This is a genomic window from Celeribacter baekdonensis (assembly GCF_003047105.1).
In the GTDB taxonomy this organism is placed as follows: Bacteria; Pseudomonadota; Alphaproteobacteria; order Rhodobacterales; family Rhodobacteraceae; genus Celeribacter; species Celeribacter baekdonensis_B.
Genome location: NZ_CP028475.1, coordinates 1070258 through 1986538 on the forward strand (window position 1 = coordinate 1070258; position 916281 = coordinate 1986538).

858 protein-coding genes, 11 tRNA genes, 42 pseudogenes, 2 CRISPR repeat arrays and 1 riboswitch (2 of these 914 only partly in view) are annotated in these 916281 nt (G+C 58.0%); of the genes and pseudogenes, 414 read left to right on the forward strand and 497 right to left on the reverse strand.

Annotated features, from left to right (window positions below; all coding sequences use genetic code 11):
• From DA792_RS08780 to DA792_RS08810, 7 genes are all read right to left on the reverse strand, one after another.
• On the reverse strand, positions 1–525 hold the 5' portion of the coding sequence (locus tag DA792_RS08780; RefSeq protein WP_107719615.1) for a DUF4167 domain-containing protein. 150 nt of this gene lie to the left of the window's left edge; 525 of the gene's 675 nt are visible here — the first part of the coding sequence; it begins with the start codon at positions 523–525; the stop codon falls past the left edge of the window.
• Between the two features lie 450 nt (positions 526–975).
• On the reverse strand, positions 976–1866 hold the full coding sequence (gene prmC, locus DA792_RS08785) for a peptide chain release factor N(5)-glutamine methyltransferase (RefSeq protein WP_107719616.1): 891 nt from the start codon (positions 1864–1866) through the stop codon (positions 976–978).
• Complete coding sequence (gene prfA / locus DA792_RS08790) at positions 1863–2912, reverse strand: peptide chain release factor 1 (RefSeq protein ID WP_107719617.1); 1050 nt, start codon at positions 2910–2912, stop codon at positions 1863–1865. Before prfA ends, prmC begins: the two co-directional genes overlap by 4 nt.
• Before the next feature lie 58 nt (positions 2913–2970).
• The gene (locus tag DA792_RS08795) at positions 2971–3393 is read right to left on the reverse strand and encodes a DUF1499 domain-containing protein (protein WP_254679653.1); all 423 of its coding nucleotides are present in this window, start codon (positions 3391–3393) and stop codon (positions 2971–2973) included.
• A gap of 1 nt (position 3394) precedes the next feature.
• On the reverse strand, positions 3395–4360 hold the full coding sequence (speB, locus tag DA792_RS08800) for an agmatinase (RefSeq protein ID WP_107719619.1): 966 nt from the start codon (positions 4358–4360) through the stop codon (positions 3395–3397).
• A 255-nt stretch (positions 4361–4615) separates the two neighbouring features.
• The gene (locus tag DA792_RS08805; RefSeq protein WP_107722628.1) at positions 4616–5206 is read right to left on the reverse strand and encodes an outer membrane protein; all 591 of its coding nucleotides are present in this window, start codon (positions 5204–5206) and stop codon (positions 4616–4618) included.
• Positions 5207–5414: 208 nt separating this feature from the next.
• A complete protein-coding gene (locus DA792_RS08810; protein WP_107719620.1) occupies positions 5415–7262 on the reverse strand; it encodes an ABC-F family ATP-binding cassette domain-containing protein in 1848 nt (615 codons plus the stop codon).
• A gap of 144 nt (positions 7263–7406) precedes the next feature.
• Here DA792_RS08810 and DA792_RS08815 point away from each other — a divergent pair, with 144 nt between their 5' ends.
• Positions 7407–8039 carry a hypothetical protein gene (locus DA792_RS08815; protein ID WP_199908144.1) on the forward strand — a complete coding sequence of 211 codons (633 nt, stop codon included), beginning with the start codon at positions 7407–7409 and terminating at the stop codon, positions 8037–8039.
• 116 nt (positions 8040–8155) lie between these two features.
• Here the strand turns inward: DA792_RS08815 and DA792_RS08820 are convergent, their stop codons facing one another.
• Positions 8156–8917, reverse strand: a complete 762-nt coding sequence (locus tag DA792_RS08820) for a GNAT family N-acetyltransferase (protein WP_107719622.1) — start codon at positions 8915–8917, stop codon at positions 8156–8158.
• Between the two features lie 178 nt (positions 8918–9095).
• Between DA792_RS08820 and msrB the strand changes: the two genes are divergently transcribed.
• The gene (gene msrB / locus DA792_RS08825; RefSeq protein ID WP_107719623.1) at positions 9096–9503 is read left to right on the forward strand and encodes a peptide-methionine (R)-S-oxide reductase MsrB; all 408 of its coding nucleotides are present in this window, start codon (positions 9096–9098) and stop codon (positions 9501–9503) included.
• Positions 9504–9589: 86 nt separating this feature from the next.
• Here the strand turns inward: msrB and DA792_RS08830 are convergent, their stop codons facing one another.
• Positions 9590–10042, reverse strand: coding sequence for an outer membrane protein assembly factor BamE (locus DA792_RS08830; RefSeq protein WP_107719624.1), 453 nt, complete (start codon positions 10040–10042; stop codon positions 9590–9592).
• A 113-nt stretch (positions 10043–10155) separates the two neighbouring features.
• Between DA792_RS08830 and DA792_RS08835 the strand changes: the two genes are divergently transcribed.
• The 8 genes from DA792_RS08835 (at position 10156) to DA792_RS08870 (ending at position 16892) form a co-directional block, all read left to right on the forward strand.
• Positions 10156–10722, forward strand: a complete 567-nt coding sequence (locus DA792_RS08835; protein ID WP_107719625.1) for a YceD family protein — start codon at positions 10156–10158, stop codon at positions 10720–10722.
• 319 nt (positions 10723–11041) lie between these two features.
• Positions 11042–11248 carry a 50S ribosomal protein L32 gene (rpmF, locus tag DA792_RS08840; protein WP_074646662.1) on the forward strand — a complete coding sequence of 69 codons (207 nt, stop codon included), beginning with the start codon at positions 11042–11044 and terminating at the stop codon, positions 11246–11248.
• A 58-nt stretch (positions 11249–11306) separates the two neighbouring features.
• Positions 11307–12425, forward strand: a complete 1119-nt coding sequence (plsX, locus tag DA792_RS08845; RefSeq protein ID WP_302666940.1) for a phosphate acyltransferase PlsX — start codon at positions 11307–11309, stop codon at positions 12423–12425.
• Between the two features lie 12 nt (positions 12426–12437).
• A complete protein-coding gene (locus tag DA792_RS08850; protein ID WP_107719626.1) occupies positions 12438–13412 on the forward strand; it encodes a beta-ketoacyl-ACP synthase III in 975 nt (324 codons plus the stop codon).
• A gap of 181 nt (positions 13413–13593) precedes the next feature.
• Positions 13594–13893 carry an integration host factor subunit alpha gene (gene ihfA / locus DA792_RS08855; RefSeq protein ID WP_107719627.1) on the forward strand — a complete coding sequence of 100 codons (300 nt, stop codon included), beginning with the start codon at positions 13594–13596 and terminating at the stop codon, positions 13891–13893.
• Positions 13894–13930: 37 nt separating this feature from the next.
• The gene (locus DA792_RS22775) at positions 13931–15502 is read left to right on the forward strand and encodes a MerR family transcriptional regulator (protein ID WP_254679656.1); all 1572 of its coding nucleotides are present in this window, start codon (positions 13931–13933) and stop codon (positions 15500–15502) included.
• A gap of 134 nt (positions 15503–15636) precedes the next feature.
• Positions 15637–15713, forward strand: a tRNA-Pro gene (locus tag DA792_RS08865).
• A gap of 105 nt (positions 15714–15818) precedes the next feature.
• A complete protein-coding gene (locus DA792_RS08870) occupies positions 15819–16892 on the forward strand; it encodes a 2'-deoxycytidine 5'-triphosphate deaminase (RefSeq protein WP_107719628.1) in 1074 nt (357 codons plus the stop codon).
• Between the two features lie 24 nt (positions 16893–16916).
• Here the strand turns inward: DA792_RS08870 and DA792_RS08875 are convergent, their stop codons facing one another.
• From DA792_RS08875 to DA792_RS08915, 10 genes are all read right to left on the reverse strand, one after another.
• Positions 16917–18359, reverse strand: coding sequence for a GGDEF domain-containing protein (locus DA792_RS08875; RefSeq protein WP_107719629.1), 1443 nt, complete (start codon positions 18357–18359; stop codon positions 16917–16919).
• A 299-nt stretch (positions 18360–18658) separates the two neighbouring features.
• Complete coding sequence (locus DA792_RS08880) at positions 18659–18961, reverse strand: hypothetical protein (RefSeq protein ID WP_159075212.1); 303 nt, start codon at positions 18959–18961, stop codon at positions 18659–18661.
• A 130-nt stretch (positions 18962–19091) separates the two neighbouring features.
• Entirely contained in the window at positions 19092–19760 is a 669-nt protein-coding gene (scpB, locus tag DA792_RS08885) for an SMC-Scp complex subunit ScpB (protein WP_254679657.1), read from the reverse strand.
• Complete coding sequence (locus DA792_RS08890) at positions 19757–20551, reverse strand: segregation and condensation protein A (protein ID WP_107719631.1); 795 nt, start codon at positions 20549–20551, stop codon at positions 19757–19759. The genes scpB and DA792_RS08890 overlap by 4 nt, the downstream gene beginning before the upstream one ends.
• 7 nt (positions 20552–20558) lie before the next feature.
• Entirely contained in the window at positions 20559–21593 is a 1035-nt protein-coding gene (nagZ, locus tag DA792_RS08895; protein ID WP_107719632.1) for a beta-N-acetylhexosaminidase, read from the reverse strand.
• 6 nt (positions 21594–21599) lie between these two features.
• Complete coding sequence (locus DA792_RS22780; protein WP_254679658.1) at positions 21600–22871, reverse strand: SPOR domain-containing protein; 1272 nt, start codon at positions 22869–22871, stop codon at positions 21600–21602.
• Between the two features lie 129 nt (positions 22872–23000).
• On the reverse strand, positions 23001–24719 hold the full coding sequence (argS, locus tag DA792_RS08905) for an arginine--tRNA ligase (RefSeq protein ID WP_107719633.1): 1719 nt from the start codon (positions 24717–24719) through the stop codon (positions 23001–23003).
• A gap of 79 nt (positions 24720–24798) precedes the next feature.
• Positions 24799–26193 (reverse strand): cation:proton antiporter domain-containing protein, encoded by a 1395-nt coding sequence (locus DA792_RS08910; RefSeq protein ID WP_439099387.1) that lies wholly within the window; start codon positions 26191–26193, stop codon positions 24799–24801.
• Entirely contained in the window at positions 26151–26828 is a 678-nt protein-coding gene (locus DA792_RS23455; protein ID WP_439099388.1) for a cation:proton antiporter domain-containing protein, read from the reverse strand. Before DA792_RS23455 ends, DA792_RS08910 begins: the two co-directional genes overlap by 43 nt.
• Before the next feature lie 36 nt (positions 26829–26864).
• Positions 26865–28037, reverse strand: coding sequence for a deoxyguanosinetriphosphate triphosphohydrolase (locus tag DA792_RS08915; RefSeq protein ID WP_107719634.1), 1173 nt, complete (start codon positions 28035–28037; stop codon positions 26865–26867).
• A gap of 200 nt (positions 28038–28237) precedes the next feature.
• Here DA792_RS08915 and DA792_RS08920 point away from each other — a divergent pair.
• A pseudogene (locus DA792_RS08920) lies at positions 28238–28569 on the forward strand (HesB/IscA family protein).
• A gap of 234 nt (positions 28570–28803) precedes the next feature.
• Positions 28804–29166: a hypothetical protein gene (locus DA792_RS08925; protein WP_107719635.1), complete on the forward strand. Its 363-nt coding sequence runs from the start codon at positions 28804–28806 to the stop codon at positions 29164–29166.
• 18 nt (positions 29167–29184) lie between these two features.
• Here the strand turns inward: DA792_RS08925 and DA792_RS08930 are convergent, their stop codons facing one another.
• Positions 29185–30273: a Hint domain-containing protein gene (locus tag DA792_RS08930; protein WP_159075213.1), complete on the reverse strand. Its 1089-nt coding sequence runs from the start codon at positions 30271–30273 to the stop codon at positions 29185–29187.
• A 121-nt stretch (positions 30274–30394) separates the two neighbouring features.
• Between DA792_RS08930 and DA792_RS08935 the strand changes: the two genes are divergently transcribed.
• Both DA792_RS08935 and xth read left to right on the forward strand, forming a co-directional pair.
• Positions 30395–31588 (forward strand): NAD(P)/FAD-dependent oxidoreductase, encoded by a 1194-nt coding sequence (locus DA792_RS08935; protein WP_107719637.1) that lies wholly within the window; start codon positions 30395–30397, stop codon positions 31586–31588.
• A 59-nt stretch (positions 31589–31647) separates the two neighbouring features.
• Positions 31648–32478: an exodeoxyribonuclease III gene (xth, locus tag DA792_RS08940; protein ID WP_107719638.1), complete on the forward strand. Its 831-nt coding sequence runs from the start codon at positions 31648–31650 to the stop codon at positions 32476–32478.
• Between the two features lie 82 nt (positions 32479–32560).
• Here xth and der read toward each other — a convergent pair whose 3' ends face one another.
• The 4 genes from der to DA792_RS08960 form a co-directional block, all read right to left on the reverse strand.
• On the reverse strand, positions 32561–34087 hold the full coding sequence (der, locus tag DA792_RS08945; protein ID WP_107719639.1) for a ribosome biogenesis GTPase Der: 1527 nt from the start codon (positions 34085–34087) through the stop codon (positions 32561–32563).
• Between the two features lie 223 nt (positions 34088–34310).
• The gene (locus DA792_RS08950) at positions 34311–35594 is read right to left on the reverse strand and encodes a PQQ-like beta-propeller repeat protein (RefSeq protein ID WP_107719640.1); all 1284 of its coding nucleotides are present in this window, start codon (positions 35592–35594) and stop codon (positions 34311–34313) included.
• A gap of 72 nt (positions 35595–35666) precedes the next feature.
• Positions 35667–36134 (reverse strand): hypothetical protein, encoded by a 468-nt coding sequence (locus DA792_RS08955; protein WP_107719641.1) that lies wholly within the window; start codon positions 36132–36134, stop codon positions 35667–35669.
• On the reverse strand, positions 36131–36319 hold the full coding sequence (locus DA792_RS08960) for a hypothetical protein (RefSeq protein ID WP_159075214.1): 189 nt from the start codon (positions 36317–36319) through the stop codon (positions 36131–36133). Before DA792_RS08960 ends, DA792_RS08955 begins: the two co-directional genes overlap by 4 nt.
• A gap of 504 nt (positions 36320–36823) precedes the next feature.
• On the opposite strand from DA792_RS08960, the gene DA792_RS08965 reads away from it, so the two are divergent.
• Both DA792_RS08965 and DA792_RS08970 read left to right on the forward strand, forming a co-directional pair.
• Positions 36824–37993 carry an efflux RND transporter periplasmic adaptor subunit gene (locus DA792_RS08965; protein ID WP_107719643.1) on the forward strand — a complete coding sequence of 390 codons (1170 nt, stop codon included), beginning with the start codon at positions 36824–36826 and terminating at the stop codon, positions 37991–37993.
• Positions 37990–41765, forward strand: a pseudogene (locus tag DA792_RS08970) (efflux RND transporter permease subunit). The gene DA792_RS08965 and the pseudogene DA792_RS08970 overlap by 4 nt, the downstream one beginning before the upstream one ends.
• A 6-nt stretch (positions 41766–41771) precedes the next feature.
• Here the strand turns inward: DA792_RS08970 and DA792_RS08975 are convergent.
• From DA792_RS08975 to DA792_RS09015, 9 genes and pseudogenes are all read right to left on the reverse strand, one after another.
• The gene (locus DA792_RS08975; RefSeq protein WP_107719644.1) at positions 41772–42584 is read right to left on the reverse strand and encodes a class I SAM-dependent methyltransferase; all 813 of its coding nucleotides are present in this window, start codon (positions 42582–42584) and stop codon (positions 41772–41774) included.
• A 33-nt stretch (positions 42585–42617) separates the two neighbouring features.
• Positions 42618–43549: pseudogene (gene dusA, locus DA792_RS08980) on the reverse strand (tRNA dihydrouridine(20/20a) synthase DusA).
• A gap of 368 nt (positions 43550–43917) precedes the next feature.
• Positions 43918–44148: a hypothetical protein gene (locus tag DA792_RS08985; protein WP_159075215.1), complete on the reverse strand. Its 231-nt coding sequence runs from the start codon at positions 44146–44148 to the stop codon at positions 43918–43920.
• A complete protein-coding gene (locus DA792_RS08990) occupies positions 44145–44723 on the reverse strand; it encodes an inositol monophosphatase family protein (protein WP_107719646.1) in 579 nt (192 codons plus the stop codon). Before DA792_RS08990 ends, DA792_RS08985 begins: the two co-directional genes overlap by 4 nt.
• Positions 44720–45493, reverse strand: a complete 774-nt coding sequence (locus tag DA792_RS08995) for a DeoR/GlpR family DNA-binding transcription regulator (protein WP_107719647.1) — start codon at positions 45491–45493, stop codon at positions 44720–44722. The genes DA792_RS08990 and DA792_RS08995 overlap by 4 nt, the downstream gene beginning before the upstream one ends.
• 23 nt (positions 45494–45516) lie before the next feature.
• On the reverse strand, positions 45517–46578 hold the full coding sequence (locus DA792_RS09000; protein WP_107719648.1) for an ABC transporter ATP-binding protein: 1062 nt from the start codon (positions 46576–46578) through the stop codon (positions 45517–45519).
• Between the two features lie 22 nt (positions 46579–46600).
• Positions 46601–47383, reverse strand: a complete 783-nt coding sequence (locus DA792_RS09005; RefSeq protein WP_159075216.1) for a carbohydrate ABC transporter permease — start codon at positions 47381–47383, stop codon at positions 46601–46603.
• Positions 47384–47508: 125 nt separating this feature from the next.
• A complete protein-coding gene (locus DA792_RS09010; protein ID WP_107719650.1) occupies positions 47509–48411 on the reverse strand; it encodes a carbohydrate ABC transporter permease in 903 nt (300 codons plus the stop codon).
• A 68-nt stretch (positions 48412–48479) separates the two neighbouring features.
• Positions 48480–49784, reverse strand: a complete 1305-nt coding sequence (locus DA792_RS09015) for an ABC transporter substrate-binding protein (protein WP_159075217.1) — start codon at positions 49782–49784, stop codon at positions 48480–48482.
• 326 nt (positions 49785–50110) lie between these two features.
• Between DA792_RS09015 and DA792_RS09020 the strand changes: the two genes are divergently transcribed.
• The 3 genes and pseudogenes from DA792_RS09020 (at position 50111) to DA792_RS22200 (ending at position 52226) form a co-directional block, all read left to right on the forward strand.
• The gene (locus DA792_RS09020) at positions 50111–50893 is read left to right on the forward strand and encodes a phosphodiesterase (RefSeq protein ID WP_107719652.1); all 783 of its coding nucleotides are present in this window, start codon (positions 50111–50113) and stop codon (positions 50891–50893) included.
• A gap of 1069 nt (positions 50894–51962) precedes the next feature.
• Positions 51963–52049: pseudogene (locus DA792_RS23235) on the forward strand (SPASM domain-containing protein); the annotation flags it as partial.
• A 15-nt stretch (positions 52050–52064) separates the two neighbouring features.
• Entirely contained in the window at positions 52065–52226 is a 162-nt protein-coding gene (locus DA792_RS22200; protein WP_159075218.1) for a hypothetical protein, read from the forward strand.
• A gap of 9 nt (positions 52227–52235) precedes the next feature.
• On the opposite strand, the pseudogene DA792_RS23240 reads toward DA792_RS22200, so the two are convergent.
• The 3 genes and pseudogenes from DA792_RS23240 to DA792_RS09050 all read right to left on the reverse strand — a co-directional run.
• Positions 52236–52957 (reverse strand): annotated as a pseudogene (locus DA792_RS23240) (IS5 family transposase); the annotation flags it as partial.
• A 172-nt stretch (positions 52958–53129) separates the two neighbouring features.
• A complete protein-coding gene (locus DA792_RS09045) occupies positions 53130–54431 on the reverse strand; it encodes an NAD(P)/FAD-dependent oxidoreductase (protein ID WP_107719655.1) in 1302 nt (433 codons plus the stop codon).
• Positions 54431–55806, reverse strand: a pseudogene (locus DA792_RS09050) (glutamine synthetase family protein). Before DA792_RS09050 ends, DA792_RS09045 begins: the two are co-directional and overlap by 1 nt.
• Positions 55807–55920: 114 nt before the next feature.
• On the opposite strand from DA792_RS09050, the gene DA792_RS09055 reads away from it, so the two are divergent.
• On the forward strand, positions 55921–56616 hold the full coding sequence (locus DA792_RS09055) for a GntR family transcriptional regulator (protein WP_107719656.1): 696 nt from the start codon (positions 55921–55923) through the stop codon (positions 56614–56616).
• 37 nt (positions 56617–56653) lie between these two features.
• On the opposite strand, the gene DA792_RS09060 is transcribed toward DA792_RS09055, so the two are convergent.
• A complete protein-coding gene (locus DA792_RS09060; protein ID WP_107719657.1) occupies positions 56654–56842 on the reverse strand; it encodes a hypothetical protein in 189 nt (62 codons plus the stop codon).
• A gap of 245 nt (positions 56843–57087) precedes the next feature.
• On the opposite strand from DA792_RS09060, the gene DA792_RS09065 reads away from it, so the two are divergent.
• Positions 57088–57453 carry a hypothetical protein gene (locus tag DA792_RS09065; protein WP_107719658.1) on the forward strand — a complete coding sequence of 122 codons (366 nt, stop codon included), beginning with the start codon at positions 57088–57090 and terminating at the stop codon, positions 57451–57453.
• A gap of 60 nt (positions 57454–57513) precedes the next feature.
• On the opposite strand, the gene ade is transcribed toward DA792_RS09065, so the two are convergent.
• Positions 57514–59208, reverse strand: a complete 1695-nt coding sequence (gene ade / locus DA792_RS09070; protein ID WP_107719659.1) for an adenine deaminase — start codon at positions 59206–59208, stop codon at positions 57514–57516.
• Positions 59209–59232: 24 nt separating this feature from the next.
• A complete protein-coding gene (locus DA792_RS09075; RefSeq protein ID WP_254679659.1) occupies positions 59233–60309 on the reverse strand; it encodes a siroheme synthase in 1077 nt (358 codons plus the stop codon).
• A gap of 172 nt (positions 60310–60481) precedes the next feature.
• On the opposite strand from DA792_RS09075, the gene glpK reads away from it, so the two are divergent.
• Entirely contained in the window at positions 60482–61972 is a 1491-nt protein-coding gene (gene glpK, locus DA792_RS09080; RefSeq protein WP_107719660.1) for a glycerol kinase GlpK, read from the forward strand.
• 171 nt (positions 61973–62143) lie between these two features.
• Here the strand turns inward: glpK and xylA are convergent, their stop codons facing one another.
• The 5 genes from xylA to xylF all read right to left on the reverse strand — a co-directional run bounded on the left by xylA (position 62144) and on the right by xylF (position 68304).
• Positions 62144–63448 carry a xylose isomerase gene (gene xylA, locus DA792_RS09085; RefSeq protein WP_107719661.1) on the reverse strand — a complete coding sequence of 435 codons (1305 nt, stop codon included), beginning with the start codon at positions 63446–63448 and terminating at the stop codon, positions 62144–62146.
• Entirely contained in the window at positions 63445–64884 is a 1440-nt protein-coding gene (gene xylB / locus DA792_RS09090) for a xylulokinase (RefSeq protein WP_107719662.1), read from the reverse strand. The genes xylA and xylB overlap by 4 nt, the downstream gene beginning before the upstream one ends.
• Positions 64885–64944: 60 nt before the next feature.
• Positions 64945–65712: an ATP-binding cassette domain-containing protein gene (locus DA792_RS09095; protein ID WP_107722633.1), complete on the reverse strand. Its 768-nt coding sequence runs from the start codon at positions 65710–65712 to the stop codon at positions 64945–64947.
• Positions 65713–65748: 36 nt separating this feature from the next.
• On the reverse strand, positions 65749–67077 hold the full coding sequence (locus DA792_RS09100) for a sugar ABC transporter permease (RefSeq protein ID WP_254679660.1): 1329 nt from the start codon (positions 67075–67077) through the stop codon (positions 65749–65751).
• 198 nt (positions 67078–67275) lie between these two features.
• Entirely contained in the window at positions 67276–68304 is a 1029-nt protein-coding gene (gene xylF / locus DA792_RS09105) for a D-xylose ABC transporter substrate-binding protein (RefSeq protein WP_107719663.1), read from the reverse strand.
• 238 nt (positions 68305–68542) lie between these two features.
• Here xylF and DA792_RS09110 point away from each other — a divergent pair, with 238 nt between their 5' ends.
• Together DA792_RS09110 and DA792_RS09115 are read left to right on the forward strand one after the other, a co-directional pair.
• Positions 68543–69826 carry an ROK family protein gene (locus DA792_RS09110; protein WP_107719664.1) on the forward strand — a complete coding sequence of 428 codons (1284 nt, stop codon included), beginning with the start codon at positions 68543–68545 and terminating at the stop codon, positions 69824–69826.
• Positions 69823–71340 carry a CRTAC1 family protein gene (locus tag DA792_RS09115; protein ID WP_107719665.1) on the forward strand — a complete coding sequence of 506 codons (1518 nt, stop codon included), beginning with the start codon at positions 69823–69825 and terminating at the stop codon, positions 71338–71340. The genes DA792_RS09110 and DA792_RS09115 overlap by 4 nt, the downstream gene beginning before the upstream one ends.
• A gap of 56 nt (positions 71341–71396) precedes the next feature.
• Here the strand turns inward: DA792_RS09115 and DA792_RS09120 are convergent, their stop codons facing one another.
• From DA792_RS09120 to DA792_RS09145, 6 genes are all read right to left on the reverse strand, one after another.
• Positions 71397–71690, reverse strand: coding sequence for a hypothetical protein (locus DA792_RS09120; protein WP_217621091.1), 294 nt, complete (start codon positions 71688–71690; stop codon positions 71397–71399).
• A gap of 113 nt (positions 71691–71803) precedes the next feature.
• Positions 71804–73123 carry a cytochrome-c peroxidase gene (locus DA792_RS09125; RefSeq protein WP_107719666.1) on the reverse strand — a complete coding sequence of 440 codons (1320 nt, stop codon included), beginning with the start codon at positions 73121–73123 and terminating at the stop codon, positions 71804–71806.
• A complete protein-coding gene (locus tag DA792_RS09130; RefSeq protein WP_254679661.1) occupies positions 73104–73973 on the reverse strand; it encodes a TolB family protein in 870 nt (289 codons plus the stop codon). The genes DA792_RS09125 and DA792_RS09130 overlap by 20 nt, the downstream gene beginning before the upstream one ends.
• Positions 73974–74055: 82 nt before the next feature.
• Complete coding sequence (gene mgrA, locus DA792_RS09135; protein WP_107719667.1) at positions 74056–75093, reverse strand: L-glyceraldehyde 3-phosphate reductase; 1038 nt, start codon at positions 75091–75093, stop codon at positions 74056–74058.
• Between the two features lie 16 nt (positions 75094–75109).
• Entirely contained in the window at positions 75110–75796 is a 687-nt protein-coding gene (locus DA792_RS09140; RefSeq protein ID WP_107719668.1) for a D-lyxose/D-mannose family sugar isomerase, read from the reverse strand.
• Positions 75793–78225, reverse strand: a complete 2433-nt coding sequence (locus DA792_RS09145) for a beta-mannosidase (protein ID WP_107719669.1) — start codon at positions 78223–78225, stop codon at positions 75793–75795. The genes DA792_RS09140 and DA792_RS09145 overlap by 4 nt, the downstream gene beginning before the upstream one ends.
• 231 nt (positions 78226–78456) lie before the next feature.
• On the opposite strand from DA792_RS09145, the gene DA792_RS09150 reads away from it, so the two are divergent.
• From DA792_RS09150 to DA792_RS09165, 4 genes are all read left to right on the forward strand, one after another.
• The gene (locus DA792_RS09150) at positions 78457–79557 is read left to right on the forward strand and encodes a LacI family transcriptional regulator (RefSeq protein ID WP_107719670.1); all 1101 of its coding nucleotides are present in this window, start codon (positions 78457–78459) and stop codon (positions 79555–79557) included.
• 65 nt (positions 79558–79622) lie between these two features.
• Complete coding sequence (locus tag DA792_RS09155; RefSeq protein ID WP_107719671.1) at positions 79623–80150, forward strand: TRAP transporter small permease; 528 nt, start codon at positions 79623–79625, stop codon at positions 80148–80150.
• Between the two features lies 1 nt (position 80151).
• Positions 80152–81474, forward strand: coding sequence for a TRAP transporter large permease (locus DA792_RS09160; RefSeq protein WP_107719672.1), 1323 nt, complete (start codon positions 80152–80154; stop codon positions 81472–81474).
• Complete coding sequence (locus tag DA792_RS09165) at positions 81474–82193, forward strand: phosphotransferase enzyme family protein (RefSeq protein WP_107719673.1); 720 nt, start codon at positions 81474–81476, stop codon at positions 82191–82193. The genes DA792_RS09160 and DA792_RS09165 overlap by 1 nt, the downstream gene beginning before the upstream one ends.
• Here DA792_RS09165 and DA792_RS09170 read toward each other — a convergent pair.
• Complete coding sequence (locus DA792_RS09170; RefSeq protein WP_107722636.1) at positions 82190–82699, reverse strand: MarR family winged helix-turn-helix transcriptional regulator; 510 nt, start codon at positions 82697–82699, stop codon at positions 82190–82192. The genes DA792_RS09165 and DA792_RS09170 overlap by 4 nt on opposite strands.
• Before the next feature lie 92 nt (positions 82700–82791).
• Here DA792_RS09170 and DA792_RS09175 point away from each other — a divergent pair, with 92 nt between their 5' ends.
• Complete coding sequence (locus DA792_RS09175) at positions 82792–83670, forward strand: EamA family transporter (RefSeq protein ID WP_107719674.1); 879 nt, start codon at positions 82792–82794, stop codon at positions 83668–83670.
• Between the two features lie 42 nt (positions 83671–83712).
• Here DA792_RS09175 and DA792_RS09180 read toward each other — a convergent pair whose 3' ends face one another.
• The 8 genes from DA792_RS09180 to DA792_RS09215 form a co-directional block, all read right to left on the reverse strand.
• Positions 83713–85491, reverse strand: coding sequence for a SulP family inorganic anion transporter (locus tag DA792_RS09180; RefSeq protein WP_107719675.1), 1779 nt, complete (start codon positions 85489–85491; stop codon positions 83713–83715).
• A 76-nt stretch (positions 85492–85567) separates the two neighbouring features.
• Positions 85568–87244 carry a TIGR01244 family sulfur transferase gene (locus DA792_RS09185; RefSeq protein ID WP_107719676.1) on the reverse strand — a complete coding sequence of 559 codons (1677 nt, stop codon included), beginning with the start codon at positions 87242–87244 and terminating at the stop codon, positions 85568–85570.
• Between the two features lie 115 nt (positions 87245–87359).
• Positions 87360–87773, reverse strand: a complete 414-nt coding sequence (locus tag DA792_RS09190) for a TIGR01244 family sulfur transferase (RefSeq protein ID WP_107719677.1) — start codon at positions 87771–87773, stop codon at positions 87360–87362.
• A gap of 94 nt (positions 87774–87867) precedes the next feature.
• Entirely contained in the window at positions 87868–88758 is an 891-nt protein-coding gene (locus DA792_RS09195) for an MBL fold metallo-hydrolase (RefSeq protein ID WP_107719678.1), read from the reverse strand.
• 38 nt (positions 88759–88796) lie between these two features.
• Positions 88797–89240, reverse strand: a complete 444-nt coding sequence (locus tag DA792_RS09200) for a DUF6691 family protein (protein WP_107719679.1) — start codon at positions 89238–89240, stop codon at positions 88797–88799.
• Positions 89240–89701: a YeeE/YedE family protein gene (locus tag DA792_RS09205; RefSeq protein WP_107719680.1), complete on the reverse strand. Its 462-nt coding sequence runs from the start codon at positions 89699–89701 to the stop codon at positions 89240–89242. Before DA792_RS09205 ends, DA792_RS09200 begins: the two co-directional genes overlap by 1 nt.
• Before the next feature lie 993 nt (positions 89702–90694).
• Positions 90695–91819, reverse strand: a complete 1125-nt coding sequence (gene prfB / locus DA792_RS09210; RefSeq protein WP_107719681.1) for a peptide chain release factor 2 — start codon at positions 91817–91819, stop codon at positions 90695–90697.
• A 114-nt stretch (positions 91820–91933) separates the two neighbouring features.
• The gene (locus DA792_RS09215; protein ID WP_107722637.1) at positions 91934–94438 is read right to left on the reverse strand and encodes a penicillin-binding protein 1A; all 2505 of its coding nucleotides are present in this window, start codon (positions 94436–94438) and stop codon (positions 91934–91936) included.
• 130 nt (positions 94439–94568) lie between these two features.
• Here DA792_RS09215 and DA792_RS09220 point away from each other — a divergent pair, with 130 nt between their 5' ends.
• Complete coding sequence (locus tag DA792_RS09220) at positions 94569–95240, forward strand: class I SAM-dependent methyltransferase (protein ID WP_107719682.1); 672 nt, start codon at positions 94569–94571, stop codon at positions 95238–95240.
• A 165-nt stretch (positions 95241–95405) separates the two neighbouring features.
• Here the strand turns inward: DA792_RS09220 and DA792_RS09225 are convergent, their stop codons facing one another.
• A complete protein-coding gene (locus DA792_RS09225; RefSeq protein WP_107719683.1) occupies positions 95406–95813 on the reverse strand; it encodes a tautomerase family protein in 408 nt (135 codons plus the stop codon).
• A gap of 98 nt (positions 95814–95911) precedes the next feature.
• Between DA792_RS09225 and DA792_RS09230 the strand changes: the two genes are divergently transcribed.
• Positions 95912–96793 (forward strand): LysR substrate-binding domain-containing protein, encoded by an 882-nt coding sequence (locus DA792_RS09230; protein WP_107719684.1) that lies wholly within the window; start codon positions 95912–95914, stop codon positions 96791–96793.
• A gap of 74 nt (positions 96794–96867) precedes the next feature.
• Here DA792_RS09230 and DA792_RS09235 read toward each other — a convergent pair whose 3' ends face one another.
• The 3 genes from DA792_RS09235 to DA792_RS09245 form a co-directional block, all read right to left on the reverse strand.
• Positions 96868–97356, reverse strand: coding sequence for a hypothetical protein (locus tag DA792_RS09235; RefSeq protein WP_107719685.1), 489 nt, complete (start codon positions 97354–97356; stop codon positions 96868–96870).
• Between the two features lie 86 nt (positions 97357–97442).
• Positions 97443–98666: an N-acetylmuramoyl-L-alanine amidase gene (locus tag DA792_RS09240; RefSeq protein ID WP_254679662.1), complete on the reverse strand. Its 1224-nt coding sequence runs from the start codon at positions 98664–98666 to the stop codon at positions 97443–97445.
• Between the two features lie 94 nt (positions 98667–98760).
• Positions 98761–99924, reverse strand: coding sequence for a pyridoxal phosphate-dependent aminotransferase (locus DA792_RS09245; protein WP_107719686.1), 1164 nt, complete (start codon positions 99922–99924; stop codon positions 98761–98763).
• Between the two features lie 57 nt (positions 99925–99981).
• Here DA792_RS09245 and DA792_RS09250 point away from each other — a divergent pair, with 57 nt between their 5' ends.
• Positions 99982–101328 carry a M48 family metalloprotease gene (locus DA792_RS09250; RefSeq protein WP_254679663.1) on the forward strand — a complete coding sequence of 449 codons (1347 nt, stop codon included), beginning with the start codon at positions 99982–99984 and terminating at the stop codon, positions 101326–101328.
• 4 nt (positions 101329–101332) lie between these two features.
• Positions 101333–102094, forward strand: coding sequence for a DsbA family protein (locus DA792_RS09255; protein ID WP_107719687.1), 762 nt, complete (start codon positions 101333–101335; stop codon positions 102092–102094).
• Positions 102095–102189: 95 nt separating this feature from the next.
• Here DA792_RS09255 and ispG read toward each other — a convergent pair whose 3' ends face one another.
• The 3 genes from ispG to hemA form a co-directional block, all read right to left on the reverse strand.
• The gene (gene ispG, locus DA792_RS09260) at positions 102190–103317 is read right to left on the reverse strand and encodes a flavodoxin-dependent (E)-4-hydroxy-3-methylbut-2-enyl-diphosphate synthase (RefSeq protein ID WP_107719688.1); all 1128 of its coding nucleotides are present in this window, start codon (positions 103315–103317) and stop codon (positions 102190–102192) included.
• Between the two features lie 92 nt (positions 103318–103409).
• Positions 103410–104621, reverse strand: coding sequence for a helix-turn-helix domain-containing protein (locus tag DA792_RS09265; RefSeq protein WP_107719689.1), 1212 nt, complete (start codon positions 104619–104621; stop codon positions 103410–103412).
• Positions 104622–104726: 105 nt separating this feature from the next.
• Entirely contained in the window at positions 104727–105956 is a 1230-nt protein-coding gene (gene hemA, locus DA792_RS09270) for a 5-aminolevulinate synthase (protein ID WP_107719690.1), read from the reverse strand.
• Positions 105957–106220: 264 nt separating this feature from the next.
• Between hemA and DA792_RS09275 the strand changes: the two genes are divergently transcribed.
• Positions 106221–107606, forward strand: coding sequence for a dipeptidase (locus tag DA792_RS09275; RefSeq protein WP_107719691.1), 1386 nt, complete (start codon positions 106221–106223; stop codon positions 107604–107606).
• Positions 107607–107703: 97 nt separating this feature from the next.
• Here DA792_RS09275 and DA792_RS09280 read toward each other — a convergent pair whose 3' ends face one another.
• From DA792_RS09280 to DA792_RS22785, 6 genes are all read right to left on the reverse strand, one after another.
• Complete coding sequence (locus DA792_RS09280) at positions 107704–109239, reverse strand: alkaline phosphatase D family protein (RefSeq protein WP_107719692.1); 1536 nt, start codon at positions 109237–109239, stop codon at positions 107704–107706.
• A 169-nt stretch (positions 109240–109408) separates the two neighbouring features.
• Positions 109409–109624, reverse strand: coding sequence for an RND transporter (locus tag DA792_RS09285; protein WP_107719693.1), 216 nt, complete (start codon positions 109622–109624; stop codon positions 109409–109411).
• A 42-nt stretch (positions 109625–109666) separates the two neighbouring features.
• Positions 109667–110302 (reverse strand): histidine phosphatase family protein, encoded by a 636-nt coding sequence (locus DA792_RS09290; protein ID WP_159075219.1) that lies wholly within the window; start codon positions 110300–110302, stop codon positions 109667–109669.
• Between the two features lie 323 nt (positions 110303–110625).
• Positions 110626–111117, reverse strand: a complete 492-nt coding sequence (locus DA792_RS09295; RefSeq protein WP_107719695.1) for a hypothetical protein — start codon at positions 111115–111117, stop codon at positions 110626–110628.
• Positions 111118–111461: 344 nt separating this feature from the next.
• Positions 111462–111536: transfer RNA gene (locus tag DA792_RS09300), tRNA-Val, on the reverse strand.
• Between the two features lie 74 nt (positions 111537–111610).
• Positions 111611–111886: an HU family DNA-binding protein gene (locus tag DA792_RS22785; RefSeq protein ID WP_107719696.1), complete on the reverse strand. Its 276-nt coding sequence runs from the start codon at positions 111884–111886 to the stop codon at positions 111611–111613.
• On the opposite strand from DA792_RS22785, the gene DA792_RS22790 reads away from it, so the two are divergent.
• Positions 111885–112127, forward strand: coding sequence for a hypothetical protein (locus DA792_RS22790; RefSeq protein ID WP_107719697.1), 243 nt, complete (start codon positions 111885–111887; stop codon positions 112125–112127). The two genes, DA792_RS22785 and DA792_RS22790, sit on opposite strands and share 2 nt — an antisense overlap.
• Before the next feature lie 232 nt (positions 112128–112359).
• On the opposite strand, the gene lon is transcribed toward DA792_RS22790, so the two are convergent.
• The 3 genes and pseudogenes from lon to DA792_RS09330 all read right to left on the reverse strand — a co-directional run bounded on the left by lon (position 112360) and on the right by DA792_RS09330 (position 117784).
• Positions 112360–114765 carry an endopeptidase La gene (lon, locus tag DA792_RS09315; RefSeq protein WP_107719698.1) on the reverse strand — a complete coding sequence of 802 codons (2406 nt, stop codon included), beginning with the start codon at positions 114763–114765 and terminating at the stop codon, positions 112360–112362.
• Between the two features lie 369 nt (positions 114766–115134).
• Positions 115135–116280 carry a tRNA guanosine(34) transglycosylase Tgt gene (tgt, locus tag DA792_RS09325; protein ID WP_107719700.1) on the reverse strand — a complete coding sequence of 382 codons (1146 nt, stop codon included), beginning with the start codon at positions 116278–116280 and terminating at the stop codon, positions 115135–115137.
• A gap of 143 nt (positions 116281–116423) precedes the next feature.
• Positions 116424–117784, reverse strand: a pseudogene (locus DA792_RS09330) (uracil-xanthine permease family protein).
• A gap of 257 nt (positions 117785–118041) precedes the next feature.
• On the opposite strand from DA792_RS09330, the gene DA792_RS09335 reads away from it, so the two are divergent.
• The 10 genes from DA792_RS09335 (at position 118042) to DA792_RS09385 (ending at position 126207) form a co-directional block, all read left to right on the forward strand.
• The gene (locus DA792_RS09335) at positions 118042–118443 is read left to right on the forward strand and encodes a hypothetical protein (RefSeq protein ID WP_107719701.1); all 402 of its coding nucleotides are present in this window, start codon (positions 118042–118044) and stop codon (positions 118441–118443) included.
• A gap of 74 nt (positions 118444–118517) precedes the next feature.
• Positions 118518–119075, forward strand: coding sequence for a YcnI family copper-binding membrane protein (locus DA792_RS09340; RefSeq protein ID WP_107719702.1), 558 nt, complete (start codon positions 118518–118520; stop codon positions 119073–119075).
• A gap of 225 nt (positions 119076–119300) precedes the next feature.
• Positions 119301–120695 (forward strand): 30S ribosomal protein S6--L-glutamate ligase, encoded by a 1395-nt coding sequence (gene rimK, locus DA792_RS09345; protein WP_107722640.1) that lies wholly within the window; start codon positions 119301–119303, stop codon positions 120693–120695.
• A 145-nt stretch (positions 120696–120840) separates the two neighbouring features.
• Positions 120841–122358, forward strand: a complete 1518-nt coding sequence (locus DA792_RS09350) for a pyruvate kinase (protein ID WP_107719703.1) — start codon at positions 120841–120843, stop codon at positions 122356–122358.
• Between the two features lie 65 nt (positions 122359–122423).
• Positions 122424–122786 carry an SUF system Fe-S cluster assembly protein gene (locus DA792_RS09355; protein ID WP_107719704.1) on the forward strand — a complete coding sequence of 121 codons (363 nt, stop codon included), beginning with the start codon at positions 122424–122426 and terminating at the stop codon, positions 122784–122786.
• A 357-nt stretch (positions 122787–123143) separates the two neighbouring features.
• Positions 123144–123998: a LysR family transcriptional regulator gene (locus DA792_RS09365; RefSeq protein WP_107722641.1), complete on the forward strand. Its 855-nt coding sequence runs from the start codon at positions 123144–123146 to the stop codon at positions 123996–123998.
• A gap of 112 nt (positions 123999–124110) precedes the next feature.
• A complete protein-coding gene (locus DA792_RS09370) occupies positions 124111–124785 on the forward strand; it encodes a hypothetical protein (RefSeq protein ID WP_107719706.1) in 675 nt (224 codons plus the stop codon).
• The gene (locus tag DA792_RS09375) at positions 124778–125494 is read left to right on the forward strand and encodes a DUF3307 domain-containing protein (RefSeq protein ID WP_107719707.1); all 717 of its coding nucleotides are present in this window, start codon (positions 124778–124780) and stop codon (positions 125492–125494) included. Before DA792_RS09370 ends, DA792_RS09375 begins: the two co-directional genes overlap by 8 nt.
• Positions 125495–125518: 24 nt before the next feature.
• Entirely contained in the window at positions 125519–125884 is a 366-nt protein-coding gene (locus DA792_RS09380; RefSeq protein WP_107719708.1) for a HesB/IscA family protein, read from the forward strand.
• 11 nt (positions 125885–125895) lie between these two features.
• On the forward strand, positions 125896–126207 hold the full coding sequence (locus tag DA792_RS09385) for a TfoX/Sxy family protein (RefSeq protein ID WP_107719709.1): 312 nt from the start codon (positions 125896–125898) through the stop codon (positions 126205–126207).
• 29 nt (positions 126208–126236) lie between these two features.
• Here DA792_RS09385 and rpiB read toward each other — a convergent pair whose 3' ends face one another.
• On the reverse strand, positions 126237–126686 hold the full coding sequence (gene rpiB, locus DA792_RS09390; protein ID WP_107722642.1) for a ribose 5-phosphate isomerase B: 450 nt from the start codon (positions 126684–126686) through the stop codon (positions 126237–126239).
• Between the two features lie 274 nt (positions 126687–126960).
• On the opposite strand from rpiB, the gene tpiA reads away from it, so the two are divergent.
• Positions 126961–127707: a triose-phosphate isomerase gene (gene tpiA / locus DA792_RS09395; protein WP_107719710.1), complete on the forward strand. Its 747-nt coding sequence runs from the start codon at positions 126961–126963 to the stop codon at positions 127705–127707.
• Between the two features lie 79 nt (positions 127708–127786).
• Here tpiA and DA792_RS09400 read toward each other — a convergent pair whose 3' ends face one another.
• The gene (locus tag DA792_RS09400; protein ID WP_107719711.1) at positions 127787–128962 is read right to left on the reverse strand and encodes an FAD-dependent oxidoreductase; all 1176 of its coding nucleotides are present in this window, start codon (positions 128960–128962) and stop codon (positions 127787–127789) included.
• A 153-nt stretch (positions 128963–129115) separates the two neighbouring features.
• On the reverse strand, positions 129116–129538 hold the full coding sequence (dksA, locus tag DA792_RS09405; protein ID WP_107722643.1) for an RNA polymerase-binding protein DksA: 423 nt from the start codon (positions 129536–129538) through the stop codon (positions 129116–129118).
• Between the two features lie 196 nt (positions 129539–129734).
• Between dksA and DA792_RS09410 the strand changes: the two genes are divergently transcribed.
• Positions 129735–130580 carry an AAA family ATPase gene (locus DA792_RS09410; protein ID WP_107719712.1) on the forward strand — a complete coding sequence of 282 codons (846 nt, stop codon included), beginning with the start codon at positions 129735–129737 and terminating at the stop codon, positions 130578–130580.
• Between the two features lie 11 nt (positions 130581–130591).
• On the opposite strand, the gene DA792_RS09415 is transcribed toward DA792_RS09410, so the two are convergent.
• Entirely contained in the window at positions 130592–130879 is a 288-nt protein-coding gene (locus tag DA792_RS09415) for a DUF2934 domain-containing protein (RefSeq protein WP_107719713.1), read from the reverse strand.
• Positions 130880–131117: 238 nt separating this feature from the next.
• Here DA792_RS09415 and DA792_RS09420 point away from each other — a divergent pair, with 238 nt between their 5' ends.
• From DA792_RS09420 to DA792_RS09440, 5 genes are all read left to right on the forward strand, one after another.
• Positions 131118–131561 (forward strand): GNAT family N-acetyltransferase, encoded by a 444-nt coding sequence (locus DA792_RS09420; protein ID WP_107719714.1) that lies wholly within the window; start codon positions 131118–131120, stop codon positions 131559–131561.
• A 141-nt stretch (positions 131562–131702) separates the two neighbouring features.
• Complete coding sequence (locus DA792_RS09425) at positions 131703–133118, forward strand: DUF2927 domain-containing protein (protein ID WP_107719715.1); 1416 nt, start codon at positions 131703–131705, stop codon at positions 133116–133118.
• Positions 133119–133185: 67 nt separating this feature from the next.
• A complete protein-coding gene (locus DA792_RS09430) occupies positions 133186–133350 on the forward strand; it encodes an apolipoprotein acyltransferase (protein WP_107719716.1) in 165 nt (54 codons plus the stop codon).
• Positions 133351–133363: 13 nt separating this feature from the next.
• Positions 133364–134548 (forward strand): vWA domain-containing protein, encoded by a 1185-nt coding sequence (locus DA792_RS09435; protein WP_107719717.1) that lies wholly within the window; start codon positions 133364–133366, stop codon positions 134546–134548.
• Between the two features lie 38 nt (positions 134549–134586).
• Positions 134587–135270 (forward strand): M48 family metallopeptidase, encoded by a 684-nt coding sequence (locus DA792_RS09440; RefSeq protein WP_107719718.1) that lies wholly within the window; start codon positions 134587–134589, stop codon positions 135268–135270.
• Between the two features lie 35 nt (positions 135271–135305).
• On the opposite strand, the gene DA792_RS09445 is transcribed toward DA792_RS09440, so the two are convergent.
• From DA792_RS09445 to DA792_RS22210, 4 genes are all read right to left on the reverse strand, one after another.
• Complete coding sequence (locus DA792_RS09445; protein ID WP_107719719.1) at positions 135306–135845, reverse strand: RSP_2648 family PIN domain-containing protein; 540 nt, start codon at positions 135843–135845, stop codon at positions 135306–135308.
• Between the two features lie 22 nt (positions 135846–135867).
• Positions 135868–137073 carry an RSP_2647 family RNA methyltransferase gene (locus tag DA792_RS09450; RefSeq protein WP_107719720.1) on the reverse strand — a complete coding sequence of 402 codons (1206 nt, stop codon included), beginning with the start codon at positions 137071–137073 and terminating at the stop codon, positions 135868–135870.
• Between the two features lie 57 nt (positions 137074–137130).
• Positions 137131–137748 carry a DUF6778 family protein gene (locus tag DA792_RS09455; protein ID WP_107719721.1) on the reverse strand — a complete coding sequence of 206 codons (618 nt, stop codon included), beginning with the start codon at positions 137746–137748 and terminating at the stop codon, positions 137131–137133.
• Positions 137749–137903: 155 nt separating this feature from the next.
• Positions 137904–138068, reverse strand: coding sequence for an RSP_7527 family protein (locus DA792_RS22210; RefSeq protein WP_159075221.1), 165 nt, complete (start codon positions 138066–138068; stop codon positions 137904–137906).
• 363 nt (positions 138069–138431) lie between these two features.
• Between DA792_RS22210 and edd the strand changes: the two genes are divergently transcribed.
• Positions 138432–140237 carry a phosphogluconate dehydratase gene (edd, locus tag DA792_RS09460; RefSeq protein ID WP_107719722.1) on the forward strand — a complete coding sequence of 602 codons (1806 nt, stop codon included), beginning with the start codon at positions 138432–138434 and terminating at the stop codon, positions 140235–140237.
• 43 nt (positions 140238–140280) lie between these two features.
• Here edd and DA792_RS09465 read toward each other — a convergent pair whose 3' ends face one another.
• Together DA792_RS09465 and DA792_RS09470 are read right to left on the reverse strand one after the other, a co-directional pair.
• The gene (locus DA792_RS09465) at positions 140281–140736 is read right to left on the reverse strand and encodes a GNAT family N-acetyltransferase (RefSeq protein ID WP_107719723.1); all 456 of its coding nucleotides are present in this window, start codon (positions 140734–140736) and stop codon (positions 140281–140283) included.
• 194 nt (positions 140737–140930) lie between these two features.
• Positions 140931–142055, reverse strand: coding sequence for an NADH:flavin oxidoreductase (locus DA792_RS09470; RefSeq protein WP_107719724.1), 1125 nt, complete (start codon positions 142053–142055; stop codon positions 140931–140933).
• A 214-nt stretch (positions 142056–142269) separates the two neighbouring features.
• Between DA792_RS09470 and eda the strand changes: the two genes are divergently transcribed.
• Complete coding sequence (gene eda, locus DA792_RS09475) at positions 142270–142911, forward strand: bifunctional 4-hydroxy-2-oxoglutarate aldolase/2-dehydro-3-deoxy-phosphogluconate aldolase (RefSeq protein WP_107719725.1); 642 nt, start codon at positions 142270–142272, stop codon at positions 142909–142911.
• 107 nt (positions 142912–143018) lie between these two features.
• On the opposite strand, the gene DA792_RS09480 is transcribed toward eda, so the two are convergent.
• Together DA792_RS09480 and DA792_RS09485 are read right to left on the reverse strand one after the other, a co-directional pair.
• Entirely contained in the window at positions 143019–143327 is a 309-nt protein-coding gene (locus tag DA792_RS09480; protein ID WP_107719726.1) for a hypothetical protein, read from the reverse strand.
• 37 nt (positions 143328–143364) lie between these two features.
• Positions 143365–146157 carry a glutamine-synthetase adenylyltransferase gene (locus DA792_RS09485; RefSeq protein WP_107719727.1) on the reverse strand — a complete coding sequence of 931 codons (2793 nt, stop codon included), beginning with the start codon at positions 146155–146157 and terminating at the stop codon, positions 143365–143367.
• 97 nt (positions 146158–146254) lie between these two features.
• On the opposite strand from DA792_RS09485, the gene DA792_RS09490 reads away from it, so the two are divergent.
• Positions 146255–146725 (forward strand): YbaK/EbsC family protein, encoded by a 471-nt coding sequence (locus DA792_RS09490; protein ID WP_107719728.1) that lies wholly within the window; start codon positions 146255–146257, stop codon positions 146723–146725.
• 4 nt (positions 146726–146729) lie between these two features.
• Here the strand turns inward: DA792_RS09490 and DA792_RS09495 are convergent, their stop codons facing one another.
• From DA792_RS09495 to DA792_RS09505, 3 genes are all read right to left on the reverse strand, one after another.
• Positions 146730–147185, reverse strand: a complete 456-nt coding sequence (locus tag DA792_RS09495) for a GFA family protein (protein WP_199908147.1) — start codon at positions 147183–147185, stop codon at positions 146730–146732.
• Between the two features lie 270 nt (positions 147186–147455).
• Positions 147456–148079 carry a cysteine hydrolase family protein gene (locus DA792_RS09500; protein WP_107719729.1) on the reverse strand — a complete coding sequence of 208 codons (624 nt, stop codon included), beginning with the start codon at positions 148077–148079 and terminating at the stop codon, positions 147456–147458.
• Positions 148076–148453 (reverse strand): MarR family winged helix-turn-helix transcriptional regulator, encoded by a 378-nt coding sequence (locus DA792_RS09505; RefSeq protein WP_254679666.1) that lies wholly within the window; start codon positions 148451–148453, stop codon positions 148076–148078. Before DA792_RS09505 ends, DA792_RS09500 begins: the two co-directional genes overlap by 4 nt.
• 732 nt (positions 148454–149185) lie before the next feature.
• On the opposite strand from DA792_RS09505, the gene DA792_RS09520 reads away from it, so the two are divergent.
• The 3 genes from DA792_RS09520 to DA792_RS09530 all read left to right on the forward strand — a co-directional run bounded on the left by DA792_RS09520 (position 149186) and on the right by DA792_RS09530 (position 151277).
• Positions 149186–149665 (forward strand): DUF2852 domain-containing protein, encoded by a 480-nt coding sequence (locus tag DA792_RS09520; RefSeq protein ID WP_107719732.1) that lies wholly within the window; start codon positions 149186–149188, stop codon positions 149663–149665.
• Positions 149666–149764: 99 nt separating this feature from the next.
• On the forward strand, positions 149765–150223 hold the full coding sequence (locus DA792_RS09525; protein ID WP_107719733.1) for an RDD family protein: 459 nt from the start codon (positions 149765–149767) through the stop codon (positions 150221–150223).
• A 193-nt stretch (positions 150224–150416) separates the two neighbouring features.
• Positions 150417–151277 (forward strand): arginyltransferase, encoded by an 861-nt coding sequence (locus tag DA792_RS09530; RefSeq protein ID WP_107719734.1) that lies wholly within the window; start codon positions 150417–150419, stop codon positions 151275–151277.
• Positions 151278–151287: 10 nt separating this feature from the next.
• On the opposite strand, the gene DA792_RS09535 is transcribed toward DA792_RS09530, so the two are convergent.
• From DA792_RS09535 to DA792_RS09555, 5 genes are all read right to left on the reverse strand, one after another.
• Positions 151288–151734, reverse strand: coding sequence for a hypothetical protein (locus DA792_RS09535; RefSeq protein ID WP_107719735.1), 447 nt, complete (start codon positions 151732–151734; stop codon positions 151288–151290).
• A gap of 132 nt (positions 151735–151866) precedes the next feature.
• Positions 151867–154221 carry a TRAP transporter large permease gene (locus DA792_RS09540; RefSeq protein WP_107719736.1) on the reverse strand — a complete coding sequence of 785 codons (2355 nt, stop codon included), beginning with the start codon at positions 154219–154221 and terminating at the stop codon, positions 151867–151869.
• Between the two features lie 14 nt (positions 154222–154235).
• Positions 154236–154424, reverse strand: coding sequence for a hypothetical protein (locus DA792_RS22520; RefSeq protein ID WP_107719737.1), 189 nt, complete (start codon positions 154422–154424; stop codon positions 154236–154238).
• Position 154425: 1 nt separating this feature from the next.
• The gene (locus tag DA792_RS09550; protein ID WP_107719738.1) at positions 154426–155355 is read right to left on the reverse strand and encodes a TRAP transporter small permease subunit; all 930 of its coding nucleotides are present in this window, start codon (positions 155353–155355) and stop codon (positions 154426–154428) included.
• A 158-nt stretch (positions 155356–155513) separates the two neighbouring features.
• A complete protein-coding gene (locus DA792_RS09555) occupies positions 155514–156608 on the reverse strand; it encodes a TRAP transporter substrate-binding protein (RefSeq protein ID WP_107719739.1) in 1095 nt (364 codons plus the stop codon).
• Between the two features lie 358 nt (positions 156609–156966).
• Between DA792_RS09555 and DA792_RS09560 the strand changes: the two genes are divergently transcribed.
• Complete coding sequence (locus tag DA792_RS09560) at positions 156967–158376, forward strand: cache domain-containing protein (RefSeq protein WP_107719740.1); 1410 nt, start codon at positions 156967–156969, stop codon at positions 158374–158376.
• A gap of 10 nt (positions 158377–158386) precedes the next feature.
• Positions 158387–159034 (forward strand): response regulator transcription factor, encoded by a 648-nt coding sequence (locus DA792_RS09565; RefSeq protein ID WP_107719741.1) that lies wholly within the window; start codon positions 158387–158389, stop codon positions 159032–159034.
• 19 nt (positions 159035–159053) lie between these two features.
• Here the strand turns inward: DA792_RS09565 and DA792_RS09570 are convergent, their stop codons facing one another.
• The 6 genes from DA792_RS09570 to DA792_RS09595 all read right to left on the reverse strand — a co-directional run bounded on the left by DA792_RS09570 (position 159054) and on the right by DA792_RS09595 (position 164645).
• Entirely contained in the window at positions 159054–159290 is a 237-nt protein-coding gene (locus DA792_RS09570) for a thioredoxin family protein (protein ID WP_107719742.1), read from the reverse strand.
• Positions 159291–159316: 26 nt separating this feature from the next.
• Positions 159317–160378: a permease gene (locus DA792_RS09575; RefSeq protein ID WP_107719743.1), complete on the reverse strand. Its 1062-nt coding sequence runs from the start codon at positions 160376–160378 to the stop codon at positions 159317–159319.
• Positions 160375–160665, reverse strand: a complete 291-nt coding sequence (locus tag DA792_RS09580) for an ArsR/SmtB family transcription factor (protein ID WP_199908148.1) — start codon at positions 160663–160665, stop codon at positions 160375–160377. The genes DA792_RS09575 and DA792_RS09580 overlap by 4 nt, the downstream gene beginning before the upstream one ends.
• Positions 160666–160828: 163 nt before the next feature.
• Positions 160829–161920 (reverse strand): TRAP transporter substrate-binding protein, encoded by a 1092-nt coding sequence (locus tag DA792_RS09585; RefSeq protein WP_107719744.1) that lies wholly within the window; start codon positions 161918–161920, stop codon positions 160829–160831.
• Between the two features lie 218 nt (positions 161921–162138).
• Positions 162139–162618 carry a hypothetical protein gene (locus tag DA792_RS09590; RefSeq protein WP_107719745.1) on the reverse strand — a complete coding sequence of 160 codons (480 nt, stop codon included), beginning with the start codon at positions 162616–162618 and terminating at the stop codon, positions 162139–162141.
• Between the two features lie 146 nt (positions 162619–162764).
• A complete protein-coding gene (locus DA792_RS09595; RefSeq protein ID WP_107719746.1) occupies positions 162765–164645 on the reverse strand; it encodes a PhoX family protein in 1881 nt (626 codons plus the stop codon).
• A 368-nt stretch (positions 164646–165013) separates the two neighbouring features.
• On the opposite strand from DA792_RS09595, the gene DA792_RS09600 reads away from it, so the two are divergent.
• From DA792_RS09600 to ilvN, 7 genes are all read left to right on the forward strand, one after another.
• Positions 165014–166024, forward strand: a complete 1011-nt coding sequence (locus DA792_RS09600; protein ID WP_107719747.1) for an AraC family transcriptional regulator — start codon at positions 165014–165016, stop codon at positions 166022–166024.
• 293 nt (positions 166025–166317) lie between these two features.
• Positions 166318–167355 carry a zinc-dependent alcohol dehydrogenase family protein gene (locus tag DA792_RS09605; protein ID WP_107719748.1) on the forward strand — a complete coding sequence of 346 codons (1038 nt, stop codon included), beginning with the start codon at positions 166318–166320 and terminating at the stop codon, positions 167353–167355.
• 148 nt (positions 167356–167503) lie between these two features.
• Positions 167504–168085 carry a YbjN domain-containing protein gene (locus DA792_RS09610; protein ID WP_107719749.1) on the forward strand — a complete coding sequence of 194 codons (582 nt, stop codon included), beginning with the start codon at positions 167504–167506 and terminating at the stop codon, positions 168083–168085.
• Between the two features lie 118 nt (positions 168086–168203).
• Positions 168204–168953 (forward strand): DUF4239 domain-containing protein, encoded by a 750-nt coding sequence (locus DA792_RS09615; protein WP_107719750.1) that lies wholly within the window; start codon positions 168204–168206, stop codon positions 168951–168953.
• Between the two features lie 330 nt (positions 168954–169283).
• Positions 169284–171032 carry an acetolactate synthase 3 large subunit gene (locus tag DA792_RS09620; protein WP_107719751.1) on the forward strand — a complete coding sequence of 583 codons (1749 nt, stop codon included), beginning with the start codon at positions 169284–169286 and terminating at the stop codon, positions 171030–171032.
• A 16-nt stretch (positions 171033–171048) separates the two neighbouring features.
• Positions 171049–171336 (forward strand): hypothetical protein, encoded by a 288-nt coding sequence (locus tag DA792_RS09625; RefSeq protein ID WP_107719752.1) that lies wholly within the window; start codon positions 171049–171051, stop codon positions 171334–171336.
• A 12-nt stretch (positions 171337–171348) separates the two neighbouring features.
• The gene (gene ilvN, locus DA792_RS09630) at positions 171349–171915 is read left to right on the forward strand and encodes an acetolactate synthase small subunit (protein ID WP_107719753.1); all 567 of its coding nucleotides are present in this window, start codon (positions 171349–171351) and stop codon (positions 171913–171915) included.
• A gap of 74 nt (positions 171916–171989) precedes the next feature.
• Here the strand turns inward: ilvN and DA792_RS09635 are convergent, their stop codons facing one another.
• Together DA792_RS09635 and DA792_RS09640 are read right to left on the reverse strand one after the other, a co-directional pair.
• A complete protein-coding gene (locus DA792_RS09635) occupies positions 171990–173216 on the reverse strand; it encodes an autotransporter outer membrane beta-barrel domain-containing protein (protein WP_107719754.1) in 1227 nt (408 codons plus the stop codon).
• Between the two features lie 223 nt (positions 173217–173439).
• Positions 173440–174231, reverse strand: a complete 792-nt coding sequence (locus DA792_RS09640) for a helix-turn-helix domain-containing protein (RefSeq protein WP_107719755.1) — start codon at positions 174229–174231, stop codon at positions 173440–173442.
• Between the two features lie 286 nt (positions 174232–174517).
• Here DA792_RS09640 and DA792_RS09645 point away from each other — a divergent pair, with 286 nt between their 5' ends.
• The 8 genes from DA792_RS09645 (at position 174518) to DA792_RS09680 (ending at position 181178) form a co-directional block, all read left to right on the forward strand.
• A complete protein-coding gene (locus DA792_RS09645) occupies positions 174518–174784 on the forward strand; it encodes a hypothetical protein (protein WP_107719756.1) in 267 nt (88 codons plus the stop codon).
• A gap of 421 nt (positions 174785–175205) precedes the next feature.
• Positions 175206–176192 carry a thiamine pyrophosphate-dependent dehydrogenase E1 component subunit alpha gene (locus DA792_RS09650; protein WP_254679667.1) on the forward strand — a complete coding sequence of 329 codons (987 nt, stop codon included), beginning with the start codon at positions 175206–175208 and terminating at the stop codon, positions 176190–176192.
• A 19-nt stretch (positions 176193–176211) separates the two neighbouring features.
• Positions 176212–177237 carry an alpha-ketoacid dehydrogenase subunit beta gene (locus tag DA792_RS09655; protein ID WP_107719757.1) on the forward strand — a complete coding sequence of 342 codons (1026 nt, stop codon included), beginning with the start codon at positions 176212–176214 and terminating at the stop codon, positions 177235–177237.
• Positions 177238–177337: 100 nt separating this feature from the next.
• Positions 177338–177571 carry a biotin/lipoyl-containing protein gene (locus tag DA792_RS09660; RefSeq protein ID WP_107719758.1) on the forward strand — a complete coding sequence of 78 codons (234 nt, stop codon included), beginning with the start codon at positions 177338–177340 and terminating at the stop codon, positions 177569–177571.
• Positions 177568–178257 carry a 2-oxo acid dehydrogenase subunit E2 gene (locus tag DA792_RS09665; protein WP_107719759.1) on the forward strand — a complete coding sequence of 230 codons (690 nt, stop codon included), beginning with the start codon at positions 177568–177570 and terminating at the stop codon, positions 178255–178257. The genes DA792_RS09660 and DA792_RS09665 overlap by 4 nt, the downstream gene beginning before the upstream one ends.
• On the forward strand, positions 178254–178952 hold the full coding sequence (locus tag DA792_RS09670) for a lipoyl protein ligase domain-containing protein (RefSeq protein ID WP_107719760.1): 699 nt from the start codon (positions 178254–178256) through the stop codon (positions 178950–178952). The genes DA792_RS09665 and DA792_RS09670 overlap by 4 nt, the downstream gene beginning before the upstream one ends.
• A gap of 42 nt (positions 178953–178994) precedes the next feature.
• Entirely contained in the window at positions 178995–179588 is a 594-nt protein-coding gene (locus DA792_RS09675; RefSeq protein WP_107719761.1) for a Twin-arginine translocation pathway signal, read from the forward strand.
• Positions 179589–179600: 12 nt separating this feature from the next.
• Complete coding sequence (locus DA792_RS09680) at positions 179601–181178, forward strand: GMC family oxidoreductase (RefSeq protein ID WP_107719762.1); 1578 nt, start codon at positions 179601–179603, stop codon at positions 181176–181178.
• Positions 181179–181443: 265 nt separating this feature from the next.
• Here the strand turns inward: DA792_RS09680 and DA792_RS09685 are convergent, their stop codons facing one another.
• Both DA792_RS09685 and DA792_RS09690 read right to left on the reverse strand, forming a co-directional pair.
• Positions 181444–183168: a sigma-54-dependent Fis family transcriptional regulator gene (locus DA792_RS09685; RefSeq protein WP_159075222.1), complete on the reverse strand. Its 1725-nt coding sequence runs from the start codon at positions 183166–183168 to the stop codon at positions 181444–181446.
• 115 nt (positions 183169–183283) lie between these two features.
• Positions 183284–183622 carry a carboxymuconolactone decarboxylase family protein gene (locus DA792_RS09690; RefSeq protein WP_254679668.1) on the reverse strand — a complete coding sequence of 113 codons (339 nt, stop codon included), beginning with the start codon at positions 183620–183622 and terminating at the stop codon, positions 183284–183286.
• 344 nt (positions 183623–183966) lie between these two features.
• Here DA792_RS09690 and DA792_RS09695 point away from each other — a divergent pair, with 344 nt between their 5' ends.
• From DA792_RS09695 to DA792_RS09710, 5 genes and pseudogenes are all read left to right on the forward strand, one after another.
• Positions 183967–184665, forward strand: coding sequence for a nitroreductase (locus tag DA792_RS09695; RefSeq protein ID WP_107719764.1), 699 nt, complete (start codon positions 183967–183969; stop codon positions 184663–184665).
• Positions 184652–185818: an AMP-binding protein gene (locus tag DA792_RS09700; RefSeq protein ID WP_159075223.1), complete on the forward strand. Its 1167-nt coding sequence runs from the start codon at positions 184652–184654 to the stop codon at positions 185816–185818. Before DA792_RS09695 ends, DA792_RS09700 begins: the two co-directional genes overlap by 14 nt.
• Positions 185809–186434 (forward strand): annotated as a pseudogene (locus DA792_RS23245) (thiolase family protein); the annotation flags it as partial. The gene DA792_RS09700 and the pseudogene DA792_RS23245, both read left to right, overlap by 10 nt.
• Positions 186435–186521: 87 nt before the next feature.
• A complete protein-coding gene (locus DA792_RS23250; RefSeq protein ID WP_368074511.1) occupies positions 186522–186932 on the forward strand; it encodes a hypothetical protein in 411 nt (136 codons plus the stop codon).
• Between the two features lie 174 nt (positions 186933–187106).
• Complete coding sequence (locus DA792_RS09710) at positions 187107–188063, forward strand: sugar-binding transcriptional regulator (protein ID WP_107719766.1); 957 nt, start codon at positions 187107–187109, stop codon at positions 188061–188063.
• 11 nt (positions 188064–188074) lie between these two features.
• Here DA792_RS09710 and DA792_RS09715 read toward each other — a convergent pair whose 3' ends face one another.
• From DA792_RS09715 to DA792_RS09730, 4 genes and pseudogenes are all read right to left on the reverse strand, one after another.
• Positions 188075–189352 (reverse strand): class II aldolase/adducin family protein, encoded by a 1278-nt coding sequence (locus DA792_RS09715; protein ID WP_107719767.1) that lies wholly within the window; start codon positions 189350–189352, stop codon positions 188075–188077.
• A 15-nt stretch (positions 189353–189367) separates the two neighbouring features.
• On the reverse strand, positions 189368–190141 hold the full coding sequence (locus DA792_RS09720; RefSeq protein ID WP_368074512.1) for an FGGY-family carbohydrate kinase: 774 nt from the start codon (positions 190139–190141) through the stop codon (positions 189368–189370).
• Positions 190142–190252: 111 nt separating this feature from the next.
• A pseudogene (locus DA792_RS09725) lies at positions 190253–190986 on the reverse strand (FGGY family carbohydrate kinase); the annotation flags it as partial.
• Between the two features lie 5 nt (positions 190987–190991).
• Positions 190992–192035, reverse strand: a complete 1044-nt coding sequence (locus DA792_RS09730; protein WP_107719770.1) for a 2-hydroxyacid dehydrogenase — start codon at positions 192033–192035, stop codon at positions 190992–190994.
• A 114-nt stretch (positions 192036–192149) separates the two neighbouring features.
• On the opposite strand from DA792_RS09730, the gene DA792_RS09735 reads away from it, so the two are divergent.
• From DA792_RS09735 to DA792_RS09750, 4 genes are all read left to right on the forward strand, one after another.
• Entirely contained in the window at positions 192150–193487 is a 1338-nt protein-coding gene (locus DA792_RS09735) for an ABC transporter substrate-binding protein (protein WP_107719771.1), read from the forward strand.
• Between the two features lie 85 nt (positions 193488–193572).
• A complete protein-coding gene (locus DA792_RS09740; protein ID WP_107719772.1) occupies positions 193573–194493 on the forward strand; it encodes a carbohydrate ABC transporter permease in 921 nt (306 codons plus the stop codon).
• Positions 194490–195320: a carbohydrate ABC transporter permease gene (locus DA792_RS09745; protein ID WP_199908149.1), complete on the forward strand. Its 831-nt coding sequence runs from the start codon at positions 194490–194492 to the stop codon at positions 195318–195320. Before DA792_RS09740 ends, DA792_RS09745 begins: the two co-directional genes overlap by 4 nt.
• A 25-nt stretch (positions 195321–195345) precedes the next feature.
• A complete protein-coding gene (locus tag DA792_RS09750) occupies positions 195346–196401 on the forward strand; it encodes an ABC transporter ATP-binding protein (RefSeq protein ID WP_107719773.1) in 1056 nt (351 codons plus the stop codon).
• 75 nt (positions 196402–196476) lie between these two features.
• Here DA792_RS09750 and DA792_RS09755 read toward each other — a convergent pair whose 3' ends face one another.
• The 15 genes and pseudogenes from DA792_RS09755 to DA792_RS09835 all read right to left on the reverse strand — a co-directional run bounded on the left by DA792_RS09755 (position 196477) and on the right by DA792_RS09835 (position 213564).
• A complete protein-coding gene (locus tag DA792_RS09755; RefSeq protein ID WP_107719774.1) occupies positions 196477–196965 on the reverse strand; it encodes a VOC family protein in 489 nt (162 codons plus the stop codon).
• A 39-nt stretch (positions 196966–197004) separates the two neighbouring features.
• Positions 197005–197985, reverse strand: a complete 981-nt coding sequence (locus DA792_RS09760) for an ABC transporter permease (RefSeq protein ID WP_159075225.1) — start codon at positions 197983–197985, stop codon at positions 197005–197007.
• Complete coding sequence (locus DA792_RS09765) at positions 197978–199474, reverse strand: sugar ABC transporter ATP-binding protein (protein WP_159075226.1); 1497 nt, start codon at positions 199472–199474, stop codon at positions 197978–197980. The genes DA792_RS09760 and DA792_RS09765 overlap by 8 nt, the downstream gene beginning before the upstream one ends.
• A gap of 77 nt (positions 199475–199551) precedes the next feature.
• Positions 199552–200520: a substrate-binding domain-containing protein gene (locus DA792_RS09770; RefSeq protein ID WP_159075227.1), complete on the reverse strand. Its 969-nt coding sequence runs from the start codon at positions 200518–200520 to the stop codon at positions 199552–199554.
• Between the two features lie 355 nt (positions 200521–200875).
• A pseudogene (locus DA792_RS09775) lies at positions 200876–204282 on the reverse strand (AAA family ATPase).
• Positions 204279–205457, reverse strand: coding sequence for a metallophosphoesterase family protein (locus DA792_RS09785; RefSeq protein WP_159075228.1), 1179 nt, complete (start codon positions 205455–205457; stop codon positions 204279–204281). The pseudogene DA792_RS09775 and the gene DA792_RS09785 overlap by 4 nt, the downstream one beginning before the upstream one ends.
• Positions 205458–206041: 584 nt before the next feature.
• Positions 206042–207466 carry an NAD(P)/FAD-dependent oxidoreductase gene (locus tag DA792_RS09790; RefSeq protein ID WP_107719781.1) on the reverse strand — a complete coding sequence of 475 codons (1425 nt, stop codon included), beginning with the start codon at positions 207464–207466 and terminating at the stop codon, positions 206042–206044.
• On the reverse strand, positions 207466–207750 hold the full coding sequence (locus DA792_RS09795; RefSeq protein WP_107719782.1) for a (2Fe-2S)-binding protein: 285 nt from the start codon (positions 207748–207750) through the stop codon (positions 207466–207468). Before DA792_RS09795 ends, DA792_RS09790 begins: the two co-directional genes overlap by 1 nt.
• Positions 207751–207753: 3 nt before the next feature.
• The gene (locus DA792_RS09800; protein ID WP_199908151.1) at positions 207754–207966 is read right to left on the reverse strand and encodes an FAD-binding oxidoreductase; all 213 of its coding nucleotides are present in this window, start codon (positions 207964–207966) and stop codon (positions 207754–207756) included.
• Positions 207953–208138 (reverse strand): annotated as a pseudogene (locus tag DA792_RS09805) (IS3 family transposase); the annotation flags it as partial. The gene DA792_RS09800 and the pseudogene DA792_RS09805, both read right to left, overlap by 14 nt.
• A 244-nt stretch (positions 208139–208382) precedes the next feature.
• The gene (locus tag DA792_RS09815; protein ID WP_159075229.1) at positions 208383–208769 is read right to left on the reverse strand and encodes a TniQ family protein; all 387 of its coding nucleotides are present in this window, start codon (positions 208767–208769) and stop codon (positions 208383–208385) included.
• 407 nt (positions 208770–209176) lie between these two features.
• The gene (locus DA792_RS09820; RefSeq protein ID WP_107719785.1) at positions 209177–209374 is read right to left on the reverse strand and encodes a hypothetical protein; all 198 of its coding nucleotides are present in this window, start codon (positions 209372–209374) and stop codon (positions 209177–209179) included.
• A gap of 238 nt (positions 209375–209612) precedes the next feature.
• Complete coding sequence (locus DA792_RS09825; RefSeq protein ID WP_107719786.1) at positions 209613–210575, reverse strand: ATP-binding protein; 963 nt, start codon at positions 210573–210575, stop codon at positions 209613–209615.
• Complete coding sequence (locus DA792_RS09830; protein WP_107719787.1) at positions 210572–212788, reverse strand: DDE-type integrase/transposase/recombinase; 2217 nt, start codon at positions 212786–212788, stop codon at positions 210572–210574. The genes DA792_RS09825 and DA792_RS09830 overlap by 4 nt, the downstream gene beginning before the upstream one ends.
• On the reverse strand, positions 212788–213564 hold the full coding sequence (locus DA792_RS09835) for a hypothetical protein (RefSeq protein WP_107719788.1): 777 nt from the start codon (positions 213562–213564) through the stop codon (positions 212788–212790). Before DA792_RS09835 ends, DA792_RS09830 begins: the two co-directional genes overlap by 1 nt.
• 39 nt (positions 213565–213603) lie before the next feature.
• On the opposite strand from DA792_RS09835, the gene DA792_RS22215 reads away from it, so the two are divergent.
• Positions 213604–213891 (forward strand): hypothetical protein, encoded by a 288-nt coding sequence (locus tag DA792_RS22215; RefSeq protein ID WP_159075230.1) that lies wholly within the window; start codon positions 213604–213606, stop codon positions 213889–213891.
• Between the two features lie 641 nt (positions 213892–214532).
• Here DA792_RS22215 and DA792_RS23255 read toward each other — a convergent pair.
• On the reverse strand, positions 214533–215081 hold the full coding sequence (locus DA792_RS23255) for a transposase (RefSeq protein WP_107719789.1): 549 nt from the start codon (positions 215079–215081) through the stop codon (positions 214533–214535).
• 690 nt (positions 215082–215771) lie between these two features.
• Here DA792_RS23255 and DA792_RS22220 point away from each other — a divergent pair.
• From DA792_RS22220 to DA792_RS09850, 3 genes are all read left to right on the forward strand, one after another.
• The gene (locus tag DA792_RS22220; protein ID WP_159075231.1) at positions 215772–215942 is read left to right on the forward strand and encodes a hypothetical protein; all 171 of its coding nucleotides are present in this window, start codon (positions 215772–215774) and stop codon (positions 215940–215942) included.
• Between the two features lie 16 nt (positions 215943–215958).
• Positions 215959–216093, forward strand: coding sequence for a hypothetical protein (locus DA792_RS23080; RefSeq protein WP_302667016.1), 135 nt, complete (start codon positions 215959–215961; stop codon positions 216091–216093).
• 65 nt (positions 216094–216158) lie between these two features.
• A complete protein-coding gene (locus tag DA792_RS09850) occupies positions 216159–216407 on the forward strand; it encodes a hypothetical protein (protein WP_107719791.1) in 249 nt (82 codons plus the stop codon).
• Between the two features lie 131 nt (positions 216408–216538).
• Here DA792_RS09850 and DA792_RS09855 read toward each other — a convergent pair whose 3' ends face one another.
• From DA792_RS09855 to DA792_RS09870, 4 genes are read right to left on the reverse strand one after another with little or no spacing between them, the layout of a single operon-like run.
• Entirely contained in the window at positions 216539–218404 is a 1866-nt protein-coding gene (locus DA792_RS09855) for a tripartite tricarboxylate transporter permease (RefSeq protein ID WP_107719792.1), read from the reverse strand.
• Between the two features lie 46 nt (positions 218405–218450).
• The gene (locus DA792_RS09860) at positions 218451–219431 is read right to left on the reverse strand and encodes a Bug family tripartite tricarboxylate transporter substrate binding protein (protein ID WP_107719793.1); all 981 of its coding nucleotides are present in this window, start codon (positions 219429–219431) and stop codon (positions 218451–218453) included.
• Between the two features lie 31 nt (positions 219432–219462).
• Positions 219463–220326 carry a class I SAM-dependent methyltransferase gene (locus tag DA792_RS09865; RefSeq protein WP_107719794.1) on the reverse strand — a complete coding sequence of 288 codons (864 nt, stop codon included), beginning with the start codon at positions 220324–220326 and terminating at the stop codon, positions 219463–219465.
• Positions 220323–221372 (reverse strand): hypothetical protein, encoded by a 1050-nt coding sequence (locus tag DA792_RS09870; protein WP_107719795.1) that lies wholly within the window; start codon positions 221370–221372, stop codon positions 220323–220325. The genes DA792_RS09865 and DA792_RS09870 overlap by 4 nt, the downstream gene beginning before the upstream one ends.
• 1259 nt (positions 221373–222631) lie before the next feature.
• Between DA792_RS09870 and DA792_RS09875 the strand changes: the two genes are divergently transcribed.
• Positions 222632–223129, forward strand: coding sequence for a hypothetical protein (locus DA792_RS09875; protein ID WP_107719796.1), 498 nt, complete (start codon positions 222632–222634; stop codon positions 223127–223129).
• Between the two features lie 376 nt (positions 223130–223505).
• Here DA792_RS09875 and DA792_RS09880 read toward each other — a convergent pair whose 3' ends face one another.
• Entirely contained in the window at positions 223506–224177 is a 672-nt protein-coding gene (locus tag DA792_RS09880; protein WP_159075232.1) for a response regulator transcription factor, read from the reverse strand.
• Between the two features lie 163 nt (positions 224178–224340).
• On the opposite strand from DA792_RS09880, the gene DA792_RS09885 reads away from it, so the two are divergent.
• The gene (locus DA792_RS09885) at positions 224341–224889 is read left to right on the forward strand and encodes an oxidoreductase (protein ID WP_159075233.1); all 549 of its coding nucleotides are present in this window, start codon (positions 224341–224343) and stop codon (positions 224887–224889) included.
• A complete protein-coding gene (locus tag DA792_RS09890) occupies positions 224886–227573 on the forward strand; it encodes a hybrid sensor histidine kinase/response regulator (protein WP_107719799.1) in 2688 nt (895 codons plus the stop codon). The genes DA792_RS09885 and DA792_RS09890 overlap by 4 nt, the downstream gene beginning before the upstream one ends.
• A 22-nt stretch (positions 227574–227595) precedes the next feature.
• Here the strand turns inward: DA792_RS09890 and DA792_RS09895 are convergent, their stop codons facing one another.
• From DA792_RS09895 to DA792_RS09930, 9 genes and pseudogenes are all read right to left on the reverse strand, one after another.
• On the reverse strand, positions 227596–228939 hold the full coding sequence (locus tag DA792_RS09895; protein WP_159075234.1) for a hypothetical protein: 1344 nt from the start codon (positions 228937–228939) through the stop codon (positions 227596–227598).
• A gap of 41 nt (positions 228940–228980) precedes the next feature.
• A complete protein-coding gene (locus tag DA792_RS09900) occupies positions 228981–230570 on the reverse strand; it encodes a tetratricopeptide repeat-containing sulfotransferase family protein (protein WP_107719801.1) in 1590 nt (529 codons plus the stop codon).
• A gap of 127 nt (positions 230571–230697) precedes the next feature.
• Positions 230698–231546 (reverse strand): hypothetical protein, encoded by an 849-nt coding sequence (locus DA792_RS09905; protein WP_107719802.1) that lies wholly within the window; start codon positions 231544–231546, stop codon positions 230698–230700.
• Positions 231547–231694: 148 nt separating this feature from the next.
• The gene (locus DA792_RS09910; RefSeq protein ID WP_159075235.1) at positions 231695–233047 is read right to left on the reverse strand and encodes a CsgG/HfaB family protein; all 1353 of its coding nucleotides are present in this window, start codon (positions 233045–233047) and stop codon (positions 231695–231697) included.
• Complete coding sequence (locus tag DA792_RS22225; RefSeq protein WP_159075236.1) at positions 233010–233522, reverse strand: hypothetical protein; 513 nt, start codon at positions 233520–233522, stop codon at positions 233010–233012. The genes DA792_RS09910 and DA792_RS22225 overlap by 38 nt, the downstream gene beginning before the upstream one ends.
• Entirely contained in the window at positions 233519–234073 is a 555-nt protein-coding gene (locus tag DA792_RS09915) for a hypothetical protein (RefSeq protein ID WP_159075237.1), read from the reverse strand. Before DA792_RS09915 ends, DA792_RS22225 begins: the two co-directional genes overlap by 4 nt.
• Before the next feature lie 236 nt (positions 234074–234309).
• Entirely contained in the window at positions 234310–234732 is a 423-nt protein-coding gene (locus DA792_RS09920; protein ID WP_107719805.1) for an IS5 family transposase, read from the reverse strand.
• Positions 234672–235061, reverse strand: coding sequence for an IS5 family transposase (locus DA792_RS09925; RefSeq protein ID WP_107719806.1), 390 nt, complete (start codon positions 235059–235061; stop codon positions 234672–234674). Before DA792_RS09925 ends, DA792_RS09920 begins: the two co-directional genes overlap by 61 nt.
• Before the next feature lie 38 nt (positions 235062–235099).
• Positions 235100–235868 (reverse strand): annotated as a pseudogene (locus tag DA792_RS09930) (IS5 family transposase).
• A gap of 357 nt (positions 235869–236225) precedes the next feature.
• Between DA792_RS09930 and DA792_RS09935 the strand changes: the two are divergent.
• Positions 236226–236411 carry a hypothetical protein gene (locus DA792_RS09935; RefSeq protein WP_107719807.1) on the forward strand — a complete coding sequence of 62 codons (186 nt, stop codon included), beginning with the start codon at positions 236226–236228 and terminating at the stop codon, positions 236409–236411.
• On the forward strand, positions 236401–238461 hold the full coding sequence (locus tag DA792_RS09940) for a recombinase family protein (RefSeq protein ID WP_107719808.1): 2061 nt from the start codon (positions 236401–236403) through the stop codon (positions 238459–238461). The genes DA792_RS09935 and DA792_RS09940 overlap by 11 nt, the downstream gene beginning before the upstream one ends.
• Positions 238462–239033: 572 nt before the next feature.
• Here DA792_RS09940 and DA792_RS09945 read toward each other — a convergent pair.
• The 4 genes from DA792_RS09945 to DA792_RS09955 are packed head-to-tail and all read right to left on the reverse strand — an operon-like array spanning position 239034 to position 240719.
• Entirely contained in the window at positions 239034–239756 is a 723-nt protein-coding gene (locus tag DA792_RS09945) for a hypothetical protein (RefSeq protein WP_107719809.1), read from the reverse strand.
• A 17-nt stretch (positions 239757–239773) separates the two neighbouring features.
• Positions 239774–239908, reverse strand: a complete 135-nt coding sequence (locus DA792_RS23085) for a hypothetical protein (protein ID WP_302667023.1) — start codon at positions 239906–239908, stop codon at positions 239774–239776.
• Positions 239909–240160, reverse strand: a complete 252-nt coding sequence (locus tag DA792_RS09950; protein WP_107719810.1) for a hypothetical protein — start codon at positions 240158–240160, stop codon at positions 239909–239911.
• Positions 240153–240719, reverse strand: coding sequence for a DUF6634 family protein (locus DA792_RS09955; RefSeq protein WP_254679671.1), 567 nt, complete (start codon positions 240717–240719; stop codon positions 240153–240155). The genes DA792_RS09950 and DA792_RS09955 overlap by 8 nt, the downstream gene beginning before the upstream one ends.
• Positions 240720–241209: 490 nt before the next feature.
• On the opposite strand from DA792_RS09955, the gene DA792_RS09960 reads away from it, so the two are divergent.
• The 4 genes from DA792_RS09960 to DA792_RS09975 all read left to right on the forward strand — a co-directional run bounded on the left by DA792_RS09960 (position 241210) and on the right by DA792_RS09975 (position 246731).
• Positions 241210–241476 (forward strand): type I restriction-modification system subunit M N-terminal domain-containing protein, encoded by a 267-nt coding sequence (locus tag DA792_RS09960; RefSeq protein WP_107719812.1) that lies wholly within the window; start codon positions 241210–241212, stop codon positions 241474–241476.
• Positions 241477–241601: 125 nt separating this feature from the next.
• Complete coding sequence (locus DA792_RS09965) at positions 241602–242057, forward strand: ImuA family protein (RefSeq protein ID WP_368074503.1); 456 nt, start codon at positions 241602–241604, stop codon at positions 242055–242057.
• Positions 242008–243486 carry a Y-family DNA polymerase gene (locus tag DA792_RS09970; protein WP_107719813.1) on the forward strand — a complete coding sequence of 493 codons (1479 nt, stop codon included), beginning with the start codon at positions 242008–242010 and terminating at the stop codon, positions 243484–243486. Before DA792_RS09965 ends, DA792_RS09970 begins: the two co-directional genes overlap by 50 nt.
• Positions 243483–246731 carry an error-prone DNA polymerase gene (locus DA792_RS09975; protein WP_107719814.1) on the forward strand — a complete coding sequence of 1083 codons (3249 nt, stop codon included), beginning with the start codon at positions 243483–243485 and terminating at the stop codon, positions 246729–246731. The genes DA792_RS09970 and DA792_RS09975 overlap by 4 nt, the downstream gene beginning before the upstream one ends.
• A gap of 58 nt (positions 246732–246789) precedes the next feature.
• On the opposite strand, the gene DA792_RS09980 is transcribed toward DA792_RS09975, so the two are convergent.
• Positions 246790–247470, reverse strand: coding sequence for a MurR/RpiR family transcriptional regulator (locus DA792_RS09980; protein WP_302667026.1), 681 nt, complete (start codon positions 247468–247470; stop codon positions 246790–246792).
• Positions 247471–247800: 330 nt separating this feature from the next.
• On the opposite strand from DA792_RS09980, the gene DA792_RS09985 reads away from it, so the two are divergent.
• Genes DA792_RS09985 through cas2e form a run of 8 tightly spaced genes read left to right on the forward strand, consistent with a single transcriptional unit; the run spans position 247801 to position 256079 of the window.
• Entirely contained in the window at positions 247801–250314 is a 2514-nt protein-coding gene (locus DA792_RS09985) for a CRISPR-associated helicase/endonuclease Cas3 (RefSeq protein ID WP_107719815.1), read from the forward strand.
• Positions 250307–251809, forward strand: coding sequence for a CRISPR-associated protein Cse1 (locus DA792_RS22230; protein WP_159075238.1), 1503 nt, complete (start codon positions 250307–250309; stop codon positions 251807–251809). The genes DA792_RS09985 and DA792_RS22230 overlap by 8 nt, the downstream gene beginning before the upstream one ends.
• Entirely contained in the window at positions 251802–252332 is a 531-nt protein-coding gene (locus DA792_RS22235) for a type I-E CRISPR-associated protein Cse2/CasB (RefSeq protein ID WP_159075239.1), read from the forward strand. The genes DA792_RS22230 and DA792_RS22235 overlap by 8 nt, the downstream gene beginning before the upstream one ends.
• Positions 252325–253464, forward strand: coding sequence for a type I-E CRISPR-associated protein Cas7/Cse4/CasC (gene cas7e / locus DA792_RS09995; RefSeq protein ID WP_107719817.1), 1140 nt, complete (start codon positions 252325–252327; stop codon positions 253462–253464). Before DA792_RS22235 ends, cas7e begins: the two co-directional genes overlap by 8 nt.
• Positions 253461–254159 carry a type I-E CRISPR-associated protein Cas5/CasD gene (gene cas5e, locus DA792_RS10000; protein ID WP_107719818.1) on the forward strand — a complete coding sequence of 233 codons (699 nt, stop codon included), beginning with the start codon at positions 253461–253463 and terminating at the stop codon, positions 254157–254159. The genes cas7e and cas5e overlap by 4 nt, the downstream gene beginning before the upstream one ends.
• Positions 254156–254890, forward strand: a complete 735-nt coding sequence (locus DA792_RS10005) for a type I-E CRISPR-associated protein Cas6/Cse3/CasE (protein ID WP_107719819.1) — start codon at positions 254156–254158, stop codon at positions 254888–254890. The genes cas5e and DA792_RS10005 overlap by 4 nt, the downstream gene beginning before the upstream one ends.
• A gap of 20 nt (positions 254891–254910) precedes the next feature.
• A complete protein-coding gene (gene cas1e / locus DA792_RS10010; RefSeq protein ID WP_107719820.1) occupies positions 254911–255786 on the forward strand; it encodes a type I-E CRISPR-associated endonuclease Cas1e in 876 nt (291 codons plus the stop codon).
• Positions 255786–256079, forward strand: a complete 294-nt coding sequence (gene cas2e, locus DA792_RS10015; protein ID WP_107719821.1) for a type I-E CRISPR-associated endoribonuclease Cas2e — start codon at positions 255786–255788, stop codon at positions 256077–256079. Before cas1e ends, cas2e begins: the two co-directional genes overlap by 1 nt.
• A 65-nt stretch (positions 256080–256144) precedes the next feature.
• Positions 256145–259772: a CRISPR direct-repeat array (repeat unit 29 nt; unit sequence GGCTCCCCCGCACCCGCGGGGATAGACCC).
• A gap of 28 nt (positions 259773–259800) precedes the next feature.
• Here the strand turns inward: cas2e and tnpC are convergent.
• From tnpC to tnpA, 3 genes are read right to left on the reverse strand one after another with little or no spacing between them, the layout of a single operon-like run.
• Entirely contained in the window at positions 259801–261360 is a 1560-nt protein-coding gene (gene tnpC, locus DA792_RS10020; protein ID WP_107719822.1) for an IS66 family transposase, read from the reverse strand.
• Positions 261361–261414: 54 nt separating this feature from the next.
• Positions 261415–261768, reverse strand: coding sequence for an IS66 family insertion sequence element accessory protein TnpB (tnpB, locus tag DA792_RS10025; protein WP_107719823.1), 354 nt, complete (start codon positions 261766–261768; stop codon positions 261415–261417).
• The gene (tnpA, locus tag DA792_RS10030; RefSeq protein ID WP_107719824.1) at positions 261765–262196 is read right to left on the reverse strand and encodes an IS66-like element accessory protein TnpA; all 432 of its coding nucleotides are present in this window, start codon (positions 262194–262196) and stop codon (positions 261765–261767) included. Before tnpA ends, tnpB begins: the two co-directional genes overlap by 4 nt.
• Positions 262197–262322: 126 nt before the next feature.
• Positions 262323–263084: direct repeats of the CRISPR family, unit length 29 nt; unit sequence GGCTCCCCCGCACCCGCGGGGATAGACCC.
• Positions 263085–263677: 593 nt separating this feature from the next.
• Between tnpA and DA792_RS10040 the strand changes: the two are divergent.
• Positions 263678–263830, forward strand: a pseudogene (locus DA792_RS10040) (transposase); the annotation flags it as partial.
• A 53-nt stretch (positions 263831–263883) separates the two neighbouring features.
• On the opposite strand, the gene DA792_RS10045 reads toward DA792_RS10040, so the two are convergent.
• From DA792_RS10045 to pdxH, 7 genes are all read right to left on the reverse strand, one after another.
• Positions 263884–265728 (reverse strand): TniQ family protein, encoded by a 1845-nt coding sequence (locus DA792_RS10045; protein WP_107719826.1) that lies wholly within the window; start codon positions 265726–265728, stop codon positions 263884–263886.
• 224 nt (positions 265729–265952) lie between these two features.
• On the reverse strand, positions 265953–266213 hold the full coding sequence (locus DA792_RS10050) for a hypothetical protein (RefSeq protein ID WP_107719827.1): 261 nt from the start codon (positions 266211–266213) through the stop codon (positions 265953–265955).
• 141 nt (positions 266214–266354) lie between these two features.
• On the reverse strand, positions 266355–270044 hold the full coding sequence (locus DA792_RS10055) for a vitamin B12-dependent ribonucleotide reductase (protein ID WP_107719828.1): 3690 nt from the start codon (positions 270042–270044) through the stop codon (positions 266355–266357).
• A 952-nt stretch (positions 270045–270996) separates the two neighbouring features.
• Positions 270997–271073 (reverse strand) — tRNA-Pro (locus DA792_RS10060).
• 82 nt (positions 271074–271155) lie between these two features.
• A complete protein-coding gene (locus DA792_RS10065; protein WP_439099389.1) occupies positions 271156–271665 on the reverse strand; it encodes a DUF192 domain-containing protein in 510 nt (169 codons plus the stop codon).
• Entirely contained in the window at positions 271658–272212 is a 555-nt protein-coding gene (locus tag DA792_RS10070) for a cold-shock protein (RefSeq protein ID WP_107719829.1), read from the reverse strand. Before DA792_RS10070 ends, DA792_RS10065 begins: the two co-directional genes overlap by 8 nt.
• A 170-nt stretch (positions 272213–272382) precedes the next feature.
• Positions 272383–272988, reverse strand: a complete 606-nt coding sequence (gene pdxH / locus DA792_RS10075) for a pyridoxamine 5'-phosphate oxidase (protein ID WP_107719830.1) — start codon at positions 272986–272988, stop codon at positions 272383–272385.
• 192 nt (positions 272989–273180) lie between these two features.
• On the opposite strand from pdxH, the gene fabI reads away from it, so the two are divergent.
• Positions 273181–273984 carry an enoyl-ACP reductase FabI gene (fabI, locus tag DA792_RS10080; RefSeq protein WP_107719831.1) on the forward strand — a complete coding sequence of 268 codons (804 nt, stop codon included), beginning with the start codon at positions 273181–273183 and terminating at the stop codon, positions 273982–273984.
• A gap of 209 nt (positions 273985–274193) precedes the next feature.
• Positions 274194–274697: a xanthine phosphoribosyltransferase gene (gene gpt, locus DA792_RS10085; protein ID WP_107719832.1), complete on the forward strand. Its 504-nt coding sequence runs from the start codon at positions 274194–274196 to the stop codon at positions 274695–274697.
• 14 nt (positions 274698–274711) lie between these two features.
• Here the strand turns inward: gpt and DA792_RS10090 are convergent, their stop codons facing one another.
• The gene (locus DA792_RS10090) at positions 274712–274999 is read right to left on the reverse strand and encodes a hypothetical protein (protein WP_107719833.1); all 288 of its coding nucleotides are present in this window, start codon (positions 274997–274999) and stop codon (positions 274712–274714) included.
• Positions 275000–275335: 336 nt separating this feature from the next.
• Here DA792_RS10090 and DA792_RS10095 point away from each other — a divergent pair, with 336 nt between their 5' ends.
• The 3 genes from DA792_RS10095 to trpE all read left to right on the forward strand — a co-directional run bounded on the left by DA792_RS10095 (position 275336) and on the right by trpE (position 280041).
• Positions 275336–276520 (forward strand): aminotransferase, encoded by a 1185-nt coding sequence (locus DA792_RS10095; RefSeq protein WP_439099393.1) that lies wholly within the window; start codon positions 275336–275338, stop codon positions 276518–276520.
• A gap of 88 nt (positions 276521–276608) precedes the next feature.
• Positions 276609–278474 (forward strand): SurA N-terminal domain-containing protein, encoded by a 1866-nt coding sequence (locus tag DA792_RS10100; protein WP_107719835.1) that lies wholly within the window; start codon positions 276609–276611, stop codon positions 278472–278474.
• A 52-nt stretch (positions 278475–278526) separates the two neighbouring features.
• Positions 278527–280041, forward strand: a complete 1515-nt coding sequence (gene trpE / locus DA792_RS10105; protein ID WP_107719836.1) for an anthranilate synthase component I — start codon at positions 278527–278529, stop codon at positions 280039–280041.
• Between the two features lie 80 nt (positions 280042–280121).
• On the opposite strand, the gene DA792_RS10110 is transcribed toward trpE, so the two are convergent.
• Complete coding sequence (locus DA792_RS10110) at positions 280122–280583, reverse strand: Lrp/AsnC family transcriptional regulator (RefSeq protein ID WP_009573459.1); 462 nt, start codon at positions 280581–280583, stop codon at positions 280122–280124.
• A gap of 173 nt (positions 280584–280756) precedes the next feature.
• On the opposite strand from DA792_RS10110, the gene DA792_RS10115 reads away from it, so the two are divergent.
• The 5 genes from DA792_RS10115 (at position 280757) to DA792_RS10135 (ending at position 284830) form a co-directional block, all read left to right on the forward strand.
• Positions 280757–281068: a DUF2849 domain-containing protein gene (locus tag DA792_RS10115; protein WP_107719837.1), complete on the forward strand. Its 312-nt coding sequence runs from the start codon at positions 280757–280759 to the stop codon at positions 281066–281068.
• A complete protein-coding gene (locus DA792_RS10120) occupies positions 281061–282731 on the forward strand; it encodes a nitrite/sulfite reductase (RefSeq protein ID WP_107719838.1) in 1671 nt (556 codons plus the stop codon). Before DA792_RS10115 ends, DA792_RS10120 begins: the two co-directional genes overlap by 8 nt.
• On the forward strand, positions 282721–283488 hold the full coding sequence (locus tag DA792_RS10125; protein ID WP_107719839.1) for a phosphoadenylyl-sulfate reductase: 768 nt from the start codon (positions 282721–282723) through the stop codon (positions 283486–283488). The genes DA792_RS10120 and DA792_RS10125 overlap by 11 nt, the downstream gene beginning before the upstream one ends.
• Positions 283485–283859: a DUF934 domain-containing protein gene (locus DA792_RS10130; protein ID WP_107719840.1), complete on the forward strand. Its 375-nt coding sequence runs from the start codon at positions 283485–283487 to the stop codon at positions 283857–283859. The genes DA792_RS10125 and DA792_RS10130 overlap by 4 nt, the downstream gene beginning before the upstream one ends.
• A gap of 92 nt (positions 283860–283951) precedes the next feature.
• Positions 283952–284830 (forward strand): ferredoxin--NADP reductase, encoded by an 879-nt coding sequence (locus DA792_RS10135; protein ID WP_254679673.1) that lies wholly within the window; start codon positions 283952–283954, stop codon positions 284828–284830.
• A gap of 141 nt (positions 284831–284971) precedes the next feature.
• On the opposite strand, the gene DA792_RS10140 is transcribed toward DA792_RS10135, so the two are convergent.
• Complete coding sequence (locus DA792_RS10140; protein WP_107719841.1) at positions 284972–285739, reverse strand: translation initiation factor 3; 768 nt, start codon at positions 285737–285739, stop codon at positions 284972–284974.
• A gap of 279 nt (positions 285740–286018) precedes the next feature.
• On the opposite strand from DA792_RS10140, the gene infC reads away from it, so the two are divergent.
• Positions 286019–286513, forward strand: a complete 495-nt coding sequence (gene infC, locus DA792_RS10145) for a translation initiation factor IF-3 (RefSeq protein ID WP_439099394.1) — start codon at positions 286019–286021, stop codon at positions 286511–286513.
• A 78-nt stretch (positions 286514–286591) separates the two neighbouring features.
• Positions 286592–287200, forward strand: coding sequence for an SAM-dependent methyltransferase (locus DA792_RS10150; RefSeq protein ID WP_107719843.1), 609 nt, complete (start codon positions 286592–286594; stop codon positions 287198–287200).
• Here DA792_RS10150 and DA792_RS10155 read toward each other — a convergent pair.
• The 12 genes from DA792_RS10155 to DA792_RS10210 form a co-directional block, all read right to left on the reverse strand.
• Entirely contained in the window at positions 287197–288879 is a 1683-nt protein-coding gene (locus tag DA792_RS10155; protein WP_107719844.1) for a putative transporter, read from the reverse strand. The genes DA792_RS10150 and DA792_RS10155 overlap by 4 nt on opposite strands.
• 209 nt (positions 288880–289088) lie before the next feature.
• On the reverse strand, positions 289089–290060 hold the full coding sequence (locus DA792_RS10160; protein ID WP_159075240.1) for a molybdopterin biosynthesis protein: 972 nt from the start codon (positions 290058–290060) through the stop codon (positions 289089–289091).
• Positions 290057–290437: an XdhC family protein gene (locus tag DA792_RS10165; protein WP_107719846.1), complete on the reverse strand. Its 381-nt coding sequence runs from the start codon at positions 290435–290437 to the stop codon at positions 290057–290059. The genes DA792_RS10160 and DA792_RS10165 overlap by 4 nt, the downstream gene beginning before the upstream one ends.
• Positions 290438–290951: 514 nt before the next feature.
• Positions 290952–293036 (reverse strand): enoyl-CoA hydratase-related protein, encoded by a 2085-nt coding sequence (locus tag DA792_RS10170; protein ID WP_107719847.1) that lies wholly within the window; start codon positions 293034–293036, stop codon positions 290952–290954.
• 223 nt (positions 293037–293259) lie between these two features.
• Positions 293260–293484 (reverse strand): hypothetical protein, encoded by a 225-nt coding sequence (locus DA792_RS10175; protein WP_107719848.1) that lies wholly within the window; start codon positions 293482–293484, stop codon positions 293260–293262.
• Positions 293485–293525: 41 nt separating this feature from the next.
• Complete coding sequence (locus DA792_RS10180) at positions 293526–293717, reverse strand: hypothetical protein (protein ID WP_107719849.1); 192 nt, start codon at positions 293715–293717, stop codon at positions 293526–293528.
• A 77-nt stretch (positions 293718–293794) separates the two neighbouring features.
• Entirely contained in the window at positions 293795–294130 is a 336-nt protein-coding gene (locus tag DA792_RS10185) for a TraR/DksA family transcriptional regulator (protein WP_107719850.1), read from the reverse strand.
• Positions 294131–294212: 82 nt separating this feature from the next.
• Positions 294213–295031 (reverse strand): FliM/FliN family flagellar motor C-terminal domain-containing protein, encoded by an 819-nt coding sequence (locus DA792_RS10190; RefSeq protein WP_107719851.1) that lies wholly within the window; start codon positions 295029–295031, stop codon positions 294213–294215.
• Positions 295031–295393 (reverse strand): hypothetical protein, encoded by a 363-nt coding sequence (locus DA792_RS10195; RefSeq protein ID WP_107719852.1) that lies wholly within the window; start codon positions 295391–295393, stop codon positions 295031–295033. The genes DA792_RS10190 and DA792_RS10195 overlap by 1 nt, the downstream gene beginning before the upstream one ends.
• Before the next feature lie 133 nt (positions 295394–295526).
• Positions 295527–298226, reverse strand: a complete 2700-nt coding sequence (locus DA792_RS10200) for an ATP-binding protein (RefSeq protein ID WP_107719853.1) — start codon at positions 298224–298226, stop codon at positions 295527–295529.
• Positions 298227–298556 carry a hypothetical protein gene (locus tag DA792_RS10205; RefSeq protein ID WP_107719854.1) on the reverse strand — a complete coding sequence of 110 codons (330 nt, stop codon included), beginning with the start codon at positions 298554–298556 and terminating at the stop codon, positions 298227–298229.
• Positions 298549–298941, reverse strand: coding sequence for a response regulator transcription factor (locus DA792_RS10210; RefSeq protein ID WP_107722652.1), 393 nt, complete (start codon positions 298939–298941; stop codon positions 298549–298551). The genes DA792_RS10205 and DA792_RS10210 overlap by 8 nt, the downstream gene beginning before the upstream one ends.
• Positions 298942–299566: 625 nt before the next feature.
• On the opposite strand from DA792_RS10210, the gene DA792_RS10215 reads away from it, so the two are divergent.
• Complete coding sequence (locus DA792_RS10215; RefSeq protein WP_107719855.1) at positions 299567–300409, forward strand: hypothetical protein; 843 nt, start codon at positions 299567–299569, stop codon at positions 300407–300409.
• 338 nt (positions 300410–300747) lie between these two features.
• On the opposite strand, the gene DA792_RS10220 is transcribed toward DA792_RS10215, so the two are convergent.
• Positions 300748–302100, reverse strand: coding sequence for a helix-turn-helix domain-containing protein (locus tag DA792_RS10220; protein WP_107719856.1), 1353 nt, complete (start codon positions 302098–302100; stop codon positions 300748–300750).
• Between the two features lie 298 nt (positions 302101–302398).
• On the opposite strand from DA792_RS10220, the gene DA792_RS10225 reads away from it, so the two are divergent.
• The 7 genes from DA792_RS10225 to DA792_RS10255 all read left to right on the forward strand — a co-directional run bounded on the left by DA792_RS10225 (position 302399) and on the right by DA792_RS10255 (position 310853).
• On the forward strand, positions 302399–303751 hold the full coding sequence (locus tag DA792_RS10225) for a substrate-binding protein (protein ID WP_107719857.1): 1353 nt from the start codon (positions 302399–302401) through the stop codon (positions 303749–303751).
• A gap of 177 nt (positions 303752–303928) precedes the next feature.
• A complete protein-coding gene (locus DA792_RS10230; RefSeq protein ID WP_107722653.1) occupies positions 303929–304960 on the forward strand; it encodes a branched-chain amino acid ABC transporter permease in 1032 nt (343 codons plus the stop codon).
• A 4-nt stretch (positions 304961–304964) separates the two neighbouring features.
• Positions 304965–306188, forward strand: coding sequence for a branched-chain amino acid ABC transporter permease (locus DA792_RS10235; protein ID WP_107719858.1), 1224 nt, complete (start codon positions 304965–304967; stop codon positions 306186–306188).
• An 11-nt stretch (positions 306189–306199) separates the two neighbouring features.
• Positions 306200–306961 (forward strand): ABC transporter ATP-binding protein, encoded by a 762-nt coding sequence (locus tag DA792_RS10240; protein WP_107719859.1) that lies wholly within the window; start codon positions 306200–306202, stop codon positions 306959–306961.
• Between the two features lie 11 nt (positions 306962–306972).
• Entirely contained in the window at positions 306973–307722 is a 750-nt protein-coding gene (locus DA792_RS10245; RefSeq protein ID WP_107719860.1) for an ABC transporter ATP-binding protein, read from the forward strand.
• A gap of 105 nt (positions 307723–307827) precedes the next feature.
• Positions 307828–309768, forward strand: a complete 1941-nt coding sequence (gene acs, locus DA792_RS10250; RefSeq protein ID WP_439099395.1) for an acetate--CoA ligase — start codon at positions 307828–307830, stop codon at positions 309766–309768.
• A 266-nt stretch (positions 309769–310034) separates the two neighbouring features.
• Complete coding sequence (locus DA792_RS10255) at positions 310035–310853, forward strand: hypothetical protein (protein ID WP_159075241.1); 819 nt, start codon at positions 310035–310037, stop codon at positions 310851–310853.
• On the opposite strand, the gene DA792_RS10260 is transcribed toward DA792_RS10255, so the two are convergent.
• Positions 310854–311174 (reverse strand): DUF1992 domain-containing protein, encoded by a 321-nt coding sequence (locus DA792_RS10260; protein ID WP_107719863.1) that lies wholly within the window; start codon positions 311172–311174, stop codon positions 310854–310856.
• A gap of 87 nt (positions 311175–311261) precedes the next feature.
• Here DA792_RS10260 and DA792_RS10265 point away from each other — a divergent pair, with 87 nt between their 5' ends.
• The gene (locus tag DA792_RS10265) at positions 311262–311711 is read left to right on the forward strand and encodes a MarR family winged helix-turn-helix transcriptional regulator (protein ID WP_107719864.1); all 450 of its coding nucleotides are present in this window, start codon (positions 311262–311264) and stop codon (positions 311709–311711) included.
• Positions 311712–311760: 49 nt separating this feature from the next.
• Here the strand turns inward: DA792_RS10265 and DA792_RS10270 are convergent, their stop codons facing one another.
• From DA792_RS10270 to DA792_RS10295, 6 genes are all read right to left on the reverse strand, one after another.
• On the reverse strand, positions 311761–312744 hold the full coding sequence (locus DA792_RS10270) for an ABC transporter substrate-binding protein (RefSeq protein ID WP_107719865.1): 984 nt from the start codon (positions 312742–312744) through the stop codon (positions 311761–311763).
• A 67-nt stretch (positions 312745–312811) separates the two neighbouring features.
• Complete coding sequence (locus tag DA792_RS10275; protein ID WP_107719866.1) at positions 312812–313588, reverse strand: ABC transporter permease; 777 nt, start codon at positions 313586–313588, stop codon at positions 312812–312814.
• The gene (locus DA792_RS10280; RefSeq protein ID WP_107719867.1) at positions 313585–314454 is read right to left on the reverse strand and encodes an ABC transporter permease; all 870 of its coding nucleotides are present in this window, start codon (positions 314452–314454) and stop codon (positions 313585–313587) included. The genes DA792_RS10275 and DA792_RS10280 overlap by 4 nt, the downstream gene beginning before the upstream one ends.
• Complete coding sequence (locus tag DA792_RS10285; RefSeq protein WP_107719868.1) at positions 314451–315227, reverse strand: ABC transporter ATP-binding protein; 777 nt, start codon at positions 315225–315227, stop codon at positions 314451–314453. The genes DA792_RS10280 and DA792_RS10285 overlap by 4 nt, the downstream gene beginning before the upstream one ends.
• Positions 315228–315319: 92 nt before the next feature.
• The gene (gene hydA, locus DA792_RS10290) at positions 315320–316774 is read right to left on the reverse strand and encodes a dihydropyrimidinase (protein ID WP_107719869.1); all 1455 of its coding nucleotides are present in this window, start codon (positions 316772–316774) and stop codon (positions 315320–315322) included.
• A gap of 105 nt (positions 316775–316879) precedes the next feature.
• Entirely contained in the window at positions 316880–318130 is a 1251-nt protein-coding gene (locus tag DA792_RS10295; protein WP_107719870.1) for a Zn-dependent hydrolase, read from the reverse strand.
• A 321-nt stretch (positions 318131–318451) separates the two neighbouring features.
• On the opposite strand from DA792_RS10295, the gene DA792_RS10300 reads away from it, so the two are divergent.
• Positions 318452–319066, forward strand: coding sequence for a TetR family transcriptional regulator C-terminal domain-containing protein (locus DA792_RS10300; protein WP_417267197.1), 615 nt, complete (start codon positions 318452–318454; stop codon positions 319064–319066).
• Positions 319067–319217: 151 nt separating this feature from the next.
• Positions 319218–319850 carry a hypothetical protein gene (locus DA792_RS10305; protein ID WP_159075242.1) on the forward strand — a complete coding sequence of 211 codons (633 nt, stop codon included), beginning with the start codon at positions 319218–319220 and terminating at the stop codon, positions 319848–319850.
• A 269-nt stretch (positions 319851–320119) separates the two neighbouring features.
• On the opposite strand, the gene preA is transcribed toward DA792_RS10305, so the two are convergent.
• Both preA and DA792_RS10315 read right to left on the reverse strand, forming a co-directional pair.
• A complete protein-coding gene (gene preA / locus DA792_RS10310; protein WP_107719873.1) occupies positions 320120–321421 on the reverse strand; it encodes an NAD-dependent dihydropyrimidine dehydrogenase subunit PreA in 1302 nt (433 codons plus the stop codon).
• 3 nt (positions 321422–321424) lie between these two features.
• A complete protein-coding gene (locus tag DA792_RS10315) occupies positions 321425–322762 on the reverse strand; it encodes an NAD(P)-dependent oxidoreductase (RefSeq protein WP_107719874.1) in 1338 nt (445 codons plus the stop codon).
• A 280-nt stretch (positions 322763–323042) separates the two neighbouring features.
• Here DA792_RS10315 and accB point away from each other — a divergent pair, with 280 nt between their 5' ends.
• The 3 genes from accB (at position 323043) to aat (ending at position 325613) form a co-directional block, all read left to right on the forward strand.
• Entirely contained in the window at positions 323043–323525 is a 483-nt protein-coding gene (accB, locus tag DA792_RS10320; RefSeq protein WP_107719875.1) for an acetyl-CoA carboxylase biotin carboxyl carrier protein, read from the forward strand.
• A 12-nt stretch (positions 323526–323537) separates the two neighbouring features.
• Positions 323538–324884 (forward strand): acetyl-CoA carboxylase biotin carboxylase subunit, encoded by a 1347-nt coding sequence (gene accC, locus DA792_RS10325; RefSeq protein WP_107719876.1) that lies wholly within the window; start codon positions 323538–323540, stop codon positions 324882–324884.
• Positions 324885–324968: 84 nt separating this feature from the next.
• Positions 324969–325613, forward strand: coding sequence for a leucyl/phenylalanyl-tRNA--protein transferase (gene aat, locus DA792_RS10330; protein WP_107719877.1), 645 nt, complete (start codon positions 324969–324971; stop codon positions 325611–325613).
• On the opposite strand, the gene DA792_RS10335 is transcribed toward aat, so the two are convergent.
• The 13 genes from DA792_RS10335 to DA792_RS10400 form a co-directional block, all read right to left on the reverse strand.
• On the reverse strand, positions 325577–326116 hold the full coding sequence (locus tag DA792_RS10335; protein ID WP_254679674.1) for a DUF2155 domain-containing protein: 540 nt from the start codon (positions 326114–326116) through the stop codon (positions 325577–325579). The genes aat and DA792_RS10335 overlap by 37 nt on opposite strands.
• The gene (mlaD, locus tag DA792_RS10340; RefSeq protein ID WP_107719878.1) at positions 326113–326589 is read right to left on the reverse strand and encodes an outer membrane lipid asymmetry maintenance protein MlaD; all 477 of its coding nucleotides are present in this window, start codon (positions 326587–326589) and stop codon (positions 326113–326115) included. Before mlaD ends, DA792_RS10335 begins: the two co-directional genes overlap by 4 nt.
• A gap of 41 nt (positions 326590–326630) precedes the next feature.
• Positions 326631–327014 (reverse strand): NADH:ubiquinone oxidoreductase subunit NDUFA12, encoded by a 384-nt coding sequence (locus DA792_RS10345; RefSeq protein ID WP_107719879.1) that lies wholly within the window; start codon positions 327012–327014, stop codon positions 326631–326633.
• A 172-nt stretch (positions 327015–327186) separates the two neighbouring features.
• Positions 327187–328452 carry an ATP-dependent Clp protease ATP-binding subunit ClpX gene (gene clpX, locus DA792_RS10350; RefSeq protein WP_107719880.1) on the reverse strand — a complete coding sequence of 422 codons (1266 nt, stop codon included), beginning with the start codon at positions 328450–328452 and terminating at the stop codon, positions 327187–327189.
• 247 nt (positions 328453–328699) lie between these two features.
• Positions 328700–329323, reverse strand: coding sequence for an ATP-dependent Clp protease proteolytic subunit (locus DA792_RS10355; protein ID WP_074642350.1), 624 nt, complete (start codon positions 329321–329323; stop codon positions 328700–328702).
• A gap of 352 nt (positions 329324–329675) precedes the next feature.
• Positions 329676–330767 carry a DUF1513 domain-containing protein gene (locus DA792_RS10365; protein ID WP_107719882.1) on the reverse strand — a complete coding sequence of 364 codons (1092 nt, stop codon included), beginning with the start codon at positions 330765–330767 and terminating at the stop codon, positions 329676–329678.
• A gap of 40 nt (positions 330768–330807) precedes the next feature.
• Positions 330808–331833, reverse strand: coding sequence for an imelysin family protein (locus DA792_RS10370; protein ID WP_159075243.1), 1026 nt, complete (start codon positions 331831–331833; stop codon positions 330808–330810).
• Positions 331834–331845: 12 nt separating this feature from the next.
• Positions 331846–333435, reverse strand: a complete 1590-nt coding sequence (locus DA792_RS10375) for a di-heme oxidoreductase family protein (RefSeq protein WP_107719884.1) — start codon at positions 333433–333435, stop codon at positions 331846–331848.
• Positions 333436–333517: 82 nt separating this feature from the next.
• Complete coding sequence (locus tag DA792_RS10380) at positions 333518–334774, reverse strand: imelysin family protein (protein ID WP_107719885.1); 1257 nt, start codon at positions 334772–334774, stop codon at positions 333518–333520.
• A 204-nt stretch (positions 334775–334978) separates the two neighbouring features.
• Positions 334979–336124: an ABC transporter permease gene (locus DA792_RS10385; protein ID WP_107719886.1), complete on the reverse strand. Its 1146-nt coding sequence runs from the start codon at positions 336122–336124 to the stop codon at positions 334979–334981.
• The gene (locus tag DA792_RS10390; RefSeq protein ID WP_107719887.1) at positions 336121–337086 is read right to left on the reverse strand and encodes an ABC transporter ATP-binding protein; all 966 of its coding nucleotides are present in this window, start codon (positions 337084–337086) and stop codon (positions 336121–336123) included. Before DA792_RS10390 ends, DA792_RS10385 begins: the two co-directional genes overlap by 4 nt.
• Before the next feature lie 3 nt (positions 337087–337089).
• The gene (locus tag DA792_RS10395; protein WP_107719888.1) at positions 337090–338052 is read right to left on the reverse strand and encodes an HlyD family secretion protein; all 963 of its coding nucleotides are present in this window, start codon (positions 338050–338052) and stop codon (positions 337090–337092) included.
• On the reverse strand, positions 338045–338761 hold the full coding sequence (locus DA792_RS10400) for a TetR/AcrR family transcriptional regulator (protein ID WP_107719889.1): 717 nt from the start codon (positions 338759–338761) through the stop codon (positions 338045–338047). The genes DA792_RS10395 and DA792_RS10400 overlap by 8 nt, the downstream gene beginning before the upstream one ends.
• 300 nt (positions 338762–339061) lie before the next feature.
• On the opposite strand from DA792_RS10400, the gene DA792_RS10405 reads away from it, so the two are divergent.
• The 3 genes from DA792_RS10405 (at position 339062) to DA792_RS10415 (ending at position 345201) form a co-directional block, all read left to right on the forward strand.
• Positions 339062–340735 carry an NAD(P)-binding protein gene (locus tag DA792_RS10405; RefSeq protein WP_107719890.1) on the forward strand — a complete coding sequence of 558 codons (1674 nt, stop codon included), beginning with the start codon at positions 339062–339064 and terminating at the stop codon, positions 340733–340735.
• Complete coding sequence (gene nifJ / locus DA792_RS10410) at positions 340728–344345, forward strand: pyruvate:ferredoxin (flavodoxin) oxidoreductase (protein WP_199908152.1); 3618 nt, start codon at positions 340728–340730, stop codon at positions 344343–344345. Before DA792_RS10405 ends, nifJ begins: the two co-directional genes overlap by 8 nt.
• Before the next feature lie 187 nt (positions 344346–344532).
• The gene (locus DA792_RS10415) at positions 344533–345201 is read left to right on the forward strand and encodes a L,D-transpeptidase (protein WP_107719891.1); all 669 of its coding nucleotides are present in this window, start codon (positions 344533–344535) and stop codon (positions 345199–345201) included.
• Positions 345202–345218: 17 nt separating this feature from the next.
• Here DA792_RS10415 and DA792_RS10420 read toward each other — a convergent pair whose 3' ends face one another.
• The gene (locus DA792_RS10420) at positions 345219–345539 is read right to left on the reverse strand and encodes a hypothetical protein (RefSeq protein ID WP_254679675.1); all 321 of its coding nucleotides are present in this window, start codon (positions 345537–345539) and stop codon (positions 345219–345221) included.
• A 92-nt stretch (positions 345540–345631) separates the two neighbouring features.
• Entirely contained in the window at positions 345632–346594 is a 963-nt protein-coding gene (locus DA792_RS10425) for a 2-hydroxyacid dehydrogenase (protein WP_107719892.1), read from the reverse strand.
• Positions 346595–347014: 420 nt separating this feature from the next.
• Between DA792_RS10425 and DA792_RS10435 the strand changes: the two genes are divergently transcribed.
• The 15 genes and pseudogenes from DA792_RS10435 to DA792_RS10505 all read left to right on the forward strand — a co-directional run bounded on the left by DA792_RS10435 (position 347015) and on the right by DA792_RS10505 (position 360433).
• Positions 347015–347569: a Na+/H+ antiporter subunit E gene (locus tag DA792_RS10435; protein ID WP_107719894.1), complete on the forward strand. Its 555-nt coding sequence runs from the start codon at positions 347015–347017 to the stop codon at positions 347567–347569.
• Entirely contained in the window at positions 347562–347828 is a 267-nt protein-coding gene (locus DA792_RS10440) for a monovalent cation/H+ antiporter complex subunit F (RefSeq protein WP_107719895.1), read from the forward strand. Before DA792_RS10435 ends, DA792_RS10440 begins: the two co-directional genes overlap by 8 nt.
• Positions 347821–348174, forward strand: coding sequence for a monovalent cation/H(+) antiporter subunit G (gene mnhG / locus DA792_RS10445; RefSeq protein ID WP_199908153.1), 354 nt, complete (start codon positions 347821–347823; stop codon positions 348172–348174). The genes DA792_RS10440 and mnhG overlap by 8 nt, the downstream gene beginning before the upstream one ends.
• On the forward strand, positions 348171–348425 hold the full coding sequence (locus DA792_RS10450; RefSeq protein WP_107719896.1) for a Na(+)/H(+) antiporter subunit B: 255 nt from the start codon (positions 348171–348173) through the stop codon (positions 348423–348425). The genes mnhG and DA792_RS10450 overlap by 4 nt, the downstream gene beginning before the upstream one ends.
• A complete protein-coding gene (locus DA792_RS10455) occupies positions 348422–349126 on the forward strand; it encodes a Na(+)/H(+) antiporter subunit B (protein WP_107719897.1) in 705 nt (234 codons plus the stop codon). The genes DA792_RS10450 and DA792_RS10455 overlap by 4 nt, the downstream gene beginning before the upstream one ends.
• Positions 349123–349485 (forward strand): sodium:proton antiporter, encoded by a 363-nt coding sequence (locus tag DA792_RS10460; RefSeq protein ID WP_107719898.1) that lies wholly within the window; start codon positions 349123–349125, stop codon positions 349483–349485. The genes DA792_RS10455 and DA792_RS10460 overlap by 4 nt, the downstream gene beginning before the upstream one ends.
• Positions 349479–352616, forward strand: coding sequence for a proton-conducting transporter transmembrane domain-containing protein (locus tag DA792_RS10465; protein ID WP_107719899.1), 3138 nt, complete (start codon positions 349479–349481; stop codon positions 352614–352616). Before DA792_RS10460 ends, DA792_RS10465 begins: the two co-directional genes overlap by 7 nt.
• Entirely contained in the window at positions 352613–353530 is a 918-nt protein-coding gene (locus DA792_RS10470) for a respiratory chain complex I subunit 1 family protein (RefSeq protein WP_107719900.1), read from the forward strand. Before DA792_RS10465 ends, DA792_RS10470 begins: the two co-directional genes overlap by 4 nt.
• 3 nt (positions 353531–353533) lie before the next feature.
• The gene (locus DA792_RS10475) at positions 353534–354223 is read left to right on the forward strand and encodes an NADH-quinone oxidoreductase subunit B (RefSeq protein ID WP_199908154.1); all 690 of its coding nucleotides are present in this window, start codon (positions 353534–353536) and stop codon (positions 354221–354223) included.
• Positions 354224–354228: 5 nt separating this feature from the next.
• A complete protein-coding gene (locus DA792_RS10480; protein WP_199908155.1) occupies positions 354229–354771 on the forward strand; it encodes an NADH-quinone oxidoreductase subunit C in 543 nt (180 codons plus the stop codon).
• Positions 354768–355949: a hypothetical protein gene (locus DA792_RS10485; protein WP_199908156.1), complete on the forward strand. Its 1182-nt coding sequence runs from the start codon at positions 354768–354770 to the stop codon at positions 355947–355949. Before DA792_RS10480 ends, DA792_RS10485 begins: the two co-directional genes overlap by 4 nt.
• Positions 355950–355953: 4 nt before the next feature.
• Entirely contained in the window at positions 355954–357750 is a 1797-nt protein-coding gene (locus tag DA792_RS10490; RefSeq protein WP_107719903.1) for an FAD-dependent oxidoreductase, read from the forward strand.
• Entirely contained in the window at positions 357747–358241 is a 495-nt protein-coding gene (locus DA792_RS10495; RefSeq protein ID WP_107719904.1) for a ferritin family protein, read from the forward strand. Before DA792_RS10490 ends, DA792_RS10495 begins: the two co-directional genes overlap by 4 nt.
• Before the next feature lie 453 nt (positions 358242–358694).
• The gene (locus DA792_RS10500) at positions 358695–359324 is read left to right on the forward strand and encodes a ParA family protein (RefSeq protein ID WP_107719905.1); all 630 of its coding nucleotides are present in this window, start codon (positions 358695–358697) and stop codon (positions 359322–359324) included.
• Positions 359325–359489: 165 nt separating this feature from the next.
• A pseudogene (locus DA792_RS10505) lies at positions 359490–360433 on the forward strand (PHP domain-containing protein).
• Between the two features lie 17 nt (positions 360434–360450).
• Here the strand turns inward: DA792_RS10505 and DA792_RS10510 are convergent.
• Complete coding sequence (locus DA792_RS10510) at positions 360451–360756, reverse strand: RidA family protein (RefSeq protein WP_368074504.1); 306 nt, start codon at positions 360754–360756, stop codon at positions 360451–360453.
• A gap of 340 nt (positions 360757–361096) precedes the next feature.
• Here DA792_RS10510 and DA792_RS10520 point away from each other — a divergent pair, with 340 nt between their 5' ends.
• The 9 genes from DA792_RS10520 (at position 361097) to DA792_RS10560 (ending at position 369511) form a co-directional block, all read left to right on the forward strand.
• Positions 361097–362104, forward strand: coding sequence for an ABC transporter substrate-binding protein (locus tag DA792_RS10520; protein WP_107719907.1), 1008 nt, complete (start codon positions 361097–361099; stop codon positions 362102–362104).
• 89 nt (positions 362105–362193) lie between these two features.
• Positions 362194–363000, forward strand: a complete 807-nt coding sequence (locus tag DA792_RS10525) for an ABC transporter ATP-binding protein (RefSeq protein ID WP_040401862.1) — start codon at positions 362194–362196, stop codon at positions 362998–363000.
• Positions 362997–363851 (forward strand): ABC transporter permease, encoded by an 855-nt coding sequence (locus tag DA792_RS10530; RefSeq protein WP_107719908.1) that lies wholly within the window; start codon positions 362997–362999, stop codon positions 363849–363851. The genes DA792_RS10525 and DA792_RS10530 overlap by 4 nt, the downstream gene beginning before the upstream one ends.
• Before the next feature lie 9 nt (positions 363852–363860).
• A complete protein-coding gene (locus tag DA792_RS10535) occupies positions 363861–365156 on the forward strand; it encodes a cytosine deaminase (RefSeq protein ID WP_107719909.1) in 1296 nt (431 codons plus the stop codon).
• Positions 365149–366564: an FAD-binding oxidoreductase gene (locus tag DA792_RS10540; protein WP_107719910.1), complete on the forward strand. Its 1416-nt coding sequence runs from the start codon at positions 365149–365151 to the stop codon at positions 366562–366564. Before DA792_RS10535 ends, DA792_RS10540 begins: the two co-directional genes overlap by 8 nt.
• Positions 366561–367166, forward strand: coding sequence for an NAD(P)H-dependent oxidoreductase (locus DA792_RS10545; RefSeq protein WP_107719911.1), 606 nt, complete (start codon positions 366561–366563; stop codon positions 367164–367166). Before DA792_RS10540 ends, DA792_RS10545 begins: the two co-directional genes overlap by 4 nt.
• Positions 367167–367784, forward strand: a complete 618-nt coding sequence (locus DA792_RS10550; protein ID WP_107719912.1) for an NAD(P)H-dependent oxidoreductase — start codon at positions 367167–367169, stop codon at positions 367782–367784.
• Complete coding sequence (locus tag DA792_RS10555) at positions 367785–368711, forward strand: isopenicillin N synthase family dioxygenase (protein ID WP_107719913.1); 927 nt, start codon at positions 367785–367787, stop codon at positions 368709–368711.
• A complete protein-coding gene (locus tag DA792_RS10560) occupies positions 368708–369511 on the forward strand; it encodes a creatininase family protein (RefSeq protein ID WP_107719914.1) in 804 nt (267 codons plus the stop codon). Before DA792_RS10555 ends, DA792_RS10560 begins: the two co-directional genes overlap by 4 nt.
• Before the next feature lie 554 nt (positions 369512–370065).
• Here the strand turns inward: DA792_RS10560 and DA792_RS10570 are convergent.
• The 4 genes from DA792_RS10570 to DA792_RS10585 all read right to left on the reverse strand — a co-directional run bounded on the left by DA792_RS10570 (position 370066) and on the right by DA792_RS10585 (position 374512).
• A complete protein-coding gene (locus tag DA792_RS10570) occupies positions 370066–371256 on the reverse strand; it encodes an ABC transporter permease (protein WP_107719916.1) in 1191 nt (396 codons plus the stop codon).
• Entirely contained in the window at positions 371253–372176 is a 924-nt protein-coding gene (locus DA792_RS10575) for an ABC transporter permease (RefSeq protein WP_107719917.1), read from the reverse strand. The genes DA792_RS10570 and DA792_RS10575 overlap by 4 nt, the downstream gene beginning before the upstream one ends.
• Positions 372173–373288, reverse strand: a complete 1116-nt coding sequence (locus DA792_RS10580) for an ABC transporter ATP-binding protein (RefSeq protein ID WP_107719918.1) — start codon at positions 373286–373288, stop codon at positions 372173–372175. Before DA792_RS10580 ends, DA792_RS10575 begins: the two co-directional genes overlap by 4 nt.
• Positions 373289–373366: 78 nt before the next feature.
• Positions 373367–374512 carry an extracellular solute-binding protein gene (locus tag DA792_RS10585; RefSeq protein WP_107719919.1) on the reverse strand — a complete coding sequence of 382 codons (1146 nt, stop codon included), beginning with the start codon at positions 374510–374512 and terminating at the stop codon, positions 373367–373369.
• A 328-nt stretch (positions 374513–374840) separates the two neighbouring features.
• Between DA792_RS10585 and DA792_RS22435 the strand changes: the two genes are divergently transcribed.
• Positions 374841–375665, forward strand: a complete 825-nt coding sequence (locus DA792_RS22435; protein WP_199908157.1) for a GntR family transcriptional regulator — start codon at positions 374841–374843, stop codon at positions 375663–375665.
• Between the two features lie 8 nt (positions 375666–375673).
• Positions 375674–376315, forward strand: coding sequence for a PLP-dependent aminotransferase family protein (locus tag DA792_RS22440; protein WP_254679676.1), 642 nt, complete (start codon positions 375674–375676; stop codon positions 376313–376315).
• On the opposite strand, the gene DA792_RS10595 is transcribed toward DA792_RS22440, so the two are convergent.
• Positions 376312–377802 (reverse strand): aldehyde dehydrogenase family protein, encoded by a 1491-nt coding sequence (locus tag DA792_RS10595; RefSeq protein WP_107719920.1) that lies wholly within the window; start codon positions 377800–377802, stop codon positions 376312–376314. The two genes, DA792_RS22440 and DA792_RS10595, sit on opposite strands and share 4 nt — an antisense overlap.
• A 166-nt stretch (positions 377803–377968) precedes the next feature.
• Between DA792_RS10595 and DA792_RS10600 the strand changes: the two genes are divergently transcribed.
• Entirely contained in the window at positions 377969–379342 is a 1374-nt protein-coding gene (locus tag DA792_RS10600) for an aminotransferase family protein (protein WP_107719921.1), read from the forward strand.
• Positions 379343–379374: 32 nt separating this feature from the next.
• On the opposite strand, the gene eutC is transcribed toward DA792_RS10600, so the two are convergent.
• The 3 genes from eutC to DA792_RS10615 all read right to left on the reverse strand — a co-directional run bounded on the left by eutC (position 379375) and on the right by DA792_RS10615 (position 382352).
• Complete coding sequence (gene eutC, locus DA792_RS10605) at positions 379375–380139, reverse strand: ethanolamine ammonia-lyase subunit EutC (RefSeq protein ID WP_107719922.1); 765 nt, start codon at positions 380137–380139, stop codon at positions 379375–379377.
• Positions 380136–381518 carry an ethanolamine ammonia-lyase subunit EutB gene (locus tag DA792_RS10610; RefSeq protein ID WP_107719923.1) on the reverse strand — a complete coding sequence of 461 codons (1383 nt, stop codon included), beginning with the start codon at positions 381516–381518 and terminating at the stop codon, positions 380136–380138. Before DA792_RS10610 ends, eutC begins: the two co-directional genes overlap by 4 nt.
• A gap of 162 nt (positions 381519–381680) precedes the next feature.
• Positions 381681–382352: a TetR/AcrR family transcriptional regulator gene (locus DA792_RS10615; RefSeq protein ID WP_159075245.1), complete on the reverse strand. Its 672-nt coding sequence runs from the start codon at positions 382350–382352 to the stop codon at positions 381681–381683.
• A 258-nt stretch (positions 382353–382610) separates the two neighbouring features.
• Between DA792_RS10615 and DA792_RS10620 the strand changes: the two genes are divergently transcribed.
• Complete coding sequence (locus DA792_RS10620) at positions 382611–383747, forward strand: efflux RND transporter periplasmic adaptor subunit (protein WP_368074505.1); 1137 nt, start codon at positions 382611–382613, stop codon at positions 383745–383747.
• Between the two features lie 22 nt (positions 383748–383769).
• Positions 383770–386877 (forward strand): efflux RND transporter permease subunit, encoded by a 3108-nt coding sequence (locus DA792_RS10625; RefSeq protein ID WP_107719925.1) that lies wholly within the window; start codon positions 383770–383772, stop codon positions 386875–386877.
• An 89-nt stretch (positions 386878–386966) separates the two neighbouring features.
• Here DA792_RS10625 and DA792_RS10630 read toward each other — a convergent pair whose 3' ends face one another.
• The 10 genes from DA792_RS10630 to DA792_RS10675 all read right to left on the reverse strand — a co-directional run bounded on the left by DA792_RS10630 (position 386967) and on the right by DA792_RS10675 (position 402555).
• A complete protein-coding gene (locus DA792_RS10630) occupies positions 386967–387185 on the reverse strand; it encodes a DUF6500 family protein (protein ID WP_107719926.1) in 219 nt (72 codons plus the stop codon).
• A gap of 71 nt (positions 387186–387256) precedes the next feature.
• Entirely contained in the window at positions 387257–388888 is a 1632-nt protein-coding gene (locus DA792_RS10635; RefSeq protein ID WP_107719927.1) for an alpha-D-glucose phosphate-specific phosphoglucomutase, read from the reverse strand.
• Between the two features lie 12 nt (positions 388889–388900).
• On the reverse strand, positions 388901–390757 hold the full coding sequence (gene malQ, locus DA792_RS10640) for a 4-alpha-glucanotransferase (RefSeq protein ID WP_107719928.1): 1857 nt from the start codon (positions 390755–390757) through the stop codon (positions 388901–388903).
• Positions 390757–392841, reverse strand: a complete 2085-nt coding sequence (glgX, locus tag DA792_RS10645; protein WP_107719929.1) for a glycogen debranching protein GlgX — start codon at positions 392839–392841, stop codon at positions 390757–390759. Before glgX ends, malQ begins: the two co-directional genes overlap by 1 nt.
• Positions 392838–394271, reverse strand: a complete 1434-nt coding sequence (gene glgA / locus DA792_RS10650; RefSeq protein ID WP_107719930.1) for a glycogen synthase GlgA — start codon at positions 394269–394271, stop codon at positions 392838–392840. The genes glgX and glgA overlap by 4 nt, the downstream gene beginning before the upstream one ends.
• On the reverse strand, positions 394268–395542 hold the full coding sequence (gene glgC / locus DA792_RS10655; RefSeq protein WP_107719931.1) for a glucose-1-phosphate adenylyltransferase: 1275 nt from the start codon (positions 395540–395542) through the stop codon (positions 394268–394270). The genes glgA and glgC overlap by 4 nt, the downstream gene beginning before the upstream one ends.
• A 47-nt stretch (positions 395543–395589) precedes the next feature.
• Positions 395590–397782 carry a 1,4-alpha-glucan branching protein GlgB gene (gene glgB / locus DA792_RS10660; RefSeq protein ID WP_107719932.1) on the reverse strand — a complete coding sequence of 731 codons (2193 nt, stop codon included), beginning with the start codon at positions 397780–397782 and terminating at the stop codon, positions 395590–395592.
• Positions 397783–397844: 62 nt separating this feature from the next.
• Positions 397845–400238 carry a glycogen/starch/alpha-glucan phosphorylase gene (locus DA792_RS10665; protein WP_107719933.1) on the reverse strand — a complete coding sequence of 798 codons (2394 nt, stop codon included), beginning with the start codon at positions 400236–400238 and terminating at the stop codon, positions 397845–397847.
• Between the two features lie 601 nt (positions 400239–400839).
• Positions 400840–400926, reverse strand: a tRNA-Leu gene (locus DA792_RS10670).
• A 273-nt stretch (positions 400927–401199) separates the two neighbouring features.
• Entirely contained in the window at positions 401200–402555 is a 1356-nt protein-coding gene (locus tag DA792_RS10675) for a peptidoglycan-binding domain-containing protein (RefSeq protein WP_107719934.1), read from the reverse strand.
• A gap of 187 nt (positions 402556–402742) precedes the next feature.
• Here DA792_RS10675 and lipB point away from each other — a divergent pair, with 187 nt between their 5' ends.
• The 5 genes and pseudogenes from lipB (at position 402743) to DA792_RS10705 (ending at position 407985) form a co-directional block, all read left to right on the forward strand.
• A complete protein-coding gene (lipB, locus tag DA792_RS10680) occupies positions 402743–403432 on the forward strand; it encodes a lipoyl(octanoyl) transferase LipB (protein ID WP_302667097.1) in 690 nt (229 codons plus the stop codon).
• Between the two features lie 119 nt (positions 403433–403551).
• Positions 403552–404094 carry a cytochrome c family protein gene (locus tag DA792_RS10685; RefSeq protein ID WP_368074506.1) on the forward strand — a complete coding sequence of 181 codons (543 nt, stop codon included), beginning with the start codon at positions 403552–403554 and terminating at the stop codon, positions 404092–404094.
• 239 nt (positions 404095–404333) lie between these two features.
• Positions 404334–405055 (forward strand): annotated as a pseudogene (locus tag DA792_RS22805) (IS5 family transposase); the annotation flags it as partial.
• Positions 405056–405581: 526 nt separating this feature from the next.
• On the forward strand, positions 405582–407276 hold the full coding sequence (locus tag DA792_RS10700; RefSeq protein WP_107719936.1) for a cytochrome c oxidase subunit I: 1695 nt from the start codon (positions 405582–405584) through the stop codon (positions 407274–407276).
• 160 nt (positions 407277–407436) lie between these two features.
• Positions 407437–407985 carry a DUF2244 domain-containing protein gene (locus DA792_RS10705; RefSeq protein ID WP_107719937.1) on the forward strand — a complete coding sequence of 183 codons (549 nt, stop codon included), beginning with the start codon at positions 407437–407439 and terminating at the stop codon, positions 407983–407985.
• 58 nt (positions 407986–408043) lie between these two features.
• Here the strand turns inward: DA792_RS10705 and DA792_RS10710 are convergent, their stop codons facing one another.
• Positions 408044–408502, reverse strand: coding sequence for a GatB/YqeY domain-containing protein (locus DA792_RS10710; RefSeq protein ID WP_107719938.1), 459 nt, complete (start codon positions 408500–408502; stop codon positions 408044–408046).
• A 198-nt stretch (positions 408503–408700) separates the two neighbouring features.
• Here DA792_RS10710 and carA point away from each other — a divergent pair, with 198 nt between their 5' ends.
• Together carA and DA792_RS10720 are read left to right on the forward strand one after the other, a co-directional pair.
• Complete coding sequence (gene carA, locus DA792_RS10715) at positions 408701–409864, forward strand: glutamine-hydrolyzing carbamoyl-phosphate synthase small subunit (protein WP_107719939.1); 1164 nt, start codon at positions 408701–408703, stop codon at positions 409862–409864.
• Positions 409865–410096: 232 nt separating this feature from the next.
• Positions 410097–412595: a glycosyltransferase family 2 protein gene (locus tag DA792_RS10720; protein ID WP_159075246.1), complete on the forward strand. Its 2499-nt coding sequence runs from the start codon at positions 410097–410099 to the stop codon at positions 412593–412595.
• Between the two features lie 3 nt (positions 412596–412598).
• Here DA792_RS10720 and DA792_RS10725 read toward each other — a convergent pair whose 3' ends face one another.
• The gene (locus DA792_RS10725) at positions 412599–413243 is read right to left on the reverse strand and encodes a GntR family transcriptional regulator (protein WP_107719941.1); all 645 of its coding nucleotides are present in this window, start codon (positions 413241–413243) and stop codon (positions 412599–412601) included.
• A gap of 183 nt (positions 413244–413426) precedes the next feature.
• Here DA792_RS10725 and DA792_RS10730 point away from each other — a divergent pair, with 183 nt between their 5' ends.
• The 3 genes from DA792_RS10730 to DA792_RS10740 all read left to right on the forward strand — a co-directional run bounded on the left by DA792_RS10730 (position 413427) and on the right by DA792_RS10740 (position 415788).
• Entirely contained in the window at positions 413427–414080 is a 654-nt protein-coding gene (locus DA792_RS10730) for a pyrimidine 5'-nucleotidase (protein ID WP_107719942.1), read from the forward strand.
• A gap of 131 nt (positions 414081–414211) precedes the next feature.
• On the forward strand, positions 414212–414433 hold the full coding sequence (locus tag DA792_RS10735; RefSeq protein ID WP_107719943.1) for a hypothetical protein: 222 nt from the start codon (positions 414212–414214) through the stop codon (positions 414431–414433).
• A 131-nt stretch (positions 414434–414564) separates the two neighbouring features.
• Positions 414565–415788, forward strand: a complete 1224-nt coding sequence (locus DA792_RS10740; RefSeq protein WP_107722660.1) for an FAD-dependent monooxygenase — start codon at positions 414565–414567, stop codon at positions 415786–415788.
• A gap of 82 nt (positions 415789–415870) precedes the next feature.
• On the opposite strand, the gene DA792_RS10745 is transcribed toward DA792_RS10740, so the two are convergent.
• Positions 415871–417004 (reverse strand): aminotransferase class V-fold PLP-dependent enzyme, encoded by a 1134-nt coding sequence (locus DA792_RS10745; protein WP_107719944.1) that lies wholly within the window; start codon positions 417002–417004, stop codon positions 415871–415873.
• Positions 417005–417266: 262 nt separating this feature from the next.
• On the opposite strand from DA792_RS10745, the gene DA792_RS10750 reads away from it, so the two are divergent.
• From DA792_RS10750 to DA792_RS10770, 5 genes are all read left to right on the forward strand, one after another.
• On the forward strand, positions 417267–418382 hold the full coding sequence (locus tag DA792_RS10750) for a Hint domain-containing protein (protein ID WP_254679677.1): 1116 nt from the start codon (positions 417267–417269) through the stop codon (positions 418380–418382).
• A 156-nt stretch (positions 418383–418538) separates the two neighbouring features.
• Complete coding sequence (locus DA792_RS10755) at positions 418539–419642, forward strand: Hint domain-containing protein (protein ID WP_254679678.1); 1104 nt, start codon at positions 418539–418541, stop codon at positions 419640–419642.
• 64 nt (positions 419643–419706) lie between these two features.
• Positions 419707–421221: an Asp-tRNA(Asn)/Glu-tRNA(Gln) amidotransferase subunit GatB gene (gene gatB, locus DA792_RS10760; protein ID WP_107719945.1), complete on the forward strand. Its 1515-nt coding sequence runs from the start codon at positions 419707–419709 to the stop codon at positions 421219–421221.
• Positions 421222–421329: 108 nt separating this feature from the next.
• Complete coding sequence (locus DA792_RS10765; protein WP_107719946.1) at positions 421330–421605, forward strand: hypothetical protein; 276 nt, start codon at positions 421330–421332, stop codon at positions 421603–421605.
• Between the two features lie 108 nt (positions 421606–421713).
• Entirely contained in the window at positions 421714–422139 is a 426-nt protein-coding gene (locus DA792_RS10770; protein ID WP_107719947.1) for a DUF4177 domain-containing protein, read from the forward strand.
• A 22-nt stretch (positions 422140–422161) separates the two neighbouring features.
• On the opposite strand, the gene DA792_RS10775 is transcribed toward DA792_RS10770, so the two are convergent.
• Positions 422162–422419 carry a BolA family protein gene (locus DA792_RS10775; RefSeq protein WP_107722663.1) on the reverse strand — a complete coding sequence of 86 codons (258 nt, stop codon included), beginning with the start codon at positions 422417–422419 and terminating at the stop codon, positions 422162–422164.
• A gap of 89 nt (positions 422420–422508) precedes the next feature.
• Between DA792_RS10775 and DA792_RS10780 the strand changes: the two genes are divergently transcribed.
• On the forward strand, positions 422509–423144 hold the full coding sequence (locus tag DA792_RS10780; RefSeq protein WP_107719948.1) for a J domain-containing protein: 636 nt from the start codon (positions 422509–422511) through the stop codon (positions 423142–423144).
• Between the two features lie 78 nt (positions 423145–423222).
• Here the strand turns inward: DA792_RS10780 and DA792_RS10785 are convergent.
• Together DA792_RS10785 and DA792_RS10790 are read right to left on the reverse strand one after the other, a co-directional pair.
• Positions 423223–424199, reverse strand: a pseudogene (locus DA792_RS10785) (DUF808 domain-containing protein).
• Between the two features lie 159 nt (positions 424200–424358).
• On the reverse strand, positions 424359–424919 hold the full coding sequence (locus DA792_RS10790; protein ID WP_107719949.1) for a fasciclin domain-containing protein: 561 nt from the start codon (positions 424917–424919) through the stop codon (positions 424359–424361).
• A gap of 292 nt (positions 424920–425211) precedes the next feature.
• Between DA792_RS10790 and cobS the strand changes: the two genes are divergently transcribed.
• The 3 genes from cobS (at position 425212) to DA792_RS10805 (ending at position 427628) form a co-directional block, all read left to right on the forward strand.
• Positions 425212–426180: a cobaltochelatase subunit CobS gene (gene cobS, locus DA792_RS10795; RefSeq protein ID WP_107719950.1), complete on the forward strand. Its 969-nt coding sequence runs from the start codon at positions 425212–425214 to the stop codon at positions 426178–426180.
• Positions 426181–426359: 179 nt separating this feature from the next.
• On the forward strand, positions 426360–427028 hold the full coding sequence (locus DA792_RS10800; RefSeq protein WP_107719951.1) for a ZinT family metal-binding protein: 669 nt from the start codon (positions 426360–426362) through the stop codon (positions 427026–427028).
• Positions 427029–427283: 255 nt separating this feature from the next.
• Positions 427284–427628 carry a hypothetical protein gene (locus DA792_RS10805; RefSeq protein WP_159075247.1) on the forward strand — a complete coding sequence of 115 codons (345 nt, stop codon included), beginning with the start codon at positions 427284–427286 and terminating at the stop codon, positions 427626–427628.
• Positions 427629–427698: 70 nt separating this feature from the next.
• On the opposite strand, the gene DA792_RS10810 is transcribed toward DA792_RS10805, so the two are convergent.
• Positions 427699–428280 carry an NADPH-dependent FMN reductase gene (locus DA792_RS10810; protein ID WP_107719953.1) on the reverse strand — a complete coding sequence of 194 codons (582 nt, stop codon included), beginning with the start codon at positions 428278–428280 and terminating at the stop codon, positions 427699–427701.
• A gap of 197 nt (positions 428281–428477) precedes the next feature.
• Between DA792_RS10810 and cobT the strand changes: the two genes are divergently transcribed.
• From cobT to DA792_RS10825, 3 genes are all read left to right on the forward strand, one after another.
• Positions 428478–430352 (forward strand): cobaltochelatase subunit CobT, encoded by a 1875-nt coding sequence (gene cobT / locus DA792_RS10815; RefSeq protein ID WP_107719954.1) that lies wholly within the window; start codon positions 428478–428480, stop codon positions 430350–430352.
• Positions 430353–430414: 62 nt separating this feature from the next.
• The gene (locus tag DA792_RS10820) at positions 430415–432208 is read left to right on the forward strand and encodes an aminopeptidase P family protein (RefSeq protein ID WP_107719955.1); all 1794 of its coding nucleotides are present in this window, start codon (positions 430415–430417) and stop codon (positions 432206–432208) included.
• 60 nt (positions 432209–432268) lie between these two features.
• On the forward strand, positions 432269–432610 hold the full coding sequence (locus DA792_RS10825; RefSeq protein WP_107719956.1) for a DUF427 domain-containing protein: 342 nt from the start codon (positions 432269–432271) through the stop codon (positions 432608–432610).
• A 60-nt stretch (positions 432611–432670) separates the two neighbouring features.
• On the opposite strand, the gene DA792_RS10830 is transcribed toward DA792_RS10825, so the two are convergent.
• Positions 432671–434356: a chloride channel protein gene (locus DA792_RS10830; RefSeq protein ID WP_107719957.1), complete on the reverse strand. Its 1686-nt coding sequence runs from the start codon at positions 434354–434356 to the stop codon at positions 432671–432673.
• A 154-nt stretch (positions 434357–434510) separates the two neighbouring features.
• Between DA792_RS10830 and DA792_RS10835 the strand changes: the two are divergent.
• Positions 434511–435877 (forward strand): annotated as a pseudogene (locus DA792_RS10835) (FAD-binding oxidoreductase).
• A 58-nt stretch (positions 435878–435935) separates the two neighbouring features.
• On the opposite strand, the gene recN reads toward DA792_RS10835, so the two are convergent.
• From recN to ftsW, 14 genes are all read right to left on the reverse strand, one after another.
• Positions 435936–437588 (reverse strand): DNA repair protein RecN, encoded by a 1653-nt coding sequence (recN, locus tag DA792_RS10840; protein WP_107719958.1) that lies wholly within the window; start codon positions 437586–437588, stop codon positions 435936–435938.
• A gap of 19 nt (positions 437589–437607) precedes the next feature.
• Positions 437608–438444: an outer membrane protein assembly factor BamD gene (locus DA792_RS10845; protein WP_107719959.1), complete on the reverse strand. Its 837-nt coding sequence runs from the start codon at positions 438442–438444 to the stop codon at positions 437608–437610.
• Positions 438445–438699: 255 nt separating this feature from the next.
• Positions 438700–439635, reverse strand: coding sequence for a UDP-3-O-acyl-N-acetylglucosamine deacetylase (gene lpxC / locus DA792_RS10850; protein WP_107722664.1), 936 nt, complete (start codon positions 439633–439635; stop codon positions 438700–438702).
• A 366-nt stretch (positions 439636–440001) separates the two neighbouring features.
• Positions 440002–441651: a cell division protein FtsZ gene (gene ftsZ / locus DA792_RS10855; RefSeq protein ID WP_107719960.1), complete on the reverse strand. Its 1650-nt coding sequence runs from the start codon at positions 441649–441651 to the stop codon at positions 440002–440004.
• Between the two features lie 464 nt (positions 441652–442115).
• Positions 442116–443447: a cell division protein FtsA gene (ftsA, locus tag DA792_RS10860; RefSeq protein WP_107719961.1), complete on the reverse strand. Its 1332-nt coding sequence runs from the start codon at positions 443445–443447 to the stop codon at positions 442116–442118.
• Positions 443444–444430 (reverse strand): cell division protein FtsQ/DivIB, encoded by a 987-nt coding sequence (locus tag DA792_RS10865; protein ID WP_107719962.1) that lies wholly within the window; start codon positions 444428–444430, stop codon positions 443444–443446. Before DA792_RS10865 ends, ftsA begins: the two co-directional genes overlap by 4 nt.
• Positions 444418–445329: a D-alanine--D-alanine ligase gene (locus DA792_RS10870; RefSeq protein ID WP_107719963.1), complete on the reverse strand. Its 912-nt coding sequence runs from the start codon at positions 445327–445329 to the stop codon at positions 444418–444420. The genes DA792_RS10865 and DA792_RS10870 overlap by 13 nt, the downstream gene beginning before the upstream one ends.
• A gap of 185 nt (positions 445330–445514) precedes the next feature.
• Positions 445515–446486 (reverse strand): UDP-N-acetylmuramate dehydrogenase, encoded by a 972-nt coding sequence (gene murB / locus DA792_RS10875; protein ID WP_107719964.1) that lies wholly within the window; start codon positions 446484–446486, stop codon positions 445515–445517.
• The gene (locus tag DA792_RS10880) at positions 446483–446743 is read right to left on the reverse strand and encodes a DUF2484 family protein (RefSeq protein ID WP_107722665.1); all 261 of its coding nucleotides are present in this window, start codon (positions 446741–446743) and stop codon (positions 446483–446485) included. Before DA792_RS10880 ends, murB begins: the two co-directional genes overlap by 4 nt.
• A 23-nt stretch (positions 446744–446766) precedes the next feature.
• Positions 446767–447105: a DUF2484 family protein gene (locus DA792_RS23260; RefSeq protein ID WP_107719965.1), complete on the reverse strand. Its 339-nt coding sequence runs from the start codon at positions 447103–447105 to the stop codon at positions 446767–446769.
• Positions 447042–448229 (reverse strand): APC family permease, encoded by a 1188-nt coding sequence (locus tag DA792_RS10890; protein ID WP_107719966.1) that lies wholly within the window; start codon positions 448227–448229, stop codon positions 447042–447044. The genes DA792_RS23260 and DA792_RS10890 overlap by 64 nt, the downstream gene beginning before the upstream one ends.
• A 124-nt stretch (positions 448230–448353) precedes the next feature.
• Positions 448354–449757 (reverse strand): UDP-N-acetylmuramate--L-alanine ligase, encoded by a 1404-nt coding sequence (murC, locus tag DA792_RS10895; RefSeq protein ID WP_107719967.1) that lies wholly within the window; start codon positions 449755–449757, stop codon positions 448354–448356.
• Positions 449758–449810: 53 nt separating this feature from the next.
• On the reverse strand, positions 449811–450911 hold the full coding sequence (gene murG / locus DA792_RS10900; RefSeq protein WP_107719968.1) for an undecaprenyldiphospho-muramoylpentapeptide beta-N-acetylglucosaminyltransferase: 1101 nt from the start codon (positions 450909–450911) through the stop codon (positions 449811–449813).
• 13 nt (positions 450912–450924) lie between these two features.
• Positions 450925–452091 (reverse strand): putative lipid II flippase FtsW, encoded by a 1167-nt coding sequence (ftsW, locus tag DA792_RS10905; RefSeq protein WP_107719969.1) that lies wholly within the window; start codon positions 452089–452091, stop codon positions 450925–450927.
• Between the two features lie 253 nt (positions 452092–452344).
• Here ftsW and DA792_RS10910 point away from each other — a divergent pair, with 253 nt between their 5' ends.
• Positions 452345–453277 (forward strand): L-lactate dehydrogenase, encoded by a 933-nt coding sequence (locus tag DA792_RS10910; protein ID WP_107719970.1) that lies wholly within the window; start codon positions 452345–452347, stop codon positions 453275–453277.
• Positions 453278–453288: 11 nt separating this feature from the next.
• Here the strand turns inward: DA792_RS10910 and DA792_RS10915 are convergent, their stop codons facing one another.
• The 10 genes from DA792_RS10915 to mraZ form a co-directional block, all read right to left on the reverse strand.
• Entirely contained in the window at positions 453289–454008 is a 720-nt protein-coding gene (locus tag DA792_RS10915; RefSeq protein WP_107719971.1) for a hypothetical protein, read from the reverse strand.
• Positions 453945–454478 (reverse strand): hypothetical protein, encoded by a 534-nt coding sequence (locus DA792_RS22245; protein WP_159075249.1) that lies wholly within the window; start codon positions 454476–454478, stop codon positions 453945–453947. Before DA792_RS22245 ends, DA792_RS10915 begins: the two co-directional genes overlap by 64 nt.
• Positions 454479–454726: 248 nt before the next feature.
• Complete coding sequence (gene murD, locus DA792_RS10930; RefSeq protein WP_107722666.1) at positions 454727–456124, reverse strand: UDP-N-acetylmuramoyl-L-alanine--D-glutamate ligase; 1398 nt, start codon at positions 456122–456124, stop codon at positions 454727–454729.
• Between the two features lie 207 nt (positions 456125–456331).
• Positions 456332–457414, reverse strand: a complete 1083-nt coding sequence (mraY, locus tag DA792_RS10935) for a phospho-N-acetylmuramoyl-pentapeptide-transferase (protein WP_107719974.1) — start codon at positions 457412–457414, stop codon at positions 456332–456334.
• A 13-nt stretch (positions 457415–457427) separates the two neighbouring features.
• Positions 457428–458831 carry a UDP-N-acetylmuramoyl-tripeptide--D-alanyl-D-alanine ligase gene (locus DA792_RS10940; RefSeq protein WP_107719975.1) on the reverse strand — a complete coding sequence of 468 codons (1404 nt, stop codon included), beginning with the start codon at positions 458829–458831 and terminating at the stop codon, positions 457428–457430.
• Positions 458828–460300, reverse strand: a complete 1473-nt coding sequence (locus tag DA792_RS10945) for a UDP-N-acetylmuramoyl-L-alanyl-D-glutamate--2,6-diaminopimelate ligase (RefSeq protein ID WP_107719976.1) — start codon at positions 460298–460300, stop codon at positions 458828–458830. The genes DA792_RS10940 and DA792_RS10945 overlap by 4 nt, the downstream gene beginning before the upstream one ends.
• Positions 460301–460378: 78 nt before the next feature.
• Positions 460379–462178, reverse strand: coding sequence for a peptidoglycan D,D-transpeptidase FtsI family protein (locus DA792_RS10950; RefSeq protein WP_107719977.1), 1800 nt, complete (start codon positions 462176–462178; stop codon positions 460379–460381).
• A complete protein-coding gene (gene ftsL / locus DA792_RS10955; RefSeq protein WP_107719978.1) occupies positions 462175–462531 on the reverse strand; it encodes a cell division protein FtsL in 357 nt (118 codons plus the stop codon). The genes DA792_RS10950 and ftsL overlap by 4 nt, the downstream gene beginning before the upstream one ends.
• Before the next feature lie 13 nt (positions 462532–462544).
• Positions 462545–463555, reverse strand: coding sequence for a 16S rRNA (cytosine(1402)-N(4))-methyltransferase RsmH (gene rsmH / locus DA792_RS10960; protein WP_107719979.1), 1011 nt, complete (start codon positions 463553–463555; stop codon positions 462545–462547).
• A 1-nt stretch (position 463556) separates the two neighbouring features.
• Positions 463557–464048 carry a division/cell wall cluster transcriptional repressor MraZ gene (mraZ, locus tag DA792_RS10965; RefSeq protein WP_254679704.1) on the reverse strand — a complete coding sequence of 164 codons (492 nt, stop codon included), beginning with the start codon at positions 464046–464048 and terminating at the stop codon, positions 463557–463559.
• Positions 464049–464206: 158 nt separating this feature from the next.
• Between mraZ and DA792_RS10970 the strand changes: the two genes are divergently transcribed.
• Positions 464207–464449: a hypothetical protein gene (locus DA792_RS10970; RefSeq protein WP_107719980.1), complete on the forward strand. Its 243-nt coding sequence runs from the start codon at positions 464207–464209 to the stop codon at positions 464447–464449.
• A 296-nt stretch (positions 464450–464745) separates the two neighbouring features.
• Here the strand turns inward: DA792_RS10970 and DA792_RS10975 are convergent, their stop codons facing one another.
• Complete coding sequence (locus tag DA792_RS10975; protein WP_107719981.1) at positions 464746–465846, reverse strand: Mrp/NBP35 family ATP-binding protein; 1101 nt, start codon at positions 465844–465846, stop codon at positions 464746–464748.
• 344 nt (positions 465847–466190) lie between these two features.
• Between DA792_RS10975 and DA792_RS10980 the strand changes: the two genes are divergently transcribed.
• Positions 466191–466406, forward strand: coding sequence for a DUF1127 domain-containing protein (locus tag DA792_RS10980; protein WP_107719982.1), 216 nt, complete (start codon positions 466191–466193; stop codon positions 466404–466406).
• A gap of 528 nt (positions 466407–466934) precedes the next feature.
• Here DA792_RS10980 and DA792_RS10985 read toward each other — a convergent pair.
• Both DA792_RS10985 and DA792_RS10990 read right to left on the reverse strand, forming a co-directional pair.
• A complete protein-coding gene (locus tag DA792_RS10985; RefSeq protein WP_107719983.1) occupies positions 466935–468098 on the reverse strand; it encodes a Hint domain-containing protein in 1164 nt (387 codons plus the stop codon).
• Between the two features lie 87 nt (positions 468099–468185).
• Positions 468186–470692 (reverse strand): annotated as a pseudogene (locus DA792_RS10990) (ATP-dependent helicase).
• 171 nt (positions 470693–470863) lie between these two features.
• Between DA792_RS10990 and DA792_RS10995 the strand changes: the two are divergent.
• Together DA792_RS10995 and DA792_RS11000 are read left to right on the forward strand one after the other, a co-directional pair.
• Positions 470864–471421, forward strand: coding sequence for a DJ-1/PfpI family protein (locus tag DA792_RS10995; RefSeq protein ID WP_107719984.1), 558 nt, complete (start codon positions 470864–470866; stop codon positions 471419–471421).
• 76 nt (positions 471422–471497) lie between these two features.
• Positions 471498–471932, forward strand: a complete 435-nt coding sequence (locus tag DA792_RS11000) for a ribbon-helix-helix domain-containing protein (protein WP_254679679.1) — start codon at positions 471498–471500, stop codon at positions 471930–471932.
• Positions 471933–471934: 2 nt separating this feature from the next.
• Here the strand turns inward: DA792_RS11000 and DA792_RS11005 are convergent, their stop codons facing one another.
• The gene (locus DA792_RS11005; protein ID WP_159075250.1) at positions 471935–472534 is read right to left on the reverse strand and encodes a MarR family winged helix-turn-helix transcriptional regulator; all 600 of its coding nucleotides are present in this window, start codon (positions 472532–472534) and stop codon (positions 471935–471937) included.
• A gap of 200 nt (positions 472535–472734) precedes the next feature.
• Here DA792_RS11005 and DA792_RS11010 point away from each other — a divergent pair, with 200 nt between their 5' ends.
• Entirely contained in the window at positions 472735–474258 is a 1524-nt protein-coding gene (locus DA792_RS11010; protein WP_107719986.1) for an MDR family MFS transporter, read from the forward strand.
• Between the two features lie 326 nt (positions 474259–474584).
• The gene (locus DA792_RS11015) at positions 474585–478028 is read left to right on the forward strand and encodes a pyruvate carboxylase (RefSeq protein ID WP_107719987.1); all 3444 of its coding nucleotides are present in this window, start codon (positions 474585–474587) and stop codon (positions 478026–478028) included.
• Between the two features lie 44 nt (positions 478029–478072).
• Here DA792_RS11015 and DA792_RS11020 read toward each other — a convergent pair whose 3' ends face one another.
• Entirely contained in the window at positions 478073–479239 is a 1167-nt protein-coding gene (locus DA792_RS11020) for a benzoate/H(+) symporter BenE family transporter (RefSeq protein WP_107719988.1), read from the reverse strand.
• Between the two features lie 126 nt (positions 479240–479365).
• On the opposite strand from DA792_RS11020, the gene DA792_RS11025 reads away from it, so the two are divergent.
• Positions 479366–479941, forward strand: a complete 576-nt coding sequence (locus DA792_RS11025) for a helix-turn-helix domain-containing protein (protein ID WP_107719989.1) — start codon at positions 479366–479368, stop codon at positions 479939–479941.
• Here DA792_RS11025 and DA792_RS11030 read toward each other — a convergent pair.
• Positions 479938–481071, reverse strand: coding sequence for an NAD(P)/FAD-dependent oxidoreductase (locus DA792_RS11030; RefSeq protein WP_107719990.1), 1134 nt, complete (start codon positions 481069–481071; stop codon positions 479938–479940). The genes DA792_RS11025 and DA792_RS11030 overlap by 4 nt on opposite strands.
• Before the next feature lie 303 nt (positions 481072–481374).
• Between DA792_RS11030 and DA792_RS11035 the strand changes: the two genes are divergently transcribed.
• A tRNA-Gly gene (locus DA792_RS11035) sits at positions 481375–481449 on the forward strand.
• Positions 481450–481516: 67 nt separating this feature from the next.
• Positions 481517–481591 (forward strand) — tRNA-Gly (locus tag DA792_RS11040).
• 153 nt (positions 481592–481744) lie between these two features.
• On the opposite strand, the gene DA792_RS11045 is transcribed toward DA792_RS11040, so the two are convergent.
• Positions 481745–482242 (reverse strand): hypothetical protein, encoded by a 498-nt coding sequence (locus tag DA792_RS11045; RefSeq protein ID WP_107719991.1) that lies wholly within the window; start codon positions 482240–482242, stop codon positions 481745–481747.
• A gap of 233 nt (positions 482243–482475) precedes the next feature.
• Between DA792_RS11045 and hisB the strand changes: the two genes are divergently transcribed.
• Both hisB and hisH read left to right on the forward strand, forming a co-directional pair.
• Complete coding sequence (gene hisB / locus DA792_RS11050) at positions 482476–483063, forward strand: imidazoleglycerol-phosphate dehydratase HisB (protein WP_107719992.1); 588 nt, start codon at positions 482476–482478, stop codon at positions 483061–483063.
• Between the two features lie 40 nt (positions 483064–483103).
• Positions 483104–483742, forward strand: a complete 639-nt coding sequence (gene hisH / locus DA792_RS11055) for an imidazole glycerol phosphate synthase subunit HisH (protein ID WP_107719993.1) — start codon at positions 483104–483106, stop codon at positions 483740–483742.
• Between the two features lie 66 nt (positions 483743–483808).
• Here hisH and DA792_RS11060 read toward each other — a convergent pair whose 3' ends face one another.
• Together DA792_RS11060 and DA792_RS11065 are read right to left on the reverse strand one after the other, a co-directional pair.
• The gene (locus tag DA792_RS11060) at positions 483809–484135 is read right to left on the reverse strand and encodes an antibiotic biosynthesis monooxygenase family protein (RefSeq protein ID WP_107719994.1); all 327 of its coding nucleotides are present in this window, start codon (positions 484133–484135) and stop codon (positions 483809–483811) included.
• Positions 484132–484470, reverse strand: coding sequence for an NIPSNAP family protein (locus DA792_RS11065; RefSeq protein WP_107719995.1), 339 nt, complete (start codon positions 484468–484470; stop codon positions 484132–484134). Before DA792_RS11065 ends, DA792_RS11060 begins: the two co-directional genes overlap by 4 nt.
• Before the next feature lie 138 nt (positions 484471–484608).
• On the opposite strand from DA792_RS11065, the gene DA792_RS11070 reads away from it, so the two are divergent.
• Positions 484609–485190, forward strand: coding sequence for an ArsR/SmtB family transcription factor (locus tag DA792_RS11070; RefSeq protein WP_254679680.1), 582 nt, complete (start codon positions 484609–484611; stop codon positions 485188–485190).
• Here DA792_RS11070 and DA792_RS11075 read toward each other — a convergent pair.
• Positions 485183–485569: a DUF2147 domain-containing protein gene (locus DA792_RS11075; protein ID WP_107719997.1), complete on the reverse strand. Its 387-nt coding sequence runs from the start codon at positions 485567–485569 to the stop codon at positions 485183–485185. The genes DA792_RS11070 and DA792_RS11075 overlap by 8 nt on opposite strands.
• A gap of 164 nt (positions 485570–485733) precedes the next feature.
• Here DA792_RS11075 and hisA point away from each other — a divergent pair, with 164 nt between their 5' ends.
• Complete coding sequence (hisA, locus tag DA792_RS11080; RefSeq protein ID WP_107719998.1) at positions 485734–486456, forward strand: 1-(5-phosphoribosyl)-5-[(5-phosphoribosylamino)methylideneamino]imidazole-4-carboxamide isomerase; 723 nt, start codon at positions 485734–485736, stop codon at positions 486454–486456.
• A gap of 7 nt (positions 486457–486463) precedes the next feature.
• On the opposite strand, the gene DA792_RS11085 is transcribed toward hisA, so the two are convergent.
• Positions 486464–487216: a hypothetical protein gene (locus DA792_RS11085; protein WP_107719999.1), complete on the reverse strand. Its 753-nt coding sequence runs from the start codon at positions 487214–487216 to the stop codon at positions 486464–486466.
• Positions 487217–487324: 108 nt separating this feature from the next.
• On the opposite strand from DA792_RS11085, the gene DA792_RS11090 reads away from it, so the two are divergent.
• From DA792_RS11090 to DA792_RS11100, 3 genes are all read left to right on the forward strand, one after another.
• On the forward strand, positions 487325–487777 hold the full coding sequence (locus tag DA792_RS11090) for a DUF2867 domain-containing protein (RefSeq protein ID WP_107720000.1): 453 nt from the start codon (positions 487325–487327) through the stop codon (positions 487775–487777).
• Between the two features lie 178 nt (positions 487778–487955).
• Positions 487956–488753: an imidazole glycerol phosphate synthase subunit HisF gene (gene hisF, locus DA792_RS11095; protein WP_009570785.1), complete on the forward strand. Its 798-nt coding sequence runs from the start codon at positions 487956–487958 to the stop codon at positions 488751–488753.
• A gap of 10 nt (positions 488754–488763) precedes the next feature.
• Positions 488764–489078 (forward strand): phosphoribosyl-ATP diphosphatase, encoded by a 315-nt coding sequence (locus DA792_RS11100; RefSeq protein ID WP_107720001.1) that lies wholly within the window; start codon positions 488764–488766, stop codon positions 489076–489078.
• A gap of 20 nt (positions 489079–489098) precedes the next feature.
• Here DA792_RS11100 and DA792_RS11105 read toward each other — a convergent pair.
• Both DA792_RS11105 and rlmB read right to left on the reverse strand, forming a co-directional pair.
• A pseudogene (locus DA792_RS11105) lies at positions 489099–489529 on the reverse strand (CoA-binding protein).
• Positions 489530–489733: 204 nt separating this feature from the next.
• Positions 489734–490521, reverse strand: a pseudogene (gene rlmB / locus DA792_RS11110) (23S rRNA (guanosine(2251)-2'-O)-methyltransferase RlmB).
• Between the two features lie 170 nt (positions 490522–490691).
• On the opposite strand from rlmB, the gene DA792_RS22250 reads away from it, so the two are divergent.
• Positions 490692–490775: transfer RNA gene (locus DA792_RS22250), tRNA-Tyr, on the forward strand.
• A 56-nt stretch (positions 490776–490831) separates the two neighbouring features.
• Here the strand turns inward: DA792_RS22250 and DA792_RS11115 are convergent.
• Positions 490832–491338, reverse strand: a complete 507-nt coding sequence (locus tag DA792_RS11115) for a tyrosine-type recombinase/integrase (RefSeq protein WP_199908159.1) — start codon at positions 491336–491338, stop codon at positions 490832–490834.
• 6 nt (positions 491339–491344) lie between these two features.
• Here DA792_RS11115 and DA792_RS11120 point away from each other — a divergent pair, with 6 nt between their 5' ends.
• Positions 491345–492379: a tyrosine-type recombinase/integrase gene (locus DA792_RS11120; protein WP_368074513.1), complete on the forward strand. Its 1035-nt coding sequence runs from the start codon at positions 491345–491347 to the stop codon at positions 492377–492379.
• Between the two features lie 15 nt (positions 492380–492394).
• On the opposite strand, the gene DA792_RS11125 is transcribed toward DA792_RS11120, so the two are convergent.
• Together DA792_RS11125 and DA792_RS11130 are read right to left on the reverse strand one after the other, a co-directional pair.
• Positions 492395–492470: transfer RNA gene (locus tag DA792_RS11125), tRNA-Thr, on the reverse strand.
• Positions 492471–492544: 74 nt separating this feature from the next.
• Positions 492545–494117 (reverse strand): annotated as a pseudogene (locus DA792_RS11130) (ABC transporter permease).
• Between the two features lie 326 nt (positions 494118–494443).
• Between DA792_RS11130 and DA792_RS11135 the strand changes: the two are divergent.
• Positions 494444–495322: a hypothetical protein gene (locus DA792_RS11135; protein ID WP_107720003.1), complete on the forward strand. Its 879-nt coding sequence runs from the start codon at positions 494444–494446 to the stop codon at positions 495320–495322.
• A gap of 58 nt (positions 495323–495380) precedes the next feature.
• Here the strand turns inward: DA792_RS11135 and DA792_RS11140 are convergent, their stop codons facing one another.
• Both DA792_RS11140 and DA792_RS11145 read right to left on the reverse strand, forming a co-directional pair.
• Positions 495381–496073 (reverse strand): hypothetical protein, encoded by a 693-nt coding sequence (locus tag DA792_RS11140; RefSeq protein WP_107720004.1) that lies wholly within the window; start codon positions 496071–496073, stop codon positions 495381–495383.
• Between the two features lie 11 nt (positions 496074–496084).
• Positions 496085–496357, reverse strand: a complete 273-nt coding sequence (locus tag DA792_RS11145; RefSeq protein ID WP_009570805.1) for a DUF2312 domain-containing protein — start codon at positions 496355–496357, stop codon at positions 496085–496087.
• Positions 496358–496537: 180 nt separating this feature from the next.
• On the opposite strand from DA792_RS11145, the gene DA792_RS11150 reads away from it, so the two are divergent.
• Positions 496538–496753: a hypothetical protein gene (locus DA792_RS11150; protein WP_009570806.1), complete on the forward strand. Its 216-nt coding sequence runs from the start codon at positions 496538–496540 to the stop codon at positions 496751–496753.
• 403 nt (positions 496754–497156) lie between these two features.
• A complete protein-coding gene (locus tag DA792_RS11155; RefSeq protein ID WP_107720005.1) occupies positions 497157–498167 on the forward strand; it encodes a phosphoadenosine phosphosulfate reductase in 1011 nt (336 codons plus the stop codon).
• Between the two features lie 16 nt (positions 498168–498183).
• Here DA792_RS11155 and ureG read toward each other — a convergent pair whose 3' ends face one another.
• Genes ureG through DA792_RS11170 form a run of 3 tightly spaced genes read right to left on the reverse strand, consistent with a single transcriptional unit; the run spans position 498184 to position 500051 of the window.
• Positions 498184–498798, reverse strand: a complete 615-nt coding sequence (gene ureG, locus DA792_RS11160; RefSeq protein WP_107720006.1) for an urease accessory protein UreG — start codon at positions 498796–498798, stop codon at positions 498184–498186.
• Positions 498799–498844: 46 nt separating this feature from the next.
• Positions 498845–499480, reverse strand: a complete 636-nt coding sequence (locus DA792_RS11165; protein ID WP_107720007.1) for an urease accessory protein UreF — start codon at positions 499478–499480, stop codon at positions 498845–498847.
• Positions 499473–500051, reverse strand: coding sequence for an urease accessory protein UreE (locus tag DA792_RS11170; protein ID WP_199908161.1), 579 nt, complete (start codon positions 500049–500051; stop codon positions 499473–499475). Before DA792_RS11170 ends, DA792_RS11165 begins: the two co-directional genes overlap by 8 nt.
• Positions 500052–500172: 121 nt before the next feature.
• Here DA792_RS11170 and DA792_RS11175 point away from each other — a divergent pair, with 121 nt between their 5' ends.
• Positions 500173–501240 (forward strand): hypothetical protein, encoded by a 1068-nt coding sequence (locus DA792_RS11175; RefSeq protein WP_107720008.1) that lies wholly within the window; start codon positions 500173–500175, stop codon positions 501238–501240.
• Between the two features lie 62 nt (positions 501241–501302).
• Entirely contained in the window at positions 501303–501626 is a 324-nt protein-coding gene (locus DA792_RS11180) for a hypothetical protein (RefSeq protein WP_159075251.1), read from the forward strand.
• Between the two features lie 34 nt (positions 501627–501660).
• On the opposite strand, the gene ureC is transcribed toward DA792_RS11180, so the two are convergent.
• The 5 genes from ureC to DA792_RS11205 are packed head-to-tail and all read right to left on the reverse strand — an operon-like array spanning position 501661 to position 505105.
• Positions 501661–503373 carry an urease subunit alpha gene (gene ureC / locus DA792_RS11185; RefSeq protein ID WP_107720010.1) on the reverse strand — a complete coding sequence of 571 codons (1713 nt, stop codon included), beginning with the start codon at positions 503371–503373 and terminating at the stop codon, positions 501661–501663.
• An 11-nt stretch (positions 503374–503384) separates the two neighbouring features.
• On the reverse strand, positions 503385–503630 hold the full coding sequence (locus DA792_RS11190) for a lysozyme inhibitor LprI family protein (protein WP_199908162.1): 246 nt from the start codon (positions 503628–503630) through the stop codon (positions 503385–503387).
• Positions 503627–503932: an urease subunit beta gene (locus DA792_RS11195; RefSeq protein WP_107720011.1), complete on the reverse strand. Its 306-nt coding sequence runs from the start codon at positions 503930–503932 to the stop codon at positions 503627–503629. The genes DA792_RS11190 and DA792_RS11195 overlap by 4 nt, the downstream gene beginning before the upstream one ends.
• A gap of 10 nt (positions 503933–503942) precedes the next feature.
• On the reverse strand, positions 503943–504245 hold the full coding sequence (locus DA792_RS11200; RefSeq protein ID WP_009570816.1) for an urease subunit gamma: 303 nt from the start codon (positions 504243–504245) through the stop codon (positions 503943–503945).
• A 23-nt stretch (positions 504246–504268) separates the two neighbouring features.
• Entirely contained in the window at positions 504269–505105 is an 837-nt protein-coding gene (locus DA792_RS11205; RefSeq protein ID WP_107720012.1) for an urease accessory protein UreD, read from the reverse strand.
• A 162-nt stretch (positions 505106–505267) separates the two neighbouring features.
• On the opposite strand from DA792_RS11205, the gene pyrC reads away from it, so the two are divergent.
• The 13 genes and pseudogenes from pyrC (at position 505268) to DA792_RS11270 (ending at position 517803) form a co-directional block, all read left to right on the forward strand.
• Positions 505268–506308, forward strand: a complete 1041-nt coding sequence (gene pyrC / locus DA792_RS11210) for a dihydroorotase (protein WP_107720013.1) — start codon at positions 505268–505270, stop codon at positions 506306–506308.
• Between the two features lie 18 nt (positions 506309–506326).
• The gene (locus DA792_RS11215; RefSeq protein ID WP_107720014.1) at positions 506327–507007 is read left to right on the forward strand and encodes an orotate phosphoribosyltransferase; all 681 of its coding nucleotides are present in this window, start codon (positions 506327–506329) and stop codon (positions 507005–507007) included.
• Positions 507008–507211: 204 nt separating this feature from the next.
• Positions 507212–508735, forward strand: a complete 1524-nt coding sequence (locus DA792_RS11220) for a replicative DNA helicase (protein ID WP_107720015.1) — start codon at positions 507212–507214, stop codon at positions 508733–508735.
• A 98-nt stretch (positions 508736–508833) separates the two neighbouring features.
• Positions 508834–509874 carry an alanine racemase gene (gene alr / locus DA792_RS11225; RefSeq protein WP_107720016.1) on the forward strand — a complete coding sequence of 347 codons (1041 nt, stop codon included), beginning with the start codon at positions 508834–508836 and terminating at the stop codon, positions 509872–509874.
• A pseudogene (locus DA792_RS11230) lies at positions 509871–510673 on the forward strand (MlaE family ABC transporter permease). The gene alr and the pseudogene DA792_RS11230 overlap by 4 nt, the downstream one beginning before the upstream one ends.
• Positions 510670–511419: an ABC transporter ATP-binding protein gene (locus DA792_RS11235; RefSeq protein ID WP_107720017.1), complete on the forward strand. Its 750-nt coding sequence runs from the start codon at positions 510670–510672 to the stop codon at positions 511417–511419. The pseudogene DA792_RS11230 and the gene DA792_RS11235 overlap by 4 nt, the downstream one beginning before the upstream one ends.
• 132 nt (positions 511420–511551) lie before the next feature.
• A complete protein-coding gene (locus DA792_RS11240) occupies positions 511552–512352 on the forward strand; it encodes a DNA repair protein (RefSeq protein ID WP_107720018.1) in 801 nt (266 codons plus the stop codon).
• An 82-nt stretch (positions 512353–512434) separates the two neighbouring features.
• Entirely contained in the window at positions 512435–512899 is a 465-nt protein-coding gene (locus tag DA792_RS11245; RefSeq protein ID WP_107720019.1) for a paraquat-inducible protein A, read from the forward strand.
• A gap of 31 nt (positions 512900–512930) precedes the next feature.
• Complete coding sequence (gene radA, locus DA792_RS11250; RefSeq protein ID WP_107720020.1) at positions 512931–514301, forward strand: DNA repair protein RadA; 1371 nt, start codon at positions 512931–512933, stop codon at positions 514299–514301.
• A 28-nt stretch (positions 514302–514329) separates the two neighbouring features.
• A complete protein-coding gene (locus DA792_RS11255) occupies positions 514330–514884 on the forward strand; it encodes a CvpA family protein (protein ID WP_107720021.1) in 555 nt (184 codons plus the stop codon).
• Between the two features lie 215 nt (positions 514885–515099).
• Positions 515100–516554 (forward strand): annotated as a pseudogene (gene purF / locus DA792_RS11260) (amidophosphoribosyltransferase); the annotation flags it as partial.
• On the forward strand, positions 516555–517061 hold the full coding sequence (locus DA792_RS11265) for a DUF2199 domain-containing protein (RefSeq protein ID WP_107720022.1): 507 nt from the start codon (positions 516555–516557) through the stop codon (positions 517059–517061). It abuts the pseudogene before it with no gap.
• A 73-nt stretch (positions 517062–517134) separates the two neighbouring features.
• Positions 517135–517803, forward strand: a complete 669-nt coding sequence (locus tag DA792_RS11270; RefSeq protein ID WP_107720023.1) for an SDR family NAD(P)-dependent oxidoreductase — start codon at positions 517135–517137, stop codon at positions 517801–517803.
• 22 nt (positions 517804–517825) lie between these two features.
• Here the strand turns inward: DA792_RS11270 and DA792_RS11275 are convergent, their stop codons facing one another.
• Entirely contained in the window at positions 517826–518227 is a 402-nt protein-coding gene (locus DA792_RS11275; RefSeq protein ID WP_107720024.1) for a VOC family protein, read from the reverse strand.
• A 167-nt stretch (positions 518228–518394) separates the two neighbouring features.
• Between DA792_RS11275 and surE the strand changes: the two genes are divergently transcribed.
• The 4 genes from surE to DA792_RS23265 all read left to right on the forward strand — a co-directional run bounded on the left by surE (position 518395) and on the right by DA792_RS23265 (position 521128).
• Positions 518395–519186 carry a 5'/3'-nucleotidase SurE gene (gene surE, locus DA792_RS11280; protein ID WP_107720025.1) on the forward strand — a complete coding sequence of 264 codons (792 nt, stop codon included), beginning with the start codon at positions 518395–518397 and terminating at the stop codon, positions 519184–519186.
• Entirely contained in the window at positions 519186–519827 is a 642-nt protein-coding gene (locus DA792_RS11285) for a protein-L-isoaspartate(D-aspartate) O-methyltransferase (protein WP_107720026.1), read from the forward strand. Before surE ends, DA792_RS11285 begins: the two co-directional genes overlap by 1 nt.
• 105 nt (positions 519828–519932) lie before the next feature.
• Entirely contained in the window at positions 519933–520880 is a 948-nt protein-coding gene (locus DA792_RS11290) for a LysM peptidoglycan-binding domain-containing protein (RefSeq protein WP_368074507.1), read from the forward strand.
• The gene (locus DA792_RS23265; protein WP_368074508.1) at positions 520787–521128 is read left to right on the forward strand and encodes a murein hydrolase activator EnvC; all 342 of its coding nucleotides are present in this window, start codon (positions 520787–520789) and stop codon (positions 521126–521128) included. Before DA792_RS11290 ends, DA792_RS23265 begins: the two co-directional genes overlap by 94 nt.
• 126 nt (positions 521129–521254) lie before the next feature.
• On the opposite strand, the gene DA792_RS11295 is transcribed toward DA792_RS23265, so the two are convergent.
• The 4 genes from DA792_RS11295 to DA792_RS11310 form a co-directional block, all read right to left on the reverse strand.
• Entirely contained in the window at positions 521255–522097 is an 843-nt protein-coding gene (locus DA792_RS11295; RefSeq protein ID WP_107720027.1) for an ATP-binding protein, read from the reverse strand.
• 11 nt (positions 522098–522108) lie between these two features.
• A complete protein-coding gene (gene tatC, locus DA792_RS11300) occupies positions 522109–523002 on the reverse strand; it encodes a twin-arginine translocase subunit TatC (protein ID WP_107720028.1) in 894 nt (297 codons plus the stop codon).
• The gene (tatB, locus tag DA792_RS11305; protein ID WP_107720029.1) at positions 522999–523736 is read right to left on the reverse strand and encodes a Sec-independent protein translocase protein TatB; all 738 of its coding nucleotides are present in this window, start codon (positions 523734–523736) and stop codon (positions 522999–523001) included. Before tatB ends, tatC begins: the two co-directional genes overlap by 4 nt.
• A 106-nt stretch (positions 523737–523842) precedes the next feature.
• Positions 523843–524058 (reverse strand): twin-arginine translocase TatA/TatE family subunit, encoded by a 216-nt coding sequence (locus tag DA792_RS11310; RefSeq protein WP_009570837.1) that lies wholly within the window; start codon positions 524056–524058, stop codon positions 523843–523845.
• Positions 524059–524274: 216 nt separating this feature from the next.
• Between DA792_RS11310 and DA792_RS11315 the strand changes: the two genes are divergently transcribed.
• Positions 524275–524601, forward strand: coding sequence for a hypothetical protein (locus DA792_RS11315; protein ID WP_107720030.1), 327 nt, complete (start codon positions 524275–524277; stop codon positions 524599–524601).
• 2 nt (positions 524602–524603) lie between these two features.
• Positions 524604–525314, forward strand: a complete 711-nt coding sequence (locus tag DA792_RS11320) for a helix-turn-helix transcriptional regulator (RefSeq protein ID WP_107720031.1) — start codon at positions 524604–524606, stop codon at positions 525312–525314.
• A 7-nt stretch (positions 525315–525321) separates the two neighbouring features.
• Here the strand turns inward: DA792_RS11320 and DA792_RS11325 are convergent.
• The 3 genes and pseudogenes from DA792_RS11325 to DA792_RS11335 all read right to left on the reverse strand — a co-directional run bounded on the left by DA792_RS11325 (position 525322) and on the right by DA792_RS11335 (position 528435).
• Positions 525322–526400 (reverse strand): annotated as a pseudogene (locus DA792_RS11325) (ABC transporter ATP-binding protein).
• A gap of 80 nt (positions 526401–526480) precedes the next feature.
• On the reverse strand, positions 526481–527536 hold the full coding sequence (locus DA792_RS11330) for a methyltransferase domain-containing protein (protein ID WP_107720032.1): 1056 nt from the start codon (positions 527534–527536) through the stop codon (positions 526481–526483).
• Between the two features lie 119 nt (positions 527537–527655).
• Positions 527656–528435, reverse strand: a complete 780-nt coding sequence (locus tag DA792_RS11335) for an SDR family oxidoreductase (RefSeq protein WP_107720033.1) — start codon at positions 528433–528435, stop codon at positions 527656–527658.
• 446 nt (positions 528436–528881) lie between these two features.
• Between DA792_RS11335 and DA792_RS11340 the strand changes: the two genes are divergently transcribed.
• Both DA792_RS11340 and DA792_RS11345 read left to right on the forward strand, forming a co-directional pair.
• Positions 528882–529919, forward strand: coding sequence for a Hint domain-containing protein (locus tag DA792_RS11340; RefSeq protein WP_368074509.1), 1038 nt, complete (start codon positions 528882–528884; stop codon positions 529917–529919).
• 181 nt (positions 529920–530100) lie between these two features.
• Positions 530101–531708 carry a peptide chain release factor 3 gene (locus tag DA792_RS11345; protein ID WP_107720035.1) on the forward strand — a complete coding sequence of 536 codons (1608 nt, stop codon included), beginning with the start codon at positions 530101–530103 and terminating at the stop codon, positions 531706–531708.
• A gap of 100 nt (positions 531709–531808) precedes the next feature.
• Here DA792_RS11345 and DA792_RS11350 read toward each other — a convergent pair whose 3' ends face one another.
• Positions 531809–532228: an OsmC family protein gene (locus tag DA792_RS11350; RefSeq protein ID WP_107720036.1), complete on the reverse strand. Its 420-nt coding sequence runs from the start codon at positions 532226–532228 to the stop codon at positions 531809–531811.
• Between the two features lie 211 nt (positions 532229–532439).
• On the opposite strand from DA792_RS11350, the gene DA792_RS11355 reads away from it, so the two are divergent.
• Complete coding sequence (locus DA792_RS11355; RefSeq protein WP_107722671.1) at positions 532440–534017, forward strand: DEAD/DEAH box helicase; 1578 nt, start codon at positions 532440–532442, stop codon at positions 534015–534017.
• A gap of 76 nt (positions 534018–534093) precedes the next feature.
• Here the strand turns inward: DA792_RS11355 and DA792_RS11360 are convergent, their stop codons facing one another.
• The 29 genes and pseudogenes from DA792_RS11360 to DA792_RS11500 all read right to left on the reverse strand — a co-directional run bounded on the left by DA792_RS11360 (position 534094) and on the right by DA792_RS11500 (position 559486).
• A complete protein-coding gene (locus DA792_RS11360) occupies positions 534094–534258 on the reverse strand; it encodes a hypothetical protein (RefSeq protein WP_159075252.1) in 165 nt (54 codons plus the stop codon).
• A 502-nt stretch (positions 534259–534760) separates the two neighbouring features.
• Positions 534761–536425, reverse strand: a complete 1665-nt coding sequence (locus tag DA792_RS11365) for a ribonuclease J (RefSeq protein WP_107720038.1) — start codon at positions 536423–536425, stop codon at positions 534761–534763.
• Positions 536422–537201, reverse strand: a complete 780-nt coding sequence (locus DA792_RS11370) for a type III pantothenate kinase (RefSeq protein WP_107720039.1) — start codon at positions 537199–537201, stop codon at positions 536422–536424. The genes DA792_RS11365 and DA792_RS11370 overlap by 4 nt, the downstream gene beginning before the upstream one ends.
• A complete protein-coding gene (locus DA792_RS11375) occupies positions 537202–537978 on the reverse strand; it encodes a biotin--[acetyl-CoA-carboxylase] ligase (RefSeq protein ID WP_107720040.1) in 777 nt (258 codons plus the stop codon).
• Positions 537938–539374, reverse strand: coding sequence for an NADH-quinone oxidoreductase subunit NuoN (nuoN, locus tag DA792_RS11380; protein WP_107720041.1), 1437 nt, complete (start codon positions 539372–539374; stop codon positions 537938–537940). The genes DA792_RS11375 and nuoN overlap by 41 nt, the downstream gene beginning before the upstream one ends.
• A 12-nt stretch (positions 539375–539386) precedes the next feature.
• Positions 539387–540925: an NADH-quinone oxidoreductase subunit M gene (locus DA792_RS11385; RefSeq protein WP_107720042.1), complete on the reverse strand. Its 1539-nt coding sequence runs from the start codon at positions 540923–540925 to the stop codon at positions 539387–539389.
• Complete coding sequence (nuoL, locus tag DA792_RS11390) at positions 540925–543036, reverse strand: NADH-quinone oxidoreductase subunit L (RefSeq protein WP_107720043.1); 2112 nt, start codon at positions 543034–543036, stop codon at positions 540925–540927. Before nuoL ends, DA792_RS11385 begins: the two co-directional genes overlap by 1 nt.
• A gap of 5 nt (positions 543037–543041) precedes the next feature.
• A complete protein-coding gene (gene nuoK / locus DA792_RS11395) occupies positions 543042–543347 on the reverse strand; it encodes an NADH-quinone oxidoreductase subunit NuoK (protein ID WP_009570853.1) in 306 nt (101 codons plus the stop codon).
• 97 nt (positions 543348–543444) lie between these two features.
• Positions 543445–544059 (reverse strand): NADH-quinone oxidoreductase subunit J, encoded by a 615-nt coding sequence (locus DA792_RS11400; protein ID WP_107720044.1) that lies wholly within the window; start codon positions 544057–544059, stop codon positions 543445–543447.
• Entirely contained in the window at positions 544056–544463 is a 408-nt protein-coding gene (locus DA792_RS11405) for a carboxymuconolactone decarboxylase family protein (RefSeq protein ID WP_107720045.1), read from the reverse strand. The genes DA792_RS11400 and DA792_RS11405 overlap by 4 nt, the downstream gene beginning before the upstream one ends.
• On the reverse strand, positions 544460–544855 hold the full coding sequence (locus DA792_RS11410) for a carboxymuconolactone decarboxylase family protein (protein ID WP_254679682.1): 396 nt from the start codon (positions 544853–544855) through the stop codon (positions 544460–544462). Before DA792_RS11410 ends, DA792_RS11405 begins: the two co-directional genes overlap by 4 nt.
• Positions 544852–545358, reverse strand: a complete 507-nt coding sequence (gene nuoI / locus DA792_RS11415) for an NADH-quinone oxidoreductase subunit NuoI (protein ID WP_009570856.1) — start codon at positions 545356–545358, stop codon at positions 544852–544854. The genes DA792_RS11410 and nuoI overlap by 4 nt, the downstream gene beginning before the upstream one ends.
• Before the next feature lie 2 nt (positions 545359–545360).
• Complete coding sequence (gene nuoH, locus DA792_RS11420; RefSeq protein WP_107720046.1) at positions 545361–546398, reverse strand: NADH-quinone oxidoreductase subunit NuoH; 1038 nt, start codon at positions 546396–546398, stop codon at positions 545361–545363.
• An 11-nt stretch (positions 546399–546409) separates the two neighbouring features.
• On the reverse strand, positions 546410–546844 hold the full coding sequence (locus tag DA792_RS11425) for a hypothetical protein (protein ID WP_107720047.1): 435 nt from the start codon (positions 546842–546844) through the stop codon (positions 546410–546412).
• Positions 546844–548862, reverse strand: coding sequence for an NADH-quinone oxidoreductase subunit NuoG (nuoG, locus tag DA792_RS11430; RefSeq protein ID WP_107720048.1), 2019 nt, complete (start codon positions 548860–548862; stop codon positions 546844–546846). The genes DA792_RS11425 and nuoG overlap by 1 nt, the downstream gene beginning before the upstream one ends.
• Before the next feature lie 7 nt (positions 548863–548869).
• Positions 548870–549280, reverse strand: a complete 411-nt coding sequence (locus DA792_RS11435; protein WP_107720049.1) for a DUF5333 domain-containing protein — start codon at positions 549278–549280, stop codon at positions 548870–548872.
• On the reverse strand, positions 549277–549687 hold the full coding sequence (locus DA792_RS11440) for a DUF5333 domain-containing protein (RefSeq protein ID WP_107720050.1): 411 nt from the start codon (positions 549685–549687) through the stop codon (positions 549277–549279). Before DA792_RS11440 ends, DA792_RS11435 begins: the two co-directional genes overlap by 4 nt.
• 4 nt (positions 549688–549691) lie before the next feature.
• Complete coding sequence (locus tag DA792_RS11445; protein WP_107720051.1) at positions 549692–550189, reverse strand: DUF3291 domain-containing protein; 498 nt, start codon at positions 550187–550189, stop codon at positions 549692–549694.
• A 20-nt stretch (positions 550190–550209) separates the two neighbouring features.
• Positions 550210–551504 (reverse strand): annotated as a pseudogene (gene nuoF, locus DA792_RS11450) (NADH-quinone oxidoreductase subunit NuoF).
• A gap of 13 nt (positions 551505–551517) precedes the next feature.
• The gene (locus tag DA792_RS11455) at positions 551518–551739 is read right to left on the reverse strand and encodes a DUF5337 domain-containing protein (RefSeq protein ID WP_107720052.1); all 222 of its coding nucleotides are present in this window, start codon (positions 551737–551739) and stop codon (positions 551518–551520) included.
• 9 nt (positions 551740–551748) lie between these two features.
• A complete protein-coding gene (locus DA792_RS11460; RefSeq protein ID WP_107720053.1) occupies positions 551749–552456 on the reverse strand; it encodes a helix-hairpin-helix domain-containing protein in 708 nt (235 codons plus the stop codon).
• Positions 552457–552516: 60 nt separating this feature from the next.
• On the reverse strand, positions 552517–553647 hold the full coding sequence (locus tag DA792_RS11465) for an NADH-quinone oxidoreductase subunit E (RefSeq protein WP_107720054.1): 1131 nt from the start codon (positions 553645–553647) through the stop codon (positions 552517–552519).
• Positions 553647–554891 carry an NADH-quinone oxidoreductase subunit D gene (locus tag DA792_RS11470; protein ID WP_107720055.1) on the reverse strand — a complete coding sequence of 415 codons (1245 nt, stop codon included), beginning with the start codon at positions 554889–554891 and terminating at the stop codon, positions 553647–553649. Before DA792_RS11470 ends, DA792_RS11465 begins: the two co-directional genes overlap by 1 nt.
• Positions 554892–555788, reverse strand: coding sequence for a sulfotransferase (locus DA792_RS11475; RefSeq protein ID WP_107720056.1), 897 nt, complete (start codon positions 555786–555788; stop codon positions 554892–554894).
• 5 nt (positions 555789–555793) lie between these two features.
• A complete protein-coding gene (locus DA792_RS11480) occupies positions 555794–556393 on the reverse strand; it encodes an NADH-quinone oxidoreductase subunit C (RefSeq protein WP_107720057.1) in 600 nt (199 codons plus the stop codon).
• Positions 556394–556404: 11 nt separating this feature from the next.
• Positions 556405–556938 carry a NuoB/complex I 20 kDa subunit family protein gene (locus DA792_RS11485; protein ID WP_009570870.1) on the reverse strand — a complete coding sequence of 178 codons (534 nt, stop codon included), beginning with the start codon at positions 556936–556938 and terminating at the stop codon, positions 556405–556407.
• Positions 556929–557294 carry an NADH-quinone oxidoreductase subunit A gene (locus DA792_RS11490; RefSeq protein WP_009570871.1) on the reverse strand — a complete coding sequence of 122 codons (366 nt, stop codon included), beginning with the start codon at positions 557292–557294 and terminating at the stop codon, positions 556929–556931. The genes DA792_RS11485 and DA792_RS11490 overlap by 10 nt, the downstream gene beginning before the upstream one ends.
• A 327-nt stretch (positions 557295–557621) precedes the next feature.
• The gene (locus tag DA792_RS11495; RefSeq protein WP_107720058.1) at positions 557622–558824 is read right to left on the reverse strand and encodes a DegT/DnrJ/EryC1/StrS family aminotransferase; all 1203 of its coding nucleotides are present in this window, start codon (positions 558822–558824) and stop codon (positions 557622–557624) included.
• Positions 558821–559486 (reverse strand): HAD-IA family hydrolase, encoded by a 666-nt coding sequence (locus DA792_RS11500; RefSeq protein WP_107720059.1) that lies wholly within the window; start codon positions 559484–559486, stop codon positions 558821–558823. The genes DA792_RS11495 and DA792_RS11500 overlap by 4 nt, the downstream gene beginning before the upstream one ends.
• A 191-nt stretch (positions 559487–559677) precedes the next feature.
• Here DA792_RS11500 and glmU point away from each other — a divergent pair, with 191 nt between their 5' ends.
• The 5 genes from glmU to moaA are packed head-to-tail and all read left to right on the forward strand — an operon-like array spanning position 559678 to position 565127.
• Positions 559678–561030 carry a bifunctional UDP-N-acetylglucosamine diphosphorylase/glucosamine-1-phosphate N-acetyltransferase GlmU gene (glmU, locus tag DA792_RS11505; RefSeq protein ID WP_107720060.1) on the forward strand — a complete coding sequence of 451 codons (1353 nt, stop codon included), beginning with the start codon at positions 559678–559680 and terminating at the stop codon, positions 561028–561030.
• Between the two features lies 1 nt (position 561031).
• Positions 561032–562855, forward strand: a complete 1824-nt coding sequence (gene glmS, locus DA792_RS11510; protein WP_107720061.1) for a glutamine--fructose-6-phosphate transaminase (isomerizing) — start codon at positions 561032–561034, stop codon at positions 562853–562855.
• A 7-nt stretch (positions 562856–562862) separates the two neighbouring features.
• Positions 562863–563426, forward strand: a complete 564-nt coding sequence (locus DA792_RS11515) for a pyridoxamine 5'-phosphate oxidase family protein (RefSeq protein WP_107720062.1) — start codon at positions 562863–562865, stop codon at positions 563424–563426.
• Positions 563423–564067: a DNA alkylation repair protein gene (locus tag DA792_RS11520; protein ID WP_107720063.1), complete on the forward strand. Its 645-nt coding sequence runs from the start codon at positions 563423–563425 to the stop codon at positions 564065–564067. Before DA792_RS11515 ends, DA792_RS11520 begins: the two co-directional genes overlap by 4 nt.
• Before the next feature lie 40 nt (positions 564068–564107).
• Entirely contained in the window at positions 564108–565127 is a 1020-nt protein-coding gene (moaA, locus tag DA792_RS11525) for a GTP 3',8-cyclase MoaA (protein WP_107720064.1), read from the forward strand.
• A 29-nt stretch (positions 565128–565156) separates the two neighbouring features.
• Here the strand turns inward: moaA and DA792_RS11530 are convergent, their stop codons facing one another.
• Together DA792_RS11530 and DA792_RS11535 are read right to left on the reverse strand one after the other, a co-directional pair.
• Positions 565157–565507: a DUF1304 domain-containing protein gene (locus DA792_RS11530; protein WP_107720065.1), complete on the reverse strand. Its 351-nt coding sequence runs from the start codon at positions 565505–565507 to the stop codon at positions 565157–565159.
• Positions 565508–565549: 42 nt separating this feature from the next.
• Positions 565550–566713: a M20 aminoacylase family protein gene (locus DA792_RS11535; protein ID WP_107720066.1), complete on the reverse strand. Its 1164-nt coding sequence runs from the start codon at positions 566711–566713 to the stop codon at positions 565550–565552.
• Between the two features lie 334 nt (positions 566714–567047).
• On the opposite strand from DA792_RS11535, the gene DA792_RS11540 reads away from it, so the two are divergent.
• The 6 genes from DA792_RS11540 (at position 567048) to DA792_RS11565 (ending at position 574118) form a co-directional block, all read left to right on the forward strand.
• Positions 567048–568055 (forward strand): ABC transporter ATP-binding protein, encoded by a 1008-nt coding sequence (locus tag DA792_RS11540; protein ID WP_107720067.1) that lies wholly within the window; start codon positions 567048–567050, stop codon positions 568053–568055.
• On the forward strand, positions 568045–569085 hold the full coding sequence (locus DA792_RS11545) for an ABC transporter ATP-binding protein (protein ID WP_107722673.1): 1041 nt from the start codon (positions 568045–568047) through the stop codon (positions 569083–569085). Before DA792_RS11540 ends, DA792_RS11545 begins: the two co-directional genes overlap by 11 nt.
• A gap of 26 nt (positions 569086–569111) precedes the next feature.
• Positions 569112–570812, forward strand: a complete 1701-nt coding sequence (locus DA792_RS11550; RefSeq protein ID WP_107720068.1) for a peptide ABC transporter substrate-binding protein — start codon at positions 569112–569114, stop codon at positions 570810–570812.
• Between the two features lie 83 nt (positions 570813–570895).
• Positions 570896–571903 (forward strand): ABC transporter permease, encoded by a 1008-nt coding sequence (locus DA792_RS11555; protein ID WP_107720069.1) that lies wholly within the window; start codon positions 570896–570898, stop codon positions 571901–571903.
• 10 nt (positions 571904–571913) lie between these two features.
• The gene (locus DA792_RS11560) at positions 571914–572828 is read left to right on the forward strand and encodes an ABC transporter permease (protein WP_107720070.1); all 915 of its coding nucleotides are present in this window, start codon (positions 571914–571916) and stop codon (positions 572826–572828) included.
• Positions 572829–573053: 225 nt separating this feature from the next.
• Entirely contained in the window at positions 573054–574118 is a 1065-nt protein-coding gene (locus DA792_RS11565; RefSeq protein WP_107720071.1) for a YeeE/YedE family protein, read from the forward strand.
• On the opposite strand, the gene DA792_RS11570 is transcribed toward DA792_RS11565, so the two are convergent.
• Positions 574051–575337 carry a DUF3422 family protein gene (locus DA792_RS11570; protein ID WP_107720072.1) on the reverse strand — a complete coding sequence of 429 codons (1287 nt, stop codon included), beginning with the start codon at positions 575335–575337 and terminating at the stop codon, positions 574051–574053. The genes DA792_RS11565 and DA792_RS11570 overlap by 68 nt on opposite strands.
• 287 nt (positions 575338–575624) lie before the next feature.
• Complete coding sequence (locus tag DA792_RS11575) at positions 575625–575984, reverse strand: winged helix-turn-helix transcriptional regulator (RefSeq protein ID WP_107720073.1); 360 nt, start codon at positions 575982–575984, stop codon at positions 575625–575627.
• A gap of 137 nt (positions 575985–576121) precedes the next feature.
• Here DA792_RS11575 and DA792_RS11580 point away from each other — a divergent pair, with 137 nt between their 5' ends.
• Entirely contained in the window at positions 576122–576679 is a 558-nt protein-coding gene (locus DA792_RS11580; RefSeq protein ID WP_107720074.1) for a flavodoxin family protein, read from the forward strand.
• A gap of 70 nt (positions 576680–576749) precedes the next feature.
• Here DA792_RS11580 and DA792_RS11585 read toward each other — a convergent pair.
• The 3 genes and pseudogenes from DA792_RS11585 to DA792_RS11595 form a co-directional block, all read right to left on the reverse strand.
• Positions 576750–578182: pseudogene (locus DA792_RS11585) on the reverse strand (NAD(P)(+) transhydrogenase (Re/Si-specific) subunit beta).
• 12 nt (positions 578183–578194) lie between these two features.
• Positions 578195–579765: pseudogene (locus DA792_RS11590) on the reverse strand (Re/Si-specific NAD(P)(+) transhydrogenase subunit alpha).
• A 109-nt stretch (positions 579766–579874) separates the two neighbouring features.
• Positions 579875–580318 (reverse strand): methyltransferase family protein, encoded by a 444-nt coding sequence (locus DA792_RS11595; protein WP_107720075.1) that lies wholly within the window; start codon positions 580316–580318, stop codon positions 579875–579877.
• 45 nt (positions 580319–580363) lie between these two features.
• Here DA792_RS11595 and DA792_RS11600 point away from each other — a divergent pair, with 45 nt between their 5' ends.
• Positions 580364–580843 (forward strand): GNAT family N-acetyltransferase, encoded by a 480-nt coding sequence (locus DA792_RS11600; protein ID WP_107720076.1) that lies wholly within the window; start codon positions 580364–580366, stop codon positions 580841–580843.
• Positions 580844–580858: 15 nt separating this feature from the next.
• Here DA792_RS11600 and DA792_RS11605 read toward each other — a convergent pair whose 3' ends face one another.
• From DA792_RS11605 to DA792_RS11615, 3 genes are all read right to left on the reverse strand, one after another.
• Positions 580859–581638, reverse strand: coding sequence for a gamma-glutamyl-gamma-aminobutyrate hydrolase family protein (locus DA792_RS11605; protein WP_107720077.1), 780 nt, complete (start codon positions 581636–581638; stop codon positions 580859–580861).
• Between the two features lie 370 nt (positions 581639–582008).
• Entirely contained in the window at positions 582009–582572 is a 564-nt protein-coding gene (locus DA792_RS11610; RefSeq protein WP_159075253.1) for a hypothetical protein, read from the reverse strand.
• A 169-nt stretch (positions 582573–582741) separates the two neighbouring features.
• Entirely contained in the window at positions 582742–584889 is a 2148-nt protein-coding gene (locus DA792_RS11615; RefSeq protein ID WP_107720079.1) for a malate synthase G, read from the reverse strand.
• A 137-nt stretch (positions 584890–585026) separates the two neighbouring features.
• Between DA792_RS11615 and DA792_RS11620 the strand changes: the two genes are divergently transcribed.
• From DA792_RS11620 to DA792_RS11640, 5 genes and pseudogenes are all read left to right on the forward strand, one after another.
• A complete protein-coding gene (locus DA792_RS11620; protein ID WP_107720080.1) occupies positions 585027–585395 on the forward strand; it encodes an ArsR/SmtB family transcription factor in 369 nt (122 codons plus the stop codon).
• Entirely contained in the window at positions 585373–585846 is a 474-nt protein-coding gene (locus DA792_RS11625; RefSeq protein WP_107720081.1) for an SRPBCC family protein, read from the forward strand. The genes DA792_RS11620 and DA792_RS11625 overlap by 23 nt, the downstream gene beginning before the upstream one ends.
• A 124-nt stretch (positions 585847–585970) precedes the next feature.
• Positions 585971–588524, forward strand: a pseudogene (gene pepN / locus DA792_RS11630) (aminopeptidase N).
• A 211-nt stretch (positions 588525–588735) separates the two neighbouring features.
• Positions 588736–589194: a c-type cytochrome gene (locus tag DA792_RS11635; RefSeq protein ID WP_107720082.1), complete on the forward strand. Its 459-nt coding sequence runs from the start codon at positions 588736–588738 to the stop codon at positions 589192–589194.
• A 22-nt stretch (positions 589195–589216) separates the two neighbouring features.
• Complete coding sequence (locus DA792_RS11640; protein ID WP_107720083.1) at positions 589217–589813, forward strand: cytochrome b/b6 domain-containing protein; 597 nt, start codon at positions 589217–589219, stop codon at positions 589811–589813.
• Positions 589814–589816: 3 nt separating this feature from the next.
• Here DA792_RS11640 and DA792_RS11645 read toward each other — a convergent pair whose 3' ends face one another.
• Positions 589817–590284 (reverse strand): Lrp/AsnC family transcriptional regulator, encoded by a 468-nt coding sequence (locus DA792_RS11645; RefSeq protein ID WP_199908164.1) that lies wholly within the window; start codon positions 590282–590284, stop codon positions 589817–589819.
• Positions 590281–590739 (reverse strand): Lrp/AsnC family transcriptional regulator, encoded by a 459-nt coding sequence (locus DA792_RS11650; protein WP_107722675.1) that lies wholly within the window; start codon positions 590737–590739, stop codon positions 590281–590283. The genes DA792_RS11645 and DA792_RS11650 overlap by 4 nt, the downstream gene beginning before the upstream one ends.
• Before the next feature lie 154 nt (positions 590740–590893).
• Between DA792_RS11650 and ilvC the strand changes: the two genes are divergently transcribed.
• From ilvC to DA792_RS11675, 5 genes are all read left to right on the forward strand, one after another.
• The gene (gene ilvC / locus DA792_RS11655) at positions 590894–591916 is read left to right on the forward strand and encodes a ketol-acid reductoisomerase (protein WP_107720084.1); all 1023 of its coding nucleotides are present in this window, start codon (positions 590894–590896) and stop codon (positions 591914–591916) included.
• Positions 591917–591984: 68 nt separating this feature from the next.
• Positions 591985–592461: a cupin domain-containing protein gene (locus tag DA792_RS11660; RefSeq protein WP_107722676.1), complete on the forward strand. Its 477-nt coding sequence runs from the start codon at positions 591985–591987 to the stop codon at positions 592459–592461.
• A gap of 2 nt (positions 592462–592463) precedes the next feature.
• On the forward strand, positions 592464–593384 hold the full coding sequence (locus DA792_RS11665) for a DMT family transporter (protein ID WP_107720085.1): 921 nt from the start codon (positions 592464–592466) through the stop codon (positions 593382–593384).
• Positions 593385–593487: 103 nt separating this feature from the next.
• On the forward strand, positions 593488–594009 hold the full coding sequence (locus DA792_RS11670; RefSeq protein ID WP_107720086.1) for a hemerythrin domain-containing protein: 522 nt from the start codon (positions 593488–593490) through the stop codon (positions 594007–594009).
• Positions 594010–594092: 83 nt separating this feature from the next.
• Positions 594093–594506 carry a hypothetical protein gene (locus DA792_RS11675; protein WP_107720087.1) on the forward strand — a complete coding sequence of 138 codons (414 nt, stop codon included), beginning with the start codon at positions 594093–594095 and terminating at the stop codon, positions 594504–594506.
• 84 nt (positions 594507–594590) lie between these two features.
• On the opposite strand, the pseudogene glmM reads toward DA792_RS11675, so the two are convergent.
• The 8 genes and pseudogenes from glmM to DA792_RS11715 form a co-directional block, all read right to left on the reverse strand.
• A pseudogene (glmM, locus tag DA792_RS11680) lies at positions 594591–595936 on the reverse strand (phosphoglucosamine mutase).
• A complete protein-coding gene (folP, locus tag DA792_RS11685) occupies positions 595926–596951 on the reverse strand; it encodes a dihydropteroate synthase (RefSeq protein WP_107720088.1) in 1026 nt (341 codons plus the stop codon). Before folP ends, glmM begins: the two are co-directional and overlap by 11 nt.
• Before the next feature lie 8 nt (positions 596952–596959).
• Entirely contained in the window at positions 596960–597886 is a 927-nt protein-coding gene (locus DA792_RS11690) for a dihydroneopterin aldolase (protein ID WP_107720089.1), read from the reverse strand.
• A 152-nt stretch (positions 597887–598038) separates the two neighbouring features.
• Positions 598039–598728: a cell wall hydrolase gene (locus DA792_RS11695; RefSeq protein WP_107720090.1), complete on the reverse strand. Its 690-nt coding sequence runs from the start codon at positions 598726–598728 to the stop codon at positions 598039–598041.
• A 201-nt stretch (positions 598729–598929) separates the two neighbouring features.
• The gene (locus tag DA792_RS11700; protein WP_107720091.1) at positions 598930–601473 is read right to left on the reverse strand and encodes a putative PEP-binding protein; all 2544 of its coding nucleotides are present in this window, start codon (positions 601471–601473) and stop codon (positions 598930–598932) included.
• 100 nt (positions 601474–601573) lie between these two features.
• On the reverse strand, positions 601574–603880 hold the full coding sequence (gene glyS / locus DA792_RS11705; protein WP_107720092.1) for a glycine--tRNA ligase subunit beta: 2307 nt from the start codon (positions 603878–603880) through the stop codon (positions 601574–601576).
• A gap of 3 nt (positions 603881–603883) precedes the next feature.
• On the reverse strand, positions 603884–604411 hold the full coding sequence (locus tag DA792_RS11710) for a DUF6446 family protein (protein WP_107720093.1): 528 nt from the start codon (positions 604409–604411) through the stop codon (positions 603884–603886).
• Positions 604408–605352, reverse strand: a complete 945-nt coding sequence (locus DA792_RS11715; protein WP_107720094.1) for a glycine--tRNA ligase subunit alpha — start codon at positions 605350–605352, stop codon at positions 604408–604410. Before DA792_RS11715 ends, DA792_RS11710 begins: the two co-directional genes overlap by 4 nt.
• A gap of 267 nt (positions 605353–605619) precedes the next feature.
• Here DA792_RS11715 and DA792_RS11720 point away from each other — a divergent pair, with 267 nt between their 5' ends.
• The gene (locus DA792_RS11720) at positions 605620–607380 is read left to right on the forward strand and encodes a trypsin-like peptidase domain-containing protein (RefSeq protein ID WP_107720095.1); all 1761 of its coding nucleotides are present in this window, start codon (positions 605620–605622) and stop codon (positions 607378–607380) included.
• Positions 607381–607454: 74 nt separating this feature from the next.
• On the opposite strand, the gene DA792_RS11725 is transcribed toward DA792_RS11720, so the two are convergent.
• The 4 genes from DA792_RS11725 to metZ all read right to left on the reverse strand — a co-directional run bounded on the left by DA792_RS11725 (position 607455) and on the right by metZ (position 612141).
• Complete coding sequence (locus DA792_RS11725) at positions 607455–608192, reverse strand: DUF998 domain-containing protein (RefSeq protein WP_107720096.1); 738 nt, start codon at positions 608190–608192, stop codon at positions 607455–607457.
• Positions 608193–608224: 32 nt separating this feature from the next.
• Positions 608225–609673, reverse strand: a complete 1449-nt coding sequence (locus tag DA792_RS11730; protein ID WP_107720097.1) for a TrkH family potassium uptake protein — start codon at positions 609671–609673, stop codon at positions 608225–608227.
• A gap of 55 nt (positions 609674–609728) precedes the next feature.
• Positions 609729–610847: a GTP cyclohydrolase FolE2 gene (gene folE2 / locus DA792_RS11735; protein WP_107720098.1), complete on the reverse strand. Its 1119-nt coding sequence runs from the start codon at positions 610845–610847 to the stop codon at positions 609729–609731.
• 85 nt (positions 610848–610932) lie between these two features.
• A complete protein-coding gene (metZ, locus tag DA792_RS11740; RefSeq protein WP_107722677.1) occupies positions 610933–612141 on the reverse strand; it encodes an O-succinylhomoserine sulfhydrylase in 1209 nt (402 codons plus the stop codon).
• 72 nt (positions 612142–612213) lie between these two features.
• A riboswitch (SAM riboswitch) is annotated at positions 612214–612292 on the reverse strand.
• Positions 612293–612431: 139 nt separating this feature from the next.
• Between metZ and DA792_RS11745 the strand changes: the two genes are divergently transcribed.
• Genes DA792_RS11745 through DA792_RS11755 form a run of 3 tightly spaced genes read left to right on the forward strand, consistent with a single transcriptional unit; the run spans position 612432 to position 615236 of the window.
• Positions 612432–613355: an alpha/beta fold hydrolase gene (locus DA792_RS11745; RefSeq protein ID WP_159075254.1), complete on the forward strand. Its 924-nt coding sequence runs from the start codon at positions 612432–612434 to the stop codon at positions 613353–613355.
• 50 nt (positions 613356–613405) lie between these two features.
• On the forward strand, positions 613406–614122 hold the full coding sequence (locus DA792_RS11750) for a glutathione S-transferase family protein (RefSeq protein WP_107720100.1): 717 nt from the start codon (positions 613406–613408) through the stop codon (positions 614120–614122).
• A 1-nt stretch (position 614123) separates the two neighbouring features.
• Positions 614124–615236 carry an alpha/beta hydrolase gene (locus DA792_RS11755; protein ID WP_159075255.1) on the forward strand — a complete coding sequence of 371 codons (1113 nt, stop codon included), beginning with the start codon at positions 614124–614126 and terminating at the stop codon, positions 615234–615236.
• Positions 615237–615239: 3 nt separating this feature from the next.
• Here DA792_RS11755 and DA792_RS11760 read toward each other — a convergent pair whose 3' ends face one another.
• From DA792_RS11760 to DA792_RS11785, 5 genes and pseudogenes are all read right to left on the reverse strand, one after another.
• Positions 615240–615887, reverse strand: coding sequence for an inner membrane-spanning protein YciB (locus DA792_RS11760; RefSeq protein WP_107720102.1), 648 nt, complete (start codon positions 615885–615887; stop codon positions 615240–615242).
• 10 nt (positions 615888–615897) lie between these two features.
• Positions 615898–616800, reverse strand: a complete 903-nt coding sequence (locus DA792_RS11765; protein ID WP_107720103.1) for a DMT family transporter — start codon at positions 616798–616800, stop codon at positions 615898–615900.
• 95 nt (positions 616801–616895) lie between these two features.
• On the reverse strand, positions 616896–617327 hold the full coding sequence (locus tag DA792_RS11770; protein WP_107720104.1) for a GNAT family N-acetyltransferase: 432 nt from the start codon (positions 617325–617327) through the stop codon (positions 616896–616898).
• Complete coding sequence (gene ftsY, locus DA792_RS11775) at positions 617327–618535, reverse strand: signal recognition particle-docking protein FtsY (RefSeq protein ID WP_107720105.1); 1209 nt, start codon at positions 618533–618535, stop codon at positions 617327–617329. The genes DA792_RS11770 and ftsY overlap by 1 nt, the downstream gene beginning before the upstream one ends.
• Before the next feature lie 51 nt (positions 618536–618586).
• Positions 618587–619236, reverse strand: a pseudogene (locus tag DA792_RS11785) (lysoplasmalogenase).
• Between the two features lie 108 nt (positions 619237–619344).
• Here DA792_RS11785 and DA792_RS11790 point away from each other — a divergent pair.
• Entirely contained in the window at positions 619345–620415 is a 1071-nt protein-coding gene (locus DA792_RS11790; protein ID WP_107720108.1) for an alkane 1-monooxygenase, read from the forward strand.
• A 505-nt stretch (positions 620416–620920) separates the two neighbouring features.
• Here the strand turns inward: DA792_RS11790 and xseA are convergent.
• Complete coding sequence (xseA, locus tag DA792_RS11800) at positions 620921–622489, reverse strand: exodeoxyribonuclease VII large subunit (protein WP_107720109.1); 1569 nt, start codon at positions 622487–622489, stop codon at positions 620921–620923.
• Positions 622490–622565: 76 nt separating this feature from the next.
• Here xseA and purD point away from each other — a divergent pair, with 76 nt between their 5' ends.
• Positions 622566–623828 (forward strand): phosphoribosylamine--glycine ligase, encoded by a 1263-nt coding sequence (gene purD / locus DA792_RS11805; protein WP_107720110.1) that lies wholly within the window; start codon positions 622566–622568, stop codon positions 623826–623828.
• Positions 623829–623831: 3 nt separating this feature from the next.
• Positions 623832–624275: a hypothetical protein gene (locus DA792_RS11810; protein WP_107720111.1), complete on the forward strand. Its 444-nt coding sequence runs from the start codon at positions 623832–623834 to the stop codon at positions 624273–624275.
• Between the two features lie 421 nt (positions 624276–624696).
• On the opposite strand, the gene purU is transcribed toward DA792_RS11810, so the two are convergent.
• The 3 genes from purU to DA792_RS11825 all read right to left on the reverse strand — a co-directional run bounded on the left by purU (position 624697) and on the right by DA792_RS11825 (position 626792).
• Positions 624697–625581, reverse strand: a complete 885-nt coding sequence (purU, locus tag DA792_RS11815; RefSeq protein ID WP_107720112.1) for a formyltetrahydrofolate deformylase — start codon at positions 625579–625581, stop codon at positions 624697–624699.
• Positions 625582–625743: 162 nt separating this feature from the next.
• On the reverse strand, positions 625744–626469 hold the full coding sequence (locus DA792_RS11820; protein ID WP_107720113.1) for an FG-GAP repeat domain-containing protein: 726 nt from the start codon (positions 626467–626469) through the stop codon (positions 625744–625746).
• Positions 626469–626792 carry a 2Fe-2S iron-sulfur cluster-binding protein gene (locus DA792_RS11825; RefSeq protein WP_074641871.1) on the reverse strand — a complete coding sequence of 108 codons (324 nt, stop codon included), beginning with the start codon at positions 626790–626792 and terminating at the stop codon, positions 626469–626471. The genes DA792_RS11820 and DA792_RS11825 overlap by 1 nt, the downstream gene beginning before the upstream one ends.
• 308 nt (positions 626793–627100) lie before the next feature.
• On the opposite strand from DA792_RS11825, the gene DA792_RS11830 reads away from it, so the two are divergent.
• A complete protein-coding gene (locus tag DA792_RS11830) occupies positions 627101–627628 on the forward strand; it encodes a peptidoglycan-binding domain-containing protein (RefSeq protein WP_254679683.1) in 528 nt (175 codons plus the stop codon).
• 95 nt (positions 627629–627723) lie between these two features.
• On the opposite strand, the gene DA792_RS11835 is transcribed toward DA792_RS11830, so the two are convergent.
• The 5 genes from DA792_RS11835 to rpiA all read right to left on the reverse strand — a co-directional run bounded on the left by DA792_RS11835 (position 627724) and on the right by rpiA (position 633942).
• Positions 627724–629217: a Do family serine endopeptidase gene (locus DA792_RS11835; protein WP_199908165.1), complete on the reverse strand. Its 1494-nt coding sequence runs from the start codon at positions 629215–629217 to the stop codon at positions 627724–627726.
• Positions 629218–629491: 274 nt separating this feature from the next.
• Entirely contained in the window at positions 629492–630367 is an 876-nt protein-coding gene (gene hflC / locus DA792_RS11840) for a protease modulator HflC (RefSeq protein WP_107720114.1), read from the reverse strand.
• On the reverse strand, positions 630367–631524 hold the full coding sequence (gene hflK, locus DA792_RS11845) for an FtsH protease activity modulator HflK (RefSeq protein WP_107720115.1): 1158 nt from the start codon (positions 631522–631524) through the stop codon (positions 630367–630369). The genes hflC and hflK overlap by 1 nt, the downstream gene beginning before the upstream one ends.
• Positions 631525–631683: 159 nt before the next feature.
• Positions 631684–633045 carry a glutathione-disulfide reductase gene (gene gor / locus DA792_RS11850; protein WP_107720116.1) on the reverse strand — a complete coding sequence of 454 codons (1362 nt, stop codon included), beginning with the start codon at positions 633043–633045 and terminating at the stop codon, positions 631684–631686.
• Positions 633046–633156: 111 nt separating this feature from the next.
• The gene (gene rpiA, locus DA792_RS11855; protein ID WP_107720117.1) at positions 633157–633942 is read right to left on the reverse strand and encodes a ribose-5-phosphate isomerase RpiA; all 786 of its coding nucleotides are present in this window, start codon (positions 633940–633942) and stop codon (positions 633157–633159) included.
• A gap of 204 nt (positions 633943–634146) precedes the next feature.
• Here rpiA and DA792_RS11860 point away from each other — a divergent pair, with 204 nt between their 5' ends.
• Positions 634147–634515 carry a YbaN family protein gene (locus DA792_RS11860; protein ID WP_107720118.1) on the forward strand — a complete coding sequence of 123 codons (369 nt, stop codon included), beginning with the start codon at positions 634147–634149 and terminating at the stop codon, positions 634513–634515.
• A 79-nt stretch (positions 634516–634594) separates the two neighbouring features.
• Positions 634595–635548 (forward strand): DMT family transporter, encoded by a 954-nt coding sequence (locus DA792_RS11865; protein ID WP_107720119.1) that lies wholly within the window; start codon positions 634595–634597, stop codon positions 635546–635548.
• A 7-nt stretch (positions 635549–635555) separates the two neighbouring features.
• On the opposite strand, the gene DA792_RS11870 is transcribed toward DA792_RS11865, so the two are convergent.
• Positions 635556–636218 (reverse strand): thiamine diphosphokinase, encoded by a 663-nt coding sequence (locus DA792_RS11870; RefSeq protein WP_107720120.1) that lies wholly within the window; start codon positions 636216–636218, stop codon positions 635556–635558.
• 140 nt (positions 636219–636358) lie between these two features.
• On the opposite strand from DA792_RS11870, the gene DA792_RS11875 reads away from it, so the two are divergent.
• On the forward strand, positions 636359–638563 hold the full coding sequence (locus tag DA792_RS11875; RefSeq protein ID WP_159075257.1) for a hypothetical protein: 2205 nt from the start codon (positions 636359–636361) through the stop codon (positions 638561–638563).
• A gap of 71 nt (positions 638564–638634) precedes the next feature.
• Here the strand turns inward: DA792_RS11875 and DA792_RS11880 are convergent, their stop codons facing one another.
• From DA792_RS11880 to DA792_RS11895, 4 genes are all read right to left on the reverse strand, one after another.
• Positions 638635–638871, reverse strand: coding sequence for a DUF2842 domain-containing protein (locus tag DA792_RS11880; protein WP_107720122.1), 237 nt, complete (start codon positions 638869–638871; stop codon positions 638635–638637).
• A gap of 6 nt (positions 638872–638877) precedes the next feature.
• Positions 638878–640173 (reverse strand): adenylosuccinate synthase, encoded by a 1296-nt coding sequence (locus tag DA792_RS11885; RefSeq protein ID WP_107720123.1) that lies wholly within the window; start codon positions 640171–640173, stop codon positions 638878–638880.
• Positions 640174–640257: 84 nt separating this feature from the next.
• On the reverse strand, positions 640258–640818 hold the full coding sequence (locus DA792_RS11890; RefSeq protein ID WP_107720124.1) for a GNAT family N-acetyltransferase: 561 nt from the start codon (positions 640816–640818) through the stop codon (positions 640258–640260).
• Entirely contained in the window at positions 640815–641408 is a 594-nt protein-coding gene (locus DA792_RS11895; protein ID WP_107720125.1) for a hypothetical protein, read from the reverse strand. The genes DA792_RS11890 and DA792_RS11895 overlap by 4 nt, the downstream gene beginning before the upstream one ends.
• 177 nt (positions 641409–641585) lie before the next feature.
• Here DA792_RS11895 and secG point away from each other — a divergent pair, with 177 nt between their 5' ends.
• Complete coding sequence (secG, locus tag DA792_RS11900; RefSeq protein WP_107720126.1) at positions 641586–641948, forward strand: preprotein translocase subunit SecG; 363 nt, start codon at positions 641586–641588, stop codon at positions 641946–641948.
• 203 nt (positions 641949–642151) lie between these two features.
• A complete protein-coding gene (locus DA792_RS11905; RefSeq protein WP_107720127.1) occupies positions 642152–643795 on the forward strand; it encodes a CTP synthase in 1644 nt (547 codons plus the stop codon).
• Between the two features lie 55 nt (positions 643796–643850).
• On the opposite strand, the gene DA792_RS11910 is transcribed toward DA792_RS11905, so the two are convergent.
• Positions 643851–644483: an FMN-binding negative transcriptional regulator gene (locus DA792_RS11910; RefSeq protein WP_107720128.1), complete on the reverse strand. Its 633-nt coding sequence runs from the start codon at positions 644481–644483 to the stop codon at positions 643851–643853.
• Positions 644484–644573: 90 nt separating this feature from the next.
• Entirely contained in the window at positions 644574–645026 is a 453-nt protein-coding gene (locus DA792_RS11915; RefSeq protein ID WP_107722680.1) for an Lrp/AsnC family transcriptional regulator, read from the reverse strand.
• Positions 645027–645099: 73 nt separating this feature from the next.
• Here DA792_RS11915 and DA792_RS11920 point away from each other — a divergent pair.
• The 11 genes and pseudogenes from DA792_RS11920 to DA792_RS11965 all read left to right on the forward strand — a co-directional run bounded on the left by DA792_RS11920 (position 645100) and on the right by DA792_RS11965 (position 654563).
• Positions 645100–645692 (forward strand): annotated as a pseudogene (locus DA792_RS11920) (LysE family translocator).
• An 84-nt stretch (positions 645693–645776) separates the two neighbouring features.
• Positions 645777–646688, forward strand: coding sequence for a polyphosphate kinase 2 (gene ppk2, locus DA792_RS11925; protein WP_107720129.1), 912 nt, complete (start codon positions 645777–645779; stop codon positions 646686–646688).
• 86 nt (positions 646689–646774) lie between these two features.
• A complete protein-coding gene (locus DA792_RS11930; RefSeq protein ID WP_107720130.1) occupies positions 646775–647218 on the forward strand; it encodes a TerB family tellurite resistance protein in 444 nt (147 codons plus the stop codon).
• A gap of 134 nt (positions 647219–647352) precedes the next feature.
• Complete coding sequence (locus tag DA792_RS11935) at positions 647353–648168, forward strand: ABC transporter ATP-binding protein (RefSeq protein ID WP_107720131.1); 816 nt, start codon at positions 647353–647355, stop codon at positions 648166–648168.
• 28 nt (positions 648169–648196) lie between these two features.
• Positions 648197–648916, forward strand: a complete 720-nt coding sequence (locus DA792_RS11940) for a transporter substrate-binding domain-containing protein (protein WP_107720132.1) — start codon at positions 648197–648199, stop codon at positions 648914–648916.
• A gap of 148 nt (positions 648917–649064) precedes the next feature.
• Complete coding sequence (locus DA792_RS11945) at positions 649065–649895, forward strand: ABC transporter permease (protein WP_417267012.1); 831 nt, start codon at positions 649065–649067, stop codon at positions 649893–649895.
• Complete coding sequence (locus tag DA792_RS11950) at positions 649892–650698, forward strand: ABC transporter permease (RefSeq protein ID WP_107720134.1); 807 nt, start codon at positions 649892–649894, stop codon at positions 650696–650698. Before DA792_RS11945 ends, DA792_RS11950 begins: the two co-directional genes overlap by 4 nt.
• The gene (locus DA792_RS23090) at positions 650695–650829 is read left to right on the forward strand and encodes a hypothetical protein (RefSeq protein WP_302667093.1); all 135 of its coding nucleotides are present in this window, start codon (positions 650695–650697) and stop codon (positions 650827–650829) included. The genes DA792_RS11950 and DA792_RS23090 overlap by 4 nt, the downstream gene beginning before the upstream one ends.
• Before the next feature lie 288 nt (positions 650830–651117).
• Positions 651118–651813: a type 1 glutamine amidotransferase gene (locus DA792_RS11955; RefSeq protein WP_107720135.1), complete on the forward strand. Its 696-nt coding sequence runs from the start codon at positions 651118–651120 to the stop codon at positions 651811–651813.
• Complete coding sequence (locus DA792_RS11960; protein WP_107720136.1) at positions 651813–653165, forward strand: glutamine synthetase family protein; 1353 nt, start codon at positions 651813–651815, stop codon at positions 653163–653165. Before DA792_RS11955 ends, DA792_RS11960 begins: the two co-directional genes overlap by 1 nt.
• Positions 653166–653348: 183 nt before the next feature.
• Positions 653349–654563: a DegT/DnrJ/EryC1/StrS family aminotransferase gene (locus tag DA792_RS11965; protein ID WP_107722681.1), complete on the forward strand. Its 1215-nt coding sequence runs from the start codon at positions 653349–653351 to the stop codon at positions 654561–654563.
• Positions 654564–654617: 54 nt separating this feature from the next.
• On the opposite strand, the gene DA792_RS11970 is transcribed toward DA792_RS11965, so the two are convergent.
• From DA792_RS11970 to phaC, 4 genes are all read right to left on the reverse strand, one after another.
• The gene (locus DA792_RS11970) at positions 654618–655562 is read right to left on the reverse strand and encodes a LysR family transcriptional regulator (protein ID WP_107720137.1); all 945 of its coding nucleotides are present in this window, start codon (positions 655560–655562) and stop codon (positions 654618–654620) included.
• Between the two features lie 173 nt (positions 655563–655735).
• A complete protein-coding gene (gene phaR, locus DA792_RS11975; protein ID WP_107720138.1) occupies positions 655736–656299 on the reverse strand; it encodes a polyhydroxyalkanoate synthesis repressor PhaR in 564 nt (187 codons plus the stop codon).
• 264 nt (positions 656300–656563) lie between these two features.
• Entirely contained in the window at positions 656564–657013 is a 450-nt protein-coding gene (locus DA792_RS11980; RefSeq protein ID WP_107720139.1) for a phasin family protein, read from the reverse strand.
• Between the two features lie 174 nt (positions 657014–657187).
• Positions 657188–658993: a class I poly(R)-hydroxyalkanoic acid synthase gene (gene phaC, locus DA792_RS11985; protein ID WP_107720140.1), complete on the reverse strand. Its 1806-nt coding sequence runs from the start codon at positions 658991–658993 to the stop codon at positions 657188–657190.
• 146 nt (positions 658994–659139) lie between these two features.
• On the opposite strand from phaC, the gene phaZ reads away from it, so the two are divergent.
• Complete coding sequence (phaZ, locus tag DA792_RS11990; protein ID WP_107720141.1) at positions 659140–660444, forward strand: polyhydroxyalkanoate depolymerase; 1305 nt, start codon at positions 659140–659142, stop codon at positions 660442–660444.
• An 84-nt stretch (positions 660445–660528) separates the two neighbouring features.
• Here the strand turns inward: phaZ and DA792_RS11995 are convergent, their stop codons facing one another.
• The 3 genes from DA792_RS11995 to DA792_RS12005 all read right to left on the reverse strand — a co-directional run bounded on the left by DA792_RS11995 (position 660529) and on the right by DA792_RS12005 (position 663472).
• Positions 660529–661242, reverse strand: coding sequence for an alpha/beta fold hydrolase (locus DA792_RS11995; protein WP_107720142.1), 714 nt, complete (start codon positions 661240–661242; stop codon positions 660529–660531).
• 50 nt (positions 661243–661292) lie between these two features.
• A complete protein-coding gene (locus DA792_RS12000; RefSeq protein ID WP_107720143.1) occupies positions 661293–662036 on the reverse strand; it encodes an alpha/beta hydrolase in 744 nt (247 codons plus the stop codon).
• Positions 662037–662155: 119 nt separating this feature from the next.
• Positions 662156–663472 (reverse strand): MFS transporter, encoded by a 1317-nt coding sequence (locus tag DA792_RS12005; protein WP_107720144.1) that lies wholly within the window; start codon positions 663470–663472, stop codon positions 662156–662158.
• A 108-nt stretch (positions 663473–663580) separates the two neighbouring features.
• On the opposite strand from DA792_RS12005, the gene thrS reads away from it, so the two are divergent.
• The 5 genes from thrS (at position 663581) to DA792_RS12030 (ending at position 668396) form a co-directional block, all read left to right on the forward strand.
• Complete coding sequence (thrS, locus tag DA792_RS12010; protein ID WP_107720145.1) at positions 663581–665530, forward strand: threonine--tRNA ligase; 1950 nt, start codon at positions 663581–663583, stop codon at positions 665528–665530.
• 327 nt (positions 665531–665857) lie between these two features.
• Complete coding sequence (locus DA792_RS12015; RefSeq protein WP_107720146.1) at positions 665858–666169, forward strand: BufA1 family periplasmic bufferin-type metallophore; 312 nt, start codon at positions 665858–665860, stop codon at positions 666167–666169.
• A gap of 70 nt (positions 666170–666239) precedes the next feature.
• Positions 666240–667136, forward strand: a complete 897-nt coding sequence (gene bufB / locus DA792_RS12020) for an MNIO family bufferin maturase (protein ID WP_254679684.1) — start codon at positions 666240–666242, stop codon at positions 667134–667136.
• Positions 667133–667864 (forward strand): HvfC/BufC N-terminal domain-containing protein, encoded by a 732-nt coding sequence (locus DA792_RS12025; RefSeq protein WP_107720147.1) that lies wholly within the window; start codon positions 667133–667135, stop codon positions 667862–667864. Before bufB ends, DA792_RS12025 begins: the two co-directional genes overlap by 4 nt.
• Positions 667857–668396 (forward strand): DoxX family protein, encoded by a 540-nt coding sequence (locus DA792_RS12030; protein ID WP_107720148.1) that lies wholly within the window; start codon positions 667857–667859, stop codon positions 668394–668396. The genes DA792_RS12025 and DA792_RS12030 overlap by 8 nt, the downstream gene beginning before the upstream one ends.
• Here the strand turns inward: DA792_RS12030 and DA792_RS12035 are convergent.
• Positions 668375–668689: an arsenate reductase family protein gene (locus DA792_RS12035; protein WP_107720149.1), complete on the reverse strand. Its 315-nt coding sequence runs from the start codon at positions 668687–668689 to the stop codon at positions 668375–668377. The genes DA792_RS12030 and DA792_RS12035 overlap by 22 nt on opposite strands.
• A 241-nt stretch (positions 668690–668930) precedes the next feature.
• Here DA792_RS12035 and DA792_RS12040 point away from each other — a divergent pair, with 241 nt between their 5' ends.
• The 3 genes from DA792_RS12040 (at position 668931) to DA792_RS22815 (ending at position 669859) form a co-directional block, all read left to right on the forward strand.
• The gene (locus DA792_RS12040; protein ID WP_009570975.1) at positions 668931–669137 is read left to right on the forward strand and encodes a cold-shock protein; all 207 of its coding nucleotides are present in this window, start codon (positions 668931–668933) and stop codon (positions 669135–669137) included.
• Positions 669138–669212: 75 nt separating this feature from the next.
• Positions 669213–669641, forward strand: a complete 429-nt coding sequence (locus tag DA792_RS12045) for a GDSL-type esterase/lipase family protein (RefSeq protein WP_254679685.1) — start codon at positions 669213–669215, stop codon at positions 669639–669641.
• A gap of 32 nt (positions 669642–669673) precedes the next feature.
• Positions 669674–669859, forward strand: a complete 186-nt coding sequence (locus DA792_RS22815; protein ID WP_254679686.1) for a hypothetical protein — start codon at positions 669674–669676, stop codon at positions 669857–669859.
• 61 nt (positions 669860–669920) lie between these two features.
• Here the strand turns inward: DA792_RS22815 and DA792_RS12050 are convergent, their stop codons facing one another.
• The 3 genes and pseudogenes from DA792_RS12050 to DA792_RS12060 form a co-directional block, all read right to left on the reverse strand.
• On the reverse strand, positions 669921–670232 hold the full coding sequence (locus DA792_RS12050; RefSeq protein WP_107720150.1) for a hypothetical protein: 312 nt from the start codon (positions 670230–670232) through the stop codon (positions 669921–669923).
• A 157-nt stretch (positions 670233–670389) separates the two neighbouring features.
• A pseudogene (locus DA792_RS12055) lies at positions 670390–670862 on the reverse strand (dihydrofolate reductase).
• Positions 670863–670873: 11 nt separating this feature from the next.
• Positions 670874–671668 (reverse strand): thymidylate synthase, encoded by a 795-nt coding sequence (locus tag DA792_RS12060; RefSeq protein WP_107720151.1) that lies wholly within the window; start codon positions 671666–671668, stop codon positions 670874–670876.
• Between the two features lie 138 nt (positions 671669–671806).
• Between DA792_RS12060 and DA792_RS12065 the strand changes: the two genes are divergently transcribed.
• Together DA792_RS12065 and DA792_RS12070 are read left to right on the forward strand one after the other, a co-directional pair.
• The gene (locus tag DA792_RS12065; protein WP_107720152.1) at positions 671807–672235 is read left to right on the forward strand and encodes a VOC family protein; all 429 of its coding nucleotides are present in this window, start codon (positions 671807–671809) and stop codon (positions 672233–672235) included.
• The gene (locus tag DA792_RS12070; RefSeq protein ID WP_159075258.1) at positions 672229–672981 is read left to right on the forward strand and encodes a DUF1194 domain-containing protein; all 753 of its coding nucleotides are present in this window, start codon (positions 672229–672231) and stop codon (positions 672979–672981) included. Before DA792_RS12065 ends, DA792_RS12070 begins: the two co-directional genes overlap by 7 nt.
• Positions 672982–673017: 36 nt before the next feature.
• Here the strand turns inward: DA792_RS12070 and DA792_RS12075 are convergent, their stop codons facing one another.
• Both DA792_RS12075 and DA792_RS12080 read right to left on the reverse strand, forming a co-directional pair.
• Positions 673018–673515, reverse strand: coding sequence for a MarR family winged helix-turn-helix transcriptional regulator (locus DA792_RS12075; RefSeq protein WP_107720154.1), 498 nt, complete (start codon positions 673513–673515; stop codon positions 673018–673020).
• A gap of 147 nt (positions 673516–673662) precedes the next feature.
• Positions 673663–673977 (reverse strand): succinate dehydrogenase assembly factor 2, encoded by a 315-nt coding sequence (locus DA792_RS12080; RefSeq protein WP_217621092.1) that lies wholly within the window; start codon positions 673975–673977, stop codon positions 673663–673665.
• A gap of 144 nt (positions 673978–674121) precedes the next feature.
• On the opposite strand from DA792_RS12080, the gene DA792_RS12085 reads away from it, so the two are divergent.
• Positions 674122–675324 carry a pyridoxal phosphate-dependent aminotransferase gene (locus tag DA792_RS12085; protein WP_107720155.1) on the forward strand — a complete coding sequence of 401 codons (1203 nt, stop codon included), beginning with the start codon at positions 674122–674124 and terminating at the stop codon, positions 675322–675324.
• Positions 675321–675734, forward strand: coding sequence for a hypothetical protein (locus tag DA792_RS12090; RefSeq protein ID WP_107720156.1), 414 nt, complete (start codon positions 675321–675323; stop codon positions 675732–675734). Before DA792_RS12085 ends, DA792_RS12090 begins: the two co-directional genes overlap by 4 nt.
• A gap of 5 nt (positions 675735–675739) precedes the next feature.
• Here DA792_RS12090 and DA792_RS12095 read toward each other — a convergent pair whose 3' ends face one another.
• The 6 genes from DA792_RS12095 to DA792_RS12115 form a co-directional block, all read right to left on the reverse strand.
• Positions 675740–677098: an MATE family efflux transporter gene (locus DA792_RS12095; protein WP_107720157.1), complete on the reverse strand. Its 1359-nt coding sequence runs from the start codon at positions 677096–677098 to the stop codon at positions 675740–675742.
• A 75-nt stretch (positions 677099–677173) separates the two neighbouring features.
• Positions 677174–678064 carry an NAD-dependent epimerase/dehydratase family protein gene (locus DA792_RS12100; protein ID WP_107720158.1) on the reverse strand — a complete coding sequence of 297 codons (891 nt, stop codon included), beginning with the start codon at positions 678062–678064 and terminating at the stop codon, positions 677174–677176.
• 20 nt (positions 678065–678084) lie between these two features.
• A complete protein-coding gene (locus DA792_RS12105) occupies positions 678085–678258 on the reverse strand; it encodes a lipocalin family protein (RefSeq protein ID WP_159075259.1) in 174 nt (57 codons plus the stop codon).
• Positions 678177–678542 (reverse strand): hypothetical protein, encoded by a 366-nt coding sequence (locus DA792_RS22445; RefSeq protein WP_199908212.1) that lies wholly within the window; start codon positions 678540–678542, stop codon positions 678177–678179. The genes DA792_RS12105 and DA792_RS22445 overlap by 82 nt, the downstream gene beginning before the upstream one ends.
• A gap of 89 nt (positions 678543–678631) precedes the next feature.
• The gene (locus tag DA792_RS12110; protein ID WP_107720160.1) at positions 678632–678982 is read right to left on the reverse strand and encodes a hypothetical protein; all 351 of its coding nucleotides are present in this window, start codon (positions 678980–678982) and stop codon (positions 678632–678634) included.
• Positions 678983–679007: 25 nt separating this feature from the next.
• On the reverse strand, positions 679008–680048 hold the full coding sequence (locus DA792_RS12115; protein WP_107720161.1) for an aldo/keto reductase: 1041 nt from the start codon (positions 680046–680048) through the stop codon (positions 679008–679010).
• A gap of 281 nt (positions 680049–680329) precedes the next feature.
• Between DA792_RS12115 and metG the strand changes: the two genes are divergently transcribed.
• Both metG and DA792_RS12125 read left to right on the forward strand, forming a co-directional pair.
• A complete protein-coding gene (metG, locus tag DA792_RS12120) occupies positions 680330–682048 on the forward strand; it encodes a methionine--tRNA ligase (RefSeq protein ID WP_107720162.1) in 1719 nt (572 codons plus the stop codon).
• Between the two features lie 150 nt (positions 682049–682198).
• The gene (locus tag DA792_RS12125; RefSeq protein ID WP_107720163.1) at positions 682199–683125 is read left to right on the forward strand and encodes a glycosyltransferase; all 927 of its coding nucleotides are present in this window, start codon (positions 682199–682201) and stop codon (positions 683123–683125) included.
• Here the strand turns inward: DA792_RS12125 and DA792_RS12130 are convergent.
• Together DA792_RS12130 and DA792_RS12135 are read right to left on the reverse strand one after the other, a co-directional pair.
• Entirely contained in the window at positions 683122–683934 is an 813-nt protein-coding gene (locus tag DA792_RS12130) for a hypothetical protein (RefSeq protein ID WP_107720164.1), read from the reverse strand. The genes DA792_RS12125 and DA792_RS12130 overlap by 4 nt on opposite strands.
• Positions 683935–684003: 69 nt before the next feature.
• Positions 684004–684089: transfer RNA gene (locus tag DA792_RS12135), tRNA-Leu, on the reverse strand.
• 209 nt (positions 684090–684298) lie between these two features.
• On the opposite strand from DA792_RS12135, the gene DA792_RS12140 reads away from it, so the two are divergent.
• Positions 684299–685042 (forward strand): rhomboid family intramembrane serine protease, encoded by a 744-nt coding sequence (locus DA792_RS12140; RefSeq protein WP_107720165.1) that lies wholly within the window; start codon positions 684299–684301, stop codon positions 685040–685042.
• A complete protein-coding gene (locus tag DA792_RS12145) occupies positions 685039–685416 on the forward strand; it encodes a GFA family protein (RefSeq protein ID WP_107720166.1) in 378 nt (125 codons plus the stop codon). Before DA792_RS12140 ends, DA792_RS12145 begins: the two co-directional genes overlap by 4 nt.
• Before the next feature lie 28 nt (positions 685417–685444).
• Here DA792_RS12145 and DA792_RS12150 read toward each other — a convergent pair whose 3' ends face one another.
• Both DA792_RS12150 and DA792_RS12155 read right to left on the reverse strand, forming a co-directional pair.
• The gene (locus DA792_RS12150; RefSeq protein WP_254679688.1) at positions 685445–685642 is read right to left on the reverse strand and encodes a hypothetical protein; all 198 of its coding nucleotides are present in this window, start codon (positions 685640–685642) and stop codon (positions 685445–685447) included.
• Positions 685643–685834: 192 nt separating this feature from the next.
• Positions 685835–686623 (reverse strand): inositol monophosphatase family protein, encoded by a 789-nt coding sequence (locus tag DA792_RS12155; protein ID WP_107720167.1) that lies wholly within the window; start codon positions 686621–686623, stop codon positions 685835–685837.
• Between the two features lie 163 nt (positions 686624–686786).
• Between DA792_RS12155 and DA792_RS12160 the strand changes: the two genes are divergently transcribed.
• Positions 686787–687137 (forward strand): DUF1428 domain-containing protein, encoded by a 351-nt coding sequence (locus tag DA792_RS12160; protein WP_107720168.1) that lies wholly within the window; start codon positions 686787–686789, stop codon positions 687135–687137.
• Here DA792_RS12160 and DA792_RS12165 read toward each other — a convergent pair whose 3' ends face one another.
• Positions 687138–688043 (reverse strand): LysR family transcriptional regulator, encoded by a 906-nt coding sequence (locus DA792_RS12165; protein ID WP_107720169.1) that lies wholly within the window; start codon positions 688041–688043, stop codon positions 687138–687140.
• A 92-nt stretch (positions 688044–688135) separates the two neighbouring features.
• Here DA792_RS12165 and metF point away from each other — a divergent pair, with 92 nt between their 5' ends.
• Positions 688136–688972, forward strand: coding sequence for a methylenetetrahydrofolate reductase [NAD(P)H] (gene metF, locus DA792_RS12170; protein WP_107720170.1), 837 nt, complete (start codon positions 688136–688138; stop codon positions 688970–688972).
• Positions 688973–688983: 11 nt separating this feature from the next.
• Here metF and DA792_RS12175 read toward each other — a convergent pair whose 3' ends face one another.
• Together DA792_RS12175 and DA792_RS12180 are read right to left on the reverse strand one after the other, a co-directional pair.
• Positions 688984–690018, reverse strand: coding sequence for a DUF2235 domain-containing protein (locus DA792_RS12175; RefSeq protein WP_107720171.1), 1035 nt, complete (start codon positions 690016–690018; stop codon positions 688984–688986).
• 86 nt (positions 690019–690104) lie between these two features.
• Positions 690105–691247, reverse strand: coding sequence for a type III PLP-dependent enzyme (locus DA792_RS12180; RefSeq protein WP_107720172.1), 1143 nt, complete (start codon positions 691245–691247; stop codon positions 690105–690107).
• Between the two features lie 302 nt (positions 691248–691549).
• On the opposite strand from DA792_RS12180, the gene DA792_RS12185 reads away from it, so the two are divergent.
• A complete protein-coding gene (locus DA792_RS12185) occupies positions 691550–691981 on the forward strand; it encodes an Lrp/AsnC family transcriptional regulator (RefSeq protein ID WP_107722685.1) in 432 nt (143 codons plus the stop codon).
• Between the two features lie 13 nt (positions 691982–691994).
• Here the strand turns inward: DA792_RS12185 and DA792_RS12190 are convergent, their stop codons facing one another.
• Positions 691995–693140 carry a serine hydrolase domain-containing protein gene (locus DA792_RS12190; RefSeq protein WP_107720173.1) on the reverse strand — a complete coding sequence of 382 codons (1146 nt, stop codon included), beginning with the start codon at positions 693138–693140 and terminating at the stop codon, positions 691995–691997.
• A gap of 179 nt (positions 693141–693319) precedes the next feature.
• On the opposite strand from DA792_RS12190, the gene DA792_RS12195 reads away from it, so the two are divergent.
• Positions 693320–696445, forward strand: coding sequence for a valine--tRNA ligase (locus DA792_RS12195; RefSeq protein ID WP_107720174.1), 3126 nt, complete (start codon positions 693320–693322; stop codon positions 696443–696445).
• Between the two features lie 186 nt (positions 696446–696631).
• On the opposite strand, the pseudogene DA792_RS12200 reads toward DA792_RS12195, so the two are convergent.
• A pseudogene (locus tag DA792_RS12200) lies at positions 696632–697428 on the reverse strand (crotonase/enoyl-CoA hydratase family protein).
• A gap of 113 nt (positions 697429–697541) precedes the next feature.
• Between DA792_RS12200 and DA792_RS12205 the strand changes: the two are divergent.
• Complete coding sequence (locus DA792_RS12205; RefSeq protein WP_107722686.1) at positions 697542–698657, forward strand: pyridoxal phosphate-dependent aminotransferase; 1116 nt, start codon at positions 697542–697544, stop codon at positions 698655–698657.
• A 6-nt stretch (positions 698658–698663) separates the two neighbouring features.
• On the opposite strand, the gene DA792_RS12210 is transcribed toward DA792_RS12205, so the two are convergent.
• The gene (locus tag DA792_RS12210) at positions 698664–699857 is read right to left on the reverse strand and encodes a pyridoxal-phosphate-dependent aminotransferase family protein (RefSeq protein ID WP_107720175.1); all 1194 of its coding nucleotides are present in this window, start codon (positions 699855–699857) and stop codon (positions 698664–698666) included.
• A gap of 191 nt (positions 699858–700048) precedes the next feature.
• Here DA792_RS12210 and DA792_RS12215 point away from each other — a divergent pair, with 191 nt between their 5' ends.
• Together DA792_RS12215 and DA792_RS12220 are read left to right on the forward strand one after the other, a co-directional pair.
• On the forward strand, positions 700049–700738 hold the full coding sequence (locus tag DA792_RS12215) for a tyrosine-protein phosphatase (protein WP_159075260.1): 690 nt from the start codon (positions 700049–700051) through the stop codon (positions 700736–700738).
• Positions 700739–700750: 12 nt separating this feature from the next.
• Entirely contained in the window at positions 700751–702664 is a 1914-nt protein-coding gene (locus DA792_RS12220) for an ABC transporter ATP-binding protein (RefSeq protein WP_439099390.1), read from the forward strand.
• Here DA792_RS12220 and DA792_RS12225 read toward each other — a convergent pair.
• Positions 702591–703328 (reverse strand): annotated as a pseudogene (locus DA792_RS12225) (glycosyltransferase); the annotation flags it as partial. The gene DA792_RS12220 and the pseudogene DA792_RS12225 overlap by 74 nt on opposite strands.
• On the opposite strand from DA792_RS12225, the gene ygfZ reads away from it, so the two are divergent.
• Complete coding sequence (gene ygfZ / locus DA792_RS12230) at positions 703272–704027, forward strand: CAF17-like 4Fe-4S cluster assembly/insertion protein YgfZ (protein WP_107720178.1); 756 nt, start codon at positions 703272–703274, stop codon at positions 704025–704027. The pseudogene DA792_RS12225 and the gene ygfZ overlap by 57 nt on opposite strands.
• 94 nt (positions 704028–704121) lie before the next feature.
• A complete protein-coding gene (locus DA792_RS12235) occupies positions 704122–704955 on the forward strand; it encodes a 3-keto-5-aminohexanoate cleavage protein (protein ID WP_107722687.1) in 834 nt (277 codons plus the stop codon).
• A gap of 37 nt (positions 704956–704992) precedes the next feature.
• Here the strand turns inward: DA792_RS12235 and DA792_RS12240 are convergent, their stop codons facing one another.
• Both DA792_RS12240 and efp read right to left on the reverse strand, forming a co-directional pair.
• Positions 704993–705295 (reverse strand): hypothetical protein, encoded by a 303-nt coding sequence (locus DA792_RS12240; RefSeq protein WP_107720179.1) that lies wholly within the window; start codon positions 705293–705295, stop codon positions 704993–704995.
• A 134-nt stretch (positions 705296–705429) separates the two neighbouring features.
• Positions 705430–705993, reverse strand: coding sequence for an elongation factor P (efp, locus tag DA792_RS12245; protein WP_107720180.1), 564 nt, complete (start codon positions 705991–705993; stop codon positions 705430–705432).
• A 245-nt stretch (positions 705994–706238) separates the two neighbouring features.
• On the opposite strand from efp, the gene DA792_RS12250 reads away from it, so the two are divergent.
• The 3 genes from DA792_RS12250 to DA792_RS12260 all read left to right on the forward strand — a co-directional run bounded on the left by DA792_RS12250 (position 706239) and on the right by DA792_RS12260 (position 708702).
• Positions 706239–706553 carry a DUF6280 family protein gene (locus DA792_RS12250; protein ID WP_009571018.1) on the forward strand — a complete coding sequence of 105 codons (315 nt, stop codon included), beginning with the start codon at positions 706239–706241 and terminating at the stop codon, positions 706551–706553.
• Positions 706554–706667: 114 nt separating this feature from the next.
• Positions 706668–707162 (forward strand): cupin domain-containing protein, encoded by a 495-nt coding sequence (locus tag DA792_RS12255; RefSeq protein ID WP_107720181.1) that lies wholly within the window; start codon positions 706668–706670, stop codon positions 707160–707162.
• Positions 707163–707238: 76 nt separating this feature from the next.
• A complete protein-coding gene (locus DA792_RS12260; RefSeq protein WP_107720182.1) occupies positions 707239–708702 on the forward strand; it encodes a cobyric acid synthase in 1464 nt (487 codons plus the stop codon).
• A gap of 113 nt (positions 708703–708815) precedes the next feature.
• Here the strand turns inward: DA792_RS12260 and DA792_RS12265 are convergent, their stop codons facing one another.
• The 3 genes from DA792_RS12265 to DA792_RS12275 all read right to left on the reverse strand — a co-directional run bounded on the left by DA792_RS12265 (position 708816) and on the right by DA792_RS12275 (position 712145).
• Positions 708816–709886 carry a hypothetical protein gene (locus tag DA792_RS12265; RefSeq protein ID WP_107720183.1) on the reverse strand — a complete coding sequence of 357 codons (1071 nt, stop codon included), beginning with the start codon at positions 709884–709886 and terminating at the stop codon, positions 708816–708818.
• A 146-nt stretch (positions 709887–710032) separates the two neighbouring features.
• On the reverse strand, positions 710033–711427 hold the full coding sequence (locus DA792_RS12270; protein ID WP_107720184.1) for a TolC family outer membrane protein: 1395 nt from the start codon (positions 711425–711427) through the stop codon (positions 710033–710035).
• A gap of 64 nt (positions 711428–711491) precedes the next feature.
• Positions 711492–712145 carry a protein-L-isoaspartate O-methyltransferase family protein gene (locus DA792_RS12275; RefSeq protein ID WP_107720185.1) on the reverse strand — a complete coding sequence of 218 codons (654 nt, stop codon included), beginning with the start codon at positions 712143–712145 and terminating at the stop codon, positions 711492–711494.
• Positions 712146–712320: 175 nt separating this feature from the next.
• On the opposite strand from DA792_RS12275, the gene DA792_RS12280 reads away from it, so the two are divergent.
• Positions 712321–712394: transfer RNA gene (locus DA792_RS12280), tRNA-Cys, on the forward strand.
• Positions 712395–712856: 462 nt separating this feature from the next.
• Positions 712857–713578: pseudogene (locus DA792_RS22820) on the forward strand (IS5 family transposase); the annotation flags it as partial.
• Positions 713579–713587: 9 nt separating this feature from the next.
• Here the strand turns inward: DA792_RS22820 and DA792_RS12300 are convergent.
• The gene (locus DA792_RS12300; protein WP_107720186.1) at positions 713588–713815 is read right to left on the reverse strand and encodes a hypothetical protein; all 228 of its coding nucleotides are present in this window, start codon (positions 713813–713815) and stop codon (positions 713588–713590) included.
• 381 nt (positions 713816–714196) lie between these two features.
• On the opposite strand from DA792_RS12300, the gene DA792_RS12305 reads away from it, so the two are divergent.
• Positions 714197–715954 carry an ABC transporter ATP-binding protein gene (locus DA792_RS12305; protein WP_107722688.1) on the forward strand — a complete coding sequence of 586 codons (1758 nt, stop codon included), beginning with the start codon at positions 714197–714199 and terminating at the stop codon, positions 715952–715954.
• Positions 715955–716710: 756 nt separating this feature from the next.
• Here the strand turns inward: DA792_RS12305 and DA792_RS12310 are convergent.
• The gene (locus DA792_RS12310) at positions 716711–717448 is read right to left on the reverse strand and encodes an autoinducer binding domain-containing protein (protein WP_107720187.1); all 738 of its coding nucleotides are present in this window, start codon (positions 717446–717448) and stop codon (positions 716711–716713) included.
• A 104-nt stretch (positions 717449–717552) separates the two neighbouring features.
• On the opposite strand from DA792_RS12310, the gene DA792_RS12315 reads away from it, so the two are divergent.
• From DA792_RS12315 to DA792_RS12325, 3 genes are all read left to right on the forward strand, one after another.
• Positions 717553–720429 (forward strand): vWA domain-containing protein, encoded by a 2877-nt coding sequence (locus DA792_RS12315; RefSeq protein WP_107720188.1) that lies wholly within the window; start codon positions 717553–717555, stop codon positions 720427–720429.
• A 3-nt stretch (positions 720430–720432) separates the two neighbouring features.
• Positions 720433–721272 carry a hypothetical protein gene (locus tag DA792_RS12320; RefSeq protein WP_107720189.1) on the forward strand — a complete coding sequence of 280 codons (840 nt, stop codon included), beginning with the start codon at positions 720433–720435 and terminating at the stop codon, positions 721270–721272.
• Between the two features lie 342 nt (positions 721273–721614).
• Complete coding sequence (locus DA792_RS12325; RefSeq protein ID WP_107720190.1) at positions 721615–723906, forward strand: arginine/lysine/ornithine decarboxylase; 2292 nt, start codon at positions 721615–721617, stop codon at positions 723904–723906.
• A gap of 46 nt (positions 723907–723952) precedes the next feature.
• On the opposite strand, the gene DA792_RS12330 is transcribed toward DA792_RS12325, so the two are convergent.
• Complete coding sequence (locus tag DA792_RS12330; protein WP_107720191.1) at positions 723953–725836, reverse strand: hypothetical protein; 1884 nt, start codon at positions 725834–725836, stop codon at positions 723953–723955.
• A 426-nt stretch (positions 725837–726262) separates the two neighbouring features.
• Between DA792_RS12330 and DA792_RS12335 the strand changes: the two genes are divergently transcribed.
• From DA792_RS12335 to DA792_RS12380, 9 genes are all read left to right on the forward strand, one after another.
• Positions 726263–726679: a hypothetical protein gene (locus DA792_RS12335; protein WP_159075261.1), complete on the forward strand. Its 417-nt coding sequence runs from the start codon at positions 726263–726265 to the stop codon at positions 726677–726679.
• Between the two features lie 594 nt (positions 726680–727273).
• The gene (locus tag DA792_RS12345; protein WP_159075262.1) at positions 727274–728572 is read left to right on the forward strand and encodes a 3-deoxy-D-manno-octulosonic acid transferase; all 1299 of its coding nucleotides are present in this window, start codon (positions 727274–727276) and stop codon (positions 728570–728572) included.
• A gap of 149 nt (positions 728573–728721) precedes the next feature.
• Positions 728722–729195, forward strand: coding sequence for an NUDIX hydrolase (locus tag DA792_RS12350; RefSeq protein WP_368074471.1), 474 nt, complete (start codon positions 728722–728724; stop codon positions 729193–729195).
• 110 nt (positions 729196–729305) lie between these two features.
• Positions 729306–729788 (forward strand): DUF1178 family protein, encoded by a 483-nt coding sequence (locus DA792_RS12355; protein ID WP_107720196.1) that lies wholly within the window; start codon positions 729306–729308, stop codon positions 729786–729788.
• A 1-nt stretch (position 729789) separates the two neighbouring features.
• A complete protein-coding gene (locus DA792_RS12360) occupies positions 729790–730458 on the forward strand; it encodes an SDR family NAD(P)-dependent oxidoreductase (RefSeq protein ID WP_107720197.1) in 669 nt (222 codons plus the stop codon).
• Between the two features lie 122 nt (positions 730459–730580).
• A complete protein-coding gene (locus DA792_RS12365) occupies positions 730581–731816 on the forward strand; it encodes an aspartate kinase (protein ID WP_107720198.1) in 1236 nt (411 codons plus the stop codon).
• A gap of 105 nt (positions 731817–731921) precedes the next feature.
• A complete protein-coding gene (locus DA792_RS12370) occupies positions 731922–732287 on the forward strand; it encodes a DUF4260 domain-containing protein (protein ID WP_107720199.1) in 366 nt (121 codons plus the stop codon).
• A gap of 216 nt (positions 732288–732503) precedes the next feature.
• Positions 732504–734756, forward strand: a complete 2253-nt coding sequence (gene ptsP / locus DA792_RS12375) for a phosphoenolpyruvate--protein phosphotransferase (protein ID WP_107720200.1) — start codon at positions 732504–732506, stop codon at positions 734754–734756.
• Positions 734757–734765: 9 nt separating this feature from the next.
• On the forward strand, positions 734766–735386 hold the full coding sequence (locus DA792_RS12380) for a LysE family translocator (protein WP_107720201.1): 621 nt from the start codon (positions 734766–734768) through the stop codon (positions 735384–735386).
• A gap of 24 nt (positions 735387–735410) precedes the next feature.
• Here DA792_RS12380 and DA792_RS12385 read toward each other — a convergent pair whose 3' ends face one another.
• Entirely contained in the window at positions 735411–736181 is a 771-nt protein-coding gene (locus DA792_RS12385; RefSeq protein ID WP_199908058.1) for an EcsC family protein, read from the reverse strand.
• A gap of 62 nt (positions 736182–736243) precedes the next feature.
• A complete protein-coding gene (locus DA792_RS12390; protein WP_107720202.1) occupies positions 736244–736735 on the reverse strand; it encodes a GNAT family N-acetyltransferase in 492 nt (163 codons plus the stop codon).
• 227 nt (positions 736736–736962) lie between these two features.
• On the opposite strand from DA792_RS12390, the gene DA792_RS12395 reads away from it, so the two are divergent.
• The 3 genes and pseudogenes from DA792_RS12395 (at position 736963) to DA792_RS12405 (ending at position 739343) form a co-directional block, all read left to right on the forward strand.
• Positions 736963–737547 (forward strand): flavin reductase family protein, encoded by a 585-nt coding sequence (locus DA792_RS12395; protein ID WP_107720203.1) that lies wholly within the window; start codon positions 736963–736965, stop codon positions 737545–737547.
• Positions 737548–737855: 308 nt separating this feature from the next.
• Positions 737856–738673: pseudogene (locus tag DA792_RS12400) on the forward strand (transglutaminase-like domain-containing protein).
• A 166-nt stretch (positions 738674–738839) separates the two neighbouring features.
• Positions 738840–739343, forward strand: coding sequence for an AAA family ATPase (locus tag DA792_RS12405; protein ID WP_107720204.1), 504 nt, complete (start codon positions 738840–738842; stop codon positions 739341–739343).
• A gap of 75 nt (positions 739344–739418) precedes the next feature.
• Here DA792_RS12405 and DA792_RS12410 read toward each other — a convergent pair whose 3' ends face one another.
• The 3 genes from DA792_RS12410 to DA792_RS12420 form a co-directional block, all read right to left on the reverse strand.
• On the reverse strand, positions 739419–741002 hold the full coding sequence (locus DA792_RS12410) for a SulP family inorganic anion transporter (RefSeq protein WP_217621094.1): 1584 nt from the start codon (positions 741000–741002) through the stop codon (positions 739419–739421).
• A 161-nt stretch (positions 741003–741163) separates the two neighbouring features.
• Positions 741164–741781, reverse strand: a complete 618-nt coding sequence (locus tag DA792_RS12415; protein ID WP_107720206.1) for an aminotransferase class IV family protein — start codon at positions 741779–741781, stop codon at positions 741164–741166.
• Entirely contained in the window at positions 741778–742908 is a 1131-nt protein-coding gene (locus tag DA792_RS12420; protein WP_107722690.1) for an aminodeoxychorismate synthase component I, read from the reverse strand. The genes DA792_RS12415 and DA792_RS12420 overlap by 4 nt, the downstream gene beginning before the upstream one ends.
• A 152-nt stretch (positions 742909–743060) precedes the next feature.
• Between DA792_RS12420 and DA792_RS12425 the strand changes: the two genes are divergently transcribed.
• From DA792_RS12425 to DA792_RS12435, 3 genes are read left to right on the forward strand one after another with little or no spacing between them, the layout of a single operon-like run.
• Complete coding sequence (locus DA792_RS12425; protein WP_107720207.1) at positions 743061–743945, forward strand: S-methyl-5'-thioadenosine phosphorylase; 885 nt, start codon at positions 743061–743063, stop codon at positions 743943–743945.
• 3 nt (positions 743946–743948) lie between these two features.
• Positions 743949–744575: a LysE family translocator gene (locus DA792_RS12430; RefSeq protein WP_107720208.1), complete on the forward strand. Its 627-nt coding sequence runs from the start codon at positions 743949–743951 to the stop codon at positions 744573–744575.
• Positions 744576–744590: 15 nt separating this feature from the next.
• Positions 744591–745121, forward strand: coding sequence for an adenine phosphoribosyltransferase (locus DA792_RS12435; RefSeq protein WP_417266944.1), 531 nt, complete (start codon positions 744591–744593; stop codon positions 745119–745121).
• Between the two features lie 119 nt (positions 745122–745240).
• Here the strand turns inward: DA792_RS12435 and DA792_RS12440 are convergent, their stop codons facing one another.
• The 10 genes from DA792_RS12440 to coxB form a co-directional block, all read right to left on the reverse strand.
• A complete protein-coding gene (locus DA792_RS12440) occupies positions 745241–746659 on the reverse strand; it encodes an FAD-binding oxidoreductase (protein ID WP_107720210.1) in 1419 nt (472 codons plus the stop codon).
• Between the two features lie 46 nt (positions 746660–746705).
• The gene (locus tag DA792_RS12445) at positions 746706–747296 is read right to left on the reverse strand and encodes a GNAT family N-acetyltransferase (RefSeq protein ID WP_107720211.1); all 591 of its coding nucleotides are present in this window, start codon (positions 747294–747296) and stop codon (positions 746706–746708) included.
• Positions 747296–748555, reverse strand: coding sequence for a M16 family metallopeptidase (locus DA792_RS12450; protein ID WP_107720212.1), 1260 nt, complete (start codon positions 748553–748555; stop codon positions 747296–747298). Before DA792_RS12450 ends, DA792_RS12445 begins: the two co-directional genes overlap by 1 nt.
• Positions 748552–749934, reverse strand: coding sequence for a threonine synthase (gene thrC / locus DA792_RS12455; protein WP_107720213.1), 1383 nt, complete (start codon positions 749932–749934; stop codon positions 748552–748554). The genes DA792_RS12450 and thrC overlap by 4 nt, the downstream gene beginning before the upstream one ends.
• A gap of 13 nt (positions 749935–749947) precedes the next feature.
• Complete coding sequence (locus DA792_RS12460) at positions 749948–750616, reverse strand: SURF1 family protein (RefSeq protein ID WP_107720214.1); 669 nt, start codon at positions 750614–750616, stop codon at positions 749948–749950.
• A 110-nt stretch (positions 750617–750726) separates the two neighbouring features.
• Positions 750727–751530: a cytochrome c oxidase subunit 3 gene (locus DA792_RS12465; RefSeq protein WP_107720215.1), complete on the reverse strand. Its 804-nt coding sequence runs from the start codon at positions 751528–751530 to the stop codon at positions 750727–750729.
• Positions 751531–751573: 43 nt separating this feature from the next.
• Positions 751574–752155: a cytochrome c oxidase assembly protein gene (locus DA792_RS12470; protein WP_107720216.1), complete on the reverse strand. Its 582-nt coding sequence runs from the start codon at positions 752153–752155 to the stop codon at positions 751574–751576.
• Complete coding sequence (locus DA792_RS12475) at positions 752155–752316, reverse strand: cytochrome C oxidase assembly protein (protein ID WP_107720217.1); 162 nt, start codon at positions 752314–752316, stop codon at positions 752155–752157. The genes DA792_RS12470 and DA792_RS12475 overlap by 1 nt, the downstream gene beginning before the upstream one ends.
• Position 752317: 1 nt before the next feature.
• Complete coding sequence (gene cyoE, locus DA792_RS12480) at positions 752318–753256, reverse strand: heme o synthase (RefSeq protein ID WP_107720218.1); 939 nt, start codon at positions 753254–753256, stop codon at positions 752318–752320.
• Between the two features lie 173 nt (positions 753257–753429).
• Complete coding sequence (gene coxB / locus DA792_RS12485; protein WP_107720219.1) at positions 753430–754335, reverse strand: cytochrome c oxidase subunit II; 906 nt, start codon at positions 754333–754335, stop codon at positions 753430–753432.
• A 179-nt stretch (positions 754336–754514) separates the two neighbouring features.
• Between coxB and tldD the strand changes: the two genes are divergently transcribed.
• The 8 genes from tldD to DA792_RS12525 all read left to right on the forward strand — a co-directional run bounded on the left by tldD (position 754515) and on the right by DA792_RS12525 (position 765032).
• Positions 754515–755933, forward strand: a complete 1419-nt coding sequence (gene tldD / locus DA792_RS12490) for a metalloprotease TldD (protein WP_107720220.1) — start codon at positions 754515–754517, stop codon at positions 755931–755933.
• A gap of 319 nt (positions 755934–756252) precedes the next feature.
• Positions 756253–757416, forward strand: coding sequence for a DNA-processing protein DprA (gene dprA, locus DA792_RS12495; protein WP_107720221.1), 1164 nt, complete (start codon positions 756253–756255; stop codon positions 757414–757416).
• Between the two features lie 241 nt (positions 757417–757657).
• A complete protein-coding gene (gene topA, locus DA792_RS12500) occupies positions 757658–760318 on the forward strand; it encodes a type I DNA topoisomerase (protein WP_107720222.1) in 2661 nt (886 codons plus the stop codon).
• 155 nt (positions 760319–760473) lie between these two features.
• The gene (locus DA792_RS12505) at positions 760474–761178 is read left to right on the forward strand and encodes a CoA transferase subunit A (RefSeq protein WP_107720223.1); all 705 of its coding nucleotides are present in this window, start codon (positions 760474–760476) and stop codon (positions 761176–761178) included.
• A 3-nt stretch (positions 761179–761181) separates the two neighbouring features.
• On the forward strand, positions 761182–761808 hold the full coding sequence (locus DA792_RS12510) for a 3-oxoacid CoA-transferase subunit B (protein WP_107720224.1): 627 nt from the start codon (positions 761182–761184) through the stop codon (positions 761806–761808).
• Between the two features lie 161 nt (positions 761809–761969).
• Complete coding sequence (locus DA792_RS12515) at positions 761970–762986, forward strand: lysylphosphatidylglycerol synthase transmembrane domain-containing protein (protein ID WP_254679241.1); 1017 nt, start codon at positions 761970–761972, stop codon at positions 762984–762986.
• Entirely contained in the window at positions 762973–764295 is a 1323-nt protein-coding gene (locus tag DA792_RS12520; protein WP_107720225.1) for an FAD-binding oxidoreductase, read from the forward strand. The genes DA792_RS12515 and DA792_RS12520 overlap by 14 nt, the downstream gene beginning before the upstream one ends.
• On the forward strand, positions 764295–765032 hold the full coding sequence (locus DA792_RS12525; RefSeq protein ID WP_107720226.1) for an SDR family oxidoreductase: 738 nt from the start codon (positions 764295–764297) through the stop codon (positions 765030–765032). Before DA792_RS12520 ends, DA792_RS12525 begins: the two co-directional genes overlap by 1 nt.
• Before the next feature lie 53 nt (positions 765033–765085).
• Here the strand turns inward: DA792_RS12525 and DA792_RS12530 are convergent, their stop codons facing one another.
• Positions 765086–766003, reverse strand: a complete 918-nt coding sequence (locus DA792_RS12530) for a lytic transglycosylase domain-containing protein (RefSeq protein WP_107720227.1) — start codon at positions 766001–766003, stop codon at positions 765086–765088.
• Between the two features lie 392 nt (positions 766004–766395).
• Here DA792_RS12530 and DA792_RS12535 point away from each other — a divergent pair, with 392 nt between their 5' ends.
• The 13 genes from DA792_RS12535 (at position 766396) to DA792_RS12595 (ending at position 777524) form a co-directional block, all read left to right on the forward strand.
• Positions 766396–766587 (forward strand): Flp family type IVb pilin, encoded by a 192-nt coding sequence (locus DA792_RS12535; RefSeq protein WP_107720228.1) that lies wholly within the window; start codon positions 766396–766398, stop codon positions 766585–766587.
• Between the two features lie 27 nt (positions 766588–766614).
• A complete protein-coding gene (locus tag DA792_RS12540) occupies positions 766615–766806 on the forward strand; it encodes a Flp family type IVb pilin (protein WP_107720229.1) in 192 nt (63 codons plus the stop codon).
• A 27-nt stretch (positions 766807–766833) separates the two neighbouring features.
• The gene (locus DA792_RS12545; RefSeq protein WP_107720228.1) at positions 766834–767025 is read left to right on the forward strand and encodes a Flp family type IVb pilin; all 192 of its coding nucleotides are present in this window, start codon (positions 766834–766836) and stop codon (positions 767023–767025) included.
• Between the two features lie 278 nt (positions 767026–767303).
• Positions 767304–768149: a Flp pilus assembly protein CpaB gene (gene cpaB, locus DA792_RS12550; protein WP_107720230.1), complete on the forward strand. Its 846-nt coding sequence runs from the start codon at positions 767304–767306 to the stop codon at positions 768147–768149.
• A 240-nt stretch (positions 768150–768389) separates the two neighbouring features.
• Positions 768390–769799 (forward strand): type II and III secretion system protein family protein, encoded by a 1410-nt coding sequence (locus DA792_RS12555; protein ID WP_107720231.1) that lies wholly within the window; start codon positions 768390–768392, stop codon positions 769797–769799.
• Positions 769800–769803: 4 nt separating this feature from the next.
• The gene (locus DA792_RS12560) at positions 769804–770469 is read left to right on the forward strand and encodes an OmpA family protein (RefSeq protein ID WP_107720232.1); all 666 of its coding nucleotides are present in this window, start codon (positions 769804–769806) and stop codon (positions 770467–770469) included.
• 208 nt (positions 770470–770677) lie between these two features.
• Positions 770678–771931 (forward strand): AAA family ATPase, encoded by a 1254-nt coding sequence (locus DA792_RS12565; RefSeq protein ID WP_107720233.1) that lies wholly within the window; start codon positions 770678–770680, stop codon positions 771929–771931.
• A gap of 33 nt (positions 771932–771964) precedes the next feature.
• A complete protein-coding gene (locus DA792_RS12570; protein WP_107720234.1) occupies positions 771965–773446 on the forward strand; it encodes a CpaF family protein in 1482 nt (493 codons plus the stop codon).
• Between the two features lie 4 nt (positions 773447–773450).
• Positions 773451–774422 carry a type II secretion system F family protein gene (locus tag DA792_RS12575; RefSeq protein WP_199908059.1) on the forward strand — a complete coding sequence of 324 codons (972 nt, stop codon included), beginning with the start codon at positions 773451–773453 and terminating at the stop codon, positions 774420–774422.
• Positions 774423–774441: 19 nt separating this feature from the next.
• Positions 774442–775425: a type II secretion system F family protein gene (locus tag DA792_RS12580; RefSeq protein WP_107720235.1), complete on the forward strand. Its 984-nt coding sequence runs from the start codon at positions 774442–774444 to the stop codon at positions 775423–775425.
• Between the two features lie 37 nt (positions 775426–775462).
• Positions 775463–776059 carry a tetratricopeptide repeat protein gene (locus tag DA792_RS12585; protein WP_107720236.1) on the forward strand — a complete coding sequence of 199 codons (597 nt, stop codon included), beginning with the start codon at positions 775463–775465 and terminating at the stop codon, positions 776057–776059.
• Between the two features lie 87 nt (positions 776060–776146).
• Positions 776147–777022, forward strand: coding sequence for a tetratricopeptide repeat protein (locus tag DA792_RS12590; RefSeq protein WP_107720237.1), 876 nt, complete (start codon positions 776147–776149; stop codon positions 777020–777022).
• Between the two features lie 10 nt (positions 777023–777032).
• Positions 777033–777524 carry an A24 family peptidase gene (locus DA792_RS12595; protein ID WP_107720238.1) on the forward strand — a complete coding sequence of 164 codons (492 nt, stop codon included), beginning with the start codon at positions 777033–777035 and terminating at the stop codon, positions 777522–777524.
• An 8-nt stretch (positions 777525–777532) separates the two neighbouring features.
• Here the strand turns inward: DA792_RS12595 and DA792_RS12600 are convergent, their stop codons facing one another.
• Entirely contained in the window at positions 777533–779176 is a 1644-nt protein-coding gene (locus tag DA792_RS12600) for a hypothetical protein (RefSeq protein ID WP_107720239.1), read from the reverse strand.
• A gap of 182 nt (positions 779177–779358) precedes the next feature.
• Between DA792_RS12600 and DA792_RS12605 the strand changes: the two genes are divergently transcribed.
• Together DA792_RS12605 and DA792_RS12610 are read left to right on the forward strand one after the other, a co-directional pair.
• Positions 779359–780672, forward strand: coding sequence for an ATPase (locus tag DA792_RS12605; RefSeq protein ID WP_107720240.1), 1314 nt, complete (start codon positions 779359–779361; stop codon positions 780670–780672).
• 123 nt (positions 780673–780795) lie between these two features.
• Positions 780796–781599: an NAD(P)-dependent oxidoreductase gene (locus DA792_RS12610; protein ID WP_107720241.1), complete on the forward strand. Its 804-nt coding sequence runs from the start codon at positions 780796–780798 to the stop codon at positions 781597–781599.
• 39 nt (positions 781600–781638) lie between these two features.
• Here DA792_RS12610 and folD read toward each other — a convergent pair.
• The 14 genes and pseudogenes from folD to DA792_RS12680 all read right to left on the reverse strand — a co-directional run bounded on the left by folD (position 781639) and on the right by DA792_RS12680 (position 793012).
• A pseudogene (folD, locus tag DA792_RS12615) lies at positions 781639–782540 on the reverse strand (bifunctional methylenetetrahydrofolate dehydrogenase/methenyltetrahydrofolate cyclohydrolase FolD).
• A complete protein-coding gene (locus tag DA792_RS12620) occupies positions 782541–782849 on the reverse strand; it encodes a chorismate mutase (RefSeq protein ID WP_107720242.1) in 309 nt (102 codons plus the stop codon).
• A gap of 120 nt (positions 782850–782969) precedes the next feature.
• A complete protein-coding gene (gene ftsH / locus DA792_RS12625) occupies positions 782970–784886 on the reverse strand; it encodes an ATP-dependent zinc metalloprotease FtsH (protein WP_107720243.1) in 1917 nt (638 codons plus the stop codon).
• A 78-nt stretch (positions 784887–784964) separates the two neighbouring features.
• Complete coding sequence (locus DA792_RS12630) at positions 784965–785267, reverse strand: hypothetical protein (RefSeq protein WP_107720244.1); 303 nt, start codon at positions 785265–785267, stop codon at positions 784965–784967.
• A complete protein-coding gene (gene tilS, locus DA792_RS12635) occupies positions 785264–786223 on the reverse strand; it encodes a tRNA lysidine(34) synthetase TilS (RefSeq protein WP_107720245.1) in 960 nt (319 codons plus the stop codon). The genes DA792_RS12630 and tilS overlap by 4 nt, the downstream gene beginning before the upstream one ends.
• Before the next feature lie 27 nt (positions 786224–786250).
• Positions 786251–787084, reverse strand: coding sequence for a tol-pal system protein YbgF (gene ybgF, locus DA792_RS12640; RefSeq protein WP_107720246.1), 834 nt, complete (start codon positions 787082–787084; stop codon positions 786251–786253).
• A gap of 28 nt (positions 787085–787112) precedes the next feature.
• The gene (locus DA792_RS12645; protein ID WP_439099362.1) at positions 787113–787676 is read right to left on the reverse strand and encodes a peptidoglycan-associated lipoprotein; all 564 of its coding nucleotides are present in this window, start codon (positions 787674–787676) and stop codon (positions 787113–787115) included.
• 82 nt (positions 787677–787758) lie between these two features.
• Positions 787759–789117 carry a Tol-Pal system beta propeller repeat protein TolB gene (tolB, locus tag DA792_RS12650; RefSeq protein ID WP_107720247.1) on the reverse strand — a complete coding sequence of 453 codons (1359 nt, stop codon included), beginning with the start codon at positions 789115–789117 and terminating at the stop codon, positions 787759–787761.
• The gene (locus DA792_RS12655; protein WP_107720248.1) at positions 789114–790298 is read right to left on the reverse strand and encodes an energy transducer TonB; all 1185 of its coding nucleotides are present in this window, start codon (positions 790296–790298) and stop codon (positions 789114–789116) included. Before DA792_RS12655 ends, tolB begins: the two co-directional genes overlap by 4 nt.
• 12 nt (positions 790299–790310) lie before the next feature.
• Complete coding sequence (tolR, locus tag DA792_RS12660) at positions 790311–790778, reverse strand: protein TolR (RefSeq protein ID WP_107720249.1); 468 nt, start codon at positions 790776–790778, stop codon at positions 790311–790313.
• A gap of 1 nt (position 790779) precedes the next feature.
• Entirely contained in the window at positions 790780–791475 is a 696-nt protein-coding gene (tolQ, locus tag DA792_RS12665) for a protein TolQ (RefSeq protein WP_107720250.1), read from the reverse strand.
• A 182-nt stretch (positions 791476–791657) separates the two neighbouring features.
• Positions 791658–792047 carry a tol-pal system-associated acyl-CoA thioesterase gene (ybgC, locus tag DA792_RS12670; RefSeq protein ID WP_107720251.1) on the reverse strand — a complete coding sequence of 130 codons (390 nt, stop codon included), beginning with the start codon at positions 792045–792047 and terminating at the stop codon, positions 791658–791660.
• Between the two features lie 108 nt (positions 792048–792155).
• Complete coding sequence (locus DA792_RS12675; protein ID WP_107720252.1) at positions 792156–792800, reverse strand: hypothetical protein; 645 nt, start codon at positions 792798–792800, stop codon at positions 792156–792158.
• Positions 792801–792802: 2 nt separating this feature from the next.
• The gene (locus DA792_RS12680) at positions 792803–793012 is read right to left on the reverse strand and encodes a hypothetical protein (RefSeq protein WP_107720253.1); all 210 of its coding nucleotides are present in this window, start codon (positions 793010–793012) and stop codon (positions 792803–792805) included.
• Between the two features lie 167 nt (positions 793013–793179).
• On the opposite strand from DA792_RS12680, the gene aroQ reads away from it, so the two are divergent.
• Positions 793180–793617, forward strand: a complete 438-nt coding sequence (gene aroQ / locus DA792_RS12685; protein WP_107720254.1) for a type II 3-dehydroquinate dehydratase — start codon at positions 793180–793182, stop codon at positions 793615–793617.
• Positions 793618–793620: 3 nt separating this feature from the next.
• On the opposite strand, the gene DA792_RS12690 is transcribed toward aroQ, so the two are convergent.
• The 6 genes from DA792_RS12690 to DA792_RS12715 all read right to left on the reverse strand — a co-directional run bounded on the left by DA792_RS12690 (position 793621) and on the right by DA792_RS12715 (position 798297).
• Entirely contained in the window at positions 793621–794346 is a 726-nt protein-coding gene (locus DA792_RS12690; protein ID WP_159075263.1) for a hypothetical protein, read from the reverse strand.
• A gap of 135 nt (positions 794347–794481) precedes the next feature.
• A complete protein-coding gene (gene ruvB / locus DA792_RS12695; RefSeq protein ID WP_107720256.1) occupies positions 794482–795510 on the reverse strand; it encodes a Holliday junction branch migration DNA helicase RuvB in 1029 nt (342 codons plus the stop codon).
• Between the two features lie 3 nt (positions 795511–795513).
• Positions 795514–796200 carry a Holliday junction branch migration protein RuvA gene (gene ruvA, locus DA792_RS12700; protein ID WP_107720257.1) on the reverse strand — a complete coding sequence of 229 codons (687 nt, stop codon included), beginning with the start codon at positions 796198–796200 and terminating at the stop codon, positions 795514–795516.
• Positions 796197–796706 (reverse strand): crossover junction endodeoxyribonuclease RuvC, encoded by a 510-nt coding sequence (ruvC, locus tag DA792_RS12705; RefSeq protein ID WP_107720258.1) that lies wholly within the window; start codon positions 796704–796706, stop codon positions 796197–796199. Before ruvC ends, ruvA begins: the two co-directional genes overlap by 4 nt.
• 256 nt (positions 796707–796962) lie before the next feature.
• A complete protein-coding gene (locus DA792_RS12710; protein WP_107720259.1) occupies positions 796963–797310 on the reverse strand; it encodes a hypothetical protein in 348 nt (115 codons plus the stop codon).
• 114 nt (positions 797311–797424) lie between these two features.
• A complete protein-coding gene (locus tag DA792_RS12715; protein ID WP_107720260.1) occupies positions 797425–798297 on the reverse strand; it encodes a 50S ribosomal protein L11 methyltransferase in 873 nt (290 codons plus the stop codon).
• Between the two features lie 470 nt (positions 798298–798767).
• Here DA792_RS12715 and DA792_RS12720 point away from each other — a divergent pair, with 470 nt between their 5' ends.
• Entirely contained in the window at positions 798768–799166 is a 399-nt protein-coding gene (locus DA792_RS12720; RefSeq protein ID WP_107720261.1) for a hypothetical protein, read from the forward strand.
• A gap of 32 nt (positions 799167–799198) precedes the next feature.
• On the opposite strand, the gene msrA is transcribed toward DA792_RS12720, so the two are convergent.
• Both msrA and DA792_RS12730 read right to left on the reverse strand, forming a co-directional pair.
• A complete protein-coding gene (msrA, locus tag DA792_RS12725; protein ID WP_107720262.1) occupies positions 799199–799864 on the reverse strand; it encodes a peptide-methionine (S)-S-oxide reductase MsrA in 666 nt (221 codons plus the stop codon).
• Positions 799865–799971: 107 nt separating this feature from the next.
• Complete coding sequence (locus DA792_RS12730) at positions 799972–801213, reverse strand: MFS transporter (protein ID WP_107720263.1); 1242 nt, start codon at positions 801211–801213, stop codon at positions 799972–799974.
• A 205-nt stretch (positions 801214–801418) separates the two neighbouring features.
• Here DA792_RS12730 and DA792_RS12735 point away from each other — a divergent pair, with 205 nt between their 5' ends.
• The gene (locus DA792_RS12735) at positions 801419–802498 is read left to right on the forward strand and encodes a YeeE/YedE family protein (protein ID WP_107720264.1); all 1080 of its coding nucleotides are present in this window, start codon (positions 801419–801421) and stop codon (positions 802496–802498) included.
• Positions 802499–802574: 76 nt separating this feature from the next.
• On the opposite strand, the gene DA792_RS12740 is transcribed toward DA792_RS12735, so the two are convergent.
• Positions 802575–804770 (reverse strand): primosomal protein N', encoded by a 2196-nt coding sequence (locus DA792_RS12740; protein ID WP_107720265.1) that lies wholly within the window; start codon positions 804768–804770, stop codon positions 802575–802577.
• 109 nt (positions 804771–804879) lie between these two features.
• Here DA792_RS12740 and fsa point away from each other — a divergent pair, with 109 nt between their 5' ends.
• The gene (gene fsa, locus DA792_RS12745) at positions 804880–805533 is read left to right on the forward strand and encodes a fructose-6-phosphate aldolase (RefSeq protein WP_107720266.1); all 654 of its coding nucleotides are present in this window, start codon (positions 804880–804882) and stop codon (positions 805531–805533) included.
• 62 nt (positions 805534–805595) lie between these two features.
• On the opposite strand, the gene DA792_RS12750 is transcribed toward fsa, so the two are convergent.
• A complete protein-coding gene (locus DA792_RS12750; RefSeq protein WP_107720267.1) occupies positions 805596–806732 on the reverse strand; it encodes a cytochrome-c peroxidase in 1137 nt (378 codons plus the stop codon).
• Positions 806733–806985: 253 nt separating this feature from the next.
• Positions 806986–808305, reverse strand: coding sequence for a UbiA family prenyltransferase (locus DA792_RS12755; RefSeq protein ID WP_254679242.1), 1320 nt, complete (start codon positions 808303–808305; stop codon positions 806986–806988).
• A gap of 221 nt (positions 808306–808526) precedes the next feature.
• On the opposite strand from DA792_RS12755, the gene DA792_RS12760 reads away from it, so the two are divergent.
• A tRNA-Gly gene (locus tag DA792_RS12760) sits at positions 808527–808600 on the forward strand.
• A 119-nt stretch (positions 808601–808719) separates the two neighbouring features.
• Here DA792_RS12760 and DA792_RS12765 read toward each other — a convergent pair.
• From DA792_RS12765 to DA792_RS22830, 9 genes are all read right to left on the reverse strand, one after another.
• Positions 808720–808926, reverse strand: a complete 207-nt coding sequence (locus DA792_RS12765; protein ID WP_009573105.1) for a YgaP family membrane protein — start codon at positions 808924–808926, stop codon at positions 808720–808722.
• A gap of 87 nt (positions 808927–809013) precedes the next feature.
• On the reverse strand, positions 809014–809415 hold the full coding sequence (locus DA792_RS12770; RefSeq protein ID WP_107720268.1) for a PaaI family thioesterase: 402 nt from the start codon (positions 809413–809415) through the stop codon (positions 809014–809016).
• Positions 809412–810077: an SOS response-associated peptidase gene (locus DA792_RS12775; protein WP_107720269.1), complete on the reverse strand. Its 666-nt coding sequence runs from the start codon at positions 810075–810077 to the stop codon at positions 809412–809414. The genes DA792_RS12770 and DA792_RS12775 overlap by 4 nt, the downstream gene beginning before the upstream one ends.
• Positions 810078–810124: 47 nt before the next feature.
• Positions 810125–810997: a hypothetical protein gene (locus tag DA792_RS12780; protein WP_107720270.1), complete on the reverse strand. Its 873-nt coding sequence runs from the start codon at positions 810995–810997 to the stop codon at positions 810125–810127.
• A 96-nt stretch (positions 810998–811093) separates the two neighbouring features.
• Positions 811094–811399, reverse strand: coding sequence for a DUF1992 domain-containing protein (locus tag DA792_RS12785; RefSeq protein ID WP_107720271.1), 306 nt, complete (start codon positions 811397–811399; stop codon positions 811094–811096).
• Entirely contained in the window at positions 811399–811881 is a 483-nt protein-coding gene (locus DA792_RS12790) for a GFA family protein (RefSeq protein WP_107720272.1), read from the reverse strand. Before DA792_RS12790 ends, DA792_RS12785 begins: the two co-directional genes overlap by 1 nt.
• Positions 811882–811972: 91 nt before the next feature.
• A complete protein-coding gene (locus DA792_RS12795; RefSeq protein ID WP_107720273.1) occupies positions 811973–813529 on the reverse strand; it encodes a bifunctional metallophosphatase/5'-nucleotidase in 1557 nt (518 codons plus the stop codon).
• A 126-nt stretch (positions 813530–813655) separates the two neighbouring features.
• Positions 813656–813916 carry a TetR/AcrR family transcriptional regulator C-terminal ligand-binding domain-containing protein gene (locus DA792_RS22825; protein WP_254679244.1) on the reverse strand — a complete coding sequence of 87 codons (261 nt, stop codon included), beginning with the start codon at positions 813914–813916 and terminating at the stop codon, positions 813656–813658.
• Positions 813913–814257: a TetR/AcrR family transcriptional regulator gene (locus DA792_RS22830; RefSeq protein ID WP_254679245.1), complete on the reverse strand. Its 345-nt coding sequence runs from the start codon at positions 814255–814257 to the stop codon at positions 813913–813915. Before DA792_RS22830 ends, DA792_RS22825 begins: the two co-directional genes overlap by 4 nt.
• A gap of 76 nt (positions 814258–814333) precedes the next feature.
• Here DA792_RS22830 and DA792_RS12805 point away from each other — a divergent pair, with 76 nt between their 5' ends.
• From DA792_RS12805 to DA792_RS12815, 3 genes are all read left to right on the forward strand, one after another.
• Complete coding sequence (locus tag DA792_RS12805; protein ID WP_107720274.1) at positions 814334–814570, forward strand: hypothetical protein; 237 nt, start codon at positions 814334–814336, stop codon at positions 814568–814570.
• 69 nt (positions 814571–814639) lie between these two features.
• Entirely contained in the window at positions 814640–814975 is a 336-nt protein-coding gene (locus DA792_RS12810; RefSeq protein WP_107720275.1) for a DUF952 domain-containing protein, read from the forward strand.
• Positions 814976–816049 (forward strand): quinone-dependent dihydroorotate dehydrogenase, encoded by a 1074-nt coding sequence (locus tag DA792_RS12815; protein WP_107720276.1) that lies wholly within the window; start codon positions 814976–814978, stop codon positions 816047–816049.
• Between the two features lie 7 nt (positions 816050–816056).
• On the opposite strand, the pseudogene DA792_RS12820 reads toward DA792_RS12815, so the two are convergent.
• The 3 genes and pseudogenes from DA792_RS12820 to DA792_RS12830 all read right to left on the reverse strand — a co-directional run bounded on the left by DA792_RS12820 (position 816057) and on the right by DA792_RS12830 (position 818302).
• A pseudogene (locus tag DA792_RS12820) lies at positions 816057–817381 on the reverse strand (MATE family efflux transporter).
• Position 817382: 1 nt separating this feature from the next.
• The gene (locus DA792_RS12825) at positions 817383–817880 is read right to left on the reverse strand and encodes a PaaI family thioesterase (protein WP_107720277.1); all 498 of its coding nucleotides are present in this window, start codon (positions 817878–817880) and stop codon (positions 817383–817385) included.
• On the reverse strand, positions 817880–818302 hold the full coding sequence (locus DA792_RS12830; protein ID WP_439099363.1) for a PaaI family thioesterase: 423 nt from the start codon (positions 818300–818302) through the stop codon (positions 817880–817882). The genes DA792_RS12825 and DA792_RS12830 overlap by 1 nt, the downstream gene beginning before the upstream one ends.
• Before the next feature lie 176 nt (positions 818303–818478).
• Here DA792_RS12830 and DA792_RS12835 point away from each other — a divergent pair, with 176 nt between their 5' ends.
• The 9 genes from DA792_RS12835 (at position 818479) to DA792_RS12870 (ending at position 827337) form a co-directional block, all read left to right on the forward strand.
• A complete protein-coding gene (locus DA792_RS12835) occupies positions 818479–819648 on the forward strand; it encodes a putative manganese transporter (protein WP_107720278.1) in 1170 nt (389 codons plus the stop codon).
• A gap of 51 nt (positions 819649–819699) precedes the next feature.
• On the forward strand, positions 819700–820074 hold the full coding sequence (locus DA792_RS12840; RefSeq protein ID WP_107720279.1) for a MerR family transcriptional regulator: 375 nt from the start codon (positions 819700–819702) through the stop codon (positions 820072–820074).
• Between the two features lie 503 nt (positions 820075–820577).
• Positions 820578–820976 carry a MerR family transcriptional regulator gene (locus tag DA792_RS12845; protein ID WP_107720280.1) on the forward strand — a complete coding sequence of 133 codons (399 nt, stop codon included), beginning with the start codon at positions 820578–820580 and terminating at the stop codon, positions 820974–820976.
• A gap of 30 nt (positions 820977–821006) precedes the next feature.
• Positions 821007–822779, forward strand: coding sequence for an acyl-CoA dehydrogenase C-terminal domain-containing protein (locus tag DA792_RS12850; protein WP_107720281.1), 1773 nt, complete (start codon positions 821007–821009; stop codon positions 822777–822779).
• A gap of 96 nt (positions 822780–822875) precedes the next feature.
• On the forward strand, positions 822876–823088 hold the full coding sequence (locus tag DA792_RS12855) for a hypothetical protein (RefSeq protein ID WP_107720282.1): 213 nt from the start codon (positions 822876–822878) through the stop codon (positions 823086–823088).
• A complete protein-coding gene (locus DA792_RS22255; RefSeq protein ID WP_159075264.1) occupies positions 823085–823246 on the forward strand; it encodes a hypothetical protein in 162 nt (53 codons plus the stop codon). Before DA792_RS12855 ends, DA792_RS22255 begins: the two co-directional genes overlap by 4 nt.
• The gene (locus tag DA792_RS12860; protein WP_107720283.1) at positions 823243–823884 is read left to right on the forward strand and encodes a glutathione S-transferase family protein; all 642 of its coding nucleotides are present in this window, start codon (positions 823243–823245) and stop codon (positions 823882–823884) included. Before DA792_RS22255 ends, DA792_RS12860 begins: the two co-directional genes overlap by 4 nt.
• 19 nt (positions 823885–823903) lie before the next feature.
• Positions 823904–825115 carry an acetyl-CoA C-acetyltransferase gene (locus DA792_RS12865; protein WP_107720284.1) on the forward strand — a complete coding sequence of 404 codons (1212 nt, stop codon included), beginning with the start codon at positions 823904–823906 and terminating at the stop codon, positions 825113–825115.
• Positions 825116–825129: 14 nt separating this feature from the next.
• The gene (locus tag DA792_RS12870) at positions 825130–827337 is read left to right on the forward strand and encodes a 3-hydroxyacyl-CoA dehydrogenase NAD-binding domain-containing protein (RefSeq protein ID WP_107720285.1); all 2208 of its coding nucleotides are present in this window, start codon (positions 825130–825132) and stop codon (positions 827335–827337) included.
• A gap of 246 nt (positions 827338–827583) precedes the next feature.
• Here DA792_RS12870 and DA792_RS12875 read toward each other — a convergent pair whose 3' ends face one another.
• Both DA792_RS12875 and DA792_RS12880 read right to left on the reverse strand, forming a co-directional pair.
• Positions 827584–828297, reverse strand: coding sequence for a Hint domain-containing protein (locus DA792_RS12875; protein ID WP_107720286.1), 714 nt, complete (start codon positions 828295–828297; stop codon positions 827584–827586).
• 350 nt (positions 828298–828647) lie between these two features.
• Positions 828648–829313: a sulfotransferase family 2 domain-containing protein gene (locus tag DA792_RS12880; protein ID WP_107720287.1), complete on the reverse strand. Its 666-nt coding sequence runs from the start codon at positions 829311–829313 to the stop codon at positions 828648–828650.
• Between the two features lie 172 nt (positions 829314–829485).
• On the opposite strand from DA792_RS12880, the gene DA792_RS23270 reads away from it, so the two are divergent.
• Complete coding sequence (locus DA792_RS23270; RefSeq protein ID WP_368074472.1) at positions 829486–829734, forward strand: hypothetical protein; 249 nt, start codon at positions 829486–829488, stop codon at positions 829732–829734.
• Positions 829734–830504, forward strand: coding sequence for a hypothetical protein (locus DA792_RS12885; RefSeq protein ID WP_368074473.1), 771 nt, complete (start codon positions 829734–829736; stop codon positions 830502–830504). The genes DA792_RS23270 and DA792_RS12885 overlap by 1 nt, the downstream gene beginning before the upstream one ends.
• 126 nt (positions 830505–830630) lie before the next feature.
• Here the strand turns inward: DA792_RS12885 and DA792_RS12890 are convergent, their stop codons facing one another.
• The 6 genes and pseudogenes from DA792_RS12890 to cdd all read right to left on the reverse strand — a co-directional run bounded on the left by DA792_RS12890 (position 830631) and on the right by cdd (position 836827).
• The gene (locus tag DA792_RS12890; protein ID WP_107720288.1) at positions 830631–832148 is read right to left on the reverse strand and encodes an SPOR domain-containing protein; all 1518 of its coding nucleotides are present in this window, start codon (positions 832146–832148) and stop codon (positions 830631–830633) included.
• 71 nt (positions 832149–832219) lie between these two features.
• Positions 832220–832851, reverse strand: a pseudogene (gene upp / locus DA792_RS12895) (uracil phosphoribosyltransferase).
• On the reverse strand, positions 832844–833836 hold the full coding sequence (locus DA792_RS12900; protein ID WP_107720289.1) for an adenosine deaminase: 993 nt from the start codon (positions 833834–833836) through the stop codon (positions 832844–832846). Before DA792_RS12900 ends, upp begins: the two are co-directional and overlap by 8 nt.
• Positions 833833–835044, reverse strand: coding sequence for a phosphopentomutase (locus DA792_RS12905; protein ID WP_107720290.1), 1212 nt, complete (start codon positions 835042–835044; stop codon positions 833833–833835). The genes DA792_RS12900 and DA792_RS12905 overlap by 4 nt, the downstream gene beginning before the upstream one ends.
• Complete coding sequence (locus DA792_RS12910) at positions 835041–836351, reverse strand: thymidine phosphorylase (protein ID WP_107720291.1); 1311 nt, start codon at positions 836349–836351, stop codon at positions 835041–835043. Before DA792_RS12910 ends, DA792_RS12905 begins: the two co-directional genes overlap by 4 nt.
• A 5-nt stretch (positions 836352–836356) precedes the next feature.
• On the reverse strand, positions 836357–836827 hold the full coding sequence (cdd, locus tag DA792_RS12915) for a cytidine deaminase (RefSeq protein ID WP_302665414.1): 471 nt from the start codon (positions 836825–836827) through the stop codon (positions 836357–836359).
• A gap of 265 nt (positions 836828–837092) precedes the next feature.
• On the opposite strand from cdd, the gene DA792_RS12920 reads away from it, so the two are divergent.
• The 4 genes from DA792_RS12920 (at position 837093) to DA792_RS12935 (ending at position 844697) form a co-directional block, all read left to right on the forward strand.
• Positions 837093–839387 (forward strand): NADP-dependent malic enzyme, encoded by a 2295-nt coding sequence (locus DA792_RS12920; RefSeq protein WP_107720292.1) that lies wholly within the window; start codon positions 837093–837095, stop codon positions 839385–839387.
• Positions 839388–839702: 315 nt separating this feature from the next.
• A complete protein-coding gene (locus tag DA792_RS12925; protein ID WP_107720293.1) occupies positions 839703–841595 on the forward strand; it encodes an AMP-binding protein in 1893 nt (630 codons plus the stop codon).
• A gap of 146 nt (positions 841596–841741) precedes the next feature.
• Positions 841742–843340, forward strand: a complete 1599-nt coding sequence (locus DA792_RS12930; protein WP_159075265.1) for a hybrid sensor histidine kinase/response regulator — start codon at positions 841742–841744, stop codon at positions 843338–843340.
• Positions 843312–844697, forward strand: a complete 1386-nt coding sequence (locus tag DA792_RS12935) for a sigma-54-dependent transcriptional regulator (protein WP_107720295.1) — start codon at positions 843312–843314, stop codon at positions 844695–844697. The genes DA792_RS12930 and DA792_RS12935 overlap by 29 nt, the downstream gene beginning before the upstream one ends.
• Positions 844698–844711: 14 nt before the next feature.
• On the opposite strand, the gene DA792_RS12940 is transcribed toward DA792_RS12935, so the two are convergent.
• The gene (locus tag DA792_RS12940) at positions 844712–845470 is read right to left on the reverse strand and encodes an NAD kinase (protein ID WP_107720296.1); all 759 of its coding nucleotides are present in this window, start codon (positions 845468–845470) and stop codon (positions 844712–844714) included.
• A 58-nt stretch (positions 845471–845528) separates the two neighbouring features.
• Positions 845529–845666, reverse strand: coding sequence for a hypothetical protein (locus tag DA792_RS22260; protein ID WP_159075266.1), 138 nt, complete (start codon positions 845664–845666; stop codon positions 845529–845531).
• A gap of 93 nt (positions 845667–845759) precedes the next feature.
• Here DA792_RS22260 and glyA point away from each other — a divergent pair, with 93 nt between their 5' ends.
• Both glyA and DA792_RS12950 read left to right on the forward strand, forming a co-directional pair.
• Positions 845760–847055, forward strand: coding sequence for a serine hydroxymethyltransferase (gene glyA, locus DA792_RS12945; RefSeq protein WP_107720297.1), 1296 nt, complete (start codon positions 845760–845762; stop codon positions 847053–847055).
• Positions 847056–847125: 70 nt separating this feature from the next.
• A complete protein-coding gene (locus DA792_RS12950) occupies positions 847126–847986 on the forward strand; it encodes a DUF817 domain-containing protein (protein ID WP_107720298.1) in 861 nt (286 codons plus the stop codon).
• Here DA792_RS12950 and DA792_RS12955 read toward each other — a convergent pair.
• Complete coding sequence (locus tag DA792_RS12955) at positions 847961–848332, reverse strand: hypothetical protein (RefSeq protein ID WP_107720299.1); 372 nt, start codon at positions 848330–848332, stop codon at positions 847961–847963. The two genes, DA792_RS12950 and DA792_RS12955, sit on opposite strands and share 26 nt — an antisense overlap.
• A 52-nt stretch (positions 848333–848384) precedes the next feature.
• On the opposite strand from DA792_RS12955, the gene DA792_RS12960 reads away from it, so the two are divergent.
• The gene (locus DA792_RS12960) at positions 848385–849164 is read left to right on the forward strand and encodes an alpha/beta fold hydrolase (RefSeq protein ID WP_107720300.1); all 780 of its coding nucleotides are present in this window, start codon (positions 848385–848387) and stop codon (positions 849162–849164) included.
• Positions 849165–849171: 7 nt separating this feature from the next.
• Here DA792_RS12960 and DA792_RS12965 read toward each other — a convergent pair whose 3' ends face one another.
• On the reverse strand, positions 849172–849357 hold the full coding sequence (locus DA792_RS12965; RefSeq protein WP_107720301.1) for a CTP synthetase: 186 nt from the start codon (positions 849355–849357) through the stop codon (positions 849172–849174).
• Positions 849358–849524: 167 nt separating this feature from the next.
• Here DA792_RS12965 and DA792_RS12970 point away from each other — a divergent pair, with 167 nt between their 5' ends.
• Entirely contained in the window at positions 849525–849662 is a 138-nt protein-coding gene (locus DA792_RS12970; protein ID WP_107720302.1) for an entericidin A/B family lipoprotein, read from the forward strand.
• Positions 849663–849990: 328 nt separating this feature from the next.
• On the opposite strand, the pseudogene DA792_RS12975 reads toward DA792_RS12970, so the two are convergent.
• A pseudogene (locus DA792_RS12975) lies at positions 849991–850763 on the reverse strand (IS3 family transposase); the annotation flags it as partial.
• 111 nt (positions 850764–850874) lie between these two features.
• A complete protein-coding gene (locus DA792_RS12980) occupies positions 850875–851225 on the reverse strand; it encodes a YigZ family protein (RefSeq protein WP_107720303.1) in 351 nt (116 codons plus the stop codon).
• Between the two features lie 163 nt (positions 851226–851388).
• Here DA792_RS12980 and DA792_RS12985 point away from each other — a divergent pair, with 163 nt between their 5' ends.
• Positions 851389–851931 carry a DUF4405 domain-containing protein gene (locus DA792_RS12985; protein ID WP_107720304.1) on the forward strand — a complete coding sequence of 181 codons (543 nt, stop codon included), beginning with the start codon at positions 851389–851391 and terminating at the stop codon, positions 851929–851931.
• Between the two features lie 82 nt (positions 851932–852013).
• On the opposite strand, the gene DA792_RS12990 is transcribed toward DA792_RS12985, so the two are convergent.
• The 5 genes from DA792_RS12990 to DA792_RS13010 form a co-directional block, all read right to left on the reverse strand.
• Positions 852014–852310, reverse strand: a complete 297-nt coding sequence (locus DA792_RS12990; protein WP_107720305.1) for a DUF6455 family protein — start codon at positions 852308–852310, stop codon at positions 852014–852016.
• Positions 852311–852334: 24 nt separating this feature from the next.
• Positions 852335–852604, reverse strand: coding sequence for a DUF6455 family protein (locus tag DA792_RS12995; RefSeq protein WP_107722696.1), 270 nt, complete (start codon positions 852602–852604; stop codon positions 852335–852337).
• A gap of 273 nt (positions 852605–852877) precedes the next feature.
• Positions 852878–853309 (reverse strand): glyoxalase superfamily protein, encoded by a 432-nt coding sequence (locus DA792_RS13000; protein WP_107720306.1) that lies wholly within the window; start codon positions 853307–853309, stop codon positions 852878–852880.
• On the reverse strand, positions 853306–854703 hold the full coding sequence (locus DA792_RS13005; RefSeq protein ID WP_199908060.1) for an MATE family efflux transporter: 1398 nt from the start codon (positions 854701–854703) through the stop codon (positions 853306–853308). Before DA792_RS13005 ends, DA792_RS13000 begins: the two co-directional genes overlap by 4 nt.
• Positions 854704–854908: 205 nt before the next feature.
• The gene (locus DA792_RS13010; protein WP_439099364.1) at positions 854909–855622 is read right to left on the reverse strand and encodes a M48 family metalloprotease; all 714 of its coding nucleotides are present in this window, start codon (positions 855620–855622) and stop codon (positions 854909–854911) included.
• 127 nt (positions 855623–855749) lie between these two features.
• Here DA792_RS13010 and DA792_RS13015 point away from each other — a divergent pair, with 127 nt between their 5' ends.
• The gene (locus DA792_RS13015) at positions 855750–855989 is read left to right on the forward strand and encodes a hypothetical protein (protein ID WP_107720308.1); all 240 of its coding nucleotides are present in this window, start codon (positions 855750–855752) and stop codon (positions 855987–855989) included.
• A 9-nt stretch (positions 855990–855998) separates the two neighbouring features.
• On the opposite strand, the gene DA792_RS13020 is transcribed toward DA792_RS13015, so the two are convergent.
• Complete coding sequence (locus DA792_RS13020) at positions 855999–856262, reverse strand: DUF167 domain-containing protein (protein ID WP_107720309.1); 264 nt, start codon at positions 856260–856262, stop codon at positions 855999–856001.
• 183 nt (positions 856263–856445) lie between these two features.
• Between DA792_RS13020 and DA792_RS13025 the strand changes: the two genes are divergently transcribed.
• Both DA792_RS13025 and DA792_RS13030 read left to right on the forward strand, forming a co-directional pair.
• Positions 856446–857024, forward strand: coding sequence for a nitroreductase family protein (locus tag DA792_RS13025; RefSeq protein WP_107720310.1), 579 nt, complete (start codon positions 856446–856448; stop codon positions 857022–857024).
• A complete protein-coding gene (locus tag DA792_RS13030; protein WP_107720311.1) occupies positions 857024–857719 on the forward strand; it encodes an EI24 domain-containing protein in 696 nt (231 codons plus the stop codon). The genes DA792_RS13025 and DA792_RS13030 overlap by 1 nt, the downstream gene beginning before the upstream one ends.
• A 2-nt stretch (positions 857720–857721) precedes the next feature.
• Here DA792_RS13030 and DA792_RS13035 read toward each other — a convergent pair whose 3' ends face one another.
• Both DA792_RS13035 and mce read right to left on the reverse strand, forming a co-directional pair.
• A complete protein-coding gene (locus tag DA792_RS13035) occupies positions 857722–858003 on the reverse strand; it encodes a DUF1467 family protein (protein WP_009573017.1) in 282 nt (93 codons plus the stop codon).
• Positions 858004–858030: 27 nt separating this feature from the next.
• Positions 858031–858435, reverse strand: a complete 405-nt coding sequence (gene mce, locus DA792_RS13040) for a methylmalonyl-CoA epimerase (RefSeq protein WP_107720312.1) — start codon at positions 858433–858435, stop codon at positions 858031–858033.
• A 175-nt stretch (positions 858436–858610) separates the two neighbouring features.
• On the opposite strand from mce, the gene DA792_RS13045 reads away from it, so the two are divergent.
• Positions 858611–859330 (forward strand): response regulator, encoded by a 720-nt coding sequence (locus tag DA792_RS13045; RefSeq protein WP_107720313.1) that lies wholly within the window; start codon positions 858611–858613, stop codon positions 859328–859330.
• Positions 859331–859516: 186 nt separating this feature from the next.
• Here the strand turns inward: DA792_RS13045 and aspS are convergent, their stop codons facing one another.
• Positions 859517–861307, reverse strand: a complete 1791-nt coding sequence (gene aspS / locus DA792_RS13050; RefSeq protein WP_107720314.1) for an aspartate--tRNA ligase — start codon at positions 861305–861307, stop codon at positions 859517–859519.
• 259 nt (positions 861308–861566) lie between these two features.
• Between aspS and DA792_RS13055 the strand changes: the two genes are divergently transcribed.
• The 3 genes from DA792_RS13055 to DA792_RS13065 all read left to right on the forward strand — a co-directional run bounded on the left by DA792_RS13055 (position 861567) and on the right by DA792_RS13065 (position 868020).
• Complete coding sequence (locus DA792_RS13055) at positions 861567–862799, forward strand: glycosyltransferase family 87 protein (protein ID WP_159075267.1); 1233 nt, start codon at positions 861567–861569, stop codon at positions 862797–862799.
• Between the two features lie 182 nt (positions 862800–862981).
• Entirely contained in the window at positions 862982–866341 is a 3360-nt protein-coding gene (carB, locus tag DA792_RS13060) for a carbamoyl-phosphate synthase large subunit (RefSeq protein ID WP_107720316.1), read from the forward strand.
• A 344-nt stretch (positions 866342–866685) separates the two neighbouring features.
• Complete coding sequence (locus tag DA792_RS13065) at positions 866686–868020, forward strand: DEAD/DEAH box helicase (protein WP_107720317.1); 1335 nt, start codon at positions 866686–866688, stop codon at positions 868018–868020.
• A gap of 81 nt (positions 868021–868101) precedes the next feature.
• Here DA792_RS13065 and DA792_RS13070 read toward each other — a convergent pair whose 3' ends face one another.
• Complete coding sequence (locus tag DA792_RS13070; protein WP_107720318.1) at positions 868102–868566, reverse strand: hypothetical protein; 465 nt, start codon at positions 868564–868566, stop codon at positions 868102–868104.
• Between the two features lie 408 nt (positions 868567–868974).
• Between DA792_RS13070 and DA792_RS13075 the strand changes: the two genes are divergently transcribed.
• Complete coding sequence (locus DA792_RS13075) at positions 868975–869562, forward strand: thymidine kinase (RefSeq protein ID WP_107720319.1); 588 nt, start codon at positions 868975–868977, stop codon at positions 869560–869562.
• Between the two features lie 157 nt (positions 869563–869719).
• Here DA792_RS13075 and DA792_RS13080 read toward each other — a convergent pair whose 3' ends face one another.
• The 4 genes from DA792_RS13080 to DA792_RS13095 all read right to left on the reverse strand — a co-directional run bounded on the left by DA792_RS13080 (position 869720) and on the right by DA792_RS13095 (position 872040).
• Positions 869720–870061 carry a tRNA-binding protein gene (locus DA792_RS13080; RefSeq protein WP_107720320.1) on the reverse strand — a complete coding sequence of 114 codons (342 nt, stop codon included), beginning with the start codon at positions 870059–870061 and terminating at the stop codon, positions 869720–869722.
• A complete protein-coding gene (gene proC / locus DA792_RS13085) occupies positions 870061–870864 on the reverse strand; it encodes a pyrroline-5-carboxylate reductase (RefSeq protein ID WP_417266870.1) in 804 nt (267 codons plus the stop codon). Before proC ends, DA792_RS13080 begins: the two co-directional genes overlap by 1 nt.
• Positions 870865–870974: 110 nt before the next feature.
• Positions 870975–871475: a YbjN domain-containing protein gene (locus DA792_RS13090; RefSeq protein ID WP_107720321.1), complete on the reverse strand. Its 501-nt coding sequence runs from the start codon at positions 871473–871475 to the stop codon at positions 870975–870977.
• A gap of 316 nt (positions 871476–871791) precedes the next feature.
• The gene (locus DA792_RS13095; protein ID WP_107720322.1) at positions 871792–872040 is read right to left on the reverse strand and encodes an accessory factor UbiK family protein; all 249 of its coding nucleotides are present in this window, start codon (positions 872038–872040) and stop codon (positions 871792–871794) included.
• A 101-nt stretch (positions 872041–872141) separates the two neighbouring features.
• Between DA792_RS13095 and lgt the strand changes: the two genes are divergently transcribed.
• The 5 genes from lgt (at position 872142) to DA792_RS13115 (ending at position 876382) form a co-directional block, all read left to right on the forward strand.
• Positions 872142–873035 (forward strand): prolipoprotein diacylglyceryl transferase, encoded by an 894-nt coding sequence (lgt, locus tag DA792_RS13100; RefSeq protein ID WP_107720323.1) that lies wholly within the window; start codon positions 872142–872144, stop codon positions 873033–873035.
• A 5-nt stretch (positions 873036–873040) separates the two neighbouring features.
• Entirely contained in the window at positions 873041–874111 is a 1071-nt protein-coding gene (locus tag DA792_RS13105) for a class I SAM-dependent methyltransferase (RefSeq protein ID WP_199908190.1), read from the forward strand.
• Positions 874108–874866 (forward strand): peptidoglycan editing factor PgeF, encoded by a 759-nt coding sequence (pgeF, locus tag DA792_RS13110; RefSeq protein ID WP_107720325.1) that lies wholly within the window; start codon positions 874108–874110, stop codon positions 874864–874866. Before DA792_RS13105 ends, pgeF begins: the two co-directional genes overlap by 4 nt.
• Before the next feature lie 318 nt (positions 874867–875184).
• Positions 875185–875331, forward strand: coding sequence for a hypothetical protein (locus tag DA792_RS22450; protein WP_199908061.1), 147 nt, complete (start codon positions 875185–875187; stop codon positions 875329–875331).
• Positions 875332–875572: 241 nt separating this feature from the next.
• A complete protein-coding gene (locus DA792_RS13115; RefSeq protein ID WP_159075268.1) occupies positions 875573–876382 on the forward strand; it encodes a Hint domain-containing protein in 810 nt (269 codons plus the stop codon).
• Between the two features lie 111 nt (positions 876383–876493).
• Here the strand turns inward: DA792_RS13115 and DA792_RS13120 are convergent, their stop codons facing one another.
• A complete protein-coding gene (locus tag DA792_RS13120; RefSeq protein WP_107722699.1) occupies positions 876494–876994 on the reverse strand; it encodes an Lrp/AsnC family transcriptional regulator in 501 nt (166 codons plus the stop codon).
• A gap of 352 nt (positions 876995–877346) precedes the next feature.
• Here DA792_RS13120 and trxB point away from each other — a divergent pair, with 352 nt between their 5' ends.
• A complete protein-coding gene (gene trxB, locus DA792_RS13125; RefSeq protein ID WP_107720327.1) occupies positions 877347–878291 on the forward strand; it encodes a thioredoxin-disulfide reductase in 945 nt (314 codons plus the stop codon).
• Positions 878292–878618: 327 nt separating this feature from the next.
• Positions 878619–880331 (forward strand): bifunctional sulfate adenylyltransferase/adenylylsulfate kinase, encoded by a 1713-nt coding sequence (locus DA792_RS13130; protein WP_107720328.1) that lies wholly within the window; start codon positions 878619–878621, stop codon positions 880329–880331.
• Between the two features lie 75 nt (positions 880332–880406).
• On the opposite strand, the gene DA792_RS13135 is transcribed toward DA792_RS13130, so the two are convergent.
• The 3 genes from DA792_RS13135 to DA792_RS13145 all read right to left on the reverse strand — a co-directional run bounded on the left by DA792_RS13135 (position 880407) and on the right by DA792_RS13145 (position 881721).
• Entirely contained in the window at positions 880407–880889 is a 483-nt protein-coding gene (locus DA792_RS13135) for a cytochrome b (protein ID WP_107720329.1), read from the reverse strand.
• Positions 880890–881063: 174 nt separating this feature from the next.
• The gene (locus DA792_RS13140; RefSeq protein ID WP_107720330.1) at positions 881064–881303 is read right to left on the reverse strand and encodes a DUF1150 family protein; all 240 of its coding nucleotides are present in this window, start codon (positions 881301–881303) and stop codon (positions 881064–881066) included.
• A gap of 4 nt (positions 881304–881307) precedes the next feature.
• Complete coding sequence (locus DA792_RS13145) at positions 881308–881721, reverse strand: Hsp20 family protein (RefSeq protein ID WP_107720331.1); 414 nt, start codon at positions 881719–881721, stop codon at positions 881308–881310.
• 210 nt (positions 881722–881931) lie between these two features.
• Here DA792_RS13145 and DA792_RS13150 point away from each other — a divergent pair, with 210 nt between their 5' ends.
• The 3 genes from DA792_RS13150 to DA792_RS13160 all read left to right on the forward strand — a co-directional run bounded on the left by DA792_RS13150 (position 881932) and on the right by DA792_RS13160 (position 883825).
• Positions 881932–882150 carry a YdcH family protein gene (locus DA792_RS13150; protein WP_107720332.1) on the forward strand — a complete coding sequence of 73 codons (219 nt, stop codon included), beginning with the start codon at positions 881932–881934 and terminating at the stop codon, positions 882148–882150.
• Positions 882151–882264: 114 nt separating this feature from the next.
• Positions 882265–882750 carry a 5-(carboxyamino)imidazole ribonucleotide mutase gene (gene purE, locus DA792_RS13155; RefSeq protein ID WP_107720333.1) on the forward strand — a complete coding sequence of 162 codons (486 nt, stop codon included), beginning with the start codon at positions 882265–882267 and terminating at the stop codon, positions 882748–882750.
• Positions 882743–883825, forward strand: a complete 1083-nt coding sequence (locus tag DA792_RS13160; RefSeq protein ID WP_107720334.1) for a 5-(carboxyamino)imidazole ribonucleotide synthase — start codon at positions 882743–882745, stop codon at positions 883823–883825. The genes purE and DA792_RS13160 overlap by 8 nt, the downstream gene beginning before the upstream one ends.
• Before the next feature lie 5 nt (positions 883826–883830).
• On the opposite strand, the gene DA792_RS13165 is transcribed toward DA792_RS13160, so the two are convergent.
• The 6 genes from DA792_RS13165 to DA792_RS13190 form a co-directional block, all read right to left on the reverse strand.
• A complete protein-coding gene (locus DA792_RS13165) occupies positions 883831–884505 on the reverse strand; it encodes an alpha/beta hydrolase (RefSeq protein ID WP_254679246.1) in 675 nt (224 codons plus the stop codon).
• 142 nt (positions 884506–884647) lie between these two features.
• Positions 884648–885148 carry a GNAT family N-acetyltransferase gene (locus tag DA792_RS13170; RefSeq protein ID WP_107720335.1) on the reverse strand — a complete coding sequence of 167 codons (501 nt, stop codon included), beginning with the start codon at positions 885146–885148 and terminating at the stop codon, positions 884648–884650.
• 278 nt (positions 885149–885426) lie between these two features.
• Positions 885427–887073 (reverse strand): chaperonin GroEL, encoded by a 1647-nt coding sequence (gene groL / locus DA792_RS13175; protein ID WP_107720336.1) that lies wholly within the window; start codon positions 887071–887073, stop codon positions 885427–885429.
• A gap of 42 nt (positions 887074–887115) precedes the next feature.
• A complete protein-coding gene (locus DA792_RS13180; RefSeq protein ID WP_009572989.1) occupies positions 887116–887403 on the reverse strand; it encodes a co-chaperone GroES in 288 nt (95 codons plus the stop codon).
• 223 nt (positions 887404–887626) lie between these two features.
• On the reverse strand, positions 887627–888055 hold the full coding sequence (locus DA792_RS13185; protein ID WP_107720337.1) for a hypothetical protein: 429 nt from the start codon (positions 888053–888055) through the stop codon (positions 887627–887629).
• A 145-nt stretch (positions 888056–888200) separates the two neighbouring features.
• Complete coding sequence (locus DA792_RS13190; RefSeq protein WP_107720338.1) at positions 888201–888845, reverse strand: DUF2161 domain-containing phosphodiesterase; 645 nt, start codon at positions 888843–888845, stop codon at positions 888201–888203.
• A gap of 170 nt (positions 888846–889015) precedes the next feature.
• On the opposite strand from DA792_RS13190, the gene DA792_RS13195 reads away from it, so the two are divergent.
• The 8 genes and pseudogenes from DA792_RS13195 (at position 889016) to DA792_RS13230 (ending at position 894856) form a co-directional block, all read left to right on the forward strand.
• On the forward strand, positions 889016–889936 hold the full coding sequence (locus DA792_RS13195) for a manganese-dependent inorganic pyrophosphatase (protein WP_107720339.1): 921 nt from the start codon (positions 889016–889018) through the stop codon (positions 889934–889936).
• 62 nt (positions 889937–889998) lie between these two features.
• Positions 889999–890478: a GNAT family N-acetyltransferase gene (locus tag DA792_RS13200; RefSeq protein WP_107720340.1), complete on the forward strand. Its 480-nt coding sequence runs from the start codon at positions 889999–890001 to the stop codon at positions 890476–890478.
• A 1-nt stretch (position 890479) separates the two neighbouring features.
• Entirely contained in the window at positions 890480–890860 is a 381-nt protein-coding gene (locus DA792_RS13205) for a hypothetical protein (protein ID WP_107720341.1), read from the forward strand.
• Positions 890861–890925: 65 nt separating this feature from the next.
• A complete protein-coding gene (locus DA792_RS13210; RefSeq protein WP_107720342.1) occupies positions 890926–891801 on the forward strand; it encodes a TIGR01459 family HAD-type hydrolase in 876 nt (291 codons plus the stop codon).
• A gap of 179 nt (positions 891802–891980) precedes the next feature.
• A pseudogene (locus DA792_RS13215) lies at positions 891981–892422 on the forward strand (MaoC family dehydratase).
• Between the two features lie 27 nt (positions 892423–892449).
• Positions 892450–893376, forward strand: coding sequence for a bifunctional riboflavin kinase/FAD synthetase (locus DA792_RS13220; RefSeq protein WP_107720343.1), 927 nt, complete (start codon positions 892450–892452; stop codon positions 893374–893376).
• Entirely contained in the window at positions 893373–893822 is a 450-nt protein-coding gene (locus DA792_RS13225) for a YcgN family cysteine cluster protein (RefSeq protein WP_107720344.1), read from the forward strand. Before DA792_RS13220 ends, DA792_RS13225 begins: the two co-directional genes overlap by 4 nt.
• Positions 893822–894856, forward strand: a complete 1035-nt coding sequence (locus tag DA792_RS13230; RefSeq protein WP_107720345.1) for a threonine aldolase family protein — start codon at positions 893822–893824, stop codon at positions 894854–894856. The genes DA792_RS13225 and DA792_RS13230 overlap by 1 nt, the downstream gene beginning before the upstream one ends.
• A 7-nt stretch (positions 894857–894863) precedes the next feature.
• On the opposite strand, the gene DA792_RS13235 is transcribed toward DA792_RS13230, so the two are convergent.
• Positions 894864–895463, reverse strand: coding sequence for a 2-hydroxychromene-2-carboxylate isomerase (locus DA792_RS13235; protein WP_107720346.1), 600 nt, complete (start codon positions 895461–895463; stop codon positions 894864–894866).
• A gap of 210 nt (positions 895464–895673) precedes the next feature.
• On the opposite strand from DA792_RS13235, the gene DA792_RS13240 reads away from it, so the two are divergent.
• Positions 895674–896690 (forward strand): ribose-phosphate pyrophosphokinase, encoded by a 1017-nt coding sequence (locus tag DA792_RS13240; RefSeq protein WP_107720347.1) that lies wholly within the window; start codon positions 895674–895676, stop codon positions 896688–896690.
• Between the two features lie 71 nt (positions 896691–896761).
• On the opposite strand, the gene DA792_RS13245 is transcribed toward DA792_RS13240, so the two are convergent.
• The 6 genes from DA792_RS13245 to DA792_RS13270 all read right to left on the reverse strand — a co-directional run bounded on the left by DA792_RS13245 (position 896762) and on the right by DA792_RS13270 (position 902174).
• Positions 896762–897112, reverse strand: a complete 351-nt coding sequence (locus DA792_RS13245) for an H-type lectin domain-containing protein (RefSeq protein ID WP_107720348.1) — start codon at positions 897110–897112, stop codon at positions 896762–896764.
• 189 nt (positions 897113–897301) lie between these two features.
• Entirely contained in the window at positions 897302–897712 is a 411-nt protein-coding gene (locus DA792_RS13250) for a F0F1 ATP synthase subunit epsilon (RefSeq protein ID WP_107720349.1), read from the reverse strand.
• Positions 897713–897738: 26 nt separating this feature from the next.
• Entirely contained in the window at positions 897739–899163 is a 1425-nt protein-coding gene (atpD, locus tag DA792_RS13255) for a F0F1 ATP synthase subunit beta (protein ID WP_107720350.1), read from the reverse strand.
• A 19-nt stretch (positions 899164–899182) separates the two neighbouring features.
• Positions 899183–900055 carry a F0F1 ATP synthase subunit gamma gene (locus tag DA792_RS13260; RefSeq protein ID WP_107720351.1) on the reverse strand — a complete coding sequence of 291 codons (873 nt, stop codon included), beginning with the start codon at positions 900053–900055 and terminating at the stop codon, positions 899183–899185.
• A gap of 23 nt (positions 900056–900078) precedes the next feature.
• A complete protein-coding gene (atpA, locus tag DA792_RS13265) occupies positions 900079–901614 on the reverse strand; it encodes a F0F1 ATP synthase subunit alpha (RefSeq protein WP_107720352.1) in 1536 nt (511 codons plus the stop codon).
• A complete protein-coding gene (locus DA792_RS13270; protein WP_107722701.1) occupies positions 901614–902174 on the reverse strand; it encodes a F0F1 ATP synthase subunit delta in 561 nt (186 codons plus the stop codon). The genes atpA and DA792_RS13270 overlap by 1 nt, the downstream gene beginning before the upstream one ends.
• Before the next feature lie 594 nt (positions 902175–902768).
• On the opposite strand from DA792_RS13270, the gene DA792_RS13275 reads away from it, so the two are divergent.
• Both DA792_RS13275 and DA792_RS13280 read left to right on the forward strand, forming a co-directional pair.
• Positions 902769–904115, forward strand: a complete 1347-nt coding sequence (locus DA792_RS13275; RefSeq protein WP_107720353.1) for a hypothetical protein — start codon at positions 902769–902771, stop codon at positions 904113–904115.
• A gap of 97 nt (positions 904116–904212) precedes the next feature.
• Positions 904213–905373, forward strand: coding sequence for a hypothetical protein (locus DA792_RS13280; RefSeq protein ID WP_107720354.1), 1161 nt, complete (start codon positions 904213–904215; stop codon positions 905371–905373).
• 4 nt (positions 905374–905377) lie between these two features.
• Here the strand turns inward: DA792_RS13280 and DA792_RS13285 are convergent, their stop codons facing one another.
• Positions 905378–906127: a class I SAM-dependent methyltransferase gene (locus DA792_RS13285; RefSeq protein ID WP_107720355.1), complete on the reverse strand. Its 750-nt coding sequence runs from the start codon at positions 906125–906127 to the stop codon at positions 905378–905380.
• A 62-nt stretch (positions 906128–906189) separates the two neighbouring features.
• Between DA792_RS13285 and gloB the strand changes: the two genes are divergently transcribed.
• The 3 genes and pseudogenes from gloB to DA792_RS13300 all read left to right on the forward strand — a co-directional run bounded on the left by gloB (position 906190) and on the right by DA792_RS13300 (position 910601).
• Entirely contained in the window at positions 906190–906969 is a 780-nt protein-coding gene (gloB, locus tag DA792_RS13290) for a hydroxyacylglutathione hydrolase (RefSeq protein WP_107720356.1), read from the forward strand.
• 238 nt (positions 906970–907207) lie between these two features.
• Positions 907208–909540, forward strand: a pseudogene (gene clpA / locus DA792_RS13295) (ATP-dependent Clp protease ATP-binding subunit ClpA).
• Positions 909541–909629: 89 nt separating this feature from the next.
• On the forward strand, positions 909630–910601 hold the full coding sequence (locus tag DA792_RS13300) for a M23 family metallopeptidase (RefSeq protein WP_107720358.1): 972 nt from the start codon (positions 909630–909632) through the stop codon (positions 910599–910601).
• A gap of 5 nt (positions 910602–910606) precedes the next feature.
• On the opposite strand, the gene DA792_RS13305 is transcribed toward DA792_RS13300, so the two are convergent.
• The 3 genes from DA792_RS13305 to DA792_RS13315 form a co-directional block, all read right to left on the reverse strand.
• Positions 910607–912250: a peptidoglycan -binding protein gene (locus tag DA792_RS13305; RefSeq protein ID WP_107720359.1), complete on the reverse strand. Its 1644-nt coding sequence runs from the start codon at positions 912248–912250 to the stop codon at positions 910607–910609.
• A gap of 1 nt (position 912251) precedes the next feature.
• The gene (locus tag DA792_RS13310) at positions 912252–913433 is read right to left on the reverse strand and encodes a biopolymer transporter ExbB (RefSeq protein WP_107720360.1); all 1182 of its coding nucleotides are present in this window, start codon (positions 913431–913433) and stop codon (positions 912252–912254) included.
• An 85-nt stretch (positions 913434–913518) separates the two neighbouring features.
• Entirely contained in the window at positions 913519–914076 is a 558-nt protein-coding gene (locus DA792_RS13315; protein WP_107720361.1) for a gamma-glutamylcyclotransferase, read from the reverse strand.
• Positions 914077–914192: 116 nt separating this feature from the next.
• Here DA792_RS13315 and DA792_RS13320 point away from each other — a divergent pair, with 116 nt between their 5' ends.
• Complete coding sequence (locus DA792_RS13320) at positions 914193–915194, forward strand: DUF2125 domain-containing protein (RefSeq protein WP_107720362.1); 1002 nt, start codon at positions 914193–914195, stop codon at positions 915192–915194.
• Between the two features lie 3 nt (positions 915195–915197).
• Here the strand turns inward: DA792_RS13320 and DA792_RS13325 are convergent, their stop codons facing one another.
• Positions 915198–915962 carry an extensin-like domain-containing protein gene (locus tag DA792_RS13325; RefSeq protein WP_254679247.1) on the reverse strand — a complete coding sequence of 255 codons (765 nt, stop codon included), beginning with the start codon at positions 915960–915962 and terminating at the stop codon, positions 915198–915200.
• A protein-coding gene (locus tag DA792_RS13330; RefSeq protein ID WP_107720363.1) for a prephenate/arogenate dehydrogenase family protein crosses the window boundary here: on the reverse strand, positions 915959–916281 show its final stretch. It continues 601 nt past the right edge of the window; 323 of the gene's 924 nt are visible here — the last part of the coding sequence; its start codon lies off the right edge, out of view; the stop codon is at positions 915959–915961. The genes DA792_RS13325 and DA792_RS13330 overlap by 4 nt, the downstream gene beginning before the upstream one ends.

The window sequence follows — 916281 nt, forward strand, 5'->3', positions numbered from 1 at the left end:
CGGTGCAGGGGCGGCACTTTCCGGCGTTTCCACCAATCCGGTGTCATCGCTTGCGGGCTGTTCCTGGGCGCTGCGATCAACAAAGACCACGTCGGGCTGATCGCCCTCACCGGCCACCGGGGAGGGCTGAGACACCGGCTGCGGCGCGTTCTCTGCGGCCTGCTCTTCGCGCTTGCGATGACGCTCGGCACGTTCTGCACGCTCAAGACGTTCGGATTCCTGACGGTCCCGGCGTTCTTGTTGCTCGCGCTCTTGCTGTTCGCGCTGCGCATCCATTTCTTTTTGCGCCACGCTCAACAGGCGCAGGTAATGTTCCGCGTGCTGCTGAAAGTTTTCAGCCGCCACCCGGTCATTGGACAGCTGTGCGTCGCGCGCCAACTGGTTGTATTTGTCAATGATCTGTTGCGGCGTGCCACGCACCTTTCCCTCAGGGCCGGAACTGTCAAACACACGGTTGACGATGTTGCCGACGGTACGGGGACGATTGTTGGTCTTGGACCGCGAACGGTTTTTAGAGGATCTCATACAGTATTCTCTCGAGCCTTTGTCTTCCGGGTTCTTCGGACCGGCTTATGCTAGATCGGGCTTGTCTGTCCCATGCGCTCCCCGAAATGGGAGCCCTCAACGTCTAAGCTGTGTTGGGTAACGGCGCTGGGGACACAAAGTCCTGCCAGACGCTGTTCTCAGTAACCATGTCCCACCCCTGTTGACAAGCAGTTTTTGCGCTCTTCATGGGCTAAATGCGACCGATGAGCTCTTTTCCGATGCCTCAGCGTCAGGTCGATGTCACCAGTTCGCGCCTCGGGATTATATCACGGGATCAGGTCGCAGCATACCAACGCGGCATCACAATGCAAAGCACGCGACAGATTTTCTACGGGCACGATCGGACACCATGGCACATACATGGCGCATAAGAGTTAAGATTTTCCTGACGCTTGTCCAAAAGCATCGGCTCATGGAGCCACCCCGGTGTCACTTACCCACATTGCGTCGATGCGGATTGGGCACCTGCCCGCTTACAACCCGGTCCCGTCCATCGAGATCGGCGACCACCCGCACCGCCTTAAAACCCTGCGCCAACAACAGATCGGAGACGGCCGCGCCTTGGGTCGGGCCGATTTCCAACAGGATGCGCCCACGCGGCACCAAATGCGCCCGCGCCTCGGCCACAATCGCCCGATAGGCCGTCAGCCCATCCGCCTCGTCGGTCAATGCCATGCGCGGCTCATAGGCCAGCTCGGGCGACAGATCCGGCATTTCAGCGGCGGCAATATAAGGCGGGTTGGAGACGATCAGATCAAAGTCCCCGTTGAGGCCATTCCACCAATTGGCCTGTTGAAACCGCGCCTGTTTGCCAAGCCCCAGTGTCACGCAATTGGCCTGCGCCACAGCCAGAGCGGCCTCGGACAGATCGCTGCCAAGCCCTTTGGACAAAGGGTTTTCCGCAAGCAAAGTCAAAAGGATAGCGCCCGACCCTGTGCCAAGATCAAGGACGGAGGTGAAGGGGCGTGTCAGCGCCTCTTGGATCAGGATTTCGGTTTCGGGTCGCGGGTCCAACACATCGCGAGTGACCTGAAACACCCGACCGTAAAAGGCGCGGCGACCCAGAATATGCGACACGGGTTCGCGCGCCACGCGTCGGGCAATAGCGGCCTCAAACGCGGCCTGTGCCTCTGGCGAAATTGCATCGGGCAACACCAAAGTCAGCCGATCCGAGGCGATCTCCAACACATGCGCCATCAACAGCCGCGCATCGCGTCCTGCGCCATCAATCTCAGCGGTGGCCAGCGTACGGGTGCCAAACACCAGCGCCTGCTGAACGGTCACCGCCGTGATTGCACCAGATGTCTCACCCGACGTCACTGGCCCATCTCCGCCATCAACTGCGCCTGATGATCGGAAATCAGCGCGTCAATCACCTCGTCCAAGTCACCGTTCATCACCGCGTCGAGCTTATACAGCGTCAGATTGATGCGGTGGTCGGTCATCCGGCCTTGCGGAAAATTATAGGTGCGAATGCGTTCGGAGCGATCGCCGGAGCCGACCTGCGATTTGCGCTCGCTTGAGCGCGCATCATGCAGTTTTTGCCGCTCTGCGTCATAGAGCCGCGCACGCAGCACGGTCATCGCAATCTCTCGATTGCGGTGCTGCGATTTTTCTGAGGAGGTGACGACAATCCCGGTCGGGATGTGGGTGATGCGCACAGCAGAATCGGTGGTGTTGACGTGTTGCCCGCCCGCGCCAGAGGCCCGCATCGTGTCGATCCGGATGTCATTGGCGTTGATCTCGATGTCCACGTCCTGCGCTTCGGGCAGCACTGCGACGGTGGCGGCGGAGGTATGCACCCGCCCGCCCGATTCCGTCGTCGGCACACGTTGCACCCGGTGCACGCCGCTTTCAAACTTCATCCGGGCAAAGACGCCCTGCCCTGCGATATTGGCAATGACCTCTTTGACGCCGCCCAATTCGCTTTCCTGAAGTTCGATGATCTCGAACCGCCAGCCCCGCGCCTCGGCGTAGCGTTGATACATCCGCAGCAAATCCCCCGCGAACAAAGCCGCCTCATCGCCGCCCGTGCCGGGTCGAATTTCGACGATGGCCGATCCGGTGTCGGCGGAATCTTTCGGCAAAAGCGCGATTTGCAGCGCCTCTTCGGCCTGAGGCAACTTGGCTTTGAGCACGGGAATTTCCTCAAGTGCCAAAGCCCGCATATCTGGGTCCGAAAGCATCTCTTCGGCGTCTGAGAGATCGGACAACAGGGTTTGATAGGCGTGGATTTGGTCCACCACGGGTTTTAAATCGGAATATTCCCGCCCCAAAGCCGCAATATCCCCGGTGCCTTGCGCCATGGAGGCCTCAAGGAATTCAAAACGCTCAACGATCTGGTGTAAACGGTCCTGTGGTATCATGGGGTGATCTGTTGCCCTGCAAATGCCGGAGGGTCAAGAGAAGGCGACGCAGCGCGGCTCAAAAACCCGCAGCCGCCCGCCATGCCGCCACCCGACGGCCATTGACGCCAAGATCGCCCTTGCCAAAGCGCAACCGTGCCAAAATCGCCACCTCTGCTCCGGCCTCATGCGGACGTACGGCAAGCGTGGTGAAATCCGGGAATCCCCAAAACGCGGTGCGGGTGCGATAGGTCAATCGCCCCTCCTCCACCGACCCGGCCACATGGCGGGTGCGTGGTTCGGTTTCGGCGATGGCGGCAAGACGCGCAAGGGCCTCGTCCGCCTCCATCGGCACGGTGAAAACCTCCAACACCCCGCCCGGCGCCGGGTCCGCCGCCGCAAACGGGTCGATGTGCCACCGTGACGGCACCGTGGGAGCCAGTCGCACCGCAGCTTGCAACAAGGCAAACAAGCCAATGAGAAGAAGAAGTGCGGTTTTCACGTCAAACGCCCTTTCGCCGGGTCCAACCAAACAGGCTGATGATTTCCATTGCGACATGCGCGCCCGCAATCGCCGTGGCCCCTGTGGTGTCATAGGGTGGCGAGACTTCGACCACATCACCGCCGGTCAGATGGACCCCCGCAAGGTCACGCAGGATGGCCGCTGCCTCCCACGAACTCAAACCGCCCCACACCGGCGTGCCAGTGCCGGGGGCAAAGGCCGGGTCCAGACAGTCAATGTCAAAGGTCAGATAACAGGCGCGATCGCCGACGATCTTTTTGACCTCGGTGGCGACCCAGGCCGCACCGCGTTCATGCACCATCCGCGCATCAATGATATTGACGCCCATTGTGTCCGGGTTATCAGTGCGAATGCCGATCTGGACCGAGGTTTTCGGATCAATCAGCCCGGTTTTGACAGCTTTGTAGAACATCGTGCCGTGATCAATCCGGGTCAGATCGTCATCGGCCCAGGTGTCAGAGTGGGCATCGAAATGAATGAGGCTGAGGGGGCCGAATTTTTCGGCATGCGCCTTGAGGATCGGGTAGCTGATATAGTGATCGCCGCCCAAAACGAGGCTGCCAGCCCCAGAGGACAAAATCGTGCGAATGTGGTCGGTCAGCGTGTCAGGAAAATCGGAGACCTTGGCATAATCAAAGGCCAGATCGCCGTAATCCACCACGTTGAATTCATCAAAGGGCGAATAGCCCCAACCGTAAGGCGCATCAAAAGCCTGCAACGCCGAGGCTTCGCGAATCGCGCGCGGGCCTAGGCGGGTGCCGGGGCGGTTGGTCACGGCCTGATCAAACGGCACGCCAGTGATGGCCAAATCGACCCCGCTCAGGTCTTTGGTATAACGGCGGCGAAAGGCGGACAGCGCCCCGCCAAAGGCGTTTTCAAACGCGAGCCCACGCCCCGAACCGGTGAAGGCCATATCAATTTGTGTCTTTGCGTCTTCCAATGCCATGTTGTGGCCTTTCGCTCGTCAGTCGGTCAAATGACCTGGTCGCGCCTGTTGAGCCAAGCTTGCGATACAGATCTCGGCGCAGTTTAGCGTGGCGGGCGGGCTTGGCAATCAGATGCGGTTCAATTGTGAGCCGCCACTAAAAAACCCCCGCCCTGAGATCAGGACGAGGGCTGCGACGAAAGGAAACGCGGGGAACGCCTTTCGTCACTGGGGGGAACCCAAGGGCCGCGCGAAAGCGGCCCTTCAATCCAGAGTTTAGAAGCGGAACGACACGCGCGCACCAAGCGTGGTGGCGGAGAGATCAGAACCGCTGTTGTCGAACTCGTTAAAGTCGTTTTGCAACAGTTCAACACCTGCGTTCACGTTGTCGGTCACAGCGTAATCCACACCGATACCGTAGGTCACGCCCGTGTCGGAATAGGAGGTCCCGCCGATATCAGCGTTGGCATAGGCCGCGCCGACCACACCGTAAACAAGAGTGGAACCCAAGTCATAGCCAGCCCGCAATTTCAGGCGGGTCATGTCGTCAAGCTTGGTGGTGCCATCTTCGAGTTCGGATTTGAGGTATTCAAGCTCCCCCCCCAAAACAAACTGACCAAAGTCGTAATCATAGCCGCCAAACAGGCCGTAGGTCATGTCATCGGCGTTATCGAGCGCATCATTGCCCCAACCGTAGCCAAGCGTGCCACCGGCATAAGCTCCCGTCCAATCGGCGCCAACCGGCACCACCGGTGCAGGGGTGTAAACAGTGGGCTCAGGGGTCGGCGCGGTCATGCCACCAGCAAATGCAGGGGCGGAAAGAGCCATGCTCGCGAGCACCAGAACGGAAGTTGTCATACGTTTCATAATTGTCTCCTTAACTGCCTCAGGATCGTCCAAAGGTGATGTCGTTTGCGACACCTCGATCAGGGAGATAATGGTTTTTTCATAAACAAACAGGGGGGTTACGGTCACGCCCGCGTGAGGTCTTCGTGATGGGACAAAAGACGCCGAAGGATTTGGATGTTCTGGCAGGAAGCTGCCGAAATTGGCCTCGAAAAAGAAAAACCCCGACTTAAGCGTCGGAATTTTTCTCCTCAAGCGTAAGCCATTCCTCCTCAGCCGAAGCGAGTGCCTCTTGGCGTTCGGTCAACATATCTGTGGCCTTTTTGAACTTCACCGGCTCACGCGTGAACAGGTCAGGATCGGCCAAAAGTTCGGACAATTTGGCAATTTGCGATTCGATCTGCGCCATCTCGTCGGGCAAAGCCTCAAGACGGTGCTTTTCGGTAAAGGTCAGCGCGGTTTTCGCCTTTGCCGGGGATTGCGATGTCTCTGCGGGCTTGGCATCTGCCGGTTTGCTCGCAGCCCGCTCCGCCTGCTTGGCATTTTCGCGTTCGCGCGCCTTGGCCACAGCCCCGCGTTGCGATTGATAATCCGACCAGCCGCCGGGATATGAGGTGGCCCAGCCATCGCCCTCCATCGCCACGGTTTGCGTTGCCACCCGGTCGATAAAATCGCGGTCGTGCGACACCAAAAGGACCGTACCTTCGAAATCGGTCAAAAGCTCCTGCAACAGGTCGAGCGTTTCGATATCAAGATCGTTGGTCGGTTCGTCGAGCACCAAAAGGTTCGACGGGTGCGCCATGATTTTCGCCAACAACAGCCGCGCCTTTTCGCCCCCCGACAATGAGCGCACAGGCGCACGCGCTTGGGCGTCTGAGAACAGGAATTCTTTGAGATAGCCGACCACATGTTTCGGCACGCCGCGCACCATGACCTGATCGGCCTTGCCCGACACCCGCATGTCTTTGTCCGACGTCATCGCCTCCCAAAGCGTCAAATCTTCGCGAATGTTGGAGCGGTTTTGGTCGAACACCGCCATGTCCAATTTGGTGCCGAGTTTGATCGTGCCCGTGTCCGGTTCCATCTCACCGGTGAGCATTTTCAACAGTGTGGTTTTGCCCGCGCCATTGGGGCCGACAAACGCGATCCGGTCGCCGCGCGCCACTTTGATGGTGAAATCGCGTAGGATCACCTTGTCGCCAAAGCTTTTGGAAATGCCTTCGGCCTCAACCACGCGTTTGCCGGACTTTTCAACCACTTCAAGATCCATCGCCGCCGTGCCCTGACGTCGGATTTGGCTGGAGCGCTCAGAGCGCAGCTCTTGCAGCGCCCGCACCCGGCCTTGGTTGCGTTTGCGCCGGGCCGAAATGCCCTCGACCGCCCACCGCGCCTCGGCTTTGATCTTGCGATCCAACTTGTGGCGCTGCATGTCCTCGTCGTCCCAAATCTTGTCGCGCCATTCTTCAAAGGCTTCAAACCCTTGCTCTTGGCGACGCACCTCACCGCGGTCGATCCAAAGCGTCGCGCGGGTCAGGTGATTGAGAAAAGCGCGGTCGTGCGAGATCAGCACATAGGCGGTTTTGGTCGATTTCAATTCGTCTTCAAGCCAGGCGATGGCTTCAATGTCCAAATGGTTGGTCGGCTCGTCGAGCAACATCAACCCCGGCGCTTCGGCCAACAGTTTGGCCAAGGCGGCGCGGCGTTTTTCGCCCCCCGAGGCGGTGTCCACCGGCGTCTCGGGATCAAATTTAAGGCCCTCTGCGACCATGTCGACCTTATAGGTCTCCGCCGGATCAAGCTGTGAGGCGGCAAAAGCGCCCAAAGTGGCAAACCCCGACAGATCCGGGTCCTGTTCCATATAGCCAACGGTGATCCCCGGCCCCAAAACCCGCGATCCCCGGTCCGGTTCAACCAGTCCGGCCATGACCTTGAGCAAGGTCGATTTCCCCGACCCGTTGCGTCCCACAAGGGCGACACGATCGCCCTCCTGAACCACAAGGCCAAGGCCATCAAATACGGGATCTCCCCCAAAAGTGAGGGAAATGTCGGAGAGCTGTAATACGGGTGCGCGTGCCATGGGGCACCGCTACTGTGCGCCGCACGAAAGGTCAACGGGGAACGGAGCGAGTGTCGCACTGACGGAGCGGTCGCACTGTACAGAGATGGCTCTTTGCAAACTGTGATCGTCGCGCAAAGCCGCCATTGGGCAAAGGTGCAGTGAATGGCGGGTTTGAGGCCTGTTTGGCGGATGCTGCACGGCGCATGGGTGACCGCTTTGATGAGGCTTACACCATTGCCTTTTCGCTTGCATGCACCTGATAGGATGTTGCAAAGTTCGGCAATGAAGGGCCAAATGAAACCTCTCTATCGTTCTGTGAATACCCGCACCCACGGCGTTCGGCACGGTTCGGGTGCAAAATCGAAATGGGCCAGAAACACGAAGGCTTCTGCAAAAAACGTTTCCATGAAACAGTCGATGCACTCAGGGCAGAGACACGGCTATGACTATACACCACTCTTCAAGTTTTTGCTTTCCCGCGTTGGAAAAAATTGGACTGACGTCCACAGCGAGGCCATCGCAAGGTTGGATCGCGAAGATCCAATAACCTGGATAGTTGCAGCTAGCTTCTCGGATGGAAAACCTTTTGTTCGTGTTGGGGAAAGCTCCTATTTTAGCGGGTTGTATGTGGATGAGGACAACCTGTTGGCTGTAGTTGATCCCGAACTCACGGCAGAAACGATGCGCCCTTTTTGTGCCTGCTGTACGCACACGCTAAATGGAGTACGCCTCACGACACCTTACTCGGCCTCTTCCGATCAGAATTTCGACGAGGACCGAAGCGGACGTCTATAGCGTTGGGCGCAAGGTCAGCTTCGCCCCGCATTGCCATCCGGGGCGCGCAACACTCGGAAGATCCACTCACAGTCTCTGATCTGAAACCAGATCTGCAAAGGGTTAAAACCGGCCCCTTACCCCGCCACAGCCCGCAGCAGCTTCTTGCGCGCGGGTGGGATGGCGTTGATTTCCACCCCTGTGAACACATGCATCGTGCCAAGGTCGCGATCCACGACGGCGTGATCTGACACCCAGCCGCCCATCATCAGGTAGGTTTTCAGCAGCGGCGGCATTTTCAACATGGCGCGGCGGGCGTCGGGTTTGCGGCGCAGGCGGGCGGCGAATTTGAACACGTTGGGGGCTTTGACCTTGGGCAGGAACCGTTTCGGCCCCAAATGACGGTGTTTGAGCATGGCCAAAGCATCGGCGTGGTCTTTCCATTCGGTGCCATGAAAGGACGAACAGCCAAACAGCAATGCGATCTCTTGTTCATCGACATAGCGCGTCATCGCGCCCCAAGCGACGCGCAAAATATCTGGATCGCGCGCCTCAGGGTGAATGCAAAACCGGCCCATCTCCAACATCCGGCCTTCGAAATCGGCCAAACCGTCGAGGCCGTAAAACTGCGCCGAATAGCTCCGGGCAATGTCGGCACCGCCCGCGAGATCGAGGAAGCGGTAGGTGCAGACAAGCCGCCCGGTTTTGCGCTCTTCGATCAACACATGGCGACAGAGCGCATCAAAATCATCGGCCTCAAGCCCATCAGCGCGCAGACCTGCGGCCTGTGCGCCCGATCCAACGATAAAGGCCAGATAGCGCAGGCGCTGCGCCGCTTCGATGTCGGGACGGGTCTCAGCAAAACGGGCGGTGTAACGGCCCTTGAGCAACGGGATCATGGCACTGGTCCTTTTTCAGCCTCACCTCAGGCATCCATCCCAAACAAGGGACGCCTATAGACTATGGTGTCTCCCCTTCTTGCCTGCAAGACATGACGATTTTTTGAAACTCGGTTTGGCTTGCTTCACGCCGCCAATCCCCTATCTGCTATACCAAAGAGCAAAAGGAGTGCGCATAATGGTGAAAATTCACAAAACAGAGGCCGAATGGCGCGACTCATTGGACCCTGAGACCTATCGCGTGACGCGGGAGGCCGGAACCGAGCGGCCTTTTTCCCACCCCGGTTTTCCGAAATCAGCAGGGTCGTTTAAATGCGCCTGTTGCGGGGCGGAACTGTTCACCCAAGAGACCAAATATGAAAGCCACTGCGGCTGGCCCGCGTTTTACGCCACCAAAGAGGGCGCGCCCGTGGCCGAAACCCGCGATCTGTCGCATGGCATGGTCCGCGTCGAGGTGCATTGCGACGATTGCGGTGCGCATTTGGGCCATGTGTTCCCCGACGGACCACAGGACAAAACCGGCATGCGCTATTGCATCAACGGCGTGTCGATCCGGTTTGAGCCGACTGAGGGCGCAGAGGGATAAGCCGGGGTCAGGCGAAAACGCCCGAACAGCCGCCAAACAAAAAGCCGCCCATAAGGCGGCTTTTTCATGCGGGATACGACAGCCCGTTACTGCAACAATTGATCGGCAGAAATTTGCCCCAAGTTGCCAAACAGCTGTTTGATAAAGGTCGTGCCCTTGGTGTTGGCCACGGTCACACGACGCGACAAGACCACAACACGGCCCTGTTCCAACCCGAACCGTTCGATGTTGCTGACTGTGCCGCGCGAATCAAAGGAGATGGCAACGACCTGGCGGTCCACCTCTTTGGGCGCAAGCGCCCCCATATGACGGAATTGCGAGCGGACATAATACCACCCGGAACTGTCCAAAATGCCTTCGGTGCCGGGGACGCCGATCACGTCAGACACCGTGTCTTTGGTGTCCACACCGACAACAACCTGCGCCAAAGCCTCATCAGAGGGCACATAGCCATGATTGCGGTATTGCGCGACACAGCCGGACAAAACAACGGCAAAGACAACGCCCAAAGAGAGCCCTAAAATACGGTTCAATCTCATAGTCGGTCCTTTTGGGAAAATGCGTGTGGACATGTGCCCCCTCTTGCCTTGTGCGCGCGCGCCTCGTATCCGGCTTATAGAAACAGCGCCCGACGATCAAGGAGACATCCAACATGGGACACGACGGTTTGACCAGCTGGGGCACAGAGTTGCGCTTGCGCGATCTCTCAAATGCCCACGCTCACCCGTTCCGCCTCATCCCCACCTCGGAAGACATGGAGGTGCTGGCCACAGCGCTCGGCCTGTCTGCGGTGAAAAAGCTACGTTTTGAAGGCAAACTCACCCCCATCGGCAAACGCGACTGGCAATTGACCGGAACGCTGGGCGCCACGGTGGTTCAGCCCTGTGTGGCCACGCTTGCGCCAGTCACCACCCGGATTGATGCGCCGCTCTCGCGCACCTATCTGGCCGATCACACGGATGAGATCGACACGGCCGATGCCGAAATCGAAGCGCCCGAGGACGATACGATCGAAGCTCTGCCGGCATCCTTGTTGCTGTCCTTGGTGGCCGAAGAGGCGCTTGCGCTTGCTGCGCCCGATTATCCCCGCGCCGAAGGGGTCGAAACCATCAGCGCCCAAATCACCGAGCCGGGCAAAGCGCCTTTGCAAGATGAGGATACAAAGCCTTTTGCCAGCCTGAAAGCACTGCGCGATCGGCTTGGAAAAGACGACAGTTGAGCCCGGAAAAAGACGTATAAACCGAGACCAAACAAAAAGGTTGCACGGCTCAAGATTCCGAGTATGTTCCCGGCCTCGCTTCCCGTAACGGTTTTGCCTGTGGCATCTGTGGCGCATGGGATCGGTCCTGACACAGGTCACGGACCATATTCATGTGTCATCCATGTCAAACTGCATGGTTTACACTCTGCCCGCGAAGCCCTATGAAGCGCCGAGAATTGATCGGGATAACACCCGAATATATATGGGGCCCCGGCCCCGCCCACCTAGGGGCCCGCAGCAAAGGCGGATCAGATCCCCACGAACCCGAGGTCGAGACATGGCTGTTCCTCAGAATAAAGTCACCCGCTCCAAGCGGAACATGCGCCGCGCGCACGACGCATTGGTTGCTGGCAACCCGGCAGAATGCCCAAACTGTGGCGAATTGAAACGCCCGCACCACGTGTGTGGCGCATGCGGTCACTATGACGAGCGCGAAGTCGTTGCAAAAGCCGACGAGATTGATCTCGACGACGACGCAGCGTAAGCGCGTTTGATTGACTTGATGCCGCGAAAAGCATGAGCACGCTCGCCCCTCCTCCGCCATGGCCGCCTCGGACACTCCGGGTCAGGTTGATGAGGTGAAAGGGCGGCTTGGCGCGCGCAAGGGCATTCAGGTCACGCTTTCTATCGACGCCATGGGTGGCGATCGTGGGCCGGCGACCATTGTCGCCGGCATTGCACGTTCTGCGTCCAAAAATCCCCATTTGAATTTCATTCTGCATGGGCCCGGCGACGAGCTTGATAAACTTGTGCGCAAGCGCAAGATTTTGAAAGATCGTGTCGAAATCCGCGATGTGCCCGGCGTTGTGCGCATGGATGAAAAACCGTCTCAGGCCATGCGCCGCGCCGACACGTCGATGCGCTCCGCCATTGATGCCGTCAAAGACGGTGAGGCTCAGGCCTGTGTGTCCTGTGGCAACACCGGCGCGCTGATGGCCACCTCGATGATCCGCCTGCGCAAGCTCGACGGCATCAACCGCCCCGCCATTGCCTGCCTCTGGCCCTCGCGCAATCCGCAGGGCTTTAACGTCATGCTTGATGTGGGCGCGGATATTCGCGCCGATGAACGCGACCTTTTACAATATGCAATGATGGGCGCGTCTTATGCCCGCAACGGTCTCAACCTCGATGTCCCGCGCGTGGGCCTTTTGAACGTCGGCACCGAAGAGCACAAAGGCCGCGCCGAATTGAAAGCCGCGCAAGACTTGATCGCCAACGCTGCGGGCATTGGTGGCTATGAGTTCAAGGGATTCGTCGAAGGCGGCGATATTCCCGGCGATAAGGTCGATGTGATCGTCACCGACGGGTTCACCGGCAATGTCGCGTTGAAAACCGGCGAAGGCACGGCGAAACTTGTTGGCGATTTCCTAAAAGAAGCGTTCAAAGCCACGCCGCTGTCGCGCATCGCCGCCCTGCTGGCTTTGACCTCGCTGAAACGCCTGCAAAAGCGAATCGACCCGCGCCGCGTCAATGGCGGGGTTTTCCTTGGCCTCAAAGGCACCGTGGTCAAATCGCACGGCTCGGCGGATGCCACCGGCGTCTCTGCCGCGATCAAATTGGCCTATGAACTCTCCGCCTCGGGTTTTTCCGAACGTTTGGCGGCACGGGTTGCATCTGCCGTGGCCTCAGCGCAAAATGACGGAACGTCAGAACCAAAATAAGGCGGCAAAGCCATGACTATCCGGGCAGTTATCACGGGCGTGGGCCATTACCTACCCGAACGTGTGGTTGAGAACGCCGAGTTCGAAAAAACCCTCGACACCTCCGACGAATGGATTCGCTCGCGTTCTGGTATTGAACGCCGCCATTTTGCCGCCGAAGGCGAAACCACCTCGATGATGGGCACCATGGCCGCCAAAGCCGCGCTGGCCGATGCTGGCCTGACAGCCGCCGATATTGACGCGGTGATCGTGGCCACCTCGACCCCGGATTTGACCTTTCCCTCTGTCGCGACGATGGTGCAAAAAGAGCTGGGCATGACCTGCGGCTTTGCCTTTGATGTGCAAGCGGTCTGTGCCGGGTTCATTTATGCCCTCTCCAACGCCAATGCCCAAATCATTTCCGGTCAGGTCAAACGCGTGTTGGTGATCGGTGCGGAGACCTTTAGCCGGATCATGGATTGGACCGATCGTGCGACCTGTGTGCTGTTTGGCGATGGCGCCGGCGCTTTGGTGCTTGAGGCCCGGATCGGAACTGGCACCTCCGAGGATCGCGGCATCCTGTCTGTCGATCTGAATTCTGACGGCACCTATAAAGACATGCTCTATGTCGATGGCGGCGTTTCCACCACCGGCACCTCTGGTAAATTGCGGATGCAGGGCAATGCCTTGTTCCGCCAAGCGGTACAAAAACTGGCCGAAACGGCGGAAACCGCGATTGCCAAGGCCGGATTGACCCCCGCCGATATTGATTGGATCATCCCGCATCAGGCCAATATTCGCATCATCGAAGGCACGGCGAAAAAGCTGGGTCATGCGATGGATCAGGTCGTCGTCACCGTCCAGGACCACGGCAACACCTCCGCCGCCTCGATACCCTTAGCGATGTCTGTGGGCCGTGCCCGTGGTCAGATCAAAGATGGCGATCTTTGCGTGGCCGAGGCGATTGGCGGTGGTTTGGCCTGGGGCGCAGTGGTTCTGCGCTGGTAATCATGCGCGCAGTGGTTCTGCGCTGGTCATCATGCGCGGGTTTCCCACCGCCGCCGACCCCGCGACTGCGACAAAACCCGCCCGATTTCCCATCTCAACACCCCGTGCCAAGTCATTGATATTGACGCCTGCTTTGCAAACTGCCACTCTCCTTGGCAACTCACTACACCGGGGGAGACCGATGAGCAAAACTTTGACACGTATGGATCTTAGCGAAGCCGTGTTTCGCGAGGTTGGCCTAAGCCGCAATGAATCCGCCGCCCTTGTCGAAAGTGTTCTGGCGCATGTCTCTGATGCGTTGATCGCTGGTGAGACGGTGAAAATCTCTTCTTTCGGCACCTTCTCCGTGCGCGCCAAATCCGAACGCGTGGGCCGCAATCCAAAGACCGGCGACGAGGCCCCGATCCCCGCGCGCCGGGTGTTGACCTTTCGCCCATCGCATTTGATGAAAGATCGCGTGGCCGACGGCAACAAGGCCTGATCCGAGGCCTGCAAACTCCTGTAAAGGTTTGTTTTAAATGGATAAATCACCGGACGCCTTTCGCACCATAAGCGAAGTCGCCGACTGGCTCGACACGCCTGCGCATGTGTTGCGCTTTTGGGAGAGCCGTTTTACCCAAGTCAAACCCGTGAAACGCGCGGGCGGGCGGCGCTATTACCGTCCCGCCGATATGGCGCTTTTGGGCGGGATCAAAAAACTGTTGCACGACGATGGGATGACCATTCGCGGCGTGCAAAAACTGTTGCGCGAACATGGGGTGAAATATGTCGCCTCTCTGTCACCGTTGATTGAGGGGGTCGACCCAATCTCGGCTCAGGCCAGCGGGGCACCGACCCCTGTGATAGACGCGATTCCCACCTCGAATCCGTTAGCGAATCCCCCTGCCCCTCCCGCACCGCAGATCGCCGACGCACCGATGGCCGAAAACGTCCCGCATGACGCCTTTGACATCCCCGTCCCTGCGGCGGAAAAAATTGTGCATTTCTCGCGGCCTTCATCGCCTGCGCCGCACTCCGGCTCCGAGCCAACTCCGTCTCCCGCGGCACCACTGACGGATTCCAACGCCTCCTTTGACGCGCCGGTTGCCACGCCTGTGCCAAATCAGGCTGCGCCAGATCAAGCCCCGCCGGACCTTCCGCCTCTCGCTCCGGCATCCGCCGAGCTGCCCGAAACCACCCCCTTTGCCCCGCATGGCTTTGAGCCACCGGCCTCCTTTGTCGAGGAAATGAACGCAGAGATGCCTCCCGCGGCAGAGGACGCCGCCGCACCTGAGCTGACCCATGAGGCGATCCATGACGCCATGGCGGAATCGGTGTTTGAGATACAGGCCGAAGAGGCGCTGCCATCGCATGATCGGGACCAAGACCCGATGGCAGATCTGGCCGAATTCGACGAACCATCACCGCTTCAAGACACCGCAATTGGGGCGGATGTGCCGGAGCAACCCGCTTTGCCGCTGACGACCGAACAGCGCACCTTTGACTTTGATTTGACGCCTTCGAGTACAGTACAGGCGGAGGCACAACCGGAGCCAGAGCCGGAACGGGCCGTTGACGCAGTTGATCTGCCTGAGACGCCTGCGCCAGAGACCGCCACGCCCCCCTCTGCGCTGGAGATGAGCGCCGAAGAACGGGCGATTTTGACCGATGGGTTTGACGAGGCCCTGCCCGAAACTCTGTCTGATCCTCTTCCTGAGTATGAGCCGGCGAGCGATCCCGCCGTTTTTGCCGAAGAGTTGGCCGATGTGGACCTGCCAGATGCCGCAGCCTATTTGGACGCGGAACAAAACGACGTGATCCCGACATCAGCGGAGCTTTCGGCCGTTGAAGAGATCGCGTTGGACAGCCGAACTGAGGCAGAGGTCGAGGCCCCCCAACAAGACGTGTTTGCAACCGCGCCCCTCAGCCCCGCCCCGCTTGGGGTCGATTTGGACCTGTACGACGACCCGGATGAGGCGGCGGCAGATTTGGTCATGGGCGACGGCATTTTGGGCAAACTCAATCACCGCGATCTGATCCGGGTGCCCCGACAAGACATCGCCAGCCTCTTGGCGCGTGCCGAAGCCCTGCATGCGCGACTGGTGTCCTGATCTGCCACCGCCCGATCTTCCACTGCCCGATCTGCCACCGACAGCGGTGGCGGCCACTCCTGCGCAATTTCGCATCAGATTTGCCGAAATTCCACTTGCCCCTGCCCATAAAATCACTATGTAGGGCTCCAGTTCGGGCTATAGCGCAGCCTGGTAGCGCGTCCGTCTGGGGGACGGAAGGTCGCAGGTTCGAGTCCTGCTAGCCCGACCAAAACACCCCTAAAACCGCTCGTAAGCCTCTGGGCTTGCGGGCGGTTTTGCGTTAAGGGGGATAAAAGCGCGCCCTTTCGGGCCAAAGTGACGTGAGGGGACGAATATGGGTGTATTGGCTGATCACGCGATCCGCGACATGGTGGCACGAGGCGAAATCACCGCCACACCAGAGGTGATCGACGAACAGGTGCAACCTGCCTCCCTCGATCTGCGTCTTGGCACCCGGGCTTGGCGTGTGCGCGCGTCGTTTTTGGCAGGCGACGGTCGCAAAGTGGCGGATCGGCTGGCCGAATTTGAAATGCATCAAATTGACCTGAGCGATGGTGCGGTGCTGGAAAAGGGCTGTGTCTATGTCGTGCCCTTGATGGAATCTCTGGCTCTGCCCGAGGGCGTTCAGGCGGTGGCCAATGCCAAAAGTTCGACCGGACGGTTGGATCTTTTGACCCGGCTGATCACCGATGAAGGCGTCGAATTTGACCGCATCACGCCCGGCTATCATGGACCGCTTTTCGCTGAAATCTGTCCCCGCTCCTTCTCCGTTTTGGTGCGTCCGGGCATGCGGCTGAACCAAATCCGGTTCCGCGCCGGACAAGCGATCCTCAGTGACGCGGAGTTGACAGTCCTGCACGCCGAGAGCCCGCTGGTCGATGGCGCTGCGATGATTGATCAGGGGCTTGGCTTTTCGGTCGATCTCAAACCTGCGTCGGGTGATCTGGTTGGCTACCGCGCCAAACCGCACACTGGCGTGATTGACCTCGACAATATCGGCCATTACGAGCCCTCAGAATACTGGGAACCGATCCATACCAAAGACGGGCGGATCATTTTGGACCCCGGTGCGTTCTACATTTTGGTCAGTCGCGAGGCGGTCCACATTCCGCCCGAGTACGCCGCCGAAATGGCGCCCTATCTGGCCATGGTTGGGGAATTCCGCGTCCATTATGCCGGGTTCTTTGACCCGGGCTTTGGTCATGCCAATGCCGGTGGCGCGGGCTCGCGCGGGGTGTTGGAAGTGCGCTGTCACGAAGCGCCGTTTGTGTTGGAAGACGGGCAAATCGTTGGGCGTTTGGTCTATGAGCGCATGGACAGTCTGCCCGAGCGCCTGTATGGCGCGGATTTGGCGTCCAATTATCAGGGTCAAGGCCTGAAACTGTCGAAACACTTCCGCGCGCAGTGATCCCTCATCTTGCGGTTCAGCACCTCAATGAACCTTATCCCGAGGGGGGAGAAAATCCTTCGGCGTTGGCGGGGGTTTTCGGTTCGTTTTAAAACAATTGACCCGGTTTCGGCCCTGAGATTTGGCATGATACAACGCGGTGTCAGCATGCTGGATGATTTGTTCCAATGAATCGGCACTGTCATGAAGACAGTAGGCGGAGACCCCGATCGAAATTGTAATCGGTTCAGACTCTAAGCCGTTTTTCCAACTCACATGCGTCGCGATCGCCGTGCGCAGCACCTGTGCCGTGTTCATGGTCTGCTCCAGCGTGGCTCCGGGCAGTAGCATCAAAAACTCCTCGCCCCCCCAGCGCGCCACGACATCAGAAGAGCGCAATTTGCCGCGAAGCACACGGCCCACATGTTGCAACACGCGATCCCCGGCCTCATGTCCAAGCGTGTCATTCACCCGTTTGAACAAATCAATATCGGCCAAGATCACCCCCACCGTCATCGGGTCATCCTCTCGGCGACGGCCATGGGCCATTTGGTGGATCATAGCAACATAATCCCCAACCGCATGACGGTTTAAAAGCCCGGTCAAAGGATCATGCCGCGCCCGATGTTCGACCTCGCGTGACAAGGTGCGGCGGTCGCGTTCGATGCGCTCAAACACAGAGCCCGACACCAATATGATGATCGCGAAAACCCACATTGCGGAGGCCAGCACCGCCTCAAACATCATCGCTGTCTCCGACAGATGCGAGACAGCGCCAATGACCCAAATACCGATGATTGTGCCCAGCGTTTGCAGCCGGGCCATCCGCCCCCACACGGATGAGGTCAAAAACGGGCGTAAAATCGGACTTCGGGTAAAGGTAAAGACGGAGGAAAACCCAACCAACATCAGCAACATCAAGGTCGCGGGAGACATCTCGATCTGAATGTTTCTTTCGCCGTAAGAATAGATCATAAAGGCGAAACTGACCGGAACCAGCCCCAATAGCGACACCACAAATCCGCAAGTTTGCATCCTCCGGCGGATCAACGCGCCCAGACTGAACAGCATCAAGGACAGCGACGTGCCTTTTGACATGATCACATCGGCATGGGGATATCGGTTATAGACGAAGGCGAGGACATCCGTGAGCGGTGTGGCCTGCAAAATGTAGATTTCAATCAACCGAAACAGTGACAGCGCAAGGACGATCAAAAACACAACGCGCCGCCATATGTTTTGCACTGGAAACAGGGTTTTGTGCATCAATGCCACGCTGAGAAGCATGACACAGGTGAGCGTCAGAGGGTTTGGTCCATTTCCCGCAGCATAGAGAAGATCGTCGCCGTAGCGAACAAGTTCCATTCCAGCAATGATGAGGGCAAGAACGAACGCGATGAGCGCAAGATAGGGTTGGCTACGAAGCGCGATCACTGCGGGGCCAAATCTGAGCCGCCCGGCCACAGGTTGGATACCCGGGGTCAGCATGACAAGATCAACAGATCATTGATCATTGGCAGGAACATGACAAACACCTTTATACATCACCGATCGCCACCTAAGTCCCGATTGACCTAAATTGCGGCCCCTTTGAACGATGGCATCAAAGTCACTGAGTCGTGGTAAATAAAGTGTAAAAAATTGTGCTTATATCAGCTGACATAAGCGTATTTTTGAATTTTAAAGTAAAAAGTGCCGGATCTGCTCGATCCGAGCTGTGATTTCCAGTGATCCCAGCTCACTTGACCCGAGCCATGCGCAAATTTCGAATTCTGCAAATCTCGGCGTTAAAACCGACCGATGCGTTTGCTCATCCGCGCCATTTTGCGCGCGCGTTTGGCGGCTTGTTGCGCCTGAGCGGTCATTTCGGCCTGACCTTGACCGCCATTTTGATTTTGTCCTGACGGCTGGCGGATGTTGCCGTAATCATCGACCTCGCCCATCTGCGCATCGCCCTGCACCCCGCCGGATTTGCGCCGCGCCAAGGCAGAACTGCCCGCGTCAATGCCCTTGTTGATCCCCTTGCTAATGAGAACCCGCATCACGCGGTTGATGATCATGTTGATCAGCCGGTCCAAATTCATCGTCACTCTGCTTTCCGGCCTCTACATCGGCCTGACTGCTGCGGTTTCGGTTCACTTTAACATAGATAGGATCACAATGCGCCCCTAACAGGGCTTGATCACGGCAAAGGGATGAAACACCCGCGCGCTATCGGGCTTAGCTTTCATCCTCAAACAGATCGTCTTGATCCTCGCTGTCCTCATCGTCCAGCCCCGGCATTGGTCGGCTTTCCAAAAGCCCCGCTGCCCGCAACTCCCGAACGCCCGGCAAATCGCGCGCACTTTCCAGACCAAAGTGATCCAAAAATGATGGCGTCACCACATAGGTCACCGGACGCCCCGGCGTCATGCGGCGGCGGCCAAAGCGGATCCATTCGAGTTCCAAGAGCTGATCAATGGTGCCCTTGGACACGGACACACCCCGGATTTCTTCGATCTCGGCGCGGGTGCAGGGTTGGTGATAGGCGACAATCGCCAAGGTTTCGATCGCCGCGCGCGACAGTTTGCGGGTCTCAACCGTTTCCTTTTGCATCAAGAACCCAAGATCGGGCGCGGTACGAATGGCCCAGGCCTCACCGACTTTCACCACCCGAACACCGCGCCCCTCATAGCGCTTTTGCAGCATCTCAAGCGCCGCTTTGGCGTTGCAACCATGCGGCATCCGCCCGCTCATCTCGGCCACGCTCACCGGACCTGCGGAGGCAAACAGCACCGCTTCGACCATGCGCTCTTGCTCGGCCAAAGGCGGTGCCTCAAACAGGCTGGCCTCGGCGGACGCGTCCAAATCCGTATCTTCACTCACTGCGTCACTCGCAGAGTCACTCATCGGCCAGTCCTCGCCTTGATCTCGATGCGGGCGAACGTCCCGCTTTGGCGGATTTCAATTTGGCCCTGTTTGGCCAATTCCAACGAAGCGGCAAAGGTCGCCGCCGTGGCTGAGCGCCGCTTTTTCGGGTCAAGCTCCCAGCCCTCGGGCAGGTAGCTCGACAAATCCGCCCATTCAATCGCATAGGGGATCAACCCACGCAGCCGCTCCAGCGCCTGTTCCATAGACAGGATCGCTTCTCGGTCCATGACAAAGGGTCGAAACTCGTCCTTGGTGCGCACACGGGCATAGCCCTGCATCAGGTCCAAAAGAGAGGCGCTATAGGTGACATTTCTGAGCCGCGCGACCTCTTCGGGGATGCCGCGCACAAAGAAATCCCGGCCCTTTTGATCGCGCGCCATCAATTTGGCCGCCGCCTCCCGCATCGCCTCCAAACGCTGCAATTGAAACGCCAAATGCGCCGCAAGCTCTTCACCTGATGGCCCCTCATCGGACGGGTCGGGTGGCAGCAAGAGCCGCGATTTCAAAAACGCCAACCACGCCGCCATCACCAGATAATCGGCGGCCAATTCGATCCGAAGCTCTTTGGCTTTGTCGACGAAAATCAAATATTGCTGCGCCAAATGCAGGATCGAGATTTTCATCAAATCGACCTTTTGCGTGCGCGACAATTGCAGCAAAAGGTCCAACGGCCCCTCATAGCCCTCGACATCCACGATCAACGCCTCAGCCGCGAGCCTCTCCTCGACGCTGAGCAGATCGTTGATTTCAAATTGGTCCGGGTCGGCCATTTTGCCCCTATCGGTTCAACAGGCTTTGAAGTTCGGCATCCAAGGCGGAGATGTCAATGGGGTGATGCGCCTGCAGATGTTTCGGATGCGCGCTGACGGCCCGATCCGCGCGGGCCTGTGCCGCCTGCCCCATGGGCCCGAGCGCGGCCAATGTCTGCATCTCGGCCAGATCGCCATTGCAGTGCAACACCATGTCACAGCCCGCCGCCAGCGCCAATTGCGCACGCTGCAAAACCGTGCCCGCCAAAGCGCCCATCGAAATATCGTCGGTCATCAACAGCCCGTCAAAGCCGATCTCCTCACGGATCACACGGATCGCGGCGGGGCTTTGGGTGGCGGGACGGTCCGGGTCGATCGCCTCCATCACGATATGCGCCGACATGCCCATGCTCAAATCGTTGAGCGCCTTGAACGGGGCAAAATCCGCCGCCAATTCAGCGCGCGAGGCGGAGACACGCGGCAGGCCCTTGTGACTGTCCACTGCGCCACGCCCATGCCCCGGCAGGTGTTTCATCACCGGCGCCACGCCGCCCGCCGCCAGACCATCGACCAAGGCGCGGCCCATCTGGGCCACGACCTCCGCGTCATCGGAAAAGCAACGGTTCATCAAAAACGGATGGGTCTGTGCAGAGGCCACATCCAGCCCCGGCACACAGTTCACATCAATGCCGACGCCCAGCACATCCGCCGCCAACAATCGCCCGCGCAACCACATGGCGCGCAACGGATCGGAGGCGGAATGCACCTGATCCAGTGGTGGCAAAAATTCGCGCCAATGCGGCGCGCGCAGGCGTTGGACCCGTCCGCCTTCTTGGTCAATCAGGATCGGCGCGTCACGGCCCACGGCCTCACGCAGCGCGCCCGTCAAACGGCGCAGTTGCTCCGGCGTGTCCACATTGCGCGCAAACAGGATAAAGCCCCAAGGATTGGCCTCGCGAAAGAAATCAGCCTCTATTGAGGTCAGCGCAAGCCCTTCACATCCAAAGATAAAAGCGCCCTGCCCCGAAACGTTGCCCCCGACGTGATCCGGCCCCGCAATCATCGCGGCTTATCGCTGAACCGTGGGCACACAGGCCGCATTCATCGCGGTCAAAGCGGCGCAGAACCGGTTGGCATCCGAGGCATCAGCAAAGCCATAGGCGCGCAGACGGTAAAAGGTCGTCCCGCCGCTTTCGGCCCGCTCGATCACCCGTGATTTGCCTTCCATCAGGTCCTCAAACCGGCCCGAAAGACGATCCCATTCGCTGCGCGCGATCTCTTCGTTTTGAAAAGCGCCAAATTGCACCAAACGCGCGCCCGCAGGCACGTCACTCGGGCTCATTTCGCTGGTGGAGCCAATTGCGGCCAAAATATCGCCCGCCACGCCATCGAGGCTGGCAGATGACGTGCTTGGAACCGTGGCCAAAGAGGCCATGCGCACAGGGCGCGGTTTTGGCCGCGGCGACTGTGCAAGACCCGCGGTCTCAGGCGTCACATCGGCGGCGGAGGCCACCTCTTCGACGCTCTCCAATTCAAGCGGATCTTCCTCAAGCGTTAAAGAAGCCAAAGCCGGCGCTTCGGGTTGCACCGCATAGGCGGTGTTTTCCGGTTCATAGGCCGAGGCCACGGTTTGGGTCGTGGACATTGGTTGATCTTCCTCGCTCAATGTCGCGATCCGTGGTGCCAACATCAAACTGTCAGCGGGGGCAGCGGCGGAGCCATCAGCGGTGACGGAATTGACCGCCAAACCTTGGTGCATCGCCAATTGGCCGCCCGGATCGTCAGGCACCATACGGGCCGAGCCTTCGAGCGCGCGGATGACAGGCACACCGTTCACATCGCGCATCATCAATTGATAGCCCCAAACCCCAAGACCCAACACCAGCGCCAGCGAGACCGCCGCGCCAGCCCATTGGGCTTTGCCAAGTTTCGGACGCTCAAACCCCTCAGAGGACCCATCATCGCCTGTGGTGTCATAAACATAAGCAGGCCCGGTGTCTGGCCCTGGCGCATAGTGCGATTGCGGCGCGGCAAACCCCTGTGGGGCGTGGCCATTATGCCCGGCATAGCGCCCTGACGGCTGACCTGACGGATGGCCAGACTGTGCACCCGACTGCGCACCGGACTGCGCACCCGACTGTGGCGCAAACCGCACATCTTGAGCGTTGAAATATCGGTCGGGATCAGGCGCACCGCCAAAATTTTGCTGATCTGACGGGCGCGACTGGCCCAGATGAGCCTCGCGGTACGTGTATGTCCCGTTCTTATCTGCGACATAGTTCCCGTTCACACGGGGGGAAGGATAGCCCGCATTGGGGCCGCTCCGGAAATCCTGCGCCATATTCGCCTCATACCGATTCCCGCTTTATTTTGTGCGGGTTATTGACTGCTCTTAAGAGGACACATGAGGATCTTTGCCCTCATTTCTGATGTGCCCCCTCTCGGGGATCCGGCGCATGGTGCGTTTTGATTAACGCATCTCTTCCGCCGGAGTTACCCCCAGAATAGCAAGACCTGCGGAAATCACAACGGCCACGGCACGCGGCAGGGCGATTTTTGCCGCCGACAGCGCCGGGTCATCCTGCAAGAACCGCAATGCGCTATTGTCATTGCCCTTATTCCAAAGCGCGTGGAAATCAGACGCCAAATCATAGAGATAGAAAGCGATGCGGTGCGGCTCGTGGCCTTTTGCAGCGATTTCAACCTGACGCGGCCAATCGGCCAATTTGCGCGCCACGGCGATCTCTGCCGGATCATCAAAGCGCGGCGTGTCGGTCAGGGTCACCCCCGCCTCCTCCGCCTTGCGCAGCACAGAGCGCACGCGGGCATGGGCGTATTGCACATAGAACACCGGGTTGTCTTTCGACTGTTCCAGCACCTTGTCGAAATCGAAATCAAGCGAGGCATCGTTTTTGCGGGTCAGCATGACGAAGCGAGTGACATCCGCGCCCACTTCCTCAACCACGTCGCGCAGGGTGACAAAATTGCCCGCGCGTTTCGACATTTTCAACTCTTCGCCATTCTTGATCAGCTTGACCAATTGAATGAGCTTGATGTCACAGCCGACCTTGCCATCAGACAGCGCCGACACAGCCGCTTTCATCCGTTTGACATAGCCACCGTGATCGGCGCCAAACACGTCGATGATCTCGTCAAAGCCGCGTTTCACCTTGTCATAGTGATAGGCGATGTCGGGGGCAAAATAGGTCCATGCGCCATCGGATTTCTGGATCGGGCGGTCGACATCATCGCCATGCGCGGTCGATTTAAACAAAAGCTGTTCGCGCGGCTCCCAATCTTCGGGCATTTTGCCCTTTGGTGGCTCCAACACACCGCGATAGATCAGGCCCTTTTCGTCCAGTTCCTTGATCGCAGCCTCAATCAGCCCGGTGTTGTACAGAGATTTCTCCGAGTAAAACACATCCATCTCAACGCCCAGGGCTTTGAGATCGCCCCGGATCATCTCCATCATCGCGTCCGTGGCAAAGACCCGCACATCGGCCAACCAGACCTCTTCGGGTTGATCCAAAAGACTGTCGCCGTATTTCGCCTTTAAATCCTCACCGACCTGCACAAGGTAATCACCGGGATAGAGCCCTTCGGCGATCTCCGGGTTCAGGCCATTGGCCTCGCGGTAACGTTGAAATACCGAACGCGCCAAGACATCGACCTGCGCGCCACCATCGTTGATGTAATATTCGCGCGTCACGTCATAGCCCGCATAATCCAACAAGGATGCCAAAGCATCGCCAAACACCGCACCGCGGGTATGGCCGACATGCATCGGTCCGGTCGGGTTGGCGGACACATATTCGACGTTGACCTTGGTGCCTGTGCCCATGGGCGAACGGCCATAGCCTTTGGCCGCCAAAATGCCCTCGACCAGCCCGGACCAGACGCCATCGGCAAGCCGCAGGTTGATAAACCCCGGCCCCGCCACATCCACAGCGGAGATACGCGGATCGGCGGCGAGTTTTTCGGCCAGCTTATCGGCGATGTCGCGCGGTTTCAGATTGGCCGGTTTGGCCAACACCATCGCCGCATTGGTGGCCATGTCGCCATGCAACGCATCGCGCGGCGGCTCGACCGCCACATTGGCAAACTCAAGCCCCTCGGGCAGGACGCCATCGGAGACAAGGCCAGTCAGGCTGTCGATCACAAGGGCGCGGATATCGGCGAACAGGTTCATCTTTGGTCTCTCCATCTCTTGCGGCGGGTTTACCACGCCCGCGCGGCGCGTCAACGGCATTGACCCACCATGCACAGCGCTATGCGGGTTTTGGTGGCGCTTTCGCGGCTGTTTTGGCCGCATTTGCACGCGCCGCTGTCGGTTTTTCGACTGTTTTCACGGTTTCGATCTCCGGCGCGGTGGGCGTGGTGGCCTCGGGCGGCACCAAGGCGACAAGACGTGCCCCGGCGGCCACACGCGCCCGCGACGCGGCCTCGCGCGCCTCGGTCATACGGCGTTTGAGCGCCGCGCGCGCGCTCTCGCGCTGCTCTTCGGGCAACGCGTCAATCTCCGCCTCTGCCCGCAACGGAAACAGGATATCTGCGTCCTCCGACAGCAACCGCCGAAACGTCCCGTCTTCTTTCAAACGACCGAGCAAAAGCGCGCCTTTGCGATCGGCTTTCCACGTCTCGAAATCGTAATCCTCGCTCAATGTCGTCACCGACACCCGCCAACCACTTTGCATCAACGTATCCAGATCACCAAAGGTTTTGCCCAGCCCAAAGGGCCGCCCGCCCAATTGCGTCGGCAAGCTGTGCCGCGCTTTGCCCTCTTTCACACGAGCCAGTTGCCAGACGTTTTCGCGGCCATATTCCGAGCCAAAATCAGTCGCAACCAAAGTGTTATAGGCGTCATTGTCGGAGGCGGCGATCAGCGTGTCATAGGACAGAATTTCAAGACTGTCTTCGGCCGCCTCGCCCAAAATATCGCCATAAAACACCGGCACATTCGCCGCGCGCGGGCGCACAAGCCGTGCGTGGTTTGGATCGGCAATCAGCACTGGGATCTCTTCGCGTTTGAGCGCCTCGGCCAAGGAGGTGGTGAAACGCGATCCGCCCAGGATCAACACCCCCGGCTTGCCGGTCGAGGCCAGCCCAAGCGCACGCGCAAAAGGTGCCAGCGTGAACCCATGCAGCACCACCGTGACCAAAACCAAAACAAAGGCCAGAGGGCCGATCACGCCCGCGCCCTCAACGCCGGCGGCGGCCAAACGTTCGCCAAACAACCCCGCCACGGCGACCAAAACCACGCCGCGTGGGCCCGTAAAGGCAATCAAAAGCTTTTCATTGCGCGGCAATTTGGTCCCGATCAAAGCAACCAGAACGGTCACAGGCCGTGCCACAAGGATCACAAGGGCCACAAACAGCCCGGCGCGCCATGTCAATTGACCCAGAGAGGCAAAATCCATTGAGGCCGCCAAGAGGATGAAGACCCCCGAGACCAACAGGATCGTGGCGTGTTCTTTGAAGCGGCGCAGCTCGTCAAAGGAGGGTAAATCGGCATTGGCAATCACCAATCCCATCACGGTCACGGCCAAAAGCCCGCTTTCATGCAACATCAGATCGGGCACGGCGAAGGTGGCCAGCAGGGTCACGAACAGCACCGGAACCTTCATATATTCCGGTACGTAGGCGCGCCTAAACGTGTAGGACACCGCCAGTCCAACCAATAACCCAACCCCCCGGCCACCAGAATCCCAAAGCCCAATTGCAAAAGCGCAGCAGGCAGGCTTTCGGCCTCGCGGCCCACAAGCACGAATTCAAACGCCAGCACAGCGGCCAAAGCCCCGACCGGATCGTTGACGATGGCCTCCCATTGCAACAGGTTCGCGGGACGGCGTTGGAGCTTCGCCTGCCTGAGCAAAGGCGCGATCACGGTAGGCCCGGTGACCACCATGATGCCGCCAAACACCGCCGAGGCCTCCCAGCCCAGCCCAGCCCCCCAGTGCAGCGCCGAAGCCGACAACGCCCAGCCCAAAGGCGCCCCCACGACCACAAGCCGGAACACGCCGCGCTTGGCATCGCCCAATTTGTGCAGATCCAGCGTCAGCCCGCCCTCAAACAGGATCACCGCCACCGCCAGTGAAATCAGCGGCTGTACCACCGGGCCAATGTCGCGCGCAGGCTGTAAAAGCCCCAATCCCGGCCCCACAATCAGCCCCGCCGCCAGCATCAAAACAATCGCCGGGAGCTTTAATCGCCACGCCAGCCATTGCGCGCCGACGCCCAACACGCCGACCAGTGCAAAGGCTTCCACCGGGTTCATCCCTGTCATCGTCTCCGTGGCCATGATGGTCCTTCCTCAGTGTGATCTGTCGTCAATGACTTAGGAGCAAAGCCGCTCAAATTCCTGAATGGCAAAGCGATCGGTCATCCCGGCCACATAATCCAAAACGATCCGCGCCAGTTCCGTGTCGCCTTGGGCCAAGTTGACCTCATGCCGCCATTCTTCCGGCAACAGCTCGGGCTGTTTCATGAACAGGGGAAACAACGTATTGACCATATGCGTCACGCGCTCGCGCTCTTTGATCACGGTAGGTGCGCGGTACATTCGCTTGAATAAAAAAGATTTAATCGCTTTGAGGTTTTGAAAGAATGGTTTGGAAAAACGAATGATGGTGCGGTCCATATCGCGAATATCCTGTGCCGTTTCGGGCTTGGCACTGTCCAAACGGTTGGTGGCGATCGTGATGACATCCTCGACCATATAGCCAAAAATCCGCCGCAGCGCCTCGTGATCGCGCCGATGCGGATCAAGGCCGGGATAGTCGCGATCAACCTCCGCGTAAGCCGGGCCTGTCAGCGGCAATTCCATCAAATCGGCGGCGGTAAACAACCCCGCGCGCAAGCCGTCATGCAGATCGTGGTGGTTGTAAGCCACATCATCGGCAATCGCTGCCACCTGTGCCTCGGCACTGGCAAAGGTGTAGAGCTCAAGATCGAACTGATCGTTCACCTCTTTGAGCGCATAGGGCAGTGGCGCACCTTCCGGGTGTTTTTTCGGGTCGGCATGCGGCCCCATCACCGGACCATTGTGTTTGGCCAGCCCCTCTAGGCTTTCCCATGTCAGGTTCAGCCCGTCAAAATCGGCGTAATGTTTTTCCAGCTTGGTGACAATCCGCAGCGCCTGTGCGTTGTGATCAAAACCGCCATAAGGTGCCATCAACAGTTCAAGCGCATCTTCGCCGGTGTGACCAAACGGCGAATGGCCCAGATCATGCGCCAGCGCCACCGCCTCCGCCAGCCCCTCGTTCAACCCCAAAGCCCCCGCAAGCGTGCGCGCCACCTGCGCCACTTCGATCGAATGGGTCAGGCGCGTGCGGTAATAATCGCCCTCATGTTCGACAAAGACTTGGGTCTTGTGTTTCAAACGGCGAAAGGCCGAGGAGTGAATGATCCGATCCCGGTCGCGTTGAAACGGCGAGCGAAAGGTCGAAAGTTTTTCCGGGAAAAGCCGCCCGCGCGTTTCAAACGGTTGGCTTGCATAGGGTTTCAACATCTGCCTGTCCTGTATTCGTGACCGGATCGACCGGCTGCGCACCGCACATCTTGCGCCACGTCCTTGTCGATGATCTTTTTCACACTTATATTAAGAGACAAGCCCCACGACAAACAGATGACACAGGGTTCTCCCTTGTTTCTGCTTTAAATCGCTGAAATTCGGTGAATTCCCGCCGCTTTAGACCAAAAGGTTGCATCATGTCCCTCACCCTGCCGCCCAAAGTGACCGCCCGCGCTTATGAACGCCTCTCTGAGATCAATGCGGCGACAGGCGAGGCCAAGGCGTTGCGGGTCGCGGTTGAGGGGGCGGCTGTTCAGGCTTTCAATATGACATCACGCTGGACGAGCCTGCGAGCGACGACATTGTGTTGTCCGGCACTGGCGGCACGGTGGTGATTGATCCGGTGTCTTTGCCGTTTTTGGAAAACGCCGTGATTGATTTCACCGAAGAGCTGATCGGCGCGCGATTCGTGATTGAGAACCCCAATGCGACCTCGTCCTGTGGCTGTGGCACATCGTTTTCGATGTAATCCGCTATCCAAACCAGCTTTTTGATCTGACCAAACGCCCTGCGCTCAAACGTGGGGCGTTTTGCATTTGAGCTAATTTCTGCGCACACGCTGCCTCACAACCCGCTCCGTTTCTTGTGATCTTTCAACCCCTTAACATCTCGGGACGGCACTCCTACCTGTCTATCACAACGACGGAATACACCCTGTCAGTTATCCGCCGCTCGTAAAACACGATTAGAAAAGGATAAGACAATGACCTTTAATTCCCTCAAAACCATCGCCGCCGCCTCCCTCATCGCTGTGGCCTCCGGCACCGCCGCATTTGCTGCCGACATGTCCTACAATTACATCGTCCCCGGCACATACGAACATACGAACTCCGTTATCAATCTGGACCTTGTACGCGCCGATGATGGCGGCACCGTGTCAATCTATGACTTCACTGACGGCACCCAAGGCGCGCTTCTTGGCTCTGAAATGATCCATGCCGGGGCCAATGAGAACGTGAAAGTCCAGCTTCAGCCAAACGTGGCGCAAAAAGCCCTGGTTGTGCTGAGTGTCGATGGCATGGCCCCTGTGGCCACAGCCACGATCAACGACTTCAACCAAGGTTAATTCGCCCCCTCCCAGGGCTCAGACGACAGGCCTCGCATCATGCGGGGCCTGTTTTTGTGTGCCCTCGGGTCTATGCACCGAATGCTCAGCGCCCGCATGCGATCTAAGCGGCGCAAGGCCGAGACGACGCCGAAACGGGCCGACCCGCTCAACCGGGAAAAGATCGCGAAAGGCCCGCGAGACACGCGCCCGCGGGCACAGAGCCATCACCTCGGCGCGCTGATTTGGTGACAATTGCCGAAGGGCTTGCGGCCCCGGATTGAAGCTTTCGCACCAAAACCCCTCAGCCCGCAACAAAACATGGCGCTCCAACAGCAAATGGACATAGGTCTGACGCGCACGCGGTAACCGCCGGACATCTTTCCATCCGACAAAGGCCTTGGCCGGGACAAGCCGGGGACCAAGATCGGCATCCGTCCAAAACATGCGATGGTGGGGACTGGTGATCAACCCACCATCCGGCAGCTCGCCCCCCGCAGACGCCCCCAACGCAAGACGGGCCTGCGGTCCAAAGCAAATGGCGGCCTGTGATCCCCGCCCCGGCACCACAGAGGCCCCGCGCCATAGGATCGGCCGGGGTCCATGATCGCGCGTCATCACGCGGTCTCCCACACGCAAGGTTTCAACCCGGCGGGGCCCATCCGGGGTTTGAATGCGCATTCCGGCGCCAAAACACACAAACATATCTGCATAGGCCACCTGTGGATCACTGCTGTCGCGGGCGATGATTTCATAGGTGACGCCGGGCGTAAGATAACCGTCAGAGGCCATACCCAAAACATCGCCCGACACTTCAAAGGCATAGATGGTGACATCTTCGGACCCATCCGTTGCGCCACCAACCGGGCGCACGATATAGGAATATTCATTCTCAACTCCTGTGCCCGCGGCAAAGGTCGTCCCGCCCAACGTCGTTGAATTGGTTAGATCCTGAGAGGAATCAGCGTCTTCGAAAATCCCCTCATCATCCGTGACCTCAAGATGCTGTGGACCGGACCCGATGACAAAACTTGTACCAACATCGCTTAAATCCGCCGTTGCATTGGAATGAAACGGCGTTCCGGTAAAGGAAATGTCCTGAAGATCCCAAACGGCAATAACCGCCATTGTCATACCCCGATGAAACGTTGCAACAGATATAGCTCATGGGTTTTAAGTCTTGGTAAATGTCCCTCATTGTCTTGCCAAACCCATCTCTGCCTGTTCAAACCACGCCAAGGAGCCGGCCATGGAACAGTTTGACACGATCATCATCGGCGCAGGCGCAGCAGGGTTGTTTTGCGCCAAATTTGCAGCCGCCAAAGGCGCGCGGGTTTTGGTCGTGGATCACGCCAAACGCCCGGCGGAAAAGGTGCGGATTTCTGGCGGCGGACGCTGTAATTTCACCAATTTGGACGCAGGGCCGGACAATTACCTGTCGCAAAACCCGCATTTCGCCAAATCGGCTTTGGCGCGCTACACTCAATGGGATTTCATCGACCTTTTGGCCCAGCATGGCATCACCTGGCATGAAAAGACCCTTGGCCAGTTGTTTTGCGATGGCAAATCCGCCGCCATTGTGGACATGCTTCTGCATGAGGCCCGCGCCGCCGAGCTGCGCCTGTCCACCACCGTGGACGAGGTCGTCCGTGATGGTACAGACGACACAGGGTTTCGCGTCACGCTCTCGGGCCGCCCGGTCCATGCGCGTCACCTTGTGATCGCTTCAGGCGGCAAATCCATTCCCAAAATGGGGGCGACCGGGTTGGGCTATCAGATTGCCACACAATTCAATGTGCCGCTCATTGAGACCCGCCCCGGCTTGGTGCCCCTCACGTTCGGTCCGCAAGATTTGGACTGGATCGTGCCCTTGGCTGGCACAGCGCTTGACGCGCGTGTCGGAGCGGGCGGCACATCTTTTGACGAGGCTCTCCTGTTCACCCATCGCGGCCTCTCAGGGCCAGCGGTGCTACAGGTGTCGAATTATTGGCGCGAAGGCGAAGAGATCCGCGTCGATCTCCTGCCCGCCCGTGCCGCCTTTGACGCCCTAAAAGCCGCGCGCGCCGAGAATGGCCGCCGCCACATGCACACGGCCCTCTCGCTGTTGTTCCCGGCCAAACTGGCCGCCGCTCTGGCGCAAAAATGGAACCTCACGGGCAATCTCGCCGATCAATCCGACGCCAAACTGCGCGCTTTGGCCGACCTGATCCACGCCCTGCCCCTCAACCCCACCGGCTCGGAGGGCTACCGCACCGCCGAGGTCACGTTGGGCGGCGTTGACACAGACGCGCTCTCGTCCAAAACCATGGAGGCCAAATCCGTGCCGGGGCTTTATTTTATCGGCGAAGTCGTCGATGTCACCGGCTGGCTTGGCGGTTACAATTTCCAATGGGCCTGGGCCTCTGCGGCCGCCTGTGGTCGCGCAATCGCAGATCGGAGCTGATCCCGCCTTTCCCTTCCGCGCCCTTCGCCATACAAAGAGTCAAAGACGAGGAGACGCACATGAAAATCGCCAGTTTCAACATCAACGGCATCAAAGCCCGCGTCGAGGCGTTGCAAGAGTGGCTGAAAGAGGCCGAACCCGATGTGGCGATCTTGCAAGAGATCAAATCGGTCGACGAAAACTTCCCCCGCGACCTCTTTGAGGACATGGGCTATAACGTTGAAACCCATGGCCAAAAATCCTTCAATGGCGTGGCGCTCCTGTCCAAATTACCGCTCGAAGACGTCAGCCGTGGCTTGCCGGGTGCGACAGGTGCGGGCCGCGACGGCGAAGACGACATCGAGGCGCGCTATATCGAGGCCACGGTGGTCGGTGACACCCAGGCGATCCGCATTTGCGGCCTCTACCTGCCCAACGGCAATCCGGTCGATCTCACGCCTGAGGGCACGCCTGTGCCCGGTTCAAAATATGACTTTAAACTGAAATGGTTCGACCGGCTTGAAGCCCGCGCGTGTGAATTGATGCGCGAGGAACAGCCGTTTCTCATGGCGGGCGACTTCAACCTGATCCCGCAGCCCGAGGACGCGAAACGCCCCGAGGCGTGGAAAGACGATGCGCTGTTTCGCCTCGACTCCCGTGCCGCCTTTCGCCGCTTGATGAACCTTGGCTTTACCGATGCGCTGCGGGTCAAAAACAACGCGCCTGAGACCTACACATTCTGGGACTACCAAGGTGGCGCGTTTGACAAAAACGATGGCATCCGCATCGACCATTTCCTGCTCTCGCCGCAAGCCGCCGACCTGCTGCGCGATTGCCAGATTGATGCCTATACCCGCGCCAAAGCCAAGCCCTCGGACCATGTGCCGATCTGGGTTGATCTAGACCTCTGACACTGGATCGCCCTACAGCATGCCGAAAAAAAGCGGTGCCGGATTTGCATCTGGCACCGCTTTTTGATTGCTTGATATCGCCTCAGCGTTTTGGCGGGCGCTGTTTTTGGACCTTTGGCGCGTCGGCACGGTCTTTTCCGAGGTGCTTGCGCAGGCGCGAGGGCATGGATTTGGTTTTGTTCTTGAACGGGTTCTTGTCGCCTTGTGAGCGGAAAAACAGCCGGATCGGCGTGCCGGGCATATCAAAATCTTCACGCAAACCATTGATCAGATAGCGTTTATAGCTGTCGTTCAATTCCTCGGGATGGCTGCACATCACCACGAATTGCGGCGGGCGGGCTTTGACTTGGGTCATGTAGCGCAGCTTGATCCGGCGGCCACCGGGCGCGGGCGGCGGGTGTGCCGTGGTCATCGCGCCCAGCCAATTGTTGAGCTTGGCGGTGGAGACACGACGGTTCCACACCGCATGCGCATTCAAAATCGCCTCTTGCAGCTTGTCCAGATTCTTACCGGTCAGCGCCGACACCGTCACCAATTGCGCGCCGCGCAACTGTGGCAAAAGCCGGGTGAACTCTTCACGCAACGCCTTGGCTTTGTTGGATTTATCGGTCTCTTCGTCCCATTTGTTGACGGCGATCACCACCGCGCGGCCTTCGCGTTCCGCGAGATCGGCAATGCGCAGGTCTTGTTGTTCAAACGGGATCGACACATCGAGCAACACGACGACCACTTCGGCGAATTTCACCGCGCGCAGCCCGTCAGAGACCGAGAGTTTCTCAAGCTTTTCCTGAACCTTGGCCTTTTTGCGCATCCCCGCCGTGTCAAACACCCGCACGGGCGTCTCGTTCCACGTCATCGTCACAGAAATACTGTCGCGGGTGATGCCCGCTTCTGGCCCGGTCAAAAGCCGCTCTTCACCGAGCAACTTATTGATCAGCGTGGATTTCCCGGCGTTCGGACGACCAACAACGGCGATTTGCAGCGGCTTATCAAGGGTGAAGTCGCGCGAAAATCCGGCCTCATCGCCCTCTTCGAAATCCTCGCCAAGCGCGGCTTCTTCCTCGGACAGTTCAATATCGGTCACAGGCGCCTCGGAGGCCGCGCGTTCGTCGAATTCTTTCGAGAGCGGCAACAGCGCGTCATACAGCTCATGCATGCCCTCGCCATGTTCGGCAGAGAGGCGCAAAGGCTCGCCCAGACCCAAAGCATAGGCCTCCAAAAGCCCGCCTTCACCGGCCTTTCCCTCGGCCTTATTGGCCGCCAAAATCACATGTTTGGCGCGTTTGCGCAGGATTTCGGCAAAAATTTCGTCAGCGGGCAAAATGCCCACGCGGGCGTCAATCATAAACAGGCAAATGTCGGCCATATCGACCGCACGCTCGGTGAGCTTGCGCATCCGACCCTGAAGCGATTCATCAGTGGCTTCCTCAAGCCCGGCGGTGTCAATCACGGTAAAGCGCAGATCAATCAGGCGCGCCTCGCCTTCGCGCAGGTCACGGGTCACCCCCGGCTGGTCATCCACAAGCGCCAAACGCCGCCCAACCAGACGGTTGAACAGGGTCGATTTGCCCACATTGGGACGGCCAACGATGGCAAGCGAAAAACTCATGAGGATAGCTCCGGGTCATAGTCTAAAACGGTCCGCCACACACCTGAGACACGGGGTTCTTGGCGAAAGGTGCGACACGCTGAGATGTTGCGCTGCGCACCGCCTTTTCCCCGAAACAGGTCAAAGGCCGCACGCTTTAGCGGCCCCGATACACCCAAACCGGGGGCGCGGTAAAGGCCTTAACGCAGTGCGGCCAGGTTGCCGTCCTCAAGCAGCACATACATCACGCCCCCACCACGATCGGATCGGAGGCCGCGCCTTTCGGCAAGGCGACAGAGGCGACCAGTGCGCCGGAGGCCGGATCAAAGCCCCGCAGCACCGCGTCATTGGAGGCAACCCAAAGCTTGCCACCCGCCGCCACAGGCCCGTAATGGGCAAAGACATCTTTGCGTTTGCGTTCTTTATCCGTGGTGAAAAACGGCAATTGCACCGACCAGACCCGCGCGCCTGTAGAGGCCGAGAGCCGAACCAAAGCGTTGCGATCGGTGACGATAAACACCGATCCACCGATCACCGTGGCCGGGCTATAGGCCCCCTCATCCGCCGTCCATTTGCGCGCGCCGGTTTCGACGTCAAAAGCGGCATAGCGCCCGGCTTGGTTGCCGACATACATCGTCGGGCCAACGACCACAGGATCGGATGTGATGTCAGAGATATTGGCGTAGACCACGCCTTTGCGTTGGCCAGCCAGAGAGGCGGACCACATGCGGATGCCACCTTTGCGGAACGCGCCGTAGAGATCGCCGGAGGCAAAGGGGAAGACCACCATACGGTCGGTGACAACCGGGGAGGCGGCGCCGACGCGCGAGGTCACGGTTTCGGGGCCGCTGATTTGCCATTTGACCCGACCATCGGAGGTTTTCACCGCCCAGCCCTGGCCATCGCCCGCAACCACATAGACCAAACCATCATAGACCGCGAGACCAGAGGCCCCCACGGCATCCAAGGATTGCCGCCATTTGATCGCGCCGGTGGTCAAATCCAAAGCGATCAGGTCGCCGTAACCGATGGTGGCGTAAACGGTCGAACCCTCAATCGCCAAAGCTCCGCCAGAGGCCTTGCCGGGTTTCTCGCCCGCGGGCGTCAGATCGACCGACCACACCGGCGCACCAGAGGCGGCAGACACGGCGGTCAATTGCGCCGCCGAATCCATCGCCACAACCAAACCGTTCGCGGCAACCGGATCAACGGTGAGGCGCAGTTTGCGCGAGTTGCCTTGGCCAATCGGCGCGGTCCACGCAAGCGCGGGCGTGCCAGAGGTAAAGGCATTGTGACCGGAGGCATGCAACCGTCCAGCGCCGGTTGTGGTCCATTCGGCGCGGCTGACCTGTTGGCCAAGGGAGATTTTTTCAACTTGGTTGGCCGTCGCGGTCTGAACGGAGCCAAAGACCAAGCCTTCGCGCGGATCAAGGCGCTGCCCTGAAAGGATCTCTTCGCGCCCTGCCCCACATGCCGTAAGTGCCAGCACGGCACAAAAGAGCCCCGCTTTCCCTGCCTGACCGATCATGCCCGCACTCCCATTTGTCTCAACTCGACTTAAACTCACGCCCCAAAAGGCGCTTTATTGCACACCGGGGACTTACTCTGCCGCCGGATCTGCTCCAAGCGCCACAATCATCTGCAGCGCACGCCGACGCAAGGCATTACTTGCCTCACCATCTTGCGAGATGGCCCGATAACCATCAATCGCCGCTTCCACTTGGCCCATTTCGACCTGAGCCGCGGCAATTTGTTCTTCGGCCAAAAGCCGATAGGGCGCACCGGGGGCCGCAATGCCCGCAAGCTGGCTCACCCGCTCTTCTGCCGGAATGTCGCCCGCACCGATCATCGCGGTTTTGAGCACGGCCAAATCGCGATACACCGGGTCCAGCATCGCATCTGTGGTGAACGGTGCCAAAGCGGCAATCGCCCCTTTGCTATCGCCCGCCGCATGCAATTCGCCTGCGCGCAACATCGCTGTGATCACCCGGACATCGCCCTCGCCACCAATGTCAGCCAAGGCCTGCGCCCGAACTGCGGCATCTGCGCCCTGAAGCGCCGCCGTCAACGCATCGCCCGTGGCCTCGGCTTGGGTCCGGGCCTGGGATTTGGCGTATTCATTCCACGCCGCCCCCCGACCAGAACACAGACGGCCAAAATGCCGATCCAGCCAAATCTGCGCAGGAACGCATAGAATTTGTCACGGCGGACCTCTTCGGTCACCTCGTCGATAAAACTGTCGGTTTGGCTCAAGGGGCCCCCATCTCGCAGCACGGGCTGCGGTCATTTATGTTTCAACCTGTTGTCCCCTCATACCCCGATCTGAAACCGAATGCCAAGACCTGAGCAGCGCCCAGCAAAGCGGCGGCGCGGCAAATCGTCCTCCATGGGCTGTTGGCCCGGCAAGACTTGAGCGGTTTTCTGGCTTGGGGTAGGCTCGTCACAGCCACCTGATCCGTCACAACGCTGTCGCAAACGGGGCGCAGTCTGAGCGAATTTAGCCTGCAGGGGAGCAAAATTTCCGAATTCAGGTAAGTTTTTTTCCATCGCGACCTTGTGATTGCCCCGTGATCTCCCCATCTTGGCCGCAATGTTAATGGCATTAACTCTAAGATTAACCCGGATTAAGCCGTGACGCACCAGAAAGACCACCGCAGGTGCTGCCGAATGATCCGGCCTGTGCACGACGCCGTATATCAAACTGAAACCCCGCCTCTCTGAGACGAGAGGACGCCCTAGACCGAGACAGAGACCCACATGCGTATTGTTTCCATCGTTATCGCCCTGCTTGTTACCGTCGCTCTGTATTTCTTTGTCTTTGAGCGGGATCGGCTGACCGATTTTGCCGCCACAGACAGCACGGCCACCGGGGCACAAACTGAAACCACCGCACAGGCAGAATCAGAGTTTGCAACGCCGGCGCAAAAAACCATGGGCGAGGCACATCCGGTGTCTGTGGTCGCGCGCCACTCCACCGCGCAGACCCTGACAAATGCAGTGGTCGTGCGTGGCGAAACCGAAGCGGCGCGCGAGGTCAATGTGACAGCGGAAACCTCCGGTCGTGTGGTCAACGCCCCGCTGCGCAAAGGGGCCTATGTGCAGGTCGGCCAAACGCTTTGCGAGCTTGATCTGGGTACCCGCGAGGCGACATTGGCCCAAGCCAAGGCCGGGTTTGCACAGGCTGAGGTGGCGCTGGCCAATGCCCGCAAACTGGCCGAAGGGGGCTATGCCTCCGAGACCCAAATCCTGACCGCCGAGGCCGGGATCGAAAGTGCGCGGGCCGCAGTCGCCATTGCCACCCGTGACATTGAAAACGTCACCATCAAAGCGCCCTTCGCCGGGCTGTTGGAAAGTGACACCGCCGAGCTTGGCACATTCTTATCCTCTGGCGCCGCCTGCGCCACGGTGATCCAACTGGATCCGATCAAACTGGTTGGCTACGCCCCTGAGGCAGACGTGGCGGCGATTGAAGTCGGTGCTTTGGCTGGGGCGCGGTTGATCTCGGGCCGCGACGTCACCGGCCGCGTCACGTTTTTGTCGCGCTCCGCCGATCCGTCGACCCGCACGTTCCGGGTTGAGGTCGAAATCCCCAACCCGGATTTCACCATCCGCGATGGGCAGACCGTTGAAATGGCGATCTCGGCGGCCGGTCTGGCCGCGCATCTGGTGCCGCAATCGGCGCTGACCTTGGATGATCAGGGCCAAATCGGGCTGCGGATCGTGGGCGCGGACAGTCGCGCCGAATTCGCCCCGGTCACCGTGCTGCGCGACACGCTTGAGGGCATTTGGGTCGCGGGTCTGGCCGATGAGGTCGACATCATCGTTGTCGGTCAGGATTTTGTCACAGCCGGGGTTTTGGTTGAACCGCATTATGAGGATGACCCCGCCGCGGCAGACGCAGACACCCAGATGGAGAGCGGCCAATGACCGGCCTCGTTGATTGGGCGGGTGAACGCGCCCGGATGATCCTCGCCTTCATCGCGCTCACCTTGATCGCGGGGACATTTGCCTATGTCAGCCTGCCGAAAGAGGGCGAACCGGATATTGAAATCCCCGCCCTTTTCGTCTCTGTCCCCTTTCCCGGCATTTCCGCCGAAGACGCCGAAAAACTTCTGGTCAAGCCGATGGAGACGGAACTTTCCGATCTCGACGGCCTCAAAACCTTGTCAGGCACCGCCGCCGAAGGCTATGGCGGCATCGCGCTGGAGTTTGAATTTGGTTGGGACAAAACCAAAATCATCGCCGATGTGCGTGATCGTATGGGTCGGGTTCAGGCGAATTTCCCCACGGGGGCGGACAATTATTCGATCACCGAAATCAACTTTTCCGAATTCCCCATTCTCATCGTCAACCTGACCGGCCCCGTGCCCGAACGCACGTTGGTGCAATATGCCAAACGGATGCAGGACCGGCTTGAGGGCTTGGAGCCGATTTTGGAGGCGCAGCTCGCCGGGCAACGCGACGAGATGCTCGAGGTGATCATCGACCCGCTGCGCCTTGAATCCTACAATGTCACGGCGGGCGAATTGATCTCTGTCGTCACCAACAACAACCGTCTGGTGGCGGCGGGCGAAGTGGAAACCGCTCAAGGCACATTTTCGGTCAAAATCCCATCCTCGTTCAAAGATCAACGCGATGTCATGGCCCTGCCGGTCAAGGTCAACGGCGACCGCGTGGTCACCTTGGGCGATTTGGCCGACATTCGTCTGACCTTTGAGGATCGGACCGGCACTGCGCGGTTCAACGGCGAAAGCACTGTGGCGCTTCAGATCGTCAAACGCAAAGGCTATCCGATCATCGACACCGTCGCTTTGGTCAAATCCGAGGTCGCCGACGAGCTCAAAACCTGGCCGCAAGCACTACAGGACGCGGTGGTTGTCGGCACCTCCAACGATCAATCGCGCCAAGTCGCCTCGATGGTCAGCCAGCTTGAAGGCTCAGTTCTGACCGCCGTGGCGCTGGTGATGATCGTGGTTTTGGCCTCTTTGGGCATCCGCTCGGCTTTGCTGGTGGGCTTTGCCATTCCGACCTCGTTTCTCTTGTGTTTCATCCTGTTGGGCCTCATGGGCATCACCATTTCCAACATCGTGATGTTTGGCCTCATTCTGGCCGTTGGCATGTTGGTCGATGGCGCGATTGTTGTGGTCGAATATGCCGACCGCAAAATGGACGAAGGGACCGGCCCGATGGCCGCCTTTGTCGAGGCGGCGAAACGGATGTTCTGGCCGATTGTGTCCTCCACGGCCACCACGCTTTGCGCATTTTTGCCAATGCTGTTTTGGCCCGGCGTTGCAGGCGAATTCATGGGCATGTTGCCGGTGACGATCATCTTTGTGCTCTCCGCCTCGTTGATTGTGGCGTTGATTTACCTGCCTGTGATGGGCGGCGTGTCTGGCCGGATCGCGCGGCTGTTTGATCGCGCCTCACGCGGATTGCGCGCCACCACGCCTTATTGGCTGCGCGCGGTTTTGGTCGTGCCCTCGGCCTATCTGGTGTTCTTGGGCCTGATGCAATTGATGAACCCCGCGTATCTCATGGGCGCGGAGGCGTCGGGCATTATGCCAAAGATTGTCGGCGGCGCTTTGTTCCTCATTGGCGCGTCTTTGACGGGCATCATGTTGTCAGCGGCCCGGATTGAACGCAGCGCTAAAACCGTCAAATCTGGCTACAAACGCACCCTCTTTGGCCATTTCACCCATGCCATTGCCGGCAACCCGGTGATGCCTTTGGTGGCGATTGGTGTGGTGATTTTTGGCGTGGTCTCGGTGTTTGGCTATTACGGCAAACACAACAAAGGCATTGAATTTTTCGCTGCCTCAGAACCCGAACAGGCGATCATCTATGTCCGCGCTCGTGGCAACCTCTCGATCACGGAAAAAGACGCGCTGGTGCGTCAAGCCGAACAGGTGGTGTTGACCCAACCCGGCGTCGACAATGCCTTTGCCTTTGCAGGTTCCGGCGGCCTCAATTCCAACACCGGCGGCGGGTCATCGCCGCGCGACACCATCGGGCAAATCCAAGTTGAATTGATCCCATGGGAGGACCGCCCAACCGAGACCAAGGAGGGCTGGTTGTTCTTTGAGGACACCCATGTCGCCCCGAATATGATGGCGATTATGTCTTGGCTCAGTTGGAATCCCGGCTGGCCGAGATCCCCGGCATTTACACCGAAACGCTCAATCTGGCGATGGGGCCTGCTTCGGCCAAACCGGTGCATTTGCGCCTCAAGAGCGACAGTTTTGAGGATTTGGAAACGGCCACCGCCCTTGTGCGCGCCCAATATGACGCCACCCCTGCGCTGACCGACATTGAAGACACCCGCCCCCTGCCCGGTATTGATTGGCAGATCGACGTCGATGTCGCCAAAGCCGGGCGCTATGGCGCGGATGTGGCCACCGTGGGTGGCATGATCCAACTGGTGACGCGGGGGCTGTTGCTCGACACCATGCGGGTCGACAGTTCGGACGAGGAAATCGACATTCGCGTGCGCCTGCCGGAACAAGACCGGGTGCTGTCCACCCTGGACACGCTCAAAGTGCGCACAATGGATGGGCTTGTGCCTTTGTCGAATTTCATCACCCGCCAACCTGTCGCCAAACTGGCGCAAATTGATCGGGTCGATCAGCAACGCTATTACGATGTCAAAGCGGGGGTCGCGTCTGAGCTGACCCGCGAGGATGGCGTGGCGATCACCCCGACCGAACGGGTCGAAACCCTTACAAAATGGCTTGAAACCGAGGCCATATTGCCCAATTCCGTGACATGGGAATGGACCGGCGATGATGAAGAGCAAAAGGAAACCGGAGCATTTTTGATCAAAGGCTTCAGCGCCGCTTTGGCCCTGATGTTCATCATCCTTTTGGCCCAGTTCAACAGTTTTTATAACTCCGTACTGGTGCTCATGGCGGTGGTGATGTCGACAGCGGGCGTTTTGGTCGGGCTTTTGGTGATGGACATGACATTCGGCATGATCATGACCGGCACCGGGGTTGTGGCGCTGGCGGGGATCGTGGTGAACAACAACATTGTGTTGATCGACACCTATCAGGAATATTCTCGCTATATGCCCCGGATCGAGGCCATCGTGCGCACCGCCGAAGACCGCATCCGGCCCGTTTTGCTGACCACGATCACCACCATGGCGGGCCTGACACCGATGATGTTTGGCCTCTCCTTGGATTTCATCAACGGCGGCTATTCGATGAATTCGCCGACAGCAGAGTTTTGGACCAACCTGGCGACTGCCGTGGTCTTTGGCCTTGGCATCGCGACCGTTTTGACGCTGATTTTCACACCTGCGATGTTGGCGCTGCGGGTTTGGTTCTGGGCCATCGCGCATCATCTGATCATGCGCTTGGCGACGCTTTTGGGCCGTCAATCGCGCACGGCCGAGGATTTCCGTCTGCGCGCCGAGGCCAAACGGGCCAAGAACCCGGAATTCGTCTGGAGCACTGGCGAGGCCGCTTGGGGGGCGCCCGAAGATTTTGACGCCCATCGTGCCTCTGCCCCGACCCTCACCTCCGGCCCCGCCCCCACAGAGGCCGCGATCGACAAAGCCCCTGAGCGTCCCGTGACCCAACCCACCGCCACCCCCGAAAGCGTGGTGGAATTTGAACCCGAGCAGCCCGAAACCGGCACGCTCAAAAAGGTGAAAAAGGTCAAAAAGCCGAAAGGCGGCGGACAAGAGGCGGCGGAGTAATCCGCCCTAGCCTGCGCGCCGCGCAACCAATGTATAGCTCATCGGAATTTGCGCGGCGCGGCCTTCATAAAGGTCATACTCCGGTTCGCGATTGCTGTGCCCATGTTCCGTCAGCCGCTCGATGTGTAACCCGGCTCGGATACAGGAGGTCACAATCTCGCCCAACGCGTGCGGGAACCAATAGCTGGTCGTCCCCGTGCCGTGATCTTGGCCGTCATAGCTGAACATCTCGTCTTGTCTATGCGGCACTTGTTGGAAATAACTGAACGCCGGTTCATGCGGCTGCTCCGCCACCGGGTCGAACATTTCCATCACCGGATGGGTCTCATAGATCACCAGCTGGGCGCCGGGCGCCATCAGCCCCGCAACAATCTCGAAAAACCGCGCCAGATCGGGCATCCAGTTGAGCACACCGATGGTGATCAGCGCAAAATCGAACCTGCGCATGTCGGACGGCAACTCGTATACATTCGCCTCGATCCACTCAGGCGTGAGCTTTGCGGCCTCTGATAGCAGACGTGCCTGCGCCAGAAAGGCCCCGGAATGGTCGATCCCCACCGCAGGCACCGCGCCAAAGCTCGCCAAAGACAACAGTTCGCGCCCATTGTTACAGCCAATCTGCACCGCCCGTTTGCCCGAGAGATCAAGCGCCCCGAGTGTCTGCGCCAAGCAGGTGTCAAAGGTCGAGAACCCCGGTTCCGACGCCGCTTTGAGCAGCGCCTCCCACCCTGCGCCCGTCCCATGCAGAGGCGCAGAGGCTTCCCAGGCGGCTTTGTTGGCCTGTGTCGCCTCTAACAGGCTGGGAACGTCTTTCATCATATATGCCTCCTGCGCAAATCGTCACTCATGTCGTCACTCTGGCAGAGCCTCTTTCACCAGTTCAAACCCCGCGCCGTCTTTATGCGCGCCCTCGGAGAGCACGCGTTTCCACCGCCGCGCGCCGGGTTGGCCAGCGAACAGCCCAAGCATATGCTTGGTGATCTGTGCCAGTTTGCCACCCTCCGCAATATGCCGTCCGATATAGTCCTCCATCGCCAGTACGACCTCATGCCGGCTCAGTGCCACGCGGGTGTCGCCAAAGACGCGCGCGTCAGCAGCCCCCAAGATGTCATAGGGCTGATGATAGGCGGCACGCCCAACCATGACGCCATCCATATGGGTCAACTCTTCTTCAACCATATCAAGGCTTTGTATGCCTCCATTGATCGACAAGTGGAGGTCTGGATAGGCCTTTTTCATCGCATGGACCAGCGGGTAATCCAACGGCGGAATATCGCGGTTTTGTTTGGGGCTGAGCCCGTCAAGCCAGGCCTTGCGGGCATGAATTTGCATCCGGGTGATGCCTGCGGCGCGCATGGTCTCAACGAAGGCGGGCAAGACCTCGGTCGGCTCCTGATCATCCACCCCGATGCGGCATTTCACCGTCACCGGCACGCCCCCGCCGCCTCCTGCATCGCGTGGACACAGTCCGCCACCAGATCCGGCGCTTTCATCAACACCGCGCCAAACGCCCCCGATTGCACCCGATCAGACGGACAGCCGACGTTGAGATTGACCTCATCATAGCCGTGCTCGACGCAAATCTTCGTGGCCTCTTTCAACTCCAATGGATCAGAGCCGCCAAGCTGTACCGCGACCGGATGTTCCTCCGGGTTGAATGCCAATAAATGCACCGCCCCACCGCGCACCAAAGCCGGGGCGGTCACCATTTCGGTGTACAAAAGCGCATGATGCGACATCAACCGATGCAGGTAACGACAATGGCGGTCGGTCCAATCCATCATCGGGGCGACCGAGAGAACAGCATTCCTCATGCCAGACAAAATCCTTTTACACCAAGGCGGACAAGTCCACATTCCAGAAAACACGAATATGACATTCTTCACCTTTTGGCATGTTTACCCATTGTCGCGCCGCGCCGCCCACACGAAAGCAGACCCGAAGGGCACGTTCTCAACTGTGTGCAGACAGGCGACTACCACACTGAAAAAGAGAGACGCAACGCGGCATATCTACGGCGGATCGAATTTAAGACCGATACACAATCATGGAACACCGCCCATGTGAAGACGAAAGGCCTTAAATCATCCTTTGAGGCCGCATCCGGCACGGCGCTGGCAAAGGCCGCGGCGTGCAGGAAATGGGAAAGGCGCTATCCCAGCGCCTTGGCGGGGACGCAGCCCTGACGCATTTGGTCCAACGCCGCTTGGTGCAGTTCCGGTGCCGCGGCCGCGAGCACTTGACCACAGGGAAGCGTCAGTGGTGCACCGGACCAATCGGTGATGCCCCCACCTGCCCCCGTCGTCACCACCGGCACAAGGAGCATGACATCATAGGGCTGCAATTCGGCCTCTAGGATCAGATCAATATGACCCCAGGTCAACACGCCATAGCTGTGGCAATCCCCCCGAACCGACGCGCCGCACAGGCGTGGCTCAGCGCATCAAAGAGGCGGTGCGCGTGCGGCGTGAATTGGTCGGGTGACGCTTCGGAAAACACCGCCTCTTTCAGGCGGGTGGTGCCAGAGATGTGACAGGCCGCGCCGTTCAGGCGGGTTGTTTCGCCCCTCTGGCCGACCCAGGTTTCCCCAAACATGGGCATGTCGATCCCCCCAAATCGGATGTCCGTCCTCAAGCAGGGCAATAAGCGTGCCAAACAACGGACCACCGGAGATGAAGCTTTGGTGCCATCAATCGGGTCGAGCCCCCAAAGAGAGCGCGCATCCTCGCCGCTGAGACCAAATTCTTCGCCCAAGATGACATGATCCGGGCAAATCGCGCCCAACACGGCTTGCATGCTCTGTTCAATGGCCCGCCCCGCCTCGGTCACCGGGCTGCTGTCGGCCTTTCGGTCGACCGTCAACGATGTGCGGAAATATGATTTGGCCAAGGGGTGTGCGACGTTAACCAGACGCAAGGCAATGTCTTCACAACTCTCAGGGTTGGTGGACGCACTCATGCGGTGTCTCCCTGCGCCGGAGGCACCAACAACAAATGGCCGTGATCAATCTGTTCAGTGATCTCGGGCGGCGCGCCATCAGTGACCATGACATCGACCTCCGACCAGTCGCAGACATGGATCAGACCGGATTTGCTAAACTTACTCGCATCCATCATCAGGATCGTTTCATCCGCCCGCGAAATCATGGCGCGTTTGAATTCGACCTCGAACAGATCAAAATCCTGACACCCGCTGGGCGATCCGGCCACCACAGACATCACGAAATAACTGGGAGAGAAGCTTGAGAGATAGTGGATCGTGCTGGCCCCGGTCAGCGTTCGATCGGAGGCGCGCAATTCGCCGCCCGGCAAGATCACGCGGTGCTGTCCCCCACCAGAGTTTAAAATCTGGGCCACCTCCAGCGAAATGGTCAGGATCGTCATCGGTTCGCGCCGGGTCAGTTCCTTTGCCAAAAAACACGCCGTCGTCGAATTGTCCAAAAGCAGCGTTGCACCCTCGCGCATGTGAGCCGCGGTGCGGGCGGCTATGGCAGTTTTGGCGGCAGCATTTTCCAACAAACGACGCTCAAAGGGAGCCTCGGCGCGCGGCATCGGAAGGCGAACACCGCCATGGAATTTCTCCACCAACCCCTCGCCCGAAAGAAGTTTGAGATCGCGCCGAATGGTTTCATCCGAGACTTCAAATTCTTCTGCCAAAGAGGAAATCGCCGCCTTCCCCCGCGCTGCGAGAAACGCGAGGATTTGCTCCTGTCTGTGCGTGCGTGCCATGTCGTCTCCTCCTCAAGCTCAGCTCAGACATCAGCCATGATTGCTTGACCTGTGCCCCTATCAAAGAGCCTCAAGCGATCAAGATCGAAATTCAAGCCAACCTCATCCCCTGCAACGGGCGCGCCCAAAACCGGACTTTTGACAATCATCCGATCCGCACCAAAAGCAACCTCTACCAGAGCCTCAGCGCCAATCAATTCAGTGCGCTCCACCCGTGCGCGGGCCATGCCGGTGTTAGAAAGGGTCACTTCTTCGGGACGCAGCCCGATCATCACGTCCGGCGGCAGGTCACGTCCCAACGTTAAATCATTGGTGAAATTGGCGTGGCCAAGTTTGCCATTCTCAGCCCGACAGGGGATCAACGCCATTTCAGGGCTGCCAATAAAGGTGGCGACAAAGGTGTTGCTCGGGCGCATATAGATGTCCATCGGCGCTCCCACCTGTTGCAGCGCACCTTGGGACAGCATCGCAACGCGGGTGCCCAATGTCATCGCCTCGATCTGATCATGGGTGACATAGATCACCGTCAACCCCAATTCCTGATGGAGCCGCTTAAGCTCCGCCCGCATGCGATTGCGCAGCTTGGCATCCAAGTTCGACAAAGGTTCGTCGAAAAGAAACACCTTGGGTTTGCGCACCAAAGCGCGGCCAATGGCAACGCGCTGACGCTCGCCACCCGACAATTCTTTTGGGCGTCGGTCCAGCAGGTCGGTGATGCTCAGGATCTCAGCCGCATCGCGAATACGGGTGTCGATTTCGGCCTTTGACAGGCGCGTGGTTTTCATCAGGCCAAAGGCCATGTTCCGATAGGCGGTCATATGCGGATAAAGCGCGTAGGATTGAAACACCATCGCAATGTCGCGTTTTTGGGGTTGGGCGTCGGTGACATCGCGCCCGTCGATCAAAAGCTGACCTGATGTGATGTCCTCAAGCCCCGCAATCATCCGCAGCGTCGTGGATTTGCCACAGCCCGAGGGGCCCACCATCACCATGAATTCACGGTCCTCGATGGTCAGGTTGATGTCATGTACGGTTTTGCGATCCCCATAGGATTTGCAAATATTCGTCAGTTGGACGGTCGCCATGTTGGGTCTCCGGTCTGTGGCGTCACTTGACGCCGGTATGCATGAAACTGTCGATAAAGCGGCGCTGAAAGATCACAAAGAGCAGCAACAGCGGCGATACGACAATGGTTGTGCCCGCCATCAAGCGCGGCCAATCGGCCCCGCTGTCGGCCTTGGCCAAAAGACCCAATCCAATGGGAAGGGTGCGGATGCTTTCGGAATTGGTGACCAAAAGCGGCCACATATAATCGTTCCAATGGGTCACCACCGAGATGATCGCAAAAGCAATCAGCGTTGGTTTGACCAGCGGCAGGTACACGTGCCACAGGATGTCCAGATGATTGCAACCATCAAGACGGGCGGCATCTGACAGCTCTGAGGGCACCTGACGGAAACTCTGTCTGAGCATAAAGGTGCCATAGCCCGAGGCGATAAAGGGCACAATCATCGCCGGGATGGTATTGACCAGCCCCATTTCTCTCAGGGTGACAAAGTTGGTCAGAAAGATTGCGTAAATCGGGAACATCACCTGCAACAAGAACAGCGTGAACAATAGGCTTTTGCCCGGAAAACTCAGCCGCGCAAAGGCATAGGCCGCCAATGTAATCGTGATCAATTGGCCGCCGAGGATGGAGGCCGTCACGATCACAGAGTTGATCAGGTAGGTGCCAAAGGGCGCAACCGACAGGGTGCTGGGATAGTTTGAGAACGTCAGCTTATGCGGCCAAAACCCGGCGGTCTGATCGAACACTTCGACATTGGTTTTGAGCGAGGTGACAAGAATCCAAATCATCGGGCTGAGCCAAAGCAAAGCCAAGGGTGCCATAATGAGATGCAGCCAATTGTTCTGAACCTTGCGCCACCAATGGAGACGTCTGTGCGAGCGTCTGAGCAAGCCTCTGTGCAAGCCACTGTGCGGGACGGAAAGCTGTGTTTGGGGGACGTCGGTCATCATCGTTCTCCAAGGTAGTGAACCTTACGGCCCAACGTCACTGCGACGAGGCCGATCAGGCCCAAAACGAAAATCAGCAACGCATTGGCCAGCGCCGACGCATAACCAATGTCCTGATACTGAAAGCCATTTTGGTAGATGTAGAAGGTCAACACATTCGTACTGTCGGCCGGGCCGCCCTGTGTCATCACATAGACGTAGTCAAAGATTTGATAGCTGTGCAGCGTGCCAATGATGATGACAAAGTAGAGCGTCGGAGAGATCAGCGGGATGGTGATGTGCAACAGACGGTGCCACGCACTGACCCCATCCAACCTTGCCGCCTCATAGAGATCGGAGGGCACGAGCTTTAGGGCCGCCAAGAGGATCAACATGAAATAGCCCGAATATTTCCAGACGCTCATCAACACGATGGCAGGCAAGGCCCATTTGCTATCATAGAGCCAATCCAACCGTGGCAGTCCGATGCGTGTCAGCGCCTCATTGATCGGCCCATATCCCGGCGCATAGAGGAACACCCAGACCATGCCCGCAGCGACCGAAGGGATCATCACCGGGTAGAAAAAAGCCGAACGATAAATCGCCATGCCACGTAATTTGCTGTCGAGAGCCACGGCCAACAACAATGCGGCAGCGATCGAAAGCGGGATCGTCGTGAGCGTGTAGAATGCCGTGTTGGAGAGCACTTTCCAAAACAACCGATCATCAAGCAAGCGCAGGTAATTCTCGGCGCCGACCCAATAGATGTCAGGATCGCCCAACAACACGTCATGCAGACTGAACCAGACCGAACGCAGGATGGGCCAATAGGTGAAGGCGGCAAGAAAAACGAGCGATGGCAGCAGCAACGCATAGGCCAACAACATCTCGTTGCGGCGGGCACGTGCAAAAGCGTGGGACATGAAGAATCCTCGTGAAAACGGCAAAGGGACGCGGGCCAAAATCCCGCGCCCCTCACGCCGTGGTTTGGTTAGCCTTTTTTGCGGCGCAGGACGCGGGCGATTTCGCGGTTCACCTCCGTCGTGGCGTCGCTCAGCGCCGTTTCGGGTGCGATTTCCCCGGCCAGCGTCCGGTCGATCGCGCTTTTCAACGTGTCACGGGCGCGCGAATAGGCTGGAACCTGTAGGAAGGCACCGGAATATTCCGCCTGTTTCATCGCCACCTCAGCCTGCGGAACCTCGGTGAGATACTGCTGCATCTCAGGCTGTTCCCAAGAGGATTTGCGCACGGCGAGATACCCGGTTGCCTGGCTCCAGGCGGCTTGGTTTTGAGTGTTCGTCATCCAACGCGCAAACGTCCAAGCAGCCTCTTTCTTGGCATCCGACTGGTTCTTGGCGATCATGATCGGACCGCCGCCTTGGGAGGCACCGAATTGCTTTTTCTTCGGCATAAAGGCCACGCCGACCTCAAAGGGCGACGAGGTGCGCAGGTTGGTCAGCGACCCGGTGGAGTGGTACAACATCGCAGTCGACCCCGCCATAAAGTCATTGGCCGATCCCTGCCATGTCGATGCCGGAGCCATACAGCCCGCATCCACCATGGTTTTCCAAAAACTCAGCGCCTCAACCGCTTCGGGGCGATCCCACAGAACCTTGTCCTTTTCCCACGGCACAAGACCGTTTTGACGGCAATAGCCCTCAAACATCCAGTCATGCCAGCCGCCGCCGATGATCAGCCCCCAGCGCTTCAAGTCATCGCCATCACGCAGGGTCAGAGCTTTGGCCGTTTCCAAAAGATCGTCCCAAGTCTCCGGTGCCTTGGCGATACCGCGCTCAGCGAAGGCATCTTTGTTGTAGTAGAGAACCGGGGTCGAGGGCTGAAAAGACAGACCGTAAAGGCGGTTGTCAGAGATGGCGGTATCAAGGAAGCCGCCGATAAAATCATCGTAAATGTCGTCGGCTTTGGCTTGCTCGGTGATGTCCTCAAGCGCGTCGAGACCCAAGAAGGTCTGAAGCGAAGAGTTGATCGGCAACCACAAAGCGGGTGGCTCGCCAACGCCAAGCGCGGTGATGACCTTTTGCTCGGTGTTGTCATAGGAGCCGGCGTAGATTGCTTCAACTTCGATCCCATCATGGGTCGCGTTGAATTCGGAAATCATGCCCGAAATGATGGTGTTGATGTCACCAGACACCCCCACCGGATACATGAACTGAAGTTTAACTGTTTCGTTGGCACGCGCTGGCGTCAGGACGCCCGGCATCATGCTGACGAAAGGCGCAGCCAAACCAGAGGCCAACATCCGCCGCCGCGTCATAGTGGATTTTGTGGATTTCATCTTTATACATTTCCCTAATGTGGATTTGCGATGGTATTTCCCGTGTTTGAAGCCGCATGATTTGGGCGGCATCCAGATCGTGACTCGCCTTTTATTCACCAAAAATCACAAAAATATGAAAGTTAAGCCCTCAATTTCAGTCAATGCACATCAGAAGGATTTCAAAACGTAAATTGTATTTTTTGTGGCTATCCACAAAAAAATCCACAAAAATAGACGATAGATGTGGATTTTTTCAGCAGAATTTGAATGAATGACGTCATATGTCTCAGGTAGGTTGAGCCAGACAGGCGGCGAATCCCAGCAAACCCTCAGGAGGTCCACAGATGTTGATTGCCCATATCAGTGATTCCCACGTTCTGGCGGCTGGACGCAAACTCGCGGGGCGGTTCGACACGGGAGCGGCGTTTGATCGCCTAATCGCAGCCCTTGCCCGCCAACCGATCCAACCGGACCTGATCCTGTTTTCTGGCGATCTGGGCGAGGATGCGACATCGGAAGAATATGCGCATATCGGCGCAGGACTGCGCAGTCTTGGCATCCCGGTGCGCGCCGTGCCCGGCAATCATGATGCCCGTGCTCCGATGCTGGCGGCACTGCCGGATATGCTTGGCGAGACGAACAGCGGGCACCTGTGCCTGTGCGACACGGAGTTTGATCTGGCTGTGATCGGTCTCGACACACTGGTTGAAGGCGCCCCACATGGTGAGCTCTGTGCGGATCGGCTGTCATGGCTTGAGGCGGCGCTGACGCGGGTTGCGGATCGAGATGTGGTGATTTTCATGCATCACCCACCTCTCACCACCGGGCTACACGACATGGATTCGATGGGATTGCTGACGGGACGAGATGCGTTTTCACGTCTCGTGGCACGCCATGGCAGGGTTCGGGGTATCCTTTGCGGTCACATGCACCGCGCCATACAAGGCGAATGCGGCGGTGCCCCCGTGCGTGTTGCCCCCTCCGTTTCACACCAAATTGCGTTCGATCTACGCACAGATGTGCCCTACGCCTTCACCGACGAGCCACCGCAATATATGATGCACATCGCCCGCCCGAGCGATGCCCTTATCAGCCATATCGTCTCAATTGAGACCACAGACCGATAACGACGGACCCTGCCTCCACTGGGATTTGACCGTCATGAATGTTTGAAAACACGGTGGTGCGTGCCAGCGTCAGACTGGCAACCCGAACAGAATACCGCCCAACCGACCCTGATCTGGATCTGGCTGCGAGACAGGCCTGAGCATCATGTGACCCGCATATTCCAGATGTCATGATAGATGATCGCAACCGTGGCTGAATTTCAGACCCATTTCCCACCCATACTGGCCCGCATCCATGAGGTCTGCGGACCAGTGCCAAAGAGGTGCTGCGCTCTGGCTGCGTGGCGCTTGTGGTGATGGAGATCACCAAACCCGAGGACCTCACCGAAGGGCGGCGTTTGCATTTGGTGGCGCAAGAGGGCATCGGCAGCACTGCCGCGCATACCCGAAGGCACTGCCCCCCGGCTTTTGCTACCGCACACACGCAAACAGACACGTCTCTTCCGCGCTGCGCCTTGACCCCAGGACCGACTCCGCGCCGCGACGGCTCGCCCTGCGCCTGATTTTCAATCTCATCGCTCTGCCCCGCGCCACGCTCGCCCGTCGCTTTGGCCCCGACCTTGTGCTGCACCGAGATCAATAAATAGGCACGCAGGTCGAGGTGATTTCGCCGCGGGGCGAAACGCCCCATTCCGGCGTGCGCATGACTTTGCCGGAGCCGATCCGCCTGCGCGACGGCGCCATCGGAGGCACTGCGCGCCTGTTCACGAGCCACATGTCGATCTCCCGGCGATGCACGTGGGCGAGGAGGTGGTTGAAGATTATGCCGCGGTACGTCTGTCGCTCAAAGCCCATCGATGGAGCTTTTGCGCCCAAATATCCCCGGCCTCACGCCCCATGCCGCTATTCGTCGCGTCAGGCCATAACAGGGAATGGCGCTCCCCATACCCACAGTTGCACCCAAAACAGTTGTACCGACAACGCCTGTCATTCCGAAGTCTTCAGCTGTGCCTCATATAAGGTCGCCCCCCCTGACCCCTGCTTTGTGGACCAACCGGATACCTCTGATCCCCGGCAAGGACGAAGGCTCCGACGGCACGCTTGATGTGGCACAGGATAATCTGCGCCATTGGGAAGATCACCCCCCTCTCAATACGCCGAATGTCAGTCCTGTAAGGTGCAGCCCCTGTGCAAAGGCGGCTGCCCATGGGAAGCCAAAAAACGCGCACACTTGGACATTGGCGATTGTTCGGTTTTGAAATGGACCCTGCCCGACAAACTGCGGCTGTATCGCATGAAACAGCTCTTGGCTGAGATGCGCCCGGCGGATGCAGCACAACCACCGCGCACCTCAGAGCCGCATGGGGCGTTGGAGTTTGCCTGCCCGGACTAGGGTGTGGACTCAATTCAGCCAACATCTGATTGCAAAGATATGGACCATCGACAGGAAGTTGCGTTTCAACTTTTCGTATCTCGTTGTTAGCCTTCGCATGTCTTTCATGCGGCAGAAGAACCGCTCTACAAGGTTTCGCTGGGCGTAGATGTCGGGGTCATGTGGGATGTGGATGCGGGCGTTTGACTTGGATGGGATCACTGCCAATGCGCCTTCGTCAGCGATGGTTTGGCGGATGGCTTTTGAGCCATAGGCTTTGTCTGCGACGATAGCTGTCGGCTGTTTTTGCCAGCCGACAAATGAACCAAATACCTTGCTATCATGCCTTTGTGCGCCTGTAATCGCGAACCGTAGAGGCAGGCCGCGATGGTCTACGGCGACGTGAACCTTGCTGCCGCGACCGCCGCGTGAGCGTCCAATACCTTGCGCCAACTCCCCCCTTTTGAGCCTGCTGCCGCCCGGTGTGCCTTGACGATTGAACTATCAATGAAGATCAGCGCGTCCTCACATTCCGTCGCCAGCACATCAAATATCCCTTGCCAAATCCCGCGCTCACCCCAGCGGACATAGCGGTTGTAAACAGTCGTGCGCGGGCCATACCGGTCCGGCAGATCGCGCCACGGCGCCCCCGTGCGCAGAACATAGAAAATGCCATTCAAGACTGTTCTGTCATCCTTGCGCTGCGGACCGCGCCCTTGTTTGGGTAAATGAGGCCGGATTGCAGCCCATTCTTCGTCGCTCAGATCAAATCTCGCCATCATGCACCTGTTTTCCGCAGATGAATCATGAAGAGCCCATTTCAGCAAGACAAGGAATTGGGTTCACACCCTAAGAAGATTTCGGTCTGTTCAGAGGCCGGATAAGCCTGCGCCGCGTCCCTTCTGGAGCGCGGCGCATCATGTTTTAGACACCCAATTTGTCGCGCAACGCGTACCACCACGATCCGATCACCGAATACGGCACCCGCAACGCACGCCCGCCGGGAAACGGAATCCAAGGCAAGGCGGCAAACACATCAAACCGCGTCAGATCCCCATGGATCGCCTCGGACAGAATGCGCCCAAACGTGTGCGATCCCGTGACGCCATGACCGCTATAGCCATGGGCAAAATAGGTATTGGCACCAAGGCGGCCCATCTGCGGCACACGTGAGAAAGACAGCGCGAAATTGCCGCTCCACGCATAGTCGATTTCAACCTCTTTGAGCTGCGGAAAGACCTTATCAAGGTTGCCTTTGAGCTTGGCTTTGATGTCTTTTGGATCGGCCCCGCCATAGACAGTGCCGCCGCCAAACAACAGCCGTTTGTCGGCAGACATGCGATAATAATCAAGGATATAGCGCACGTCTTCGACGCAGACATCGGTGGGCATCAACTCAGCCGCCAAGGCCTCTCCCAGCGGTTTCGTCGCCATCACTTGCGTCGATACCGGCATCACCCGCGCGGTCAGCGCCGGAATGACATGGCCCAGATAGGCATTGCCGCAAAGCACCAAGGTTTTGCAGGTCATAGACCCCTCAGCCGTGCGCACAACCGGTCGCGCCGCCCCTGTGTCCGCCGAAATCACCGGCGACATTTCATAGATCACACCACCCAGGGATTCAAACGCCGCCGCCTCGCCAAGCGCAAGGTTGAGCGGGTGCATATGACCGCCCGAATGGTCAATCATCCCGCCCACATAGAGGTCCGATTTGACATGGGTGTGCATCTCGTCCCGGCTCAGCATCTCCTGATTGTGGATGCCATATCCGGCCCAAAGTGCCCGGCGCTCTTCGAGTTCTTGCATGTGTTTGGCGGTCAAAGCGGCAAACACATTGCCCTCTTTCAGATCGCATTGAATGTTATAGGTCTTGATCCGCTCGCGGATGATCTGACCGCCCTCTTGCACCAAACCGGCGACAAACGTCGCGGTCTCACCGCCGTAGCGCTTGCCGATGGTCTGAAGGCTGGCGTTCAAACCGTTGACGATCTGGCCGCCGTTGCGCCCGGATGCGCCCCAACCGACGCGCGCACCCTCGATGATAGCGACTTTATAGCCTTTTTCGATCAGATGCAGCGCGGTGGACAAGCCGGAATAGCCCGCGCCCACAACGCAAATGTCGATCTCATGATCGCCAGACAGGGCCGGACGGTCCGGCGTAGGATTGGCCGAGGCAGCATAGTAGCTTGTGGTATGCGCGCCGGTGCCCGCGTAGGGATGAGCCATCACACGGCCTCCAGGTAAGAATGGTATTCGAAATCAGTGACATGACGGGCAAACCGGCGCAGCTCTTGCTGTTTGCATTGCACAAACATGCGCTTGAGGCGCTTGGAATAGATGTCTTCGACATGGCGGCCACGGCTAAAGGCCTCAATCGCCGACGCCCAGTCATAAGGCAAGTGAAGCAGGTCTTGCGAATAGGCATCGCCGACGATGGGCGCGCTTGGCGTCCATTTGTTTTCAATGCCCAAAAGCGCCCCCCCAAGATCGAGCACAGCACCAGATAGGGGTTGGCATCCGCGCCTGCGACCCGGTGTTCGATCCGGCGCGCTTTGTGGCTACCGCCCGGAATACGGATCGAGGCGGTGCGGTTTTCATAGCCCCATGACACGGTGGAGGGCGCATGAGCCCCCGGCAAAAGCCGACGGAACGAATTTTCATGCGGCGCAAACACCAAGGCGTTTTCCTGCATCGTCTCCAAAAGACCCGCAACCGCTTGGCGCATCACTTCGGTGCCGTCATTGCCGCCATCGTCAAAAACGTTGTTGCCCTCTTCATCCACGAGCGAGAAATGGACGTGCATTCCCGACCCTGAACGATCCCCGTAAGGTTTCGCCATAAAGGTTGCGGCAAACCCGTGTTTACGGGCGATGCCATGCACCAGACGTTTGAACAAAACCGCATCATCGGCCGCCTTCAACGGGTCAGCGACATGCATGAAATTGATCTCAAACTGCCCTGCCCCGTTTTCCGAAATCGCCGCATCCGCCGGGATGCCTTGGGCCTTACAGCCGTCATAGATTTCATTGAGGAAGGCGTCGAAATGCTCCAACTCGTCCAGTGACAGCGCCCCATCAGAATCGAGGCGCTTGCCGGTGACCGGGGAGCACGGCGGTTGCGGTGCGGCCTCGCTTGGGTCGACGACATAAAATTCCAATTCGGTCGCCACAACCGGCGTCAGACCCAGCGCCTTGAACCGGGTGGTGATTGTGTCGAGGGCGCGGCGTGGATCGCCCGGAAACACCGAGCCGTCTTCCTGCCGCATCCAAAGTTGGGCAAAGGCCGCCGGGCGGCTGATCCAATCGACCGGACTCAAATCGCGCCCGGTGAAATCGCACAACCCATCGGCATCGCCGGTGTCAAACACCAATTCGTTGCCCTCAATATCCTCGCCCCATATGTCCATACTGAGCAGCGAGAGCGGCATCCGCAGCCCACCCTCCAAGATTTTATCAAGCTGATCAACCGGCACACGCTTGCCGCGCATCACGCCATTGAGATCGCAAATACAGGCAAAAATCGTTTCGATTTCCGGGTTGTCGATGCGCCAAAGCTCTGCCTGTTCCGAAGCTGTTGCCGATCCTGCTTTTGCCGATGTCATATCGCGCCCCTAAATGTGATACTATTTATTTATTTGTGATCTCTTTTGGGCTTGTGTCAACCGGAAACACACGTCATCCTACACATATTGAGACAACAGTAAGGTCAAACGCCGATGGTGGTATCCACTATTCCTGAATTTTCCGGTGACAGCGATGGCACCACCCAGGAATACGCCTATAGCCGCTTGCGTAATGCCATTATTGTCGGCGCCTTTGCGCCCGGAACCGCCCTGACCATTCGCGGGCTGGCCCAAGAATTGAACCTCAGCCCAACCCCCATCCGCGAGGCAGTGCGCAGGTTGAGTTCGGAAAACGCCATTCAAGTGTTGGGCAATCGTCGGCTCAAAGTGCCCGACATGACCCTTGGTCGGTTTGAGGAACTGGCTCAGCTCCGCATCAGCTTGGAAACCCACGCCACAGAGCGCGCCTTTCCCTATATTTCAAATGTCTTCATTGAGCACATGCGTGCCCTTGATGACCAAATGGATGTGGTTTTGGCGGCGGGCGATTTGGATGCGCTGACCCGGATCAATCAGAGCTTTCACAAAGACCTCTACCGATTGAACCCACATCAAGCCGTGGTGCCAATGATCGAAAGCGTCTGGTTGCAGCTCGGCCCCTTTCAGCGCCAAGCAATCAAATCCATTAAAACGACGGCCATGGTCGACCGCCATAAAGAAATGTTGGCGGCGATGGAGGCCCGCGATGTGGCCGCGCTCTGTGCCGCGCTGGAAAGCGACATTCGCGATGGCTCCATCCTGCTTGGCCGGGCCATGCTGCAAAGCCAGACCGAAGGCACGGTGGCCTGACACGGCGGCCTAACACGGCCACCGCCCCCTCCAAACCTTATGCGCCCGTCATCTCCGGCGCGGCCGTGATGGCCAGATCACCGGGGTGATCGGTCGAAGACGTCGGCTGACACGCCACCGGATAGTGATCCGCAGTTGTGCATTGCGACACGGGATATGTCTCCACGCCCTCACAGGCGGCAAGGGTCAGCGTCAGAGCAAAAAGAGCCAAAATAGAACGGGTCATAATCAACCTCCTGATGTGAGAAATCTGGGGCGCCTCGCGCCCTTTTCTCTTCTTCAAATGTTCCGAGTTGACAGTTTTGTCAACTGTAAAATCTCTAAAAGTAAACTAATCGGTTCATTTTTTTCAACACCCTGAAACCCTGCCTCGGCTGGATCTCATCCAGCCTTCGAAACCCTATAAGAACCTATAGGTTGATGCCGTGCATCGGTCCCGTAGCCTAATCCGGCGCAAAAGGAGAGACACGCATGATCACCCCCACGTTGAAACCGCTCGCAGCCCTCGCTGTTGCCGCAACCCTTGCCGCATGTGATGGCGTGCCAATCCCAGACTATCCGTTGAGCAAAAGCGGCGCACCGGAGTCCACCCTCGAAATCGTCAACGCCAGCGGCCAACCGTTGCGCTCCCTCTCCTATGAAGGCTGCAACTCGCTTGCGAAACAAACAGTTTTGATCGAACCTGGGGGTCCTCCGTCGGACAAGGACCGCTGGGTCTTCCCTGCGGATTCAGGTCAATGCATCTTAGTTTCGGCCTATTCCGTGGCGCGCGATGCGTATTTCAGCGACACAGTCCGGCTGGTGCCGGGCCAAACCTCGACCGTCATGGTTCGCTAAAAAGGCCCAAACGGGTCGGCCCAATTAGGGCCGCCCCTCCCGTCTGGAGGATCTTCCAGATCACACGATGATTTCGAATTTGGTCACATCGACCATGCCGCGGTCGGTGATTTTGAGCGCCGGAATGACCGGAAGCGCCAAAAACGCCAATTGCAAAAACGGCTCTTCCAATGTGACGCCCAATGAGGCCGCCGCCGCCCGCAGATCAACCAAATGATCGCGCACCTCTTCAAACGACAAAAGACTCATCAGCCCCGCCACGGGCAGTGCCAATTCGGCCAAGACCACGCCGTCCCGCACCACGACAAACCCGCCTTCGATCTCGGACAGGCGGTTCGCGGCCACGGCCATGTCGTCGTAATCCACCCCGACCGCAACGATGTTGTGATGGTCATGGCACACGGTCGAGGCAATCGCCCCTGCCTTGACACCAAAGCCTTTGACAAAGCCCGAGGCAATATTGCCGTTTTTGCCGTGGCGCTCGATCACGGTGATCCGGGTCAGGTCGCGCACCGGATCGGGGCGTTTGTCGCCGTCCACAATCGGGATGATCTCATGCAGGTGCTCGGTGATGATTTTGCCTTCGAGGATGCCGATCACATCGGTCTGCTCACGGTTGCCGGTGGTGCGAAAATCCTCGGCGCGCACTTTTGGGGCTTTCACCGACTGCCGCCCGATTGGATCAACGGACCCGCGCGCCGCAAAGGCCGCATCCGTGACCTCGACCCCGCCCGCAAACACGCGCGAGGCATGACACCCCTCAAGGCTATCAATCACCACAAGATCGGCGCGTTTGCCCGGCGCGATCATGCCGCGATCTTTCAGACCAAAGGCCTCGGCGGCGGACAGGCTGGCGGCGCGGTAGACCGCCAAAGGCGAACTCCCCAACGCAATCAGCGTGCGGATCATGTAATCCAAATGGCCATGCTCACCGATGTCCAACGGGTTGCGATCATCGGTGCACAGGCACATGTAAGGCGCGGTCAGATCGGTCAAAAGCGGCTGCAACGCGTGCAAATCCTTGGACACTGAGCCTTCACGGATCAAAACCCGCATGCCTTTGCGCAGCTTTTCACGCGCCTCATCCGCCGTTGTCGCCTCATGTTCGGTGCGAATGCCCGCCGCAATATACGCGTTGAGATCGCGGCCAGAGAGTTGCGGGCAATGGCCATCAATATGTGCATCGTCAAACAGATGCAGCTTTTTCATCGCTTCAGGGTCGCGGGAGATCACGCCCGGATAATTCATAAATTCGGCCAGACCGATGGCGGACCGATGCCCCATGACCTGAGCCAAATCCTCGGCCAAAAGCTCCGCCCCTGCGGTTTCCATATGGGTCGAGGGCACGCAAGAACTGAGCTGCACCCGAATATCCATCACCGTGTGCTCAGAGGCTGCTTGGAAATAACGGATGCCATCCAGACCGATGACATTGGCGATCTCATGCGGATCACAAATTGCCGTGGTCACCCCACGCGGCGCGACACAGCGGTCAAATTCAAACGGCGTGACCAGAGAGCTTTCGATATGCAAATGCGTGTCGATAAAGCCCGGAACAATGATCTGGCCCGTGACATCAATTTCGCGCGCGCCTTCGTAGCTCTCATAAACGCCCGCGATCCGATCGCCAACGATGGCCACATCGCCTGTGATCATCTCGCCGGTCATCAGATCAAAAATCATCCCGCCCTTGAGGACAATATCCGCCGGGATCTCACCTCGGGCCACAGCAATACGATGCTCCAGATCACTCATGCTTATCTCCTAAACCCATTTGGCCTAAACCCGAACAGCAGGCACCCGTTCAATATCATCCGGCAGGCCAAGCGCGGCCCGCTCCGCATCGCGGCGCGCCACAAGCCAGACGACCCGTGCCCCCGTCGCGACCTCGTCCAAAACCACTTTGCGCTGATCGGACACAAGCCAGTCTTCGGTGCCGTGATCGCGTCCCACCACGACGCGCGTGGCATCGCGGCGCGCCAATTCCAGGATCGGCACAAAACTTGGATCAGAACAGAGCACCAAATCAGCCTCCTGCAACCGCTGCACCGCGCGCAGGGTCATCAGATCGGGCTCAAGGCTGCTGACGGGCAACAGCGTCACGGCCCCCTTGGTCCCCGCCTCTTTCGGCGCGCCCCCGGCCTCCATCGCCTGTTTGATCAGTTCCGCCGCCTCGCGTTCGGCCCCTCTGGCATGCAACCTGCGCGGCGCGTCATCATAAACCCAGCGCCAAAATGCCCGACGGTTTTCGCGCGGCACACGATGTGCCACAGCGCTGCGGAGCCGACCACCCAAGCCAACCAAATCGCCCAGCCGTGGCTCCAACATGCTTTCCAGCCGGGTTTTGATCTGGCGCGCCAAAATCGGCGCGGCCCCTTCGGTGCCAATTGCCACCACCAATGGATCGCGATCCACAATCGACGGCGTCGTCGCCTCACACAGTGCGGGTTGATCGACCACATTGACCAAAGCCTCCGCCTCACGCGCCAGCGCATGAAGCGCTGCATCCATCCCCGGACAGCCGGTGCCAATGAATATCAGCGCCGCGCCGCGAAACAACTCCGGCGTGATGTCTCCGCTGTGATGGCTTGCCCGCCCCTCCTCAACCAATGCGGCCAGTTCAGGGTCCAGATCAGGGGCGACAAAGATCAGACGCGCCTCGGTTTTCAACATCAACCGCGCCTTTTGCGCCGCCGTTTCCCCGCCACCCACGATCACAACATCGCGTTCAGCCACCCGAAGGAACATGGGAAAAAATTTCATCGAGGCGACCTCTTGGTTTGGGTTCTTGGTGCGGCTTGGGTCTTTGGCCAAAACTCCCTGATTGGCAACCAAATGACAAGGGCGCAGGCGCATATCCGTCTGCCTCAAGGTCAAAAAGCCCGAGACCTCCCTGTCATAAAAGGTTTTCTTGACCATTGCGCAGATCAACCCGTCTTTCGCCCACCGGCCCTATGGTCACACCAACACGTCCCTCTGCTTGTAGACCCGTGATCCACGCCCTATCGTAACCTGCAAGGGAGGCGACATGAGCAACACAATTTTAAGCTTGGACCAAGGCACCACTTCGACCCGCGCCATTCTGTTTGACGCGGAGCTGCGCCCCATTTCCAGCGCTCAAGAGGAATTCACCCAGCATTACCCGCATTCGGGCTGGGTCGAACATGATGCGATGGACCTGTGGCAAACCTCCGTTCGGGTGATCCGCAATGTGCTGGCAGACACGGGTGTGCGTCCGGCCGCGCTGGGTCTGACCAATCAACGCGAAACCACCGTGGTCTGGGACGCCGAGACCGGCAAACCCATCGCCCCCGCCATCGTCTGGCAGGATCGGCGCACCGCGCACACCTGTGCCAAGCTGCGCGAGGAGGGATTTGAAGCGGAGGTTACGACCCGCACCGGGCTTTTGCTCGACCCGTATTTTTCCGCCACAAAACTGGCCTTTATCCTTGATCAAACCGAAGGTGCGCGCGACATGGCACGCGCGGGTCGGCTTAAATTTGGCACTGTCGACACGTGGCTGATCTGGAACCTGACCGAAGGCAATCCGGGGGGGCGGGTGCACGCCACAGACGCCACCAACGCCTGCCGCACCATGCTTTATAATATCTATGAGGGCGCCTGGGACGCGACGATTTGTGAGCGCCTTGGCATCCCGATGCAAATGCTGCCCGAAGTGCGCGACAGCTCCGCTGACTTTGGCGAAACCACCCTGTTTGGCGCGCCGATCCCCATTCGCGGTGTTGCAGGCGATCAACAGGCGGCCACGGTTGGTCAGGCGTGCTTTCGCCCCGGCATGATGAAATCCACCTATGGCACTGGCTGTTTTGCCCTGCTCAACACCGGCGACACCCCGGTCGCCTCAAAAAACCGGATGCTCACAACCGTCGCTTATCAACTGAACGGCACCCCCACCTATGCGCTCGAAGGATCAATCTTTGTCGCCGGGGCCGTGGTGCAATGGCTGCGCGACGGGCTTGGGATCATCACCGATGCCGAGCAAACGCTCGAGCTGGCACAACAGGCCGATCCCGAACAAAACCTCTACCTCGTCCCGGCCTTCACCGGGCTTGGTGCGCCGTGGTGGGATGCCGAGGCGCGCGGTGCGATCTATGGCCTGACGCGCAACACCGGACCTGCGGAGTTTGCCCGTGCCGCACTCGAAAGTGTCGGCTATCAAACCCGCGACCTGATCGAGGCGATGCATGCCGATTGGAGCGCCACCCCCGAGGACACCACCCTGCGCGTCGATGGTGGCATGTCGGCCAATCCCTTTGCGATGCAATTCTTATCTGACATCTTGGGCGCGCCGGTGGACCGTCCGGCCAATCTGGAAACCACCGCTTTGGGGGCTGCCTATTTGGCCGGGCTTGCGGTCGATCTTTGCCCCGCCCCCGATGAGTTTGCTAAGGTTTGGCGCGCGCAGGCGACGTTTACGCCGCAGATGGACGCGACCCTGCGCAGCGCAAAATATGACGGCTGGACCGACGCGATCCATCGCACATTGTCCAAAAGATAGCCCTTCTTTTGGGGCGCACTGCGATTTTGGGAGCACTGCGATTTTGGGAGCACTGCGATTTTTGGAGCACTGCGATTTTTGGAGCACTGCGATTTTTGGAGCACTGCGATTTTTGGAGCACTGCGAAAAATGGCGGGACATGCCCGCCATTTCATAAATTTAATCAAACCCTTACAGGTAAGAGTTCACCAAATTCTCCAACCGCTCCTGACGCCCTGAGCGCGGCTCCGGGTTGATGCCCTCGGCCAAAACCCGCGCCTGAATCGCGTCCAAATCTCCGTCCGTCAACATCGCTTGGTTCGCAGGCTTGGTCCAATCGGCATAGCGCGCCTGACGCGCCGCTTCCAATTTGCCATCCTCCAACATCGCAGCGGCGGCTTTGAACCCGCGCGCACAGATGTCCATCGCCCCCACATGAGCCAAAATCAAATCTTCCGGGTCCAGAGATTGGCGCCGGATGCGGGCATCGAAATTGGTGCCCCCCGTGGTGAACCCGCCCGCGCGCAACACTTCGTAATAGGCCAGAGCCACTTCGGGTACATTGTTCGGGAATTGATCGGTGTCCCAGCCGGATTGGTAATCGTTGCGGTTCATGTCGATCGAGCCAAGGATGCCCAGCGAACCCGCCAGCGCCAATTCGTGATCAAAGGAATGCCCGGCCAAAATGGCGTGGCCCTGTTCGATGTTGACCTTGACCTCATTCTCCAACCCATAGCGTTTGAGAAATCCGTAGACGGTGGCGACATCGAAATCATATTGGTGTTTCGATGGTTCCTGCGGCTTCGGCTCAATCAGGATCGCCCCGTCCCAGCCCATTTTATGCTTGTAGTTCACCACCATTTCCAACATCCGCGCGGCTTGGTCCGCCTCGCGTGTCAGATCGGTGTTGAGCAGCGTTTCATAGCCTTCGCGCCCGCCCCACAGGACGTAATTGGCCCCGCCCAGTTTGATCGTCGCATCCATACAGGATTTGATCGTCGCGGCAGAGTAAGCAAACACATCCGGGTCCGGGTTGGTCGCCGATCCGGCCATGAACCGGCGGTGGGTGAACAGGTTGGCCGTCCCCCACAACAGCTTGGTGTGCGACGTCTCCATTTTCGCGGCGAAATAATCGACGATCTCTTCAAGATTGCGTTTGCTTTCGGCAAATGTCGCGCCTTCGGGACGAACATCAAGGTCGTGAAAACAGAAAAACGGCGCTTGCAGAATGTCGAACATCTCAAAGGCCACATCGGCCTTGAGTTTCGCCTTTTCCATGCCCTCGCCAAACCACGGACGATCAAAAGTGCGCCCGCCAAACGGGTCGCCGCCCTCATAGGCAAAGCTGTGCCAATAGGCGACGCCAAAGCGAAGGTGATCTTCCATCCGTTTGCCCATCACAACCTCATCGGGGTTGTAATACTTATAGGCGAACTCATTGTGCGAGGCCGGGCCTTCGTAATTGATTTGCGGAATGCCTTTGAAAAACTCAGTCATGTCAGCCCCTTAATGGCAACCTGAGCCGCTTTGAACCGGGCGAACCCGTCTTCAAACGCAGCACTCAGGCTTTGGTTTGGTTCAATCGTTGTCTCGATGGCGGGTGTGGCGGCCAGTTCGGTCCCGCCCCCCGTTGCGGCCATTTGACCAAGGCGCGCCGCGCCATAAGCGCCGCCAAAATCCCCCGCCACGGGCAGGTCCACGGCGACATTCAACGCGGTGGCGATGGCCTCGACCCAGTAGGGAGAGTTCGACCCACCCCCGACCGCCAAAAGCCGTTCAATTTTGGTGCCGGTTGCGGCCAGTGCCTCGGCGCAATCTTTGATCGCGAAAGTCACGCCCTCAAGCACCGCGCGGGTGCCCGCGTGCGTGTCCGTCGCGTGTTCAAGGCCAATAAACCCGCCACGAATGGCGGAGTCGTTCAACGGCGTGCGCTCTCCGCCCAAGTACGGCAAAAACCGGGTCTTGCCGGGGGCTTCAAGCCCACCAAGCGCACGGGTCAGCGTGACCGCGTCGTGGCCGACAAAGCGCCCATACCAATTGAGCGCATCGGTCGCCGCCAAGATCACGCCCATCTGGTGCCATGTGTTTGGCAGCGCGTGGCAAAAGGTGTGAACGGCGGTGGCTGCGTCCGGTTGATAGCCGTCGTTGGCAGCAAAGAGCACGCCTGAGGTGCCCAGGGACACAAAGGCCTGCCCGGCTTTGACCACACCGACCCCGATGGCCGAGGCGGCATTGTCGCCGCCGCCCCCCGCGATCACACAGGTGGGCGAGACGCCCCAACTGGCGGCCAATTCGGCGCGCAATGTGCCAGAGACCTCAGAGCCCTCGACCAACCGCGGCATGAAAGAGCGATCCATGTCGGTCGCGGCCAAAAGATCATCGGACCAATCGCGCGCGCCGGTGTCAAACCACGCGGTGCCCGCACTGTCAGACATCTCGCCCACATGCTCCCCGGTCAGATAAAGCCGCAGGTAATCTTTCGGCAAAAGCACCTTTTTGAGCTGTGCAAAAATCTCTGGCTCATGGCGTTTGACCCACGCGAGTTTCGGCGCGGTGAATCCCGGAAACACGATATTGCCTGTGAGGGCACGAAAACGCGGATCGGCGTCCATCTCCGCCGCCTCGACATGGGAGCGGGTGTCATTCCACAGGATGCAGGGACGCAACACCTGATCCGCGCCATCCAATAAGGTCGCGCCATGCATATGCCCCGAAAGACCAATGCCTTTGACGCCGGAAAGATCCGCCTTGGTGCCAAGTTCGGCCATCACCCGATCACAGGCAGCAAGCCATGTGGCCGGGTCCTGTTCCGACCAGCCATCCTGCGGGCGCTCATTGGTCAGGGCCACATTGGCTTCGGCGACAACATCTTGCGCCTCAGTGATCAGGATCGCTTTGAGACCGGAGGTCCCGAGATCAAGTCCGATATACATGGGAAATCCATTTGTTGTGTGGCGGGCGACCAAAATGCAATCGCCCGCCCTGTAAGGAGGTTAATACGCTTGCGGCGGCTTTTTTCCCATGATGATCATGCCCAGAATGTCCTCATCCGTGACCTCGCCGACGTTGACCGTGCCAACGCTTTGGCCGTTTTTCATCACCATCGCGCGGTCACAGAGCCGCATGACGTTGTGGATGTCATGCTCAATGAGGAAAATCCCAAGGCCCTGTGCTTTGAGCTCTTCGATCAACTCCGCGACCATCTGGGTTTCATGTGGACCAAGCGCCGCTGTCGGTTCGTCCATGATCAGGATTTTGGCGTTGAAATAGACCGCGCGGGCAATGGCCACCGATTGGCGTTGACCGCCGGAGAGCGCACTCACCGGCTCTTTGAATTTCTGGAAATTCGGGTTCAACCGCCCCATGATCTTGCGCGTCTCAGCCTCCATCGCCGGTTCATCGACAAAGCCAAACGGTGTGACCAATTCGCGACCCAAAAACAGGTTCGAGGCGGCATCGAGATTGTCAGCCAAAGCCAGCGTTTGATAGATGGTTTCGACATTGTATTTGCGCGCATCGCGGGTGTTGCGGATCTCCGCCTTCTCGCCGTTGATGTAGACCTCGCCTGCGTCCTTTTGATAGGCGCCAGACAAGCATTTGATCAGCGTCGATTTGCCCGCACCATTGTGGCCCAACAGGCCCACGACCTCGCCGGGGTGCAGATCAATCGAGACATGATCCACCGCTTTGATCCCGCCAAAAGAGATCGAAATATCTTTGAGTTCCACAAGCGGCGTGCCGATGTTGGGGTTCTTGCCCATGGTTGTGTTTGCACTGTTTTCCATGCTCATTCCCCCTTAAATCTTCATGCCAAGGCGTTTGCGGTACTGAATGTCGATCCAGACAGCAAAGACCAAAACCGAGCCAACCACGATATTTTGCAGCGGGGCATCGACGCCCACCATCGCCATGCCCGATTGCAAGGACTGCATGATCAAAGCGCCCAAAATTGCACCGTGAATGGTGCCGATCCCCCCCGACAACGCCGTGCCGCCAATCACCGCCGCCGCAATCACGCGCAGCTCATCGAGTGTGCCAATGTCATTGGCGTGGCTTTGCAGACGGGCCGAGGCGATCACCGCAGAGAGACCACAAAGAAAGCCCATCAGCGCAAAGATTTTGACCGTCAAAAGTTTGGTGTTGATGCCCGACAGTTCCGCCGCATCCGGGTTGCCCCCCGTCGCAAAGATGTATTTTCCAAGACGGGTTTTCTTGGCCACAAGCGTCATGGCAATGGCAACGACAATCAAAATGATCACCGAAATCGGCAGACCATAGGCCTCGGTATAGCCCGCGGGCATGATCTCGCCGCGCGCTTCAAACAGGCGTTTGAGCTTGCCGACCGGGATGTCATAGGCGTTGAGCGTGGCGATATAGCCAAGGATCGCGGCGACAGCGACACCGCCGATGGTGACTTCAGCCCACAGCGGCTTGATCGGAAAACCGTGGCTCTTGCGGGCGTTGCGCGCGTTCCACAGGGCGTAGATCGTGAAGGCAGAGGCCAAAATCCCAACCGCCCATGATAGGGTGACACCCAATGTGCCCTCAGCTCCGCCCAAAACGGTAAAGGTCTGATCGAGCGGCGCAATGGTTTGACCATCGGTGACATACCAGCCGACATAGCGCCAGATCAACAGACCGCCCAAAGTGACGATAAAGGCCGGAATTTTTTGATAGCCCACCAGCCAGCCATTGAACGCCCCGATGAGGGTGCCGACCGCCAGACAGGTCACAATCGCGATCGGCGCGATCAATGGATTGCCGTAATCAAGCCCGACAATTTGTGGCAACCAACGCGCCTGCATCATCGCGCCAATGGCCGAAGAAATCGCCAACAAAGCCCCGACCGAGAGGTCAATGTGACGGGTGACAATGACAAACACCATGCCCGTCGCCATGATCGCGACAGAGACGGTTTGCACGGTCAGGTTAAAAATATTGCGCGGTGTGACGAAACGCCCATCGGTAAACATGTTGAACGCCAGCGCGATGAGGATAAACGCCCCCACCATGCCCAAGAGCCGCATGTCGATCTCCAACTGGGAGAAAAACCCCTTATTGCTGGAATTCTGAGGGCCCGTCTGTGTGTTGGCCTGTGTCGCCGCTGTCTGTGATTGGTCCGCCATTGTCGCCTTCCCCTAGGTCTGAACGAGGTCTGCGCCTCGTGTGCCTCATGTCCCGATCTTTGTGTCTTGATCTCTGCCCTGCCCCCTCGTGTCGGTAACCCGGCCGCGGGCGCACTGAGGCGGGCCGCCCCCGCCGAACTCCGGCGGGAACAGTCCTAAATGCCCGGCGAACCGGGAGGATTTCGGTCCTGAAACCGATCAGTTACAGGGGGCCGGACCGCTTTCAACGCCCTGGCACAGCGCGTCTTTGGTGATCCAACCAGCGTCCACAACCACCGACAGATTGTCTTTGGTGATCGGGATCGGGGCCAGGAATTTAGCGTTCATGTCATTGCCACCCGGTGTGGTGAAAGCGACGGTGCCATCAACATCGGGCGCCATCATACCGCCCGCCAATTCAACGGCGATCTCAGCGGCATTTTTGCCAAGCTCACGGGCGTCTTTCCACACGGACACCGTCTGTGTGCCCAAAGCCACACGGTTCAAAGCGGCGTGATCGCCATCCTGACCGGAGACCGGGATACCGGCCATGCCTTGCGCCGCCAAAGCGGCCACAACACCGCCTGCGGTGCCGTCATTGGAGGCCACAACCGCGTCCACTTTATTGTCGGTCGCGGTGAGGATGGATTCCATGTTGCGCTGTGCGTTGGCCGGGAGCCACGCATCGGTGTAGGCCTCGCCCACAATGGTGATCGCGCCGGAATCAATTGCCGCCTGCAACACCTCTTGCTGACCACCGCGCAGGAAGTCGGCGTTCGGATCGGTCGGCGAGCCTTTGATCATCACATAGTTGCCGGTCGGCTGAACATCGAACACAGCTTTGGCCTGAAGACGCCCGACTTCAACGTTATCAAAGGTCAGGTAATAGGCGCGCGGATCTTCGATCAGGCGGTCATAGGCGATGACCGGAATGCCTTCGTCCGCTGCCATTTCGACGGCGGGAATGATCGCTTGGGTGTCTTGCGCCAATACGATGAGCGCGTCCACGCCCTGCGCGATCAGGCTTTCAATATCGGAAAGCTGTTTGGCCGACGACGACTGCGCATCTGCGGAAACATAGTCGGCACCAGCCGCCTCAAGCGCCGCTTTCATCGCGCCCTCATCAGTTTTCCAACGCTCTTCTTGGAAATTGGACCAGCTCACGCCAACGGTGAGATCGGCGGCGAACGCCGAAGTTGTAAAGCCAGCAGCCACAATAGTGGCCGCCATCAACATGGATTTACGCATGAATATCCTCCCAAATAGCCACGCCGGTCCCACTCCTCCTCCTACAGATAAGTGCCGACGGGTCCCGACTCGCGGTCGGGATGGCGAAATCATGGCATATTTAATTTGAGTGTCAAAATAATAATAACGCCCATCCTTCACTTTCTGATGGATATTCAAAATAAACCATGCATTAATCGCTGAAACCTTAGGCGAAAAGGTGCGTAAATCGTCTATTAAATTAGATTGGCGAATTTTTATGATCCCTGACGTAACATCAGACATCCCAATGGAACCCTCCGTTGATCCGCTCACCCAACCCCACCCAAAAGCGGGCTGTGGACCCCTGTTCCCGAACGCGGACACCGGGGCAAAATCCTTTCGGCGTCAAGTGTTTGAGGCGGTGCGCGCGGCGGGGGCCGTTGCCCGTGTTGATCTGGCACGCCAGCTTGCGATCTCGCCCGCGACCGTCACCCAAATCGCCTCCGATCTGATTGGCGCAGGCTTGATCGAAGAAACCGAGCTGCCCCGACGTGACACAGACTCCACCCGTGGCCGCCCCCGTGTCGGCCTCAAAGTCAACACCAGCTCCGGCATCATCGTCGGGATCAAAATTTCGGACCGCTCCAACTCCGCCGTGGTGCTGGATTTGGCTGGCAATCTATTGGGCTCGGCCACCCTGCCCGCGCCGCCGATGGCGCGCACGACCGATGAGATCCTGATTGAGGCCGAAACCATCGTCGCGGCAGGTCTCAAGGACGCCAACCTCACCGGCACACGGCCCACCGCCGTGGCTCTCGGCCTGCCCGGCATGGTTGATTTTGACGCGGGTCATATGCTGTGGTGCCCCTTCATGGAAGCCGCCGACATCCCGTTGCGCGACCTATTGGCCGACCGTTTGGGTGTTCCCGTGCGGATCGACAATGACGCCAACCTTTTGGCGCTGGCCGAGTTGTGGTTTGGTGCTGGACGCGGATTGGACAACTTTGCCGTGGTCTCGATCGAACACGGCTTGGGCATGGGGCTTGTGATCCGACACCAATTGCACCGCGGCGGCATGGGGCACGGGATGGAACTTGGCCACACCAAAGTGCAACTTGATGGCGCGCTCTGCCGCTGTGGGCAGCGCGGCTGTCTTGAGGCCTATGTCGCCGACTATGCCTTGGTCCGTGAAGCCCATACCGCGCTCAACATCGGCCCGCAAAGCCGCAGCGCCGACGACATGTTGGAAACGCTCTATCGCCAAGCCAAAGACGGCAACGCCTTGGCGCGGACGATTTTTTCGCGGGCTGGGCGCTATTTGGCCGCAGGGCTGGCCAATGTCGTGACCTTGTTTGACCCGGCATTAATCCTTCTCTCCGGCGATCGTTTGCGTTACGATTTTCTCTATGCCGAAGATGTGCTGCACGAGACCCGCATGTTGACCCACAAACCCGGACGCCCGCCGACCCCGGTGGAAATTCACGCCTGGGGCGATCTGGTTTGGGCGCGGGGCGCGGGCGCATTGGCGCTTGATCTGGCCACGGAGATGCTTGTGGGATGACCCACCGATTTTTATTTTTCCTCTTTGGCCTTTGTGCCCCCACAGCCCTTATGGCGCAATCCATTCCGCAATTCCAAGATCGGTCCGACGCCCTGCCCGCACATATCTACAGCGGCGGCTGGGAACATTTTGTCGGCGGCGGCGTGGCCTCTTTTGATTGCAACGGCGATGGGATGACCGATCTCTTTGCTGCCGGCGGTGACACCCCCGCCAGCCTGATGATAAACCGTTCCGAGCGCGAGGGCGCGCTGACATTTGAGCGTGGCGACATCGCGGCCATCACCGGCGTCACCGGAGCCTATCCGATTGATATCGACAGTGATGGGATCACCGATCTCGCCGTGCTGCGGGTCGGGAAAAATCTACTGCTCAAAGGCTTGGGCGAGTGCGCGTTTGAGGACGCCTCAGAGGCATGGGGATTTGACGGTGGCGACCGCTGGACCACCTCTTTTGCCGCCGGATGGGAGGGGGACAACACCCGACCGACCTTGTTTTTCGGCAATTACGTCGACCGCGACAACCCGGACGGGCCATTTGAGGCCTGTGACAGCAACGAATTGCACCGCCCAAACGCAACAGGATGGGACAAAACCATCCTAGAGCCGGGCTTTTGCACACTCTCCGCCCTGATGTCCAAAGGTGCGCGCGGGGTGCAAAGCCTGCGACTTTCCAATGATCGGCATTACTACGTCAAAGGCGGCTATGAGCAGGTCTATGATCTTCAAAACAATCGGTTTTTAGATGAGAGCGATGGCTGGGACAGGGTTTCCCTTTGGGGCATGGGCATTGCCGAACGCGACATCAATGGCGATGCGATCCCGGATGTGATGTTGACCTCGATGGGCGATCAATTGCTGCAATTTGGCCGCGCGAATGGTCGCTATGAGGCCGCGCCTTTTGACATCGGCACCTATGCCCATCGGCCGCATCTGGGCGATGACGGGCGGCCCTCGACCGGCTGGCAGGCGGATTGGGGCGATGTCGACAATGACGGCCGCGCCGATCTGTTTATCGCTAAGGGCAATGTCGAACAAATGCCCTCAAACGCCGCGCGCGACCCCAACAACCTGTTGCAGCAAAAGCCAGACGGGACGTTTCGCGAGGTCTCGATTGCGGCAGGCGTGGCATCTTTGGAGAAATCACGCGGTGCGGGATTGGTGGATTTGAACGGCGACGGCAAGCTTGATCTCGTGGTGGTCAATCGCGGCTCGCCCATGGAGCTTTATGAAAACGTGACGCCCAACTCCGGACAGTATCTGGATGTCTCTTTGGTGCAATCCGGGACCAATCAAACCGCCGTCGGCGCAGTGGTGTCGGTTCTGACCAACCTTGGTTTGCAGGATCAAGAAATCACCATCGGCGGCGGGCATGGATCGGGCAAGGCGGTGCCGCTGCACTTTGGCCTTGGTGACGCGGTGAGTGCGAAAATTCAGGTCACATGGCCCGATGGCTTTGCAAGCGATTGGGTGGAACTGACCCGGTTCGATCGCTGGGTTGAGTTGGCGCGGGAGTAAGATACCAGCTTTGTGCGAGCCCAAACCGGCCTATCACCGCAGGTTTGATCGCGGCTTTATGTGTGGGCCGAACGGCAGGTACAACAATGAGACGAGCAGGTCTTTTTTCCTGAAATTCCGGCCCAGTCACTGCCGCAGAGTAGATTTTCAGGGATTTCTTCAATGGCGCCTTTTGGGCCAAAAACATCCCAGATGTGTTCCCATCCCCCAGTCGAATATTTCGATACGGCTATGTTTTCTTTCCATTTTTCTAGCCACATCTTAACCCAAAGAAAATCGTGCGCGAAGACTTCATCAAAGTCCTCGACGAAAATTGTGGCTTTACAAAATTCTGGCATGGATTTTTCCATCACTTTGGGAACTGTTCTTTTGGGACGCAAAACGAGGGTGCCGCATCATGTCACCCTGTCCTCAAATCGGGCCTCATGACAAAAGCCGCGGACAGCGGCCTTATGTCCTCGCCCTACTTCTCAAACGCCAATCCAGACGGCACCGTCTCCGGCACGCCCAGTCGATTTGGATTGTCCTCAAGCGCGCGCAAAAACGCCATCAGCGCGTCGATTTGATCCTCAGGCAGGCTCCGGTCCGGCACTTTGATCGCCGACAGGATCGCCGCGACATCGGCCTCTGTGTTCATCACCTCCCAATCCTCGACCGGCAGATCAGGCAGCACCGCCTGAGCGCGATCATAGGTCATCAACGCCTCAGAGGGGGCAAGATGCGCCACCACAAAATCGCGCAAATCGGCGTAGGCGCCCGTGTGACCATAGGGGGATGTCAGCGTAACGTTGCGCAGCGCGGGCGTGCGAAAAGCATAGAGGTCTTGCGGCTGGCCGGTGACACGGAACCGGCCTTCGTCGCGCGCGCCTTGTTCGAAAATCAACGTCTTGCCGGGGCCAAATTGCGGCTGGCCCATGGCGTGAAACGCGTGATCGGTTTGAAACGCACCGGAATGACAGGCGGCACATCCCGCCTCGCCATAGAACAGCTCCATCCCCGCTTTGGCCTGAACACTCAAAGCCGCCTCATCACCGCGCAGGTATCGGTCAAAGGGACTGTGATCAGAGCGATATTCAAAGGCCATAAATGCCGCCAGCGCATTGGAAATATCCGCAAAGGCGATGTCGCGGCCAAAGGCGATGGCGGGATAGGCGGTCTTGAATCGCGCCTCATAGTCAGGGATCGCCGCCACCTTGGCCGCAATCAAATCCCAACCGCCACCGGGGCCGGAAAATTGCCCCTTGCGGATGGCTTTGGACAGAGGGTTTTCGCTAACCTGCCCGCCCATTTCATCAGGAGAGAGCACGGGGAACGCCGCTTGGGTCGCCAAAACGCCCGACACGGTTGCAAAGAAACCATCCTCAATCGGCACGCGCAAATGACCATCGACCTCCTCGACGCGGCCATCATGAAACATCCGCGTGTACTCATGCGCGCCCAAATTATATAGCGCGGGGGCGTTGCGCGGCACACGGTGTTCGGGCAGATTGCTTTGGTCCGCCACTCGGCTCGGCCCAAGACCGATCCCGCCTTCCCCCAAGCCCAGTGAGAGCCCGTCCGAGGTGCCCAATTTCGGGTGGTGGCAGGTGGAACAGGAAATATTGTCATTGCCCGACAGGATCGGATCAAAAAACAACAGTTGCCCTAAAGTGACCTCGGACATGCTTACTGTAAGGTAATCCTCATCCGTGACCGGCGCGGGCAGATCAAACCCCAGCACCGGGCGCGCCAAAGCGGCCAAAATCAGGGCCGAAACACCGGCTTTAGTCCGCGTATTCAACATAGGCAAATGCCCCCCCATCGGGCGACCATGACGGCACATTGATCGTCCCCTGCCCGCCGGTCAATGTCACCAGCGTGTCACTCGGGTGCCCCGGTCGCCACAGCCGCAATTCCACATGCATCATCGGTGGATGGCCCACCGTGCCTTCAGGATAGGCCAAATACACCACCGCGTCACCTTCAGGCGCGGGATGCGGGAACCAATTGACCATCGCGTCTTGGGTCATCCGCTCCAACCCCGACCCGTCAAGGCGCACCCGCCAAAGCTCCGAGGCCCCGGTGCGGTCCGAATTGAACCAAATCCATTCCCCATCTGCGGAGAAATCCGGGCCATCGTAATGATGCCCGCCCTCGATCACGCAATGTTCGCCGGACCCGTCGCTTGCGGCAACATAAATACCAAACAACCCTTCGCGCACGCCCGTGTAGCAAATCCATTGGCCATTGGGCGATATGCCATGAAACCACGACGGGCGTTTTTCGGTGACCTGTTCCGGGTCGGCGTCGCCATCCAAGGATTGCCGCCAAATGATCGCGCCGTGACCATAGGTATGATCGGAAAAATACAGGGTCTCGCCATCGGGCGAAAGGCCGTGATCATTGTTCAAATTGATGCACAGGCCGGTGTCGATCTCCAACAATTCCGGCGCATCAAGGTCAACCCAAAACAGGCTCCCGCCACCGTTCACGATCAACGCCGATCCGTCCGGCGTCCAATTTGGCGCAGCAATCTCGATGTCGGTTTCAAGCACAGGCGTGCTGATCCGATCCTCAAGATCATAGATCATCAATCGCGACGTCCATTGCCCGTCAAATTGAGGCCCGTCAAATTGAGCTGTCTCATTCGTCATCGCGGCCCCTCCCGAGCGTATGTGCGCTTAGAGTACAGCCTCCAAGAGAAGCCGCCAATGACTTAAATCACAACCACTTAGACTAATCTTGATCACTTTCAGACGACAGGGCCCAAAGGTTGATTTTCTCCTCATCAGCCGCCTCATCAATTGCCGCCAATTCCGCAGGCGTGAAGCTCAGATTGCTCACCGCGCCGACACAATCGACCACCTGCGACGGCTTTGACGCGCCGATGAGCGCCGTGGTGATGCCCTCATCGCGCAACACCCAAGCGATCGCCATTTGCGCCAATGTCTGCCCACGCGCCTGCGCAATCTCATTGAGCGCATTGAGGTTTTTGATCGCCTGATCCGAGACCATCGACGGGGCCAAGGATTTGCCTTGGGTCGCGCGCGAGCCTTCGGGGATGCCTTTGAGGTATTTCGCCGTCAACATGCCTTGGGCCAAGGGCGTAAAGGCGATGGAGCCAACCCCCAACTCTTTGAGCGTGTCTTTCAACCCGTCCCGTTCGACCCAACGGTTGAGCATATTGTAGCTCGGCTGATGAATCAGGCAGGGCGTACCCAAGTCTTTGAGAATGGCCACCGCTTCGCGGGTGCGGGCGGAATTATAGGACGAAATCCCAACGTATAACGCCTTGCCCTGTCGCACGATGCTATCCAGCGCGCCCACGGTTTCCTCCAATGGCGTGTCAGGATCAAAGCGGTGCGAATAGAAAATATCAACGTAATCGACGCCCATCCGTTTGAGCGAGGCATCACAAGAGGCCATCAGATATTTGCGCGACCCCCATTCGCCATAAGGCCCCGGGTGCATGCGATAGCCCGCCTTGGAACTGATGATCATCTCGTCGCGGTAACCGGCAAAGTCGGTTTTGAGAATCTCGCCAAAGGCTTCTTCGGCGCTGCCCGGAGGGAGGCCGTAATTGTTGGCCAGATCGAAATGAGTGATACCGAGATCAAAGGCGGTGCGCAGGATGTCACGTTTGGTTTGATGCGGCGTGTCATGGCCGAAATTGTGCCACAGGCCCAGCGACACGGCGGGCAGTTTCAGCCCGGACTGGCCGCATGTGCGGTAAACCATCGTGTCATAACGGCTTTCGGCAGGTGTGTAGGTCATCAGGCCTCCTTTCGGCTCAAAGCCAGCTGTCATAATCGCTGACCAACAGGTGCAGCGGAGTGTCATCTTCTTCGATCTGGCTGAACCGCCCGATCGGTTGATGGAAAATATTATCGGTACGGTCATCATTCACATTCGACACTTCGCCGATCAACACCTTACCGCCCTCACCCCAAAACGCGTGCCAATGCCACGGCTCCAAAGTGACGCTTTCGCCCGGTGCCAGCGCCAAATGTTCGCCCGCTTTCAGGGTTCGCAATTGCCCGTCGGTCATCACCTCGACCGGGGCCGTATCATTGAGAACACCGTCCTCGGTCCGGGTGTAAAGTTGCAACACCAAGGTCGCGCCACCCCGGTTGATGATGTCCTCGGTCTTGTAGATATGGTGATGCATCGGGGAAATTTGGTTCTCCTGCGAGATCAACAGTTTTTCGGCATAGAGCGGCCCCATGCCCCGTGCCACATTGGCGGCAGTGCCATTGCGCAGAGTAAACAGGAACAGGCCCAAAGCGTCGAAATCGCCCTGGCCATAATCCGTGATGTCCCAGCCCATCATATGATCGCGGATCATCATACCATCGCTGGCCACACGCGCTTTGAGCGCCTCGGGCGTCAGATAGGCAAAGGGTGGCATGACAAAGCCGAATGAGCGCATAAACGCATCCGCCTCGCGGATGATCTCGTTGACAGTGGATCGTTTCATTTGGCCCCTCCCAAGGTCGCCTTATAGAGGTGTTGAACTGTGAAATTCGTATTTATATCTGCATCTTGCGGCACAAATATGATCTTTTGCGGCATGTTGGGCAAAAGCGTCACTGCATTGGCCGAAAACCGCCCCGGCTGATCCGCGTCAAGCGTGACAAAAAGCGCAAGCGCCTCGGCCGCAAGTGTGATCTCAATTTTTTCGCGCAACTCATTGGTTTCAATCACAATATGAGGATCAATCAGATCATAGGCCTTGAACGGTTTCGGCGCATGAATGTCGCCGCCTTCGCCGCCCTCATTTTGCCCTTCATGCTGCCCCCTATACTGCCATGTAAAGACGTAGAATTCATCCTGTTTTAACAGGTCACGCTCCAGTTCCAAAACCTCAAACGCCTTATGGGTCATCGCCGTAACAGAGACCTCTGCCAAAGGCCGCACATCGCCTTTTGGAGTGACGGCAGCGACTTGAATAGACACATCCACCTCATCCGATAAATCATTGATAAGTTTAAATACATCTCTACCATACTGCGGCACGATCGTGACCAAAACCGGGGCATAAAACCGCGCGGCCATATGGTGCAAAATCTTCCAACCGCCACCATAATCCAAGCTCGACCAAGAAGCGCAGGGCCATGTGTCGTTGAGTTGCCAGTAGAGCGTGCCCATGCAATGTGGCTTAAGCGCGCGCCATGCGGTGACGGCGGTTTTGATCGCGAGCCCCTGCTGCACCTGCGACAGGTACACGAGGTCCTCAAATCGCTCCGGCAGACGAAAATCGCGCATCATCGTGCCCACGATCCGCGCATTGCCGCCCGCGTTTTTTTGATGCGCGTCCATCACCGGGGAGGCCATATTGCGATCTTCGGGCGCGATGAAGCGACGGATCACATCCATCGAGGGAAAGGACTGAAATCCAAACTCAGACACAAAACGCGGCGTCATCTCGCGGTAGGCCTCAAAAGGCATATTCTCGTGCCACACCGTCCACACATGCATGTCGCCCGAGCTGTCCTCATGCCAAGCATCACCGTAATTCAACGGACCCAAAGAGGGCGAAGATGGCCACCAATTTGCCTGCGGGTCTGCCTCAAAAAGCGCGCGTTCCAAGGTCTGATTGAGCCGATCATACATCACCAAATAGCGGTCGCGGTTCGCCCTCGCCTCGGGGAATTCATGTAACATGCCCAACAGCTCATTGTCGCCACACCACAGCGCCAAACAGGCGTGATGCTGCAATCGCTGCACCTGCTCAACCACTTCTGCCGCGACATTGGACAAAAATGCCCGATCCGCCGGATACAAATTGCAGGCGAACATAAAGTCCTGCCAGACCATCAATCCCATGTCATCGCAGAGATCGTAAAACCAATCCGGCTCATAGCGCCCGCCGCCCCAGACCCGGATCATGTTCATGTGGGCATCAACGGCGGATTGTAAAAGATCGCGCACCTTGTCGCGTTCAATCCGCCCATGCAGCGCATCTGCGGGAATCCAATTTGCCCCTTTGGCAAAGACATCGCGACCATTGACCCGGAATTTAAACCCGGTGCCTTTCGCGTCTTTGACAGTTACATGTTCGATCCGCCTAAGCCCAATCCGGCGCATCACAACCGCCGCGCCACACCTGATTTCCAACGAATATAGCGGCTGATCGCCCTGCCCGTTTGGCCACCAAAGCTGAGGCTCTTCGATAAAAAACACCGCCTGCGCCACGCCATCTGTGACCACGGCCTCACGCCGTCGACCGGCAAAGCGCATCTCCGCCACCGCGCCCTCGCCATGAACAACATGCGCCGTCACTGTAACAGAGACACTCTGGGCTTCAGTGTCATGATGCGCCTGCGCCACATGCAGATGCGCAATCCGCGTCTTCATTGCAGAGCAAATACTCACACCCCCGCTGACCCCAAACGGTGCCAAAGCGGTGTTCCAATCCCAGCCAAAATCGCATTGCTGTTTGCGCAGCATGTTGATGTTGGCGATCGGGCAATTGCCCTTGTGGTAGGGGATGTAAAACGGCTGGGCTTTTTGGCGGGCCTCTGCCGCTTGGATCACCGAGCGGAACCGCAATGCGATCTGGTTGTCGCCCAGCCGCGCGCAATGCGACAGGTCCACCCGCCAGGTCCGAAATGCATTGTCAGCGGTCACCACATCGACCCCGTTCACCGAGACACCGACGACGCCATCAAGGCCTGACAACACCAACTCAACATCCGTCTGCGTCAGCTCCACCGAGCGGCACAGCACCCAATCGCGCTCTGCAATCCAGCGCAGCGCGGCTTCCGCGTCCCCCACATATGGCTCCGGCGCATGCCCCGCTTTGACCATGGTCGAGACACTGTCAAACGGCAAAGAGACCGGCAGATCATAATCGCCCTCTGCGTCAAAAAATCTCCAACCCTCTGTCAGTTCGATAGTGACCATAATCCCTCCCAGACAAATAAACGCCGCGCCCCACCCAATCTAAAACGTTTTAGTATCCTGTCAAAAGCGATTCTTTCCCTCTCATGGGCCAAGATGATCCAACGGAGCGTTTTTCCATGCCGCAACTTTCTCGCGAAAATTCCCCCAGTAACGGCTCGACCCCGGCGGTCGCACAGGCGACACTGTTGAAACCAAGAGGCGGCGAATCTGACGCCCTTATAAGGAGCGGATATGACGGGTGAGGATGAGCACGAAAAGGCGGCCCCTGTGATCACGCCCCCTTTGTCTCCGGGCGAGCGCCCGACCCTTAAAACCATATCCCGCATCACCGGGCTGGCCATCGCCACGGTCAGCCGTGCGCTCTCAGATGCGCCCGACATTTCGGTCGAAACCAAAAAACGCGTGCGGGAGTGCGCCGATCACATTGGCTATCACCCAAACCGTGCCGGTCAGCGCCTGCGCACTGGAAAAACCCATGTCGTGTCGCTGTTGATGCCCACCGAGCCCGACATCATGTCCCACACTGCGCAACTGATTTCCTCCGTCGCCGAAGGCCTTCAAGGCACGCCCTATCATCTGGTCGTCACCCCCTATGCTCCGAATGAGGATCTGATGCGGCCGCTGCGCCATATGATCAGCACCGGTTCCGCCGACGCCGTGATCCTCAACCAAACCCTGCCCGAGGACCCCCGCGTCGCCTATTTGATGGAGCGGGGATTTCCCTTTGCCACCCATGGTCGTACCATTTGGTCTGATCGCCACGCGTGGTTTGATTTTGACAACCGTCGCTTTGCCGAAATTGGCATTGCCGCCTTGGCGCGACGCGGGCGGCGTCATGTGCTGGTCATCGCGCCGCCGCTGGACCAACTCTATGGTCAGGACATTTTTGCAGGCGTCACAGAAACTTGTCAGCATCATGGGATGACGCCGATCTGGCTCAAAAGCGCCACCTCGGACAGCCCCTCCACAGCGATCGAAGCCGATGTGAGCGCCGCCCTCAAAGAGGCCCCCGAAATTGACGCCATCCTTTGCGCCTCACCGATGAGCGCCATCACCGCCATTGACGCAGCCGAGCGGCTGGGCCGGGTGATCGGCGTCGATTTTGACGCCTTCGCCAAAGAGGCAACCCCGCTTTTGACCCGGTTTCGACGCGAGGCGCTTTCCTTGCATGAAGATGTCGCAAAGGCCGGCATTGCATTGGCCTGCGCCGCACTTCAGGCCGTTGAAGACCCAAACGGCCCGCCCATGAGTGGCTTAGATATTCCGCAGTATCTGGACCCTTTGGATCATTTGCCGGATCATTCACCGAACCTATCGCCGGGCAACGGCTGATTTACGTTGACCTGCTCCTGCGTCAGGTTAAACCGCTCGTGCAGTCCAGTCACAAAGGGTCCCAGATGTATCACCGCCTGTCCCTATGGATCGCGCGTTTGGCGCGACTGACCGCCTATGCAGGCGGGCTGAGCCTCATGGCTGTGATTGCGTTGACCTGCCTCTCGATTGCGGGCCGGGCCTTGGATGGCCTTGGTTTTGGTCCGATCCCCGGCGATATTGAACTGGTCGAATTTGGGATTGGATTTGCGGTATTTTCCGCCATGCCCTACGCCCAATTCGCCCGCGCCCATGCTCGGGTAGATCTGTTCAAACCGCTGTTGGGTCAGACGATCAACCGCCTGTTGGACCTGATCGGAGATCTGTTTTTGCTGGGCTTTTCGGCATTGATCGCGTGGCGACTTTGGCTCGGGATGATCGACAAAGGCGCCTATCACGAGACCTCATTCATTCTGCAAATCCCGGTGGTCTGGGGGTATCGCGCCGCCATGGCGACCTGTGTGGTGGCGGTGATTGTGGCGCTGTTTTCTGTGCTGCGTTCCACCCGCGCGCTGCTTTTGCCGCCCTCAATGCCACACGCAACGGAGACCTGACATGAGCCGCTTTGAAATCGGCCTTTGGTCTTTCCCCATACTCTTGGCCTTGATCTTTTTACGCATCCCCATCGGGGTCGCGATGTTTGCCGTGGGCTTTGGCGGGGCGTATGTTCTGAGCGGCAATTCCGTGATGATGTTGAGCCAATTCAAACATTTGATCTACGGCGAATTCTCGTCTTACTCCTTTTCCATCATTCCACTGTTCTTGCTGATGGGCCATTTCGCCACCATGGGCGGCATGTCGGCGGGGCTGTTTAAGGCGGCGGAAACCTGGCTTGGCCACCGCAAAGGCGGGGTCGCGATGGCCGCCGTCGGGGCCTGTGCGGGCTTTGGCGCGATCTGTGGATCATCCTTGGCCACCGCCGCCACCATGGGCAAAGTCGCCCTGCCGGAGTTGAAAAAATATGGCTACACGGGGCGTTTGGCCACCGGCGCGCTGGCGGCAGGCGGCACGTTGGGCATCCTGATCCCGCCTTCCGTGATCCTCGTGGTCTACGCCATGTTGGCCGAACAAAACATTGCCAAGCTCTTTGTCGCCGCCTTTGTGCCCGGCCTTTTGGCCGCGCTTGGCTATATGATCTGCATCTCGGTCTACGTGCGCCTCCGGCCCCAATCCTGTGGTCAGCGCGACAAAGCGCCACTCGCCGAACGCGTCTCTGCCCTCGTCGCTGTCTGGCCGGTGTTGACAATTTTTGTGGCCGTCGTCGGCGGCATCTATTTGGGCATGTTCACCCCAACCGAAGCCGCTGCTGTGGGGGCCGCTGGCACCGGGATTGTGGCGCTGATGAGCGGCGGATTGACATGGCGCGGCACGGGCGAGGCGATTTTGGAAACGGCCGCCTCTACGGGGATGATTTTCCTGATCCTGATCGGCGCGAAAGTGTTCAACAACTTCTTGGCGCTCTCAGGCGTGCCGATGCAGGCCGCCGCTTGGGTCGGCGCGTTGGGCCTCACCCCATGGGTGATTTTGGCCGCAGTTTTGTTGCTCTATCTGGCCTTTGGCTGCGTCATGGACAGCCTGTCAATGATCATCCTCACCATTCCGATCCTGTTCCCGATCTTGGAAGGTTTGGACTTTGGCCTACCGCACGGCGAGTTCGGCCTCTGGTTCGGCATCGTCGTTTTGATCGTGGTCGAGGTCGGGTTGATCACTCCACCCGTGGGGATGAACCTGTTTATCATCAATGCCTTGGACAAAGAGACGCCAATTTCTGAGACCTTCAAAGGCACCCTGCCCTTTGTGATCACCGACCTGATCCGCGTCGGATTTTTAATCGCCTTCCCGGTGCTGACCCTTGGCCTTGTGCGGTGGGTGTATTGATGTCGGCCCTACCCCCGAGCCACCTCTGGGGCGTTCAGGCCGCGATTGAACCAATCGGCGGCGGTCATCGCAATGCGGTGTTTCGCACCTCAGGTCTCAAACGCGATCTGGTGTTCAAATCCACCCGACGCACAGAAGCGGCGCTGAGCTGGCTCACCCCCGTGATGGAGGCCGCCGAAGCCGCAGGATTCACCGTGCCCCGGCTCATTCCGGCGTTGGACGGCGCTTTGATGGCGGCGGGATGGACCTGCGAACCCTATCTCGAGGGCCGTCCCTTTGCGCCCGAAAACATCCCCAAAGTGGCGGCTCAGATCGAACGGTTTCACCGTAAAACTCACTCCCTGCCGCAGCGGCCCGGATTTTTGAGCAGTCCCGATCTCATGGATGCCACCCAAGGTGGCGATGTCGATCTGATGGCCATGCCCGCCGAAATCATTGCGCTGTGCCGGCGGGCGTGGCAGCCGATGCAGGGCGAGATCGGCGTGATCCATGGCGATCTGAACGCTGGCAATCTGATCCATAGCGAGCATGGTCCCGCACTGATAGATTGGGATGAGGCGCGGGTGGATTTACGCGCCTATGACCTGATCCGTACGCATCCCGAACACGCGACGGCGGCGGAGAAAACCGCAGCTCTCGCTTGGGAAGTGGCATGCAGTTGGGGAATTGAACCGGATCACGCGCGGATTTGCGCACAGGTTTTGCAACGCCGGATTTAACCGGCCTCGCGTCCGTCGAGTTTGGCAAGATAACCCGCGAGCCCGGCATCAAGCGCAGCAAATTCCGCGTCCGTGAGCAGCGCGGTCAAGCGGTGCTGGGTCGCGACATGATCCTCAATCACCCGATCAATCAGGGCAAATCCTGTCTCAGTCAGACCGACAATCGCCCGGCGTGCATCCTCTTTGTCGGCGCGACGCTCCACCAGACCCTTGACCTCTAACCGATTGATTCTATTGGTTACAGTGCCCGATGTGATCATCATATTGTCCATCAATTGCCCGGCGGTGAGCGCATGCGGCGGCGCGGCGCGGCGCAACGTGGCGAGCAAATCGAAACTGGCTTGGTTCAGGCCATGGCGGGCAAAGGTCGCCTCCATTTCGCGTGACAACACGCGGGTGATCCGCCCCAAACGGCCAATCAGACCCATCGGACCCGTGTCAAGATCGGGCCGGGCTTTCGCCCATTGCGCCCGGATGTGGTCAATCTGAATGCTGTCATCGCTCATGTAAAAGGCTTTGCAGGAAATCATCTTGACGTCAAGATTTTTCACATTATCTTAACGTCAAGATAAATGCAGTTCCACTCAAAGGCCACCACATGCCAGATCCGTCCTCCCGCAGGTCCGACATCCTGCTCACCGCCCTCGCCCCTGCCATCTGGGGCTCGACCTACCTTGTCACCACCCGCTTTTTACCCGAGGGCATCCCTTTCACCGTTGCGCTCCTGCGCGCCTTGCCCGCCGGGCTTTTGCTGCTGGTGATCTTACGCCGCCTGCCACCGCTCGCACTTTGGGGCAAAATTTTTGTCTTGGGCGCGCTGAATTTCACTCTGTTCTGGAGTTGCCTGTTCATTGCCGCCTATCGCCTGCCGGGCGGTGTGGCGGCCACTTTGGGCGCGATGCAGCCGTTGATCGTGTTGATCTTGATGCGGGTCTGGATGGGCGCACCATTGCGCCCCTTGGCGGTGGTCGCCGGAAGTGCCGGCGTCATCGGCGTGGCGCTTTTGGTGCTCACCCCCGCCGCCACTTTGGACCCCCTTGGCCTCATCGCAGCCTTGATCGGCGCTCTGTCCATGGCCATCGGTACGGTTTTGACCCGCACATGGGCCTTGCCCGCCAGACCGCTGACCGTGACGGCTTGGCAATTGGTCGCCGGTGGCCTGTTGCTTTTGCCCATCGCGCTGATCCTTGATCCGCCGATGCCACAGGTGAGCGCCACCAACATCATGGGCTTTGTCTATCTCGGCCTGATCGGCGGGGCTGTGACCTATTTCCTGTGGTTTCGCGGCATTGCCCGGCTGGACCCGCAAACCGTTGCGCCCTTGGGCCTGTTGAGCCCCTTTACCGCCGTGATCCTGGGCGTGGTGATTGCCCGCGAAGACCTGTCCGCGCTGCAATCGCTTGGCATGGTTGTGGTGTTGGCCTCCGTCTATCTGGGGCAATATGCGCAGGCCCCGCGCCGCATGAGCCCGGCCTGACCCCTTCCAAAGAAAACGCCCGCCAAATTTGGCGGGCGTTTTTTAGGCGGCTGTGTCGGCCTGAGTCGCAGGCGGCACAGGCTTTGTCACATCGCCCAGGGCCTTCATCGCCGCGAATTGCGACAAGAACACCTGCCCGCTGAGATCTTGCAACAAATGCGATTTTTGCAGCCGATCCATCACCGGCCCTTTGACCTCGGAAAGGTGCAACTTAATCCCGGCATCCGCCAAGCGGCGGTTCAATTCCTCAAGCGTTTCAAGCGCTGACGAGTCAACATCATTCACCGCCGGGCACATCAAAACCACATGTTTGATCACTTGATTGTCGGCAATCCGATCCAAAATGTAATCCTCCAGAAACCGCGCATTGGCGAAATACAGGCTCTCATCCACCCGGATCGTCACCATCTCCGGCACCGTCAACACGTCATGGCGGTTGATGTTGCGGAAATGCTCGGAGCCGGGCACCAGACCAACCTCGGCCACATGCGGGCGCGACGTTTTATAAAGGTGCAGTGCAATGGACAGGATCACGCCCGAGGACACGCCCGTTTCCACCCCGAACCACAGCGTCAACAGGATCGTGGCCAGAACGGCGGTGAAATCGGCTTTGCTATAGTCCCATGTGGTTTTGAGGATTTTGAAATCCACCAAGGACAGAACAGCGACGATGATGGTCGCGGCCAAGGTGGCGATCGGCAAGAAATAGAGCAAAGGCGTGAGGAACAAGGCAGCCAGCGCGATGCCCACGGCGGTGAACGCGCCCGCTGCGGGCGTTTCCGCGCCCGCGTCAAAATTGACGACCGAGCGGGCAAAGCCCCCCGTCACCGGATAGCCACCCGAGATCGCTGCGGCGATGTTGGAGGCACCCAGCCCGATAAGCTCTTGGTCCGGGATAATACGTTGGCGTTTTTTCGCGGCCAAAGTTTGTGCCACGGAGACGGATTCCACGAAACCGATGATCGAAATCAGAATGGCGGAACCGAACAATTGGCTCCAAATCTCCGGCGAGAAATGCGGCAATGTGAGCGGCGGCAAGCCACGCGGCACCTCACCAACGATTTTCACGCCGTGATCATTGAGCGAAAACACGAATGAAATCAGTGTGGTGACAACGACGGCGGCGACGGGGCCGGCCTTGGTCGCAATATCCGCCATGCGCGGGCTGACCCCTTTGGAAATCAACAAAGGTTTCAATCCTTTGCGCACCCAAAACAGAAACGACGTCGCGGCCACCCCGATGATCAGCGTGATAAAATTGGTCTCACCGATGTGTTCCGCCAGCGAAATCAACCGCTCCGGCAAGGTGCTGCCGGAGGCCGAAACACCAAAGATATGTTTGATCTGCGAGGCGGCGATCAGGATGCCCGAGGCGGTGATAAAACCCGCGATCACCGGATGTGACAGAAAATTGGCAAAGAACCCAAGTCGAAACACCCCCATCACCAAAAGGATCAAGCCAGAAATAAACGCCAATGTGATGGCAGCGGCGGCATATTCTGCCGTGCCTTGCAGTGCCATATTACCGACAGCCGCGGCGGTCATCAACGAGACCACGGCGACCGGCCCGACGGCCAAAGCCCGCGAGGTGCCAAAGATCGCATAGGCGACGAGCGGCAGGATCGAGGCGTAAAGCCCCATCTGCGCCGGAAGCCCCGCCAGCAAGGCATAGGCCAGAGATTGCGGGATCAACATGATCGTGACGATAATGGCGGCGATGCCGTCATTGGCGAAGGTCGAAGGCGTGTATTTCGATCCCCACTCAAGGATGGGGAGGTAACGGCGCAGTTTGCGCGGGTCAAATGACCGTTTCACAGACAAGGGACTGTCCTTTCGCTTGGACGCAGGATCGGGAGAAGGCGTCCGGGCAGAGGATGTAGTCTGCCCGGAAGAGTGTTTATTTGGCGTGAACTTTTTCCGGCTTGATCAACCATTCTTTGCCGCGCAACATGGCTTTCCAATAGACCGGCGGCAGGATTTGTTCCTTTAGAATCCAAGCTTTACGCGTCGGCTTCGTGCCATCCAAAAGCCATTTCGGGAAAGACGGCAACAACACCCCACCATAGCCGAATTCGGCCAAAACAATCTTGCCCTTCTCGACTGTAAGCGGACAGGAACCGTAGCCATTATAGGCCGATTGTGGTGATTTTCCGTCGATGTCAGCGGCGATATTATCGGCCACCACGGGGGCCTGCATCCGCGCGGCGGCGGCGGTTTTGGCGTTGGGCGCGTTCATAACATCGCCCAAGGACCAGATGTTGTCATACTCTGTGTGGCGCAACGTGATCTGATCGACATTGACCCACCCAGCCGCATCGGCCAACGGCGAGACACGGATGAAATCGGGCGCGACCTGTGGCGGCACCACATGGATCATGTCGAAATCGACGGTGATCGTTTCTTTCTCCGCGTCGGGTTTGGCGACCTCGAAAGTGGCGGTTTTGCCCGGCCCGTCGATCGCCACCAGATTGTGGAAGAAATTCACATTGGCACCGTAGCGTTTGATGTAACCTTCGAGCGCGGGCACATACTCTTTGACGCCAAACAACACGCCGCCCGCGTTCATAAAATCAATCTCGATATTGGGCAAAACGCCGCGCGTTTCCCAGTCATGCGCCGACAGGTACAGCGCCTTTTGCGGTGCGCCGGCGCATTTGATCGGCATCGGCGGTTGGGTGAAAATCGCCTTACCCCCCTTCAAGCCCTGCACCAGTTTCCAAGTGTAGGGCGCGAGATCATAGCGATAATTCGAGGTGACGCCGTTTTTGCCCAGGGTCTCGGTCAGGCCTTCAATGCGCGCCCAATCGAGCTTCAGCCCCGGACAGACCACAAGGCGATCATATTTCACCACCCGGCAGCCATCCAAAATCACCGCGTTGTTTTTCGGTTCAAACGCCGCCACGGCGGATTTGAGCCAATGCACCCCGCGCGGGATCAGGCTGCCCATGGTTTTGGCGGTGGTTTGCGCGTCAAACACGCCCGCGCCCACCATGGTCCAGCCCGGTTGATAATAATGCGTGCCCGCCGGATCAATGATCGCAATCTCAAGGTCAGGCTTGCGCGCTTTCAAAGACGAGGCCAGAGCCACACCCGCAGCCCCGCCACCAACGACAACCACGTCGAATTTGGCATCTTCAACATTGTCCGTCGGTGTCACGCCGCCATTGGCGATGCGCCGCGCCACGCCCGACATGTCGTAGCCTGCGGCTTTGGTCGCGGCCAAAATATCGACCACGGATTTCTCTTGCGCCATCGCCAAAGACCACAGTGTCGTGGTGCGCGTGCCCGTGCGGCAATAGCCAAACACCGGACCGGGCAATTCCGTCAAAGCGCTGCGAAACGCCTCTGCGGTCTCTTCGGTGACAATCCCCGGTGTGACTGGCAAATAGCGGAATGCCAAACCTGCGGCCTCGGCGGCGCGTTGCATTTCCTCGTGGGTCGGTTGATCGGGGGCCTCGCCATCCGGCCGGTTACACACCACCGCCCGAAAGCCCCGGCGGGCCAGCTTGGCCATGTCGTCGATCTGAATCTGTCCCGACACGGACAAGCCGTCCGTGATTTTTTTAATGTCCATCCTGCGTCTCCTCGCAAAGCAAGACGGATCCGGCTCCCGCCCGGATCTGTCCCAAAACCGTACATACCCCGTTCGGGGCCGTGAAAGCCGGGACAGAGACGCAATTGGGCGCGTCTTAGCCCCTTAGAAAATCGGCCATGGAGCTCAGGTCATAGCCTGCGCCTGCGGCCTGTTCGACGATCTCATCAGCCGACAAGATGCCGATTTGGGTCAGCGCCCAAGTGGTGCACGAGCGCGTACCAGAGCGGCAATAGGCATAGACAGGTCCGTCCAGTTCGGCCAAGGCCTGGGCCATATCCGCGATCAGATCGGGGGTGAATTGCCCCGGCATGACCGGCAAGTAGAGGTAGCTCAGCCCAGCCGCCTTTGCCGCCTCTTCCATCACATCTGACGACAATCCCGGCTCAACTTCCATATCCGGGCGGTTGTTGATCAGCGTTTTAAAGCCTTTCGCGGCCAACCGTGTGACCTCGTCAGGGGTGATTTGACTGCTGACTGTCAGAGTGTCGTTGATCTTGTTGAAATCCATGTCTGATCTCCTGATGTGCGTGGGGCCGCCCTGCCCGTTCTTCGGGCCTGAAAGCGACAAAGCGGCAACGCGCCCCACGACATCAAAAGAGGTCTTAGAGCCCGTTCACCGGAACCTTCAGGAATGTCTTGCCATCCTTATCCGCCGGGGGCAACTCACCCGCGCGCATGTTGACCTGCAAAGACGGAATAATCAGCCGCGGCATCGCCAATTGCGCATCGCGTTCCTCACGGAATTTGACAAAATCGGCTTTGGTTTTACCACCGCCGACATGGATGTTATGGGCTTTCTCGTCGCCCACCGTGGTTTCCCACGCAATGTCGCGGCCATTGGGGCCATAATCGTGGCACATGAACAGACGCATGTCGTCCGGCAGGGCCAGCAGTTTTTGGATGCTGTCAAACAGGATACCCGCATCGCCGCCCGGAAAATCGGCGCGCGCCGAACCGCCATCGGGCATGAACAACGTGTCGCCGGTAAAGGTGGCGTTGCCCATGGTGTGGGTCATGCAGGCGGGCGTGTGGCCCGGCGTGTGCATGGCGAAACAGGTCATCTCGCCCACCTGATAGGTGTCGCCATCCTTGAACAACCGATCAAACTGCGACCCATCGCGTTGGAATTCGGTGCCCTCGTTGAACACTTTGCCAAACACGTCCTGGACCACGGTGATGTTTTCGCCAATGCCGATCTTGCCGCCAAGCTTGTCCTGAATATAGGGCGCGGCGGACAGGTGATCGGCGTGAACATGGGTTTCGATCAACCAGTCGAGCTTCAGGCCCTGCTCCTCAACATAGGCGATGATCTCATCCGCACTTTTGTAGGAAATGCGCCCGGCGGCGTAATCAATATCCATCACACTGTCGACCACCGCACAGGCGTTGGAAGACGGATCTTTGACGACATAGGAAATCGTCCATGTTTCAGGGTCAAAAAAGGCTTTCACCTCGGGATTGACCGACATATCGACGGGATAATTCGATGCCATTTCTCTCTCCTCTTTTTCTTCGATCTGCACCAAAGGCCTTATGCGGCCCGGCGCGCGGCCTTGGCCGCCGTGAACTTCATCATAAACTTGGCGGCAAAAATCCCCGCCACAAGGGCGACAAAAAACACCCAGACATTGGCATCCAATGAACCAAGCGCCGGAAGCGCCCCGCCCGGACAAAACCCAGCGATCCCCCAACCGACGCCAAACACCAGGGAGCCGCCCACCAGTTTGGCGTCAATCACCCGGCTCGTCGGCACGACAAAGCGCGGCTCAAAGGCCGGGGTCTCATAGCGTTTGAACAGGGCACGGTAGCCAAAAAAACTCACCATCACCGCCCCGCCCATCACGAACATCAGCGAGGGGTCCCATGTTCCGGCAAAGTCGAAAAAGTTCAACACTTTTGCCGGGTTGGCCATGCCGGACATGGAAATCCCAAGGCCAAAAATCAGCCCGGTGAGATAGGTCAACATATGTTTCATCACACGCCTCCCACCACTTGACCGAACACATGGCGGATCAAATAGACCGTCACTGCCGTCGCGACCATAAAGCTCAGCGTCGCCACAATCGAGCGTGGGCTGAGCCGCGACATGCCGCACACGCCGTGCCCCGAGGTACAGCCAGACCCGTAGCTGACACCAATGCCGACGATAAACCCGCCGATGATCAGCGCCGTTTTTGACACCGGCACCTCAACCACCGGCATATGCCCCGTGAACGCCGCAAAGGCCAAGGGCCCCGACGCCATCCCCGCCAGCAAAATCGCCCGCCACGCCCAATCCGAGGAGTTCGCCGGGCTTAGAAATCCCGCCAAAATCCCGGTGGCGCCGAAAATCCGGCCCTGAAGCGCCATCAACAAAACGGCGGCAAAGCCAATCAAAACTCCACCGATAAGCGAGGCCCATGGCGTAAACTCAGTTGGCGAAAACTCCATGATCATCTTGTCTGCCCTCCCGAAAGAGGGGCTTTGATATCAGCCCAATATGTCATCTGTGCGTATCCTTATGCGCGGGTTTCCCGCTTGTATGCGCCCAGTCTATGCGAGCGCAAACGGAGCTGTCGGTGAGTTTGTCACATAAGGGAGGGTGGTGGGGGAATTTGTGGGCGATGAGAGGGGGGATTGTACGGACAGAATGCGCGTTCTTTTTCGGTGGTCAGACTTCAGTTGGTGGCCCAAAGCAGCGATTAAAGCAAAGTCCTACGGAGAGAAAGCTGGCATTGAGGGCTACAAGGATGGATGACGGCAATGCGGGACGAAGCGCCACTTCGCTGCGGCTGCGCCAAGGTCTGCTTACGTTCCCGGCATCTTAGAAAACACGTTAGTATTGCGACATATTCTACAGAACCGTTGGGCCCACCTGTTCTGGGCTCAGGTACTACGTCAATTGCACTGTGGCTTTGGTTTGGCATTGGCAGCTGGCTGTTTCATCAACACGCCATAAGCTGTGGCCTGCAAATCATGATCGTCAAATCGGTCGCAGAAGTCTTTCAGTTGCTCCCATACCTGTGCCCTGTCAGTTTGTAGCTCGATTAAGTTTCGCTGTTGCATGCAATTATCTGCAAGTACGATGTTGAATGCGGTCCAGTAGCCTTCCGCCCATATGACAGACTGCCTTGCAAGCAGATCATCCTATGTCAGCCCCGAGAGTTCGCGACAAAGTACGGCTGCCGGTCCGGCCCTTGTCACTTCGGCCGTAGTCGCACTGCTAAAAACTGCGGCGAAAAGGGCCGCCATGGCAAACACCTTCAATGCTGAGATCTCCTATGATGACTGCAAGTGTTATATCGCAGGGGGCTTCGGAGCCTCAACTGAAAGGAGCGATTGGTTCGCTATGCAGCATCCGTCACTTCGGGCTCAAACCCACCATTCGCTGCATCCATGCTCAATGGCAGCTTCGGCGCAACTACACTCTCCGCGAGAGATCACTCCCGCTCACTCGCCTTGCGCATCGGCCCGGGATTTCCCCGACACGTTGAGCGCCAGAGTGGCGGCCATGAAACCGTCCAGATCGCCGTCCAGAACGCCTTTGGTGTCTGACGTTTCAAAGTTGGTCCGAAGGTCTTTGACCATTTGATAGGGCTGCAACACGTAGGAGCGGATTTGGTTGCCCCAGCCGGCGTCACCGGCGTTCTCATGGGCCTCATTCACCAAGGCCGAGCGTTTGTCCAATTCCATCTGATAGAGGCGCGATTTCAGGGCCTTCATTGCGATGTCACGGTTTTGGTGTTGCGATTTCTCCGAGCTGGTCACCACGATCCCGGTCGGAAAGTGGGTGATCCGCACGGCGGAGTCGGTGGTGTTGACGTGCTGACCGCCCGCGCCCGACGAACGGTAGGTGTCGATGCGGATGTCGGACGGGTTCACCTCGATCTCAATATTGTCGTCCACCACCGGGTAGACTTTGACCGAGGTAAAAGACGTGTGGCGCTTGGCGGCGCTATCAAACGGCGAAATGCGCACGAGACGGTGCACACCGGACTCGGATTTCAACCAGCCATAGGCATTCGGCCCGGAGATTTTATAGGCGGCGGATTTGATGCCCGCCTCTTCGCCCGCGCTCTCGGACTGCAATTCGACCTTATAGCCCTTTTTCTCGGCCCAGCGGACATACATCCGCGCCAACATCGAGGCCCAGTCACAGGACTCGGTGCCGCCTGCGCCGGAGTTGATCTCGAGGAAGGTGTCGTTGCCATCGGCCTCGCCATCCAAAAGCGCCTCAAGCTCTTTCTCAGCCGCCGTTTTGGTCAGCGCCATCAGCGCCGCTTCGGCCTCGGCGATGACCTCCTGGTCCTCTTCCATCTCGCCCATTTCAATGAGTTCGATGTTGTCTTTCATGTCCTGTTCAATGGATTTCGCGGTGCCCACCGCATCCATCAACATCTGGCGCTCGCGCATCAGTTTTTGCGCCCGCTCGGGATCGTCCCACAGAGTCGGATCCTCGATCATCGCGTTGAATTCCTCAAGCCGATGCGGCGCAGTTTCCCAATCCAGTCGCTGCTTGAGCAGTGCCACGGATTTTTCGATTTTCGCCACAGTGTTTTGGATTTCAGCGCGCACGGGTGTCTTACCTTATTCTTGTCTCAACGATCAAAGCGTCTCAGGGTCCGGCAAGATTTACGCGCACCGCCCCCAAGAAACAAGGGGGCGGGTCTGCCGATCTCGCGAAAGGGTTTAATACAGCCCGCCCGAGGACAGTGAGTTGATCGGGGCCTTTTCCGGCACTTTAATCACCCGCCCCGTCGAGGTCTGAACATCGCGTTGACCACTGCCAGCACTTGCGCCTGACACCAAGGGCAGATCCGCCCCCATGGCAAAGCCACCGTCATACATCAGGCCAAAGATCGGCTCTTCGCCATCGCGGAAATATTCGGCCACCACATTCGGGCCCGAGGCACTATCATTGAGGCGCGCGCCGGTATAGCGGTCGATTTTGATGAAATGCCCGCCCGGCGGCACTTTGAATTTGCCGCCTCCGTATTTTTTGACCGCGTCTTGCATGAAAGCGTCAAACACCGGGCCACAAAACCCGCCGCCCGAAGCCCCACGCATCGCGCGCGGCGTGTCAAAGCCGATGTAACAGCCCGCGACAATATTGGAGGTAAAGCCAATGAACCACGCGTCTTTGCCGTCATTGGTGGTCCCGGTTTTGCCCGCCACGGGCACGTTCAAATGCACCTTACCGGCGGCGGTGCCACGCGACACAACGCCCTGCATCATCGAGGTCAATTGATAGGCGGTGATCGCGTTCATCACCCGTTCGCGGTTTGCGGTAATGGTCGGCGCTTTGCCCGGCGCAAGTGTGGCGACCTCGCATTCAGGACAGGCGCGTTGATCATGTTTGTAGATGGTGCGGCCCCAACGGTCCTGCACCCGGTCGACCAGCGTCGGTTCCACCCGCTCACCGCCATTGGCAAACATCGCATAGGCCGAGACCATTTTGAACACGGTGGTTTCTTCGGCACCCAACGCGGAGGCCAAATATTGCCCCATGTGATCGTAGACACCAAAGCGTTCGGCATAGCGCGCGACCGTGTCCATGCCGACCTCCTGCGCCAAACGGATGGTCATCAGGTTCCGAGACTGCTCAATCCCGGTTCTGAGCGGCGTTGGCCCGTAAAAGGTGCGCGAAGCATTTTTGGGACGCCAGACGCCTTGGGGCGTGTTGATCTCAATCGGGGCATCGACGATGATCGTCGCCGGGGTAAATCCGCTGTCCAAAGCCGCCGCATAGACGAAGGGTTTGAACGAAGAGCCCGGCTGACGCGTCGCCTGTGTGGCCCGGTTGAACACCGAGTTTTGATAGCTAAAGCCACCCTGCATCGCGATCACACGGCCGGTGTTGACGTCCATCGCCATGAACGCGCCCTGCACCTGCGGCACTTGGCGCAAGCTCCAGCGGATCAAATCGCCCTCGCCGTTGTTGCCCGTGGTCATGCGTCGGATATGGACGACATCGCCGCGTTCAAAATTGTCGCTGAACCCGCCTTTGATCCATTTGATGTCCTCGCGCGGCACCGTGACTTCGCCGACCTGTTCGACCATCACCGTCATCTCGGAGGAGCCAATGGTGTTGACCGCGCCGACCGACCATTTGCCATCAAGCGTCACGTCCCGCGCCACATTCACATTCTCAAGCGCATTTTCCCAAGTGCCATCCTCCAGCGTGGCGACATCAATCGTCTTGTCCGTGCCGCGCCATTGGCCCCGGCCCCGGTCCAACTCTTCGAGCCGCTTTTGCAACGCATGGGCCGCGTTGGTTTGCATCTCCGGGTCCATCGTGGCGCGGATTGAGAGGCCACCCTCAAAGAATTCCTCTTCGCCAAAGTCCTTGGACAATTGGCGGCGGATTTCGTCGGTGAAATAATCGCGCGGCGGCAGGGTTGAGCGGAAGCTTTCGTAATCGCCGTTTTGCACCGATTTGATCGGCTTTTCCCGCGCGGTTTCATAGTCCGATTGGCTCAGATAACCGTTCTCATACATCTCGCGCAAAACGAAGTTGCGCCGTTTGAGCGCCGCATCGTAGTTTTTCACCGGATGATAGGAATAGGGCGCTTTCGGGTGAATCGCCAAAAACGCCGCCTCTTCCGGGGCCAATTCAGACAGGGATTTGTTGAAATAAGACTGCGCCGCCGCCGTCACCCCAAAAGAGCGCACACCAAGGTCGATCTCGTTGAGATAAAGCCCAAGGATTTGATCCTTGGTGAGGGTCTGCTCCAACCGCGTGGCCAAAATCAGCTCTTTGATTTTACGCTCAGCGGAACGATCCGAGGAGAGCAAAAAGTTTTTCATCACCTGTTGCGTGATGGTCGAGGCCCCGCGCAACGCACCGCCCTTGGCCGCATCCAAAGCCGCTGCCGCCATCCCACGCACATCATAGCCGTGGTGGGTGTAGAAATTTTTATCCTCGGCGGAAATAAACGCATATTTCACCAGATCAGGGATCTCTTCGGGCGGGGTATACAGGCGGCGTTCCTTGGCAAATTCGTCGATGATTTTGCCTTCGCCGGAGTAAATCCGCGAAATCGTCGGCGGGGTGTATTGCGCCAAGGCTTCGTGATTGGGCAAATCGCGCCCATACATCCAGAAAATCCCGCCGATGACCAAAGCCAACAGAAAGGCCCCCGTGGTCACCCACGAGAAAATCGTCCCGAAAAAAGAGAGGATAAATCGAAGCACGTCTTTGCCTTTCCCACCAACTGACCCGACCCTGACTCGCATCAGTGCCCGATCTTTGCCCCTCCTTATACAGGCCCGGCCCCGCGGTCAAAACATCCCCCGCGCAAATGTGAGCAGAAAGACGCCGCTTGTGATCGCGGCCAATACGGTTAGGCTTGCCCTGCCCCGCCTGCCCCCCTATCTGCTGGTCACCATGACACCCGAAAATATCTTGCCCACCTACGAACGCCAAGCCAAAGGCTTTGATCGCAACCGCAGCAAGGCCCTGTTTGAACGGGTCTGGCTGGACCGGCTTTTGGCTCACGCCCCGCAAAGCACTGGCAAACGCCGGGTGCTTGACCTTGGCTGCGGCGCAGGTCGGCCGATTGCGCAATATCTGGTGGATCGCCGGGTTGAAGTCACAGGCGTCGATGGCGCCGCGGCCATGGTCGCGTTGTTCCAAGAGAACCTGCCCAATGTGCGGGTGTTTCACGAGGACATGCGCGGCCTTGATCTACAAGAAACCTTTGATGCGGTGATCGCATGGGACAGTTTCTTTCACCTCTCCAAAGATGATCAACGGGCGATGTTCGCCACGTTCGCCCACCACCTCGCGCCCCGCGGCGTGTTGCTGTTCACCTCGGGTCCTGAGGACAGCGAAGTGATCGGCAATGTCGAGGGCGAAGAGGTCTACCACGCCTCGCTCGGCCCCGACGAATACCGCGCCCTGATGGCTGAGCAAGGCTTAGAGGTGCTGCGCTACGTGCCCGAAGACCCCGAATGCGATTTCCACACCGTCTGGATGGCGCGTTTGGCGGGGTGATGTGATGGGTTTGCCGAATGGCGGCGATGCGGGACAAAGCGGGCTTTCGCAGCGGTCGCGCCACTGGCCGATTTCGTAAAGCCGCAGTTGATAAACTGCAATTCTTACCGTTCCAAAACGGTCCTTTTGGGCACTGGCTGACTTGATAAATCAACGCCCAATGCCCTAATGATCTGTGCCGCGTTGCTGGACGATTTGCATCGCGAACTTACCGTTTCCAACTGACCAATCTGAATGGTCGTTTTCGTGCATGAAAATGAGAACATCACGAGGCTCAACGTTCGCATCTCGTTTCAGATTGTCGACAATAGCCGCATAAAGTGCTGTTTTCATCGCGTCACTTCGTCCACGGCGCATTGTGATTTCCACAAGGATTACGTTGTCAGATCTTGCGATACCGTTGAATGTTCGGCTGTAGAAAAAGTCATCTGGATCGTAGTCTTGAACAAGGTTGAACAACTCGTCTTTCGGCATTCCAATGCCTGAAATAAGAGCGTTATGGATGCCATAAACGATCTTTTCCTTTATTTCTTTAGGGGTTCCGGATTTAACGGCAGTACGTACAATTGGCATCTGCAAACCTTGCGCTGAGTGAGTTTCCAAGAATGTGTAGCTTTGCGTGAACAGGTTTGGTAACGATTTTTCGACATGGAAACTGTGAGTTTTTCTCAATGAAGGCCCGTTCTAAAGTATCACTTAACGCGCTCCGCACATTCGAGGCTGTCGCGCGCCACAAAAACATGGTTCGTGCCGCAGACGAGCTTTTGGTGACGGCTGGTGCCGTGAGCCGACAGATATCCGAGCTGCAATCCTCATTGAGTTTTGACTTGTTTGTCGGTCATCGCACGCATCATATTCTGACGCCTGCCGGTCAACAGCTTGCCGCAAGCGTCACCAAAGCTTTAGACGATATTGAAGCTACGCTCGGTGCCATTGATACCGAAAGGGACAAAATCCTTGATGTTGCCTGTCTTAGCACTCTTGCTGTCCGGTGGCTGATCCCGCGTCTTCACAGGTTCCGAACAGAGCATCCTGACATTGATGTGCGCCTCTCTACTGACCCTCGCACTCCGCACAAAACGGGACACCGCATGGATGTCTCGATCTTGGCGCACGCCCCTGATCATGAGATTGGCGAACGGGACACTATACTTTTTCGAGAAAAGCTGGGGCTGGTGATGACGCCTTCACTGGCTGGATCACAGCAAGCTTTGCAACCAAACGACCTACAGGACATTTCCCTGCTTCTGTCGAAAACCCGTCCAAATGCATGGACGTCATGGCTTGCGATCCAGAACGTCCCGGACCGAAAGCCACCGCATACATCGACGTTCGAACATCTGTCACTTGCAATAGAAGCGGCTGCGGCGGGATTAGGAATCTGCGTTACGCCAGCTCATCTCGTTCTCGACGACCTTTCAAGTGCAAGGTTGTCAGCGCCATTCGGATTTCAAGACAGCGGATATGTCTATGCTGCCCACGCTCATGGCAGACCAAAACAGAAAGTGGCCGACTTTATCGACTGGCTCTCCCGCGAAACAAAATCTCTGTAAACAAGGGCCTTGGTGGCAAAACAGGTCACGAAAGACCTGCCAAAACCCTCGTTTTTGACACGGCCACCAAACATCTACCGATTTTCAAGAAACGCGTGCGCCGCCAAAAGGCTTTCGGCGAGGCCGTCGAAAAAGCCCGGCACGCCAATATCTATCAAATCTGAGGGCGCGTTTTCGTCTTGCGTCGTCGCGCCTTTGGCGGGTTTCATATGGACAAGCGCGGTGGGAGTTTCAAGCAACTCCCGGTAGCTTGCGCCTTTGCCGTGTTTGAGCACGTTGATGGCGAGATAATAGACGTGAATGCGCTCGGCGAGCTCCCCGCGTCCGGCCTCTTTGAGGGCGGCGGTCAGTTTGCGCGAAAACGGCCCGCGTTTGAAATGGTGCTGCATCCGCGCCTCGAACAGCGTAAAGGCATCCACGGCCGCCAATTCAAGCGCGACATGTGCGGCGCGCAGGTCTTGCGCGTCGAAAGATGCCTGCCCTGCCAAAATGATCTCTTCGGATCTCTTCGCTTTGGCCTGTGCTGCGGCAATCAGCTCCGGCACGCTCTGTGATGCTGTCATCGTTCATGTCTCCGTATGGGTCCCCCTCCCATACGCGAAGCGGCGGGGAATGATAGGGCGAAACGGGTCACATGAGCCGCATAAACTCATTTCCGCAATTTGCGCATCGCCGCCCGTTCCTCATCCTGCCAGGCATAAAGCGCGTCGCGAATGGCCCAGGCGGCGCGGGTGCGCCAAGCCGGATCATTGAGTTTGGCGCGATCTTTGGGCGAGGACAGAAAGCCCAGTTCAAGCAAAACAGAGGGCATATCAGGGGCTTTGAGCACGGAAAATCCGGCCTCTAAGCGCGGGCGTTTGTGCATGCCGACGCTGTCTTGCAACTGTTCTACCAAAGCATTGGCCAAACGGTCTGTGCGCGGCGTGGTTTCAGTGCGAGCCATGTCCATCAGCACGCCAGCGATGACATCGTCTTGATCGCTCAAATCCACGCCGGCCAACAAATCGGCGCGATCATGACGTTCGGCCAGTTTTTGCGAGGCCGCATCCGAGGCGCGATCGGCCAACGTATAAAGCGTCGCCCCCTCGGCCCGGCCCTCAGAAATCGCATCGGCGTGGAGCGAGATAAACACCTCGGCCCCCGCCTCACGCGCCAAGGTCAGGCGGGTTTCAAGCGGCACGAACACGTCATCTGTGCGGGTCAATGTGACGTCAAACCCACCGGCGCGGATCAACACATCCTGCAATTCACGCGCAAAACTCAGCATCAAATCCGCCTCGCGTACGCCATCGCGTTCAGCCCCCGGATCAATGCCGCCATGGCCGGGATCAAGCACGACCTTCAACGGCCCTTCGCCAAATTTTTTGCGTGGGATCGCCGCATCGTCCGGCTCGGAGCGGCGCACAAGCTGCGCCTCCAACGGCGTCCCGGCCCCCAAAGCAAATTCATCGGCGGCCATCGGATCAAGGTTAAGCCGCAACACCGCCCCCGCCTCATCGCGCGACATTTCGGCATGGACCAGCCCGTAAGGGGCGGCCAAATCCATCACCATGCGCGACCAGCCGGGGACAAACCCACCCACCCGCAGCGCGGTGACGCCCTCAGCCGTGTCAAAGGCCTGCGTGTCAAACCCGGTCCAATCGACCTCAGAAAAATCCACCACGATGCGTTTGGGATCATCGAGCGAGAAAATCCGAAACGGCACAGGTTGGGACAGACGCAGCATCATCTCAAGACTGTCCCCCTGATCGACCAGCGCCGAGGCCGAACTGTCGGCGCGGGCCAAGGCGGTCAGCCCATCTTGCGCCTCTGCTCTGTGGACAAAGGGGAAAACGGCGAGCACAGAAAGAGCGAGCGCTTTGAAAACCTGCATCGAAACCTCATAAAACCGGCCGCGTGTCCGGCCCTTGGCACAGTGTAGCCGGACAGGCGTGGCCTGAACAGCCATCACCGGGGCAAAGGCATGATCACATTTGTGCCAATTCTTCGGCCATAAAGACAGCCATAAAAACGGAAAGACGGCGCAGTCCTTCGCGGATGTCCTCGGTCGAGCGGGCATAGGAAAACCGCATCGTCTGATGACCGCGTTTGGGATCAAAATCCAACCCCGGTGTCACGGCCACCCCGGCCTCATCCAAAATACGGGCACAAAAGGCGCGACTGTCCTCAGTCAACTCCGACACATCGGCATAGATGTAAAATGCCCCGTCCGGGGGGGCGATCCGGTCAAAACCGATTTTCGGCAGCTCGTCCAACATCAAACGGCGGTTCTCGGTGTAAACATCGACCAGCGCCTGACACTCATCGCGACCTTCCAACGCGCCCAAGGCGGCAACCTGTGCGGCATGCGGCGGGCAGATGAAAAAGTTTTGCGCGATGCGTTCAATCACCCGCACATGATCTTCGGGCACCACCATCCAACCGACGCGCCACCCCGTCATAGAGAAGAATTTCGAAAACGAATTGATCACATAGACATCATCGGACAGCTCCAACGCCGTCACCGGAGGCGTGCCATATTGGATGCCGTGGTAGATCTCATCCGAGATGAACGACACGCCGCGGTCCTGGCAGGTCTGGATCAACGCGCCCATGGCCTCTCGGTCCAACATCGTGCCCGAGGGGTTGCCGGGGCTGGCGACGATCAAGCCATCCAAACCGTCGGGGATCTCGCTTGGCACCGGCTGTAGGCGGTTCTCCATTTGGGTCTGAATGCCCACCGGCGTGATGTCCAACCCCGACAGGATCTGGCGATAGGACGGATAGCCCGGCTCGCCCAATCCCACCTTGGCCCCGGCATCAAACAGCGCGGTAAACGCCAAAATGAACGCGCCCGATGAACCCGGCGTGATCACCACGCGCCGCCAATCCAAATCCACCCCGTACCAGTCCTGATAGAGCGCCGCGATGCCTTTGCGCAACTCCGGCAGGCCAAGCGCGACGGTGTAGCCCAAAGGCCCCTGCTCCATCTCTTGCGCCAATTTGGCCCGCGCCGCGTTGGGCGCGCCCGTGGCCGGTTGACCGACTTCCATATGGATGATGTGCCGCCCGGCCTCCTCATGCGCGCGTGCCGCCTCCATCACATCCATCACGATAAAAGGATCGACAGCTGAGCGGCGGGAGGTTTTCATCGGGCATGTCCTGTGATTGTTTGGGGCCTGAAATGCCAGCGACAGAGGGGAATTGCAATGCAGCAGATGATGCGCCAAGCGGTGACGATATGTGTGGCCGTTGCGGTGATGCTCTGCCTGCCGCTTTCGGCATGGGCCAAGGGAATTTTGCGTGACCCGGACATTGAATATGCGCTTGGCCGTTTGGCCGGACCAATCTTTGATGCGGCGGGTCTGTCGGCGGCGCGGATGAAAATCGTCATCATCCATGATGACCAACCCAACGCCTTTGTCGCTGACACCTCCCATGTCTTCATCCATTCTGGCCTGCTTTTGCGCCTTGATACAGCGGCGGAAGTTCAGGCGGTGATTGCCCATGAAGTCGCCCATATCACCGGCGGCCATATCATCAGGCGTCAGGTCAATATGCAAAATGCCTCGACGGCGGCCGCTCTTGGTGTGTTGCTGTCGGGGGCTGTGGTGGCCGCCACGGGCAATGGCGAAGCGGCGGCGGGCCTTGCGATCGGGATCTCTGGATCGGCGCAGCGGGTGCTGTTTGGTCATACCCGCGCCGAGGAAGCCTCTGCCGATCAGGCCGGCATCCGATATATGGCGCGCGCGGGCATTCCGCCACAGGCGATGCTGGATGTGCTTGAAATGTTTCGCGGCCAAGAGGTCCTCTCCGAAAGCCGCCAAGACCCCTACGCGCGCACCCATCCTTTGACCCGCGACCGTCTGCGCGCGCTCAGGGGCTATGCGGCCGCCTCCAAACTCACCGCCAATCCTGACCCGGAGGCCAATTATTGGTACGCCCGCGCGCGCGGCAAGTTGGAGGCCTTTATCCGCCCGCCCGCCTACACGTTGCGCCGGGTGCCCGCCTCGGATGGGTCCGACATCGCGCTGATGCGCCGCGCCGTAGCACTGCACCGTGTGCCCAAGCCGAAAGAGGCGATGGCCACCATGGCCCGCCTCGTCGCGCTGCGTCCAAACGATCCGTATTACGCCGAGCTTCAGGGGCAGATTCTCTTGGAAAGTCGGCAATTTGACGCCGCTGTTACCGCCTATCGCCGGGCGGCGAAAATGGCACCAAATGAGCCGCAAATTCAGGCCGGTCTGGGCCGTGCGCTTTTGGCGACGACCAATAAGGCCAACCTGCCTGCCGCGATCAAAGCACTTGAGGCGGCGCGCGCGCGTGATGGCTATGATCCCGTGCTGTTGCGTCATTTGGCCTCCGCCTATGCCCAATCGGGTCAGGACGCCATGGCCGCACTCAATGCCTCAGAGGCCCATATCATGCGTGGCGATTGCAAAGCCGCGATGCCTTTGGCTCAACGTGCCACAGCAGGGCTGAGTCACGGAAGTGTTGGGTGGAACCGGGCGCAAGATGTGATAAACGCGTGCGAAACCGCTCTCAAACGGAGATAGAGATATGCCTTTTGCCAAAGCCTGCGCCCGCCTCGGTGCCGCGGCCCTTTTGACCGCTTCCACTGCGCTTGGCGCCGCCGCTTTTGACATGCGCGACATGTCAGATGCGGAACGCGAGGCGTTTCGCGCCGAAGTCCGCGCCTATCTTTTGGACAATCCTGAGGTGTTGATGGAGGCCGTGGACGTTTACCAAGCCCGTCAGGCCGAAGCTCAGGTCTCCAGCGATGCCGATATGATCGCCGCCAATGTGGATGCGATTTACAACACCGAATTTGATGGCGTCTACGGCAATCCAGACGGCGACATCGTGATGGTCGAATTCACTGACTACCGCTGTGGCTATTGCAAAAAGGCCTTTCCGGATGTGAAAGCGCTTTTGGCAAAAGACGGCAATATCAAACTGATCGTCAAAGAATTCCCGATCTTGGGCGACGCGTCAGTTTTGGCGTCGCGCTTTGCCGTTGCGACCAAAATGGTGGCCGGAGATGACGCGTATTTGACCTTCCATGACGCACTGATGGAAGCACGGGGCGATGTCACCGTGGGCTCGCTACGCCGCTTGGCCACCGACCTTGGCATCGACGCCGATGCGGTTGTCGCCAAGATGGACAGCGAAGACGTGACCACGGTGATCGCGAAAAACCACCAATTGGCGGCCGAGCTGCAAATCTCCGGTACGCCGACCTTTGTGATGGGCGACCAGATGCTGCGCGGCTATGTGCCCTATGATGCGATGGTTGAAATCGTGGCGGAGCTGCGTGGGTAACTTCTCGCAGCTTTCGAGCCGACAAAACCCCGCCAGCGGCGGGGTTTTTCTTTGGGATTGTGAGTATTTGGGCTGCAATGAAGCGGCTGTGGCGCTTATTCAGCCGCCTCGGACGCGGTCTGAGCGGCGATCTCGGCGGCTTTGGCTTCGACCTGTTCGACGATATGTTCGACCATATTGTCATTGGACATTTTATGGCTCTGCGCCCCGCCGAGATAGACCATGCCATGCCCGGCTCCGCCGCCGGTCCAACCGACATCGGTCATCAGCGCCTCGCCGGGACCATTGACCACACATCCGATGATCGACAGGCTCATCGGCGTTTTGATATGCTCCAACCGCTTCTCCAACGCCTCAACGGTTTTGATCACGTCAAAGCCCTGACGCGCGCAGGACGGGCAGGAAATGATGTTCACGCCGCGGTGGCGCAGGCCGAGTGATTTGAGAATTTCATAGCCGACTTTGACCTCTTCGACCGGATCGGCAGACAAGCTGACACGGATCGTGTCGCCAATGCCCATCCACAACAGCTGTCCCAACCCGATGGCCGATTTGATCGTGCCAGACATGAGGCCGCCCGCCTCGGTGATGCCCAAATGGATCGGTGCGTCGGTGGCCTCGGCCAATTGTTGATAGGCGGCGGCGGCGAGGAACACATCGGAGGCTTTGACCGAGATTTTGAAATTGTGAAAGTCATTGTCTTCCAGAATTTTGATGTGATCCATGCCGGACTCGACCATCGCATCGGGACATGGCTCGGCATATTTGTCCAACAGATGCTTTTCGAGCGAGCCAGCGTTGACGCCAATACGGATCGAGCAATTGTGATCCTTGGCGGCTTTGATCACCTCACGCACCCGCTTTTCGTCGCCAATATTGCCCGGATTGATCCGCAGACAGGCGGCCCCGGCTTCGGCGGCCTCGATAGCACGTTTGTAATGGAAATGGATGTCAGCGACGATCGGCACCGGGCTTTCGCGGCAGATCTCTTTGAGCGCCAAAGCCGAGTCGCGGTCGGGGGCTGAGACGCGGACAATGTCGGCACCGGCCTCGGCGGCGCGCAGCACCTGATCCAAGGTCGCTTTGACATCGGTGGTCAGCGTGTTGGTCATGGTTTGCACCGTGATCGGCGCATCGCCCCCCACCGGCACAGTGCCCACCCAGATTTTGCGGCTCACGCGTCGGTCAATGTTGCGCCAAGGACGGATCGGATTGTGCGACATGGGAGCCTCTTTGGGAAACCGTGTTTCAGTCCTCCTTAGATAAGGCGGCACGCTGCGAAGGGCAAGGCGTGTGGGCGCTGAACGGACAGGGCTTATTGGCTGTTTTGGGCGACTTGGAACGCGTCCGCGACCGTGTCATTGGCGGCCAGATCGACCTGGGCAAAACTGTCAGACACATCCGCGACCGAGAGGGCCACGTTTTTCACCACAGAACCGGACGCACCGACCGGGCCATAGGCCTGACCGTTGACAGCGAAATAAACGCCACCGCCATTGCCCGTGCGCAAGATCGGTGCTTTGTCCATCGCCGGAACGATGTAACGTTCGCCCGCATCGAGAATTTTCTCAAACAAAACAGAGCCATCGGCGGCCTGCACACGCACCCAGGACGGGCGCACGGCGACCAGCGCCAATTCGGGCGCGCCATCTTCGACCACACGCACAGCACCCTCGTCCATGCCCGAAAGCGCCGCCATGGCGATGTCAGAAGACATGGCGTTCAGACGATCTTCGCGTTCAGCCTCACGACCTTCGCCCGCCAAAGCGCCAACGGAACGGGGATCAAGCGCGGCAATCGGCCCGTCACGCGGCACCAAAACCGGCACATCCAGCGCCTGTGGACGGTACAACCGATCCAGCGCCTCAGCGGAAGGGGTCGCAAGACCAATGCTCTCGTCCATCTGCGCCAAACGGGTCTCGGAGCCAGCACCGCCAAGGGGTGCGACTTCGGCGATCACGGCCGGGGCTTGATCCACCGGGGCCATTTTGACCTTTTGGATTTCTTGTAACACCGACCAGCCACCATAACCGATCACCCCCAACAGCGCGAGCAACACAGCGGTTGATCCCAACGCGCCAGGTTCGATTCGGGACATAAGGCCCTGACCGCGCGGCACAAAGCTGGCGTTGGGGTCGGAGAACGGATCTTTTCGAACAGGGGCCGCAGCGGCCGTGGCCGGTTTGCGCTTGGTCGACGCCTCGGGCGACATGCCGTGGGCAACCGCAAAGCCACTCTCGGAACAAAAGCGCACAAAGGCCCAATCCGGATCAAGATTCAGGTAGCGCGCATAGGAGCGCACATAGCCCGCGATGAAGCCTTGGGTTTCAAACACCGAGGGGTCAGAGTTTTCGATGGCCGCAATATAAGTCGCTTTGATCTTCAGCTCACGCTGAACATCCAAGAGCGATTTGCCGAGGGTGGCGCGTTCTCCACGCATGACGTCACCGAGCTGAAGCTCGTAATCATCAAAACCGCGAGGATGTTCTTGCTCCTCGACGCGTGGTTTTGTCCACCGCCTGATCATGCGTTCGCCCCAATTTAGCCTGCCCATCTTCAGACGACGATTCGTCGCCTAAAGTTGATCTAGTGTTACCATAGGCTCGACAGGGCCGCCCAGCGGATATCGAGGTTAACCCGCCATTTCGGCGCGATTCAGCGCACAATGGCTCCAGAGCGCGTCCAAAGCATGAATCAAAGCGTCCATTTCGCGCGGGCCATGCACCGGAGACGGCGTAAAGCGCAACCGCTCAGTGCCACGTGGCACGGTCGGGAAATTGACCGGCTGAACATAAATGCCATATTGGTCCAGCATCATGTCGGACATGAGTTTGGTGTGTTTTGGATCACCCACGATCAGCGGCACAATATGCGAGCCATTGTCGGTGATCGGCAGGCCAAGGCCTTTGAGGCGCAGCTTGAGGATTTTCGCTTGGGTCTGATGCTCTTCGCGCAGTTTCACCCCGCCCTCGCCCTTCAGGAACTGGATCGAAGCGGCAGCGCCCGCTGCAACAGCCGGCGGCATAGAAGACGAAAAGATAAAGCCCGGCGCGTAGGAGCGGACCGCGTCACACATTTTGGCAGAGGCCGCGACATAGCCGCCGACCACACCAAAGGCTTTGGCCAAAGTGCCGTTGATGATGTCGATACGGTCCATCAGACCGTCACGTTCGGCCACACCGCCACCGCGCGGACCGTAGAGGCCAACACCGTGCACTTCGTCAAGGTAAGTGAGCGCACCGAACTCATCGGCCAAGTCACAAATCTCTTTGATCGGGGCGAAATCGCCATCCATGGAATAGACCGATTCAAAGGCGATCAGTTTCGGAGCGCTGGGATCATCCGCCGCCAAAAGTTCGCGCAGGTGATCCAGATCGTTGTGACGGAAAATACGTTTCGCGCCGCCGTTGCGACGGATGCCTTCGATCATCGACGCGTGGTTGAGCGAGTCGGAATAGATGATGAGACCGGGGAACAGGGTCGGCAGGGTCGAAAGCGTTGCGTCATTGGCGTTATAGGCCGAGGTAAACAGCAAGGCGGCTTCTTTGCCGTGCAGATCGGCAATCTCAGCTTCGAGACGAATGTGGTAGACCGTGGTGCCCGAAATATTGCGCGTCCCACCTGAGCCAGCGCCCGTCGCATCAATCGCATCTTTCATGGCAGCCAGGACAACGGGGTTTTGCCCCATGCCAAGATAATCATTGCCACACCATACTGTCACCGACTGCTCCGTGCCATCAGGGCGCGTGCGTGTCGCGTGGGGAAACTGTCCGCGCTTGCGTTCAATATCGATAAAGGTGCGATAGCGCCCTTCGTCGTGCAACCGTTGAAGTGCTTCGTCAAGCTTCGCCGTATAGTCCACTGTTCGTCCTTTCGCGCGTCTCAGGTCCGCCTCTTTTAGCGGCATCAAACGAAAATTGCGACTCATATTCACATTTCGCAAGATAATACCACCACAGACCCCTATGGGCATCTCTCTGCCCTGCCTTATCAGCATCCTCTTCTTAGGATGTATCAATTCCCTTTCAGAATGATCTATGTCAACCCGCCCTCCCCCTCTGGACACCATTTTTCAGAGGCGTAAGCTGCGGCAAAACATCCCGAGCATGATAAAAGGTTTCCAATAATGAACTCTCGCCTCGCTCCGGTGCTCGATCGCATCGACGCCGATCTCGACGCAACCCTTGATCGTTTGATGACATTTTTGCGCATTCCCTCGATCTCGACCGATCCGGCCCATAAGGCCGATTGCCAAACCGCGGCAGAGTGGCTTGCCGCCGAATTGACCTCTTTGGGGGCCAAGGCCGATGTCTGCGCCACGCCCGGTCACCCGATGGTGATGGGCAAAATCGGCTCTGGTGGGCCGCATCTTTTGTTTTACGGCCACTATGATGTGCAGCCAGTGGACCCGCTCACCCTTTGGGACCACGACCCGTTTGCCCCCTTTATTGAAGAGCGCGCACACGGAAAAGTGATCCGGGGCCGCGGCGCCTCCGACGACAAAGGCCAGTTGATGACTTTTGTTGAGGCCTGCCGCGCCTGGATTGCCGAGAACGGCACCCTGCCTTGCACCATCACGTTTTTCTTTGAGGGCGAAGAGGAAAGCGGCTCGCCGTCCCTGATCCCCTTCATGAAGGCCAACAAAGACCGTCTCGCCGCCGATCTGGCGCTGATCTGTGACACCTCGATGGTCGCCCCCGGCGTGCCCTCGATCTGTAGCCAGTTGCGCGGGATGCTCAAAGACGAATTCACCCTCACGGGTCCGACGATGGATCTGCATTCGGGTCATTACGGTGGTCCGGCACTGAACCCGCTGCGCGAGATCTCCAAAATCATCAGCACCTTCCACGATGATGCGGGCCGTGTGACGATCAAAGATTTCTACGACGGCGTGCATGAGGTGCCCGAAGACATCCTGCGCCAATGGCAGGGCTGTGGCTTTGACGAGGCGGATTACCTGTCCGGCGTCGGCATGACCGAAGCCCATGGCGAGACCGCCTATTCCACCTTGGAACAACAATGGGCGCGGCCCACGTTGGAGATCAACGGGCTTTGGGGCGGCTACCAAGGCCCCGGCACCAAAACCGTGATCCCGTCTGAGGCGCATTGTAAAATCACCTGCCGTTTGGTGGGCGATCAAGACCCGGATGCGATCCGCAAAAACCTGCGCGCCCATGTCGAAAGCCGCTTGCCGGTCGATGCCAAAGTCACGTGGAACCAAGACCTCGATGGCTCTCCCGCCGCAGTGATGAACACCGCGCGTGCGGAATTTGAAGCCGCGCGTCAGGCTTTGTCCGACGAATGGGATCGCGAGGCGGTGTTTGCCGGCATGGGCGGGTCGATCCCTATTGCGGGCTATTTTACCACGATTTTGGGGCTGGATTCGATGTTGGTGGGCTTTGCCGATGATGATGACCGCATTCACTCTCCGAATGAGAAATACGGCCTCAACAACTTCCACAAAGGCATCCGCTCCTGGGCACGGATTTTGGACGCTGTGTCCAAAGCCTGAGTTTCGGGCCTAAGTTTCGGGCCTAAGTTTCGGGCCTAAATCTTGCATCTATAGAAAAAGCCCCGGAGATCGCTCTCCGGGGCTTCTTTTATGGGGTTTACGCCAGATCGGGTTCGATCGTCGTGGACCACAACAGCGTATCAGCCGCATCCAAAAGCGACACGGTCATCGTCCGGTCAGCAGCGGAAATATCGACCTTGCCAAAGAACTGATAGCCATCAGAGGGCGGCAGGTTGAACTCGCCTTCCGGCGGCGCTTTGGCAAATTCGACCTTTGGGCCAAAGGTGTTGTCATACTCACTCGGACCAAAGGTGCCCGCGTGCAGCGGACCGGAGACGAATTCCCAGAACGGCTCAAAGTCCTGAAATTCGGCACGCTCCGGGCTATAGTGATGCGCGGCGGTGTAATGCACATCAGCGGTGAGCCAGACCGTGTTTTTAACCTTGGCATGTTTGATAAAGGACAGCACTTCGGCAATGTCGAATTCCCGGCCCAAGACCGGACCATCGCCATTGGCCATGTTTTCAAACGCCTCTTTGCCGTCGCGCACCATCATGCCGATCGGCATATCGGCGGCGATGACTTTCCATGTGGCTTTCGAGGTGGACAAAGCGCCTTTGAGCCAGGCGATCTGTTCGGCGCCCAGGAAATCCTTTGGCGTCGGCTGGCGGTTGCCATCGTTGTCGTCGCGGTAGGTGCGCATGTCGAGAAAGAACACATCCAACATCGGGCCATAGGAGACCTTGCGATAGACGCGCTTGGGTTCTGCGGCGTTGACGCGGATCGGGTACATTTCAAAAAACGCCTGCGCCGAGCGGGCAAACAGTTTGGCGGCGGATTTTTCGGTGTAACGATCATCCGAGGCGAAGGTTTCGTTCGGATACCAGTTGTTGGTGACCTCGTGGTCATCCCATTGATAGAGGATCGGAACCTCGGCGTTAAATGCGCGGACATTCTTGTCGAGCATGTTGTATTTATGCGCGGCGCGGAATTCGTTCAGCGTCTCAGCGACCTTGGCCTTTTCCTCGATCATGGTGTTTTTCCAGATCGTGCCGTCTTTCAACTCGACCTCAGCCGAGAGCGGACCATCGGCATAAACGGTATCGCCAGAGTGGATCATGAAATCCGGGCGATGTCCAAGCATGGTCGCATAGGTGGTCATGCCGCCGCGATCCTCATCAATGCCCCAGCCCTGACCGGCGGTGTCACCCGACCAGACGAAAGACACATCACGCAGCGAGCCCGGCGCGGTGCGGAAATGGCCGGTGACGGCCTCAGAAACCGAATTGGTATCCGACAAATCGGCCATGGCGACGCGGTAGAAAATATCTTGGTCCGAGGGCAGACCTTCGAGCACCATTTTACCGGTGAAATCGGACGTATCGCCCACCGAGAGCGGCTGAACCCGTGTGGCATTGGCAAAGGTGTCGGTGGTGGACCATTCCACCATCATCTTGGACTCACGGTCGGCGCGGGCCCAAATCATTGCGCCATCATGGGCGACATCGCCGGACTGAACACCGTGGGTGATCAACGGACGGGAGGCGGCGCGGGACAGGCCGGGCATGGCAAGGGAGCCGGCAAGGGCAGCGCCCCCGGCAAGCGCCTGACGGCGCGTGATACGGATGGACATATAAGGTCTCCGGGTTGGATGTGCGTTTATGAGACACGAGGCTGGTCCCCGTCGTCTTCGACCGCACTGTCTCGGAGAAATGTGTCAGACAATTTTCCAAATGGTAAAATATATCAGACAGTTTCGTGACACGCGCTTTGGTGACACACGCTTTGGTGACACGCGGTGACTAGGCACCCTGCCCCCGCGCCAGCTTGACCGCCAAAAGCGCCCAAGGCAGACCGTGAAACACCAGATCAAAAATATCAATCGGCCGAGCCAACTCGCCCGCCAGTAGCATTTTGATCTTTTCCCAGATATGCGGTTCCGGCAAAAACGGCGCCAGCCCCAGCGTCAGCGCGGCAATCACAAAGGTGGAGGTCGGGATTTTGTCAAAAAAGCTCATAGACCCCTCCTGCCCCAACTCATGCGCCCAAACCAGAGGGCGTCATGCCGCAGGGGGATCGCTCGCAAGGGCGTGGGTGACATAGGCCTCCGCCGCCTCTGGCGTCTCAAGCACACGCGCCTGATGACCTGAGAGCACCGTCACCACGCCCTGAACATGGGGCAATGCGGCGATCTCATCTATGGACAGTCCACAGATGATCCCGCGCAAAAAGGCCGAGACCACGCCATGAGACACGATCACCGTAGGCTGGGTGAGGCTTTCCAAATAGGCGCGGCAACGGGTCTCCAAAGCTGCGCCCCCCTCGCCATTTGGCGCAGTTAAGAACAGCGAAAACATGTCCTTTTCCTCCGCCGAGCCAAAGCCCCGCTCCGCCACAACATCGGCGCGCAACCGGCCTTCCCATGTGCCCGCCGAGACTTCTTTGAGACCGTCCATGGCCTGAACTGCGCGTCCTTCGGCGACGATGGACGCGGTGCGCCATGCCCGACCCAAAGGGCTTGCGTGGATCGCGATCCCCGGATGCGCAGTCAAAATCGGCGCCAAAATCGCCCGTTGCGCATGGGCCTGCGCTACGCCCGTCTCCGTCAGCGCACTGTCAAGACGGCCCTGAAGGCGGCCTTCGACATTCCATTCGGTCTGGCCATGGCGCAAAAGATAGAGGGTGGGATAGGTCACAGAATAGGTCATGAGATCGAACTACTGTGCCGAACCGGGTCTGACAAGTTGGATTTCGCGTCCGCCCTGCGGCAGAGCCATCATGAGCCAAAACAATCTGGCAAAGCCCCGATCAAAACGCCCCGCAACTGATAAGACGCGCCGTCCCTTTACACCACCTCCGCAGATACGACCCATGCGCGACTGATCGACCTTGGGGTGGAACCATTCGTGGTGAAAGACCTGCTGCGCGGGGTGCTGGCGGAAAGGGGAGCGGCGCAAAGGCCTTGGAGCCTATGAGCGAAGGTTCTCCATAAACCAAAAGCATGCATGACGAGTTTCCACTACGCCGATCGACTTTTATTTCTTTTGGAAAGTCGCTCCCAGACATATTCCGACAAGAGTGACGAACAAAGACCGCCCCACACAAGGGGAGCCCCAACAAAAATCGAAGTCCTGACCCAAACCAGAACATCAAAATCAGCTTCGATAAGCTCCACGCGAACAAAGAGACCTAGCCACAAAATGAAAGTGCCCAAACGAACAAGGGCTCTTCGTCTTACATTCAGTTTGCGAGACAACAAGATCGTAATGATGGACATAATGCCGTAGAAAACGATTAAGTATGCCAGGAACACCAAAGCACAGAGGCTTATGTAATAGTGCCAAACCCCATCGCCCGGGGGAATGTCGTTTGAAAATGGATCCGAGATATTAAAACCAAAGATAAAAATGACGGCAATGAACGGCGCCAAAAAAATATCGACCAAAGCTAAAGTCAAAAACCGCCATAACCCTCTCAACGACATCTTCGTTTTTTTACTTTGTTCTTTCATTTCGTCACTGCCTCAGAGTGTCTTTTCTGGCGTCTCGCGTGGCCCTTATGGCCTTCCGGGCTGCTTGTCGCTCAGATCTTCTCTCGCGCTCCACTGTCCCAAGAGCTTGTCCAATTTAAGCGCGGCCTTTCATGTCTCAGCGTCCGAGAGATCAGCGGTTTCCAGTTCAGCCAACCTCGCCCCCCTCACAACACATTTCCGGCATGATGCCCGCCTGCGCCAACGCCTCTTTGATCGCGCTTGCAGTAAAACTCACATATATTCGCCATACATTTTGAAAGATTTTCACCATAAAATTGAAGTTGGCGTGAGAAAAAGTTTATTTACAAACAAAATGTGGAAAATGGTGGGTGATAAGAGATTTGAACTCCTGACATCTTCGATGTGAACGAAGCGCTCTACCACTGAGCTAATCACCCGCCGTGGCGCGGTGTTTAGCGCCACGGTCCCTTCGATGCAAGAGGTGAAATGCAGATTTTTAAGGCGGGAGGCTTTAGCTTTCTGCGGCTTCGGTTTCTGTTGCCTCGGCGTCTGAAACATCGCCCTCTTCAGCGCCCGCCATCATGGCTTTTGGACGACGCAGTTTGGCGATGATAATATGGGCCCCGGAACCTTCGCGTTGGCGGTTGACCGACACCTTGCCGAGCGGCGGCAGGTTCAATTCATCGCCGCGCTGAAGCGCATCGCCCAGCTCGGCCAACACCGCTTCGAGCACTTTTTTAGCCTCAGAGCGTTTCACACCAGAGGCCTCAGAAACTTTGGCGATCATGTCTTTCTTTTTCATCGTGGTCACGACACTTGTTTCAGGCGCATCAACCGGAGCGGCCTCTGTGCTGCTGGGGACGGTTTTTAGCGGTTCTGGATTGGAAATTGTTGTCACAGGGGACTCCGATTTTGGCGTGATTGCCGCTTTGGTACTGCGACGGGTGGATGTTGATTTGGATGTGGTTTTCCTGACAGCGGTCGGTGTTTTACGGCTGCTGGTCGAGGATTTTCGGGTTGCCATATGAACCTCTTTTGAACCTCGTTGTTTCGCTCACGGAAACCTTAACGCCACTGCCCCCCCGCGTGCAAATGGGAAATGAGCGAATGGTTTATCTCAGGCCCTGCGGCGCAGTTGAACAGTATGATTGCTCAAATCTCCGGCAATCTCCGCGTGAAACACAGCGGTTTGGCAATGCATCAGCCATAAAAAACCGGCCCTCAGGCCGGTTTTTCATCATGATTGTTTCCGAAACAGGATCAATGCGCAGTTGCGCCCTGCCCCTCACCGGTTGAGGTGATTTTGGCCAAACGCGCCGCCTCATCGGCCTCCGCGTCCCATTCCACCGGCTCAGGTTGACGCACCAGCGCGTATTTGAGCACTTCAGAGACGTGAGTGACCGGGATGATCTCCAGCCCCTCTTTTACATTGTCGGGGATGTCGGCCAGATCTTTGACGTTCTCTTCAGGGATGAGAACGGTTTTGATCCCGCCACGCAGCGCCGCCAAAAGTTTCTCTTTCAGCCCGCCAATCGCCGTTGCATTGCCGCGCAGGCTGACTTCGCCGGTCATGGCGATGTCTTTGCGCACCGGGATTTGCGTCAGCACCGACACAATGGTTGTGACCATGGCCAGACCTGCGCTTGGTCCGTCTTTCGGCGTCGCCCCATCAGGCACGTGGACGTGGATGTCCATCGTGTCAAACAGCGGCGGCTTGACCCCAAGAGAGGGCGCGATGGAGCGCACATAGGAACTGGCCGCGTCAATGCTTTCTTTCATCACATCGCCGAGTTTGCCGGTGGTTTTCATCCGCCCTTTGCCTGGCAATTTGAGCGCCTCGATCTGCAACAAATCACCGCCAACGGACGTGTAGGCCAGCCCGGTGACAACACCGATCTGATCTTCTTTCTCCGCCAGGCCGTAGCGCGCTTTGCGCACGCCCAGAAACTCCTCAAGCGTCTCGGAGGTGACATGCACCGCCTCGACCTCTTTGCGCACGATTTTGGTCACCGCTTTGCGCGCGATCTTGGCAAATTCGCGCTCAAGGCTGCGCACCCCCGCCTCGCGGGTGTAATAGCGGATCACATCCATGATCGCGCCATCGGTGACAGAGAATTCCTTGGCTTTGAGGCCGTGGTTTTTGATCTGTTTCGGGATCAAATGCTGTTTGGCAATCTCGGCTTTTTCGTCCTCGGTATAGCCCGAGAGCGGAATGATCTCCATCCGGTCCATAAGCGGTCCCGGCATGTTATAGCTGTTCGATGTGGTCAGGAACATCACGTTGGAGAGGTCATATTCGACCTCCATATAGTGATCCACGAAGGTGGAGTTTTGTTCCGGATCAAGCACTTCGAGCATGGCAGAAGCCGGATCGCCACGGAAATCCTGACCCATCTTGTCGATCTCATCGAGCAAAATGAGCGGATTGGTGGTTTTGGCCTTTTTCAGCGCCTGGATGATCTTACCCGGCATCGAGCCGATGTAGGTCCGGCGGTGACCGCGGATCTCGCTTTCGTCGCGCACGCCGCCCAAAGAGATGCGAATAAATTCGCGCCCCGTGGCCTTGGCGACAGATTTCCCAAGCGATGTTTTCCCCACGCCCGGAGGCCCCACAAGGCACATGATCGGGCCTTTGAGTTTCTGGCTGCGCTGTTGCACGGCGAGATATTCGACGATGCGCTCTTTGACTTTTTCCAAACCATAGTGATCGGCGTCGAGGATTTGCTCGGCCCGGTTCAGATCCTTTTTGACCCGCGATTTCACGCCCCATGGGATTGAGAGCATCCAATCCAAATAGTTGCGCACCACGGTGGCTTCTGCCGACATCGGGCTCATGTTTTTGAGCTTTTTGATCTCGGCATCGACCTTATCCTTGGCCTCCTTTGAGAGCTTGGTCTCGGCGACTCTCGCCTCCAACTCCGCAATCTCATTGGCCCCATCTTCACCGTCGCCCAATTCCTTCTGAATGGCCTTCATTTGCTCATTCAGGTAATATTCGCGCTGAGTGCGCTCCATTTGGGATTTGACGCGGGTTTTGATCTTTTTCTCGACCTGCAGCACCGACATTTCGCCCTGCATCAGGCCGTAAACCGCCTCCAGACGCTCATCAATCGCGAGTGTTTCCAAAAGCTTTTGCTTTTGATCGACCTCAACGCCCAGATGCCCGGCCACCAAATCGGCCAGTTTCGCAGGTTCGCGGGTCTCGGAGACGGCGGCCAGCGCCTCTTCCGGGATGTTCTTTTTCACCTTGGCGTAATGTTCAAACTCTTCGCGGACCGACCGCAGCAACGCGGTGATCGCGGACGGATCGCCTTCGCTCTCTTCAAGCGGCACGATCTGAGCTTCGAAATAGCTGTCATTTTGGGTGAATTCGCTCAGGCGGACGCGGCTTTCGCCCTCGACCAAAACCTTGACCGTGCCATCGGGCAGTTTCAAAAGCTGCAACACATTGGCCAAAACACCAACGCGGAAAATGCCATCAATATCCGGGTCATCGACCGACGGGTCCATTTGGGCGGCAAGCAGAATCTGCTTGTCTTGGTTCATCACCTCTTCCAGCGCCTTGACGGATTTTTCCCGGCCGACAAAAAGCGGCACAACCATATGCGGGAAAACCACGATGTCGCGCAGGGGAAGAACGGGGTAAGTTTGTGCGTGCTCGTTCATATTCTTTCCTTTTTGGCAAAAGAACCATGTCCCGCTCGGCGGCAACGCTCGGCTCTTTCCTATCTTGGTGATTATATCTGGGGTGGCCTCCCGCAGATTTCAAGCAAGACAAGTTGCATGTTGCCTAGCAGTCTGCCTTTCAACGCGCGGCCCTGCAAGAGAGGATTTACATTGAAGTCTAGGCAACGGCACCTGACACCGCGCGGCTTGATCAACTTTACACCAAAAGCCGTTAGAAAGAAAAAGAAAGCTCTGCTTGCCTTATCTTTCACCTTATCCTTGGCCGTGTTTATACCTTGGCGCAATATCGCCTTTTGACGGCGTTTTTTCGGCGCATGAACCGCGCAATTTACAACGGACCACAACGGATCACAGCGGATCAATGTCGCCCATTGCCCGATTGGCGTGAAAGTCCGCCTCCCAGATCGCGAATGTTCCCGCCGCAATCGCGTCGCGCATGCCCTGCATGATCTCTTGGAAATAATGCAGGTTGTGCCAGGTCAAAAGCATCCCGGAAATCATCTCTTGGGCGCGGAACACATGGTGCAGATAGGCGCGCGAATAGTTGGAGCAGGCCGGGCAAGTACACGTCTCATCGAGTGGGCGCGGATCATCGGCGTGACGGGCGTTTTTGATGTTCACCTGCCCGCGCCGGGTCCAGGCCTGACCCGTGCGGCCAGAGCGCGACGGCAACACACAATCCATCATATCAATGCCGCGTTTGACCGCGCCGACGATGTCATCGGGCTTGCCGACGCCCATCAGGTAACGTGGTTTATCTTGGGGCAAAAACTCGGGGGCGAAATCGAGGGTTTGGAACATCAACTCTTGCCCCTCGCCGACGGCCAGACCGCCCAGCGCATAGCCATCAAAGCCGATATTTTTGAGCGCCTCGGCGCTCTCTTCGCGGAAATCGCGCTCCAACCCGCCCTGTTGAATGCCAAACAGCGCATGGCCCGGACGATCCCCGAACGCCTCTTTCGAGCGTTCCGCCCAGCGCATCGACAGCCGCATGGAGGACGCAATCCGGTCGCGATCGGCAGGCAGCGCCGGACATTCGTCGAAACACATCACAATGTCAGAGCCCAAGAGCTTTTGGATCTCCATCGAGCGTTCCGGCGTGAGTTCGTGTTTGGAGCCATCAATATGCGAGCGAAAGGTCACGCCCTTTTCGGTCAGCTTGCGCAGATCGGACAGGCTCATCACCTGAAACCCACCCGAGTCGGTCAGAATCGGACGTTCCCAATTCATGAATTTGTGCAAGCCCCCCAAACGCGCGATGCGTTCGGCAGTGGGGCGCAGCATCAAGTGATAGGTGTTGCCCAACAGGATGTCAGCCCCGGTGGCGCGCACGCTTTCGGGCATCATCGCCTTGACGGTGGCCGCCGTGCCCACGGGCATGAATGCAGGCGTACGGATCTCACCACGCGGGGTGGAGATCACTCCGGTGCGGGCGCGCCCATCGGTGGCGTTGAGGGAAAAGGAGAATCGCGGGGTTTGAGCATCTTGGGTCATAGGGGGGATTTACCCGCAAAGCCGCGTCAGGACCAGAGGGTCGCTCTTTCCCCTCTACCGCATGGCCCTTTACCGCATGGCCCGCGGGCGCATGACAAGCCCGCCCCACACGCAGGGGACGGGCTCACTTGGATCAGCGGAGGTTACTCCGCCGCTTCAACCGTGGCTTTGGCATCCTCAGGAATGGCCAGAGACAGGATGATCGCCGACATCCCCGCCAGAGTGATCGGCGCGGCAAAGACTTGTTTGAGAAAATTCGGCAGGTGTTGCGTCGCATCCGGCACCAAGGTGACGCCAAGTGCCAAGCCAAAGGACACCGCCATGATATAGACCCGGCGCAGGGTCATCTCGACCGAGGACAGGATGCGAATGCCCGCCACAGCGATGGTCGAGAACAACACCAAGGTGGCCCCCCCAAAACCGGCTTTGGGATGATCAAAAAGAACGTGCCGATGATGGGGAACAGACCCAGCAGGACCAAGAACCCGCCCATATACATCCCGACATGACGCGAGGCGACGCCGGTCATTTGGATCACCCCGTTGTTTTGCGAAAATGTGGTGTTGGGGAAGGTGTTGAACACCGCAGCCAATGCGGAATTGACGCCATCGCCCAACACGCCGCCTTTGATGCGTTTCATATACAGATCGCCTTCGACCGGCTGACCGGAAATGACCGAGTTGGCGGTCAAATCGCCCGAGGTCTCAATTGCCGTTACCAGATAGAGAAAGGCGATGGGAATAAACAGGCCGATGTCGAAATCAATGCCGTATTTGAACGGAATCGGCAGGGCAAAGAGTTTGGCGGAACTCAGCGCGCCGAAATTCACCATGCCAAAGAAACTGGCCACGATGGTGCCCACGATGAGGCCAATCATGATGGCCGAAATCCGCAACGTTGGCTTGCCGAGAAAGGTCATCACCAATATCACCGCCACCACCAAGCTGCCCATCAACAGGTAAAGCGGCTTGCCAAGGTCTTCGCCCGCCCGTGCGCCACCGGCGAAATCGGTAAAGCCCGATTTGATCAGGCTCAACCCGATGACGGTGATGACGATCCCGGTCACAGTTGGGGTGATGATGCGTTTGAGCTTGTCCAGAAACTGCGACAGGATGATCTCAACCAAGGAGCCAACAAGGCACAGGCCAAAAATCATCGCCAAAATGTCATCGGGTGTCCCACCTTTGCTTTTGACCGCAAAGCCTGCGGCCAACACTGCGCCCAGAAAGGCAAAGGACGTGCCCTGAAGTGACAAAAGCCCCGACCCCACCGGGCCGATGCGTTTGCATTGGATAAACGTGGCCACGCCAGAGACGAAAAACGCCATCGCAATCAGGTACGGCACCTGTTCGCCCAACCCCAAAGCACCGCCGATGATCAAAGACGGCGTGGCAATGCCGACGATGGAGGCCAAGACGTGTTGGATCGCGGCCAGAGCGGCCTTGGATGGTGGCGGCACATCGTCTAACCCATAAACAAGCGGCATAAAGGTGTTTTTACTCATCGCGGTGATCCCCTTTTCGGTCGTTTTTCAGCTTTTGGTTTTCCCTGCCCCAAATCTGCGTCCCCACCGCCTGTAACAAAAGCGTTCCCTGCACCTGAGGTGGCCTACTTGGCCCGCGGTCTTTTCCGTGCCGAATAAATTGGCAGTTTTCGCGCGCGCCACCTCAGAATGTCCATTTCTTTAGCCACACGGGGTCTGTTGACCGGGCCACACCCCAGCGCTAAACGGGTCGAACCTTTGAGCCATGCCCTGTCTTGATGATCCGCATCCACACCCAAATGATCCGCGCCCTCGCTCACACCCAGACCATGCGGTCGCTGATCACGATGATCGCAGCGCTGGCTTTTGCGGTGCTTTCGGGGCTGCACGGCGCGCGTCCGGTCAGCCTTGCCCCCGCTCCGGCGGCCGACGCCGCCCTGTTTGCCGAGCTTGGATTTTCCGCCAGCGACATCTGCGGCTATGGCGGCACGGGTTCGGGGTCTGAAAGCCGCTGCCCGAATTGCGTCATCTCCACCGCGGCGGTGGTGCCATACGCCCAAAACCTCTTCGCCCCCAGCCGCAGCAACCACACATCCCCCCGAGTTTTTGCCCAAAAGGCCCGTGCGATCCCGCAGCTTATACGGGTCAAAACGGCGCGCGCGCCGCCCGTCCTCACCTAACAGCCGATCAAATACCATCGTCCCGCCCCTCAGGCGGCGCCGATGGGTCTGTTATGTGAATTTAGGATACAACAATGACCCAATTTTCTTTGCTGAAACCGGCTTTGGCCGGATGTCTGATCTCTGTCGCCCCTCTGGTCGCCCCCCTGGCTGCCATGGCCCATGCGAGCCTCGAAACCCAAACCGCTGCCTTGGGCACGACCTACAAGGGCGTGATGCGCATCACCCATGGCTGCGACGGGCAAAGCACCCAACGTGTGCGCATTGACATCCCCGAAGGCGTTGTGAACGTCAAACCGATGCCCAAACCCGGCTGGACCGTCACCACAGAGCGCGGGGCCTATGCCCATAGCTATGTCATTCATGGCAGTCCGGTCACCGAAGGCGTGCAGGCGATTGAATGGTCTGGCGGCACGTTGCCCGACGATTTCTATGACGAATTCATCTTTCGTGGCACGTTGGATGACAGCCTTGGGGAGGGGGTGATCTATTTCCCCACCACGCAATATTGCGCCGACGGCGAAAATGCCTGGGTCGACATCCCCGTCTCTGCCGACGCACCACACCCCGCGTCCCCCGCCCCGGCGCTGGAGCTGATGCCCCCCGCCCATGCGGATCATGCGGGCCACTGATGCGTCAGGCCTGATAAGGCCGCACTGACCACAAAAGACGGCGCGTTCCGGTTCACTGGGACGCGCATTTCTCTCTTTACCCCGGTCCCCATCGTCGCTGTCACAAAACTCACAAACCCTCTTGTCATACACACAGAAGGATGACATTGGGCGCGTGTAACGCGGCACACGGACATTGAACGTGGCCGCGACGGGACTTCCCCCAGTAAATGAAAGACGACAATGATGGATAAAGCTCCTTTCGCTTTGGGCTGGGAAGAATGGGCCGCATTCCCGGATCTTGGCCTGCCCGCGCTCAAAGCCAAGGTCGACACAGGTGCGCGCACCTCGGCGTTGCATGCCTTTGACATCGAACCCTTTGGCAAAGCAGATGCACCAAAAGTGCGCTTTAACATCCACCCCATCCCGGCGCGTGAGGATATCGTGATCTCCTGCTCTGCTGATGTGGTGGATCGCCGTGAAGTCACCTCGTCCAATGGCGAAACCGAACTGCGCTATGTGATTGCCTCTGAAATCCAGATGGGCGATCGGCGTTGGCCGATTGAAATCACCCTGACCAACCGCACCAATATGGCCTACCGAATGCTGTTGGGCCGCCAAGCCATCTCCGAAGACATGATCGTTCAACCGACTGAAAGCTTTTGCCAGCCCGTCCTGGACGACAGCGCCTATTTCACCACCGCGATCCGCGACACTTTGCCGTCGCGCGCGCTGCGCATTGCGGTCCTGTCGCGCGAACCCGACAATTACTCAACCCAACGCTTGGTCGATGAGGGCGAAAAGCGCGGCCATGTGGTTGAAGTCATCGACACGGCGCGCTGTTACATGGTGATCAATGCCATGGCCCCGGAGATTTATTACGATGGCGAGCGCCTGCCGCGCTACGACGCGGTGATCCCGCGCATTGGCGCGTCGATCACCTCTTATGGCACCGCCGTTATCCGGCAATTTGAAACCATCGGCACGTTTTGCGTCAATGGGTCCGAAGGCATTGCCAAATCGCGTGACAAACTTCAGGCCCATCAAGTCCTGTCGCGTCACCGCATCGGCATGCCGACCACCGCCTTCGCCTCCTCGCCAAAAGACACCGACAACCTGATTGCCTTGGCCGGACAAGCGCCGCTGATCGTCAAACTGTTGGAAAGCACCCAAGGCCGCGGCGTGGTCTTGGCCGAAACCAAAAAAGCCGCACAATCGGTGATTTCGGCCTTTCGCGGCCTCAAAGCCAATTTTTTGGTCCAGCATTTCGTCAAAGAGGCGGCGGGCGAAGACATCCGCTGTGTCGTCATCGACGGTAAAGTCGTGGCCTCGATCAAACGCTCGTCCTCGGGCGGCGATTTCCGTTCCAACTTGCATCTGGGCGGCACCGCCTCGACCGTGCGCATCACCAAAGCCGAACGCGACGTCGCCTTGAAATCCGCCAAGGCCTTTGGCCTGCGCATGGCGGGCGTCGATCTGTTGCGTGCCGAAGATGGGCCAAAAGTGCTGGAGGTCAATTCCTCACCGGGGTTTGAAGGCGCGGAGACCACCACCGGCAAAAACTTGGCCGGGGTGCTCTATGACATGATCGAAAAGCGCGTCCGGCCCACGCCCGCCCGCAAAAGCCGCAGCAAAGCCTGATCTCGGCCAGAGATCCCTCACACCGCCCCGGTCTCGGCATTCGGGCGGTGTTTCTTTTTTAAATCAGTCGCTTCCTTGATCTATGCCATAGCGCTGTTACACAAACAGGCGAACACTGGCCGCAACTGTCACAGATAGGTGCCCCATGTCCGCCGCCGCCTCGCATTCATCCCCGTCCTGCCCGCTCGCGCCCAATCCGGCCGATCTTTTGACGCGGTTCCGCGCCTTGCGCGATCACATCGCCACAGAAACCGACACGATCTGGAGCGATTGGGCCGATCTCGATATGCGCGACGCCTTTCGCCCTTCGGCGCAAAACCTCGCGACCTATCTGGCCTTTCGCCACACCGATCTCGCCGCTGTGCAACCGGATTTGGCCGCCTTGGGCCTTTCGACTTTGGGCCGTTGCGAACCACATGTGCGCGCATCTCTTGATGCCGTCGAGGCCGCGCTCAGTGGCCTGACTGGCGTGCCCGAAGCCTTTCCCGACCCCTCACGCCTGAACCGCGGCCCGGCCCGGCTCGCCGCACGTCGTGACACCGCCTTTGGCTGTGGCGCCTCCGGTGCGCCGCGCTCACGCATCTTGGTGACCCTGCCGACAGAGGCCGCAACCGACCCCGACCTGACCCGCGACATGATCCGGGCAGGGGCCGATGCGATGCGGATCAATTGCGCCCATGACGGCCCTGAGGTCTGGGACGCGATGATCACCCACATCCGCGCGGCGGGAGAGGAGATCGGGCGGTATGTGCCGATCCTGATGGATTTGGCCGGGCCAAAACTGCGCACCAGCGCGGTCGCCGGTCCCAATAAAGCGCGGGTGTTTGTCGGAGATCGGCTTGATATTCTGCGCGCGCCCCCGAAAGCCAAGGCCAAACACGCCGCGCTTTCGCTGAGCCACCCCGAGCTGATTGACCGGCTGACCCCCGGCATGGCCGTGTTCATTGATGACGGAAAGATTGGCGCGGAAGTCACTGAAATCACACCAAAAGGCGCGAAACTGAAAGTCACCCGCGCCGGGCCCGAGGGGGTCAAACTCAAAGCCGAGAAAGGGTTTAACCTACCGGCGGTTGAGATCGACATCCCGGCCCTGACCGAAGACGACCGCCGCGCGCTTGATTTCGTCGTCGGGCGTGCCGATTTGATCGGATACTCCTTTGTCCAAACGCCCGAGGACATCCGGCTTTTGATCGCGGAGGTTGATCAGCGCCTCCCCAAAGGCGGCCATCGCCCCGGTGTGGTGTTGAAAATCGAGACCAGCCAAGCCATTCGCAACCTGCCCCGGCTGATCGTGCAATCGGGTGCCTTGACCGAAACCGCCGTGATGATCGCGCGCGGCGATTTGGCGGTGGAAATCGGGTTGGAACGCATGTCGGAGATGCAGGAGGAACTCCTCTGGCTTTGCGAAGCGGCGCATACGCCCGTGGTTTGGGCCACACAGGTGCTTGAGGGGCTGATGAAAGAAGGCCTCGCCACCCGCGCCGAAACCACTGACGCCGCCATGGCCCAACGCGCCGATTGCGTGATGCTCAACAAGGGGCCCTATGTCTGTGACACGATCCGGTTTCTCTCGCGGGTTTTGGGCCGGATGGATCGGCATATGTCGAAAAAGTCTGCCCGTCTTGGGCCGCTGCGCTCATGGCGTGGCAACATTTCGGTGTAAGACCCCCTCTGGACGCCCGCCCGCCTATTCCCTATATGTTCACTCGGATATAGGAGAACGCGCAGATGAGCGAAGAGGCAAATCCCGTAGAGGGCACACCGCTGATCAAACCGTCGAGCACGGATCACCCGCTGCATGATGCTGTGGTTGAGGCCTGTCGCACGGTCTATGACCCGGAAATTCCGGTCAATATTTATGACCTTGGCCTCGTCTATACGATTGAGATCAATGACGAAAATGAAGTCCTCATCTTGATGACCCTGACCGCGCCGGGCTGTCCGGTTGCGGGCGAAATGCCGGGCTGGTTGGCCGATGCGATTGAACCGTTGGCCGGGGTGAAACATGTGGATATTGAACTGATCTGGAGCCCGCCTTGGGGCATGGAAATGATGTCTGACGAGGCGCGCCTTGAACTTGGCTTCATGTAAACGCCCGGATTTGACCCCGGTTTGAGACGCAAAATGGCCTGCGCTGCGGCGGCGGGCCATTTTTATGGCTGATCCTGTGGGGGCCGTCTTTTGGCCCAAGGCCAAACAAGCCCCCACCGCGCGCATCTCTCTCGACGTGCCAGCCGATCCTGTGCCCGAAGCCGCCGAAGCTCCGCCTCGCGCAGCGCTTTCTCGGTCTGATAGCCCGTTGGGGCCTGCGTGCCGACACGCGGCAGATGGATCGGAAAGAACGGCCACATCGGCACCTCCACAGTTGCAATTTTGAAAGATTGAGACAACTGTATCGGCAGAGACATCGCCCAAATACCCAACATATTGGCAATTCAGGTTTCAAAAATGAAAGATCCCCTTGGGCACGGCATGCCAAAACTGGATGATTATTACCTGTTTCTCGCCGTGGCGGATGCGGGCGGATTATCGGGGGCCGAAAAGGTCACAGGCACCTCACAGCCCACGCTGTCCCGCCGCATGGCGGACCTGGAACGCACCCTGGGCAAGCGCCTGTTCGAGCGCGGCCCCCGCGGCTACACATTGACGTCAGAGGGCCGCGCGTTGTTGCAAGAGGCCGAAGCGCTGCGCGAAGCGGCAACCAAACTGTGCCGCTTTCAACTCAGAGGCACCTCCCCCGAAGTCCGCATCACCGCAGGCGGCTGGACCACGCGCTATGTCGCCCGCCACCTGTCCCAAATATGGACGCCTGAGAGTGTATGGCGCCCGGCCCTTATGGCCTCAAATTCCAACGTCGATATTGCCCGACGCGAAGCCGACATCGGCATCCGCAACCGCCGCCCAGAGCAAAGCTGGCTCGCCGGGCGCAAACTTTCACCGATCACCTATGCCGAATATGCGGCCGGGCCAGAGGTGGCGGGCTATGTCACGCTGCACCACGATATGCCAACCACACCGTCGGAACGCTGGCTGCGCAGCACGCACCCCAACGCGATCATCGCCAGCGCCTCGGATGCCCGCTCCGCCGCAGACATGGCGATTGCAGGCATCGGCCGCGTGATCCTGCCAACCTTTGCCGGACGCGATGTCGCGGGTCTCATTCAGGTCTCGGCGGACATCAGCGCGCTAACCCATGACGAATGGCTGGTCTGCCACCACGACGCCCGCCATGACCCCCCTGTGCGCGCCGCGTTGGAGGGGTTGGCGGCGCTTTTGACGGCCCCGGAACGGCTTGCCACGTAGCGCAACCTGTTTTGGGTGCATAATCCAAAACGCAACCCAAAAAGGATGCAAACATCAGAACGCACCCTAAAATGGTTGCATATCATAAAACGCACCCTATATTGGGTGCATCATGCCTCAAAACACCCGCAAAATCGCCGTTTTAACCGGCGACCTCGTCAATTCCACGGGCCTTGGCCCCGCCAAAATCGAACGCGCCTTCGCAGCCCTCGAAGACAGCGCTGCGACGCAAGCCGAATGGATGGGCGAAAGCCTGCACTTCACCCGCCACCGCGGCGATGGATGGCAGGTCGCACTGGCCGAGCCGAAATACGCATTGCGGTCTGCTTTGGCGTTCCGGGCGGCATTGCGGGCTGAAGGGGAGGAATTTGATAGTTATATTGGGATTGCAGAGGGTGAGGTTGAGGGTGAGATTGGACCGGATTTGAATGAGGAAACGGCAAAAGCATTTTCTGTATCTGGAGAAAAACTAGAGCATGTAAAATCAGGGGAAGCCTTGGCAGATATAAAACTGTCTTCAACCGGAATACGAATGCTTTACGACCGAGCCACCCCACAGGATGCTCTCGCAATTGCTCTCGACGGATACGCTTCGGAATGGACGCAAGTACAGGCCGCAACCATTCAAGAAATTCTGTCTCCTGATTACGATCTAAACTTTTCAAAGACGGCGATAAAACTTGGAAAGTCACGCCAAACAGTTACGAAAACAATTCGTGCATCCCAATACGTGAGAATATCTCTCGCATTAGCGAGCATGGAAACTTGGATTGACAACAATGCCTGAAACCCTCGCCGCGCTCTTTCTTGCCCATGTCCTTGCCGACTACGTGTTTCAATCCGCCGCCATGGTCGACACCAAATCCAAACCTGAGACGCTGTTTCTGCATTTTCTCATCGTTTTGCTCACCGCCATGGCCGCCACCGGCCAAGTCGCCTCTCCGGCGATTTACGCTCTTGCGCTGGTCCATGTCGCGATTGACGCGATCAAGGTCAAAGTCTTTTCCGACAAGTTCCTGCCGCACCTCGCGGACCAAGCGCTGCACCTGCTCACCCTTGCGATCTTCGCCAAAGCCGCGCCAGACATCTACGCCACTGGCGCTTATGGCGACATCGCTTGGATGCCCAAACTCATGCTTTATGCCGCTGGATTGATTTATGTCACCCGAGCGGGCGGGTTTGCGGTGGGCAAATTGATGGCGGAATTTGGCGACAACCCGATTGAGGAGAGCCTTGATAAGGGCGGGTTTTGGATTGGGCTGTTGGAACGCGGGCTGATTTTTCTGTTGTTGATCGGCGATATGGCAGGCGGCATCGGCTTTTTGGTGGCGGCGAAATCGGTGTTGCGCTTTGAGGCCACACAAGACGGTAAAAAGGCGGAATGGGTGATCATCGGCACCTTGGCCTCGTTCGGCTGGGCCCTTGCGGTGACGTTGGCGGTGATGTTCGTGGGCGCACAGCTACCAGACCTTGGAATCGCGGACCAAACACCCTAGATTAGGGTCAAAGGAGACCTTCTCATGTTCGGCATCCCCGGAAAACAAGCTGTCACGCTCACCTCTGCCGCAACCAAGCAAATCGCACGGTTGATGGAGAAAGATGGCTCCAAAGGCCTGCGCATCGGCATCAAAAAGGGCGGCTGTGCCGGGATGGAATATACCATGGACTATGTGTCCGAGGTGGATGCGATGGACGAGGTCGTCGAACAAGATGGCGCACGGGTGATGATCGCGCCCATGGCGCAGATGTTCCTGTTTGGCACCGAGATTGATTACGAAGTTTCTTTGTTGGAATCCGGCTTCAAATTTCGCAACCCGAATGTGGTCGACGCCTGTGGCTGTGGCGAGTCGATCAAGTTTGACGAAAGCCTGAGCCCAAGCCAATAAGGGACAAGAAAATGGCCGTCTCCGACGAAGACATCGCCTTTGTTCACGAGTTGTTTGAGGCCGTCGGTCCCATCAGTCATCGCAAAATGATGGGCGGGCTGTCGATCTATTCGGACGGTCAGATTTTCGCAATCCTCTCCTCCGAGGGCCGGATTTACCTCAAGGCCAAGGACGATTTCGCCGCAACCCTCAAAGCCGAGGGAGCGGAGAAATTCGAGATGGGCGACGGGCGCGGGATGAACTACTGGACCCTGCCCGAAGCCGCGCTTGATGATCCAGAACTTGCGGGCGATTGGGCACGGCGGGCCTTGGACGCGCTTTAACGCGCCCCGCCCTTTCCGTACCTGTACCCTTACTGTTCCAAAGCGTCGATCATATCGACCCGTGTGCCGTGACGACCACCCTCAAATTCGGCCATCAAAAAGGCCTCTACGACACTGAGTGCAAGCCCCTCCCCAATCACACGCGCGCCCAGCGACAGCATGTTGGCGTTGTTGTGCTGACGGATCATGCGGGCGGAAAACTCATCGGAACAAACACCGCACCGGATGCCTTTGACCTTATTGGCCGCCATCATGATGCCCTGCCCCGTGCCGCACACGATGATGCCAAAGCGGCAGTCGCCAGAGGCCACACGCCGCGCGGCAGCTTCGCCATGGAGCGGATAATGCGTGCTTTCGGGGGTCGTCGGGCCAATATCGACCACCTCCCAGCCAAGAGAGGCGACATGAGTGGCAATCGCTTGGCGCAACTCAATGGCGGCGTGATCACTGGAAAGAACGATGCGGGTGTTGGCGGTCATGACAATGTGGTCCCGTTGTTTCAAAGCCGGTGTGCGGCGTGACTCTGGTGCCGCTTGTGGCGTCAATTTCACCGCAATTCAAGACCGCGTGGCCGCCTCTTTGCCGCCAAGGACCAGCCCAAATGTCGCAGATCCCCGCCATCGCCCCAAAGCGCAGCTCTCGACGGCACATTTCCCACGAATTGCGCCACATCAGAGACGTTAGCGCCCACAGTTGCTTGACTACCCTCAAGAGGCTGCAATGATGCGGCCAACATGGAGAAGGAGTGCACGCATGGGACGCAAACTGGCCGCAGGCAATTGGAAAATGAACGGGCTGAACGCCAGCCTGAAAGAGGCACAGGCTCTGGCAGAGATGTTCCCGGCTCCGAAGGTGGACATTCTGTTGTGCCCGCCCGCAACCTTGGTGGCGAGCATGGCCACCGCTCTGGCTCACACCAAAATCGACGTTGGCGGGCAGGATTGCCATATGAAAGCCTTCGGCGCGCATACGGGCGATATTTCGGCGGATATGCTGGCCGATGCGGGGGCGGATTACGTCATTTTGGGCCACTCTGAGCGGCGCGCCGATCATGGCGAAACCGACGCGGTGGTCTGTGAAAAAACCATGGCGGCGGTGATGGCGGGGCTCAAACCCGTGGTCTGCGTTGGCGAAACCCTGGCACAGCGCGAGGCAGGCGAGACATTGGGCATCATCCGCCACCAACTTTCAGCATCGCTGCCCGATGCGGTTGATTTGAGCAAACTCGTGGTCGCCTATGAGCCGGTTTGGGCCATCGGCACCGGCAAAATCCCGACCCTTGAACAGATCGCTGAGGTCCATGACGACATCCGCGCCACACTGACCGCGCGCTATGGCGACACGGCCAAGGATGTGCCGTTGCTCTATGGGGGCTCGGTCAAACCGGGCAACGCCGCCGAGATTTTCGCGACCTCCAATGTCGATGGCGCGCTGGTCGGCGGGGCCTCGTTGAAAGCAGCGGATTTTGCCGGGATCATCACAGCCCTGGAAGCGGCCTGACATAGAAACGCCGCGCGTTTTTCAAAGGCGCGGCGTTTTTCCATTGTCATTTGCCCCCTCTGCGAAGGCGTTGCCGCGCTCACCCAGCGGTCACATCATGATCGTAAAGCCAGGCAAATCGTTCCACCGCTTGGCGCGGTGCGATTTGACCGGCAAAGCGCAAAGCCGCATGGCCGACAAAGCGTTTCGCCCCGCTCAAATGGTAGTTTTTCGCATTGGCATTGGCCGCCTCGATCACTCGGACCACCCGCGCCCGACGCAAAGATTGATAGGCCGCAAGCGCCTGATCCAGCGGCAATTTCGCCAGACAATCGGCCAAGACCCACGCATCCTCCAAAGCCATATTCGCCCCCTGTGCCAAAAATGGCAGGGTCGGATGAGCGGCGTCGCCCAGCAGCGCCGAGCGATCCGAATGCCAGCGCAGCGCCACCGGATGCCGGAACAATCCCCAGCGCGCGACCTCCGTCACCCGCCCCAAAAGCCCTTTCACGCCGGGACAAAAATTGGCGAAATGGCTCATCATCTCCGCCGGATCACCGCGGTGATTCCAGCCCTCTTCCAGCCAGTCCGGGCGCTCTTCGACGGCGACAATATTGATCAAACTGCCGCCCCGTAACGGGTAACTGACCACATGCCGCCCCGCTGCCATATGAACCATTGCCAAAGGCGCCTCGCCGCCAAGCGCCGGAACCGTGGCGCGCCACGCGGTTTGGCCGGTGAAAAACGGTTTGGCCGGACCATTGAGCATCGGGCGCAACACGGAATTGACCCCATCCGCCCCGAGCACCACGTCATGACGCGCGTCTCGGTGTCCCGCCTCCGGGCCCGCAGCGAACACAAGGCTCACCCCATCCGCATCGCCATGAATGGCCTGCACCTGATGTGACAGGCGAATGTCCACCGCCAGATCACGCGCGCCCTGTTCGAGCAAGGCGATCAAATCGGCGCGGTGCATCAACAGAAAATCGTCATTTGGGCGGGCGGCTTTGACATCAAGATGCAAGACCTCGCGGCCCATATACCCATCCATCAAACTCACGCCCTCCGAGCGCATCGACACGGCTCCCGCGTCCAGCCCCAAAGCGGTCAAAACCCGCGCGCCATTGGGGGTAATTTGCAACCCGGCCCCGACTTCGGTGATCTCAGGCGCACGTTCATAGACGGTGACCTTGGCCCCGCGCAGCGCCAAAGCCCGCGCGAGCGCAAGCCCCGCCACCCCCGCGCCGAGAACGGCGATATCCTGACCAATCAACATGGAACGTTCCTTATCTTTGATCCCGCATCGTTGGTCCCGCTGTCAAAAAAGAAAACACCGGGAGATGCCCCCGGTGTTTGCCATATTTTTGCACAATCTGTCACGGGCACATATTGCCGCGAGAGAGGCAAGATCGCCAGATCACGTCAGTGATCAATCGTCGCGATGTACTTTTTCGCGGCGCTCATGGCGTTCTTGTGCTTCCAAAGTCATGGTCGCAATCGGACGCGCATCCAAACGCTTGAGCGAAATCGGCTCGCCGGTCACTTCGCAATACCCGTATTCGCCCTCTTCGATCCGGCGCAGCGCCTGTTCGATCTTGAGCACCAGCTTGCGCTGACGATCCCGCGTGCGCAGCTCAAGCGCGCGGTCGGTTTCCTCAGAGGCCCGGTCGGTGATGTCAGGAATATTGCGGGTGCCGTCCTGCAAGCCTTCGATGGTGTGGCGGCTTTCGTCCAAAAGATCGGCTTTCCACGCCAAAAGCTTGCGGCGGAAATATTCGAGCTGACGCTCATTCATGAAAGGTTCGCCCTCAGCGGGACGGTAGTCATCAGGCAGGAAAGCTTCGGCCTTCATCTTTGTCACCTTTGTCGTGTCAGTGAGCGTGCCCATAGCCAATGATGTATTGTCGTCAGCCATGCGGCACCCTCCAATTGCGGCTCGTTTACCGCGTTTATTCGGGGATGTCACGTCACAATCTCTGTCGCATTGCACCTTTCCCAAGCCTTGTTATGATCCGGCTCACCCCTTGTCCGAGAGCGCACATAAACCGATGAAATTCTCCTCCACTGACAGTTATATCGCCCCCACTGACCTCACCGTGGCCGTAAACGCCGCCATCGCATTGGAACGGCCTTTGTTGGTCAAAGGCGAGCCGGGCACGGGCAAAACCGAACTCGCACGCCAAATTGCCAATGCCTTGGGGCTTGAGATGATTGAGTGGAACATCAAATCCACCACCCGCGCTCAACAGGGGCTTTATGAATATGATGCGGTGTCACGGCTGCGCGACAGTCAATTGGGCGATCCCCGCGTCGAAGACGTGCGCCACTACATCAAAAAGGGCAAACTCTGGCAGGCGTTTGAGGCCGACAAAAAGGTCGTTTTGTTGATTGATGAGGTCGATAAGGCCGACATCGAATTCCCCAACGACCTGTTGCAAGAGCTCGATAAAATGGCGTTTCACGTCTATGAAACCGGCGAAACCGTCAGTGCCAAACAACGTCCGGTGGTGATCATCACCTCAAACAATGAAAAAGAATTGCCCGACGCGTTTTTGCGCCGCTGCTTTTTCCACTACATCCGATTCCCCGACATGGACACGATGCGCGCCATCGTCGATGTGCATTTCCCCGGCATCAAAGAGCGGCTTTTGAGCACCGCGCTCAGCCAGTTTTACGAGATCCGCGACACGCCGGGCCTAAAGAAAAAGCCCTCGACCTCTGAGGTTTTGGATTGGCTGAAACTGTTGTTGGCCGAGGACCTGTCGCCCGAAGATTTGGCACGCGACGGCAAGGATGCGCTGCCGAAATTACACGGCGCGCTTTTGAAGAATGAACAAGACGTGGCGCTGTTTGAGCGTCTGGCCTTTATGGCGCGTGGCGGCGGGCGGCGTTAACCGCCTTTGCCTCACTCCGCCTTTGCGGCTTTGGTCGCGCGGGGCTTTTTCGGCTTGGCGGCGGGTTTAGAGGCGACCTCTGCCTTGGTCGCGGCGGCCGCTTTGGCGGCGCGCGGTTTTGCCGCCGCCTTTTTGCGCGGGGCTTTCGGCTTTGGCGTCTCAACGACGGTCTCAACCGTCAGTTCCGCCTGTGCCGCAAGCCAATGCTCTTGGTCACGCCCCTCGGGTTGCCCGTCTTTGAGCCAAAGGAAATAGGCCGCATCGCGGATGTGATCGTCGGTTTGAGTCTGCTGTGTCATGTGTCAATCTGATCGGCTGTGGTGGGTCATGCAAATATACCATCGGGACTAAGGATGCGCGGTTAAGATTTTATGACAGAACCCGCAGCCTGCACCACCTTAGGGTGAAAACCGCCGCGCAAATGCACCGAAACCGGACAGGGCGCATAATTTCTAAGCGGTCGAGAAACGCACAGACGGGCTTGCCTCGAAGGACATAACCGCTCACATCTATAAATCGGACCCAAAGGATCACACCATGCCCCTGACCATTCGCCCTCTGACCCCTGAAGACCGCACGCCCTGGGCTGCGCTTTGGCGCGATTACCTGAGCTTTTATGAAACCGCCCTACCGCAAGAGATTTATGACGCCACATTCGCGCGTCTAGTCGACCCTCAGGCCGTGGAACGCGGCGCATTGGTGGCGGAGCTTGACGGGCAACTCATTGGACTGGTTCATTATATTTTCCACGCCCACAATTGGCGGGTCGAAGATGTCTGCTACCTCCAAGACCTGTTTGTCTCTGAGGCGGCGCGCGGCACCGGGGCCGGACGGGCGCTGATCGAGGGCGTTTATGCGCTGGCCGATGCCCATGGCACACCCAATGTCTATTGGATGACGCAAGACTTCAACGCCACGGCGCGCCAGCTCTATGATCGGCTCGCCACGCTGACGCCCTTTATCAAATATAGCCGCAGCTAAAGGCCCTGCTCAGGCTTTGATTTGCTTTTGGTGCGCAGTGCCGTAAATTCTCCCCAAATTGGAGACGCTCGCGCCACAGTTGATTGGTCTGTCTCTCTGATACTCAACTCATACTGCGTAAAGACATAAGGTTTGGCACAGATGACAACCGATCCCCTCGCGGCTTCAGCCCCCCCGCACACAGCGCCGGCAAAGCCCCGTGTCTTTCGCTCCGCTTTTGGCCTGTTGAGCCTGTCGCTCTTGGCCGCCTGCGCCACAGCTTTGCCGGATCACCCGCCCTCGGCGCGCGCCCCCGCAATGATGCTGGATCTGCCACCGATGAAAGTGTTTTCCGGAAGCACGCCGCGCCAAACCGCGCGCTCCAACGCGTCTCTGGCCCGCGACTTCCTTGATCTCAGCTTTGCCTTGGAAAACGGCACGCCGCTTGTGCAAATGACCCGGTTCGAAGGCCCGATCACCCTGCGTGTCACCGGCGCGCGCCCACCGATCTCGCTTGGCCCCGATCTGGCCGCGCTATTGCGCCGTTTGGACCAAGAGGCCGGGGTCAAAATCACCCGCGTTTCGGCCAATGGCCCTGCCTCGATCACCATCGAAACCCTGCCCCACGGCGAATTGGCGCGCCGCGCGCCCAACACCGCCTGTATCGTCGCCCCGAATGTCTCGGACTGGACCGAATTCAAACGCGCAAGGCGACAAAACCTAAGTTGGACCCAAGTTGACACCCGCACCCGGCTGGCAATTTTCATCCCCGATGATGTCGCCCCGCAAGAAATCCGCGATTGCCTGCACGAAGAATTGGCTCAGGCGCTTGGGCCGCTCAACGATCTGTATCGGCTCGCGGATTCGGTCTATAACGACGACAACATCCATTCGGTTTTGACGCCGTTTGACATGTTGATGCTCAAAGTCACCTATGCGCCAGAGCTGGACTCCGGCATGACCCGCGCCGAGGTGGCCGCCCGCCTACCCGCAATTTTAAAACGACTGCATCCGGCGGGCGAAACCGTCCGAACCCCGATCCAAAGCCCGACCCCGCGCGCCTGGACCGATCATGTGATCGACGCGATGAGCGCCGGGCCCATCCCGGCGCGCAAAGCCGCCGCCGAATCTGCCGTGGCCATCGCACGCGCCCAAGGTTGGGATGACACCCGCGCCGGGTTTTCGTGGTTCCTTTTGGGCCGTTTGGCGTTGAGTTCTGATCGTGCCTTGGCCCATAGTGCCTTGGCGCAAGCGGCAAAGATTTATGGCGCGCATCCTGAAACCCGATTTCATGCCGCCCATGTGGCGATGCAACTCTCGGCGCTGGCCCTCGCCGAAGGCCAAGACCAAGCCGCCTATGAAATTGCCGCCCGCGCCATTCCCGCCGCCACCGAGGCCGAAAACGCCGCCCTCTTGGCCTCGTTGATGCTGACCGAAGCCGAAGCGCTGGACGCGATGGGCCGCAGCGGGGATGCGCGCGCGCTGCGCCTCGACAGTCTGGGCTGGGCACGATATGGCTTTGGCTCAGATGCAATGGTTCGGGCCCGCGCCGCCGAAATTGCCGCCCTCGCCCCATAAAGGCATGCGGCTCTGATCGGTTCGCGCATGAATATGACGCGCGAGGCCTGCGCAAGGGAGCAAAAAGATGATCGTGATCCTTCTGGCGCTGATCGGCGGCTTTTATGGCTGGCGTATGGCCAAAAAACGGGGCGGTAATCGCCTTGATAAGCTGCAATATGCGGCGGTGTATTTAATGGCCGGCACGATGCTCGGCCTGCTGTTGACCGTGATCATCGAGCGGCTGATCTAAGGGGGCGGGCGCGATGTTCCTGCCGTTTTTCCATAACCTGCGTTCCGAGGGCATTCCGGTCTCTTTGCGCGAATATCTGGCCTTTTTAGAGGGCATGGACCGCGGGTTGACCCCTTATGACATCGACGGGTTTTACTATCTCGCGCGTGTCACCATGGTCAAAGACGAACGTCATTTGGATCGTTTTGATCGCGCCTTTTCCAAATCCTTTCAAGGCCTTGAAAGCATCTCCTCAGATGACGTGTTAAACGCTGTTGATCTGCCCGAAGATTGGCTCCGGCGCGAGATGGAGAAACATCTCAGCCCAGAAGAGATGGCCGAAATCGAAGCCCTGGGCGGCTTTGAAAAGCTGATGGAGACGCTCAAACAGCGTCTTGATGAGCAAAAAGGTCGCCACCAAGGTGGCAACAAATGGATCGGCACCGGCGGCACCTCGCCCTTTGGCGCCTATGGCTACAACCCCGAAGGCGTGCGCATCGGTCAGGATAAATCCCGCCACCGCCGCGCCACCAAAGTCTGGGACAAACGCGAGTTTCGCAACCTTGACGACACCGTCGAACTGGGCACGCGCAACATCAAAGTGGCGATGAAACGGCTGCGCAAATGGGCCAGGGATGGCGCGCATGAGGAGCTTGATCTCGACGGCACCATCCGCTCCACCGCCGAACATGGCTATCTAGACGTGCAAACCCGGCCCGAGCGGCGCAATGCCGTCAAAGTGTTGATGTTTTTCGATGTCGGCGGCTCAATGGATGATCACATTCGGGTGGTCGAGGAGTTGTTTTCCGCCGCCCGCGCCGAGTTCAAACATCTCGAATATTACTATTTCCACAATTGCCTTTATGAGGGCGTATGGCGCGACAATGCCCGCCGTTGGGGCAATAGCGTGCCGACGCGCGAGGTGATGAACACCTATGGCAAAGATTACAAAGTGATTTTTGTCGGTGACGCGGCGATGTCCCCCTATGAAATCGCCATGGCGGGCGGGGCCAGTGAGCATTGGAACCAAGAGGCCGGCGAGGTTTGGCTTGCACGCGCGCGCGAAACCTGGCCCGATCACATCTGGCTCAACCCGGTGCCGGAGGCGCAGTGGGGCTACACCCATTCCATCGGCATGGTGGAGGAAATTTTCGACCACCGTATGGTCCCGATGACCCTTGAGGGCTTGGAACGCGGCATGAAACTTTTGGGACGATAGAGCTTGGCCAACGCCCGCCCTGCCCCCATATTCATATCATGTTGAGATTTACCCCCATCCTCCTCGCCCTGATCATGGGCCTTGTCATGTACCGCGTCTCGGCGTGGCGCACCGTGCGGCAGTTGGAAGCGCAGTCCAACGAACTCGCCGACCCGGAGCTGGCAAAGGTGTTCCGCCGTTTGGCCGACGCGCTCGACCTGCCGCGCGTGCGGGTCTATCTCTATGAAATCGACCCGGTCAACGGCCTCGCAGCCCCCGATGGCAAGGTCTATATCACCCGTGGATTTTACAACAAATTCCGCGCCGGCGAGATCACATCCGAGGAAATGGCCTCCGTCATCGCCCATGAGTTGGGCCATGTCGCCTTGGGCCACTCCAAACGGCGGATGATTGATTTTTCTGGCCAAAATGCACTGCGCAGCGCTATGGCGATGATCTTTTCGCGCTTCATTCCGGGCATCGGCCCCTATATCGCCACCTGGCTCACCCAAATGCTGGCGGCCAAGCTGTCGCGTTCGGATGAGTATGAGGCGGACGCCTATGCCTCCGCCCTGCTGATGAAAGCCGGGATCGGAACAGGGCCGCAAAAGTCGCTGTTTGATAAGCTCAACCGCCTGACCGGCGCGCATGGGGCCAAAACGCCCGCGTGGTTCATGAGCCATCCCAAGGTCGAAGAGCGGATCAAAGCAATCGAGGCCAATGAAGCGAAATGGGCGCGTTAAGCTGCCCTTCATTGCAGGTCAAATACTCAAATGCTTTACGACAAAGCCTTGCCCAAACGCGGCATCCGCGCCTTTTTCATCAGCTTGCGCAACTCCCACGGCTGACCTGAGAGACGTTCCGCCTCTTGCCGCACGATCTCAACGGCGCTTGCGACCTCGTCGGGATAATCCGACCAGAGCCGCCACAAAAAGCTGTCCGGATCCCAGCGCTCAAGCCCCTCTTCGGCCAAGATATGGCGTGGAAAATCCTGCGCGTTCATCGTGAGGATCGCATCGGCATTGCCGGCAATCGCTGCGGCCAAAACATGGATGTCGTTTTCGTCTTTAAGGTGCAACCGCGCCTCAAGCCCCGCGTGACGTTTGATCGAGGCGTTGGGGAAAGCGGCCTTGAGCAAAGCCACCTCACCCCGCGCCTGCGCCTCGCCCATCGGCCCAATTTTACGCGCGGCGCGCGCCCATTCCTCAAGGATGCGATCGGACCACAGCGGTGTGAAAAGCCCCTTGGACGCCACGGTCAAAAGCACCTCCCGCATAACGGTGGGGTACAAGACACAGGCGTCCAAAAGCACTTTCATATCAAGGCCTTTCGCACCGATCTTACGGCATCATGCGGTAGAACAGGGCTTTCAAATAGCCACTTTCCGCAAGCTGCGGCATCAGCGGATGATCCGCGCCCGCAAAGCCTGTATGGATCAATTGCGCCGAACGTGCCGCGCGGCCAATACCCCGGTTACAGGCATTGCGGAAGGTTTCCAAATCGGCGGCATGGGAACAGGAACACAGGCCCAAATAGCCGCCCTCACGCACCAAAGGCGCGGCCATCCGCGCCACCCGTTCATAGGCGCGCATCCCCTTTTCAAGGGCGTTTTTCGACGGCGCAAAAGCGGGCGGATCACAGATCACCACGTCAAACTGTTCGCCCTCTTCCAACAGCGCCGCCATCGTGTCAAACGCGTCACCTTTGCGGGTGGCAAAGCGATCTGTCGCCCCCATCGCGCCCGCGCCCTGTTCGGCCAGATCAAGCGCCGGTGCGGAACTGTCAACGGAGAGTGCCGATGTGGCCCCGCCCGCGAGCGTTGCCAAGGCAAAGCCGCCAACATGAGAGAAGACGTCCAAAACGCGTTGGCCGTGACCAAGACGTTGAGCGAAAGCGTGGTTCGGGCGTTGATCGTAGAACAGCCCGGTTTTTTGCCCGCCCATGATGTCGGCCATATAGGTGGCCCCGTTCATCTGGACCGGGATCGGGCCATCCACCGTGCCTGTGAGGATTTCGGTTTTTTCTTCCAAACCCTCAAGACCGCGTGCCCGGCCCGTGCCGTTCATCACCACCGTGGAGACGCCGGTCACTTGGCGCAAAGCGGCGGTGAGCATGTCGATACGCACATCGGCCCAAGCCGCGTTGGGTTGCACAACACAAGTGTCACCGAACCGATCAATCACCACGCCCGGAAGGCCATCAGCCTCGGCATGGACCAGCCGGTAAAACGGCGCGTCAAACATATGGGCGCGGTGCTTCAGCGCAGCGGTGAGTTTGGCCACAAACCACGCATCGTCAATCTGTTCGTCTTCTTCGCGGGCCAAGACCCGGCCAAAGATGCGCGAATTTGGATTGACGGCGACGAGGGCCAGAAAATGGCGTTCAGCGTCTTCCAGCCGGGCGATGGTGCCGGGCTGGATGGATTTGGTGCGGCGATCAACGACCAATTCATTGTCATAGACCCAAGGGGCGCCGTGGCGGATGGCCCGGGCGTTGGCTTTGGGTTTGAGGCGGATGGTCGGAATGGAAAATGAGGGCTCTGTCATAGAGCCCTCATATCTGTGTTCTGGCCCTTAGGACAAGGGGGATCGGTGCATGCGGGATCAGAGCGCCATCGGTTTGCTCAGTTCCAGCGCGATTACCTGCGCCAGATGGGCATCAATCCGCGATTTTTGGGTGAGACCGGCCCGGTCGGCCGCGATAGCAGCATTTCCACCGAGCGCATCCAGCGTCGCATTGACCATATGCGCAGGCACAATCACCGCGCCGGTGTTGGCATCTCGCACCGTCAAAAGAAATTCGATCTCATGTTTGCTGGGCAGGTTGGAATAGCGCACCCGTTCGGTTTGGGCATGAAACCGAACCAATTGAACATCCAAGATCACCGCTTTTTGGCCCGAAAGCGTTTTCGCGCCCTGCATCAATCCCGCTTCCATCACCGCTTTGACCTGTGCGTAGCGATCACCATAGGGATCTTCGCGCCACACGATGTCTGCACGCGGCTTGATGCCATTGTCCTCAGACACTTTTAACGTGTCGGGCACGACGACATTGACCTGAGTGACGCGGAAATCCGGGGCGACCGTGACCGCACCTGCGGACGACGTCGGTGCTCCAAGCGGCGCACTCAACGGCACAGCGCGTGAGATTGTTTCCGTTGTACAGGCGCTGGTGGCGGCTGCGAGTGTCAGGACTGCTGCGAGTTTGATGAGCTTTTTCATGTTCGGCCTCCGGGGGATCTCCCCTTTTCATTCATGGTTAATTTTCCATAAAGATTGAGGCGGAAATAAGAAAATCCCGGAGCATTTCCGGGATTTCATTGGCGTTTCAGGTCATTTACGGCTCAGCACCCCGAAAGGTGCCAGCCCCCTAAGCGTCAGGCCATTTTGGCGGAATGCGACGCAGTAAAGCGGCGGCGCAGCCATTTGCCAAACCCCAGAACCATTTCACGAGCAGCTTGGGCGCGCATCTGATGGGCCTCCTGCTCGATGGCGAATGTGTCGATATAAGAAACAGTGCGTGTGTCTGTATCAGTGTCCATAGGATCATCCTTTTCATGTCTGCTGCCGTTTTGAACGGCGGCCGGATCAGTGTGTTTTGATCCTCCCGTTGCCTTTGAAATTAGGTCACCACCGCTGACATGACGAGAGACAATCCCGAAGACCCGCTATGCGCCACCCGCAAAGCCTTTGCACAGGCGACATATCTCTGGCAGGTTGGGCCCAACCAGAAGCGCCGCATTGCCGCATGTTTCTCGCATGTGATGGACAGAGACGCCGATACAGTTTAGGTTAGCGCTAACGGGCACATATGGTCGCACACCCCACATCGGGCGCGCGCGGCACAAATGCGCCCAGCCACACACCGAAACGCACCCGAAGACACGCACCCAAAAGGCCACGCCATGCCCCTCAATGATCAAATCGCCGCCGTCACAGCCCGCATCATCGAACGGTCCCGTCCAACCCGCACCGCCTATCTCGAACGCCTCTCCAAAGCCGCGGATCAAGGCCCGGTACGCGCGCATCTGTCCTGTGGCAATCAGGCCCATGCCTATGCCGCAATGGCCGAAGATAAGGACACGCTGGCCGACGGTCGCGCGCCGAACCTTGGCATCGTGACCGCCTATAATGACATGCTCTCGGCACATAAACCCTATGAACATTACCCCGATCTGATCCGCGCCGCCGCCCGCGCGGCAGGGGGCACAGCACAGGTCGCAGGCGGCGTACCGGCGATGTGTGATGGCGTCACCCAAGGTCAACCGGGCATGGAATTGTCACTGTTCTCGCGGGACACCATTGCGCTCTCGGCCTCCATCGCCATGTCGCACAACTGTTTTGACGCAGCCCTTTATATGGGTGTCTGCGATAAAATCGTCCCCGGCCTGATCATGGCCGCCGCCGCTTTTGGCCATGTGCCAACCGTGTTTGTGCCCGCCGGTCCGATGACATCGGGCATCACCAATGACGAAAAATCGAAAGTCCGCCAGAAATTTGCCACCGGCGAAATCACCCGCCGCGAATTGATGGACAGCGAGATGAAGGCCTATCACGGCCAAGGCACCTGTACCTTTTACGGCACTGCCAACACCAACCAGATGCTGATGGAGATCATGGGGCTGCACCTGCCGGGTGCGTCCTTTGTCAATCCGGGCACGGAGCTGCGTGATGCGCTGACGACACAGGCGGCGAAACGGGCGATGGAAATCACCGCCTTGGGCAATGATTACCGCCCCGTCGGGCATATTTTGGACGAGAAAGTGTTTGTGAACGGTATCGTCGGCCTGATGGCCACAGGCGGTTCGACCAACCTTGTGTTGCACCTGCCCGCCATGGCACGCGCCGCCGGGATCATCCTTGATCTGCAAGATTTTTCTGACATTTCCGACGCCACGCCCCTGCTCGCAAAGGTCTATCCAAACGGCTTGGCCGATGTAAACCACTTCCACGCCGCAGGCGGGCTTGGCTATATGATTGGCGAATTGTTGGAGGCTGGGTTGCTGCATGATGATGTGAAAACCATCGCCGGAGACGGGCTGTCGCTCTACACCAAAGAACCGAAATTGCGGGATGGCGTTTTGACCTTTGAAGATGGCCCAGACGAGAGCCTCAACGACAAAATCATCCGCCCCGCCTCGGACCCGTTCCTGCCTGTGGGGGGGCTCAAAGAGCTGAAGGGCAACATCGGGCGCGGGGTGATGAAAGTCTCCGCCGTCAAACCCGAACATCATGTGGTCGAAGCCAAAGTGCGGATTTTCCACGAGCAGCATGACGTTAAAACCGCGTTTCAAAATGGCGAATTCACAGAAGACACCGTGGTCGTCGTCCGGTTCCAAGGCCCGCGCGCCAATGGCATGCCGGAGCTGCATTCGCTGACGCCAACCTTGGCCGTGTTGCAAGACCGCGGGCTGAAAGTGGCGCTTGTGACTGATGGCCGGATGTCAGGCGCCTCGGGCAAAGTCCCCGCCTGTATCCATGTCTCACCCGAAGCCGCCTGTGGTGGTCCGATCGCCAAATTGCGCGATGGGGACTTGGTGCGGGTCGATGCCACCCATGGCGTTTTGGAGGTGCTCGAAGAGGGGTTTGACGCCCGCGATCTGGTCACCGCTGATCTTTCCGCCAACGCCGTTGGCATGGGCCGCGAGCTGTTTGAAACCTTCCGCCAAAACGCCGGTCCCGCAACCGACGGTGCCTGCTCCTTGTTCTAATCTGCTCCGCCCCCAGCAGCAGGCCAGGGGCGGACCCGTTCACTTAGATGTCCAGTTTTAAAAGCGGGAATGGCAAGCCATTGTCATCAACCTCCCGCCGCCCGGTTTCGCGAAACCCAAGACTGGCATAAAACCCACGCGCCTGAGTATTGGCCTCATAGACCTCAAGGCGAAGGCCAGATTTGAGCGCCCGTGCGTGATCCAGCAAAGCGCGACCAATCCCTTGGCCCTGCACGGTGGGGTTGACAAAAACTCCGCCGACAAACGCGCCCCGATCATCAGGTAAAAGTCCAATAAACCCAACGGGTTCTCTCCCTTGCAGCGCAACCCATGTTTCCGAATTGGCAAGATAGACCGTCTCCACCAAACCTTGCTGTTCTGCGAGTTGCTGTGGTGAAAAGAACCCGTGTGCCTGCTCCGAGGCAGCCCGCCAAATCCGAGACAAAGCAGGTGTGTCCTCCGCCACAAACGGGCGGATCGTCAAAGAAAAAAATGTCATCTGAGTGACCTCAGTCAAAAGCGCATATGCGCATAGAAAATCATTCGGCCCCGTCAGGGCCGCCGTTCTGTGCCGCTCTGGGCTACGATGATTTTCTGCGCATAGGTCTCCTTTGTCTGAGGCGTTATATGTCGCACCCCGCCCTTTAAAATGCAACCTCTTCGCTCGAAAGCGAAGAGGAAGGAGCGGGGACGTTAGACCAATTCCGCCAAAGCGGCTGCATCAAAGTTTTGCAACCGATCCATCGCCCCGGCTTTGACCTTTTCGACCCAGAGCGCATCGCCCAAAAGCGCGCGGCCTACGGCGATCAAATCAAACTCGTCATTCTCCATCCGCTGCACCAGCTTATCTAGCGGCGTGACCTCCGAGCCCTGCCCGGCAAAGGCCCCGCCGAAGTCGCTCGACAGGCCGACGGAGCCGACAGAGATCGTCGGAACCCCGGTGATTTTCTTTGCCCAACCGGCAAAATTCAACCCATCCTCGCCATCGACCTCGGGGAATTCAGGTTCCCAGAACCGGCGTTGCGAACAATGCAGGATGTCCACGCCCGCATCGACCAAAGGCTGCAACCAGCGTTCCATCTCTGCCGGATCTTTGGCCAGTTTGGCGACATAATCCTGTTGCTTCCATTGGCTCAGCCGCAGAATGATCGGAAAATCTGGCCCCACAGCGGCGCGCACGGCCTTGACCACCTCAACCGCAAACTTTGAACGCGCCTCGATGGTCGCGCCGCCCCACGCATCCGCGCGCAGGTTGGTGCCGGACCAAAAGAATTGGTCGATCAAATAGCCATGCGCGCCGTGCAATTCGGCGACATCAAAGCCCAAGTCCTTGGCCGCTTTGGCAGATTTGGCAAAGGCTGCGATTGTCGCCTCAATATCCGCCTCAGACATCGCCACGCCGCGCGGATCACCGGGGCCGACCAAGCCGGAGGGGCTCTCTACCGGGGCCTCTGGTTCCCATGCGCCCGCACGTGTCGATCCGGTGTGCCAAATCTGCGGCCCCATTTTGCCGCCCTGCGCGTGCACCGCGTCAATCACGCCCTTCCAGCCTGCCAAAGCTGCATCGCCATGGAAAAACGGAATGCCCGGCAAGTTGCGCGAGGCCGGGCGGTCGATCACCGTGCCCTCGGATAGGATCAACCCCACCTCATGCGCGGCGCGTTTGGCGTAATAATCCGCGTTGGCGGCACGCGGGATGCCTTCGGGGGCCATGCCGCGCGTCATTGGTGCCATGACGATGCGGTTTTTGAGGGTGAGGGATTTGTAAGAAAACGGGCGGAAAAGCGTGTCGGTTTTCGCCAGGCTATCTGTCGTCATCGTGGTCTCCGGGGACTATATGTGAATCGATCCCGCCTAAGATATGTTGGCGCAAACACCGTACAAGGGCCGCGCAGGGGCCTGAACAAAAACGCTCATCCCGGCCCCCTCCCCCAAACTGTGAGCAAAGCCATGCTCCCATCAAGTTTGACTTTATTTCCGACGCATTTAGCGCTAACAGGGTGGCGACCCTCCAGACCCGAAAGGACACGCCATGACCCCGCAAGAGGCAAGCCTGAAAGCCGCCGAAATCTGTGCCCTCGCCCCCGTGGTGCCCGTGCTCGTGGTCCATGACGTGGCCCATGCCCGCCCTCTGGCAGAAGCGTTGGTCGCGGGTGGATTGCCCGCCCTCGAAGTCACGCTGCGCACGCCTGTCGCCCTCGATGTGATCCGCGAAATGGCCAAAGTCGAGGGCGGTGTGGTCGGTGCGGGGACGCTTTTGACCCCCGCCGATGTCAAAGCCGCGATTGCAGCCGGTGCGACATTTGGCGTCTCACCGGGGGCAACCGATCTGTTGCTCGATGCCTGCGAGGCCGCCGATCTGCCGCTTTTGGCGGGCACCTCTACCGCTTCTGATGTGATGCGCCTGTTGGAACGCGGCTATACGGTGGCGAAATTTTTCCCGGCAGAGGCCAATGGCGGTGCACCCGCGCTCAAGGCCATCGGTGCGCCTTTGCCGCAGATGAAATTCTGTCCAACTGGCGGCATTTCGTTGAAAAATGCCAATGACTACCTGAGCTTGTCCAACACGATGTGCGTCGGCGGCTCTTGGGTGGCCCCGTCGGATTTGGTCAACAAAGGCGATTGGAAAGCGATCGAAGAGCTGGCGCGCGAGGCGGCGGCCCTGCCCCGCTAAGCCATTTGCGAACGGATCCAAACAATCGGGTCAGAGCCACCGCTCTGGCCCTTTTTGTGTCAGGCCCTTTTTGTGTCAGGCCCTTTTCGTTTCGGGCCCTTTTATATTTAAGGGCGGCGCGCCCGCGATCCGCCCCGGCGGTGCGGCGCCTCCGCCAACTCCCCTAAGCCCTCTTGCAACACAACCGTCATCGGATGCGACGGCCCGCCATAGGGCGCATAGAGCGCCAAAAGGCGGCGAATGGCGATTTGGGGCTGTAGCTCAGGCGCGAGTTTGATCGCCCAATCGAGGAAAATCGAGCGCGCTTCAGACAGACCCAGCCCGTCAATCCGGTAAGATTCCCGGATCAACCCGCCGGGATCAAGCGCCGCATCCACCGTGACCTCTGAGGTCAATTTTTGATCCGAACTGGCCATGGGTCTCTCCTGTTGCCCCGCGTCATCTGTCCCGGTGCTATCCCTCGCAGGCCGGGCGCGCAAGCACCTGATCCAAGGTCTGCGCCGCAGCCCGCGCCCGCACCGCCACTTCTTCGGAAAGCGCCGCCATGCTCACCGCCCCGTTCGAGCGCAGCAAAAACGCCCGGCCGCCCTCGCCCACGGCCTCGGGGTCCAATTTTTCGCCAGTCAAAAGTCGGGCCGCCGATTGCAAACGCCACATCAACCGATAGGTCTCACTGAGCAACGCATGTTCCGCCTCGGTCCACCAGCCACAGTCCAACCCGGCACGCAATTGCGCATAGACATCTTGACAGCCCGCGCCTGAGATCAAGGCTGCGGCCTCCGCACTCAGCTCAATATCCATCATCCGACCGGGACCGTTTTTCGGGTCCCAAAGCGAGCCGGGTTTGGCCTCGGCCAAGCGCACCCGCATCTCTTGCGTCTCTTGCCGAATGCGGGATTCATCTTTTGGCGCTGTGAGGATTTCAGTGCGAAACTCTTCAACGGCAGTGACCAAAGCCTGATCCCCCGCAATCGCCGTCCCCCGCGTCAAGGCCAGATGTTCCCAGACCCAAGCCTCGTTTTTCTGATAGTTTTCAAAGCTTTCATAAGAGGTCGCCACAGGCCCCTGTTTGCCCGAAGGCCGCAGGCGCATATCGACCTCATAAAGCCGCCCCTCGGCGGTTTGCGCCGTCATGGCGGTGATCAAGGCTTGGGTCAGGCGCGCGTAATAGGTGCGCGCGGGCAAGGACCGTGGGCCGTCAGAGGCCTCAACGCCCCCCGCATCATAGATCACGATCATGTCCAGATCAGAGGCCGCTGTCAGACGCCCCGCGCCCAATGAGCCCATGCCCAAAACCATCGCACCCTTGCCCGGTGGCGGGCCATATTTGCGCGAAAACTCCGCCACAACCCGCGGATAAAGCGCGGCGACACAGGCCGCAGCGAGGTCGCAATATTGCGCCCCGGCCTCATCTGCGGTGATCAAATCACGCAATTGATGCACGCCGACGCGGAAATGCCATTCCTTGGCCCAACGACGACAGGTGTCGAGTTGCCGCTCATAATCCCCGGCGCGTTCCAACACCTCGCACAACTCCGCCGTGATCCCCGCCCGCCCCGGCCAAGGCGCGAAAAACGACCCACCAATGACCGCATCCAAAACGCTGGCGTTGCGCGACAGATAGCGGGCCAAATGCGGTGCGGTGGAAACGATGTCGAGGATCAGGTCAATCAACTGAGGATTGGCCTCAAACAGCGCAAAAAGTTGCACGCCTGCGGGCAGTCCGGCCAAGAAACCGTCCAGATGGGTAAGCGCCTCTACGGGGCGATCAAGCCGTTGAATACGCGCCAAAAGATCGGGTTTGAGCCGATCGAAAATCTGTTGCGCGCGCAGCGTGCGCAGACAGGGATAGGTTGACCAGCGCTTGGTGATCTCCTCTTGTTCGGGGGGCAAATCCGGCGCGGGGGCGGCCTCTCCGGGGGCAAAAAATTCCTCGGTCAACCCATGCACCCGCAGGCAGCGCTCACGCAGATCGGCGCGCATCGCCTCCGTTGTCGTGCCCATCAGGGCGGCCAAACGGTCAAATTCTTCGGGCGTGTTGGGCAGGCTGTGGGTCTGAGCATCGCGCAGCATTTGCAGGCGGTGTTCGACCTCGCGATGCGCCTCATAATCCCGGCTCAGCGTCTCGGCCACCTCCCCCTCAACCCAGCCTTTTTCGGCCAGTTTTGCCAAGGCTGGCACGGTGCCACGCGCGCGCAGTTCCGGGTCACGCCCGCCCGCGATCAATTGCCGGGTCTGGGCGAAAAATTCGATCTCGCGAATGCCGCCAAGGCCCAATTTCATATTGTGCCCTTCAAGTTTCAGCGCCCCGCCCAACCCCTTATGGGCGCGGATTTTCAACCGCATATCATGGGTCTCGCGGATGGCATTGAAATCAAGGTGCTTGCGCCACACGAAGGGGGTGAGTTGGTTCAAAAACCGCTCCCCCGCCGCGATGTCACCAGCACAGGCGCGGGCTTTGATATAGGCGGCGCGTTCCCAAGTTCGGCCGACGCTTTCATAATAGCGCTCAGCGGCGTCCATCGAAAAACACACCGGCGTCACCGAGGGGTCCGGGCGCAGCCGCAGATCGGTGCGAAACACATAGCCGTCGCCGGTCAAATCCGACAGCGAAGCCATGGCGCGGCGAGTGGCGCGGATAAAACCCGCGCGCGCTTCCATCTGATCCACACCGTCAAATCGGCTTTCGTCAAACAGGCAAATCAGGTCAATATCAGAGGAGTAATTCAACTCCGCCGCGCCATGTTTGCCCATGGCCAGCGCCACCATTCCGCCACAGCTTTCGATGTCGTCTTCGCTCTGTCCGGGGATCTTACCCCGCTTGATTTCGCGCGCCACATGCGCCCGCATCGCCACATGACAGGCCCGATCCGCCAACAAAGACAGCGACCCGGTGACATCGGACAGCGCCCAGACCCCACCCAAATCACAGAGTGCGGCCAAAAGCGCGATGCGCCGTTTGGCTTGGCGCAGGCCGGGGTCGATTTGATCAAAGGGCAAGGCCTCAATCCGGGCGACTTCATCAGAAAGCGCGCGCATCGGATCATCAAAGGCGGGCCTCAACCACACAGCCTCTTTCAACACCAAACCATGCAGATAGGGCGCAGAACCTGCGGCCCCCTCGACGAGGGCGATTTCGTCTTTGCTTAGACCCGCCACGGCCTCGGCGGCCTCGGCCCCGCGTTCGGGGTCATAGGCGCGCGGCAGGCGAGTCATGCGACGGGACACGGCGCTGATGTCGGACATGGTTCCTCCTCAAATCTTGTCCTGAGCATGGCCGATTGCACGTCTTGCGCAACCCAAATCGACATGGTTTGGTGCGGCAAAGCAAACGGAGCCTCCGATGTCCAAAAGCCTGAAACGTGTCGAAACAGCACTCAAGCAGGCAGGCCACGCGATCCATATTTTAGAGATGGACGGCTCCACCCGCACCCCAGTGGAGGCGGCGGCGCAGGCGGGCTGTGCCGTCGATCAAATCGCCAAATCCATCGTCTTTAAAGGCGTGAAAAGTGGTGCGATCTGCGTGTTTATCACGCCGGGCGGGCGTCAGGTGGACATGGCCTTGGCTGCACAGGTGGCAGGCGAAGCCTTGGCCCGCGCCGACGGCAAAGAGGTCCGCAACGCCACGGGATTCGCGATTGGTGGCGTCTCGCCCGTCGGGCATTTGACCCCGCCACATGTGTTTTTCGACCCGGCTTTGTTGGCATTTGACACGGTTTGGGCCGCCGCAGGCACACCGCGCCATATCTTTGAAATCGCGCCTGCAGATTTGGCAACGGTTGCGCAGGCGCGGATGGCCGCCTTCACCTGTTGAGCCGTCAAGCGCGTGCCGCAAAACCGGCAAGCAGCGCCGGGAATTCCTCTGGATCGGGCATCCGCTCAAAGCTGTGCTGGGCCGGGAAACACACCCAAGGCAACCGGGCACAGGTCATTGTTTCGATGAACGGCACGGTCCACTCAACGACCTCAAACAGGGTCGGACGCACATTCACCAGCGCCTCAAAGCCGGTGATACGGGTGAACATCCATGTCTTGCACCTGGAACAGACATAGTGATCCAATTCAGGCCCTTGAAGACCGCCCTTGACCACCTCGCCGCTGACAACGCGAAAGCCCTCAGCAGGCACCATCGCGGTCAAGGAAAAGGCGCTGGCGCTCATTTTCTGACAGCCGCGGCAATGGCAGGCGGAGGTCATGACCGGGGCTTTTGCCACCTCAATCACCACCTTACCGCATCGACATGAGCCGGTTTGCGGCAGTTTAATGTGTGTCATCACGCTCAATCTCCTTTTCAAAATGGGCTGTGGTGAGACATAGAAACCTGCAGCAAGCCCGATCAACTGAAAACAGCCAAAGCGACAATCTGACAGCGCCCGCCCGCCTCGACATCCTAGAGGGCGCACTCTGCCACGCCGGGGGCGTAGGCCAAACGGCCTGTCCCACTGAGCCGCGCCCCGGATTTTCAAACGCTTTGCTTGGTCGTTTTGCCCGCAAGACCCAAGACCCAAGCCCCAAGCCCCAAGACGAGGCGGACATGGACAGGGCTATTGCAGCACCACCTCCGCCGAAATCATGCGGTGCTCTGCTGGCTCGGTCGGTGCCCCAGACAGGGTGCCGCGTTTGACGACTGTCACGGCATAGCCTCTGTTCCGAGCCGCAAGGACCGTTTTCAGAACGCAATAGTTGAAATCCAAACCAACGATGCGCAGAGTTCCGACCCCCAGCTTTTCGAGGAGCGGGTCGAGATCCCCTGTCTCGAAAGCGTCCTGGACACGCTTGACGAGACCGTGGTCGGCAAGTCCGGCGAAGGGCTCGGCCAGTTCGGTGCCAAGCGTGCCTTCGACGGCTTGTCCCCTCATTGCCATCCTGGCGATCATTTTGGTCACCGGGATCGACCACTCTTGGCGGATGGCAATAACGGGATGGCCCATCCGTTTTGCAGCCCTGACTTCCTCCAGAATGACAGCCTTGGCAGCCAATTTCGCGGTGTCAGAATAGGGACCGCGATCCCAAAAGACCGTTTGAAGATCAATGAGCAGCACGGCCGTTCCCGTCCGGTCACCAAGCCGCTTTCCGCGACTGATCGCGCCAATGCGAATGATCCCGAAAACAAGCCAAGCAAATGCGGCAATCACCGCCGCACCAATCCCATAAACCAGCGTCGTCATGGCTGTTCCTCCACCATCTCTTTCAGTTTTGCCGTCATCGCCCGGACCACCCTCAAAGCCGTTGCAACGTCTTCGTCTGTGAAATCGGTGCCAAGATCTCTCATCAAATCCATTTCCTGACATGTGATGTCTTTGATCAAGTCGCGTCCGCGGTCGGTCAGCGCCAGAAGCGAAGATCGTTTATGCCGAGGGTTCGGACGTTGCATCGTAAAGCCCGACGCCAATGTTTCGTTCACCATCACTTGGACATACTGCCGTTTGATGTCGAGCTTTGCCGCAATATCGGGAACGGACAGCGCGCCATGCGCAAGCAGCATTTCCAAAACGGCACGCATCCGCACCGTCAGATCGGTTTCGACAAGTCCCTTCTCCACGCAAGCCTCCGCCGCCTGCATCAACGGACGTGACATCCAAACGAGTTCATATAATTTTTCTGCATTCATATCGACACTATACATGTCATTATGACAATTAAAATGTCATAAAGTATGGTCAAACCCAAAAAGACCGAAACTCTGCCACCAGCGCACATGGTCTTTCCCATCAAACGCCCGCTGGCAGCTGCGTTGCACGATGTGGTCAGGCTCATGGAAACCGTACCGGGTGAGGTCGATCCCCCTCCCTTCGCAGGCAATAGGAGCGCAGTTCAAGGAGCGCTCACAACCCTACAAAAAATCTGTGCAGACAAGCCAACGTGTCGCCGTTTCAGTGTCCGCAATCGCGCTCATATTGCTGATCCCAACAGGTGCAATCTTTGAGCACAAATCAGTCCTGTTGGCGATTGTCGTGGCGGTGGGGTACGCTGGGAACATGTTTTCGAAACGGATCAGGGTCCGCTTCAAGAGCACAGCGTTTAACGCCTGATTAAGGCCCTTCACCCAAAAACATGTTTGCTGCAACTTTCGGTGTCATTCACTGCAAAAATGTCTGTCGCGCTACAGTCATCACACAAATTAAAATCACATAATACATTGTTTTTATTCACTTTTGTAAAATAATGTAAAAAACATTCACATAGAACCTTGCACAAGAAACTGACCGAACCCATTTTGGTAATGTGAAAGACATTCACATCAAACATGACAACCTTCCGAAAGGGTTCACCAATGACCGACGTCACCTCCACCTACACCGCTCAGGATCGCCCTATGGGCTGGTTCCGTCGGGCCGAAGGCTGGCTTGACGATAAGGGCAAAGGGGCCTGGATCGCCGCAATGGTCCTCGGCTTCGTCTTCGTCTGGCCGGTCGGCCTTGCACTTCTCTTTTACATGATCTGGGGTAAAAAAATGTTCGCTTGCAAAAATCGCTCTCATCACCGCGCTCACCGCTGTGGCTCCCATGGCGAAACCTTCCGTGCCGCCCGCGCCGCTGCGCGCCCGTCTGGCAACAGCGCTTTTGACGCCTATAAGACCGAGACGTTGATGCGTCTGGAAGAAGAACAGGATCAATTCGAATCCTTCCTTGAGCGCCTGCGCGCCGCAAAGGACAAGGCCGAATTTGATCAGTTCATGGAGGACCGCGTGAAAAAGGCCGCGCAAGCGCGCGACCAAGATCACGACGAGAGCGCCGACAAAGAAGACGCTTGAGCCATCCCCCCGAGATCGGGCAGACTCGACCCTGAGTTTGCCCATCCCAACCACCCTGAAACCCGTCACCCCACCTGACACAGAGATATGAGTGAGACCATGTTCCACGATGACACCGCCCTTTGGGGACTTCCCGACCCGGAACGCCAGCCGGGGTTTTACGACGCCGTGCCCACCAAACGCGCGCTTGCCTTTGTTGTGGACCTGATCGTCACCACTTTGATCGCGGCGATGATCGTGCCGTTTACGGCCTTCACCGGGATCTTCTTTTTCCCCTTCCTCGTGGCCGTGGTCAGTTTCGCCTATCGGGTCGTCACCTTGGCCAATGGGTCGGCGACGCTTGGAATGCGGCTGATGGGGATCGAGTTTCGCACCTCCAAGGGCGAGCGATTTGATCTGGGCATGGCGTTGTTGCACACGGGCCTGTTCACGGTCTGGTGCTCGATCGGCCTGCCACAGGTGATCTCTGTCGTCTTGATGCTGACGACGGGCCGCAAACAGGGGCTCAGCGACCTGATTTTGGGGTCTGCGGCAATCAATCGCGCTTCCGACTACTAAATTAAGGGTTTCAAACTGTCTGAAAATGAGAGAAAGGGTGCGAAATGCGCCCTTTTTCCGCGTTTTTGAGACGAAAACCGCGCATGAATTTACTGCGATGTGATCGGGGGGCTTGGCGCGTGGGTCAGGACTTGCTACTTTTCTCTCGCGTACCGTTAACGCGTCCTTTGTGAAATCATCCTAAGTCGACTTTATGCGTCATACCCTCCCCCTCGCGCCGCAGTTCTATGTGACGGCTCCGCAGCCCTGCCCCTATCTTGAGGGCCGGATGGAACGCAAACTGTTCACCTCCTTGCAGGGTGAGAGCTCCGATCAACTCAACAACAGCCTGTCGAAACAGGGGTTCCGCCGGTCGCAAAATGTGCTGTACCGCCCGACCTGTGCGGATTGCAGCGCCTGCATGTCCGCCCGCATCCGGGTGGCCGATTTCAAACCGTCGAAATCCCAGCGTCGCGCAATCAACAAAAACAATTACCTCAAACGCGCCGCCACCAGCCCGTGGGCCACTGAGGCGCAATATGAGCTGTTTCGCGAATATCTTGAGACCCGTCACGCCGATGGTGGCATGGCCGATATGGATGTGTTTGAATTCGCCGCGATGATCGAAGAAACACCGATCCGCACCCGCGTCATCGAATATTACATCACCTCACAGGGCGGGACACCGCGCGAATTGGCGGCGACCTGTTTGACCGATCTGTTGGATGACGGCCTCTCGATGGTCTATTCGTTTTACAAACCCGATTTGGTCAAGGACAGCCTTGGCACCTATGTGATCTTGGATCATATCGAAATCGCTCGTGAGGCGGGACTGCCCTATGTCTATCTCGGCTATTGGGTGCCGGGATCGCCAAAAATGGGCTATAAGGCACGGTTTTCGGCGCTGGAGGTCTATCAGGGGGGCCAATGGGTCGACATGATCGACCCCGACGATTTCGCCGCTGAGGCTCATCCGCTTGAATCCGAACCGATCGCACAGCAGGTGGCAAAGATCGACTTGCCGGACACCCATACTGTGCCCCGCCCGTCGCGCGCGCCTCGGTCAGAGTATTAAGCCGCATCCCTTAGTGATAGGCGCCAGGCGGGCGCATCGCATGGGAATCCACGCGGATGGCGGTCTGAATCAAAAGCCCCAATTGTTCGGCCAAAGACACCGCCAAAGACGCAATGTCGGCACGGATCAACAGCATCGCCATCAAGGCAGCATCCTCGCGCGCGCCGTTTGAGGCAAGCCGGACAAACCGCACCATCACCGCCTCATCCGCTCCCAGACAGATACAGTTAGGCGCGTGCCACATCAGGGGCCTGCGGGCATGGCGTTCGAACACCATCATCATCTGGCCGTAAACCTTGGCGATGTCGCTGTCCTTGGCCGCAAGCTTTGCACCGCGCATCAAGGCCACGACCAGACGGCCGTGTTCGTCGAGCTGGTCGATCCGTCCAACTGGCTCAGCGCCCTCGGCCTCCTGTGCGCGATCACGACCAAAGGGATCGTAGGGGGAATATGACATGGAAAATCCTTCGATTCATTACCTGAGTATTTTTATCGGATAAATTCAAATCCCACAAACCCTATTTTCGATCATAAAAAAGCCCCGCTCAACGGCGGGGCTTTTGGATGATGTCACAGCCAGTCGAAGGTTCTATTTCGACAACAGGTTCGGCACGATGGTGACGATATCAGGGAAGGCCCAGAGGATGCCAAGCCCGATAACCTGAATGAGCACAAAGGGAATGATCCCGCGATAGATGTGCCCTGTGGTCACAGAGGGCGGCGCCACCCCGCGCAGGTAGAACAGCGCAAAGCCAAAGGGCGGCGTCAGGAAGGAGGTCTGAAGGTTGACCGCAATCATGATCGTCACCCATTTCGGGTCCATCGTGCCGCCGTAGATCACCGGGCCGACGATGGGCACAACGATGTAGATGATCTCCAGGAAATCCAACACAAAGCCCAAGACGAACAGCACCAGCATGACCAAAAGGAAGACGGTGAATTCATTGTCAAACGAGCGCAGGAAGCTTTGGATGTAATGTTCGCCGCCGAACGAGATCACCACGAGGTTCAGCAATTGTGAGCCGATCAGAATGGTAAACACCATCGACGTGACCTTGGCGGTTTCGCGCACCACGATCCCCAATGTGCCATCGCCCCACAACACCCAGCAGGCATAGAGAATGCCGAACATCGCGTAGTAAAAAGCCACGAGGGCAACGATATACGCCACCCAATCCTCAAACGGCACATCGCCCCGGCCCAGACGCAGGTCAAAATTTGACCCGACCAGGATCATGATGACGACGGAAAACGCCGCGCCCAAAATGATCTTGCCGGATTTATGGTGATCGGACAGTTTGCGATAGGCGGCCAAAAGGATCGCGCCCCCGGCCCCAAGCCCTGCGGCAGGTGTCGGGTTGGTCACCCCACCCAAGATCGAGCCAAGCACCGCCACAATCAACACAAGCGGCGGGAAGACCACGCGGAACAACTCGTTTTTGCCCAATCGTGCCGCCGCCGCTTTCAGGCCATAGGCCATAAACAGCGCCGGGATCAGGTAATAGACAACGGCCGTGCCCGAGGAGGTCAGCGGACTGACAAACAAGGCGTCCATCGCCAAAATACCCGCGATCCCAACCGCACCAATCAGCAAAGGACGCGGATCGGCGGAGGGTGCAACACCGCGGCCAAAGGCCAAGACAACGCTCAAAAGCACCATCACAGTGAGCAAGCCCTTGCCAAGTTTCGGCGCAGAGTCCACCGCAATGGCGGTCAGCCGTTCGATCTCTTCCGGGGAGCGCTGAACACTTTCCACAGCGCCACCAGAGGCTTCAATCGCGGCCTGCTCAGACACGGCGGTGGTCCACGCCTCTTGCCCATGCAGCTCGATCATCGCCGCCTCACATTGCTCCGACACATTGGTGCGCAGCGAAGCGCGCGCGCCCGCGTCAGTGTATTCCTTGACCAAAACCGATTGATTGCCCGCAATCCCGACCTGACCAAAAACAATCGCGCCGCCGATCAAAATCACCGGGATCGCCAAGAACCACAACAGACCTTCACGGCGGGTGATGGTGTCATGGCTGGTGTGCGACAGATGCACGGGCGGGGCTTTATGCGGGTTCAAAAGCGCATAGCCAAAGGCGTACAGCGCATAGAGGAAGGCCAAGAAAATCCCCGGCAACATCGCCGCCTGAAACAGGGTGCCAACAGACACAACCGCCGGCTTGCCGAGATAGGTCAACGCGTCAGTACACCCCACCGCCTGTGCCCGCGCCTCTTGGGCGGCCGAATAGAGATCGCCCGCGAGCGTGCCGAGCAAAACGATCACGATGGAGGGCGGAATGATCTGCCCCAAAGTGCCCGAAGCCGCGATGACGCCGGTGGCAAGCTCTGGCGAATAATTATGCCGCAACATGGTCGGCAATGATAAAAGCCCCATGGTCACAACGGTCGCGCCCACGATGCCCGTCGAAGCGGCGAGGAAGGCGCCAACGATGACCACGGAGACCGCCAAACCACCAGGGATCGGGCCGAAAACCCGCGCCATGGTGGTCAACAGATCGTTGGCGATTTTGGACCGTTCCAAAACGATGCCCATCATCACGAACATCAGCACCGCCAAAAGCGTTTCAATCGACGCGCCCGCAAAGACGCGTTCATTCATCCGGTTGACGATAAAGGACAGGTTGCGATCGACCGCTTGTTCCCAACCGCCCGGAAACAATGGCTCCATATAGGTGGGCAAATCTGGATATCTGAAATGCGAGATGGTGACCGGGTTGACCCCGGAATTGACCAGATCGCGATAGGCCTGTGAGCCGGTATCAAGCGCTTGGTGCACCAAAATCCCAGCACCATCCAAGGCGGCGATAATGCCAAAGGACAACAACCCCGCCCCGCCGATGGCAAAGGCCACCGGGAAGCCTGTGAGAATTCCACTGAACAGACAGAGGAACACGATGATGAGGCCGATTTCTACGCCATCAAGTCCGAAAAGCATGTCTTTGATCCCTCTTAGTCTTCTGTGTTGGTCGCATTTTCGGACCGGAAAACCGGTGCCCACTTTTCCTGAAAATGCTCCAGTGTGTTGGTCGCATTTTCGGACCGGAAAACCGGTGCCCACTTGTCCTGAAAATGCTCCAGTGTGTTGGTCGCATTTTCGGACCGGAAAACCGGTGCCCACTTGTCCTGAAAATGCTCCATATTAGTGCGTGCCCTCAAAGGCTTCTTCGCCCGCGCCAAGCGTGTCTCGGTCAAGATATTTGCCAGCCGCGTCTTCGCCCTCAAGGAATTCGAGGTAGGAGCGATAGAAAAACGCCAACGCCTGAATGATCACCAGGCTGATGAAACACAGCATCAAGATTTTAAACAGGAAATAGCCGTTAAACCCGTTCGCCGAAAACGACACCGTTTCGACATTCCATTTCACGATCCGCGCTTTGCGCAGCATCAACTCAAGCTTGTCAGAGGCTGAGACTTTCGGCGTGATCAGGTGCCGCCAGAGGAAGAACCACGCGTACATCCATGTCAAAAACGCCACTGGCAGCATGAAAAACAGCGAGCCGAACATGTCGATCACCCGTTTCGCCCGATGCGACACACCCGCGTAAACCAAATCGACGCGCACATGGCTGCCCTGCACGAAAGCGTAGGAAACGCAGAGCGCGACGACGAGGGCATTTTCAAATTTCAAGCTCTCGGAAAACCAGCCGACCGACTGGGTGAACCCCGCACCAAACGGCGCGATGGTGATTTCGCCCAATCGAAAAATCGACTGAAGGAAAACCACCATAATCTGTTGCAGCACCATCAAAAGACCGGCCCAAGCCGCCAGACGACCAACCGTGTTGGTGATTTTCTCAAGCCCGCGCACCAGCCCCCACATAAACGGGCGGTGGAAAAAGCCGATCAGGCTGATAACGATGATGATGTCGAGGAAAACAAACAAAAATTCTTTGGACCCCCCAAAATAAACAAAGCGCAACAGGCTTTCTTTATTCGACCAATCCAGCCATGCGCCCGGATGGGTCACGGCCTGAATGATGTGCCAAAATCCAAGGCCGAGATTGACGACAAGGGCCAAAAGCCCGTCGAACACCGCGCCAAAGAAAGATGTGCTGGCCTGCTCTTCCATGGTTGCTGTCCCCTTTTCGGACCGGCTGATGCGATCCGCTCTTTTCTAAATGCGTCTGGGCGGTGCCTTATACCTGCCACGCCCCAGCGGCAATGTCTCAAGCCGGAAAATGCGCGCGAAACCCGCGCGCATTTCCTTTTTTTTTGCAATGCGATGGCTTACTTGAGGTTCGCCAAAACGCGGTCACGCTGAGCGGTATAGGCGCTGTCAGAGCGGCCAGACCAACCGGACGTGGACGCCATTGCGGCCTCAGCGGAGGTGCGGACTTCGGCAAAAAGCTCGTCACTCATATAACCGTCGAGAACGGTTTTGGAGGCCGCGCCATACGCATCCCAGACATCGTCGGAGAATTCTTTGACCTGCACGCCCGCAGAAATCAGACGCTGAAGCGCCGGACCGTTGTTGGCCATGAACAGCGCGTAATTGTGCTGATGACCTTCGCCACAGGCGATTTCGATGGCTTTTTGCTGCGACGGGGTCAGGCTTTCGAACACTTCGAGGTTGGTGACAACGGACAGCGCCGCACCCGGCTCGTGGAACCCGGCGGGGTAGTAGAAATCACAGACCTCTTGCAGGCCGAGTTTCTCATCCGACCACGGGCCGATCCATTCGGTGCCATCGAGCGCGCCAGAGGACAGCGCTTGGTAAATCTCACCGCCCGGAAGCACCTGAACAGAAGCGCCAAGTTCGGACAAAGCCTGGCCACCCAGGCCCGGCATACGGAATTTCAGACCTTGGAAGTCAGAGGCGGATTTGATCTCTTTGCGGAACCAACCGCCACCCTGCGCGCCGGTTTGACCGGCGATAAACGGTTTAAGACCAAAGATTTCGCCCAGCTTGCTGTGCAAATCCATGCCGCCCATGCCGTAGTACCACACCATCATTTCCGGTGCGGTCATGCCAAAAGGCACGGTGGTGAAATAGGCCCAGGCCGGGTGTTGGCCGGTGAAATAGTAATCGGCACCGTGGTACATGTCGGCCTGACCTGCGGTCACGGCGTCAAACACTTCGAGACCGCCCACGAGCTCGCCCGCGGCTTTCGGTTCGATCGTCACCGCGCCATCGGTCAGCGCCGTGACAGAGGCTGCAATGCGCTCAACGGAATCCCACACACCGGCCAAACCGCGCGGCCATGTGGTGACCATGGTCAGCGTGCGTTTGCCCTGTGCATACATCGGCGCGGCCAGTGTTGCGGCTGCGGCGGCGGATGCGCCCCCAAGAGCAGAAGTTTTCAAAAAAGAACGACGATCCATAGATGGTTTCCTCCCAAAATGGTCTATGGCAAATGGTAATGGGGCATTCGGCAGCACCAAGTTCGGCTGTCGCGGCTGACCGCGAAACTCCCCCGTGTAACCCCCTCGCACCCCGGGTCCGACCGAAACCGAACCAAGCTTGTTTGGCGACGTTAACGCTGTCACTACGGGGTTTAAATACCCAACTCTACGCAGCTAAGGTGGTTTTGTGACGCGACATTGCCGGTTCAGCGCAATTTTCGTGCGGCTCCTCCGAGAAGGCCGCCAGATCATTGACCTGTCCCCTCGCCCCGCTATCCTTTGATTCGTTGCATGACACCCCGCCCTCTTGGCCCCTCTTAGGATCTCTCGCTTCTCAATGCCCCGCCTGATCCCCGAACTCACCTATGCGCGCAAATTGTTTTTGCTGGCCACCCTGCCGTTGTTGATGGCGGTGGCAGCGATTGCCGTTTTGGTGGCGGATCAATCGCGCAACATGGCGGATCACGAGATTTCCGAACTGGAGGCGCAACTGATTTCGGCCAAGCGGCAGGAATTGCAAAACTACCTGCAATTGGCGCGCGCCGCCATCACCGCAGAATACAATCCCGCGCCGCCCGACGACGAAGAGGCCAAGCTCAAAGTCACGCAAATTCTGTCGGCCATGACCTATGGCATCGACGGCTATTTCTTTGTCTATGACTATAATGGCACCAATCTTGTTGCCCCCCGCGACACACGGTTGATCACTCAAAACTGGAGTGGATTGGCCGACAGTATCGGCACGCCGGTGGTCGATGAACTCATCACTTTGGCGCAACAAGGCGGCGGCTATCACAGCTATCTTTGGCCGAAACCCTCGACCGGGGAAGAGGCACAAATGATCAGCTACGTGGTCGGGCTACAGGACTGGCAATGGGCAATTGGCACCGGCGTGTTCATTGACGATGTGTTGACCTCGGTTGCCGCCGCACGCGCCGAGGTCGAATCCCGCATCCGCCGCACCTTTGTCTATATCGGCGCAATCACCATGGCCGCCACGCTTTTGGTGTTCATGTCGGGCGTCACGATCACCATCCGCGAACGCCGTTTGGCCGATGCCAAACTCAAACAGCTGACCCAGCGCATTTTCGACACCCAAGAAGAAGAACGCGGCCGGGTGGCGCGCGAATTGCATGACGGGATCAGTCAGATTTTGGTCGGCGTGCGCTATGCATTGGAATTGGCACGGCGGCAATTGGCCAAGGACGACCCGAAAGCCCCCAACAGTTTGGATCGCGGTGTCGAGATGTTGGGCGGGGCAATCACCGAAGTGCGCCGCATCTCGCGCGATCTGCGCCCCGGCGTCTTGGACGATCTGGGACTGGGGCCTGCGCTCAAGGCCCTGACGGAAGAGTTCCAAACCCGCACTGGCATCAAAACCGAATTGGAAACCGTAGTGTTCCGCAACCGCTTGGACGAAGAGGCGCGCATCGCCCTGTTCCGCATCGCCCAAGAGGCGCTGACCAACATCGAACGCCATGCCGAGGCCACAGAGGTCACAATCAAATTGGCCGGGCATCGTACCGGGGCGACCTTGTTGATTTCGGACAACGGTATCGGTTTTGACATGGCGGAGCGCGGCAAAGCCGGACGTGGGCTGGGCCTGCGCAATATGGCTGAGCGGATGGAACAACTGGGTGGCACGCTTACGATCTTTCCACTCTCGCCCGGCACAGCCATTGACGCCACCGTGCCGCTCAAGCATATTCTGACGCCCGCAGGATCCAGCCGTCCCCTGCCCCAGTAGGAAGCGCACGATGACCAACACACAGACCCGCGTTTTGATTGTCGATGATCATCCGATGGTTGCCGAAGGCATCCGCGCACTTTTGGAAACCTTTGACGATCTCGATGTGGTCGGCACGCTGTGTAATGGTCAGGAAGCGGTCGATCAGGTGATGGATCTGGCGCCCGATGTGATTTTACTTGATCTCAACATGCCTTGCATGGGCGGGTTGACCGCGACCGAACTGTTGCTGGAACGCCGCCCCGAAACCCGCATCCTGATCCTCACCATGCATGATGGCCCCGAATATATCGGCGCGGCACTGTCGCATGGCGCGATGGGATATGTCCTCAAAGACGTGCCGACCGAGGACGTGAAAGAGGCGATTGATACGGTGATGAACGGTGAGAAATACCTTTGCACCGGGGCGCAGGCGGCGATCAAACCGACGAAAATCCGCGACGGGCGGGAACCGTTGACCGACCGCGAACAAACCATCCTGTTGGAACTGGCCCAGGGCAAATCCAACAAAGACGTGGCGCTTGCGCTCGACATTTCCGTGCGCACGGTCGAAACCCACCGCAAAAACATCAAACGCAAACTGGGTATTTCCTCCACCGCGGGGCTGACCCGCTACGCGATGGAGCATGGTGTGTTGCAGGGCACGGGCCGGTTTTAAAGGGCCATCTCCCCGGTCGTCAGGCCGACAACCAGCCCTCAAGTTTGGCCTTGTCCGGCAATCCGCCCGCATGGACCAGTTTGCCATCAACCGCAATCCCGGGCGTCGACATGACCCCGGCCATGGCGATGGATTTCGGGTCGGTGACTTTTTCGACCTCGACCTCAAGGCCCAATTTGGCCGCCGCGTCGCGAACCATATCGACCGTGGTTTCACAGCGTTTGCAGCCGGGCCCATAGACTTTTACGGATGTCATCAGATGTCTCCTTTCAGAAGATCAGCTTAGAAAATCAGATTGAAAAGGACCCCAACGGCCAAAATACCGCTGCCAACGATGCCGATGAAGACGGCGATCAGGCGATAGGTCAGCACCTGTTTGAGAATGATCATTTCAGGCAATGAGAGCGCGATGACGCTCATCATAAAGGCCAAAACAGTGCCAAGAGCCGCGCCTTTGCCCAGTAAGGCCTCGACAATTGGGATCACCCCGGCGGCATTGGTGTACATCGGAATGCCCATCAACACGGCGGCGGGCACGGACCACCACGCCTCGGCCCCCATGATTTTCACCATGAAATCTTCGGGCACATAGCCATGGATCAACGCGCCCATCGCGATGCCCAATAAAATCCAGACCCAGACCTTGCCGAAAATCTCCCGCACGGCTTGGGTCCCAGCCCGGTAACGTTCGATCATCGTCATGGTCTCGCCCTCGATCTGGGTCGGGGCGGACGCGCCAGAATGAATGTCGCGCACCCAATCCTGCAACCAGCCTTCAAGGTGCAATTTACCGATGACAAACCCGGCGACAATGGCAATGCCCAACCCAAAGGCCAAATAGGTCGCCGCCACTTGCCAGCCGACCAAGCCAAACAGCAGCACCAGCGCCACCTCATTGACCATCGGCGCGGCGATCAGGAAGGAAAAGGTCACGCCCAAAGGCACGCCTGCGGACACGAAGCCGATGAACAGCGGCACAGCAGAGCAGGAGCAAAACGGCGTCAAAATACCAAGGCCCGCCGAAAAGATATTGCCCACGCCCTCGCGTTTGCCGGACAGAAGCGCACGGGTTTTCTCCGGCGAGAAAAAGCTGCGCACCACGCCCATGACAAAGACGATGAGCGTCAAAAGCATCATCACTTTCGGCACATCATAGAGGAAAAACGCGATGGCTTCGCCGGTGTGGCTGTGACGCGCCACCGGCAACAGGCCCGTGATCCACTCGGCCAGTGGGGCGAGTTGATGGTAGAGCATCCACCACAGTGCGACAAACCCCGCCACGCCAAGATGCCAAAGCCAATCTGGCCGTAACGGAGGAGACGGGTGTGTGAAATCTGTGCTCATGCTGCACTCCTTTGCGCGGTCTGCGCGGCGTGGCACACCGCATCCAGAACCGCCCTGACTTCGGGCGACAGCTCCGGGTTGACACGGTAGCGCACCCATTGCGCATCGCGCCGATCCAAAACCAGTCCCGCTTGTTTGAGCACCTGCATATGCCGCGACATCCGGCTTTGCGTCGCCCCGATCCCCCGCATCAATTCGCAGACACAGTGTTCGCCACCGTCCGACAACAGGCGCATCGCCTCAAGGCGAGTGGGGTCGGCGAGGGCTGAGAGGATGGGCAGAATCATATAGGCACTCCTTTATGCGCATAAGCGCATATCCAGTCGCCCCTCACCTTGATCTGGATCACATCAGGACATCCAAATCCGCATTCAGACCGGCCTCTCAGACACAAAAAACGCGCAGCCACAAAGGGTTGCGCGCTCATCGTCTCAGAATGGATCAAGCGGGTTAAAGCAGACCCAAAACCCGGTTGCGTTGGGCGGTGTAAACGCTGTCCGAGCGCCCCGTCCAACCCGAAATCTCACCCATCGCGGTTTCATAAGCCGCGCGGGTTTCTGCGAAAATCTCATCATCCATATATTGGTCCAACACCTCTTTCGAGGCCGCGCCGTAAGCGTCCCAAACATCGTCGGAGAATTCCTTGATCTGGGTGCCGCCGCTGATCAACCGCCCCAGCGCCGGGCCGTTGTTGGCGATGAACAAGGCGTAGTCGAACTGATGACATTCGGCAGCGGCCACGTCGAGAATGCGCTGCTCGGCGGGGCTGAGGCTGTCAAACACCTCAAGGTTGGTGTTGACCGACAGCGCGGAGCCCGGCTCGTGAAAGCCCGCCGGATAGAAGAACTGACAGACCTCTTGCAGGCCGAGTTTTTCGTCCGACCACGGCCCGACCCATTCGGTGCCGTCCAATGCGCCTGAGGAAAGTGCTTGGTAAATCTCGCCCGCCGCCATCACTTGAACCGAGGCGCCGAGTTTGCCGACCACTTCGCCGCCCAGACCCGGCATGCGGAATTTCAAACCCTGAAAATCGGCAACCGATTTGATTTCCTTACGGAACCACCCGCCACCTTGCGCGCCGGTTTGGCCCGCAATCGAGGTGTGCAAGCCAAAGACATCGCCCAGTTGTTGGTGCAAATCCTTGCCGCCCATGCCGTAATACCAGCTCATCATTTCCGGCGCGGTCATGCCGAAAGGCGCTGTGGTGTAATAGGCAAACGCCGGGTGCTGACCGGTGAAATAATAGTCTGCGGCGTGATACATATCGGCCTGACCGGCGGTCACGGCGTCAAACACCTCAAGCCCGCCAACAAGCTCGCCCGCCGCACGTGCGTCGATCACCAACGAGCCACCCGACATGGTTTGAACGTTGTCGACGAAACGTTCGACCGCATCCCACACCCCCGCAAGGCCCCGCGGCCAGGAACACACCATGGTCAGGGTGCGCGGCGCGCCCTGGGCCACAGCCGGAGCAGCCAGACCGGCGGCGGCGGCGGACGCCCCGCCCAGCGCAGAGGTTTTCAGAAAAGAACGACGATCCATAGGTGTATCCTCCAAAAGGCGCGCGGGGGAAACGCCCCGCGTCAAATCGCGGGCAACCTACAAAGGCGGATCGAAAGATTGAAGAGGGCGGACCGCGACATTTTGCGCGAATGTTGCGCGGGAATGCAGAAGGGGGGATGGATTATTGCGGAGGGGTATATTCGCCCGCCTTCAAGACCTTTTAAGATCAGAGGCAGACACCCAACGTCATCTCAGTTTCAGCACGACAGTTCCACCCGCCATCCGCGCAGTTTGCTATCCACCTTTTTACTGAGAGCCTGAAGATCCATCGTGGCTGCGTCACCTCCCCCAACAAAGGCAAGAACTCCCATGGAGAATTTTGCCTGACAGCCGGTTACACGGCGCGCAGCAGCCTCCACCTGTGATGCGCCATAAGAGGCTGTCGTAGGGGTCACCAATTCGACCAGACCATACGTGCCTTCTCGAAAAGCCACCGCTGTTTCGTAATCCCCGAGGCGACCATTTATCTGTGTCAGACCAGCAGAGTAAGAGCCGTCAACCACGGCGACATTGAAGGTCAAACCATCGACTTGAACCTGACGTGCATTTTGGAAGGCCGCATTTTGCAGTGTGGCGTTTTGGGTCCGGGCGTAGCGCTTTTTCGCTGCATCTCCGGGATTCGTATAACAGCCGCTCAGAAGGAGCGCGGTCATGACCAAAGTGACAAATCTTTTCATTTTTAAACGGTCCCTTTCTATCTGCACCTAAATGTCATAACCCCGCGCGCTTTATCCATACAGAAACCTTGTGTTCCAAAAAATAAGGGGCGCGGTTTTCGCCGCACCCCTTTCGATCCTAGGCCTGATACCCTAGAGGACCCGGTTTACCCGATCAGCGCGCCGTCTTCGCGCCACACGGCAATCACCGAAGAGCGCGGTTTGCCCGCACCGTCCGGCCAGGAGCCGCCCGGGTGTTGGATGCCGACGAAAGCGACCTTTTTGTCCGCAGACCAGCACAGGCCCGTGACCTCAGCGCCGTTCGGCGCGGTGAGGAACCGGCCGATGTCGCCGGTTTCGGTGTTGCCGATCAGCATCTGGTTGTTGCCCTGGCCTTCGAACTCGCCTTCGTTGCTGTCGTCGCCATCGGTCTGGATCCAGAGGTAGCCATCCGAGGAGAAGGCCATGCCATCGGGCGAATTGAACATGTTGCCCGCCGTGACGTTTTTGGACCCGGCATAGGCGTTGTCATAGACATTCGGGTTGCCGGCCATGACGTAGAGATCCCATGTGAACGCATCTGCACCGTGATCCGCGCCCGCAGGCATCCAGCGCACGATTTGACCAAAATTGTTGCTTTCACGCGGGTTCGGGCCACCGACCGGGGTGTCGTCGCCACCGGCGTTCGGTTTCACGCCCCGGTTTTTGTTGTTGGTCAGGGCGCAATAGGCCTCGGCCTTGGACGGGTGTGCGGCGATCCATTCCGGGCGATCCATCGTGGTCGCGCCGACTTTGGAGCCTGCCATGCGGGAGAAAACAAGGATGTCTTCGATCGACATGCCGGTGGTGTCCGGGGTCAAAGCCAACCATTCGCCCGACATATCGTCGTTGAATTTGGCGACATAGAGCGTGCCGTCAGACAGTAGACCTTCGGTCGAGCCACCCTCAACATACACACCGTTGGAGACGAATTTATAGATGAATTCGCCGCGCTCATCATCGCCCATATAGACCACAACACGGCCATCGGCGGCCTGTACCATTTCGGCGTTTTCGTGTTTGAAACGACCCAAAGCGGTGTGTTTGATCGGGGTCGAGTTCGGATCAAGCGGGTTGATCTCGGTGACCCAGCCATGACGATGCGGTTCATTCGGCTCTTTCGAGAGATCGTAACGCGGATCGAATTTTTCATAGGCGTAGCGGCCTTCGCCACCGATGCCGTAGCGTTGGAATTCGTCGGTGACATCATATTCGCCAGTGGCACCGAAATAGCCGTTAAAGTTCTCTTCGCAGGTCAGGTAAGTGCCCCAAAGCGTCTTGCCCGAGCCACAGTTGTTCATCGTGCCTTTGGGGGACATGCCCTCAGGATCGGCATTGGTTTTCACCAGATCGGACCCGGCCGCAGGACCGTCCATGGTCATGACGGTTTCATGGGTGATGCGGCGGTTGTAGGGGCTGTCCACAACGATCTCATAGCCGTTGCCCGTGTCAGCCACTTCCATGACGGTCACGCCCTGCATGTTTTTCAGCAACATGACTTCGTCGGCATTTTGCGGCATGCCGTCGGAGGCGGCAGGCAGGTTGATTTTCGGGTTCACATATTCGGAGTTCACAGTGATGATCTGTTTGTCGCCATCGGTGAACAGCTCCATGCCATCGGTGTTTTCACCAAAGACGCGATCAGATTTCGAGACGTCAACGCCGGTGTCCGGGGAATAGGCGTCTTGTGCGTCCGAGAACAACGCATCGCCCCAACGTGCGAGCACTTTCCACTGATAGCCCTCAGGCACATGGATATTGTGGTCGGTCGCGATGTCGATCGGGTTAAAGGCAAAGCCCATGCCTTCGGCGCGCGATGCAGTGGTGGAGGACAAAAGACCTGCGCCCATGGCCAAAGCGCCCGACCCAAAGGCCAGTGCACCGCCCAAGAACCCACGACGCGAAACAGCGCGTTCGACCACGGCGTCAAAGCCGTTGGCCTCAGGGCGCGGATCACGCATCTCGTCAAACTCGTCCCACGACAGTTCGGTGATATCTTGATTTTTCATCTCTGGCTCCAGTGCAGTCAATGTTGCTTTTATCTGCGCAAACGTCTTGGGGCGTCAAAGATGCCCCCGCGCTCGCATCCGGGCCACAGGTGCCGCCATTGGGCAACAAAGCGATGACAGCCAGACGACAAAATGATGAAACCGCACCTTGACCTTACGGCAGCAGCGCCCGCCGCAGCCGTGCCAAACGGACCATCCCCCGCCCTGCCCGCCCCTTCTATTCAACACATTGCACATGGATTGTTCTTGCCGCAGGGTCCGGCTTTCGGCACAATTTGCCCAAGACACGGATATGACACGGGATCGGTGCCCATCAGGGTCACCCCAATGGCAGCGCCCGTGACATCGCAGGACTGGGAGGATCCGGCATGTTGGAAACGGCTCTTTTGGAGGATCGGCGCGGCGCGCCTTTGTTGCAAGATAAGTTGACCACAACCCGCGACTGGTCGGTGGTAAACGCGTTTTGCGCTCAGACCTATATGCCCTTATCGACCCGCCCTCTCACCCGCGGCATGGACCCAAATGCCACCATCCGAAATCTCAAAATCGGGCAGATCACCTTTAGCCGCTTTTGTTTTGGCACGCCGACAAAGACTGATGATTTTGACCCGAGTTCCGGCAATATCATTGTCGTCAACACGCTGCGCGGTTCGGTGCGTCATCCGCTCAATGGCAATGACGCCGTCGATACCCGCCCGGGCGACAGCTATGTCGTCGATTGCAGCCGCACGAGCTATTGGAACCTTGCCGATGGCAATGATTTACAGCTTAACCTGACCATTCCTCATGCGCTGATGGAGGAAACCGCCGCGCGTTGGTACGGTTTTGTGCCCGAGGATGATCTTTGGCAAAGCCGGTTGATCTTTGGCGCCGGGCAATCGGCGTGGTTGTCGCTTTTGGAGTACGCCACCCGCACCCTTGATGCCAAACATGACGGCATTGCGGATACGTTCATCGAACGGCGCATCGAAGAAACCCTCTGTCTCGATCTGTTGCGCAATTGGGCGGATTGTGCCGGGCTCAATTTGGACACAGGTGCACGCGCTGCCGCGCCGCATTATGTCCGCGAAGCCGAACGGTTGATGCAAGACACCGCCGCCCATGCCCCCACGATTGGCGAGGTCGCTGCCCAGCTTGGCATCACCGCGCGCAGCCTGTCGGACGGGTTTCGGCGGTTTCGCGGTATCACCCCACATGAGTTCCTGACGGCCCAACGGCTGGATGGGTTGCGCCGGGCGCTACAACTGGCCCAGCCCGGCGAGACCGTGACCAGCATTGCCCGCACGCGGGGCTATGTGAACCTTGGGGCGATGACCGCGCTCTACCGCAAACGGTTCGGGGAAACCCCGGCCAACACGCTGCGCAATCGCCGCACCTGAGTCTGCCCCCATCTGTGCCCAGTCCTGAGTCCGTGCCCTAAGGCGCAGTGTTTGTACAGATCGAGGCGTTATACTATAACGCAACCTTCCTCCCAGACCAGCCCGTTTCGGCACTGCGGCGCAGTCCGCTTCCGATGTCGAACAGGGATTTCCGAAATGGATCAGGCCTAGGTATACTGCGGTCTACTCTTCGCTCTCAGTCCAGCTAGGCTCCTGTCCGACACGAGCCGCGCATAGACGTTCGCTCGTCTCACGTAACGACAGTGTCGTAGACTTCTGGAGGAGAAACACAGATGAAAGCACTCGTATATCAAGGCCCAGGCGAGAAAGTTTGGACCGAAAAAGACAAACCCGGCATCGAAAAACCCACCGACGTGATCGTCAAAGTGACCAAGACCACGATCTGCGGCACCGATTTGCACATTCTAAAAGGCGATGTGCCCGCCGTGACCCCGGGCCGCACCCTTGGCCACGAAGGCGTGGGCATTGTTGAGGCGGTCGGCTCCGCCGTGCAAAATTTCAAACCCGGCGACGCGGTGTTGATCTCTTGCGTCACCTCATGCGGTAAATGCGCCAATTGTAAGCGTCAGCTTTACGCCCATTGCTCGGATGGCGGCTGGATCTTGGGTCACAAAATCGACGGCACACAGGCCGAATATGTCCGCATCCCGCATGGCGACAATTCGCTCTACCCGATCCCGGCAGGTGCCGACGAAGAGGCGCTGGTGATGCTCTCTGACATCATGCCCACCGGGCTTGAGATTGGCGTGCAATATGGCAACGTCAAACCCGGCGACACCATCGCCATCATCGGCGCAGGCCCGGTTGGCATGTCGGTTCTGTTGACCGCGCAATTCTATTCGCCCGGTCGGATCATCATGGTCGACATGGACCCGGCGCGGTTGGAATTGGCCAAAGAATTCGGTGCGACCGATACGATCCATGTCGGCAGTGAAGATGCGATTGCAAAGATCATGGAGATGACCGGCGGTCTTGGCGTCGATGTGGCCATCGAAGCCGTGGGCGTGCCTGCGACATTTGATATTTGCCAAAAAATCGTCTCCGCCGGTGGCAACATTGCCAATGTCGGCGTGCATGGCACCTCGGTCGAGCTGCATATCGAAGACCTTTGGATCAAGAACATCAACATCTCGATGGGTCTGGTCAGCACCAACACCACGCCGATGTTGTTGAAAACGCTGGGCACCGGCAAGGTCAATCCGGGTCGGTTGGTGACACACCGGTTCAAACTGGATGAGATCATCGAAGCCTATGAGGTCTTTGGCAACGCCGCGCGTGAAAAGGCGATGAAAATCATCCTCACCGCCTGATTGTCATGAAACGCCCCCGCCGGGACCGAAACGTTCCGGCGGGGTGCACACGGGGTGCAACAGGTGCGACGCATCGCCGGCCCATCTTGCAAGCCCCCGAGAGCCCCGGTTAAGATTGCAATGATTTTATCCAAGAGGCTTTTTGCTCATGCCTAAATGCGCCGCATTTTTTCCGTCCCTCCCTCAGTCTCTGCAGGCGCTGTCGCATGGCCTTGCCTTTGGCGCGGCGCTTTGGGTTTTGTCCCCCGCTCCCGCCAGTGCAGATCAGATGTTGGATTTCAGCACATTGGATGAAATCGAATCCTTGCTCAAAGGCTTTGGCTCAGTCGAGCGCGACACAGATCGCGAAGGCATCGCAATGTTTCGCGGTCGGATCGACGGAAAAAAATACAGCCTCTTTTTCTACGATTGCGACGGGACAACCAATTGCAAAAGCGCCACGTTTTCCGCCTTTTTCGATGGCGCAGACTACATCACCGATCTCTCCGAGGTGAACGATTTCAACTACGAGTACCGCTTTGGCAAAGCCTCGGTCGATGCGGATGGTGATTTGGTGTTTGACTATTCCTTTAGCCTGATGGGCGGGCTGCCACGCGACACCTTTGATGACACGATTGATTGGTGGCGGGAGATTTTGTCCGACGGTGAGGGTTATTTTGACCCCGACACCCATGACGAGTTTAAAGGCGCCCCCACACCGGCACCAATGGACCCCTCACAGGATTTGTGACCGGATGTGTCACTGACACCTGCCCCTTAAACGCGCCCTATCCTCGTCTCACTTGCTTACGCCCTCACATCTGGCTAGCCTTTACTCGTCATACCTGGCGACGAGGTCCGTACCCCCCGTGCTCATCTCAATCGGAATTGTTTTCGCAACCGTTGCGGCCGTGTTCGCAATCTACACGCTGATGCGGGTCCTGATGTCGCGCGCGCCAAACTCGCGCACACAGGATTTGGCGGCCTCGGTCGTGTTTCGCGTTTCGGCTTTGCACGGGCTTGTGCTCGCCCTCGTCTTTGCCTCCGAGGTGGTCGAATACAACCAACTGTCTTTTGAAAGCGCCTCCGAGGTCAACGCCATCAGCGACATCTATTTTGACTCGATGCGCTATGGTGAGGGGACCGAAGCGATCCGCATCGCCATGCGGGCGTATCTTGACCATATTCCAACCGAAGAATGGAACAGCCTCGGGCGGACCGGAGATTTGTCAGGATCGGCCTGGGTCGCGTGGGACGACGCGTATACCGCCATCCTCGACCTGACGCCTGCCTCCCCCCGCCAAGATGCCCTACGCGACAATATGTTGGATAAAATCCACGCGATTGCCGAAAACCGGGACATGCGTGAATATCAGGCCAAAACCGGGCTGAATGTGCTGTTCTGGATTGCGGCCATTGTTGGCGTCGTCATGGTCTCTGCGGGCTATTACACCTTCGCTCCCACGCGCGACAATGTCATCCTCTTGTCGATTTTCTCCGCCTACACCGGGTTCATTTTGTTCACCATCTACGCCATGTCCAACCCATTCAGTGACCCTGCGGCGCTCAAACCGCGTTTGTTTTTTGAACTGCGCGCGGATATCGCCAAGATCGAATAAAGCCGATCTGGCGCGGTCTATGCCCCGGCTACGCCCCAAAGAATAGGTCAGCAGGATTAACATTATTACGCACAACACCTCGCACACGACATTTTATTCGCGAAACCTGAAGTTTTGTAGTTGACGCCCCCTGCGCGCAGAAATAATGTCCGCTGCAGCAATAAAGGACCCCTGAAAGGATCCAAGCCATGACCGGCATTCTTGTAGTAGTAGGACAACAGCGCATGGGCCGGTGACGGTTGACCATATAGGTTCCCATGCGCCCCCGCCAAAACGGGGGCTTTTTTATTGCCTAAACGATGACATTACATACGTGAGACGGAGAGTAAGATGACACGTCAAATGACCGGAGCGGACATGGTGGTTCAAGCCCTGAAGGATCAGGGTGTGGACACAGTATTTGGCTATCCGGGGGGCGCGGTCCTACCCGTCTATGATGCGATTTTTCAGCAAAACGACATCAAACACATCCTGGTGCGCCATGAACAAGCCGCCATCCATGCCGCCGAAGGCTATGCCCGCTCGACCGGCAAACCTGGCGTCGCACTGGTGACCTCTGGCCCCGGCGCGACCAATGCCGTCACCGGGTTGACTGATGCGCTCTTGGACAGCATCCCCTTGATCGTGTTCTCCGGTCAGGTTCCGACCTTTATGATCGGCACCGACGGTTTCCAAGAGGCCGACACGATCGGCATCACCCGGCCCTGCACCAAACACAACTGGTTGGTCAAAGACACCGACAAACTGGCCGAGACCATCCATCAGGCGTTCCACGTCGCCACATCGGGCCGTCCGGGTCCGGTGCTGATTGACTTGCCGAAGGATGTTCAGTTTGCCGAAGGCACCTATGTTGGCCCGGCAAAAGCCAAGGTCAGCCATTACCAGCCTAAGGTGAAAGCCTCGATCGAGGACATCAACAACATCGTCCAAATGCTTGAAAAAGCAGAGCGTCCGATCTTTTACACTGGCGGAGGCGTGATCAACTCCGGCCCGGCCGCCTCGCAGCTCTTGCGCGAATTGGTCGAGGCCACGGGCTTTCCGATCACCTCCACCTTGATGGGTTTGGGTGCCTACCCGGCGTCGGGCAAAAACTGGCTGGGGATGCTCGGGATGCACGGTCTCTACGAGGCCAACATGGCGATGCATGGCTGTGATCTGATGATCAACATCGGTGCCCGCTTTGATGACCGGATCACCGGACGGATTCAGGATTTCTCCCCGAATTCCAAAAAGATCCACATCGACATTGATCCCTCTTCGATCAACAAGGTCATCCGCGTGGACCTGCCGGTTCTGGGCGATGTTGGCCATGTTTTGGAAGACGTGTTGAAGGTCTGGAAATCGCGCGGCCGCAAGACCGCCAACACCAAAGCCTGGTGGGAACAAATCGACGCGTGGCGTGAGGTGCGTTGCCTGAGCTACAAACAATCCGACACGGTGATCAAACCGCAATATGCCCTCCAGCGTCTCGAAGCGCTGACCAAGGACATGGACCGTTATATCACCACGGAAGTTGGCCAGCACCAAATGTGGGCGGCGCAATTCTTGGGCTTTGAAGATCCGAACCGCTGGATGACGTCGGGCGGCTTGGGCACGATGGGCTATGGTTTTCCGGCCTCCATCGGGGTGCAATTGGCGCATCCTGAGAGCCTTGTGATCAACGTCGCAGGTGAGGCGTCGTGGTTGATGAACATGCAAGAAATGGGCACCGCAATGCAATACCGCGCGCCCGTCAAACAGTTCATCCTCAACAACGAACGCCTTGGCATGGTGCGCCAGTGGCAACAATTGCTGCACGGCGAACGCTATAGCTCGTCCTGGTCCGAAAGCCTGCCGGATTTCGTAAAATTGGCCGAAGCCTTTGGCGCCAAAGGTATCCGCTGTTCCGACCCTGCCGATCTCGATGACGCGATCATGGAGATGCTGAACCACGATGGCCCGGTGATCTTTGATTGCCTCGTTGAGAAACACGAAAACTGTTTCCCGATGATCCCGTCAGGCAAAGCGCATAACGAGATGCTGATGGGCGAGGCCTCGACCGAGGGCGCGATCATGTCCGACGGCGCGGTTTTGGTGTAACCCGATGAAACGGCTGATGAAAACACTCCGCACGGCCCTCGCCCTCCTGGTGGCGACATGGGGTCTTGCGGGGTGCCTGTCGAATGAGGCCACCGAGGTCTCGCAAGACGGGTTCACATTTGCCGTTGCGGTCACGGGCGACACCGCCGTGGCCAGAAATTATCACACGGGGCGGCTTAATTTTGCCAAGCTCGAAGAGGCCGCCCGTGCCGCCATTGAAACCGCTTCCGGCTGTGCCGTGCGCACGCTGGTGAAACGCGGTGAGATCAACACATTCGATGCCACGCTCAATTGCGCGGGCTAAGGGAGAGAACACATGTCTGCTCTACGCATCCAACAAGGCTCCACCAGCCATTCCGCCTATGACCTTCGCGACTACCACGCCGAGGTGATTGAAAAACACACACTGGCCGTTTTGGTCGACAACGAAGCGGGCGTTTTAGCGCGCGTGGTTGGGTTGTTTTCAGGCCGCGGCTATAACATCGAAAGCCTGACCGTGGCCGAGGTCGATCACGCGGGTCACCTGTCCCGGATCACCATTGTCACCACCGGCACCCGCGATGTGATCGAACAAATCAAAGCGCAGGTCGGGCGCATCGTGCCGGTTCATGATGTCCATGACCTGACCGTCGAAGGCCCGTCGATCGAGCGCGAATTGGCGCTGTTTAAGGTGCATGGGACAGGCGACAAACGCATCGAAGCGCTGCGTCTGGCCGAAATTTTCCGCGCCAATGTGGTCGACAGCACCTTGGAGAGCTTTGTGTTTGAAATGACCGGCACCTCGGAAAAAATCGACGCCTTTGCCGAGCTGATGCGTCCGCTGGGCCTGATCGAAACCGCGCGCACCGGCGTGGCGGCTTTGGGCCGGGGCGGCAAAGACTAAGCCCCTCTTAGCGACGAAAAAGACACAAAAAGGGCCCCCAAGAGGGCCCTTTTTCTATGATAATCAGGACCGCGTCAGAAGGATTTGGACAGACCAATCCGCAGCCCGGCGTCATACGTGCCTTCGGCCTGTTTGCCCGCATCCACATCAACCGAAAGCGTCATGCCATTGGCCATTTCGCTGTCAAAACCAACCCCGATCCGCGGCGCAACAAAGCTGCTGCTGCCCTCGGCGCGGGTCTTTTGGCTCACCGCCTCAACCGCGCCGCTGAGATACGGGGTCATGCCGTTCACCTCGGCAAATTCCATCCGCGCCCCCAACGACAGGCGGGCGTTTTGGATATGCTCGGCGGCAACCGTGCCATAGGCGCGCTGACGTTCGTCAAAGGCGGTCAAACGACCAAAGGGCGATAAGATGCCAGAGGCCAGAGGGACGTCCCCCGACACCGCCAGACCAAGGGCGCGACGATTGGCGGTGAAACTTTCACCCCCGACTTCATACTCAGGCCGGGCATAGGTCAGGAAACCATCAAGGCGAAGCGTGCCGGTCTCAAGCCCAAAATACGGCCCATATGCCAGCGCCTTGCCGGTATCGTCACTGCCATCCACGTCAATTTTAGTATAGCCCAGCATCGCGCCGACAAACAGCGTGTCAGACATCATCCGGTCGGCACCGATCACCAGATCATAAGAGGCCCCATCGTCGTCGCCCCAATAGCTACGACCTTCGGCATAGCCCCAAACAGTCAGGCCTGTCCCCTCGATCGCGCCTGTGGCGAACCCGCCCTGACGGCTAACAGCGACCGTATTGGCATGGCCGCCAAACCGGTTCTGGGCCACCCCATCAAGGGCATTGTGCATGGCGAGGTTTTGGGTTGTGCCCATGATCCGCCCCAAGTTGGCCCCTGCGCCAGCGTCAAGCCCGGCCCCCGGAACACAGCTTGCACTGGCGCGCAAGCTGGTCGTGCCACGTGGCACCGCCTCCAATGGCGCAAAGGTGACACTGAGCGTCACCTCCCCATCCGACTGCGCGACATAGGTATGTGGCAAGGTCGTTTGATACGCCCCCTCCGGTGAGGTCACCGCCAAACTGTATGCGGCTTGCACATTGATATTTAAGCGCTCCATGGCCTCGACCACAGTGATGGCGTCGCCACGCTTCAAATCAAAATGGTAAACGAAATCCCCGTAGAAGCCGACATTTGTCGCCTCTTCACAGGTGTAAAGCTGACTGGCCTGCGCGCCAGCAACCGCTCCCACGACGATCCCTGTACTCAGTGCCAAAGTTCGAAAAAACGACATCGCATCCCCCTATCGCATGACCTGAACCCCATGCGGGACTCATCTTATTCCCATATGCGAATATTACACCTGTTCAGCGACGCGGCGTATGCGCTATGACAATGCGAGCGCAATCAGTGGAAAATCTATAATTTTATGTGGCATTTTGAGATCACAAATGGACAAACCACGCACAATAGGCGTTATGGCCCTGCTGTGTCTGTGCCAAAATAGACCATGTTGCTTACCTCATCGGCGCATGTTTGTCGAAATATCCGCGCACCAAAGCTGGATAATTCCCACGCGGATGAATGCCAATGTCATGTCGCCGCCGGATCATCATCGCCAAACTTGGTTCAAGACGTTCCAACAGCAAGGGCGAAGGCGCTCGCACGTCTTGGGTCGAAATGGCGCTGCCGAACAGGAACCTCGGATTGCCAAGATAATTTGGTTCAAACCCGCCAAGGTTCATCAATGGCACACGGTCCATCGCCGAAATAAAAGAAAATCCAAGCATTTGACGAAACACGATGCCACGATAGCGACGCATTGGCATCGTTTTGCCGAAGCCGACCCTTTCGCTGGCGACGCGCGAGATAAAACCCGAGATTTGCATCACGCCAACCTCATCGCGTTTCAGCGTAAACAAATGACAACTCAACGCGCCTTCGTCAAAATAGGACACCCGATAATGCAAATAAGGCCCGTCCGGCAGCGCCGCAGGCGAAATCAACCCCGCGCTCAATCCGCCCAAAAACCCTGAGAGTTCGCGCACCGCGGACCCTTTTTGAGTCTGCGACTTGATGCCATCCAAAGGCTCCAACAAGATCCGCGCATCCACGTCAAAATACTGACAAATGCGATACAATATATCCGGCCGCGGGAACGCTTCCGCTTTGAGATAGCGATTGAATTGCGTGCGATTGATGCCAAGGTCGCGACACAGTTGTGAGACAGAGGTCGCGCGCTCCGACAGGCGTGTTAAGTTTTCGCCGAAAACACGCCTCAACTGCGCAGGAGATACATCCTGTTTCACGTCGCCCCCCCTGTTCGCATGCTGCTGCCAAGACCAAAGCGGCCTGCGTTTCGGAGCTTTACAAAGACCTTGTATCAAATGAAAACCGCCCCGATGTCACAGAGTATGCGCAAGTATGGGAGTGGTTGATACAAATTTGTGTAAAAATTTAGGTTCTGCGGCCAGCTTGACGCCAACCAGCGTCAGAAGATTAAATTCATGACACATAAACCCGAATGTTCTGCGCTTTCTGCTCATGCTATCAACATATGCTCAGTAGATGCCATGTATTCAAAAGGTTTCAATTATGGACGGAATCGTTCTTTGGTCCGATCCCGAGGCACATACAGCCGTCATTTGGTGTAGCGATCATGGAGATCTGGCCTATGCCTCTGGACTGGACAGTCTCGTCGGGGTTTTTTCAATGCCCGAAACCGGAACAATGGTTTCAATCAAGACACGCTATGAGAACGGCATGCGCATTTGCGATCAGTTGATGCCGATCCAACGCTATGCCGCCCCCGAAATTGCCACTCATTTGCGTGAGTGGGCCGACGCTGTCACAGCCGCATAACCTCCCCCACACGGCCCATTCATTTCGGCCCATCATTGAGGCCCATCATTGAGGCATTGTACAGCGCCTCAATCTGGCCCCGCGATCTTCCCCGCGACGGCGCTGACTGATTTTTTAGCCTTTGATCGCCCTGAGCCCTCACAGCTTATGATCCGCGGGGCCGCCGGTCTGTCCCGGCCTTATGCCCGCACCTACCGTCGTATGATTCTGGCGCCTTGGTTGAATGTGCCGCCACGCCAAACGCCCGGCACGGCCATGTTCACCGCTCCCTCCCCACGGCTCTTTGCACATCAGTGTTCGGATAGGTGTCTCAGCGGCCAGGATATGAGACAGTTTCGCCGCCGCGCCCTCGCTTTGACAAAAAGCGCTACTCACGACGGGATGCGCGCGCCACTTTTCCTTCGACAAGGAGGAGAAGACAATGCAGCCAGAAAAAGACACCTTGGCGTGGATGTACGAAAAGATGGTGACCAGCCGTCGGTTCGAAAACGCCATCGAGAAAATTTACATGGAGGGCAAAACGCCGGTTTTCAACATGGCGAACGGCCCCATTCCGGGTGAGATGCACCTGTCAGATGGTCAGGAACCCGTCGCCGTCGGCGTTTGTGCCCACCTCCACCCTGCTGACGTGGTCACCGCAACCCATCGCCCCCACCATCAGGCCATCGCCAAGGGCGTCGATCTCAACAGAATGGCGGCCGAAATCTTTGGCAAGGCCACAGGCCTGTCCGGCGGACGCGGTGGCCATATGCACATCTTTGACGCGGATGTGAATTTCGCCTGTTCCGGCATCATCGCGCAAGGCATGGGACCGGCAGCGGGCGCGGCCCTCTCGCGCCAAATCCAAGGTAAGCCGGGTGTGGCCGTGGCCTTTATTGGCGAAGGCGCAGCCAACCAAGGCGCGTTTCACGAAGCGATGAACCTGGCCGCCGTCTGGAAATTGCCCATGGTCGTGGTCATCGAAGACAACGCCTGGGGCATCTCGGTGTCGAAAGAGGCCTCAACCGCCATTCAGCGCAACTCCGATCGGGCGGCGGCTTATGGCATTCCCGGTCATTTCATCCCCGGCAACGACCCGCTGAAGATTTACGAGGTGGCGGGCGAAGCGATTGCACGGGCACGGCGCGGCGAAGGCCCGACTTTGATCGAAATCGAGACCTATCGTCTGGCCGGGCATTTCATGGGCGATGCCGAAGGGTATCGACCCAAGGGCGAAAAGGATGGGCTGTTTGCAAAAGACCCAATCCCAACCCTGCGCGCCAAATTACTGGCAGATGGCACCTTTGACGAGGCGGAGCTTGAGGCGCTCGAAACCCGTGCGCAGGCCGCAGTGGACGAGGCGATCCGCTTTGCCCGCGAAAGCGCCGATCCGAAACCGGAAGACGCGATGACGGCTGTATTTGCCTGATCGCAGAGGGAGGAAAACAATGGAAAACGAACGTAAACTGACGATTGCGCGTGCAATGGCCGAGGCCATGGCACAGGAAATGCGCATCGACCCGACCGTCTTTGTGATGGGCGAGGACATCGCCGAGCTGGGCGGCGTCTTTGGCAACACCCGTGGCCTTCTGGAGGAATTCGGCAAAACGCGGGTCCGCGACACACCGATCTCAGAAACGGGTTTCATCGGAGCCGCCGTTGGCGCGGCACAGGATGGCATGAAGCCGGTGGTCGAACTGATGTTTGTGGATTTCTTCGGGGTCTGTTTCGATGCAATCTACAACCTGATGGCCAAAAACACCTATTTCTCCGGCGGTAATTTCAACGTGCCGATGGTGTTGATGACCTCGACCGGCGGTGGCTATTCCGATGCGGGTCAGCATTCGCAATGCCTCTATGGCAGCTTTGCACACCTGCCCGGCATGAAAGTGGTCAGCCCCTCCAACGCCTATGATGCCAAAGGGTTGATGACGGCGGCGCTACGTGACCCGAACCCGGTGATTTACATGTATCACAAGGGCTTACAAGGCATGGGCTGGCTTGGCACGGAGGCCGGGGCGATCACCCATGTGCCCGAAGAAAGCTACGAGGTCGAGATTGGCAAAGCCGCCATTGCCCGCGAAGGCCGCGATGTGACCATCGTGTCGATTGCCCAAGGCGTCCATCACGGGTTGAAAGCCGCCACTGTGCTTGCCGAGCAAGGCATCAGTGCCGAGGTGGTCGATCTGCGCTCTCTGGTGCCGCTGGATCGCGACACGGTCCGCGCCAGCGTCGCCAAAACCGGACGGTTGATCGTCGTGGATGAGGATTACCACAGCTACGGCGTGTCCGGCGAGATCATCGCCACGGTCACTGAAAGCAATATGGCCGATCTGAAAGCACCGCCCAGACGCATCGCCTTCCCGGATGTGCCAATCCCCTTTGCCCGCGTGATGGAACAGCATTGCCTGCCCAATGCCGGTAAAATCGTCGCCGTCGCGCGCGAAATCTGCGGTGCGCCCGTTCCGGCCTAATCTGGCCTAATCTGGCCTAAATCGGCCTCTCTCCAACCATAACACAATACCAAAACGCCACCCCGCATCTGCCGGGGTGGCCCCAAGAGGAGTGTGCCACATGGCAACCAATATCATTATTCCATCCGATCTTTGGGACGGCGACGACGAATGTGTCATCACAGCATGGCTGGCGAGCGAGGGCGGCACTGTCACCGAAGGCGCGTTGATCGCAGAGATCATGACCGCCAAGGTGCAATATGAAATCACCGCCCCCGCCAGCGGCACATTGAGCATCAATGTGGCCCAAGACGAGGTCGCCGCAAAGGGTGACGTGATCGGGTCGGTCGCATGACCACCGAAACCACATCAGAAACACGCATTGTGCCCCTGCGCGGCGCGCGGGGGATGATTGCGGACAAGATGGTCAGCTCCCTGCAAACCGCGGCACAGTTGACCCATCACGCGCGGGCTGACATGACCGCGCTGTTGGCCGCCAAGGCGCAGTATAAGGCCAAGGGCATCTCGCTGTCTGTCGAAGACCTGCTGATGGGTGCAGTGGTGCGCACACTCGCCAACCATCCTGACATCAACGGCAAGGTGAAGGACCGCGAGGTGCATCTGTCCCGCGCCATTGACCTTGGCGTGGCCATCGCGCTGCCGGGGAATTTGCTGGCGGCGCCTGCGATTTTCGGAGCCGGTGACATGGATCTGCAGGAGTTGCGCGCGGCGCGGCGCGATCTGGCCGAACGGGCGCGTTCCAACAAGCTGACAGTCCCGGAAATGACGGGCGGGACCTTTACCATCTCCAATCTTGGCCTCAGCCGGGTGGAACAGTTCACCCCGATCATCAACACGCCACAAATCGCCATTTTGGGTGTGGGCTGTGCGGTTGAAACGGCCGTACGCGAAGGGGAAAACACCGTGTGGAAATCCTTTACCGGCCTGTCTTTGACCTTTGATCACCGGGCAATTGACGGCGCGCCTGCGGCGGATTTTCTGACCGCCTTGTGCGCCACCATCGAGACCTTCACGCCATGATCGTCGCGCCCTTTCGCACCGCCGCCGATGGCATTGCGCGCGAAACCGCACTGTTGCAGGCGGGTCAGCCCGCCCTGCTCTTGTGGCAGGCCGAGGAAACCGCGCTGGTCATGCCTCATGCGTTGGCACGGCGCGACGATATGCAAATCCCGTTGCGCTCAGCAACCGCCGAAGGGTGCCGGATTGCCTTTCGCGGCAGTGGCGGCGGCATCGTCCCGCAAGGGTCCGCGACACTGAACCTTGCCATGGTTTTACCCTGCCGCGCGGACTTCACCATGGAAGACGGGTATCGCATGATTTGCGGCACAGTGGCAGAGGCGCTGACCCGTTTTGAGGTGACGACGCACACCGGCTCCTGCCCCGGCGCCTTTTGCGATGGCGCATGGAATGTCTTGGCCGAGGGGCGCAAATTGGCGGGCACCGCGCAACGATGGCGGGCCACGCCCGAGGGCCGCGTGGCGTTGCTTCATGCCGCGATCCTGTTGCACATGCCCGATCCGGCCACTTGGGTCGAGATGGGTTTGCTGCATCGTGCGGCCTTTCCGGCGGAGCCCCCCCTGCGCCCTGACGCCCATATCACCCTCGATCGGCTCATGCCCGCAACCATGAGCCACACACGTTTTCCCGGAGCGTTGATCAGAGCCGCGGAGGATCGGCTTTCTGCCTCAACGCGCCGTGAAGAAAGGGCGGCCTAACCGCCGAATAAACCCAAAAATAACCCAATGGGAGGAGAAGACATGACCATTCGTTTCCACCGGCTTGGCACATCGGATGAGGACCGTGTTGCCATGAGCCGTCGCATGTTTCTGATGACGACAACCATGGCCGGGATCACCACAAGCACCCTGCTTGGGGGCAAAGCCTTTGCCGCCTCAGACGTTCTCACCAAAGCGCAAGGCGCGAGCCTTTTGCAAATGATTCAGGACATCTATCCACATCCCACCATCCTGAACCTGTCGCATTACCAAGCCATTGTCGCGACCGTCCTGACCAATGCCGAGGCCAATGAGGATATGGCCAAGGATCTGACCGAGGGGCTGGCTCACATCGACGCCCAGGCACAAGCGCTGTTCGGCGTGCCCTATGTCGAGATTGAGGACCCGGATGCCCGTGAAGGTCTGTTGCGGCATTTCCAACACGACGGCTTTTTCCAAGGCGTGCGCTGGACCGCCTATTTCGGCATCTATGACAACAAAGAGATCTGGCCCCTGCTTGGATACGAAGGCTCGTCTGTCGAACATGGCGGATATATCGACCGGGGATTTTCCGACATCACCTTCGTTCCCGAGGGGCCGACCCTCGAAGAACGCATCGCCGATGTTCAGGGATAAGGGAGAGGGACAATGACACAATTCGATCTCAACGACGACAGTGTGGTCGTCATCATCGGCTCGGGCGCAGGCGGCGGCACATTGGCCAACGAACTGGCGCAAAAGGGCATCACATCGGTTGTTCTGGAAGCCGGAAAACGCTTTGACCTTGGCGACATCGAAAACGACGAATGGGCGATGTTCAATAAGATCTCCTGGCTCGACAAACGGTATTCTGCGGGCGGTTGGCATGGGGCTGTGAACCACCCGACGCTGCCCACATGGATCGTCAAAGGCTATGGCGGCTCGACCATTCACTGGGCCGGTGTGGCGCTGCGGTTCAAGGAACACGAGTTCAAAACCCGCAGTACCTATGGCGCCATCGACGGGGCCAATATCGAAGACTGGCCTGTCGATCTGGCGGAAATGACCCCGTGGTATGAAAAAGCAGAACTGAAGATGGGCGTCACCGGCAAGACCACCGGCATGCCGCACCTGCCCTGGAACAACGGCTTTCGGGTCTTGGCCGAGGGCTGTCGCCGCACCGGCCGTACCGATTACCGATCTGGCCCAATGGCGATCAATTCGGTCGAACGCGACGACCGGCCCGCGTGTCATCAGATTGGGTTCTGTATGCAGGGCTGCGCGATTGGTGCGAAATGGTCGACCATGTATACCGAACTGCCGCGCGCCGAGGACACTGGCAAATGCGAGGTGCGCACCGATGCCATGGTCTTGCGGATTGAACATGATGACGCGGGCAAAGCCAATGCCGTGGTCTATGCCGACAAAGACGGCAACCACCACCGGCAAAAAGCCCGGATCGTTTGCGTTGCGGGCAATTCCATCGAAAGCCCGCGGATGCTGCTCAATTCCGCCTCCAGCCTGTTCCCTGACGGCTTGGCCAATTCGTCGGGCCAGGTTGGCAAAAACTACATGAACCACACCACGGGTGGGGTCTATGCGGTGCTGCCTGAAAAAGTGCACATGTATCGCGGCACCTCGGTTGCGGGGGTCGTCGGGGACGAAGTTTACCACGACGCGGCACGCGGCTTTGCCGGCGGGTATTACCTCGAATTCCTCTCGCTCGGACTGCCCTTCATGGCGGCCTTTTTGGAGCCGGGCAACACTGGCTGGGGCCGCAGCGTGGCGGGAGCTTTGGAAAACTACGACCGCATGTCAGGGGTCTGGGTTCTGGGTGAAGACATGGCGCAAGAGCGCAACGGGGTCACGTTGCATGGCAGTGAGGTGGATCAGTACGGCCTCCCCGTTCCGATCGTTTCAAAAACGCCGCACAACAACGACTACGAGATGACGGCGCATATGTATGAAACATCGAGCCAAATCTACGAAGCCGTTGGTGCCACCGATGTCTATGAACTGCCCGCCTATCCGGCGACCCACAACATGGGCACCAACCGGATGCATGCCGACCCGACCAAGGGCGTGGTCAACGCCTATGGACAATCCCATGACATTGACAATCTCTTTGTCTCGGACGGCAGTCAGTTCACCTCGTCGGGGGCCTGTAACCCGACCCTGACCATCGTGGCGCTGGCCATCAGACAGGCCGAATACATCGCCCAGGAAATGACCGCTCAAAACATCTGAGCGACAGACATCTGAGTGGCAGGCATCTGAGTGGCAGGCATCTGAGTGGCACTGCGACCCTCCCTGAACACGGCCGGAGCCTCCTCTGCGGCCGTGTTTATGTCTCATTCAGGCTTTGAAGTGGCGGGATCGTCGCTGAGTTCAACAGGCAACGGACAGGCAAAGCCCCCCAACGCAGCCCAAAGCCCCCCCAAACGCACCGCGCCAAAGGTGGATCATCACACGAGGGCATGCCCCCCGTTATAGGTAAGATTCAACGCAGATTTTAACGCTGCTCCGGTCGCTGCAAGCCTTCGGAGGCGATCCAGCGGTTGACCGTCGCTCGGCTTTTGCCCAGCAGGCGCGCGGCCTTTGAGACATTCCAGTTGGTGCTGTCCAACGCATCCTTGAGCGAGGCTCGGGGCCTCTCTTTGGCGGCGTCCTGTCGCGACGGGAGCAAACGCGCCGGCAGGTCGGTCACATTGATCCGCCTGCCGTTGCCACAGATCAACGCCTCTCGCAAAACCGCATGCATCTCGCGCCGGTTGCCCGGCCAAGGATAGCCCATCAGGACATCTCGGGCGCTGTCGGCAATCTCGATCGGGTCGGTGAAACTTTCGGCAATGACGTTGTCCAGAACCGCGTCGCACTCTCGCTGCGCGACCGGCGGCAATTCCACAACCGCTTGGCCCAACAGATACAGCAAGCTGCGCGGAATGCTGTCGTCCCTTTCCAGCTCGGACCATGCTCTGCCAGCCGTGAACAAAACCGCAGGCGGCCGGGCCTTCATCCCAGACATCGACGGATCAACATCAAGGAACCGTTCCAGCACAAGCTGCGCCTCTGCCGACAGGCTCTCGATATTGCGCAGGATCAATGTGGGCACCACGTTGTCGACGGGATAGTCGCTGAGAAACCCCACGCTCGTGAGCGCCTCAGACAGATCAGCCTCAGCACCATTGCGCGCGGCATCCAACGTCACGCCCACCGGCGAAATCAGTCCCTGTTCCTCCAAAAGCGCCTTGGCGAAACCTTCCGTGCCAACCCCTGGCGCACCACAAATCAGCACTGGGACACGATGGGCCACCAGTTTGCGCGCGCGTTCGGCCAAAATCGGCAACCTGCCACCCTCTTTGATCAACCGCCCCAGAGTCGTTTCCTTCTCGATCCGGTCAGGAATGCGCGGCAAGTCACTGTGCATCACACGTCGTCTGGGCGGCACCGCCACAGGGCCACGCAGGGTGATGTTGAGATCCTTTAGATCGGAAACATGGCGTCCCACGAGGTCCTGATGCGCGCTCGGGCGGGCGCTGTCACGCCACAGTGGCAGATAGGAAACGACGACCCCCGCGTCATCACAGGCCACCAGCGTTTCAAACAAGCGCCGCGACACGGGATCTTGGGACAAGGCCCGCCCGGTCAGTTTGTCAGAATGGAAGGTGCGGAACAGCCGGGTTTGAAATTGCCGTGAGGCCCGCCGAATGACCTGTTCGCACAGCGCGTGCTCCTCCTGGCGCCGGCGCACGGAGCCGACAAGTGTTATGGTCCCGATCAGGTTGTTCTCAGCATCCATCAACGGCGCTGAACTACAACTAAACCCATGAAAACAAGTATAAAAATGTTCATCGCCCAGCACAGTCAAAACGCGCCCGGTCTGCATCGACATGGAAATACCATTGGTTCCGGCAACGCGCTCATCCCAGACCGAGCCGCGCACAAGCCCGTTTCTTTGAAACTCGGCCTCCATGCCCTCTGGTGCATAGGATTCAATCACAATGCCTTCGGCATCGGTGATCAAAAGACTATACCGGGACCGGCTTGGCAGCAGGACCGAGCGGTCAACCTCCGAGGCGGCCCCTCCAATCTGATCCAGAAACTTCTCGTTGCGATGGTTGATCTCGTCCGCCTGCAATCTCAGGATCGGGGATCTGGTACAGGAGGACAGGTTGTGCAAAGATCGGCTCCGATCCCGTGAGGATCGGATCAGTTTTTCCACAGATGACCTGTCCATTTGGCCCGCCACCGTCACTCCCTTTCAATCATCAGCCTTTCAGGATGCCTTTATTCTGACAGTGAGTGTTGAGCAAAAAACGCCCGCTGTCTAACCCGACCTTCGGGGTGGTCGATCAGGACAACCCTTCAAGCGCCTCCAAAGCACGGCCACCATAGACAACCGACGGGCCGCCGCCCATTTCGATCGCCACCGAAATCGCTTCGATGACTTCGTCCCGGCTGGCCCCATGCTTCAAGGCCGCGCGCAGGTGGAAGACGATACAATCTTCGCATCTGATGGCGATGGAAATCGCAAACGCCATCAACTCTTTGGTCTTTGCCTCAAGAGCCCCATCCCCGGATGCGGCCTTCACAAGCTGGCTATAGGGCATCAAAACCGAGGGAGCCGCCTTGAAAAGCGCGCCCACGCGCTTGTCGATGGATGTCGCATTCTCTTGGTAGGTCGTCGTCACTGTCTAAGGTCTCCCGCATAGGTTCGCAGACGCCAGCCCGAAGATGTCACCTCGGATGCGCCTCACATTTTGTCGCACTGTCCGGCCAGCATCCCAAAGGACAGAGAATTTCGAAAGCCCCAAGAGGGCCGTTGCCCGCGCATCCCGAAAACTGTCTCAACACGCGCAAAGTGAGACAGTTTTCGAGGCCGTCCTGCACCTGGGCCACAGACCAAAGGCAATCAGGCGTGCGACATGAGCGGGATGTACAGAGCGGAGCGCAGGCTAGACAACGGAGCGTCGCCTCAATAGATACGAAGAGATCGCAGTCACGACGCACTGCCGAAAAAGGCCTTGCCCTCGTCATGAGCAACCCTATCTTTCAGCTTCTCGAACACCGCAGCTCGTGCCGCGCCTTCCTGCCGGACGTGGTGCCTTTGGCCGACCTGCGCGCCATCCTCTCTGCCGCGCGACGCGCGCCGAGTGGCGCAAACCTTCAGCCCGGCGGCTTTCATGTCTTGACCGGCGCGCCACTTGACCGGCTCCGCGCGGTGCTTGCCGATGTTGCCCAAAGCCCGCCCGAACCCTCCGAATACAGTTATTTCCCAAATCCGTTGCCGCCCCATCTGCGCGCGCGACAACGCAGCGCCGGATATGCGCTTTACCATGCCTTAGGGATCGAGCGACGCGACATCGCCGGACGACAGGCGCAATTTGCCAAAAACTACCGGTTCTTCGAGGCCCCTGTCGGCATCGTTGTGACGATTGATCGCAACATGGGCGCGGGCTGTTTTATGGATTTGGGCATGGCGTTGATGGCCCTGATGCTCCATGCGCAGAGCATGGGCTATGGCACCTGTGGCATCGGGGCACTGGCCAATCACGGGCGGTTGACGCATCAAACGCTCGGCTTAGCGCAGGACGACATCGTGGTCTGCGGGATCGCTCTTGGCCGAGCGGACACACAGGCCCCCGTCAATGCGGTCACGACGGAGCGCGCGCCGATTGAGGACTACGCGACATTCCACGGTTTCGAGGAAAATTCTCCCGATGAACGTGGCTGAAATCTATCTAAGAGACAGGCCGCTTCGGGCCGACACTGGGTCCGATGACGTCGAGGGCGATGAGGCTGCGGCCTTGCGGCGCTTGCTGAGATGTCTCACCTCCGGTCAATCCTTTCGCGTGCAACCTCGCCCCCCTTTCGTTCTGGCGATCGCGGGCCGGGAGGCCATCGAATGTTGTACATCGGGAAGCACCGGACAGCCAAAGGTCATCCGGCGCAGCCGAAGCTCATGGACCGCAAGTTTTGCCGTCAACCGTGCACTGTTTGACGTCGCCCCCACAGATCGGGCTGCGGTTTTTGGGGCCTTGAGCCATTCTCTGACGCTTTACGGCATCGCAGAATCCCATCACTGCGGGCTTGGTCTTCACCTGCTGCACGGGCTGCGGCCCAAAGCGCAGATCGAACACCTGACCCGCCACCAGATCAGCGTGATCTATGCGACGCCGACGCAGCTGAGGCTGTTGAGCGGTCCCCCCGTCCCTTCGGTGCGTGTCGTGCTGTGCGGTGGCGGGCGCCTTGATACGGCAACGCATGCGCATGTCGCGCAGATGTTTCCCCGCGCCGAGCTTCGCGCATTCTATGGCGCCTCCGAGACAAGTTTTGTGACGCTGACGGATGCACAGACGCCCGCCGGGTCGGTCGGCCGCGCCTATCCCGGCGTGACCCTGGACATCCGCGCGGCGCAGGACGGTGTGGGTGAGGTTTGGGTGCAAAGCCCCTATCTGTTCGATCAGTATGTCGATGGCGAAAGTGCCGCGACACGATGGGATGGGAGCGCCGTGACCGTTGGAGAGATCGGACGCCTCGATGAGCGCGGCTATCTTTTCTTGATGGGGCGGCGGGATCGGATGGTCACCATCGCCGACCGAAACGTGCACCCTGAAGCGCTTGAAACACTCTTGGCCACGCTTTTGCCCGACCGCCTCTCGGCCGTGGTCACACGGCCCGACGCACGTCGCGGACATGTGTTGGTCGCCTATATCGAAACCGGGACAGAGCCGCCCCCCGATGACGCATGGTTGCGCCAAGAAATCACCCAGCGCCTCGGCGCGATCATGGTGCCGCGCAAGATTTTACTGACCGCGCAGTTTCCACTTTTGGCCTCGGGAAAACCGGATCTCGCAGGGCTGACGCAGGCTCTCCCATGGCCGTGATCATCGCAGCCCGCCGCACCGCAGTCGTGCCCCGTGGCGGGGCATTTTCAACCTTGCACCCGCATGAACTGGCAGCCCCTGTCATCGCCGCGATGTTGCGCGATACCGGCCTAAATCCCGGCGACATTGGGCAACTCTTTCTCTCGAATGCTCTGGGCGGTGGCGGCAATCCCGCCCGGATGGCCGCGCTGTTTTCGGGTCTTGGGCCTGTGTCGGGTCTCAGCATCGACGCCCAATGTGCCGGGGGCTGGATGCGATCGCGATGGCCGCGGCTTGGGTCGATGCGGGGTTTGCCCGTGCGGTCATCGCAGGCGGGAGCGAGAGCTTCTCGCAGCGCCCGCTGCGCGCAACACAACCCGGTCCAGACGGTGCGCCGAGCTTTTACACCCGCCCCCCCTTCAGCCCATTTCCCGAACAGGACCCGGACCTGACCAGTGCGGCGGACGATCTTGCGCGCGGCTTGGGCCTTTCGCGGCAAGAACAGGATGGTTTTGCCGTCGAAAGCCATCGCAAAGCCTTGGCGGCTCGGGATGCTCTCAGCTGTGAAATCGTTCCGATCCAAGGCGTGGACCATGACGCCTTCACGCGTCGGTTGACCGTGAACACCGCCCGTCGGTCCAAAACCTTGGCGGGTTCGGTCAGTGCCGCCGCAACGGCGGTGGAGGCGGATGGGGCGGCCTTTTGCCTTGTGGTGGCCGATGACATGGGGGCTTTGGTGGATCATGCGGTGTCTATTCGCGCCCATGCCTGCGTCGGGGCGGACCCGGCACTGCCCGGGATCGCGCCCGTCGCCGCAATCACACGCGTGCTTGCCGCCTGTGGGCTGACGCCAAATGATCTGAGCACCATCGAAGTGATGGAAGCCTACGCCGCGCAAGCCATCGCATGCATCAGGCTGGGCCATCTGCCCGACGACAGAACCAATGTGTCAGGTGGCGCCCTCTCGCGCGGCCATCCGATTGGAGCCTCCGGCGCGATTTTGGTCTGCCGTGCCTTCCATGAGCTGAAGCGCCGTCCCGGCCCGGCCCTGTGCACAATCGCCGCAGCAGGGGGGATCGGCTCTGCCATGGTCTTGGAGACATCTGTGGACCGCGCCCCAAGGTCCCGCAGATAAAGGCCTCGCGGATAAAGGCCGCCCAGCAGATATTCACCCAGCAGATATTCACCGGCCGGATATTCACCCGAAAGACCGGTTCTACGCCACTGGCGGTCCTATTGCGGCGGCGGACCATATGGGTATGATGATCAACATATTCTGGCACGTTCCCTTGGAAAAGATATTCTACAGATGAGCTCAAACACGGACACTCAGGACCAAATCCGCGAAATCGCCTGGATGCATTACGTGGGAGGGCTGACGCAGGCGCAAATTGCAACGCGCCGAGGTCTGAGCAAGATGAAAGTCCACCGCTTTGTTCAGGCCGCTCATGAACAGGGGTTGGTCAAGATTTTCGTGGACAACGTACCGACCGATTGCATGGCGCTCGAAGACCGTCTGGTTGCGGAATTTGGCCTGACCAGTTGCACGATCGTTCCTGATGTCGACGAGCCTCAGACCATGGATGTCTCGATGCCCGCGGTGGCCAGTGCTGGCGCGCGCTTTCTGCATGGCCGCCTTGAAAACACCAACACAATGATGGTCGGCGTCGGGTCCGGGCGCACCATGTCGGCGATCGTCAAAGCCATGCCCACAATCCGGCGGCCAAAAGCGGAATTCATTTCGGTCACCGGCGATTTTGCCGCATTGAGCGATGCCAATCCATTCGAAGTCATTCACGCCTTGATCGACAAAACCCAAGGCAAAGGCTACGCTTTCACCGCCCCTCTGGTTGTGGACAGCGCAGACGACCGCGACCTGTTTCTGCGACAGCGCAGCATTCGCGGTTCATTTGAGCGCTTGCGCGATGCGTCCATGATCATGATTGGCGTCGGTCATGTCGGCCCTGGATCGTTTTTCCGCTCTTTCGGCCTGATCACCGATGCGGAACAGGGAGATATGATCAGAGAGGGCGTCGTGGCCGACCTTGCTGGCAATCTGGTCGACGACAGCGGTGCGTTTATTGAAACAGGGATCGCTCAACGTATGCTCGGAATGGACCCTGACTTATTGCGCGAACGCGAGGTCGTCGCCATCTGTGCGGGCATAGAGAAATGGCAAGCAGCCCGTGCGGCACTGCGCACAGGCTGTCTCAATGGGTTTATATCCTCACACGCTGTGGCCGAGCGGATTTTAAACAGTCTTTAAAACGCCACAGCTTAGGTCTTTTTGACCTGTTTCAGCTTGGCCTGCTCCAACGACCAATATTCCATATCGAACAGATCCCGCTCATTGAGAGGCGTGAAACGTCCGATCCCTTCGGCGGACAATACGATCCGCGCGGTCTGTTCCGCCAAATCCGCCGCGACACGGGCCTCTTTTGCTGATCGACCGATGCCGACAATGCCCAGACCCCGGATCAACGCCACCCGAGGCAACGGGTCCAACATGGTCTTAGGCTCTTCGGCAAGCGGCGCATTGCGATTGAAATAATCTGCATACCATGCGGCAAAACTCTGGATTGCATCGCGCCACTCCTGCACACCATAGGCGGCCTCGCCTATAACCGGGCGCGGCTTGATGCGGATCACGTGGTCCGGGGTTGCGGTGCCGCGCGCCGTGATTTCGGCCAGACCATCCAGCGCAAGGAACCGGCTGGTTGCCTCGCCGCACCGCAGATCAAGCGCCAGATCATCCGCAAAGATCTCCCACTCCCCGAGTGCCTCACGCAGTGCCGCCACCGCCGCATGCGCATCGGGATCGTCCTGTACCGTCCCGGCCTCCTCCGGCATCAAGCCCGCGCCTTTGGCCGTCAGGTACTCTTCGCACATCGTCGTGTAGCGCAGAATCCGCTCATAAGACGTCCGCGCATCCTCTCCGAAGGAAAACAGCCCATGGTTCACCAAAAACTGGCCGGATGTTCCGGCACCGTCTTGGGAAAAAATCTGGTCCGCAGCATGTGACAGTTTAAAGCCGGGCATGACATAGGGAACGAGGCACAGCTCATCCCCGAAAATCTCACGCGCGATCTCGGCAGCGTTGGGTTGATTGGCAATCGCCAGTGCCGCGCAGGAATGTGTGTGATCGACAAATTTCGCAGGCAGGAACGCATGCAACAGCGCCTCGACCGACGGGTTCGGCCCGCTCTGGTCAAGCATCTCGCGCCGCAAAAAGCTCACCATTTCCTCATCCGCCATCGTTGCGGTGCTGCGCGCCTGCAACAGCGGTTCAAGCCACATCGCGGGCAGACCTGGCCCCTCAATGGTCGCCAAATCCCAGCCAGACCCTTTCACATGGATGACATCGCGCTCGACGCCCGCCTCATCCCGACGACGGGTTTTGACCGACGTATTGCCCCCGCCATGCAGCACAAGGTCGGCCTCCTGGCCGATCAGGCGCGAGGTGTACACCCGCATGGCCAGGTCTTGCGCCGCAGGGTCATCGCCTGCGGCCTTGCGCAGTCGTTCGGCTTCCTTGTCGTCCCATAGAGACTTCATATTCGCGTATCCTTTTCAAAGTTCAGTGTTTCGTGCGCCCGCAGGCCGCCAGATCGGCTCAAGACCAGTGGCATCACCGAGGTCTCGCACTCCGCCGATCACCTCGGACCACCGGGTTTTCAGAGGCTGGTACAGCGCCACGTTTTCAGGATTGGGTACAACCCGGCGCTCAATCGGACTGGCCATGGCATCGACAGCCTCGTCGATCGTCGCAAACAGCCCCGCCCCAACCGCCGCGAGCATGGCACAACCGAGAGCCGTGGTTTCCTTCACCTCGGGAATTTCAATCTCGCGGCCCGTCACATCCGCCACGATCTGCGGCCAAAGCGTGCCTTGGCTCGATCCTCCGGTGAATTGCAATGTGTCATAGCGCTGGCCTGACAAGGCTTCGAGCTTTTCAAGATGGTGATTGGCCAGAAACGCACCGGCTTCCATCACCGACCGGGCCACTTGCCCAAGCGCACGTCCGGGGGCGTTCAGGTCCAATCCGAGAAAACTCAGAGGCGGTTGCCGCCACGCATCGGACTGCATCGGACAGGCGGTTGCAGCGATTGTTCCCGCCGCGCCGACAGGCACGTCCTGCGCCAGTTTCTCGATCAGAGCAAACGCATCGAGGTCGGACTGCGCCAGTTTCAGCAGAGGTTCGAAAAAAGCATCCCGCACCCAACGCAGGGCAAAGCCGCTGAGAAAGCCAATCCCTTCGACCATCCATTCGCCCGAACGGGCGTGGCACAGCGTGCGTGGCCCAAAGGCCGGATCAATCAACGCGTCATCAGAGAGGATTGTCATCTGCCAAAAACTGCCGCCGACCAACGTGGCCTGTCCCGCACGACGCCCAAGCCCCAGCAAAGCAAGCTGCGTGTCCCCGCCCCCTGCAACAACAGGCGTGCCCGCAATCAGACCGCAGCGCGCCGCCGCAGCCCGGCTGAGCTCCCCCATTTTGGTCCCGGTTTCAACCACGGGGGGACGATGTTCGCGTTCAGCCCGATCCTTTCGATCAACTCCCCCGACCACACTCTGGCCGAGAGATCGAACAGCGCACTTGATGAACCAGCCGTCGGTTCCGTGACATAGGTGTCCGTCAGGCGCGTGGCCATCCAGTCGGAGATCATACCCAACTTATGCACCCGCCCAAACAGATCAGGACGGTTGTCCCTAAGCCAATGCAGGCGCGCAGGGGCCGTGATTGACACCCAATCCCCCGCACGGCGGTAAATCTCATCCGATATCCCGGCGCGGGTCAGCGCATCGGCCTGAACCTGTGCCCGGCCATCGACATTGGGACAGGCCCAAAGCACCTCTCCCGCCTCGTCATAGAGGACGATCCCTTCGCGCATTGACGTGGTTGAAACCGCTGCGATCTCCGCAGCATTGATGCCCGCATCAACAATCGCACGACCGATGACACGGTCAAGCAAATCGCCATTGGGTCCGGTTGTGAAATCCAGACCGCCGGGAACCCCCTCGACCGCCGGATGCGTCCATTCTTCTTGGGCGCTTCCGACAATCTCCCCTTTCAAATTATAGATGATCGCACGGCCACTGCCTGTCCCGGCATCGACCGCCATCACATAGGCTGTCTTCATAGTCTCCTCCCAGACAGTGCCTCCTCGCACTGTGCATGCCATGGCCATGTGCTTTAGTTACAAGGGTTTTTGAGTTTTTCCCCGTTCAGAAAGCGTGCCAGATCCTCTGCGATCTGCTCTGCGGCAAACGTCGCGACGCGACGCGACGCACCGGCAATATGCGGGGTCAGGGTGACATTGGGCAAGCGCAACAACTCATCATTTTTTTGGGGCGGTTCCGTTTCAAACGTGTCAAGGGCCGCACCACCAAGATGACCGCTCACCAGCGCCTCGCACAGCGCAGATTGATCAACAAGCTCGCCCCGTGCGGAGTTCACAAGCACGGCACCTTTTTTCATCTTCGCGATCCGCTCTGCGGACATAATCCCCATGGTTTCCGGTGTCACCCGTGCATGAAGGCTCAGAATATCCGCGCGTGCAATCATCTCATCAAGATCGACTTGTTCGACCCCATCAATGGCATCCTGCACTGTCAGCTTTGCATAAGGATCACAGATCAAAATCCGGCATCCGAAAGGTTTGAGCAGGCGCACGACACGCTGGCCGATATGGCTATAGCCCAAAAGCCCGACCGTCAGGTCCGACAGTTCGTCCCCGGTCCGGTCATAGCGGTACAAATCACCGCGCCAGATGCCCTGCGACAAGCCAGCATGACCGATGGTGATACGCCGCACATTGGCGAGTATGGCCCCGATGGTGAATTCGGCCACAGCCGACGCGTTTCGCCCCGGCACATTGCAAACGGTCACATGATGCGCGCGCGCCGCATCCATGTTGACGTTGGTCGGACCACCACGCGACACGCCAACGAATTTCAGGCGCGGAGCCTTGCTCAGGAGCTCCGCCGTCACTGGCGCGAGATGGGTCAGCAGTGCGTCGGCATCGGCCAGCACCGTTTCGAGGTCAGAGGGGCGGCCGCTGTATTCTTTGATTTCCGTGCCCGCCGGTCCGTCATGCGCAAAAAACGGGACTTCTGGCCAGGCCAGATCATGCGTCACAACCTCGACCCCCTGCCCCAGAGCGCTGCGTGCTGCCGCTTCGAAAACGGCCGAGGTGATGAACTGATCACCCACAGCCGCAATTTTGAGTTTTTCCATGTCTTTCTCCCTGATCGTTATAAATAACTTGACTGATATTAATTTCATGTCAAGCTTATTTATGCCGCTTTGGTTCTGGGAGGAGACGGAACCAAGCACAAAAGGGAGGAAAATATGAAAGACACGATCCAGAAAAAATATTTCACCAGCCCCACGCCCCTGTCGCGCCGCACGGTCTTGAGCGGCGGCATGGCTGTGGCGGTTGGCGCAGCTTTGGGAAGTGGCGTTCTTTCGGCCCGCGCCTATGCGCAAGCCGGAAAAACCATCACCGTGATGATGTCACAGCCTCAGGTTGGCGGAGCCAGAATCGTCGCAGAGGCGTTTGAAAAAGAAACCGGCGTAAAGGTGGAGATTGTTCCAGTCCCGCTTGATCAGATTCAGCAACAACTGACCCTCGATTTGCAATCTGGCGCAAAGCGTTTCGATGCGTTCGATTACTGGTACATCTCCAAAGGTTCCCTTGTCGAAACCGGGGTCCTTGAAGACATCACAGATCGGATTGAAGCGGACAAAGACGAGATTCAGCCCGAGGACTTCATAGCAACCGTTTATGATCCCTACAGCCTCTACAATGGCCGCCGCTATGCGCTGCCGTTCGACGGGGACACGCACGCGCTGTTTTATAACACCGAGATCTTTGCCCGACATGGCTTGAGCGCGCCCAAAACATGGGACGAGGTGATTGCCGCCTCAGAGGCCATCACACAAGCTGAACGTGCCAATGGCATTTACGGCATTGCATTGATGGGCATTCGCGCGCCACTGCAAAACATTTCCGTATTTGCCAACCGATTGGCAAACTATGGCGGTGAGTTCCTTGATGCGCAGGGTCGCCCGGCCCTAAACAGTGAAGCGGCCCTTTTGGCGGCGCAGAACCTTGTCGATACGGTGCCTTCGGCGCTACCAACACCGGCAGAAACCGGTTTTGACCAAGCTCTGACAGCGTTTGTCGGCGGCCGCGCGGCGATGACCGAAGGCTGGATTGATCTTGGGGCCTACTCTGAGGACAACGCAAATTCCAAGATCGCGGGCAAATGGGATGTGGTTCAATTGCCGGTCGGCGGCAGCAACACCGAAAGCCGCGCACCGCTGAATGCCGGGTGGGCGCTTGGCATCTCGGCCTATGGCGACAACAAGGATCTCGCATGGGAGTTCATCAAACTGGCGTCATCCGCCAAGATGCACCTTGAACTGCTGACCACCACGGGCTCCGGCATTGACCCAACGCGCCTCTCGGCCCTCACCAGTGACGCCTATAAAGCCTTCAACGCCCGCAGTCAGCGTGCCGCGAGTGCATCGCTTAACGGTGCCATGGCTTGGCCGACCGGACCACAAGCCCCGCGGATGTTGGAAAGCTTGTCGGAACAGCTTGCCATCATGATCACAGGCGAAAGCACGCCAAAAGACACCATGGATCTGGCACAGCGGAGTTGGGAACGGTTGCTGCGCTAACCCCGTGGCTGGGGCGCAGATGGCACACTGTCCATTCTCTGCGCCCCAGTTGTTTTCCCTTTTTAGAAAAGAATGAGGAGACACCATGGCGGTTTTCCCAACGACATCAGCGACCAGATCGGATCGGGGCGTGAACCTGCGCAAGCGCGCAGAATGGGGCATGACCCTGCCCTTGATGCTTGGACTTGCGATCTTTGCCGGATACCCTTTGGTCTATCTGGTGCTTCTGGCTTTTTCGCGCTCTGACCTCGGACAGCAGTTTCAGGGATTTGTTGGCTTTGACAACTTCGACTGGGCTTTGACGGGCACGGACTTCCCCGGATCGGTTGGCAATGCCATTTTATTTGCCTTGATCGTGCCCCTTATCCAGCTCGCACTTGGCCTGTATCTCGCTGTCGTTTTGAATAAGATCATGCGCGGCGGGCGTCTGTTGCGGACCATTGTTCTTTTGCCGCTGATGACACCGCCGGTCATGGTGGGCGTCGCCTGGAAACTGATTCTGAACCCGTCGGGGGGCTGGCTCAATGGCGTTTTGTTGCGCTGGGGCGTGATTGACGCGCCGGTTTCATTTTTCGGCAATGACATGTTGGCCTTTCCGGCGATCATGGCGGCGGACACATGGCAATGGACGCCGTTGATCGTCATCCTCTGTTTTGCCATCCTACAGGGCGTCCCGCATGACGTCGAAGAGGCCGCGGCTTTGGATGGCGCCTATCCAAAGCGGATTTTCTGGACCGTCACCCTGCCGATGATTGCCCCTGCCCTGTTGTCGGTCTACCTGCTGCGCGTGATCATGGCGCTCAAGACCTTTGATCTGGTCTATACCCTGACATTTGGCGGGCCGGGCAATGCGACGAATATTGCCACGTTCGAGATCTGGAAAACCGCCCTGCGTGAATTCGATGTCGGCCTTGCCTCGGCACAGACTCTGTTGTTCGCCCTCACCGTCTCTGTCGTCACCTTGCCGATCGTTTTGCTGCTCAACCACTTGGAGAAACGTAGATGAGCACCCTGATCCATGACACCAACACGGATCGGCTGATCCGAATGGCCTTTCTCGCCGCGATGCTGATTTTCTTCGCCCTGCCCATCGTCTATCTCTTTTCGACCTCGTTCAAGACACCAGACGATGTGCTGCAAGGACGGCTTTTGCCGGATGCCGCGACGCTTAAGAACTATCCGAATGCGTTTGCACATATTCCGGTTGCGCGGATGATTGGCAATTCGGTGGCTGTGGCGCTCCTGAGCGGGATCATCACCCTCGTCATTGCGGTGCCTGCAACCTATGCGACCATCAAACTTGGGGCGTTTCACCGGACGGTGCCGAACATCACTCTGGCCTCCTATGCCGCGCCCCCGATCATCGCCCTTGTCCCGCTGTTTTATCTTTTGCAAACCGCGCATTTGATGGACAGCATTCCCGGCCTCGCGCTGGTGCATGGGCTGATGAACTTGCCTGTGGCCTTTTGGCTACTGAAAAGTTTTGTCAACGATGTGCCCGCTGAAATTGACGAGGCGGCATGGATTGATGGCGCGGGCTATTGGCACACTTTGTTCAGTGTCATCCTGCCCTTGATCTTTCCGGGCATCCTTGCCACGGCGCTGATCTGCATCATCCTCTCCTACAATGAATTCCTGTTCGCATCAGCCCTGACGTTTAGTGACACCAGCCGCACCATCACCGTGGGCATGTCACTGTTTCAGGGCGAGCGTTTGGTGAATTTCGGGCAAATGGCGGCAGCATCCTTTGTCGGAATGATGCCGATCTATCTCATTGCCTTCTTTTTTCAGAAATATCTCGTCGGTGGCCTGACACAGGGCAGCATCAAATAAGCCGATTTCCACGGGAGGACGACCTATGGTCTCTATCAACATCCAAAAGCTCGAAAAACACTATGGCAAAGTGAAAGCTCTGCACGGTCTCGATCTCGTCATCGAAGATGGGGAATTCATTGTCCTCGTTGGCCCATCCGGCTGTGGCAAATCAACCTTACTGCGCTGTGTGGCGGGTCTGAACCCGATTTCGTCCGGCGATATTTTGTTTGACGGCAGACCTGTTGGGCACCTGCCGCCACAGGAACGCGACCTGTCGATGGTGTTTCAAAACTATGCGCTCTACCCGCATCTCACCGTCGCTCAAAACCTCGCATTCGGCCTCAAGGTGCGTAAAATGCGCCCCGCTGAGATCGAAGAGCGCGTGACATGGGCGGCAGAGATCCTTGGGATCACGCCCTATCTGGATCGCCGCCCCAGAGCGCTTTCAGGCGGGCAGCGTCAGCGGGTTGCGATGGGGCGCGCCATGGTCAAACATTCCAACGCTTTTCTGTTCGATGAGCCGCTGTCCAACCTTGACGCACAGTTGCGCGTGCAAATGCGCAAAGAAATTCGCGCGCTGCAACAGCGCATCGGCGTGACGTCGATTTATGTGACCCATGATCAGGTCGAGGCGATGACCATGGGGGACCGCATCGTCGTGATGAAAGACGGGCGGATCGAACAGGTCGGCTCGCCTGCGGAGCTTTACGCGCGCCCCAAAAACCGTTTCGTTGCGGGTTTCATCGGATCACCGCAGATGAGTTTTGTGGACGCACATGCCGACGGGCACACTTTAAGACTGTCAGATGGGACGGAACTGACCAGCGCCACATCGGCGCAGGGGCCTGTCACGCTTGGCATACGTCCCGAGCATTTCCTGGACCACAGCTCGGACACCAATGCCCTCACGCTCAAGGTGGAAAACCAACAGGTTGTCGGCACATCAACAAGCTACTTTGCCCGCCTGTCAGGTCATGAGATTGAGGTGATCCGCCAAGGCAGTGATCTGTCACAGCCCGCAACCCTGTCGCTTGGCGTCCGACCTGAGAACATCATGGTCTTTGACCCAACGGGGCAAAGCCTGAGGGGCCGCATCTGAGGGGCCGCACCTCAACCACATAAAAACGCCCCTGCCATTACAGCGGGGGCGTTTTCATTTTTGGGATCTGACCTTTTATTCTGGATAGGTGCGCACGGGTTTCAGGTCAATCGCATGGCCTGTGCCGGATTCGAGGATCACCTTCAGCTGTGGTTCGCTGTCGAGGTAATAAAACTCGATGGTCTCCCCAATACGTCCCCCCATCAGCATCTTGGCCCCAGCCGCATCCATGTCCTTTTTGAACTGATCCGCAGCACCCTGTCCGCGCTTCATCACGGCGACATGGTGCAGGCCTTCGCCATGCTCCTCAAGCCACTCTTTGTAGATCGAGTCGCCTTCAAGCGGTTGGATCAGCTCGTAACACATGTCCCCGACCATCACTTCGGCACAGAGCATCGAATAGGTCGCGGGCTTGCCATGCAGATGCGTGTCATGCAGCACCGGCGCGGTGTGTTCGTAGACGTTCCACGGCCCCCAGCCCAGAAGCTGGTGATACATTTTCATCGTCGCATCCAGATCGCGCACGACGACACCGATCTGAGTGATTTTGGTTTCATCGGACATTCCTATCTCCTCCTTTGGAATGAATATGCGGGTGGGGGATTATCCCCGACCCATTTTGCGGGTGATGGCATCCAGAGCCACGGCGATCACAACGATCGCGCCCGTGACCACCTGTTGCAGGTAGACATCGACATCCCCCAGAACGATCACATTGCCAAGGACCGCAATGATCGCCGCCCCCAAAAGCGCACCCCAGATCGTGCCAATGCCGCCCGTGGTGGCGATCCCACCGATCACCGGCGCGGCAATCGACGGTAAAAGCCACGACTGGCCCATCGACGCCTGTGCCGACACCAGACGGAAGCACAACAGCATCCCGGCCAGCCCCGCCAAAGACCCCGCCACAGCATAGGCGGTGATGCGCACGCGTTGCTCGTGAATGCCAATGATTTTGGCGGCTTCGCGGCTATTGCCAACCGCATACAGACGTCGGCCATAGACTGTTTTTGTGGTCAGAAATAAAATGACGGCAAACGCGCCGATCATAATGTAAACGGGCACAGGAATGCCCATCAACGACCCGCCGCCCAGCACGGTCACCTCTTTTGGCAATCCGACAATGGTGCGGCCCTTGGTGATCCAGAGGTTCAGCCCGGAATAGACGCTGAGCATACCGATGGTCACCACGAGTGAGTTGAGGTTGAACATGGTGATGATCGTGCCATTCACCGCCCCCGCAATGGCCCCGACAGCCAGTCCCGCCGCGATGGCCAGAGAGGGATCAAGCTGTGCGTCCACCAGCAACTTTGTGCAGACGATCCCGGAAAGGCCGGCAATCGCACCGATGGACACATCAATATCCCCGAGCAAAAGCAACATCCCCTGCGCAATGGCCACAATCCCGATAAAGGCGAGATCGCGGGAAATGATCGTCATGTTGTAGCTGGATAAAAACTCCGGCGCGACAATGGCCGCGACCACACAGATCACCACGAATGCGATCAGAACGCCCACGATCTGTCCGCCCCCTTGGAGATTCAGACCGCGCCTCTGTTTCATGTTTACGAGCCCGTCAGACATGAGCTTTCTCCTTGGTTGTGGCAGGCGCATGAATGGCGTCGCCCGTATTGATAATCGAGGACAACAAGCGCTCCTCGCTCAAATCCTCGGCTGCAATTTCCGCGTTGATCCGGCCGTCATAGAGGCTCAGCACACGGTTGCTGCATTTCAGAAGTTCTTCGATTTCCGATGAGATCAGGACCACGGCGATCTGTTGGTCCTCGGCCACGCGTTGCATAAGACGGTAAATTTCGTCCTTGGCATTGACGTCGATGCCGCGTGTTGGTTCGTCGAAAATCATCACCCTTGGGTTCGCCATCAACCCGCGACCGATCAGCACCTTTTGTTGGTTGCCTCCGCTCAGGTTCATGATTTTTGTCTCAGATGAGGCGGTCTTGACCCGGTAATCCTCAATGATCTGCGACGTGGCCGCAGCCTCGCGCGCGTTGGACACGACGCCGAGCCGAGCAACATCGCGCAACAGCCCCGCGCCCACATTCTGGCGCACCGACATATGTGGGAAAATTCCATGGGCTTTGCGTTCTTCAGACAGGTACATCACACCTTTGGCAATCGCCCGTCCGGGCGTCCCAAAGACCCAAGGTTCGTCATCGAACCAGGCCTGCCCCGCCGAGGGCTTGCGCATTCCAAATAGGGTTTGCAACACCTCTGAGCGCCCAGCCCCGACGAGCCCGGCAAATCCGAGGATTTCGCCAGCATGCAGATCAAAGGAAATATCCGTGAACTCGGGACCACAAAGTCCCTCGACCCGAAACAGCCGCGTCCCACGCGCGGTGCGCGGACGATACAGCGTGCTCAGATCCATGTCCTTGCCGGTCATTTTGCTGACAATCCAAGCCTCAGAGACGTCTTCGCCATCCGAATTCCCGACCACACATCCATTGCGCAACACCGACACGACGGAATGCAGGCGCATCACCTCGTCCAGTCGATGGGTGATAAAAACAATGGCTGTGCCGCGCGCCTGCAAATCCTCAACGATTGCGAAGAGCCGTTCGATTTCCGTCGCGGTCAGAGACGCGGTGGGTTCATCAAGGATCAAAATATCAGACCGTCGGCTGGCCAACGCGCGCGCAATTTGCAAAAGCTGTTTTTCCGCAACCGAGATGTCGCGCACCATATCCCCCGGCGCGCAGGTCATTTTCAGATCGTCGAGAAAAGGCTGAGCCGCCGCATCAAGGGCTTTGCGCCGGTAAATCGTACCGTTTTTCAACGGCAAGAACATGTTCTCCGCAACGGTCATATGCTCAAACAGGTTCAGCTCCTGCGGCACATATCCAATGGCGGGCGGGGTCTCGCCCTCAAAATGCAGATCGCCCTCATCAGGTCGGTAAATCCCGGTCAAAACTTTGACCAGCGTGCTTTTCCCCGCCCCGTTTTCGCCAACGATGCAATGGACCTCTCCGCGCTCGAACCGAAGGTCCACCGCGTCCAAAGCAACAACTCCGGGAAAGCGCTTGGTGATCCCGCGGGCTTCTAAAAGACTCATGTCGGTCCTCCTTGTGACTGATGGCCGGGGCACCCAATCGCATGCCCCGGTTTGCGTTCGTGTCTCAGGGAAGCGCTCTAAAAGCCGTCGATGTTTCCGTCTGCGACCATGTCCGGGGTCATGTAGCCGATGCCCGTGTCGATCCAGGACGGCGTTTCCACACCCATGTTCTGAAGCATCAGGGCAATGGTGGACCATTCACCGATCATCCGTGGCCGCGTTGCAATCGACAGATCAAGCACACCATCACGCATCAGTTCCTGAAGCTGTGGCACATCGTCGATCCCGACGAACTGCACGTCACCGACCCGCCCAGCTTCGCGCAGCGCCAAGCCAACGCCCACCGGGCCCGCAGCATCCACAACGGCAATGGCATCCAGATCGCCATTGGCGGACAGCATCCGCGCGGCTTCGGTTTGGGCCTTTTGCACATCATCATAGTCGAAGCCTTCATCAACGATCTCGACATCCGGGTATTGTGCGAACAGGTCCTTGAGCGCGTCATAGCGGTCGGCATGGGCGGAATTGGTCGGCACGCCGTGCAGGATCGCGATCTTACCCTTGTTGTCGATCCGCTTCAGAAGCTCTTCCCCCAAAATCCGGCCCTGATCGTAGAAATCATTGGAGATATAGGTGAATTGCGACCCCTGCGGTGCGGTGGAGACGAAAAGCACCACCGGAATGCCGCGATCCCGTGCCTCATTGAGGATCGGCATGCTGGCGTTAACGTCGATGGCATCAATCGCGATACCGTCGGGTTTTGTCGCAATCGCACGTTCCAAAAGCGTGTTTTGCTCAACCAGATCGGCCTGTGCCGGGGCCTGATAGTCGATGGTGATCTTTGTCCCAAGCTGCGCGCTCAACTGCTCTGCGGAATCCGCGGCCGCATCATGCACAATATCGAACCAAGCCTGTGCCAAAATCGGGATCATGACAAAACGGTATTCGTCCTTGATCTCCGGGCGCGCCTCCTGCGCTGACACACTTGTCGCCCCTAAGGCAACAGCACATGCAGCGGCCAAAAGGCCTCGGGTAAATTTGTTCATAGTTTCCTCCCATTTGTGAACACGCTTGCTTCCGCGTTCTTCCGTTTCAGCCTTTCTCCTCCAGAAAAGCCGCCGACACACCCGTCCAACTTTCATAGTCGACCTTGGGTTCGTTATTTATTTCACAAATGTTATTTATATTACCCCACCTGTCAAGCACCATTCTTCACCGCGATGAGACAGCGGCGCCACCCGCAGAAAGCGGGAACTCATTTGAGGGTAAAGCTGCGCGCAGGTTCCCGCCCCATCGGGTCGATATCGGGTCGATCGTCCGCGCCCAAAGAGGTGAGCGTCAGAGAGGGCGTGCCGGGCAACAACACGTTATGCGCCTGAGAGGATTTATCCTCTCTGCCATTCAGCGCGGCATGTTGACCACAGTCACCCCTTTGATGCACGCGCGTGCCAATTCGACCAAATGGGCGTGATGGGTAAAGAGGATGGCCTGCCCGTTCGCCCCGATCTCGGCGCAAAGTTGCAAGGCCGCCCGTGCGCGTGTGTCATCAAAGGTTTCCATGATGTCATCCAGGATCATCGGCAGTGGACCCGGCTCGCGGGCAAAGCTGCGATATCCCGCGAGACGCAGAGCAAAATACAACTGCCCCATCGTGCCCGTTGACATCTGGTCCACAGGCACCGTGCTGCCGTCCGGTTTCAGACCAACAAGCTTTTCACCCTCGGCCTGGCTCCACACGTCAACGCCTGTCCAAGCGGGGGTGGTCATGCTCACAAAAGCCGTTTCGACATCGCGCAACATACCGCTGCGCCGCTCTGCCGCCAGACGGCGCAGCGCCCCGCGTGCCGCAAGCACCCCGAGCCGCGCCACCGCCGCCTGCCGTGCCCCGGTGCGAAGCTCCTCCATCAGTGTCGCCTGTTCGGTGGCAAGATCGCTGTGGTCAGTGGCCGCAAAGGCCTCGCGATACAGCCGCTCCGCCTCGCGTTGCCCGTCACGAGCCGCATCGCGGGTCTCCTGCGCATCTTTCAACGCCTGTTCCAACTCGCCCGCGCGTGTGGCGTCCGGCATCCGGGCCAGTTCTTCGGCAAAGAAATCGGGGGCAACGCCCGCCCGCGCCGTTTGCCGATCACGCTCCGCCGTTGCCTTTTCGGCGCGCAGACGATCCCGTTCAACCAGCTTGGTGATCCGGTCGCGCGGCCCAAGGCCTTGGCCCGCCTGCCCTTCGAAACAGGTGTCGAGATCGCCGTTTGCAGTCCGCAGCCCGGCCTCGGCATCGCGCTTAGATTTGTCCGCTGCGTCCCGTCGCTCCAAAGCCTCGGCGCGTTTTTCATCCGCTCGCGCGGCCCGCATCACGCGCGCACGGGCGCGGTCGATGACGTGAACCGGATCGACATCCGCCTCATCCGTCAGATCATCCATACTGCGCGCCAAACGCTTCGCACCCTCAGTCAGGGCATCAATCGCCTGTTGCAAAGCCTCGATCCGAACAGAGAGCTTTTGATGCTCACCATAAAGCTGCTGCACGCGGCGCAGATGCGGCAAGGCGGCGCGCAGCCCTTCAAGCGAACGATCCGGCAGCAGCAAAGCCGCAGTCAAACGGGCGAGCTCTCCCTGAGCCTCTTCGCTCAGCCTATGGCCCTGCTCAGATTTCATGACCAGTTCTGCAAGGGCATCCTCGCCCTCCTGCCATTTGACCCAAGCCCTGCGATCACTGTCCTCCAAGGTCAATACACGGTGCACCTGAGCCGGAAGATCGCCCCGTGCCGGATCAAGCCCAACGGGCCGGGCCGCCTCGACCAAAGCCTCACGGGCCGCCTTCTGATGGGTCAAAAAGGTCTGCAACGCGTTGTTGGCATTGATAAGTTCAGCGACCGCACCGGCCGCTACGATCAAGGCCTGATGGCGCGCAACAAAGGCCGAAGGGGGCGCGTCTGCATCCAATCCCAGGGCCATCGCCGATTTTGAACAGCGCTCCGACAGGCGCTCATGTTGCGCACTCACCTCATCAAGTCGCGTTTGCGCCCTGTCATATCGTGTCTCAGCAATCCGCACCTGAGTTTGCGCCGCCCCTCGTCTTTGCCGCGCCTCAGCGCCGGTCAGGTAATGCGCACGGGTGCCATCATCCGCGTACATCGCCGCCTCGAATTGATCCGCGGTCTCAGGGCTCAGATCAGTCCGATGTTGCTGCCAAACGCTGTCGCGCAACCGCCGGGTCTGTTCAGTCATCGCGATGTCAACCGCGTCCGGGGCGGCCTCCTGCGCGGCAAGCTCGGCCCGCGCTTCGGCCAGCTCTGCCGCGCGCACCTCAAGATCCTTGCGCGATGACGCAAGATCGGCCTTTAGCTCCGCCCACTCTCGGGCGACCTCGTCCAAAGCTTCACGCGGCGGAAGGCCTGCCTCGATCAAGTCCCGCCAAGACCCCGACAGATCCGCCGTGGCCTTGGTCAGACGGGCCATCGCTTGGGCTTGCTCTGCCTCCAACGCCGACCCATCCGCCACTGCCTTCCAAAGATCAAAAGCGTCGCGCAGCGCCGTCAGGTCTTGCGGTTCGGCGGGGGCCTCCCCCTGTTGCGCGCGCGCGGCGGCAACGGCCTCTTGCGCCGCATCCGCGCAGAGACAGGCGCTCACGCTGTCTTGCACGGCACGCGTGAGATCCTCCAGCGCGCTGGCCTCCAAGGCCACGGTCGAGGCGCGCGCATCAGGCACCTGTAAATGCCTCAAAACATCGTCGATTTGACCCTGTATTTTCTTCCGATCCTCGAGGCGCCGGACAAGGTCGGCCCGTGCCGTGCTGGCCCGATCCATCAGCGGCGCACCGTCGATGGTCAACTGATCAAGCCGCTGCAATTCTGCCGCCAAGGGCTGGGCCAGCGTGTCGAGCGGGTTGTCTGTGATGATTTGATCTTGTTTGGCGATCTGCTCTACCGCCTCCGCGATCCGGGCCGTTTGAGCGGCGATTTTTTCGACAAGGCCCGCCACATGTTCCGCCGTGCCGGGCGGAAGATCGGGACCATCGGGGAACGCGCCCAAAGCCTCGGTCAACGGCCCGATCACCGCGGTGCGATCACACCAAAGCTCAGCGGCGTTTGAGGCGGCTTGTCTTTGATGGGTCTGCCGGAGCGCCGCGTCGGCTTGCTCAAACGCGGCACCCGCCCGGTCGCAATCATGGCTCAGACCGCGCTCGCGTTCGATCGTCAGGCGATCCGCACGCAAAGCGCGCCCGATCTCTTTCAAACGATCGCTGCCTGTTTTCAACACGGTCGCCCGACCGCGTTTCTTGTGAAATGCATCGGCCCGCTCCGCCAGAGCGTCCAGCGTCTGCGCCATGCCCGTCAGCCCGGAAAGCCCCGCGTGCAGAAGTTGGCCAAGGTCGCCCTGTGCCCCTGCAATCCGCTCACCACCTTCGCGCAACCCCTTTTCGTTGAGCGAAAACCGTTCCTCATAGGTGTCTCGGGTCAGACCGTGCAACGCACTCGATAGGATCGCCTCGTTTATCGGGCGATCCTGCGCGTCCAACAACGATTGCGTCCGCTTGCTGTTGCGGCGCACAACCATCGGCCCGTGTCCGGGCAGCTCAAGCTCTGCCCCACCAAAAGATCACTTCGCTCAAACCGAAAGGCATAGGGATGTGCACCGCTTTTGAACCCAAAGAGCAATTCCAAAAAACCGTTGAAAGTCGTGGACTTGCCCGCCTCGTTCGGACCAAAGATCACGGTCACATCGGGGGCGCCATCGGCGGGCTTTGGAAAGGTGAGATTTGCGTCCTTGAAACGGCCGTAACGGATCAGATCTAAGCGGTTCAGCCTCATTTGAGCCCCCCCGCATGCAAACTCAGCGAGACTTCGGCAATCGCATCTGCCAAAAGCGCGTCGAGTTCCCCCTCGTCCAACGCATCCATTATGTCGGACGGCAAAGCGAGCCTCAGGTCTTCGAGCTGTTGCAGCGCCGCCTGTCGAAAGCCGTCTTCGCGCAATTCGTCCTGCATGAGGCGGACCAGATCGTCAGCCACAGCGCCGGGGTTGAGCGGCGGCGGCGTGGATTTGACCTTGTCGAGGAATACGCCGTCGATGCCCTCCAATATCTCTTGCGCCAGTTCGGTCACCAAGGTCGTGTCATACCGATCTGAGGTGACGCGCAAACGCACCGCCCTATCGCGCCCCGGCTGTTGCACGGACATCAATGCCTCGCGCAGGCGACGCAAGACCTCTTGTTGATCAGAACAAGCACTCAGATCCAGCGCGCAGTCGCAAAATCCAAGATGGCCAATGGCGCGGCGCTCAAACTCCGGCACCCCCTCGCCCAAAGTCACAAGGGTCACGGTGCCGCCGCTACGTTCGCCAAAGTGGCGCGGCTGCGGAATGCCCGGCATGACCGCCAAAACCGGACCATCACGCCGCTCAAACGGCGCATGAATATGCCCAAGGCACCAAAGATCAAACCCATGCGCCATCAAATCCCGTTCGGCGCAGGGCGCATAGGGATCATGCCCCGGCGCGCCGTCCAGCGAGCTGTGCATCAACCCCACATTGCGCTTACCCGGCACCGGACGGGGATACTCCGGCAGGAAACTCTTGGCCACATGGGCCGCATCGAAGGAGAGCCCGTGGAATGCGATGCCGTCGATTTCAACCGTCGGAGCGGCCTTGTGCAAAAGATGGATGTCCGGCCCCAAATCCCCCTGCGCCCGGTAATCAAGCAGCGCATCATGATTGCCCCGGATCAGCACCGTCGGCACGCCCGCCTCCGCGGCGCGCGCAAGCTGGGTGATCAGAAAGGCGCGGGTTTTCAGGTCCGGGTAGCCATTGTCAAAAATGTCGCCCGCCAGAACCAAGGCCTCCACCTGTTCCAATATCGCCAGATCGACGATCTCGGCAAAGCTGTCGCGACTGGCCTGTTTCAACCGATCTCCAAGGTCAGGGTTGCGCAGCGCCACGGATCGGATCGGTGACCCAAGGTGAATATCAGCTGAAACGAGAAGGCGCATTATATGTGATCCCTTACCTGCACGGCCTGAACACGTTCTCCGACGTCGTCCGTGTTGTTCGACACCGACTTCGTCCTCTCCGACCATGTTGAAATGACCGCCATGATTGACCCCATCGTTCGGCCCTTCAAAAACTCTTTGCAACACATTGAGATTGAGATCAATTTATCCTCAACCATATGCCCTATTGCAGAAATTCGAAATGCCTTACGAAAAATCAATCAAAAATATTATTAAACCATTATTTTTCAAAGTGTTATTTTTGAATCTTAAAGAAAGATCACACCAGAAAAACCGGCAATGAAACCATCGTGGAGTCCATAAAAATTTGTCGAGAGAAAATCAATCTATGTCGTATAAAGTGCATGCGCTTTGAGCCGATAAGGGTCCCACCCAAAATACATGTGCGCGGACTGATGCACCCGTTGTCTGACGTTAGACCGTCAAAGGCCCAAGCCTCTCAGGTCATTGGCATCGCCCAAAAACATCCACCAGTCTGCAGTTTCAGCTTGAGCGGCCCGGCGTCATCAGGCCCGTCCTCTCCTACCTCGCAGGTAGTGTCGAAGTTTGCCGAATGCCCGCGTTTACTCGCCTCCAATATCGCGATAATCCTGAAGTGGAACGGGCTTCACCGGCAAATGGGCATTGAAATACCCCGAAGCCTCGATCGACGCCTTTCGCACCTCGGCAACACGCGCAGCAACCGTTGCCTCGCAATAGCGCCCCTGACAGGGCCCCATGCCGCTGCGGCATTCCAGTTTCACGGCGCTTGCCGATTGAATGAAAGGGTTGTTTTGCAGTGTTTTTTCGATTTTCCCGTTGCGGATGGTCTCGCACCGGCAGATCACAGTCTCCTCCTGTCGAGACAATTCGGCCAACGCAGCGCGGCGCGGCGCGAACATCGCTTGCATCACGCCCGCGAAGCGCGCGGAGCCGGTGAGACGTCGTCTGGCCTGTGCAAGCGCAACAGGGGGGATGGTCGCACCAAGCGACGCCGCAATCGCCAGCCCCGCCATATGGCCCTCAGCCCAGGCCCGCTCGGCTCCGGCCACGCCTGTCGGCTCCCCCGCTACGAAGACGTCAGGCGCGGAACTTTGGAAGCCCGTATCATGCGAAACAGTCCAGCCGCCCCCCACCGAATTCCAGATGAGATCACAGCCAACTTGTCGGGCAAGTTCTGTTGAAGGCGTGAAACCATAGCCGAGGACCAAGACATCGGCCTCGACCGTGTGATTTATACCCGTTTTCTTCCAATCTCTATCGACCTGAGAAAGGCGCACGTCCAACATGTTGTCCTTGCTCACCGCTTCGCTCACCACCGTGCGGCGCGAGATGGGAACGCGATGACGCGCGATTTTCGCGAGAGCTCGCAATCCCTCGGAGAAGATGGAGACATGGCCCGGAATCGCCGGCAGACTCCGAACCATCTCGACCAACCCGGGCATGTCGCGCGCCAATGCGATTTCCACGATCTCTGCCCCCGCATCAAGGAGCTGCCCGGCGAGAATGAGCTGGATCGGATGGGACCCGACGAGAACGATCCGCTTTCCCGCCAAAACCTTCTGGCTTTTCAACAGCGACTGTACCGCGCCTGCGGTCATCACACCGGGCAGTGTCCAGCCGGGAAACGCGACCGGCATGTCATAGGCCCCTGTGGCCAACAACAGACGCCGCGATGTGATCCTTTGCCCGCCGACAGGGGTACTGACGGCAACATCAAAAACTGCATGCTCCGATCTGTCTCGGTCGCGCAACACACCAAAGACGGTCGATCTGAAATGGGTCTTGATCCCCGGATGATCTTCGAAACGCTCAATCAGATCACGCGCCCAAGTGTACGGACGGTAGGTGCCGTGCCGCTCCCCCCACGCCTCAGGAGGGCGGCGGAATATCTGACCTCCGGCACGCGCTTGTTCATCCACCACCACGACAGAAAATCCGGCCTCCGCCACCGCGAGAGCCGCAGCCATGCCGGCTGGACCTGCGCCCACTATCGCCAAGTCGTGCATCACTTGCCCTCCTGCCGGTTTACCTGCATTCCCTCGCGCACATCGGTTAGGCAAGCGCGCACGAGGAACCGACCATCGACGCAAACGGCACAGTCGAAACAGGTGCCCATGTTGCAAAACGGCAGTCGCGGCTCGCCCGTCCTCGTCAGAGAGAACGCGGCAACACCGGCGGCCAACAGGGCCGTTGCCAGCGTCTCGCCCTCAAAGGCCGTCACGGTTTCACCTTCGAATGTAAACTTTAGTTCACGCCCGCGCTTTGTCTCAAGTCGCTGTGCTTTGGACATACCTTACTTCCTCCCGTAGCGCGCCGGATCGAAGGCCTTCAAATCGGTGTCAGGTTGCTGGCCCGAGATCAGAGCGGCAAGCACTTGCGCAAAGCTCGGCCCCAAGGTGAACGCCGAACCACCCGTTGCCACGAAGGCACCAGGCTGGCCTGGCACCGGCCCGACAAGCGGTAGTTGGTCCGGCGTCACCGTCGTGGTGCCGACGGTTGAAGTCATCCAGCACGTTCATCGTCCTGATCAACCGACCATCCGCCAACTGATCAGCCATGAAGTCCATCGACCAAGTCTCATTTGGTCTTTCAGGCACAGCCTGTGGCTCCGGCTTGTCTCGCTTCAAGCGTTTCTTAGGTTTGATCCGCAGGTTCAGCTCTAACTCGCAGTAGATCCGCTACCCGCATCTTTGAAAAGATTGATCACCTGTTGCGGCCTCAAACCATACTCATGCGCTGCGCTCAAAGCGGAATGGAACCTTCGCGTTTCAAGTGGTTGCCCCAAAACATCAGTCCCAGCTGCGAGGGGCCAGCTTTCGAGAATATGTTCGCGCAGAAGGGCTTTCATCGGCTCGAATTCGGGCGCGGCACCCGCCCCACGCTTCAACCAATCATGGACCGGGCCGTAGCGCCCTTGTGACCTCAGTTGTGGCTCACCAGGACATGACGCTCATAAAACGCGTCATTTTGGCTTCCTTGATCAAGCTCACCATCCTGTATGTCCGGCCCCCACGCGTCCCAAGCCTGGTTGAATTCATGTGCCGGACCCGGCTCTGGCGGTAGACCCAAAAAGAGAGAATGCGTCGGGCACACCCTAAAGTTACCAATCGACCATGCCAGTCGCGCATATGCATTCAGCGCGGTTTTCTCTGTGAGATCAGCACCAATGTCCTCGCGAATACAGGTTGGACAGACGCGAAACTGGCCGCGCAGTCGCCGTTGATGTAGGAAGACTTGACCACCAAGACGCACATCTTGGCCGTTTTTTTTGCTGAAATGTTTGGTGCATGGCTCGATCGAAATCGACACCAAACGTCTCAAATTTCCTTTTTTATATCATCAACGGCACTGTTTAGAACGCTTCTGCGAGGCAAAGAGAGATCGAGCAAGAGATCAAACACGCTGCTCACGCCCATACTCACGCCAATCCGCGAGCGCGTCTACTCAAGACGCTGATAAACAATTCATCATCATGAAATTTGGCGGCTTCAGACAGCAGACACGGTTCCCAGGACAGTTTTAACCCAGCATCCACGATTGCGCACACAAGTCCAGCTTGCGAAAGCAAAGGCAGCGCCGGTCAAAAAAAGGGGGACCAATTGGCCCCCCTTAGGTTCGCTGATCAGGCTCATATTTGATACCGCCCGGTAAGTTATTTTGCCTGCGGCCTGATCCGCGTCGGGGGCGAACGCATCCGCCCCAGAACTGTATTCTCTTTAGTGCAACACACGCCCCGCAGAGCTGTTGACCAACAAAATCGCACGACAGCCTTTGGTGCCTTCTGTCTGATAATCCTGCACCGAATAGGTCACCGGAAAATTGGCGACACAGACGGATTGGCTCCCGACATAGGCCTCCGCCAAAGGTCCTGCGGCCTCCGGCGCAAAATCGACCTCAATCGTATTGCCGCGCATTGTCAAACGCTCTGCCGTGAGCGCCTGACCCGCGATGGTGAAGATGTAGAAATTCGAAATTTCTTACGAGAAATCAGCCAAAATCAAACAAATACGAATGATTTCAATATCTTAATTTCAAAATTTTGAAACCACTCCCTAAAATTTCGAAATTACACAGTTTTCGACACCACCAATAAGAAAAACCCGCGATGAATACATCGCGGGTTCCATTGTTGTCGGTCTCGGGAAAGCCGATCTATGACGGAAAAAGTATATGCGCCTTGATCCGGTAAGGGTTCTCTACAAGAAACACATTCGCGCCATCTGCTGCGCCGGTCCACCTACGAAAGGTATCCGCGAGATCGGCATTGGAAAGCTCACCTTTACCGGACGCTTTTGCATAAGCCAGCGACTGGATCACCAATTCGATGAGCCGCCCCCAGCGTCTCGCTGTTGCATGGATCATCCGGTTATAGACCTCTTCGTTCCGAAGAGTGGATACGTCGATTTCTGCCACCTCGGCGAATGCACAGAGGATCGCATCAACCTCCTCCAAGCTCTCAGAATTGTAGGCGATATCTTCGTAAGAAATTGGCTCTAGCAATGCCACCAATTCATCAGAACCATTGAGAAACTCAAGAAGCGTCGGAACGCCAGAAAGGATCAGAAGCACCGGCCAATCCGGGCGTTTCATCAAGTCTTTGAGACCTGCCAAAATCGTTTTGATCTGTTCCGACTTCTTTTCGTAAAACAGATGCTGAGCCTCGTCGATATGAACCACAAAGACGCCCTTGCGCATCAACTGGCTCTCAGTACGCCGCCAGATCAAATCAGCGCTGCGATGGTCAAGATCGGAAAAGTACCCTGTTGCCTTCAAGAGAGCAGACCCAAGATGTTTCCACGACGTCGTGGCCCGAAGCGACACACGGACACTCTTGCGCTCAAAGCCACCGCCCAATTCTGACGGATCATCCGAGAACGACTTAAGAAGTTCCTTGAGGTCATGTGTTTTGCCGGACCGCGTGCCGGCAGTCAGGACCAATCCACGCCCCTCGAAATGGACTTCAGCCATCCGAGAAGACACGAATTGCGCAAGAACACTGTTGAACCCAGTTTCCAGCCCAGCATAGCGCGGCAACACATAGTTGTGCTTCTTGAACTGAGTCAGGTAGGTGGTGAACGCTTCAGCATGGGTTTTCGGGTCGACGAGAGCGTTCATTTCAGCCCCCCCTTCCCCTTGGCTACGCCGGTAAACGTCTTCGGTGCCTTCGATTTTTCGGGTGTCTTGGGCAGCGTCTCTTCGATGATTTCGGCATCTTCAATATCAGCGCCGGGGACGAAGATGCCCTCACCGTCATCGCCCCCCAGATAGACATCCATCGGTGCGGCCGCTTTGCTCCCTTCATCCGGCTCAAGGATCGTCAGATCGCCGCCGGCCAATTCATCACAAAGCGACTGTGCCTCATCCAAGGTGATGACCTTGTGTTCTTTCCCGTAGAAATCGAGGAGTTTTTCCATCTCGGCATCAATGCGCTTGTAGAAACGGTACAGAGCCATAGCCGAGATTTCTTTGCTGACCGCATCAGACGCGCGCCATTCCTCGAGAAAATGCACCCATTCCTGCAAAGTGAAGTCGCGGAATTGGGACAGCGACGCCCGTAAATGAAAAATCTCGCCCTTGTCCGTCTTAACAGTGACTTCTTCGATTGAGTGCGGATCCACGTAAACAGTAACCTCGGCACCAATATTATCCAAAGCCCATTTCCGGAAATTTACGTCACCTTGAAAAGGCATTCGAAACGCCTCGACACCCATCTTGGTCACAGAACGGCACACTTTCAGACCAAGAGCTCGCCGGATCTTACGGCGCGACAGCTGCGGCAATTTCCCATACATTTCGACAGTCTGATCAAAGAGCTGTTTTTGCTGGATGCCCCAGCCGCCTTTGCGCTGTGTCTTTTTGAACGGAAGGCAATCTGTAAAATACCACCAAATGTATTTCTCAAGCTGTGCGATCGTAAGAGCGGTCATTTCCTTCCCATCATAATCCGTCTCAGACCCCGGACCATTCCCACTATGACCGTGAAGGGCCCGAACGATATCGCTACCAAGAGTCGCGAAGAAACGTTCGATGAAAGCTTTGTCCGTCGGGGACTTCGTACGGCCAAACCTGAACATTGCTCCGAGAGAGAGAATTGCCGTCGGGACGTGCCGGTTCCAAAGTCCGGAGCCGGTATCCATCACAATCTGAAACGGCCGAATTGCAGGCGGTGGAGCATGCTGGCACCCCGCCTCGCGTGCCAGTTTCGTCTTGTCCGAAACAAGGCGACGGATCAACTCCAGCGTATCGTTTGCAGACTGGGAGCGCGCAATATTAAACGCGAGCGGCCTGCCCGTCGCAACGTCGTAAGCGACAAGGATCCACACTTTGCCGACAGACTCATTTTCAGCTTCTTTGCGAAGCTGTTTCATCGTGCGTTCGCCCACGACATGATGAAGCCCGGTTTTCTCTAGGAACACCCATAGCGGAAGCTCGCATTCATCGATCTGGATAACTTCGCCCACCATGCGCGCAATTGTTTCCCCGATGCCCGAGCGCATGTTCCGGATCATCTCTGCACGCCCCTTTCGCGTCGCCATGACCGCAGTCTTCGGCATCGCCTTGACGATCTTACGGTATTTTGTCTCCGAAACCTTGATATCTTCATGACCAGGATCGGTTTTTGCCCGTCGCGCGTTTTCCTCCAGAAGCTGACCTTCGAGCAAAGTATAGCCGTGCTTCACCGTTTTCTCGCGACCGTCGCAATAATCCGTGGCGCTCTCGTCGATGAGCTTATTGACCCACTCGGGAAACTCTTTCTCGGGGCGCCCTGCGCGACCGTGTTTGGTCGCAAAGTCACTCGGGTTGAAAAACTCGGACTGATGGTCCTTGAACTGACGGGCAAGCTTCTTTCCCGCCGGCAAATCAAACGAAATCGTCGACTTGGACTTGCGCTGCGCCTGCCCAATCAGCTGACGAAAGCGTTTTTTTACTTTCCCTTCAATGACCTCATGATGATCGTTGATCCAAGCCTCCGTAACTTTCTTGAGCCCATTGTTCTGATACTCTTCGAGAACCAACGTGGCGCAAAGTTCAAAGAGGACTTTGAGCTGCTCCTCATCCTCCAGATCGATGTAATCAGGCCCGGTTTTCGGCAAAGCGGTAGATCCGTAGAGCGTCTTCAACGGCGGCAAATCGATTTCGAAATCGACAGCGTTCATCTTCGACGTCAAATCCTCAAGCGACATGAAGAAATCGAGATGGTCGTTTGCATCGGCCGTTGTCGGCCGCATGACCGCCATATCATCAAGGATTGCAATGATGCGCGAGCTTTTGCTACCTTCAGTGACAACGGTCCCCACAGGGAACTTGGGTGTGGTATATTTCGTCATTATTCAGGTCTCCAAATGAGTGAAGGATAATCAATCACGGCATCGCGCTCGGTCCCAACCATTCCCGCACCGATCATGCGCAGAATGGCTTGCCAGGCGTCACTTTTGGCGAGGCCGGATTTTTCGATGAGAGCGGAAATACGCAGAGGCGATGCCTCCGTGTTGATAAGTTCACAGATGCGCCGGTCAGCCTCTGCATTCGGCATCTCGTGGCACATGAGGATGCGACGATTGTTGTCCCGGTAGTTTCGGGAAAAAGACACATCCGAGATTACGACAACACGATGGCAGAGATTTGCCGGCGTATTCGCCACGATCTCAGAGATCGTCGCTACACTCGAGCTCGAGCGCAAAGATCTTTGCGCTTTGACGTAGGCCAGATAGACCTTGCCATCCTCGAGCGTGATCCGGACGTCAAAGCTATGCGAACGCCGAGACTTTTTCTCCGTCTTCGATGGCAACGGAATAGTCAGAGGCTGACACTCGACGCCGACGACATTCGGCTGCAACAATGCGTCGATCTTGAATGCCTCTTCGATCTCCGAGTCATTCAGGGCCAAAGACGGTTCCATGTCGTTCATGCGTGTGCGAATGATCATGCCCGATTTATAAGAACGATTGCTGCGGGACAGGGGATTGCGGCGCGTCCCCCACCCGATCACCCCATCGATTTCACCGATTGCAATCTGAGGCTTGCGTTTTGCCGCTTCCTTCCGCACTTTTGTTTTTTTGGTGGTCTTACGCGCAATGTCGCGGACTTCATCGAGAACACTCATTTCTGGCGCTCCATCGCGTCTTCAAGGGATTTGGCCATCATGTTGAAAAACTGCTCGATGGCAGCACTGTCCCCCTGCAGTTTCTGCAATTTTGGAATTGTCGTCGCAGCGAAATACGTCTCAAAAGCATCGGAAAATTTAGTTTCGGGCATAGCTTCTCCGTTTGCACCGATTGGGCGCATTTTGTGTCAAGATACTGGTGTGGTCTCTTGTGCAGCCGACCAAGCTTTAGGGATTGATTCTCAGCAGAAAAACTTGGCAATGGCCGAAATGTTGGTGCTAAACCCGTTGAACGACGAAGCCGAAGTGGCTACATTCGTCACGTGAACGGTTGGGTTTAGATCCGACCAGAGGGAGAGATCAGTCGCGCCAACGACATCTCTCCTTTCTCCAAGCCTTACTTTCTTTTTCCTTTCTGTTTTTGATGCGTTTTTTGTAACAATTCGACCCGCTCAATGTCCCTCTTCGTCATCGGCACGGATGCATCGGCAGGCGTGTCAGCCTCCTGCAAAACATCGATGAAATATGATTAAAAAGATGCAGCCATAACTTCTCCGTTCGCGCACTGACCATAGGCACGGTGTTAACGTTGATTCTCTTTTGAAACCCGGAACACCCGGGCGATTTCGACCCGTCGCTACTCAATCACGGCGACAGAGTCCATATTTTTTATAAAGCAATATCATATGCTTAGAGGAAATCTCTAGTGGTTTCCTTTTTCGCAAGCAAACATGACGTGCTTAAAGAGATCATGCGTCTGCACTTTTCTCAAAGATACTTTCAATCCAACGCAGCCTGTTACTTTAGCCAGGTGCATTGTTTATTGATGTCACGTTCCATATCCCAAAATCGTTATTTACTCCTTCTTTCGTTTCATTTCTTGCAATGGATTTATGCGTCAATTTTTGGATTAATACAGTAAATGTCCTCACCCCCAAACAAAGCAGTCTATTTTATTCAGCAAATCTTTAAAGGTGCCTGCGCCGCTCTATCGCTGCGTCCAACCATGAAAGATGTTCGAATGTCCCAGATTCCACTGTCTCGGGAAAATCAATATGTTGGAAGGCAACACATCGCCCTAGGATCCCGCCACGATCCTGCAATAGATCGTCTGCAATCACAGTCCTGAGACGAACTGCCGTGCCTCGCGCAACAGAAAGGCGTCTCATTACGGAAGAAATAGAATAGCTGATACGCAGCTTTTTCGCAGCGTGGGCGTTGATGGCAATTTCGGTTCCTAAGAACCAAATTCGCAAGGGAAGATTACTTCGCTCAAAGACTGTCCCCTGTCGAGCCGAAAACTGACAACGACATTTTTTGCAGTGATAGAACTGCCGAGTACTTAAAGGGGACACCTCAGATGCTTCGCATTTCGGACAAGTTACGCCATGCGGAAACCGGACCTCTACCAGCCGTCGCACGCATTCTTCTTCTGTGCGAAAAGTCTTGGCGACGCCGTTTGGGGGCAAAGCCAAACAGAGTGATTTCCAATGAATTTCTGCCGCAATCTCATCCATAATTAAAACATGGCATCTGATGGCGACGATGACCAGCCGACAGCGCCGCAGATAAAACTGCAAAACCTCATGTGGATTACCTCGCAAACATTGTTTCCAAAAACTCTCGTGGTGAGAACAGGGTCCGAGTTTTCGAGGCCATTTACACTATGCGGAGTTTTTCGACGAAACGGGCGGAAAGCAAGCGTAATTGGGCTGACCCTGCACGTTGGTCGAGCTCCCGCTAGGATCACGGCATAGCTGTGAACAAGGGAGTCAGACGATGGAATATTTTGTTGGATTAGATGTGTCGCTTCGGTCGTGTGCGATGTGCGTCGTCGATAACAGAGGCAAGGTTTACCTCGAACGAGAGCTATGCCTTCACCTCGTGGCGTTGCGCCACCGTTGCTCTGCCAACGGCGGCGTAAAAACCTGCCACTGTGGCGGAGCAAAAGTAGGCCAGTTTGGGGTGTGCGCCTTGGAGCGTGCAGCCCTCACATAGCAGGCACGCTCCAAAGGGCATTGTCCGTCAGGCCAATTCTGTGGGGATCATGTTTCGGTGGTGGCGAATCGAAGGATGAATATTTCAAGAGAAACTTTTGGACTCAACAAAACTATCGCGCACTCAACTCTCTGAATGCGCAACTCGTGAGTGAGGTGCGCAATAGATACAGTTTCCCTAAAAGTATGCGTCGTGTGGGATATATAATTATGACCAGTATTGCTGTAATGTTCGCGGGTGTGATTGCCTTAGCTACACTTTCTGTATCGGCATTTCTTGGAGTTTCGCTATTTTGGATGTTTGCAAGCTATCTTGCAGCCGGATATGGCACTCTCGCAATGATCAGCGCTTACATATATTTTACGAAAACAGATTTGTGACCATTGGTAAGACTGCATGTCTTTTTTCAGCGGTGCGCGCATGAAGGATCAACTGCTGTGCGGTATCATCGACGCGTTGAATGACAAGCCGAAAGCAGCGAAAAAACCGGAAATCGGCATTAAATCCTTGAATACAAAATTGGCCAGTTGACGCTGGGAAAGTGATTTCATGGAAGGTGTACTCGCCAAGGCCGGCCTCCTGCCAAGCGCAAAGAAATGACCGAACGCACCAAAAAGCTCACCCTGACACGGAAAGCCGAACTTCTGGTGATCAGCGGTGACGACCCGTATTGCCGCTGCGTCCAGTCGGCGGCGCGGACCTCAAACTGGTGCGTCGAACCGACGAGTACTGATGGGCTAAGCAGCGATTCGACCGCCCGCACAAGAGGCGCCCGATATTTAGCCGGTCAGACGCCCGATCAGGCATATCAGATCAATCCGCAGCCAATCCCGGTGGCGGCATAACCGAGCGGGAAATCCACTTAAGAAACGGCTCTAAACTGTTCAAACACACCGAACCACCTCTATTCATTCGTGGCTAAATGAAAAGACATTTTGCCTAACTATTACTTGTCATTCACGCGCCACAAGGCCATCTACAAACCATACAAGGAGAACTCTAAACCTCCCACCAAAACTGCGCAAATCGCACCAATTGCAGAGCTGTGCCACCAAGTTTTTTGGCCGGGGCTGCTGAAGATGGTCACAGACAGGAAGACGGCAGGCGCGGCGCCGATAAAAACGCTCATGGCAGCGAACGCCAACAAAAGAAGAAGAATCTTTGCGTCAGCTTGAAGTGCCTTTGGCAATTGCGATACCGGTGCGATCCCGGAGTAAATGGCGGACTTAGCCATGGTCAGGGTAACAACAAAAAGACCGCCAGCGGTCACTATAGGAAAGACCGCAGCCTGCATTTTAAAACTGTAGGAGCCGGCAGCGACAAGAGCGACAAGAGCAAAAGAAAGGGCAATGAGAGCCCACTGTAAGGGGGCCCCTTCGGGTCGCGAATCCTGTTGAAGGCGATTATGCACGTATTTCCTTCGCATAAAGAGAACAGCGATCAAGACGACCACAGCGCAGATGATGCTGGGACGTATAAGCCAGTGAAAGCCGTTCAACTGCGTTGCCAGCATAAAGTTTTTCTCAAGGATTGGGCCAAGCACCAATCCGAGGACAAAAGAAGGCCTAGACCATCCCTGTTGCCTCATCAGGATGCCAAGGGTCCCAAAGACGACCAGGACAAGCACAACTGGCAATGTTGGTGTCGGCAAAGTAACCGATAACGAAACCGCCATGACCGTAATAGCCACGACAATATTCGCGCGCAGCAGCGCAATACGGACAAGCAGCGGCGTCAAGGCCAGGCTCATCACTGATCCAATCGTATTTGCCAGTAAAAGCGCAATCACGATTGCTACGACAATTTCTCTGTGCTGGGCGATCAAAACGGGGCCCGGCTCGATGCCTTGAATAATTAAGGCACTTAGGATCAGTGTCATGGAAGCGCTACCGGGCAAGCCCAACGCCAAAGTCGGGATCAAGGTCCCCCCCTCCGTGGCATTGGCCGCGCTTTCGGGCGCGATTACCCCTCTTATGTTGCCTTGGCCAAAATCCGGACCGTCTCCCCGATGACGGGAGGCAATCCCGTAGACAAGCCAGGAAATCACCGACAGGCCGATCCCTGGGATCATGCCTACGATGCAGGCCAGCGCGCTAGACTTCACCACAAGCCCCTTTTCACGCCAAACATCACGCATGCCCAAGATGATGTCCTCTTTCCGAAAGCCAACATCACGCGCCGAGATGCGCCCACGGACCAGAAGCGGGCCTATCTCTGGTAGAGCAAACATGCTGAGCAACACGATGGAAATGGGCAACCCATCCCACAGATATAATGAGCCGAAGGTCCAGCGCTCTTCCCCGGTGAAACTGTCTAAACCAACAAACGAAAAGGTCACCCCCATGAGGGCAGAAGCAAGCCCTTCTCTTGGTTTCATTCCGTTCAGAAGGACCACACAGGAGAGACCCAGCATGGCGACAGCGAAATAATCGGGGATTTTGAGCCAACTTGCCGCTACGGTCATAAACGGGATCGCGGCCAGAAGAACCAACGCACCGAAGATTCCTCCGAAAAAAGCTGATGTATAGGCGGCAATAAATGCTCTCCCCGCTTGACCTTGCTTGGCAAGCGCATGCCCGTCCAAGGCCGTAGGACTGGCCCCGGCCGAGCCGGGAACCCCAATAAGAATCGCTGGAATCGTATCGGAGATCGTTACCGCAGCGGCCAGTCCCATCAAAAGGCTGATCGCGCTTTCTGGTCCCATGCCAAAGGTCAGAGGGACGAGGATCGACAGGCCAAACACGCCTCCTAATCCCGGGATGACCCCAATGAGCAAGCCTGCTGACACTCCTAGCATGAGCATAGTGAAAGCGTCGGCCGTGAGTAAGGTCATGACATCCATCTGGGATCTCTCATCTGGTCAAACCGGGTGGCGCGCGCGAAATGCCTCAGTCAAGCATTGCGCCCGCCCGTGCCAAAACCTCTAAGGGTGTTTTCTGAATGCGATCCAGATGATCCTCAAGTTCAGCTCCGGTGATCGGGCTCGGCTGCATACGCAACTTTGCTGCCTCAGCGAGGAACTCGGGATCCTGCACCATGGCATCAAAGGCCTGTCGATACACGGTTAGGATATCCTCGGGCGTGCCGGGCGGTAGGGCAAAACTATATTGAAACAGCTCATGCGATAAAATAAAATCAACAATTTCAATATCTTCAGGCGCTTCAACGAGATCGCGAAGAAGCGGATAAGGTAGGTCAAGGTTAGGGCGGTAGGAGGCCTGCAAAATCGGTGTCATCGTTCCGGGTTCGAACACCTTTTCAAGATCACGCACCCGCAACGAACAATACCCATCCAATTCGCCGCGAATGATCGCCGCTCGTACTGGTGCCGTACCTGAAAATCCCCTAACGATTTCAAAATCAGCATGCAGCGTGTTTTGGACCAAGCGGGTGATAACATCGGTGGTTCCAGAAGTGGTTGCACCAAGTTGGAAAGTTTGTTCCGCAAAGTCCGAGATGTCCGCAATTCCAAGACTGGACGAGACTGCACAAAGGCGTTCTTGCGTCGTTCCGATCCCACCGATCCAGCTGAGCTGGGAAAAGTCGAGTCCAACCAAGGCTGGATCAAAGGTCGCACCGACAGGAAACCATGAGGATATCGAGCCGATAACGGTACCATCAGCGGGCTCTTTGGCGAGCATCATTTTTGCGAGCCTCAAAGACCCCGCGCCATCAACATTTTCAACGTAGATCGACCCAGCCTCTGGCAGGAAACGACCAAGATGGTTTGCCATCAAGCGAGCATTTACATCATATCCACCACCAACGGCAAAACCGACCTTGATGACAATATCCGCATAGGCGCTTATCGGAGCGAAAATCGCCGCGCCCGCCAAAATTACAGCCCAGCCTGTCTTCTTGTTGATCATGTTATCTCCTTTGGATCTTGGTTGGTTGGATCTACGAGCGAACGGCTGAGATTCTGATGGTTTCGTTGCCAGGCATATGCGAGGGGACTTCCCCTCTTCGGCTGTAAGTATGGGTCCCAAGGATGCAGAATGAGGCCGCCTCCAACAGCGTGATCACTTCGTCTTTTGAACGAAAATACCACATCTTCGAGGTCTCCAGAGCTTCCCTGAAGAGGCCGGCCAACAGCTCTGGCGTAATAAGATCGCGATATGGGGAGATCGATTGCAGGTCCAAGATCCTTTGGACCATCTCATCATGAACGGCCAATGGAAATCGTGGTGCGCCATAGGCGGCCATTGGTTTGATCCGGTTCACGGCGCATAGCAATCCACCCGAACTGAGAGCATCAGCCCAAGCCTGCACCACCACCTGTTTATCTTCGGGAGATGAAAAAGGCAGAAGATTATGAGCAACAATCACATCTGCTTTCACGTTCAACCCAGCCCGAAGGTCGGCTTTGGCTATGGAAAGATTGACTCCAAGCCGCTTTGCAGTCCGCACATTTGCTTTAAGAGGAGTGTCGCATAGATCAATGACATGCACCGCCAAATCTGACGGTGGCGACGGCAATTTAGAGAGCATTGCCTTTAGAATGCCATCGTCGGCAGCGCCTGAAATAACCAATTTGCGCGCGCCGGCCCCAACGGCGGCTGCGGTCTGATCTGCGATGAATTCTTTGTCACGCAATGTGGTGGGGAGGAGATTGAAAAGCTGTGTAAACGGCCACGATCCGTGAAACCCTTTACAGTCTTGCGCGCACCCATTTAGCGCATCTTGCAGGATGTCCTGCGCTGTTTCCGCCAGAGCCTGCAGAGTCTCGCCTGTGAATAATGCGCGTTCGTCTCTGACACTCATGACTGAAAGATCCTTTCGACGGGCTCTTCGCCGATGTCCGCGCCGGATCGCCAGTTTTGGGGGGTCGCAAAATGCTCTTCCAGAGCACGCACAATCGGATGTTGAAGGCGCGTCGCCCTCGCCTGCGAGCGCTCATCAGCGCCTGTGGCAAAGAAAATAGACATCGCAGCGTTGGCTTCGAAAAGTATCGCCCGCCGATTTTCAAGATCGACACCAATGTCTAGGCCAAAAAAATCCAGTTTCACACGAACTGGCACCTCGCTGAGCATGTTGTGAAAAACAGGATCACTCATCAATTGCTCTGAGATCGAGGCCTCCCACGCTTCATCCGTTGTTTTGCTGGATGCGGTCTGGTTGTGGATGCGCCAGTTTTCCGCACGCTTTACATGTCGCACAAACATGCGCTCGCCGACATAAACAATCCGAGACTTAATGAAGTCCCCAGATGTGTTTGAGTAATCGACGTATTGGGTCATGAAGTGGGACTTACCTTGCCAATGCGTCTTGTAAACTTTTGGCCAGTCGAACGGATTGTCGATTTTGACAAGATCGCGGCCAGTTTGAGATTTAGCCGGACGCACGAGCACCGGGTAATTGAAACCGTTTGCTTCAAAAGCTCTCTGAAAACTGTTGTTCTCATCAGCCATGAAACGCACACATTTAGGAACGACCAGGTTGGGTATCCCTGCCAAACGTTTTGCGCTGAGATCTCGACGTGTCATCGCCACAGCCCGAGGATGATTAAATATAGGGATTTTGTCTCCAAAGGCCCGGTCAAGACCAATGAGTGCATTGCGATATTCGTCTGCGTCCGCACACATGTTTACAATCCAGCTGCCACCTTTGTATTCAACCGGAGTCTGCGGTGGGTAAAGGAAGGGAACAGACTGTTTTTTAATCTTCGGCAGGAGACTTTCTGGAAATCCAAGGCGGTTAGGCCAAATGTAAAGTGGGCGCCCATGTGGCGCGACCTTCACCATAACTTGGCCACTGTCAGGCACCGCATCAAACAAGATACCTTTTCCTTTTTTGATCTTTACGGACATAGTGAAACTCTTGGAACCTCTTGTTGATTTCATGGGCGCAGTTTTCAGGACCGCTCGACTTGCATCACGTTTTCAAGGGCCCCCGATCTTGCATGGACATGCCTTTGAGCCGTAGCATTAGGTGTGGTTCCCGATCAAAGCGCCTGTAATCTCCGCGTATTAGGCGCCCCCCACGAAGGTCGACTTGGGACCACAGCGAATACTCAATATTTTCGTCCCCTGATTAAAAAAAACCACGCCAAATTGGCGTGGAGAAGGTGTTGAGCTGTGAGGTCGAGCACAGCAAATTTAAACTCGCTGGACACGCTTTCATTCAAATCACTTGGTGCCCTTCAAATCAAATTCTCTTTAGTACATGCCTATCCCCTTTAGAGAAGCGCTATGAGGAAATGGAAACTTTTGCGCATACATCAACTCAAAGGCGCATCACATCGCCCAACTTGAATGATGATTTTAACGCTATGCTTGCCCACCCCGGCACTCATCATCGCATTTACGCCGGTCTTTTTTCTGTGACCATGCAGCACGTCCAACCAGACTTGACCCTGAACTATTCTCACCCTTTCAGAAACTTGCGCAGGCACCTGATCAGACGCTCAGGGTGTCGCGGGAGGACCGTTCGGCAGGTCGGACGATCTCTTTACCGACGTCGATCAGGCGCAACCGCAAACCTGCTTCGGCTGGACCAGCGTGCCGAGGTCGTGGAACCCGAATGCAACTTTCGATCCCGCGCCAATCGAAAGACACTTTGGAATCGCGCGCAAACCACCTCATATTTGCTGAGATACCGCCCGTATCACACACGAGACTTCACGTAGGTGCTGTGCTTATCACCCCCCCCGAGACCGCGCAGCAAATACATATCTCGTGTTGCCTGCCCGATCAGAATGCATCACCGGCAAATGTCCCAATGCTGGCTACACATACTGGTCGGGCAAAACCTTGTGGGCTGACCGTTTTGTTTGCGATGAGTGAAGTGGTCCTCTCTTTTGAGACAGGTTCGCAATGCCGCCAAAGCAACCTTGTCTTAAACCGACCTGCAAAATTTCCGCGCTTTGCCGCCTGTAATGCCTTCAAAAATTTAGGATGCGGCATAGGCCACCGTCCGATTTTCCGGGACCCTCTTTAGTGAAGGCGATCATTGGAGTGGCCGAACAACTAAAGAGAATCTCATTCACCTTTCGGGCGAACACTACAGGGATCAATCCGCTGTAAGTGTGAGGGAACAAAGATTTAAATTCAAATGCAGGTGGCAAATCATGTTCAGTATCTTCGACGGGATGGATGCAAAATGTCTGTTCCTGAGCCAATCGAAAGTTCTGGCGCACACCTTGCCAATTATGCTGGTGGAAAACGACGCAACCGTGACCTGTTGCGAAGATTACAGCGAGTTCATGCGGTGTCTCGACGCCATTCCTGGGATCAATTTTGCATTCATCGACGTCGACAGTTTCGGCGGCATCGCCGCTCAGTATGACAGGATTAGGGAAATGCGGGGGCGGTTCCCGGACGTGGCGACAATTCTGGTATCTTCAGATTTCAGCACAGATGAATTCGGAACGCACAGATTATTTCTCGCAGATGTTTCTCTCCGACTGCCTGTTACCTACTCCTGCCTTGAACTCGCACTGCTGCAAGCGCCCGTGAACAATCGCGTTTGGGTTCAACGCCTCAACTCTGCACTTACACACGCGCCCACACGATCGGTTGTGCAATCCTTAAAGCGTGGACAACGCGATTTCCGAAGTCACCCGTAAGATTGGTTCGTAACGAAATAGAAGACGTGAAATATGATATTTTTTGGGATTTTGGCTCTAGTTGCATTCATCTTTACATCCCTCGTGATGATACTCATCGGCCTCAATGTTCTATTTTCGCTTTCATTGGGCCTGCTTATCGCAAATTTGGTCGTGATTATCGTTGCTGCTTGTTTCGAGGCATGTGACAGATATAAATAAGAAATTTACGACTTGTCGTAATAAGTTAAGGGCAGTCACTGACCCGTTACTCATCTAGGTGAAAGACATGCCACCAGATCGCTGACAAACGCGACCTCCGGGCGATCTCCGTCATGTCCATTGATCATATGAGCCGATTTGAATAGTCGAAACAATTGATTGTTCTTAGCCCTGCTCACGTTTCAATCGTTATGAGCCCATGTCTTTGCGCAAGGATAGCAGCGTGTGCGCGGTTCTTGGCATCTAGTTTCGTACATATCGACCGCATTTTCATTTTAATTGCGACCTCGCTCGAATTCAGCTCGAACGCAATTTCCTTGTTTGTCTTTCCTTCTGCAACCAGCTTGAGAATGCGCCGCTCTTGCTCATCGGGTCCGTCTGCGCCTTTGGTTGCGTTTTTAACACTTCTCGACAATGACAGTGGGACAAACTCGTTGCCATCGGCGATCAATCTGAGTGTCGCGGCAAAACTGCGAAAAGGTTGCCCTTTGGAGATAAATCCCTTTGCCCCGATCTCAATTGCCTGCCAGACGAAGTCATCGTCAGCCGTTCCAGAAAAAATGACAACAGATCCCTCATGGGTGGCATCTACGACCTGCTTCACAGATCGCAAACCTTCCATTCCCGGCATAGAGATATCAAGCATCACAACATCAAAAGACTTTGGGTGTGCGCGCAGAACGTCGAGGGTGCTTTGCAATGAGACGCTCGTTTCGACGGAAAAATCTCCCTCTTCAACCAGAATAATCTTCAAAGCCTCTGAGATCAGCTTATGATCGTCGGCAATAAGGACGGAAACCATGCGCTGTTGCATCTCTGTGTTCGACTGCCTTTGAGGTTTGTGCATAGGATTTTCTCTATAGGATATACAATTTTTTACTATTTGTATGAATTTTAGCGCCGCCGCCATATGCAGAAACTATTAAGAGCAAATAAATCCTTGGTGGAATAACGTGGAAACTAAAGATGATGCTATTTTACTTTTGCGCAGTGTATAAAAAACTTTTTTGGTGAAAATCTCCCTAAAAGCGTTTTATCTCAAGGAAATGACCATGTTCCCACACAGTTTTACTCTTAAAGCTGCCCAAATGATTGCTTTCGCAGGTTGTTTCGCGCTATCGCCGCAAATGGTCTGTGCTCAGGATGTGCTTCTGACAATTTCTATAGAAGGGACAGATGAACGTTTCGAGATTACGGACGACATGCTTCTGCAGTTGGAACAGCAATCCTTCCAAACATCTTCGCTTTGGACAGAAGGGAGTCCAAGTTATAGTGGCCCTTCTCTTACCAGCGTCCTTTCCATGGTGGGAATCCACGAACAAAATTCAATGACGTTCGTTGGAGCCAATGACTACAAGGTTGATATTAGCCCCGCTTTGATTGATGACACCTATCCAATCATTGCCAACAGGATCGATGGGATGCCGTTTTCTCTCCGGGAGAAAGGCCCTCTGTGGATCATGTATCCCTTCGACAAACGCAAAGAATATCAAACAGAACCTGTGTATGGAGCCGCCGTCTGGCAACTCGTTGAAATTAGGGTTTTAACGTCAGAATGAAACGCCACATTCCGAAATTTCTGAACGTGTCTCCGCATTGGCGCCTGACACGACGGAAAATGTACGTTTCAGTAACGATTTTCAGCTTCGTCCTGCTGATCCTCTTGACCATATCCGTTGACTTGTCCCGCAAAGTTAATTCCTTTTCTTTTGCACGCTCTGACAGCGAAACCTGGAACTTCGTTCAGGTCGAAGTGGAACTGCATCGCCTTCAGCTAGCCCTTGCTCAAGCCTTAATGGAAACGCAAGACGGGTCTCAGATATCCGACGAGACCCATCTCGAAATTGAGACGCGTTTCGACATCTTTTATGCGCGCGTGGACACAGTTGCACAAAGGTTGCGAACATTTCCCGTCGAACAAGATGCCCGTGACGCCCTATCGGAATTGACCACACTGCGTGACAAGGCTGCAATTGAAATAGATGCAGGGCGTTTGAAAACGGTCGATGATGTGCGAGCAATCTTCGATTTAATCGAATATGCCGCAACGCTTAGCCGAATCTTTGCGTTGTCGGCTCTGCAGTCGGCAATCGACTCTCAAGAAGAGAGACGCAGCGTCCTGCATTCATCTTTGAACAACTATCTCTTTTATTCTCTTGTTCTAATCGGTCTACTTCTCCTGAGCTTCATATCCGTGGTGTTTCTTTTGAGGCGGATCGCAACCACCAATCTCACTCAAAAAAAATTGTCATCCTATCTCGCAAAACTACTTGAGGTCTCTCACGATGCAATCATCGTAATGGACTGTGATTTTAAAGTCATAGAGTTCAATGCTGCTGCCGAGGCCATGTTTGGATGTCAACGCAAAGAGGCCTATGGACAATCCGTTTTAAAGCACCTGACACCCAAAAAAAGCTGGGCACCTTTCGAAAAACAACTCCGCATCATGTTTGCCTGCAAAGAAAGCGGCAACAACGCCTTACATCGTTCAAATGTAAGGGCCCGTCGCTTCAATGGAGAAACATTTCCCGCATCTCTTAGCATCGTAAGAGAGACGGGAATGGACGGGCAACCGGTCTTAATCGGCTTCGTGCGTGACACTACTCAAGAATGGAATGCACGCCTAAAAGCACGCACAGCGTTGGCCCGCGCACGCAGTGATGCGTCTGCAAAGAGCCGTTTTCTCGCGACGATGAGTCACGAAATGCGGACGCCTCTGCATGGCGTTGTCGCGGCTCTTGATCTCGCAGAAACCGAGACGGAAGCAATAAAACGTCGCGAATATATTCAGATATCACGCGATGCCGCGGCAACAGCTCTTGAGCAAATTGACGATGTTCTCGACATTGCGCGGCATGATGCCATGTCATCTCAGCTCACCCCGCAGCCTTATAACCCTCGCAACACAGTACAGCAGATATGTGAGCAGCTCGAGGCATTGGCCAAATCAAAGGGCAACGCCCTGACACTCAACTGGCGGGGTCCGGATGAAAACATCGGATACCGGCGCGCGTTTTCAAATGCGATCTACAACCTCATTTCCAATGCCATCAAGTTTACAAATGCTGGCTCGATCACTGTGGTCGGCACAAACTCGTTGGTAAATAATGCATGGGAAACACGTATCGAGGTGATTGATACGGGCATTGGCATAAGCCAGGCAGATCAAGCGCGCATCTTCGAAGATTTCTATTCTCTATCCGACGAAGTTGCACCGGTTTTGCCCGGCACCGGTCTAGGCCTCGGAATTGTCCAGAGATCCGTGGAATTCATGGGCGGGACAATCACATTGGAAAGTACTCTGGGAAGTGGCAGTAGGTTTTGTTTCACGATCCCCTCTTTTGTACACGATGAGCAGAATGACGCGATCCGGGTGCCATCTTCCGCGAAACAGGAACAATCCGAAGACGACATGCCCGCGAATATCCAATTGGGGAAAATGTCTGGGCGCTCCGATCGGACGCCAAATAGCACGCCAGCCCCAGACACACCTACACGCGAGGATGTGAAACATACCGGCGCACCAAAAGGACATGTCTTGTTGGTCGAAGATCACCCCACCAATAGAACATTGCTCAAGGCAATGGCCGAACAAATCGGCTATGATGTGGACACCGCCATTGACGGGTTTGAAGCGGTTCAAAAGGCCTGTGAGACAGTCTACGATCTTATCTTGACCGATCTGAATATGCCGAACATGTCAGGCTTAGATGCCTCATCCATCATACGACTGGGGTCAAGATCCTCGAAAGCCTGTATTATTGCCGTGACGGCGCAGGCGAGCATGAAGATGGAAGAGACACTTGAGCTGTTTGAAAGCGGCATCGACTCTATTCTCCACAAACCGTTCACCATGCATCAGCTTCGGTCGCACATTGAAAAAGTCATTTCAGAACGCGACGCGATGGACGATGTCGAGCAGCAAGAGGAGTTCGAGTTCGAACGACTTTCCAACCCGCTCCCGAGTTTTGAGAAAAATCCCAATTTGGTCGAACTGACCCATCGCGCCAAAACAGAGGTGGAAACACTTGGAGACATGCTACGGGGCATGCTGCAAAATGACCCGGGGGCAAAAGACCTTGATGAGATTGCGCAATTTTCGCACTTTGTTGCGGGGAGTTTGCTGTTTCTTGGTTACCCGAAACTCGGCCGCCTTTTGGGTGAGATCGAAAAATGCTGTCGCAGGGCTGAAATTGTACGCCTACAAGGGTTTGCACAATTGCTATCGTCAAAGTGCTTATAACCAATCGGCCTGAAAACTTGCCCTAGTTCGTATTCGAGATGATCCCACTGTTCACAGCACCGATTGCCGTCGTGACAACCTTGAGGGCTGACCCCGATTGATCAGACACGCGCAGACGGATGCTACCAATGACATCCATATCATTCGACGCCAAATTCATCAAAACACTGGGACCCGAAGTGACAACCTGCACCAGATGCACCGCCTCGACCTGATCCGTAGCCGCCTGCATATAACTCATGTTGGCACCACGCGAGACTTTTGAGGCGATAATATCCGTTGGGACCAAAACATCCGTGCCATAATTGGCAACGACGTTTGTGACAGCGATCCCGTTGTTCACTGCGCCAAGTACCGTCGTTTGAAGCGCATCAATTTGAGTGATGGCACGCAAGGCACTGTTTTGTCCTGCAACCAACGCCAGGTCCCCAAATTCGGCAAATCTTGGGGAAAGTCCGATAACCGTCAGGATCTGGCCATCAATCCGCGTCGAAACAAGTTCGCGCGCTGTTGCAATCGCCTGCCCATCCCGGTCCGCTTCGTACAGGGACAGCTGAGCACCTGTCGGAATGGAAAAAAGCCCGCTGCCGGTCGGATAGAAACCAGGCGGAAGACCACGCTCAAGCTCCAAAGCCTGCGCCGCGGTCACAGTCACGCCAAAATCGTCGGATTGCGCGATGACGGGCGCACCCACGGTGTCATATCCGATGACGACAGTTTGTCCGGATTTGAGACGTGCCGGTTGGCTCATAAAACTTGACGTGTTTTCGGCAACATTGACCATAAACAAGACGTCAGCACCAAACGCTGTTTCTGCCAAAGCGGCAAAAATACGTTCAAGACGAGTCTCTGCTGACGCAGGGTCCGCAAGCGACAGTCCTGAAAGGACGCAGATCACAATGCCGCACAGGTTTGGAAACCTCTCAAAGGGGTATCTGCTTCGTTTCAAAGCAACTCTGGGTAGGCTGTGGCTCAGACGGCGCGACAGGCCGCGACATATTCTGTGCAAGAAACGAGAGACAAAACTGCGAAAACTATGCAAGATTTCAACTCCTTCGCTCTGCATCTCATGAGGGCAATCTCGATCAACCCAAACACCAAAGGCGTCAGCGGTTCCCAAGACCGCAGTGCCGGACGTGCCATGTCCGATGGTCGCACGGTCACCAGTTGCCAACGTTCTGTTCTGAGTGTTTGGATTGCTTATGTTTTCAGCAATGTTTGCAGATATATTGGACGCTTCGATATGGGGATATGCTACATCCAATAACGGAAGCACGCGTTCTAGGATAGATGCTGATACGCTATACGGAACAGACGCCAAAAGAATTTTCGCCACAACTGTAGGAACTCTGGATAGACTTTTCATTGGTTCCCCCTTCCGCTCACAATTCCTGTAAAACTGATCCTCTAGTGCTTGCGATCCATCTCAAGTTTGGTAAGTTTTTCAAAAAATTCGGAAAAGTATGGTTCATAATTCTTCCAACTATTAGAACTACCGCCATAAATTCCCTTGCGGACCTGATCCACAGAGGCGGTGAACGTGACCTTGCCTTTCTTATGAAAATCTAAATAATTTTCATTAAACTCTAAACCGCAGTATTGAAACACTTGGGGTAAATATGAAGCAGGATCTGCAACCATTTTATCATAATCAACCTCCAAAAAGTCCTGTGGATGCAACTCTGCCCACCTATCCATAACAGACATATAGAACTCAAAGTGCTCTACTATAGAACCTTCATTGTAAGTGTATGCCAGTCCATCCGAACTGAATTTACTTTTAAATTGCGACCAGGCAATCGCACGAAGGTCACGCTTCATGTAGATGATCTTACCTTCTGGAAAGGCACGTTTTATAGCGCCAATCGATAAGAAGTTATGAGGCATTTTATCAACAACAAATCTATCTTTTGCCAGCATATGAACATCACGGGAATAGTTTGCCCTGATCATTGATAGTCGCTCAGACAATACGCCTTTGTCATCAGAAGCGTGCTGATTTCTCGTAAAATAAGGCAACTCTCCAGCGCCAGTGACATCTTTTGCCTCAGATAAGAGTTGTTCCATCAATGAAGTTCCGGACCTGGGCAGTCCGACAACAAAAATAGGTGTAAAGGGGATTTCAGAGTCTACCACGCCACGAAAGGATGCCAGCTCAAGAGAATCCTCAAAACGCTTTCTATAGTGAGAAAGATTGTCTTTTTCTGGATCAAACTGTAATGCCGCGCCTTTCTTTAGGTAAGCAGCACTCTCAGCATAGTCACCACTTCTTTCACTTAGTTTTGCTATCAACCAACACAAAGAAACCGACGTTTTTACACTTTTTTCGGAATTAAGCAGTTCGACTGATACTTTATAGATATCGCTTTGCTTATCTAGTTTTTCGATTTCCGCGAGTCTTACGAGAGATGGAACATCATTAGGCATTTTGGACAGTAGAAACTCAAGGTCTTTTTTTTCAGCAGACTTGTCGCCAGTGCCGGAATGAAGCCTCTGCAAAGTCCTTCTTATTTCGACGGAGTCACCCCAAATATCCAATATTTTTTGCGCATAAGTAGCAGAAGCAACTACGTTTTGCGTTTCGACCAAGCAAGTTAATAAATTAAGCGACGCACTCTTATTATAAGGATTCAATTCAATAGCACGAACAAGCGCAAACTCTGCAAGTTTGTAACTATGTACTATTAATAATGCTTCACCTAGACAGGCCCAAGCACTCCACATATGAGGATATTTTTTTTTCATTTCAGTGCAGCACTTAAGTGCTTCTGAATTACGTTCATCCTTTAGAAAGGAGCGATAAGATCGAAATAGTTCTGCAAACCCTGCATTCGCAGCATCTCTCTTCTTTTCTAACTTTGACTTCATTATGCGCGCGGTTTGGCATAATCTCCCATTTTTAATTACCTCTGCGCACACTAATTCCGCGCCGAAGATGTCATTCCTCGCCACACAGTCTTTTATGATCGTCTTGAACTGATTATTTGTAATTTTCATGTCATTTTTGAAGAGCGCATGGAACAGATGTGTCAGTCATGATAACCTACCACCTTTCAATCTTATTATATGTGGAAGGGGCAATGACTGCCCCCTCCCTTAGCTTTATCAACCTACGAAGCGTAGATTAGTTGGTGGTTGAACCCGAAGTACCGACGATGCCCTGAACAGCAGCATTCACACCCGATGTGATTGTACCGGTGTTGACCGCACCAAGTGCAGTTGTCGACGCGGATGCAAGTACACCGTTCACGTTGTTCATCGTGTTGGAGATCGAACCATCAACAGCGGTCATGTTCGATGCAATGTTCAGCACCAGAGCGCCGTTATCGACAGTACCACCCAGTTGTTGCATCACAGAGGACACGGCCTGTGTCGACGTGGTTTTTGCGTCATCCACGGTGGAGTTCACACCGAGAGTGATGTCGCCGGTGTTCACAGCGCCAAGTGCGGTTGTGGACAGAGCACCAAGATCGTAGGTCGGCAAGTTGAATTCATATGCAATCGTAGTGCCCGCTGTCGAAGACTGGGTCGCATCAGCAATAGCGCTGGTCACGCCTTCGATGACGTTTGTGATCGAACCGTCGATGCCGCCACCTTGCGTTTGGAACGAGGTGTAATTGTCAGCAATATCGTTCTCAGCAGCAGTTACAGCTTCAGCCATAGTTGAATAGGTGTCACTGCCATATTGGTAGCCGATGATGGTTCCTGTCCCAGCAAGTGCATCGATCGAATCCAGTGCAGCATTCAAAAGGATATCATACTGACCTTCAGAAATGATATCGCCGTTTGCATCCATATATGCAGTTGTCGTTCCACCGCCGAGGTTTTCAGCGATGTTCGCAAAAGTGCCGTTCAGTTCTGTGGATGTCGCTGCATCCAAAGAAGTCAGCACACGCTCCAGAACGGATTGTGCGGACGCTGCGCCCGACATTGCGATCAGTGCGACGGCGGTAGTAGCAAGAAGCTTTTTCATAGTGATGTCCTCGTTTGTGCCTGTTCTTCCCTCGAGAACAGGCCGTCCTTAAATAGGGCATATTCGAGGGCCCCGTTTGAGTTGTGGTGTATGACCACAAACCTTTCTTTGCGGGTCTCGCAAAGAAAACTGGATGTAGAAGGATGCATCATGGCTTTCCCTCCACGTTTGATGGTTTAGCCGGGCTGGATGGGGGCGCCGGATCCGTCGCCGTTTCGGGCGCGATCACAGCCTCTTCCTCATCCTTCGGAGCAATTTTTACAGCGAGCGCAATTTCTGCGGCTGAGCCTGCGCGGATCGCCTGTTCGACAAGCGTCGCGGCGGCATCGCCTACGGGACCAGTCAAACCCACACTGGCCCCAGCGCGCAGATCGCGAATGGCAATGGACAGGTAGATTTTGCCCTTCTCAAAGGCTGTTTGCGCGGCCTGAGCATTTTTCTCCGACACGACAGTATCAAACATCGATATGGCGCGTGCCGCCTGTGTCGTAACGTTGTTGGCAAGCTTGCGTGCCTCGGCGGACAGCTCAACCGGAGCGGCTGTCGTCATTTCTGCACGCATCTCAGCGACTTCTTGTTCAGAAGGCGGACGAGCCGCCTCTACCTCTGAGGCAATTGCCCGCAAGGATGCGCGCCCAGCAGGATCTTCCCAGACCAAGTCTTCTGCAATTGTCGCAGTCAGCTTTGCATTGCATTCGCCAGCACTTTCCGCTGCGTCACTTGCTTGTAAAAGGAGCTGATATACGCCGTAGTAAAGCATCTGCCGGAACACAGCATTGGTGGCTTCGCGTTCCATTGCGCCTGCCGAAATATCAACGAGGCTGGTGTCAAAGAACCGGCCAATCGCAAAGCCAATTTCTTTGCCAACGAGTTGTTTTTGAACTGCAATATTTGCGACAATTTCCCCGGTCAGCGCATTGGTCATGGCCAGATCCATTCCAACCAACAAACGGTTCTGCCGCGCTTTCGGCCCAACCCCCGAGACGGTCACAGACGCCCCGGCTCCTGGAATAAAATCGAGACTGTTGATACTTCCCGTGATGAAAAGATCCGCGGGCTTCATCGACTTTATATCCCGGATACCCCAGTTGTGCTCAGTCGCAGCAATGGCCGGATCGCGCCGGTTTACGACCTGCACACCTGCATTAAACAGGGCGGTCTGGATCATATCCCCGGCACCCTGCGTGACCATTTTCCCGCTGCCTGCGTCGGCATAGCTTTCTTTGCCGGTCGCATCATTGATGGCACCAACCGCGAAGGTCAGCGATCTCGGTGCGCGGTTGCCAATGCACGCGAGCGCGTCGTCATATGCAGTCTCGACACGGCGGACGGGTGGCCCATCAACCATGAATACATCCTGATCCATTGGCGCCACAGCCTGTCCAAGGCTGGCACATCCTGAAAGGAGAGCGACAACACTTGCGATGAATGGAAACGGTCTCACGTAGCCCCCAAACACAAGATTAATTACATATTCCCGCTGCAAAAGCAGCGAGCGCATCGGCAAGATCAAGGACCGAAAGAGGCGACACATCCGGTGCGGTGTCGCCTTCAGGGGTCTGTAATGATGACAAGATAGATGCATCAATACAGCCGCTGTTGTCGGCCGTGTTGTCTGCGGTAATGATGTTGCCATCGCCCTCCACCGACACATCCGTCGTGCCTGTGTTTAGAGATCCAACAGCATAGGTCTGCTGACCGATTTCGTCACCAATCTGCAAATCAGTCGTGACATCACCATCCGTTGTCACCTCAACGTAGCCAGTGCGGTTATCGTTTGTAATGTAGTAGTTCGTTTGTGCCGCAGCCGTCGGGTTTTCGGCGTCGTTAATCACCTGCGCTTGCTGCAACACGAGACTACGGTCAGATGCGCTCGGAAACGCATAGCTTCCCGACCAATTCTGTCCAGACGTACTATAGGTTTGGCCCCATGCGAGGCATGGAAGCACAGAAAGGCCGAGAACGAGTTGTTTCATTTTACGCGCCCAAGATTGGGCGTTGTAACGCTACCATCACGGTGGATCGTGATGCTGCCCGCCGTCACAGCTGCATTGTCTCCGTCTTTTCCAGTGTCATTGGGCGCATCTGTCATACTCACTTCAGATACAGACACGTTTCCGGTACTCGCACTCTGCGCCAGCGTCCCACCAGAAACCACTTCGGAAGCCTGCGCGGTTCCTGCTTCTGCGCTCTCAGCTACAATCTCTGGAGTGCCCGCCGGTGATGGAATATTGTTTGGAACACTTTGCGTAGACCGCACGCTGCCATCGGAAAGGCGCACCGCTGGCACGACGTAGAAATTCGTTACCGGGCATTCGTCCGGGTATTGTGTCATTTTGCCATTCGTCGCGACATAGGTGTCGCTCAAAACATAGTATTCGCCATCGACGACAAAGAAGGAGTCTTCGACTGATTTCCCTGCTTTATCTGCGATGCAATACGGATCTTGCATTGTCATACTCAAGGTCTGGCCACACGCAGAAAGCGTTGGGATCGCCAGAATTATGGCACTAAGTCGGGTGTTCATGATATTCTCCACGCGTTTCTGTAAGGCTACGACACCACGCAGGAAGAGACCGGAACACATTCGCGCAAAGGGATGTTCTTAAGATTGAAAATATCGCGTTAGTTTTTCATTTCAGCCCGAATTAAGTTTTTTTAACTTTTATATTATTTAAAAATCTAAAGTTTTCACTCCTATGGAAATTCTAGGGCTGTTGATGTTCATCTGATTTGAATGATTGATACGGCTAGGGTGTGGACTCAATTGAGCCAACATCTGATTGCAAAGATATGGACCATCGACAGGAAGTTGCGTTTCAACTTTTCGTATCTCGTTGTTAGCCTTCGCATGTCTTTCATGCGGCAGAAGAACCGCTCTACAAGGTTTCGCTGGGCGTAGATGTCGGGGTCATGTGGGATGTGGATGCGGGCGTTTGACTTGGATGGGATCACTGCCAATGCGCCTTCGTCAGCGATGGTTTGGCGGATGGCTTTTGAGCCATAGGCTTTGTCTGCGACGATAGCTGTCGGCTGTTTTTGCCAGCCGACAAATGAACCAAATACCTTGCTATCATGCGTTTGTGCGCCTGTAATCGCGAACCGTAGAGGCAGGCCGCGATGGTCTACGGCGACGTGAACCTTGCTGCCGCGACCGCCGCGTGAGCGTCCAATACCTTGCGCCAACTCCCCCCTTTTGAGCCTGCTGCCGCCCGGTGTGCCTTGACGATTGAACTATCAATGAAGATCAGCGCATCCTCACATTCCGTCGCCAGCACATCAAATATCCCTTGCCAAATCCCGCGCTCACCCCAGCGGACATAGCGGTTGTAAACTGTCGTGCGCGGGCCATACCGTTCCGGCAGATCGCGCCACGGCGCCCCCGTGCGCAGAACATAGAAAATGCCATTCAAGACTGTTCTGTCATCCTTGCGCTGCGGACCGCGCCCTTGTTTGGGTAAATGAGGCCGGATTGCAGCCCATTCTTCGTCGCTCAGATCAAATCTCGCCATCATGCACCTGTTTTCCGCAGATGAATCATGAAGAGCCCATTTCAGCAAGACAAGGAATTGGGGTCACACCCTAGTGAAATGAACGCCTTGAAGCTCTGGTCGGTCTTGCACGAGCGCATGGCGATGCCTCTGTTTTCCTTGAGCTTTCCGAAATGGTTTTCGATCAGATGACGCCATTTGTAGGTTTCCTTGTCGAACTCGGCAGGAAAGCGGCGGTTGGATTTTGGCGGAATGACCGGGGCAATGCTACGTTCGGCCAGCGCGGTTCGGAGCCAATCGGCTTCGAAGGCGCGATCCGCAAACAGGTGATCTGCGGCGAGGGTGTCGATCAACTCCGGCACGCCGCGCAGGTCATGCGCTTGCCCCGGCAACAGGCGGAAATCGACAAGGTTGCCAAGCGCATCGGTCAGGGCAACGATCTTCGTCGTCATGCCGCCGCGCGAGCGCCCTATGGCCTGGCTCTGCGTCCCCCTTTTGCGCCCTGGCCGGAGCGGTGGACCTTGACGATGGAACCGTCCATTGCCCGGCAGATGAATGAAATATTCACCGAGAGGGGATCATCGCGTATTCGAAATCGGCGTCCGCAGCCAAGGTTCTGAACATGCTGTAGAAAGCGTCAGCTTTCACCCACCGCCGGAACCGCTTGAAGACAGAATTCCACTTCCCGAATTCGACGGGCAGTTCCCGCCATTGCGCACCAGTTCGCACAATCCACAACACAGCTTCCATGAACAGGCGTGGATCGCGTCCGGTTTGGCCGGGATCTGTGGCCTTGCCGTGCGACGAATGCGGCCTGACGGCGTTGTACAACCGAACACCAGAACACCCACGTTATCGATCGGCGCGAGGTTCTTTATCGATGGCACCCTTGGTTTGGCCGATCGGTTTATATCCATGAGGTGATCGACAAACCTAGTGTGGCAGTTTTTCGATGTAACCTCACTGGCGGTCGGTCTGACCGGTCTCTGGAAGTTCCTGTCTGGATGTTTGACCGGGCCGCATGTGCCGGCTGTCGCGGTGTCGATACGGCACATGTTGGTCTGGATACCCTGACGGTGCTTGCGGATTTGGTCAGCCATGCCGACCGTAGCTCATTCGATAAATCCGACTCCGCATCATGCGCTGGCGCAGCATTGGACTCTGAACCAACGATTCGGAGGTCGGCCAATGCCGCGCAAAACGATGACGACACAACTCGAGCTGTTTCCGCAGACCCAGTCCACAGCTGCGCCACCAATCCCGCCTTGGCAAAGCCTGCCCGACGACACGCGGCAATCGTTAACGCGGCTGATGGCGCGCCTGATGGTGGAACATGCGGGCACGACGGACGGGGAGAGCTATCATGAAGCATGAGAAGATCGGGCCGCAGCACCTGGAGCGCAAGGCGATCCTCTACGTTCGGCAGTCATCAGCCCATCAGGTCCTGCACAACCGGGAAAGCAGCACTCTGCAATATGCGATGCGGGAGCGGCTGTCCGATCTGGGTTGGAGCCGGATCGAGACCGTGGATGACGATCTTGGCCGGTCTGCCGCCGGCGGCGTCGAGCGGGCAGGCTTTGACCGGATGATTGCAGATGTGTGTCTGGGAAAGGTCGGTGCCGTTGCCGCACGCGAAGTATCCCGCTTCGCGCGCAACAGCAGAGACTGGCAGCATCTCGTAGAGATGTGCCGCGTCGTCGATACGGTGTTGATCGATCAGGAGACGGTATATGCGCCGCGCGATGGCAATGACCGCCTGTTGCTGGGCTTGAAGGGCAGCCTGAACGAATACGAACTCGATCTCCTCAGACAACGTTCCCTTGCGGCACGCTATGAGAAGGCACGGCGCGGCGAACTTGTCGTCGCTGCTCCTGTCGGGTTCGTGAAGGCTGGCGACAGGCTTGAGAAGGATCCGGATCGTCGCGTGCAAGATGCCATAAGTCTGGTATTCGACAAGGTCGCCGAGCTGGGGAGCGCGCGGCAGGCCCTCATGTGGTTTATTGAGCATGGTCTTGAACTGCCCTGCCTTCGCAAGCAGGGTGAGGTGGTCTGGCGGCGGCCAACATACGCCACCATCCATCGCATGATCGTCAACCCGGCTTATGGCGGGGCCTATGCCTACGGCAAGACCCGGACTTCGATAGGGTTTGGGGCATCCGCTACGCGCAGGAAGGATCGCGATGAGTGGCTGGCATTGAAGCCGGGCGCGCACGAAGGATACGTGAGTTGGGAGAAGGCAGAGGCGATCCGCAGAATGGTCAGCGACAATGTCCCTCAGAGCCGACATCACGGCGCGGCCAAGCATGGTTCCGCACTTTTGGCCGGACTTCTGCGCTGCCGGCGCTGCGGACGTAAGTTGACGGTTCGCTACACCGGTAAGAAGCATGATATCCCGCGTTACTCTTGTTGGCGTGGAATCTTGGACAATGGCGAAGCGCGCTGCATCGCTTTTGGCGGATTGCGGGTCGATGATGCCATTGAACATGCGCTCTTGCAGGTGGTCAGCCCCGGCGCGATCGCCGCCGCTGAAGCGGCCGCCCGGCAAGCGGTATGTCAACGGGATCAGGTTCGCGATGCGCTCAGCCGTGATCTGGAGGCCGCGCAATATGCGACTGACCGTGCATTCCGACAGTATGATGCATCGGACCCTGAGAACCGCTTGGTGACTGCAGAACTGGAAGCCCGTTGGAACCGGATGCTTCAACGGGTCCAGGAGATCGAGCAGAAGCTCGCGCACCACGATACGACTACCTCGCATGCGACAACGCTACCGGTGGAAGACCTGGCAGCCTTGGGGAGCAATCTTGAGCGCGTCTGGTTTGCGCCGGGCACGGACGCTAAGCTCAAGAAGCGGATTGTCCGCACGGTAATCCGTGAAGTAGTGGCAAATCTTGACGACAATGCATCCGAGATCGTCCTGTTGGTTCATTGGGCCGGCGGTGCCCATACAGAAATCCGCCTGCCAAAGCGCCCGCGAGGACAGCGCAATGCAACACCACCTGATATTGTTGAAGCCGTCCGCCAGCTTGCGCGGATCGCCAGCGACTGTGTCATCGCCGGTGTCTTGAACCGGAACGGTCTTGCCACCGGAAACGGCAACCGCTGGACCAAGGAACGGATCACAGCACTACGGTCCTACCGCAAGATTCCCGTATTCAAGGTTGAACCCAATGGTCTCGATCCTTGGCTCAACCTCTCCAACGCGGCCAAGCTTCTTGGGGTGGCACCAAAAACGTTGCGGTTGGCAGCAGAAGCAGGTGAAATCAAAGCTGAACACCCGCTCGCTGACGGACCGTGGATATTCGAGCGAACGGAACTGTCAAAACCGGCGGCACAACGTCTCAACAATCGGGCCCGAAAAAACCCAAAACACCCCGCAGTATCACATCCAGATCAACAAAACCTATTTCCTTCAACAGCATAGAAAGATGGGCGTAATGAAGCAAAGTTGTAGTCGTATCGCCAAAGTGAGCTACTCCCCATCCGCTGGACACCTATCCATCTTCCCTGCCGTGCCGTATCCTGTGCTCTTGAGTTCGGCCGAACATGGCTGCGGAAGGCGCGTCCTAGATTTCAGGTTTTCGACCAGGTGCCGGAACTGGGTTTCATTGAGCGTCACTCGATAATTTGAGTGTTATTTGCCAAATTAATTTTCTCGGCAGTGCCTAGTGGAGTTGAGCTTCAGCGGAAAACCTTACCCACAAGATTCGTAAGCATTTGTTTTTAAACAACAATGAAAAGAGAAAAAACTTCGCACCTGAGCATTTTCAGCCACGCGCGCAGATCTTCACCCCCAGTGATCCTGAGTTTGAGCGCCTGACAGGCTTCACCCTTTATGATAGGAACGTGACCCCAATGCCGAACGGGTACGCCGTCGAAGAGCCTTGAGGCCAATTGCCCTACTTTCAACGGCGGCCCGGTAGGGCCGCCGTTTTGTCGCAACATTAGACATAAGAAGTCGTATATTTTATGTGAATAGCCAAGAAACCATAATGTTCAGTGCCGGACCGTAGCTTTCACCATCTCGTCTGTTTCCAGACGCAACACCCCGCTCCACAGAAGTGTCTTGAAATACATCCAATCATGTCGGCTCCCGCCCTTTACCTCATGAACTGAAACCAGCCCCGCCCATTCCAGCGGCTTCAGCACATAGCTTGAGAAAATCGCCATCCCCCGCCAGCCCGCGTTTCCCCAATCTGGCCCCTCCCCGTAGAACAGTCCGTAGATCTGCTTTTCAGACTGTCCGGCTTCCAGTTCGACATTCATGACATTGAGCCAGACATCCCAATTCCCGATGGGCCGCTCATCAAGCCGGGCATATGACGAATGGTCCACCTCTAGGATGAAGAACGGCATCAGCTCATGGAACAGTTGTGCCGGGGATTTCAGCAGGTCCTTCCCTTTCTTGGTCAGGAGGAACTTGCCCTTGTAGTGGCGCCCCAGTTTTCGTTGAAGCAACAGGAAATGCACGATCTGGATTGATGGGAACTCGTATTCATTGACAACCTTGCTGACGCTGAAGGCCTCCTCAAGGCCGAATCCCGGCCAATTGACATGTTCGACGGCCCAGTGGACAAACTTGCGCTGGAATGCCTTTGTGGCTGTCAGGCCGATGCCACCGTTCTCGGCGGCATACTTCATGGTGTACTGCGCCGCCCTAAGCAACGGAGACAGGCGCAGTGCCGGATGGTCATCGGGAAGTTCAAGAAACTCGATCATGGAAGAACTTTGGCCTCCTATTCGCGGTTTGACCAGACATCAAGCTGCTTGGCCAGTCCCTGATGGCTCGAGACCTCGTCCGCCAGGCTGCCGAGAACCAGATTCGTATCGCTGTGCTGAACGGCGACACCGCGCTTGGCATAGGCCACCAACTAATCGTCATTACCGTCTTGGGAGCTCGGCTTCGGTTCTAAAGAGATCCAGACAAATTCTCCCGTCCTCTTGCTTCTGAACAGCGCCACCCGGTCCCGACGGAGCTTTCGGAACGGCATGTTCTCGCGCTGCAATTCCATTGCTGAAATCTCTCCGCGGGCCAGTCGCTCTTCGTCGCGCGCACGCGAAAGCGCTTTCTGCTTTTGACGTTCTTCAAAGGAAAAATACTTAGGCTCGTCACCATCAAACATGTCGGTCTCCATCAGCCTGCAAAATGCGATTGCGCCAAGCGGACAAGAGCAAGGAAAGTTTGGTCATGTCATCCAGCGACGGGCATCCGGGCATACCAACTTGCAAGAAATCTGGTCCTGCGTCACTCACGCCGAGACCGCGAGCCACCTTCGCCTCAAGATCAGCGAAAGGACACGACAGTTGGTACCAGCGAGAGGCAGTCCGCGCCCACCCATGCGTTGGATTGATCCCAACGAGCTGGGAGGTCGTGATCCATCTCGATCCGAGGCGGGGATGCCCCGAGACCATGCCGAAAAGAAACGGTGAGCCCTTGGGCGTTACAAAGGCGCGCCAATGGTTAAGCGCAGGTGCATTGACGAGATCGGATGCGGACGGGCCAGCGTCAGCAGCGGCCAGCGCAGCGACCAGCTTTTGTTTCCAAAGTTTCTGAGCAAAGATAGAAGGCATGGAATGTCTCCAAATAGAATAAGGGGATGGGGTGTTGTGATCAGGAAACTCGACGTCGGCAAATTTTATGCTTGGCATTGGATATCCTCGCTGAAGCGGGGTGACCGACATGCATCTTCTGCTTGAAGCAGATCGCTATCGGCTGTGTGGTTTTAGAGCCGTTTCCCAAGGTATTTCCTCTCTACTTTAAGATGTTGTCCACGCCTGACGACCAAGGAACGTAAGACGAACATTCCGAGGCAGAATGAGCGGGTCAACACCTCTTTTGGGAACACAGAAAAGCGGGGGTTTTTTTTCGCAAACGGGCTTATGCAGACAGGTTTGAGCCAAGCCGGATTTTGAATCAGTTTTTCGCAAGGCGATTTAGAAGCAATTATTTTCAGATTGCTCAGGCACCGTTCGGAAACATCACTTTAACGGGACGTTAAATTCCGAAACAAGCGCCTTTCGCTGCGGCACGATTCGCGATTGAGAATCGTAGTGTTAACCACCACTCCCCCCAAAAACCCACCCCAACATCAATGATCCAGAGGGCTACGGCATTGCTGATTGCCTCGGCCATCTCCAAGCCATACTCTCCAAAAAACGCAGGGAAACCGACATGCTCACAGGCACAATCCGCACACAGATCGATCAAACATGGAACACGTTTTGGTCGGGCGGCGTCTACAACCCGCTGTCCGTTATCGAACAGCTGACCTTCCGGCTGTTCATCAAGCGCCTAGATGAGCTCCACACCCGTGAGGAAAGCAAAACCGAGATGCTCGACACCGCAATGGACCGCCGCATCCCGCCTCGCCGGTATTGCCGAAGGTGGCTGCGAGACAGGCCTGCGCATCATTTGAACCACACATTCCGGATTTCATGATGTATGATCGCAAACATGACTGAATTTAAAACCCATTTCCCCCCGGTAAATGCCCGCACCCATGAGGCCTGCGGGCCGTCTGCTCTGTCCTTTGCCTTGGCTTTGGCCGGGCAGCTGGGGGCACGGTGCTGTGGCTGCGCGAGGCATGGTGGGGAGATCAGATCAACCCGGTCGGATTTGCCCCCTATCTCGACCCGCAAAAGCTGCTTTTGGCCTTGGCCCCGTCACATCTCGACCTGCTCGCCAGCGCCGAAGAGGCACTGCGCTCTGGCTCCGTGGCCCTTGTGGTGATGGAGATCACCAAACCCGTGGGCCTGACCGAGGGGCGGCGTTTGCAATTGGCAGCGCAAGAGGGCAACGCCACCGGCCTGTGCCTTTTGCCCGAGGGCATGGGCAGCAATGCTGCGCAAACCCGGTGGCACTGCGCCCCGGTTTTTGATGCCGCGCGCCCGGCGACAGACTCGACTCTGCAGCGCTGGGAAATTATAAAGAACAAATCAGGAACATTTAAGATTTGGACAGTGAAGTGGGATGCGCAAACGCGTCGTATCAGTGTGGTTTCCGAGGCTGCCCAGCGATAGGGTTCTGCGCGCACGCGCAGTTGACCGCACCGCTTTTGCGGCAACACAATCCCCTTTTGCGCTCACCCAGCATGAGAAAAACACCGATCGCATCTATTGCCTGAACCACGCCGCCGAAGCGCAGGGGCTGCATCGTGGCATGGGCCTGTCTGATGCGCGCGCCTATTGCCCCGCTTTGGAAAGCCGCCCCGCCAACCCAACCGCAGATGCGCGATTTTTGACCATGCTCGCGCGCTGGAGCAAACGCTACTGCCCTTGGGTGGGGCTGGATGGGCGCGACGGGTTGATGCTCAACATCGCCGGGTCGGCACATCTTTTTGGCGGTGAAGCGGGCTTGTTGGAGGACATGCGCGCACGACTGGCGCGCGCCGGGTTGACGGGTCATATTGCCGCCGCCAACACGCGTGGGGCGGCTTGGGCCCTGACCCATTTTGGCACATCGCACAAAGACGGCGAAGACATCGCCGGGTTGCCCGTCGCCGCGCTGCGCCTTGATCCCAAGACCGACACTGCGCTGCAACGGCTCGGCCTGCGCCTGATTTCTGATCTCACGGCCCTGCCCCGCGCCACGCTCGCCCGTCGCTTTGGCCCCGACCTTGTGCTCCGCCTTGACCAAGCAATGGGCACGCAGGACGAGGTGATTTCACCGCTGGGCGAAACGCCCCATTACGGCGTGCGCCTGACCTTGCCGGAGCCGATCGGTCTGCGCGACGATGTCATGGCGGGCACCGCGCGCCTGTTGGAGCGGCTCTGTGCCAAGCTCAAAGACCAGGACATGGGCGCGCGCCGTCTCATCCTAACTCTGCGTCGCGTCGATCAGGGGGCGCAGCAGGTCGAGCTGCGCCTTGCCGCGCCAATGCGTGAGGCGGCCCGGGTCTTGCCGCTGTTTGAGCGCGGTGTGGCCGAGGTCGATGCGGGCTTTGGCATTGACCAAATGCGTCTTGAAGCCACCCAAGTTGAACCTTTGCTCAAAAGCCAAATCACCCATGCCACAGCGGCGCGCCCGGAAGGCTTAGATGATCTGATCACCCGGCTTGGCAATCGGATCGGGCTCGACAATATTCAACGGTTTCTCCCCGCCGACAGCCACATCCCGGAGCGCAGTTTCAAACGGGTTGTGGCCGCTTATAGTGCCCCCGAAGGCCCTTGGGTCAGCCTGCGCCCCCGGCCTATCCGGTTGTTTGCGCCCGAACCGATTTCTGCCACGGGCCCCCGTCCGCCGGAGCGGTTCCGTTGGCGCAACATGTCCTTCACCACCGGGCATGTCACAGGGCCGGAACGCATCGCGCCGGAATGGTGGTTGCCGGAGGACACATGGCGCACGGGTCTGCGCGATTATTGGAAAGTGGACACCACACAGGGGCGGCGCCTGTGGTTGTTTTACACGCCACAAAACCCCGGCTGGTTTGTGCAGGGGGAATTTGCATGAGCGCACGCAATCCCGCCTTTGATCCCGGCTATGCCGAGCTGTGCGTCACCTCAAATTTCACCTTTCTTCGCGGTGCCTCGCATCCCGAAGAACTTGTGACCCGCGCGGCGGAACTGGGCCTGAGCGCCATTGCCATCACCGACCGCAATTCGCTTGCGGGCGTGGTGCGCGCTTACTCCGCTCTCAAAGAGCTGCGCCGCGAGTTCGGCGATAAGGCCGCCCTGCCACGTCTGATCATCGGTGCGCGCCTTGTGGTGCGCGACAGCGAGACGCATTGGGTTGCCCTGCCCCATGACCGCGCGGCCTATGCCCGCCTCACACGGCTTTTGACCCTTGGCAAACGCCGTGCGCCCAAAGGTGACTGTTATCTCGACCTGCGCGATCTGTGTGCGGGCTGTGCCGGCATGTCCCTGATCGCCCTGCCACAAACCCAGCTGCACAGCAGCCGCTCCGACATTCTCGCGCTCAAGAAGCACTTTCCGGCCCATGTCTTTTTGGGCGCTGTGCCGCGCTATGATGGCAGTGATCAGGCGCATTTCGATGCCTGCGCCCATCTGGCCCATCGCACCGCCGCGCCGATGGTTGCGGTCGGGGATGTGTTGATGCATCACGGATCGCGCCGCCAATTGGCCGATGTGTTGACCTGTCTGCGCCACCACATCCGCATTGATGACATCGGCACCCGCGCTCTGCCCAATTCTGAGCGCCGCCTCAAAGGGGCGACCGACATGCAGCGGCTCTTTGCCCGCCATCCCGCCGCCCTGCGTCGCACGGTGGAGATCGCCGCCAAATCGAGCTTTTGCCTCTCAGAGCTCAGTTATGAGTATCCCGATGAGATCGCAGGCGATGAGCCGCCACAAGAGCGATTGACGCGATTGGCGCGCGAAGGGCTCAAAACCCGCTACCCGAAAGGCGCGCCAGACAGCGCCATCGCCCAGATGGATAAAGAGTTGGCGCTGGTCAAATTGCTCAATTTCCCGGCCTATTTTCTGACTGTGCATGACATCGTGCAGTTCGCTCGCACGCAGGGGATCTTATGCCAGGGGCGCGGCTCTGCGGCCAATTCGATCCTGTGTTATTTGCTGGGCATCACCGATGTCAGCCCCGAAACGATCACCATGGTGGTGGAGCGGTTCGTCTCGGAACATCGCGGTGAACCGCCCGATATTGATGTGGATTTCGAACATGAGCGCCGCGAAGAGGTGATCCAACATATCTATGCCAAATATGGTCGCCACCGCGCCGGGCTTTGTGCCACCGTGATCCATTTTCGCACCCGCGCCGCGATCAGCGAGGTCGGCAAGGTCATGGGCCTGTCGCAAGACGTCACCGCCAATCTGTCGGGGCAGATTTGGGGCTCTGGCAATGGCGGCGCGGACCCGGAGCGGGTCAAGGAACTTGGCCTCGATATGAGTGATCCGCGTTTGGCGCTGACGCTCAAACTCATCGGCGAAATCATCGGCTTTCCGCGTCATCTCAGCCAACATGTCGGTGGCTTCATCATCACCAAGGGCCGTTTGGATGAGCTTTGCCCGATTGAAAACGCCGCCATGGAAGATCGCACCCTTATTGAGTGGGACAAGGATGACATCGACGCGCTTGGCATTCTCAAGGTCGATATTCTCTCCCTCGGGATGCTCACCTGTATCCGCAAAAGTTTTGATCTGATTGCGCAGCATGGTGGTCCTGCTTTGTCGATTGCCACTGTGCCCCAAGCCGATGCACCGACCTTTGACATGCTGTGCGTGGCCGATGCCATCGGCGTGTTTCAGGTCGAAAGCCGGGCGCAGATGAATTTCCTACCCCGGATGAAGCCGCGCAAGTTTTATGATCTGGTGATTGAGGTCGCCATCGTGCGCCCCGGCCCGATCCAAGGCGGCATGGTGCATCCTTATATCAACCGCCGGCAGGGCCGTGAGCCGGTGAGTTTTCCCTCCGCCGCTTTGGAAAACGTACTGGGCAAGACCCTTGGCGTGCCGTTGTTCCAAGAGCAAGCCATGCAAATCGCCGTGGTCGCCGCCGGATTTACCCCCTCCGAGGCCGACAAGCTGCGCCGCTCAATGGCGACGTTCCGGCGGATGGGCACCATTGGTCAGCTGCGTGACAAATTCATCTCCGGCATGTTGGCGCGCGGTTACACGCCGGAGTTCGCCAACAGTTGTTTTTCGCAAATCGAAGGCTTTGGCGAATATGGGTTTCCCGAAAGCCATGCCGCCGCCTTCGCCATGCTCGCCTATGTCTCCGCCTGGCTCAAACGCCATCACCCGGCGGCCTTTGCCTGCGGTTTGCTCAACTCACAACCGATGGGATTTTACGCCCCCGCTCAGATCGTGCGCGACGCCCGTGAGCATCAGATCGAGGTGCGCCCGATCTGCGTCAACACCAGCGCTTGGGACAACACTTTGGAGCGCCGATCCGATGGCAGCTTGGCGCTGCGCCTCGGGTTTCGTCAGATCAAAGGCTTTCGCGAAGAGGACGCCGGGTGGATCGTCGCGGCGCGTGGCAATGGCTATCCTGACCCGGAGGCGTTGTGGCTGCGCGCGGGCCTCGCGCCCGCCGTGCTCGAACGGCTGGCCGAAGCGGACGCTTATGCTGGGCTTGGGCTCGGGCGGCGCGATGCGCTTTGGGCGGTGAAGGCGATCAAAGGCACCGCGCCCTTGCCGCTGTTCAACGACCCGATTGAAGGCGAAGGCATTCACGAGCCACATGTCGATCTCCCGGCGATGCATTTGGGCGAGGAGGTGGTGGAGGACTATGTCGCGTTGCGCCTGTCGCTCAAAGCCCATCCGATGGAGCTTTTGCGCCCAAATATCCCCGACCTCACGCCCCATGCCGCTCTGCCCAATGTCCCTTTGGGGCGCCTCTCGGTCTGTGGTTTGGTGATCACACGGCAACGTCCGGGCACCGCCTCTGGCGTGGTGTTTTTGACCTTGGAGGACGAAACCGGCATCTCAAACGTGGTGATTTGGCCGAAAATTTACAAACAGTTCCGTCGCGCCGTCATGGGCGGGAGGCTCTTGCGCATCACCGGGCATTTGCAACGCGAAGGCATCGTGGTCCACCTCATCGCGCAAACCGTCGTAGACGTCTCGCATCACCTCAGCGATCTCGGCCACCCGATGGACGACGCTGTGGGACAGACGATGCCGCAGGCCGACGACGCGCCTCGCCCTCGCGCCCAACCCCGCGCCATGCATCCACGCGATCAGGCCAAGCGATTGTTCCCCAGCCGGGATTTCCATTGAGGGTAGAGAACGGCCCGAAGCTGCCTTCCGCTCAACACGCCGATGCCGCGCCGCAGCTTCACCAAACCGGCCATTCATCCATGGCGCAGCATTTTCGGAGGAAGAAGGTCGGCAGAGCGGGACAAAGCACCATTTCGCTGCACTGGTTGCCAATGTCCGTTGTTGTGAGTAACGAAATGCGAGAAGCGCAGGAAACTAAGATGAACAAATACGGATTGGCGGTAAGCGTTTGGCCCGGTTGTGGCAACAAGCGGCTGCTGTCGACCACCTGTAACATTTGCCAATGCAGATAGCTGGCAAAAGCCTGACTGCTTCGAAATCCGAACAGCGCCACGCGGCGTGCTGAGAGGATAGCATCCGCGATCTCATCGACCTCTGCGATGGACATGGACTTGCCCGTGTCCGTGAGATTGCGCGCGCCTTGAGCGAAATACAGATCAATAAGATCGGAGGCCGCATCCTGTTTCGTGCCAGAGAGATAGATCGCGGCCCCTGTGTTTTGCTCGGTCCGCACGTGGCGCCGGGCATCTTCATAACTGGCATAGCCGAGCCTCTGAACGAAACGGGACACCGTGGCGTTCGACACATTCGCCAGCTTTGCCAACTCGGACGCATTGTAACTCGCAAGCTCCCCTGGAAAACTCAGGAGGAACTCTGCAAGGCGGCGTTCTGTCGGCGGCATTCGAGAAAGATTTTCCCGCACCGCTCCAAGAAAAGATGATTTGCCCGTTTCATTCATATGGAGATTGAAAATATTTTTCCATATATATGCAATGAGATTTCCGGACTTCTCCGATTAAACTGGGCTGGCCGACAGTTGTCAGACTTTGCACAGCGCACGGGGGGCGTCTGATCCCGGACAGGGCGTGGCAGGTCAGCTTTTCCAACCCCACATTGGCCTTAAACTGATCTGCAAAATTCCTGCGCTTCACCATTCTCGTATCCCCTTGAAGGTTCAGGTGGCACCCCAACTCACTCTCCGATTTCCTGATACAATTTCAAAATCCTTGCGATTGTTAATGCCAACTGTTTAGCTAACAGTTGAACAATTTGAGATAAAATTTATAAAATGCATCCGTGGGGAAAAACCGACCTTCAACTTGAAGCGTTTCATCATCTTGCACACCATAGTGCGGATGTCGCCGCTACTGTCGTTGCGCTGCTCGATCTTCCCACATTCAGAACCAAAGCGAATCGCGCAACTGCGCAGGCCTTGACGCAGGAGCAGATCTCCTGTGTCGGCGCGCTGGCCTTTCTGCACGACATCGGAAAACTCGCCCCGGCGTTTCAGATGAAATCGCTCTCCCCTCCTCCGCGACGCAAGGCTCGCGACCACCTGCGCTGCGGTTGGAAATGGTTGATGCAAGAGGATGATCCGACCCAGATTCTTGGTGGAAACGCGCCTTTGATCGTTGGTTGGGAGGGAATAGAAATCTGGTTCAAAGTGCTTTACGGCCATCACGGACGCCCGGTTCCATGCCCCAATGAAAGCTGGGCACAGGATGCCTTTGCTCCCCTGCCCGGATATGACTGGAAAGCCGGAGAGGCCCTCATGGGGCAGGCCATGCTATCCTGGTTCCCCGAGATCCGCAGCCATGCCCCGCCGCCGCCCGCGCCAGCCTTCGCGCATTTCTTTGCCGGATTGCTCGCACTGGCGGATTGGATCGGCTCTGATCGCACAGCATTTCCTTTTGTTGCGACATTCGATCCCGACTACTGGGCCAAGGCCCGCACGCGTGCAAACAAGCGCCTGAAAGAGATTGGTCTGGACACTGACGACTGTGCTCTGGCGGGCCCCGCCTCCTGGCCCCTGCTCTCCGATCACCCGAAAGCACGTCCGGCTCAAGATGTCGTCGCAAAAGTGCCGCTGACCGAACAACTCGTGATACTCGAGGCTGAAACCGGCGCGGGGAAAACCGAGGCGGCGCTTTGGCGCTTTGCCCAACTTTATGAGGTTGGTGCTGTGAACAGCCTATACTTCGCTGTTCCAACCCGCGCCGCCGCCCGCCAACTGCAGACACGCATCAACACAGCCCTCGCACGAATGTTCAAGCCGCCCGCCCCGGAGGCCGTTCTGGCGATCCCCGGACAGGCCATCTCAGGCGAGGCGCATGGCATCCGCCTACCAGAATTTGCGGTGAAATGGGACGACGATATTGGTGTCGAAGGTCGCACGAAACGCTGGGCGGCCGAACATGCCACCCGGTTCCTGGCGGCGCAAATCGCCGTCGGCACCGTCGATCAGGTCATGATGGCGGGGCTGATGGTCAAACATGCCCATCTACGCGGCTCGGTCCTGTCACGCTCGTTGCTCGTGATCGACGAGGTCCACGCTTCGGATGCCTGGATGACCGAAATTCAGCGCACCATTCTGCGCGATCATCTGGCGCTCGGCGGCCACGCGCTCTTGATGTCTGCCACCCTCGGTGCGGTGGCGCGCTCTGCATGGCGAGGCACCGATCTTCCCACTTTGAAAGAGGCCGAAGCAACGCCCTACCCGGCCGTCTGGACAAAAGACGCTTGCTTCCCCGTCCCCTCCGTCAGTGCCGATCAGAAAGCGGTTTCGATCTCCGCCGTCTCCGGTTGGAGCGGCGAGGATGCCGCGGCAAAAGCCCTTGCGGCCGCCCAGCGCGGAGCACGGGTTTTGGTCATTCGCAACACGGTCGACCGCGCCCGCGAAACCTTCGCCGCCTGTGCCAGTGACGCCCCGGACATGGTCTTCCAGCTCGACGACGTCCCGACCCTGCATCACAGCCGCTTTGCCGCCGAAGATCGCTTCCGGCTCGACGTCCGCGTCGAGGAGGTGCTGGGCAAAGACAGCCCGGCGCAGGGCGTGATCGTCATCGGCACGCAAACGCTAGAACAATCGCTCGACATCGACGCGGACATCCTGATCACCGATCTCTGTCCGATGGATGTGCTCCTGCAGCGGATCGGGCGACTGCACCGCCATTCCCGCCCCCGCCCGGACGGGTTCGAGCGCGCCTCCACCCTCGTCTTGTGCCCCGCAACCGGCCTCGACCGGCTGACGACGGAGCCCGAAAATGGTCTCGGCACCTATGGCCAGAATACTGTGCTGACTGGGGTCTATCTCGATGTTCCCGGATTGGCGGCCACGCTGCACGAAATCGAAACCTCGCCGCTCTGGCGCATTCCTCAGATGAACCGCCAACTGGTGGAACGTGCCACCCATCCCGAACGGTTAGATGAGATCGCCGTCGAATGGGGCTGGGAAGAGTACAGGCGCCGGGTGATCGGCAAAACGATTGCGGAGACCATGGGGGCGGAGAACGTCATTCTCGACCGTCGGGCACCCTTTCCCGACGCCTTCCCGCAAGACGAGGTGATCCGCACCAGATTGGGTGAAAGCGGCGTACTCGTGACCCTGCCTGAGGACACCATGGGCCCCTTCGGACACGAAATCAGAACTATCGCCCTGCCCGCCCATTGGTCCCGCGACCTCACCGGAGAGGAGCCAGTCGAGATCCTTACCTCGGCGCCACTGACGTTCCGCATCGGCTCTTTGGAACTCATCTACGACGCATCGGGGCTGACACGTTTGGAGGAGACCGCGCATGACTGAGAACCTTTTGATCACCCCCACGATCCAAACCAACAGGGGCGCACTCACCCTACCCGGGCTTTTCGCGGCCATGGCGCGCGGCGAGGTCACCGACTTCCCCGGCCTGCGTCCGCACCAGCGTCCCGCCTGGCATATGTTCCTCGTGCAACTCGCGGTTCTGGCGAGAAGCGATCAGAACGGCACCCTGCCCGAAGACGAAGAGACATGGCGCGCCAATCTGCGGGCCTTAACGCCCGAGTTTGACGACGACGCCCCCTGGCATCTGATTGTCGAAGACCTCGCAAAGCCTGCTTTTCTGCAACCGCCCGATCCCGGCGGGCTGAAATGGAGCGATGTGGCGACACCCGATGCGCTCGACATGCTGATCACCTCGCGCAACCACGATCTCAAACGCGAGATCGCCCATAACGCCACCCCGCAGGACTGGCTGTTTGCGCTGGTGAGTCTGCAGACGATGGAGGGCTTCGGCGGTGCCGGAAATTACGGCATTGCGCGCATGAACGGCGGCTCTTCCTCTCGCGCCATGATCGGTCTTGCGCCCGCGCACTTGGGTTCTGCCGTGATCAACGCGTCTACATGGTGGCAACGCGATGTCCTGCATTTGAGCGCTGCGCGCAAAGCCCCAATCGGGCCTGCGCTGATCTGGTGCCTGCCCTGGCCCGAAAAGCAAATGCTCGATCTGCATGTGCTTGACCCGATGTTCATTGAGGTTTGCCGCCGAGTGCGCCTGCGCGAGGGGCCGCACGGGATGCACGCAAAGCGCGCCACCTCGAAAGCGCCGCGTATCTCTGCGAAAGAGGCCAAGGGCATGACGGGTGACCCATGGGCCCCGATCCATCTGGCCGAAAGCAAATCTCTGACGCTCGGCGAACAGGACTGGAGTTATAAGCTGATCAATCGGCTGCTCTATAGCGGCGAATGGAAAGCACCGGAACTGGCCGCATCGCTCCCGGAGGAAGGCTCGGAGGATATGGCACTGATCGCCGAAGCCTTTGCCCGCGGCAATTCAAAAACCGACGGTTTCAAATCCCGTGTCATCCCCATCCCCAAGGCCGTGGTCAAACATATGCTCGGTCCTAAAGCAATCGCGTTTTCCCAAGAGCAGATCGAGAGGATCGGCGACATCGACCACGCTTTGCGTGACGGGCTGGCGCTCATTGCGGCTGAGGGGGATTATGCCAAACGTGGCAAAGCCGAATACGCCCGCAGCCAACCGGCGCGCGCCCAATTTGCACGTCTTGCCGATGCGGTGTTTTTCCCCGCCCTTTGGGACAAGCTCGGGGCGGAGACCCAAGAGGGGCGTATCCAAGCGCAGAACCGCTTTGTCCGCAAGCTGGCAAAAGCGGCACGGGCGGAATTCATCCGCGCGGCCCCCGCGATCCCTTGCACAGGGATCATGCGCCCGCGCGCTGACACCCGTGGACGTACTGCCTTCGAGGCAGCAATCCGAAAAATCTTCAGAACTCTCGGCACGGAGGAGAAAGAACATGTCTGAAACCGGTACGATCGTCGGGCAGCGTGCCTTGGCCATCGCCAAGGCTCTGGCCCATGCCTCCAGCGGCGACAAGGCTTCGGCCCGACGCATGGGGCCGGAGGGCGCGCCGGTCTTTTGGCGCATGGCGGCGCGGTTCGGATTGTCTCCGGCCGAAGAACCCGCATGGCGCGCGATCACCAAAGCGCTGGCGCTTCTCACGCCTGCCAGCGCGACCGAGAGCATTCATCAGGACAAACGCTGGTTTGGCGCGGTTCTTGTGGATGGCGGTGACCCGCATGCCCGGCTTGAGACCCCGATCTTTTCAGAGGCACGCCTTGCGCGCTTGCTGGCAAGCCGCGGCCAGGCACGGCGTGACGCCCTGGAACGCGCGGTGCGCACACTTGCACGCAAACGGGTCACTCTCGACGTGCCCAGCCTGGCCTGGGCCTATCTCAACGACAACGGGCAGGAGATTGCCCGCGCCTATTATCAGCGCCTCGACAACAGCACCCGCACCATTGAAAAGGAAACCTCACATGTCTGATCCGCGTTTTCTGCAAATTCATTTTCTCGCCCCCTATACGGCCGCTTTGCTGAACCGCGACGATGCCGGACTGGCGAAACGTCTTCCCTATGGCGGGGCCTTGCGCACACGGGTCAGCTCCCAGTGCCTAAAACGCCACTGGCGCCTGGTCGAAGACCCCCATGCGCTTGGCGGGATCGACGGGGCAGATGCCGCGTATCGGTCGCGTGAAATCATCGAGCGCAAGGTCTTTGGCGATTGGGCGGAGAGTGTGGACGAAGCGGTTCACAAGGAGGTGGCAGAGGCGCTTTTGAAAGCAGTCTATGGCGACAAGGGTGCGGATAAGAAATCACGTCAGACCTTGCTGCTCGGGGCCGTCGAGATCGCCTATCTCACACAAGCCGCCAAAGCCCTCGTTGCAGAAGCCGGTGGCGACAAGAAAGCCGCGAAAGAGCTGGCCAGCGCATGGCTGAAAGACCACAAAGCCAATCTCAAAACCATGAGCGAAGGTGCCAAACTGCCGGGCGGCCTCACCGGCGCGCTGTTCGGGCGGATGGTCACATCCGACCCACGCGCGAATATCGACGCGCCGGTGCATGTGGCGCATGCCTTCACCGTCCATGCCGAAGAGGCCGAAAGCGATTATTTCATCGCCGCCGACGATCTGGCGCGCGAAGAAGACACCGGCGCGGACACCATTCAGGAAACCGAACTGACCTCGGGCCTGTTCTACGGCTATGTCGTGGTGGACCTGCCGGGGCTGCTTAAGAACCTCGGGGGCGATACCGCCCTTGCCGGAGAGGTGCTGCACAATCTGACCTACCTGATTGCGGAAGTGTCGCCGGGGGCCAAACTCGGTTCGACCGCGCCCTATTCCCGCGCCTCCTTCCTATTGCTGGAAGCAGGCGACCGGCAACCGCGCTCTCTGGCCGAAGCGTTCCGTTCACCTTGCAAAGCCGAAACCGGACAAGCCGTCACCGCGCTCTGCGACCACCTCGCCGCCTTGGACGCCGCCTATGCCACGGGCGAAACGCGGCGCGTGATGTCGCTGGCCAATCGCGAGGTGCCGAGTTCCGAGCGCGGTGCGCTCGCCGATCTTGCAGACTTCGCGAAATCCTTGCCGCAGAGGCTCATCGCCACGGAGCAATCATGACCCACCGCTGGCTTCATCTGCATCTCGCGGCCCCACTCATGGCCTTTGGCGGTGTGACCATTGACCATGTCGGACCGACGCGGGACTATCCCTCCGCCTCCGCCCTGACCGGATTGTTCGCCAATGCGCTCGGCTGGCAGCGCGAAGACAGCGCGGCCCATCAGGCCTTGCAAGATCGGCTGATCTTCGCAGCACTGTCCGAGTTGCCAGAGGGCCGCCATGCCCCCTTGGTCATCACCGACACGCAAAACGCCAAGCTGGAGAAAAGCGACAAGGGCTGGACCACATGGGGACAGCCCGAAGGCCGTGCGGGGGCGACATATGACAGCCCCCATCGCCGCCGCCGCGATTACCTTGCCGATCAGGACACCCATGTGGTCCTGCGTCTGACATCCGATGACATCCCCAACCTCGACGATCTCGCCGCGGCCTTCGATCGACCGGCCCGACCCTTGTTTTTGGGCCGGAAACCCTGCCTCCCCTCACGGCGCCTCTTCGCCGGCTGGATCGAGGCCGAGAGCCCCTATGTCGCCCTGCGCACCCTCGCCCAAGAGGGCTTCAAAGGCCGCGCGCTCTGGCCCGATGACGGGGCGGAGTATGCGGGGGCGCAGAAATACGACCTGCAAGATCTGCGGAACTGGAAAAGCGGCTTGCACAGCGGCGCGCGCATCGTCTGCGAGGGGGAGATCGCATGAGCCTACATCTCGTTGAGCTCCCCTTGCACCTGCCTGACCTGCACGGATGGGCGGCCAAACGCGGATTAGCCAAGGGCCTCTTCGACGAAGGTCTGGTGCTTCACCATCTCCTTGGTGAGGGCTTCGGCCCGGCAGCACTTCAACCCTTCCGCCTGATGGTAGCCCCGCGCGCCACCCGCGCCACGCTCTATGCCTATTGCGCGGAGCCCGCAGAGACCCTTGTAAAAACGGCCAGGACCGTGGCCCCGCCCAGTGAACGGGCCATCCTGTCACTAGATCAAATCCGCTCCCTACCTCGCCCGCCAGAAAGCTGGCAGGCCGGCCAAAGGCTCGGTTTCGATCTTCGCCTGCGCCCTGTGGTGCGTCTGGCCTCGGCCCTGAAAACAGACAGGGAGCAGTTTGCCAAAGGTGCCGAGATCGACGCCTTTCTCGCCAAAACCCTGCGCAACGATAAGACCCACGCGCGGGAAGAAGTCTATCTCGACTGGCTCGAAGCGCGGCTCTCTCCCGCTGCCGATCTGGACCGCGACACCACCTGCCTACATAAATTCCAACGCCAAACCGTCCTGCGCGGCGGCAAACGCCTCGACGGTCCCGACGCCACAATGCACGGCACGTTGACGATCAAGGATCCAAAAGGATTTGCCGAACTTCTGGCGCGTGGCATCGGACGACACTGTGCCTATGGCTACGGCATGCTGCTTTTGCGCCCACCACAGCGCCGGACATAAGCCAGAAGGAAAGGCAGATCATGCTCAAAGGACGTCTCGGCCTCGACAGTGCCAAAGTCCCTCACGCCGATCGTGCGGGCTGTCTTTATCTCGCCCGTGGGGCGCTCACCGCGCGCGACGGCACACTCGCCTTCCTGCAAGGCGACACCACCGAGGCCGATGCCCTCTCCCCCGGCGATTACGCGATCCCGCTACAAACCGTCTCCATCATCCTGCTTGGCCCCGGCTCCACCGTCAGCCACGATGCCCTGCGCCTTCTGGCCCATGCCCGCACGGCGCTGGCCGCCGTGGGCGAAGACGGCGTGCGCCTCTACACCGCGCCTCCCATGATCCCCGACAGATCGGGGCTGGCCCGACTTCAGGCCCGCATCTGGGCCGATGACGATCTGCGGATCATGACCGCCCGGCGTATGTACGCGCTGCGCCTCGGTGAAATCCTCCCGCACAGCGATCTGAATGTCCTGCGTGGCATCGAAGGCGCGCGGATGAAGGAAACCTACGCACTCTGGGCGCAGCGCATCGGCATCGAGTGGCGCGGGCGCAAATACGACCGCAGCAATCCGAACGCCGCCGACTATCCCAATCAGGCCCTGAACCATGCCGCGAGCGCCGTCGAGGCCGCCGCCGCCATCGCCGTGACCGCCACGGCAACCATCCCTCAACTGGGTTTCATCCATGAGGACCCCGGACAGTCCTTTGTCCTCGATATCGCCGACTTATACCGTGACCAGATCACCATCCCCTGTGCCTTCAAAGCGGCCAAACAGGTCCACGAGCATCCGACCGAAAACATCGAACGCGTCACCCGCCGTCTGACCGGACGCATCCTCTCCGACGAAAAAGTCATCCCCGCGATGATCGAACGCATCAAGGCCCTGATCGAGGGACGCGACTGATGGCCCTCACCCTCATCGTCACCCGCGACGTTCAGGCCCGATACCGCGGCTTCCTGACCTCTGTCATGCTGGAAATCTCTCCCGGAGTCTACGTCGCTCCGGACATGACCGCAGGCGTGCGCACACGGGTCTGGGGCGTGATCTCCGAGTGGTGGGACAGCTTGCGAGAAGGCTCTGTCACACTCGTCTGGCGAGACACCTCCGCAACCGGACATCTTCGCATTGAAACACTGGGGGAGCCGCCGAAAGACATTGTCGATGCGGATGGGGTTTTACTCGTTAAGCGAAAGTAGACACCCCACAAACTCGCCTCCATGCTCTTTGACAATTGAATAAAATCATGACATTAAGCCAGAGAGGCTCCCCCGCACCCGCGGGGATAGACCCGAGAGACTTGCATCATTTTGCCACGGCGGAGCGGCTCCCCCGCACCCGCGGGGATAGACCCGGCTATATTCCGACTGCGATCATTCTCGTAGAGGCTCCCCCGCACCCGCGGGGATAGACCCTCATCAATTGGCACTGAATGGGGAGCAAAAGTGGCTCCCCCGCACCCGCGGGGATAGACCATAACGGCGGTGGTGAAGGTGTCACGAATACGTGGCTCCCCCGCACCCGCGGGGATAGACCCCGATACAGTCACCGGGAAAATTTTCACTCGCAGGCTCCCCCGCACCCGCGGGGATAGACCTTTTACACGGTCAACCCATCCCAAGGCGTCCCGGGCTCCCCCGCACCCGCGGGGATAGACCCATCTCGCAAGACCTTTATGAAATCAACTGGACGGCTCCCCCGCACCCGCGGGGATAGACCCCTCCCGAATTGGTGTGGGCAATCTTGAAGCCAGGCTCCCCCGCACCCGCGGGGATAGACCCTACTCTGGACGCTATGCTACAGCGCCGATCTAGGCTCCCCCGCACCCGCGGGGATAGACCCTGCGCAAGTGGGCGCGTGATGCCGAGGAAGATGGCTCCCCCGCACCCGCGGGGATAGACCCCAAGATGGGATTGCAGGTGCGCGATACGCTTGGGCTCCCCCGCACCCGCGGGGATAGACCCGCGCGAAGGCAGTGTGCCTTATGTTGGCGCGCGGCTCCCCCGCACCCGCGGGGATAGACCCCACACGGGCACATTCGGCACGACTGGCAGCGTGGCTCCCCCGCACCCGCGGGGATAGACCCAGAGCGCATGTTGCGGGCGCACAGTTGTAAATGGCTCCCCCGCACCCGCGGGGATAGACCCGCAAGCGCCGAGGAATTCCAGCGGTGGGCTGCGGCTCCCCCGCACCCGCGGGGATAGACCCGATTGGCGCTTCTGTTCGTCGGGCGCAGCGGAGGCTCCCCCGCACCCGCGGGGATAGACCTCTTTCATGTTGCGCAAATGGCGTCATGTGAAAGGCTCCCCCGCACCCGCGGGGATAGACCCTCACTGCGGAGCTTTTCGCGTGCGAGGATGATGGCTCCCCCGCACCCGCGGGGATAGACCCTTGGACCGTCCTATCTGGACTGACCGGAACCGGGCTCCCCCGCACCCGCGGGGATAGACCTCAAAAAGACAAGGCTCGAAGCACAGCTTATCGGGCTCCCCCGCACCCGCGGGGATAGACCCTCGTGTGAGTGTGGTGCCGGATACCGTTACCGGGCTCCCCCGCACCCGCGGGGATAGACCTTTCGGGCGGCTTCGAATTCGCCAAATCCGGTGGGCTCCCCCGCACCCGCGGGGATAGACCCTGAAATCGGTGATAGCGTCCTTCTGGACACATGGCTCCCCCGCACCCGCGGGGATAGACCCTTACCAAAACACAACTGGACGCCCGTTTATGCGGCTCCCCCGCACCCGCGGGGATAGACCCGGCCTCAATGGCATCAATGTCTTTTTGGATTGGGCTCCCCCGCACCCGCGGGGATAGACCCGTGTCAGTGGTCGAAAGTGTCCTGACACCGACGGCTCCCCCGCACCCGCGGGGATAGACCCACAGGTCTTGCGTGATGCTGTTGTGATTTTTGGGCTCCCCCGCACCCGCGGGGATAGACCCTCATTGCGGCAGAAGCGTCCGCGTCCGCGTCAGGCTCCCCCGCACCCGCGGGGATAGACCCGTGTTCTTCACCGGATCGTTCATGGTATTTGAGGCTCCCCCGCACCCGCGGGGATAGACCATACCAGACCCGAACGCGGATCGGTGATCATGAGGCTCCCCCGCACCCGCGGGGATAGACCCTTGATAACATATTTATCATCTAGCCCAAAAGAGGCTCCCCCGCACCCGCGGGGATAGACCCTCGCAATTGACCAAGGCGAATGAAGCCGGAACGGCTCCCCCGCACCCGCGGGGATAGACCTTCGTGGGGGGTGCAAGGATCGTATGAGTTGCTGGCTCCCCCGCACCCGCGGGGATAGACCCGGAAACAGGCAACAGCGCTTGCAGCCCGGCAAGGCTCCCCCGCACCCGCGGGGATAGACCCGTCCTTAGGCGCGTGAAGGCTGTGAATGATGAGGCTCCCCCGCACCCGCGGGGATAGACCCTGCACGGACCTGCCGATGCGTAAGGGTAAGCAGGCTCCCCCGCACCCGCGGGGATAGACCCTGGCAGTGTCTCTGTAGTCCCGTCACGCAATGGGCTCCCCCGCACCCGCGGGGATAGACCTGTTCGTGCGCTCATCACGGCGATGTTGGTTGAGGCTCCCCCGCACCCGCGGGGATAGACCCAAACTAGCTCGGAAGGTCTCAAGCGGTCAGATGGCTCCCCCGCACCCGCGGGGATAGACCCGGTTCGTCACCATCCTCGGCATAGCCGTTAAAGGCTCCCCCGCACCCGCGGGGATAGACCCTTGGATTATCTCGTGTCACGCTTTGTCGGCGCGGCTCCCCCGCACCCGCGGGGATAGACCGCCACCACGGAGGCCACACAATGAACATCCACAGGCTCCCCCGCACCCGCGGGGATAGACCCGAGTTCCTTCACCGATGCCGGCTTGCTTTCCCGGCTCCCCCGCACCCGCGGGGATAGACCCTTGGATTATCTCGTGTCACGCTTTGTCGGCGCGGCTCCCCCGCACCCGCGGGGATAGACCGCCACCACGGAGGCCACACAATGAACATCCACAGGCTCCCCCGCACCCGCGGGGATAGACCCGAGTTCCTTCACCGATGCCGGCTTGCTTTCCCGGCTCCCCCGCACCCGCGGGGATAGACCTCATCAACTTGATCGTCCATCTTGTCGGCAACCGGCTCCCCCGCACCCGCGGGGATAGACCCTATACAGCGGCGCTGAGATGGGCATCCCCGACGGCTCCCCCGCACCCGCGGGGATAGACCCCATGAGTGACCTAGTGAAGCGACTGCGCGAAGGGCTCCCCCGCACCCGCGGGGATAGACCCGAACATGCGGATCGTGATCGCACCGTCGCGCGGGCTCCCCCGCACCCGCGGGGATAGACCGTCCTCCCTCTCGATAACATTGTGCTTCGGAGCGGCTCCCCCGCACCCGCGGGGATAGACCCTTGGTGATGCGATGAAATTTGCAGCACCTGTTGGCTCCCCCGCACCCGCGGGGATAGACCCGCACACGATTATCATTGACTACCATGCCAGTGGGCTCCCCCGCACCCGCGGGGATAGACCCTCGGTTGGCGATCTTCCATTGGCCCTCTTTGGGGCTCCCCCGCACCCGCGGGGATAGACCCTACAATGAGCCGGGGTTTGACCACATCATCATGGCTCCCCCGCACCCGCGGGGATAGACCCGGCCCGCAGGTTAACGCCTCGCGGGCTTTTTGGGCTCCCCCGCACCCGCGGGGATAGACCCTTAGCGCTCTACTGGATAATGGAAATGCCCTTGGCTCCCCCGCACCCGCGGGGATAGACCCAGATAGGCGTCGGCCTCGTCCTCCGGCTTTGTGGCTCCCCCGCACCCGCGGGGATAGACCCGATCCGTGCAGCAGCCCGCAGGTTAACGCCTCGGCTCCCCCGCACCCGCGGGGATAGACCGTAAGCGTTAGCTGAACAGCACTATCGGTTCAGCTTGACGGCTTGAAGTTCCACGGCAGCAGGTCGTCGATGTCGCTTTGCGGGTGGCCGTTGGCGATCGCTGTGAGGGTGGCCTTGAGATAGGCGAAGGGCTCGACGCCGTTGATCTTGCAGGTTTCGATCAGCGATGCGATGCGGCCCCAGGCGATACCACCCTCGTCATGCCCAGCGAAGAGGGCGTTTTTCCGATTGAGGGTGATGGGACGGATCAGGTTTTCGACGCGGTTGTTGTCGATCTCGACGCGCCCATCGGCCAAGAAGGTCTGCAGTCCGTCCCAGTGGTTATGGATGTAGGTGAGCTTTTCGCCCAGCCGGGATTTGGCCGAGATCTTGCGGCGTTGCGCCTGGAGCCATTCGCCGAAGGCGGCCACCAGCGGCGCGGTTCGGGTCTGGCGGGCGGAGAGACGCTGGCCGGGGGAGATGCCGCGGATATCGGCCTCGATGGCGTAGAACTCGGCGATGCGGCGCAGGCCTTCTGCCGCAATTTCAGAGCCGTCGCGGTCGAAGACTTCCTTCAGTTTGCGCCGGGCATGTGCCCAGCAATGGGCCACCCGAATGGGGGCACCGCCCTTGCGCGAGGGTTTGGTCAGCCGATTATAGCCGGTGTAACCGTCGATCTGGAGGGTGCCGTCAAAGCCGGTCAGGAAGGTCTCGGCATTCTCGCCCGCACGACCGGGGGCGTCGAAGTAGACCACGCCGGGCGGATCCTCGCCGCCCCAGGGGCGGTCATCGCGGGCCAGTGCCCAGAGATATCCGATCTTCGTCGTGCCGCGCCCCGGATCCAGCACCGGGGCCGTGGTTTCGTCCATGAACAGTTTGTCGGATCGTTTCAGGTGTTCGGCCAGCCGGTCGACGACGGGCTTGAGGTGGAAGGCCGCCTTGCCGACCCAGTCCGCCAGCACAGCGCGGTGCAGATCAAGACCCGCACGCGCCAGGATCTGGCTTTGGCGGTATAATGGCAGATGATCCGCATACTTACTGACCAGCACATAGGCGATGCTGGCCTCGGTCGGCAGACCGCCCATGATCAGATGCGGGCGCGCAGGTGCTTGGGTCACCCCATCGGTGCAGGACCGGCAGGCATATTTCGGGCGCACAGTGACAATCACGCGCAACTGCGTCGGCACGATGTCCAGCCGCTCGCTGCGATCTTCACCGATCTTGTGCATGACACCGCAGCCGCAAGGGCAGCTCAGGCTGTCAGGTTCGATAACCTCTTCGATGCGCGGCAGTGCGGCCGGTAGATTGCCGATGGTGCGCTTTGACGCAGATTTGGTTGTCGTCTTGTCACCTGTCTGAGCGGTCAGTCGGTCCTTCTGCACCTCGACCTCAGCCAGGGCGATGGACAGATCCTCGAACGCCAGCTGCCGCTCATCCTCAGTCAGCTTTTCTGACCGTTTGCCATGCAGGGCGTGGTTCAGCTCGGAGATCAGATGCTCTTGCCGCTGGGTGATTTCTGTGAGCGCCGCCACCTTTTCCATCAACGCCAGAACCACCGCGCGCTGCGCGGCAGGGATGGTGGAAAGGTCAATGACAGGCGTCTCAATCATGCGCCGAGACTACGCTAAAGCCCCAGCAAAAACACGCAAAAGACAGCGGTTGATTCATTCTGCCGCAGCAGGTGGCCTTGCCTCCAAGGCCTTGACCTTACGCCAGTCCAGTCCGGCAAACAGGGCCTCGAATTGGGCATGGTTCAGCGCCATCATCCCGTCCTTGATAGCAGGCCAGGTAAAGGTCGTATCCTCCAGCCGTTTGTAAGCCATCACCAGACCGGTGCCATCCCAGTAGAGCAGCTTCAGCCTGTCAGCACGGCGCGAGCGGAACACAAACACCGTCCCCGTGAACGGATCCTTGCGCAGCACCGATGACACGATTGCCGCCAACCCATCATGACCTTTGCGGAAGTCCACAGGCTGCGTCGAGACCAGAACCCGCACACGGTTTGATGGGAACATCATGGCTGACCCTCGATTGCCCGCACGATCTCGGCAATCCGGTCAGAACTGGTGGTGCCATCAAGCCGGATTATCACTTGGCTGATCTCAATCTCAATGCGTTTACAGGACAACCCGTCAGACTTTGTGGGCTGCCCGGCGACAGCCGGCACATCCGCACCGCCAACGCCATCCGACACGACAATCGGAGCAAAACAGAAGCTGTCATCTTCAACAGAAGGCAAAACCAACCGGCCATCGCGTGCCCGACTACGCCATTCCGATAAATGGTTCGCCCGAAGCCCATAACGCGCAGCAACCGCATTCACCGTCGCGCCCGGCTTCAACGTCTCGGCAACGATCAGCGCCTTGACCTCGTCGGGCCAGCGACGCTGACCATTCCCACGTATCTCTACACCATAGTCCCTGAGTAACTCACCCGTAGTCGCCATCGCGAAACTCCCGCCCTAATCTCCGTCAGACGCGGCATCGCAGGTCAGGCTATCAGATGGAAGGTGGGGGCTAGGAAGCGCTTACGATAGACCCAAAATGCTTCAATATATTTGTGACCCCGACCTAGCTCCCCCGCACCCGCGGGGATAGACCCCCATTTAGTCGGGCCTTTGAATAGAGTGTGAAGGCTCCCCCGCACCCGCGGGGATAGACCGCATATATGTCTGAGCTTGGCCTTAGCGATGCAGGCTCCCCCGCACCCGCGGGGATAGACCCTGACCTGCGCGGGAAAGAGGTTTGTCGCTGCAGGCTCCCCCGCACCCGCGGGGATAGACCCCGCACTGTTCTGGACTCCATCGCCACCCACATGGCTCCCCCGCACCCGCGGGGATAGACCCCCCAGCACCATATGGTCATCCAGTTTTGAATGGGCTCCCCCGCACCCGCGGGGATAGACCCCCCAGCACCATATGGTCATCCAGTTTTGAATGGGCTCCCCCGCACCCGCGGGGATAGACCCGTTGATCAGGCAAGAGAGGCGGGCGGCATCACGGCTCCCCCGCACCCGCGGGGATAGACCTTCGCGTGTCCATCACAGATACCTCGTCAGATAGGCTCCCCCGCACCCGCGGGGATAGACCTGCTATCAATGCTGCAAGAGCGAAGGGTGCAATGGCTCCCCCGCACCCGCGGGGATAGACCCTTCGATCAGACGGTGAGTTTCCGGGCATATGAGGCTCCCCCGCACCCGCGGGGATAGACCCCGAATCTTCACCTTGAGACGCGCCAAGCATTCGGCTCCCCCGCACCCGCGGGGATAGACCAGAAAAGATCGGTGGCTCATTCGCCCGGTCAAAGGGCTCCCCCGCACCCGCGGGGATAGACCCTTTTCGGGCCGCTCAAAGTGTGCCGCTTCATCGGCTCCCCCGCACCCGCGGGATAGACCTTCTTCTGGCGCGCCCCGACAAGACAGAGGTAGGGCTCCCCCGCATGCATCGGGCAATCCGGGCGTTCCAGTGGGATAATGCAATGCACAATGCCTTCATGCAGGACCAGAAAGCGCGGGACATGCTCATGGGACTGATGTTCCAGCGGGCGGTTCGCGGGGCCGGTCGGCGGCCTAATCAATTGCTACACCTGAATCGACATCGATAAAAACCTTGCCAAAAAAAAGCAAAATGTGGTTGATATGGCTTATGGCACTGCCACGGGGTCAGGCTATACGCCGACCGCCTCAGGGGATCCGTCGGGATCCCTTGTGTGTTTCTGGGGGTCATTCCACCTGCCGAAATCCCCATCGAAGCAGGAGTACTTGATGCCAACAGTTCCATCTTCACTCTTGAAATCTAGTAACATCCTCCGTTTGATGAACTGATCGTAGGCTCTGTTTTTCTTGCCACATGTGACATGGTAATCCCCCCTAAAATTAGTGGTGTTCAACGGTAGAATTTTCTCGGCAAGATATCTGACGAGATTTACGATGAAGAACGGACGATACAGCGACGCACAGATCATGGCGATCCTGAAGCAGGCAGAGGGCGATGTTCCTGTCTCCGAACTGTGCCGGGAGCATGGGATGAGCAGTGCGAGTTTCTATAAATGGCGCGCTAAGTTTGGTGGTATGCCCATAAGCCCCCCCACCAGCTTTTACACTACCAAGCTCAAAAGCCTTCTCCCCAAAGAGGTTTAGACCATCCCTCGCCGTCCATTTAGCCCTTCCACGTGCGAGATAATATCCTGTTCGACGATCCATTCCGTACCGTCGACCGAGTATTCCAGAATGGGAATACCGGCTGCGTCCATGCGTTTTTGAATCTCACGCACCTGAACACCATTTCGCCGTGCGAGGAGTCGCCTTGATACATACATATCGCCAAAAGCACGCGCACTGTCCGAGCTCACAACCGTCTTGCCCTGATGGGTTCTCTCATCTTGATCATCACGGAGCTCAAGAAACCCCTTTTCAGACAATTCACGTAAAAAAGCGACGCCAACCCCTAACTCCTTTGAGACGTTGCTGATCGTTTGCCACCCAATGGGATAGTCGCGACCGAGAACCCGGTCTGCCTCCTCTACGTCGAGACGTATCACAGAAAACTGAAGATAGTCAGTCGCCCGTGTTGTTTTTGAGAGCTCACCCGACAATACAGCGGCGTAGACAACCGCGACGCTCACGCCGTATTTACGTGCTGCAGAAGCAATATCATACCCTCGCAGAGCCCACGACACTTCTTTCGCGACTGGAAAACGCGCGTGCCGTTCCAAGAATTGAGTTATGTCCTCCTCTGAGAACCGAGGGCGTGTATGCTCCCCTCCAACAGAATGGGTCAAATTTCCAGCAGAGATCAACGTTTGCATTTGCGTGCGCGTCACTCCAAGCAACTGCTGCGCCTTTGTCATACTGATAGCCCCAGACACAGCGCCGACGACATTTCGAACTTCTGTGGCGGCATAGATCTGTTCCACCGCGGGTAAGTTAAGCGTGCCGGATATTCCTGCATCTTTCATAAGATTAATGACGTGTTGCGGCCTAATTCCATATTCATGCGCTGCACTTAGAGCGGAATGGAATCTCCGCTTTTCGAGACGATGTCCCAAAACATCGGTCCCAGCCTCAAAAGGCCAGCTTTCGATAATATGTTCACGCAGTAAGGCTTTCATCGGCTCAAATTCGGGCGCGACACCGGCCCCACGCTTCAACCAATCATAGACTGGGCCGTAGCGCCCTTGTGGCCGCAATTGCGGCTCTCCGGAGCGCGTTCGTAAGTCCATGAATAGCGCCTTCACCGAATTTCGCCCACGAGCTAAAGTCCCGAACCCCTCGTCCATCGCCTGCGCCATATCATCAGGATCGCAATCAAATAGCTGACGATCAGCACCAAAAACTTTTGCCACACCTAGAATTTCACTGAGCGTACCCAACGCATCGAGAGGAAAAACATCTGCCCAACCGAGCGGGGACAGATCTCCTGCCAACACCCGCAGGACATGACGCTCATAAAACGCCCCACTTCGGCTTACTTGATCAAGCTCACCATCCAGTATGTCCGGCACCCACGCTTCCCAAGTCTGGTTGAACTCGTGTGCCGGACCGGGCTCTGGCGGTAGAACCAAAAAGAGATGATGCGTCGGGCACACCCTAAAATTACCAATCGACCATGCCATTCGTGCATATGCATTCAGCGCGGTTTTCTCTGTGAGCTCAGCACCAATGTCCTCGCGAAGACAAGCTGGACAAACGCGAAACTGGCCGCGAAGTAATCGTTGGTCTTGGAAGACTTGGCCACCAAGAAGCACATCTTGCCCGTTTTCCCGCTGAAATGTTTGGTGCATGGCTCGATCGAAATCGACACCAAACGTCTCAGAGATCTTTTTTATATCATCAGCCGCACCGTTTAGAACGCCTCTGCGAGGCAATGAGAGATCGAGCAATAGATCAAACACGCCGCTCACGCCCAATGCGCGAGCGCGTCTACTCAGGAAGCTGATAAGCAATTCATCATCATGAAATTTGGCGGCTTTAGGCAGCATACACGGTTCCCAGGGCAGTTTTAACCAAACATCCACGATTGCGCACACAAGTCCAGCTTGCTGAGGCAAAGGCAGCGCCGGTCAAAAAAAAGGGGGACCAATTGGCCCCCCTAGGTTCGCTGATCAGGCTCATATTTGATACCGCCCGGTAAGTTATTTTGCCTGCGGCCTGATCCGCGTCGGGGGCGAACGCATCCGCCCCAGAAAACTGTTATCCACGTCCTTTAATGCAGCACCCGTCCTTCGGAGCTGTTGACAGAAAACGTTGCGCGACACCCCCCGTGCCCATCGGGCCGATAGTCCTGCACCGAATAGGTGACCCTGAGAGATGGCATGCTGAGCACCGACACTTTATGCGAACGGTCAAAAGCATCTGCCAAAGCGCCCAATACGTTTTGCTCAAACTCCGCCTCGATCGTATTTCCGCGCATACGCACGTGATCTGCCGCGCAGAGGTGTCCCGCGATATCGAAAACAAAGCTCATTTCATCTCCGATTCAAGGCAATGCATTGATATTTCTGACACTTTCATAACTTCAGCCCGCATTCAGTTTTCGACGCATTTCGAAATTTCGTAAGAAATTTTGAAATCTGACAGAAGACCATATCCATCTGTCTCATACCCCTCAGCTACAGCCCGACGTGCCGCCGCAGGTGTTGCATTTCATGCAGGTGCCGTTGCGCACCAGCGTGTAGTTGCCGCACTCACCACAAGGATCGCCCTCATAGCCCTGCATCTTCGCCTTGGTGCGCGCATCCATCGACACCGAGCCAGAAGACAGCGCCGTATCCGCCTTGGCAGAGGTTTGTTTGACCTCAGACACCAGCGTGTGCAGAGCAACCTCGGCGTCAATCGAGCCATCCAGCGCGACAACACCGCTTTGCATCCCGCCCTGAAGCACGATCAATTCCTGCGGCATCCGTTTGCGCAGATAGCCGGTCGACGAAATTTGTTTCAGCACTTCGATGGACTTGGCAGAGGCGGCCTCTGACGGCTTTTGCACATTGGCCACGCCCTCTTCTTCGCCCCGACCCAGATCGTCAAAGGCATGACCCGCCGGTTTCACATGGGCCAAATCGGTGCGGTCCAGATAGGACACGGCCAATTCGCGGAAAATGTAGTCCAAGATCGACGTGGCGTTTTTGATGCTGTCATTGCCCTGCACCATGCCCGAGGGTTCGAATTTGGTGAAGGTAAAGGCATCGACGAACTCTTCCAGCGGCACGCCATATTGCAGACCCACCGAGATCGCGATGGCAAAGTTGTTCATCATCGCCCGAAAGCCTGCGCCCTCTTTGTGCATGTCGATGAAAATCTCACCGAGGGTGCCATCCTCATATTCGCCGGTGCGCAAATAGACCTTGTGCCCCCCGACAACCGATTTCTGGGTGTAGCCTTTGCGACGGGTCGGAAGCTTTTCACGGCCCCGCGCCACCTCTTTGATGATCACCTTTTCAACGATCTTCTCGGCCAGAACGGCGGCTTTTTCCTGCGGCGTGCCGGTGGCGAGGATGTCCTCGGCCTCGTCATCATCGTCGATCAAAGCGCTCGCCAAAGGCTGCGACAGTTTCGAGCCATCGCGGTAGAGCGCATTGGCTTTCACACCCAAGGACCAAGACAACTCATAGGAGGCCAGGCAATCCTCGATGGTGGCGTCATTCGGCATGTTGATGGTTTTGGAAATCGCGCCGGAAATAAACGACTGTGCTGCGGCCATCATGGTGATGTGGCTGTTGACAGAGAGATAGCGTTTGCCCTTTTTGCCGCAGGCATTGGCGCAATCGAACACCGAATAGTGCTCTTCTTTGAGGAAAGGCGCGCCTTCAAGCGTCATTGTGCCGCAAACATGATCATTGGCGGCGTCAATGTCGGCCTTGGTGAAGCCCAAGGAGCGCAGCAAATCAAAGGACGGATCGTTGAGCTTGGCCTTCGGAATGCCCAAAGTGCCGGTGCAGAAATCCTCGCCCAGCGTCCATTGGTTGAACACAAAACGGATGTCAAAGGCGGAGGGCAGAGCGGCCTCGATTTTCTCGATCTGAGCCGCGCCAAAGCCGTGGCCGATCAGCGCGGTGTGGTTGATCCCCGGCGCATTGCCGATGGACCCATGACCGACCGCATAGGAAATGATCTCTTCGATCTCGCTTGAGGGGTAGCCGAGTTTTTCCAGTGCTGCGGGCACCGAACGGTTGATGATTTTGAAATAGCCGCCGCCTGCGAGTTTCTTGAATTTCACCAACGCGAAATCCGGCTCAATCCCGGTGGTGTCGCAATCCATCACCAAACCGATGGTGCCAGTCGGGGCAATCACAGAGACCTGGGCGTTGCGAAAGCCGTTTTTCTCACCAAGGCTCAGCGCCTCATCCCATGCGGTTTTGGCCAGTTCGACCAAATGCGCGTCCGGGCAATTGGCGTGATCCAAAGCGACGGGTTTGACCTCAAGCGCGTCATAGCCGGTGGATTTGCCATAGGCGGCGGTGCGGTGGTTGCGGATGACGCGGAGCATGTGGTCGCGGTTGGCCTCATAGCGCGAGAACGCGCCCAATTCGCCAGCGATTTCTGCGGATGTCGCGTAAGATACCCCGGTCATGATCGCGGTCAACGCGCCCGCCATTGCCCGGCCCTCGTCCGAGTCATAGCCAAAGCCCATGTTCATCAACAGCCCGCCGATGTTGGCATAGCCAAGACCCAGCGTGCGGAAGTCATAGGAGCGCTGTGCAATTTCTTTCGACGGGAACTGTGCCATCATCACCGAAATCTCAAGCGTCAGCGTCCAAATCCGGGTCGCATGCATATAGGCTTCGGCATCAAAGCGACCGTCTTTGAGGAAGGTCAAAAGGTTCATCGACGCCAAGTTACAGGCGGTATCATCGAGGAACATATATTCGGAACAGGGGTTCGAACCGCGGATTTGACCGTCTTGCGGGCAGGTGTGCCAGGCGTTGATCGTGTCGTGAAACTGAATGCCCGGATCAGCACAGGCCCATGCGGCATGACCGACGTCTTGCCACAGATCGCGGGCATTGACAGTCTTGGCGACCTTGCCATCGGTGCGACGCAACAGCTCCCATTCGGCATCGTCTTTGACGGCCTTGAGGAACGCGTCAGTCACGCGCACCGAGTTGTTGGAGTTTTGACCCGACACAGAGGCGTAGGCTTCAGAGTCCCAATCGGTGTCATAGGTCGGGAATTCGATCGAGGCATAGCCCTGTTTGGCGTAATCCAACACCCGTTTGACATAGGTTTCCGGGATGCAAACCTGTTTCGCGGATTTGATCGCCGCTTTCAGCGCGGTGTTTTTGGCCGGATCAAAGGCATCGTCGTCTTTGCCGTCCCATGTGCCAATGGCGTCAAAAATCTGGTTCAACTGACGTTCGTGCATCTTGGAGCCCGCGACGATGGACGCCACTTTTTGCTCCTCAAGAACCTTCCAGTTGATGAATTCTTCGATATCCGGGTGATCCATATCACAGATCACCATTTTCGCGGCGCGGCGCGTGGTGCCACCCGATTTGATCGCGCCAGCGGCCCGGTCCCCGATTTTCAAAAAGCCCATCAAGCCGGACGATTTGCCACCGCCGGACAAGGCCTCATTAGCGGCGCGCAAGGACGAAAAGTTGGTGCCCGTGCCCGAGCCGTATTTGAACAGCCGCGCCTCGCGGACCCAAAGATCCATGATGCCCCCATCAGACACCAAATCGTCTTTCACCGACTGGATGAAACAGGCGTGGGGCTGCGGGTGCTCATAGGCGGAACTCGAACGGGTCAGCTCGCCGGATTTGTAATCCACGTAATAGTGCCCCTGCCCCGGACCGTCGATGCCGTAAGCCCAATGCAGGCCGGTGTTGAACCACTGCGGGCTGTTCGGCGCGCCCATTTGGGCCGCCAAAGTAAACCGCATGTCGTCGTAATAGGCACGGGCGTCGTCCTCAGAGGTGAAATAGCCGCCCTTCCACCCCCAATAGGCCCAAGCGCCCGCCAGACGGTCAAACACTTGTTTCGCCGAGGTTTCGCCACCAAAGCGCGCGTCCTCAGGCAGTTTTGCCAAAGCATCTTCGTCGGGAACAGAGCGCCACAAAAACGACGGCACGCCCTTTTCACGGACTTTTTTCAATGCCGCCGGAACACCGGCCTTGCGGAAATATTTTTGAGCGATGACATCAGACGCCACCTGCGACCAACGCGCCGGGATTTCACAATCGTCCAGTTTGAACACCACGGTGCCGTCCGGGTTGCGAATCTCGGAAGTGGTCGTGGTGAACGCCAACTCCGCATATGCGTCTTGGCCTGCTTTGGTGAATTTACGTTCGATCTTCATCGTATGCCCGCCTCATTTTACCAGGCCTCAGCCTGTTTAGCCCGTCAAAGCCCGTTGTTTTTCAGATCCTCAGCGGCGCCAAACGCATGTTCAAACCAGCCGCATGTCTCAACTCATCGCCCGCCGCGCATTCACTACATCTTGTGTTCAAGCCCGTGAGAAACATCCCACACCGAGCGCAAAAAACTCCCTCTCCCGAAGCCGCAGGTCGCGTTCGGTTCACTCAGGTGAGTCTCTCGTGTCTTCGGTCTGGCTTTGGTGGTCGATCAAACGAAATAACCGCAATAACCAGCCTAAAACGCATGTTTCAGATCGGTTCCCCGGCGGTTGTTCGTTGGATCACATCCCCGCAACTCTTGTCCCTCACCGCCTGACGACAACTAAATGTAGTGTTTCGCCAACCAGCTCACACAATGTGCAGCGTGATCGCCCCTCAGGTCAATGTCATTTTAAGGCTTCGTAAACCAAAAAATCAGTTGACGAAAATTGCCCACAGGGGCACGCGATTCGAAACGCCCGGCGTTAATAGTTTTTCCTTTGTTTCCCATAGGTTTCGCCAAATGCGTTAACAAATAACACGAGCATTTGTGGATAAGTCTCGGGTGCAAAAAAAATAGCCATGCGCGAACGTACAGGATCATCTGCACAAATAGCCAGCACACTACATATTGTGCCACTCCGCAGCTTTCGCAGGTGCAGAAAGCAGCCATTCACCAGCGTTTAAGGGAAAATATGCACTTTTAACGCAGCATACGGCGCTAAAAACTCATCTTTAGATTGAAAGATATGCTGCCACACAGAATCCGAATCAAATCGGAGCTCAAAACTGTGCAGAGGGCAGAAATCGGCCACGCCCGCATCAACAGGAGGCCCAAACGAAAAAGGAGCGCAGATGCGCCCCACGCTCTAACAAACGGTGTTGCCCCAAAGGGCTATGTCTCTCAGAGAAAAATGGTCGGGGCGAGAAGATTCGAACTTCCGACCCCCTGTACCCAAAACAGGTGCGCTACCAGGCTGCGCCACGCCCCGACCGTGTTGCGGTTCCTACCCTGCTCTGCGCCCGATGAAAAGACGTTTTCTGCGCAAAGTGAAACCTTTATTCATTCTGCACTCAATAACAGGGATCTGCGGCCTCGGAGCCAAAGGCCGGATGGCGCAAAACATCGCCAACCGAGATCCCCATCGCACGGGCCAGCCCGCCATTGATTTCAAGCACCGCAAAGACCGCGTTCCCGCCCGAGATCGGCGTGCGATCCAACGGCACTGCCCGCTCATGCACCTTTGAGATCACGCCACGGCGATCAACAAAAATCATATCAAGAGGGATCAGCGTATTCGCCATCCAAAAGGCCACGGGACCGGGTTTGTCATAGACAAAGAGCATGCCATGAGACCGCGCCATCTCGGGCCGGTTCATCAACCCAAGCGCCCGCTCGCCCGCATCATCAGCCAGTTCGACACTAAAGCGCGCCGACACAGAGGGACCAGATAAAATCACCTCATCCACACGACACCCGGTCGATATGGGCGCAGCAGTGTCAGACGCCAAAGCCCCCAGTGGGAGCAGCATCAGACCACAGAACAACGCGACCTTAGAAAAGGTCGCGTTCTGTTTATGCATCGCAGTCCACGGTCTCGGCATCACCACTCTCTTCCACCGCGTGATCCCAGGCGGTCACATGCGCCGCCATCCGGCCGCGCCGCCCGTCGATCACCCGAAGCCCAATAGCCTCGCCAGGCATCAGATCGGCAAGACCGGACCGACGCAGCACCTCGATATGAATAAACACATCTTCGGGGCGACCAAACACATTGGCAAACCCAAAGCCTTTGCCCTTATCGAACCACTTCACCCGCGCAGGCTCCAACGGCAGGTCAAACCCGCCCCCGTCCACCTGTTCGAGATCTTCAAGCAACGGTCCATCAGACTGGATGGGGGGCTCAATGCCCAAAACCTCAATCGCCTGAACGCCGCGTTCGGTCACTTGGACAGACAAGCGGATCAAAGCGGCATCTGCCACCGAGCTTTGGCCGAAATTACGCAAAACATTTGCGTGCAACAAAATATCGGGTCCACCTTCATCGGAGACCACAAACCCAAATCCACGCGTTGGATCGAACCATTTGACATGGCCCGATACAACCTTTTCCAAGTCCGTATCGTTCATATTTCCACACTCAAAAGGGGCGGCGCCTACGCACCAACCCGCATTTAGCGGGGCTTTCGCCCCTCATCCCTGCGGCAGACCCTGAGGCAAAGACGACAAAGGTTCAAGACCTGCATGACCTGTCTTTTTGATCAATCGGTCGTTTTCCCTTCGATCAATCGGCTCATCTGTCACGGGTTCAGACGTTCAACGGTCCACGCCTCTCCGTCATTTGCGCGCATCCACTTGAACCGATCATGCAGGCGAAATTCGCCATCGGCCCAAAATTCGATCTCAAGCGGCGTGATCCGATAGCCGCCCCAAAACGGCGGACGTTTCGGATTTGGGCCATGTTTTATTCCCTCTTTGGCGACCGCTTCCATCAGCGCCGTTTTAGATGCCAAGGGCCGCGATTGTTTGGACGCCCAAGCCCCGATCCGCGACCCCAAAGCCCGCGACGTGTAATAGGCATCAGAGGCGGCGTCGCTTTCACGTGTCACCAAACCGCGCACACGGATTTGTCGCCGCAAACTCTTCCAATGCATGACAAAAGCGGCTTTTCCAGAGGCATCGACCTCTTGACCCTTAGCGCTTTCATAATTGGTGAAAAACACGAACGCATCATCCGCAATCTCTTTGAGCAACACCATTCGCACATTCGGCAACCCGTCAGGATCGACCGTGGCAATGGCCATCGCATTGGGATCATTGATCTCTTTGGCCTCAGCCGCTTTGAGCCACTGACGCGCAATCTCAAACGGATCGTCCCCTGCAAAAATACCTTTACGCGGCACCATGGCTCATCTCCTCTTTGCCTCGTGGATAGCCCTTTGTGAGCGACACAACAAGACCGCGCCCAATCGGCATTTGGGACCATAATGACGGATTTTGACGCCGCGTCACGAATTTATACCCCCCAGACTTGCTAGGTTTGCGCAAAAGCCCTAAAGCACTTTCCAACACGAATTCTACACAGGTGAGGGCCAAATATGACCAAACTGATGGATGGAAAGCGGGGCCTGATCATGGGGCTTGCCAATGACAAGTCGATCGCCTGGGGCATCGCACAAGCCTTGGCAGACCATGGCGCAGAGCTGTGTTTTTCTTATCAAGGTGAACAGTTGAAAAAGCGGGTTGATCCGCTGGCTGAACGGCTGGGCTCAGATTTCGTCGTCGAATGCGATGTGTCCGATGAGGCCTCGGTCGATGCGCTGTTTGCTGCCATCGAGGCGAAATGGGGCAAATTGGATTTCATCGTCCACGCCATTGGATTCTCCGACAAAGCCGAATTGCGCGGCCGCTACGTCGACACCACCCGCGCCAATTTCAACCTGACCATGGACATTTCCGTCTATTCCTTCACCGCCGTGGCCCAACGCGCCGCGAAATTGATGGTGGATGGCGGGTCGATGATCACCATGACCTATTATGGTGCCGAACGGATCATGCCGCATTACAATGTCATGGGCGTGGCCAAAGCCGCGCTTGAGGCCTCCGTGCGCTATTTGGCCGAGGATTTGGGCAAAGACGGTATCCGGGTCAATTCGATCTCCGCCGGGCCGATCAAAACGCTGGCCGCCTCCGGTATTGGTGATTTCCGCTACATTATGAAGTGGAACGAATACAACTCGCCGCTGCGCCGCAATGTGACCATTGATGATGTCGGCGGCTCCGCGCTGTATCTTTTGTCGGACCTGTCTTCGGGCGTGACCGGCGAAACCCACCACGTTGATGCCGGCTATCATGTCGTTGGCATGAAGGCGGTGGACGCGCCGGACATCACCAAGGGCTAAATGGCCCTCTCAAGACCGACACTGAAACGGGGGCTTCGGCCTCCGTTTCGCGTTATACTCGCGTCGTGCGCGAGCAGTTTCCACACTCTTTTTCGCAGTTTTTTAAGAAACCCCGCTGTAAGAGATTGTGGTGGCGCGATTTTCGCGGCAAAAAAGACGCCAATCTAAACACCACCCCATCAACTCCGTCCTCATCAAAGGATTTTGAAATGTCCGATCGTTTGCCGCATGAAAAAGGGTTTCACATCAGTTGGGACCAGATCCATCGCGACAGCCGGGCGCTGGCGTGGCGATTGGATGGCAAGGGGCCGGATGACGGCGCTTGGCGGGCTGTTGTGGCGATCACACGTGGCGGCATGGCCCCGGCGATGATCATCGCGCGCGAATTGGACATTCGTACCGTCGACACGATCTCGGTCAAATCCTACGATCACCAAGACCAATCCGAAGCGGTGGTGTTGAAGGCCCCCGACAAGGATATGATGGGCGATGGCACCGGAATTTTGATCATCGACGATCTGGTGGACAGCGGCAAAACCCTAAAACTGGTGCGCGAACTCTATCCAAACGCGCAATTCGCCACCGTTTACGCCAAACCCGCAGGGCGGCCACAGGTCGACACATTCATCACCGAAGTGTCGCAAGACACATGGATTTTCTTCCCTTGGGATATGGCACTGCAATATGTTCAGCCGTACCGCGGCCGGGACTAAGGTTTAGGCCGAATTCACGCCGCGGTGGATTGAGGTGAAAGCTGGCGCACCACACGCTCCAGCTTTTCGATCTCATGCAAGGCGAACGCCACGCTGTTGTCCAAGTCCATACTGCGCAGGACCCCGTCAATCGCGCCACAGGCGGACCGGATCATATAGCCCGCCAACCGCAGCTCAACCTCATAGGACCGCTCGCGGATGCGATCCGTCATGGCCTCTGCCTGTACCGTTTGCCCCTCTTGTGCGCTCAAAAGCGCCGCTTTTAAATCCGCAATCAGCGCCTGATTTTTCATCTGCTCCATAGGGCAAACCTCACCTTTCGACATCGACCTCATTCGGCCCTTGGCGTTGCCGCCTTATTCACGTGTTTTTTTCACATGGGGCTCTCTGCCTCCATTGAAACAATCAAAAGGGCGATTTGGTTAACGACGGGTGAAAACCCGCCATTCTCTGCATCACGCCTTAGTGAAAGCCTTTTTTTTCAGCACCTTGTCGCATTTGAGGTCACAAAAATAACTGGTCGCGCGCCGCGCCCCTCGCGCTCCCCCCCCCTGTGAGCGTTTCTGCAATTGTAGTGCGCGTGGAACCTGCCTAGCTTTGACACGCCAAGCCCTCACTCAGGAGATCTCACGATGCCTTTGCCCCTGCCCCTCGCCGCTCCAATGTCCCGCACCTTTCGTTCGCCGATCATTGCAGCCAAAGAGTGGGTCGAGGGCATCACTTTTCCGGCGGACCGTCCGCTGATCAACGTTTCGCAAGCCGCCCCCATCGCTGCGCCACCTTTGGCCTTGCGCCAAGAGATCGCCCGGATCGCCGTGGAGGACGTCGAGGCGCATCTTTATGGGCCCGTGTTGGGTCTACCGGCGCTGCGCTCCGAAATCGCCAGTCAATGGTCCGCCGCCTATCACGCCAAAATCGAGGCTTCAGAGGTCGCCATCACCTCCGGCTGCAACCAAGCCTTCACCGCCGTCATGTCGACCCTCGCCGCAGCAGGCGATGAGGTCATTCTGCCAACGCCTTGGTATTTCAACCATAAAATGTGGTGCGATATGTCGGGGGTCCATGCTGTGCCCTTGGCCACTGGCGACGATCTTTTGCCGAATTTGGAGGCGGCGGCCCGGCTGATCACCCCGCGCACCCGCGCCATTGTGTTGATCACCCCCAACAATCCCGGCGGCGTTGAATATCCGGCCGAATTGCTGACCAAATTCTATGCCCTCGCCCGCGAACATCGCATCGCCTTGGTGCTCGATGAGACCTATCGTGATTTTGACAGCCGCTCAGAGGTGCCGCATCACCTGTTCCGCCAACCCGATTGGCACGACACATTGGTGCATCTCTATTCGTTCTCCAAAGCCTTCCGCCTCACCGGCCACCGCGTTGGTGCGCTGATTGCCTCGCCAGACCGCCTGACACAGGTCGAAAAATACCTCGACACCGTCGCGATTTGCCCCAATCAAATCGGCCAACGCGCAGCACTTTGGGGGATGCAAAACCTCAGCCAGTGGGTCGCGGGTGAACGCGCCGAAATTCTCGACCGACGTGCCGCGATTTATGACGGCTTCCCGGCCCTTGCGGCAAAGGGCTGGAACCTCCTGGGATGTGGCGCCTTTTTCGCCTATGTCGAACACCCGTTTGCGATGCCGTCCTCTGAACTTGCGCCCTGGCTGGTCAAACACGCGTCCATTCTGCTCCTGCCCGGCGTCACCTTCATGCCCGAAGGCGACGCGCGCGCCGAACACCAATTGCGCATCGCCTTTGCCAATATTGACCGCGCCGGTATTCAGACGCTTTTTGAAAGACTGGCCCAAATCGCTCCCTAACGGGCGGTAAATTTCATTGTGATCCGGCTTGCGAAGCCTGCCGTGAGCGCCTAGACACTTTGCCAACCTTTAAGGGAGAAAAACGCATATGGCGCACGGCAAAGGCACCGGTAAGCAATCTGGCACGAAAATGGTGGTTTGGGGGGTTTTAGGCCTTCTGATCATCGGTTTGGGTGGATTTGGCACGGCGAATTTCGGTGGCAGCGTCACCCGTGTGGCCCGTGTTGGCGATGAAGACATCACCCCCACCGCCTATGCCAATGCGCTGCAAAACCAAATTCGTGCGATTGAAAGTCAGACCGGCCAAGACATCACCGTGCAACAGGCGTTGTCCTTTGGTCTGTCGCAACAGGTTCTGAACCAGCTCTTGGATCAGGCCGCGCTTGACAATGAAACCGCGCGCATCGGCATTTCTGTTGGCGACGACGCGGTGCGTCGCGACCTCTTGGCGATGGATGCGTTCAAAGGGTTTGATGGCAAATTCAACACCGACACCTACAAAGAGATGCTGGCGCGCAACAATCTTGATGGCAAAACCTTTGAGGCGGGCCTGCGTAAAGATTCGGCCCGCGCTATTTTGACCGGCGCTTTGGCCACAGGCATCACCATGCCGCCCTCCTACGGCCAAGTCGTGGTCGATTGGCTCGGCGAACGGCGCACCATTTCGGTCGCGACCCTCACGGTTGCCGACCTTGAAACCGGCACACCGATCGCCTCTGATGCGGACATCCAAGCGTGGTATGACGCCCACCCGGACGCCTATACCGCGCCCGAGGCCCGCAAAGTGACCTATGCGTGGTTGACGCCTGCGATGTTGACCGATGAGGTTGAGCTGGATGAAACCGCCCTGCGCAAACTCTATAACGACAACATTGCCTCTTATGTTCAACCCGAACGCCGCCTTGTCGAGCGTCTGGTGTTTGGCTCGCAAGAGGACGCCCAAGCGGCGGCTGATCGCATTGCATCCGGCGAAACCGCATTCGAGGACGAAGTCGCTGCGCGTGGCCTTGATTTGATTGACGTCGATATGGGCGATGTTTCCGCCGATGATCTGTCCTCTGCCGCCGCCACCGCCGTGTTTGCCCTTGAGGGCACGGGCGTTGCCGGTCCGGTGATGTCCGATCTGGGCCCGGCGCTGTACCGGGTCAACGGCACATTGGCCGGGACCGAGGTTTCCTTTGAAGAGGCCCGCGATGATTTGGCCGTGGAAATGGCCGCCGACGCGGCGGCGCGCCTGATTGCCGATCAAATCGAAGCCTTTGACAATGATCTGGCCGAGGGCATGACGCTTGAAGATTTGGCCGAGGCCACGCAGATGGAACTGGGCACGATGGATTGGACACCCGAAAGCGAAGGCGGGATTGCCGCCTATACCGCGTTCAAAGACGCCGTTGCGGCCCTCAGCCTCGACGACTACCCGGCGATCATGGAACTGGGTGATGGTGGCGTGTTTGCCATGCGTCTGGACGCGATTGTGCCCTCTGCTGTGCGTCCTCTGGATGAGGTTCGCGACCAAGTCTCTGCCGACTGGGAGCGCGATGCCATCGCAACGCTTTTGACCACCCGCGCCGAAGCGCTTGAAACCGATGTGGCGGCGGGCACGCCAATCACCGAACTGGGTCTGGAAGCCGAAAGCTTTGAAGCGATCACCCGTCAGGGCAACATCGCCTCGATGCCTGCGGGCTTTATCGACGCCGTGTTTGCCCCCGGTCTGACGCTTGGCGGCACCACCTTGATCCCCGGCCAAGGCCGCGTGGTCATTGCCAAAATCGACAAGGTCGATGCCCCCGCCAAGACCGACGAAAACAGCGCCATTGCCGATGGCTACATCACCTCTGCCGCTCAAGGCGCGGCCCAAGACGTGATTGCCGCCTTCTCCAATGCGCTGCGCCTGCGCGACGGCGTGACCGTCAATGAACCCGCCCTGACCGCAGTGCACAGCCAAATCCAATAAGCGCCGTTGCCATCCTACAACGGCGGGCAGACAGACGAGAAAGACGACAGACATGGCCACGCTTATCCCCGCCTTCTCCACCTTCGAGGCCGCTTTTGACGCTGGGCTCAATCAGGTGGTGTACGCCAAAGTGGCCGCCGATCTCGACACGCCCGTGTCAATCATGCTCAAACTCGCGGGCGCGCGCACCGACAGTTTCATCCTTGAATCGGTCACCGGCGGCGAGGTGCGCGGGCGCTATTCCATCATCGGCCTGAAACCCGATCTGATCTGGAAATGCGATGGCACGACAGCCGCGCTCAACCGCAATGCGCGCTTTGACCCGGACAGCTACACCCCCTCGGATCTCGATCCTTTGGCCTCGCTGCGGGCGCTGATCGCGGAGAGCAAAATCGACCTGCCAGCCGAGCTTCCGGCCTCGGCTTCGGGTCTTTTCGGTTATCTCGGCTATGACATGATCCGTCTGGTCGAACATCTGCCCAATGTGAACCCTGACCCGATCGGCCTGCCTGATGCGGTGTTGATGCGCCCTTCGGTTGTGGCCGTGTTGGACGGGGTCAAAGGCGAGGTCACCGTGGTGTCGCCGGCGTGGGTCGGCTCAGGCCAATCCGCCAAAGCCGCCTATGCGCAGGCCGCCGAACGGGTGATGGACGCGCTGCGCGATCTCGAACGCGCGCCCTCTGAGACCAGCCACGATCTGGGCGAGAGCTTCGTCTCCCCCGCGCCACAGTCGAATTTTACCCACGAGGGCTACAAACAAGCCGTTGAAAAGGCGAAAGAGTACATCACCGCGGGCGATATTTTCCAAGTCGTTCCCGCACAGCGCTGGACCCAAGAGTTTCCGCTGCCGCCCTTCTCGCTTTACCGGTCGTTGCGCCGCACCAACCCCTCGCCGTTTATGTTCTTTTTCAACTTTGGCGGCTTTCAAATCATCGGTGCGTCGCCCGAAATTTTGGTCCGCGTCTTTGAAGGCGAAGTGACCATCCGTCCGATCGCAGGCACCCGTAAACGCGGCGCAACCCCGGAAGAAGACAAGGCGCTGGAACTGGATTTGCTCTCCGATCAAAAGGAGCTGGCCGAACATTTAATGCTGTTGGATTTGGGCCGCAATGACACTGGCAAAGTGTCGAAAATCGGCACGGTGCGCCCGACCGAAGAATTCATCATTGAACGCTATTCCCACGTCATGCACATCGTTTCCAATGTCGTGGGCGAGCTGCGCGAGGACGAAGACGCGCTCTCTGCCCTCTTGGCGGGCCTGCCCGCAGGCACCGTGTCCGGCGCGCCAAAAGTGCGTGCGATGGAAATCATCGACGAGTTGGAGCCCGAAAAACGCGGCGTCTATGGCGGCGGCGTGGGGTATTTCTCCGCAGGCGGCGACATGGACATGTGCATCGCGCTGCGCACAGCCGTTTTGAAGGACGAAAAACTTTACATCCAAGCGGGCGGCGGCGTGGTCTATGATTCAGACCCCGAGGGCGAGTATCAAGAAACCGTCAACAAATCCAACGCCCTGCGCAAAGCGGCCGAGGATGCCGGGATGTTCACAAGCTCCGGCAATCGCTGAACCTCGTGAGCGTGATCTTCTTGACCGTGATCTAAATACTCAAACGGCACCGCGTCTGAGTATTTGTCACTGCAATGAAACTAGAGCGGCAGTTCGGTCGTCGATTTGATCTCTTCCATAGATAAGAGCGCCGTGACGTTATAGATCGAGACCTCTTGGATCAGGGCTTGGTAAAACTCATCATAGGCCTTGGCGTTTTTGACCCGGACTTTGAGGATATAATCAATCTCCCCTGCCAAACGATGCGCCTCCAAGACCTCGGGGCGGCGTTTGAGCACCTGTAAAAACGTCTCCTGCCACCCGGCTTCGTGGGCGTTGGTTTTGACCAAAACAAAGAAACAGGCCTCGAGTCCAAGGCTCTCAGGGTCGAGGATCACGGTTTGCTGGCCAATCACGCCACCTTCGCGCATTTTGCGAATGCGATTCCACACCGGCGTCTTGGATGAGCCGACTTTTCGGGCAATTTCGTCCAAAGATTGGCTGGCATCCTGTTGCAGTTCGCTCAGGATTTTCCGATCCATCGCGTCGAGTTGGACTGGCATTTCGGTTTTCCTCTTGATCTTGGAATGAAGACCCGGCGCGGGTCTCATATTGGAACAAACATCCTTATTGACGCCGCACCATAGCATAAACTTAGGACAATGTTCTAAATATAGAGACAGAAATCGCAAGTCGAAACCAATGCCCTCGCCAACCGTCTCGCAAGGAATGTCCCATGTCGCGCCCTTTTACGCCCAAAGTCATCACGGCCAACGCCCTTTTGGAAGGGGATGTGATTTACCGCTCTGCGAGTGGGGATTGGGTGCGCGCGCTCGCGCAGGCCGCGTTGATTTTTGACGCCGTGCGCGCAGATGAGATGCTGGCCGAGGCGCAAAAGGACGGGATGGCCGTGGGTGCCTATTTGACGGATGCCGCGGAGGGCGAACATGGCCCGGAGCCAACCCATTTTCGCGAAGAGTTCCGCCGCACAGGCCCCTCGAATTACCCCCACGGCAAACAAGAAACAGGAGCACGGGCAAATGTATAAGTACAACGATTTCGACGAAAGCTTTGTGCGCAACCGTGTGGAACAATTCTCCGCGCAGGTCGCCCGCCGCATCGACGGCAGCCTCTCCGAGGAGGAATTCCGTCCGCTGCGCTTGATGAACGGGCTCTATCTGCAACTTCACGCCTATATGCTGCGCGTGGCGATCCCATACGGGACGCTGAACCCCGATCAAATGGATCAACTGGCGCATATCGCGGAAAAATATGATCGCGGGTATGGCCATTTCACCACCCGTCAAAACATCCAATACAACTGGCCAAAATTGCCGGATGTGCCTGCGATTCTCTCGGATCTCGCGGATGTTGAAATGCATGCGATCCAGACCTCGGGCAACACCATTCGCAATGTCACCGCCGACCATTTTGCGGGTGCTTCCGCCGATGAGGTTGCCGATCCGCGCCCTGTGGCGGAACTCATTCGCCAATGGTCGACCGATCACCCGGAATTCCAGTTCTTGCCGCGTAAATTCAAAGTCGCCGTGACAGGCGCGGCGGCAGATCGCGCCGTGGTGCGCGCACATGACATCGGTCTCGTGCTCAAACGTCAAGATGGCGTATTGGGGGCGGAGATCATCGTCGGTGGCGGGCTTGGCCGCACGCCGATGGTCGGCAAGACCTTGAAAGAGTTTGTCACCTTTGACGATCTCCTGCCCTATTTGGAGGCCACGGTCTCTGTTTGGAACCTCTTGGGGCGGCGCGACAACAAATACAAAGCCCGGATCAAAATCACCGTTCATGAACACGGGATTGACGACATCCGCGCCCGTGTGGAAGAGCGGTTTGCCGCGATCAAACCGACATTTGGCGGGATCGACATGGAGATGCTGCGCGAGATTGAGGGGCATTTTGTGCCGCCAATGTTTGCCGACAAACCGATTGAGGCCTACACCCGTGCCTATGAGGCCGACCCGGTGTTTCGCGCTTGGGCCGACACCAATTTGGCGGCGCATAAGGCCGAGGGCTATGCCATTGTCACCGTCTCACTGAAAAAACCGGGCCAAACGCCAGGCGATGCAACGGCGGATCAGATGCGCGCCTTGGCGCAAATCGCGCGGGATTACGCCCATGACGAACTGCGCATTTCGCATGAGCAAAACGTCATCCTACCGCATGTGCATAAATCCAACCTGCCGGCGCTGCACGCCGCGCTCAAGGCGTTTGATCTGGCCACGGCCAACGTGGGTCTGGTGAGCGACATCATCGCCTGCCCCGGCATGGATTATTGCGCGCTGGCCACAGCGCGCGCGATCCCGGTGGCCCAAGGCATTGCCACCCGGTTTGAAGAGCTGAAACTCGAACATGACATCGGTGCGCTCAAAATCAAAATCTCCGGCTGCATCAACGCCTGTGGCCACCACCACGTTGGCCATATCGGCATCCTGGGTTTGGACCGCGCAGGCGTTGAGAATTATCAGATCACACTGGGCGGGGACGGCACCGAAGACATGGTGATCGGGGATCGCACGGGTCCGGGCTTTGCCTATGACGAGATTGTGCCCGCGATTGAGCGTATCTTGTTGAGCTATCTCGATCTGCGTGATGGGCCTGAGGAAACCTTCCTTGCCGCCTACCGTCGCTTGGGGCTGGCCCCGTTCAAAGCGGCGCTCTATCCGGCCAAAGAGGAAAAAGCCAATGCCGCATGAGGCCACGCTTTTGAAACAGGAATTCGGCACGGTGGACACCCGTGTCGACCGCCTGAACGCGCGCTACAAACACCATTCGGCGACGTCGGTGTTGGAACTGGCTTTGCGAGACCGTGAGCTTGGGCGGATCGCGCTTGTGTCCTCTTTTGGCGCGGAATCCGTGGTGTTGTTGCATATGATTTCGGTGATGAAACCGGACACGCCGGTGGTGTTCATCGACACGGAAATGTTGTTTCAGGAAACCATCGACTATCAGCTCGACCTGATCGACCGGCTCGATCTGCGCGATGTGCGGCGCATTCGTCCCTCGCGGGCCAAATTGGACGCCCATGATCCCGAAGGCATCCTGCATCAAAGCAACAAAGATGCTTGCTGTGACCTGCGTAAAACCCAACCGCTGCAAGACGCGCTGGGGGGCTTTGACGCGTGGATCACCGGGCGCAAACGGTTTCAGGGGGCCACCCGCGCCAGTCTCGATTTCTTTGAAAACGAGTTGGACACGCGGATCAAAATCAATCCTCTGGCCTATTGGGCGCCAAGCGATTTGCAGGATTACATGATCAACAACCGCCTGCCGCGTCACCCCTTGGTGGCAAAAGGCTATCCCTCGATCGGCTGTGCCCCCTGCACATCGCCGGTCAAAGAGGGCGAAGATCCGCGCGCTGGACGTTGGCGCGATGAAGAGAAAACAGAATGCGGGATACATTTCGTGGACGGAAAATTCGTGCGCGGCCCCCTCAAAGGAGATGCAGCATGACGCAACTCGTCCAAGACGGCGGCTTTGTCGCCGAAGATTTCACCGGGGACTGGCTTGATCTGGCCTCTGACACAACACCCGAAACCCTCGCGCAATATGCCGGTGCCGACGCAATCCGCATTGCTTTCCCGAGCTTTTCTGACGGGCGCGGCTTTACACTGGCGCGGCTTTTGCGGCTCAAAGGCTTCACCGGACGGTTGCGCGCGGCGGGCCATGTGATTGCCGATCAATACGCTATGGCGCGGCGGGCGGGCTTTGATGAGGTGGAGATTGCCGATGATCTGGCCGCCCGCCAAGACGAGGCGCAATGGTTGGCCCGCGCCGATTGGCAGGCGGGCGATTACCAGTCGCGCTTGCGTGGCCGGGCGTAAAGGGCCAAAAGGGGGCTGAGGTTCGCCCCGTTCATCTGATGTGGATCAAAGAGACATCCACCATATTCGTTAAGACGGTGCGAGAGACAGACATGACCGAGCAAATGCAAGTGGCAGACACCCCAGTGACAGACACATCCGCGACCCAAACAGCAACCGACGTAAAAGCGAAAGCCGTTCCCACCCTGCCCGACGCCGCCAAGGTGACCGAGGTCAAACATTGGAACGACCGCCTGTTCTCCTTTAAGGTTGAGCGACCGCAAACGCTGCGGTTCCGGTCCGGCGAATTCGTGATGATCGGGCTGATGAACGACCCAGACCCGAAGACCGGCAAACAAAAACCGCTGCTGCGCGCTTATTCCATCGCCTCTCCCTCTTGGGATGAGGAATTGGAATTCTATTCGATCAAGGTGCAAGACGGCCCGCTGACGTCGCGGCTTCAACATATCGAACCGGGGGATGAGATCATCCTGCGCCCAAAACCCGTGGGCACCCTCGTCGTGGACGCGCTTTTGCCGGGAAAACGGCTATGGATGTTTGCCACAGGCACCGGGATTGCACCGTTTGCGTCGCTGATGCGCGAACCGGAAGTCTATGAAAAGTTTGAAGAAGTCATCTTGATGCACACCTGTCGTGAGGTGTCTGAGTTGGAATATGGTCGGCAACTGGTCGCGCATATCAAATCCGACGAAATCCTCTCCGAAATCGAGGACGGCAAGCTGCGGTATTACCCGACGACGACCCGCGAAGAGTTCCATCACATGGGCCGCGTCACCGACAATCTGGCCTCTGGCAAAGTGTTCGAAGACCTCGGCATCCCGCCGCTGTGCCCGGAAAATGACCGTGGCATGGTCTGTGGCAATCTGGCGTTTAACAAAGACATCATGAAAATCCTTGATGGCTTTGGCCTGCGCGAAGGGGCCAATTCCGAACCGAAAGAATATGTGGTCGAAAAGGCTTTTGTCGACTGATCCACACCAGAGCGATCCAAATGCGAAAGCCCGCCTCAGAGATGAGCGCGGGCTTTTTCATGCGCAGGTGCCCGGTGAGCGGACATAAAAAAACCGCGCAAAGTCTCCCCTGCGCGGCCCTGTGATCAGATCACGTCTGGCTTACATGCCAAGCAGCGTGCGCGCTTTTTCCAAAATTGCGCCAAGCAATTCCGGGTTGTTTTGCGCCTGAGTCATCGCCGTGGTGATGGTGGCTTTGGCTGTTGCGTCGAGCGACGATTCGTTGACCAGCGCTTTGGCTTTTTCAAGATCGAAGCCCTCAACGGTCAGCGCCTCAGGGGTCGCCATGTCATCGGTTGCGGTTTCAACCGCGTCGCCTGCAGCTTCTGCTGTGTCTGCAGCGGCTTCAACCGCATCGGCGGCCGCGTCATTTGCTGTTTCAACGGCAGCTTCGGCAGTGTCTGCCGCATCAGCAGCGGCGTCAGCGGCTGTCTCAGTACCGCCAGACACCATATCCTTTGCGCCTTCAACGGCATCCGCGGCCATGTCTTTGGTCCCTTCCGCAGCTTCGGTCGCCATATCTTTGGCACCTTCTGCGGCTTCAGTCGCCATGTCTTTCGCTTTTTGAGCGGCGTCCATCGCAGCAGTTGCAGCTTCGGAGGCTGCGTCTGCCGCGCCTTCGCCTGCGGCTTCGGCCGCGTCAGTGGCCGCATCAACGGCCTCGGAGGCCGCGTCAACAGCCGCATCCGCTGCATCAGTCACCGCTTCGGTGGTTGCATCGGCTGCGTCGGAGGCGGCTTCAGAGACCTGTTCAACAACGGAGCTGGTGCTCTCGGTTGTGGTTTCAGCGGCTTTTTCTTCTTCTTTGCACGCTGCAAGAGACAGGGCCAAGCCAGTGATCAGCGCGCCGGTTACAAAACGATTGGTCATATAGTAGTCCTCACCATTGACGGGGAATTATGGTTTCCCGGATAGCTGGCGTATGCCATGACACAGGTACAAAGAAAAGGGGCCAGTTCCCGGGTTTTTCCCCATCAACGCCCCATGTCCGCCCCCTGTCGCCTTCTGTGCAAGAAGACGCCGATATTGGGTTGAATATGGCAAGGTTTCGCCTTATTTTCACGCGACATGAATTGCAACGACTTATAGGAGCTTACCATAGCCCGCAGACCGCATAACGCCCCGCCGACCCGTGACACCGGACCTCGTATCAACGAACGCATCCGGTCGCCGGAAATCCGCCTGATCGGCGCTGAGGGTGAAAACGTTGGTGTCGTCACACCGTCCCGTGCGCTGGAGATGGCCATTGAGGCTGGTCTCGACCTCGTGGAAATTTCGCCAAACGCGGAACCGCCGGTCTGTAAGATCATGGATTTCGGCAAGTTCAAATATGAACAGCAGAAACGTGAATCCGAAGCACGCAAAAAGCAAAAGATCATCGAGATCAAGGAAGTCAAATTCCGTCCCGGCACCGATGTGCATGACTACGACGTCAAAATGCGCAATGTCGTCAAGTTCCTTGAGAACGGCGACAAGGTCAAAGTGACGTTGCGCTTCCGTGGCCGTGAAATGGCGCACCAGGATTTGGGGCGTATTCTTTTGGAACGTGTGGCAGAGGACACCAAAGCCATCGGCAAGATCGAAAACATGCCGAAGATGGAAGGCCGTCAAATGGTCATGATGATCGGACCGTTGCCGAAGTGAGGCGTTGCGTCTAACGTGAGTTTTGAAAGCCCCCGCTGTGAAAACATCGGGGGTTTTTTGTAGCAAGATAGGTGCAAAATGAGCTTTTGGGATCAGCGTTACGACCAACCGGAGTATGTGTTTGGCACCGCGCCCGCTGCGTTTTTACCGCGTCATCTGGCGCAACTGCCCAAAGAGGCCCGCGTGCTCTGCGTCGCCGATGGCGAAGGCCGCAATTCGGTGTGGTTGGCCGAACGGGGTTTGGATGTGACGGCGTTTGACCCCTCCGCGCCCGCTCTGGCCAAAGCGCGCGCTCTGGCGAAGCGGCGTGGCGTGCGCGTGGGCTACCATCAAACCGGGATTGAGGATTGGGATTGGGACCGTCCTTTTGATCTGATTGTGGCGATTTACATTCAATTCATCGGGCCGGAACAGCGCGCCGAACTGTTTACCCAATTTGATCGCGCCCTTGCCCCCGGCGGCCGGGTGATGATCCATGGCTATACGCCAAAACAGGTCGAATACGGCACGGGCGGCCCCGGCAAGGTGGAGAATATGTACACCGAGGCCATGTTGGCGCAGGCTTTTGAAGGCTATGACATCCTCGAGAACCGCGCCTTTGAGATGCATGTGAATGAGGGCCACGGCCATGTCGGCCACTCGGCCCTCATCGACTTTATCGCGCAAAAACCTAAGGGGACGGGTTAAAACGCCCCCGCCCCGGCACCTGCCAAGATCAAAATCAGGATCTGGGGCGCCAAGATGCGCAAGAACATCACCAGCGGGTAAACCGACACATAGGCCACCGACGCCGCCCCGGTTTTGCTCATCGACACGGCAAAGGCCAAGGCGGGTGGATCGGTCATCGACCCGGCCAAAACGCCGCAGAGGCTGAGGTAATTGAACTTGCCAAACACCCGCGCGATGACGCCAACAAGGATCAGCGGCAGGAGCGTGATGGTGATACCATAGCCCATCCACGCAATGCCGTCGCCATGCAGCAACGTGTCAAAGAACCGATCCCCGGCGACGATGCCGACCACAGCCAAAAACAACACGATGCCAAATTCGCGCAGCGCGTGGTTGGCGGCGGGCGGCATATACCATGTGAACGGTCCCCAATGACCCAACCGCCCTAAAACAATCGCGGCCATCAACGGCCCGCCCGCGAGGCCAAGTTTCAGCGGTGCCGACAGGCCCGGCACGGCCAGCGGGATCGACCCCAAAATAACCCCCAAAGCGATGCCGAAAAACAGGGCTGGGAATTGCACCTCTTGCAGCCGCGCATGTTCATTGCCCAGCTCTGTGGCCACCGCATCAATGTCGGGTTTTGAGCCGACAACCGTGACGATATCGCCAAAAGCCAATGACGACGACGCCTGCGCCGGAAGTTCGACGCCCGCACGGTTGATCCGCGACACGGTCACGCCGCGCGCCTCAACCAACGCCAATTCACGCAAGGATTTGCCGAGGATTTTATCCTTGGTCACCACGATGCGCGCCCATGTCAATTTGGTGCCTTTGGTGGTCAACGGCGTATCAATCTCGCGCCCCATGATCAGTTTCATCGCCGCCAATTTTTCGGCAGGTCCAACCATATGAAGGCAATCGCCCAGATGCAGCACGGTGTCGCGCGTCGGCACAATCAATTCACCGCCCGATTTCATCCGCGAGGCGACAACGCCCTGATCAAATAGATCAGGCACATCACCGAGCCGCACGCCTTCAAGGTTCTGGTTGGTGACCTCAAGATTGAGCGCGGGCAAAGCCGCCTCACCGCTTTTGGTCTCCAGTTTATAGGCCTCTTCTTCGCGCTCGACATTGATGCCAAAGAGAAAGCGCACCGCAAACATTGAGATCAAGATACCAATGATGCCAAAAGGATAGGCCATCGCATAGCCCATTCCGGCAAAGCCAACTTCGGAGGCCGGCAGGCCCAATTCACCAAGCGCCTGTTGCGCCGCCCCAAGCCCCGGCGTGTTGGTCACAGCCCCCGACATAACCCCCATCAACACCGGAAGCGGCAGATCCGTGAGCGCATAAATCATCAAAGTCACCGCCACACCGGCCAAAACGATGCCGATGGCGGCAAGGTTAAAGCGCAGGCCGGATTTGGCAAAAGAGGCGAAAAAGCTTGGGCCGACCTGAATGCCGATGGTGTAAACGAACAGGATCAGCCCCAATTCACGGACGAAATGCATGACATCGCTGTCAAAGCTGATCCCGGCTTTCGAGGCGAAGTGGCCAATCAGAATGCCCGAAAACAGCACCCCACCAATGCCCAACCCGATCTTGCGGAATTGAAGTTTTCCAAAGAGCAAACCAAACGCCCCGGCCAAGGCCAGAGCGAGCGTGGTGAGGGCGACATCGGAAAGGGGGAGAGACATGGGCCTAACTTTCTGAATCAAACGGTCGAGATGCGATTGGCCGCGACACTGCGCCGCGCAGGGTCACTTGTAAGTGATATGTATCAATTTTCTGCAAATGCATAACGGCCTTGTGTGCCAAGCCACAGCTGCGCTCTCAGCGACGCTTTTTAAGGCGCAATCAGGCGCGACCTGCCGTTTTCTGCGCCTTTAGCTGTGAGTTTACCCTGTCAAACGTCCGATGAGGACAGGCCGCCAACCCCCATCTGCGCGATGTCCTCATCGGTGATGCTCACGCCACACAGCAACCGATCCACCAACCGATCCACTCCGGTCATAGCGGGATCGCGGGCACCTCCCGGCAGGCCCAAAATTGGCACAGCCCCAAGCCCGCCCGCGAAAAACCGCGCACCGGGGTCGACCGGCAAACCGAAGCGCGTGATCACACCGCCCGCCTGCTTTACCGCCTCAGGCGCGACATCACCGCGATCCACCGTCTCCACCGCGGTCAAGACAAACACCACCTCGCCGCGCGCACTTAAAAGCGCTTCGGCCAGTGCCTCTTCGCGGTGTGGCACCACTAAGGTTTCGATCAAATGCACGCCCAATCGGTCCAATCGCACCCGCAAAAAAGCCTCGCCTTTGGCGGCCCCGCCGTCGCCGCCAATCACGGTTTGAATGAGGCTCGCGGTTTCGGCCAAAACGGCGCGCACCCGGATCGTGTCATGGGCGTCCTCAATCACTTTTGAGAGTGCCGAGCGTTTGACCCCGTAGGGAATGACCCGAACCGTGGCAACGACATCGCCTTTGGCGACGCGGTGGAACTGCGGCAGGGTGGCGACGGCCACCCCCTCATCGACCCGGTTCATCCGAGTGATCCCGGCGGTATCGAGGCCCAAAACCCCAGCGCAAGTCGCCGTGATCTGCACCGCACCCGCGCTGGGACGCCCCAAATCCAAATTGGCATCACTGGGCAGAGGCACCATCGCCGCACTGACCCGGCGTGCCACCTCGTCTTGCGCCACATCATGCGGATCAAGCTCGGCCACGGTGACCTCGCCCACACCAGCCATGACCAGCGCAGCAATCTCTGTCGGTCCAAGCAGACACCCCGCATCCAACCGCCCTCCGGCCTTAAAACTCACAGATCGCGCTAAAATCGTGCCCTTGGCGGCGCGCACCGGGCGGCGTCCAAACATCATGGCCGCCTCAACACTTGGATCACCTGCGCGAGGATCGAGATGACAATTTCCGCCGGACTTTGGGCGCGCAGACCCAGACCGACAGGGGCATGCAGACGCGCGATTTGCGCCTCACTCCCCCCAGCCCCTTTGAGCGCACATTTGGCATCGGGTCGGATCGGTCCCAAAGCGCCAATATAAAGCCTGTCCGAACGCAGCGCGGAGATCACCCCGGCGCGCCCATCCAGCCCATGCGCCAAAAGCGCGGCGCCCGGCCAATCGTCCCCGGTGCTCTGACTTTTGCCTGAGGCGACAAGCTGATTGCCGAGCGGGCGCGGCGCACGGCCCCAGAATTCGATCACCGTGGCCAAAACCGCGCCCCCCCGGCGCGGAGCCACGCAAGTGCGCTGTCACAGACCACATCACAGGCGGGATCTACGGGAACGAGGGGATCGGAGAGCATGGTCACACTTGGCTCCTCAACGCGGCGGTGGAAACGATCAACATAGAGACGACTCTAACGCCACAGGGGCCTGTGTCCAGATGGGGGGCGCATGGATGGCTAACGGCGTGCTCTTCGGAGCAGATGAACGGGGGTGGGAAAGAAAAAGAGGCGTCGCAGGAGAAACGCATCCCTGCGACGCCAGTAAAGTATTCTGCCCACGCACAAAAGGCAGGATACGGCGCGGACGATCGGAAGGAGAGTCCGCGGGAGGAATGCAGGGGTCCAACTGTCTGACTGCGGACGTGAACCTCTGCGCTCAAAAACGTGATAGGACGCTGCGGTTGCGAAAACTTTGATCTGCATCAAATGCGTTTTCAGGCCTGATATTGACCTCGCGCAGATCCGTAAAAAGACGCTTCTACCGGGCGAAAACCCCCTGAATTTCCCCAAAAATCGGCAGACAAGCCTCAGATTTGGTTTAATTTTTCGAAACGGTCGCCATTTTTAAACAACGCGCGCCAGATTGTCGCAGGGGCCCAAATGTCAGGGGCCGCCTTGGCAAAGGCCAAGAGCCGTTTTTCCGCCGCCACAATCCCCATCGCATCTGCCGATTGCATCGGTCCGCCGCGCCAGCGCGGATAGCCTTTCGCGATCATCATCACCACGTCGATGTCCACCGGACGCGCCACCACGCCGCGCTCCAAAAGACGCGCGCCCGCGTTGGCTTCGGCCAAAATGATCCGTTCGACAATATCGGTGTCACTCAGCGCCAAGGCGGGGATACCGCCGTCCGCTCTGAGTTCGGCCAAAAGCGCCTCTGCGCGACTGTCGTCAGGCCCTGCCCCGTCAACATAATCGTAAAATCCGGCCCCCGTGGCTTTGCCTCCGCGCCCTTTCTCGGCCAAATATTGCGCCACAGCGCCGGTCATGTAGCTCAGCCCCAGCGCATCCATGGCCTCGCAGGGTCCGGCAGGAAATCCATAGGCCCGCATCGCCTGATCAATCTGTGCCGGGCGCGCGCCCATCAACAACGCCACATCCACGGCGGCCCATCCCGCCTCTTGCACCACATTGGCAATCAAACCATCCGTGGCAGAGACGGTTACCGGGATTTTGCCGAGGCGACGCAAAAACCCATGGGCCGTTGCCAAAGCTTTCGGGGCCACCCCGTCGGAATGCGCCAATTCGACCACGCGGATCATCTGTGCCGGGGCAAAGAAATGCAGGCCCAAAAACCGTTCAGGATGGGCCAAATCGCGGGCCATCACGTCGAATCCGCGATCCGCGACCGTGGCCAAAACCACATCTTCGGGCAAAAACTCTTCGACCCGGGCCAAAAGACGCCCACGCGTCGCCGCATTGCCTTGGGTCGCCTCGATCACCAGATCGGCGGCGGCGAGGCTATCAACACGCGCACTGGCCGTGAAGGCGGCCACTCTGGCATCGCGCAGCTCGGGGCTGATCTGGCCCTGTTGCGCCGCACGGGTATAGGCGGCCTCAATCCGGTTTTGGACAACGACCAATTGATCAGCGCCATTGCCCAAAAGGCGAACATGAAACCCATGATCCAAGGCCGCGACCGCAATCCCAAGCGCCAAAGTTCCGGTGCCGACAATCCCAAGGGTGACGACCTCGGCGGGCTCAACCCCGTCCACCCCACTCAGCCGCGCCGCCTGTCTTTCGGCCAAATACGCATGCCGGAGGGCATTGGATTGCGGCGAGGCAAAACAGTCCTCTCGCGCGGCTTGTTCGCGCCAGACCCCCGCATCAAAGGGCATCATCAGCGCGGCTTCGACACAGTCAACGATATGTTTTGGCGCCTCAATACGCGCCCCGCGAATTTCCATCCGTCGCGCCGCAATCTCAGTCAGGAAGCGCGCACCATCGGCCATGCCTCGGGTGACATCACGGCTGGGGCGTGGCCCCTTTTTGCTCTCAACCAAGTGGTGAGCAAAGGCCACGGCCTCATCACCAACCTTTTTTTGCACCAATTCATCGACAAGGCCGAGTTTTTGCGCTTGCACACCGTCAATTGGCCGACCCGAGAGCAGGAGCGCCAACGCCGCATCCGCACCAGCCAATCTGGGCAACCGTTGGGTCACACCACCGCCGGGCACGAGGCCAAAGGACACTTCCGGCGCGCCCAACCGCGCAGCCCGCCCCATCACCCGGTAATGCGCCGCCATAGCCAAGGCCAATCCGGCCTCAAGCGTTGAGCCATGCAGGGCCGCGACAACGGGTTTGCCACAGGCCTCGATCCGGTCACATAGGGTGTTTAACGTCGGCGCGGCCTCGATATGCGACAGGGCGTCGGGGGCATAGCCGGTACAGAAAGACGCCCCCTCACCCGCCACGACAATGGCGTGCACATCGGGGTCATGGTCCGCGTCCTCAATGGCCGTGAACAGTGCCAATCGCATGGCATCGGTGATCGTATTGACCGGCGGACGTGACAGGCGCAGCACGGCGACCGCACCGTCGCGGCGGACCTGCACCATTTCACCTGCGAGGCTCTCGCCCTGCGCCACGTCTACACTCTGCCCCTCACGCATCACACACCCCCTTACGCCTTGCCCCGAACACCAAAAGCCATTTTTGTGTTCCGTGGATCTGGGCCTAAACCCGAATGTATCCACAGCTTATCCACAGCTTGTCGTTATAATGGAGGAGAGCAGGACGAGAAAGCAAGAACCCTTTTGTTTCGGGCTCTTGCGGGGCGTGATCGCCCCCCGCAGGAGGCATGGCGCGTGTCAGTTTAGCCTCGGCGCAGAAGACTTAGCCCTCAGTGGTTTCGGCACGCGTCGGATAAAGATCGTCGGCAGAGCTGTCTTCTAACTCGGCCTCCAAGCGCACCAAATCTTCGGGCAAAGGCAGGCCGAGCGCCGACAATTCCGAAAGCGTTTCACGCAAGCGCTCTTGCAGCACATGACGATCCTCAGGCTGGGCCGAAATTTCGTTCAAAATCATATAGGCTTGAGCTTTGAGGGCTTCGAATGCCATTGTCATGTCCTTTCTCGAACAGGGCGCTCGCGCCGATCCGCTTAGACCGGCAAATTGTCCCACATATCGTCATCATCCTCCTCTGTCGCCTCGGCGCTGGCATAAGTGGCCGCGGGCGGTTCGGAGAACGTATGATGCAGCTTGTCTTTCAACACGGCTGCGGTGTCTTCATCTTTGACCAGATCATCGACGATGCGGTCAATCTCGGCGTCGCTTTTTGGTGAATTGGGCACGTGTCGTCCTCCCGAATATAGGCGTCCTTGGAACATTTCACACCCCGCGCCCGCTCAAGCGCGCGTGATGCGGCGGATCATTTGTGTTCGGCGTTGCGCGCGGCGCAGTCTTTGCACACAGGTGTATAGGGTAACACATCCAAACGTTTTTCGCTGATTTCTTCGCCGCAGGCGGCGCAAAATCCGTAATTCCCGGCAGAAATGCGCTGAAGTGCTGCTTCAATCATCGCCAGTTCGAGTTTTCCAGAGACCCCCATGCCTTCAAGCACCTCATCGCTCTCGCGTTCGGTCGCCAGTTCGGCCCAGTCTTTCGACTGATGAGCGTCCAACTCCGTTTCGATATCCTGCAATCTTTGAAGCAATTCGTCTTTGCGTTGCAGCAATTGCGTTTGTCTTTGAACAAGGTCTAGCATGTGCGGTCCTCCTTGGAAGATCAGCATCCGCCCAAATCACATCGCGTGCATTGATGCACATCAACAGGCGGACCGCTTTGCCCTAGTCATCAAACGTCGGCAAGTCGCCCATGGCCGGGAAATCCCCTAAATCCGGCAGCTCGCCCATCTCCCCACTCATATCTCCCATGGCCGGAAAATCCCCAAGCGGCGGCAAATCCCCCATCGGGGGCACGTCGCCCATGTTGTCCATATCTCCGATATCCCCCATTGCGGGCAAATCACCAAGCGATGGCAGGTCTCCCATATCGCCAAGCCCATTCGAGAGTGCCGGGAACTCAGAGCCGCCCGACAGTGCACCCATATCGCCAAACCCGCCCGCCTCTGAGCCATAAGGTGCCTCCAACGGATCGTCATCTTCTTCGGTCATAAATATCAGGCGCACGGCGCGTTTGCCGTTGATCTGGCCCAATTGCGCCCGACTGACGAGGCGATCATCGGCGCGCAATTCGACCTTGGACACAGCAGAGCGCGGGATCGACAAGACCATCCCCGCCTCAAGCGACATCACATCGGCCAAGGGCATACGGATCCGGTGCAAAACCGTATCAAGGCGCGCCTCCGATTTCATCACAACCGCCTGAAAATCGCGGCCAAAATCATTGGGCGCGCCGGGGACGGGTTTGGGCGTGGCGCGCGCAAAAGGAAAGACCAACAAGATTTCGCCCTCGCGCACGCTGCGCCCAAGCGACACGGAGATACGGTACACCCGGTACGGCACATCATCGAACGCAATCGAAATGGAACGCGCCTCGCGCAATTGCGCGGCGACACGGAACCCGGCGACATCGGGAGGATCAGCCACCTCGGCGATGTTGGTTTCAAACAGGGACAGGATGTGATCGGTGATTTCGGTACACATCACCGCATCTGTCGCGGTGGGCGCGCGCTCTTCGGGGGGAGTTTCAACACTTTGCCGGTGGTTTGTTGTTCGACCACGGCAGAGATCACATTGCGATCAAACACCGCCAAGCCATAGGCATTGTCCGGCCCCTCCAAAAGCGACAACAGCGCATATTCGGGCAATTGATCGGGCAGGCGCAAAATCGAACTGCGTTCCTCGATCACATTGGTGACCTGCATCACCAGACCAATCGCATCCTCCGCCGCCTTCGCCGCAGCAAGGCGCAGCGCCTTTGCGGGCGACATCGGTTGAACGTCCGGCGGCGGGCGGCCAACGCCCGCTTTGCGGCGCATCGCGGAAATGATGTCTGCGTCAGACATGGTGGTGCATCAAATGTCCCGGTTTCAATCCGCCTCAGTTGTGCATGCACACGGTAAACAAAGGGTTTATTCCGTTAATCTTTTCGCCCGAAACCGCCGTTTTCACCCCGGCCACATGGTTTTCCCCCAAGGCTCACGCAGATCGGGATCGCAGCCGCGCCAGATCAAGCCGAAACGCCGCCCCACCCTGCCCCGGCAAATAGGAAATTGTACCGCCCAGATTGACCATGATTTCGCGACAAATCGCCAACCCAAGCCCCGCACCGCCCGCTTTCGCGTGATCCGTCAGGCGCGAAAATTTCTCGAAAATCACCGCCTGTTTGTCCTTGGCAATGCCCGAACCATTGTCGATGAAATCTATTTGAATCGCGTCCTCCCCGATCCTGCGAGTGTAGATTTTCAACTCAGGCGAGGCCGCATCGCAGTACTTGCTGGCATTGGTGATCAGGTTGATGAACACCTGCGCCAACCGGTCCGGGTCGGTTTCAATCGCGATATGTTCTGACAGGGCGTGCCGCCGAATGGTGATCGCGCCTGCCGCGCCGCCGGAGGTGGCCTGAACCGCGCGCTCGATCACGTCATGCAAATTGGTGCGGGTCCAGTTGAGCGTCACCGAGCCGTTTTCCAACACCGAGAGGTCCAAAAGATCGTCCAAAAGCCGGGTCAGCCGCTGGGCCTCATCATGGATGATGCCGGAAAACCGCGCCAAGCTTTCGCCGTCCATTTCACCCGTCTGCCCGGCCTCACGCAGAATCTCCGAAAAAGCGCGGATCGAGGTCATTGGCGTGCGCAATTCATGCGAGATTTGCGACAGAAACGCGTCTTTTTGGATCGACAATGCAGTCAGTTTTCCATTGGCTTCGCGCAATTGCCGTGCGGTGCGGGCAAGCTCTTCCGATTTATGCTCAAGCTGGGTCGAATATTCCAACATCTGTGCGGTTTCATCGGCCACAGCCATCAAATCCTCGACCGACACCAACACGCCACCGGCGATTTGACCCAACATCGCATGGGCCGTCGCGGCCCCCACGGACCCGGCCAATTCACGCTCCAAACGTTCGATAAATTCTGATGTTGTATCAGGGAGATAACCCTGTTTTCCCTGCGCCTCCGCTTCGACTTGGAACAGGTTTTGCGCGTCCGTTGGTCCCAAAATTCGCTGTGCCATGACCAAAAGGTCTTCGGCCTCGGCAAAGCCATGCGACCAGCCGCGCGTCGATCCGGTGTGTTCAAACACACTGACGAATTGCGCGCCTTGAAGCCGCTCGACCGGGCGCGGAAAGGACATCAGAGAGCCCAGGACAAACACCAACGTGTTGAGCGCGATGGACCAGACCACAGCATGCACCACCGGATCGACGCCTTCGACGCCAAACAGCGCCTGGGGCCGCAACAGGGCGATGCCAAAGGGGCCATTGTCGAGAAACGCCTGCGTATATCCTGCCGCCGCGCCAAAGGAGGGCAAGAACATCGAATAGGCCCAAACGCAAAAGCCCAGCACAACCCCGGCGATGGCCCCAACCCGCGTGGCTCCGCGCCAAAATATCCCGCCCAACAGCGCCGGTAGCACCTGTGCCACGCCAGAAAATGAAATCATGCCGATGGAGGCCAAGGCCTCTGAGCCACCGGAAAAATGGAAATACAGATAGCCCAAGGCCAGAACGCCAAAGATCGACAGGCGGCGAGCAGAAAGAACGACACTGCGCACATCGCCCGACATGGTCGCGCCGCCCGTGCGCGAACTCAGCCAAATCGGCATGACGATGTGGTTAGAGACCATTGTGGAGAGTGCAATCGAGGCGACAATGACCATCGACGTGGCCGAAGAAAATCCACCTAAAAACGACAGGGTCGCGAGGACGCGTTGATCATAATGCAACGGCAAAGTGAGCACGAACATGTCCGGGTTTGACCCTTTGGGCAACACGTCCAAGCCCACAACAGCGATGGGGATGACAAACAAAGACATGCCAAAGAGGTAGAGCGGAAAGGCCCAACCCGCCGTAAACAAATGATTTTCATCGACGTTCTCAACCACGATGACCTGAAACATCCGCGGCAGGGTGATCAGCGCTGCACCCGACAACAAGGTCAGCGTGATCCAGCGCGTGCCGTGAATGGAATGCTGGGCAACGGGTGAGGCATCAATGCGTGCCATCAAATCGTTCATCCCATCGGACAGGCCCCAAACGACGAAACTCCCAACTCCCACAAGTGCCACGAATTTGACCACCGCCTCCAAGGCAATCGCCGTCACGACGCCATGGTGGCGTTCGTTGGCATCCAAATTGCGCGTGCCAAACAGGATGGTGAACAGCGCCAATCCGGCAGCGACCCAAAGCGCGGTTTTGTCCAGATCGGGCACCACCATGCCGGAGGGGTCATTGAGACCAAAGACCGCGAAAGACAGCGCCACGGATTGCAATTGCAGCGCGATATAAGGCGTGGTGCCGATCACCGCCAAAAGCGTCACCAAGACCCCCAAAGTGGTCGATTTGCCATAGCGCGAAGAGATCAAATCCGCGACCGAGGTGATCCGCTGAGTCCGGCCAATGCGCACCAGTTTGCGCAAAATCCACCACCAACCGATCATCACCAAGGACGGGCCAAGATAGATCGTCAGATACTCAAGACCTGAGCGCGCCGCATATCCGACCGCGCCGTAAAATGTCCAAGCCGTGCAATAGATTGAGAGCGAGAGCGTATAAATCCACGGCGAGCGCAACCAGCCCAGCCGTCCGGCCTCGGCCCGCTTTTCCGCCCAAAATGCCACCACGAACAGAAATGTGGCATAGCTCAGACAGGCCAGAACAAGGATGTTGAAATGGAACATTCAGCGGCGGTCCTCAGGCGGGGAGACATCGCCAGACGCGCCCTCAGAGCGGCTTTGCGAGGTCAAAAGCTCCTCGGTGCGCGCCGCGCCATGGGCCAGCAAAAAGGCCAACCACCCCGCGGCCAAAATCCCAAGCGCCCAAACCACAAACACATGTACGAAAGACCGTGATCCTGCGCCCAAAGGCTGCCCCGTGCCCTCGCCGCCCCAGAGCAGCGGCAAAAGCCACAGACCCAAAAGCAAAAAGGGCAAGAGCCGTTGCGCATCAATCAGGCGTCTGCGCCGATATGAGGCGCGCGCCAGATAGACCGGGGAACGGCCCTCAGCCATCGTTGGCCTGCGCCCGATCCAGCCCGGCCAAACGGCGCACCGCCTCTAACATTTCGGAATTGGAGAACGGCTTGGTCATGAAATGCGACACGCCTGCGGCCTCGGCCATATCGCGATCTTTTTTCTGACCTCGCGCGGTCAGCATCAAAATTGACAGATCTGAGTGCTCCGCCATGCCGCGCAGATCGCGCAGGATGTCAAAGCCGGATTTATTCGGCAACATCACATCCAAAATCACAATATCCGGCCGCTTGGCCGCGACAGCCGCCACAGCCGTCGCCCCGTCCGAATGCGTTTCCACGGTCCAACCGTCCCGCGACAGAATAAACCGGATCGCTTCAATTATGTTTGGTTCGTCTTCGATCAGCAACACACGCTTGCCCATCTGACAGACCCTCTCTCCCAAAGGCGTTTTTTCCAATCCCTCATCCGAAGATACCGAAAAATCGCATACATCCGCGCGCATCCGTTCCATGGCGGGTGCATTTTGAATTCAATCTCCTCCCAAAGATAGAATTCACAACGCGTTAACTGCCTCATCTTATGGCGTTTCAGGGCGCTCATGTCAAAACTTCTCACGCCGGCGTGAGATTTAGCGACCCTCACCCATCCTCCACGCGTTCAGCAACAATGACCTCCCCTCAGATCTGAGGCCCAAATCGCCTTCGCAAAAGCAAAAACTGTCGTTTGCCTGTGATGCGGCACAGGGCGAGTTTGAGCCCAATGTGCCGGATGCTGCGCTTTGCGCCAACGTCTGCTTTGCAAGTGGAGCCCGAATTAGAAAAATCAAAGACGTTTATGCCGAACTGAGGGCATCTGGTCGCTAAGAATTCTTGACTGAGCGGTTTCGCTTAACAAGACAAGAATGGTCGCGTAAAACATAGACAGTTTTCATCGCGCTTGTACTCTTAGGCCTCCAGTCAGATTGATTGTGCTCGACGCGATAGAGAATGATCGAGATGTGTGAGGCTTGTTTCGGACTGTGCCAATTGTGATGAGTTTAGCGGAATATGAAGACCAGTAATAAAATTCTAGCCATATCGCTAAAATCCTCATTGTCTGATTGGAAGAGCTTGATTGGAAGTGTGACCGCAGCAATTTCTGGGGTGCAAATAGTTATTTGGGTGTGCAACGCTGAAACCCGGGAGGTCTTGGCCGCCTTCCTAAAGTCATATGATGTAGTGATCGGCGATCCAATTCATTATGCACTGAATTTTTTAGCATCTTTTCTCGGGTTTAGTCTAACTGACCTTCAAAGTAATCTAGTGACAATATATCTCTTGTTCGCAGCTATCCACTTTAAAGCTTCATCGTCAGGGCGGTTAACCCGCGAGTGGTCTCTGTACTTGGGAAATATGTACCTGCCCTACTTGGGATTTATGCCGCTAGAAAAGCCCCCATTTACAAGGATAGACGTGCATAAACATACACGCTTTCCTCGCCTGATCCACCGCCTATGTCGATCAAAAGGCAACGCTAAGAAAATAGCAAGCCTACCACGAATTTTAGGCCTTTTTTATGCTGCAATAGGTCAACTGATATACCGATTTATCTTAGAAGTCGTGCTCTCTTTACGCTGGAATGCAAAAATGCTTTTCTATGTTGGAGAAAGTATCTTCAGAAATTTAATTCTCTTTCCGCTCAATGTCAGGTCACACTATCGAGAACCTCTTGCAGTAGTATCGAATTTTGAAGGTCTCGGAATAGGCGGTATTGAGATATATGACTATAAAGAGTTCGAGGCTTGCGGGGGTAAGATAATTAGCAATTACAGGGTTTCGTTCTTAGTAAATTTTTTAACCTTTCTAGTCACACTATTCATTCTGGTGGTGTTTGGCATTGAGTTGCCCTAAGAACACTTCCCAGAAGTGTTTCTATCTGGCCATAAAGAATAATGAAAAGCTGGTCGTGATCTTGCGCAGCGTGCAAAGATCCTCGGAACACATGCCGCGATCCGCTGAAGCCAGTGGGCAGCACATTGACCGAAACTACCTTTTTTGACTGGCCCGCTTTCGCTGAAGAAGACATTGGTGCGAGCGCAGCGAACTCACACTTCGTCCCGCACAGCGGACCTGTATCGTCTGTGTTGCGACCCTCATAGTGAGCACATCAGTGCAGCTCTATGCGCTGCTGCGATCCAGAGGAATCGCGTGATGTGCGCGGTGGGCTGTCTTGATGCGGCACTGTGCCCCTACCCCTCTTCCACATCCTCCAAGACCATCGACGGTTCACGGCGGGCCACGCAATTCATGCGGGCGCAGACGCGACAGCTTGTGCCGATGCCAAGCACTTCGGCATCGCGCGGCACATGACCAAGCCCGTCGAGCCGATCAAGTGGCAAAAACAACATCGTTGCTTCGACCACTTCGGGGGCGTCGAAACTTTTGGCTGGGCGCGGCTGACAGATTGCATAGGCCAGATAGCGCCGCGCCGGTTGGCCCTGTTGCTCGACCACGCGCCGGATCGGCACCATCGGCCTGAGCAAGGCCTGATAGAGCGGCCAAAGCGCACAAGCGGCACCAAATCGCGGCGGAGCAAAGCCGTCGAGCGGCTTGCGAAAGGTCAGCGCCCCAGAGCCGTCGCAAATCACCAGCCCCATCGGCGGACGGCCTTCTTTTGGCGGCAACGCGGCCAGACGACGCATCGCGGCGGCCAGTTCGACGCCGGTTTCCTGCGCCAAAGCCGCCGGGTCAGGACCGTGGGCGGCAATCACATCTTCGACCAAAGACACCGGCATTTTTTCCGCCTCGGCCCGCGCGCGCAACACCCATTTGCGCGCCAAACTTTGTGCGGCAGGCGAACGCAATCCGTCATCCCCGGTCAAATCCGGCATCATCCCCCGCTCAAGTTCGGGGATGGAAAATTCGCGCTGCGCCAACCAGGCCTCAACCTCGTCCAAAGGCGCAGACAACGTGTCCTCGGATTTGCCCACCGTATCAAGATAACTCACCAGCGCCTGCGAACCATCAGCCAGACGTTGACTGTCCTCATACAGGTTGCGATGAAACCGGGCCTGCCAGTCGCGGTCAATCTCACCGGCATTGTTCAAAATCCCCGCCGTCGAACGGATCGCGGTCACGGTCGAGAGGACTTCGTGCAGACTATCAGAGAGAAACGGGTCATGCGCCAGACGGTCGTTGAGCGCCTCAACCCGACGCTCAAGCGCGGTGATCCGATCGCGCTGCGCCACCACCAAAGCGGCCCAGCCCGGAAAGCGCCCGGCAAACTCTTCGGCCCGCGCCGTTTCCGGGTCCGTTGTGCCTTTGGCCCCGCCACGACGCGGCCCCGGCGCTGCATTGCTGGCGGCGTCTTGCAGCCCTTCCATCAACGGCACCTGTGCCCCTTCGGTCAGGGCTGAGGGTTCAACCCCCAAGGCGCGCGCCAGATCGACCAGTAATTTCCCACCGATTCTGCGGCGATTGTGTTCGATCAAATTCAAATAAGACGGCGAAATGCCCACATCACGGGCCAAATCGGCCTGTTTGAGCCCCTCCAAAGAGCGCCGTTCACGGATTCGTGTGCCTGTCAGGGCGGATCTTGGCATCGTCTTTCCTCAGTTGCGACATCGAAACGTGAATGATTTCAGGCCCTTTCTGCGACCGCAAAGCGGCTTGTGCTGCACCTGCGCGAAAATAGATTTACAATGCATACCATCGCATTGTGTATTTATTAACAAAAAAATCCTTAACTATAAAGCACTTGTTGATGAATTTTCTTCACACTCCCAGTATTACCCCATCTCGTTTACACATCCGACATTTCGGAGACGGGGTCTGCGCGCCGCCTGGACTTCGGGGAGGAAGTCCGGGCGAGCCTGATAGAAATTCTAGGGAGGAATATACATGTCCAAATCCGATCTGACACGGCGCGTTTCGCGTCGCGGTGTGATCAAAACCGGGGCCATCGCTGGTGCCGGTCTTGCGCTGCCGACAATCTTCACCTCGGGGGCCCGCGCCTTTACCAACGAACCAATGGGCGGCACGGTCACCCTTGGCTTTAACGTGCCCCAATCGGGCGCATATGCCGATGAGGGGGCCGACGAGCTGCGCGCCTATGAATTGGCGGTTGAGCACCTGAACGGCATGGGCGACGGCGGCATGTTGAACACCTTCAGCTCCAAAGTGCTTGAAGGCAACGGCATCCTCGGCAAAAAGGTCGAATTCGTCACCGGCGACACCCAAACCAAATCCGACGCAGCCCGCGCCTCTGCCAAGTCCATGATCGAAAAAGACGGCGCAGTGATGATCACCGGCGGGTCTTCCTCAGGCGTGGCCATTGCGGTTCAGGGTCTGTGCCAAGAAGCGGGCGTGATTTTCATGGCCGGTCTGACCCATTCCAACGACACCACTGGCAAAGACAAAAAAGCCAACGGGTTCCGCCATTTCTTTAACGCTTACATGTCTGCGGCCGCTTTGGCTCCGGTGCTCAAAAACCTCTACGGCACGGATCGCAAAGCCTATCACCTGACGGCTGACTATTCTTGGGGCTGGACCCAAGAGGAATCCATCGCCGCAGCCACAGAGGCTTTGGGGTGGGAGACCGTCAACAAGGTGCGCACACCGCTTGGCGCGGGCGATTTCTCGTCCTACATCACGCCGGTTCTGCAAACGGACGCCGATGTGTTGGTGCTGAACCACTACGGCGGGGACATGGTGAACTCTTTGACCAACGCGGTGCAGTTTGGCCTGCGCGAGAAAATGGTCAACGGCAAGAAGTTCGAGATCGTTGTGCCCCTGTTCTCGCGTCTCATGGCGCGCGGTGCGGGCGAAAACATCAAGGGCATCCTTGGCTCCACTAACTGGCATTGGTCGTTGCAGGACGAAGGCTCGCAAGCCTTTGTGAAGAGCTTTGGCACCAAATATGGCTTCCCGCCATCGCAGGCGGCGCACACGGTCTATTGCCAGACCCTGCTTTACGCAGACGCCGTAGCCCGCGCTGGGTCGTTCAACCCCTGTGCGGTTGGCGAAGCGCTTGAAGGCTTTGAGTTCGACGGTTTGGGCAACGGCCCGACGCTCTATCGTGCGGGCGATCACCAGTGTTTCAAAGACGTGTTGGTGGTGCGCGGGAAAGAGAACCCAACCTCTGAATTCGATCTTCTTGAAATCGTCGAAGTGACCCCGGCGGCTCAGGTCACCTACCCGGTCGATCACCCGATGTTTGCCGGTGGCGCATTGGGCGACTGTAACGCGGGCTGATCGCGCCCTGAAAAGAGGGGCTGAACCGCAACAGCGGCGGTCCCTCGCCTCTTCCAAAACCAAATGGGCCGGACCGCACATGCGGCTCCGGCCTCCCCTCCCCCCCCCGGCCCGAACTTGGCGCCGGGACGGATGGGCTTTGGTCAACCGACACGCTTTATTCAACAGGTGGGGACCATGGAGACAATCCTTCTGCAATTGCTCAACGGGCTCGATAAAGGCTCGGCCTATGCGTTGATCGCGCTTGGGCTTACATTGATTTTCGGCACGCTGGGCGTGGTCAATTTTGCCCATGGCGCGATTTTCATGATCGGGGCGTTTTGCGCGGTGACATTGTCGCGCATCTTTTCGATCTCGTTTGAAACCGTCGATCCGACCAAGCTCGATTTCCTCGGCAACCCGGCCAAAATCAAAACCCCCTATGTCGAGGCGTGGTTTGGCGCGGACGCGGGCGCATGGATGATCGACTGGGCGGTGCCTTTGGCGATCCTGTTCTCCATCCCGATCATGATCGCGGTGGGCTTTGCCATGGAACGCGGGCTGATCAAGCATTTCTACAAACGCCCCCACGCCGATCAGATCCTTGTGACCTTTGGTTTGGCCATCGTGCTGCAAGAGATCATCAAATATTTCTACGGTGCCAACCCGATCTCCACCCCCGCCCCGGATGCATTCAAAGGCTCGTTCGATTTTGGCGCGGCTTTGGGCTTTGACCCAAACGTGATCATCTACCCCTACTGGCGTTTGATCTACTTCGGCTTTGCCGCCGTCGTCATCGGTGCGGTGTTTTCCTTCCTGCGCTTCACCACCTTCGGGATGGTTGTGCGTGCGGGCATGGCGGACCGGGAAACCGTAGGGCTTTTGGGCATCAACATCGACCGCAAATTCACCATCATGTTTGGCCTCGCCGCCGCAGTCGCGGGCATGGCGGGCGTGATGTACGCGCCGATCCTGTCGCCGAACTATCACATGGGCATGGACTTTTTGGTGCTGTCCTTCGTGGTCGTGGTGGTTGGCGGCATGGGCTCTTTGCCCGGTGCGGTCGCCGCAGGCTTTCTGTTGGGCATCTTGGAGAGCTTCTCTTCGATGAACGAAATCAAATCAATCATCCCCGGCATCGACCAGATCATCATCTATGTCGTCGCCATCATCATCCTGTTGACCCGTCCCCGCGGCTTGATGGGCAAAAAAGGCGTGATGGAGGACTAATGCCATGTTCGGACTAAACAAAAAAGACACCACCTTTCTATTGATCGTCATCGGATTGACCCTGTTCACGCCGATCCTCATGCAACCCTTCGCTGAGGGATCGGGCCTTGCGCAATTCAACGGCGGCTATCCCGATTTGATGCAAAAGGTCGCCATTTTCGGCATCTTTGCGGTCGGGTTCAACATCCTCTTTGGCCTCACCGGATACCTGTCCTTTGGCCATGCCGCCTTTCTTGGCATCGGGTCGTATTCGGCCGTGTGGATGTTCAAATTGCTGACGATGAACGTCATCCCCGGCATCCTTTTGGCCATGGTCGTCTCAGGCATTTTCGCCGCCGCGATCGGTTATGTGTCCTTGCGTCGTTCGGGGATTTACTTTTCCATCCTGACATTGGCCTTCGCGCAGATGTGCTACAAAATGGCCTATTCCGTGCTCACACCGCTGACCAATGGCGAAACCGGGTTGCAATTGGCCTTGGATGATCCGCGCATTCTGGACCGGGCCATCGAGGGATCGTCCCTACCCGTCACCAATCTCTTCGGCCTGCCGATGAACAGCACCTATAAGCTCGAAGTCATGAACCATGTGTTCACCTTCAGCGTCGGATTTTACTTTTGTGCCGTCATCGCGATTCTGGCCTTTTATGTCGCCATCCGCCTGTTCCGCTCGCCCTTTGGCATGATGCTGCGGGCAGTGAAATCAAACCAACACCGGATGAATTACACCGGGCTTGACCCGAAGCCCTACACTTTGGCCGCCTTCGTGATCTCCGGCATGTATGCGGGGCTTGCGGGCGGGCTTTTGGCGGCGATGGACCCTTTGGCAGGCGCGGATCGGATGCTTTGGACCGCCTCGGGCGAGGTCGTCATTATGACCATCCTCGGCGGCGCTGGCACCTTGATGGGTCCGGTTTTGGGCGCAGGTGTGATCAAATATCTTGAAAACATCTTCTCTAAAATCAACGAGACCGTGTTGCACGGCTGGTTCCATTGGCTCCCCGATGGGATCGAAGATGTCGTGGTCTGGATCTTTGCCCGCTTCACCGGCGAGGGCTGGCACCTCACCCTTGGTGTGACCTTCATGTTGGTCGTGACCTTCTTGCCCGGTGGTTTGGTCGAAGGCCTGAAACGCATTCGGGATCGGGTCCAGAACGGCAAAAAGAAACGCGACAAATACGATGATCCCGACCCGGACCATCAACCCGCCCCGTCCAAACACGTCGTCTAAGGAGAATGAATATGGGAATTCTTGAAGTCAAAGGCGTGGGCAAACGGTTCGGCGGTCTACAAGCTCTGGGCGATGTCAATCTTTCGATCCACGAGAACACAGTCCACGCCATCATCGGCCCCAATGGTGCGGGCAAATCCACGCTGTTGAACTGTCTGGTCGGCAAACTCATGCCCGACACCGGATCGGTGATGTTCAACGGCCAATCGGTCTTGGGGCGCAAACCCCATGAAATCAACCAAATGGGCATCTCGCGCGTGTTCCAAACACCGGAAATCTTTGGCGATCTCACGGTGATGGAAAACATGATGATCCCGTGTTTTGCCAAACGCGATGGGGCCTTTCGGATGCATGCGTTTGAAAGCATGGCGCAGGAGGGCGATTTGATCGCCAAGGCCGAAAAGATGCTCTCTGACGTCGGTATGTTGGAAAAGTGCGAGATGGTGACATCCTCCATGTCGCGTGGTGACAAACGTCGGCTTGAGATCGCGATGTGTCTGGTGCAAGAGCCGAAACTTTTGCTTTTGGACGAACCGACAGCGGGCATGGCGCGCGCCGACACCAACAACACCATCGACCTATTGAAACAAATCAAGGCCGAGCGCGACATCACCATCGCCATCATCGAACACGACATGCATGTGGTGTTCTCATTGGCCGACCGGATCACAGTTTTGGCCCAAGGCACGCCCTTGGTCGAAGACACCCCGGACAACATCAAAGGTCACCCAAAGGTCAAAGAGGCCTATTTGGGTGAGACGCAACAGGTTTAAAGGGCGGTATCATGACACAAGAGTTCAACCCAAACGCCAATCATGCCCAAACCGCACCTGCGTTCTTTTCGGCATGGGACATTCACGCCTATTACGGTGAAAGCTACATCGTCCAAGGTGTGTCTTTTAACATCCATGAGGGCGAGATTCTGGCTCTTTTGGGCCGCAATGGCGCTGGCAAAACCTCAACCCTGCGCGCGCTGGCCCGTCTGGATAGCCCGCAAGTCACCCATGGCGAGATTTGGCTCGACCACGAACGCCTGCACGACAAAACCTCCTATGAGGCGGCGGTGCGCGGCATTTCATTGGTCCCCGAAGATCGCCGGATCATCCCCGGCCTGACCGTCGAGGAAAACCTGCAACTGGCGCAGATCGTCGAACCCGTGGGCTGGTCTCTGGATCGGCTGTACGAATTGTTCCCGCGTCTGCGCGAACGGCGCAAACAAGAGGGCATCACCCTGTCGGGCGGCGAACAACAAATGCTCGCCATCGCCCGCGCTTTGGCCCGCGACATCAAAGTACTGTTGCTTGATGAGCCGTACGAAGGCCTCGCCCCTGTCATTGTGGATGAGATTGAAAAGACGCTCAAAATCATCAAAGCGCAGGGCATCACCACGGTTTTGGTCGAACAAAACGCCGTGCGCGCGCTCAATTTGGCTGACCGCGCCGTCATTCTGGACACCGGTCGGGTGGTTTATGATGGTAGTGCTAAAGAAGTACTTGAGAACGAAGCGTTAAGAACCGAGTATCTGGCCATCTGAATCTGTCCCGCCTTGACCTCCCGCGTCTCGGTATGGGGCCGCCTGCGCCGGACACCCCGGCGCAGGCTAAATGCACTCTCGGGAGGAGGCAAAATGACGAACCCCATGTACCCGCCAAGCGACGACTTCGCCGCCAATGCTCTGATCTCTAACGAAAAATACACCGAAATGTACGCGCGCTCGGTGAGCGATCCGGTTTCGTTTTGGGCGGAGCAGGGGAAGATCCTGGATTGGATGGAGCCCTACACGCAGGTGAAAAAGACCTGTTTTGACTTCGGGCGCGTTGACATCAAATGGTACTCGGACGGCGTTTTGAACGTGTCGGCCAACTGTATTGATCGCCATTTGCCGAAAAAATCCCTACAAACTGCGATTATTTTTGAGCCCGACGATCCCGAAGCCGCGGCCCAGCACATCACCTACAAAGAGCTGTCAGACAAGGTGAACCGCTTCGCCAATGTGTTGCTTTCTCAGGGTGTGATGCGCGGCGACCGCGTGGTGATTTATTTGCCAATGATCCCCGAGGCGGCTTATGCCATGCTCGCTTGTGCCCGCATCGGCGCGATCCATTCCATTGTTTTCGCAGGGTTTTCCCCGGATGCTCTGGCCAACCGCATCAACGATTGCGGTGCCAAGCTCGTCATCACCTCCGACACTGCGCCGCGTGGTGGCAAGCGCACGCCGCTCAAGGCCAACACCGACGCCGCGCTGCTGCACTGTTCCGACAAGGTCCGTTGCCTCGTCGTCAAACACACCGGTGATCAGATCACATGGATTCAGGGCCGCGATGTCGACGTCAAATATCTGATGGAACACGCCTCCCCCGATTGCCCGCCGCGTCCGATGAACGCCGAAGATCCGCTGTTCATCCTCTACACCTCTGGCTCCACCGGCAAACCCAAAGGCGTCGTGCACAGCTCCGGCGGCTATCTGGCCTATGCCGCGATGACCCATAAATATGTGTTCGATTACCACGACGGCGACGTGTTCTGGTGCACCGCCGATGTCGGTTGGGTCACGGGTCACAGCTACATCGTCTACGGACCGCTCGCCAATGGCGCGACCACGGTGATGTTCGAGGGCGTGCCCTCCTACCCCGACGCGGGCCGGTTCTGGGCGGTGTGCGAAAAGCACAAGGTCAACCAATTCTACACCGCCCCCACCGCGCTGCGCTCGCTCATGGGGCAAGGCAACGAATGGGTTGAAAAATATGACCTTTCCTCGCTCAAACTGCTGGGCACGGTCGGCGAACCGATCAACCCGGAGGCGTGGAATTGGTACAATGACGTGGTCGGCGGCGGCAATTGCCCGATCGTCGACACCTGGTGGCAAACCGAAACTGGCGGCCATCTTTTGACGCCGCTGCCGGGTGCGACCCCGACCAAACCGGGCTCCGCGACCGTGCCGTTCTTTGGCGTGCAACCGGTGATTTTGGACCCGACCACAGGCGAAGAATTGCACGAAACCGCAACCGAGGGCGTGCTCTGCATCAAAGACAGCTGGCCCGGCCAAATGCGCACCGTTTGGGGCGATCACGAGCGGTTCCAAGAGACCTATTTCCAGCAATACAAAGGCTATTACTTCTCCGGCGACGGCTGTCGGCGCGACGAAGATGGCTATTACTGGATCACCGGCCGCGTCGATGACGTGATCAACGTGTCAGGTCACCGCATGGGCACCGCCGAGGTCGAAAGTGCGCTGGTCGCCCACGCCCAGGTCGCCGAAGCCGCCGTCGTTGGCTATCCGCACGAACTCAAGGGCCAAGGCATCTACGCCTATGTCACGCTCATGAACGATGTCGAACCGACCGACGCGCTGCGCAAAGAGTTGGAAAAATGGGTCCGCACAGAGATCGGCCCGATCGCCAAACCGGACTTCATTCAATGGGCCCCCGGCCTGCCCAAAACCCGCTCCGGTAAAATCATGCGCCGCATCCTGCGCAAAATCGCAGAAAATGACACCGGAAGCTTGGGCGACATCTCAACACTCGCTGAACCTCAAGTCGTCGAGGAATTGATCAGAAATTCGTTGTATCAAAAGGCCTAAGACGCCCGTTCAGGGCTCACACAAGGCCGCCCTTCGGGGCGGCCTTTTTCATACGTAACAAACTGAGCGCATAAATCGGGCTTACGCGCCCCCACCGCTTGGCTTTGTCGCATCTCTCCATGCGTTTTGACCGGCTCAGGCGACGAAATTTGAGTATTTGCGCTGCCATGAAAAGGATTTGTTAACGCTGTTTACCGCACAATCCGGGCATGGATGTACGGGAGATCAGTAAACGCGCCGACTGGGAGGCGCTGGCAGACAGGGTGATGGCCCCCTTGCAGCAGCGCTGGGTTTACGGCGAAACTGCAAAACGATTGGGCTGTGAGGTCATCAGGTTTTGCGTTTTTGACCGCAACCACCCGATTGCCACACCTCTTGCCATTGCGCAGGTCGTCATGCGCACAAAATTTGGCATCCGAACATCCTTACTCACCCGTGGGCCCCTGTTTCTGCCTGAGTGTCCGCAGAGCATGCAACGTGATGCGCTCGCCTCCCTGCGCCGTGCTCTGCCCTTTGGTGTTCACCTGATGACCGCCGAGACCCGGTTGAGGCGAATGGGCCTGACTGCCGCGCCTGAGGTGGTGGAACTGGATCTTTCAAAAGACCTAGAAACCCTACGCGCCGGGATGCACGGCAAATGGCGCAATGCGTTAAAAAAGGCCGAAGGTACAGGGATGAAAGTGGCACAATTACAGCCCTCCCTCGGTATGTTGATGCCGCTGTTGCGTGCCGAAAAGGACCGTCAGGCACAGGGGCGCTATCGCGGCCTCCCTCCTGAATTTATGTTAGCCATGCAAGAGGTTGCGCCCAAATCCCTGCGGCTGTTCAGCGCCTCTGATGCGCAGATGCTGTTTGTCAGCCATGGCACCAGCGCAAGCTATCAAATCGGCCATACCGGCGCTGAGGGCCGTACGCTCAATGCGCATAATCTGATCCTTTGGCAGGCGATCAGGCGTTTGAAATCAGAGGGCGTTCTGCGGCTTGATCTTGGTACATTGGACCGCGACAAGGCACCAGATTTGGCACGGTTCAAATTGCGCAGCGGCGCAGAGGCCCGTCACCTCGCCCCGGCGGCGCTGATGTAGTCACGAAGTTCTATAATATTTCCGCCGCGCTTCGACCTCGATATCAAGGCGCAATTGCGCCTCAGCCAGCGCCTTTTGCGCTGCTTTGCGGGCCTCGGGGTCGGACGCAGCCTTATAGGCCGCTTGTAGGGTTTCAACCTGTTTGCGCATCTCAATTTCGCGCGGCACAACCCCCGCCTCTGCCATGATCCGAAAACCTGCGGCATCAACGTCATTGCCCGAGCGCGCATTCAACGGTTGACCTGCGCCTTTGAGGTTTTCCATTTGCCCTTCGGCTTGGGCCTTTAGGATTTGGCGCTCAATCAGAGAAGACCATTTCATCGCATTTCCTTTCGCAGACGACTCAATTCGTCAACCTAGTTGACAGTTTAGGCCAATCCCGCCTAAACCACAAGAAAAGGAACGCACATGCCCCAAATGAGCCTCACAGATCAGCTTTATACCGGGATCACCCTGACCCGCCCGCTGTTGCGCCATATCACGGCGCGGGTGGAACGCGATTTGGCGGGCACTGGGGTAAGCGTGGGCCAACGCGCCCTCTTGGAGGCGCTGTTTCATTTGAAGCAGGCGACTGCGCCGATGATTACCAAACACCTTGATGTGACACGGCAATTTGTCGGTCGCGAGATCAAATCCCTCTTACAGAACGGCATGGTGGAAACCGTGGAAAACCCGCGTCACCGCGCCTCAAACTTTTATCGGCTCTCGGATGAATCCCGTGCGATGATCGCCGCCATTCGCGCCCGGGAAATGCGCGAGATTGCAGAATTTGCCAAAGGGTTCACAGAGGAAGACATCCGGGGCTTTTACAAAATCCTTTCCACCTTGACGGCCGAATTTTCAAAATCCAGCCCATAAAAAAGCCCCGCAACATGGCGGGGCTTTCATTTCTCAATACAGCTTGCGCTTATTTCATCGCAGCATCGGTGATCTCAAGCGTGTAGGCCCCCACCGGTTCTTTGGTGATGACCGGATCGGAGCCGCCCGACAGCAAGGAGGCCACCGTGCGCTCATAATCAGCCACGTCCAAAGACCCGTCCGAACCGTCAAGCAGTTTCGCCACTTCGGTCATCATGCGGACCTGATGGGTCATGGTCTGCGCGCCGGTTTCATCATATTCCAGAACGATCTCGGCGGCTTCTTCCGGGTTGGCGGCCGCATACGTCCAGCCCTCCATCGAGGCTTTCACAAAGCGCGCCATTTTGTCTTTGAACGCTTCATCCGTCAGACTGTCTTCGAGCACATAAAGACCATCTTCGAGCGTGGCGACGCCTTGGTCTTCGTATTTGAAAGTGATCAGATCGTCGGCAGAAATGCCCGCGTCAATCACCTGCCAATACTCGTTATAGGTCATGGTGGAGATACAGGCGGCCTGTTTTTGCAACAGCGGATCGACGTTAAAGCCCTGTTTCAAAACGGTTACGCCACCCTCGGAGCCATCGGTCGCAATCCCCAGTTTGCCCATCCAGGACAGGAACGGATATTCGTTGCCATAGAACCAAACGCCAAGCGTTTTGCCCGGGAAATCTTCGGGCCCGGTGATGCCGCTTTCTTTGAGACAGGTCAGCATCATGCCCGAGGATTTGTACGGCTGGGCAATATTTACAACCGGTGCGCCGTTTTCACGCGCGGCCAAGGCCGAAGGCATCCAATCGACCATCACGTCGGCCCCGCCCCCCAACAAAACCTGCACAGGGGCCACATCCGGGCCACCCGGTTTGATCGTCACATTCAGGTCTTCGGCCTCATAAAACCCTTTTTCAAGAGCCACATAGTAGCCGGCGAATTGCGCCTGCGTCACCCATTTGAGTTGCAGCGTCACATCATCAGCGGCGAATGCAGCAGAGCTCATAGCGGCCAGAGCGGCAGCGCTCGTCAGTAGCTTTTTCATCGAAATACAACCTCCAAGTTGTCGGTAATGCCGGGAGTTTGTCCCCCGGTTCATCGTCTTTGCGGACTCATCCGCGTTGTGATGGGTGCCAAAAAGTCACCCGCTTCTCGATGGCCGACACGACCCCATAAAGGGCCGTTCCGGTCACCGCGGACACGACAATTTCAGCCCAAACCATGTCGGTTGCCAAGCGTCCCATCTCTGTCGAGATGCGAAAGCCCATGCCCCGGATGGGAGAGCCGAAATATTCAGCAACAATTGCCCCGATCAGCGCCAAAGAGGTGGCGATTTTGAGGCCATTGAACAAAAACGGCAAGGCCGCAGGCCCGCGCAATTTCAGCAATGTTTGCGTGTGCGAGGCGGCGTAAGTGCGCATCAAATCCCGCTGCATCATATCCACGGCGGCCAAACCGCCCAGCATGTTTACCAGCATCGGAAAGAACACCATCACCGCAACCACCGCCGCTTTTGAGTGCCAATCAAAGCCGAACCACATCACCATGATCGGCGCGAGGCCGACGATAGGCAATGCGGCAAAAAAGTTGGCCACGGGCAAAAGACCGCGTTTCAAAAACACAAATCGGTCGATGATCACAGCCAAGATCAGTGCCGCCAATGTGCCCATCCAAAGACCGTTGAGCGCACCTTTGACCACGGTTTGCACCCAGTCTTCCCAAAGCGTTGGACCCGACCTCAGGATCGCGGCAAAAATGGCCGAAGGCGGCGGCAAGATGGCGGGGGAAACGTCAAACAGGCGCACGCCAACCTCCCACAAAACGAGGACCAAGACCCCAAATCCCAGCGGCCAAAGCACCTGTTCGGCGCGTGTATCAGAGCGGTTCATAACGCACGCCCTCCCATCAGATGTCGGGCGCCTTTTTCAAAGCTGCCGACAAGGAAAATCAAAAGCCCGGCCAAGATCGCCGCCGCAAACAGCGCCGCCCACATGATCATCGGCTCGCCAAACTGCGACCCGATCAACATCCGCGCCCCTAGGCCCGAAATGGCGCTGGTCGACAATTCCGCCACCACCGCGCCGACGAAAGATGCGGCCACGGCGACTTTGAGCGAGGCAAAGAAATAGGGCATAGATGAGGGCAAGCGCAGTTTCCAAAACACATCGCTTTGGCGTGCGCCATAGGTGCGCAACAGGTCAAGTTGCATCTGATCCGGGCTAGTTAAACCTTTGACCATACTCACCAAAACCGGGTAAAAGCTGAGATAGGCGGCGATGATGGCCTTGGGCACCATCAAGGTCCCGGTCCCCACCGCATTTGAGAGCACCACGATGATTGGGGCAAGTGCGACGATCGGAATGGTCTGTGAAATGATCGCCCAAGGCATCAAGGTCAGCCGCCCGACACGGCTCAACACGATCACCGTGGCCAGCGCCACACCGATCACAATGCCAAAGACAAAGCCCAAAAGCGTGGTTTTGAGCGTGATCATGCCCTGATAGACCATCGAGCGTTTCGAGGTGATTTTCTTTTCAACTGTGGTCTTCCAAAGCTCGCTGGCAATCTGATGCGGCGCGGGCAAAAGCGGCCGCGTTTGCTGCATCGTGTCACTGAGCAGGTCGGAAAACGTCACCTCCGTGCCCGCCCGCGCGGCTTGGTCATAGGTCCAGGTGCTGTTCATTTTAAACGCGGCACCGTACCAGATCACGATCAACACAGCGACAACTGTGAGGATGGGAAGGATGTTTTTCATGCGTCATGCCCCGCGCGCAGGCCCTCACGCACCCGATGGGCGATTTTGATAAACTCTTCGCTGTCACGAATGTCCAAGGGACGATCTGGTGGCAGGGTCGATTCAATCACATCGGTGATCCGCCCCGGACGCGGGCTCATCACCACGATCTTGGTCGATAGATACACCGCCTCGGGGATCGAATGGGTGACAAAACCGATGGTCTTTTGCGTCGCGGCCCAGAGTTTCAACAGCTCCTCATTAAGCTTGTCGCGCACAATCTCATCCAGCGCCCCAAAGGGTTCGTCCATCAGCAAAATATCGGCATCAAAAGCCAGCGCGCGGGCAATAGAGGCGCGTTGTTGCATCCCGCCGGAGAGCTGCCACGGGAATTTTTTGCCAAACCCGCGCAGATCGACCAGATCCAGCACCCGATCAACATGACCTTTCCACTCCGATTTCGGAAAGCCCATGATTTCAAGCGGCAATTGGATATTGCCGCGAATGGTGCGCCAAGGATAAAGTCCCGCCGCCTGAAAGACGTAGCCATAAGCCCTTGATTTACGGGCCTCTTCCGGGGTTAACCCGTTAACGGTCAAAGCCCCGCCCGTCGGCGTTTCAAGCCCGGCAATACAACGCAAAAACGTCGTTTTGCCACAGCCAGATGGCCCGATAAAAGAGACGAAATCGCCCTTGTTGATCTCAAGATTCACATCCTTGAGCGCATGCACCGGCCCATCATTGGTCTGGAACGTCAGGTCCACGCCCTTGGCATCAATCACTGGCTTTTTCATTTTATATTTTCCCTCGCTCTGGCTCTTATGCTGGAGCAATCCCTGTTGGCGGGCGGGCCGTTGTTCAGCCCTGCCCTTTTATTTTCAATACCTTAGACGCCCGTCGCCGGAATACCTGTGCGCACCACAGGACGCGGGGCAGTCAGTTCTTTCCATTTCGAGAGGGCTGTGTTCACCGTCGCATTGGCATCGCGGGCGACGAATTCACCATGGCCCTCTTTTGCCTTCAATTCCCCCCTGTCGACGGCCACATATCCGCGGGTCAAAACGTACCGTGGCAAGGCCGTGACCTCGATCCCCTCGAACACGTTGTAATCAATCGCGGAGGCTTGCGTATCCGCCGAAATCACTTTCGACATCGACGGGTCCATCACCACAATATCCGCATCTGCGCCGACCAGAATCGCCCCCTTTTTCGGGTAACAATTCAAAATCTTAGCGATGTTGGTTGAGGTCACAGCGACGAATTCATTCATCGTGATCCGCCCGGTCTCGACGCCCATGGTCCACAGCACCGGAAGCCGATCCTCAAGCCCGCCCGTGCCGTTCGGGATCTTGGAAAAATCACCAACGCCATAGCGTTTTTGATCGGTGGTAAAGGCGCAGTGATCGGTCGCGACACAGGACAAAGTGCCCGACGCAAGACCGGCCCAGAGGCTGTCTTGGTGTTTTTTGTTGCGGAACGGCGGCGACATCACCCGGCGTGCGGCGTGGTCCCAATCTTCGTTGAAATACTCCGACTCGTCCAAGACCAAATGCTGGATCAAAGGTTCGCCCCAGACCCGTTTGCCATTCATTTTCGCCCGGCGGATCGCCTCATGTGCCTCTTCGCACGAGGTGTGAACGACATAAAGCGGCGCGCCCGCCATATCGGCCAACATGATCGCGCGGTTGGTCGCCTCACCCTCAACCTGCGGCGGGCGGGAATAGGCGTGGGCCTCGGGACCGGTATTGCCCTCGGCCAAAAGTTGCGCCGTCAATTCGGCCACCACATCGCCATTTTCGGCATGAACCAAAGGCGTCGCGCCCAATTCGGCGCAGCGCTTGAACGAGGCATAAAGCTCATCATCATTCACCATCAACGCGCCTTTATAGGCGAGGAAGTGTTTGAATGTATTGATACCTTTTTCCTCGGTGATGAGTTTCATCTCATCAAACACCTGCTCTCCCCACCACGTGATCGCCATGTGGTAAGAGTAATCACAGGCCGCCTGACCGGATTTATTGTCCCAGACTTTAAGGCTATCCAAAAGGCTCTCACCCGGACTTGGCAGGCAGAAATCCACCACCATTGTCGTCCCGCCCGCCAAAGCGGCGCGAGTGCCAGAGGCAAAATCATCGGCGGAATAGGTGCCCATAAACGGCATTTCGAGGTGCGTGTGCGGGTCAATCCCGCCCGGCATGATGAAACACCCGATCGCATCCAAAATCTCATCGCCCGACAGGTCCGGCCCGATCTCAACGATCACACCCTCCTCGATTTTCACATCGGCCTTATAGGTCAGATCGGCGGTGACAACCGTGCCGCCTTTGATCACCTTGCTCATGACTTCACTCCTTGTGGCTCGGACGAGGCCGCGCGCGCCTCAGTCTCTTTTGTCTTTAAATATCCTCGGGAGCACGAGGGGCGAGCCCCTCGTCCCTGCCCGCATTCAGTCTACAATCTGAGCGGTCTCCAAAACCGCATGCAACAACACATCGGTGCCCGCCGCCGCCCATGCCGGGCTGATCTCTTCGGCCTCATTGTGGGACAGGCCGTCCACACAGGGGCACATGATCATCGCGGTCGGTGCAACATCGTTGATCCAACAGGCATCGTGCCCCGCGCCGGAGACGATATCCATATGGCTATAGCCCAGCCGTTCGGCGGCATTGCGGACCGCGCCCACCAAAGTCTCATCAAAGGCGGGTGGTTCGAATTGGCCGGAAATTTCCGAGCTGAACGTGACCCCGATCTCCTCACAAAGTTTTGGCGCGCGTTCATAATACTCCGCCTCCATCGCATGCAGCACATCCGGCAAATGCGACCGGAAATCGACGGTAAACACCACCTTTCCAGGGATCACATTGCGCGAATTGGGGTACACGTCGATGTGGCCAATGGCGCCCACCGCGCCCGGTTGATGTTTCATCGCGATCTCATGGACCAATTCGGTCAAAAGCGCCAAACCACGTCCGGCGTTTTTGCGCATATGCATCGGCGTCGAACCGGTGTGGCTGTCCTTGCCCTCAACCGTACATTCGATCCAACGCAGGCCCTGACCGTGCGTCACGACGCCAATATCCTTGCCCTCGGCCTCCAAAATAGGGCCCTGTTCAATGTGCAATTCGAACATCGCATGCATCTTGCGCGCACCGACTGTTTCGTCCCCGACCCAGCCGATACGTTTCAATTCATCGCCAAATTTCAATCCCTTGGCATCCACGCGATCATAGGCCCAATCCTGTTCATGCTTGCCCGCGAACACGCCGGAGGCCAACATGGCGGGGGCAAACCGGGTGCCCTCTTCGTTGGTCCAGTTGGTCAGCACGATCGGGTGTTTGGTTTTGATACCCAGATCATTCATCGTGCGCACGGCCTCTAAGCCGCCCAGCACGCCCAAAATGCCATCATATTTGCCGCCCGTTGGTTGCGTGTCGAGATGCGAGCCCATGTAAACTGGCAGTGCCTCCGGGTCCGTGCCCGCACGCGTCATAAACATATTGCCCATCGTGTCGACACCCATGGTCATCCCGGCCGCTTCGCACCATGTCTGAAACAAGGCACGGCCTTGGGCATCCTCATCGGTCAGCGTCTGACGATTGTTGCCACCCGCGATCCCAGGGCCAATCTTGGCCATCTCCATGAGGCTCTCCCAAAGGCGTTCGGAATTGATTTTGAGGTTTTCGCCGGGTGCCGACATGGGTCTTTCCTTTCGTTCATCAAATCATTTGGGCGATGGACCCGCCCGCCTGTGCTTTGCTCGTCTTGGTCACAGTCTGCTCAGGTGGGGCACGCCGCGCATCGCGCATGGTCTTGACCTACCCTCAGCAGATTTGACCATTCGGTCAAGAGAAACACTAACAGGAACATTCAGTCTCAAAACCGTACATCTGCCGAAAAACCATGCAAACGAACCATAAGTCCGGTTTTAAGGCGATTCCCCCTTCGGTTTGGCGTTTTTTTTAGCAATTATAGACAGACTAACGCGAGAGGATCGGGGCGGATGAGAATCGAACAAAAAATGCCGGGACGGCAACCACGCACAAGAATACAAAAAAAGAACACGGAGACCATATTGGAAGCCGCTTTAGAGGTGTTTTCTCAACATGGGTTTCGTGGGGCAACGCTGGATCAAATTGCCAAGGCCGCGGGTCTCTCAAAACCCAATCTACTCTATTATTTCCCCTCGAAAGTCGCCATTCACCGCGCTTTGATCGACGGGTTGATGAAAACCTGGCTCGACCCGTTGCGTGAAATGAAGGCGGATGGTGATCCTGTCGAGGAGGTCATTGCCTATGTTTTGCGCAAATTGGAAATGGCGCGGGAGTTCCCGCGTGAAAGCCGCCTGTTTGCCAATGAGATCGTGCAAGGCGCGCCAAACATCATGGACAAGATCGAAGGCGAGCTGAAAAATCTGGTCGAAGAAAAGGCGGCGGTGATCGAAGGCTGGATTGAGGAGGGGAAAATCGCCCCCAGCAATCCCTATCACCTGATCTTTTCGATCTGGTCCACGACCCAGCATTACGCCGATTTCGACGCTCAAATTCGCGGCATTCTGCATCCGGAGGGGGACGCGCATTTCGAACAGGCGCGGCAGCATTTGGAAACCCTGTTCCGCCGAATGTTGACGCCATAAAGGATTTGGAAACAAAAGCGCGCCGCCAGAAGGCGCGGCAGGATGAGTCGCGTTAACCAAAAGCAAATATTTCTGTGGGTCTTAACCCTTGGAAAACCATAATCCGTTATAAAGGACAGTGTGGGGGCTCCTGAAAAGAAGGAGCACGAGCATGACCAACGTAGCGGGAGTGCCAGCCTTTGGGGGAGGTGGTTTTGCCTTTAGACAGCCACCCGATCCGCCAAGGCCCGCTGTGCCTCAGGTCGCTCAAACGGCGACAGATGGCTCAGCGACATTTACGAAAGGGAACGAGCTTCCCGGCCAGAACGGCAGCAAATACACCAAAAGTGACCCTGTGAACGAAACTGCGAATGATGCGGCGGCGCCCACATCGACGGATGCCAAAGCTGAGGCGCAGAATCGGATCAAAGAAGATCTGCCCAAAGATATTCTGACCGGGCCAACGCCCGCGTTTCAGGCCTCTGTTCTTGAGGTCGAAAGCGATCTGCGCAATGTCATCGCTCAGCTTGAAGCCCGGCGCAATCAAGTCAGCGATGAGGCCGCCATTTCGGCTACGCCGCGTGGATCTGAGGCCCGATCTCTGGCCGCGCAACCTTTGACATCAGAGGGCACGGGGACAGAAACCCAACGCGCTGCCGTCGCAGAAGCAACACAGGCCGAGGTGCAAAAAGACGCAACGGAGGCCACGCAGGCCTTGGTGCAGACCTCATCAGAGGCGATGGACCCCGAGACCCGCTATGCCGGTCCGGCGGCCAACCCGCGTAGCCCGTACGATCCGGCCTAATCCCCAGCCCGCGTCAGGATGGCACGGCCTAAGCATATGATATTTTGATGTTTTATTGCCCCGAGCTTCGGCCCGGCAAGACACTCATGCGCAGGTGCCCCGATCAAGGCACCAGCATGGCGGAGCTTTGCCCCATTGGAGTATGAAAGCGCGCGCGAGATCACATGTCTCAAAGCTCTGGACCGGCGTGATCTGTCCAGACCGAATAAATTGTGCGCATCAGGACCCGCCTGATGCGCACGACGTCATGCACTATGTCTCGTCAGGTTTTATTCCGCTGAACAGGCCGCCACATTGTTGGGATGCGTGGTCCAATTGGCATAGTCACCAACAGGTTTGCCCGTGCGTTCGTCCATCTCACCTTTGTCCAATGTTTTCATAGTGATACAGCCCTCAACCGGGCAGACATTGACGCACAGGTTACAGGCGACGCATTCGTCATCCATAACGGTGAACACCCGATCCGGCGACATCTCGATCGCTTGGTGCGAGGTATCTTCGCAGGCGGCATAGCAGCGCCCGCAATTGATGCAATCGTCCTGATTGATCACCGCTTTGGTCACGTGGTTGAGGTTGAGATATTGCCAATCGGTGACGTTTGGCACCGCACGGCCAGAGATCTCGGCCACAGAGCTGAAGCCCTTTTCATCCATATATTGCGACAGGCCGGAGATCATTTCTTCAACGATTTTAAAGCCATAGGTCATCGCAGCGGTACAGACCTGAACGTTCGATGCGCCCAAGGCAAGGAATTCCGCCGCGTCACGCCATGTGGTCACGCCGCCGATCCCCGAGATCGGCAGGTTTGCCGTGGCCGGATTGCGGGCAATCTCTGCGACCATGTTCAACGCAATCGGTTTGACCGCTGGGCCACAATAGCCGCCATGGGTGCCTTTGCCGTCGATCATCGGTTCGGGTGCAAAGCTGTCGAGGTTGACCGAGGTGATCGAATTGATCGTGTTGATCAAGGACACCGCATCCGCACCACCACGCAGTGCGGCTTCGGCGGGCAAAATGATATTGGTGATGTTCGGCGTCAGCTTGACGATCACCGGCAATCCGGTTGCCTCTTTGCACCAGCGCGTCACCATTTCGATATACTCGGGCACCTGCCCCACCGCCGCGCCCATACCGCGTTCAGCCATGCCATGCGGACAGCCAAAGTTCAGCTCGAAGCCGTCACAGCCGGTTTCGGCAATGCGCGGGATGATGCTTTTCCAACTTTCGGCATCACACGGCACCATGACCGAGGCAATCAGCGCCCGATCCGGGAAGTCCTTTTTGACGCGGGTCATTTCCTCCAGATTCACCTCAAGCGGACGATCGGTGATCAGCTCGATATTGTTGAGGCCCAAAAGGCGGCGATCCGCGCCATGAATGGCCCCGTAACGCGGGCCGTTGACGTTGACCACGGGCGGGCCTTCTTCGCCCAGGGTTTTCCAAACCACCCCGCCCCATCCGGCCTCAAAGGCGCGGCGAACGTTGTATTCTTTGTCTGTGGGCGGCGCGGAGGCCAACCAAAACGGGTTCGGAGAGGTGATACCGCAGAATGTGCTTGTGAGATCGGCCATGTCTTAGCCCTCCATCAGGCTGGCGTGAATGTCTTCGGCCGCATCGCGACCCTCGGCAACGGCGGTGACGGTCAGGTCTTCGCCGCCAGAGGCACAATCGCCCCCGGCCCAAACTCCCGCCATAGAGGTACGCCCCGTTGCGGATACGGCGATTTTGCCGCCTTCAATTTTAATCCCGTCTGGTACCCCCACAAGGGTCTGCCCGATGGCTTTAAACACCTGATCGGCGGCCAGACGAAAGGTCTCGCCCGTGCCTGAGAGTGTGCCATCGACCTCTTGAGTGAATTCACATTCCATCTCGGCGCAGGCCCCATTGCCATGCACGGCGACGGGGGCGGCATGATAGATGATCTGCACGCCTTTCGAGGTGGCAAGCTCTTGTTCATACACAGAGGCCGACATCCGGTCTTTGCCCCGGCGATAGACGATGGTGACATTTTGTGCGCCCAAAAGTTTGGATTGCACGGCGGCGTCCACGGCGGTCATGCCGCCCCCGATCACCACCACATTGCGGCCCACAGGCAGGGTTGAGAGATCGGTGGATTGGCGCAGATCGGCGATGAAATCCACCGCATCCAAAACGCCGTCCTTGTCGACCCCCTCGGCCCGCAACGCATTGACGCCCGCAAGGCCAATGGCCAAAAACACCGCATCATAGGCCTCTTGCAGCGCAGCAAGCGTCAGCCCCTCGCCCAGTTTCTTGCCATGCTCGACGGTGATCCCGCCAATTTGCAGCACCCAATCGACCTCACTTTGGGCGAACCCGCCCGGCGCTTTGTAGGACGCGATGCCATATTCGTTGAGCCCGCCAGATTTCGGGCGCGCATCAAACATCACCACATCATGACCTTTCATCGCCAAACGATGCGCGGCGGACAGCCCCGCTGGCCCGGCCCCCACCACGGCAACGGTCTTGCCGGTGGCCTCTGCGCGGGTAAAGGGATGGGCATTTTTCGCCATCAGCGTGTCGGTGGCATAGCGTTGCAGCCGACCGATTTCGACCGGCTTGCCCTCTGCCTTTTCACGCACACAGGCCTCTTCGCACAGTGTCTCTGTCGGACAGACCCGCGCGCACATGCCACCCAGAATATTCTGTTCGAAAATCGTTTGGGCCGCCGCCTCCGGCGTTCCCGTCGCGATCTGGCGAATAAACAATGGCACGTCGATCGAGGTCGGACATGCGGTCATGCACGGCGCATCATGGCAAAAATAACACCGATCCGAGGCCACAAGCGCCTCATGATGGTCTAAAACCGGATGCAAATCGGAAAACTGTGCGGAATAGCTTTCCGCCGGCAGGCGCCCCGCAGCAATTGCGGGCGTCATCGGACTGTTGGACATCGGGCTCGCTCCCTGTTAGCTGGCTTTTGTTGGTCTCAGGGTGGCAGGGTTGATTTTTTTATCAAGTGGTAAAATTTACCATCTCGTCATTTTCGAACCTTTCAGACCTCTCACGCCAAAGAATGATGCGCGAACGCCCAAATCATAGGCAAAGTTTGCGGCACTCCCCCGTGATCCCGGACCGATATCGGGTTTTCACGCAGCGTAACAACGCCTATATACGAACGATATGAACAACAGCCCGCTTTTAATGACGGGCGGCAGAAACCGAGTTGAACACATGACCAAGCAAAACGACGCCGACGTGGCTTTCATTCAGGCTCTCGCCGAACTGCTGACCGCAAATGACCTCACAGAAGTGGAAGTCATGCGCGAATATGGCGACAACGACAGCCTCAATGTCCGTGTCAGCCGCGCCCAACCGCAGATGATTCAGACGGTCACCGCACCGGCCCCTGTGGCCGCAGCACCCGCCGCCGCTGCAGTGGCCGCCCCGGCTGTGGCCACCGCAGCCGATCCGGCCAATGATCCAAACGCTCTGGCCTCCCCAATGGTGGGCACCGCCTATCTGGCGGCGGAACCGGGCGCGGCCCCTTTCGCAAAAATCGGCGATCAGGTGTCTGAGGGTCAAACCGTTTTGATCATCGAAGCAATGAAAACCATGAACCACATCCCGGCGCCGAAATCCGGCACCGTCAAACGCATCCTCGTCGAAGATGGCACACCGGTCGAATTCGGCGCTCCGCTGATGATCATCGAATAAGGGATCTGATCCATGTTCGATAAAATCCTCATCGCCAACCGCGGCGAGATTGCCCTTCGGGTGATCCGCGCCTGTCGCGAGATGGGCATCCAATCCGTCGCGGTGCATTCCACCGCCGACGCGGATGCAATGCATGTGCGCATGGCCGACGAAGCCGTCTGTATCGGGCCAAATTCGTCGACCCTCTCCTATCTCTCCTTCCCCGCGATCATTGCCGCCTGTGAAATCACCGGCGCGCAGGCGATCCACCCCGGCTATGGTTTTCTCTCTGAAAACGCCGCTTTTGTGCAGATCGTCGAAGATCACGGGCTGAGTTTCATCGGGCCGTCGGCGGAACACATCCGTCAGATGGGCGACAAAATCACCGCCAAAGAGACCGCCGAACGCTTGGGTATTCCCATTGTTCCCGGCTCCAAAGGCGGTGTGCCGGACGTGGAAAGCGCCAAAAAAGCCGCAGCTGAGATGGGCTATCCGGTCATCATCAAAGCCACCGCCGGTGGTGGCGGGCGCGGCATGAAAGTGGCGCTCAGTGAGGCCGATCTTGAGGTCGCCTTCCGCACCGCACGCTCCGAATCCAAAGCCGCCTTTGGCAATGACGAGGTCTATATGGAGAAATATCTCCAAAAGCCGCGTCACATCGAAGTGCAGGTGTTTGGCGATGGTCAAGGCGGTGGTGTCCACTTGGGCGAACGCGATTGTTCGCTGCAACGGCGCCACCAAAAAGTGTTCGAAGAGGCCCCCGGCCCCTCGATTTCCGCCGAAGAACGCGCCCGCATTGGCGGCATCTGCGCCAAGGCCATCGCTGAGATGGGTTACAAAGGCGCGGGCACCATCGAGTTCCTCTATGAGGATGGCGAGTTCTATTTCATCGAAATGAACACCCGCCTTCAGGTTGAGCACCCGGTGACCGAAGCGATTTTCCGCCAAGACCTTGTGCGCGAACAGATTCGCGTGGCTGCGGGTGAAAAACTGTCCTTCACCCAAGAGGATTTGCTGCTCGATGGTCATGCCATTGAGGTGCGGATCAACGCCGAAAAACTGCCAAATTTCACCCCCTGCCCCGGCAAAATCACCCAATATCACGCCCCCGGCGGTCTGGGTGTGCGGATGGATTCGGCGCTGTATGACGGCTATACGATCCCGCCTTATTACGACAGTTTGATTGGCAAATTGATCGTGCATGGTCGCGACCGTCCCGAAGCCTTGGCACGGCTCAAACGTGCTTTGGGTGAGTTGATCGTCGACGGTGTCGACACCACAATCCCGCTGTTTCACGCCCTTCTCGAAGAAAAAGACGTGCAAACAGGTGATTACAACATCCATTGGCTCGAAAAATGGCTTGAAACCAATCTCGGCTAAGCTCTTTCGATCATGTCTAAAAAAGGCCGCACCCCATGGGAGTGCGGCCTTTTCTTTTACCCAAACCCACGCCAAAGTCAGCCCATGGATCACCTTGCCCTCACCCCAGAGCTTATCTTGCAAGCCTATGCCAATGGCGTGTTTCCCATGGCCGAGGGACGCGACGATGATGAAATTTTTTGGGTCGATCCGCGCGAGCGTGGAATCATTCCGCTGGAGGGGTTTCACATCTCCCGCTCTTTGGCCAAAGTGATCCGCTCTGGCCGCTTTCGCGTCACCTTTAACCAAGATTTCAAAGGCGTCATGGAAGGCTGTGCCGATCGTGACGAGACTTGGATCAACGCCACGATTTTTGACCTCTATGGCCAGCTGCACGAGAGGGGGTTTGGGCATTCCTTGGAAATTTGGCAGGATGAGCGGTTGGTCGGCGGCACCTATGGCTTGGCGCTTGGCACCGCGTTTTTTGGCGAAAGCATGTTTTCGCGCGCGCCGAATGCCTCAAAAGTCGCGCTGTCCTATATGGTCGCCCGCCTCAAACGCACCGGATTTACCCTGTTTGACACGCAATTCCTGACACCGCATCTGGCCTCACTTGGCGGGATCGAAATCCCACGCGCCAAGTATCGAGACATGCTGAGAAAAGCGTTAGAGGCGCGCGCCGACATCACCGCGCTGACGCGAGAGTTGACGCCTCAGGACGTGGTGCAGGACAGCGGCCAAATGTCGTAACGCTGATGGTCCATTGCGTTCAACGCCGGGCTTGAGGCCACCATCCAGCCGGAAAAGGCCGGGGCCTCCATGCCCTCGACACGCACCACGAGATAGGCATAGGCATCGCCCGACGGGTTGCCTTTGGGCGAGCGACAATCGCCCAAAAACACCTGAATGCGACCAAAATTGGCGGTGCCACCAACATCAAGCGACAGATCTTCCACTGCCCCTGTGAGCTTATCCAACGCACGGACCGTGGCTCCTGAGCCAGACACCACCTCTTCTTGCAATTCGGTGGTGATGTCTTGCAATTCCTGTTGGTAACCGTCGTTGGGCAGGCTTTGCAGATCTTCAAGCGACAAGCCCCCCGTGCCAAACCCGGCCACATCACCGTCATCCAAAGGCGTGATCACAATGGAATCCAGACCGGTTTCCAGATCATCACCAAATCCGGCCTCTTGCGCCATGACCGGCGTCGCGAGTGACAGAATAAGGATCAGGGTCGGAAAGGCACGTCTCATTCTGTGCTGCTCCCAGAGTCGCTTCCTGTGTCGCTTCCTGTGACGAATTTCAACATCAGGTTGATCAGGCTGACCGAGCCCTGGGTGTCAGCGATCACTTGGCCATCTTCAAAATTGAACATCGAGCCGCCGGGCACAAGCTCGACAAAATTACCGCCCAAGAGACCCTCCGACGAGATCAAAGCGGCAGTGTCGTCGGGCAAGGCCACGGATTTATCAAGCGTGAGCTGCGCCTCGGCACGATACGTCTCGGGATTGAGGTCCAGTGCGGTCACTGTACCGATTTTCACGCCGGCCAGACGCACATCCGTGCCAGAGCCAATGCCCTCGGCCGAACGAAAAGAGGCCGTGAGGTGATAGTCATCCGTGGCCCCGGAGGCAAAGCCCGTGACTTGTCCCGCATATATGAGAAAGCCCAAAGCGAGGGCGACAACACCCGCGCCAACGGCGACTTCTGTCGTGTTTTCAGACATACATGGTCCGCCCTTGTTCAGGTTGCTGCGGGTCCGGCGCCTTATTCAGGCTGCCAAGCCTCATAATCCTGACGCACGACCGGGTTGACCTTGCGGATCGAGCCCGCAGGCGCGTAGGCCGCGATGGTGCCGGTGAGGTTTTCGACATGGGGTTTTTCCCAAGTCTTGTGCTCAAGCGCCTCATGGCCCGGGTGGTTGGCAAACGTGTGGTGCAGCCAGCCATGCCAATCAGGATTGACGCGGGAGGCCTCGACCTCACCATTGAAAATCACCCAGCGGCGGCTGTCATCTTCATTGCGGAAATAGAAATTGCCTTGGGCGTCTTCGCCGACCTTGATGCCATGGCGCCAGGTGAACAATTGAGTGCCAATGGTTTGGCCCTTCCACCAGACAAGTGCGCGCAGGACAGTGTTCACGATACCCATGGATCCGGTCACCTTTCGTAATTCGCTTGTCGCAATCTATGACCCATCCGCACGCCAAGGTCCAGAGGGCAGCAGCCTGTGCCGGGCGAGTTTTCGCCGCAGGAGGCCAAAAAATCGCCCCCCGCCTCACGCGGAGACAGGGGGCAAATGTCAGCACAGAAGGATCAGCGGATCAGGCTGTCGCTTCCTTGGTCTTTTCATCCGAGTAGATCATCAACGGCTTGGCCGCGGACATGACAGCATCCTCGTTCACAACAACTTCGGTGACATTTTCCATACCCGGAAGCTCGAACATGGTGTCAAGCAGGATGTCTTCGAGGATTGAGCGCAGACCGCGCGCACCGGTTTTACGCTCGATCGCACGTTTCGCGATGGAGGTCAGCGCATCCTCGGTGAAGGTCAGCTTGGCATTTTCCAACTCGAACAGACGCTGGTATTGTTTCACCAAAGCGTTCTTAGGCTGGCTCAAGATGGTGACCAAAGCGTCCTCATCCAAATCTTCGAGCGTTGCCAGAACCGGCAAACGACCAACGAATTCAGGGATCAGACCGAATTTCAACAGGTCTTCCGGCTCGAGCTGTTTGAACATCTCGCCGACGCCTTTGTCTTCGTCATTTTTCACATCCGCGCCAAACCCCATCGCGGTGCCTTTGTTGCGCTGCGCGATGATCCGGTCGAGACCGGCAAAGGCACCGCCGCAGATGAACAGGATGTTGGTGGTGTCCACTTGCAGGAATTCCTGCTGCGGATGCTTACGCCCACCCTGCGGCGGCACGGAGGCCACGGTGCCTTCCATGATTTTCAGCAAAGCCTGTTGCACGCCCTCGCCCGACACATCGCGGGTGATCGAAGGATTGTCAGATTTGCGGGTGATTTTGTCGACTTCATCGATGTAGACGATGCCGCGCTGCGCCCGCTCAACATTGTATTCAGAGGCCTGCAGCAGTTTCAGGATGATGTTTTCGACATCCTCCCCAACATAGCCCGCCTCGGTCAGCGTGGTCGCATCGGCCATGGTGAAAGGCACGTCGAGAATACGCGCAAGTGTTTGCGCCAAAAGGGTTTTCCCGCAACCTGTCGGACCGATCAAAAGGATGTTCGACTTCGACAACTCGATGTCGCCATTGCCTTTGGCCGCGTGGTTGAGACGTTTGTAATGGTTATGAACCGCCACAGACAACACGCGTTTCGCTGTCGCCTGACCGATCACATAATCATCAAGCACCTGACAAATATCGCGCGGGGCAGGCACGCCCTCCGAGGATTTCAGACCGGAGGATTTGGTTTCCTCGCGAATGATATCCATGCACAGTTCGACACATTCGTCACAGATGAAAACGGTTGGGCCCGCAATCAATTTGCGCACCTCGTGCTGGCTCTTACCGCAGAACGAGCAGTAAAGCGTGTTTTTGCTGTCACTACTGGACGAATTGCTCATCACATTCCCCTAAGGGCCCGGAACTGGGCCGTCTTGATAAATCTGGTTGAGCCCCATTTGGCGCTCAACTTTGCCCTGATATAGCCGCCCCAAAAGGGGCCGCCCATTGCCCTTGTTCCCCTGAGTGTAAGACAGCGATTTTTCGGGCACAATGGCAAAATCCCGATCGCACTTAACGGCCGTGCGAGGCCAATGGCCCCGCGCCCAATCAGCCTGGATGCATCCAGACCGATCAGAGCCTGTGGTCTTACTCTTCCGGCACCGCGCGGCTTTCGACGATTTCGTCGATCAGGCCGAAGGCTTTGGCATCTTCCGGCGACATGAAATTGTCGCGCTCAAGCGCATCCACCACGGTGTCCATGGTTTGACCCGTGTGCTTGACATAGATCTCATTCAGGCGATCTTTGAGCTTCTGCGTCTCTTTGGCGTGGATCATGATGTCCGTCGCCTGACCTTGGTAGCCACCGGAGGGCTGGTGCACCATGACGCGCGAATTGGGCAGCGAGAACCGCATGCCTTTTTCGCCCGCAGTCAACAAAAGAGAGCCCATCGACGCCGCCTGCCCCATCACAAGGGTCGACACTTTCGGGCGGATATATTGCATCGTGTCATAGATCGACAGACCGGAGGTGACGACGCCACCCGGGCTGTTGATATACATCGCGATTTCTTTTTTCGGGTTCTCGGCCTCAAGGAACAAAAGCTGGGCACAGATCAGCGACGACATGCCGTCATGCACCGGACCGTTGAGGAAAATGATCCGCTCTTTGAGCAGGCGCGAGAAAATATCATAGGCCCGTTCGCCACGGCTGGTCTGTTCAACGACCATGGGAACGAGGGTATTCATGTAGGTATCAATCGGGTCTTTCATATACGCCTGCCTATTGCTTCTATGTGAGGTGTTAGCGCGGAAGTGTTACTTGAGTCTTAGTGTCGGACCGATGGGGCTGCAAGGGCACCCGGCTCTCAGATCGTCTATGCGACAGTCCGCAGGGGCACCCTCCGCCCAAAAGCCCCCTATGGAATAGTCATTTTTTCCTTTTGTATCAAATGGATGATAAAATCGCCACAGGCGATTTTGCACAGGCGCACAGATGTGTGATTTTGCTGTGTTGCCAGTTTACCTCAAATTTCGATAAAATTTTAGGCAAAGTCTTCCAATCATCCACCGCGACTTGCGCCCCGCAATCTGCCAATCTGCGCCCCGCGCGCCGCCAGAGAAGTCAGGCCACGCGCGCGCTCAAAGCCACCAAATGATTGTCCCAAGCCAGCCCCGGAACCGCCGTCAAAGGCCGCATATCGTCTTTGAGCGCCAAAAGCGCACCAAAGCCATCAGACCCCAAATACCCTTCACCATAGGGGGCAAGGCCACAAAGATCGGCGCGCAGAACCGTGCCCAAAAACGTGCCATCGGAGGCAAAACGCTGCAACCGGCCCCCACGCGGCGAGGTGATCGCCACCTCGGTCCCGTCGCCAGCAAAGGCAATAGAGCCGGCGTAGCCTTGCATCATCACATGTTCGGCCAAATCCGCCTCGGCCAAGACCAACGCCTCACCCCGCCGATGCAGCCCCAAAAGCGGCACAGCCTCGGCGGCATCGCCTTCCCATTGCATCGCAAAACCGACCTGATCGTCCGGGCCCACGGCCAAATGACGGATCGAATTTTGATGCAACTCGGGCGCAAGAACATGCTGTTCCGCGAGGCTAAAATCCGCGTTCAGATAGGTCAGAGACGGGGTCATATCCGCGATATTCAGTTTTTCGCGCCCCTCACCAATCTCTGGATGGGTGAAAATCCCGCCATTGGCGACCACAAGACTGCCATCGGACAGCTCGCGAATGTCATGCGGACCAATGCCATGGCTCGGCACTTCGCCCACACGTTTATAACCTTTCGCCCGGTCCCAGATGCCCAAAACACCCTTTTTCTCAGCATAATGGTTCTCCGGCGTCAGCATCAGATTGCCATCACCGACAAACACCCCGTGACCCATAAAATGATGCCCTTGAGGCGCATCCAGACGGTGGGTGACGGACCCGGTGGCGCAATTCACCACCACGGCAAAGGTGCCCGGACGACGGGCAAAGGCCACCGCTTCGGGTTTGCTCGGATGAGCGGCGGCGGCGTGACCGCGCGCGGGCAAAGGCACGCGAAACAGAATCTGCGCCGCCTCATCCATGCCGTAGAGCGCATAATCACCCGAGGCATCGCGCGCCGCCCCCAAATAGGCCGGAGACCCGGCATCGGCCCAGCTCAGACGCGGAACGAATGTGGCGGCGATGGCGGCTTTGATAAAGGTGCGGCGGGAGGTCATGGGCTGTCCTTTGAAAGGGAGAAAGAGGCGGCGGCGAAGATCAATCGCCGTCAGAGGCATTGAACCCGGCGGAAACGCCCAAAGGCAGGCCGACGTCATTGGCCAAAGCCCCCAACAGGGCCTCAATCCGCTGGCCAACAATCTCGGTTTTAAGACGTTGCATTGGATCCACGACGCGGGAGAAATCAGGGTCGTCCAAGGCCTCGGCCAAGCCGATCACCTCGGCAAAGATTTCTTCGCTGGCACTCATGTCCCCCGGTGCCATGGCACGGGCCAAATCACGCGCGGCACTCAGCGACAAGATCACATTGCGCTCGGATCGCCCCGACCGATAGGCCTCGGCGCGGGTTGGGCGCGGTTTGTCAAACGTGCCGATCGGGCGGGCAATGCGTTTGTCTTTGGTGTCCTCAAGGCCGGACATCAACATGGTATAGAGCGCCTGAACGCTTTCCTGCGGCGTGAAATAATGCGGTTTTGCCGCCGCCCCCGCCTCGCGCAGCGTGTCGGCAAACCCGTCCGGCGCGGTCCATTCCGTGTCAATCACTTGCGCCATCCGGCCCAGATCATGGGTGATCGCCTGAACCAAAGCGCAGGAATAGCTGCCCGCCGCATAGTCCGCAAACGCGTCATCATAGAGCATGTATTCGAGTGCAAAAAACCCGCGTGCGGCAATGGACACTTGCGAAAATGCCTGTGGATCCTGCACCACGGGGTCTTTGGCCGCAATCATATCGGCCAAAGCGCGCGGGATCAGACCTTTTTTGTCGGGCCAAAAGGCGATGGTCAGAATACGACCATTGGTCTCAAGCGGCCCCATATGCAGATGTTGCAGCCCCATCCACGCGTCAAACGCGGAATGATAGGCGGGCTTGACGGCCTCGGGCGTGCAATCGGCGGCGGCGACATCCGACAGTGCTGTGGCGGCCTGATCAAACCGCGCAACCGCTGGCGTCGCATGCAGATCGACCGCCCTGGTAAGCGCGTCTTGCACCGGGTCGGCCAGAACAGGCGCCGTGATACTCAAGGACAGGCACAGCCCAAGGATCGAGGGGATAGGAAATCTCATACGCATGTGTCCTCACAGACTTTCTAGGAACCGGATCAAAGCGGCGCGATCCGGTTTTGGCATCAAACTCACGGCATCGCGCGCCGCCTGCGCTTCCCCGCCATGCCACAGCACCGCCTCCATAAGCGTGCGCGCCCGGCCATCGTGGAGATAGGTGGTAGCCCCGGAAACCTGCGCCGTCAAACCGATCCCCCACAAGGGCGGCGTGCGCCACTCACGCCCTGTCGCACGGCCTTCGGGACGATTGTCCGCCAACTCCGGCCCCATGTCATGCAAAAGCAGATCGCTATAGGGCCAAATCAGTTGAAACGACTGCGACACGGCTGACGCGCCCGCAAGCCGATGGGTGACAAACTTTGGCACATGGCAGGAGGCACAGCCCGACGTGTAAAACATCTCTTTGCCGCGCAAGACCTCGGGATCATCCACGTCCCGGCGCGTGGGCACGGCCAGATTGCGGGCATAAAACGTCACAAGATCAAGGCCGGTTTGATCAATCTCATCGCCGCGCACGTCCCCCGCCCCATCGGGGGCCGCTCGACAGGCGACCTGTTCCGCCGTGCAATCGCCAAAGCCGGTGGGAAACAGCGGCGTGGAAATGCCAATATCACCATGAAAGGCCGCAGCAGATTGGTGTTCGACGCTCGGCTCCCCGGCTTTCCAGCCAAACCGGCCCAGCATCGGCGCGCGCTCTTGCTCTGACCACACCAGATTGGGACGGCCCGAAATCCCATCGCCATTACGGTCCTCAGGGTCGGCATGGGCCAGAAGATCCGCCACCGGGATCGCCTCCAACAGGCCCAGACCGATCATCGCCGTGGCCACACGCGGCGAGGTTTGCAAATCCTTCGGCAAAGCGCCGTAGGCGGGACTGGAAATGGTATAGCTTGGCGCGCGCAGCATGACGGTCTCACCATCCGCGAGGGTCACGGGGGTCTCAGTATAGGTGATCTCCATCCGACCCTCGGCGGCATGGCCCGTGATGGCAAAATCCTGCAACTGGCCGCCATATCCGGGCACGGGGCGGGTGCGCGGCGTGGCGTTTGGCCCGTCAAGATCGGCCAGATAGGTCTCGATCTGGCTCATGGGCGCGTCCGGGGCGGCAGGCACCGAGAGGCGCAAAAACATCGACACACGGCTGTCTTCTACGTGTTCTGGCGGATGGCCGCGCCCGTCATTGACATGGCAACTCATGCAGGAGCGCGCATTGAACAGTGGCCCCAAACCGTCCGATGCTTTGGTCGAAGAGGGCGATGAGACCCAGAGCTTGGCGAACAACGCATGGCCCAGTTCGAAATCGAATTGATCGTCCAAGGGCAGCGTGGCCGGAGGCAGAGAAAACACCGTGTCATCCCCGGTATCCGCCACGGTGCCCGCGCCACCTTGGTTGGCCTCAAACGGCTCTGGCGCGGTGAAATCCCGTGTCGGGGCCGTCACCGCGTTGATCCGCGCCTGCTCCTGCGCCGTGCGGGCGTGACTGGGGGAAACCGGGTCGCTTGAGGTTCCATCAGCCCCCGCCGCCTGCCCGGCCAACACCGACAAAACGCACAAAGCCCCGATCAAACGCGGGGCCTGTTTCACATGTGGGGACAGGATAAGCATAGATGTCCTTGCCAAACGGCGGGTTTCAACACAGGGCGCAATGGGGGCCGCAAAGCCCCCATTGGTTGGTTTTGGCTTGGTTTTATTCAAACACGGCGGAGGGGTTGTCCAAGCTGTCAGAACCTTCGACCGAGACCTCGCCCGTTTTCAAAACCGTCACAGCCCGCTCGATCGAGCGTGTTTGCGCCACAAGCGCGTTGACCGCCGACATGATCAACTCTTCGCCCGCCGCATTGCCACGCGCAAGCATCTGATCATAGGAAAACCCGGCTTCGGCGGCGGCTTTGATCTGACCCAATTGAGCCACCGAATGATCCACCGCCGCGCTCAACTCGGCACCCGCGTCCGGGTCCGCAGCCCTCAACAAATCGGCAAGGCTCTCGCCGTGAACCAGCGCCCCATCGGCGCGCACATATTGGCCGGTGAAGACATTGCGCATGCCGATGCCGTCATAGAAATGCGAGTTGTGCGTGTTGTCAGAGAAACAATCATGCTCCTCTTCTGGATCATTCAGCATCAAGCCAAGCTTCATCCGCTCGCCGCCCAATTCGCCATAGGACAAAGAGCCCATGCCCGTGAGCATCGCCACAAGACCCGCCGCTGGATCGGCCAAAAGCGTCTCGCGTGCCTCGCCGCCCTCGGCCCATTCGCCAACCATATAATCAAGGTCCGAAATCAACAGATCGGTGGCCGCAACAAGATACTGCCCGCGCCGATCACAATTGCCATTGGTGCAGTCCTCACCCGTAACATAATCGGTATAAGGCCGTTTGCCCGCACCATGCTCGGTGCCGTTCAAATCCTGCCCCCAGAGCAAAAATTCGATGGCGTGATAGCCGGAGGCGACATTGGCCTCGACCTCGTCAGCCTCATGCAGCGTCTCGCCAATCAGCGCTGGCGTGATCTCGGTGGCGTCAATTTCAGTGCCTGATAGGGTAAATTTCGGCGTGGCAATGACATTGAGCGCGGCATAGTCGTTTTCGTCCGTCGGCCCGCCATAGCCCGTGTCGACATAGTCGATCAGCCCCTCATCCAGTGGCCAAGCATTGACCTTGCCCTCCCAGTCATCGACGATGGGATTACCAAAACGAAACACTTCGGTTTGCTGATAGGGCACACGCGCGGCGATCCACGCGGTGCGCGCCGCCGTCAGCGTTGTCTCAGACGGATCGGCCAACAGGGTGTCAATCGCGGCGCGCAATTCTGTCGCCTTGATCAAAGCGTCTTCAAACGTGGCGTGGCCGATCTCGACATAGGTGTCCACAACCTCTTTTTCGCCAGCAAAAGCCGGAGCCAGCGGCAGGGTGGCGGCGATCAGTGCCGTCGTCATGCGTTTCATCAGTTCTGTATCCCTTTGTTGTGCCCTGCCGCCTCTTTTGGGGTCAGGATCACGTTCCGATTGGACGATCCTTTGCAGCAGACCGCACATAAGAATAATAACTGACTTTTTTAGTATGTCATGTCAATCCCGATTGTTTTCATCGGAATATCCCACCTCTGAACACAAATGAATATCGGCAGTCTAACCCTATGTTTTAAATTGTTAATCCAAGGTTTTGCGATACCGCCGCAGGGCCACAACAACCACCACCACCAAAATCACACAGATTGCCATCATGTCCGGCGCGACCTCGCGTAGGCCGCCACCTTTCAACATCACCTTGCGCACAACCCGCAAAAAATGCGTCGCGGGAATCATTGTGCCAAGCGCCTGCGCCCAGCCCGGCATCGCGGCAAAGGGAAACATAAACCCGGACAAAAGAATGGTCGGTAGAATGGTGAAAAACGACAGTTGCATCGCCTGCATTTGCGAGCGCGACATGGTGGAGACCAAAAACCCAATCGCCAGATTGACCACGATATAGAGGTTGAAGCCGAGGAAAAACGCCAAAAACGACCCTTCGAACGGCACATCAAATAACACCCGCGCGGCGATCAAAAACACCAGCGTTTGCACATAGCCGACAAAGACATAGGGGATGATTTTGCCCAACATCACCTCGGCGGGTGTCACTGGCGTGGCGATCAGGCTTTCCATCGTGCCGCGTTCGCTTTCGCGCACAATCGCCACCGCCGTGATCATCACCATGGTCATCGACAGGATCACCGCCAATAGCCCCGGCACGATGTTGGTCGAGGTCTTGCCCTCGGGGTTAAACGCCCGGTGGATGACCATATCAAACGGTGCAGGCGCCCCGGCCGCAAAGGCCAGAGGCCCGGTCAAGCTTTGCGCAATCGCCGTGTTGACCACGCCGTTGATCGCACCAATCGCGCCCCCCGCCGCCACCGGATCAGACGCATCGACCGTCAACAAAATCTCAGGACGTAGCCCCCGGATCATATCGCGATCAAACCCCGGCGGCACCGTTAAAATCACCGTTGCACGGCCATCGCGCAGCGCCAGATCGCTTTCCGCCTCAGAGGTCGAAATCCCTATAAAATCAAAATATTCAGAGGTGTCCATCGCCGCCGTCAGCGCGTGTAAAATCGGGCTTTCCTCAGTCATTTCCACCAAGGTCGGCAGGTGATGCGGGTCAGTGTCAATGGCATAGCCAAACAGCAAAAGCTGCACCACCGGAATGCCGATCATCATCGCAAAGGTCACGCGATCGCGGCGCATTTGGATGAATTCTTTGATCAGAACCCCGGCAAAGCGCGCCCAAGAAAAGAACCGCCCTCGCCCGCTCATGATGCCGCCTCCAACTCAGCGCCAAAGTTGTCGCGCGCCCCCGCCATAAGGTAGATAAACGCCTCCTCAAGACCGGCCTTTTTGGCGCGCCACTCATGGGTGCCGAGCGCCGTTTCACGTTGGGCCAGCGCCGCAAGCGCCGCTTCATCCGTGCCCGAGACATGCAATTGCGCGCCAAAGCGGATCACCTGCCCGGCCGCCTCATCCTGTTTCAAACGGTCTTCCAAAGGTGTCAAATCTGGCCCCGTCACCACGAATGTGTGCAATCCAATCTGGTTCGGGATTTCGGACGCGGCCCCGTCGATCAACTTTTTGCCATAGGCAATATAGGCGATGTGGTCGCATTGCACCGCCTCATCCATGTAATGCGTTGACACCAAAACCGTCACACCCATGGCGCTTAACCGTCTGATTTCATCCCAAAAATCCCGCCGCGCCTTGGGGTCCACCCCCGCCGTCGGTTCGTCCAAAAGCAACAGGTCCGGCGCGTGGATCATACAGGCCGCGAGCGCCAAACGTTGCTTCCAGCCCCCCGACAACGTGCCCGCCAATTGATGCGCCCGGCCTTCAAGTCCAAGATCGCGCACCGCCTCCAAAACCTGCTGTTTTCGGTTCGGCATATCAAACATCCGCGCCACGAAATCGAGGTTTTCCGCGATGGTCAGGTCTTCGTAGAGCGAAAACTTTTGCGTCATGTAGCCCACGCGTTTTTTGATCTCGCGCGACTGCTTGACGATGTCGAGGCCAAGGCAATGCCCCGCCCCCGCATCCGGCGTCAACAGCCCGCACATCATCCGAATGGTGGTGGTTTTGCCCGACCCGTTCGGCCCCAGAAAGCCATAAATCGCGCCCTTTTTGACCTCCATATCAAAGCCGTCGACGACCTTTCGGGTGCCGAAAACCTTGGTCAATCCGCGCACGGAAATGGCGATATCGTCGCTTTGATGCTGATCCGACCCCATGGCCTATTTCCCCACCGCTGCGGCGGCATCAACCGTGATCGGTTGCCCCGGCAAAACGCCCTTTGGCGCGATCACATCGGCCTCAACCCGGTAGACCAAACGACCCCGTTGTTCGCGGGTGTAGAGGATCGGCGGGGTGTATTGCGGGTCCGAGGCCATACGAGTGATTTTCGCAGTCAAATCAATCGAACAGCCATCGCACCTCACCTGAACCACATCGCCGGACTGCAAATCCGCGCGCTCTGATTCCGGCACGAAAAACAGTGCCGTCAAATCGCTGGGCGGCAACAGCGCCACCACAGGCACGCCTGTGGCGGCCACTTCGCCCGCATCGAAATAGACCTTATCGACCCGCCCCGCCTGAGGCGCGCGCACTTGCCGATCCTCAAGGTTGGACTGTGCCAAATCGACCTGCGCGCGGGCCGCCTCAACCCCCGCTTCGGCAGCCACACGTTGTGCCGCGCGCGCTGGCAATTCCGCCACTTTCAATTGTGCTTCGAAATTGGCGACCGAGGCCTCCGCCTCATCCACCGCCGCTTGCCCATCATCCACCGCCGCTTGTGTCGTTGCGCCCTTGGCCAACAATGCCTTGGCCCGGTCCAGCCGGGTTTGGGCAATGTCGTAGGCCACGCGGGCTTGTCGCAAAGAGGCGCGGATGACCTCCGTTTCGGCCTCGCGCGATCCGGTGGACAGGTTTTCCAATTCGGCTTGCGCTTGTGCCAATTGCGCCTCCGCGCTGCGCAAACTGGCTTTGGCTTGGCCATCCTCAAGGGCAAAAAGCAAGGCCCCCGCCGCCACATCCTGACCTTCTGTCACCGCGATTTGATCAATCCTCCCGCTGGCAGCGGCGGCGGCATAGACATAATCGCCCTCGATATAGCCGTCGTAAACATAAGGCGGCGCAGGGGTGAAACCCGGATAAATCGCAGCAATGACAGAGACAATCCAGCTTGGGAGATCAGCCATGGGAGGTGTCCTTTTGGGATGAGGGGGCGGGCGATGGGTCAGGGTCCAGCCCGGCAAAGAAGATCGACAAATGGGTGTCGAGCAATGTGGCAAATTTCAAATCACCCGGGGCCGCACCAGAGGGGCGGATGCCAAACACATCCTCCAACATCACATGCATCAAAAACGGCCCAAGCAGACAGCGCACTGCCATTTCCGGGTCGATCTTGCGGATATATCCACCCTCCACCGCTTGCGAAAACAGGGCGATGAGCGCGGGAAAGGCTGTGCCGATCACCTGTTCACGATACAGGTCGGCCAGTTTCGGATGGCTCGGCGCTTCGCGAATGATCAGTTTTGGTACGCCGAAGACACGCGGATCAGACACCCGTTCAACAAAGAGCGGCACAAGCTGTGTCAACAGTGGGCGCGGATCGCCCCGCCACGCGGTGATGTGATCGGCCATGTTCCCCACAAAATGGCCAACCGCGCGATGCACCAGCGCTTCGATCACCGCATCTTTGGACGGGAAATAGAGGTAGACCGCACCTTTCGAGACCCCCGCACGGCGCGCGATGTCGTCAACCCGGGTGCGGTCAAACCCCTTTTCCGCAAACAGATCAAGCGCTGCGTCCAAAATCTCGTCTGGGCGTGCCTCTTTGCGGCGGCGAAATTTGGGGGCTGCCTCGGCCTGATCCGTCTCGGTCTGATCCTCGGGGTGCGCCGTCACGGGAAGCTCCTGTTGAGTCGCAAAAATAAATAACTGACCAGTCATTTATTTATTTTTAGGCAGCAAGTAAAGATAATTCGTACCGGACTGATTTTGCGCAACACTCCTGCGCCGCCCACAAATTCGCGACAGATCACGTCCGTTGAATGGATCGAAGGCGACATAAAACATCCAAGGAAACCATTATAAAATCATAGAGTTGCGAGCCGGGCTAACCCATGCATGCCTTGATATATGTCAACGCCACGCATCCCAAACCTCGCGATGCTGCACCAGCCCAGACCTCATAAGGCATCTGACATGTCCCATCCCGAAGAGCCCAAAGCCGACACCACCCCCGGCAGTAAACGCAAAGACTTCACGCCTCTCATTGATCACTCCAAAACCGGCGGGACGGGGCCTGTGCGCCGCCAAATCCCACAATATGTGAGTTTGACCGCGCCCTGTGCGGCGGCCTGTCCGGCGGGCGAAAACATCCGCGAATGGTTGGCGCTCGCGATGGCGGGGCGTTACCGCGCCGCATGGGAGGTTCTGAGCGCAGACAACCCGATGCCTGCCGTGCATGGCCGGGTCTGTTACCACCCCTGCGAGGGCGGTTGTAACCGCGGCGAGGTCGACACCTCGGTGTCGATCCACGCGATTGAGCGGTTTTTGGGCGATATGGCCAATGAAAACGGCTGGGCCTTCAAAGCGGTCGCCCCACCCTCCGGCAAAAAAATCCTGATCGTCGGTGCGGGCCCATCCGGCCTGTCATGTGCCTATCACCTCGCCCGCCTCGGCCATCACGTCGAAATGCGCGAGGCCGGTCCCGTGGCGGGCGGCATGATGCATTTTGGCATTCCGGCCTACCGGATGCCCCGCGCCGAATTGGCCCGTGATGTTGCCCGGATCGAAACTCTTGGCGTCAAAATCACCCTCAACCACAAAGTCCGCGACCTGATGGCGGAAAAGGCCGAGGGCGGCTTTGATGCGGTCTATTTGGCGATTGGTGCGGGGGCCGGCAAACATGTCGATATCCCATTGAGAGAAGCGCCGAAAATCCTTGATGCGGTGACCCTGCTCTCTGATGCGTCCAAAGGCGATGCGCCGCTTTTGGGCCGACGGGTCATCGTTTACGGCGGTGGTAACACCGCAATGGACGCGGCGCGCACGGCCAAACGGCTGGGCGCAACTGAGACCTTGATCGTCTACCGCCGCGACCGCGCCCATATGCCCGCGCATCAATTTGAGGCCGATGAGGCGATGGCGGAAGGCATTAAAATCAAATGGTTGACCACGATCAAAGAGATCGACGGTGAGGATTTGAAAGTCGAACGGATGGAGATCGGCGCAGATGGCCGCGCCACGCCCACGGGCGAATTTGAAACACTGACGGCGGATGCGGTGGTCTTGGCCTTGGGTCAGGAAACCGACAGTACGTTTTTGAAAGACGTGCCCGGTTTGACCTTCAGTTGGAATGGCACGGTCGAGGTCGATGCTGCCCGGATGACGGGTGCAGACGGCATTTTCGCCGGGGGCGATATGGTCCCCGACCAGCAAAGCGTCACCATCGCCACGGGCCATGGCAAACTGGCCGCCCGCCACATCAACGCATGGCTCGCGGGCACGGTTTACGTGGCTGACGAGGCCCCAGCCTTGGTCACGGGCGACATGTTGCACCTGCCAGTCTATTCCGATGTTGATCCAAAAGAACAAGCCGCCCTCGCCACCAGCCAACGCGAAAGTTTCGACGAGGTCCTCAGTGGATTGTCGGAAAAAGAAGCCCGCTATGAGGCCTCGCGCTGTTACTCCTGCGGATCGTGTTACGAATGCGACAACTGCTTTGCCGCCTGCCCGGAAGACGCGATTGTCAAACTGGGAACAGGTTTGGGCTATGAGATCGACCCGGAGAAATGCACCGGCTGCCAAAGCTGCTTCGATCAATGTCCCTGCCATGCGCTTGAGATGATCCCGGAGGATCTTCACCATGCTTGATCACAGCCAAAATACCGACCCAAACCGCCCTGAACAGGCCATCATGGATGGCAATGCCGCCGTGGCCCATGTCGCCTACCGCGTCAATGAGGTCTGTTCGATCTACCCGATCACGCCGTCCTCGCCGATGGCCGAGCTGGCCGACGATTGGACCGCGTTGGGGATCAAAAACATCTGGGGCGACGTGCCCGTGATCCAAGAAATGCAATCCGAAGGCGGCGCGGCGGGCACGGTCCACGGCGCATTGCAAGCGGGGGCCTTGACCACCACCTTCACGGCCTCTCAGGGCCTGATGTTGATGTTGCCCAATATGTTCAAAATCGCCGGAGAACTGACACCCACAGTGTTTCACGTCGCTGCGCGATCCTTGGCCACCCATGCCTTGTCGATCTTTGGCGATCATTCGGATGTCATGGCCGCGCGCTCCACGGGCTTTGCCATGTTGGCCTCAGCCTCGGTGCAAGAGGCGCATGACATGGCGCTGATCGCCCACGCCGCGACGCTCAAATCCCGCATTCCGTTCCTGCATTTCTTTGACGGGTTTCGCACCTCGCATGAGGTCAACACGCTCGATCTGATCCCGGACGCGCAAATCCGCATGATGATTGACGACGATCTGGTCCGGGCGCATCGCAAACGCGCTTTGTCGCCGGAAACCCCATTCATCCGGGGCACGGCGCAAAACCCCGACGTGTTTTTCCAGGGCCGCGAAGCCTCGAACCTGTTTTACGCCGCTGTGCCTGACAGTGTTGCCGATGAGATGGCGAAACTCGGCGCGATGACCGGGCGTCCCTACAAACCGTTCGATTACATTGGCGCGCCGGACGCCACCCGCGTGGTGATTGCCATGGGCTCGGGCGTCGATGTGATTTCGGCCACGGTGACGGATTTGGTCGCCAAGGGTGAGAAAATTGGCCTCATCACCGTGCGGCTCTACCGTCCATTTTCCGCCGCGCATTTCCTCTCGGCCTTGCCCCAAACGGTCGAAAAAATCGCCGTCCTGGACCGCTCAAAAGAAAGCGGGGCCACGGGCGAACCGCTCTATCTCGATGTGATCTCAACCCTGATGGAAGCGGTCGCCACAGGCACCCGCGCCACCCTGCCGCGCGTCATCGGCGGGCGCTATGGGTTGTCCTCCAAAGACTTCACCCCGGCCCAGGCCAAGGCGGTGTTTGACAATCTGTCGAAAGACGCGCCAAAGCCGAATTTCACCGTCGGCATCCATGACGATGTGACCTTTACCTCGCTCACGGTCGATCCCGGGTATGACATCGAAAAGGACACCATCGTGCGCGCGGTGTTTTACGGGTTGGGCGCGGATGGCACGGTCGGCGCCAACAAGAACTCGGTGAAAATCATCGCCCATGAGCCGGGCCATTTTGCCCAAGGCTATTTCGTCTATGACAGCCACAAATCCGGCGCGATCACCGAAAGCCATCTGCGCTTTGGCCCCGACCCTATCGCCGCACCTTATCTGATCGCTTCGGCCAATTTCGTCGCCTGCCATCAGTTCCATTTCCTGATGAAAATGGATGTGCTCAAACTCGCCGCCCCCGGTGCAACATTTCTGTTGAATTCGCCTTATGGGGCGGTGGCCACATGGGACCGTCTGCCGCGCTCCGTTCAGCAAACGATCATCGACAAGCGATTGAAATTCTACGTGATTGACGCCTCGGCTGCGGCCAGAGAGGTGGGTTTGGGGGCGCGCACCAACACCATCCTTCAAACTTGTTTCTTTGCGCTTTCAAACGTCCTACCCCACGATGACGCGATTGCGAAAATCAAAGCGGCGATCGAGAAGACCTACACCAAAAAGGGCAAACATATCGTTGATATGAACTTTGCCGCCGTCGACGGCGCGCTGGCGGGGTTGCATGAAATTGCCGTGCCGACGGAGGCCACAAGCCCGCATGAGCGCCCCGCTTTGGTGCCTCATGACGCCCCTGATTTTGTCCGCGATGTCACGGCAAAAATGATGGAGGGCATTGGCGACGACATACCGGTGTCCGCCCTGCCCGTCGATGGCACCTTTCCGTCCGGCACCGCCGCGTGGGAAAAACGCAATGTGGCTGAGGATGTGCCGGTCTGGATCGCGGACGAGTGCATCCAATGCGGCCAATGTTCCTTTGTCTGCCCCCATTCGGTTATTCGGGCGAAATATTTTGACGAAGCGCTGCTGGCAAACGCACCCTCGGGCTTTAAATCCGCACCGATCAACACCCGCGGCTATCCCGGTGCGCAATTCGCGCTTGAGTTCTATTTGGAGGATTGCACCGGCTGTCGCCTCTGTGTCGAGGCCTGCCCGGCGGTGTCCGAGGATGACCCGAGCCACAAAGCCATCAACATGGTGATCAAGGGCGATTTACCCGAAAAAGAACGCGAAAATATTGCGTTTTTTGAAAGCCTTCCGGTCAATGACCGCTCCCGCGTCGATTTCGCCAATGTGCGCGGCGTGCAGTTTTTGGAACCGCTGTTTGAGTTCCCCGGCGCTTGTGCGGGCTGTGGCGAGACACCCTATGTCAAACTGCTGTCGCAGCTCTTTGGAGACCGTCTCATGGTGGCCAATGCCACCGGGTGTTCGTCGATTTATGGCGGCAACCTGCCGGTCACGCCTTGGACCAAGAACGCCGAGGGGCGTGGTCCGGCTTGGGCCAACTCGCTCTTTGAAGACAACGCCGAATTTGGCCTTGGTTTCCGCTTGGCGGTCGACAAACAGACCGACGTAGCCCGCGCGCTTTTGGCGGACATGGCACCGGAGTTGGGTCAGGATTTGGTCGACGCCATCCTCACCGCGCCACAGGTCCGCGAAAGTGAAATCCGCACCCAACGCGAACGGGTGGCGGCGCTGCGCGTCAAACTCCTGAACCGGCCAAAAACGTCAGAGGTCGAGCACCTGTTGTCGCTTTCTGACCATCTCGTCAAACGCGCCATCTGGCTGGTTGGTGGCGATGGTTGGGCCTATGACATCGGCTATGGCGGCCTTGATCACGTGCTTGCAAGCGGGCGCAACGTCAACATTCTGGTGATGGACACCGAAGTCTATTCCAACACCGGCGGGCAGGCCTCAAAGGCCACACCACTGGGCGCGATCGCCAAATTCGCCGCCGCAGGCAAACGCACCAACCGCAAAGACATGGCGCTGCAAGCCATCGCTTATGGCAATGTCTACGTGGCGCAGGTTGCCTTGGGCGCGAACCCGCAACACACCCTGCGTGCCTTCCGCGAAGCTGAGGCGTGGGACGGGCCGTCAATCATTCTCGCCTATTCCCATTGCATCGCCCATGGGATCGACATGTCGAAAGGCATGGATCAACAGGCGAAAGCGGTGAAATCCGGCTATTGGCCACTGTTGCGCTATGATCCGGCGCTGCATGGCTCGGGCGAACCGCCCTTCCGTCTCGACAGCCCGCGCCCGAGCCTGGCCTTCAAAGACTATGCTTACGGCGAATTGCGGTATCGCGCCCTGACCCAATCGCGGCCAGAAGAGGCGGCAGAGCTTTTGGCCCAAGCGCAACAAGGCATCGTGGAGAAATACCGCACCTATGAGGAATTCGCCGAGATGGAAAAAGGCCCGGACCCAAGCCGGGTGATGGGCACGGGGTCGTTTTGACCAAAGCCTTTGCGGTTTAGAGTGACCGTCACCTCATCCGGTGCGGATCGGATGAGGTCCACCCACGTTTGGCAAAGTTAAAGAGAACGTGAGCCATGCCGCAAAAACTTGCGTTTTTATGGGGTTAGCTTAAGTATGGCAAAGTTGGGTCGCTGCCGCACCCCGCTGCCCCAAGGAGTCACGCATTATGTTCACCCGTCGCCATTTCATTCAAACCTCCACCGCGCTGTTTTCGGCCACCGCTCTCGGGACGGTGGCCGCACCCGCCATGGCCGCAACGAAAAGCGATTGGGAGGCTTGGGATGCGCAGGTGACGCCTGCGAATTTCGATCTTGAGACCTCAAACCCATGGGGGTTGCACAGGCGGTTTCTGCCGCGCCGGGTGGAAGCCAATGCCGGTCTCACCCCGGGCAGCATCCATGTCGATGCGGTCGCGCGTTATGTTTATTTGGTCGAAGAGGGCGGCACGGCGATGCGCTATGGCGTGGCGATTGGTCGGGACGGGCTGTATCAACCCGGCACCTATACGGTCAAACGCAAGGTGAAATGGCCAACATGGACCCCGACGCCTGCGATGATCAAACGCGAGCCGGAAACCTATGCGCAATACGCCGACGGGATGGCTCCAGGCCCGCGCAATGCGCTTGGCTCACGCGCGCTCTATCTTTACGTCGGCAACCGCGACACCTATCTGCGCATCCATGGCACGCCCTATCCGCGGTCTATCGGTTCCCGCGCCAGTTCGGGCTGTGTGCGGATGGTCATGGCCCATGTGATCGACCTCTATGATCGTGCCAATACCGGCGTCACCGCCCATCTTTATCCGGCGGAACGGGTCGTCACAGCGCAAAGCTGATACGACCCGCGCTCACATCACATCGCCGTCAGTTGCGGTTCTTGCTGCTGCGCGCAAATCACATTCCCACGCGGGGTGCGCAGTGGCAACATCGTCGTCTCGACCGGACCAACATGTTGATACCAAAAGCACCCATCTTCGGGGTTCAACTGAACCGCATTGAGGTTTTGATCTGGTGCGGCCAGTTGAAGGACCCCCTCGGGCACCTCTGTCATAAAGCCCTCCGGCGTGACCTGTGCCATCGGGTCCGCGCAGCCCGCCAAAGCCATCAACCCCACCAATACAAGACCATATTTCATCGACATATTTCCTTTGCGTAAGTCATCGCCTGCCATCATTTGCCTCCCCTTTAGGCGTTTCCCGCCCAGCTGTCCCGCAAAAAGACGCTCCACGTCTGGTGATGCAAGGCCGAAAGTCTCAAACAACCGCGTCAGTTCACAGGCGTGATCAACACCTCTCCGGCAAAAAACGCCGCCAAATTCGCGCATTGCGCCATCGACATGTCGCGACGGGTTTCGACGGTGGATGAGGCCTGATGCGGTTGCAACAGCACGTTGTCCATCGCGATCAACCGCGCATCGACATGCGGTTCGTTGTAAAACACATCCAACCCGGCACCGGCGATTTTGCCCTGTTGCAACGCCTCGATCAGCGCCTCTTCGTCAAGACATGTGCCACGCGCGATGTTGATCACCACACCCTGCGGCCCCAGCGCCTCAATGGCCGCGCGCGAGACGTAACCGCGCGTGCTCTCGCCGCCAACCACGGCAACCACAAGCCAATCGACCGCCACGGCCAAATCCACGACATCGGCGTGATAGGTCCAACCCGGTGTGTCTTTTTCGCCCCGTGAAGAATAATGAATATCCATATTGAACGCCGCCAAACGGTCGGCAATGGCGCGGCCAATCCGGCCCATACCAGCGATGCCGACCTTGGCCCCGGACATTTTGCGATTGAGCGGCAATTCACGCCCCAAAGCCCATGTGCCATTGCGCACCCAAGCGTCGCCTTGGGGGATTTGGCGCGCCCAGCCCAACATCATCGCAACCGCCAGATCTGCCACATCTTCGTTCAACACATCCGGCGTGTTCGTCACCGTGATGCCGCGTGCGCTGGCCGCCGCCACGTCGATCGCATCATAGCCGACGCCAAATTGCGCGATAAGTTTGAGATTGGGGAACAGGTCCATTTGCGCGCCATCAATCGCCCGATGTCCCTTGTTGGCAATGGCTTTGATTGATGCACGCTGATCCACAGGCAAGGCCGCGCGCGCCTCTTTCGTCCCGGCGCGCAGCGCAGGGGCCACGGCCTCGATCCGCGCGATTTCATCCGGGGAAAAACTGTCGGAGGCGATGAGGATCACAGGATCAGACAGGCGAGGATCAGACATGAGGCGGGTCCTTTTCAAACGTGAGAGCAATTGCGGCACGCGGCCTTGCGGACTGTGTCATTTGATCCCGGCGAGGAAAAGCGCAAATTGCCCAATGCCCCCCTGCGCAGGTCTGAACCGCACACGCCCGCACGCTGTGCTGTTTTGCGCGCCCCTTCGCGCTGGCCCGCCGCATGATCGCACACAGGCGCGAAAAAACGGTTGGAACGGTCACAAACCCGCCGTGATTTGTTCGAGGTCAAATCAGAATGTGTGAATGCATGTTCTAAACACCCCAAGACCGCGCGACATCCCTCCCCGGTATGGCCCATTTTCGCAACCTTGATTTGCAAGACCCATTGAGCACGCGTTTCACGCAGATCAGGGACAAACGCGCGCAGACACCCCAAGACCGCCCACCTCGCAAGGAGGCCAGATGACATGAGCGACCAAAGCACACCGCCCCCAACGCAAGGCCTGAAAGCGCCGCCCTTCGCACGCAATGCACCACAAATTTCTCTACGCCTGTTCGCAACGCTCATGTTGTTTTGGCTCTTGCTCAACGGCTCGATCAGTCCCGCAACCCTGATCACCGGCGTGATCGTCGCCGCCATCATCGCGCTGTTTTTTGGCTCAAGCCTGTCGTTTCTCTCCGGTCTGCGTCTGACCCCAGCCGCCTTTTTGGCAAGTGTCGGATTTATCGGCTTTTTCCTCAAAGAACTCATCAAAGCCAACCTGATTTTGGCCAAGCTGGTGCTGACGCCTGCGCTGCCCATTTCCCCCGCCATCGTCAAGGTCCGAACCACGCTGACCGATCCGGTCGGGCGGCTTTTATTGGCCAATGCCATCACCCTAACCCCCGGCACGCTGACCTGCGACATCCAAGGTGAGTGGCTTTATATCCATTGGGTCGTCGCCCCCACCACAGACCCCGACACGGCCACAAAGGCCATCGTCTCGGGCTTCGAGAACTACTTGGAGGTGATGTATGGCTGAGCTGATTTTATTTGTGGCGGCGGGCTTTGTTTTGCTGGCTTTTGTGTTGGCTGCGCTGCGGTTCATCAAGGGTCCACGCGGCACCGACCGAGTCGTGGCTTTTGACGGTTTGACCATCATATCGGTCACCGCGATTGTGTTGATCGCGCTGATCACTGACCGCAAAATTTACCTCGATGTGGCGCTGGTCTATGCGCTTTTGTCCTTCCTCGGCGTCCTCATCGCAGCCCGGTATTTAGAAGGGGGCGATCATGACTGAACTCTCTGGTTTGATGGATATGTTCGGCGCCTTGACCATATTGGGCGGCGCTGTGTTTTTGGCCTTGGGTGGGCTTGGCCTCTGGCGCATGCCCGATGTTTACAACCGCATCCAAGCGGGCACCAAAGCCACCACATTGGGCACGCTTTTGGTCCTGATCGGTGTGGCGTTGATCGCGCCGTCGTGGAGCGTCAAACTGGTGTTGATCATGTTGTTTTTAATGTTCACCAGCCCGCTTTCCTCGCAAGTTTTGGCCCGCGCTGCCCATCGCGCTGGCGTGCCACTTTCGGACAAAACCAAAGCCGACGCCCTCGCAGACGCAGTAAATGTGGAGGATGTGGCATGACTGTCTTGCTCGCCATACTGGCCATCATTTTGGCGCTCGCCGCATTGGTCGCCGCCCTCATATCTGTCCTCACCCGCTCGACCGTCACCGCCGTTTTGGCGGCGGGTCTTGTGTCCCTTATGTCCTCGGTGTTGTTCCTCGTACTGGCCGCACCCGATGTGGCGATGACCGAGGCCGCCATCGGGTCCGGCCTCACCACATTCCTGTTTTTCTTTGTCCTTGGACGTATCCGCAGGGAGGGCAAATCATGACCCGAAACGCTATCATTTTTGGGATTTTGGCGCTTTTGGGCGTGGCGTTTTTCACGCTCTTTGCCGGGTTCACCCCCGACAGCGCACTGAACCAAACCGCCGCCTATTACGCCACGCAAACGCCAAACGAGACCGGCGCGCAAAACGTGGTGACCGCGATTGTCGTCACCTATCGCGGGCTCGACACGCTGGGCGAGGTCACGGTGTTGTTTCTCACGGCGGCCATCGTCGGGCTGGTTTTGGCCCATTCGAAAGCCCCAAAAGGCCGGTCGGGATCGGGCTTTTTGCCTTCGGGTGAATTGCTCACGACAGGCACGCGGATGTTGGTGCCCGTGATTATGCTGTTTGGCGCTTATGTGTTCCTCAACGGCCATTTGACCCCCGGCGGCGGCTTTCAAGGCGGGGCGATTGTCGCCTCTGGCCTGTTGCTGACGCTTTTGGCCAATCCGGCAGAACGGTTTTCGCATCGCCTCATTGCCCGGATCGAAAGCACAGCGGGGCTGACATATGTTTTGATCGGCCTGCTTGGTTTGGCCTTTGCAGGCGGATTTTTGGACAATCGCATCCTGCCTTTGGGCACGTTTGGATCAATCCTCTCCGCCGGGGCGATCCCGCTGATTTATGCCGTGATCGGGTTGAAAGTCGGGGCGGAATTTTCCTCGATCCTCACCTCTTTGGAAGAAACGGAGGACGCGCAATGACCCTATCTCACATTGCAATGGCATTGGGGTTCGTTTTGATCCTTGTCGGTCTCTACGGCGCACTGAGCAATCGCGACATCTTTCGCATGATCGTGAGTTTCACCATCGCCGACACTGGGGTGAATGTGGTTTTGGTGTCGGTCGGCTATCTGCCGGGGCGCACCGCGCCGATCTTGGACGCTGCCGTGCCCACCTCCGAGGCCCTCGCCCGTATCACCGATCCGGTGCCGCAGGCGCTGGTCCTCACCGCCATCGTCATCGGCCTGGGCGTCACCGCCTTGATGCTCGCCTATGCCTATCGGCTGTTCCGCACGCGCGGCAGCTTGGACATCTCTGACTTTACGGAGCTGAAATGGTAAGCCCTCTGTTCCTCCTCATCGCCGGGCTTGGGGCCGCGTTTGTGTTGGGTCTGTTGCGCGCGGATCGCCCGCGCATCGCCTTTTCCGTCAGTATCGGCGCGCTTGCCGTCATGTTTTTTGTTGCGCTGTCATGGACCGTGGCCCTCCTGATGGGCCAAGCCGTCCCGGTCGACATCCTCACCGCCGGCACCCGCCCGCCCTTTGCCATCAACCTGCGCGTTGGGGTCAGTGAGGCCGCCCTTTTGTCGGTCGTGACCATCACTGGGCTTTTGTCCGCGTTCTACATGCGTGACGATTTGATCCGGCTTGGCCGTCAGGCGATGGCCGTGCTTTTGGTCCTGATCATGGCGCTGTCGGGCTTGATCATGACGCGCGACCTGTTCAACATGTTCGTGTTTTTGGAACTGATCGTGATCGCGACGGCGGGGCTTGTGTTGCTCTCAAAAGACGCGCGCGCACTGGCCGCCGGTTTCAAATATCTGATCGTCTCGCAGGTCATTTCGATCCTGTTGTTGATCGGCATCATCTTCACCTATCACGCCCATGGATCGCTGAATATTGACGACATTTCGGCCCTGCCGATGGCGTTTTCCGGTGCATCCTTGGCGATCTTTTTGGTCCTGATCGCGCTGGTGTTGGAACTCAAACCCTTTCCCGCCAATGGTTGGGCCCTGGACATCTACGAGAGCGCACATCCGGGGTTTTCGGCGTTGTTTTCCGCCGCTTCCGGCACCGCCGCGCTGTTTGCCGCCGACAAGCTCTTTACGGTCGCCGGGCCCGCGTGGTTGCCGCTGGCCACGGGGATTGGCCTGTTTACCTTTGTAGGATCCAACATTTTGGCCCTGTCCCAAACCAATGATCGCCGCCTTTTGGGCTATTCCTCGGTCGGCCAAATCGGTCTTGTGTTGATGGTCATCGGGCAAAAAGCCGTCCTCGGCCCGCAATTTGCCTATGTCGCGGGCGGGATTGTGATCTCTCACGCCGTCGCCAAAGCCGGGTTGTTTTGGCTTTCGGGCTTGGTCAATGGCCGCACGTTGGCCGATTGGGCAGCGTTGTGTGACTCCCCGATGTTGATTTTCGCCTTTGCCACCTTCATCGCCATGCTCTCTGGCCTGCCACCGTTTCCGTCCTTTTACGCCAAATGGATTTTGGCGCATGGGTTGATTGCCTCCGGCCAAATGCCGGTCCTTGCGATGATGTTGGTCGCGGCCTTGATCGAGGCGGGCGTGATGTTTCGCTGGTTCGGCATGGCGCTCAAACGCCCCGCCCAGCGCCCGCTCATCTATTCTCTCACCAAAGAGGCCGTGGTGTTGATTGCCGCACTTGCCGGTTGGAGTTTGGCCTATGTATTTGGCACGGCGCAGAGCGTGGACAATGTGGTGATAACCGTGCCGATGCTCTTTGCGCTATTGTTTCTGCCGCTCGACATCCTTCCCGCCAAAATCAAAAATGCACTGGCCATCGCGGGTCTCGTGACTTGGTTTTCCTTGTCTTATCAAAGCTTTGATCCGCTGCGGCTGGTCTTTGCCATCATCATGATCCTGGGTGGCGCGCTGATCCTTTTGGCCTCGTTTCAGGCCACGGGGCGGCGGATCGGATTCTACACACCCGCAATGCTGATGTATGCGGGCATGGCGCTTTTGCTATCGGCTGAGACCTCGCTGCAATTCTTTGCCGCATGGGAAATTCTCACCGTTGGCTCTTATTTCCTGATCCTGCGCGGGCGCGAGTCCGAGCCGCATGCGCTGTCCTATATCCTGTTCTCTCTGGGGGGCGCGTTTGTGATCCTCGCGGGCTTCGCTTTGGCCTCTGGCGGCATGATGCCCTTTCCGCTCGAAGGCCTGGCCGCCCTGCCCGCCTCTATCGCGTCTTGGGTTTTCGTGCTGCTCGCCTTGGGCTTTATGACCAAGACCGCCTCGATGGGGCTGCACATCTGGTTGCCCGGTGCCCATGCCGAGGCCGAAACCGACGTCTCACCGATGGTTTCAGGTATCCTGCTCAAGGCCGGATTGTTTGGCCTGTGGATTTTGCTGCTCAACATGGGGCATCAGACCCTTTACGGCGTCGATCTGACCCATGTGCTTGTGTGGATCGGGGCAATCTCGGCGTTCCTTGGCGCGGTCATGGCGATCTTCCAAGAGGATGCCAAACGGCTCTTGGCCTATTCTTCGATCTCGCAGATGGGCTACGCCTTGTTTGGTCTGGCGCTGATGAACCACTTGGGGTGGCTCTTGGCCCTGATGTTTGTGATCAACCACTACGTCTACAAGAGCATGCTCTTTCTGGCGGTGGGCGGCGTCAAAGAGCGCACCCACACCAAGCTCATGTATAAAATGGGCGGGTTGATCACGCTGATGCCCTTTACCTTTGTCTCTGTGCTGGTCGGGATCATCGCCATGTCCGGTGTGCCGCCTCTGTCGGGCTTTGGCGGGCGCTGGATTTTCTACAATGCGATCATGTCCACCGATCTGCGCTTGCCATTGATCCTAGTGTTCATGGCTGGGCCTGTGGGGTTCTTGTACCTGTTCCGGCTCATTCACACGATCTTTCTTGGGCAACTCCATGACGAGCATCGCCAAATCAAAGAGGCCCCATTTTGGATCGTGGCACCGCAAATGCTGTTCGTTGCGTTCCTGATCTCATTCGCCGCCCTGCCCGGCATGATCCTGCGCCGTGTCGACACCTATATCGGCGAGATCTTTGGCGACCAACCACTGATTTGGTCCGGCAAGGCGATCACCTCCGCCTATGGCAATTGGAATCCGGTGGCGATCTGGGGCGTGATTGCGACGGTGTTCATCACCGTATTGCTCTTGCTCATCTGGATGAACCACAACGCCCAGCGCGTGAAGCAATTCAACATCGTGTTTTCCGCCGAACGGCCATTCAAACCGCAAACCACCCATTATGCCTGGAACTTCTTTGCGCCCTACCGCAAGGCCATGGGATTTTTGGAGGCCCCGGTATCCACCGCGTTCTGGGGCGGGGTCACCGATGCGTTGCATGGTGTCGCGGAGTTCACCCGCAAGGTCTACACCGGCAATGGCCAAACCTACGCCGTGCAGCTGCTGTTCTTTGTGGTCGCTGTCTATCTGATCGCGCTTGGCGCAACCTTGGGAGGCGCATTATGACCAGCCCTGTCCATTTCGAATGGGTCCAAATCCCCTACGCGCTTTTGACCCTGTTCATCGTCATCAACTACGGCATGGTGATGACCGCCGTGGTGCGCAAAATCGGCGCGCGTGTCGGCGGGCGCTACGGTATCCCGGTTTGGCAGAACTACGTGGATCTGTTGAAGAACATCTCTCTGCGCTCCAAGATTTCGCATGGGGTGATGTATTACCTCGGCCCGGTGTTTCGCCTCACCGGCGGTGTGGGCCTGTTGCTGTTTGTACCGACGATCTTTGGGTCGCACTGGTCACAGAATTTCTCCTACGCCGGTGATCTGATCCTTGCGCTCTACTTCGTGTTCTTCGGCACCTTGGGCATGGCCTTGGGTGCGGGTGAAAGCGGTCATCCCCATGCCGCCATCGGCGTGTCGCGCGGATTGTCACAAGTCACCATGGCCGAACTGCCGCTGGCGCTTGGCGTCTATGCCATCTCGCTGCAATACGGCACGCTCAACATCACTGAAATTGTCAGCGCCCAACAAGGGTCGATCTTGAACTGGACCCTGTTCACCAACCCGGTTGCCACCTTGGCCGCGCTTTTCGCCTATGTCGGCACAATGATGCGCTCGCCCTTTGATGTGGTTGTCGCCCCACAAGAAATCCCGATCGGCCCGCCGACAGAATATCACTCGTCTTACCTGGCTTTGATGCAAACCAACCGCGTTCTCTTTCCGGTCGCCAAAACGGTCATCTACATGAACCTGTTCTTTGGCGGGGCCACAAGCTGGGCCGAGTTCGCGATCAAAGTCTTCGCGCTGTACATGATCACCGCCGTCATCGGCGTGGTCCACCCGCGGTTCCGGGTCGAACAGAGCATTCGCTTTTTCCTCAAATGGGGGCTGCCTGTCGGCATCCTCGCAATCCTGATGGTGTAACTCATGAAAGACGTTGACGACACATTCCTGAAAAACACCGATCCCGTGCCCCTGCGCGAAGAATTGAAACCCCGCACAGTGACCACGCCCGATGGGCAAGAGATCGACATCGACCCGCTGCGCGATTACTTTTGCGATGCCGCCCCTAAAGTGCACCCCAAAGCCTATTCCAAAATCGTCGAAGATTTTTACAACTGGGCACGTTCGAACAGCCTGTGGATTTTGGGCTTTGGCACCGGTTGCGGCGCGATTGAGATGCGCCCGTTGATGACACCGCGCTTTGATGCCTATCGCTACGGCATCCAATGGCGGCCCACCCCGCGTCAGGCCAATCTTTTGGTGATCTCCGGCTACCTGTCCGTGAAGACCCTCAAACGCGCCATCCGCGCCTATGAGCAAATGCCACAGCCAAAATACGTCATGGGGCTTGGGTCCTGTACCATCAACGGCGGGATGTATTGGGACAGCTACAATACCATCAAACGGCTCGACGATTACCTGCCCGTCGACATGTATATCGCGGGCTGTATGCCCCGTCCCGAAGCGTTGCTACATGGCTTTATGGAACTCAAAAAAGTCATCCGTCGCGGCGAGGCCGAAGGGGCCAATAAATACGCCGAACATTTTGCCCAGTACAAAGCCAACCAAAAGGCGGTGATCAAGGACTGGGACATGCCGGATTACAATTGGTGAGCATGATGAGAGATCTCCTATACCGCCTTAAAGACCGCTATCACCTTGGAACGCCGACGTTTCAACGCCCGGACCTGTGTTTCGTCACCGTCAAACGGGCGGAGCTGCGCAGCATCCTGACCGAGCTGCGCGATGTGCATGGCTTTACCCACCTGACGCTCCTCACGGCTGTGGACTGGATCGAAGAAGGCCAGTTTCAACTGACCTATATGATCAACAACCGCGCGGCCAATCGAACACTGGCGTTGCGGGTGATGTTGGACCGCACGGAGGCAACTGGCGACACGATCCATGACCTCTGGCCGACGGCGGCCACCTATCAACGCGAGTTAAACGAAATGTTCGGGATCAATTTCCCCGGCTCTCCCCGCGTCGATGAAGAGTTCATTCTCGAAGGCTGGACCGACCTGCCGCCTTACCGGCGCGATTTCGACACGCTGGCCTATTCCCAACAAACCTACCGCGACCGCCCCGGACGCGAGACCCATGATCCCAAAGAGCATATGCAAAAGACGCTCTATGCCGAGTATCCGAAAGGAACCAAATGATGTTTTCTTTCAAACCTGACCGCGCGCAATACCCGCAACCCGGCCCCGATGGCACACTTGAGATCGACCTTGAAACCGGCAAATACCTGAAACTTTGGCACGGGCCAAACCACCCCGGCATCACCGGCAATATGTCGGTCGAACTGACCGTCTGTGGCGATGAGGTCGCCGAGGGCAAGGTCCATGTCGGCTATCTGCACCGGGGGTTTGAGAAACTGATGGAGCGGCGGACCTTTATTCAGGTCTTCCCCATCGTCTGCCGCGTCTGTGTGCCGGAACCCGATTTTAATGAGTATTGCTACGCCGCCGCCATCGAAGAACTGGCCGGGATCGACGTGCCAGAGATGGCGCAATGGATTCGGACGTTGATTTTGGAAATGGGCCGGTTCAACAGTTACATGATGGCCATGGGCGGCATTTCCGGCGCTTTGGGGCTGGGCGTGGTTGGCCAGTGGATGACCTACACCCGCGATCTGATGCTTGATCGGTTCGAAGAACTCACCGGCGCGCGGATTTATCATATGTTCATCCTGCCGGGCGGCGTACGCGCGCATCTGCCCGAGGGGTTTGAGGCCCGGATGGAAGAGGTTCTGAGCACCGCAGACCGCTATATCGCCGATGCCGAAAACCTGATGTTCAAAAGCTCGGTGTTCAAAACCCGCACCCAAGGCGTGGGCACTATCGACCCGGCATTGTTTGACAGATACGGCGTGACCGGACCAAATGCGCGCGCGGGCGGGGTGGCCAAGGATGTGCGCAAGGACAGTCCTTACCTCGTCTATGACCAACTCGATTTCACCGTCCACACCGAACAGGCCTCTGACATCTATGCCCGTACCTTGGTGCGCTACAATGACCTGAAAGAAACCATTCAGCTCATCCGCCAAATCCTACAAAAGATGCCAAAAACCGGCGCGGTCATGGGCAATCTGCCCAATGTGCTGCATTGGAAAATTCCGCGCGCAGAGACCTATATCAAAGGCGAAAGTTCGCGCGGCGAGTATGGCTATTACGTCGTCACCGATGGCACCGCCTATCCGCGCCGGATCAATGTGCGGGGGCCAAGCTACACCCACGCTATGGCCCTGCTCGAACATCTGATCCCCGGCACCAATATTTCCGATGTCGCCGCCCTCATGGTGTCGCTGCACACCTACCCGCCTGAGATCGAAAGGTAAGCCCATGTCATTGCGCGACGTTCTCTCCCCCTTCACCGCATGGAAACATGTGATCAACGATCCGGTCACCATCAAAGACCCGTTCACCCGCGAGGCCGCGGATCGCTATCGCGGCTTTCACCAAAACGACATGGAAAAATGCATCGGCTGCGGCTCCTGCGAAACGATTTGCCAAAACGCCGCCATCGACATGGTGCCGGTGGAGGGCCAGGTGACTGGCCCGGGCGATTCCGGCCTGCGCCCGATGATCGACTATGGCCGCTGCTGCTGGTGTGCTTTGTGCGTCGATGTCTGCATGACCGGCTCGCTCACCATGTCGAACGCATACACATGGGTCGACAGCGACCCGGACGCGTTCCGGTTCGTGCCCGGCGTGGACGCAAAATCCTGGGACAATGAACCCAAAGGCTACAGCCGCGAAGATGTGCGCCGCCTCTCCGGCACCACCCGTGCCCCTATGGGCGAGATGGAACCCGAAGCACGCATTTGCAACTTTGATGAGATCGTCCATGGGTTCACCCGCGAACAGGCGGTGCTTGAGGCGGATCGTTGCGTTGAATGCGGGCTTTGCGTGGCCACTTGCCCCGCCCATATGGACATCCCCGATTACATCCGCCTCGTGCGCGAGGGGGATTATGAGGCCGGGCTGCAACTTTTGTATGAAACCAACCCGTTCTCCCAAGCCTGTGGTCGGATTTGCACCCACAATTGCGAAACCTCCTGTGCTGCCCTGCATGAAGGCGATCCCATCGCCATCCGTTGGCTCAAACGCAACATCACCGACTCGGTGCCGCGCGAACGCTATTTTGATTTGATCCAGAAACCCGATGTGCCCGAAACCGCCCAATCTGTGGCGATCATCGGCGCCGGACCTGCGGGTCTGACCGCCGCGTTCGATTTGGCGCGCAAAGGCCATAAGGTTGTGGTGTTTGAGGCCCTGCCCAAACCCGGCGGCATGATGCGTTACGGCATTCCCGAATACCGCATGCCCTATGACGTGTTGGACCATGAGATTTCGGTGATCGAGAGCATGGGCGTCGAGATCCGCTGTAACATGCGCGTCGGCCACGAGATTTCGATGGACCAGCTCAAAACCGCCTATGATGCTGTGGTGCTCGGCATTGGCTTGCACCAAGGCCGCTCCACCCGCATCCCCGGTTCAGTTCATGCCGAAGCGGCGATTGATCTGTTGCGGCGGATCACAGCAGACGAGGAAGTCCCCGTGCCCCCGCAGGTCGCCGTCATTGGCGGCGGCAACGTGGCGATGGACATCGCCCGCTCCATGGCGCGGCTGCAACAGGCCAAATACGGCCAGGTCGGCGTCACTGTGACCGCCCTCGAAGCCTTGGAAAAATTCCTTGCCGACCCCGAAGAGGTCAGAGAGGCATTGGAGGAAGGTTGTGTCATCTTAGATGCGCGTGGCCCGCAAGAGATCATGTTGGACGGCGACACGGTCACTGGCCTGCGCACATGGAAGGTCAACGCGATCTTTGACGCCGAGGGCCGATTTGCCCCAAAATATGACGAGGGCGATGAAGTAATCCACCCGGCTGGCATGGTCATCGAGGCCATCGGTCAAATGTCCGACATCTCGCTTTTGGGCGCGGAGCTGACCGAGACGCTCGAATGGAACCGCGGTCGGATTATGATTGATCGCGATGGCCAAACCTCCGAGCCGTGGCTCTGGGCGGCAGGGGACGCGACCTCCGGTCCCGACGTCATTCACGCCGTCGCCGATGGGCACCGCGTCGCCGTATCCGTGGCTAAAATGCTGACCGCAAAACGGGAGACACTGCAATGAGCGAAGCCAATAAAGACAAACTCTCCGGCCTCACCACCGTCAAAGAGATCATGGACACCGCCACCTCTTTTGAAGTGGTCGCGCGGGATTTTTACACCGCATTGATCCCGAAAGTGTCGAAAAACATCCGCTGGCTGGCGAAAGAATTGGCCGAGGAAGAACAGGGCCACGTCGATCTGTTCACAACACTCGCCAATGACCCGAAAGTTTCGGCCGTGATGGCCGAAAAAATCGCCCGGCCCGTGGCGGACGGCAAATTTTCCGACTGTGTGCAGGTCCCCGATCTTGGTGACACCCCGGATGATCAAACCGTGCTGCAATACGCGCTTTTGCGCGAAACGGCGGCGATGGAGCAATATACAGAACTGGCCGCCTCTGCGCCTGAGGGGCCCCTGAAAGAGGCGTTTACATTCCTCGCCAATGAAGAGGCCGAACACAAAGAAGAGTTGGAGAAAATCTACTACGAGGTGGTGCATTCCGGCGGAGTGTGATCGCCAAAATGTTCGATTTGCACATGTTTTTAAGTCCTAAGACGTCGTAGATAGTCTAATTTGTCCGATTTATGACACTCTAGACTCCGAGCGTATCTACACATGCATCTCAATGGACCCAGTGATCAGACAGGTACAGCAAACCGATCCGCCACGGCTGCGGGCTTTTCGGGCGCGATGTTCAACTGTGGGTTTTCTGGTGGATTTTCTAAAGGTTATTCGAGAAAGGCGGTTGACGACCGCCCCAAACGTATATACAAAGATCACCCCAAACCGAGACACCAACATGCCCCCCAAAAGCAAAAAAGACAGCAGTTTGATCATTCGCCTCCCGAAGGTGGATCGGGATGACTTTGTCGCGCTTTGCGAGAAAACCGGCACCTCGGCGTCACGGGAATTGCGTGACCATATTCAAAAATTCATCAAGAAAAATAGCAAGAAAGGATCGTCCTCGTGAAAACGCTACTGATCGCCAACAGCAAAGGCGGATCCGGCAAGACCATGACGGCGATCACATTGGCCTCGGCGTTGAAAGCGGCGGGGTTTAAGGTGGCTTTGGCCGATGCCGACCCGCAACAATCGGCGCGAATGTGGGGCAAACGCCGCTCTGCCTATGCGCCCCATATCCCCCTGCTCGATTGGTCCGGGACGGCACGCCCGTCCGTGCCCAAAAAGACCGAATGGCTGGTGATCGACAGCGGCGCGGGGCTTGGTGCGGATGAGGCAAAGCCGTTTTTGAAAGACGCCGATGTCATGGTCACCCCGGTGATGGCCTCGATGTTTGACGAATTGGCGGTCAAAGGCTTTTTGAAATCGCTGCGCGAGATCAAAAAGATCAAGAAAGACAAAATCGACATCCTGCCGATCGGATCGCGCATTGACCCACGCCGCAAAGATGCGCGGCTGTTGCGCGAGTTTTTGGCAGCCAATGGTCAGGACCTTGTGACCATGATTTCAGAACGCGCCGCCTATATCGAATTGGCGCGCGAGGGATTGTCGATTTTCGACCAAAAACAAGCGCGCTATACGCCGATGAAGGAGCAATGGCGGCCCGTGCTCAAACACATGGGCGTGAAATTGTAAATTCAGGCGCTCTGGCCCAAAGGTTTTGTCCTCTGGCCCCGTGACGTCAGGATGAAAATCGGCAAATTTGAGCGCGCAAAGGTCGGTCCCCGCGGGCGTGGGTCTGTCATATTGGCGACACAGCTCGGCGTTACCCCTCTGCGACACCGCTTAGAGGACACGCGCATGATCCCTTCCGCCTTCACCGCCCCCGGCCGTTTTTATCGCGGCAATCTCCATACCCATTCCACCCTCTCTGACGGGGTGCTGCCCCCGCCGAGGTCTGCCGTCGCTATAAGGCCGAGGGCTATGATTTCATCGCCCTGACCGACCATTTCATCGGCATTTACAACTACCCTCTGGCCGACACCGTGCCATTTCGCGATGACGCGTTTACCACGATCCTGGGTGCCGAATTGCATTCGGGCGCGATGGAGAATGGCGAGCTTTGGCATATTCTCGCGGTCGGCCTGCCCGACGATTTCGCCCCCTCCAACAGCCCGGCCTTTGTGCCCGTGCAGGGTCAGGAAACCGGACCTGAGATTGCACAACGCGCCCGCGATGCCGGTGCTTTTGTCGCCGTGGCGCATCCGCAATGGTCCGGCATGTCGCTCTCTGACGCGCGCTCCATCGAGGCCGCCCATGCGGTCGAGATTTACAATCACGGCTGCGCCATGGGCTGTGACCGCGCGGATGGGGCGTTTTATGCCGATTTGCTGCTCTCTGAGGGCCGCGACCTGACCCTGATCGCCACCGATGACGCGCATTTTTCCGAACCGGATCACTTTGGCGGCTGGGTTATGGTCAAATCCGAAGAGAACACCCCTGAGGCGCTTTTGGAGGCCCTCAAACGCGGCGATTTCTATAGCTCGCAAGGCCCGGAATTGCGCCACGTTGAGGTCAACGACAAAGCGATGACGGTACAGTGCAGCGCCGCCGCCTCGGTTATCGTGCAGGGACATGGCAGCGCCGCCACAGCTGTGCATGGCGAAAGCATGACCCAAGCGGAGGTGCCGTTGGGGCGGTTTTTCAACAGCCCTTGGCTGCGTGTGACGGTGCTGGACCGGGCCGGGAAACGCGCATGGTCCAACCCTATGCCCAACCCGGCCTATAAAATGCCGAAAAAATAGTCACATCCGGTCGCGCCTCAAACGGGCGCGACCGCGGTCACTTCGACCTCGACCAAAAACTCTGCGCGGGTGAAGCCGGTGACGATGATCAGGGTGGATGCGGGTTTGGTGTCAACCTGCGCCAACCACGCATCGCGCACCGCCATATAGGTCGCAAAATCTTCGCGCCGGGTGACAAACGCGGCGATGCGGATCACATCAGATCGCCCCGCGCCCGCCTCGTTTAAAATGGCGTCAATATTGGCGAAACACTGTTCTGACTGGGCTTTCACACCCTCAGGACAGGTGCCATCGGGGGCAAGACCAAGTTGACCCGACGTCACGATGACCCGCCCCCCGGACCTGCCTCAATCCCATGCGAATAAGCGCCGAAAGGCGCGGCAATGCTCGGGGGCGTCAGGGCTTTTTTCATTGTCGGCACATCCATTTGAGATTCGGTTGAGTGCGATCTTCATGGCAGGTTGCGTCAAAAAAGACCCGAATTGTGTACAATGGCGCATCCGAAATCCCCGTCTGTCGCATGATATTTGACCATCCGGCCAGAAAATCGCCGCATAATTCAGCAATTGCCGTTTGCCCAAACAAAAGCATCGCCCGGCCCTACCCTTCCCCCAGAACCGCTCGCTAGGATGGTCTTCGGAATTTCACCCACGGAGAATTGACATGACACTCAAACGCGTCATCGCGGGGCTGACCCTTGCCGCGACCACGTCCACCGCCGCCCTCACGGGGGCGACAGCCGCCGATCTGACCCCCGTCACCTTTGGCACCAACTGGTTGGCTCAGGCCGAGCACGGTGGCTATTACCAAGCGGTCGCAGACGGCAGCTATGCCGAATGCGGTCTGGATGTGACCATCCAATCTGGCGGCCCACAGGTGAACAACCGCGCCCTGTTGCTTGCCAATAAAATTCAATTCCACATGGGTGGCGATCTTTTGCAGGCCTTCAATGCCGCCAAAGAGGGGATCCCGGTTGTGGCCGTGGCCGCCACGTTTCAAAAACACCCGCAAGTGATCATCGCCCACCCCGGCCAAGCGCACACATTTGCCGATCTGAGCAAGCTGACGCTGTTGATCGGCGACAACGGCTTTGCCTCCTATTACCAATGGATGATGGCCGCCTATGGCTTTACCGCCGAACAGCGCGAACCCTACACGTTCAACCCCGCCCCCTTCTTGGCCGATGAAGGCAAGGCGATGCAGGGTTTCTTGTCCTCTGAGCCCTATGTGATTGAAAAAGAAGGTGGGTTTACCCCTGACGTGTTCTTGATCGCGGATGCGGGCTATTCGACCTATGCCACCACAATCGAAGCCATGCAGAAAACCATTGATGAAAGCCCCGATGTGGTGGCCTGTTTCGTCGATGGGTCGGCCAAAGGGTGGTACACGTACCTCTATGGCGATCACGCGGCCGCCGATGCGATGATCATGGCCGCCAACCCGGACATGACCCAAGACAAGATCGACTTTGCCATCGAGAAAATGAAATCAGAAGGCATCGTCGACAGCGGTGATGCGCTTGAACTGGGCATTGGTGCGATGACCGATGAAAAGATCAAAGATTTCTACGACAAAATGGTCGATGCGGGCGTGATTGAGGCGGGCCTGGATTATTCCGCCGCCTACACCTTGGCCTTCACCAACAAAAAGGTCGGGATGGATCTCAAATAAGGCCTTTGGTCTGAGCACGCCCTGACATCCTACACCGGGGGCGCGACCCGTTTGTCCCGCCCCGTGATCTCTAAAACCAGTAGGTAAACATGACCTCCCCCAACATAATCCCGCCCATGGGCCAGCGCGAAAAGCTCTTGGACATGGTGAATGTCGATAAGGTGTTCAACGGCAATGTCGTGGCCCTCAAAGACATGAACCTGACCGTCAATCAGGGCGATTTCATTTCGCTTTTGGGCCCCTCAGGCTGTGGCAAATCCACCGCTTTGCGGTTGATTTCCGGGCTGATGCGACCCACCTCTGGCCAGATTTCTTGGGAGGGCGGTCAAAACTCCGGTGATTTGGGCGTGGTATTCCAGGAGCCGACTTTGATGCCTTGGGCCACGGTCGAACAAAACGTCTGGCTGCCATTCCGCCTGCGCGGCAAATCGCTTTCGGATGTGCAAGACGAGATCATGTGGGCACTCAACATGGTTGGTCTTGAGAAATTCCAACGCTCCTATCCGCGCGAACTCTCGGGCGGCATGAAAATGCGCGTCTCCATCGCCCGTGCTTTGGTCACAGAGCCGCGGTTGATCTTAATGGATGAACCCTTCGCCGCCTTGGACGAAATCACCCGCCACAAATTGAACAACGATCTGTTGGACCTGCGCGACAAATTGAAATGCACGGTGATTTTCGTCACCCATTCGGTGTTTGAATCGGTGTTTCTTTCGGATCGCATTGTCGTCATGGCGGCGCGTCCGGGGCGAGTGTCCTCGGAAGTCACGGTCGATGCGCCCTACCCGCGCACCGAAGATTTCCGCACCTCCGCCGCCTATGCCGACCTGTGCCGCAAAGCCTCGGACGCCTTGCACGGCGCAATGAACCAACATGGCGCGAGGGCTTCCGCATGAGTGTGACCGATATGACCACCCCGCTTGCTGTGGACGAAGAAGAGCTGCGCCACGCCCGCGCCCAAAAACGCGAGCGCATTGCCAAATGGGTCTTGCCCGTTGTGGTGATCGCTTTTGCGATTTTCATGTGGGACCGGGTCGTGGTCTGGAATGACATCCCGCATTACATTTTGCCCGGCCCCGGTCTTGTGATCAAAACCCTGATCGCCGATTGGGGCATGTTGTCTTCTGCCCTTGTTGTGACGCTGAAAATCACCTTGGCCGCTCTGTCGGTGGCGGTGATCGGTGGTGTGGGATTGGCGATCCTGTTCACCCAATCGCGCTATTTTGAAATGTCGTTCTACCCGTTTGCCGTCATCCTTCAGGTGACGCCCGTCGTCTCGATCGCGCCATTGATTTTCATCTATGTCGACAACCGTCTGGCGGGGCTGTTGCTTTGTGCGTGGATCGTGGCGTTTTTCCCGATCTTGTCCAACACCACGCTGGGCCTCAATTCCACCGACCACAACCTGCGCGATCTCTATAAAATCTACGGCGCGACCCGGTGGCAACGTCTGCGCTACCTGCAACTGCCGACCGCGCTGCCGTATTTCTTAGGCGGGCTTCGCATTGCGGGCGGGCTGTCCTTGATCGGGGCGGTGGTGGCCGAATATGTCGCGGGCACGGGTGGCATCGGATCGGGGCTGGCGTTTCGCATCCTTGAGGCGGGGTATCGCCTCAACATCCCGCGCATGTTCGCGGCCCTACTTTTGATCGCGGCCACAGGTGTCGTGATCTTTACCGCAGCCTCGCTTTTGAGCCACGCGCTGCTTCACAAATGGCACGAAAGTGCGATCAAACGGGAGTCATAAGGAATCTGAATGAGCTTTTGCGTTCTGCCCAGCGGCGCGAAGATACTTGAAAACGTCACCCTCCCGGCCTGCCTGATGGGCCTTGAGGGGGATCTTATCCAAACCAACCTGACCCTTGCAGATGGCAAGATCACATCAACGGACGCTGGAGCTTCAGCCGAAACTGTGATCCCCAGATTTGATATGAAAGGCGCAATGGTCTTTGCGTGTTTTGTCGATATGCACACGCATTTGGACAAGGGACACATCTGGCCACGGGCCGCGAACCCGGATGGATCGTTTATGGGCGCGCTCAACACCGTGCGCGCAGATCATGCCAATTGGACGGCCGAGGATGTTGAAGCGCGGATGGAGTTTTCTCTGCGTTGCGCCTATGCCCATGGCACCAAGGCGATCCGCACCCATATCGACAGCTTGGACAATCTCGCGGCCTCTTCCTTTGGTGTGATTGCCAAACTGCAAGACAGATGGCGCGGCAAGATTGCGCTTCAGGCCTCCTGTCTGGTCGCTATTGACCGGGTGTTCAAAGAGCAGGGCGATTTCCCCGCGATTGCCAAAATCGTCGCAGAGGGCGGCCATACACTTGGGTCCGTGACCTATCCGGTGCCCGATCTCAAAGAGCGGCTGTTGGATTTCTTTCACTTCGCCATGCTCTATGATCTGGACGTCGATTTTCACGTCGATGAAACCGATGATCCCAGCTCTGACACCCTGCGCACCATCGCCGAAACTGTCTTGGAACTGGGCTTTAAAAACACCGTCACCGTGGGCCATTGCTGTTCGATCTCGGTGATGCCGGACGAAACGGCGGATGAAATCATCACGCTGGTGGCCAAGGCCGGGCTGAATGTCGTGTCGCTTCCGATGTGCAACATGTACCTGCAAGACCGCACTCCCGGTCGCACACCACGGTGGCGCGGGGTGACCATGGCGCATGAGCTGAAAGCGGCGGGGGTGAATGTGTCCTTTGCGTCTGACAACACCCGCGATCCGTTTTACGCCTATGGCGATCTCGACATGATCGAGGTCATGCGCGAAGCCACGCGGATTTGCCATTTGGACCACGGTCGCACCGATTGGACCGAGGCCTTCGTCACCAACCCGGCGCGGGCCTGTGGCTTTGACGCCCCCTCTTTGACCATCGGCGCCCCTGCCGATCTGGTCCTGTGCAACGCACGAAACTGGACCGAGCTTTTCGCCCGTCCGCAGGCCGACCGCGTGGTGTTAAGGGGCGGAGACCCCATTGACCGCAGCCTGCCGTCCTACAGTGAACTCGATCAAATTGTGAGCAAATCCCATGTCTGACATGACACCCAATATCGCCGCCGCCAAAGCCGCGCTGTCCCATATTGAAATGGACGAAAGCCCCGTCACCATCCGCAACAAATCCCGCGATTTCTTTTGGTATTCGCCGGTTTTGAAAGCGGAAATGGACCATTTGGAGGCCGATTTCGTCGTCAATCCAAAATCCGAAGCCGAGGTGATCGAAGTCCTCAAGGTCTGTTATGCCCATGACGTCCCCGTCACCATGCGCGGCGGCGGCACTGGCAACTACGGCCAAGCCATGCCTTTGGCGGGTGGCTGTGTCATGCACATCACCGGCATGAATAAGATCAAGGAAATCGGCCAGGGCTACGTCGTCGCCGAACCCGGCATCATCATCAAAGAACTCGATGCCGAATTGAAAGAGAAATCCGGTCAGGAATTGCGCATGTTCCCCTCGACCTATTCCCAAGCCTCGCTTGGCGGCTTTGTTGCCGGCGGCTCTGGCGGGGTTGGATCGGCCAATTGGGGCGCGCTGCGCGATCTGGGCAACATCAACCGCTTGCGCATTGTGACCATGGAGGCCGAGCCGCGGGTGTTGGAGTTCACCGGCGAAGAATTGCACCGGGTCAGCCACGCTTACGGCACCAACGGCATCATCACCGAACTCGAAATGCCGCTCGCGCCCGCCTATGAGTGGGTCGAGATGTTCGTGCGCTTTGACACCTTCCGCGCGGCCACAGAATTTGCCGGGGCATTGACCAAAGAGCCGGGCATCCTGATCAAACTCGCCTCTGTCTACGGCGCACCGATTGCGCATAAATATTTCCAGCGCGTCAAAGCCCATGTCACCGAGGGTGATCACCTCTGTGGCCTGATGGTCGCGCCGCAGTCTATGGACGGGTTCCTGACACTCCTCGCCCGCTTTGACGAAGGCGAAGTGATTTACCGCTCCGACGATGTGGTTTGGGACCGTCACCCCGGCCCGATCTATGAATATGGCTGGAACCACACCACGTTGCGGGCGCTGAAGTTCGAGAAAGACCTGACCTATCTCCAGGTCCGCTATGGCGGCGATGTGGACAAGGTCATGGCCGCCGCTGAGGCCTTCGAAGACAAGCTCTATATGCACCTCGAAGTGATGCGCGAGGGCGCGGGGATTTCATACGCGGGCCTGCCCATCGTGCAACCGATGAGCAAGGCGGAACTGGATCAACTGGTCGCCGATCACGAGGCGATGGGATGTATGATTTTCAACCCGCATCGCTACACATTGGAAGAAGGTGGACGGCAATCCGCGGACCAACGTCAACTTGATTTCAAACGCGAAGCCGACCCCAAAGGCCTGTTGAACCCCGGCAAGATGATCACATGGGACGAACCAGATTTCGACTATTCGGACATGTATTCCTACAAAGGCATCCGCCCGAAACCGGAGGCGGCGGAATGACCCAGCCCCGCACCGCCTCCAAAGGCCGTGTGCTCGTGCTCTACGCCCATCCCTGCCCCGAAAGCTTTAACGCGGCGGTGCATGAGGTGGTCGTCGACACGCTGAGCACATCCGGCTGGGAGGTCGATGATTGCGACCTCAACGCCGAAGGCTTTTTCCCGGTGCTCACCGAACTCGAACGCCGCGGCTACCATGACGAGCCCGAAAACATCGCACCGGTCAAAGACTATGTCGCCCGCGTCAAAGCCGCCGATGCTTTGGTCATGGTGTTTCCGGTGTGGAATTTCGGCTATCCGGCGATCCTCAAAGGCTTTTTGGACCGGGTGTTTTTGCCGGGGATTTCGTTCAAACTGATCGACGGCAAAGTGCGCCCCGGCCTGACCAATATCAAAAAGCTCTACGCCTGCACCACCTACGGCGGCACCCGCTGGCGCGCGATCCAGAACGCCGATCCACCCCGCAAATGCGTCACCCGCGCGGTCTGGTACGCCTGCGGGATGCCGAAAAAGAAATACATCGGCCTTTATGACATGAACCGCAACACCGCGCCAAAACTCAAAACCCATCTGGAGCGGATCCGCCGCGAGATGGAGGCCTTTTGAATGCGCGCGCTTGTTGTCTATTGCCACCCGCGCGAGACCTCGTTCAATCGTGGCATTCGCGATCTTGTCCTCGCGCGGCTCAGTGCCGCCGGGGCCGAGGTGCGCCTGCGCGATCTCTACGCCGAGGGGTTCGATCCGGTGATGTCGGCCTATGATCACGAGACCTATGAGAGCGTGCCGGAGAACCGCAGATTGGTCCAACGCGATTGCACGGACCTTGAATGGTGCGACACGTTGATCTTTGTCTATCCGACCTGGTGGTATGGTTTGCCTGCGATGCTCAAGGGCTGGCTGGACCGTGCCTTGGTGCCCGATGTGGCCTTTATCATGCCGAAATCCGAAGGCGAGGACATCAAACCCGGCCTCACCCATATCACCAAACTGGGCGTGTTCACCACCTGCGGTGCCTCCCGTTGGCTCACCTTTCTGGTTGGCGCACCGGGCAAGCGCACGTTGATGCGAGGCCTTCGGATCATCTTGGCAAAACGCTGTAAAACTGCCTTTGCCGCGCATTTCCTGATGGACAGTTCCACGCCTGAAAGCCGCGCCAAACACCTGAACCGGTTGCAAAAGCGGCTTGATAAATTGATCTCCGCCCCAGCCCCAAAGGAGGGTTAAATGGATATTCCCGTACTGGATTGGCAACGCTTTGCCTCGGGTAAAGATGGTGACGGCTTCGTGCGCGATCTGGGCCGCGCCTGTCGTGAAACCGGGTTCTTTTTGATCACCGGCCACGGCATTGCCGAAGACCTCATCACCGATGTCTTTGCCAAAAGCGACGCGTTTTTTGCCCGTCCCATGGCCGAAAAAGCCAAGGTCGACATTCGCAACAACCCGCACAATCGCGGCTGGGCCTGTGAAGGCTCTGAGGCTTTGGATGAAACTTCCGGCCAAATGGACCGCAAAGAGGCGTTCAATGTCGGGCTTGATCTGGCCGCAGACGACCCCCGTGTTCTCAATGGCGAGCCTTTCCGGGGCGTCAATGTCTGGCCCGAGGTCGAGGGGTTTCGCGACACGATGCTGGCCTATTACGCGGCTGTGCACCGCTTGGCGGTCGCGCTTCATGGTGCCTTTGAACGCGATCTTGGCCTGCCCGACGGGTTCTTTGCCCCACATTTCGACGCCCCCTTAGCAACCCTGCGCGTGCTCTCCTATCCGGCCTCCCCGGATGGGGTGGGCATTGGCGCGGGCGCGCATACCGATTACGGCTCTGTCACGATGTTGATGACCGATGGCGTCGGCGGGTTACAGGTCAAACCGCGCGGTCAGGATTGGATTGATGCACCGCATGTGCCCGGCGCGTTCGTGGTCAATATCGGTGACTGTTTGATGCGGTGGAGCAATGACATCTATGTCTCCACCCCACATCGGGTGTTGCCGCCCAAAACCGCCCGCCGCTCCATCGCCTTTTTCCTCGACCCGAACCCGGACAGCGTGATCACCGCCCTGCCCGGCACCGGCGAGGCCAAATACGCCGCCATAACCGGTGCCGATTATCTGCGCTCGCGCCTGGACGCCACCTATACCCAAAAGGACATCAAATGAGCCGTCTTGCAGAAAAAAGATACGACTGGGCCGAGTTCCGCACCACGGAATTTGCCGACATGGACCCGGAAAAAACCATCGTCATCCTGCCCACCGCCGCCGTGGAACAACACGGGCCGCACCTGCCTGTGGGTGTCGATCAATACATCAACGAAGGCATGCTCGCCCATCTGCGCGCCACCTGCCCCGAGGACATCAACATTCTGATCTTGCCGGTGCAAGCCATCGGCAAATCCAACGAGCATATCCACGCCAAAGGCACGCTGACCTATACGGCCAAAACCGCGCTTGATGCCTGGACCGAGATCGGGCTGTCGGTGGCGCGTGCGGGCCTGAAAAAAATGGTGATCGTCAATTCCCACGGCGGCAATTTGGACCTGATCTCGATCTTGGGCCGCGAGTTGCGGGTGCAGGCCGGGATGATGGTGGTGAAATGCCAATGGGGCAATTTTGGCAAGCCCGAGGGCCTGTATTCGGCGCAGGAAAGCACCTACGGCATTCATGGCGGCGACTTGGAGACCTCCCTGATGCTGCATTTCAAACCGCATCTTGTGGACATGTCCAAAGCCGAAGATTTCCGTTCCACCGCCGAAACCGCGCCAATCTCACCGATCGGTCCGGTGAACCTCGCGTGGGTGTCGAAAGACCTGAACCCCAAAGGTACGGTCGGCGAAGCGCATTTGGCCACGGCTGAAAAAGGTGCCGCCACCTGCGCACATCAAGTGGCAGGGTTTGTTGAGATGCTCAAGGCGTTTCACGACCTGTCCTCTGAGGGATACGCACGCACGATACCGGAGTAAGCCTGCGGGTGAGTTGCGATGACAAAGGGGGCCGATTGGTTCCCTTTTTGTGAGGCTGTGATGACGCGAAGGGCGGGTTTAAGCCCTTCGTTGACATACCCTGAAGGCCCAAATATGCTTTTTTCAGGCAAAGAGAACTGATGAATTTGTCTCGCTTGCATACCGATAGAAAGAAATAAAAATAACCACCGAACAACCTGTTGCACACTGGCGCATTATGTTGGCAGCAATCTTGGACTTTCTGACTGCATTCTTTGTCTTAGGGTTTGTTATTGCGTCACTATTTGGTGGAATGACTGAAAGTGGCTTTCAAATTAGTGGGTTGCCCACACTCCTACTATTTGGCCTAATATTTGCTTATTTTTGGGCCGGTAAAAGATATTTTGGTGGAACGCTTTGGAAGCGCATTCTGAAGCTCCGGTAAAGCTGCATCACGACCATACCTTCAAGTTTGGAACGGTAGCTTTGTCCTAAAAGCTGGCCCCCACCGAAAAAGACCCCCGAATTCCCCTTCGGGAGCCTTATCTTTTCCTAAATCAGCCCGCTTCCAAACCTCACTCGCTCGGCGCGGGCGGTGCGATGCCGCCGAAGGCTCCGCCAAATCCGCCTTGGGGTTTGGGCGCTGGAGTGGCAGGTGCCGCCCCGCCCAAACCACCAAATGCCCCACCAAACCCGCCTTCGGGTTTCGGTACGGTGATGCCCTGCTCCGCCTCTTGCGCCTCGATTTTGGCCTTTTGCGCGGCGCGCAGTTCGGCTTGGCGGTCGAGTTTGTCTTGCAAAATGGCCGCCTCACAGACCGAGCTGTCGTGTTTGGAGCCGATATAGGACACCGTCACCACAATCGCCACGAGGATCGCGAACACCACGCCCGGATGGGTCAACGCGCGCGTCACCGGGTTTGCGTAAAGCGGCGAACGCGACGCCTTGCCGCCCAGTTCCGCCTCTTTGCGCCGTTGCACCGCCTCGTTGGTCAAGGCCCCGACCAGCGTGATGGTGATGATGATCACGGCCAAAGCGGAGAGCGACGGATCGGTGCCATGACGCACCTTTGAGGCCAGAGCTGTGGTGAATGTGCTTTCCGAGAGGACGGTGAACACCGTGGTGTTGTAATTCTCAAACGAGGCCAGAAGCGTGATGAAGGCCGCCGAGCCAATCGCCGGGGCCATAAAGGGCAAGAGGATTTTGCGAAACGCCTGACCGGGGGTGGCGCCAAGGTCCAAAGCCGCCTCGGTTTGGGTGGCATCAAAGCGTTGCAACCGGGCAATGAACACCAACATCGCATAGGCGGAGACAAAGGTGATCTGGCCCACAATGGTCAGGAAATAACCGTTGTAAATCCCGGCTTGGACCGCTCCGCCGAGCCCACGGGACATCTGGCCCCAAAGCACGATGGTCGAAATGCCCAAGACCACGCCGGGGATCAGGATCGGCAGGATCAACACGGTATAAAGCGTCGCGCGCAATTTCGAGGGCAGCTCTGACAAAGCCAAAGCGCCCGCAAGCCCGATCGGCACCGCCAGCGCGACCACCCCCACGCCGATGATCACCGAATTGAGCAGCCCGTCCATCAACCGCGCATTGCCAAACAGTTCGGCAAACCAGCCGGTGGTGAAACATTCCCATGGCACCACGCGGGGGAATTTCGACGAGTTGAAGGCGGTGATCACCATGATGATCAGCGGACCAAACAAAAAGGAGAAAAACGCGATGGCGTAAGCGCCACCAAAAACAACCGCCCGGCTCATTTTCCGATCTCCCCAACAGAGACCTTAAACACCCGCATCATCAACAAAACAAAAGAGATACAGGTCAAAAGCAACACCACCGCATAGGCCGAGCCGCGCGGCCAGTTGGAGCTTTCATTGAACCATTGGTAGATGACTTGGGTGAACCACAGGTTTGATGGCCCGCCCAGGATTTGCGGTGCGGCCAAGGCCCCGGCGGTGAGCATAAACACCATGGTCGCCCCCGACACGATGCCCGGTTTGGCAATCGGCAACACCACCCGCCAATGCACCCGCCAGAGCGGTGCGCCCATGTCGCGGGCGGCTTCGACTTGGGTGTGATCGAGCGCCTCGATGGCATTGTACATCGGGAAAATCATCAGCAAGATATAGGCATAAGACAGGCCAAAATAGAGCGCGACATCGGCACGGATGAAATCCACTGGCACGTCCCAAAGCCCCATCTGCATCCCCACCGTATTGACCACGCCGGTGGCCCCAAACAGCACGCGAAAGGCAAAAGCGCGCAGGATTTCATTGATCCAATACGGGATGATCAAGCCGATCACCATCAACCGCGCCGCCACGCCTTTGGCCCCATGGGCAAGGATATAGGCGATGGGATAACAGATGATCACATCAATGAACGTGACGATGGCGGCGGCCAAGAGCGTGCGACCCAAAATGACCAAATCCAACCTGTTGAGCGACCCATCCGCGTTGAAGAAAAAGCTGTGGAAATTCTCCAGCGTGTAGTGATCCGCCTCGGTGCCAATCTGATCCGCGGGCAGGTTAAAGCGGAACGAATAATCGAGCATCGACAGTTGCGGCAGGGTGATGAACACCACCACCCAAAGCGTCACAGCGATGGCGACAAACAACGCTGCGCCCATGCCATGCCGATTGGCCAGCGCGCGGTAGGCCTGTGTCAAATGTTTCATGCTTCGCTCGCGATCTGACCCACGGGCAGGATCGTGGCATTCATCGGCGCAAACCCCAGTGACATCGTGTCGCCCGTGCTGCCCACGCTACCCGCCAGGCCCGCATTGACCATGGAGACGCGCAATTCGGTCTCGCCCGCGCGCGCAAACACATGGTTGGTCGCACCTTCAAACTCTTGCCGCGACAGCGTCGCCTGAAAGGCGTTTTCCGCCTTGCCGGGCACCAATTGTTCAGGGCGCACAAACAACAACGCCTCATCGCCGGGCTTATATTTGCGCCCGCCGCCGACGCGGGCCTCAAAGGTGCCCATCGGGGTTTCCAGCGCCGCCATGCCTTCAGACTGTCTCTGAACAACACCTTTCAAGGCATTGTTTTCCCCAACGAAAGAGGCCACGAATGAGGAGCGAGGGCGATTGTAAATCTGATCCGGCGCACCGACCTGTTCGATCACGCCCTTGCTCATCACCGCCACCCGATCCGACATGGTCAAGGCCTCGCCCTGATCGTGGGTGATGTAGATAAAGGTCACGCCGACCTGTTGCTGGATGGCGCGCAGCTCGGTGCGCATATGTTGGCGCAGCTTGAGATCAAGCGCCGAAAGCGGTTCGTCCAACAGCAAAATATCCGGCTCCACCGCCAAAGCGCGGGCAATCGCCACGCGCTGTTTTTGCCCGCCAGAGAGTTCCGAGACCTTCTTGTCGCCAATCCCCGGAAGCGCAATCATATCAAGCAGCTCTTCGGCTTTCCTACGGCGCTGCTTTTTACTCACCCCGCGCACTTCCAACGGAAACGCGATATTGTCGGCCACAGACATCAGTGGAAACAACGCCAGATGTTGAAAGATCAACGCGGTCGGACGCTTGTTCGGCCCCACACCTTTCATGTCTTTCGCGCCGATCAAAACCCGGCCTTCGGTGGGGTCGGAAAACCCCGAAATACAGCGCAACAGCGTGGTTTTGCCACAGCCGGAGGGACCGAGAAAGGAAAAGAATTCGCCGGAATTGATTTTGAGATTGGCGTTATCGACAGCGGTGAAATTGCCAAAACGGATGGAGACGTGATCAAGCAGAACGGAGCGGTCTGGGGAATTGGCTGGGGAGGAATCTGGCATGGTATCGCCTTGTTATGGTGGGTCGTCAAAATGAAAGCCGCCCCACGCCAAAAGGCACAGAGCGGCCCGTGACCCAAATCAGGCCGAGAGGAATTTGTTGGTGTATTCAGTGCGCATTTCCGAATACCAAGGGGCCTCTGCTGGCCATGCGTTCAAATTCGCCAAGGCGTCGCCCGGATAGGCATCGGCAAAGTTTTTGGCGTAAATGTCGCCACCAAAGGCATCCGCCCCCAAAACCGGCGAATTGTAGCCGTGGGTTTTGATCGCCTCACCCGCCCATTCCGGGTTATAACAGGCGTCAATAAAGGCGTAGGCTTGGTCAATATTGGTCGCACCCGTCGGCATCGCCATCCCGTCAACCCAGGCCATCGCACCCTCAATCGGCGCGCGGTACATCACCGGCTCACCTTCGTTTTTCAACGCAATCGGCGGGCCATCCCAAGTTTGACCCACAATGACACCTTCGTTCAAAAGACCGTTCTTTTGGGTGTCGGAATCGTTCCAAATCAGCTTGATATTGCCCTTCTTTTCAAGCGCATGGGCCAGAACAACATCCCACACTTCGGTCATCTTCTCAGGCGTCGTATACGCCGCCCACATCGACCCCGGCTCCATCAGGCCAAGGCGCTCCATGCCCAGACCAAGCCCCAACATCATCGAATGCCCCCGGCCCATGGTTTTGCCCGCATTCGCATCATCCCAGATGTCGTAATAGGACGGAAATTCGCCCGCGGGCGTGAATTGATCGGTGCGCCACGCCACCCCTTCGGTGCCCCAGATATGCGGCACCCAGAACGTGCCTTTGCCCTCAAAATTCCAATGTTTTTCGCCCAGAGCCATCGCCGGATTGACTTTGTCGATGGCGACTTTGGTCATGTCAAACGGCTGCAACAGGCCCAGTTCGGCCCACAACAAGTTGCGGTTCACAGTCGGTGAGACGATGTCAAACCCCTCACCGCCGGTGGCTTTGAGTTTGTTGATGATTTCATCGTTGGAACCGATGCCGGTGAAGTTGAGCTTGATGCCCGTCGAGCCCTCAAAAGCGGTCACAAAGCTTTCCGGCAAATAGTCGGACCACATCATCACGTTGATTTCACCCGAGGAGGCAAGCGCGGAACGGCTGACCAGCGCAGGTGCCGCCAGACCGCCCAGCACTGCGGCGGAGCCTTTGAGGAAACCGCGTCGCGCGACGCCTTCGGATGTGTTAAAATTGGGTGTCTTCATGTCACTCCCCGTGAACTTGGTTGGCTGGCTCGCCGCGCTTTTGCGCCATGTTAAAGGGTCATTTGGTCGAGCCACGGCGCGGGATCATCCCCTTACCGCTCATAAGAAAAGCCTAGGGGTCGCCCCTCTGGCGCATTTAGAGCCAGATTGTGTAAATTATGGGTCCAGAGCGCGTTTCGCCCCTGTACCTCGCCGCGATGCTCAATAGAGTGGCGCTATTGGGGTGACCCTGCCCAGCTTGCGGGCGGAGCGATGATCCCTCTCGCCAAACACAGCGGCGGTAAAACAGACGTGGTGAAAGAGACAATGAAAGAAACGGTGCGCCCTCATGTTGGAACGCTATTTTACCCCCGCCTTTGATCAAAGCGCCTCACTGCAACATCAGATCCAAGAGCGGCTCATTCAGGCGATTTTGGACGGCGCACTTTCGCCCGTCGATCCGTTGCCCTCCTCGCGCAGTTTTGCCAAAGCCATCGGCGTGTCACGCAACACCATTTCCATCGTCTATGAGCGGCTGAACCAAGACGGGTTCATCACCGCCAAAGCTCGACGCGGCTATTTTATCGACGAAAATCTCGTGCGCGAAAAACTCAATGTGACCCCACCGCGCCGCTCGCAAGAGCGCGCCGTGCCCCCCGATTTCAACCTCGCCTATGCCCGGCGCTACACCACCCAACCCAACATCGCCAAACGCAGCGACTGGCGCACATTCCCCTACCCGTTCGTTTATGGTCAGGTCGGGCGCGATGAGACCTCGGTGGCGCGCTGGCGCGATTGTTTGCGCCGGGCGGGCACGTCGCGCCATGTCGGCACCTGGGCCGATGATCTGGTCGACAGTGACGATCCGCTACTTTTGGAACAGATCGCGCGGCGCGTGCTACCCCAGCGCGGCTTTCGCGCCGATCCCGACGAGATGTTGATCACGGTGGGGGCGCAAAACGCACTATGGATGGTGGCGGAATTGTTTGCCGATGCCAGCAAAGAGATCCATATCGAAGACCCGGTCTATGTCGATGCCCGCAATATTTTCGCCGCCCATGGTGCACGGATTGTGCCCACGCCGGTGGATCGTAAGGGGTTGAAACCCGGTCCAGAATTGGCGAACGCCGATATGGTCTACGTCACGCCGGGCATCAATCCCCGACCAATGTGACCATGCCGATGGAACGGCGTTTGGCCTTGATCGAAGCGGCCTCCAACCATGATTTCCTCATCCTTGAGGACGATTACGAACATGAGCTGAACTTTTTGGGCGCTCAACATCCGACCTTGAAGGCGCTTGATCCCTGCGGGCGGGTGATCCATGTCGGCTCGCTCACCAAACCGCTGTTTCCCGGCATCCGCCTTGGCTTTATCGCCGCCGATCGCGCGGTGATCAAGGAGCTGCGCGCGCTCAGGCGGTTGATGTACCGCCACCCCTCGGCTCTGGCGCAACGCGCGATGGCGCTGTTTCTTGCGGAAGGCCATTATGACGCCCATATCCGCCGCCACCGCCGCGCCATGTCGGAAAAATGGCACATGATGCTGCGCGAGATTGACCGGCAATTGCCCGACTGTCAGGCGACGGCAACCACCGGCGGGTCCGGCATCTGGATGGCCCTGCCCGAGGGCATGGACGCAGGCGATGTGTTCACCGCCGCCGAAGCGCGCGGGGTTTTGGTGGAAAACGGCACGCTGCATTACCTGCGCCCCAACCCGCCACGCAATCAATTGCGACTGGGGTTTGGGGCGATTGATCTGGCCAAAATCGCGCCGGGAATTGGCGAATTGAAACGGGCGATTGACGCGGTGCGTTCGGCCTAATCGAAACTCATCACGATGGTTTTCGAACGGGTAAAATGCGCGAGCATCGCCTCCAAAGACGCCTCTTTGCCCAAACCCGACCGCCCAAACCCGCCGTAGGACACGTTGGGCTGGATCGTCAGGTTTTGGTTGACCTGCACATAGCCCGCGTTGAGCCGCGCGGTCGCATCCAAGGCCATCGACAGGCTTTGGGTCCACACGGTCGCGGCCAAACCATAACGGCTGTCGTTGGCCCGCGCGATCACGTCCTCATAGTCGGACCATGTTTGGATCACCGCCACGGGGCCAAAGATTTCATTTTGCACACAGGGGTGATCTTCGGCCAGACCGAGCAACAACGTCGGTCGGGCAAAGAGATCGGGCGACAGGCCCGCGCCTTCTGGCATTTTGCCACAGCGGACAATTTTCGCGCCCGGCGCGGCCTCGGCCATGGCGACATAGTCCGCCACCACCTTGGCCTGTTTGGCGTTGATGATCGTGCCGATGTCGGTGGCCTCATCCAAGGGATCGCCAATCACCAGCGCGTCCAATTTGGCGGTCAACGCGGTGAGGAAGGCCTCATACAGGCTGTCATGGACATATATCCGCGACGAGGCCGTACAGCTTTGGCCCTGACGGGTGAACCGCATACCAGAAATCGCCCCCGCCACGGCTTTGCTCAGATCGGCATCGGCGCAGATGATCATCGGGCTTTTGCCGCCCAATTCCAAGGACGCGGGCACGATCCGTTCGGCGGCGGCTTTGTAGACGGTTTCCCCCACGGCCTCAGAGCCGGTAAAGGTGATTTTCGCCACATCCGGGTGCGCGGTCAGCGCCGCGCCACAATCCGGCCCCGTGCCGTTGATCACATTCAACACGCCAGCAGGCAGGTGGTCCATCACGATTTCAGCCGCCAAATAGGTGGCAAAGGGCGCTTCTTCGGAGGCCTTCACCACCACCGTGTTGCCCGCCACCAAAGCCGGCGCAATTTTGAGCATCATCAAAACAAGCGGCACGTTCCACGGCACAATCGCCGCGACAACACCCAATGGCTCGCGCACCGTCATCGTCAACATACGCGGGTTGAACGGGATGGTTTCGCCTTTGAGTTCCGAGCCCAGCCCGCCGTAAAATTCCATAATGTCAGCACAGACCGCGACCTCGCCCCGGCATTCGGTGCGAATGGCCTTGCCGGTCTCGCGCGCCAAGACCTGCGCCACCAATTCGGCGTGTTCGGCCAAGGCCCGCCCGGCGGCCGCGACCCGTTTGCCGCGCTCGCGCGCGGGCATCGCGGCCCATACGGCCCCGGCGGCTTTGGCGGCCTCAACGGCGGCGTTCGTCTCGGGGGCTTTCGAGGCTGCGGCCTGCCCCAAAACCGCACCCGTGGCCGGGTTCAACACGTCCAGTCCCACCGCCACAGGCACGCGTTCGCCGCCCACAAGATTGAGGCTGCGATAGGCCGCGAAGACGGCGGAGGCGTCGGGGAATGTGGATGCAATGTTGGTCATCCCTCATCCATTGCTGGAAAAATCAGGCCCGGACAGAGCCAGCCAAATGATTCAATGGGTCCAGATTGGCTTCTGCCTTGATCTGGACCGCCAAATCGTTTCCGCTGGCCGCATGCACCGCCTCAAAAGGTCGGTTTGACCCCCTATTTGGCCACGGAGTTCCCAAATGTATGACAATGATCTCTCTGCCGTCGTCAGCGCCGATCGCGCTCATGTGTGGCACCATATGTTCCAACACCAACTGCTCGAGAGCCGCGATCCGCGGATCATCGTCGAGGGCAAGGGCATGTTGGTTTGGGATCAGAATGGCCGCGAATTTTTGGACGCGGTGTCGGGCGGCGTGTGGACCGTCAACGTCGGCTACGGGCGTGAACGGATCGCCAACGCAGTGCGCGATCAGTTGATCAAAATGAACTATTTCGCGGGGTCTGCCGGGTCCATTCCGGCGGCGACATTTGCCGAAAAACTCACCGAGAAAACCCCCGGTCTGAGCCGCGTGTATTACTGTAACTCCGGCTCGGAAGCCAATGAAAAGGCGTTTAAAATGGTGCGCCAGATCGCGCATCAACGCTATGGCGGCAAGAAATCCAAAATCCTCTATCGTGATCGCGATTATCACGGCACCACCATCGCCACGCTGTCGGCCTGTGGCCAACAACAACGCGCCACACATTATGGCCCTTTCGTGCCTGATTTCGTCCAAGTGCCGCATTGCCTTGAGTACCGCAAACAATGGGACGTAGAGAATTATGGCCTGCGCGCCGCTGAGGCGATCGAAGAGGTGATCCTGCGCGAAGGCCCGGACACTGTGGGCGCGCTCTGCCTTGAACCCGTGACCGCAGGCGGTGGCGTGATCACCCCGCCCGAGGGCTATTGGGAAAAGGTCCAGGAGATCTGTCAAAAATACGACATTCTGTTGCACATCGACGAGGTGGTGTGTGGCATGGGCCGGACCGGCGAATGGTTTGGCTATCAGAACTACGGTATCAAACCGGACTTCATCACCGCCGCCAAAGGCGTGGCCTCGGGCTATGCCGCCATCGCGGTGTTGATCACCACGGATGAGGTGTTTTCGATGTTCAAAGATGCCCCCGAAGACCAACTCAACCACTTTCGCGACATCTCTACCTTTGGCGGCTGTACGGCAGGTCCGGCGGCGGCACTTGAAAACATGGCGATCATCGAAGAAGAGGGCTTGCTTGCCAACACCACAGCCATGGGCACGCGCCTGATGGAAGGTTTGGCGATGCTCGAAGACAAGCACCCGTTGATTGGCAACATTCGCGGCAAGGGCTTGTTCTGTGGCGCGGAATTGGTGGCAGATCGCGACACCAAAGAGCCATTGGCCGAAAAGCTGGTGCAGGCGGTTGTGGCCGAGTGCGACAAGCAAGGCGTGATCATCGGCGCGACCATGCGCTCGATCCCCGGCTTCAACAACACGCTGTGTTTCTCGCCAGCGCTGATCTCTGGGCCGTCCGAGATCGACCGGATTTTGGATGCGGTGGACAACGGGTTGACCACAGTTGAGGCGACACTTTAAGTCGACCCCCTACCTGATTGATCTAAAATAAATTATGCCCCGTCAATGCGCGGGGCATTTTCCATTTCAATCTGTCCACTGTCCTCTTTCAAACCTGTGCCCGTGAGGCCCAATGTGAGCGCCGCGCGGGTCAGCCACGCAATTTTTCGCGCCGCCTCATCCGGGCTCATCCCGCCCTTGCCATGGATGTTGGACAGACAATTTCGGTCGCTGTCGCGTCGGCCAACCCGCGGATCAAAGGTCAGATAGGCGCCCAAACTGTCGGCCACGCTCAACCCGGGACGCTCGCCAATCAAGACCACCACAAGCCGCGCCCCCAAGAGATCGCCGATCTCATCGCCAATCGCCACGCGGGCCTGCGCAGCGATGACAACCGGGCCGATCCTCAGCCCCGACAATTTCGGCACACAGGCATGAACCACCGCCGCCGCATGGGTTTGCACAGCCGCCGAGGACAGCCCATCCGCGATGACAAAGGCCACATCACAAGGCGCGCGGGCGTTGAGGTGTTCCGCCTCGCCCACGGCCAATTTGCGCCCCAAATCCGGGCGGCGCAGATAGGTGGCGCGATCCGGTGCGGCAGAGGCGACGCGGATCACCTCGGCCGGAGCCAAATCCCGCACCAACGCCTCAATATCCAACGCCGAATGCACCGCATCGCGGGCGCGGGCATGGGCGTATTGAAAGCTCAGATTGGACTCTGTTGGCAGACCCGCCCCCGTGCGGCCCAACCCGATCCGCGCAACGGTGGCCGCGCGCAGCTTGGCCCATGGATCGGCATTGTCCAGATCACTCATTGCGCCGCCTCCAAAAGCCGCTGTGCGCCCGCACCGCTGTCGATCAAATGGCCGGTCTCCGCGACAATCCCCATCGCCATAAGCCAAGCTTCAAATTCAGGCGCGGCCTTTAGTCCCAAAGAATTGCGCAGATAGGCGATGTCGTGGAACGACAGGCTTTGGTAATTGAGCATGATGTCATCCGCCCCCGGCACGCCGATCAGGAAATGCGCCCGCGCCTCGGCCAGAAGTGTCATCAACACATCCATGTCGTTTTGATCCGCCTCGGAATGATTGGTGTAACAGACGTCACAGCCCATCGGCAGGCCTAAGAGTTTGCCGCAAAAATGATCCTCAAGCCCGGCGCGGATGATCTCTTTGCCATCATACAAATACTCAGGACCGATAAAGCCGACGACCGTGTTCACAATCAACGGATCATAGGCGCGGCAGACCGCATAGGCGCGGGTCTCAAGCGTTTGCTGGTCAAGGCCGTGATGGGCATTGGCGGAGAGCGCCGCCCCCTGCCCGGTTTCGAAATACATCACGTTTTGGCCAACCGTGCCGCGTTTCAGCGACAGGGCCGCCTCATGCGCCTCCGTCAGCATCGACAAGCTCACCCCAAAGCCCTCATTCGCAGCTTGGGTTCCGGCCACCGATTGAAACACCAAATCGACTGGCGCGCCGCGATTGATAATCTCAATCGCATTGGTCACATGGGTGAGAACACAGCTTTGGGTCGGGATGTCATAGCTTTGCCGCAGATCCTCCAACATTTGCAACAGCGCCATGGCGGTTGGAATATTGTCCGTCGCCGGGTTGATCCCGATCACCGCATCACCAACGCCAAAAGACAGCCCGTCGAGCGTCGAGGCAATGATGCCTTTGAGATCATCGGCGGGGTGGTTGGGTTGCAGACGCGAGCCAATGCGGCCCTCAAGGCCCAGAGTGGTGCGAAACGCTGTGACCACGCGGATTTTGCGCGCCACAGCAATCAGATCGCGATTGCGCATCAGTTTTGACACAGCGGCGACCATTTCCGGCATCAATCCCGGCGCGAGTGCCCTGAGCGCGGGAGCATCAGCCACGTCGGACAACAGCCAATCGCGAAACTGACCGACGGTCATGTGAGACACCGGCGCAAAGGCCACCGCATCGTGACTGTCGACAATCAGCCGGGTGACATCGTCGATCTCATAGGGGATCAGCAGGTCGCTCAAAAACAGCTTGAGCGGCAGATCAGCCAGCACCATTTGGGCCGCAACCCGTTCGACATCGCTCTCGGCCATCACCCCCGCCAAAGCATCTCCCGAGCGCGCGGGCGTGGCCTTGGCCATCACGTCCGCCAAAGTCCCAAAGGCGTAAAGCTCGCCTGCCATACTGGTTTGAAAACGGCTCATTCGACCCTCTCACATGCGATCCAGTTAAGACCTAAAATGCGCCGTTGTGAAAGCCCCGTGAAAACCGCCCCCAATCCAATGACCGCGGCGCGCATTTACGTTTGCGCCCTAAAATGAGGCACAGGCGCATAAATTTATCGCCGCCTCTAAGAATCGCCGCCTCTAAGACCTCTGTGTCAGGCAGCCGTTGAGAAAAATCTCAATCGCCGCTTCTCGGCGCAGGGCCATGTCGCCATCAACCGGATAGGTATACTCCGGGTCCAACAGGCTTGGCACCGGGTCCCAAAACGCCATATCCATCAAAATCTCTGCCGCCAGCGCCACCCGATCTGGGGCAATTTGAAGCGCCCCCTCGCGCACCGCCTCCTCCAACTCGTCACGGATATACCCCCGCAAGATGCCACGACCATTCTGGCACATTTCACGCGCCAGATTGGGAAAAACATGCGCCTTGGCAATCAGGGTGCGCAGGAATTCACGCTTGCGGTCTTCACTGACCGGCGGCTTGTTCAGCGTGAGCAAAAGCGACAAACGCTCCTTCAAAGGCTTGGTTTTTTCAACCTCGTTCAAGGGGAGAAAAATCACCTTACCAATCTCGGCCATGCTGCGGCGCAATAGGGCTTCGAGACTGTCGAAATGGGCATAGATCGTGCGCTTTGACATGCCGGTTTCGCACGCAATCGCCGCCATCGTGACCTCGTCCAAGGACGAACTCATCAACAGCGCCTTGGTGACACGCACAATTTCCTCTTCGCGCGCAGCACTGTCCATTTGAACCGGGCGGCCGCGACGACGATGGGGCTCACACGGGGTCACCTCTGTCTCTTTCACCATATCCGCCTTCTCCTCCATACCGTCATCGCCCCCATTTCGCCCACAGCTGTCCTGCATTTGTGCACAGACAGGGCGCCGATCACGAACTTTACAAAACCATCCCGTTTCTTTAATGAAAATTCAAGAGCGACATGCATCTGTATGATAAACGGAGCCATCGCACACGCATCATTTCTGAGACTGGGCCGCGCCCGCGCGCGCCGCAATCCCCTTGCCGGAGACCTCCATGCCAAACACCCTCCTCCCCAAAGACTGCCTGTGTCGCTGCGCCGGATGTCTACCGCCCTTGCGCTTGCCCTTTGCGCCGCGATGCCCGCCCTTGCCCAAGACGCCCGCCCGCCCACGCCTGTGACCGTGGTCACGCTGGAGGCCAAAGACCTCACCTTGACCGCACCGCTGCCCGGTCGCGTTGCCGCCTCAAGTGCTGCCGAAGTGCGCCCACAGGTCAATGGCATCATCCGCGAGCGCTTGTTTGAAGAAGGACGCCCGGTTGAAAAGGGTGATGCGCTTTATGCCATCGACGCCGCCTCTTATGAGGCGCAAAAAGCGGTGGCAGAGGCCGGTTTGGCCCAAGCCAAGGCCGCATTGAAATCGGCGATGATCGAATATGATCGTCAGCAAGAATTGAAATCGCGCAATGTTGTGGCCCAACAAAACCTCGACAGCGCCATCGCCGCCCGTGATTCCGCCGAAGCCGCGATCAAACTGGCCGAAGCCAATCTGTTGACCGCTGAAATTGATTTGGATCGCACCACGGTCCGTGCGCCGATCTCGGGTGTGGTGGGCCTGAGCCAAATCACCCAAGGGGCGCTGGTCACCTCTGGTCAAGCCAGCCCGCTCACCGTGATCCGCGCGCTTGATCCGGTCTATGTCGATGTGACCCAAGCGGCAGCGGAAATGCTACGCTGGCAGCGCGCGGGAAGCGATGCGACCTTTGCCGGGAACATCGGCCAAACGGTCGAGTTGCGGCTGACCGATGGCAGCACCTATGAGCAAAAAGGCGAATTGTCCGCCGCCGAACCCCATGTCGATGAGCAGACCGGCTCGATCCTGTTGCGCCTGTCGTTCCCGAACCCGGATCATTTCCTGCTGCCCGGCATGTATGTTCAGGTTGAGATGCCACAGGGCTTGATCAAGGACGCAATTTTGGTGCCGCAAGAGGCGATCACACGAGATCGTCGCGGTCGCCCGATGGCGTTTGTCGTCACTCCTGAAAATATCGTCGAACAGCGCACGCTGACGGTGCAAAGCGATCAGGGCGCCAATTGGGTCGTGACCGAAGGGGTCGCCTCCGGTGAAATGGTGATCGTAGCAGGGCTGCAAAAAGTCTCCGCTGGCATGACCGTCGCCCCGCAACCGCAAGAGGCCGCCCCCGCCTCCAGCGACAGCAACTGAGCAAAGCCCGGAAGGACCCCTTATGGCCCGCTTTTTCATTGACCGCCCGGTATTTGCCTGGGTTATCTCGATCCTCATCATGGGCATTGGCGCGCTGTCGATCGTGACCCTGCCCATCGCTCAATACCCACAAATCGCACCGCCCTCGGTTTCGATCCACGCCGCCTATCCGGGGGCTTCGGCTGAAACCGTGGCCAATACCGTCACCCAGATCATCGAACAACAGATGACCGGGTTGGACGGGATGCGCTATATGTCGTCCAGCTCGACCTCATCCGGGTCGGCCTCGATCACCATGACGTTTGAAACCGGGATTGACCCCGATATCGCGCAGGTGCAGGTGCAAAACAAATTGTCACAGGCCACAGCGCTTTTGCCCGAAGCGGTGCAGCGCCAAGGTGTCACCGTTCAGAAATCTTCCGCGGGCTTTTTGATGGTGATCGGCTTGATCTCCGATGATGGTCAGTTGGATCAGGCCGACCTTGCCGATTATCTGAACACCAATCTTGTGGACGCGTTCAGCCGCATCGAAGGCGTGGGCGGCACCCAGATTTTTGGCGCACAATATGCCATGCGGATTTGGCTTGATCCATCGAAACTGGCCGCTTTCGACATGACACCCTCCGATGTCGTCGGAGCCGTGTCGTCGCAAAACGCCCAAATTTCGGCGGGCGCATTTGGCAGTCTGCCCTCCCCCGAAGGTCAAGCGCTCAACGCCACCATCACCGCACAATCGCTTTTGAAAACGCCCGAGGATTTCCGCAATATCATCCTGCGGTCTGAAGGCGACGGCGGCATTGTGTTGTTGCAAGACGTGGCCCGTGTCGAAGTCGGCGCGGAAAACTACTCCACGATTGCGAAATACAATGGCAAACCCGCCTCTGGCATGGCGATCCAGCTCGCCCCCGGTGCCAATGCGCTCGACACCTCGAAATTGGTGCGTGAAAAGATTAGCGAATATGCGCAATATTTCCCCGAAGGCGTGAGCTACGTCATCCCCTATGATACCACACCCTTTGTCGAAATCTCGATCCACGAGGTCCAAAAGACCCTGATGGAAGCCATCGTTTTGGTGTTCTTTGTGATGCTGTTGTTCCTGCAAAACCTCCGCGCCACATTGATCCCGACCTTGGCTGTGCCCGTCGTTTTGCTTGGCACTTTCGCGGTCTTGTCGCTGTTTGGCTACTCGATCAACGTGCTGACCATGTTGGCGATGGTTCTGGCCATCGGTCTTTTGGTCGATGACGCCATCGTGGTGGTCGAAAACGTCGAACGGATCATGGAAGAAGAGGGCCTGAGCCCGCGCGAAGCCACGCGCAAATCCATGGATCAGATCACCGGCGCGCTGATCGGCGTGGCCTTGGTGCTCTCTGCCGTGTTCATTCCGATGGCGTTTTTCGGCGGCTCGACCGGGGTGATTTATCGCCAGTTCTCGATTACAATCGTCTCGGCCATGTTGCTCTCGGTCGTTGTGGCCCTGACGCTGACGCCCGCGCTCTGCGCCACCTTGTTGCGCGGCAAAGACGCCCATCATACCAAACGTGGCCCCTTTGGCCTGTTCAACCGGGTGTTTGAAAAAATCACCGGCGGCTATGGCGCGACCGTGGGTTACACGGTGCGGCGTCCGCTGCGAATGTTGATGATTTATGCCATCATGGGCGGCGGCATTGTCTGGTTGTTCCTGCAAACCCCCACCGGCTTTTTGCCCGATGAGGATCAGGGCATCATGTTGGCACTGGTACAAGGTCCGGCGGGCTCCACCGCCGAAAACACCGCCAAAGCCAATATGCAAATCCAAGAGTATTTCCTCAACGCCGAAAAAGAGGCTGTGGATTCGATCTTTACCATCGTTGGCTTCTCCTTTGCCGGAGCGGGTCAAAACAACGGTTTGGCCTTTGTGCGGATGAAAGATTGGGGCGAGCGTCCAAGCCCGGCGCAATCGGTTCAGGCCATTGCTGGCCGTGCGTATGGCGCCTTCATGGGCATCCAAGAGGCCATGGCCTTCCCGATTGTGCCGCCTGCGGTCACCGAACTTGGCAACGTTTCGGGCTTTGACTTCTACCTGCAAGCCCCAGGCGGCCAAACCCACGAACAACTTCTGGAAGCCCGCAACATGATGTTGGGCATGGCCGCGCAAAGCCCGTTGATCGCCTCGGCGCGCCCCTCGGGTCTTGAGGATGCGACCCAGTTCAAACTGGACATCGACTGGCGAGCAGCAGGCGCGATGGGGGTCTCCCCGACCAACGTCGGCAACACGCTGTCGATCGCCATGGCCGGAACCTACGTCAACGATTTCGATGACAACGGCAAAACCAAACGCGTCTATGTCCAAGGCGAAGCCGATGCCCGTGCCACCCCGACCGATTTGCAAAAATGGCGGGTCCGCAACAGTACCGGCGATCTTGTGGCCTTTTCCAACTTCACCTCGGAGCGTTGGGTCTATGGTCCGCAAGGCCTGAACCGCTACAACGGCATCCCTGCGATGCAGATTCAGGGCTCCCCTGCCCCGGGCGTCTCCACCGGCGAAGCCATGGCGGAAATCGAACGTCTGGTCGGAAACCTGCCGCCGGGATTTGCCGTGGCATGGACTGGCCTGTCACTGGAAGAACGCGAATCCGGCTCACAAGCGCCGATGCTCTATGCGCTCTCTTTGGCCGCGATCTTCTTTTGTCTCGCCGCGCTTTATGAAAGCTGGGCGATCCCGTTCTCGGTCATGTTGGCCCTGCCGGTCGGCATCTTGGGCACGCTCTCTACGGCCTATTTCTTCCAGTTCCAAAACGGCGTGTTCTTTCAGGTCGGCATGTTGACCGTGATCGGTTTGACCGGGAAAAACGCCATTTTGATCGTGGAATTCGCCCGCGAGCAATATGACGCCGGGGCCAATTTGATCGACGCGGTGCTCAAAGCGGCACGGCAACGGTTCCGCCCGATCATCATGACCTCGCTGGCCTTCTCCTTGGGGGTTGTGCCGCTGGTCCTGTCGTCGGGCGCTGGCTCGGGGGGCCGCCGCGCAGTCGGCTCCGCGGTTCTGGGCGGAACGATCTCCGGCACAGTCTTCGGCATCATCTTCGTGCCGCTGTTCTTCGTGCTGGTGATGAAAATCTTTGGCCGCAAAAAAGCCACCGCCTAAGGCTCAGGTGCGGCACGTAGATATGGAAACGGCCGGGCGTCAGACCCCGGCCGTTTTTGTGTGTCTGGGGCAGAGGGGACAATCGCCCCTCACATCCCTTTCAACACCATGTCCCGCACCTTCACCGCCTTCTCAAAGTGATCCAACTGGTGAGTTTTAATCCACCAGTCTGCCGCCTCCATCAGCGTTTCGGGGTCGTCATTTTTATTGGCGAAAAACGCGTAAAACGACAGGCCGACCCCCTCGCCTTTCTGGGCGATTTTGGCATCACACGTGGCGATGATTTTGCTGCGAAGGCTCGTTCTCATACTCTGTCCTTTCATAGAAAACGGCCGGGAACGCGCGCCCCGGCCGTGTCGCACGCAACTGTCACGCAGCTTTAGGTGATCACATCGGGCGCGTTGCGGCCTGTGCGACTGCGGATCTCGGCCAAGCCGTCCGCCGCCGCAATCACCGCCGAAAGCGCGTGTTGCGGATTGTCCTGAAGCGCCGCCGCTGCCGTTTCCACTCGTTCCAAATAGACCCGCAACGTCGCGCCCTCGGTGCCGGTGCCTGAAAGCCGGAACACAATGCGCCCACCGCCAATGAACATAATCCGAATGCCCTGCCCCTCAGAGCGCGACCCATCGACCGGATCGTCATAGGCGAACTCATCGGCGGCCTCGATGGTCATGCCCTCGATCACCTGCCCCGGCAAATGGCGTAACTTGCCGCGCAGAGCCTCCATCACCCCATTGGCCGCCGCAGTGTCAACCGCCTCATAGTCGTGACGCGAATAGTAGTTGCGGCCATAGCGCGCCCAATGATCGGCCATGATCGCGGCCACGGATTGCTTCCGTTCGGCCAAGATATTGAGCCAAAACAGAACCGCCCAAAGCCCATCTTTCTCGCGCACGTGATCCGATCCGGTGCCCGCACTTTCCTCGCCACACAGTGTCGCACGGCCCGCGTCCAACAGGTTGCCAAAGAATTTCCAGCCCGTCGGCGTCTCATAGCAGGCAATGTCGAGCGTCTCGGCAACGCGGTCGAGTGCCCGCGAGGTCGGCATCGACCGCGCCACGCCCTTAAGCCCGCTTGCATAAGCCGGAACCAATGTGGCATTGGCCGCCAACACCGCCAAACTGTCCGATGGCGTCACATAGGCGTTGCGGCCCACAATCATATTGCGGTCGCCGTCCCCATCCGAGGCCGCGCCAAAATCCGGGGCCGATCCCGAAAACATCAAATCCATCAACTCTTTGGCCCAAATCGGGTTTGGATCGGGATGCCCGCCGCCAAAATCCGGCAGCGGCATGGCATTGACCACAGAGCCTTTCGGCGCACCCAGCCTGTCCTCAAGGATGGCCTTGGCATAGGGGCCGGTGATCGCATGCATCGCATCAAAGCGTAGGGTAAACCCGCCCGCAAACAGCGCGCGGATTTTGTCGAAATCGAAAATCTCTTCCATCATCAGCGCGTAATCGGCGACCGGATCGACGACCTCGACGTCCATCTCGCCCAACACCGTCGTGCCGATGGTGGACAGGTCCACATCCGGCGCGTCCATGATGGCATATTCGGTGATCGTCTTGGTCGCTTCAAAGATTTTCTCGGTCACACCTTCGGCGGCGGGGCCACCATTGGGTGTGTTGAATTTCACCCCGAAATCCTCTTTCGGCCCGCCTGGATTGTGCGAGGCGGACATGATGATACCGCCATCCGTACCGCGTTTGCGGATCAAATGCGAAGCCGCCGGGGTGGACAGCAATGCGTTTTGGCCAACGATGACCTTTTTCGCACCATTGGCCGCCGCCATACGCAACATCACCTGCGCGGCACGGTCATTGAAATACCGACCATCACCGCCCAACACATAGGTCTTGCCCGCAGCCCCCCCGATTCCGTTGAAAATCGCCTGAACGAAATTTTCCAGATAGTGCGGCTGCATGAACACCGGAGTTTTCTTACGCAGCCCCGACGTTCCGGGTTTTTGGCCGTCAATCGCATGGGTTTCAACCATGTGGCGGGTCATATGATGTCCTTCCTATCGGTCGTGTTTGCGCATGATTTCAGCCACGCGCATGATTTCACTATTTGTGGTGAGGGTATCAGAAGTTTCGGGCAAACGAATGCGCCAATTTGGATATTCGCTGGTGGTTCCGGGTAGATTTTGTTGATCCACCATGCCGAGCATAATTTCGGCCTGAACCGCGACCAATCGTGAGGGTGTGCGTGCCAAAAAATCGTGCAGCGTGTCTTGCTCCGCGTCCGGCAACAGCCGATCCATCGCCGCCACTTCACGTGCCCGATGGTCCAACTCATGTTCGGTCTGCGCCGCGTCCAACCCTCCGGCAGTTTGCCGCGCCGTGACATCCGCGCCCTGACGCCAGCCCTGCCATGTCGGCAAATCATGGGTCGAAAACGACGCAATCGCCGCCTCATCATAGCGCTCTGCCGGTTTGAAGTCGGGGTCCTGCCAATTGTCACGTTCAAACATCATCACCCGACAGCCCAAAACCCCCGATCCGGCCAAAGCCGCGTGCAGACCGTCAGGGATCAGGCCCAAATCTTCGCCGATGATGATGCCGCCTGTGCGCGCGGCCTCGATGCGCGCCACGGCCAACATCGCATCGCGTGGCATTTGCACATAGGCGCCGGGGGCCTGTTCCGGCACCCAAAAGGTGCGCTCAAACCCAAGAATGTGATCAATCCGCATCGCCCCCGCAAAACGCAGTTGCCGGGCAAAGGTGTCGCGCAGGGCGGCATAGGAGTTTTTACGCAAATCCAATGGATTAAACGGGGCAAGGCCCCAGTTTTGCCCCGCAGCCGAAAACGCATCGGGCGGTGCCCCCAGCGAGGCGCCATAGGCGAAACTGTCGCGATCTTCCCATGTTTCCGCGCCATGCGGATGGGTGCCCACGGCCAAATCGAGATACAGCCCATGCGCCATCCCGGCGGTCTTGGCCTGTGCCTGCGCATCGGACAAATCGGTATCCGCGCGCCACTGCAACCAGGCGTGAAACAGAATTTCATCGCGCAAATCGCGGCGTGCGGCCTGTGCGGCAGCGCTATTTGGACATTGCAAATCCGTAGGCCAATCGCACCAAAACGGGCCATGAATGGCGGAGAGCGCCTGATGCAGGGCAAAGGTTTCAAGCGACGCGCCCTCTTGCGCCAGATAGGCCAGAAACTCGGGCGATGTCGGGTGGGCTTCAAACGCCTGACGCAGCGCGGTCATCCGCGCGGGCGTGTCGGTTTGGTAGTCGATCAACGCCCCTGGCACGCCGGTCTCAGTCGCCAAATGCAGGACATTCAAACGGCGGCGATGGGACGGCGAATAGGGGCTGAACATATCCGGCACAGTCGGAAACCCGGCATGCACCGGATTGATGCCCAAGAACGCCGCACCATGCGGCCCAAGCCCGCGCACCAGCGCACTCAAGCCCTCATAGGTGCCAATGCCACGCGCGGACAGGCCATAAAGCGGCGCAACCAGCCCCCAACAGCGGTCCGGCAACGGGATGGATGCGGGCGCAGCCAAAAGCGTGATGCGGATCGGCCCCGCGATCAGATGATGGATGCCCATCGGCAGCTCCGGCAAGCTGTCCCCGCCCCGGCCCTCGCATGTCCGGCCATCCTCATAGGTCAACACCCATGCGCTGTCGCCAATATCGACCCAAGGCGCGGTGCCCGCCTCACAGACCACATCCCACGGCAGGCCCGTGTCCCAACCCGCCTCAAGATGTGCGCGCGCGTCCTCCTCAGTTTCGGCCTCAAACCCGAGCGCACGCATCAGCGCCACGGCGGTCTCCACCGAGGTTTCGCGCAACACGCCCAACTGGTCGTAAAACTGGCCATGGACACCAATCCGGGCAGAGAGTTCAAGCCGCAGATCCGTCATCAAAAGGCCTCCAGTTCAAGCGCCAAAGTGGTTTCGCGCCCGGCCAGGATGATGGACCCGTCGATCACTTCGCCATCAATATCCGGGTGGCCGGTGTCGATCCAAAGCCGCCAACGCCGCCCCGGCATACAGGCCGGAAGATGCACGCTCACCGCCTCGCCCCGGTTGAAAATCAGGAACAGAGCCTCTTCGCGTTGGGCATAAAGCGGCGTACCGGAGGCGATGCGCATTTCGGCACAGAGTGTTTTCAACTCCGGCGCGGTCCAATCCCGGTCGCGCATCAAAACCCCGTCAGGCCGCCACCAAAACAAGTCTTCGATCCCATCCATCAACCGTTCGCGCGAATGCAAAAACCGTTTCTGACGCAAAATCGGGTGGTCGCGCCGAAAGGCGATCAGCCGTTTGGTAAACTCCAAAAACGCCGGGTCAGCCCTGCTCCAATCAATCCACCCGATCTCATTGTCTTGGCAATAGGCGTTGTTGTTGCCCTGCTGGCTATTGCCCAGCTCATCCCCCGCCAAAAGCATCGGCGTGCCTTGGGAAAACAACAGCGTGGCCAAGAGGTTACGCCGCCGTTGCGCGCGGGCTGCATTGATTTTGACATCCTCGGTCGGCCCGGCCACCCCCATATTGTCGGAGGCATTGTCATTGTGGCCATCGCGGTTGTCTTCGCCATTGGCCTCATTGTGTTTGCCAGTGTAGCTGACCACATCCATCAAGGTGAACCCGTCATGCGCCGTGACAAAATTGACCGATGAGGTGGCTGGACGGCCCGAATGATCAAATTGTAACGCCGATCCGGTCAGGCGATCGGCCAGCACAGGCACATGTCCCGCATCGCCGCGCCAAAAGCGTCGAATGCCATCGCGAAACTTGTCGTTCCATTCCAAAAACGGCGGAGGGAACCCGCCCACGCGGTAGCCACCGGGGCCAATATCCCACGGTTCCGCGATCAGTTTAACCTTGGTCAGAACCGGGTCTTGCCGGATCGCATCAAAAAAGGACGCGCCGCGATCAAACCCCGTGGGGGTGCGGCCCAAGGTGGTGCACAGATCAAAGCGGAAGCCATCGACATGCATCACCTCGACCCAATAGCGCAAGGAATCCAACACCATACGCAGCACCATCGGGTGATCAATATTAAGCGTATTCCCGGTGCCCGTGTCGTTGATGTAATAGCGCTGATCGTCGGTCAGCCGATAATAGCTTTTGTTGTCGAGACCTCGGAAGGACAGCGTCGGCCCCTGTTCATTGCCCTCGCCGGTGTGGTTATACACCACATCCATGATCACCTCGATGCCCGCCGAATGCAGCCGCGCAACCATATGTTGGAACTCGGCGATTTGGTGATAGGCAAGGTAACGCGGATCAGGGGCAAAGAAGCTCAGCGTCTGATAGCCCCAGTAATTCACCAAACCCTTTTCGACCAAAAACCGATCGTTGAGAAAAGCCTGCGCCGGCAAAAGTTCAATCGCGGTGATGCCCAGATTCACAAGGTGATCCAAGATCGCATCCGAGGCGAGGCCTAGGAATTTGCCCTTGTGCAACACATCCGGGTGCAGTTCCGTCAGGCCTTTGACATGAGCCTCATAGATCACCGATTGCGAGGTGGGCCGGTGCGGCGGTTGATCTTTGCCCCACGCAAAAAGCACATCTTCGACGACCGAACGCGGCATGTATTTGGCGCTGTCTCGGGTGTCAAAAGACAGATCGGCGGCCTCGTGCCCGACCTCATAGCCCATCAAGGCGTCATGCCAGTCAGGGTGTTTGGTCACGCGTTTGGCGTAGGGATCCATCAAGAGTTTGTTGTAATTGAACCGATGGCCTTGGTCCGGCGCATAGGCCCCATCGGCGCGCAGCCCGTAGAGTTGCCCCGGACGCATGCCCGGCACAAACCCATGCCAAACATCGCCATCACGTTCTGGCAAATCCAAACGCTGGGTTTCGGTTTGACCGTCGTCCGAGAACAAACACAGGGTGATCCGGCGGGCATGTTGGGAAAAAACCGCGAAATTAACACCTTCGCCGTCGGCCGTGGCCCCCAGCGGTGCGGCATGGCCGCCCAGGATCGAAAATTGCCTCATTTAGGGTGCGTAGCTCCTGTCATCGCCTCAAAAAGATCGGCATATGTGCCTGCCGATGCGTTCCAACCGACGGGTTGTGCCATGGCATTGTCCATCATTTTGGTCCAGACATCAGGCTTGCGGTAGAGCGCGCAGAGATGGTTGAGCGCCTGGGTCAGCGCCAAGGTCGTGACCGGGTGAAATTGCACCCCCGTGGCAACGCCTTGCGCCAGTGCTGCGGCATTGGCATTGATCACCGTATCGGCCAACCCGCCCGTCAGCGAGACCAACGGCAAGGTGCCAAACCGCAACCCATACATTTGCGTCAAGCCACAGGGTTCAAAGCGCGAGGGCACCAAAATCGCGTCCCCACCTTCGATCAAACGACGGGCGAAGGCTTCGTCATAGCCAATCCGCACCGCCACACCCGCAGAACGCAAAGCGGCATCGCGGAAGGCGGATTCAAACGCGCTATCGCCCGACCCCAAAAGCGCCAATTGCCCGCCCTGCTGCAACAATGTTGGCAGCGCTTCGAGCAAAAGATCAAAGCCCTTTTGCCCGGTCAACCGCGAGATCACCACGCAGAGCGGCCCCTCACTGGCCGGACCGGAGTTTGGCAGGCCAAGCTCGTCGCGCAGCGCGGCCTTATATTTGGCTTTGCCTTTTGGGGTCTTGTAACTTGGCGACCAGACCTCTTCGTCGATGCCATTGAGAATGCCGACAAAATCCGAACCGCGCGCGGCCAAAACGCCCTCCATCCCCATGCCATATTCGCCTGTCATCAACTCGGCGGCATAGGTGGGTGAGACGGTGGAGACCTTGGTCGCGCCAATAATCCCGGCTTTGAGCGCCGAAATCTGACCCCAATATTCATAGCCACCGGGGCTAAACCCGGGACGCGGCAGGCCCAGCGTGTCGATCAGATCGGCCGAACAACAGCCTTGAAAGGCGATGTTGTGAATGGTCATCAGCGTCTTGACCCGCTCAGCCGCCCCCAATTCGCGCAGGTACACCGGGGTCAATCCGGCCTGCCAATCATGCAGATGCAAGACCTCGGGCACCCAGCCTTCGATCCCGTGCGCCGCAATCATCGCCGCGGCCAATGAGAGCGCGGCAAAGCGTTGCGGGTTGTCGGCCCAATCATAGCCACCGGGGCCGGTATAGAGCGATCCGTCACGGTCATAGAGATGCGGGGCATCCAAAATATAAAGTACAGTGTCGCCCAATGTTGCGCGGCGAATTTGGGCCGAACCACCGAAGAAATCATGGATGTCAAACACCGGCTCAGCACCCGGCCGGGCCGTCAAAACCGCGCGATAGCCCGGCAAAAGCGTACGCATGTCCACGCCATGCGCCGCCAATGCGCCGGGCAAAGCCCCGGCCACATCGGCCAATCCCCCGGTTTTCACCAGGGGCACACATTCGGACGTGACGGAGAGAACCCGTGTCATAGGCCTTTGGCCCTCCGGTTCAGCATGTCTTGGGTGATCAAGGTGATCCCGCCCGGTGACACCCGAAACCATTTGGCATCCACTTCGGGATCTTCTCCGACCACAAGCCCCTCTGGGATATGAACGCCGCGATCAATCACCACGTTTTTAAGCCGCGCATGACGCGCCACATTCACATAGGGCAAAACCACGGCGCCCTCCAAAGAGGCATAGGAATTGGTGGTCACATGGGTGAACAACAGGCTTTCGCGGATTTCCGTCCCCGAAATGATGCAGCCCCCCGAGACCATCGAACTCACCGCCGTACCGCGCCGATCCGGGCGGTCATGGATGAATTTTGCCGGTGGCGTGTTCTCGGAATAACTCCAAATCGGCCAACTGCGGTCCCACAGATCAAGCTCGGGGGTGAAATCGGTCAGGTCGATATTGGCCTTCCAATAGGCGTCAATCGTACCGACATCGCGCCAATAGGCCGGGGCGTCGGGGTGGCGGATGCAACTGTCGGTGAAACGATGCGCCTGCGCTTTGCCCTTGGCCACGATGTCGGGGATCATGTCGTTGCCAAAGTCGTGGCTGGAGGTTTGATCCTCCATGTCTTCCAACAGCCGTTCGCGCAGGAATTTCCAGTTGAACACATAGATGCCCATCGAGGCGAGCGCGTTTTTCTCATCGCCCGGAATGCCCGGAGGATCGGCGGGTTTTTCCAAAAACTCGGTGATCCGGTCCGTGCCATCCACCGCCATCACGCCAAAGGCCGAGGCCTGTTTGCGGTCCACGGTCAGACAGCCGATGGTCACATCCGCGCCGCTGTCGACGTGATGTTGGATCATCAACTCGTAATCCATCTTATAGATGTGATCGCCCGCAAGGATCAGGATGTAATCGACATCATAACTGTCGATGATGTCGATGTTTTGCGCCACGGCGTCGGCTGTACCGCGATACCATGTGCTTTCTTCATAGCGCTGCGAGGCGGGTAAAATGTCCAAAAATTCATTGCGTTCGGCGCGGAAAAATGTCCAACCGCGTTGGATGTGGCGGATCAGAGAGTGGGCTTTGTATTGCGTCGCAATCGCCATTTTGCGGATGCCGGAGTTGAGCGCATTGGAGAGCGCAAAATCGACGATCCGGGTTTTGCCACCAAAATACACCGCCGGTTTCACCCGCGAATTGGTCAGTTCCTGAAGCCGCGAACCGCGCCCCCCCGCCAACACGAACGCCATGGTCCGATTGGCCAGTCTGTTGCGCGTCTGTGTTTGTGTCTGTGTCATTCCTCCACCTTTCCGCACCCCGAGCCCCTGCCTTTCGGCTCAGACCGTCATGCTTTGTCTTTGATAAAGACCATTGTTGAGAGTGGCGGCACGGTGATCTCCGCTGTCGCAGGCTGTCCGTGCCACTCGCCCTTCGTGGCGGTGATCCGCCCCAGATTGCCGCGGCCTCCGCCACCGTAGCATTCTGCATCTGTATTGATCGCCTCGCGCCAGACGCCCTCTTGCGGAAAGCCGAGCTTATAGGCGCTGCGTTCGAGCGGCGTGAAATTACACACCACGACGACTTCGGCATCGTCAGCTCCGCCGCGCCTGATCCACGCGTAGATCGAATGTGCCGCGTCATTGGCCTCAATCCATTGGAACCCGTCCGGGTCGCAATCCTTGGCGTAAAGCGCGGGCGTGGCGCGGTAGAGCGCGTTGAGATCGCGCACCACGTCCTGGACGCCTTGGTGCATGTGATAGACCAGACAGGCCCAATCAATCTCACCATCATGGCTCCACTCTTGCCATTGGCCAAACTCTTGCCCCATGAACAAAAGCTTTTTGCCCGGATGCGCCCACATGAACCCATAATAGGCCCGCAGATTGGCGAATTTTTCCCATTCCGAGCCGGGCATTTTATGGATCATCGAGCCTTTGCCATGCACCACTTCGTCATGGCTGATCGGCAGGATGAAGTTTTCCGAGAACGCGTAATGCAGACCAAAGGTCATCTGGTGATGATGGTGTTTGCGATGCACCGGATCGAGCGCCATGTAAGACAGCGTGTCGTTCATCCAGCCCATGTTCCATTTGTAACCAAAGCCAAGCCCGCCCCCATCCACTGGCGCGGAAACACCCGGATAGGCGGTGCTTTCCTCAGCCACAGTCATGATGCCGGGCACCTCGCCATAGGACAGCGTGTTCATGCTCTGAAGCATGTGGATCGCCTCAAGATTTTCCCGCCCACCGTGGATGTTCGGAATCCATTCGCCCTCTTTGCGCGAATAATCGCGGTAGATCATCGACGCCACGGCATCCACCCGCAGCCCGTCAATGTGATATTCTTCAAACCAATAAAGCGCATTCGAGGTCAGAAAATTTTCCACCTCGTGACGACCGTAATTGTAGATCAGCGTGTTCCAATCTTGGTGGAACCCCTCGCGCGGATCGGCGTGTTCATACAAAGGCGTGCCATCGAATTGCGCCAAGCCATGCACATCGGTCGGGAAATGCCCCGGCACCCAATCAAGCAAGATACCAAGCCCCGCCTCATGCGCCGCTTCAACCAGATCGCGGAACTCATGTGGCGGGCCAAAGCGGATGGTGGGGGCAAAAAGTCCGACGGGTTGATAGCCCCAAGAGCCGTCAAATGGATACTCAGAAATCGGCATCAATTCGATATGAGTGAACCCCATGTATGTCACATAGTCGATCAGCTCAACGGCGGCCTCTTTATAGGAGATCGGACGCCCGTCATCCTTGCGCCGCCAGGAGCCAAGATGCACCTCATAAATCGAGATGGCCTGATCGCGCTTTTGCGCCTCGGCGCGGCTTTCCATCCACGGCCCATCGGACCAGCCATAGCCCGAAATATCGCGTACGACAGAGGCGGTTTCGGGCGGGTGCTGACTGCCAAAGCCGACCGGATCGGCTTTGAGGTGGAGGCCATCCTGCGCATCCAAAATCTCGTATTTATAGGCTGCCCCCTCGCCCACACCCGGCATGAAAATTTCCCAAACGCCAGTGCCGCCGCGTTTGCGCATCACATGCCGCCGCCCGTCCCAAGCGTTGAAATCGCCAACCACGGAAACCCGTTTCGCATTCGGTGCCCAAACGGCGAAATGCGTACCATGGACGCCCTCATGGGTCATCACATGGGCACCAAGCGCGGTCCAAAGCCGATTGTGATTGCCCTCACCCAACAGATATTCGTCAAGCTCGCCCAACACCGGCCCAAAACGATACGCATCTTCGACCTGCCACTCCGTTTTGCCTTTTTGGCCGATCAAAACATAGGGCTTGGTGCCAGATACGGCGCCGTGAAACAGGCCCCGATAGCCCGCGACCGAGGCCAGAGGCGACAGTTTGCCCGCGCTGAGCGCCGACATCGCCTCCGCCCCCGGATCATAACAGGTTACCGTGCGAATCCGGCCCTTTTTATGTGGACCTAAAATGGCGAAAGGATCATCAAACCGCCCCGCACAGATCTGCGCCAGAACCGTGGCATCTGCGAAACTCTTTTGATCTGTCTGTGCCATCTGATTTTCCTTTATTTGATGGCACCTTAGGGGATTCCAAGAACCAATCAACTGTTTGATTTTTAGGGAATAAGGCTCTTAGCCCCCCAGATATCGCACATGTAGCCGTGGATGGTGCGATCCGACGAAAACCACCCGGAACGTGCCACATTGAGCGCCGCCATTTTGGCCCATTTTTGCGGGTCCGTGTACACGGTATCAACCTCGCGTTGTGCACGCCAGTAGTCGGTGAAATCGGAACAGACAAGGAAGTAATCCGACCATGTCAGATTGTCAGCGATATGGGTGTAACGGCCCGGATCTTCGGGGCTAAAACGGCCCGAACGCAGCGCATCAAGCGCGCGCGCCAAACGCGGATCGGCGTTGATCGCCTGTTGTGCGTGATCATGCATCATCCGGCGTTGCATCACCTCATCGGCCAACATGCCAAAGAGAAAGAAATTATCCGCACCGACCTGTTCGCGGATTTCGACATTGGCCCCATCCAGCGTGCCAATCGTGAGCGCGCCGTTGAGGGCAAATTTCATGTTGCCCGTCCCAGAGGCCTCTTTGCCCGCCGTCGAGATTTGTTCGGACAGGTCCGCCGCCGGGATCAACCGTTCGGCCAAAGTGACGTTGTAGTTCGGCAAAAACACCACTTGCAACACATCACGCGTGTCCACATCGGCATTCGCCACTTTGGCGAAGTCGTTGATCAGGCGGATGATATCCTTGGCGAAATAATAGCCCTGTGCCGCCTTACCCGCAAAAAGTTTGACGCGCGGCACCCAGTTGGCCGACGGATTGTCTTTGATTTCCAGCCAATGGGCGATGGTTTCAAGAATATTGAGGTGCTGACGCTTATATTCATGCATTCGCTTGATCTGAATGTCGAACATCGCCTCTGGGTTCAAATTGATCCCATGCGCCTTGGACACGTAGTCACACAGCGCGGCTTTGTTGTCGGTTTTCACCTGAGTGAACCGCTCCAACCAACCGGCATCCTCGATGGCGGGTTCCAGCTTTTTGAGCTGTTCCAGATCGGCCACCCATTCCTCGCCAATGGTCTCGGTGATCAGGGCGGACAGTTTCGGGTTACACGAATGCAGCCAGCGGCGTGGGGTCACACCATTGGTTTCATTGACGATACGACCCGGGTGCAGCGCGTTGAGTTCTTTGAACACGGTCTTTTTCATCAGATCGGTGTGCAATGCGGAAACGCCGTTGACCCGGTTTGACACCATAAACGACAGCTCGCCCATTTTGACCTGCCCGTCCGAGCGCGCCGACAACGTGCGATGTGGATTGGCTTTGTAATGAGCGTCATCAATGCGGTCGATGATCTGCAAATGGCGCGGCAAAAGGCGACCAAACAGACGTTCGTCCCAACGCTCCAACGCCTCCGGCAACAGCGTGTGGTTGGTGTAATTCATACAGTGGTGGGTGATGTCGAATGCTTCTTCAAAGGACAGCCCGCGCTCATCATGCAGGATACGCAAAAGCTCAGGCCCCGCGATGGCCGGGTGGGTGTCGTTCGACTGGATCGCGACTTTTGTCGGCAACAGGCGGATGTCGTCATGCTGGCTGTCAAAGCGGCGCAGAATGTCGCGGATCGAGGCGGCGGAGAAGAAATACTCCTGTTTCAGGCGCAGTTCTTTGCCCGCCTCATTGCTGTCCTCGGGATAGAGCACGCGCGAGATTGAGCGCGCCAAGGCTTCGTGTTCGGACGCTGCGGCGAAATCGCCGGAGTTGAACAGGCCCAAATCAAACGGATCGACCGCGCGCCCGGCCCAAAGCCGCAGCGTGTTGGCCCACCGCCCCTGCCAGCCGACAATCGGCGTATCAAAGGCTTCGGCCTGGATCAGTTCGGAGGGTTTCCAGAGGGTTTTGCCGTTCTCGGAAATCACATCGCCGCCAAAGCCAAGGGTGAACCGCACTTCTGGACGCTCAAATTCCCAAGGATGCGGCTCTTGTAGCCATGTTTCCGCCGCCTCAACTTGCCGCCCGTCCACAAAGCTCTGTTTGAACAGGCCGTTTTCATAGCGGATGCCATAGCCATAAGCCGGGCAGCCGATGGTCGAAAGACTGTCGAGGAAACAGGCGGCCAAACGGCCCAAGCCACCATTGCCAAGCGCCGCGTCCGGTTCGTCCATCAAGATCGTGCGATAGTCTTGGCCAAAGCTGTCGAGCGCCTCTTTCGCCTCCTCGGCCAACCCAAGGTTGACGATCCCATCCTCAAGCAAACGCCCGATCAGAAACTCCATCGACAGGTAATAGACCCGCTTGCCGTCTTGTTCATAGGTCTTGCGCGTCGAGGCGACCCAATGGTCAACGATCCGGTCGCGCACCGCATGAGACAGTGCCATCCGCCAATCAAAAAACTGCGCATGTTCGGGGTCTTTGCCCATCGTGTAGGTGAGGTGTTGCAGGAGGGCGTGGCGGAAATCTTGGGAGGGCGTAGGGGCTTTGCCGGCCATGGGTCACCTTAAATTATGTTAAGAACCAAAGCGGATCTTAAGGGGGAGGGTCATTTTTTCCTAAGCCACATCAGCTTAGGAAAGCAAGCTATGGCAAATCCTAGACGGCCGCTGGCACTGCTATTGCCCTGTTTATAGTCATTTTCTGATGCATTCCTTAATCCACCTCAAATGAGAACCGATTAAGGCGCGTTTATGCTTTATTTTCAGTATATCTTTTATCCACCACAATGAAAGCCCACCGCCCTAAGAGCTATGCCATCTATGCGGATGTGGATCACGATTTCATGACAAGACGCCAAATGACCAGGGCGCGTCTGTATGCGGCAAAGTCGGCTTGAGTAATTGCCGTGGCTCCACGGACCGTCGAACATCAAGGTTCAGCCGAGCATGGCATCGACCACTGTTTCGCCCAGACTGTCATCGAGGTCGCGGGCAATCAATCCAAACGTGTGGCTCTCGAACGATACCCAAAATGGATTCACCCCTATCGAACCTTGCCGATGGCCACATGGCACAACCGAGCCAACAACCAGCGGCTTAAGAATTACAAAACATGGGAGCTATTTGGGACATGAGTTACACTTTCTGTAGAAAGTGTTGGTGCGGTCGAGAAGACTCGAACTTCCACGGGTGTTACCCCACAGCGACCTCAACGCTGCGCGTCTACCAATTCCGCCACGACCGCACAGTCTTGACTTGGTGAGGGGCTATGTAGCGAAGCGGTTCGGGGAAGTGAAGAGGAAAAATCGGGCGATCCTCACTTTTTCTGATTTTTTTCAAACGGCGGGCTTTGGCATATCAATTGCACCGGAAACGCCATCCTCACGCGGCGCAATGGCACATAGAGTTTCGCCAAGATGCGCCCAGAGGAACCGCCCACCTGACGCTCCTCGCCCAAAGAAAGGCCGCCCAGTGGGCGGCCTAGCAAAACATTCAGAGCATCCCGTGATTGGAGCCGTTATTCCGTGATCGAAAACGCGGGCAAAGCGGTGCCAGAGGCCGGAACCACCGGAGCCGGGGCCGAAATCGCCGCGCCGCTCAAAGACATGGATGCTTTGCGCAAGAGACCCGCACGCTCTGCCTGACCGGGCGCAAAGACGGCCGGTACACCTGTTGCCAACGCCGTGAGCGTATCGTCATACCACGCCTGAGCCAGATCCGGCCGCTGGGTGACGCCAACGCCTTGGCTCAGGTGATGGCCCAGAAGTTCGCCATATGCACGTTCGCCCACAGCCACCAACATCAGCGACGAGGCCAAAGCCACATCCATATTGTCGGTGCGGTAGCCCACGGAGAGACAGATTTTCGCCGTTCCCGCCAATTGCGCCGGAGACATGCCGGAGTTCAGCACGAAATTCGAAGTCTCCGCCAAAACCGCATCACGCGGTTTGATCGAGAGGGCCGCAACCTGCGCCGCCATCGGCGGGGCGAGACCTTCGCATTGAGCGGCGATTTGATCCGGGGTAAAGCCCTGAACCTTGGAAATCATGTCCTCACCCTGCGAGATCGCGTAGGTGCGCGCCAAGCAAAACTGTTCGTTCAGGGCCTGATTGGCATCCACCATGGAGGCTTCGGTGACGAACCCGCCATTGGAGTTGGTCAACAGGCTGACCTTGTTGCAATGCGACGCGAGCGACACCTGCGTGCCCGCCCCAAGGAAGCTGGGCATGCTCGACTCAGGAGTTGCCGCTGCGAAACTCGGCATGGTGGCCGCCGCGGGAGCGGGCGCGGCCGCCATTGTGGCCGGTGTTTGCGGTGCAGGCATGACCGGGTTCACCACAACGGTGGTGCCCGGCATGGTGGCCATGGTTGCGCCCCCTGCCCCGCCTGACGCCATTTCAGTGCGGTACATTTTCAAAAGACCACGGGTGCCTTCGGGATTGGAGGCCACGAGTTGTGTGGTTTGATACCCGCCCGCCTGCGCGCGATTGTACGACGAGATCAACAGCTCCTGTTCAAAGGGCGACAACTGACCGGTGATCGGATAGCCAAGATAGACCTGATAGGCCGACACCGCATCGCGGGTCTTTTTGCCAAGCTGGCCATCGACAGAGCCCGCATTAAAGCCGAAATAATTGAGCGAGGCCTGAATTTCCTTGCCTTCTTGCGTTGATGGCAAACGGGGGCGGGAATAGGTCCGCGTGCTGGTTGTTTTCTTTTTCGGTTGCTGACTGGCCGCGCCAAGCAGCCCGCCGATCACCGCACCGGCCAGAAAATCACCACCATCGGCCTGAACACGCGTTGTTGTGCCCAGCATCATCCCAGCCGCAAGCGCCGCCGATACAAAATGTTTGAATACTTTTTGATTGGACATACTTGTCCCTCCCCGCCAAATGACTCACTAAACTTCGCTTAGGATAGCACACAGCTTCGTGATCCCAAGGTTTATTCGCCGCATGGGCCTTCATTGCATATTCCGGGTTAGCAAATCGTAAGCAAAACACGAGTTTCCCCGCACGCCCCCTTTTCTGTCCCTGCCGCGCAAGATACACCCAAAACACATCCCCCGAAGCACAGAGTCAGCCGCGAAGGATAGAGACATGGTCGAATGGCGCATTTCAGACGGGTTGACCGATTACATGTTCGCCGCCACCGAAATGGAGGCCCGCGCCGATGCCATTGCGCGCGGCGAGGCGGACGAGTTGATTTGGCTGTTGGAACACCCGCCTTTGTACACCGCAGGCAGCTCCGCCAAGCGCGAGGATTTGGTCGATCCCGACCGTTTCCCGGTCTATGACACCCGTCGCGGCGGGCAATATACCTATCACGGTCCGGGTCAGCGGGTCGCCTATGCGATGCTCGATCTCAACACACGCGGCAAAGATGTGCGCAAATTCGTCGCCAATATGGAGGCTTGGGTGATCGCCGCGCTGGCCGAATTCAACGTCACGGGCGAAATCCGCGCGGGGCGGGTTGGCGTTTGGGTGGTGCGCGAGGACAAGCCGCTGACCCTGACCGGGCAAAAGCCCGAGGACAAAATCGCCGCCATCGGATTGCGCATTCGCAAATGGGTGTCCTTTCACGGGCTGTCGATCAATGTCGACCCCGATTTGAGCCATTTCGACGGCATCGTGCCCTGTGGCATCCGCGAACATGGCGTGACATCTTTGGTGGATCTGGGTCTGCCTGTGACGATGGAGGACGTGGACGTCGCCCTGAAACGCGCCTTTTCCGAGGTTTTTGGCGACTAAGCCCAGATGGCGGCGGGATGCGACATTGGTCGAAGGTGCGACAATACTGGACTGGCACAGAGGCCCAGACGCGCTATTGTGATCATTGGACACATGAATCAGTCGGGAGACACAACCCTATGACCAAACTATCCGGGACCAAACTTTTTGCCCTCACCGCCGCCGCCCTGATGGCAACCTCCACCGCCGCTTTCGCCGGTGATGCGGAAGCCGGCGCGAAAGAGTTCAACAAATGCAAATCCTGCCACATGATTGCAAACGGCGATGACATCATCGTCAAAGGCGGCAGAACCGGCCCGAACCTCTACGGCGTGATCGGCCGCCCGGTCGCCTCCTACGAGGGCTTCAAATATGGCGACGGCATCTTGGCCGTGGGCGCGACTGGCAAGGTTTGGGACGAAGCGTCTTTGATCGAATACGTTGCCGATCCGACCGCCTATATCGACACGCATGGTGGCTCTGGCCGCTCGAAAATGACCTTTAAGCTGAAAGACGGCACCAACGTGGCCGCCTATCTCGCCACCTTCTCGACGATGTCCGACGAAGGAGCCTCTGATGACGGGGCTGAGGCCGCTGACTCCATGGACACAGACATGGATGAAACCAAAGGTCAGGAGCACAACCAAGAGGGCGAGCACACTCAGTCTGGCGCATCCAACTGATCGAGCTTTTGCTTTGCGACAGGATCAAACGCCGCTCCTTTTGGGGCGGCGTTTTTGGTTCGGGAAAAGAACGCGGAATGGGGGGGAAGGACAGCCTGACCCAGCGTGATGTGACGTAGCTCACCCAGAAACCCGCATCTAGGGTGTGAACCCAATTCCTTGTCTTGCTGAAATGGGCTCTTCATGATTCATCTGCGGAAAACAGGTGCATGATGGCGAGATTTGATCTGAGCGACGAAGAATGGGCTGCAATCCGGCCTCATTTACCCAAACAAGGGCGCGGTCCGCAGCGCAAGGATGACAGAACAGTCTTGAATGGCATTTTCTATGTTCTGCGCACGGGGGCGCCGTGGCGCGATCTGCCGGACCGGTATGGCCCGCGCACGACTGTTTACAACCGCTATGTCCGCTGGGGTGAGCGCGGGATTTGGCAAGGGATATTTGATGTGCTGGCGACGGAATGTGAGGACGCGCTGATCTTCATTGATAGTTCAATCGTCAAGGCACACCGGGCGGCAGCAGGCTCAAAAGGGGGGAGTTGGCGCAAGGTATTGGACGCTCACGCGGCGGTCGCGGCAGCAAGGTTCACGTCGCCGTAGACCATCGCGGCCTGCCTCTACGGTTCGCGATTACAGGCGCACAAAGGCATGATAGCAAGGTATTTGGTTCATTTGTCGGCTGGCAAAAACAGCCGACAGCTATCGTCGCAGACAAAGCCTATGGCTCAAAAGCCATCCGCCAAACCATCGCTGACGAAGGCGCATTGGCAGTGATCCCATCCAAGTCAAACGCCCGCATCCACATCCCACATGACCCCGACATCTACGCCCAGCGAAACCTTGTAGAGCGGTTCTTCTGCCGCATGAAAGACATGCGAAGGCTAACAACGAGATACGAAAAGTTGAAACGCAACTTCCTGTCGATGGTCCATATCTTTGCAATCAGATGTTGGCTGAATTGAGTCCACACCCTAGTTCAGACCTCTGTAGGCTGGGAACGGGCGTTACGCGGCATTCTAGAACAATACCGAACAGCTTTGAGCCATGTTCTGTGCTCATATTCCCAAGTGTGATCATTCCCAAGTGTGATCAGTGCAATTTGAGCCGATGACGCTCAAATTGGGGGCTGTCCTCAGCGCCATATCGACAGTCTCTCTCTCGATATGTGGATCAAAAGGTTGCGCAGCAGATGTTCGTGGTCGGCAGGCCCCTGAGTGCGGTATCCGAGATGAGAAACTCACCCCCCCTCGCGCAAGCACGCCCAAACCCAGCCCCCCAAACCAAGCCCCCAACCCCAGCCGCAACGCCAGATTGTAGCCCATCCCCCTCACCTCACGCATTTTTCTGTCTTCAAAACGCGTTGACTGATTGCTCTCGCGTTCGTGACTCTCTAAAACATATGGTAATTCCGCCCCAAGACTCCCCTCTAAGGGAACCGGCGGATGTGACGCATACACGCATAGACCACGCACAAATCGGGAGGACCGCATGGCAGACGCAGCCATCCACGGCCACGAACATGGGGACAACCGGGGCTTTTTCACCCGTTGGTTCCTATCTACAAACCACAAAGACATTGGGATTCTGTACCTCTTCACGGCTGCCGTGGTGGGGTTCATTTCCGTCTGTTTCACCGTTTACATGCGCCTTGAGCTCATGGAACCGGGGGTTCAGTTCATGTGTCTCAACGAAGCTGGCGAGGCCGCAGCGCGGTTTGTGTCGGGCTTTGGCGCTGAGAACTGTGCGCCCAACGGCCACCTTTGGAACGTCATGATCACCTACCACGGTGTGTTGATGATGTTCTTCGTGGTGATTCCGGCGCTGTTTGGCGGTTTCGGCAACTACTTCATGCCGCTGCAAATCGGTGCCCCGGACATGGCCTTCCCGCGCCTCAACAACCTCTCCTACTGGCTCTATGTCTGTGGTGTGGCTTTGGGGATTGCGTCGCTGTTGTCTGTTGGCTCCGCCGATGGTCAAAACGGGGCTGGCGTGGGCTGGGTGCTTTATCCGCCGCTGTCGACCTCTTCGCCGGGTCACTCGATGGACCTCGCGATCTTTGCGGTTCACGTCTCTGGTGCCTCCTCGATCTTGGGCGCGATCAACATGATCACCACCATGCTCAACATGCGCGCGCCGGGCATGACCATGTTCAAAGTGCCGCTGTTCGCCTGGTCGATCTTTGTCACCTCCTGGCTGATCCTTTTGTCCCTGCCAGTTTTGGCGGGCGCGATCACCATGTTGCTCACAGACCGTAACTTTGGCACTTCCTTCTTCCAACCGGGCGGTGGCGGCGATCCGATCCTGTACCAGCACATCCTGTGGTTCTTCGGTCACCCCGAAGTGTACATCGTTGTTCTGCCGGGCTTTGGTTTGGTCTCCCACATCATCGCAACCTTCTCGAAGAAAGCCGTGTTTGGCTATCTTCCGATGGTTTGGGCGCTGATCGCGATTGGGGTTCTGGGCTTTGTTGTTTGGGCACACCACATGTACACTGTGGGTCTGTCGCTGACGCAGCAGTCCTACTTCATGATGGCCACCATGGTCATTGCGGTGCCGACAGGGGTGAAAATCTTCTCTTGGATCGCAACCATGTGGGGCGGCTCGATTGAGTTCAAAACACCGATGCTCTTTGCCTTCGGCTTCTTGATCCTCTTCACCATCGGTGGTGTGACCGGCATCGTTCTGTCGCAGGCTGGCATCGACCGCGCCTACCATGACACCTACTATGTTGTGGCGCACTTCCACTACACCATGTCGATGGGGGCGGCCTTTACCATCTTTGCGGGGATTTACTTCTACATCGGCAAAATGTCCGGGCGTCAGTACCCGGAATGGGCGGGCAAGCTGCACTTCTGGATGTTCTTTGTCGGCGTCAACCTGACCTTCTTCCCACAGCACTTCCTGGGTCGTCAGGGCATGCCGCGTCGTTACATCGACTACCCGGAAGCCTTCGCCTATTGGAACAAGATCTCGTCTTACGGCGCACTTCTGTCCTTCGCTTCGTTCATTCTGTTCATCGGCATTGTGTTCTACACCCTGCTGGCCGGTCGCCGCGTGACCGAGAACAACTACTGGAACGAATACGCAGACACGCTTGAGTGGACCCTGCCCTGCCCGCCGCCGGAGCATACGTTTGAAACGCTCCCGAAGCAGGAAGACTGGGATCACCAGCATTCGCACTAAGCCGCGCTGACGGATCAAAACAACAAAGGCCCCACCTCCTCGGTGGGGCCTTTTCTTTGAGGGTTTGCGCACGGTAAAGACCGTTGAGGTCACACATCAGGGGGCTTTGCAGGCCGCACCATGCCGCATAGACTGGCCGGAACACACATAAGAAACGCACATGCCCTATCAATGGACCCCGGATCATCGCAACCTGCCGCAGCGGGCCGCATTGGATGACGCACCTTTGGTGCGGCTTGACCTGTGGCCGCATCGCAGCCTCAAGGGCAAAGGCTTTTCCGCCACCATTTGGCTGATGTTTTTCGGCGGATTGATCCCGGTTGTGCCCTTTATCGGGACGGTTGCGTTTTGGATTTTGCTGATCTTTATGATGACGGCGCTGTCAGCGCTTTGGCTGGCGCTGAGGCGGTCAGATCGCGATCAGCTGCGCGAAGAGCTTTTGATCTGGCCGGATCGTATCGCGCTGACCCATTGGCCCGCCAAGGGCAAAGCGATGACCTGGGAGGCGAACCCCTATTGGGTGAAACTGTCGTTGCACCCGACGGAGGGGAAGGTCGAGCAATACCTGACGCTGAAAGGCGGCGGTCCAGCACAAACACGCGAAGTGGAGCTTGGGGCCTTTTTGACGCCCGAAGAACGCACGCACCTGCGCGATGATCTTGCGCTGGTTTTAGGGCAACTTAAGGACAGACCACGCCACACATCATAAGCCAAACGAAAAAGGCCGCCCAAAAGAGCGGCCTTTTCAACGATAGAGCCCTAGGGGTTTATCCCAATTTGGCTTTGATCTGTGCACCCACCGCGCCAAAATCCATCTGGCCGGTGTATTTCGTTTTCAAAGCGCCCATCACCTTGCCCATGTCGCGGATACTCTCCGCGCTGGTCTCAGAAATGGCATCAGAAATGGCCTGAGCCACCTCACCCTCTGACAACTGACGCGGCAAAAACTCTTCGATCACAGTGATCTCAGAACGCTCCTTTGCCGCCAGTTCAAGCCGCGCGCCTTCTTCAAACGCTTTGGCGCTTTCTTGGCGTTGCTTGACCATTTTGCCAAGAATACCAAGCACATCCGCGTCAGACACGCATTCTTCTTTGCCCTCACCCCGAGCCGCGATTTCGCGATCCTTGATGGCCGCATTGATCAGACGCAAGGTGGACAAGCGTTCGCTGTCCTTGTCTTTCATCGCCGTTTTCAATGCCGCGTTGAGCCGGTTCCGCATATCCATATGGGCCTCATCCCTCATGATGTCGCAAGTGGACAACATAGCGAAAGACGCCGCCGGTCTCAACCGTTGATAATTTCCGTAACCCATTGAAAACGCTACGTTACATAAAGTGACCGAAAATCCACCACCCGACCTTGACGCCGCCTGCCCCTTTCCTTAGGTTCCGGTGAATTTTGCCCACATCAGGAGAGTCGTGCCATGGCATCTGGTCAGTCGTCCGAGAAACCAACCGCGTGTCTGGCATTGGCCGATGGCACACTCTTTTACGGCAAGGGGTTCGGGGCCACCGGAACCACCACCGCAGAGCTGTGTTTCAACACCGCCATGACGGGCTACCAAGAGATCATGACCGACCCATCTTATGCCGGTCAGATCGTCACCTTCACCTTCCCGCATGTTGGCAACACCGGCGTGAACGCCGAGGATGACGAGACCGCCGATCCGGTCGCTGCGGGCATGATCGTCAAATGGGACCCGACAGAGCCGTCCAACTGGCGCGCGCAAGAAGAGCTCGGCCCTTGGCTTGAAAAACGTGGTCGCATTGGCATGGGCGGGATCGACACCCGCCGCCTGACCCGCGCCATCCGCCAACAAGGCGCACCACATGTCGCCTTTGCCCACGATCCCGAGGGCAATTTCGACATCGAAGCTCTGGTCAAACAGGCGCGCGCGTTCTCCGGTCTGGTCGGGCTTGATCTGGCCAAAGACGTCACCTGCGCACAGTCTTATCAGTGGGATGAGATGCGGTGGGCCTGGCCGGATGGATTTCCGAAACGGGACGGTAAAGGCCATAAAGTCGTGGCCATTGATTTCGGTGCGAAACGCAACATCCTGCGCTGTTTGGCCTCGGCGGGTTGTGACGTCACCGTCCTGCCCGCCTCTGCCACCGCTGAGGAGGTCTTGGCCCATGCGCCCGACGGCGTGTTCCTGTCCAACGGCCCCGGCGATCCGGCGGCCACAGGCACCTATGCCGTGCCGATGATCAAAGGCGTTTTGGCCGCCGATCTTCCGGTGTTTGGCATCTGTTTGGGGCACCAAATGTTGGCCCTCGCTTTGGGTGCCAAAACAATCAAAATGAACCACGGCCACCACGGGGCAAACCATCCGGTGAAGGATCTCGACACCGGCAAGGTTGAAATCACCTCGATGAACCACGGCTTTACGGTGGATGCGCAGAGCCTGCCCAAAGGCGTGAAAGAGACCCATGTGTCGCTGTTCGATGGCTCCAATTGTGGCATCGCGGTTGAGGATAAACCGATCTTTTCGGTGCAATACCACCCCGAAGCCAGCCCCGGCCCGATGGACAGCTACTACCTGTTTGAACGGTTTGCGACGGCAATGGCGGCTCGCGCGACCGCCTGATCCATTCAGATTACGTTACGGAAAGGCGGGGTTTTCCCCGCCTTTTTGCATGTATTTACCACATTTAAAGCCTTGGTTAATGCCTTGTTAACCTTGACGGATCAATCTTATCCACAGAGGTCTGGGGACAAACCCCAGCCATTGGGACAGTTGCGTCAGGGTGAAAATTTAGATGTCGTATGTCAGACATCCCCACTTTCCACAACCAAAGCTCCATACGGCCCGCGCGCCCGTGGACCATGAGGTCTTGGACGCACAAACCACGCCCCCGATTGGCCCCCACGCTCCCACGCGCAGTCCCATTGGTCAGATCCTCGTCAATATGGGCGCGTTGGACCCGGGCGATCTGGTCCGCGCTGCGGCTATGCGCCAACGCGAAGATGCACGCATCGGCGACATCCTTTTGGCCCACGGCATGGTCGATGAACCCACACTCTACCGCGCCTTGGCCCAGCAACATCATGCCACCGTCGCCGATTTTGATAAAACCGCGCCGGACGTGCGACTGATTGATCGTCTGGGCGCGGATGAATGCCTGCGCCGGGGGCTTTTGCCATGGTGTCAGGTCGGCGGCACGGTGATCATCGCCTCATGTCGCCCCGAACAATTCGAAGACCTGCGCCCGCGTCTCAGCGCACTGTTTGGTCCGGTCCGCATGGCCGTGGCCTCAGAAACGGCGATGCACGAGGCGCTCCTGCGTTCGCGTCAACGCAAACTCGCGCTATCGGCGGAAACCCGTGTGGCGGCGCATGAAAGCTGTCGCGAAATGGACATTCGCAAACTGACGCGGATGATGTCGTCTTTGGCGGTTTTGGGCCTCATACTGGCGCTGTTGTCGCCGATGAGCGCTGCGATCCTGTTGACCGCATGGGCGGTGTTGACCCTTGTCGTCTCCACCGGCCTCAAAATCGCCGCCACCTTTGCACAGGCCAGCACCGCGCGCACCCGCCAAAGCACGTTTAGCAGTCGCCGCACCAAAACCGCCCTGCCCACCGTGTCGATCATGCTGCCCCTGTTCAAAGAGCGCGAGGTCGCGACGCGGCTGATCAAACGGGTGTCGCGGCTGACCTATCCGCGCGAACTTTTGGACATTTGTCTTGTGGTCGAAGAAGATGATACCGTCACCCAAGACGCCATTGCCAGCACGGATTTGCCGCGTTGGATGCGGCAAATCATCGTGCCACGCGGCGGGGTCAAAACCAAACCACGGGCGATGAATTTTGCCCTCGATTTCTGTCGCGGCTCGATCATTGGCATCTATGACGCCGAGGATGCGCCCGAGCCGGAACAAATTCACAAAGTCGTCGCCCATTTCGCCCAAACCGGACCAGAAGTGGCCTGTGTTCAGGGCATTTTGGATTTTTACAACGCCCGTACCAATTGGTTGTCGCGCTGTTTCACCGTCGAATACGCGACATGGTTTCGGGTGATTTTGCCCGGCTATGAGCGCATGGGGCTGGCCGTCCCTTTGGGCGGCACCACGTTGTTTTTCCGCCGCGAGACGATTGAGGAACTGGGCGGATGGGACGCGCATAACGTGACTGAGGATGCCGATCTGGGCATCCGTTTGGCGCGCCATGGCTACCGCACCGAATTGTTGCACACGGTGACAGAGGAAGAGGCCAATTGTCGCCTCTGGCCCTGGGTCAAACAGCGCTCTCGCTGGCTCAAAGGCTACGCGATGACCTATGCGATGCATATGCAAAACCCGAGAGCGCTCTGGCGTGACCTCGGCGCATGGCGGTTTTTCGGGGTTCAGGCGCTGTTTCTGGGCGCCTTGTCGCAATTTGTGCTGGCGCCGTTCCTGTGGTCGTTCTGGCTGTTCCCCTTGGGCCTCCCGCATCCGATGCGCGCGATCTTACCGCATGACGTCTTGGTCGTATTGGGGACGATTTTCCTTCTGTCCGAAGTGGTGACTGTGGCGGTGGGCATGGCGGCGACCTCGACCCCGAAACACAAATGGCTTTGGCTTTGGGTGCCGACGCTGCATTTCTATTATCCACTGGCCACTCTGGCGGCGCTCAAAGGCCTGTGGGAGATGGTGACCAAGCCCTATTATTGGGACAAAACCGCCCATGGCGTGCATGATTTGGGATTCCATGAGGATGAGCCAGACACCGCATCAGCACCAAACTCAGCGCCCTCCCCGATGTCGTCACAGCCCCGCCCCGCCCCTTTGGTGCTGGGCACCGATCAACGCATCGCTGCAAGCCCCTCGAGTGCCGCCACCCCGCAAAAACCCGCCACCCCATTGATCCTCTATCCCGCCGCCAAACCCAGACAGAACAGCCATGAGAGCGGTGCAGATCGCGTTCGGGCCTTTGGCGAAGCGACCAGTGCCTTTGTGTTTGAGCGCCTTGAACAGGATGCGTCGGGATCGGTGCCCAAGCCGGGGCGGCGTTTGACCTTTGGTCTTGATCTTGAAGCCGCGCCCAACACCCCCGCATTGCGGCGTGCGCTTGAGGCGGCGGCGGTGGCGTTTGACCCCGACCGTCTACGCCCCGCGCCGAAGCCAGACCCAAAAACCATGCGTCCACCTCCGCCCGAAACCACCATCCCACTGCCGCATCAAATCAAAGACCCGAGCCCGCGCCTCCCGGTCAATACACCAAACGCGCCCGAATGGGCGCATATGGCCGCGTTTGTTGAGGTGCCCGAGTTTCTTCCAACCGCCCCCATCGAAGAGCCGCATCGTTTGAGCGGAACCTCTGGGAAACTCGGGGAGGCGTGAGGTTTAACGGACCTTATCGGCGTCGATTTTCAGGCGCGTCACAAAGGCCTTGGAAATATGCTCTGACAGCGCCTTGTGCGCGCGATCGCCATCGCGCGCTTCAATCGCTGAGACGATCTGATCATGTTCTTTGATCGCCTCTTCGCCCCGGCCTTCGGCGGCCAAAGAGGTGGTGGCGAGCAGGGCCATGGAGCGGTGCACCAAATCAAGCTGTTGCACCAGGTAGCGGTTGTGCGAGGCGAGGTGGATTTGTTTGTGAAACCGGCGATTGGCGCGCGACATGGCGTCGGGTTTGCCGATCAGGCCGCGGTCCTCTTCGACCATATCACGCAACACACGCACCTCCTCAGAGGTGGCATGACGCGCCGCAAGACGGGCCGCAAGCCCTTCAAGTTCGGTGCGCACAACGTAGAGATCCGCCATCTGATTGTGATCCAAAGAGGCGACAATCAGTGAACGCCCATCCCGCGTCAGCATGGATTGGGTCTCAAGCCGCTGTAACGCCTCGCGGATCGGAGTGCGCGACACGCCAAAGCGTTCGGCCAGCTCACTTTCAACAAGCCGGTCGCCGGGGCGATACACCCCGGTGTCGATGGCATCCAGGATCAGCCCATAAGCGTCCTTTTGCCCAGCGCGCGGATCTTTCATCTTGTGCCTCTCAGGTCAACAGGGGGAGACCATAGACAGCCCTGCCCCCCACGATCAAGCGCTAACATTGCCGCAACGCGGCCAAATTCAAGAACACCGTGTCGAAACATCCGCCAACCTCGCTCTGCGTTCAACACCACGTCCCGCCTTGCGTCGCTGTCGCTCTTTGCCTAACACGATGCCATGGTATCTGATCAATTCTCTCACGTGAACACATGGGTCTTTGACCTCGACAATACGCTTTACCCGCCAGAGGCCGCGCTTTTTGCCCAGATCGAGGTCAAAATGACCGATTGGGTGGCACGCGAATTGGGCGTGAGTTTAGAGGCGGCCAATGCGTTGCGCAGCGCCTATTGGCGCGATTATGGCACCACACTGTCGGGGATGATGGCCAAACATGGCACCGACCCATTGCCCTATCTCAGCTACGTGCATGACATCGACTTTTCCGGCCTGCAGCTTGATGCCGAACTCAAAGCGGCGATCACCGCCCTGCCCGGCCGCAAAATTGTCTACACCAACGGCTCCGCCCCCTATGCCGAACGGGTGTTGGAGGCGCGCGGCTTGACCGGAATTTTCAACGCCGTCTACGGCATTGAACACGCTAAATTTCATCCCAAACCTCTGGCCGAAGCCTTTGACACCGTGCTGGCCCTCGACGGGATCACGCCCAACACGGCGGCGATGTTCGAAGACGATCCGCGCAACCTCAAAGTCCCGCATGATCTGGGGATGAAGACCGTCTATGTCGCCGCCGCACCGCTTGATCCGCCCGCGCCTCATATCCATCACCACACCGACAATCTGTCGGCGTTTTTGCGCGCGCTGATCGGCTGAGACGTGGTAAAATCACAAGATTGACAGGATCGCGACAGCCCGCCCGCCTGCGCGCTTCTGTCGCCGTGACGGATGGGTCCGAACGCCCTATCTGACAGCGTAACAAGAAACGCACAGCCCGGAGACCGCACATGTCACAAGCAACCGCAGACCAAGCCACGTCCAAGTCCCACCACGAAGATGGTGTCGCCTCCACCCGTGGCGTCGTTCTTTTCCTTCTTGCCGTTCTCGTCGTGATCGCAGCGGTCATTTTTGGCATGTTCGCCATCGGCCCTTGGGTGCTTGGCGTCACTGCGCTGGCCACGGTTCCGGTGATCTATATCGTGATGGTCGTCCTCACGATGGGCCAATAATAGGCCGAACACGCCTCTTTGGTGGCTCTTTGGTGGCTCTGCCCCCCTGAGACAGCCTGTCCCTTGGACAATCCCCGCCTTTGCGCCTATCTCTTGGCCATGCCCAAAGAGTGGAAGCAAAGGAGATGATCATGGCGAACCAACCCCTCACGCTTGCACAGCGTGAAACCGTGGATGTTTTGGTCTCAGGCGGCGGCATCGCCGGGATGATTGCAGCGGCCGCGTTTGGGGCCTCTGGGTTCAAAACCCTGATGATCGACCCGACCCCGCCGATCACCAGCGGCACAGAGGACCGATCCGATCTGCGCTCCACCGCGTTTTTGCGCCCCGCGCGCGATCTCTTTGCCCGCATTGGCATTTGGGAGGCGCTTGCCCCCCACGCCACGCCACTTGAGGCGCTGCGCATCGTTGATACTTTGGGGCAACCGTCCGACATCCGGGCCGAGCGTCAGTTTGAAGGCCGCGAAACCGGCGACGAGCCCTTTGGCTGGAACTTTCTCAACTGGGTGATCCGGCGCGAGCTTTTGAAAGCCGTGCCCAATATCCCTAATGTCGACATGCGCTATGGCACCGGGTTTAAATCCATGCTCACCCGCACCAATGAGGCCATCGTCACCCTCACCGACGGCACACAGGTGCGCGCCAAATTGGTCGTGGCCGCCGATGGCCGCAACTCGCCGGTGCGTGAGGCGGCGGGAATTGGCGTCAAAACCACGCGTTATGGCCAAAAATCTCTGGCCTTCACCGCCACGCACGAGTGGCCGCACAACAATGTCTCTACCGAAATTTACCGCGAAGGCGGTCCTTTCACCATGGTGCCTTTGGCGGACATCGACGGCAAACCCGCCTCGGCGATTGTCTGGATGAACAAAGGCCCCTACGCGACTGAGCTGTTGAATATGGACCCCGAAGCATTCAACGCGGTGATGACCACACGCTCGGCGGGTCTCTTTGGTCAGATGACGCTGGCCTCCGGTCGCGCGATCTTTCCGATCATCACCCAAGTGGCCGAGCGCCTGTCGGGCGAACGTGTCGCAGTGATTGCGGAGGCCGCGCATGTGCTGCCCCCGATCGGCGCGCAGGGGTTGAACACATCCCTCAATGATCTGGGCGAACTTTTGGCGCTTGCCGAGACCTATCGTGGCGATTTGGGTGGGCAGGTCATGTTGGACGCCTATGCCAAAACCCGGCACCGCGACATCTCGGCGCGCGCCAAGGTGGTCGATGTCTTTAACCGCGTCACCCGTTCGGAAGGCGATATTTTGCAAGCGCTGCGCCTCTTGGGCCTGAAGACAGTGCATGACGTCAAACCGCTGCGTCAGAGGATCATGAAAGCGGGGCTTGGCCCAATCTAAAGCATCGTTTTACCCTGAGCCAAACACTCAAACGGCGCGCTCTTTGCCAAGGGCACGCCGTTTTCGGTGTTATACCAAAGGCTTATTTCGCCAAAACCGCATCCAACGCCGCCTCAAGACGGGCCACAGACGCATCCACGTCATAGAGTTTATCAAGACCAAACAGGCCCAGCCGGAAAGATTTATACTCCGGCCCCTCATCACATTGCAGCGGCACGCCCGCAGCGATTTGCATCCCCAATGCCGCGAACGCCCGGCCCGATTGGATGTCTGGATCATCGGTGTAACACACCACCACGCCCGGCGCCTCAACGCCCTCTGCGGCAACCGAGGCAAAGCCCCGCGCTTTCAACAGGGCACGCACCCGGCGGCCCTGTTCCCATTGCGCCTCACAAAGTTTGGCAAACCCGTACTCTTTGGTCTCCAACATCGCATCGCGAAAGGCGCGCAACGCGTCGGTCGGCATCGTCGCGTGATAGGCGTGCCCGCCGGCCAAATAGGCTTCCATGATGTTCAACCATTTGCCCAGATCAATCGCAAAAGACGAGGATTGGCGCGATTTCACCACCTCGATGGCGCGCTCAGACAGCATCACCAACCCGGCAGACGGCTGTGCCGACCAGCCCTTTTGCGGCGCGGAGATCAACACATCGACCCCGGTCGCTTTCATATCGACCCAGGCACAGCCCGAGGCGATACAGTCGAGCACCATCAACCCGCCCTCTTCATGCACCGCGTCGGCCAAGGCGCGGATATAGCCGTCCGGCAAGATCATGCCAGAGGCGGTTTCCACATGCGGGGCAAAGACGGCGGCGGGTTTGAGCGCGTGAATTTCGGCCACGGCCTCTTCCAATGGTGCGGGGGCGAAAGGCGCGGTGATCTCATTGCCGGTGCGACGGGCTTTGAGCACGGTCTGCGATTTAGGGATCGCGCCCGTGTCAAAAATCTGGCTCCAGCGGAAGGAGAAGAAGCCATTGCGGATGACCATCACATCCTCGTCGCCCGCAATCTGGCGCGCCACGGCCTCCATCGCATAGGTGCCGCCGCCGGGAACGACCACGGCAGTGTCGGCATGATAGACCTCGCACAGGGTGGCGTGGATGTCGGTCATCACCTTTTGAAAGGCTTTCGACATATGGTTGAGCGAGCGGTCGGTGAAAACCACGGAAAATTCCATCAACCCATCCGGGTCGATATCAGAGCGCAATGCGGGCATGATGCCTCCTTAAAATCATAACAAACGGTGCCAAAGCGACACAATGGCTGTCCGTTCGGGGGATGGGCGCACAAACGTCTGGACAAGTGACCTAAGGTTCACAACACTTGCCCAAGCGTCACGCCACGGATCGGGCCAAAAAGAGCACCGGACGGGCGAAAACACAAGCGGTTCAAACCGCATCGGCGCATTGAGGCAGATCCGGGTCACGGACCCAAACCAGACAGGCAGAGCAGTCATGCCAACAGAGAATCTAATTGTGATGGGGTCCTCCCTCATCAACAATCCGATTGGCTATTCCCAAGACCCTTGGGGGGATGCCAATGACGGGGCCTATATCACCGGCGGCGACAGCGTTTTTGAAGATGATGACGTGATCGTTTTCACCGTGCAAAAGGTCAATCATGACGGCACTTTTGACGACAAAACCCAAATCACGGGGATTGAGGTCTATGACAATGCCGCCGACTATGTGAATGGCATCCCCAAATACACCTATGAGCTGGAAAAAGACGGCGGCTGGGGATGGGGGCATAACACAGTCAGCGGCGATGTCTCCACAAGCGTGCACAACATGGGCGACGCCTATCTGCATTTCCCCGCCAATGATTTCGTCAGCTCCGACCCAAACGCCCCGGATTTGAACTACCTGTTTTTGGCGCCGGGCGTGGATTTATCCGAAGCCTACCCGGTTTGGCTCTCGCATGAGCAAGGCATCGACTATAACGAAGACGGCTCCATTGCGGGCAGCGAGGTCGGCGACGGGGTCTTTACCACCGACAACAACCTATTTGCCGAAAATGAAATTGCCGCCGCGATTTGTTTGACCCGTGGAACGTTGATTGACACGCCCGAGGGGCCCAAATTTATCGAGACCCTGAGCGAAGGCGACCTCATTCATACGCTCGATGATGGACCGCAACCGATCCGCTGGATTGGGTCCCGCCGGGTCGTGGCCACGGGCAAACTCGCCCCGATCCGCATCAAAGCCGGTGCTTTGGGCAATTTCCGTGACCTCACCGTCTCACCCAATCACCGGATGATGATCCGTGGTCCAAAAGCCGAAATACTGTTTGGCGAACGCGATGTCTTGGTCGCGGCGAAACATTTGGTCAACGACAACACGATCCGCCACATGTCTGGCGGCACGGTGGAGTATTTTCACATGTTGTTTGACCGTCATCAAATCATCTTTGCCGAGGGCTGTCCGACCGAAAGCCTCTACCCCGGCCAAGAGGCCTTGGGCGCAGTCAACCCAGAGGCGCGGGCCGAGATTTTGACGCTGTTTCCCGAATTCGAACACGGAACACAACAGGCGGAACTGTCACGCTATGAATTGAAAGCCTGGGAGGCGCAGGCGCTCAAACACGCGTCTTAAACAGCCTCACATCTTGACGTCGCGGTATGATGGCTTAGATCGCGATATCAGAACAGAGTCCCAAAATTCAGACCTGCATCAGAGGACCCCAAAGGGGCATCGCAGGTTAAAAAACATTGAAGCAACGGGGCACTTCCCCAAACATAGGCAGAGCAGATGCCAACCGAAGACATTCTCGTGATGGGGTCCTCCCTCCTCGACAACGCGTCGATTGGGACCAACAGTGGCGGCACCAATGGCGGCAACATGATGATTCACAGCGGCGACATGGTGTTTCAGAGCGACGATGTGATTGTCATCACCGTTGAGAACGTCACTGACGGCGAAGTCACCGGCCAAAGCCGGATCGTCGGCATGGTGGTCTATGACACCCCTGCCGATTATGTGAACGGCACGCCCCTCTACACGTATCACCCGATGAATCCCGGCCAATACGCCAATATCCAAAGCGACATTTCGGGGCTGGGCGACACCTATCTGCGCTTTAACGCCAATGTGTTGGTCTCCTCCGATGGCGGGCCGCAGATCAACACCATTTTGATCGCACCCGGTCAGGACCTAAGCCAACTGCGCCCCGTCATCCAAATTGGCCATGAAACCGACATGGATTATGATGGCGACGGGGTGATCGACACCCAAGGTGACGGCAATTTCAACATCGACAACAACCTGATCGCCGAAGAGATCATCCATGGCGCGGTCTGTCTGACCCGTGGCACCTTGATCGACACCCCCAAAGGCCCGCGCTACATCGAAACACTCACCGAGGGCGATTTGGTCAATACGCTGGACGCCGGGCCACAACCGATCCGTTGGATCGGATCGCGCAAACTTGCGGCCCGTGGCCCCCTCGCCCCGGTGCTGATCCGGGCGGGCGCTTTGGGCAATCTGCGCGATCTCTGCGTGTCTCAAAACCACCGCATGTTGTTGCGTGGTCCGCAGGCCGAAGTGTTGTTTGGCGAACGCGATGTCTTGGTTGCGGCCAAACATTTGGTCAATGACACCACCATCCGGCTCAAACCGGGCGGCACGGTGGAGTATTTTCACATGCTGTTTGACCGTCATCAAATCATCTTTGCCGAAGGCTGCCCGACCGAAAGCCTCTACCCCGGCCAACAGGCGCTCAATTCCGTCACCACAGACTCGCGCGATGAAATTCTATCAGTGTTTCCCGAACTCCTGTGCGAAAGCCGTGATCCCCACCTGTCGCGCTACGAATTAAAAGCCTGGGAGGCACAGGCACTCAAACGCGCGAGCTGACACTTGCCCCTGACTGCGCCTGCGTTTAGAACGCAGGACAACAGGATACGCAGGGAGCCGCGACATGCTCGATCATCTCGAATTCACCACGCCAAAACCGAAAGTCATTTCGGGGGCAAAAGACGACTGGGAACTGGTGATCGGGATGGAAATCCACGCTCAGGTTGCCTCTCAATCCAAACTGTTCTCCGGCGCCTCGACGAAATTTGGCAATGAGCCGAACTCGAACGTCTCTTTCGTGGATGCGGCCATGCCCGGCATGTTGCCCGTGATCAACGAATTCTGCGTCGAACAGGCGGTGCGCACGGGGCTGGGCCTCAAGGCCGAGATCAACCTGTTCTCCGCCTTTGACCGCAAAAACTATTTCTACCCGGATCTGCCGCAGGGCTACCAGATTTCGCAGCTCTATCACCCGATCGTCGGCGAAGGCGAAGTTTTGGTCGATATGGAACCCGGTGTCGCCCGTTTGGTGCGCATCGAGCGCATCCATTTGGAACAAGACGCCGGAAAATCCATTCACGACATGGACCCGACCATGTCCTTTGTCGACCTGAACCGCACCGGTGTGGCCCTGATGGAAATCGTGTCCCGCCCGGACATTCGCGGGCCTGAAGAAGCCGCCGCCTATGTGCTCAAACTGCGTCAAATCCTGCGCTATCTGGGCACCTGCGATGGCAACATGCAAAACGGCAACCTGCGCGCCGATGTGAACGTCTCCGTCTGTCGTCCGGGTCAGTATGAAAAATACCAAGCGACCCAAGATTTTGGGCATCTCGGCACCCGCTGTGAGATCAAAAACATGAACTCGACGCGGTTCATCCAGATGGCAATTGATTACGAAGCCCGCCGTCAAATCGCAATTTTGGAAGACGGAGGCACGGTCGATCAGGAGACCCGTCTCTATGACGCTGACAAAAACGAAACCCGGTCGATGCGCTCCAAAGAAGAGGCGCATGACTACCGCTATTTCCCCTGCCCGGACCTTCTCCCGCTGGAGATCGAACAGGGCTGGGTTGATGACATCGCGAAGACCTTGCCCGAGCTGCCCGACGAGAAAAAAGCCCGCTTTGTCAAAGAGTTCGGCCTCTCGGAATATGACGCAAACGTGTTGACCGCCGACACTGCCAACGCCAGCTATTTCGAAGGCGTGGCCGCGGGCACAGACGGAAAACTGGCCGCAAACTGGGTGATCAACGAACTCTTTGGTCGTCTGAAAAAGGACGACAAAGACATCGAAACCTCGCCAGTGTCCCCCCAACAATTGGGCGGCATCGTCAAACTGATCAAATCCGGCGACATCTCTGGCAAGATCGCCAAAGACCTGTTTGAAATCGTCTACACCGAGGGCGGCATCCCGGCCGAGATCGTCGAAGCGCGCGGCATGAAACAGGTCACAGACACCGGCGCGATTGAAAAAGCGGTTGACGAAGTGATCGCCGCCAACCCCGGCCAGGTCGAAAAAGCGCAACAAAACCCGAAACTTGCGGGTTGGTTTGTGGGCCAGGTGATGAAAGCCACGGGTGGCAAGGCCAATCCCGGTGCAGTGGATGCATTGGTAAAGGCCAAACTCGGCCTCTAAATCACGCCGCCATCAAAGGTATAAAAGGCGTCCGTCATGGGCGCCTTTTTTCATAAACTCGCCCTTAACTCTCGGCGAGTAACTTGGGACAAATGGAAGGAGCCCATCATGTCCCATTACGAGTACAAAGCCATCCCTGCCCCGCATGAAAGCGAAGCCACCTCCGCCTCGCAAACTCCTGAGGCACGATTGGCCGATGCGGTCACGGTACGGCTCAACGCGATGGCGAAAGAGGGCTGGACCTACCTGCGTTCGGACGCGTTCACCCTCACCGGCGTGGCGGGCAAACAAGCGGTTTTGGTGTTTCGCCGCGAAAGCGATTTCGGCATGTTTGGGCAGGACAAGCCCGGTTTTGGCACCTTCGGGCCAGAAGCCGCCGACTGAGGCCAGAGGCCCGCATGACACGCGGGCCATGCCTTGACCTCCGATCCCCATCCGCTAAACCTGTGCCGCAACGACGCGCCGCCCAACGCAGTCACCACAGGAGACCCTATGCCCCTTTATGAGTACCTCACCGTGCCCGCCCCGCGCAAAGGCGAGAAAATCCGCGGCATCAAGACCTCTGAGGGCCGGATCGCGCAAGCGATGCAAAGCGTGCTCAATGAAAAAGGCGCTGAGGGCTGGGAGTATATCCGCGCCGATCTTTTACCGATGGAAGAGCGTTCTGGGTTGACGTCAAAGGCCGTCACCTATCACACGGTTTTGGTGTTTCGTCGTGAGCGCGATGCCACTGCCGTGGCGACGGCCGCCACGACGGAACAGGCCGCGGTACAACCGCGCAAATCTCCGGTCGCGGACCGCAACACGCCACCGCCCTCTGTCCCCTTTCCGTCCCATGCCGAAAAAGGCGCGGGCGCCAACGCCCGCCGCCTCTCGCCCGACGTGGCCGATGAGATTGCCGAAGACCGCGAGTCTTAATCCCGCGGCCCCATCATAGCGCTCAGGCGTCCAAATCCAGGGCCAGCGCATGAATGCGCGGCACCAAATCGCCGAGCGCTTTGTGCACCATCCGGTGACGCGACACGCGCGATTGTCCGGCAAAGGCGTCTGAGCGGATCATCACATTAAAATGCGTCTCCCCCGCCCCGCCGGGATTTCCGGCATGTCCGGCGTGTGAGGCGCTATCATCCTCGATCTGCAAGATTTTTGGCGCAAAGGCCGCCTGTAACCTGACGCGCATTTCATCCGCAATTGTCATCTCTCTCTCCCAGTTTTCGGCCCCAAGGCCTTTCCCATTTTGCATTCTTCATCTAAAGTCCTGCGTCCGAGTCGAAAAGGTTGAGGCACATGGATAAAAACGATCCCTTCGGTTTTGATATGTCAGTCACGTCATCAAAAAAGAACAAACGTGGTGGCAGACGCGGCATGTCCGGGGCATTTGAGACCTCTAAACGGGTCTGTGAACATGACGGATGTCAGGAATCGGGCCAATATCGCGCGCCCCGGTCGCCTGATCATTTGGACGAGTATAAGTGGTTTTGTAAGGACCACGTGCGCGAATATAATTTGAAATGGAATTTTTTCACCAACGCCACGCCGGAAGAAATGGACGAGCAAATCAAAGCGTCCCAAACCGGCGAACGTCCGACCAAGCCCTTTGGCAAAAAATCGGTCGAACAGAGGGCGTGGGAACGTCTTGGCATTGATGACGCTCATGAGGTGTTGGGCGAAAACGCGACGCAGAATCCGGGCAAATCTGACCCGGCGGCCTCGACGCGCAAATTGCCACCTGTGGAGCGGCAAGCGATTGATATTTTGGAGGCCAAGGATCATTGGACCAAGGCCGAGATCAAAAAACAGTATCGCGCTTTGATCAAAGTGCTGCACCCGGACGTGAACGGCGGCGATCGCTCGCAAGAGGAGCAATTGCAACAGGTCGTTTGGGCCTGGGATCAGCTCAAAGAGAGCCGTTGGTTTAAATAGATCATAGGGTCAAACAGCCTCAAAATAGAAAAAGCCGCCTCACATGGGGCGGCTTTTTTGATGGCGTGAGGCGTGGCTTTAATGTGCCGCGTCCGCTTTCTTACCCGTCACCAAACGGATCAAAGGATTGATGATCCGAGCCACGATGGGGATGAGGATCAGGCCATAGATCAGCCCCAAAATACCATCGAAAAACGCGGTGACGACCCAGGCGACAAAGCCAGCCGCCCCTCAAAGGCATGGGCGGCCGTTTCGGCAATGTGGTGAATGTCGTCATACGGATGCGGTTGGCCCAGTTCGGACAGGCCATGGATCACGATCGAGCCGCCGACCCAAATCATCGCGGCGGTGCCGACAATCATCAAAAGGGTCATCAGGATCGGCATGAATTTCACGATCCCGCGCCCCAAAGCCCGCGTCATCGACAGCCGCCCAACCCGTGCCAACCACAGGCCGACATCATCGGCTTTGACGATCAAGGCAACGCTGCCGTAGACGACCACGGTGATGATCACCCCCGCCAGCCCCAAAGTGAAGGCGCGAAAAACAATGCCTGTGGTGGGATCTAGGGCGGCCAAAATGATGGTCATGATTTCGGCGGAGAGGATGAAATCGGTCTTGACCGCGCCCGCCACTTTGGTCGCTTCGAGATGGGCCGGATCGCCCGTCTCAGACGGCTGACCATCGGCGTGAGGGGCATGGGGTTTGAACAGGTGATAGACCTTTTCCGCCCCCTCAAAACACAAATACGACCCGCCGAGCATCAACAAAGGCGTGACCAGCCACGGCGCGAAGGCCGACAACAGCAAAGCCAGAGGCAAAAGGATCAGCAATTTGTTGCGGATCGAACCAAGGGCAATTTTGCCCACGATCGGCAATTCGCGCGCGGCGGCAAAACCATGGACGTATTTCGGCGTCACGGCAGCGTCATCAATCACCGCCCCCGCCGCCTTGGCCGAGGCTTTCGCCGCCTGGCCCGCCACATCATCGACCGAGGCCGCCGCCACTTTTGCGATACCCGCCACGTCGTCCAATAGTGCCAAAAGGCCGCTCATGCCCGTATCCCCATTTTCATCTTACGTTTGAGGCTATGTAGTCACGAATACGCTCACAGGCAAACCCACCAACCAACCCAAGTGCAAAAAAGCGGGGCGCCCCAAAGGACGCCCCACCCGCATGATCCCCGAAGGGAGACCTCATTCAAAGTACCGACCTTACATCGCCGGCAAAAGCACCTTGTCGATCACGTGGATCACGCCGTTCGATTGATCAACATCAGCGATTGTCACAGTGGCCGCGTTGCCCTGTTCGTCTTCGATCATCACCATACCGTCTTTGACCATGGCTTTGAGCGTACAACCGCCCACGGTCGGCACATCATGCACGCCACCGTCATCTTCGATCATGCCGACAAGAGCGGCAGACATGACATCAGCGGCAACCACATGGCAGGTCAGGATTTTGGTCAACTGATCTTTGTTTTCCGGCATCAAAAGCGTTTCAACCGTGCCTTCGGGCAAAGCGGCAAAGGCGTCGTTGGTCGGAGCGAACACGGTGAACGGACCTTCGCCGGAGAGGACATCCACGAGACCGGCGGCCTGAACGGCGGCGACCAGAGTGGTGTGGTCAGCGGAGTTCACAGCGTTTTCAACGATGTTTTTCTCGGGGAACATTTCAGCGCCGCCGACCATTGGGTTTTTCATGCCATGATCATCCGCAAAGGCGGTGGTGGCGAGAAGAGCGGCGGTTGCTGCGGCAAAAATTGTGCGTTTCATTGTAAGTCTCCCTTAAGAACACTCCCCGACCCAGTGTCGAGGTTATAAGGGTTACGGGGCGGATCACCGGGTGGATCACAGCCCAGAGATCACGTTCAATCACGCAAGCGTGAGGTGTTTTTTTACGCCACGCTGCATTCTGTGCACGCGCTCACCGCCCCCGCGACGCCTCGCCCCTTGCACCTGACGCGCTGATAGGGCACGAAGTCACCTAAAGCGTTCCACCAAAACCTGAGAGACGGGGTTTGAGGCGGGACAGTTTAAGTGAACACATAAGAAAACGGGCCGAACCATGGACGCGAACGCAAAACCGACCGAAACCATTTCTGTACGCGATGTCTTTGGCATTGATACTGACATGACCGTAAAAGGCTTTGCCGAGCGCCTCGACCGCGTGCCGGACGAAGACCCGACCTATAAATTTGACCCGGACACGACGCTGGCGATTTTGGCGGGCTTTTCCCACAACCGCCGCGTGATGATCCAAGGCTACCACGGCACCGGCAAATCGACCCATATCGAACAGGTCGCCGCCCGCCTGAACTGGCCCTCTGTGCGCGTCAATCTCGACAGCCACATCTCGCGCATTGATTTGATCGGCAAGGACGCGATCAAACTGCGCGACGGCAAACAGGTGACCGAATTCCAAGAGGGCATCCTGCCGTGGGCATTGCGCAACCCCTGCGCCATCGTGTTTGACGAATATGACGCCGGCCGCGCCGATGTGATGTTCGTGATCCAACGGGTGTTGGAAGCCGATGGGAAGTTGACCTTGATGGACCAAAACGAGGTGATCACCCCGCACCCGTCCTTCCGCCTGTTTGCCACGGCCAACACCGTCGGCCTTGGCGACACCACCGGGCTGTACCACGGCACGCAACAGATCAACCAAGCGCAAATGGACCGTTGGTCTTTGGTGGCGACGTTGAACTATCTGAGCCATGACGCCGAGGCGAATATCGTTTTGGCCAAATGCCCGCATTACAACACCGAGAAAGGCCGCCGCGACATCTCGCAAATGGTGACCGTGGCCGATCTGACCCGGACCGCATTTATGAACGGCGATCTCTCGACTGTCATGAGCCCCCGGACTGTGATCACCTGGGCGCAAAACGCCGAGATTTTCCGCAACATCGGCTATGCGTTCCGCCTCACCTTCCTCAACAAATGTGATGAGCTGGAACGTCAAACCGTGGCGGAATTCTACCAGCGCTGCTTTGACGAAGAACTGCCGGAATCGGCGGCCTCTGTCGCAAGCTGATAGCGCATCTTTTGAACATGAGACTGAAACGGGCCCCTTTTGGGGTCCGTTTTCATTTGGCCTCATAGGATGTCTTGTGTGTGGGCCTCTTGTCCTCAGTCGATATCTCGCCTACATAAAATTGTTACGATATAACATAACAATTCCATGGTACGACACACACAAAGAAAGTCCCGCAAATGCCCCACATAAGCTCGAAGACGGTCACCGCACTGGCCACCACAACACTGTTGATGTTCGCCACACAAACCTTAGCACATGACACCAAATCTCACGATGCAAGCCCGGAACACGCCCACAGCCATGAGGTGGATCAGGACATCTACAAAGGCTACTTTGCGGACTCTCAAATCAAAGATCGCCCCCTGTCCGATTGGGCCGGTGCGTGGCAATCGGTCTACCCATATTTGCAGAACGGAACGCTCGCCCCTGTGATGCAACATAAGGCTGATCAGGGCGACAAAACCGCCGACGCCTATCACAGCTATTATGACACAGGCTACAAAACCGACGTGAACCATATCGACATCGACGGCAACACGGTGCGCTTTGTCCGTGACGGGACACCCCTTTCGGCCCAGTATGAAAGCGATGGCTACGAAGTTCTCACCTACGCAAAGGGCAACCGGGGCGTCCGCTACATCTTTGAAAAAACGGACGGCGATGATGCCGCCCCCGCCTATATCCAGTTTAGCGATCACCGGATTTCGCCCGAGAGCACCGATCACTACCACCTCTATTGGGGCAATGACCGTGCAGCGCTTCTCAAAGACGTGACCAACTGGCCGACATATTACCCGGCCTCAATGGATGGCGACGCAATCGTTCACGACATGCTCACGCACTGACGCAGGCCCAAACATAAAGCCCGTTGGCCCACATCGCGCGCATCGCGGTGTGGGCTTTGAGGAATCGACTGTCTTTCAAATCAGATTGCCCTTCAAACGTATATACGTCCGATAGGCAAAAATGGCTTGTCACGACTCGCCTGTCGCGCTTACGCTTATGTAACGATTTTACGACATAGTGAGGCCATGACACAGAGAGCCCGCAGAGTTATCCACAGGCAAGCCCGCACATCCCTTGCCATCATGAGCGCCCTTTTGAGCGCGCTCAGCCTCTGTACTGCGGCTCATGCCCTGCCTGCGGCCACGTCCCCCCTCGCCCGCGATTTCGCCTATTGTGCCGGACGGCTGTCCGCCGAGGCGCAACACCGCGAAGACCAAAGCCTCAACGAGCTTAAACACGCCATGCAGGAACTTTTGGCCGCCGTGATCGCGCCTGATGAGGCCGCCGCCTACGAAGAATTGCGCTTGGCCGGCCATGTGGCGCAAAGCGAACTGTTGGCGCTGTCGCGCTTTTCCTTTGACCAAGGCGAGGCAGACCGCGCCACTCAGCTTGCCCAAGACAACATCCGCCACTGTCGCGCCATGCTTTTGGGCGCATGACCCAAGACTGAATCCGGGCATGAAAAAGGCCCGCGAAACGCGAGCCTTTCCCACTCTATATAACCTTGGCTTAACGCGCGGCTTTGGTCGTATTGGTCCACCAGGCCAAATCGCCCAACATGGCGGTGACCGACGGCAGGATATTGGCTTCGATTTCCGACATTTCGGCGTTGGCGCCCAGCGGCGAGACTTTGAAGAAATCCGAACCGGAAATGTAAACAGCGGCGCGCACCGGCACCATTGACAGGTTGATCGTCACGGCGCGCAGGTGCTCAACCGCACGAGCGGCACCAACCGCCCCATAGCCGAAGACGGCGGCGGGTTTGCGCACCCATTCCTTGCCGGCCTGATCCAACGCGTTTTTCAACGAAGCCGGGATCGAGGAGTTGTATTCCGGGGTGACGAAGACATAGCCATCAAATTCGGCCATCTTTTCCTGCCATGCCACGGCTTTTGCGTCCGAGGACGGCATCCACAGGTTGGAGGCCATTTCGTTGAACATCGGCAAGTCATAGTCTTTCAGATCGACCAGTTCGAAATCGAGATCGGCGCTGAGTTCTTTGGCTTTCTCCAACAGCCAGTTTGCCGGTTTATCAGCAAAACGGGCATCGCGGGTGGAGCCAATGATGATAGCAATTTTAGGGTTAGACATGGGGGTCTCCTGATCTGCACGCGGGGGATAAGGGGGAAGACAGCTCCGCGGCTTTGAGGCCTACATAAATTTGCACCCACACACAGTTCAATCCAAATATATGTGCGCCATCGCGCAATTCCTGTGCAAACACATAGGCCCCCTGTGTCGCATGTCTTTCTCTTGCCCGACCTGCGCGCGCATGATTTAACGAGCGCATGAACAAGCCCTCAGATAACCCTGCCGATCCGTTCAAAAAGGCGCTGGCCGAAGCCACGAAAGTGCTCGCCAACGATGCGGACCTGACGATCACCTATTCGATGGACCCCTCCGGTCTGTCGGGTGACACCGTGCGTCTGCCACAAGTGTCGCGCCGGATGACCAAAGACGAAGTGTTGATCGCGCGCGGCACGGCCGATGCGCTCGCATTGCGTCACAAGTTTCACGACCAACCGACATTCCAACGCTACGCGCCGCAGGGTCAAATGGCGTTTGAGATTTACGACGCCTTGGAAACCGCGCGCTGTGAGGCAGCAGGCGCGCGGCACATGCCCGGCACGGCCAAAAACATCAATGCCAAGATCGGCAATGAGGCCCTGCGCCGTGGCTACGATGGCATCACCAAACGCGAAGACGCGCCTTTGGCTCAGGCCATGGGCTATTACCTGCGAGAACTGTCGACCGGGCGCGACCTGCCGAAAGGTGCGGACACGGTCTTGGATCTATGGCGCGATTTCATCGAGGGTCAGACCCAAGGCACATTCGAAGATATTGGCGATCTGTTGGAAGATCAGCGCGGCTTTGCCCGTCTGGCACGGCGTGTGATCGAAGAGCTGGGCTACGGCGACCAATTGGGCGATGACCCGGACGCGACCGATCCCGAAGACGATCAATCCGCCGAAACCGACGAGCAAGAAGAAGAGGCCGAGTCCACCGGCGAAGAGCAGGACAGCTCGGACGAGGAAGAGGCCAGCCCCGAGAGCGCGCAGGACGAACAGCAGGACATGCAAGAGGCCTCGATGTCCTCCGATGACATGGCCGAAGATGAGTTTTCTGATGAGGTCGAGCTGCCGCAAGATGAGGCCGAGGTTGAGCCTCCGCAACCCGCGCCCTATTCTGATGCCGATCCGAATTACCAAGTGTTTTCCACCGCCAACGACGAAGAGATCGCCGCCGAAGATTTGGCCGAACCAGCCGAATTGGAGCGTCTGCGCGCCTATTTGGACCAACAGTTGGAGCCGCTCAAAGGCGCTGTGTCGCGCTTGGCCAACAAGCTGCAACGCCGCCTTCAGGCGCAACAAAACCGGTCATGGGAATTTGACCTCGAAGAAGGGATTTTGGACGCTGGACGTCTGGCCCGTGTGATCTCCAACCCCACCACGCCGCTGTCTTTCAAGGTCGAAAAAGACACCGAATTCCGCGACACGGTGGTGACCCTTTTGCTCGACAACTCCGGCTCGATGCGCGGTCGCCCAATCTCCATCGCGGCGATCTGTGCCGATGTGTTGGCGCGCACGCTGGAGCGCTGCAACGTCAAGGTCGAGGTGCTGGGCTTTACCACCCGAGCGTGGAAAGGCGGATTGGCGCGCGAGGCGTGGTTGGCCGCAGGGCGTCCGGCGCAACCGGGCCGTTTGAACGATCTGCGCCACATCATCTACAAATCTGCCGACGCGCCGATGCGCCGGACACGGGCCAATTTGGGTCTGATGATGAAAGAGGGCCTTTTGAAAGAAAACATCGACGGCGAGGCGCTTGAATGGGCGCATCGGCGGATGATGGGACGGCCTGAGGCGCGCAAAATCCTCATGGTGATCTCAGATGGCGCGCCGGTGGATGACAGCACGCTGTCGGTCAACCCGGCCAATTACCTTGAAAAACACCTGCGCGATGTGATCGGCATGATCGAGAAACGCAAACAGGTTGAACTTTTGGCCATTGGCATCGGCCATGACGTCACGCGCTATTATGATCGCGCCGTGACCATCACCGATGTCGAACAATTGGCCGGTGCGATGACCGAACAACTGGCTTCGCTGTTTGACAGCGACCCGCGCGCCCGCGCTCGGGTGATGGGCATCCGCCGCGCGTCATAAGGGCTGCGGCGCGGCTCCGCGCGCACCAAATGAATATGTAAATAGAAAAGGCACATGGCACCATGTTCCAAAGCTTTGACGTGACCTCTCGCCCCGACCAAGCCGCGCCGCGCGTCACCGCACTGCGCGCCGCAATGGTGGATGCCGGATTGGACGCCTTCATCGTGCCGCGGGGCGACGCTCATCAGGGCGAATATGTTGCCCCCTGCGACGAACGCTTGGCGTGGTTGACCGGGTTCACCGGGTCGGCGGGCTTTGCCGTGATCCTGCGTGACCGTGCGGTGATGTTCACCGATGGCCGCTACACGGTTCAGGTCCGCGCGCAATGTGACCCGGCGGTGTTTGACTTTGTCGCTTGGCCGCAGACCAGCCTTGGCGCGTGGCTCAAAGAGGCGGGTGCGGAAAAGATCGGCTTTGATCCCTGGCTGCACACGATCCGTGAGATTGACGGGCTGCGCCACACGCTTTCTGACACTTCGAAAGAGATGGTGGCGACGGTCAATTTGGTCGATAAAATCTGGTCCGACCGGCCCGAACGAAGCGTCACGCCCGTGAGCGTTCAACCCTTTGATCTGGCGGGCAAAACCTCCGAGGATAAGTTCCGTGAGATCGGCGCATCGGTGGCCAAAGCCGGGGCCGAGGCGGTGGTTTTGACCCTGCCCGACAGCCTGTGTTGGCTGTTGAACATCCGCGGCACGGATATTGCGCATAATCCGGTGGTGCAGGCCTTTGGGATTTTGACCACCACAGGCGACACGGGTGGCAAGCTGACCCTGTTTGACGCCGAAGAAAAATACGCCCATCTCGGCCCCGATCCGCGCATCACGATCGAGCCTCGTGATGGCTTTGCCGCAGCCCTTGAGACCCTCACAGGTCCGGTTTTGGTCGATCCAGGCTCCGCCCCCCATGCGGTCAAAACCATGATGTCCGCGGCAGAGATTATCGCGGGAGATGACCCCTGTATCCTGCCGAAAGCCTGTAAGACCGAGGCGGAAATCAATGGTATGCGCGAGGCGCATCTGCGCGATGGCGCGGCGATGGTGGAGTTTTTGTGCTGGCTCTCCGAGCAAATGCCCGAAGACCTGACCGAAATCGAAGTGGTCAAACGGCTTGAGGCCTGTCGTGCCGCCACAAATCAGCTCAAAGAGATTTCCTTTGATACGATTTGCGGTGCCGGGCCGAATGGTGCGATTGTCCATTACCGCGTGACCGAAGACACCAACCGCGCGCTCAAACGCGGTGAATTGCTGCTTGTGGACAGTGGCGGCCAGTATCAGGACGGCACCACCGACATCACCCGCACCATCGCGCTTGGCGATGTGGCGGGCGAAGAGCGGGTGAGTTTCACCGCGGTGCTTCAGGGCATGATCGCGATCTCAGCCGCGCGCTTTCCGCGCGATGTGTCGGGCGGGCATCTGGACGCATTGGCACGCGCGCCCCTATGGCGGATGGGGCGCGATTATGATCACGGCACCGGCCATGGGGTTGGCGCGTTTCTGTCGGTCCACGAAGGCCCACAACGGATTTCACGCAGCTCGACTTTGGCGCTGCGCGAAGGGATGATCCTCTCGAATGAACCCGGCTATTACCGCGAAGGTGCCTACGGCATTCGCATCGAAAACCTGATCGCGGTGCGCGCCGCCGCTGAAATTTCGGGCGCAGATGGTCGTGACATGTTGGATTTCGAAACCCTGACCTTTGTCCCGATTGATCGCTCGCTGATTCTGGTCGATGAATTGGCACCGTGGGAGCGCGACTGGCTCAATGACTATCACGCCGAAGTCTGGGACAAAATCGCGCCACGCGTTTCAGAGACGGCGCGCGATTGGCTGCGACACGCGGTTGCACCCGTCTGACATATACCTGACGCAAGAAGCCTGATAAGGTCTGCGAAAATCAACAGAGGGATACGAGACATGCCAGATCATATCAAGATCCGCACAGCCCCGGGGACCTATGTGGTTCGTGCCGGCGGTGCCGTTTTGGGCGAAACATCGCGGGCTTTGGAGCTGAGCGAAGGGGACTATCCGCCGGTGATTTATTTCCCGCGTGAAGACCTTGCGATGGCGTTTTTGGACAAGACCGACACTGTCTCCGTCTGTCCGTTCAAAGGCGAGGCCACCTATTATGCGATCCACACGAAATCTGTGGTGATTGCGGATGCGGCTTGGTCTTATGAGGACCCGAAACCGCTTGTCGCTGGGCTCAAAGACTATATCGCCTTTTATCCGCGAAAAGCCGCCGTCGAGCAGCTTTAACACCAAAGATCACCCCAAATACATCATAGAAACGCAGGCTCTCGGGCCTGCGTTTTGCATTCAACTGTGCTCTTCCGCCGCTGTTTCCGCGAGTTTTTTGCTAAACACCCGCAGCGCATCGACCTGAAACAAAGCACCGTGAAGTTCCGGGCCACTTTCCTCATGGAGCGTCACGACCGGGACAAACACCAAATTATGCGCCTCAAACAAAGGCATCGCCTTTTCCAAAGTCATATTTGGCGACACATAAATTCCCTGTTGGATCAGCTCCTTACAGGCCTCATCTGAAGCTGCACGCGGCGCGTCCGGGGCGCGGTAGCATTGGTGCACCCGTACAGTTGCCAAAAGATAGGCTTGCGGACCCGCCGCCAAATGGACGTCGCGCCGTTCCAAAAGCGTGAGGAAAAAAGACCGATCCACCAAGCGCGAGGCCAGCGCCGTCGACAGCGACACCGCCACCATCACTGCCAGTCCGGTTTGCCAATCCCCGGTCAGCTCGAACACGATCAAAGTGGTTGAAATCGGCGCGCCCAACACGGCCGCCGCCACCGCGCCCATCCCCGCCAAAGCATAAAGCGTGGCCGTGCCGGAGACATTCGGGAACACTGCCGTGGCGATCAGACCAAAGGCCAGCCCAGTCAAAGCCCCGACCATCAAAGCAGGCGAAAACACGCCCCCGCCCATGCGCCCGGCCATGGTGATGGCAACGGCCACAACTTTGATCACGGCATAGACGATGGCCTGCCAAATCAGCAATTGCCCGGTGAGCGCATAGGAGGTGGTTTCATATCCGACCCCGATGATATGCGGAAAAAAGATCGCGATGGCACCGAGCAATAGCCCCGCCGCCGCGGGTCGCAAAACCGGGGGCAGATGCAGCCGCTCTTGTACCCAAGTGCCAAAATCATCGGCCATAAAGATGGTCCGCATCATCACCACGGCAACCACACCGCAGAGCAGCCCCAACAGCAAAAACGCCGGGAGTTCGACGTAAAAGGTCAGCGCGCCCTCGGCGGCCAGGGTGAATTCGGTGACATCGCCAAATTCCAAACGGTTGATCACCGTGCCCGCAGCCGATGCAATGACGATCGGGGCAAAAGCATGGACCGCAAAATGGCGCAACACCACTTCGAGCGCGAACAAGGCCCCGGCAATCGGCGCATTGAAAGACGCCGACACGGCGGCAGCAACAGCACAGCCCAAAAGGTCGCGCCCGGTGATGCCATCGGCGTGCAATCGGTTTGAGACCCAGCTTGAAATCACCCCCGCCAAGTGGACCACGGGGCCCTCTCGCCCCGACGATCCTCCGGTGGACAGCGTGATCAGAGAGGCGGCGGCCGACGCCAGACCTGCGCGTTTTTCCACACGTCCCTCATTCAATGCCGCACCTTCGATCACATCCGCCACCGAACGCACCCGCCCGTCCGGCGTGAACCAGTTGAGGATCACCCCAACCACCAACCCGCCAAAGACCGGCAGCGCCAACACCCAGTACCACGGCAGACCTCCGGCAAAACTATGCAGGTGGCGCAGATCATGCGTGCCGTAGAAAAATCCTTGTAACTGATTGATCCCTTTTCGGAAAAGCAAAGCGGCAAAGCCAGACGCCACACCGATGCACAGCGCGATGAACCAAAACTGGATTTGGCTGGGGCCGCGCCTGCGGATCAGGGCCACTGTCTCTGCAAGACCCTCACGGATTTCACCGATGGCACGTTTTGGGTATGAAATTTTATCGTCAGACATGCCCGACGCTGCCCCCTGCCCTCAATTTTCGACGCTTTTCACGCCCAATCGCCTTTGGTCGGCGGATTTTGTCCTTTGACGCGCGAGGGCTGCGCTTTCACTACCCCGCCGCATCCTCTAAGGTCTATCAGCCCTAACAGACAGCGATTCCGATATGATCTCAGATACTCTCTTTGCCGAACTTTCCTCCGTTCTAGAGGGTCGCCTCAGCCGATCCAAGTCCGATTTGGATCAACATGGCCAGTCAGAGACATGGTTTCCTCTGACCCCGCCCGAGGCTGTGGCCTATCCGGAAACCACCGAAGAGGTCGCGGCCCTGATGAAACTGTGCCACGCCCATGACATCCCTGTCACGGGCTTTGGTACGGGCACCTCGCTTGAGGGGCAAACTTTGGCGATTCATGGCGGGATTGTGGTGGATTTTTCCCGAATGAACCGGGTGTTGCGGATCAATGACGCCGATATGGATGTGGTGGTGCAACCGGGCGTGACCCGCGAGGCGCTCAACGTCGAATTGCGCACCACCGGGTTGATGTTCCCGGTCGATCCGGGTGCGAATGCCTCGCTGGGCGGCATGGCGATGACCCGCGCGTCGGGCACCACGGCGGTGAAATACGGCACCATGCGCGACAATGTCATCGGGCTTGAGGTCGTTTTGGCCGATGGCACGATTGTGCGCACTGGATCGCGGGCGCGTAAATCGGCGGCGGGCTATGACTTGACCGCTTTGATGGTCGGGTCTGAGGGCACATTGGGCTTGGTCACCGAACTGACCCTGCGGTTGCATGGCCAACCCGAAGCGGTGTCGGCGGCGGTCTGTGCCTTTGACGAGATGGGACCAGCGGTGGAGGCGGTGATCGCAACGATCCAGATCGGCCTCCCGATGGCACGGATCGAGTTTTTGGACGCAGATTCCGTGAAGGCCGTGAACCTCTATTCCGGCTCGGAATTTCCGCTCAAACCGCATTTGTTCGTCGAATTCAACGGTTCAGAACAGGCGGTGTCTGAGCAGGTCGATCTGTTTGGCGAGATCGTCCACGATTTCGGCGGCTCCGATTTCAACTGGGCCACCAAAGCGGAGGACCGCACCGCCCTTTGGACCATGCGCCACCACGCCTATTGGGCCTGTTTGGCGCTCAGAAAAGGCGCGAAAGCCGTGGTCACCGACATCTGTGTGCCGATCTCGAAATTGGCGCAGGCGGTGGAAGAAACGGCAGAAGACATCAAGGCCTCGCCCTTGGATGGTCCGATTTTGGGCCATGTCGGAGACGGCAATTTCCATGCGATCTTGTTGGTTGATCCCGACAATGAGGCCGAGATCACAGAGGCCAAACGCCTGGCGCATCTGATGGCCGAACGGGCGCTGAAACTGGGGGAACGATCACCGGCGAACATGGCATTGGCATGGGCAAAAAGAGCCTGATGACCGAGGAGCACGGCGAGGCTTGGGCGATGATGGGCGCGATCAAGACGGCATTGGACCCGAAGAATATTCTCAATCCGGGCAAGCTTGTGCCCTAAAAATTTGAGCATGTGTCACGGTAAAGCAGGCGCGGAACGAAAGTCTCGCGCCTTTTCATTAGCCAATCAAAAGCGCGCGCGCAGCCTCGCGGGCAGCCTCAGTGATTGTGTCACCCGCCAACATCCGTGCGAGCTCATCAATCCGCTCCATGTCGCCCAACGGCGTCACCTCGGATAGCGTCATGCCGTCTTCGACTCGTTTGGCCACGCGCCAATGATGCCCGCCCAAAGCGGCCACTTGCGGACTATGGGTGACGACCAAAACTTGCCCTTCTGAGGCCAGCGCTTTGAGACGCCGCCCCACCGCATCCGCTGTCGCACCGCCAACACCCCGGTCGATCTCGTCAAAGATCATCGTGACGCCGGATTGATCGCGGGTGAGACAGACTTTGAGCGCCAAAAGAAAGCGTGACAATTCCCCGCCAGAGGCGATTTTACCGATCGGACCGGCAGGTGCGCCGGGGTTGGTGGCGACGGTAAAGGCCACGGCATCGCGGCCCTCTGCGCCCGGTTCGCCCGCTGTGATCTGGGTCGAAAACACCGCACGCTCCATTTTGAGCGGGGCGAGTTCTTTGGCCATCATCGCGTCCAACTCGGCGGCAGCTTTGGTGCGGGCCTGCGTCAAGGAGCTCGCGACTGTCTCATAGGTGGCTTCGGCTTTTTCGACCGCCTTGGCCAGCGCCACAAGATCGCCCGCGCCACTGTCGAGCGCGGTGAGTTTTGCCCGCAGCGCCTCGGCAAACCCACTTAAATCATCGGCCAAAACGTTATGTTTGCGCGCCAGTCCGCGGATGGCGAAAAGACGCTCTTCGACCTCTTCCAACTCATGCGGATTAAAGCGCAGAGCCTCAATACAGGCCTCGACGCCGGACTGGGCATCGGCCAATTCGTTGAGCGCCCGACCCAAGGATTCAATCGCGCCCTCAAGCCGCCCTTCGGCCTTTTCCGCCGCGCCCTCAAGCCAGCGTAGAGCATCCGCCAACATCCCCTCGCCGCCATCATAGGACAGGGCTTGGTGGGCCTTGGCGACATCAGCGGCGATCTTCTCAGATGATTGCATCAGGCGACGCCCGGCATCGAGCTTGGCCTCTTCGCCGGGCTCTGGATTGAGTTTGTCAAATTCGGCCACGGCATGGCGCAGGAATTCTTCTTCGTCCTTGAGCGCGGCTTGTTCCTTGGTCGCTTTGGCCAAGGCTTTGCGCGCGTCATAAAGCGTTTTCCAAGCCTGACGCACAGAAGCCACCATCGGCTCAAGCCCGCCAAAACTGTCCAAAAGTGTCCGGTGGCCGCGCGGGTTCAACAACCCGCGATCATCATGTTGGCCATGCAATTCGACCAAGACATCCGAGAGGCGGCGCAACACATCGCCCGACACCCGGCGGTCATTCACCCATGCGGTTTTGCGCCCATCGGCGGCATTGACCCGGCGCAGGATCAACTCGCCATCTTCGGCCTCAATGTCCAATTCTTTCAACACGTCTTCGGCGTCATGGCCGCGCGGCAAATCGAACACCGCCGTCACTTCACCTTGGGCCGCGCCCGCGCGCACCAAATCCGCACGCCCGCGCCAGCCCAGCACAAAGCCGAGACTGTCGAGCAGAATGGATTTGCCCGCGCCGGTTTCGCCCGTCAACACATTGAGACCCGGCTGAAACTCAAGCTCCAGCCGGTCAATGATCAACATGTCCCGGATGTCGAGACTTCTTAACATGAGATGGGCGCTCCGTCCCTCAGAGCCATTCGCCGCGGATCATCTGACGATACACCGCACCGAGCCAATTGTTCTCAAAGACTTTGGGTTCAAGCCCCTGCCCGGTCAGCAATTTGTAACTGTCCTGATACCACTCGGTCGATTGATAGTTATGACCCAAAATCGCCGCCGCAGTTTGCGCCTCTTCGACCAAACCAAGCGACAGGTAGGATTCAACCAACCGATGCAACGCCTCTGGCGTGTGACGGGTGGTTTGGAATTGCTCGACCACCACACGAAAGCGGTTGGCCGCCGCAGTGTAGTGTTTGTGTTTCAGGTAATAGCGCCCGATTTCCATCTCTTTGCCCGCGAGGTGGTCAAAGGCGAGATCAAATTTCAGAATCGCCGATCGTGCGTATTCGCTGTCAGGATAGCGTTCGATCACCACGCGCAGCGCCTGAAGCGCTTGGAAGGTCAGGCCCTGATCGCGTCCGATGTCGTCGATCTGATCATAATAGGACAGTGCGAGCAGGTATTGCGCATAGGCGGCATCCTCATCGGCAGGGTAGAAATCAAGGAAACGCTGAGCGGAGACGCGCGCATTTTCATAGTCGCGATCCCGGTGATAGGAGAAAGCCTGCATGATCAACGCGCGTTTGGCCCAATCGGAATAGGGATAAAGGCGCTCAACCTCGCCAAAATAGAAAGCGGCGTCGCCGAAATCCTTTTGGGTGATCTCATATTCTGCGCGCTTGTAAATCTCTTCTGCCGGGTAGCCTTCGAGGTCACCTGTGGGTGCGTTGTCTCCACAGGCCACAAGAAAAGCCATGGAAAGTCCAAGCGTTACACCCAATCCGCGTTTGATACGTGCCGTCATGAAAGGTCCTACCTACACCAGTCATCAGCCCCTGAAACATGGGCCGTGACCACACTCCTAACACAGAAAAATCCGGTGCAAAACGTCTTTACGCCGGAAATAACGTCACGGTGTAGAGGCTTTTGTGTTTTTCCCTGATCGGGGGATTTTGAAATGCTCCGCCCCTTCCCCACTGAGCGTGATTTCGGCGCAATCTTGTTCAGATCACCGACATATTGTCAAAGCCGGGAAGGACGTCGAACGCATTGGAAAAGATCAGGCGCAGAACGCCAAATCAGAACGGGACACGCCCGCCCCCGGAAGACGCGCAGCCGTCGGCGCGTCCACTGTGACATAGGCCCAAGCACCGCGTGTCGCAAAGAGTTCGCGCAGCAAGGCGTTGGTCATCGCGTGACCAGATTTTTCACCGACATAGCGACCCAAAATTGGCGCGCCTGCGAGGTACAAATCCCCCAAAGCATCCAACATTTTGTGGCGCACAGGTTCGTCCGCACGGCGTAAACCGCCCGGGCTCAACACGTCCTGACCATCGACGACGACGGCGTTGTCAAAGGTGCCGCCAAGCGCCAAACCGTTTTGCTGCATATGATCCACATCCGCCTTACGGCAGAAGGTGCGGCAATTCGACAGTTCACGCACAAAGGCACCATTGGCCATAACCAAACGTTTGTCCTGCACGCCGATGGCTTCGTCCGCGAAATCAATGTGGAAATCAATTTCCAAGGTTTCTGCTGGCTCAAGACGCGCTTTGGCGGACCCATTGGTGATTTCGACCGGCTTGAGAATTTTCAGCGCGCGGGTCGGGCCGTCCTGTGTGACAAGACCCACAGCCAAAAGACCGTCCACGAAAGGCGCCGCGGAACCATCCAGGATCGGCACCTCAGGCCCATCAATGGAGACAGTGGCGTTGTTGATGCCACAGCCCGCAAGCGCAGCCATGATATGTTCGATGGTCGACACCTCTGCGCCATCTTCGTTACGGATCAAAGTGCAGAGCTGCGACGGGACAACATGGTCCCATCGTGCCGGAATGATCGCATCGCGCAGATCAGCCGCGTCTGAGACGATATCTGAGCGCACAAAGGTGATGCCGGTGTTGGCCGGCGCAGGCGCGACAACCATACACACGGGTGCACCGGAATGGAGACCCACCCCGTCGAACCGAACTTTGCTTGCTACCGTGGTCTGCACCATAGGCCTCACATCCATTTTCCCACGCAGATTGCGTTTCTCGCGGGTTATATCTTTGCCGATCTTGCACCGCGTTTTGCGGGACGTGCCTCGCTTGGCTGTGCATATCGGCCCCTCACGCCACCCCGGCGCTTGGTTTCCCCTGTCCTAACCAAGAACAGGGGCCAGCCTCAACTCAATCTTTGTAACGGATTGAAACATGTTCACGCCCCATAAGGCAGAATTTCGCGCACCCCCACGCCGCGCCGCAGCAAGCCATTGTTACAAAAAGAAAAAGGCCGCCCAAAGGCGACCTCTCAATGTCGTGATTTTTAGAAAATGTGACCCAAATAAACCCGCATCACAGTGCGCAATCACAGATTTATGTCAGTTTGCCTGACGACGCAGGAAGGCTGGGATCTCGATCTTTTCCGCTTCCGGGTTCGGATCTTGATCTTCGTCATAGGCCTGATGAACCTGCGGACGAACCTGAGGCTGCGCACCAAAACGGGCTTGCGGCTGGGCTTGAGGTTGGGGCGCAGGACGCGCCTCGGCCTCTGAACCATGGCCGGTCATGCGACCAATCAAAGAGTTGATGCCAAAGCGACCGGCTTTGGCTGCATTCGGATCAGCCTGTGGATGCGGATCAGCCCGCATGTCTGCGCGCGGTTGCTTGGCCACGGCGGCTTGCAACCGGGCCAGAGCTTCGGGCGACGGTGTGCCTGCGGACGGTGCACGCGGCGCGACAAACGCGTCGGCTTCCGGTTCATACATCGCCGGTTGCGGCGCGGGTTGCGGACGCGGCTGATAGGCCGGAGCCGGAACATCGTCTTCCATGGCGCGGAAATCGGCCTGACGCTGCTCATAGCGGGCCTCATGTTGAGCCTCAGAGCGCGCATTCACTTGCGGATCGAACACATCAAGCGTCGGCTGGGCCGGTTCTTCGACCGGCGCGGCCTGTGCGGCGACCGGTGCTGCGGGCGCGTGTTCGATTTTCTCTTCGACTTCAGCAGGCGCGGCCAGCGGTTCGGCCAAACGGCGACGCGCCACCGGCATTTCGCCGTAAGATTGGTTGGCGTCGATCCCCGTTGCCACAACAGACACGCGCATCATGCCGTCCAACGTGGAATCCATCGTCGAGCCAACGATGATATTGGCCTCCGGGTCCACCTCTTCGCGGATGCGGTTGGCGGCTTCGTCCAATTCGAACAAGGTCAAATCGTGGCCGCCGGTGATGTTGATCAACACGCCTTTTGCGCCGCGCAGGGAGATCTCGTCCAACAGCGGGTTGGCGATGGCTTTTTCCGCAGCTTCAATGGCGCGGTTTTCACCGGACGCTTCGCCCGTGCCCATCATCGCTTTGCCCATCTCGTCCATCACGGCGCGCACGTCGGCAAAGTCGAGGTTGATCAGGCCCGGACGGACCATCAGGTCGGTCACACCTTTGACGCCCTGATAGAGCACGTCATCGGCCATGGAGAAGGCTTCGGTAAAGGTGGTTTTTTCATTGGCCAGACGGAACAGGTTCTGGTTCGGAATGATGATCAACGTGTCGACCATCTTTTGCAGCGCCTCAACGCCCTCTTCGGCCTGACGCATGCGTTTCGCGCCTTCGAATTGGAACGGCTTGGTCACAACACCCACGGTCAAGACGCCCAGTTCACGCGCCGCCTGAGCGATGATCGGAGCGGCGCCTGTGCCCGTGCCACCGCCCATACCGGCGGTGATAAAGCACATATGCGCGCCAGCGAGGTGATCGACAATCTGTTCGATGCTTTCTTCGGCAGCGGCGGCCCCAACGGAGGGACGTGCGCCCGCCCCTAAACCCTCGGTGACCTTCACGCCCATCTGGATGCGGGCCGCGGCCTTGGCGTGTTGCAAAGCTTGTGCGTCGGTGTTCGCAACAACGAAATCGACCCCCTCAAGCTCTTTTTCGATCATGTTGTTGACCGCGTTGCCACCGGCCCCGCCGACACCAAACACTGTGATTTTCGGTTTCAACTCGTCCCGATCGGGCATCGTCAGATTCAAAGCCATGATCTACCGCCTGCTTTCCAATGCGAGCGCGCGTGCGTCTGCCCGTGCTGCCCGTATAACTGTCCCCGCCCCTGAATCGGGGCAAAATTTACCTGTTCATCCTAAATCTTAGGGGGTTTGGCGCGGTTCGTCATCCCAAAAACATGATTTCGCCACAAAATATAGGGTTAACCCCGCTAAACTCGGCGGGATTTTGCGCAAAACCCCAGATTTAGGGGGTAACAAAGCAATCATAGCTATGGAACGGACCAAATCCGCTCCATATCCTCTCAAAAGAGGCGAACCTGCGCGTATCGCGCTGTCATGTCGGGGCACTGCTCGGTGCCACTTTTGCCGTGTCTCGCCTTATCCGCGCCGATTTGACGGCGTCGTTGACGTCAAAGGGGCGTCTTTGCCTCTGGCGGACGTTGTCTCATCCGCTCTGCGTTTCGTTTAGCATAGCCCCGGAGGGCACTGCAATCCGTTTACCAATTGTCTTTGAACCACCGCATCGCCCGTTTGAGCGAACGCGCCGGATAGCGTTCGGTCGGGATTTCGAAATCCCACCATTCGTCTTGCGGATTGGCCGCAAAGAGACACAGACCAACAGCCGACGCAAAGGCCGCCCCGGTCGCCGCCTGCGGCAGGCCCTGAACGCGCAAAGGCCGACCGATGCGCACCTGTTGACCCAGAATTTTTGGCGCCAACGTATCCAGCCCCGGAATTTGCGAGGCCCCGCCCGTCAACACGATCTGTTGGCTTGGCAGATGCTCAAAACCTGCGGCGTCCAAACACTCGCGCACACCTTCCAGAATTTCTTCGACGCGCGGACGGATGATCCCGATCACCTCAGAGCGGCTCACGGTGCGACGATCGCGCTCCCAATCGCCACTGTCGCCCCCGACTTCGATCATCTCGCGGTCGTCCATCCCGGTGGCCACAACGCCGCCGTAGAACGTCTTGATCCGCTCCGCCGTCGCCGCCGAGATTTGCAAGCCCATCGCGATGTCGGAGGTGACATGATCGCCGCCCATCCGCACAGAGTCCGCATAGATCATGTGTTTTTTCATAAAGATCGACACATCGGTCGAACCGCCGCCCATATCGACACAGGCCGCACCCAGCTCTTGTTCATCTTCAACCAGCGCCGAAATGCCCGACACATAGGCACCGGACGCCACACCCGCGACCTCAAGGTCACAGCGTTTGATGCAATACAACAGGTTCTGGATCACCGCGCCATCGACGGTGAGCATATGCATATCCACCGCAAGGTTTTGCCCGGCTTGACCGCGCGGATCAGACAGACCCGAGCGATGATCCAGCGCAAAATTGACCGGCTGGGCATGAAGCACCTCGCGATGAGGACCATAATCGGGCACCTCAGAGGCGGCCAAAACGCGCGCTACATCTTGTTCGGACACGATATTTTGTTCGACTTCGACCTGACCGTCCAAGCCATATGAACGCGGATGTCCGCCAGAGAAACAGGCGATAACGTGATCGACGCGGGTCTGGGCCATCTTCTGCGCCGCTTGCACAGCGGTGCGAATGGCGCGTTCGGTTTCGGCCATGGCGTCAATCTCGCCAAAGCGCACACCGCGCGAGCGTGTGGTCGCAGCACCAATCACCCGAAACGAGGATTGCCCGGCCAAAGCCCCCACGCCCTCGCCGCCGACAAAGCCATCGCCATCAAAGCGCAACACAAGACAGGCGATTTTGGAGGTGCCCACATCCAAAATGGCGACCACGCCACGTTGCAACGCCGCTTTGCGCATGTTCCGCATGGCCCGCTGGGCTGCATAAAGATCCGTCATCTGTACGACACTCCAAGTTCCACGCCCTGAAGCCTGCGCATCTCGTCTTGCGCCGCCTCAGTCAATTGTAACGTTGGCCGATTGGGCCGACGCATATCCACCGCTTTGACATCACGGCCCAAAAGGTCTTTGGCCTGATTTAACGCCATCACCTGCGCCAAAGCGCCCAGAGGGTTCTCCTCCGGCAACATGATGACTTGATCGCGGTCCAACACCACATTCCAACGCCGCTCGCCAACCCGCACCAGCCCGCGCAAACGCGGCATGATCGGCTTTGCCGCATTCAAAATCGCCAGTGCTTCGGCCACATCACGTTCGGCTCCAACGCCCGCAATCAGCGGCAGATCGGGCCGATCCACCCGGTGCTCCAAAGCCGCAACCCGGTGGCCATCAACGTCAAGCATCTCAAGCCCATGCGGACCGCGCCAGACCACAGCAGGCGTGCGTTCGGTGATGTCGATCTGCAAAATCCCGCCCGCGCGGACCCGAAGACCCGCCTTCGCCACGGCATCCAGACTTTCAATTTGATCCAACATCCCCGGCAGGTCGAGATCAAAGGAGGACAGCGGAAAATCCACCGAAGTGATTTCGCGAATGTCCTCGGACAGCTCCCCCGACGCGCCATCAATGGCCATCAGTTTAACCATGAATTCCGGGCGGTTTTGGATGTCGCGTTTGACCTCGGCCACAGTGTCATTGAAGGCCATTCGATTGTCGGCATCTACGAACCATAGCCCAACACAGCCCGCAATCGCCAAGACCGGGGCGATGCGCCGCATGAAAAATCGGAAAGACGGGGTCAGCCACAGCCGGTTGAACCGGTACGCCGCGCGCGAGGGCGCCGGATCACGCGGACGGGCCGGGGCCTGTGCGGAGGTGTCGCCAAGACGCGCACGCAACGCCCGCGCCACAGCTTCGGACACACGCGCCGATCCGCCCATGGTCGGCGCTTTGGCAAACTCAACCGGGTCTATCGGTCGCATGAGGCGTCCTCCACCATCCAGGCCACAAACTGACCGAATGTCATACCGCATTTCTGCGCTTGCTCGGGCGACAGCGAGGTCGGCGTCATCCCCGGCTGAGTGTTGGTCTCCAACAAGATCAAGCCCGCAAGGCCCTTGCTTTCATCCCAGCGAAAATCGGTGCGCGACACGCCACGGCAGCCCAAAGCATTATGGGCGCGCAGGGCGTAGTCTTGACAGGCCTGAGTGATCTCATCGGGGATCTCGGCGGGGCAGACATGGCGCGACCCGCCCTCTTTATATTTCGCGTCGTAATCGTACCACCCATCGGTGAGGATATCGGTGACGCACAGCGCACGATCGCCCATCACCGAACAGGTCAACTCACGTCCTGGCGCAAACGCTTCGACCATCACAACGGGCGGCATGCCGGCGGCAAGGCGCGGGGCATTTGCCCCCTCATGCACCAAATAAACACCCACGGAGGAGCCTTCGTTATAGGGTTTCACCACATAGGGCGGCGCGATCACATGACCGGCCTCAACCTCTTCGCGGCGCGCCAAAACGGAGGCCACAATGGGGAGGCCCGCACGGACGTAAATCTCTTTGGTCTTTTCTTTGTCCATGGCCAGAGCCGAGGCCAGAACGCCGGAGTGGGAATAGGGAAGGCGCATCCATTCCAGAATGCCTTGGACACAGCCGTCTTCGCCATAGCGGCCATGCAGCGCGTTGAACACGACATCGGGCTGACAGGCGGTCAGTTGCGCGCAGAGGTCTTCGCCTGCGTCAATCTCGATAACCTCATATCCTTCACCCCGAAGTGCTTTGGCGCATTCACGCCCGGAGACCAAAGACACCTCGCGCTCAGCCGAGGGTCCGCCTTTGAGTACCGCCACTTTCAGGGACTGCCTGCTCGACATGCCCACTCGTGCCTCAAATATCTGGAGCCTTATGGTGGCCCCTTTAGCTGTGAGATCTGTTTCGATCTCTTTTTATAAACGAGCCCTATGTTTGGCCCTGTCTTTCAGGGGTATATGTGACCCCTGCCATGAAAGAGCCTGATTTTGCGGCTCTTTTCAACTCCCCGTTTGTGGGGAATGCACTTTTACGCGTTTTGCTCTGTAGATGATTCGGATGCAAGCCCATCTTCGACAGGATCGCCCAAAAATTCACCAACGCGCTTGATTTCCCATTGTAACGCGAGCCCGGCGTTTTGGAATACCCTTTTTCTCACCGTCTCTCCCAAAGTTTCAAGATCATGCGCGGTGGCCACACCCGTGTTGATCATGAAATTGGAATGTTTCTCGCTCATCTGCGCGCCGCCAATGGCAAATCCGCGCAGGCCCGCGTCATCAATCACTTTCCATGCCTTCAACTCATGGCTGTCATCCGCCTGCCCGGTCGAGGAAAATCCCGCCGGATTGCGAAAGGTCGAGCCCGCAGAACGCTCTTTAACCGGCTGGCTCGCATCGCGTTTGGCCAATTGATCGGCCATGCGCGCCTCTAACATTTCGGGATCGGCGGCTTCGGCCTCGAATGTCGCCTCAACGATCACCCAGCCCTCGGGCAGCTCGGTTTGACGGTAGCGGAATTGCAAATCATCGGAGGTCAGCGTGACCAGTTCGCCCGCCCGCGTCACCGCCTGGGCCGAGACAAAATGATCCGCCACATACGACCCGTAGCAACCCGCATTCATCCGCACCGCGCCGCCAATCGCGCCGGGTATGGTGCGCAGGAAAGTCAGGTCCAGCCCAGCGGCCGCAGCTTTGCGCGCGACATGGGCATCAAGTGCCGCAACACCTGCGGTGATACGGGTGCCGTCGATGGCGATCTGATTGAAGCCGCGCCCCATACGGATCACCACAGCGCGGATGCCGCCATCGCGCACGATCAGATTGGACCCCACACCCATCGGGAACACCGCCACACTGGCGTCAAGGGCGGCCAAAAAGCTCTGCAAATCCGCCAAATCCGCCGGTTGAAACAGCGCATCCGCAGGCCCGCCAACGCGCAGCCACGTCAGATCGGCCAAAGCGCGCTGTTCGCTCAAGGTGCCACGCACATCAGGATAGGTCATTCGGCTGGGCCTTTTGTCATCGCGCCTTTGATCCACCGGCCCAGATAAATCACCGGCCAGCGCAGGATCGACACCCCCGCCGCAAAGACGATGAGCCCGATCCATGGGCCGTTTTCATAGGTGACATAGCCCAAAAGGGGAACCCCAAGCGCAATCAGCCCGTAAGCAGCGGGCCAATGGGCACGTTTGGACGGAAACATGGCGATCACATTCGCCAAAATAGCCCAAACACAGGCCAACATCAGGGAGATCGTCATCGTCATAGCAAAGCCACTTTCTGTCAGCTTTTTCGGAACAATCGCAGGACGCGTTTCGCAACAACGCCCAACGGTTTTCGAAACAAAGACACGGCAGCAGCACAGGCACACACAACAGGCCAAGGTCCGTAAACCCGACCAGTCCAAATCAACAGCACAGGCAGCACCAGCAGAAGCGCGAATCCCGGACCGATTTGGTGGCGCAAAGGTAACGGAGCAAGGGCCATGGTGGCAAGGGCCCAAAGGCACAGCGCCACAATTGGCGTCCATGGCAACACGCCAAACAGCATCAACGCCATCACACGGCCCCGCCCAAGGCAAAGGCCGCCAGCGCCAAAAGCGCAAAGACCAACCCAACCCATGGCACCCAAGGCGCGATGCAAAACGGCGCTTTGGGGCGGCTGCGTTTGAGCAAAATCAGACTGGCATTGACCAAGGTGAAGACCAGCAACAGGATGGTTGACGTCACCCCCGCCAAGTTTGACACCGGCAAAGCCAAGGCCGCGCCGATGACACACCCGCCGATCAGCACCGTGGCCAAAACCGGCGTGCCAAAACGCGGATGGGCATGGCGAAACACCGACAAAACACCGCCGCTTTTGCCAAGACCAAACAACACCCGCGCGGCCATGACGACCTGCGCCAAAACGCCGTTGAGCGCCGCGATCACCGCAATGGCCGACAACAGCGCAATCGGCCCGCCCCCGGCCTCAAACACCAGCGCAAGCGGGCGCTCCGAGGCGGCAAGGTCTTCGATCGGAACGGCGCGCACAGCGGTCACGGTGACGCCTGCATATAAGAGCGTGGTGATGATCAGCGAGGCGATGATGGCAATCGGCAAGCTGCGCTCGGGGCGCTTGACCTCTTCGGCCATATTGACGATGTCCTCAAAACCGATAAAGGCAAAAAACGCCAGTGTCGCCGCCACACTGATGCCAGGCACATAGGGCGCGGCGGGCATCGACCAGTCGGGCGACACCGGCGCATGCCAGCCGGTCCAAACGACCAAGGCCAGCCCCGCCACTTCAATCGCCGTAAAAACGGCGGCCAGAGCAAGGCTCTCCAACACGCCAACACAGGCAACAACGACGAGAAACAGCCCAAGGCCGATGATCGCCCAAATCAACGGAATATCGACAAAGCTGGTCAGATAGCCTGCCCCACCGCGCAAGACGGCGGCGGCGGACACAGCGCCCCCCGCCACAATCGCCAGCCCGACAATCCGCCCCAACCAACCCGCACGAAACCCGGCCTCGACATAGGCCGCTTCGCCCGCGGCCTCAGGGATGCGGGTGGATAGTTCGGCATAAGACAGCGCCGAAGGGGCGGCGATGAGACCCGCCAACAAAAACGCCAAAGGCGCGTAAAGCCCGGCCTCGGCGGCCACGGCACCGACCAAAACATAGATGCCCGCCCCGACCATGACGCCCACGCCATAGGCCGTGAGCAATCCGGGGCCGATGCGCCGTTTAAGGGTCTCAGCCATAGTGACCTCTTTTCATGCGATAGGAATGCTCGCTGTTATCAAGCGCAGGATAACACGGCCCGCGCCACGACACCGTGACATGGCCCCCTGACGCGGATCAAGGCAGCGATCTTTGGCCTTTGATTTATGCCTTTTCGAGCCGCGCGGGCAAGCCATGTGCCCAGGTCGAAATCGTCCCTGCCCCAAGACAGACAACCATATCGCCGGGCCGGGCCTGCTCACGCACCAGACGTTCCAGATCCTCCTCAGAGGTCACAGCGCGGGCATGACGATGGCCGTGGCGGATCAGACCTGCGACCAAATCATCGCGGGACGCACCGGGGATCGGCTCCTCACCCGCACCATACACTTCGGCGATGCCGACCACATCGGCCTCGTTGAAACAGGTGCAGAAATCATCGAACAGAGTGTGCAGGCGCGAATAGCGGTGCGGCTGATGCACGGCGATGACGCGACCCTCAGAGGCCTGACGCGCGGCTTTGAGAACGGCGGCGATCTCGACCGGGTGATGGCCGTAATCGTCGATGATGGTAACGCCGTTGACCTCGCCCACCTTGGTGAAACGACGATTGACCCCGGCAAAATGCGCCAGCGCCGCTTTGATTTCGGCGGCTTTCATCCCCAAATGCCGCGCCACGGCAACCGCGGACAGCGCGTTTGACACGTTGTGATCGCCCGGCATCGGCAGGGTGCAGCCCTCGATCACCATATCCTCAGCGGCCAACACCACATCAAAATGCGCGACACCTTTTTTGTAGGTCAGATTGATCGCGCGCACGTCAGCTTGGGCGTTGAACCCATATGTGACAACCCGGCGGTCGGTGATTTTGCCGACCAAAGACTGCACTTCGGGGTGATCGGTGCAACAGACGGCAAGGCCATAAAACGGGATGCCTGAGACAAAATCATAGAACCCTTTGCGCAAGTTCTCGATCGTACCCCAATGTTCCATATGCTCCGGGTCGATGTTGGTGACAATGGCAATGGTCGCGGGCAGACGATTGAACGTCCCGTCCGACTCATCCGCCTCCACCACCATCCATTCACCGAGCCCGACGCGCGCGTTTGACCCGTAGGCATGAATGATCCCACCGTTGATCACGGTTGGGTCCAAACCGCCGGCATCCAACAAGGTCGCGACCATCGTCGTGGTCGTGGTTTTGCCATGGGTTCCGGCGATGGCGACATTGGATTTGAGGCGCATCAATTCGGCCAACATCTCGGCGCGGCGTACCACGGGCAGGCCTTTGAGGCGGGCGGCGTCCAATTCCGGGTTGCCCGGTTTGATCGCGCTTGAGATCACCACAACCTCGGCATTGTCCAAATTCTCGGCCCGCTGGCCCTCGTAAATCACCGCACCCAACTCTTTCAAACGGTCGGTGATTTTGCTGGCTTTGAGATCAGAGCCCTGCACCTGATAGCCGTGGTTGAGCAAGACTTCGGCGATGCCCGACATGCCGATGCCGCCAATGCCGACAAAATGGATGGCGCCCATTTCAATGGGAAGTTTGGTGGCACTCGCGTTCATCTCGGTCCTCGTTTCGTCACGTTTATATGTATGATTTGCGCGTTATTTGCGCCTTATTGGCTCTGTGCGGCGAGATGGCCGACCATATCGGCCAAATCATGCGCCGCCTGCGGCTTGGCCACGGACAGCGCCGCCTGCGCCATCATCAAAGCGCCCTCGGGATGGCCCAAAACCATCTCGATCTGTTCGCTCAATGCCTCTGCCGTCAACTGGCTTTCAGGGATCATGATTGCGGCATCCGCCTCGACCAACCCACGCGCATTCGCCGTTTGGTGATCGCCCGCAGCGGCAGCATAGGGGATCAGGATCGAAGGCCGTCCAATGATGGAAATATCCGCCACGGTCGAAGCCCCTGCCCGCGAAATCACCAATTGCGCCTCGCTCATGCGTTTCGGGATGTCGTCAAAAAACGGTCGCACATCGGCTTGGATGCCTTGGGTTTGATAAAACTCCACAACCCGGTCGAAATCTTCGGGGCGGGCCTGTTGGCTGATCCGTAAATTGGCCAACATCGCTTCGGGCAGCGCAGCAATCGCAGCAGGCACCACGTCTGAGAGGATGCGTGCGCCCTGTGAGCCGCCAATCACCAAAATCTCCATCGGATAATCGCCCGGCACAATATAGGGCGCGGCATATTTGCCCAACACGGTGGCGCGCACCGGATTGCCAACATGGACGCCCTGAACCCCTTCGGGCAGATGGGTCGGCCATGTGCCACAGGCGACGCGATCCACCCGTTTGGCAAAGACCTCGTTGACCCGGCCCAAAATACCGTTTTGTTCGTGGATCATCCGCGGCAGCTTCATCAAGGTCGCGGCCGCCACCGCCGGGATCGCCGGATAACCGCCAAAGCCGACCACAACGGCGGGTTTATCGCGCAGAAATTTGGTCATGGCGGCAAACACACCACCAACAAGACGCACAGGCACCATCGCCTTGGCCAACAGGCCGCCGCGCGCAAAGGTGGCCGAGGGCACGGTGTCGATTTCGACGTCAGGCGGGAAGGCCCCGGTGTAGCGCGCGCCCCGCGCGTCAGTTGACAATTTGACCCGCCAACCGCGCGCCAACATCACCTCAGAGAGGGCTTGGGCCGGGAACATATGGCCGCCGGTGCCGCCAGCGGCGATGACGATGAGGGGGGCAGATTGGGTCATGGTCTCTCTCTTTTCAGCGACCGCGCCGGAGCAGGAGGTCCCCGATCTCGCCTTGCGGCCGCGTGCGGGTAAAGGCCAAAAGCGCGCCAAGTGCAATGCCAGAGGCGATCACAGATGAGCCACCATAGGACACAAATGGGAGTGTCATGCCTTTGGCGGGCAAAAGCCGCACGGCCACACCCATATTGATGAACGCCTGAATGCCAAAGGCACAGGCAAGGCCGGTGCCAGCCAAGCGAATGAACGGATCGCGTTCGCGCAACAACCGCCACAGCGAGCGCACGGTGATTGTGGCATAAAGCGCAATGATGATCAGCACGAGGATCAGACCGTATTCTTCGGCGGCCACCGCAATGATGAAATCCGTATGCGCATCGGGCAGCGACCATTTCACCGTCCCCTCGCCCACACCGACGCCAAAAAAACCGCCCTCGCGAATGGCGTTGGTGGCATAGCCGATCTGGGTGGTGGGGTCGATGGCCGGGTTCAAGAACCCGTCGATGCGTCGCGCAAAGTGTTCGGAATTGTTATAGGCAAACATGCCGCCCAAGACCACGATCCCAGCAATGCCCGCGAGCAACATCATCGGCGCGCCCGCGACGAAATACATCACCCCCCAGGCAAAGAGGATCAGTGCGGCTTGACCAAAATCGGGCTGGAGCGCCAGTGCCACAACGATCACGGTCGCCAACATAAAGGAATAGAGCCGCCCCGGAGGGCCACCGATGTCTTGGGACGCGGCCATCAGCCAGGCGGCGGTGATGACGAAAGCGGGTTTGAGAAACTCAGAGGGCTGCACCGAGGCGAAGCCAAAGGAAAACCACCGGGTCGCGCCTTTGCCAAAATCCGTTCCGAAAATAGGCAACAACAGCAGCGACACAAAAGCGGCTGCAAACCCCAACACGGCGAAACGACGCACGCGGGCCGGGTCCATCATGGTGATCAGGATCATCATGGCCAAGCCGATTGAGCCAAAGAACGCCTGACGTTGAACGTAATAGAACGAGGCAAAATTGTTTTTCTGCGCCAAGGGCGGTGAGGCCGCTAGCCCAAGCAAAAGCCCGATGCCGAACAAGATGAAGACGCAAGACAGCGTCCATTTGTCGATTGTCCGCCACCAACGCGGAAGAACCGGCTCGCCAACCCGATCCGGGATGGAGCCATACACCATTTCTGTCATGGGACCGCCTACTGCCTCGTTTTTGCTCATCTGCCCGATTTTTCGGGTCTATCTGCCTAATCTAGCGTGTTTTGGCGCCCCGCGCTACTACAGATTGCGCGCTTTGGCGGCGTTGTGCGATCCTTCGCTGACGCCAGATGGCACCTTGGCACATATCGCAGACTGCGAATTGATCCCGGTCATTGATCCGATGGCAGAACCGCCCCATGGTGGCGCTAACAGGCATTTACAGCGATGAAAGCGGAGACAGGACATGAAAATCGGCATCGTCGGCGCGGGCATGGTCGGATCAGCGGCAGGCTACGCCATTGCGTTGAAAGGCACCGCCAGCAAAATCGTCTTTGTCGATTACAACGCCGCCTTGGCCAAAGCGCAGGCCGAAGACATTGCCCATGCCGTGCCCTTTGCCTCCTCCACCGTGGTGACCTCCGGCGACTATGCCGATCTTAAAGGCGCTAAAGCAGTGATTTTGGCGGCAGGGGTCGGCCAAAAGCCGGGCGAAAGCCGCTTGCAACTGTTGGCCCGCAACGCCGAGGTGTTTCGGCAAATCATCGGCAAAGTCTTGGACGCCGCCCCCGATGCGGTGCTGTTGATCGCCACCAACCCGGTCGACATCATGACCCAGATCGCCACGGACCTCTCCGGCCTGCCGCCCACCCGCGTGATCGGATCGGGCACGATTTTGGACACGGCGCGGTTTCGGCATTTGATCGGCGAACATCTGGGCGTCTCGCCCCGTTCGGTCCATGCCTATGTGTTGGGCGAACATGGTGACAGCGAAGTGCTATGCTGGTCGTCTGCGCGCGCGGGTGCTTTGTCGGTCAAAGAGTTTTCCGCCCAGATGCGCGTGCCTTTGACCGAAGGCATCAAGGCCAAAATCGACGACGGCGTGCGCAACGCCGCCTACACCATCATCAACGGCAAAGGCGCGACATGGTATGGCATCGGGGCCGGGCTTGAACGGTTGTTCCGCGCCGTGGCGCGCGATGAGCAGACGGTTTTGTCCGTGTCCATCGTGACACCAAAAGTCGAAGGCGTGTCCAACGTCGCCCTCTCCATCCCTCGCATTGTCGGGGCGCAGGGCGTCGTCGCAGACCTGTTCCCAGAGTTGGATGACGCCGAACACGACGCCTTGGGCGCCTCGGCCCGCTTGCTCAAAACCACGTTGGATGCGCTGGAATATTAAAGAAGCGCGGCTTAGTCCGGTGACATCGGACTAAATACAAGCGCGCTCACCGGCAGGCTCCGCTCTTTCGCACACACGCCGCGCGCCTTTGTGTCCGCTTCAATCGGCGCGAGCGCGCCGGACAGCTCGGGGAATAGATCACAGTCGATTTGTTTGCGCTGCGCACAGACGTCGTCATGCAACCGAGCTGCACGGATCATTGGGCAAAGAAACCCCGCGTCCTCCTCCATGTCCTCAAACAGGGCGAGCGCTTCGGCCGGAAATGTCCCGTCGAGCACCTTTTTATAGGCGTCATAGTCGTAGAATTTGCTCATCAGGTAGGATTTGAGACTGGCGGCGCTGTGATTGTCATAGACCACTGCATTGATCCGGTACGGCTCGGCCCGCGCCAACGCGGTGATCTCCCGCGTACTCATCAAAGAGGTCAAAAGCGGCAGGTCATATTTGAGCGCAAGCCGATCGTAATCAAACACATATTGATCATTGAGATAGGCCTCGTCCGACATCACCTGATAGGCCCGGTGCGCCATCTCTCGGCTGGCGGTCTGATCCACCAAAAGCACAAGCCCAAATGCATCGAGATCTGGATAGGCCCCGGATTCAAGCACCTCCTGCGCCCAGTCCCAACTCTCCTCAAACCCATAGGCTCGTGACAGTTCGCAGCGCGTCACAGCCTCTTTCGGAGCATTCGGAACACGGTCGGCATAGGTGGCGCAGGTGTCTTTGACCATCGCCCATGTCCCGCCCAACCGGACATGATCAGCCCGGTCGCGCGCGACAACGTGCCCGCGTTTGAGTCTGCGTTTGGGTCTGCGCGCATAACTGCCCCGACAATCTCTTCGCGGCGGCGGCTTTGGCCGTTTGGATTGGACAGCATGATCAGCGCATCAGAGGTCGGGATCAACCGGGGCCGCGCCTTATATGCGGCCTCTGCCAAACCCCAAGCGTGGCTTTGAAGTTCCGAAAAATCACGCAATGCGGCGGAGTAAACGTCGCGTGCGTCGCGCGGACCACGGACCTGCCAACTCGCGGCATTGAGGCTAAAGGCCTGCGCCGTCTGCGCAAAGACCGAGGTCGGGTAGGCCGCACGCCAGTCCTCTATAAAGGAAATCGTGGACGGGTGCATTTTCGAATTGCCCAAACAAACAACGCAGATCATCTGCGCTGCGCCGCCCCGCGTCAAACAGGTCCTGACTGTCATTCAAAATCTGTTCAACGCGCTCAATGTCATGCCCATCAATGGCCTCGCGTGTCTCGGCATAATAAGGGGCCTTTTCGCAGGCGCTTGCCAGGGTTGGGGCGAGGGCTTGGGTCAGAAAAAGGATCGAGAAAACGAAACGAAGCATATGAATATCCACACTTAATTTCGCATGTTCTCCTGCGGTTTTATGACCTCAATATGGCATACTGCAGCGTTTAAATTGGGGCGGGCCTGACATCCCGCCCCTTTCACATCAGCTTTTCGACCTCAGCGGCAAACGCCTCGCCGCGTTTTTCAAAGTTTGGATATTGGTCAAACGAGGCCGCAGCAGGCGCCAGCAAAACCGTATCCCCCGGCTCCGCCTCGGCGCTCGCTTTTGCCACGGCCACCGCCATGGTTTCGCAAATTTCATAGGGCACATCGCCAATTTGCAGCGCGAAATCACGGGCGGAAAAGCCGATCAGATACGCCTTGGCCACTGCGCCCAAATGCGGCTGCAGCGCCGAAATACCGCCCTCTTTGCCCATCCCTCCGGCAATCCAGCGGATGCGGGGGAATGCCTGTAACGCCTTGGCCGCCGCGTCGACATTGGTCGCCTTACTGTCATTCACATAGCGCACATTGTTCAACTCACGCACAAGCTGTGAGCGATGCGGCAAGCCCTTAAAGGAGGCGAGCGCCGCCTCGATGATCTTTGGCGGCAGGTTGAGCGCGCGGGCCGCGGCATAGGCGCAACAGGCATTTTGATGGTTGTGCGCGCCGGGCAACCCAGGCATCTCGCGCAGGTCAATCGAGACCGCTTGCCGCCCCTTACGCCATTCGGACAAGAACCCTTTGCGGGCAAAAATATTCCACCCCGGCCCAGCCAGTTTTTGCCCCGACGACACACGGATCAGACGGCTGTCCTCAAACCCTTCGACCAATTGATTGGCCAAATAACGGCCCTCATTCTCATCCACACCAATCACCGCGCGGTCCGGCCCGCCCTCGGCAAAGAGCCGACGTTTGGCGGCAAAATAGCCCCCCATCCCGCCGTGACGGTCCAGATGATCCGGCGACAGATTGGTGAACACCGCCACATCGGGGGTGAGCGATCGGGCAATGTCGGTCTGATAGCTCGACAGCTCCAACACGATCACCTCGCCCTCCTCCGGCGTCTCAATATCCAAGACACCGCGACCGATGTTTCCGGCCAATTGCGTCCGGTGGCCTGCGCTCTCGAAAATATGGTGAATGAGCGCGGAGGTGGTGGATTTTCCGTTCGACCCGGTCACTGCGATGACGCGCGGCGGCGTGTCATTGTCCATCCAATCTCCCGCCCCGAGAGAGCGGAAAAACAACCCGATGTCATTGTCCACCGGCACGCCCGCCTCCCAAGCCCGCGCGATGATCTTGTTCGGTTCGGGATAAAGATGTGGGATGCCCGGCGAAACGATGAGGGCAGAAACGCCATCAAACGCATTGGCTTTGCTCAGGTCATGGATGGTCAAACCCTCAGCCTCTGCCGCCTCACGCGCCTCCACCGAGTCGTCCCAACACAGCGCCTCGGCCTCTCCGGCCTCAAGCGCGCGCGCCGTGGCAAGACCCGAGCGCCCCAACCCCAAAACCGCCACTTTGCGGCCCTCATATCCGTACACAGGAATCATGTTTGCACCGTCTCTCTCTTTGCGTTCGACTATGTCGCGGGCCGACGTAAATGACCAGTGGCGCAAGAGGTCAAAGCCCCGCGCCGCCATGAGAGCCGCCATGAGAAAAGGGCAGAGTTGCCCCCGCCCTTCTTTTGTCCGAAAATATCCTGGGGTGAATGCGCCCGGCGCAGAGGGGCCGCGCCCCTCCCCTTAAACCAAAGCGACCTACCGCAGTTTCAGTGTCGCCAACCCGATCAGCGCAAGCACCAAGGAAATGATCCAGAACCGGATCACGATGGTCGGCTCAGACCAGCCTTTTTTCTCATAATGGTGATGGATTGGCGCCATCAGGAACACCCGTTTGCCAGTGCGTTTGAAATAGAGGACCTGGATGATCACCGAGAGCGCTTCGACCACAAAAAGGCCGCCGACAATGGCCAGAACGATCTCGTGTTTTGTGGCCACAGCAATCGCGCCCAAAGCGCCGCCCAAAGCCAAGGAGCCGGTGTCGCCCATGAACACGGCCGCGGGCGGCGCGTTGAACCACAAAAAGCCCAAGCCCCCGCCGATCAAAGCCGCCGTGAACACAAGGATCTCCCCCGTGCCCGGCACGTAATGCAGGCCGAGGTAGTCGGTGAAATCGACCCGACCGACGACATAGGCGATCGCGCCCAATGTGCCTGCCGCAATCATCACGGGCATGATCGCCAACCCGTCGAGACCATCGGTGAGGTTCACCGCATTGGCCGCGCCAACGATGACGATCATCGCAAAGGGAATGAAGGCGAAGGACATGTTGACCAGTACGTCTTTGAACACCGGCAGCGCCAGTTGATAGGCCAACTCATCGGGGTGCACCATCGAGGCCCAAATCGCAGCAATTGCCGCGATCAGAAAACCAAGACCCAAGCGCAGCTTGCTTGAAACGCCTTTGGTGTTGGCTTTGGAGACTTTGGCGTAGTCATCGGCAAAGCCAATCAGACCATAGCCATAGGTCACGAACAGCACGATCCAGACATAGGGAATATCGAGCCGCGCCCACAAAAGCGTCGAAAGCAACAGCGCCGTGAGGATCAAAAGCCCGCCCATCGTTGGCGTGCCGGCCTTGGCAAAATGCGTTTCGGGACCGTCATCGCGGATCGGCTGGCCCTTGCCCTGACGGCGGCGCAGCAGGTTGATCAAGGGACGGCCAAACAGCATCGCAAAGATCAAAGAGGTAAAAAACGCGCCGCCCGACCGCATGGTGATATAGCGAAAGAGGTTGAAAACATCGCCCCCGTCGGACAGTCCGGTTAACCAATACAGCATCTGCGTTTACCTCTTATGCGTCGTTGGGCAGGCCGTGCCCCAATTTGCGCAGCGCGTCAACCAGAAGGCTGACTTTTGCGCCTTTTGAGCCTTTGATCAGGACGACATCGCCCGGCCCGACCAAGGTGTTGAGCGCCTCACGCGCCTCTGTCGCGGTCTCAAACCACGCGCCGCGCCGCGCCTCTGGCAGGGCCTTATAAAGGCCGCGCATCAGTGGCCCGACACAATGCACGACATCCACCACGGCAAACCACGGCAGGGCCGCCAAGCCTTTGTGGATCGCCGTCTCTTGCGGCCCCAATTCCAACATATCGCCCAAAATGGCCACCCGCCGGCCACCCGTGTTGGGCGTCGCTTTGGCCAAGACCTCAAGCGCTGCCCCCATCGACGTCGGGTTGGCGTTAAACGCATCGTCAATCAGTTCGATCGGCGCACCGACAGGCAAGGCCACCGTTTCGCGCGCGCCCCGGCCCGCAGGCGGCGCCCAAAGCGCCAAATCCCGTGCCGCCTGGGCCACATCGGCACCAAGCGCGTAGACCACGGCCAAACATCCCACCGCATTGGCGGCAAAATGACGACCTGCGGTGGAAAGGCGAAAGTCGATGCTTTGGGTGTCGATCTCAGCATGCGCCAGCGTTGCCCCGTCCTCAAGATCGACAGACATGAGACGCGCGGCACAGGCCTCGTCTTCGCCAAACCGGATCATGTCGCCGGACCAAGCCGCGGCCAAAATATCAGTGACGGCCAGATCGCCATTGATCACCGCCACGCCATTCGGTTCCAGCCCCTCAAAAATCGCGGACTTTTCATGGGCGATGCCTTCGATATTCTCGAACGCCGCCAAATGCGCCGGGGCGACCGTGGTGATCATCGCCACATCAGGGCGCGCCATACGGGCCAAGGGTGCAATCTCGCCGGGGTGATTCATGCCGATCTCAAGCACGGCAAATTCCGTGTCGCGTGGCATCCGCGCCAAGGTCAAAGGCACGCCCCAATGGTTGTTGTAGCTGGCCTCGGCGGCGTGGGTTTTGCCCTGTTGGCTGAGAATCGCGCGCAGCATTTCTTTGGTCGAGGTTTTGCCCACCGAGCCGGTGACGCCGATCACCTTGCCCGCCACGCGGGCGCGGGCGGCAACGCCCAACCGCTCAAGCGCGGGCAAAACGTCATCGACGATCAACAGCGGCGCATCCTCCGTGACCCCTTTTGGCAAGCGCGACACCAAAGCCGCCGCAGCGCCTTTGGCCAAAGCATGTGCCACAAAGTCGTGACCATCGCGCACATCGGCCAAAGCGACAAACAAATCGCCCGGCTGGATCGTACGGGTGTCAATCGAAATGCCCGTGATCTCAAAACCTTGCGTGGCGCGCCCTTGCGTGGCGACGACCGCCTCACCCGAGGTCCATAACGCCCCGCTCACAGCGCACCATCCAGCGCAGACACCGCCAGTGAGGCCTGTTCGACGTCATCAAACGGAAAAATATCGTCGCCAATCACCTGCCCGCTCTCGTGCCCCTTACCGCAAATCAACAGCGCGTCACCGGGCTGCAACGCGTCAACGCCGCGCAGGATCGCCTCGGCCCGATCCGCCACTTCCATCGCATCGGGCGCGCCCGCCATGACCTCGGCACGGATCGCGGCCGGGTCTTCGGAGCGCGGGTTGTCATCGGTGATGATCACCAGATCGGCGTGCTCTTGCGCCGCGCGGCCCATCAATGGACGTTTGGTTTTATCGCGATCGCCGCCCGCGCCAACGATGGCAATGATCCGGCCCATAACATGCGGACGCAGCGCCTGGATCGCGGTGGCCACCGCATCAGGCGTGTGGGCGTAATCGACAAACACCGCCGAGCCATTGCCACGCGTGGCCGCGTGTTGCATCCGCCCGCGCACACCAGTGAGTTCGGGCAGACAGGAAAACACTTCTTCCGGGTCGGCGCCAGAGGCCATCACCAACCCAGCGGCGGCCATGACGTTTTCGGCCTGAAATCCGCCAATCAGATCGAGCCGGATTTGGTAGATATTGCCAACAAAATCGACGCGCAGGTCCTGCCCTGTCGGGTCAAAGCGTTGCCCCATGACGCGCAGATCGGCGGCGTCTGAACGGCCAACCCGCATCACATCAATGCCACGCTCGGCGCACAGGCCCTCGACCTCCATCCCGCGCGCATCGTCAATATTGACGACGGCCACGCCGTCTTCCGGTAAAATCCGCGTAAACAGCCCGGCTTTGGCGGCAAAATAGGCCTCAAACGTGGCGTGGTAATCCAAGTGGTCTTGGGTGAAATTGGTGAATGCCGCCGCCGTCAAACCGACCCCATCCAAGCGGCGCTGTGCAAGCCCATGGCTCGACGCCTCCATCGCGCCATGGGTGACGCCTGCATTTGCGGCCTCCGACAACATCCGGTGCAAAGTGATCGGTTCGGGCGTGGTGTGCGGGCTTGGCGCTTGCCAATCGCCCTCAACCCCGGTGGTGCCAATGTTGATCGCACGCATTCCCAAAATCTGCCAAATCTGACGGGTGAAAGTCGCCACCGAGGTTTTGCCATTGGTGCCGGTGACCGCGACCATGACCTCAGGTTGGCGGCCAAAATAAAGCGCTGCGGCATAGGCCAATGCCTGACGCGGATCTTCGACCACGACCAAAGCGGGATCGTGATCTTTGATCGCATCCTGCGCGATGCGCGCGCCTTCGGGATCGGTCAAAATCGCCCGCGCGCCCATACGCAAGGCATATTGAACGAATTCTGCCCCATGCGACCGTGCGCCCGGCAAAGCGGCAAACAAATGCCCCTCCATGGTCTGGCGACTGTCGACAGAAAGGCCCGTGATCGTACACTCCCGCCCGCCCTGCGCGGTCAATCCAAGCTCGGATAGCGTTTTCATCATGGCAACACCCGCCCTTTTTGCGACTTTGGTTTCGATTTGATCCGCATAAAGACCCGCGAGGGATCAAAGCAAAACGCTTTAACGTGATGCGGTCAGTGTTAGCGCAGCTTGGGCACTGGATTCAATCTCGGGTCGCAGCCCCAACAACGGCGCGGTGCGACGGATCACCTCAGCGGCGACCGGCACAGCGGTCCAGCCGGCGGTGCGGCGCGGTTTTGGTCCTGACGTGTCAGAGGCCTCATCCATGGTCACGATCAGCACATATTTCGGATTTTCCGCCGGAAAGATCGAGGCAAACGTGTTGATGTTTCTGTCGTCATAATAGCCGCCCGTCGGTTTAGGCTTGTTGGCTGTGCCGGTTTTGCCACCAACATGATAGCCTGGCACCTCGGCAAAACTGGCCGTGCCTGCCGGATTTGACACCACTTGGCGCAGCATGGAACGCGACGCGGTTGAGACCTCTTCACGCACGACACGCGGGCCTTTGGGAGTGAAGCCCGTGCGTTTGATCAAGGTCGGCTCCACCCGCGTGCCGCCATTGAGCAAAGAGGCATAAGCCGTAGCCAGATGCAGCGGCGAGGCCGACAGACCGTGGCCAAAGCCGATGGTCAGCGTCGAAAGCTCCGACCAATGCGGCGGCAAAAGCGGCTTGGCCGAGGGGGCCTCGGACAGTTCCACCGGGGTGGCTTCGAAAAAGCCCAGCGATTTGAGAAAGCTCTGTTGCCGCTCCACACCGATTTGTTGTGCCACATGCGCGGTCGCCACGTTCGAAGATTTGACGATCATGTCATTGAGGCTCAACATTGGCCCGTAATTATGGCCTTCGAATTCGCCAATGGTGTATTTGCCCCAACGAAACGGCGGTTTGGCCTCAATCAACGTATCCGGGGTGGCGATGCCGATTTCCATCGCCTGAGCGGCGGCAAAGATTTTAAAGGTCGAACCAAGCTCATAGACGCCCTGCACCGCACGGTTGAACCGTGGGTTTTCACCGTCTTTTTGTCCGGCAAACGTCGGGCGCGAGTTCGGATCAAAATCCGGCAACGACACCATGGCGACGATCTCACCCGTCTGCGCGTCCATCATCACGGCGGCCGCGCCTTTGGCGTCCAACATCCGCATGCCCCCATAGAGCACTTCACGCACGGTCGATTGCACCGTCAGATCAATCGACAATTGCAACGGCTTGTCGCCATTCGACGGATCGCTCAGATAGCTGTCACGCGCTTTTTCAATGCCGGACTGGCCAACGATCTCGGCGCTCATCACGCCCTCGCGGCCAAATTTGGTGCCGCCCAAAATATGCGCCGCCAATTTTCCGTTGGGATAAAGCCGCTCTTCGCGCGGGCCAAACAACAGTCCCGGCTCACCGATGTCATGCACGGCTTGTTGTTGTTCTGGGGCGATTTTTTTCTTAATCCAGAGGAACTTACGCTTTCCGGTAAAATCACGGATCAATCGGTCCTGGTCGAGATCGGGGAAAATGCGCGCCAATTCTTGCGCGGCATGAACCGGGTCGATCATCTCTTGCGGTTGGGCGTAGAGCGAATTGGTCACCCGGTTGGTGGCCAAAATCCGACCGTTGCGGTCCACAATATCGGCGCGCTGCGCCAAGATCGGCGTGCCGGACGCCTCGGCGCGCGGCTCTTCGGGCACAGTGGCCGACACCTGTCCCATTTTGAGACCAACGACAACAAAAGCCGAGACGAAACACAGGCCCAACACCAAAAGCCGCCCTTCGGCGCGCAACCGCGAGCTGTCGCGCATCTCCTCGTGGCGCAAACGCAGGTTTTCGCGCTCAATCGTGTCGGGATTTTCGCCTTTTGAGCGGGCAGACAGAACACGGGCCAGAGGGCGCAAAGGGGTCCGTATGCTCATGGCTCGATCGCCTCCAAAGAGCCCACCACGTCGACGGGATTGCTCAGTTCAAACAAAAGGTCTTCTTCAGCCGGAAAGCTGATCTGATCAACACGGCCGAATTGCTCGGGCAAAAACGGCAAAAGCCCCAGCCGATCAAAGTTGATCTCCGCCAGATCGCGCAGCCGTTCGGGGCGGTTCAGATAGGCCCATTCGGCCTTGAGCACGGCCAGTTCTTCGCGCTGATGACCGATGTCGCGTTGAATTTGGCTAACATTGCGCAGCACTTGCTGCGTTGCATAGTTTTCCTGGTAGGCCCAAAAGGCCAACCCCATAACCATCAGAGCAGAAACGATAAAATAAAAGCTACGCATCTCTCACCGGGCCTCACCTTGAACTGACTACGGATTTTGGCAGACCCAAATCCGACCGATCCACACCGAGGGCCGGCGCATCCGTGCGCCGCGCAACCCGAAGCCGCGCAGAACGCGCACGCGGGTTGTCTTCCAACTCGTCATCATCTGGACCGATTGCCTTGGACAACTGCTCAAATCCGGGCGTTTTCGCCTCTTGCACCGGAGCATAGCGCGACCCGCCCCCGCCCGTCGAGGCCCTCTGTTGCAAAAACCGTTTCACAACACGGTCTTCAAGCGAATGAAAGCTCACAACTGCCAATTGACCGCCCGGTTTGAGCGCGCGCTCGGCGGCCTCTAACCCTTCGATCAACTCGCCAAACTCGTCATTCACCGCAATACGAATGGCCTGAAACGTGCGCGTCGCCGGGTGGCTTTGGCCCGGCTTTTTGCGTGGCAAAAGCCGCTCGATCAGCCCCGCCAATTGCAACGTGGTTTCAAACGGCGCTTTTTCCACGCGATCCTTCACGATGGCACGGGCGATTTTACGCGATTGCTTTTCTTCACCATAGTGAAACAGCACCGCCGCGATTTCGCCCTCATCCGCGGTGTTGACAAACTCAGCCGCCGTCATCCCATCCTGCGACATGCGCATATCCAACGGCCCGTCGCGCATGAATGAAAATCCGCGTTCCGCGATGTCGAGCTGCATGGACGAAACACCTAAATCCAACACCACGCCGTCAAGCTCTGAGGCGTAGTCATCGAGTTTGGAAAACGTACCAAGCACCAGCTCGATCTTGCCCGCATAGGACGGCTCATTGATCCAGCTTTGCGCCATCTCATGCGCCAAAGGATCGCGGTCGACGCCGTAAACCAGATCCGCGCCCTCGGCGATCAGACCTTTGGTATAGCCGCCCGCACCAAAAGTGCCATCCAGCCAACGACCATGAATGGGTGCGCATTCGCGCAACAGCGGACGCAAAAGAACGGGGATATGGGGCTTTTTGTCAGATGCGTCGGCGGGAGGGATGTCCGTGGTCATGTCAGACCCCCATATCGTCCAAAAGGCTCAGAGGATCAAAATCATCCCCCTGCTCTTCCAGCCATTTGCCCGTCACAACCGCATCAACCTCTGCGTGGGTTTCTGGCTTCCAAATCTCAAAGGTCTCCCCCAGCCCGGCAAAATAGGCGGTGCCATCAAGCGAAATCTTATCACGCAACGGCTGCGGCAGGACCAAACGACCATCGGCGTCCACTTCGGTCGGACGGGCGCGGTTGAGGATCATACGTTCCATGATCTTGCGCTTTTCCGACCCGCGCGGCAGCGCAGCAATATCGGCGGCAAGACGGCGATAGCCATCATAAGTGTGTACGATGAGTTGCTTTTGTTTGTCATGGCCATAGACGATGACCATACGCGGGCGCCCGGATTGCGTGGCAAGGGGATCGCCCTCTTCGAGTTCACGACGAAAATCGGCAGGGATCGACACGCGTCCCTTTCCGTCCACCTTAAAGGTGTGTTCGCCAATGAACATGCCGGCCACGCGGCGCTCCTTTACCTGTCCCACCCCAATGTCGGGGCTTTTGAATGCGAAACGGCGGACCGAGCTGCTGCCACTGCTCGATCCGCCGCCCTCGTCCCGATTACCGGGCTGTCCGACTGCGCGCGCCATCTGGGGGGATGTCTGCTCGCATGCGCGTCGAATCTCTTTGTTCTGATGAAAGCGGGGCCTGTATGAAACCTGACTTTGGGGTTTTGTTTGCGGTCTTGAATGCGCCGCTCATTCCCGTCTCATCTGATGAATTCAATTTGGCACGGGAATTCATGGTAATCAATGGATTTCTTACACACAGCCCCCAGATGTTGCCCACAGGGGCGCGTCACAACCAGATGTTGCGCCACAAGATCACAAAAACCTTACCTTATGTTGGTTAATTTTGGATCAACTCAACTATATATAGACAAAATGGCAACCAACCCGACACAGATCGAAGGAGTGAAAAAATCCACAGCCCTCCAGTGAAATCACAAAACTCCACCGAGTTATCCACAGGGAAGTGATTCGCCGTGAGGACAAACGGAAGTAAAACCCCCGAGAAATGCCATGAAATCCCAAAAGTGCCATGAAATCCCACCACACCCACAAAGTCCCAAAAGACGAGCGCACCGCCCAAACAAAAACGCGCGGAGCCCTCGCCCCGCGCGTTTCAAATCCTTCTGGAAAGTGGAGATCAGGCCATACCACCCGCAACCAAGCGCTGCGCCAGTTGCAGATAGGGCTCGGCCAGAGGACTGTCGGTCGCGGCAATCGGCACGCCTTCATCCCCTGCGATCCGCGCCTCAAGCGCCAAAGGCAGTTGCGCCAAGAACGGCACGCCGATCTTTTCGGCCTCTTCCGCCACGCCGCCATGGCCAAAAATATGCGCCTCATGCCCGCAGTTCGGACAGATATACATCGACATATTTTCGATCAGCCCCAGCACTGGCACGTTCAACTTGTTGAACATCGAAATCCCGCGCCGTGCATCCATCAAGGCCACATCCTGTGGCGTCGAGACCACAAGCGCGCCAGTCAGGTCGGTTTTTTGCCCCAACGTGAGCTGCACATCGCCCGTGCCCGGCGGCATGTCGATCAACAGCACATCCAACTCACCCCAAGCCACCTGCCCCAACATCTGTTGCATCGCGCCCATCAACATCGGCCCGCGCCAAACCACAGCTTCGCCATCCGGGATCATAAACCCGATCGACATCAAGGTGACGCCATGAGCATGCAGCGGCTCGATGGTTTCCCCATCAGGGCTGGCGGGGCGTTTGTTGACCCCCATCATCCGCGGTTGCGACGGGCCATAAATGTCGGCATCCAAAAGCCCGACCTTGCGGCCCATTTTGGCCAAGGCGACGGCGAGATTGGCGGACACGGTGGATTTGCCCACGCCGCCCTTGCCCGAGGCAATGGCGATGACGTTTTGAACGCCGGCGGGCTTGGTCTTACCCTGCTGCGGCGTTGGATGGCGGCCAATTTTGAGGCTGGGCGGCTCTTTGCCCCCCGAAGTGGTCGCGGGCGGAGGCGTGGACCCGGCCGGGCCATGGGCGGTCATTACGATGGAAACCTTGCCAACCCCCTCCAAAGCCTCAAGCCGCGCCTTGGCCTCGGCCTCAACCCCGGACCAGGCGCGTGCGGCCGTGGCATCGGGGGCTTCAATGACGAAACGCACCACATCGCCCTCAACATTAAGGGCGCGCACGCGGTCGGCGTCCACAAGATTCGTGCCATCCGGCAACGCAACGCCCCGAAGGACCGTCATGATACTGTCGTGTTCTACGGGCATAGATCCTATCCCTCTTTTGCTCTCCCCCCGAAATAGGCCCTTTGTTGACCCAATTCCACCACTCAATCCGACGCATTTTGTCCGTTCGCGGTGTTACCGCAACCGCAACGGGAAAATAGGTCAGCATGGGTCATGCATTTTCTGCATGGCAGCATTGACAAGGTGGGGGATTGTGCATTCGCAGCAATTCCCCCAAATTGAACTCAAGCAACGAGCGACAGAGCCGAAGCCCAAACCGCTTTAAGTCGCCCCCCACACGGGTGGCGCGCAGAGCGGAACAGGCCAAAGTCAGATCGCACTCCCAAAGGGCAAACTGCCCAAACGCATACTAAGGTTAAAGTCACATGGCTTACGCAAACGACATTCGCAGCGCCGCACCGGCCTCCTCCGCCTCCTTCGGCGGTCTGTTCAAATCTTTGGCAGAACGGTTTGCACGCTACAAGGTCTACCGCGAAACAGTGCTCGAGCTGTCCGGTCTGACAGACCGCGATCTGGCCGACATGGGCATGTCCCGCGCCTCAATCAACGCTGTGGCTTACGAAGCCGCATACAGCAAATAAGTTTACGACATCACGGCCCTTCCTCCTCCCTGGGCCCTGATAAAAGCGGCGGCGTCTCTCCTCCTCCCTGACGTCGCCGCACAGATACGGAATTTAGGGTTCTTCCTCCTCCCTTGGACCCTGAAGACCAGAGCGGCGATGCTTCCTCCTCCCTGCATCGTCGCACCTATACCGGGCGAAAGCCCTCGATATGCGGTCTCTCTTCCTCCTCCCTGAGGGGCCGTTACTGAAGGCGGCGGTGTCTTCCTCCTCCCTGACACCGCCGCATTTCTTTCTGATACGGGTCCATCTCCTCCCTCGTGGCCCGCATACTGAGACACCCGCGCCCTCCTCCTCCCTGGCGCGGGTGTTTTCATATCTAGCCTGTGAAATTTTGAGCCCTAAAGCGTGATGCCTTGAACCTGAGACAGGGGAAAGGCATGACGCTGCCAGACATATCAAGGGTGTGGGCGTAACTCCGTGATTCACGGTTTACGGCGCTACGCTTTAAGATAAGTGCTTTTGCGCTTTGCCGATCTCAAAATGGCTTTAGATCTGGAGCGTTTCCGACTGCGTCACGCTCTCAAATGCGGGCAAACCGCCGCCCGACCATCCCGGCCCTTTCAACAGATCCAAATGATAAGGGCGGCTCTGTTTGCGCCCCGGCGATAAGAAAAGTTTGGGCTTCTGTTTGCTTTGACCCGAAATTTGCGCCAAAAGCGCATGCCCCTCACGGACCGACAAAAACCGTCGGGCCGGGGTTTGCGCGTCTGACATGCCCAAAACATCCATCAGAGTTTCAACCGCACCGCTTTCGGGGGCCCCTTTGGGGGCGGCGGACGCTGCAACCATGACCTCGCGCGCCACACGGCCAAGATAGAGGCTTTCGCAGACCACATCCTGACAGGAAACCAATTCGTGGCGCTCAAACAACAAATGCACATAGGTGATACGGTCCTGCGGCCGAATCCGAATGTGAGTGCCATCCACAAAGGAAACAGCAGGTAAAAGCACCTGAGAGACGCCGTGTTTTTGCATCACCTCCTCGCCCTGCACCAACACCCGATGATGTTGACTGAGACAAACCGGGCCAGAATTGCCAATTGCGCCGGGTTCAAACACCACCGGCGCATGGCGTCCCCATCCACGCACGTCGCGCGCCGCAACCCAACGCACCACTTGTGGACCGTGATCGTGGGTTAAAACCCGATCGCCGGGGCGAATCCGAACCGCAGGCATTGGCCCAGACGGGGTGTCGATCGGCATCGAGGCTTCAAAACACACGGCTTGGTACGTGGTGCCGGGGTCTAAGTCAGTGTTGTGAAATTCGGGCGCCTGTCCGCCAACAAAATTGTTGAAATACCACGTTTCAAGGTCGAATTCGGGCGTCCAGACCACTTGGACCAATTCGCCATTGCTATCATAGCCCTCAAACACCACCGCATACCCTTCGTCGCCACCATAGTTGATATAGTCAGATCGGACGACCGTCGCATTTTCGATGGTATCGCCGCCCTGCCCCGAAAAGGTCAACGTATAGGTGTCGCCAGGGGAAAAGATGTAGGGGCTGTCATCACCCAGCTGCGATTCGATGATCAAGTCATGGGTGGACGTGGGCGGGTAGTCAAATTTCGACTGACCCGGCGACGAATTCACATTTGACCCGGTTGACGCCGCAAATTGGCTGTCGATTGCATTGATGGTTATCGTCATCGCCTATCACCCACTGAGGATGACGGGACGCTACGTCAGCACGGTTAAAATCCGGCTAATTTCAATGCATACTGCGGAAAATCTGGTTCAAAATGGCACATCAGAGGCCTTTTCAGCCGGCAAAACAAAGCCCGCCACCAGTTTTTTCAAACCGGAATGATCGAATTCGATGGCGAGCTTGTCGCCCTCGATCTCCATCACCTCGCCATAGCCGAATTTTTTGTGAAACACCCGATCCCCGATGGCAAAGGCCACGACGGCTTTGGCGTCAATCACGGCGGGATGTTTGCCGATGGAGTGCGCCACGCCACGTTGTCCGGCTTTGGCTTGTTGGCCACGGCTCTGCATCCGTCGCCAGCCGGGGGAGTCATAAGCATCGGCATTGGACACGCGATCATGGAAGGAGGCACGTGGCAGGTCATCGTCCTGATGCCCGCCCAAAGAGCCAAAGCCCCCGGCGTCCCCGAAAGCCCCGAAGGCGTCATGATGTCCACATGATCGACCGGCAATTCATCAATAAACCGCGAGGCCAGCTGCGATTGCCATTGACCATAGACCCGACGGTTGGCGGCAAAGGTGATGGTACACAGTTCCTCGGCGCGGGTGATGCCGACATAGGCGAGACGGCGCTCTTCCTCCAAGCCCTTGAGACCACTTTCATCCATCGAGCGCTGTGACGGGAAAAGCCCCTCTTCCCAGCCCGGCAGGAACACGACAGGAAACTCAAGCCCCTTGGCCCCGTGCAGGGTCATGATGGTGACTTTCTCGCCATCCTTGCCCTTATCATTGTCCATAATCAAAGCGACGTGTTCCAAGAACCCGGCGAGATTGTCGAATTGTTCCAAGGCCTTGACGAGTTCCTTGAGGTTCTCAAGCCGCCCCGGCGCCTCCGGCGTTTTGTCGTTTTGCCACATGGTGGTGTAGCCGGATTCGTCCAAGATTTTTTCCGCCAGCTCAATATGGCCGATCTCGGCGGGATCATAGGCGACGTCTTCGACCAGCGCGTCTTCATCGGCCACGCCGGGATAGCGGATTTGTTGCGCGCACAGCCCGGACCAGCGATCCAGATCGGCCAAAAGCCCGGCCACGCCGGACTTGGCTTTGCCCTTGAGCAACCCGTCCGCAATCGCGATTCGCGCGCCTTCGACAAGGTTCACACCATTGGAGCGCGCCGCGATTTGAATCTCTTGCAGCGCCTTATCCCCGACCCCGCGTTTGGGCGTGTTGATGATGCGCTCGAACGCCAGGTCGTCCTCGGGTGAGATCACCACGCGGAAATAGGCCATCGCATCGCGGATCTCCATCCGCTCATAGAAACGCGGCCCACCAATGACACGATACGGCAGACCGATGGACAAAAACCGATCCTCAAAGGCGCGCATTTGATGCGAGGCACGCACGAGAATGGCCATCTCATCGAGGGAGAATTGCCGCAACCGGGAGCGCGATCCGCCATGCATCGCTTCGATCTCTTCCCCAACCCAGCGCGCCTCTTCTTCGCCGTCCCAATGGCCGATGAGGCGGACCTTTTCGCCCTCGGTCTCAGCGGTCCAAAGCTCTTTGCCAAGCCGCCCGGTGTTGCCGGAAATCACCGAGGAGGCGGCGGCCAGAATATGCGGGGTGGAGCGGTAGTTTTGTTCCAGCCGCACGACCTTTGCGCCGGGAAAATCCTTTTCAAACCGTAAGATATTGCCCACTTCGGCACCGCGCCAACCATAAATCGACTGATCATCATCGCCGACGCAACAGATGTTTTTATGTCCGCCCGCAAGCAGACGCAGCCACAGATATTGGGCGACGTTGGTATCTTGGTACTCGTCCACGAGGATGTATTTGAACCAACGCTGATATTGCTCCAACAGGTCCGGGTGGGTTTGGAAAATCGTCACCATATGCAAAAGCAGATCGCCGAAATCGACGGCGTTCAGGGTCTGAAGGCGGGCTTGATATTGGGCGTAAAGGCTTGGCCCGCGATCATTAAACGCCGCCGCTTCTGAGCCCGGCAAAGTCTTTGGCGTCAGCGCGCGGTTTTTCCATCCGTCGATGATCCCGGCCAATTGCCGCGCGGGCCAGCGCTTTTCGTCCATGCCCGACGCAACGATCAGTTGCTTCATCAACCGGACCTGATCATCCGTGTCCAAAATCGTAAAATTCGATTTCAACCCAACCAATTCGGCATGTCGGCGCAGGAGTTTGACACAGACCGAGTGAAAGGTGCCAAGCCACGGCATCCCCTCAATCGTGTGGCCCATCAGCCCGGCCACGCGTTCTTTCATCTCGCGGGCGGCCTTGTTGGTAAAGGTCACAGCGAGGATTTCGTTCGGACGGGCCCGCCCGGTGTTCAAAAGATGCGCGATGCGCGCGGTCAGCGCCTTGGTCTTGCCGGTGCCCGCGCCCGCGAGCATCAGGACGGGACCGTCCAAGGCCTCAACAGCGGCGCGTTGGGCGGGATTGAGACCATCCAGATAATCCAGAGGACGCGCGCCCATAGCCCCCTGCATCGCCAGTTGCGACAGGGATTGGCCCGTATTGGAGCCAGCGGCGGGGCGGGTGACGGCCGCCTCGAAGGCGTCATCTTCATTGAAACTGCTCATGCGCATGACGATACAGAAGAGCCGCGCCGAGGAAAAGCACGTTCTTTATATGTTCTCATCACATCTGGTATCTTTCCTGCGCGCCTCACCGTAGTATCCCCATAACACCCACGCCCGCCCGCTCTGACCTAGGCTGATCGCACGACATCGACAGTCACGGGAGGAGAGACGATGGCCAAAATTCTCATGATCACAGGTGATTTCACCGAAGACTACGAAACCATGGTGCCGTTCCAGTGCCTTATGGCCTGCGGACATACGGTGGATGCGGTGTGCCCCGGCAAAGCGGCGGGAGAAACGGTGAAAACCGCGATCCACGATTTCGAGGGCGACCAGACCTATACCGAAAAGCCCGGTCACAATTTTGCGCTGACCGCGACCTATGCGGAGATTGACGCGTCCGATTACGATGCTTTGGTCATTCCGGGCGGGCGCGCGCCGGAGTATTTGCGGCTGGATGCGTCGGTGTTGGACATGGTGCGGCATTTCTTTGAGACCAATAAACCCGTGGCCTCCGTCTGTCACGGAGCACAGCTTTTGGCCGCAGCCGGGGTGTTGAAAGATCGGACCTGTTCCGCCTATCCCGCCTGTTCCTTTGAGGTCACAGCCGCCGGGGGCACCTATGCCGACATCGCGGTGAGCGCCGCCGTCACCGACGGCAATCTGGTCACGGCCCCCGCTTGGCCCGCCCATCCGGACTGGCTCGCGCAGTTTATGAAATTGCTGTAAGATCACCCCATTGGCGGGGTCAATATACCCTGCCAATGAACCAAAAGCGGACACCAAACAGGAGGGAGGACCTGAGATGTGTGAACTTTTTATTGGTGCGGACCCAATGCTTTGGCAAAGCCGGACCCGGAGCCTGCGCATTGATGGGGTGGCGACCTCCATTCGGATCGAGACGCATTTTTGGGAAACACTCGAAGAGATTGGTGCGCGTGACGGATTGTCCTTGGCACAGTTGATCACGAAGCTGTGGCATGAGGCGATGGATGCCGATCACGATCTGGGCAATTTCACCTCGTTTTTGCGCGTGTGCTGCTCTCGCTACCATGCGTTGATCGCACTGGGGGAGATTTCCTCTGATCTCAGCCGCCCGATTGCCGCCAGCCCGGCACAGGAGATTTTGGCCCGCGAAGCCGCGCGGCGCGCCCTGTCCGGGTTGAGGCCGCCCTCGTTGAGCCAACCTGAAAACCGGCCCGAAAATCGGCCAGAAAACCGGCCAGAAAAAATCAACTGAACTTAGGGTTTGACCGCCTCTGACGGGACATCTTTTGCCTCGGAGACAACCGCCAAAATGCCCGAGACATAGCGTGCGAAGAGGCGTGAAAATGTGGCAATGTCTTCGCCCTCCCAGCCCGCAAACACCTCGGAGAGAATGCGCCATTTCGATAGGGTAAATTCGCCCAGAAATTTGCGCGACTTCGGCGTGACTGCCAAAACCGAGCGCCGCGCGTCCTCCTGCGCCGCGCGCCGTTCGACAAAGCCGCGTGACACCAGTTCGGACACGATCCGTGAGGCGCGGGACGGGTCCACCGCCATCACTTCGGCCACCATGCCGATGGTTGGCTGAACCGGATCGGGGCGACCAATGCCAGCGGAAAGTTGTGCAATCGACAACAGCCCCTGAAGCAGCGCAGGCTCCAATGTCTCGGTCACGCCCTCTAACACCTTGCCCTTGAATTCGCCCTTTTCGGCCATGCGCCGCCATTGAAACAGCGCCATATCCAATTCCAAAAGCGCCTCAGAGGCCTCGGGGCTGAACCCTTTGCCTTCAAGAAACTGTGGGATGCCCGCATGAATACGGGGATCAAAGGCGCGGAGTTTGGATACATCTGTCATGGCAGTTTCGGCAGTCTCGGCAGTCTCGGTTATGCGGGGTGACATTGCATCATTATGTGCGGATGTCAACTATATGACGGTCGCATTTATGTGATATTGACACATAAATAAATTCGCACTACCTCTTTGACAAAAGCCCGCCCCACCCGAGTCGCCCCACCCGAGCCTCCTGCGTCAAGACGGGCCAATAAGGAGTTCCCATGTCGCAATCGCACACCCCTCCCTTGACAGAGCCCGCCCTCAACACGACGGATGAGCACAGTTCCGTCCGCCTCGTCATCGCCTCCGTGGCGGTGCTGTTGCTGCTGGCGGCCCTCGATCAAACCATTGTGTCCACGGCGCTTCCTACCATCGTTGCCGACCTTGGCGGCCTCGAACACCTCTCATGGGTGGTCACCGCCTATATTCTCGCCTCCACCATCGTCGCACCGCTTTATGGCAAACTTGGCGACCTTTACGGGCGGCGCAATATGGTCTTTGTCTCGGTGTCGCTCTTCCTCACCGGCTCTGTGTTATGCGGCCTCTCTGGCTCCATGGGCTTTTTGATCGGCGCTCGTGCGCTTCAGGGCTTAGGCGGTGGCGGTCTGTTCGTGCTGGCCCTCTCGATCATTGGTGACGTGATCCCGCCAAAAGATCGCGGCAAAATCCAGGGCGTCTTTGCCGGTGTCTTTGGCATTTCCTCTGTGGCAGGCCCCCTGTTGGGCGGCTGGTTTGTCGATGCGCTCTCCTGGCACTGGATTTTCTTCATCAACCTGCCCTTCGGCCTTTTGGCGCTCGCAGGCTTTGTCTTTGGCTTCAAAGCCCACCCGGATCGCGTCAGCCATAAAATCGACTATGCGGGGGCTGCGGCTTTGACGCTATCCCTGTCCTCCATCGTTTTGCTCACCGCCTTGGGCGGAAAAGAGTTCGATCTGACCGGCCCGATTGGCCTGAGTTTGATGGCACTGTTTGTCCTTTCTGTGCTCAGCTTCATCGCCATCGAACGGCGTGCCGAAGAACCAATTTTGCCGCTGCAATTGTTCACGATGAACACCTTCGCCGTCACCTCTGCGATCTCATTCGTCTCTGGCGCGTTGATGTTTGGCGCACTGACCTTCATCCCGGTGTTTTTGCAAATGGCGCGCGGCGCGACCGCCACAAGCTCCGGGTTGCAGCTGATCCCGATGACCTTTGGCATCCTTATGGCCTCGACAATTTCAGGCCAATACATGGGGCGCACCGGGCGTTACCGCATCCTGCCGTTGATCGGTCTGAGCTTCACCACCGTCGCACTTTTGATCCTGACCCGCCTGTCTCCGACCCTGCCCGCCCCGGTGTTGTGGGCTGCGCTGGTTGGACTTGGCGCGGGCATGGGCTGCATCTTTCCGGTGGTCACAACCGCCGTGCAAAATGCCGTGCCGCGCCAACAGATCGGCACCGCCACTGCCGCCGGGTTGATGTTCCGCCAAGTTGGGGCCTCGATCGCTGTGGCACTGTTTGGGGCGCTGTTTGCCACCCGGATGGCGCATTTGATGGGCGGGACCCCTGTGGATGGGCTGGCCAATGTCGCCGAACTGGGGCCACAGGTGCTCGCAGGTCTTTCTGTGGACGCGCGCGGGGTGGTGGCCGATGCGATTTCAACGGCGCTGCATCCGGTCTATTGGATCGCGGCCGGGGTCTCCGCAGGCGGCTTGCTCATCGCCGTTTTGCTCAAAGAAATCCCGCTGACCTCACGCCAAAGCTAAGTCCAATACCCGTGTCAGATGCGGCCCATAAGGGGTGATTTTTTCATCTCTTATGGGCGGCGATTCCCATGATCTGCGGCTCAGAAATCTGATCAAATGACAGGTTTGCAAAATACGGCACCTTCCAAGGTCTGATTTGCTAATAACCTGAGTTTATTTTGCTAAACTGCAAATTATTGTACCGGAACGTCCAGTTACCGCCCTTTGTGCAGCTTTTGAACACCTGTTTCCAATGCCTCCACGACCATCCGTTGTTTTGGGGATTTACTGCACCGCAGAAATCCCTAACCTGATGAAAATTTCAGCGTCACAGGGGAGACTGCGAGATGGCGAACTTCAAAAAAGTCCTGATAGCCAACCGGGGGGAGATCGCGATCCGCGTCATGCGCGCCGCCAATGAAATGGGCAAACGCACGGTCGCCATCTACGCCGAAGAGGACAAACTTTCCCTGCACCGTTTCAAGGCCGATGAGGCCTATAAAATCGGTGAAGGCATGGGGCCCGTTGCGGCCTATCTTTCCATCGAGGAAATCATCCGCGTCGCCAAACTGTCTGGCGCGGATGCGATTCATCCGGGCTATGGCCTTCTCTCGGAAAACCCCGATTTCGTCGATGCTTGTACCGAAGCGGGCATCACCTTTATCGGCCCCAAAGCCAAAACCATGCGCGAATTGGGCGACAAGGCCAGCGCGCGCAAAGTTGCGGTCAAGGCAGGCGTGCCAGTGATCCCGGCAACGGATGTGTTGGGCGATGATTGGGACGCGATCCGCAAAGAAGCCAGCGAAATCGGCTTTCCCTTGATGCTCAAGGCCTCTTGGGGCGGCGGCGGACGCGGGATGCGTCCGATCATGAATGCCGAAGAGTTGGAAGAAAAAGTCAAAGAGGGTCGCCGCGAGGCTGTATCGGCCTTTGGCAACGGCGAAGGCTATCTGGAAAAGATGATCATCCGCGCCCGTCACGTTGAGGTGCAAATCCTCGGGGACAGCCAAGGCAATATCTACCACCTCTATGAACGCGATTGTTCGGTCCAGCGCCGCAACCAAAAGGTCGTCGAACGCGCCCCTGCCCCCTACCTCTCCGAGACCCAGCGCGAAGAGATTTGTAACCTCGGCAAGCGCATCTGTGAATTTGTGAATTACGAATGCGCTGGCACGGTCGAATTCCTGATGGATATGGACACCGGCAAATTCTATTTCATCGAGGTCAACCCACGGGTGCAGGTCGAGCATACCGTGACCGAAGAGGTCACCGGCATCGACATCGTGCGGGCGCAAATCCTGATTGCCGAGGGCAAATCCTTGGTCGAGGCCACAGGGGTTGCGTCACAATATGATGTGAAACTTGACGGGCATGCGCTTCAGTGCCGGGTCACGACCGAAGATCCCGCCAACAATTTCATCCCCGATTATGGCCGCATCACCACCTATCGCTCAGCCACCGGCATGGGCATCCGTTTGGACGGCGGCACGGCCTATTCCGGCGCGGTGATCACGCGGTATTACGACAGTTTGCTCACCAAAGTGACCGCTTGGGCGCCGACTCCTGAGGCGGCGATTGCACGGATGGACCGGGCGTTGCGCGAATTCCGTATTCGCGGAGTCTCCACCAACATTGCCTTTGTTGAAAACCTGCTGAAACACCCGATTTTCCTCGGCAATGAATACACCACGAAATTTATTGATGAGACGCCGTCGCTGTTTGATTTCAAACCGCGCCGCGACCGGGCGACGAAAATCCTGACCTATCTTTCGGAGATCACGGTCAACGGCCACCCCGAAACCTTGGGTCGGGCCAAACCCGCCGCAGATGCCCGCACCCCGACGATCCCGGCCTTGCGGATGGAAACACCCCTGCCCGGCACGCGGCAGCTTTTGGACGCGCAAGGCCCGCAAGCGGTGGCCGATTGGATGCTGGCGCAAAAGCAGCTTTTGATCACCGACACCACCATGCGTGACGGCCACCAATCGCTGTTGGCCACCCGGATGCGTTCGATCGACATGATCAACGCCGCCCCCGCCTATGCCGCCAATCTGCCGGGGCTGTTCTCGGTCGAATGTTGGGGCGGCGCGACCTTTGATGTGGCCTATCGGTTCTTGCAGGAATGCCCGTGGCAGCGCCTGCGCGACATCCGCGAAAAGATGCCAAACCTGATGACGCAAATGCTTTTGCGCGCCTCAAACGGCGTAGGTTACACCAACTACCCTGACAATGTGGTACAGAGTTTTGTCAAACAGGCGGCCGAGACCGGCGTCGATGTGTTCCGCGTCTTCGACAGTCTCAACTGGGTCGAAAACATGCGCGTGGCGATGGATGCGGTGATCGAGTCTGGCAAGGTCTGTGAAGGCACGATCTGTTACACGGGTGATCTGTTTGATCCGGCGCGGGCCAAATATGACCTGAAATACTATGTCCAGATGGGCAAGGATTTGAAGGCTGCGGGGGCGCATGTTTTGGGTCTCAAAGACATGGCGGGCCTGTTGAAACCGGCGCAAGCGCGGGTGCTGGTCAAAGCTCTGAAAGAAGAGGTCGGCCTGCCGATCCACTTCCACACCCATGACACCTCTGGGGCCGCCGCCGCAACGATTTTGGCCGCAGCCGACGCGGGTGTCGATGCGATTGACGCCGCAATGGATGCCTTTTCTGGCGGCACCTCACAGGCGTGTTTGGGCTCCATCGTCGAAGCCACGCGATTCACCGAGCGCGACACCGGACTTGATATTTCCGCCATCCGCGAGCTGTCCAACTATTGGGAAGCGGTGCGCGGCCAATATGCGGCGTTTGAAAGTGGCCTCAAAGCCCCCGCGTCCGAGGTCTACCTACACGAAATGCCCGGCGGACAGTTCACCAACCTCAAAGCCCAGGCCCGCTCGCTGGGCTTGGAGGAAAAATGGCATGAGGTGGCGCAATGCTACGCCGATGTGAACATGATGTTCGGCGACATCGTCAAGGTCACGCCCTCCTCGAAAGTGGTCGGGGACATGGCGCTGATGATGGTCTCCCAAGGCCTGACCCGCGCTCAGGTCGAAGACCCGAAACACGACGTCGCCTTCCCGGATTCGGTGATCGACATGATGCGTGGCAATTTGGGCCAGCCGCCAAATGGCTTCCCCGACACGATCCTCAAAAAGGTTCTTGGCAAAGAAAAACCCAACCTTGAACGCCCCGGCAAACACCTGCCGGCGGTGGATTTGGAGGCGACGCGCAAAGAGTTGGCCGCTAAATTTGAGGACTGCGCCATTGATGATGAGGATCTCAACGGCTACCTGATGTACCCAAAGGTGTTCACCGATTACATGGACCGCCACGATCAATTCGGCCCGGTTCGGACCTTGCCGACGAAAAACTTTTTCTACGGCATGGAGATGGGCGAAGAGATTTCAGTGTCGATCGACCCCGGCGTGACCTTGGAAATCCGCTGTCAGGCCTTGGGTGAGCCGGATGAAAAGGGTGAGGTCAAACTGTTTTTCGAACTGAACGGCCAGCCGCGCACCGTGCGTGTCAAAGACCGCTCTGCGGCGTCCACCACCACCGCGCGGCCCAAAGCCGAACTCGGCAACCCCAAACACATTGGTGCGCCGATGCCCGGCGTTGTGGCGACAGTGGCAGTGACCGCGGGCCAAAAGGTCAAAAAGGGTGATGTGTTGGTGACCATCGAGGCGATGAAAATGGAAACCTCGATCAACGCCGACCAAGACGGCGTGATCAAGGCGGTCAATGTCAGCCCCGCCAGTCAGATCGACGCCAAGGATCTCTTGGTCGAGTTCGAATAAGCCTTTGAAAGACCCAATAAAAGCCCCGCTCCGGCGGGGCTTTTTTATGCGCGCATTTTGCGGTGCGTCAAAGCCAACGACGTCAAAGCCCCAAACACCAACGCCCATACCGGCGCCCCGATGCTCATGAAACTGATGCCCGATACTGTGGTCATAAAGGTCACCAAAGCGGCATCACGATGCGCGGGCGTGGCCAGAGCCGCACTCAGGCTCGCGCTGATCGTGTTCAAAAGCGCAAGCCCGGCGATGGTGACAACAAGCGCTTTTGGCGCGATGACAAAAAGGCTGATCACCGCCGCGCCCATCAGACCGACCATACAATAGAGCAGGCCGGTGACCATCGCCGCTTTCCAGCGCGTGGCCGGATTGTCGTCCGCCTCAGGCCCGGCGCAAATCGCCGCCGTGATCGCCGCCAAGTTAAAGGCATAGCCACCAAACGGCGCGAGGATGAGCGTGGTCACCCCGGTCACCGTGATGGCCGAGGACACCGGAAGCGCGTATCCCGCCCCCTTCATGGTGACGACGCCCGGCATGTTTTGCGAGGTCATGGTGACGATATAAAGCGGCACGCCAATCCCAATCAGCGCCGAAAGTGAGAAACTCGGCATCGTAAAAACAGGCGCGGCGAGGGAAAACTCAAACGCGGTGTCGGTGACAAACGCGCCGGTGAATGCGCAAAAGACGATGCCCGCCAACAGCACCGAAGGGATGGCAAACCGGGCGAACCAGCGCCGCCCGGCCAGATAGATCGCACACATCAGCGCCACCAGCGGCAGGTTGTCCTCCATCGACGAAAACACCCCAAGCCCAAAGCGAAACAGGATGCCCGCCAACATGGCGCTGCCGATGGCCTCGGGGATGAGATGCGCGACTTTTTCGAACCACCCGGTGAGACCTGTCAGGGTCAAAAGCGCGCCGCAAAACAAAAAGGCACCGATGGCCTCGGACGGGCTCACGCCGTGCAGACTGAGCACCAAAAGCGCGGCCCCCGGAGTGGACCATGCGGTCAGGATCGGCATCCGGTAGCGCAGGGTGAGGATCAAGGTCGAGAGGCCCATGCCCAGTCCCAGCGCCAACATCCAACTGCTGGCTTGCGCCTGGCTCAGGCCCAGCACGTCAATGGCCTGAAAGATGATCGCGACGCTGCTGGTATAGCCCAAAAGCACGGCAATGGCACCAGAGACGAGGTGGGAGAGTTTCAATCCTGACATGGATTTGCGCCTTTTGATCGGGAGTTGTGATGCGAACTTGCGTTGGGGCCTGCACCGCCGTAATGTGGACGCTATAGCGTACGAGCGTTATAGCGCACAAGCCCTTTGAAAGCCCTGCCGAGCAAAATGCCAAATCCAGCCCCTGCCCTGCCCATCCAGCTCAACCTCAAATCCATCCGCACCGAGGCAGGTCTCAGCCTGTCGCAAGCGGCGGAGCTGACCGGGGTGAGCAAGGCGATGTTGGGACAGATCGAGCGCGGCGAATCCTCGCCAACACTGGCGACATTGTGGAAACTGGCCAAGGGGTTTCACCTACCGCTGACCGCCCTCATTGAGGACCGGGTGACGCCCACAACCGCCCGCACAGGACCGCGCCCCCGGCCTGAGGTGCGGTTTGAGGAGAGCATCAGCTTTCACCCGATTTTTGCCTTTGACCCGATCTTTGGCTCAGAGACATTCTTGATCCGGTTAGAGCCGGGGCAAACCCATGTGTCTCAGCCGCATGACAGCGGTGTGGTTGAGGATATTTTCGTCACCAAAGGCACGATTGAACTTTTGCTGGCAGGGGAATGGACCCGATATAACGAGGGCGACGCGGTGCGATTTGCCGCTGACCAACCGCACAGCTATCGCAACCCAACCCGCGCCCCCGCGCAGTTTCACAACACGTTGCACTATCCGCGCACGCCTGCGTCGCTTTAGCGGCGATAGGCGCGCAAATAATGCCATTCAAAATAGCGTTTGGCCCAATGAAGCAGTCGACAGCTTGGCAGGGTGATCGCACGTTTCTCGTTGCGAAACACAAGGATACCCTTGTTGACAGAATCCACGATGCAGACGAGTTCGGATTTGAATTGATGGCTGGCGTCGCGCCCGGCCAACACGTCACCGATATTGGCCACGGCGGCCACGGCTTGTAAATCCGCCTGATGCGCCTGTTTCGCCAACCACGACGGCCCCGGATAAGACCCTGTGTCGCCGACCACATAAGTGTTGGGCCACCCGACCACACGGCATTTCTCATCCGCCTGAACAAACCCGCCCTCGGAGCGCGGCAAATCGGTGTTGTCGAGCCATGTCGGCCCAGTCAGCCCCGACATGAACAACACCAGATCGGCGGGGATGTCTTCGCGTTCGGTCACCACCTTGTCCGCCTCGATACGAATAGGTTTCGCGCCGATATGGATCGAGACATCGCGTTTGCGCATCTCATTCAAAAGACCTTCGACGGCGCGATCTCCAAGCCGTTGCCCGGGGCGCTCGGAGCCATTGAAAAACACCAGTTTGAACCTGTCGCGTCGCCCCTGTTGTCGCAACATGGTGTCGATGCCAAAGAGGAATTCGAACATCGGCCCGCCGCGCACCGCTTGCGGCTCTTTCGGGTTGGTGCCAAAGCCCAGCGCAATGGTGCCGCCGGTCATGTCGCGGATGCGGTCGTGGATGATCTGACCGTTGATCGCCCCCTCGCAGGGGATGATCGCATGCTCGGCCAAACCGGGGAGCTTTTTGAGATACCGCCCGCCGGTGGCGATGATCAGGTGATCGTTGGTCAAAGTGCCCGTGTCGGTTTCGACCGTGCGCCCGTTGTCCGAAACCGAAACCACCCGACCCTCATGCCAATGGACCTTTTCACGGGCGAAAAACCGCGACAGATCGACGTCGATGTCTTTGGCCGAACGAATACCCGAGGGCATCCAGATCAGGCTCGGCAAATAGGTCAGGTGGGTGTTGGGGGACACGACGGTGATCTGCGCGTCTATCTTGGCCTTGCGAATTTCGCGCACGGCCGTGAGCGCACCAAAGCCACTGCCAAGGATCATGATATGGGTCATTTACGGGCCTCCGGGGGGCCCATCCCCACAAGGCTCTTAGACGGGCCGAGGCGAAAATGGGCGCATAGCTGTTCAGGTTCATCACTGACATGCGCGGGATCGACCCGAGCTGTCTTTAATCCAAATCAAAGATATATTTAAAAAATACCTAAATGCACTGCGGCGCGATGCCTCGCAATTGACGCCCCTCTGCCATGCCCCAAACAACCGCAAATCAAAGCAAATCGAAAAAATCCGATCAAAGCTCCATTTTCCTCTTGCAGCTTCGGGCGGGATTTCATATCTCACGCCTCACCCAAGGACGCGGGCGTAGCTCAGGGGTAGAGCATAACCTTGCCAAGGTTAGGGTCGAGAGTTCGAATCTCTTCGCCCGCTCCAATTTTCCCTCCGATCCCAGATCGGAACCCCAAGGGAAACGTCAGACCCACGTTACGGGACACGCCGAGCGGGCGTAGCTCAGGGGTAGAGCATAACCTTGCCAAGGTTAGGGTCGAGAGTTCGAATCTCTTCGCCCGCTCCAATTCTCTCTCAGAGAATTTGAAAAATCGCGTTGGCGCTCCTCGGGGCGCTTTTCGCGTTTTTGAGCATCATGTTTTGAATGCCTGATTTGACCCGCTCTGCAACCCATGGGAGGGGGGGGCACCACATCACCACATCCGGGGACAAAACCACCCTACGCGGCCGAGACATGCCGCCTTTTGGACTGTTCGGGAATGCGGTCACAGGCGCTTTGGATATGGCAATTCTCACAAATTTGCGGTGCGCTTTGACGGATCTCGGCGCAATCTGCTTTTGGCGCACAGGAGATTTCTTCGGCGATGGTGACGAGATCCCTGACAGGCGTCCCCACCCCCAGCACACAACGCAGACTGGCAAGACGCGCAAACAGCGTGCTGTCCACAATCACCTCATTGTGCTGACGTTGCGGCTCCCCGACAATGAGCAGGGAGACGATATCGGGGCAATGAAACTCGGCCATAAGCGCGACAGCCAAACCACTTTCCCGCCCAACCGTCAGATCGAACAGCAGCATATCAAAGGGTTCGGCGCGCAAATACTCCAGCGCCGCCTCGGCAGACATGGCCCGGCGCACGGCATGCCCTGCGACACCGAATGCGGTCTGCCAACAGGCCACAGTTTCAAGATCTCCATGCCAGATGAGGATACGCATTGCTTACACACTTCCTTACAACTCCTTAAATTTTGCACACCGAACCTTAAAAACTTCTTAAAAAACTCGATAAAATAAGCACTTTTCACCAAGACACCTTGGCTCACCGGCCCCAGGTCTTGTGTTGTCCGCCAGAGCACATGTCTCAATGCAAACCCTTGCCCTCCATGCTGCTTCTTGGCAAACCCCGCTGCGCGCGCGTATAAGCGGCCAAGACATACGAGGACATGCCCATGCGCCAAGCCACCATCACCCGCAACACGGCGGAAACCGAGATCACGGTCGAGATCAATCTCGATGGGACGGGGGTCTATGACAACCAAACGGGCGTGGGCTTTTTTGACCACATGCTCGATCAATTGTCGCGGCATTCGTTGATTGACATGACGATCCGCGCCAAGGGCGACACCCACATTGACGATCACCACACGGTCGAGGACACGGGCATTGCCATCGGTCAGGCTTTGGTCAAAGCGGTTGGTGACAAAAAGGGCATTTGCCGTTACGGCCATTTTGCTCTGGCGATGGACGACACCCAGGTGTCCACCGCGCTGGACCTGTCAGCACGGCCCTTTTTGGTCTGGAACGTCGATTTCCCGACCGCCAAAATCGGCACGTTCGACACCGAACTGGTGCGCGAATTCTTTCAGGCGCTTTCAACCCATGGCGGCATCACGTTGCACGTCGATCTGGTGCATGGGATCAATTCGCACCATATCGCCGAAGCCGCGTTTAAATCCGTCGCCCGCGCTTTGCGCATGGCGGTCGAGATCGACCCGCGCATGGCGAACAGCCTGCCCTCCACGAAGGGTGCGCTTTAACGCGCGCCCTCTCCGTCCCTCTTTCAGGACAGCCAAAGACATGCTCACAGCCCTCGTTGACTACAACAGCGGAAATTTACACTCCGCCCATAAAGCCTTTGAACGCATGGCGCGCGAACGCGGTGCGGGCACCATCGTTGTGACCTCGGAACCCGATGTGGTGGCCAAAGCCGATCGCATCGTGTTGCCGGGGGATGGCGCCTTTCCGGCCTGTAAAAACCATCTCTTCACCTATTCCGGCTTGTTTGAAGCGATTGAGGAGGCCGTGGTGCAAAAGGGCCGCCCCTTTATGGGCATTTGTATCGGGATGCAGATGATGGCGTCCTGGGGCCGTGAATATGAGGACACCACGGGCTTTGACTGGATCCCCGGCGAGGTTGTGAAAATCACCCCCTCCGATCCGGCCTTGAAAGTGCCACATATGGGGTGGAACGATCTGGTGGTGGATCATCCTCATGCGGTCCTTGATGGCGTGGACAGCGGCGATCACGCCTATTTCGTCCACTCCTACCACTTCAAAGTCGAAAACCCGGCGCATCGCCTCGCCCATGTCGATTACGCCGGAGACATCACCGCCATTGTCGGGCGTGACAATATGATCGGCTGTCAATTCCACCCGGAAAAAAGCCAACGCGCCGGGCTGCGCATCGTGTCGAATTTCCTCGGCTGGGCCCCCTAAGGGGCGCGGATTGAAATCACGGCAACACCAAAGGGGCCGCGCCAGATTGAGCGCGGCCCTTGTCATTCAAGGTTGCGGCGCTTGCGCTCGGTCGTCTTTGCCGTAGTCGCGCAAAACATGAGCGACGCGCAGTCGGTAGGCATCGAACATACCGGTGCGTCCGACGTTCTGCGCCGCTTGGTGATCGGACACCGCCCGCCAGCGCGCCACAGCCGCCTCATCGGTGAAAAACGACAGGGACAACAGCTTGAGCGGATCGGTCAGGCTTTGAAATCGCTCGACGGAAATAAACCCTTCGATCAGTTCCAATTGAGGGCGCAGCACGGCAGCGTGATCGAAATAAAGAGCCTTGCGCCCCGCGGCCGGACAGACCTCAAAGATCACCGCAATCATCGCATCTCTCCTGATGTTGACCCGACATGAGGTGCGGAGGCGAGGCGTAAAAAGGTGCGGTCCTCGGCGCGAATAAACCCTTCGCGCATGGCAAATTCGTAATTTTCCCGCCCCACAGGATCGGAGGCCAAACGGGCGCGGTACGCCTCATAGGCGGCGAGGCTCTCAAGGGTGTAGATCCCATAAGCCAGTGTTGTGGAGCCTTCATGCGGGGTAAAATACCCAATCAAATCCGCACCACAGCGTGGAATGCACTGCCCCCATCTGCGGGCATATTGGTCAAACTGCGCGCGTTTGGTCGGGTCGATCTCGTAGCGGATCACACAGGTCAGCATATTACGTCCTTTCCTCTTTCAAACTCTGGCCCCTTGATACCGTAGGCTGGAGAGGCAATGCTTCGATACGGATCGAAGCATTTGGTGCAGAACAGAGATAGGTTGACCCGATGAAAGAAGGCGCTGACCGCGCGTGAGTTGGCGATAGAAGCAGGGATCACCCCGCAAACCGCCTCGTCGCATTTGAAGAAATTGCAGGAGGGTCAGTTGATCACCCAGCGCAAACAAGGGCGGCACCGCTATTTTGCGCTGGCCGGGCCCGAGGTCAGTGCTGTGCTTGAAAGTTTGATGGGATTGGCCGGGGGCATGGGCCAAAGGCGCAGCCGTGTTGGCCCCAAAGACGCAGCCCTTCGGCACGCGCGGGTCTGTTACAATCATCTTGCCGGGCAACGCGGCGTGCAAATGTATGACAGTCTTTTGCACCAAAAGATGCTAGTGCTCACGCCGAATGGGATGTCTGTAAGCCCGGCGGGTGAGGCCTTTTTGACCGGGTTTGGGGTCGATCTGGCCGCCATAAGCAAAGCCCGGCCTCTGTGCCGCGACTGTCTTGATTGGTCTGAACGCCGTTCACATTTGGGCGGCGCCTTGGGCCGGGCCGTGTTGGCGCAGCTCGAAATCAAAGGATGGGCGCGACGGTCCAAAGACAGCCGCGCCGTTTCGTTGACCTCTGAGGGACAGCGCCAGTTTGACCGCGCCTTCCCGCCTCGGGGCCTTACTTGACCCGTGTCCAGGTCTGTTTCTTACAAATCGGCCCGACACAGCCCGCAACTTTAAGCGTGTCACCGTTCAACGCCATTTTGGAACTGAACACTTTGCCAGTGGACGGTTGCCAGATTTTGCCTTTGCCATAGGCACCTCCGCCCTGGGCCAGCATGTCCCAGACGATGGGTTTGCCGATATTTTCGGATTTGATCGGACCGTTGGCGTCAAACGCCTTGGCGATGGTGCCGCAAATCTGTGCCCCGCACGGGGCGATATCGACATAGGCGTAATGCCCATCATCGACCTGAGTTTTCCATGTCCCAACCACCGGATCGGCGGCAAAAGCCGGAGCGGCAAAAGCGACAGCAGCAAGAGCCGCAAGTGCAAATGTCTTCATTGGTATATCCTCCCTATTCTGGTCCGCATCCTGCGAGCGGCACCTATGATCTGGCAAGTCTGACGTTGGGGCAAATCCCATTGCAACACGCGCGCAAGAGGTTTTGCAATCACTGCGCATTCATGGCAAAGGAGCGACGACAGTTTTATGAAAGGCCGCGCCCGATGATCCTCTACCCCGCCATTGATTTGAAAGACGGCCATGCCGTGCGCCTGTATAAGGGCGAAATGGATCAAGCCACAGTGTTTAATGAAAACCCCGCCGCACAGGCGCTGGAATTTGTGAATGCGGGCTGTGAGTGGTTGCATTTGGTCGATCTCAATGGCGCTTTTGCCGGTGAGCCTGTGAACGCGGCCCCCGTCGAAGAGATTCTCAAACAGTGTAAAATCCCCGCCCAGCTTGGCGGTGGCATCCGCGATATGGCCACGATTGAACGCTGGCTGTCCAAGGGTTTACAGCGCGTCATTTTGGGCACTGTTGCGGTGGAAAATCCTGAGCTGGTGCGCGAGGCCGCACGGGCCTTTCCGGGCCATGTCGCGGTGGGCATTGACGCGCGCAAGGGCATGGTCGCAACCAAAGGCTGGGCGACAGAAACCAACGTGACCGCCACCGACCTCGCCAAATCATTCGAGGACGCGGGCGTGGCCGCAATCATCTACACCGACATCAACCGCGATGGCGCGATGAAAGGCCCGAATGTCGAAGAAACCGCCGCTTTGGCCCGCGCCGTGTCAATCCCGGTGATTGCCTCGGGCGGCGTGTCCTCGCTCGACGACCTGCGCAACCTCAAAAATTGTGGCGCGGCCCTTAACGGCGCGATCTCAGGGCGCGCGCTTTACGATGGTGCGATTGATCTGGCCGAGGCTTTGGCGGTGCTCAAGGGCTGATGGCGCGTTATTCGCCCTCTTCCTTCAACGCCTTCTCTTCCTCTTTAAGTCGCTCGGTCTCTTTCTTAAGAGCCTTTTGTTGCTTTTTAATCTCAGATTTGCGCCATTTGGACCACTCTTGGCGCAAAGCCCGCGCGCTTTCGGTGTCAGGGAGCGTAAAAGGCCCTTCAAAAGTGGCATCGGACCACACCCCGAACTGAGTGAGCAAGCGCGGCCCATCTTCGGTACATTCGGCAGTTTTCAGTACGAAATGCCGCCCGCCGATGGGCACAGACAGGATCACCCTCCCCTCCTTTGATTTGAGATCCATCATAGCAAAGCGCCGGTAGACAACACGGGACACCACCTGCACTGAATGACCTGTCCCGAATTTGGCAAAAATATCGGCCCAAGGGATCACCACCTCCGCACCGCCGAAGACCTTTTGCAACAAGGCATTCAGCAAAGTTCTGTCAATCAACCCAGTGCCTTTGATGATCCTCGCATGCATCCGCGCCACTTCCTTTTTTTGGCGCAACGAGGGTTTGTAATCAAAATCAATCGGCGACACACCTGGATCAAGCGGCGCATACAAAAGCAAATTCGTTTCCGCTTTGAACTTTTGGATCAAAGGGCTCGGCGCACTTGGCGTGCCATCGCAATACCATTTTTGAATCACCCGCTTATCCTGTTGCTCCAAAAACAGGTTTAAATCGCGATCAGGCACGTCATACGTTAACGGCATGAAGGAAAATTTATGGTCACCAATCTTAATATCCATACATGCGCCCCCGGCTTGTCTCTGAGAGGACAGGATAGCAAATAATCCGCTTCATTGCACCTTGGCGCAAAGCGCGCTACGCACATAAATCATCGAATGAGGGAACCTATGTCCCGAGTGATCAAAACCCCGCTCCCCAAATCCTCTCGTCTTTGGCCCCATGTCGCCAAAGGCGATTTCATAGATGGGTACGCCGTCGAAAGTACGCTGTCGCCGCGAGAGGCGGCAGAGATTGCGCTTTCCATGCCCGGCTGGGCGGATGCGCTTTTGAGCTTGCGCAACAGGCTCGTCAAACCCTTTGGCCTCAAAACCGAGGTGTCAGAGACCGGCGAGCGCGCGATTTTTCCGGTGGACTATGAAGGCGCGGACGAGCTGATCATCGGCACCAATGACACCCATCTCAACTTTCGGATTTGCATCCACCAACAGGCGGGCCACATCCATATGGCGACATGGGTCTATCGCAACAACGCGCTCGGACATGTCTATCTTATGCTGGTGAAACCCTTTCATGTGCTGATCGTGCGCAGTGGCTTGCGCCGCATCGCACACGCCCGTTGACCCAGAAACCGCCGCAACACTGATCCAATGTTTGCATCGCCGCACAGGCATGGCTAAGACAGGTCAAAGAAACCCTCACCTTCTTTTGTCCCCAAATATCCATACCGAAACCTTTGGGGTGAATGGCACAGTCAGAGGCGGCGCAAACGCCCCTTTCTCTCGGACGAATAGGCACATCATGCTCAAAACCCGTATCATTCCCTGTCTCGACGTGGCTGATGGCCGTGTGGTCAAAGGCGTCAATTTCGTCGATCTGATTGACGCCGGTGATCCGGTTGAAAGTGCGCGGGCCTATGATCTCGCGGGTGCGGATGAGTTATGTTTCCTCGACATTCATGCCACGCATGAAAATCGCGGCACCATGTATGATCTGGCCACCCGCACCGCAGAGCAATGTTTCATGCCGCTGACCATCGGTGGCGGCGTGCGCACGCCCGATGATGTGCGCGACCTGTTGTTGGCAGGGGCTGATAAAGTCTCGTTCAACTCCGCCGCCGTGGCCGACCCGGACGTGATCGCGCGCTCTGCCGACCGCTTTGGCAGCCAATGCATCGTCTGCGCGATTGACGCCAAAACCACCGAGTGGGACGAAGACGGCACACCGGTCAAATGGACCATCTTCACCCATGGCGGGCGCAAAGCCGCGCTTGATGCAGAGGGCAACCCGATTGATGCGGTGGAGTTTGCCAAGTTGATTGAACGCAAAGGCGCGGGTGAGATCTTGCTCACTTCGATGGACCGTGACGGCACGCGCGCGGGGTTTAACTTGGCGATGACGCGCACCATTGCCGATGCGGTCAACATCCCGGTGATCGCGTCGGGCGGCGTCGGCACGCTCGATCACCTCGTCGAAGGCGTCACCGAAGGCCATGCCAGCGCCGTTCTCGCCGCCTCGATCTTTCATTTCGGGGATTACACCATTCAGGAGGCCAAAGAATATATGGCCGCCAAAGGCATCCCGATGCGGCTGAATTAAGGAAGTCACCATGTCCATCCTGCACGATCTCGAACAGGTCATCCTGTCCCGCAAATCCGCCGATCCAGACAGCTCCTGGACCGCAAAACTTTTGTCCAAAGGCCCGGAGAAATGCGCCGAGAAATTTGGTGAAGAGGCGATTGAGGCCATTATTGCTGCGGTAAAAAATGACCGTGAGAACCTCACCTATGAGGCTGCCGATGTGCTCTATCACCTGCTGGTCATGCTGGCTGCGCGTGATGTGGCGCTTGAGGATGTGTTGACTGAGTTGGCGCGGCGTCAGGGTCTATCGGGGATTGCCGAAAAAGCGGCGCGCACACCTTAAAAGGTTTGCTTGCCCCCTCCTCACATCCCCAATCGCGGAATCTCAATCGCCGGACAGCGGTCCATCACCACTTCGGCCCCTTGCGCGCGGGCCAAGGCGGCGGCTTTGTCATTGACGATCTCAAGCTGCATCCAAATATATTTGAGCCCTTTGAGCGCGTGCAGCGCCTCGTCGACCACCTGAGCCACCTCCTCAGAGCGGCGAAAAATATCGACCATGTCGACGGGCTCATGGATGTCGGACAAAGAGGCCACACAGGTCTGACCAAACAATACGCGTCCCGCCTGTCCAGGATTCACCGGGATCACCTTATACCCCGTGCCGCCAGAAATGTTCCGACCTGATGCGACGGGCGTTCAGGGCGCGGCGAGGCTCCCACAAGGGCGATCACTTTCGTGTCTTGCAGGATGCGGATGATGTCGGAGTCGGTCAATTGGTCTATTGTGCTCATGCAGAAATCATAGCCCAGATTGGCAAAAGAAAAAAGCCCGGGCACGAGGCCCGGGCATAAGGTGTGGAACGAGGGACAGTTGAGAGCAACATGCGTGTTCCGACGCACGTCTCACACTCAAAGATAGGGTGTGAGGCTCAGATGTTAAGATCTTGTAAGAAAAACGTGAACACAGTGTGAACTCTACGGACGAAACCGCCGCTGTTAGCGCTTAGATGCGGCATAGAGTGCGACGGCGGCGGCATTCGAGACATTGAGCGAACCAAAATCGCGCGCAAACGGGATTTTCACCAGTTGATCCACCGTCTCTTTGGTTTTTTGACGTAGACCCGGCCCTTCGGCCCCCATCACCAGCGCCACAGCCCGCCCCGCACAGCCGGTCAGCGCCTCATCCAGCGTCACCTCTGCCTCACCATCAAGACCAAGACAGACAAAACCCATTTCTTGCAATTTCACGATCGTATCGGACAGATTGCGCACCCGCAGATAGGGTTGGCGTTCCAACGCGCCTGAGGCGGTTTTGGCCAAGGCCCCGGTTTCGGGGCGGCATGGCGCGCGGTGGCAATCACCGCTTCGGCGCCAAACACTTCGGCCGAACGCAAAACGGCACCGACGTTATGCGGGTCAGTGACTTGATCAAGCAAGACAACCGTCGGCGCGCCGCTTTGCCCCGCGCCTGAGGCCAAACAGATCTCTTCGACCGAGCCCCAATTGAGCGCTTTGACCTCCAAAGCTGCGCCTTGGTGCACCGAGCCCTGATCAATCGGCACGCTGAATTTGCGCGGATCGGTCAGTTCGGGTTCCATGCCAGAGGCCTCAATATCCTCGGCCAATTTGTCATAGGCGTTTTTGGTCACCACGAGGCGCAATTTTTCACGCGCCGGATTGCGCAGCGCATCGCGCACCGCATGAAGACCAAACAACCACACGGTCGCAGCCTCCGCTTTGCGCTTGGCTTGCTCTTTTTCGACGACCCACTGTGGCTTTTTCATGATGCTTTCATCCCTGTTCAAAAGGCTTTCCCCTTCCTGCCGTGCGCAATCTCCAAGCACAAGCATCCTTTTGGCATTTTTCCTGTTGACGCCCCCCGATCCCGATTGTATCCACCCCCCACACGACGCGGTGCAACACGCACCTTGATGCCTCTCAGGCATCACTTCGTGGGCGACGGGCTGCAAGGTGCGGCAGCGGACTGTAACTCCGCCGGGGAGACCCACGCCTGGTTCGATTCCAGGGTCGCCCACCATTCATCTTTTATCGTGCAATAATATCAACGCCCTACGGGGCAGTTTTGTAAACCTATCAGGCAGGTTTTACAGTCTTTGTTCGCGTTTCTTTCCGTTCCATCGCTGCAACGGCCCGTTCGGCAAGGTGGAGTCGGTTTGCCGCAACCGTGTAGCGGGTGACTTCGGCAAGCGTTTGATGCCCACTGATAGCCATGATCTCATGCGCATTGCACTCGGCTTCCGCGAGACTGCGGCATGTCGCCTTGCGCAATCCATGCGGGGAAAGCCCATCCGGCAACATCCGTTTGCGGCGCTCAATGACCGTCGCGCTGGGCATCAGGTCGAACGCGCGCTTACATTGCTGAACCGTTGCAACCTGCTTACGCTTGGATGTATGGGCGACGCGGCGTTCCGCTCGGCTCAGATTGAAATATTCCACGCCCGTAGACGTACACTTTCTGACGCCGCGCTTGAGTAGTTCACCCGTTTCCGGATGGATCCGCGTCTCTAAGAGTTCAGAACCGGATATCTGGTGTAGTACCGAACCGACAAGCGCACCCGGCGACTGACGCTCGGCCAGCACGGGCCACTGACGACCGACGAGGCCCGGAGCTTGGCAAAGCAACAGCTCGGCAATGTCGCACGCGGGGACGACCCTTCCGAGACCCGCAAGAAGAAACGTATGGCCCCGACCGTCTCCGCGCTCTGTGACCGCTTCCTGAGCGAGTACGTTGCAGAGCATTGCAAGCCGACGACCTACGCCAGCTACAAGACAGTCGTGATCCAGCACATCAAGCCCAAGCTCGGCATGTTCCAGATTGAGGATGTGACGCGGGCGGATGTTGCCGAGCTTCACCACAACATGAAAGACACGCCCTATCACGCGAACCGCGTGGTCATGGTCATGTCGAAAATGTTCAACGTGGCCGAGGATTGGGGGTTGAGGACCGAGGGCACCAACCCGACCCGCCGGATTAAGAAGTACAAAGAGGTCGAGAAGAAACGCTATCTCAGCGACGAGGAACAATCGCGGCTGGGCGAAGTACTGTTCTCAGGTTTGGAAAACGGCGAGTATTCCGAATATGTCGTCGCTGCTTTCATGCTTTTGCTTTTGACAGGCTGCCGGTTGCGGGAAATCCAAACGCTCAAATGGGAGTATATCACCCGCACCCATCTGGAATTGCCAGACAGCAAGACGGGACGGCGGCGCATTCCCCTACCGCGCGAGGCTTGGGACGTACTGGACGCCCTGCCCCAGCGCGAAGGCAATCCCTATGTGATCTTAGGAGACAAACCGGAGGGTCATTACAACGACCTGCAAAAGCCATGGCGCAAAATCCGCGCCCGAGCCGGACTGGACGATGTACGCATTCACGACCTGCGGCACACCTACGCCTCGGTGGCAGTGACCAATGGCATTGATCCCTTCATGCTCAAGGAGATCATGGGTCACAAGAACCTCAGCACCACGCTACGTTATGCACACCTTGCGGACGAAGCCGTGCAGAAGGCAGCGGGTTGCGCCCTCGCCACACACAGATTCTCCCCTCCGCGTGCTTCCGTATTGCTTCCATTTTTGAAAGCGGAACAAATGCGAACTCAGAAAAATCTAGTAAATCATTGATTTTTAATGATTAAATGGTGCCCCCACACGGACTCGAACCGCGGACCTACTGATTACAAATCAGTTGCTCTACCAGCTGAGCTATAGGGGCACACGGCGCTCATTTAAGCGTTGGGTTTCGCGGGTGCAAGCGATTTGTGACGGAAAATTCACGGATATGCCCCCTTAGGTCAAATCGGCGGCATTTTCTGAGCGGGCCATCAAGATCACGGCCACCAGGCTCACAGAGATCACCAAAAGGGCGGCGGGCGAGGCCTCTTCGAGATGTTCGAGTGAGGCTTTTTCAAACACGCGGGTGGCGAGGGTGTTGTAGTTGAACGGGCGCAGCAAAAGCGTAGCGGGGAGTTCTTTGACGCAATCGACAAAGACCAACAAAAGCGCTGTGCCGACTGAGCTGCGGATCAGTGGCACGTAAACCCGGCGCAATGTCCCGCCCAGAGATTGCCCCAGCGACCGCGCAGCCATTGGCAAGGAGGGCGCGACCCGGCCCATAGCCGCGTCGGTGGCCCCTTGGGCAATGGCGAAAAACCGCACCATATAGGCCATCACGATGGCAAAGGCCGAGCCGGTGAGCAATAGGCCGACATCATGCCCGGTCACGGCAAGGATTGCATCGGCGATGATATTGTCGAGGCCTGCAAGCGGGATCAGAATGCCGATGCCCAAAACCGCACCAGGGGCGGCATAGCCAAGCGTGGTCAAAGGCAAGATCATCCGCGGCAATTTGCGCCCGGTCATCCGAACGCCGTACACCATGAACAGCGCCGCAAGCACGGTCAAAACCGCCGCAGACCCAGCCACGACCAATGTGTTTTTGAGCGCGATCAAAAGGCCGGGTGCCAACCATTGATCCGGCTCGCCCAGCGCGTGATAGCCCATAACAGCCACGGGCAACGCAAAGCCGATCAAGAACGGCACAGCGCATAACAGCGTGGCCAAAAGCCGCTGCCAACCGACCAGTTGGATCTGAGAAATCGGACGTGGATGACGCGCTCCCGAATGAAACCGCGCTCGCCCCGCGAGGTTTTCTCCAACCCGACCAAAAGAAACACCACCACCAAGACGACAGAGGCAATTTGCGCCGCACCGCCCGCATTGCCACCCTCAAGCCATGTGGAGAAAATGCCGGTGGTGAGGGTCTGAACCGAAAAATAATTCACCGTGCCGTAATCCGACACGGTTTCCATCATCACAATCGCCATCCCCGCTGCAATGGCCGGGCGCGCCAAGGGCAAGCCGACGCGGAAAAATCGCGCAAAAGGCCCCGCCCCAAAGCCCGGGCCGTTTCGTAGACCGAGCCGGATTGTTCGCGAAAAGCGGCGCGGGCCATAAGGAACACATAGGGCGCCAAAGCGGCGGCCAACACGATGATCGCCGAACCCAATGAACGGATCTCAGGCACCCAATAGTCGCGTGCATTTTGCCAGCCAAAAAGGTCGCGCATCAGCGTTTGCACCGGCCCGGCATATTCAAAGAAATCGACCAACGCATAGGCTCCGACATAGGCCGGGATCGCCAAAGGCAACAGCAACAGCCACTCAAGCGCCCGCGAGCCGGGGAAGCGATACATGGTGACAAGCCACGCCGCCCCGGTGCCGACAGAGCCCGCCAAGGCGGCCACACCAAAGGCCAACCATGCCGTCGTCGCCAGATAGCGAGGCAAGGTCGTCGACAGCAGGTGCGGCCAAATATTATCGCTGGGATGAAAGGCGATCCAAACCACCGCCATAAGCGGCATCAACACCACAGCGGCGATCACGAAAGCCCCCACAGACCAAGGCGAAATCTTGGACACACGGGTGAGCGCGCCATGCCGGGGCTCTGGACGAGGGTCCGGGCAGGCTTGGCGGCGGGGTGGAAACTGAGTCATTTGGTCGGTCATTCGAGAGCAATAGGCGAAATCGGTTTCCCTGTCCAGAAAACTGCCTATATTGGAGCCAGCCTAAAACACGACCAAAGAGCCGTGAGACAGACTATGTTGCCCCCTTCAGGCCGTCTGCGCCCACAGAGCAGCACCCGCAGAGCAACATTGGATCAGAGCAAAACAGGAAAGCAGCCAAAGCCATGATCATCTCCATCCATATCGGGGCACATAGCACCAATGGGGCGCAGCTCATGCGAGGCCTTTTGAAAAACAAAGCGGTCTTAGCGGAACACGGCGTTGCGGTTCCAAATCCGGCGCGATATCGCGATGTTTTGCCGGATGTGATGCGCAGGGTCAAAAGTGACCGCGCCACGCCAGAGACCCAGGAAATGCTGCTCGACCAGATGCTCGACACGGATGAGTGTGCCCGTCTGGTGTTGAGCTATGAGGATGTGATTTGCCTGCCTGTGTTTATATTTGAGAAAGGCGGCTTGTACCAAAAGGCCAATTTCAAATTACCTTGGTTGCGCAATGTGTTTGCGGATCATGACGTCGAGTTCTTTCTCGGCCTGCGCAATCCGGCGACATTTATCCCCGAAGCCTTTGCGCAATGCGGTCCGCAAGTCACCTTTGAAAGTTTTCTCAACGACACGGATCTAGAGACCCTGCGCTGGTCTGATTTGATTGCGCTGATCCGTGAGTCATGCCCAGATGCCGCGATCACCTGTTTCGCCTATGAGGACACGCCGCTGACTTGGGCGCAGATCATGCGCGACATGGCCGGGATCGGACCGATGGTGCCGATCTCAGGCGGGCTTGATATTTTGGCGACGATCATGAAACGCGAGGGCATGAAACGCCTGCGCACCTATCTCAACACCCATCGGCCCCAAAACGAAGTACAGCGCCGGCGGATTTTGTCGGCGTTTTTGGACAAATACGTCGACGAAGAGGCAATTGAAGCGGAGATTGATCTTCCCGGCTGGGACGAGGCCTTGATTGAACGCCTGACCGAGCTGTACGAAGACGATCTTGAGCGGATTGAGGCCATGGAAGGCGTGCATTTCATCGCACCCTAATCTGACATCGTGATCGAGTGCACCCGTCGATCAAGCCGGGGCCAAGCGCGACATGTTGTCAACGCGTAGGCATATGGGCCGCGATCACCCCCTCAAGACCACTGACCGGATGCGCCCGGACCCACTGCGCCACACGGCACCCGGCTTGGCCATAAAACACCGCGGTGCGCGCGCCCTCTGAGCGCCGCCATTCCGCCGCTCTCAGTGGCAAAGCCCCCTGCCCCGGCTCACAGCTCAATGGGTTCAAATCAAAGCGCGGGTCGTGCGAGACATAGGTGGCGATGCCCTCATCGACCCAGGCCGGAAAATGCCCCATCGCGCGCATACCGATGTGGCGATGCAACGCCACATGGGCCAATTCATGCGCGATGATTTCTGTATCATGCCCGGTTGGGCCAAGATAAAACAACTGCGCACCATAGGTCAGGGCGCGGGTTTGATGCCCGCCCATGACAGTGTTGCAAGTCTCGGTGTAGCAAAGGAAAATACGCGGGCGTTTTTCGACCGCCATCGGTCCAAACGCCACACTCACCCGCGCTTCGGCCACGGCCAAACGCCGCAATATCTCTTGATCCGCCGCCGGGCTTTGAGCCTCGCTGAACACACGCGGGCCAATGGTTTGAAAGCCAAAACAGCCGGGGCACACCGCGGCGAGAACCGGCGTAAAGCCAAGCGCCACAAGCCCAATCCCAAAGCCCGCACTCAATGCGATCAGAGACAGGACAAGCCGTTGGCCCCAGCGCCGGGTCACAAAACCACGCCTCAGCTCATGCCCAGCGCTTCTTTATACATATCGAGAATGGCCTCTTCTTCGGCGATTTCATCCGAGGATTTCTTGCGCAAAGCAATGATTTTACGCATCACTTTGGTGTCGTAACCACGGCCTTTGGCCTCGGCCATCACCTCTTTTTGTTGATCGGCAATGTCCTTTTTCTCCATTTCAAGACGCTCAAAGCGTTCGATGAACTGGCGCAGCTCCTCTGCCGTGACACGGTAAGAGCTGTCGGGGCCGGGGGTATATTCGTCGTCCATCATGTCGGGACCTTCCTGATGCGCAAATGTCGAAATGAGCCTGATCCCTACCCGCCCGGATGCCCCAAAGCAAGCCTTCGGATCATGCAAAGCGGCGCTCTTTTGCCTCCTCAGACTTGCCTCATGTCGCCGAAGCCGCTAGGCGAAAGCCAAGAGAGTTTTGGACGGATAAAGGAGAGCCAGATGGAGTGGTTGATTTGGACCGGCGCAGCCCTTGCGCTTTCGGGCGTGGCGCTGTTGATCTATTGCATCATCGCGGCTTTGAAGGCCAAAAAACTCGGCGGCACTGACGAAGACATCCGCGCGCGCCTACAAAAAGTCGTGGCGCTGAATCTTATCGCCTTGATGATTTCCGCCATTGGTCTGGGTGCGGTGACGATTGGCATCATTTTAGGCTGACCCGCGACACGAGCGCGGCCCTGCGACGCAGAGCATCGCACAGCCACAGCGAGTCGCAATCCCCACCCCATCCCCAACCAAAACGCTGCATCTGCGCGCATTCTTTTGCCATAATTCTTAGCGTGCCGTCACCAAAACGCTAACGGAACGCACATCGTTTCGCCATTGGCGACAGTCCGCGTATCTCCCAGAGAATTTCTTTTGATCGCCGCCAAAACACCCTATTTGGATAACAGATCGTTAACCAAATTCACGCCTTCTGATCTCACGCAGCCAATCGCACAATCGGGCGGGGTCGCGAGGCAGACAGGCGCGTTGTGGTGAGCGAAAAAGACCATGACGCAGAGGCAATGGACCGGCGAGACAACCGGCCAAACCAGCGACGCAAGGAGAGAACCGCACGATGGACAATCTGGAGACTGACCTGCAAAAGGCCGTAGCGGATTTAGAAGACATCTCCGATTTTTCGCGCGCAGAATGGTGCGACGCGATTGAAGATCTGTCCGAAGAGCTCGGCTATTATCAGCCGCTCGGTTCCGATTTCTCGGCGGCGTTCCTGGATGAAAAACCTCGGCTCTTGGTGTGTTTTGACACCTATGAACGCGCAACAGAGCGCACCGATCTGGGCTACCCGCACGGGATGATGCTGGCCGCTCATCACGGTTGGTCCACCCTCACCCTGATCGCCCATGGCCCCGACCCCAAAAACGTCTGGTTCCGCGCGCCTGAAATCACCCGCTATTTCGACCGTCTCGTCGACGAAGGCTTTTTTGAGGATTTCGATCAGGTGGTGTTTTACGGTGCCGGGGCCTGTGGTTACGCCGCAGCCGCCTATTCCGTGGTTGCCCCCGGCGCGACCGTGATCGCCATTGCGCCCCAAGCCACACTGGATGGCCGTCTGGCGTCCTGGGATCATCGTTTCCCGGCCACTCGCCGGATGGATTTCACCTCCCGCTATGGCTTTGCCCCAAATATGGTTGATGGTGCAGATCGGGTGTTTATCCTGTATGATCCAAAGATAGAAATGGACGCGATACACGCCGCCCTGTTTCATCAACCTCATGTCAGCCGCGTCCCCTGCCGCTTGTTTGGTGCCGACCCGGAATTTGAAATGATGGAAATGGGGGCTTTGGCACCGATCTTAGTGGCCGCGATGCAGGGCACTCTCGATCAACGCCGGATGACACAGGCGTTGCGCATGCGGCGCGAGCATTTGGGCTATCTGCGTCGGCTTTTGGGGGAACTGGCCCCGGACAACCGTCCGATGCAAACCGCGCTTTTGTGCCGCCATGTGGTCAAAACCCGCCCCGGCGCGCGTCGGTTCCGCCGCGCTTTGCAAACGGCAACATCCGCTTTGGAAGAAAAAGGTGTGGCATTGCCGTGGGAAAAGGAGACTGAGGGCGTGGACGGTTAAGTCCAGCCTTCCTCGCTCACATCAGCCCACCATCCTCCTCGACAAACCGCACCGCCTCAGTGACGCCTTGGCCCGTGCGCAATGACGCCATGATATAGGGCCGCCCCCCACGGGCGCGTTTGGTATCCGCCTCCAAAAGCGCCGGGTCGACGCCAACATAGGGCGCAAGATCAACCTTGTTGACGATCAACAAATCAGACCGTGTCACCCCCGGCCCGCGCTTGCGTGGGATGTCCTGTCCGGCGGCGGTGTCGATCACATAGATCGTCAAATCCGCCAATTCCGGCGAAAACGTCGCGGCCAAATTGTCGCCGCCGCTTTCAATCAATATCACATCAAGATCCGGAAACGCCGCGTTCAAATCCGCCACGGCGGCCAGATTGATCGAGGCATCTTCGCGGATCGCCGTATGCGGGCAACCGCCCGTTTCCACGCCGCGGATGCGTTCCATCGGCAAGATTTGTTGCCGCATCAACGCCTCCGCATCCTCGCGGGTGTAGATGTCATTGGTGATCACCGCGACCGAGTAGGTCTCTGCCAAAGCCTTGGCCAAAGCCCCGGTCAATGTGGTTTTACCCGCCCCCACAGGGCCGCCGATTCCAACGCGCAAAGGTCCGTTTGGGGATGCCATTATCTGTCTCCTGTTCACTAAAGCGTTTCGTGGTTCTGATGGGCTCTCAGGTCTTGAAAATACGCACATCCATGTCTTCGTGGCGCGCCGCCATCAGATCGGCGGCAAAAGCCCCGGTCGTTAGCCCCGCCTCCGTTGCGGCCAAAGCCTCTTCGGCCACTTGCTCGATCACTTGGTGCATATTGGACAACACCGTCTGCCCCGCCGCCTGCCCCAAAGGCACAAAGCGCACGGCGGCGGACACAAGATTGGAGGTAAAGCTATGAAGGTATAGGGAAATCACAGTTTTAACCGGCAAATCAAGCGCGCGCGCGGCCTCCGCGACTGCCACAGGCAAAGCCCGCGCCTGGGCCTTTATTCCGCCCATTTGCGTCACGGTTCTGGCAAAGGCCGCGCCTTGTTCAGAGGTCTCGTGCCAGCGCTCACGCGTGCCCGCCAAAGCCTCCGCCAAGGCTGCCATTTCATCGGCATCTGCGCCCTGCAACACCATCGACATCAGCCAAGCATCGACCCGTCCTCCGCCTTTTTGCAGCGTCAGCGTTAACCACGTCTCAAGGCTTGCACCATCGCTCACCGCACCCTCTGTGATCGCCAATTCCAGCGCATGGGAATAGGCGAACGCCCCCAGCGGAAAAGCCGGTGAGAGCCATTGGGTCAGGGTGAGCAGGCTTTGGTCAGTCATGGGGGTGATCCTGGGAATGGTCGTGGGCGTGCGCGTGGTGGTGATCATGGTCATGCGTGTGGCTGTGATCATGGCTGTGGTCGCCATGCTCATGTCCCATATGTTGATGATCCCCATGCTCATGCCCCATGGTGCGACCATGGCCATAGGCCCCGCCTTCCGGGCTAAACGGTGCAATAATGTCGTGCACCTCGGCCCCCAACTGTTCCAACATCGCCTTTAGCACCGGATCGCGTTGGATCACCAAACGATCCGGCGCGATTTCGCAGGGCGTATGACGGTTGCCGATGTGCCACGCGTAGCGCGTCACCGTGTCGCCCGTGATCGCCAAAAGCGCCTCCTCGGCGGCCACCACACCAATGATCCGCCCGTCCTCAAGCCGGATACCATCGCCAGCCTGCAACGAAATAGTCTGCGGCAAATCGAGGAAAATCGTGTCCCCCGCAGCGGTCATCAACTTTTTGCGCCGCAACAACCGTTGATCATAGGTTAACGCAACCGTGTCGCTGACTGCGTTTGTGGCTCCGACGCCACCGCCGGGCAGCACGTCAAAGGCTTTCATCGCGCTCATTTCATACTCTCCTTCAAGAATTGGGACTTTCTTAACCGACTCGCCCCCAAATAGAGGTCAAGGAGACCCAGACCATGAGTTCTAAGCCCATATCCTTTGACCCCATAACCGCTGTGACGCCATGACTTTGTCCCCGCATGATCATCCCGCCTTAGAGGCCGTAGATGAATTGGCCGAGGTCCGCGCGCACATCGAACGTCTGCGCGAGCGGGAGGCGGAGCTTTGCGACGAGATCCGAAGCTTTGCAACACAGACCGGCGGAATGCGCGTCTGTGGCACCTCCCGCGATGCCGTGATCGAACAGCGTCGTCCGCGCCGGGTTGACCTTGGAAAGCTGCCGAAAGAGGTCTTTCTCGATCCAAACCTTCTCATCGAGCAGACCGAAACCGTTGTGTTGATCTGGCCGAAAACAACATCCGCCGCTGTGCCCGCGCGCCTCCCCGCATCGGTCGCAGATGTGGATACAGCACAGATTGCAGAGGTCGCGGACCTCCACAACGCCGCATCGGACCTGCCGCAAGGTGATGTTGTCGAGACTGCGCACATGAGCACAGAGTTGCGTGGCCTGGATGAGATCACAGACATCGACGGCACGCCTGAGCCGATGCCAGAGCTGGACCATGACCTTGCCACCGCACCAGACATGGGCCTTGCTCCTCCGACGGCAGAAATGCGCACCATTGGCGCACCGCTCAATGAAGAAGACCCGATCGGCGACATGCTGGACCTCGGTGCTCGAGTGAATGACATCGAAAGCGATTTCTCCTTAGATGAGGTGCCTTCTGATCCCCCCCCATACGCGAGCTGCGATTGCGCCCCCCAAAGCGATGACGTGCCCATGGACACCAGTGACGATCCTTTTGGCCTCAAGGACGCGGTCCCCACACAGAGTGCTTCGGCACCGTTGGAGGTGGATGAGGCCGGGGCACCCGAATGTGCGGCCCCGCGCGATCTACGCCCGACCGCCCATGCACATCTGCAACCCATGGCCGGTTTGCACGAAGAAGAGGTCGCACAGGCCCTTGCCGACGCTGACACGCCGCTCGATCCGGTGACATTGTCCGACGCCCTGAGTGAGGCCCAAACTCTTGAAACCCAAATGGATTTACAGGTGGAGCTTGGCGGCGTTGATCTGAGTGATGACCTGCCCGCCGCCTTTGCCACATCCCGTGCGATCTCGGGCGTTTGACCCGAGCGCGATGTCCCGCCGCACCACACCATGATGAATCCAGAAGGAGAAACACGATGTTCATGACCCGATCCCCGGCCGACGAGTTGGCCAGTTTGCGCGCCAAAATCGCCGAATTGCGCGCCCGCGAGACCGCTTTGGAAGCGCGCTTTATCGAAATGAACGATACGGGGCGCTTTGTTGGATTTTCCTATGACGTCGTGGTGTCGCGCACCGCGTATCAAGTGTTTGACATTTCCAAACTGCCGGACAGCATCCTCAACGACGATCGTTTTTACGCAACCAAACATGTGACCTCGATCCGCGTCGAACCGCGCGATGAGACCGACGCCTTCATGCTGCCGCAGCACGCGGGCGAAGAGTTTGACGTGATCGAACACCATTAAAGTCTCGATCTTGAAATCGACCCAAGCAGGCCGTTCAAAACAGAAAATAGCGTTGCGCCATGGGCAGTTCCGAGGCAGGTTCACAGGTCAACAACTCTCCATCGGCGCGCACCTCGTATGTTTCAGGATTGACGTCGATCTTAGGCGTTGCCGTGTTCATCACCATCGACGATTTGCCAATCTTGCGGGTGTTTTCCACCGCCACGGTTTGTTTGCGGAGCCCCAAAGAGGCGCCGATGCCCTCGGCCTGCGCCGCAGCCGAGACGAACAACACGGCGGAATGTTCCACCGCGCGCCCCATGGCACCAAACATCGGGCGGGTATAGACGGGTTGCGGCGTCGGTATGGAGGCATTTGGATCGCCCATTTGCGCCACCGCGATTGAGCCGCCCAAAAGCACCATCTCCGGTTTCACCCCAAAGAATGCCGGCGACCACATCACCAAATCGGCGCGTTTACCGACCTCGATCGACCCAATTTCGCGGCTCATCCCATGGGCAATCGCCGGGTTGATCGTGTATTTCGCGATGTAACGCTTGACCCGAACGTTGTCATTGTCGCCCGTCTCGTCCGACAAGCGACCGCGTTGTTTCTTCATCTTATCTGCCGTTTGCCATGTGCGGATCAAGACTTCGCCCACCCGGCCCATCGCCTGACTGTCAGAGGCGATGATCGAAAACGCGCCCATGTCATGCAGGATGTCTTCGGCGGCAATCGTTTCTTTGCGAATGCGCGACTCTGCAAAAGCCACATCCTCGGGGATGGATTTGTCGAGATGGTGACACACCATGAGCATGTCGAGGTGTTCTTCCAAGGTGTTGACCGTGTAGGGCCGGGTCGGGTTGGTCGACGACGGGATCACATGCTCCTCGCCCACCACTTTGATGATGTCCGGGGCGTGACCGCCCCCCGCGCCTTCGGTGTGAAAGGCGTGGATTGTACGGCCTTTCATCGCCTTGACCGTGTTCTCGACAAAGCCGGATTCGTTCAACGTATCGGTGTGGATCATCACCTGAACGTCCATGTCATCGGCCACCGACAGACAGCAATCAATCGCGCCGGGCGTGGTGCCCCAATCCTCGTGCAGCTTGAGCGCAGCCGCGCCCGCCTTGACCATTTCGACCAAAGCCTGAGGTTGGCTCGCATTCCCCTTGCCCGCCAGCGCGATGTTCATCGGCACACCGTCAAGCGCCTGCAACATCCGGCCAATATGCCACGGACCGGGCGTACAGGTGGTTGCCAAAGTGCCATGCGCCGGTCCCGTGCCGCCGCCCAACATCGTGGTCAGGCCGGAATGTAGAGCGTCTTCAATCTGTTGCGGGCAAATAAAGTGGATGTGGCTGTCAAAGCCCCCCGCCGTGATGATCCGGCCTTCGCCTGCGATCACTTCGGTGCCGGGACCGACGATGATGTCAACATTCGGTTGGGTGTCCGGGTTCCCGGCCTTACCGATCCCCGCAATACGTCCGCTTTTGAGACCGATGTCGGCCTTGAAAATCCCGGTCACATCCAAAATCAAGGCGTTGGTGATCACCGTATCAACAGCGCCTTGAGCGCGCGACAATTGCGACTGGCCCATACCATCGCGGATCACTTTACCGCCGCCAAATTTGACCTCTTCGCCATAAGGCCCGGTCAGGTCGCGTTCGACCTCGATGATCAAATCCGTGTCGGCCAAACGCAGTTTGTCGCCCGTCGTAGGGCCAAACATATCGGCATAAGTCGCGCGGGAAATTTTTGCAGGCATCTCGGTCCCTCTCAGTACGTCTGATAGGCAGAGCGCATCTCATCCGTGCGCTGCCGTGTTAAATCTGCCAAACAGCTGTTCGTGATCAGCGGCTGAATCGACCCGCCCTCATAGAGCACAGCATCGGCGGCCTGATAGTCCTGATACGAACAGATGTTCCTATCGGTTTGGGTCATTGCATTGTCGCAATCCACCTTCGGCGCGTCCGCCAAAGCCGGTCCGAAAAACGAAATGAATATCAGAGCCTTACGGATCACAATTCACCCATCACTTTCTGATTGAAGCCATAGACTTCGCGCTTGCCCGACAGCGGCACAAGGCTGATTTCGCGGGTTTGGCCCGGCTCGAACCGCACGGCCGTGCCCGCCGCAATGTCGAGCCGTTTGCCGCGTGCGGCGTTGCGGTCAAAGGACAGCGCCTCATTGGTCTCATGGAAATGGTAATGTGAGCCGACCTGCACCGGGCGATCGCCGGTGTTAGAAACCTCAAGCACCGTCACCTCAGCGCCCGCGTTCAACTCGATGTCGCCCTCTTTGATGAAATACTCTCCAGGGATCATGGCGGTCTCCTTAACGAATGGGGTGATGAACAGTGACCAATTTGGTGCCATCCGGGAAAGTCGCCTCGACCTGCACCTCGGGGATCATTTCGGCGATGCCCTCCATACACATGTCTTTGGTCACGACATGCGCCGCCGATTGCATCAACTCGGACACCATTTTGCCGTCCCGCGCGCCTTCGACGACGAAATCGGTGATCAAGGCGATGGCCTCGGGATGATTGAGTTTCACACCCCGCGCAAGGCGCCCACGCGCCACCATTGCGGCCAAAGAGATCAAAAGTTTATCCTTTTCCCTCGGGGTCAGGTTCATGGTCGTCCCTCGTTCAATTCAAGTCACATTTGCCAGACGCGCGGCAAATCCACGCCTCTGATCTGGTTCAAAACCCGCGCCACATAGCGCCTCAGCGGATAGCCATCAGGTGCCATCGCCCGGATCACAAGTTTGCCGTTCCAACCCGACACCCCGGCGCTCACGCCCTCTTGCGCCGTCTGTTTGACCAGATCGGCCAAGGCTTCGGCACCCGGCGCGAACATTCCGATGGTCGCCACGGCGCGCGCGCCATTCAATGTCACCGCATGATCGCGCGCGGCCAAAAGGGCAGCGTCGATTTCCAGTGGCTCCAAGAATTCAAGCCGACCGGCGCGACGGATCTCGCGACGGTCGCGCAGGTGCAGCGTTTGCAGCGTCTCGCCCATGGCAGCACGGCCCAAGATCAACGACTCGACACAGGTGAACTGTGCATCCCCGGCGATCTGCGCACAGGTGCGGCGGTTCAATCGCGCCTTTTCAAACAGGATGGTTTCCTGCGGCAACCAATCAAGCCGCGCCCCCGCCCCGGCAATGAGCCGCACCGAGACATCCGCATCCGCACCATGGGCAACAGAGGCATAGGCGCGCTCGGCGGTTTGTGTGGTGCCAACAAGCGCCGCGCCCGCCTCAACCTCAAGCGTGTAATCCAACTGATCCCCGGCGGTTAACCCCCCGGATGTGTTGAGAAAAACCACCTCTGGCACCGTGGTGTGCACCCGTGGCAACATTGCTTTTGCGGAGCCGGATTGATGCAAATCCTTCAACCCATTCACGCCCATGACCACAAGCGCACGCCCCCGCACACGCTGCATATGAGGTGCAGCGCTTTGAAGCGGGGTCTGAGATGAGGTGTCAAGCATCCGGGTCTCCAAGTCGTCACCACGCTAGCCTCGGCCCCGCGCAGGCTTCAATCCCGCAGCCGCCCGATTGTACACAATCGCCGCGAAAACTGACCATCCGCTTAAAAAATAAGCACGAACTGCCATCTGGTGCTTTGTGCCGGAACGCGGTAATTCAGGGGCATGACCGATACACTCACCCTCCGCCGCCCCGACGATTGGCATTTGCATCTGCGCGATGGCGCGATGCTCAATGCCATTCTGCCCGAAACCACACGTCACTTTGCCCGCGCAATCGTGATGCCGAACCTTGTGCCCCCCGTGGTCACCGGCGACGACGCAGCCGCCTACCGCGAGCGCATCCTCAAAGCAAACCCGCGCAAAGGTCAGTTTGAGCCTCTGATGACGCTCTATTTGACCGAGCAAACAGACCCAAATGATGTGGCCATGGCGCATGCCAGCGGTTTGGTGAAGGCGGTGAAATTATATCCGGCCGGGGCGACGACCAATTCGGCCTCGGGTGTCACGAATTTCGAAAACGTGCGCGCTGTGTTGGAAAAAATGGCCGAGATCGGCCTGCCGCTTTGCATCCATGGCGAGGTGGTGACGCCGGACGTGGATATTTTTGACCGTGAGAAAGTGTTCATCGACACCCTGCTCGACCCGATCCGCCGCACCACCCCCGGCCTCAAAGTGGTGATGGAACACATCACCACGAAGGACGGCGTGGACTATGCCCGTTCAGTGGATCAGGGATTGGGCGCAACGATCACCACACATCACCTTGTGATCAATCGCAACCACATCCTCGTGGGCGGGATCAAACCGCATTATTATTGCCTGCCCGTGGCCAAACGTGAAACGCATCGTCTGGCTCTGGTGGAGGCGGCGACCTCGGGTGACAAACAGTTCTTTTTGGGCACCGATTCCGCACCACATCTGGACGGCGCGAAAGAGACCGCATGTGGGTGCGCGGGCTGTTTCACCGCCACGAACACCATGTCGATTCTCGCCGAAGTGTTTGAAAAAGAGGGAAAACTGGACGCTCTCGAAGCCTTCACCTCGATCAACGGGCCAACATTCTATGGCCTGCCGCTCAATGAGGCGACGATCACGCTGCGCCGGGGCGATCCGGTCCGCTACCCCGATAAAATCGACACCGAAAACGGTCCCGTGACCGTATTTGACCCGCAAATGCCGCTCCATTGGAGCGTCGAGGCCTAAGACGAAAGAGACCGCCAGATGATCCCCTCCTCCTTTCCTGACGAGACAGAAATCGCCCGTTTGACGGCGCGGATGTTGTTGGAAATCAAAGCCGTGCATTTCAACGCGCGCGAGCCCTTCACGCTGGCCTCTGGCCTGCCCAGCCCAACCTACATCGACTGTCGCAAACTGATTTCCTACCCCCGCATTCGCGCGACCTTGATGGATTTCCTGTCGGTGTCTGTGATGCGCGAAGCCGGGTTTGAGGCGTTTGACAATATCGCAGGCGGCGAAACGGCGGGCATTCCTTTTGCCGCGATGGTGGCCGAACGTCTGGCCCTGCCGATGACCTATGTGCGCAAAAAACCCAAAGGCTACGGTCGCAATGCCCGGATCGAAGGGCAGATGAGCGAGGGCGAGCGGGTGTTGTTGGTCGAAGATTTGACCACCGATGGCGGCTCGAAATTGTCCTTTGTCGATGCGATCCGTGAGACCGGCGCAACGTGCGGCTGGACAGCGGTGATTTTTTACTACGGGATTTTCCCGGAAACGGAAAAGACGCTGGGCGATCATGGCGTGAAACTGATCAGCCTGTGCACATGGTGGGATGTTTTGGCCGAGGCCAAACGCCAAGGTGCCTTTGACGCCGAAACGCTCGCAGAGGTGGAGAAATTCCTCAACGCCCCACGCGAATGGCAAGAGGCCAATAAAAAGGCCTGAGGCGGCGGAAATCCGCGCCCGAAATTTATGCGCCGCCCTCAGGGGCGGCGTTTTTCTTTGCAAACAGCCAAGTTAGCTTGCCTTGTTCATCTGTGTGCCAGTTATCCACACGTTATACATTTTGAAACCCGGCGCGCAGGCGGCTATGACACCCAAACCCGCGAGCAACACGCGACTCGCAGGATCATAAAGAGGGCCAGCCGGATGAATGACATCGCCACACTTCAGGACGCACGCACCGACAAAGCGGACGCGGCAACACCGTCGGTGATCACCTCCTATGCGGGGGCCGTGCCCCATAACATCGAGGCCGAGCAACAACTCTTGGGCGCACTTTTGACCAACAACGATGTGTTCGACAAAATCGCCTCGATCATCTCGCCCGACCATTTTTTCGACCCGGTGCACAAAGACATTTACGAGAAGGCTCAGGAGCGCATTCAAAAGAATATGCTCGCCTCTCCGGTGACGTTGAAAGCCTATATGGAGGACCATGAGGGCCTGAAAGAACTCGGTGGCCCGGCCTATTTGGCGCGTCTGGCGGCAAGTGCCATTTCGACCTATGCGGTGCGTGACTATGCCCAGTTGATCTATGATCTGTTCTTACGCCGTCAGTTGATTGAGCTGGGCAACGAGATTGCGGGCTCTGCCGCTTCTGGTTCCGACATTCGTGATCCCGGCGAGCAAATCGTGGCCGCCGAACAGCGGCTGTACACGCTGGCCGAACAGGGCAAGGGCGAAACCGGGTTCACCTCCTTCCTCTCCGCCGTCACCCAAGCCGTGCTCAACGCCAATGCCGCCTATGAGCGCGGTGGCGGCATGGCGGGGATTCAGACCCACCTCAACGATCTCGATAAAAAGATGGGCGGCTTGCACAAGTCCGACTTGATCATCTTGGCCGGACGTCCGTCGATGGGCAAAACCTCGCTGGCCACCAACATCGCCTTCAACATCGCCAAGGCCTATAAAAAGGGCACGCTGCCGGATGGGCGCGTCGGTGCAGTCGAGGGCGGGGTTGTCGGGTTTTATTCGCTTGAGATGAGCGCCGAACAGTTGGCGGCGCGGATCCTGGCCGAGGCCTCTGAGATTTCGTCGCATAAAATCCGCCAAGGTGACATGACCGAAGATCAGTTCCGCCGCTTTGTCGAAGCCGCCAAAACGCTTGAGACCTGCCCGCTTTATATCGACGACACCCCGGCCATTCCAATCTCGCAATTGGCGGCGCGCGCGCGGCGGTTGCAACGGACGCACGGGCTTGATCTGTTGATCATCGACTATCTGCAACTGGTGCGCGGCACCGCACGCAGCCAAGGCAACCGGGTGCAGGAGATCGGTGAGATTTCCATGGGCCTCAAAGCCATCGCCAAAGAACTCAACATCCCGGTGATCGCGCTCTCCCAGCTCAGCCGGACGGTGGAGAGCCGCGACGACAAACGGCCACAGCTTTCGGATTTGCGTGAATCCGGCTCGATCGAGCAAGACGCCGATGTGGTGATGTTTGTCTATCGTGGCGAATATTACAAAGAGCGCGAAAAGCCCGAAGAGCATGATATGGAGGCCACGACGCGCTGGGTCGAGGATATGGAGCGGCTGCACGGCAAGGCCGAAGTCATCCTTGGCAAGCAACGTCACGGCCCGATTGGCACGGTGGAACTGAGCTTTGAGGCGGAATTCACCCGCTTTGGCAACCTCATCCAGCCGTGGCAACAAAACGAACCCGAATACTAAGACCCAATACATAAGGACATCGGACCCGCCCGCGCGCGTTTTAAGCCTGCGTATAGATTTGCGCTTGCACAGAGCCGCGTGGAGGGTCAAAAAACGCCATGGCTACATCTGTTTTACATATTGATCTCACGGCTCTGACCGACAATTGGCGGGCGCTGGACCGTTTGACCGCACCCTCTGTGGAAACCGCCGCCGTGATCAAAGCGGACGCTTACGGGCTTGGCGTGGCCAAGGTCGGACGCGCTTTGGTTAAGGCCGGGGTGAAAAAGTTTTTCGTGGCCGCCGCCGAGGAAGGTGTGGCCCTGCGCGCGGCCATCGGTCCCTCGCCGTGGATTGGGGTGTTTGGCGGTCATATGGCCGGGGACACCGACATGATCGCGGATATGCATCTTGTACCGATGCTCAATTCCCTGGATCAAATCACCCGCCATTTCGAAGCCCTCCCCGGCGCGCCCTTCGGCATTCAACTTGACACCGGGATGAACCGTCTGGGTCTTGAAGCGCCCGAATGGGATGCGGTCAAAGATCTGGTGATCAAAGCCCGCCCCGATCTGATCATGTCGCATCTGGCCTGTGCCGATGAGCCAAAGCATCCGATGAACGCCCATCAACTGGCCAATTTCCGCCAGATGACCGAGGGCTTGACCGTGCCGCGTGCCTTATCAGCGACGGGTGGGATTTTGCTTGGGCCGGACTATCATTTCGATCTGGTGCGTCCGGGCATCGGCCTTTACGGCGGCTTACCGTTTGAAGACAGCAAACCCGTGGTGCGGCTGGAATGTCCTGTGATCCAGACCCGCGATGTCGCGCCCAATGAAACCGTCGGCTATTCCAACACATGGACCGCCGAAGTGCCCTCTCGGATCGCCACGATTTCCGCCGGTTACGCCGATGGTATTTCTCGGAAAATCTCCAACGCTGCGGTGCTGTTTGACGGTGACACCCCCTGCCCTCTGGTGGGCCGCGTGTCGATGGATTTGATCACCGTGGACATCACCCACCTCGATCACGTGCCCAAATCGCTTGATCTTTTATGCCCGCATCAAACGGTCGATGATCTGGCCGATGTGGCGGGCACGATTGGTTATGAAATCCTGACCTCTTTGGGCGCACGCTATCTGCGGCGGTATATCGGATGAGCCTCCCCCGCGCGGCCAACCCAATCTTGCACCTGCTGGCCCGTTTGGGCGCGGCAGTGCTTGGGGCTTTTGCCGCTGTGGGCCGTTTGACGCTGTTCACGCTCTCGACCTTCCGTCACATCCTCACGCCGCCGTTTTACAGTCGCGAATTCTTTCACGCCTTGATGACTGTCGGCTACCTGTCCCTGCCCGTTGTCGGGTTGACCGCGCTGTTCACGGGGGGGCTTTGGCGTTGCAAATCTATGCCGGTGGCGCACGGTTTTCGGCCGAACAAGTGGTGCCACAAATCGTCGCCTTGGGGGTCGTGCGCGAACTCGGCCCGGTGATGGTCGGGCTGATGATGGCGGCTCGGGTGACCTCGTCCATTGCCGCCGAAATCGCCACGATGAAAGTCACCGAACAAATCGACGCGCTGGTCACCCTCTCGACCAATCCGATGAAATACCTCGCCGCCCCGCGCGTTTTGGCCGGGCTGTTGACCGTGCCGTTTTTGGTGGCGGTGGGCGACACAGTCGGAGTATTTGGCGGCTGGTTTGTCTCCGTCAAGTCGCTCGACTTCAATTCCGCCACCTACCTCAAAAACACCATAGATTTCCTTGAGATGCCCGACATCGTCTCGTCATTGGTCAAAGGGGCTGCGTTTGGCGTCATCGCCACGTTGATGGGCTGTTATTTCGGGATGAATTCGGGCCGGGGCGCGCAGGGCGTGGGGCAAGCAACCAAATCCTCGGTCGTCGCCGCCGCCGTGTTGATCCTGGCCGCCAACTTCCTTTTGACACAGGCGTTTTTTGCCGCATGATCACGCTGACCGACGTTCATAAATCCTTTGGATCGAAACAGATCCTGCGCGGTGTCAACCTGACGGTGGAGCGCGGCGAAAGCTGTGTCATCATCGGCGGATCGGGCACCGGGAAATCGGTCATGCTCAAGTGCATTTTGGGCCTTGTGATCCCGGATCAAGGCACGATTACGGTCGATGGCGAAGAGGTCACCGCCAGTGGCGACCGCGACGCGTTTTTGGCCCGGTTTGGCATGTTGTTCCAAGGCGCGGCCCTGTTTGACAGCCTTCCAGTTTGGCAAAACGTTGCCTTTCGACTGTTGCGCGGCTCGTTAAAACGGCCCCGCGCCCAAGCGCGTGAGATCGCGATTGAGAAACTGCGCCGGGTCGGGTTGTCGCCCGATGTGGCCGATCAATTTCCCGCCGAACTGTCGGGCGGCATGCAAAAACGTGTGGGCCTTGCCCGCGCCATTGCCGCCGATCCCGAAATCATTTTCTTTGACGAACCGACCACCGGGTTGGACCCGATCATGGCCGGGGTGATCAACGAATTGATCCGCGAGATCGTGGTGGAAATGGGCGCGACCGCGCTGACCATCACCCATGACATGACCTCGGTGCGCGCGATTGCCGACAAGGTGGCAATGTTGCATGGCGGCAAAATGCGTTGGCATGGTCCCGTGGCACACATGGACACGGCGAACGACCCGTATCTCACCCAATTCATCACCGGCTCACCGCATGGGCCGATCGAGACCCTGCGCTAAGTGTCGACAATTGCACATTTTAGGCAAAACTGTTTCCAAAGCGGAAACAAAAACCCTCTAACCCACATGAATCATTGATTTTTCTTTGCCCGCACGGTTTCGTTAACCGGCGGGTAATGATGGGGGCTGATCATGGTCGATCAAATGGACGGGCGAACGGGATTTCGCCTGATGCAGCATGTGCTGCAAGACATGGCAAAATGGACGATCATCGCGCTGGCAATTGCCGCGTCTGTGAGCACGGCTTTGTCTTTCGCCGGGCTCTGGCCTTGGCTTGGGATGCAGGTAGAGATCCACGGCGGTGAGACCGTCCAAGTTGGCCCCTATGTGCAAACTGGCCTGACAATCCTATTGCTGTCGCTCTGTGCGTTTTTGCCCGGTGTGAACCGGATGCTCGACCTTGAACGCAGCCACCGCAGCTTTGCCGTTTCGATGCAAGACGTGGCACAGGCCTATCGCCTCAGCCATGCCACAGATCGAGACAGCGCCTTTGCCCTCTCCTCAGAGTTTGACAGCGTCCGCGCCCGCCTTCATCATCTGCGCGCTCATCCCGATCTGGCCAGTTTGGAGCCGGAAGTGATGGAACTGGCGGCGCAGATGTCGCACACCACCCGCGATCTGGCCCAGATTTATTCCGACGAAAAAGTCACCCGCGCCAAGGTGTTTTTGACCGAACGGCAACAAGACCTTGAGGCATTTCAAGACAAGCTCGATCTGGCGCTCTCCATCACCGAAGAATTGAAACGCTGGCAACGTGACATCGAAGCCAGTGAACGCGAGGCGAACCGTCACATGGACCGTCTTGAGCGTGATCTCAAAGAGGTGCTGCCGGGACTTGGCTATGAGTTGGACGATCTCGACATGGCCGACGACGACGGCAAGGTGGTGTCCATGCCCAAATCTGCGATGAGCACGCCAGATCGGACCAATTAGCCGTCATGTAGCCGTCATGGGGCGTGGCCCGGGGCAGATCAGCACTCTTGCAATCGCGCCGTGACACTGCCACTTCGATGATATGACAGTCCCGCGCCTTCTCAATCTTTCGCTTTTGATCCTGTTTCCGATCTCCTGGATCGCGCCTCTGATGCGCGCCGGTCTATTGCCGCTGTTTGGCCTGTCCGATATTTCGGTCCTCTCTGGCATTGGCGGGCTGTGGCACAAAGATATTTTTCTCGCCCTCGTGGTCGTGTTCTTCGCCCTGATCGCCCCCATCGCCAAGGTCCTTGCCCTTGAGGGTCTCTTGTCTGGCCGCCTGCCCGCTCGGATCAAGCCCTGGTTGTTTCACCTTGGGCGGTTGGCGATGGCGGATGTGTTTTTGATCGCGATCTATATCACTCTGGCCAAAGGCATGGGCGTTGGCCGACTTGAGGTCGGGTGGGGACTATACCTGTTCACGTTTTGCGTGTTGCTCAGTCTGGCTTTGAGTATTTTCACCACGGCAAAGGCCGAAGACTTGCGCAGCGCCCCCTTGAAAGATTAGAACGAAGCAAGAACGAGCAGGGAGCGCCAAAATGGTCAAGGCACAAAAGAATTTCGTCTGTTCCAATTGCGCGGCAGTGACGACCAAATGGTCCGGGCGCTGTGACGGCTGTGGCGAATGGAACTCCATTTCCGAGGAAAAGCCCCTATCGGCCTCGGGGCCAGCGAAAAAGACGCTGGGCGGGCTGCGCGGCAAGGAAATTCCACTCTCCGCCCTGTCCGACAAAGAAGCGCCGCCGAAACGCACCTCCTGCGGCTTGACCGAATTCGACCGGGTTTTGGGCGGAGGCTTGGTCCCGTCTTCGGCCATCTTGGTCGGCGGTGATCCGGGCATCGGCAAATCGACACTGTTGCTTCAGGCGGCGGCGAAATTTGCCATGGCGGGACTGAAGGTCATCTATATTTCCGGCGAGGAATCCGCCGCCCAAGTGCGGATGCGGGCGCAACGGTTGGGTCTTGGCAATGCGCCGGTGCGGCTCGGGGCCGAAACCAACCTGCGCGACATCTTGACGACGCTTGAGGCGGAAATGCCCGATCTGGTGATCATCGACTCGATCCAGACCATGTGGGCCGACAATGTCGAAAGCGCACCGGGATCGGTGTCGCAGGTGCGTGCGGCGGCGCATGAATTGGTGACCTTCGCCAAATCGCGCGGTGTGTCGGTGGTTTTGGTCGGCCATGTCACCAAAGACGGACAATTGGCAGGCCCGCGTGTGGTCGAGCATATGGTCGACACGGTTTTGTATTTCGAAGGCGAACGTGGTCACCATTTCCGCCTGTTGCGCGCGGTCAAAAACCGTTTTGGCCCGGCGCATGAGATTGGCGTGTTTGAAATGACCGGTGATGGCTTGCGCGAAGTGACCAACCCCTCCGCGCTCTTTCTATCCGAACGCGATCAACCAGCCCCCGGATCGGTGGTGTTTGCCGGGATTGAAGGCACGCGGCCGGTGCTGGTCGAGTTTCAGGCGCTTGTCGCCCCCTCGCCCCACGCCCAAGCCCGGCGCACGGTGGTCGGCTGGGACGGATCGCGTTTGGCGATGATCCTGGCCGTGTTGGAAAGCCGATGTGGTATTCCCTTTGCCGGGCTGGACGTTTATCTGAACGTGGCGGGCGGAATGAAAGTGTCGGAACCTGCCGCCGATCTGGCGGTGGCGGCGGCGTTGATTTCGGCCCGTGAAGATCAGGCTTTGCCAAAAGATTGTGTGGTTTTCGGGGAACTTTCGCTCTCTGGCAGCTTGCGACCCGTTGGTCAGACCGAAAACAGGTTGAAAGAAGCCAAAAAACTTGGTTTTTCATCGGCCATCGCCCCGGCCCGTTCCAAGGCTGGAGAAAAAAGCGGCATGGACGTCCGGCAGATGAGTGATCTGGTGGGGTTTGTCGGAGAGGTTTTTGGCGCGGGCTAACGCGCTCAGAGTTCAAAAGAGAGGCGCCATGGAAGGCTTTACAATCATCGACGGCATCGTCGCATTGGTCATCGTCGTATCGGCGATCCTGGCCTATTCACGCGGATTTGTGCGCGAAGGCATGGCGATTGCCGGATGGATCGTCGCCGCGGTCCTTGGCTATATGTTTGCCCCCAAGGCCGTGCCTTTGGTCAAAGAAGTGCCCTATCTTGGCGATTACATCTCTGGATCTTGCGAACTCTCGGTGATCACCGGATTTTTCGCGGTCTTCGCCGTGGCGTTGATCGTCGTGTCGATCTTTACGCCGCTGTTTTCCTCCGCCGTTCAACGTTCCGCGTTGGGGGGCGTTGATCAGGGGCTTGGGTTTCTGTTCGGTGTGATCCGCGGCATCATTTTGGTCGCCATCGCTTTGGTGATCTTTGACCGCGTCTCCACCGGCGATCCGATTGACGTTTTGGAAAACTCTCGTACCGTCAAAGTCTTTGCCCGCTCGCAAGACAAACTGGACGAGAGCCTGCCCGAGGATGCACCCGATTGGATCACCTCGCGCTATCAGTCCTTGGTCTCGACCTGTACCGAGTAAATCACCATTCCTTCGGGCGGCGCCAATCAGAGGCAGCCGCCCTTTTCATGAACCCCTACCTTGAAAGCCGTATACCCCGCCGGTCTCACGACGGAGCACAAGAAGTGATGAAATCTTTTGTGATCCTTTCGTGACACTGGGGCTGTTAGGTCTTAAAGGGTGGGACGAACCGCACAGCGTAGGATTCGGAGCTTGACCGAGATGCTCGAAATGCCCCCGCTCACCCTTTTGACGATGACAAACTCAAAGAGGAATGTGGCGTCTTTGGCGCCGTTGGCGTTGCCGATGCCGCCTCTTTTATCGCCCTTGGCCTGCATGCGCTTCAGCATCGCGGCCAAGAAGCCGGCGGGATCGTCACCTATGACAACGAGGCCGGGTTTCAGTCGGCACGCCGCTTTGGCTATGTCCGTGACAATTTCACCTCGCAAAAGGTGATGGAAACCCTGCCCGGTCCGATCGGGATCGGCCATGTTCGCTATTCCACAGCGGGCTCCAAAGGCAACACCGCGATCCGTGACGTGCAGCCGTTCTTTGGCGAATTCGCCATGGGCGGGGCCGCGATTGCCCACAACGGCAATATTACCAATGCCGTCGCCCTGCGCCGCGAGCTGATTGAACGTGGCTCGATTTTCCAATCCAGCTCGGATTCGGAATGCATCATTCACCTGATGGCCCGCTCGTTACAACGCAACATCCCTGAGCGGATGAAAGACGCGTTGCGCCGGGTTGAAGGTGCCTTTTCCGTCGTCGCCATGACCCGCACCAAACTGATCGGCGTGCGCGATCCGCGTGGCGTGCGGCCGCTGGTGTTGGGCAAAGTGGGCGACAAAGGCTATGTGCTCTCGTCTGAAACCTGTGCGCTTGACATCATCGGTGCCGAATTCGTCCGTGAGATTGAGCCCGGCGAAATGGTCGTGATCTCGGATGGCAAAGTCCAAAGTTCAAAACCGTTTGAGCCAAAGCCCTCGCGGTTCTGCATCTTTGAGCATGTGTATTTTTCCCGTCCCGACAGCATCTTAGAGGGGCGTTCCGTCTATGAGACCCGCCGTCAGATTGGTGTGGAATTGGCGATTGAAGCCCCCGTGGAGGCCGATCTGGTCTGTCCGGTGCCCGACTCCGGCACGCCCGCCGCCATCGGCTATGCGTTCCAATCCGGCATTCCCTACGGCATGGGCATCATCCGCAACCAATATATGGGGCGGACGTTTATTGAGCCCTCAGAGCAGATCCGCAACATGGGTGTGCGCCTGAAACTGAACGTCAACCGGGCGCTGATCCGCGACAAACGGATCATTCTGGTCGATGACTCTGTGGTGCGCGGCACAACTTCGCAAAAGATCAAAGACATGCTGTTGGACGCAGGGGCCGCCGAAGTCCATTTCCGCATCGCCTCGCCCCCGACCATGTGGCCCTGTTTCTACGGCGTCGACACGCCGGATCGCGACAAATTGCTGGCGGCTTACATGTCGGTCGAACAAATGCGCGTGCATTTGGGCGTCGACAGTTTGCAATTCATCTCGCTCGATGGCTTGTATCGCGCTGCGGGCGTGGCCGAAGGCCGCGACGCCGCCGCCCCGCGCTATTGCGATGCCTGTTTCTCCGGCGAATACCCGGTGGTGCCCTCCGATATGATCGACAAAGGGTTCAAACTCAAAACGGCAGCCGAATAAGTGGCCTCTATCCTCGATCTTGATCCCCGCTGGCGCGCTCTTATGGCCAAAGGCGGGGTGATTGACATTGGCTTTGATCATCCGTCTGAGTGGCCCCATGCGCCGCGAGGCGATCTGGCCTTTGTCAAAGAGGGCGCGGATCAATTGGCCTCCGAGCTCTGCCGTTTGGATGAGGCCCGGTATCTGCGCGCCACGCTCACCCTGCCCATTCGCGGGGCCGACGATGCCTTGGTGGTCGCGCTGTGGGCCGAGGTGCCGCATCCGGTGTTTTACGCCTATCTTCAACATCTTGATGGTGGTGCCCTGCCCGAGGACACGCTGGCCGGTTTGGCCAATGATCTGTCTCCTTTGGCCGCCCAAGACTGCGCCCTGACGCTGAGCTTTGGCGATGGCTCCGCACGGCCCAGCGTCACACTGACTGGCATCGCGGATATGTCCTTTGACGATCTTCTTGCGCTTTATGAGGCCAGTGGGACACTTGCGCGCGCCGAGCTGACGGCCCCTTGACCGCGCCGCAATTTCCCCGCACACATCGGTCCAAATTGGCCTTCAAACCGGCCCTGATGATTGGGAAGCAACCATGACAGACCACACAAAAGTCGCCCTCATCACCGGCGCATCGCGCGGCCTTGGCTTTTTCCTCGCCGAAGCGCTGGCACCGACCTATCACATCGTCGCCGTGGCCAAGACCACGGGCGCGCTCGAAGAGTTGGACGACCGGATCAAAGCCAAAGGCGGCGACGCCACATTGGCGCCGATGGATGTGACCAACCCGGACGCGATGGCGCATCTGTGCCGTGGGATTTATGACCGCTGGGGGCATCTTGACCTTTGGGCGCACACGGCGATTTACGCGCAACTGCTGTCGCCCGCCGATCACATCGACCCCAAAGACTTTGATCGCACCATCGGCACCAATGTGACCGCCACGGGCAAGTTGATGCCGATGATTTCACCGCTCTTGAACATGGCCCCCACCCCCGCCGACGTGCTGTTTTTCGATGATCCGCATGCGGGCGAGAAATTCTTTGGCGCGTACGGGGCCTCGAAAGCCGCGCAAATCGCTATGGCCAAAAGCTGGCAGGCCGAGGTCGCACATGTCGAAAAAGCGCCGCGCATTCATGTGCTGTCGCCGCGCCCAATGCCGACCGGCACCCGCGCGCGGTTTTTCCCCGGCGAAGACAAAGCTCCACTGACCCATCCGCGCGACGAAGCCCCGCGTTTGCTCAAAGAGATCGGGCTACTCTAACGCCTCTGATGACGGCCACGGATTACAAAGGCGCGAACAGGTCGATTTTGTAGCCATCCGGGTCCGCCACCGTGGCGTAGCGTTGGCCCCAAAACGCGTCCCAAGGGGCGTCCACCACCGCGAACCCGGCGCTTGCAATCTCACCCGCCACCCGGTCCACCTCGGACGGGGTGGCGCAGAGCATGGCAAAGGCTGAATGGTTCGCAGGTCGTGGTTTGTCCCCGATCAGGGTTTCCGACAAGCTGGCCGCGTCGATCATCAATCGCACCGACCCCGGCGCTGTGTTGGGTTCAACGTGATCGGTGTTGGTCTCAACGCCCTCGAAATCAAACCCCAATAGGCGATAAAACGCCACAGAGCGCGCCATGTCAGTGGCGGTCACGGCGATGGCATCAAGCACGGGACGCGGGGCAGCTAAAGACATACTCTCTCCAATTTACAAAAAGCGTACCACGGCCCCTTTTGAAATCAGGTTTTTGCCGAAACGCCATAAATATCAGGGCTGCGGCGGGCCACTGACCTTGCCGCGATTCCGAGCCTGCTTTAAGGAGGAACGGAAGACAAGTGCCATTCAGACCAAAGGGCCCCTCCATGCGCATCCTGATCACCAACGATGACGGCATCAATGCGCCGGGCCTCAAAACGCTTGAGGCCATCGCCCATACGGTTGCCGGTCCCGAAGGCGAGGTCTGGGTCGTCGCGCCCGCGTTTGAACAATCCGGCGTCGCGCATTGCATTTCCTATTCCCATCCGACGATGATCACCGAACTTGCCCCGCGCCGCTGGGCCGCCGAAGGCTCGCCTGCCGATTGCGTTTTGGCCGGGCTGCATGACATCTTGCCCGAACGGCCGGATTTGGTGCTCTCTGGCGTCAACCGGGGCAACAATGCGGGCGAAAACGTGATGTACTCCGGCACGATTGGCGGCGCGATGGAGGCGGCATTGCAAGGTGTGAAAGCCATCGCCCTGTCGCAATTCTTTGGGCCAAAAAATGCCGGTCTTGAGGATATGTTTGAAAGTGCGGCTCTGCATGGCGCCGATGTTGTCACCACATTGCTGACCCAGGCACCCTGGGGGACGGGCGATGATTACTCTTTGTTTTACAACGTGAATTTTCCACCCCTGCCCGCCGCTGAGACCAAAGGCATCACCATTTGCCGCCAAGGTCGCCGCAACACGCCGGGTTTTGGCATCGAAGGCCAAGTCTCCCCCACCGGGCGGCGGTTTTTGTGGGTCCGTGGGTCCGAACAATCGGTCGACACCGGCCCCGGCACTGATGTGACGGCCAATTTGTCCGGCCATATTTCGATCACGCCGATGCGTGCCGATCTGACCGCACATGACATGCTCAACGGCCTCGCGGCCTTGGAAAAAAGCCTCTGATGACCATGAACCCCGAAGCGCAAATGCAGTTCCTCTACACCCTCCGATCCAAGGGGGTGACCGATGGGCGCACGCTTCAGGCCATGGAAAAAATCGACCGCGGCGGCTTTGTCAAAGGCCTGTTTGCGACCCGTGCCTATGAGGACATGCCGCTGCCCATCGCCTGCGGCCAAACGATTTCGCAACCCTCCGTGGTTGGCCTGATGACGCAAGCGCTCAATGTGCAACCGCGCGACAAGGTGTTGGAAGTGGGCACAGGCTCCGGCTATCAAGCCGCGATCCTCAGCCAACTGGCCCGCCGCGTTTATACCGTGGATCGCTACCTGCGCCTTGTGCGCGAAGCTCAGGTGGTGTTTGACAGCCTCGGCATCGTCAACATCACCGCAATGGCCATTGATGGCAGCCATGGCTTGCCTGACCAGGCACCGTTTGATCGCATTCTTGTGACCGCCGCCGCAGAGGACCCTCCCGGCCCGCTCTTGGCGCAGCTCAAAACAGGCGGTATCATGGTTTTACCGGTGGGGCAGTCGGACACGGTCCAAAGCCTTATCAAAGTGACACGCACCGAAACGGGGTTTGACTATGAAGAACTCCGCTCTGTGCGCTTTGTGCCCCTCGTCGAGGGGATGGGCCAAGAGTAATGAGGCCAACAGTGAACGAGCCCTCCGATCAAGAGGGGGTGACAGGGGCGGCCAGGGGGCCAATCTCCAACAGAGGGCAAAGCCCAAGGATTTGAGGACAGAGCCATGACGATTTCATCTATGGTACAGATGCGTGGACAGGCGCAAAACGGCATGCGGGCGATTTTGCTGGGATCAGCGCTTTTGGCGCTCACAGCCTGTGACAAACCGCTCGATTTTGATATGCGCGGCATCACCGATGCCTTTTCGACGGCACCCGCCGCCAATGAGGCCAGAACAGCCGCCAAACCTGTGCCAAATGCGCAGGGCGTGATTTCCTATCCGAATTACCAAGTGGTCGTGGCCAAACGCGGCGACACTATGGCCTCTGTGGCCGCGCGTGTTGGCCTGCCCGCCGCTGAATTGGCCCGCTACAACGGCATCAGCGACGACGTCACCCTGCGCCCCGGCGAAGTGATCGCCCTGCCCCGCCGTGTCGGCGAAGGCCAGTCCGCCGTGACCCCAACCGGCACCATCGCCACGGGCGAGCGCATCGACATTGCGGCTTTGGCAGATGAGGCCATCACCGATGCCGAAACCAAAACATCCCCCACGCCGATTGCGCAGAGCACCCCCTCCGAACCAGTGGCTGGTATGGAACCGATCCGGCACCAAGTTCAGCGCGGCGAAACCGCCTATTCCATCGCCCGCAAATATGGCGTGTCGGTGCGCGCGTTGGCCGATTGGAATGGGCTTGGCTCAGACCTTGCCGTCACGGAGGGCCGCTACCTTTTGATCCCGGTCAAAACCTCTGATGGCGTCTCCGCAGCCGCCACCACGACCGAACCCGGCAAAGGGTCGGCCACCCCCACGCCGCCTTCGGCCGCAGCCCCCTGCCCGATCCAGACTTGGCCAAACCGGCCCCTGCGGTCACCAAACCGGCAGCGGACCTTGGCGCGACCCAGACCTCGACATCCGAAATGGCCAAACCGGTTTCCGGTGCGATCATCCGTGATTACGACAAGACCAAATCGAAATTCATCCTGTTTTCCGCCCCCGCAGGCACGCCCGTAAAAGCGGCCAAGGACGGCACGGTCAAATTGATCTCGACCAACGCCGATGGGGTAAAAATCATGGTGGTCGATCACGGCGATGGCCTTCAAACCGCCTATAGCTTTATCGACAGCATTTCGGTGAAAAAAGGCGACAGCGTCAAACGCGGTCAAACCATCGCCAAGGTGACAGCCAACGAGTTTAACGCATTGCAATTCATGGTCTTTAAGGGCACGCAAACCGTTGATCCGACGCCCTATCTGAACTGACCGGGTGAGCGTTTCTCACCGTGCATAAACCAAACAGGCCGCGCAGAGAGAGGCGCGGCCCGTTTCGCTTAGGCCCAAACGGCAGCACCGATGCCCCATGCGTATTCCCGAGAGGTAAAGGCTCGCTTACCCAAGCGCAACGCCTGTGCGCCCGGCCAAATCGGTGAAATACTGCCACGCCACCCGACCAGAGCGCGCGCCGCGCGTGGCTTGCCATTCAACGGCCTCTGCGCGCAGCGTATCGTCGTCAATCTCGACCCCATAGGCATCGCAATAGCCCCGGATCATCGTCAAATATTCATCCTGCGAACAGGGATGGAAGCCCAGCCAGAGACCAAAGCGATCCGAAAGCGAGACCTTTTCCTCCACGGCCTCTGAGGGGTTGATGGCCGAAGAGCGTTCGTTTTCAATCATATCGCGCGGCATCAGGTGGCGGCGATTAGAGGTGGCATAGAACAACACATTGTCCGGGCGGCCCTCAATGCCACCATCCAACACGGCTTTGAGCGATTTGTAATGCTCATCATCATGACTAAAGGACAGATCGTCACAAAACAGCAAAAACCGATGCTCAGAGCCGCGCAAAAGCGCCAGCAACCGCGAGACAGAGCCAAGATCTTCGCGCTGCATTTCGACGATTTTAAGGTCCAATCCACCAGCCACCACAGCCGCATGAACCGACTTCACCAGCGAAGATTTCCCCATCCCCCGTGCGCCCCACAACAGCGCGTTGTTGGCCGATAGGCCGCGCGCGAATTGGCGGGTGTTCTCAAGCAAAGTGTCACGCGGCCGATCCACGCCGACGAGCAGCGACAAATCGACCCGCGACACGTTTTGAACCGGCATCAACGCGTCCGGTTCTGTGTGCCAAACATAGGCATCGGCCGTTTCGAAATCCGGGGCGGCCAAGGGCGCGGGGGCCATGCGCTCCAAGGCCTCCGCAATCCGTTTGAGGGTCTTTTTGCTCATGGAAACCTCATTTATTTATCGTCGTCAAACTCGCCGAACAGATCTTCATCCTCGTCCAACACGCCTGCGGCGCGCAGCTCTTCGGTGCGTTTCTTTTCAACACGGGCGACGAGGAAGATGGAGATTTCGTAAAGCCCGTAGACCACGACGAACAAGATCAATTGCGTCGTCACATCCGGCGGCGTGACCAAGGCGGCAACGGTCAAAATGCCCACGACCGCATATTTGCGGGTCGAACGCAGGCCGTGCGCCGTGGCCAATCCGGCCTTGCCCATCAGGGTCAACAGCACCGGAAGCTGAAAACACAGCCCAAAGGCCACGATCATTTTCAACGTGATATCAAGGCTCTCATTCACCTTACCGTTGAAGACGATGTCGATGCCTGTGTCCTTGGTCGCGGTCGCCACATCGCCACCATTGGCCACAAGCGCGCCAACAAAGGAGGGCAGATCGGCAAAGCCCAAAAAGAACGTCATCGCCAGCGGCACAACCACATATTGCGCGAAGGCTGCGCCCATGAGGAACAACACCGGGGAGGCGATGAGAAAAGGCAAAAACGCATTCTTTTCATTGCGATACAGCCCCGGCGCGACAAAGCGCCAAAGTTGATAGGCGATCACCGGGAAAGACAGCGCCAACCCGCCAACCATGGAGATACGGATCAGGGTAAAGAAATATTCCTGTGGTGCTGTGTATTGCATCACCGGGTTCGGATTGCCCAAGGCGCGCATGGATTTTTCGATCGGGATCAGCAGGAAATCAAGGATCGGACTGGCCACGGCAAAACAGATCACCATGCCAACGACAAAGGCCAAAGCCGCCCGGATCAACCGGGTGCGCAACTCGGCCAGATGTTCGATCAACGGTGCGGAGCTGTCTTCGATATCGCTGTCAGTGTGGCTCATGCCTCGCCCTCATTCGATGCGGTCGTCTTGGCCGGCTTGGCGGTTTTGGCCGCGGCTTTTTTAGGGGCGGCTTTGGAGGTCGCTGGCTTTTTTGCTGTTGCGGGTTTGGCCGCAGTTGGCTTGGCCGTCCCTTTGGCCGCCGTCGCCTTAGCTGTTGGCTTCTTCGCGGCGGGTTTCTTTGCGGCGGGTGTCTTCGTTGCCGCTGTCTTCGTTGCCGGTGTCTTCGTTGCCGGTGTCTTCACCGCAGCCGCGGTCACGGGAGCCGCAACAGCCTTTGCCTCAGCCGCCTCAGCCGCTTTGCGTTCGGTCGCTTTCTTTGCCGCATTCTCCGAGATTTTCTTGGCCATATCGGCCCGTTCGGGGCTGAGTTCATCCTTTTGCAACGCCGTCGTTTTTGGCGCAGCCTTGCCATCGGAGGCCTTCATCGGGTCCCATTTTTCAAAGGTCGATGCCGCCTCATTGAGCTTGTCCAACCCGAATTTCTTTGGGTTTGTCGCACCTTTGAAGGCGTCCGACGCCTCTTTGAGCCCAGTCTCATCGGCAGCACTTTCCATCGCCCGCGAAAACTCCCGCGCCATGGATTTGGCCCGCGCCGTGAACCGTCCGAGCGTTCGGAACATCCCCGGCAGGTCCTTTGGGCCGACGACGATCAACGCCACGACCCCGATGACCAAAAGTTCTGACATGCCCATGTCAAAGAAGAGCGGAATGGACGGCATCACGATAGCACTCATGCGCACACGCCTTTTTCACAAAAACCCAAAAGAAGCGGATCGTCCTGGCGCACACGCGCGACCCAGATCCGGCGAAGGCGAGACAGGTCTCGCCCAAAGACAGGGCTTAGACCTTGTCTTTTTCTTCTTCGGGCGTGACGTCTTTGGCGACCTGTGCGGCCTCGTCTTCGATCTCTTTGGTGCCTTCAGAGACGCCTTTTTTGAAAGACGTGATGCCTTTGCCGACTTCGCCCATCAGGCCGGAAATCTTGCCTCGGCCAAACAGGACCAAAACGACGACAGCGATAAGCAGGAGGCCGGGAAGGCCGATATTGTTGAGCATGTGGTTCTCCATCGGTGCGGGCGATGCGCCCGGTGATCAAATCTCGCGAGGATTAGGATTAGGCAGCTCTGCGGCCGAGGAAAAGGCCAAAACGACGGATTCCCCCCCGATGCACAACATTGGCGCGGTGGGCGGGGGTGGAAAAACGCTACTGACAGGTTTATGTCAGTTGAAACAGCCCATGGTGACGGTGTTGAAACTCGAATCGGAGACATCATGTCTGATATTCAAATCATTGAAACTGTTACCTTCCGCACCCTTGCCGGGGTGAGCGACACCGCTCTCACAACGGTGGCCAAGGGCCTGGACGTCTATCTGGATCGGTGCGAGGGCTTTCGCGCCCGCACCCTGTACAAAGATGCAGGCGGGCTTTGGCATGAACACTATGTCTGGGCCAATGAGGCGGCTGCCAAGGCGGCGGATGCCGGATTTATGGCCGCCCCTGAGGCACAGGCGTTCATGGCGCTGGTGGACCGTGACACGGTGATCATGGGCCACGCCCCGATCACCCTTGCGCGCATCTCCTCGCCTGAGGCGGCATAAACATGGCAGGCGGTCGCAAACAAACCGGTATCCGGCGCAGCGACCGCCTGTTTGATCTCATTCAAATTCTACGCGACGGACAGCTCCACAAAGGCCATGAATTGGCCGCAAAACTTGAGGTCTCTGAACGCACGATTTGGCGCGACATGGCCACGCTGCGCGCCTCGGGTGTGCCCGTCGAAGGCGAGCGCGGTGTGGGCTACATGGTCACCTCTCCGATCACCTTGCCGCCGATGAACCTAAGCATGGGAGAATTGGAGGCGCTGCATTTGGCAGTGGCGATTTTGAGCGAGGCGACCGACCCGGAACTGGCGCGAAACGCCCAAAGCCTTGCGGCCAAGATCGACGCCGTATTGCCCGAAAACTCCGGCCCGCCCAGTGCGGGTTGGGGCTTTGCCGTGTTTCCCTTTGCCGATGCCGCCGCCGGATTTCGCCATATGCCCGGATTGCGTGAGGCGGTGCGGGAGAAAAAGCGGCTGCGGATCACCTACAACGCCCTTGACGATCAGACCAGCACCCGCGTCATCCGCCCGCTTCAGCTTGAATATTGGGGCCGGGTTTGGACCCTGTCGGCGTGGTGTGAAACGCGGCAGGATTTTCGGGTGTTTCGGGTGGATCGGATTGAACGGGTGATCGACACCGGCGCGCGGTTCGTCGATGAGCCGGGGAAAACGCTTGCAGCGTTTATCGCCCTGCAAAAGGCCAAATGTTAACCAAATATTAGGAGGCGACCGGGAAGACGAAACACCGATCCCGGCGCATCATCAGCCACATCGGCGTGCCCGGTTTGGGCAAAAACACCGAGGGCACCGTGGCTTTCAACATCGAGCCGTCAAAATCCATCCGAAATTCCACAAGGCTCTCCCGCCCCATGAACCGAGCACGTTCGACAATGGCGCGCGCGGGTGCGCCGTCTTGTGGCGTGGGATTGGGGCCGCGCCCGTCGCGATCAAAGTCGATGCGCAGGTGTTGTGGCCGAATGACAATCTCAACCTCTGTGCCATCCGGGCGCGGTGGACACAGGAATTCGCCAAAGGCGGTGGTCACGGCCATATTGCGCACCTTGCCGTGGATCACATTGATGTCGCTAAAAAACGCGGCCGCCTGACGGTCGACCGGAGCGTTGTAAATATTATAGGGCGCGCCTTGCTGGACGATCTTGCCGTCCCGCATCAGGGCGATTTCATCGGCCATCCGCATCGCCTCATGTGGCTCGTGGGTGACCAGAAGCACCGCGGTGTTTTCGGCCTTGAGAACATCCAGAGTGCTGTCGCGGATCTCGTCTTTGAGGCGCTCATCAAGGCCGGAAAACGGCTCATCCATCAACATGATCGACGGGCGTGGCGCCAGCGCCCGCGCCAAGGCGATCCGTTGCTGTTCGCCCCCGATAATTCATGTGGGTATTTGTCGATCGCGCGCAAAAGATCGACCTTTTCAAGCAATTCACGCACCCGCGCTCTTTTGCTCGATTTGTCGCCTTTTAACCCAAAGGCGATGTTGTCTTTGACCGACAAATGCGGGAAAAGTGCAAAGTCTTGGAACATCAAACCGATAGAACGCCGCTCGGGCGGCACTCGAAACCGGGTGTCACAGACCAAGTTCCCATCGACATAAATTTCGCCCGTATTCTGCATATCGACCCCCGCGATGATCCGCAGCGTCGTCGATTTGCCGCACCCAGAGGGGCCCAAAAGACAGGTCACCTGCCCCGGCATAACCGTGAGCGACACGTCAGACACCACCTCGCGCCCCTCAAAGGTGCGGGTGATGTTGCGGATTTCTAACCGGGGGGTGGTCACGGGATCAGTCACAGGGTCAATTGCGCATTTTGGGTTTGTCTGACGAAAATTCTAAGATTCTCTATCAGCCCAAACCCGCCTTAGCAACAGGAGGACGCGGGGGCCTCCGCATCGCTTGCGGCCAAACTGTCAAACGGACTTGTCCCGCCACATCCCGCAAACAGGCCGAAATGGGTTGAAAAATCGCCAATAAAGTCAAAATGTGGCGCAAATCGCGTGTCTTTGAGCATTTTGAACGTGTTGCCACAGACCGGAAACACCCGCCCTGTGTCCATCACATGCCCCGCATCCAACGCAAAGCCGTGTGGCGCACCGGGCACAGTGCCTTTGTAGATCACCGCCTGACCATAGTCCTCGCACTCCGGCTCCAAGTCGAGTTTGAACAGGCGGTAGGTGGCGGACATGAATTGAATAGGCGCAACTTTCGCCCCCAATTCCGCATTTTCCACCGTCAAAGCCCGATGGGAGACCCGGCGCGGATCGGCAAACCCGGCAGCCCGGGCCATATGTTCGAAATCAGTCCAATAGAGCGCGCCGGAGAGGCATTCGCCATACAGCACCGGATCGGCCCGCAGCGCCTCAGGCACGCGACGGTCGGCATAAACGTCGGAAAAATACATCTCCCCGCCCGGCTTCAACAACCGATAGGCCTCACGCAGCACGGCGGGTTTATCCATCGTAAGGTTCAACACGCAATTGGAAACGATGATGTCAAAAGACCCCGCGTCCAGCGGCAACGCCTCAAGTTTTTCGATATAGCCCTCATAAAACGCCACGTTTGAGGCGGCATAGCCAAAGGCCTTGGCGTGATAGTCCTGATGGGCACGGGCCACGGCCAATTGTTCTTCGGTCATATCAACACCGGCGACAAACCCGGCCTCGCCCACCATCTGAGCCAGCGCATAGACATCGCGCCCGGCGCCACAGCCGAGATCCAAAACCCGTGTGCCTTCAAGCACATCCGGGGCAATCAGACCGCAACCATAATAGCGCGTGAGCACATCGTCATGAATGTTGGACAGCGCCTTTTTGAGCGTGTCGGGCATGTCCCCCGCCGTACAACAGGCGTTGGTTTTCAAATCCGAACTGCCCTGAAGCACCTTGCCGTAATAGTCCTGAACATCTGCGTGGCTCATGCTGGTCTCCCCTATTGTCGTGCGCCTAGAGTTCTTGGCTCACGGTGAAGCGCAAGTGAAAACGCCACAAATGCCAAAGCCGTGATGCCCGCCGCCCAGAGTGCGGGCGGCGAAGCGGGTCACATCGTGGTTGTCGTGGCCCCGCCATCCAGGAGGATGTTTTGGCCGACCATAAAGCCCGCAAATTGCGAACACATGAACGCGCAGGTGGCCCCGAATTCCTCCGCCGTACCGTAGCGTCCTGCGGGAATGGCCGCTTCTTTTTCCGCACGGATCTCGGCTGCGGGTTTGCCTGAGGCATCCGAGGCGGCTTTGTCCAAGGATACCGTGCGATCAGTGGCGTGCAACCCCGGCAAGAGGTTGTTCATGATGACGCCCTTGGCCGCAACTTGCCGCGATGTCCCCGCAACATAGCCGGTCAAGCCGGTGCGGGCGGCATTGGACAGGCCCAGCACCGCAATCGGTGCTTTGACGGAAACCGAGGTGATATTGACCACCCGGCCCCAGCCCCGGTCGATCATCCCCGGCACCAAGGCTTTGATCAACGCAATCGGCGTCAACATATTGGAGTCCAATGCCTTTATGAAATCCTCTCGCTCCCAATCGGTCCACATCCCCGGCGGTGGGCCGCCCGCATTGGTGACAAGAATATCGACCTCCCCTGCCGCCTTGAGCACAGCGGCACGGCCCTCCTCAGAGGTCACATCGGCAGTGACCGTGGTGACCGAAACGCCGAACTCTGTGCGGATTGCCGCGGCGGCCAATTCAAGCGCCTCGCACCCGCGCGCATTCATCACCAAATCCACCCCCGCCTCGGCCAAGGCACGAGCACAGCCCAGACCAAGCCCTTTGGAGGAAGCACAGACCAAGGCCCGCTTTCCACTGATCCCAAGATCCATCGTTATCTTCCCTTCGTGATCGTCGCATTGGTTTCGTCGCGTGTTAATTTGTTTTAGGGCTGCCCCCGCCTGATGTCACCTTTCATTGCTCTCTTAAACCGCAGTGCAGGCACGAAAGAGTGTGTTTTTCATCATGCTCAAACTCAACGCGCAACCGATTGATTTGCGGTCAACCTCTCACCAAAATGGCACGATTTTCGCCCAAATTCCCACACATTGAACCAGTCCTGACAAATTCCTGCCACTGTTTCCAAATACCTTGAACCCGTGTTGTTGAGTATTGGAGTAACGAGGATGCGGAGTCGAACAGTGTACAAACAAGGCGTTTCCAGACATACTTCTTGCTGGATGGTGTTGGACCAGAGCGGATTCGATATGGGCCTGTTACGCGGGCCAAATGTGGAGCTTTCTATCCGTAAATCTGTCAAAGACTGTGGTCGGGGGTAATGATGAACACGCAGACGAGAGGCAAGACACAAAACCACGTGGCTCCGACCGGCCCTGTGCACACGCTCCCGGTGTATCGCGCCGCCGATTTTTGCGTCACAAATGGCATCAACCTTGGCGATCCCATTGGGCATGCTGACGAAATTGAACTGGCCGATGCCTATTGCCTGAAAAAGCCTACCAAGCGCGCGCGCCTGTCCATTGTCGCGGATGAATCGGGTTTGAACATCGCCGCCAATTCCCAATTGGGTCGCACTGGCGCCGAGCTTCACCTCGATTGCGTGGCAACGTTTATGGGCGGATCAGGTGCGACCGTCGAGGCGCTGATTCTGATTGAAACCGATACAACGGGCCTGATCGAAGACACCTATCTGTTGCCCTTTGCCCCGATTGTTCCTGAAATCGAATATGTGCTGGTCAAGATCGACCGCGACAGCACTCGGGCGCGTCTGGCAGAAGTCGCCTGTGTTGCCTTTACCCGTGGCACTCGGATCACCTTGGCCAATGGGTTGCAAAAGCCGATTGAAGAGCTGGCGGTTGGAGACCGGGTTTTGACCCGCGACCACGGCCCCCAAGACGTTCGTTGGATCGGTCAACAAACCGTCCGCGCCACCGGAGCTTTCGCCCCAATCGTCATCAAACAGGGCGCGTTGAACAATGAACATGACCTGATCGTCTCACCCAACCACCGGATTTTCATCTATCAACGCCGCGACCATGCCCGCGCAGGACGAGCCGAAGTCCTTGTTAAAGCAAAGCTTTTGGTCAATGGCGTCAATGTGATCCAATCTGAAGGCGGGTTTGTGGATTATTTTCAACTGTTGTTTGACAGTCATGAAATCATCTACGCCGAAGGCATCGCCGCCGAGAGCATGTTTGTCGATGGTCATGTGCGCTCATCCTTACCCACAGACATTCAGGCCCGGATCAGCACCAGCCATGCTTTCGCTGAAACACCACGCGCGTTTGAATTGCACGATGGTATGTTGGAGCCCGCTGTTGCGGCAGATCTTTTGCGCTCTGCTTCGGCGAATTGAGTATTTAGACTGGAATGAAGACAAAAGGCGCTCCCGAATGGGGGCGTTTTTCGTTTGGGTCATGACGTTGCGCGCGGGATCACCGCTTGGCCTGATGGAGAACCGGCTCGCCAAGATTTGAGAGGCGACAGACGACATATCCCCATTGCCGCCTCGCCCCTGCCCCGCTATATCCGCAGCCATGTCAAACGCCACACACACCGCCCTTGTTTTGCCTGACGAAATTGCGCGCCGGCGCACCTTCGCCATTATTTCTCACCCGGACGCCGGTAAAACGACGTTGACGGAGAAGTTCCTGTTGTACGGGGGCGCGATCCAGATGGCCGGTCAAGTGCGGGCCAAAGGCGAAGCACGGCGGACCCGGTCGGACTTTATGCAGATGGAAAAGGACCGCGGGATTTCCGTGTCCGCCTCGGCCATGTCCTTTGATTTTGACGGTCATCGCTTCAATCTTGTTGACACGCCCGGCCACTCGGATTTTTCCGAAGACACCTATCGCACGCTGACGGCGGTGGATGCGGCTGTGATGGTGATTGATGGGGCGAAGGGTGTTGAAAGTCAGACGCGCAAGCTGTTTGAAGTCTGCCGGATGCGCGACCTGCCGATCCTGACCTTCTGTAACAAAATGGACCGTGAAAGCCGGGACACTTTTGATATTATTGATGAAATCCAAGAGAACCTGGCGATTGACGTGACCCCGGCAAGCTGGCCCATTGGTGTGGGCCGCGACTTTGTGGGCTGTTACGATGTGATCAATGATCGTCTTGAATTGATGGACCGCGCGGACCGCAACAAGATCTCGGGCAGCATCAAAATCAACGGCTTGGACGATCCGAAACTGGCCGAACATGTGCCTGCGCATCTGTTGGAACAGCTCAAAGAAGAGTTGGAAATGGCGCGCGCATTATTGCCCGCTTTTGACCGTCAGGCGTTTTTGGACGGCACCATGACACCGATTTGGTTTGGCTCCGCGATCAACTCCTTTGGCGTGCAAGAATTGATGTCCGGGATCGCCAAATTTGGCCCCGAACCTCAGGTGCAAAAGGCCAGTCCGCGCCCGATCAGCCCGGATGAGACCAAGGTCATGGGCTATGTGTTCAAGGTGCAGGCCAATATGGACCCGAAACACCGCGACCGCGTGGCTTTTGTACGCTTGGCGTCGGGACATTTCAAACGCGGTATGAAATTGACCCATGTGCGCACGAAAAAGCCGATGGCGATCTCGAACCCGGTGCTGTTTTTGGCCTCCGACCGCGAATTGGCCGAAGAAGCCTGGGCCGGCGACATCATGGGCATCCCGAACCACGGCCAATTGCGCATCGGCGACACGTTGACCGAGGGCGAAGACATCCGCGTCACCGGCATCCCGAGCTTTGCGCCTGAGCTGTTGCAAACCGTGCGCGCTGGCGACCCGATGAAAGCCAAGCATTTGGAAAAAGCCTTGATGCAATTTGCCGAAGAGGGGGCGGCGAAAGTGTTCAAACCCGCCATCGGCTCGGGCTTTATCGTCGGTGTGGTCGGAGCCTTGCAGTTTGAGGTTTTGGCCAGCCGCATCGAGTTGGAATACGGGCTTCCCGTGCGCTTTGATGCGTCACAATTCACCTCGGCGCGTTGGGTCACCGGGCCAAAGGCGGAGATGGACAAATTCATCAACACCAACAAGCAACACATCTCTTATGACCATGATGGCGACCCGGTGTTCTTAACGCGTCTGCAATGGGACATCGACCGGATCGTGCGCGATTACCCCACGCTGACCCTGTCCGCGACCAAGGAAATGATGGTCTGACGGCTGTTTAAAATTATACAAATCGAACTAAAAAGACTGACCACAGTGATGCGGTCAGTCTTTTCTTTTCATAATCGAACATTCTTCTGCAAAGCCTGCTTTATGCGATCGTCAGGTCCATACTGATCTCACAGTCCAGAACCTTGGACACCGGACAGCCGGTTTCAGCCGCCTTTGCCGCCTCTTCGATCAGAGCCTTGTCACCCTCAGCTCGAATGGAGACCGTCAAATGAGCCTTCACAATCTTCGGCCCCCCCTCCATCGACAGATGAATAGTGGAGGTGGTTTCGATCTGATCGGCGATAAGGCCGCGTTCCGCCAATTGCCCCGACAGCGCCATCGAGAAACAGCCCGCATGCGCCGCGCCGATCAACTCTTCGGGGTTGGTGCCTGCGCCGTCCTCAAAGCGGGTGTTGAAACCATAGCGCGCATCGGAGAGCACGCCGCTTTGCGTCGACACAAGCCCCTTTCCCTCTTTCAGATCGCCACTCCATTTCGCAGATCCATGCTTTTTAATCATTGTGCATCTCCTTCTTGGTTTCCTCTGGCTCCACTGTGCCAGACACCCCAAGCGTTTCACAGGTTCAATCCGCGAGCAAATCGCAGCATTCCTTGACCTTTTCGTGATTGAAGCGTATGAGGCGTCCCACAGACGTCTCGGCAATATGGCCGAACGGGCCGCGCGGGATTTGCGGCCGAAAAAACAGCCGCAACATCGCGAAAGGCACGACTTGACCAAATTTTCCGACTTAAACCTTGCTCCCAAAGTACTCAAAGCCGTCGAGGACGCTGGTTACGAATCTCCGACCCCGATTCAGGCCGGTGCGATTCCCCCCGCCCTTGAGGGCCGAGATGTCTTGGGCATCGCCCAGACCGGGACGGGCAAAACCGCCTCTTTCGTACTCCCAATGATCACGCTGTTGAGCCGTGGCCGGGCCCGCGCCCGGATGCCGCGCTCTCTCGTGCTCTGCCCGACCCGCGAATTGGCGGCACAGGTGGCGGAAAACTTCGACACCTATACCAAATACATGAAGCTGACCAAAGCTCTGTTGATCGGTGGCGTGTCGTTCAAAGAACAAGACATCCTGATCGACAAGGGCGTCGATGTTTTGATTGCTACTCCGGGTCGGTTGCTTGATCATTTCGAACGCGGCAAATTGATCCTCTCTGACGTCAAAGTCATGGTGGTGGACGAGGCCGACCGAATGCTCGACATGGGGTTCATCCCCGACATTGAACGCATCTTTGGCCTCACCCCGTTCACGCGCCAAACCCTATTTTTCTCGGCCACAATGGCGCCGGAAATCGAGCGGATCACCAACACCTTCCTGTCGGCCCCGGCCCGCATCGAAGTGGCACGCCAGGCCAGCTCTGGCGAGAACATCGAACAGCATGTGGTGATGTTCAAAGGCTCGCGCCGCGACCGGGCCTCCTCGGAAAAGCGTCAACTTTTGCGCACGCTGATCGACCTTGAGGGTGAAAAACTCGACAATGCGATCGTGTTTTGCAACCGTAAAACCGATGTCGACATCGTTTCGCAATCGCTGAAAAAATATGGCTATGACGCGGCTCCGATCCATGGCGATCTGGAGCAAAGTCAGCGCAATGCAACGCTTGAGGGCTTTCGCGGTGGCAAATTGAAAATCCTCGTGGCCTCCGATGTCGCCGCGCGCGGTTTGGATGTGCCCTCCGTGACCCATGTGTTTAACTTTGACGTGCCAAGCCACGCCGAAGACTATGTCCACCGGATCGGGCGCACCGGACGTGCGGGCCGCGATGGGAAGACGATCATGCTCTGTGAGCCGCGCGACGAAAAGAATTTCGCGGATGTCGAGCGCCTCATCGGCAAAGAGATCCCGCGTTTGGACAATCCTCTGGGAACCGTTGCCGAGGCGGAGACCTCGACGCTGGACCAAGCCCCGGCAGAGGCCAAATCTGAGGACAAACCGAAACGCACCCGCTCGCGCAGCAGCAGAAGCCGCAAGGCCGACAAGCCGGAGACTGCGGCGGTTGAGGCGACAGAGGCGAAGGCCCCTGTGAGCCCCGTACAGGAGTCCCCTGAAGCCGCCGTAGAGGAAAAGCCAGCACCGCGTGCCAGAGAGCCGCGCGCGCCGCGTGAACCTCGTGAGCAACGCGAGTCTTCGCGTTCGTCGCAGGCCGCCTCTGACAGCAAATCATCTGACAACCGGGACCGCAGCAGCAATTCGCGTAGCCGTGGCCGTCGCGACGATGATAAAAAGGTTGTGGGCCTGGGCGATCACCTACCCTCTTTCATCGCCTTGAGCTTTGACGAGCGCAGTGCCAGCTAAGGCGTAAACACGGACCATGACACGATAAAAAAACCCGCGCCAAAGCGCGGGTTTTTCTTTTACGTCACAAAGCCTTTTATCCCTCGGCAAGATACCCGGCCTGCTGCGCATTCAGGTACCGAGCCGCAATCCGCGCATTGCTTTCGCAATACTCGGCGCGGATGGTGCGCGCGAGAGCGGCCCCAATGAAACGATCCGGTGCGGCGGTCATAAAGGCGCACAGATATTGCCGCCGTTCCAAAAACAGCCTCCCAAGGCGCAAGATTCTTTTCAAAATCAAACCCGTCTTGTCGCGCCTTAAAATAGGCGGCGACATCGCGGATCGCTGTGTGTCGCGGTGAAAGTCGGGCGCGCTGAAACTGTCGAAAGGCACTCTCGACCAAGGGAACTTGCGGACGGATATAATAGACAATCCGCGTATCGAACGGATCAAACAACGCCTGTAGAGCGGTCACTTTTGCCATAGGCGCGGCGCAAAGTGTTTCCGACGAGAGGATAACCGGGCGCCCGCTGGAGTGCGCCTCAATCTCTGCAACTGACGCCATCAGTGCCTGCATCTGTGGCGCATTATATGTGTCTCCTTTGAGCGGAAACAAGAGATTGTGCACCCCATCGGGGTTTCGCCCCGTCGATGGATAGAAATACCCGGCCTGCGCCCCTTCCCCCGCCAAAAGAGCGGATTGAAGGGCGGAGGTGCCGGTTTTCCCATGACCAATATGCAGGCCACAGTCTTTGACGCATGTTCAGTTGGACAGGCGAGAGATCACGATTTGGACCTCTGGCTTTTTGCCGGTCTCTTCATGGGTCGATTTGCGAATGATGCGGCGCATCTCTTCTTCGAGTTTGCTGTCATCCGAAAGCGTCTTGGGTTTGGCCCGCATCAGGAATTGGTTCACATCCTCTTCCAACACATCCACAAGTGGCGCACGCGACCGACCGACCTCAGGCAGGCCACGCACTTCGCACCAACAATCCCCCAAAGGCTCGTTGTCCTCAATGATCACTGTGGCCACGATCAACCCATTGAGCGCCATGCGAATACGGTCACGCACGATGCCATCCATTGCACCGATCTGGATCGAGCCATCAAGATAGGTCCGCCCGGTTTCGACATATTCGACCACGCGCGGCGCATTGCCCGCGAGGTCAAGACAGACGCCATTTGGCGCAATCACGGCTTTAAACCCGTTGGATTCCGCAAGTTTCGCATGTTCGCGCAGGTGACGGTGCTCGCCGTGCATCGGGATCACGACCTGCGGTTTGACAACGTCATGCAGGGTCGCCAGATCAGGGCGGTTGGCGTGGCCAGAGACGTGGAACAAACCATCCTGATCGGAGATCACGTTCACATCCATTTCAGAAAACGCGTTGACGATCCGCCCGACAGAAACCTCATTACCGGGAATGGTTTTCGACGAGAAAATCATCGTGTCCCCGGCGGCGAATTTCAGGCCAAGGTATTTGCCGCGCGACAATTGTGCGGTGGCCGCACGATGTTCGCCCTGCGACCCAGTGGTCAAGAGCATCAGGTTTTCACGCGGAATGTCGGTGGCGTTTTCCGGCGACACCGTGGCGGGGAAATCGGAAATGATCCCGGTTTCGATTGCCGCGGTGATCATCCGGCGCATCGCGCGGCCCAAAAGCACAACCGAGCGCCCCGCTTTCGCGCCCGCCACGGCCAAGGTTTTGACCCGAGCGATGTTGGAGGCAAATGTGGTGGCGGCGACCATGCCGTCAAGACCCGCAATCAGCTCTGTGAGCGGGCCGATGACTTCGGATTCGGAGCGGCCCGGATTGGGCGAAAACACATTGGTGGAATCGCAAACCATGGCTTTGACGCCGTCTTTGGACACCTCTTCCCACAGCGCACGATCAAAGGCCTCGCCCACAACAGGCGTCTCATCAAGTTTGAAATCGCCAGTGTGGATGATCCGGCCCGCAGGCGTGTCGATGACCAAGGCCGAGCTTTCGGGGATCGAATGCGAGATCGGCAGGAAGCCGACCGTAAAGGCCCCGACGGTGGTCGTGTCCGGCCATTTCGAGACGGTTTTGATTTGCAACTCATCATGACCGTGCTCTTCGAATTTCAGCCGCGCCAGGTGGGCGGTGAAGGCACGCGCATAGATCGGCGCGCCGAGACGGGGCCAAAGATGGCCCACCGCGCCGACATGATCTTCGTGCGCATGGGTGATGAAAATCGCGTCAATGCGGTCCTTGCGCTCCACCAGCCAAGCAATATCGGCAAAGATAAGATCGACACCGGGAGTGCCATCCATTGAGGGGAACGTCACGCCGAGATCGACGACAATATAGCGTTCGCTGCCCGCCGGGCCGTAGCCGTAAACATAGCAATTCATGCCGATTTCACCGGCGCCGCCTAACGGGAGGTAAAGAAGTCTATCGCTCATATGTTGCCCTGATCCTTATTATATTGGTGAATGACCACGAGGCCGCGAATGGTCAGGAATTCGTCAAATGCGTCAAAGAGTTTGTGGCCCTGATTGAACAAAGGCGCAAGGCCTCCGGTGGCGATGACTTGCATCGGGCGGGCATATTCGTCCTTGATCCGGTTGCAGGTTTCGCGCACGAGACCGACATAGCCCCAAAACACCCCAGATTGCATACAGGCGACGGTGTTGGTGCCGATCACCTTATCCGGCATGGTCACGTCCACATGCGGCAAAGCTGCGGCTTTGAGGTGCAGAGATTCAAGCGAGGTGTTGACCCCCGGAGAGATCACGCCGCCAACATAAGCCCCATCTTCGGCCACGACATCAAAGGTGGTGGCGGTGCCGAAATCAACGACAATCAGATCGCCGCCGAATGTGTCAAACGCCGCCGCAGTATTGACCAAACGATCGGGGCCGACCGTCGTTCCCTCATCCACACGCGGCATGTGGGGCAAGAGACATTCGGGTTTGCCGACCACAAGCGGACGACAGTCAAAGTAGCGATTGGCCAGAACCCGCAGATTAAACACCACCCGCGGCACGGTGGAGGAGATGATCACCTCGGTGATATTGGCTTCGATCTTTTGAAAATTCATCAAGGACGAGAGCCAGACGTAATATTGATCAGCTGTGCGTTGATGTTCGGTCGAGGTGCGCCATGTGGCGATGAAATCCGTGCCATTCCAGATGGAAAAGACAGTGTTGGTGTTGCCGGTGTCGATACAAAGAAGCATTTAAAAATAAACCTCAGCGGCGGGGATGGTGAGTTTTCCCGAGGATGTGGCAAGCACAAGATTGCCAAAGGCATCCACGGTTTCAAACGTGCCATGATGTTCTTCGCGCATGGTACGGGCGCGGATCGGTTGGCCCAAACGCGCAGCCCGCGCGAGCCATGCCGTGCGGATCGGCGCGAAACCATAGGTGACAAATTGCGCCTCCCAATGGGCGTAGGCCGGAGCGAGCAAGTCCAGGAATTCTTCGGGCGCAACCAGCGCCCCGGTTTCATCGGCCAAAGAGACCGGGGCCACGGCCCCCTCCTCAAGCTGTGCCGGAACCGGAGCTGCAACAAGGTTGACGCCAATGCCAATGGCCAAATGCGCAGGCCCGCGTTCCAAAAGGATACCCGCGACCTTGCCGCCATTGAGCAAGACGTCATTGGGCCATTTCAGTGAAAACGGATCGGTCCGCCCGGTGGCGGCGACAAACGCGTCATAGAGCGCAAGCGAGGCCACAAAGGAGCGCAGCGCCACCAGTTCTGGCCGCTCTGTTGGGAACATCAACAAGGTGGCGGCAAAATTGCCCTCAGGCATTGCCCAAGCCCGGCCCCGCCGACCATGCGCCGCCGTTTGCGAGAGGGCCAATATCCATTGCGCGAATGTGGAAGAGGCCGCGACACGCGCGGCCTCCGACATGGTGCTGTCCACCGAGGGCAGGACGCTGCGCCCTACCCCTTCGGGCCATTGGTGCAGATTATTTGACAAGGGCTTCGGCCGCGAGCGCTGCCATGCCATCGACGCCAAACATATTGACGATCCCGACCAACATGATCAGCGCGGAGAGGGTCAAAAGCGCAAAAGTCACCGGCGAAGAGACTTTGTCCAAAGGATCGGTCTCAGCGCCAAAGTACATGTAGTAGACGATGCGCAGGTAGTAGAATGCACCGATCACGGAGGCGATCACACCGAAGACAGCAAGATAGACCAAACCCGCGCCCCAAGCGGCCTGAAGCACGGCCAGTTTCCCGAAGAATCCAAGCATCGGCGGCACACCCGCGAGCGAGAACATCAGAACCAGCAAAGCCAGAGCCTTGGCCGGGGAATTGCGCCAGTACAGGTTCAGAGAGGCGATGTCAGTGACCGGCTGACCATCGCGTTCCATCGTCATGATAAAGGCGAAGGTGCCGATGTTCATCGTGACATAGATCGCCATGTAGATCAGCGCCGATTGCACGCCCTCGGCATTGCCCGCAGCCAAGCCCATGAGGGCAAAGCCCATGTGGGAGATCGACGAATAGGCCATCAGGCGTTTGATATTGGTTTGACCGATCCCGGCAATCGCACCGAGGAACATGGAAGCCACGGCGATCACCGCAAGCACCTGTTGCCAGTCGCCGGTGATGCCCCCAAAGGCGTCATGCAACACGCGGGCAAAAAGCCCCATCGCGGCCAATTTCGGCGCGGTGGCGAAAAACGCGGTGGTCGGTGTTGGCGCGCCTTCATAGACGTCCGGGGTCCACATGTGGAACGGCACGGCGGAGACTTTGAACGCCAGACCCGTCATGATGAAGACGAGGCCAAACAGCACCCCGATCGGCGCGTCAACGGAGACGACCGAGAGGATACCGGCGAAAGAGGTGGTGCCCGCAAAGCCGTAAACCAAAGACGACCCGTAGAGCAAAAGCCCGGATGAGAGCGAGCCCAGCACGAAATATTTCAAACCGGCCTCGGTCGATTTCACGCTGTCACGGCGGAAAGATGCGATGACGTACAAGGACAGCGACATCAGCTCCAAGCCCAGATAGAGCGACATCAAATCGCCGGCTGAGACCATCACCATCATGCCGATCGTGGAGAACAACACGAGGATCGGGTATTCGAACTTGGCGAAACCGCGTTTGTCGAGGAAGTCGTAGGACATCACCAGAACGGCGGCCCCGGCCAAAAGAATGCCAACCTTGCCAAAACGCGAGAAGGCATCATCAATAAACAGGCCGTGGAAGGCATCCACCGACCCGCCGCCGCCCAAACCGATGAGCAAAGCGACGACGACAAACACCGCAGCCGTCACCCAAGTGATCGCGCCTGCGAGTTTGTCCTTGCCGGTGTAGACCGCGAAGAGGAGCGCGAGCATGCCGTAAATGGCAAGCAAGATTTCCGGGAGGACGATGGAGAAATCGTTGGAGGTCATGGTCCTGATCCCTTAGTGGCTTGCCGCTTCGACGACCAGATCGGTCGGCAGAGCTGCGTGATAATTGTCGATGAGGGCGGCAACCGACGGGCTGATGATATCGGTCACCAACGAGGGGTAGACACCCAAGAGAAGGGTCATGGCGATCAGCGGCGCAAAGATCCACTTTTCACGCGCGCTCAGATCGGTGATCGCCTTGAGGCTTTCTTTGATCAGATCGCCCAAGACCACGCGGCGGTAAAGCCAAAGCGCGTAAGCGGCGGAGAAGATCACGCCCGAGGTCGCGACCAAAGCGATCCAGGTGTTGGCCTGATACATCCCGACGAGGGTGAGGAATTCCCCGACAAAGCCCGACGTGCCCGGCAAGCCGACGTTGGCCATGGTGAAGAACATGAACACCAGCGCATAGGCGGGCATCCGGTTCACCAGACCACCAAAGGCGTCGATGTCGCGGGTGTGCATCCGGTCGTAGATCACGCCAACGCAAAGGAAGAGCGCGCCGGAAACAAAGCCGTGCGAGATCATTTGGAAGATCGCACCGTCGAGGCCTTGTTGGTTCAGCGAGAAGATACCGGCCGTGACATAGCCCATATGCGCGACCGAAGAATACGCGATGAGTTTCTTCATGTCCTCTTGCACAAGGGCCACGAGCGAGGCGTAGACAATTGCGATCACCGAGAGGACCATGACGAAATCAGCCAAGTTGGCGGAGGCCACCGGGAACATCGGGATCGAGAACCGCAGGAAGCCGTAACCACCCATTTTCAAAAGGATCGCGGCCAGAACCACGGAACCCGCCGTCGGTGCCTGAACGTGGGCATCGGGCAACCAGGTGTGCACCGGCCACATCGGCATTTTCACCGCGAAAGAGGCGAAGAAGGCCAAGAAGGCAAGGGTTTGGAAGCCGCCAACGATGTTAAAGCCCAGCACCTTGATCGTCTCGGAGGAGAAATCATGGGCCAGCAACTGCACGATGTCGGTGGTGCCTGCGTCGATATACATCGCGACCATCGCCACCAACATCAGGACGGACCCCAAGAAGGTGTAGAGGAAGAATTTGAACGCCGCATAGATGCGGTTTTTGCCGCCCCAGATGCCGATGATCAGGAACATCGGGATCAGACCGCCCTCAAAGAACAGGTAGAACAGCATCAGGTCGAGCGCACAGAACACGCCGAGCATGAGCGTTTCCAACAACAGAAACGCGATCATGTATTCTTTGACGCGCAGCTTGACGTCCCACGCGGACCAGATCGCCAAAGGCATCAAAGCGGTGGTGAGCATGACGAACAGAACCGAAATCCCGTCCACGCCCATTTTGTAGTTCATCCCCATGATCCAGCTGTGTTCTTCGACCATCTGGAACCCAGTGTCCGAGGCATCAAAGCCAAAGAGAATAAAGAGCGAGATCACAAAGGTGATGACGGTCGCAAACAAGGCAAGACGTTTGGCATTGAGTTGCGCCACCGCATCATCGCCCCGCAGAAACAGCGCCAGAACAAGAGCCGCCACAGTGGGCAGGAAGGTGACAAAGGAAAGGACGTTATCCATTAGTGTGTCCCTCCGTTGATCGACATCCAGGTAATCAAGATCACAATCCCCAAGACCATGCTAAATGCATAGGTAAAGATAAAGCCCGACTGCGCCCGGCCAGCAAGGCGGGTGAAGAAGGGCACGATGCCCATGGCGACGCCGTTGATCGCACCGTCGATGGTGTCCTCGTCGCCGCGTTTCCAAAAGAACCGACCCAGCGCCAAAAGCGGACGCACGATGAGCGCGTCATAGATCTCGTCAAAATACCATTTGTTCAACAAGAACCGGTAAGCGACGGGTTGGCTGTCGGCCAGACGTTTCGGCAGGCTCGGGCTTTTGATGTAGAAGATCCAAGCGGTGATGAACCCGATGAGCATGGCGATAAAGGGCGAGATCTTGACCCAAGTCGGCGCGTGGTGCGCGTCATCAAGCACGGTGTTCTCAGGGCCCACAAAGATCGCGCCTTGCGGAGCCATCGCCATGTCGCCGTGACCGGCCTCAGCCGCAACCATCGCATCGCCATTCGCATCCGCGTGGGTCGTGGTCGCCGCCTCGCCATGTGCCGGCGCGGCTTCGCCCTCGGCCATGACCTCTTCATGATGCATGGGAAGACCGAAGAATTCGGTGAATTTCTCATGATCGCCAAAGAAGCTATTATACCAGATCATCCCACCAAACACCGCACCGAGCGCCAAGACGCCAAGCGGCACCAGCATGACAAGCGGGCTTTCATGCGCATGATCATGGGCATGATGATCGCCACGGGCTTTGCCGTAGAAGGTCATGAAAATCAGGCGCCACGAGTAGAAGGAGGTGAACAAGGCCGCGATGACCAGCATCCAGAAGGCATAACCAACCCCGGAGGCATAGGCGCTTTCGATGATGGCGTCTTTCGAGAGGAAGCCCGCAAACCCGAAATGTGTGAGCGGAATGCCAACGCCGGTGATCGCCAGCGTGCCGATGATCATCATCCAGAAGGTGAACGGGATCTTTTTACGAAGGCCACCATAGTTGCGCATGTCTTGTTCATGGTGCATCGCGTGGATCACCGAGCCCGCCGACAAGAACAACATCGCTTTAAAGAAAGCGTGGGTCAAAAGGTGGAACATCGCCGGACCGTAGGCGCCGACACCCGCGGCCACGAACATGTAGCCGAGCTGCGAACAGGTCGAATAGGCGATGACGCGTTTGATGTCATTTTGCACAAGGCCAACGGTGGCGGCGAAGAACGCCGTGGTGGCCCCGATGTAGATGATGAACATCTGCGCTTGCGGTGCGTATTCAAAGATCGGCGACATGCGGCAGACCAGGAACACACCGGCGGTGACCATCGTCGCGGCGTGGATCAGCGCCGACACTGGGGTCGGGCCTTCCATCGCGTCCGGCAACCATGTGTGCAAGAACAACTGCGCCGATTTGCCCATCGCGCCGACGAACAACAAGAAACCAATCAAGTTGGCCGCGTTCCATTCGGTCCAGAGGAAATGCAATTGCGTTTGGGCCAACATCGGACCGGCGGCAAAGACATCATCCAAACGAATGCTGTCGGTGAGAAAGAACAGACCAAAGATGCCAAGAGAGAAGCCAAAGTCACCCACACGGTTGACAATAAAGGCTTTCATCGACGCGGCACCGGCAGAGGGCTTTTTGAAATAGAAGCCAATCAACAGGTAAGAGGCGAGACCCACGCCTTCCCAGCCAAAGAACATTTGGGCAAGGTTGTCAGCGGTCACCAGCATCAACATGGCGAAGGTGAAGAACGAGAGATAGGCAAAGAACCGGGCGCGGTAGGGCTCACTGTCTTTGAAATTCTCGTCATGGGCCATGTAGCCGAAGGAATAGAGGTGCACGAGAGCGGACACCGTGTTGACGACAATCAACATGATCGCGGTGAGACGATCAACGCGAATGCCCCAATCGACCGACAGTGCCCCGCTTTCGATCCAACGCAGGATCGTGATATGATGGGTCTCGCCATCTTGGCCAAGGAACACGACCCAAGACAGCAAAGCCGCCAAGAACAAAAGACCCGTGGTCAGATATTGCGCGCTCTTTTCGCCAATCACACGCCAGCCAAAGCCCGCGATGATCGCGCCCACAAGAGGCGCAAAAAGGATGATCGTTTCCATGGCCTTTACCCTTTCATCACGTTGACGTCTTCGACGTCGATCGTGCCGCGGTTGCGGAAGAAGCTCACAAGAATGGCCAACCCGATCGCCGCTTCAGCAGCGGCCACGGTGAGCACCAGCATCGTGAAAATCTGCCCCGTCAAATCCCCAAGATACGAGGAGAAAGCGACAAGGTTGATATTGACCGACAGCAGGATCATCTCGATGGACATCAAAATGATGATGACGTTCTTTCGGTTCAAAAAGAGCCCGAAAATGCCGATGACAAACAGCGCCGCTGCGACTGTCAGGTAATGTTCAAGTCCGACCATGCCGTCCCTCAGTTCTTTCTCTCACGCCGCATTCGCGGCCTTTGGTTCGGGGCACGCAACACACGGCCGCGCCCCTCGTAATTTCGTCAGGCAGGATTTAAAGCCCCTGCCCCGGTTTGACGTCCTTGAGTTCCATGGCTTTGCCCGGATCGCGGTACATCTGTTGCAACACGTTTTGGCGTTTGACATCTGAGCGGTGGCGCAGCGTCAACACGATGGCCCCGATCATCGAGACCAAAAGCACCAGACCCGCAAGTTGGAACAACATCAGATATTGGTCATACATCAACAGGCCCAAAGCGGCGGTGTTGTGGATCTCGGCCGCGTCCGGGGTGACCGACTGGCGCAATGCTTGCGCACCCTCGGAGGTGGTCCAATCGCCAAAGGCAATGCCCATCTGCAACAGCAACACCACACCGATCAGCAAAGCGAAGGGCAGATATTTCGCCATCCCGGCTTTCAACTCGGCAAAGTCCACGTCCAACATCATCACCACGAAGAGGAACAGAACCATGACGGCCCCGACATAAACGATGATCAACAACATCGCGACAAATTCCGCGCCCAAGAGCACGAAAAGTCCGGAGGCGGACAAAAACGTCAGGATCAGCCAAAGCACGGAATGCACTGGGTTTTTGGAAACCACAGTGAAAAGCCCGGCCACCAACATCACGATGGCGAAGGTGTAAAAAGCGAAATCTACGACAGTCATTCACTGCCCTCCTGCGTCTCGGAGAAGACGGCCTGCGCCAACTCCAGTGCCTTTGACATTGCGGGCACACCGCCCAACATCGACATTTGATAGATCACTTCCGCGATCTCCTTTTGCGTGGCCCCAGCCTCAAGGGCGTGGCGGACCGTCATTTTAAACGGCGCTTCGGCCTGAGCCCCTAAAACGGTTTGCCCGGCGAGCACGACGAGCAAACGGGTTTTGGCATCCAAACCGTCCTTGTTGAACGCATTGCCCCAAAACATGTCCATTTGCTCTTTGGTCATTGTCGGAAACAATTTGTCTAACGCGGGCATTTGGAAATTTTCCAACGCCGGATTGAAAGACGCGGCCATCTTTTGGCTCTGCGCCATCATCTCCGCGAAAAGCTTGGTAAAATCGGTCATACCGCCTCCTCTGTCTCAAAGACATTCATGGCAGCGTTGAGCGCATTAAACATTGCGGGCATGCCACCGTAGAGCGACATTTGATATATCGCCTCACAGATTTCTTCGCGCGACAGGCCCAATTTACGGGCCGCAGCCACATGAATTTTCAACTGAGGTGCCGTCTGCCCCCCCAAAGCGGTGAGGGCAGAAATGGTCAAAAGTTCCCGTGTCTTTTCATCCAAAACGCCACGCGGGTAGATCCGGCCGTTCATCTCGACCAGATCACGCGACAGCCCCGGAAGGAGCGCATCGTAGCGCGCAGCCAAAGCCTCTTCCATGCCGGGGTTTGTGGCCTCGGTGAAAGATTTGCCTTTGGCGTAGGCGTCCATATGCGACACGTCTGTGTTCATCGGTAAGGCGCATCGAGTTCGAGGTTACGAGCAATTTCCGCTTCCCACACCGCGCCGTTTTCAAGCAGTTTTTCTTTGTCGTAAAACAGCTCTTCGCGGGTCTCGGTGGCGAATTCGAAATTCGGACCTTCGACGATGGCATCGACCGGACAGGCTTCTTGGCAGAACCCGCAGTAGATGCATTTCGTCATGTCGATGTCGTAACGCGTGGTGCGGCGCGAGCCATCCTCACGCGGTTCGGCATCAATGGTGATCGCCTGCGCCGGGCAGATCGCTTCGCACAGTTTACAAGCAATGCAACGCTCTTCGCCATTCGGATAGCGACGCAACGCATGTTCACCCCGGAAACGCGGGCTCAGAGGCCCCTTTTCATGCGGGTAGTTGATCGTCGCTTTCGGCGCAAAGAAATACCGCAACCCGATTTTGAAACCGGCAATGATGTCGGTCATCAGGAAGTATTTCACAGCGCGGCTGTAATCGAACGGAGTGTCGGTTTGAGCCATGATCAGCCTCCAATCGCCCAGCGGGCATAGAACCCACCGAAGACTTCGAATTTTGCGAGGAATGCCACCAGAACGACCCAGAACAGCGACAGCGGCAGGAAGACTTTCCAACCAATGCGCATCAACTGGTCATAGCGGTAACGCGGCACGATGGCTTTGACCATCGAGAAGATGAAGAAGAAGAACAGCATCTTGCCAACGAGCCAAAGGATACCGTCGGGCAAGAATTCAACCGGAGAATTCCAGCCGCCGAAGAACAGGATCGACACGAGCGCGCACATCAGCACCACGGCCATCAATTCGCCCATCATGAACAACAGGAACGGCGTGGAGGAATATTCAACCTGATAACCAGCCACGAGTTCCGATTCCGCTTCGGGCAAATCGAACGGCGGGCGGTTGGTTTCGGCCAAGGCGGACACGAAGAACAACACCACCATCGGGAAATGCGGCAACCAGTACCAAGACAAAATCCCGGCCCCGTCTTGCGCGGCCACGATGTCACCAAAGTTCATCGAGCCGGTAGAGATCACCACGCCGATGATGATCAAACCGATGGAGACCTCATAGGAAATCATCTGAGCCGCAGAGCGCAGTGCGCCCAAGAAGGGGTATTTCGAGTTCGACGCCCAGCCCCCCATGATCACGCCGTAAACCTCAAGCGAAGAAATGGCGAAGATATAAAGGATTGCGACGTTCAAATCGGCAATCACCCAACCGTCATTCCATGGGATCGCAACCCAGGCGATACAGGCGGTGACAAAGGTGATCATCGGCGCGAGGTAAAAGACAAATTTGTCTGCCCCCGCAGGCACAACCACCTCTTTCACGATGTATTTGATAAAGTCCGCAAAGGACTGCAACAAACCAAAGACGCCCACGATATTGGGGCCCTTGCGCATCTGGACAGCCGCCCAGATTTTACGGTCGCCATACATCAAGAAGGCGAGCGCAACGAACAAAGGCACCAAGACCAACAGACATTGTCCGAGGACCAGGAGCGCAATGCCCAGATTTGTTGTCGTGAAAAATTCGACCATGTCTTAGCCTCTCACACCATCGGTATTCTATTTTCCCGACAGTTTGCCACCACGACCTCAGCGTCGAGTTTGCTTACACCATCGGGGAGCGCTGGCGAGATGGTGTAAACAGCATCCGCGCGCCAAATTCCAGCCTCTTGTGCGACATTCGTGCGCACATGTCGTGCAAATCCGAAACCACGGATCAGCGTATATTGTGCGGCGGCGCATTCTGCATAAGCCACCACACTTTTTTCGCCCTCATTGCCCCGAAAGGATACAAGGAAATTGACCAGATCACCGTCCAAAAGACGGGTCTCCACGCCAAGATAGTCACGCGCCTGTGCCGCACGACCCACCTGTGCGTTCGGGGTCGCGGGTGCCGCCATCGCACAGCCCGCAAGCGGGATGAGCGCAGCCAGCGCCAGCGCCTGAACGGCGGTGGGATATGCGGCGGGTGCACTCATTATTCCGCAGCCATCGCCGTGTCTTTGCGGGCTTTCGCCTGCGCCGACAATTCCGCCATCAAGGCAGAGGCCCGTGCGATCGGGTTGGTCAGGTAGAAATCTTTGACCGCATTGCGGAACGTCGCGGTGCCAAGTTTTTTGGCGGCCAAAGGCGACCATGCATTGTCAGCCACCTCGTCGATCCCGGCCAAATGCGGCACCTCAGCGATCAAAGCATTGCGCAACTGCGCCAGTGAGTCGTAGCCCAATTTGGCCCCGACGTCTGCCGAGAGTGCCCGGATGATCGCCCAGTTTTCTTTCGCCTCGCCCGGAGGGAAAGCGGCGCGCAGCGCAAGCTGCGGACGGCCTTCGGTGTTCACGAACACGCCGTTTTCTTCGGTGTAGGCCGCGCCCGGCAGGATCACGTCAGCGCGGTGTGCACCACGGTCGCCATGTGAGCCTTGGTAAATCACAAACGCGCCCTCGCCGACTTCGACCTCATCCGCGCCCAAATTGTAGATCGCTTCTGCCCCGTCGAGTGCCGCCGCAAGGCCGCCCTCGGTTGTGGCATTGACATCCATCGCACCGACGCGCGAGGCAGCGGTGTGCAGGATCATCAGCTTGGATTTGGTCGCTTCTGCGAGTTTCATCGCGGCGGCCAAAACCGCCTCGCCATCGGCTTCATTGATCGCGCCTTGGCCGACGATGACCAGCGAGGGCTGATCAAGAACCGCGCCGTATTCTTTGTTCAAAAGACGATCCAAAGCCGCACGATCCGTGCCGACATGGGCATATTTATAGGTGAGATCAACGGCTTCGCCAACCAGACCGATATTGGCCCCATTGGCCCAAGCACGGCGCAGACGCGCGTTCAGCACCGGCGCTTCGTCGCGCGGGTTGGTGCCGATGAGTTGGATGAATTTCGCATCATCAATGTCAGCGATCGTCGCGGTGCCAGCATAGGCGGAGCGATTGCCGCTCGGCAGTTTCGCGCCATCAATGCGGCATTCAATCGACCCACCGAGGCCTTCAATCATCTGTTTGAGCGCGAAAACCGCCTCAACCGGGGCCAAATCGCCCACCAAAGCGGTGACTTTTTTACCCTTGAGACCCGCGGCAGCGGCAGAGAGCGCCTCAGCCCAAGTGGCTTTGCGCAGCTTGCCGTTTTCACGGATGTACGGCGTGTCCAAACGCTGACGACGCAGACCGTCCCAGACGAAACGGGTCTTGTCGGAAATCCACTCCTCATTCACGCCATCATGATTGCGCGGCAGGATGCGCATCACTTCGCGGCCTTTGGTGTCCACCCGGATGTTGGAGCCAAGCGCATCCATCACGTCGATGGTTTCGGTCTTGGTCAATTCCCACGGGCGGGCGGTGAAGGCGTAAGGTTTCGAGGTCAGCGCGCCGACCGGGCACAGATCAATGATGTTGCCCTGAAGGTTCGAAACCAGCGTTTCATTCAGATAAGAGGTAATTTCGGCATCTTCGCCGCGCCCGGTTTGGCCCATCTGGGTGATGCCCGCGACCTCGGTCGTGAAGCGCACACAGCGGGTGCAGGAAATGCAGCGGGTCATTGTGGTCGCGACAAGCGGACCGAGATCCAAATCTTCGGTCGCGCGTTTCGGTTCGCGGTAGCGCGAGAAATCAACACCATAGGCCATGGCTTGGTCCTGCAAATCGCATTCGCCGCCTTGGTCGCAAATCGGACAATCAAGCGGGTGGTTGATCAACAGGAATTCCATCACGCCTTCGCGGGCCTTTTTGACCATCGGCGAATTGGTTTTCACCACGGGCGGCGCGCCCTCCGGTCCCGGACGCAAATCTTTGACCTGCATCGCGCAACTTGCGGCCGGTTTCGGCGGGCCGCCGACCACTTCGACCAGACACATGCGGCAGTTGCCCGCAATAGAGAGCCGTTCGTGGTAGCAAAACCGCGGCACTTCGACACCAGCCTGTTCGCAGGCCTGAAGCAGTGTCAGGCGCGGATCGACCTCGATCTCGGTCCCGTCAATGATGATTTTGCGCGTATCTGCCATGTTCTAATCACCTGTTTTTCATGAGTTTGCCAAGCGCTGTCTTGTCGGCAATCTCAGCTGTTCCAAAGGCACAGAGCGCCTTCGTATTGTTAGGATCGACACCGCGCGCCGACAACATGTCGTCCGCCGCTTGTGCCAGCTGCGCGAGATAGGATTCGTCACGCAGCAAAATGATTTGAGCCGAGCCATACCCGGTCTCGTCGATATAGGCGACCATGTCAGCCGTCTGTTTTTTAAGCTGCGTCTTGCGCGGCGCAATCGTGTCACACTCTGAAATCAAACGGGTCGAAATCAGCGACTGAACCATGATCTCTTTGATCACGGCGTCCTCGGTGATCAGCTTTCCCTGCGCCATAGCGGGCGCGGCCAAAAGCGTCATCGCGACCACAGCGGCGCTATATGTCAAACGCGCGCTCATGATTTATCTTTCAAGAAAGAGCCGATGATCGAGCCGCGTGCGATCTCCGCCGCACCAAAAGCACAAAGCCCCTCCGGTGTCTTGGGATCAAAGCCGGAGGCCCGGATATAGGCCGTACCCAGTTTGCGAATGCGCGCCTCTTCGGCATCGCTATCGACATAGGCGCGAATTTCATCGTCCGAATACCCCAAGGCAGAGGCTTTGTTTTTCAGCCCCCACAGAAAGGACAGGCCTTTCATTTTCTTCACGTCAAGGGTCGGGCATTCATCCGCAACCTCAATCGCGAGCCCGGCCCAAAGCATGTTTTGGTCGATCTCTTTGACCTCCCGCAGAGGTGGCAAATCGGCGGCGGCGACAGGTCCCGAAAGAAGGACCAGTGCAAGGACGATATGTTTGAAAGATGTCATAGGGTTACTCCGCAGCTATGGGCCGACAGCTTTTCGTTTTGAAAAGCGTGGCCTCCGTCAGATACGACCAGCCAAAGGCGTGATCGCTGTCCCCATGTGTGTCTTTGTAGGCAAGGCGTTCGAGCGCCTCATCCAATGTGGGCTGATGCCCTTTCTCGACAAACCACATCACAAAATGCTGCTTGCCCATGATCTCAAACCACTCTTGACGGCGGTCATAAAACTGTTTGTGGACAGTATTAAAGACGAAGTTTTCCAAAGACTGGACATCTTCCCACACGGTCAGGTTGGAAACGAATTGCGCGTCTCCGCCAATGGCGTTTTCGGTGTTGCCAGTGCCCGGTTCGCCCGAGCCCTCCATCATCCACACGAACCCCGGCATGCGTTTGCCAAGCCCGTTGATCCGGTCCAGCGCGCCCATGAACTCCGCCACACGCGGATCATCGGTGGACGCGAGGAGGCGTCCAACGTTGAGTTCTGCGATATGATGGGTGCTGTTCATGGTTGCCCTTCAGTCCGGAATTACTCAGCCGCCATGGCGCCCATGCGCCCGGTTTTCTTGGCTTTGATACGGTCTTCGATCTCTTCACGGTAATGGCGGATGAGACCCTGGATTGGCCAAGCGGCAGCGTCACCCAGCGCACAGATGGTGTGGCCTTCGACCTGTTTGGTCACATCAAGCAACATGTCGATCTCTTCGATCTCCGCATCGCCCGTGACCAAACGATCCATGACGCGCATCATCCAACCGGTGCCTTCGCGGCACGGCGTACATTGGCCACAGCTTTCGTGTTTAAAGAACGACGCCAGACGCCACACGGCTTTGACCACATCGACGGAGTTGTCCATGATGATCATACAGCCGGTGCCGAAGGAGGATTTGTTCTCCCGCATCCAGTCGAAATCCATGATCGCATCTTCCAGTGCCTCTTTTGGCAAGATCGGGCAAGACGCCCCCCCGGAATGATGGCTTTGAGATTGTCCCAGCCGCCGCGAATGCCGCCGCCGTGACGTTCGATCAATTCACGCACTGGCATGGACATGGAGTCCTCGAACACGCAAGGCGTGTTGACGTGGCCGGTGAGGGCAAACAATTTAGTGCCGACGTTGTTCGGACGCCCAAAGGACGAGAACCACTCCGCGCCACGCCGCAGAATAGTCGGGACAACGGCGATGGATTCGACGTTGTTCACCGTGGTCGGGCAACCATAAAGACCCGCACCCGCCGGGAACGGCGGTTTCATCCGCGGCATGCCCTTTTTGCCCTCAAGGCTTTCGAGCAAGGCGGTTTCTTCACCGCAAATATAGGCCCCTGCCCCGTGGTGCAGATAGACGTCGAAATCATAGCCGGATTTGCAGGCGTTGCGCCCGATCAGACCGGCATCATACGCCTCGTCAATCGCCGCCTGAAGTGCTTCTTTTTCGCGGATATATTCACCGCGAATGTAGATGTAAGCGGCACAGGCACCCATGGCGAAACCAGCGATCAGCGCACCTTCGATCAGCGTGTGCGGGTCGTGGCGCATGATCTCGCGGTCTTTACAGGTCGCGGGTTCGGATTCATCGGCGTTGATGACCAGATAGGCCGGACGCCCATCGGTCTCTTTCGGCATAAACGACCATTTCAAACCGGTCGGAAAGCCCGCACCGCCACGACCCCGCAGGCCAGAGGCCTTCATCTGGTCGATGATCCAATCCCGGCCATTGGCCATGATGCCAGCCGTGCCATCCCAGTGGCCGCGCTTTTGCGCACCCGCAAGGCTACGGTCATTCATGCCGTAGAGGTTGGTAAAGATCCGATCCTGATCCTTGAGCATAGCTCTCGTCCCTTCAGTCCTGCTGACGCCGGTCGCGCCAGATCTGATAAATCACCACAAACGCCCAGACAAATGCCGCGAGCGCTGCAAGGTCGAGGAGAAACACGAAACGCGTCTGCATTGCGAGTTTCCCACCCAACCATTGCGCCCCGAGCCACACCAGCATCGTCACAGCGATCACCACGGAGACCATCCGTGCCTTCTTCGCCAATGCTTGGTCCTTATCGGGGGCCATTTTTCTTCCTTAGTAGACGTCGCCCTTTTGGACGCGTTTTGAAAACTCTGTCTCGCCGCCTGCGGCAAGGATTTTGGCCTGTTCGGCCCATTTGCTCAACTGCGCCGCCGAGGTGCCTTTCAGCGCTGCGCCAAGATCTTCGATCTCGGTGGCACTCAGGGCCGCAACTTGGGCGAAGGTCACGATGCCGCGCTCATGCAGCTGCACCTCGATCTTCGGTCCCACGCCTTTGATCTCTTTGAGATCATCCGCGACGTCAACAACCACCGTCTGCGCAACCGGCTCTGCCACAACCTCCGCAACCGGCTCTGCCAGCTCTTCGACCACCTCGGCAGGCTCATCCGCCACAGGCATCGCCCGCTCAGAGATCGCCGCCGCCGCAGAGCGCACTTCGCGCGTATCGGCCGCGTGATGCTCCGTTGCAATCTCAGGTGCCGCAGACATCGGTTCGTCACCAATCGACGTCGTGGCCATCAGGCCAGAAGCCGTCACATCCGCCTCCGGGTGGCCGTTGTCCTCGGAACTCACCGATGCGGTGTCTTCGTACCACCCAATCCACAACAGGATCGCCACCAAAAGAGCCACAAGAACACCAACGATCAAAGAGGCCGGCGTGGAATATCCCGCAAGTCCCAACAGAGCCAAAAAGGCCAAAACACCCACGATGGCTGAGATCAGCGCAATCTTAAGGGTCTTCCCCGAATTCGTCTCAGTCATCGCGTCGCTCCTTTAAATCCCTGTTGATTCAAGACCATGCGGGCCTTTTGGCCTCTGAGGTCAATCGTATTTGGCGCGTTTGGAAAACTCGGTGCTGCCGCCTGCCGCCAAAATCTTGGCTTGATCGACCCAACCGTCACGCGCAATGCGGCCTTTGAATTTCAGGTTTTCATCGACCCATCCAATTTCCTCAGCAGTCCATTTGGCAATTTGGTCGAAGTGCCAGAATCCCATGGCATTCAACGTTTCTTCCAATTTCGGGCCCACACCTTTGAGCATCTTGAGATCATCGGCCCCAGCTTTGCGCGGGGCTTTCATGGTGCGGGGTTTCTTTTGCGCGGGCGCATCTGCCGCAGCGGCGTCAACTTTAGGTGCAACCGCCTTTGGCGCAGCTTTCGGAGCCGCCTTTTTCGCTTCTGCCGCCTGTTGCACGGCGGATTTCGCCGGGGCTGCGGGTTTCGGCGGGGTCGGCTTTGATCCGCCTTTGGAAATCCAAGGCGTCAAAAGCGGCACTTCGGTGCCGTCGATGCGTTTGATCGTATCGCCAATGTCAACCGCACGCTGCACGGAGCCATTATACTGTGCGCCCGTGCCTTTGTACTCAGCCAAGCTCACCAAATCGCCCGCTGGCTCGGATGAAAAACGACCGATTTGCGAGCCCGGAAGCGGCACATTGCCCGCCGCCATATCGTCCAGAAGCTTGGAGAAGGTCTCGGCGGTCAGGTCCTCGTAGTAATCTTTGCCGATCTGGGCCATCGGCGCGTTGGCGCAGGCGCCCAGACATTCGACCTCTTCCCACGAAAACTTGCCATCGGCAGAGACCGTGTGCGGCGTCGGAGAGATTTTCTCTTTGCACACCGAGATGATGTCGCCGGAGCCACAAATCATACAAGTGGTGGTGCCGCAAACCTGAATATGCGCCACTGAGCCGACAGGCGCGAGTTGGAACATGAAATAGAAGGTCGCCACTTCGAGCACGCGGATGTAGGGCATGCCCAACATATCCGCGACCGTTTCCAGCGCCGGTTTGGTCAACCAACCGGTCTGTTCCTGCGCCCGCCACAACAGCGGGATGACCGCAGACGCCTGACGCCCTTCGGGGTATTTTGCGATTTGACCCTCGGCCCAGGCAAGGTTTGCCGGGGTGAATTCGAAAGAGGCCGGTTGTTCATGATAAAGACGGCGCAGCATTAGCGGTCGACCTCCCCAAACACGATGTCCATGGTGGCGATGAGGGCGGAGACGTCGGCCAGTTGGTGACCTTTCGCCATGTGATCCATCGCCTGCAAGTGAAGAAAGCCCGGCGCGCGCAGTTTGGCGCGGTAGGGTTTGTTGGTGCCGTCCGAAACCATATAGACGCCAAATTCGCCTTTGGGCGCTTCGACGGCGGCGTAGACTTCGCCCTCGGGCAATTTGAAACCCTCGGTGTAAAGTTTGAAGTGGTGGATGAGCGCCTCCATCGAGGTTTTCATATCCGCCCGCTTCGGCGGGGTCAGCTTGCCACGGGCCAAGACATCGCCTTGGTTTTCCGGCAAGGCCAACAGAGCCACCGCTTGTTTGATGATCTTGGTCGACTCGTACATTTCCTGCATCCGGCACAGGTAACGGTCATAGCAATCGCCATTGGTGCCGACCGGAATTTGAAAATCGAACTCATCATAGCATTCATAAGGCTGTGCCCGGCGCAAATCCCATGCCATGCCAGAGCCGCGCACCATCACGCCCGAAAAACCCCAATCCAGCGCCTCTTGTTCCGAGATCACACCAATATCCACGGTCCGCTGTTTGAAAATCCGATTTTCAGTCAGCAGATAATGGATGTCGTCCAAGATTTTCGGGAAATGATCCGCCCAGGCGTCGATGTCCGCCAAAAGATCTGGCGGCAGGTCTTGGTGCACACCACCGGGCCGGAAATAGGCCGAGTGCAGACGCGCGCCACAGGCCCGTTCATAGAAAATCATCAACTTTTCGCGCTCTTCAAAGCCCCAAAGCGGCGGCGTCAGAGCCCCCACATCCATCGCGCCTGTGGTGGTGTTCAACAGGTGGTTGAGCACACGGCCGATCTCGGAATAGAGCACGCGGATGAGCGAGGCGCGGCGGGTGATTTCAACGCCCGCGAGTTTCTCGATCGCCAAACACCATGCATGTTCCTGATTCATCGGCGCCACATAGTCGAGGCGGTCGAGATACGGCAGGTTTTGCAAATAGGTGCGGCTTTCCATCAGCTTTTCAGTGCCACGGTGAAGCAGACCGATATGCGGATCGGCGCGTTCCACAATCTCACCATCAAGCTCAAGCACCATTCGCAACACGCCGTGCGCAGCCGGGTGTTGGGGGCCAAAGTTGATGTTGAAATTGCGGATCTTTTGTTCGCCCGGTTGGGCGTCCCGCGAACCATCATCATAGGTATTTTGCCGGATGTCGCCGTCCATCATTCAGATCCTCGCCATATTCGCCTGCCACCGGGAAGGCAGCGGGCCAAATGTCTTTTCCACATAGGCGTATTGCGGGGCCAAAAATTCCGCCGCTTCACGCCGCTGTTTGTCACTCAGTTTCAATTTCACACCCTCATGGGCATGGGGTTCTTGTTCGATCGGAGCGGCAGAGATGCCTAAGAACCGACACAGATCCGTCAGCCCCTGCCCCGTCATCACGTCTTCGGTGAAGCCAATCAGGAGCTTGTCCTCCGGCACCGCCCGTTTCAGTCTTTCCACGATACCGACGTAGTCGCCGCGTGGAGCAATGTGTTTTTCCAGATCGCGATTGACCACACGGTTCATGATCCGCTTGGCCTTGACCGCCACCTCTTCGCCTTGGCGCCGCTGTCGGGCCGCTTGCATCCGCACGTGGCTCCATAGCCGGTCCACAGGATCGCGCATCAGAAACAAAAAGCGCACATCAGGGGTCATATGTGCCATCTGGCGCAAACGGTCTTCGGACAAAAGGCAATAGCCCGGCGTGATGTCCCCCACCAGTTTTTTGCCATCCGCCCCATCGAGCAGATAGAACAGATAGTCTGAGACCCCGTCCTGTCCGCGCTTGAGCACCCGCACCATTTCAGCAACATCATCAAGCTGGCGTTGCAGATTGCCAACTTTCCAAGCGTTGCCATTGGCCTGAGCCACCTCTTGGCGTTCTAGGATCGAGGACCGAAGCCGCGCCAGCACGTCAAATTGATGCTCGTAATCTTCGAAATCCACCGTATCGAAATAGTGGATTTCTTTGATCGACCGCATGTGACAATCCGGGTGATCATGCAGATAGCGGTAAAGCGAGCTTGTGCCCGCTTTGGTCGCACCCACACAAATCAAGATGGCCGGATCGTCGCTCACAGGGCTTACGCTCCCTTCTCGTCACCGGGGAGGATGTATTTGGCCCCTTCCCACGGAGACAGGTTGTCAAACTGGCGGTATTCCTGAACCAAAGACACCGGCTCATAGACCACACGTTTCAACTCGTCGTCATAGCGCACTTCGGTGTAGCCCGTGGTCGGGAAATCCTTGCGCAGCGGGAATCCACGGAACCCGTAATCCGTCAGCAAGCGCCGCAAATCCGGGTGGCCGGAGAAAATAATCCCGAACATATCGAAGACTTCGCGCTCAAACCAACCGGCAGAGGGGTGAACGGTGATGATCGAGGGGATCGTCTCATCTTCGCGCACGGCGGTTTTGATCCGAATGCGGTGGTTTTGGTACATCGACAGGAAATGATAGACCACATCAAACCGCGTGTCGCGGCTTGGGTGATCCACCGCTGTGATATCCACCAGCGTGGAGAATTTACAGGTGCCGTCGAGTTGCAGAAACTCCACGAAATCCACAATCCCCGCCGGGGTCACGGTCACCGTCAGCTCGCCAAACGCCAGCTCGGTCGAAATCACATCGTCCGGGCGTTTGAATTCAATATGGGCGCCGAGTTCTTGAAGGGCTTCGCTCATCATCAATCTCCTTAGCGCGCAATCGTGCCAGTGCGGCGCATTTTGCGTTGCAACTGAAGGATGCCGTACATCAACGCCTCAGCGGTCGGCGGGCAGCCCGGGACATAGATGTCGACAGGCACGATGCGGTCACAGCCACGCACAACCGAATAACTGTAGTGATAATAGCCACCGCCATTGGCACAGGAGCCCATGGAGATCACATAGCGCGGTTCTGGCATCTGGTCATACACCTTGCGCAGGGCCGGAGCCATCTTGTTGGTCAAAGTGCCCGCAACGATCATCAAATCAGACTGACGCGGAGAGGCACGCGGCGCAGTGCCGTAACGCTCAAGATCATACCGCGGCATCGAGGTGTGCATCATCTCAACGGCGCAACAGGCCAAACCGAAGGTCATCCAGTGCAGCGAGCCGGTGCGCGCCCAGTTGATGAGGTCCTCGGTCGAGGTCAACAGAAAGCCTTTGTCCTGAAGCTCTTTGTTCAGCACTTGGGTGGAATTCTCTTTGTCCACACCGGCTGTATTTGCAGAGGTCATCACGCCCATTCCAGCGCCCCTTTCTTCCATTCGTAGGCAAAGCCCACGGTCAGAACGCCCAAGAACACCATCATCGACCAAAACCCGGTCATGCTCAGGTCCTTAAAGGCGACAGCCCAAGGAAAGAGAAAGGCGATTTCGAGGTCGAAAATGATGAACAGGATCGACACGAGGTAGAACCTGACGTCGAACTTCATCCGCGCGTCGTCAAAGGCGTTAAAGCCACATTCATAGGCCGACACCTTTTCCGGGTCCGGGTTGCGTACGGCAATGATGAGGGCGGCGAAGATAAACACAAGACCCAGCGCAATGGCGAGGCCAAGGAAGATGACGATGGGGAGGTAGTCCCGAAGCAAAACGTCCACGTGCGGCTCCTTGATAGGCGCGCGTGCGGGTCTTTGAAACAGAAGCGACCTTGGGCGCGCGGCAATGCTAGCTTGTCGTGGTTTAGCCCTCTGTGGCAGAGGGGTCAACCGAACCGAGGTGGAGAAAGCCCTTTGTTTCGAGGCCGCTGGCAAGTTTTTTTGGCCGAAATGCGACTTGGAGCGGATTGTGCCGTGAAATTCAGCTTTAACGCGATTCGAAGCGCGTTATCTTATCATTTCACTCGGACATGAGGCCTCGCCTGCTCCAGAAGACGCTGGGACTCCCGTCTATATGCTGGGACTCCCGTCTATATATGGTGTGATCGCCTAGGCGCGTTGCGCGACCGTCGCCACCTCATCGCGAATGATCCGCGCCAGCATCGCACAATCCTCAAGCGAAAAGGTCAAAGGCAGACGCATATCGACAATCGCCCGCAGCACCCGGTCACTGTCGGGCAAGGGCTGCGGATCGGCGTAGCGCCATGAATCATAACGCGAGGTAAAGGCCACCGGCTCCGCTGCGCCAAACCATTTCAAATCCACACCGCGCTTGCCGCATCCCGTCACCACCGCTTCGATTTTGGCATCCGACCAATCGAGCAATAAGAACTGAATCGACGAGCCAACAAAGCGTTCTTGTTGCGGTCGCACAATCCGCGTCAGCCCCGGCACGTCCGCCAGCCCCTCCTCAACCACCCGGTAGCGCGCGGTCCAATTGTCCACCTGAGAGGTCAGGTTTTGCAACTGCACCCGCAGGATCGCCGCCCGCAAATGGTCCATCCGGCCCGACACATTCGGCGTGTCATACTTGACCTTTTCGAACATCTCAGGCGGCGGAGCAGCGGTATGTTTGGCGTATAACATGTACGAACCGGACAACATGATGGCCCGTGCGGCCACCTCATCCTCATCGGTGACAAGCAACCCACCCTCCCCCGAATTGATGTGTTTATAGGTCTGGGTCGAATAGCAGCCGATGATCCCGTGCCGCCCCGAGGGCACCCCGTCCCAAGCCGCGCCCATCGTATGTGCGCAATCTTCAATCACCGCCACGCCTGCGCCATTACAAATATACATCAACGCATCCATATCGGCGATGTGACCGCGCATATGCGACAGCATCAGGACCTTGGCCCCGGTTTCCGAGATTTTCACCTGAAGATCATCGAGATCAATCACCAGCCCCTCAGTCACGCCGACAAACACCGGACGCGCCCCGACAGAGGCAATCGCTCCGGGCACAGGGGCCAAGGTGAAGGCATTCGTCAAAACCGGCTCGCCCGGCTGGACCTCTAGCGCACGCAAAGCACAGCCCAACGCATAGCCCCCCGAGGCCACGGCGAGGCAATAGTTCGCCCCCGTGAGGGCGGCGAACTCCTCCTCCAAAAGCGCCACTTCGCCTTTTTCCCCCGGCAAAGTGTTGTAACGATGTAGCCGCCCCGAGCGCATCACTGCCACCGCGGCCGCAATCGCCGCCTCCGGGATCGGCTCTTGTTGTGTGAAATTTCCGGTAAAGACCTCAGATGTCATCCGATCAACTCCTGTGTCACACGGGCCAGATCATCATAATGGTGCAGCAGCGCCTCGGGGGACAAATCACGCACGCCCTCGCCATCCGGGCCAAAGGTCACCAACGCGCAGGGCACGCCCGCCGCCCGCGCCGTTTTGCGGTCCGTGTCGGTATCGCCGACCAAAAAGCTCTGCGCCAAGACCCCTCCCGCCTCTGCCACTGCGGCCAGATAGGGTTTGGGATCGGGCTTTGAAACGCCCACGGTTTTGGCCCCAATCATCGAGGCAAACAAATCGCGCACGCCCAAACGGGTGAGCAACCGATCGGCCAGATCTTCGGGCTTGTTGGTGCAGATGCCCACCGCGTAGCCCTTTGATTTCAAACCCTCAATCGCAGAAACTGCACCGGGATAAAGCTGTGTGTGGACGTCAATCGCCTCGCCATATGCCGCGAGCAAAAGCGGATATTGCGCCATCACGTCGGCCTCGGAAAACCCCGGCTGCACCTTCGAGAACCCAAGCGTCAACATCGCGCGTCCGCCATGAAAGGCGGTGGACGCGTCCGCGACCGGGTCCAACACATCGCCATAACCAAGCCCGCGAAAACAGGCATTGGCGGAGGCGATCAGGTCGGCGGAGGTGTCCGCCAATGTGCCATCGAGATCGAAAATCACCGTGCGCATGGTCTCTCCCTGTGTCTCTTTTGCTCTCGCGATCCCGACCTGTTCACACCATTTTGGCAAACTGTCGCGCATCGCTGTAATGTGACGTCAAAATAAGTGAAGCGGTTTCACCGCAACTGGCCCTTGCGGCCCTGCGCCCCATGGGTAAAACGACAGACAGATAAAGAAAAGAGCAGATCGGGACCGAACACATGGCCACAGCCCTCATTCTATTGGCCGCAGGCCAAGGCACGCGGATGAACTCCGACCTCCCCAAAGTGTTGCACCCCATCGGCAACGCGCCGATGTTTGCCCATGCGCTGGCCTCAGGTTCCGCATTGGACCCCGCACGGACGGTGGTCGTGGTTGGGCACGGCGGCGATCAGGTCGCCCGAGAAGCACATAAAATCAACGAGGACATCCTCATCGCGCGCCAAGACGAACAGCTCGGCACCGCCCATGCGGTATTGCAGGCGAAAGAGGCCTTGGTCGGGTTCGAGGGCGACGTGTTTATCCTCTATGGCGACACGCCGTTTGTCTCGGAAGAAACGATTTTGCGCATGGCGGAGGCGCGCAACAGCCATGACGTGGTGGTGCTGGGCTTTGAAGCCGCAGATCCGGGCCGCTACGGGCGGTTGGTCAGGGACGGTGACACGCTGACCCGCATTGTTGAATATAAAGACGCCACAGAGGCCGAATGCGCGATCACCCTGTGCAACTCCGGGCTGCTCGCCGCAGACAGCACCGTGTTGTTTGAGCTGTTGGAACAGGTGGGCAATGACAATGCGTCTGGCGAATATTACCTGCCGGACATCATTGAAATCGCTTGGAAAACCGGACGGACAGCGACGGCTGTGTCTTGCACCGAAGCGGAAACTCTGGGCGTCAACACCCGCACAGAGCTGGCGCGTGCAGATGGTATTTTTCAAGCCACCAAGCGCACCGAGGCGCTGGAAAATGGCGTCACTTTGATGGCCCCTGAGACGGTGTTTTTCTCGCTCGACACCTATCTGGGCCGGGACGCGGTGATTGAACCGAATGTGATCTTTGGCCCTGGTGTCACGGTCGAAAGCACGGCCCACATTCGGGCGTTCAGCCACCTTGAGGGCTGTCATGTGTCGATGGGATCGACCGTGGGCCCCTTTGCCCGACTGCGCCCCGGTGCGGAACTGGCGAACAACGCCCATATCGGCAATTTCGTCGAGGTGAAGAACGCGCAGATCGGCGAAGGCACCAAGGTCAATCACCTCAGCTACATCGGGGACGCTGACATCGGGGATGGCACCAATGTCGGCGCGGGCACGATCACCTGCAACTATGATGGCGTGTTCAAACACCGCACCACGGTGGGGCGCGACGCGTTTATCGGCTCCAACACCATGCTGGTCGCCCCTGTCACAATCGGCCATGAGGCGATGACCGCCTCTGGTTCGGTGATCACGTCTGATGTGCCAAACGGGGCCTTGGCGATTGGGCGCGCCAAGCAGGTGAACAAACCCATGCTCGCGGTACGAATGTTCGAAAAGTTAAAGTCTCTCAAAGCTAAAAAGCAAAAAGGGCAGTAAAATGTGTGGTATTGTTGGGGTCTTGGGCAATCACGAGGCAGCGCCCATTCTGGTTGAAGCCCTCAAAAGGCTGGAGTATCGCGGCTATGACAGCGCCGGGATTGCCACGGTTCACAACGGTCATCTGGATCGGCGTCGGGCGGTGGGAAAACTGGTGAACCTATCGGATTTGCTGGTGCATGAGCCGCTGGCTGGCAAGGCCGGGATCGGCCATACGCGGTGGGCCACGCATGGCGCCCCCTCAGTGACGAACGCCCATCCGCACAAAGCCGGGCCTGTGGCCGTGGTGCACAACGGGATCATCGAAAATTTCCGTGAGCTGCGCACGGCACTTTCGGCCAAGGGCTATGATTTTGTCACCCAAACCGACACGGAAACCGTGGCACTTTTGGCGCAAAGCCATGTTGAGGCGGGACTGTCGCCCGTAGACGCCGCCGTGGCAACGATTGACGCGCTTGAGGGCGCGTTTGCGCTGTGTTTCCTGTTTGATGGCGAAGAGGATCTTTTGATCGCCGCGCGCAAGGGCTCGCCCTTGGCCATCGGTCACGGCCAAGGCGAAAACTTCGTCGGCTCGGATGCGATTGCTTTGGCGCAAATGACCGATCAAGTCACCTATCTGGACGAAGGCGACCGCGCGGTGATTACCCGCGAGAGCGTGTCGATTTTTGATGCCACCGGGGCACAGGTCCAACGCGAGCGGCGCACCATCGCCATGGACGCCGCGCGGATTGAGAAAGCCGGGCATAAACATTTCATGGCGAAAGAAATCGCCGAACAACCGACTGTGATCGCGGAGGCGTTATCCTACTACCTGTCACAAGACGGCGCGGACATTACGCTCCCAAATCCGGGGCTTGATTTTACGCAATATGATCGTGTGGTGATGGTCGCTTGTGGCACTGCATTTTACGCCTGTTATACCGCGAAATATTGGTTTGAACAGGTGGCGCGCCTGCCGGTTGAAATCGACGTGGCCTCGGAATTCCGCTACCGTGAACCGCCCGTCTCCGCCAACACTTTGGCGATTTTCGTCAGCCAATCGGGTGAGACCGCCGACACTTTGGCGGCCCTACGCTATATGAAAGGCAAGGCCAAAACGATCCTGTCGGTGGTCAATGTCGCCGAAAGTTCGATTGCACGCGAAAGCGACATTGCCCTGCCGATCCTGGCCGGTGTCGAGGTCGGCGTGGCCTCGACCAAAGCGTTTTCGTGCCAGTTAACGGTCCTCGCACTTTTGGCGCTTAAGGCCGCGCGTACTCGCGGTGAAATAAGCGCAGAGACGCTGGCCGCCCGCCTCTCTGATCTGCGCACATTGCCGGGGCTTTTGACCCGGGCTTTGGATCTTGATGAAACGCTGAACGCGGTGTCAAACGAGCTGTCTGAGGCAAAAGACGTGTTGTTTTTGGGACGCGGCGCGATGTTCCCTTTGGCCTTGGAGGGCGCATTAAAGCTAAAAGAAATCAGCTACATACATGCCGAAGGTTATGCATCAGGCGAGCTGAAACACGGCCCCATCGCGCTGATCGACAGCCACACCCCGGTGATCGTTTTCGCACCGCATGACGCCCTGTTCGACAAAACCGTGTCAAACATGCAAGAAGTCATGGCGCGCGGTGGCAAGGTGTTGTTGGTCTCGGATAAAAAGGGGCTTGAGGTGGCCCGTGAGGGCGTCTGGCAAACGGTGCAAATGCCCGAAGTGCCGGATCTTTTTGCCCCGATCCTCTATGCCATCCCGGCGCAATTGATCGCCTATCACACGGCGGTGGCCAAGGGTACGGATGTGGATCAACCGCGCAATTTGGCGAAATCTGTAACCGTGGAGTAACCGAATAATGTCCGATCAGTTCCCCAACATCAGCGACGAACACCGCGCCTTTATCGAGGCGCAACACATGTATTTCGTTGGCACCGCAGCCCCCGAAGGCCGGGTCAATGTCTCTCCCAAGGGCATGGACAGCCTGCGCGTTATGGGGCCGAACCGGATCGTTTGGATGAATTACACAGGGTCTGGCAATGAGACGGCGGGGCACCTGCCGCGCGCGGATCGGATGACAATCATGTGGTGTTCGTTCGAGAAAAAGCCGTTGATCCTGCGTGCCTATGGCACCGCCCGCGCGGTGCATATGACCGATCCCGATTGGGCGGACATGGCCGCGCTGTTTACGGTTGAGCCACACACACGGCAGTTCTATGACATGACGGTCGATTTGGTGCAAAGCTCCTGTGGCTTTGCCGTGCCGTTTATGACATTTGACAAAGACCGCCCGGTGCTCCGCCAATGGGGCCAGACGCGGGGCGAAGACTATATTCACGACTATTGGCGTCGCAAAAACACGCAGACGATTGACGGGTTTGACACCGACATCCTGCGTCTCAATTTGGGAGAAGATCAATGACGCCAGAGGACGCAATGCGCGCACTCAATGCCGCCGCAGACCCCACCCGCGCCGCTGATTTGGCAGCGCGATTTGGCGAGGGCGTATACCTTGGCGTCGCCCCCACGACGCTCGAAGAGACGGCGCGCGATTGGCGTCAGGCGGTGGCATTTCCAGAGCGGCTTGACCTTGCCCGTGGGCTTTGGGCCACGGGCGTGTTTGACGCGCAGCTGATGGCGGCCAAATTGCTCACCCAAGCCCGGATCAAAGAAGATGCCGAAATTTGGGCACAGATTTGCGACTGGCTGGAGCTTGCCACCACATGGCCGGTTATTGACGCTCTGTCCGCCGCTGGCGGTCGTCGCATCGCGGCGGACCTGTCGAAAATGGAAACGGTTCACGCCTTGGTCCAATCCGAACGCGGGCTTGATCGGCGCGCGGCTCTGATGTTGTCGATGCCCTTGGCGAAACTCGCCCATCCCACGGATGCGGAAAAACTGGCGATTGATGATGTGCTGTTTTGGCTGACCTATGCGCTGCAAGATGCCGACAAAGACGTGTCGCGCACCGCCGAAACATGGCTGAAAAGCCTTGGCAAACATGATGTCAAACGGGCAAAAATGGTGCGGCGTGTGGTTCAAAGCCGCGCGAGCGACGGCTAAAGCTCTTGGCAGGGCCGCCCTCGCGCCCTAAGTAGTCTGCATGTCCAACGCCCTCGCCCCTCGTTTGATCGACCCGTTTGCCCGCGCCATCACCTATCTGCGGGTATCGGTGACGGATCGCTGCGATTTCCGCTGTGTCTATTGCATGTCGGAAAACATGACATTTCTGCCCAAAAAAGAACTGCTCACTCTCGAAGAGTTGGACCGGATGTGTTCGACTTTCATCGGGTTGGGGGTTGAAAAACTGCGGATCACGGGCGGCGAACCTTTGGTGCGGCGCGGGATCATGACATTTTTTGACGCCATGACGCGGCATTTGGACAGCGGTGCGTTAAAAGAGCTGACCGTGACCACCAATGGATCACAACTCGACCGCTTTGCCACGGATCTTTACGCGGCGGGCGTGCGACGGATCAACGTCTCGCTCGACACGCTCGACGCGGCGAAATTTGAACGCGTGACGCGTTGGGGCAAGCTCGACAAAGTGCTGTCAGGCATCGACGCCGCGCGCAAGGCCGGGCTTCGGGTTAAGATCAACACCGTAGCACTCAAAGGCTTTAATGAGGACGAGCTGTTCACCCTCACCGACTGGTGCGCCCGCGAGGACATGGACCTGACCTTTATCGAGGTCATGCCGATGGGCGATCTCGGCAATGAGGACCGGGTCGGCCAATACTGGGCCTTGGACGATCTGCGCGCGCAGCTTGCAACACAGTTCACGCTTACCGATCTGAGCGAACGCACCGGCGGCCCGGCGCGTTACATTCGCCTTGAACAAACGGGCCAAAAGATCGGCTTGATCACGCCGCTGACCCATAATTTCTGCGAAAGCTGCAATCGGGTGCGGATGACCTGCACCGGCGAGTTGTACATGTGCCTGGGCCAAGAGGACAACGCCTCTCTGCGCGACATTCTACGCGCCTCCCCTGACGATGACACGCCGTTGATTGCCGCCATCGAGGCCGCGATCCTGCGCAAACCCAAAGGCCATGACTTTGATTATTCACGACAAAAGGCGGATGGTCAGGTCTCGCGCCACATGTCGCATACGGGCGGCTGAGCCCAACCCCAAAACGCCGTTCTGACCATTTACGCGAAAAACACGGCCAGCAGTGCGATGGTCGCGGGAACCGTTTGCACAAACAGGATTTTGCGCGCGGCCGTTAATGCGCCATAGACGCCCGCACCCCAAACGCAGGCGAGGAAAAACACCACAACATCGGCCTTGCCCGCGACTAAGCCCCAGATCAGCCCCGCCGCGAGAAAGCCATTGTATAGGCCTTGGTTCCCGGCAAGGGCTTTGGTTGATTTGGCAAACTCAGCCGAGGTGCCAAAGGCGGCGCGAGCACGCGGACCTTCCCACGCGAACATCTCAAGATAGAGAATATAGATGTGAAGCGCCGCAATCAGTGCCGCCAAAATCATTGCAATCACAGACATCACATCGTCCTCTCACGCTCGCGCCTTGACCCTCGAAACGCCTCAGGCGGCGGGCAGACGGCTTTCGATCATTTCGGCATACCAAGAACAACCCGCCGGAAGGGTCTCATCGTTGAACATATATTTCGGATGGTGCACAGGCGCGCCCGGGCCGTTGCCGACGATGATATAAGCGCCGGGGCGTTCTTCCAGCATATAGGCGAAATCTTCGCCCCCCATGACCAGCGGGTATTCACCGCAGCCGCCCGAGACTTTGGTGGCGGCTTCAATGGCATATTCGGTTTCCTGATCGTGGTTGACCATCACCGGGTAGCCACGGTGATAATTGACCTCGATCTCAGCCCCATAGGTGGCCCCAACGCCCGCACAGATCGCTTTGATCCGCTCTTCAGCCTGATCGCGGATGCCTGCGTCGAGCGTGCGCACGGTGCCTTTCAACAGCACACTGGCGGGCAGCACGTTATGCGCCTTTGAAGAGGATTCGATGGTGCAGACAGAGACCACGATTTGCTCGGTTGGATCGACATTGCGCGAGGCAATGGTTTGCAGAGCCAACACAAGATGCGCCGCCGTCATAGTGCTATCAACAGTTTCATGCGGCTTGGCAGCGTGACCGCCTTTGCCACGCACCACGAGGTCAAACTCATCAGCCGCGGCGAAAAACGGGCCCGGACGGATTGCAAACGTGCCGGTCTCTAAATTCGGCCAATTGTGCATGCCATAGACTTCGTCGATGCCAAACCGGTCCATCAACCCCTCTTCGCACATCACCCGACCGCCGCCGCCCCCCTCTTCGGCGGGTTGAAAAATCACCACGGCGGTGCCATCGAAATTCCGGGTTTCGCAGAGGTATTTGGCCGCGCCCAAAAGCATCGACGTGTGGCCATCGTGACCGCAGGCATGCATCACGCCCGGATTTTTCGACGCATACTCGGCCCCGGTTTCTTCTAAAATCGGCAGGGCATCCATATCGGCGCGCAACCCGATGGTGCGGCCTTTGGTGTCGGTCTTGCCTTTGATCACCCCAACAACGCCGGTTTTGGCCATGCCTTCAACCACCTCGTCGCATCCGAATGCGCGCAACAAATCCGCGACCTTTTTCGAGGTGCGCGGCAGGTCAAATTGCAATTCAGGATTTTCATGGATGTCCCGTCGCCATGCGGTGATTTCGGGAAGCATTTCTGCGAGGCGGTTTTTGATCGGCATTTTGGGCTCCGAGGGTCATGTGAAAAGGCCGCCCGCTTGGGACATTCGGCCTAAGGTCGCGTGTATAGGGACGGCGACGACGCTCCAGAGGCAAGCGCAGATTTCGCACAGCCCCCCTGTTCGCGATTGAATACCGTGAAAGTGATCGCGCTTTGAGCGAAGGTCAAGGGAATGTGCCGCAAAATTTATCGCGTGGTAAAAAAAGTTACAAAAAACGTCACGTTGGGTCTTGCGGCATCGGTCCGAGGTGATACCGTTTGGTCAATTCACGCACCGGACAGCCGGGGCGAATAAAACAAAATACAAACAAAACCAACAACTTGGGGGTCTACGCATGGCCGATAGGGCCGCACCCGTACTCAATGTCCGGGACCTGACGACCGTTTTTAAAACACGGTCCGGGGCCGTTCATGCTGTGAATTCTGTGTCCTTCTCGCTTAAGCCCGGTGAATTATTAGGCATCGTTGGTGAGTCTGGCTCGGGCAAATCCGTGACGATGATGTCGCTCATCGGGCTGATCCCCGCACCGCCCGCCATTGTGTCGGGCGAGGCGGTTGAGTTTGGCGGCCTTGACTTGCTGACCGCAAGCGATGATGAGCTGCGCAAAATTCGCGGCGCACGCATCGGCTTTGTGTTCCAAGACCCAATGACGTCTCTGAACCCGGTGTTCACGATCGGCTATCAGATCATGGAACCGCTTCGAAAGCACATGGGGATGACCAAACCCGAGGCGCGCGCACGGGCCCAGGCGCTTTTGGAATTGGTCGGCATTCCTGATGCCGCGCGGCGGCTAAAAGACTATCCGCACCAGTTTTCCGGCGGCATGCGCCAACGTGTGATGATCGCCATCGCTCTGGCCTGTGATCCCGAAGTGTTGATTGCGGATGAACCGACAACCGCGCTCGATGTGACGATTCAGGCGCAAATTTTGGAATTGATGCATGAGCTGCGGGCCAAATTGGGCATGGCGGTGATTTGGATCACCCATGATTTGGGCGTGATCGCCGGAATCGCGGACCGGGTTTTGGTGATGTATGGCGGGCAGATCGTAGAACATGCCGATGTGCGCGACCTGTTCAAACACCCACGCCACCCCTATACGCGTGCGCTGTTGCAAACCGTGCCGCGGGTGCGGGGCGACCGCGCCGAACGGTTGGAAGTGATCGAAGGCCAGCCGCCGATCCTGCATGCCGCCCCCTCAAGCTGTTCTTTCGCGGCGCGCTGTCCTTTGGCCTTTGACCGTTGTCTGCGTGAAAACCCGGCCCGATTTGAGGTTGGTCCCGGTCACGACGCTGCCTGTTTTTATGATTTTGATGCCGGAGGCCCACGCGATGTTGGATGATCTGCAAGCGTCGAAAATTTTGGTCGAAGTGCGCGATCTCAAGATGCATTTCCCGATCCATGCTGGTGTTTTGAAAAAACGCGTCGGCGAGGTGAAGGCGGTCGATGGCATCAGCTTTGACATTTACGAGGGCGAAACGCTTGGCCTTGTGGGCGAGTCGGGGTGTGGCAAATCAACCGTCGGGCGGGCGATTTTGCGGCTCTACGACATCACCGAAGGCTCGGTCAAAATTGATGGCGTTGAGATTGGTCATACGCCGCAACTAGACCTGCGCACCATGCGCCCGACGATGCAAATGGTGTTCCAAGACCCGCAAGCCTCGCTTAATCCGCGCATGTCCGTGTCCGCCATCATTGGCGAGCCACTGGATGAGCACACCAAGATGAGCAAGACGGAGAAACGCGCCAAGGTGATGGACCTGATGGATCAGGTCGGGTTGAACCGCGATTTTGCCAACCGCTATCCGCATGAATTCTCCGGCGGTCAAAGGCAACGGATCGGCATCGCCCGCGCCTTGGCTTTGAACCCGAAATTCATCGTCTGTGATGAACCAATCGCCGCTCTCGATGTGTCGATCCAAGCCCAGGTGGTGAACCTTTTGGAGGATTTGCAGGCTGAACACGGCCTGACTTATCTGTTCATTTCACATGACCTGTCGATGGTGCGCCATATCGCGGACCGGGTGGCGGTGATGTATCTGGGGCGGGTGGTGGAATTGGCCAGCCGCGAGCAACTGTATGAAGCGCCCAAACACCCCTACACCCAAGCGCTGTTGTCCGCCGTGCCTGAACCCGATCCATGGATCGAAGACAAGATCGAGCGGGTGATTTTGCAGGGCGATGTGCCCTCCCCCGCCAACCCGCCTAAGGGGTGTAATTTTTGCACGCGCTGTCCGCAGGTCATGGAGATTTGCAAAACGGACGAGCCACCGACATTTGAGATCGCGCCCGGTCATATGACCGCCTGCCATCTGTATTCCGCAACACATAAAGAGAGCGCCGGTTCAGGCGTCGGTTCCCGAGGACAATAAGAGCATCCAACAAGGAGAGGTTAATTATGAACTTCAAAACAGTCCTAATGGGCGCAGTGGCGGGTCTCGCCATGGCGCCCGCCGCCTTCGCCGAACGCGGCGCGGACGGCCACGTCAATATCATCTACTGGCAAGCGCCCTCGACGATGAACCCCTATCTGTCGGGCGGCACGAAAGAGCTTGAAGTCGGCTCCCTCGTGCTTGAACCGCTGGCGCGCTATGACGAAACCGGCGCGATGGTGCCGTTTTTGGCCGAAAGCGTACCGACCGTTGAAAACGGTGGCGTCTCCGCAGATCTCAAAACGATCACATGGAAGCTGAAAGAGGGGCTGAAATGGTCCGACGGCTCCGATCTGACCTCTGAAGATGTGAAATTCACATGGGAATATTGCACCTCGGAAGGCGGCGGTTGCGCGCAGACCGAGAAATACAATGACGTGGTTGATGTCGAGACCCCGGATGCGCTGACGATTGTCGTCCATTTCTCTGTCGCCAAACCGTTCCCCTATGGTCCGTTCGTCGGCGCACAGGCTCCGATCATTCAAAAGGCGCAGTTTGCCGACTGTACCGGCCCGGCGATGGCGTCCTGTACCGATCAAAACTTTGCGCCCATCGGCACCGGCCCGTTTGTGGTGGACGAGTTCAAGACCAACGACGTTGTGTCGATGTCCGCCAACACGCACTACCGCGATCCGATGAAACCGGCCTTTGCAACCGCGACCGTCAAAGGTGGCGGCGATGCGGCGGCGGCAGGTCGTGCGGTTTTGGAAACCGGCGAATTTGACTACGCATGGAACCTTCAGCTTGCGCCTGATGTGTTGGCCGACATGGAATCCAAAGGCAAAGGCCATTTGGAAGTCTCCTTTGGCACCTTGGTCGAGCGCATCATGGTCAACTACACCGACCCTGATCCGGCCCTCGGGGAGGAACGCGCCACGGCAGCACATCCACACCCGATCCTGTCCGACAAAGCCGTGCGTCAAGCTCTGTCTATGGCGATTGACCGCGAATTGTTGGTCGAAATCGGCTATGGCGCGGCAGGCAAAGTGACCTGCAACGTGCTGCCCGCTCCGGCGATTTATGCCTCCACCGCCAATGACGCCTGCATGGTTCAGGACATCGAAGGCGCGAAAGCGCTCTTGGAAGCCGACGGTTGGGTTGACACCAATGGCGACGGCGTCCGTGAAAAAGACGGCAAGAAATTGGCGTTGTTGTTCCAATCCTCGACCAACGCCGTGCGTCAGGATTTCCAAGCGATCATCAAACAGTGGTGGTCTGAAATCGGTGTCGAAACCGAGCTGCGCAACATCGACAGCTCCGTGTTCTTTGGTGGCGATGCGGGGTCTCCCGATACGTTCCAAAAATTCTTTGCGGATGTCGAAATGTACGCCAACAACTTTGATGGCACTGACCCGGAAGCCTACATGGCCAACTGGGCCTGCGTTCAGGCCCCGCGCCCGGAAACCCAATGGCAAGGCAACAACATGCCGCGCTATTGCACCCCTGAGTTCGACGAACTGGTGGCAGAAATGGCCAAAACCGGCGAGCTTGAGAAACGTGCGGAGCTTGCCAAAGCGATGAACGACATGTTGATGCAAGACTATGCGATCATCCCGCTGGTCTATCGCGGTCGTGTCTCTGCGGCCTCCAACACTTTGGGCGGCGTGATCATGAACTCGTGGGATTCCGAGCTTTGGAATGCTGCCGATTGGTATCGCGAAAAGTAAATCTCTGATCTTATGGTGTCCCGCCGCGCGACGGCGGGGCACCTTTTTCATCCAAGACAAAGACCTGAACCGAGGCGCCGCCCATGCTAAATTACACGATCCGTCGATTGCTGATCTCCATCCCGACGCTTCTGTTCATCTCTTTGGTGATCTTTCTTTTGCTTGACTTGGCACCGGGCGATCCGATGTCTTCGATCCCGCTCACCGTGCCGCCCGAGGTCAAAGAGAAAATGCGCGAGGCTTTGGGTCTGGGCGAACCCGTTCATATTCGGTTTTTGAACTGGCTCTACCAGTTCTTTGTCGTTGAACCGCAAGTGGCATGGGATCACCTGTTCGGCACCGATTTCGCCGAGGGAAAACAGCGGATCATCTCGTTCCAATCGCGTTCGCCGGTGATGACGGTGGTCGCTGAACGGATGCCGCAAACGCTTTGGGTTGTTGGCCTGTCCTATGTCATTGGCATCCTGATCGCCCTGCCGATCGGCATCATTTCCGCCTACAAACAATATTCGTGGTTCGACCAAATCGGCACGTTCATTTCGATGATCGGCTTTTCCATCCCCACTTTCTTTTCCGGCGTCTTGTTGATCGTGGTCTTCTCGGTGATCTTGCAATGGTTCCCGTCGATTTATGACACCACCCACACCGTCACCGATTGGAGCAGCTTCTGGTATCAGGTCAAACAAATGATCATGCCGGTCTCAGTTTTGGCCCTGTACAACGCCGCGCAAATCTCGCGGTTCATGCGGGCCTCAATGCTGGACAACCTCAACCAGGATTACGTTCGCACCGCCCGCGCCAAAGGCATGTCGGAAAAAATTGTGGTGCTCTCCCATGTGCTGCGCAATTCGATGATCCCGGTGGTCACCGTCATTGCGCTGGGGGTGCCGACGATTTTCGGCGGCGCGATCATCACCGAGCAGGTGTTTCAGGTGAATGGGTTGGGGCAGATGTTGATCACTGCCATCTACGCCTCTGACGCGCCAATGGTGCAAACGCTGACCTTCATCTTCGCTGTGCTCATCGTTCTTTTCAATCTCATCGCGGATATTCTTTACGGCATCCTCGATCCCCGCATCCGCTACGACTGAGGCCCATCATATGACCGACGCAACCGCACAGACCCAGGCCGACCGTCCGCCCCGCAATCAATGGTGGGACGTGTGGGACCAGTTCAAAACCCACAAAGGCGCGATGGCCGGGCTGATCTTTTTCATCTTTATCATCGCGGCGGTCTATCTTGGCCCCTACCTGTGGAAAATCGACCCGACCTACATCGACTTCCGAGCCCGCAACAAAGGCCCCTCTTTGGCGCATCCGTTTGGCGCCGATCAATTGGGTCGCGACATCTTGGCCCGGATGCTCAAGGGCGGGCAGACCTCGATCTCCGTTGGCCTGACCGCGATGGGGCTGTCCTTGGTTTTAGGCACCTTCGTGGGGGTTTTGGCGGGGTATTGGAAACGGCTGGACGGGCTATTGATGCGCTTCACCGATCTGTTTTTGGCCCTGCCGCTGTTGCCGCTTTTGCTGGTGATCATCATGCTGTTTCGCGATCCGTTGCGGGCGATGTTCGGGCTTGAGACCGGAATTTTCGTCCTCATCGTGTTCGTGATCGGCATCACCTCTTGGATGCAGACCGCGCGGATCGTGCGCGGTGATGTTCTGGCCCTCAAAGAACGCGAATATGTGCTGGCCGCCCGCTCGATTGGCACGCCAAGCCGTCGCGTCGTGCTGCGTCACATCCTACCCAATATCATGTCGCCGATCATGGTTTCGGCCACGTTGGGCATCGCCAATGCGATCATCACTGAATCCGCGCTGTCCTTTCTGGGCCTCGGCTTCCCACCGGATTTCCCAACCTGGGGCCGGTTGTTGTTTGATGCCAAGGACATGATCCAACAATACCCCGAGCGGGTGATTTGGCCGGGTCTGGCGATCTCGCTGACCGTTTTGGCCGTCAATTACATCGGTGACGGGCTACGTGACGCTTTGGACCCGCGCATTCGCGGCCGCTAAGTCAGTCCCGTCAATAAAAACGAAAAACGCGCAGGTCTCGTCTGCGCGTTTTTTTGTGCCATATCACGATACACCCACGAAATGGGGCATCGAAGAATTTGGCCTGTTCAGGAACAATGTTCCTCATACCGCCGCCGCTTGGAACAGCTTCAAGATTGCAAAGCTGTACAATTGGCCTTTATCAAGACGAATATTCCACGCACAGCAGACCTCGGAGACGGACCCATGTACGAGACCCTCGGGCTAGACATTCTGCCACGCCAAGCGGCAATCCTTTTGGGCTTGGCCCTTGGCCTTGCTTTTGGCGTCTTGGCCGAAGTGTCAAAATTCTGTTTCCGCCGTGCGGTGGCCGGAGCCAAAAACGAACGTCGTGCCGCCGCCGGGGTTTGGCTCGCGGGGCTTTCGACCGCCATTTTGGGCACGCAGCTCGCCGTCGCCCAAGGCCTCATCAGTTTCGACGCGCACCGCTTCCTCGCCGCCGACCTGCCGTGGGTGGCGATCATCCTTGGCGGGCTGATGTTTGGTGCGGGCATGGTGTTGACCCGTGGCTGTGTGTCCCGGCTCACCGTATTGACGGGCTCTGGCAACCTGCGCGCCGCACTTGTCTTGGTGGTGTTCGCCGTCGTCGCCCATGCCACACTGAAAGGTATCTTGGCCCCGTTGCGCACGACACTTGGCGCGATCACCGTGCCGCTGCACTCCGCCACGCTGCCCGGGTCTGCGGTGATCTGGACCGTGATTTTGGCCGGGGGCGCGGCACTGGCCGCCTGGTGCTTTTCCGCACGTGGCCGTGATCTTGCACTGGGGGCATTGATCGGCCTTTTGGTGCCTTTGGCGTGGATCGGCACCGGCTATGTGTTGTTCGATGAATTCGACCCGATCGCGATGGAAAGCCTGTCCTTCACCTCGCCCTCCGCCGAAACGCTGTTTTGGACCGTCGCCGCCTCATCCATCCCCGCAGGGTTCGGCACGGGCCTCATCGGTGGCGTGATCTTGGGCGCGCTGATCTCGTCGCTTTCCGCTCGCCGGTTCCAGTGGCAAAGCTTTGAAAACCCGCGCCAAACTGGCCGCTACATGGCCGGGGCGGCTTTGATGGGCGTCGGTGGCGTCCTGGCGGGCGGCTGCACCGTGGGCGCGGGGCTTTCGGGTGTGCCGACGCTCTCATTGGCTGCGATTTTGGCTTTGGTCTCAATCGGGTTGGGCGGTGCTTTGACCGCCCGCCTTATCCAAGGTGATGCTTCTTTATCTGCCGCAAGCCAAGCCACACGGCAAGGACAACCAGCGGCGTAACCATCGCCAAAGCCAAACCTTTCGAAAGGCCCATTGGCTCCAAAACCGGGTAGATCAGATAGCCGACGAGGCTGACCGCATAATAGCTGATCGCCACCACGGACAGGCCTTCCACCGTCTCTTGCAACCGCAATTGCAGATCGGCGCGTTTGTCCATGGATTCAAGCAGCGCTTGGTTCTGCGCCTGACGGCCAACATCAACCTTGGTGCGGAGCAAATTGGCCGCGCGCGCCGCCCGTTCAGCGAGGCTTCCCAATTGCCGTTCAGCGGCTTTGACCGTGCGCATCGCCGGATCGTAGCGCCGCATCATGAACTCGGAAAACAACTGCCGCCCCGAGAAGCGTTCCTCGCGCAGCACATCAACCCGCTGAGTGACGATGGCCTCATAGGCCCCCGTCGCGCCAAAGCGGAAATTGCTGCATGTCACCAGATTTTCGATCCGGGTCGACAGCCCCAAAATATCGTCCAACACCTCCTCGGCCGACGTGGCATTGCGTTCGGTCAGCGCCGTCATCAATTCTGACAGCTCCTTTTCGATATCGGCCAATTCAGACACAACTTTGCGCGCCTGCACGAGGCCCAGCATCGACATGGTTTTGTAGGTTTCGATCTCGCAGAGCCGCTGCACCACCCGGCCGATCCGACGTTGGCCACAATCCGGCTGCGGGAACAGCGCAAAGCGCATGTGCCCGGCCTCATCAATGCGGAAATCGCCCGCGACCACCATGGCCCCGTCCAGCACCCGCGCCACGGCAAGGCTTTCGCGCTCAAACCACTGATCCACCCGGTCAGACACGGCGGCATCATCCGCCACGGTTTCCACCCGGATCAACGCTGAGGTGATCCTTTGGCCGGGGGCTTGGGTCAACCACTCCTCGGGAAACAAATCAAACGTGCCCTTGTCAAAGGCGCGTTCAGAGACGCCGTCGGCAAAGATCGTGTAGGTGACGAATTCGGTGTGGCTTTCCCATTTCAACCGATATTTGCCCAAAGGACCGGAGTAATGGGTCGCCCCCGGAGCCGGATGCGCCGCACCATACCGATCCAACAACGCCAACAGATGCGCCCGGTCCAAATCCCGATCCCGCCGCGCCGCGTCCCCCGACGCCCGGATCGCCAAATAGGCCGCGCGCGCCTGTCCGGCCATTTCCGGGAAAGGCCGTGCGTGCAATTCATTGGCCAATTCGTAACGGCGAGGGTGATCAGTCAGGGGAGCCATGGGACGCCTTTATAGGTAAGGGAACAGGTGCGATTTTTGCACACCATAGGCCGCAAAATGCAATCTGAGAAGAGATAAATTGTCGTAATATCAATAGCTTGATGGAATACCTCCGCATACAAGACATAGGTCGCAGACGCAAAACATCTCTGAACATACCCCACCCAACACCGCACAGTCGGCCTTGAGGGGAGGTAAAAGATATTGAAATTCATGGATTTAGCACTTTTTCCGGGCACTTTTGGCGCAAGAAAACAGCGCGCAGACTAGGCTTAGGCGACATGGGCCTAGTCGGCAAAACCGCCTTCCATGGTCCAGCCATCCGCCACCCAGTGCCGCGACACATCCGCTATTTCGGCCAAGGTTTCACGCAAATCCTGCGCTTTTTCGGTCAGACTATAGGTGACTTGCGGCGGCACTGTGGGTTCATAGTGTCGGTCCACCAGGCCTGCGGCCTCCAATTGCCGCAGCCTTTCGGTCAACACCTTGGGCGATACGCCGGGGATCAATTTCACCAAAGCATTAAAGCGTTGCGGACCTTTGTCCTGCAGTCGCCACAGGATGTAGAGTGTCCATCGCCCCGCAAGCAGGCGCAGGACCTGTTCGACCGGGCAACCAGATGCCGTTTGAGTTGGGGTGTGAGACATTTTGAGGATGGCCCTTTGCAGCTTTACACATGTTTTTTGAAAAAAATCTCTTTAGTTACCAACTGGTATCTACTTACAAATAAAAAGTAAACGCCATAGCCTGCCCTGACACAATGGATGTCACAGGAGAAACAGACATGGCCCAGATCGAAATCGTATATTTTTCCGGCTACGGCCACACAGTCAAACAAGCGCAGGCCGTGGCGGCCGGTGCCGGTGCCTCTGCACGGCTTTGGCGTGTGTCTGATGAGGGAACGCTCCCAGAAGAAGCATGGATGGCGCTGGATCAGGCCGACGCGATCCTGTTCGGGAGCCCCACCTACATGGGCGGCCCCGCCTGGCAATTCAAACGCATGGCAGATGAGAGCTCTAAACGCTGGATGACCCAATCTTGGGATCAGAAACTCATGGGCGGCTTCACCAATTCGGCCTCCACCAACGGCGACAAAGCCATGACGATACTGTTTTTCGCCACCCTTGCCGCGCAACATGGCGGGCTTTGGGTCAGTCTTGGCCAGATGCCTGCCAATGCTTTGGCCAGCGGGCCGGAGGATCAAAATTGGAGTGGCGGCGCGTTGGGGCCCTTGGCGACCTCTCCCTCCGACAGTACGCCCGAACAAGGCCCTCTCAAAGGTGATTTGGACAGTGCACGCGCCTATGGAGAACGTGTTCTCAGCCTCCTGTCCAAAGCCTAACTCAAGACAAGAAAAAAGGGCGGCCCTTTGCGTGGGCCGCCCTTCGTGAGTATTTATCCTGCGATGAACCTTAGTCGAGCTTCGGCAGCAGCGCGTTCATGCTGTCTTTGGCATCGCCGTAGAACATCCGCGTGTTTTCTTTGTAGAACAGCGGGTTTTCGATGCCCGAATAGCCGGTGCCCTGACCACGTTTCGACACGAACACCTGCTTGGCTTTCCACACTTCGAGAACCGGCATCCCGGCGATCGGGGAGTTCGGATCTTCTTGTGCGGCCGGGTTCACGATGTCGTTGGAGCCGATAACAATGACCACATCCGTGTTCGGAAAGTCCTCGTTGATCTCGTCCATTTCCATCACGATGTCGTAGGGCACTTTGGCTTCGGCCAAGAGCACGTTCATGTGGCCCGGCAAACGACCCGCAACCGGGTGAATGGCGAAGCGCACGTTTTTGCCTTTGGCGCGCAGCTTGTTGGTCAGTTCAGAGACAGCCGCCTGCGCCTGAGCCACAGCCATGCCGTAGCCCGGAACGATGATCACGCTATCGGCCTCATTGAGGGCGGTGGCAACACCATCGGCATCAATCGCGATCTGTTCGCCTTCGACTTCCATCGCCGGACCCGTGGTGCCGCCGAAGCCGCCCAAGATGACCGAAACGAAGGAGCGGTTCATCGCCTTACACATGATGTAAGACAGGATCGCACCGGAAGAGCCCACCAGCGCACCGACCACGATCAACAAATCGTTGCCAAGCGAGAAGCCAATCGCAGCCGCAGCCCAGCCCGAGTAGGAGTTGAGCATGGAGACCACCACCGGCATATCGGCGCCACCGATGCCCATGATCAAATGGTAGCCGATGAACAACGCCATCAGCGTCATGATCGCCAGCGGCAAAAAGCCCCCGGTGTTGAAGTACCAAATCAGAGAGAGCACGGAGATCGCAGCGGCAGCCGCGTTCAACATGTGACCACCCGGAAGTTTGGTGGCTTTCGAGTTCAGTTTGCCCGCAAGTTTGCCGAAGGCCACGATGGACCCGGTAAAGGTCACTGCCCCGATGAAGATGCCGAGGAACAATTCGACTTTGAGGATGTTCAGCTCGACCGGGGTTTTATGGGCCAGAAGCGCCGCAAAGCCGTCGAGACCATGACGCGCAGCCTCATCGAGACCAGCCACATTGGTGGCCTCGAAATGGGCGTTAAAGCCCACGAAGACCGCAGCCAAACCGACGAGCGAGTGCATCGCCGCGACAAGTTGCGGCATTTCGGTCATTTCGACCTTGGTGGCAACCATCCAGCCGATGATCCCGCCGCCCGCAATCAGCACGAGCGACAAAAGCCACAGGCCAGAGCCCGGCCCGATCAAGGTGGCGAACACGGCCAAAGCCATGCCGACAATCCCGTACCACACCGCGCGTTTTGCGCTTTCTTGGCCCGACAAGCCCCGAGAGAGAGGATGAAGAGGACCGCTGCGACCACGTAAGCCGCTGTTGTAAAACCGTATTCCATGATCCCTACCCCTTAAGATTTCTGGAACATGGCAAGCATGCGCCGTGTGACCATAAAGCCGCCAAAGATGTTGATCCCGGCCATGAAGACCGACAAAGCACCCAAAACGATCACGAGCCAAGAGTTTGATCCGATTTGCATCAGAGCGCCCAAGATGATGATCGACGAAATGGCGTTGGTGACAGCCATGAGGGGGGTGTGCAGCGAATGCGACACGTTCCAAATGACCTGAAAGCCAATGAAAACGGAGAGAACGAAGACGATAAAGTGCTGCATAAAGGAGGCAGGCGCAACAAGGCCAACCCCCAACAAAAGCACCGCACCGATGGCCATCAACATGACCTGTTGTTTGGTCTGGGCTTTGAATGCGGCGGTTTCTGCGGCGCGTTTTTCCTCTGCCGTCAACACTTTAGCCGCTTCTTTCGGCTTGGCAGCGATGGCTTTGATTTTCGGCGGCGGCGGCGGGAACGTGATCTCGCCTGCATAGGTCACCGTCGCACCCCGGATCACGTCGTCTTCCATGTTGTGATTGACTTGACCGTCTTTTTCCGGCGTCAAATCGGTCATCATGTGACGGATGTTGGTGGAGTAGAGCGTCGAGGCCTGAGCCGCCATGCGGGACGGGAAGTCGGTGTACCCGATGATGGTCACGCCATTCTCGGTGACGATTTTCTCGTCCATTTTGGTCAGCTTACAGTTGCCGCCCTTTTCCGCCGCAAGATCGACAATGACAGAGCCCGGCTTCATCGCCGCGACCATGTCGGGGGTCCAAAGTTCGGGCGCTTCCCGGTTCGGGATCAACGCGGTGGTGATCACGATGTCCACTTCGGGGCCAATTCGCGGAATTTCGCAAGCTGAGCTTCGCGGAATTCAGGAGAGGACACAGAGGCATAGCCGCCCGTGGCCGCGCCATCTTGTTGTTCTTCCTCGAAATCGAGGTAGACGAACTGCGCGCCCATGCTTTCGACCTGTTCGGCCACTTCGGGACGCACGTCAAACGCATAGGTGATCGCACCGAGCGAGGTGGATGTCCCGATGGCGGCAAGACCGGCCACACCGGCACCGACAACCAACACTTTTGCAGGCGGAACTTTACCAGCGGCGGTGATTTGCCCGGTGAAGAAACGCCCGAAATTGTTGGAAGCCTCAATGACTGCGCGGTAGCCCGCGATATTGGCCATGGAGGAGAGCGCATCCATTTTCTGGGCGCGCGAAATCCGCGGCACCATTTCCATGGCGATCACGTTGGCGCCTTTGGATTTGGCCATCTCCATCCCGGCTTCATTGGCGCCTGGATTGAAGAAGGAGATCAAAGTCTGGCCCGATTTGAGCCGCTTCATCTCTGTCTCGGACGGCTGGCGAACTTTGGCGACGATGTCGCAGTCCTTCCAAAGCGCGGCGGCGGTCTTGATGACCTCGACGCCTGCGTCCGCATAATCTTTGTCGGAGAATCCGGCAAGCACACCGGCCCCGGTTTCAACGGCACAGTCATATCCAAGTTTTTGTAGCTGCTTGGCGCTCTCAGGTGTCAACGCGACACGCGCTTCTCCCTCAAAGACTTCCTTTGGAACCCCAAATTTCACGAGATTTTCCTTTTCCCCAGTCCTATTCGCATTCTTGGTGCATCCTTACCCAATCCGACCAATGTTTCGCAACATTATTGCGCTAACATTTTTGCGCCATGGCGAAAGACTACAACCAACGTCGCGTTTTCATCGCCCAAACGGAGAAATCCTGTGGGAATCCCGCCCGAAGCTTTTGTTCTTCCTCAATGATAAATCGCTTTTGAATCACGGCCATAAAGGCCGGAACCAACACGATCCCCATCCAACTGCCGCAAAGTAAAGCAAAGCCTGCGAGTGTAAAGGCGTCCCCCAGATAAATTGGATTGCGCGACAGGGCGTAGACACCATTGGTGACAATCGCGGTGGGCCGTTTGTGGGGGATGACCGTGGTTTTGTGCCGCCACATCGTCCAAGCCGCCACACACATAAGCCCCACACCCAGCGCGATCAAAATCCATCCCGCCAGCGGCACCAGAGGGGGCGCAGCAAAACTGAGGCCAACACGGGCCAAGGCATAAACGGCGGTCATGAAGGCCAAAAGCCAGACGGGGGGATAATCGAGATATTTCATCGCGCCAATCTAGCCGAGACCCCGCCATGCCGCTACACATTCGTCATGAAAATACGTGCCCTGAAATTGCGCCCCGTCACCGCACAGGACGCCGATGCCTGTTACGCCCTGTTTTACCGCACGGTGCATGGCGGCACGGGCGCGTTTTATACGGCTGTGCAACGCGCCGCTTGGGCACCCGCGCGCGATCAGGCCCCCGACACATGGCCCGCACGGCTGACCGCAGGCTATGCAATCTGCGCCACAAGATGGGGACGGCTCAAAGGCTTTTTCACCATGGGACATGATGGCCATATCGACTTTGCCTATGTCGCTTTGGAGGAGATGGGCAAAGGCACAGCCGCCACGTTATATGACGCCTGCGAGGCAGAGGCGCGCCGGCTTGGCCTGTCCTTTATGGAGACAGAGGCCTCGCATCTGGCCCGACGTTTCTTTGAAAAACGCGGTTGGCGCGTTGTGGCGCGTCAAACCGTGATCCGCGACGGCGTTGGGATTGAAAATTTTCGGATGGAAAAGGCGCTGTGAGCGGGATTTGGGCGTTCAAACGGCTTTCGACATCGAGGCACCCGTCCGGGCCGCAGCATAGGCATGAACCGCATCGCCAAAGGCGGTAAACAGCGGCCGCGACACCGGGTCCTGACAGGCGTTCCATTCCGGGTGCCATTGCACCGAAAGCGTGAACCCCGGCGCGTCTTTGACATAAATCGCCTCAGGCGTGCCATCGGGAGCATAGCCTTCGATCACGATGCGTGCGCCGGGGGTTTTGATCCCCTGCCCGTGAAGCGTGTTGGTCATCACCTCGTCGGTGCCAAACAAGCGATGAAACACCCCGCCCTCGCTCAGACGCACCGGATGGCGCAGAGCAAATTTTTCCTCAATCGTACCATCGGGCGGCATGCGGTGGTTCATCCGCCCCGGCAGCTCGCGAATTTCGGGGTAAAGCGTGCCGCCCATGGCGACATTGACCTCTTGAAAGCCGCGACAAATGCCCAAAAACGGCAACCCTGCCGCAACACAGGCGCGAATAAGCGGCAGTGTCACCGCATCGCGACCGCGATCAAACGCACCATGCGCATCGGTTTCGGGTTCGCCATATTCCTCGGGGTGCACGTTGGGCCGCCCGCCGGTGAACAAAAAACCGTCACAGACCGCCATCAACTCTTCGACCGAGACGAGACTGGGATGTGCGGGGATCAAAAGCGGCATACACTCCGAGACATCCGCGAGGGCTTCGGCGTTCATTTTGCCGCCGGTATAGGCCGGGTATTGCCCATTCAGCAGGTCCGAATTTCCGATCACGCCAACGATGGGTCTACTCATGGTATGCCTCTCCTTTTCGGGAAAGAATACCCTCTTTGCGGGCAGAGAAAAGGGGCATGGGTGCGCAGGGGCTCTGCATCCCTGCGCAAATACGTCTTTGCGCTGTTCAAATACTCACAAAACCGGGCCCACTGCCCCCGGATTGATCACACCCGGGATTTGAGCTCCTGTGGAACGTCGCATATCTTTAACGCGATGGCCGGGGTTCTCTGTCTCTAATCAGAGCGCAGCGTCACGCACTATTGCCCCAATCGCCAAGCATTCCTGACCCAACCGGACCTTGATCGCAACATGCCGTGAGGTCCACTATGCGGGACTTTTCAGACTTTCGCTGCGATTGCACCAACGTCTGGTGTTCTTGAAGTCAACGTTATTCAGAGAATCTTTCGAAAAGCACACGATTGTTAGCGGAGATCGCGCTCGCTTCGGTTTGACCATCCCATCCCGTTGAGAAGGTGATCTGCTGGCCGTCAATGGTGAAGCTATAGGTCAATTGGTGCCGTGAACATCGCGTAGACACCCAGTCGAAACGTGTATCTTCGGCAACCCAGCGTGTATCTGCGTGGACCCGTTCAGTTAGGATACGTTCGACACGCCGCCCAATATCCTCCCATGCATGGTCAGATGCGACGCCACCTAATGTCGATTTGTAAGCTGCAATTTCAAAGCGGTAGGTTTTTCCCCGCAACAGCCATGTTACTTCATGGTCGTCAAGCTTCACTTGCGCGGCAACGTCGTCACAACCAATGCAACCGCAATCACACCGCCCAACCAAAACACTGCCCGCCGTTTCGGGTCCGACGATACGCATGAAGTCGATTGGATCCAAGCCCAGATAATCAGTGCCAAGCACATCAGCGCCATCAACAAGTAGTCGAACTTGATGATCATTCGAGAACTCAGCAGGTTCGATCTTGTACGTTAGACTATTCAAAATTTGCTCCTGCCAACAATGAGAGACACAGCAATTGACTTGTGCCAATTTCAACATAGCGGACTTTTAAACGGGGTGCAGCATCGGTCAAACTGGGCTCAAACTCGCCATTCGCTGCGATCTGCGCGAAGGTTTGGTTTTCCATTTGGGTCAGTTTTTGACGCAAAGGTCACAGTCGTCTGACGTTCAACAGCTCCAAACGGCGGGCATGAAGAACGGGTTCGGTGTAGCCCGACGGTTGAACCCGGCCTTTGAACACCAAATCACAGGCGGCTTTGAACGCGATGCCGTCATAGCCCGGCGCCATTGGCGTATAGGCCGCATCCCCCGCATTTTGACGATCCACCACGAGGGCCATCTTTTTCATCGCCGTCATGACTTGATCCTCGGACACCACGCCATGATGTAGCCAGTTGGCCAGACCCTGCGAAGAAATCCGGCACGTGGCGCGGTCTTCCATCAACCCGACATCATGAATGTCTGGCACTTTCGAGCACCCGACCCCCTGATCCACCCAACGCACCACATAGCCCAAAATGCCTTGGGCGTTGTTTTCAACCTCATCGCGGATTTCATCCTCGGACCAATTCACACCTTGCGCCAAAGGCGGCGTCAACAAATCGGCAAGCGTCCCGCGCGCACCGCCTTTGGCGATTGCATGCTGAACGGCAAAGACATCGACCTTGTGATAATGTGTGGCGTGCAATGTGGCCGCGGTCGGGCTGGGCACCCAGGCACAGGTCGCGCCCGCTTTCGGGTGGCCGATTTTGGTCTCCAACATCGCCTGCATCAAATCCGGCATTGCCCACATGCCCTTGCCGATCTGCGCCCGGCCTTTGAGGCCACAGGCCAGACCGATATCGACATTACGATCCTCATAGCTTTTGATCCACGGCTGATCTTTCATCTCGCCTTTGCGGATCATTGGCCCCGCTTCCATCGAGGTGTGGATTTCATCGCCGGTGCGATCCAAGAAGCCGGTGTTGATAAAGGCCACGCGATGTTTGGCGGCGCGGATGCATTCTTTGAGGTTGGCGCTGGTGCGGCGCTCCTCATCCATGATGCCAAGTTTCACCGTGTACTGCGGCAGGCCCAAAATGGCCTCGACCCGACTAAAGATCTCATCGGCAAAAGCCACCTCTTCGGGGCCGTGCATTTTGGGTTTGACGATATAGACCGAGCCTTCGGTTGAATTGCGCGGACCCGTGGTCTTTTGCAGATCGTGCATCGCGATCATCACCGTGACCAGCGCGTCCATGATCCCTTCGCCAATTTCACGCCCCTCCGGGTCCAAAATCGCCGGGTTGGTCATCAAATGCCCAACATTGCGCACCAACATCATCGCGCGGCCCTTGAGCGTCAGCTCCGTCCCATCCGACGCGACAAAGACCCGGTCCGGATTGAGGGCACGGGTGAAAACCTTGCCGCCCTTTGTCACCTCTTCGGTCAAATCGCCCGTCATCAGACCCAACCAATTGCGATAGGCCCCAAGTTTTTCCTCGGCATCAACGGCGGCGACGGAATCCTCGCAATCCATGATCGCGGACACCGCAGATTCGAGCACAATGTCAGACATCCCCGCCGGGTCTTGTGCCCCCACCGGGGTGGACGCGTCGATGACAATGTCAATGTAAAGCCCGTTGACGATCAACAGGATATGCCCTTCGCTTGATCCGGCGAACTGGCTTGGATCAGACAGGCCGGTGACGCCCATCGGGCCATCGACCAAGACCATGCCGTCTTTGACCGAAATCGAGGTCACGTCAGCCCATGAACCTCCCGCAAGCGGGGCAACCGCGTCCAAATGCGCCTTGGCCCAAGCAATCACCCGCGCGCCACGGGGCGCGTCATAGCCTTTGCCCGTCGGCACATCGCCCAGCGCATCGGTGCCATAAAGCCCATCATAGAGCGAGCCCCAACGGGCATTCGCGGCATTCAATGCATAGCGCGCGTTGGTGATCGGCACCACCAATTGCGGGCCCGGTTTGTTGGCGAACTCGGCGTCGATATGGCTGGTCTCGACGGTGAAATCCGGCCCCTCCGGCACCAGATAACCGATCTCACGCAAGAAGTCCGTGTAGGCGCTCGCATCCAACGGCTGACCTTTGCGGGCGATGTGCCAGTCGTCAATCTGACTTTGCATCTCTTCGCGCTTTTGCAACAGCGCCCGGTTTTTCGGGCCGAATGTGGCAACCATATCGGCCAGCCCGCCCCAAAACACCTCAGCCGTCACCCCCGTCCCCACAAGCGCTTGCGTGTCGATAAAGGTGGCAAGCTCTTGGTCGACCTTGAGGCCGGATTTGTCGATACGGATCATACGGGAATCACTTTCGGTCTGGGGTGAGAGCCTCAAATTAACGGGTTTCCTATTGGAAACAAGCCACTCCGCCAAAAAGTTAGTCATACAGCTAAGTTTTGCTTGCGTCATGCAACAGAATCGAAATACTTAGCCACATGACTAAACATTCAAACGATCTCGACACGCTGTTCGCAGCCCTCAGCGACCCGACCCGGCGCGCACTCCTAACCCGTTTGGCGCGCGGGCCCGCAACCCTGTCGGAGCTGCACAGTGCACATGACATGGCTCTGCCGTCGCTGATGGCCCATGTCAAAAAACTCGAAACCGCCGGGCTGATTTCCAGCCAGAAACAGGGCCGCATCCGCACCTGCCGCCTCACCCCCGGTGCCTTTACCCCGGTGCAAAGCTGGCTTGAGGAACAGCACCGCCTTTGGACCGGTCGCCTTGACCGTTTTGACGCCTATGTCACCCAACTCGCTCACCCCTCACAGGAGCACACAGATGATCCTCGACCCAAAGACTGATCTCAGCTTTACCCGTACTCTGGCCGTGCCCCGCACCTTGGTTTGGGACTGTTGGACACAGCCCGAACATATCCCGCATTTCTTCATCCCCGCTCCGCATAAAGTCACCGCCTGCGACATTGATTTGCGCGTCGGGGGCCGGTTCAACACGGTCTTTGACGTCGATGGCACGGTGATGGAAAACAACGGCGTCTATCTTGAGTTGATCCCCGGCAAAAAGCTTGTTTTTACAGACGGCTATTCCGAAGGATGGAAGCCCGCGCCGGACCCGTTCATGACCGCAATCCTGACCTTTGAAGATGCCCCCGACGGTGGCACAATCTACACCGCAACCGCTCGGCACCGCTCAAAAGAGGCGGCACAAACCCATAAGGACATGGGCTTTTTTGACGGCTGGGGCACGGTGGTGGATCAACTCGCCAGCTACGCCGCGAGGCTCACGCGGCTTTGACCCATATTTCAACCCTCTGACATTCCCATAAGATCACTTTCGCCACACCGGGAGTTGCAGCCCCCTGTGCAAAGACCTACCTTCTGCATCAAAGATGCAGGTTCCATCCGCGAAAGGATCCCCGATGAAAGATGCCGCCCCGCAAACGATTTACCTCAAGGACTACCAAGAGCCGCATCATTGGGTGCGCGATGTGCATCTGACCTTTCGGCTGGCCCCTCGGGCCACGCGAGTTCTGTCCAAAATCACCTTTGTGCCGAATGTGCAAAATCCCGGCGATCTGATTTTGGACGGCGAGCACCTTAACCTCATCGCCGTGGCCGTAAATGAGGCCATCGTGCCCTATGAGGTCACGGACACCCATTTGGTGATCAAATCCGGCGACCTTCCAACCGCGCCCTTTACCTTTGAGGCCGAGGTCGAAATCAGCCCCGAAACCAACACCGCACTGGAAGGCCTCTACATGTCAAACGGCATGTATTGCACCCAATGCGAGGCCGAAGGCTTTCGCAAAATCACCTATTACCCGGACCGCCCCGATGTGATGGCCCCCTTTTCCGTACGTGTGGAATCCGACATGCCGGTGATGTTGTCCAACGGCAATCCGGGGCATCCAGACCGGGCTTTGCCGAATGGCATGACCCTTGGCCGAAACCCTCCTATTTGTTCGCTTTGGTGGCGGGCGATTTGATCAATCACCCCGGTCCCTTCACCACGCAATCGGGCAAAGAGGTGGACCTCAACATCTGGGTTCGTCCTGGCGATGAGGGCAAATGCGCCTTTGGCATGCAGGCACTCAAAGACAGTATGGCGTGGGACGAACGAGTCTATGGCCGGGAATATGACTTGGACATATTCAACATTGTCGCGGTGGATGACTTCAACATGGGGGCCATGGAAAACAAGGGGCTGAACGTGTTCAACTCCTCTTGTGTTTTGGCCTCGAAAGAAACCTCGACCGACGCGAATTTTGAACGGATCGAAGGCATCATTGCCCATGAGTATTTTCACAACTGGACCGGGAACCGCATCACCTGTCGCGACTGGTTTCAGCTCTGCCTCAAAGAGGGCCTGACAGTCTACCGTGATCAAATGTTCTCCGGCGATATGCGCAGCCATGCCGTTAAAAGGATTGAAGAAGTTCTCACCCTGCGCGCCCGGCAATTCCGCGAAGACAACGGCCCTTTGGCCCATCCGGTGCGGCCCGAAAGCTTTGTCGAAATCAACAATTTCTACACCGCCACCGTCTATGAGAAAGGTGCGGAAATCATCGGGATGCTCAAGCGGCTTGTCGGGGATGAGGCCTATAAAAACGCCTGCGATCTCTACTTTGAGCGCCATGACGGACAGGCTGTCACCATTGAGGATTGGCTCGCGGCTTTTGCCGACACGACGGGGCGCGATCTTACACAATTCAAACAATGGTATTCTCAGGCGGGCACGCCGCGCTTGAGTGTTCAAGAGGAATGGCAAGACGGCACATTCACGCTGACCTTCACTCAATCCACCCCCGCCACACCGGGCCAGACCGACAAACAACCGATGGTTCTTCCCATTGCCGTGGGCCTGATTGGACCGAATGGGGCCGAGGCTGTGCCGACGACCATTCTTGAGATGACCGAAACGACCCAAAGCTTTTCGTTCGCGGGTTGGGCGCGCGTCCGACGGCCTCAATCCTGCGCGATTTCTCCGCGCCTGTGGTGCTTGAGCGCGAGATGAGCGCCCAGACCCGTGCCTTCCTGTTGGCCCATGACACCGACCCGTTTCAGAAATGGGAAATGGGGCGGATGTTGGCCAAGGACACGCTGATCGCGATGATCATGGACGGCACGCCGCCCGCCAACGCCTATCTCGACGCGATCAAAACCGTACTCACCGATGAGAGCCTCGATCCCGCCTTCCGGGCGCTGACGCTTGGCCTGCCATCGCAGGACGATTTGGCGCAAACGCTCTATGATGCCGGCGTCACGCCGAACCCGGATAAAATCTATGCCGCACGCGAAGAGCTACGGCGGATTTTGGCGACGCATCTGCGCGAAGTGTTGCCCGCGCTTTATGTGGAAAACGATGCCGGGGCCTTTGTGCCTGACGCAGACGGATCTGGCAAACGCAGCCTGCGCCTCTCTGCCCTGTCACTTTTGACGCTGAGTGATGGCGGGGCCACGGCGCGCGCGCTTTACAAACGCGCGGACAATATGACGGAACAGGCCGGGGCGTTGCAGGCCTTGTTGTCGGCGGGACTTGGCGATGAGGAATTGGCCGCCTTTGGCGATCAGTGGAAAGATGACCGTTTGGTCATGGACAAATGGTTCATGATGCAAGTTGCCTCCGCCGCCCCCGATACAGCCGCACAGGTTGCCAAATCCCTTACCCAACACCCAGATTTCACTATGAAAAACCCGAACCGTTTCCGGTCCGTGTTCGGTGCATTGGCGGGCAATCACGCGGGCTTTCATGCCTCTGATGGCAAAGCCTACGCACTTTTGGCAGATCAACTCATTGCACTGGATGCGCTTAATCCGCAAACCACGGCGCGGATGTCCGGGGCGTTTGAAACCTGGAAGCGCTATGACGCGGATCGCCAAGGCATGATGCGCGAGCAGTTGGAGCGGATTTTGGCCACCCCGACCCTATCGCGGGACACAACCGAAATGGTGACCCGGATTCTGTCTGCCTGACATTCGGCAGACCGTAAAACACAACGTGCAACCGGGTGCGACCCAGCGCCCGGTTAGCGCCATCATAACAAAAAGTTGAACCGCTTCTGCGACTTGCACCACCGGGCGGGACAGATTGTCATATTCACTTCATGCAATACCATGACATGATTGGCAAATCTTGTGGACACATTCGCCATTCATTACCTCACCTGACAGGGAACATCATCCTATGCGTAACCTTATTATCTCGACCATCATCGCCGCCACCGCCGCGAGCGGGGCTTTGGCCCAATCCCCCTCTGACGTGGCCAAAGCGCGCCGCGCGTTTTTCACCCTCGTGGGGTTTGAAATGTCCACTTTGGGTGCCATGGCACAGGGCAAAATCGACTATGATGCCGATGTGGCAAGCCAAGCCGCGAAGGATCTTGCGGCCCTCACCGGCTACACCATGTCCGACCTTTTCGCACCGGGCACCTCGAATGACGATCTGCTGGGGGAGACCCGCGCAGAGGCTAAAATCTGGGCCGATATGCCGGGTTTTCAGGAAAAAGGCATGGCGTTTTACCAAGCTGTGGCCGAGTTGAACGGCGTTGCGGGCAACGGCCTTGAGGCGCTTCAGCCCGCCGTTGGCAAACTCGGCGGCACCTGCAAAGCCTGCCACGACGACTACCGCGCCAAAGATTTTTAAGCGCTAAGACGAAGGCGAACCGATGTCAGAACCGCTGAACAAAACCTATGTTTGGGACCCCGTTGTCCGCATCCTCCATTGGGCTTTGGTGATCGCTTTCGCCACCTCATGGGGCTTGGGAAAATTTGGCCCAAACATCATGACGCTGCATTTCTATTCGGGCTACACCGTGGCCGGGATCGTGGGGCTGCGGCTGCTCTGGGGGCTGTTCGGCACCAAAACGGCGCGGTTCGCCACATTTGTCAAAGGTCCGGGCAAGGTCATCTCCTATGCCCGGACCCTGCCCTCGCCCACCCCCTCGCGCTCCTATGGCCACAACCCGGTCGGCGCGATTTTTGTCGTCGGGGTTTTGCTGATTCTGGCGATGCAGGTGATGTCTGGGCTCTTGGCCGACCCGGAAGATTACATCAATGTCGGCCCGCTGGCGCAGTATGTCTCAAGCGATGTGGCGCGCAAGGCGCTGTCGCTGCATGAACCGCTCTCAACCCTGCTTTTGCTGATGGTTCTGGGCCATATCGGCGCGATTTTTTGGTACAGAAAGCGCAAGGGCGAGAATTTGGTCAAACCGATGATCACCGGCTACGCCGATCTGCCCTCCGACAAAATTCCGCATAAATAAGGCCTAGATCGGTCCTGGGCAGCGCTCCTCGGACAGCAAAACGTTGGCCTCGACGTTGCCCACACCGGGCAGCGTCATGATCCGTCGCCGCAGCACGCGTTCAAAATCCGGCAGGTCTTGCGCCACCACGCGCAGGCGATAATCGAACAGGCCCAAAACGTGTTGCACGGTCTGCACCTCGGGAATTGCCCGGACCGCGCGTTCGAAATCCTCCAAGGACACCCGACCTTTGGTCGCCAATTTGATCCCCAAAAACACCGTCACGCCAAACCCCAGCCCCTCAAGGTCCAAATCGACCCGGCGTGGGCCGAAAACCCCCAACTCTTTAAGCCGCTTAATCCGCCGCCATGTTGCCGGTTGACTGAGCCCCATCTCGCGGCCCAAAGCGCCCGCCGATTGCGTGGCGTCCTCGCATAGCGCCCGGATCAGGCCGCGGTCGATGTCGTCCAATTCCATCGTATCTTGGCTCATAACGGCACCGATTGCGCATCTTTAATGGTCGCCACCTGCATCAAGGCCTCAATGTCGGTCATATGTGGCAAAGACAGGATGTGTTCGCGATAAATCCGTTGATAATCAGACATATCGCGGGCGATGACCAACAATCGCGCATCAACCCGGCCCAGAAATGTACCGATGGAAATCACCTCAGGCACGGCGCGGGCGGCGGTGATGAATTCGTCAAAAGCGCGCGGTTCGGTTTTGTCCAAGGTGACGCGCAACGACACCTCGACCTCATAGCCCAAAGCGCGCCAATCGACCTGTTCGCGGATCGCTTTGACCACACCGCCCTCGCGCATCCGCTCCAATCGACGGGCGAATGTGGCGGGTGTCACCCCGGCGCGCTCGGCCAATTCCGAGGCGGGTGCTTCGGGATCAGCTTGCACTTGGCGCAGGATGCGGCGGTCTGTATCGTCTACTTGCATGATTTTTTCATAAAATAACATTTGTGAGAATGATCTTATTTCACAAATACCAAATGAGGTCAAACTTTGCACGCGACAGAGGGGAGATTTGAACGATAGTGCCCGCAGACTCGAAAGAGGCTTGCACAGTTACCAAAGAATAAGGAGCGCCCACATGCGCGTTTATTACGATCGCGATTGCGATGTGAACATCATCAAAGACAAAAAAGTCGCCATCTTGGGCTACGGCTCGCAAGGTCACGCCCACGCGCTCAACCTGCGCGATTCTGGTGCGAAAAACCTCGTCGTCGCTCTGCGCGAAGGCTCCGCCTCGGCCAAGAAAGCCGAAGCGGAAGGCCTCCAAGTCATGGGCATCGCCGAAGCTGCGGCTTGGTGTGACGTGATCATGTTCACCATGCCCGACGAATTGCAGGCCGAAACCTACAAAAAATATGTCCACGACAACATCCGTGAAGGCGCTGCGATTGCCTTTGCTCACGGCTTGAACGTGCACTTCGGCCTGATTGAGCCGAAAGCGGGCGTTGACGTGATCATGATGGCCCCGAAAGGTCCGGGTCACACCGTGCGCGGCGAATACACCAAAGGCGGCGGCGTGCCCTGCCTCGTGGCTGTCGACACCGATGCAACCGGCAAAGCGCTTGAAATCGGTCTGTCCTATTGCTCCGCCATCGGTGGCGGTCGTTCGGGCATTATCGAAACCAACTTCCGCGAAGAATGCGAAACCGATCTGTTCGGTGAACAGGCTGTGCTCTGTGGTGGCCTCGTTGAGTTGATCCGTTGCGGTTTTGAAACCCTGGTCGAAGCCGGTTACGCGCCGGAAATGGCTTACTTTGAGTGCTTGCACGAAGTGAAACTCATCGTTGACCTGATCTATGAAGGCGGCATTGCCAACATGGATTACTCGATCTCCAACACCGCGGAATACGGCCAATACGTCACCGGCCCGCGCATCCTGCCCTACGAGCAGACCAAAGCCGCGATGAAAGCCGTGTTGACCGATATCCAACAGGGCAAATTCGTCCGCGACTTCATGTTGGAAAATGCTGTGGGCCAGCCGACGATCAAAGCATCGCGCCGTGCCAACGACGAGCATATGATCGAAGAAACCGGCGCGAAGCTGCGCGGCATGATGCCGTGGATCACCGCCGGGAAAATGGTCGACAAAGCGCGCAACTAAGCGCCATTGTCAGAGATGACGAAAGGCCCCGGCGGATGCGTCGGGGCCTTTTTCATGAGGAGGCCACCATGCCAAAATTTACGCCAGACAGCGCGCTCAAAGACAGCGGCACCTCCTCCTGCGGCCCCTATGACGCCCTTTTGTTCAGCGATAGCGGCGGCTTGACCCAGTTCGGCGCGTTTCTTGAAATCTTGCCGCCAGGATCGGCGTCGTCAATCAAGCATTGGCACCAAACCGAGGATGAAATGGTCTTTGTGGTGACAGGTGAGGTGCAGGTGAGCGAAGGGGCCGAAACCTACGTTTTGCGCACAGGAGAGGGCGCGACGTTCAAAGCCGGGGTCAGAAAAGGCCATTGCCTGACCAATGTCAGCGATCAAGACGCGCGCTATCTGGTGATCGGCACGCGCTCGACCGGCGACACCGTGACCTATCCCGATCATGATCGCATCCTAACCTACACGCGCGACCCCGGTGCCTCCAAAGTGAAAACGCGCCGCTACACCACATTGGACGGTCAGCCCGCCCACTCCCCTTACGAGGATTAACCATGTCGCCCCTCCCCAATATCACCCGCACCTCTTGGATCATGGTCGGTGTTCTCGGCTTTGTCTGGGGCTCGACCTTCATGGTGATCGAAATTGCCCTCACCGGCATCGCACCGTTTTGGTTGGCCACATTCCGGCTGACCATTGCGGCGATGGTGATGGCGGTGTTTTGGGGCAAAGACGGGTTTAAAATGGGCACAGACCCAGACAATAGGCCGCATCCCATGTCGCTGATCTGGGCTGGGGCGGTGTCCTCGGCCATTCCATTTTTACTGCTCAATTGGGGGCAACAATATGTGACCTCGGGCTTTGCAGGCACGTCGATGGCCGCAGTGCCTTTGGTGGTTTTGCCGATGGCGCATTTCATGGTGGCGGGCGAACGCCTTTCGCTGCGTGCGATCATCGGTGTCACACTTGGGTTTTGCGGCGTGGCGCTTTTGATCGGCAAATCTGCTTTGGACAGCACCGGCGCGGATTTGGAATTTTGGGGCCGCATGGCCTGTCTCACCGTGGCGTTTTGCTATGCGCTCAATTCCATCACCATCCGCCGCATTCCGCCGATCAACTCGACCGCATTGACCACGATCATGATGGCGTCCGGGGCGGTCATCACCCTGCCCTTTTCGATCTTGACCGAAGGGATTCCCGGCGTGCCACCGCTCAAAGCCTTTTTGGCGTTGATTTTTCTAGGCGTGGTGTCCACCGCGGCGATGAACCAGTTGCGCGTTTTGGTGATCCGCTCTGCGGGGCCAACCTTTATGACGCTGGTCAACTATCAGGTGCCAGTCTGGTCCGTGATCTTGGGCGCGCAGGTCTTGGGCGAACCTTTGCCGCCCACGCTTTTGATTGCGCTGGGGTTGATCCTGGGCGGGGTGGCGATTTCGCAATGGGCCTCAGTGAAACGCATCTTTGTGCGCAGGTGACAAAGCGGCTCTGCGCGAATGTTATATTGTAACGAATTCAGCGCCACACCATATCTCCGCCATGATACACACAGTGGACACAAGACAGGGGCTGCCAGAAGAGATGCAGTTTCTGCTTCGGGACTATCCGCGCGATGTCTGGCCGGATCACCCGAATTTCGCCAGCTCCATCCAAAATTGGATGGGCGCTCATACCATGTTTCGCGCGCTGTCTTCCTATGTTTTGGAGGACACCGAGGCCTTTATTGACAATAAGATGGATGATCAGATCTATGCTCAAAAGCTCGCCAAATATGGCGATCTCCTGTTGCGCAATCTGCATGGGCATCACAACTGGGAAGATCGCAAATTCTTCCCCGAATTGGGAGCCGCAGAAGGGCGCCTGATGGCAGGGCTTGAGATGTTGGAGGCAGATCACGCGGCACTGGACGCCACATTGGATCGATTCCAACGCAGCGCCAACCGTGTGGTGCAACTGGCGCATTTGTCGCCTGTCGATATGCGCCATGAGGTGGGCGATGTTGAAAGCAGCGCCGCCGACATCAGCGCCCTTTTGGCGCGGCACCTGAGCGACGAAGAGGACCTCGTCGTGCCGATCATCCTGCACCATAAATTGCGCGGATGAGCCAAACATGACGCCCAAATGCGTCGAAAGAGCGCCTTGCGGGGCGCTCTTTTTCATGTGCAGATGGGCCAAAGGAGTTTCCCATGACCAATACGCCACATGACGATCACATCCCCGCCGATCTGACCCCGAAAAATGAGGGCGAGATTCAGGCTGAGCGGGCGCGGATGTTTACTTTTGGGTTTTGGAAAAGCCTTTTGGCCGGGCGTGAGGGCCTTGGCGACACGTTTTGGGCGGGCAATTATCTGGCAGGCCTGTTGTTTTTGCCCGTCATGGTTGTTTTTTTAGCGCTTGCCTCATTCGTTCCACTCTTAGCGCCACTGTTGAGCGTCTCATTTGTCATATTCGGCGTCTTCCTGTTGGGCGTCGCGCGCGCTGTAGCCGTCGCTCAACCCAAAGGAAATTCTGGGGTCGGCCTGCGTATCGTTGGCGTGATCTGGACCCTGATGAACGCTGGCATGTGCCTCGTCTATTCCCCTTTTGTGGCAGGCCAGTAAACGAACAGCTTGCACAAATGCGACATATTATAGAAAAGGCAGCCCAATACGCCGCCTTTTCTTATCTTTATCAAACATAACGGCTTACCGCGTTGCGACTTCCACCGCCGCGACCACTTGATCCACGGCCCCGTTCAGCACGGTCTCGCTGACGCTTTCCGCCATCACCCGGATCAAAGGTTCGGTGCCGGATTTGCGGATCAACAACCGACCATTGCCCGAAAGCTTGGCCTCCGCATCCGCGATCGCCGCTTTCACACCGCCGTTCTCCAACGGAAGCTGGCCCACGGCATAGCGCACGTTTTTCAGAAGCTGCGGCACCGGCTCAAACACCTGCAACATTTCAGAGGCTTTTTTGCCGGTCTCGACCATGGCGGCCAAAAATTGCAGCCCCGCCAACAAACCATCGCCCGTGGTGGCGTAATCGGTCATCACGATATGGCCGGATTGCTCGCCGCCAAGGTTGAATCCACCCTGGCGCATCCGTTCGACCACATAGCGGTCGCCCACAGAGGTGCGTTCCAACCGCAGCCCTTCGGCCTGCAAGAACCGCTCCAGCCCAAGGTTCGACATCACCGTTGCAACCAAAGCACCGCCCGCCAAACGGCCCTGATCAGCCCATGATTTGGCCATCAGCCCCATGAGCTGATCACCATCAGCGACCTGCCCGGTCTCGTCCAAAATCATCACCCGATCGGCATCGCCATCCAAGCAAATGCCAACATCGGCACCATGCACCACCACCGCTTCCGCTGCGGTTTGGACATAGGTCGAGCCACAGTGATCGTTGATGTTGCGGCCATTGGGATGGGTGCCCACAGAGATCACTTCGGCGCCCAATTCCCAAAGCACCTCGGGGCAGTGCGATAGGCCGCGCCATTGGCGCAATCAATCACCACCTTGAGACCTGCAAGGGTCATCCCACGCGGCAGGGTGGATTTGACCCGTTCGTTATAGCGAAACCGTCCATCGTCGATCCGCTTGGCACGGCCAATATTGTCGGCCTGCGCCGGCTCAATCTCGGTCTCCATCAGGCGCTCAATTTCACTTTCGGCCTCGTCCGACAATTTGAACCCATCGGGGCCAAAAAATTTGATGCCATTGTCCTCGGCCGGGTTGTGCGAGGCGGAAATCATCACGCCGACATCGGCGCGCATCGAGGTGGTCAACATGCCCACGGCGGGGGTTGGCACCGGGCCAAGCAGAAACACGTTCATGCCCGTCGAGGTAAACCCCGCCGTCATCGCGGTTTCAAACATATAGCCCGACAGGCGCGTGTCCTTGCCAATCACCACGCGGTGTTCGCGCGAACCGTCGCGGCGAAAATACCGCCCCGCAGCAGCCCCGAGTTTCAGCGCCATCTCTGCTGTCATTGGTGCGGAATTGGCCCGCCCTCGCACACCATCCGTGCCAAAAAGTTTACGCGTCATGCTGACCTCCCTCACCGCTCACCGCCTGCCACAGGGCAAGCGCTTGTTTTGTCTCTTTGATATCGTGGACCCGCAGCACCTGAATCCCTTGCGCCACAGCGGCCAAGGCCACAGCGATTGAGCCCGGCGCGCGGTCTCGGGCCTCAGGCGCGTTGCCGATCCGGCCAATAAAGCCTTTGCGCGACACACCCAAAAGAACACCGCATCCAAGCGCATGAAACAGAGAAATGCGCTGTAAAAGTGCAAGATTATGGGCCTGAGTTTTGCCAAATCCAATGCCTGGATCGACCAAAATTTGCGTCCGCGAAATGCCCGCCGCCTCCGCCACTGCAATCCGCGCAGCCAGGAAGTCATAAACATCCAGCAGCACGTTTTGATACTCGGGATGCTCTTGCATCACCTCCGGGTCGCCTTGGGCGTGCATCAAACACACAGGCGCACCTGATTGCGCCGCCACGTTGGCCAACTCCGGGTCGTGGCAAAACGCATAGACGTCATTGATCAAATCCGCCCCCGCAGCCAAAGCCGCAGCCGCAACAGCGGCTTTGCGCGTGTCGATGGACATTGGCACAGTGGACCCCGCCCGGATGGCGGCAATCACTGGCGCTGTGCGGGTGATTTCGAGCTCGGGCGCGATGTAATCCGCGCCTGGGCGAGTGCTTTCGCCACCAATATCAAGAATATCCGCCCCCTCAGCCATCATCACTTGTGCCCGAACACGTGCTGCGTCGGGGGCATCAAACATCCCGCCATCAGAAAAACTATCGGGCGTGACATTGAGAATGCCCATCAGATTGGGCCGCGCAAAATCCATGCCCGCCAAAGGCGCGCGGGGCGCTGTCAGGCGGGTTTTGACCTCCTCGGGCAGCTCAGTTGCGGGGATCAAGCGCGACGGCGCGGCGCGGGACAGCACCTCGACCTGCGAAAACCAGGCCCAGCCGCCCGCAAGTGTCAAAGCGTCTGAGGGCCGCGCAGGATCAATGGAGGGGATCGGTCGATAATAGAGAGAAGACATCGTGAGGCTCACGTGCCGCTCGCGGAAAGCTCGCAAGGACCCGCCAGATCAAGCGCGCACGCACCGTCAATCGAGGTGAGGCCCAAGCTCAAAAGCGCTGCGGCAGACATCTCTTGCGCCAACCATGCGACCAGATCCGCCACATCGCCTGTTGGCCCATGCACCGCATCAAGCACCATTTTGGACGGGGCCCAGACCGAGATATGGCCTTGCCGCGCCGCCCAATCGAGTTCGGTACGCGAGGCACGCACCACACACCGCGGGTCACGGCCCGCAAGCGTCCATGCATTCTGTTCTATCGCCAAAAGGTCAATCCGCCGTTGCACAGGCTTTGCGTCCGAGTGCGGACGTTCGCAGGCGGGCAAGCCAACCGTGACAATCATCGGGCGCGGATCGGCGTCCATCGCGTCGATCCAAGCGGTCAGGTTTGGATGGTCCAGCGCCTCCGGCGAAAGATGCACAATCACCGGATGCGGCACGGGCGTGACACTTTGCGCGCTTTTGGGCTGATCTGCGGCAGGATCAGAACTGCGCACAATCTCAACACCCAAAGCCCCCGGCCCCCGGTCCAGCTTTTCAACCCGCACGAACACCCGAAACGCGCGCGGTTCGGACAAGATGCGCAGGGCAATCCGTTCGGCCAAAGTTTCCAACAGATTGAGACGTTCGGCGGCCAATTCAATCTGAATGGCCTCGGTCAGACGATCATAGGACAGGATGCGATCGACATCGTCATCAATCGGGCCACTGAGCGGCGTTAATTCCACCACCACATTAAACACCACCCGCTGCCGCACGCCGCGTTCGACCTGAAACGCACCGATTTCGACCTCGACCACATGATCGCGCAGGGAAATACGGTCATGCGGGACCTCTGCGGCGGTGGCGCTGGCGCGCACTTCGGGATGTTCAAAGGCCTGTCGGATCTCGGACACGTTTGGGTCTTTCGTGGTTATTTTCGCCTTGCTACAATGATTTTCCCGGCGCGTCCAAGGCCAATGTCCCTTTCGCCGCCGACCCCGCCGCCAAACGGCAAAACCCCGCCGTTTCACCGGTGGGGTTTGAAACAAATCCGTGATCTGCGCTGTTACGCTTTGGGTTTACGATAGAAATAGTGAACCCCGATCTGCGCCGTGCGGGCAAATTTGCGCGCCCAGCTCGGCGTCACGGCACGGGTATGGTAAAATGTGGCCCCTTCGGTCAGAGGGCGCGGCGCGCCATCCAACATCAGACGCGCAACCTTGCTGACCCGATCCCATGCGGCGGGTTCGGAAATCACCTCAGCGCGGCCATCACAGGTATAGGTGAATTGGCACTGGTACTTTTTGCCGGTGCCCTGATGGATCACGCCACACACGGTGTTCGGGAAGGCCGGGGAGGATACGCGGTTGAGGATCACTTCGGCCACAGCAAACTGGCCTTTGACGCTTTCGCCACGGGCCTCGAAATACAGCGCCTCAGACAGGCATTGCCATTGCTCGCCACCCGTTGCTTTGGGCCGTTGCGACAGGAACGCGTCGGAATAGTCGACCGTCACGGGAGGCTGAGGCTTTAACTTCGGTTTGAAGCTTGCCAACAGCCGTTCGATTGCATCCGCATCGACATTTTTCAAACCGCTACGCTCTTGGTCCAAAAGCGCCGTCAACGGCAGGCCAAGCGCAAGGCCCGGGTCGTTTGACGAGCTGAGTTTGACGTCTGCTTGGCCTGCACCGGGAAGTGCGCAAAAGCCAAACGCAGCCACGAACGCAAGCGCCGCCAGCTTGTTTAAGGATCTCATTTATCCCTCCATTGCGCCCAACCTTTGGGCCTCACGGGGTGTTGTTCGAACGGCGGGATAGGGTAATTTTCCTCAAAGGTCCAGCCTAGGGCGTTCCGAGGGGTTTCTGAACAGTCAAGATACAGATGCAAAAACCCATAAAATTCTCAAAAAACGTCCAACAAGAGCCTTTATTTTCAGCAGGTTGAGAGGCAAGTGTGATCACTTTGCCTCTTCGGCGACAAGTTGCGCAGCGGCAAGGCGGGCAACCGGCACACGGAAGGGAGAACAGGACACATAGTCCAACCCAATGGCCCGACAAAAGGCGATAGATTCGGGGTTGCCGCCGTGCTCGCCGCACACCGCCACAGTGAGGTCGGGGCGGCTCGAACGCCCGCGCTCTGCGCCAATCCGCAACAACTCCCCCACCCCTTCGACATCAAGCGAATGGAACGGATCTTCGGGGAACACGCCCTGTTGCACGTAAGCGTTCATAAACCGCCCCGCATCATCGCGTGACAGGCCATAAGCCATCTGTGTCAAATCATTGGTGCCAAAGGACAGGAAATCGGCGTGTTGGGCGATGTCATGGGCCCGCAACGCGGCACGCGGCGTTTCAACCATCACCCCAAGCCGATAGGTAAAGGCGGCTCCGGTTTCGTTTTTGACCGCCGCGGCCACCCCGTCGATCTGAGTTTTGACAATCTCCACCTCGCGGCGCGCCGACACCAACGGGATCATGATTTCGGGCACGACAGCTGCGCCATGTTTGGACGCCTCCACCGTGGCCTCAAAAATCGCCCGCGCTTGCATTTCGTAAATCTCAGGAAAGGTGATGCCCAAACGCACGCCACGCATCCCCAACATCGGATTGAATTCGGACAACCATTCAATCCGGCGCGTCACATCGGAAAGCGGCAAATCGAGCGCTTCGGCCAGTTCCTTCGCCCCTTCGCGATCGGAGGGTAGAAATTCATGAAGCGGCGGATCAAACAGCCGGATGCACACAGGCAAGCCTTCCATAATCCGAAACAACTCAATAAAATCAGATCGTTGCATCGGCAGAAGACGGGCGATTGCTTCGGAGCGATCTTCGTGTTTCGCGGCGAAAATCATTTCGCGCATCACTGTCAAACGATCCGCCTCAAAGAACATATGCTCCGTCCGGCACAGCCCGATGCCCTCGGCCTTAAAGTCGCGCGCCATGGCCGCGTCTGCCGGGGTGTCAGCGTTGGCACGCACGCCCAAATCGCGGATCGCATCGGCCCATTCCATCAATTGCAAATACCAATGGTCTTTCACCGGCGGCAACATTTGTGCCTCCCCGACCAAGGCCTCGCCCGCCGAGCCATCAAGGGTCAAAATATCCCCCTCGGCCAGCTTGCGCCCATCTTCCAAGGTCAGCGTGCGTTCGCGCGTGTTGATGCGGATCGACGCGCCGACCACACAGGGCACGCCCATACCGCGCGCAATCACCGCCGCATGCGAGGTCACGCCGCCACGTTCGGTCAAAATGCCGACCGAGGAATGCATGCCCCGGATGTCTTCGGGGGTGGTTTCGCGCCGCACAAGAATACAGGGCTCGCCGCGCGCCTCATAGGTTTGCGCCACAGTGGAGTTGAACACGATCCGCCCAACCGCGCCGCCTGGCGAGGCCGCGATGCCTTTGGCGATCACATCACGCGGGGCGTTTGGATCGACCTGGGGGTGGAGCAACTCGGTCAACGAGCGCGGCGGCACCCGCAAAATCGCATCTTCGCGTGAAATAATCCCATCTTCGGCCAATTGCACCGCGATGCGCAGCGCGGCCCGCGAACTGCGTGGCACCCGCACCGCATCCAGCACGGCTAATTTCCCACCCGAAATGGTGAATTCCACCTGCATCTCTTCGCGCAACCGTTGTCGGCAGAGTTTGCTCATTTCAACCAGTTGAGCAAAGAGCTTTGGCTGTTCTTCTTCAAGCGATGGACCGCGCGCGTCTTGGGTCAGATACATCGCATTGTTCTGTGCCGAAAGGGCCTCGCGACCCTGTGCCTGACGCTTGTAGCGCCCTTTGATCAAAGGCGCGCCGGTCGTGGCATCGACAAGTTGCATCACCCCGGCCCCGGATTCGTCCGGCCCGATGCCCAAGGACATCGCCTGAACAATCAAACCAAGCCCAGCATCCGCGGGCGCGCCTTTGGCCTGACGCAACAGCCGCGCAGTCGTGCCCTCCCAGGCGCGCGCCATCGAGCGCAACACCTGCCCCAATTGAAACGCCGGGTCTTGCGGGAACGGATCGCCGGTTTCGTCTTCATGGGCGTTCAGCGCCGATTTCAAAGCCTCGGACACCGACATAGACGTGTCAAATTCGAACACTTCCGGGTCCAGACGTTCGACATGCACGGCATAAGATTGCACAAATCGAAGATAAAGCGCGTCTGCGGCCTCTGGCCCATGGGTTTTCGTCAGCTCGGCGTGGCGGGCATCATTCATCCCAATGTTGAGAATGGCACCGGGACCGCCCCAATCGGGGTCCTCGGACGAGGGCCGCACAGAGAGCAAAGGTGCATTGCCAAACACCCGCAACAATGCGTGTTTGTCAAAACTCTGCCCCTCAGCCAGCCGATGCACCGCATCAAAGCTCAGCGCAATGGTTTCGGGCACAGGCAGATCGAGACGGATCAAACGCTGAAGACATTTCGCGCGCCCACCATGGGTGTTCACGGCAATCGGTGCGACGCGGCGGATGCGGGTAAACCCGAGGTTCTCATTGTCTTGCTGCACTGCGGCACTCCCTTTGTGGCGCAGGGTACGCTTGGGGAGGGCGTGAGCGCAACTGAAAGGTTTGCGCTCACATCAAATGTTGCAGCCCCAAAGCCGGGACTTAGCCCTCAAGCTTGGTCAGATCGGCGACAGAGAGGCAAATGTCGCGGATGCGCCCCAAAAGGTTCAAGCGATTGCGGCGCAGGATGTCGTTGTCGGCATTGACCTGAACCGCCTCAAAGAACCCATCCACCGCTGGGCGGAGTGCTGCCATGGCGGACATGGCAGTGGCGAAATCTTCCTCGGCCATCGCGGGTTTGATTTTGGCGTCTGCCGCATCAAGGGCCGCAAACAACGCCTTTTCGGCGTCACTTTCAGCGAATTTGAGGTCCGGTCCAAAGGAATATTCCACGCCGTCCTTTTCCTCGGCCTGAGACAGGATGTTGTTGGCGCGTTTGAAGCCCTGGATCAGGTTTTTGCCGTCTTCGGTGGCCAGAGTTTCCGACAGCGCGCGGGCGCGTTTGACCAAGAGCGTGATGTCGTCATTGCCGGGCATGGCAAGGCAGGCGTCGATCACGTCATGGCGAATGCCTTCGTCTTTCAGGAAGACTTTGAGACGGTCGTGGAAGAAGGCGAGGAGGTCTTCGCGTAGACATTTGTTTGTCTCTACGTGGACGGTATAAACGACGTATTTCTCAATAAGTTGCGAGAAATCGGCCTCGCCCCTTACTTTCTTACCCGCGTCTTCAGGCGACCAATCTGGGTTAGGCTCGTAATCAACGAACTGATCGCGCAGGATGCGATGCAGAAATTCTTCAGTCGTCTCATTCGAGTTGGCTTTTCCACTGTCACCAGCACGCGTGGAAGCAACAAATTTCCAGTATTCTCGCACAAAATCTGAACGACGCAGCGCATCCAAGAGTTTCAGCCGCAAATCATTCACCAACACCAACCGAATGACCCCCAACGCCGCCCGGCGCAGGGCGAACGGGTCTTTGCTGCCCGTCGGTTTCTCGTCAATCGCCCAAAAGCCTGTCAGCGTGTCGAGTTTGTCGGCCAGAGCCACGGCGACGGAGACCGGCTCGGTCGGCACATCGTCTGAAGGGCCAAGCGGCGAGTAGTGGTCACGGCAGGCATCGGCCACAGCGTCAGACAGCCCGGCGCGTTTGGCGTAGTAGCGCCCCATGATGCCTTGCAGCTCGGGGAATTCGTAGACCATTTCAGAGGAGAGATCGGCCTTGGCAACTTTCGCGGCCAATTCCGCCTCATCCGCGTCGGCCCCAACGATGGGCGCGATTTCGCGGGCCAAAGCGGCGATGCGGGCAATGCGTTCGGACTGCGAGCCAAGTTTGTTGTGAAAGGTGACATTGGCCAAAGGCGCGGCCATGGCCTCAAGGCCCTTATTGTCTTTGGCGCGCTCCACCGTGCGCACGTCATTTTCCCAAAAGAATTTCGCATCGGACAGACGCGCGGACAGCACCTTCTGGTTCCCTGCCAGAATGGTCGCGCCATTGTCGGCGGTCTCGCGGTTGGCGACGGTCACGAATTTCTCGATGCGACCCGTCTTCGGGTTCTTCACGGAGAAGAATTTCTGGTGTTCTTTCATCGAAGTCTGAAGCACCTCAGGCGGCAGACCAAGGAAAGCCTCGTCAATGTTGCCCATCAACACCACAGGCCATTCGACCAGCCCCGCGACCTCGGCCAAAAGACCTTTATCCTCAACCACTTCGAGGCCCTGCGCGAAAGCTTGGGTGGTGGCGTCATGCCAAATGTGATCGGCGCGCTCATTCGGGTCCAAGACCACGAAATTCTGTTTGAGTTTCGTCACATAGTCGTCAAATCCGGAGACCTTAAACGCACCTTTGGACATAAAGCGATGGCCCCAAACAGTGTTGCCCGCCGTGATCCCGTCAAGTTCCAAAGGCACCACCTCCGCGCCCTCCTCAGAGGACAGGAGGCAGACAATAGAATGCAGAGGGCGCACCCATTTCAGGGAGCCATTGCCCCAGCGCATGGATTTCGGCCAGGGGAACGTACGGATCGCGTTTTCCAAAACCTCGGCCACGATCTCAGCGGCGGGACGGCCCGGTTTGGTGATCTTGGCGACATAGACCTGGCCCTTTTTCTCGTCGCGGATGTCCAAGTCCTCTTTGGTGACACCCGCACCGCGCAAGAAGCCCTCAAGCGCCTTTTCGGGCGCATCGACGCGGGGGCCTTTGCGCTCTTCAACCGTGGTCGGAGACGCGGCCAACAGGCCCTCAACGGACAAAGCCAAACGGCGTGGCGTCGCAAACGCGCCGGCAGAGGCGTAGGTCAGACCCGCCTCGACCAAACCATTGGTGACAAGGGATTTCAAATCCTCAGAGGCGCGCTTTTGCATCCGCGCCGGGATTTCTTCCGAGAAGAGTTCGATCAGCAAATCGGGCATGGATCAGTTTCCTTCTGGCGCGGGGGGACAATCCGCGGGCGCAGGATCGCCGTCAAAGACAGCCGCGCCACAATGGTTGATTTGGTTCCAGGCATAGCCGCGCCCGTCCGGGTAGACGGCGACCACACGGTCGATGCCGTAGGGGGCGTTCTCTTCGCCCAAAAACGCCACGGCGGTCCCGGCTTCGATGTCGGCGCCAATCCGTCCGGCGTCAAAACAGTCAAACCATTTCTGTGCCACCAAAGGAGCGGCCTCCGCATAGGGTTTGAAGGTCTCGGTCATCATCGGCAAGGAGAGCGGCGTGGTGAAACAGGCGCGAAATTTGATCGGCGAAGTATCGGCGTCGATACCGTTGAAATCCTCGGCCAAAATGTCCTCAGCCACGCCGTCAAACGTGGTCAAGCGCACCGTGGCAGCGGGGGCATTGGCGTCGATCGGTTGATAATAGGCGTAGATTTGCGAGTAATAGAGACCCGCGCCAAAGACGATTGCTGTTAACACGATGCCACCTGCGACGAATTTACCGTTCATTGCGCTGCTGCCTCGGGGGCATATCCACCCGCCGTGGTTTGCACGAAGGCATCGGCACAGGCTTTGGCCAATGTGCGCACGCGCCCGATATAGGCCTGACGTTCGGTGACCGAAATCACCCCGCGTGCGTCGAGCAAGTTGAACACATGCGAGGCCTTGATGCATTGATCATAGGCCGGATGGACCATGATGATGCGCTTGCCGGTTTTCGGGTCCTGCGCGTCATTTTCCAGCAAAGCATGGCATTCGGCCTCCGCCTCTTCGAAATGTTTGAGCAACATCTCGGTGTTGGCGGCGTCAAAGTTGTGGCGCGAATATTCTTCTTCGGTCTGTTTAAAGATGTCACCGTAAGTGAGCGGGATCGGCGATTGCGGATTGTTGAACGGCATGTCCATGACGTGATCAATACCCAAAACATACATCGCCAAACGCTCCAACCCATAGGTCAGCTCGCCCGAAACCGGACGGCAATCATGGCCCCCGACCTGTTGGAAATAGGTGAACTGCGACACTTCCATACCGTCACACCAGACCTCCCAGCCCAAGCCCCATGCGCCAAGGGTGGGAGATTCCCAGTCATCCTCGACAAAGCGAATATCATGCAAATCGGTGTCGATGCCGATGGCTTTCAACGAGCCAAGATAGAGCGCCTGAAGATCGGGCGGCGACGGTTTGATCAGCACTTGGTACTGATAATAATGCTGTAAGCGGTTCGGGTTTTCGCCATAGCGGCCATCGGTCGGACGACGCGACGGCTGAACATAGGCGGCGGCCCAAGGCGTGGTGCCGAGCGAGCGCAACGTCGTAGCCGGGTGAAAGGTCCCTGCCCCCACTTCCATGTCGTAAGGTTGCAAAATGGCACAGCCCTTTGCGGCCCAATAGGCCTGAAGCCGTAGAATGATCTCCTGAAAGGAGCGCGGTTTTTCGGTCATCTCGGACATGGGTTACTCTCAGCCTTCGGAGCTTGGGAAACGCGGCTTCTCACTAGCCAAGAGCCGACGGGGCGTCAATCGAAAGGGGCACATGCGGGGTGCATTCTGCTGTATTCGGGCACATTCAGATGCATTCAGGCGGATTTGCCAGCCACACCTGACTTTTTTCCGTCACATCTCACCGGGTTGTTTGTTGACCTTCCCGTAAAACATGGTTTCTTTGCCAAAAGTTACAAGAATTGGGCCAAGCTCAATCATCAGGAAGTAAGGGTTTCTATGCATAGGTTTTTCGCCGCAGTCCCATTTGGACTTGCCGCCACGTTGTCTTTCACTGCGGCCAACGCCGAACAATGGATTCAGGTCGAAGCACAGCCAACCCTGACCCAAGCCACCGATGCGGCGCAAGACTATGCCGCAAAGCTGCCGAATGTGGTTGGGTTCAATCTTCCGGGCCGCTGGCACGCCATCGCTTTGGGCCCCTACGCGACCGAAGCCGAAGCCGAAGACGCGCGCCGTCAATTGCGTGCTCAGGGCCTCATCCCGGGCGACAGTTACCTGACCGAAGGCGACCGCTTTCAACAACCGTTTTGGCCTGTTGGTGTCAATGTCGCCACATTGGCCCCCGTCTCCCCGATGGCACCTGCGGATACGGTCGCGAGCGCGCCCGCTGAGGAACAGATCATCGACACGGTGATGACCCCGGTGGAGATCGACGAAACCCCAGCCCAAGCCCGGCAATCCGAACGCGATCTGGACCGTCCGGCACGCGAGGCCTTGCAGCGCGCATTGAAATTTGCGGGCGTGTATAATTCCGGCATCGACGGTGCCTTTGGTCCCGGCACACGCCGCGCCATGTCCGACTGGCAAGCCGCCAACGGCTATGACATCACCGGCGTGTTGACCACCCGCCAACGCGGAGAAGTTCTGGCCGCCTATGACGCTGTGATCAACAGCCTGTCCTTGGCCCCGGTCACTGACGATGTGGCGGGCATTGCCATCACCCTGCCCACCGGCATGGTGGGGTTTGACGCCTACACGCCGCCCTTTGCCAAATACAGCGCCAAAAACGGCTCCGACGTTCAGGTCATGTTAATCTCGCAAACTGGCGATGAGGCGACGTTGGGCGGGCTGTATGAGATCATGCAGACGCTTGAGATTGTCCCCATGGACGGCCCGCGCAACCGTGACAGCAAATCCTTCACCCTGACCGGGATGAATTCCAAGATCGTGTCGCACACAGAGGCGCGGTTGGTGAATGGCACGGTCAAGGGATGGACCCTGATTTGGCCCGCAGGCGACGAGCAACGCCGCGAAATGGCGCTTGCGGCGATGCAGGCCTCTTTCACCCCGACCGAGGGCGTTTTGCCCGATGCCTATGGCGATGGCGCTGCGCAGGACATCGACCTGATGGCAGGCCTCGACATTCGCCGCCCTGAAAAGGCCGGAAGCGGATTTTACGTCAATGCCTCCGGCGCGGTTTTGACCTCCGCCGATTTGGTGGCGCAGTGCACCAAAATCACCCTAGACGACAGCTATGAGGCCACGGTCACCGCGATCGAAGGTGGCATGGCGCTTGTGACCCCGTCCGAGTCCCTCGCCCCCCTGTCTGTGGCCCAATTTGACAGCCGCCTGCCCCGGCTTCAATCTGAGGTGTCTGTGTCGGGCTTTGCCTATGAGGGTCGTTTGGGCGCACCGACGCTGAACTATGGGCTGATGGCCGAGCACAAAGGCCTGAACGGCGAAGAGGATCTGTTGCGCTTGGCGATGACCACCCTTCCGGGCGAAGCGGGCGGACCGCTTTTGAACGGTCAAGGCGCGGTCATCGGCATGTTGGCCGCCAAAGACACGATCCCTGAGTCCCAAGCGCGCAGCCTGCCCGATGACGTGGCCTTTGCCTATGACATGGAAAAGCTCGCCACCTTCCTCTCAAACAATGGCATCGCCGTGTCGGCCTCGGACGCGGCACGCGATATGTCGGATAGCGAATTGGTCACAGTGGGCCGCGATTTGACCGTCTTGGTGAGCTGCTGGAACTAAATCAGCGCCGTTCAAAATCAAAAGCCCCGCAAAGTTTGCGGGGCTTTTGTATGGCATACGATCGCCTATGCGCTTTAGGCGCCGGGCACGATTTTGCGCATCAAACGGACTGCGGATTGATCCGCTTTGCCTTTGGTCAACCACGCCAAGGCGAAAATCCAAACCCCAGCGGCCTCGCCCCAGAAAATCAGATTGTGACGAGAGACAAACTCCGCCGCCCCCTGACCGCCCAAACGCGCCGTCAAAAAAGCGGTGCTGATCACCGCCAACGTCGCCAAAATGCCGTAGCCGCAGGCACGGTAAACGCGACGGCGGGCTTGGTCTGAGGTTTTAGGAAACTGCACCAAACAGAACACCACAAGACAGAGAAAAAACACCACGGCAGAGATGTTATGCACCCAAGCCGACGGTCCGGTGTTGACCCAAATCTGTGTCACGGTGCGCTCTGGCAAGACACAGATCTCAGACGCCGCAGGACAATCTTCGAGTGATGGGAACACCGAAACCATCAAAGCCGAGAGACCCGAAATCCGGGCAAGCACCTGATCGGAAAACCGTTCATCTGAGCGCCGCGCGTAGCCTTTGTAGGAGATCAAGAACACGCCAATGGCCCAAAGCGCACCAACGAAAACCTCGCGTAAAGGCGAGAAAAAGTAGTTGGACAGGCTGTCACGCAGATTGCCCTCCACCGCCAATCCCCCAAGGATCAAACTCAGGGGAAGCAGCAGCGCAACAGCCCCAAGCGCTTGGCGCACCCGGTGGTAACTCATCACATGCGGATCAGTGTCAGGCGTGGTCGAAGTTTCAGACATGCGTGGTCTCCCATGCGTTGTACGTGGGGCGCTTATGAACGCCAAAACCGGATTGTGAACAGCGCGAACACCGACATAACCTCAAGCCGACCGATCAACATGGCAATCGCCAAGACCCATTTTGCCGGATCATTGAGCGAGGCGAAATTGCCCGAAGGCCCGATGATATCCCCAAGCCCCGGACCAACACAGGCCAGTGCCGTGGCCGCCCCCGACACGGCCGTCACAAGGTCCAATCCGGTCGCCGCCAAAAGCACCGATGTGATGCCCAATGTGACGATGAAAAACGAGAAGAACGCCATCACCGAGGAAAGCACATCCTCAGAGACCGGCCGGCCTTGGTAACGCGGGGTGAAGACACCGTTTGGGCTGTGAATCTTGCGAATTTGCGCCCGCATTGAGGCAAACAAAAGCTGATAGCGAAAGATTTTGACCGAACACGCCGTCGACCCCGCGCAGCCGCCGATCAGGCCGATGAAAAAGAACGCAACGGCGGGAAAGGCCCCCCAAAGCTGGTAATCAACCGAGGCATAGCCGGTGCCAGAAATGATCGAGGTGACATTGAAAATCCCTTCGCGAAAGGAGTGTTCAAAATGGTCCTCGTTGACGATCAGCCGGTAGACCGCGAAACACAGGGTCAGGCCAAAAATCACCGCCAAATAGGCGTGAATTTGAGTGTCGCGCCAAAACGGTTTGGCGCTGCCCGCAATCAACTGCACATAGCGCACGAACGGCAAGCTGGCGAGGATCATGAAGAAAGAGGACACATATTCCGCCGGGCCTTGGAAGGCACCGAAAGAGGCGTCTCGGGTTGAAAACCCGCCGGTGGAGAGCGTGGTCAGCGCGTGGTTGATCGCGTCGAACCCGCTCATCCCAACCACCAGATAGGCAATGAAACAGGCCACGGTGAGCCAGACATAAATCACCGAAATCCGCGAGGCAATTTCGGCGGCACGGGGCAAAACTTTGCCATCTGTATCAAAGGCTTCGGAGCGAAACACCTGCATCCCACCGACTTTGAGTTCGGGCAGGAACACCATGGCAACGACGATGATCCCGATGCCACCGAACCATTGCAACATCGACCGCCAGAGCAACAGCCCCTCCGGCAGATCGTCCAGGCCGGAGAACACCGTGGAACCTGTGGTGGTCATGCCCGACATCGCCTCAAAAAACGCGTCCGTAAACCCGGCCTCGGTCGCGCCAAGCATGAAGGGAATGCCACCAAAGATCGGTAAGATGAGCCAGATCAGCGTGGTCAAAAGAAACATTTGCTGGATGGAAAGGCCTTCGGATTTGCCATTGGCACAGGCCAGTGCCATCGACACGCCGGCCACAGTGGTGACCACCCCTGCCTCCAAAAATACCCCCCATTCGGCGTTGCCGTAGGCCAGCTCGACCAACAACGGCACAATCATCGTCAGCCCCAAAAGGGCCACGAGGGTTCCGACTACATATCCTACAGGCCTGAGATCCGTCATAACGGCAAGGCTTGGCTGCCCAAGCCGCGCATGTCAAGCACAGCCCATGACGTGATCAACCAACGTGGAAAAGTGTGGCAAAGAGTTTGGGATCAAGGCTTTGCGCCGCGAACGTTTCGCCCTCGGTCAGCACAGAGACCGCATCATGAGAATGCAGGCTTTCTTGATGCGAGGCGATGATGCGAAAATCACCGATCCGAGGGTCATTTTCGAGGTTTTGCGCAAACAAGCGGGCCGCATCTTCAACGAAAATCGGATTGGCGGCATTCAGTTCCGCAAAGGCTTGTTCATCTTCGCGCTTGACCATGACTTGTGTCTCGGTCGGCACGGCCGCACGACACAGATCAATCAGGTCTTCGAACCAAAGCGTGTCCGCCCGATCCCGCACCTCAACCGAAATCCGCGCCACGGAGCGTTGTGAATGCGGTGTGGCCAATTGATGTCGGGTGCGGCGCGCATGTTCGGAAAGTTCAAGAGAACAGGGGCAAGTGGAGCTATACACATAGTCCAAATGCATGATTTCTGTCATTTTCCCGTTGGTCTCCACCAGCTCCAAAGCGATGTCATAATACTGATAGCCGCTCAGACCAGAGCGCAGCGAGGCACGTTTGACCGGGAAAGAAAACCGCATCTGAATGCGGGCATCGAAACTGTTGAGATCGGCTTTGTAATCGCGCAGGGCGGCTTGGATCACGTCAAAGGAAAACGTGCGCTCGGAATGTTTGTAAAAGGAGCGCATGATCCGGGACATGTTGATGCCCTTTTTCTCTGCCTCCAAACTGACCGTGCCAGTGACCGAGGTCTCAAGTGTCAGATCGCCCCCCGCATCATGACTGTCACGGCTGTGAAACCGGATCGGCAGACGGAAATTCGAAATCCCGACATGCTGAATCTGACGTTTCGCGCCTTTGATCAGGCTTTCAGGCCCGTTTTGCAAATCAGGCAGCGTGTCGCGATAGGCCTCTGAGGCCTCGAAATCCTCGGGGTAGGCGCGCCGCAGCGCCGGATAATTGGCGAAATCATCCGCCTCCGGCAAAAGCCGCGAAATGGCCGGATCAAGTTCGGCCACTTCGGTCGGCGTGGCGCGGCTCGCCCAGTCACGCAAAACGGCCAAAGCCGCCTCGGCTTTGGCCCGCTCAGATGAAATCTCAAGGTCGCTTGGGTGCATGTTCATAGGCACTCCCCCAAAAGTCTGTTTCGATTGATATAGGGCGTCTTGCGCCCGTTACCAACAGATACGTGGGAGAAACACCAGCGGATCACAGCACATCCAAAGCCGCCCGCAGATCGGCGATCAAATCGTCAGGGTCTTCCAGCCCAAGCGACACACGCACCATGCCCGGCGTGATGCCCAACATGTCTTTCTGCTCTTGCGGCAGGCGTTGGTGTGTGGTGGTCGCGGGATGGGTGACGATGGATTTGGCATCGGCGAAATTGTTGGAGATGGTAAAAATCTCCAAGGCATTCAGAAACTTAAAGCAAGCATCCTTGCCGCCTTTGACATCAATCGTCAAGACGGTGCCGCCCGCCTCAGCTTGGGATTGGGCCAGATCACATTGCGGATGGGCTTTGTGGGTCGGATAGCGCACAGCATTGAGCGCCGGGTGCCCATCAAGAGCATCCGCCACGGCGAGCGCCGTGCTGGCTTGTTGCCGCACCCGAAGGTCGAGCGTTTCCATCGACTTGAGCTGTACCCAAGCATGGAACGGGCTCATCGCACCACCGGTGTGTTTGAGATAGGCCTCAACCGGCCCCCGGATCAGATCGCGCGACCCACAAATCATCCCGCCCAAACACCGTCCCTGCCCGTCGACATGTTTGGTGGTGGAATAAACCGACAGATCGGCCCCCGCCTGAGCGGCATAGGAGAAGATCGGCGTGCACATCGCATTGTCGACCACGACTTTGGCGTCAACCGCATGGGCCAGATCGCAAACGGCTTTGAGGTCGATCACCTCCAAAGTCGGGTTGGAAATGCTCTCAAGGAACACCAGCGCCGTGTCGGGGCGAATGGCCGCGCGCCACGCGTCCAGATCGGTGCCATCGACCAAGGTGATCTCAACGCCGAAACGCCCCAGAACCTCTTCGAGAATATAGAGACAGGAGCCAAACAGCGCCCGCGACGACACCACATGATCCCCGGCTTTGAGCAAAGCCATCAACGCGCCATTGACAGCGGCCATACCAGAGGCACAGGCAAACGCGTCCTCATAGCCTTCCAAAGAGGCCATGCGATCTTCGAACATGCGGGTGGTGGGATTGCCGTAGCGGGCGTAGATAAATTCATCCTCGCCCAGAGACACAAAACGCTCTTCTGCCGCCTCAGCCGTATCATAGACAAAGCCTTGGGTCAGAAAAAGGGCTTCGGACACTTCGCCATATTGGCTGCGCCGAATGCCTTCATGCACGAGTTTTGTGCGGGTTTTCCACCCCGCATTGTTCTTGGTATTGCTCTTCGCGTTGCTCATTTCACGGTTCCCTTCCGCCAACAAAAAAGCCCCCTCTCGATCAAGAGCGGGGGCGCGGCGGGTCATCCAACCCAGCGTCTCGTCCTGACCTCTTTAGCGGAATATTTTATGTGGCCCGCAATCCGGAGAACAAATCGCCACGTTTGGTCGGGGTACAAATCCTGCGACGCTCTGTCAACTGCGCGCGGCACCGTTAACAAAGATTCACCCCGATGTCGCAGCATCGTGACAAACCCCACGCAAACTATGTGCAGTTCTCGGCGCACATCGAACCCAGGGGAGCGGCGTCCATGCCCCTCATGCAACTCAATGTCGACGGCCCTTTCCCCGCGTCCCAAACCAAGGACGCTTTAGAGCGCGCCTTGGCGGCAACCCCGGCGCAGGCGCCGGTGGTGATTTGCATCCACGGTTATAAATTCTCCCCACAAGTGCCCCAACATGACCCGCATGATCACATCCTGTCGCTTGATCCCGGCGCGCGGTGCCCAAAGGCACTGAGCTGGCCACGCGGTCTTGGATTTGGCAGCAACGCGGCGGACGAAGGCCTGTGCATCGCTCTGGGCTGGGAAGCCCGCGGTACGATTTGGCAGGCTTACGCCCAAGCGCGACTTGCGGGCGAGGCCTTGGCCCGGCTGATTTGGACCATCAAGCGTCCGGTGCATGTGATCGGCCACTCGCTTGGCGCGCGGGTGGCCCTGTCGGCGCTGCCGCATCTGTCTGAGGGCGCCGTGGGTCGGATGATTCTTTTGGCCGCCGCCGAGTTTCGCAGCACAGCGAGTGTTGCCATGGACAGCGCCGCCGGGCGCAGTGCCGAGGTGATCAATGTGACCTCACGTGAAAATGATCTGTTTGATCTGATGGCCGAATTGGCGCTGACCCCGGATCATGGTGCATCGCGCACACTGGGGTCTGGGCTTGGCCAAGACCTGCGCGGTTGGTGCGATCTTCAGATTGACGATGCCGGGACGCGGGCCTGTTTGGCGCAACTCGGCTATACAATCCCTGAGGCCGACAAACGCGTCTGCCATTGGTCGCCCTATCTGCGCGACGGGGTCTTTGATCTCTACCGCACTGCGCTGCGCCACCCCGAACAGCTTCCCATCGGATTGTTGAAACATCTGATGTCTGACGCCCCTGCCCCACGCTATTCGCGTCTTTTCCGGGGCCCTCGGACACCTTCACTCTTGTCCTTTTCGCGCAAAGCGTCATCCTAAGGCCATCCTTCCAACCCTCTTTCCTTTGATGACCGCACGGAACCGTTTTCATGATCGACACTCCCATTACGCTCTTCTATTGGCCGACGCCAAACGGCTGGAAAATCTCTATCGCGCTTGAGGAAATGGACCTGCCTTATGAGGTCAAGTTCATCAACATCGGCGCGGGCGAGCAATTTGATCCCGCATTCTTGAAACACGCGCCCAACAACCGGATGCCCGCGATTTATGACCCCGAAGGGCCAAGCGGTCGACCGATTTCTATTTTTGAATCGGGCGCAATCCTGCAATATCTGGCGCGCAAATGCGGTCACTTTTATGGCGGCGGCGAACGCGACCAAGTCGCCGTGGATCAATGGTTGATGTGGCAAATGGGCGGGCTTGGCCCGATGGCCGGACAGGCGCATCATTTCCTCAAATACGCGCCCAAAATGGAGCCGCCGCACGATTTGCCCTATGCCAAAGACCGCTACCGCAACGAGGTCGCGCGGCTCTATGGCGTTTTGGATCGGCGTTTGGCCGAAGAAGAATTCGTCGCAGGCGATTTTTATTCCATCGCGGATATGGCGATTTGGCCTTGGGCTTCGCTCTGGGAAGGCCAAGAGCAAACCTTGGACGACAAACCCCATCTGGCGCGGTGGATCGACCGGATCGCAGCGCGCCCGGCGGTGCAACGTGGCCGTGCCCTTGGGGCCGAGCGGCGCACAGATACCGCCCATGACAAAGCCGCGCAAAAGATCCTCTTTGGTGGGACAAAAGGCACATAACGTGACAGTCTCCCGGCGGCACTTTCTGTTGAGCGGCGGGGCTTTGGTCCTGACCGGCTGCGCGCAACCGTTGATCAACACGCCGCCGGAGGTGACACCGGAGCACACTCGGGACATTTTTGTCCTCACCAACCGCACGGTCTCGCCCGATGCGCATGAGGCGTTTGAAGGCCAGCGGTCCGACGCGGTCTTTTATCGCAATTATACGATTTCCGTGCCACCGGACCGGAAACCGGGCCATTTCTCGTTTCCAAGGCGCAACATTGATCCCAAACGCGAATTCTTTGTCGCGCAGAGCAAGTCCTATGACGGCCCTGCCCGGTTTCGCACCGATTTAGACGCTGAAATCGCCCGCCGCCCCAAGGGCGATCGCGGCGTCATTTTGTTTGTGCATGGCTACAACGTTTCCTATGCCAGTGCGGTGTTTCGCGCCGCACAGATTGCCACCGATTTCAAGATGACCGAACCTATGGTGGCGTTTTCATGGCCCTCTGCGGGCCGCGTGTCGCAATATGCCTATGACCGGGATTCGGTGCTTTATGCCCGCCGCGCCTTGGCCGATGCGATCAAAGATCTGGCCAAATCGAACGCGCAAAGCATCACCATCCTGGCGCATTCGATGGGGGGTCTGTTGACGATGGAGGCGCTCAAAAGGCTGGCTTTGGAGGGCGATCAGCACACATTGGACGCGCTCAACGGCGTGGTGTTGATTGATGCCGACATCGACGTCGATGTGTTTCGCCGTCAGGTTCAGGATGTGTCGCCCTACGGCGTGGAACTGGCCGTTGTCGCCTCGCGTCGCGATTCCGCCCTTAAGATTTCGTCGATCCTGACCGGTGGTCACCCGCGCGTGGGGGCCGCAGATGACATTGCCGCACTGCGCGACATGGGCGTTTTGGTGCTTGATGTCACCAATGCGCCGGGGGCCGGGATGCTTGGGCATTTTGCCATGCTGCAATCACCCGAACTCTTGGCGATCATTTCGTCGGGACAGTTGGTCAACGACATCGTCGCGGGCGCGCCCGGTCAGGATATTTTGATCGACGGTCTGACGCTCACCGGCAACGCTGCCTTGGCGATTGCCTACCTGCCCTACACCGCCACCGGGAATTGACCCTTAGGCCTTTGGTGTTTTGTCCTGAGCGCTGTCGTCTTCGGTCGAATGGCGACTCATCAAACCGCCTTGGGCCATGAAGAACGCGATCATCGCAATGGGCAGGCCAAAGGTTTTGAATTTGACCCAAGTGTCGGTCTCCATCGTGCGCCAAATCATCTCATTGGCCACGGCGAGCGCGAAGAAAAACAGCATCATCCGAAAGGTGAGTTTTTTCCAACCCTCCGCATCCAACGGCATGACCTCACCCAACACCAACGACAGATAAGATTGACCGCGCAGCAAGCCCACGCCCAACGCCCCGCCGAACAGCAGGTAAATCATCGTCGGTTTCATTTTGAAAAACCGTTCGTCATTGAGCCAAATCGTCAGCCCACCAAAAACCACGACCAAAACAAGCGTCATGACCTGCATGACGGAGAGCTTTCCGGTCAGCCGCCAGAGCACAAAGGTCGATGCCGCCAAAAGCGGGATAAACAGCGCGGTCATCACGATGAACCCGGAATAGTCCGTGCCCGCGATGGTGAACACCTTGTCTTTCAAGATCACATAGCCCGCGAAAAACGCCAAGATCGGCCCCATTTCGAGCACGGTCTTGACCACAGGATTGAGCTTTTTTTCGGCGATCGTCTCTGGTGCGTCTTCTGGCATGATCTGTCCTTTATCCACCCATCTCAACTATGATCGCACCGACTGCAATCAAGGTCATCAACGCCAAACGGCGTGGCCCAACCTTTTCGCCCAAAACGATCCATCCAATCAAGGCCGCAAACACGGTCGAGGTTTCACGCAACACGGCAGCTTCGCCGACATTGTCCAATCGTGTGGCTAACATGATGCAACCAAACGAAAAATACGCCACGATGCCGCCGGCAAACCCACGTAGTGCCAAGGGGCCAAGCGCGGGCTTTTCGACCATCTGACGATAGCGCAACGCGGCAACAACTGGCATCACAAGACCGTCAAGAAAAAAGAACCACGCCAAAAAGGTGAACGGATCGGCGGTGGCGCGGATGCCATAGGCGTCATAGGTGGTGTAAAGCGCGACAAAAGACCCGGTCAAAACCGCCAACATCAAGGCGGGGACCATGGTGTCACGGCCCAAAGTGATGGTGCGCAAGTTATAAACCGCAAGGCCAAAAATACCGGCGATCAACACCATCACCCCCGACCATTGGATCAGGGTGAAATGTTCGCCAAACACCAAGCCCGCGCCGATGACCGCGAAAAACGGCCCGGTGCCGCGCACCACCGGATAGACCACGGTATAAGCGCCTTTGGTGTAGGTGTAGCCTTGGGCAACTTTATACCCCATGTGGATGACAAACATGCCCGCAAAAATGATCCACATATGCGGTTCGGGCCATGGCACCACGAAAAGCGCAAACGGCGCCGCAATGATGCAATAGAAAAAATCCATCGCGCCCCGAGACATCCACGGATCATGCCGCCCCTTTTGCAGCGCGCCAAACAAAGCATGTAAAAATGCTGCCGCCAAAGCCAATGCAAGGGCTGCGTGGTGACCGGCCTCTGTGCCTTCGAGGGAAAGAATCCAACTGCTCATAGCGTCCTGCTACAGAAGCACATTGAAAAGGGCCAGAGGATTAAGCGCACAGGGGGGGGAGGGCAAACACCGGGGGCGCCCCCTTCTTGGTCACATCAGGCGGCAAGCGGGCCGCGACGTTCGCGCAGACCTTCGATTTCCGAATAGGGATTGGGCACAAGCGCGCCATCTGTCGCCTCGATAAACGGATACGCCGGGTCAAGATGGGCGGCCCGAATGAGCGTTTCTTCTAAGGTTTGGATGATGAAATCCGTGCGAAACGCCGGCAAAACCCCCATGCCCCAAATCCGCGCCGGGCGGTCTTCGCGCTCGGGATCGACCACCAACATCGCGGTGCCAATCAAACGCTCGCCCTCAACCACCACCATTTCGGCGTAGAGTTGACGGTCGTCGGGCCAGTCCTCTTCGGTCTCCTCCGGGCACACCGGGTGATCGAAAAACAGCTCCTGCATGGATTCGCGACGCTCAACAACGTCACCGCCCGAAACCCAGTTGCCCGGGCCGATTGCGTGCAGAATTTCTAACATCAAACCTCCAGACCCATCAGGGCCTTGGCAAAATCTTCGGGATCAAACGGCGCAAGGTCGTCGATCTGTTCGCCCACCCCAATCGCATGGATCGGCAGGCCGAACTTATCCGCGAGGCTCACAAGCACACCACCGCGCGCCGTACCGTCGAGTTTTGTCATCACAAGGCCGGAGACATCCGCGAGTTTTTGGAAAATCTCAACCTGTGAAATCGCATTTTGTCCGGTTGTCGCGTCCAGCACAAGCAATGTGTTGTGCGGTGCGGTGGCGTCCTTTTTACGGATCACCCGGACGATTTTGGACAGCTCTTCCATCAAATCGGCGCGGTTTTGCAACCGTCCGGCGGTGTCGATCATCAACAGATCTGCGCCCAATTCTTCGGCCTTGGTCATAGCATCAAAGGCCAATGAGGCGGGGTCAGAGCCCTCGGGTGCGGTCAAAACCGGCACGCCGGCGCGCGTGCCCCACACCTGCAATTGTTCGACGGCTGCGGCGCGGAACGTGTCCCCGGCGGCAATCACAACGGTTTTCCCGGCGGCTTTGAATTGGCTGGCCAATTTGCCGATCGTCGTGGTTTTGCCCGATCCGTTGACGCCCACCACCAAAACCACCTGCGGTGCCTTGGGATACAGCGGCATCGGCTTGGCCACAGGCTCCATGATTCGTGCAATTTCACTGGCCATCAGGCGCTTGATTTCATCGACCGAAAGCTTTTTACCGTACCGCCCCTCGGCCATCGCGGCGGTGACGCGCATCGAGGTTTCGACGCCCATATCGGCGGTGATCAACAGCTCTTCAAGCTGCTCCAACATCGCATCATCAAGGGTGCGCCGCAGCACGGGCTGAGCCTCTTTGCGGCCCAAAAGGCGTCCAACCAAGCCCGGCTTTGTCGCGGGCGCAGTCGGTTCGGGCACCTGGTTCACAACGGTCTCAACCGGGATTTCCAACGGTGTCACTGCACGCGGGATCTCAATGGGTGTCGCGTCGGGTGTCTCAACCGGCTCAGGCGGCGCACCTGTTTCTGGGAGGGGCACGGGCTGTTCCAAAGGCGGCTCAATCGGCGCGACCTCGGGCACCACCGGATCGGCCAAAACCGCCTCATCCGCGCTGCTTTGCACACCGCCATCTTCGACAATCGCCTCAAGACCCTCGTCGAGTTTCGACGAAGTTTTCTTTAGGCGAGATTTCAGTTTCGAGAATAGCGACATTTGGCCTCCGTTCCTTGCTCACTTAATCGGTCTTGGCCTTTTAGAAAAGCCCTAGGCAACCGGTTTGAGAGCAACAAAGGCGAAAAGAATCGCCATTTGCCCAAGGATGTACAGGGTCCACAGCGCATAGCCAGCCCAGCGCGCCCGCTTGGTCCCCGCCGGCATGCGAAACATCTGAAGCGCAAGGATCAGGTCCGAGGCCATAAAAAGCAGCGCGCCGACACTTGCCATGCGGTAAAGATCAGGCAGGCTCAGCGCCGCAACCGCCATCGCGCAAATCAATCCAACATAAATGCGCACCGGCCCCCGCAAGTCGCCCGTGAAGGGGCCAGCCAAAGCTCGCTTGAAAGCGCAAACCCGATCAAAAGGAGCGCGGGAAGGATGCGCCAGGTCTCGACCAAGCCAGAGAACAGTCCAAGATAACACAGATGCGCGAGGGCAAAACTCACCAACCCGGCCATAAACGCCCGCTCAAAGGGACGCGACAACGCCCAATCGCCCAAAGCCGACAACGCCAAGCCCGCGACCAAAAGCCCCGGCGCGCTCTGCGTCATTGCGATCATGGCACATACTGCGACGGGAACGGTTTTGAGCGCGCTGTGCCAGAGCGTTTTGTCGCGATGGGTGACAGGCAAATAGGCCAGCGCCGCAAGAATGGCTGCTGCCATGCCGCCGCCAACGCCGATGTTAAATTGCACCATCCCAATCCTCCCTGCCCTCTTTGACCTGCGCCGTCTCTATCGCGGCTGAATGCTTTTGCACCGATAGGGGACACCGCCTATAGTCTGCACATTCCAGAAGGTGCGTCCATGATGTCCAATCCCCAAAAAACCGCTCACATCATTCGCTTTTTTGCCCTGTCTACCCTCGCCCCGGTTGCGCTTTTGTCACTGGGCGCGCTGTTTGGCGGGCTCTGGGCGGTGGCCGGGTTTCTGTATATGACCGTACTGGCCTATGGCTTTGATCAGCTGGTCAGCCTCGCCCGCGACCCTGCCGATCCAGAGGCCGCATTTCCCGACGCCAATGCCCTGTCCACCATCCTCGCCCTTTCGCATTTTGCGATGATGCCCTTGGCCGTTTGGGCGCTCTCCGTCGGACCTTTTGCACTTTGGGAACGAGTGTTCATGTTTTTCGGCTTTGGTCTGTTCTTTGGACAGGTGTCCAATTCCAACGCCCATGAGCTGATCCACCGCTCGGATCGGACGTTGCGGCGGTTGGGCACGTGGGTCTATATCACCCTCTTGTTTGGCCATCACGCCACCGCCCATGTCCGCGTCCATCACCGCTATGCCGCCTCGGCTCAGGACCCGAACTCCGCCCCCCTAGGCATGAGCTATTATCGGTTTTTGCCACGCGCGTGGATCGGATCTTTTAAGGCCGGGCTGCGTGAAGAAAACACCCTGCGGGCACGCGCCTCTGCCACTGATTTACACCCCTATGCGCTCTATCTTGGCGGGGCTGTGATCTGTCTGTTCATCACCTTTCAAATCGGCGGAATATTGGGGATTTTCAAATACATCTTGCTCGCGGGCTATGCCTCTTCGCAATTGATGCTCTCAGATTACGTCCAACATTACGGGTTGCGCCGCGCCGAAGTGTCTGAGGGCAAATATGAACCTGTGGGGCCTGCACATTCGTGGAACAGCCCGCAATGGTTCACTTCGTTTTTGATGCTCAATGCGCCGCGTCATTCTGATCACCACGCCCATCCGATGAAGCCCTATGTCGCGCTTGAACTGTCGGATGACATGCCGCGCTTGCCGCGCTCCTTACCGGCCATGGCGACGCTCGCGCTGATCCCGCCGCTTTGGTTCAAAGTGATGGACAAACGTGTGGCGCGGGTGATGGCCGATGCGGACAAAGCTCCAACGCCACGTTGACCAGTTAACCAGATGTTAAGAATGTGAGTGGAGCTCATCGCAATGCTGTGGCATGGTTTCCAAATGATGAAAAAGCTGTCTCTCCCGGCCTCTTTGGCCCCCTTGATTTTGGTCTTCGCCACCTCAACTTTCGCCGCACCGGCGGGGTCTGAGCCGCTGACTGGCAGCGAATTTGAAGCTTATGCCACCGGCAAAACCCTCACCTATGCTGAGGGGGACAACCCTACGGCGCCGAAGAATACCTCCCCGGCAACCGCGTCCGTTGGGCGTTTGACGAGGACACATGCAAAGAGGGCATCTGGTACGAATCCGGGCAAAACATCTGTTTCGTCTACGAGGACGGCTCCGCCCCGCAATGCTGGCAGTTCTTTGTTGAAAGCGACAAATTAAAGGCCGTGTTCCAAGGCGAAAGCGGCACAGAACTCTACGAGGCCTGGGCCAGCGACGGGCCGCTCAGCTGTATGGGTCCACAAGTCGGGGTTTGATCCGTTCGACATCGGACCCGTTAAAACAAAGACCCCTGCTCTGGTCCGCCGCCTTTTGGCTTTTTCGCCTTCGCAGGTGATGGGACCACGACCGCCCCGCCGCCAATCCGCGCCCGACCGTCGGCAAACTGCACCTCATGCATCCGGCTCGCATCCCTGGCCGAGGTCACGACCCCACCAGAGACATCCCAAACCACCGCATAGCCGCGTTCCAAAGTCTTTTGGTAGGACAGCGCCTCAAGCATCCCGGCCCGGCGATCCAACACCCCGCGCCAGCGCTCGGTTTGCGCCTTTGACGCACGTTCAAACCGGGCGGTGAGTTGATCCAACTGACCCCGCGCCTGAACTGTGTGGCGCGACAGGCGCATAGGGTCCAAACCTTTGGCGGCACTGGATAAATCACGGCGCCTTTGCGCCACAGACCGGGCCAAAGCCGGGCCAAGACGCCCGCAAAGGACCGCCGTTTTCTCCTGTCCGCGCTTCAACATCCCGCGCAATATCGTTGGCCGCAGAACGGCGGACCGCTCAGACAATTTCAACCGACGATTGCCCACGGAGGTGATCAAGGCTTGGTTCAAACGTGCTTCCGCCTGATCGACGCGCTGACGCGGCCCATCCAAAAGCCGCCCGCGCTGTGGCAAAGCGCGAGACAGGTCACTCAACCGTTGCCGCCGACGCGTCACGCCAAGGCTCAACGCCCGCTCCATCCGCGCCCGCATCTCTTGCAGCGTGACCCAAAGCTCACGTCGTACGGGCACGGCAATTTCTGCGGCGGCTGTGGGTGTCGGCGCGCGCATGTCAGAGGCGAAATCAATCAGCGTCGTGTCGGTTTCATGCCCCACGGCAGAGATCAACGGGATGTTTGAGGCCGCCGCAGCGCGCACCACGATCTCTTCGTTAAAGCCCCAAAGATCCTCAACCGAACCACCGCCACGCGCCACGATGATCAAATCGGGACGCGGGATCGGCCCGTCTTTGGGCAAAGCATTAAAGCCTTCGATCCCACGGCTCACTTCGGCGGCGCAGTTTTGGCCCTGAACCGCCACCGGCCAGATCAACACATGGCGTGGGAAACGGTCGCGCAGACGGTGCAAAATATCGCGGATCACCGCACCAGAGGGCGAGGTCACCACACCGATCACCTTTGGCAAATAGGGAATCGGTTGCTTGCGCGCCGGATCAAACAGACCCTCGGCGGCCAAGGCCACTTTGCGTTTCTCCAGCATCGCCATCAAGGCACCCGCCCCCGCCGGCTCGACACTGTCAACGATGATCTGATACCGCGACCCGCCCGGAAAAGTTGTCATCCGGCCCGTGGCGATGATCTCCATCCCCTCTTCGGGCTGGACCTGCATCTTTGCCACCTGCCCTTTCCAACTCACCGCATTGATCACGGATTTGTCGTCCTTGAGGTCGAAATACAGATGCCCAGACCGTGGCCGCGACACCCGCCCAACCTCTGCACGGACCCGGACAAAGCCAAACTCGCCCTCGATGATCTTTTTCACCGCACCCGACAGTTCGGAAACGGTGAATTCAGGCGCATTTGACGTTCCTTGCGGGCCGTCATCTTCGAAAAGCTCGGACATATGGGTGCTCACGCTTGTGTCGTGTTCCTACTCACCCTAAAACGCCCGAAACCGGATGAAAAGCGGGGACGCGAGAATGAACATTCTGATCTTGGGCAGCGGCGGGCGCGAACATGCTTTGGCTTGGGCTGTGATGCAAAACCCGAAATGCGATAAATTGATCGTCGCCCCCGGCAATGCGGGGATCGAAATGATCGCCGAATGCGCAAAATTTGACATCAATGATGGCGCGGCTGTCGTGGGGTTTGTCGAAGAAAACGCGATTGATTTTGTGATCATCGGACCAGAAGCTCCCTTGGCCGCAGGCGTTGCCGATGATTTGCGTGCCGCTGGTGTGTTGACCTTTGGCCCCTCGAAAGCGGCGGCGCAACTGGAGGCCTCGAAAGCCTTTACCAAAGAAATTTGCGACGCCTCTGGTGCGCCGACCGCAGGCTATGCCCGGTTTACCGAGGCCACCCCGGCCAAAGACTATATCCGCGCCCAAGGTGCTCCAATCGTGGTGAAAGCCGACGGTTTGGCCGCAGGCAAAGGCGTGATCGTGGCGATGGACGAACAGGCCGCCCTGGACGCCATCGACGACATGTTCGGCGGCGAATTTGGTGCGGCAGGGGCCGAAGTGGTGATTGAGGAGTTCATGGAGGGCGAAGAGGCCTCTTGGTTCATTCTCTGTGACGGCGAAAACGTCCTGCCCATCGGCACGGCGCAAGACCACAAACGTGTCGGCGATGGTGACAGCGGCCCGAACACCGGCGGCATGGGCGCCTATTCCCCCGCGCCCGTCATGACCGACAGCGTCATTCAGAAAGCCATGGACGAGATCGTCAAACCGACCGTTGTGGAAATGGCCAAACGCGGGATGCCCTATCAGGGCGTGCTCTATGCGGGCTTCATGATCAAAGACGGTCAACCGCGCCTTGTCGAATACAACTGTCGCTTTGGCGACCCGGAATGTCAGGTCTTGATGATGCGGCTCGGCGCACAGGCGCTTGATCTGTTGCTCGCGACCGCCGAAGGCCGGCTGGATCAGGCACAGGTCAACTGGGCCGATGATCATGCGATCACCGTTGTCATGGCCGCGAATGGCTATCCGGGATCTTACGCAAAAGGCTCTGTGATCAAAGGCTTGGACGCTTTGCCAGAGGACAGCAAAAACATGGTGTTCCACGCAGGCACCGCTCTCAAAGACGGGGCAATTGTTGCCGTGGGCGGGCGTGTTTTGAACGTCACCGCGCGTGGCGAAAGCCTCAAAGAGGCCCGAGATCGCGCCTATGCGATGATCGAGGGGATCGAATGGCCAGGCGGGTTTTATCGCTCTGATATTGGCTGGCGGGCGATGTAAGACATGCGCCGAGACATCCACACCTGTGTGTCTCGGCTCTACGCCGCGCTTCTTTTCTACGCCGCATCTGTGCCCTTCTTCTGGCCGACAAATGGGATTGGCTTTGTCGCGGGGCCACGCAGCGCCCCTTTTACCTGTTCCGAGCTGATGAGCAGCGGCGGAGATGCAAATGCGATGATCATCGGGTTTGTCGGCATGTCCATTCCGGCCCTGCTCCGCGTGATCCTTATGCCCAAGCCGATGGGACGCGTTGAATTTGGCCTCTTTCTTGTCAGCATAGCGCTGAGCCTTGGGATCGTCTCGCTCGCTACTCTCGACTGTGCCGAGATCCTTCACACGATGATTTGGCAAAAAGATTTTGGTCTCGTCAGTGCCTATGGCGCGGTTTTTATGGCCTTGGTTCTTGCCTTTATTTTACGAAAGACCGGCCTGCGGGCGGTGCTTTGAACTTTTACGACCGCTCTTAGCAAAACATTAACCTTACCCTGCGATAAACCAAGCTGCGAAATGCACCACTGGCTCGAATGGCCCTCCGGTTTGGAACTTTGGTGTAAAAGCCCAAACACTGGCTGTCGCGGCAGAACAGAGGCGTGCTCGAACGGCACGCCTTTTTCTATGTCCACGGCTTCGTTTTATTGGGGGCCTGCCCCAAACCCCCGGGATATTTTTAAGACAAAAGAAATGACCCTCCGCTTGAGGAGAGCGAAGGGCCTTCTTCCGTCACGGTCATCGGCGTCCCCGCCTGTACCGTGGGGTGAGCTTCGCGCAGCAAACTTAATGGGCGGTAAACCTGCGGCTTCTTTTGTCGTAAAATATCCCGGGGTGAGGTAGGGCAGCGCGCTGCCCTACCGAGGGGCAGAGCCCCTCCTTACCCCATCCGCTCAGAAGCGTAGCTGCCGGGAGAGGCCGGAAACACCACCGTTTTATTGCCGTTGATGAACACACGATGGTGAATATGGGCATGGATTGCACGCGACAGCACCTGGGCTTCGACATCGCGCCCCAAAGAGACGTAATCCTCGGAGGATTGCGCATGGGTGATCCGCACCGTGTCTTGTTCAATAATCGGCCCTTCGTCCAAATCCGCCGTGACATAATGCGCCGTCGCGCCGATCAATTTCACCCCCCGCTCAAACGCCTGTTTATAGGGGTTCGCGCCTTTGAAGGACGGCAAAAACGAATGGTGGATGTTGATGATCCGACCAGACATCTGTTGGCACATTTTATCTGACAGAATTTGCATGTAACGCGCCAAAACGATCAGCTCCGCACCGGAGTCTTCGACCACTTGCATGATCGCAGCTTCCGCATCGGGTTTGTTCTCTTTGGTCACCTTGATGCAGTGGAAAGGAATGTCGTGATTCACCACAACCTTTTGATAATCCATGTGGTTTGAAACCACGGCAACGATGTCGATCGGCAAAGCCCCGATGCGCCAGCGATACAGCAAATCGTTAAGGCAATGACCAAAGCGTGAGACCATGATCACGACTTTCATCTTTTTGGCCTCGTCCCGCACTGCCCAGCGCATGTCAAAGGCCTCGGCCACGGGAGCAAAGCCTTGGGCCAGTTCAGGCTGGGTCAGGCCGGTCTCGGAGACAAAACTCACCCGCATGAAAAATTGATCGGTGCCCGGATCATCGAATTGCGCGGAATCGGTGATGTTACAGCCAAGCTCCGCCAATTTGCCGGAAATCGCAGCCACGATTCCGCGTTTGGAGGGACAGGTCACGGTCAGCACATGGGAGGTCATGTCAAAGTCCTCGATCTTTCTTTAAAGGGTCGAGGCGTTGTGCCACAGCCGACAGAGAATGCCAGCGCCAAAACGCGTGGCACGGCCCAATTTGCGGGGCTTTCAGGTGGCTAAGTTTCCGAAAGGCGTCGCCCTGTCCCTCAGGCGCGCATCACGAGCGCATTAAGGACAGATCAGGAAAGGCGCAAAGCTATCTGCCCCGACGTAGGACGCAACGGGAGTGCTGACCAACGCCCCATTTTCAAATCGGGTTTCCATAACCTGCGACCAGTCCGCATTGGCGGTGACGATCACCGGCAAGTGCCCAGAACAGTCGCGAATGCCGCCTTCGATCTCGGCAGAGCCAAGGTGATGATTGGTCAGACCGGCAAGGCGGGCGGAAGCATCTAACATCCCCGACCCCGCCAGATCGACCGGCAGGATCACCAGTTCTTTGGTCAAATGCGGGCGGTCGATATAGGCGATGTCATCGACGCCATCGCCATCAAAATCAGCAATGCCTGCAATCGCAAGCCAACGGTGGCGCTGGCCGATTGGGGCATTGGATTTGGCCGGGATCAGCGCGCCGGAGGCATTGAGCGACCAGACCTGGACCCAAGCGCCGGTGGCAAAACCGCTGACGACGGTGACAATTTCGGGCGCGCCATCGCCATCAAAATCATGCAGGCGCGGTGCTGTGTCCTCGAAAATGCTTTTCTTGAAAGACACGTTGCGCTCGGTGCCGTCACTTAAAGCAACCCGCATCTGCGCATGTTCACCGCCCGCCACGGCACCATGGCCGTAGACATCCGTTGGCTCGATGTAACGCGCGGAGGTGATGTCATTCGTGATCTCGGTGGCGACAAGCGGGCTGGCCGCCAGCACAAAAGCCGCGGCCAGACGCAGCATCAGATTTGCTTTTCGGGCAGGTTGACGACGAGACCGTCAATCGCATCGGTCACTTTGATCTGACAGGTCAGGCGCGACCGCACCGGATCGGGTTGATAGGCGAAATCCAACATATCCTCTTCCATGTCGTCTTTCGCGGGGATTTTTTCGACCCACTCAGGCGCAACATAAACGTGACAGGTCGAACACGCGCAGGCCCCGCCGCAATCGGCATCAATGCCCGGCACGCCATTGTCGCGCGCGCCTTCCATCACGGTGCGCCCCACGGGCACGTCCACAACATGTTCGGTGCCGCCAAATTCGACATAGGTGATCTTGACCATAGGCTTGTCCTTCTTTCGCATTTCATCGTGTTGCCACAGGCTTAGCCTGTCGGTTTCCCGGTGAAAAGAGCCATTGCGTCGCGATCCGTGGTCCGGTTGGTGCCGCGATGGCCCATGCGCCCATATTTCAGGCATGGAACGCGCCGAGGTGCGGCAGTGATCACGCAGCGGCCTCCCAAAGGCGATGTCATTCAAACCCTTTGGCAAACTCTGTGGCAAACCCTTTGGCAAACCCTTTGGAAAATCTGGATTTCGCGGTAGACTTGCCTCAAATGGCCCCAGAAGGGGCAAAGCAGACAGGCAAGCCGATGACACAGGTCCTTTTCCCCGTCCGATTTCCGCTTTTCATTCTGGCGGGGCTTTTGGCCGCCTGTCAGATGAGCACCCCGGAAGAGGGTATTTTGCGCGCGTCAGATACGCCGGGCGCACCGCCGGGGGCCGACCCAAATACCTGTTACGGCCGCCATGTCACCCCCGCAATCATCGAAACCGTGACCGATCAGGTTTTGGTGCAACCGCCGCAAATCGAGGCCAATGGCACCGTCTCCTACCCCGCCGTCTATCGCACCGAAACCCGGCAAGAGATTGTCCGTGAGCGCAAGGAATTGTGGTTTGAGACCCTGTGCCAAGAGGAGCTGACGCCCGAGTTCATCGCCTCACTGCAACGGGCGCTGTCGGTGCGCGGCTATCATACCGGAGCGGCGAATGGACGGATGGATTTCGCGACAAAACGTGCCATTCACGCTTATCAATTGGAACAAGGTGTGGACAGCGACATCCTATCCTTGGCGGCCGCACGTCAACTTGGGCTTAAGGAAGTGCCGCGCGAGGGCTGATTTTCAGACATTCTTTTCAGATATTCCAAGATAGAAAAGGCGGCCCACCACCTCTGGGGGCCGCCTTTTTGTTTTATGAGGCGAGGCGCTCAGGCTCAGTTGTCCTCGACACCAAGGGCCACAAAGCGCGGGTCACCAGCGCGACGCACCAAGAGCAACACAGTCTTACGTCCGCCTTCGCGTGCTTCACTCACACGGGCCTCAAGATCTGTCACAGACATCAGTTTTTGCTGACCGGCCTCGGTGATCACATCGCCCGCCCGCAGGCCTTTGGCAAAGGCTTCAGACGCTTCATCCACCTCGACCACAACCAGACCATCGGTGCCGGAGGTGACGCCCAGCTCTTCGCGCAGCGTGTCATCCAGTGGCTGCAAGGTCAGGCCCATCATCTGGGTGGTGTCGGGCACTTGCGGTGCCGCCCCATCATCGGTCGGGAAGGCAACGTTTTCGGCCTCTTCACGACGTCCCAGAGTGACCATCAGCGTTTTGGTTTTGCCATCGCGGAACACAGTGACACGCACCGCTTTGCCAACTTCGGTCTCACCCACTGTGCGCACGAGGCTGCGGGTGTCCGTGACCTCTTTGTTGTCAAAAGTCAGGATCACATCACCGGATGCAAGACCCGCCTCTTTCGACGGCCCCTCAGGCACATCGGTGACAAGCGCACCTTTGACGGCCTCAAGCCCCATGGCCTCGGCCACATCTGCCGTCACGTCCTGAATGCGGACACCCAACCAACCGCGGCGGGTTTCACCGAATTCTTTCAACTGATCGACGACTTTGGACACCACGTTTGAGGCCATCGAGAAACCGATGCCAATGGAGCCACCATTCGGGGACAGGATCGCGGTGTTCACGCCGATCACCTGACCGTCCATATTGAACAGCGGGCCACCGGAGTTGCCGCGGTTGATGGCCGCGTCCGTTTGGATGTAATCATCATAGGCACCCTGAAGCGCGCGGCCGCGTTGCGACACGATACCGGCAGAGACCGAGAAGCCTTGGCCAAGCGGGTTGCCCATGGCCATGACCCAATCACCAATACGCGACAAGTCGCTGTCACCAAACGGCACATATTTCAAAGGCTTATCGCTTTCGACCTTCAATACGGCGATGTCCGTTTTCGGATCAGTGCCGATCAATTTGGCCGGAAGGGTGAAGCCCTCAAAGAACTCAATCGAAATCTCGTCAGCGCCTTCAATCACGTGATTGTTGGTGACGATATAGCCGTCCTCAGAGATCACAAACCCCGATCCCAATGCTTGGGAGCGGTGTGGCGTCTGTCCGCCTTGACCGTTGCGGTCCATGAAATCGCGAAAGAAATCCTCAAAGGGCGATCCTTCGGGCACAACCGGCTGATCATTGGCGGCGGCCTCGACCATGGTTGTAGTGGTGATGTTCACCACGGCGGGGCTGACCTTTTCGGCGAGATCGGCAAAACTTTCAGGCGCGCCACGCGCCTCGGCAGACACGGTTTGAAACAGAAGTGCAATGACCCCAATCAGGGCAAAGACCATCATGCGAAGATCAGCGCGGGAGGGAACCAACCCTCTGTTGTGATCGGTGGGAATGGCGCGAGCCTGTATCATCGGTAAAATATCCTCCGTCTGATGCCCCCGAATTCTTTTGCCGGAAATGGCATGGTCGGGCGCGACACGTGTCTTTGGGGTATAGATAGCTGCAGCATGGCACAACTCAAAGTCGGTCGCGTTCAGTCAACAGCATGTGAGCGGGCTGTGACAAGGGTAAAGCGCGCCAAGATGAACAGCTTATGAAGCTTGGCCATAAAAAAGGGGCCGGTGGTTCCACCCGCCCCTCTTGATGTTCCTTCGAGGATCAAAGACCCACTGCCAACACTGTATCTTAGCGGCCTGTATTGGATTTCAGGTAGTCAAAGAATTCGCTGTCCGGCGAGATCACCATGGTGGTGTTCGATCCAGACAAGCCCACGCGGTAGGCATCCAAAGAGCGGTAGAATTCAAAGAAATTCTCATCCGCACCGTAGGCTTCGGCATAGACTTTGTTTTTCTCTGCATCGGCTTCACCGCGGGTGATCTCGGCCTGACGACGGGCATCAGATTCAAGTTCGACCACGGTCCGATCCGCCTGCGCACGCACGCGTGTCGCGGCTTCTTCACCACGGGCACGTTCATCGGCGGCTTCACGTTCGCGTTCGGCCCGCATCCGCGCATAAGTCGCTTCCAAGTTTTGCTCTGGAAGGTTGGTTTGTTTCAAACGCACATCCAACACTTCAAGACCCAAAGCTTGCGCTCGCACCCGCGATTGCGCGGTGATCTGCGCCATCAAGGTGGACCGTTCAGACGACAAGATGGTGTTCGAGGTGACGCCATCGGCACCCAAAACCGCACGAATACGGTCAATGAGGATACCCTCAAGATCGGTTTCCGCTTTGCGGATGCCACCCGTGGACACAGCCTTTTTAAAGGTCACAACATCGGCGATGCGATAGCGCGCAAAAGCGTCGACCAAAAGACGGCGGTCATCGGAGGGCGTGACTTCGGTCGGCGCAGTTTCAAGCGACAGAATACGGTCGTCAAAATACTCGACCTTTTGAATCCACGGCAGTTTAAACGCCAAACCGGGGTCTTCTTTGACCGATTTGATTTGGCCAAACTGCAACACGATGGCCTTTTCACGTTCGTCGACGATAAAGATCGAAGACAAGGCCGTGAACACAGCAAGGCCCGCGATGATGATCAGAATAGGAAGCTTCTTCATCAGTTCGACCCTCCGGTGGTGGATTTCTTCAGCTCATTGAGCGGCAGATAGGGCACAACCCCCTGAGCGCCACCCGCGGCATCATCCAGAAGGATCTTATCCATCCCGCCGTAGACCTCTTCCATCGCCTCAAGATAAAGACGTTTGCGGGTCACTTCGGGGGCTTGTTGGTACTCTTGCAGAACCGCGCTAAAGCGCGACGCCTCACCTTTGGCTTCGTTGACGACTTGGGCACGATAGCCTTCGGCCTCTTCCAAGATTTGCGAGGCTTTACCCCGCGCACCGGCAACAGCCGTGTTGGCGTAGGCATCGGCCTGACGTTCCAAACGGTCGCGCTCTTGTTCGGCGGCCTGCACGTCACGGAACGCGTCGATCACCTGTTTCGGCGGATCGGCTTTGTCCAAGTTGACGCGCACAATGGTGATGCCCGAATCCAACGCATCCAAGGTCGATTGCACCAAGGTTTTGGTCGTATCAGAGATCAAGCCACGGTCGCGGTTCAGGATCGGGGACAGTTCAGAGGCGGCGATGATTTCACGCATCGAGGCCTCTGACATGGCCTGAACCGTGCCACGCGGATCGGCGAGGTTAAACAGGAATTTGGCCGGATCGTTGATGTTCCACACCACCTGAAAGTCGATGTCGACGATGTTTTCGTCGGTGGTCAACATCAAGCCATTGTCAGAACCGGAATTGCCAAGGCCAATGCTTTCAGACCGCTGACCCGTCACATTGACCTTTTCATAGGTCACAAAAGGCCAAGGCGCAAAGCGCAGACCTTCACCCGTCGTCTGGGAGTATTTGCCCAAGAACAGCTCAACACCGGCCTCTTGCGGCTGAACCGTATAGAAAGAGCTGTAGGCCCAAAGCAACGCGGCTGCGGCAACACCGCCCAACAAAACCAAGCCTTTCGGCACTTGCGGACCTTCGCCGTCGGGGCCGCCGGGACGACCCGTGCCGCCGCCTTTGCCGCCCATCAGCACCTTCAGATATTCGTTGCCCTTGTTGAGCATATCTTCGATTTCGGGGATCTGGGGCTGGTCTCCGGGACGGCGTCCGCCATTCCGGTTGTCGCCGCCACGATTGTCACCACCGGGTCCGGTCGGGCGGTTTCCACCCCCTCCGGTGCCCCAAGGGCCGCCATTGTTACTGGCCATAAAGGTCTCTTCCTCTCTCGTATGGGTCTGACCCGGCAGGTTAGACCTGTCGGGCCAAGGCTCTTGTCTAACCTGTTCTCTCTCGCCCCGAGTTTCAAGGGTGCGAGATCGTCGCAGGGTCGGTTTCCGGGCTGTTTGGCCCCTTTCGGGGTGTTTTACTCAGTTATGAACGCGGGTCGGCGTTTTCATCAGGACGATTTCTTCGGCCATGGTCGGATGCACCGCCACGGTCGCGTCGAAATCCTCCTTGGTGGCGCCCATTTTCACCGCCACGCCGGCGATCTGGATCATCTCCCCCGCATGAGGCGCAATGATATGACAGCCCAACACTTTGCGCGAGTTGGAACAGACGATGAGTTTGAACATCACCCGTTCGTTTTTCTCGATAAAGGCGTTTTGCATCGGTCGGAACGCGGCGCAATAGACCTCGACCGGGCCTTCTTCGCGCGCCTGTTCTTCGGTCAGCCCCACCGCGCCATATTCCGGCTGGGTGAAAATCGCCGACGGCACGTTCGAGTGATCCGGTTTCATCGGATTGCCTTTGAACACCGTCTCATGAAACGCCACCGCTTCACGGATCGCCACCGGGGTCAATTGGATGCGATCGGTCACATCGCCCACGGCATAGATCGAAGGAATGTTGGTTTGGCTATAGCCGTCCACTTTGATCTCGCCATGACGGCCCAACTCAACGCCCGCAGCCTCAAGCCCAAGGCCTTTGGTGTTGGGCGTGCGCCCGGTGGCATAAAGCACCACATCAAAAACGGTTTCGCGCCCGTCCGTGGCCTTGACCCAAATGCCATCACCGCGCTTTTCAAGCCGCTCCACATCGGTGCCGACATGCAGGTTGATACCCTGCCCGGTGATCAGCTCGGCAATATGGCCGCGTGCCTCATCATCAAAGCCGCGAAGGATTTGCGCGCCGCGATAATATTGTGTCACCTCAGAGCCAAGCCCGTTGAAGATACAGGCGAATTCACAGGCGATATAGCCGCCACCAACGATGAGGATTTTTTTCGGCAGTGCCGGAATGTCGAAAATCTCGTTCGAGGTGATCGCATGTTCGATCCCCGGCACGGTGTCAGGCACAAACGGCGTACCACCCACGGCGACCAAAATATGTTTCGTGGTCTTTTCCGTGCCATCGGCCAAAACCACCGTATGCGGGTCTTTCACCGTGGCGCGTTGGTGCAAAATCTCGACCCCTGCCGTATCGGCGTTGCGGGTGTAGATGGCCTCAAGACGGGACAATTCGGCGTGCAACCGCTTTTGAAACGACGGCCAGTTGAACTCCCCCAAGGTGATGTCCCAGCCGTATTTCCCCGCCTCCTCGGCGTAGTCCGAGTAATGCGAGGCAAAGACCATCAGCTTTTTCGGCACACAACCGCGAATGACACAGGTGCCGCCCATGCGGAACTCTTCGGCCATCGCGACCTTTTTCCCATCCGCCGCCGTCAACCGCGCCGCGCGCACACCGCCCGATCCGCCACCAATCACGAAGAGATCATAATCGAAATCCATGCTACCGCCTTTTAGAAGAAATCTAAGTTGAGGGTAGATGTAGGGGGTTTGACGCCAAAGGAAAACCCCGCGGTTTATGCGCGGGGCCCTGTGCGGTTTTGGAACGTGCGATCACTCCAGATCGGCAAAAATGTTTTCGCTTTCGGCGAATTCGATCTGATCTTCGCTTTCCTCACCCGACAGAATGTCCCGCGTCGTCACGCGGCCATCGCCATGGCCGATGATCACCTTGTCGCAAATGTCGATGAACAGGCCGTTTTCGACCACACCGGGGATTTGGTTGAGCACCAAGGCCAATTGCCGTGCGTTGCCAATACGTTGCAGGTGAAGATCGACAATGTGATTGCCCTCATCGGTGACATAGGCGGCATCGCCGTTCATCCGCAGGGTTGAATGTTGACCCAGGACATCCATCGACACCAACGTCTCTTCGATCAGCGCCTTGGTGGTCTGCCAGCCAAAAGGGATCACCTCGACGGGCAAAGGAAACGCGCCGAGCATATCGACCTGTTTCGAGACATCCGAGATCACGATCATCTGATCAGAGGCGGTCGCCACGATCTTTTCTTGCAACAACGCGCCGCCGCCGCCCTTGATCAGGTTCAGCTCGCCATCAAATTCATCCGCGCCATCAATTGTGAGGTCCAACCATTTCGCCTCATCCAAAGAGATCACTTTGATCCCCTGTTGCCGCGCCAGTTCGGCGGTGCGGCTTGAGGTTGGAACGCCGACGATATTCAGCCCCTCATCGCGCACCAATTCGCCCAAACACCGCACCATCCACGCCGCCGTGGAGCCTGTGCCAAGGCCCAGCTTCATCCCGTCCTCGACAAATTCCACCGCCTTTTTGGCGGCGACAAATTTGGCGGTGTCAATCGGCGACAGGGTGTCGGACATGGTGTATTTCCCCCAAGGATGAGCGAGCGGTTGTGACGGAAAGAGTCATCGGCGGTTATAGGCGGCACACCGCCGTTTGAATAGGATAAATGCGTGATGGTCGCCCTCTGAGGCGCTCTATGGCCGTCTGCGGCGTCAAGGCCACTGGACAGCGCGTCACTTGAGCATAAATGCTTGGGTAAGGGAGGCGTGATAGAACAAGGCATGGTTGCACGGATGTCAAAATATGTCCATCTGGCCCTTGGTGGGCTTTGCGTGGCTTTAGGCCTGATCGGTGCGGTGTTGCCGGTGATGCCGACGACCGTGTTCCTCATCTTGGCGGCGTTCTTTTTCACCAAAGGTTCGCCGCGCCTGCGGATGTGGTTGCTGGATCACGCCCATTTTGGCCCGCTCATTCGCGATTGGGAAGCAACCGGGGCCATTCCGCGTCGGATCAAAATCCTCTCCCTTTCGATGATGGCGGCCTCTTTTGGCATCTGTGTGATCCTCGGCCTGCCCGCCTATGTGCTGATTGCACAGGCGGTTTTGATGAGTGCCGGGGCGGCCTATATCCTGACGCGCCCGGACAGTTGAGCCAAACTGCACAAGGGGCGTGTGATCTGCCAAAGGACATGAGGCTTGCGCACGCGCGCCCTCTGCCTGACAAAGGCCCATGAGCCAAAATCGCCTCCCAGACCGCCCCCATGATCGCCCCCATGACCGCCCCGTCTTCGGCCTCCTTTTAATGGTGGGCTTTTGCGCCATTGCGCCGCTGATTGATGTCAGCGCCAAATTGGCCTCCGCCTCACATCCGGCGGCGCAAATCACCGTCGGGCGCTTTGTCGTTCAGGCGCTGATCCTGGTGCCTTTGTCACTCATCATGGGGCTTTCGTGGCGGATCAGCCGCCGCGACTGGGGCCTCATTGCGTTACGCGCCATCTTCACCTTGGGCGCGACCTTTGCCTTTGTCGGCGCGGTGTCAGTCATGCCCTTGGCCGATGCTTTGGCGGTGACCTATGTCGAACCTTTCGTGATCTTGCTTTTGGGGTGGTGGATCTTTAGCGAACAGATCGGGCCACGCCGGATCATGGCCGCCGTGGTCGGATGTGCCGGCGCTCTGATCGTGGTGCAACCGGGGCTTGCAGCCTTTGGCGCGGTGGCCGTTTTGCCTTTGGCTGCGGGCGTCCTGTTTGCCTGTTACATGCTGGTCACCCGTGCGCTACGTCACCACACGCCCGTCCTGTTGCAAGCCGCCACCGCTGTGGTTGCCGTGTTCATGGCGCTGCCGATCCTGGTCTATTTCGACGGCACAGGCGGGATATTTGACCCGGTGATGCCCGAAGGGATCATGTGGGTCTGGCTGATTTCTGTGGGCTTGGCCGCCACCCTGTCGCACCAATTCCTGACCTTGGCGCTGCGCCTTGCGCCCTCGGCCACGCTGGCCCCGTTGTCCTATCTGGAGCTGGCCTTTTCCACCCTCGCCGGGCTTGTGGTCTTTGGCGACTTCCCCGGCCTTACCGTCTGGATCGGCATCGCAGTGATCGTCACTTCGGGGCTATACCTGATCCACCGCGAACGGATGCATGCGCAAAAACCGCCGGTGGTCGCGGGCCCGACCGCCTCTTAACCGTTCCTTACACACAGAGACCTTTGACCAGCGCGGCAAGCTCCGAACGCGGCAGGATCAGCAACATCCCCGGCCCGTCAAAGTCCAAATCGACCTGCGACGCAGACGCCTCGTTGGAGGTGCCGACCCGGCCCGCTGGGGCAAAATGCAGCCCCTCAATCGGCCAACGCAGCCCCGCAGACCGTCCTGTCACCGGCCCCATTGGAAACAGTGACACTCGCGTGCCGGGCGCAAGGGGGAGAGAAATAGAGCTGGGCACATGGGCAATCACATCATATTCGCCCACGATGATGCAGCGTTGTTTTGGGTGGCGCGTCAAAGCCGTATAGACCGCCAATTCGTGATCCACCCGCGCGCCGGTGAAGCCGACGCCAAAAATCAGCGGCGCGTCAATCCGGCTGAGGCATTTTTCGAAATCCGTGCTGTCTTGTTCAGGAATGTGATGCAGCCGCGCTTGGGGAATCACCTCCCTCGCATGCTGTGACACACTGTCAAAATCACCGATCACCGCCTCCGGCATCACGCCTTCGGCCAAAGCGCGATCTGCCGCACCGTCGGCTGCGACCAAAATTGGAGCTGATTTTAAGATGTCGGCAAGCGTTTCACGGTTAACCTGCCCACCCCCCAGTAAAGTCACGCTTTTTTCGGTTTTTAGGACAGAATTTTTCATACTTTATATTCCTGCGTTAACCATTTTGCCACATTTCGGACAGGAAATGATCACAGCGATTTCCTTGTTCTGTTCCTATTTGCGAACCAATTCATGGTAAACACATAGATGCTGAGCAAGAGCAGAAAGCGAGTATTGGCATGGTGAGTGAGAGTAAAATTCTAACCGTATCCTATGGGACGTTCTCCTGTACGTTGGAGGGATTCGATGATCCGTTCAACACGATGCGGTCCATTGCAGAGTATTTCCGCGATCTCGCGGCAGATGATCGGTATTTCGGTGCCGAACCTCCGACGCCCGATCCTCAAATGCTACATTCCATCGCAGAAAAAGAAATTCAGCGCCGGGTCGAAGCCCGCGTACAAGACAATGGTCTTGTGTTGCGCCAACTTGAGGACGACAGCACTGTCGATGACCTTGAGGCTGGAAAGGCGGCTGCCCGCGCCCAGGCCGCGTCGCAAGAGGCCAAAGCCCAGCGCAAAAAGGCCAAGACGCTCAAAGCCCAAGCCAAATCCGCGCCAAACGGCACGCCCCCTCTGGCACAAGAGACCGCTGCTCCGGTTTCCTCGCCTGCCCCAATCGCGCAAAGCGAACCGGCTCTGCACACCCCCGCTCCCACAGCCAAAGCCGCGACTCCCGCCGTTGGCAATTCCATCGCTGATAAGCTCGAACGCATCCGTGCCGCTGTCGCTCAGCGTGGCGAGGCCGAATTTGTTGAAGATCAACAAGCCTCCGCGAATTTTGGCGCATTCCAAGCCACGCCAGATCCATCTCACGTGATGGAAGAGGTCGAAGAAGAACAAGAGCCCCCGGCGATTGTGCCAGCCGATGAACCTGTCGCTTTGGCCGAGGTCGAAGATGATTTTGCCGATGAGATGAACGACGACACGGCTGAGGCTGAGGCTGAGGCTGAGGCTGAGGCTGAGGCTGAGGCTGAGGCTGAGGCTGAGGCTGAGGCTGAGGAAGTCCTCGCCGAAGAGATCGAACCTGTACAAGAGGTTGTCGAAGACGACGCACCCGGCACAGAGGCCGATGACGAAGCCAAACTCGACACCATCCTCTCCAGCTTGCAACAAGACGATGCACCTGCCGCGCAAGAAGATCTGGCCGAAGCTGAGATCCCCGCCCAAGATGCCAAAGACCAAGACCTCAACCTCGCCGCAGATATTGCCGAAGCAAGCGCGCCCTCCACAGAGGCAGAAACAGAGGCCGCCGCAGAAGCGGCTTCTGAAGACGCCCCGCAAGATCCGCTGCGTCGCGTGCGCGCCCGCGTCGTCAAAATGCGCCGCTCTGACTATGAAGCGCAGGCACAGGACGGTGAGGCCGAAGCTGTGGCTGAACCCGATGCTGTGACCGCCGAGAAGGATGTCGACAGCGATGCCGATTTGACCTCGGTGCTGCGCCGCGAACTTGGCTCCTCTTCGCTTGATGATGAGGCCGAAGACGAATTGATGCGCGAACTGGCCGAAGTGGCCGCAAGTGGCGATCTCTCCCCAGAAGTCGCCGCCGACATCTTGGAAGACGAAAGCGAAACCGGCGCGATTGCCGCCGAATATGACAATACCAGCGACGCAGACGACGCCGAAGACGACACCCAACTGTTGACCGATGAAGACGACGACGAAGACGACAGCGACACACGCAATGTGTTTGCCGCCTCGGATGCGTCGATGTCGCGCCTGATGGATGAAACCGACCGCGAAATGGCCAAGGGTGAAAACACCCGCCGCCGCAACGCGATCCAACATCTGAAAGCCGCCGTGGGTGCGATTCGCGCCGAGAAAGCTGACAAAGACACGTCCGCTGAGGAAGACGACGATGCGGATGTCTACAAACAAGACCTGGCGCGTGTTGTTCGCCCGCGTCGCCCAGAAGTCAGCGGCCAAGCCCGCCGTCAACTGCCGCCCTTGATGTTGGTGTCGGAACAACGCATCGACGCCCCTGTCGAACTCGCCGGTGGGGCCAATATCACCCCGGTTCGGCCGCGCCGCGTGTCGACCTCGGCCCTTGCGGTGCAACAAGAACAGGTTTTTGATGCCGCAGAAGAGGTCGATCAAAACGCCGCGGAAACGGTGACGGAATTCGCCGAGTTTGCCGAACGTCTTGGCGCCGAAACCCTACCGGAACTGTTGGAAGCGGCTGCGGCCTATACCAATTTCGTCCAAGGCCGCGACACGGCCACCCGTCCGCAAATCATGAGACTGGCGACCCAAGCGCTGCCCACCGATGTGCCGGTCGAAGAACGCCTGCGCTCCTTCGGTCAGCTTTTGCGGCAAGGGAAGATCAAAAAAATGACACGCGGCCAGTTTGCCGTTGCGGCCAGCACGCGGTTCAAGCCGCGCTAAGTGTCGTTCAAAGACCCACGCAAAAGGCCGCCCTTCGGGGCGGCCTTTTCATTCGTCTGAGTGCTCGGAGATCAATCTTCTCGATCTGAAGACGGTGCATTCGGGTCCGCCTGACCGATGCCTTTGAACACCGCCTTCAACGGCACAGCCCAAAGCACACCCAACCCAACATAAACCGCCAGTTCGACCCAAATCGACGGGCGCCCGAGCCAGTTCATCACCGTCACCGCCACGACGATATAGCCGGGCAGACCCAGCACGAGGATCAACAGCGCCAGGCGGCGACGGGCTTTGTAGCTCAGAGCCATACCGCCTTAATCCGCAAACGGATCGGTGACGAGGATGGTGTCTTCGCGCTCCGGCGAGGTCGACAACATCGACACCGGACATTCGATCAACTCTTCGATGTGGCGGACATATTTGATCGCATTGGCCGGCAGATCGTTCCAGGAGCGTGCGCCTTCGGTCGATTCGGACCAACCGGGCATTTCCTCATAGATCGGCGTGCAGCGTGCCTGTTGATCGGCGGCGGTCGGCAGATAATCAAGCCGTTCCCCGTCAAGATCATAGCCGACACAGATTTTCAGCGTCTCAAACCCGTCCAAAACGTCGAGCTTGGTCAGAGCAATCCCGGTCACGCCAGAGGTCGCACAGGTCTGACGCACAAGCGCGGCGTCGAACCAGCCACAGCGGCGTTTGCGGCCCGTCACCGTGCCAAATTCATGGCCGCGTTCGCCCAACCGCTGACCATCATCATCGAGCAATTCGGTCGGGAACGGACCTTCGCCCACGCGGGTGGTGTAGGCTTTGACGATCCCCAACACATAGTTGATCGCGCCCGGCCCCATGCCCACCCCCGTAGCGGCCTGACCGGCAATCACGTTGGAGGATGTCACAAACGGATAGGTGCCGAAATCAATGTCCAAAAGTGCGCCCTGTGCGCCTTCGAACAGGATGCGTTTGCCGGCTTTGCGCTGCTCATTGAGCACTTTCCAAACCGGTTTCGCATAGGGCAGAATTTCGCCCGCAATGGCTTTGAGATCATTGATCAAACGGTCACGATCGACCGGCTCAATGCCAAGCCCTTTGCGCAGCGGATCGTGGTGTTGAAGCGCGCGATCAACGCGGGCAATCAACGTGGCCTCATCGGCCAAATCCGCGACGCGCACCGAACGACGCCCGACTTTGTCCTCATAGGCCGGGCCGATGCCGCGACCTGTGGTGCCAATCTTTGTCCCTTTAGAGGCCGCTTCTTCGCGCGCCCGGTCCAATTCACCGTGGATCGGCAGGATCAGCGGCGTGTTTTCCGCGACCATCAAGGTCTCCGGCGTGATCTCCACGCCCTGTTCGCGAATCTTGGCGATTTCCGCCACAAGATGCCACGGGTCCAACACAACCCCATTGCCGATCACCGACAATTTACCACCGCGCACCACACCCGAAGGCAATGCGTTCAGCTTATAGACCTTGCCGTCGATGACGAGCGTGTGGCCGGCATTGTGACCACCTTGAAAGCGCGCGATGATGTCTGCGCGCTCAGAAAGCCAGTCTACAATCTTGCCTTTTCCCTCGTCACCCCATTGGGCGCCGACAACGACGACGTTAGCCATAATGAATCCTTTGGATTGGATGAAGCCCGGGGCTGTATAGCCAGCCAGACCGCGTGATGAAACCACAATTTAAGGGCTGCGGCTTTATATTGCGCAAATTTCGGTGAGATCGGCCCAGCCATAGGCAATCTCGTCCAGACCTTCGCCATTCTGGCCGTCGACCCGTTCGGCGGACACAACGCCACCAAGCGCCTGATAAAAGCCACGCGCGCCCGCGTTTTCGGACAGGACCCAAAGGGCTGCGGCAGCATGCCCTATCGCGGTGAGCGCCCTTGCCCCCTCGCCCATCAACGCCCGGCCAATTCCCTGTCTTTGGGCGCTATCCGCGACATAAATCGCGGAAAACTCACCGGGAAAGGACGTCAGCAACTCTTCGTCACGCTGGTCGCCACAGGACAAAAAGCCCACAACCACGCCCGCGTGTTCGGCCACGACCACCGCGCCACGCCCGGATTGCGCATAAGCCGTAAGGATTTTCCCCCAACCGTTTTCACGATCTGCCACCGTCATACGTTCAATCAACGCGGCGGGCAAAATATCACGATAGGCGCTTTGCCACACCGCCACTTGCACCTCGGCAATGGCATGAGCGTCAAAAAGCGTTGCGGGGCGCAGGGAAAAAGGCGGCGTTTGAATCTGTGTCATGGCCGCTTTTTTAGCCCGTGCAGGAGGGCCAGCACCAGCCCCAAAAGCAACACACCAAAGAGCGCAAAGGGCGCGACCGCCACCCCCGCCTCGGGGCTGAACAGCACCGACCAGAGCAGTTTTAACCCGGCGCCCAGAGCGACAACGACAAAGCCAAGCCACAAGGACCGCCGCCAAAAGGCCAAGGCCACCAGCCCAAAATAGACCGCAACCGCGAGAGCGCCCAACAGATTGGCCGCGGTCCAACCGGATTGCAAAAGCGCGCGCTCCATCGCGAGAAAGGCCAGAACATCCTCCCGTGGCGCGACGGGGACAGGGAACCAGAACATCGACGTTACAATCGCCAGAACCGACAAAATCACGCCCGGCAACCAGCGCCGCCATGCGCAATAACAATAAGGCAGCACCAAAACCGGACGCGCGATCCAAGACAAAGTGTTTTGATGGCGGGCAAAGGCCCAGTCGAAAAAGGCTGAGTTTGTGAAAAACAGCCAAAGCACGGCGACAAGCGCCACTGTGAGCACAATCGACAAAATGACATCCCGGCGGGACATGTCGAACCTGCGGGACATGGCGAACCTGCGGGGCATGGCGAACCTTTGGTTTGGGCATGACAGACACGGGTCAAAGGGGGCATATCCCGCCTGATTATGTCAAGAATGCGCAGCGGCCCCAAAGTCGCACACGCATTTGACATGGTTTGTGGGGTTGCGTCAGTCCACCGAAGCTTTTAAGTAGCCCCATCGAACGACCCAAAGGCCTGATCCATGGAAAATGTCATCCTCGTCATCCACCTGATCCTCGCGCTTTGCCTGATTGGCATTGTGCTTTTGCAGCGCTCTGAGGGTGGCGGCCTTGGCATGGGGGGAGGCGGCGGCGACGTCATGACCGGCCGTGCGGCAGCCACGGCCCTTGGCAAACTGACCTGGATCTTTGCGATTGGCTTTATCTGCACCTCCCTGACACTGACCGTTTTGGCGCGTCGGGATGCGGCCACCTCCTCTGTGATGGACGGTGTCGCGATTGAGGATGTGGCGCCGGCCGAGACCTCCACACCGGCCGTACCGTCGGGCGACAGCCTGTTGCCGCCCTCCGCCGATGCACCGGTCGAAGCCCCGCGCGCCGACTGATCCATCTAAAACTTAGGTTTTAACAATACCTTGGGCGTTGAGCGGATTTTCCACTCAACATGTTGCGGTTTGGTTGCGCGGGACGACCGAATCTGATATCGCTTAAATCCCGTGAACCGTGGCGTTTTTGGCCCCTCATCTGGGCCAAATTCAAACGCCGCGTCCGCATGAATTTTGGACTATCACGGGAGACACTCCAGCCCATGGCACGTTACGTTTTTATCACCGGCGGTGTTGTATCCTCGCTTGGCAAAGGGCTTGCTTCGGCCGCCCTTGGCGCCCTTTTGCAAGCCCGCGGATATTCGGTCCGCCTGCGCAAACTTGACCCTTATCTCAACGTCGATCCGGGCACGATGAGCCCGTTTGAACACGGCGAAGTGTTTGTGACCGACGATGGTGCCGAAACCGATCTCGACCTTGGCCATTATGAGCGTTTCACCGGCGTGGCAGCACGCAACACAGATTCGATTTCCTCAGGTCGCGTGTACACCAATGTGTTGGAAAAAGAGCGCCGGGGTGATTACCTTGGCAAGACCATTCAGGTGATCCCGCATGTCACCAATGAAATCAAAGACTTCCTTGAAATTGGCGATGATGAGGTCGATTTCATGCTCTGCGAGATCGGCGGTACCGTCGGCGACATTGAAGGCCTGCCCTTCTTTGAAGCCATCCGCCAATTCGCCCAGGACCGTCCGCGCGGCCAGTGTATTTTCATGCACCTGACGCTGCTGCCGTACATCACCGCCTCCGGCGAGTTGAAAACCAAGCCGACCCAGCACTCGGTGAAAGAGCTGCGCACCATTGGCCTTCAGCCGAATGTGCTGGTCTGCCGCTCCGAGCATCCGATCCCGGAAAAAGAGCGCGAAAAAATCGCCCTGTTCTGTAACGTGCGCAAAGAGGACGTGATCGCGGCCCCGGATTTGAAATCCATCTACGAAGCGCCTCTGGCCTATCACCGCGAAGGTCTGGACCAGGCCGTGCTGGATGCCTTCGGCATCGCGCCCGCCCCGAAACCCGACCTCACTGTATGGCATGACGTGGCCGACCGGGTGTTTAACCCCGAAGGCGAAGTCAAAATCGCCATCGTCGGCAAATATGTCCAACTCGAAGACGCGTATAAATCCATTGCAGAGGCCCTGACCCATGGCGGCATGGCCAACCGGGTCCGCGTCAAGGTTGAATGGGTCGATGCCGAAATTTTCGAACGCGAAGATCCCGCCCCCTACCTCGAAGGCTTCCACGCCATTCTGGTTCCCGGCGGCTTTGGCGAACGCGGCACCGAGGGCAAAATCAAAGCGGCGGAATTCGCCCGGACCCGCAAAATCCCCTACTTGGGCATCTGCCTGGGCATGCAATTGGCCGTCATTGAGGCCGCGCGCAATCTTGCCGGGATCGACACCGCCGGGTCCGAAGAATTTGATCACGAAGCGGGCAAAAAACGGTTTGAACCGGTGGTCTATCACCTCAAAGAATGGGTGCAGGGCAACCACACCGTGCGCCGTAAAACCGGCGACGACAAGGGTGGCACTATGCGCCTTGGGGCCTATAACGCGACCCTGACCGCAGGTTCGAAAGTGGCCGAGATTTACGGCTCAACCGAGATCGAAGAACGCCACCGTCACCGCTATGAGGTCGACACGAAATACCGCGAAAAATTGCAAGACTGCGGTTTGCTCTTCTCCGGCATGTCGCCTGACGGGCGCTTGCCAGAGATCGTCGAACTCAAAGATCACCCGTGGTACATCGGCGTTCAGTTCCACCCGGAATTGAAATCCAAACCCTTCGCCCCCGCCCCTTTGTTCCGCGACTTTGTGCGCGCGGCAAAAGAGATTTCGCGGCTGGTCTAAGCCAGTCAAACAATCGCAAAAAGGCGCTCTTTGGAGCGCCTTTTTCGTCTTTACCTTAGTCCTGAGCCGCGGGGAATGAGGCCAAGGCCTGTGCCAGATCCACGCCCTGCTCGCCCGACGCCATCAACCCCTCATAGGTGCCCTGACGGTCGGCGGACGATTTGTGCTGGTTGACCTTCCATTTGCCCTCCAACCGATCCACCGTGAACCGCAGCCCGATGATGCCACGCTTGAGCGCCGCGAGATAGGGCACGGGCGCGTCTGACATGGCCCAAGGCTCCGCCCGACCGGCCTCATGGCGATGGGTCAAATCCCCCAGATGGGCGTGAAGCTCCTCGGTGCCATTGAAACTTTCAAACGCCCCATGGGCATGCACCACGATATAGGCCCAGGTCGGCACGACTTTGCCATCTACCTGTTTTGATGGATAAAAGGACGGCGAGACATAGGCTTGCGGTCCTTGGAACATCACCACAGAGCCTGTGCCCGCAAGTTTCCAATGCGGATTGGGACGTGCCACGTGGCTTTCCAATATAACCTTTCCGCCCTCCTCGCGCACAATCCACGGCAGGTGACTGATCTCAATGCCGTCCGGCGTCGGCGTGATCAGCGCGCCAAAGGAGATCTCGGTCATCACATAGGCCAGCGTTGCGGGATCATTGATCGCGGAATTGTTCGGTGTGTACATGCGGATGCGTCCTCTTTGCCCCGGCCTAACATGCGCCCCCGCAGCTCGAAACAGAAATTTGGGTCATGGGCGCGAATCCAACGATTGGCCTCAGGCCCGCAAATCTTTTGGGCTTTCCATCACAATGTAAGAGGTGATCGAGGCCACCTCCGGCACGGTGCCCAACACTTCGGTATGAAAGCGTTTGTAGGCGGTCAAATCCGCCGTTTCGACCCGGAGCAAATATTCAAACACCCCGGCGATGTTGTGACATTCCTTGACCTCGGGAGCATAGCGCATCGCCGCCTCAAAGCCCTTTTGCGCCGCCTTGTTGTGGACCGACAGGCCAACCGCGATATAGGCGGTGAAGCCCTGCCCGACCTGCGTGCGATCAATGATGGCGCGATAGCCGCGAATGACGCCGCGCCGCTCCAACTCGCTCACCCGCCTCGACGTGGCCGAGGGCGACAGACCCACGCGCTCCGAGAGTTGCAGGTTGGTGAGGCGGCCATCGCGCTCAAGCTCACGCAATATTTTCTCGTCAATATCATCCATATCCGACATTCCGTGCAAAATACCTGCCATACTTCACATCTTTGCACGAATATTGCGGCATCAAAAGACTAATCTGCCCGGCATGGATATGACCCTTTTCATCGCCCTTCTGGCCTTCGCCTTTGTCTCCTCGGTCACGCCGGGGCCGAACAACCTGATGCTCTTGGCCTCGGGGGCCAATTTCGGCCTGCGCCGGACCCTACCGCATATGGTCGGCGTCTCGCTCGGGCATAGCTTTATGGTGTTCATCGTCGGGCTTGGGCTGGCGCAGATGTTTCAGGCCTACCCGCCGCTGCGCCAGATCATGTTGGTTGTCTCCATCGTCTATATGACGTGGCTGGCGTGGAAAATCGCCCATGCCAGCGCCCCCAAAGAGGGCACGGTCGGCGGCAAGCCGTTGACGTTTTTCCAAGCGGCGGCGTTTCAATGGGTGAACCCGAAGGGCTGGATCATGGCGATCGGTGCGCAGACCAATTATGCACAGGATGCCACATGGGGGCTGCCCTCATGGTCGGTGTTGGTTTTGTGATCGTCAATTTTCCGGCGATCACGCTTTGGGCCTGGCTCGGTCAGGAAATGCGCCGCTTTTTGACCAACACACGGCGTTTGACGGCGTTCAATTGGACAATGGCCGCGCTTTTGATGGCCTCTTTGATCCCAATCCTTTTCCATTAAGAAACCGTCATGTATGCGTGGTTAAAGGCACTTTAGAATTGCGGCCCCAATCGCAACGCAGCGCACAGACAGACGGAGTAGATGATGAGTTTTGACAAAGACGCCCAAGACTGGCTTGAGGCCGAACTGGCCGACACCCTCGACGAAGAGTGGGAAATTGAGCTCGAAGATTCGATCCTGTCGCGCGAAATCAAAAAGATTTACCAAAAAGAGCATCCTGACATGCTCGAACGCCAAGTCTATTTCCGCGAATTGCTGCGGCTTCAGGCCGAGTTGATCAAGCTACATGATTGGGTCGAACAGACCGGACAGAAGGTCGTGGTTTTGTTTGAGGGACGTGATTCGGCGGGCAAAGGCGGCGTGATCAAACGGATCACTCAGCGCCTCAACCCGCGCGTGGTGCGCGTCGTCGCCCTCCCCGCGCCCTCGAACCGTGAAAAAAGCCAATGGTATTTCCAACGCTATGTACCACATCTCCCGGCGGCGGGCGAAATGGTGTTGTTTGACCGCTCTTGGTACAATCGTTCCGGCGTTGAGCGGGTGATGGGCTTTGCCGACGAGGATCAAGTCGAACAGTTTTTCCAAGACGTTCCCGATTTTGAACGGATGCTGGTACGTTCTGGCATCAAGGTGATCAAATATTGGTTCTCGATCACCGATGAAGAACAGCAAATGCGATTCCTGATGCGCATTCACGACCCGATGAAACAGTGGAAATTGTCGCCGATGGATTTGCAATCGCGCATCCGTTGGGAGGATTACACAAAGGCGAAAGAAGACACATTCGCCCGCACCAACATCCCCGAAGCGCCGTGGTATATCGTTGAAGGCAATGACAAAAAACGCGCGCGGCTGAATTGCATCAACCATTTACTGTCGCAGTTCGACTATCACGAGATGCCGCATGAAGAGGTGCATTTGCCGGAGCGGGTCTACAACAAGACCTATGAGCGTGCGGTGTTGCCGCCTGAGCTGTATGTGCCAAACAAATACTAATCCTCGCAGTTGACGTTATCGCGAGCCAAGGTCGGAACGATTGCTCCGGCCTTTCCCTTTGGCAAAAGACCTCCTATATCCAATTTATGTTCGGTGATTTTCTCAAAACTCTGCTGCAACCCGCCCCGCCGCGTCTTCAAGTGACAGACGCGCGGCGTGCTTTGGCAGCACTCTTGGTCCGAGTGGCCCGCGCTGATGGGCATTATCACCCGTCTGAATCCCAGCGGATTGAGAAAATCCTGATCGAGCGCTATGCTCTGTCGCCCTTTGAGGCGGCGAAACTGCGTGGCGAGGCGGAGGTGCTTGAAGACGAAGCCCCCGACACCGTGCGCTTTACCCGCGCCATCAAGGAGGCCGTGCCCTATGAGGACCGCGAAAGCGTGATCGAAGGGCTTTGGTCGGTGGTTTTGGCCGACGGCGTGCGCGACAGCGACGAAGACACGCTGTTGCGTTTGGTTGCGAATCTTTTGGGTGTGAACGACCGCGACAGCGCTTTGGCGCGCAAAAGGGTCGAGGCACGGCTGGGTTAAACCCGGTCATAAGGCCCAAAGCCAGCCCAAGACCTAGGCGCGGGCCATACATATGATCAAAAAACGGGCGAAACGCTACGACACCCTGATGATCATTATTGCATATGCTTAAGATTTCGCCCTAACTCTTGTGGATGTTGACCAAAGACTCAAAAACCGCACCCGCCACGTCGCCTCTTGAGGCAACTCCCGTGATCGAAATCCGGGATTTGCACAAATCTTATGGCGAGTTGGAAGTGCTCAAGGGCGTCTCACTGAGCGCACCACGCGGCCATGTGCTTTCGCTGATTGGGTCGTCGGGCTCTGGCAAATCCACGTTGTTGCGCTGTGCCAACCTCCTTGAAGACAGCCAAAGCGGCGAGATCCTGTTTGAGGGCGAGCCGATCACATGGAAGGGCGAAGGCCTGAACCGGCGTCCGGCGGATCGCAAACAGGTGCTGCGCATCCGCACCAACCTGTCGATGGTGTTTCAACAATTCAATCTTTGGGCCCATATGACGATTTTGGAAAACGTCATGGAAGCCCCCGTTACGGTCATGGGCCGCGACAAAAAAGAGGTCGAAGCCAGCGCGCGTGCCTATCTCGACAAGGTCGGCATTGGTGACAAATGCGATGTCTATCCGGCGCAAATGTCCGGCGGCCAACAACAACGCGCCGCGATTGCGCGCGCCTTGTGCATGGAGCCAAAAGCCCTTTTGTTTGACGAACCGACCTCCGCGCTTGATCCCGAATTGGAACAAGAGGTGGTCAAGGTGATCAAAGCGCTGGCCGAAGAGGGCCGGACCATGATGATCGTCACCCACGACATGCGCATGGCGGCAGATATTTCCGACCATGTGGTGTTTTTGCACAAAGGGTTGATCGAAGAAGAGGGGCACCCAAGCCAGCTTTTCAATCAGCCCAAATCCGAACGCCTGCAACAGTTTCTCAGCGCGACTGTGCCGGCCTAAAACAAGCGCTATCTACTGGGAGAATTTCATGAAGACACTTATTCTAACTGCCGCCGCATGTGCCCTTATGGCAGGCGCCGCCTCTGCTGAAACCATCCGTTTGGGCACCGAGGGCGCCTACCCTCCGTACAACTACATTGATGACAGCGGCGAAGTTGCTGGCTTTGAGCGGATGTTGGGCGACGAGCTTTGCAAACGTGCCGAGCTTGAGTGCGAATGGGTCACCAATGATTGGGACAGCATCATCCCGAACCTTTTGTCCGGCAACTATGACGCGATCATCGCGGGCATGTCGATCACGCCCGAGCGCGCCGAGAAAGTCGATTTCTCCGTCAACTACACCCCGCCGTCCTTTTCTTCTTATGCGGCCATGTCCGAAGATGCCGACCTGACCGGCGGCATTGTCGCGGCACAGTCCAGCACCATCCAGTCCCAATACGTCGTCGACACGGGTGCCACGCTTTTGGAATTCCCCTCCTTTGAGGATTCCCTGGCCGCCATGATGTCCGGCGAAGCCGACGCTGTGTTTGCCGACAAAGACACCCTTGTGCCCGTCGTCGAAGAAGATCCCACCGTGATGTGGGTTGGCGAAGATATCGCACTTTCGGTTGGCATCGGCATGGCGTTCCGCAAATCCGACCCGGAATTGCGCGCAAAATTTGATGCAGGCATCGAAGCGATGAAAGCCGATGGCACGCTCAACACCATGATCAAAGACTATCTGGGCGAAGACAGCCCGGGCTTCTAAGCCCGTTTTGGCGGGGCTGCTCAGCGTGGCCCCGCCGCTTTTGTCCGATCTCGCCAACCGTGTTTTTCCCTGAGCTCACAGGTGATCCATCTTTTCCTATTGCGCCACTCCTGACACGCTCGAAGGCCTGACTTGGCTGAGCTGTTACATGACGACCGGAAAGCATCTCGCTTTTTACGCCTCCTTTGGGACGGTTCTGATGTTGTTGGCGGTGACCGCGCCGCTGGCCTTGGCGTTTGGATTTTTCTCGGCCACCGGCAGCCGCGCGCAATTCGCACCGCTGCGCTGGATTTCACAGACCTATATGGCGCTGGTCCGAGGCATTCCCGACATCGCCTTTTTCCTGTTTTTCGTGATCGCATTGGACCAAGGCATCGAGTGGCTGCGCCATCAGGTGAAGTGCCCCGACTGGGCCGAACCGATCCGCCAAGGCAATGATTTTATTGTCTGTGCTGCGGCCAAAATGCCGCTCAATGACGCCCCCGAAAGCGTGCACCAAATCTACGGCTTTGCCTTGGCCGTGTTGACCTTTGCCATCGTGTTTGGCGCCTTTGCCGGCAATGTGTTGGCCGGGGCGATGAACACCGTCCCCCACGGCCAAATTGAAACCGCCGAGGCCTATGGCATGAGCCACCGCCAAGCGTTTTGGCGCATCATCGTGCCTCAAATGTGGATTTACGCCCTGCCGGGCCTCTCGAACCTGTGGATGGTACTGATCAAAGCCACGCCGTTGCTGTTCCTGTTGGGCGTCGAAGACGTGGTCTATTGGGCGCGCGAATTGGGCGGCACCAAGAACATTCGGTTCACCGAATACCCCCACGGAGATTGGCGGATGTGGTACTTTTTAGCCCTTTTGGTGTTCTACCTTCTCTTCACCAAAGTCTCTGAAATCGTCCTCTCCCGCGTCACTCGCAAACTGAGCCAAGGACAGGCGACAGCGGGCGGTGAAGCCCTGCGCAAAGCGGGGACTGCACCATGAGCTGCCTCCAGACAGTTGCCGACTACGGCCTGCGCTCCATCGGCATTGGCGAGCGGCTTTTGCCCCGCGCCGACATTACATTATGTGATCAGGTGACCCTGATTGGCTCGGGCATGTTGTGGAACATCTATTTTGGCCTTCTTGCCATCCTGTTTGGCTTTTTCTCAGCCACGGGATTGGCATTGGCCAAAAACAGCACCTACAAACCGCTGCGTAAAGCGGCTGAATGGTTCATCTTTTTGTTCCGCGGATCGCCATTGTTCATCCAATTCTTCTTTGGCTATTTCCTGTTTCTCTCGTTGAAACAGAGCTTTCCGCTCTTTGACGCCTTCACCAGCGCATGGATCGGTGCGGCCATCGTCTTGTGGCTCAACACAACGGCCTATTCCGCCGAGATTTTTTACGGCGCTCTGCAATCCATCCCGAAAGGCGATATTGAGGCCGCCGACGCCTATGGCCTCTCCGGCTGGAAGCGCTTTCGCCGGATCACCTGGCCAACGCTGTTGCGTCTGGCCTGGCCCGCCTACACCAATGAGGCGATCTTTATCTTTCACTCCACGACCTTGGTGTTTTTCTCCGGCTTCCCGGCGCTGCAACAAAAGGGCGATGCGTTGTATTACGCCTCCTATTTCGCCGACAAGACGTTCAACCCCTTTATCCCCTATCCGATTTTGGCGGGCTATTTCGTCTGTGTCACGCTCTGCATCATCCTGACGTTTGGCGCGGTCAATCGCTATTTGAACCGCCATTTGCCAAGCTCCAAACGCCCCCGCCTGCGGATTCGGACACAGGTGATCCGATGACCCAAAACGCGGCTGGGTTGGGTGAAGATCCTGAAATCAAAACCATCCGCGCCGCGGCTGCCACATCGGAACTCGACATTGCCGGTGACTGCGCGTGCCAAAAGCACCTGCCCCCTGCGCACGGCGATTGATAGATTTGCCACCTCCCCTTGATGCGGCGAGGTTTCCCAGAGCAATTGATGCCCAACCAGCCCCTGAAAAAGCGCCAAAACGTCCGTGACTGGGCGGAATTTCCCCCGTGAAACAGGTCGCATTGGCGCTCGATACGGTGTGACGTTTGGGGTGACGTTTGGGGTAACTGCACTCAGAGATTGGGCGTGAGACTGATATTTGATCAAATTATTGCAACAGGCCTCGCCACCCCTTGCGGCATTATAACCAACACGCTACCGTCGGGCATTCACAACAGTCGGTGACTTATGAAACTCGGCATTCTGCAATGCGGACACGCGCCTGACCCGGTGGCGCAAAAACACGGGGATTTCGATCATATGTTTGCGCAACTCCTTGCGCCTTATGGCTACAGCTATGAGGTCTGGAACGTTGTCGACATGCAGTTCCCGGACGGGCCAGAGGCCGCCGATGCATGGCTTTTGACCGGCTCCAAACATGGTGCCTATGAAGACCACCCGTTTATACCGCCGCTTGAGGCGTTGATCCGGGACATTCAGGCCTCCGGTCGACGGATGCTTGGCATTTGTTTTGGCCATCAAATCATCGCCAAGGCTTTGGGCGGTACGGTTGAAAAATTCAAAGGCGGCTGGTCCATCGGCCGCACCGCCTATGACATTCCGGCGCTGGGTCATGTGTATCTCAATGCTTGGCACCAAGATCAGGTCACAACCCTGCCCGAAGGGGCCGAAGTCGTGGGCCAGAATGATTTTTGTGCCAATGCCGCGTTGGTCTATGGCGACAGCATCCTGACGATCCAACCCCACCCGGAATTGTCACCGACAATCATCTCCGACTATCTGGCCGCACGCGCCAATGATCCGGCCTATCCGCAGGATCTGATCGCAGCGGCGCTGGAGGAGAACGCACACCCCACAGATGACGCACGTTTTGCCGGGCTCATGGCGGGATTTCTAGACCAAGGGCGGGAGGCCCTGACCTGATGGATTTCTTCGATCAACTGCCCCAAGCCGCCCTTGATTTCATGGACGGGCGCAAACTGGATGAGGTCGAATGTATCGTTGCCGATCTCTCCGGCATTGCTCGCGGCAAGGCCATGCCCGCCGCCAAATTCGCCACGCAAAAACATTTCTACCTGCCCAATTCGATCTTTTTGCAATCCATCAATGGCGATTGGGTCGATGACGCGGATGCGCCGTTCACCGAACCTGACATGGTTTTGGTGCCTGATTTCAGCACCGCCTCCGCCGCGCCATGGACCGCTGATTGCACGCTTCAAGTCATCCATGATGTGTTTGATCAAAAGGGCGATATGATGCCCGTGGCCCCGCGCAATGTGTTGAAACGCGTGGTGGATTTGTATCATCAACAGGGCTGGGACCCGATTGTCGCACCGGAGATGGAATTCTTCCTCGTCGCGCGCAACACCGACCCGAACCAACCGATCGAGCCCCCCATCGGTCGCTCCGGCCGCCGTGCCGCTCAGCGTCAGGCCTACTCCATGTCCGCGGTCGACGAATATGGCCCGATCATTGATGACATTTACGACTTTGCCGAGGCTCAGGGCCTTGAGATCGACGGCATCTTGCAAGAGGGCGGTGCTGGTCAGATCGAGATGAACCTGCGTCATGGCGATCCGGTCAAATTGGCCGATGAAATGTTTTATTTCAAACGGTTGATCCGCGAAGCCGCGCTGCGTCACGATTGTTTTGCCACCTTTATGGCCAAACCGATTCAGGACGAACCGGGCTCGGCGATGCACATTCACCATTCGGTCGTGGACCTCAAAACCGGCGAAAATATCTTTTCCGATGCCGAGGGCGCAGAAACCGACGCCTTTCATCATTTCATCGCTGGGCTGCAAAATCACCTTGCCTCGACCATCGCGATCCATGCGCCCTATGTGAACAGCTATCGCCGCTACGTCCGGGATTTTGCCGCCCCCATTAACCTTGAATGGGGCCGCGACAACCGAACCACCGGGCTGCGCGTGCCGATCTCTGGACCCGAAGCACGGCGGATTGAAAATCGTCTGCCGGGGATGGATGTGAACCCCTATCTGTCGATTGCCGCCTCTTTGGCCTGCGGCTATCTCGGCCTGATGGAACGGCGTGAACCGCGCGACGAATATGTCGGGGACGCATATGCCTCTGCTGAGGGTATTCCGGGGACTTTGGCCTCCGCCCTCGATCTTTTGCAACGCGCCGATCAGATGCAAGAGGTGCTGGGTCGCGATTTTTGCCGCACCTACATTCAGGTGAAACGCACGGAAAACGATGCGTTTTTGCAGGTGATTTCGCCTTGGGAACGCGAGCATCTTTTGCTCAACGTCTAAAGGCATACCGCATCAGAACCGACACGAAAAAGGGGGCAAACTGCCCCCTTTTTGCGGCCTGCGCGCGCTCCGAAAATATGAATTTTTTGCGAAAACCCGCCGGTGCGACAGCACAAGAGTAGATTTCTCTGCGCACACCACTTACAGTTATTCTGAAAGAAGAATTTAAAAATGGTGAAAGACATGTCCGACGGAGCTTCTCACGCCCCCAACGTCTACGATGCCGAACCGATCCCCGCCCTGGCCCGCGAGGAGGTCGAACGCCTACTCCTGTCCGGTGATTTGTTCCGCTACACAGCCGCCAAAGACGCGCCGGTGACGTTGCTCGAACAGGAATTCGCCGCCATGCTCGGCGCGAAATATGCCCTCGCCGTTGCCTCCTGCTCCGCCGCTCTGTTCCTCTCTCTTAAGGCGCTCGACCTGCCGCGCGATGCGCGCGTTTTGATACCGGCCTTCACCTTTGCCGCCGTGCCCTCCGCCATCGACCATGCCAATTGCACGCCCGTTTTGGTCGAATGTGCAGACAACTACCGCATTGATTTGGAAGACTTTTACGCCAAGATCGAAGATGCTGACGCGGTGATGATTTCACACATGCGCGGCCACACCTCCGACATGGACGCGATCAAAACCGCCTGCGACGCCAAAGGCATCCCGTTGATTGAAGACGCGGCCCACAGTCTTGGCACGGTTTGGGACGGACAAAACATTGGTACGATTGGCAAAATCGGCTGTTTCTCGTTCCAGTCCTACAAACTATTGAACGGCGGCGAAGGCGGCATCATGATCACCGACGACGCCGAGGTCTATGCCCGAGCTGTTATCATGTCTGGTGCCTATGAGCACAACTGGGCCAAGCACAATCCGCAGCGCGACAATGCGCTTGTTGAGGCATTTGACCGCTGGCAGAACAAGCTGCCGCTCTACAACACCCGCCTGTCCAACATGTCCGCCACTTTGGTGCGTCCGCAGATCAAAGAAGTGCCGCGCCGTGTGGCCGATGGTCGTCGCAACCACGATTATGTTGCCGCTTTGCTTGAGGCCTCGCCCTATCTGAGCGTGCCCGCCAAGCTCGAAAAAGAGGTCCGCGCGCCTGACAGCCTTCAGTTCAATTTGGTGGATTTCTCCCGCGAAGAGGCGCTGTCTTTCCAAGAGGCCGCCAAAGCGCGTGGCGTCTCGGTTCAGGTCTTTGGTCTCTCAACGGACAACGCCCGCGCCTTTTGGAACTGGCAGTTCTTGGGCGACACGCCTGAGCTACCGAAAACCCGCGAGATGCTGTCGAAAGCCTGCGACACCCGCCTTCCGGCGCGTCTGCAACAACCCGATCTGGACTTTATCGCTGATGCGTTGCTCGGTGCCGCCGAGGCGGTCAAAGCTGTGCGTGCCGCAGCGGAATAATCGCGTTTAGCCCTAAAAATCAAAGACGCCGCCTCATTGGGGCGGCGTTTTGCGTTAGAGCAGTTTGACGTAACCCTCAAGCCAAGGGTTGGCCGCGACCAAGGGCGTGACCACCTGATCCTGCAACAGGGGACGCAAGCGCGCGGCGATGTCGCTGGCCATCTCGGACACGCCATCCCGGCGCACGGTCAAAGAAATCCGGCGCGACAGCGGCGTGGTTGGCAGCGGGAGGACCTCAATCGCGCTGGCATAACGCCCGGCGTTGAGCACGCCCAGAGAGGACAGGATCGTCCATCCGGTCCCCCCCGCCACCATTGCCAACATGGCGCGGTAACTGTCCAATTCAAACCGTTGGGTCAGCCGCATCCCCTGCTCTGACAGGTGATTGGCCACCATCCGCCCCATCGCATGACGGCGAGTGTATTGGATCAACGGCAGGGTTTGGATCGCCTCACGATGGCCCTTTGGCACCACGGCGACGAACGGATCTTGCAACATTGGATGGCTCTCCCGCCAGTCCTCCGCCATATCCAATTCGGCGGCGACAATCACGTCGAGTGCCCGGTGTTCCAACCGGTCAAGCAGCCGATGCGACGGGCCGGTCTCCAATTCAAACCGGGTGTTTGTCAACGTGTCGGCCATCTGTGCGATCAGCAAAGGCGTCACACTGGATTCAAAATCTTCGACCATGCCAAGGCGCAACTGGCCCAATTGGCTCAGGTCCAACCCGGCGATTTCAGAGCGCGCGCGCGCCGCCTCCAACAGGATCGTTTGCGCCCGTTTGCGCAACACCCGTCCCGCAGGCGTCAGGCTCATTGGCCGTTCGCGCCGGTTCATCAATTCGGTGCCCAGCGCGGTTTCGAGGTTTGAGATTTGTTGCGAGATGGCAGAGGGCGACGCCCCCAATCGCTTGGCCGCCGCCGAGACAGAGCCCTCCTCGGACACGGCCAAAAACACCTCAACCCCCCAAAGCGTCAACCGCCCAACCTTGTCACTCATCGCGCTGCGTCGCCTTTTGGTGTTTGATCTCGTGTTGATCACAAGCCTAGGGGGTGCTGTGCGGACTGTCACCCGCCTAATCGAAGGGGGCCGTACATTCATGCCGCAGCTGCAAAACAAAACCCCGCCGATTGGGCGGGGCTTGTCTTGATCAGCGGATCAAATGGGCGCGTTTATTGCAGTTTGGACAGCTTGTCCTGAAGCTCAGCGAGTTGCTTTTTGATCTCGCCCAGATCTTCTTTGCTCTCGGTCGCAGCTTCGGCTTTCGGTGCGGTCCAATTCGCCCCAAGCCCACTGCCCAAGCCCCCGGTCATCGCCTTCAGGAAAGCGTCCTGTTGGGCTTGCAGCGCTTCAAATCCCGGCAAACTGGTGCCAAAGTTTTGCATCACCTGCTCTTGGCCGTGGCGGAGCATTTCAAAACTCTGCGCCAAAAATTGCGGCACAACGGATTGAATATCCGAGGTGTAGCTGCGCACAAGATCGGTCAAGACGTTGAGCGGCAACACGCTTTCACCGCGGCTTTCATGTTCCGCGATGATTTGCAAAAGGTACTGACGGGTCAAATCATCCCCGGATTTCAAATCAACGATCTGCACATCACGCCCCTCGCGGATAAACCCCGCGATGTCCTCCAGCGTGACATAGTCAGACGTCTCAGTGTTATAGAGGCGACGCGACGCATAGCGTTTGATCAACAGCGTCGCGGTTTTATCAAATGTTTTTTTCTCGGCGGCCATTCTGGGCTCCCCTCCCTTATTGGCATTGCAGCGAGCCTAAGCGACGGATTTTCCAAAAGCAAAAGAAATCCCTATCAAACCGATACCGCTACCATGTCACCGGGGCAAAACCAGCGTGCATCAGACCTCTGCGGCATTCTGCGCTGCGGCGCAAATCCACATGCCGACCAAGAAAAATGGGCCCCCAAAAGGAGGCCCATTTCTGATGCGGCAGGGTCAGGGAGGCGACCCCCACGCGCGAATACAATCGTAAGACCAGATGCCTTAGGCGGCCGGAGTGGTCACTTTTTTCGCAGCTTTGGTCATTTCGTCTGTCGCTTTTTTAGCGGCAGCGGTCATGTCTTCGCCTGCGTCTTTGCCAGCAGCGAGCATCAGTTCAACGGTTTCCATTTGAACTTTTTTCGCAACTTCAGCGAAAGCGGCCATGTTTTCAGCAGCCAATTCAGCCTGAGCAGAAGCGAAATCGGTGACCGCTTTGGTGTAATCGGTCGGCTCTTCTTTCACAGCTGCCACAGTGGAGGCTTTTGCGAGAACTTCTTTGGTCCATTTGGAGGAAATCTCAGTGGATTTCTCAGCAGCTTCGAGAGCCACTTTGGCCATTTTCTCACCAAGCGATGCTTGGGTTTTGAACGCGTCCTGCATTGCCGACATGTCCATTGGGAAATTGCCCATCATGTCTTTCATCATTTTGGTGAAGTCATCAGTTTTAGCCATGTCACAGTCCTTTGCGGTTACTAAATAAGCGGTCCGTTCCGGTGTGCCGCTCTGAATTCGTTACAGACCGGCGTTGATGTCGCTCTGCACTTGCAAACAGAATATGCATGCTGCGGTGCAGAAAATCAAGTGTTTTATGCTGCACCGCAGAAAAATACCCAAAACCACGTAGATTCAGGGTGTTGCCTGTGACGCAACGTAATCGCCCGGAGCCGGACCCAATGTTGCGCGCCCCGAATCACCCGGATGACGCGCTGGAACCATCTTACCGGCCTTAGATGACAACCAGTTTTCCCACCGCGGCCACCATGAGCCTTGATGAAAATCCGCCCCCGCTTTCCACTCCTGCGGTGACAGTGTCAGATCACTGTTGGTATAATGACCGTATTTCTTTTTCGATGGCGGATTGACGATCCCGGCAATATGCCCGGACTCTGAGAGGATGAAGGTTTTGTTCTTCGATCCCATCTGACGCACCCCATTATAGGAGCTGGTCCAAGCCGCGATGTGATCGGTCTCACAACCGATGGCACAGAGCGGCACATCCACTTCGGAAAGACGTACCGTTGTTCCGGCGATCGGGAACCCCGTGGTCGACAGTTCATCCCGCTGGCACAGACCGCGCAAATATTCGACCGCCATTCGCCCCGGAAGGTTGGTGGCATCGCCATTCCAGTACAACAGATCAAAGGCAGGCGGCGCCTCCCCCATCATATAGGAGCGGATCGCGGGCTGATAAATCAGATCGTTGGCACGCAGGTAAGAGAAGGTGCGGTTCATATACAAAGACTTCATCAAGCCCGTGCGCGTCGCCTCTGCCTCAATTCCATCGACAAAATCATCATCCAAAAACACCCCAACCTCGCCCTGATCGGCAAAATCGGTCAGGGTGGTAAAGAAGGTGGCGGATTTGATCGACTTGTCGCCGCGTTGTTTCATCAATCCCAACGTGATCGCCAACGTCGTGCCCGCGATACAGTAGCCGATCACATTGATCTTGGCCTCTTTGGTGATCTCTTTGACCTGAGCGATGGCGGTCAAAAATCCCTCTTCGACATAGGTGTCCATGCCGACATCGGCATAGCTCTCATCCGGGTTGACCCAAGAGACGACAAAGACGGTGTACCCCTGCTCCACCACCCATTTGATCAGAGAATTCTGTTCGCGCAGATCAAGAATGTAGAATTTGTTGATCCAGGGCGGAAAGATCAGAAGTGGGGTTTTATGAACCTCGTTGGTCAAAGGCGCATATTGAATCAGCTCAAACATCCGGTTGCGAAACACCACTTCACCCTTTGAGGTGCCGATGTTTTTGCCAACCTTAAAAGCGGCCTTGTCGGCCAAGTTCACAATCGCCTCGCCCTGATGTTCCTCAAGATCGCGGACAAGGTTCTCCAAACCGCGCACCAAGCTTTCGCCATCGGTGTCAATCGCCTGTTGCAACGCGTCCGGGTTGGTCGCCAAGAAATTGGTCGGCGACATCATATCAATGATCTGGCGAGTGAAATAATCGACGCGGCGGCGTTCGCGGTCTTCCATCACCTCAAGATCACCCACGGCGGTTTCAATCGCCTCGGCATTCATCATGTATTGTTGTTTGATAAAATTAAAATACGGGTTGTTGTCCCAAGCCGGGTTGGCGAATCGGCGATCCTTTGGGGTCTCATCCGGCGGCGGGCTCATATCGCCCTTTGCCAACCGATGTTGGGCATCGACATAATGCTTTAGCGTTTTGCCCCAGTGCCCGACCTGATGTTCAATCACCCGCGCCGGGTTGTTCATCATTTCGGCCATATAGGCCGCTGCGGCTTTCATAAATAACTCTTGGTTCGGCCCCTGCAACGACTGCGGCACCGGTTTCTTTTGCGCCAACGCCGAAACCAACCGCTGCGACAAAGCTTCTATCTTTGCGATATTCGCGTTCAATGCCTCAAATTCATGCGGTTTGTCTTGCGTTTTGACATCTCCATCCCCTGTCATCTCGCCTCATCCCTCCATTTTGCACTTGCAGCATGACAAAATGCTGTAAGACTATATAAACTACGATAGCGATAGAGATGGCAGGTGGGAAGGCGCTGATGTGCCCTAATCTCACAAGGCTGGAACGAGACACCAAGGAGTGACGCATGCGATTTATGGCGACCTACGATTTCATGGAAACGATGCGGAACACCAACCAGTGGCTCGGGGCCTCGGCCTTGGCGCTTGGCTCTTACCCCGCCATGTCGATGGTGCCCAACCCCGCGATCCAATGGCTCGCCGCTTGGGGCCAAGTGACTGAACGTTCCTTTGCGCGTATGGGGGCCAAACCCGACTGGGGCATTCAATCCGTGGTCGGCGAAGATGGCCGCGATCATATCGTCGATATCGAAGTTGAAGTGTCCAAAGCCTTTGGCGACCTGATCCATTTCAAGGTCCAGGGTCGCAAAGAAATGCCGCGCAAAGTTCTGCTCGTCGCACCCATGTCCGGCCATTACGCCACACTGCTGCGCTCGACCGTCGTGTCGCTGTTGCCCGATTGCGAACTCTACATCACCGATTGGCACAACGCCCGCGACATTCCGGTGTCCGAAGGCAAATTCGACGTTGAGGACTACACCCTCTACCTCGTTGATTTCATGAAACATCTTGGCCCGCAAATCCATGTCATCGCGGTCTGTCAACCGGCCCCGCTGACCTTGGCCGCAACCGCCTATCTGGCCGAAGAAGACCCCAAAGCTCAGCCGCGCAGCCTGACGTTGATCGGCGGGCCAATTGACCCTGACGCGACTCCGACCGAAGTCACCGACTTTGGCAACCGCATCACCATGGGCCAGCTTGAACAAAGCATGATCCAGCGCGTCGGATATAAATACAAAGGCGTCGGCCGCAAGGTCTATCCGGGTCTGTTGCAGCTCAGCTCCTTCATCGCGATGAATTCTGAAAGCCACACCAAGGCCTTCAAAGATCAAATCAACCGTGTCGCCAAAGGCGAAGCCTCGGATCACGACAAGCACAATAAGTTCTACGACGAATACCTCGCCGTGATGGACATGACCGCCGAATTCTACCTCTCGACTGTTGAGCGGGTGTTCAAAGGCTTGGAAATCGCCAACAACGAATTCGTCGTCGCAGGCAAGCGAATCGATATCGGCAAAATCACCGATGTGGCAGTCAAAACCGTCGAAGGTGAGAATGACGACATCTCGGCTCCGGGCCAATGCGTCGCGGCGCTCGATCTGTGCACGGGCCTGCCAGACAGCAAAAAAGCCTGGCATTTGGAGCCGGGCGCGGGTCACTACGGGATTTTTGCGGGCAAAAGCTGGCGCAACAACATCCGGCCCTTGGTGCTGGATTTCATCGACGCCAACTCGGGACCGCGCGTGGTTGCGGGCAAAGACACCGCCCGTCCAAGCGCTGCCGCCAAAGCCAAGACCAAAGCCGCAGGGTAATCAGCGCCCGAACTTAATTCAAAACGGCGTCCTCCCACACGAGCGGCGCCGTTTTTTGAGTATTTTCGCTGCCATGAAGGGGCTTTAGCGCAACACCAACGGAGCCTCGGCCTCAAGCCATGTTCTAAGCGCGCGCGACACGGTTTTGGGCGCTTCCAACATCGGCAGATGTCCAGCTTTTTCAATCAGAACCAACTGCGCGCGTGGCATCAACTGGGCGATGAAATCTTGCCGCCGGGCCGGACAAATCGTATCGGCCACACCGCCAATCACCAGCGCCGGAAGCCGCGCACGCCGCAGCACATTTTGTAAATCCGGACGGCGTTGCAGAATGCGCGATTGGGCCAAATAGGTCTCCGCCCCGGCCTCCATCGCCATGTCGAGCCAATATTCGCGAATGGCGGTGCGGTGCGGCGACTCAAACAACGCCGTACTGGGCAGTTCTTCCAATAGCGCCTCACCAAACCGGCCGGTTTTGGCTTTAATCATTCGCGGTTCACGGGCAGCGGCCGCATTTGGCGGTTCGGCCTGCGCCGAGGCGGAAATCAACGCCAGTCGCGTCACCCGTCCGGGCGCACGGCGCAGCATTTCTGTTGCCACAGAGGCCCCGAGATCATGCCCGGCCAGCGCGAATTTCGCGGGTGCGACGGCCAGAACATAATCCGCCATCTCAGCCAAGCTCACCCCTTTGAGCGGTGCAACCATCACGGCATGGTCCCGGCTCAGATCGTTGATCTGATCCGCAAACACCCGACCGTCCGCGAGAAATCCGGGGAGAAACACTAAGCTTTCCGTCATCGGTAGGTCATCCTGCCGGGGTCACTCCCCAAATTTGTTTCGGCGCAAGATCAAATGCGCGCCAGCACATCACAGATCGCCGCCTCGATGGTTTTGAGACAATCCGGGGTCGAAAACGGGTGATCCGCGCCTTTGACAAGCATCAGCCGCAGATCATCGCCCTGCGCATGATCAAACAGGCGCAGCGCCGTTTCGGTGGACACCGCCGTATCCTCTGTGCCTTGCAAAAATCGCACCGGAAAAGGCAGATTCAGCGGGGCACGCAACACAAGATGATCCCGGCCATCGAGGATCAGGCGTTTGGTGATCGGATAGGGCTCACCATATTCAGAGGGCACATGCACGACGCCCTTGTCCATCAATTCGGCGCGCTGATCGTCGTCAAAGCTGGCCCAAAACCCGTCTTCGGTAAAATCGGGGGCGGCGGCGATGGTGACAAGCCCCGCCACCCGCTCAGGCATCCGCGTACACATCAAAAGCGAAATCCACCCGCCCATGGAGGAGCCGACAAGCAACTGCGGTCCGGTTGTGAGCGTTGAGATCGCCACCTGCGCATCTTCTGCCCAATCACCGATAGCGCCCTCTTCAAAGCGGCCCGCGCTTGCGCCATGACCGGAATAATCAAACCGCAAAAACGGTCGCCCCTCTGCACGCGCCCAAGCGTCCAAAGCCGTGGCTTTGCTGCCCTCCATATCGGATTTAAAGCCGCCTAAGAACACCACGCCGGTGCCCTGGCCCGCAACCTGATGATAGGCGATGCGGCGACCGCTTGAGGTATCTAAAAACTCTGGCATGGCACTGTCCTCCGTCCTTGCCTCAGGCCTATCGCGGCTGGGAAAACTTTGCAATCCGCTGGCCCGAACCGGTCCCACTGACATAGAGAGGCCGGCAGGGGTCCGTTCAAATACCGCACTCAGTCCCGCTCCATCGAAAACAGCGAAAAGCCTGTTTCGACCTCGCTCAAGCGCGATGCAACTCCGGCCCCCGCCAATGCCAAGCCCGCAAAGCAGAGGAGAGCGCCATGCGGGCCAATCAAACTGGCCACTGCGCCGATCGCCCCCGAGCCCAAAAGGATCACCCCAATGACGGTATTTGCAACCGCCGTATAGGCGGTGCGTTGCTCAGAGGGGGCAAGATCGACCAGATAGGTGGAGCGGCCTTGGCGCACACCATGGTAGCAAATCATCAGCAAAAACAAGGACACAGGAATGGCCCAAAGCGTCGAAGACAGGCCCATCAGGTCCAACACGACGCCAAGAACCAAGGCAGCGGCCCCAAATAGACCTGAGAGCATCAGAACGGTTTTCGACGACCGATCCGCCAATCTCCCCCAAACATATGAGGACAGAAACGAGGCCACCGCCGAGGCCAGAACCGAGGCACCGAGCGCCTTGAATGTGCCGTTACCGGCCTGCGCACCGAGGACAATGAGGTAAGGCGGGGCCAGTGCTGTGCCAGTCAAAAGGCCACGCGCATAAATAAACCGGCGCAACATCGGCTTGTCACGCAACAGGCGTAGTTGGGACAAAATGCGCGGATCGCCGGCACCGGGATCGCGGTCTTCGCGCAGGGTCGAAAACGTCAGAAACGCAGCACCCCACAGCACAGCAGCCACCCCCAACGCGCCAATCACCAAGACAAAGCGGTCCACAGGGGCGAAAATCAGCAAAAGTGCAAAGATCACCACCACCAGCGCGGAGGCAGAGGCCGCCGACCCGGTGACCGCGCCGCGCCGGGTTTTCGCGATGGTTTTGCCAAGGATGTCTTTGTAACTGACCGAGGCAACAGAGCGCGACACGGCCAAAAGCGCCACAGCCCCACAGGCGGCGACCCCGGCGGTTGCGCCCTGCATATTCAGTCCGATCAAGACCAAAAGCAACGCCGCCAGGCCCTGCCCCAAACACGCGAGTGCCCACGCCCATTTGCGAACTGGCAGCGCATGAATATGCGGCGCGGTGAAAAGTTGCGGCAAAAGCGCGCCCGCCTCGCGGATTGGCACCAACAGGCCAATCAAGGCGGCGGGCGTACCAAGGTGGCTTAAAAGCCAAGAGAGCACCAATTTCGGATCAAACAGCCCATCGGCAGATTTGGTCATCGAAAGGGCCGCAAAGTGACGCAGGAAATTTCCCGGTTCTTGCGCCTTGGCCGCCGCACTGAGCCCCTCAGCCTCGCGACCGTCGCCCCCTTGCACCCCAGAAAGACGTTCAAACATCGCATTTACGGCAGTCATGGCGGCCCTTTCGCATTGACTCGGTCACACTATAGATTCACATAGGGCGAACACCATAACCCGCAACCGGGCGCTCCGTGGGCGCCAAACTGACGAGGAGTGCCAGACATGGCCCAGATTTCTCTCACCTTCCCCGATGGCACTGCACGCGACTTCGCAAAGGGCGTAACCCCTACCGAGGTCGCCGAAAGCATTGCGATCTCTCTCGCCAAAAAGGCGATTTCTGCGACCGTGAATGGCGCGCATTGGGACCTGCAATGGCCGATTGAGGCGGATGCCACGATCGCCATCAACACCATGTCGGACGATGCGCCTGCGTTGGAATTGATCCGTCACGATCTGGCTCATATCATGGCCCGCGCGGTTCAGGAGCTTTGGCCCGATGTCAAAGTCACCATCGGTCCGGTGATCAAGGATGGCTGGTATTACGACTTTGACCGCAAAGAGCCGTTTACCCCCGAAGATTTGGGCGCAATTGAAGCGAAGATGAAAGAGATCATCAACGCCCGTGACCCGGTGCGCACCGAAGTCTGGTCGCGCGATGAAGCCATCGCCTATTACAAAGAGCGCGGTGAAGAGTATAAGGTCGAGTTGGTCGGTATGATCCCCGACGACGGCCAACCGATCCGCATGTATTGGCATGGCGATTGGCAAGACCTGTGCCGTGGGCCCCATTTGCAAAACACCGGCCAAGTGCCAAACAATGGCTTTAAATTGATGTCCGTCGCCGGAGCCTATTGGCGCGGCGACAGTGACCGCGCAATGTTGCAGCGGATTTACGGCGTTGGCTTCAAGGACCCGAAGTCGCTCAAGGCCCATTTGACCATGTTGGAAGAGGCGGCCAAACGCGACCACCGTAAGCTGGGTCGCGAAATGGACCTGTTCCACATGCAAGAAGAGGCTCCGGGCCAGATTTTCTGGCATCCGAATGGCTGGAAAATCTACACCACGTTGCAAGATTACATGCGCCGCCAGCAAGAAGAAGATGGCTATGTCGAGGTCAACACGCCGCAGGTGGTGAACCGCAAGCTTTGGGAAGCGTCCGGTCACTGGGACAACTACCAAGACAATATGTTCATCGTCGAAGTGGACGAGGAGCACGCCCGCGAAAAAACGCTGAATGCGCTTAAGCCGATGAACTGCCCCTGCCACGTTCAGGTGTTCAACCAAGGTTTGAAATCCTACCGCGATCTGCCATTGCGCATGGCCGAATTCGGATCGTGTAACCGCTATGAACCGTCAGGTGCGCTGCACGGCATCATGCGGGTGCGTGGCTTTACCCAAGATGACGCGCATATTTTCTGTACCGATGAACAGGTCGAGGAAGAAACCAAGAAATTCGTCACCTTCTTGGCCAAAATCTATGCCGATCTGGGCTTTGATCAGTGGAAGGTCAAATTGTCGACCCGTCCTGAAAAGCGCGTCGGCACCGAGGAAAGCTGGGACAAGGCCGAGGCGGATTTGGCCAACGGGATTCGGGCGGCGGGATACGAGTATGAAATCCAAGAGGGCGAAGGCGCCTTTTATGGTCCGAAACTGGAGTTCGTGCTGACCGATGCCATTGGCCGCGATTGGCAATGTGGTACGTTGCAGATCGACCCCAACCTCCCTGAACGTCTGGACGCCAATTACATCGGCCAAGATGGGGCAAAACACCGTCCGGTGATGTTGCACCGTGCTGTTTTGGGTTCATTCGAACGCTTCATCGGCATCTTGATTGAATCTCATGCCGGCAAATTGCCGTTCTGGCTCGCGCCGCGTCAGGTTGTGGTCACCACGATTGTCTCCGAAGCCGATGGCTACGCCGATGAGGTCGTCGCCGCGCTCAAAGCCGCAGGTGTGCGTGCCGAGGCTGACACGCGCAACGAGAAGATCAACTACAAGGTCCGCGAACACAGCCTTGGCAAAGTGCCGGTGATTCTGGCCGTGGGCGCGCGCGAGATCGACGAAAAGACTGTCTCTGTGCGTCGTTTGGGCGAAAAACAGACCGCTGTGATGAGTTTGGACGACATCGTCGCTGAGCTAAAACTGGCCGCCTGCCCGCCTGACTTGAAATAAGTCGCACCCACCTGAAACAATAAGGCCTCGCGCAAGCGGGGCCTTTTTTGCGTGATCACCGTCCCCAACGTCAACGTGAGCAATGTTTCATCGGCCAATGTGCCTTCATGTCTCTGTTTTTATTCGGTTCACCCCAGACCTTCGGGTCAAAACGGCACCAGGTTCGCCCCCTTGGATCGCATTTCAACACACGTTTTCGTTTGTTTCACTGCCTGACAGGCGCGTCAGGACACACCCCCGTGACTGGCCTGTGAGCTGCCCCATCGGCCATATCTTGCTCACCGCCACTCACGGCGGAAACGCATGATCTCTAGGGAGACACACCCAATGACCACACAAACAAAAACCCTCGCCCTCATCGGCGCTCTTGCCACCGCATTGTCCGCAACCGCCACCATGGCCTCCGCCGAAGGCGCGCAAGAAAAATGTTTCGGCGTTGCTCTTGCCGGTGAAAACGGCTGTCAGGCTGGCCCGGGCACGACCTGTGCAGGCACCTCGAAAGTCGATTTCCAAGGCAACGCCTGGACTTTGGTGCCCGAAGGCACCTGTCTGACGATGGAACTGCCGGCAATGATGGACGGCCATGCCCGTATGGGGTCGCTCGAAGCGCTGGAACGCGACCTGCCGATGGACAGCTAAACAGCTTTGGGTCCGGTGCCGTCCAGTGCCGGACCCTCTTTTTCAAACGCGAACCTTCGGGGGGGATAAGATGTTGGACCACCATGATAGCCAAAGTGGCGGCCACAGTGGCGGCCACCACGACATCCGGCGTGACGCCCTGCCAAACGGCGCGGGCATCGGCTACAAACCTCAGCATTTTTCAAACCTGACATTGGGCAACACCCCGGTGGAATGGCTTGAAATCCATGCAGAAAATTACATGGGTGCAGGCGGGCGACCTCTTGCTCAACTGCGCGCCCTCTCCGATCTGTTCCCGATTTCCGTGCACGGTGTTGGCCTCTCAATCGGTGGCGAAGGACGGCTAGATCCCGACCATCTGGCTCGGCTCAAGCACCTGATCGACTGGCTTCAACCGGCTCGGTTTTCCGAACATCTGGCTTGGTCCACCCATGGTGACGCCTTTTTCAACGACCTGCTGCCCCTGCCCTACACCGAGGCCACATTGACCCGCGTCTGCGCCCATATTAACGAGCTGCAAGATCGGATCGGGCGGCAAATGTTGCTTGAAAACCCGTCTGCCTATTTGGCCTTTTCTGAAAGCACCTACGACGAAGTCGATTTCCTCCGCGAAATCGCCAAACGCACCGGTTGCGGGCTTTTGCTGGACGTCAACAACGTCTTTGTCTCCGCCTCTAATCTGGCCTTTGACCCCATCGCCTATATCGACGCTTTCGCTCATGACGCCGTGGGGGAAATCCACCTTGGCGGCCATGATCAAGACGCGGATGAGACCGGCGCCCCGTTATTGATTGACAGCCATGGGCGCGAAGTGGCCGACCCGGTTTGGGCGCTTTATGCCCATACGTTGTCCGTCGGCGGTGCCAAACCAACCTTGATCGAATGGGACACCGATGTGCCCGAATGGGACGTTTTGGCCGCAGAGGCCGACCGTGCCGCCGCCCTGTTGCAAACGGTGCCTGCATGACCCAATCCGCCTTCATCCACGCCGTGCTTAACCCAGACGCCCCTGTCCCGACGGGCCTCACCGATGCGTCAGGTCGCCCCGCATCTGCACGCTTTAATGTCTATCGCAACAACGTCGCGGTCAGTTTGAAAGAGGCCCTCTCGTCAGGGTTTCCAGCGATAAAATCTTTGCTCGGCACGGCGTTTTTTGACGCGATGACAGGGGTTTATCTGCGCGCACACCCGCCAAAATCGCCCCGACTGGCACTCTACGGCGAGACGTTCCCCGATTTTCTGGCCGGATTTGACCCCCTGCGCCACCTCCCCTATCTGCCCGATGTCGCCCGGCTCGAATACGCCCTGCGCCAAAGCTATCACGCCGCCGATACCACGGCGCTCACACCCGACGCCCTGCAAACCCCCGACGCGTTGATACGCCCGCTGCGGCTCGCCCCTTCGGTGTTTTGGATCGAAAGCGCCTATCCTGTAACCCAGATTCACGCCGCCGCTTTTGGTGGACCAAACCCCACCGGCGGGGCCGAAACCGCCCTGGTCACCCGCGCCATCTTTGATCCGGTGGCGACGGGTTTTCCTCCCGGCACCAGTGCCGTTCTGATGGCTTTGAACGCGGGGACGTCTCTGGATGAGGCGCTCACTGTCGCCCCCCCCCTCCTCGACCTTTCGGTCTTTCTTTCCGCACTGCTGACCGGCGGGGCGCTCACCTTACCGCAGGACACAGCCCATGTTTGACCTTAAAACCACGTTCGATCGCATCAACAGTCTGGCGCTCTCCGCCCTGCCCCTGCTCGCACGCCTCACCTTTGCCGGGGTGTTGGCCCGCTACTTTTGGGCCTCGGCGGCAACCAAATTGTCCGGGCCATTTACACCAACGTTCAATGCCTACGCCCAAGTGTTCCCACGCAAAATGGAGGCGGCGGGCTATGACATTTCGGGCTTCGGCCTGTTTGAATGGGCCGTAGTGATGGCGGGCAGCTACGCCGAAATCATCTTGCCCGCGCTGCTGATTCTCGGCTTGTTCACCCGTCTGGCCGCTTTTGGCATGGTTGGCTTTGTCCTCGTGCAATCGCTCACGGATGTGATCGGCCATGGGGTCGATCCCGCCACCGTCGGGTCGTGGTTTGACCGGACCTCCGATGCGTTGATTTTGGACCAACGCGGCTTTTGGATGCTCGGATTTGCCGTGCTCATTGGCTTGGGCGGCGGCTGGATCTCGCTGGACCGGCTGATCTGGAACCGGGTTCAGGCCAAAACAGCGGCCTGAACATCCTTGCCCCAGCCAAGGTACAAAACACCGTCTTTTTCGATCACCGGGCGTTTCATCAGCGTTGGATGATCGGCCAACAGAGCCAGAGGCGCACGCGCCCGCTCTTCCTCTGACAACCCCCGCCATGTGGTCGAGCGGGTGTTCAAAATCGCATCGCCAAAGGCCGCATGGAACCGCTCCACGTCCTGCGCAGACAGCGGTTCGGCACGGATGTCGCGCAATTCTGCCGAGAGCGCTTTGACAGCCTTGCGGCAGGTGTCACACGTCTTAATCCCATAAATAACCGTCATTTTAATCCCTTTTCGGTTCACCAAGCGCCCAATCTACAGCCCCAACCGCTCAAAAAACCGCATCTGCGCAGTGTTATAAACTTGTTGCTTGCCTTATTTTCAACTTGAGGCAAACTTATCTCGTGACTGCTGACTTTCTAGAACGACCGCTCCTTCTTACGGGGCAGCTGGAAGACTTGGAAGACCTGGCTGCACCGGCCCGTCGCACGTTGTGGCGGATGACATGATAGGAGTGATGACAATGCCCACCGGCACTGTAAAATGGTTCAACACCACCAAAGGCTTCGGCTTTATCGCCCCCGATGATGGCGGCAAAGACGTATTTGTCCATATTTCTGCCGTCGAGCGCGCGGGCATGACTGGCCTCGCCGACAATATGAAAATCCGCTATGAGCTGCGCGATGGCCGCGATGGCCGCGCCTCTGCCTCCGAACTCGAAGCGATCTAAACCACTTTTCGGTTGATCTTTGGCGGTCCCGGGGCCACTCCGGGGCCGTTTTCTATGCTCAACTTGGAGGCCCCCGTGCCCACGATCCTCACCTTTGGCGACAGCAATACCCACGGCACTCAACCGATGCTCACGCGTCCTTCCGATCTGCCACGCCATATGCGCCGCTGGCCTGTGGTGATGGCGGAACGTCTGGGATGGGATCTGATCGAAGAGGGCTTGCCGGGGCGGACCTTTGCCTTTCCCGACCCCGAAATGGGACCGCATATGGACGGGCGTTTGGGCCTTTTTATTGCGCTTGAAAGCCACGGGCCGATTGACGCACTGACCATCATGTTGGGCACCAATGATCTCAAGGCGCAGTTTGATGCCACACCAGAAGACATCGCCGAGGCCGCCGCGTTTCACCTTGATGTCGCGCTCTCCGACGAAATGCAAACGCGCCATGGCGGGTTTGAACCCTTTCTGATCCTGCCCCCGCCCCACGCGCTTTGGGCGTTTTAACCGAGCATTATCAAGGCGCTGAGGCCAAATCCATGGCCACCTATGAGGCCGTCCGCGCCGTAGCCGAGGCCCGTGATGTGGCGGTGTTTGATGCCAATTCTGTGGTGGCTGTTTCTGAGGTTGATGGCGTCCATCTTGAGGCGCAATCGCACGAGACATTAGGCGCGGCTGTAGCCGATTTTATTCTCTCGGAACGGGTTGAAGACGCCGCCGAGTGACAAAAAATCCCGCCCTTTTAACGCCGGGCGGGATTTTAAATTCGACACCTGGTTCCCAGACTTAGCTGCCAGAGCCCATCGAAATCCGCTCCGGCACATAATTCGGAGATTTCGGATCGGTGGTGTTTGACGCCATCGCGGGCACATAGCGTCGCTGGCTCACGGGAGCGTCGCCATAACCCGTCGCATTTGGCACACCGCAACACACCACGCCGTTATAGCGGATCGGCTGCGTGCCCGCCGGACAGAAATTTTCGACATTTTTCTCATAGGCGAAATGTTTGACAACGGGGTCATAGGGCTGGGTGTCCGCGGCAAACATCGGGCTCGCCCCAAGGGTCATCACAGCGGCAGTCAACGCGGCCTTCATCATTCTACACACTCCGGAACACAGGCCCATTTTGGGCGTAAATCTATATGGGCAAAGGATAACTCAGCTTTGGCCCTTGCGGCAAGGATTTGGTGATTTGGGGGTAAAATTGTTTCTAAATGCGCAACATTGGCGTCATTATCCCGCAGTTGACCCAAATTTATCGCACCCACTCCACAACCTCACACTTCGGTCCCTCGGCGCGCAGCACCATCCGCGAGACTTCGCGCCACTGCGTTGGATCGAAGGTTGGGAACCATGTATCGGCGCCCTCGACTTCGGTATCGACCTCGGTGATCACCAAACGGTCGGCCAGCGGCAGCATGGCGGAGTAGATGCCAAATCCCCCCATGGCGTAGATGCGGGCACGGTGTTCAGAGCGCGCGAATTCGATCGCGTCCTCAACGCTGGCAAAGACATGATCGTGATCGACACCTTGCGAGGACACTACAATATTCAATCTATTTTTCAGAGGTTTAAACGGCAGACTCTCCCAAGTGTTGCGGCCCATGATGACCGCGCCCCCATAGTTTCACGCATGAAAAACCGCAAATCTTCGGGCGCGTCCCATGGGATAGTGTTGTCTTTGCCGATGGCACCGGTGCGGTCGCGGGCGGCAATGAGCGTGATCATGGCAAGGCTCCTTAGACTGCAACCGGGGCTTTGATGGCAGGATCGGGATCGTAATCCAGCACTTCGAAATCGTCATATGTAAAATCGAACAGGCTTTTGACCTCAGGGTTGATCCGAATGGTCGGCAGTGGTTTGGGCGTGCGCGTAAGTTGCAATGCGACCTGTTCCATATGATTGGAATAGATATGTGCGTCACCGATGGAATGGATGAAGTCGCCCGGTTCATAGCCTGTCACCTGCGCCAGCATTTGCAACAAAAGCGCATAAGACGCAATGTTGAACGGCACGCCAAGGAACATATCGGCGGAGCGTTGGTAGAGTTGAAGGTGCAATTTTCCGCCCAGAATTTTGACCTGCCACAGGGTGTGACAGGGCGGGAGCGCCATATTATCGACCTCAGAGGGGTTCCAAGCGGAGACAATCAGGCGGCGCGAATCGGGGCTTTTCTTGATCGCCTCAACGAGATTGGCGATCTGATCGAATGTGCCGCGCTCGCCGCCCGGCCATTTGCGCCATTGCGCGCCGTAAACCGGACCCAAATCGCCGTTTTCATCGGCCCATTCGTCCCAAATCGTCACTTTGTTATCGCGCAGATACGTGATGTTGGTGTCGCCGGAGAGAAACCACAAAAGTTCATGAATGATGGCGCGCAGATAGAGCTTTTTGGTGGTGACCAAGGGAAACCCGTCACTGAGCGGGTAGCGCGCCTGAAGGCCGAAATAAGATCGCGTGCCGGTGCCGGTGCGATCAGTAGTGTCAACGCCATGGGCAAGGATGGTTTTCAACTGGTCATGGTATTGGTGCACGGCATTATCCCCAAGATATAGTAGGCGCGAGTTTGGTCCCAGTATTACTGACGCACAGGGGGCAAGCCAAGGCTGAACCGGCTCGGGGATGGAAAAACCCGCGCAAAAGGTTAGACTCACGCCAAACACGCAAGGAGGATGGACATGCGCTATTTGCACACGATGGTTCGAGTCAAAGATTTGGAAAAAACCATGGCGTTTTTCACGCTATTGGGGCTACGGCAGATTCGTCGTATGGACAGCGAATCCGGGCGGTTTTCGTTGATTTTCATGGCCCCCGAAGGACAAGAAGAGTGTCCGGTGGAACTGACCTACAATTGGGACGGCGATGACGGCCTGCCCTCAGACAGCCGCCATTTTGGCCACCTGGCCTATGAGGTCGAAGACATTTATGATCTTTGTCAGACGCTTATGGACAATGGCGTGGTGATCAACCGCCCTCCGCGCGACGGGCACATGGCCTTTGTGCGCTCACCGGACAATATTTCGATCGAGCTTTTGCAAAAAGGCGAAGCCCTTGCGCCCACAGAGCCTTGGGCGTCGATGGAAAGTGTTGGTCATTGGTAAAAGCCACCCTCCTCAGCGTGAGTTTGGTCGCGTTTATCGCGGCTGGGCCCGCGCAGGCCGAAACCTGTCGACAGGCATTGGCGCTGGGGTTGGATGTGTCCGGCTCGGTCGATGCCAGTGAGTGGCAGTTGCAAATCGAAGGCCTAGCCCGCGCCTTGGCCGCCCCGGAGGTGACACGGGCATTTTTGGCCGTCGAGGGCGCGCCGGTTTGGATCACGATCTATGAATGGGCCGGCGACGCCTCGCCGCGCGATTTGGTGCCTTGGGCCGCTATGCGCAGCCAAGACGACCTGCAAGAGGTGCAACGCAAATTACGTAGCTTAACACGGGTGGCGCATGGGCCGGGCACGGCCATGGGCGAAGGCATTCGGTTTGGCGGGGATCGGTTGAGCGAACGTCCCGGCTGTTGGCGCTATACATTGGATATTTCCGCCGATGGGCGCTCCAACATGGGGCCCCGGCCAGAGCGGGTGCGGTTTGAACCGAACCTGAGTGACGTAACGATCAACGGATTAATCGTCTCGACCGGATCGGACACGGCGAATGCGGCGGCGATTGAACGCGAATTAGATGGGTTAGAGCGTTATTTCAGAGGTGCGGTGATCAAAGGCTATGGCGCCTTTGTCGAACGCGCCGGGTCCTATCAGGACTATGAACACGCCATGACACGCAAACTTTTGAAAGAATTACAAACACTTGCCATTGGGTGGCTGGACGATCAGCCCAAAGAAACCGCACAAAATTGACCCGCGTCGCGGTGCCGCCAATCCTGCGGCGCATGATCAATAGATATACCGAATCTGATCGGCCCAATAGCGTTCGACCCGGCGCAAAGACGTGTTGATGTCTTCGATTCCCTCAGAGGAAATCACCCCTTTGCCCTGCAACCCCTCAGCGTGACGCGAAAACAGATCCGCCACAGTGACGCGCACATGATCGCCCTTGGCGGTCAGTTTCACCCGCACTGAGCGGCGGTCAATTTCACAGCGCTGATGATGCATATAGCCCATATCCACCAGCTTTTTGAGATTATAGGACACGTTTGAGCCCTGATAATACCCGCGGGTTTTCAATTCCCCAGCGGTCACCTCGTTTTCACCGACGTTGAACAGCAAAAGCGCCTGAACCGCGTTGATTTCCAGAATGCCGACCCGTTCGAATTCATCCTTGATCACATCGAGAAGCAGCCGATGCAGCCGCTCCACGAGTGACAATGCCTCAAGGTACTGAGACATGAAGGGGGTTTCGATTGGTTTTACGATTGCTGAATGCATGCTCATCTGTGACTCCGCCAAAGGCTATTTGAAGGACAGATTGACCTGAATTTCCCAAAATTCAGTTAAACATCACATATTTTTCCAATCTCGACAAATTGGCGGAAAAATAGCGTAGACAGGGCGTGGGTTAAGGAAAGGATTTGGTAACCTTTACCCCATGAGCCCCCAAGAGGGATGATCCGCATCCGCAATCACCCGCTCCAACATGGATTTGAGGTGCTCTGGCACGGGTTTAAGCCCGGTGGCATAGGACAGCAAATCCTGATCATGCTCATCCATCAGCGTCTCAAACTCGTCCAGAGCCGCCGCATCCATATCTGCCAAATGCGCATCCGCATAGCCGCCGATCAAAAGATCCATCTCTTTGATCCCGCGCCGCCATGCCCGGATTTTCAGACGCTTGCGACGGATTTCAATGCTCTCACCCACCGGCTTGGCTGCGTTTTTGGGGCTGAACTGAGGCATGGCGATCTCCAACTCTGTGACGTTTTGTGCACCCATATCAAGATTATCGCGCCCATACCAAGATTATCGTCAAGCGACGCTTGGCGAGCGGTCCTTTTTGGCGCTATCACTAGGCCAAACCCTTAGCATAATGGACGCTTTCCCATGCCTTTCCTCTCCGAGACCCTGTCGCGTGTCAAACCTTCGCCCACCATCGCCGTGACCAACAAGGCGCGTGAATTGAAAGCGGCGGGCAAGGACGTGATCGGCCTTGGCGCTGGTGAGCCGGATTTTGACACGCCCGCGCATATCAAAGCGGCGGGCATTCGTGCCATCGAAGAGGGCAAAACCAAATACACCGCCGTGGATGGTATCCCCGAGCTCAAAGAGGCGATTTGCGCCAAGTTCAAACGCGACAACGGGCTGGACTATGTACCCGCTCAGGTTTCGGTGTCGGGCGGCGGCAAACAGGTGCTTTATAACGCGCTGGTTGCCACCTTGAACCCCGGTGACGAAGTGATCATCCCCGCGCCCTACTGGGTGTCCTACCCGGATATGGTGCTTTTGGCGGGCGGCGTGCCGGTAGCGATCGAGGGCAAGCTCGATCATGATTTCAAAATCACCGCAGCCCAGCTTGAGGCCGCGATCACGCCCAACACCAAATGGCTGATCTTCAACTCGCCGTCCAACCCCACCGGTGCTGGCTATTCCAAAGCGGAACTCAAAGAACTGACCGACGTGTTGATGCGCCACCCGCATGTGTGGGTGATGTCGGATGATATGTACGAACACCTGGCCTTTGACGGGTTTGAATTTTGCACCCCCGCCGAAATCGAACCCGGCCTTTACGCGCGCACTTTGACGGTCAATGGCGTGTCCAAGGCCTATTGCATGACCGGCTGGCGGATCGGCTATGCGGCAGGTCCGGTGGAGTTGATCAATGCGATGCGCAAGGTGCAATCGCAATCGACCTCGAACCCCTGTTCGATCTCGCAATATGCCGCCGTTGAGGCGCTGAACGGTCCGCATGATTTCATCACCTCCAACAACGAAGCCTTCGTGCGCCGCCGCAATATGGTGGTCGACATGCTCAACGCCGCAGAGGGCATCACCTGCCCGACCCCGGAAGGCGCATTCTACGTCTACCCGGACATTGCCGGATGCCTGAACAAAACCTCCGCAGGCGGGGCCAAAATCACCAATGACGAAGAGTTCGCCACAGCGTTGTTGGAAGAAACTGGTGTGGCCGTGGTGTTTGGGGCGGCCTTTGGCCTGTCGCCCAACTTCCGCGTCTCTTACGCCACCTCGGACGCCGCCCTCAAAGAGGCCTGCACCCGGATTCAGACCTTTTGTGCGGGGCTTTCATGAGCGTCGATCTCCCTGAATATTACTTCCGCATCCGCGAGAACGGCGCCTTTGTCTTTCGCGTGGATACGGAAAACCGTCAGCGCCGGATCGAAATGGATCAAATTGCGGCAGTCAACATCAAGAATGGCGAGATCAAACCACAAGGCGGGCGTGAGCTTTCCACAGAAGACATGCGCGTCATCGAAGAGTGGATGGCCGAGCGGATTGCGCTTCTGGCCAAGCGCGATATTGACGACATTCACCGGGCGATTGATTATCTGAACCTGACCGCGCATTGGGCGCAAACGCGAGGCACGGACGATCAGTTGGAGAATATCACCGACGCGCTTTTGCTGGCGATGCATGACCTGCGCACGGTTTTGGTCCGTAAGAAAGCAGATCGGTTGATGAAAGAGCGCGATGGCGCATAAGCCCGTTAGGCGCTGTGCGAAATCCGCGATTTTTGCACCCAGAAACGGTAGCTCATCAACAGGCAGGCCGAGGTCAGGCCAAACACAAAGCCCATCCAAACGCCCTCTGCGCCCCAGCCAATGACAAAGCCGAACAGGTAGGCCACGGGCAATCCGATGACCCAATAGCTGATCGTTGCCAACAACATCGGCACGGCGGTGTCGTGCAAGCCGCGCAAGAGCGAGAGCGCCACAACCTGCCCCCCATCCGAGAATTGCACCATCGCGGCGAAGATCATCAAAATGCCGCCAATGGCTAAGACTTCGGCACGCGCTGGCTCATCGGGAGCAATGAACAAGCCGATGAGAAAATCCGGGAACAGGAGAAACAAAGATGACGACACTGCGGCCATCATCAGCGACATCACCACAACCACCCGCGCCCCTTTGCGCAGATCGGCCTCATCGTCGCGCCCCATGGCATTGCCAGCGCGGATGGTGCCCGCCTGCGACAGACCGATTTGGGCCATAAAAGCGATGGCGGTGAGTTGCAGCACAATCCCATGCGCCGCCAAAGTCGCGGTACCAATCCAGCCCATCATCAAGGCGGCGGCATTGAACAGCCCGACCTCCGCCAACGAGGTCACCCCGATGGGCACCCCCATGCGAAACACCGTGCCGAACATCGGCCAATCGGGTTTGAACGGATTGCGGAACAGGTCATTTTCGGGCGTTGCGATTTTGGCATAAACCGCCAGCGCCACCATCATCAACGTCGAGACGATGAGTGACGCGATGGCCGAGCCCAAGACACCCAGTTCCGGCATCCCAAATCCACCAAAAATCAGCATATAATTGAGCAGAGCGTTCAATCCGACCGCGCAAATCACCGCGATCAACACCACTCGGGTGCGCTCCAGCGCCGAGAAATACGACCGAAACACCGCAACCACCAAGGCCGGGATCATTTCAAAGCCTGCGACCGCCAGATAGGGTTTGGCCATGGCGGCGATATGGGGCTGTTGCCCCAAAGCGATCAAGACCTCGTCAGAAAATCCAAACACCGGATAGATCACCACGGCGGCGATGATGGACAGCCAAATCGCCATCCGCGTGGCGCGACGCACCATGGTGGCATCCCCCCGCCCGGCGGCCGTTGCGACCAAGGGCATCACGGCAAAGGCAAACCCCGCCAAGAGGATGAACAACACGAACCAAAACCCAGAGGCCAAGACCAAAGCAGCCAGCTCGTCGAGACCGTACCAGCCCATCATGATCACATCGGTCATATGAACCGCAAATTGCGCAAGCTGACTGCCCGCCAAAGGCAGACCCAGCACCAAAATCCGGCGCGCGTGCTCCATATATGTCCGCTCAATAATCATGCAGGGGCTATAAGCGGGATTTTTCAAACCGCCTAGTCAAAAATCCTGCGGACCCCCATCAGCAAATGCGAAGGGTCAGGGTTTCAAGACTTGTCGCCAGCCGTGTTTGGGCGCAAATCCCAACAGCCGCTTGGCCTTCTCGTTGGAATAAAAGCTCTCATCATCGCCCATCTCACGCAGAAACGGCACATTCGGATAAAATCGTTCGGCAATCTCACGCGTGCCCAGTGTCACCGAATGATCGTCATTGGCGGCGTTGAAGATCTCAAATCCCAATCCGTCTTTCGCCAACATCAGATCGACCATCTGTCCCAAATCGCGCGCGTCGATATAACCAAAAATGTTACGCTCCCGCATGGCCGGGTGTTCAAAATAGGTTGGAAAATTGCGCTCATACTCATCCGGTTCAATCACATTGTTGATGCGGATGCCGTAGATGTCGATACCGGAACGGCGCTGAAACGACCGCGCAGTCACCTCATTGGCGACCTTGGACATGGCGTAGCTGTCTTCGGGCACAACCGGGTGATCCTCATCCACCGGAAGATACTCAGGCATCCGCGCCCCATCTGCAAAACAGATGCCATATGTGGTCTCGGAGGAGGCAAAAATCACCTTTTTGATGCCAAGCTTCACCGCCGCCTCAAGCACATTATAGGTGCTCATCACATTGACCCGGTAGGTTTCATTGTCAGGTTTCAAAAGGATGCGCGGCACGGCGGCAAAATGCACCACTGCATCAAAGCTTGGCACGCCTGTTCCCGGCTCCAATTCATCGAAATTTGCGTAAGATGTCAGGGCGTTAAATACTTGGCCACTGTCCGTCACATCGACCGTCAGATTGTCCACCCCCGGCGCATCCAGAGGCACCAGATCGGCGTTCAACACCCGATGCCCGCGCGCCACCAGATAGGGCACGACATGTCGCCCGGCCTTGCCTGAGCCGCCCGTAAACAAAATCCGCATCTTTGTCCCTCCTTTGAGGTCTATTTGCGCCGCGCCGGGCGCAGCCGGGTCACGTCATAACCGTTCCACGCCAAAATCTCATGCACCGCGCGCTGCCGATCCGGCGGCAGGCTCATCTCTCGCGACAACACATGCGCCGCCCCCGAAGGCGACCCAATGACCGCCACATGATATTCGGCGTCAACCCAAAACACCCAAATCTCGTCCCCTCAAAAGCAAAGCGTCCCGGTCCGATCCGTTTGGCCAGCCCTTGACGCGGCGTGCCATCGGCACAGGGGCCTTCGGTCACCATCAGATCGCCAGATTTTTGTTGAGTAAAGGTCACAGCGCCGATGACGCAGGATGCGCCCTCAGGCACAAACGCCTCGACCTCATACCAACGGCCAGAAAATTTCAGCGTATCCAACGTGGCCAGAGAGGCCATCGCCACCTCCGGGTTGCGCGTGCCTGTCGGTTTGGAGGCAGAGCCGGGTGTCACACATCCTGCAAGAAGGGCCAAAGAAACAACAGAAAAGAGCAGGCTTCGCGCATTAAAGTTGTACAAATCGCGTAATTTTCGATTTTGGATCAATCCACGCATAATGTCACCCGCCGCCCTTCTGTATCCAACAACTCATTGCAGCCAAATAGAGGTTCGATCGGGCTACAGGTTTGCGAACGTGCCAAACAATTCCCAGTGCTGCACTCCGTCGATTTGGAACAGGACTTCCCCGCATCTTTCGGTGTCACAAAACAGGCCAAAGCCCCGGATGCACCGCCCGGTTTAAACGCCCCACCGCGCGTCTCACAGGCCGTCTTTTGCGCACGTCCCCCCGGATCATAGCCTGCAAGCCCATAGCCCCCACCCGTCTCCGGCGCCTCCGCTTGGCAGGCGGAAAGGGCGAATATGGCAAGCGCAATCCAAAGAGCAGCCCGCATGATATGTTCTCCTAATATGCCCCGTTTAGTAGGGCAATGGATGGGCTTTATAGGCGGTTTCGATGTCTTTGAGCAGCTCTTTTGACAGCGTCACATCGCGTGCGTCCAGAGATTTATCCAACTGCTCGACAGAAGTCGCGCCGATGATCGGCATCGTGTCGAACGGGCGGGTCAGCGTCCAGGCCACGGCCATGGTCGTCGGGTCGATCCCGTGTTTTTTCGCGATCTCGACATAGGCGTCCACCGCAGGCCACGCGCGCGGGCTCACCCGTCCGCCCAAATCGCCATTCAAATCAAGGCGCGAGCCTTTCGGCACCACAGAACCGCCTTTGTATTTATCGGTCAAAAGCCCGGCGGCCAGCGGCGAATAGGCCAGAAGAGTGACCTCTTCATGCACCGCCAATTCGCCCAGATCGAGGTCATAATGGCGGCACATCAGAGAATATTCATTCTGGATCGACTGCATCCGCGGCGCGCCCATTTCCTCGGCCAAGCGCAGCCATTGCGCCATGCCCCATGCGCTTTCATTCGAGGTGCCAAATTCGCGCACCTTGCCAGCCTTCTGCAGCTCCGTCATCTTTGCAAGAACGGCCCGCATATTGTCCAAAACCTGCTCTTTGGGCGGCTGCGACGAGGGGTCAAATTTCCAATTTTGACGGAAATGATACGAGCCGCGATTGGGCCAATGGAATTGGTAGAGATCGACGTAATCGGTTTTGAGACGTTTGAGCGAGTCATCAAGGCGCGCCTCAAGATTTTCGGCGGTGATCCCCTCTTTATTGACGCTGCCGGTGCCGGCAATTTTGCTCGCGATGATCCAATCTTCGCGCCCACCGCGCGCGGCCAAATAGTCACCGATGATCACTTCGGTGTCGCCCGCCGTTTCCACCCGCACCGGGTTGACCGGATACATTTCCGCCGTGTCTATGAAATTGATGCCGACCCCTTTGGCGCGGTCAATCTGGGCATGCCCCTCGTCCATCGTGTTCTGCGTGCCCCAAGTCATCGACCCAAGACAAATCTCGGACACCATCAGATCGCTTTTGCCAATTTTGCGCCGTTTCATTGCATCGCTTCCTTTATCTCTGTCCGGCCTGCACCCCTGCAGACCGCCAATCCTGTTTGCGCACAACCTAACGCGCTCGCGCCTGAGGGCAATCAATCATCGCGCCCTTGGCCTGAGAGATTTCGCCAAGGCGCTTTGCATCCCTTTGATCACGTCGATTTTGCGACATATCCATGCGCAATGGTGCGAAAACTCACGAACAGGCGCTGCCCTCTGGCCCTTTCGCCGCAGCCGCGCTAGAGAGGCTAAAGACTTTGCAACGGACAGACCGGACGACGCACATGGCACGCACGCTCATCACCTCAGCTTTGCCCTATATCAATGGGATCAAACACCTCGGCAACCTTGTTGGCTCGCAATTGCCCGCCGACCTTTACGCCCGCTATCGGCGCGCGCGGGGCGACGAGGTTTTGTTCCTCTGCGCCACCGACGAACACGGCACCCCGGCCGAGATCGCCGCCCAAAAGGCGGGCAAACCCGTGGCCGAGTATTGCGCCGAGATGCATGATATTCAGGCCGAGATCGCCAAGGGCTATCGTCTGTCTTTTGACCATTTTGGCCGCTCGTCGAGCGAGCAGAACAAGGTCCTGACCCAACATCTGGCCACCAAACTGGCCGAAAGCGGATTGATCGAGGTGATTGAAGAAACTCAGGTCTATTCCGTCACCGACGGACGGTTTTTGCCGGATCGCTACATTGAAGGCACCTGCCCCAACTGTGGCTACGAGTCGGCGCGCGGCGACCAATGTGACAACTGCACCAAACAGTTGGACCCGACGGATTTGATCAATCCGCATTCGACCATTTCAGGCGCGACCGACCTTGAAACCCGCGCAACCAAGCACCTCTATCTCAAGCAATCGAACATGCGCGGTGCCTTGAGCGAGTGGATTGAGAGCAAAACCGACTGGCCCGTGCTCACCACCTCGATTGCCAAGAAATGGCTCAACGATGGTGACGGCCTGCAAGACCGCGGCATCACCCGCGACCTGAGCTGGGGCGTTCCCGTGCAATATGAGGGCGCACCTTGGACCGGAATGGACGGAAAAGTGTTCTACGTCTGGTTTGATGCGCCGATCGAATACATCGCCTGTGGTGCCGAATGGGCGGCGAAACAAGGGCTTGATGACGCGGCTTGGGAGCGCTGGTGGCGCACCGACAAAGGCGCGGATGATGTGCGATATGTGCAATTCATGGGCAAGGACAATGTGCCGTTTCATACCCTGTCCTTCCCCGTCACCATGCTGGGGTCGGATGAGCCGTGGAAGATGGTCGATTACATCAAATCGTTCAACTATCTGAACTATGATGGCGGCCAATTCTCCACCTCGCGCGGACGCGGTGTGTTCATGGATCAAGCGCTGTCGATCCTGCCGCCGGACTACTGGCGCTGGTGGCTGTTGTCGCATGCGCCCGAAAGCTCAGACTCTGAGTTCACCTGGGAAAACTTCCAATCTAGTGTGAACAAGGACCTGGCCGATGTGTTGGGCAATTTCGTATCGCGCATCACCAAATTCTGTCGCTCCAAATTTGGCGAAGAGGTGCCTGCGGGCGGAGACTACGGCGACCAAGAGCGCGCATTGATTGCCGAGTTGACCGAAAAAGTTACAGAATATCAAACCCATATGGACGCCATTGACGTGCGCAAAGGCGCGAATGCGCTGCGCGCGATTTGGGTGGCGGGTAATGAATATCTGCAATCCGCAGCCCCTTGGTCCACTTTCAAAGAAGATCCAGAATTGGCGGCGATGCAAGTGCGCATGGGCCTGAACCTGATCGGGCTATACGCACGCCTCTCTGCGCCTTTCATTCCGGACACCTCGGGCAAACTGCACACGGCCTTGGCGCTCGACACGCTTGACTGGCCCGAAGATGTCGCGGGCTGCCTGTCCTCCCTGACACCCGGCCAAACTTTCGTTGTCCCCGACAATTTATTTGCCAAGATCTCCGATGAAGACCGCGAAAACTGGCAAGAAAAATTCGCCGGAATCCGGGCCTAAAACACCGTTCCCCCGTAGCGGTAAAATGGTCGATTTATACATGAAAGCGCGCCTGAAAAGGGGCGCTTTCATACTTACGGCACGTTGCCCCGCCTTGCGCCACCAAGTGCTTTGCGAGCATAATAGCCCATCGAAAAAAGGCAGGTAGATATGGCGGCCACAGATTTGAACGGCGATGTAGAGGTCGCGATTTTTTCCTACAATCGCCCCGCTTATCTGAAAAACTGTGTCGCATCGGTGCAACGCCACCTACCGCAGGCGCGCCTGCGCATTTTTGACGACAACTCCGATGATCCAGAGCTGATCGCCTATCTCGCGACCCTGCCAGACGGCACTGTCGTACAACCCGACAAACAGAGCGGACATGCCCGGCATGGCGGGCTGTATCCGAATATGCAACGTGCCTTTGACAGTGCCACAGCGCGCTATCTGTTGATGCTACAAGACGACACTCAAGTGGTGCGGGAGCTTGATCAGAGCGATTTTGATGCCATAGATACGGTGTTCTCGGATGACCCAAACTGTGCCTTTTTAGCCGTCACCTTTTTGCGCGGCGCACGGGCGACACGCTATCACCGGTTGCTGACCCCTGACACGACGCGCGGCGTCTATGACACGCCAGCCCTGCCAGATCAGCCCGACTATGCCAAACGGATCGCCTATTTCGACATCTCGCTGTGGCATGTAGAGCGCCTGCGCAAGGCGCAATGGCAGGTGCAAAATTCAGAGCATGACAATGTTCTACAAGCTCGCGCGATGTTTTCCGCCATGCCACATCTGGCTGCGCCTTTTGTGTTTCATGTCCCAGAAGTGCCGGTCTACCGCCATCGCACCCAAACCCTCGCCGCCCGTCTTGCGCGCCGCATTGTCGGCACAGATCCCAAACGGTTCGTCCCAATGACCAGCCCGGAGGTGGCGGCAATGAAAGCCCGCGACCTCTCGCACTGGCCCATCGCAGAGGATTTTCTAATCTGCGTAGACCCGAAAGTGCGCCGCCCCTTTGTCTACAAAGACGTGAAACGACACTGGTGGTTGGCGTTGCTCAGCAAACTCGAATTCAAACTGCGCAGGCGTTAAAGCCAAACACCATAGGTGTCGCGGAAATACTGCACACAGGCGCGATTGGCCTCCATACGACCGGCCCCATCTTCGACATGTTTCGCCAGAGGGTTGGAACGATGTGATGGCTTGTACGACACGGGGCGCATGGCGCCATCCGTGCTGTGAATATGAATCCCACGGCGCAAAAGACAGCCCGAAAGCCAAACATCATCCACGGTCCAAAGGATTGGCGGAATGTTGAAATCTTCGTCCTTGAACCAGTCAGGGCGCACCATCACACCCGCAAAACCTTCGGCAATATCAACATAGCCTGCCGTTGAATACCGAGAGCGGGCGGGACGGTGCAGACCCAAAGTGGCGCGACGCTTCCAGCGATACATGCGGTTTTCGGCCCGTGATGTCGGGATGGCTTCGGGACCGGGCAGCGGCACCTCACGATCCAAGCCAATTTGTTCAAGCGTCAGCCCGGATTCCGTCAACGCCATCCCCGGAAATTTCGATTTACTGTCGACAAAGCGAGTAAGCCAGTTTCGATCATACAGCCGATCATCATCGCAATAGACAATATCGACATCCTGATCGCGCCATTTTTGCGCCGCCGGAAGCACCTTTGTTGCCGGACCAAGATCATCCTCGACCCAATTGACATCGACCCAATCAGGCAGTTCGGGCAACTGCGGAATCTCGCCGGGAAAGCGCCGATAATTGCGTGCAACCCAAAGCTCGACCTTATCCGGCCGCGTCGCCTGTTTGGCCAGATTGGCATAGTATTTCGGCAAGTATTTGAACCGAGGCGGGATAGAGCTTGAAGTAACAATCAACATTTTTTCTTCTTATTCGCATGTACACAGGAAGTATCAGGCCAACCCTCTTGTGAAGGACATGGCAAGATATGGTGCCCGCGGCCGGACTCGAACCGGCACGGCCATTCAGCCGGGAGATTTTAAGTCTCATGTGTCTACCATTCCACCACGCGGGCACGCGAGGCTGTGGTGGCAGACCATACTGTTGACGCGGGCGGTGTAAAGAGGGAAGCGGCCCCATGGGGCCCAACGACAGCAATTTGCGAAAAGCCGCCTATTCCGATTGTCGTAAAACACTGCGCAACAGTGCGATGTTGGCGATCAACACCTTCTCCAAGCCGCAAATGGATTGCAAAAGGCTTTCATTCTTGGTCAGAGTGGCGGCATGTTTCCTATTCGCGACCACAACCCGTCCCGTAGACCTGCGCTGGTCACCTATGCGTTGATCGCGCTGAATGTGGCGGTGTTTTTGGCCATGCTGCCCTCTTACGGCGACGACCGGGCCTTACTTGGTCTCTATTCCAACTGGGCCATGGTGCCCGCGCGGATTTCCTTGGGGAATGGGTATTATACTCTGTTCACCTCCATGTTCATGCATGGTGGCATCCTGCACATCGCTGGTAACATGCTGTTTTTGTGGATTTTCGGAGACAACCTTGAAGATGAGATGGGGCATTTACGCTATCTCATCTTTTACCTTTTGTGTGGCGTTGCCGCTGGAATGGCGCAATATTTGGCCGCCCCGGACGCGCGGATTCCGATGGTTGGGGCCTCCGGCGCGATTGCCGGGGTTTTGGGCGGCTATATGCTTATGTTCCCCAAAGCACGCGTCGATGTCTTCTTCTTTTTCATCGTCTTTTTCAAAGTCGTCCCCCTGCCCGCTTGGCTGATGTTGGGATTTTGGTTTGGCCTGCAACTCTTGGGCGAACTCGGGTCAAGCGGTGATGGTGGCGTGGCCTATTTGGCCCATATCGGTGGGTTCATTGCTGGCGCCCTTGCCACCTACCCGCTTTGGCTGCGGCGCGGCGGGAGAGTGTTTTGGGACCGTACCAACGGCGCGCCGCCCCATGCCGCAGCACGCTACCGGATCCAAACCACATCAGTTCCCATCGTCAGGAGACGCAAGTGACCAAAGATTTCAGCACGCCCGTCACAGTGACCTGCCATTGCGGCGGGGTCGCACTCAACGTTCAGCTTTTGGATGGGTTAAACACCGCGCGACGGTGCGATTGTTCGCTCTGTCGGCGACGCGGTGCGATCATGGTAACCGCAGCTATGGGCGGGATTGAGGTGGTCAAGGCGGACAGCCTCAGCCTCTATCAATTCGGAACACGGACGGCGAAACACTATTTTTGCGGCACATGCGGGATTTACACCCACCATCAACGCCGCTCAAACCCACAGCAATACGGGGTCAATGCCGGGGCAATTGTGGGGGTAAACCCGTCTGACATACCAGACGTGCCGTGGATGGATGGCGTGCATCACCCTTCGGATCAGTAATCCGATATCGCAGGAGGATGTAGCCGGATCAGTTGGTCACGATAGAAATGGTCGCCAAGGTTGAATCGATGTTCGCAGCCGTCAAGCCCATGCCTTTGTAGATCAAAGCAATAATCGGGATTGCCAAGCCGATGATGGCAGATACCAACACGACCCAATCCACAGTCACAGCCCCGTCTTCGTCAGCAACATGTCGTTTGAAAAAATGAAGAATACGATGTGTCACAGTTTTGTCCCTCCGATGATTTCCCCGGTTTTCCATAGAAAAGCGACAAAAATTGGGCGGATGCAGGACAATTGAGAGCAGATCAGAAGAAAACCACTGCCCTTGCTCGCATTGTTCACGCCGTGACGGCAAAGAACCAAATTTATGCAAATTGGAGCAAACAAGCTGGAAAGAGCGAGGGGTTAACTTGGCTTAGGCGGCGCGGATCACGTCGGCAAAACGGTTAAACAACGCCTCATTGGAGCAAATCACTTCACCATCCTCAAGCGCATTGCCTTCGGGGTGCAGCGGCTCAACGATGCCACCGGCTTCTTTCACCAACAAAAGCCCTGCGGCCATGTCCCAAGAATTCAAACGGCGTTCCCAGAACCCATCATAGCGCCCTGCCGCCACATAGGCGAGATCAAGCGCAGCCGCACCCCAGCGGCGCACACCGGCGCAGGCCGGCAACACACGCGCCAGATCACGCAGGGTTTCAGGCAAATCGGCACGGCCGCCAAAGGGCAGACCCGTGGCAAAAATCGCTTCGATCATTTTGGAACGGCCAGAGACGCGCAGACGCATGTCATTCATCCAGGCGCCATTGCCCTTTTCGGCCCAAAACAATTCGCCTTTGGCCGGATCAAAGATCACAGCGGCAGTGATTTCGCCTTTGTGCTCAAGCGCAATAGACACCGCCCAATGCGGCAGCCCGTGCAGGAAATTGGTGGTGCCATCAAGCGGATCGACAATCCAACGACGGGTCGGATCCTTGCCCTCGACGGGTTTGCTTTCTTCGCCCACCCAACCATAGGTCGGGCGCGCCTCCATCAACATTTCCCGAATGATCTGCTCGGCACTGATATCGGCCTTGGACACAAAATCGCCTGCCCCCTTGGACGAGACCTGAAGGTTTTCGACTTCACGGAAATCTTTTACAAGAGAGCGCCCCGCGCTACGGGCGGCTTTGATCATAACGTTAAGATTGGCACTGCCTTGCATGGTCCGGGCTCCGGGTCAGAGATGTCGAGAGATGTTCAAACCGGGCGTATACGCCGCGAAACCCGCGCTGCCAAGGGTGTGCGGGCAAAGAAATGGTCTCCTTTCAGCTTTTACATGGTAACATACCCGCATTTTCTCCCATTCCGCATAAATGAGGTTTTGAATGTCCTACTTCCAGATCGCGATCATTCCCGTACCAACAGCACAGAAAGAGGCCTATCTGCGTGTTTCCACCGGCATGGCACCTTTTTTCAAAGAATTCGGCGCATTGCAGGTGTTTGAGGGATGGGGCGCATTTGTCCCGTCGGGTGAGGTTACATCCCTGCCCATGGCGGTTCAACTTGGCCCGGATGAGACAGTCGTGACATCCTTTATCGAATGGCCTGACATGGCATCGGCTGAGGCCTGTATGACGGCGATGGAAACAGATGAACGGATCGCCGCCTTGGGTGACATGCCCTTTGACGGCAAACGCATGATCTTCGGTACGTTTGAGACCCTGCTCAAAGCCTGATCAGCCCCGCTGCAATTTCACCGCTTCGGTTTTGGCAATCCGCAAAACATGGGCCATATAGGGTTTGGTCGCGTCATCGGTGCGCACCCCGGCGTACATCCGGCGCGTCACGCCAGTGGCGGTCAGTGGGCGTACGGCATAGTCCGGGTGGCTTCGAATGTCGCGCATCACCCAATCGGGCAGCACCGAAATCCCCCGCCCCGCCGCGACCAGCATCAGGATCACATCAGTCAATTCGACCTGACGCACCGTGGCGGGATCAACCCCCGCAGGCGTCAAAAGCTCTTTAAACACATCCAACCGCGCCCGGTCCATCGGGTAAGTGATGAGCGTTTGGTCGAGAAAATCCTCCGCCTCGACATAGGGCTTGGCCGCCAGCGGATGTTTGGCCGCCATCACGCACATCGGCGCGTAGTCAAACAGCGGGACAAAGGTGATGCCCGCAATCGTGTCTGGATCAGAGGAAATCACCAAATCGACCTCTTCGCGCTCCAAAGCGGGCAGCGCACCAAAGGCCAGACGTTGCCGAATATCGACGTCAATTTCGGGCCAGGCCTTGCGGAACTGATTAAGCACCGGAAACAGCCAATCGAAACAGGCGTGGCATTCCATCGCAATGTGCAGCCGCCCGGACGTGCCGTCCTCAATGCCGCGAAATTCGGCCTCAAGCGCCTCAACGCGGGGCAAGACCTCATCGGCCAGCGCCAAGAGACGCATCCCCGCCGCCGACAGTTTCAACGGCTTTGAGCGGCGCACAAACAACTCGACTCCAGCTTGATCCTCAAGCCCTTTGACCTGATGCGACAGGGCCGATTGGGTGATGTGAAGCCGGTCAGCCGCGCGCGCCAAACCGCCCTCTTCATAGATCGCTTTGATGGTACGCAGGTGGCGGAATTCGAGATGCATTGTGAATGACACTCATGTTGATCTTGAGAATTATGAATTTGTCTCACATCAACCGCTGTGAGACAAGGGCCCCGATTGATAAGGACACAACAATGACCCAAGCGCCCAACATCTCTTTTGAATTCTTCCCCCCGAAGAACATCGAGGCCTGTTTTAGCCTGTTTGAAACTGTGCAGGCGCTGGAACACATGCAGCCGGGCTTTGTCTCCGTGACCTATGGTGCGGGCGGCACCACGCGCGAATTGACCCATGACGCCGTGGCGTTGTTGAACCGCAAATACGGCTGGAATGTTGCCGCACATTTGACCTGCGTGAACGCGACCCGCGAAGAAACTCTTGAAATTGCAAACAGTTACAAATCCGTGGGCGTCAATGAAATCGTCGCACTGCGGGGCGATCCGCCCAAAGGCGCAGGCCAATTCACCCCCGCTCCGGGTGGTTTTGCCAACTCTGTCGAGCTGATCGAAGCCTTGGCCGCAACTGGCAATTTCAAAATTCGCGTTGGCGCCTACCCCGATCCGCACCCCGATGCCACAGATGACAGCGCCGACATCGTTTGGCTCAAAGAAAAGTTCAAAGCCGGGGCAGATTCGGCCATCACTCAGTTCTTTTTTGACGCCGATACGTTTTTCCGCTTTCGCGACCGCTGCGCCAAAGAGGGCATCACCGGCAAAATCATTCCTGGCATCTTGCCGATCACAAGCTGGACTGGCGTGCAAAAATTCGCGGCGGCCTGCGGCACGCCTCTGCCTGCGCATTACGCAAAGGCGTTTGAAACGGCGGAGGATCAACAGGCGGCCTCGGTCGATTTGTGCACCAAGCTGTGCGAAACGCTGATCCAAGACGGGGTCGAGGATTTACATTTCTACACGCTCAATCGCCCAACCCTGACCAAGGCCGTTTGCGCCAATTTGGGCGTGACGGGTTAAGCGCGGACCACCTATGATCGAATCGATGGATGCAGGACCTCTGAGGGGTCCTGTTTCGCCGCACGTTTCTGCCTGAGCCAAAAGAATTTACCCCAGCCCCGGTTCATGCCCACAGACGGCCCATGCGGGTCCGCGAGATAGCGCATCCGCCACCCTTTCGGCAACTCCAAACCCGCCGCTTCGGCCTTGTCCAGCATCCAAACCAAGGTGGTGTTTGATAATCTACGCTCCGGGTTATTGCCGGAAAGCTGCCCGCCAATATCGCCATGTGAACCGCGAAACCACATTTGCCGCAGCACCTGCCCTTTGGCCTCAGGATTGGTTTCAAACAGCACCGGCGCATAGGCGCGGCGGCGTTCGTGATAGGCCAGCGCATGATAAACATTTTTGACGCAGCGTGCGGGCATATGGGTGTGAAACTCGTGAAAGACCGAGGAATAGCGCCAGACAATTGGCATGTGCAGCCCCACCGCCGCCACCGTATCCCACACTCCAAGAAAGGCGATCTCGATAGGCTCGTGGCAATGCGCCTTGGTAAACTCCTGCGCCGCGCGCGTGTGCGGCGCGGTTTGATAATGGCGATAGGCGGTGCGGATGTTGCGCTCTGTGGCCTGATCGGCACGCAGCAATCCGAGCATATCAATCAAGCCGGACAGCGAGCGCACCGCATAGGCTCCGCGCGAATAGCCAAACAGAAAAATCCGATCTCCGGGGCGATAGCGCGACGCCAAAGCGCCGTAAACGCGCCGGATCTGTTGGTTGATGCCGCGTCCTTCGATCACGCCCATCGTGTCGCGCCAATTGCGCCATTGGATGCCCGCCTCGTAGCGCACCAACATATTCGCGCCCTGCGCCGCCTCCGAACACAACCGATAGGTCAGCCCGGCATTGGTCTCAAATCCCGGCTCCAAGGACGACAGCGTCCCGTCCATGATGATCACATGGGTGATCGGACCACGGCCATGCACACCGCCTGAGGTTCGCACCTTTTGGCGGAACTTGAACAATAGGCCTAAATTGCCAAAAATCCCTTTGCGCTCTGACACTTGGTCCTCAAAAAATCACCCCGCCCCTTATAGATAGCGGCGGGGCGGGATGTGTAAAGACCCGTTTGAAAAGCGAGACTGCCGGTTCAGCGGTGGGTTTGGACGGTTTCCAACGTGATCTGACCAAAACCATTGAATTTGGTCGCGGTCGCAACGGAATAGGCGCCCATGCCGTAAAACATCACATGATCCTCCTCTTCCATATCCGCAGGAAAGCTCAAATCAGACGGCAATTTGTCGAGGCTGTCGCAGGTCGGACCAAACACCGTGCGCATGACTGATGGGCCCGTGCGCGGCGTGGCAAAGGGGCCAAACACGCCGATGCGGTCGATCACGCCGACCAAATGCAACTCGGACAGCGCACCGTAGACGCCATCGTTGAGAAACACATGCGCGTCATCACGAATCGCTTTCACCCGTGTCGCCAAGCTGTAGCTTTCGGCCACAAGCCCCCGGCCCGGCTCGCAGACAAGTTTGGGGGCGTCCGCGCCAAACACCTCTTGGGTCACGCGCGCGATGAGATCAAATGTGGCTTCCAACTGTGGCGTCACCTCGGTCAAGCGATGCGACGGAAAACCGCCACCAACGTTCAAACGGGCGATTTTCACCCCTGCGGCTTTGGCAATATCCGCCGCCGCGCGGATGTAGCTGTCCCAGGCGCGCGGGTCGGTGCATTGCGTGCCCGGATGGAAGGTCAACGACGGGGTAAAGCCAAGCTGTTCCGCCAAGGTGAGCAAATCGACCGCCTTCTCAACACTGGCACCGAATTTTGCGCCAAAATTATAGGCTGCCCCTTTGACCGGCAAGGTGAAGCGGACCGAAATCTCAACCCCATCAGCGGGCACAAGCTCGCCCAATTTGACCAGTTCAGAATGGCTGTCGACCGAGTAAGAGGCCACGCCCATCGCAACCGCATGACGGATTTCAGAGCGCGAGCGCACCGGATTGTTATAGTGCAAATGCGCCCCCGGCGCGATGCGTGCGATGGTGTCCATCTCGACGGGCGAGGCCACGTCAAAGCCTTTGACGCCCGCGGCGACCAAATTGGCCAGCACGGTTTCATCCGGGTTGGATTTGACAGCATAGGTCACAAAGCCCTGAAATCCCTTAATAAAGCGACGTGCGGTGGATTGCAGGATAGCTGGGGAGAAAAACAAAACCGGATGATCCGGGCTGTGATGCCGCAGGTATTCTGTGGGCGTGGCCCAGATGGTTTTTGAGAGCCCCATTGGTCTGTCCTTTACCAATAGAGCGCAGCCACTCTCTTGCCCGGGATGTCCGGTTGGGATCGCACTTACGCGGTTTCCAAACCAGGCTAGGTGCAGCGCCGGAGGGCGCTTAACCGCCCGTCTCTGCCCTTATTCCTGAAACTCAGTGGCCGTTATATGCATGTTGATTTGTTCGATATAAAGGATAAAAACGTGCATAATGCCGGTCATTTTAACGATATGATCGGTTAAATTGACATCGCACATTGTGTGAAATGCCCAGCATGGCGCAGAGGGCGCATGCCATCGCAAAGGAGGTCGCTGTGGACGATCTGGACCAAAAGATTCTGATGGCGCTGGCCGCCGATTCCTCGACCTCGGTGTCGCGATTAGCTCGGCGGTTCAAAGTCGCCCGCTCGACCGTGCAGGCGCGGCTCGAACGCATGGAAACCAACGGCACGATCGCGGGCTACACGATCAAGCTGGGTGACGTGGCGCTTTCACGGCGGATCACAGCCACGGTCCTGATCCAGGTCGAGCCGCGCACATCGGCCGGAATTGTGGTCAAATTAAAAACGATTCCAGAGGTGGAAATGGTCGCGACCTCCACCGGGCGTATTGATTTGATTGCCCAAATCGCCTGTGACAGCACCGAAGAGATCGACGCTACCCTCGATCAGATCAACGCCATCACAGGGGTGCAAGACATTGAGAGCCTGATCCACCTCTCGACCAAATTCGACCGATCTATTTGAGGATGGGGGCACGTTATTGCGCCGGAGGAGGACCCGCAAGACTCGCGCCGCCGCGTCGCAGCTCCTCATCGCATTTACCGTAGGCGACCTCTTCAATCATCTTGATCGACGTGACCACCGCACGCGCCGGATCCAAAAGTTGATTGACCGTGCCCGAAATATAGACCCCCGCCTCCGGTGCATACAGACAGATGGAACCACCCAGCCCCATATGGCCCAAGGTGCGCGGGGCCGATTTGAACAGTCGCGATGGCGGGGCATTTAACCGATGTGGCAAGGACATCCACCACGGCACTTTAATCTGCATCAAACCGATGCCGTACTCCGTTGGAAAATACATCGGCCGCCATTGGTAGAGATGCGGCAAAATACGCTTGTCAAATAAATACCCTTCGAAAAAGCCACGGATAAAGATCAACGCCTCGCGCGAGGTGGTGACAATGCCGCCATCGGCCTGAAACGATGTCATCGTCCGCGGCACACGCACTTCGCGGTCCTTGGACATGAAATTGATCGGGCGCGCATCCGAGGGATCGCAATATAGATAAGTTGAACTCAGCCCCAAACGATCAATGATCCGGCGCTGTAGCACCTCGCCAAAATTTTCGCCCTCAATGGTCTCAATAACCCGTCCGAGAATGTGAAAATTCGTATCGGTATAAAGGGCTTTGGGGCTTTGCCCAGGCACAGCGACAGCACCGTGAGACCGGCTGCGTTGCAGCACCTCATCGAAAGTCCACGCCGTATCCACGCCATCACCAATGGCGTGTTTCAACGTGCGCGCCTGATATTTATAAAGGAAGAAATCGCCAAACCCCGACGTATGCGACATCAGATGGCGGATGGTGACTTGATCGGTATAATCAATGCCCTCTCTGACCAGAAATTCCTCATATTTTTTATCGCGGCCCAGATAGGTCAAGAACGGATCCTCAAACCCAACTTTCCCCTCTTCGATCAACTGTAACAGGATGGCAGTGGTATAAAGTTTGCTGGTGCCAGTCGCAAAATAGGGTGTGCGGCTGTCGAGCGCGCCCGACCCCACATGATACTCGCGCCCGGTCGCCCGATCATAGAGAGACATCGCGACACCACTGTGCCACGACGTCCGCGTTAACCGATCTGCAATGTTTTGAAGACGCTTCGGGGCTCGCCCCATGGTCCTTCTCCTTTCGGGTTCGTCCTACTGAATGCACAAGAAGCCTTAACAGCAGGTCAATGCGCCCGCTTTCGAGTGAAAATGAACGGGGTTTCGCCCTTTTCCTCGCGCCCCCCGCGCGGTAAACAACGCCAAAGCGAAGTCAGGGACTGCGCGAAAAGGGACTGGGCGAAGAGAGCATGGCAATGGAAAAGACATTTGACGCGCGTGACGCAGAAGCGCGGATTTACGAGGCTTGGGACAAGGCAGGGGCGTTCAAAGCCGGGGCCAATAAGTCCCGTGACGAGACCTTTACCATCATGATCCCGCCGCCCAACGTGACGGGCGCGTTGCATGTGGGCCATGCCTTTAACAATACCATTCAGGACATCTTGATCCGTTGGCACCGGATGCGTGGCTTTGACACGCTGTGGCAGCCCGGCCAAGACCACGCAGGCATCGCGACCCAGTTGATGGTGGAAAAAGAGCTGGCGAAATCTGGCAAAAAGCGCACGGATTTCACCCGCCCCGAGTTTTTGGAAAAGGTCTGGGAGTGGAAGGGCCAATATGGCGCAACCATCATCAATCAGCTCAAACGCCTGGGCTCGAGCTGTGACTGGTCGCGCAACGCCTTCACCATGTCGGGTGCCCCCGGCGCGCCCGCAGGCGAAGAGGGCAATTTCCACGACGCCGTGATCAAAGTCTTTGTTGAGATGTACAACAAGGGTCTGATCTATCGCGGCAAACGTTTGGTCAACTGGGACCCGCATTTTGAGACCGCGATTTCCGACCTCGAAGTTGAGAACGTCGAAACGCCGGGCCATATGTGGCATTTCAAATACCCGCTCGCAGGCGGCGAAACCTACACCTATGTCGAGAAAGACGAGGACGGGAACGTCACCTTCACCGAGGAACGCGATTACATTTCCATCGCCACCACGCGGCCTGAAACCATGCTGGGCGATGGCGCGGTTGCCGTTCACCCCGATGACGCGCGTTACGCACCGATTGTGGGCAAGCTCTGCGAAATTCCGGTCGGTCCAAAAGAACACCGCCGCCTGATCCCGATCATCACCGATGACTACCCGGATATGACGTTCGGTTCCGGGGCGGTGAAAATCACCGGCGCGCATGATTTCAACGACTACCAAGTCGCCAAACGTGGCGGATTGCCGATGTACCGGTTGATGGACACCCGTGGCGCAATGCGTGACGATGGCATGTCCTATGCCGACAGCGCGCTTTTGGCAGCAGAAATCTTGGCCGGCAAACCGTTCACCGAGATCGAAGTCGACGCGGTCAACCTTGTGCCCGATCACCTGCGCGGCTTGGACCGGTTCGAGGCGCGCAAAGCCGTGGTCGACGAGATCAACGCCGAAGGTCTCGCCGTGATGACCACCATCACCCGCAAAGTCAAAGACGACGAAGGTGTGGAGTCCGAAATCACCGAGACCGTGCCCTACGTCGAAGACAAACCGATCATGCAGCCCTTTGGCGACCGCTCCAAAGTCGTGATCGAACCGATGCTGACCGATCAATGGTATGTGGACGCCGAAAAAATCGTTGGCCCGGCGTTGGATGCGGTGCGCAAGGGTCGGACAAAAATCATGCCCGAGTCGGGTGAGAAAGTGTATTTCCACTGGCTTGAAAACATCGAACCGTGGTGCATTTCGCGTCAACTTTGGTGGGGGCATCAGATCCCGGTGTGGTACGGGCTGGACCTCTCCGCGCCGAACTTCAAAGACGACGAAGGCGATGGTGCCCTGGACGAGGTGGAATTGTTCCGCCTGTTGACCGAGGGCGGCATGTTGCACCTTGGCGATGTGCATCATTGCGCCGCCGAATTTGACGGGGTGATCGCTGCGTTTGAGGGCGAATTGGCCGATGTGCCGACCCCGATCAACCATGCGCGTATCGTCGAAGTCGACAGCCGCCAAGCCGCGATCGAAGCCTTCGCCGAAAGCCTCGCCGCCTATAACGTCAGCCAAGACCCGACCAAACTGGTCTACCCGGTCTGGCGCGACCCCGATGTGTTGGACACATGGTTCTCGTCGGGCCTCTGGCCAATCGGCACGCTGGGCTGGCCGGAATGGGATGAGAGCACGTCGAAATATTTCCCGACCGATGTGTTGGTCACCGGCCAAGACATCCTGTTCTTCTGGGTTGCCCGGATGATGATGATGCAGCTTGCCGTCGTAGACGAAATTCCATTCCACACCATCTACCTGCACCAACTCGTCCGCGACGAGAAGGGCAAGAAGATGTCAAAAACCACCGGAAACGTCATCGACCCGCTTGAGATCATTGATGAATTTGGTGCCGATGCGCTGCGATTCACCAATGCCTCGATGGCCTCCATCGGCGGCGTGTTGAAACTCTCTGTCGATCGGATCAAAGGCTATCGCAACTTCGGCACCAAAATCTGGAACGCCGCGCGCTTTGCCGAGATGAACGGCGTCTTCGACGCATATGACCCCAGTGTCCTCCCAACGCCGAATGCGACGGTCAACAAATGGATCATCGGTGAAACCGCGAAAGTGCTGGCCGAGGTCGACACCGCCTTTGCCGAATATCGGTTCAACGATGGGGCCAATGCGCTCTACGCCTTTGTCTGGGGCAAGTTCTGTGACTGGTATGTCGAGCTCTCAAAACCGCTGTTCTACGATGGCGATGACGCGGCCAAGGCCGAAACCCGCCAAACCATGGGCTGGGTGCTGGATCAGGCGCTGACCATGCTGCACCCGATCATGCCGTTCATCACCGAAGAGCTGTGGGGCACGATTAAATCGGATCGCACACTGTTGGCGATCTCGGATTGGCCGGAGCTGTCGCTTGATCTGGTCGATCCTGAGGCGGACCGTGAAATGAACTGGGTGATTGATCTGATCGAGAGCATCCGTTCGTCGCGCGCCGAAGTGCACGTACCTGCGGGGCTGAAAATCCCGATGGTTCAGGTCGAGTTGGACGAGGCGGGCAAAACCGCCTGGGCCAACAACGAAGCGTTGATCATGAAGCTTGCGCGTCTTGACAGCCTGACCCCCGGCCCGATGCCAAAAGGCGCGATCACCATCACCGTTGGCGGCGGCACATTCGCCCTGCCACTCGAAGGGGTGATCGACATTGCCGAGGAAAAAGCCCGGCTTGAAAAGGTCTTGGGCAAACTGTCCAAAGAGCTTGGCGGTCTGCGCGGACGGTTGAAAAACCCGAACTTCGTTGCCTCCGCCCCTGAAGAGGTTGTGGCCGAGGCACAAGAAAATCTGGCTGCACGCGAAGAGGAAGAGGGCAAAATCAAAACCGCTCTCGCCCGCCTCGCCGAAATCGGCTAACCCTCTGACATCCTTAAAAAGGCCCGTCATTTGGCGGGCCTTTTGTTTTGAGTATTTGGACTGCAATGAAGGGCTAAAGCGTCACGCCTTTAACCTGAGACAGGGGAAAGGCGTGACGCTGCCAGACATATCCATGGTGTGGGCGTTGCGCCATAAACCCGTAAAACAGGTTTATGGCGCAACGCTTTATTCGTATTTGGCCGCGCGCTTTTGCATCTGCGCCATGACGCTTTCCATCTGATCCTTGGTGCCAATCAAGGCGCGCTGTTCGCGGCTTTCTTCCATCAGAATATGCGCCCGCTCACTCACACTCTCAGCAACATCAATCAACCGCTTGGCGGCCTGAATGGCAGAGGGGCTTTTGCTTGCGATCACCAAGGCGATCTCATGCGCACGGGCGTGGGCGTCCTCGGCAATCTCGGTGACAAGGCCGTAGGCCAAAGCACGATCCGCAGGGACCACCTCATGGCTGTAGGTCAAAAGCCGCAACACATCCGAGCGCAGCACCCGCGGAAACAGAACCATCCCACCCATATCGGGCACAAGGCCCCATTTCATCTCCATGATCGACAGCTGCGCGTCAGGCGCGGCGATGCGAATATCGGCGGCGATGGCCAATTGCATCCCCGCGCCAAAACATGGGCCATGAAGGGCGGCAATCACCGGGATCGGCAGGTCATAAAGCGACAGAGAGAAGGCCTGAAACGCATTGCCATCCCCATGGGTGCGCCGCATCACCAGATCGTCCAAATCCTCTGACATAAACCGTTGGAAATTAGAGGTATCAAGCCCGGCACAAAATGCCTGACCCGCCCCGAAAGCACCACAACGCGTGCGTCAGAGGTGGCAATCTCGGCCACGGCGGACAAAAGATCACTGACCAAAGCCTCGGACACGGCATTCATTTTATCCGGGCGATTGAGCGTCACATGCGCGATGTGGTCTTTGATCTCAAGCGTGACAGTCTTGGGTGTTTCGGTCATGGCGGCTCCTCCTGCTGCCGAAACGCTATCAGGGACGCGCGCCAAGGTCAGGGCTGACGTTGCGACGCTTGCGCAGGCCGACAAGTTAAGGCAGGAAAAGCGCTATGACAGATATGACAGATTCACGCCAAACGGCACTCGCCCAAACCCTGCCCGCCACCGTGCCCTTTGTGGCCCCGGAACGGATGGAGGCGTTGCGCGGTGCGCCGTTCGACGCAAGGTTGGGCGCGAATGAATTGTCCTTTGGCCCCTCACCGAAAGCATTAGAGACCATGGCGGCCAGTCTGAGCGGCCTGTGGAAATATGGCGAGCCGGAGAACCGCGATCTGCGTCTGGCGATTGCCGCGCGTCACGGCATTGCACCGGAGAGTGTCACCGTGGGCGAAGGCATCGACGGGCTCTTAGGCAATTTGGTCCGACTTTATGTCGGACCCGGCGACACGGTTGTGACCTCAGCGGGTTCTTATCCGACGTTCAATTACCATGTCGCGGGCTTTGGAGGCACGTTACATACTGTGCCCTACAAGGGCGATCACGAGGACCCCGAGGCGTTGATTTCCAAGGTGCGCGTGGTGGGGGCAAAGCTCGTGTACTTGTCCAATCCAAACAATCCGATGGGATCGGTGCATTCGGCGCAAACCGTGCAAGACATGATCGAGGCCGTGCCTGCGGGATGTTTGATGATCCTGGACGAAGCCTATAGCGAATTTGCCCCCGTGAGCACCCGACCCGCGATTGATGTCACTGACCGCCGCGTCATTCGGTTCCGTACCTTTTCAAAGGCCTATGGCATAGCGGGTGCGCGCATTGGCTACGGCATAGCCCATCCGATTGTGGCCACCGCTTTTGACAAAATTCGCAACCATTTTGGTGTCAATCGCGTGGCCCAGGCTGGGGCTTTGGCGGCATTTGAGGATCGGGACCACCTGTCTGAAACCCTAAAACGGGTCTCTGAGGGCCGCGCTAAAATTGTACAAATCGCGCAAGACAACGGTCTGACGCCCCTGCCCTCCGCCACCAATTTTGTCGCCGTCGATTGCGGTAAAGACGGCACCTTTGCCCGCGCGGTTTTGACCGCTTTGGCCACGCGCGGGGTGTTCGTTCGGATGCCGGGGATCGCGCCACTCGACCGCTGCATCCGTATTTCGGTGGGCCGCCCGGAGGAGCTTGAGGTGTTGGCCGAGCGGTTGCCACTGGCTTTGGCGGACGCGCGCGCAGCTGTGGCCTAAGCGCGGTTATACCCGCGAGGACAACAGTTTGGCCGCCGCAACCGACCCGCCGCTTTGGTGCGAAATATCGAGCGCGACAAAGGCGGTTTCAATCGCACCGATGATGCCAAGCACCATATGGGCGTTGATATGGCCCATATGGCCTATGCGGAAATAGCCATCGGATTCAGCCGAACCAATGTCCCCAAAGCCCAAAGAAATCCCAAGCGTAATGCCAAGATGTTCGGTCAACCATGTGCGCAGTTGCGTGGCCGCCGGAGCCGCAAGCCCCAAGGTCGTGACCGCATGGGAGCGCGCAGCCGGGTCCGCAATGTTGAAATGCAACGGAGCGCCCCAGTGATCCACAGCCGCCCAATACGCCCGCGCCAAGGTTTCGTGCCGGGCAAAAACGTTGTCCAAACCCTCTTCCAAAATCATATCAACGGCTTGGCGCAGACCATAGAGATGATGGGTCGGCGGTGTGCCGTCGAAATATTCATAGAGATGCACAGGCTTGGCCCGCGTTTCCCACGCCCAATAGGGGGTGCGCAGATCAGCATTGCGCCCCGCCTCAAGTGCCTTGTCTGAGAACCAGACAAAGCCCAGACCGGGAGGGGTCATCAGGCCTTTTTGCGACGCCGCGATCATCACATCGACGCCCCACGCGTCCATCTCAAACCGTTCACAGCCTAATGAGGCAATCGCGTCCACCGCATAGATCGCCGGGTGAGCAGCGGCATCAATCGCCTGACGCGCCAGAGCAATATCATTGCGCACCGAAGTGGCGGTGTCGACATGGGTGACCAAAACCGCTTTGATCTCATGTGCGGTGTCTGCCCGCAAAGCCGCCTCCAAACGGGCGGGATCAATCGGGGCCTGTTTGCCAAACTCGATGACCTCAACTCTGGCCCCCAAACGGGCGGCCACATCGGCCCAGCCATGGCCGAAATTTCCTGTCGCACAGACCAAAACCTTATCTCCACGCGAGATCATATTGGTGAGCGACGCTTCCCAAAGGCCGTGACCGTTCGAGATAAAAAATGCCATGTGATGCGCCGTGCCCGCGATCTTTTTGAGATCGGGCACAAGACTTTGAGTCAGATCGACCAACTCGCCGGTATAGATATTCGGCGCCGGGCGATGCATGGCCTGAAGCACCGGATCGGGGATCACGGAAGGGCCGGGAATGGCAAGGTAATGGCGACCGTTGGCAAGTGTCATGGGCTGTCCTCAAACTCACATCAGGCCCAAGCGGTATCGCCCCAAAGCGGCCCCGTCAATTGTCGCTCATGTCACAGAGGGGTGCGCGTGTTTGGAGCAACCCCACCCTTGACGCCCCATGCGCCCGCCTTGCTTGCCCCGGCGGGCAAAGGACGATAAAGAGGCGCGATAATTTTTCAATCGGAGCCCTGATGTTCAAGACGCTAAAAAGAGGGTTCAAAAGGTTTGAGCGCGGTGAGGTCGGCCAGTTTGGCAACGACGTGTCCACGCCACGTACCCGCAGGCTGGCGATGTGGCATTTCCACCTGTTTGACCATGCGTTTTTGCGTGGCATTTGGACCAACCTGTATGAAATCGCGCCCGGCGTGTGGCGGTCCAATCAGCCTTCGCCTGCGCGGATCAAACGCTATGCTCAAATGGGGATCAAAACCATCCTGAGCCTACGCGGCGACAAAGACCTGTCGTTTATGTTGCTGGAAAAACAAGCCTGTGCTGAACATGGGATCACGTTGATCAGCACCGACAAAGCCGCCGCCCGCGGAGCCCTGTCGGGCAAAGACTATGTCGCGTTAATTGACCTTTTGGCCTCAATCCCGAAACCGTTTTTGATCCATTGCAAATCCGGCGCAGACCGGGCCGGGCTGGCCTCCGCACTGTATCTGTTGCACTGTGAAGGGGCCTCGATTGGAGAGGCGAAAAAGATGTTGAGCTTTCGGTTCATGCATCTCAAAAGTACGAAAACCGGCATTTTGGATCACATCCTTGATCTCTACGAGGCCGATCTAAAAGCCCATGGTCCGATCCCGATCCGGGACTGGTTTGAGACCCGCTATGACATTGAAAAGGCCCGCATGTTTAAAACCATGCGCTCCTTCCCCTAAGAAAGCGCCCCGATGAGCACGCCCGCCCCCTTCATCCCGGACACCGGTTCACGCACATTGATCGCATGGCTTTGGCGCGATTATTTGCACCGCTATGTGGTGCTGGTGGCTGTGGCTTTGGTGTTTATGGCGCTCGAAGGCGCGATGTTGGGTGCGCTCTCCTATCTGATCAAACCGATGTTCGACCGGGTGTTGGTGGCCAAAAATAGCGATGCGATCATCTGGGTCGCGCTTGCCGTCTTTGGCGTTTTCACCGCCCGTGCGGTTGCTTCGTTCAGTCACCGCGTCCTCATGGCCGTGGTGGGGCAACGGGTTGCGGCCACGCTCCAAGCCCGGCTTGTCGCCCATATGCTGACCCTTGATGGTCGGTTTTTCCAAGACCACCCCCCCGGCACCCTGATCGAACGGACACGCGGTGATAGTGCTGTCGTTTCAAGCGTGTGGGGCACCGTGCTTGCCGCCTTTGGGCGCGATCTCATTTCACTTTTGTCGCTGCTGACTGTGGCGATTTTGGTCGATTGGCGTTGGACGTTGATCGCTGTGGCTGGCGCACCCCTGTTGGCCGTGCCTGTGACGCTTTTGCAAAACCTCGTGCGCCGCACCACGCGCAGTGCACGTCAGGCCTCGGCCCGCGTCTCAACCCGGTTGGACGAGATTTTTCACGGCGCGACCACAATCAAACTTTCGGGCACAGAAGCCCGAGAAGCCGACCGATTTCACGGCGAAATCAAGCACTTCGTCACCTTGCAGATCAAATCCGAAGCCGGGCAAGCGGGCATTCCGGCGCTGATGGACATCGTCGCAGGGCTCGGGTTTTTCGGCGTATTGCTATATGGCGGCCATCAGATCATCGACGGCACCAAAACGGTCGGTGAGTTCATGTCGTTTTTCACCGCAATGGCTTTGGTGTTTGAACCGTTGCGGCGTTTGGGCAATGTTTCCGGCGTGTGGCAGGCAGCGCGGGCCTCGTTGGAGCGCATCTATGCGATCTTTGCCGAACGGCCAGAAATCACCTCGCCCGCGACCCCCAAAGCCCTACCCATTGCCGCCAAAGACGCCGACATCCGGTTTGAAAATGTGCGGTTCGCCTATGCCGATGCGCCGGTGTTAAACGGCACCACGTTCACCGCTGAGGCTGGGAAAACCACCGCTTTGGTCGGGGCTTCCGGGGCCGGAAAATCCACCGTATTCAACCTGATGACGCGTCTGGCGGACCCGAAAGAGGGCTCCATTTCCATCGGCGGCGTCGTCACAACGGAACTGTCCCTGCCCGATCTACGCGGCCTTTATTCGGTGGTGTCGCAAGACGCGCTGTTGTTTGACGAAAGCCTGCGCGACAATGTGTTGATGGGGGCCGAGGCGGATGAGGCAAAACTCAACGCCGCCCTCAAAGCCGCGCATGTTGACGACTTTTTGCCGAAACTTGACCAAGGTCTCGACACCCAAGTCGGGCCGCGTGGATCGGGTCTTTCAGGCGGGCAACGGCAACGGGTGGCGATTGCCCGCGCTGTGCTGCGCGACCGTCCGGTGTTGTTGCTCGACGAGGCCACCTCGGCCCTTGATGCACAGTCGGAAAAGGTGGTTCAGACCGCGCTTGAGACCCTCTCCAAGGATCGCACCACTTTGGTCATCGCTCACCGGCTTTCAACCATTCGCAACGCGCATAAGATTGTGGTGATGGACAAGGGTCGGGTCGTAGACGAGGGCACCCATGATGAACTCTTGGCGCGGGGTGGGCTTTATGCCGATCTCTATCGCCTACAATATGCCGATGGCCGCACGATCACCGACGGTAAGACCGGGCGAGTGCTGAAGGGTCAGCGCCAAGCAGGTAGCGCAGAAGACGGACAAGGTTCCGGCCTCCTTGCCGCAACCAGCCGTGTGTTTGGTAGCGTGTTGGGTCTGTTTGGACGCACAAAGGACTAAGCACGATCCGGCCCTTGAGTTTGCGCACCAGAGCGACGTCTTCCATCAGCGGGATGTCGTCAAAGCCGCCGACCTCATCATACATGTCGCGCGAGATCAAAAGCGCCTGATCCCCGTAAGGCAGATCAAACCAGTTGCTGCGCAGATTGGCCCAACCTGCGGTCCATTTGGCGCGCATCCCCTTGGTGTCGCGGAACCCAAGCGAATACACCATCGCCTTGTCATAGCCATGTGCCAGATGGATCACAGTCGCCTCAGCCCAGCCTTCGGGCAACCATGTGTCGGCATGAAGAAACAACAACCAATCGCCCTGAGCCGCCTCTGCCCCGCGTTTGAGTTGCCCGCCGCGCGATGGCGCGCCAATGATCAACTCGGCACCGACAAAATCGGCCATCTTCTCGACCCCATCGGTCGAACCGCCATCGCTCAGGATCAACTCCCGCACCAGTCCCGCGTCCAAGCCCTCCATCAAAGACAGCATGGTATCGCGCAGCTTTGGCGTGGCATTCAGGGTCGGGATGATGACAGAGATCGGCGCGCGCATGTGTTTCCCGCTTTTCGTGGCTCTTTTCCTTCCTATATGAAGAGTGGAAAAAGGGGAATGAGCATGACAGACACATCCGCACGCAGCGTCATTGAGATCACAGGCGAGGATCGCCTCCATTTCCTGCAAGGGCTGGTGACCAACGATGCGCGCCACCTGGAGCACGGGCCGGTCTATGCCGCGCTTTTGTCGCCACAGGGCAAATTCATCGTCGATTTCTTTTTGGTGCCCCAGGGCGAGACCGTGCTTTTGGATGTGGCAAGTTCAGAGGCAGAGGCGCTTTTGAAACGCCTGACCATGTATAAGCTGCGTTCCAAGGTGACCTTAAGCCTGAGTGAGCGCACCGTGTCGCGAGGACTTGGCGACGCACCCGAGGGGGCCATCCAAGACCCCCGCACCGCGGACATGGGATGGCGCGCCTATGATGGTCGACCCTCGCAAGAGGTCGATTGGGACGCGATCCGCGTGGCCCATTGCGTGCCAGAGACCGGAGTTGAGCTGACCCCGGACACCTTTATCTTAGAGGCCGGGTTTGAGCGCCTGAACGGGGTCGATTTCAAAAAGGGCTGTTATGTTGGCCAAGAGGTCACCGCCCGGATGAAACACAAAACCGATCTGCGCAAGGGCCTTGCGCGTGTGACCCTCACCGGCTCCGCCCCTGTCGGCACCGAAATCACCACTGCGGACGGCAAATCCGCAGGCGTTTTGTTCACCCAATCCGGGGGGCACGCCATCGCCTATCTGCGCTTTGATCGTGCCACCGGTCCCCTGCGCGCCGGGGAGGCCGAAATTTTCGCTCAAGCAACAGCAAAGTCTTAACTTTTCAAACCTACCCTTCTCGGGCATGATCATCATATCTGATGCCAGGGAGGACAAACGTGCGGGCCAATTCTTTCAAACGGTGGGGCAAACGATGACCACGCCCTGTATCATTTGCGTTGCGATCACCGGCTCTTTGCCAACCAAAGCCGACAATCCGGCGGTGCCAATCACCGTGGCGGAGCAAATCGAATCCACCCATGAGGCCTATGAGGCCGGGGCCAGCATCGCCCATTGTCATGTCCGCGATGACGAAGGCAAACCCAGCTCTGATCCCGACCGGTTCGCCCGGCTGAAAGAGGGTATTCAAACCCATTGTCCCGGCATGATTGTGCAACTGTCAACCGGGGGACGATCTGGGGCGGGCAAAACCCGTGGCGGCATGTTATCCCTGCGTCCGCCGATGGCCTCTTTGTCTGTCGGCTCTAACAATTTCCCGACCCGCGTCTATGAAAATCCGCCCGATCTTGTCGATTGGCTGGCCTCTGAGATGATCACCTACGGCGTCAAACCCGAAATTGAAGCCTTTGATCTTTCGCATATTTATCAAGCCAAGCTGATGGCGGATCGCGGCCAGATCAAAGGCACGCCTTATGTGCAATTCGTCATGGGGGTCAAAAACGCCATGCCCGCCGACAAGCGCGTGTTTGATTTCTACGTCGAAACCGTGAAACACCTGTTTGGCGAAAACACCCCGTGGTGTGCCGCTGGTGTGGGCCGTCATCAACTTGAACTCAACGAATGGTCTGCCGCCGCGGGCGGTCATTTGCGCACCGGACTTGAGGATAACATCCGTATTGATCGCGACACATTGGCTCCGTCCAATGCCGCTTTGGTCGAACTGGCCGTGCTTGCCGCCCAGCGTCACAAACGCCCCATCGCCACGCCTGCGCAAGCGCGGGCCATCCTTGGATTGCGAAAGGGCTAATCCTTTACGCCGTCAGCGCATTAAAACATCGTGGCGATCAAATGATGATCGTCGCGCATTCCAAAGCACATCCCGCGACACACAACATATCGCCATTGCAGCCGCGCGAACATTCTTTGAGGCAGTTGGCCGCATGTTCGGGCGTGCGCAGTTTTGGATCCAAAATCATCAAATCAGGTACGCCCTCCGGCCCCATCGTGACCCGTGCGACCTCCTCGTCATCATCGGCAAGCAGGATCGTGATCTCGGTTGGGCTATCAATCCGCGCGCGCAGCCCCTGCCCCGTGTCCGGATTGATGGCGGTCAGAGTATAGGCAAGACGGCTTTTTGAGTCTGTCATGGCACCCTCCTTTGGCAACGCCCAAAGTCTCAACTCTTTGGCTCGATTTTGCATTGATCTGAGCCCGTGCAAAAAGCGCATAAAAAAAAGCGGCCCATACAGAGCCGCTTTTATGTTCTTCACTTCGAAGCCGCTTAAGCGCGTTCAGAATATTCCATGGTCTCGGTGTTCACCACGATGTCCTCGTCTTGACCCACGAACGGCGGCACCATGACGCGCACACCATTGTCCAAAATCGCGGGTTTGAACGAGTTCGCAGCCGTCTGACCTTTGACCACCGGCTCCGTTTCCACAATCTTGCAGATCACTTTTTGCGGCAACCGCGCATTGAGCGCCTCGGCTTCGTGAAACTCAACCACAATGGTCATGCCATCTTGCAGGAACGGACGGCGATCCCCCAGAATATCGGCAGGCATTTCAACCTGATCGAAGGTCTCCATGTCCATAATCGTCAACAAGCCGTCGCTCTCATAGAGAAACTGCATGTCCTTTTGCTCCAAACGCACGCGCTCGACCTTATCGGCAGAGCGAAACCGTTCGTTGAGCTTGCGCCCGTCCCGCAGGTTCTTCAGCTCGACCTGAGCAAAGGCACCACCCTTGCCGGGCTTGACGTGATCGACTTTTACAGCGGCCCACAGGCCCCCGTCATGTTCCAGCACGTTGCCGGGGCGGATTTCGTTACCGTTGATTTTGGGCATATGTCTAACCGTGGCCGTTGGTTGAAGAATGAGTTTGGCACCCTATATCCGTCCAAGGGCAGGCTGACAAGGCAGTCCTCTGGCGGCACACGTGTGAGATTTGACACAGTTGGGAAAATGTTAGCGACCAACCCTATGCGCAAACCGCATAGGTGGCATGCAAATGCATCGTATCCGAATCGACACAAACCTGTCATAAGGGCCCGCACGCCAGAAAGACAAGAGCAATAAAACAAGGAAAACCCATGGCTGAGTTCGTTGATGGCACCGCATTCAACTATGAGCAAGGACAACGCGCCCGCAAGCTTTTTGCGGCTGTTGTGTTGGCTGCACTCGATGATGCGATCGCCGATGATAAGAAATACGGCAACGGCCCGGAACAAATCGCCCGTTGGGCACGCTCCCGTGATGGGCGCGAAGTTTTGTCCTGTGCTGGGATCGACCCGTGCGAACGCGTGGTCTCCGGCCTGATGGAATTTGTGTCGAAAGGCATTCGGACCTCTGTCGCGCTGTCACGCGAAGAAAGCGAACGTCGCAACGCACAGGCGGAAGCTGCCTAAGCTCTCCGATCACGCTGCTATTTCTGAAGAAGACGCGCCATGCTGCTCGCTGGCGCGTCTTTTCTTTTGCCGCCATACTGCGCGTATCCTTGGTGAAACTGATGGAACCCGCACATGTCCCAAAAGAAAATCGACATCCCCTCAATTCCCGCCAAAATTGGCACGCTTTATCCGCCGCCCCACCACAAAAACACCCGCGCCCGTGTCAAACGCGCGCTCGGTGACACGGCGGGCCTGACGCAATTTGGCGTCAACATGACCACGCTTCCACCCGGCACATGGTCCGCCCTGCCCCATTGGCATGAAAAGGAAGATGAGTTCATCTATATCGTTTCGGGCCACCCGACCTTGGTCTATGGCGACAGCGAAGAACAGCTCGCCCCCGGCGATTGCGCAGGCTTCAAAGCGGGGGAAGAAATCGGCCATTGCCTACAAAACCGCACCGACAGCGATGTGATCGTGTTAGAGGTCGGATCGCGCATTGCGGGTGAACGCGCCTTTTATCCGGGGCTTGATCTGATGGCGGACACCGCGTCAGACGCTTTTTACCACCACCTCGATGGCACCCCTTACCCTGATCTCAAACGCCGTGGCCCCGATGATGACTGAGGCCTTGCGCATTTGGCTTTCGTCTTCAACGCAGTTCAAATACTCCTCTTAAAACCAAAAGGAGAAGGACAGCGGCGTGACCAAAGCGATCATGATCCAAGGCGCGGGTTCGAACGTGGGCAAATCCATGTTGGTCGCGGGCATCGCGCGCGCCATGAGCCGCAGAGGCCTCAAAGTCGCGCCATTCAAACCACAAAACATGTCCAACAACGCCGCAGTCACCGAAGATGGCGGCGAAATCGGCCGCGCGCAGGCGCTTCAGGCCCGTGCCTGTGGCCTGCGCCCTCACTCCGACATGAACCCCGTTTTGCTCAAGCCCGAAACCGACGTCGGCGCGCAGATTGTGGTGCAGGGGCAACGGATCGACACGCTCAAAGCCCGTGCGTATGGCTCGATGAAAGCCACCTTGATGCCCGCCGTCATGGAGAGCTTTTACCGCCTTGCCAAAGGCGTCGATCTTGTCGTGATCGAAGGCGCCGGCAGCCCGGCAGAGATCAACCTACGCGAGGGCGACATTGCCAATATGGGCTTTGCCGAGGCGGCAAATGTGCCCGTGGTGCTGATTGGCGATATTGATCGTGGTGGCGTCATTGCGCAGCTCGTCGGCACCTATACGGTTCTGCCCAAGGCCGACCGCGAGCGGATCAAAGCCTTTGCCATCAACAAGTTTCGCGGCGACGTCAGCCTGTTCGCGGGTGGGACACGCGCCATCATCGAGGCCACCGGCTGGGCCGATTTGGGCACTTTGCCGTGGTTCGATCAGGCCCATCGCTTGCCTGCCGAGGATGTGATGGACATCACCTCACGCGGCAGTGGCGCGATCAAAATCGCCGTGCCAAAACTGTCCCGCATCGCCAATTTCGACGACCTCGACCCGCTGGCCGCCGAACCGAATGTGACCGTGCAGATTGTTGAACCCGGCCATGCCCTACCGGGGGACGTCGACCTCGTTTTGATCCCGGGCTCAAAATCGACCATCGGCGATCTGGCGTTTTTTCGCAGCCAAGGCTGGGACATCGACCTTTTGGCCCATGTTCGGCGTGGTGGCCATGTCATGGGAATTTGCGGCGGCTATCAGATGCTTGGCCAGTGGATCGACGACCCGGACGGGATCGAAGGTCACGCCGGACGGCATCCCGGCCTTGGGCTTTTGCAGGTGGAGACGGTGATGTCCGGCGACAAACGGTTGGCCGAAGTCACCGCGACCGAGCGCGCCACCGGCGCGCGTGTCACCGCCTACGAAATCCATATCGGCCGCACGGAAGGGGCCGATTGTGCCCGGGCGTGGTTGTCTCTGAACGACCAAGGCGGCACACGCCCAGAGGGCGCGATGTCGGCGGATGGTCGGGTCATGGGCTGTTATTTGCACGGGCTGTTTGCCAGCGACACGTTTCGCAACGGCTATCTGGCGCGGTTTGGCCTATGCGATGGAATCGCTGATTTTGACGGTGGGGTCGAAGCAACCCTAGAGGCGCTCGCAGATCACATCGAGGCCCATTTGGATCTCGATGCGCTTTACGCACTCAGCGCCGAGATCTGATTAAAGCGTCACGCCTTTCACCTGAGGCATGGGAAAGGCGTGACGCTGGCAGACATATCCATGGTGTGGGCGTTCCGCCATAAGCCCGTGAAACAGGTTTATGGCGGAACGCTTTATTCGAATTCGCGCAGGGTCAGCGCGCGCTGCACTTCGCGGCGCACCAGACGGCGGACGTTGCGCGTGATGCGTTCGCCCATTGCGCCCTGCAATTCCTCACGGATCACCTGCGCCACCAATTCACGCAGCGCCTCCTCGTCCATCATCTCCTCATCGGCGTACCCGGCCAAAGCCAGCTCTTCCTCAAGACTTGGATCAGGATCGGCAGCCACCTCTTCAGGCGCGGCCATATCTTCGACCTCGGGCTCATCAACCGGCGGAAGATCATCAGACGCACGGGAGGTCTCATGCGCGGCGGGGGTTTCCTCGATCACTTCGGCATCGTCAATGTGATCGTGGCCTTGCTCAGACGGGCTCATCGCGGGGTCTTCCTCCTGCGGGACACGGAAATGAAGCACGCGGGCTCCGGGTTCAGCAAAGGCGCGCGGGATAGAGCAGGGGATTTCTGCCTCAAGATCCTCAGATCCATCCGGCTCCCACTCATAGGACTGAGCGCCCACGGCGGTTTCAAGTTCGGCAATCCGCTGTTCCAAACTCAGCCGCGACACATGAGCTGCGGCCTCAACATCCGGGGTGTCATCGAACCCAGCAGCCCAATCGGTTTCCTGGGCCTGATCGGTGTCTTCGCTTTGCGCCGCGGCACCAACCTCTTGCGCCACCAAGGTTTCAAGCTCGACGTTCGGCGCCTGCGCGTCGTTCAAATCGTCCTCAGGCGCGTGTTGTGTGTCTTCGGGAAGTGAAACCACCTGATCCATCGAAAGAATCAACGGCTGAGTGTCTGTGTCTTTGTCTGTGTCTGCCTTTGCCGCAACCACGCCATCGACCTCAGCATCCCCCTCATCGCCAGAGGTCTCCACGTCCTGCGGCTCGACAGGATCTTGGGCAACGCGAAAATCAGGCGTCAGGATCAAAGCGGCAGGTCCCTGAGCGCGAACGGGGGACTCAGCCCGCAACGCAGGTTGAGAGCCTCCAGAGGGGCCATCATGATGATTATGGGTCTCAGCCACCAAACGCCGGATCGACGCAAGCACGTCTTCAGCATCCATATTCGTCATCGGATCAGACATCCCGACTCCCTCACTCACTACAGCTTATGGTAGCCAGCTTCGCCCCTACACACAAGAGATCGCAGAAAGCAGAAAGCCCCCGCCAAACGGCGATCCCGGCATGATGCCAAGAAACCGTCAGACGGGGGCTGTCAAAAAAGCTGCGTTTATTTACGCATCAAACCTTCGAGGACACGATCCAATTTGTCGCCTTGCGGGCTGACATAGCGGGTCGGTGCGTTTTTCACGGCATTGTAATAGGCGGAAGGGTCATAGACCGGCACGTTGAGTTTCAACTGATCGACCGTAAGCATGCCAAGCGATTGCAACACGGCATAGGATTGCGATTCGCGGGCAATGCGCGCCTGAATGGCCGACACCTGCGCGTCGAGCAAATCTTGTTCTGCGCTCAACACATCCAAAGTGGTCGAAGCGCCCAGATCGGCCTCTTCTTTGACTCCATCATAGGCCACGCGTTGGGCGCGGACATAGGCGTTTGAGGCTTCCTCAGAGGCGGCATAGACCGACAACATCGCCCAGTTGGTGCGCACACCTTGTTCGACTTCGCGCGCCGTTTGCAACAACTCAGCACGGGCCGCATCACGGTTGGCAATACCACCACGGATCGCCGAAGACACAGCACCGCCGGAATAGATCGGGCCAGACACACCAAGGCTCAAAGTGGTCACACCGTCATTGGCATCCAAGCTGTCTGTGTAGGACTGTGCAACCTGCCCCTCGACTGTGGGAAACAAATTGCGTTCCGCGATGTCCACCGCAATATCCTTGGCCGCCGCTTGGTGTTGCAGCGCAATGATCCCTGGGTGGGTTTGCTTGGCAACAGTCACAGCCGCCTCAAGCGTTTTCGCCGGAAGCGGAATGTTGGGCGGGTTTGACAGGTTGCTCGGATAATGGCCGATTGCGACCTTATAGGTCTCGCGCGCGGCAGACAGGCTGCCTTGGGAGGCGGCAAGGCTTGCACGGGCAGAGGCCAATTGCGCCTCATATTGCGACACCTGTGTGCGGGTGATTTCACCCACGTCGAACCGGTCTTGCGCGGCTTTGAGGTTTTGCTGATTCAACCGCACCGCACTTTGGCGCAGGTTCACCAAGGCCTGAGCTTCGCGCACGCCCTGGTAGGCGGAGACCGCATTGGCCAAAACCTGTTGCTCTACATTCACAAGGCCCGCACGCGTGGCCAAAACCACCTCTTTTTGCAGATCAACGGACAGTTTGTTACGGCCAAACGTGTAGATTTCCATCGACGCGATAAAGCTAAGCGTCTCGGACCAATCCTTTAGGACATTGCCATCGGAGCCAAAAGATTTGGACCCGGAATAGTTGTATGCGATGGTCGGGCGCAGATCGGACAGCGCCGTTGCCACCCCCTCGTCAGCGGCGCGCAATGTGGCGCGGTTTTGCTCCAAAAGGCCTGAGTTTTTATAGGCAGACGCCAAGGCGTCGCCAAGCGTTTCAGCGGTCGCCGCAAAAGGCACCGCCATCAAACTCAGCACCGCCGCGCCAGAAAAAAGTACCTTTTTAAATCCTGTGGTCTTGCTCATTGGCCTCAGCCCCTTTGTTATCTTACGAACGCCGGGGCCGACCCGGCCTATCGAACGTTCTGCGTCAAAGCGCGAACTCTGCGTGTTTTTCAAATCCGGACAGTACAGGTGCCGTGGCGTTGAACACCATGCGCCATGTCACCTCACCCTCTAATTTGTATCCGATACGGACGATACCAAGAGCTCCGTCGAGAAAAATCGCGCAGATACGCCCTTTTTCCTTCAACTGGGCCAAAATGCCACTCGGCAATTCTTCAACACCGCCTTGCAAGATTATCACATCATAGGGCCCATGCTGCGGCGCACCGGCGCTGATCGTGCCCGTTTCGACAATCACATTATCCGATCCATTGTCAGACAGAGCACTGGCCGCCTCTTTGGCCATGTCTTCATCTTCTTCCACGGCCACGACCGCCTGCGCCATCCGCGCCATCACCGCCGAGGAATAGCCCAAGCCACAGCCCAGATCGAGCACCAGCTCATCGTTTTGAATGTTGAGCGCGTCCAGCATCTTGGCCAAAACCCGCGGATCCAACACCACGCGCCCGTGACCAAGATCGACATGCTCGCCGACATAGGCAGCATCACGTTTGGCCGCAGGCACGAAATTTTCGCGCGCCGTGGTGAGCATCGCTTCGATGATCGGAAATTTGGTTACATCAGACGGGCGCACCTGTGTGTCGACCATCGTTGTACGGAGTTGGGCAAAGTCTGGCATAAGCTGAACTCTTTCGTTCATTGTCTTCGACGGTGTTTTGCCACAAGCCGCCCGCCTGAGCAACACGTCAATGCACCTGCAAACTTACGTAAGCGCACGCAAGCCTGTGCAAAAACCTGTCAAATCGCGTCTTGCACAGAAATTATCCTTGCTGTAGACACCGCCTCACCATTTCGGCGAGTTGGCGGAGTGGTTACGCAGCGGATTGCAAATCCGTGTACAGGAGTTCGATTCTCCTACTCGCCTCCATTTATTTTCAAGCACTTGCATCACTCCTTTCAATGTAACGGCACTGCCGTTTACATGTCCGTTTACGGCTTTCACGTCTCACAACGCTTTTTCGCCGCTTCCAGTCGAGCAAGAACAGCATCACTTTCATCAGGACTCACCCGTGCGTACAGCTCTATGACTTGCGCAGCATAGCGCACAGACCATCCCATAAGTGTCGCAATCTGACGTAGCGAGAGGTCCGAATTAAGCAAACGCGTAACTGCAGTCCCTAGAGCATCCGCCAGTATTTTTTTCCGACCATCTTCCCATGGCTGCACATTCGCCTCATGTCGCCATTTCGTGATCTGGTTCGATACCCAACGAGGTGTCAGCGGCCTTCCTAGGGTGTGAACCCAATTCCTTGTCTTGCTGAAATGGGCTCTTCATGATTCATCTGCGGAAAACAGGTGCATGATGGCGAGATTTGATCTGAGCGACGAAGAATGGGCTGCAATCCGGCCTCATTTACCCAAACAAGGGCGCGGTCCGCAGCGCAAGGATGACAGAACAGTCTTGAATGGCATTTTCTATGTTCTGCGCACGGGGGCGCCGTGGCGCGATCTGCCGGACCGGTATGGCCCGCGCACGACTGTTTACAACCGCTATGTCCGCTGGGGTGAGCGCGGGATTTGGCAAGGGATATTTGATGTGCTGGCGACGGAATGTGAGGACGCGCTGATCTTCATTGATAGTTCAATCGTCAAGGCACACCGGGCGGCAGCAGGCTCAAAAGGGGGGAGTTGGCGCAAGGTATTGGACGCTCACGCGGCGGTCGCGGCAGCAAGGTTCACGTCGCCGTAGACCATCGCGGCCTGCCTCTACGGTTCGCGATTACAGGCGCACAAAGGCATGATAGCAAGGTATTTGGTTCATTTGTCGGCTGGCAAAAACAGCCGACAGCTATCGTCGCAGACAAAGCCTATGGCTCAAAAGCCATCCGCCAAACCATCGCTGACGAAGGCGCATTGGCAGTGATCCCATCCAAGTCAAACGCCCGCATCCACATCCCACATGACCCCGACATCTACGCCCAGCGAAACCTTGTAGAGCGGTTCTTCTGCCGCATGAAAGACATGCGAAGGCTAACAACGAGATACGAAAAGTTGAAACGCAACTTCCTGTCGATGGTCCATATCTTTGCAATCAGATGTTGGCTGAATTGAGTCCACACCCTAGTCATTGGTGTTTAGGTCCAATCTAAAAAATTTGATAATGAACGCGCGCTGGCCGATGTTCGCATTCTGTGATTTTGCCCAGTCCAGCAACGCGCGCACAAGTTTCAGCGCCACCTTGCCACCAAGAAAACTCCCGCGCACGGGCTTTGCGACATTGATCATATTGACACTCGCTACGCGTCCGCCTTCGCCCATGAAGTATCCGCCCATGGGTTCGCGTTCCATCTGAACACCTCCCTAGTGTTCGGTAAATGATAGAGGGGAATGATCACGGAAACCAATGTCCGCAAAGCGGGATGCGGGCGCAGCATCTTTAGCGATCAATGAGGGGGCCGCAATCGGCCGTATTCTCTTCGAAGGCTGTCCTCAACTTGTACTTGACGGACCATAAAATCACCAATTAAAATAGTCTCAATGACACCTTGCTAGGAGGACGCACATGATCATCGCTTATCACGTCCTTCCGGGGATCTCCGGTTTCGGAGCCGCCCTTATCTGACGCTTCTGTGGCGCTTTCGCCAAAAGGTACAGATGTATTGGTCCACGCTGGACCCACTTTTCAAGCAATTCGCAAGGCGCAGCCAATCCGGTTGTGACACTGTCATTATGATCCATTTTTCTGCTCACGGCGCATTTGCCCGTGTTTTCTCGTTCACTTTCCGTCTGTGGATGCGTCAAAAGGGCAAGGTCGTCTCGATTTTGGCCTTGGTCTTGGTCTCTGCGGCTGCCGACCTGTCCGTGCCTGTTTTTACGGGTCGTCTCGTCGATGCAGTTGCCGCGTCTAAGACGCCTTGGCCTGCCTTCGGGGCGCTTTTGGGGGGTGGAGTCCTCTCCGTCGCTGCAAAGATTCTAAGCTATTTTGCCATCATCGACCTGACCATCCCTTCCATGCGCGCCGCCGAATCCGAAGCATTCGCCCATGTTCAACGGCTCCCCGCCGACTGGCACGCAAACGCCTTTGCCGGCTCCACCGTGCGTAAAATCACACGTGGGGCTTGGGCCTTGGATGAAATGGCAGACCTGCTGTTATTGGCACTGTTGCCCTCGGCGCTGATCCTGTTGGGCACCATCGGAACACTGACAGCGTTTCGCTGGGAAGTCGGGCTTATCGCTGGGATCGGTGCGCTTGTGTTCCTGACACTCTCCCTGTCGTTGACGCTGTTCTGGGTGGCGCCTGCGGCCCGTTTGGCCAATGCGCAAGACAGCCGCGTGTCTGGCGCTCTGGCCGATGCGATCACCTCCAACGGGGTCGTGCGCGCCCATGCGGGCGAGCTGCGCGAAGACACCCGGCTGGGCCTTGTCTTGGACAAATGGGCGCATCGCAGTCGGCGCACATGGCGGCGCGGCACAGTGTCCGGCCTGTCACAGGACATGACGATCTGGGCCTTGCGAGCGACGGTTCTGGGCGGGGCTCTTGTCGCCTATACCCGTGGTCTGGCCGATGCTGGCGAAATTGCCTTTGTGGTCTCTGCCCTTGGCATGCTCGACGGCTATTTACGCCAGATGGGCAACCATGTGCGCGGGCTGCAAAAGGCCGTCAACGATGCCGAGGAACTGGTGGCGCTGATGGGGGCCACCCCCGAAACCTCTGTCGCCAAAAAGCCCGAAACCGCCCTGCCATCCCGCGCTGCTGCACTGGCGTTCAATCATGTGGATTATGGCTACGACGGGGCTGCAACACCGCTTTTTGCCAATCTGGACGTTGCCATTCCAAAGGGCCAGAAAGTCGGACTGGTTGGACGGTCTGGTTCGGGCAAGACCACTTTCGTGAAACTGATTCAGCGGATTCACGAAATCAACGACGGCACCATCACTTTGGGCGGTGTCGATATCGCGCGCGTCCCCTTGGAGGTGTTGCGCCAACACATCGCTCTTGTCCCGCAAGAGCCCGTGTTGTTTCACCGCTCCTTGGCCGAGAACATCGCCTACGCCCGTCCTAGCGCGTCAATGCAAGATGTCCGGGAGGCCGCCGAACGCGCGGGGGCACTCGGTTTCATCCAGCGGCTGCCCAAAGGCTTTGGCACGGAGGTGGGTGAGCGCGGTGTCAAACTGTCGGGAGGGGAGCGACAGCGGGTCGCCATCGCGCGCGCCTTTTTGTCGAACGCGCCGGTGCTGATCATGGATGAGGCGACATCTTCGCTCGATTCAGAGGCCGAGGCCAAGGTGGCGCAGGCCGCAGAGCGTCTGATGGAGGGGCGCACCACTTTGGTGATTGCCCACCGTTTGGCCACTGTCGAACGGATGGATCGCATCCTCGTCTTTGATCGGGGACGGATCGTCGAAGATGGCACGCCTTTGGAACTCATGGCCCGCAAAGACGGTCTCTACCGCGCCCTGCGCGCCCGGCAGACTTTGGTGGGGTAAGGCAGAAGCGCGCCCGAAGGATCACATCGGGCGCGCCGGAGCGGTGCGGCGTTGGGTCAATAGAGCGGCAATTCTACAACGGCAACTCATGCCCGGCATGATGCAAGCAGCCGGCAATTGAAGCCGTTGGAATGGTGCCCAACCAGAGCAGACAGGGGCGGCGGCGCTACAAAAGGCATCCCCGGCACCACAGCCTTTCACAAGCTGTGCCGAGGATCTGCTGCGGGGAAGCCGTACCGCAGCCTAGCTTCGCTCACGACCGACGGCAATGGACCGTTTTCCCACATGACAGCAAATGGCCCAAACCGGATGAGATGGATGGCTCTGCTCCGGCCCATCAGCTTACCAATCTGCCCCGGCTCTCTCCCCAGCAGTGCAGAGACACGCACATCGACCAAACGCTCATACTCCGTCGTGCTCATAAGCACAAAACTCAATAAGCCCGCAGCACCGGCTGATCCCCGCGTGGGCGGGGAACGCTACGGTACAGGAGGCTCAGGAAGTGGCTACTGATCCGCCTTTTGGTGACGTTCATGGCGGCAACGCCTTGAACCTCAGATGCAATCAAGCGGTTGCTTTCTCTAGTATATAATCGCCTTCCGAAACGCCCTTCGATCACTCGGCGTTCGTGAAAGTATCAACAAACCGCCGCCTGCTCAAAATTGCTTTGAATGTGTCTTCCCAGAGACGAGACGCGCGCCGGACTTCACGTCCTTTGCAATCACTTTGTTCAACTCTTTGAGCCGAGCCGGTGCATTAGAAAGATGCATGTGGGTCCGCATGGCCGCCTTTGGCCTTTTCCGCCGTTTCCCAGTATTTTCGCAGAAGGTTTTTCGTCGTTGGCGCATTCATTTTTTTGCGGGCATTTGAGAGGTGCATGTCGACTGTCACGGGTTTGATCCCAAGCTCCACTGCAATCGCCTTGATCCGCAATCCGCGACTGAGAAGGTCAAGGCACTGGGTCTCGCGTCGGCTCAAAACGACCGTCGGCCCCGCTGCCCCAAGCCGACCACTCAGCCCAAACAGCAATGGCTTGATCTGTTCAAGATGCGCGGCCTTGATCGCCTCGACCTCGCGCGCCGATTGGCTGGAGCCAAGGTTCCAGCCCTCGGGACCATGCGTCGAAGGATAACGTACCGCCACCGAAAACCCGGCGTTGAACCCCTCATCGCCCGCAGTGGCGATCAGGTCTTTTTGTCGTCCTGTCAGATATGCGTATTGATCCATATGCGCTTTCCCAGTGTCGATAGGAACCGGCGAGGAGAGGCAATACTGCAAAAAAGGATCGTCCTGCGTGTAGCCATTGTCCATATAGAAGCTCTGAAACCCATCAGGCATTGTCGTGCGCACGCTGGGCCGGTCGGAAATGTCGCTCGTCGCGAGGTAAATGACGCGATCAAATCCCAAATGGTCAAGATAGCGCCAAGTGGCGCCCCAACACGCCTCGGGACACGCACCTGTCGCAAGCAGATGGTAAATATCGTCGGCATGCATCGCGGAACCTATGGAAAACCGTACATTGAAATAAAGCGGGGGAGCGGGTCTGTTTCAAGGAAATTTTACCGTCACGAGTCACGAATCGTTCAAAGGACTTTGAAATGCGCACAGCGTTGAAGGGGCTGATAGCCTCCCTCTTCTTGTTTCTCCCGATCATGGCATCGGCCCAAGACCGGGCTTCGGTGCTGATTTTGGATGCCTCAGGGTCGATGTGGTCACAATTGGACGATGGCACATCGCGGATCGAAGTGGCCCGCGATGTGTTGAGCGATTTTTTGGCGGCGCGTGACCCGGCACAGCCTTTGGGCGTCATCGCCTATGGCCACAACCGCAAAGGCGATTGTTCGGACATCGAGGTGCTGGCCCCGGTCGGACGGCAAGACCCGAACAGTTTGGGCGCACGGCTGCGCACGCTGAACCCGCGCGGCAAGACGCCCCTGGCCGACGCTTTGCAACTGGCGGCGTCACAAATCCCCGCATCCAGCGAAGAGGCGGATATCGTTTTGGTCACGGACGGGTTGGAAACCTGCGGTGGCCATGTCTGCGCGGTCGCGTCCGGTTTGGCAGCGATGGGCATCCCTGTGCGCGCGCATGTGGTTGGCTTTGGCCTCACTGAAAGCGAAATGGCCCAAATCTCTTGCGTGGCTGACACCACGGGCGGGCTAGTCCTGTCGACCCAATCGGGGGCGGAGCTGGCCGACGCCTTGATCCGCACCACCGCCCCGGTTGTCGGCGAAGACCTGCCCGCAGATCAGGCGACGCTCAATCTCACCATTCGCGCCGACATCGCCGGCCGCCCGGACCGGGTGCAGTTCAGCGCCGAAAATCTGGCAACCGGGGCCGTGAGCCCCCTTGGCACATTGGACTTCACCCAAGCGGCGGCTCTGCCTGTGGATCTGATCGCCAGTGACTACCGGATCATCGCCGATGCGGGCGAGATGGGGCATGGCGAAATCGTGGTGCCCGTGGTCGCCGGGGACAACCGCACCATCTATGTGCCGTTTCAGGGCCTGCTGCCCACGCTCGATATGCCCGCCCCAACCGGCGCGTTTCGGGCCGGGGTCAACGCGCTGCTGCCCTACCGTGTGCGGGAGGAAGGCTTGGCCACCGGCGGTGGTGATTTCATCCTCTCCCTGTTGCCCTTAGATGCCAGCACCACAACGGATCGGCGCTATGATTATGCGAGCCAAGACAGCACGCTTGGCGGTCATGTCGGAGCGTTTCGTGCGCCGCCGGAGCCGGGCGATTATCTTTTGACTTTCAGCCGCAACGCCGAACTGCCGATCGACGCCGCGATGAAAACCTTTGTCGTGAGCTTTGTGGAGCGCCCTGATGTGACGCTGACCGCCCCGCCCGCCGTGGAACCGGGGGCCGACATCCCGGTGACCATCGCGGGTGGCATGGGCAGTGACGACTGGCTTGAAATCCGGCTGAACGACCAACGCGTCTCTTGGGACAACACGGTCACACTGGCCGAGTTTTTCGACAATCGCTATGGGCCTGCCAAGCCGCTTTTGGCCCCAACTCAGCCGGGGGAATATGAACTGGTCTATATTTTCGGCGGCCTTGATGATGCGCATCAGGTTGCGACCCGCCTGCCGTTGACGGTCGGCCCTGTGGTGGATTTTGACGAGGAAGCCCGCGCCACAGATGCCGATACAAACACCCCCGCACCAACGACCCAACTGGCCCAAGCCGCGCGCTGTGATGACGACAGCGGCTGCGGCATGGGCGAGGACGTGCCGCAGGCCGGATCGGATGTGGTGCAAGTTGTGATTGCCGCCGACGGGGCGGAGGGTCAGCCCGTTGACTGGACGCTCATTCCCATCGGTCGGGAAAATGAAAGCCCGATCGCCTCGGGGACTGCCATTGCCGGGCCATGGACCACGGTGCTGGATGTGGGCATTTGGGGGGTCAACGGTTTGGCCGATGGGGCGACATATTTTGGCCACATCACCGTCAGCGCCAACGGGTCCACCTCGTTCATGATCCCGCGTGACATGCCCATAGATCTGGCCACCGACATCGAACCGCCGCTTTCAGATGACATCGGATTTGCCTGTCACGACGCAGTCCAATGTAGTTTCGAGGACGATGCGGCGCAGATCATCGGCGTCCTCCCCGCAGGCTGGGTCACCGATGTTCCGACCCGCGAAGCCTATGTAGCCGGTGGGGACCGCGGCCTGGTCCGAATGCGCTTTTTCAACCCTGATGCGCCCGAGAACACCGTCATCCTGAACCCGCGTCAGTGGCTCAAGATGAACGGACCCTGCCTTGAGGTCCAGCCCGGCTTGCTCTGTCGGTTTGAGCCCGCAAGTGCAGAGACCTTGGCGGCGTTTGACATGCTCAAACTGCTGTTGCGCGACACCGCACCCCGCAACTTGCCCAGCCCGGCCGAAGCCATGGCGACTATCCTCTCAGATCTGACCAAAGAAGACCCCGATGCCGCAAAGGCAATGGAGGCCCTGATGGGGGCTGCGGCGAGTGGCAACGCGATACCGGATGTGGCGGGCGTGTTGAGCACTCTGGCCACTGGCGGCACTGCGACCCCCACGACCACACCTTATGTGCCGGGTGAGGTCCTGCGGCGCTGCCCACTCAAGGCCGCCTGTCCCTTTGAACAGCCCAATATGCAGATCGCCGGTGTCCTGCCACCAAGCTGGTCCGTCGAGGTGATGACCCGTCAGGCGGACGGCACCGTCTCCACTTGGTTCACCGACAAAGACCCCGCCGGCAATGCCAAGCGGATCGGGTTGAACCAAAGCGGGGGAGACGGCTGTGTTGAGACCCGCGTCGGAACGCTGTGCGCATTCACACCCTACATCGCAACCGACGAGATCGGTTTGATCGCTTCCAACTTGGTGCAGGGCGGCACGGCGGATGTCCGCAACGCCATTGCCGACAAAGTCGATGCGCCAAAACCAATCACCAACCCCGCCGCCCTTGACGCTTTGCTGTCGCATTTGGAAGGAAACTGACCCATGCGTGCCATCTTAACGAGTCTTGCCCTGTTGGCCGCGGCACCGGCCACGGCGCAAAGTTGCAATCCGCCGATCCTGACATTTCGCGGCGACACCCTGACATATGAAACGCCTGCCACCGACGTTTATGCCAACGGCGGCGTGGCGGCCATTGTCGACGACTACGTCGAAGGCCAAACGATTTTGATCGACGCAGGCGCCCGCACGACACGCAATGTCAATCTGGCTGAGGTGACACTCGCCGAATTGCAGGTCTTGGTTGGGGCGGATCATGTCGCCTTTATCGGCCCAGTCCGTTGTCGTCCAAAGATGCCAAGTCTGCCCGAAGACCTGTTCCCCGAAGGCGACCCCGCTGCGCCGAACACGCCGGTGGTTCTGTTCCCGGATGACCCTGTGGAGGGGGGGCCGCGCGATGGCCTTTGGCAGGCCAACATCGGCCCGATCCGCACGCAAGGCTGTCCGCCGATGGTGGCGCAAGCGGTTCCCAACACGCTTGGCGCGCTGCCGGGGATACCGGGGGACACGCGCCGGATGACGTTTTCGAGCCCCTTTGATCCCAACACATTGGAGATGTCACACACGATGAAGGCCCGGTGGAGCCAAACCGGGAAAAACCGTTGGGAGACTGACGTGTCGCCCGAGGTCTTTGACCAAATCCCACAGGGGGCGGGTGGCGGATCGCGCCTGTCTTTGCTGCTAGAGGTGGTCCGTCCTGACCTGATCCGGTTTGACCATACCATTGAAATCGTCTTGCCCGATGTCGCCGTTGCGATGTTGGGGGTAAGCTCCGATGGCTGTCGCGTCAGTGGCAGCGATACGTGGCAACGGATCGGGGACTGACGAAGGCCTACCGAGGACTGTGGGGGGCACCGGGCAGGATGCGCGCCCCGAGTGCACGGCGCCATCCCTGCCCCGCCTTTGATTTCAAAACGCCCCTCAAGGGCTTGGGACATGACCGGCTTGATCACATGAGGCGCGCGGTTTTCAATCGTGCGCCTCATCTCTTGCCTCCCGAAAGCCGCTGTAAAACACCGCTTTAAAACAAAGCGCTCCGGTCGTGACGGCGTCTGGACATAGCCGTGCAAATCACACCATAGTCCAACGCAACAGCGCACAGAAATCTGGGGCAATCCCCTATTCGTTTGATCAAAACATCACCGAATGCCCCGATAGGAGAATGTCATGAAATTTAGATTCCCCATCGTTATCATTGATGAGGACTTTCGATCCGAAAACACCTCTGGCCTTGGCATTCGCGCCTTGGCGACCGCGATTGAAAGCGAGGGATTTGAGGTCTTAGGCGTCACCAGCTATGGCGATCTGTCACAATTTGCCCAACAACAATCGCGCGCCAGTGCGTTTCTTTTGTCGATTGACGACGAAGAGTTCAGCCCCGGCCCCGACCTTGATCCGGCGGTGTTGAACCTGCGCAATTTCATTGAGGAAGTGCGGTGGAAAAACGCCGATGTGCCGATTTACGTCTACGGCGAGACCAAAACCTCGCGCCACTTGCCCAACGACATTCTGCGCGAATTGCACGGGTTCATTCACGCCTTTGAAGACACGCCGGAATTTGTTGCCCGCCACATCATCCGTGAGGCGAAACAATATCTCGAAGGCATCCAGCCGCCGTTTTTCAAAGCCCTGTTGGACTATGCCGAGGATGGCTCTTACTCATGGCATTGCCCCGGCCATTCCGGCGGCGTGGCGTTTTTGAAATCCCCGATCGGCCAGATGTATCACCAGTTTTACGGCGAAAACATGCTGCGCGCCGATGTGTGCAACGCGGTTGAGGAGTTGGGACAGCTTTTAGATCACAACGGGGCGATTGGTGCCTCTGAACGCAACGCCGCGCGGATTTTCAACGCCGATCATTGCTTTTTCGTCACCAACGGCACCTCGACCTCGAATAAAATGGTCTGGCATCACACCGTGGCCCCCGGCGATGTGGTGGTGGTGGATCGCAACTGCCACAAATCCATCCTGCATTCGATCATCATGACCGGTGCCATTCCGGTGTTTTTGAAACCCACGCGCAACCACTACGGCATCATCGGCCCGATCCCGCAATCCGAATTCGAACCCGAGGCGATCAAGGCCAAAATCCGCGCCAACCCGTTGCTTGCGGGCGTCGATGCCGATGCGGTCAAACCGCGGATCATGACGCTGACCCAGTCGACCTATGATGGCGTGTTGTACAATACCGAGACCATAAAAGACCTGCTCGATGGCTATGTCGAGAACCTGCATTTCGATGAGGCCTGGCTGCCGCACGCCGCCTTTCACCCGTTCTACAGCACCTATCACGCGATGGGCCGCAAACGCGACCGCAACCAGCATTCCGTGACCTATGCCACGCAATCCATTCACAAATTGCTGGCGGGTATTTCGCAGGCCAGTCAGGTTTTGGTGCAGGACTCGCGTGATACCAAACTGGATCGGCACCTGTTTAACGAAGCCTATTTGATGCACACTTCGACCAGCCCGCAATATTCGATCATCGCGTCCTGCGATGTGGCGGCGGCAATGATGGAACCTCCGGGCGGCACCGCTTTGGTAGAAGAAAGCATCATGGAAGCGCTCGATTTCCGCCGTGCCATGCGCAAGGTGGATGATGAATTCGGCGAAGGCGAATGGTGGTTTGAGGTCTGGGGCCCGGAAAAGCTTGAGGACGAAGGCATGGCCGCGACGAAAGACTGGGTGCTCAAGAAAACCGATGCGGATGGCGTCCAGCCCTCTGACGGCGAAGATGCATGGCACGGCTTTGGCGACATGGCGCCGGGGTTCAACATGCTCGACCCGATCAAAGCCACATTGATCACCCCCGGCCTGAATTTGGACGGACGGTTTGAGGACACCGGGATTCCGGCCTCTATCGTGTCCAAATACTTGGCCGAACATGGGGTGGTTGTTGAGAAAACCGGGCTTTACAGCTTTTTCATCCTGTTCACCATCGGCATCACCAAAGGCCGCTGGAACACCCTGCTTGCAGCGTTGCAACAGTTCAAAGACGACTACGACCGCAACCAACCGCTGTGGCGAACCATGCCGGAATTTTGTGCCAAACATCCGCGCTATGAACAAATGGGGCTGCGCGATCTGTGTCAGCACGTTCATGCGCTGTACGCCAAATATGACGTAGCGATCCTGTCAACCGACATCTATCTGAGCGACCACACCCCGGCGATGACGCCTTCGGATGCCTTCGCCCATATCGCCCAACGCACCACGCAGCGGGTGCCGATTGACGATCTCGAAGGCCGCATCACCACCAGTTTGGTCACGCCCTACCCGCCGGGTATTCCGCTTTTGGTTCCGGGCGAAGTGTTCAACAAAAAGATCGTCGATTACCTGAAATTTAACCGCGAATTCGCGCGCGAATGTCCGGGGTTTGAAACCGACATTCATGGCTTGGTGCATGAGATCGGCCCCGATGGCGTGTCGCATTACTTTGCCGATTGCGTGGCGCAGTAGACGGGCCAAATGACAGGGCGCGCCTCAGAGTTTGCGGCGCGCCCCGTTACCGCGGACACCCCTCAAGCCCGCGTGAGACATTGCCCGAGACGGAGTCAAGACAAGGCGCGTCGGGCACATTCACTCCGACGCTCTCCAAATACCGCTCCAAAACGCCCAGCCCAATCTGGCCTTGCACAAAGGGGCGCACCAACGCCAAAGGGTCATCAGAGGGCTCTGTCTGTGCCAAAAGCGCGTCCACTGTCGCCTGATCTCCGATCATCGCTGCGGCCGCCAAAAGCAAAAAATCATAGGTCCGACCGTCTTTACCCGCCATATTTTGGCGCGCCTCATCCACCAAACGGGCGTTTTCTTGAACCAACCCGGCCACCAAAAGCGGCAGGTACATGTAGGGCGCTGGTTCAAAGCTCATGTGAATGGCGGTCTGCGCTGCGGCACGTGCTTCTTGATACAAATCCGCAGCCATATAACTATAGGCCAAAACCGCGTAGGATGTCGGATTGGCCGGATTGAGCGCCACCGCGTGCTGCGCGTTCTGAATGGCCAAATCGACATTGCCTTTGGCGTTGTTCACCGCAGAAAAAAGGATAAAGGCCATGTCAGAATTAGGAAATAGATCTGCCACATCGTTGGCATAGGCTGTGACGTCCTCTGACGTGGACCGCATTCGCTCAGGCAACTGATCCGTGTCCATATACGCAAATTCAGGCACAGCATGTAAAAGCAATGTCCCCCAAGATGCCGCCCCCGCAGGGTCCGTTTCGAGCTCCACGGTTAACTCTTCGAAACACTGATAGGCCTTTTCAAACTGTTCAATAGAATAGGAGATTAAAAACCGATCTGTCAGGGTCACACACCGGTAGATATCAAGTTGATCGTCATTGTCTGAATTCAGGTTTTGATCCATGTGCTCAAGGCTCACACGGCTGATCACCCCGCCTTGCGCCCCCAAGCCTCCGCTGATTTGCAACGAAATTTCATGTAGCGCATCTGATACGCTCCGACCTTCAAGATAGCGCGTGATGCGTGTGTCGACATAGCTGCGTCGCGTCTTCGAATCCGACAATTCAACCGCAACATCCACCGACCCTTTCAGATCAAGAATATTGCCTCGCAGCACGAAATCCGACCCCTCCATTTCACTATATTCATCCGCCGATAAAACCCAAATCCTGGCCCGCCCAAAGCGTTGAAAATCTCCAGCGATCTGGCGTTGGAACGCTTTGGCCACGGCTGTATTGGCCGGATTGCCCGTCAGGTTAGAGAACGGTGCGATGGCTATGACGGGGTAGCTTTCAAAAGCGATCCGCGCTGTGTCAACAGGCTCCGGGCGCAGATAAACCCTCTGCCATGCCCAGAACGCCCCAAACCCAACGGCAACAAGGAGGACCAATACCGAAACAGCGCGCATAGCCCCCCAGCGCGCCGATCTTGGCGCAGCAGGCGCGGGTGGGACAGGCGCTTGTGCTTGAGGATCATCACCATCTGGCGCATCTTCCGCGGTATGATCCAAAGGCCGCTCAGGCTCCGTCGCACTCAAAGCAGCGGCCTGTGGTGTCTCGCCATCAGATTTGAGCGCCAAAACATAGCTGCCACGCGGTAGGCTGATTTGGGTCAAGCGGCGGGGATTGTCATCGTAAAAGGTTGTGATCGCCTCGCGCAGCCGTCGCATTCGGACCCGCACAATCGGATCAATGGCAGGATCAAAATCATCGCCCCGCCCCAGTAAGTCATGCGCAACGACATATTCGTTGATCTGCTCTGCGCGTCCTTCGACCATTCTTTCGGCCAGAAAACTCAGCAACGCACGGTTGACTTTTGAACGCGCGAACTGTGCGCTCTCAAGTAACGCACCCACTTCACGTTTCAAAAGGTCGTGTGTGTGCCCAGTCTCGGACATCGCGATGGCCCCGGTGATCCCAATTTTCATTTCGCAACAATGTAACATGTTTCATATGTGTAGAAAGCGGAATATCTCTGAAAAACTGGCGCAAAGCTGATGGATTTGCATTCTGGGAGACAAAACTGACGTCGCGTCAGTTACGCGATGTTACGCAAGCGCTTTGGAAAGCCCGTGGCCACGCCCCACCGGCATGATCGGATGAAACCAGTTGTTTCTAACTCTCGCGATTGTCGCGCGTCATAAGCGCGTCGACCAAGGAGTTCCCATAGTGCCCACCATTGCTTTGCCCCACACCCTTTCTCGCGTCAAAGACAGACTGCTTCGGGTGCTCGGCGGCTTGACTGGCCCAAAGCTGGCCCTGCCCAACACAGTGCCCCCCCGACCCCGCGGCCTTTAGATCCGCGGATGTATCATGCTGTGCTGAACAGTGCAGCGCCGGGCGGATGTCAAAATATGCCACACCACAGCGACGCAACGGATCGCAGGTCTGAGGACTACGGCGTACAACGCGCCGGACTTCTGATCGTCACCTTGACAGATCCCTCCGCAAGCCTCGCCGCTGAGACCCTCGCGGACATGCGCGCCACAACTGTGGCCAGCTTTGATGCCGCAGAACAGGCTCTTCAGGCGAAACACTATAAGCTGATTGTCGTCGAGTGCTCCCAAACCCAAGACGCGATTGTGCGCGGCGCAATGCGCATCCGAAGAATGTTACCAGAGGGCAGCGCCTCTGCATTACTGGTTTACCAAGCGTCAGAGGATGGCACGATAGATCTCTTGCGCTACACCCCCCAAGCCTCAGCCTTTGCGTTTCTTGCCGCGCGTGACCATCAATTGCGCGCACATGTGCTTGCCTTCCTTAAAAACTGACCCACCTCTTTATAAAGTCCATTGTATCGACGCCGCCCCATTCAGGTGGCGCATCTGTTTGAGTACGAGATCTGCTATGAAACCGCCCCGACCCCCTCTAAAACGCCGCACGGTGATTCAATCGACCTCCTGCGCGTTGCGACTTAGCTTCACAGGCATTGACCACAATCGCGCGGCGTCAAATGCAGCGGGGGCACCCTATTATTGCGCAGAAGGCAAGCCTGCGCTCCTGAGCGAAAGCGAAGCGAATACGATTTCACGCCTGCTTGATGTCTGCGCGCAATATGAGCAACAAGGTGACACACATCTGTCCGAGATTGTTGACCGGATCGGCCTGTCGTTGATGCAGGTTTTCTTGATGCGCGCCCACGTCCGCCCCCAATCACATTTCGGTGCCAACGGCCCTGAGACCCCGTCTCAAAACCTTCCCTCATGCCCCCACACCCCCAAAACCTCGTAAAACGCCCCCCGCGCCGTGGTGGGGCGCTGCTGTAACGGGCACCTTGCGCCAACGCGCTTGCCAACTCTGCGCCCCCCGCGTAAGCCGAGATGACCCAAACGGATCGACCCATTCCCAACGCAAACGGGGGCTTTTTGCTAATCTATCGCCTTCTTCTGAGTGTGCTCAGCCCGATTTTCGCACTTTTGATGCTGCGCCAAGTGCTGCGTGGCCGCGAACGCCTGTCGGATTTGGCGGAGCGCTTTGGGGCCGGACTGACCGCGCATCCTGTTTCTTGTGCACCAAAACTATGGGTCCACGGGGCTTCGAATGGCGAACTCACCGGCGCGCGCGCCCTGATCGAAGAGGCCCTGCGCCGCAGCCCCGACCTTGAGATTTTGGTCACGACCAACACGGTCACAGCACGTAAAATGGTCCGGGGCTGGGCTTTGCCGCGCGTCAGCGTGCGGCTCGCCCCTTTCGATCTGCGCCCGGTGTTGCGCCGCTTTATCACCGCCACGACGCCCGCAGCCCTTGTGTCGATCGAAAACGAAATTTGGCCCAATCGCTTTGCCCTTTTGGCGCAAAACGCCATCCCGGTGATTGTTGCGGGCGCGCGGATGTCGGACCGCTCGGCCCAGCGCTGGGAAAAAATGGCACCTATTTTTGGCGGCATCATCCGCCCTACCATCGCCGCCATCACCCGCCTTGCCGCCCAAGACACCGCCTCAGAACAGCGGCTGTTGCAACTGGGCCTGCCGCCCGCCGCCCTTTTGCCGAAAATGAACCTCAAAAGCACCGTCGACATTGACATCGCGCCGCTGAAAAACGCCGACCCCATCGCGGCGCAGTTTGACCGCGCCACCACGATTTTGGCTGCCTCGACCCATCCGGGCGAAGAGCGCACCGTGCTTGAGGCCTTTCATCACCTGCGCCAAACCCACCCGCAGGCGCGGCTGATTTTAGCGCCGCGTCATCCGGCCCGCGCTGACAGTATCGCAACCGAATTGAGCCGCACCGGGTTTACCTATGTCCGCCGGTCCAAAGGCGATGCCCTTGGCGATGCATCGGTCTATCTGGCGGATAGTTTGGGCGAAATGCCGCTGTGGTACGGGCTCTCTGGCATCAGTTTCATCGGCGGATCTTTGGTCAATCTCGGCGGTCACACCCCGTTTGAACCGGCACAATGCGGCACTGCCATCCTGCATGGCCCCTCTGTCTCAAACCACCTGACCGCCTACCGCGCATTGGATGCGGCGGGGGCTGCAATTGAAATCACCGATGCGGCCTCTTTGGCCGAGGCCATGCGGAGCTTGATGAATGAGCCGGCCCGCGCCACAGCCATGGCAGAGGCCGCCCATGCCGCGCTTGCACCGTTGCGTGGGGCCGCAGCACAACAAGAGGCATTTTGGGCCACTTTGGCCGATGTGCCCAAATTAAAAGCATTGTCATAAGCGATTTTTGCAGCTCATATTCTTGAGAGACGATTTTTCTTTCCGAGTGTCATGTGCCTTTAGTACTGCTCGTCTATGCTGGGGCGTGATTGGGCTTGGGAGGGTCTGTTGCACTCAGCAAGGGGCAGGAGAACCACGGACCTATGTCAATGATCAGAGCCAGACAGCATCCGGTCAAACTCGGGCGCAGTACCAAAGACAGCGTGCGCACCCAGTTTGGGGCGTTGGTGTGGCGCTATCGCAAAGACAAACTTCAGGTTCTGTTGATCAAATCGCGCCGTCGCAAGCGCTGGATCATCCCCAAAGGCTGGCCGATGGATGGCCAAACCCCCGTGCAAGCCGCCGCCACCGAAGCTTGGGAAGAGGCGGGCATCAAAGGTCGCCCTGCGCCGATCTGCATTGGCCTCTATTCCTACCTGAAATACCCGCGCGATGGTCAACCGCCGATGCCCTGTGTCGTTGCCGTCTTTCCGCTCAAAGCGCGCTGGGTGTTTGACAAATATCCCGAAGCCGATCAGCGCAAGCGCAAATGGGTGACCCTCAAAAAGGCTGTGGGGATGGTTGATGACCCGGAACTGGCCCAAATCATTCGCCATTTCGATCCGCGTCACTATCGCCTCTGATGTCTGAGCCATCCGTGCCTTGAGTTTTCGGCGCAATGCCCCACATGATTGCCAAGCCCTGTGCTGGGCGATATGTTTGAATCCTGCCCTTCCCCTATGATCGCCCCGCCATGATCCGATACATGCTTAAATGCGACCAAGACCATCAGTTCGAAAGTTGGTTTCGTTCGGCTGACGCCTTTGACACGCTCTGCACGCAGGCGCAGGTGAGCTGTCCGCTTTGTGGCTCGCAGAAGGTCACAAAGGCAATGATGGCCCCAACGGTGAGCACGACGCGTGCCACAGGAACCGCCCCCTCTGAACCGCCCGCAACCGCCCCGGTCCAACCGACACCACAGGCCGCCCCCCTCGCGCCGGATCAACCAACACCTGAGCAAATCGAACGTGCCATGGCGAAACTGCGCGCTGAAGTGGAGCAAAACTCCGATTACGTTGGTGTCGAATTTGCCGATGAGGCCCGTAAAATTCATACCGGCGACGCCCCGGCCCGCGCGATTTACGGCGAGGCAAACTTTGAAGAGGCCAAAGCGTTGCTCGAAGATGGCGTCCCGGTTCTGCCCCTGCCTTTCCTGCCCAAACGCAAGATGAACTGACATGACACCCAACGCCCCAACCGCTCTGATCACCGGTGCCTCGCGTGGCATCGGTGCCGCCATGGCGCGCGAGCTGACGGCACGTGGCTATGAGGTCATCGGCACCTCCACCAAGGGCGGCAATGGATTGCTCCCGCTCGACCTGTTGGACCCACATGCTCCGGCTGCCTTGGCAAAGACCCTGTCGGGCCGCTCCCTCGACCTCTTGGTCTGCAACGCCGGGCTGTATTTGGACAAAGGTCAGTCGCTTGCCAACGGCTACCCAAGCGAGATGTGGGCGACAGAATTTGCCGTCAATGTCACCGGCGTGTTTTTGACGGTTCAGGCGCTGCTGCCCGCTTTAAAGCGCGGCGGCGACACCGGCGGCAAGATCGCCATCCTCTCCTCGCAAATGGCCTCACACAACCGTGCGCCCGGCGGTTCGTATATCTACCGCGCCACCAAAGCCGCGGCGTTGAACCTTGGACGCAACCTGGCCACCGATCTCAGATCTGAGCGCATCGCGGTCGGCATTTATCACCCCGGCTGGGTCCAAACCGATATGGGCGGCACGAGCGCCGAAATCACGCCAGAACACTCCGCCAAAGGCCTCTCGGATCGGTTTGCGGCGCTGTCGCTTGCAACCACGGGCTGTTTTGAGACTTGGGACGGGCACCCCCACGCCTATTGATGGGGCAATCGTGGCTTCATTGCTGCAAAAATACTCACCTACCACCAATCGCCGCTCTTGCGCTTTCGCCCAAGGTCTCTTAGGACGACGTGGTTAAATTTAACGGGGGAACGGGGCACATCATGCCAATTCTCGTGATGAAATTCGGCGGAACATCCGTCGCCACGCTTGACCGCATCCGCCGCGCCGCAAAGCGCGTGGGGCGTGAGGTTGCCAATGGCTATGACGTGATCGTCATCGTCTCGGCCATGTCGGGTGAAACCAACAAACTCGTCGGTTTCGTCAATGAAACCTCGCCGATGTATGACGCGCGTGAATATGATGCGATTGTTTCGTCGGGCGAGAACGTGACGGCGGGCCTGATGGCGTTGACGTTGCAAGAAATGGACGTGCCTGCGCGCTCTTGGCAGGGCTGGCAAGTGCCGCTCAAAACCAATTCCGCCCATGGCGCGGCGCGGATCGAAGAGATCCCGACCGACAATATCATGGCCAAATTCGGCGAAGGCATGAAAGTGGCCGTCGTGGCCGGGTTCCAAGGCATTTCGCATGAAGGCCGGATCACCACGCTGGGTCGGGGTGGCTCTGACACCACCGCCGTCGCCTTTGCCGCCGCTTTTGAGGCGGATCGTTGCGACATCTACACCGATGTGGACGGTGTCTATACCACCGACCCCCGGATCGAGAGCAAAGCCCGCAAGCTCGAGAAAATCGCCTTTGAAGAGATGCTTGAACTGGCCTCTCTGGGTGCGAAAGTATTGCAAACTCGCTCTGTCGAATTGGCGATGCGGTTTAACGTCAAACTGCGTGTGCTGTCCTCATTCGAGGAATATGACCCCAATGCTGGCACGTTGATCTGTGCCGAGGAGGATATCGTGGAAAACAAACCTGTGGCCGGCGTCGCCGCCTCCCGCGAAGAAGCCAAAATGACCCTCGTATCGGTTGCCGACCGTCCGGGCATCGCCGCCGCCATTTTCGGGCCTTTGGCCGAAAGCGGTGTCAATGTCGATATGATCATCCAAAACATTTCCGAAGAGGGTCGCACCGATATGACCTTCTCCTGCCCGGTGGATCAGGTGAACCGCGCCAAAGCTGCGCTGGACGCCGCCAAAGAGCGCGGGGATTTCAATTTCGAAGAGCTGATTTCCGACACCAGCGTGGCGAAAATCTCTCTCGTTGGCATCGGCATGCGCTCGCAATCGGGTGTGGCCGCCAAGATGTTCAAAGTGCTCTCGGACGAAGGCGTCAACATCAAAGTCATCGCCACCTCAGAGATCAAAATCTCCGTTCTGATCGACCGCAAATACACCGAATTGGCAGTTCAAGCGCTGCATGACGCGTTCGAGCTCGACAAAGCCTAAGCACCGCCATCGGTCGGTCAAATCCCCCCCGCCCTCACCGGCGGGGGTTTTCTTTTGGTCTGTGGTGCACAACTGTCGCCGTGAATTGAAAAGAAGGGCCGCGCGATGATGATCTGGCAACGCATCGAAGGGGGCTTGGTGTTTCTAACCGGGGTGGGGTTTGTCCTGGTGATGGGCACACCGATGTCTTGGTGGATCACCGTTCTCGCCTTCTTCGCCCCGGACCTGTCGTTCGCCGCCTATGCGTTTGGACCACGCTTCGGCGCACTGGCGTATAATCTTTGGCATCTCTACGGCACCGGCTTGGGTCTCGCATTCCTTGGCCTGAGCCTCAACATGCCGCTCCTGCTCTCATTGGGTCTGCTTTGGCTCGCCCATGCCGGATGTGATCGCCTGCTGGGATATGGCCTAAAATCCCCTGACGGGTTTGACATCACCCACCTGGGTCGGATCGGCAAAAACCGCAGCTAAAACCGCCCATAAAATCGCGGGGCATGTCACAGAGTGCGCCACAAGTCTGAGGTTCTTTTTTCTGCACTTGCAGCATCAAGGCACAGAATTTTCTGCACTTTTTCCGCGCAATTCTTTGCTTACGGCCGTTCTTAAGGTTGATTTCCTCTGGGCAACCGCCACATCAGTGCTCTAAACATGAGACGCCAAAAACAGGCGCGAAGGGAACGGCGGGACATGCCCCAACATCTGGAATCTGAAAGCCGGAAATTGCTTGGTCGGCTGCGCGACACGCTGGCCGAAAGCAGTGCCGGCCAAACCCGCTTGGATCGCATCACCCATCTGATCGCCGACAGCATGTATACCGAAGTCTGTTCGATCTACCTGTTTCGCGATTCCGATACGCTTGAACTCTGTGCCACCGAAGGCCTCAAGGCCGAAGCCGTTCACAAAACCCGGATGCGTGTCGGCGAGGGGCTTGTCGGTCGTGTCGCCCGCACCCGCCGTATCGTCAACACCGCCGATGCCCCCTCTGAGCGCGGGTTTCGTTACATGCCCGAAACCGGCGAGGAAATTTATTCCTCTTTCCTGGGTCTACCGATCCAACGTCTGGGCGAAATCTTAGGCGTGTTGGTGGTTCAGTCGAAGGAAGCGCGCGAGTTTTCCGGCGATGAAATCTATGCGCTCGAAGTGGTCGCCATGGTTTTGGCCGAGATGACCGAACTCGGCGCCTTCATTTCCGAAGAGGGCGGCATGGCCGCGCTGCACCAACACCCGGCGATGTTCAAAGGCGCGACAGGCCAAGAGGGCGTGGCCGAGGGCAATGTTTATCTGCACGAACCGCGCGTCGTTGTGACCAACCCGGTGGCCGACGACCCCGAGGCCGAAAAAGTCCGTCTCAAAGCCGCGATCGACACGCTGCGCCTCTCTGTGGACGGGATGCTCGCCACCGTAGAACCGGCGGAAAAGGACCAGCGCGAGGTGCTTGAGGCCTACCGGATGTTCGCCAATTCGCGCGGCTGGATGCGCCGGATGGAAGAGGACATTGACCGTGGCCTCTCCGCCGAAGCCGCTGTTGAAAAAGAACAATCCACCGCCCGCGGTCGTTTGGCCACAGCCCCCGATCCCTATATGCGCGAACGGTTGCACGATCTGGACGATCTGTCCAACCGGCTGTTGCGCATCCTGACTGGACAGGGATCAGAGACCGGGGCGGAAATGCCCGAAAATCCGATCCTCGTCGCCCGCAACATCGGTCCGGGCGAGCTGTTGGATTACGGCAAAAAGCTCAAAGGCATCGTGTTGGAACAAGGCTCCGTTGGCTCCCATGCCGCCGTGGTCGCGCGCGCTTGGGCGATCCCTTTGGTGATCCATGCCGAAGGGATCACCACCGAGGCGTTGAATGGCAATGCGATCCTGGTCGATGGCGATCAAGGCATTGCGCATCTGCGACCCGACGACACCGTAAGTGTTGCCTTTCGCGACAAAATCGCAATGCAGGCCGAAGCACAAAAACGCTATGCCGGTCTTGTCGGTCTGCCTGCTGAAACCGCCTGTGGCAAAACCATCGCCATGCATATGAACGCGGGGCTGATGGCCGATCTGCCGTCGCTTGCCACCTCCGGGGCCGAAGGCGTGGGGCTGTTTCGCACCGAATTGCAATTTCTGATCCGCAACAAAGTCCCGCGCCGAGGCGAGTTGGCAACGATCTATGCACAAGTCATAGATGCCGCACGCGGCAAGCCCGTCGTGTTTCGCACCCTCGACATCGGCTCCGATAAGGTGCTGCCCTATATGAAGCCGCAGGACGAACCGAACCCGGCGATGGGATGGCGTGCGATCCGGGTGGGCTTGGACAAACGCGGCGTCATGCGGATGCAGCTTCAGGCCCTGACACGCGCCGCAGCGGGCCGCCCGTTGACGGTGATGTTTCCCTTTGTCGCTCAATTCGAAGAATTCCGCGATGCCCGCTCGATCTTGATGGAAGTCCTTGAAAGCGAGGCGAAGCTCGGTCACGTCCCGCCGTCTGCCATCAAGGTCGGCGCGATGTTGGAAACCCCATCCTTGGCCTTCGCCCCGGATCGGTTTTTCGAGGAAACCGACTTTATTTCCATCGGCGGCAATGACCTGAAACAGTTCTTTTTCGCCGCAGATCGTGAAAACGAACGGGTGCGTCGCCGCTATGATACGCTGAATTATTCCTTCCTCAGCTTCATCCGCCAAATCGTTGCCCGCTGTGATCGCTTTGGGACGCCCGTGTCCTTTTGCGGCGAAGATGCAGGCCGCCCGCTTGAGGCCATTGCACTGACCGCCATGGGCGTGCGCACCCTCTCGATGCGCCCGGCCTCAATCGGTCCGGTCAAATCGGTGTTGCGTCGGTTGGACTTGAATGAAGTGACCGCCGTGATCGACGACGCCGCCGCCAGAGGCGCACAATCGGTCCGCGCCGACATGATCGCCTACCTCGCGACACGCGGAATTATTGCCTAGGGGGCGCATTTGGACCACACGTTGATCACCTTTGTCCTGATCGCCGGCCTTTTGGTGATGTCGCCGGGGCCAAATGGGGTTTTGATCGCCAAAACCGTGCCGATGTCAGGCCGCGCCGCCGGTTTCGCCAATGTTGCGGGGTTTGTCACCGCCTTTTACCTGCATGGCGCCCTCTCGATTCTTGGGATTTCGGTGATCTTGGTGCACTCTGCCCTGGCCTTTTCCATCGTCAAACTGTTGGGCGCGGCCTATCTGATCTGGCTTGGCGCAAAGGCCCTGATCGCGGCCTATCGCGGCAAAATCCCTGACGCAGAACCAAGCTGCGGGACCCCCAAAAAGCACCTCTTGAACGCTTATCTGGAAGGCTTGTTGACCAATGTACTCAACCCGAAAGTGTCGATGTTCTACCTCGCCGCCTTCCCTCAGTTCATCCCGCAGGACGCGGGCACGGCTGGATCGGCCTTTCTGCTCGTCTTTTTGCACTCAATGATCAATCTCATCTGGTTCGGCGGCATGGTGATGCTATTTGCCAAACTGTCTCGGGTCGCGCGCGGGGCGCGGGTCCAACGCTGGCTCAAAGGCGTGACGGGCGTGGTTTTGATTGGGTTTGGCGCACGCCTCGCGCGCTAAGGCGCACGTGAAAGTCCAAACGCGTTAGGCTTTCATTTCGGCCCGCAACAGTGCCTTGAGCTGATCGAAACTCTGATCGCTGTCCTCGGCCAAGCGCAACATGCCAAAGCTGACATGGGCCATGTCCTGATAATAAGCGGTGTAGGCGTAATTCGTCGCCGCCCCCGCCACAGCGCCCAAAATCGGCACGGTTTGTGCCGCAAGTTTTTGCCCCAGCACCACCGAAAGGCGTGGCGCAACGCGGGCGATGATCCCGTTCAACGTTGCCCCGGTCAAGGTCGTGCGAGTGACCAAAAACCCAAGGTCAGCACCATCATCAGCCTCCAAAGGCCCGGCGGCGGCAAACACTTGGATGCAGGCTTTGCGGATATCATCACGCTCGGGGTCAAACCCGTATTCTTCTGCCACGTTTTGAATGGCATGGAGCAACACGGTCGTCGTCACCGGCAATTCAGCCAAGGCCGTTGGCAAACCGCCCACGCCCCCCGCCGCCCCCAACCCGGAGGTCACAGCCCGCGACAACCAAGCGTTGCCTTTGAGCGTGCGCCGCCCGCGCGCCGCGCCATCAAAAGCCAGTTCAAGCGCCGAAAGGGTTGCCGTTTCAAGATGCGCGCGCACGGGTTTTGGCAATTTGCCAAACAGCCCGTCCGCTGTCCCGCCCACAAGGTTCAAAAGCTGCATCCCCGGCGTGTTGGCACGTTTGAGCCGACGCGCAAGCATGCGAATGGCCTCAGGCGTCGGGGCTTGCAACACGGCGTTGTCACCGTCAGTCAGGGCGGGCGTTTTTTGTGTCATGCAAGATAGGTGGGGAGACAGGCCAGCTTTGCCAAGCCCCCGAGCCCATTTCAAATCGGCGCTCAATCGTCTTTATGCACGAGACCGGACACGGTATCCCACGCGCCGGGGCGCAAGGCCACGCCCAATACCCGGTCCGGGTTGGTTGGCGGCGGCATTTCGACATGGTCGAGTTTTTCAAAGCCAAAGCGGGCATAATAGGGCTCATCGCCGACCAAAAGCACCCGTGCCCAGCCGAGTTTGACCGCCTCGGCCATGGCTTCGGTGATCAACAATCCCCCCAACCCCTCGCCTTGGCGCGTTGGGTGAACGGCCACGGGGCCCAACAACAAAGCGCGATCTTCGCCCGCACCCACCCGGATCGGCCAAAACCGGATGACGGCGGCCAAGACCCCATCGGGGTCGCGCGCCACGAGGCACAGATCGGCAACCTTTTCAACGCCATCCCGCAATCGGTAGGAGGACAACAGCTCGCGCCCAGGCGCAAAACACGTGTCGTAGAGGTTCTCGACCTCCCAATAATCATCCGCAGTTTCAACTTCGAGCTGATACACGCCTGCCCTTGCCCCTGTCTCTTTGTGCGACCACTCAGTCTGCTCGGATTTAGGCTCGAAATCCTGCTCAAGCGTTTTACGAAAATCCACCCAAGTGACTTTCGAAAAACGCCGTGCAACAGCCTGATGTCGCGGGCCTTTTCCATGAACCCGCGCCTCAAGTGAATTGAAAAGGCTTTAACACGGCGCTAGATGAGGGGCAACGCGAAGAAGAGGACAGCGCCAAGATGTTTTATCGACCGACCGAGGGCCACGGCCTGCCACATAATCCGTTTAATGCCATCGTGTCGCCGCGCCCAATCGGCTGGATCTCGTCGCGCTCAGCCACGGGCGTGGAGAACCTTGCCCCCTACTCATTTTTCAACGCTGTCGCCTATGTCCCGCCGCAGGTGATGTTTGCCTCCGTCGGCAGCAAAGACAGCATCCGCAACATCCGCGAGACCGGGGAGTTTTGTGTCAATCTGGTGAGTGCAGCGCAGATCTCGGTGATGAATGCCTCGTCTGAGGCCTTGGCGTTTCATGAGGACGAGTTCACCCATTCCGGCGCGTTGCGTGCGCCTTGTCGCGACATCGCCTGTTCGCGGGTTGAGGACGCCCCTGCCGCACTTGAATGTAAAATGACCCAGATCGTGCAGCTCGAGGGCAAAGACAACTATGTGGTCTTTGGCACAGTCGTCGCCATCCATATCCGCCCGGATTGCGTGGTGGATGGGCGGTTTGACGTGGTCAAAGCCCGAATGCTCTCGCGCCTTGGTTATCGGGACTATGCCGAGGTGACCGAAGTGTTTGAATTGACCCGACCGAACGATTGAGGGCATGGCCGGGAAACGCGCCTCGCCCGCCACACACAGCAAGACGAACACCCCGGTTATAGCGACCAGTAACGGCGCGCGGTGAGACGCTGCCCGATTAGCCTAGCAAACGGTCACGCGGCCCCCTCACCGCAACCGTTTTATGAAAATCGCGCGGTTTGTAGCAAGGCGAGGCCGCAGCCCTCTGACTGTCATTGAAAGCTGATCCAAGACCAGATACGGCAGAAAGAGAGGGGGCATTGCCCCGCCCGCTTCTTCCTCCCCATGTCGGCTTTGTCTTTCGGCCGCCGCCCCCCATAGGACACGGAATGCGTATTCAAATAGACGTCGCAATGACCTACCGCTTTCCGAACCCGAACACGGTGTTTTTGGCGCTTGAGGCGGCTCATGCCCCGGGCCAAGAGATCGCCTATGAAAGCCTGTTGATTGGCGATGCCGACATCAGCCGCATCAATGGGGATTCCGATGTGGGTCAGCGCGTCTTTGCCCGTGTGCCGGGCTATGAAATGTTGCTCAATTACAGCGCGCTGTTGGACATCACACGCCCGCGTATTGCCCTTGACGGGCTTGACGCCGCGCCATGGCACCTGTTGCCCAGCGAAGTTGTGCCCTACCTGCGACCCTCGCGCTATTGCCAGTCGGACAAATTCGTCAGCTTTGTGAGCAAACGCTTTGGCGGGCTTTCGGGGGGCAAAAGGTGGCCGCGATCCGCGATTGGATCGAAGCCAACCTGTCCTATGTCCCCGGCAGTTCCGACACCGACACCAATGTGTTGGAAACCTTCGCCGGACGCCAAGGCGTGTGCCGCGACTACGCCCATCTGATGTGTTCGATGGTGCGTGCCGCCCAAATTCCCGCCCGCATGGTCGCCGCCTATAGCCCCTTTGTCACGCCCCAAGATTTCCACGCCGTCGCCGAGGTTTGGTTGGGTGGGGCATGGCACTTGGTCGATGCGACGGGCATGTGCCACGCCGATGACATGGCGATCATCTCGGTCGGTCGCGACGCCTACGACATTGCCTTTATGGAATCACAGGCGCCTGCGGAATTGTGGTTTCAATCGGTCTGGGTGCAACAGGTTCCAGACCCTGTTGAACAATGCGATGGACCAAACATAGACATGTGAGCGCCCTTATGGCATTTGGGCCATATGAAACCCCCGTTTAAGACAGTCAGCGCCTTGCGCCAAAACCGAATTACCATCCCGGCCTGAACCGCCGGGCCGGGTTATTCCTGTCTTAAAACCAACTGTGCGGCTTGTCCGAAATATCGCACTGACCAAGGGTAGTCTCATGCTCCAAACAGACCCAACTCTGCACCTGATGTGCGGAAAAATCGCCTCTGGCAAATCTACATTGACGACCAAACTTGGCGCTCACCCCGCAACCATCGTGATTGCCGAAGACACATGGCTCAGCGCGCTTTATGCCGATGTCATGCTCTCCGTCGCAGACTATGTCCGCTGCGCGTCCAAGCTCCGGGGGATCATGGGGCCTCACATTGTGGCGTTGTTGAATGCGGGCATGTCGGTGGTTTTGGATTTTCCCGCCAATACCGTCGAAACGCGCATGTGGATGCGAAGCCTCTTGGACCAAACCGAGGCGGCGCATCAACTTCACGTTCTCGATGTCCCTGATGCGCTGTGTCTGGACCGGCTGCGGCGGCGCAACGTCCAGACCGATCATCCGTTTTCGGTGACGGAAACCCAGTATTGGCAAATGTCCAAATATTTTGTCGCGCCCACGCCAGATGAGGGGTTCAACATCGTGCTGCACACGGTTGAACCCGATCGCTAACAGTCCCGCGCGCCACCCAAAAGGCCTCCCAACGCGGAGGCCTTTTTCATCTCAAAATCTGCGGGATTGCCCGGCTTAATGCCCAGCGCCCAAAACGCCCGTGCGCACGGAGTAATCTGTGGCGATCTGATAATCCGGGTCATCATCGCTATCGACCATCAAATGCCCCGCGTTGGTCAGCAAGTTATGGCAATCGCGCGACAGGTGGCGCAGTTGGATTTCTTTGCCCAGCGCCTCATATTTCGCGGCAAGGCTTTCGATCGCGTTGAGCGCGGATTGATCCGCCACCCGGCTATCGGCGAAATCGACGATCACTGTCGCCGGATCACTCGCCGGATCAAACATCTCGCCAAAGCCTTCGGCGGAGCCAAAGAACAGCGGCCCTTGGATTTGATAGACTTTCGCGCCCTCGGGCGTCTCATAGGTCTTGGCATGAATGCGCGACGCGTTTTGCCAAGCATAGGCCAGCGCTGACACGATCACCCCCACAACCACGGCCACGGCGAGGTCTTCATAGACCGTCACAACCGTCACCAACAGGATGACGAAAGCGTCGGTCTTGGGCACTTTGCGCATGACCTTGAACGAGTTCCACGCAAAAGTCCCGATCACCACCATGAACATCACACCGACCAGTGCGGCCAATGGAATTTGTTCGATCAACGGACTGGCGACCACGATAAAGGCCAACAAAAACAACGCCGCCGTGATCCCCGCCAAACGTGTACGCCCGCCGGATTTCACGTTGATCATCGACTGACCGATCATCGCACAACCGCCCATACCGCCAAAGAAACCGGTGATCACATTGGCCGTGCCCTGCGCGATACATTCTTGTGACACGCCGCCACGTTCACCTTTGATTTCGCCCACAAGGTTCAGCGTCAAAAGGCTTTCGATCAGCCCCACAGCCGCCGCGATCAACGCATAGGGCAGGATGATTTTCATCACGTCGACAAACTGATCCATGCTGCCAAACATCGGCACCAGCGGGATGTGGAACTGCGGCAAACCGCCTTTGATCGTGGCCAAATCGCCGACCCGCGGCACGTCGATGTTAAACGCCAACACCACAGCCACCGTCACCAAAATCCCGGCCAAGGGCGCGGGGATGATATTGGTCACTTTCGGCAAAAAATGCACCACAGCCATGGTCAAACCCACCAGCCCCAGCATCATCATAAGCTGCATGCCCTGCATCCACACATGGCCGCCATCAGCACCCGGCACTTTGAATTGGCTCATCTGGGCAAGGAAAATCACGATCGCCAGACCGTTCACAAACCCGAGCATCACCGGATGGGGCACAAGGCGAATGAATTTACCAAGCCGGAAAATCCCCGCCAAAATCTGCAACAGTCCCATCAACACGACGGTCGCAAACAAATACTCAACCCCGTGCTGCGCCACCAAGGACACCAGCACCACAGCAATCGCCCCGGTCGCACCGGAAATCATCCCCGGCCGCCCGCCGATCAAAGCTGTGACCAAGCCCATGATAAACGCCGCGTAAAGCCCCACGAGCGGGTTCACCCCCGCCACAAAGGCAAAGGCCACCGCTTCGGGCACCAAAGCCAACGCCACAGTCAGCCCCGACAAAAGATCGGTTTTAATCTGTTTCGGCGTCAGCGGATAAGAGGCGGAATTTGAAATAGACATGGTCTTCGCGAAAGACGCGAGTGCGGATTGGATCACGGGGGGCCCCCAAATGTCAGGAAATGTGCGTTTGAGCCCTCATAACGCGATTGTCCCCCAAGCGCAAAGGCCGAAGCCGCCCTTCCGCCCCCTCTGAGTGGCATGCTCGCAACAGATTTTTCGACTTAGTCGACCAATTTCGCCTCGATCAGACCTCGCAGGGAATTGCCGACCCAGATTTTGGCCACTTGACGCAGGTCATTCTCCGTGAGAACCGCCTCTTCGACGCGCCCCTCGGCCAACAGGGCTGCGCGCAACACCCCCGGCAACAGCCCAGCAGGCAAGGCCGGCGTCACGGTCACGCCCGCCAGATCGACAAAAACATTGGTGATTGTGCCCTCGCAGAGCTCGCCCCGCGTGTTGAAAAAGAGGTATTCGTCGAGCCCCTCCGGCAGCTCCGCACGCGCCCTGTCATAGAGCGCCCGATGGGTCGTTTTGCGCCGAAGCCATGGGTCATGCGGATCAAGTCGGGCGTCATGCACCGCGACCCGAAACAGCGGCTTTGCGGCGGCGAGCGGCGCATCCTCTAACGCCATCTGTCCGGCTCGGTCCAACGTCAGCCGCATCCGGCGTGGCCCTTCGGCGCGAAACTCGGACAGAAGACGTTCCGCCTGTGTCCGGTCAAAGGCCACATCAAGCTCCGACGCCGTGCGCGCCATCCGCGCCAGATGCAAGGCACCACGGATCATGCCCTGATCGGGAGCGTAGCCAAAGGTTTCGATGATGCGGAAGGTCTCGTTCATACCTCAGGCTCCAAATCGGCAAAGCGGGATTTCAACAGAGCCTCGTCATATTCGGACTGCGCATCGCTGTCATAGACAACCCCGCCGCCGACATGAAGCCGTGCGATGCCGCCCTCCATTTCGCCCGCCATTTCCAATGTGCGGATCGCAACATTGAAAGAGGACCGCCCGTCCGGGGCCGCCCAGCCGATGGAACCGCAATAATGCCCCCGCGGCCCGGCTTCCAACTCACGGATGATCTCCATCGCGCGGATTTTCGGCGCGCCAGTGATGGAGCCACAGGGAAACAGCGCCCGAAATTGTTCGGACAGCCCGATCCCGGGCAAAAGCCGTGCGGTGACGGTCGAGGTCATCTGATGCACTGTGGTGTAGGTTTCAATCGCAAAGAGGTCCGGCACGTTCACCGAGCCAACTTCGGAAATCCGCGACAGGTCATTGCGTAGCAAATCGACGATCATCAGGTTTTCCGCCTGATTTTTCTCAGACGCGGCAAGCCAGAGCTTGGCCGCCTCATCCGCCTCGGGCGTCGCGCCACGGGGCACCGTGCCTTTCATCGGCCGCACGGTGATACCGCCTGCCCCGTCGGTCTCGTAAAACAGTTCCGGCGAGCGCGACAGCACTGCCGATCCATCCGCCCGTTCGATCAACACACCATGACCAACGGGCTGATGTGCGACCAAACGATCATACAGGGCGCGCGGCGACAGATCGGTGCTCAGATGCAGCGGAAAGGTCAGGTTGGTTTGGTACACATCTCCGGCCCGAATATAACGCGCCACCGTATCAAAGGCCTCGGCATAACGCGAAACCTCCCAAATCGGACGCATTTCAGTGCTGCCCTCTTTCAAAGCGGTGCGTGGCACTGCGGCGATCGGCGCGTCATAAAGCCCCACCTCCAAAAGCGGCACATCGCGATCGGGCGGTAAAAGCGGCAAGAGATGCGGCTCAAAACAATAGCCCAACTCATAGGAAAACGCGCCCGCAAGCCACAGCCCCTCGGCCTGCGCCGCCTCCAAACGTGCAAACGCCCCGGCAACCTCGTCAGGGTGGCGAGCGTACACAATCTCTTTTGGCGACTGGAACAGGCTGGCCCTGCCCAAAGGCCCCTTGTCGAACTCAATTCGCATTTTGTCCCCGCCCTCCAGAACGCCCGGCATTTAGCGGATCGGACCCCGTTTTGGCAAGGTGCCTAAATCTCTGCTCGTGTCTATGATTGCCTCTTGCGCCCTCTGTTGCTGCGCCGCAAACTTGCGCCAACAGCGCGGATAAGGAGACACGGATGCAACGGACAATTGGCGTGATGGGCGGCTCGGGGGTCTATGAAATCGACGGGTTGGAAAATGCCACATGGCAAGAGATTGACACCCCTTGGGGCGCGCCCTCCGATGCGGTTTTGACCGGCACCTTAGAGGGCGTCAAAATGGCCTTTCTGCCCCGGCACGGGCGCGGCCATGTCCATTCGCCCTCGACCGTGAATTACCGCGCCAATATTGATGCAATGAAACAACTGGGCGTCACCGATCTGGTGTCCGTGTCCGCCGTGGGGAGTTTTCGCGAAGACATGGCACCGGGCGATTTTGTCATCGTCGATCAATTCATTGACCGGACATTCGCGCGCGAAAAATCATTCTTTGGCACCGGTTGCGTCGCCCATGTGTCGGTCGCCCATCCGGTGTGTGAACGGCTCTCAGGGCTGGCCTATGAGGCAGCCCGCGCCACGGGCGTAGCCGTCCACAAAGGCGGCACTTACCTCGCCATGGAAGGTCCGCAATTCTCCTCGATGGCCGAAAGCAAGATGTACCGCGAATGGGGCTGTGACGTGATCGGCATGACCAATATGCCCGAGGCGAAACTCGCGCGAGAGGCCGAGATTTGCTACGCGTCCGTCGCCATGGTCACCGATTATGACAGTTGGCACCCGGACCACGGCGCGGTCGACATCACCGCGATTTTCGCCACGCTCAAGGCCAACACGCATCACGCCAAAGCACTTGTCGCGGCCCTGCCCGCGTTGCTGTCCGAAGCCGCCGCACGCGCCTATGCGCCCTGCGAACACGGGTGTGACCGGGCGCTCGAATTTGCCATCATGACCGCACCGGACAAACGTGATCCTGCGGTCATCGACGCACTCTCGACTGTCGCGGGTCGGGTTTTGAAAGGATAATCCATGAGTTTTGATCTTTGGTTGGCTTTCGCTGCCGCCTCCACCGTGCTGCTGATCATTCCCGGCCCGACCATCCTTTTGGTGCTGTCCTATGCGCTGACCCAAGGCAAACGGGTCGCCGTCGCCACCGCTTTGGGCGTCGCCTTGGGCGATTTGATTGCCATGAGTGCCTCGCTTTTGGGACTTGGCGCGCTGGTCGCCGCCTCGGCCTCGGCCTTTGTCGCACTCAAATGGGTTGGCGCGGTCTATCTGCTTTATCTTGGCGTCAAAATGCTGCGCTCCGCGCCCAAAGCCAGCCTTGGCGATGTAACCCAAATGGATCATGTCAGCGCCACACATGTGTTTGGTCACGCCGCTCTGGTCACAGCACTCAACCCCAAATCCATCGGCTTTTTCATCGCCTTCGTGCCGCAATTCATCCGCCCCGAAGCGGCCCTTGCGCCGCAATTTGCCGCCCTGATCACCACGTTTGTGGGGCTCGCTGCGCTCAATGCGCTGGCCTATGCGCTTTTGGCCAATAAGATGCGCGGGCGCATTCAACGCCCGCGTGTATTGCGCAATTTGACCCGGACCGGCGGCGTGGCCCTGATCGGCATGGGCGCGCTGACCGCCACGCTCAAACGCGCGTAAGCAAAAGGAATCTCTATGAAAACCGTCAAAGATTACATCCGCACCATCGTCGATTTTCCACATGAAGGGATCATGTTTCGCGATGTGACCACACTCTTTGCCGACCCGCGCGGGATGCGTTTGGCGGTTGATCAGATGCTTGCGCCCTATGTCGGGATGCAGATTGATAAAGTCGTGGGGTTAGAGGCACGCGGGTTTATTTTGGGCGGCGCGATTGCCCACCAACTCGCCATCGGCTTTGTCCCGATCCGCAAAAAAGGCAAACTGCCGGGGCGGGTGATTTCCGAAGGCTACACACTTGAATACGGCGAAGCGGTTGTCGAAATTCATGACGACGCGATCCAACCGGGGGAAAAAATTCTTGTGGTTGATGATCTTTTGGCGACGGGGGGCACGGCGGCGGCCGGGATCAAATTGGTCGAACGTCTGGGCGGCGAAATCGTTGGCTGTGCCTTTATTGTCGATCTGCCGGAGTTGGGCGGTCGGGCTGTTTTGGAAAATTTAGGCTATGACATCCACGCCCTGTGCCAATTTGAGGGCACGTGAACGGTTTGGTAAGGACTCAGGCCTAATCATATGCCTGTCCCGAGGAGCCGGGACGCTGTTTGCACCACATGTGAGAGATCACACGCGCCCTGACCGCCCCCCGGTCAGGGCGTAGCTTTTTACTCGATCCGGCGCAAAACCGCACCCGGATTCATGATGCCTTTCGGGTCCAGCGCGGTTTTGATCGCCCGCATCGTGGCCAATTTAACCGGATCGCCGTAGCGTTCCAAATCTTCCATTTTGAGCCGCCCGACCCCGTGTTCCGCGCTGATCGAGCCGTCAAATTCGGCCACCAAATCATGCACACAAGCCTTGATCGCACCCCGGACATGTTCATAGTCGGCGCGGGTCCGTCCCTTGGCCGGAAAGGCGTTATAATGCAGGTTTCCGTCGCCCAAATGGCCAAAGCAATTGACCCGGATGTCGGCGATTTTTCCAAGTCGCTCAATCCCTTCAGGGATAAAATGCGGGATGCGCGACAGTGGGATGGAAATGTCATGCGACGAGATCGAGCCAATGCGCCGATTGGCCTCGGGAATGTTTTCCCGCAGCGCCCAAAACGCCTGACGCTGCGCCTCGCTTTGTGACAGGACACCGTCGCCCACCAGCCCTGCCGCGCTCCCGGCCTCAAACAAAGCGGCCAGCCGCTCCGTTGGATCACTGGTCCCAGACACGCCCAGATCAATCAACACGCACCACTCCGGCGCGGTCGCAAACGGTTGGCGCAGATCCGGCATTGTCTCCGACAGAAACGCAAACCCCATGCCCGACATCAGTTCAAAGGCGGAAATGCCCTCGCCAATCATCGCTTGCGCCATGGCCAAAAGCTCCAGCGCCGCCTGAGGCGAGGGCACCACGAACACCGCCGCAGCCGCGTGATCCGGGCGCGGGAAAAGCCGCAAACTGGCCGCTGTGATCACACCCAAAGTGCCCTCAGCGCCGATCAACAGGTTCTTAAGATCGTAGCCCGTATTGTCTTTGCGCAGGCGTTTGAGCCCGTGCCAAATCGACCCGTCGGGCATCACGGCCTCAAGCCCCAAACACAGGTCGCGCGCATTGCCGTAGCGCAGCACATTAAGCCCACCCGCATTGGTCGCCAAATTGCCGCCGATGCGACACGAGCCCTCAGAGGCCAAGGACAGCGGAAACAGACGTTCGACCAGATCGGCGGCCACTTGGACATCCGCCAAAATCGCGCCCGCCTCAGCAATGATCACGTTTTCCGATGCGTAGACCGCGCGGATCGCCGTCATCCGCTCCAAGGATAGGATCACCGGCGCGGGACCGTCATAGGCCACCTGCCCCAAAACCAACCCCGTGCCCCCGCCCAAAGGCACAACGCCCACGCCCGTCTCATGGCACATCCGCACCACGGTCGAAACCTCTTCAACCGAGTGAGGACAGGCAATCACCGCCGCTTGGCCATGATAGCGCCCACGCGGATCGTCCAACTCACCGGGATGGCGCGTGCGTAGGGTGCCCGTCGGCAAAGCCGCCGCAAGTCGGTCCAGAAACGCGGGTGTGGCAGGCTGGGTCATGGATCAAGCTCCTCTGCGCGACATGGTCGCTCCGTTTGGGCCGCGCTTAGGCCAAGCCCACGGTGGTGGGCCCGCGCCGATCATGGCGCAGCGCCGAATACAACACATGATTGCGCCAGCGGCCATTGATCTGAAGATAGGATTGCGCCACGCCTTCATATTTGAATCCGGCCTTTTCCAATGCCCCACGCGAGGCCACGTTTTCGGGCAAACATGCCGCCTCGATCCGGCTGAGGTCCATCCGTGAAAAGGCGTGATGCACCATACCGGCGATGGCCTCTTTCATATAGCCTTGGCGGGCGTAGCGCGCGCCGATCCAATAGCCGATGGTGCCCGCTTGCGACGGGCCACGGCGGATGTTGTCAAGCGTGAGCGCCCCCAAGAGCGCCTGATCTTCGCGTCGGGTCAAAAACAACGCCAAAGCCGCATCTGATTTATACGACCGCTCGGCCCAGAACACCCTGTTGGTAAAGGCTTTTCGCGCCAAATGATCCTCGGCCCAAGTCGGTTCCCAAGGCTGCAAAAAATTTGCACTTTCATCCCGAAGACCGGCCCACGCCCGATAGTCCGAATGCAAAGGCAAACGGAGCACAAGGCGCTCCGTGTCGATCCTCACCTTCGGTCGGCGTTGGAACATCAGGCGGCGAACCTTTCACGCAGGTCTGCCAAATCGGGAGCGCCTTTGACCGGGCCGTAGAGCGCCATAGAGGCGCGGCTTGTGCCGATCTTGGCCAAGAAATCGCGGACCCCGTCCAAAGTCACCGCATTTATGCGTGTGACGGTTTCTTCCACGGCGGGCACGCGCCCCCAAATCCCGATCATCCGCGCATTGCGTTCAGCACGCGAGGACGGGCTTTCCATCCCCATGAGCAGGCCTGCCTTGATCTGCGCACGGGCGCGGTCAACCTCGACCAAGGTCATCTCATCGGCGGCACGTTTGATTTCATCAATCGTCAGCTCGGCCAATTCGCCAACCTGATCGCCTGAGGTGCCCGCGTAAATCGTGGTCATGCCAGTGTCGGCATAGGCCCCCGATTGCGCATAGATCGTATAGCACAGCCCGCGCTTTTCGCGCAGCTCTTGGAACAAACGAGACGACATGCCGCCCCCCAAAGCCGTGGTTGCGGCTTGGGCGATGTAAATGTCTTCGTCGCGATATCCCGGTCCCTCAAAGGCCAGCGTGAAATGCGCCTGTTCAAGCTTTTTAACCTTGCGGAATTCACCGCCCTCAAAGCGCGCCGGGTCGGCCTGATCGCGACCGTGCGATTTAAGCCCGCCGAAAATCTCCGTGGCTTCCGCCACGATGCGGTCATGATCAATATGGCCCGCCGCCGAAAGCACCATCCGCTCCGGGCTGTAATGTTCTTCAACAAAACCCGCCAGATCATCGCGTGAAAAGGCGCGGACCCGTTCAGCGGGGCCTAAGATGGTGCGGCCAAGCGCCTGTTTGGGGAATGTCGCCTCTTGCAACCAATCGAAAATCACATCGTCAGGGGTGTCGAGCGCCTGACCAATTTCCGAGAGGATCACACCCCGTTCAACTTCGAGTTCGCGCGCGTCAAAGATCGGATTGAGAACGATGTCACCAATCACATCAAGGGCCAAAGACACATCGTCCTTGAGCACCCGCGCGTAATAGGCCGTGACCTCGCGCGATGTATAGGCATTCAGATACCCGCCGACATTTTCCAACACTTCGGCAATTTCCAACGGCGTGCGCCGTGCGGTGCCCTTAAAGGCCATATGTTCCAGAAAATGCGCGATACCGTTTTGTTCGACCCGTTCGTGCCGCCCACCGGCCATGACCCAGACGCCAATCGAGGCGCTCTGCATCGAAGGTTGAAGTTCCGTCACAATGCGGAACCCATTGGGCAATGTGTGGGTACGTGGGCTCAAGCGAGGCGCTCCTTAATTAGGGATTTCAGACCATCTAGGTCATTGGCAACCACGGTAAAGCGTTCGTCACGCTCAAACAGGTCAGCCATATGGTCGGGCAAGGCGGGATGAATGCCACAGGCGGCCTCGACGGCGGCGGGGAATTTCGCCGGATGCGCGGTGGACAGCGACACCATTGGCACCTCGCTGAGGTGATCTTCGGCGACCTTCACTGCGACAGCCGTATGCGGGCAAAGCACTTCGCCGGTACGTTTGTACATATCGGTGATCGTTGCAGAGGTTTCGTCTTCCGAGGCGCGTCCAGAGGTGAACGTGTCGCGCAAACGATCCATCGCCCCTTGCGAGATTTTGAATTCGCCCGCTTTGAGTTCCGTCATCAATTGCGCAATCGCCCCGCCTTCGCGATCATAGACGTCGAACAAGGCCCGCTCAAAGTTGGAGCTGACTTGGATGTCCATCGACGGGCTGATCGAGGGGGTCACGCCCTCTTTGGTATAAGCGCCCGTCACCATGGTGCGGTGCAGGATGTCGTTTTGGTTGGTGGCGATCACCAGATCCTTGATCGGAAGGCCCATGCGTTTGGCAATGTAGCCCGCAAAAATGTCGCCAAAATTGCCGGTCGGCACGGTGAACGACACCTCGCGATGCGGCGCGCCCAGCGAGACGGCGGAGGTGAAATAATAGACCACCTGCGCCAAAACCCGCGCCCAGTTGATTGAATTCACGGCGGCCAGTTTGACGTGATCGCGGAACTCGATATCGGCAAACATCTCTTTCAATGCGGCTTGGCAATCGTCGAAATCGCCCTCAACCGCCAGCGCATGCACGTTGGCCTCAGGCGGTGTGGTCATTTGACGACGCTGCACGTCGGAGACGCGGCCATGCGGGAACAGGATGAACACATCGACGTTGGACAAGCCTTTGAACGCCTCAATCGCCGCCGACCCGGTGTCACCCGAAGTCGCGCCAACGATGGTGACGCGTTTGCCAGAGCGCGACAGCGCCGCTTGGAACAATTGCCCGATCAGTTGCATGGCGAAATCTTTGAACGCCAAGGTCGGCCCGTGGAACAGTTCCAACAGGAAATGGTTCGGGCCGAGTTGCACCAAGGGCGCGCGGGCATCGTGTTTGAACCCGGCGTAGGCCTTGGCGATGATCTCTTTGAATTCCGCGTCGGTGAACGTGTCGCCTATGAAGGGGCGCATGACGATAAACGCCGCCTCTTCATAGGATTTTCCAGCAAGGCCTGCGATCTCATCCGCGCTGAGTGTCGGGATGGTTTCAGGCACATAAAGCCCGCCATCGGAGGCCAGCCCCGTCAGCATCGCTTGTTCGAATGAGAGCACCGGCGCTTGGCCGCGGGTCGAGATATAACGCATTGTGTCCGCCGCTTTAAACTTTTCGGGTTCTGATACGCCACAAGAGGAAGAGAGTCATCCCAAACCAGACAAGACACAGCGAAAACCATGTGATCGCGTATTGCAAATGGTCATTGGGGATGCCTTCGATCCCAACTGGGATCGGTTCGATCCCCTCCCCCGTGCTGTCGCGCGCGACAATCAGGATCGGCTCGGTGCCCAAAGCCGCCGCCATGGCGGGAATATCGCGGCCAAACCAGATGTTGCGGCCCAAATCCGGTGCGGGGGTCGAACTGTTCATATCATCGGGCCAGTGCAGGTTGCCGACCACAGACACAGCCCCTTTTGGGCGCGGCCCATCCTTGGCCATCTCATCCACAAAGCCACGATCCAACAACACCCGCCGCCCGTCCGTCAGCGTCAGTGGCGCGATGATCAAATAGCCCGCACCAATCTGTTTGCGCGACACGAGAACATGCAGTTCCTCATCCCCGATCACCCCTTCGCCCAAAACCGGAAGGTATTTCATCGACGGGTCCACCACGGCGGGCACCCGCACGGGATCGGCGGTAATTTCGGCGGTGATCTCGGCCAAAATACCTGCCTTCCAGTCCATCCGCGCCAATTGCCATGTCCCGAGCCAGATCAGGATGCCACAGCCGATCACACCGATCAGGGTGGGAAAGATCATTCGTTTGAGCATATCGCCTCCAAATCGTCTCCAAAACTGGCCCAAAGCAAAAGGGCGCGAATATCGCGCCCTTTTATCAAGTCTTGATCGTGAGCAAAATACTCATCCGATCTGTGCCAAACTTATTGGCCCCAGATGTACACCGCCACAAAGAGGAACAGCCAAACAACGTCCACAAAGTGCCAGTACCACGCCGCCGCTTCAAAGCCGATGTGATCGTCAGGGGTGAAATGCCCCTTCATCGACCGCACCAGACAGATGGTCAGAAAAATCGTACCGATGATGACGTGGAAGCCGTGGAACCCGGTCGCCATGAAGAAGGAGCCAAAGAAGAAGTCGCCGCCAAACGTGTAACCTTCATGGACGAAAAGCTCATAATATTCATAGGCTTGGAACACGGTGAACAGACCGCCAAGACCGACACCGATGGCCAGACCAGCGACAATGTCTTTGCGGATATTGCCATGCACCAACGCATGGTGCGCCCAGGTCACAGCGGCCCCAGAGCACAGCAGGATCAGCGTGTTGATCAGCGGCAGGTGAAACGCGTCGATCGGGATGATTTCTGGCGGCACATAGGTCGCGCCCGGATATTCGGACATCGGATAGAGCGTGTGTTTGAAAAACGCCCAGAACCATGCGGCAAAGAACATCACTTCGGACATGATGAACATGATGAAGCCATAACGCAGGCCGATGCGGACCACCGGCGTGTGATCGCCCGCTTGGTTTTCTTTGATCGTGTCCGACCACCAGCTCCACATCACGTAAAGCACGCCAATAAAGCCGATCAGGAAAATGTACGGGTTGTCATTGGCCATCCACTGAACAGCGCCAAACAGCATGATGAAAGCTGCGACAGCGCCCATGAGCGGCCACGGCGACGGCGGCAGGATGTGGTAATCGTGGTTCTTTTCATGCGCCATAATGTGCGTCCCTCTCCCTTGAGGTGGTTGCCCGTATGCGAGCTTAGTTCAGACCTGAAACCGGGGCTTCGTCGCTCTCAAGAGCGGCGTAGTCGTCGGGCAGGTCGGTTTCGTGAAAGGTATAAGACAGGGTGATGCGATGGACGAACCGCGCATCCCGGTCTGTGGTGATTTCGGGATCGACATAAAAGGTCACGGGCATGAGCACACGCTCGCCCGGTTTGAGCACCTGTTCTGTGAAACAGAAACAGTCGATTTTGGTAAAAAACCCGCCCGCTTCAAACGGCGCCACGTTGTAGGACGCGGTGCCGCCGATGGTGCGGTTGGTTGGATTGTACGCCTCGTAAAAGGCCAGCCCGGTTTCACCAATCCGCAACTCCATCGTGCGCTCGACGGGTTTGAATTCCCATGGCATATCCGGGTCGGTGTTGGCGTCAAACCGGATTTTGATCGTCTTGTCCAGAATCACATCGGACCCGGTCGAGGCCTCAGCCGTGGTGCCACCAAAGCCGGTCACCGCACAAAACCAGCTATAAAATGGCACGGACGCCCAAGCCAGCCCGCCCATGAGGCCAACGACCCCCACGAGTTGCAGAACTGTTTTTTGCGGTCCCTGAAGCGCCATTACTTCGCCATCTCCCGTTGCATGATCGCCGGATCAATCACGGTGACTTTCGCCACGGTAAGCCCCAGCATCAAAATCACAAACGCGCCCAAGGCCAGCCCAAGCCCTACATTGCGGGACCGGCGGCGGGTATGAATTTCGTGAAGTTTAGTGATTGCCATCTTAGAACGGCCCTCCAAGGCCCGCGGCCATAAGCCCTTTGTCCACCATCAGTGCAGTGAAATGCAGGAAAGTGTAGGCCAGCGACAGTTTGAAAAACGCCCGCTCTGCCTTGTAATTGTCGGCCTCGGCTTGGTCCTCATTGCGGCGCCAAATCACAACAGCACCTTTCAGGAACAAGCCATTGAGCACGACAAAAGCCACCAGATAGGCCCAGCCGGCCAAAGGCGTCAGGAACATCGCACCCGCGGTCAGCGCCAAAAGCACGGTGTAGGCCAGGATATGATTGCGTGTGACGCGCTTGCCATGGGTCACGGTCAACATCGGCACTTTCGCCTTGTCGTAATCCGCGTTCATAAACAACGCCAAAGCCCAGAAATGCGGCGGCGTCCACATGAACACCAGCATGAACATCAACACCGACGGCAGGGTGATGTCCCCCGTCACAGCCGCCCAACCGATCATCGGAGGAAAGGCACCAGCGGCCCCGCCAATCACAATGTTCTGCGGCGTCGAGCGTTTGAGCCACATGGTATAGACCACGGCGTAAAAGAAAATCGTAAAGGCCAAAAGCCCGGCAGCGACCCAATTGGTCGCAAGGCCCAGCATGACAACCGAGAAGGCCGACAAGGTGAGGCCAATCGCCAGCGCCTCTTCGGGCGCGACTTTGCCCGACGGGATCGGACGCGATTTCGTGCGTTTCATCACCTGATCAATATCGGCGTCATACCACATGTTCAGCGCACCGGAGGCGCCGCCGCCAATGGCGATGCACAGAATGGCGAAAAAGCCGATAAACGGGTGAATACCACCGGGCGCGACGATCATGCCCGCGAAGGCGGTGAACACGACGAGAGACATCACACGCGGCTTGAGCAAGGCGAAGTAATCGCCAAACCCGGCCTCGCGGCTGTCGTCCATATTGATCGTCGCGTCAGTCATCGCGTCTACCTATTCCTTTGGCCCTATCCTCTCAAACCTGCCCCTTTGGGGTCTATGTCTGTGTGGATAGGGTGCCTTAAACTTGGACTTGGGGGTCGTGGGGTCTTCGTGCGTGGGGCTTAATGGCCAGATGGGGCGGTTGACCCGCCCTCACCTGAAATCATGAAAGACGCTTACTCGGCCAAGGCCAATTTGACGGCGCTCGGAGCGGTTTCAAGCGCGGCGTATTCTTCTTTCGCGCCCGCCAACCATGTGGCGTAGTCTTCCTCAGACACAACCTTCACCGTGATCGGCATAAACGCGTGGTCTTTGCCGCACAGCTCGGAACACTGACCAAAGAAGGTGCCGGTTTTCTCGGCTTTGAACCAAAGTTCAGCCACACGGCCCGGAACAGCATCCTGTTTCACGCCAAAGGCGGGGATGGTCCAGCTGTGGATCACGTCGGCGCCGGTCACGCCCATGACGATGGTTTTGCCAACCGGCACGACCACGGCTGTGTCCGTCGCCAACAGGAACTCATCGGGGGTGTAGCCCGCATCCACCAGCATCTTCTCAACCTCAGGGGTGCGCATATATTCGCCGCCGGTGGCCGGTTGACCGATCATGTAGCTGTCGAATTCAAATCCTTCGTCCACATATTCATAGCCCCAGTACCACTGGTGGCCGGTGACTTTAATGTAAATATCGCCGTCAGGAATTTCCTGTTGCTTGAACAAAACCGGAAGCGAGAAGGCCCCGATCACCACAAGGATCAAAATCGGCACAATCGTCCAAGCCACCTCGATCTGAGTGTGGTGGGTGAAGGTCGCAGGCGTTTTGTTGGCGCGTGCATTGTAGCGCACGATCACCCAGAGGATCAAAAGTGCGACGAAAAGGACAATCGCACCGATAATCCAGTTCAGCATATGATCCAAACCGTGAATATCGCGCGCCAGCTCGGTCGCGGCGGGCTGAAAGCCCATTTTCCCGGAAACAGGCGCGCCCAAAAGCTCACCCGTGTCTTGGGCAAAGGCTTGTGTCGCGCCAAGGGTTGCGAAAAAAACGGCCGCCAAGCCGGACAAAAGGGGTTTTGTGCGCATTCTCTCTTCCCATAATTGCAGTCGAAGGCAGGGGCCTGTCGATGCCGCCCCGTTCATGCGGGTGCGTTTTCGTTTGAGTCTTTCCCATCAAAAACCATATTAGACGCGACGGGACAAGAATTCCCCGCCGCTTTGAGCGGTTTTTTTGATCTAGATCAAGTCCCAAGGGAGAAAAATCAATGCCATCGAGACGTTTTGACCCATTTACAAACACACTCGACCTCGACACATCGCTGTCGATTCTGCGTGACGCCGTGGATGGGGCCGATGATGGCGAGCTGTTCTTTGAACGACGCACCTCCGAAGGCATCGTTTTAGATGATGGACGGATTCGCACCGCCTCCTATGATGCCTCCGAAGGATTCGGTCTACGTGCCGTGCGCGGCGAAACCGCAGGCTACGCCCATTCCACCACCATCAGCGAAGCCGCGATCAAACGCGCCGCTGAAACCGCCCGCCTTGCGGTGGGCGATGGCGGCGGCAGCCTGGCCGAGGGCCCGCGCGCCACGAATGTCAAACTCTACACCGATGAGAACCCGCTCGATGGTGCAGCCTTTGAGGTCAAGATCGACACATTGGGCGAAATTGACGCCTATCTGCGCGATCTCGACCCGCGCGTGGTCCAAGTCTCCGCCACGCTGGCCGCCTCGCATCAAGAGGTGTTCATCCTGCGCCCCGAAGGCACGCTTGTTTCCGACATCCGCCCGATGGCACGGCTCAACATTTCGGTCATCGTCGATCAGGCTGGACGACGCGAAAGCGGCGCGTCGGGCGGCGGAGGACGCTATGGATTTGACGGCCTTTTGCAGCCTGAGCATTGGCAATCCGTCGCCCGCGAGGCCCTGCGCATCGCCTCCGTCAACCTTGAGGCCGTTCCTGCCCCTGCGGGCGTCATGGACGTTGCCCTTGGCAATGGCTGGCCGGGCGTGTTGTTGCACGAAGCGGTCGGCCACGGGCTTGAGGGCGATTTCAATCGCAAAGGCACCTCCGCCTTTGCGGGCCTGATGGGGCAACAGGTCGCGGCCAAAGGCGTCACCGTCTTGGACGATGGCACGATCCCGGATCGGCGCGGGTCGATTTCGGTCGATGACGAAGGCACGCCGTCGGGAAAAACCACGCTGATCGAAGACGGCATCCTCGTCGGCTACATGCAAGACCGCCAAAACGGCCGTCTGATGAATGTCGCCCCCACCGGCAATGGTCGCCGCGAAAGCTACGCCCATGCGCCAATGCCCCGGATGACCAACACCTATATGCTTGGCGGGGACGCCGCCCCCGAAGAGATCGTCTCCGAGATCAAAGACGGGATTTATGCCGTGGGCTTTTCTGGCGGTCAGGTCGACATCACCAATGGCAAATTCGTGTTTAACTGCACCGAGGCGTATCGGGTCGAAAATGGCCGCGTTGGCGCGCCGGTGAAGGGCGCGACGCTGATTGGCGATGGTGCCACTGCGATGCGCAACATCCGCGCCATTGGCAATGACATGGCGCTCGATCCGGGTATCGGCAATTGCGGCAAATCAGGGCAATGGGTGCCGGTGGGCGTGGGGCAACCGACGCTTTTGATCGGCGGGCTGACCGTTGGCGGCTCTGCCTGACCTTCCACGCGGATCGGACCGGATCACGTTAAAGCGTTCCGCCATAAACCTGTTTCACGGGTGTATGGCGGAACGCCCACACCATGGATGCATCTGGCAGCGTCACGCCTTTCCCATGCCTCAGGTGAAAGGCGTGACGCGTTAACCATTATGAACAAGGCGGCCGAAGAGGTCGCCCTTTTGCGTGGGTTAGGCGCGCAAGGCGGACGGTATGGTAAAAAAATTCAAAATCATTCCGCTCAAATGCAATCTTTTTGGGTTTTGGTAACGCCTCATTAACCAATTTGCGGCAATGTGAAAGGGCAAGAGACGGAGAGAGTTGATCTTGGAGTTCATCCCTTCCCACCACCCCCTCACCCCACCCCACACCGTGGAAGATCGGGTCGATTGGCTCCGCCTCTTGCGCTCCCGCCGCGTTGGCATCAGCACCTTTTATCGGATGCTTGAGGAACACGGCGATGCGGCCACCGCCCTTGAGGCGCTCCCCGAAATTGCCAAACACGCTGGTGTCTCCGACTATCAAACCTGTCCGCGCGGTGTTGTTGAGGCCGAATTAAAAGCTGGCCGTAAACATGGCGCGCGTTTGATCACCCGCGCCGATCCCGACTATCCCGCCCTTCTTGCTCTGATTGACGACGCCCCGCCCGCGCTTTGGGTCAAAGGCGACATATCGCTGTTTGAACGCCCCTCTTTGGCACTGGTCGGCGCACGCAATGCCTCATCATTGGGCGTGCGGTTCGCCCGCACTCTGGCGCGTGAATTGGGTGAGGAAGGCTTTGCCATCACCTCCGGTCTGGCCCGCGGCATTGATGCCGCGGCGCACGAAGCAGCGCTTGAGAGCGGCACCATCGCGGTTTTGGCAGGCGGCCTGGATGTGATCTACCCCACCGAGAACACCGATCTTTACCATAAAATCGCCGCGACCGGACTTTTGATCTCGGAACAGCCCTTTGGCATGAAACCCTTCGCCCGGCATTTCCCAATGCGCAATCGCATCGTCTCCGGCCTGTCCCACGCCACCGTGGTGATCGAGGCGGCGGCGCGCTCGGGCTCACTGCTCACGGCGGGCAATGCCTTGGATCAGGGGCGCGAGGTCATGGCCGTGCCGGGGCATCCGTTTGATGCCCGCACATCTGGCTGCAACATGTTGATCCGCGATGGCGCCACTTTGGTGCGCGGGGCGCGCGATGTGATCGACACGCTGGCCGCCGCATCGCCCTTGGCTCAAACCGTGCAACACACGCCCGCGACCGCCATTCCCGTCACGCCGCGGCCCGCGCCCGGTTCAGACTCGCGCGGGTTCAAAGACCACGCCATGCTGCATGTCGAAATCCTCGCCCGTCTTTCCGGTGCGCCCCTGCCCGAGGACGACCTGATCCGCGACATCGGAATCCCGGCGGACCAACTCAGCTCTGAGATTCTCACTCTCGAACTCGATGGCCGCATCTTCCGCAAACCCGGCGGGCTTTTGGCTCTTGGATGACACCCGCCCCGTCAGCCATTTCCCCTGTCACACGCCTTGTCACAAAAAATTCCCAAAGCCGCAGGTCCACGGGTTTTTGGCACGATACCTTTAGGTATCGCGCGGACATCATGCCGCATGATGGGCAGAACAGGCTTGCTTTGGCGCAAAAAAACCGTAGATGCCACATTGACAATCAGTCGTTGCAGGCCCCATTTTCCGCCGCCATAAGGCCAAGAAATCATAACCCGAAGGACAGTCCATGCCAGTTGTTGTTGTTGAATCCCCGGCCAAGGCGAAAACAATCAACAAATATCTCGGCAGCAATTACACCGTCCTCGCCTCTTATGGCCACGTCCGCGACCTCCCCGCCAAAGACGGATCTGTCGACACCGACAACGAGTTCGACATGACCTGGGAGATCGGCGCGGACAGTCGCAAACACGTCAAAGCCATCGCCGATGCGCTCAAAGACGACGACGAACTGATCCTCGCAACTGACCCTGATCGCGAAGGCGAAGCGATTTCGTGGCACCTGCAAGAGGCGCTGACCAAACGCAAAGCGATCAAAAAATCCACCGCCGTGTCGCGCGTGACCTTCAACGCCATCACCAAAACCGCGATTTTGGAAGCGATGAAACACCCGCGCCAAGTCGATGTGCCGCTGGTCGATGCCTATCTGGCGCGCCGCGCGTTGGATTACCTTGTCGGCTTTAACCTGTCCCCGGTGCTCTGGCGTAAATTGCCCGGCGCGCGCTCGGCCGGACGGGTGCAATCCGTCTGTTTACGCCTGATCGTCGAACGCGAAACCGAGATTGAAGCTTTCAATCCGCAAGAATACTGGACCGTCAAAGCCCTTTTGGAGACCCCACGCGGGCAATCTTTTGAAGCGCGCCTGACCCAGCTTTCGGGTAAGAAACTCGACAAATTCGACCTCAAAGACCGCCTCACCGCCGAAATGGCCGTGCAAGCGGTCAGCTCGCGCGTGCTCAAAGTCGCCTCGGTCGAGGCCAAACCCGGCGCGCGCAACCCCTCTGCCCCGTTCATGACCTCAACCCTGCAACAGGAAGCCTCGCGCAAATTCGGCATGGGCGCACGCCAAGCGATGAACGCTGCGCAACGCCTCTACGAGGCGGGCCTCATCACCTATATGCGAACCGACGGGATCGACATGGCACCCGAGGCGGTGACACAGGCCCGCGATGCGATCAAAGCCCGCTATGGCGACCGCTATGTGCCCGCCAACCCACGGATTTATAAAAACAAAGCCAAAAACGCCCAAGAGGCCCACGAATGTATTCGCCCGACCGACATGTTTGTCTCCCCCGATGAAGCAAAGCTGACGGATGCGGATCAACGCAAACTCTACGACCTGATCTGGAAACGCACCATTGCCTCACAAATGGAGGCGGCGCGCCTTGAACGGACCACCGTGGACATCACCTCTGATGACCACGAGGTCGTGCTGCGCGCCACTGGGCAAGTCGTTGTGTTTGATGGGTTTATGGCGGTTTATACCGAAGGCCGTGATGACGTGGACGAGGATGACGAAGGTCGCCTGCCGCAAATTATGAACGGCGAGCCGTTGAAACGTGTCGCAGGTGGGCTCAAAGCGCAAGCCGCTGAAAAAGAGGCGATTTTGGCTGGTGATGACGCCATTTTGGGTCTGCAACACCATACCAACCCACCGCCGCGCTACACCGAAGCGACCTTGGTCAAACGGATGGAAGAGCTGGGCATCGGTCGTCCCTCGACCTATGCCTCCGTGCTGACCACGATTGTGGATCGCGAATATGTCCGCAAAGAGCAAAACCGCCTGATCCCCGAAGACAAAGGCCGGATCGTCACGATCTTTTTGATGAATTTTTTCCGCAAATATGTCGGCTATGAATTCACCGCCAACTTGGAAGAGGAGCTCGACGAAATCTCGGCGGGCGATCTCGATTACAAAGAGGTCTTGGCGAAATTCTGGCGCGATTTCTCAGCGGCCATTGGCGAGACCTCCGAGTTGCGGATTTCCGAAGTGCTTGACAAATTGGACGCCGCCCTCGCCCCACAGCTTTATCCGCCGCGCGAAGATGGCAGCGACCCGCGCGTCTGTCCGCTCTGTGGCCAAGGCAACCTGCACCTGAAAACCTCGCGCTCGGGCGGCTTTGTCGGCTGTTCGAACTACCCAGAATGCCGCTACACCCGCCCGATCAGTGGCGATGCCGCCGAAGCCGGCGACCGGATTTTGGGCGAGGATGAGGACGGCAACGAAATCTCCCTGCGCTCGGGTCGCTATGGCCCCTACGTGCAGCGCGGCGAAGTTTCGGAAGAAAATAAAAAGCCCAAACGCGCCTCTTTGCCGAAAGGGTGGGAACCGGATGCGATGGACCTTGAAAAGGCGCTCACACTTTTGAGTCTGCCGCGCCGGATCGGCGAACACCCGGAAGGCGGCGTGATTTCTGCCAATTTTGGACGCTTTGGTCCCTATTTGATGCACAAACTGCCGGGCGACGAAAAACCGGTTTACGCCAATCTCAAAGACCCGAACGATGTGTTTGAATGCGGCATGAACCGCGCGGTTGAATTGATCACCGACAAGCGCAACAATCCGGGGCGCGGTCGCTCTGCGGCGGCCAAGCCATTGAAAGAATTAGGTGACCATCCCGATAGCGGCGGCGCGATCAGCATTATGGAAGGTCGCTATGGTCCCTATGTGAAATGGGAAAAGATCAACGCGACCTTGCCGAAAGACGTCACGCCTGAAGACCTGAGCATGGAGCAAGCCGTGGCATTGATCGCGGAAAAAGCGGCCAAGGGCGGCAAAAAGAAAGCCCCGGCGAAAAAGGCACCTGCGAAAAAACCGGCGGCGAAAAAGCCCGCAACCAAGAAACCAGCGGCCAAAAAAGCGGTGACTCCGAAGCCTGCTGACGAGTAAATCAGACGATTTTCGCACTCAGAGCCAAGTCACATCCACCAAAGGGCCCCTCATCGGGGCCTTTTTGCTGCACCATTTTGTTGCAGTGCGGCATCCTCCATTGACAGGCCGCACCGGATTCATTCCAATTGCGCCAAAGGAAACGGGAGAGAGTGATGAAGAAAGTATACGGCTCCGCCACAGAGGCCTTAGATGGGCTTTTAAAGGACGGAATGTTGATCGCAGCCGGGGGGTTTGGGCTGTGCGGGATACCTGAGTTGTTGATCGACGCGCTGGTGGAAAGCGGCGTTAAGGATCTGACGATTGCCTCCAACAACGCAGGTGTCGATGGCTTTGGCCTTGGCAAGCTGTTGGAGACGCGCCAGATCAAGAAAATGATGTCGTCTTACGTGGGTGAAAACGCCGAATTCATGCGGCAATACCTGTCGGGCGAGTTGGAGCTTGAGTTCAACCCGCAGGGCACTTTGGCCGAACGGATGCGCGCCGGTGGCGCAGGCATTCCGGGGTTTTACACAAAAACCGGCGTCGGCACGGTGATCGCCGAGGGCAAAGAGCACAAGGATTTCCGCGGCGAGACTTACATTCTCGAAGAGGGTATTTTCGCCGATATTTCCATCGTGAAAGCATGGAAAGCCGACGCAACCGGCAATGCGATTTTCCGCAAAACCGCCCGCAATTTCAACCCACCCGCCGCGATGTGCGGCAAGGTCTGCATCATGGAAGTTGAGGAAATTGTGCCCGTCGGCAGCCTCGACCCCGATTGCATCCACATGCCCGGCGTCTATGTCCATCGCCTGATTCAAGGCACGCATGAAAAGCGGATCGAACAGCGCACCGTGCGCCAGAAAGCGGAGGCATAAGCCATGTGGGATCGCAATCAAATGGCGGCACGCGCCGCATTGGAACTTGAAGACGGCACCTATGTGAACCTCGGCATCGGCATCCCGACCTTGGTCCCCAATTTCATCCCCGAAGGCGTCAACGTGACACTCCAGTCTGAAAACGGCATGTTGGGCATGGGCCCCTTCCCCTATGAGGGCGACGAAGACGCAGACCTGATCAATGCGGGCAAGCAGACCATCACCGAGCTGCCCAACACCGCTTATTTTGACAGCTCGTTCAGCTTTGGCATGATCCGCGGCGGCAAGATTGCAATGGCGATTTTGGGCGCGATGGAGGTCGATGAAAAGGGCGATTTGGCGAACTGGATGATCCCCGGCAAGCTGGTCAAAGGCATGGGCGGCGCGATGGATTTGGTCGCGGGCGTGGGCCGGGTTGTGGTGGTGATGGACCACACCAACAAACACGGCGAGAGCAAATTGCTGAAGGAATGCACCTTGCCGCTGACCGGTCTTGGCGTGGTCGATCGGGTGATCACCAACCTGGGCGTTCTGGACGTGGTTGAGGGCGGTTTGAAAATCGTCGAATGCGCAGACGGTGTGACCGAGGCCGAGCTGCGCGCCGCGACCGAGGCGACGATTGTCGACTAAGGCATCTGCGAACATTTAAATTCAAAACAACGCGCGGCGGCCCAAACGGGTGGCCGCGCATTTTCTTTACCCCTATTGTTCTAAAATTAGAAACAGCATCATATTCTTGCCCCAATTTGTCGCTAAAAATTGGGGAAATCAGGCCACACACAGAGCCAAAAATGTCCATGTCCGCCGAGCAGCGTCCCATATCCGCCCCCCAAAAGGCCCCGCGCCTGTCTCCAAGGCTGCGCGACGGTGCCATTATGCTTGGGCTTTTGGTCTTGCTTGCGGTCGGGCTGATCGGCGCGGTGACCGCGACCGGATGGGACGAAGTCCGCGCCCAAATCACCAAGCTCTCGATCCCGCAAGGCGCAGCACTTTTGGCGCTCTCGTTGGTCAATTATCTGTTTCGCGGGCTGCGTTGGCACCTGTTTGCCCGCCACCTCGGATTGCCGCTTTGCTTGACCACCAACCTGCGCCATTTTCTGGGCGGATTTGCCATGACGGTCACACCGGGACGCGTCGGAGAATTGGTGCGGATGCGTTGGATCAAACGCGAAACCGGTTGGGCGTTTGAACGCACCGCCCCGCTTGTCTTGGTCGATCGCGCCTCTGATTTGGCGGCAATGGCTGTGTTGATGGGGGCGGCGCTTATGGCCTCTGGGTCGCAGATTTCGGGCGCAGTGCCCGTTGTGATCGCAGCACTTTTGGCCGCCTTTATCGCCACGCGCCCCCGGCTTTTGGCCAGCCTCGCCCAGTTTGGGCATCGCAGTACGGGCAAAGCCCCGCGTCTGTTTGCCCGCATCCGCCGCGCCGCGCGCTCGCTTGAGCCGTTTTCCAAAGGTGGCACCTTGTTTGCAGGCTCGGCCTTGGCCTTTTGCGGCTGGTTGGCCGAAGGATTGGCCTTTTATCTCCTGCTGCATTGGATGGGCGCCGAAGTTCACGCCGCCAGTGCCATCGCGATCTTTTTGTTTGCCACATTGGCGGGCGGGCTGACTGGCGCGCCCGGCGGACTTGGCGGTGCTGAGGCCGCGATGATCGCGCTTTTGTCCCTCGAAGGCGTGCCCTTGGCCATGTCCGTGCCCGCCACTGTCCTCATTCGCCTGACCACGCTTTGGTTCGCCATTCTCATCGGCCTCGTGGTTTTCCCTTTCGCTGAACGTCTGTCAAAGAAGGTCCAATATGGCCTGGAATAAACTCACCTACACCGGCTGGGGGCGCGCCCGCGTGGCCTCTGGTTTGGTGGCCCGTCCCGAACGTCGCTCGACCCTGTCTCGTGATCTGGCTGAAACCCGCGCGCCGGCTTTTGGCATGCGCCGCTCTTATGGCGATGTCGCGCTCAACGACGAGGGTCGCGCCTATGATATGACCCGGCTGGATCGGGTGATCGCCTTTGATCCGGCCACCGGAGGTGTCGAGGTCGAAGCCGGGATGCCGATCGGCGATCTGGGCCGCGCGTTTGCCAACAAGGGCTGGATCCCGCCGGTGATGCCGGGCACGGGATTTGCCACGGTCGGCGGCTGTATCGCCAATGATGTGCATGGTAAAAATCATCATGTGATGGGCTCCTTTGGTCAGCATGTGACCGCGATCACCCTGATCCAAGGCGCGAAAACTCGCAAAATAACACCGAAGTCCGCCCCTGATCTGTGGCAAGCCACCGTTGGTGGACTGGGTCAAACCGGGGTGATTGCCAGCGCGAAACTCCAACTCATGCCCTGCAAAGGCGACATGATGGTTCTGACCGAGCGGCGCATTGACGGGCTGGATGCCTTCCTTGTCGCCTTTGATGAGAGCCGGACCGATTACACCGTGGGCTGGATGGATGCGACCGCGACGGGCGCACGGCTGGGTCGTGGGATTTTGGAGGAGGGAGAAATCACCTCCGGCATCAACAAAAGCCGCGATGCGGTGAAATCGGTGCCGTTCAATGCCCCAAGCTGGGCGCTCTCGGCCCCAGTGGTGCGGGTGTTTAACGAGCTGTATTTCCGCCGGGTTCCGGCCAAAGGCCGCACCTCGGTCAAACCCATCACGGAACCGTTTTTCCCGCTGGATGCGATCCACAATTGGAACCGGCTTTACGGCAAACGTGGCTTTCACCAATTCCAATGCGTTGTGCCGATGGATCAGGTCGAGGTGCTGCGCATGATGTTGACGCGGATCGGCACCTCCGGTCTGGCCTCGCCTTTGGCGGTGCTCAAAAAGATGGGCACGGGACGCGGCGGCTACATGTCCTTCCCGATGGAGGGCTACACTTTGGCCGTGGATTTCCCCAATCGAGACGGCGCGGAAGAGGTGATTTCCGAACTCACAGACATGGCACATGACGCGGGCGGGCGGATTTATTTCGCCAAGGACAGCGTGGCCAGTGCGGCGCAGATCGCGGGCATGTACCCGGACCAAGACACATGGGCCAAAGCGGTGGCGAAAGCCGACCCGGAGCGGACCTTTGAGACAGACCTCGTGCGCCGGTTGGGCCTGCGCGATGGCACAGGAGCGGCATGATGCAACAAAGCTGGATCATTTTGGGGGCAACCTCGTCGATGGCGCGGGCGATGGCGCGGCGCTTGGCGAAAGAGGGCGCGACCTTGTTTTTATGTGGCCGCGACATGGACGATTTGGCGGCCACGGCGGCCGATTGTCTGGCGCGCGGTGCCGCAACGGCCGAAGCGTTGCCCTTTGACGCCCGCGACACCAACACGTTTGCGGAAATTATTGAGCGCGCAACAACGGAAGAGGGCGTGATCAACTGCGCGGTGTTCGTCGGCTCCATGCCCGAGCAATCCGACATCGACGCCACGCCCGCCCTGATCGCAGGCGTTGTCACCGACAGCCACACCGGCCCGGCCACTTTCCTGCACATGCTCGCGCCTCACATTGAGGCGCGTGGCCAAGGCACGGTTGTGGGTGTCGGATCGGTGGCGGGCGACCGGGGCCGGATCGGAAATTACGTCTACGGCTCGGCGAAAGCGGGCTTTGCCACCTACCTGTCCGGCTTGCGCAATCGGTTGACGCGTGCAGGCGGCCATGTGGTCACGGTGAAACCGGGGTTTGTCGATACGGCGATGACTTGGGGGATCGAAGGGATGTTTTTGGTCGCCTCGCCCGATGCCGTAGCAGGCGATATTTTGACCGCCGTCGCCAAGAAAAAGAACGTGATCTACACGCCGTTTTTCTGGCGCTACATCATGTTGATCATCCGGCATATCCCGGAATTTATTTTTAAGAAAATGTCGATCTGAGCGCGACAGCGAGACAATATAAAGGGGCCTTCGCGGCCCCTTTTTCATGTCCGTTAATTTTGTGCCCGCACCGCGTTGGTGGCAAACACACAGCCATCCGAGTACAGTTCGGGCGGGGTCAAGCAGAGGCCCTTGGCCACCTGCCATGCGGCAAGCACTTTGGGGACATAGGCGCGGGTCTCGGCATAGGGCGGGGGGCCATTGTTGGATTTGACCGCGTTTTCACCGGCATTGTATCCTGCCAGCGCCAGCGCCACATCGCCGTTGAACTCATTGATCAACCAATCGAGATAGGCGATGCCGCCTTTGATGTTTTGGTCCGGGTCGGTGGGATCAACACCAAACCGCGCGGCGGTGTCTGGGATGAGCTGCATCAGCCCCTGCGCCCCTGCCCCGCTCACAGCGTCCTCTTTGCCCGAAGATTCGACTGAAATCACCGCCAGCGCCAAAGCCGGGCTGACCTTGGTGCCGATGGAATGCATCAACAACGAGGTCCCGTAACGATTGGCCAGATCGGTGATCTGTTGAAAGCTGGGTTTGGGCACCGCACGCGCCTCGGACAGTTCAAGTGCCGCCAAGGCGGCGCTAAACCGTTCGGGGCCTGCGCCGAACAGATCATGCGGCACCGCGTTCCAATACCACGCCATCAAATCGGCGCTCGACGCGTCCGGCAAGCCCTCTGGCACCGCGGTCGGTTGGGGCGGGGCTTTGACAGTTTTCATGCCGGGGCGGATTTGCACCGTGATCAGATTGCCCGCGCCTCCCGTTGGCACGCCGATGCGCTTGGGTTTGACGTCGGGCCAAGCCGGGGGGGGGACATAGGCCTTAGGCGCGGCCTCTGGGGTAGCGTCTTGTGCCAAACTGGGTGTCCCCCAAGCGCCAACACATATAAAAGACGTCAGCGCCAAGGCGGCACCCGCCTGAGACCCGACGGCGCAAAGCCTGCGCGCGACTGCGGTGATCATGAACATATCTCTAACTTTTACGGCTCGGGGTTGGCACGTCTTTATACGCGCGTGCTGTTGATTGATCCCAGTTTGGCAAAAATCATACCTTTCTGCCAGTGATTTAACCTCAAACAGACTCAATCAAATTTGAATTTTAACTCTAAAAACACCAAAAAAGCATTTTTCTGCAAAATAGTTAAAATTTTTTATTACGCATTTTCAAATACTTAGCAATATTATTCTTGAAGAATTTCAAAGTGCCAAAAACGTACCAATGCTGCCCAACTCCTGCCCCAGTTCAAAGGCCATATAGCCTCATCGAAAGCAAGACAGAGCGGCACACGGCACGGGAAACGCCAACGCTCCAAATGCTAAGACGTGGAAAAAATAGACCTGTATCCTTGGAGGGAACACCAATGAAATTCTTCAAACTTGCAAACAAATTCTCCCGCGACGAAGACGGTGCTGTGACCGTTGACTGGGTTGTTCTGACCGCCGCTGTGGTTGGCCTCGGCATCGCTGTTCTGACCTCCGTGTCCGGCGGCACCAAAACCCTCGGCAACACCATTTCCAGCGATCTCGCTACACGCTCTGTCGTCACCTACTAATCCCATCTCGTAACTGGAGTAACACCAATGAAATTCTTCAAACTTGCAAACAAATTCTCCCGCGACGAAGACGGTGCTGTGACCGTTGACTGGGTTGTTCTGACCGCCGCTGTGGTTGGCCTCGGCATCGCTGTTCTGACCTCTGTGTCCGGCGGCACCAAAGCCCTCGGCAACACCATTTCCGGCGATCTCGCTACACGCTCTGTCGTCACCTACTAATCCCATCTCGTAACTGGAGTAACACCAATGAAATTCTTCAAACTTGCAAACAAATTCTCCCGCGACGAAGACGGTGCTGTGACCGTTGACTGGGTTGTTCTGACCGCCGCTGTGGTTGGCCTCGGCATCGCTGTTCTGACCTCCGTGTCCGGCGGCACCAAAACCCTCGGCAACACCATTTCCAGCGATCTCGCTACACGCTCTGTCGTCACATACTAAAGACCTTGGCCCTCGGGCCATGGCGCAAAATCAAAAGCCGCGCTCTGGAACAGAGCGCGGCTTTCCACATGAATCCGCCTTATGAGGATTGGGACCTCGACGGATCAAAACAACAACACGGTCGTTTCGCCCGCTTTGTCTCTGCCCACGCATAAATTCACATCAGCGCCGCCCAACGACCACCAAAATGCCGTAATTTAAAGACAGGGTGTGGGGATGGAGCAAAAGGGGTGGCCGCTGAAAGCGACCCGAGACCCCGGAAGCAAAGGAAAGACACTATGCGTATTATTTTCGGATTGGTTCTCGTGATTGGCGTCGCATTGGCCGGATTTGCCGTGCATATGACCAAGGGCTACATGTCCACCTATCAAGCCGAATTGAACCACGAAAAAGCAATGCGGGCCGAAATGATCCAAACGGAAGAGATTTTCGTGTCCAAAGCATTGATTAATTTTGGCGATGAAATCACCCCTGAGATGGTCAAGAAAGTCAGATGGCCCGTCGAGGCCTTGCCCGAAGGCGCATTTAGCACCGAAGAGGGTCTTTTCCCTGAAGGGCCTGAGGCAACGCGCGTCGCGTTGCGCACGATCGAACCAATGGAACCGCTGATGGCGGTCAAAATGAGCGCCCCCGGCGAAGACGCGGGCGTTGCCTCACGCCTGTCCAAAGGGATGCGCGCCTTTGCGATCAAGGTGGATGTCTCTACCGGTGTGTCCGGCCTGTTGCGTCCAGGCGACCGTGTTGACATTTACTGGACGGGCCGCCTGCCCGGCTCCACCTCTGATGCCACCAAATTGATCCTAACCTCGATCCCATTGGTGGCCGTTGACCAAACCGCAAATGGCGAACGCCAAGCCTCGATCATCGCCCGCACCGTCACCGTCGAAGCCACCCCGACCCAAGTTGCAGGATTGGCAACAGCCCAGAGTTCAGGTCGCTTGTCGCTCTCGTTGGTTGGACGCAATGACGATACGATCGTCGGCGGGGTCGAAGTGGATCAACGCACGCTTTTGGGCATTGCCGAAGAAACGATCATGTCCGAAGCGCCCAAAGCCCCCGTGTGTACAGTCCGCACCCGCAAAGGCGCAGAGATCATTGAAATGCCGATCCCCTGCACAAACTGATCTGCACAAACCTGCGGCTCATATGATAAAATGATCAAAGGCGACGGGGGCACCCCGCCGCCTTTTGGCGGAAAAAGACACAAACAGATCAACCGATTGCACCCGCTCTTGTGACTTATCCACATCACAAACAGCGTCCAAGAGATTGATTCTTGCAAAAAAACAGAAATTAACGCATGGTCTTCGCAAGTGGACCAAAAGAGTCCGATATTGAGGCGTGGTCGACAGAGGCAGGATCACATGAAAATGTTGAATATGTTCAAGGCAGCCCTTTTAGGGTGTGCTGTTATCGGCGCAATCCCCCAAGGGGCTTTTGCAGACAAACTTCGTGTCATGACCGGCTCTCCCTCGGGCGTTCTTAACGTCCCGATGAACCGCGCGGTGGTGGTTGAAAGTGACGAACCTTTCGCAGAGATTTCTGTGGCAAACGCTGAGATCGCGGATATTTCGACCCTCTCGGATCGCTCGATCTATGTTCTGGGACGGTCTCCGGGGTTGACCACAATGACGCTTTTGGCCCCGAACGGTTCGCTGATCACCAACGTCCAAATTCAGGTGACCCCCGATGTCACCGAATTCAAAGAGCGCCTGCGTCAGATCATGCCGAATGAAAAGATCGAAGTGCGCACCGCCAATGACGGCATTGTGCTTTCCGGTGTGATCACTTCGGTGACGATGATGGAACGCGCTGTTGAGCTGGCCGAACGCTATGCGCCGGGCCGCGTGTCCAACCTGATGAACATCGGCGGCACCCAACAGGTGATGTTGAAAGTGCGCTTTGCCGAAATGTCGCGCTCCGTGTCGAAAAACCTCTCCGCTTCGATCAATTCCATCGGCCCCAACATCGGCAGCAGCACGGGCACTTGGCTGAGTGCGGACAACACCCCAACCAACATCACAGAGAACGGTGCCGTCTCTGTCAAAGAAGGCACGCTGGGCGCAATGACCATCGGCGGCTCTATTGGTGGCACCGAATTGTCGATCCTCTTGGAAGCGATGGAAGAAAAAGGTGTCGTGCGCACTTTGGCCGAACCAAACCTGACCGCGCTTTCGGGTCAACAGGCGAAATTCTTGGCCGGTGGCGAATATCCGATCCCTGTGTCGGACAATGACGGCATCTACATCGACTACAAACCCTTCGGCGTCGAACTTGAATTCATCCCGCGGGTGGTCAATGGCGACCAGATCAACCTTGAAATGCGCGCAGCCGTGTCCGGTGTCGACTCCACCGTCAACTATTCGGTCGATGGCTTCACCCTCAACTCCTTCAAACGTCGCGAAACCTCAACAACGGTTGAGCTGCGCGACGGTCAAAGCTTTGCCATCGCTGGCCTGTTGCAAGACGATTTCGAAGATCTCGTCGGTCAGGTGCCATGGTTGGGCGACATCCCGGTTTTGGGCGCGCTGTTCCGCTCGACCGACTATTCGCGTCGTCAATCCGAATTGGTGATCATCGTCACCGCCCATCTTGTCACCCCCGTCAACAGCATGGCGCTCGCGCTGCCGACAGATCGGGTCAAAATCCCGACCGAAAGCGACTTGTTCTTGTTTGGCAAAACATTTGGCGGCACCTCTGCCCCGAAATCCGGCGCAGCCGCTGAAGTGGCTAAACAGGACTTCTCCGGGTCCTACGGCTATGTGATGGAGTAAGAACATGCGGTCCTCTGTAAAACTGACACTCGCGGGGTCTGCCCTTCTCGCCTTTGGCGCCTGTACCGACCAAAAAGTCTTTTCGTCTTGGTATCAGGAAGCCGGTGGCTACGTGGACAACGGCACCTTTGGCAATTCGACGATGAACAACACGCTCGTTCAAACCGGGCAACTCAGCTATGTGATTGATTTGAATGAACGCTTTGCGGCCGAAGTGCCGACAACCGTCAATTTCGAATTCAACTCGGCGATTTTGGACGGTGTGGCGCGGGACGCGATCCGCAAACAAGCACAGTATATGGCGCAATTCCCCGAAGTGCGCTTCCGGGTTTATGGCCACACTGATCTTGTTGGCTCTGACAGCTACAACAAATCCTTGGGCCTCAGACGCGCCAAGGCCGTGGTTTCGGAACTTGCACGCAACGGCATTTCGCGGTCGCGCCTTGAGGCGATGGTGTCTTATGGTGAAACCCAACCGCTGATTGTGACGCAAGACCCAGAGCGTAAAAACCGCCGTACCGTCACCGAAGTCTCTGGTTTTGTGGAAAACGCAAAACTGGTTATGGACAGCCGCTACGCCGAGATCATTCACCGCGAATATATCGAAAGCGCCACAGCACCGTCCGAATTGGTCGACTTCGGCGCACGCGAAATCAACCCAGGTCAGTAACAACGGGCGGCATCGTCCCGAATTAGCGAATTATTACGCGATTTCGGCCCTATTGTTGCCCCAGTTGCCCGGCATCTTATCCTCAATGGGAGCAGTCTGTCCGACAAACGAGTCGGGCATACGCGCCAGAGGATCAGAGCCGGGCTTTTCGTTTGAAAGATCTCGTCTCATGTGACGCTGGCGTTCTACAAAAGGACGCGTAAGAGCAATGACGAGTGAAACTGCATTGCACACCGACCCGGCCCCGCTTGTGGCCTGTACCGTCAGCCGGGACGTGCAAAATTTCGATCTTTTGATCGAGGACATGGAAAGCGAACTGGGGGAATCCTGGGGCGATCTTTCGTTTGAGGATGCCAGACAGTTCTTTCGCCAGCCGGAAAGCGGCGGGTTAAAATTTGTCGCCATCGCCCTTGATCAAGAAGACGAAGGCTTGTTGGCCATGATCGCTGACATGATTAAATCAGCGAAAATTCAAGGCGTTAAAGTCATTTTGATCGCCGATGAAGTCTCGCCGATGGCGTTGCACCAATTGCTTCAATTGGGGGCCGAAGATTTCATCCCCTACCCGCTCCCGGAAAATGCGCTTCACGATGCCATCCTTCGCCTTGATGCCCCGCGCAAGGTCGCAGCCGTCGACTTTATTGACGCCACTGGCCCCGCCGCCAGCGCGCCCAAAGGTGCCAATGGCATCGTCTTACCGGTGCAATCCGTGGCCGGTGGTGCGGGCGCCACAACCATTGCCGTCAATTTGGCGTGGGAACTGGCCAATGTCGAAAAGAAAGGCCCGCAACCACGTGTGCTGTTGATGGATTTCAACCTGCAATACGGCTCGGTTTCGACCTATCTCGACCTGCCGCGCCGCGAAGCCGTGTATGAGCTTTTGTCCTCCACCGACATTATGGATGACGATGCGTTCAAAGGCGCGTTGATGAATTTCAACGACAAACTGTCTGTTCTGACCGCCCCGCCGGAAATCCTGCCGCTTGATTTCATTGAGGCGCAGGATGTGGAACGGCTTTTGACCAAAGCGCGCGCCCTGTTTGATTATGTCGTGATCGACATGCCAACGGTGCTGGTGAGCTGGACCGAAACCGTGCTCAACACCGCCGATTTTTACTTTGCGCCCTTTGAGTTGGACCTGCGTTCAGCCCAAAACATTTTGCGCCTGCGCACCGCTTTGCGCGCCGAAGAATTGCCGTTTGAAAAGCTGCGTTTCCTGCTCAACCGTGCGCCCAAAGCCATGGATTTGTCGGCCAAAGCGCGGACCAAACGCATGGCGGAAAACCTTGAGATTTCGGTAGATGTGCAATTCCCCGATGGCGGCCGCCCAGTGCGCGATTCCTGTGATCAGGGCCTGCCTTTGGGCATTGAAGCCACCAAAAACCCACTGCGCAAAGAGATCCAAAAACTTGCCGCGTCCATTCACGCGCATCAAACCGAACAGCTTGAAGCTGCGGAATAAAAACGCCCCGCCGGGGCCTTGAGGAACGAACAGATGTTTTCGAGATACAAAAAGTCCGAGACCCAAAAGGCCGAACCGGTTGCAAAATCGGCGGCTCAACCGAGTGTCGCCAAAGCGTCCGCTCCGGCCTCTGCTGCGCCTGCGCCGAAAGAGGCCGCAGCCCCCAAGTCGTTGCGCCGCGAATCCACCCAAGCGGCACAGGTCGTGCCCCAGGACAAGGAACGTCGCCGCAAGGAACGCCTGAGCGACATCAAGGTCGAGATGCACAAGCGTCTGTTGGAAGACCTCAACTTGGGTGCGCTGGAGAGCGCGGGTGAAAAGGAACTTCGGGCGGAAATATCTGAAATCACTGCGGAATTTTTGGCGGATCAAGGCTTGGTTCTGAACCGCGACGAACGCCTGACGCTCAACCAAGACCTCTATGACGAGGTGCGCGGCCTTGGCCCGCTTGAAACGCTTTTGAAAGACGACACGGTCAACGATATTCTGGTCAACGGCCCACAACAAATTTTCGTCGAACGCAACGGCAAGCTGATGCTGTCGGACATCACGTTCAAAGACGAAAAGCACCTGTTGCGGATCATCGACAAAATCGTCTCCGCCGTGGGCCGTCGGGTCGATGAATCCAACCCTTACGTTGACGCCCGTCTCGCAGATGGCTCACGTTTCAACGCCATGGTGCCCCCTGTGGCCGTGGATGGTTCGCTTGTCTCCATTCGTAAGTTCAAAAAAGAAAAACTGGCGATTGACGATCTGGTCCGCTTTGGCGCCTTTACCGAAGAAATGGCCGCCTATCTTCAGGCTGCCGTCTCGACCCGTCTCAACGTCATCGTGTCGGGCGGTACGGGGTCGGGGAAAACCACCACGCTCAATGCGCTGTCCTCATTCATCGACAATGACGAACGCATCCTGACGATCGAAGACACCGCCGAACTTCAATTGCAACAGACCCATGTGGGTCGGATGGAAAGCCGCCCCGCGAACGTCGAGGGCAAGGGGGCGGTGACCCAGCGCGACTGTTTGCGCAACGCACTGCGGATGCGGCCGGACCGGATCATCGTCGGGGAAACCCGTGGTGAAGAGGTGATCGACATGCTCCAAGCCATGAACACCGGCCACGACGGGTCTATGACCACGATCCACGCCAACTCGGCGCGTGATGGCGTGTCGCGTCTGGAAAACATGATCGCCATGGCCGGGATCGAAATGCCGCTGAAAGCGGTGCGGTCGCAAATTTCCTCGGCTGTGAACCTCATCGTACAGGCCTCGCGTCTGCAAGATGGTTCGCGCCGCATGGTCTCGATCACCGAGATCACCGGGATGGAGGGCGATGTGATTTCCATGCAGGAAGTGTTTCGTTTTCAACGCACTGGCCTGACGCCCGACAATAAAATCATTGGTCACTTCACCGCAACCGGCGTGCGCAGCCACTTTTCCGAACGCTTCCGCATGTGGGGCTATGACCTGCCGCATTCCATTTTCGAACCCACAACCCCCGCTAATATAGGAGTTTGACACCATGGTCCTGTCCATAGAACCGCTCATTTACGGCGTCATTTTCATCGCCGTGCTCCTTTTGGTCGAGGGGATTTATCTTACGGTGTTCGGCAAATCCATTTCGCTGAACTCCAAAGTGAACCGCCGCTTTGAACTTTTGGAAAAAGGTACGGGCGACCGTGAAGCTGTGCTCAATCAGCTGCGCAAAGAGATGGGGCAACATCTTCAGTCACGGCAAATCCCGCTCTATTCGATCCTGGCCGAAAAGGCCCAAAAGGCCAACATTGCCTTTTCGCCACCGCAGCTGATCATGCTCATGGGCTTTTTGGCCATGGTCGCCTTTGTCGGTCTCTCGATCGGCACCGCGACCTCCGCCCCAATCCGCGTGGGCGTGTCGTTTGCCATGGGGGTCGGTGGCGTATTCGTGTGGATTCAGGGCAAAGCCAAAAAGCGCCTTGCCATGATCGAAGAGCAACTGCCCGATGCGGTCGAATTGATGGTGCGATCCTTGCGTGTGGGGCACCCGTTTTCCAATGCCTTGACGATTGTCGCCAAAGAGGTCCCCGATCCTTTGGGCACGGAAATGGGCGTGATCGCCGATGAGTCCGCCTATGGTCGCGACGTTGGCGAAGCACTCAAAGATATGGCCGAACGGCTCGACATGCAGGATTTGCGCTTTTTGGCCGTGGCCGTGGCCATCCAACAGCAATCGGGCGGCAACTTGGCCGAAGTGCTTGAAGGCCTCTCAAAGGTGATCCGCTCGCGCTTCAAACTGTTCCGCCGGGTGAAAGCGATCACCGCCGAAGCGAAATGGTCGGGCAACTTTTTGTCAGCCTTCCCGGTCGGTGCGCTCATTCTGATCTCTGTGACCAAACCCACCTACTTTGACACCGTTAAAGACACCGCAGTCTTTATCCCGGCCTGTCTGGTCGTCGCAGGTTTTCTCATCGCCAATCTTTTCGTCATGCGTTCCCTTGTGAACATCAAGGTTTGAAACGGACAGGACACAGATCATGCAACAGATTTTCACATCCATCCTCGGCGATCAACTTGGCCCTTTCGGCCCTTTGATCCTGATCGGCACGTTAGGCGCCGTCCTGATTTTGATCGCCCTGCCAACGCTTTTGAAGAAAAAGAACGACCCGATGGATCGCCTGCGCGCGCAATCGGAGGCGGCCAAACCCAATGGTGGCAAAAAGGCCGCAAAGCTGCGCACCGACAACAGCAAAGGCGCTTCTCTGGCCAAATACTCCGCCTTTCTTGAGCCGCAAAACGAGGAAGAATATTCCGCCGCCCAACTGAAGATGATCCAGGCGGGCTACCGCTCCAAAAACGCTGTGCGCATTTTTCACTTCTCGCAATTTGCTCTTGGTCTGGGTGCTTTGGCCTTTGGTGTGCTTTACGCCATGCTCAAATCCACCCAACAGGACATGACGCCGAAATCCCTGATCCTGACCGTGCTTTTGCCAGCCTGTGTCGGCTATATGGCGCCAAAATATTGGGTCACGCGCCGGATCGAAGCGCGCAAAGAGGAAATCATCAACGGCTTTCCCGACGCGCTTGATTTGATGTTGGTCTGCGTCGAAGCGGGGCAATCACTTGACCAATCCATCATCCGGGTGGCGCGTGAAATCCGCTCTGGCTTCCCTGCTTTGGCCGATGAATTTGAAATCGTGTCCTATGAAATCAAGGCCGGTAAAGACAAAGGAGTGGTGCTCAAAGACATGGCCGAACGCTGTGGCGTGGCCGATGTGGCCTCTTTCGTCACCGTTTTGATCCAGTCGCAACAATTCGGCACCTCGATCGCCGATGCGCTACGAATTTATGCGGGCGAAATGCGCGATAAACGCGTGATGCGCGCCGAAGAGACCGCAAACAAGTTGCCTACCAAGATGACCCTTGCCACAATGATGTTGACCGTGCCGCCGCTGTTGATCATTTTGATCGGCCCGTCGGTCTATGACATCTACACGCTGCTCAACGAGACCAAATTCTGATCTCACCATAAAGCCGCCGCAACCGACAAGGGACACCATGTCTCACCGCTTTTCGCGTCGCCCTCTTCGTCCAATGGGCGCCGCGCTGACCCTCGCCCTTCTGGCCGCCACGCTGTCTGCTTGTGACACCGGCGGCCTGAAACCTTTGAAAGATGCGGGGCCCTATGCCCCGGTCGGCGTCAACCCCTCTGAGGCGTCGGTTGACGGGCTTTTGGTCGGGCATCGCTTGATGGCGGCGGGCGAATATGAGCTGGCGCTCAAGGCCTATTACCGCGCTGCCGCCCACCAAGGCATGACCGTCGACACACTCTCCGCCATCGGCTCCGCCAAGCTGCGACTGGGACGTTTGGGACAAGCCGAAAGCGATCTGCGCAAAGCCATCAAGATCGAAGATGACTTTGTGCCCGCCTGGAACAACCTTGGCGTCGTGTTGATGGAGACCGGCCAATATGGCGAAGCCGAGCGGGTGTTTCGCACCGCCTATGCGCTCGACAGTGGCCAATCTGCCGAAATTCGCGATAATTTGCGCTTGGCGCTCGCAAAATTGGAAAATCCTGCGTATATTCCTGAGGATGAGAGCGATTTCGTCTTGGTGCGACGTGGGACAGGAGAGTATCTTATCCTTGCGCGCTGAACGGTGGGCCTGAGATCCGAAAACGGACCAGCCTGATAAAAACCGACAAGACGCGAGCAGAGCAGTTAAAAAGAGGTGGCAGGCACCATGACCAGTCTTTCCAGTCGCAAAATTTGCGTGATCACATTCGCTGTTGCGAGCACGCTGGCCCTTTCGGCCTGTCAAAAACCCTTTGGCGGCGATGTGCGGCGCGCCGACACCTCAGTCAACGCAATCGACGGCACCGGACTGTCTGACATCATGCTAAATGCGGCCGACCCGAATGAGGCCGTGTCCTATTTCATGCGTGCCTCAAACGAAAATCCAGACCGGATTGATCTTCAGCGCGGCTTGGCCATGTCTTTTGTCCGCGCAGGTCAAAACGACGCTGCCGTCAAGGCCTGGAAAGCTGTGCTCAACCATGAAGACGCCACCTTGGATGACCGCGTGGATTATGCCGATGCGCTGATCCGCACCGGGGATTGGAAAGGCGCCGAAACACAGCTTGATAGCGTGCCGCCGACCCATGAAACCTACAAACGCTACCGCCTCGAAGCGATGGTGGCCGACAGCAACCAGGAATGGAAAAACGCCGACAGTTTCTATCAGACCGCCGTTGGCCTGACCACAAAACCCTCTGGCGTTTTGAACAACTGGGGTTATTCGAAACTGACCCGTGGTGATTACAAAGAGGCCGAAAAACTCTTTGCGCAGGCGATCACCTATGATCCTTCGCTGTTCACCGCCAAAAACAACCTGATCCTCGCGCGTGGGGCACAGGGCAAATACGATTTGCCCGTGATGGAGGCCACGCAAGTTGAGCGGGCGCAGTTGCTTTACACCCTCGGTCTTGCGGCCGTGAAAGCGGGCGATGTGACCATCGGCAAAGGCTTGATCAAAGAGGCCATCGACACCCACCCGCAGCATTTCGAAGCTGCGGTGCGCAGCCTGCGCGCCCTCGAATCCAACGTCTCAAACCTCTAAAGAACGCGTGATGATCACCCTGCCCGCCTCGGCTGCGCTTTGGTTTTTGCTGCCGGTCGCCCTTGTGTCTTTCATCGCCGCTTTCAATGATTTGAAGCGGATGAAATTGCCCAACCCTGTGGTTGTGGCTTTGGGCCTGATTTTTGTCGCTATCGGCCCCTTTGTTTTGCCGTTTGAACAGTATCTTTGGGGCTTCGCTCATGCAGGCGTGATGTATTTCGTTGGCATGTTGGCCTTTGCCTATCTCGGCGTTGGCGCAGGCGACGGTAAATTTGCCGCCGCCATGTCGATGTTCATCCCGCTCGCGGATGCCACGTTGGTTCTGTCGCTGTTTGCGGCATTCCTGTTGGGCGCGTTTTTGGCCCATCGGACCTTGCGCGCGATGCCCGTTGTACGCCGCGCCACCCCGGATTGGGTGTCGTGGCAACACAAGAAATTCCCGATGGGATTGGCGCTTGCGGGCACGATGATCTGCTATCTGGCACTTGCGGGCTTTCGCTAAGCCAACCCTCACTTCACAATCCGATAGACCAACATCGTATCGTCACGCAGCGGCGCACGCAGCACCAGCCCCGCATTCTCAAGCGCCGCCAAAGCATTGCGTTCAATTTCGGTATCCAACGGACAGGTCGGCACGATGATGGCGTCGGCATTCTCAATCCCCGGCGTGCCCGAATAATACCAAGGCGCCCCACCTCTAAGTGGCTCAAACCCGCCCAAAATCCAAATGCCCGACGCGATATCCGCGACAAAAAACTGGCTGTCTTTGGGGAAATTAAACGGCGGCTGTTTCAACCGATCCGCCATATAGCTATGCATCGCCACATCCCCCGATTGCAGGGTGCAGCGCGGCAAGGTTTCGCCCAAAAACGTCACTGGTTTGAACAGGTCATCTTCGACCACATAAGGCGCGAGTTGCGGCAAATCATCGACCAAAACCACCCGTCCCAAAACCGTCGCCGTGCGTTGGGTTTTGACAAAAACATCGCGCAGCTCAGGGCGGGTTTTAAACTGTGGTGCGTAGTCCAGGGCCTTGGTGGCGAGATGGCGAAACGGGCTGGTGACGATGTTCTGAAACGACGGTGTGATCAGCGCGAAGGCAACCAAAGCGAGCCCTGCCACGGCGTTGCGGGCATCGGCATTAAACACCACCCGCCGACCTGCCTCAGGGCGCAGCGCCAAGAGATAAATGGCCAGCAACATCAACCATTTCGGATCATTTCCAAAGTTCTGATAGGTGACATAGACAAAGCCCGGCGCCAGTAGAAACAACACCAATCCGGCCCGGTCTTGCCCGGCTTGCCGGAGCACGATCACCGATAGGATCAGCGTCAAAGTAGCGATCATAAAGCGCGGCCCATTGATCACCTCCATCAGTGGCGCGCCGGGGGCCGCACGGGTGTCTGAGCGGGTCACTGACAACAAATCACTCACATAGGCCGGAAAGAAATCAACGCCGTAAACCGCCACCATCAGGGCCGCGATCACCGCCCCGGTGAGCACCCCAATCCAAAGGCTGCGCCACGCGCCGCGCAGGACAAAGGCGATCGCAATCGGCGCAACGAAAGCAACGAAATACGTGGGTTTCAAAAGCGCCAAAGCCGCCAACATTGCGCCCACAATCATCCCGTCCAGCACCCCGTCCATCCCCGGGGCCCGCGCGTCCTCACGCGGCGGCAAAGCGGCCAAAAGAATGGCAATAAACGCCGCAGCCCAAGCCCAGCGGTTGTAATACATCGACACCGAAAGCGCGGTGATATTTTCGCCATGCACCAAGGACAAGATCATACTCACGGTCACAAAGCCAAAGCCCCAAGCCGCCAGACCAGAGAGCCGCGAGACGGCGACGCGAACCACCATTGGGGCCAAAAGCACAGCAACCAAAACCTGCCCTGCAATAAAGGCCTGACCCAGCCCGAGACCCGCGTTGGCAAAGCCGACGGCAGGCAAAAAGGCGAAAATCCCGATCGGCGTTGAAAAATCAAGATGCGGCACTTGGCCTTGGAGCATCCGCAACACGATCTCGATCATATGCGCCGTGTCGCCTTCGTGCCGCCCGATGTAAAGTCCGCCTTTGGCAAGCCCGACGCCGCCAAAAATAAGGATCAAAATCGTGAGAAATGCCGCGTATTTTAGCGGGGAAATCTTCGTCATCGGGCCTGCCTCATTCATTTTTGCGAAAGGTTATGGCCAAACACTCGAAATGCAAAGGCCAGTCAGGGCGCGTGCGTGAAAATGTTGGCTTTTGGGCGTGAGGATTCGTACAGTTATCCAAACAAACACCCGAACCCCACCCAACGGGGTCATCCAGTACGACCGAGGGATCAGAGCATCAGATGAACATGGAAACCACGCCCAATGTGATCGCCCCGCCCGCCCCGCGTCAGGTCAGTGACACTGGCCTGTCTCCGGTGATGATGCGCGACATTGTGTTGAAAACCATGTTCCGCACCAACCTCGAACAAGTGTCTCGCTTGGCCTCTGCCTTGGCTCTGCCGGTCTCCGTGACCCAGATTTTGGTCGACACCGCGCGCGAACAGGGCTTGATCGAAGCCACGGGCACATTGCACGCGGGCGCGGGATCTGAGATGGGGTTTCGCCTCTCAGACACCGGCAAGGCGCGTGCTTTGGATGCGCTGTCGCAATCCGAATATTACGGCGCAATGCCGATCCCGCTTGAGGTCTATGCCGCACAGGTCAAACGCCAATCGGTCCGAAATATGAAGGTCACGCGGGACGCGCTTTTGGGGGCGATGGGGCATTTGATCTTGCCGCCGATGCTATTGGATCAGCTCGGGCCAGCGGTGGGCGCGGGACGTTCGATCCTGATGTACGGACCTCCGGGCAACGGGAAATCCTCGATTTCAAACGGCATTCGCGACGCGCTTGGCGATCTGATTTATGTGCCGCGCGCAATTGAATATAACGGCTCGGTCATCACCGTCTATGACCCCTTGATGCATGTGAAACGTGAGGAGGCCGAGGATGATGCCACCTCTCTGCGTCGCACCGCCAACCGCTTTGATCGCCGCTACGTGCGCTGTGAACGGCCTTCGGTGATCACTGGCGGCGAACTGTCGCTCGATATGTTGGATCTGGTCTACAACCCGACCGCGCGCACCTACCAAGCGCCGCTTCAGCTCAAATCCACCGGCGGGATTTTCATCGTCGACGACCTTGGTCGCCAAGAGGAACCGCCGCAAAAACTGGTCAACCGCTGGATTGTGCCGCTGGAAGAAAACAAAGATATTCTGGCGCTGCAATCGGGTGAAAAATTCGAGGTGCCGTTCGACACTTTGGTGATTTTCTCGACCAACTTCCATCCGAACAAAATCTTCGATACCGCCGCGTTGCGCCGGATTTTCTATAAGATTAAAATCGACGGGCCGGATCAGGCGGGCTTTCTCAAAATCTTCGCCATGGTCGCGCGTAAGAAAAAGATGCCCCTGGATGAGGCTTCTTTGCTCTATCTGTTGAAAAACAAATATCCAACCATCGACAATATCTACGCCAACTACCAGCCGACCTTTTTGATTGATCAGATCATTTCGATCTGCGAATTCGAGGGTATCCCTTATCAGATGACTCCCGATTTGATTGATCGTGCCTGGGCGAACATGTTTGTCGAGGAAAGCGATTTCGCGCATTGATGTGTTTTGCGGGGGCCAGCCCCCGCAGACCCCCGGGATATTTTCGGACAAAAGACCCCTAGGTTTTGCTTTTCAAAGCCCCTAAGCCCCGTCATCCTTTCCGCAACTTAGGGAGGATTTTGTATGACGAAAATCGGCATTGCTGGCGTGGGCCGGATGGGCCGTGGCATGTTAGCCAACATGCGCGCCGCGGGGATTGAGGTGGAGGGATTTGACATTCGCCCCGAGAGCGATTTCCCCACCTTGCCCGTCACCTCAGATGAGACCACCTTTGCCGCGGAGCTTGAGACCTTGCTCACAGTGGTGCGCGACGCGGACCAGACCGACGAGGTTTTGTTTGGCGCCCAAGGCTTTGTCGGCCGCGCGCCGCATTTGAAAACTGTGGTGATTTGTTCAACGTTATCGCCCAACTATGTGCGCGACTTACGCGCCCGTGTGCCCGCCCATATCGCACTTGTCGATGCACCGATGTCGGGGGCCGAGGTGGGTGCGCGCGAAGGCACGTTGGCCTTTATGATCGGCGGGCAAGAGGCCGATGTGACTGCGTTGATGCCTCTGTTCAAGGCGATGGGGCAAAACATTCACCACATGGGCGGTTTTGGCGACGGGATGCAAACGAAGGTGTTGAACAACCTGCTCTGCGCCTCACACACCGCGATGTCCCGGTTGGTGCTGGACTGGGCCGATCAAACCGGCGTGGATCGGGGTAAGCTTTTGGGGCTGATCGAAACCGCGACAGGGCAAAATTGGTTTACCTCCCGCTTTGATCAGATCGAATTTGCCAAACACGGATTTGAGCCGGACAATACGGTGGGGATCTTGGTCAAAGATGTCACCTGCGCACTGGACGCCGCCCCGGAAGGCGCGGACACGTCACTACCCGAAGTGGTGCGCGAGATGATGCGCGGGCTAAAACCGATTGCATAAGATCAAAAGAGGCCCCTTGGGGCCTCTTAAAACGTCTGCTTATGCCGTAAGGCCTTCGGGTTCGGAAAAGCCATGACTGCGGCAACAGGCGGTCAATGTGTTGGCCAAAAGGCACGCGATGGTCATCGGGCCGACCCCCCCGGAACCGGGGTGATCGCGCCAGCGACCGCTGAGGCCGAGGCGAAATCGACGTCACCGACAAGGCGCGATTTGCCCTCGCCTTTTTCCGGTGCCGGAATGCGGTTGATGCCCACATCAATCACAGTGGCACCCGGTTTGATCCAATCGCCTTGGACAAAATTTGCCCGCCCCACAGCGGCCACCACGATGTCAGCGCGGCGCACGACCTCGGGCAGATCTTTGGTCCGCGAGTGAGCGATGGTGACGGTGCAGCTATCGCCAAGCAACAGCTGTGCCATCGGTTTACCGACAATATTCGAACGACCGATGACCACCGCATTCAGCCCGGACAGTGACCCATGATGATCACGCAGCATCATCAAACACCCCAAGGGCGTACAAGGCACCATGGCCTTTTGGCCCGTGCCCAACAGGCCAACGTTGGAAATATGAAAGCCATCGACATCCTTGGCGGGATCAATCGCATTGATCACCAAGGCCTCGTTGAGATGGCCCGGCAGCGGCAATTGCACAAGAATGCCATGCACATCCCTATCCGCATTGAGCGCCTCAATCAGCGCCAACAGATCGGCTTCTGAGGTCTCGGCGGGGAGTTTATGTTCATAGGAGTTCATGCCCACTTCGACGGTCATTTTGCCCTTGGAGCGCACATAGACCTCGGAGGCCGGATCATCGCCGACCAGCACAACGGCCAACCCCGGGGTCACCCCCATCGCCTCTTTGAGGCGGGCCACATGGGTTGCGACTTTGCCTCGCACTGTACCCGCGAAAGCTTTGCCGTCGATCAAGGTTGCGCTCATTTACTCTTCTCCGGTTCCGATCACCCGCTCTTCGCGTGCGATCATGGCTTCGATCATCTGGGACCACATGCCCCGCGCCAGATCGGGCTCAAACCCCGCCTCCTGCGCGCTCTGAGCCACCCGGTCCAAGACCTCAGACACCCGCGCTTCAATCCGCGCAACCATCCCCTCGCCGGGTTTCAATTCGGCGGCACGGTCCACATGGGCCTGACGCGTCGCCAAAAGCGCAATCAATTCGCGGTCAATCTGGTCAATCTGCTGGCGCAACTCGGCCATGGTCGCGATGTCTTGGGGAGGTTTGAGAGTCATGAGGGTCCTTTCACGCGCCATTTAGCATGTGGGTTCCCGCAACGAAAGCCCCGTGCGCCAGTTGGAGCCGCAAAGAAAAACCGCGCCTTTGCGGGGCGCGGTTTCTTTGGACTGTAAGGTTTATGCGGAGGGCTCAGGTTCCATCCCGCTGTCGTCCTTTGGCTTTTTCTTGGTCTTCGGAATCGCCATCACAGAGGGCGTATTACCAAGCCCGGTGGAGCTGTCGTCATCGTCGCCGCGATTGAGCGGCTCGCCTGCGATCACTTTTTGGATTTCAACACCTGTGAGAGTCTCGTATTCCAAAAGCCCCTGCGCGAGATTTTCAAGCTCTTGCGCTTTCTCGGTCAGGATACGTTTTGCCGTGGCATAGCCGGTGTCAACAATCTCTTTGACCTTATCGTCGATCAGCTTTTGCGTCGCGCCCGAGTGATTGGTGCCGCCGCCATAATTGCCAAGGTAGCTGTCTTGCTCGTTGGCGTAATCGACGTAGCCCAACTCTTCGGAGAAACCGAATTGCGTGACCATGGCGCGGGCAATCCGCGAGGCCTGTTGAATGTCAGACGACGCGCCTGAGGTGACGTTTTCTTTGCCAAAGATCAGCTCTTCCGCCACGCGTCCGCCCATCGCCATGGCGATTTTGGAGGTGTATTTGGTGAAGCTCACCGAAAGCTGATCGCGCTCTGGCAACGAGAGAACCAAACCCAAAGCCCGACCGCGCGGAATGATCGTCGCTTTGTGGATCGGATCGTGTTGCGGCACGTTGAGACCGACAATGGCGTGGCCCGCTTCGTGGTAAGCGGTTAGTTTTTTCTCGTCCTCGGTCATCACCATAGAGCGGCGTTCCGCCCCCATCATGACCTTGTCCTTGGCGTTCTCGAAATCCTCCATCATCACCTGACGGCGACCGATACGTGCGGCGGTCAATGCCGCCTCATTGACGAGGTTGGCCAGATCGGCCCCCGAGAAACCCGGCGTGCCGCGCGCGATGATGCGCAGGTCGACATTGGGGCCCAGCGGCACTTTGCGCGCATGAACGGCGAGGATTTTTTCACGGCCTTTGATGTCGGGGTTCGGCACTTGCACCTGACGGTCAAAACGACCGGGACGCAACAGGGCCGGGTCCAACACGTCAGGACGGTTGGTTGCGGCGACGATGATGATGCCTTCGTTGGCCTCAAACCCGTCCATTTCCACAAGCAACTGGTTCAGCGTCTGTTCGCGCTCGTCATTGCCGCCACCGTAGCCTGCGCCACGCGAGCGACCGACGGCGTCGATCTCGTCGATAAACACGATACAGGGCGCGTTCTTTTTACCCTGTTCAAACATGTCGCGCACCCGGCTTGCACCAACGCCGACGAACATCTCAACAAAGTCAGAGCCCGAAATGGTAAAGAACGGCACGCCAGCTTCACCAGCAATGGCACGTGCCAAAAGAGTTTTACCCGTGCCCGGAGGACCAACAAGCAAAGCGCCTTTCGGGATTTTACCGCCAAGGGCGGAGAATTTTTGCGGGTTGCGCAGGAATTCGACGATCTCTTCGAGTTCTTCTTTCGCCTCATCAATGCCCGCGACATCATCAAAGGTCACGCGGCCATGCTTTTCGGTCAAAAGTTTGGCTTTCGATTTGCCAAAGCCCATCGCACCGCCTTTGCCGCCGCCCTGCATCCGGTTCATGAAGAAAATCCAAACGCCAATGATCAAGATGAACGGCAGGAAGGAAATCAGGATCGGCATCAAGCCGCTTTCTTCTTGCGGTTCGCCTTTCACCGTCACGCCTTTGTCGACCAATTCTTTGACCAAGGTGTTGTCACCCGGGTTGATCGCATATTTGCGGCGGTTGTCTTCGGCGGTGAAATAGACCCGCTCACCGTCAATATCGACGGCGGTGACAGAGCCGTCATCGACCCGCCCCATGAACTCGGAATAGGACACAACGTCAGATGACATCGACGATTGATTGCCGCCCAGCACCTGAAACAGGGCCAGGACGAGCATCAGAAGCACGAGCCAGAAGGCAAGATTGCGTGCGTTACCCAAGGGGGATCTCCTCGAAATTTTGGACGCCCCCGCTTGCGCGAAAGCCTTTCCTCTAAAATAGGCATCGGGCGGCTAAGTTCAATGCGATAAAAGCGTTGTAAAAAAGTCGCCTTTTGGTTGGGCCAACCGCAAGGTGGCGGGTCCGTACTGCACAAGCGGGGCTGAGATCAACGTATTGCCATCAAACACCGCAGGCGAGGCCGAAAGTGTTTCTCGCGGCGGCGCACCATCGGGCAACTCCCCCAGTTGCAGCAAGCCGTCTTGACCCAAGGCCCGAACGATTAGTCCTTTGTCATCAATGCCTTCGATGATCCATCGCCCATCCCAAACCGCGCCAGGAATCGCCACGGCCTGAGCGACGGCGGCATGTTCTCGGGTCAATCGAAAGCTCTCTTTGCCCCCAAAAGCCGCACGCCATGTAGGGTCGCATCGCGCCCCCGCATCATCGCAGACAGGAATTCTTGCAGTTTCATCCCCCTTGGACCGTAGTCAGCCGAGGCAATCCACCGCAGGGCATGGGCAACAAGACGCCGGTTTATTTCCGGCGCCCCCTCGGCAAACCTGCGTCGATTGAGGATCAAATCGCCCCGATCCTCGCTGACACAGTCGAGCGCATGGTCATGCGTCGCGAAATCAAGCGCCGATCGCACTTGTCCCAAATGGTCCATCACCCGGCCTACGACGTGAATGTCGATGCCCAAAGTGCTGAGTTCTTCCATGGCGCGGCGCGCCTTAATCCGATCAAACGCTTCGTTGTCATTGCTTGGATCATCAATCCACGGCTGACGCAGATCGCGCAGATATTGCCGCAGTTCAAACCGCTCCTGCATCAACAAAGGCCGCACCCATGTGATCCCGTCGGACACCCGCCGCCTCTGCATCCCCGTCAAGCCGTCAATGCCTGAGGCGCGCGCAAGACGCATGAAAAACGTCTCGGCCTGATCATCGGCGGTGTGCGCCAAAGCGATGGTGTTGATGCCTTGGGCCTTGGCCCAATCGGCCATCAAACGGTATCGCGCACGGCGCGCGGCGTCTTGCAGGTTGCCCTGCCCACTCCAGCCGGACCACGTGAGCGTGGTGTGTTTGACCTGAAGCTGTTGCGCCACCTCAGAGACAAACCGCGCTTCTTGCGCCGCCTCGGGCCGCAACCCGTGATTGACGGTCACGGCCCAGAGGCGGATTTTCTCTTCCTCAGCCCATTCCGCCATCAGATGCAGCAAAGCCATACTGTCGCCGCCACCAGAGACCGCCACGGCAAGCTGATCGGGCTTGTCATAGGCAAAGGCGGTGGCCACGAAATGCTTGAGCATCGCCTGCTTTGGGGTGACCTCACTCATGGCTGGGGCGTCCCATTGGACTGGCGCCTATTGGCAGCCAAGCGTCTGAGCCTCGCTCACCGCTGCACTTGCGGCATCCGAGCCCGGAAAACGCGATTGCACCTCACGGTACATCACACAGCCCTTATCGACCTGACCGAGCTTGCCCAAAGACCCGGCCAAACGCAAAAGCGCCTCTGGGGCACGGTCACCTTCGGGGCTGCCAGAAAAACTATCGAGATAGGCGCGGGCCGCATCCGCGGTTTGGCCCAAGGCCGCATAGGATTCTCCGCGCATAAAATGCGCCTCTCCGGTCAGATATCCGCCGGTGTAGCTTTGGGCAAAACTGGCAAAGGCCGTGGCGGCTTCGCCATATTGACCGTTGGTGTAAAGCGCCATAGCTGCGTCATAATCGGATTGCTCGGCCATGGCCAAATCACCGCCCCCGTCCATCGCGGGTTCGGACCCCGGTCCGGTGACAATCACATCGCTTGCGCCTGTGGCGCCGCCAAGTGGCGTCAGCGGCGGCAACGATCCAACGTCACAGCCACTTTCCAATTCACAAAGCCGAAAGTTCAGATCGTCCAACTGGTTGGTGCCATCTTTCACCACCTGATTGACCCGGAACTCCAAGCCCTCGACCTTGGCCGTCAACGTCGCCAAAGCCGCCTCCATCAGGTCCACACGTTCCAACGTGGACGCGCCCGCAAACTGCGTGTTGGGCGCGCCTGTGGTGGACAATTCGCGTTTGAGCTTGGCGATTTCCACCGACAGCACGGCCGCTTCCTGGCGAATGTCGGCCAAGGTTTGAGCGTCTTGGGCAAAGCCCGCCCCGCTCAGCATAGAAAGGGCAAGTGCCGCCCCAAAGATCACGCGTTTCATCGCTCTCACCCTCTCTTTATGTCTTCGCTCAGCTGACGCCAGCGCCTGCTGCCAAAACGGTCACAGCACGACGGTTTTGCGAGTAGCAGCTTTCATCCGAACAAATCGCAAGCGGGCGTTCTTTGCCATAGGGAATGGTCTTGAGACGCGATGGGTTGATGCCCTGGCTGATCAAATATTCCTGAACCGAGGCGGCACGGCGGGCAGAGAGCGCGAAGTTATAGTCGCGTGTGCCCTGCTCGTCGGCGTGGCCTTCGATGATCGCGCTATAGCCTTGGTTGTCCAAAAGCCATGTCGCTTGCCCGGCCAAAATCGTCCGCGCCTCAGGCGAAAGGGTCGATTGGTCGATGGCGAACAAAATCCGATCGCCCACGGTTTGGTTGAAATAGGCAACCGATTTCGGATCAGAGGCAGACCCGGCGATCGTGCCGTCCGCACCATAGCCATTGCCACCAGCGCCACCGGCCCCACCCGCGCCAAAACGGCCGGGGTTGGTACAGGCCGTGAGGCCCAGAGCCGCGACCAAAAACAGGGCGCGGGGCACGGAACGGGTCATGAATTTAGAGGTCTGTGTCGTCGACATGGTGGACATTGGGATCATCCTTTGAGGAAGCTCAAACTGGTGTTTCTTTGACTATAGCACTCTCACCCGGACTTGGGGAGAGGTCCGGGTTTTATTTCAAAAGCGGCGACCACGCGGGGTCAGACGCCCCGGCATTGGTCGGCACGCGTTTCAGGTTGCGGCCTGAAATATCGACCGAATAGAGCGCGCTTGCCCCGCCCGCGCCCTGGCTTTCGCGGGTGAACATGATCACCCGGCCATTCGGCGCCCAGCTCGGCCCCTCGTCCAAGAAGGACGCGGTCAAAAGCCGCTCTTCCGACCCATCCGTGCGCATCACGCCGATGTGGAACCGACCTTCGTTTTGCTTGGTGAAGGCAATCAAATCGCCACGCGGTGACCAGATCGGCGTGCCATAGCGGCCTTTGCCATTGGAAATCCGCCGCGCCTCACCACCGCCTGCGGGCATGATGTAAAGCTGCTGCGTGCCGGAGCGATCCGATTCAAACACGATCTGCGAGCCGTCCGGCGAAAACGACGGCGCGGTTTCAATCGCAGGCGTGTTGGTCAACCGGGTCGATTGCCCGCTGGCAATGTCCATGCGGTAGAGATCTGTGTTGGTGCCCGTGGACATCGAATAGACGATCGAACGACCATCGGGGGCAAATCGCGGCGCAAAGGTCACGGCTTCGGCAGGCACAGGCAGACGTGTGCGCGTCACCGTGCCAACATCGAGCATCGTGATTTGCGGCCGACCTGTTTCATAAGAGGTATACAGCACCCGATCTCCCGTCGGAGAAAAGCGCGGCGCAAAGACAATATAACTGTCATCGGTCAGATATTGCAGACCCGCGCCATCGTAATCCATCACCGCAAGGCGTTTTTTGCGGTCATTCTTTGGCCCGGTTTCAGAGACAAACACCACGCGGCTGTCGAAATATCCGCCCTCACCGGTGATCCGGGAATAGACCACATCGGAAACCTTATGGGCAATCCGTCGCCAGCTTGCGGTGGAGCCGCCAAGTTGTAAACCGCCGCCCAGAGGCGCTTCGGCGTAAATGTCAAACACCCGGAATTTCACCACAAGATTGCCCGCCGCGTCCGTGCCCACGGCCCCGGTGACAAGCCCCTGTGCATTGATCGCTTTCCAATCGGCATATTGCACCGGGGAGGCAAAGTTGGTGACCTTGGAGATATGCGCCGACGGCGGGATTTCACGGAACAACCCGGTGCCCACCAAATCGGCGGCAATCACGTCGGAAATCTGCTGTGCATATTCTGCGGCCTGTGGCGTCTCGGCGATAAAATCGGGGATCGCCAACGGCAAGGGTTCGATCACCCCGCGCGTGATGTCGAGTTGCAGCGGCCCGGGGTCCTGCGCCAAGAGGGGCGAGGCCGTGCCGAAAGACAGCGCCAGAGCGCAGGCAAGAGAGCCGGCCAGTGTCGTCAGGCGAAAGGGAAGCGGGCGTATCATTTAAACCTCATCTGTTCGGGATCGAACGTCATTTCGATATTGCGCCAATGGTCATACTTGTCGACCGGCAATGGAAAACCACGCGCGCCACAGCGGATAATCGCGCGGCGCGCCACTTCAAAGGCGCTTTGAGCGCCGGTTTCGGTGCCGCCCTCAAAGCCCAAAAGGCTGATGGAGCCAGCTTGCGGTGTGCCATCTTCGTTCATCGCAACCCCCACGGTGATCTTGGTGCGCATGGCTTCGGTCGACATCGCGCCGACGTTCCAACATTGCGACACTGCCACGCGCATGCCTTCGCGCTCGCCCCCGGTCAAAGGCGGGCCCACCGGACGTTTCGGCGCGGCAGGTGTCTCGGCAGCCTCGGCCGCCAAAGCTGCGGCGGCCTCTGCGGCCGCATTGGCCACAGCATCCGCCGGGTCGGGTTTCGGTGTCTCAGGTTTCGGCGTTGCGGGTTTGGGCGTCTCAGGCTTCGGGGCCTCCGCCGGTTTTTGTGCCGCCGCAGCTTGGGCCGCCAAATTGGCCGGGCGCGATTTTGGCCGCGGCGAGGTCGACATGCCGGATGGCTTTTCGGCCTCGGTCACAATCTCTGTCGTCGTCTCTTGCGGCGCGGCTTGTTCTTGGGTCTGTTCCACGACTTTCTCAGTGTCCGCCGTGTCAGAGGTGGCCTCCACCGGCGCATCCGAAATCTCCGGTTGCGGCTCAGGCGTGGACACGACCTGATCGGAAATACGCGGCACCGGGCGTGGTGTCGGTTTGCGATCTGGAATATCAGGCAAGCCCGCCCCCGGATCTTCCTGTGAAAGTTCCGGCTCGACCTGTGGGCTGGGCGGGGTTGGATCGACCTCAACCGGCGCAGGCAAGCTCTCGCTCACCTCCGGGCGTGGTTCTGGCACGTCTGGAGGGGGTGCCTCCGAGGGCTGAACCTCTGGCGTGCTGTCCTCAATCGGGGTCGGTGCGGGCGCTGTTTCGGCCACTGGCGCCTTCAATGTCTCGGCCTCGGCAAAGGTGTCGGGCGCGGTGCTTGTGGTGCTCAGCGCGGCAAATTCCGCCTCAGAAATCAGTGCAACTTCCTGAACATCAACAGACTCCGTCTTCTTCGGCGAGAGAAACATCCCACCGAAAATCATATAGGCGATGAGGCCCAAATGGCCCGCGCCGGAGATATATTGGCCTGTGTTCACGCCATGCGCCCTTTAGTTTCCGGACCCATCAAGACGCGGACCGCCTTGCTCCGTCACCAAACCGATCTTGCGAAAGCCTGCGGCATTGAGCGCGCCCATGATCTGCGCCACGCGTTCATAGGTCACAGACCCGTCAGCGCGTAGGAACACCTTGTCATCCTGACGCTCTGCGGCAATGGCCCGCAATTTTGTCACCAGATCGGCCTCATTTTCCTCGTTGGACATCAACAACACCCGACCATCGGCGGTCAGTGTGATGCTCAACGGTTCTTCTTCCTCTTGCGGCAACGCCGTGGCAGCGGTTTCTGGCAATTCAATCGGCACACCCACGGTCATCATCGGCGCCGCGACCATAAAGATGATCAACAACACCAGCATGACGTCAACGAAGGGCGTGACGTTGATCTCGCTCATCGCTGCCGGGCGACGGCGGCCACGACGGCCTCCCTTGCCCTGTTTTTGAACCACACCTGCGCCCATCTCAGCTGTCCAATTCGCGCGAGAGGATGGTGGCGAATTCGTCGGCAAAGGCCTCGTATCCGCCCAAAATGCGGTCGCTGTCGGCGTTGAGCTTGTTGTAGAAAATCACCGCGGGAATAGCGGCCAACAGGCCTAAAGCAGTGGCGAGCAAGGCTTCGGCAATCCCCGGTGCCACAACGGCCAAATTGGTCGATTGCGCCATGGCGATGTCTTCAAACGCGGTTTTGATGCCCCAAACGGTGCCGAACAGACCGATAAATGGTCCAGTCGAACCGACGGTGGCCAAAAACGACAGCCCCGAGTTCATGTTTTCGGCCTCTTTGGAAATCGCCACATCCATCGAACGATCAATGCGCGATTGTGCCCCTGCGATCAGCCCGCCATCCGCCTTGTGCGAGCGCCGCCATTCGGTCATCCCGGCGGCAAACACCCGTTCGGGCGCAGAGATCGGATTGCCCTGAAGCTGGTCATAAAGTTCATCCAAAGGCTCACCGGACCAGAACGAATGATCGAACGCCTCGGCTTCGGCCCGCGCTTTGCGAAAGGCGATGAATTTTTGCACGATGATCGACCATGACCAAAACGAGGCCACGATCAAAAGGATCATCACGATTTTCACAATGAAGGTCGCGCGCATGAAAAGCGCCAGCAGGGAGAAATCTATCTCCTGCGCCATAGCAAGGGTGTTTTGGTCCATGAACCTGCTCTTTTGTTCCGCTTAAAACGTTGCCTGAGTGCCTGACAGATTGGTCGCCAGATCATTATGGGTGGGCCGTCTTTACACGGCTCTCATCTTAACCCCAGATTTACCTGAACGTCAGGGCACACGCCAACACTAACCTGTGAGACAGGGGGTAAAATCGGTGAATTTTCGCAGATTTAGTGAAGATTTCGGCGAAGAACCGCCGGGAGACGCGCCGGATGGCCGGTGGATGAGAGAGTGACGATGGTCACAACCGCCTCAAACAGCACCTCTTGCCCGCGTTTGACCACCTGTTCGACCACAATCCGCACGCCGGTGAGGGCTTTGAGCCGGGTTTCAACGGTCAATTCATCATCGAATTTCGCCGGGGACAGGTAATCCGCCTCAACCCGGCGCACCGCAAACACCAAACCCTCATCCGCTTTCAACGCCACCTGATCGACGCCCAGATCGCGCACCCATTCGGTCCGCGCGCGTTCGATATATTTGAGGTAATTGGCGTAATAAACGATGCCCGCCAGATCGGTGTCCTCGTAATAGACATGGACGGGGAAAATATGGGTCATCGTGCAGGCCTTTCTGATGTCGTCTTGATTTAAAGGCTCAAAAGATCGCGTGCAAGCCCGCCATAATCGCGTGCAAGCCCGCCATAAAAGGGACGACCAAAGGTCAGATTATCCCGCCATCACCCGCGCATAAAGCCTGAGCGCATGAGACGCCTCGCGTGCGGCAGAGGGCAACATCGGATCGTAAGCCGCGCGCAACAGGTTTGCCACATCCGGGCGGATCACCGTACCTGCGGGTGACAGCGCCAAGGGACTGTCTTGGGTGAACGCCGCATCAGACCAGAGCAGCATCGCCTGAACCGCCTGCGACAATGCGATCACTTCGGCGGGGACCTCCGCCATCGCGTCACTCATGCGCACAAAGGTAAAGCATGCCTTGATCGCACCCGCATCATCAAACCGGAAGGCGCGATATTGATGGGCATTCTTGGCCTGAAGCGTCTCAACCCGCGCTGCCAAATCGGGGATCAGATCGCCCATATGCGGCACATCCAAAAGCTCGGCCCAATCGGACAGGAAAAACACCATCAGGTTTGACCCCAACTCCGGGTCCATTTCCTCGATCCGGTGGCCCGCGATGGCGACACAGGCCTCGATCGCACTTTTAACCACGGTGAGGGTTTCGTCCTCGACGCCAAACACCACCGGCGAAATCGGCCGCCCCCAGCGGGCAAACACATAGTCCCCGCTTGCGCGCGTGAAAAACGCCTCAACCTGTTCTGGTGTGGCCTGTTCCGTGCTGTCCGTGCTCATGTTCACTCCGCCGTTTGCACCGCTGTTTGCGATGTCTCGCCATATTTCGGCACAGCAATACCACGCTGTGCCATGATGTTCAAAAGCGAGGCCGGAATGGGCCGACAGCCGCAATGGGCAGTATGCTCCAAATGCCAGCTCAGGCGTTCTTCGGTGGTTGGATTTTTGTCCATCGGGTGGTCTGCATGCCACTCTTTGTTCAGTTTGCTCATTGATTTCGCTCCCCTGATTATGCATGCGGTAACATGCCTTGCGGCTTTGTCCAATCCTCATATTTCACCCAAACGATACGAGGCAAAACCGCCTCAGCTCTTGCACTGCGCCCGGGGCTCTGCATAACTCACACCCAACACCGCATTTCGGCATCAGTGAGGGCCCTATGAACAAGAAAATCTATATCCTGAACGGGCCGAACCTCAATCTTTTGGGCAAACGCCAACCTGAGATTTATGGCGCAGACACTTTGGCCGATGTCGAAGCGCTCTGTATGCGCGAAGCCACAACGCAGGGGCTGGACATCGTGTTTGCCCAGTCAAACCATGAGGGTGAGATCATTGATCTGATCCATGAGGCGCGTGACACAGCAGCCGGAATCGTGATCAACCCCGCCGCCTATACCCACACCTCGGTCGCCATTCTGGACGCGTTAAATACGTTCGACGGCCCGGTGATTGAGGTCCACATCTCTCAGGTCCACAAACGCGAAACCTTCCGCCACAAGTCCTACGTGTCAATGCGTGCGGATGCGGTGATGGCCGGGTTTGGGGTCCATGGCTATGCCTTGGCTGTGGCTCATATGGGCAAACTCTTAGGGTAAGCCTCATTTCGCCTTGGCAAAGACCTCGCCTACGGTCGTCGGCAAGGGAATGCCCTTCGGATTTCCCCAAAGTCGCACACCTGTCTCAGCCTCCCACAGCGCCACGATCACGGCAGATCCATCACCGTTCATTGCAATGGCACCAAATGTGTCGGTACAATTGTGGGGCTGGCATCCCGACGCGGTAAGCCACCCTCGGTCCCACGACATCTTTATGCCAACCTGAAGAATTCTACGGGCATCTGCCAAGTCTGCCGCGGACATGAACGACAAAAAATAGGCCTCCCAGTCCGCATCCCCTATTGGCTCTGAGACATGGTGTCCTTCCCAACCCGACACAGTCGCAACCCCAACCTGTTTGCGCTCTCCTGGCACCTCACGAATGCCGCGCCCGTCGTAGACAAATGTGACGCTATGGTTCGCGCCCGTTCGCATCGACGGCATACTGACCGACACGGTTTCACTATCATAGGTGACATCAAACGAGTCAGAACATGTGCCAAACCTCTCGCTCAAACGAACAGCACCTGGAACGGAATGCGCCCAGACGAATTGCGCCGGACAGCCATTGCCGCCAAAAGAATAAGAAATCAGCAAGAGATCACCGATCTGATAAGGAAAGCTGATGTACCGTACACCCTCGGGCAAAGACAGCCGCGTGTCACCGATATAAGCCGCGTTGTCTGGATAGGTCCCAACCTCCCGCGCAAGCCCTGCACGGGTTTGCACAGAATCCTGTGCCCAAAGGCTCAGAGGCAAAAAACAAAGACAAACAGCACTCAAAAAACGCAACATAGCCGATACCCGCAAAAATGATTGTCATAGTTACGCGTTGAACGGAGCATGAGGTCAAGCCCCCAGGCCTCACCCGCCAAACAGTTCCGACTGATCCGGGCCTTTTGGGGCCTGCATCCCCAGATGGTGCCATGATTTTTGCGTCAACATCCGGCCGCGCGGAGTGCGTTGGATCAGACCTTGTTGCAACAGATAGGGTTCGATCACATCCTCGATCGCATCACGGCTCTCTGATAAGGCGGCGGCGAGGGTTTCCACACCCACTGGCCCGCCTTGGTAATTCTCCGCGATCAGGCGTAAATACCGCCGATCCGCGCCATCAAGACCCAAAAGGTCCACGCCCAGCCGGGTCAGAGACCTGTCAGCCAGCTCTTTGGAAATCCGACCACCGCCTTCGACCACCGCAAAATCCACCACCCGACGGAGCAACCGACCGGCGATGCGTGGCGTGCCACGGGCGCGTTTGGCGATCTCAAGCGCACCGGCATCCTCGGTTGGAATATCCAACAGACGCGCGCCACGGGTGACAATTTCATGCAACTCCTGTGTGGTGTAAAATTGCAGTCGGGTCGGGATGCCAAAACGGTCGCGCAACGGCGTGGTCAAAAGCCCAAGCCGGGTGGTCGCGCCGACCAGCGTGAAGGGCTGCAATTCAATGCGCACCGTGCGCGCAGCGGGGCCTTCGCCAATCACCAGATCAAGTTCGAAATCCTCCATCGCCGGATAGAGAATTTCCTCGACCACCGGGTTCATCCGGTGAATTTCGTCGATAAACAACACGTCGCGCGCGTCCAGATTGGTCAGGATCGCCGCCAAATCGCCCGCGCGTGCCAAAACCGGCCCGGAGGTCATTTTGAAATTCACGCCCAATTCGCGCGCCATGATTTGCGCCAGCGTGGTTTTGCCCAATCCCGGCGGACCGTGAAACAACACATGATCCATCGCCTCTTCGCGCATCCGGGCGCTCTCGATGAACACGGCCAAGTTGGCACGGGCCTCGTGTTGGCCGATGAATTCGCTCAACACCTGCGGGCGCAGGGCGCGGTCGGCATCCTCTGGTCGGCGCCCAGCGCGCAGGGTTGGGTCAGGCTGATCCATCTTTTACCCTTTCGGCGCAAGCAGTTTGAGCGCCGCACGGATCAAGGCCGAGGTGTCGGCCTCCGGCGCATCTTGGGCGGATTGCGCCACGGCCTGAACCGCGTCCGACGGCGAATAGCCAAGATTTTGCAGCGCTGACATCGCCTCGGCCTCAGATGAGGCATTGGGTTTGGCCACAGGGGCTTTGGAGGGGCGGGATTTCGGTGCGGGCGCGTCGGCCTCGATCACCTCGTCCATACCCGGCGCCTCGGCCAAGGTTTTGGCCAATGTGCCCCCCATCGCCATCACGGCGGGGGCTTTGTCTTTCAATTCATTGACGACGCGCTGCGCGATCTTTGGCCCGACGCCCGGCGCGGCCTTGACCGCGTTCCAATCGCCCAAGGCAATCGCGCGACCCGTGGCCTCCGGCCCCAATGTCCCGAGCACCGCCATCGCCGCCTTTGATCCGATGCCTTGAACCGAGATCAACAGCCGATACCATTCCTTTTCCAACAGGGAGGAAAAGCCGAACAATTGCATCAAATCTTCGCGCACCAACATGTCGGTATAGAGCGACACCGGCGCGCCCTGCCCCGGCAGGCTCATCCGGGTGCGTTCGTTGATGTGGACAATATAGCCGACACCGCGCACGTCGATCATCACGTGATCCGTGCCGATATAGTCGATGACGCCTGTTAATTTACCAATCATGCTGAGGCCCTTTTGACCGCATCCGCGAGGCGGGAATTTGAATGTGCATGGAAAGAATGACAAATCGCAATGGCCAGCGCATCCACCGCATCCGCGCCCGCGAGTTTTGCGCCGGGCAATTGCAGTTTGATCATATGCTCCACCTGTTGCTTGGCGGCATGGCCGACGCCGACAACGGCCTTTTTCACCGCATTCGGAGCATATTCTCCGATCGGCAGGCCCGCGCGCGCCGGGGCCAAAAGCGCCACGGCACGAGCCTGGCCGAGTTTGAGCGTGGCAACAGCGTCTTTGTTGACAAAGGTCTGTTCGACGGCGGCACAATCAGGCGCGTAGGTGGCAACCACGTCTGAAAGCTGGTCAAACAGCGACAAAAGCCGGATCGCGAGGTCGTCGGAGGCCAAGGAATGGCAAATGCCATTGGCCACATGGCTGATGCGCGAGCCTTGAACATCAATGATGCCCCAGCCCATATTGCGCAGCCCCGGGTCGATGCCCATCACTCGCATGGTCTCATCCTGCTCGTTTGTTTTTAGTTAAAAGGGAGTTAGCACGAAACAAGAACATTTGCCAAGACAAAGCTGTCTTTGGGGACGGATTGGTCTGTTCTTCGGGGAGATGACACTGTCGCCCTGTGCGCGATCAAAGCATGAGATCAAACATGTGAAAACCCGCACCGGAGGGAGGTGCGGGTTTTGACGTGGATGAGACAGAAGGCGGCGCATTGGGGAAACAGCCGCACGTCAGGCCCCGGAATATCTTGTCTTAGCTTAGCAACATTTTGCCCTGAAGCGCGATCCAGACCGTGATCGGATCTGCGGCCATAACCCAAGCCCCAGCCTGTTCAATCACAGTGCCAGACGCGAGTTCGCTCACGCGGTTTGTGTAAGTGGCGGAGCCCAGCGTCGCATAAAGCACCGCCTTAAAAGCAATCACCCCCGCAAGGGCGAAAAAAGCAAGGTGCAATGGGCGGCGCATGCCGCGGCGACGCGGGCGTGCGATGATCAGGCCATCTTGGTTAACGGAGTACACGACACCGTGGCTGAGCGCACGACGACGCGCCTCAATCCGGGTCACTCTTTTCTCTAATTGCTGCGAACCGGCGTAAGCCATGGCAGCCTCCTCATACATCGGCCCCCACCGACAATGACAAGATTGCGGCGAAATGTGGCAGAATTGGGGCAAACTGGCCCAAAGCAGGCAAAACCGGGGCTTTTCCCGCTATTTTTAGGAAACCCGCGCCATAGTGAGCGTTGTCCAGTCAACAATCTCAGTGCGATCCACAAGATTAAATCCAGAGCGTGTATAAACCGAAATCACGTCCTCCGCCTGCGGGTTGAGAATCCCTGAGAGAATCACATAGCCACCCGGCTGAACATGGGCGGCCATGTCGGGCGCGAGAGCCACAAGCGGGCCTTTGAGGATGTTGGCAAAGACCAAATCAAACGGCGCGGCCTCAGCCAAATCTTTATGGTTAAAGCCCGCCGCCTCGACACAGAGCACACGCCCCGTAAGATCATTGGCATCGACATTGCTTTGCGCCACATCAACGGCCACTTCGTCGATGTCCGAAGCCAAAACCACCTTGTCCGACACTTTCGCCGCAGCCATGCCCAAAACAGCGGTGCCGCAGCCGATGTCTGCGACGTTTTCAAAACGCTTACCCGCGTCCAGCAATGTATCAAGCGCCCGAAGACATCCCAAAGTGGTGCCATGATGCCCGGTGCCAAAAGCCATCGCCGCCTCAATCAAAAGGCCGATCTTGCCCTCGGGCAACTTATCGGCATCATGACCGCCATAGACAAAAAACCGCCCCGCCTCGACCGGGGACAGATCCCGGCGCACTTTCGCGACCCAATCTGTGTCCGGCACGTCGGAAATGATAAAATCACGCGCGCCATGCATTTTGGCCAAAAGCGCCAGTTCGATGTCATTGGGTTCGTCGGTGAAATAGGCTGCAACCTCCCAAAGACCTGAGCCATCTTCCATTTCAAACACACCAACACCGGTCGGCTCTGGCATGATGGTCTCAAGCGCTTCACCCAAAGCATCGGCTTTGGCTTTGGCATCGGTTTTGGTGAAGGCGGTGTAGGTGGTCATGGCGGCTCTCCGGTTGGCTTTGGCCCAGTGGCTTTGTCCCATTGGCAACATGCCAATGTAAAGCGTTTGGGACAGCCGGTGTTGATTGTTTTCGAAACATATGCGCCCGAGGCAAGGGACGCGACAGTGTGCCCCCGGCCCGACGTTCAGACCGCTTTAGGTCCAAGTCACAGACGACTCAAGGGGGTGGCGGGGGATATCTGCGTGCAAAACCTGTTTCGCGCCTGCCAAAGCTTTATGCACACATTCTTTTCGCGACTACATCCATGGCAAAACTCAAACCATTCGAGATTTACAGCATCAATTTTGCTACCCTAAGTTGACTGATCCCGATGATGCGCCGACCCTTACAGTTGAGCGCTTGTTTCCTGTTTTCACTCCCTGTTTTCACTCCTGTTTCTCAGTGACCCGCTCGCATTTACCCCAAGTCACATGTTGCTACACCCTCTCATCTCAGTCAGGCCAATGCCATGTATTCCCATACTCCATATTCCCGGCGCTATATCGCCATCCCCTATTTCACGCTCGCCTTTTTGATCGGCTTTCTAGGCTGGCAGATTTGCGTCGGCTTCGGCGTCTCGTTTCGCTCTGACCCGTCAGCCCTGTCCAGACTGTTCGCCAAAACATTGATCTGGGGGAGTGTGATCTATGCCCTTGCCGTGATGGGCCTTTTGATCGCCATCGTCTGGACAGTGTCCACAAGACTGGGCTTTAGCCGGCACCGCAAAAAGCAACAGATGAAAATATGTTTGTATCTGTTCATCGCGGGGATCGGCCTGTCTCTGTTGGGGATAGCCATAGATCTGACCAACGCACCGCCGTTGGATATCCTCTATACCCCGCTTCTCAATGCGGATTTGGACACCTGATCGGGTCACGCTTTGTCCTTGGCTGTCACAGATTATGAAAGACCGGTCGCCACCCCAACGCCAATCGGACAGCTCACGCCCGTGCCTCCGATCCCGCAATAGCCTTGAGGATTTTTGGCCAGATATTGTTGATGATAGGCTTCGGCATAATAAAACGCCCCTGCGGGCAGCACTTCCGTGGTGATGGCGCCAAAGCCCTTGTCCTGAAGCAAGACGTTATAGCCCGCAAGACTGGCCTCCGCGGCGTGATGTTGCGCGGGCGTGGTGTAATAAATGCCGGACCGATATTGTGTGCCTTGGTCATTGCCCTGGCGCATGCCTTGGGTCGGATCGTGACCCTCCCAAAACACCGACAACAAAGCCTCATAGCTGATCTTGGCAGGATCATAGACCACGCGCACCACCTCATTGTGGCCGGTTTTGCCGGAACACACCTCTTCATAGGTCGGGTTGGGCGTATAGCCCGCAGCATATCCTACTGCGGTGTTGATCACCCCCGGCACTTGCCAAAAGATGCGCTCAACGCCCCAAAAACAGCCCATGCCAAACACCGCCTCTTCCTGCCCCTCGGCGAGAGGTTCAATCAAAGGCCGGTGAAAGACAAAATGCTCATCCGCCGTCGGGATCGGCGTGGTCCGTCCAGACAGTGCCTCATCTGGCGTGGGCATGGATCGTTTCTTGGTCAAAGCACCGAACATCGCAAATCTCCATTGTCACCGTTTCATACCAGAATATAGGTCAGACTGCGGATCAAACCAGAGGTGGGATCACTCTGCCCGATTATTTGGCCGATCACTCGGCCAGATCACTCGGCCGGTGTTGTGGCGCGCACCAAAGGCAAAAACCGCCATTCATTGCCCTTTTCGGGATGGCGCGGGATGAGTGAGGCCAAGCCCAAAGACACCATCGCCATCGCAGCCGCCAAGATGAACACCCCGTCAGGCGACACCACCCAAAGATACCCCAGCAGCGCAGGCAAAAACACCGCTGCGATGTGGTTGATGGTAAAGGCCACGGCGGCCGTGGGGGCGATGTCTTGCGGGTCTGCGATCTTTTGGAAATAGGTTTTGAGCGCAAAGGCCAAACCAAACAACATGTGATCAATGACATAAAGCGTCGCCGCAATCACCACGCCCCAGCCCAGCCAATAGATGCCACCATAGGCCAAAAACACCACCGTCAGGCCGATATATTCAAACATCAACACAAAGCGCTCGCCTTTGCGGGCAACGATTTGGCCCATGAAGGGGGCGACGACCATATTGGCGACGAAATTGATCAAAAACAGGGCCGTCACCTGATGCACTTCAAAGCCGAATTTCTCGACCATCATGAAGGCGGCGAAGACGACAAAAATCTGCCGCCGCGCCCCCGCCATGAATTGCAGCGCGTAATAGAGGCCATAGCGACGTTTGAGCACGAAACTTTTGGTTTGCGGATGCGGCGATTGGAACTGCGGATAGGCAAGGAACGCGAACACCGCCACCACCGCCGTAAACCCGCCCGACACCATGTAGACAAAGCCATAGGACAGATCGAACGTCTTCCACGTCACCACCAACAGCCCATAAGCCACCAAGGAGGCCGCAGATCCCGCCGCCACAAGCCGCCCGATCACAATCGGGGCCCGCTCTTTCGTCAACCATTGCAATTGCAGCGATTGGTTCACCGTTTCGAAATAGTGAAAGCCGATGGATGACAACATGGTGATGGTCAAAATCCCACCCAATGAGGGGAAAAACGCGGTTACAGCCGTGGCCGCGCCCAAAAGCAAAAGCGCCGCAATCCCCAACACCTGTTCGCGGATGAACATGATCAAGGCAATCACACCGATGGCCAAAAATCCGGGGATCTCGCGCACCGAATGCAACCAACCGATTTCCACCCCGGTGAACCCGGCGGCCTCAATGACAAAGTTGTTGAGCAGCGCATTCCATGTGGCAAAGGCCACAGGCATTGCAAAGGCCATGAGGAACAACAACGATTCAGGCCTGCGCCACAGCGGCAGGGACCCGGTTTCAGACAGGGGGATCGGCATTTTTTTCATCCCATTTCCTTACGGCGCGATGTGGATTTTGGATAGCCAGAATTCTTGCACACCCCCCTACGCGCTGCACAAAACCCTTGGCACAGACGCCCAAAGAGCCTCAGGATGCATTCAAACATGCGAAACCATGTGACTTAGATCAAGGCACGCCCCTGCCCTGCCCCTAAACTCAGTCAAATTTCGCGCGCGGGAGGACATCTACAGCATGGACATTTTAGCCCTTGTCGAACGGATCGGCGAAAGCCCAACTGCGGCGTTGTTTGGTCTGGTCACCGGTCTCATTTTTGGCGTCTCGGCGCAGAGATCGCAGTTTTGCCTGCGTGCCGCCACGGTCGAGTTCGCCCATGGCAAAGGCATCGACGGCAAGCTTGGGCCGAAAGTGGCGGTTTGGCTTTTGACCCTCTCGACCGCCATCGTCTGGGTACAGGGCGCGCAGATGCTGGGCCTGTTTCGCGCCTCTGATGCACGCATTATGGCCGTGCCCGGATCATGGTCCGGGGCCATCATTGGCGGGTTGATGTTTGGCGCGGGCATGGTGTTGTCGCGCGGCTGTTCGGGCCGCCTTTTGGTTCTGGCCGCCACCGGAAATCTGCGCTCGGTGGTCTCCGGTCTGATCTTTGCCGTCACCGCCCAAATGAGCCTCCACGGCATCCTCGCCCCCTACCGCGACACATTGGCCAGCCTGTCGATCACGCCGGGAGGCGAAAACGTCAACCTTTTGAATGCGCTACACTTGCCTTCAGGCACAGGGCTGGTGCTTGGCTTGGCCTTCGCGGCCCTCGCACTCTACCTCGCTGCCCGCCATCAGATCGGGCCAAAGACATGGATTTTCGCCTCAGGCGTTGGCTTTTCGGTCGCGGTCGGTTGGGTCCTTACATGGTCCTTGGCACAAATCGCCTTTGACCCGGTGCCGGTCACCTCGGCCACCTTCTCCGGCCCTTCCGCCAACACATTGATGTTTTTCTTAGACCGAAACGCAGTGTTGGAATTTGACGTCGGGCTTGTTCCCGGCGTCGTGCTCGGGGCGTTTTTGGCCGCGCTGATCTCGGGGGAATTCCGTTGGCAAAGCTTTGATTCCGTGCCCGTCATGCGCAAGTCGATGATCGGCGCGGTGCTGATGGGGTTCGGCGCCATGCTCGCGGGGGGCTGCGCCATCGGTAACGGCGTCACTGGCGGATCGGTCTTTGCCGCCACAGCTTGGCTCGCTCTGTTGAGCATGTGGATCGGTGCGATTGCCACGACACTCGTCTTTGATCGCCAAGCGAATCCTGCGCTGGCCTGCTAGCTCGCGTATTCTTTTGTCCTAAAATATCCTGGGGTGAATTGTGCCGCAGGCGCAAGAGGGGCAAAGCCCCTTCCTTTTACCAAAACGACTGCGGATCAATGTCGATCTGAAGACGCACAGAATTGGGCCATTTCACCTGCCCGACCCAGGCGCTGATCGCCGCCTGCAATGGCGCGGCTTTCTCTGCTTTGATCAACAACCGCACCCGATGTTTGCCGCGCACCCGCGCAATCGGTGCGGGCGCGGGACCATAGAGTTGCGCGCCAACGCGCTGCAATGGCCCCGCCAGACGCGCAAGATGATTGGCCACATCCATCACCTGCGCCACATCTGGGCCTGACAGGATGATCCCCGCCATCCGCCCATAGGGCGGCACCCCGGCCATTTTGCGCTCGGCGGCCTCCGCGCGCCAAAACCCCTCTTCATCCCCGGCGATGATCGCTCGGATCACCGGATGTTCTGGCTGATAGGTCTGCAACAAAGCCACGCCTTTTTTCGCCGCCCGCCCCGCCCGGCCCGCCACCTGACGCATCAATTGAAACGTATGCTCAGCGGCGCGCAGGTCCGATCCTTGCAGACCAAGATCGGCATCAATCACGCCGACAAGCGTGAGGTTCGGGAAATTGTGGCCTTTGGCCACCAATTGCGTGCCGATGATGATGTCGGTGTCGCCCTGTGCGATCTGGCGGATTTGATCTTTGAGCGCGCGGGCCGACGCGAAAAGATCCGAGGACAGCACCGCGCATTTGGCATTTGGAAACCGCTCTGCCACCTCTTCGGCCAACCGTTCGACACCGGGACCGACGGGGGCCAATCGCCCCTCGACCTTGCAGGACGGACAGGCCGTGGGCATCGGTTTGGTTTCGCCGCATTGATGGCACATCAGGCGGCCCAAGAACCGATGTTCAACCATCCGCGCATCGCAGTGATCGCAGGCGATTTGGTGCCCACAAGCCCGACAAATCGTCACCGGGGCAAAGCCGCGCCGGTTGAGGAACAACAGGCTTTGTTCACCCAATTCCATCCGTTTGCGCACCGAGCGCGCCAGAGCCTCAGAAATGAACTGGGTCGATGGCAATTTCTCGACCCGCATGTCCAAAGCATGCATATCTGGCATCACCGCCGGGCCAAATCGGCTTTCCAGATCAAGGCGGTGGTATTTGCCCGCCTCAACATTGGCCCAGGTTTCAAGCGAGGGCGTGGCCGAGGCCAAAACCACGGCAGCCGAACACAGCGAGGCGCGCAGCACCGCCATGTCGCGGGCATTGTAAAGCACGCCGTCCTCTTGTTTATACGATCCGTCATGTTCCTCATCGACCACGATCAGACCAAGATTTTGGAACGGCAAAAACAGCGCCGAGCGCGCGCCGATCACCACTTGTGCCCCGCCGATACCAACCATTTTCCACACTCGGCGGCGTTCGGTCATAGTCACGCCCGAATGCCATTCGGCGGGGCGCGCGCCAAAACGGTCCTCGAACCGGGTGAGAAATTCTGCCGTCAGGGCAATTTCGGGCAGGAGCACCAAGGCCTGACGCCCTTTGGCGAGACAGGCGGCGACGGCCTCCAAATAGACCTCGGTCTTGCCCGATCCGGTGACGCCCTTCAAAAGCGTGGTGGAATAGGCCTCGGCGGAGACCGCAGTGCGCAGCGCCATGGCGGCCCCGATTTGGGCATCGGTCAACTCTTTGCCCGGGGCGCTCGCATCCAGTCGCGGATAGGGCAGATCACGCGGGCAATCTTCTTCGCATACAGCCCCCGAGGGCACCATGCCTTTGATCACCGAGGGCGTCACCCCCGCCGTTTCGGCCAGTTCTTTGAGCGTAAAAGACAGCCCGCCGTACTCTTCTAATGTGTCGATCACCCGCGTGCGGGCCTCGGTTTCGCGCGGCGGACGGCCTGTCCCACGCAGGTAAATCTTGCGCATCGACGGCGGGTTCATCAGCCCCGGTGCGCGTGTCGCAAGCCGCAGCATCGCGGTCATCGGGGTCAGCGTATAGGCGGCGGTCTTTTCCAAAAACTGCCGCATCTCCTCGCGCATCGGTGCGACATCCAAGACATGCGACACGGAGCGGGCCTTTTTCAGGTCAAACCCACCGGCCCCCGGCCCCCAGACACAGCCCAACACTTTGCGCGGTCCAAGTGGGACTTCGACAAAAGCACCGCGCGCCACGCCGCCCTCAGGCGCCTTGTAATCAAGGAGCCGATCAATCGGTTCGGTCGTCAACACCGCGACCAACGCGCCGTCAGAATAATGCTCTGCCTCATCCATGAGAGAGTGATACGGCTTTTGACCGATCCTCACCAGACCCCCTTTCTTAGAGCGCTAACATGCACTATGACTCCCCCGTAAATTCAGGCGCATGAAGAGGAGCCGCCCCATGAAATTCTTTGTCGATACCGCTGATGTGGATGCAATCCGCGAACTCAACGACCTTGGCTTTGTGGACGGTGTCACCACCAACCCGTCACTGATCAAGAAATCCGGTCGTGACATTTTGGAAGTGACCAAAGAGATTTGCGACATGGTCGATGGGCCTGTCTCGGCTGAAGTTGTGGCGCTTGATTTCGACAGCATGGTCGCCGAAGGCCGCAAACTGGCGACGATTGCCGACAATGTCGTGATCAAACTGCCGCTGACGCTGGACGGGTTGAAAGCCTGTAAATTACTGTCCGGCGAGGGCCATAAAATCAACGTGACCCTGTGTTTCTCCGCCAACCAAGCCTTGCTCGCCGCCAAAGCCGGCGCGACCTATATTTCGCCCTTCATCGGGCGTCTCGATGACATCAACATCGACGGGCTTGAGCTGATCGAAGACATCCGCACGATCTACGACAACTACGGTTTTGAGACCGAAATCCTGGCCGCCTCGATCCGCACCGTGAACCATATTTCCGATTGCGCAAAAATCGGTGCCGACGTGATCACCGCCCCCGCGAATGTGATCAAAGCCATGGCCAGCCATGTTTTGACCGACAAGGGCCTTGAGCAGTTTGTCAAAGACGCCAAAGACGCCGGGATCAAAATCGTCTGATCCATGTCGGTTTAAAAAAGGAAACGCCCTCGCAATTTGCGGGGGCGTTTTTGTTTCGGCGCTCAGTTGGCGGCCTGTAACAACGGCTCATAGCGCTTGTCGGTGAGGGTTTTCATGAACGCCACCAATGCGTCGATCTCGCGATCTTCCAAGGCCGGGCCTGTGGTCAACTCCTCCATCGACAAAGTCTCTGACACCTCCGGCGCACGGAATGGATCACCCGTTTCCGGGTTGATTTTGCGCGCCTCAGATTTGGTGTTGTAGGTGTTATAAAACAGGACGACCGTGCGCAGGTCAGCAAACACGCCGTTGTGCATATAGGGTCCGGTCACCGCAACATTGCGCAGGGTTGGCACTTTGTAGCGACCCACAGTCTGCGGCGCGTCGCCCACTTCTGGGTTGGAGGCCAAGCCCCGGTCCAACGTGCCCGGTGCCACACCATTGAGCGCACGCAGATCAAGATTTTCGGGCACGCCGATGTTGTGATATTCGTAATTGGTAAAGGTCTCGCCCTCGGTGCCCGGCTGCGGTTTAAGCTGATGGCAGACGTTGCAATTGGTGAATTGCTGCGAGAAAAACAGGGTTTCCCCCAAAAGCTCTTCGCGCGTCAGCTCCGCCTCACCGCGGATGTATCGGTCATATTTGCTGTCAAAGGGCGAAAACAAATCGGTGCGCTCAAAGGCGGCAATGGCTTTGGTCATTGCGGCATAGGCTTCGTCTGAATCAGAGAAAATCTCATCCCCAAACAGAGTTTTGAACGCCGTGACATAGGCCGGGTTCTCAGCCAGCCGTGCCACAACGGCGCCTGCGTCGGCCATGCCCATTTCAATTGGGTTCAACGGCGGTCCACCCGCTTGGTCCTCCAACGTCGCAGCCCGGCCATCCAAAAATTGCCCACCGGCCCAAACGCCTTCGGCCTTCTCGAAAAACACCGGCGCAAAATGGGCATAGGCGGCGGTGGGCGCGTTGCGATCTCCGATCGACACACCGTCATCACCCGGCGAAGCCACACCGCGCGGATCGGCAAAGCCATGTTCGGGGTCATGACAAGAGGCGCAGGACTCGCTTCGATTTTGCGACAGGTTCACATCGAAAAACAGAGATTCTCCCAAGCTCTCCAGTGTCTCGGACGCGGCGGGTGTCGTCGCCAAACATGTCAGAGAAACGAGGGCGGCGCAGAGAGGGCGGACATGTGTCATGCGGTCAGCTTTCCAGTGGCTCAACGAGGAGGCGGATATACCACCCCTATTAGTTGACCTTTTCACTCGGAAAATTGATCGAGGTCAAGAGCCGAGGAAAAATGTGATCGACACCAACAGAATCAACTCAGCGCCCCACCAATGGCAAAGCCCACCGCCAACAAGCCGCAGATGCGTGAAATCCGGTCTTTGACAGCAAAGACAATCGGATCGTCATGCATTTCGCCGCGATGGGTCGTCATCACGATCCAGCTCACCCAGAACAGTAAAACAAGGCAAATCCCCAAAGCACCGACGGGTTTGAATACAACAGGCTGACTTGTGGTGAGTTCATATAGAGCGCCAAAACCAGCACCGAGACATAGCCCGAGGCCAGCGCCATTTGCGAAATAATGCTCAAATCATCGACATGATAGCCACGCCCAGAGGTCGAGAGTTTCCCCGCTTTGGCTGTATCCACCAGCTCGGCTTGGCGTTTGACGGCCGCGAGGGAAAAGAACAAAAACACCGAAAAGGCCAAGAGCCAGACCGACAAAGGCACCGAGGAGGCCACACCTCCGGCGATGATCCGCATCGTGTAAAGCCCGGCCAAAACGCAGATATCAATCACCATGCGGCGTTTGAAATAAAGCGAATATCCCGTGGTCATGGCGTAATAACAGAGCATGACAAAGAGAAATAATGGGCTGATCAAAAGCGATAAAACAAAGCCCGCTGCAAACAATCCACCCGCCAATCCAGTTCCATGAGCAATGGGCAATGTGCCCGAGGCAAAGGGCCGTTTGCATTTGCGCGGGTGCGCCCGATCAGCGGCCAAATCCAAAAGATCGTTGAGCACATAGACCGAGGAGGCAACCAGAGAGAAGGCGCAAAAAGCCAGAAAGCTGGTGAAAAACGCGGCGAAATTCAACTGGTGCCCCAGGAGCATCGGTAAAAACACCAAGATGTTTTTGAGCCACTGATGTGGGCGCAGCGCTTTGAGATAGGGTTTGTAATCCGTCTCAGCCGTGCCCAAATGCTCGACCTCGACACCAAGCCCGGCTGCTTTTGCGCGCAAATCCGCCGGCGCATTGACCGTAATCGCGCGCCCTGCCCCAGCCCAGACCAACAGATCCGCCTCATGATCGCCCATGTAAGCATAAGATTTTGCGCCATAGCGATCGGTCAAAAACGCGGCCTTATTGTCACCTTTGAGATTGTTGATTCCGTCCGACCCATGCACCTCGTCAAACAGATCAAGATGCGCAGCGATCCGGTTGGCCAGCCCTTGATCTGAAGCGGTCACAAGCGCGGTTTTGCCGCCCGCCGCGCGCCAGTTGCGGATATAGTCGATCACGTCGTCATTGTAGGGCAGCGTTTCGACCACCACATCCGAGGCATCCGCCAGCGCACGTTTGAGCGCCGCCTTGCCGCCTGACAATGCCTTTACCGCCGCAAGCGCCGTGCGCCAATCTTTGGTCGCGGCACTCCAAAAGCTCTCATAGAGCATGTCGGATTTTAACAGCGTTCCGTCCAAATCCACGGCCAAAACCAAATCGGCTTTCGCCGCGCCCATCACTGGAGCATCGCTCATACCATCTCACCTCATCCAACCGCTCTGTCGCATAAAAGAGGCCGAAGCCGGTCGATCATGCGTGGCGTTGCTTATCTTTACCGCAAAGATGCACAGTCATATGGGCGAGGGAAAGCCTTCGTGGGGCACAGAGGCCGAATTGAACATGAAACGGGGCAAATCCGCCACGCGCATTCCGGCTTGACCCTCCCGCAGTCATGTCATACCTAAGGGCGCACTGCGCGGGCGTTGTGTAGTGGTAAGACCTTAGCCTTCCAAGCTAATGACGCGGGTTCGATTCCCGCCGCCCGCTCCAATTTCTCCCCCTTTTATCCGGCCCGAACGCAAAGTGCAGATGCTTTGGCGTCCATGTTTTGCGTCCAAAAACGAAAACGGGGCCCCGAAGGACCCCGTCTGTTCTGCGTTTGCTGCGTCTTATTTTTCGAAAGCGCACCCAACCGGAAGACCCATTTTGGCAAAGATTTTTGCCGCAGGGCACCAGCCGGTGAAGGATGATTGCAGCAGATTCGCGCCAATAAAGACGGTGAACCAAACAAAGCCGGGATGGACGAACTGGGTCAGCAATACGCTGATCAGGACCATAATTCCGGCGAAACGAAACATAGCGCGGTCGATGGACATAGGGACAACTCCAATGATGTATGAGATCTTTGACACCGAGCTAACATCTCTCGAAAACAAATTCAATCTTTTGAATGAAACTGCGTCTTAGGATCGCACCTTAAAAGTGCCAACCCCCGTGGCGATCCATTCCCCCGTCTCATCCAAGAGCCGCCCTTCGGTGAAAAACGTTTTGGCTCCGCCGCCAACCCGCCGGCCTTCGGCAATGAGGCGCGCGCCTTTGGGCCGAGACAGATAATTGACCGTCAGTGAGAGCGTCAACGTCATCCGCAAGTCCTGCGCATCCCCCTTATAAGCGCCGGAATAGCCCATAGCTGTGTCCAACATCGCGGCATAAATCCCGCCATGTGGAATGCCAGAGCGGTTTGCCATAAACGGTGCGATATCGGCCTCGAACCGGGCAAAATCTGTGCTCCACGCGGTCATCTCGACCCCAAGATGGGCCATGGCAGGTGATAAAGGTTCCAACAGCGGGTCGTGATCCGTCATTCATCAAGCTCCTCAATAAGCTCAGGCCCTAAGGCCCGATTGGAATTTATCGCGCGGCTGACCCGGTGAAAGCGCAGCGCTTCGTCGGGGGCCGCACACATCAACGTCGCCGCCCCATGGCCCTCTTCGCCAAGCCATTTTGCCCAGTGTTCAGGACGCACCATCACTGGAATGCGATGATGAATCTCTGCCATACGACCCTGAGCCTCGGTGGTGACCATGGCGCAGGTCGACAGGCGCTGGCCATCCTGTTGCCAGTCCTGCCAAATCCCGGCAAAGACCATCGGCCCCTCACCTGCGGGCTGTATGAACCACGGCTGTTTGTCACCCGCTTCGGGGCGATGCCATTCATAAAACCCATCCGCAGGAATGAGGCAACGGCGCACACGGCAGGCCTCGCGAAAGACGGGCTTGTCCGCAAGGGTTTCGGCGCGGGCGTTGATCAACAAGGGGCCGTCATTGGGCGCTTTGTACCATTTAGGAACAAAACCCCAACGCATTGGCACAAGGCGACGGTGGTCATCGGTGCGATAGATCACATGGATGTCCGTCGTCGGACAGACATTGTAATTGGGCACGTGAGGCAAGGTGTTCGCAGGGGCAGCATCAAACAACTGCGCCATCGCATCAGAGGGAAGGGTATTGGCGAAGCGTCCACACATGAGATGGATATACGCGCGACCCAGAGGAACGGAAAGCCTCTTTGCGCCTAGAAACTAAAGCCCAATCGGTCATTCATCCAAAGGCGTCGGGTTTGCAATGCGCCCCGCGTTCCTGCCCGCGTCCCGGTCTCAAACCGATAGGCGATGGAATAGGTCATTTGCGAATTGGAGCTGTCATGGTTGTCCGATTGCATCGCGCGCACATGGAGAGTCGAGTGATCATTCAAATTGTAAAGCATGGAGAGGCTATAAAAATCAAACGGCTCGCTGAGCTCTGCCCCAGCGTAAGCGGCCCATTTGCCCCCCAAAAGCGCACCGCCGCCAAATCCTATTGTCGGTGCGGCGTCACTGGCCTCTTTGACCCCACCGAGAAGATAGAGAGCGCCCGCCTCATACTCGCCCCAAATTCGCGCAGTCGAGACCCCGGCATCGAGACTGTGATCCAGATGGCCATAAAGCGCCAATGCGTCCAACGGGCGGTAACGCGCCTCAAGAGACAGGAGATCATCGCCATGATCCGCAAACGCATGGCGAAGGCCCAAAACGGCCCCCAATCGGTCGGCCTTATGGTCAAGATAGAGACCGGCATAGTCGCGATCCGTGTGATCATATTCCGCCACCAACCGCAGGGCCTCGGTCAAACTATACCCGACCCAGAACGCTTGAGACTGTAGGTTAAAGGTGGCGATCCCTGGAAATTCGGACCGCACATAGCGAAAGGAGCCGCCAAAGAACGCCGCGTCCTGCGCCCATTCGACCGCAGCGGAAGCCTCATATTCGGTCCATTCAAAACCCGATGTTCCGCCATCGGAATGGAGGGCAGAAAGTCCCAAATCGACATAGCTTGCCTGAGCATGCGCGCACAGTGGCAACAGCGTTCCAATGAACAGCAACAAAGAGCAAAGGCCAGACCGAAACATGAGGATTCCCGCGATTAAAGATACGGACCCATGAACTCCGAAACGCCTTAACAAACCCCCAACAAAAATGGATTTTCGATCTTTCGCGAAAACTCTCTACCGATGCGCTTTGCGGGCGATGTCAATTTTGGCATCCATCATCGACATGTCTTTCATGATTTCGGTGCGCCTGGTCCGGTCCGAAGTCTCGCGCAACTCGGCGCGCAGTTTTTCCAACTCCCGCCCCAACAACACAAACTCCGGCACGCCGCCGTTTTCCTGAATCAACCGGTTCAAAAGCGCGTTTTCCGGATCATCGCAGTCAGGCAAAGGCTTGCCCGCACCGGGCAGGTTGTCGAACTCGCCCCGCGCTTCGGCCTCGGCTATTTTGGCGTTGATCAGATCGAGAAGCGGATGATCCATTACATCCGCCCCAAGGCCACATTGCGCCGGGCGATGGCCTCCGGCGTCCAGACCTCTTTGGTCGAATAGTAGTTGGGATAAACCTTGGCGCCATCAGGAAAGCGCATCCACGGCACGGCGGTGGAGGTAAAAATGAACACGTCTGGAGTGATCTCGCGGGCCTGATCCAGCGTCCCGACCCGCACAAAGGCCAGCGCACGCCCCGCCCCGGAGTAATGTGACCACAGCGCGACATGGCAGGAGGGGCAGCGGACGATGGTCTGGCCTTTGCCAGAGTTGGACGCGGTCTCAACCTCCTCTGGCGTGCCTTTGATCACGGTCAATTTGGCCCTTTCAATCAGACCGTTGAGGGCAAAGGCCGACCCGGTTTCGCGCTGACACCATGTGCAATGACAAGAATGGACGCACATGAAGCTGTCGCCCAGCGCATATTCAATCTCTCCACAGGTGCAGCGTCCGTGCATTTCTTTCTCCAAGCTCATGTCCTAAAGGTCTCTGTCATAAGAAAAGCCCCCGCAACGGTAGCGAGGGCTTTCCAACTTTTCCAGCATCTAAAGAGGAAGAAACGCCGCCTTATTTGACGGTGATGCGACCATCTGTGTAGGGCGTGTAGGGGCCATTCTGGATCAGATATTCGGCCACAACATCGGCCACATCGGGACCGAAATCATAGGCATTCTCTGCCGAAATGAACATTTTGAACCCATCGCCGCCGTTGCGGACATAGTTGTTGGACACAACGCCGTAGACCTTATCAAGATCAATCGGCGCACCGCCCACCATGACGTCAGACACGCGCGCGCCAACCTCGGCAGAACCATCATAGGCATAGGTCAGGCCCGCAACTTGCAGAAAACGACCCGCCACGTCTGTCAACTGGCTCACGCCATTTTCAAGCGCTTCGACGACGGTCGAGCCGGGCACATAGAAGGTGGAGAGGGTGTTTTGGAACGGCAGAACGGTTAGAACCTCGCCCATCGTCACCGGCCCCGCATCAATGGAAGACCGCACGCCACCGCCGTTTTGCAACGCGATTTCTATGCCTTGGTCTTTCACACGCGCCAACATGGCGTCCGCCAAAAGTGTCCCCATCTCGCATTCCATCGTGCGACAGTTGTTTTTGTCGCCATCAATCGCTGCGGTGGTTTCGGCCACGACCTTGTTGCGGATTTCCTCAAGCGGAACAGCCGCTTCGGCTATACGTGCCACGGTGACTTCGTCTTCGGACACGGCAGCGTCCATGATGATCGGCGCGCCAACGGCTTCGGTGATCTCACCGGCGTCGTCAAAGGTCACGTTCAATTCGCCCAAGAACTTACCGTAAGCATAGGCCGACAAAATGGCGGTGTTGCCCACCATGGTCGGGTACGGCCCTTCGGCCCCGTCCATGTCGCCCAACAGCGTGTTGGTGTGACCGCCCACGATCACGTCAACGCCAGTGGTGTTGGCGGCGACGGTTTTGTCGACGTTATAGCCGGAGTGGGACAGAACGATGATTTTGTTCACGCCCTCGGCGGTGAGTTTGTCGACTTCGCCCTGAACCGCATCGGAGGGATCGGTGAAGATCACGTTCGGGCCGGGAGAGGCCAGTTCGTCCGTATCATGAGGCGTCAGGCCGATCAGACCGATCTTTTCACCGCCACGTTCGATGATCGTGGATTTAAGCAGCTTATCGGCCAGCAAAGGCTCGCCGGAGAAATCAGCGTTCGACATCAGGACCGGGAAGGTCACCGCATCCATAAAGCCGCGCAGCACTTCGGGACCGTCGTCGAATTCGTGGTTGCCCACTGTCATCGCGTCATAGCCGAGCTTGTTCATCATCTCGGCGGCAAGTTTGCCTTTGTAATAGGTGTAGAACAGCGTGCCTTGGAACTGATCGCCGCCATCGACGAGGATGGAGTTGTTCGAGCGTTTACGCGCCTCTTCCACAGCCGTCACAAGACGCGCCGAGCCACCGAAACACTTGCCTTCGGTGTTGTCCTCGCTTGAGCACCCCGCATCGTATTTCGAAATCGGTTCAAAGCGTGCGTGGAAATCATTGGTGTGGAGAATGGTGAGCGAATAATCGGCATAGGCCGCACCAGCGGAAACCATCATAGCCGCCGAAGTCAGAAGGATTTTTTTGAGCATTTCTGCACCCCTGTTGAATTGATACCATAAACCCTGACGAGAGTTGACCGAAGAGTCAAAGCTCTAACCTCTCTATCAGCTACATTTCGCACGTAACGGTTTTGTAACGCACGAATGACAGGCAGGTCATTGTTTTTCGACAATCCAACCAGACAGCACATCACGCGCCAACCGATGCGGGTCCGTCGCAAGCCGCCCTGTGAGCAACCTCAGCCAAGCCGCAGCCATGATGGTATCCGCGAGGGCCTCCGGTGCGACACTCTCGTGCAGTTCGCCGCATGTCTGCGCCCATCCGACCACGTCGATCAACGCCGCCAACCGCTCTAAACGATAGCGCTCTAAAGCCTCCGCCACATCCTGATCCGACTGCGCCTCGGCAATGATCAAAGGAAACACCTGCCCTTCGGGGTTTGCCAGAAGGTGAACACATAGCGATAAAACTCCGCAATGGTGTCAACCAGATTGCCCATGTCCCTGTGCTGATGCGCGCCCTTAGAGCGCTCATAGACCGCCACCAAAAGTGCCCCCCGGTTGGGCCACCATTTGTAAAGCGTTGCTTTGCCCGCACGCGCACGCCGCGCCACCGCCTCCATCGTCAGGCCATGCACGCCCTTTTCGCGCAACAGATCACAAGCCGCATCCAGAATCGCCGCCTCGGTTGCCGGGTTGCGGCGCGCGCCAATGGACCGCCTCTGCGGCTTTGCACACTCACCTGTGACGTTTGGCACAGTCGGCCTCCTTTACATATCGGAACGCATCGTTCATATATAAGAACGAAACGTATCGTTCTGTTTGGAGTATCATATGTCCTCTGCTGCCACCAGCCCCACAGCCTCCCGCAAACCCAGCCGCCTGCGGTTCAGCCTGTTTGTCTTTCTTGGCGTCTACCCCTTGGTCACGATCCTGATCTATGCCCTCGCTCCTGTCACATCCGACTGGCAGATTTGGCAACGCAACCTCGTCATGGTGCCGATCATCGTTCTGTCCATGGTGTTTTTCATCATCCCACGCATCCATAGACATTGCGGTCGCTGGCTCTGAGCCACCGACACCACGTTAGGGACACAAAGCCCCATTGACCAAAGACGACAGCACTGGCATCTGAGGGACATGCATATTTACAAAATCTTCCGGGCCCCCGAATGGGCGGCCATGCAAGCCGGTGGCGAGACCCTTGGTGCGCCTGTTGACCTGGCCGATGGCTATGTCCATTTCTCCACCAAGGATCAGGTCAAAGAGACCGTATCCAAATGGTTTGCGGGCGAAGACGGTCTGCATATTCTCGCCTGTGACAGCGACAAAATGGCCCCGCATATCAAATGGGAACCATCGCGTGGTGGTGCCTTGTTCCCGCATCTCTATCGCGCCCTGCGCATGGATGACATCCTTTGGGTCAAATCCTTGCCGCTTGGCCCCGATGGGCATCTCTTTCCAGAGGATCTATGAATGTCTTTCTTTGAACAGGTCGGCATGGCGCTATTGCGCAGCCTCGATCCGGAGAAATCCCATCACTTTGCCCTCTCCGCCCTGCGCGCAGGCTTGGCCCCCCTGCCCGGTCCAATCACATCGGCACGGTTGAAAACCAAAATTGCCGGACTTGAGATGCCCAATCCCGTGGGCCTTGCCGCCGGGTTTGACAAAAACGCCGAAGCCATCCCGCAACTGGCGCGCGCGGGCTTTGGCTTTATCGAATTGGGTGCGGCCACCCCGCGCCCCCAGCCGGGCAACCCGAAACCCCGGCTGTTCCGCCTGAGCGAAGATCATGCGGTGATCAATCGCTTTGGCTTTAACAATGATGGGATGGAGGCGATCGGGGATCGTTTGGCGCGCTGCCGTAACTCGACCCACCGCGCCAAAATCCCCGTTGGCCTGAACCTCGGTGCCAACAAAGACAGCGCAGACCGCGCCGGTGATTTCGCCAAAGTATTGGCTCATTGCGGCAATGCGATTGATTTCGCCACGGTGAATGTCTCCTCGCCCAACACCGAACGCCTGCGCGATTTGCAGGGGCCGGAAGCGCTTGAGGCGCTGTTGCGTGGCGTGTTGGAGGCCCGCACAGGTTTGGATCACGAGGTTCCGGTGTTCTTGAAAATCGCCCCGGATTTGGCGGCCTCCGAGCTGGCCGAACTGGCCGAGGTGGCGCGCAAATCCGGCATCGACGCGGTGATCGCCACCAACACCACTTTATCGCGCGAAGGTTTGAAATCTGCACATAAAGGTGAGATGGGCGGTCTTTCTGGTCGTCCATTGTTCGAAGAGTCCACGCGGGTTCTGGCGCAATTGTCCCGCGATTTGGGGGATGACATGCCTCTGATCGGGGTTGGCGGCATCGCCTCCGCGCTTGACGCCTATACCAAAATCCGCGCTGGGGCCTCGGTGGTTCAGCTCTATTCAGCGATGGTCTATCAGGGCCTCTCTCTGGCCCCGCGCATCGCGCGCGGTTTGGACGATCTGCTCAAACAAGACGGGTTTGACACGGTGACAGAGGCGGTCGGCACCAAGCGCGGTGATTGGCTTTAATCCACCTTTACCCCGCGCGCGTGGCCTGTGCCTCAAGCCCCGGATATTTCCACAAAAGCGTCGCACCCCGTGCGATATAGCTGACCATCAACGCCGCCCAAAGCCCGTGATTGCCAAACAACGGGATCAGGACAGTGGCAGCGATGACATAGGCCAAAAGCGACAGGATCATCATATTGCGCATGTCGCGGGTGCGGGTTGCGCCGATGAAAATCCCGTCCAACATCCACGCCGCCAAGCCCAACAACGGGGCCAAGACCATCCACGGTAAAAACGCCCGCGCCGCAACGCGCACCTCGAGCGCGGTGGTCATGGTGTCGATGATCGCGCCACCAAAGACGGCAAAACCCAGCGCCAAAAGCCCAGAGGCAATCAGCCCCCAAAACGAGGCAAGCATTGCCCCGCGCCGCAGCGCGTCCCGCGAACGTGCCCCCAGCGCGTGACCGACAATCGCCTCGGCTGCAAAGGCAAAACCATCAAGGGCATAGGCGGTGATTTCGATGAACTGCATCAGGATTTGGTTGGCCGCCAAGGTCCGGTCGCCAAACCCGGCGCCAAGGAAGGTAAAGCTGACCATAATGGCGAGCAAAAGCACCGAGCGGATCAAAATATCGGTGTTGACCTTGGCCATATAGATCAGTCGCGCCCGGTCAAACACCCGTGCCCAATCGCGCCAACTTGGCACGTTAAACGCATCGCGACAGAGCCAAAGCCCCATCATCGCACCGCTGATTTCGGCCAAAACCGTGGCCGCTGCGACGCCTTGGACACCCCAACCCAGCCCCAACACAAACCAAAGATCCAACCCGATGTTGAGCCCGTTCATCCACAATTGCAGCACCAAAACGCCGCGGGTACGCTCTTGGGCGATCAACCAGCCGGTGACGCCGTACAGCGCAATGGCGAAGGGCGCGGACCAGATGCGAATGGAGATATAGCTGCGTGCAAGGCTTTCGACCTCGGGCGAGGCCGGAGACAGACGAAATGCGGCCCAAAGGATTGGGATTTGAAACGCAATCAACGCGACGCCGCCAACCACACCAATCATCAAAGCGCGGGTCAAAAGGGCGGCCACTTCGCCCGTATCGGAGGCCCGCGCGCCTGTGACACAAGCCCAGTGGTGCCCATGCGCAAAAACCCGAAGAGCCAATAGATCGACGCCAAAATGATCGCGCCAATGCCCACGGCGCCGATCGGAGCGGCAAGCCCCATTTGCCCCACCACGCCGGTGTCGACCGCGCCAAGGATCGGCACGGTGGCATTGGAGAGCACGATGGGAATGGCGATTTTGAGCACCCGTCTGTGGGTCAACTCGACGCCGACGTCCGCCATTTTAAGACGCGACCGCAAGCTCGGGCATCAGAAAATGCCCCATCGCTTGCACAGTTGGGCGCGCCCGGTTGTCTTGCCAGGCTTCTACCTGCACGGAGGCATACCGCCGCCCAGCGCGCGTGATCTCGGCGCGGGCATAGGCATCGCGCGGCAGACCGGAGCGCAGATAGTCCACAGTTATGTCAATGGTCTTCGGCAAAGCGGGCATCGTCTCAACACTCTCCCCCGCCTCCATCCGCGGCCAAATCAGCGACCAGCCCAGCGCCATGATCGCCGTGACCTCCAAAAACGCAGCCAAAGCCCCGCCATGCAGCGCAGGCAGGGTGGGATTTCCAATCAAATCAGGACGATACGGCATTATCGCGGTCAACTCATCGCCGCGCCGCTCAAATTCAAACCCCATGAAGGTGATATAGGGCACCCGCGCCACCAAAGCGGAAAGCGCTGCATCGCGCCGCTCTTTGACAACTTGGACAGGTTCGGGTTTGGGTCGGCTCATCACATGCGCTCCACGGTAAAAGCCCCTGTGGCGGCGGCAACCGGCACGTCGGACGTGCCATCATTGGCCGACACCCGCACGAATGCGACGGAACGTGTCATATGGTAACAAATCGCATGGGCGGTGATGGTCGCGCCGGGTTTGGCGGCCCGCATGTAATCAATTCTCAGATCAATCGTGGCGGTGGCCGCCCCAGATTTAGGATGGCTCATCACTGACGCGCCAGCACAGGTGTCCATCAGCGCCGACACAGCACCACCATGGATTACACCCGTGTCCGGGTCGCCAATCAGCGCCTCGGAATAGGGCATGAAAATCTCTGCCTCCCCCTGACCAATCGAATCAAGTTCCATACCAAGCGCCCGGCAATGCGGCAGGGCTTCAATGAATTGGCGGGCGATTTTTGTACGTTCTTCGATCATGAAAGGCTCATTGGGGACGGCTTAATGGCTGTGCATAGTGGTGTTTTTGGCAGGCAGCGGGCGAAATTCGGCCTTTTGAACAGGCTCTTTGCATAATGTGGCTTGCAACACGGGCTGCAAGGTCTATTTTCTGCAATTAAGAATGACTTGCAACTAACCCGACGGAAGTTTCCTGTATGACCGACATTGCCCGCTCCAATGACGCCCGCGTTGCGGTGTCCGACACTGTGCCCATGGGCAAACTGGCGCTCCAGCGACCGCTGCGCTTCAAACGCCTCATCATCGCCCTCGCCTTTGTTGCATTGGCGCTGGCCCCGGCCCCGCTTGGCGCGCTCACCCGCGCGCAAATGACCGATGCCTTCACCCAAGTCTCAGCATTTGTCGCCGCCACGCTCATGTTGTTTTACGGCGCGGAACGGGTGTTTCGGTTCAACATGGGCGAGACGCTCAAAGGGGCGAGATGGATGCAAGTGCCGCTGGCCTCTTTGCTGGGTGCCACCCCCGGCTGTGGCGGCGCGGTGGTGGTGATCGCGGCCTATTCCAGCGGCAATGTTGGCTTTGGTGCCGTTGTGGCAACCCTCACTGCGACCATGGGCGATGCGGCGTTTTTGTTGATCGCCACCCGCCCCGACGCGGCGCTTGTGGTTCTGCCTTTGTCTTTCGCCACGGGTATTTTGTTTGGCTGGTTTGTGGATGTGATCCATCCCAATGGGGTGGCCCGCAGCGCAGGCTCCGCCTGTGAGTTGGCCCCCAAAATTGGCCGCATCCGCCCCCGTGACATCGCCTACCTTGTGCCGCTTCTGCCCGCTCTGATCGTCGGTGGCGCACAATTGGCGCAAATCGAACTCACCACCCTGTTTGGCATCCCGGTCACGGTGTTTGCGCTGATTGGAACAGGCATCGGATTGCTGATTTGGGTGCTCTCACCGGTTCAGGCGATGACCCATGCAGATGACGCACCGGTGACACGCATGGCCGAAGAAACCGCGTTCATCTCTGTTTGGGTGATCGGCGCCTATTTGGCCTATGAATATGCATCGCAGTTTTTGGGGCTGGACCTTGCCGCGCTGTTTTCCTCAATCGCGCCGGTGCTGCCATTGATCGCCGTGTTGATTGGGTTCATTCCCGGTTGCGGCCCACAGGTTTTGGTCACCACCCTCTATATCAACGGGCTGATCCCCTTTGCGGCGCTTTTGGGCAATGCGATTTCCAATGATGGCGACGCTTTGTTTCCCGCCATCGCATTAGAACCACGCGCTGCCGTGCTTGCGACACTCTATACTTCAATCCCGGCCTTGATCCTCAGCTATGTCGTTTACTATGGTTTCCCAAACGTTCTGAATTAAGTTGCGAAACTAAACTCATCGGTTTAGATGCGACGTGAGGAGAGTGAAGCCATGTCTGACCAACGTCTCACGTTTAAGGAAATGTGCGCGCAGTTCGATGTGACGCCGCGCACCTTGCGATATTACGAATATATCGAATTGCTGGCCCCCGAAAAGGAAGGCCGGTCACGGTTTTACACCCCGCGCGAACTGGCGCGAATGAAGCTGATCCTGCGGGGACGGCGCTATGGCTTCTCTCTTGAAGAGATTCGTCAATGGCTGTCGATCTACGAAGAAAAAGGCACCGATGCGCAATCTGCGGCCTTTATCGAATTGGCCGATCGCCAACTTCAAGCCCTCACAGAACAGCGCCAAGATCTTGATAAGGCGATTGATGAGCTCAAGAAACTGCGTGAAGCCACTCTGGCGGGCGGCAAACCCGCCTGAGGGCCAAGCATATCCGCAGAGCCAAAAGGATCAAAAGCCGCGGCGAGTGTTGCGCCGCTGCTGTGGTTTGACCGTCCCCTCCTTGTCATGAATGCCTATGTCGCTGTGCGCGCACCTTGTGACACAAGCGCAGCGTTTACGACGTAACGTCTTTGACGAGCCAAAATGCCTATTGCGGTTTGATTGCACTCTAAACGACGCCCCCTCAACGTCGCACGCAGCAGAATCCATATAAAAACCAAAGCGCTTTTACCGCTATTTTACATGACATTTTCTTGCTCTTCAGATCAATTTCCCAAACCGTTTGCAATCAATCTGCCTAATGAATATCTTTTGACTGAGACGCTCCGACGCGCAAAACTGCCTGATCGGAAGTGACGCCACGTTTCGATTAAAGAGATGGGCAAGAAGCGAATAGGATGGGGCGAAGGCAGAGCTTGCGCGTCCCACAGTCAGAGCGTGGATCACATCCACCCCTGACGGGAAACGGAGTAAACCGCCCGATGACGAAAGAGGTAATGACCATCCGCGAAATGTGTGAGGCGTTCGATGTAACGCCGCGCACTTTGCGCTTCTATGAGGCCAAAGAACTGATCTTTCCGATCCGCGAGGGACAGAAACGCCTGTTCACCAAACGCGATCGGGCTCGTTTGAAACTGATCATGCGGGGTAAAAAATTTGGCTTCTCTTTGGAGGAGATCCGGCAATTGCTTGATCTGTTCTCAGAGAAAGACGCAGGGGCAGCGCAGCTACGCGAAACGTTAAAATCGTATCGCGTTAAGCTCGCGGGGATGGAGGAGCAAAAGCAACTGCTTCTCAGTGTCATGGCCGATTTGGAACATGAGATTGAGTTCGCCGAGACCGAACTTGAAAAACAGATACGCGAGGCCAAATCAAGCTGACCTCGCGAGACACGCAAAGGGAGAGCAGCCATGCCGAGCTACACGGCGCCGACAAAAGACATTCAATATGTTCTGCACGATGTGTTGAACATCTCGAACTCCGAGGTGCCCGGCTACGCCGACCTTGATCGCGAGTTTACCGAAGCCATTTTGGACGCCGCAGGCCAATTGGCCTCCGAAGTGATTGCGCCGCTAAACACTGTGGGCGACACCGAGGGCTGTACCTTTGAGAACGGGGTGATCACCACGCCGACCGGCTTCAAAGCGGCCTTTGAGCAAGTCAAAGAAGGCGGCTGGCCGGGACTTGATCTGCCCGAAGACTACGGCGGCCAAGGTCTGCCCTATTTGATCAGCACCGCTGTCGGCGAATTGTTTTCAGGCGCGAACCAAGCCTTTACCATGTATCAGGGCCTGACCCATGGCGCGGCATCGGCGATTTTGGTGCATGGCACCGAGGATCAAAAAGCCACCTATTTGCCGAAGATGACCTCCTGCGAGTGGACCGGGACGATGAACCTGACGGAGCCACATTGTGGCACCGATCTGGGTCTGATGCGCACCAAAGCCGAGCCGCAGGACGACGGCTCCTACAAAATCACCGGCCAAAAGATTTTCATCTCGGCCGGTGATCACGACATGTCCGACAACGTCATCCACCTTGTGCTGGGCAAGATCGTTGGCGGGCCTGAAGGGATCAAAGGCGTATCTCTGTTCATCGTGCCGAAGTTTTTGGTCAACGAAGATGGCTCCCTCGGCGCACGCAATGGTGTGTCTGTTGGGTCCATCGAAGAAAAAATGGGCATCCACGGCAACTCGACCTGTGTGATGAACTATGACGAGGCGACTGGGTATCTTTTGGGCGATATGCACAAAGGCATGCGCGCGATGTTCACCATGATGAACGAGGCCCGTTTGGGCGTCGGCATGCAGGGTCTGGCCCAAGCCGAAGCCGCCTATCAAAACGCCGTGATCTACGCCAAAGACCGCCTTCAGGGGCGGGCTGTGACAGGGGCCGAAAACCCCGATGGTCCGGCCGATCCGCTGATCGTGCATCCTGATATTCGCCGCAACCTGATGGATCAAAAGAGCTTCATCGAGGGCGCGCGGGCCTTTATGCTTTGGGGCGCGCAACTGATTGATGCGGGTCACAAAGGCGGTGACGCCGCCGCTGAAGGTCTGGTCTCCCTGATGACGCCCGTGCTCAAGGGTTTCCTCACCGACAAGGGCTATGAGGCGACCGTGAACGCGCAACAGGTCTATGGCGGTCATGGCTATATCGAAGAATGGGGCATGTCCCAATTCACCCGCGATGCCCGGATTGCGATGATCTATGAAGGCGCGAATGGCGTTCAGGCGCTTGATCTTGTCGGTCGCAAATTGGCGCAGGACGGTGGCAAACATGTCATGGCCTTCTTTGATATGGTCAAAACCTTCTGTAAGGAAAACGGCGACGGTGATATGGCGGAATTTGTTGATCCGCTGAAAGCCGCCTCAAAAGATCTTCAGGGCGCGGGCATGTATTTCATGCAAAACGGCATGAAAAACCCGAACGCGGCGCTGTCTGGCTCTTATGACTTCATGCATCTGTTTGGCTATGTCTGCCTTGGTCTGATGTGGGGCCGGATGGCGAAAACATCACTCACCGCGCTGGCCAATGGCACCGATGATCCCGAATTCCACAAGAACAAGCTGATCACCGCGCGCTATTACATGGCCCGGTCTCTGCCGATGACGGGCACGCTGTTGAAACGCATCGAATCCGGTGCCGATCCGGTGATGGCGCTGGCCGCCGAAGCGTTCTAAACTCGGGTCACCTTGATCTATGGCCCCCTGCCCGGATGACGGGCGGGGGGTCTTTTTGTTTGTCTGCCCAAATGGGCCAAATGACGGAGCGTAACCATGCCCAAGCGCTTTAGAATGACGCGGCGTTTTCCTGTTTCTATGACCGAAGATGGCTATCGTCGTCTCAAACGGTTCGCGAGGGAGGCTGGGCTGGACGAGGGAGAGGCTTTGTCTTTCCTGTTCGAAAATTTCTCCTCCGTCATAAACGAAGACAACCTTGAACACCGGTTGCGGTTGTTCAATTCAGATTTGGAGAAGAGGAAAAAATGACCCACGCCGCGCGCCTTGTCAAAGCTTGCGTTTTGACGCCCCTGCTGCGCGGTGAGTATTTTTCCTGCAATGAAGCCGATCTGCGGCGCGGCTTTGCAATGCGCGCGCCCTGCCCCCATGTTTGGATCAACGTGACACCACAAGGATCGAACAAATGACGGCGCAGCTCTATTGTTTTGGTGAAAGCGGGCATTCCTACAAAGTGGCCTTGACCCTGACCTTGGCAGAGCTGCCTTGGGAGCCGGTCTATGTTGACTTTTTCAACGGCGAATCGCGCGGCGAGGCGTTTCGCGCGCTCAATCCGATGGGCGAATGTCCGGTCTACGTCGATGGAGATTTGGTCCTGACCCAATCGGGCGTGATCCTTAGAGAGTTGGTCAAAAGGACCGGGAAATTTGGCGGCGCGAATGAGGCCGAGCAGCGCGAAGTGTTGCGCTGGGTGCTCTGGGACAACCACAAAATGTCATCCCAAGTCGGCATGACCCGATTTTTGATGAACTTTGTGCCCGAGGACAAACGGCCACACGAGGTCATCACCTTTATGCAAGCCCGGCTGAAATCTGTCTATGTCACCCTGAACGGCGCTTTGGCAGATCGCAATTGGGTTGCGGGCACGACAGGCCCGACCATCGCGGATTTTTCCTGCTGTTCTTACCTGTTTTACCCCGAACCCTTTGGGTTTGTGCGGGCCGATTGGCCCAATATTGACGCTTGGCTGGGACGGATCGAAACGCTTCCCGGCTGGAAACACCCTTATGATATGATGCCCGGCTCCCCTATGGACCGGGCCCAGTGACGACGAGTGGAGGATCTGAATGACTGACGCATATATTTATGACGCCGTGCGAAGCCCGCGCGGCAAGGGGCGCAAGGACGGGTCCCTGCACGAGGTGACATCCGTGCGCCTGTCCGCGCAAATCCTGAACGCTGTGAAAGAGCGCAACGGGTTGGACGGTCATGCCGTCGAGGATGTGATCTGGGGGAACGTGACGCAGGTCGGCGAACAGGGTGGCTGTTTGGCACGGACCGCCGTTTTGGCCTCCGATCTGGATCAATCCATTCCGGGTCTGGCGATCAACCGCTTTTGCGCCTCTGGCATGGAGGCGGTGAACATCGCCGCCAACCAGATCAAAGGCGGCGCGGGCATGGGGTACATTGCCGGTGGCGTTGAAATGATGGGCCGGGTTGCGATGGGGTCGGATGGCGCAGCAATCGCCGTCGATCCGTCCTTGGCGATGAAAACCTATTTCGTCCCACAAGGTATTTCGGCGGACATCATCGCCACCGAATATGGCTTTACCCGCGCACAGGCCGACACGCTGGCCGTGTTGTCGCAAGACCGCGCCGAGGCGGCGTGGAAAGACAACCGTTTCGCCAAATCCATTGTCCCGATCAAAGACATCAATGGCCTGACCATCCTTGATCACGACGAATATATGCGCCCCGGCACCACGGTGGAAGCGCTTGGCAATCTCAAAGCCTCGTTCAAAGACATGGGCGAAGTGATGCCCGGTTTTGATAAAATCGCGATGATGAAATACCCACATCTTGAGGCGATCAACCACATCCACCATGCGGGCAACTCCTCGGGTATTGTCGATGGCTCCGCCGCTGTTCTGATCGGCAATAAAGAGTTTGGTGAGAAATGGGGCCTCAAACCTCGCGCCCGCATCCGTGCGACAGCGAAAATCGGCACCGATCCGACGATCATGTTGACCGGCCCCGTGCCCGTGACCGAGAAAATTCTGCGCGACAGTGGCATGTCGATCTCAGATATCGACCTGTTTGAGGTCAACGAAGCCTTCGCCGCCGTGGTGATGCGCTTTATGCAGGCGTTCAACGTTGATGAAAGCAAAGTCAACGTCAACGGCGGGTCCATTGCCATGGGTCACCCACTGGGCGCGACAGGTGCGATCATCATCGGGACGATGTTGGACGAATTGGAGCGCACCGGCAAAGGCACAGGCCTTGCGACGCTCTGCATCGCCTCCGGCATGGGCGCCGCCACCATCATTGAACGCATGTAAGGGGAGGACGACACATGACCGATTTTCATTATTCCGTAGACGCCGACGGCGTGGCCGTCATCACTTGGGACATCGCCAACAAAAGCATGAATGTGCTGTCCATTGAGGGCATCGCTGAGCTGAACGACTGTGTCGATCAGGCGCTGGCGGACGAAGCCGTCAAAGGCATCGTGATCACCTCCGGCAAGGCGGATTTCGCCGGTGGCATGGATTTGAACATCATCGCCAAAATGCGCGATGATGCCGGTGCCGAGCCTGCAAAAGGTCTGTTTGAAGGCATCATGTCGATGCATGCCATCCTGCGCAAAATCGAACGCGCGGGGATGGACCCGAAAACCAACAAAGGCGGCAAACCGATTGCCTCCGCCCTGCCCGGCACGGCGCTTGGCATTGGCTTGGAATTGCCTTTGGCAACGCACCGCATCTTTGTGGCCAACAATCCAAAGGCCAAAATCGGCCTGCCAGAAATCAAGGTCGGCATCTTCCCCGGCATGGGCGGCACCACACGCGTGTCGCGGCTTTTGGGCGCGATGGCGGCGGCACCTATCCTGTTGGAAGGTCGGATGTTGGACCCGATCAAAGCCAAATCCACAGGCCTCGTGCATGAGGTGGTTGAGCCGTCCGAGGTGCTGGCCAAAGCCAAAGAGTGGGTTTTGAACGCAAAAGACGCGGACATCCTGAAACCATGGGATGCGAAGGGTTGGAAAATGCCCGGCGGCGCGCCCTATCACCCTGCGGGTTTCATGACCTTTGTCGGCGCATCTGCGATGGTCAATGGCAACACGATGGGCGTCTACCCGGCGGCCAAAGCGTTGCTCTCGGCGGTCTATGAAGGCGCGATGGTGCCCTTTGACACGGCGATCAAAATCGAGGCGCGGTGGTTCACCAACGTGTTGATGAACCCATCGTCCTCCAACATGATCCGATCGCTGTTCATCAACAAAGAGGCCTTGGAAAAAGGCGCAAACCGCCCGGATGTGGCCGATCAAAAAGTCAAGAAACTCGGCGTTTTGGGCGCGGGCATGATGGGTGCGGGGATTGCCTATGTCTCCGCCAATGCGGGCATTGAGGTCGTGTTGATCGACCAAAAACAGGAGGCCGCCGACAAGGGAAAAGCGCTGTCCGAAAGCATCCTCGACAAAGGCATCGCCCGTAAAAAAGTGACGCCGGAAAAGAAAGAGGCCGTGTTGGCCAACATCACCGCCACCACCGATCTGGACGCGCTCAAGGGCTGTGATTTGATCGTCGAAGCGGTGTTTGAGGACATCGGCGTCAAGGCGGAAATGACCAAAAAGGTCGAAGCCATTGTTGGCCCGGACTGTGTTTTTGCCTCCAACACCTCGACCCTGCCGATCACCGAGCTGGCCAAGGCCTCTGTGCGCCCGGATCAGTTCATTGGCATCCACTTCTTTAGCCCGGTCGACAAAATGCTTTTGGTCGAAATCATCAAGGGCAAAGAGACCGGCGATGTGGCCGTGGCCAAGGCGCTCGATTTCGTGCGACAAATCCGCAAAACCCCGATCGTCGTTAATGACGCGCGCTTTTTCTACGCCAACCGTTGTATCATCCCTTACATCAACGAGGGGGTGCGGATGGCCTCCGAAGGCGTAGACTTGCCGCTGATCGAGAATGCCGCGAAACTTCTGGGGTTCCCGCTTGGGCCGCTTCAGTTGATCGACGAAACCTCCATCGACCTCGGCGTCAAAATCGCCAAAGCCACCAAAGCCGCCATGGGGGACGATTACCCGGACGAGGCGGTGGACGAGGTTGTGTTTTGGATGTTCGATCAGGGCCGTTTGGGCAAAAAATCCAACGCGGGCTTTTATGACTACGACGAAAAAGGCAAACGCGGCATGCTTTGGGACGGGTTCACCGCCGAATACCCGGTGGCGGATGTCCAGCCCGAACTCGACGAAGTCCAACACCGCCTGATGATGGCACAGGTTCTTGAGGCCGTGCGCGCGCTCGAAGACGGCGTGCTGACCGACATCCGCGAAGGCGATGTCGGCGCGATCTTGGGCTGGGGCTTTGCGCCATGGTCCGGTGGTCCGTTTGCATGGCTCGACATCATCGGCGCGGCGAAAGCCGTTGAAATCTGTGACAACCTCACAGCCACCCATGGCCCGCGCTTTGAAACCCCGGCCCTGTTGCGCGAGATGGCCGAAAAAGGTCAGTCTTTCTACGGCCGCTTCGGCGCTGGTGTGGACAGCAAAGCCGCCTAAGCAAAGACCACCGACATCACGCTTTAATCACTCTTGGCCCTTCCCTGCCGGGGAGGGCCTTTTGTGTGCTGTCACTCCGTGACGCATCGCTGGATCAGATCCCGCGCCTCAATACGAAAAGCCCATGCGGTTTCCCTCGCACGGGCTTTTTCACGGCAGCACCTCAGATTAAAGCGTTCCGTCATAACATTGATACGTCTGGTAGCGTCATGCCTTTCTCCTGTCTCAGGTGAAAGGCGTGATGCTTTAGATCGCGTAACGCGCCTCTTGTCGTTGCCGTTGTGGCTGCGCGCGCAGCCATTCGGCGTCCAAATGATCTTCATCCATCATCGCATCCACCAACATCTGCGCCACGGCAATGGACAAAACCTCATAGCCACCCGCATCGTCAGTCTCATCCAACAATCCCAAAATCGTGGTGTGATGGTCTGCCGGGCAATGAAACAGTGCGCCAACATTGGCAAAAACCAACTGCTCCGTTTCAAAATGCAGCACAACCACTTCAATCGGCCTGTGCGGGTTGCGGCGTTCAACGCCCTTATAGCCCTCCAAGGCCAACGCCGGGATCAAAACAAACGGATCGTCAAACATCGCCTCACCCAGATCGGATTCAACCATCACCGATTGCTCCGGCAAAAGCGTCATCGCCGCCTCATTGCCCAAGACACCCGCAGGCACAAACAGCGGCCAATGACACTTTGGGGTGGTGCCATGATTGGCAAAGCTCCAGGAGTGCGAAATGCGACACAGGGGTTGCAGGCCCGCATCAAAGGTCAGGACTTGATCGCCTTGCTGCAGCGCCTCAACATTGCGCCACCCGTGTTGTGTGGCCACTTGTGTGCCTGCCACCAAACCAGAGGACAAAAGATCCGTCCCATGAAATGCGCCATCCCACGCCCCCGAACGTCCGTGGGCATCGCGAACAAAGCTCTTTTGAAACATCTGTCCCAGCATTTTCATGGCGTCATCCCCTTGTCTTGGAGCCTCTTTATTGGGTGGCAGCCCGAGGTCTCCGTTGGCAGTGAAGAGAGAAAGCCTGCGGGGTGCGGTCACAGTTCGGCCTGTTTGGGACACAAATGAGGCATAATCCCGACACACGCATAAATCTGCGTGATTTGCGTAAATTGTTCACGGTTTTGATAACAGTTTCTTAAGTTTTTTGTCCGGGCCACGCGATGACCCAAGCAGTCTTGGCCCTTGCGCAGCTTTCCCCAGAAAAAAGCATTTAAAATTTAAGACGATTCGACCACGATGTCCGGCCTATTCCGTCGCAGGGTCCCCCATCGGCGCACCAAAGCGTCCAACTCCAGTCACATTTGCGACGCAGAGGGCGCGAACTCATAGCCAAATCGGGCAATATCTTCGGATGCTATCCGAGCCACGGTCTGCGCATCCTCATCCGAATAAAACCCGCGAAAATCGCGCGACCGCATCGAGGCATTCGCCCGCTCAATCGGAGAAAGGTCAAACCCAAGATGGGCCCAAAGTGGCGCAAGATCCGCCTCCAATGCCTCAAGCCTGGCATATAGCACAGCCCGTTCACCCCCCGCCCCATCGGTCATATAGGACCGGTACGGCACAGACAGAGCACGCAGCGTTTCGGGCGCATTCAGAAACGTCGTGAAATCGGACGCCTTTGCCAAACGCACCGCCGGATGATCCCACTGTTGCGTACGAAGCCAATGGTAATAGGACACGATCCGGTCCCAAGGATTCCGCACCAGCGTAAAAATGAAATAGTCGCCCAACGCCTCGCGCGCCACGATACCCTCGATATCCGCAAGTTGGGAATGTTTCCACAATCGCCCCTGCGCCGACAGCGATTTGACCCGAGCCCGTCGTTTGAGAGCCTTTGGCGTGTCCCCGATCAGAATATCATCCGCCATCGCACGCGTCTCCAACGCCAGCGACAGCGCCGTGCCCCCGGTTTTGGGAATATGGACAAAGATATACTTTCGGCCAGATGAGATAATCATAGCGCCACTTTATACGGTTTTTGGCATTTCTGAATCCCGAAATGCGCAAATCCCCCCGGAGCCGCACAAAAGCTATGGTGGTTTTGCATCCCACCTGGGCCGGAGTGATTGTCGCCCCCAACAAACCGCGATAGATTGCCACCAAGAGATATAATGAAAGAGCAGCTCGCGCATGATCGCGCTCACCGAATTCGACCGGCTCGAAGCCAGCGCCCTGTGGCGACCCGAGGGAGACACCCAGCGGGTTGAGGTGATTGTGTCTGTCGGCGAGGCAACGCTGACCTTGTCAGACATCAAAGGCCGCGTCTTGACCCATTGGTCTTTGCCTGCGGTCATTCGGGTCTCGCCCCCGGCGAACGCCCTGTCACCTTTGCCCCCGCACCTGACACCGATGAACAGGTCGAAATCGACGATGAACTGATGATCGAGGCCATCGGGCGGATCCACCGCGCTATAGATCGCGCCCGCCCGCATCCGGGCCGCCTGCGCGGCGCGATCTATGCCGGCGTTGCTCTGGCCGCCGTCGGGCTGGCGCTATTTTGGCTTCCCGGCGCGCTCATCCGTCAAACCGTGTCTATCGTGCCAACTGTAACCCGAGCCGAGATTGGTGCTGGGCTATTGGACCGCATCCGCCGCCTCTCCGGCGCGCCCTGCGATACCGTCCATGGTGCGCGCGCGCTTGAGCGACTGAAGACCCGGCTGTTCCCCAAGGGCGGTGGACAAATTGTGGTGGTAACCAGTGGCGTTGCCGTGTCTCAACACCTGCCCGGCGGCATCCTGCTGTTGAACCGTGCCCTGGTCGAGGATCACGAAAACCCGGATGTTGTGGCCGGTTATGTGCTTGCAGAACTCGAACGCGCCGCCGAAGAAGATCCGCTTGAACGTCTCTTGCATGAGGCCGGATTGATGGCCTCAATCCGGCTTTTGACCCGAGGACACCTGTCGGAAGAGGTGCTTGACGCCCATGCCGAAAGCCTGTTGACCGCGCCCATGACGGACCCTGACATGGAACCGCTCATCGCGCAATTCGCCCGGACCCAAGTGCACAGCGCGCCCTATGCCTATGCGCTCGACATCACTGGCGAAACCGTGCTGCCGCTGATCGAGGCCGATGGCGTTCAAATCACCGAGACCCGACCCGTCTTATCCGATGGCGACTGGGTGGCACTGCAAGGGGTCTGTGGAGGTTAACCGACTGTCACAAAGGGTTAATTTCCTGTCACATAAGTCGTTAACAGCGTGTCACAAAAGAAAACCCCCGCCAAATGCGAGGGTTTCTTTTTATTTTTATTATTGTTCTGCCTCGTTAACTCAACGCTATTTGCGCGCGAATGCGTCCCCATAGCCAGCCCCGCGGACTGACGCCAAAGCGGACAGGGTCTGTTCAGGCCGGGCAAACGGTCCGGCCAAAACAATCTTAAGGGGCTTCCCGTTGCGTGTTAAAATTTGCGACGAAACGGGAAAGCCCATGGACGACAAACGCGCGATTGAGCGTTCGGCATTCTCAGGCACACCAAATGTACCCACTTGAACGTAACGTAAACCGGGATGTACGGCTTGCGGTTGCGCCGCAATCGTAGGTGTCCGGTTTGGTGCCACAGATTTGGTCGACACGCGGGTCGGCGCGACATAGGTCTGCGTCATTGGCGCACGCGCCACTTGTGTCGTGGTTTTGGATTTAAACGGCGATCCGAACAGCCACTCCCAAAATGTCTTTTTGCGCGGCGCATACAGATCATAGGCAGGGGTCGTCTGGGTCCAAACTTGTGCCATTTGAACATCGCCCCGTGCGGTGAGCGGCCCACGATTGGGGTTCAAACGTCCATCCGTCCATGCCCGTGTATAACCATCCGGCAGTCCGACGGATACAGGCTGCGGCAAAGCGTAGGGATCAAGCCCCGCCGCACGCGCCACCTGAACAGCATTGGAATTTTGGGTCGAAAGGCGGGTCGATGCCCGGTTCTGAATATAGGCGGACGGATGCTGAGCTTGCGGACCACAGCGCACGGCATAGCGCCCGCCCGAGTTCATATATTGCGCGGCATTGCCACTCAGCCCCGCGCATTGCGTGGCCATCATTTCGGGGGCAGCAGTGGCCATCATCATCGGCGCTTGCACCGCAGCCACATAGGTTGGTGCCGGGGCCACCATCACCGGGGCTTTCTTCACTGGAATGCGGACCAATGTCGGCTCGGTCAAGGTCCTGCGGCTGCCATCTGCGGTCCGTACCGTCACACCCGCAGGCAGACGTTTGAGAATATATTCCACTTCGCCCGTGTCGCAGCGCAATTGGCCGCCGGACATGGTTGCCACGCACCCCCGATCCCCAACAGCTTTGCCGACCAACCGATCCAACGATGGCAAAGACGGTTTTTGCATGGCTTGCGTCACAGGCATCGCCACTTTCGGCGTCGCCTTGGGCAAGACAGCGGCCGTCGCCATGGGCACAGGGGCCGTAGGTTTGAGCGACGTTTTAGGGGTGACAGGCTTCGCCGGAGCGACCGCGGCAACTTGGGTTTTTGCAGGGGTCTCAACCGGATCTGGGATCACGGGCAGCTTATGCGTGGCCGCATCAAACGTCGGCTTAAACCCGCAGAGCACACGGCGATCCCGGCTGACGCGGGGCACCCATTGCACCCCATCGCCATATCCGGCGCGCACATAGACACACCCACGGCTGTCGACAAATTGCGTGCCCTTAAAGGCGACCGGCGGGAATTCCGCAGGTTCATCCGCCGTAAAAAGCGCATTTGCCTCGGCATCCAAGACACCGAGGCTTGCCCCACCCAACATCGCGATCAGTGCCGCGACGGAAATCGTTCTCAAAGCCTGCATTATCTGGCCCCACACAAGATATTGTGCACAGCCTACCCCAGAAGCGATTCGCTGTTAAGGGGGGAAATCGCTTATTTTGTGCCAAACATGCGATCGCCCGCATCCCCTAGCCCGGGAACAATATATCCATGGTCATTGAGGCACTTATCCACAGCCGCTGTCACGATCGGCACATCAGGATGCGCCTCTTTCATGCGTTTGATGCCTTCGGGGCGGCCAAAAGGCACAAAAACCGGATGTTCGTCGCGCCTGCCTCTTTCAATTTATCAATCGCCGCCACGGATGAATTGCCTGTCGCCAACATCGGATCAACCGCGATGACCAAGCGATCACCCAAATCTTCGGGCACTTTGAAATAATATTCGACCGGCTGAAGCGTTTTCTCGTCCCGGTAGAGCCCGACAAAGCCCACGCGCGCCGAGGGGATCAATTCGAGAATGCCGTCCATCAACCCATTGCCTGCGCGCAGAATCGAAATCAGCGCCAGCTTTTTACCGTCCAGCGTCGGCGCATCCATCTCCATCACCGGCGTTTGGATCGTCTTGGTTGTCATCTCCAATTCGCGCGTGACCTCATAGGCCAAGAGCAAAGAAATCTCGCGCAACAGCTGCCGAAACCCTGCTGTCGACGTGTCCTTGTCGCGCATGATGGTCAGTTTGTGCTGCACAAGCGGGTGGGTCACAACGGTCAGATGATCAAGCATTGGTTTGCTCCAGTTTTTTAGCAACGGCCTCTCGGGTCGCGTCATCACAAAAGGCTGCCTCAAGCGCAACCCTATTCAATTCCATGAAATCCTCGGCCTCCCAACCAAAGGTCTCGGACAAACGGTCAAATTCACGTCGCATCGTGGTGTGGAAAAACGGTGGATCGTCGGTGGAAATGGTGACTTTCACGCCGCGTTTGCGCAGCTCAGCAATCGGATGATCCGACCATTTTGGATAGACACCCAGCACCACATTCGATCCTGGACAGACCTCCAAAACAATGCCTGCCTCGGCAATCTCATCGACCAGAGCCAAGTCTTCGATCGCGCGCACACCATGACCGATCCGTTCGACTTTGAGATCACGTATGGCATCGCGCACACTGTCCGGCCCGCCCCATTCGCCCGCATGGGACGTGAGCCGCAGCCCCGCCTCGCGCGCCATGTCAAAAGCGTAGGCAAAATCACCCTGCGCCCCCATCGCCTCATCACCGCCCATGCCAAAACCGGTGACAAATCCGCCGACAGTTTCCGCCGCACAAAGCGCCGTTTTCTTGGCCTGATCGGGACCAAAATGGCGCACACAGGTTGGGATCGCGCGCATCACGATCCCCGCCTCGCGTTCCATCTCATCGGCGGCCTGTTTGATCGCGGCAACATAATCCTGCCACGCCATCACATCGCCACCACCGCAAAAATCCGGGGCCAGAAAGCTTTCGGTGTAGATCACATTCGAGGCCGCGCTTTGCTCAAGCACGGCGCGGGTCAGGCGGTAGTAATCCTGCGGCGTTTTCAACACCGATGTCGCCGCCTCATAGACGTTGAGAAAATCCCAAAAGTCTTTGTATTTATAGGCCCCTTTGTCATCAAAAATGCCCGAAAGATCGGTCTTTTTCTCAGCGGCCAAGCCACGGATAAACGCAGGCGGGGCAGCGCCTTCGAGATGCATGTGCAGCTCAATTTTAGGCAGATCAGAAACGCTCACAGAAAACTCCTTCCGGGGCCTTGGGCGGCAATACCCAGATGATCGGCAATGGAGACCGCCACATCGGTGAAGGCCACCTTGCCAATGGGTTTCACGCCCAAACCATAGCCCAAAACCGGCACCCGTTCGCGGGTGTGATCGGTGCCGGGCCAGGTTGGGTCATTGCCGTGATCGGCGGTGAAAATCAAAAGATCGCCCTCACGGGCGCGCTTATAAAGCCGCGCCATTTGGGCATCGAACCACTCAAGATGACGGGCATAGCCGGAAACATCACGACGGTGACCATAGAGGCTATCGAATTCGACAAAATTGGCAAAGGCAAACGCCCCGTCAGGGGCCTCGTCCATCACGTCGCACAGATGATCAAACAGCACCGCATCCGTGCCTTTACGGACCTCATCAATGCCCTGCATCGAAAAAATATCTCCAATCTTTCCAACGGCATAAACCGACCGTCCCGCCGCTTTCGCCCAATCGCACAGCGTTGGTGCAGGTGGGGCAATGGCGTAGTCATGCCGATTTCCGGTGCGAGAAAACCCGTCCTCAACCGTACCTCGGAAAGGACGCGCTATGACACGGCCGACCTTCATTTTATGTAGGACCGGTGCGATGTCTTGGCAAAGTTTCAAAAGCCGATCGAGGCCGAAATGCTCTTCGTGAGCGGCGATTTGAAACACGCTGTCAGCGGAGGTGTAGCAAATCGGCCACCCGGTCTCGATGTGCTTTGCGCCCCAGTCTTTGATCACCTCGGTGCCTGAGGCATGACAATTGGCCAAAGTACCGCCCGCCCCACAAAGCTCGGCGACCTGATCCATCAGGTCTTGCGGGAAAGACGGCAGGGTCGGCGGAAAATAATGCCAGTCCCACGGCACCGGCACCCCCGCCAATTCCCAATGACCCGAGGGGGTGTCTTTCCCCGGCGAGACCTCTGCGGCAACGCCATATAGCCCCTCTGGCATGGAGGTCAGACCCGGCGCAGGATCGGAACTGGCGTGCCCCATCGCGGCCCCCAAACCAAGCGCATCCAAATGCGGGATGTGCAGCGGACCGGAGCGCCCCTCCTCGGCGCGCCCCTCGGCACAGGCCTGCGCGATATGGGCGATGGTGTTGGCACCTTCATCCGGTAAATCTCCGTTAAAAAACGCATCCGCATCCGGCGCCCCGCCAAGGCCCACGGAGTCCATCACAATTAAAAATGCACGTGTCATACTGTTACCTTCTCGTAAACCAATGGCGGCTCATCAGGCACCTCGTCCGTGATCGGGATCGCGGCGCGAATGGCGGCTTCGGCCCGGTCGGCGTCCTGCGGGGTACGCGCATGAATCGTCGCAATCAAAGCGTCCTCAACCATCTCATCGCCGATCATACAGCAATTGGAAATGCCGACAGCCGGGTCGATTTTTTCGCCCCCCTGAAGGCGTCCACCGCCCAAATGCACCACAGCCATACCCAAGGCGTGACCATCCATGACCCCCACAAAGCCGGGCGTCAAAGCCTGCACATCCCGCACAATCGGCGCCGACGGCAAGCGGTCCCGCCAATGATCGACAAAATCCGCTGGGCCGCCCAATTCGGTGATCATGCGACCAAACCGTTCGGCGGCGGACCCATCGGTCAGCGTGCCGCGAACCGCCCAAGTGGCTTGATCCACGTCATCGGACAATCCCGCCAGAACCAACAATTCCCCACCCAGCGCACAGGTGACATCACACAGGATATTGTCCACCTCGCCCGAGGTCAGCGCCTCCATCACCGTCATCAGTTCCAATGCATTGCCCATCTCCGGGCAAAGCGGTTGGTTCATATCGGTGATCAGCGCGGAGGTTTTGCACCCAGCCCCGTTGGCCGTGGTCACAAGACTTTGCGCCAAAGCACGCGCATCCTCTGGGGTTTTCATAAAGGCGCCGGAACCGCATTTGACATCCAATACCAAGGCATCCAATCCGGCGGCGAGTTTTTTCGACAGGATCGAAGCGGTGATCAAATCAATGCTCTCGACCGTGCCGGTGACATCGCGAATGGCATAGAGCCGTTTGTCAGCAGGAGCGATCGACCCGGTGGCAGAGACGACCGCGCAGCCGACCCGTTCGACGATCTGATGAAACCGCGCCTCGGAAACTTCGGTTTTGAGGCCCGGAATGGCTTCGAGCTTGTCCAATGTGCCGCCAGTGTGGCCAAGGCCCCGGCCCGACACCATCGGCACATAGGCCCCCAAAGCGGCCAAGGCGGGAGCGAGCAGCAAGGAAACGCAATCGCCGACACCCCCGGTCGAATGTTTGTCAATCGCAGGCGCAGGCAAATCCCACCGCATCACCTCACCACTGTCACGCATTGCAAGCGTCAAAGCGACCCGTTCGGGATCAGACATGCCGTTCAAAAGCGCGGCCATGGCAAAGGCCCCAGCCTGCGCATCGGTGACCGCACCTGAGGCCAGGCCTTGGGCGAACCAAGCCAGCTCGTCTTGGGTCAGATCTCTCTTGTCCCGCAGCTTTTCGATCACCAGACGCGCGTCCATCGGCCTCATTCCATATAATCGGGGGTAAACGCACCGGGCAAAAGTTGCTCGACGGTCATGGTCAACACTTTGCCGGACATCGACCCCATGGTGACCTTGACCGACGGATCGGCAAATTCACGCAGCTTTTGACGACAGCCACCGCAGGGCGGCGTGGGCTCTTGGCTTGAGCCGATCACGGCGACCTCTGTGATCACAGTGTCGCCGCCCGCGATCATCGCGGCGATGGCTCCGGCTTCGGCACAGGTGCCCTCAGGATACGCAGCGTTTTCGACATTCACGCCGGTGAACACCGCGCCCGATGGCGTGCGGATCGCCGCGCCGACTTTAAAGTTGGAATAAGGCGCATAGGCCATTTCGCGGATTTTGGTGGCATCTTCGAGCAGGGTCATTGCAAAACGGGACCTTATTTGGCGATATTTGGTGACATTTTTTAAAGCTTGGTCAAGATTGCGCGGGCGCGTGCTAAGATGCAAGTGGGATGCGGCGGATGCAGACGCGGATCATGCAATTTGCCCTCGGTCTGCGGAAAAGCGCCGCAAGGAGCGTCATGTTTGCGCTAACGTCACCAATCTTTGCACTTAGGCGCTCAAACACCTCTTGCGTGAAGCCCTGCGCCGGGCGTAGACGCTGAGCAACAGCACGACATGACGTAGGGTCGCAATATTTAGTTTAGCACTAAACTAAATCAAAACCCAAAACGCCGAACCAGACGATAAAGACGCAGGAAGGGAAATGCCAATGACCTCGGACAGCCGCACGGAGAGCCGCAATACCAGCCTAAGACAGGCGGCTTTGGACTATCACGAGTTCCCAAAGCCGGGGAAATTGGAAATCCGAGCGACCAAGCCGATGGCCAATGGCCGCGACCTGGCACGCGCCTATAGCCCCGGCGTGGCCGAAGCCTGCTTGGAAATCAAGGCCGACCCCACCACATCCTCGCGCTACACCTCGCGCGGCAATCTTGTCGCCGTGGTCACCAATGGCACCGCCGTTCTCGGCCTTGGCAATATCGGCCCCGCCGCTGCAAAGCCGGTGATGGAAGGCAAGGCGGTCCTGTTCAAAAAATTCGCCAACATCGACTGTTTCGACATTGAGCTGGATGAATCTGACCCGGTGAAACTGGCAGAAATCGTCTGCGCCTTGGAGCCGACCTTTGGGGCGATCAACCTCGAAGACATCAAAGCGCCGGATTGCTTTATCGTTGAACAACTGTGCCGTGAGAAGATGAACATCCCGGTGTTTCACGATGACCAACATGGCACAGCCATTGTCGTCGGCGCGGCTGCGACCAATGCGTTGCGGGTCACTGGCAAAAAATTCGAAGACATCAAAGTGGTTTCAACCGGCGGTGGGGCGGCCGGGATTGCCTGTCTGAATATGCTTTTGAAACTTGGGCTTAAGCGTGAAAACGTATGGCTCTGCGACATTGCAGGCCTTGTCTATGAGGGCCGGACCGAAGAGATGACGCCGCAAAAGGCCGCTTTTGCGCAAAAGACCGATCTGCGCACGCTCGATGATGTGATCGACGGCGCGGACCTGTTCCTTGGTCTCTCCGGTCCCGGCGTGTTGAAGCCCGAAATGGTCGCCAAAATGGCACGTCAGCCGATTGTGTTTGCGCTGGCCAACCCGACCCCGGAAATCCACCCGGACGAGGTCAAAAAGGTCGCGCCCGACGCGATCATCGCCACCGGGCGCTCGGATTATCCCAACCAAGTCAACAACGTGCTGTGTTTCCCGTTCATCTTCCGCGGCGCGCTTGATGTGGCGGCGACCGAGATCAACGACGAGATGCAAATCGCCTGTATCGAAGGCATCGCAGCGCTGGCCCGCGCCACAACAAGCGCCGAAGCCGCTGCCGCCTACCAAGACGAGCGGATGGAATTTGGCCCGGAATATTTGATCCCAAAACCGTTCGACCCGCGCCTGATGGGTGTTGTCGCCTCCGCCGTGGCCAAGGCCGCGATGGAAAGCGGCGTGGCGACCAAGCCAGTGCCGGACATGAAGGTCTATAAAGACGCGCTGGATCATTCGGTGTTCAAATCCGCCCTGATCATGCGGCCGGTCTTTGCCGCAGCGTCGCAGGCCGAACGCCGCATCGCCTTTGCCGAGGGCGAAGATGACCGCGTGTTGCGCGCCGCCCAAGCGATGATCGAAGAGACCACCGACAAGCCGATCCTGATCGGTCGCCCCGAAGTGATCGCCGTGCGCGCCGAGCGGGCCGGTCTGAAAATCCGCCCCGGCGTGGATTTCGAGATCGTGAACCCGGAAAATGACAGCCGCTACAAACAATACTGGCAGGCCTATCACAAGTTGATGGAACGCCAAGGCGTGACTCCCGATCTGGCCAAGGCGATCATGCGCACCAACACCACGGCGATTGGGGCCATTATGGTGCATCAGGACCACGCAGACAGCATGATCTGCGGCACATTTGGTCAATACCTGTGGCACCTCAACTACATCACACAGATTCTTGGCACCAAGGAGCACCAACCTGTCGGCGCGCTCTCTTTGATGATCCTCGAAGACGGGCCGCTGTTCATCGCCGACACCCATGTCCACACGGAGCCGACACCGGAGCAAATCGCCAAAACGGTCATCGCCACCGCGCGCCACGTCCGCCGCTTTGGGATTGAACCGAACATCGCGCTGTGTTCGCATTCGGAATTTGGCAACCTGCAATGCACGACCGGGCGACACATGCGCGAGGCACTTGAAATTCTCGACAGTGAACCGCGTGATTTTATCTATGAGGGCGAAATGCACATCGACAGCGCCCTGACCCCGGACCTGCGCGCCCGTAATTTCCCGCACTCACGCCTTGAAGGCCCGGCCAATGCATTGATCTTTGCGATTGCCGATGCGGCCTCTGGCGTACGTAACATTTTGAAAACCAAGGGCGGCGGGTTGGAAGTGGGTCCGATCCTGATGGGCATGGCCAACCGCGCCCATATTGTGACCCCCTCGATCACCCCGCGCGGCCTTTTGAACATGTCCGCCATGGCTGGCACGCCGGTGGCGCATTACGGATAACGCACCGCAAACGACACGTCACACAATCAGCACCAGTTTTGCAAACCGCTCCGATATGCTCGGGGCGGTTTTTATTTGCAACAAGCGTAGCCAAATCGAGAGTTTGCAAACTACTTTTCTGTAGTAGTTTGCGAAATTTATGTAAACTTTTTCAACAGGGTCTGATAACAACGGCAGCGGAGCGGGCATTGCCCATCTGCCCGAAACGGGCATTGCCCTCGTGCATGGTGCCAGTGACATTCCATCGCAGCAGACCTGCCTTGCAAGGAATCGCACACAGCGCCATTCACACCATGTCAGCGAGGAGGACGCAAAGTGGCATACAAAGATATTTATGATGGCTGGAAAGCAGACCCTGAGGCCTTTTGGATGCAGGCAGCCGAAGAGGTTCATTGGTACAAGAAGCCATCCAAAGCCCTCTTCGATGAGACCGCGCCGATTTACGAATGGTTCTCGGACGGGTTGACCAACACCTGTTACAACGCAGTGGACCGCCATGTGGACGCCGGTCGCGGCGATGAAATCGCGATCATGCACGAAAGCCCGATCACCCACGCCACCAAGGGCATCACCTACAAAGAGCTTCAGGCGCGCGTGTCCTCGCTTGCCGGTGCGCTGAAAATGCGCGGCGTGGAAAAGGGGGATCGCGTCATCATTTACATGCCGATGATCCCCGAAGCGCTTGAGGCGATGTTGGCCTGTGCCCGCATTGGCGCGGTGCATTCCGTGGTGTTCGGCGGCTTTGCCGCGCATGAATTGGCGGTGCGGATTGACGACTGTACACCCAAAGCGATCATTGCCGCCTCTTGTGGTTTGGAGCCGAACCGAGTGGTCCATTACAAGCCGCTTTTGGACAAAGCCATTGATATGGCTGAACACAAACCGGAGTTCTGCGTGATCTTCCAGCGCGAACAAGAGGTGGCCAAACTGAACGAGGGTCGCGATTTCTCGTGGCACGGCTTCCAATACGGCGTCAAACCCGCCGACTGCGTCCCGGTTGAGGGCAACCACCCGGCCTATATCCTCTATACGTCGGGCACCACGGGTCAGCCCAAAGGCGTTGTCCGCGCCACAGGTGGGCATCTTGTGGCGCTCAACTGGACGATGAAAAACATCTACAACATCGACGTGGGCGACCGCTTTTGGGCCGCCTCTGACGTGGGTTGGGTCGTCGGCCACAGCTATATTTGCTACGGCCCGCTGATCAAAGGCGCGCAAACCATTGTGTTTGAAGGCAAACCCATCGGCACCCCGCATGCGGGCGTATTCTGGCGGATCATTCAAAACCAGCGGGTAAAAAGTTTTTTCACCGCACCCACCGCCTTGCGCGCAATCAAACGCGAAGACCCGAATGGCGACTGGATCAAGCGTTACAAGCTGCATGATCTTCAGGCGATCTTTCTGGCCGGCGAACGCGCCGACCCGGACACAATCAAATGGGCGCAAGAGAAATTCGGCGTGCCAGTGATTGACCACTGGTGGCAAACCGAAACCGGCTGGGCAATTGCCGCAAACCCGCTTGGGATCGAAGAGCTTCCGGTTAAGATCGGCTCACCTTCTGTGGCCATGCCGGGTTATGAGATCGAGATTCTCGACGAAGCCGGACATCCGGTCAAAGATGGCGAACTTGGTGCCATCGCGATCAAACTCCCGCTCCCCCCGGGGACTTTGCAAACCCTGTGGAATGCCGAAGAGCGCTATAAAAAGTCCTATCTCACCACTTTCCCGGGCTATTACGAAACGGGCGATGCCGGGATCAAGGACGCAGACGGCTATGTCTACATTATGGCCCGCACCGATGACGTGATCAACGTCGCCGGGCACCGCCTCTCGACCGGCGCAATGGAAGAAGTCCTGTCCAATCACCCCGATGTCGCGGAATGTGCCGTCATCGGGGTGGCGGATCAGCTCAAAGGCCAGTCACCGCTGGGCTTTTTGTGCCTGAACTCAGGCTGCACCAAGGATCACGCCACCATCGTCAAAGAAGTTGTCACGGCAGTGCGCAATGACATTGGCCCAGTGGCCGCATTCAAATTGGCCTGTGTGGTTGATCGTCTGCCCAAAACTCGGTCAGGCAAGATTCTGCGCGGGACGATGGTCAAGATTGCCGACAACCAACCCTTTAAAATGCCTGCGACCATCGACGATCCGGCCATTTTGGACGAGATCAAAGTGGCACTTCAGGGCCTTGGATACGCAAAAGGGTAAATTTTAAGCAAAAAGAGCTGTCCCAATCCCATCCGTTGGTTAACAAATTACTAATCGACGGATAAGACACGCAGAAACGCGGCCTCCATCGGGTCGCGTTTTCTGTGTCATAAGTCTGTATCGTATGAGTTCAACTGGGGGTGAGTGTGACTGAGCGCGGCCAAAAAAGCCAAAACCTATTGATCGAAGACGCCGGTCGTATTTCTCTCTTGTCACATGACATTCGGTCGACCTTTGCCGAATTACAAAGCGGGCTCTCCACGCTCGATCACATCGAGCTGCCCCCACATCTCACAGGCGACGTCCAGCAACTGGTTGCCACGGGGGCGCATTTGGGGCGTCTGCTTGATGAGGTGGCAAGCCTTATGTTTCACGATCACAAACAACGTCCCGCCACGCGCCTCATGGTCAACCCGCGCGACATCCTGACAAAACTTGCGCTGAGATGGCAACGGATCACCACACGGTTTGGCAGCTCACTCCACCTTGAGGGGCTGGAGACCATGCCCACGCGCGCCGATTTGGATATGCTGTCGCTCGAACGCGTCCTGTCCAACCTTGTGTCCAACGCGCTGCACCATGCCGGGCCGGGGCAGATTTCTCTAAAAGTATCGCGACAGGCCACAGAGAACGGCACTAATATCATTGTGCGGATTTGCGACACAGGCCCAGGCTTTCCACCGCATGTCTTCACCAGCCACGAAGGTCGCCCCCCCATTCCGATCGGGTCTGGCGAACCCGGCTCCGGTTATGGGCTATATGTGGCCTGTGATGCGGCGCGCCGACTGGGTGGACGCTTGACGCTTCGCAATCTGCCTGAGGCAGGAGCGGAAGCCTGTTTGATTTTGCCGATACATGCGGATCAAGGGCTGGATCATTGGGCCGATCAATGGTCAGAAACGGCCCCTCCTCCACAAAAGCCGCTTTACCCTATGCTGCGCTCCTACACCGCGCTTTTGGTCGAAGACAGCGACACCCTGCGGCTGACCATGCACCACAACCTTGAAACCCTCGGCCTGACGGTGGTTGATGCCACAGACGGCGCTGAGGCCCTCGATATCCTCTCCGACCCGGGCACGACAATCGACCTTGTCTTCCTCGACATCGAATTGCCGCTTGTGTCCGGCCCACAGGTTATTGCAGCTCTGAGAAAGCGCGGAGTAACGCCCCCGCCGGTCATCGCCGTGACCTCGCATGTGTTCGACCTAAATATGCAGGCTATCCGGGCAACCGGCGTCCATGACATTCTATCAAAACCCTTTCCGTCAAAAACGGCCATCCTTCACGTCACCTGTCGTGCGCTCGGCCTGCCCTTGCCCGTCACAGACCAAGAGCCCGCCCCTCCCGCATATCAAACGACGAATGCGCCTCTCGGCCTACATGATCTGACCGCGCGCCTCCCCAAGGCCGTCGCCGAAGACGTCCTCACCCGGCTCTCGGCCGATCTCACTCGCTACCTTGGCCTCGGCATATCTGCGGCCAAGAGCATCCCATCACAGGACGCCAAAAACACCCTGCGACTGGCAACACATTCCCTGTCTGGTCTCTTTGCAACCGCCCATCGCACCAAGGCCCAAAATCTGGCCCGCCATGTGTCAGAACAAGCGGATGTGATGTCGCGTGCAGAAATCATTGCGATTCTGGAGACGCTCCGCCAAACTGTCACAGATATTCAAAAATCCATTCACCTACTCACACATAGCGAGACGGACACCAATGTCCCAAAAACCAATTTTGATCGTTGATGATGTCGACACACATCTGACCCTATTTACCGCAACACTTGAGGCCGCAGGCTACACCGTCCTTCCCGCACGCAGCCAAGCCGAAGCTCTCGCCTTGATCGACATCACATTGCCAGGGATTGCGCTGGTGGATCTGGTGTTGCCAGATGGCGACGGGATCGCGTTGATCAAACTCCTGAAAGACCGCGATCCGACGATCAAACTGATTGCGATCACCGCCTTTGCCTCTGTCGACCGCGCCGTCTCGGCCATGCGCAACGGAGCAGAGGATTTTCTTGTCAAACCCATTGAACCCGATCAACTTAAAGCCACGATCGCCAATACACTGGCAGGACGCAGTATTGGACAATACGTGCAACCCTATCCCGTCGATGATGTGGAAGCAGAAGGCCACGTAGGCTCTTCGAGTTTGATGCAGGATATTTATAGCACAATTCGTGCCGTGGCCGGATCAGCGGCCAGCGTGTTCATAACCGGTGAAAACGGCACCGGCAAAGTCAAAGCCGCCGCCGCCATCCACAACCAGTCAGGGTTTCAAGACGGCGCTTTCGTCAAACTGGATTGCTCCACCGCAGCCCCGGACACGATCGAAGCCGAATTGTTAGGCCAAATCGGCACGCGCGAGATCCCGGAAAAGATAGGTGCGGCAGAACTGGCCTATGGTGGCACGTTGTTGTTGGATGAAATTTGCACCCTGTCTTTGCCCATGCAAGCGCGGCTTTTGAACATGTTGCAAAGTGGTATGATCACCCCCATCGGTGCAACCGCCGGCCGACCCGCCGAGTTTCGCTTGATTTGCACCAGCACGGTCGATCCGCGCGCCGAGGTGCAATCCGGGCGCTTTCGGGCCGATCTGTTTTATCGGCTGAATGTGGTGCCAATCCACCTACCGCCTTTGCGCGCCCGTGGGCTCGATGTGGTGGAAATTGCCGAGACCGAGCTGGATCGGCTCTGTGCCCGTGAGGGGCGGGAGTTTCGAACCCTTTCAACCGAGGTCAAAGCCATCTTTTTGGATCATGCATGGCCGGGAAATATCCGCGAACTGATGAACGTCTTGTGGAATGCCATCGTGTTGCATGACGGCCCGGTGGTCAATGTGACTGACCTACCGCCCTATTTACGTGGGGCACAACGGTCGCAAAAACCGTCCCATCTTGGCGGCACATCGCAGGCCCCCGAAAACCCCTTTGCCGGGAAAACCTTGGCTGAAATCGAACGCAACGCCGTTGAGGCCGCAATTTCGCATGCAGGAGGGTCCATCCCTACGGCGGCTCGTTCGCTTGGCGTATCGCCGTCCACGCTGTACCGAAAGTTGGAAGGCTGGGGGCGGCCAGTGCGCGGGGGACGCAAATTTTAGAATGAGCGCCGCATTTACACGAATTGTTCGCGCAAAAGCCGTTCTTCCAATCCGTGTCCCGGATCAAACTGAATCCGATGGCGCACGTTTGGTTCTGAGGCAATTTCGACCCAGACCACATTGGCGGAATGGCGGCTGTCGGCATCGGCCATAACCGGGCGCTTTTGCGGCTCCAACACGTCAAAGCGGACCTTTGCGCTTTTGGGCAACAAGGCCCCGCGCCAGCGACGGGGGCGAAATGCCGCCATCGCAGTCAGCGCCAAAACATCCGATCCAATCGGCAAAATCGGCCCGCGTGCGGAATAGTTATAGGCGGTCGACCCGGCAGGCGTCGAGACAAGCACACCGTCACAGACCAGTTCGTCCATCCGCACCTTGCCGTCCACCGACACCCGCAGCTTGGCCGCCTGCGGCCCGGCACGCAGCAATGAAACCTCGTTGATCGCAAGGGCTTTGTGCTCGACCCCATCGGCGTCGGCCGCGACCATGGAGAGCGGATTGATCACCTCTTCCTCGGCGGCCAACAAGCGCTCAACCAGAGAGTCATCTTGGAACTCGTTCATCAAAAACCCGACCGTGCCGCAATTCATGCCGTAAACCGGGATGTTGAGATGCATCGTTCCATGCAGGGTCTGGAGCATGAACCCGTCACCGCCAAGTGCCACAATCACATCCGCCTCCTCCAACGGAACGGAGGCATAACGCGCCTGCAACCGCTCAAGAGCACGCTGCGCGATTTGGGCATCGCTGGCCGCAAAGGCAATTTTGACCATCTGTGGGACTTCTCTTTGTCTGGCGAAGAGGGCGAACCGGCGTGGCCCGTGCCCTTGGTTACCAAAGCCTTAGTCGGAATTCACGCTTTTTCGCACGACGTCCCTCGCCAGACGGCACGCGACCAAACGCCCCGATCCCGAGACGCGTGGCGCGGATCGGAAACCCCTGCCCTCTCTGATCGCCCAGATCGCTCATTTCATCATCATTATGCAACGGATGAGGGTTTTCCAAATGTAACAGAATGGCTAAGAAGCCCGCGACACTCCCACGCTGCCAAGGAGCATGTGCATGACGTCCAATGTCCGCGATTCCGGTTTCTTTACCGAACCCCTGTCCACCCGTGACCCCGAACTGTTTGGTTCAATCACCCAAGAGCTTGGCCGTCAGCGCCATGAGATCGAATTGATCGCCTCTGAAAACATCGTCTCCGCGGCGGTGATGGAGGCCCAAGGCTCGGTCCTGACCAACAAATATGCCGAAGGCTATCCGGGCCGTCGCTACTATGGCGGGTGCCAATATGTGGACATCGCCGAAAACCTCGCGCGGGATCGCGCGAAACAGTTGTTCGACGTTAAGTATGTGAACGTACAGCCAAATTCTGGCTCCCAAGCCAACCAGGGTGTGTTCACGGCGCTGCTTGAACCGGGCGACACCATCCTTGGCATGTCCTTGGACGCCGGTGGTCACCTGACCCACGGGGCCAAGCCGAACCAATCCGGCAAATGGTTCAACGCCATCCAATACGGGGTCCGCAAACAGGACCAGCGCATCGACTATGATCAGGTGCAGGAACTGGCCAACGAACACAAACCCAAGATGATCATCGCTGGTGGCTCCGCCATTCCGCGTCAGGTCGATTTCAAGAAAATGCGTGAGATCGCTGATTCTGTTGGTGCCTATCTGATGGTCGACATGGCGCATTTCGCCGGTCTCGTGGCGGGTGGTCAGCACCCCTCGCCCTTCCCCTATGCCGATGTCGCGACCACCACGACCCACAAAACCCTGCGCGGTCCGCGCGGTGGCATGATCCTGACCAACGATGTCGAGATCGCCAAAAAAGTGAACTCCGCGATTTTCCCAGGCATTCAGGGCGGCCCGTTGATGCATGTCATCGCGGCCAAAGCCGTGGCCTTTGGCGAGGCGCTGCGTCCCGAGTTCAAAGAATACGCCAAGCAAGTGATCGTGAACGCGCAAGCGCTGGCCGATCAGTTGATGAAAGGCGGCCTTGATATCGTCACCGGGGGCACCGACACCCATGTGTTGCTGGTCGATCTGCGCCCCAAAGGTGTGAACGGCAAAATCACCGAGGCCGCTTTGGAGCGCGCGCATATCACCTGCAACAAAAACGGCATCCCGTTTGACCCGGAACCGCCGATGATCACCTCTGGTGTGCGTCTTGGGACACCTGCGGGCACCACGCGTGGCTTTGGCGAGGCTGAGTTCCGCCAGATCGCGGATTGGATCGTTGAAGTGGTCGACGGTCTCGCCGCCAATGGCGAAGAGGGCAACGCAGACGTCGAAGCCGCGGTGAAAGCTAAGGTGGAAGCGCTGTGCGAAACATTCCCGCTCTATCCGAACCTGTAAGAGCAATCTAAGTATGATATCAAAGGGGCCCCGCCGGGCCCCTTTCTGTTTGTTGTGTGAGTGATTTCAAATGGCCCAACCGACCAAAATCGAGCGCGCCTTAGGCGATTGGCTGCGAGCCCGCTTGCCGCATGGCGTGAGCGAACTCATCATGTTCATCGTCAAAATGGGCTGGGCCGCACTGTTTGGCGGTCTGCTTTTGATTGCGATGATGCTCACCCACAAGCTCTGGCATGACGACTGGCCCATCGCCCGCTATGACGCGCTTTTCGCCTATGCGTTGAGCCTGCAAATCCTGTTTTTGGTGTTTCGACTGGAAACTGTGGGCGAGGCCAAGGTCATCCTGCTGTTTCACCTCACCGGCACGATCATGGAGATTTTCAAACTCCATATGGGAAGCTGGGATTACCCCGGCGCAGGCCTGATCAAAATCGGCGGTGTGCCTTTGTTTTCGGGTTTCATGTATGCCTCCGTCGGTAGCTTCATGGCCCGCGCCATTCGCCTCTTTGACATGCGGTTCGCGCCCTACCCGCCCTATTGGGCCGCGCTGCTGTTTGCCTGCGCGATCTACCTCAATTTCTTCACGCACCACTTTATGCCCGACATCCGCTTGGGCCTCTTTGCCGCCTCGCTGCTGCTCTATGCCCGCACCCGTGTGTGGTATCGCATTGGCGGTTGGTATTGGATGCCGATGCCCATTGCGGGGGGGCTCTCCGCCTTTTTCCTTTGGGTCGCGGAAAACGTCGGCACCGCCACAAAGATCTGGCTCTACTCTGGCCAAGTCCCCGGACAGCTTGTGCATTTTTCGAAAATGGGATCGTGGTATCTTTTGCTCTATGTGAGCTTTGTCACCGTCACCTTGGTCCAACGCGAGGCACTTTCACCCGATCCGTTTAGACCAGAGCCTAAATCAGACCCTGCCACATCATAACGCCAAGGATCAGGCAACCCGTGGCAAAAATGATAAAGGCCACGGTGCTGATCCAATCGAGAATGCGTTTTTTGACGCGGGCTTTGGGATCTTGTCGCGTGAGAAAATAGCGCAGCTCCTTAAAGGCCCGGTTCACCTTGGCATGGTTGATCTGTTGCGCCAATTTCGGATGGGTTTCCAAGGCCATCGCCTCAACGATGACTTCCCCTTTCCGACGCGCCCAACGCGGCAAACGCCGCCCCGCCTTCGTGACCTTAGCCGCAAAGCCATCGCCCAGATGCACCCCCATACGGTCACGCAAAAGCGTGCTCAATTCTTCGGCTCTGTGGGCGATGGATGTCGTCATAAACTCGTTTTAAGGGGTTTGACAGGGACCGCCAAGCCGCTATCTGTGGGGCATGCTCAACACCGTTCTCACCGGCTCCCCAACGGACCGCCCGCCCCTTTTGATCGTCCACGGCTTGTTCGGGTCCGCCCGCAACTGGGGCGTCATCGCAAAACGCCTTTCCGATCAACGGCTTGTCCTTTCCGTCGACATGCGCAACCACGGCGACAGCCCGCGATTTGCAACCCAAAGCTACCCGGATATGGCCGCCGATCTGGCCGAGGTCTTGGAGGCGCATGTGGGCACCTATGGCCCCTGTCATGTGATGGGCCATTCGATGGGCGGCAAGGCGGCGATGATGCTGGCCCTGACCCGGCCTGAACTGCTTAAATCTTTGACTGTCGCGGATATTTCGCCCGTCGCCTACGCCCATGACAACACACCTTTGATCCATGCGATGCGTGGGCTGGACCTCTCTAAGGTTGAGAAACGATCCGACGCAGATCAAATGTTGGCGCATGATATTTTGGACGCAGGCGTGCGGGCGTTTTTGCTCCAAAGCCTTGTCGTCAAAGAGAAAAAATGGCTTTTGAATTTGGAGACTCTAGAGGCCGAAATGGGCAAGATCGTTGGGTTCCCCGAGGTGTCCGGCACCTATGACGGCTCCGCATTTTTCCTGTCAGGCGGCGAGAGTACCTATGTGTCTCGCGACCACCGGGATGCCACCAAAGCCCTGTTCCCAAATGCAAAATTCGCTTCTATTCCCGGCACGGGCCATTGGCTTCATGCCGAGAAACCACGCGAATTCGAGGCGGCACTGCGGGCGTGGATGGACGCCGTCGACGCGCAGTGAACGCGGATCAAAACTCTTCGGTGATCTTTTTCGAAATGATCCAAGTCACAGGAATCGCGACCACAAATCCAATCGCTGCGGCGACCAAAATCGGCTGCAACGTGTCTTTGCCGATGGTCAAGGCCACGACAATGGCGACACCCATCAAGGTTGTCGAAATCAGCGAAAACAAAATGCCAGCAAGGCGGGTCATGGGGTCTCTCCGTTAAAGTCGATCGCGCATGTCGGACGATAAGATGTTTTTTTGATACCGCTTTGATCTGAAACAAACGCCCCCTTGCGCGGGACTTTGCGCATCGGTTCGCTCTCCACCGACATCACTCTATATGTGTAGAGACTGACATTTAAATGGAGTGACCCATGACACGCACCCTCATGATCGGACTGAGCCTTTTGGCCCTCGTCGCCTGCGAAACCATAGAAGGCGCGGGGCAAGACCTATCCAAAGCCGGCAATGCGATTTCTCAAGAAAGCCGTGAGGTGCAGTCGGGGATGTGATGTTTGACGTGTGATTGAAATGAAGCGCCCGCCGTTTGGTGGGCGTTTTTTATTTGGGGGGAGTCGTCTACGCGGGGCCTCCTCACCGTACTGGCATAGCGGTGAGCCGTTGAAATAGGAAGTGGCGGTGAAACCGTGGCCTAACAACAGGTCAAATTAATCTTGCAACCTGACTTATTCAGAAAATAGTCTAAACGACATTTATATTTTTGAGGCCACGCCAGCCAAACAAAGACGCGCAATTTTTCTAACGTCCATACTGTTGTTTATTGTCACAAAAACACAGGCAGGTAATCCCCCCATTTTTAACGGGGTGCGGTCGTAGAACTTATGCGGCCATTTTCAGTTTCATGGCGGGTGTTATGCCGCCGATGCCCATGTTGGGGCGGTCGTTGTTGTAAGTCCATAACCATTGAGTGGCGTGATCTTGGGCCTCCTCGATGCTTTCGATGATGGATTGGTCGAGCCGCTCATGCCTGACGGTGCGGTTGTAGCGCTCGATGTAAGCGTTTTGCTGAGGCTGGCCGGGTTGGATATGCTGGATGGTGACCCCATGTTTCTCGGCCCATTTCATCAGCTTTTCACTGATGTATTCGGGGCCATTGTCGACCCGAATGGTCCCGGGTTTTCCGCGCCACTCGATGATCCGCTCAAGGCTTCGGATCACACGCTCGGCGGGCAAGGAAAAGTCGACCTCGATGCCGAGGCCCTCACGGTTAAAATCATCCAAGACGTTCAGCAGCCGAAAGGCACGACCATCGCCGAGCCGGTCGGCCATAAAATCCATCGACCAGGTGACATTCGGTGCTTCTGGCACCGCCAGCGCATCGGGCTTGTCCCTCTTCAGCCGTTTACGCGGCTTGATCCGAAGGTTCAGTTCAAGCTCGCAGTAGATCCGGTAAACCCGTTTGTGGTTCCATGGATGCCCCTTCACGTTGCGCAAATGCAGAAAACATAGCCCGAAACCCCAAGTCTTGCGGGCATCCGTCAGACCGGTCAGCAAATCAGCGATCTGCTCGTTCTCATCCCTCAGAAGTGGCTGTAGCGATAGCAGGTCTCGCTGACACCAAAAGCCCGGCAGGCCAGCGCAACGCTGACCCCGCGCTATCGCGTTTTGGCGCGAGTGACAGGCTGGCCGATTGTGCGGCCATTCACGGTTCTGGCCTATGACCACATTCTGGCCCCTTTGATTTACCGCTGGCATATCCGGCGTCAAAGACGGTCCAAATAATAGCGCACCGCGTCTTGGACGTGGCGAAACCGATCGCCGCCCAGATGTTTGCCGCCATACCACCGGGTGACGACGATGAGGTGGTCGGTCAGGCCTTGACGTTCCAACATCCGCAGGATCACCATCCCCGCCCCGGACTCGCCATCATCGTTTTTGATCGGCGTACCATCCGCAAGCAAAAGCCCCCATGTGTTATGGGTGGCCTTGGCGAATTTCTTTTGTTTGCAAAGGGTTTTGATCAGGGCCTTTGCCGCTTCCGCGGAGGCACAAGGCGCGCCTGAAACGGCGTATTTGGAGCCGCGATCCGAGATGATGCCATCGAAAATCTGCATAGGTCCGGTATAAATCCCCCATGCGCCGGGCACCACAGCAATCCCGCATAAAACAGGCCGGGGCCATATCAACGACAGGGTGAGCATTCATGATATTTTGTCGGTGTTTCGCGACGGATTGGTGTGACTGTCGCGTAGAACGTGAAAGCATTGCAAAGGAAAGATGATGTCCACCCTCCGTAAATTCGCAACGCCGCTGACCATCGGCACATTTTTGATCGTCGGGATCACTGGCACATTTTGGTATTTCCATATCGTCACCGATTTGGGGCGCTGGCTGCATGAAATCATCGGCTTGGCCATGATGGCCGTGGTGGTCTTGCATGTGGTGCTGAACTGGCGCCCATTTAAACTCTATTTCAAACGCCCGATTGCTTTGGGTCTGATTTTGGCCAGTGTCGCGCTGACCGGCTATGCCTTTGTTGGCGTGGGCGAGACCGAAGGCGCAGGCGGGCCGCCGAATTTCGCCGCGTTTTCGGCGTTTTCGGACGAAAGCCTGACCACGCTGGGACCGATCTTTGACACCACAGGCGAGATTTTGGTCACGCGCTTGACCGATGCGGGCTATAGCGGCGTGTCCCCCACCTCCACCATCGCGGATGTCGCCGGTGACAATGTACGGGCACAGATGACCGCGTTTTCGGCACTGGCTGTTGACGGGTCGGGATTTGGCGGCAAAGGTCAGGGCGCAGCCGCGCGCAATTGATGTTGCCCGCAGTCCAGACATGCGAAAGGGGCCGATCTGGCCCCTTTTTGCTGCGTCAAATTTTTCTGCGTCAAAAAACCGATCAATTCGCACTGATCTGGCCCTGAACCGCACGCACATAGTGGAGTTCTTGCGTGTTCAAACAATAGTCCGGCGGCATATCTTGCGCCCCCTGATGATCCAAGAGCCAGATGATGCAAGCGTCATGTTGGGTGCAATTGCCGCAACGCGTGACCATATCTGTCAGTTCCTGCGATGAGATTTCGCCAGACGCAGCGGCGCGTTCGACATCGGCACCAAGGCGCTCAGCCATCCCATGCATCAGGCAGGCATTGCCTGGGCGCGGGGACGCCTGTTGAAGGGGCTTTGTCTGTGACATCTTTCGTCCTCCTTTGGGCTTGGATTATCGTGCCGCGAGGCGCTCAAGTTCGGCTTTGTTGCGGCAATAGCTCGGGGCCTGACGGGCGGTGGTTTCCATTTCGGCATGGGCGTCGAGAAATTTGACGCAAAGATCGGGGCTGGTGCAGCTCAGACAGCGGTACACGCGATCACGACTTTCGTCCTCCGTCGGGCCTTCGCCGCGTTGTGTGGCCTCGGTCAGGTCCGCGCCTAACGTGTCCGCCATTCGATCCACCAAAAGGGCATGGGTGTCATATTGTCCAAATTTGGTCATTGCGGCCTCCGATCCTTGGGTTGCACTGCGTTGGAGTGTTCGCGGCAAAACAACCATGAGGCGGCGTACACACACTTTGATCCGTGTCAAAGACCGGTTCTGACGCCGAATATCGCCGGAAATGCTGCCCACACGCATAAAATTAAGGCGCTGTTTACCGCTTTTTTAAATCTGTCGTTGGCATGTTCTGAACGTGACAGCGCGCCCGAGCGAATCTGAAACCACGCCCGCGCCCGGCGCCGATGCGGTTTCAGATCGCTCAGAGCGTTCAGATCAACCACTTGGAATATCTATGACCAAATGCGGTGTGCCATCTGAGGTCTTGCGAGGAGACCGACCGTCAGGCCCGACCACCCCTCGGACATGGCGGCGCATGTTTGAGAAACTTTCGAACTGTACCGTATCGACCGGCTCATCCAGCTGAAGCGAAAGTTGCGTGTTTGAGCCGACCCGCGACAGGGCCACGATCCGACCCGTGAAGGCCTGTCCCAAGTACTGCCCACGCACCTTAGCATTTAATCTAAAGGGCTGCGGCTCGGCCTCTGCCAGCTTGGCTTGGAGCGTATTCCAGTCACGTAACCCGTTCTGATGGGCGATGAGTTCGAGCGCCCGCGCATGGGTGATGGCTGTGCCCTGCGCGGCAAGAGCGATCCGCAGTGCTTTGGCCTGTAATTTGGCCTCTTTCACAGAGTGCAGTTGCATCATGCCTCCTCCCTATCCGACAGCCCAAAGCCGACGGCATCCCGGCCCTCCCTTTGGCACGTGATCACAATCCAAAAGGCGATGGCCCCCACGATCCCGTCCGCAATCGGGAAGGCAAACCAGATGGCCTTTGCACCATAAAGCGTTGCCAAAGTGGCAATCAACAGAGGGCCAAGTAAAAAGGGTTTGGTCAAGGTGAGAGCTGCGGTCCGTCCGGGTTTTCCAATGGCCTGAAAATACAAGGCGAGCACAAGAACCGGCCCCGCAAAAACATAGAGAGAGGCCATGGGCCGGAGAATGTCACCGACCTGCGTTATAACGCCCAGATCGGTGACAAACCCACGACCAATCCAGCTGTGCCCTGTCAGCAAAATCACCTCGACTGTGGCGCAATACAGACCAGATACAGTGAGTGCGAGCCGCAAGACAGCATTCGAACGCTGATACAGCTTTGCCCCCACGTTGTTCCCGACAATACTCTGAGTTGCCAGGGCAATGGCCATGAGCGGCATGAAGGTGAAACTGAAAATCCGGGTGACAATCCCATAGGCTGCGACACTGTCAACATAGCCGGAGGTCGAGCTCAGGCGCAGCGCCACGATCACAGAGGCAGAGACCAGTGCGATCCCAATAAAGCTGAGGCTGACAGGGGCACCGAGGGTCAAAATAGACCGCCACTTTCCGACCCAACGTGAGCGTCTGAGGGCGGAGAGCGACAGAATGCCTGCGCCACGCGTGCGCAAACCCAGAAGGAGCAGCAGACCCAGAGCTTGCGCGAGTGCTGTCCCCCAGGCTGAGCCAGATACGCCCATATCAAGCCACACAATCAGGGCGTAATTCAAAGCGATATTGGCAAAGGTGACCCCGACAGACATCAACGCCATAAGACCCGCGCGCCCTTCGTTACGCCACGCATCTGCATGGACGCTTAAAAGCAATTGCACGGGGGTCGCAAAGACCATGATGGCCAAATAGGTATAGGACATGCGCGCAAGTGCAGGTTGGCCGTCGGTCAGGGCACCGATGATGACGCCCCCGCCCGCCCCAAAGGCCAAAATGAGACAAAGAGACAGAAAAAGCGCCAGCCCATGCGCCTGAGCAAAGACATCCGCGGCCTCACTGTGTTGACCAGCCCCCAGATGGCGGGCCAGGAGGCTGGACATGCCCCCGCCGACAAGGGACGAGAGGGCAATCGGGATCATAACAACCGGAAAGACCACGCTGACGGCAGCAAGGGCATCGGCCCCCACAAAATGGCCCAGAAACGCGGCATCAATCACCGTCAAAAGACCGCTCATGACCATGATGAGCATCATAGGCAGCGCATTGGCGACAAAAAGCCGTCCGGGTGTGGCTGTCAAAAATCGGTTGTCGGCTGTGTTTGCAAACGACATCATTCACTCCTCAAATGAGGCATTTCGAATGAGATGGGTGCCTGCATTACCACCTACGAAATGCTTCGAGGGTGTGTGTCATTTTCACGTTGGGCTTCACCGTGACTTACGTCCGCAGGCGGCAGGTGCCCAATACCTGCGCCGCCTATAGGGTCTTGGCGCTAGCGCTGTCAAGTGGGGGCGAACATACGCCCCCACCCGCACAGAGCTACAGCGTCGCCATGGTCCGGCGCACGGTTTCGATGCGCTGAGCATTCGGCGGGTGTGAGCCAAGGAATTTGTCACCCGGATCTGGAATGCGGGTGAAATATTCGGCCCCGCGCACCGGGTTATACCCGGCACGATAGGCGATCACCGTGCCCAATTGATCGGCCTCAAGCTCATAGGATTTTGAATAGGTCCGCGCACCCACCGTGGCACCGATGTTTTGCGCGGTTTCAATGGTCGTCGCATCGCCCCCAATCGCCGCAATCAAAACGCCGCCCAAAAGCGCGCCGGTGAGGGCGGTCTGTTCAGAGCGTGCCAGATGCCCGGCGATGTGATGCGAGGCCTCGTGCCCCATCACAAAGGCCAATTCATCGGTGTTTTGCACATCCGCGATCAAAGCAACGGTAAAGGTCAAAACCGGACGCCCGCTTGCGTCCAGCGATTGCCAGGCGTTTGACGGCGCTTTCGGGTCGGTTTCAACGACAATTTTAAAATCGCAATTCGCCCCAGAGGTCCGCGCCCGGCATTCGCGTTCCGCCACGGGTTCAACCCGGGACACGACATTGGCAAAATCACTGACCGTCACGGAACCGGACCGCGACACCGGCGCGGACACAGGTTGCGCAGGCGCAGTGGTCGCCGGGGGCATGGACGTCATCTCGACACAGCCGGACAGAAGCCCCGCGGCCATCACCGTTGCGAACAAGCGTTTCACGTCAAGACAGTCCTTTTCCTGATGTTATACCTTAGAGACGCCTTAGAAATAGGCTCATATTATCCCCCTGACCAGTCACACAAATGTGCGCTCTTGCATTCGGCCATAGGCAGAGTAGCATCGGGATATGTTTACCATTGAACACGACTTCGACGCCACCGTTGTGACCCTTATGGACGAAGGTGAATTCGTCCTGCAAGAGGATGTCATCATCAATGCCTTTTCCGAATGCGTGACGATCGAGCAGCTCGACCCGCGTACAGATGAGGTCCAGAAAATCACCCTGTCGATGCGGCAACTGCACGATTTGGGCGCGGCTTTGGATTTGCCCGAGGGGGCGTATCGGTTGACGCCGGTCAAAGATTAGGCCTCGAATTCAGCTCCGGCGAAACACCTTGTCGCGCGAGGTTTCACCGCGCACCAATTCGAGCGTGGATTTGGCAATCCCCAAAGATTTGGCCAAGAGTTTCACCACGTCTTTCGTCGCCTTGCCGCCCTCGGGCACAGTGGTGACATAGACCCGGACCTGCCCGTCCTCCACCGTTACAACATTGCGAGAGGCTTTCGGCGTGACGCGCACGGCCAATATCTCGCCGTCAAAGGCCGCCTCAATCGCCTGTTTCAACGCCTCTTTGTCCATCTTACTCGCCTGTCACTGTTCGACTGATCGGCCTAAAGCGTCCCGCCTTTAACCTGAGACAGGGGAAAGGCGGGACGCTGCCAGACATATCCATGGCGCAACGCTTTAATTACATGTGCCCGGTTGAATCTGACTGTAAAACCTCCGACATGAAACATCAAACGCGCAACCAAAAGGCCAGACATGCCCAACCCCAATTCTGCCGCTCTCGATTTTTTGCTCACCCGTCGCTCCCGCCCGGCCAAAACATTGGTCGCACCCGTCCCGGACAAATATGCGCTCAAACCGATCCTGACGGCCGCCTTGCGCACGCCGGATCATGGGAAATTAGAGCCTTGGCGGTTGATTGTGTTAGAAAAAGCGGCGATGGCGCGGCTCGCCGGGCTGATCGCGCCTTTGGGACAAAGCCTTGGGATTGATGCCGATAAGGTCGAAAAAGCCCGGCACCAATACGCCGATGCCGATTTGGCCGTGGCCGTGGTGTTTTCGCCAAAAGACAGTGAAAAAGTCCCCCACATCGAACAACTCTATTCCGCAGGCGCTGTGTGCCTGTCGCTTTTGAACGCAGCTTTGGCATCGGGTTGGGGGGCCAATTGGCTGTCCGGTTGGGCTTCGCATGATCGCTCTTTTGTGGAAAACGGTCTTGGCCTTGCGCCGCATGAAAGCATTGCGGGCTTCATCCATATCGGCACAGAATCCTGCACCCCGCCCGAACGCCCCCGTCCCGAGTTGGATCAAATTGTGAGCTGGGTGGACCAATAATGTTTGGCGATTTTTCCAAGGCCTTAGGGCAATTGGGTGACAAACGATTTCAGGCGGTATTGCTCAAAGGATTGGGGTTGACCATGGCGCTTTTGGTCGCGATCTATCTGGCCTTCGTCTGGGTCATCGGGGTGTTTGTGCCGGACACATTTTCCCTCCCCTTCATCGGTGAGGTGCATTGGATCGACAATGCGCTCTCGATCGGCTCATTCTTCTTTATGATTCTGCTGTCGATGTTCTTGATGGTGCCGGTGGCCTCGGCCTTTACCGGGATTTTTCTGGAAGAGGTGTCAGAGGCCGTCGAAGATCGCCATTTCCCCGGCCTGCCACCCGTGCCGCGTCAAACGATCTCTGATTTGGTGATCGACAGCCTGGGCTTTCTTGGTGTGATCATCGCGGCCAACCTTGTGGCCCTCGTGCTGTACCTGTTGCTCAACATCGCCGCCCCTGTGATCTTTTGGGCCTTGAACGGCTTTCTGTTGGGACGGGAGTATTTTCAAATGGTTGCCATGCGCCGCCTTGGTCGCGAGGGCGCAAAAGCGGCGCGCAAACGCCATATGCCTGAGATTTGGCTGGCCGGCGCTTTGATGGCCGTGCCTTTGTCGATCCCCGTGGTCAACCTGTTGATCCCGGTGCTGGGGGCCGCCACATTCACCCATATGTTCATGCGGCTTGAGGGCAAACAGATCCGTTAGGCTTAGCTGTCGGCCACGGACGGCAGATTTGCCGTCCAGTCCATATCGTGCCAGGTGATGCCGCTGTAGCTGATCAACCCGACAAGGACGATCCAGATCGCTGTGGCAAACACCGTCACCCAGATCGCTTTGCGTTTGGGATTGTAATTGGCCGGGGCACCGTCATGGGTTCCGGCCACTTTTTCACCCATATCGCCTTGGGTTTTCAACCCGATGGGCAAAGCGATGAACATGGTCATGAACCATGTCACGGCATAAAGCACGATTGCAGAAGTGATCGCCATGACGCGCTCCTTTTCGGTTCAACCGACTTAGACTTGTTCCAACTCGACCAAACAGCCGTTGAAATCTTTCGGGTGCAAAAACAGCACCGGCTTTCCATGCGCGCCGATTTTCGGCTCGCCCGTGCCCAAAACCCGTGCGCCTGCTTCTTTCAACTTATCGCGCGCGACCAAAATGTCATCGACCTCATAGCAAATGTGATGAATGCCCCCCGCCGGGTTCTTTTCCAAAAACCCGTTGATCGGAGAGTTTTCGCCAAGCGGATACAGAAGTTCGATCTTGGTGTTGGGCAGTTCGATAAACACCACGGTCACGCCGTGATCCGGCTCATCTTGCGGCGGATTGACCTTGGCACCCAGCGTGTTGGCATATTGCGCTGCAGCAGCTTCCAAATCAGGCACAGCGATGGCCACGTGATTGAGACGTCCGATCATGATGTTTCCTCCAAAAGACAGCTCTTTGGCCTGAGCTTATCACCCGAGGGCGGACGTCTCGCAAGGGCAAAGCCGCAACGTTTTGCGCAACCATTGTCCAACATGTCTCCCGGTTAACCGCTCATTCACCAGTTCTGCGTTTAACTCTGAGTCGCACTGGATGGAGCTGTGAGCAATGAATGATGATCTTGAAAGCCTGTTGGCGCCCCAAAGCCCAACCCCCGAACGCCCTCTTTTGGGCCTGACTGTTCTTGTCGTGGAGGACAGCCGATTTGCCTCTGAGGCAATGCGGCTATTGTGTTTGCGCTCGGGCGCGCGCATTCGCCGCGCCGACAGCCTTCAGTCCGCACGTAAACATTTGCGGGTCTATCGCCCGAATGTGGTGATTGTCGACCTTGGCCTGCCCGATGGGTCAGGTGCCGAATTGATTGACGATCTTAGCCATGCCCGCCCCGGTGTTGACGTTGTGCTGGGCATGTCGGGCGACAGTGGCGCGCAGGCACTGGCCTTTGCGGCCGGGGCCAATGGGTTTATCGAAAAACCGATTTCTTCGCTCGGCGCGTTCCAAGAAAAAATTCTCTCTTGCTTGCCGACGGCTGCACGCCCCTCCGGTCTGCATGCCATCACCGACGAAGAAATTTGGCCGGATCTGATCGCGTTGCAGGATGATTTTGTCCATATTGCCGATCTTCTGACCACCGATGGCGGCGAGGACATGCTTGATTATATTGCGCAATTCCTGTCGGGCGTCGCGCGCACGGCGGGGGATGCGGAAATGGAAACGGCGGCGCATACTTTAGCTGACCACCGCGAACAGGGGTTGCCCTATGGCTCTGATTTGGCACGGATTGCCGGTCTGGTTCAGGCCCGGATCGAGCCGCGCAAAGTGGTCTGACCCATCCATCCGCATGATGTGACGGCGGTGCCCATCCCGCGCGGCTGTCTGGTCTCACCCGAAATAAAAAAGGCGCGAAGGATGCCCTCGCGCCTTTTGTGTATTGAAAGTCTACAGTCATCAGACCCGAGCGCGGCGGGCCTTGGGCGCTGAAAACAGTCCACTGGACTGTTTGCCGGGCGCGTCTTACTCCTGCGGAATGACCCGGATGTTCAATTCGCGCAGCTGCTCATTGGTCGGCTCGTTCGGAGCGCCCATCATCAGGTCTTCGGCCCGCTGGTTCATCGGGAAGAGGATGACTTCGCGGATGTTGTCCTCGTCGGCCAGAATCATCACGGCGCGGTCAATCCCAAGGGCACAACCGCCGTGCGGCGGAGCGCCGTATTGGAAGGCGTTGACCATACCGCCAAAGCGTTTTTCGACCTCATCCTTACCGTAACCGGCCAGTTCGAACGCCTTGAACATGATCTCAGGCTTGTGGTTGCGGATCGCGCCGGACACCAATTCGTAGCCGTTACAGGCCAAGTCATACTGCCAGCCGAGCACCTTAAGAGGATCGCCCTCAAGCGCGTCCATCCCACCTTGCGGCATGGAGAACGGGTTGTGTTCAAAGTCGATCTTACCGCTTTCCTCGTCCTGTTCGTAAATCGGGAAATCCACGATCCAAGCGAATTTGAATGCATCGCGCCAGTTTTCGTCCTCGGGGGCTTTCGGCGTCTCTTCCCAAATCACGGTGCGGGCTTTGCCTGCGACACGTTGGAAAGACTTCGGTTTGCCGCCCAAGAAAAACGCCGCATCACCAACCTCAAGACCAAGCTGTTGACGGATCGCTTCGGTGCGTTCCGGGCCGATGTTTTTGGCCAGCGGACCGGCGGCCTCCATGCCTTCGCCCTGATCACGCCAAAAGATGTACCCCATCCCCGGCAGACCCTCTTGTTGGGCGAATTTGTTCATCCGGTCGCAGAATTTGCGCGAGCCGCCTTTCGGGGCCGGAATGGCGCGGACTTCATTGCCCTCTTGCTCCAAAAGCGAGGCAAAAATGGCAAAGCCAGAGCCGCGGAAATGCTCGGACACATCCTGCATCTTGATCGGGTTACGCAGGTCGGGCTTGTCGGTGCCGTACCAAAGCGCGGAGTCTTTGTAAGAAATCTGCGGCCAATCGCGGTTGGACAAACGGCCTTTGCCGAATTTGTCGAACATCCCGGCGATCACCGGCTCCATGACATCAAAAATATCCTGTTGGCTGACAAAAGACATTTCCATATCGAGCTGATAGAAATCAGTCGGCGAGCGATCGGCGCGCGGATCTTCGTCGCGGAAACACGGCGCGATTTGGAAATATTTGTCAAAACCAGAGACCATGAGCAACTGTTTGAACTGTTGCGGGGCTTGCGGCAGGGCGTAGAATTTGCCCGGATGCAACCGCGACGGCACCAAAAAGTCCCGCGCGCCTTCAGGGGAGGACGCGGTGATGATCGGCGTTTGGAATTCGTTGAACCCGTTGCCCCACATACGCTGACGCAGATCGGCAACCACGTTGGACCGCAGGATCATGTTTTGCTGCATCGCCTCACGGCGCAGATCGAGATAGCGGTATTTCAGGCGGGTTTCTTCCGGGTATTCCTGATCGCCAAAGACCATGAGCGGCAATTCAGCCGAGGCGCCGAGCACCTCAATATCACGCACAAACACTTCAATCTCGCCGGTGGGGAGTTTGGTGTTCACAAGGCTTTCATCGCGTGCCTTCACGGTGCCATCAATGCGGATACACCATTCGGCGCGGACCTTTTCCATGGCGGAAAACGCCGGGCTGTCCGGGTCGCAAAGCACCTGTGTGACACCATAATGATCGCGCAGATCGACAAAGAGGATACCGCCATGGTCGCGGATGCGGTGCACCCAGCCAGACAGGCGGACGGTATCGCCCACATTGGATGTGTTCAGATCGGCGCAGGTATGGCTGCGATAGGCGTGCATGGTTTGATCCCTCGAATAACTGGGCATTGGTGTCATTAGGTGCTTGGGCTGATACACTCGTCTGGGGCTAGAAAGTCAAGCCTTGCGCCGCCTGTCTGGTCTTGCGTGAACTTCGATTGTGGTTAAAACATCTAAAAACATTTATAAATATCGAGTTTTAGAGGGTGATGGCGTGCAGATTAATTCTTTTGAAAAGAAGAGGCGGCGCTCCGACACTCTCTCAGCCTTCTTTCTCATTTTCGGCTTCACGGTTTTGAGCATGAACATCTATGCGGCCGTCGCATCGCCGGATTTTCTCGCCTCATGGCTCGCAGGCAAGGCTTGGGTCGCGGGAGAAACGCAAAACATCTACCCGCCGCTTGAGCATGGTCTGTTCGATCTGATTGCACCGCGCGCTTGGTACGAAGCCCTGACAGTCGGCACCGAAACCGAAGAGGTCTTTCCCTTCATTTACCCCCCGATTTGGGCGGTCCTGTTCGGAGAGCTGACCAAAGTCACCAACTATGAGACGCTTCGCACAATTGCTGCCCTCATAAATCCGGTGCTTTTGTCTTTTTGCATCCTACTGGCCGGACGGGTCTGCGAGCGGCGCTTTCCCGTTATTCCCACCCTGATCATCGGGATGATCTTCTTTTCTTTCAGTGCCATAGGCCAAATTGCCTTAATGCAAAACCAGTTTCAGATTTTGGTGTCCTTTCTCATCCTTCTCAGCATTGAAAGAGCCCGGAACGGACATGAGATCATCGGGGGGACCGCCCTCGCCCTCGCGGCCGGGATCAAACTTTACCCCGCGATCTTCATCATTCTCTTTTGGGCCGCCGGATACCGCAAGGCAACATTGGCCTTTGTGGCCACAGGACTGGCTTTGGGCCTCACATCCCTTGCCCTCACCGGCTGGCCACTGCACGCGATTTTCCTAAATGCCGTCTCAACGATTTCCAACACAGTCCTTGTGACACCCGTCTCCTGGTCCTTTGACCCTCTGGTTGGACAAATCTTTTTTGAAGACACGCTGGTCAAACGCCCCTTCCCGGACTGGGGATATATGTACGATCTTGTCCCTGAGGACGGCCTCGGCTTTTTCTACATGCCAAAACCATGGCTTTGGCAAATGATTTCAACATTGATGTTGATCGGAACGCTGATTGTCGGCGCTCTCATGATCCGTAGAGCACACCGCAGCGGCGCAGACAGCGGATGGGTTTGGGCCTTTATCATGGGTCTTTTTGCGCTGGTGAACCCTCTGAGCTGGAGCTACCATTTCATTGTTGTCGCCGCCTTTGCCCCATTCTTCGTCTTTCGGATCGGCCTCACGCGCGGGGTGCCATGGATCGTGGCAATCATTGCTTTGACGTCGAATTTCGCCCCAGATCTCGCGTATTGGCTCCAAGGTCGGTTTCATTGGCCCCTCGTCCCCTTCCAACCCTTCGGGACAATCCTCATGACCGTTTTGGTCGGCTCTTTTGGATATTCGGCCTATCGCAAATACTGATTCCAACGCATTCACATGTTCCTCCCCATCTGCGCCAGCGCCCCCTGTGAATATGCAACGCAAGGAGGCAGTTTTTTGAAACGCCCCCTTGCACCCACGGACTCCATAGCTATAACCCACGACAATTTGCGCGCACCCTGTTAGAGGGTACGCAAAAGCTGCTCAAACATCCGGGGTCCGCCATGCCGAAGAGAACCGACATTTCCTCCATCATGATCATTGGTGCGGGGCCGATCATCATCGGGCAGGCCTGTGAATTTGATTATTCCGGGGCTCAGGCGTGTAAAGCGCTCAAAGAAGAGGGCTACCGGGTCATTCTGGTGAACTCCAACCCGGCGACCATCATGACCGATCCAGATATGGCGGACGCGACCTATATCGAACCGATCACCCCCGAAGTGGTCGCCAAGATCATCGAAAAAGAGCGCCCAGATGCGCTTTTGCCCACGATGGGCGGTCAAACCGGTTTGAACACCGCACTCGCCTTGGCGGATCTGGGCGTGTTGGACAAATTCAACGTCGAATTGATCGGTGCGAAACGCGAAGCCATTGAAATGGCTGAGGATCGCAAACTGTTCCGCGAAGCGATGGATCGCCTTGGCATCGAGAACCCGAAAGCCACGATCATTGCCGCACCGAAAAAAGACAACGGCAAATACGACATCGCGGCCGGTCTGGCCGAGGCCATGGACGCGCTCGAAGACATCGGCCTTCCGGCGATCATCCGCCCCGCCTTTACCTTGGGCGGCACCGGCGGCGGCGTGGCCTACAACCGCGACGATTACGAGTTGATCTGCCGGTCTGGTCTTGAGGCCTCCCCGATGGCGCAAATCCTCGTCGATGAGTCGCTGTTGGGCTGGAAAGAATATGAGATGGAGGTGGTGCGCGACACCGCCGACAACGCCATCATCGTCTGTTCGATTGAAAACGTTGACCCGATGGGCGTGCACACAGGCGATTCCGTCACTGTCGCCCCGGCGCTGACGCTGACCGACAAAGAATACCAACTGATGCGCACCCATTCGATCAATGTGCTGCGCGAAATCGGCGTCGAAACCGGTGGGTCGAACGTGCAATGGGCGATCAACCCGGTCGATGGCCGCATGGTCGTGATCGAAATGAACCCGCGCGTGTCGCGCTCCTCGGCGCTGGCCTCGAAAGCAACCGGTTTCCCGATCGCCAAAATCGCCGCAAAACTGGCCGTCGGCTATACGCTCGACGAATTGGACAACGACATCACCAAGGTCACGCCCGCCTCCTTTGAGCCGACCATCGACTATGTCGTCACCAAAATCCCGCGCTTTGCCTTTGAAAAATTCCCAGGCGCCAAACCCGAACTCACCACCGCGATGAAATCCGTCGGCGAGGTGATGGCGATTGGCCGGACTTTCCACGAATCGATGCAAAAGGCGCTGGCCTCGATGGAAACGGGTCTCACTGGCTTTGACGAAATCGAACTGCCGGACATGCCGACACCTGCACAAATCATCGAGGCGGACGGCGAAGCCGACACACTGTCACGGATTTTCTTGGGCGTGGATGCCGCAGCCCAACAGATGATCGACAAAACCATCACCCGCGAATTGGCCCGCGCCACGCCGGACCGCCTGCGCGTGATTGCCCAAGCCATGCGGTTTGGCTTTACCGATGAGGAAATCCAGGAGATCAACAGCTTTGATCCTTGGTTCTTAGCCCGCATCCGCGAGATCCTTGAGGCCGAAGCCGGTGTGCGTAAAGAGGGTCTTCCCGTGACCGAAGCGGGTCTGCGCAAACTCAAAATGTTGGGCTTTACCGACGCGCGTTTGGCGACATTGACCGGACGTGACGAGGCCAATGTCCGCCGCGCTCGCCGCAATCTCGGCGTCAACGCGGTGTTCAAACGCATCGACACCTGTGCCGCCGAATTCGAGGCCCAAACGCCCTATATGTATTCGACCTACGAATCCCCAATGATGGGCGAAGTGGAATGCGAAGCCCGGCCCTCTGATCGCAAAAAAGTGGTCATTCTTGGCGGCGGTCCGAACCGTATCGGCCAGGGCATTGAGTTCGATTACTGCTGCTGTCACGCCTGTTATTCGCTGACTGAACAGGGCTATGAGACGATCATGATCAACTGCAACCCCGAGACCGTGTCGACCGATTACGACACCTCGGATCGGTTGTATTTTGAACCGCTGACCTTTGAACATGTGATGGAAATCCTGCGCGTCGAGCAAGACAACGGCACGTTGCATGGTGTGATCGTTCAGTTCGGCGGCCAGACGCCTTTGAAGCTCGCCAACGCACTGGAGGCCGAGGGCATCCCGATCCTCGGCACCACGCCGGACGCGATTGATCTGGCCGAGGACCGTGAGCGGTTCCAAGACCTCGTCACCCGTCTGGGCCTCAAACAACCGCACAACGGGATCGCGTCCACAGACGCCCAAGCCCTTGCGATTGCAGAGGATATTGGTTTCCCACTGGTCATTCGTCCGTCTTACGTTTTGGGCGGTCGCGCGATGGAAATCGTGCGCGATATGGATCAGTTGAACCGCTACATCTCCACCGCCGTGGTGGTGTCGGGCGACAGCCCGGTGTTGTTGGATCACTACCTGTCTGGTGCGACCGAGATTGACGTCGACGCGCTGTGCGACGGCACCGAAGTGCATGTTGCGGGCATCATGCAGCATATTGAGGAGGCCGGCGTTCACTCCGGTGACTCCGCCTGTTCGCTGCCGCCCTACTCTCTCAAACCCGAGATCATCGAAGAGCTGAAGGTCCAGACCAAAGCTCTGGCGCTGGCGCTCAACGTGGTCGGCCTGATGAACATTCAGTTCGCAGTCAAAGACGACGAGATCTTCCTCATCGAGGTCAACCCGCGCGCCTCGCGCACCGTGCCGTTTGTTGCCAAAGCCGTGAACAGCCCGATCGCCTCGATCGCCGCACGACTGATGGCGGGGGAGAAACTGAGTGACTTCACTCTGGTCGATCCGAGCAAAACCGGGCGCTTTGCGGTGAAAGAAGCCGTGTTGCCTTTCGCCCGTTTCCCCGGCGTCGACACAATCTTGGGGCCAGAAATGCGCTCCACCGGCGAAGTCATGGGCACTGACGCGACCTTCGCGCGCGCCTTCCTCAAGGCGCAAATGGGCGCGGGCACTGACCTCCCGTCTGAAGGCAAAGTGTTCATGTCGGTGAAAAATTACGACAAGAAGCCGAAGATGGTGGAAACCGCACAGACCTTGGTCGAACTTGGCTTTGAGATCATCGCCACACGCGGCACCGCGAAGTTTTTGAAAGAAAACGGCGTGGCCTCCACCGTGGTAAACAAGGTCTATGAGGGCCGGCCGAACATCGTCGACATGATGAAAAACGGTGACATCGCTTTGGTGCTCAACACGACCGAGGGCAGCCAAGCCGTTGACGATTCACGCGAAATTCGCAAAGTCGCCCTCTATGATAAAATCCCCTACTTCACCACAGCCGCCGCATCCCACGCCGCTGCCATGGCGATCAAATCGCGCACCGAAGGGGAGATTGAGGTCTGTAGCTTGCAGGATATGTAAGCGCCTCAAACGCGTGACTACGTCTCAAAACGCCCTGCTCTCTGCGGGGCGTTTTTTGTGTCGCTTTTGCAGTGCAGCGATAAACCTTGACTTATCCCCCATTCTGCCGCATCTGTCGCCCATCGACACCCAATGCTGCCGCGTGAGCAGCCGCGTTCATGTGAAACGCCTCAGGTGGTCGATGACGGGCGGAACACGCCCATAAGGTTCCCAAATCACGCAGGGGTCCGGCGGAAAGACGGGGCGGGCATGTGGCCCTCACCGGAGACCTTTTCCGCGACCATCAAGGCGTCCCATTCGGGGCGCGTTTCGCGTGTGGGTTACCGCCCACCCAAAGGATATACATGACTGATTTTTCCATGCTCGGCCTCAAGCCGCGCCTTCTGACGACGTTGACCGAAATGGGCCTGTCTGAGGCCACACCGATCCAATCCCGCGCCATCCCCGAAGTGATGAATGGCCGCGACGTGATGGGTCTGGCACAAACCGGCACCGGCAAAACATTGGCCTTTGGCCTGCCGCTTTTGGACATGGCGCTGAGTTCCGGCGACAAACCGGCAGATCGCACCGTGCGCGCGCTTGTGTTGGCGCCGACCCGTGAGTTGGTGAACCAAATCGCCGACAGCCTGTTCCCCTTCATGAAGGGCACCCACCTCAAGCTCAACCGTGTGGTTGGTGGCGTCTCGATCAACACTCAAATCAACCGTTTGCAACGCGGCACGGACATCCTGATCGCGACCCCCGGTCGTCTGATGGACCTGATCGACCGCAAAGCTGTACGCCTGAATGAGACCAATTTCTTGGTGCTCGACGAAGCCGACCAGATGCTCGACATGGGCTTTATCCATGCGCTGCGCAAACTGGTGCCGATGTTGGCCAAAGAACGTCAGACCATGCTGTTTTCGGCCACGATGTCGAAACAGATGAACGAGATTGCCCAAAGCTACCTCACTTCACCGATCCGCATCGAAGTCTCGCCTGCGGGCAAGGTTGCCGATAAAATCGCCCAAGAGGTGCACTTTATCCCACAGCCGGAGAAACTCGATCTCTTGAAAAAGATGTTGGGCGATCACAAAGACGAGCTGGCGTTGGTGTTTTCGCGCACCAAACATGGCGCGGAGCGGATGAGCAAACAATTGACCGCGGCGGGCTTTAACGCCGGGTCGATCCACGGCAACAAATCCCAAGGTCAGCGCGAGCGCACCTTGAAAGAGGCGCGCACCGGCAAGATCCAAGTGTTGGTCGCGACCGATGTGGCCGCGCGTGGCATCGACATCCCCGAGGTGCGCCACGTTTACAACTTTGAACTGCCGAACGTGCCGGAGAATTTCGTGCACCGCATCGGTCGGACCGCACGTGCCGGTCGTGAAGGCAAAGCGGTTGCGTTCTGTGCGCCCGACGAGCTTGGCGATTTCCGCGCGATTGAAAAAGTGATGAAACTGTCGATCCCGATCGCGACGGCGGCCTCTTGGGCCCATCCCGATATGAAAGCCCCGGCAAAGCCGAAACAAGGCGGCGGTCGTCGTCGTGGTGGACCCGGTGGCGGTGGCGGCTTTGGCGGCGGCAATGGGGGTGGTCAGCGTCGCGGTGGCGGCGGTTTTGGCAAGCCCGGCGGCGCGCCGAAAGCGGCCAATGGCGGACGCCCTCAGCGCAATCGCGGTCGCAGCGCCGAAGCGTAAATCAGTATAAGCACCTGATAGAAATGAAAAAAGAAGCGGCTCTGGCCGCTTCTTTTGCGTTTGGATCAGAGGTCTGATCTCTTAGATCGCTTCATGTTCCAAATGCAGCTTCATCGAAATCAACACATGTTGCAGTTCAAGCGTCTCACGCAACAGCCGCTTGGCCTCATTGATGGTGATGACCCCATCCTCGATGGCCCCGGAATATTCGGCCATCAGCATGGCAAAACGCTGTGACAGAGCCACGACATCGGTGTTGACGCCCCCGCTGCCCGCACGCGCGCCTTCGTTACGCGCCGCATCATAGGAAAGCGCCACACCTTTCAGTTCTGCCAAGGCGGACGTGACATGTGGGTAGCTGGCCGCCGCTTCAAGTTGGGCCACAGCATCCACGGGCATAAAGCGGTCCGCATGTTCGTCCGAGGTGGAATAATATCGGCCTAAAGTGGCCTTGGATTTTCCAGTTAAAGCACATGCGGCCTCTAACCCCACGTCTTTGACCAAAGCCTCTGTGTGCTTTTTCAGATAATTTCCAGCTGCGTCCATATACCCCGTCCTAACACGAACCACGCCCCCTTCTATGGGGCGTTCCCCGATGGGGAATTTACCCCACCATTTCCCATTAATTTCCTAAATATCACATGACATACAAGTGTCTACCTGCCGTTGCAGGGAATTCATCAGTATCCGGTGCCTTAAAACATCGGGTCGGGTGGAAGCCAGTTCGGAAAGGACGTCGCATCAACACTGTCAGATCTCGGCACCCTCATCCCCTGCCCTTCCGGGCAACCGCCGGTTCTTACCATTGATGTGTCTCCTCTTGTTCTGGCTTCCACCCGTTCGTGTTCTCAGTTGGCCTGTCCACATGCCCTGACCGTAAAGACAGGTAGATTTTTTAGCTCTCCCCCATGCGGCACCTTGATCCCAGCACAAGATTTCTGGCACACCCCGGCCATGGCAAAACTCTACTTTCAATACTCGACGATGAATGCGGGCAAATCGACCCTGTTGCTTCAAGCGTCTTATAATTATCGCGAACGCGGTATGGAGACCTATTTGATCACGGCGCGGTTTGATCATCGCGCCGGAGAGGGTCACATCGCCAGCCGGATCGGCATTGGCGAAGAGGCGGATACATTTGATGAGGGCGATGATCTGTTTGCCAAGATCAATGATCGCCTGGCGCACGGCTCCGTGGCCTGTATCTTTATCGACGAAGCCCAGTTTTTGACCAAAGATCAGGTCTGGCAATTGGCCCGCGTGGTCGATGATTTGAACGTGCCAGTGATGGCCTATGGGTTGCGCGTTGATTTTCAGGGCAATCTGTTCCCCGGCTCGGCTGCGCTTTTGGCCTTGGCCGATGAAATGCGCGAAGTGCGCACGATTTGCCATTGCGGGAAAAAAGCGACGATGGTGGTGCGTATGTCGGAGAGTGGCATGGTGTTGACCGAAGGGGCGCAGGTCGAGATTGGCGGCAACGAGCGTTACGTGTCGCTGTGTCGTCGTCATTGGCGCGAGGCCATGGGCGACCGGGCCGATTAAAGCGTCACGCCTTTAACCTGAGACAGGAGAAAGGCGTGACGCTGCCAGACATATCCATGGTGCGGGCGTTCCGCCATAAACCCGTGAAACAGGTTTATGGCGGAACGCTTTAAGCCCGATCTGAGTGTTTAGGCCACGGTAAAGATCGCAATAAAGATCAATGCATCCGCCCGCCGTTGGGCACCGACAGGCTGGGCTGGGCCAAAACGACCGCGCCGTTTTCATCGGGAAAGCCCAAGACCAAGACTTCCGACATGAAGGGGCCGATTTGGCGGGGTGGAAAATTCACCACCGCCATGACCTGTTGGCCGATCAGGGTTTCGGGCGTGTAATGCACGGTGATCTGGGCCGATGTTTTTTTCTCGCCAATCTCCGGGCCGAAGTCGATCCAGAGTTTGATCGCGGGCTTGCGCGCCTCTGGAAACGGTTCAGCGCGCAGGACGGTGCCAACACGGATATCAACGGCGAGAAAATCGTCAAAACTGATGGGGTCGCTCATCAGGCCAGTTCCTCATCGCGTGTGATCGCGGCGGCAACCGCGCGCTCCATCAGGGGCACGAACCCGTCCGTCTCATCCATCAAAACCCGCAGCGCCTCGGCGGTGACGCCGCCCGGAGAGGTCACGTTGATGCGCAATTGTGCCGGGTCTTCGTCCGAGTCTTCGGCCAATTGCCCAGCACCACCCACGGTCGCTTTGGCCAATTGCATCGCGACATCTGCGGAAAGCCCCGCCTTTTCGCCCGCCAAAGCCATGGCTTCGATGAGGTGGAACACATAGGCCGGACCACAGCCAGAAATCGCCGTCAAAGGCCGGATTTGCGCCTCGGTGTCGAGCCGCACCACCTGCCCCACAGCTTTGAGCAAGCCGTCCGCCATATCAAGCGCCGCCCCCGAGACCTTTGCATTGCCGACGATCCCGGTGATGCCGCGCCCGATGGCGGCGGGAGTGTTTGGCATAGCGCGAATGATCGGTGTGTCTGTACCCAGCATAGACTCGTAGGTGGCAATGGAAATCCCGGCGGCCACCGTCAGGAACACTGTGTCGCCATTGCCAAGCTTTTGCAGCGCGGGCAAGGCATCGCCCATCATTTGCGGTTTGACTGCGACCAAAACGATGGCCGGATTGGCGGGCAAATCGGTGTTGAGCGCCACTCCGGTCGATTGCAGCCACTCGGAGGGATGCGGATCAAGCACGGTGACCGAACTGGGGGGCAGACCACCCGCGAGCCAGCCCTTGAGCATGGCCGAGCCCATTTTCCCGCAGCCCAAAAGCACGAGCCCTCGTGTTTTCAAATCATCCATGGTCACATCCTTCACTTTGGCCAAAAAAAGACCCCCTGAGGGATCAGGGGGCACTTTATCAGTCATCATGCCGAGTGCAACGCATGAGGCTTTGCGTTTCTGCGCGCACTTTACGCCCGACCATAAGCCTCGCAAATGGCGACTTCCATCGCCTCGGCAGGGGTGCGATCCGACCAAGCGGCCAATTGGAACGCCGGGTAAAACCGCTCAGACGCGCCGACGGCAGACCCGATCAAACGATCCACCTGTTCCGGCCCGGCGATTTGCCCACCTGAGAGCACCAAACCATAGCGATAAACCATCAGATGTTGTTCCGGCCAATAGGTGAAGGCCCCGGTCCAAATCTGATCATTGGCGCGATTGAGCACCTCATAGATCTGCGGCAGCTTGTCTTCGGGCGGTTCCATTTCAAAGGTGCAGATCAGGCGCAGGGTCTCGTCAAAATCAGACCATGCCAGCGTGAGCGAATAGGTGCGCCACTGACCCTCGACCGCCATAGCGATCTGATCTTCGGTCACCCGATCAAATTCCCAATCATTGTGCTCGGCCAAATGCTCGCACAGGTCGATCGGATGGATTTCGCTGGAAAAATTTTGCTCAATAAACGACATACGCGGCCTCGTCTGTTTGCGTCCTGTGGCCTGCGCGACATCCCCGTAACGACCACTAAGACTTGGTGCCTGCTCTAGGGGCGGCGGGTTTACCACGTTCCCTTACCAGATATGGTGTGCGCAAAGCATCGGGCCTGTAAAGCGAAATATTTATGTTATCCCCAGCAATCGACGCCCATCCACAGCTTGCCCATTTTTTCCACAGAGCCGTAACCCCGCCTGTGGACAAGAAAAAGGCCCCCAAAACGGGAGCCTGATCGCCAGACGCAAAGCCTGACAAGATACCGGAAAAGACGGTCGGTGTGACCCGAGACCCTCAGACCTTTTTCTTTCGGTCCATCATGTCGAGCCGTTTTTTCAACTCTTCATTCTCTTCGCGGGCCTTTTGCGCCATGGCGCGCACCGCGTCAAATTCATCGCGGGTGACGAAATCGCGGTCGGCCAACCAACGATCCACCAACCCTTTGAGCGCGGTGTCCGCCTCTTCTTTTGCTCCCTGAGCCACGCCCATGGCGTTGGTCATCAATTGGGAGATGTCATCGAGGATCTTGTTGCGGGTTTGCATAGCTGTCTCCGAAACGCATTCGTGAATATCTCTTCCCTATATGGGGGCAAAAGGGCAAATCACAAGGTTGACTTCCCCGCCGCTCTTGAGACAGTTGCGCCATGTTTCAAATGATCCCCGCCGTGATACAATTCCCCGACCTGTCGCCCATCTTGTTTGAGCTGGACCTTGGACCTATTCACTTTGCGCTCCATTGGTATGCGCTGGCCTATATCGGTGGATTTCTGATCGGCTGGCTGTTGATCATGCGCGCGCTCAAAACGCCGCGACTTTGGCCGAATGACACTCCGCCGATGGACCGCACGGCATTCGAAGACCTGCTGACCTGGCTGATTTTGGGCGTCATCGTCGGCGGGCGGCTGGGCTATGTGTTGTTTTACAAACCGGGCTATTACCTCTCTCATCCGATTGAAATCCCGATGGTCTGGCAAGGCGGAATGGCCTTTCACGGAGGTTTCATTGGCGTGGTGATTGCCGCAGCCCTGTGGGGCCGCAAACACAAGGTACCGCTTGGCTCGCTCGCCGACATGTTGGCGATGGCGACACCTCCGGGCTTGATGTTGGGGCGGATCGCCAATTTCGTGAACGCCGAATTGTGGGGCAAGCCATGGGATGGGCCTTGGGCGGTGGTTTTTCCGGGCGATGCAGCGCAGGCCTGTGCCACGATTTCCGCGCCCTGCGCCCGCCACCCCTCGCAACTCTATGAGGCGGGGATGGAAGGGCTGATTCTCGGCGGCCTGTTGTTGGTGATGGTTTGGGGGTTTCGCGCCTTCAAACGTCCCGACCTTGTTGCGGGCGTGTTTTTTGCAGGCTACGGCATCTCGCGCTTTATCGTCGAATTTTTCCGCCAAGCCGACGGCCAATTCATCACCGCCACCAATCCAAATGGCGCGGTGTTTGCCGGGATGCAAATGGGCCAACTTCTGTCCCTTCCGATGATCCTGATCGGCATGTTTTTTGTCGTCCGAGCCCTGCGTGGACCGCGCCCGGCATGACGCAGATGACGCCGCTTGCCGACCTTTTGATCCGCCGCATCCGGCAGACGGGTCCGATGTCTTTGGCGGAGTTTATGAGCGACTGTTTGCTGCATCCCGAACACGGTTACTACACCACGCGCGATCCCTTGGGCGCAGGCGGCGATTTCACCACAGCACCGGAAATCAGCCAGATGTTTGGCGAAATGATCGGGCTGTGTCTGGCGCAAAACTGGTTGGACCAAGGCGCACCCTCGCCGTTTGTCTTGGCCGAAATCGGCCCCGGACGCGGCACCTTGATGGCCGATATTTTGCGGGTGACCAAAACCGTCCCCGGGCTACACGCCGCACTGCAGGTGCATTTGATCGAAGCCTCTCCAACGCTAAAAGCGGCACAGGCCAAGGCGCTGGCCGCCTATCAGGTCACATGGCTTGAGAGCGTGATGGGCCTCCCCGAAGCGCCTTTGTGGTTGGTCGCCAACGAGTTTTTCGACGCCCTGCCGATCCGCCAATTCACCCGCGATGGCGCGAGGTGGCGCGAGGCGCAGGTGGGATTGGCCGACGGCACCTTGACCCTTGGTCTCTCTGCCGCCGCCCCAATGCCCGAACTGGCGCCCCGTATGAGTGACACCAAAGACGGTGATATCGTCGAGACCTGTCCGGCCGCCGCGCCCATTGTGACCGAAATCGCCACGCGCATCGCACAGTATGGTGGCGCGGCGGTCTTTGTCGATTATGGCGATTGGCGCTCGCTGGGCGATACGTTTCAGGCGCTTGAGGCGCATCAGATGGTCGATCCTCTCGCACGCCCCGGCTCTGCCGATCTCACCGCCCATGTGGCGTTTGAAGCCTTGGCGCACGCGGCACAAAACGCAGGCGCCGTAGCGTCTCAGATGATCCCGCAGGGAATGCTCTTGGGACGCCTCGGGATCTCTGCGCGCGCCGAAGCGCTTGCCACAAAGTTGAGCGGTGAGGCCCTAAAATCTCACATCGCCGCATTTGACAGGTTGACCTCACCCGCAGAAATGGGAACGCTTTTCAAAGCACTCGCCCTCGCCCCCACAGCCAAATTACTGCCACCAGGATTTGACGCATGAGCCTTGAAATCATCACCTCCGACGCGCTCGATGGCGTAACACACGGGTTTTTCACCCGCAAAGGTGGGGCCTCTTCGGGGGTGTTTGAGGGGCTGAACTGCGGGCTTGGCTCCACGGATCAATCCGACATCGTAAAAATCAACCGCGCGCGGGTGGCAAAGGCTATGGATCTCACCCCAGATCAGCTCTGCGCCGCGCATCAAATCCACTCTGCCGATGTGGCGATTGTCACCGGGCCGCAGACTGGCGCGTTCCCAAAGGCCGATGCTTTGGTCACCGATCAACCGGGATTGGCCTTGGTGATTCTGACCGCTGATTGTCAGCCGGTTCTGTTTGCCGATCGCGACAATGGCGTCATCGGTGCGGCCCATGCCGGATGGAAGGGCGCGATGGCCGGGGTGCTTGAGGCGACGATTGAGGCAATGGAGACCTTGGGCGCGAAACGCGAGGCGATCACCGCCATTGTCGGCCCGTCAATTTCACAGCGCGCCTATGAGGTCGGTCCTGAATTCTTTGAGGATTTCTACGCTGAGAACCCGATCTACGCGCGGTTCTTCACCAATGGCACGGGCGACCGCTACCTCTTTGATCTTCCGGCTTTTGGCCTTTATCGTCTGCGTGAGGCGGGGGTTGGTCACGCCGAATGGACCCGCCATTGCACCTATTTCGATCCGTCCCGGTTTTATTCCTATCGCCGCTCGGTGCATCGCAAAGAGGCGGATTACGGACGGCTCATTGCCGCGATCCGTCTTTAAGACGGTTCAGCGTTTGGGCCGTTGGTCTCTCTGACCCCGGCGCATTGTGGCGAGAATACGGCTTAGCCTCGCCCCATTCCTGCCAGAAACAATCCCCAAAACTCTCAAGCATTGTTTCCACCATTTCGGAATTAACATTATATTACTTATGGTTAACGCGACATCTCCGCACCACGTACTATAGGTATCTTTTCCCTTACCACGCACCATTTTTTTCTGCTCCAAACGCCGCATTTTTGCCGAAGCGAGACGGCATATTGGGATCAACAAAACAGCAAACCGGGCAGAGCGCCCCGATGACATAGAGTGAGAGCAGAGATGAAAAACCGCCGCTGGATGAAATCAATGATCGCCGAAGCCAAAAAGACTGACGTGCAAATGCCATGGGCCCGCGGCCTGCGCCGCGATGCGTTCATTGCCAAAAAGACCGGCGTACGGCCAATGAAACTCGTCGCTTCGGCCTAAAGCGATTCGCGGTTTTGCCGTGAGACTGGCACGCACTGCGCCAAACCTCCGCCGAATTGCAGTCGAATTTAGAAACAATAGAACGGTGGACCATGGGACTGGATCCGCCGTTTACTGTAATTAGATAAAATTTTTGACAATGCATGCGAAACCGGGTGATCGTTGACGCACTGTACCGGTGGGGGCCGACACAGTGACGAGGTGACCTATGTCGCAACCCCTAAGAGGTGCATCCACATCGATGCGCCGATCCAACACCGTTGCCGACTTTGGCCTCTCCCATCATGACAGATCCGTTCAACCCGCGTGGACCGTACGCCGCACCCGCCCCTATGAACGCCCCGCAGATCAGCCCGTCATCATGCGGCGCAGCTATGATATTCAATGGCTTGCCGCAAACGGCGACATTCGCGATGCGGCACTGTCGGCCCCGGCCCTACCCGTTTTTGAATCCGCCTTTAATGCCTTTGCCCGTGGCGCATTGATCCCCACCCCCAAGGGCCCCGTCGCGATCGAAGACCTGTTGCCCGGCGATCAAGTGGAGACTGTCGAAGGCGATGTACAGAGGGTGGACTGGATCGGCTCGATGCAGATCGACACCCGCGGCACCCGTGCGCAGGACGCAAACCCTGAGCGCCTGTACCGGATCACCGCCGACACCTTTGGTCTTGGCCGTCCCGCACCGGATTTGATGTTGGGAGCAGGCGCACGCTACCTGTACCGCGCCAATGCGCTCAAATCCTATCTTGGCACGACCCAAGCGCTGGCCCCTGTGCCCAGTCTGGTGGATGGCGTTTCCGTGATCGAAGTGACACCGATGTCCTCCGTGCGCAGTTACCATATTGGCCTGAGCCAGCATCGGTTGATCCGCGTCAACGGGGTCGAGCTTGAGAGCTATCATCCGGGCACCACGGCATCGCGCCAATTGCCAAGCGAGCTGCGAGCACAATTCATGGCGCTGTTTCCGCATTTGGACGGGCTTGGGGCCTTTGGCGCAATGTCCTATCCGCGCCTGTCCCCGACCGATTTGATCATGCTAGACACCGCCTGATCCGCGCAAAACGCCACGCCTTTCGATCCCAATCCCTCCAGGTGGCGATCAACGAAAACGGCCCGGCCAAAAGGCACGGGCCGTTTTTATCTATAAGGTAGACAGGCCGCGTTAGGCGTTTTGCGCCAAACGGGCTTCGAGCACTTCAAAGGGCACACCCGGCTCATCCTTGGCACAGCGGATCACCAATGAGGTTTTGACACTGGCGACATTCGCGGTCGACAACAGCTCGCCAGTGAGGAAACTTTGGAAAGTCGACAGGTCAGGCGCAACACATTTAAGGATGAAATCCACCTCGCCGTTCAACATGTGGCATTCGCGGACCAAGGGCCATTCGCGGCATTTCGCTTCGAATTTCGACAGATCGACCTCGGCCTGACTTTGCAGCCCGACCATTGCAAACACCTGAACTTCAAAATTCAGCGCCCGTGCGTCAACGACAGCGTGATAGCCTTTGATGTAGCCGCTCTCCTCTAAGGTGCGCACCCGGCGGAGGCAGGGCGGCGCGGAAATCCCCACACGTTTGGCCAACTCAACGTTGGTCATCCGACCGTCGGCCTGCAATTCAGCAAGGATTTTGCGGTCGATGTCGTCGAGCTTGTGAGGGGGCATGTTTTTCTCCGGTCTTTTTGGCCAAATCGGGCATGTTTTTCGAAACATGTGCGCAGGCGGCTCCGCGCGCAACATTCTTTCTCATTTCAGCAAGATCATTTCAAGAGGATTTCGCCGAAGAGGGGCTCAATATCGCAGCACATGCCCATGCTTTCAGCCAAAATCGGTCCAATCCGCCCTCGAAACGGACCTCATTGCACCGAACCGGGCATCAAGGCCACGCGGACACACAGGCGCGGCGGCGGTGTGAGTGCCCTCCCCGCAGAAAGGAACACCCAACAGGGTTTGCGCAACGCCGCTGTCATGCCTATATCGGTGCCAACACGACACATCCCAAGAAAGAGGCCCCAAAATGGCGGACACAAAACACACGAAAGTTCTGATCATCGGGTCCGGTCCGGCGGGCTACACGGCCGGCGTTTATGCCTCCCGCGCGATGTTGTCTCCGATCCTTGTGCAAGGGATGGAGCCGGGCGGGCAATTGACCACCACAACCGAAGTCGAAAACTGGCCGGGTGAAAGCGAAATTCAAGGCCCCGAGTTGATGGTCAAAATGCAAGAGCACGCCAAAGCAATGGGCACGGAGATCATTTCCGACCTGATCACCGAACTCGACACCGATGTGCGCCCTTTCGTGGCCAAAAGCGACAGCGGCACGATCTACACAGCGGATGCAGTGATTTTGGCCACGGGCGCGCGGGCAAAATGGCTTGGGCTCGACTCTGAGGAGGCGTTCAAAGGCTTTGGCGTCTCGGCCTGCGCCACCTGTGACGGGTTCTTTTACCGTGGCATGGAGATCGTTGTGATCGGCGGCGGCAATACGGCAGTCGAAGAAGCGCTGTTTTTGACCAATTTCGCCTCGAAAGTGACGCTCATCCACCGCCGCGACAGCTTGCGTGCGGAAAAGATCCTGATTGATCGCTTGATGAAGAATGAAAAAATTCATCCGCTTTGGGATCATGAATTGGTTGAAGTTTTTGGCGACGAAGCCCCGATGCGTGGCGTCAACGGCGTGCGCGCGCGCAATGTCAAAACCGGCGAGATCACCGAAATCCCGGCCAAGGGCGTGTTTGTCGCCATCGGACACGCGCCCGCAACAGAGTTGGTCAACGGGAAATTGGAACTGCACAACGGCGGCTACGTAAAGGTGAAACCGGGATCGACCGAAACCTCAATCCCCGGTGTGTTTGCGGCCGGTGATTTAACCGACCACAAATACCGCCAAGCGGTGACAAGCGCAGGCATGGGCTGTATGGCAGCACTTGACGCTGAACATTGGCTTGCAGCCCAAGAGTAACCGACCCCTGCGCCCCGGTCTTTTGCCCCGCCCGACCGTCCCCAAGTGAAACCGAGTCGCACCTCTGCAGGCGGCCAATCTCGGATGGGGGCCAGATGCGGCGTATACAAAAATGGTGAAACCGGGACATTGATCTCGTCGGATCAACTTTTGTCAGAAAATTAGTCGGAATTGATCAAAGAATGAGGCCTTTGGGCCTCATTTGCATTTTCTGCACCTGCAGCATGTTGATTTTTACGCCGACCTCAGGCTAATCGAACGAGACCGATCCGCCCGGGATCGGTTATTGTACATTGTCGAACTGTCCAGCCAAAAAAGGCCTTCTGTATGTCCCAAAACCTTGCACCGATCCCCGAGCTTTTTGTCTCCTATGAGAGCGCGCAAAAGCTGAAAGTTGAGGCCGGCGATCTCGTCAGCTGGGATTTGACCCCGCGCCAGATTTGCGACCTAGAGTTGCTGATGAACGGTGGATTTAACCCGCTCAAAGGGTTTCTGACCGAGGCCGATTATGATGGCGTCGTTGACAACATGCGCCTGGCGGACGGAACGCTTTGGCCGATGCCGATCACATTGGATGTCTCCGAAACCTTCGCTGAGACACTTGAAGCAGGCCAAGACATCGCACTGCGCGACCAAGAGGGCGTGATCCTTGCGACCATGACCGTTACCGACAATTGGGTCCCGAACAAAGCAAAAGAGGCCGAAAAGGTCTTTGGCGCCGATGATGACGCGCATCCGGCCGTGAACTACCTCCATAACACCGCTGGCAAAGTCTACCTCGGCGGCCCGATCACCGGCATCCAACAGCCGGTACATTACGATTTCCGCGCCCGTCGCGACACGCCAAACGAATTGCGCGCCTATTTCCGCAAAATGGGCTGGCGCAAAGTTGTGGCGTTCCAAACCCGCAACCCGTTGCACCGCGCACACCAGGAACTGACCTTCCGCGCCGCGAAAGAAGCCCAAGCCAACCTTTTGATCCATCCGGTTGTCGGCATGACCAAGCCGGGCGATGTGGATCACTTCACCCGCGTGCGTTGCTACGAAGCGGTGCTGGACAAATACCCGGCCTCGACCACCGCAATGTCGCTTTTGCCGCTGGCCATGCGCATGGCGGGCCCCCGCGAAGCCGTGTGGCACGGTCTGATCCGCGCCAATTATGGCTGTACCCATTTCATCGTGGGTCGTGACCACGCAGGCCCCGGCAACAACTCCAAAGGCGAAGATTTCTATGGCCCCTATGATGCGCAGGACCTGTTCCGCGAGCATCAAGACGAAATGGGCATCGAAATGGTCGACTTCAAACACATGGTTTGGGTCGCCGAGCGCGCACAGTACGAAGCCATCGACGAGATCGAAGACAAGGATAAAATCACCATCCTGAACATCTCCGGCACCGAGCTGCGTCGCCGCTTGGCCGAAGGTCTTGAGATCCCGGAATGGTTCTCTTTCCCAGAGGTTGTGAAAGAACTGCGTCGCACCAAACCGCCGCGTTCCAAGCAGGGGTTCACCGTGTTCTTCACCGGCTTCTCTGGCTCCGGCAAATCCACCATCGCCAACGCTTTGATGGTCAAACTGATGGAAATGGGCGGTCGCCCGGTCACGCTTCTCGATGGCGACATCGTGCGCAAGAACCTGTCTTCTGAGCTGGGCTTCTCGAAAGAGCACCGTGACCTCAACATCCGCCGTATCGGCTATGTGGCCTCTGAGATCACCAAAAACGGCGGCATCGCCATCTGTGCGCCGATCGCGCCTTATGCCACCACCCGTCGCGCCGTGCGCGAAGATGTTGAAGCCTTTGGTGCCTTTGTCGAAGTCCACGTTGCGACCTCGATCGAAGAGTGTGAAAAACGCGACCGCAAGGGTCTCTACAAACTCGCCCGCGAAGGTAAAATCAAAGAGTTCACCGGGATTTCTGACCCTTACGATGTCCCGGAAAAACCTGAACTGCGCGTTGAAACCGTTGGCACCGATGTCGACAACTGTGCACATCAGGTGATTTTGAAACTCGAAGCAATGGGTTTGATCGCCGCTCACTAACGGCTCAACACCTTGATCACAAGAAAGCCCCGATCCTAAGGACCGGGGCTTTTTATGTGATCTGTGTGGGCGACTTTAATGCGGCGACATGCGTTTGATAAGATTGTCTTTCAAAATGAACTGATGGTAGAGCGCGGCGGCGACATGAGCGATGATCAGGGCGAGAGCCAGGTTGATCAACAGCACATGAACCTCGGCGGCAATATCAACCCCAAGGAACCATGCCGAAGCCCCGGCCATAGGTGCCAAAAGCAGTGTCGCATAAAGGCCGACATGAACCAATTGCGCGGCCTTTTCCATCAGCGGATGCGGCGCAGCGGGCATAGCGGGCGCACCTTGGATCAGGCGCACAAGGATACGCAGAATCATCAACACAATCGTTACCACGCCAACGATCACATGGAGTTTGGCTGTCAGATTGGTGTTCACGCCGGTTTCCATAAAGGCATCGAACGCGCGTTCCATGCCATCGGAAACAACATAGTTAAAGGCAAAGGTCAAAACGACGGCCCAGTGCAGCAGCTTTTGCAACATGGAATAAGATTGGGAGGTTTTCATATTACGCTCACTCTAAGGTCAGTTGGGGAAAGACCGAGCGTGTCCGCTCGGTGGTGCCTGACCTAGAGATAGGCATGAGCCCGGCCCAAGCGCAAATGTTGATTGGCCACTATTTGCGGACCTATACCTTGAGTTTACCCCGTTTGGGGGGCGCGCCGGGCTCAAAGGTGATTTTTAGTGCACATTCACCGGCGCAAAGTCATTTTCCCGAGCAAGCGCAAAGGCCAAAGACAGATTGGCCACAAGTGCAAGCCGCGTCCCATCGGCGTCATTCACCGAATAAATATGATCCAAGCCTTCAGCCTGACTTTGCACCTCTGCGGGCAAGTCAGAGACAGCAACAGGACGGACGTAGACGATTTTTTCCTCGGCTGCGCCTTCTGATGCCGGAAAATGTGGGTATGTCGCATTCATTGGCTTATCCCTTCCGAATTTGAATGGTTTGAACAACGCTCTCGGCCACGGCGCGTCTGAGATCTATGTGCAAGAGCCCGTTTTCTGTCGAGGCCCCAGTGACCTCGACACCATCAGCCAGCACAAACGCGCGCTGAAACTGACGGCCCGCGATGCCGCGATGCAGGAAAACCCGCGCCTCCTCATCCTCGGCTTGGCGTCCGCGCACAACCAATTGCCGATCCTCCAAAGTGATCGACAGGTCCGCATCTGAAAACCCCGCCACCGCGAGCGTGATCCGATAGGTGTGATCGGAAGATTGCTCAATATTATAGGGCGGATAAGACCCCGCATCCGATTTTGCGGTGCGTTCCACCAGGCGTTCCAATTGGTCAAATCCCAACAGAAACGGATGGGCTCCGAAACTTACTTTTGTCATGACACGTCCTTTTCTCGAAGCGACTGTGTTTGCTCTAAAGGCCCCGACTGCGGCGACCCTTTGATTAAGATATGGGACTTGCAGCGCGAGCTTCAAGAGAGCGTCGCTGAGTGCTTTGAGTTTTGAAAAATTAGGAGTAGGGTTAAAACAGATCACGCCCCACCAATACCGGTGGCGAAAACCACCTGAAAAACAGATAGAGACAACGCGATGAACGTGTCCAACCGAATGGATCATAACGACGTACTTCGGGTCAAACTGGAAGTGCTCAAACGCGAGCATCGCGATCTCGATGTCGCCATCGAAGCGATGCAGCTGACCGGCCACCTGGATGCCCTGCGGCTTCAGCGCATGAAAAAGCAAAAGCTGGCACTCAAGGACCGGATCGCCCTCATCGAAGATGAAATCACCCCGGATATCATTGCCTAAAGTGCGGTGCTTTAAAGCGGTTGTGCCAAACGTCCCGTTGCGAAAAATCGGCTGCGCGTTATAAGGCGGACGAGTAAACCACATCGCGAACCTATCTTCTGAGGGATCAATCATATGAGCGTCGACGTCGGCATCATCATGGGCAGCCAATCCGATTGGCCGACCATGAAACGCGCAGCGGAAATTCTGGACGAATTGGGCATCTCTTATGAGGCGAAGATCGTCTCCGCCCACCGCACGCCGGACCGGCTTTGGAGCTATGGCAAAGAGGCCGCAGGCCGCGGTCTCAAAGTGATCATTGCAGGCGCAGGGGGTGCCGCCCATTTGCCCGGCATGATGGCGTCAAAAACCCGCATCCCCGTGATCGGCGTGCCGGTGCAAACCCGTGCCTTGTCTGGGGTCGATAGCCTCTATTCCATCGTGCAAATGCCCAAAGGCTTCCCGGTTGCCACCATGGCGATTGGCGAAGCGGGCGCAGCCAATGCGGGCCTGATGGCCGCTGGTATTTTGGCGATCACCGATGCGGATTTGGCCGGGCGTTTGGACACTTGGCGCGACACCCTCTCTGCCTCTATCCCGGATGAGCCCACGGATGACTGATGTGACCCCCCTCCCCTCTGGCGCAACCATCGGTATCTTGGGCGGTGGTCAATTGGGCCGCATGTTGTCGGTCGCCGCTTCCCGTCTGGGGTTCAAAACCTGCGTGTTCGAACCCGGCGGCGATTGCCCGGCCTCCCATGTCGCCAACTTCCATGTCCAGGCAGGCTACGACGATGTCGAGGCGTTGAAAAAATTCGCCCAGTCCGTCGATGTCGTGACCTATGAGTTCGAAAACGTGCCGACATCGGCGCTTGATCTGATCGAATCCATCGTCCCGATCCGGCCGAACCGCAAAGCCTTGGCCGTGTCGCAAGACCGGTTGGCGGAAAAGGCGTTTTTGTCAGGTCTGGGCCTGACGGTTGCCCCTTTTGCCGCTGTCGATGACGCGGTCGATTTGGCCGAAGCCATCGCAGAGATTGGCACCCCTGCCATCCTCAAAACCCGCCGCTTTGGCTATGACGGCAAAGGTCAGGCGCGGATCATGTCGCCCGACGATGCGGCTCAGGCTTTGGCTGACATGGCAGGCGCTTCGGCGGTTTTGGAAGGCTTTGTCAGCTTTACCCATGAGGTGTCGGTGATTGCCGCGCGCGGTCAGGCGGGAGACATTTCCTGTTTTGATCCCGGTGAAAACGTACACACAAACGGCATTTTGCACACCACCACCGTGCCCGCACGCCTCTCCCCCGCCCAACGCACCGACGCTGTGCTTTTGGCCGCTAAAATTTTGAATGCGCTGGATTATGTCGGTGTCATGGGCGTTGAACTTTTTGTCACGCCGCAAGGGCTTGTGGTCAATGAGATCGCGCCCCGCGTGCACAATTCGGGCCATTGGACCCAAAACGGCTGTGTGATTGATCAGTTCGAACAACACATCCGCGCCGTGGTCGGTTGGCCCTTGGGCGACGGCATACGCCACTCAAATGTGGAGATGCTCAACCTCATTGGCGACGATGTGAACCGCATCCCCGAGCTTGCCAAAAACGGCGCGGTGGCGATCCATCTTTACGGCAAAGCGGATGCAAAACCGGGTCGCAAAATGGGCCATGTGAATACGATCAAAGGGCCTGCGGGTTAAGGCGTTCACTCACCCGCCAGTCGCCGTAGCGCCTCTGCAAAGCTCACATCCGCGACAAATGTCCCTGTGTCCAAGAAATTCAAAACCTGCACGATCACGCGCGGGTTTTGCATCATAAATGTATGTGTAACAGGCAACGTCAGATGCGCTTTCATGCCCTCCACCTTGGTGCTCTCGATCGAGACTTTGCCATCATCCTCCCCCTCGACGATGGCGGACAACAGTGGATTGAGCGACTGACTCCCCGCGATCACCCCGGTTTCAAATGGCAGGGGAGGAAGCGTGTCCGGCAGCCCGTTCGTGCCCAACTGTAGTCCGGCAGGCCCATTGGCGTCGACGAAAGCAGCGTTGGTTTCAAACATATCGACAATCTCAGAGCCATGATTGGGCGGGCCCATCATAACAACGCGCCCCCATTCCAGATCGGGATGGGCCTGCGCGAACACCCGCAACAGGATGCCGCCCATGGAATGGGTCACGACATTTGGGGGGACGCTCGGTCCAGAGGAGGTGCGACAGTCTTCGCGCGCGCTCAACAGAGCGGTTTCAGCCAAAATGTCGATTGGGGCCTGCCGCGACGGATAAGCGTGATTGATCACATAATAGCCCTCGCTTTTAAGCGCTTGCGCTAAAACAGCCATCGACGCATCGGTGCGTGCCAAACCATGCAGCAAAATCACACACCCTCGTACCCCGGATGAGGTGGACGGATCAGAGGCCTGCGCCCTGGCACCAAGGACAAGGCCGCACAGCCCCATCAGGACAGCCCAAAAGGATAACTTCAGACCATTGAGGCAGCGCACAGAGCCCAACCCATCCGCGTTAACTGATAAGGGTCTCATTGAGACGCGTGTAGGCATTGGGGTAAATCAACCGCTCAGATTGCATCCCGGTGCCCGGCGTAATCGGATAGAGCGACGTGTATTCGGAGGCAAACGGTGTTTCCAAACGCGACGCGGCCAGCGTAGAAAACCCAACCCGGTGGAAATAGGCCGGATCCCCGACAACGACCACGGCTTTGGCCCCTTCGCGCTTGGCATGGTTCATGCCACGGGTCACCAATTCGCGGCCCATCCCGCGTTTGTGACGGTTGGGCGACACCGCCAAAATCGACAGCGCCCACCAATCTTGCGGCACGATCATGCGTGCGCAGCAAATATAACCAATGATCCGCCCATCTTCGACCGCCACGCGTTCCATCGCGACCGCGTCTTCCTGACGCAATGCCAGAGCAAAACGGTACATCTCCGGGCCGCCGAAAGTGCCGTCCAGCAAGATGGACAGCGGCAGATCATCGTCAGAGGTCAGCGGGCGTAAAAACATATCTACTTCTCTAAATGGGGCATGAAAACTGTGCCGAGCGAACGAGGGGCTTGCAAGCGACAACTGACATAGCCCTGTAAAATCATAGGATTGAGGCGAATATGTTGTTTTTCTGAGCAGGGGTGGTGCGACATATGGCGATGCGCATATTTTACGCGCTAAATCGCGCGCGCTCTGTTGAACCCGTACCGATCAACCCAAAAAAGGGCCGCCCGAAAGCGACCCTTAAATGATTTAGCGATTGGGCTGATGCCAAGCGATTTCCGAGTGGAAATCTCTTACATCATGCCGCCCATGCCACCCATGCCGCCCATGTCGGGCATACCGCCGCCATTGCCGCCATCTTTCGACGGTTTGTCAGCAATCATGGCTTCGGTGGTGATCAGCAAACCAGCGATAGAAGACGCATCTTCCAGAGCGGTGCGGGTCACTTTGGCCGGGTCGATCACACCAAAGGAGAACATGTCGCCATATTCTTCGGTTTGAGCGTTGAAGCCGAACGTAAGGTCGGAAGATTCACGCACTTTGCCAGCCACGACAGCGCCATCAACGCCAGCGTTTTCTGCGATCTGACGCAGCGGCGCTTCGAGCGCGCGACGTACGATGGCGATACCAGCGTTCTGATCAGCGTTTTCACCGATAAGGCCTTCGAGCACTTTACCAGCCTGAACCAAAGCCACACCACCGCCAACGACGATGCCTTCTTGGACAGCGGCGCGGGTTGCGTTGAGAGCATCGTCCACACGGTCTTTGCGCTCTTTAACTTCGACTTCGGTCATGCCGCCAACGCGGATCACGGCCACACCACCCGCGAGTTTGGCCACGCGCTCCTGGAGTTTTTCGCGATCGTAGTCAGAGGTGGTTTCTTCGATCTGGGTGCGGATCTGAGCCACGCGTGCTTCGATCTCTGCTTTTTCGCCAGCGCCGTCGATGATGGTGGTTTCATCTTTGGTGATGGTGATTTTCTTGGCGGAACCGAGCATGTCCATGGTGACATTTTCGAGTTTCATGCCGAGATCTTCGGAGATCACCTGACCGCCGGTGAGGATCGCGATGTCTTGCAACATGGATTTGCGACGATCGCCGAAACCCGGTGCTTTGACAGCTGCGATTTTCAAACCGCCGCGCAGTTTGTTGACCACGAGGGTCGCAAGTGCTTCGCCTTCCACATCTTCCGCGATGATGAGAAGCGGTTTTTGCGACTGGATGACCTGCTCGAGAAGCGGAACCATCGGCTGCAGCGAAGAGAGTTTTTTCTCATGCAAAAGCACGATGCAATCTTCGAGTTCTGCGATCATTTTGTCCGGGTTGGTGACAAAATACGGGGACAGGTAGCCACGGTCGAACTGCATGCCTTCGACCACGGTGGTCTCGGTTTCCATGCCTTTGTTTTCTTCGACAGTGATCACGCCGTCGTTGCCGACTTTTTGCATCGCATCGGCGATTTGGCGACCGATTTCAGCTTCGCCGTTGGCGGAGATGGTGCCAACCTGAGCCACTTCGGCGGTGTCGCTGACCGGGCGAGATGCGTCCTTGATCGCCTGAACGACTTTGAGGGTCGCAAGGTCGATCCCGCGCTTCAGATCCATCGGGTTCAGGCCAGCAGCAACCTGCTTGAGGCCTTCTTTGATGATCGCTTGAGCGAGCACGGTGGCGGTGGTGGTACCGTCGCCAGCTTCGTCATTGGTACGCGAGGCCACTTCTTTGACCATCTGTGCGCCCATGTTTTCGAACTTGTCTTCGAGATCAATCTCTTTGGCAACCGACACACCGTCTTTGGTGATGCGCGGAGAACCGAAGGATTTTTCGATGACAACGTTACGGCCTTTCGGGCCGAGGGTCACTTTAACAGCATCTGCGAGAATGTTCACGCCGCGCAGCATGCGGTTGCGTGCGTCGACGTCGAATTTGACTTCTTTAGCCATGGTAAGCTCCTGAATTCAGGTGAAAGGAAAAGGGGGACGATCTCAGGCGATGATGCCGAGAATGTCCGACTCTTTCATGATGAGCAGCTCTTCGCCCTCAACGGTGATTTCGGTGCCGGACCATTTGCCGAACAGAACGATGTCACCCGCTTTGACGGAGGGCGCGATCAATTCGCCACTGTCTTTGCGTGCGCCTTCACCAACGGAGACGATTTCGCCTTCGGCCGGTTTTTCTTTGGCGCTATCGGGGATGATCAGACCGCCCTTGGTTTTTTCATCGCCTTCAACGCGACGAACTACAACGCGGTCATGCAGCGGTTTAAATGCCATCTTCGAGGCTCCCTTGCTCAAAGTTTCTGTTTTCGTCCACCCTCTGCGAGGGCGGGGTAAATCAATCGTTAGCACTCACCTCAGGAGAGTGACAACGACGCATAGTTAGGAAAGAGGCGGGAGTGAGTCAACAGGGGAGAGGGGGAAAAATTTGCTGCGGTGTGGCGGGGCTTCACGCGCGAAACGACTGAAACAGTAGCCTGGGAAACAGTTCGTTTGGCGCTCATTTCCATTCACGCCTGATACCCTCAAAATTGTCTGAAAGATGATATCGCACAACTTCCCAACCGAATTCGACATTCACGGCATCCAAGCCAAGAAATATGAAGTGCCCATCGGAAGCTTGAAATGCGACCATTTCTGAAATGAAGCGCTCGGAAATATGATCCGACATCAATGTAGAACATGCTGCAAACCCTTCTGGGAAGGCCTCCTGCAGTGCTGCAATAACGTTGAGAAGATCTGTTGATTCACTTTCAGAAGGTGATACCACCTTTGCAAGCTGCTTGAGCACCTCGAAGTGGCCTGAAGCGAAGGACGTTTTGATCTCCTCCAGAAGTGGCAAGGGGTCTTCAAGCTGATTGCAGACGACATCTGACATTGCCATTTGCGGGAAACTCAAGAGGAAAACAGCGGGCAGAATGAAACGCATAGAAATCAAACCTTTTGGTCGTATCGGCGAAGGACGATAAGTCCGTTGCCACCCTAGGCCAGTGCACCGATAAGACACAAGTCGTTCCACCGGCTGTCACGTCCAAAGGACAGAAGAAAAGCCCTTTGATCAGTCTTCGCGCGGGTTATTCCAACACCCCATAAACCCCAACCCCAACCTTCTCGAACCACCCATAATGATTGTCCCACATCATCCGGGTGGCGTGCTTCACACCAGTCGCCTTCGCCACCTCCGCGCCCTTCGACGGCCCGTGCTCCAGCAAATACGCCCGGCATTTCTCCGCGCCCTGACGGTAGGCGGTCACGCGGCCACCGGCTTTTGAGCCGCCCAGATTGGGGTCGCCCTCCCGGCGCGCGAACTCGGCCAAGAGCTTTTCCGTTTTCGCCTTGTTCTTGCGCGGGATGAACGGGCGCGGGTCGTGGTGCACCTGCACCGAACTCTCCGCCACATTCACAGAAATCACCCCGAGCCCCAGCCGCTTACACAGCCCAAGGTTCCCCTTGAACATCCGCCACCCCGCCTTGCCCTTCCACCGCGGCACGGCGAGGTAGACCTGATCGGTCAGGGCCTGACGGGCAATCCCCTGTTGCAACAGAATCAGAGAAAAGCCGGTCTTCAACTCGATGATCACCGGCGCCTCGCCTGGTTTCACCGCCATCACATCGGCGTCTTTGACCTCGGCTTTCACGTCATACCCAAGCCCCTCGAAATGGGCTTTGACGGGGAGGTACAGGTCGGTTTCCAAAAGAGAGGGGCGCGGGGATTTCATAGCCCAAGTGATACCGGGATCACGCCTGCGCGCCAAGCCCGAAGACGTGCCTGAGGACGCGCACCCCTGTGAGCGCTCACGGGGACGTCTAAGGCGTGACAAGCCATGCTGCACCGCCTATAAGGACCGCGAAATCGCCAATATCCTCACGTTATCTATGGGACACACACATGACAACGCTCGTTTTCGGCCACAAATCTCCTGACACAGATTCCACCGGTTCCCCGCTCATCTGGGCATGGTACCTGAACGAAGTGAAAGGCGTGGACGCCAAGGCTGTGCTGTTGGGTACGCCGAACACCGAGGCCGCTTTTGTGGTCGAAAAATGGGGCTTTGAAACGCCCGAAATCATTTCTGAGGTTGCAGAAGGCCAAGACGTTGTCATCGTCGACACCAACAACCCGGCCGAATTGCCGGACGCGATCAACGACGCCAATGTCGTCGCGATCATCGACCACCACAAACTCGTGGGCGGCCTTGAAACCAAAGGTCCGATCGACATCACCATCCGTCCGCTCGCCTGCACCGCGACCATCATGTATGATCTGATGGGCGATGACGCCGCCAAAATGCCGGATAACATCAAAGGCGCGATGCTGTCTTGCATCCTGTCCGACACGTTGGAATTCCGGTCGCCAACCACCACGGACGTGGACAAAGCCTTGGCTGAAAAACTGGCCTCTGAGCTGAACATCAACTTGGGCCAATACGCCTCTGAAATGTTCGAAGCCAAATCCGACGTCTCCGCCTTTTCTGATGCCGAACTGATCCGCATGGACAGCAAAGAATACGCCGTCGAAGGCACCAAATTCCGCGTCTCCGTGTTGGAAACCACCGCGCCGAAAATCGTGCTGGACCGCAAGGCGAGCCTGTTGGCTTCCATGGTTGATGTCGCCAAGGAAGACGGCGTGGATCATGTGCTGTTGTTCGTGGTCGATATTCTGAATGAAGAAGCCACGATGTTCGTACAAAACGATCTGGTCAAAACCGTGGCCGAGAAATCCTTTGGTGCCACGGTCGCGGGCGACTCTGTTGTGTTGCCGGGCATCATGTCCCGCAAAAAACAGATCATTCCGAACCTGAAACTGTAATCCAAGCTGTAGTCCAAAGGCCCGCCCAATCCGGCGGGCCTTTTTCGTTTGAGGAGCCGTTCATGGCGACACGCCCGGATTTCATGCGCGAACTGAAACGCGGCGAAGAAGACGAAGTCTCCGCCCTTTTGACCGCAGCTTTTGGTCAAAAAGACGAGGCCGAACTGGTCGATGATCTGCGCAAAAGCCGCGCGATCGCGGGCGAAATGGTCCTGCCCTCCTCCGAGGGGATTGTCGGGTATGCTGCGCTCTCAAACATGATCTCGCCCAAAGGCTGGCTCTGCCTCGCCCCGGTGGCGATCCGCCCCGACCTACAACGTCACGGCCATGGTCGGCGCCTTGTTGGCATGATTTCTCAATGGGCGGTGATGAGCGGCAACAGTTTGGTCGTCTTGGGCGATCCGGCGTTTTACTCCCGCTGCGACTTTGCTCTGATCCCGGATGGCTTCGCCTCCCCCTATCCAACGCGTCACACCCTGATCGCAGGCCCGGCAAAGACGAAAACTCCGGTGCTGATCTACCCCAAAGCCTTTGGAACCTAACATGCTCAGCTTTCAACACCTGTCACGCATCACGGCCATCCTCTGCTTTGTCTTAGCCGTTGCGATTTTCACAACGCCCGGCCTGTTTTTCTGGCTGTTTCACCTTGACCCCGCCACCTCCGGCGCGGTGATGGCACGTCGGGCGGCCGTCCTGTTCCTTGCCCCCGGCCTGTTGCTTTGGGGCCTGAAAGACATTGCCAAATCCAACGCCGCGCGCCGCGCCATTGCCAAAGCCATGGCGGTGACGATGCTGGCGCTGAGCCTGCTTGGGATGAGCGAACTCGCCCTTGGCCGGGTTGGACCCGGCATTGGGCTGACAGTGGCCACTGAGGCGCTGTTATTTTGGCTCTGGTATAAAATGTTCCAATCGCCCGAAGACTGACGTCGCCCCTCCCCTTTTCGCCCCAATCGTCTATATCAAAGGCGACCCAAACTTCAGAGGCCCCCATGACCCGCTTGATCCAAACGCTCTCCGAGATCTCTACCAATTACGACGCGCTGTTCGTTGATCTGTGGGGCTGCGTCCACAATGGCGAGACCGCCTACCCCGAGGCCTGCGCGGCGCTGCAAGCGTACCGTCAAACCGGTGGCAAAGTGGTTCTGGTTACCAATTCGCCGCGGCCTTGGCGCTCGGTTGCGATCCAAATCAAAGAGTTCGGCGTGCCGGATGACGCCTATGATGCCATCGCCACCTCCGGCGATTCAGCGCGTTTGGCGATGTATCTGGGCGTTGTCGGACAAAAGGTGCATCACATCGGCGACATGTTCAAAGATGATTTTATGCAGCCGATGGACATCGTCATGGAAGAGGCGCTTGAGATCACCGAAGTGCCGCTGAAAGAGGCGGAGGGCATCGTCTGCTCCGGCCCTGAGGACCCTCTGGCCGATCCCGAAGAGTATCGCGGCACCTTCCTCTATGCCAAACAAAAGGGCATGAAACTGCTCTGTGCCAATCCTGATATTGTTGTGGATCGTGGCGAGATTCGGGAATGGTGCGCCGGGGCTTTGGCCGCACTTTATACCGAAATGGGCGGTGAGAGCCTCTATTTCGGCAAACCGCACCCGCCGATCTATGATCTGGCCCGGCGGCGCCTCTCCCGTCTCGTCGAGGTTGAGGACGCGCGCATCCTGTGCATTGGCGATGGCATCGGGACCGACGTCATGGGTGGCATTGGCGAGGGCTTGGACGTGCTGTTCATCACCGGCGGTTTGGCGGCCAAAGAATTCGGCCCCGATCCGGTCAACCCAGACCCTGCCCGGTTGAAAATGTGGCTCTCCGAGCAAAATCTGGCTCCGACGGCTGCGATTTCTTTCCTGCGCTAAGCGGCTGTGGCGTGGCAAACAAGCCGCGCCACACCTCAAACTGCCTCAAAAGAGAGACATGTTGTGCGAAATATATTTACGCAGGACGCTATATTTTGGTTTTTTTCTTTCGCGCAATATTGTTTCGTTTATAATTTCGGTCTATGCTGCACTGCAACACAGCGAAGGATTCGGAGATCATGTTGGACAATATGCCCGTGGAACCATCTGCATCGAAGACATCGAGATTGGGATGACGCGCTCTTTGCGCAAAACCATCACCGATCATGACATCGAGTTGTTTGGTGAAATTTCGACCGACCGCAACCCCGTGCATTTCGACGATGACTATGCCAACGACACGATTTTCGAAGGCCGCATCGCCCATGGCATGCTGACTGCGGGTCTCATTTCGGCGGTGATTGGCGAGCAATTGCCCGGCCATGGCACCATCTATATGGGCCAGACGTTGAAATTCCTCGCCCCGTGCGCCCAGGCGATACGGTGCTGGCCGAAGTGACCGTGACCGACATCATCCACGCAAAACGCCGGGTTGCTCTTGAATGTCGCTGTACCGTAGGCGATACCGTAGTCTTGAAAGGCGAGGCTATGGTGCTTGCGCCGAGCCGCAAATTCGACTGACGCGGGGGGCTCCCCGCGAGGAGCCCCATGCAGAGTCACACGCACTGGACCGACATTCCTGACGAGGCCAAAGGCTGTTCTGCCGCCATTGGCAATTTTGATGGCGTACACCTTGGTCACCGCCGTGTCATTGACCTCGCGCGCCAACATGGCCCGCTGGGTCTTGTCACATTTGAACCTCATCCGCGTGAATATTTCGCCCCCGGTGCTCCGCCCTTTCGTCTGATGAATGCCGAGGCCAAGGCCAATCGGCTGGCGAAACTCGGGGTCGAACAGATGTTTCAACTGCCGTTTGACGCCGATATGGCGGCGATGACCCCCGAAGAATTTGCCCGAAAGGTGATCAAAGACGGGCTTGGGCTGACGCATGTCGTGGTTGGGGCCGATTTTTGTTTTGGCTCCAAACGCGCTGGCAAAGTCGAGGATCTCAAACGCTTTGGCGATGAGATGGGCTTTGGCGTCACTGTGGCCGAGCTTTTGGAAACCGATGGCGGCGTGTCCTCCTCCTCTGCGATCCGCGTGGCATTGGCCGAAGGTCGCCCGAAAGATGCCGCCAATATGTTGGGCCACTGGCACCGGATTGAGGGCATGGTCGGGCATGGAGACAAACGTGGTCGCGATCTTGGCTTTCCCACCGCCAACATGTCCATCGCCGGGCTGCACGCGCCGAAATTTGGCGTCTACGCGGTGCTGGTCGATGTCCTCACAGGACCGAACAAAGGCAATTACAAAGGTGCGGCCTCTTTGGGTGTCAAACCGACCTTTGGCGCAAACCTGCCGTGCCTTGAAACCTTTGTGTTTGATTTCTCAGGAAATCTTTACGACGAACATCTCTCCGTGGCCTTTGTCGATTACCTGCGGCCCGAATTGGTGTTCACCGATTTGGAGGCGCTGATCGTACAAATGAATGCCGATTGCGAGCGGGCGCGCCAGATCCTTGGCGCTCTGGAATGAGCAAGCGCCCCCGGTTTTGGGAAACCGTCCCGCTCAAAAAGATGACGCCCGAAGAATGGGAAGCGCTGTGTGACGGCTGTGGCAAATGTTGCCTCAACAAAATCGAGGATGCGGACACCGGCGAGGTGTTTTTGACCCGCGTGGCCTGTCGACTTTTGGACGATCAATCCTGCCAATGCGGCCAATATCAGATCCGCAAAAACCTTGTGCCAGAGTGCATTCAGCTCAGCCCAGACACCATCGAAACCCACGCCTATTGGATGCCTGTCACCTGCGCCTATCGCCTGTTGTGGCAAGGTCGTAAATTACCCGATTGGCACCCGCTGTTGACCGGAGATCCCGAAAGCGTCCATGCTGCAGGCGTCTCCGTGCGCGGGCGCACCGTGCCGGAATTCGAGGTCGATGAGGACGAATGGGAAGACTATATCATTGAGGAGCCGAGCTGATGTTTTTTGGGTCCGACAACACCTCCGGCGTGCATCCGAAACTGATGGAAGCGCTGACCAAAGCCAATGATGGCTACGCCGCCCCTTACGGCACGGATCGCTGGACGGCGGAACTGACCGAACGGCTGCGCGACCTGTTTCAGGCCCCGGACGCCTTGATCTATCCGATGACCTCAGGCAGCGGCACCAATGCGGCGATCCTGGCGGCGATGACCCCACCATGGGGCATCATCTATTGCCACAAAACCGCGCATATCGAGGTAGACGAACGCAACTCCGTGCCGTTTTATTCCGGCGGCGCAAAACTTAAACCCTTGCCCGGCATGAGCAGCCGTCTGACCCCTGATGAACTGCACACAGAAATAGTTGCAGATACCGCCAAAGACGACATTCACGCCAGCCCGCCTGCGGCCGTGTCGCTGACCAACCTGACCGAATTTGGCGAACTCTATAGCCCCGCAGACATCGCCGCGATCGCAGATGCGGCGTCGCTACCACTGCACTTAGATGGCGCGCGGTTTGCCAATGCGATGGCGGCCTCGACCGCCACGCCCTGGGAAATGACCCGCGAACTTTCGGCGCTCTCGTTGGGGGCAACCAAGACCGGCGCAATGGCGGCAGAGGCCGCGATTCTATTTGATCCCTCTCTGAAAAACGCCTTTGAAAGCAATCGGATGCGCGGTGGACACAACCTGTCAAAGGCGCGCTACGTGTCGGCACAAATGCTGGCGTGGCTTCAGGATGATCTATGGCTTGAACTGGCAACACAGGCCAATGCCATGGGCGCTCGATTGGCCGCCGGGATCACCGAGATTGGCGGAGATTTGGCCTATGCGGCGGCGGGCAATATGGTGTTTGCCCGCCTGACCCGCGCCCAACACGCCAAGGCAAAGGCACGCGGCGCGGTCTATCATCTTTGGGGCGCACAACCTGCGATGGTCGACCCGGATCAGCCGATGCTCGCGCGGTTTGTCGCAAGCTGGTCCACGACCGAGGCCGATGTCGACGCGCTTTTGGCGGCGTTTACCGACTGATTTCGGGTTAAAGCGTCCCGAGATAGGCCTCCAGATCGTCCAACCGATCCTGCCCCCAAAACCGCTCATCCGTGTCGGTGACGATGTAAAATGGCGAGCCAAACACCCCGGCCAAAAGCGCATCCTCAAGGTTGCGCGCATAGACCTCGGCCCCCTTCAATAACCCGGTCATCGACAGCATCGGATCAAAACCAGCGGCCTTGAGCGCCTCGGTGATCACCGCATCCTCGGCAATGTTTTTGTCCTCTTCCCAGACCGCTTTCAACAGGCACTGCACCAATCCGTCCAGATCGCCGCCCCCTGCCTCTTGCGCCGCGATCACCGCATAGGAGGCGGGCGCAACGTTGGTCGGCCAAAACGCTGGTTCAAATTTCATAGGTTTGTCCAACTTGGCGGCAAAGCGTTTGAGTTCCTGCATCCGGTACAGTTTACGCCCTTCGGTGCGCTGCGCCGGACGCGGCGCGCCTGTGCGGTCAAACATGGCGAGAATATCATAGGGTTTATAGTGCACGGTCGCGCCATGACGGGCAGCGATGTCGGCAAAACGGTCGCCCGCGAGATAGGTGAAGGACGACAACAGCGAAAAATAATAATCAATATGGGCCATACGGTCCCTCCCCGGAAGATGCGTTTCGCCATGACGTTACTGCGCGCGGACCCGGTGGAAAACCAGTTTCACCGCAAAAGAACGAGAAAGACACAGTTCACGCAGCGCCACCCTACCTCTGACATAGACGATGCGCGGTCTGAGTGGTAAGCGGTGGGCACGTTACGATTCCGTGACAGATCTGGCCAAATCACCTCGGGAAATGCGCTCATGCCCTCCACTCACGAACCGAAAATCATTTCAGGAAATGCCAACCGCACGCTTGGAAACGCCATCGCTCGGCGTTTGTCGATGCACCGGGGCATGTCCATCGACCTGTGCGATGCGCGTGTGGAGCGGTTCAATGACGGCGAGATTTTTGTCGAAGTGTACGAGAATGTGCGCGGCGAGGACATGTTCATTGTTCAGCCCACCTCGAACCCAGCCAATGACAACCTGATGGAATTGCTGATCATCACCGATGCTTTGCGTCGCTCCAGCGCGGGCCGTATCACCGCCGTGATCCCGTACTTCGGCTACGCCCGTCAGGATCGCCGCACCAAAGCCCGGACACCGATCACCGCCAAACTCGTCGCCAATATGTTGGTCGAAGCCGGGATTGAACGGGTGTTGACGATGGACCTGCACGCGACCCAGATTCAGGGCTTTTTCGACATTCCGGTGGACAACCTTTACGCCTCTCCGGTGTTCGCCCTCGATATCAAACACAATTTCAAAGAGGGTTTGGAGGACATCATGATCGTGTCCCCCGACGTTGGCGGCGTGGCCCGCGCCCGCGAATTGGCAAAACGCATCGAAGCACCGCTGTCCATCGTCGACAAACGCCGCGAAAAGGCCGGTGAAGTGGCCGAAATGACCGTCATCGGCAATGTCGCGGGCAAAAAATGTATTATCGTCGATGACCTTGTCGATACCGCAGGCACATTGTGTAAAGCGGCGGAACTGTTGATGGAACATGGTGCGGCTGAGGTCCATGCCTATATTTCCCACGGCGTTCTCTCCGGCCCTGCCGTGGAGCGCGTGACCAATTCCAAACTCTCCTCGCTGGTGATCACTGACTCGATTGAGGCCGGGGACGTGGTGAAAGCCTGTAAAAACATCCGCATCGTGCCGACCGCGCCGCTGTTTGCACAAGCGATCATCAACACATGGAATGGCACCTCTGTGTCGAGCCTGTTCGAAGACAAGACACTGGTGCCACTTTATGAGGGCGTCTATCACCCGTAAGAGGCTGATATTGAGAATAAAACAAAGGCGCGCCGGATATTCCGCCGCGCCTTTTTCATGTCAGCTCGGTCTCAATCGAGAGTCCAGTCATCCTCGTAACGCACCGGACCGATGGCCATCCAATCGGCGCGGACACGGGCAATTTTCGTATCGCCCCAGGTGCGAAACACGATCACAAACCCATCCTCGGACACCATTTCTGCGGTGATATCGACGCGGTGATTGGTGGTTTGGTCAATGTCGAGCATCGACAGGCTGACCTGAACCATTGGAGGCTGACTGAACACCTCGTCAAATTCAACAACACGGCGCAGCTCGCGCGGGCCTTTGCCCGTCCACATCGCACCGCCGTCCTGAAAGTCGGAAAACAGAAGGATCGAATCCTGTTCTATTCCAATTTGATGACTGTCAATTCGTAACATTTGGTCTTTTGATCTCTAACCCCACATCAGAGTGCCCCAAAACACATCCGAAAGGAAAGCGGAAAAGGGCGAACTGGACCAATCCAATGCGCACTCTGGTTGAATTCAACGGGCACTTTACTGACATCCGGCAAAGAAAAAGCCCCGCAGCGTGAACTGCGGAGCTTTTCAAGCCTATGTCACAGCCAATCAGAGATTGGTGTGAAACCCAAGATCCTCAGCGATGTGAATCAGATCAGAAAGGAATTTTTGGGTCATGTGATGTTCGTCAGGGTGCGCATCTTCGTGGGCTTTGGTGGCCTGCTTGAGAAGATCGGTGACGACCTCTTGGGACATTTCGCCCCGCGGCAGGGCCAGTTCGGCCAACACAGAAATCGTGTCGGCGGAGAGCTCAGCAAAGCCCCCCGTCACGACATATTGCTCCTCAACACCTGCGCCTGTCGCGGTCAAAAGACCGGGACGGAGCGACAGGATGGTCGGCTCATGGCCAGCCATCGCAGTGAGGTCACCATCGGCCCCCGGAATCTGCACCTGCTCCACGAGGACGGAGGTCAATTTCCGCTCAGGAGAGACGAGATCGAATTGGACATTAGCAGCCATTCAAAGGCCTCCTTCCGGGTAAACGATTAAGCAGCTTCAGCGGCCAGTTTTTCGGCTTTTGCGAGCACTTCACCGATACCGCCCACCATGTAGAAGGCAGCTTCCGGCAGGTGATCATATTCGCCAGCAACAACAGCTTTGAACGAAGAAATTGTGTCTTCGATCGGAACCTGAACGCCATCAGAACCGGTGAACACTTTCGCCACGTCGAACGGCTGGGAGAGGAAACGCTGGATTTTACGGGCACGTGCCACGGTCAGCTTATCTTCTTCCGACAATTCGTCCATGCCGAGAATGGCGATGATGTCCTGAAGCGATTTGTAGCGCTGAAGGATACCTTGGACGTCACGTGCGACGTTGTAGTGCTCTTCGCCAACGATTTGCGGATCAAGGATACGCGAGCTGGAGTCGAGCGGGTCAACGGCCGGGTAGATGCCGAGCTCGGAAATCGCACGGTTCAGAACCGTGGTCGCATCCAAGTGAGCAAAGGTTGTTGCCGGTGCAGGGTCGGTAAGGTCATCGGCCGGAACGTAAACAGCTTGGATCGAGGTGATCGAGCCGTTTTTCGTCGAGGTGATGCGTTCCTGCATTTGACCCATGTCGGTGGCCAAAGTCGGCTGATAGCCCACAGCGGACGGGATACGACCAAGAAGTGCGGACACCTCGGACCCAGCCTGAGTGAAGCGGAAAATGTTGTCCACGAAGAACAAAACGTCGGTGCCGGACTGGTCGCGGAACTGCTCGGCCAAGGTCAGGCCGGTCAGAGCAACACGTGCACGGGCTCCCGGAGGCTCGTTCATCTGGCCGTAAACCAGAGCCACTTGCGACTCTTCGAGGTTGTCAGGCTTAATCACGTTGGATTCGATCATCTCGTGGTAAAGGTCGTTGCCTTCACGGGTCCGCTCGCCAACACCCGCGAACACGGAGTAGCCCGAGTGCACTTTTGCGATGTTGTTGATGAGTTCCATGATGAGAACGGTTTTGCCCACGCCTGCACCACCGAAGAGACCAATTTTACCACCTTTGGAGTAAGGGGCCAAAAGGTCGATCACTTTGATGCCGGTGACGAGGATTTCAGAGGAGGTCGACTGTTCGTCAAACTCGGGGGCGTCGGCGTGAATCGGGCGGAATTCGGTGGCGTTCACCGGGCCTTTTTCATCGACGGGCTCGCCCACGACGTTGAGAATACGACCGAGGGTTGCGTTGCCCACGGGGATGGTGATCGGACCGCCGGTGTCGGACACGGCCTGACCGCGCACGAGACCTTCGGTGGCGTCCATCGCGATGGTGCGCACAGAGTTTTCACCAAGGTGCTGAGCAACTTCGAGAACCAGGCGGTTGCCGTTGTTGTCGGTTTCAAGAGCGTTCAGAATAGCGGGAAGGTCGCCATCGAACTGAACGTCCACAACGGCGCCAATCACCTGCGTGATCTTGCCTTTTGCTTGTGCCATGTATCTGTCTCCGGTGTTCTTAGAGCGCTTCAGCGCCCGAGATGATTTCGATAAGCTCATTGGTGATGACGGCCTGACGCGAGCGGTTATACTGGATCGTCAGTTGGTCGATCATGTCGCCTGCATTGCGGGTTGCGTTGTCCATTGCGGACATCCGCGCACCCTGCTCAGAGGCAGCGTTTTCCAAAAGAGCCGCAAAGATTTGCGTGGCCACGCCGCGCGGCAGAAGGTCGGCCAAAATGGCCTCTTCGGACGGCTCATAATCGTACAGAGCGCCTCCGTCTTCCTCGCTTGCCTCATAGGCGGCGGGGATGATCTGCTGAGCGGTCGGGATCTGTGTCACCACGTTTTGGAACTTCGAATAAAAGATCGTGGCCACATCGTACTCAAGCGAGTCGAAGCGGGCCAAAAGACCTTTTGCGATGTTCTGCGCGTGAATGTAGCCGAGCTTTTTGACTTCAGAGAGGTCAACGTGATCGACAAACAGGTCCGAATAATCGCGTTTCAACTGTTCGCGGCCCTTTTTGCCAACGGTGATGATTTTCACCGTTTTGCCTTGGGCTTTGAGTTCAGCGATCCGCAGACGCGCTAATCTTACGATGTTGGTGTTGAAGCCACCGCACAGCCCCTTTTCAGAGGTCATGACAACGAGCAGCTGCACATCATCTTTCCCCGTCCCGGCCAGAAGCCGGGGCGCGGTATCAGAGCCACCTACAGAGGCCGACAACGCACCCAGCACAGCGTTAAAACGCTCTGCATAGGGGCGAGAGGCCTCGGCCGCATCCTGGGCCCGCCGCAATTTTGCGGCAGACACCATTTGCATGGCCTTCGTGATCTTCCGCGTGGATTTCACGCTGGCGATCCGGTTTTTAAGGTCCTTGAGGTTGGGCATCTAGCTGTCCTTAATCCTCGGGATTACGCGTAAGTCTTGGCGAATTCGTCCAGAACAGCCTTAAGCTTATCTGCAGGCTCACCTTTGATCTTGGGATCTTCGTTGGTGATCCACTCAAGAATATCGGCGTGCTGGTTGCGCAGGAACTCAAGCATCTGTGCTTCAAACTTGCCAACCTCTTTCACCGGGACTTTGTCCAGGTAGCCATTGGTGCCAGCAAAGATGACGCAGACGATTTCGGCGTTGGTCAGCGGCGAGTACTGCGGCTGTTTCATCAGCTCGGTCAAACGCGCACCACGGTTCAGCAAGCGCTGAGTGGAGGCGTCAAGGTCAGAACCGAACTGAGCGAAAGCGGCCATCTCGCGGTACTGAGCGAGCGACAGTTTCACCGGGCCAGCCACAGAGGACATGGCTTTGGTTTGAGCCGAGGAGCCAACGCGGGAGACGGAGAGACCGGTGTTCACAGCAGGACGGATGCCTTGGTAGAACAGTTCGGTTTCCAAGAAGATCTGACCGTCGGTGATGGAGATCACGTTGGTCGGAATAAACGCGGACACGTCGCCACCCTGAGTTTCGATGATCGGCAGAGCGGTGAGCGAGCCAGACCCGAAATCTTCGTTGAGTTTCGCAGAGCGTTCCAGCAGGCGAGAGTGGAGGTAGAACACGTCACCCGGATAGGCTTCACGCCCCGGCGGACGACGCAGAAGCAAGGACATCTGGCGATAGGATACAGCTTGTTTGGAGAGATCATCGTAGATGATCAAAGCGTGACGGCCATTGTCGCGGAAATGCTCTGCCATTGCGGTCGCGGCATAGGGTGCCATGAACTGCATCGGTGCAGGGTCGGACGCGGTTGCGGCCACAACGATGGTGTATTCGATCGCGCCGGTTTCTTCGAGCTTTTTGACGAGCTGCGCCACGGTGGAGCGTTTCTGACCGATCGCCACGTAGATGCAGTAGAGTTTGTCGTTTTCAGACTTGGCTGCATCGTTGTAGGATTTTTGGTTGAGGATCGCGTCGAGAGCCACGGCGGTTTTGCCGGTCTGACGGTCACCGATGATCAACTCACGCTGGCCACGGCCGATCGGGATCATCGCGTCCACGGATTTGAGGCCAGTGGCCATCGGTTCGTGCACGGATTTACGCGGGATAATACCCGGTGCTTTGCTGTCGGCGATGCGACGCTCGGAGGTTTCAATCGGACCTTTGCCGTCGATCGGGTTGCCCAGACCGTCAACGATGCGACCCAAAAGCGCGTCACCCGAGGGAACGTCCACGATGGACTTGGTGCGTTTGACAACGTCACCTTCTTTAATCGCGCGGTCGGACCCGAAGATCACGACACCGACGTTGTCGGATTCAAGGTTGAGCGCCATCCCGCGGATACCACCGGGGAATTCGACCATCTCACCGGCTTGAACATTATCGAGACCGTACACACGTGCGATCCCGTCCCCGACGGAGAGCACACGCCCCACTTCAGCGACTTCGGCCTCTTGGCCAAAGTTTTTAATCTGCTCCTTGAGGATCGCAGAAATTTCGGCTGCCTGGATTCCCATTATCCGACCTCTTTCATTGCATTCTGGAGGGAGTTGAGTTTGGAGGCGATCGACGTGTCGATCATCTTCGAACCCACTTTAACGACAAGACCGCCGATGAGTGCTTCATCCACGGTCGCATTGATCTTCACATCCTTGCCAAAGGTCTCAGAGAGGGTTTTGGCAAGTTTGGTGGTTTGCGTTTTGGTCAACGCCTTTGCGGACGCGACCTCGGCCGTCACTTCACCGCGCTCTTCAGCAAGCATATCGCTCAAAGAGGCCACAAGTTGCGGCAGGGCAAAGATACGGCGATTCTGAGCCATCAGCGCCAGAGTGTTGGACAAGATGTCCGACAGGCCGGCCTTTTTGGCGATGGCGACAATCGCGGCCTCAAGCTCTTCACGCGAATAAACTGGCGAAGAGATAAGAGCCGTCAGATCGGCGCTCTCGCTGAGGGCGGTGGACAATGTTGCCACATCCCCCTCAAGAGCCGTGATGGCATTGCCTTCTTTGGCCAATTGGAAAATGGCCGTTGCATAGCGTGCGGCGATGCCGCGGGAGATCGAAGCTGGTTCGGACACGTCCACCCTTCCGATGTCTTTGGGCCGTCTCCCAGCCATCCCGTCACCGGGATCATAAACTGAGATTGGGCAGCGTGATAAACCCACGCATCACGCGCGAGCAGCAAAATCAGCGTGGATGTAGCAGAGGCTCATCCATGCCGCAACCTTGTTGCGCGCCAGATTGGTGACTTTAGCGCCAACAGTTTGAAAGTTGCTTCGTTTGCATTTCAATACGTTAAGAAATTCGGGACGTAGCGGCACAAAAAAAATTTGAGCCACGGTCAGCGGCGTTCACGGATTCGTGCGATTCCCCCAAAATGCCCCGAACACGCGCACCACTCTCTGGACGGCTCATGTCCCCTGTGTTGATCCAAACTTTCTACCGTCCTTAAATGTCTTCGCGCATCTGATGTGCTCCAATCGACAAAACTGTAACTCAGTGTCACCGCCACAGAAACAATCCCACGTTCACCTTGACAGGGCTTCGGACAGGGTTGAACTTGCCAACATATTTAAGCGACATTTTTGATTGCCCAGCGCTGCGTAAAACATGTGTGATCGGGGTTGATTTGAAGGTCGCATTGTAAAAACAGTTTTGCGTGGGGCTTGGTTATGTTGGGGCTGATTTTAATGGGGCTGATAGGCTCCTATGCGACCTATTCGATTGTCGAAAACCTACTGGATGACGACAACGGACATGACGGCTCTGACGATGAGGCGGGTACGCCGGACGAAACACCATCCGACGGCGGCAGTGGTGAGCCTGATGACAGCACAGATGACACCGATCCCGACGACACACCGGATTTGACGGAAGAGGACGGTCTGGACCTGATTGGCCTGTCCGGCATCGGAGCCGACCTGGAAGGCGCTGGCGCGGTCTCGATCTCGCTGTCGCAAAGCACGGTCGATGCGCTGGCGGCGCTGGACGACGGCGATGCTCCGGTGCTGTTGCTCTCTGAGACCGACGGCGAGACCGATCTGGACAGTCTTTCGATCACACTTGAAGATGGCGCGGCCGGGGATGGCTATCTTCACATGGTGCAAGGCGACTACATGTCGGACGACACGCAATATGGCGTCGAAATGCTCATCCGCAGCGACAGCGAAGACGCCCCGGACGGCATCACCTTTGACGAAAACGGCACCCCGGTCTTGGCCGATGGACAAGAATTGATCCTCTCCGCCGTCAATTACATCGCAAACGGCGATACTGGGCTTGAGCTCTACGCAGGCGCACAGATCAGCGACCCGGATGATGAACTCAGCACTGTCTATGGCTATGACGCCGATCTCTACTTTCCCGACGATGTCTCTGGCACCGATCTGAGCTTGGTGACCGACGGGGACGCGCTGCGGCTTGATCTGAGCGAGGAGAACATGGCCGCCTCCTCCGGGATCACCTATGACACCGGCGTGGTCTTTGACCCCGACAACAGCACAGCTTACGCGGGTGGACTTTATACCTTCACCGGCTCCATCGCGCATTATCAGGATGTCACCGAGAGTTTTGACCCTAACGCCGCCAATGAGATGATCATCTCCGTGCCAGACGGCTACGAGGTCTATGAGGTCATCAATGACAATGATTATGGCGATACAGGTGGGGATATTTATACCATCAACACCTATTACGTCATCGTGCCCGCAGGCACGGAATTGACCGAAGCGTCCCTCACCGAAATTGAAAGCGACTTTGAAAGCACAAGCCTTGTGCCATCTGGCACTGAGGTTGGCGTACAGGCCATCGCCCCAACCGTGGACTATGCCCAGATCATCGCGATCCAGACACAGCAAAGCACGGCCTCGGACGATCAATTTACCAGCCCCGGTGCCATTGAGAGCACGCTTGATCTGACTGTGAATTTTGAAGGGGTGAGCGGGGTCAGTGGCACGATTGACCTGAGCGATGGCGATCCAGACTGGCTGACCGAGGCGCGCGCGAACGTGACGGTTTAAATCCCCGCATAGCCCCATGGGGCTGTGTCAGTTTTAAGACAAGGCGTGGCCCAGCGATGGGACAGGTTATGAATACGATTTTAAGAGGAATGCCGATATGTTGGGGCTGATTTTAATGGGATTGGTCGGCTCCTATGCGACCTATTCGATTGTCGAAAACCTACTGGATGACGACAACGGACATGACGGCTCTGACGATGAGGCGGGTACGCCTGATGACACCTCCGGCGAGGACGGTGACCTTTTGGAGGACGATGAGGAGACGGATGAGGACACCGATTGGGAGTGGTCCGAGGATCACCTCATCACTGAGGACACCACACTGTCGCTGAGCCAAGACGAGTTGGACGTGCTGCTCGCACAGTCTGCCACCGGCGATGTCCCGCTTTTGACCTTAGAGGGCAACGCCACACTGACCATCGACGTGGAGGGTGAAACCGCGGGGTATCTTCACGCCGTCAGCTATACGAAAATCATCGAAGGCACGGATGGCGCGGAGGATGTGTCCGAAGTGCACACCATGCTCGTGTGGAGCGAGAGTGCCGACGCCCCCGAATTGCTCGGGGATGAAACTGCGCCGGGCCCCAATCCTGACGACACATTCTACACAGACCAAGACCTCAGCTCCGAGGAGCTCATCGGTGACACCGGCACCGTTCTGATGGACGTCAAACTCTATTCCGCCACAAGCGAGTTCCTTGATTACTCCGACACAGGCCCTGCGACCACTGGCCCCTATGCGGTGCAGGATGCGGGCCGTCTTGTGCTGGAAGACACCGATTTTGACACATTTTCGGCGGCACTGAACGATCCGAGCTATCTCGCTGATACAACCTACGCGATGGATTGGGCCTCGGAGCCAACCAACAGCAGCTCCGATGGCGCTTACACACTGACCAGTGCCGACATCACCTATCTGACCGAGACAGACGATACGATCGCCATCGACCAATTCCCCGGTGGGGTCTTTCATCTTGATATCTCGGGTGAGGTCGACGGCTATTTCCATGCCGTACAGAGTGAAACAATCAACGCGGACGGATCACAGTCCTTTATGACCGACATCTATCTCACTGACACCGCAGATGTGCCAAGCGACTTTGAGGCGCTTGATCCAATCTTATCGGTCAGCGGCGGCTTTACTGAACTGCACCCACTCCATGATGGGGTCTTCTTTTCCTATCTCGCTGAGGTCAATTTGGACGCAGACAGCTTTGCCTCCGTCACCACATCCGTCATCGACAACAGACCCTCTTGAGCGCTCAGACCGGCTTCGCCTCTGGCACAGGTCGCAACCCCTCCAACACCCGGCTGGGGCGGCGGACAGCTTCGGGTGTGCCTGATCCGGTTTGGGCGTAGACCTGTTTTGACACTTCGACCATCAACACGCCCCCCGCCAAGGCGGTGGAGACACGTCGCCCGACCCGTTCCCACACCGGCCCCCAGCGCAGCCAAAAGCGTTTGTGCGAGGGCGGTTGAAACAACACGGCGGCGTGACGTTCGGGGATGAACCCGGCTTGGCGCAATTGGCTTTCGAGTTGCCCCAACGAATAAGGCCGCCCATAGCCAAAGGGCGTGCTGTCTGAGCGCGACCAAAGCCCGCCCCGGTTTGGCACCACAAACAACGCCCGCCCACCGGGGCCAAGCACCCGCCAACATTCTGCCAGCAAAGGCAGAGGATTATCCGATGTTTCCAACCCGTGCATCACCACCAATTTGTCGGCGAACCCGGTCTGGATCGGCCAACGCGTTTCGGGGCAGAGCGCCGACACATTGGGCAGGCCTGCGGGCCAATGCATCACCCCCTGTTGATCCGGCATCAGGGCCACAACCCGGCGCGCATCCTCTAAAAAGGGCCGCAACAAAGGTGCTGCAAAGCCAAACCCCGCCACAGTCTGGCGCGAGGCATCGGGCCAAAATTCCACAACCTGAGTGCGGATTGCCCGCTGTGCTGCGCGCCCCAATCCGGTCCGGTAGTAAAAATTTCTAAGCTCAACAACGTCGAGATGCATTGCAATCGGTAGCCTTGCGCCAAATGTTAAAGGAACAATGACCCAAAGCCGGAGAAAATGCTATGGCCGATGAGACAGACATCGAGATCGTCACTGTCGCAGCCCTGTCTGACAATTACGATTTCCTCGTTCATGATCCGATCAGTGGTCGCACCGCTTTGGTCGACGCCGCCGATCCGGCACCGATTTTGGCGGCACTGGCTGAACGCGGTTGGAGTTTGGACGAGATTTGGCTGACCCATCATCATTGGGACCACATCGACGGCACAGCCGCACTGGTTGAGGCCACGGGCGCGCAGGTGACGGGGGCGAAAGCCGACCAACACCGCCTGCCGCCTTTGACCCGCGTGGTGGAACCGGGGCAGAGTTTCGAATTTGCCGGACATCAGGTCAATGTCTTGGCCGCCGATGGGCACACCGTCGGCCACATCGCCTACCATATGCCCGCGGCCAAGGCGCTTTTCACCGCGGATAGCCTGATGGCACTCGGCTGTGGTCGCTTGTTTGAGGGCACACCCGCGCAGATGTGGGACACGCTCAGCCGCTTTATGGCCCTGCCTGATGAGACAGTGATTTATTCCGGCCATGAATACACCGCCGCCAATGCCAGATTTGCCAAAACAATCGAGCCCGACAACGCGGCCCTCACCGCGCGGATCAACGACATCGAAAGCGCGCGGGCGAAAGGTCAGCCCACCGTGCCCTCACTTTTGTCCCTGGAGCGCGCCACCAACCCGTTTCTGCGCGCGGGACTTGCCACGGTGAAAGCCCATCTTGCATTGACCGGGGCCTCCGATCTCGACGCGTTTACCGAGATCCGCGCCCGAAAGGACCAGTTCTAAGTCTGCAATCTCCTTGCAATCCCTCCGCACTGTCATACATGTTTAAGAGATAAAGAGGGAAATCTGCGCACCAAACCGCCCAAATCTTGATGCCTCACAAAAAAATTGAGGTGTTAACCACTTTTTTCCTTGAAGCGCGCGCGTTTCAATCGAACTTTAAGAGTATGAGGCCACGGTTATGGTTGCGGGGCCATGAAACGTCCCCCTCCAGACCCCGAAAGCAAGGAGCACAAAAGACGTGCCGTCATTTTCGAACACCCTTGAGCAAGCCATCCATGCAGCCTTGGCGCTGGCAAACGCCCGCCGCCATGAACTTGCGACCCTGGAACACCTATTGCTGGCCCTGATCGACGAGCCCGACGCGGCGCGTGTCATGCAGGCCTGCAATGTTGAGCTCGAGGAGTTGCGAAAGACCCTGCTGGATTACATAGAAGACGATCTTTCAACACTCGTGACCGATGTTGAGGGCTCTGAGGCGGTGCCTACGGCCTCCTTCCAACGCGTGATCCAACGTGCCGCCATTCACGTTCAATCCTCGGGTCGCACCGAGGTTACCGGCGCCAATGTGCTGGTCGCGATCTTTGCCGAACGCGAATCGAACGCCGCCTATTTCCTGCAAGAACAGGATATGACGCGCTATGATGCGGTGAATTTCATTGCCCATGGCGTGGCCAAAGACCCCGCCTTTGGTGAGGCGCGCCCGATCACCGGCTCCGAAGAGCATGAGGATGAGGGCACCACGTCATCGCATCAGCCCAGCGGTGAGGATAAAGAATCCGCGCTGGCCAAATACTGTGTCGATCTCAACAAAAAGGCGATGAAAGGCGATGTTGATCCGCTGATCGGCCGCGCCCATGAGGTTGAGCGCTGTATTCAGGTGCTCTGCCGTCGCCGCAAAAACAATCCGCTTTTGGTCGGTGATCCCGGCGTTGGCAAAACCGCCATTGCCGAAGGCCTTGCCAAAAAGATTGTCGATGGCGAAACCCCGGAAATCTTGGCACATTCGACGATTTATTCGCTCGACATGGGCGCGCTTTTGGCCGGGACGCGCTATCGCGGTGATTTTGAGGAACGCCTGAAAGCGGTCGTTAAAGAACTCGAAGATCACCCTGACGCCGTCTTGTTCATCGACGAGATTCACACGGTGATTGGCGCTGGTGCCACATCCGGCGGGGCGATGGACGCCTCCAACCTGTTGAAACCCGCGCTTGCGGGTGGCAAATTACGGTGCATGGGCTCCACAACCTATAAAGAGTTCCGTCAGCATTTTGAAAAAGACCGGGCTCTGGCGCGGCGCTTTCAAAAAATCGACGTCAATGAACCGACTGTGGATGATGCGATCAAAATCCTTCAGGGCCTCAAACCCTATTTCGAGGAACATCACGACATCCGCTATACCCATGATGCGATCAAGGCTGCGGTCGAACTGTCCGCGCGCTATATCCATGACCGCAAATTGCCGGACAAAGCCATCGACGTGATCGACGAGGCAGGTGCCGCGCAACATCTGGTGGCCGAAAGCCGTCGCCGCAAAACCATCGGCACCAAAGAGATCGAAGCGGTTGTGGCGAAAATCGCCCGCATCCCGCCGAAAAACGTCTCGAAAGACGATGCCGAGGTGCTCAAAGACTTGGAGGCCACCCTCAAACGCGTTGTCTTCGGTCAGGACAGAGCAATCGAAACCCTGTCTTCGGCAATCAAATTGGCGCGTGCGGGTCTGCGTGAGCCTGAGAAGCCGATTGGCAACTATCTGTTCGCGGGGCCTACGGGCGTCGGCAAAACCGAGGTGGCGAAACAGTTGGCCGACAGTCTTGGCGTTGAATTGCTGCGGTTTGACATGTCTGAGTATATGGAAAAACACGCGGTCTCCCGCCTCATTGGCGCGCCTCCGGGCTATGTCGGCTTTGACCAAGGCGGCATGTTGACCGATGGCGTCGATCAGCATCCGCATTGTGTGCTTTTGCTCGATGAGATGGAAAAGGCCCACCCTGACGTCTACAACATCCTCTTGCAGGTGATGGACAACGGCAAGCTGACCGATCACAACGGCCGCACCGTCGATTTCCGCAATGTGATCTTGATCATGACCTCGAACGCGGGGGCCACTGAACAAGCGAAAGAGGCCATCGGTTTTGGTCGTGATCGTCGGACGGGCGAAGATACGGCAGCGATTGAACGGACCTTTACGCCAGAATTCCGCAACCGTCTTGACGCCGTGGTGTCCTTTGCGCCGCTGCCGAAAGAGGTCATCATGCAGGTGGTAGAGAAATTCGTGCTGCAACTTGAGGCCCAGCTTATGGACCGCAATGTGCATATCGAACTCACCCGCAAAGCGGCGGAATGGCTCGCCGACAAAGGTTATGACGACAAAATGGGGGCGCGTCCGCTGGGTCGCGTGATCCAAGAGTACATCAAAAAGCCGCTGGCCGAAGAGTTGCTGTTTGGCAAACTCGCCAAAGGTGGCGTGGTCAAGGTCGGCGTCAAAGATGGCCAGATCGAACTGCGTGTCGAACAACCCGACGCCCCGCGCATCGGACGGCAGAAAAAGCCCCCCTGCTCACTGCGGAGTGATCGCAACACTGTTTGAAAAGGCCCCGTCAGAACTTGACGGGGCCTTTTTCACAGGCGAGCCTGTGCGCATATGATTGAGGGATCTCCCGATGCGTTTTGGCCTTATTCTACTCTGTCTGTCCGCCGCCTCCCCCGCATCGGCGCGTGATCCCGTTTTGTCGGTGCCGCTGAATTGCACCTTGGGCCTGGATTGCTACATCCAAAACTATGTCGATGCTGACCCAAGCCCGGGCGCTGCGGATTTCACCTGTGGCACCCTGTCCTACGACGGCCACACCGGCACGGATTTCGCCCTGCCCACCGTGGTTGACATGTGGAACGGCGTCGAAGTTTTGGCCGCAGCGCCCGGCACGGTCACGGCCACCCGTGACGGCATGGACGACTACCCGCAAGGCGTGGAAGCTGCGCCGGATGTGAGCGGCAAGGAATGCGGAAACGGCGTTGTCGTCGATCACGGCGGCGGCTGGAACACGCAATATTGCCATATGATGAACGGGTCCATTCAGGTCAAAAAAGGCCAGCGCGTGACCGCTACGACCGTCTTGGGCAAGGTCGGATTGTCCGGCCAAACCCAATTCCCCCATGTCCATCTGGCCGTGCGTCACGACGGCAAGGTCGTTGACCCGTTCAACCCAGAAGGCGTGATCTCCTGCGGACCAGAGGCGATTTCAAACGGGACGTTGTGGAACGCAGACATGAACTATGTGCCCGGCGGATTGCTGTCCATCGGGGTCAGCACCGAAATGCCGGCGTATGATATGGTCAAAGCGGGCACCGCCGGCAAAGGCCAGTTTTCCACATCCGATCCGGCCTTAGTGGTGTTTGGCTTTGCCTATGGCGGCTTGGCGGGCGACATCATGCGCCTGTCCATTTCCGGCCCCGAAGGCGAACTCGTCGGCTATGACGCCCCCATCGAGAAAGCCCAAGCGCAACTGTTTCGCGGCGCGGGCAAACGGTCCCCCGGCGCATGGCCACCGGGCGGATACCGCGCCATGGTTCAACTGATACGCAACGACCACGTCATTGACCAACGCCAATTCGACTTTGCCATCACCGAATGATCGGCCTAATTCTCCGTCAACTTCAATTCAATCCGCCGGTTTTTCGCCAAGGCGATCGGGCTGTCTCCATAGGCAACGGGTTGGAATTCACCAAATCCCGCCGCGACCAAACGCGATGGCGGAAAGCCCAATTCTTGTGACATGTAGCGCACCACGGACAAGGCCCGCGCCTGCGACAATTCCCAGTTATCGGCATATTCCCCGGTGCCCGAAAGCGGCGTTTTGTCGGTGTGACCATCGACGCGAATAACCCAATCAATCTCGGGTGGGATGTCGGCGGCCACCTCAGAAAGAGTGCGCGTGACGCGGGCAATTTGGTCCTTTCCCCGTGGACCAAGTTCAGCGGAGGCCGGTTCAAACAGCACCTCGGAGCTGAACACAAAACGGTCTCCGACGATCGTGACGCCTTCGCGATCGCCAAGAATTTCACGCAGCCGCCCAAAGAATTCGGAGCGATAATTTTCAAGCTTTTTCGCCTCTTGTTCCAACCGCTTGCGCTCGGCCTCTTCCAAAGCGGCGCGGCGTTTTTCCTCGGCGGCGACCTGCGCCAAGGCGGAGTTGAGACGCGTGGTCAGGCTATCAACCTGTACCTGATTTTCTGTGTCCGCAGCCGTGCGCACATCAAGCGTCGATTGTAGCGAGGACAGTTGTTTGCGCATCTCGGCGATTTGCGCGTTCAAAAGCGCAACTTTGCGCGCCTCCTCAGCGGTTTTCGCCTCCTCGCCAGCAAGCGTTTTTTGCGCCAGCGCCAAAAGTGCTGCCTGTTTGTCCGTGTCGCTCACCTGCGTATCAAGTTGCTCTTTAAGCTGATCGCGCGCGGCCTCGGCCGCCGCCAAAAGGGTTAGCGTTTCCTCGGCATCGCGGCGCACCTCTTCAAGCGCCAGCGTCATCGCCGTCATTTCATCCTGCGACGCCGCCATCCGGTCCTGCAAGGCTTTGAGTGCCGCCGCATCCGCCAAACGCGCCTGTTCAGCCTCTGTCATCTGCGTCTCTGCCGTGTCGGCCCGCGTCACCGCCTCGCCCAGCGCCGCCTCGCGATCCGCCGCCTCCGCTTTCAATTGCGCCACCAAAGCGTCCAAAGCCTCGCGCCGCGCGGCCGCCAAACGCGCTTGTTCGGTGGCCGCGTCAATCTCTTTGCGCGATTGCGCCAAGGCCAGTTGCGCCGCCTCCTGTTCGGAAATCAACGTGGCTTTTGCCGCCTCCAAATCCTCAATCTGCGCGGCCAATTGTGCGCCTTTCGTCAGCGCAGCATCGCGTTCGCTCAACAGGCTTGCGACCTGTGCTTCAAACGAGGCAATCCGCGCCGCTTGCGCGCTGGTCGTGGCCTCAAGCCCGGCGATGGTATCGGCCTGCGCCTCCGCCGTGGCCCGCGCCTCCGACAAGGTCGCGCGCAACGTGCCGATTTGGTCTTCCAATCCAATGCTTTTTTGCTGCTCCAAGCCCAAGGCATTGGCCAAGGCTGTGACTTCAGAAGTCAGCGCATCCAATTCTGTGGCTTGGCCTGAAATCTCGTCGCGCAGCATGGATTGCACGACCATGAAGATCGTCAAAACGAACATCAACACCAGCAAAAGCGCGGTCATCGCGTCAACAAAGCCGGGCCAGATTGACCCTGACATGCGGTGGGAGGACCGGCGCAACCCTGCCATTCTACTGCCCCTGTTCGCCGAGCGCGCGTAGGGTGCTGGTCAGAGTGGCAATTTCGCCGCGCAGTTCCGCAAGGCTTTCTTGGCGCCCGGCGGAAAGTTCTTCGAGGATGCGCAACAGTTGCACATCTATCGAGCGCAGGCGCATCCGGCTTTCGGCGTCAAAGGTCTCATCGCCCGCCTCGCGATGTGAAAGCACATCAATCAGGCGTTCTTGACCCTCTGCCACGCGCATCAACATTTTGTCCGTCGGCGTCTCCGCCCCTATGCGCGCGACCATTTGGTCCACCGTGCCGGCCAAGTCACCGATCCGCGCCTCAAGGGCCGCACGCGATCCGTCCGATTGCACGAACAAATCTTGCAGCGCCTCCATCTGTTGGCTCATCTGATCCAACACCACCGCAGCCGCCGACATGTCGCCGCCCTCACCATCAGAGGCGGAAAAGCCGATCCGAGTGATGGTCGAGAGCCATTCTTCCAACTCGCGAAAGAACCGATTTTGGCCATGCGAGGCAAAGAGTTCGAGCATCCCGACCACAAGCGAACCCGCGAGCCCCAAAAGCGAAGAGGCAAAGGCCGTGCCCATGCCGCCCAACTGGCCCTCAAGCCCGCCCATCAATTTGCTCAAAACGTCGGTTGCATCCTCGCCCTCTTTTGGCGTGAGCGAACGGATGGTGTCGACAAGTGCCGGGACCGTGGTGGCGAGGCCATAAAACGTCCCGAGAAGGCCAAGGAAAATCAGAAGGTTGGCAATATATCGCGTGATGTCGCGCGCCTCGTCAATCCGGGTCGCAACGGAATCAAGGATCGAACGGGCTGAGGTGGACGAGATTTGCGTGCGCGCGGTGCGATCCCTCAAAAGCGCGGCCAAAGGCGCCAAAAGGCGCGGCGCATGTTTGCCCGGAACATTCGGGCGCTGACCGGAAAACCGTTCGATCCAATTGACCGAGGCGACCAGTTGAACCACTTGCCAAAAACAGGCGAAAATGCCGATGACAAAGACAAAGGCGATGAAGCCGTTGAGATAGAGGTTGGCAAAAAACACCGGGCCGACCCGGGGCAGCGCCACATAGAACCCAAATCCCACCAACCCAAGCACGATGATCATCATGGTGATCTGACGTACCGGTTGAGAGAAAAACTTTTGCTCGGCTGCGCGCGGAAGCCTTTGATCTGGTTGGCCCATTGACCTTGTCCTGACCTGTCATTGCCTGTCATGGCCACGATAGGCGAGGAACTGTGACCTGCCAACACGCAATCGCGTGTGTGGGCTACGGCGGTGAGATTTGGCGCACCATTTCGGCCAATTGCGTCAGATCCGCATCCTCCATACCCAGTTCGGCCAAATGAAGCGCGGTATTGAACAGGTATTCCGCGTTCGGCCCACGTCCGCCGATGGCGCGGGCGATGATTTCGGCTTGGCGCGTGAGCGGGAGAGGCCCGGTGTATTGGACATGATCAGGATCGACAACATAGGCCAGAGACGGAACTTCACGCCCATCCGACAGGGTTAACATCACCCGGCGTTCCAAATAGGCCGAAGACACCAATTCACGCTCGCGCAAATAGGCGAGTGTGGCGGCGGCATGATCGCGACTAACATGAAAGGCCAAGCCGCGACAGGAGGCGCGATCTTCCAAGTCCAGAGCCAAAACAAGCCCCGGTTCCTCAGGCGTGCCCCGGTGATGGATAGACCACATGCAAAAGCTGCGGGCATAGCCCAAAAGGGTCGCGGGCACCCGCTCCGCAAAGGCAAAATCCGGATTCCACATCAATGAGCCGTAGCCAAAGACCCAAAACCCTTCTTCTAAATCGTGATCCAACGTCATCCTGCTTTCCCGTCTAAGGCCTTTTCCAAGGCACCGAGGCCCGTTAAACACGGGCTGAAACGGAATGCAAAGGGTCGGGCACATGGTGCGCCAACCCCGCCGCGAAAGGGCAACACATGCGCAAACTCATCTGGCTCGTCGTGATCATTGGGCTGGCCTATTCCGGCTATTGGTTTATCGGCGCGAAGGGCACAGAAAAGGCAATTGCGGGATGGGCCTCCGCGCGCGCCTCTGAGGGCTGGCAGGCCGACTATAGTGACATTGCTACGCACGGATTTCCGCTGCGGTTTGACACCACCATCACCGAGCCGCGCTTTGCCGATCCACGCACAGGTGTGGCCTTTTCAACGCCGCAGTTTGACATCCTGAGCCAAAGCCACCGCCCGACCCGCATTCGCGCGCAGGTCGCACAAACGGCCACATTGGCCACGCCGCTGCAACGGATGGAGATCACACAAGAGGTGGCCGAGGCGGAATTGTTTGTCGAACCGGGACCGAGCCTGACCTTGGATCATGCCTCCGCCACGCTCAACGGCTTTGCCGTGACCTCCAATTTGGGCTGGGGCGTGACACTTGAAACCGGGCGTTTCAACACCCAACGTGACAGCTCCAACCCCCTCAAACATGAAATTTCCCTCACCGCACAGGGGCTGACCCCGTCACAAGGCCTGATGACATCGCTCGATCCAAAAGGGCTTTTGTCGCATCAATTTGAGCAGCTTGAGCTGAGCATGACGACCACATTCAACGGAGCGTGGGACATTCATGCCCTCGAAGGCCCACGCCCACAGCCGACCCATATTGACCTGACCAGCCTCACCGCGAAATGGGGCAAATTGGATTTGCGCATGACCGGGGCCTTTGATGTGGATGCCCGCGGCTATCCGGTGGGCAAAGTCGCAATCAAGGCTCAGAATTGGCGCGAGATGATCGAAATCGCCATATCGACCGGCATGATCCCGCAAAATATGAGCACCCTCGCGCTGCGCGCAGGCGAGATGCTGGCCGGACTTTCGGGACGCAAAGACACGATTGATGCGGAGCTGACGCTGAAAGACGGGATGATCACCTTGGGCTTTATCCCACTGGGCCCAGCCCCGCGCCTGAGAATCCGGTAAAGGTCAGCGGCAATAGCTTCCGGCGCGATAGCGCGCCGTGTCGAAATGAAAGTGATCGCGGTGATACCGATCTGACTCGGGCCCCAAGACGGTGCCAAACGGTCCGCAGGCCGTGCCGTGCAACTTGCGTAGCAGTTTGCCATCCACCCGCTGATCCCAGCCGGTGAGCACGCTCAAGGATTTGCCGTTGCGCAGCGTGAGGGCCGAAATGTCGATGGCGTGGCCTTTACCATGTTCCGAGATTTTCGCACCGCTTTGGTTGTTGCGGGGCCGACAGGCATAACTGGCAGCGACTTTCAGCTCGGCAAGCCCGCCACCAAGCCGCCCAATCGTAGGTTTCGCGCCGTTCTCGACCCAAGAGCGAAGCGTTTTGGCGGTGGTGCAATCAACAATCGCCGGGGTGGACAGGCGCACGCCCGCGACCTCGGTGATCTCAACAGGCTCGGAAATACCACAACCTGCCTTGCCCCGGATCGCACTGATGGTCCGGCCCCGGATGTCGCTCACGCCACAGACCGACCCCTTTTTGCCATAGCTCAGCTGTGCCGCCTGCCCGTTTTGAGACCGCAGTTTCGGACGGGGTTTGGGGAGAGGTGAGGCGAAATATGCCGTAGGGGAGGCCTCAGCCGTAACCGCAGCAACGCGAGCTAAAGGAGCGGTGGTTCCGGGCCGCGGCAAGGGAATGGGCGAACGGTCCATCTGCGCCCAGATTGGCCCGGCAATACAGGCCGAGGCCAACGCAAGCGTTATGCCCGCCCGTGCCCTCATGTGCCTTTTTTGGCGCGTCCAAAATCCGGGGCGTCCGTGTCCTGACCCGCCTCGATGATGCCGCGACGAATGGCGCGGGTGCGCGTGAAATAGTCGTGCAAATGATCGCCGTCGCCGGTGCGGATCGCGCGTTGCAGCGCAAACAATTCTTCGGTGAAGCGCCCCAGAATTTCCAAGGATGCCTCTTTGTTGGTCATAAACACATCGCGCCACATGGTCGGATCTGAGGCGGCGATCCGGGTGAAATCGCGAAAACCCGCAGCGGAGAATTTGATCACCTCCTGATCGGTGACACGGCGCAAATCATCGGCCACGCCGA

What these genes read in the sequence shown, in the direction of transcription:
- speB (WP_107719619.1), bottom strand. Translation starts at nt 4,360, where the DNA reads ATGGCATTGGAAGACGCAAAGACACAAATTGATATGGCCTTCACCGGT.
- DA792_RS12000 (WP_107720143.1), bottom strand. Translation starts at nt 662,036, where the DNA reads ATGCCAGAGTTTTTAGATACCTCAAGCGGTCGCCGCATCGCCTATCAT.
- DA792_RS12130 (WP_107720164.1), bottom strand. Translation starts at nt 683,934, where the DNA reads ATGTTGATTGTTACTTCAAGCTCTATCCCGCCTCGGTTCAAATACTTG.
- DA792_RS10945 (WP_107719976.1), bottom strand. Translation starts at nt 460,300, where the DNA reads ATGATGAAAACGCTATCCGAGCTTGGATTGACCGCGCAGGGCGGGCGG.
- DA792_RS09890 (WP_107719799.1), top strand. Translation starts at nt 224,886, where the DNA reads ATGAAACGCCACATTCCGAAATTTCTGAACGTGTCTCCGCATTGGCGC.
- DA792_RS10115 (WP_107719837.1), top strand. Translation starts at nt 280,757, where the DNA reads ATGTCGCGCCCTTTTACGCCCAAAGTCATCACGGCCAACGCCCTTTTG.
- rpmF (WP_074646662.1), top strand. Translation starts at nt 11,042, where the DNA reads ATGGCTGTTCCTCAGAATAAAGTCACCCGCTCCAAGCGGAACATGCGC.
- DA792_RS12155 (WP_107720167.1), bottom strand. Translation starts at nt 686,623, where the DNA reads ATGCAAGGCAGTGCCAATCTTAACGTTATGATCAAAGCCGCCCGTAGC.
- DA792_RS11010 (WP_107719986.1), top strand. Translation starts at nt 472,735, where the DNA reads ATGTCGCAATCGCACACCCCTCCCTTGACAGAGCCCGCCCTCAACACG.
- tolQ (WP_107720250.1), bottom strand. Translation starts at nt 791,475, where the DNA reads ATGGACCAAAACACCCTTGCTATGGCGCAGGAGATAGATTTCTCCCTG.
- DA792_RS13170 (WP_107720335.1), bottom strand. Translation starts at nt 885,148, where the DNA reads ATGTTTTTACGCCCGCTGACCTCTGACGATGATCTGCCGCTGTCCATC.
- DA792_RS09880 (WP_159075232.1), bottom strand. Translation starts at nt 224,177, where the DNA reads ATGCACAAACCTCAAAGGCAGTCGAACACAGAGATGCAACAGCGCATG.
- DA792_RS13080 (WP_107720320.1), bottom strand. Translation starts at nt 870,061, where the DNA reads ATGAGCGACCCCATCAGTTTTGACGATTTTCTCGCCGTTGATATCCGT.
- DA792_RS09955 (WP_254679671.1), bottom strand. Translation starts at nt 240,719, where the DNA reads ATGTCGGTCACCCCGCTTCAGCGAGGATATCCAATGCCAAGCATAAAA.
- DA792_RS13130 (WP_107720328.1), top strand. Translation starts at nt 878,619, where the DNA reads ATGTCCCAAAACCTTGCACCGATCCCCGAGCTTTTTGTCTCCTATGAG.
- DA792_RS10175 (WP_107719848.1), bottom strand. Translation starts at nt 293,484, where the DNA reads ATGGCATTCGAAGCCCTCAAAGCTCAAGCCTATATGATTTTGAACGAA.
- DA792_RS10255 (WP_159075241.1), top strand. Translation starts at nt 310,035, where the DNA reads ATGGCCCCCTTGCAGCAGCGCTGGGTTTACGGCGAAACTGCAAAACGA.
- DA792_RS11935 (WP_107720131.1), top strand. Translation starts at nt 647,353, where the DNA reads ATGTTGACCAAAGACTCAAAAACCGCACCCGCCACGTCGCCTCTTGAG.
- alr (WP_107720016.1), top strand. Translation starts at nt 508,834, where the DNA reads ATGGCTACATCTGTTTTACATATTGATCTCACGGCTCTGACCGACAAT.
- DA792_RS10985 (WP_107719983.1), bottom strand. Translation starts at nt 468,098, where the DNA reads ATGACGATAACCATCAATGCAATCGACAGCCAATTTGCGGCGTCAACC.
- dksA (WP_107722643.1), bottom strand. Translation starts at nt 129,538, where the DNA reads ATGAAGGCCGAAGCTTTCCTGCCTGATGACTACCGTCCCGCTGAGGGC.
- DA792_RS11965 (WP_107722681.1), top strand. Translation starts at nt 653,349, where the DNA reads ATGTCCGACGGAGCTTCTCACGCCCCCAACGTCTACGATGCCGAACCG.
- DA792_RS12940 (WP_107720296.1), bottom strand. Translation starts at nt 845,470, where the DNA reads ATGGTCAAAATTGCCTTTGCGGCCAGCGATGCCCAAATCGCGCAGCGT.
- DA792_RS11445 (WP_107720051.1), bottom strand. Translation starts at nt 550,189, where the DNA reads ATGAACAGCACCCATCATATCGCAGAACTCAACGTTGGACGCCTCCTC.
- DA792_RS09915 (WP_159075237.1), bottom strand. Translation starts at nt 234,073, where the DNA reads ATGAACACCCGACTTAGTGCCATAATTCTGGCGATCCCAACGCTTTCT.
- DA792_RS13285 (WP_107720355.1), bottom strand. Translation starts at nt 906,127, where the DNA reads ATGCATCTCGACGTTGTTGAGCTTAGAAATTTTTACTACCGGACCGGA.
- DA792_RS10345 (WP_107719879.1), bottom strand. Translation starts at nt 327,014, where the DNA reads ATGGGTATCGTGAACACTGTCCTGCGCGCACTTGTCTGGTGGAAGGGC.
- DA792_RS09200 (WP_107719679.1), bottom strand. Translation starts at nt 89,240, where the DNA reads ATGAAACATATGTTGACCTATCTCACCGGGCTGATTTTTGGCCTTGGG.
- DA792_RS09150 (WP_107719670.1), top strand. Translation starts at nt 78,457, where the DNA reads ATGACGGGTGAGGATGAGCACGAAAAGGCGGCCCCTGTGATCACGCCC.
- DA792_RS11370 (WP_107720039.1), bottom strand. Translation starts at nt 537,201, where the DNA reads ATGCTTCTTTGTATCGACACCGGCAACACCAACACTGTCTTTTCCATC.
- DA792_RS11435 (WP_107720049.1), bottom strand. Translation starts at nt 549,280, where the DNA reads ATGAGCGCGCGTTTGACATATAGCGCCGCTGTGGTCGCGATGACGCTT.
- DA792_RS09670 (WP_107719760.1), top strand. Translation starts at nt 178,254, where the DNA reads ATGATCGTCGCGCCCTTTCGCACCGCCGCCGATGGCATTGCGCGCGAA.
- DA792_RS12405 (WP_107720204.1), top strand. Translation starts at nt 738,840, where the DNA reads ATGCTCCAAACAGACCCAACTCTGCACCTGATGTGCGGAAAAATCGCC.
- DA792_RS12220 (WP_439099390.1), top strand. Translation starts at nt 700,751, where the DNA reads ATGAGCACGCCCGCCCCCTTCATCCCGGACACCGGTTCACGCACATTG.
- DA792_RS13235 (WP_107720346.1), bottom strand. Translation starts at nt 895,463, where the DNA reads ATGGCCCATATTGATTATTATTTTTCGCTGTTGTCGTCCTTCACCTAT.
- DA792_RS09465 (WP_107719723.1), bottom strand. Translation starts at nt 140,736, where the DNA reads ATGACATTTTTTTCTTTGACGATCCGCCCGTTTGTGGCGGAGGACACA.
- DA792_RS09280 (WP_107719692.1), bottom strand. Translation starts at nt 109,239, where the DNA reads ATGTCCATCCGTATCACGCGCCGTCAGGCGCTTGCCGGGGGCGCTGCC.
- DA792_RS11660 (WP_107722676.1), top strand. Translation starts at nt 591,985, where the DNA reads ATGCCAAAATTTACGCCAGACAGCGCGCTCAAAGACAGCGGCACCTCC.
- DA792_RS12030 (WP_107720148.1), top strand. Translation starts at nt 667,857, where the DNA reads ATGTTTGACCTTAAAACCACGTTCGATCGCATCAACAGTCTGGCGCTC.
- prfA (WP_107719617.1), bottom strand. Translation starts at nt 2,912, where the DNA reads ATGATACCACAGGACCGTTTACACCAGATCGTTGAGCGTTTTGAATTC.
- glgX (WP_107719929.1), bottom strand. Translation starts at nt 392,841, where the DNA reads ATGAGGCAATTTTCGATCCTGGGCGGCCATGCCGCACCGCTGGGGGCC.
- DA792_RS12590 (WP_107720237.1), top strand. Translation starts at nt 776,147, where the DNA reads ATGACCAGTCTTTCCAGTCGCAAAATTTGCGTGATCACATTCGCTGTT.
- ftsZ (WP_107719960.1), bottom strand. Translation starts at nt 441,651, where the DNA reads ATGGCTTTGAATCTGACGATGCCCGATCGGGACGAGTTGAAACCGAAA.
- DA792_RS09420 (WP_107719714.1), top strand. Translation starts at nt 131,118, where the DNA reads ATGCCCCTGACCATTCGCCCTCTGACCCCTGAAGACCGCACGCCCTGG.
- mgrA (WP_107719667.1), bottom strand. Translation starts at nt 75,093, where the DNA reads ATGACCTACACACCTGCCGAAAGCCGTTATGACACGATGGTTTACCGC.
- DA792_RS11375 (WP_107720040.1), bottom strand. Translation starts at nt 537,978, where the DNA reads ATGGCATGGCAGCGCTCGCGGCCGAAGCCCTTGTCAAATAATCTGCAC.
- DA792_RS09655 (WP_107719757.1), top strand. Translation starts at nt 176,212, where the DNA reads ATGGAAAACGAACGTAAACTGACGATTGCGCGTGCAATGGCCGAGGCC.
- DA792_RS09535 (WP_107719735.1), bottom strand. Translation starts at nt 151,734, where the DNA reads ATGTCATATTCCCCCTACGATCCCTTTGGTCGTGATCGCGCACAGGAG.
- DA792_RS09585 (WP_107719744.1), bottom strand. Translation starts at nt 161,920, where the DNA reads ATGGATCGTCGTTCTTTTCTGAAAACCTCTGCGCTGGGCGGGGCGTCC.
- DA792_RS09835 (WP_107719788.1), bottom strand. Translation starts at nt 213,564, where the DNA reads ATGAGTGTTCTCGATGAAGTCCGCGACATTGCGCGTAAGACCACCAAA.
- DA792_RS10770 (WP_107719947.1), top strand. Translation starts at nt 421,714, where the DNA reads ATGCCCCTTTATGAGTACCTCACCGTGCCCGCCCCGCGCAAAGGCGAG.
- DA792_RS10280 (WP_107719867.1), bottom strand. Translation starts at nt 314,454, where the DNA reads ATGAAAAACATCCTTCCCATCCTCACAGTTGTCGCTGTGTTGATCGTG.
- ruvB (WP_107720256.1), bottom strand. Translation starts at nt 795,510, where the DNA reads ATGGATCAGCCTGACCCAACCCTGCGCGCTGGGCGCCGACCAGAGGAT.
- DA792_RS12160 (WP_107720168.1), top strand. Translation starts at nt 686,787, where the DNA reads ATGTCCTACTTCCAGATCGCGATCATTCCCGTACCAACAGCACAGAAA.
- DA792_RS10130 (WP_107719840.1), top strand. Translation starts at nt 283,485, where the DNA reads ATGACGCAACTCGTCCAAGACGGCGGCTTTGTCGCCGAAGATTTCACC.
- DA792_RS11835 (WP_199908165.1), bottom strand. Translation starts at nt 629,217, where the DNA reads ATGATACAGGCTCGCGCCATTCCCACCGATCACAACAGAGGGTTGGTT.
- tpiA (WP_107719710.1), top strand. Translation starts at nt 126,961, where the DNA reads ATGGGACGCAAACTGGCCGCAGGCAATTGGAAAATGAACGGGCTGAAC.
- argS (WP_107719633.1), bottom strand. Translation starts at nt 24,719, where the DNA reads ATGAACCTGTTCGCCGATATCCGCGCCCTTGTGATCGACAGCCTGACT.
- DA792_RS12835 (WP_107720278.1), top strand. Translation starts at nt 818,479, where the DNA reads ATGACCGACATTGCCCGCTCCAATGACGCCCGCGTTGCGGTGTCCGAC.
- DA792_RS09060 (WP_107719657.1), bottom strand. Translation starts at nt 56,842, where the DNA reads ATGACCCGTTCTATTTTGGCTCTTTTTGCTCTGACGCTGACCCTTGCC.
- DA792_RS12510 (WP_107720224.1), top strand. Translation starts at nt 761,182, where the DNA reads ATGTGGGATCGCAATCAAATGGCGGCACGCGCCGCATTGGAACTTGAA.
- DA792_RS09635 (WP_107719754.1), bottom strand. Translation starts at nt 173,216, where the DNA reads ATGTCGTTTTTTCGAACTTTGGCACTGAGTACAGGGATCGTCGTGGGA.
- DA792_RS10220 (WP_107719856.1), bottom strand. Translation starts at nt 302,100, where the DNA reads ATGCCAAGATCCGCCCTGACAGGCACACGAATCCGTGAACGGCGCTCT.
- msrA (WP_107720262.1), bottom strand. Translation starts at nt 799,864, where the DNA reads ATGTTCGGTGCTTTGACCAAGAAACGATCCATGCCCACGCCAGATGAG.
- DA792_RS10005 (WP_107719819.1), top strand. Translation starts at nt 254,156, where the DNA reads ATGAGCCTACATCTCGTTGAGCTCCCCTTGCACCTGCCTGACCTGCAC.
- DA792_RS09490 (WP_107719728.1), top strand. Translation starts at nt 146,255, where the DNA reads ATGTCCAAAAGCCTGAAACGTGTCGAAACAGCACTCAAGCAGGCAGGC.
- DA792_RS12955 (WP_107720299.1), bottom strand. Translation starts at nt 848,332, where the DNA reads ATGACGACATCCATCGCCCACAGAGCCGAAGAATTGAGCACGCTTTTG.
- aat (WP_107719877.1), top strand. Translation starts at nt 324,969, where the DNA reads ATGGATCACCTTGCCCTCACCCCAGAGCTTATCTTGCAAGCCTATGCC.
- trpE (WP_107719836.1), top strand. Translation starts at nt 278,527, where the DNA reads ATGGCCACGCTTATCCCCGCCTTCTCCACCTTCGAGGCCGCTTTTGAC.
- hflC (WP_107720114.1), bottom strand. Translation starts at nt 630,367, where the DNA reads ATGAAGAAGCTTCCTATTCTGATCATCATCGCGGGCCTTGCTGTGTTC.
- DA792_RS09765 (WP_159075226.1), bottom strand. Translation starts at nt 199,474, where the DNA reads ATGAGTCTTTTAGAAGCCCGCGGGATCACCAAGCGCTTTCCCGGAGTT.
- DA792_RS13195 (WP_107720339.1), top strand. Translation starts at nt 889,016, where the DNA reads ATGACAACGCTCGTTTTCGGCCACAAATCTCCTGACACAGATTCCACC.
- pgeF (WP_107720325.1), top strand. Translation starts at nt 874,108, where the DNA reads ATGAGCCTTGAAATCATCACCTCCGACGCGCTCGATGGCGTAACACAC.
- DA792_RS12050 (WP_107720150.1), bottom strand. Translation starts at nt 670,232, where the DNA reads ATGATGAAGGCCGCGTTGACTGCCGCTGTGATGACCCTTGGGGCGAGC.
- topA (WP_107720222.1), top strand. Translation starts at nt 757,658, where the DNA reads ATGCCAGTTGTTGTTGTTGAATCCCCGGCCAAGGCGAAAACAATCAAC.
- DA792_RS11500 (WP_107720059.1), bottom strand. Translation starts at nt 559,486, where the DNA reads ATGCGCACGGTGATTTTCGATCTCGATGGCACATTGGCGGACACCTCC.
- DA792_RS11215 (WP_107720014.1), top strand. Translation starts at nt 506,327, where the DNA reads ATGATCCCCTCCTCCTTTCCTGACGAGACAGAAATCGCCCGTTTGACG.
- DA792_RS13220 (WP_107720343.1), top strand. Translation starts at nt 892,450, where the DNA reads ATGCAGAGTCACACGCACTGGACCGACATTCCTGACGAGGCCAAAGGC.
- DA792_RS12995 (WP_107722696.1), bottom strand. Translation starts at nt 852,604, where the DNA reads ATGACCAAATTTGGACAATATGACACCCATGCCCTTTTGGTGGATCGA.
- DA792_RS11625 (WP_107720081.1), top strand. Translation starts at nt 585,373, where the DNA reads ATGATCCTCGACCCAAAGACTGATCTCAGCTTTACCCGTACTCTGGCC.
- DA792_RS10365 (WP_107719882.1), bottom strand. Translation starts at nt 330,767, where the DNA reads ATGACCTCCCGCCGCACCTTTATCAAAGCCGCCATCGCCGCCACATTC.
- DA792_RS12785 (WP_107720271.1), bottom strand. Translation starts at nt 811,399, where the DNA reads ATGGATCATCCGCTTCTCGATCTGATCAACGCCAAAATAGCCGAGGCC.
- DA792_RS10705 (WP_107719937.1), top strand. Translation starts at nt 407,437, where the DNA reads ATGCCCTATCAATGGACCCCGGATCATCGCAACCTGCCGCAGCGGGCC.
- DA792_RS09565 (WP_107719741.1), top strand. Translation starts at nt 158,387, where the DNA reads ATGACCAACACACAGACCCGCGTTTTGATTGTCGATGATCATCCGATG.
- hisF (WP_009570785.1), top strand. Translation starts at nt 487,956, where the DNA reads ATGCTCAAAACCCGTATCATTCCCTGTCTCGACGTGGCTGATGGCCGT.
- DA792_RS09935 (WP_107719807.1), top strand. Translation starts at nt 236,226, where the DNA reads ATGCCGCGCAAAACGATGACGACACAACTCGAGCTGTTTCCGCAGACC.
- murD (WP_107722666.1), bottom strand. Translation starts at nt 456,124, where the DNA reads ATGATTCCTGTGTACGGATATGAGGGCCGCAAAGTGGCGGTTTTGGGG.
- DA792_RS11720 (WP_107720095.1), top strand. Translation starts at nt 605,620, where the DNA reads ATGCATAGGTTTTTCGCCGCAGTCCCATTTGGACTTGCCGCCACGTTG.
- DA792_RS13230 (WP_107720345.1), top strand. Translation starts at nt 893,822, where the DNA reads ATGTTTTTTGGGTCCGACAACACCTCCGGCGTGCATCCGAAACTGATG.
- DA792_RS09075 (WP_254679659.1), bottom strand. Translation starts at nt 60,309, where the DNA reads ATGCGCCTGCGCCCTTGTCATTTGGTTGCCAATCAGGGAGTTTTGGCC.
- metZ (WP_107722677.1), bottom strand. Translation starts at nt 612,141, where the DNA reads ATGAGCAACGCGAAGAGCAATACCAAGAACAATGCGGGGTGGAAAACC.
- DA792_RS10355 (WP_074642350.1), bottom strand. Translation starts at nt 329,323, where the DNA reads ATGAAAGACCCGATTGATACCTACATGAATACCCTCGTTCCCATGGTC.
- DA792_RS12325 (WP_107720190.1), top strand. Translation starts at nt 721,615, where the DNA reads ATGAAATTTAGATTCCCCATCGTTATCATTGATGAGGACTTTCGATCC.
- DA792_RS10540 (WP_107719910.1), top strand. Translation starts at nt 365,149, where the DNA reads ATGTCTGACATGACACCCAATATCGCCGCCGCCAAAGCCGCGCTGTCC.
- DA792_RS23260 (WP_107719965.1), bottom strand. Translation starts at nt 447,105, where the DNA reads ATGGGTTGGGTTGGTCTTTGCGCTTTTGGCGCTGGCGGCCTTTGCCTT.
- DA792_RS12865 (WP_107720284.1), top strand. Translation starts at nt 823,904, where the DNA reads ATGACTGACGCATATATTTATGACGCCGTGCGAAGCCCGCGCGGCAAG.
- DA792_RS12840 (WP_107720279.1), top strand. Translation starts at nt 819,700, where the DNA reads ATGTCTGACCAACGTCTCACGTTTAAGGAAATGTGCGCGCAGTTCGAT.
- DA792_RS09950 (WP_107719810.1), bottom strand. Translation starts at nt 240,160, where the DNA reads ATGTTTGATGGTGACGAGCCTAAGTATTTTTCCTTTGAAGAACGTCAA.
- DA792_RS12960 (WP_107720300.1), top strand. Translation starts at nt 848,385, where the DNA reads ATGCTCAACACCGTTCTCACCGGCTCCCCAACGGACCGCCCGCCCCTT.
- DA792_RS11000 (WP_254679679.1), top strand. Translation starts at nt 471,498, where the DNA reads ATGTGTGAACTTTTTATTGGTGCGGACCCAATGCTTTGGCAAAGCCGG.
- edd (WP_107719722.1), top strand. Translation starts at nt 138,432, where the DNA reads ATGCCCCTCAATGATCAAATCGCCGCCGTCACAGCCCGCATCATCGAA.
- DA792_RS09945 (WP_107719809.1), bottom strand. Translation starts at nt 239,756, where the DNA reads ATGATCGAGTTTCTTGAACTTCCCGATGACCATCCGGCACTGCGCCTG.
- atpA (WP_107720352.1), bottom strand. Translation starts at nt 901,614, where the DNA reads ATGGGAATCCAGGCAGCCGAAATTTCTGCGATCCTCAAGGAGCAGATT.
- DA792_RS12195 (WP_107720174.1), top strand. Translation starts at nt 693,320, where the DNA reads ATGGCAATGGAAAAGACATTTGACGCGCGTGACGCAGAAGCGCGGATT.
- DA792_RS09470 (WP_107719724.1), bottom strand. Translation starts at nt 142,055, where the DNA reads ATGACGACAGATAGCCTGGCGAAAACCGACACGCTTTTCCGCCCGTTT.
- DA792_RS12235 (WP_107722687.1), top strand. Translation starts at nt 704,122, where the DNA reads ATGACCACGCCCTGTATCATTTGCGTTGCGATCACCGGCTCTTTGCCA.
- DA792_RS12035 (WP_107720149.1), bottom strand. Translation starts at nt 668,689, where the DNA reads ATGACGGTTATTTATGGGATTAAGACGTGTGACACCTGCCGCAAGGCT.
- DA792_RS08805 (WP_107722628.1), bottom strand. Translation starts at nt 5,206, where the DNA reads ATGAAACGTATGACAACTTCCGTTCTGGTGCTCGCGAGCATGGCTCTT.
- DA792_RS09735 (WP_107719771.1), top strand. Translation starts at nt 192,150, where the DNA reads ATGAAAGACACGATCCAGAAAAAATATTTCACCAGCCCCACGCCCCTG.
- DA792_RS12445 (WP_107720211.1), bottom strand. Translation starts at nt 747,296, where the DNA reads ATGTTCCAACGCCGACCGAAGGTGAGGATCGACACGGAGCGCCTTGTG.
- DA792_RS12905 (WP_107720290.1), bottom strand. Translation starts at nt 835,044, where the DNA reads ATGACACGTGCATTTTTAATTGTGATGGACTCCGTGGGCCTTGGCGGG.
- DA792_RS12210 (WP_107720175.1), bottom strand. Translation starts at nt 699,857, where the DNA reads ATGACACTTGCCAACGGTCGCCATTACCTTGCCATTCCCGGCCCTTCC.
- DA792_RS11515 (WP_107720062.1), top strand. Translation starts at nt 562,863, where the DNA reads ATGTCCGATCAGTTCCCCAACATCAGCGACGAACACCGCGCCTTTATC.
- xylA (WP_107719661.1), bottom strand. Translation starts at nt 63,448, where the DNA reads ATGACTGAGTTTTTCAAAGGCATTCCGCAAATCAATTACGAAGGCCCG.
- DA792_RS13105 (WP_199908190.1), top strand. Translation starts at nt 873,041, where the DNA reads ATGACGCCGCTTGCCGACCTTTTGATCCGCCGCATCCGGCAGACGGGT.
- DA792_RS12910 (WP_107720291.1), bottom strand. Translation starts at nt 836,351, where the DNA reads ATGGACGCGCGTCTGGTGATCGAAAAGCTGCGGGACAAGAGAGATCTG.
- DA792_RS11905 (WP_107720127.1), top strand. Translation starts at nt 642,152, where the DNA reads ATGGCACGTTACGTTTTTATCACCGGCGGTGTTGTATCCTCGCTTGGC.
- DA792_RS12985 (WP_107720304.1), top strand. Translation starts at nt 851,389, where the DNA reads ATGATGTCCACCCTCCGTAAATTCGCAACGCCGCTGACCATCGGCACA.
- DA792_RS10395 (WP_107719888.1), bottom strand. Translation starts at nt 338,052, where the DNA reads ATGGCTGATCTCCCAAGCTGGATTGTCTCTGTCATTGCTGCGATTTAT.
- DA792_RS08975 (WP_107719644.1), bottom strand. Translation starts at nt 42,584, where the DNA reads ATGATGAAAGACGTTCCCAGCCTGTTAGAGGCGACACAGGCCAACAAA.
- radA (WP_107720020.1), top strand. Translation starts at nt 512,931, where the DNA reads ATGGTCAAGGCACAAAAGAATTTCGTCTGTTCCAATTGCGCGGCAGTG.
- DA792_RS11950 (WP_107720134.1), top strand. Translation starts at nt 649,892, where the DNA reads ATGAGCTGCCTCCAGACAGTTGCCGACTACGGCCTGCGCTCCATCGGC.
- DA792_RS11165 (WP_107720007.1), bottom strand. Translation starts at nt 499,480, where the DNA reads ATGACTGACCAAAGCCTGCTCACCCTGACCCAATGGCTCTCACCGGCT.
- gloB (WP_107720356.1), top strand. Translation starts at nt 906,190, where the DNA reads ATGGCCGATGAGACAGACATCGAGATCGTCACTGTCGCAGCCCTGTCT.
- ftsA (WP_107719961.1), bottom strand. Translation starts at nt 443,447, where the DNA reads ATGACGGATCTTTATGCAGCCCAGCGGGCCATGCGGAACATGCGCAAA.
- DA792_RS10190 (WP_107719851.1), bottom strand. Translation starts at nt 295,031, where the DNA reads ATGTGTACCGAAATCACCGATCACATCCTGTCCCTGTTTGAAACCAAC.
- DA792_RS13275 (WP_107720353.1), top strand. Translation starts at nt 902,769, where the DNA reads ATGTTGGGGCTGATTTTAATGGGGCTGATAGGCTCCTATGCGACCTAT.
- DA792_RS10210 (WP_107722652.1), bottom strand. Translation starts at nt 298,941, where the DNA reads ATGGGCAAGCGTGTGTTGCTGATCGAAGACGAACCAAACATAATTGAA.
- DA792_RS22225 (WP_159075236.1), bottom strand. Translation starts at nt 233,522, where the DNA reads ATGAAACAACTCGTTCTCGGCCTTTCTGTGCTTCCATGCCTCGCATGG.
- DA792_RS09795 (WP_107719782.1), bottom strand. Translation starts at nt 207,750, where the DNA reads ATGTCCAAAGCACAGCGACTTGAGACAAAGCGCGGGCGTGAACTAAAG.
- DA792_RS09800 (WP_199908151.1), bottom strand. Translation starts at nt 207,966, where the DNA reads ATGACTTCAACCGTCGGCACCACGACGGTGACGCCGGACCAACTACCG.
- DA792_RS11520 (WP_107720063.1), top strand. Translation starts at nt 563,423, where the DNA reads ATGACGCCAGAGGACGCAATGCGCGCACTCAATGCCGCCGCAGACCCC.
- DA792_RS11405 (WP_107720045.1), bottom strand. Translation starts at nt 544,463, where the DNA reads ATGACCGATTTTACCAAGCTTTTCGCGGAGATGATGGCGCAGAGCCAA.
- ftsW (WP_107719969.1), bottom strand. Translation starts at nt 452,091, where the DNA reads ATGACAGAAATGGTGTATGGCTCCATCCCGGATCGGGTTGGCGAGCCG.
- DA792_RS12095 (WP_107720157.1), bottom strand. Translation starts at nt 677,098, where the DNA reads ATGATTATTGAGCGGACATATATGGAGCACGCGCGCCGGATTTTGGTG.
- DA792_RS11100 (WP_107720001.1), top strand. Translation starts at nt 488,764, where the DNA reads ATGTCCATCCTGCACGATCTCGAACAGGTCATCCTGTCCCGCAAATCC.
- DA792_RS13245 (WP_107720348.1), bottom strand. Translation starts at nt 897,112, where the DNA reads ATGTTACGAATTGACAGTCATCAAATTGGAATAGAACAGGATTCGATC.
- DA792_RS12005 (WP_107720144.1), bottom strand. Translation starts at nt 663,472, where the DNA reads ATGACTGCCGTAAATGCGATGTTTGAACGTCTTTCTGGGGTGCAAGGG.
- DA792_RS12540 (WP_107720229.1), top strand. Translation starts at nt 766,615, where the DNA reads ATGAAATTCTTCAAACTTGCAAACAAATTCTCCCGCGACGAAGACGGT.
- DA792_RS08870 (WP_107719628.1), top strand. Translation starts at nt 15,819, where the DNA reads ATGGGTGTATTGGCTGATCACGCGATCCGCGACATGGTGGCACGAGGC.
- DA792_RS09620 (WP_107719751.1), top strand. Translation starts at nt 169,284, where the DNA reads ATGACACGTCAAATGACCGGAGCGGACATGGTGGTTCAAGCCCTGAAG.
- DA792_RS10375 (WP_107719884.1), bottom strand. Translation starts at nt 333,435, where the DNA reads ATGCTTATCCTGTCCCCACATGTGAAACAGGCCCCGCGTTTGATCGGG.
- DA792_RS09400 (WP_107719711.1), bottom strand. Translation starts at nt 128,962, where the DNA reads ATGTTGATTGGTCAGGATATCGCCGTTCTCGGCGCGGGGGTGGCGGGG.
- DA792_RS13070 (WP_107720318.1), bottom strand. Translation starts at nt 868,566, where the DNA reads ATGGACGCAGCTGGAAATTATCTGAAAAAGCACACAGAGGCTTTGGTC.
- DA792_RS11220 (WP_107720015.1), top strand. Translation starts at nt 507,212, where the DNA reads ATGAATGACATCGCCACACTTCAGGACGCACGCACCGACAAAGCGGAC.
- DA792_RS11580 (WP_107720074.1), top strand. Translation starts at nt 576,122, where the DNA reads ATGGCCCAGATCGAAATCGTATATTTTTCCGGCTACGGCCACACAGTC.
- DA792_RS11570 (WP_107720072.1), bottom strand. Translation starts at nt 575,337, where the DNA reads ATGGCTCCCCTGACTGATCACCCTCGCCGTTACGAATTGGCCAATGAA.
- DA792_RS09760 (WP_159075225.1), bottom strand. Translation starts at nt 197,985, where the DNA reads ATGTCTGACGGGCTCGTAAACATGAAACAGAGGCGCGGTCTGAATCTC.
- DA792_RS10775 (WP_107722663.1), bottom strand. Translation starts at nt 422,419, where the DNA reads ATGACAATTGCGGATGAAATGCGCGTCAGGTTACAGGCGGCCTTTGCG.
- DA792_RS09860 (WP_107719793.1), bottom strand. Translation starts at nt 219,431, where the DNA reads ATGATCAACAAGAAGACAGGCTGGGCTGTAATTTTGGCGGGCGCGGCG.
- DA792_RS12620 (WP_107720242.1), bottom strand. Translation starts at nt 782,849, where the DNA reads ATGACTCTCAAACCTCCCCAAGACATCGCGACCATGGCCGAGTTGCGC.
- surE (WP_107720025.1), top strand. Translation starts at nt 518,395, where the DNA reads ATGCGCATCCTGATCACCAACGATGACGGCATCAATGCGCCGGGCCTC.
- recN (WP_107719958.1), bottom strand. Translation starts at nt 437,588, where the DNA reads ATGTTAAGAAGTCTCGACATCCGGGACATGTTGATCATTGACCGGCTG.
- DA792_RS10950 (WP_107719977.1), bottom strand. Translation starts at nt 462,178, where the DNA reads ATGAGCATACGGACCCCTTTGCGCCCTCTGGCCCGTGTTCTGTCTGCC.
- ybgF (WP_107720246.1), bottom strand. Translation starts at nt 787,084, where the DNA reads ATGAAACGCGTGATCTTTGGGGCGGCACTTGCCCTTTCTATGCTGAGC.
- DA792_RS11670 (WP_107720086.1), top strand. Translation starts at nt 593,488, where the DNA reads ATGCAGTTTCTGCTTCGGGACTATCCGCGCGATGTCTGGCCGGATCAC.
- DA792_RS09770 (WP_159075227.1), bottom strand. Translation starts at nt 200,520, where the DNA reads ATGAACAAATTTACCCGAGGCCTTTTGGCCGCTGCATGTGCTGTTGCC.
- cobT (WP_107719954.1), top strand. Translation starts at nt 428,478, where the DNA reads ATGAACAAGCCCTCAGATAACCCTGCCGATCCGTTCAAAAAGGCGCTG.
- DA792_RS09625 (WP_107719752.1), top strand. Translation starts at nt 171,049, where the DNA reads ATGAAAACACTCCGCACGGCCCTCGCCCTCCTGGTGGCGACATGGGGT.
- murC (WP_107719967.1), bottom strand. Translation starts at nt 449,757, where the DNA reads ATGAACGCGAGTGCCACCAAACTTCCCATTGAAATGGGCGCCATCCAT.
- DA792_RS10490 (WP_107719903.1), top strand. Translation starts at nt 355,954, where the DNA reads ATGTCATTGCGCGACGTTCTCTCCCCCTTCACCGCATGGAAACATGTG.
- DA792_RS10675 (WP_107719934.1), bottom strand. Translation starts at nt 402,555, where the DNA reads ATGTCCAATCAAAAAGTATTCAAACATTTTGTATCGGCGGCGCTTGCG.
- DA792_RS09010 (WP_107719650.1), bottom strand. Translation starts at nt 48,411, where the DNA reads ATGTCCCACGCTTTTGCACGTGCCCGCCGCAACGAGATGTTGTTGGCC.
- DA792_RS13135 (WP_107720329.1), bottom strand. Translation starts at nt 880,889, where the DNA reads ATGAAAACCTCCCAATCTTATTCCATGTTGCAAAAGCTGCTGCACTGG.
- DA792_RS11020 (WP_107719988.1), bottom strand. Translation starts at nt 479,239, where the DNA reads ATGTCAGGATTGAAACTCTCCCACCTCGTCTCTGGTGCCATTGCCGTG.
- DA792_RS10880 (WP_107722665.1), bottom strand. Translation starts at nt 446,743, where the DNA reads ATGACGATCTCCCTGATGTTGGCCTGTGTTTGGGCTATTTTGGCGAAT.
- DA792_RS13150 (WP_107720332.1), top strand. Translation starts at nt 881,932, where the DNA reads ATGAACGTGTCCAACCGAATGGATCATAACGACGTACTTCGGGTCAAA.
- DA792_RS10385 (WP_107719886.1), bottom strand. Translation starts at nt 336,124, where the DNA reads ATGAGCGGGCGAGGGCGGTTCTTTTCTTGGGCGCGCTTTGCCGGGGTT.
- DA792_RS11595 (WP_107720075.1), bottom strand. Translation starts at nt 580,318, where the DNA reads ATGAAATATCTCGATTATCCCCCCGTCTGGCTTTTGGCCTTCATGACC.
- DA792_RS13115 (WP_159075268.1), top strand. Translation starts at nt 875,573, where the DNA reads ATGCGCCGATCCAACACCGTTGCCGACTTTGGCCTCTCCCATCATGAC.
- DA792_RS12360 (WP_107720197.1), top strand. Translation starts at nt 729,790, where the DNA reads ATGACACCCAACGCCCCAACCGCTCTGATCACCGGTGCCTCGCGTGGC.
- DA792_RS08925 (WP_107719635.1), top strand. Translation starts at nt 28,804, where the DNA reads ATGACCTTTAATTCCCTCAAAACCATCGCCGCCGCCTCCCTCATCGCT.
- pyrC (WP_107720013.1), top strand. Translation starts at nt 505,268, where the DNA reads ATGACCGATACACTCACCCTCCGCCGCCCCGACGATTGGCATTTGCAT.
- DA792_RS10755 (WP_254679678.1), top strand. Translation starts at nt 418,539, where the DNA reads ATGCCAACCGAAGACATTCTCGTGATGGGGTCCTCCCTCCTCGACAAC.
- phaC (WP_107720140.1), bottom strand. Translation starts at nt 658,993, where the DNA reads ATGACAGGGGATGGAGATGTCAAAACGCAAGACAAACCGCATGAATTT.
- DA792_RS09125 (WP_107719666.1), bottom strand. Translation starts at nt 73,123, where the DNA reads ATGTTGAATACGCGGACTAAAGCCGGTGTTTCGGCCCTGATTTTGGCC.
- carA (WP_107719939.1), top strand. Translation starts at nt 408,701, where the DNA reads ATGGCATCTGGTCAGTCGTCCGAGAAACCAACCGCGTGTCTGGCATTG.
- DA792_RS11315 (WP_107720030.1), top strand. Translation starts at nt 524,275, where the DNA reads ATGTCTGATATTCAAATCATTGAAACTGTTACCTTCCGCACCCTTGCC.
- DA792_RS12610 (WP_107720241.1), top strand. Translation starts at nt 780,796, where the DNA reads ATGACGAAAATCGGCATTGCTGGCGTGGGCCGGATGGGCCGTGGCATG.
- DA792_RS10730 (WP_107719942.1), top strand. Translation starts at nt 413,427, where the DNA reads ATGGTATCTGATCAATTCTCTCACGTGAACACATGGGTCTTTGACCTC.
- DA792_RS09905 (WP_107719802.1), bottom strand. Translation starts at nt 231,546, where the DNA reads ATGAAAAAGCTTCTTGCTACTACCGCCGTCGCACTGATCGCAATGTCG.
- ruvA (WP_107720257.1), bottom strand. Translation starts at nt 796,200, where the DNA reads ATGATTGGTAAATTAACAGGCGTCATCGACTATATCGGCACGGATCAC.
- DA792_RS11150 (WP_009570806.1), top strand. Translation starts at nt 496,538, where the DNA reads ATGGAGTGGTTGATTTGGACCGGCGCAGCCCTTGCGCTTTCGGGCGTG.
- DA792_RS12605 (WP_107720240.1), top strand. Translation starts at nt 779,359, where the DNA reads ATGAACATGGAAACCACGCCCAATGTGATCGCCCCGCCCGCCCCGCGT.
- cyoE (WP_107720218.1), bottom strand. Translation starts at nt 753,256, where the DNA reads ATGACTGACGCGACGATCAATATGGACGACAGCCGCGAGGCCGGGTTT.
- DA792_RS12270 (WP_107720184.1), bottom strand. Translation starts at nt 711,427, where the DNA reads ATGAGCAAGACCACAGGATTTAAAAAGGTACTTTTTTCTGGCGCGGCG.
- DA792_RS10090 (WP_107719833.1), bottom strand. Translation starts at nt 274,999, where the DNA reads ATGGAGCAGATGAAAAATCAGGCGCTGATTGCGGATTTAAAAGCGGCG.
- DA792_RS09410 (WP_107719712.1), top strand. Translation starts at nt 129,735, where the DNA reads ATGAAATTCTCCTCCACTGACAGTTATATCGCCCCCACTGACCTCACC.
- DA792_RS11875 (WP_159075257.1), top strand. Translation starts at nt 636,359, where the DNA reads ATGGTGAGTGAGAGTAAAATTCTAACCGTATCCTATGGGACGTTCTCC.
- DA792_RS23250 (WP_368074511.1), top strand. Translation starts at nt 186,522, where the DNA reads ATGGGGGCTTTGGTGGATCATGCGGTGTCTATTCGCGCCCATGCCTGC.
- DA792_RS09020 (WP_107719652.1), top strand. Translation starts at nt 50,111, where the DNA reads ATGTTGATTGCCCATATCAGTGATTCCCACGTTCTGGCGGCTGGACGC.
- DA792_RS12790 (WP_107720272.1), bottom strand. Translation starts at nt 811,881, where the DNA reads ATGAGCTTGGAGAAAGAAATGCACGGACGCTGCACCTGTGGAGAGATT.
- rimK (WP_107722640.1), top strand. Translation starts at nt 119,301, where the DNA reads ATGGATAAAGCTCCTTTCGCTTTGGGCTGGGAAGAATGGGCCGCATTC.
- tnpA (WP_107719824.1), bottom strand. Translation starts at nt 262,196, where the DNA reads ATGGCGACTACGGGTGAGTTACTCAGGGACTATGGTGTAGAGATACGT.
- DA792_RS09980 (WP_302667026.1), bottom strand. Translation starts at nt 247,470, where the DNA reads ATGAATGAAACGGGCAAATCATCTTTTCTTGGAGCGGTGCGGGAAAAT.
- DA792_RS12580 (WP_107720235.1), top strand. Translation starts at nt 774,442, where the DNA reads ATGCAACAGATTTTCACATCCATCCTCGGCGATCAACTTGGCCCTTTC.
- DA792_RS22775 (WP_254679656.1), top strand. Translation starts at nt 13,931, where the DNA reads ATGGATAAATCACCGGACGCCTTTCGCACCATAAGCGAAGTCGCCGAC.
- DA792_RS09335 (WP_107719701.1), top strand. Translation starts at nt 118,042, where the DNA reads ATGATCCGCATCCACACCCAAATGATCCGCGCCCTCGCTCACACCCAG.
- DA792_RS10530 (WP_107719908.1), top strand. Translation starts at nt 362,997, where the DNA reads ATGAGTGTGACCGATATGACCACCCCGCTTGCTGTGGACGAAGAAGAG.
- DA792_RS09975 (WP_107719814.1), top strand. Translation starts at nt 243,483, where the DNA reads ATGAGCGCACGCAATCCCGCCTTTGATCCCGGCTATGCCGAGCTGTGC.
- DA792_RS10440 (WP_107719895.1), top strand. Translation starts at nt 347,562, where the DNA reads ATGGCTGAGCTGATTTTATTTGTGGCGGCGGGCTTTGTTTTGCTGGCT.
- DA792_RS09645 (WP_107719756.1), top strand. Translation starts at nt 174,518, where the DNA reads ATGGACGGAATCGTTCTTTGGTCCGATCCCGAGGCACATACAGCCGTC.
- DA792_RS08965 (WP_107719643.1), top strand. Translation starts at nt 36,824, where the DNA reads ATGCGTATTGTTTCCATCGTTATCGCCCTGCTTGTTACCGTCGCTCTG.
- DA792_RS11330 (WP_107720032.1), bottom strand. Translation starts at nt 527,536, where the DNA reads ATGAGCCACGCAGATGTTCAGGACTATTACGGCAAGGTGCTTCAGGGC.
- DA792_RS08930 (WP_159075213.1), bottom strand. Translation starts at nt 30,273, where the DNA reads ATGGCGGTTATTGCCGTTTGGGATCTTCAGGACATTTCCTTTACCGGA.
- DA792_RS10200 (WP_107719853.1), bottom strand. Translation starts at nt 298,226, where the DNA reads ATGTTCCATTTCAACATCCTTGTTCTGGCCTGTCTGAGCTATGCCACA.
- DA792_RS09065 (WP_107719658.1), top strand. Translation starts at nt 57,088, where the DNA reads ATGATCACCCCCACGTTGAAACCGCTCGCAGCCCTCGCTGTTGCCGCA.
- plsX (WP_302666940.1), top strand. Translation starts at nt 11,307, where the DNA reads ATGGCCGCCTCGGACACTCCGGGTCAGGTTGATGAGGTGAAAGGGCGG.
- phaR (WP_107720138.1), bottom strand. Translation starts at nt 656,299, where the DNA reads ATGGCCGCCGAGAAAAAAACATTTGATAAAACCGCGACGCTGTTGATC.
- DA792_RS12645 (WP_439099362.1), bottom strand. Translation starts at nt 787,676, where the DNA reads ATGTCCACCATGTCGACGACACAGACCTCTAAATTCATGACCCGTTCC.
- DA792_RS12505 (WP_107720223.1), top strand. Translation starts at nt 760,474, where the DNA reads ATGAAGAAAGTATACGGCTCCGCCACAGAGGCCTTAGATGGGCTTTTA.
- DA792_RS12515 (WP_254679241.1), top strand. Translation starts at nt 761,970, where the DNA reads ATGTCCATGTCCGCCGAGCAGCGTCCCATATCCGCCCCCCAAAAGGCC.
- DA792_RS10215 (WP_107719855.1), top strand. Translation starts at nt 299,567, where the DNA reads ATGAAGACCAGTAATAAAATTCTAGCCATATCGCTAAAATCCTCATTG.
- DA792_RS12770 (WP_107720268.1), bottom strand. Translation starts at nt 809,415, where the DNA reads ATGACGGATCACGACCCGCTGTTGGAACCTTTATCACCTGCCATGGCC.
- cas7e (WP_107719817.1), top strand. Translation starts at nt 252,325, where the DNA reads ATGTCTGATCCGCGTTTTCTGCAAATTCATTTTCTCGCCCCCTATACG.
- nifJ (WP_199908152.1), top strand. Translation starts at nt 340,728, where the DNA reads ATGCTTGATCACAGCCAAAATACCGACCCAAACCGCCCTGAACAGGCC.
- DA792_RS12240 (WP_107720179.1), bottom strand. Translation starts at nt 705,295, where the DNA reads ATGACAGACTCAAAAAGCCGTCTTGCCTATACTCTGACCGCCATCAAT.
- acs (WP_439099395.1), top strand. Translation starts at nt 307,828, where the DNA reads ATGTACCCGCCAAGCGACGACTTCGCCGCCAATGCTCTGATCTCTAAC.
- DA792_RS09450 (WP_107719720.1), bottom strand. Translation starts at nt 137,073, where the DNA reads ATGACAGAGCCCTCATTTTCCATTCCGACCATCCGCCTCAAACCCAAA.
- DA792_RS10575 (WP_107719917.1), bottom strand. Translation starts at nt 372,176, where the DNA reads ATGAAACATTTGACACAGGCCTACCGCGCGCTGGCCAATCGGCATGGC.
- DA792_RS10270 (WP_107719865.1), bottom strand. Translation starts at nt 312,744, where the DNA reads ATGAAAAAGCTACTGACGAGCGCTGCCGCTCTGGCCGCTATGAGCTCT.
- DA792_RS11385 (WP_107720042.1), bottom strand. Translation starts at nt 540,925, where the DNA reads ATGGATAACGTCCTTTCCTTTGTCACCTTCCTGCCCACTGTGGCGGCT.
- preA (WP_107719873.1), bottom strand. Translation starts at nt 321,421, where the DNA reads ATGGCCGATCTCACAAGCACATTCTGCGGTATCACCTCTCCGAACCCG.
- DA792_RS09100 (WP_254679660.1), bottom strand. Translation starts at nt 67,077, where the DNA reads ATGGCGGACCAATCACAGACAGCGGCGACACAGGCCAACACACAGACG.
- DA792_RS10685 (WP_368074506.1), top strand. Translation starts at nt 403,552, where the DNA reads ATGACCAAACTATCCGGGACCAAACTTTTTGCCCTCACCGCCGCCGCC.
- DA792_RS22235 (WP_159075239.1), top strand. Translation starts at nt 251,802, where the DNA reads ATGTCTGAAACCGGTACGATCGTCGGGCAGCGTGCCTTGGCCATCGCC.
- DA792_RS12885 (WP_368074473.1), top strand. Translation starts at nt 829,734, where the DNA reads ATGATCGAGGCCATCGGGCGGATCCACCGCGCTATAGATCGCGCCCGC.
- DA792_RS09700 (WP_159075223.1), top strand. Translation starts at nt 184,652, where the DNA reads ATGAACGTGGCTGAAATCTATCTAAGAGACAGGCCGCTTCGGGCCGAC.
- DA792_RS11605 (WP_107720077.1), bottom strand. Translation starts at nt 581,638, where the DNA reads ATGAGTAGACCCATCGTTGGCGTGATCGGAAATTCGGACCTGCTGAAT.
- DA792_RS09495 (WP_199908147.1), bottom strand. Translation starts at nt 147,185, where the DNA reads ATGACACACATTAAACTGCCGCAAACCGGCTCATGTCGATGCGGTAAG.
- DA792_RS09750 (WP_107719773.1), top strand. Translation starts at nt 195,346, where the DNA reads ATGGTCTCTATCAACATCCAAAAGCTCGAAAAACACTATGGCAAAGTG.
- tilS (WP_107720245.1), bottom strand. Translation starts at nt 786,223, where the DNA reads ATGAGTGAGGTCACCCCAAAGCAGGCGATGCTCAAGCATTTCGTGGCC.
- DA792_RS09295 (WP_107719695.1), bottom strand. Translation starts at nt 111,117, where the DNA reads ATGAAAGAACAAAGTAAAAAAACGAAGATGTCGTTGAGAGGGTTATGG.
- DA792_RS08890 (WP_107719631.1), bottom strand. Translation starts at nt 20,551, where the DNA reads ATGGCCGACCCGGACCAATTTGAAATCAACGATCTGCTCAGCGTCGAG.
- DA792_RS09940 (WP_107719808.1), top strand. Translation starts at nt 236,401, where the DNA reads ATGAAGCATGAGAAGATCGGGCCGCAGCACCTGGAGCGCAAGGCGATC.
- glyA (WP_107720297.1), top strand. Translation starts at nt 845,760, where the DNA reads ATGACGTCCAATGTCCGCGATTCCGGTTTCTTTACCGAACCCCTGTCC.
- DA792_RS11600 (WP_107720076.1), top strand. Translation starts at nt 580,364, where the DNA reads ATGAAAATACGTGCCCTGAAATTGCGCCCCGTCACCGCACAGGACGCC.
- DA792_RS13075 (WP_107720319.1), top strand. Translation starts at nt 868,975, where the DNA reads ATGGCAAAACTCTACTTTCAATACTCGACGATGAATGCGGGCAAATCG.
- DA792_RS12305 (WP_107722688.1), top strand. Translation starts at nt 714,197, where the DNA reads ATGATCCATTTTTCTGCTCACGGCGCATTTGCCCGTGTTTTCTCGTTC.
- DA792_RS12265 (WP_107720183.1), bottom strand. Translation starts at nt 709,886, where the DNA reads ATGTCTGATCCGATGACGAATATGGATGCTGAAGACGTGCTTGCGTCG.
- DA792_RS10820 (WP_107719955.1), top strand. Translation starts at nt 430,415, where the DNA reads ATGTTCCAAAGCTTTGACGTGACCTCTCGCCCCGACCAAGCCGCGCCG.
- DA792_RS22220 (WP_159075231.1), top strand. Translation starts at nt 215,772, where the DNA reads ATGACCAGTATTGCTGTAATGTTCGCGGGTGTGATTGCCTTAGCTACA.
- thrS (WP_107720145.1), top strand. Translation starts at nt 663,581, where the DNA reads ATGGCCCAGATTTCTCTCACCTTCCCCGATGGCACTGCACGCGACTTC.
- DA792_RS11345 (WP_107720035.1), top strand. Translation starts at nt 530,101, where the DNA reads ATGTCAAACGCCACACACACCGCCCTTGTTTTGCCTGACGAAATTGCG.
- DA792_RS09570 (WP_107719742.1), bottom strand. Translation starts at nt 159,290, where the DNA reads ATGACATCCGTAAAAGTCTATGGGCCCGGCTGCAAACGCTGTGAAACC.
- ureG (WP_107720006.1), bottom strand. Translation starts at nt 498,798, where the DNA reads ATGGCATCCCCAAACGGACCTTTGCGCGTTGGAATCGGCGGCCCTGTG.
- DA792_RS09245 (WP_107719686.1), bottom strand. Translation starts at nt 99,924, where the DNA reads ATGAAAACCTCCCGCCGCTCAGCTGTCGATCCTTTTATCGTGATGGAT.
- DA792_RS12215 (WP_159075260.1), top strand. Translation starts at nt 700,049, where the DNA reads ATGTTCAAGACGCTAAAAAGAGGGTTCAAAAGGTTTGAGCGCGGTGAG.
- DA792_RS10750 (WP_254679677.1), top strand. Translation starts at nt 417,267, where the DNA reads ATGGGGTCCTCCCTCATCAACAATCCGATTGGCTATTCCCAAGACCCT.
- DA792_RS11290 (WP_368074507.1), top strand. Translation starts at nt 519,933, where the DNA reads ATGACGATTTCATCTATGGTACAGATGCGTGGACAGGCGCAAAACGGC.
- DA792_RS12090 (WP_107720156.1), top strand. Translation starts at nt 675,321, where the DNA reads ATGAGCGTCGATCTCCCTGAATATTACTTCCGCATCCGCGAGAACGGC.
- ruvC (WP_107720258.1), bottom strand. Translation starts at nt 796,706, where the DNA reads ATGCGAGTGATGGGCATCGACCCGGGGCTGCGCAATATGGGCTGGGGC.
- DA792_RS12990 (WP_107720305.1), bottom strand. Translation starts at nt 852,310, where the DNA reads ATGTCACAGACAAAGCCCCTTCAACAGGCGTCCCCGCGCCCAGGCAAT.
- DA792_RS11770 (WP_107720104.1), bottom strand. Translation starts at nt 617,327, where the DNA reads ATGTTAGAAATTCTGCACGCAATCGGCCCGGGCAACTGGGTTTCGGGC.
- DA792_RS09095 (WP_107722633.1), bottom strand. Translation starts at nt 65,712, where the DNA reads ATGGGCAAGAACCCCAACATCGGCACGCCGCTTGTGGAACTCAAAGAT.
- pdxH (WP_107719830.1), bottom strand. Translation starts at nt 272,988, where the DNA reads ATGGTGCCGCGTAAAGGTATTTTTGCAGGGGACGATCCGTTTGAGATT.
- DA792_RS10265 (WP_107719864.1), top strand. Translation starts at nt 311,262, where the DNA reads ATGCCCCAAATGAGCCTCACAGATCAGCTTTATACCGGGATCACCCTG.
- DA792_RS11340 (WP_368074509.1), top strand. Translation starts at nt 528,882, where the DNA reads ATGATGAACACGCAGACGAGAGGCAAGACACAAAACCACGTGGCTCCG.
- DA792_RS09185 (WP_107719676.1), bottom strand. Translation starts at nt 87,244, where the DNA reads ATGGACATTAAAAAAATCACGGACGGCTTGTCCGTGTCGGGACAGATT.
- DA792_RS11295 (WP_107720027.1), bottom strand. Translation starts at nt 522,097, where the DNA reads ATGAGCAAAAAGACCCTCAAACGGATTGCGGAGGCCTTGGAGCGCATG.
- DA792_RS13025 (WP_107720310.1), top strand. Translation starts at nt 856,446, where the DNA reads ATGCCCAACCCCAATTCTGCCGCTCTCGATTTTTTGCTCACCCGTCGC.
- DA792_RS12750 (WP_107720267.1), bottom strand. Translation starts at nt 806,732, where the DNA reads ATGACACATGTCCGCCCTCTCTGCGCCGCCCTCGTTTCTCTGACATGT.
- DA792_RS09350 (WP_107719703.1), top strand. Translation starts at nt 120,841, where the DNA reads ATGTCCGCCGCCGCCTCGCATTCATCCCCGTCCTGCCCGCTCGCGCCC.
- DA792_RS11310 (WP_009570837.1), bottom strand. Translation starts at nt 524,058, where the DNA reads ATGCTCAACAATATCGGCCTTCCCGGCCTCCTGCTTATCGCTGTCGTC.
- DA792_RS09650 (WP_254679667.1), top strand. Translation starts at nt 175,206, where the DNA reads ATGCAGCCAGAAAAAGACACCTTGGCGTGGATGTACGAAAAGATGGTG.
- DA792_RS09365 (WP_107722641.1), top strand. Translation starts at nt 123,144, where the DNA reads ATGAAAGATCCCCTTGGGCACGGCATGCCAAAACTGGATGATTATTAC.
- DA792_RS12315 (WP_107720188.1), top strand. Translation starts at nt 717,553, where the DNA reads ATGCGCACAGCGTTGAAGGGGCTGATAGCCTCCCTCTTCTTGTTTCTC.
- DA792_RS11425 (WP_107720047.1), bottom strand. Translation starts at nt 546,844, where the DNA reads ATGAGTGCACCCGCCGCATATCCCACCGCCGTTCAGGCGCTGGCGCTG.
- DA792_RS10305 (WP_159075242.1), top strand. Translation starts at nt 319,218, where the DNA reads ATGACCAACGTAGCGGGAGTGCCAGCCTTTGGGGGAGGTGGTTTTGCC.
- DA792_RS10975 (WP_107719981.1), bottom strand. Translation starts at nt 465,846, where the DNA reads ATGCCCGTAGAACACGACAGTATCATGACGGTCCTTCGGGGCGTTGCG.
- DA792_RS10285 (WP_107719868.1), bottom strand. Translation starts at nt 315,227, where the DNA reads ATGAAAAAGCCAGTGATTGATGCCAAGGGCGTGGACCTGACGTTCCAG.
- DA792_RS11745 (WP_159075254.1), top strand. Translation starts at nt 612,432, where the DNA reads ATGCCCCTCATGCAACTCAATGTCGACGGCCCTTTCCCCGCGTCCCAA.
- atpD (WP_107720350.1), bottom strand. Translation starts at nt 899,163, where the DNA reads ATGGCACAAGCAAAAGGCAAGATCACGCAGGTGATTGGCGCCGTTGTG.
- DA792_RS12465 (WP_107720215.1), bottom strand. Translation starts at nt 751,530, where the DNA reads ATGGCGCATGAAAAGAACCACGATTACCACATCCTGCCGCCGTCGCCG.
- DA792_RS10125 (WP_107719839.1), top strand. Translation starts at nt 282,721, where the DNA reads ATGCCGCATGAGGCCACGCTTTTGAAACAGGAATTCGGCACGGTGGAC.
- DA792_RS23080 (WP_302667016.1), top strand. Translation starts at nt 215,959, where the DNA reads ATGTCTTTTTTCAGCGGTGCGCGCATGAAGGATCAACTGCTGTGCGGT.
- tldD (WP_107720220.1), top strand. Translation starts at nt 754,515, where the DNA reads ATGCCATCGAGACGTTTTGACCCATTTACAAACACACTCGACCTCGAC.
- DA792_RS09145 (WP_107719669.1), bottom strand. Translation starts at nt 78,225, where the DNA reads ATGGTCACTATCGAACTGACAGAGGGTTGGAGATTTTTTGACGCAGAG.
- DA792_RS11170 (WP_199908161.1), bottom strand. Translation starts at nt 500,051, where the DNA reads ATGAGCGCGATGAAAGCCTTTGACGTGCTGCCCGGCGGTGGCGTCGGA.
- DA792_RS10150 (WP_107719843.1), top strand. Translation starts at nt 286,592, where the DNA reads ATGAGCTTTTGGGATCAGCGTTACGACCAACCGGAGTATGTGTTTGGC.
- fsa (WP_107720266.1), top strand. Translation starts at nt 804,880, where the DNA reads ATGAAATTCTTTGTCGATACCGCTGATGTGGATGCAATCCGCGAACTC.
- DA792_RS12875 (WP_107720286.1), bottom strand. Translation starts at nt 828,297, where the DNA reads ATGAAAATGCTGGGACAGATGTTTCAAAAGAGCTTTGTTCGCGATGCC.
- DA792_RS10195 (WP_107719852.1), bottom strand. Translation starts at nt 295,393, where the DNA reads ATGTCTGACGCAGACATCATTTCCGCGATGCGCCGCAAAGCGGGCGTT.
- DA792_RS08815 (WP_199908144.1), top strand. Translation starts at nt 7,407, where the DNA reads ATGGCGGGTTTGAGGCCTGTTTGGCGGATGCTGCACGGCGCATGGGTG.
- DA792_RS11255 (WP_107720021.1), top strand. Translation starts at nt 514,330, where the DNA reads ATGGAAGGCTTTACAATCATCGACGGCATCGTCGCATTGGTCATCGTC.
- DA792_RS09005 (WP_159075216.1), bottom strand. Translation starts at nt 47,383, where the DNA reads ATGGCACCCTTGGCTTTGCTTTGGCTCAGCCCGATGATTTGGATTCTT.
- DA792_RS09680 (WP_107719762.1), top strand. Translation starts at nt 179,601, where the DNA reads ATGACACAATTCGATCTCAACGACGACAGTGTGGTCGTCATCATCGGC.
- DA792_RS10160 (WP_159075240.1), bottom strand. Translation starts at nt 290,060, where the DNA reads ATGATGTTTGGACGCCGCCCGGTGCGCGCCGCCAAGGGCACGATTTTA.
- DA792_RS13210 (WP_107720342.1), top strand. Translation starts at nt 890,926, where the DNA reads ATGACCCGCTTGATCCAAACGCTCTCCGAGATCTCTACCAATTACGAC.
- DA792_RS10315 (WP_107719874.1), bottom strand. Translation starts at nt 322,762, where the DNA reads ATGTCCAACAGTCCGATGACGCCCGCAATTGCTGCGGGGCGCCTGCCG.
- DA792_RS10170 (WP_107719847.1), bottom strand. Translation starts at nt 293,036, where the DNA reads ATGCGTGAGGGGCAGAGTGTAGACGTGGCGCAGGGCGAGAGCCTCGCA.
- accB (WP_107719875.1), top strand. Translation starts at nt 323,043, where the DNA reads ATGACCAAGCAAAACGACGCCGACGTGGCTTTCATTCAGGCTCTCGCC.
- DA792_RS11765 (WP_107720103.1), bottom strand. Translation starts at nt 616,800, where the DNA reads ATGAGCAGTTGGATTCTTTCCCTCGAAGGCACAGAGGCCGGTCACCAC.
- DA792_RS09900 (WP_107719801.1), bottom strand. Translation starts at nt 230,570, where the DNA reads ATGAAAATTACAAATAATCAGTTCAAGACGATCATAAAAGACTGTGTG.
- DA792_RS22435 (WP_199908157.1), top strand. Translation starts at nt 374,841, where the DNA reads ATGTTGGAACGCTATTTTACCCCCGCCTTTGATCAAAGCGCCTCACTG.
- DA792_RS12765 (WP_009573105.1), bottom strand. Translation starts at nt 808,926, where the DNA reads ATGTCCATCGACCGCGCTATGTTTCGTTTCGCCGGAATTATGGTCCTG.
- DA792_RS23255 (WP_107719789.1), bottom strand. Translation starts at nt 215,081, where the DNA reads ATGGATGAGATTGCGGCAGAAATTCATTGGAAATCACTCTGTTTGGCT.
- secG (WP_107720126.1), top strand. Translation starts at nt 641,586, where the DNA reads ATGGAAAATGTCATCCTCGTCATCCACCTGATCCTCGCGCTTTGCCTG.
- DA792_RS10910 (WP_107719970.1), top strand. Translation starts at nt 452,345, where the DNA reads ATGAAAATCGGCATCGTCGGCGCGGGCATGGTCGGATCAGCGGCAGGC.
- DA792_RS10425 (WP_107719892.1), bottom strand. Translation starts at nt 346,594, where the DNA reads ATGTCTGATCCTCGCCTGTCTGATCCTGTGATCCTCATCGCCTCCGAC.
- DA792_RS11245 (WP_107720019.1), top strand. Translation starts at nt 512,435, where the DNA reads ATGACAGTCCCGCGCCTTCTCAATCTTTCGCTTTTGATCCTGTTTCCG.
- DA792_RS10470 (WP_107719900.1), top strand. Translation starts at nt 352,613, where the DNA reads ATGACCAGCCCTGTCCATTTCGAATGGGTCCAAATCCCCTACGCGCTT.
- DA792_RS22245 (WP_159075249.1), bottom strand. Translation starts at nt 454,478, where the DNA reads ATGACAGTCAGGACCTGTTTGACGCGGGGCGGCGCAGCGCAGATGATC.
- DA792_RS13065 (WP_107720317.1), top strand. Translation starts at nt 866,686, where the DNA reads ATGACTGATTTTTCCATGCTCGGCCTCAAGCCGCGCCTTCTGACGACG.
- DA792_RS11400 (WP_107720044.1), bottom strand. Translation starts at nt 544,059, where the DNA reads ATGACTGTCGTAGATTTCGCTTTTTACACCTTCGCCATCGTGATGTTG.
- nuoH (WP_107720046.1), bottom strand. Translation starts at nt 546,398, where the DNA reads ATGGTCGAATTTTTCACGACAACAAATCTGGGCATTGCGCTCCTGGTC.
- DA792_RS11320 (WP_107720031.1), top strand. Translation starts at nt 524,604, where the DNA reads ATGGCAGGCGGTCGCAAACAAACCGGTATCCGGCGCAGCGACCGCCTG.
- DA792_RS09255 (WP_107719687.1), top strand. Translation starts at nt 101,333, where the DNA reads ATGCCTTTTGCCAAAGCCTGCGCCCGCCTCGGTGCCGCGGCCCTTTTG.
- DA792_RS10135 (WP_254679673.1), top strand. Translation starts at nt 283,952, where the DNA reads ATGACCGAGCAAATGCAAGTGGCAGACACCCCAGTGACAGACACATCC.
- DA792_RS13185 (WP_107720337.1), bottom strand. Translation starts at nt 888,055, where the DNA reads ATGCGTTTCATTCTGCCCGCTGTTTTCCTCTTGAGTTTCCCGCAAATG.
- DA792_RS11615 (WP_107720079.1), bottom strand. Translation starts at nt 584,889, where the DNA reads ATGATCCGTATCGACAAATCCGGCCTCAAGGTCGACCAAGAGCTTGCC.
- DA792_RS13095 (WP_107720322.1), bottom strand. Translation starts at nt 872,040, where the DNA reads ATGCAAACCCGCAACAAGATCCTCGATGACATCTCCCAATTGATGACC.
- DA792_RS13000 (WP_107720306.1), bottom strand. Translation starts at nt 853,309, where the DNA reads ATGATGCAACTGCACTCTGTGAAAGAGGCCAAATTACAGGCCAAAGCA.
- DA792_RS10890 (WP_107719966.1), bottom strand. Translation starts at nt 448,229, where the DNA reads ATGGCTGAGACCCTTAAACGGCGCATCGGCCCCGGATTGCTCACGGCC.
- DA792_RS11240 (WP_107720018.1), top strand. Translation starts at nt 511,552, where the DNA reads ATGGTCGATCAAATGGACGGGCGAACGGGATTTCGCCTGATGCAGCAT.
- DA792_RS11155 (WP_107720005.1), top strand. Translation starts at nt 497,157, where the DNA reads ATGGACAATCTGGAGACTGACCTGCAAAAGGCCGTAGCGGATTTAGAA.
- ppk2 (WP_107720129.1), top strand. Translation starts at nt 645,777, where the DNA reads ATGAGTTTTGACAAAGACGCCCAAGACTGGCTTGAGGCCGAACTGGCC.
- DA792_RS11635 (WP_107720082.1), top strand. Translation starts at nt 588,736, where the DNA reads ATGCGTAACCTTATTATCTCGACCATCATCGCCGCCACCGCCGCGAGC.
- glgA (WP_107719930.1), bottom strand. Translation starts at nt 394,271, where the DNA reads ATGACACGGGTTCTCTCCGTCACGTCCGAATGTGTGCCCCTGGTGAAA.
- DA792_RS11545 (WP_107722673.1), top strand. Translation starts at nt 568,045, where the DNA reads ATGTTGGATGATCTGCAAGCGTCGAAAATTTTGGTCGAAGTGCGCGAT.
- DA792_RS12565 (WP_107720233.1), top strand. Translation starts at nt 770,678, where the DNA reads ATGACGAGTGAAACTGCATTGCACACCGACCCGGCCCCGCTTGTGGCC.
- rsmH (WP_107719979.1), bottom strand. Translation starts at nt 463,555, where the DNA reads ATGACCACGGACATCCCTCCCGCCGACGCATCTGACAAAAAGCCCCAT.
- DA792_RS10710 (WP_107719938.1), bottom strand. Translation starts at nt 408,502, where the DNA reads ATGGATATGCGGAACCGGCTCAACGCGGCATTGAAAACGGCGATGAAA.
- DA792_RS12600 (WP_107720239.1), bottom strand. Translation starts at nt 779,176, where the DNA reads ATGACGAAGATTTCCCCGCTAAAATACGCGGCATTTCTCACGATTTTG.
- DA792_RS12560 (WP_107720232.1), top strand. Translation starts at nt 769,804, where the DNA reads ATGCGGTCCTCTGTAAAACTGACACTCGCGGGGTCTGCCCTTCTCGCC.
- DA792_RS11860 (WP_107720118.1), top strand. Translation starts at nt 634,147, where the DNA reads ATGGTTGCACGGATGTCAAAATATGTCCATCTGGCCCTTGGTGGGCTT.
- DA792_RS12275 (WP_107720185.1), bottom strand. Translation starts at nt 712,145, where the DNA reads ATGCCAGACTTTGCCCAACTCCGTACAACGATGGTCGACACACAGGTG.
- DA792_RS12795 (WP_107720273.1), bottom strand. Translation starts at nt 813,529, where the DNA reads ATGCTCAAAAAAATCCTTCTGACTTCGGCGGCTATGATGGTTTCCGCT.
- tgt (WP_107719700.1), bottom strand. Translation starts at nt 116,280, where the DNA reads ATGACCCAAGATGCTCAAACCCCGCGATTCTCCTTTTCCCTCAACGCC.
- clpX (WP_107719880.1), bottom strand. Translation starts at nt 328,452, where the DNA reads ATGAGCAATTCGTCCAGTAGTGACAGCAAAAACACGCTTTACTGCTCG.
- DA792_RS12460 (WP_107720214.1), bottom strand. Translation starts at nt 750,616, where the DNA reads ATGCTCAAACGAATGATCTTTCCCACCCTGATCGGTGTGATCGGCTGT.
- DA792_RS08810 (WP_107719620.1), bottom strand. Translation starts at nt 7,262, where the DNA reads ATGGCACGCGCACCCGTATTACAGCTCTCCGACATTTCCCTCACTTTT.
- DA792_RS10560 (WP_107719914.1), top strand. Translation starts at nt 368,708, where the DNA reads ATGAGCCGTCTTGCAGAAAAAAGATACGACTGGGCCGAGTTCCGCACC.
- DA792_RS12190 (WP_107720173.1), bottom strand. Translation starts at nt 693,140, where the DNA reads ATGGGGCGAGCCCCGAAGCGTCTTCAAAACATTGCAGATCGGTTAACG.
- DA792_RS09115 (WP_107719665.1), top strand. Translation starts at nt 69,823, where the DNA reads ATGACCCACCGATTTTTATTTTTCCTCTTTGGCCTTTGTGCCCCCACA.
- folP (WP_107720088.1), bottom strand. Translation starts at nt 596,951, where the DNA reads ATGTCTTCTCTCTATTATCGACCGATCCCCTCCATTGATCCTGCGCGG.
- DA792_RS10230 (WP_107722653.1), top strand. Translation starts at nt 303,929, where the DNA reads ATGGAGACAATCCTTCTGCAATTGCTCAACGGGCTCGATAAAGGCTCG.
- DA792_RS09375 (WP_107719707.1), top strand. Translation starts at nt 124,778, where the DNA reads ATGCCTGAAACCCTCGCCGCGCTCTTTCTTGCCCATGTCCTTGCCGAC.
- tnpB (WP_107719823.1), bottom strand. Translation starts at nt 261,768, where the DNA reads ATGATGTTCCCATCAAACCGTGTGCGGGTTCTGGTCTCGACGCAGCCT.
- DA792_RS10980 (WP_107719982.1), top strand. Translation starts at nt 466,191, where the DNA reads ATGGCTTACGCAAACGACATTCGCAGCGCCGCACCGGCCTCCTCCGCC.
- hydA (WP_107719869.1), bottom strand. Translation starts at nt 316,774, where the DNA reads ATGAGCAAGGTGATCAAAGGCGGCACGGTTGTCACCGCCGATCTGACC.
- DA792_RS09380 (WP_107719708.1), top strand. Translation starts at nt 125,519, where the DNA reads ATGTTCGGCATCCCCGGAAAACAAGCTGTCACGCTCACCTCTGCCGCA.
- DA792_RS09205 (WP_107719680.1), bottom strand. Translation starts at nt 89,701, where the DNA reads ATGATCATGGAGTTTTCGCCAACTGAGTTTACGCCATGGGCCTCGCTT.
- DA792_RS11715 (WP_107720094.1), bottom strand. Translation starts at nt 605,352, where the DNA reads ATGTCCGAGATGACCGAAAAACCGCGCTCCTTTCAGGAGATCATTCTA.
- DA792_RS12575 (WP_199908059.1), top strand. Translation starts at nt 773,451, where the DNA reads ATGGTCCTGTCCATAGAACCGCTCATTTACGGCGTCATTTTCATCGCC.
- DA792_RS10625 (WP_107719925.1), top strand. Translation starts at nt 383,770, where the DNA reads ATGGCCCGCTTTTTCATTGACCGCCCGGTATTTGCCTGGGTTATCTCG.
- DA792_RS09015 (WP_159075217.1), bottom strand. Translation starts at nt 49,784, where the DNA reads ATGAAATCCACAAAATCCACTATGACGCGGCGGCGGATGTTGGCCTCT.
- mnhG (WP_199908153.1), top strand. Translation starts at nt 347,821, where the DNA reads ATGACTGAACTCTCTGGTTTGATGGATATGTTCGGCGCCTTGACCATA.
- DA792_RS11275 (WP_107720024.1), bottom strand. Translation starts at nt 518,227, where the DNA reads ATGTCTTTAGCTGCCCCGCGTCCCGTGCTTGATGCCATCGCCGTGACC.
- glpK (WP_107719660.1), top strand. Translation starts at nt 60,482, where the DNA reads ATGAGCAACACAATTTTAAGCTTGGACCAAGGCACCACTTCGACCCGC.
- DA792_RS12780 (WP_107720270.1), bottom strand. Translation starts at nt 810,997, where the DNA reads ATGTTTCGGTCTGGCCTTTGCTCTTTGTTGCTGTTCATTGGAACGCTG.
- DA792_RS10810 (WP_107719953.1), bottom strand. Translation starts at nt 428,280, where the DNA reads ATGTCTAACCCTAAAATTGCTATCATCATTGGCTCCACCCGCGATGCC.
- nuoI (WP_009570856.1), bottom strand. Translation starts at nt 545,358, where the DNA reads ATGGCTCAAACCGACACTCCGTTCGATTACAGCCGCGCTGTGAAATAC.
- DA792_RS12775 (WP_107720269.1), bottom strand. Translation starts at nt 810,077, where the DNA reads ATGTGTGGACGCTTCGCCAATACCCTTCCCTCTGATGCGATGGCGCAG.
- DA792_RS22260 (WP_159075266.1), bottom strand. Translation starts at nt 845,666, where the DNA reads ATGAGCGATCTGGGCGATCAGAGAGGGCAGGGGTTTCCGATCCGCGCC.
- msrB (WP_107719623.1), top strand. Translation starts at nt 9,096, where the DNA reads ATGGTGAAAATTCACAAAACAGAGGCCGAATGGCGCGACTCATTGGAC.
- DA792_RS11620 (WP_107720080.1), top strand. Translation starts at nt 585,027, where the DNA reads ATGACTAAACATTCAAACGATCTCGACACGCTGTTCGCAGCCCTCAGC.
- ftsL (WP_107719978.1), bottom strand. Translation starts at nt 462,531, where the DNA reads ATGCGTAGCTTTTATTTTATCGTTTCTGCTCTGATGGTTATGGGGTTG.
- DA792_RS12470 (WP_107720216.1), bottom strand. Translation starts at nt 752,155, where the DNA reads ATGGCGCTTCAGGGACCGCAAAAAACAGTTCTGCAACTCGTGGGGGTC.
- DA792_RS12420 (WP_107722690.1), bottom strand. Translation starts at nt 742,908, where the DNA reads ATGCGAATTGAGTTCGACAAGGGGCCTTTGGGCAGGGCCAGCCTGTTC.
- aroQ (WP_107720254.1), top strand. Translation starts at nt 793,180, where the DNA reads ATGAACAAGAAAATCTATATCCTGAACGGGCCGAACCTCAATCTTTTG.
- groL (WP_107720336.1), bottom strand. Translation starts at nt 887,073, where the DNA reads ATGGCTAAAGAAGTCAAATTCGACGTCGACGCACGCAACCGCATGCTG.
- DA792_RS22780 (WP_254679658.1), bottom strand. Translation starts at nt 22,871, where the DNA reads ATGGCGCAGGATTTCCGGAGCGGCCCCAATGCGGGCTATCCTTCCCCC.
- DA792_RS10455 (WP_107719897.1), top strand. Translation starts at nt 348,422, where the DNA reads ATGACCCGAAACGCTATCATTTTTGGGATTTTGGCGCTTTTGGGCGTG.
- DA792_RS12715 (WP_107720260.1), bottom strand. Translation starts at nt 798,297, where the DNA reads ATGACCACCTACACCGCCTTCACCAAAACCGATGCCAAAGCCAAAGCC.
- DA792_RS10555 (WP_107719913.1), top strand. Translation starts at nt 367,785, where the DNA reads ATGGATATTCCCGTACTGGATTGGCAACGCTTTGCCTCGGGTAAAGAT.
- DA792_RS10235 (WP_107719858.1), top strand. Translation starts at nt 304,965, where the DNA reads ATGTTCGGACTAAACAAAAAAGACACCACCTTTCTATTGATCGTCATC.
- DA792_RS10585 (WP_107719919.1), bottom strand. Translation starts at nt 374,512, where the DNA reads ATGAAGACACCCAATTTTAACACATCCGAAGGCGTCGCGCGACGCGGT.
- xylB (WP_107719662.1), bottom strand. Translation starts at nt 64,884, where the DNA reads ATGTATATCGGACTTGATCTCGGGACCTCCGGTCTCAAAGCGATCCTG.
- DA792_RS11910 (WP_107720128.1), bottom strand. Translation starts at nt 644,483, where the DNA reads ATGTACACACCGAACAATTCCGCGATCAATGATCCCGCAACGCTGGCC.
- DA792_RS09385 (WP_107719709.1), top strand. Translation starts at nt 125,896, where the DNA reads ATGGCCGTCTCCGACGAAGACATCGCCTTTGTTCACGAGTTGTTTGAG.
- DA792_RS13055 (WP_159075267.1), top strand. Translation starts at nt 861,567, where the DNA reads ATGAACATCTATGCGGCCGTCGCATCGCCGGATTTTCTCGCCTCATGG.
- DA792_RS12320 (WP_107720189.1), top strand. Translation starts at nt 720,433, where the DNA reads ATGCGTGCCATCTTAACGAGTCTTGCCCTGTTGGCCGCGGCACCGGCC.
- DA792_RS10415 (WP_107719891.1), top strand. Translation starts at nt 344,533, where the DNA reads ATGTTCACCCGTCGCCATTTCATTCAAACCTCCACCGCGCTGTTTTCG.
- nuoG (WP_107720048.1), bottom strand. Translation starts at nt 548,862, where the DNA reads ATGGCAGATACGCGCAAAATCATCATTGACGGGACCGAGATCGAGGTC.
- DA792_RS10780 (WP_107719948.1), top strand. Translation starts at nt 422,509, where the DNA reads ATGGATAAAAACGATCCCTTCGGTTTTGATATGTCAGTCACGTCATCA.
- ade (WP_107719659.1), bottom strand. Translation starts at nt 59,208, where the DNA reads ATGAGTGATCTGGAGCATCGTATTGCTGTGGCCCGAGGTGAGATCCCG.
- DA792_RS10275 (WP_107719866.1), bottom strand. Translation starts at nt 313,588, where the DNA reads ATGAACCGCTCTGATACACGCGCCGAACAGGTGCTTTGGCCGCTGGGA.
- DA792_RS09425 (WP_107719715.1), top strand. Translation starts at nt 131,703, where the DNA reads ATGACAACCGATCCCCTCGCGGCTTCAGCCCCCCCGCACACAGCGCCG.
- DA792_RS10665 (WP_107719933.1), bottom strand. Translation starts at nt 400,238, where the DNA reads ATGGCCGGCAAAGCCCCTACGCCCTCCCAAGATTTCCGCCACGCCCTC.
- DA792_RS13145 (WP_107720331.1), bottom strand. Translation starts at nt 881,721, where the DNA reads ATGACAAAAGTAAGTTTCGGAGCCCATCCGTTTCTGTTGGGATTTGAC.
- DA792_RS12415 (WP_107720206.1), bottom strand. Translation starts at nt 741,781, where the DNA reads ATGAACGAGACCTTCCGCATCATCGAAACCTTTGGCTACGCTCCCGAT.
- DA792_RS09440 (WP_107719718.1), top strand. Translation starts at nt 134,587, where the DNA reads ATGTTGAGATTTACCCCCATCCTCCTCGCCCTGATCATGGGCCTTGTC.
- ftsY (WP_107720105.1), bottom strand. Translation starts at nt 618,535, where the DNA reads ATGTCGCTATTCTCGAAACTGAAATCTCGCCTAAAGAAAACTTCGTCG.
- DA792_RS11045 (WP_107719991.1), bottom strand. Translation starts at nt 482,242, where the DNA reads ATGCGTATCCTCATCTGGCATGGAGATCTTGAAACTGTGGCCTGTTGG.
- DA792_RS12250 (WP_009571018.1), top strand. Translation starts at nt 706,239, where the DNA reads ATGGCTGAGTTCGTTGATGGCACCGCATTCAACTATGAGCAAGGACAA.
- DA792_RS10765 (WP_107719946.1), top strand. Translation starts at nt 421,330, where the DNA reads ATGTCCCATTACGAGTACAAAGCCATCCCTGCCCCGCATGAAAGCGAA.
- proC (WP_417266870.1), bottom strand. Translation starts at nt 870,864, where the DNA reads ATGGATGATTTGAAAACACGAGGGCTCGTGCTTTTGGGCTGCGGGAAA.
- DA792_RS12080 (WP_217621092.1), bottom strand. Translation starts at nt 673,977, where the DNA reads ATGCCTCAGTTCAGCCCCAAAAACGCAGCCAAGCCGGTGGGTGAGAGC.
- DA792_RS11790 (WP_107720108.1), top strand. Translation starts at nt 619,345, where the DNA reads ATGATGTCCAATCCCCAAAAAACCGCTCACATCATTCGCTTTTTTGCC.
- eutC (WP_107719922.1), bottom strand. Translation starts at nt 380,139, where the DNA reads ATGAGTGATCTGGACAATGCCGATCCATGGGCCAAGCTGCGCGCGGCC.
- DA792_RS10100 (WP_107719835.1), top strand. Translation starts at nt 276,609, where the DNA reads ATGGCGCACGGCAAAGGCACCGGTAAGCAATCTGGCACGAAAATGGTG.
- DA792_RS12530 (WP_107720227.1), bottom strand. Translation starts at nt 766,003, where the DNA reads ATGTTCATGATCACCGCAGTCGCGCGCAGGCTTTGCGCCGTCGGGTCT.
- DA792_RS12040 (WP_009570975.1), top strand. Translation starts at nt 668,931, where the DNA reads ATGCCCACCGGCACTGTAAAATGGTTCAACACCACCAAAGGCTTCGGC.
- DA792_RS11005 (WP_159075250.1), bottom strand. Translation starts at nt 472,534, where the DNA reads ATGACAGATGTATCCAAACTCCGCGCCTTTGATCCCCGTATTCATGCG.
- DA792_RS10420 (WP_254679675.1), bottom strand. Translation starts at nt 345,539, where the DNA reads ATGATGGCAGGCGATGACTTACGCAAAGGAAATATGTCGATGAAATAT.
- carB (WP_107720316.1), top strand. Translation starts at nt 862,982, where the DNA reads ATGCCGAAGAGAACCGACATTTCCTCCATCATGATCATTGGTGCGGGG.
- ygfZ (WP_107720178.1), top strand. Translation starts at nt 703,272, where the DNA reads ATGACAGACACATCCGCACGCAGCGTCATTGAGATCACAGGCGAGGAT.
- DA792_RS11410 (WP_254679682.1), bottom strand. Translation starts at nt 544,855, where the DNA reads ATGAACACAGACGTGTCGCATATGGACGCCTACGCCAAAGGCAAATCT.
- DA792_RS12395 (WP_107720203.1), top strand. Translation starts at nt 736,963, where the DNA reads ATGTTTTATCGACCGACCGAGGGCCACGGCCTGCCACATAATCCGTTT.
- DA792_RS09730 (WP_107719770.1), bottom strand. Translation starts at nt 192,035, where the DNA reads ATGGAAAAACTCAAAATTGCGGCTGTGGGTGATCAGTTCATCACCTCG.
- DA792_RS10140 (WP_107719841.1), bottom strand. Translation starts at nt 285,739, where the DNA reads ATGACCAATCGTTTTGTAACCGGCGCGCTGATCACTGGCTTGGCCCTG.
- moaA (WP_107720064.1), top strand. Translation starts at nt 564,108, where the DNA reads ATGTCCAACGCCCTCGCCCCTCGTTTGATCGACCCGTTTGCCCGCGCC.
- DA792_RS10520 (WP_107719907.1), top strand. Translation starts at nt 361,097, where the DNA reads ATGACACTCAAACGCGTCATCGCGGGGCTGACCCTTGCCGCGACCACG.
- DA792_RS11135 (WP_107720003.1), top strand. Translation starts at nt 494,444, where the DNA reads ATGATCATCTCCATCCATATCGGGGCACATAGCACCAATGGGGCGCAG.
- DA792_RS11565 (WP_107720071.1), top strand. Translation starts at nt 573,054, where the DNA reads ATGTACGAGACCCTCGGGCTAGACATTCTGCCACGCCAAGCGGCAATC.
- DA792_RS11090 (WP_107720000.1), top strand. Translation starts at nt 487,325, where the DNA reads ATGTCCCGAGTGATCAAAACCCCGCTCCCCAAATCCTCTCGTCTTTGG.
- DA792_RS09265 (WP_107719689.1), bottom strand. Translation starts at nt 104,621, where the DNA reads ATGATCAGGCGGTGGACAAAACCACGCGTCGAGGAGCAAGAACATCCT.
- DA792_RS10615 (WP_159075245.1), bottom strand. Translation starts at nt 382,352, where the DNA reads ATGGTGAAAGAGACAGAGGTGACCCCGTGTGAGCCCCATCGTCGTCGC.
- DA792_RS09540 (WP_107719736.1), bottom strand. Translation starts at nt 154,221, where the DNA reads ATGCTTTTCGGACTTGATGGCGTAGAAATCGGCCTCATCATCGTGTTC.
- DA792_RS09755 (WP_107719774.1), bottom strand. Translation starts at nt 196,965, where the DNA reads ATGTCCGATGAAACCAAAATCACTCAGATCGGTGTCGTCGTGCGCGAT.
- DA792_RS12165 (WP_107720169.1), bottom strand. Translation starts at nt 688,043, where the DNA reads ATGCATCTCGAATTCCGCCACCTGCGTACCATCAAAGCGATCTATGAA.
- DA792_RS12830 (WP_439099363.1), bottom strand. Translation starts at nt 818,302, where the DNA reads ATGATCGAAGAACGTACAAAAATCGCCCGCCAATTCATTGAAGCCCTG.
- DA792_RS13180 (WP_009572989.1), bottom strand. Translation starts at nt 887,403, where the DNA reads ATGGCATTTAAACCGCTGCATGACCGCGTTGTAGTTCGTCGCGTTGAA.
- DA792_RS09660 (WP_107719758.1), top strand. Translation starts at nt 177,338, where the DNA reads ATGGCAACCAATATCATTATTCCATCCGATCTTTGGGACGGCGACGAC.
- DA792_RS10155 (WP_107719844.1), bottom strand. Translation starts at nt 288,879, where the DNA reads ATGTCTCTCCCCCTTTCCGATGTCGCCCTCACCACGCTCGCTCTGGCC.
- DA792_RS11075 (WP_107719997.1), bottom strand. Translation starts at nt 485,569, where the DNA reads ATGAAGACATTTGCACTTGCGGCTCTTGCTGCTGTCGCTTTTGCCGCT.
- DA792_RS10380 (WP_107719885.1), bottom strand. Translation starts at nt 334,774, where the DNA reads ATGAAACGCATGACGACGGCACTGATCGCCGCCACCCTGCCGCTGGCT.
- mraY (WP_107719974.1), bottom strand. Translation starts at nt 457,414, where the DNA reads ATGCTGTATTGGTTAACCGGACTGTCCGACGGGGGCGATGTTTTCAAC.
- DA792_RS09120 (WP_217621091.1), bottom strand. Translation starts at nt 71,690, where the DNA reads ATGGAAAAATCCATGCCAGAATTTTGTAAAGCCACAATTTTCGTCGAG.
- DA792_RS11915 (WP_107722680.1), bottom strand. Translation starts at nt 645,026, where the DNA reads ATGTCGGATATGGATGATATTGACGAGAAAATATTGCGTGAGCTTGAG.
- DA792_RS09055 (WP_107719656.1), top strand. Translation starts at nt 55,921, where the DNA reads ATGGTGGTATCCACTATTCCTGAATTTTCCGGTGACAGCGATGGCACC.
- DA792_RS10390 (WP_107719887.1), bottom strand. Translation starts at nt 337,086, where the DNA reads ATGGGGTCGGATCAGCATCAAAGCGACGATATCGCCATTTCCGTGCGC.
- DA792_RS09695 (WP_107719764.1), top strand. Translation starts at nt 183,967, where the DNA reads ATGAGCAACCCTATCTTTCAGCTTCTCGAACACCGCAGCTCGTGCCGC.
- DA792_RS11830 (WP_254679683.1), top strand. Translation starts at nt 627,101, where the DNA reads ATGACACAGGTCCTTTTCCCCGTCCGATTTCCGCTTTTCATTCTGGCG.
- DA792_RS08850 (WP_107719626.1), top strand. Translation starts at nt 12,438, where the DNA reads ATGACTATCCGGGCAGTTATCACGGGCGTGGGCCATTACCTACCCGAA.
- DA792_RS08935 (WP_107719637.1), top strand. Translation starts at nt 30,395, where the DNA reads ATGGAACAGTTTGACACGATCATCATCGGCGCAGGCGCAGCAGGGTTG.
- DA792_RS11865 (WP_107720119.1), top strand. Translation starts at nt 634,595, where the DNA reads ATGAGCCAAAATCGCCTCCCAGACCGCCCCCATGATCGCCCCCATGAC.
- DA792_RS09285 (WP_107719693.1), bottom strand. Translation starts at nt 109,624, where the DNA reads ATGAGCTTTTTTGACAAAATCCCGACCTCCACCTTTGTGATTGCCGCG.
- DA792_RS12535 (WP_107720228.1), top strand. Translation starts at nt 766,396, where the DNA reads ATGAAATTCTTCAAACTTGCAAACAAATTCTCCCGCGACGAAGACGGT.
- DA792_RS11930 (WP_107720130.1), top strand. Translation starts at nt 646,775, where the DNA reads ATGTTCGGTGATTTTCTCAAAACTCTGCTGCAACCCGCCCCGCCGCGT.
- DA792_RS11550 (WP_107720068.1), top strand. Translation starts at nt 569,112, where the DNA reads ATGAACTTCAAAACAGTCCTAATGGGCGCAGTGGCGGGTCTCGCCATG.
- DA792_RS09230 (WP_107719684.1), top strand. Translation starts at nt 95,912, where the DNA reads ATGAAGGCCCGTTCTAAAGTATCACTTAACGCGCTCCGCACATTCGAG.
- DA792_RS11810 (WP_107720111.1), top strand. Translation starts at nt 623,832, where the DNA reads ATGCGCCGAGACATCCACACCTGTGTGTCTCGGCTCTACGCCGCGCTT.
- aspS (WP_107720314.1), bottom strand. Translation starts at nt 861,307, where the DNA reads ATGCACGCCTATCGCAGCCATACCTGCGCCGATCTGAACACATCCAAT.
- DA792_RS11890 (WP_107720124.1), bottom strand. Translation starts at nt 640,818, where the DNA reads ATGACACAGATTCAAACGCCGCCTTTTTCCCTGCGCCCCGCAACGCTT.
- DA792_RS09785 (WP_159075228.1), bottom strand. Translation starts at nt 205,457, where the DNA reads ATGCGCCTTCTCGTTTCAGCTGATATTCACCTTGGGTCACCGATCCGA.
- DA792_RS12680 (WP_107720253.1), bottom strand. Translation starts at nt 793,012, where the DNA reads ATGAGCAAACTGAACAAAGAGTGGCATGCAGACCACCCGATGGACAAA.
- DA792_RS11995 (WP_107720142.1), bottom strand. Translation starts at nt 661,242, where the DNA reads ATGACGGAAAGCTTAGTGTTTCTCCCCGGATTTCTCGCGGACGGTCGG.
- DA792_RS22785 (WP_107719696.1), bottom strand. Translation starts at nt 111,886, where the DNA reads ATGATCGCCAAAGTTTCTGAGGCCTCTGGTGTGAAACGCTCTGAGGCT.
- nagZ (WP_107719632.1), bottom strand. Translation starts at nt 21,593, where the DNA reads ATGATTGCGGGGCCGGATCACGTCGGGGGCAACGTTTCGGGGCAGGGC.
- DA792_RS11335 (WP_107720033.1), bottom strand. Translation starts at nt 528,435, where the DNA reads ATGGATCTTGGGATCAGTGGAAAGCGGGCCTTGGTCTGTGCTTCCTCC.
- DA792_RS09415 (WP_107719713.1), bottom strand. Translation starts at nt 130,879, where the DNA reads ATGACACAGCAGACTCAAACCGACGATCACATCCGCGATGCGGCCTAT.
- DA792_RS13320 (WP_107720362.1), top strand. Translation starts at nt 914,193, where the DNA reads ATGCGCAAACTCATCTGGCTCGTCGTGATCATTGGGCTGGCCTATTCC.
- DA792_RS12475 (WP_107720217.1), bottom strand. Translation starts at nt 752,316, where the DNA reads ATGGCAATCACTAAACTTCACGAAATTCATACCCGCCGCCGGTCCCGC.
- DA792_RS09710 (WP_107719766.1), top strand. Translation starts at nt 187,107, where the DNA reads ATGAGCTCAAACACGGACACTCAGGACCAAATCCGCGAAATCGCCTGG.
- DA792_RS11945 (WP_417267012.1), top strand. Translation starts at nt 649,065, where the DNA reads ATGACGACCGGAAAGCATCTCGCTTTTTACGCCTCCTTTGGGACGGTT.
- DA792_RS11750 (WP_107720100.1), top strand. Translation starts at nt 613,406, where the DNA reads ATGATCGACACTCCCATTACGCTCTTCTATTGGCCGACGCCAAACGGC.
- DA792_RS12740 (WP_107720265.1), bottom strand. Translation starts at nt 804,770, where the DNA reads ATGGATGAGGCAGAGCATTATTCTGACGGCGCGTTGGTCGCGGTGTTG.
- DA792_RS10635 (WP_107719927.1), bottom strand. Translation starts at nt 388,888, where the DNA reads ATGACCCGCCACATGGTTGAAACCCATGCGATTGACGGCCAAAAACCC.
- glmU (WP_107720060.1), top strand. Translation starts at nt 559,678, where the DNA reads ATGGCCACAGCCCTCATTCTATTGGCCGCAGGCCAAGGCACGCGGATG.
- DA792_RS12810 (WP_107720275.1), top strand. Translation starts at nt 814,640, where the DNA reads ATGCATATTTACAAAATCTTCCGGGCCCCCGAATGGGCGGCCATGCAA.
- DA792_RS09370 (WP_107719706.1), top strand. Translation starts at nt 124,111, where the DNA reads ATGCCTCAAAACACCCGCAAAATCGCCGTTTTAACCGGCGACCTCGTC.
- DA792_RS22230 (WP_159075238.1), top strand. Translation starts at nt 250,307, where the DNA reads ATGACTGAGAACCTTTTGATCACCCCCACGATCCAAACCAACAGGGGC.
- DA792_RS10450 (WP_107719896.1), top strand. Translation starts at nt 348,171, where the DNA reads ATGACTGTCTTGCTCGCCATACTGGCCATCATTTTGGCGCTCGCCGCA.
- DA792_RS11025 (WP_107719989.1), top strand. Translation starts at nt 479,366, where the DNA reads ATGCCAAATCCAGCCCCTGCCCTGCCCATCCAGCTCAACCTCAAATCC.
- DA792_RS10260 (WP_107719863.1), bottom strand. Translation starts at nt 311,174, where the DNA reads ATGAAATGGTCTTCTCTGATTGAGCGCCAAATCCTAAAGGCCCAAGCC.
- DA792_RS12595 (WP_107720238.1), top strand. Translation starts at nt 777,033, where the DNA reads ATGATCACCCTGCCCGCCTCGGCTGCGCTTTGGTTTTTGCTGCCGGTC.
- DA792_RS12970 (WP_107720302.1), top strand. Translation starts at nt 849,525, where the DNA reads ATGACACGCACCCTCATGATCGGACTGAGCCTTTTGGCCCTCGTCGCC.
- DA792_RS12180 (WP_107720172.1), bottom strand. Translation starts at nt 691,247, where the DNA reads ATGGGGCTCTCAAAAACCATCTGGGCCACGCCCACAGAATACCTGCGG.
- DA792_RS12365 (WP_107720198.1), top strand. Translation starts at nt 730,581, where the DNA reads ATGCCAATTCTCGTGATGAAATTCGGCGGAACATCCGTCGCCACGCTT.
- DA792_RS09275 (WP_107719691.1), top strand. Translation starts at nt 106,221, where the DNA reads ATGAACTCTCGCCTCGCTCCGGTGCTCGATCGCATCGACGCCGATCTC.
- DA792_RS09605 (WP_107719748.1), top strand. Translation starts at nt 166,318, where the DNA reads ATGAAAGCACTCGTATATCAAGGCCCAGGCGAGAAAGTTTGGACCGAA.
- cobS (WP_107719950.1), top strand. Translation starts at nt 425,212, where the DNA reads ATGGACGCGAACGCAAAACCGACCGAAACCATTTCTGTACGCGATGTC.
- DA792_RS11285 (WP_107720026.1), top strand. Translation starts at nt 519,186, where the DNA reads ATGACCATGAACCCCGAAGCGCAAATGCAGTTCCTCTACACCCTCCGA.
- efp (WP_107720180.1), bottom strand. Translation starts at nt 705,993, where the DNA reads ATGCCCAAAATCAACGGTAACGAAATCCGCCCCGGCAACGTGCTGGAA.
- DA792_RS22215 (WP_159075230.1), top strand. Translation starts at nt 213,604, where the DNA reads ATGTTGAAAAACTGCTCGATGGCAGCACTGTCCCCCTGCAGTTTCTGC.
- DA792_RS12730 (WP_107720263.1), bottom strand. Translation starts at nt 801,213, where the DNA reads ATGAAAAAAATGCCGATCCCCCTGTCTGAAACCGGGTCCCTGCCGCTG.
- DA792_RS12965 (WP_107720301.1), bottom strand. Translation starts at nt 849,357, where the DNA reads ATGACCCGCCTTGCTGGCATTTTGTTTTCGCTGATTTCGACAACCTTG.
- DA792_RS09240 (WP_254679662.1), bottom strand. Translation starts at nt 98,666, where the DNA reads ATGCAGGTTTTCAAAGCGCTCGCTCTTTCTGTGCTCGCCGTTTTCCCC.
- DA792_RS09865 (WP_107719794.1), bottom strand. Translation starts at nt 220,326, where the DNA reads ATGAGTGTCAGAGACGAACGCGCATTATTCACAGGCGAGACTCTGCAG.
- gpt (WP_107719832.1), top strand. Translation starts at nt 274,194, where the DNA reads ATGTCCGATCGTTTGCCGCATGAAAAAGGGTTTCACATCAGTTGGGAC.
- DA792_RS10845 (WP_107719959.1), bottom strand. Translation starts at nt 438,444, where the DNA reads ATGACGGCACGTATCAAACGCGGATTGGGTGTAACGCTTGGACTTTCC.
- DA792_RS13120 (WP_107722699.1), bottom strand. Translation starts at nt 876,994, where the DNA reads ATGCCCCCTCACAAGCTCGACGACATCGACCGCAAAATCCTTGCTGAA.
- DA792_RS12870 (WP_107720285.1), top strand. Translation starts at nt 825,130, where the DNA reads ATGACCGATTTTCATTATTCCGTAGACGCCGACGGCGTGGCCGTCATC.
- DA792_RS11650 (WP_107722675.1), bottom strand. Translation starts at nt 590,739, where the DNA reads ATGCAAGTAGACGATACAGACCGCCGCATCCTGCGCCAAGTGCAAGCT.
- DA792_RS10070 (WP_107719829.1), bottom strand. Translation starts at nt 272,212, where the DNA reads ATGAACGATACGGACTTGGAAAAGGTTGTATCGGGCCATGTCAAATGG.
- DA792_RS12735 (WP_107720264.1), top strand. Translation starts at nt 801,419, where the DNA reads ATGGACATTTTAGCCCTTGTCGAACGGATCGGCGAAAGCCCAACTGCG.
- scpB (WP_254679657.1), bottom strand. Translation starts at nt 19,760, where the DNA reads ATGAGTGACTCTGCGAGTGACGCAGTGAGTGAAGATACGGATTTGGAC.
- DA792_RS09340 (WP_107719702.1), top strand. Translation starts at nt 118,518, where the DNA reads ATGACCCAATTTTCTTTGCTGAAACCGGCTTTGGCCGGATGTCTGATC.
- DA792_RS09825 (WP_107719786.1), bottom strand. Translation starts at nt 210,575, where the DNA reads ATGAACGCTCTCGTCGACCCGAAAACCCATGCTGAAGCGTTCACCACC.
- DA792_RS13225 (WP_107720344.1), top strand. Translation starts at nt 893,373, where the DNA reads ATGAGCAAGCGCCCCCGGTTTTGGGAAACCGTCCCGCTCAAAAAGATG.
- DA792_RS09140 (WP_107719668.1), bottom strand. Translation starts at nt 75,796, where the DNA reads ATGAAACGATCCACTGTCAACGAGATCATCCGCGAGGCGGATGCGTTT.
- tatB (WP_107720029.1), bottom strand. Translation starts at nt 523,736, where the DNA reads ATGAGTGCTATCGTGATGCCGTCCATTCCGCTCTTCTTTGACATGGGC.
- mce (WP_107720312.1), bottom strand. Translation starts at nt 858,435, where the DNA reads ATGATCGGACGTCTCAATCACGTGGCCATCGCTGTGCCTGATTTGGAA.
- DA792_RS11645 (WP_199908164.1), bottom strand. Translation starts at nt 590,284, where the DNA reads ATGAGCCAAGATACGATGGAATTGGACGACATCGACCGCGGCCTGATC.
- DA792_RS13205 (WP_107720341.1), top strand. Translation starts at nt 890,480, where the DNA reads ATGCTCAGCTTTCAACACCTGTCACGCATCACGGCCATCCTCTGCTTT.
- DA792_RS09550 (WP_107719738.1), bottom strand. Translation starts at nt 155,355, where the DNA reads ATGGAAGAGCAGGCCAGCACATCTTTCTTTGGCGCGGTGTTCGACGGG.
- bufB (WP_254679684.1), top strand. Translation starts at nt 666,240, where the DNA reads ATGTTGGACCACCATGATAGCCAAAGTGGCGGCCACAGTGGCGGCCAC.
- DA792_RS09595 (WP_107719746.1), bottom strand. Translation starts at nt 164,645, where the DNA reads ATGAAAAATCAAGATATCACCGAACTGTCGTGGGACGAGTTTGACGAG.
- DA792_RS10725 (WP_107719941.1), bottom strand. Translation starts at nt 413,243, where the DNA reads ATGAAAGATCCGCGCGCTGGGCAAAAGGACGCTTATGGGCTGATCCTG.
- folE2 (WP_107720098.1), bottom strand. Translation starts at nt 610,847, where the DNA reads ATGAACATGCACCCAAGCGACCTTGAGATTTCATCTGAGCGGGCCAAA.
- DA792_RS13090 (WP_107720321.1), bottom strand. Translation starts at nt 871,475, where the DNA reads ATGTCGTTTATTGAGCAAAATTTTTCCAGCGAAATCCATCCGATCGAC.
- DA792_RS10800 (WP_107719951.1), top strand. Translation starts at nt 426,360, where the DNA reads ATGCCCCACATAAGCTCGAAGACGGTCACCGCACTGGCCACCACAACA.
- DA792_RS12815 (WP_107720276.1), top strand. Translation starts at nt 814,976, where the DNA reads ATGTCTTTCTTTGAACAGGTCGGCATGGCGCTATTGCGCAGCCTCGAT.
- DA792_RS12300 (WP_107720186.1), bottom strand. Translation starts at nt 713,815, where the DNA reads ATGGAACGCGAACCCATGGGCGGATACTTCATGGGCGAAGGCGGACGC.
- DA792_RS11760 (WP_107720102.1), bottom strand. Translation starts at nt 615,887, where the DNA reads ATGCCAGAAGACGCACCAGAGACGATCGCCGAAAAAAAGCTCAATCCT.
- DA792_RS12065 (WP_107720152.1), top strand. Translation starts at nt 671,807, where the DNA reads ATGGACATGCGCTATTTGCACACGATGGTTCGAGTCAAAGATTTGGAA.
- coxB (WP_107720219.1), bottom strand. Translation starts at nt 754,335, where the DNA reads ATGCGCACAAAACCCCTTTTGTCCGGCTTGGCGGCCGTTTTTTTCGCA.
- DA792_RS09165 (WP_107719673.1), top strand. Translation starts at nt 81,474, where the DNA reads ATGTCGGCCCTACCCCCGAGCCACCTCTGGGGCGTTCAGGCCGCGATT.
- glgB (WP_107719932.1), bottom strand. Translation starts at nt 397,782, where the DNA reads ATGGCACAGACAGATCAAAAGAGTTTCGCAGATGCCACGGTTCTGGCG.
- DA792_RS09225 (WP_107719683.1), bottom strand. Translation starts at nt 95,813, where the DNA reads ATGCCAATTGTACGTACTGCCGTTAAATCCGGAACCCCTAAAGAAATA.
- DA792_RS10790 (WP_107719949.1), bottom strand. Translation starts at nt 424,919, where the DNA reads ATGAAACGCACAATTTTTGCCGCAGCAACCGCCGCTCTTCTCGCCACC.
- DA792_RS10970 (WP_107719980.1), top strand. Translation starts at nt 464,207, where the DNA reads ATGCGCGTCGAATCTCTTTGTTCTGATGAAAGCGGGGCCTGTATGAAA.
- DA792_RS11480 (WP_107720057.1), bottom strand. Translation starts at nt 556,393, where the DNA reads ATGAGCGAAGCCCTTCAAGAACTCGGCGCCCATATTGAATTCAAACGC.
- DA792_RS09480 (WP_107719726.1), bottom strand. Translation starts at nt 143,327, where the DNA reads ATGGCCAGTTCGGATCAAAAATTGACCTCAGAGGTCACGGTGGATGCG.
- der (WP_107719639.1), bottom strand. Translation starts at nt 34,087, where the DNA reads ATGAGTTTTTCGCTTGCCATCGTTGGCCGTCCCAATGTGGGCAAATCG.
- DA792_RS11535 (WP_107720066.1), bottom strand. Translation starts at nt 566,713, where the DNA reads ATGCCGATCAAAAACCGCCTCGCAGAAATGCTTCCCGAAATCACCGCA.
- DA792_RS22450 (WP_199908061.1), top strand. Translation starts at nt 875,185, where the DNA reads ATGAAAAACCGCCGCTGGATGAAATCAATGATCGCCGAAGCCAAAAAG.
- DA792_RS12075 (WP_107720154.1), bottom strand. Translation starts at nt 673,515, where the DNA reads ATGAGCATGCATTCAGCAATCGTAAAACCAATCGAAACCCCCTTCATG.
- DA792_RS12555 (WP_107720231.1), top strand. Translation starts at nt 768,390, where the DNA reads ATGAAAATGTTGAATATGTTCAAGGCAGCCCTTTTAGGGTGTGCTGTT.
- xth (WP_107719638.1), top strand. Translation starts at nt 31,648, where the DNA reads ATGAAAATCGCCAGTTTCAACATCAACGGCATCAAAGCCCGCGTCGAG.
- DA792_RS12385 (WP_199908058.1), bottom strand. Translation starts at nt 736,181, where the DNA reads ATGACACAAAAAACGCCCGCCCTGACTGACGGTGACAACGCCGTGTTG.
- DA792_RS09970 (WP_107719813.1), top strand. Translation starts at nt 242,008, where the DNA reads ATGCGCAAACGCGTCGTATCAGTGTGGTTTCCGAGGCTGCCCAGCGAT.
- DA792_RS13240 (WP_107720347.1), top strand. Translation starts at nt 895,674, where the DNA reads ATGCCCTCCACTCACGAACCGAAAATCATTTCAGGAAATGCCAACCGC.
- DA792_RS09560 (WP_107719740.1), top strand. Translation starts at nt 156,967, where the DNA reads ATGCCCCGCCTGATCCCCGAACTCACCTATGCGCGCAAATTGTTTTTG.
- DA792_RS12435 (WP_417266944.1), top strand. Translation starts at nt 744,591, where the DNA reads ATGAAAACCGTCAAAGATTACATCCGCACCATCGTCGATTTTCCACAT.
- DA792_RS10050 (WP_107719827.1), bottom strand. Translation starts at nt 266,213, where the DNA reads ATGAGCTTTGTTTTCGATATCGCGGGACACCTCTGCGCGGCAGATCAC.
- cas1e (WP_107719820.1), top strand. Translation starts at nt 254,911, where the DNA reads ATGCTCAAAGGACGTCTCGGCCTCGACAGTGCCAAAGTCCCTCACGCC.
- DA792_RS09720 (WP_368074512.1), bottom strand. Translation starts at nt 190,141, where the DNA reads ATGACAATCCTCTCTGATGACGCGTTGATTGATCCGGCCTTTGGGCCA.
- ispG (WP_107719688.1), bottom strand. Translation starts at nt 103,317, where the DNA reads ATGTCGCACAATCCGATCCGTCCTTGGCGCAACATTGACCGACGCGTG.
- DA792_RS09520 (WP_107719732.1), top strand. Translation starts at nt 149,186, where the DNA reads ATGACCGACGTCACCTCCACCTACACCGCTCAGGATCGCCCTATGGGC.
- DA792_RS11495 (WP_107720058.1), bottom strand. Translation starts at nt 558,824, where the DNA reads ATGACATCTGAGGTCTTTACCGGAAATTTCACACAACAAGAGCCGATC.
- DA792_RS13300 (WP_107720358.1), top strand. Translation starts at nt 909,630, where the DNA reads ATGCGTTTTGGCCTTATTCTACTCTGTCTGTCCGCCGCCTCCCCCGCA.
- DA792_RS12140 (WP_107720165.1), top strand. Translation starts at nt 684,299, where the DNA reads ATGTTTCCTATTCGCGACCACAACCCGTCCCGTAGACCTGCGCTGGTC.
- DA792_RS12880 (WP_107720287.1), bottom strand. Translation starts at nt 829,313, where the DNA reads ATGATTATCTCATCTGGCCGAAAGTATATCTTTGTCCATATTCCCAAA.
- DA792_RS10550 (WP_107719912.1), top strand. Translation starts at nt 367,167, where the DNA reads ATGCGCGCGCTTGTTGTCTATTGCCACCCGCGCGAGACCTCGTTCAAT.
- DA792_RS11065 (WP_107719995.1), bottom strand. Translation starts at nt 484,470, where the DNA reads ATGCTGACCTGTGTGATCCGCTACGAGATCGACCCGACCAAACGCGCG.
- DA792_RS11970 (WP_107720137.1), bottom strand. Translation starts at nt 655,562, where the DNA reads ATGAGTGACAAGGTTGGGCGGTTGACGCTTTGGGGGGTTGAGGTGTTT.
- DA792_RS09435 (WP_107719717.1), top strand. Translation starts at nt 133,364, where the DNA reads ATGTTCCTGCCGTTTTTCCATAACCTGCGTTCCGAGGGCATTCCGGTC.
- glgC (WP_107719931.1), bottom strand. Translation starts at nt 395,542, where the DNA reads ATGACACAGACACAAACACAGACGCGCAACAGACTGGCCAATCGGACC.
- DA792_RS10240 (WP_107719859.1), top strand. Translation starts at nt 306,200, where the DNA reads ATGGGAATTCTTGAAGTCAAAGGCGTGGGCAAACGGTTCGGCGGTCTA.
- cas2e (WP_107719821.1), top strand. Translation starts at nt 255,786, where the DNA reads ATGGCCCTCACCCTCATCGTCACCCGCGACGTTCAGGCCCGATACCGC.
- DA792_RS12950 (WP_107720298.1), top strand. Translation starts at nt 847,126, where the DNA reads ATGGCCCAACCGACCAAAATCGAGCGCGCCTTAGGCGATTGGCTGCGA.
- DA792_RS12855 (WP_107720282.1), top strand. Translation starts at nt 822,876, where the DNA reads ATGCCCAAGCGCTTTAGAATGACGCGGCGTTTTCCTGTTTCTATGACC.
- DA792_RS12100 (WP_107720158.1), bottom strand. Translation starts at nt 678,064, where the DNA reads ATGCGGATTTTGTTTACGGGCGGCTCAGGCAAGGCCGGGCGACATGTC.
- DA792_RS10915 (WP_107719971.1), bottom strand. Translation starts at nt 454,008, where the DNA reads ATGGTCAAAGACACCTGCGCCACCTATGCCGACCGTGTTCCGAATGCT.
- DA792_RS22520 (WP_107719737.1), bottom strand. Translation starts at nt 154,424, where the DNA reads ATGGAGCATTTTCAGGACAAGTGGGCACCGGTTTTCCGGTCCGAAAAT.
- DA792_RS12440 (WP_107720210.1), bottom strand. Translation starts at nt 746,659, where the DNA reads ATGACCCAGCCTGCCACACCCGCGTTTCTGGACCGACTTGCGGCGGCT.
- DA792_RS12255 (WP_107720181.1), top strand. Translation starts at nt 706,668, where the DNA reads ATGTCCCAAAAGAAAATCGACATCCCCTCAATTCCCGCCAAAATTGGC.
- DA792_RS10185 (WP_107719850.1), bottom strand. Translation starts at nt 294,130, where the DNA reads ATGCTAGACCTTGTTCAAAGACAAACGCAATTGCTGCAACGCAAAGAC.
- DA792_RS10600 (WP_107719921.1), top strand. Translation starts at nt 377,969, where the DNA reads ATGTATGACAATGATCTCTCTGCCGTCGTCAGCGCCGATCGCGCTCAT.
- DA792_RS22815 (WP_254679686.1), top strand. Translation starts at nt 669,674, where the DNA reads ATGGCCACCTATGAGGCCGTCCGCGCCGTAGCCGAGGCCCGTGATGTG.
- DA792_RS10495 (WP_107719904.1), top strand. Translation starts at nt 357,747, where the DNA reads ATGAGCGAAGCCAATAAAGACAAACTCTCCGGCCTCACCACCGTCAAA.
- DA792_RS09190 (WP_107719677.1), bottom strand. Translation starts at nt 87,773, where the DNA reads ATGGATTTCAACAAGATCAACGACACTCTGACAGTCAGCAGTCAAATC.
- DA792_RS08830 (WP_107719624.1), bottom strand. Translation starts at nt 10,042, where the DNA reads ATGAGATTGAACCGTATTTTAGGGCTCTCTTTGGGCGTTGTCTTTGCC.
- murB (WP_107719964.1), bottom strand. Translation starts at nt 446,486, where the DNA reads ATGACCTATCCTGATGTGCGTGGCACCTTGAGCGAACAGCGCGCTTTG.
- DA792_RS11955 (WP_107720135.1), top strand. Translation starts at nt 651,118, where the DNA reads ATGAAACTCGGCATTCTGCAATGCGGACACGCGCCTGACCCGGTGGCG.
- DA792_RS11870 (WP_107720120.1), bottom strand. Translation starts at nt 636,218, where the DNA reads ATGAAAAATTCTGTCCTAAAAACCGAAAAAAGCGTGACTTTACTGGGG.
- DA792_RS10595 (WP_107719920.1), bottom strand. Translation starts at nt 377,802, where the DNA reads ATGACCAACATTGCATCCACATTCCCCGACGCCTCCGCCGTCTTCGCG.
- purD (WP_107720110.1), top strand. Translation starts at nt 622,566, where the DNA reads ATGAACATTCTGATCTTGGGCAGCGGCGGGCGCGAACATGCTTTGGCT.
- DA792_RS10405 (WP_107719890.1), top strand. Translation starts at nt 339,062, where the DNA reads ATGTCCCATCCCGAAGAGCCCAAAGCCGACACCACCCCCGGCAGTAAA.
- DA792_RS09235 (WP_107719685.1), bottom strand. Translation starts at nt 97,356, where the DNA reads ATGACAGCATCACAGAGCGTGCCGGAGCTGATTGCCGCAGCACAGGCC.
- DA792_RS09850 (WP_107719791.1), top strand. Translation starts at nt 216,159, where the DNA reads ATGACCGAACGCACCAAAAAGCTCACCCTGACACGGAAAGCCGAACTT.
- DA792_RS12720 (WP_107720261.1), top strand. Translation starts at nt 798,768, where the DNA reads ATGTATTCCCATACTCCATATTCCCGGCGCTATATCGCCATCCCCTAT.
- DA792_RS11675 (WP_107720087.1), top strand. Translation starts at nt 594,093, where the DNA reads ATGACCAATACGCCACATGACGATCACATCCCCGCCGATCTGACCCCG.
- DA792_RS11205 (WP_107720012.1), bottom strand. Translation starts at nt 505,105, where the DNA reads ATGCTTGACACCTCATCTCAGACCCCGCTTCAAAGCGCTGCACCTCAT.
- DA792_RS10580 (WP_107719918.1), bottom strand. Translation starts at nt 373,288, where the DNA reads ATGCCAGATTCCTCCCCAGCCAATTCCCCAGACCGCTCCGTTCTGCTT.
- DA792_RS09590 (WP_107719745.1), bottom strand. Translation starts at nt 162,618, where the DNA reads ATGAAAAGATTTGTCACTTTGGTCATGACCGCGCTCCTTCTGAGCGGC.
- DA792_RS13310 (WP_107720360.1), bottom strand. Translation starts at nt 913,433, where the DNA reads ATGGGCCAACCAGATCAAAGGCTTCCGCGCGCAGCCGAGCAAAAGTTT.
- lgt (WP_107720323.1), top strand. Translation starts at nt 872,142, where the DNA reads ATGTTTCAAATGATCCCCGCCGTGATACAATTCCCCGACCTGTCGCCC.
- DA792_RS12310 (WP_107720187.1), bottom strand. Translation starts at nt 717,448, where the DNA reads ATGCATGCCGACGATATTTACCATCTGCTTGCGACAGGTGCGTGTCCC.
- DA792_RS12115 (WP_107720161.1), bottom strand. Translation starts at nt 680,048, where the DNA reads ATGAAACGGCGCAAAATTGGCAAAAGCGATCTGATGGTGTCCGAGATT.
- DA792_RS13030 (WP_107720311.1), top strand. Translation starts at nt 857,024, where the DNA reads ATGTTTGGCGATTTTTCCAAGGCCTTAGGGCAATTGGGTGACAAACGA.
- DA792_RS09855 (WP_107719792.1), bottom strand. Translation starts at nt 218,404, where the DNA reads ATGGATGTCATGACCTTACTCACGGCCGACGCTTTCACTATGCTCATG.
- DA792_RS09665 (WP_107719759.1), top strand. Translation starts at nt 177,568, where the DNA reads ATGACCACCGAAACCACATCAGAAACACGCATTGTGCCCCTGCGCGGC.
- DA792_RS13325 (WP_254679247.1), bottom strand. Translation starts at nt 915,962, where the DNA reads ATGAGGGCACGGGCGGGCATAACGCTTGCGTTGGCCTCGGCCTGTATT.
- DA792_RS13035 (WP_009573017.1), bottom strand. Translation starts at nt 858,003, where the DNA reads ATGGCGATCACTTCTGCAATCGTGCTTTATGCCGTGACATGGTTCATG.
- gor (WP_107720116.1), bottom strand. Translation starts at nt 633,045, where the DNA reads ATGGATTTCGATTATGATCTCTTCGTGATTGGTGGCGGATCGGGCGGT.
- DA792_RS10300 (WP_417267197.1), top strand. Translation starts at nt 318,452, where the DNA reads ATGCCGGGACGGCAACCACGCACAAGAATACAAAAAAAGAACACGGAG.
- mlaD (WP_107719878.1), bottom strand. Translation starts at nt 326,589, where the DNA reads ATGTCTGAAAACACGACAGAAGTCGCCGTTGGCGCGGGTGTTGTCGCC.
- ilvC (WP_107720084.1), top strand. Translation starts at nt 590,894, where the DNA reads ATGCGCGTTTATTACGATCGCGATTGCGATGTGAACATCATCAAAGAC.
- DA792_RS13260 (WP_107720351.1), bottom strand. Translation starts at nt 900,055, where the DNA reads ATGCCCAACCTCAAGGACCTTAAAAACCGGATCGCCAGCGTGAAATCC.
- DA792_RS09500 (WP_107719729.1), bottom strand. Translation starts at nt 148,079, where the DNA reads ATGACGACGCTGGTTTATGGGATTGGTGCGGCGGTGATTGCCGCATTT.
- DA792_RS12585 (WP_107720236.1), top strand. Translation starts at nt 775,463, where the DNA reads ATGTCTCACCGCTTTTCGCGTCGCCCTCTTCGTCCAATGGGCGCCGCG.
- hisB (WP_107719992.1), top strand. Translation starts at nt 482,476, where the DNA reads ATGCGCCAAGCCACCATCACCCGCAACACGGCGGAAACCGAGATCACG.
- ybgC (WP_107720251.1), bottom strand. Translation starts at nt 792,047, where the DNA reads ATGACCCATATTTTCCCCGTCCATGTCTATTACGAGGACACCGATCTG.
- DA792_RS23265 (WP_368074508.1), top strand. Translation starts at nt 520,787, where the DNA reads ATGGCCAAACCGGTTTCCGGTGCGATCATCCGTGATTACGACAAGACC.
- DA792_RS11060 (WP_107719994.1), bottom strand. Translation starts at nt 484,135, where the DNA reads ATGATTGCGGTGATCTTTGAGGTCTGTCCGGCCGCGGGGCGCAAGGCT.
- DA792_RS11530 (WP_107720065.1), bottom strand. Translation starts at nt 565,507, where the DNA reads ATGTCTGTGATTGCAATGATTTTGGCGGCACTGATTGCGGCGCTTCAC.
- DA792_RS12710 (WP_107720259.1), bottom strand. Translation starts at nt 797,310, where the DNA reads ATGGCTTACGCCGGTTCGCAGCAATTAGAGAAAAGAGTGACCCGGATT.
- DA792_RS10865 (WP_107719962.1), bottom strand. Translation starts at nt 444,430, where the DNA reads ATGCGACCGATAGACCCGGTTGAGTTTGCCAAAGCGCCGACCATGGGC.
- DA792_RS12425 (WP_107720207.1), top strand. Translation starts at nt 743,061, where the DNA reads ATGCAACGGACAATTGGCGTGATGGGCGGCTCGGGGGTCTATGAAATC.
- rpiA (WP_107720117.1), bottom strand. Translation starts at nt 633,942, where the DNA reads ATGTCCGACACCCTGTCGCCGATTGACACCGCCAAATTTGTCGCCGCC.
- fabI (WP_107719831.1), top strand. Translation starts at nt 273,181, where the DNA reads ATGACCAAACTGATGGATGGAAAGCGGGGCCTGATCATGGGGCTTGCC.
- DA792_RS10825 (WP_107719956.1), top strand. Translation starts at nt 432,269, where the DNA reads ATGCCAGATCATATCAAGATCCGCACAGCCCCGGGGACCTATGTGGTT.
- DA792_RS11940 (WP_107720132.1), top strand. Translation starts at nt 648,197, where the DNA reads ATGAAGACACTTATTCTAACTGCCGCCGCATGTGCCCTTATGGCAGGC.
- DA792_RS11440 (WP_107720050.1), bottom strand. Translation starts at nt 549,687, where the DNA reads ATGACATCTTTCAAACATATCGTCCTTGCACTGGTCCTTCTTTCGGGA.
- DA792_RS10110 (WP_009573459.1), bottom strand. Translation starts at nt 280,583, where the DNA reads ATGCCAGTCCAACTCGACGCGATGGATCGGAAAATCCTGAGCGAACTG.
- cpaB (WP_107720230.1), top strand. Translation starts at nt 767,304, where the DNA reads ATGCGTATTATTTTCGGATTGGTTCTCGTGATTGGCGTCGCATTGGCC.
- DA792_RS09610 (WP_107719749.1), top strand. Translation starts at nt 167,504, where the DNA reads ATGCCTAAATGCGCCGCATTTTTTCCGTCCCTCCCTCAGTCTCTGCAG.
- nuoL (WP_107720043.1), bottom strand. Translation starts at nt 543,036, where the DNA reads ATGGAAACGATCATCCTTTTTGCGCCTCTTGTGGGCGCGATCATCGCG.
- DA792_RS10745 (WP_107719944.1), bottom strand. Translation starts at nt 417,004, where the DNA reads ATGCCCGCATTGCGCTCTGATATCGACCCGGATGGGTTGATGGAATTT.
- DA792_RS22790 (WP_107719697.1), top strand. Translation starts at nt 111,885, where the DNA reads ATGTCTTTCTTTTTCATCGTGGTCACGACACTTGTTTCAGGCGCATCA.
- DA792_RS09355 (WP_107719704.1), top strand. Translation starts at nt 122,424, where the DNA reads ATGAGCGAAGAGGCAAATCCCGTAGAGGGCACACCGCTGATCAAACCG.
- DA792_RS13160 (WP_107720334.1), top strand. Translation starts at nt 882,743, where the DNA reads ATGACTGATGTGACCCCCCTCCCCTCTGGCGCAACCATCGGTATCTTG.
- DA792_RS13005 (WP_199908060.1), bottom strand. Translation starts at nt 854,703, where the DNA reads ATGATGTCGTTTGCAAACACAGCCGACAACCGATTTTTGACAGCCACA.
- nuoN (WP_107720041.1), bottom strand. Translation starts at nt 539,374, where the DNA reads ATGACCTCCAACGATTTCTCCATCGTCCTCCCGGAAATCTTGCTTGCC.
- DA792_RS09895 (WP_159075234.1), bottom strand. Translation starts at nt 228,939, where the DNA reads ATGAAAAGTCTATCCAGAGTTCCTACAGTTGTGGCGAAAATTCTTTTG.
- DA792_RS10830 (WP_107719957.1), bottom strand. Translation starts at nt 434,356, where the DNA reads ATGTCTGACGATAAAATTTCATACCCAAAACGTGCCATCGGTGAAATC.
- DA792_RS12845 (WP_107720280.1), top strand. Translation starts at nt 820,578, where the DNA reads ATGACGAAAGAGGTAATGACCATCCGCGAAATGTGTGAGGCGTTCGAT.
- DA792_RS11725 (WP_107720096.1), bottom strand. Translation starts at nt 608,192, where the DNA reads ATGTCTGAAACTTCGACCACGCCTGACACTGATCCGCATGTGATGAGT.
- DA792_RS12110 (WP_107720160.1), bottom strand. Translation starts at nt 678,982, where the DNA reads ATGCGGGCTGCTCTTTGGATTGCGCTTGCCATATTCGCCCTTTCCGCC.
- DA792_RS22255 (WP_159075264.1), top strand. Translation starts at nt 823,085, where the DNA reads ATGACCCACGCCGCGCGCCTTGTCAAAGCTTGCGTTTTGACGCCCCTG.
- DA792_RS08915 (WP_107719634.1), bottom strand. Translation starts at nt 28,037, where the DNA reads ATGTTGAAACCCTATGCAAGCCAACCGTTTGAAACGCGCGGGCGGCTT.
- xylF (WP_107719663.1), bottom strand. Translation starts at nt 68,304, where the DNA reads ATGCGTAAATCCATGTTGATGGCGGCCACTATTGTGGCTGCTGGCTTT.
- DA792_RS12805 (WP_107720274.1), top strand. Translation starts at nt 814,334, where the DNA reads ATGTCCTCTGCTGCCACCAGCCCCACAGCCTCCCGCAAACCCAGCCGC.
- DA792_RS08990 (WP_107719646.1), bottom strand. Translation starts at nt 44,723, where the DNA reads ATGAGTGCGTCCACCAACCCTGAGAGTTGTGAAGACATTGCCTTGCGT.
- DA792_RS10055 (WP_107719828.1), bottom strand. Translation starts at nt 270,044, where the DNA reads ATGAAGATCGAACGTAAATTCACCAAAGCAGGCCAAGACGCATATGCG.
- DA792_RS09530 (WP_107719734.1), top strand. Translation starts at nt 150,417, where the DNA reads ATGCGTCATACCCTCCCCCTCGCGCCGCAGTTCTATGTGACGGCTCCG.
- purU (WP_107720112.1), bottom strand. Translation starts at nt 625,581, where the DNA reads ATGACCTCCCATGTGCTGACCGTGACCTGTCCCTCCAAACGCGGAATC.
- malQ (WP_107719928.1), bottom strand. Translation starts at nt 390,757, where the DNA reads ATGACGGATCTGCGGCTTGAACTCTCTGCCCGGATTGGTGTCCATGGC.
- ihfA (WP_107719627.1), top strand. Translation starts at nt 13,594, where the DNA reads ATGAGCAAAACTTTGACACGTATGGATCTTAGCGAAGCCGTGTTTCGC.
- DA792_RS10700 (WP_107719936.1), top strand. Translation starts at nt 405,582, where the DNA reads ATGGCAGACGCAGCCATCCACGGCCACGAACATGGGGACAACCGGGGC.
- DA792_RS09485 (WP_107719727.1), bottom strand. Translation starts at nt 146,157, where the DNA reads ATGTCCGACATCAGCGCCGTGTCCCGTCGCATGACTCGCCTGCCGCGC.
- DA792_RS12430 (WP_107720208.1), top strand. Translation starts at nt 743,949, where the DNA reads ATGAGTTTTGATCTTTGGTTGGCTTTCGCTGCCGCCTCCACCGTGCTG.
- DA792_RS13200 (WP_107720340.1), top strand. Translation starts at nt 889,999, where the DNA reads ATGGCGACACGCCCGGATTTCATGCGCGAACTGAAACGCGGCGAAGAA.
- DA792_RS11180 (WP_159075251.1), top strand. Translation starts at nt 501,303, where the DNA reads ATGACCCGATCCCCGGCCGACGAGTTGGCCAGTTTGCGCGCCAAAATC.
- DA792_RS12980 (WP_107720303.1), bottom strand. Translation starts at nt 851,225, where the DNA reads ATGCAGATTTTCGATGGCATCATCTCGGATCGCGGCTCCAAATACGCC.
- DA792_RS10740 (WP_107722660.1), top strand. Translation starts at nt 414,565, where the DNA reads ATGGCGAACCAACCCCTCACGCTTGCACAGCGTGAAACCGTGGATGTT.
- DA792_RS11145 (WP_009570805.1), bottom strand. Translation starts at nt 496,357, where the DNA reads ATGATGGACGACGAATATACCCCCGGCCCCGACAGCTCTTACCGTGTC.
- DA792_RS10630 (WP_107719926.1), bottom strand. Translation starts at nt 387,185, where the DNA reads ATGAGAACGAGCCTTCGCAGCAAAATCATCGCCACGTGTGATGCCAAA.
- DA792_RS10245 (WP_107719860.1), top strand. Translation starts at nt 306,973, where the DNA reads ATGACACAAGAGTTCAACCCAAACGCCAATCATGCCCAAACCGCACCT.
- DA792_RS12125 (WP_107720163.1), top strand. Translation starts at nt 682,199, where the DNA reads ATGGCGGCCACAGATTTGAACGGCGATGTAGAGGTCGCGATTTTTTCC.
- DA792_RS08875 (WP_107719629.1), bottom strand. Translation starts at nt 18,359, where the DNA reads ATGCTGACCCCGGGTATCCAACCTGTGGCCGGGCGGCTCAGATTTGGC.
- DA792_RS10335 (WP_254679674.1), bottom strand. Translation starts at nt 326,116, where the DNA reads ATGAGACGTGCCTTTCCGACCCTGATCCTTATTCTGTCACTCGCGACG.
- trxB (WP_107720327.1), top strand. Translation starts at nt 877,347, where the DNA reads ATGGCGGACACAAAACACACGAAAGTTCTGATCATCGGGTCCGGTCCG.
- phaZ (WP_107720141.1), top strand. Translation starts at nt 659,140, where the DNA reads ATGCGATTTATGGCGACCTACGATTTCATGGAAACGATGCGGAACACC.
- DA792_RS10870 (WP_107719963.1), bottom strand. Translation starts at nt 445,329, where the DNA reads ATGTCGAGCAGGCAGTCCCTGAAAGTGGCGGTACTCAAAGGCGGACCC.
- mraZ (WP_254679704.1), bottom strand. Translation starts at nt 464,048, where the DNA reads ATGTTCATTGGCGAACACACCTTTAAGGTGGACGGAAAGGGACGCGTG.
- DA792_RS10045 (WP_107719826.1), bottom strand. Translation starts at nt 265,728, where the DNA reads ATGCTGCCTAAAGCCGCCAAATTTCATGATGATGAATTGCTTATCAGC.
- DA792_RS09525 (WP_107719733.1), top strand. Translation starts at nt 149,765, where the DNA reads ATGTTCCACGATGACACCGCCCTTTGGGGACTTCCCGACCCGGAACGC.
- DA792_RS10460 (WP_107719898.1), top strand. Translation starts at nt 349,123, where the DNA reads ATGACCCTATCTCACATTGCAATGGCATTGGGGTTCGTTTTGATCCTT.
- DA792_RS12675 (WP_107720252.1), bottom strand. Translation starts at nt 792,800, where the DNA reads ATGAGCACGGACAGCACGGAACAGGCCACACCAGAACAGGTTGAGGCG.
- DA792_RS10735 (WP_107719943.1), top strand. Translation starts at nt 414,212, where the DNA reads ATGTCACAAGCAACCGCAGACCAAGCCACGTCCAAGTCCCACCACGAA.
- DA792_RS09110 (WP_107719664.1), top strand. Translation starts at nt 68,543, where the DNA reads ATGATCCCTGACGTAACATCAGACATCCCAATGGAACCCTCCGTTGAT.
- DA792_RS12850 (WP_107720281.1), top strand. Translation starts at nt 821,007, where the DNA reads ATGCCGAGCTACACGGCGCCGACAAAAGACATTCAATATGTTCTGCAC.
- metG (WP_107720162.1), top strand. Translation starts at nt 680,330, where the DNA reads ATGGCACGCACGCTCATCACCTCAGCTTTGCCCTATATCAATGGGATC.
- DA792_RS09430 (WP_107719716.1), top strand. Translation starts at nt 133,186, where the DNA reads ATGATCGTGATCCTTCTGGCGCTGATCGGCGGCTTTTATGGCTGGCGT.
- DA792_RS11640 (WP_107720083.1), top strand. Translation starts at nt 589,217, where the DNA reads ATGTCAGAACCGCTGAACAAAACCTATGTTTGGGACCCCGTTGTCCGC.
- DA792_RS12825 (WP_107720277.1), bottom strand. Translation starts at nt 817,880, where the DNA reads ATGAGCCGACCCAAACCCGAACCTGTCCAAGTTGTCAAAGAGCGGCGC.
- eda (WP_107719725.1), top strand. Translation starts at nt 142,270, where the DNA reads ATGACCCCGCAAGAGGCAAGCCTGAAAGCCGCCGAAATCTGTGCCCTC.
- DA792_RS12205 (WP_107722686.1), top strand. Translation starts at nt 697,542, where the DNA reads ATGACAGATTCACGCCAAACGGCACTCGCCCAAACCCTGCCCGCCACC.
- metF (WP_107720170.1), top strand. Translation starts at nt 688,136, where the DNA reads ATGACCCAAGCGCCCAACATCTCTTTTGAATTCTTCCCCCCGAAGAAC.
- accC (WP_107719876.1), top strand. Translation starts at nt 323,538, where the DNA reads ATGTTCGATAAAATCCTCATCGCCAACCGCGGCGAGATTGCCCTTCGG.
- DA792_RS11465 (WP_107720054.1), bottom strand. Translation starts at nt 553,647, where the DNA reads ATGCTGCGCCGTCTTTATCATGAACAACCGGCCTCTTTCGAATTCACC.
- DA792_RS11555 (WP_107720069.1), top strand. Translation starts at nt 570,896, where the DNA reads ATGCTAAATTACACGATCCGTCGATTGCTGATCTCCATCCCGACGCTT.
- DA792_RS12085 (WP_107720155.1), top strand. Translation starts at nt 674,122, where the DNA reads ATGCCTTTCCTCTCCGAGACCCTGTCGCGTGTCAAACCTTCGCCCACC.
- DA792_RS13190 (WP_107720338.1), bottom strand. Translation starts at nt 888,845, where the DNA reads ATGAAATCCCCGCGCCCCTCTCTTTTGGAAACCGACCTGTACCTCCCC.
- DA792_RS09875 (WP_107719796.1), top strand. Translation starts at nt 222,632, where the DNA reads ATGTTCAGTATCTTCGACGGGATGGATGCAAAATGTCTGTTCCTGAGC.
- DA792_RS08995 (WP_107719647.1), bottom strand. Translation starts at nt 45,493, where the DNA reads ATGGCACGCACGCACAGACAGGAGCAAATCCTCGCGTTTCTCGCAGCG.
- DA792_RS10225 (WP_107719857.1), top strand. Translation starts at nt 302,399, where the DNA reads ATGTCCAAATCCGATCTGACACGGCGCGTTTCGCGTCGCGGTGTGATC.
- tatC (WP_107720028.1), bottom strand. Translation starts at nt 523,002, where the DNA reads ATGAGCCACACTGACAGCGATATCGAAGACAGCTCCGCACCGTTGATC.
- DA792_RS09675 (WP_107719761.1), top strand. Translation starts at nt 178,995, where the DNA reads ATGACCATTCGTTTCCACCGGCTTGGCACATCGGATGAGGACCGTGTT.
- DA792_RS11960 (WP_107720136.1), top strand. Translation starts at nt 651,813, where the DNA reads ATGGATTTCTTCGATCAACTGCCCCAAGCCGCCCTTGATTTCATGGAC.
- glyS (WP_107720092.1), bottom strand. Translation starts at nt 603,880, where the DNA reads ATGCCCGATTTGCTGATCGAACTCTTCTCGGAAGAAATCCCGGCGCGG.
- rpiB (WP_107722642.1), bottom strand. Translation starts at nt 126,686, where the DNA reads ATGACCGCCAACACCCGCATCGTTCTTTCCAGTGATCACGCCGCCATT.
- DA792_RS11695 (WP_107720090.1), bottom strand. Translation starts at nt 598,728, where the DNA reads ATGAGATCCTTAAACAAGCTGGCGGCGCTTGCGTTCGTGGCTGCGTTT.
- DA792_RS22210 (WP_159075221.1), bottom strand. Translation starts at nt 138,068, where the DNA reads ATGGACACTGATACAGACACACGCACTGTTTCTTATATCGACACATTC.
- DA792_RS23455 (WP_439099388.1), bottom strand. Translation starts at nt 26,828, where the DNA reads ATGGCCACGGAGACGATGACAGGGATGAACCCGGTGGAAGCCTTTGCA.
- hisA (WP_107719998.1), top strand. Translation starts at nt 485,734, where the DNA reads ATGATCCTCTACCCCGCCATTGATTTGAAAGACGGCCATGCCGTGCGC.
- DA792_RS10205 (WP_107719854.1), bottom strand. Translation starts at nt 298,556, where the DNA reads ATGGCTGAGGGCCGTTCCCCGGTCTATCTGGCGCGCGCCTCATATCGG.
- DA792_RS11825 (WP_074641871.1), bottom strand. Translation starts at nt 626,792, where the DNA reads ATGGTCAAGATCACCTATGTCGAATTTGGCGGCACCGAACATGTTGTG.
- DA792_RS09170 (WP_107722636.1), bottom strand. Translation starts at nt 82,699, where the DNA reads ATGAGCGATGACAGCATTCAGATTGACCACATCCGGGCGCAATGGGCG.
- DA792_RS11455 (WP_107720052.1), bottom strand. Translation starts at nt 551,739, where the DNA reads ATGGCCCCCGATAAGGACCAAGCATTGGCGAAGAAGGCACGGATGGTC.
- DA792_RS11730 (WP_107720097.1), bottom strand. Translation starts at nt 609,673, where the DNA reads ATGACGGATCTCAGGCCTGTAGGATATGTAGTCGGAACCCTCGTGGCC.
- hflK (WP_107720115.1), bottom strand. Translation starts at nt 631,524, where the DNA reads ATGGCCAGTAACAATGGCGGCCCTTGGGGCACCGGAGGGGGTGGAAAC.
- DA792_RS11665 (WP_107720085.1), top strand. Translation starts at nt 592,464, where the DNA reads ATGTCGCCCCTCCCCAATATCACCCGCACCTCTTGGATCATGGTCGGT.
- DA792_RS09575 (WP_107719743.1), bottom strand. Translation starts at nt 160,378, where the DNA reads ATGAGCACAGATTTCACACACCCGTCTCCTCCGTTACGGCCAGATTGG.
- DA792_RS09985 (WP_107719815.1), top strand. Translation starts at nt 247,801, where the DNA reads ATGCATCCGTGGGGAAAAACCGACCTTCAACTTGAAGCGTTTCATCAT.
- DA792_RS12890 (WP_107720288.1), bottom strand. Translation starts at nt 832,148, where the DNA reads ATGCAGGCTTTGAGAACGATTTCCGTCGCGGCACTGATCGCGATGTTG.
- DA792_RS12410 (WP_217621094.1), bottom strand. Translation starts at nt 741,002, where the DNA reads ATGTCTATTTCAAATTCCGCCTCTTATCCGCTGACGCCGAAACAGATT.
- DA792_RS12920 (WP_107720292.1), top strand. Translation starts at nt 837,093, where the DNA reads ATGACCTCGGACAGCCGCACGGAGAGCCGCAATACCAGCCTAAGACAG.
- DA792_RS12520 (WP_107720225.1), top strand. Translation starts at nt 762,973, where the DNA reads ATGGCCTGGAATAAACTCACCTACACCGGCTGGGGGCGCGCCCGCGTG.
- DA792_RS11350 (WP_107720036.1), bottom strand. Translation starts at nt 532,228, where the DNA reads ATGATTAAAAAGCATGGATCTGCGAAATGGAGTGGCGATCTGAAAGAG.
- DA792_RS11235 (WP_107720017.1), top strand. Translation starts at nt 510,670, where the DNA reads ATGATCACGCTGACCGACGTTCATAAATCCTTTGGATCGAAACAGATC.
- DA792_RS10480 (WP_199908155.1), top strand. Translation starts at nt 354,229, where the DNA reads ATGAGAGATCTCCTATACCGCCTTAAAGACCGCTATCACCTTGGAACG.
- DA792_RS09455 (WP_107719721.1), bottom strand. Translation starts at nt 137,748, where the DNA reads ATGAAAAAGCTCATCAAACTCGCAGCAGTCCTGACACTCGCAGCCGCC.
- DA792_RS11200 (WP_009570816.1), bottom strand. Translation starts at nt 504,245, where the DNA reads ATGAACCTGACCCCGAGGGAAAAGGATAAACTTTTGATCTCTTTGGCC.
- DA792_RS10485 (WP_199908156.1), top strand. Translation starts at nt 354,768, where the DNA reads ATGATGTTTTCTTTCAAACCTGACCGCGCGCAATACCCGCAACCCGGC.
- DA792_RS13140 (WP_107720330.1), bottom strand. Translation starts at nt 881,303, where the DNA reads ATGAATGCGACATACCCACATTTTCCGGCATCAGAAGGCGCAGCCGAG.
- DA792_RS22440 (WP_254679676.1), top strand. Translation starts at nt 375,674, where the DNA reads ATGGAACGGCGTTTGGCCTTGATCGAAGCGGCCTCCAACCATGATTTC.
- DA792_RS13250 (WP_107720349.1), bottom strand. Translation starts at nt 897,712, where the DNA reads ATGGCTGCTAATGTCCAATTCGATCTCGTCTCTCCTGAGCGGAAATTG.
- DA792_RS11365 (WP_107720038.1), bottom strand. Translation starts at nt 536,425, where the DNA reads ATGAGCGATAGACTTCTTTACCTCCCGTTAGGCGGCGCCGGTGAAATC.
- DA792_RS10570 (WP_107719916.1), bottom strand. Translation starts at nt 371,256, where the DNA reads ATGAGCCGGGCGGTTGTTTTTGGTGGCGCTTACGCCATCGCGTTTTTC.
- DA792_RS12335 (WP_159075261.1), top strand. Translation starts at nt 726,263, where the DNA reads ATGCCACACCACAGCGACGCAACGGATCGCAGGTCTGAGGACTACGGC.
- DA792_RS09160 (WP_107719672.1), top strand. Translation starts at nt 80,152, where the DNA reads ATGAGCCGCTTTGAAATCGGCCTTTGGTCTTTCCCCATACTCTTGGCC.
- DA792_RS11015 (WP_107719987.1), top strand. Translation starts at nt 474,585, where the DNA reads ATGGCGAACTTCAAAAAAGTCCTGATAGCCAACCGGGGGGAGATCGCG.
- DA792_RS13045 (WP_107720313.1), top strand. Translation starts at nt 858,611, where the DNA reads ATGAATGATGATCTTGAAAGCCTGTTGGCGCCCCAAAGCCCAACCCCC.
- DA792_RS09910 (WP_159075235.1), bottom strand. Translation starts at nt 233,047, where the DNA reads ATGCGCTCGCTGCTTTTGCAGCGGGAATATGTAATTAATCTTGTGTTT.
- DA792_RS10545 (WP_107719911.1), top strand. Translation starts at nt 366,561, where the DNA reads ATGACCCAGCCCCGCACCGCCTCCAAAGGCCGTGTGCTCGTGCTCTAC.
- DA792_RS11575 (WP_107720073.1), bottom strand. Translation starts at nt 575,984, where the DNA reads ATGTCTCACACCCCAACTCAAACGGCATCTGGTTGCCCGGTCGAACAG.
- DA792_RS09925 (WP_107719806.1), bottom strand. Translation starts at nt 235,061, where the DNA reads ATGATGGCGAGATTTGATCTGAGCGACGAAGAATGGGCTGCAATCCGG.
- DA792_RS11820 (WP_107720113.1), bottom strand. Translation starts at nt 626,469, where the DNA reads ATGCTGCGTCTGGCCGCGGCTTTTGTGCTGGCGGCCAGCCCGCTTGTC.
- DA792_RS09820 (WP_107719785.1), bottom strand. Translation starts at nt 209,374, where the DNA reads ATGCGCGGCAATACGATTGAGGTCGATTTTGCGCCGGAGGCCGCAGGA.
- DA792_RS11540 (WP_107720067.1), top strand. Translation starts at nt 567,048, where the DNA reads ATGGCCGATAGGGCCGCACCCGTACTCAATGTCCGGGACCTGACGACC.
- DA792_RS09745 (WP_199908149.1), top strand. Translation starts at nt 194,490, where the DNA reads ATGAGCACCCTGATCCATGACACCAACACGGATCGGCTGATCCGAATG.
- DA792_RS08820 (WP_107719622.1), bottom strand. Translation starts at nt 8,917, where the DNA reads ATGATCCCGTTGCTCAAGGGCCGTTACACCGCCCGTTTTGCTGAGACC.
- DA792_RS09445 (WP_107719719.1), bottom strand. Translation starts at nt 135,845, where the DNA reads ATGAAAGTGCTTTTGGACGCCTGTGTCTTGTACCCCACCGTTATGCGG.
- ureC (WP_107720010.1), bottom strand. Translation starts at nt 503,373, where the DNA reads ATGCCTGCAAAAATTTCCCGCGCGACTTATGCCGATATGTTTGGCCCT.
- DA792_RS09045 (WP_107719655.1), bottom strand. Translation starts at nt 54,431, where the DNA reads ATGGCTCATCCCTACGCGGGCACCGGCGCGCATACCACAAGCTACTAT.
- DA792_RS11560 (WP_107720070.1), top strand. Translation starts at nt 571,914, where the DNA reads ATGACCGACGCAACCGCACAGACCCAGGCCGACCGTCCGCCCCGCAAT.
- purE (WP_107720333.1), top strand. Translation starts at nt 882,265, where the DNA reads ATGAGCGTCGACGTCGGCATCATCATGGGCAGCCAATCCGATTGGCCG.
- DA792_RS12015 (WP_107720146.1), top strand. Translation starts at nt 665,858, where the DNA reads ATGACCACACAAACAAAAACCCTCGCCCTCATCGGCGCTCTTGCCACC.
- DA792_RS12570 (WP_107720234.1), top strand. Translation starts at nt 771,965, where the DNA reads ATGTTTTCGAGATACAAAAAGTCCGAGACCCAAAAGGCCGAACCGGTT.
- DA792_RS23090 (WP_302667093.1), top strand. Translation starts at nt 650,695, where the DNA reads ATGACCCAAAACGCGGCTGGGTTGGGTGAAGATCCTGAAATCAAAACC.
- DA792_RS11980 (WP_107720139.1), bottom strand. Translation starts at nt 657,013, where the DNA reads ATGGCTAAAACTGATGACTTCACCAAAATGATGAAAGACATGATGGGC.
- DA792_RS08950 (WP_107719640.1), bottom strand. Translation starts at nt 35,594, where the DNA reads ATGATCGGTCAGGCAGGGAAAGCGGGGCTCTTTTGTGCCGTGCTGGCA.
- DA792_RS11710 (WP_107720093.1), bottom strand. Translation starts at nt 604,411, where the DNA reads ATGAACGGTAAATTCGTCGCAGGTGGCATCGTGTTAACAGCAATCGTC.
- DA792_RS10370 (WP_159075243.1), bottom strand. Translation starts at nt 331,833, where the DNA reads ATGAGATTTCCTATCCCCTCGATCCTTGGGCTGTGCCTGTCCTTGAGT.
- xseA (WP_107720109.1), bottom strand. Translation starts at nt 622,489, where the DNA reads ATGTCCGAGCTTTTCGAAGATGACGGCCCGCAAGGAACGTCAAATGCG.
- DA792_RS11460 (WP_107720053.1), bottom strand. Translation starts at nt 552,456, where the DNA reads ATGACTGAGACGAATTCGGGGAAGACCCTTAAGATTGCGCTGATCTCA.
- DA792_RS11270 (WP_107720023.1), top strand. Translation starts at nt 517,135, where the DNA reads ATGACAGACCACACAAAAGTCGCCCTCATCACCGGCGCATCGCGCGGC.
- DA792_RS11030 (WP_107719990.1), bottom strand. Translation starts at nt 481,071, where the DNA reads ATGACCCATATCATGATCCTTGGCAGTGGCTTTGGTGCGCTCACGGCC.
- DA792_RS09130 (WP_254679661.1), bottom strand. Translation starts at nt 73,973, where the DNA reads ATGACGAATGAGACAGCTCAATTTGACGGGCCTCAATTTGACGGGCAA.
- DA792_RS11085 (WP_107719999.1), bottom strand. Translation starts at nt 487,216, where the DNA reads ATGGATATTAAGATTGGTGACCATAAATTTTCCTTCATGCCGTTAACG.
- tolR (WP_107720249.1), bottom strand. Translation starts at nt 790,778, where the DNA reads ATGGGCGCAGGTGTGGTTCAAAAACAGGGCAAGGGAGGCCGTCGTGGC.
- DA792_RS10525 (WP_040401862.1), top strand. Translation starts at nt 362,194, where the DNA reads ATGACCTCCCCCAACATAATCCCGCCCATGGGCCAGCGCGAAAAGCTC.
- DA792_RS12330 (WP_107720191.1), bottom strand. Translation starts at nt 725,836, where the DNA reads ATGAAAATTGGGATCACCGGGGCCATCGCGATGTCCGAGACTGGGCAC.
- thrC (WP_107720213.1), bottom strand. Translation starts at nt 749,934, where the DNA reads ATGCGTTATATCTCGACCCGCGGCCAAGCGCCGGTGCTCTCATTCGAA.
- DA792_RS11470 (WP_107720055.1), bottom strand. Translation starts at nt 554,891, where the DNA reads ATGATGGACGGCGACATCCGGCAAAATACCTATGATGATGGTTCGCGG.
- DA792_RS10065 (WP_439099389.1), bottom strand. Translation starts at nt 271,665, where the DNA reads ATGCATAAACAGAACGCGACCTTTTCTAAGGTCGCGTTGTTCTGTGGT.
- DA792_RS09685 (WP_159075222.1), bottom strand. Translation starts at nt 183,168, where the DNA reads ATGGACAGGTCATCTGTGGAAAAACTGATCCGATCCTCACGGGATCGG.
- DA792_RS09580 (WP_199908148.1), bottom strand. Translation starts at nt 160,665, where the DNA reads ATGATTCTGCCCATCCTCTCAGCCCTCGCCGACCCCACTCGCCTTGAG.
- DA792_RS10120 (WP_107719838.1), top strand. Translation starts at nt 281,061, where the DNA reads ATGTATAAGTACAACGATTTCGACGAAAGCTTTGTGCGCAACCGTGTG.
- DA792_RS11195 (WP_107720011.1), bottom strand. Translation starts at nt 503,932, where the DNA reads ATGATCCCTGGAGAGTATTTCATCAAAGAGGGCGACATCGAGTTGAAC.
- DA792_RS08835 (WP_107719625.1), top strand. Translation starts at nt 10,156, where the DNA reads ATGGGACACGACGGTTTGACCAGCTGGGGCACAGAGTTGCGCTTGCGC.
- DA792_RS10995 (WP_107719984.1), top strand. Translation starts at nt 470,864, where the DNA reads ATGGCCAAAATTCTCATGATCACAGGTGATTTCACCGAAGACTACGAA.
- tnpC (WP_107719822.1), bottom strand. Translation starts at nt 261,360, where the DNA reads ATGATTGAGACGCCTGTCATTGACCTTTCCACCATCCCTGCCGCGCAG.
- murG (WP_107719968.1), bottom strand. Translation starts at nt 450,911, where the DNA reads ATGACCCAATCTGCCCCCCTCATCGTCATCGCCGCTGGCGGCACCGGC.
- DA792_RS10535 (WP_107719909.1), top strand. Translation starts at nt 363,861, where the DNA reads ATGAGCTTTTGCGTTCTGCCCAGCGGCGCGAAGATACTTGAAAACGTC.
- ilvN (WP_107719753.1), top strand. Translation starts at nt 171,349, where the DNA reads ATGTCTGCTCTACGCATCCAACAAGGCTCCACCAGCCATTCCGCCTAT.
- cas5e (WP_107719818.1), top strand. Translation starts at nt 253,461, where the DNA reads ATGACCCACCGCTGGCTTCATCTGCATCTCGCGGCCCCACTCATGGCC.
- DA792_RS10295 (WP_107719870.1), bottom strand. Translation starts at nt 318,130, where the DNA reads ATGTCGGCACCCGGCGAAAACCTCAAAATCAATTCCGAACGCCTTTGG.
- DA792_RS10435 (WP_107719894.1), top strand. Translation starts at nt 347,015, where the DNA reads ATGAGCGACCAAAGCACACCGCCCCCAACGCAAGGCCTGAAAGCGCCG.
- DA792_RS09195 (WP_107719678.1), bottom strand. Translation starts at nt 88,758, where the DNA reads ATGGCATCGAATTATCCCGTCGATATGTCGGTCAATCCCGAGGTGAAA.
- nuoK (WP_009570853.1), bottom strand. Translation starts at nt 543,347, where the DNA reads ATGGTCGGACTTGAACATTACCTGACAGTCGCAGCGGCGCTGTTTGTC.
- DA792_RS11885 (WP_107720123.1), bottom strand. Translation starts at nt 640,173, where the DNA reads ATGGCTAACGTCGTCGTTGTCGGCGCCCAATGGGGTGACGAGGGAAAA.
- DA792_RS09000 (WP_107719648.1), bottom strand. Translation starts at nt 46,578, where the DNA reads ATGGCGACCGTCCAACTGACGAATATTTGCAAATCCTATGGGGATCGC.
- DA792_RS11175 (WP_107720008.1), top strand. Translation starts at nt 500,173, where the DNA reads ATGACTTTGTCCCCGCATGATCATCCCGCCTTAGAGGCCGTAGATGAA.
- DA792_RS23270 (WP_368074472.1), top strand. Translation starts at nt 829,486, where the DNA reads ATGATCGCGCTCACCGAATTCGACCGGCTCGAAGCCAGCGCCCTGTGG.
- DA792_RS13280 (WP_107720354.1), top strand. Translation starts at nt 904,213, where the DNA reads ATGTTGGGGCTGATTTTAATGGGATTGGTCGGCTCCTATGCGACCTAT.
- ptsP (WP_107720200.1), top strand. Translation starts at nt 732,504, where the DNA reads ATGCCCCAACATCTGGAATCTGAAAGCCGGAAATTGCTTGGTCGGCTG.
- DA792_RS12025 (WP_107720147.1), top strand. Translation starts at nt 667,133, where the DNA reads ATGACCCAATCCGCCTTCATCCACGCCGTGCTTAACCCAGACGCCCCT.
- DA792_RS09740 (WP_107719772.1), top strand. Translation starts at nt 193,573, where the DNA reads ATGGCGGTTTTCCCAACGACATCAGCGACCAGATCGGATCGGGGCGTG.
- DA792_RS12370 (WP_107720199.1), top strand. Translation starts at nt 731,922, where the DNA reads ATGATGATCTGGCAACGCATCGAAGGGGGCTTGGTGTTTCTAACCGGG.
- DA792_RS11895 (WP_107720125.1), bottom strand. Translation starts at nt 641,408, where the DNA reads ATGCCCCGCAGGTTCGCCATGTCCCGCAGGTTCGACATGTCCCGCCGG.
- DA792_RS11880 (WP_107720122.1), bottom strand. Translation starts at nt 638,871, where the DNA reads ATGGCTCTGAGCTACAAAGCCCGTCGCCGCCTGGCGCTGTTGATCCTC.
- DA792_RS09870 (WP_107719795.1), bottom strand. Translation starts at nt 221,372, where the DNA reads ATGTCCGTAAAGATCAAAAAAGGAAAAGGTATCTTGTTTGATGCGGTG.
- DA792_RS09555 (WP_107719739.1), bottom strand. Translation starts at nt 156,608, where the DNA reads ATGGATCGTCGTTCTTTTTTGAAAACTTCTGCTCTTGGGGGCGCATCC.
- DA792_RS12755 (WP_254679242.1), bottom strand. Translation starts at nt 808,305, where the DNA reads ATGAGCGATGCTCCAGTGATGGGCGCGGCGAAAGCCGATTTGGTTTTG.
- DA792_RS12355 (WP_107720196.1), top strand. Translation starts at nt 729,306, where the DNA reads ATGATCCGATACATGCTTAAATGCGACCAAGACCATCAGTTCGAAAGT.
- DA792_RS10475 (WP_199908154.1), top strand. Translation starts at nt 353,534, where the DNA reads ATGAAAGACGTTGACGACACATTCCTGAAAAACACCGATCCCGTGCCC.
- DA792_RS11485 (WP_009570870.1), bottom strand. Translation starts at nt 556,938, where the DNA reads ATGGGCGTGATGACCTCTGCAAATACAGCCGGTGTGGACAAAGAGAAT.
- DA792_RS09715 (WP_107719767.1), bottom strand. Translation starts at nt 189,352, where the DNA reads ATGAAGTCTCTATGGGACGACAAGGAAGCCGAACGACTGCGCAAGGCC.
- DA792_RS12860 (WP_107720283.1), top strand. Translation starts at nt 823,243, where the DNA reads ATGACGGCGCAGCTCTATTGTTTTGGTGAAAGCGGGCATTCCTACAAA.
- DA792_RS09600 (WP_107719747.1), top strand. Translation starts at nt 165,014, where the DNA reads ATGTTGGAAACGGCTCTTTTGGAGGATCGGCGCGGCGCGCCTTTGTTG.
- DA792_RS09250 (WP_254679663.1), top strand. Translation starts at nt 99,982, where the DNA reads ATGCAGCAGATGATGCGCCAAGCGGTGACGATATGTGTGGCCGTTGCG.
- DA792_RS09960 (WP_107719812.1), top strand. Translation starts at nt 241,210, where the DNA reads ATGCTCACAGGCACAATCCGCACACAGATCGATCAAACATGGAACACG.
- DA792_RS12350 (WP_368074471.1), top strand. Translation starts at nt 728,722, where the DNA reads ATGATCAGAGCCAGACAGCATCCGGTCAAACTCGGGCGCAGTACCAAA.
- DA792_RS13315 (WP_107720361.1), bottom strand. Translation starts at nt 914,076, where the DNA reads ATGACGTTGGATCACGATTTAGAAGAAGGGTTTTGGGTCTTTGGCTAC.
- DA792_RS13020 (WP_107720309.1), bottom strand. Translation starts at nt 856,262, where the DNA reads ATGGACAAAGAGGCGTTGAAACAGGCGATTGAGGCGGCCTTTGACGGC.
- DA792_RS12525 (WP_107720226.1), top strand. Translation starts at nt 764,295, where the DNA reads ATGCAACAAAGCTGGATCATTTTGGGGGCAACCTCGTCGATGGCGCGG.
- tolB (WP_107720247.1), bottom strand. Translation starts at nt 789,117, where the DNA reads ATGATACGCCCGCTTCCCTTTCGCCTGACGACACTGGCCGGCTCTCTT.
- gatB (WP_107719945.1), top strand. Translation starts at nt 419,707, where the DNA reads ATGCTCGATCATCTCGAATTCACCACGCCAAAACCGAAAGTCATTTCG.
- DA792_RS10610 (WP_107719923.1), bottom strand. Translation starts at nt 381,518, where the DNA reads ATGAGCCGTTTTCAAACCAGTATGGCAGGCGAGCTTTACGCCTTTGGG.
- DA792_RS12545 (WP_107720228.1), top strand. Translation starts at nt 766,834, where the DNA reads ATGAAATTCTTCAAACTTGCAAACAAATTCTCCCGCGACGAAGACGGT.
- DA792_RS13305 (WP_107720359.1), bottom strand. Translation starts at nt 912,250, where the DNA reads ATGGCAGGGTTGCGCCGGTCCTCCCACCGCATGTCAGGGTCAATCTGG.
- DA792_RS10465 (WP_107719899.1), top strand. Translation starts at nt 349,479, where the DNA reads ATGGTAAGCCCTCTGTTCCTCCTCATCGCCGGGCTTGGGGCCGCGTTT.
- glmS (WP_107720061.1), top strand. Translation starts at nt 561,032, where the DNA reads ATGTGTGGTATTGTTGGGGTCTTGGGCAATCACGAGGCAGCGCCCATT.
- DA792_RS09155 (WP_107719671.1), top strand. Translation starts at nt 79,623, where the DNA reads ATGTATCACCGCCTGTCCCTATGGATCGCGCGTTTGGCGCGACTGACC.
- lon (WP_107719698.1), bottom strand. Translation starts at nt 114,765, where the DNA reads ATGAACGAGCACGCACAAACTTACCCCGTTCTTCCCCTGCGCGACATC.
- DA792_RS09830 (WP_107719787.1), bottom strand. Translation starts at nt 212,788, where the DNA reads ATGACGAAATATACCACACCCAAGTTCCCTGTGGGGACCGTTGTCACT.
- hisH (WP_107719993.1), top strand. Translation starts at nt 483,104, where the DNA reads ATGCTCACAGCCCTCGTTGACTACAACAGCGGAAATTTACACTCCGCC.
- DA792_RS09790 (WP_107719781.1), bottom strand. Translation starts at nt 207,466, where the DNA reads ATGCACGACTTGGCGATAGTGGGCGCAGGTCCAGCCGGCATGGCTGCG.
- DA792_RS13015 (WP_107720308.1), top strand. Translation starts at nt 855,750, where the DNA reads ATGTTTACCATTGAACACGACTTCGACGCCACCGTTGTGACCCTTATG.
- DA792_RS09175 (WP_107719674.1), top strand. Translation starts at nt 82,792, where the DNA reads ATGCCAGATCCGTCCTCCCGCAGGTCCGACATCCTGCTCACCGCCCTC.
- DA792_RS12935 (WP_107720295.1), top strand. Translation starts at nt 843,312, where the DNA reads ATGTCCCAAAAACCAATTTTGATCGTTGATGATGTCGACACACATCTG.